Origin of the sequence: Aeromonas sp. FDAARGOS 1404, assembly GCF_019047085.1 — a bacterium.
GTDB lineage: Bacteria > Pseudomonadota > Gammaproteobacteria > Enterobacterales > Aeromonadaceae > Aeromonas > Aeromonas veronii.
Genome location: NZ_CP077237.1, coordinates 748,435 through 1,472,500 on the forward strand (window position 1 = coordinate 748,435; position 724,066 = coordinate 1,472,500).

Sequence of the window (724,066 nt, forward strand, 5' to 3'; positions counted from 1 at the left end):
GGACATGCCTTGGTGGCGGGCAGGAAGCGGGTACCCATACCCGCAACAGGGAAAACAGCTTTTTTTATCATATTAATTTTGAAAATAAAGATGGACTGAAACTGTTATGGAAATACTCACACAGTTCCTCTTCGTGACATTCAAAGTCGTCAACAAATCGAGATATTGCATCGGTTCCAACTCTTTCCGCTGCATCATTAGAACCATGATTAACAACGTAACAAACTATTGGTGAAAACAAGGCTAAAACAGACCGTCCAAAACGTATAGAATGTTCTGGATATTTTGTGTGATCTTTTAATAAATATAGAAATGTGTTTTTCTCTTCTGGCTCTGAAATATCATGATGACTGATTTTAGATACAAAACAGCTTCCACAGTTACGGTAAAAAACTTTGCGTTTACCATCTAGGTAAGCTAGCTTCTCTCGACTTAAATCGTATACAAAGCCAGAGTAAAATGCGATATCATCAACATCAGGGTTGTTGCTGAAACGAGTCATGATCTCTGAATAATAATTTTTGCTTATGATATCATCAGCATCAATGAACATAAATAAATCATTTGGTGATGCAATCTTAAGTATATGTCTTCTTGCAACGTTTTTCTTTGATTCTTTATCACTCATATAGCCCGATTTATCAACGGGGATAGAAAGTGAAACTTTAAGAAAAGTAGCGTCATTAGTATTTTCTAAAAAAGCAGGTTTATCATGGCCAGCAATAAAAATATTGGTTTCTCCGCCATTATCTTTAATTGACTTTATTGTTGACTCTAAACGACTGCAAACAGTATCCCAGTCATCGGTCGTAGCTTTAGCTCGTAAAGGTATTGCGAAATAAATCATTATAACTCCTTTTTGAAAATTAACCTTAATGCAAATGGCGTGTTATATGCAATACATATCGGTAGCTTTACCATTGCAGATAAACTTAGCTTTTGATATGAATTTTTCATCATCTATCTTCCATGTATGGTTATTTATATTTTTACTTCTTATTGTAATGTAATTATAAACATCTGAGGAGTATATGGAAATTCCATTTGTATTGCAGTCTCGGAGAAATTGTGAGTCTTCACCGCTATTTTTATTATGAAAAGATATTTTATTGAAAACATCTTTCCTTATGACAAGGCTAGCACCGATGACAAAATCACTATATCTACAATCTTTATCTTCTCTTATCAAATAAGTCTTATCTAAGGATTCTACATACGCAAGATGGGAGTCCTTGCCTACAACATCTGCCCCCGAATAATCAAGTGCAAGAACGGCATCAGTTATATAGTGTTGACCATAGATATCGTCATCATCTAATTTTGCAATAATATCGCCGCTAGACAACTCTATTGATTTATTTAAACATTCTCCGAGAGTAAATTCATCTGCCATCTGAACTAACTTATGACTTAATATGCCTGACAATTTATTTCTGACGACATCCATATTGACATTATTAGTATTTATGATAACAATCAACTCTTTTTTATCATATTTTTGCTGAGAGAAATTGTTTATCATTAAATCTATATTATGTGGCCTGTTAGTACACATAACTATAGATACAAGAGGTTCATTGCTATTAATTTTTACATGATTTTTAATTTTGCTGAAGATATATTCAAATCTGTTCTTGTATGCATGTTCTTGTAATATATAACGAGAGGCTAGATGGCCTATAGACTTACGTTTATGCTCATCATTTAGCAAACTATCGATCTTCACCGTTGCTGTATTTTTGTTATCAACTACATAAACGTGCTCTTTTAACATCTCCTTCATTCCATCGGAAGGAGTAGATACCACTGGTGTGCCACAAGCCAGAATTTCGAAGACTCGACGAGAGAACATGGTCGGTGAGTCTTGCACTGTGTTGATATTGAGGAACAGCTTGTACTGGCGATAGGCCGTGACCATCTGGTCATAGCTGAGGGAACCAACAATAAATGGCTGATATTTGGCCGGGAAGATACGGGACTCGCGATGTTGGGTGGCGTGTAGCATACGGTCGTAGACATGTAACTCACGATGCATGGCCCCATCGAGGACGATCTCGGTCTGAATACGGCGGGTGTCATGGCCATTGTTGTACCAGCTACCGGCGAAGCAGGCTTCATAGGTAGGCAGTTTCTTGCGTTTGTCACGGATCGGGTTGTGAATCGCCGGCTGCGCCGCAAAGGCTAACGGGTAAACCTTGTCGTGGCCGACACGGGCCTTGTACTTGTCCACGATCCCGCCATCGGTGGTAAAGATATAGTCACAATCGGCTGCCACATCGATAAAGACGTCGTAGTTGGTCGGATCTTCCTTGTTCCAGAACACAACAGGAATGTTCTTGGACTGGCAATACTTGATGGCTTCGCGCAGTGGATCGCCAAGGTGCTTCTTGTAGCTGGCCATGGTGTAAGTCCACTCGCCATCATTGCCATTCCAGGCAGATTCGACGAAGAACAGTACGGGGTTGGCGGCATCGATCTCGGCTTTCCAGTTTTTCTTGGTCAGCGGGATGAAGTTGGCTTCGTAGCGGAAACACTCGTAAGTGAACTTGTCGCTGATCGAGACAACATTGATATGCTGGTTGCGCAGGCGGGCGCGAGGTTCGAATGCGGGCCAGGTTATCTCGTCATTGGGACGCGCTTCGTTGAAAATGCCAACCTGCTCCAGCAACTGTTGCCTGATGGAACTGTCCATGGGCGAATGTTCAAATTTTCCCTTGCGCTTGGCTGCCCGAATTTTGATGAGCTTCTGTGGCAAGGCCAGTAGCCCAGCCAGCTTGTTGCGCTTGGCTTCTGCCAATGTTTTACCAAGGCGATAATACAGAGACCTCTCTACTTGCTGTTTTTCATAGAGCGCAGTAGCCAATTTATCCTTCAATGCCTCTAGATTGGTTTTTTGAACCATGGGGGAGTCTGGCAGCGCATGAATACGTTTCTCAAAGGCAGATGTCAACACTTTGGCTTTGAGCTCAAATATGCGGGCTATCTCTTCTTCAGATTGGCAATTTTCGAGTGTGATCGCGTTAACCGGCAGCATCTCTTCCGCAAGGATCTTTAGTGGTTTGATGCTGAGAGTTCCTTTTCCTTTGAAACGCAAGGCGATACTGAAATAGCGAGCATCGGGGGCGGTTTCAAACTCGATTTTATTTAGGCCGTTATATACTTGTTGATATTTATGGGCGATACGTTTCTCTGCATCATATTGAATAAAGAACATGGCGCAGTCTGGGCGTTGTTCACCATAAATTGCATCAAGATGTACTTGATATTTACGACTGCCATCTATGTACCAATAGTATTTATTATGTGGCAGGCCGTTAATATCCATGCTACCGGTTTGTAGATAAAATGAATCTCCATCAGTGAGATTCATCTCAATGGCAAAAACGCCATGTTCATTAACTGTTATCGTTTTATCCCTATCATTATCCGCAGGTAATAACCATGCATCATCGGTATCGACATTGCTGATTTTTCCGAATGGAAGCAGAGAGTAGGATTGTTCGACCCAATCAATCTTGTCGGTTTTTCTGGCAAGTTGACGATAGAGATGAGCGAGATGTTCGTCATAAATAGAAAAAACAGTGTTGAGATGATTTTCTTGTTGACGTGGCTGCTGATTTTTTCGAGCGTTCTTTTTAGCGAGTCGAGTCGACATATCTGAGTTCTTTTAACATAAGGTGGCCGATATTCATCGACCACCTTTTTAAGGGAATTAGTGAGTTGCGTTGACAAAATCAAGCAGGTTATGGCTGGCAATATCATTGCTGTTCAGACCAAGGAACTGCTTGTGTTTGACCAGGATCACGACCACATCAGCCTGTTTCAGTGCATCTGACAGAGAAGCCAGCTTGACGTTATTGCGATTTTCCAGAGTGGCTGGTAGCGCTTCAATATTGGGTTCAACCGCCAGAATCTGATAGGCAGGGTTGTTGGCCAGGGTCTTGGTAATATCCAGTGCCGGGCTCTCACGCAGATCGTCGATATCCGGTTTGAAGGCCAGACCCAGACAGGCAATTTTCGGATTGCTCAGACCGGCAACCGCTTTCTCTACCTGCTCCACCACATAGTGCGGCTTGTAGTCGTTGACCAGGCGAGCCTGGCGGATGATTTTGGCAGTGTCAGGATTCTGGTTGACGATAAACCAGGGGTCGACCGCGATGCAGTGGCCGCCCACGCCGCAACCCGGCTGCAGGATATTGACCCGCGGGTGGCGGTTGGCAAGGGAGATCAGCTCCCACACATTGATGCCCTGCTTATCGCAAATCAGCGACAGCTCGTTGGCAAAGGCGATATTGACGTCACGGAAGGCGTTTTCGGTCAATTTGCTCATCTCGGCGGTGCGCGCTTCGGTGGCGATGCACTCACCCTTCTTGACAAACATCTTGTAGACCTCTGTGGCGGCTTCGGTACTGGCCTTGTCCATACCACCGATGATGCGATCGTTCTCCACCAGCTCGCGGATCACCTGGCCGGGCAACACGCGCTCCGGGCAGTGGGCAACAAAGATGTCAGGGGTCTGGCCTTCTGCCACTGTGTGCGGGAAGGTCAGATCGCTGCGCTCTTCGGCCAGCCATTTGGCCATCTGTTCGGTAGCCCCCACCGGAGAAGTGGACTCCAGTACCACCAGATTGCCTTTCTCCAGCATGGGCGCCAGGGCTCGGGAAGCACTCTCGATATATTTCAGATCCGGTTCGTGATCTTCACCCTTGAACGGAGTTGGCACGGCAATCAGGAAGGCATCCGCTTTCTGCGGGCTGGTGTGTGCACTCAGGTGGCCATCCTGCACCGCCTGTTTAACCAGATCTTCCAGGCCCGGCTCCACGATATGGATCTTGCCCTGGTTGATGGTGTCTACCGCATGCTGGTTGACATCGACACCGATAACCCGAATGCCGTTGCTGGCGATGACTGCGGCAGTTGGCAAACCGATATAACCCAGACCAACGACGGAGATGGTTTCGAATTTCATTATTTTGTGCTCTCAAAAGTAAAACAGGGGGCAAATATGCCCCCAAAGACAGGTTTGTAATCTGTAAATCAGGCCACTTGCAGGCTGCTGTCAATCTGCTGACCGAGGGCGCCGCTCAGGCCGATCACCGCTTCAACGATGCGTTGGCTGGTTCTGCCATCCCCATAGGGGTTGTTGGCGTGGCTCATCACCTGGTAGGCCAACTCGTCATCCAGCAGGCGAACGGTTTCCGCAACGATAGTTTCATCACAGGTACCTACCAGACGGACAGTTCCCGCCTTGACTGCTGCGGGTCGCTCTGTGGTATCTCGCATGCACAGTACCGGTTTGCCCAGGGTGGGGGCCTCTTCCTGAATACCGCCCGAATCGGTCAGGATCAGGTAGCTCTGCTTCATCAGATAGACGAACGGCAGGTAATCTTGCGGCTCGATCAGATGCACATTGTCGAGCCCCTTGAGATTGCGATTTACCGGCTCTTGTACGTTGGGGTTGAGGTGAACCGGATAGACGATTTGCACATCATCCCGCTGGGCCAGCACGGAGAGCGCTTTACAGATCCGCTCAAAGCCATCGCCGTGGTTTTCGCGACGATGGCCGGTGACCAGGATCAGCTTCTTGCTCTGGTCGAGGAAAGGGAAGCGCGCGCCCAGCTCAGCCTTCATGCCAAGGTTTTTATCAATACGCTGGGAAACCTCAATCAGGGCGTCGATCACCGAGTTACCGGTGACGAAGATGGTCTCCGGTGCGATGTTCTCCATGATGAGGTTTTTCAACGAGTTGATAGTCGGGGTGTAGTGCTGATCGGCGATGCCGCCCGTCAGGCGGCGCATCCCCTCTTCCGGCCAGGGGGAGTAGATGTTGCCGGTACGCAGCCCTGCTTCAACATGGCCAACCGCGATACGGTGGTAGTAAGCGGCCAGTGTCGCAGCAAATGAGGTGGCTGTATCACCGTGCACTAAAACCCGAGTAGGTTTAAATTCAGCAAAAACTTTATCAAGCCCCTGTAATATGGCAGTGGTTACATCTGTCAGATTCTGCCCTGGTTTCATGATATCAAGATCATATTCAGGGAGTATATCGAACAGATTAAGCACCTGATCCAGCATTTCTCTATGTTGACCCGTGACACAAACCCGTGTTTCAACATGTTTATGGCGTTTGAATGCTTTAACAATTGGCGCCATTTTTATAGCTTCAGGGCGAGTACCAAATACAATCAATACGCGTTGTCGAGATTTCATATATTACTCCGGATAAATCTAGCAAGGGGCGGTTACTGTGCACAAAGATCGTGATGAATACGCTTCAGTCTGTGCTGCCAAGTATGTTCAGAGAGCACTATTCTCCTGACTTGTTCACGCATCTCATGTTGACGATCAGGGTCGCTCGTTAATGACAAATATTGGTCATATGCGGTTTGACCATCGGTCACAACTGCAATGTTGTCGCCAAATATCTGCTGCATTGCATGCGATGGCGTACTGATAATTACACAGCCAGCACACGCCAATTCAAATATACGGCGGGATAACATGGTTGGTGAATCTTGAACTGTATTAAAGTTAAGATGCATATTATATTGATGGCAAATTTCAGGAACCAATTTATTACTGATAGCCGGTAAACAAAGATGCTGAAGGTTTTCTGGATATGAACTTTGCTGACCTTGCCCCCAGAACCTGTCATATATCACCAAAGGAACGTCAGCCAAACGCCCAAGTATCTCATCTTGTTGACGACTACGTTCATTCAGTTCTTGGCCATAATACCCCCCCATAAAAGCGAGCGGCCTCGACGCCCTTCCCTCTCCTTTTTGATAATGAACTGGTTGTGCAGCGAACATCATTAAACCAATTTTTTTAATCCGATGCCGGGGTAATGCCTCATATTTCGAGATAGAATTGGCATCGGTGGTGTAAACCATGTCAAATAGTTGTGCTGTTTCAACAAAACGTTGAAAATGGAATGGGTCCTCTTTATTCCAAAAAATCGTCGGCACATCAATATTACGGCAATGCTGAACCAGTTTCTCTAACTCACTATCTTTCTTCCTATCGGAATAACAAGCGATTTTTCCACGCCATGTATCTCGATAACCCCGCCAGGCAGATTCAACCAAGAGATAATCTGGACGATATAATCTAAGCTTCCAGCGCCAATTTACAGGAGTCAAGTTGATCAGTTTGGCATCAGGTTCAAGACTGTAACGGGTAAATTCATCCGCCACCAACGCAATCGTTGGAGGCCTCCAATTTGTTAACTCCGTCATAGTTCATTCACGGTTAAATATGAAATATGCATACGGCATTTATTCCAAGCGTTACAGAGCAACCAGCACACCCGCCGAGACGGCGATCTGGTAAAGCACGCTGGTAAAGTCTTTGGTAATTTGCAGCGATTTGGTTTCAACCTGCGGCAAGACAAAAATCTCGTCGCCCGGGGTGACGCGAATATCGCGGTCTTCAAGTTCGCTCTTCTCTATCTGGCTAAAGGTGCCGTCGCGATGCAGCAGCAGGATGCGTGAGTTGCTCGCCTTCTGGGTAAAGCCACCGGCCAGATTGATATAGTCCGCCACGGTGCGTTTCTGATCCGCCAGAATGGCGTTCGGGAACATCACATCCCCGTGCACCATCACCAGATTGGTCTGGCGCGGAATGCGGATGATGTCGCCGGGTTCAAGACGTACCTCTTCCAGATTGGGGGCGTTGGCCAGCACCACCTGACCGCTCGGCTCGATCTCTTTGGCCCGCGCAACCCACTGCATCAGCAGGTCCGCCTCGCTCTTGCGCAAGCTGGCTTCACCATCGGAGGCGGAGCGGGCGGTGAGAATGCTCGCTTCAAAGGCCTTGAGGGAGGAGCCCAGCATCTCTTTCTGGCGTACCTTGACCGAGTCGCGATAGAGCTGAATGGCGTTGATATCGGCATCACGGGTCAATTTCAGGCCATTGAGCACCTCGCCCAACCGCGCGCCGTAGCGCAATACCACCTCCTGCTCACTGTCGTGCTCCCCTTCAATCCGCACCGCGATAGAGGCATAACGCTTGTCGGCGATGGCCTCCACGGTATCGCCGCTGCTGACCATTATCCGAGCCAAAGTAGCAGCATCACTGAGGGGATAGTTATCCATCCGGATATCTTCCCCCTGATTACGGCTGACCCGGATATGGGTGGCATCGGCATCGGGTCTGGCCAGTTGCAGCAGCTCGGCCAGTGTCATATGAGGGGTGGCCATCTCAAACTTGTTGGCATTGGCCACCTTGCCACGCACCGTGCTCTGATAGCGCAGCGGCGCCACCACCAGGGTATCGCCGTCACGCAGTTGGGTCGGCTGCAGATTGCCGTTTAGCAAAAACTGGTAGAGGTTGAAATTGCGCAGGGTCTTGCCACCGCGCTTGAGCGCCACATCCAGATAGCTGCCCCGCTCGGGAGAGATGCCACCCGCCTTGTCGAGGAAATAGAGGATGGAATCTCCCGATTGACCGGCATAGAGGCCGGGTTGATTGACAAAGCCGGTAACGAAAATCTTGACCGGCTGGCTCACATCAAGGGTGGCGTAGACGCTGACGTTCTTTTGATAGACGCGGGTGATGGCGCCAAGCAGGGTGTCATTGAGCTGCTCGTTGCGCACTCCGGCTACCTTGACCGGCCCGACCTTGGGCAGAAAGATATTGCCCTGATGATCCACCAGCAGGCTCTGTTCAAACTCGACCCCGCCCCACAGTTGCACTTGCAGCTTGTCGCCGATGGCGATGCGGTAATCGGGGTTGAACCCGTTGAACGATTCACGGGCAAACTCGCCGCGAAACAGCCAGTTGCCAAAGACGGGATCGCGAGTCTGGGTGTCGCTCACCACCTTGCGCACCGGCGCCGCCTCCTGGGCGACCTCCAGTCCATAAGCCTGAGGGATCATCAATGCGACAACCAGCGCCAGTGATGTGGTGCGGAGATTGAAGTGGATAGACGTTAACCGCCGGTGACGTTCGGGGTCACGGGTACGTGAGAACAACGTTGAAATCAAGGTAAACTCCTGCCGGGCGCAAGTTTATGCCCTGCGCCATCGGGTATTGAAAAGGATGAGTGTCAATTGGTGTAGCCACCCGTGCTGGCGGGTAGCAGTGGCCATCAATCCTGATGTTCGCGCAAGGTGGCGAGTCCCATTACCACCAGGCCATAGAAGAGGCAAAGCAGCACGCCAATGGTGGCGAGGTTGTAGAGGCGGCGCGGGTACTGCGCCTCCTGTGCGGCACTTGGCGTACTGACAACCAACAGGTGCTTGAGCTTGCGATAGGCTTCGACTCGGGCCTGCTCCAGACTGACCAGCCCAGTTTTGTAGATGTCGGCCGCCAGCTGGGTCTGCACCTGTACCGCCTGATAGTCGGCATTAACCTCGTTAAGCGACTGTTCGTCGTTGCTGGTCAGCCGCCGCTTCTCTTGTGCCAACTGGCGGGTCAGCGCTTCCACCCGGTCTTTGGCCGCCACCACATCGGGCGCCTTGGGATTCATGTAAATTTGCAGCCGCTTGAGCTCGGTATCCTGGCGCACCAACTCGGCCTCCAGCTCCGAGACCAACCCCAGCATGGCGCTGCTGGTTGCCTCCGGGCTCATCAGCTTGTGGCGATTCTGGAACGCCAGCATCTTGTCCCGCTCGGCCTGCAACCGTTCGTGGGAACGGGCTACCTCGCTTTCTACAAAGGTGAGCTGCTCGAGGGCGACCTGATGGCCCAGTCGGTTGATAAAGCCCTCCCCCTCTTTCAGCATCAGGGCCACCACCTCGCGGGCATACTCGGGCTCGAATGCCTGTAGCCGGATGGTCAGGATCCCCGACAGCTCGTCAAGGGTCAGGGTGAGATGGTCACGGTAGTAGGCAAGAAACTCTTCATTGCTGGCATCCCGTGAGAGACGTGATAACCAATCAGCGTGACCGCCCTGATAGTGCCCCTTGAGGTCGAGCGCCTTGTCGAGGCGCTGCAGCATGTCCCATGAACCCAGATGGGCATGCAGCACCTGCACATCCTGATGATTGCTGCCACCCAGCCCCAGCATGGAGAGGGCATCCGGCATCATCTTGAGCTGATCTGCCTGCTTGACGATGATGCTCGCTTCGCTGACATAGCGATCACTGGCGATGGCAACGTAATAGAGGGTCGCCACACCAAAGCAGAGCAAGACCCAGAGAAAGCTGCCCAGCCTGACAGCCTTTTGCCATGAGAAGTGGGCAACCTGATATCCCCTGGAATCGATGAGGAAGCGTTTGGGGTCGCGCCTGAATTTGCGCAGCTTGCGACCGATATGGGTCTTGATGGTACTGGTGTTCATGACTATCCGAAGTGAGGATGGCAAGTGGCCCGCATCGCGCGAACCGACATGGCATCGTGACAAAAATGAGTGTGAAAACAGTGGTTATAGCTTTTGATAGACCGCAATGGCCTCTTCAATATCGGGGTAAAGGGTCAGGCTGGCATTGTTCAGCACAATCCCCATGTCGCACTGCTTTCGCAGGGTATTCATATCGTGGGAGACCATGATGAGGCTCGCCGTCTCTCGCTTCTGCTTGAAGACATCGATGCACTTTTGCCTGAATCTGGCATCCCCCACCGAGGTGATCTCGTCGGTCAGATAGATGTCAAAATCAAACGCCATGCTGACCGCAAACGAGAATTTGGACTTCATCCCGCTTGAATAGCCTTTAATGGGCAGCTCGAAGTGCTGGCCTATCTCGGAAAAGCCCTTGACCCACTCCTCGACCCTGCGCGTGTCATGAATGCCATGGATCCGGCAGATAAAACGGGTATTTTCACGACCCGTCATGCTGCCCTGAAATCCACCGCTCAGCGCCAGCGGCCAGGAGACCCGACTGTGGCGGGTGATCTTGCCGCGGCTGGGCATATCCATGCCGCCCAGCAGGCGCAACAAGGTGGATTTGCCTGCCCCGTTAGCCCCCAGAATGCCGATATTTTTATCTCCCGGCAGCGTAAAGTTCACATCCTTCAATACATAATTACGCCCGAATTTGGTGGGGTAATATTTGCTGACATTTTCGAGGGTTATCATTTTTTAACTTGCAATCAGTCGACGGTGGCTCAGGCGATAGGCACTCATCGCAAACGCCAGAAGTATCAAGGTGGTACCGAACAGATAATTCCAGCTACCCCCCTGGGTTTGAAAACCGGCAATCCAGCCACTGCGGATCAATTCGAGCGCATGCACGATCGGGTTCCAGAGCAGCAGATGCTGATAATTTTGGGGTACAGCCGCTAATGGAAAAAAGACCGCAGATATCCAGAGTAGAGGACGCATCAAGATCGGAATTAGTTTGTCCACTTCGGCAGAAAGACTGCTCACAATGCAAAGCAGGGTACCGAGGCCCAATGAGAAGATCATCAGGGTGCCATACCCCATGATCACCGCCAGCGGGTCATCGGGTATCGCATCAAAACCAGACCAGACCAGAATCAGGATTAATACAATAGCAACCAATACTCCTACAATGGACTCCAGTACAAAGCGGGAAAACAGGGTGGCAAAGGCCGTGACCTGGCGATAGCAAAAGAGCCCCTTATTAGCACTGACGGCTGATATCAGGCGATTGGCAGTATTTAGAAACATCAAAAATGGCAGATAACCGCTGGCAATAAACACCGGAGCTTCAACACCACCGAAACCATTGCGTTGCCTGATGCCGAATATGACACAGAATACAGCGATAGTAATCAATGGGTCCAGCAAGGCCCAGGCATACCCCATGCGATAATTTCCAAAGCGGGTCTTCAACTCCCTCATCAATAATCCGAATGTGACATCTTTCAATACCACTGCAGGACTGCGTCTTTGTATCAACATTGGGTTTGGCTTGAACACCTCAGGTATATAGATAAGAATGTGGCTCTCATTTTCAATGAGTTTCCCTGCGGCTATCGTCTGTACGCCAGGGCTGTCAACTACTTGTAAAACACCATAGCTACCGCACGGCAATGACAATTCCCGAATCTCATTCAAGCCACGTTTTCTAGTTGCTTTTCATTTGCCATAGCTACCGCACGGAAATGACATTTTCCGTTGTCGGGCCAGAGCAGGGGCAGAGTCTCATCGCCAGAGACAAGAAACACTGACGTGCTCTTCGCTTGTCTGAGTGCTGTTGCAACCCATGATGTCTCTCTGGATCACCCGTCTCTTCGACGAGCGGCAATATAGCCACAGGCTCTTTTCGTTTCCACTCGAAACCATGAGAAAACCATGAAATAAGTGTGATTTTTCTATGAAATGTGAATTAACAAACCACAAAATACATACTTTTCAGCATTAATCACCACCTCCATCGCCATAGACCAGATACAGAGCGCCAGACCTGATTATGAGAAATGAGGTTGAAGCGCTGGCAAGGAAGTGCTCACCAACCCTTTGCTCACCCAGCACTCTCCCATGCTGCCAGCGACCTCCACTATCGCGAGCACATTCTCATCCGTTTCCAAGACATCACTCAGCGCTGTTTCACTCGCCAATTGACGCGGTGGCAGCAGGCGAAAATGGCACCGCCACAAAGTTTCCGTCGTGCAAAAATGAGCACAACGACACATCAAGCAAGGTAATTACTCACAAGCTTGATAGCCCGTAATCCCTGCGATTATCCGCTGATTGCCCCAAGTTGATTGCGAAAAAACGTGATCACAAGCTACAATACGGACCTGATTTTATGTCTAGCCATTATCTTAAACGGCGCATAAAGGGTGCATAATTTGATATCTGGTGGCACTGAAATATGATTTCGCTAAATGAAAGTAGCGGAGAGTTAATATGGGATGGCACAGTCATTGCCCAGCTTAGCTCCAGCGAAATTCAGGTTTTGCAATGTCTGCTGGAAAGGCCTGATGAGCTGGTAGAGAAAGAAATTTTGCTAGAGGCAGGCTGGCCAAATAAAGTTGTACAGCAAAACTCACTGACCGTTGCTATAAAAAACATCAGAAAAGCGTTAGCAGAAATTACCGATGGCCCCATAATTGAAACGCGTCATCGGAAAGGATACATATTTCACCCTGCGGTGAACCAAAATAAAAATATTGAACTCGACTCGCCGATAGATGACGATGTATTTAGCCAAGACAGCTCTATTGAAGCAATAAGTCCTGATTATATTCATGAACGAAACGTCCATAAACCAGGTTCCATTCTCGCCAATATTATTTTTTACAGTGCATTCACGGCTCTTGCTTTATGGTCATTATTCATTACCACTCTCGACACACCAATACACTGTAACAAGATCAACAAGGCAAATCTCTGTGGCTATTCAGAACTCAGTGATACCGACATAAAGTATATTGAGCAAACCGTTGGTGAATCAGCAGGAACTTACCTCTATGGATACGATAAAGAACTGGGCCAGCTTCAAATCCATAAAATGGATTAGTTTCGCTATATTACTGGTTTACTCTGCAACACCCTTTATCAATGGGCTCGGATGTGATTATCAACAGCAATATGAGCGCGATGATTTCTCATTCTACTCAACCTGCAAGTTTGGTTATGCCAAGAGCGTTGTGCATGACAAGGCCACGGGTGAGGTGCTTAAACATGAAGGCTTGTTAGGGAAACGTGGTGATACTGTCATTTTCATTGCAAATAGAGTGACTCGAACAGCACCACATCCGGACCTCCATAGCAATGTGTATTCGGTGATGCACAATGACTTTCTCTATATTGCCAAGATCATTCATAAAGATAAGGAAGATTGGATTGTCATGACCTATCCCTACTACCGCCTGCAGAAGGTCAAAACGCTCGGTAAGCAGTCGTTCTGGTAACCAAACGATCCAAATCGAATTCACAGCGGTTCAAACTCTTGCAGCATAAAAGGCCTCATTTAACCCCCTAACAGGCATGAGTTATCCTCGGGAGGATCACGCCAAAGAGGAGCCTGGTTCCCATCCACTGGGATAGTCCAAGCTGACCAGCCCCAAACCCGAGGGTGAGAAAAGTAGAGAAATTTTCACTAAGAGCTGGAATGAAATAATGTCCAACGCTGTTCAGTGATGTTCTATGCCAGTCAATACCCGATGGCATATTGAATGGTACATCAGCAAAAGTAAAATAATGAAAAAGCCCAACCTATTCAATAGGTTGGGCTTAGTATGTGGCGGAGAGACAGGGATTCGAACCCTGGGTGGCATTGCTGCCACAATTGATTTCGAGTCAATCCCGTTCGGCCACTCCGGCATCTCTCCGTGGGGAGAGATTTTTACCTAAGCTGGGCCGAGGATGCAATAAAAATTTCTTAGATATCAAATGGCTGAATCAGCTATCTGGGAGCAGGCTCACAATGCGGCGCGTGATGTTCGCGTTGCGAGGCCGCCCTGTATAGCCCTGTATCCACCCGCTCGTACACCCGGCCATTATCCATATCGTGATATTCACCCATTGCCATGAGGCGTCTCTTTTTCCTGCTTGGCGCTCAAATTTATGGGTGATGCCGATTTTGGCAGGTTTCCTATGTATCCCCACATCATTGCGAGTGCGCGGCAAGCTGGTAATCATGGGCTGATTGAGGAACAATCGCGCCATCCTGGCGGCTGTGTTGATGATGTTCCGCCCCGATTGAACTGATGGATCTTCTTATGCGATTGCCGAAACTCAAGCCCCTACCCTTAACGCCCGCCCTTTCCATGTTGCTGGCAGCCATCCTGCTCTGCGCCGCGCCGGCAGAGGCCAAACGCTACCCGCTGCCACCTGCCGGGAGTCGCCTTATCGGTGAGCTGGAGGATTACATCATCCAGCAGAATGAACATCTGGAACTGGTTGGCAAAAATACGCAAATTGGATTTTTGGCGCTACTTGAGGCAAATCCGGGTGTAGATCCCTATTTACCCAAGCCGGGTACCCGCTTGACGCTGCCCACCCAGATGCTGCTGCCTGATGTGCCTCGCGAGGGGATCGTCATCAATCTGCCCGAACTGCGTCTCTACTACTTCCCCAAAGGGAAGAGCGAGGTCATCGTGCTGCCCATCGGGATTGGCGATATCGGCCGCGAAACACCCGAGATGACCACGACGGTCATCGAGAAGAATCCCAACCCGACCTGGGTGCCCGGCCCCATGGTGCGCAAATCCTGGCTGGAGCAAAAAGGGATCACCCTGCCCGCCGTGGTGCCCCCAGGCCCGGAGAATCCCCTTGGCAAGTTCGCCATGCGCCTTGGCTATGGCAAGCGCGACTACCTGATCCACGGCACCAACAAGGATTTTGGCGTTGGCCTGCGGGTAAGTGCAGGCTGCATCCGGCTGCGACCTGACGATATCGAGGCCCTGTTCAAGATTGTGCCGATCGGCACGCCGGTACGGGTCATCAATCAACCGGTCAAGGTAGCCATCGAACCGGATGGTCGCCGCTGGCTGGAGGTACACTCCCCGCTCTCCCGCACCGAAGAGGAGCTTGAAAATGGCGCCCCGCTGATGCTATCACCGGCCGTAGAGAGCTTTATCAGCGCACCTGACGTGATGCAGGATGAGGTGACGGCGGCGCTGGAGAGCAAAAATGGCCTGCCCCGCCCCATCAGCAGCCAACTTGTCAGTGGCTAAGTCACCAGCGCCCGAGTCGCACCGGAGTCACCTTACCTCATGAAATTCCTGCCCCTCCTACTCCTGTTGGCCTCTCACTCCTTGTGGGCCAAGGACATTCTCTGGATGAACAATGGCGATCGTCTGACCGGTACCATCGAAGAGATTGACGATGAGTCGGTACGCATCTCTTTGCCCTATACCGGTGCCGTTACCGTCAAGCGGGATGCCATCAAGCGCTGGCGACTGGACAAACAGGATAAACCCAAGGCGACCGCCAAAGGTGGATTCACCCTGTTCAAGGATGAGCAGGATGAACGCAATGCCTGGCTCTGGACCGGTAGTGGCGATCTCAACATCAAGATCAAGGACAACGACAAAAAGACCAACAACGTCAACGTCAACGGTACGACTGAAGTGGCCAATCTCGACTGGCGTTACAGCCTGTCAGGAGAATATAACTACGAGACTACCAACCGAGTCACCGATAGCCATGACTACAAGCTGAATCCCACCCTTGACTACTTCCTTGATCAGCACTGGTTCATTCGCAGTTCGATCAATGCCGAATATGACATGCTTGATGATAACTATCTGAAACTCGAGTTTGGTTCAGGCCCCGGTTATCGCTTCTGGAATGATAAAAAACGGCGGCTCGAGCTTATTGCCCAAGGGGGTATGCAACGGGCCTACTATCGCAACAGTGAATGGCTGGGTGTCTTTTTTTCAAGCTCACATACTATCAGCTATCCCATCGGGGAGATTAGCTGGGACTACCGCCAGCCACTCTCTTTCTGGCAGCAGCCCTTCGAGCTATTCAGCAAGGGGAGCTATACCAAGTACCTAGCACAGTCCTCTCCCTATTTTACTCTCAATCAGGATATCGCTGGCAGCATCGGTATGCGCTACTATTTCAACGACCATCTGCGCCTCTCGTGGAGTACGGAAGTTGAGCGTGAAGAAGGAAAACTAGAGGTGGGTCCGTTCAGCCAGTCTCTCAATAAAACCGATTACAAGCACCTTCTCAGTTTGGGGGCCAGTTTCTAGGGTTCAAGAGTAAAAGCATTATGAGAAGAGGAGCCAAATTGGCTCCTCTTTCTTATCGGATAAACGGACTAGTAACTAGATCAGCCCCCAGGCGGCAATCTGGTAGATCCATACCATCGCCAACAGGGTACCGACCAACCCCATGATGACGCCGATGCGCACCATCTGGTGACTCTCCACCAGACCGGTGGCGTGGGCCAGCGCATTGGGCGGGGTACTGATAGGCAGCGACATTCCAAGCGAAACCGAAATGGTAACCGCCAGGATCAGGGTGTGGCTGCCGCCCCACTCGGCCAGCTCCGGCATGCTGACCGCCAGCGCCGCCACCAGTGGCAGCAACAGATTGGCGGTCGCGGTGTTGGACATGAAGTTGGCCATCACCACTGCCAGCAGACAGGCGCCGATCAGCACCGCCAGCGTGGAGTATTCGTGGAACGGAATATGGGTGATGAGCCGCTCGGCCAACCCGGAGTCCTCCAGCGCCAGCCCCAGCGCGATACCACCCGAGACCAGCCAGAGCACATCAAGGGAGATCTTGTGCAGATCGTCCTTGGTGATGATGCCGGTGGTCAGGAACACCGCCACCGGGATCATGGCGACCACGTAGGAGCTCATGCCGTGCAGATCCCCCAGTAGCCAGAGCACTATGGTGGTGATAAAGGTGAGGTAGACCACCCAGGCGCGAGGGGTCTGCATAAAGCGCCCCTCAATCTTGAGATCCATCCGCTTTAGAGTGCTCGGGAAGAAGCGCCCCAGCAGGAACCAGCCAAGCAGCAACAGCAACACCACAAAGGGCACCGCAAATCCCATCCACTGACCGAACGAGATGGCATGCTCGCCGGTCAGGTATTTGAGAGCCACAGCGTTGGGCGGGGTGCCGATGGGAGTGCCGATCCCGCCGAGGTTGGCCGCCAGCGGAATAGCCAGCACAAAACCTATTTTGGCCGGGTCCTTGTCGGGAAACGCCGCCAGCACCGGGGTAAGGATGGCCAGCATCATGGCGGTGGTGGCGGTATTGCTCATAAACATCGAGAAGGTGGCGGTGATCAGCATCAGCCCCAGCATGACGATCCGGGGATCCTGACCGAACGGGCGCAGCAGCACCCGCGCCAGATTGACGTCCAGATGGTACTTGGTCGCCGCAATGGCGAGGAAAAAACCGCCGAGAAACAGCATGATAACCGGCGAGGCAAAGGTCGCCATCACCTCGGTGGACTTGAGCAGCTCACCAAACCCCGGTTCAGCCTTGTCGGCAGTCATGAACCAGAGCCCCTTGTCGGAGAGCAGCAGCAGCTCCAGCACGATGATCAGCACCGAGGTAGCAAAGATAGGGATGGGCTCCAGGATCCAGCAGAGGGCGGCCAGCACGAAAATGGCCACGACCCGCTGCTCGATGACGGTGATCCCCTCCAGCGGGATCCAGTGGGTCGGGATCAGCAGGATGGTGAGGCTCAGCAGCAGTGGCAGAATAATCTTGTTATTGATGGGCACTATTGTCTCCAGGATCGGGAGTAAGAAGCCAATAGTGGCATAACATGCTATCGCCTCACGCGGCCAACTCGCCAAAATGAGAGCTGGCTAACTGCACGGCGCACCGTTTTGTGAGTCATATCAAGCTGGGGTCGGCGCGCTATGGCTGACGCCTCAACCCTTGCAACAAACAGGCAAAAAAACGGGCCCGCTGTTCGTTGCACACGACAGCGGGCCCGTTTCACCATTCATGCCGATGAGGGGCTCAGAAGTAGATGCGGGTCACCGACTCGATGACGCAACCCGGGCGGCGGATCCCTTCGATCTCCACCTTGATCTCTTTGAGCAGCTCCAGCCCACCCTTGATGGGGGTGACCCGGGCCAGCTTGGTGCGGGCGCGGATGTTGCTGTCCACCTTGATGGGGTACGGGAAACGTACCTGATCCAGCCCGAAGTTCACCACCATGCGGGCGGTCGGGAACTCGGGGGTGGCCTCATCGACCGAGCCGGTCAACTGCGGCAGCAGCGCCAGGGTCAGGAATCCGTGGGCGATGGTGGTCTTGAAAGGCGACTCGGCGGCCGCACGCTCTGGATCGGTGTGGATCCACTGGTGATCCCCGGTCACTGCAGCAAACTGATCGATCATCTGCTGGCTGACGTGCAGCCACTCGCCGACATGGGTCTCTTCACCAATGCGAGCCTGCAGGGCGGCATAGAGCTCGGCCGCCTCGGCCCCCAGCTCAACAGCGGGTTCCTGAGCCACGGCAGGCTGACCGTTGGCTACTTGTGCCACGGTTGCTGCATCCTGTTGCTGCTCGCTCTGGGGCTCGGCTTGCAAGTCCAGCACACGACCCAGCAAAGGGTGAAGATGTGCCTTTTGCTGAAACTCACGCCAGTAGTCGCGGATCGCCGGAGAGAGCCAATCCTTGAGCTCAAAGGGGTGCTGCGCCAGAATTTCGCGCTTGCGCTTCAGAAAATCGACAACTTTCATCTACCGATCCCTATTTGATTCAATGCCTGTAAAGAGGTCTAACCAGTCCTATTTTATTAAAGTTTCAGCTGTAAGTGCAAAAAAATCTCGGCGTACACCTGTACCAAGGCGGAAGTAACTACTTAAGCCATGTAAACCAGCACGATCTGCCAATGAGGAAATCGATTGCCAAAGATGCCGCCAGCAGGGGAAACTCGCGAGACTCATCATGAAAAAAGGCCCTCATCGGGCCTTGTGGTGGGGACTCAGCGCGCGCTCGACCAGCCGCGACGCAATCCCTCTTCATCCAGAAAGGACCAGGCGAGGATCCGGCTCACCTTGTTGCCCTGCGCCATGTCGATCACCCGTACCTGACGCGCCCCCACCCGGCTCAACGCCTTTTTCGCCCCCGGCAGGTTCTCTTTTTTCGACACCAGCGAGCTGAACCAGAGGCACTGAGTGGCAAACTCCTTGCTCTGGGCAATCATGTTGGCCAGAAACGCAGCCTCGCCCCCTTCGCACCAGAGCTCAGCCTTCTGGCCGCCAAAATTAAGCACAGGGGCGCCTGTCACCTCCTTGCCCAGATTGCGCAGCTTGCGCTCCGTCCCCTTGCTCGCCTCTTCTAGCGACGCATGGAACGGTGGATTGCACAGCGTCAGGGCGAAGCGCTCCTTCGGCCCTATGATGCCGCGAAACACATGGTTGGGGTTACCCTGCAAACGACACTCAATCTGGTTGCCGAGTCCGTTGCTCTTGGCCAGCAGGGTGGCCGCCTTGACCGAGACCGGATCGATATCCGATCCCACAAAACGCCAGCCATATTCGCGGCAGCCGAGCAGCGGATAGATGCAGTTTGCCCCCACCCCGATATCCAGCACCCTCACCCCCTTGCCGGTAGGGAGCTGGCCTGCGCTCTCGGCCAACAGGTCGGCCGCCCAGTGCAGGTAGTCCACCCGTCCCGGGATGGGTGGGCAGAGGTAACCGGCAGGCAAGTCCCAGTGGGCAATCCCGTAGTGATGGGCCAACAGGGCGCGATTGAGGGACTTCACTGCATCGGGATTAGCAAAATCGATGGTGCGGGTGCCGTAGTCATTGATAGAGACATGAGCGGCCAATTCGGGAGTTCGCAGGCAGAGCGCCTCAAAGTCGTAACCCGCCTGATGGCGATTACGGGAGTGAAGTCCGGATTTGCGGTCGCCCGACTTGGGGCCACCGGCTGATGGGATGCGGGGTTTCATGCTGAGCCTGCCGAAGAAAACGGGCCCACACTATAGTGATTTGACTCGGGAAAGTCTAAACGAGGGCAATAAAAAACCGGGCTATCGAGCCCGGTTCAAGTGAGGTTGGAAAAACAGTCCGTACTGCGAGCCGTTTGTCCAGCCTGACTCAGATATCGATCCGGCGAGCTTGCCAGAACTTGTTGCGCCAATATTGGCTGTCCAGCTTGGAGCGCGTCACACCAGCTCGGGTCGAGGCATGGATGAATTCACCATTGCCGACATAGATACCAACGTGGTTGAGACGATGATTGATTTTGAAGAAGACCAGGTCACCCTCGACCAGATCCTGCTTGGAAACGCGCGTCCCTTCATGGACTTGGGAGCGGGTATCGCGGGGTAATTCGATACCGACGGCATTGCGGAACACTTCACGGGCAAAGGCGGAACAGTCGATACCTCGCTGGCTGCTGCCACCCATCCGGTACGGAACACCACGCCACTCTTTATATACAGTCAGGATTTCATTCACATCAGGTGTCTGGGAAGCTTCCGGTTCGATGACAGGTTCAACCATGGAAACTTCGATCTTGCTCGCGACCTCGGGTTGGGGTGCCGAGGCACAACCCACCATTCCGAGCGCGACCAGCAGTAGCATCAGGTGGCGCAATCCTTTATCCCCGCTAAATAGTAAATCTTGTTAAAATACGGCCCCAAAGGGCAATTTATAAGGCAACAGCACCCGACTATATCCAAGAATTCTATCGAGGCAAGTGAAAATCTCTATCAAGCTCACATTTTTGCAAGGAAATGCACGATTTTTCATAATTAATGTGATCATGCCCAAACAATATACAATCGCAAAAAGAGCCTTGGGCCTCATAGATAACTGGCTTTTATCCCTGTTTCAGCACCTTTTTAAAGTGAAAAATCATGATCGAAACCGATCTTTTTTTGTTAAAACCGGCCAGGGTATGCCAGGAACTGCTTGCTCAATTGCCTGAATGGCTGTCAACCGATGAGCTGCATATCTGGCAAGCCATGACCCATCCTGAACGGCGTCAGGAATATCTGGTGAGCCGCGCCCTGCTGCGCCAGCTATTGGCCGAGCGGCTGCAACAACCCGCCGCCAGTCTGCAATTTTGCAACGGCCCCCACGGCAAGCCCCGACTGCATGATGATGCTTGGCAGTTCAATCTGAGCCACAGTGGCAGCTGGCTGGTACTGGCGCTCTGCCCACAGGGGCCGCTTGGGGTGGATATCGAGCTGGGCAAACGGCGGCATCATCCCCTCCCCCTGGCCCGCCGGTTTTATGCACAGAGTGAATATGAGTGGCTCTGCGCACAGCCTGCTCAAGAGCAGGAGAGTGCCTTCTACCGACTCTGGTCACGCAAGGAGGCGGTACTGAAAGCCCACGGTGGCGGCATAGCGGCGGGGCTGGAGAAGGTAAGGTTTCTCCCGGAGGAAGGATGGCAACTCGACAACCGGCTCGATGACACCCCTTATCAGGTACAGGATTGGCCCTTTGCCAGCGGCTGGCTCAGTCTCGCGGCGACGGCAGCCCCCGTGACCTTTTACCGGCTGGATGAGCGCTTGAATTGCCACTCGCTTAACCCCATGTTACTCAACACCCTTTCTGAAGAGTCCAACTCATGATCGTCGACATTACTCCCCAGAATTTTCACGCAGAACTGATCGATGCGTCCATGAAGAAGCCGGTCGTCATCTATTTCCATGCTCCGCAGATGCCGGAGTGCCAGGGGATGACACCGCTGATCGAATCACTGGTTGGGCCCGCCAATGAGCAGGTCACCCTGGCCAAGGTGGATATGAACGATCCCCAGCTGCAACCGCTGGCCAGCCAGCTCGGCCTGCGCGCCCTGCCGGCGCTGGTGCTGTTCCATCAGGGTCGCCCTGACGAACAGGGGATCATCGAAGGACCGCAGGATGAAGCCACCCTGCGCCAGTATTTCGCCGCCTTCGCCCCCAAAGAAGAGGAAGAGTTGCTGGCCAAGGGGCAACAAGCACTGGCTGACGAGCAGCCCAGCATCGCCTATGCCCATCTGACCAAGGCACACCAGCTGGCTCCTGAACGCCACGACATCAGCCTGTGGCTCATTCAAGCTGCGCTCGACCTCAACCTGCTGGATGAAGCGCAGGAGCGCCTCGGCACCATCCCGATGGCGGCGCAGGATGGCCACTTCCATACCTTGAGCTCGCGGCTGGCGCTGGCCCTGCAAGCGGCAGACAGCCCGGAGCTGCGCGCGCTGGAAGCCCGCCATGCAGAACAGCCTGATGATTTTGCCCTGGCTCAGGAGCTGGCGGTGCAATACAACCAGGCTGGTCGTCAGGAAGAGGCGTTGGGACTGCTGCTGGAGATCCTCAAGCGGGATTTGGCATTCGGCGATGCCAGAAAGACCTATCTCGATATTCTGGCGACCATGGGCAGCACACCGGCGGCGCAGAGCTACCGTCGCAAACTCTATAGTCTGCTCTACTGATCGGAATCGAACTGGCTGGTAATGATGGGGGAGTGCCGGGAGACCGGCATGACCTCATGGGTCAAGTACGAAGACGGTATTGTGGAAATAAGTTGCTGTGGGAATAGTGGAGACACGGTGAATTTCAGGCAAAAAAAAATGGCGCAAAACTGCGCCATTTTTTTCGCATGGATTACTTCTTGTAGGAAGTAGCCATGTTGTCGATGCGCTGGTTAGCACGCATAGCTTCTTGCTTGGCTTCGGCAACATCAGCAGCGATTTTGGACTGATCAGCACGAACTGCGCTAACATCTTGAGCCAGTTGGTCAACTTTGTTAGACAGATTCTGAACGGAAGTTTCCAGTTCGCTAGTGTTTGCGCAACCACCCAGCAGAGCGGACAGACCAACAACACCTACCAACAACAATTTTTTCATTTTTAAAGCTCCCTTGAACTCGCCAGACGTTTAGCAAGCGGCGTGATTATGGCACAAAAAAATCCTACTTTGCATAGTCCCCACCACAGATAAATGCATTAAAACCCTCATTTTTTTTTGAATGAACAGTTTTTGTCCAGATTCGTCTAAAAAATGAGTGCCGTGTGGTGGGGGCACGGACAAAGGTTAACCAAATTTTTGCCTTATTACAATTTCGTATGAGGCTCAGGCTGTACGTTCTGACAACAATTGACGATATTGCACCAGATCCTCGATGGTCAGCACCGGCATCTGGTGCTTGCGACCGAACGCAACAAGGTCTGGCAGACGCGCCATCGAGCCATCTTCTTTGGTCAATTCACACAACACACCAAACGGTTTGAGACCAGCCAGCTGCATCAGATCGACCGTCGCTTCGGTATGACCACGGCGGGTAAGCACCCCACCGGTTCGCGCACGCAACGGGAAAACATGACCCGGGCGGTGCAGATCACCCGGTTTGGCGCCGTCTGCGATGGCTGCACGGATGGTGGTGATGCGATCAGCCGCCGAGACACCGGTCGTGACCCCCTGCGCCGCTTCGATGGTCACGGTAAAGGCGGTCTGGTAGTGGCTGGAGTTGGCCTCCACCATCATCGGCAGTTCGAGCTGGCGAACCCGCTCGTCGGGCAGGCAGAGGCAGACGATGCCGGAGCACTCGCGGATCATCAGCGCCATCTGTTCATTGGTCATGGATTCGGCGGCGAAAATGAGGTCGCCCTCGTTCTCCCGATCTTCATCGTCGGCCACCAGCACGCCGCCTCCGGCACGCAAGGCAGACAGGGCCGTTTCGACACGGGCAACGGGATCACCGAATTCACTGAGTAGAGACTGATTCATGGTAAAACTCCTAAACAAGACAAGGACCAGAATCAGGGCATGGAAAGGCAGACAGAGACGGGCATGCAGCAGCCAGCCCACAAGGGCCAACACGGCAAGGTCTGTCTTATCCTCTTTCATCCGGACTATGACCGTCGGCTCCGGCATCTCACCGGATCTGCTGACCCCGACCCGGCAATCAGCCAAGTCGGGCGCTCGCGGGCTCCCCGAGTCAATCGGGATACCGCCGGTGGGGAATTGCACCCCGCCCTGAGAATAAGCGCAGACAGCCTAAAGAAAAACGGTTGCAGATACCAGCCAAAATCCCCCGCAGGCTGAAAAGCGTTTCAACATTGCGCCCGGGATCCCGCTCTGCGGCCTGCTCGCCAGCGTGCGAGGCTATGACTGGCGAATTTCTTTATGGCTCGGATCGGTTTATGGCATAGTTCCCGAAACCAAAAAACAGGGCCCGAAAAGAGAGCCTGAACAACGCTGCCGGTGCAGACAGCAGCGCCAACACCACAAACGGAAAATGACAGAGATGGAAAAGAAAATACTGCTCACGGATTGCCCGGATGCCAAAGGGCTCATCGCCAAGATCACCAACATCTGCTACAAGCACCAGCTCAACATCATCAAGAACGATGAGTTTGTGGATCACGAGAATGGCCGCTTCTTTATGCGTACCGAGCTGGAGGGGCGCTTCAACGACGAGACCCTGCTGGCCGACCTCGATGATGCCCTGCCCACCGGGGCCCAGCGCCGTCTGGTCAAGGCAGGCAAGAAGCGCATCGTCATCCTGGTGACCAAGGAGACCCACTGCCTCGGCGATATTCTGATGAAGAACTACGCGGGCGCGCTGGATATGGATATCGTCGCGGTGATCGGCAACTACGACACCCTGGCCGAGCTCACCGGCAAGTTCGATATCCCGTTCCACACCGTCAGTCACGAGGGTCTGAGCCGGACAGAGCATGAGGAGCAGGTTCGCGCCATCATCGACAGCTATGAGCCTGACTATGTGATCCTGGCCAAGTACATGCGGGTGCTGACCCCGAGCTTCGTCGAGGCCTATCCGCGCAAGATCCTCAACATCCACCACTCCTTCCTGCCCGCCTTCATCGGTGCCCGCCCCTACCGGCAGGCGTTTGATCGCGGCGTCAAGCTGATCGGCGCCACCGCCCACTTCGTGACCGACGATCTGGATGAAGGCCCCATCGTCGAGCAGGACGTGATCCACGTCGGTCACGCCTTCAGTGCGGACGACATGGCCAAGGCGGGCCGGGATGTGGAGAAATCGGTGCTGAGCCGCGCGCTGGAGCTGGTACTGAACGAGCGGGTGTTCGTCTACGGCAACAAAACGGTGGTCTTCAAGTAGCCCGCCCACATGGCTCGTATGCAAACGCCAGAAACAACAACGGCTCCCGCGGGAGCCGTTGTTGTTTCTGCGCCGAGTGTCAGAGCGGCAGATCGTTTACCGTCACCGCGCCCTTCTCCAGCTTCAGCTCGGAGGTCAGCGCTTGCTTGTCGGCCTTCAGATAACCCATCAGGGTCAGCTGATCGAGCATGGGGGCCAGTTGCGGCACCGCCTTGCCCAACTTGTCGCTGAGGCTTGCATGCAGCACGCCGGAGAGGGCCTGCATCCCCGCGTCGCTGTTAAACAGCTGCTCCAGCGAGGTGGAGGCCAGCTTCACGTCTCCCTTCATGGTCACCGCCTCACCGTTGAGCTTGGCGCTGAGATCGGCCAGTTCAAGGGTCGCGCCACGTTTGAGCATCTTGTCCAGCGCCTGCTGGATGGCGGCATCTTCAACCCCCTTGCCACCGGCGGCCTGCAGCCCCTGATACCCTTCCAGATCCAGACCGTTGAGGTTGAGCGCCAACTTGCTGTCGGTCACCGCCAGGGTGTCGGTCTCGTTCTCCAGATCCAGCTTGGCAATTTTCATCTGATAGCTGCTGGAGAGGGTCTGGGCATCATCACCGGTCAGCTGAGTCTCGGTGGTCATCCCCTGCAGGGCGACCTTGACGCTGTCAGGCAGTTGTACCGTGAGGGCCGAGAGGGTCATCTCGCTCTGGGGCGAGAGGAGCACACCGCTGATCTCGGCAATGTCGGCACTCCCTTTCAGATCGGCCAACACCAAGTCCATCTTGCTCTGCTCTTCATGGACCGTCATCCCCTGCCAGGTCATGGTGAGGTGACCATTCCCCTCCAGATTGCCGTGGAACTCGCCGCTCAGAGGCAGGAAGCTGAACTCGTCCAGCCCCTGTTTGATCTTGAATTCATTAGCCCAGAAACGGCTACTGTTACCCTGGGTCCAGAGACTGGTGACCGACTCCAGACCGAGTTCCCACTGCTCCATGCCCAGTGCGGTGAAAACCGGCGCTAGCGTGCCATTATGGGTATCGAGCAGGAAGTGGCTCTTGATATAGAGCGGCAGGATCTGGCTCTTGACCACCAGTTGCAACTCGATGGGCTGACTGCCCTCCAGCTCGCTGTCAATGGCAGCCAGCTCCTCCGGCGTCACCACGACCTTCAGGATCCCGTCACGGGTGAAGAGGTTGCTGCTGCCCGGCTGCCACTGCATGTCGAGCCCGCTCTCTTTCTCCACCTTGGCGATCTGTTCCGCCATGATGTTGTCGAAGCTGTTGCCCGTGTACCAGCACGCAGCCAGACCACCACCTACCAGTGCCGCACCCACGGCGAGGGCCACTATCTTTTTCATATATCCATGTGTCTCCAGGGAGTTGTCACTGCACTCTACGGGGCGGACTCGGGGCTAGGCAAGTCCAATCAGATGGCGAGTCCACTTTCTTGCGGCTCGCAACAACATCACAGCAAGGGGCTGAAGAGATAGAAGATGTTCTCCATCGCCTTCTTGTACCAGGGGCGGGCCTGCCATTGGGCCAGGGTCATCGGGGTGGCTTCCGCCATATAGCCCTGTACCAGCCGGGTCATCTGGGCCACGAACGAGGGGTTATCCACCAACAGGGTCACCTCGAAGTTGAGCCAGAGGCTGCGCCGATCCAGATTGACCGTCCCCACCAGCGCGAAGTCATCATCCACCAGCACGCTCTTGGTATGGAGCAGACCGGCATCGTAGCGGTAGATCTCCACCCCGGCCGCCAGCAGCTCCTCCATAAAGGCGTTGCAGGCGTAATTGGCCATGATGGAGTCGTTGCGTGCCGGCAATACCAGCTGCACCTGCACCCCGCGCGCCGCTGCCGAACTGAGTGCGGCCGCCAGCGGATCGTCGGGTACAAAGTAAGGGGTCGTCAGCACCAGATGGCTGCGCGCCTGATAGATGGCCAGCAGCAGGCTCTGCTGGATGCAGTCGCCGCCGACGAAGGGGCCGGACGGGATCAGCTGGGCACGGTAGTTGGTCTGGGGCCAGGCCTCCGGCTCATGCTGCAGACTGTCGAGCAGCCGCTCGCCGGTCTCCATCTCCCAGTCCCAGACAAAGATCGACCACATCAGCGGCACCATGGGCCCCTGCACCCGAATCATAATGTCGACCCACTGGCCGACCCCGGCATCCTGCTTGAAGAAACGGGGATCCACCATGTTCATGGAGCCGGTGTAACCCACCCTGTCATCAATCACCACCAGCTTGCGGTGCATCCGCAGATCCTGACGCTGGAACAGAATGCGCCAGGCGCCGACCGGCAGCACCTCCACCAGCTTGACCCCCGCCTTGCGCAGTTTTTTGGGCCAGTGGGAGCGGAAGAACTGCTTGCTGCCCACCGAATCGAGCAGCAAGCGACAATCCACGCCGCGTTGCGCCACTTCAATGAGCGCCTCGCACACCTCGTCGGCATCGCCGCCCGGATGCCAGATATAGAACTCCAGATAGCAGGAGAGCGTCGAGCGACGGATATCCTGGGCTATCTCGCGCAAGATCCAGTCCGGCTTGTTGAGCAAGGTCATGCGGTTGCCGGATAGCATCGGCATGGCGAGCCGTCCCTGGATGAGATCGTGCAGCGGCTGTGCCTTGGCGCCCACTTCGCAGCAGTGCTGCGGGAACAGACGGGCCAGTTGGCGGATCCAGATGGCATAAGGGCGATACATGGCCTGGGCGCGCTCGGCACGGCGGCGCCCCAGCTTTATTTCACCAAACAGCACATAGAAACCCACCCCGGCAAACGGAATGGCATAGATCAGCGCCAGCCAGGCCAGCGACACCCCGATGGGACGGCGTTTCATCACCACCCGAAACGACACACCGGTGACAATCACGGTATGAAAAAGCAGTAGCAGCCAACCCAGAAAACGGGAAAACAGCAGTTGAAGATCGTGTTCCAGACCGTTAAACAACGGGGACTCCTTCTAATCGACAAACAGCGCGGTGGGCAGACCCCAACCGGCCGTGATGGTATGCTGTAAGGCAAATCCATTCTATCAGGTCGCACGCATGATCCTGCAATCTATGCTGCTCAGCCTGGCCATGCTAGGCCAAGGCTCATATGACATCAATGAGCAACAGATAAACCAGTACCTGCAATCTCAGGTGCAAGTCGACAAACAGCTGGAGCTGCCGGGCATCATCAAGGCCCATGTGACGCTTGAGCAGAGCGACGTCCAGATCGGTCGCCAACGCCCCGATACCGCCCGGGTCTATGGCAAGGGCAAGCTCAAAATCGCCCTGCCAGACAATACCGAATATGACGCCCGCCTGCAGATGACCTATGAGGCGAGACCCCGCTATGACAAGAGCCAGAGCGCGCTGTTTCTCGATAACATGAAGCTGGTGGAGTACAAGCTGGAGCCGGAGGCGGCCGAGAAGAAGTTCGGGCTGATGCTCAACATGCTGCTGCAGAGCATGGAGAAGCGGCTCGAGACCAAACCGGTCTACAAACTCAATGACAAGGATCCGGATCAGGCCTGGCTGAAGGAGAATCTGCTGGGGCTGGAGCTGTCACCGGGCAAGATCCACCTGCTGACCAAACCGCGCTAAACCGCTCAATTCAGGAGGGGCTGGGTGGTATCCCGTACCAGCAGCTCCACCTGATAACCCTGCTGCTGCTGCCGCTCGTAGAGGGAGAAAAGCGACCCGCTCAATTGATTGAGGGGCATATCGGCAAACCCGGCCTTGAGATAGAAAGGCTTCTCAAAGGGCAGCGCCTGACAGACCACAGGTTTGTCCAACAGACCGTGACAGGCGTGCTGCAGCAGCCGTGACCCCAATCCCAGCGACTGGTAGTGGGGCAACAGGCGAAAGCCGCACAGATGGTAAAACTCCTCCTCGTCCCGCAACCGAACCGCCCCCACCAACCAGTGAGCATCACGCACGACAAAGATCCGCTCGGCCAGATCCGGCACATAGTGGGAAAACGTCGTCTCGTAATAGTCCCTGATAAGGGAGAGGTCGGCGTCGCAGTACTCTTCGAAAGTGAGTTCCATCGCCAGCTTGCTTGTCACAGACAAATCCTTTGATAATCAGTTATTAGTGCCAGATACGGTGCGCTAATCCGACCACATGACGCCAGCACGATAGCATGCCTTTCGTCAACAAAAAAGCGGACGTCATGGGCAGCTTGCTTACCCGGTGGAAGAGGCCATGACCCACCGCCCGACTGCCAAAACCGTGCTTTATGATGACAATCCTTTATTGCGGCGGATACTTTGATCCCGGTCACCGAATCGGATCATTTGCCCCCTGTTGGCCGCTTGTTCTGCCCTCGTCATGATGCTTTACTCAACATGGTCATCACAAGAAGGAGTATTAGGGTTGAAAGCATGGATGCTGGCAGGCCATATGTTGTTGATCCCCCTGAGCGGATGGAGCCAGACTCCCCCCCCCGCGGAGGTGATCTTCCTGACCACCGCTCCCTCCCCCTTGCGTCCGGTCAAAGATGCCACTCCCGTCCCACAACCCGACACAGCTCAAACAGCGGCAGTCGCCACCAACGGCAAGAAGCAGATCCAGGTCTATAAATCGGTGCAACAAAACGGGGTGGTTCGCTACTCCGACATGGCGCCCGAAGAGGGCCATTACGAGCTGCTGCTGTTCAACGACTGCTTCGCCTGCGACCCCAAATCCAGCGTCAACTGGCAGACCACAGGGCTGTTTCTCTATGACTATGCCAGCACCATCAAGGCGGCCGCCAAAACCTATCAGGTTGAGCCGGCGCTGATCCGGGCGCTGATCCATGCGGAATCCGCTTTCAATCCGCTGGCGGTCTCCCGCAAGGGGGCGATGGGGCTGACCCAGCTGATGCCCGCCACAGCACGGGAGTTGGGGGTCGGCAATGCCTTGCTGGCGGAGCAGAATATCTTCGGCGGGGTGAAATACCTGGCGGGACTGCTCAAGCAGTATGACGGCAACGTGGCGCTGGCGACTGCGGCCTACAACGCCGGCGCGGGCGCCGTACAAAAACATGGCGGTATCCCGCCCTATGCGGAAACCCGTGCCTATGTGGAGCGCGTCCAGCTCCTCCATCTGCGCTACAAAGAGATGCTGCAGGCCAAAGGGCTCTGAGGTTAGCCTCGGTTAATGCTCTTTTCTCGCCCCTCCAGAAACAAAAAACACGCCCGCAGGCGTGTCGATACCACACTTTGTTTCGCAAATGATTACTTCTGCTCAGTCGCCACCAGGCGATAAGCCAGCGCACCCAGAATGGCACCGACAATCGGGGCAACCCAGAACAGCCACAGCTGGCTGATAGCCCAGTCACCGACAAACAGCGCAACACCGGTACTGCGGGCCGGGTTGACCGAGGTATTGGTCACCGGAATGCTGACGAGGTGGATCAGGGTCAGGCACAGACCGATGGCGATCGGCGCGAAACCGGCAGGCGCACGGCTATCGGTGGCGCCCATGATGACGAACAGGAAGAAACCGGTCATCACCATTTCGCATACGAGTGCGGCAGTCAGACTGTAACCACCCGGAGAGTGCTCACCGTAGCCGTTGGAAGCAAAACCGGCTGAGAGATCAAACCCGGCCTGACCGCTGGCAATCACGTAAAGCACGGCAGCGGCGGCAATGCCACCCAACACTTGCGCCACGATATAAGGCAGTACACCGGATGCCGGAAAACGACCACCCGCCCACAGACCGACGGTCACGGCCGGATTGAGGTGGCAACCGGAGATATGACCGATGGCAAACGCCATGGTCAGCACGGTCAGACCGAAAGCCAGCGAGACCCCCAGCAGACCAATCCCGACGTGAGGGAAGGCTGCAGCCAGCACGGCACTGCCGCACCCGCCCAATACCAGCCAGAAAGTGCCCATAAACTCAGCAGCAACAGGTTTCACATTATTTCTCCCATTTGAGATAACACCGAACAAGACCCGAGAAGGGCCCATGCTTGAACAAGCGCAGCATTATGGGAGTGTGAATCCAGATTGCGAACCCGGCAGGCAGGGCTCACTGAATGTGATATTCGTCACAATTTGTTGATTAGATAAGGGATTTATCATTAAGACAGCCAGCTGCACATCTCATACCCAAGGGCGTCATGCGACAACTTGTGACACCGTTTAGCTCGAGTGCTCATCCCTTGAACGATATAAACGGAGGCGTGGTCAGTCTCCTGCAGGGGCAAAACGGCTGACAACCTGCCCCTGATGCTCAATCCACTCCATAAACATGGCGACGGGTCGGGCATAGACCTGACCATCCTGCTCGGATTGATAAATTACCAGCTGCTCCTGGGTTTCGGTATGCAGAGCCAAGGCAAGCACTTGATAGTAACCCCCCTTGAAGTGGCGATAGCGGCCTGGAACGGGTGCTTGCATGGGAAAACCTCGCAGAAGTGAACACCGATGAGCGAACCACATAAAGATGACACCATGAGTGCCATTCAACTCATCGAAAAGGGGGACGAAGACGATTTTTTACACAAGCCAATCGTGCCACAGGATCCGGATATTGCAACACAGTCAGGCAGCTTTGTTAATTCGTTCCCCATGTTTCACTAGTTAACCTTGGTTAGCACCAAAGATCGTGCTGAATTTAACGTTCTAGTAACCCTGTTTTAGGGCTAAAAATCAGGGAATTCTTCTAAAAAGAGGATTGTTCTAGCATTCAATTCTGTGAAGAATAGGGGAAAAGAAATTTGATACTAAAAATCGCCTTTTTCGCCAACGCGTCCCTGTGGGGAAGGAATCACTGTCACCATGTTCACAATCGACAAGTCGCACAAGCTCGACGATGTCTGCTATGACATCCGCGGCCCGGTGCATAAAGAGGCTCGCCGTCTCGAAGACGAAGGCCACCGCATTCTCAAGCTCAACATCGGCAACCCGGCCCCGTTCGGCTTTGATGCGCCGGAAGAGATCATCAAGGATGTGATCCTCAACATGCCGCTGAGCCAGGGCTACTGCGACTCCAAGGGGCTGTTCTCTGCCCGTAAAGCGGTGATGCAGTACTACCAGCAAAAAGGGATGCGCAAGGTCGATATCGACGACATCTACATTGGCAATGGCGCCAGCGAGCTGATCGTGATGGCGATGCAGGCGCTGCTCAACAATGGCGACGAGATGCTGGTGCCCTCCCCCGACTACCCGCTCTGGACCGCTGCCGTCACTCTCTCCGGTGGCCATGCGGTGCACTATCGCTGCGACGAAGGGGCTGACTGGTACCCGGATCTCGACGACATCCGCGCCCGCATCACCCCGCGCACCCGCGGCCTGGTACTGATCAACCCCAACAACCCGACCGGTGCCGTCTACGGCAGCGAGTTCCTGCTGGAAGTGATCGAGATTGCCCGCCAGCACAATCTCATCATCTTCGCCGACGAGATCTACGACAAGATCCTCTACGACGATATCTCCCACACCAGCGTCTGCACCCTGTGCGACGATGTGATGGTGGTGACCTTCAACGGCCTCTCCAAGGCCTACCGCGCCTGCGGCTTCCGTCAGGGCTGGATGGTCATCACCGGCCCCAAAGGCCGTGCTCGCGGTTACATTGAAGGGCTGGAGATGCTGGCCTCCATGCGGCTGTGTGCCAATGTGCCGATGCAGCACGCTATCCAGACAGCCCTTGGTGGCTATCAGAGCATCAACGAGCTGATCCTGCCGGGCGGTCGCCTGCGCAAGCAGCGGGACAAGGCGTGGGAGCTCTTGAACGAGATCCCCGGGGTCTCCTGCGTCAAACCCAAGGGGGCGCTCTACATGTTCCCGCGCCTCGACCCCAAGGTGTATGACATACGCGACGATCAGAAGATGGTGTTCGACCTGCTGCAGCAGGAGAAGCTGCTGCTGGTACAGGGCACCGGTTTCAACTGGCCGGCGCCGGATCACTTCCGGCTGGTGTTCCTGCCCCGCGAAGAGGAGCTGGAGGATGCCATCGGCCGCCTCGCCCGCTTCCTCAAGGGCTACAAGCAGTAAGCAAGGCTCATGAAAAAGGCTCCCGCGGGAGCCTTTTTGTTATCTGTGGTTTTATCCGTGCCATCAGCCGTGCAGCAGGGCACCGGCTACCAGCACCGCCATGGTGATGAGGGCTACGCCGATGATAAAGGGCAGCACCCAGCGCACAAAGCGATCGTAGGGGATCTTGGCGAGCGCCAGACCGGCCACCAGATGGGCGGCGGTAGGGGCGAACAGGTTGATCCAGCCGGAGGCGGACTGATAGGCGGTGATCACCAGATCCCGGGAGATGCCGGAGAAGTCCGCCAGCGGCCCCATCAGCGGCATGGAGACGGTCGCCAGCCCCGAGGTGGAGGGGATGAAGAAGCTCAGGATGATGTGCACCAGATAGGCCATCAGGATGAAGACCGACGAGGAGAGTCCGGTCACCAGCCCTTCGGCCCAGTGTAAAATGGTGTCGATGATGACGCCCTGCTCCATCACCACATAGATGCCGCGCGCCACCGCCACCACCAGCGCCACCCCGATAAGATCCCGAGCGCCGCTGAGGAAAGTCGCCACATAGTTGGACTCCGGCATCCGGTTGATCAGCGCGATCAGGATGGAGGCACTGAAGAACAGGGTGGATAGCTCGTCAAACCACCAGCCAAAGGTGGGCAGCACATCGATCCCCAAGTCCGACCAGGGCACCACCGCATAGATCATCAGCAGGAAGGTGCCGAAGAAGACCAGCATGGTGAGCTTCTGCTTGCCGGTGAAGGCGAGGTTGCCGCTCTTCATCTGGGAGAACTCGTCGTCATAGGTGATGTCGGCCAGCACGGAGCGGGACTTGTCCTGCTGCACCTGCTTGGCGTAGCGCATCACGAACCAGGAGGCAAAGATCACCAGCAGCAGCCACTGGATGACCCGCAAACCGATCCCCTCACCGATGGGAATGCCGGCAAAACCGGAGGCGATACCGGTGGCAAACGGGTTGACGGTGGAGGCGAGCACCCCGACCCCGGAGCCGAGCAGGATAATGCCCGCAGCCACCATGCGATCGAAGCCAGCCGCCATCATGACCGGCACGATCAGCGCCCAGAAGGCTACCGTCTCCTCCGCCATGCCGAAGGTGGAGCCGCCGAGGGCAAACAGGGCGATCAACACAGGAATTAGCAGCCGCTCACGCCCGGCAAAGCCACGCACAATGGCCCCCACCCCAGCATCAAGCGCACCGCTTTGCATGGTCACAGCGAGAAAACCACCGATGATGAGCACGAACAGCGCCACATCGGCCGCCTTGTGAAAACCCTGGATGGGCGCCTTGAGCACCTCGAATACCCCTTGCGGGTGGGCGGGTAACTCGGTGTAGCTGCCGGGCACCGGCAACAGCCGCTCGTCGCCGCTGTAATCGGCCACGGCCGCTGCCGCCACCGGCTGCTGGGTCTTGGCGGTGACATAGTCATATTTGCCCGCTGGCAGCACCCAGGTCAGGGCGGCCATCAGGGCGATGATGATGAAAAGCAGGGTATAAACAGTGGGGAGTTGGCGCTTCTTGGGCGCCTCGTTTGGAGTGGTCATAGCTTCCGTACCTCGGCAATGCCGTCTGTGATCCGATCAGCGCAAGACTAGCGGGTTTGATATGGGAAAAAGGTGATCGCTGATAATAAAATTCCGCAAATTAGCGGAATGTTTGCCAAAAAAACAGGGCCCCGCGGGGCCCTGTTTTCACTTGAGTCAGACTCAGAGCTCGACCACGTCGAATTTCACGTCCGGATTTACATCCGCATCGTAATCGACCTCGTCCAGACCGAAACCGAACAGGCGCAGGAACTCCTGCTTGTAGCCGGTGTAATCAGTCAATTCGGAGAGGTTTTCGCTGGTGATGGATGGCCACAGATCACGGCAGGTCTGCTGCACATCTTCGCGCAGTTCCCAGTCATCCATGCGGATGCGAGCCTGCTCGTCCAGCGCCATGTCGGACGCGTAGAGACGGGTGCGCATCATGCGGTCCACCTGCTCCATGCAGCCCTCGTGAATGCCCTTCTCCTTCATGATCTTGAAGGCCATGGAGATATAGAGCGGCATCACCGGAATGGCAGAGGAGGCTTGAGTCACCACGGATTTCAGCACAGCCACGTGAGCGGTGCCGCCCTTGGCAGCCAGATCGCCACGGATGGCGGCAGCGGCGCGGTCCAGATCTTCCTTGGCGCGGCCCAGAGTGCCATGCCAGTAGATTGGCCAGGTCAGATCGGTACCGATGTAGGAGTAGGCCACGGACTTGGCGCCGTCAGCCAGCACGCCGGCATCACGCAGGGCAGCCATCCACAGCTCCCAATCCTGACCGCCCATCACTGTGATGGTGTTCTGGATCTCTTCCTCGTTCGCCGGCTCGACGGTGGCGGTGATGATCTGATCCTTGTTGGTATCGATGGCGGTGGTGGTGTAGACCTCACCGATGGGCTTGAGGGCAGAGCGCACCACTTCGCCGGTTTCCGGCATCTTGCGCACCGGAGAGGCCAGGGAGTAGACAACCAGATCGATTTGACCCAGATCCTGCTTGATAAGCTCGATCACCTTGGCGCGGCACTCGTTGGAGAAGGCATCGCCGTTGACGCTCTTGGCGTAGAGGCCCGCCTCTTTGGCGGCCTTGTCGAAGGCGGCAGAGTTGTACCAGCCAGCGGTACCGGTCTTGGACTCGGAGCCCGCTTTTTCAAAGAAGACGCCGAGGGTGGCGGCGCCGCTACCGAAGGCAGCCGCAATCCGGGAGGCCAGGCCATAACCGGTGGAAGCGCCGATCACCAGCACCTTCTTGGGACCATTCTCGATGGTGCCCTTGGCCTTGGTATAAGCGATCTGGCGACGAACATTGGCTTCACAACCGACCGGATGAGTGGTGGTGCAGATAAAGCCGCGAACCTTGGGTTTGATGATCATATGGGGTCTCGGATCCGTTTAATGGATGAAATCGGGGCATAAGATACCTCATCTTGCCGCGATAAGGTGCTCTGATGTGTTGAACTGCGGCAAAAATGGCCATTCAGGGTGACGGCTGCCGTCAAAAATGCACATTTTTTGGAAAGCGTCACTTCATCAGTCCGGTAATTAATCTCCCCATATCTATGGAAGTCGATAACATGTTTCAACGCAGGTGCAGTACGACCAACATGATACAAAAAGGCCCCGAACTCTCGGGGCCTGGGGGTAATGTCATCGAACTATATCAAGCGGCATGTGAGCGCCATTTAAAATGATTAATCTGTGTTCTCATTGACTTGGCCATCTCATCAAGACGCTGACACTTGGCCGATACATGGGCTGCCGAATCCGAGGTATGTACTGCGATATCGGCAATATTGACCATGCTGCGCGTCATCTCTTCGGTGACTTTGCTTTGCTCTTCGGCTGCAGCAGCGACTTGCACATTGAGATTATTCAGATCATCCACCGCACTCACAATTTCTTCCAAAGAGACGCCGCAGGTCAGCATCAGGGTATTCGTCTTCTCCACTTCAGATAATCCGATATTCATACTATCAACAGCCATAGTTGCATTCTGTTGCAGGCGATTGACGGTGTTCTGGATTTCTCCGGTAGAGTTTTGGGTGCGCTGAGCAAGTACCCGGACTTCATCAGCCACCACCGCGAAGCCACGCCCCTGCTCACCCGCTCTGGCGGCTTCAATTGCCGCATTCAGTGCCAGTAAATTGGTTTGTTCGGCAATCGAGCGAATAACCCCCATCACCTGAGTAATGTTATTGCTCTCGATAGCCAGGTTTTGCAGCACAGTGGATGTATTTTGCAATTGACCAGAGAGCAGAGCCATATTCCCAATGGTCTCCTTGACAACCGCTTGCCCCTCTTCTGCCTTGTTTTCAGCCTGACGGGCGGCAATTGCAGCACTATTTGTATTTTGAGCGATTTCGTTAACCGTTGCGCTCATCTCATTCATCGCCGCAGCGCTCTGATCTGTCTCCAGACGCTGCTGGGCCATTTGCTCTGCACTGGTTAGCCCCAGCTCGTTCAGTGCATCGGCGCCTGTCGATAACTGTTCGGCCACGTCATCCATTTCGCCAATCAATCTGCGGAAATGGCTAACCATATCATTCAGCGCCCGTGCGACTTGCCCCAATTCATCTTCCCGAATGACGGGGACGGTGACGGTCAAATCCTGCTCATGCTGCAATTTGTAAAGTGCTCTGCGCAAAGCGGTGAGCGGTTGACTGATCCCGCGAAAAATCCAGATCCCCAGCACGGATAAAGCGAACAGGGCAATCCCGGTGATGGAGAGGAAGGCAAATGAAAAATCAACGGCCAGACTTTCCAGGGTACCAACATGCTCATCTGCAAATCTCAGCTGGAGTTCAACCAGCTTGCCCAGCTCCTCATTAAAAGGATCAACCGTGCTGTATAATTGATGAATTGACTTATCAAGAGGCGCTTTTAATGAAAGATCACTCTTAATACGAGCCAGTGTAATGTCGGCTTTGTTCATCAATACCTGGGCAGACTCCGCAATCGCCCGTTCTTCCGCAGACATCTTCTGGGCCATGTAACGCTTCCATTCCGTTGCTGCTTTTAACTGCGCTTCAGTAACGGAACGTTTTGCCTCTTCACGGGTGATTAATCCAACATGCGCTTTATTGATCGCATCAACGACACTGACCGCATACAAGTCTGAAATCAGCTTCAGTTCGGATAACTGCTGCACCTCCTCTTCATTCACCTGATGGGCAGCCTGATTCATCAGGCGCATCCCCCAAAGGGAGAGAGTGCAAAGCAAAATCATACAAAACAGCGGTACCACAACCAGCATCAATAATTTGCTACGAACCGAGATCCCTTTCATGGTGTCGTCCTCATACTCAGGCCACTGGTCGTTTAATATGCAATTGATACACCAAGCATCACGCGACCACTCATTTCAATACAATCACCCGCTTACCTCATTAAAAAGCGCGGTCTGTGCACCATAGTGCAATGCAAGTTGCAACCTGTTCGCAAAACCAGACCTTAAACACATCAACGCAGGAGAAGGGCTAATGCCCTTATTGATAATGCGCTTTTTGAGTCTATTCATCATTTCGTTGATGTCTAATCTTCGCAAAGCAAAATCCGTAGCGTGTTGCAGCCTGCATCGTCCATGCACTGATGGCGGCAACGTCCACGAAACTAGCAAGCAATGCGGGTGATGTGGCCATCCTGCAGCTTATAGAAGGCATCTTGGGGCAACTCCTGTGACCAGATCGCCTCATAGTCGAGATCGGCATAGACGCCGCGCAACATGGCACCGAGCAGACCGTGGGAGATAACGATGGCCCGCTCGGCGATGGCAGGATCCTGCAACCACTGGTGTGCCCGGAGCTGAATGCTCTCGAAGCTCTCGGCCCCCGGTGCCTGCAGATACCAGTCCCCCTTGCCGGTATCGAGTTCGGGGTGGGCAAGACGCAGCGCCGGGATCTGGCAGCTCTCCCACTCCCCCATCCCCAGCTCCATTAACCGGTCGTCCCAGACGATGCGCTCTGCCGCCAACCCCAGTTGCTCGCACACCAGCAGTGCAGTCTGACGGGCACGGCCAAGCGGGCTGGCATAGACGATCCAGCGGGCGGGATCCGCCAGTTCGCCAGCAAGCCGCCGCCCCATGGCGATGGCTTGCGCCTCACCCTTGTCGGTCAGCTCGGAGTTGCAACGCCCCTGCAGACGCTGCTCGGCATTGAAGCGGGTCTGGCCGTGGCGCAGCAGATAGATGAGTCGGGACATGATTTCTCCAGCACGTTCAGAGAGATAGAAAAACAAAGGGGGAAGATGATAGCAGATGAGCCCGAAGGATGGCCCAAACAGAGAGGCTAAAACGGGCGTAAAAAACGGGTCAAGGCTGACCCGTTTGCAGCCAATTTGGCCAGAGTGTATCGGCTCAGCCCTTCTTGATCTCCCGCAGATAGCGGTAGATGGAGTGGACCGAGATCCCGAGCTGGCGCGCCGCAATCTGGGCACTGTCTTTTAACTCGAAGATCCCCATGTCGTGCAGCTGGTTGACGATAACCCGAGTCTTCTGGGACGGAGGCACCGCCTCGTTGCCACGCACCTCGGCACTGACGGTGTCGATAGTGCTGTTGAGCGCTTCGTCGATGTTGCGGGCGAACACCTCCGGGGTGGCATGGCTCTCGTGGGGATGCATGCACTCCGGCATCATGGTCCGTAGCACGGATTGCAACGGGGCATCCATGTCGCTGTTGATGCAGAGCAACCCGATGGCCCTGTGCTCCCCGTTGCGGATCACGGTGGTGATGGAGCGCAGGGTCTTGCCGGTGGCGCACTTGGTCATGTAGGGGCTGGAGATATCCTGCCCGCTCTTGAGCTTCATCATCGCCAGGTTGGTGATGGGGGCGCCGACACTGCGGCCGGTGATATGGCCGTTGGCAATCTTGACGATCGAGGGATTGCGCGCATCCAGACTGTGGAGCAGCACTTCGGTGTGCTGGCCATACATGGCGGCGATGCCATCCACTATGTTCTCCATCGACTTGAGGATCTCAAAATCGCTCGGACTCAACTCTTGCAGCTTCACAATGGGACCTTCTTGCAAGGGTTGCTGCCGGACAATAGGCGCCGGGCAGCAACCGACAGGGACATCAGGCGGACATGATATCAATAATGGTGCTGTCTGTGGCAGACATGCCCTCCTTCACCATCTGGCCGACATTGCGGATGGTCTGATCCACGTCGCCTGCGACGATCCCCTGCCCCGACACCGAGTGGCTGTTGAGAGCCATCAGGAAGCCGCGCACCGCCGCGCCAGAGGAGGTACTCACCTTCATGGCGCAGGAGGCTTTCGCCCCGTCGCACACCATGCCGGCACTGTCGCTCAGCACGTTCTGGATGGCGAAGCAGGATTGCTCGAAGCTGCCGCCCGCCAGATAGACCATGGCCATGGAGGCGGCCGCGCTGGTCACGGTATTGCCACAGAAGGCCGACAGCGGCGGATAGTGGGATTTGATATAGATGGCGCCCAGATGGCTCATGATGAGGGCGCGAGCCAGCTGCTCTTCGCTGGCCGCAAAGCGCTCGGCAATCACCATCACCGGAATGGTGGCGGCAATGCCCTGGTTGCCGCTGCCAAAGTTGCTCATGGCTGGCAGGGTCGCCCCCCCCATCCGGGCATCGGAGGCGGCCGCCGTCATCATCACGATGCGGTTCATCACATCCTCGCCGATAAGACCGGCATTGATGTTCTGCTGCATGGTGCGGCCAATCTCCAGGCCATAGGGGTTATTCATCCCCTCGGCAGAGAGCTTGCCGTTGAGCTCGGAAGCTTTGAGGATGAACCTGATCTGCTCGAACTCCATCTGGGTAGCGAACTCGTAGATGGCGGCGATGCTGATATCGACGCCATCGCAGATGGAACCGGTGGCACCACCCTGGCTCTGATCGGCGGTGAAGGTCACCTCGCCATCGCGGCGCTGCTCGACGATGCGGGTATGGCCGCCGCACAGGGTCACTTCGGCGCTGTGTTCTTCACCCTTGTCATCAGTGCCATAAACGGTCACGCGGCAGAAGATAAACTCGGGGGCGGCGGTGCGGCTCACCTGCACCTTGCCGGCATCGATCAGCTGCTGGGCACGCTCCACCTGTTCTGGCTGGATCGCGGCCAGCACCTCCAACCCGGCATCGGCGTTGCCGCCGATGGCACCGGCCGCGGCCGCAATGGCCAGACCGATCTTGCCGGTCCCCGGCACATAAACACCCATCGAGTTTTTATAGAGATTGTCCGACACCGCAACCTCGAGGCGACCGGGCTCACAGCCCAGTTGCCGGGTGGCGACCGCTGCGGCATAGGCGGCGGCGATTGGCTCGGTACAACCCAGCGCTGGTTTGACAACCTGTTGAATAATCTGCAGATACTGCTGCCACGCTTGTTTCATCACTTGAACCTTTTTATCAGCATTAACGAGCGATATGGGCGATCGCTTCCACTTCAACCTTGACGCCCATCGGCAGATCCTTCACTGCGAAGCAGCTGCGCGCCGGACAATCTTTCTGGAAATAGGCTTTATAGACCTCGTTGAACGCGGCAAAATCGCTGATCTCGGCGAGGTAGCAGGTGGTTTTGAGCACGGTATCCAGCGAGCCGCCAGCGGCTTCCAGCACGGATTTCAGGTTTTCTAGTGACTGGCGGGTCTGGGCGGCAATCCCCCCTTCCACCACACCACCCTGCTGCTTGCAGACCGGCAACTGACCGGAGGTAAAGATAAGGTCGCCATAGGCAGTGCCGTGGCTGTAGGGACCGATAGCGTCAGGTGCCGCTGCTGCCGTGATGATGCGTTTCATATAGCCACTCCTGTTTGTGCAATTTTTTTTGCAATCATGAACCTCATTCCGTTCAACATTATTTGCTTTTTATTTTATCCATTCAACAAAAAGATACAAAAATGGCGTTTAAAGGCACCTTTCGGCCTCAATATAAACCGTGATCACCATCCTGATTTGAACAAAAGTACTCTTATGGGCATTGTTTATGACAGTTTCATTCAACTATATTTGCGCCGCTTTCCCACATCCCTACAAAAAAGAAGGTTTTAATGGACGCGCATAGCACTACACTCGCCAGCCCCGTGATGGGCACGCTGGAATGGAAAGAAGCGGTTCGCTTCGACAGCACTGACTGGGGCTGGATCATCATGAGCATCGGCATGGCCATCGGCGCGGGGATCGTCTTCCTGCCGGTACAGGTGGGTCTGATGGGCTTGTGGGTCTTTCTGCTCTCGGCCGTGATCGGCTACCCCGCCATGTACATGTTCCAGCGCCTCTTTATCAACACCCTGGCCACCTCGCCGGAGTGCAAGGATTACCCCAGCGTCATCACCGGCTACCTCGGCAAGAACTGGGGTGTGCTGCTCGGTGCCCTCTACTTCGTGATGCTGGTGATCTGGGTCTTCGTCTACTCCACCGCCATCACCAATGACAGCGCCTCCTTCCTGCAGAGCTTCGGTGTCACCGACGGCCTGCTCTCCGAAAACCCGCTCTACGGTCTGGTGCTGATATGCGGTCTGGTGGCTCTGGCCTCGCGCGGCGAAAACCTGCTGTTCAAGATCTCCACCTTTATGGTGCTGACCAAGATCAGCGTGGTGGCCGTGCTCGGCCTGATGATGGTGGACAAGTGGGATGCGGCCAACATCACCGCCATGCCCGCCGCCGGTGACTGGATGAAGGATGCCATCATCATGCTGCCCTTTACCCTCACCTCCATCCTCTTTATCCAGAGCCTGAGCCCCATGGTGATCTCCTACCGCTCGCGGGAAAAGTCGCTGGAAGTGGCCCGCTTCAAGGCGATGCGCGCCATGAATATCGCCTTCGGCATCCTGTTCGTGGTGGTGTTCTTCTACGCGGTCTCCTTCACCCTGGCCATGGGTCACGATCAGGCGGTTAAAGCCTCCGAAGAGAACATCTCCGCACTGGCCATGGTGGCCCAGGGTATGCCCGGCCAGACCCTCAAGCTCCTGAGCCTCACCCTCAACATCTTTGCGGTAATGACCGCCTACTTCGGCGTCTATCTGGGCTTTCGTGAAGCCTGTCAGGGGCTGGCGATGAACCTGTTGCGCCGCGTCATGCCGGAAAACCGCATCAACAAAGGATTGGTAGGCAAAGGGATCATGGTGTTTACCGTCATGCTCTCTTGGGGTGCCATCGTGCTCAACGCACCGGTACTGAGCTTCACCTCCATCTGCAGCCCCATCTTCGGCATGGTAGGTTGTCTCATCCCGGCCTATCTGGTCTATCAGGTACCGGCGCTGCACAAGTACAAGGGCACTTCCCTCTACATCATCATCGTCACCGGCCTGCTGCTCTGCGTCTCGCCCTTCCTGGCGTTCAACTGAGTAGCCAGATAACCAGATAGCCAACAGACGGGTCACCTTCGGGTGGCCCGTTTTCTATTGGTGCGGCTGACGGCGCCCCCGCCCGGAAGTAAAAAGCCAAGGGGATCACAACTTGCAACTGGCCATCACCCAAGGGAGGCCGCTCGGAGTACTATTCAGGCAACACGACTCACGCCCGCACTCAGGTATCGAGGCTTAACATGAAATGGATTTTCAACCCCGCCATCCGGCTGGGCAATCAGCTCTCCTTCAAATACAAATTCCTGCTCTGGTCCTGCCTGATGCTGCTGCCACTGGCCTACAGCATGACCAATCTGCTGGGGCGGCTGCAGGATGACAACGTCCAGGCCAACCGCGAGCTGGCGGGAGTGGTCAATCTCACCCCCGTGCCCGCTATCGAGCAAGCCCTGCTCACCCATCGCAATCTGATGACCCGCCACGCCCATGAGGTGGATCCGGTCGATGATGATCAGCTCAAGGCAGCCGCACAAGCCGTTGATCAGAGCCTGCAAGCCTTTGCCGACACCCGCCAGAACAACCCCTCCTTTGAGGTGATCCAGCAGGGCTGGGCCGCCCTGCAGAGTGAAGCGGGCAAGCTGGAAGTGGAGCAGAGCAACCTGCGCCACGACAAGCTGCTGACCGAGGTGCGCCACCTCTACAAGCACATTACTGCCAGTAGCAGCCTGATCCAGGATCCGGCGCTCGGTACCTACTACATGGTGATCCTCGCCAGCGAGCGGTTGCCGCAGCTGCGCGACCTGCTGGCTCAGGTGCGGGATCGCGCCGCCACCATCGCCGATTTCGGCCTGTTTCAGGCTGAGGGCTACAGCGGCCTGCGTTTTCGTCTCGACCTCATCAGCGCCACCCTGCAAGAGCTGGAGGCCGATCTGACCCTGCTATACCAGATGGAACCGGCCTACCGCGCCGAGCTGGGTCAGCAGACAGATGCTCTGATACAGCTGGTGCGTCAGGGGGTCGAGACCATGGAAAACAAGATGATGAAGGATCAGCTGGTACAGCTCTCCACCAAGGAGGTGCAGGCACTGGGAGATAAGATGGACGAGGCTATCACAGCGCTGGCAGACCAGGTACGCCAGCGGCTGGAGGCCGACCTGCATCAGCGGCTGGCCGCCAACCAACGCCACTTCTGGTGGGTCACCGCGCCGCTAACCGCCAGCTTGCTGCTCTACCTCTACCTGATGATCGGCGCCTATCTCTCCCTGCGCGACACCGTAGGGCGGGTGCGTGATATCGCCGCCCGGGTCAACGCCCAGGATCTCAGCCAGCACATTGAGATCGTTGGTCAGGACGAGTTGGCCGCCATCAGCCGGGATTACAACGTGACCCTGGAGACCCTGCGCACCCTGATGCTGCGGGTGCGTGAAAATGGCGTCACAGTAGTGGAGAGCGCCACCGAGATCGAAGCGCGCACCTGCCGCTCGCAGGAGGTCATTGCCGATCAGCAAGGGGAGACCCATCAGGTCGCCACTGCCATCAAGGAGCTGGCCGCCACCTCCCAGGACATGGCGGGCAACGCCCTGCAAGCCGCCCGCATGACCCAGGAGGCGCAGAACGTGGTTGGTCAGGGCGAGGATGTGGTGGAGCGCACCATCAAGGCAATCGACCATATCAACCGCGAGGTGCTGCGCACCGCCGACACCATAGGCCAACTGGAGCAGCAATGCAGCCAGATTGGCGGCGTCATCAGCGTGATCCGCGGCATCGCCGAACAGACCAACCTGCTCGCCCTCAACGCCGCCATCGAAGCGGCCCGGGCCGGTGAGCAGGGTCGCGGCTTTGCGGTGGTGGCCGACGAGGTGCGGTCTCTTGCCAACCGCACCCAGGGGGCTACCGTCGAGATCCAGCAGATGATTGAACAGCTGCAATCCGGCGCCCGCGCCTCGGTCACCGCTATGTCGGCGGCCAGCCATGAAGCGCAGGAGGGGGTCGGGCTGGCGCAGGAGGCAAAACAGGCTTTCGGCGCCATCACCGAGAAGGTGGATCGAATGGTCGATACCAATGCCATCATCGCCAGCGCCATCGAGCAGCAGGGCGCAGTGGTCAACGAGATCGAACGCAACGTGGTGCGCATCTCGGATGGCAGCGACGAGGCGCTGCAAGTGGCCAACGCCGCCCGCGATGCCGCCCGCCAGATCCACCAGCTCACCGAACAGCTGCGCGCCATGGTACAGAGCTTCGTGCTGTAACAGAGCGCTGACAAGCCGGGCTCAACGTGAGCCCGGCATTATCCCGGTCTCGCCCCTGCCCACAACATCTCGGTTGCTCGGATCATCCAGAAAATCTCTGCGACCCACTTGCCGGGCAGATGCCAACAAAGTAGTCTCGAACGAAAACAAAGTGCGGCGTTCCCGACACGCACGGTCTGTGACGTCGAGGCAAGCAAGCCGCCTGCGAGCCACAGATTAAACCCAGCGTCACGTCATCTATCACCCGCTTCAAGCGAGGATTTACCCTTGGCCAGATACCAGTTTTTTACCATTCCGGCGTCCAATCGGCAGCAATACACCTTTATCGACATGGCATCTCCGACTTTTCTGAGTGAAAAGGCGGCACTGCTGACCCAAGGATTCAAGGTGGAGGAGGACTTTATTGACGCGACCAGTCCACGGGAGGCCGTCGAGAAGTACCAATCCAATTTTCTCTACGTGGCGGATGAGATAGGCAAGTCCGATAGCAGCTACGCCGCGGCCGTCGCCATGCTGGAGATTGGCAAGGGGTTATTGGGCAATAAAACCCGCCGAGATTAGGTGCAGCGGTAAAGAGTGGTGGCCATCGTGGTAACGCGCCCGATGGCCATATGGCAAGACATCAATTCGGTAATTCAGAAGCGCCCCAGCTGCTGGAGCATCTCGATCAGCTCCTCTTCGCTGCTCGGCTCATAAGCCAGCTGAAGGCTCGGCGCAGCGCCCCCCATCAGCATGTAGACGTTGGTGCTGCAGTGGTCGTAGTGATACCACTTACCGTCGATACAGACGTCGGTATAGCATCTCGGGTCCCTTTTCAGTTCCATATGCACATCCTTTTGTTACATCCCATCAACATCACTCCTGACCGTAAAATAACCACCGAGGTTCACGCTTGATGCAGATCAAGGGAAGCGGCTGAAAGGGACAGATATCAGCCAGATCTGTGGCCTGCGGATGCCCCGAGCCACCATAGGTTATCCGAATGAAGACGGGCCGAGTGCCCTGTCATATCGCCGGATGGCCCCCGGTAACAAAAACGGCGCCCGCAGGCGCCGTTTTTTCATTCCCGTCATGTTATTTCCACCGACGGGGTAAACAAGCAAGAGGCTTATTCGTCTTCCAGATAGGCGTAGCCTTGCAGGCCCAGCTCCAGCTCGTCGAGCAGGGCTTTGCGAGTGGCATCGTCCAGCGCCGGGTGAGCAGCGATCCGCTGGTAGTTTTCGCGGATCACGGACGGGTCGATGTTGACGTAACGCAGCAGCTGGTCGACGGTGTCGCCGCGCACCACGTTGCGAATGTCCATCTTGCCCTCTTCGTCCAGCCACACTTCCGCGCAGTGGGTGTCACCGAACAGGTTGTGCAGATCGCCGAGGATCTCCTGATAGGCACCGACCAGGAAGAAGCCGACGTGGCACTCTTCGTTCTCGCCGTAGACCGGCATTGGCAGGGTGCTCTCGACCCCCAGACCGTCGACATAGTGCTCGACCTGACCGTCGGAGTCACAGGTAATATCCATCAGGATACCGCGACGGCTAAGCGGACGATCGAGACCAGCCAGCGGCATCACCGGGAATACCTGACCGATACCCCAGGCATCCGGCAGGGACTGGAACAGAGAGAAGTTGGCAAAGCACTTGTCCGCCAGCTTTTCACTCAGCTCGTCAGCCAGCGCACGGTGGTTACGGTTGACCGGGTTGAGCATCTCTTTGAGTGCCAGACAGGTGTTCTGGTGCAGCATCTCGGCCCAGGCACGCTGTTCAAGGTTCAAAAGGCCCATGGTGTACTGGGTATTCACGTCACCCAGATCTGCCACCGAGTCATGGAAGATCTCCAGCAGGGAGGGATCTTCGCTGCGCAGATCCAGCCAGCCTTTCCACATGTTCTGCAGAATGGTCGGTGCATCGTCGTCCGGCGCGCTGATGTCGTTCATCTCCACCCCTTCGGCACCAATGATATTGGTGACCAGCACGGCGTGGTGGGCGGTCAGGGCACGGCCAGACTCGCTGATGATGGTCGGGTGCGGCAGATCGAACTCGCGGCAGACATCGCCGATGCCCCATACCACGTTGTTGGCGTACTCGGAGAGGCTGTAGTTGGCGGAGCAGTGGCTCTGGGAACGGGTTCCCTCGTAGTCCACACCCAGGCCGCCACCGACGTCAACGACTTCGATGTTGGCACCGAGGCGACGCAGTTCAGCGTAGAAACGGCCGCACTCGCGGATGCCGCCCTGAATGTCGCGGATATTGGCGATCTGGGAGCCCAGATGGAAGTGCAGCAGTTGCAGGCAATCCAGCTTGCCCAGCCCGCGCAGACGTTCGATCAGCGCCAGGATCTGGGAGGCGGAGAGACCAAATTTGGACATGGAGCCGCCGCTCGATTCCCACATGCCGGAGCCGGTGGAAGCGAGCTTGGCACGCACCCCGATGTTGGGCTTGATGTTGAGACGAGCTGACTCGTCCAGCACCATCTCCAGCTCGGAGGGCTTCTCCACCACGATGTAGACCTTGTGGCCCATCAGGTTGCCCAAGAGGGCGTGGCGGATATATTCGCGGTCTTTGTAACCGTTGCAGACGATCACCGAGCCTTGCTCATGGTGATGGGACAGCACGGCCAGCAGTTCCGGTTTGGAACCAGCTTCCAGGCCAAGCCGGGGCTTGTCGCTGTAGGACTGGCTGATGGTCTCGATGACACGACGCTGCTGGTTTACCTTGATCGGGTAAACGCAGAGGTAGTCCCCTTCATAGCCTGACTTTTCGATGGCCTGACCAAAGGCGTTGAACAGCGCATCGACCCGACTCTTGAGGATGTCAGGGAAGCGCAGCAACACGGGGGTGGTCAGCCCGGACTGACGCAACTGTTCGATGGCGTCAGAGAGCACGATATGCGCGTCAGGGCGTGATTTGTCGGGGGCGACGGTCACATGACCGGCGTCATTGATATTGAAAAAACCCGCACCCCAGTAGGGAACGTTGTAGACCTTCAAGGAGTCCTTGCTGGACCAGTTAGTCATGGGCTATGCCTCGCAAATGAGCGACCCAAAGTCGCCTTCGTTACCCTCAATCACATCCAGACCATCTAGTGCAGAGTACGGCGAGCGCTGCCATCACGAGACGCAGCCACCCAAACCAACCCTTTGCACATCGCGGCAAGCCAGAGGCTGCCTGGTGGATCTTGGGGAAGTAACGAGTCTTGATGTGGGGCTGGTGGCTTTACATCAAGCTCAACGGTATGCGGTGCCACTATGCCGTAGCGCCGCGGTACTTTGATGACAGACGACATCAGCCACGCCGTCAGTTCATCATTCGGCAGCGATCCCGACAGAAGGAGAGGGTTCCAAGGAAGAGAAGCGAAGGCGCCAGCACGCATGCGTGTTGATAGACGACAACAACCACAGCCCACCTCACCATCAGTGACCGCCCATGACAAGGGAAGATGATGAGCCGGTGGCCCACTCGGTCAAATGAAGGATGAGAGTCTGTTGTTCTCCCTGATACCGGAGCCTAACCGGTATTAAAGAAACCATTCCCCAGCAGTGTCTGTCGTTTCTGCGTGCCTCGCCCTATAGGCGTATGATCGGTCGGGTTTCTGGCGGCTCTGCCTGCTTCAGGGTTGCCCTTGGATCGGCGCGGAGTGTACACACTTACCGCGGGCAGTGACAATAAAAAATAGTGTTCAAAATCCCCTTTTAATAAGTCGATCAAATCTTGCTGGCGAGCAGGCAGGCTCTGGGATGGCGCAGGTTATGCGACAGCCCTGTTTCCCCTTGAAAAGTGTGCGAAAGCGCCATGGTTGGGCTGACGCCTTGCTGTGCGGTGGCTGAGGGGAATTTGGTCGCCACCGCTAGCGCCTAAATATCGTAATAAATGCAAAATTTATGCGCCACCCCTCGCCGAAGTTGCCCCGCGTGCCGCACATTCGCCGCTCTTCCCTTGCGTCAAAAAATGGGAAAAACCTGCGCTGACGCAATGAGTGCCCCGCACGGATTGGCCACAATGACCGCTCACAATCGGTTAGAGGCTGACTAATGGATACCCTGCTTGAGCGTTTTCTGCGTTACGTAACTTTTCATACCCGCTCCGATGAGACCAATCCAGCCTGCCCCAGCAGCGAAGGCCAGCTGATCTTTGCCCGTGCCCTGCAAGAAGAGATGAAGGCGCTGGGGCTGAGCCAGGTCACCCTGGATGAAAACGGCTACCTCACCGGCTGCCTGCCGGGCAACCAGCCGGACGCCCCCGCCATCGGCCTGATTGCCCACATGGACACCGCCGACTACGAGGCGGAGCACGTAGTACCGCAAATCATCGAAAACTATCAGGGCGGCGACATCTGCCTTGGCAAGGGTGACGAGGTGCTCGCCATCCGTGACTACCGCTTCCTGAAAAACTATCTGGGTCAGGACCTCATCACCACCGACGGCACCACCTTGCTTGGCGCCGACGACAAGGCAGGTATCGCCGAGATCCTCACTGCCATCGACCACCTGCAGGCCCACCCCGAGATCCCGCGCGGCGATATCTGGATCGGCTTTACCCCGGATGAAGAGATTGGCCGTGGCGCCAACCAGTTCCCGCTGGAGAGATTCCCGGCCAAGTGGGCCTATACCGTGGATGGCGGCGAACTGGGCGAGCTGGAGTATGAAAACTTCAACGCCGCCAGCGCCACGGTGCGTTTTATCGGCAATAACGTCCACCCCGGCACCGCCAAGGGGAGCATGATCAACAGCCAGACCCTGGCCGCCCGCTTCCACGCCGCCATGCCTGCCGAGCAGACCCCGGAGTGCACCGACGGGTATGAGGGCTTCTTCCATCTGGCCCAGATGAGCGGCACCGTGGAGGAGAGCACCCTGCACTACATCATCCGTGACTTCGACGACGAACATTTCGCCGCACGCAAAGCCGAGATGCAGAGCCGGATGGCCGCCCTGCAGGCCGAATATCCCAAGGCCCGCATCGAGCTGACCTTGACCGACAGCTATCGCAACATGCGCAGCCAAATTGAGCCGCACATGCATATTGTCGAGCTGGCCAAGGCCGCCATGGAGGCCGCCGACGTGGTGCCGAAGATCAAACCCATTCGCGGTGGTACCGATGGCGCCCGCCTCTCCTTTATGGGTCTGCCCTGCCCCAACCTCTTCACCGGTGGTCACAACTTCCACGGCAAGCACGAGTTCATCCCGCTGCAATCCATGGAAAAAGCGGTCGCCACCCTGGTGGAGCTGGTGCGCCTCACCGCAGCCTGGCGCGGTTAATCGGTAGCTGTCATTACCAGGGCAAAGGGGGGAGCCGGTCAACCGGCCCCCCCTTGCTATCTGGCCATCCCCCATCAGGAAAGAGAAACAGGGAGAGTCGCTCAGGAGCAACTGGCTGCCACTGCCATCAAACTGTCATCCCGCTGACATGTCGCGGGAACAGTGTCACATCATGCTGGGAGCAACGGATCGCCGGAGCCCTCCAGATGTTCACTATCGATACCCTGCTAACCCAACACTTCCCCCGCCTGCTTGGCTACCCCCTGCTCACCCCGCTGTTAAAGCGGCTGCTGGGCTGGCTGCTCAACGAACGTGCCTTTGCCGACTTTGCCACCCGCTACCCGCACCTGCGCGGCCTCGACTTTGTCGAGCAGGCGCTGACCCAGCTCGATTTCGACTATCGGGTCAGCGAGGCGCAACTGGAGCATATTCCCGCCAGCGGCCGGGTCATTCTTGTCGCCAACCACCCCATCGGCTCGCTGGACGGACTGGCGCTGCTGCAACTGCTCGGTCGCATTCGCCCCGATGTAAAGATCGTCGCCAACCAGCTGCTGGCCCAGCTCGCGCCGCTGCGCCCTTTGCTATTGCCGGTAGACAATATGGAGGGCAAGACCGATCGACAGGCCATCCTCGCCATGAACGAACACCTCGCCCATGAAGGGGCGCTGGTGATCTTCCCCGCAGGTGAAGTCTCGCGGCTTGGCCTCAAGGGGGTGAAAGATGGCCCCTGGCAGGCAGGCTTTATCAAGCTGGCCCAGCGCACCCGCACCCCGCTGGTGCCCATCCATCTGGGGGGACGCAATAGCCTCTGGTTCTATCTCGCTTCCTGGCTCAACAAGCCAGCCTCCGCCCTGTTACTGGTGCGTCAGCTGTTTCGCCAGCAGGGGCAGACCCTGCCGGTGACCATAGGGGCGCGCATTCCGCTCGGCAGTTTTCAGGAACTGCCCGCCAAGACGGCGGCGCGGCTGGTGCGCAACCACCTCTACCGGATTGGCCGTGGCAAGGCGGGACGGCTGCAGACCGAGGCCCCCATCGCCCTGCCGGAGGATCGCCGCCAGCTCAAACAGGCCATCGAAAGCTGCGAACAGCTCGGCACCACCCCGGATGGTCAGGGGATCTACCTCTACCGCCGCCATGAACTGAGTCACTCGGTGATCCTGCGCGAGCTGGGGCGGCTGCGGGAGATCGCATTTCGCGCGGTGGGGGAAGGATCCGGCAAGCGGCGGGATCTCGATGGCTTTGACAACGACTATCACCACCTGATCCTCTGGGATCCGGCCCGACTCGACATTATCGGCGCCTACCGCTTTGCCCCGGTGGCGGAGCTGCTGGCCAGCAAGGGGAAGGATGGTATCTACAGCCACACCCTGTTCGGCTTTGAGGATAAGCTGCTGCCTCGGCTGGAGCAGGCCATCGAGCTTGGCCGCAGCTTTATCCAGCCCGCCTACTGGGGCAAGCGGGGGCTCGATTATCTCTGGTTCGGCATCGGTGCCTATCTGGCCCGCTATCCCCGCTACCGCTACCTGTTTGGCCCGGTGTCGCTCTCCGGCAGCCTACCGCCGGCGGCCAAGGATCTGCTGGTGAGCTTCTACCGCCAGCACTTTGCCCCCGAGCTGGCGCTGGCCCCCTCCCGCCGTCCCTACCCCGAAACGCAGCCTCTGTTCGAAGGGGTGGATTACGGCGCCGACCTCAAAGCGCTCAAGGCCCGCCTCGACAATCTGGGCTGCGCCATCCCTACCCTCTACAAGCAGTATTCCGAGCTGTGCGAGCCGGGCGGAGTGCAGTTCATGGACTTTGGTATCGACCCCGACTTCAACCACTGCATCGACGGGCTGGTGTGGGTCGATGTGAGCCGCATCAAGTCCCACAAGAGGGCCCGCTATATCGGCAGTCATCTGGCCGAGCCGCGCTTATAACCCTGCTGGAGCCAGGCAAACAGCCAAAGGCAAAAAAGGAGAGAGAGGCCATCGCCTCCCTCTCCTTTCGCTCTCATGCTCAGCACCTTTTCGAGGCGCTCGGCCCATCTGGCGTTACTCGGCCGCCTTGCGATCCGAGTGGCCGAGATCCCGCTCAGGGGCGATGACGTCACGCACCCGCTGCTTGATCTCCTTGGCCTCGGGGAAGCCGTCATCGACCACCCGATCCCACACCTGCACCCCGCTCACCAGAATGCGGAACTCCCCCTTGCTGGCCGGCACCAGCGCCACCTCCCCCAGATCGCTGTCGAAGGTGGAGAGCAGCTCCTGCGCCAGCCAGGCGGCGCGCAGCATCCAGCGACAGAGGGTGCAGTAGCGGATTTCGATACGGGGTTTGCTGATCAGGGTTTCAGACTCGATCATGAGTGACTCCATAAAAAAGCGACAATGGCGGGAAGTGGCGTACTGCCGCCCAATGGCTGATCCCGATTCGGTCAAATCAGTGCTGATCAACCCCATGAAAATCGGCCAGCCAATGGCGGGCAATGGTACGCATCGCCGATTCTGGCAGCTCGAACAGGCCGGGAGCAAGAGGGCCTGCCGCCAGCATCCGGATCCCTTCCATGATCTCCGCCAGCACCAGATAGACATATTCGCCAATCACGGCGCCATGGACGAAGTTAACCGCCTCACCCCGGTTGAGCAGGTAGATCTGGGTACCATCCGGCCGGTTGAGGGCCAGCACATGGGGGCACACCTCTTCGCTCGGCCACGGCAACTGGGCCAGCGAGAAGGCAAACTCGTCGTCGGCCGAGGTGACCGAGGCGACCATGGTGCCGGGGCGCAGCGCCTGTAGATCCGCCAAGTCCAGCGAGCCGTTGCCGGTAGAGCAGATCACCAGCTCGGCACGGCTCAACGCCTCGGCCTTGGTGATCAAACGAAAACCGTGAGAGAGCGCTTCGACCTGTCGCAGCACATCTGTTTCCACCAGCCCGAGATGGAGGTTGCGACAGCGCAGGTCGCGGGCGATGCTGCGCCCCACTTTGCCATAGCCAAACAGCACGGCTTCGCAGACGTTGAAGGTACGGTTGAGATTACGAGCCAGCGACTCCGCGGAGTAGACCACGCTCAAACCAATCTGGATATCCTCGGCCTGCTTGAGGGGGCTGCGAGCCACCGACACCACCGGGGTCGCCAGCACCTCCTGCTCATAGCGCTGATGGCCGTTCTCGGTCATCTCCACCACCCCGAGGAAACGGGGGCCGAAGTATTCACTCAAGATCACCTGGGTTTTGGCAAAGTAACCGCCAATATCGAGGATCAGCAACCGCTCGTGGGGGGCCACCAGCGGTGCAATCTGCTGGATGAGGCTGTCGGGATCATTAGTCCAGCGCCGGTTGAGGGGCAGCACCGGATAGTGCTGGGATACCCACTCCAGGGTCGGGCCATGTACCGATTTGGGTTTGGGCAAAATGGCGCCAATCCGCCCAATCCGGGAAAGCGCTTCGACAAAACGGGGGCGATCGGGAAGCAGGTGAGTGACCAGCAGAATGCAGAGACCATCGATACGTCCCTGTCCGGTGAAATGGCGAAAAAACAGATGCTCAGATCCTTGACTGCGCAACTGTGGCCTCCTTATGTGCCGCAAAGCAGGCAAACAGAACCCGGCGCGGCCGGGTTCTGTGTGTGTCCAAATAAAATGAAAAACCTTTTTATCTGAAACACATAGGTGGCTCAATCATTATCTGCCAAGAGTATGAGCGGGTATGCAAAAATGACTGTAATTGCCTGTTTTTCATGCAAAAATCAGTACAAAGAAGCAGCAGGCCACACCCACCACAGGCTGAGCCCGGTTCCCGCGGCAGCAAGCAGGATCAGCCCACCCCAACGCACTGGCCAGGGTTTGTCACGCAACGCCCACTCCAGCAGCGGCAGCAACCAGACCGGCAGCAACACCACCAGCGGCACCTCCACATATTGCCAGGCCAGCATCTGGACGAAGGCGAGGGCCAGCGCCAGACCGGCGGGTGCTACCTTGATGGCAACAAAGGTGGCAAGCAGGGCGCGAAAACCGGCGAAAGCGGCCAGCGCACCGGCCAGCTGGGCAATCAGCAGACTGCCATCGATGCCGATCACCAGCGCCAGCCAGATAAAGCCGAGGGCAAACCCGAGCCCCTCGCGGCTGTCACTGCGCAAGGTGCTCCAGCCAAACCAGAGGATGGCGGGCAGCAGTGCCAGCCAGATCCCGGGTTCGCTCGCCAATACCGATGCCAATCCCTGCCACCACACCAGCGCACTGAACACGGCAAAGAGCAGCAGCGAACCGCGCAGGTCGCTCACCTGAGCCCCAATGGCGGGCACCAGCAGGGTCAGCGGCAACCACTGCCACGCCTTTTCCGGCATGCCATAGAGGCCGCCGAGCCAGGATCCCACCAGCCAGAGCGCCAGCGCGCCCCACTGATAACCCAGTCGCGGCCAGCGCCACGATAGCAAAGCGGCTCCCAGAGGAGCCGCCAGGGTTTGCAGCAGAAGTTCCGCGCCCATTACTTGCGCACGCCTTCGACAAACAGGTTGATGTTCATCTCGTCCGGGATGCCGGGCAGCATGTAGCTCACGCCAAAGTCACTGCGCTTGATGGTGGTGGAGGCGTTGAAACCGCTGCGGTAGCCGCCCCAGGGATCCTTGCCTTCGCCGATCTTGACCAGATCGAAGGCCACTTCCTTGGAGACGCCGTGCAGGGTCAGGGTCCCTTTCAGCACGCCTTTATCCTTGGTGCCCTCGTAAGCGGAGCTGACGAAGGTCATCTTGGGATACTGCTTCACGTCGAGGAAGTCAGGACTGCGCAGGTGCTTGTCGCGGGCTTCGTGATTGGAGTCGACGCTGGCGGCATCCACTTCAAAGCTCGCCTTGGCGGCCGCCGGGTTGGCGTCATCCATGCTGAAGGTGCCGCTGAAGGTGTTGAAGCGACCCACCAGCTCGGAGAAGCCCAGGTGACCCACCTTGAACTGCACTGTGGTGTGCGCCGCATCCACATCGTAATCCGCCGCCATCAGAGGGGTAGCCATAAACAGGCAGGAGGCCAGCAGAGCCTTGGTCATTTTCATCCGTTCGTTCCTTCATCTTGGGGTTCACATCAGTGGTTAAAATGCTAACCTCGTTCTGAAGATGAATAATCAGTGATTTATTAAATTCATTATTTACTGAGGATGGAAAATGGACCAGATCGCCGCCATGCGCACCTTTATCAAGGTGGTGGAGTGCCAGAGCTTTACCAAGGCCGCCAACCAGCTCGGCATCTCGGTCGCCATGGCCTCCAAACTTATGCAGCAGCTGGAGGAGTCCCTCGCCACCCGGCTGCTGTCGCGCACCACCCGTCAGGTCAATCCCACCGAAGCGGGCCAGTTCTACTACCAGCGCTCCCTCGCCCTGCTGGCTGAGCTGGAAGAGACCCACATCCAGCTGACCCACCACAACCAGCAGCCCAACGGCACCCTCAAGCTCTCGGTGCCGATGGATTTTGGCTATCTGCACCTCTCCCCCGCCCTGCCGCTGTTTCGCCAACGCTTTCCCGACCTCAAGCTCGATATCGAGTACAGCGACCGGCGGGTAGCGCTGGTGGAAGAGGGGTTCGATCTGGCGCTGCGGATCGGCCACCTCAGCGACTCCTCGCTGGTGGCGCGCCAGCTGGCCACCATTCGGGTCGAGCTTTGCGCCAGCCCCGCCTATCTGGCACGCAAGGGCAGACCGGAAAAACCCGAGGATCTCAAGCAGCACGACTGTCTGATCTACACCCTGACCCAGCCGGAGTGGCACTTCAAACGGGGAAGCGAGCAGCAGAGCATCCGGCCACAGGGGCCACTGCGGGCCAACAACGGGGTGGCGCTGACCCGCGCCGCTTGTGATGATCAGGGCATCATATTGCAGCCCACCTTTATCGTGGGGGAGGCCCTGCGGTCAGGACAGCTGGTCAGCCTGCTGCCGGAGTGGGACAAGGGAGAGGTGGGACTTTATGCGGTCTATCCGCACCGCCGCTTCGTCTCGGCCAAGGTGCGTTGCTTTATCGAGTTCGTGCAGGAGCGCTATCTCGCACCGCAACAGTGGGATGCGCCGACCTGATTGCCAGAGCTGAGGATACGGCCTGACTGTCCGGCCTGCTGGTCCGGCTTGAAACCTAACGCTGGTCGGGTGCGGTGGTGGATGCGGCAACAGGGGTGAGCTTGGCTAGCAGACGCTCCTGCTCGAGGCTTAACTGCCAGCGTGGCAGACGGGTGCGGATCACCGACAACTGCGGCTCACTCAGGGCATAGGGGAGCGCCACTTCAATCTCGGGGCAGTCAAACATGGCGGCCAGCTGCAGGATCAAAATGAGGTTTGCCTCGTCGGTCTTGTGCTTGTTAACCCGTTTGCGGATCTCGTGGCGCAGCTGGGTTTCGGGGTCCTGGGTCATCGCCTGCCAGCCGAAACCGAACAACGGCACCAGCGCGCTGACAATCCCCAGCGCCGTCATCGGCTGCTTGGGGGGATGATAGAGTGCGTTGAGATCCAGCAGAACAGGATTCTGACGAACCTCACCCTCACCAAATAAAATCGTTTTCATCATTGGATTACCCGTTATATTCCACTAGACTGCGCCGCATATTTTACCCCGATATGCCAACGAGGTGCTGATGCTAAGCGATATCGAGATCTCCCGCCAGTCCCCCCGTCTCTCAATCCACGCGCTGGCCGAACGCCTCGCCATCCCCCAGCACCAGCTCAGCCCTCATGGCCACTACAAAGGCAAGCTCAGCCTCGACCTGCTCAAGTCTCAGCCCAAACAGCGCGGCAAGCTGGTACTGGTGAGCGCCATCACCCCCACCCCGCTCGGTGAAGGGAAGACGGTGACTACCCTTGGCCTCTCCATGGGGCTCAACCATATCGGCCAGCCCAGCATCGCCACCATCCGCCAACCGAGCCTCGGGCCGGTATTCGGGGTCAAGGGGGGGGCCGCAGGTGGCGGCCACGCCCAGGTGGTGCCGATGGAGGAGATGAACCTCCACCTTACCGGCGATTTTCACGCTCTGACGGCGGCTCACAATCTGGCGGCTGCAGCCCTCGATGCCCGCCTGTTCCACGAACAGAAACTGGGTGCAGAGTTCACCGCCAAAACCGGCCTGCCGCGCCTCGATATCGATGCCGATAACATCCTCTGGCCGCGCACCCTCGACATGAATGACCGCGCCTTGCGCCACCTCACGATTGGACAGGGGGGCGCAGCCGATGGTGTGGAGCGCAGCGATCGCTTCGTCATCACCGCCGCCTCCGAGCTGATGGCCATTCTGGCGCTGGCGAGCGATCTGAAAGACCTGCGCCAGCGCATCGGCCGCATCCAGCTGGCCCGCGATATTCACGGCAAGCCCATTACCGCCGAACAGTTGGAAGTAGCGGGCGCCATGACGGTGCTGCTCAAAGATGCGCTGCAACCGACCCTGATGCAGACCACCGAGCAGACTCCAGTGCTGGTACACGCCGGCCCCTTTGCCAATATCGCCCACGGCAACTCCTCGGTGATCGCCGATCGCATCGCCCTTGGCCTGACCGACTATGTGGTGACCGAGGCGGGTTTTGGCTCCGACATGGGGCTGGAGAAGTTCTTCAACATCAAGAGCCGCCAATCCGGCATTAGCCCCGCCTGCGTGGTGCTGGTGGCCACGGTGCGCGGCCTCAAGGCCAACAGCGGCCTGCTGGATATCCGCCCGGGCCAGCCGCTGCCAGCCAGCCTGCAGGGGGAGGATCTGCCAACCCTCAAGCAGGGCTGCGCCAACCTCGCCTGGCATATCCGGAACGCCCGCCGCTACGGAGTGCCGGTGGTGGTCGCCATCAACCGCTTCCCCACCGACAGCGAGGCCGAACTGGCGCTGCTGGCCCATGAAGCGCAGCAAGCCGGCGCCTGTGGCGCAGCCATCTCCAACGCCTTCACCCAGGGTGGTGCCGGTGCCAGCGAGCTGGCCCGCGCCGTGGTCGCCGCCTGCGAGCAACCCGGTAAGGTGAAACTGCTCTACCCCGACGAGGCGCGCCTCGACGCCAAGCTGGCGACCCTGGTGGAGTGCGGCTACGGCGGCCGCGGAGTGCAGCTCTCCGACAAAGCGCGCCAGCAGCTGGCACAGCTCTCCGCCGAAGGATGGGATCACTTGCCTATCTGCGTGGCCAAGACGCCGCTCTCCATCAGCCACGACCCCGCCCTCAAAGGGGTGCCGACCGATTTCGAGGTGCCCATCGACGAGGTGAAGCTCTGCGCCGGTGCCGGGTTCGTCTATGCGCTGGCGGGCCCCATCATGACCATGCCGGGGCTGGGCAGTCTGCCTGCCTATCGCCATATCGATATCGATGAGAACGGCGAGATAGTCGGCCTGAGCTGAGCCCTTCCACAACGCCAGAAACAACAAGGCCCCGCCAATTGGCGGGGCCTTCTGTTATCCATGCATCAACCCTTAGAGGGTGAAGCGCTGGGTCATATGGTGCAGGGTGTTGGCCAGCTTGCTCAGCTCGACGCAAGCCTGGGCGATCTGATGAGCGCCCTGGGCATTCTCGTCAGCGGCATTGTGAATGTTGACGATGCTGCGGTTGAGCTCTTCGGTCACCGCATTCTGCTCTTCGGTGGCGGTGGCGATCAGGGTGTTCATGTCGGTGATGCGCACCACGGCACCGTTGATGGTCTCGATACTGGTACCGGCATCCCGCGCCAGACCGACACTCTCCTGCATCTGGTGACGACTCAGCTGCATGGCGTTGCCCGCCTCGGCGGCGCGGCTCTGCAAGAGCTCGATCATCTTGCTGATCTCGGCGGTGGAGTCCTGGGTACGCTGGGCCAGGGAGCGCACTTCATCTGCAACGACCGCAAAACCACGACCCTGCTCACCGGCACGGGCCGCTTCGATAGCGGCGTTAAGGGCCAGCAGGTTGGTCTGACCGGCGATATCGCGGATCACATCCAGCACCACGCTGATGTTAGCGCTGTCGGCCTCCAGCTGCTGCACTACTGTGCCCGCCTGCTCAATCTTGACCGACACCTCTTCGATGCTGGCAATGGAGCTGCGAACCACTTCGCTGCCGGCAGCAGAGGTGCGGGAGGCATCCTTGGCGGCGCTCATGGCATCCGTGGTGTTGCGGGCCACTTCATTGACGGTGGACTGCATCTCGTTCATGGCGGTCGCCACCTGGGAGACTTCGTTCTGCTGGATGGCCATACCGCTGGCGGACTGGCTGGAGATGGCGCTCACCTCCTCCACTGCGCTGCTGAGTTGGCTCACGGAGCCGGCGATCTCGCTCACCAGATCGGAGAGGGAGCCCTGCATCCGGTTGATGGCGGAGCCCAGCTGACCCAGTTCATCGCGGTTGAAGCGGCTGTCACGGATCCACTGCTGCAGTTCGCCCTGACCCAGATCGCCATTGGCAATACGCTGGGCCTGACGGGCCAGCATGATCAGCGGGTCGCGGATCTGGCGGGTCAGTACCACGGAGAGCACCACCACAAGGATCAGACCGATCACCAGCGCGATGGTGACACTCAGATTGGCGGATTGATAAGAGTCGACAATATCGCTGCGGGATTCAGACGCATAACCATGGTTAATCTGGATAAGGGAGGCCACTGACTTGCTCAGCGCGGTGTAAAGGGGAACCCCCTCTTCAAGGAAGATGCGTTGGGCTTCGGCAAGCTGATCGCTGTCTTGCAGCTGTTTGACTCGCTGGTGCAGGGCGACGTAACGATCCCAGTCAGATTTCACCGTATCGAAGGTACGGCGCTCCGCCACATCCTCAGGCCAGATCGTCTTGTCATGGGCAATCAGCTGCTGCGCGATCGAGTTAAGCTGTTGACTGGCAATATTCCGATATTCAGCCCTTTTCAGCGGCTCGGCAGCCACCACGAAATAACCCAGCTCATAACGACGCAGCTCACCGAGAGAATCCCCGATCGCGCTGGTACGATTGACCGCTGGCAAGATGCTGTCGGTAAACCGGATGGCAACATCATTCATGTTGCCAAACTGGACAAGGGCAAAACCGCCGATAAAGGCGACCATCAAACCGAGCACGGCAAAGCCGGCGGTGAGTTTTTTACCTATGGTCATGGTACTGGTATTCATGGGATATCCTGGTGGTCGTTAAATTCGTAGCACTCGTCCGGTTCACGCCCTCCTGGCATGAACTATCTGGCCACCTGTTCAGTGGCGCACCATCCAACCTTGATGAATATCTCTGAATTCCATGAGCGGCAGCGAGAGCCGTGAGGGGGCGCTAGAGTAACCGGATTGTGATGGTTCGGAAAGAGTCTGTCCGGTTACTTTTTGTAAGGTGAAAACGAGGGATTTATCGTGCTCGATTAAATATACCGCTCAGATGAATAAATCGAAAAAATACATAACGTTTGCATAGTGCAAGCCGCACGGGCCAAGCCGTTGCAGGCCGCCACTCTCATCCGGGACCAATGAAAAACGCCAGCAATGGCTGCTGGCGTCTCGTTTATTCAGCAAAGCGGTTACAAAACAACCGCCACCTTATCCGCGCAGGCCGCCCAGAAATTCGGCCCGAGTATCGGGCTGGGTCTTGAACACCCCGCCGAGGGAGGTGGTGGTGGTGTAAGAAGTCGAATCCATCACTCCGCGCGCCTTGACGCAGTAGTGGGTCGCCTTGATGCTGATGGCCACATCCTTGGTACCGAGCAGGGTCTGCAACGCCAGCAGGATCTGCTGGGTCAGCCGCTCCTGCACCTGGGGACGGCGGGCGAAGAACTGCACGATGCGGTTGATCTTCGACAGGCCAATTACCTTGCCACGAGGGATATAGGCCACATGGGCCATGCCGTCGATGGTGACGAAGTGGTGTTCGCAGGTGCTGGTGAGGCTGATGTCCCGCACCATGATCATCTCGTCCACCTGCATCTTGTTCTCGATCACCGTCACCTTGGGGAAGGTGGAATAATCGAGGCCGGAGAAGATCTCGTTGACGTACATCTTGGCGATGCGATGCGGCGTCTCGGCCAGACTGTCATCGGCCAGATCCAGCCCCAGCGTCTCCATGATGGAGCGCATATGGCCTTCGATCTTCTCCCGCTTCTGCTGGCTGTTCAGCTCGTTGGTGACCAGGGGGGTTTCCAGTCCCTGGGCTTCGAGGGCAGCCCTGACCAACAAGGCTTCCGGACTTAAGGTTGTCATTATCTTCTCTCCCACGCTCAGGGACTGTGAGGGCCGCTCAAGGAGCAACCCCTTATGTTATGGCGGCGTACAGGGCCGACGGTATCGCTGTAATGGTAGCCACACAGGATGTGACGGCCATCTGTTATGGCGGCATAGTAAACGGCCATTACCGCCAAGATTCAAGTCAACTTGTGCGTCACCTCATACTTTATGGCCATCTACCCCCGTTTCAGCGCCGATTACCCCGAGATTCCCTTGAGATAACCTGCCCATCCCCGGGGATTTTTGTGATAATCCCGCCTTCAATCATAGAAAGAGGTCATGACGATGGGATTTGATACCAGCGGACTACTCCCCTTAAGCGATGCCCTGCAAGGGATGCTGGAACAACTCACCTGCTGCTGCGACAGCGAGCAACTGCCCCTGCCAGAGGCCCTTGGCCGGGTTCTTGCCAGCGACATCGCCTCTCCCCTCGCCGTGCCCCCCTTCGACAACTCCGCCATGGACGGTTACGCCGTGCGCCTTGAGGATCTCGCCAGCGGCACCCCGCTCATCATGGCGGGCAAAGCGTTTGCCGGTCAGCCCTATCAGGGCGAGTGGCCCGCCGGCCACTGCGTGCGGATCATGACCGGCGCCCCGGTTCCCGCAGGCACCGATGCGGTGGTGATGCAGGAAGAAACGCAGGCCGACGGCGATCGGATCACTTTTCTGACGCAACCCGAACCGGGCCAGAATATCCGCCGCGCCGGCAGCGATATCGGCAAGGGCGCCTGCGTGCTGCCAGCCGGTACTCGCCTCACCCCGCGCGAAATGCCACTGCTGGCCTCCCTCGGCGTGGCTACCGTCACGGTGCGTCGCCCGCTGAAAGTGGCCATCTTCAGCACCGGCGACGAGCTCAAACCGGTCGGTACCCCGCTCGCCCACGGCGATATCTATGACTCCAACCGCTACGGCGTGCGGGCCATGCTGGCGCGCATGGGCTGCGACTGCCTCGACCTTGGCATCATCCCCGACGATCCCGCCCAGCTACGCGCTGCCTTTATCCGCGCCGATAAAGAGGTCGATGTACTCATCACCACCGGCGGCGTCTCGGTAGGGGAAGCGGACTTCACCAAACAGCTGCTGGACGAGCTCGGCGAGATTGGCTTCTGGAAGCTGGCCATCAAGCCGGGCAAGCCGTTTGCTTTTGGCCGTCTGCCCCGCGCCTGGTTCTTCGGCCTGCCGGGCAACCCCGTCTCCGCCATGGTCACCTTCGACCAGCTGGTGCAACCGGCGCTGGCCAAGCTGGCGGGCCAGCACTTCGAGCGGCCACTCCAGCTGCAAGCCATTGCGGCCGAGCCACTCAAAAAGAGCCCGGGCCGACTCGACTTCCAGCGCGGCATCCTGAGTCAGGGGCCAAACGGCCTGGAGGTACGCAGTACCGGCTCGCAGGACTCCGCCGTGTTCAGCTCCCTGTCGCGGGCCAACTGCTACATCGTTCTTGAGCGCGAGCGGGGCCGCGTCGCTGTGGGTGAAACCGTCACCGTCGAACCATTCGGGGGATTGCTGCTGTGAGCGAGATCCTGAGCGACGCCGAACTGCTGCGCTACAACCGCCAGATCATCCTCAAATCCTTCGACTTCGAGGGGCAGGAGGCGCTCAAGCAGGCCAGGGTGCTGGTGATCGGCGCTGGTGGTCTTGGCTGCGCTGCCAGCCAGTATCTGGCGGTGGCCGGGGTTGGCCAGCTCACCATGGTCGATTTCGACAAGGTGGAGCTCTCCAACCTGCAGCGGCAGGTGCTGCACACCGATGAGCGCCTCGGTCACTACAAGGTGGACTCAGCAGCGCAGTCGCTTCGTGCCCTCAACCCCTGGCTCAAGGTGGAGACCCACGCTGCCGTGGCCGATGAGGCGCTGCTCGATGCCTTGCTGCCCCGACATCAGTTGGTGCTCGATTGCACCGACAACCTGGCCATTCGCAACCTGCTGAATCAAAAGGCACGCCAGCACAAGGTGCCGCTGGTCAGTGGCGCCGCAATCCGGCTGGAGGGACAGCTATGCAGCTTCACCTGGCAGGAAGATGAACCCTGCTACGCCTGCCTCAGCGCCCTGTTTGGCGAGCAGGCCCTCACCTGCGTCGAAGCCGGTGTACTCGCCCCCGTGGTGGGATTGGTGGGCAGCCTGCAGGCACTGGAAGCTATCAAGCTCTTGGCAGGCATGGGCAAAAGCTACAGCGGCCGCCTGCTGATGATCGACGGCCTGAGCGGCACCTTCCGCGAGATGAAGCTGCCCAAACGCCCCGACTGTCCGGTCTGCTCCCACCCTTGACGCAAACGGGATCAAAAAAGCCGAACCCTGTGGTTCGGCTTTTTTATTCCGATTTAGCAACAGTATCGGGGATCAGAAGATCCCCTTGGCTTTGACCTTTTTCATATTGGCGACCTGACTCGAGAGATCCTCTATCAAAGGTTCTGCCTCTGTGCCGACAACACTCTGTCGAGCGGGGGCACTGGCCAGTCGCTGGATCAATCTGTGCTGCTCGCGGATCAGCCGGGATTGCTCTTCCAGTTGGCGAGAGAGCAGCTGGATGCTGCTGGCAAGGGGAGCCAGATCCTGCTCGGTCCCTGCTGATGGCAGCTTGCCAGCGATGGCTTCGGCCAACTGGTCATGATCCAGCGCAGCAGGTAGCCCCTGTCTGAGTTCATCCCACATCTCGGCGGGTTGTTGCTCGCCAAGCCGGCTGACAATCTCGTCTACCAGTGAAGTGGTATCACTCTGTCCCAGCTGTGGGGCCAGTCTGGCCACTATCTCGTCGATCATCACATCTGCAGCAGGCTGCGCCGCGCCAGCCACCTCCCCCAGATTGAAACCACAGCTGGCAAAAGCATGACGCAGAGTCGTCATGCTCACCTGCTCCGGCCCCAGCGCATTGGCTATCGCCTTGCAGAGGTTGGGCGCCAGCACATACATGAACATGCCGGAGAGGTAGATATCCTTGTGGAAACGGCTCTTGGAGAAGTCAAACTCCTCGGTGCCCTCCTGGATCTTTCGCGCCCGTTGATACCAGTTCTGCAATACCCCGACCGCATAGCGATCAGACTCCAGCGCACCCGGATCCATATAGATGGAGAAGGTCATGCGCTTGAGTTGACTACTCATCGTCAACCTCGGCCATCACAGGCGCTTCGCGATAAACTTCATCCTCTTCCGTGGTGTAGAGGCAGATTTCACGAGCCAGCGCGGACTGAGCATCGTCCAGCAGCTCGACACGGTCACCCAGGGTGGGATAGGCCGCCTTGATCGCGTCATAAATCAGAGATGCGCCGCCACCGACCAGATAGACACGGTTCGGGTTCTTGGCGAACTTCTTCGCTTCATGCGCAACCTGAGTGCCCAGCTCGTCGATCTTGTTTTGCATCTTCTCGAGGATCTTGGGGATCTGGCTCTCGTCGTTGACCACATCGCGCACAAAGCTCATGTCGTGGCGACGCTTGATAAACTCGTTGGCCACCAGATAGCTCGAATCGCTGTCTGCTGCCGCCAGCGCCTTGCGGGTCGCATCAGTCACCATGGAAACGCCGATCTCGTTGTTGCCGTAGACATCGGAGACATCGTCAAACTCGCCAACGATGATCCCCATATCCAGAGTGGTGCCGCCACAGTCGATCACCAGAGTCTTGGTGAACTCGTTGCAGCCTGAGCCAATCAGGCGGGAGAGCGCAGCAGGCAGACTCTCCGGCATCACTTCGACACTGACGATATTGAACAGCTCGCCCTTGTTAAGGGTGATCGGACGCATCAGGTTGCGGCGTTTCTTCTCGATCTTCTCTTCGTTGCGCTGGCAATCGTCCGGGTTGTAAAACTCGGTGATGGGCAGGGTCACGGTGATGGCCACATCACAGGGGGTCACGCCGGTCTGCAACAGGGCATGATGCACGGAGAGCAGGTTGAGATCGTCATACTGGTACTCCACATGAGTGGTGGCCAAAGACTTGTCGGAGGTCGCGTCGTAGGTGTACTTGGTGTTGCCTATCTCGTAGTTGTAGATCTTCTTGTCTTTACGCAATGCGGCGCTCTTCCAGTCCTTGCGAAAGGAGTTGGGAGAGATGATGGTCTTGAGCACCTTGTTCTCAATCCAGCTCACCTTGACGTTGGTCGAGCCATCATCGATGGCCATTTTCATTACTTCAGACATGAGGAAACACCTGTTAATAGATCAGAAATGGGTCCGATTGCCTTGCCTTATGCCTTTGGCAAGGCGATCGAACCAATAGATACACGGGGTAAAAGGGCGACAAGTTTAATGGGTTTCTAAAATCCGGTGAAGCAAATGATTAAATCCGGAAGGATCTTCCGCAGGCCAGGCGTGGTGGCCGTTGGGGGTGTGGATGGTGGCGTTGGGAAGGGCGGCAAACTGCTCTACCCGTTTGGCCAGCGGCAGGTAGTCGTGACTGGTGGAGATGATGGCCACCGGCTGCCAGATGGAGCCAAGCCGGGCGCGTACCGACCAGCCGGGTAGCGCCTCCAGCAGCGCCTTGTAGGTTTTCTTTTTATTGCGCACGAAACGCAGCCGGAAGGTGTGGCGCACCTGCGCCAGATCCGGGCCCGGGAAGAGCTCGCGTCCCAGCCACCAGGCAAGCGGACGCATGCCAAACCAGCGCAGCCACTTGAGGCGCTGGGCGTAACGCTCCTGCTCTTTGGGGGTCTCCAGCAGAAACTCGCTAAAACCGTTGACCAGCACCAGCCCCTGCACTTTGTGGGGCAGTTGCAGCGCCAGCTCCAGCGCGACCATGGCCCCCAGCGACAATCCGACAACCCAAGCGGGCTCCGGCTGCTCGTCGAGCCAGTTCACCACATCGGCTGCCAGGGTCGCCACATCGAACGGCCCCTCCTGCATGCTCTGGCCGTGGCCGCGCAAGTCCAGCGCCACCACCCGGTAGTGTTCGGAAAACCGTTCGATCTGCGCCTGCCAGTCGAGGCTCGAGGAGCCCAGCCCATGCAGCAGCAACAGCAAGGGGCCCTCCCCCGCGCTGCGCAGGGCAAGACCGTTGAATTTCATCACCTGATTGCGGCGCATCAGTGTATTGCCTCTCGACTCATCACCTGAACCATCTCTTGTTGTTATGTTGCCCGTGGCCATCCTGCCACGTTATCAGCACGGCGCCCAATCAGCCTTCGCTGACCAGACTCACCGCCTTGATATAAGCGTAGATCTGCTGCTCCGGCGCCAGCGCCAGCCGCCTGGCGGAGCGGCTGGTGATCCGGGCCAGCAGTATCTGCTCACCCAGCGCCAACTGCAACAGAGTCTGGCCGGGGCGAACCTCGCGCACCGCCAGCAGACGGGTGACGAGACAGTTGGAGAGACTGGAGTGCTCGATGGGTGCCGTGGCAATCACCACATCCCGCCCCGCCACCTTGATCTGCAAAGGGCCGCTCTCATCCGGCACATGGGTCATGGTGACCCGCAGTTGCTGCTCACCGAGCTGCAGGGTCGCCATCTGCTCCTCTTCATCGTAGTGAGAGAGGGTCGCCGCCAGCATCACCCCGGCATCGTCACGACTGGCGAGCGAGAGATCGGTTCGGGTGAAGATCTCGCTCGGCCGGCCTTGCGCCTCTACCCTGCCACCTTCCAGCAGCACCAGCTGATCACAGAGCAGGCTCACCTCCTCCATGGCGTGGCTGACGAAGATCATCGGAATGCCGCTCTCCTGCTGCAACCCCTTGAGCACATGGGCCTGATGGATGCGGCTGCGCCGATCGAGCGCCGAGAAAGGCTCATCGAGCAGCAGCAGATCGGGCTCGGCCAGCAGCGCCCGCCCCAATGCTACCCGCTGGCGTTGGCCGCCAGAAAGCGCATGGGCAGGCTGCCCCAGCAGATCAACAAAACCGAGCCGCGCCGCCAGCGCCTCGGGCTGCCAGCGCCCTCGCCCCTTGCGGGCCGCCAGTTGCAGATTGCCGAGCACCGTCAGATGGGGGAAGAGGCGCGAGTCCTGAAATACCAGTCCGATCCGGCACGCTTCGGGCAGCAGTTGAGCATACTCCCGATCGCGCCACCGCAAGCGATCCCCGCTTTGGCGATCGAGTCCGGCGATGATGCGCAGCAGGGTGCTCTTGCCACAGCCCGAGGGGCCGAACAGGCCGAGGATCCCCCCCAGCTCGAGGGTCAGTGCACAATCGAGGGTAAAGGGGCCAAACTCGCGCCGGGCATGGAGGTTCAGGGCATGGCTGTGCGGCACGTTCACAGGCGGCATAGTGGCGGGCTGGTTCATCCAAACACTCTCCGCTGTCGGCGCTGCAACACCCCGTAGACCAGCACCAGCATCACCAGCGAGAAGGCCATCAGGCCGCCCGCCAGATAGTGGGCTTGTCGGTAATCCATCGCCTCCACATGATCAAACAGGGCAATCGAAAGCACCTGGGTCTCGCCGGGGATATTGCCGCCAATCATCAGCACCACGCCAAACTCCCCCAATGTATGGGCAAAGCCAAGGGCCGCCGCCATCACGAAGCTGGGCAGGGTCATCGGCAAGATGATGTGGAAGAAGCGCTCCAGTGGGCCAAGCCCCAGGGTCGCAGCAGCTTCCAGCTCCTTGTTGCCCATGTTGACGAAAGCGGAGGTGAGCGGCTGCACCACGAACGGCAGCGAATAGAGGATGGAGGCAAACAGCAGGCCGAGAAAGCTGAAGGCGAGCGGGGCGCCAAAGGTGTCGCGCCACCAGGCGCCGAAACCATATTCGGGGGAGAAAGCGAGCAGCAGATAAAAACCCAGCACTGTGGGAGGGAGCACCAGCGGCAGCGCCACCAGCGCCTCCACCAGCGGCCGCAGCCGGTTCTGACTGCGCGACAGCCACCAGGCCAGCGGCGGTGCCAGCAACAGCAAAATCGCTGTGGTGCAGGCCGCAAGCTTCAGGGTGAGCCAGACCGCCAGCAGATCCCCTTCACTCATTACCGACCTCCCGGTTGATAAATGCCCCCAACGGCATGGTATCCATCCTTATTGCAAAGAGTGGCCGACTCGAAGGCAGACCACTCAGGGTATCGCATCAGGCCCATCCCCTTATTGGGGCAGGGCATAACCCGCCGCCTTGATCTGCGCCTGACCCGGCCCCTTGAGCCAGGCCACCAGCGCCTCGACCGCGGCGCCTTTCTTCAATACCAGCCCCTGCTGCTCGATAGGGGGATAGAAGCTCGCAGGCACTGCCCAGGCTTCGCCAGTCTTGCCCGCTTCCACCAGATTGGCCCAGGCGACAAAGCCCAGCTCGGCATTGCCGGTGTCGACAAATTGCCAGGTCTGGCCGATGTTGGCGCCGGTCAGCAACCGGTACTGCTTGGGATCGATTTTGAGATGGGTGAGGGTCGCCATGGCGGCAGCACCATAGGGAGCTGTGCGGGCATTGGCGATGGCGAGGTTGCCCTTCCAATTGCGCAGGGTCGCCTCGTCAGGGGCTGGCCCCCCCTTCTTCCACAGCCCCAGCTGGCCGATGGCGTAGGTGAAGCGATCGCTCCCCTTGCCCTCTTTTTCCAGCTTCTCGGGGGTCGCCACATCGGCGGAGAGGAAGAGATCGAACGGTGCGCCGTGACTGATCTGGGTGTAGAGCACCCCGGTGGCGGCAGACGAGATGGCCAGGGTGTGGCCTGTCTTGGCGGTAAACTCCTTGCCAATACGCTCGATGGTTCCCTTGAAGTTGGCGGCCACGGCCACTTTCACTTCATCGGCCTGCACGGCACCGGTATGCAAGGTGGCGGCGCAGACGCCTACGATGACAACAGATAACAGCGGTTTCATTCCCTTTCTCCTGATGGGGCCCGCATATCCGCGCCCCGAAGCGGGGCCGTGGTTCCCGTTGAACCTGCGCCCCTCGTGATGAACAGGTCAGGCTTGCCAGCGGGCAGCGGCCGCGTTGTCGCTCTCCTTGGCCTCGACCCAGCGTTGCACTCCCTCGGCGGTCAGCTCTTTTTTCCAGAACGGCGCCCGGGTTTTCAAGAAATCCATGATGAAGTGACAGGCGTCAAAGGCGGCGTCGCGGTGGGCACTGCTCACCGCCACCAGCACAATCTGATCGCCAAGCCACAGCTCGCCGATACGATGAATGAGGGTACACTCCTGCAGCGGCCAGCGGCGGCGGGCCTCCTGCACGATATCGGCCAGCGCCTTCTCGGTCATACCGGGGTAGTGCTCGAGGGCCAGCCCCTTCACCTCCTCCCCCTGATTGAAGTCGCGTACCTTGCCAACAAAAGTGACGATGGCGCCACTGCCGGCGCGGGTGGCGAGGCGGGCATATTCGTCCGCCAGCGAGAAATCTTCCCGCTGCACCAGAATGCGATCGGTCATGGTTGCCTCGCTCATCCTTAACCTCCGGTCACCGGCGGGAAGAAGGCCACCTCATCGCCATCATTGATGGGGGTATCGAGGGGCACCAGGGTCTGGTTGACCGCCACCAGCAGCTTGCCAGCTTCCAGCGCCAGCGCCCACTTGTCGCCGCGCTCACAGAGCGCCGCGCGCAGTTGTTCGGCAGTGGCGTAGTCGCACGGCAGGCTCAGCTCATCGCAGGCCACCAGCTCTCTTACTTGCGCAAAAAACAGTACCTTGATCATGCTTGCTCCCCGCTATTTGACTCCAGCTGAAAATGGCCGGACTTGCCGCCCTTTTTCTCTACCAGCCGCACCTGTTCAATCACCATGTCTTTTTGCACTGCCTTGCACATGTCGTAGATGGTCAGCGCCGCTACCGACGCGGCGGTCAGCGCCTCCATCTCCACCCCGGTCTTGCCGGAGAGCTTGCAGAGGGTGCGGATATGCACCCGATTCTGCTCGGCCAGCGGCACTATCTCCACCTCGACTTTGGTCAAGGCCAGCGGATGGCAGAGTGGGATCAGATCGGAGGTCTTCTTGGCGGCCATGATACCGGCGATGCGGGCGGTGGCGAACACGTCACCCTTGTGGTGCTGGCCGCTCAGGATCAGCGCCAGCGTCTCGGGGGCCATGGCAACAAACGCCTCGGCACGGGCTTCGCGCTCGGTCACCTGCTTGTCGGTCACATCCACCATATGGGCTTCGCCGCTCTGGTTCAGATGCGTCAGGTTGGGCTGGGTCTGCTTGGTATCGGTCTGGTTCATCACTTGCTCTCAGAGGTGGGAGACAAAGTTGCACGGCTTGGTGCGGGCATCGAGCTGATCGCGGATCAGTTGCTCCCAACCCAGCTGACAGGCGCCGGTGGAGCCGGGCAGACAGCAGATCAGGGTGCGATTGGCGAGTCCCGCCAGCGCACGGCTCTGCATGGCGGAGCCTTTAATCTCGGCAAAAGAGAGCTGACGGAACATCTCGCCAAAACCCTGTACGGTGCGCTCGAACAGCACACCGACCGCTTCCGGTACCCGGTTCTGTTCGTTGAAGCCGGTACCGCCGTTAATCAGTACCACCTGCACCCCTTCATCGGCGATCCACTCGCTCACCCGCGCGCGGATGCGAAACAGGTTGTCCGGGCAGAGCGCCCGATCGGCCAGCTGATGGCCCGCGTCGGTAAGGGCCGAGACCAGATAGTCGCCCGAGCTGTCATCGGCGGCGGTGCGGCTGTCGGAGACCGTCAGCACGGCGATCTTGAGGGGAATAAATGCGTTGTGTTTCTGTCCCATCGGGCAGCTCCTTGTGGCTATGGGCCGTCAACGAGGCAGGAAGATAAGGGGTATGAGAGGCCAGCTGTCAGGGCGCAAAAACGGACGCAGACAGGGGTGACCAACTTGCTCAAGCGTGTGACGGCGGGCTGATTCTATCAAAGGTTTCACGAGATATGGGATTTAAAAGACACACAAATCTGATGCTTGTCCCATATATGAACAAAACGCAGGCCGGGTAAACCCGGCCTGTCGTCGCAGGATCAGAACCCTTTCACCCCGGTCATGTCGGGCAGCTGGTGAGCGATCCCCTTGTGACAATCGATGCAGGTACTTTCACCACTGGCCAGATTGGTAGAGTGCATCTTGGCGGCACGCTGCCCCTGCAGGGAGAAGTCCATGTACTCGAAGTTGTGGCAGTTGCGGCACTCGCGCGAATCAGTCTCTTTCATCCGCTGCCACTCCCGCTCCGCCATCTCGCGCCGGTGCGACTCGAACTTCTCGCGGGTATCCACCTTGCCAGTGATCATGCCCCACAGCTCCTTGGAAGCCTGCACCTTGCGGATGATCTTGTAGGTCCACTCGTGTGGTACATGGCAATCCGGGCAGCTGGCCCGCACGCCGGAGCGGTTGGCGTAGTGGATTGTGTCGCGGTACTCCTCGAACACGTTGTCCTTCATCTCGTGACAGCTGGTGCAGAAGGCCTCGGTGTTGGATGCTTCCATGGCGGTGTTGAAACCACCCCAGAAAATCACGCCACCGAAGAAGCCCATCAGCAGGATGACCCAGAGAGCCGCCTTCGACGGTGACTTGAAGGTGGTCCACAGACGCTGGATAAAGCCGGGTAATTTCATCTATGGATTCCTCAGTTCAGCGCTTCAACCGGTTTAAAGGTATTTTCCACCAGCGGCTTGGCATCCGCTTGCGGCACATGGCACTGCAGGCAGAAGTAGCGACGCGGCGACACTTCACCCAGGGTCAGGCCGTCGCGGGTCTCGAAGTGAGTCGGACTGATCTTGGGGGCCTTCATGGCACTGGCATTCTTGAAGCTGTGGCAAGCCAGGCACTTGTTGACCTTGGTATCCACCTCGTAGTTGCGAATATCGTGGGGGATCAGCGGCGGCTGATGCATGTACTGGCGATCGTAGGGCGCGCCATCCTTGCGGAAGTTTTTCAGGGGCGCGGCGGTGGCATCGGTCACCAGATCGGTGGCGCCACGCTCGGACTTGAGGCCACCGGTACTGTTGGTGATCTCGGGGGCCGCTGCCATCAAGGATCCCGCCATCAGGCAGGCCAGCATTGCTCCAATCAGCTTTTTCATTATTTGTTCTCCGACGTTTTTTCTGCCTTGACGGCAAAACCTACAGTGATTTCAAAAACTTGTTCCGCGCAGACATCGATGCAGCGGCCACAGTTGGTACACTCCTGAGCCGCAATCAAGGGCCCGTGACCGCGCTTGGCACCATGAACAGGCCCGCGCAGGATGGGACGCTCCGGGCAGACCGCATAACAATCCATGCAGTTGTTGCACCGCTCGCGCCCCTTGGCAGAAATCTTGATAAATCCGACCCGGTTGACCAAGGCATAGAAGGCCCCCACCGGACAGAGATGACCGCACCAGCCCCGCTCAACCACGAAGAGATCGAACAGGAATAGCGCCGCCAGCAGGGCCCAGCCCGCCCCCATGCCAAACAGCAGGCCGCGCATGGCGAGTGACACCGGATTGACCAGCTCCCACGCCATCACCCCGACAACCGCTGGCACCACCAGCACCATAGCCAGCAGCCAGTAGCGGGTCGCACGGCTGAACTGGCCATTGCCCTTGAGGCCAAGTCGCCCCCTGAGCCAGGCTGCGGCATCTGTGATGAGGTTGACCGGACAGACCCAGGAGCAGAACACCCTCCCCCCGACCAGCCAGTAACCGGCCAGCACAATGGCAGCCCCTAGCCAGAGAGTGGTGATGGGCCAGTGACCCGCCGCCAGCGACTGCAACAGCGTGAGGGGATCGGTCAGCGGCACCGTCTCCAGCAACAGCGAGCTGGAGAGGTTGCCCTTGAGGATCCAGATACCCGCCAACGGCCCCAGCAAAAACAGCCCGAGCACGCTGAACTGACTCAGCCGACGCAGCAACAGGAAGCGGTGGGAACGCCACCACCCCAGCTTGATGCGAGCCTCTTCCCCCGGATAACGACTCATAACCCCTCCGGTTTGCGGGTGGGCAGGGTGAGCCTGTCGCCGATGAGCGACTTGTTCCCCGCCTTGGCCTTCTCTTCCCAGCCGAGCCGGTAGTGATGGCCCAGCTCACCTTTGGCGAGCTGGCGTGGCACCACCTTGATGGCCGCTTCCTCCAGCACGCAGGCATGCTCACACTTGCCACAGCCGGTACAGATATCGCTGTGTACCGTGGGCAGGAACATGGCGTGTTTGCCGGTACGCTGGTTATGCTGCAGCTCAAGAGTGATCGCCTTGTCAATCAGCGGGCAGACCCGATAACAGACATCGCAGCGCAGCCCCAGATAGTTGAGACAGGTCTCGTGATCGATGAGCACTGCCACCCCCATCCGGGCCTGATCGATGTCGGTCATCTGCTGATCCAGCGCCCCGCTCGGACAGGCCACCACACAAGGGATGTCATCACACATCTCGCAGGGCACGGCACGCGCCTTGAAATAGGGGGTGCCGGTGGTCACAGGATCAAACAGCCGGGCGAGCTTGAGGGTGTCGTAGGGGCAGGCCTCGACGCAGAGCCCGCAACGCACGCAGGCGCTGAGGAACTCTGCTTCATCGAGAGCGGCGGGCGGACGCAGCGCCTGGGCAGGCACGGCTTGTGCCTGCTGGCGGGCCACGCCACCGAGCCCCACGCCAAGCAGGCCCACACCGCAGGCCCCCTTGGCCATGTCGGCCAGAAACTGGCGACGACTACGACTCATCTCGCACTCCCCCGCCTTAAGCCTTCATCACCTTGACGGCGCACTTCTTGTAATCGGTCTCTTTCGAGAGTGGATCGGTGGCGTCCAGGGTCAGCTTGTTGACCAACTGGCTCGCATCAAAGAAGGGCATGAAGACCAGTCCTTTCGGCGGACGGTTGCGACCACGGGTCTCGACACGGGTCTTCACCTCGCCACGGCGGGAGGAGACAATCACCTCTTCACCACGGCGCACGCCGCGAGCCTTGGCATCGTCCGGGTGCATGAAGAGCACCGCATCCGGGAAGGCGCGATAAAGCTCGGGCACCCGACGGGTCATGGTGCCGGTGTGCCAGTGCTCCAGCACGCGACCGGTGGAGAGCCACAGATCGTACTCTTTATCGGGCGACTCGGCGGCGGGCTCGAACGGCAGGGCGAAGATGACCGCCTTGCCATCGGGCTTGCCATAGAAGCGCACCCCCTCGCCCGCTTTCACATAGGGGTCGAACCCTTCGCGATAGCGCCACAGGGTCTCTTTGCCATCTACCACAGGCCAGCGCAGACCGCGCGCTTCGTGGTACTGATCGAACGGTGCCAGATCGTGACCGTGGCCACGACCGAAGGTGGCGTACTCCTCGAACAAGCCCTTCTGGACGTAGAACCCGAAGTGCTCGGCTTCGTCGTTCAGCAGCCCCTTGCTCTGCTCTTTCGGGAACTGGTTGACCTGACCGTTGGCATAGAGCACGTCGAACAGGGTTTTGCCCTTCACTTCCGGCATCTTGGCAATCAGCTCAGCCGGCCACACTTCCTCAACCTTGAAGCGCTTGGAGAACTCCATTAGCTGCCACAAGTCGGACTTGGCCCCTTCCGGCGCTTTCACCTGCTGGTGCCAGAACTGGGTGCGGCGCTCGGCATTGCCGTAGGCCCCCTCTTTCTCCACCCACATGGCGGTGGGCAGGATGAGGTCAGCGGCCTGGGCAGTGACGGTCGGGTACGGATCGGAGACCACGATGAAGTTGCGCGGATCGCGATAGCCAGGCAGGCGATCGGTATTCATGTTGGGGCCAGCCTGCATGTTGTTGTTACACATCACCCAGTAGGCGTTGAGCTTGCCATCTTTGAGCATGCGATCCTGCAGCACGGCGTGGAAACCCACCTTGTCGGGAATGGTCCCTTCCGGCAGTTTCCAGATCTTCTCGGCAATGGCGCGGTGCTTGGGCTCGGTCACCACCATGTCGGCAGGTAGACGGTGGGCAAAGGTACCCACTTCACGCGCGGTGCCACAGGCAGAGGGCTGGCCGGTCAGTGAGAAAGGACCATTACCCGGCTCGGAGATCTTGCCGGTCAGCAGGTGGATGTTGTAGCAGAGGTTGTTGGCCCAGACGCCACGGGTATGCTGGTTGAAGCCCATGGTCCAGTAGGAGACCACCTTCTTGGCCGGGTCAGCATAGAGCTTGGCCAGCTTTTCCAGCTTCTCTTTGGAGACGCCGGAGAGCTTGGAGACCGACTCCACATCGTAATCCGCCACGAACTTGGCAAACTCCTCGAAGGTCATCGGAGTGGCATCGCCGCTGTCCGGGTTCTTCGCTTTCTGCTGCAGCGGATCGGTCGGGCGCAGGCCGTAACCGATGTCGGTGGCCCCCTTCTTGAACACGGTGTGCTTGTTGACGAAGTCCCAGTTCACCTTGTCGTTCTGGATGATGTAGTTGGCGACATAGTTGAGGATCGCCAGATCGGTCTGCGGGGTGAACACCATGCCGTTGTCCGCCAGCTCGAAGCTGCGGTGCTCGAAGGTAGAGAGCACGTGCACCTGCACATCCGGATTGGAGAGACGGCGATCGGACATCCGCGACCAGAGGATGGGGTGCATCTCGGCCATGTTGGAGCCCCACAGCACGAACGCATCGGCCTGCTCGATATCGTCGTAACAGCCCATCGGCTCATCCATACCGAAGGTACGCATGAAGCCAACGACCGCAGAGGCCATGCAGTGACGGGCATTCGGGTCAATGTTGTTGGAGCGGAAACCGGCCTTCATCAGCTTGGCTGCAGCATAGCCTTCCCAGACGGTCCACTGGCCGGAGCCGAACATGCCGACGGCGGTCGGCCCCTTCTCTTTCAGGGTCGCCTTGAACTTCTCGGCCATGATGTCGAACGCCTGATCCCAGCTGATGGGGGCGAAGTCGCCATCCTTGTCGAACTGGCCGTTCTTCATCCGCAGCATCGGCTGGGTCAGGCGATCCTGGCCGTACATGATCTTGGAGAGGAAGTAGCCCTTGATGCAGTTGAGGCCACGGTTGACCGGCGCATCGGGGTCGCCCTGAGTCGCCACGACCCGACCATCCTGAGAGCCCACCAGCACGGAGCAGCCGGTACCGCAGAAGCGGCAGGGAGCCTTATCCCAATGGATGGCAGTCTTGTCGGTACTGGTGATGAGATTGGCTGCCAGCGTGGGGGCACTGACACCGGCCACGGCAGCGGCAGCTGCCACCGCGTTGGCCTTCATAAAGTCGCGTCGACTCAGCTTCATGGCATATCCTCACATTGCTTATCGCGTAATAGTTGTCGAATCTGTCGAACGGGAGCCAGCCATCAGCGGCAGAGGGCACGCCCGGCATCCCATCACTCTTTTCAGTGACCGCCCAGTTCATCGAACTGGTGGTAAATCAGGGCGGCTGAGAGCACACCCGGCATCGCCTGTATCGCATCAATGGCCGCCATGATCGGCCGCTGGCTCGGACCTTCCAGGGTCACGACCAGCTTGCCCTCGTCACTGACGGCGTGGATCTCGGCCCCTTCAAGGGCGCCAATCTGCTCGGCGAGCTGATGGCGCAAAGGGGGCTGGGTCAGCACCACCAGACTCGATACATGGAACTCCTGATCCATTGTGGCTTCTGTGTCACACGGCTTCTGACTCATTCTGACTCCTGCTTGAGGGGGGGCTGGCTCGCACCACCGGATGGGGCGGCTCGCCCGTCGACCTTGATGCTGCCAACCGGACAATCCTGCACACAGGCGCCGCAGCCATTACAGCGATCCGGCTCGACCGTCGGGGTGGGCACACGCCCCAGCACCGGAATAAAACGAATGGCATTGGGCTCACAGCTGTCCTGACAGCGCTGGCAGAACACCTGACCATTGGCCAGACAGTTGGCCTCGATATGGGCCTTATAGTGCCAGGGGGACTCGCTGGTCGGGCGAAACAGCGGCGCCTTGCAGACCGTGACGCACTCGGTGCAGAAGGTGCATTCGCCACGCTGGAAATCGACCACCGGAAAACCACCCTCGCCATTCACCAGGATCTGCTCCGGACAGGCAGCCAGACAGTCCCCGCAGCGGGTGCAGTCGGCGACAAATGCCGACCAGTTGACTGACCAGGGCAACTGCACCGGCGGTTCTGCAGTTCTCAGCCGCCCCCGGAACAGGCCGCGGCGGGCAAGATCGATCTCATCCGGCATGTTGACTCCTGTTCTGGTGAAAAAGGGGACAGTGCGAGTCCATGATTGGCATTCTTGATACCAATTATAAGAGTGGGTGTATATTGCGGCCCTGACAAGGTAAGGGATATACCACCAGGGAGATAAACAGGGGGGATTCTTGCGCCAGATCAAAGCCTTGCAGCGCAATAAAAAAGGAGGTATCGGTTAAAATACCTCCATGTGAGGATTGCTATTTAATCGTTGGCGATTTTTTGCGGTTATCCGCCGATCGAGGCGAGATGAGGGGTGATGCCGGCATTGCCCTCATGAAGACGATGGGTGGCACTCTTGCCCGCCAGTGCCGCGCGAATGCGCTGTTGCAGCTCATCAGATTGTGCATCTGCGCCGAGCAGATCCCGCAGGTCGATACCGTTGTCGCCAAACAGGCACAGATGCAGCTTCCCCAGCGAGGAGACCCGCAGCCGGTTGCAACCGGCACAGAAATCCTTGCTGTAGGGCATGATGAGCCCCACCCCACCTTGCGAATCGGGGTGCATAAAGACCTGCGCCGGACCGTCATCCGTGCCCCGCAACTGCTGCACCCAGCCGCTCTCCAGCAAGCGCTGTTTGATCTGTTCACCGCTGACATGGTGGTCACGAAACAGGGTATCCATCTCGCCAGTCTGCATCAGCTCGATAAAGCGCAGCTCGATAGGCTTGTGCCTGATCCAGCCCAGAAAGGCATCGAGCTGGTAGTCGTTGAGCCCCTTGAGCAGCACCGCATTGATCTTCACCGATTTGAAACCGGCGGCCAGTGCTGCTTCGATCCCCTCCATCACTTCGGCCAGCTTGTTCTCGCCGGTGATCTGGTGAAACTGGCGCGGGTCGAGACTGTCGACACTGACATTCAGCGCGTTGAGTCCTGCATCAAACCACTCCTGAGCCCGCTCCTTGAGGCGATAGCCGTTGGTGGTCATGGCGACCTTCTCGATGCCCGGGGTGGTGGCAATCACCTTGACGATCTCGGTGAAATCGCGGCGCAGGGAGGGCTCGCCCCCCGTGATGCGCACCTTGCGGGTACCCATGGCGGCAAAACCGCTGACCACGCGGCGGATCTCGTCAATCGAGAGAAAGGGTTGACGCCCCGCTTTGTGACCTTCTGGGGGGCGATAACCGTCAGGCAAGCAATAGGTGCAACGGAAATTGCACACATCGGTCACTGACAGACGCAAATAGTAAAAACGACGGGAAAAACCATCTTCAAGTGGCAACATAAACACCTTTCCAAATACGGGAGGCCAGGGCATTTCTTTCCTGACCCTTACAGCTCGAACGTCGGCTGACGGCTGGTTTCCCCCTATCGCTAGGACTTAGGCAAAACCGCTCGGAGTTCATCTAGTTTTTCGATGCTAACACAAGTTGGAGTACACTCCCACGCATCTTGCGGGGTCCTTATCACTATTCAGAGGTGCGCATCAGTATGGGAAAACGGTTCAGGGTCCATTCGGTCAGCAGTGCCATTGGCCGCGCCATGGTGTTGATCCTCTTCATGGCCAGCCTGATCGCGCTGGTCGCCATGGTCACCCTCTTCTACTCGGTACCCGATGCCAAGGCGATCAACCTCTCCGGTTCGCTGCGGATGCAGGCCTACCGGATGGCCTACGAAATCGAGCGGGGCGACAGCGTGCTGGGGCGCCTCTCCCAGTTTGAAGAGACCCTGCACGCCGAAGAGTTGCAGGAGACCCAGCGCTGGATCACTCCTGCCTCCCTGCGTCGCACCTATGGCGAGGTGCTCGGCCAGTGGCAGGTGATGCGCCAGCACATCGAGGATCGCACCCCCAGACGGTACACCGATAACACCGAGCAGTTTGTGGCGGCCATCGACAATTTCGTCAATCAGATGCAGTACCACGTGGAATTCAAGGTGAGGATGCTGGCACTGGCGGAGGGGCTCGGCCTGCTGGCCATCATCACCATCGCCTGGTTCACGGTGCGCTTCACCCGCCAGCAGGTGGTCGCCCCCCTCAACCAGCTGGTCTACTGCGCCCGCCAGATCCAGCGGCAGGATTTCGATCTTAAGCTGCCCGCCCACGGCGAAAATGAGCTGGGGGAACTGTCACGCGCCTTCGTCACCATGGCCGACGAGCTGGGCAAGCTCTATCGGGAACTGGAAAACAAGGTGGAAGAGAAAACCGCCAAGCTGCAGCAGGCCAATGACACCCTCTCGTTTCTCTACTCGACCGCCCAGAAGCTGCACGCTGCTCCACTCAGTACCCGTACCCTCATCAAACTGCTGGACCGCGCCGCCGCCCACCAGCATATCGACCATATCCGGCTGACCCGCTTCGAGAACAATGCCATGCCGGTCTATATCTCGGGGCGCACCGGCTGGCCCGGCGATCTCGATGCGGTCGCCAGCTTCTATCTGCAGATGGATGAGCAGGAGTTCGGCCGCCTCGACATCATCAGCCAACACCCCATCGATGAGCGATTGATTAAAAACTTCACCATGCTGCTGGCTCAGGTGCTGCACAAAGACCAGACCCTGCTGCAACAGCAGCGACTGCTGCTGATGGAGGAGCGGGCGGTGATCGCCCGCGAGCTGCACGACTCGCTGGCGCAGGCCCTCTCTTATCTCAAGATCCAGTCCACCCTGCTCAAGCGCTCTTACGCCAAGGGGCAGCATGACAAGGCGCAGGAGGCGATGCAGCAGATCGACGAGGGGCTTAGCAATGCCTATACCCAGTTGCGCGAACTGCTCGGCACCTTCCGTCTCACCATTGGCGATGCCAATCTGGGGGAAGCGATCCGCGTCATGCTTGATCAACTGCAACCTCAGACCCAGGCCGAAATCCGGTTCCATTACGGACTGGCGGACAACGATCTGGAGGCGGGCCAGCATATCCACATTTTGCAGCTGATCCGTGAGGCAGTGCTCAATGCCATCAAACATGCCAACGCGCAAGTGATTGATGTTAGCTGTGAGACCCTCGCCAGTGGTAACATTGAGGTTCAGATTTCAGATGACGGTGTCGGGATCGGACTCGCCAGCTCGGCGATCAACCATTACGGGTTGAGCATCATGAACGAGCGCGCCAGCAAACTGCACGGTCTGCTGACCATCAATGAGCAGCAACCACAAGGCACCTGCGTGCATCTGACCTTTCCCACCAGTCTAGCGAGAGACGCCTGATGGACGAGATGAAATACACAGTTCTGGTCGTAGATGACCATCCCCTCATGCGCAAAGGGATTGTGCAGTTGCTGGCTCTGGAAGAGAACATGGAGGTGACCGGTGAAGCCTCCAACGGCACAGATGCCGTGGCGCTGGCCAAAGAGTCCGAGCCGGACCTGATCCTGCTCGACCTCAACATGAAGGGGCTCTCCGGCCTCGATACCCTCAAGGCGCTGCGGGCCGAAGAGATCACCTCCCGGGTGGTGATCCTCACCGTCTCCGATGCCCGTCAGGATGTGGTGGCTTTGCTCAAGGCCGGTGCCGACGGCTACCTGCTCAAGGATACCGAGCCTGACCTGCTGCTGGCCCAGCTGGCCGACGTGATGACCGGCAAGCAGATCCTGAGCGAACCGCTGCGCCCCTATCTCGAAAACATCTACGAGCTGGATCACCTGCAGCAGAAGCTGGAAAGCTTAACGCGTCGCGAAATGCAAATCCTGCGCGAAATTGCAAAAGGCCTCTCCAACAAACAGGTCGCCTCGGTACTCCATATCTCCGAGGGAACGGTCAAGGTTCACGTGAAGAGCCTGCTGAAGAAACTCGAGGCGCAAAGCCGCGTGGAAGCGGCTGTCATGTATCTGGAGCAGCGCAACTAAGCGCCCTCAACCTCCCGAAAAGCCACCCTCCGGTGGCTTTTTTCATTCTCTGGCACAGTCGCTGCATTGTCATATTCAGCAACTACTCAATGGAGGATGGAACATGAAACTACAACCTTTGGCACTGTTCCCCTTGCCTTCCCACATACTGCCGGGCGGCAAGCTTCCTCTGCGTCTGTTCGAGCCACGCCACCTGCAGATGCTCAAGGAGTCATTCATCAACGATCAGGGCTTTGGCATCGTGATGGAAGAGTCGACCACCTCGGGACAATCCGGCCGCATTCTGCCGGTGGGCACCCGGGTCAAGGTGACTGACTTCTACACCCTTAATGATGGCCTGCTGGGGGTGACGGTGCTGGGACTGGAGCGCTTCTGTATCCACGAGATGGAAACAGACGAGATGGGCCTGCGCCGGGCCAAGGTGGAGATGCTGCCCAACTGGCCGAGCACCCACTCCGATTTCAACGACAAGCTGCTGGTCAATCGCCTGCGGGAAGTGTTCGAGCAGTATCCGGAGCTTGATGAGCTCTATCCGGACAAGCGCTTTGAAGATGCCGCCTGGCTCTGCCAACGCTGGCTCGAGATATTGCCGATGCCGATTTATGAAAAGCAGATGCTGATTGCCAAACAAAACAGCGAAGCAGCCCGTAAATTCCTGCATCGCCTGATTTCACAATGACAAAAACAGCGTTGCAAAATGCAATTATTCCAACAATGAAAATGTGAAATTCGCATTTTGCGAGTAAGTAGGAACGCAGAACGCCATAACAAGAGAGAGCCGCTGCGCTAAACGGCCAAAATTGAACACAAAAGAGTCTAAAAAAGTTGGCACAGATTTTTCATATAGATTGATACAACCCGATTTATCCCGTGCTCTCTTCAGTATTTGCTGAAGAACTGGTCAACCCACAAAGTTGACCATTTTTTTTATCCGCGCGTCGGCAACCGCTGACCAAAGTGACGCTGCAAACACTCTCTCAGCCGTGACAAGGTGATAGGCTTGGCGAGAAAGTCATCCATCCCCTGCGCCAGACAGCACGCCTTGTCCTCCGCCATCGCATTGGCCGTCAGGGCGACGATAGGCATGGTGCATCCCAACTCACGCAAGCGCCGGGTGGCTTCCAGTCCATCCATCAGGGGCATCCGCATATCCATCAGGATCAGATCCGGGAGCTGCTCATCCACCTGCGCCAGCGCCTCCAGACCATTGGCAGCCAGCCGTACCTTGCCCACCAGTTTTTGCAGCATCAGCGATACCACCAGCTGATTTACCGGGCTGTCCTCCACCACCAGCACATCCAGTGGCAGCAGTGCCGAAGCCCCCTCCTCCCGCTGCGGCTGGCTATGACAAGGCAGCGCCATACCGGGCAGCTCGAACCAGAAACAGCTTCCCTTGCCCGACTCGCTCTTCAGGTGGATCTCTCCCCCCATAAGCGTCACCAGACGCTTGCTGATGGCAAGACCGAGGCCGGTACCGGAAAAACGCCGGGTGGCCGAGTTGTCGACCTGGGAGAAGGGTTCAAACAGCAGCGCCTGATCCGCATCGGCGATCCCGATCCCGGTGTCGGAGACCGAGATCAGCAGCTTCTCATCCTGCCAACCCAGGTGCAGTGTCACCTGCCCCTGTTCGGTAAATTTGAGGGCGTTGTCCAGCAGATTGCCCATCACCTGGGACAAACGCATCGGATCCCCCTGCAACTCCCGGGGGACCGACTCATCGACCCGATAAACCAGCGCAATCCCCTTGGCGACGGCACGGGTTTGCAGCGGCTCGACCAGAGATTGGCAAAGCTGGACGGGCTGCAGGGTCTCGCAGTGAAACACCAGGGTTTGCGACTCGATTTTCGAAAAATCGAGTACGTCGTCGATGATGGTTTGCAGCAATCTGGCCGAGTGGGTGGCATGGCGCAGCAGGCTCTGTTGCTCCGGCGCCAGCTCGGCATGCTGCACCAGATCGAGCATCCCCAACACCGCATTCATGGGCGAGCGGATCTCGTGGGTCATCATGGCCAGAAACTGGGACTTGGCACGGTTGGCCGCTTCGGCCTCATCCCGTGCCCGCGCCAGCTCCTCTTCACGGCGGATCTGGTTGCTGATATCCCGGGCAGTGCCACGATAACCGATAAACAGACCATCATGGTCAAAACAGGGCTCGGCGCTCACTTCCATCCAGCAGGGGCCGTGTTGCAGCGCAACCTGCATCCGCACCCCTCGCACCGGCTGGCGCAGCGCCAAAAGCTGCAGGTATTTCTGGGCATCGCAGCTCTGCTTGTTGCAGACGTAGTCATAGAGGGTCGGCCGGGTCGCCTGCGGGGTCATCTCATCCAGATAACCCGGCTCAGAGGCATAACTGAGGCGATGCTCGGCATCTGTCTCCCAGAACCAGTCAGAGGCCATGGCGGCGAAGCTGCGAAAACGGCGTTCGCTGGCCTGCAGCGCTTCGGTTTTTACCGCGACTTGCTCCTGCAAGCGGGCCCGATAGGTGATGTTGACAAGCGCCTGGGCGATGAGCGGACGGCAACGCTCCATGGCGGCCTTGCTGGTGAGATCGAAGGTGCCCGCCAGAGCGTGGCGGCAGATGAGGGTGGCGGTAAAACCGGGGGCCTGCAGCCCGGTCAGCATCACGCTGGCCCAACCCGGCTCGCTCGCCAGCGGCGCAAGCTCAGGCAGCTGGGCGGGATCGTAAATCACCAGGGTTTCACCCGAAATGGCGCGGGCAAATGCCGGGGTCATGCGCCAGCTGCGGGCAGCGAGCATAGGCTCGGTACTGAGGTGGGTACACCCCTGCTCCCCTTCCCAGGCCACCACATCCGCGTGCTCAAAGCCGATAAAGGGTTTGAGCACCTGGATAAGGCTCTCCAGCACCTGCTCCAGCGTCTTGGCATCGGCGAGGGTGGCAACCCCCCCCAGCAGAGTCTGGGACTCGTGACGATACTTGGCCTCGCGCTCACGGCAACGCATAAGGTCGACCAGCGTGGTCTGCAATTTGTCGCCGAGGGCTTCCAGTTCACTGTTGCCAATCATCTTGTTGCCTGCTCTGTTATGTTCTGCCGACTCAACGGGTCAGGAAAATCACGCTCGATACCATCAGGTTGCCGTGAGCCAGCTCGCCATTGGGCAGCCGCCCCTGCTCGCCGAAGGTAAAGGGGGTGATAAAGGGGATCTTGCCGAGACGAGCCTGGCTCTGCTCGACAAATTGGCACAACATATCACCTAGCGCCAAACGGCAACCAGCACAAAAGATGATGAGAGCGCCGATAGGCTGCAATTCCACATCGACCCCATACCCTGGCTCGACGCGCATGGCATTGAGGCTGCGCTGCAACAACCCTTCCTGACTGCTGTACATCAACAGCAGACGCTCCCCTTGCACCACATCGGTAAAGAGCCGCAACCCGCCCTGTTCGGTCACAGCTTCAGGATGGGAAAGTTTGTAGTAAGGAATGCCATCCAGCGCTCCCACCTGACGAGCCAGCGGGGTGAGCGTGGTCTCCCGCAAAATCGCCCCCACCGGCCAGGGCTGCTCGCGCCCGCACCAGCGGGCATAGACCTCGGCGGCAGGCTGATGATCGATGGTGAGTACCTCCCGCCCGTTGCAGGTGGTGATCTCGCCGCTGAATTCGGCAGGCACATAACCGGAGTGAAACTGAAAAGCCAGCTGGCAATCGGGATAGAGCACCGCCAGACCGATGCCATCCTGACTCACCGCCTCATCCCAGCAGAGCTGCCAGTCACCGCTGACACTGCTATCTGCCGCGGATCCACCGACCACCGGCACCGAGGCACCGAGTTCGGCCTCGATACCGGCCAGCAGCCCCTCCTCCTTGCCGGGACTGGCGTGAAACAGGATCAACTGGGGCAGCTCGCCCGGTCGACCACAGTCGCTCATGGCTCGGCGCAGCAACTGCCGCACATCCACCCCGTCACCGCTGGCACCGGCTACCCCGAATGCCCCTTTCTCATCGTACAGAGCAGCAACGGCCAGCCCATATCCGTCTCGGGTGTGGTGTCCCATCTCGGTCATGACTCCACCGCAAGAGCTGCACCCAAGCAGTCGGGTCGTCGGGAACTGGCGTTTGAGCGCGTCGCGCAGTATCGCCCCCTCATGGGCTTGGGTAAAATAGAGTAACAGCAGGGAGGGGGCCTGATCGGCATGGTGGCGCAGCTGCGCGCAGATATCTTGGGCCGCCAGCGATGAATTCTGGGCGAGGGAGTGAACGGTCAGAAATTTCAACACCATCTCCTTGTTTTATCGAATGGCAGCCTCAAGCAAAAATCATACCTTTATCAAACAATTATCTCGCTTCGCTTGCTAACATAGCGGTCAACTGAGACCAATGACAGGACGCCCATATGTGGCAAAAAAACATCAATGACTTCGATCGGGTCGTTGCCATCGGTGGTGGCCACGGCATGGGACGAGTGCTTTCGTCCCTCTCGTTTCTCGGTCAACGGCTCACCGGCATCGTCACCACCACAGATGATGGCGGCTCGACCGGACGCCTGCGCAAGAGTCAGGAGTGCATCGCCTGGGGCGATCTGCGCAACTGCCTGAACCAGCTGGTGACCGATCCCAGCATCGGCAGCCTGTTGTTCGAGTACCGCTTCGCCGGCAAAGGCGAGCTGGCGGGCCACAACCTTGGCAACCTGATGCTGCTGGCGCTCGATAATCTCTGTGTCCGTCCTCTTGATGCTATCAAGCTGATCAGTGACATGCTCAAAATCGAGTCACAATTGCTACCCATGTCTGAATTTCCCACCGATCTCTGCGCCCATATGGAGTGTGGCACCCAGATCCTGGGAGAGGTATCCATCGATCAACTGGCAACCCCTCCCCTCTCCCTCGGCCTGATGCCGGAGGTGCAAGCGACCCGGGAAGCTGTGCTGGCATTGCAGCAGGCGGACATGATCATTCTGGGGCCGGGCAGTTTTCTCACTTCCATCATGCCACCACTGCTGCTGGCCGAGATCGCCCAGGCCATCAACGAGAGCAGCGCCATGCTGGTTTTCGTCTGCAATCTGGTGGCGGAAAACGGCCCTGCCAGTCAGCTGGATCTGATGAGTCAGTGTCGCTGGCTGGAATCCCGGGTCGGTCAGGGTCGGCTGGATGCCATCCTGGCCCCACAAGGCGCGGGTGATGCGGGGGACTGGCAAGGGCGAGTGATCGAAGCCGAGCTGGGCGAGCTTGAGCTGCCCCATCGGCACGATCGGTTGAAGCTGAAACTGGCGCTGGACCGGATCATCCAGCAACTGCTCAACCAGCGTTAGGCAACGGTCACGGCGCTCCGGCATCCCTGCATAGCGCCGCCGTTACTGATAATCGGCAAGAAACGCCAGCACCCGGGGCAAGGAGGCCTCCAGCAGTTGCAACTGGCGCTCTGCCTCGGCCACATCCGCCTGCTTGCTGGCCATCTCCAGCGCCATCACCTGCTGATAACTCGGCATGGCGCCATAGCTGCCACAGGATGATTTCATGCTGTGCGCTACCCGAGCCAACGCCTCCCACTCCCCCTGCTCATAGAGGGGTCTGAGCTGACTCAGCTGCTCGCCCACCTCTTCAATAAAGACTGCGATGACCACGGGCAGCATATCCGGACCGATATCCTCTGCCAGCTGCTGCAACACCTTGCGATCCACCCACTCCATGCGAGGCTCCTCCTGAACGGTATTCAAACAGACCATACTATAGATAGTTTTCGATGTCGTGGCTCACGGCCAGGCAGTGATGAAGCACCCGATTGGATGGCTCAGGGAATAAAGTGGCAAAAAATGTGATCAGTATCGAAATAGCGATGCTGAAATGCACGTCAAGACAACAACTTGATTGCCACAAATTAACAATTGATCAACACTCAATGCCGTCAGAGTGATGATGCTCAGCAACACCTCTCATCCCTTTTGCCTTTTATGGCTGCTGCGAAGAACCAGGGTAGGTATCTACCCTGGTATTTTTTTATCTTGCTCAAGCACGACCTGGTTGGTCGCCACCCGCTCCCCCATGCGAAACAGATTGAATTCGCCGGGCGCCATTTTGACCCAATTCTCATTGCCGGTCAGCGGACGGGTGGTGATCAGGGTGACCACATCGTTGGGGGTGGTCTCCCTTTGAAAGTCGATCACCACCTCCTCATCCAGCAGGCTCGCCTCGCCAAAGGGCGCACAGCGAGTCAGCCAGTGCAGGTTGTTGCTGCAGTAGCTCATCACATACTCCCCGTCCGAGAGCAGCATGTTGAACACTCCGAACGCTCTGAGCTCGTCACACAGGGTGGCGAGATAGCGAAACATGGCAGGAAAGTTGGCCGGACGCTTGGGATATTTTTGCTCCAGCCTGTCGAGCAGCCAGCAGAAGGCGTGCTCGCTGTCGGTATCCCCCACCGGCCGGTGGCGGCCGGTGGGCAGCTTCTTGTAGCCGGTGAGTTGACCGTTGTGGGCGAAGGTCCAGTAACGGCCCCACAGCTCACGGGTAAAGGGGTGGGTATTTTCCAGTGACACGCAGCCACGGTTGGCCTGCCGAATGTGGCTGACCACAGCGCAGCTCTTGATGGGCAGCGCCTGTACCAGTCTGGCGATGGGAGATTGGGCGCTGGGCTCGGGATCCTTGAAGGTGCGAAAGCCCTTCCCCTCGTAGAAGGTGATCCCCCAGCCATCCTTGTGGGGCCCGGTCTTGCCGCCGCGCAGCATCAACCCGGTAAAGCTGAAGCAGATATCGGTCGGCACATTGGCACTCATGCCGAGCAGTTCGCACATATCCGGCAGACTCCTTTCATGATTTGGCTTGTGTCATGTTCGACCAGCACGCTGGTTCGACAGACAGCAAGGGAAGGCGCAATCCCTTCCCCTGTGACTGGCAACAACCGGCCGATGGCGAACCATGCTACCGGCGTTGCCCTTGTCTGGTGACGATGGCCTGATTACTTGGCCATCTCTTTTTCGACCAGCTGGATCAGGATGTGGATCACCTTGATGTGCACTTCCTGAATACGGTCGGCATAGCCAAAGTGCGGCACGCGGATCTCGACATCCGCCAGACCCGCCATCTTGCCGCCATCCTTGCCGGTCAGGGCGATCACTTTCATGCCTTTGGCGCGGGCAGCCTCGATGGCTTTCAGGATATTGCCGGAGTTGCCGCTGGTGGAGATGCCAAGCAGCACGTCGCCACGGCGGCCGACCGCTTCTACGTAGCGGGAGAAGACATAGTCATAGCCAAAGTCGTTGGAGACGCAGGAGAGGTGGCTCGGATCGGAGATGGCGATACCGGCATAACCCGGGCGGTTCTCGCGGTAACGACCGGTCAGCTCTTCGGCAAAGTGCATGGCATCACAGTGGGAGCCACCGTTGCCACAAGAGAGCACCTTGCCCTCTTCCTTGAAAGAGTCAGCCAGCAGTTTGGCGGCCGCTTCGATGTTTTTCAGGTTCTGCTCATCAGCCAGGAAGGCCTGCAGCACGCTGGCAGCTTCGGTCAGTTCATTGCGGATCAATTCTTGGTACATGATGTCTCTTCCACTGTTTTTAGTGTGCGTGTAGATCGCGGCTATTCTCGCACAAGCGAATCGCACAGTCGCCCCCCTGCGAGCCACAGCGCTGGCGGCGCGTGAGCGTTATGGGGATCACAGAGAGAAGGTAATGAAGATGTAAACAGCTTGATAACTTTGTGCGTATGAATTACAACAGGGGCCATATCCAACAGGTCAGACCTCTGGATCAGTTACGCCACGTTGGCAACCTAACCACGCAAGGAGCAAGCAATGACGACGACCCTCACTCTGCTCGGGGTGATCCTGGTTATCGGAGCCCTGGCCTATCGCCGGGCATCCCTGTTCATCTCCACCCTGGTCACCGGCGCCGCCCTGGTGCTTGGCGCCATCTATGGTCATGTGCCCTTGCTGGTATGGGCGCTGTTCGCGGTGATCGCCATCCCGCTCAATCTGGTGGAATTTCGCCGCAATCAAATAACCAAGCCGCTGTTCAAGATCTACAAATCGATCATGCCGGAGATGTCCCGCACCGAGAAAGAGGCGATTGAAGCGGGCACCACTTGGTGGGAAGCCGATCTGTTCGCGGGCAACCCGGACTGGAAAAAGCTGCACGCCATTCCGGTCAGCGCCCTCTCTGCCGAAGAGCAGGCCTTTATGGATGGCCCGGTCGAGGAAGTGTGCCGCATGGTGAGCGACTGGGAAGTGACCCACGAGCGCGCGGACCTCTCCCCCGAGGTGTGGCAATACCTGAAGGACAACAAGTTCTTCGCCATGATCATCAAGAAGAAATATGGCGGTCTGGAGTTCTCTGCCTACGCCCAGTCCTGTGTCCTGCAAAAGCTGTGCGGTGCCAGCGCCGTGCTCGCCTCCACCGTTGGCGTGCCCAACTCGCTGGGCCCGGGCGAACTGCTGCAACACTATGGTACCGACGAGCAGAAGGATTACTACCTGCCCCGTCTGGCGGTAGGTAAAGAGATCCCCTGCTTCGCCCTGACCAGCCCGGAAGCGGGTTCTGATGCCGGCTCCATCCCCGACTTCGGTATCGTCTGCAAGGGCGAGTGGGAAGGAAAAGAGGTGCTCGGTATGCGCCTCACCTGGAACAAGCGCTACATCACGCTCGCCCCTATTGCTACCGTGCTGGGTCTCGCCTTCAAACTGCGTGATCCGGAACACCTGCTGGGCGAAGAGGAAGAGCTCGGCATCACCTGCGCGCTGATCCCCACTCACATCAAGGGTGTCGGCATTGGCCGTCGCCACTTCCCGCTCAACGTGCCGTTCCAGAACGGTCCGACCCAGGGCAAGGATGTGTTCGTCCCGCTCGATTTCATCATCGGTGGCCCGGCCATGGCCGGTCAGGGCTGGCGCATGCTGGTCGAGTGTCTGTCGGTCGGTCGCGGCATCACCTTGCCCTCCAACAGCACTGGCGGCGTCAAGATGCTGGCCCTGGCAAGCGGCGCATATAGCCGCATCCGTCGCCAGTTCAAACTGCCCATCGGCAAGATGGAAGGGATTGAAGAGCCGCTGGCCCGCATCGGCGGCAACGCCTACATCATGGGCGCCGCAGCCAACCTGACCGTGACCGGCATCGACCTTGGCGAGAAGCCCTCGGTCATCTCCGCCATCGTCAAATACCACCTCACCGACCGTGCCCAGAAGTGCATCATCGATGCCATGGACATCCACGGCGGCAAGGCCATCTGCATGGGCCCCAACAACTATCTGGCCCGTGGCTATCAGGGTGCCCCCATCGCCGTTACGGTGGAAGGGGCCAACATCCTGACCCGCAGCATGATCATCTACGGTCAGGGCGCTATCCGCTGCCACCCGTATGTACTGCCGGAGATGCTGGCCGCCAGCCACCCCGACAAGGAGCAGGCGCTGAAGGATTTTGACAAGGCGGTATTCAGCCACGTCGGCTTTGCCATCAGCAACCTGGTACGCAGCTTCTGGCTCGGTATCACCGGCGCCCGCTTTGCCGCGGCACCGTACAAGGATCAGACCAAGGGCTACTACCAGCAGCTCTTCCGCCTCTCGGCCAACCTGGCGTTCCTGTCAGACATGGCGATGGGCACCCTGGGTGGCGAGCTCAAGCGCAAGGAGCGGGTCTCCGCCCGTCTTGGCGACGTGCTGAGCCAGCTCTATCTGGCCTCCAGCGCCCTCAAGCGCTATCAGGACGAGGGACGCCAGCAGGCCGATCTGCCGCTGCTGCACTGGGCACTGCAAGATGCCATGTTCAAGGCTCAAGAGGCGATCGACGAGCTGCTGCGCAACTTCCCGAACCGCTGGATTGGCCTTGCCCTGCGTGCCGTGGTGCTGCCGCTGGGCCGTGACCTGAACCGTCCGTGCGACAAGCTGGACCAGCAAGTGGCCCGTCTGCTGCAAACCCCGAGCGAGACCCGCAGCCGCCTGGCCAAGGGCCAGTATCTGACCCGCGAAGAGGGCAACCCGTTCGGTCTGCTGGAGCAGGCGCTCGATGACGTACTGGCCGCCGAGCCGCTGTTCGAGAAAGTCTGCAAGAGCGATGGTATCAAGCGTCCCTTCATGGCGCTGGACAAGGTGGCCGACATCGGCCTGGCCGCTGGTGTACTGACCCAGAGCGAAGCCGAGCTGCTGCGCCGCGCCGAGGTAAGTCGCCTGCGCACCATCAACGTCGATGATTTTGACCCCATCGATCTGGTGGCCAACAAGAAGCTGTTTGAAGCCTCCGCTTACCATCACGCGGCCTGATAACCAGCTATCGACAACGCCTCCCTTGTGGAGGCGTTTTTTATGGGCGCTCACCACTATTCACGGCCCGAACAGCCACCACTTGCACTCACAGCTCCCCCGACCAGCTGCAGCCCCCGTGTGGTCAGCCGGGAAAAAAGGCACAATAGCCGACAAATCGAATCACCAAGGAAGCCAAGATGACCCTTGAGCACCTGATCCTGTGGCGCCGCGACCTGCACCGCCTGCCGGAAGCGGCCTGGAAAGAGTTTCGCACCACCAGCCTGATTGCCCACCACCTGAGCGAGCTCGGTTATCGCATCGTGCTCGGCGACAAACTGCTGGCCAGCAATCTGATGATGGGCCGTGATGTGGATGTGGCGGCCGAGAAGGCTCGCGCCCGCCGTCAGGGGGCCCATCCCGACTGGCTGGAGCGGATTGGCGATGTCACCGGGCTGATGGGGGAGCTGGATACCGGCCGTCCCGGCCCGACCCTGGCCTTTCGCTTCGACATCGATGCGGTGGAAGTGGAAGAGTCCGACGCCGAACAGCACCAGCCGCAGCAAGAGGGTTTTGCCTCCCACAACAAGGGGTGGATGCACGCCTGTGCCCACGATGGCCACACCGCCATCGGTATGGGGCTAGCCAGCCAGTTGATGGCGATGAAAGAGCAGTTGTGCGGTCGCATCAAGCTCTTCTTCCAACCCGCCGAAGAGGGGTGCCGCGGTGGCAAGGCGCTGGCAGCCGGTGGCGCACTCGATGACGTGGATGCCCTGCTTTCGCTCCATATCGGTATTCACGCTGGCAGCGGCGAGCTGGTGATCAACCCCACCGAGTTTCTCTGCTCCACCAAGTTCGACGTCCACTTTATGGGCACCGCTGCTCACGCCGGGCTCGAGCCCAATGCCGGCAGCAATGCGCTGGCCGCCGCCTGCATGGCCACCACCGCCATGCTCGGCATTCCCCGCCACCGCGATGGCATGACCCGCATCAACGTCGGCCAGCTTCACGCTGGCAGCGGCCGCAACGTCATCCCCGATCATGCAGAGCTGCGCGGTGAAACCCGCGGCGCCGATAGCACGCTCAACGACTACATGTTCAGTCAGGTACAGCGCATCGTCGAAGGGACTGCCCTCGCCCACGGTGTCACCTATCGCATCATCAAGCAGGGTGAGGCCATTGCCCTCGACAACAGCCCGGCACTGCAGGCCGAGCTGGCGGCGCTGGCCCGCAAGCAGGGACTCGCCACCATCCAGACTCGCCGCTTTGGCGCCAGCGAAGATGCCGGTTTTCTGATGGAGCGGGTGCAAAAGCAGGGGGGCGAAGCGGCTTACCTCATCCTGGGGGCCGATCTGGCGGCGCCGCACCATCACAACGAATTCGATTTCGATGAGCGGGTGATGCAAAGCGGGGTAGAGCTACTGGCCGCCTGGGCCCGTGCACGACTGGGTGTGGCAGAAGCAGCCCTCTCTTGATATCCCCTCGGCAAGCTCACCGGCTAACGGGATCAAAAAAAGGCGCCTAGGCGCCTTTTTTCTGCAAGAAAAACCTGAGCACTACTCGCGGTGCTTGCGATGCACATCGGGGCGACCACCGGTCACGCTATCGGCTCTCCCCTCCTCTTTGGCCTTCTCGGCCCGCTTTTTGCGCATCTCGCGGGGATCGGCGATGAGCGGGCGGTAGATCTCGATACGATCGCCGTCGTGCAGCGGCTCGCTCCCTTTCACCGGGCGGCTGTAGATACCGAACTTGTTGACCGCCAGATCGATCTCGGGGTGTTTTTGTACGATGCCGGACTGCTCGATGGCTGCCAGCACGCAGGTCTCGGGCGCCACCCGCAGGGCAATCACCGTCTGCTGCTGCGGCAAGGCATAGACAACCTCGATGTTGAGCTGGTCAGACACCGTAGACCTCCTTCGCCCGGTTGGAGAAGGCGGAGACCATGGAGCTCACCAGATCGCGGAACACCTGACCAAATGCCACCTCGATAAGCTTGGAGGTAAACTCGAAATCGAGATCAAACTCCACCTTGCAGGCATCCACATCGAGCGGGGTAAAGGTCCACCAGCCCGCCAGCTTGCGGAACGGGCCATCCACCAGCTCCATCCTGATCTGACGGTTCACATCCAGCTGATTGCGGGTAGTAAAGGTCTTGGCAATCCCCGCCTTGGCCACATCGACCGACGCCATCATGTAGTCATCGCCAGCCTCGTGGACACGGCTGCCGACACAGCCGGGCAAAAACTGCGGATAGGCATCCACATCGTTAACCAACTTGAACATCTGTTCTGCACTGAACATCACCAGGGCACTGCGCGTAATTCGGGGCATGGCTTTTCCTCATCCAATCAGCGCGATTTTATCACCATGTTTGGGGTTGTGGAGGTAAAACCTCAGCCAAACCGCTCAGAAAGCCACCACTTGACCTGCTGCGCGTTTTACAGCCGCCCCTGCCTACGTATAATACGAGCCTCCTAGTCATTGCCGGAAATCGCCCGTCATGAGCAAAAAAAACAGTAAAAACAAAGCCGGGTCCAGCACCATTGCACTCAACAGAACCGCGCGCCACGAATACTTCATCGAAGAGAAGATCGAAGCGGGTCTGTCCCTGCAAGGGTGGGAAGTCAAATCCCTGCGGGCGGGCAAGGCCAACATCAGCGAAGCCTATGTCATCTTCCGCGATGGCGAGGCCTATCTGTTCGGCTCCAGCTTCCTGCCACTGCAAGCGGCCTCCAGCCATGTGGTATGTGACCCGACCCGCACCCGCAAACTGCTGCTGAGCCGTCGTGAACTCGACAAGCTCGAAAGCCTGATCGCCCGTCAGGGCTACACCATAGTTCCCCTCGCCCTCTACTGGAAACAGTGCTGGGTCAAGGTCGAGATCGGCCTGGTTAAGGGCAAGAAAGAGCACGACAAGCGCGAAGATACCAAGGCCCGCGAATGGGATCGGGAAAAAGCCCGCATCATGAAGAACAAGCATCGCGGCTAACCTGCGACTGGCAGGATCAGGACGCCGGTTCACCTTCCCCCGGCGCAGCTGGCCCTTCAAGCTCAGCTGCGTACAATAAATCGGCAAACAGACTGGTTGCCAGAGGGAATGGGTATCAACGCCTTGCTATGACAGCATTTTTGCGTACAATCGCAATTAACAACTTGGGGCTGATTCTGGATTCGACAAGATTCACGAAACCCAAGGTGCATGCCGAGGTGCGGTAGGCCTCGTTAATAAACCGCAAAAAAATAGTCGCAAACGACGAAAACTACGCACTAGCAGCTTAATAACCTGCATAGAGCCCTTCTACCCTAGCTTGCCTGTGTCCTAGGGAATCGGAAGGTCATCCTTCACAGGATCGTGTGGAAGTCCTGCTCGGGGCGGAAGCATTAAAACCAATCGAGCTAGTCAATTCGTGGCGTGTCTCTCCGCAGCGGGTTGGCGAATGTAAAGAGTGACTAAGCATGTAGTGCCAAGGATGTAGTAATTTTGGACGGGGGTTCAAATCCCCCCAGCTCCACCAAACGTTTGGAAAGGGCCACCTCGAAAGAGGTGGCCCTTTTTATTTGTCCATGTCCATGTTGTTTACCGATATCAAACTGGTTGGATTTTTTTCCAATATCCCCCTTGAACTAACCTTTGGCAAAAAAATCAGGCGCATCACCGCGCAGGCTTTATCATCAGGTTGCCATCCCGGTACTAGCCGTACTCACAGCCGCACAGTGGCATGTCGTGGCCCAATATTGAGTAAATTGATGTTGGCCGCTGCATTTTAATGCACTTACAATATGCGCCCAATTCTGTTGGATTCCTTCTGATGCTCCGCCAATGTGATCGTCTATTCCTGTTTCTCCTGCTACTGCTCTGGGGCGTGGCGGCGCACGCCATTACCAGTCTGAATGAAGACGAGTTTGATCTGTCTGAGCGCGCCTGGCTGTCATCACACCAGGAGTTGATCATCGGCATGCCGATGATGGGTGACCCTCCATACAGCTATAAGGATGCAGATCAACGCTTTACCGGCCCAGTCCCCGATATTGCGCAGCAGATTGCCAGGACGCTCGGGTTGACCCTGCGCTACAAGGTTTACCCCTCCTACGTGGATGCGCTAACCGGGCTTGGCCACGGCGCAATCGACATGCTGGTGAACGACCAGCCAAGCGAACAGTGGCGATCCAATATTGTCTCCCTCCCTTTTTTGCTCTCCATGCCGCGCGGCGTGCTGCTCAACAATGGCAAAACGAAGTTGTCACGACAGGATGCCCATGGCTTGCACTGGGTCTGTGTCACAGGAGTCAATGCTTGCAGTGAATTGAAAAAACTGGGATTTCCCCGTGTGACCGAGGCAGAGAGTCGCAGCGAAGCAGCCTTTATGCTCAAAAAGCGCATGGCTGACGCCTATCTTGCCGACATGCCGTCACTGGTGATGGTGAGAGATCAGCATCCCAAGGCTGGCTTCACCATTGCCACTCCGGAATGGGTAAGCGGCACGTCTCTCTCTATCAATATGCACAAGAGCGACCCGGCACTGGCCAGCCTGGTGAGCAAGGCATTCAACGAGATACCGGTTGAAGATCGTCGTCACATGCTGGCAGCTACCACGACTAGCCAACATGCGGACTCAGGAGCGGTGAAGTCTGTGCAGTTTACCCCTGAGGAGCAGGAGTGGCTCAACCAGCATCCTGAGCTGACTTACGGCGTCTCTCCGGACTGGACCTCCATGAGCGAATTCAATTACCGGGGCAGGTTGGTCGGTTATGTGGCGGACCTGATGGCGCTGATGCAGCAAGTCTCCGGGCTGAAGTTCTCTCTGGTTCGCACCAATAGCTGGGGTGAAACCCAGAATATGCTGAAGCTGCGGCAGATCGATTTTATTCCGGCCATATCCCCCAACCACGACCGTGGCCAGTTTGCGCTGTTCACCCCCGGCTATCTGTTTGTCGATCGGGTCGTTATTGCCCCCAAACGCAGTGCCGATATCACCGATCTCTCACTGCTGCGAGGGAAACGGGTCGGCATGGTGCATGGCTCGCTGGATAAAGATCTACTGACCCACATCGGCGCCCATCCGGTAGAGGTCAACAATGACAACCGCTTGCTGGAGCTGCTGGACACGGGCGATGCCGACTACGTGATGGTTACCCTGCCATCCGTCAACAAACGGGTGAGCGAGCGCTATCAGGTGGTCTATGCCGGCAAAGACTTGCGCCTGCCGGTCGCCATGGCCACGCGCAAAGATCCCATGCTGCAGCGGATCCTCACCAAGGTGCTCTATTCGATACCGCCGGAGGAGCTCAATAAAGTGGAGAGACGCTGGCTCTCCATGAGTGTGCAGACCGGCATCAACAGCGAAACCGTGCTGCTCTGGTTCGTAATAGGTGGCACGGCTGCCACCCTGCTGTTTGCCCTGTTCTGGGCGTGGAACCGCACTCTGAAACGGGAGATCGTGCAGCGTCAACGGGCCGAGAAGACGCTCAATGAGCAGTTGGTGTTTATCCAGACCCTGCTCGACTCCCTGCCCAATATGGTGGCGCTGCGGGATCGCGATCATCGCCTGACCCTCAGCAACCGAGCATACCGCGAGCTGTTTGTCGGTGATGGGGAAGAAGGTGATCGCTGGGGCTATATGACCGAGGACGAGCGGCAACAGATGCTGCGCGAGGAGCGTGCGGTCTGGGAAACCGGCCAGATCTTCGAAGGATCGGGTTATACCCAGCGCGAGGGGGATGTGCCCCTTCACGTAGTCTACGTCAAGTTGCCCTATCGCGGCGCAGACGGCGAGATTCAGGGGGTGCTGACGGTCTTGACCGATGTCAGCGCCCTCAAGGCCGCCGAAAACAAGGTGCGGGAAGTGGAGGGCAGACTGCGGGACATCACCGACAGCATGCCGGGTCTGGTCTATCAATATCTCTGGCAAGGAGCTGGCAAGGGGAAATTCCTCTATCTGTCCCAAGGGGCCAGCGACATTCTCGGGATGACCCATCAAGAGTTGATGGCAGCCGAGTCTGGCGGCGTGATCCTCGGCTTGAACGATGAGGCTATGGCAACCTTTATCGATAAGGTGGCCAAACATGCGCAAACCCTTGAGCCGCTCGATATGGAGGTGCTGGTGCCCTCTGTTCAGGGGGAGCGCTATATCCAGATCCGCGGCAACTTTGTGGCACAACAGGGCAATGAACGCCTGCTCAACGGCGTGGTGCAGGACATCACCGCCATCAAGCAACAGGAGCATGAGCTGCGTGAGGCGCGCGCCGCGGCCGAGCAGGCGATGCAGGCTCGCAGCCTTTTTCTGGCCACCATGAGCCATGAGCTGAGAACCCCCATCTCGGGCATGCACGGCATGCTGGAGCTGCTGCGCATGAGCGAGCTCAATGATGACCAGCGCTATCTACTGCGCAATGTGGAGAGCTCGGCCAACCACCTGCTCTATCTGGTCAACGATATCCTCGACTTTTCCAAAATCGAGGCGGGTCAGCTGCACCTCAATCGCCAATCCTGCCGTCTGCAACCAGTGGTGTGCGACGTGGTCCGCGGCCATGCCGCGCTGGCCTACAGCAAGGGGCTGAAGGTCACGCTCCAGTGGGAGGAGCAACTCCCCGACCTGGCCGATATCGATCCGGTCAGAGTGGGCCAGGTGATTTCCAATCTGCTCAACAACGCGGTGAAGTTCACCGAGCAGGGCGCTATTTCGATCCAGGCCAACTATAAAGACCAGCAGCTGGTTATCGCGGTGACAGATACCGGCATCGGCATCGCCGAAGAGAAGCAAGCGCTGCTCTTTACCCCGTTCGAGCAGGTGGAATCCGATATCAATCGCCGCTTTGGTGGCACAGGTCTGGGGCTGGCCATCTGTGATCAGCTGGTGAAGAAGATGGGCGGTACCCTGACGGTCAAAAGCCAGCTCGGTGAAGGGGCCTGTTTCCGCTTCAGCATCCCGCTGCTCAATGGCCTGTGGGAGCCACCCGCACTGGCGGGCAGCGAATGGTGGTGGCTGGGTAGCGATGCCGCCTTGCAGGCCACCATGGCACGGCTCGGCGCCCGGTTAACCCCCCTCGATATCCACCAGCTCACCGCCGATCTCGACGGCCTGCTGTTGGCGGAAGAGGCCGCGCTGGAGTCCAGTCTGGGGAGCGATTGGCACACCTTGCTGCAATCCGGCACCCTCAAGGGGGTCATCCTCTCCCCACGCGAAGCGTTGCGGGGACGCATGGGCTCGGAGAACTGGTGGCGCCTCGGCCAATCCCCCCTCTACCCGGATCTGTTGCTCGAAAGCTGCCGCGAGCTGATCACCGGGCGAGCAGTGACCGCCCATGCCGCCAGCATCGAAAAACTGGGCGGGCGGGTGTTGGTCGCCGATGACCATCAGGTCAATCGCGCCCTGCTGACCCGTCAGCTGGCGATTCTGGGGGTGGAGTGCGAGGTAGTGGAAGATGGCGAGAAGGCGTTGCGCGCCTGGCAAACCCGGGATTTCGCCCTGCTGATCACCGACTGCCACATGCCGCACATGGATGGCTACACCCTGACCCGCCGCCTGCGGGAACAAGGGGAGCAGGCCCCCATCATCGGCGTCACCGCCGATACCTCGGAGGAGGCGGCAGCCAATATGACGGCAGCCGGTATGAACGGCATGCTGTGCAAACCCTATTCGCTGGAGTCACTGCGCCAGATGCTGCTGCGGTGGTTGCCCGCGACTACGATCACAGAGAGAGTGCCCGCACGACAGGCCATCAATCTCGACATGATCGGTCGCTGGCAAGATCTGTTTGGCGATGAAGATATTGCCAAAAGCATGGCAAGGGAGTATCTGGCCTCCAACCGGAAAGATTGCCACGCTATGATGAGCGCGCTCTCCTCCGATGATAGCCAGGAGCTGGTGGAGATCGCCCACCGCATCAAAGGGGCAGCCAGAATGGTCGGGGAGCTCTCCCTGGCCGAGCAGGCGGCGCAACTGGAATCGGCGGCCCGCCTCAAACAGTTGAGCGAGCTCGCGCTGCTGACACAGAGAGTGGAAGAACAGATGAACAATATTGAACGTGAAATGGGATTGTGGCTCGATGAGTAGAACGGCAGACGAGTTGGTCATCATGGTGGTCGAGGATCACGGGTTTCAACGCAAGACCCTGATGCACCAGATCCGGGCGCTCGGTTATCAGCAACTGCTGGAGGCCGCAGACGGCATCGAAGCCCTGGCGCTGTGCCAGAGCCACACTGTCGACATCCTGTTCTGCGATCTGCGGATGCCCGGCATGGATGGCATGGCGCTGCTGCGCCGCCTCTCGCTGGGTGGCTTTCGGGGCGGCATCATCCTCTCCAGCGCGCTGGAAGATGACGTGGTAGAGGCCGTGCTGCGGATGAGCGCGGCCTATGGCCTCCATGTGCTGGGTCGCATCGAGAAACCCTCCAGCCCGCAGCGGCTGCGCCAGTTGATCGACTCCTGGGCACCCAAGTCGGCCCCCTCGGGCAAGGACGATGGCCTCGTCCTCTCGGTGGACGAGCTCAAACGCGCCCTCGACAACGACCAGTTGCTGCCCTGGTATCAACCCAAGGTCGGCTTTGCGTCCGGCCAGTGGGTGGGGATGGAGGCGCTGGCCCGCTGGCAGCATCCGGAATACGGGCTGCTCTCCCCCGGCATGTTTATCCCGCTGGCGGAAAACAACGGCCTTATCGATCAGCTGACCGATGTCATCATCAACAAGTCGCTGCAGGATTGCCATCTGTGGGGACAGACCGGTCTCTCCCTCAATCTGTCGATGAACCTCTCAACCACCTCGCTGATCGAGGGAGATCTCTGCCACTTCCTGATCAACCAGTGCCAGCGTTGGGGCGTCAATCCCGAGCTGATCACCCTGGAGGTGACAGAAAGCTCGTTTGTCGAGGATATCGGCAAGGCACTGGAGGTGCTGACCCGGCTGCGGATGCACGGCTTTGGCCTCTCCATCGATGACTTCGGCACCGGCTACTCCTCGATGCAACAGCTAGCGCTGCTGCCCTTTACCGAGCTCAAACTTGATCGCTCGTTTGTCGATCGCTGCTATGCCGACCCCTCCCGTCTGGCCATTATCGAATCGAGCATCGAGCTGGCACGCAAGCTGGGGCTGAAATCAGTCGCCGAAGGGGTGGAAGATGTGCAGACCTGGCAACTGCTGGCCAAGCTGGGGTGCGATATCTGTCAGGGCTTTTTTACCGCCCGCCCTATGCCGCGCAGCGAACTGCAGCACTGGCACCAGATCTGGCAAGCCCGACTGCCCACCCTGATATCCGGCTGATCTCCTGCGACCAACCCTTCGGGCCAACAGCGCGCCGACCGGCAACGTGAATGGCCGTCTTGGAAAAGGTGGCCATTCTCTTTATCTAGGACTCGCCACTCACGCATGCCCGCCCCCTCTCCACCAACCTTTTATCCAACCGAGTGCCCCCCTTTGCTCTGCATTCGCCGCATGCCTTGAGTCACCATTTATGCAAAATAAGTTGCATCACAAATGGTGCTACTGGTGGATAACACCTATCGCGAGCGAGAGCAGTCTCTCTTCTACCAGACGCATAAACTGACAATAAGACAATGAATTGCCTGCTGTAACAGGAATGGTTCTCAACGATGCGCCGAGCCGATGAGGTAGACAAGACAACCTGAAATCGTTTTCTCTTTTGAACAATAAGCTGTCTAAAATCAAATAAAGTTGTAAATAATCTTTGTTATGGTGAGCGTATAGCAAGCGGCCGCCCTGTCGCTTCCCCTGCTGGCTCCGCCAGATGCAGCATTTTCTGCGCCTTGAAAGCGAGTTTATGACGCCATGATCACCATCACCCTCGATGGGGCTCAGTTGACGGTTAACCCGACCCAGACCCTGCTCCAGATAGCCAAACAGCACCAGACTGATATCCCCTCCCTGTGCGGTGACAACACCAGCGGCCCCAAGACCCCCTGCGATCTCTGCGTGGTCGAGATTGCCGGTCTCGGCATCCGCCGCGCCTGCGAGACACTCCCCGAGGCAGGGATGGTGATCACAACGCAAAGCGAGATCCTGAGCGCGCACCGCCAGCAGGCGCTCGGCCGCATCCTCGCAGATCACTACGCCGATTGCGAAGCCCCCTGCCAGCGCGCCTGTCCGGCCGGGGTGGACATTCAATCCTATCTGCACCACATCGCCATGGGGGAGCACCAGGCGGCCATGGCCGTCATCAAGCAGACCCTGCCAATGCCCCTCTCCATCGGCCGGGTTTGCCCCGCCTTTTGTGAGGCACAGTGCCGCCGCGCCTTGGTAGATGAGCCGCTGGCCATTCGCCACCTCAAGCGTCACGCCGCCGATCTCGATCTGGCCGAGATTGCCCCCTATCAACCTGCAAAGAAGCCCGCCAAGGGCAAGCGGGTGGCCATTATCGGCAGCGGCCCGGGCGGCCTCACCTGCGGTTACTATCTGGGTTACGAGGGGTTCGAGGTCGATCTGTTCGAGGCGATGCCCGAAGCGGGTGGCTGGCTGCGCTACGGCATCCCTGAATACCGGCTGCCCAAGGCGACCCTCGATCAGGAGATCGCCCTGATGTGCCAGAGTGGCATGCGGATCCACACCAGCCAGCGACTGGGCCACCAGATCACCCTCTCGGCGCTGTGCCGCGACTATGATGCGGTCTGTCTGGCGGTTGGCGCTTCCAAGGCGGTGCCGATGGATTACCCGGGCAGCACCCTGGCCGGTTGTTATCTCGGGGTCGATTACCTCAAGGATCAGATGCTGGCCAAGCGGCTCACCACCGGCAAGAAGGTTGCGGTGATCGGGGGTGGTAATACCGCGATCGACTGCGCCCGCACGGCGGTCAGGCTGGGCGCTGAAACCACCCTTATCTATCGCCGCACCCGCGCCGAGATGCCCGCCGAAGCCTACGAAATCGACGAGGCGGAGCAGGAAGGTGTGCGCTTTTTGATGCTCACCAATCCGGTAGAGAATCTGGCCGATGAGGCTGGTCGCGTCTGTCAGGTGCGCCTCGAGAAGATGGCCCTCGGCGAGCCGGATGCCTCCGGTCGCCGACGCCCGGAGCCCACTGGTGAGTTCTTCTTTGAAGAGTTTGATACCGTGATTGCGGCCGTGTCGCAGCAGCCGGATCTCAGCTTTATGGAAGGGGAGCCCCTCACCCTCCCCTTCACCCGCTGGCAGACGCTGGAGTCCCATCCCGAAACCATGCACAGCGGCCACGGCAACCTGTTCGCCATCGGCGATCTGCGCCGCGGGCCAGCCACCGCCATCGAGGCGGTCGCCGATGGTCGCAAGGCGGCGCTGGCCATCGATCAGTTCCTCCATGGTGACATGATCGATCCGGTTCACCCCTTCAACGCCTGCAAGGCTCCCACACTCAAACAGGTTGATCCCGCCCAGTTTGCTCACTTGAAAAAAGTCGCCCGCAGCATCATGCCCCATCTGGCAGAGCAGGATCGCGAGGGCAGCTTTGCCGAGGTGGAGCGTGGTTTGAGTGATGCCGATGCCCGCAGCGAAGCCAGCCGCTGCCTCGAATGCGGCTGTCAGGCCAATACCGATTGCGCGCTACGCGACTACGCCACCGAATACAAGGTCGACCAGAGCGCTCTCGATACCAGTCAATGCCAGAAGTTTGCAGTGGATAACAGCAGCGAATTTATCGTCTTTGATGCAAACCGCTGCATCGGCTGCGGCCAGTGCGTGCAGACCTGTGGTGAGCAAGCGGTGCAGGGGGTGCTGCGCTTTGCCAAGAACAGCGATGGCACCCTCTCGAACCGGCCGCAGTTCGACACGGGACTCTCGATGGGCGACTACCACTGCGTGCAGTGCGGCGCCTGCGTACAGGTCTGCCCCACCGGAGCCCTGGTAGATGCCCGCGACAAGTCGCAGGGGCGCACCGAACTGCTCACGCCGGTCAATACCATCTGCACCTACTGCGGGGTCGGCTGCGGCGTCACCCTCTACGTCGATGAGGCGCACAACCGCATCCGCTATGTGGAAGGGAATCGCAACTCGCCGGTCAATCAGGGGCTGCTCTGCGTCAAGGGACGCTTCGGCTTTGACTTTATCCAGAGCGAGGAGCGCCTCACCACACCGCTCATCCGCAAGGATGGCGAGCTGGTGCCTGCCAGCTGGCAGGAGGCCATCGCCCTGGTGGCCGAGCGTTTCACCGCCCTTCGCCAGCGCTATGGCAGCGATGCGCTGGCGGGTTTCTCGTCAGCCAAAACCACCAACGAAGAGAACTACCTGTTCCAGAAGTTCATACGCCGGGAGCTGGGCACCAACAACGTGGATCACTGCGCGCGGCTCTGCCACGCCTCCACCGTTACCGGGCTGGAGGCGTCACTCGGCAGTGGCGCCATGACCAACGACATCCCGAGCATCGATCACTCGGATCTCATCTTCATCATCGGCTCCGACACATCGGCAGCCCACCCCATCATCGGATCCCATATCAAGCGGGCCGTCACCATGGGCAAGGCGCGGCTGGTAGTGGCCGATCCCAAGCGGATCGAGATGGCGGACCATGCCAGCCTCTATCTGGCACACCGCCCCGGCACCGACGTGATGCTGCTCAACGGCCTGATGCAGCAGATCATCCAGAACAACTGGCACGACAAGGCCTATATTGCCGATCGGGTGGAAGGGTTCGAGGCGCTGCAAGCGGAGGTGCTCTCCCCCGCCTATGCACCGGACAAGGTTGCCCTCGTCACCGGCGTACCGGCCGAGCAGGTGATCGAGCTCGCCCGCCTCATCGGCACCGCCGAACGCACCGCCATCTACTACTCCATGGGGATCACCCAGCACACCACCGGTCACGACAACGTGCGCGCCATCGCCAACCTGCAACTGCTGTGCGGCAACATCGGCATAGAAGGGGGCGGCATCAACCCGCTGCGCGGCCAATCCAACGTGCAGGGCGCCTGTGACATGGGGGCACTGCCCAATTGCCTGCCCGGCTATCAGAAGGTGGCCAACCCCGAGGTGCATGCCCGCTTCGCCACCGCCTGGCAGCAACCGGACTTACCGCGCACGCCCGGCCTCACCCTTACCGAGACCATAGATGCCGCCTGTGCGGGCAGCATCAAGGGGCTCTATGTGATGGGGGAAAACCCGGTGCTGAGCGATCCGGATCAGCATCATGTCATCGAGGGGCTCAAGCAGCTGGAGTTTCTGGTGGTGCAGGATATCTTCCTCTCCGAAACTGCCCAGCTGGCCGATGTGGTTCTCCCCTCCTGCTCCTTTGCCGAGAAGAGCGGCCACTTCACCAACACCGAGCGGCGGGTACAGCGCATCTCCCCCGCCCTCAAGGCACCGGGTGAGGCGCGGGAGGATTGGTGGATCATCCAGCAGATCGCCAACGCCATGGGTGGCGACTGGCGCTATCAACACCCGAAGGAGATCACCGCCGAGATCTGCCAAGTCACCCCGCAATACGCCGGCATCCAGTGGGACAAGGTGGGAGCGCAAGGGCTACAGTGGCCCTGCAACGATGCGGCGCCCGAAGGCACTCGCCTGCTCCACGGCAAGCAGTTCACCCGTGGCAAGGGGGAGATGGTCGCCACCCCGTTCCGCTATGCCGCCGAACTGCCCGACGAGACCTATCCCATCGTGCTCACTACCGGCCGCCTGCTGGAGCAGTTCCATACCGGCACCATGACCCGCAAGACCAAGGGGCTCGACAAGCTGGCTGGCCCGCGGGTGATGATGAGCGTGGCGGACGCCGAGCGGATGGGGATCAGCAACAGTGAACGGGTGAAGGTCACCAGCCGCCGCGGCCATATCGAACTGCCCGCCTTCGTCACCAAGCGGATGCAGCCTGGCGTGGTCTTTATCCCGTTCCACTTCGCCGAAGCCCCGGCCAACCGGCTCACCATCAATGCCACCGACCCCCACGCCAAAATCCCCGAGTTCAAGGTAGCTGCGGTGCGCATCGACAAGCTGGAATCCCCGTCGCAAACTGGAGAGCTATCCATGCAGAAGGAGCCAGCCAAGCCAGACATCGAGGTTGCCTGAGGGGAATAGCAAAACCTGCGTAGCCGCCTGCCGGGAGGGTTGGCCCGCTGCCCCTTCCCCTTTGGGGTTGCGATAGCAAAAGAGGGGGATGAGAAGGGTCACCAGCCAGAAAGCACAAAGGGTTAGCTTCGATGAGAAGCTAACCCTTTGTTTTATATGGTGCCGATAAGGGGAATCGAACTCCTGACCTTCGCATTACGAAGTCAATAAACTCACGTTTAATCCTGTCTTAATAAATCCAACAAATAAAATAAATCACCTTAAATTCAGTGACTTAAGTGCGCAGCAAATTCACCCTTGTCCAACGACATACAACCCTATACGATGCCAAATGTGGTACCCCATGTGGTACCCCAAAACGAGGTTTTAGGATGATTTCTCAAGATCGACAAGTCGCGGCGGCAGAGCTTAAAGAAGGTGCGACCGCAACCCGATTTGCTATCAGCTCTAAACATGGTAACGGGTTATCACTCGAGGTTCGTGCTGGTAAGCAAAAGCGCTTCGTGTATCGATTTAGGCTACTTGGCAAGCAACAAACCATGGTCCTTGGACTATACCCTGCGATGGGACTTGCTCAAGCTCGTGAGCGACATTGTGTTGCGGTGGGGCAAGTCAAACAGGGCATCGATCCCCGTCAGGTTGTTGCAGAGGCTAAACAAAAGAACGAACAGATGCTCGTGCTTGATGAACTGTTTGAGCAATGGCTTAGCCACAAAGCCAGCGTAAAACGCCGTGATGGCGTTCGATCAGAAATTAGCCTTCGAACCGTCACTGATTATCGTCGAATCTACCAAGCACACTTGCAAAAGGTCCTTGGTAAATATCGAGTTTGCGATATCACCATGGCCGTCCTCCACCAACACTATCAGAAGCTACAGAAGGTCTCTCTGGAAGGGCTTCGCAAAGCAATGGGGATAATGAACCAGGTGATGGAGGAGGCTATGCGACGACAGCTTATCGAGATGAGCCCCACGTTGGCACTCAAACCCAAAGTGTACAATGCGACCCCCAATCCACCTCGAGAACGTTGGCTACCAATCTCTGAATTACGAGCCTTGTGGCATGCATTAGAAGAGGGTGTTGAAGGTGGCGGAGCGTTAACAGCTGGTGGCCGTGGCATTGCTACGACTTCTGTTCTTTCTGGAAGTGTCGCCAATGCAATTAAAATCGTCATATTGAGCGCGGTTCGTCGAGGTGAAGTGATATCGATGCAATGGGCACACTTGGATGGTGATCGCTGGACGATCCCGGAAACCAAAAATGGGCGCCCGCATGTGGTGACCTTGTCGCCTTTGGCTCAGGAAATCATTTCAGAGCAGCGAATGATAACCTCCTCTACCAGTCCATATGTGTTCGAATCGACGACGAAGCTGGGTCATGCCATCACAGGTGACGCACTTATGCGCGCCCTTGACCGGCTACAGAAGCGTAAGCTGGCTGAACTTGAGCCTTTTAGCGTACACGACCTGCGGCGCAGTGTTGCAAACTGCTGTGGAATTGAACTTGGTGCAGGACCTCTAGAGATAGAGCATATGCTGAACCACCAGATCAGTGACAAACTCCTGCGAACTTATCAGGCGGGTGCTTTACGTAACCCTGAAAAACTGAGGAGTTTATTTCTTCGGTGGGGGGATATTGTGAAACATCAAATAGCCCAACATGAAGTAGAAAAATCACCTGATGTTATGGGGAACGTAATCCAAGGGACATTCGGTAAACGCTGAGTTTTCAGCTCAATCAGACCTAAGAAGGAAGCGGCCATCGGCCGCTTCCTTCTATGAGCCTGTTTAGCCTGATATGCTACGCAGCCACCTGATGGGCACATAGCTGATGCGGCGCCCTCCCTGGCCATTAGCCTTGCCTGTCAGGTGGTCTGCTGTAGGTGATCCTGATAGACCCTCTGCCACTTGGTATGCTCGGCCTTATCGCCTCTGGCCTGCCAGAAAGCACAGATGCCCTCGGCCAATTCTGCGGCCATGGTACAGTTTACCGAGAGCGGGTTGACATGTGCTGCATACCACCGTACTGACCTATTCGATCAGCTGCCTTGATGGGCCGCTTCCTTCTTGTTTTCCAAGCGGCTCAGCCCAAGTTATCGCCTAATGCTTGCAATGCTTTGGAGCTGGAAATTGCTGCTTCATCTACCTCTTTATCCCCCACCACATCAGATGCTGGCAGTTCAGCAGAAGTAGGCGGTTGATGAGATTGAGACACCTCAGATGGGGCTGCGCTGGCTCCATTTTCACTCACGCTATCCAATAAAGTAGATGCATGTGGCGCATCTTGTATTTCATTATTCGAATGTCTGTTCTTATTTTTCCAAGGTGGCATTCTTAAACTAATATTTTGACGTGAATGTCTTTTATAATCAGCCTGACTCATATCAACTTGATCAGGTTTAATTCCTAAATCCTGCCTTGGTGAACGTGGCGATCTTATACTCATTCTATATAGTAATTTGATAGCTTCTATGACTACATCAAATCTTTTCTTACCTAGCTTTTTTTCTAATATTTCTAGATTGTCCATGGTTGCAGAATCAACCTCTACATTTAGTTGAGTTCTTTTACTATTTACCTTTTCCCTCTCTTTTTTCTCTAATGCTTTTTTTGATAATAACATGATTTTTTTAACATCATGACGCTCTCGTGGCAAGAAGGACATCACTGTAGTTATAAATCCAAAATACTCCTTATCTTTCCCAGCTAAATGATATAGCTCATGATACCATTTTCTATTTAAGTACCTATTGAATCTATTTTTAGACATGTAATCAAAAAACGAATGACCATACTTTTCAACAAACTGTCTAACACTATTTTTTACACTTTCGACCTGAAGACAAATACACTCTCTTGGTACAGAGCGAATGATATCAAAGATATATTTCCTTCTGGCATCTTGTTGTTTTTTGTTGTAACAGATGCCGATAATGAACATATCTATAAAAGCCTGCAACCTATTTATTAATTCATCTGTTCGTCTGGAAAATATATCCTCCCTGATAATTTCAACATAAAACGAAAATAGATTACCATCTAAGAATCTCACACCAGATTCGCCAGTTGGCTTTGTCTTGCTAAATTCTGACATTAGCTTTACAGCTATTGCCGTAATTATATAATGAGAATACTCCATCACAGAGCGATCTCCGATCTTCAACTCATTGCAAAGAGAAATGCTTTTCTTGTTAAGTTCAACATCCATCAGGCTGACACAGCTTTTTAAAAAAACAGCTGCTCTTTCATTAGGATTATCTTCTGTACATGTTTCGAAATCATTCAGCAGAGTTGTTACCTCGCTTATGGTCTCATCATACTTCCCCAACTCGTTATAATACCCAAGGAAGACATTAAGCTGTTCAAAATCATACTGTATATTTTTTATTTTATGAGCACTCAATGTTTCCCTATTCATTGCAACATTACGTAGAAAACAATATTTTACCTGCCACCTTTTTAATTGGTCTCCATCTATTTTTGAGTTATTTGAATATCGATATATTAAGTCAGCTGACATTAATGCACGATACTCATCGCAATTGACACTAACTCCATGACGAATAGTAACTCCGTGTTCCTTTATAATATTTATTAAAACTTCAGTCTTTGTATCGCTACTCCTCCTACGGCCAACATCATCACCAACAAACCCAAAATATAAAAAATTAAAAACCCTATTTAAATTCATATTGATACCAATATCACCAAATAGAATATCCGCTCAAAAAAACACCAACAACCCACCTAGGTGGCACATGCACCTAGGTTCCGGATCGTGCCATCAGCAACCATTAAACATGGGCAGATTCATGCAGCCCACCACCCCATCTCAGCCATGCAACTCAAAATCAAGCTGGCACTCTTCCAGTTACGCTCAAACATCCTTTTCTACACCTCTTTTCATAGTGTCATCCTCATCCTCGCCATCTCCCACACTATACATCCCTGCTCAGGATGTCTAAAGCCAGTTTTTTTCAACCCCCAATCCCTTCTGGTGAACGAAACCCATACCATCAGGAGTACACCATGAACACGTCCCCCAAAGTCCTGCGCATCAAAGACGTTATCCAAAAGACCGGCCTTGCCCGTTCAACTATCTATGACCGCATCAGCGATAAATCCCCTCGCTATGACAAGAATTTCCCCAAGCCATTTAAGTTGGGCTTGTCAGCTGTTGGCTGGTTTGAACATGAAATTGATGTTTGGTTAACTAAGCAAGCATCAATGAGGGGGTTTTGATTTAAGCCATAAAGGCTCCATAAGTTAACCTGCTGATTGTTTGTTCTCAACTAACAGCCATAACGACAAACACACATCATTAAATGTCTTTATCTTCGCAAGCATGCCTACGGAGAGATACGCATTAATTAACGCAGGTTAAGGTGTTTATATTATTTAATGTCAATCAACATTATACCCATCTACTAACTACCTAACCTCAGTTAACCATACACTCCCCTTAGAATATTAAACCTACTCTTCATTGAGGGATTACTCATGTCTGTCCATATCCTGCAATTTATTAAAAGCTTAGAATCTAACTATCCAACTATAAACATCCATGTTTTCCAAAAAGCAATGGATGCTGTTACCAAACATTACTATCACTACAGAGAGGCTAAGTCTGCTCATCCCTCGGTTGAGCTGTTCTTGAGATACTTTTACCCTTATCGAGAGATATATGTAGATAGGCAATTATCTCCCGAACTAGAAGACGTTATAGAGGAGTTCTTGGAGGAGCTTGATACATCTCTGCATCAGAAGCGTTTACGTAATCTGAAACGCTCTGAGGCACGTAATAGCACTAGTGTCCATGACTATATCAACAAACTATTTAGGCTGTATTCTAAACTCCTGGTGGTCAGGGTGGATGTTCACTATGGTGATGAAATTAAAGACACTCTGACCATCGAAGAAGCAATAGATGATAGAGACACGTACCTGAGAGCGGTAAAACGTCGCTATCGTAATCTTTTAGGGTATGTATGGAAGTTAGAGTATGGAGTGGCCAGGGGCTATCACTACCATATGGCATTTATATTCAATGGCAATAAAGTCCAGGGTGATATTAGTCTTGGGCGTAAATTGGGTGAGGAATGGAAATCATTGAGTCGTGAACCCAGAACATATTACAACTGCAATGCGGATAGGAATAAATACGAAGAGTGGGGAGCATACGGTATTGGGATGGTGCGTTGCGATGACTTAGAAAAACGTCATCTGCTATTACATAATGCACTGAGCTATTTGCTCAAGTTTGATGAAGCGCTACTGGCAGTGATGTATGAGCGCTTTAGAAGTGTGGGTAAAATGGAGGTACCTCACAGAAGAGGGAAAGGTGGAAGACCCAGGGTTCTCAGGGAACGTTGGGAGTAGTATCTTATTGGCTCCCGACCTGGAGTCACGAATGACCATCGAGCAACTTGCCAAAGCCACACGGCTTGTATTTGAGCAGCACTACGAGAGCCTAACTGGGTTGCCCTTCTTCACAAGCTTCCCCCTGAACTGCTGTCAGGGGGCCTCTGTGGTGTTTGGAATGCTGGCAATGCTTCTGCCCACACAACACACCGTGACTGTTGTAAAAGGCGATACCAGGGATGGTCGTGAGTCGCATTACTGGCTAGAAATCGATGGACTGGTCTATGACCTTACCCTGGATCAGTTTCAAGAAACGTTGGGTAACCGATTTGACGGGATAGATGCCCCGCTATACGGAGTGGCAAAGCATCCGCTACGAATGCACTTCTTCTACAAAGAGCGACATTCTGCCGTCCTAGCGTTCAGTATTTTTTGCCAAAGGCATGCCAACTCTGAGGGAGTCGATGCCGCATTGCAGTTCGTTCGCCGTGAATTAACCAAGATTGATGACTGCATTCATAACACACATCTCAGCTATCAAGCTCGGAGCTTCGACAAAGCTAATAGATTTTAACCACAACCAACCTGTCGTTCTTTAGATAAAGAACAGCGAATATCTAAGCATATAGTCGATATAAAAAAGGATTTTTATGGAGCTGACCACCCCCGTTACCACAACCGCTAAGGCTTGGCTGAGTGAGCTTCTGTTTAATCGTGCAATGTTCAAAGGGCCTAATGGGAAGCCACTCTACAGCTACCAGGTTACTGAGTCAGAGTATCAATCGCTAATTGAGTTGTTAAATAGCTACTTCAAGAGAGGCTTACCTCCAAACTGTTCGGAGTACCTGGCCGCCTGCTTTTGTCTTTTGGTCAGTGAACAGTATCGGCGTGATTACAACTGCATTTGGTCATGGTCCGGGCCAGAGGCGCTACTTGGAACATCATTGACTGCGCAACAACATGCCAGCCTGACGTATAGTGGATTGACGTATTGGAAGAGGCCGGTTCGAGTTCGTGAAAGTGGTCGGGATTGGCTTGGTTCGTTGTTTACTGAGGGAGGGCTGCCTTGGCCGCTGGTACAAAGTGAATCTCACGGCTTTGGACGAGCTGTGCGTCGAGGTATCAAGCACTTCTACCGTACTGAGGGTAATCGAAGAACCACCGCTGACCTTATGGCCGATTTTGAGGAAGAACTTCCTTCCGCTTTTCGCAATTTGGAGACGCGTAGGTTATTGGCAGGTATCGTCGATCAACTCATGTATCTGGTGGAGCATTTCCCCCTTAAGGATCAGGAGGATCCAGCCAACTACCTCGATACACATGCATCTGGCTGGCGGGATGCATTCCCGGTCCCGCTCGATAAAAGCAATGCTCGCACCCTGCTCAATGATTGGCTACGTGATGCAGACCAGAAACGTCAGGAGCGCAAAGAGGCACTAGAGAAGACGCGGGCGTTCACCTGCGAGCATTTTTTACAGGGCACACTGCCTCAATGGTCAATACACAGTGAGATGCTGCTCCCCAACGAAGAGACCTTTCCAATAGATCAGACCATGCTGAGTAGCACTCGTTTCGAGATTGCGTACTACGAAGGTGATCGACTATTGGCTCGGGGGGCCGCCGTTTATGGACAGCTCACAGATAATGGCATCAAAGTGCGTTTTCCCTGCACCCAAGTTACGGTGGAACGCTGCAAGCTCGACGAGCCGCTTAGCCTTCGCTTATTGGATAGTGGACGTACGGTACACTGCTTGTTCTTCGATGGCAGTGCTCTTGATTACCTGAATACGCCACTTGTCTTCGAACTCCGATCTGAACAATGGAAACTGGTTGCAATGTCCAGCTGCTGGGTGGCCTCTGCACTGGCTCGGCTTCGTATTCCTCAGGGTTTTTTCATCACATCTGCTGGCATCGAGCCAGAGACTTTGGCGCTAGATACGGAAAATGGCCATTGGCTGGAAGCTGTTTCTGACCTATCTCTTTCCAATGGCATTGATTGTTACCAGATCGAGCTGAATCAAGCACTCAGTGATGACTGCAAACCCATGCTATCAGGTACTTTTGCACTCAACGAAAGCTCTCCCTCGATCACGTATCTGGGCTGGCCAAGCCTTGAGTTGCCCGAAGGCTATGCTTACTCAAGGAATGAGCTGCTTGAGTTCGTCAACGGCGAGCGGTTGGATCGGCAGCGTAAAAATCACTCTGGTTTGGTCAGCTATACCCTACGTCATCAATCTGGCAAGACGTTAATGCAGCGCCGATTCGGGGTTCTGCCCAAGGAATTCAGTTTGTCTCTGATGCCCGCACAGGGACAAATCCCCGCTCGTCTCTTACTCAAGGATACATGCCAGCTTGATCTGCATGTCATCAGCGATGCTTTGGTCGTAGAAAAGTCCGAACATGCTCTGTTACTCCGCCACCAAGGCGATCATCCCCCTTCCTCATTTATGCTGGAGGTCAGCAAGGGCATGCCGCCAATTCGGCTGCATCTTCCTTACCCCTATCAGGGAGCTCGCCTTTTGGATCCAAATGGTCGTCCGTCACGCATCCATGAGCTGAACCAAGACGAACTGATCGGTTACCGAATCGTGCTAACCTCCGGGTATTCACAGGGCCAGACCTTCTACATGGGGCTGGAGCTGATCTGTAATACGTATCCACACCCGAAATGCACTTTCAGCATCCCGGTTGGTGCGACGCCCGTCATGCTTAGCCTATTCAGCTATCTGAGCGATATGCAGAACATGCTCGGTGCAGTGGATGAGCAAGATGCCTATATCAGGCTGTCTGTAGAAACCGAACAACCGTTGCTTAAACTCGATATCCGACGTTATGGCGGGCAGATCCAGTGGGAGGGGAAGCATGCCTTCTGTATCCGCAACTCCTCTAACGCAGCAATTCTCGATGGTGCTCAGGCTGAGGCGATGCTTCTGTCCGATCCCAAACGCATGCCGTTGGTACTAGCTGAGAAAACCAGTGAAACAGTTGGGACGGGGAGCTTCGAGATACCAGAGAAAATGCAATCTAATGGCCCATGGCTTATCTATCCGGGGGCACAATCAAGTGTGCGTTTTCGGCCGGGACTATTTATTAATCCGGCCAATAGCCTCGGCTCAGAGTTTGAGGCGAACTCCCTACATCGTGCAGCCGAGCTTTTCCACCCCCTGTACTATCCGGATGTTATTGAGCTGCAGATTGCAGCAATGGCAACCGACTTTAACCACAGTGGCTGGCAGTATCTTGCTGACCTGAAGCAGAATTACCGGCACCTTCCGCTGTCGTCGTTCGAAACCTGGAAGGCTCTGTCGCGCAATCAAGCAGCGTTGAGCTTTGCAGTATTCCGGTTGGAGATGAATGAATCTTTTTGCGTACGTATACACGACGAGCTTGCTGTTATCTGGGAGGCGATTCCACTTCCACTATGGGTGCAGGCCTATCGACAATTCCTCGATAGCATGCATCTGACCGGGCTACCTGAGGCTTTGATCAACAATCTCATCTTGAATCGAGCCTGCGTGCTGCGTTGCGTTGTGTCCGGATTCGACCATCTGGGTGACTATCTGAGTACGGGTAATCGCTGTTCATTGAAGAAACTACCTGTTGGACAGATTTTACCAGTCTGGTATCAAGGGCTCCGCCACTTGCATGAATCCAATCGGAGCTGGCCAACTTTGCTCGGTAGCGAGCTTTCACGTTGGATCGAGCAACAGCAGATCCCACTTAAACTAAAGAATCTTTCACTTGTGTCGTTTACTGATGCTGTGGCCTATCTACCGATCTTTATGGCCTTCGTAACCGCAGGTAGAGCCAAAATCACCGACCTGCCTGTGACTCCTGCCTATCTGAAGTTCGCTATTCGTTTGGTTTCCGATTTTGACCGTCAGGGCTGGTTTATACCGGTCCACGCCCTGATGGTGTCCTATCTGCTGGCCTTAGATTTAGATGATGAGGCATAAGGAGCTGTTATGCGGTTTTTCAGGAGCCTGATTGAGCAAAGTCTTGAGCGTACCCGTGAGGCAACGCTAGGGGTCTTGGGTATCAATCACTCAGGCTTGCGTCGTCACCTAAGTACAAGCATGGTGAACATATTAGGGGCGGAGGGCTGCTTCCTTGCACCACCTGTATTTGAACATACTTTTGGTTGGCACGAAGCCGAGCTGCACTTAGGAGACCTGCAATCCGAGGGATTACTGTCCTCAAGTTTGCTTGATACGCTTGCCAATGCGCCAGCCTATCAATTCCCCAAAACGGCACGTCCCTATGTTCATCAGTTGCATGCTTGGCGCACTCTGCTAAATGAGGTGCCACGATCTGCAGTCATCACCACCGGCACCGGTTCGGGCAAAACCGAGTGCTTCATGGTACCAATTCTAGAGGATCTGGTTCGCGAGCATGAGTATACCAAAGCGGCGTTAGTTGGCGTTCGGGCTCTGTTCCTATATCCACTCAATGCCCTGATCAACTCCCAGCAGGAGAGACTCGACGCTTGGACTCGCAACTACGGCAGCAACATTCGTTTCTGTCTGTACAACGGCAAGACTGTAGAACGAGTAAATGACGTTCGTAAGGAACAGCAGCTGAGACCCAATCAGATTCTGTCGCGGGAGTTGCTGCGCAAGGAACCAGCACCGATCCTCATGACCAATGCCACCATGCTGGAGTACATGTTGGTGCGTCAGATCGACAACGATATCTTGGAAATTTCCAAGAAGCAGAAATCGTTGCGTTGGATTGTTCTCGATGAAGCACACACCTATGTGGGATCTCAGGCCGCCGAACTCTCATTGTTGCTGCGTCGGGTAGTTCAGGCCTTCGGTGGTCAGCCCGAGCAAATTCGTTTCATAGCCACTTCGGCAACAATCGCTGGTGCTGATGCGAAGGATCGGCTGAAACGCTATTTGTCTGATTTGGCCGGTATCCCACTTGACCATGTCGAAGTTATCGGAGGCTCACGAGTCTGGCCAGACCTTGGCGTAGAGTCGCTAAACCACAATCTTACCCTGCAAGCTATTCGTGCTATTGACCCAGAAGCAGAGGTATCCCCTGCACGATATAAAGCTTTGTGCGGCAGCAACATCGCCAGGAGCTTGCGCCACTCGGTGGTCAGTTCTGACAAGCCCTTAGACCTGCATGACCTGATTGGTTCAGTCACAGAGAAGTTGCAGGGGCGCAGCCCCCTTGAACAGCAGCAGGAGATGCTCGATTGGCTTGACACCATGACCGGCACGTATCTGGATGAAGGCAAGCCACCGTTTCTCAAGCTACGCATCCACTTGTTCCAGCGCATGCTGCATGGCCTCTGGGCCTGCGTCGATCCGCAGTGCTGCGCTAAATCCAGCCACCTGCAGGACTGGCCCTTCGGCAACGTATATGTGACCCAACGGGCGCGCTGCGAGTGCAACGCGCCAGTGTACGAAGTGGGTTTCTGCGACGACTGTAAGACGCCGCATCTGTTGGCAGAAGATCGCAATGGCGAGCTGCACCAGCCCAGTCCTTACGCCGGTGATGAGTTCGCACTTAATCACGAAAATGGTGGCGAGGACCCACCAGCCGATTTTGTGACGGCAAATGCCACCAGCACACGCCCTATAATCGCCGGATTGCCGGTGATGAATACCGCCAGCACACGCCTGATCATTGCTAGATTGCCGGTGGCACATGAGCCCTTTTTCCCGATCACTCTCGATCTGGAAAGCCAGAAACTGGGAGCTGTGAGTGCTACTCGCAACATCGAGATTGTGCTTACCGAGGAAAAGGATGGCTGCTGTAGCCACTGCGGCAACTCATCATTTGACACCAATGACTTCCTGAGAAAAGCCTACCTCGGTGCTCCATTCTACATTGCCAATGCCGTGCCGACCGTCCTAGAGTTCTGCCCAGATCCTGACAAGGCTGACTGTGAAGGCCGCTCTCCCGAAGAGCTGCCAGGGCGGGGGCGCAAGCTGATTACCTTTACCGACAGCCGCCAGGGTACTGCGCGCATGGCGGTGCGGATGCAACAGGAGGCTGAGCGCTCGCGGTTACGCGGGCTAGTGTTCGAAACACTCAGGAATGCGCAAGCCAAGGCTGATGCAGCTCCCAAGGACACCCCCAGCGGCAATCCGGCCGAGCTTCTGGCCCAGGCAGAAAACCTGGAAAAAATAGGCATGGCTGGCATGGCGGCAGAACTGCGCAAGCAAGCTGAAGTTTTGCAGAACGGCGCAGAGCCAGCCAATCAGGCCGAGAGCATTCCTTGGCCACAGATGGCCGAAACCATCGCGGAAGCCAGGGATATCGAGAAGTTCATCTTACGCTACAACCGCTATGCCAATCCGGCACTGTTCGATGGCAGTGAGGGAGGACTGACTATGGCGCGCCTGCTGCTGGCTCGTGAGTTCTCCAGGCGCCCCAAGAACCAGAACAGCACGGAAACGTTGGGACTGATTAAGGTCGGTTACCAAGGACTAGAGAAGGTGACGACGACTCCACCTTTGTGGGGGGATACCCGCGCTATTTCCGCCCTGGGCGCTGCAAATGATCCCAGAAGCGCTCTGACGTTGGACGACTGGCGTGACTTCCTCAAGGTTGCACTCGACTTCTACGTCCGGGAGAACACTTTCATCCCGATGGAAAACAAGATGCGCCGCTGGATGGGGAGCCGCTTCAGCCCCAAGGCGTTGTACTCGCCCAAGAGCGATGTGCAGGAAAGTAGCACCATCAGGAGGTGGCCGCAGATCAAGCCAGGCACGCCCCACCGCCTGGTCAAGCTACTTGAGCTGGCAACCGGGCTGAATCGCGCCATCAATGCGGATGCCGACAAGATCAATGGTTGGCTTGAAGCGGCTTGGGTGGCATTGGTCAATGCGGGGATTATGGAGTCTTCCGATACTGGCCACCGTTTACGCCTGGAAACCCTCACCTTCTCGCTACCTGCAGAGGGTTGGCTCTGTCCCTTGACCCGGCGCATATTCGATACCACTTTCCGTGGTCTGACACCCTATTTGCCCCACAAACTGCTGAGTCAGGACTACCGCTGCCAGAAAGTCCAGCTTCCCGCCCTGAGCAGCCTGATGTTGGATGGCTCGCCTGTTCCCAAGCAGGTGCAGATCCGTCAGCTTGTCGCGAGAGATCCTGTCATTGCCCAGTTGCGCCAGGAGAGCCTGTGGACGGATATCAGTGACCGTGCGGTCGAGGGTGGTTTCTACTACCGAACTGCAGAGCATTCGGCGCAGCAGTCGGCAAAACGGCTGGATGACTATGTTGAAGAGTTCAAGCGCGGCGATATCAACGTGCTGAATTGCTCTACCACCATGGAGATGGGGGTGGATATCGGCGGCATCTCCGCCGTGGTCATGAACAATCTACCGCCACATCCGGCCAACTATCTGCAGCGCGCCGGTCGAGCGGGGCGACGCAGCGAGGCTCGGGCCATCGCCTATACGTTGTGCAAGGCCGATCCGCATAACCAGCGTGCCTTCGCCAATCCCAAATGGCCGTTCGTGACTGCAATTCCGGCACCAAGCATTACCCTCAGTTCTGCACGGATCGTGCAGCGGCACGTCAACTCGCTGTTACTGGCGTTATTCCTGCGCATGCACAGCAGCAATGATGGCGATCGTACCAAGCTGACCCTGCAGTGGTTCTTCACCTCGGACGATTCGCCTTGTCAGCAATTCCTGGCCTGGATCATGGCCTGTGCAGATGAATATCAAAGTGCTGTGAAGCAGTTGGTGAAGGGCTCCTGTCTGCAAGGCCGATCGTTAAGTTCAATCACCAACGAAAGCAGGCTTGCATTCCACGATCTGCAGGATCGCTGGCTGGGCGAATACCGCAATATCAACCAAAAACTGCATACTGCCAGCGATGGGCCATATAAGAAGGCTTTGGCATTGGAAAAGACCCGCCATGAAAACGAGTATTTGCTCCGCTCGCTTGCGTCTTCAGCAATTCTGCCTGGCTATGGTTTTCCGACCGATGTGGTAAACCTCAAAACCTATAACGTTGAGGACTTCGTGCATGAGAAGCACAAAAGTAGTGTCAGTCGTGAAGATAGCATCTTTGACAACAAGGAAATGCCATCGCGTAGCTTGGATATAGCTATTCGTGAATATGCGCCGGGAGCTCAAGTCGTTATTGATGGGCGAGTCTATCGTTCTGCCGGTGTCAGCTTGCAGTGGCATGCAGATGGTCAGGTAAATGAGGCTCAGAAATTTGACATTGCGTGGTTCTGCCCTGAGTGCGGAAATACAGGGGTAACCGAAAATGCCTATGCAAATAACGAGGGACTGCGTTGCTCGCATTGTACTACTTCCATTCCCATTCACGAACGCCGCATGGTACTTCGCCCTGGTGGCTTTTTGACTGATTTTTACGAGCCCACTACCAACGATGTAACGTCACAAAAGTTCATCCGTGTCGAGCGGCCACGCATCCAGCTTATTGGCGAAAACATAGCACTACCAGACCAACGTTGCGGTTTTGTGCGTTTTGGCCATGACGGCAGTGTGTTCCATCATTCTTCAGGCGAGCACGAAGCGGGTTATGCCGTTTGTATGGCTTGTGGCCGGGCAGAATCAATGCTTGCAATAGATCAAATCCCCAAAGAATTGCAACCTGACAAGAGCCACCGCCCAGTCGGTGGGCTAGCGGGTAGCCGCAAGGATCGCGATTGCTCCGGTGAAACCGTTAAGGCCAATTTGCATCTGGGCTATCAGATCCGCACTGATGTGCTAGAAGTATTCCTCAGAAACCCGCTTACAGGAGAATGGTTGCCCGACACGCCCGAGGGGCGTTTGATTGCTACCACGCTAGGCGTGGCAATGCGTGACGAGATCGCCGACCAGCTCGGTATCGCGAGTAGCGAGATGGGTTTTAGCTATCGTCTGGATCGCGATCGTGACACACGGAAAGGACGCTCTGTCATCCAGTTGTTTGATGAAGTCAGTGGAGGGGCTGGTTTTGTACTTGCTGGTTTGCAGGATATCTCGCAGCTATTGACTAAGGCGCAGGATCGTCTGCAATGTAAGGCCAACTGTGAGAATGTCTGCTCCCATTGCCTAGCCAGCCAGGATAGCCGTGTCGAACGCGAGGAGTTGGACCGAAAACTGGCACTAAGGTGGCTGAATGAGTCTCAATTGGTTGAGCACCTCGGCCTGCCGGCTACGTTTTCTGCTCTGCAAGGAGCTCGTTATTGCTCCGTTGGGCCTCTGCGTGAGCTGAGTTCCGCCATTAACACCTTGGATCGCCGTGACCTGACTGCATCGATTATGCTCTGCCTGCACGGCGACACTGTAGATTGGGACCTCGACCATCCTCGCTTCCGTGAGCGAGTGTTGACCTGGGCCATTACTGAGGGATTAAAAGTCCGCCTTGGCATCTCAGTCTCGAGCCAGTTGAGATCAGAGCAAAAGGAAACATTGAGACTGCTTGCTAGCCTGGGAATTGATCTAATCGAGCTGCAACATGAAACAAGACGTGCTCCTCACGTAATTGCTCAATTGGTTTCTCAAGCTGGGGTTAGGAGTCTGTACAGCAGCATAAACACTGTCGGAGTTCCTGGCTCTGATTGGCTGCAAGGCGACTCTGATGTGGTCTGGGCTACCAGCAAACTGATGCCAGCTATAGTTGGTAATACCATTGACTACAGCGAATGGAACCAACATTCACAAGGGGCTCGCATTGTCGAAGTCACGACTCAGCTTGATGGCACTGTTAAAACACTCAAAAAGCGCCTTCTAATGCTGATTAATGAGCAAATGCCCGAGTTGGCAACCTTGATCTCCAATGATCAGCCCGTAGGCATCGATTATTCTGATCGTTACCTGAAGTCACCCTGGTCGCTAATGTTGCTCAGTGGATTTCTGGCACTTTTCCGAAGTGATCAATTGCAATCGCTAACAGTGCAAACCTTGGCTCCCAGTGGTAGCCAACCAAGCTATTTGTTCAGCCATGACTGGATGCGCGTGGATGATCAGCAGGCCATTCTCGAACTCTGGCTCAAAAGTCAGTTCGATATTCAACCTAGCATCAACGTCATGAACCGACCACGCGATCTATTGCATTGTCGTGTCATCACTGTGAGCTGGGCATCAGGTAAAACGAGCAAGATATTGTTAGATCAGGGTATGGGGTATTGGCGTGTCCGTGTGCCAAGCAGGGATCAAATGAACTTCGACTTCAGTGCCCCGCATCATAACCAGGCTATGCAAATGCTTGAAAAATATCCATATGTAGAGATGCAGCAGAGTGGCGACTGGCCTACTTACATCAGTTGCATCATAGAGTGAACTGTGCTGATTATTCTAAAAAGTTAATATTTACTCACAATCGTGATGAATCGCCCCTGGTTTTTTATACGCTCCAACACTGCGAATCCGTTTCGTTTTGGTGTTATGGAATGAACCAAATCTCAGACATATGTTATCTCCATGAACCTACCCCTGGGACTGCTTCGGCAGTCCCTTTTTCATTGGAGACCTCTATGGCTCATTTGATTGATTCCATGGCCTACACCGGCCAAACACCCTGGCATGGCCTTGGCAATGTCTTACCCCCACAGCAATCCCTAGATGTCTGGCTGCAAGCTGCCGGGATGGACTGGACCATCGAGCAAAGCGATGTGTTGTATCAGGGATCGCCTGATAATCCCATCCTTCACACCTACCCCGACAGCAAAGTGCTCTACCGCTCCGATACCTTGGCACCACTGTCGGTGGTCTCACAACGCTACAACGTGGTACAGCCCCATGAGGTGCTGCACTTCTATCAAGATTTGGTGGAGGCAGGTGGTTTCGAATTGGAGACCGCAGGCTCACTGAAAGGTGGCCGTAAACTCTGGGCCTTGGCCAAGACAGGGCAGGATCTGATGCTCAAAGGCGGTGATCTGGTGAAGTCCTATCTGCTGCTGGCGACCAGCTGTGATGGGACGCTCTGCACCACGGCACAATTCACCTCAGTGCGGGTAGTCTGCAACAACACCCTGCAAGTAGCAGTAGGGAACCAGTCCGCCGCCATCAAGGTGCCCCACTCAACCCAGTTTGACGCAACTGCCGTGAAACAGGCTCTGGGGCTGGGGGTAAGCCAGTGGGACCATTTCGGCCAGCATGCTAAAGCGCTCAGCCAACGCCCTGTGGCACCTCAAGAGGCACTGCGCTTTTTCAGTGACCTGCTGGCACAGCCTTTAGATGAAGAGAGCATTGTACTCACTCGGCCTGTGCAGCGTTTGCATGAGCTCTACCAAGGGGCAGGAATGGGGGCCGACCTAGCCAGTTCGCACAACACCGCATGGGGATTGGTCAATGCGGTGACCGAGTATGTCGACCACCATCGCCGTACCCGCAGCCAGGATCATCGGCTGGATTCGGCCTGGTTTGGTCAAGGCGCCCAGCTCAAATCCCGTGCCTTGGCGCAAGCCATCAGCCTGCTGCAATAGGAGAGAGCGACATGTCTTCATTGCACTATGGCGACCACCTTATCTCCCCGCGCATCGGGTATGAGCATCACGGGATCTACGTCGGTGACGATTGGGTGATCCACTACCAAGGCCCATTTTCTGGTCATGACTCGTGTCAGGTTGTCATGTCTACGTTAGGGGCGTTTTGCCAGGAGAAGGACTTTATTATCAGGAGCCATCCTCAACGACTGAGCCCGGACCACAGTGTCAATCGAGCGCACAGCCGTCTGGGCGAACGCAGTTATAACTTGCTGTTCAACAACTGTGAGCACTTCGTGATGTGGTGTATCAAAGACCTGCACCACTCACCCCAGGTCACAGAGGCAGCAGCCACTTTGCTGGCGGCTCAAGTCGCGCGTTCTTCACTGGGACACCTGACCTCAGTGGCAACCGCAGGGGTAACAGGTGCCTCCCTGAGCTCATCCGTAGCTGGTGGTGCCACCACGGTAGCACTGACATCATTGGTAGGAGTGTCCACAGCGCCAGCGTGGGCACCGTTTGCTGTCGGGGCTGCTGCAGCCTACGGCGCACACAAACTTTGGAACTGGTTAACGGATTAGACGGCTCATCAGGGCAGTCATGGTATCGGTGACCCACTGACGATCATCATCGGTGAGTTGCTCGAGTTGGTGAGCTAATCTGACGGCTTGCTCAAGGGGCCGCGAACTGGTTTCACGGAGCAAGTCCGTCAGCTCACATCCAAATATCTGTGCCAACTCAGCCAGTCGCACGATAGTCGGAACCACAATACCCCGCTCCATGCGAGATACAGCCTCCATCCCAATCTGCAGCCGTTCTGCGACTTCCTCTTGGGTCATTCCCTGTTGTTGACGTTGATAAGCAATGGCTCTGCCCACTGCTTTGGCTAACGCGTCCTGATTGATATCCATCACACCTCCAGATTCAACTTTAAAAGTTGACACCCAGACCTGTTGACATGAAGGACTCAAAACGATGAGGATCGCCTTTTATGGTTGAGCTTGGTTGAATGTAGACCAAATGGGTCGAATTACATCAAGACAATTTAGAAGGAAACAAACATGAAGAAATCCATGGTATTGCTGGTAATGCTGGCAGCCACTCAGCAAGCACATGCCCTCAGTGAGTCAGCTGCTAATGCCCCAGGCTGGAAGCAGTTTGGTAACGCTACCGAGGGATATAGCTATGGTGTCTATAACCGGGCGGATTCATTCAGCATTAGTTGTCATCCTAACAAACCCGCCACCATCAATGTGGACATCATGAGTGTCGGAAAATACGGCTCTCAGGACTATCAAAGTGATTTCGTTTTTGAAGTGGATGGCAAGATCTTCATTGGCCACCGGGTTCTTCAAGACCAGAAAAGTTTTGAGGAACTCTGGACCGCACTGAGAAATGCGAAAGAACTAGGCGTATATCAACGCGAAAAAGGCAGCCGCAAATTTTCGTTCCCAACAGCGAACATTGCAAACACGCTACCGGCGCTGGGCTCGCCTGGTTTTCCTTGCCAATCACAAGAGACCTATGACGCCGCCGTCCTCGACGAAGACCTGGCTAACATCGAACCGCTGAAGGAGGGCGATGTACAGTTGAGAAGACGCGGTAATCCCTATTACGGCAAAACAACCTGGAACAAGTACCTGCTCGATATCACCAGCCGCAGTAACCGGATGGTGATCACCGACCTCAAGATCAACCGGGGCAGTTGCACTATCGATCCGAAAGCCAAGCTGCCATTTCGGATGGGCTTTGGCAGCAAAGTAACGCTCTCTCTGCTGCCGGAGGACTGCAACCCCCTTGAGGTCACTGTGACCACTCTCGGTGGCGAGCAGACGCTGTCGTTTGACCAATAACCCAACCCAGGGAGGCAACAGCCTCCCTGTTATTTTTAAAAGGTAACCACAATGAACCGACTTATCGCGCTGCTGGTGGCTCTTACCAGTGGTGTCGTGGCAGAGGAAAATGGCTGGTCTAGCAGCTGGGGGCCGGGTACGCAGACGAACTACACCGTCACCCTCGCTGGTACCACCCTGCTCACCATCATCTGCCGGGATGATGCGCCGCTCACCATGTTGGCGACGATGAACGGTCGTGATTATGGCAGCGACAGCAAACGTCAGTTTGCCTTGCTGGTGGACGGACAACGCTACGATGCCCCTTACCGCCAAGGAGACTTCACCACCTTCTGGGAAGCGCTTCGCAACGCAACGTCAGTGGCGCTATTGCTACCGTCAAATCCCCCCATCGATTTGCCCACCAGCCACCTTGCAGAGGTACTGCCAGCCATTGGCTCGCCAGATAACAACTGTATTGCGCCTGGGTCATCACCGGACTTTGGCACACCCCGACGATGGCTTACACCCACCATTGCAACCACACCCAGAGGGAGGCTGATGCCTCCCTCGTTTTATTGGATATGACAAGGAACGCTTATGACTATTCCCTTTTTCCGGGACGGCTTTGCCCTGCCCGTTGCCCAAGCGCTGCTCACGTTACTCAGTCAGGAGGTCGCCCATCTCGGCCTCAACCTCGAGCGCCTGACCCAGCTCACCTTCAACTTTCGCAGTCCCACCTATAGCCCCGAGCAAGGAGGGGCTCACCCCGTCGAGATCCGCCTGATCCGTGGGCTCGATGGCTGGCTGTTCGATTACGTCACCGATTTCAGTTATCAGGGACTGGGCCAGGATGCCGAGCTCTGCAAGGAGCTCGATTTCAACTTCCTAGATGACGAACACTATTTGCAAGGATGGGGGCCTATCCAGCGCTCAGAGGCCTATGAGTTATTCACCCTGTGGCAGACCAACTTTGTTGCCTACTGCCGGATGGCGTACTTCACCGTCACGGTCAGTGGGGAGTAGGAGGTGTGTGATGACTAACGAACTGCCGCTCTCCCACACCTCGCGCCAGTGGCTGGGGCTGGTTGTGGCCAAGGCCAAACTACAACCAACTCGCCAAGGTGAGCGCTGGTTGCTGCACCTGACCCCTAATAGTCCACATACCCGCACCGTTACCCTGCACCTGCGCTGGTCTGGGGGGCAGTGGCAACTGCTCTCCCTCACCAATGCCGAGGATTGGCGCACCATGAGTCAGCCCGTGGATGAAATCTGCGTGGACCCCACGCGTCGCTGTTTCTGGCGCTGCCAGGCTGGACCGGTGCCACTCTCTGAGCAGCCCCGTGTACTGGCGAACTTCCTGGCTGACCTGCAGCAAACCTGTACGAGTTGTGGGTATTGCGTAGAGAGTGACCCCTTACCCCAAGAGGAGGCGCACGATGCCCAAACATCCGATAGCCGTTGAGCTGGAAGCGATTAACCGAGAGGGGGAGACACAGGTGGTACGTGACAGTGGCCTACCTGTGAACGGCTACAGCGTCTACCTGCGGGCCGTCGAAGCCAGCGGACAGGCCCTAGCCACCTGGGTCGCTGACTACGACACCATCGGCCCTGCCTATGAACTGGCAGAACGGCTGAGTTTGGCACTGGCTATCCCGCTCACCGTACTGGTCCCCGAACCGTTGATACCGGTGAAGCGGAGACCTACAGCCACAGCTGGCTCCATCACCACAGCTAACTGAACTACCTCCAGAGTTAACCAACAACCTATCTACCTTTGACCCCGACATGCTTCATGCGTGCCGGGGTTTTGTTTATTGAGAGAACCCCACATGCGTTACCACAAACTGAAAGCCGGGGAATGCCCCGGCACCTATGTCGTCACCGAACCGGTGACCGAGCAAGACCTGCTGCGTATCGCCAATCAGATTGCTCGCAAGCGTCTGGCCAAAGGCAATGCCATTACCAGCACCTCGGAGGCCGCCCAGCGGCTGCAAACCTTGCTGCAAGACCGGGATCATGAAGTGTTTGGCGCACTGTTCCTTGACTCCCAACATCGCGTATTGGCCTTTGAGGAGCTGTTTCGCGGCACCCTCGACAGCGCCAGCATCTACCCACGGGAAGTGGTCAAACGTGCCCTGCTACTCAACTGTGGAGCCATCATCGCGGTGCACAATCACCCCAGCGGTGACCCGGAACCTAGCCACTCTGACCGGGTATTCACCCAGGCCCTCAAAGAGGCCTTGGCCCTGGTCGATGTGCGACTACTCGACCATCTGGTGGTTGGTGTCGAAGGCGTAGTTTCGATGGCCGAAAGAGGTCAGCTATGAACCAGCCCCCAGGTAAATACCACCTCACCCCCCTCGATATTCTCCTCGAGTTGCGCTGCTGGCTTGCAGACAACATCGAGATGCAGGCAGAGCCCGCCATCGTGGCTCATCTGCCCAACGGTTACCAACTTACCCAAGCCGACTGCATAGAGGCTATCGATGCACTGCTGTACCAGCTACGGCACTAATCAGGCCCAGAAGAGACAAGCATCATGCGATTACCCAACCCCTATTCCCTTGAGGAAACCCTCGAGAAGCTGCGCCATCGTCTGGCCGCCGCCTGCAACGAAAATGCACTGACGTTGCTGGAAAAGGCCGTCACCAAGGCGCGTGATGACGAGGCCTATGCCAAGCGGCTTGAAGAGACCCTGCTGCAAGGATCCACCATCGAGACCCGTGAATATCTCAGCTGCTTTGGCGACTACTTCGAGCGCTCCCGAGACGCACCGCCCTACTACCCGCATCATGATGCCGTTAACGGCATTGATTGTGCACTCTACGCCATCCTGTTCGATGAGGCTTACCCAGACGCAGAGCAGGCACACGAATAACGCCAGCATCCCCAAACCAGGGTCATCAGGTCCCACACCATGATCCGGATATCTCGACACAACCCACAAGGCCACCTCACCGAAGGTGGCCTTTTGCATTTCAAGGAGTCACCCCATGTCTGCTTTCATGATCGATCGCAAGGATTACCTTGCCTTTGCCGTGCAGTTACACCGTTTTTGCAATGCCCCCATGCCACCGCACTACACCCTGGAGCTGCTGCGCTCCCTCTGGTGGAACTCACCAATGGATGTCACCAGTACCTGGACGTGGCGGGTAGACCGGCTGGTACGGCTGATGATGCTCGCCAATCGGCGGGCGGTCTGGCATCGCTATCAGCTGGGGCGTCAGCAGGACCACAAAGAACCACGCCAGCACTGCTCGACCAAGCTGGGACCGATTAAACCTGCCCACCGTTACCACCAGGCACCACTCACCGATGCAGAACTGGTAGCACTCTACAAATTCACCTGCTGCGCCCTGTACCAATCGAGCGAATGGAGTGGGAGCCCTGAGCAGGCTCCACGGCTGGTGAAGGTACTACAGCAGTTGCAGCAGGCGCTGGCGCAAGACGTGCTGACTCGACTGTCACTGTGGGAGCAAGCCCCCTGGGGAGAGATGTAATGAACCTTTCCATCACCCTGACAGTGACAAGCTCACCACCGAGCTCAACCGCCCAGATAGCCCAGCGTATCGCCGATGACATGGCACACCTGCATCATCGTCTGGGTGATGCAGTGAGCGATGAACTGGGCATCAGTATCAGCTATCTGGTCGAACAATTTGCGCTGTTGGCAGCAGCTTACCGTTCACCAGCAGAAAGAGAGAAACACCCATGATCGAATTCAACGATAGCTTCACTCAGGTCGCAGTCGCTCAGGCCATGAGCGCACATGGCGATTTGCATCGGCTCATTACCTATCAGCTCACCTTCCCGAAGTGGGCACACGACTATGACGAGACCGGCAAGCGCGCAGGCCCCGACAAGGTCAAGCCCGTGCCAACGATGCACAAGACCTCGCTGTTCGTGAGTCCACTGGACATGGTGGAGAACCTGCCCCGCGAAATTAACTTTGCGTGGTGGGAGCGTGAGTGCAACGACCTCGGCTATCCCGTTGGGGAGTGGCGACGCACCATTGTGGGGGCCTACGTCAACCACGGTAGTAATGACAAGCCGGATTGGAGTAGTCACACCTGAGCCACGGCCACCAGCACACACAAGACCTCTAACAGCCCCTCACGCCGAGGGGCTGTTTGCATTTGAAGGAAACCCCACCATGCATGACCTACGTGATTACAAGACTCTGTCCGCCCGACAACTCACCACTGCTATCAGCCAGCTCAACCACAACACTGCACCGAAGATAATGACCCACCTGGCATTACGGGCCAGGCAGCCGCAACCGCTCGGTAATGGCCGTAGCAGAGCCAAGGCCCTCAAGCTGCTGCGCCGGGTCAAGAAAGCCCACAAGGCGGGCTGTATCCCGTTTGAGCTCACTGTGACGGGTTGCCGCATCGACCGTGGCAGCCATCAGGCTGACCGTTACTACTACGACCGGACGCTGCTGGCCCAGGGCTGGCAGCAATACGATACCGAGGAAGACGCCTGGTACTTCGGGATATGGATTCACACCGAGAAGCTGGAGACCTTTACCTACGCCGAGGGGGATACCAGTCATGTGATTGCACCAAACGTTGAGGCGTTTCGCGCTGAACTGGCGCGGCTCTATCAGTACCACCCGCAAGCCCCGGCGTTTATCAGCATCGACCCAGAGGCTGGCGTTGTGACACACCATTTTGAAGCCAAACCGGAGGTGTGAAATGGCGAAAAACATCACCATCAAGGTGCCCGGCAAACATCCGCAAACCGGCGAGCTCACCACCTTTGAGCTAAAGGGCCAGCGCATCGATATCGACATCGGCGGCCAGGCCGTGCCCTTTCTCATTCACGGGAGGGGCATCGGCACCTCGCTCACCCACATCCCGAGTGGCTACCGCATAGCCCTGCTCGGCGGCTGGCTCACCGTGCGTTACGCAATCCCTGAGAATAAGCCCAGCAGAACGGCCTGCGCCCAGATGGCCATAGACCGACTGGTAGCCCAATACGGCTCGCTACACCTGCTGGACCGTCTCAATTGCAAGCCGGTTATCAATCAGCTGTAACGCACAGCCCAGACAACAAGGAACGATGCAATGACCAACACCCTCCCTGCAACACCTAACCCACTGGCAGGTCATTCGGTGATGCAGATGCTGGATGTCGCCATGAGTTCCATCATCGGCGATTACGATGATGCAGACTTGGTACCGGAATGGCAATGGGTCAAGCGTATGGCCTCCCATGAACATGTCGGTGTGAAGGATGACTCCGCCTATGAGTACACCTTGAATCTGGCTATGGAGCTCGATGCCATCCCGCCAGCACTGCAACCCTTGCTCACTGCTGCCCAGCAGGCCGGTGTGAACTACATCCTGTTTTACAACGGCTAGCCACCGCGACCGTCCCATCGCTCATTAACAAACAACATAAAGGGCCAGCCCTCTCAGGCTGGCCCTTTGCATCATTGGAGTCACTGAACATGACCCGTCTTATCACCGGGCTCGAGGTGCATCGCTATGCCCCCGAGCTCAACAAGCTGCACCTGCGCAACCGCCAGACGTTACCAGCGCCCGGCATCACCACCATCAGGGAAGCCAAAGCTCGCCTGTTTGGCCGCTGGCAGCCAGGGCATCAGGTGACCATCACCGTGAGCCATCCCGACTACGTCAATCTCTCCCGGCTCTACCGGGGGCGACTGGCCAGTCTGACAGAACTCCCTGAGCACCTGACCAGACTGCGCCAGCGTCACAACGTGCCCGGCACCATCATCGACATTCAACTGAGGTATCGCTAATCATGACCACACTCCATCCCACATACTCTGCCACGCACTCTCCAGAGCGCCAGACTCTCACACCGCCCCCCAGCATCAGCTGGGGTCTGCCGCGTGATATCTCTCCACGCTTTGGAGCTCGTCTGATACAGAGCCGCTACCGGCTCGATTTTCTATCCGATCGGGCCAGTCTGATAGGTGACTGGAGTGAGGTGCTAATAGCCAAGCTCGACCAGGCTTTCCCGGAGATCATCAAAGCTCTAGAAGCCAAGCTGCTGACCGGCGAACTGGATGCCCAACGCCAGCACTGCATCACTATCCAGCACGGCGGCTTTACTTGCGAAGCCGATACCCTGGGTAGTCACGGCTATGTCTATATCTGTATTTACTCTGCGGAGAGCATGGAGGCGACCCCTGATGTCAGGGATAGTCAGAGCTAACTCTGATATCAGCACGATTGTAAATCGTTGGGAAGGTCACGAGTTGACCTTCCCGTAACGCCTGGGCGCAACTCCGCATAGCTCTTGATTGTGTCTCAATTGGGTTCTTTCGGGATGATAATTGGCTACACTTCAGCCAATTTTATCGATAAAGATCATGGAGTTGTTATCTGGAGTGTCATTCAGAGTGACACCGTGATGTAATGTGATGCATCTCGCATCACTCTGTGACTTAGGCGCTATGAAATCCGTTAGAACGACCGTCTCTTTATCTCATTCACAGCTCGAGTCCTTGCAACGGATAGCTGAAAGCAATGAGGTGTCCATCTCATGGCTTATTCGCCAAGCTGTAGGGGATTTTCTGGCAGTTCATAACGAGGAGGATTTCCACCCCCTCAAGCGCAAAACTGCACAGCAAGAAGGCAATCAGGAATGACATTCTATTCACCACATCAACAGGCTTGGCTTGCCCATTACATGACCCTTGAGGGAAAGGCGGAAGAATCGTTAACCAAAACGATGGCCGGGGCTAAGGTGGACATGAACCCGCATCAGATTGAGGCGGCGATGTTTGCCTTGGCATCCCCCTTGTCTAATGGCGTTATTCTGGCCGATGAAGTTGGATTGGGGAAAACGATCGAGGCCAGCTTGGTTTTGGCGCAGAAATGGGCTGAGCGTCGGCGAAAGTTGCTTTTGATTGCTCCTGCCACTTTGCGCAAACAATGGAGCCAGGAGCTTGAAGAGAAGTTTTCGCTCCCCTCTTTCATCATGGAGGCCAAGTCCTTCAATGAGGCAAAAAAGGCAGGAATAGCCAATCCGTTTGATATGGAAAGTGCCTTTGGCCAGCCTGCAATCTGTATATGTTCCTACGAGTTTGCTGCTCGGAAATCATTGGAACTCCAACGAGTTCCTTGGGATCTAGTGGTCATGGATGAAGCGCATAAGTTGCGCAATATCTATAAAAATGATGGGGCCAAAACAGCCAAGGTGCTTGACAACGCTTTAATGGGCATCAAAAAGGTCCTGCTTTCTGCCACCCCATTACAGAACAGCATGCTGGAGTTGTATGGGCTTGTATCCGTCATAGACCCGTACTTTTTTGGCGATTTACCTTCGTTTAAGGCTCGATATGGTCGGCAGCAACTTGAGCAGGTTGAATTGGCTATGCTGCGAACTCGATTGAGCAAGGTTTGTAATCGCACTCTCAGACGTCAGGTCCAAGAAGAGGGCGGGATCAGCTTTACTCGCCGTTATTCCATGACTGAAGACTATCGACCGTCAGCGCAAGAAGAGCAATTGTACAGGCAGGTATCCGAGTACCTGCAACGTGAAGATCTGCTGGCAATCAAAAGCGGCGCTAGGCATCTGGTGACGCTGGTTATTCGTAAAATTTTGGCGTCCTCTTCACATGCAATTCAAGGTACTTTACAGACCATGATTGCACGGCTGGAACAAAAGCTGCCCCTGCTTGATGCCTTGGAGGATTATGAGAATTTTTCTGACCTTCAGGATGAAGAAGGGATTGGTGACGAGGAGCTGATCGACCCGCAAGCCCTGCAGGCCGAAATTGATCTACTTAAGGATTTTCAAGGCCTTGCCAGTAGTATTTCGAACAATGCCAAAGCTGATGCGCTTGTTCGTGTTCTCGAACGTGCATTTGAGAAAACGGCTGAGCTAGGTGGATCACGCAAGGCGGTGATTTTTACCGAATCGGTTCGGACGCAAACATGGTTGGCAGAGATGTTAGCCACCCAGGGCTATGACGGCCAAATCGTGATGCTGAATGGTAGTAACAGTGATTCTGTGTCGAAACAGATTTATCGGGACTGGCTTGAACGTCATCGAGGTTCAAGCCGTGTCTCTGGCTCCAAAACAGCAGACATGAAAGCCGCTCTGGTTGAGAAATTCCGCGATGATGCCACCTTGATGATCTGTACCGAAGCCGGTGCGGAAGGTATCAACCTGCAGTTCTGCTCCTTGCTGATCAATTACGACTTGCCATGGAATCCGCAGCGGGTAGAGCAGCGCATTGGCCGCGTTCACCGCTATGGCCAGAAAAATGACGTGGTAGTGGTCAATTTCATCAACAAGGGTAACCGCGCCGATGAGCGCGTATTTGAACTGCTTAGCCAGAAATTCCAACTCTTCGAGGGCGTCTTTGGTGCCTCGGATGAAGTTCTGGGTTCTATCGAATCTGGCGTCGATATTGAGCGCCGGATCCATGATATCTACCAGCGTTGTCGCAGTGATGCACAAATTGAGTCTGAATTTAATGCTTTGCAAGAAGAACTCAGGGAGCATCTGGAAGCCAAAAACAGCGACACTCGGCGTTCACTCTTCGAACACTTCGATGCAGATGTCGTCCGCCGCCTTAATCTTCGTCGCGGCAAGACAACAGCGGAATTGACGGCTTATCAGCAAAAGATGTTGTTGCTGGCGCGTATGACCTTACGGGGGAATGGTGACTTTAGTGAGTCCATGGATGGTTTTGTCTGGCTAGGGAACAAGTACAATCTGAACTGGCAGAATGCAGAAATTGAGGAAGGTGAGTTTTTCCGCCCCCACGATGGTCTGGGAGCTGCATTGATCGAGCAGGCCAAGACCGCGCCACTGCCACCTGCTGCACTCCAGTTTGTTTATGAACGCTCGCCGGATCAAGGACAATGGGTTGATGTGAAGGAGCAGATAGGTAATAGCGGCTTGCTCAAAGTCATCAAGGTGAGCATTGAGTCAGAGGCGCAGCGACGTGAACAATTGCTGCTGCTAGCCACTAACCATGATGGCGAGCAGTTGCATAGCGAGACGGTCGAAAGGCTGTTACAACTCCCGTTAGCACAAGCTCCACTCGTCATTCCAGAGCCTGATGTATCAGCCCTGTTAGGCCTGCAGCAAACACTGCTGGGGGATTTCCAGCGTGAGGTTGAACGGGATAACGAAACCTACTATGGCGAGGAAGTAGAGAAGCTGGAACGCTGGTCAGAAGACAAACGCATTGCTCTGGACCTGCGTATCAAACAGCTGGATCTAGAGATCAAGGAAGCGCGCAAGGCCTCCCGGCAGCTGACCTCCTTGCAGGAGAAGATGGAGGCCAAGAGAGCCCTTAAGCAGTTAGAGAGAGAACGAGACAACGCCATGCTGCATTATTACGAAGAGAAGAAACTGATTGAACAGGAGGAGGACCGCCTGTTGGAAGAGGTTGAGGCACGCCTGGCAACCGAAACCCGCGTAACTGAGCTCTTTGCGGTAACATGGCAGATCGTAGCTAATGAATGTGAGGCTGCAGCATGAAGGATGTGACCAGTAGTGACCAGTTGAGCCGCATAGTGATTGATGGCTATAAATCGATTGCTCATTGTGACCTTAAAATGGGCAGTTTGAATGTACTAATTGGTGCCAATGGCGCCGGTAAATCAAACTTCATCGGATTCTTTAGATTAATTGCCACCCTGCTTGATCACCGTTTGCAATCATTGGTTGGCAAGGCGGGTGGACCTGATGCCTTGTTACATTTTGGTCGCAAACAAAGTGAAACGCTTAAAGGAGAGCTGTTTTTCGGCAACAATGGCTACAAGTTTGCACTGGAAGCCACCAACGATAACCGCATGATGTTTCAACGCGAGGCTTTATGGTGGAACATGAGCGGTGATAAAGGCGTTACATCTGGGCACTTTGAATCACAAGCAGATCAGCATAAAACCGGTATTAAACAATATACCTTGCCAATTATGCGCCGCTGGCGTGTCTACCACTTCCATGACACCAGCGAAAGTGCCAAGGTCAAGCAGATCCACCGTATCAACGATAATGACTATCTGCGTGAAGATGGCGCTAATCTAGCCGCTTTTTTGTTCCGGATACAAAAAAATCACCCTAGCCACTACAAGCGGATAATACGTACCATCCGCATGGTTGCGCCCTATTTTGGTGACTTTTACCTGCGTGCCACACCAGATAACCAAGACAGCATTCAGCTTGAATGGACTGAGAAAGATCACGATATCCCCTTCAAAGCCAGTGAACTGTCGGATGGAACGCTGCGATTTATTCTGTTGGCGACAGTGTTGTTGCAACCAGAAGAGTTTATGCCCAGCGCAATCATCGTAGATGAACCCGAGCTGGGGTTGCACCCTTATGCGATCAACGTATTGGCGGAATTGATAAAGAGTGCCAGTCATGAGCATCAGCTGATTATTTCGACACAGTCTGTCGAGCTCGTTAACCAGTTCGATGCCGAGGATTTGATCGTGGTAGATAAACAAGGCGGCTCCTCAACCTTCAAACGCTTGGAGACTGCTTCATTAAGCGAATGGTTAGAAGATTACAGCCTCGGTGATTTGTGGAAGAAAAACCTGTTGGGTGGGAGACCACAATCATGAGTCGAGTATTGGTCTTCGTAGAAGGGCAGACTGAAGAAACATTTGTACGCGATCTGCTAGTGCCCTATTTTGCTCCACTTGGCATTTATCTCACCCCCATCCTGGCACAGACCAGTCCGGGTCATAAGGGCGGGATTGTCAGCTATGGCAAGGTAAAACATCAAGTCACCCGCTTGTGTCGACAAGATCACGGGGCTTATGTTACCACTTTGATCGACTACTACGGTTTACCCACTGACTTTCCTGATACCCACAACCAAGCGCAGGATGCCCATCAACGCGTCTTGCAGATAGAGCAGGCGCTACAACAGGATATCGATGAGCCCAACTTTATCCCTAATCTGCTTCTGCATGAGTTCGAAGCGCTGCTCTTTTCTGCCCCCGCCAAGTTCGCCGAGTGGTTGGATGATGGTGAGCCTGTTGCTGAGCTGGAGGCCATTCGTGCTGCGTTTGACTCGCCAGAGCATATCAATAACAGCCCGCAAACTGCACCTTCCAAGCGGATCCTAGCTCTCGTGCCGAACTATAAAAAGACACTGCATGGCCCCTTGATTGCTGAAGATATCGGCCTGGATGCGATCCGCGCCCAATGTCCACATTTTAATCGCTGGATTGAGCGCCTGCTGGCGTTGCCCCGTTAATTTCCATTGGAATTAGAATCACAATGAATAAACAAAAACTTGAGCTTACCTGGATTGGCAAGGATAAACGACCACGCCTTGAGCCGCGTATTCTTCTGGAAGATAAGGGCCTTTCTTATCAGGCCCCATCAATCACTACGAACAGTGAGAGTGATGACGGTTGTGCTTTCAATGACAACCTGTTAATCCATGGTGATAATCTGTTGGCGCTTAAAGCGCTGGAGCAGCAATACGCAGGCAAGGTGAAGTGTATCTTTATTGACCCGCCCTATAACACTGGCAGTGCATTTACTCATTACGATGATGGACTTGAGCACTCCATGTGGCTTTCAATGATGCGAGATCGCCTAGAGCTATTACGCATGCTCATGAGTGAAGATGGTTCAATTTGGATTACCATTGATGATAATGAGGCTCATTACCTAAAAGTCATTTGTGATGACATTTTTGGTAGAAAAAACTATGTTTCATCTATTTGTTGGCAAAAGAAATATGCAGTAAAAAGCGACTCTGAGTTCTTTTCCAGTTCTCACGATAATTTACTTGTATATGCAAAAAATATAAGTAAATTTAAATTGAATCGTTTTGCTCGTACAGCGGAGCAAGATAGTAGATATAAAAACCAGGATAATGATCCTCGAGGTCCATGGACTTCTGGCCCTTTGCAACGCAATGAAGCTAGAGATTACGCTATATATCCCATCGTATCGCCGATGACCGGCAAATCACACATGCCACCTTCAGGCACAAGTTGGAGGTATAATCATGAAAAATTATTGGAGTTGATAGCTGACAATAGAATTTGGTTTGGTGAAAGTGGGAACAATGTCCCTAGATTGAAGCGTTTTCTTAGTGAGGTTGCAGATAGTGTACCTGCGACCACGTGGTGGGATTACTCAAATTTTGGTCACAATGATGAGGCTCGTCGAGAGCAGAAAGCGCTGAATTTAGATAGCAATGATCTTTTCTCTACGCCCAAACCAGAGAAGCTAATATCGAAAATTATTGAACTGAGCTCTAATTTAGGAGACTTAGTCTTAGATTCTTTCGGTGGTTCAGGCACTACTGGTGCAGTTGCGCACAAAATGGGCCGTCGCTGGATCATGGTTGAGCTGGGTGAACATTGCCACACCCATATCGTTCCGCGTCTGAAGAAAGTGATTGATGGGGAGGATCAAGGTGGCATTTCCAAAGCTGTTAACTGGCAAGGTGGCGGTGGTTTCCGATATCTTCGCTTGGCCCCTTCTTTGCTGAAAAAAGATGATTGGGGCAACTGGGTTATCAATAAGGAATATAACGCCGAGATGCTAGCCGAGGCAGTGTGCAAGCATATGGGCTTTACCTATGCACCAAGCCAAACCCAGTTCTGGAATCATGGTTACAGCACTGAAACGGATCATATCTACGTGACCACCGGTTCACTGGCCTATGACCAGCTCAAGCGGATCAGCGAGGAAGTGGGGAATGAGCGTACCCTGTTGATCTGTTGTAAGGCGTTTATGATGGATGGCGCCGACTTCCCGAATTTGACGCTGAAGAAAATCCCCAAAGTCATTCTGAATAAATGTGAGTGGGATCATGATGACTACAGCTTCACCCTTAATGTGCTGCCAGAAGAGCAGGACGAAGAGTGGGCTGATGACGACAGCGAAGAATAAGGAAAACAGATGAGCAACGGGACCACTATCGCCAACCAGATCGGGGCGCGCCTTTCCCTGCGCAAGCCGCAGAGTGAATCGCTTGCGATCCTCTGCTGCTTGTTAGAACAGCTGAAGCTGGAGAAAGAGCCTGATTTACAGCACTGGATTGATCTCCTCAAAGCCGAGAAGCTGCCATTCAAGAGTTTTGAGCGAGATTTTCCTTCGCTCTGCTTTGCTCTGGCAACCGGTGTCGGTAAGACTCGCCTGATGGGAGCCATGATTGCATGGCTTTATCTGACCGGGCGTAGCCAGCATTTCTTTGTCTTGGCTCCTAACCTGACAATCTATGAAAAGCTGAAGCAGGATTTTCTGCCCGGCTCGCCCAAGTATGTGTTCCAAGGCATCCCCGAATTGGCTCAGACACCGCCGGTATTGATCACCGGTGATGACTATCAGGAGGGACGTGGCGTTCGTCTGGATCAGGTTCAGACGATGAGTGCCACGGGAGATTTGTTTGCTGCCGAGACCGCGCCGCATATCAACATTTTTAATGTTTCCAAGATCAATGCTCTGGATAACAAGAAGGGAGCCGAGAAGTCCAAGCAGGCGAAAGTACGCCGTCTGCAGGAGTATATCGGGGACTCCTACTTCAACTATCTGGCCGACTTGCCTGATCTGGTGGTCTTGATGGACGAGGCCCACCGTTACTACGCAGACTCTGGTGCAACCGCAATCAACGACCTTAGGCCTGTGTTGGGCATAGAGCTGACGGCAACGCCGAAAACCACTGGGGCTAAGCCACGAGATTTCAAGAATATCGTGTTTCACTATCCGCTTGCCCGAGCCCTCAATGATGGTTACATCAAGACTCCGGCAGTGGCTACCCGCAAAGACTTCAAAGCCAGTAGTTACAGCGAACAGCAGCTTGAAACCATCAAGCTGGAAGATGGTATCCATCATCATGAATACGTAAAGACCGAGCTAGCCAGCTACGCCAACAATACCAATCGGCCACTGGTTAAGCCCTTTATGCTGGTGGTTGCGCAAGACACCAACCACGCCGAAGCCATCAAGGCCCGTATAGAAGATAGCGAATTCTTCAATGGTGCCTATAAGGGTAAGGTGATTACCGTCCACTCTAACCAAACCGGCCAAGAGTCTGACGAAAACACCCAACGCCTGTTGGCAGTTGAGCATGACAAGGACACCGAGATTGTCATCCACGTTAACAAGCTCAAAGAAGGCTGGGATGTCACCAACCTCTACACCATAGTACCGCTGCGTGCGTCTGCTTCTGAGATCCTGACCGAGCAGACCATCGGCCGGGGTTTGCGCCTGCCCTATGGGAAACGTACAGGGGTCGAGGCCGTGGATCGTTTGACGATCATTGCCCATGACCGGTTTCAAGAGATCATTGACCGTTCCAACCAGGAAGACTCCATCATCAAGAAAATGCTCTTCATCGGGGCTGATGATGACGATGACGGGATCCCGGAACATAAGCCGAATCAAGTGATCGTGCCATCGCAGGCCGATACGCTGCTGGGACTAACTCCTACTGATGGTCAGGGCCATCAAGTCAAGGAGGGCTTTGCTCCACCATACCAGGGCAACAGTATACACACGGGTAATCCTCCACCGGTTCTCGCAACTGAGGCTCAGCGGCAAGTTGCCGAGATCACTGTCAGGATCATCAGCGATGAAGCCAAGCGTCTTGGAAGCAGCAAAGAGTTGATGACACCTGAAGTGCTACAAAGCGTTACCCGTAAGGTTCAGCAGGTGATGAAGGAGATATCACCACCTATCTCCAGCCCAGCCATTCAACCAGAGCTGACCGGTATGTCTTCCCCTGCTCCAATTGCTCCGCGTGAGTTGGATGAGAAGAGTATTGCGAAGTTAGTTGGCCAGATTTCTGAAAAAGTAGCAGAACACACTATCGACATTCCCCAGATCGTGATCCTGCCGACCCGTGATGTGAACTATGGTTTTGCAGAGTTTGAGTTGGGTCGGTTAAACAGCATTGCGATGCGGCCAAGTAGTCAGGAGATGTTGCTGCAAAATTTGCAGGACAATAGCTCCAGCACCATCAGTTGGGCTCAAAGCGGTATGTCAGAGGAGCGTCTGGAAAACTACCTGGTTCATTATCTCTTCGACCATGACGAAATAGATTATGACGAGCATGCGGGATTGCTTTACCGCCTTGCAGGGCAAATGGTTGCACATTTGCAAACCTACCTGAATGATGAAGAGGTAGAGGTTCTGCTCAAAACACAGGGGCGGCAACTGGCAGACTTTATCTGGGTGCAGATGAAACAGCATATGTGGACGACACCAACCGATTACATTGGCCACGTTACTAAAGGGTTTGATGTATTACGGCCAGCCACCTTCAACTATGCCCATAACGAACAGCCTCGTGACTTCCGCTCTCCCATCCAGGCAGGAGAGAAGAGCAGGGTTCGCCAGATGCTGTTCACTGGCTTTAGCAAATGCTGTTATCCGTACCAAAAGTTTGATTCTGTCGATGGGGAGTGGCGCTTGGCGCAGATCCTCGAAGGGGATGCAAGCGTGCTCAAGTGGATGAAGCCTGCCCACGGGCAGTTCCGGATCGAATATGCCAATGGGCAGAACTATGAGCCTGATTTTGTGGTGGAGACTAAAGACTCCTGCTTGCTGATCGAGCCCAAAAAGGCAATCGAGGTATCAACCCCAGATGTGCAAGCGAAAGCTCGGGCTGCAGTTCGTTGGTGTAAGTACGCTAATGAGCATGCAAGCCAGCATTCTGGCAAGCAATGGCGTTACTTGCTGATCCCCCATGACGATATCGAGTTGGGTCGGAGCATTGCGGGTTTGATGCAAGAGCATGAGGTGACGAGTTAACCGAGACTCGTAAAGCTAAACAGAAACAGCAGCAGAGGGCTTTTTAGCCCTCTGCTGTTCTATGGAGTGGCCAAAAAATCAGGAGGACTTGAGGCTATGGCTCAAAGACAGTAATCAGTACGACCTTAAAGGGGTGGTCAACATAGATGCCTAGCTCTACATGTGTGGGTTCAAAACTAAAAAAGCACTTTCATTAAAATGAAAGTGCTTTTGTTTTCAATAGCTTAGTTGTTATGGCTTAGTTCATGCCGTAGGAGAACAACATGTTTTATCACCCTTGATGTCTTAGCCGCCAAAGGTTTTTTGGGCTTCGAACGAGCCACCACAGTATTGTAACACTTTCCTTCATAAACACAGCTTTACCCGACTAAGGGAATACATTGAGATAATGTGGCACTCTCCGTTAGGAAGACCTTTCAGGAGTAAGGTTAGTTCCTACCTCGTGCCAAATGTGGTACCCCATGTGGTACCCAAGACAAAAATCTACAATTTGTCAGCCATGTGATAACCATAAGTCTTTGTTTTATATGGTGCCGATAAGGGGAATCGAACTCCTGACCTTCGCATTACGAATGCGCTGCTCTACCAACTGAGCTATACCGGCTTGTTGCTCTCCACATTCATAAAAAATGACCGGCAAGTCAATTGAGCCAGCTCGATTTTATGAGTTGGCTCATGGTGTTAGAGCCCGATTTACAGATCGACAAACTCGGGGATATGGGCACGGCCGCGGCTTTCGAGAAATTCGAGCAGGGCGCGGGGGGAGCGCACCAGGATCCGCTCTTGCGGGAAGCTCGCTTCGGTCACCAGACGGTGGCAGTGGTCAAAATCGCCAATAGTAAATGCCACGTGGGAATCGGAGCCGAAAGTGAGATAGGCCCCCAGATCTCGCGCGGCTTCGACTATGGCACGGCAGTTGCCTTCGCTCCCCGGACGGGAATGAATGAAGGAGGAGTTGTTGATCTCCAGCGCTACCCGATAGTCAGCGGCCGCCTTGACCACTGCCTGAATGTCGATGGGAAATGAGGGGTTGCCCGGGTGGCTGATCATGTCGACCCGGCCACTCTTGATGGCGTTGATCATCGCCTGGGTGTGGGTTGCCTGATCGCAGGGAGGGAATACCTGCTCATGAAAGCCCGCCATGATCATGTCCAGACGCGACTCGTAACGCTCGGGAAAATCGATCTCCCCCTCCAGGTTTTTGATGTTGGCCTCGATACCCCGCAGAATCCCTACCCCATCCACCACTCTTGGCAATATCGGCAAGTTGGCAAAGTGCCAGACATGAGGGGCATCGGCCATCTCGGGCCCGTGATCCGTGGTGGCAAACAGCTTGATCCCCTTGGCCCTGGCTATCGGCAGATAGTCGTGGATGGTGCTGTAGGCATGGGTGCTGGCAATGGTGTGAGTGTGGGTATCGACCGGGTACTTCATCTTCTCTCCCCTCATATTTTGAAAGGGCAGCATAGCAAAGAGCGGCAGCTTGGGCCACGCCAGTGCTTGCCACACTTTGTCACAAAATACCGCGAAGCTGACATAGTCTGAGGGGCTCTGGCTGGCATACTGCCCCCGTCGATACATGCCTGAACTCGCATCGACAGTTTGCTGTCAGGATGACGCGAACTCACTTTCCCCACCGTCGCGCCCTGCGGCGGTTTTTTTTGCCTGCAAACCGCAAACCGGTAACAGACGCGCAAAAAAAAGGCCCAACTAGCATGGTGCAGGTTGGGCGAGACTTAATGTTTAATTGCAGTGGCATAGATATAGAGTCCTGCTTTTTGACTAAGTTCCGCCCACTTTGCTTTTTTCATCGAAAAACATTCCGCTAACACTCATTCACATTCTCTTGACACTTCACGTTATGAAACGTACTTTTTAAACATTCGTTTAAGTGAGGTGTCCAGTGAGTAAAATCGATACCAAAAACCGTATTCTCGACGCCGCTGAAGTGCTGTTTGCCGAGCGGGGATTCGCCGATACCTCTTTGCGTCTGATCACCAGCGAGGCCGACGTCAATCTGGCGTCGGTGAACTATCACTTCGGCTCCAAGAAGGAGCTGATCCAGGCAGTGCTCGACCGCTATCTGAGCCTGTTTATGCCCGATCTCGATGCTCGCCTGCGGGTACTGATGGAGCAGGAGCAGCTGACCCTGCTGCAACTCTTTGAAAGTTTTGTCGAGCCGCTGATGAAGCTATCGGCGGTACGGGCCAACGGCCCGGCCATCTTCATGCAGCTGCTTGGACGCGGCTATATCGACAGCCAGGGCCACCTGCGCCGCTTTATCACCGCCCACTATGGCCCCATTTTGCAGCGGATCACCCAGGCCATCTCCAAGGCCAATCCGGCCCTGTCGCCAGCGGATCTCTTCTGGCGCCTGCACTTCACCCTGGGCACCGTCGTATTCACCATGGCCTCTGCCGATGCGCTGCGCGATATCGCCCTGGCCGACTTTGGCCAGCAGCTCGATGTGGAAGGGCTGGTGCGCAACGTTATTCCTTATCTGGCGTCCGGAGTCGGGGCGCCCGTGGAGTCGACCAGGCTCTCCCTGGCCGTGTAACAACCAACAATAAATCAACGGAAACAGTGAAATAGAAGGAACTTCGGTATGATCACATTGCTTGTCCTGCTGGTGCTGGCGATAGCCGTTGTGCTCGGCGTACCCTCCATCCGTAAAAAGGTGGTAACCCGTCCGGTGTTCGGCATCTTCAAAAAGATACTGCCGCCCTTGTCAGCTACCGAGCGGGAGGCCATGGAAGCCGGCTCCGTCTGGTGGGATGGCGAGTTGTTTCGCGGCAACCCCGACTGGAAAAAACTGCACGGCTACGGCAAGGCCGAGCTGACCGCAGAGGAGCAGGCCTTTATCGACAATCAGGTCGAAACCCTGCTCGCCATGGTTGATGACTTCAAGATCGTCAACGAAACCAAAGACCTGCCAGAGCCGGTGTGGGACTATCTGAAGAAGGAAGGCTTCTTCTCCCTGATCATCCCGAAATCCTACGGCGGCCGCGAATTCTCGGCGATTGCCAACTCCACCATCGTCACCCGTATCGCGACCAAGAGCCTGAGCGTGGCTGTCACCGTCATGGTGCCGAACTCTCTCGGCCCGGGTGAGCTGCTGATGCACTACGGCACCCAGGCCCAGAAAGATTTCTGGCTGCCGGGGCTGGCCAATGGCAAAGAGGTGCCCTGCTTCGCCCTGACCGGGCCGGAGGCGGGCTCCGATGCAGGTGCCATTCCTGACAAGGGAATCGTCTGCAAAGGGATGCACAAGGGTGAAGAGGTGCTGGGTATTCGCCTCAACTGGAACAAGCGCTACATCACCCTGGCGCCGCGCGCTACCGTACTGGGGCTGGCGTTCAAACTCTATGACCCGGAAAAACTGCTGGGTGACAAGGAAGAGCTCGGCATCACCTGCGCCCTCATCCCCACCAGCCACCCCGGCGTGCGTGTCGGCGATCGCCACTACCCCATGGGTCTGGCGTTTCTGAACGGCCCGACCTTCGGCAAGGATGTGTTCATTCCGCTCGATTGGATCATCGGCGGCCCGGATTACGCCGGTCGTGGCTGGCGCATGCTGGTGGAGTGCCTCTCCGCCGGTCGCGGCATCTCGCTGCCTGCCCTTGGCACCGCTTGCGGTCACATGGCGAGCCGCACCGTGGGCGCCTACTCCTATGTGCGCAAGCAGTTCGGCATGTCCATCGGCAAGTTTGAAGGGGTGCAAGAGGCGCTGGCTCGCATCGGCGGCCTCACCTATCAGCTGGAAGGGGCCCGTCGCATGACCGCCGGCTCGCTGGACTTGGGTCAGGCACCGGCCATCGTCACCGCGATTTCCAAGTACCACATGACCGAAATGGCGCGCCAGATCATGGATGACTCCATGGACATCCACGCCGGTCGTGCCATCCAGCTGGGCCCGAAAAACTACACCGGCTACGCCTACATGGGTATTCCGGTCGCCATCACGGTGGAAGGGGCCAACATCCTGACCCGCAACCTGATGATCTTCGGGCAAGGAGCTACCCGCTGCCACCCGTACGTGTTTGCCGAGCTGGAAGCGGCGGCCGACACCGACGTGGAGCGCGGTCTCGAGAAGTTTGACGCCCTGCTGATGAAGCACATCGCCTTCGGCGCCGGCAACTTCTTCGGCTCCCTGTTCCAGGGGCTGACTCTGGGCCAGTTCAACAGCGCGCCGGTGGCCGGTGAAACCGCTCGCTACTACAAACAGCTCTCCCGTATGAGTAAAGGGCTGGCCCTGTGCGCCGACGTCTCCATGCTGATGCTGGGTGGCGATCTCAAGCGCAAGGAGATGATCTCCGCCCGTCTGGGTGACGTGCTGAGCCACCTCTACCTGGCCTCCGCAACCCTCAAGCACTACGAGGATCAGGGCCGCATGGTCTCCGATCTGCCGTTCGTGCAGTACGCGGTGGAGCGCAACCTCTACCTGATTGGCAAGGCGTTCGAGGGCTTTTTCCAGAACTTCCCGAACAAGGTGGTGGGTGCCGTACTCAAGCGGGTGGTGTTCCCGTTCGGCGTCGGTTACAAGATGCCGGCCGACGATCGCTGCCACGCCATCTGTCTGGCCATGATGAAGCCGGGCGAGTTTCGCGACCGTCTGACCGCCCTCTGCTACGTGGGCAAGGACGAGGCGGATCCGGTCGGCCTGATGGAGCGCGCCTTCCAGGCCATGGTCGCTGTGCAGCCCTACGAGAAGAAGCTGGTGCAGGCCCAGAAAGAGGGCAAACTGCCCCGCAAACTGGCGCTGCCGGAGCTGGTTGCCGCCGCACTGGCCGGTTCCATCCTGAGCAAGGACGAAGCGGACAAACTGCTGGCCGCAGATGCCCTGCGCTACGAAGCCATTCAGGTAGACAACTTCGCCCCGGGCGAGCTGGAAGGCTTCTCCCAGCAACCAAACAAACAGCCAAACAAGGTCGAGCACGCCGCCTGATCCCTTGGCAAACCAGTACCAAACCGGCCCTCGTGGCCGGTTTTTTTGTTTGTTAACCATGCATTTACAAGCCGGGAGAATTCCAGTTAAATGCTTGAGTCCCTGTTGCAGGGGCTTTGGAAGCAAGGCCAGCGGAATGGCCGATAACAACAACTCAGGAAGAGTGAATGAACCTCGCCAAAACGGCGATCGAACGCCCCATCTGGGTGGCGGTCTCGATCGTGCTGATTTTCCTGCTGGGCCTGCTCAGCATCCGGGGACTGCCGATCCAGCTGTTCCCCGACATCGACCGTCCACACCTCAACATCTCGGTGAGCTGGCGTTCAGCCTCGCCCCAGGAGATGGAGTCGGAGATCACCGACCCCATCGAGCAGGAGATGCAGGGGGTGCAGGGGCTCAAGAGCCTTGTCAGCAACAGCTATCCCGGCTTTACCGAAATCGACATGGAGTTTGCCCTCGGCACCGACATGCAGCGGGCCCAACTCGATGTGATTTCGCGGCTGAACCGGGTCTCGGGATTGCCGGACAAGATTGGCGGCCCCTACGTCAACAACTACAGCAGCAACGACACCCTTACCTTCTTCTTCATCCAGCAACTGCCCGGCACCAAAGGGGTGATCGATGATCATCAGGCGCTGATCGAGGCGCGGGTCAAACCCGAGCTGGAGCGCATTGAAGGGGTCTCGACGGTCGCAGTCGAGGGGATAAACGAGCGCCAGATCCAGATCCGCTTCGACCCCTACCGAGCCGCCGAGCTGGGAGTGGAGATCCCGGTGCTGGCCAGCCGCGCCACCACCGGCTGGGACGTGTCGGCCGGTACCCTCGACATCGGTCGCTGGGAGTACAAGCTGCGCTTCGCCGGTCGCTATGATGTCGAGACGCTGGGGGACAAGGTGGTGGACTGGCGCGATGGCCTGCCCATCTATCTGCGGGATGTAGCAGAAGTAAGGGTGGCCCGGGAAGAGAACCCGGTGCTGCGGATCCAGAACGGCAATACCGCCATCGCCGCCCAGATCTTCAAGGAGAGCGGTGCCAATGCCCTGGCATCCCTTGAGGCGATCAAGGCTCGGGTGAACGAGCTCAACCGCGAGGTGCTGGAGCCGGTAGGTCTGCACATGGAGCAGTCGTTCGATGCCTCCCTCTACATCAATCGCGCCGTCAGCATGGTCACCGCCAACCTGGGGCTCGGGGTGTTGCTCTCTTGCGCCATCCTCTGGCTCTTCCTGCGCCAGCTCAAGGCGACCCTGATGATTGCCCTCGCCATCCCCATCAGCATCATGCTCACCTTCTGCCTGCTCAAGGTGATGGATCGCACCCTCAACATCATCTCGCTGGCGGGCATCGCCTTTGCCGTCGGCATGGTGCTCGACGCCGCCATCGTGGTGCTGGAGAGTATCTACCGGCGCCACGAGCGGGGGGATTTGAGCAAGGCGGAGGCGGCGCTCGAAGGCACCCGTCAGGTGTGGACGGCGCTGGTCGCCTCCACCCTCACCACGGTTGCTATCTTCCTGCCGGTGCTGCTGCTCAACGATGTGGAGGGTCAGCTGTTTGCCGATCTGGCGCTCACCATCGCCTGCGCCGTGACAGTCTCCATGCTGGTCGCCGTCATCGTGCTGCCTGCGGTGGCGGCGCGCTGGATGGGGCGTGAAACGCTGACCGATCCCTATGAATCGCTGTGGCAGCGCACCACTCGTCATGTGATCCGCTGGACCTCGACCTCACGCCAGCGCTGGACGGTCATCACCCTGATGATGAGTCTGCCGGCACTGGCCACTTGGGCGCTGCTGCCCAAGATGGACTATCTGCCGGACGTGAAACGGGACGCGGTGGATGTCTGGATGAACTTCACCCCCGGGGTCAACCTCAAGGCCCAGCGCGAAGAGGTGATCGATACCCTGATCACCCGCCTCGCCCCCTACATGAAGGGGGAGAAAGAGCCTGCCCTCAAGAACTACTACATCTTGCGCTACCCGGGGGGCGCCCAGATTGGCGTGCGCCCCAAGGACGAGACCCGCATCAAGGAGCTGGAGAGCCTGTTGATGAAACAGCTGCTGGTGGGTATTCCCGACACCCGGGTGTTCGGCGGTCAGGGGTCGCTGTTTGGCGGCTTTGACAGCGAGAACGGCGTCTCCCTGCTGCTGCAGGGAGGCAACCTGCCCGAGCTCTATCAGGCGGCCCGTGCCAGCATGGGGATCCTCAGCAAGGACCTGCCGGGAGCACAGATCCGGCCCGAACCGAGTCTCGACTTCACCGCCCCCGAGCTCAAACTGGTGCCGCAAGATCGGCGTCTCGCCGAAGTGGGTTGGGATCGCACGCCCCTGCCCACCATCATCCAGACCTTTGGCGACGGCTTGCGGGTTGGCGAGTATTTCGACGGCGAGGATCGGCTCGACATCATGCTGATGGGGCAGAGCTCCGCCAATCCGGACGAACTGAAGGCAGTGCCGCTGGCCACCCCCTCCGGGCGCATCGTTCCCCTTGGCGAGCTGCTACGGGTGGAGCACGACATGGGCCCGGCCAGCATCTTCCGGGCCGATGGGCGGCGCAGCATCATCCTGCAGATAGCGCCTCCGGCGGGCATGACCATGGAGCAGGTGATCGACACCCTGAAAAACCGCAGTTTTGCCGCCATCCGCCCCCTGCTGCCCGCCGGTGGCGAGCTGCGCATTGCCGGCAACGCCGACAGCCTGCAACAGGCGCTCGACAATCTGGGGACCATCTTCCTGTTCGCCGTAGTGATCCTGCTGGTGCTGCTGTGGGGGGTGTTTGCCTCCATCAAGGATGCCCTGCTGGTGTTGCTCACCCTGCCCCTAGCCTCGGTTGGCGGCGTTCTGGCGCTGCAACTGAGCGGGCTGCTGGTGCCGCTGCCGATGGATCTGCTCACCATCATCGGCTTTGTCATCCTGCTGGGACTGGTGGTCAACAACGCCATCCTGCTGGTGCATCAGACCCGCACCGCCGAGCGGGACGGCATGAGCCGTCAGCTGGCGGTGGCCGATGCCCTGCAAAGCCGGATGCGTCCCATCGCCATGACCAGTCTCACCAGCATCTTCGGCATGCTGCCGCTAATGCTGAGCCCGAGCGAGGGGAGCGAAATTTACCGCGGGCTCGCCACCGTCATTGTCGGCGGCATGAGTTGCAGCACCCTGTTTACCCTGATCCTGTTGCCTGCCTTCCTGCGTCTCGGGGAGCAGGTGGCGATCCCACAACCCCTGCGCCAGCGGGCCTGAGCAAGGAGCTCATTGATGACACATATGATTACCCGAATGTTGGCTGGCGCTGTGCTGATTGCAGGCAGTGCACTACCGGTATTGGCCGATCAGGGCAAGATGGTGACCCTGGCGGATGTGACCCAAGGGGATGCGGCCGCCAATATCTGGGTCAGCGGCACGGTGGCGAGTCGCCAGCAAGCGGCGCTCAGCGCCGAAGTGAGCGGCCGGGTGGAGTGGATCGCCGAATTTGGCAGCCGGGTCAAAAAAGGGGACGAGCTGCTGCGCCTCGACAGTGCGGCGCTGCGCCTCTCGCTGGAGCAGGCTCGCGCCGAGCAGGCGAAATGGCAGAGCAACCTGCGCTTCGCCCGCGCCGAATCCCAACGGATCACCCGACTGCACCAGCAAAAGAGCGCCTCCCAGAGCCAGTACGACAAGGCCAGCTACGATGTGGAGCAGGCCGCGCTGGCCGAGCGGCTGGCCGCCATACAGGTGAACCAGATTGAGGAACAGCTGCGCCGCAGCCACATCTATGCCCCGTTCGACGGGGTGGTGAACAACCACTTCATCCAGCCCGGCGAGCATGTGGACGCGGGCGAGCAGGCGCTGGAGCTGGTCAACCCGGATCAGCCGGATATCCGCCTGCAGGCCCCCATTCTCTGGGCACAGCAGCTGGCGCCACAAACCCGGCTTCGGGTGGAGGGGGAGCAGCTGAGCGGTCACGGCGTCTATTACCAGCGAGCCGCCAGCGCCGATCCCAAGTCGCGCCTCATCGAGCTGCGCCTCAAACCGGAAGCAGGCAACTTCATCATCGGCTCGCCGGTACGGGTTGCCCTGCCACTGGGGGATCAGCAGAGCATGCTGCTGCCCCGAGATGCCCTGGTGCTCGGCACCGATGGCAGCGTGGTCTATCAGGTGGCGAGAAGCGGCAAGGCGCTCAAGGTGAATCGGGTGCCGGTCACCGTGCTGTTTGGCGACAGCCAGCAGGTGGCGGTGAGCGGCGCCCTCAAGCAGGGGGACCGGGTGGTGGTGCGTGGCGCGGGCAGCCTGCAGGATGGCGACACCATAGCGCTGTTCAAGGGCTAACCACGCCCGACGCAGGCTGGCCAATCTTTGCCCGCTTGACCCGGGACATACAGCCAAACGGGCCACAGTTTGCTATCTTGGCGGCCATCACTCGCGTTTAGAGCAATCAACACCCATGAGCATTATTTTGGGCATCGATCCGGGTTCGCGGATCACCGGATACGGGGTTATCCGGGTCGTGGGCGGCAAGGCCGAATACTTGGGCTCTGGCTGCATCCGCACCGATTGCGGCGAGCTACCGGAGCGCCTCAAGCAGGTCTATGACGGGGTATGCGAGATCATCACCCAGTTCAAGCCCACCGAGTTTGCCATCGAGCGGGTTTTTATGGCCCGCAACGCCGACTCGGCCCTGAAACTGGGGCAGGCCCGGGGCAGCGCCATCGTCGCCGCGGTCAACGCCTATCTGCCGGTGAGCGAATACTCCGCCACCCAGATCAAGCAAGCAGTGGTGGGCACCGGCGGCGCAGCCAAGGAGCAGGTGCAGCATATGGTGACCCATCTGCTGAAACTCTCCGCCACCCCGCAGGCGGATGCAGCAGATGCCCTCGGCGTCGCGCTCTGCCACCTGCATACCCGCCAGAGCCTGATCAAGATGGCCGGCCGCGCCAGCAGCTCGGTACGTGGCCGCTATCGCTGAGCCCTTATGTCGTCCACGACTCATCTCGGTATCGCTAAATAAAAAAACCGCCCCGGATCTCCGGGGCGGTTTTGTTTTGGGCAGGTAACAACCGGCGGGACTTGTCAGATGAATGTTCTCTCACGTAGCCGACCATATATTCAGCCGCCTTATTCAACCGCGGCATTCGCCCCGGCGAGTCGGGCCTGCTGTTCACCACGCTTTTCCAGCGCCGAGCTCATGGCGAGGGAGAGCGCCTCCAGCTGGCCGTCGAGGCTGGCATCGATGATCCCCACCTCGGTCTCGAGGATGCAACCCCCCTGATCGAGGCGGGCATCGGCGGAGATCTCGAGATAACCGATTTCGGGGAAATCCTTGTGCACCCGGGCAATCTGGTCGCGCACCGCCTGCACCTGCTCGGGATGAACCCGTATCGTCACCTGCTTCTGGTTGCTCACCAGCGAGAGCGCCTCGCGCACCACCTTGAGGGTGAGCGCCACCTGATCGTAATCGTGCAGGATCTTGCGCACCGCCTGCAGCACCACCTCGCTCATCTGCTGCTCCACGGTGCGATAGTACCCCTGGCACTGCAACTGGGTCTGGTGGATCAGCACTGCCTGTTCGCGCCGGGCCTCGTCAATCCCGGCTTGCCAGCCAAGGCTCTTCTGCTCTTCATAGACGGCGCGGGCCTCGGCCACGATATCGGCCGCCTGGGCACGAGCGGCCTCTACCAACTCCTGTGCGCTCAGGTAGGAGAGGTAATCCTGGCTACGCAAAATACGCTGGCTTGGCGCCAGTTGCAGATGGTTACTCTTTATTTCAACAAATGGCAGCATTGGGGAGTTACCTGTTTGGCAATCTTGAGACAAAGCGCCCGGGCCAGTGGCAGCTGGTCAGCCGCCAAAGGCCATGATGGCCCGGGTGGCGCTGGGGAAAGTCGCAGGGTGAGACGGCGAGCCCAGTCGGGGTAGCCTGCCCCGGCCGCCGCCAGCCAGAACTGCAAGCCCGCCTCTTCCAGCACCCCCTCATCGAGCTGAGCGGGCAGAGGCAGCTGCCAGCCAGCGGGCCAGGGGCCGATCAACAGGTCGAGCTGGGAAAGTACAGCTCTGTGCCCCTCCTCCCCCAGCAAGGCGATGATCTGGCGCAGCATCGGTGCCAGCAGACAGCGACGGATCGCCTCGCCGTGCAGCACGGCCCCCAAACGGCGCAACAACAGCACCAACTCACTTTGGGGAAAGAGCGCCAATCCACCCAGAGGCACTGGCATCTCATAACCAATCCCCAGCGCCAGCGCCTCGAGCAGAGCGCCGTTACTGGCTGGCAGTGTTCGCCACTCGGGCAGGAGTTTGGGCACCTGCGCCCAGGATGAGGGCAGGTGCGCCTCATGGAGGTAACTGGCCGGGCAAAAGCGCAGCTGATAGGGGGTCAAACCGACCGTCATCCGCGACTCCGGCTCCGGTGCCACATGTATTGCGCCAGGTTGCTGGTCACCACCAGCGCCAGCAACAGGGCAATCAGGCCGCCCAGCCGCCACTTTGAACCTTCGCTCACTTCAATGGAGAAGAGCGAGGTATTGCGCGGCATCAGCGGGCTCTGGCGCACATCCGCCGAGGGCACCAGCACCACGCTGATCCGGTCGTAGGCGAGCCCCTCGATACTGTTGTTGACTAACTGCTTGATCTGCGGAATGTAGGTATCGAGCTGGATATCCGCCGCATGCTTGATAAAGACCGAGGCCGAGGCGGGAGAGGGTTTCTTGCTGATCCCTTCATTGCCTTCCGGCAGCACCACATGGACACGAGCCACCAGCACGCCGTCTATTTCCGACAGAGTGTTGGAGATCTCCTGCGCCTTGGCATAGGTGAGGCGAGCCCGCTCCTCGGTGGGCGAGGAGATGAGGCCATCCTTGGGAAACACATCCTGCAGAGTGGAGAAGCTCTCTTTTGGATAGCCCTTGCGTTTGAGGGTCTCGATGGCCTGCGCCACGTCGGACTCCTCCACCAGCAGCTTGATGCGGCCATCCTTGTCCGGCTGCTTGTCCGAGGCGATCCCCTCGGTTTGCAGCAACGCCAGCATCTCGTTGCCCTCTTTCTGAGTGACCCCGGTATAGAGCTCCACTTTGCAGCCACTGAGCAGCAACGAGGCGCCAAGCACCCCCATCAGCATCGATCTCTTCACACTACCTCACTGGGTCTTCAACAGGGTTTCTACGTTCTGGCTCATCTTGCCCACTGTCTTGGCAATCAGCTCCTCCTGCATGGTGATCCGCATCAGCGACCACTGCATCTGCATCAGGCTGTTGGGATCATCCCCCGGGGTGGCCAGCTCGGCTTGCAGGCTCTGCTTGGCCTCGACAAACTGCTGCTTCAACTCCCCCAGCTCCCCGAGCAGAGAGCTCCCCATCCCCTGGGATGTGCTCCCCATCGCCTGTTCAAAACTGGCGACATGGGGCGAGGAGAGATCCACCGCTTTCAACTCATCCAGGCTGGTTACCACCGCCTGGGCAGACTGTGCAATTTCCATCACGCCTCCAGATCAAGTTTGTGCGAATTGCGCATCAGATTGTCTACCATGCCGTTGAGCGGGATCAGGGTCATCAGCTCGCGCCGGGCCAGTGCATCGAGAAATTGATGCCCCGCAGGCACGGCGCCCTGCCCGTCCCTGAGCTCGCTCAACAAGTTCAGCAACACCTTCTCCCGCCGCGACGCAAGGGGGTCAAACTCCCGCATGGTGGCTCGCAGCTCCGGCAGATCGATGGCATCCACCACCGGCGACTGACGCTCGCCAAAACGCGCGATCAGCTTGTCGGTGACCGGGGCAAACAATTGCTTGCCAATCTCCGGCGCCGGTTTGTCGCCCTGTTGGTAGATCTGCCAGAGCAGTTCACGCTTGGCGGCTGGTGTTACACCGGCCAGCAAACCCTCAAGGGGTGTCCCCTGTTGCCAGCGTTCGAACAGATCCGGCTCGGGGGTCTTGGCCAGCAGTCGCTCGAACTGGCGTTGGGCCATGGATTCGGGCGGGGGTGGCTGACGCAACGGCTGCTCTCCCCCAAGCTGATCGCTGCCTTCAATTTTCATGAGGTCATCTGCTCGCGCAGGCCTGCGGCAAACTGTTGCAAGGCTGGCTGACCGCTCTGTTCCAGTCGCAGCAACCGTGCAGCCAGCGCCTCCTGCCGACCAAGCCGCCACTCGCACAGGGCCAGCCAGGGTTCGATATCCGGTGTGCAGTGCTCGCCACCAAGCTGCAAAGCGGCCTGGTAATCCCCCCGGTTCATCAGGGAGGAGAGGCGAATGAGCGTTACACACTCGGTCATCTCCGGCGCACCCGCCAGCCAGTCGGCAATAGTAGCTGCCTCCTGATGGCAATGGTGGCCGGTGCCAGCCAGCGCAAGTTCGGCCAGTTGTCGCTTGAGTTCAGGGTTCATCATCAAATCTTCTGCAAAATACCCTGCATCAGGTCTTTCATGGCCCGAGTCACGGTGGAGTTGATGTTGTAGATCACCGACCATTTGTTGATCTTGTGCTGCAGCTCGGCCAGCAACGCCGGGTTGTCCGGATTGGTTTTCATCGCCTCAATGGCCTTGTTGACCTCGGTGTTGGCGGTGTTGGCCTGACCAGAAAGGTTTTCTGCCACTTGATCGAGGGTGTTACTGTTCTTGTCCGTATAGGTAAAGTAATCAGCCATGGTTGTGCTCCTTTATCTTGCCAATGATCGTGAGCCCCGCCTCGATGGCGTCGGCCTGTTGTTGCCACTCCCGATACTGTTGCGGGGTTCCCCCGCGCAGCAGTTGCCGTTTCACTTCACCCTGAGCCTGAACAAGCTGCTCATGCAGCTCACGGGCAAAGGCGGGATCAGCGCCGGACAGTCGCGCTTCCAAACTGGTCATCATGCCGCTCGGCTCCTTTTAATTTGACGATGTATTGCTGCTTGCCCTTGCTCACCACCACCGCATCGGGGCGAATGGCCAGCACCCGCACCCCGCTGGAGGTTGCGCCCCCAACCGGATAGCGCTGGTTGTCTGCCAGTACCACATAAGGCACCCGGCCAAACGAGACGCTGCGCACGTCGAACTCCAGCTCATCCTGACGCGGCGTTCTGGTCTGGTTGATCAGCTCCAGCGTCGGGTGTGTACCGAACTCGCGGCGAAACTGCTGGTTGACCTGCTGAAACTGGCTGAGCTGACGCTCATCCAGCTGGCCGGAGAGTTCGAGTCGCCCACCCGCCTCGCGCACCCGCAATGTCCCAGCCAGACCCTGCTCCTGCAGCAAGGCATCGAGGCGCTTGCGATAAGCCCCGGCAATCTGTACCTGATTCTCAACCCCCAGCAGGCCGGGGACCTCCTGCTTGAGCAGAGATTCAATGGTGCTCCATTTGCCATCCTGCCCCTGAATTTCACCGCTGAGCTTGAGCCAGCCGGGCTCCTTGCCATTGCGGATCTGCAGCTGTTCATAACCCAGCTTCTGCAAGATAAAGCCGGCACCCTGCCGCAGATCTTCCATGGTGCGCAGCTCCAGCCGGTAGCTGAAACCTTTGCTGTCGAGGTACTGCTGCAAAGCAAGACGCGCGCTGTTCTCATCGACATAACCCGAGAGCTGCCACAGCTCGGGGTCACTACTGTTCAGCACCACCTGACGGTAGTTTGGTGCGGCCAGAAAGCGCTTCAATGCCTGCTCACTGCGGGCGGATTCGTTCTCGTCGGCGCCATGCCACCAGCCCGTGCCGAGCAGCAAGACCACGGCGACCACCAGACTCAGGCAGAGGACCCCCATCCAGACATCGGCGCCCGCTGTCCGCCGCCGCGGCGCACGAGAAGGAGCAACCACCGCCGCCAGAGCCTCAAGCTGTTCGGGTAGCGAACGACTGTTGTCACAGAAGCTCCAGAGCAGCGGGCCTGCCTCCAGTCGCGTTCCCGCCCTGAGCGTCTCTCCCGCGGTCAGGGCGACACCGTCCTGAGTCGGGGTAATACCGTCCGCCCAGGCTTGCAGAGTGATCCCTTCCCCATTCACCAGCAGTACCAGATGCTCGGGGGCCATCCCCTCATCCACCAGCACCAGATCAGCCTTGAGGGGATCGGAACCGATGACCAGACGCCCCTCCGGCAGAGGAACTTCTACCCCGCGGTTGAGCCCGCGATATACGCGGCACTTCCAGCTCATCGGGTAGCGCCCTCATTGCCCGCCTGCACACACCAGCTGGCGGCCGGTGTACATTTTTGATCCTTGTTCATTTCGACCAGACGCCACCCCAGCTCATTGCCCATCCGGCACTGAGTGAGAGACGAGCTCTTGCCCCCCTGACGCAGCAGTTGCTGCACATCACGGGCTGCAGCCAGCGGCTGGCATTGCGCGCCCCCCAGCACCTTGCCAAGGGAGAGACTCTGATTGGAGATCTCATCAGCCCCGAGCACCCCGGCTCGCAAATCCTGACCATTGCCCAGCGCCAGATAGTGGGCAATACCGTCATCAATCAGACGAGGCTCGATGATAAATAGCCGCACCGAACGACGAGTCTGGGTGTCCTTGCTACGGAACAGCGCCCCCAGATAAGGGATGTCACCAAGGAAGGGCACCTTGCTCAGGTTCTCGCTCATCTCGTCGCGGTAGATACCGCCAATCAGCAGACTCTGGCCGTGGCCGACCCGGGCGATGGTATCGACCACGGTGCGACTGATGGTGGGAATGCCATCGGCCCCCGCACTGTTGGGTTTCTGGTTGCCATCCTCGATGTGGAGGCTCAGGCTGATCTCGGGTCTGTCACCCATCTGGATCACTCGGGGCGTCATTCGCAGCATGGTGCCGTAAGTGATCCCCTGCAGCTCGGCCACCCGCTCACCGCTGATCTTCACGTAATAGGTTTCGCTGTGGTCGATCACCGCCTGGGTGTTCTCCTGGGTCAGCAAGGTCGGGCGGGAGACCACCTGGGCATTGCCTTCGTTTTCCAGCAAGTTGACCCGGGCCAGCAGATAGTCGAGTCCCTTGGAGTCCACCAGACTGCCGAGCGCAGCGCCCCCTTCAATTCCTTTGCGATCGCCGGTGGTCTTGATGATCACCTGCTGGTTGGAACCGGTACGGATCCCCACTCGCCAATCCACCCCCAACTGGGAGAGATCCTCGGCATTGATATCGATGATGGAGAGCGCCACCTCGATACGGGCCGCCGGTTTGTCGAGCGCGGCGATCAACTTGTCGTACATCGCCATCCGCTCCGGAGCATCGCGCACGATCACCGCATTGAGGGAAGGATCGGCTTGCACGATGGCCTGACCGGAGGTGGCCGTTGCTGCCTTGCTACCCTCGCCGTTGACCATCTGCACGCCAGCATCGCTCAACAGCTTGGCCAGAATGGTCGCCACACCGGGCGCCGCCACATCGGTATCGCGGTACTGGATGGAGCGGTCAGTCGCCGAGGCATACTTGAGGGGGAAGATCTCGATGGCCAGCGGCCCGGTCTTCTCGCTGCGCAGCTGGGACTGTTGCTCCAGTGCCAGCGCGGTCTGCTCGATCAGTTCAAGGTAACGGGGCGGGCCGGAGACATAGACCAACCGGTTATCCGCATCGGGGCGCCAGCCGAAGCGGGGCTCCCAGATCCCGGCTCGTTGCAGCGCCTGTTTGAGTTCTGCTGCGCCAGTCTGCTCAAGATTGATGAGACGGGACTGCACTTCGCTGTTCTTGAAGACGTAGAGCACATTACCGTCGTAGTACCAGACCAGGTTGTAGAGGGAGGAGAGCTGCTGCAAAAAGGCGAGCGGCTCGTCATGTTCAAACTGACCGTTGACCTGATCGTTGACCTTGTCGCTGACCACCACGGAGACCTCGTAGTTGGCACCGAAGTTGACCAGGACGTCGCGCAGACTCTCCCCTTCCGCCACATAGCTGTAAGGCATGGGCACCCAGTCCAGCTCCTGTGCCATGGCGGGACGCTGCCACGCCATCACGGCGAGGCAGATCCACAACAGGGGACGCAGCAGGGGTTGCACACTCAAGGGTGCCATATCATCTGTCTCCATTGGGGGGCCAAGGCGGCCTCGGTCAATTGGGGTTCCAAGCGCTCCAGCAGGGCGATGTGCTGGCTCAGGCGCTCCGCCAGCAGCGCCTCATCGAGCCACTCCAGCGCGAGCCGCGCCTCCAGCTGCAGATTGCCAAGCTCATCCAGCACCAGGGCATGGGGGGCATGACGCCCCCAGGCCACCACCTGTTGCAACAGACGCTTTAGCAGCGCCGGATCATGGGCCTCAGCATCATTCCTCTGGCTGCTTGCAAGCGGGGTACTCAGCAGCAACTCACCGTTTCTGGGGGTCAGAAAAAGGGGATAACCATCGATCCGCAGATGGTACTTTCCCTGTGCGTCGGCAATAAAAGGCCCTTGGCCAAGGTTTGCGGCCAATCGATTCAGTAGCGTTTGCATAGTTCCTCGGGCTATCTAGGGCGCAGGAGGCTGCCAGTAGAAGTGATCCTGACCCAAGGCAATGCCCCGGCCGGCCAGCCACTCATGCAGGGTTAGGGCTGCCTCGTCCTGATGGGGCAGAGCCTGCAGGGCATGCCAGAATGTGCCAAGCTCGAGCGGTACCGGCATCAGGTGAACCGGGTCCCCCTCCTTGCTCGTTTGCGCATACCAGGCAGGCCAGGCCAGCTGGAGACGTGTCTCACAATCACTCTGCAGTCGGATGAGCTCCTGCTCGCGCTGGTTCAACTGCTCAAGCTGATCGGCGATCCGGCTCTCCAGATCCGCCGGTACATCGACCACGGTCTGCCAGAACACGGCCTGGGCATTGAGCTGGCGGCGCATCACCTGCAACTGCTCCAGTTCGTTAAGCCAGGCGCCGTAAAGTGGTTCAAGACGCTGAACCCACCAGCGGTGCAAGGGATAGAGCACCCAGTGCCACAGCAAGGGACGATCCGCCAGATTGATGCGGTCCCCCAGCTGCTGCATCCAGTCACAACGCTCGCTGCCTGCCAGACGCAAGATCTGTTGCAGCTCCTCACGCGAGACGGCCAGCGCGGCATCGAGACGGCGCTGAAACCAGATGGAGCCCAACAGGCTCTCCAGTCGGGTTCTGGGCAACAGTCGTTGCAACAGGGCCATCTGCTGCGAGGTGATCACGCCGGCATCCTGATAACGGAGCACGGACAGCTGGCCGACCAGACGATCCCGACTCAAGGTATCTGGCTGGACAACGGTAACCCGACGACCTGCAAACAGGCCCTGGTTAGGTGAATGGTGATCTTGCTGACTCATGCTATGCCTTGCTCATCATGCTGCGGGCAATAATGGAATGATGTTTCGATATGCTGGCTATTCTATCCATTGCCTCGCTCCGCGGCTTATAAAAAACGTCAGATTATTTTAGTCCGGCGTTAATCTGTGCCGTGTCGGGCACGGCTTGGCGTACAGCCAAAACGACGACGATAACTCTGGGTAAAATAGGATTGGCTGGAGAAACCGGCCTCCATCGCAATATCGACAATGCTCATTTCACTATTGAGTAATAACTGATGAGCGAAAAGGATCCGCCTTTCACTGATCCAGGCGCGTGGAGAAACACCATATATCGAGCCAAACAGCTCCTTGAAAGTGGTCAATCCCATACCGAACTCTTTGGCGAATTCGCTGAGCTTCCACTCCATCAGATAGTGCTTTTCCATAAACTGTTGCAACCGCTCGACCTGGCGATTGCTCAGCTGGCGCAAAATAGACATCAGTTGAGGCCCCTGTTCGCCAAACGCGAGCAGAAACAGCAACTCTTCGGTGCGTAATTGGGCCAGTGCGGGGGGATGTTCATGTTCGGTCAACCCGCGCAGTCCCTGAATACATTGGGTCAGCAAGGGGGATGAGTGAAACGGCAACAGCGTGGGGGCCATCCCCTCCAGCCGGGGGACTTCACTCAACAGTGAACCAAAACGTTGCAAGAAGCCTTGCAAAAAGGAGTTTGACAGAGGTAGCCAAAGCAGGCGGCAGGGGCCGTCACCGGTACAGACCGCGTAGTTGCCACGGCGCACGAACAGAAGTTCGTTGGGGGATAATTCATAGGTATCGGTACAGTCCTGCCACTTCATCGATCCTTCCAGGAGAATATAAATTCCCTCTTGCGGATGTTCGATAACGTTAAAAGCAGACATGCACCACTGGAGCAGGGCCATATCGCCCTTCTCTGTGGTAGTAATGCCCTTCATGTTTTATTTTCCTGAATCTGCGTGTAGTACCAGTAACACCTCCGGAAGCGGGTCGCTCTCGGGTGCTTTATTATTGCTGTTATTTTTATTTATTATTTTGTAATCAAGTCATTCGCTGGTGAATTAAAAAATTAATCACCATTGAAATGAGGGGGGATCCTACAACAGTCACAAGCAGAAAAACCAGCCTAAAATTAGAGCTAACACACTATTTATCCATTGCGACGACTCATACTTAATGGTGTGCTTACAGCAAAAGATACTTCGTTACAAAAAGAAACCTTCAATCTTAACTGACAAATTAATAAACGATTGATTTGAGGCTTTTTATTTAAACACAATCATTACTGACATTGTGGATAACAAGCTTTTGGCTGCAATTGAATAACCATTTTTTTGTCATTAAAAATCTTAAAAACTTTCTGCTGACTCATAGCCTGTACCGCGGTACCATCCATAAATCGCAAGCGGGCACGCAGATAGATCTCCCCTTCCGCCAGTTGCAGAGGGGTCAAACGCAGATCAAACAGCAATGGCAGCATGGTCACCTCATAACGGGTGGCTGCCACTTGCAACGGACGCCCCCCGATCACGCTGAGCACCGCCACCTCCACCGTCGCCGGACGTGGCAAGGCTTGCGGGAAGTGCACCTCGCCCTTGAGTTGCTGTTGCGATGGCTTCAGCTCCGGGGTGGTGACACAACCGGCCAGCATGGCCAACAGCATCAGTAGCAGCAAACCTCTCATAGCACCCGGATCCGCCGTTCACTCAGCGGGGTGTGCTCGCCCTGCTGCAGTCGCTGCAACGCCAGCTCCTGGACCTGATTGAGGGTAATGGAGCGTCGCAGCAGTGCCGACAGGGGAACCTGGCTCGCACTGGCTGACCGGGCACTCACGGTTCTGCCTGCAAATGCCCCTACCTTGCCCGCCTCTGCCCCATGCAGGGCCAGCGCACCTTGTGATTCCTGAATCTTCATGGTTATACCCGCACTCCCATCACCTGATCACTGCTGCCTGCCTCCCGCGTACCGGGTTGCAGCAACTCCTGCCAGAACTCGGCATGCTCCAGCATGCTGGCGAGACTCTCTTCAAGGTACGCCAGGGTCAACCGACTTGCCGCCATCTGGCGATAGAGTTGCACCGTCAGACTCTCTTCATCGAAGCCGAAGTGAAGATTGAACTGATACCAGTGACGATTGAAGCTGGCCAATTGACGGAAAATCCCCTCGCCCACCTGATGCAGCTCGGCCACGTCGGCCTGCAACACCAGCTGATCCCGCTCCGGCACCAGGATCAGGCTGAGTTGCAACTGCTCGTCAAAGCAGAGCGCCGCAACCCCCTCCTGATTCAGAGCCAGGGATGGCAAACCATATTTGGTGGCAAATTCAGCGAGCAGTCGATTGATGATGACAGTTACATCCATGATTTCCTCCAGCAGAGAGGAAGGCATGTTAGCCTGCCACCGCCATACTGGCTGTCACTCAAGGGCGCCACTTTTAAGAAAAATGGCCGGAAAACAAAAAGGCGCCCCAGTGGGCGCCTTGATTGCCATGACGTTTATGCAACGCCGAATGCCGCTTTCCAGGCCTGATTCTGGCTCTGGGAATACTGCTGCATCAGTTGCAGCAGATCTTTCATAAAGTTGGCATTGAAGGACATATTGTCCTCGGCCTTCTGCTTCTCGCTCTGACTGATGGTCGCCTCGACCTCGTCTTCTTTCGCATTGGCCTGGCTGTCACCCTGCGCCACCTGCACCGCAGAGTTGCTCATTTGCCCCACAGACTGGGTTACGGTGTTGAACACCTGACCCCGTTCGGAAGTGCGAGCAAATTTCTTGTCCAACAACCGGCTCGCGTTACTGTCTGCAACTTGATCCTGTTTCCAGACTTTGCCCACATCAGCGCGGTCAACCTGTTGGCCCTGCTTGCTCAAGCTATCAACCTTGGCATCAATCAAGGCCTCGCGACCGGCAATCTTGCCATCAAGGGATTGTTGCTGCTTGATAGTCTTGGCGCCCTTGCCCAGGCTGATCCCGCCCATAATGGCAGAGAACCCCGCCATCACGCCGGAGACCACCGCCATGGCGATCATCAGCTTGGCGCCGTGGCGCATCTCGTCAACCTGTGCCTGCTGGTTGCTGATGACCAGCTTGTTCTCGATATCCCGAACCTGTAACCCCTCCTCACGGGCCTGACGGGCCAGTTTGAACAGCAAGGACATCATATCCATCGCACTGTCCAGCTGCGCAACCATCTGGGTCACCCCTTTGGTATCGAAGGGGATGGAGGGGCGTGGCAGAGTTGGAACGCTCTTGTTCTCTGCCCCTTGCGAACGAGTCGAAGGGGCGGCCTCATGGGCAGTGGTCGCACTGCGAGCCTGCTGCGGCTCACCGGCCTGCACCTCGGTCAGCGGGGCGGTACGGGTTACGCCATTTGCATAATCACTGTTAATCATGGTCGGTACTCCTTAGATAGCGGCAGGTCTGCGGGCCAGGTTGTTCATCATGTCGCCCTTGGCATTGATCATCTGGAAGATCATCTCCATGGTCTGCTGGAACGCCTCGATCATCTGGGCTATCGCCTCCTTGAGCTTGTCGATGACCCCTTGCAACTCGGTCATCTCGCTCTTGCTCAAGGCAAGATCAGCCTGAGCATCGAGCGACTCGGACTCTTTCGCCGACTGGACCGTTTTGGCCACGCCACTGCTCACATCAATGAGGATATCGGCACCCTGGGTGGCCATCTTGGCCACTTTCGCCACCTGACCGGTCACTTTCACCGCTTCAGCGGTTGCTTTGGCACCAAATTTGGCGGCCACTTCACCCGCCTTGGCAACAATTTTGGCGGTAACATCCGCAACCTTGCCACCAATCTTGGCGCCCAGTTTGGCAATCGCACCGCCAATGGTCGCGCCGAAACTGACTGCGGCCGAAATCACTGCCAACGCAATCTCTATCCCCATCAGGGCTGGCCCCAGCTTCTCCATCACCTCCTTGGAGATAAGGCCATCAGCGGCAGCCTGCTGCACAGCCATGTTGACCACGCCAACGACGCCAGCTGCGATCATCAGGGCACCGGCAGCAGCACCAATCCCGGTTGCCACCATGATGGCACCGATCACCAGCGAGGCGATGGCACTGATCCAGCCAAAAATCTTGCCAAAGATACCGGCCTTCTTGGCCTCCTGGGCACTCTCTTCTGCCTCTTTGATCTTCGCCTGGTTCTCGCCGATCTTCTTCTCGTTCAGCGTGCGAGCTTGCCGGATATCATCAAGCTTCAGCTTGGTCTGGGTCTTCTCCAGATCGCTGGTGAGTTTGCCCAGCTCAATCTCGAACGCTTCGGGCGAGGTAAAGGCTGCGGTCACCAACCCGGTGGTGTGCGGCAGAATCAAGCGGGTGTTCTCTTTCACCGAAGCCACCAACTTGCCGATTTCACCAAGTTGCTGCGCACTGACCTGGCTATTGCTTACCGCCAGTGGTGCGTTTAGCGAGACCCCTGACTTGCGGGCCTGACCGGCGACTTGCACCGTGGCGGCATCGAGCCGTGTTTCACTGCGAGGTTGGGTTACGGGCACCAGGCCCGCAACATCACCTGTGTTTCCCAGCGGGGAAACCTGTCTTTCATTGCTGATCGGGTTCATCTTGCAGATCCCTTCTGATTGCGATGGCTTCCAACATAACCTTGGCGCTTGCCGCCAGGTCTGCCTGCTGGGGATCTGTGTCCGCCAGCAGTCGGGCCGAGTGGAAGCCACTCTCGGCCCCGTTCAAATCACCTTGTTGCAGCCGGCACTCGGCAGCATGAAACGGGAAACGGGGATCTTTCAGGTCGAGCATGGCGCCAAAGCTGTAGCTTTGAACCGCCGTTTCAAATTCCCCCATCGCCTGACGGCAGGCACCCAGCCCGAGGAAATAACGCGGCTCGTAGTGATCCAGCATGCAGAGGGCCTGGAAGATCTTGTGAGCATCCTCCCACTTGCCGGCCTGATACTGGCCAAAGGCCAGGGCATAGAGCTGCTCCAGGGTGTCGCCCGAGATATCCTGCAGCATGGCCAGGGTGCCACCGTCAGCCATAAAGGCTTCCAGCTCTGCTTCATATTCCGGGGTCAGGGTGGTATCGGTCTGCATGATCTCTCCTCAAATTGCGCCAAGAATGTCGCGCATGATGCTGTCGTATTTCTGGATAAAACGGTTGAGTGCCTCGATGGCGGCGTTATAGCGCGAGCTGACGTCGTTGAGGCGGGTGGTCTTTTCACTGACCTGATCGTTGAGCGGGCGAGAACGGTCGCTCACACTGGTGGAGAAGTTACCAAGCTTGTTGTTGTCCTTGTCATAGCTGTAGCTGGCTTCGATATTTGTCATCGCGCCGCTCTTCTTCTGGTCACTTTCCAGGAACTCTTTAACGGTGATACGCTGCTTGGCTACGACCTGCTCCAGAATGGCTTTTTTACTGTCGTACACAGCCTGCAGTTCAGAACGATATGACTCGAAGTTTATGTCGATACCTGTCGATATACCCGCATTATGGCGTTGCTGATTCTTGATTATCTCGTTCAGATTACTTTCAGCCTCGCTGAAATCTTGTTGTGCTTTTTTCACTTGCTCATTAGTAAACATTTTTGACAACAGTTTGTACTCGGCCCCTTCCATAAATTTGGCCTGAGACTGATAGCCATAGAGCTTGTAATCCATCAGATTGAAATCGGTGTTGAAGGTCTGGCTGGATGCCGCAGAGAGCACCTTGTTGATCTCGGACTGGATCACCCCGTAGATCTTCAGCTCACCGGTCATCTCTGCCAGCTCGTCCCGCAGCCCTTTACGCTGGTTGTCCTGAAACGCCATCACCCCGGTAAAGGTCGTGATGAGATCGTCATCGATGCGATCCATGGTCAGCGCACTGAGGGAGAGCAGCATAAATTCAGGGACGGTCCAGTGGGTGACTGGCGGGGTTTGTTTTGCTCCCCGCTCGATCATTCCCTTGATGGCGGCAATGGCCGCATCTTGCCCCCCCTGGAACTGGCCCATCGCCCAACCCCCGTTGATCGAGGCGGGATCCGTCAGATAGGCAGCCAGCAACTTCTCCAGCTGCTCCTTGCTCAGCGCAGTCGATGAGTCAGCACTGATGGTGATCTTGCCCTTGAGCAGCTCGACCAGTTCGGTCAACTTGGGGTTTTTATGGCCCGGCAATGCGTCCAGCGCTTGCCCATCAAGCCAGCCGACGAACGCACCAGGGTTGGTGTTGTAGTCAGGGATAGTGCTCATCACGACTCCTTAAATCATCAGTCCGCGCATCATGGTGGGACGGCGACTCTTGCGGCCCTCTCCCGGCTGTGCCGGCAGTAACGCCTGTCTGCGCTGGATCTCAGCCAGCAACTCCTGCTCGGCCACGGCCACTTGCTCGGTCGGCGCATCGAATAGCAGCTGACAGGTCTGATCCGAGAGAGCGAGGCCAGCCAGCATCTCTTGCAACAGAGCGTTGCGATGATCGCTGTCGGCAATGGCCTGCTCTGCCTGCGAGATGGTCTCGCTATGGTCGGCAAAACGTGGTTGTTTCATCTTGGCTCCTATTCTATGAGGCCCTTTTGGACATGCCTGTCACGCAAGGCCGTGCTTTTGTCGTTTTCGTATATCCCGCAGGGAACAGACTTGCTCGGCGGCCAGCATGAACCAGCCGGGCTCGGGTTCGCAGGCTCCCGTCCAGCGCAGGTAAAAGCGCCCGAGCCGCTCACTGCTCAGGCTACTGCCGCGAAAGACATCGACGTTGCCGTAGAGGTAATGGCCCGGCCCGAGTACAGCCAGAGTGGCTTCGGCCAGCAGATAGAGAGCGGCAAAGGGATTGGCCAGTCCGGTCCGCTCCCCCTCACGACGCACCAGCAGGATCCAGACCCGTCGGGTCGCAGGATCAAAGCGCCAGGCGAGATAAATTTGGCGATAGCAGAAAGCGTGGCCGATCTGGATGGGAGTCGCCCCCAGATGGTGAGGGGCCACCGCCACTCCCCTGGCTTGCAGCCAGGGGATCAGGGGGTCAGTAGTTAACGGGTCCCCCCTCACAGGCAGACCCTCCCGAGGGGCTGGATATTGATCTGCTGGGTCAGCTCCTGATAGGAGAGCACCGGCAGGGCGTGATAATCCCCTTCAATGAGCTTGCGCACATAGCGGCGGATATCCATGGAGACAATCAGCACCGGCTTGTTCTGCATCTGGGCCAGATCACCGACGGTATGGCGCACCTGATCGAGGAAGCTCTGAGTAATGGTGGGATCGAGTGCCAGATAGCTGCCGGCGCTGGTCTGGCGAATGCCGCCGCGGATCTGCTCCTCCACCTGCTGATCGAGCAGATAGGCAGGCAAGATGTTGTTGCCGTTGGCGTACTTGTAGCAGATGTAGCGCTTGAGGCTGCTGCGGATGTACTCGGTGAGCTGCACCACATCCTTCTCTTTCTGGCCCCACTCCACCATCGCCTCGAGGATGGCGCGCATGTTGCGGATGGAGATATCCTCCCCCACCAGCCGCTGCAAAATTTCGGTCATCCGCTGCAGCGGGATGATGCGCTGCGCCTCCTTGACCAGCTCGCCATAACTCCCCTCCATCTGCTCCAGCAGGTAGCGGGTCTCCTGAATGCCGATAAAGTCCTCGGCATATTCCCGCAGCACATGGGATAGATGCCAGGTCACCACCTGATCGGTGGTGAGGCTGGCCAGCCGTGACTTCTCCAGCCGCTCCTGATGTTCATTAGCGACCCACAAGGTCGGTTTTCCCGGCAGCAACGGCGCCCCCTCTTCGTAGGGGATCCCCAGCAGATCGAGCTGGGAGGCGCTCTCCTGCACCAGCTGATGGCCCGGGCGCAGCAGACCGCGGGCGACCGGCACCTCCTGCAGCTGGATCAGGTATTCGCCAGGCCCCATCCCCTCGTTGAAACGCAGGTGAATCCCCGGGAAAGGCACCCCGAGATCGAGATAGAGGGCGCGACGCACCCGCACCAGTTCGTCGTTGAGGGCAATCGCCTCCAGCTCGGCCTGCAAAGCGGCATCCACATCGATCAGGAGCGGCACCGTCATGGCGAACTCCTCCTTCTCCCCCAGCTTGCCCCGCGGCTTGCTGCCCGGTTTTGGCTTGCTGCGGGCGGCGGGGGCTCCCGCCCCCTGCGCCAGCACGGCGGGAAGATCCTGACTGTTGCTGCTCTGCGCCTTGCGCTGACGCAAGCCGATAAAATAACCGCCTGCCGTGACGATGGCCGCCAGCGCAAAGAAGGTGATCATCGGGAAGCCCGGGATCAACCCAAACAGCACCAGCAGCAGACCACCTATCAGCAGCGCCTTGGGCTGGGCCACCACCTGGGCACCGATATCGGTACCCAGATCGGAAGACTCTTCGGAGGAGACCCGGGTAACGATGATCCCCGCAGTGATGGCGATCAGCAGCGCCGGCACCTGGGAGACCATGCCATCACCCACCGTCAGGATGGAGTAGAGCTGCAGCGCATCGGCGGCGGATAACCCCTTCTGGGTTACCCCTATGGTGACGCCACCTAGGATGTTGACGAAGATGATGATGAGGCCCGCGATGGCGTCTCCTTTCACGAACTTCATGGCGCCATCCATGGAGCCGAACATCTGGCTCTCCTTCTCGATGACCCCGCGGCGATCCCGCGCCTCGTGCACGTCGATCACCCCGGCGCGCATGTCACCGTCGATACTCATCTGCTTGCCCGGCATGGCATCGAGGGAGAAGCGGGCACTCACCTCGGCGACCCGTTCCGAGCCCTTGGTGATCACCAGAAACTGGACGATGGTGATGATGAGGAAGATGACGATCCCCACCACCAGATTGCCCCCCACCACGAAGTTGCCGAAGGTGTAGACGATCTGCCCCGCATCAGCCTGCAGCAGGATCATCCGGGTGGTACTCACCGACAAGGCAAGCCGGAACAGGGTGGTGATCAGCAGCACCGCCGGAAAGGCGGAGAACTGCAGCGGCGAATTGATATAAACCGCCATCATCAGCAGTACCACCGAGATGGTCATGTTGATGGCAATCAGGATATCGAGGGCCACCGGCGGCAGCGGCAAGACCATCATAAAGACGATGGCCAGCAGCAGGATCGCCAGCATGATGTCCTTGCGCTCGCCGATCCGGCGCAGCAGCTCAAGGGAGCGTTGATTCATTCTGCTCTTCCAGTTCGAGGTATTGTTGATAGGCAAAACGGGCTTCATCCAGCCGCCCTGCCAACTGGCAGGCCCGGCTGCGACAGAGCCAGAGCGGGCCATCGGCCTCCCCTTGCTGCATCAGCTGATCGACATGGGCCAGCGCAGCCTCCCCCTCTCCCTGTTTGAGCAGGGCCACCAGCAGGGTCCGTCGCCCTCCCTGATGGTCGGGGTAGATCTGCAGCAGGGCGGCCAGCAGCACGCTCGCCTTGTCAGGGTGGCCATATTGCAGTTGCAACCAGCCGGTGAGCAGCAGCGCATCCTGCTGCTGTGACGTAAGCACCATGGTCATACCTTGTGCAGCAGATGAAGGGTCATCTGCATCAGTTGTTCATCGGTGTGCATCTGTTCGAGCAGCGCGGCAGCCGCTCGCAATTCTGGGCTCTGCCCCTCTGCCAGCACACTGCGCAGCCCCTGCATCGCCTGATTGAAATCAACCGGCCGCAACAAATCGTGAAAGCCGCGATCTGGAGTGGCGAAATCGAGCAGCGCCCGATCCGCCAGCCGCTCGGGGTAGAGGCGGATGATATGGGGTTCGATGGACTGGCCATCGGGTAACAGAGCATAACGCCCCGGCAGGCTTCGCTCCTGATCGTCAAGAGAGATGGCGCTGAGCTGCTCGATACCGATATGCGCGGCAGTGATCCGGCTCATGACGCCAGCACCTCTCGCTGCAACCGTGTCAGGGTGGTCACGGCCTGATGGAGCTGGGGCAGAGTCACGGCCCGCTCATCCAGGGTGACGAAGAGGATCAGCTGCTCCTCCCCCAACCAGCCGCTGCGCACCGGCAGTGCCGGGCCTTGCGCCGCGGCGGTCAAGGTCATGGCGCGGCGGATCGCCTCGCCACTCTGATGCCAGGGCACAGCGCGGGCCAACCAGAGGGTCAGTTGCCCCTGATGGCGCTCCAACTGCAGAGTGCCGCTCTGCTCCAGTTCAAGCTGGATCAGCGAATGGGGGTTATCCCCTATGGTGATGCCCAGATCCTGGCAAAACTGCACCAGCAGGGGTTCAATCCAGTTCATGACGACTCTCCAGACAACTCATCCTCTTCCCGCTCGATGGCGTTATCGAGCGCCCCCTGACAGCACTGCAACAGGTTCTGGCGCTGCTCCTCCTCACTGAACAGCTCCACCGGCAGCAGGCGGATCAGCCGCTTGAGCTCCTGATAAAGCAACACCTGCTGGCGACAATCTGACAGCTCAAGAGCCACACCGACCAGCTCCACATCCCGCACGCTGGCCCAGCGTTTCTCCACCAGGGCGATCAGATCGCCCATCAGATCAGAAGGCCCGTATGCCATGGGCCGAGCCCTCCTTCACCCGTTGCCACAGCTCGTCCACTTGCGCCGAGAGAGTGTTGAGCAGCCGCAGCTTGTGCATGTCGCTCATCACCCGCTCCAGCTTGACCGGATCGAGCCAACGCTGCTGGCTGTCGAGATCGGCGCTCAGGGCCTTCATCATGAAACCGGTCACCTTCTCCAGCGCGCCGTTGCCAAAGCGGCTGTGAATATCGCGCCAGGCGGCAGAAAGGGCACGGTAGTCCTGCACCGCATCGCGATAGAGATCCCGCAGATCCTGCTCGGCTCCCACGCCCGCTTTGGCCGCTTCGGCCGCGGGGCCGGTAATGCGCGCCCCCAGCACGATTGCACTGCCCTGCTCGTCCGCCAGCTTGGCCAGCGCCTGCTCCACCAGCGCCAGGGTGCCCTGCATCTCCGGTCGTCCGGCGAGGGCCTTGCGCGCCTGACAGAGCGCCTCGAACTGCTCGCTTACCTCACCCGAATAGCTCTCGAGATAGGCCAGCAGCTGGGAGAGGTTGGCCAGCCGACCACTGCCGAGGTGGCTCACCATCTCCTTGATCTTCTGCTGGCGTTCGAGCTCCGGCACTTTGTCGAGGTAATCCCCCACCAGCGCCTCGATCTCGCTGATGCGGGCATGGCTGTCACTCAGCTTGCGCTTGGCGAGCGAAAGCTCAGCGCGCTCGGAAAAGACAAAGGTGAGCTCTTCGGCGGCATCGGCCAGCGACTGGGCGGCACTGGCCAGCACGACCCGCTCCCCCTGAAATTGCCCACCCTGCAGGGGAGCCTGACGGGATGCGACCTCTGCTCCGCGCAGCTCGGGCTGGGCGGCAGGGGCATAGGGGTTGCTCTGGATAATGGCCATGGAAACTCCCGTGACGAATGGATTGACGAGGATGGCATTATAAAAATCGCCCTCATCCCCCTATGCCAAAATCGGCCGTGAATTTTTAGCCCGCCCCCAACGGTTTTCTAAAAAGTCCCGACTCGCGCTGAAATCCCCGTAGCCCCCCATCCCCTATAGTGGCCACCAGTTTCAATGGCGCAGATTGTTATGACCCTCTCCCTCGACCACATCCCCAACCAGCTTCGTCACGCCATCGACGAGTGCCGCCTGATCCAGATCCGTGGCCGGGTCACCCAGGTGACCGGCACCCTGCTCAAGGCGGTCGTCCCAGGGGTGCGGATCGGCGAGCTCTGCCATCTGCGCAACCCCGACAACACCCTCTCCCTGCAGGCAGAGGTGATCGGCTTTGCCCAGCATCAGGCGCTGCTCACCCCCCTTGGCGAGATGTTCGGCATCTCCTCCAACACCGAAGTGAGCCCGACCGGTGCCATGCATCAGGTCGGGGTCGGCGAGCATCTGCTCGGCCAAGTGCTCGATGGCCTCGGTAACCCCTTTGGCGGTGGCCATCTGCCAGAGCCTGAGGCCTGGTATCCGGTCTATCGGGATGCGCCCGCTCCCATGAGCCGCAAACGCATCGCCGAGCCCATTTCGCTCGGTATTCGCGCCATCGACGGCCTGCTCACCTGCGGTGAGGGGCAACGGATGGGGATCTTCGCGGCCGCCGGTGGTGGCAAGAGCACCCTGCTGGCGTCGCTTATTCGCAGCGCCGAGGTGGATGTCACCGTGCTGGCGCTGATCGGTGAGCGGGGCCGTGAGGTGCGCGAATTTATCGAAGCGGATCTGGGGGAAGAGGGGCTCAAGAAGGCTGTGCTGGTGGTGGCCACTTCGGATCGCCCCGCCATGGAGCGGGCCAAGGCGGGCTTTGTCGCCACCTCCATCGCCGAGTATTTCCGCGATCAGGGCAAGCGGGTACTGCTGCTGATGGACTCCGTCACCCGCTTTGCCCGTGCCCAGCGGGAGATTGGTCTGGCCGCTGGCGAACCGCCAACCCGACGGGGCTATCCGCCGTCGGTGTTTGCCGCCCTGCCCCGCCTGATGGAGCGGGCCGGTCAGTCAGACAAGGGCTCCATCACCGCCCTCTATACCGTACTGGTGGAGGGGGATGACATGACAGAGCCGGTCGCTGACGAGACCCGCTCCATCCTCGATGGCCACATCATCCTGTCGCGCAAACTGGCGGCGGCCAACCACTACCCGGCCATCGACGTGCTGCGCTCCGCCAGCCGGGTGATGAACCAGATCATCGAGCCCGAGCATCAGGCTCAGGCCGGTCGACTGCGCAGCTGGCTGGCGAAATATGAAGAGGTGGAGCTGTTGCTGCAGATCGGCGAATACCAGAAAGGGCAGGACAAGGTAGCCGATGAGGCGATCGCCCGCATCGAGACTATTCACCAGTGGCTCAGGCAAGGCACCCATGAACCCAGCTCACTGCCGGAAGCCCTCTCGACTCTGGAGGCGCTGACCCGATGATTGGCCGCCTGCAACGAATAAAAGACCTGCGGCTGGATCGGGCCGAGCAGCAGCTCGCCGCCCAGCAGGCTCGGGTACAACTCGCCCGCGTTCGCCAACGCGAAGCGGAGCAGGAGAGTCTCGACTATCGCCAGTGGCGCCTTGCCGAAGAGGAGCGGCTATTTGCCATCTGTCAGGCGGAGCAACTCGATCGCAAGGGGCTCAAGGCGTGGCAACAGCAAGTGGCGCTGCTGCGGGAGAAAGAGGCCCAGCTTGAACAAACTGCCGCCGAGCAGGCCGAGCGGGTCGCCGAAGAGCGCATCCGCTTGCAGGAGCGCCAGCAGGCGGTACACCGAGCCCGCCAGCAGCAACAGAAATTTGCCGAACTACACCGTCAGGAGCAGGCCTCACAGCAAGCCCTGCGTGACTACAACGAAGAGCAGGAACAGGAAGAGTTCCGCCAGCAGATCAGGATGTAACGAGTCATGAACCGAATCCTCCCGATACAGGGCACAGTGACAGCCCGGGGCGACACCCAGATGGCTGAAGCCAATCGGTCGCAACAGCAGCGTTTCGAGCAGGCAATGCGGCTTGAAGCGGAACAAAAGGCACCCGACAAGTACAGGGCGAATGGCCAGAGCAAGACCCAGGAGCCTCGGCCTCAGCAACTATTACAGACACAACAGCTCATCACAAGAAAGGCATCCGGTTTATCCACCTTCCCGGAGGTGACCGAACGTGACCAGAAGGAAATCGAGAGCAAAAGATCGCAGCAAGTGCGGGATGCACAAGACAACGTGCACGAGGGCGGAACCAGAGATGTGGCGCTACCCGCCCCGGAAAACGCCTGTTCAGTGCCTTCATCAATGTTGAATACACCGGCCCCTCGCCCCCTCCTCGAGGGAGCTGGAGATTGGGCACCAGAGAGCGCTCTGTCAGCGATACCCTCTTTGATGAAAGAGCCATTGCACCACCCCGAGCAAAAAGAGAGTGGCTCGCGACAACATGATCTACAAACAATCGGGATCGCAGCAGGTATGGCGCTGCCGCAGAGCTCAGATCAAGCCCCCCTTCAACAAGGTGAAGCCTCTCTTGCCCAAGTCTTCGAATTCGCCGAACGAAAGGTCTCCAACAGCGACACTGACATCAATGCGCTCACTCTGAATGACGAGATACCCGAAGCCAGCGGTCAACCGATCCCCACACAGGTGAAAACCCCCGGGGATCTGCAGCTCGCCCGACTGGCTCCAGCCGAAAACAACCGGGAGCTGGGTCAGCTGCTGGAGCGACTGGCGGTGGATATCTATCAGGAGCTGGGCCGCTCGGAGCGTCCGCCGCTGCTGCGCCTGACGTTGCCACAGCTGGGCGATCTCTCCATTCGCATCGCTCACCACCATGGCGAGTTGCAGATCGAGATCCTCGCCACGGCGCAAGGAGAGCTGCTGCTCAATCAGGGGCGCAGCGATCTGGTCGACCGCCTGCAACGGCTCTACCCCGGCGAGCGGGTCGCCCTCGATCTCTTCGGCCAGCCCGACAGTGAGCAGGGCTCGCGCCATAAACGATCCATCTACGAAGAGTGGGATGCCGACGCATGACACCGATTCCCCTCACCTCCGCCTCGCTGGCGGAGTTGACTTTACAGCAGACCCTGAGCCAATACCGCCAGCACTTTGGCTGGAGTGGCGGCGAGCTTCTCCTCGCCATCGGTTTGCCGCCTGCGACGCTCGATACCCGGCTGCAACTGCAGTGGCAGGGGCTCTCTCTGCCGCTGTTGTGCCACGGTGCCGAGCTGGCGCACTGGCTGGCGCCGGATCTACAACAGGCGGCGCTGTTCAGCCTGCCCGAGCCACTGCAACTGGCGTTGATCGAACGACTGGGACAACCCCTCGGTGGCCTCACCTGCTCGGCGCTGACCCGACCGGAGAGTAACGTCCAGACCGATGAGCCCGCCCTGCAACTGCTGTTGCAACGGGAGGGGGCCAGTCTCGCTCTGTGGCTGCCGCAGCCCGAGCCTCTGCTGAGCAAGTTGCCACCAAGGCCACGGCAGCAGCGGTTGCCGCTGCCCCTCACCCTCTCCCTGCTGTGGGGCGAGATGGAGCTGATCATGGATGAGCTCGCTACCCTCGCTATCGGCGATGTGCTGCTGCCGCCACCCCATCCGCAACTCGGCCAGCAACTGCTGATCTGCGTGGAGGGTCGCCCCTTTGCCTACTGCCAACCCCATCAACAACATCTGGAATTGACTGCCATGCATAATGCTGCCTCCGCTGAACCCTTCGGCCCGACCGAACTGGATCAACTGCCGATCCAGGTGAGCTTCGAAGTGGGCCGCCAGACGCTGGACTGGCATACCCTCACCAGCCTGCAACCGGGCGCCCTGATCGATCTTGGCACGCCCCTCGATGGCGAAGTGCGCATCATCAGCAACGGCCATTCGCTGGGAGTGGGCCGACTGGTGGAGATCCAGGGGCGCCTGGGGGTAAGGGTCGAACACCTCGACAACGAGTCACAGTCATGATCCAGTTGCCAGACGAGCTAAACCTTATCGTCGGGCTGGCGCTGCTGGCCCTGCTCCCCTTTATCGCCGTGATGGCCACCTCCTTCGTCAAGCTGGCGGTGGTCTTCTCGCTGCTGCGCAACGCCCTCGGGGTGCAGCAGATCCCCCCCAACATGGCGATGTACGGGCTGGCGATCATTCTCAGCATTTATGTGATGGCGCCGGTCGGCTTTGCCACCCAGGATTACCTGCGCCAGAACGAGGTGTCGCTGGCGAAAGCCGAATCTGTGGAAAAGTTCCTCGATGAGGGGATTGCCCCCTACCGCGACTTTTTGAAAAAGCAGATCAAACCGCGGGAGCACGCCTTCTTTATCGACAGCACCAAGCAGCTCTGGCCCAGCAAATATGCCGACCGGCTGGAGCCCGACAGCCTGCTGATCCTGCTGCCCGCCTTTACCGTGAGCGAGCTGAGCCGCGCCTTCGAAATCGGCTTTCTGATCTACCTGCCTTTTATCGCCATCGACCTCATCATCTCCAACATCCTGCTGGCGATGGGGATGATGATGGTCTCCCCCATGACCATCTCGCTGCCCTTCAAGCTGCTGCTGTTCGTGCTGCTCGATGGCTGGGCCCGCCTGACCCACGGGCTGGTCATCAGTTACGGAGGTTAGGATGAGTCACGCCGATATCCTTCACTTCACCAGCCAGGCGCTCTGGCTGGTGCTGATCCTCTCGATGCCACCTGTGCTGGTGGCGGCGCTGGTGGGCACCCTTGTCTCTTTGCTGCAGGCGCTGACCCAGATCCAGGAGCAGACCCTGGGCTTTGTCGCCAAGCTGATCGCCGTGGTGATCACCCTGTTTGCCACCACCGCCTGGCTGGGTAACGAGCTCTACAGCTTTGCCGATATGGTGTTGTTCAAGGTGCCGCAGATCCAATGACACTGGAGAGCCTGCAGGCCCAGATGCTGGCCTATACCTTGCTGCTGCCGCGCTTTATCAGCTGCTTCGTGATGCTGCCGGTGCTGAGCAAACAGATGCTGGGAGGGGCGATGATCCGCAACGGCGTGGTCTGCTCGCTGGCACTCTACGCCTACCCCACGGTCGCCGACACCTTGCCGGATCAGCTCGACGGCATGGCGCTGGCCATGCTGATCGCCAAGGAGGTGCTGCTCGGCCTGCTGATCGGCTTTGTCGCCGCCATCCCCTTCTGGGCCATCGAGGCGAGCGGTTTTCTGATCGACAACCAACGCGGTGCCGCCATGGGGTCCCTGTTCAACCCGAGTCTCGGCAGCCAGACCAGTCCCACCGGCCTGCTGCTGACCCAGACCCTGATCACCCTCTTCTTTGCCAGCGGCGCCTTTCTCGCCCTGCTGGCCGCCCTGTTCCAGAGCTACATCAGCTGGCCGGTGGCGCATTTTTTCCCCACCATCGACGAGCAGTGGGTCAACTTTTTCTACGGCCAGTTCAGCCATATGTTGCTACTCTGCGCTTTGCTGGCGGCGCCGCTCTTAATCGCCATGTTTCTGGCCGAATTCGGGCTGGCGCTGATCAGCCGCTTCGCCCCTTCACTTAACGTCTTCGTGCTGGCGATGCCGATAAAAAGCGCCGTCGCCAGCCTGTTGCTGGTCATCTACATCAAGCTGATGATGGATCACGCCTATCAACAGGTGCTGGCAGTGATGGATCCGCTGCAACTGCTGATCCCCATTCTGGAGGCGCGATGAGCGGCGAGAAGACCGAACAACCCACCCCCAAAAAGTTGCGGGATGCCCGCCAGAAGGGGCAAGTGGTCAAGAGCAAGGAGGTGGTCTCCACCGTCATCATCCTCAGTCTGGTAGGCATGCTGATGGCGATGTCCGACTACTACCTCGAACATCTGGGCAAGCTGATGATGATCCCGGAGTCCCACATCAACCTCCCCTTTACCCAGGCGCTCAACCATGTGGTGGAGAACCTGATGCAGGAGATGGCCTATCTCTGCATTCCGCTCCTCGCGGTCGCGGTGCTGGTGGTACTCGCCTCCCACTTCGCACAGTACGGTTTTCTGCTGAGCGGTGAGTCCATCAAGCCCGACATCAAGAAGATCAATCCGGTGGAGGGGGCCAAGAAGATCTTCTCCATCAAGAGCCTGATGGAGTTCGTCAAATCACTGCTCAAGGTGAGTCTCCTGAGCCTCTTGGTGTGGGTCACCATAAAGGGCAATCTGCAGGCGATGCTCCAGTTGCCCGGCTGCGGCATGAGCTGCATCACCCCGGTGCTGGGAGGCATGCTGGGCCAGCTGATGGCGGTCTGCGCCATGGGCTTTGTGGTGATCGCCATCGCTGACTACGCCTTCGAACACTACCAGCACATCAAGCAGCTCAAGATGAGCAAGGACGAGGTGAAGCGGGAGTACAAGGAGATGGAGGGGAGCCCCGAGATCAAGAGCAAGCGCCGCCAGTTCCATCAGGAGTTGCAGTCGAGCAACATGCGCGCCGACGTCAAGCGCTCCTCGGTCATCGTCGCCAACCCGACCCATATCGCCATCGGTATCCGCTACGAGCGGGGAGAAACCCCGCTGCCGGTGGTGACCCTCAAATTCACCGATGCCCAGGCGCTGCAGGTGCGCAAGATTGCCGAAGAGGAGGGGATCCCTGTGCTGCAACGCATTCCACTGGCCCGAGCCCTCTATCGGGATGCCCAGCTCAACAACTACATTCCCGCCGACCAGATCGAGGCAACTGCCGAGGTTCTGCGCTGGCTGGAGCAGTGGCGCCAGAGCGAAGGGCCACAGTGGTAGGGCAGCACGCTGCCCGACTGGCCAAACAAACTGCGCAACACGCGAAAAACTGACAAATCCCCGACCGCTCCCTGATATAGCGCGCCGTCACGGCTCGGTATCATCCCCTTATCGTCAACCCTGTCGGGAATCACATCATGGCCTTACCAGCAATCGGTGGACACATTCACCTCAACCGCCCAGCCTCACCCCAACAGACAGAGGCCAGCCCGCTGCTGGCCAAGGGTAACAAGCTGTTCGAACAATCCGTCAAGCGTGGCATCGGCCACTTCCAGAGCAGCGATCTCAAGCAGGTCATCAGCGCCCTGCGCCAGTTGCAAAGCGCCCCCGATAGCGGCAAAGCGCAGCGGGTGCAGGATGCGATCCAGCACTGGGAGCAGCACCACCCCAAAGAGGTGGCTGCACGTGGCGCTCGTCTGACCGAACTGAAACAGGCGCTGGCCGAACAGGGCGCTATCACCAGAGCCGCCCCGCGACATGAACCGAAAGTGATGGCGGGTGGCACCCAGGCCCTGCTGCAAAAGAGCATGGCCGGACTGGAAAAACTGGGCAGCTACGCCTGTACCGACGCCCAGACCTTTGTCCAGCCGAACAACCCGAGCTATCAGAAGATCATCGGCAAACTCAACGCCTTCGGACAGGATCCCCAGCGCCTGGCGGCCAACCAGCGCGCCAACAACAGCGCCAATATGGCCGCCATCCAGATCACCAGAAACAAGCAGCCACTCTCGTTGCGCACCATGGAAAACATCGCCAAAGCGGTGGATGACGCCAAGGCCGGTTGCTGCTCGACCCTGGCCTATTCGGCGGCGGCCGAACTGCTGCGCCACAACAGTGACCAGCGGATCGAAGTGCTGGCCCATCGTGGTGCACAAGGTCACGCCCAGACCCACTGCTTTGTGGTGATTGGCCGCGCCGAGGGGAGTGAACTCACCAAGCCGGAAAGCTGGGGGCCACACGCCAAGGTAGTCGACCCCTGGGCCGCCACCATAGGGGCGCCACTGGTCGGTACCCCTGCCCGCCCCCCTATCGCCAACCTGTGGCCGCCCACAGAGTCGGTCTTTGATAACACCCATCGGGAGGATTAATGATGTTCCATGCCATGCTATCAACCCTCGTTCGCCAGCTAACCCTGCCGCAGGAGTGCCTGCACGAAGAGGGGCTGGATCTGCAGGCGGGCCCCTTCAGCCTCCATATTCGCGAGCGGGATCAACTGGTGACCCTGTTTATCCCGCTGGGGAATATCCAGCCCCCCTCCCTCGCCGCCATGGCCGACTGGCCTGTGCTGCAACTCAGTAGAGACAGCGAGCAGAGCACCCTGCTCTGGTGTCGCGAGTGGCTGGACAAGCTGGATGTGGATCTCCTGACCGATATGGTCAGCCGCATGCTGCATCAGGCTGAAGCCCTGACCCAAGGCACTGCACTAGCAGCTACCGAGCTCAGCGAGCCCGCAATCGAACCAGCCATGTCACGCCCGAACTGCGCTATCCCGACGACCATTCGCGCCTGATATCAGCGTCTGCTCATAAGGGAAAACAGCGCAACCAGAACGGGGCCATCACTGATGGCCCCGTTATGTTTCTCATGTTGAATGGATTTGCTCTACCCCACCTCCCCCAGCGCGCCGATCAGGGCGTCGAGTCCTTGATCGACCTTCGAGCGCGGGCAGCCGACGTTGAGGCGGATATAGCCTGTGCCTTCGGGGCCGTAGGTGTCGCCGCGCATGATGGCGACCCGGTATTTCTCCACCAGCAAGGCTTGCAGCGCATCCATCCGTTTGGTGGAGTCGATGCCAAGACCGCGCAGGTCAATCCAGGCGAGATAGGTTCCCTCGGGCACCCGATAGTCGATGGCGGGGAAGGCGGCGTTGAGCCGCGCCTCCACATGGGCGAGGTTGCCGTGCAGATAGGATTTGAGCGCATCGAGCCAGGCAGCGCCGTCCCGATAGGCGCTGATATGGGCCAACACTCCGAGAATGGGCGGCGATGAGAGGCCGTGGGCCGCCTTGAGCCGCTGCAGATAGGCGGCCCGCGCCCCGGCGTTGGCAATAAAGGCGTAGGCGCCGCCAAGGGCGGGAATATTGAAGGATTTGGAGCCCGAGCTTACCAGCGCCCAGTGATCGTCCGGCGCTACTTCGCTCCACGGCAGGTAGCGGGCAAAACTCACATCCATATGGATGTCGTCCGAGATGACCTTGACCCCGTGGTGCTGACAGATGGCGGCCATCCGGCAAAGTTCATCCCGCGTCCAGACCCGGCCAGTGGGGTTGTGGGGGCTGCAGAGCAGCAAAATCCGGCAATCGGGGCGGGCTGCCTGTTGCTCGAAACATTCCCAGTCGACTTGGTAGCTCCCCTCTGCTTTTTTGAGCGGACAGGGCAGCAGCACCCTGTCGTTGGCGGTCAGCATATTGCCGAAGGCATCGTATGCGGGGGTATGCACCAGCACGCCCTCCCCCGGCGCCGACCAGAGGCTCACCAGCTGGGCAATCACATAGATGACCGAGGGGCCGTAAACCAGCGTCTCGGGGTCGAGGCTCGCGCTGTAGCGGTGGGCAAACCAGTCGCTCACCGCCCCCTTGAAGTCGTCGTGATTCCAGCGGCTATAGCCAAATACTCCGTGCTCAAGGCGGGCTGCCAGGGTCTGGCGAATGCAGGGGGCGGTCTCGAAATCCATGTCGGAGATGGTAAAGGGGAGCAGGTCGGCGTGGCCAAAACGGTCGGCCACATAGTCCCACTGGGTGCAGTAGGTGCCGTGGCGGTCGACCACGCGGTCGAAGTCATAAATATCGTGCATGAAGTTTCTCCCTCCATAAACAGGAGACATATTGGGAGAGGCAAACAAGGGGGGCTTGCGCCCCCCGTTCGGATTTTATTGGCCGGTTCAGGCCCCCATCAGGCTCTTCAGCTGGTTTTTCACCAGATGCACCTGCGGGCCAATCACCACCTGCAGGTTGTGCTCGTCGAGCTTGATCACCCCGATGGCGCCGTTTGCTTTCAGTACCTTGTCATCGACCCGGCTCATGTCCTGCACCGACATCCGCAGGCGGGTGATGCAGTTATCGAGCGCCAGAATGTTATCGGCGCCGCCCAGGGCGTTGAGGATAATTTCACCGTTGTAACCGCTGTTGCCGGCCTTCTTGCCCGCGGGCTGGGCAGTCTCGCTGGTTTCAATCTCGCGGCCGGGGGTTTTCAGGTTAAAGCGCACGATGGCGAAGCGGAACACGCTGTAGTAGATGGCAAACCAGATAGCGGCCGCGACCGGCACCAGATACCACTTGGTGGCGGTGCCCTGCAGCACGCCGAACACCAGAAAATCGATGAGGTTGCCGTCGGTGTTGCCGATGGTGACGCCAAGCAGCCCCATGGTCATAAAGCCCAGACCGGTCAGGATGGCGTGAATGACGTAGAGCACCGGTGCCACAAACAGGAACAGGAACTCCAGCGGCTCTGTGATGCCGCCGATGACGCAGGCCACCACACCGGAGACCAGCAGCGCCTTGATCTTGCCGCGATTTTCCGGACGGGCACAGTGATACATGGCGAGCGCCGCACCCGGCAGGCCGCCGAGGAAGGCAGGCATCTTGCCCTGCGAGAGGAAGGAGGTGGCAGAGACCGAGAAGCCGGAAGTGTCGGCGCAAGAGAGCTCGGCGTAGAAGATATTGAGGGCGCCGCTCACCTCGTGACCGCATACCAGCTGGGTGCCGCCCGCTTCGGTAAAGCGGATCAGCGCCACCAGAATGTGGTGCAGACCGAGCGGCAGCAGCAGGCGCTCACCGGTACCGAACAGGAAGGGGCCGAAGGGACCGGCGTGGGAGATGAGCGCCCCGATGCCATTGATACCGGCAGCAAACCAGGGCCAGACGAACGGCACGACCAGACCGACCACACCCAGCACCAGCGCGGTGATGATGGGCACGAAGCGGGCACCGCCGAAGAAGGCGAGCGCATCGGGCATCTTGTAGGTGTAGAAACGGGCGTGGAGCTTCGCGACGATCACCCCGACGATGATGGCCCCCAGAATCCCGGTGTCGATGGAGCTGATGCCGAGGATCGATTTCACCCCGTAGGCCTTCTCCGCCGCCCCGTCACCGATGACGTTGGCCACGGTGAGGTAGAAGTTGATGGAGAGGTTGAGCGCCGCATAGCCGACGAAACCGGCAAAGGCCGCGACCCCCTTCTCTTCTCGCGCCAGCCCGAGCGGAATGGCCACCGCAAACATCACCGGCAGGTAGATAAAGGCCACCAGCCCCACCTTGGTCATCCAGAGGAACAGCAGTTGCAGCACGGTATTGTCGAGGAAGGGCATGCTCTGCTTGACCGCATCGCTGGTGAGCGAGCTGCCGACACCGAGCAAAATGCCCGAGAAGGCCAGCAGGGCAACCGGCAACATAAAGGTCTTGCCGAGGCTCTGCAGGAACTCCCAGATAGTGGATTTGGCTTGAGGCTTGGCCATGAAACGGCTCCTTGTGAATAGACAGCAATATCTGCGGCTGCCCTCCCCCGCTCGAGGCAATCTCGAAGCAATCTCGAAGCAAAAGGCGCGGGTTGGCATCAGGTTTTGCCGGATGATAAAACGTTTTATCAATTTACAAGTGCCGACAGGATCACAGAATAAGGGGGCTGGCTGGCAGCAGGATCCAAATTTGTGAGCCGGATCGGCCCAATGGTGATGTAACGTTTCACTTGGCAACCCAAGCAGGTATGCTGGGGCCTCGCTCTCAACATGCCATCGTCCGTTCGCCCTATGTCGCCCAAATCCCTCTCTGCCAAAGCCACCAAGATCACCGATGTCGCCCAGCGGGCGGGAGTGTCGGTCACCACCGTCTCCATGGTGCTCAACGGCAAGGGGCGCATCTCCCCGGCCACCGCCGAGCGGGTGCAACAGGCGATAAAAGAGCTCGACTACGTACCCAACAGCGCCGCCGCCAACCTGCGCAGCCAGCAATCCAACCTGGTGGGGCTGATCCTGCGCGACATCACCGACCCCTTCTATACCGAGGTGACCGCCGGGGTGAGCGAGGTGCTGGAGCAGCAGGGCTATCTGCTGTTTCTGACCCAGTGCGGCCACAGCGCGGAGCGGCTGCAGCAGAGCATCCACTCCCTGTCACGCCAAGGGGTGGCGGGCATCATCTTCAATCCGGTGCGCGGCGCGGCGGCCAAAACCCTGGAGACCCTGCTCGACTCCGAGCTGCCGGTGGTGTGCGCCGCCCGCTCCTACTATCGCGATGACGTGGACTTTATCGGCCCCGACAATACCCACGCCGCCAAGCAGGCCACCACCTACCTGATCGAACAGGGCCACCGCCATATCGCCTACGTCGGCGGACGGGCCGACTCCCTCACCCGTGCCGAGCGGATCGGCGGCTACTGCGCCAGCCTGCTGCAATATGGCCTGCCCTTCAAACCGGAGTGGGTACTGGAGTGCGATCGCACCCAGCGCAGCGCCGCCGACACTATCGCCCAGCTGCTGCACCAGCACCCCAAGGTGACCGCCGTGCTCTGCCACTACCCCGAGGTGGCGCTCGGCGCCATCTATGGCGTCGAGGCGAGCGGCCGCACCGTGGGCAAGGACAACTACATCGGCCAGCAGGTGGCCCTGCTCGGTTTTGACGACGTGGCAGAGGCCGAACTCACCTCCCCCGCCCTCACCTTTGTCAGCTCACCGGCCCGCGAAATCGGCCGTCAGGCGGCAAGGCGCCTGCTGACCCGGATGCAGCAACCCGAACTCGCCCCCAACCGCCATATCATCACCCCCAACTTGCAGAAGCGAGAATCAGCCTGAGCTGGCTGGACAAGCCCGAGCTCACCCCACCCGCCATATCATCACCGCTCACCAGCAAACCGCAGAAGCGGGAGTCGGCCTGAACTGGCTGGGCAAGCATGCAGCAGCGCAAAACGTGAGCCTGCTCACTGCGCCGGCAAGGAAAGATTGAGAGCCAAGTGGAGAGGCATATGATGGGTGCCTCCCTCTCTTCACGAGCCTTTTATGAGCAACCCGCACGACCAGAACCCGCCGAGTGAAATCCATCGCTGTGACAAATGCAGGGAGCGTACCCGCCATATCGTGGTGCTGGTCGCCCGCGATCACAGCCAGGACATCATGCCCAAGGATCCGCGCAAAACCTTCTGGCAAGCCTTTCGCTCCAGCAGCCTGACCAATGCGGTATTCGGCCAGACCCTCGCCTATCAGGCCACCCATGTAAAACATCTAATTTGCGAACGCTGCGGGGAGAAGTTTCTGGAGTATTGAGTGGCGGTAGTACCTAGCAGGAGATGGAGCTCTGCCTGCTATCGCCGTACCAAGCGGACAGATAGCAGCCACTTAATAAGTAATTTATTGATCTCTGGCAGGTTTTTGCCCGACTGCGGTTTTACCCTGCTCCTCTCTCGATTAATATGCCCCACTTGGCAACCACTCTTGCAGAGATAACCCTGTGCAGCCGTTTCGCCATCCACCACATCGCCGGATAACCACAGCGGGCTGGAGGCTGTAATCCACGGGCGGTAGCGTGGGTTTTGTAGGTTGACGCAGAGCGAAGCTCAACAAGCTAGATATTGATAAAACATTCACGAACGTCCGATTACGCTGCACTAATCAAACCTACGGGCTTTCTCGTATAGTTAGTCCGATACGCCTTCGACTCCACTCCCATTTTCAAGCCCTGTAATAGTGGTTTCAAGTGTACTGTAAACCTTATAAAAACTGTATTGCTAAAATCCCTGAATAACATTTCAGCACTTACAACCTAAACAACAAATATATCTAAAGATTATATTGTTGATATTTTAGATTAGAAATAGGAGATGGTTCGTGGGTAGCTATACCAATTTCATGACTGCTGTCATATGCAGAATGGTCAAGATCGCGCCTGTGTTTTTTAGCAAAAAAATGAACCTTGCTAGCAAGTTCTACTACGAAACAAAAGAATATCATGCACATAATACAGAACGTAAAACAAACAACATTATCACTCATTTCAGTCTACTTAACCCACAACTAAAATGGAAAGCAAAAGCCATCAGTAGTTTTTGTTCCATCACTCAAGACAACGCAATCAAAATAAAAGGCTGGAAGGTTAACAACAATTATTTAGATGATTCCTACGCCAAGAACTCCATGTTTAACAATGGATTTTTAAATGTAGGTTTTTTAACTGTCGGAAGTTCATCAAAAAGATATCATGTTGATGGATACATTCATCATCAAAGTGATTACATCGAAGCTTGCTCGATAAAAATAATTCATATAGATGGAGGCTTAGCCTTTTTAGCTCTATACTGGATTTTATCAAATAAAGCTACCGAATTATTAAAAGACATTGATGTTACAGATATTGAACCCGCGCAGATACAGTTTTTAAGCTGTAACCCATTTAGTACACAATTCGTATCATCAACCGTATCAGATCGATTCAGCTTGTCTGAAGAACGGTTGCTATCGAGACTTGAATTTTTACATAAAGAAATGCAATTGGCAGAAAGGCAGTTGTACAAGTTTTTTGGCATAAGTCAAACCGAAGCTCCTGTATATACAATGGATATACATATAGATGATATAAATCCATACTTTATTGATAAAATACCATCTCCAAAAGAAATAGATAATGATAACTGTAACACACACTTTATTAAACATTTCGATAAGTTCAATTTATCATTTAAAATTGATGATTTAAAAAGATGTTTATTCTCCTTTAATTATTTTAGGCAAAGATCAACTCTGCCTAAAATATCTCATCTATATATTGCATCCCAAACATCTGAAGAAATAGATGAACACCGACTCAATGACTTCTCAGTTCGTTTATTTTCACCAATCAACTCGCATCACATCTATCAATTCTTACATATTTGCGATGCCAGATTTAACCGTCTTGATCAAAAATATTGCCAGTCAATTATAGACACCTATAATGAAAGCCCTGATAAAAGTTACAATCACATTTATGATTCATACGTTGAAGTATTGAAGATAGAGGAGTTACTTACTGCTATAATCGCAACAAAACTTGATTTCATGCATTACAAGGATGATGACACGTTGGACTATGATCAGTTTTTTAAAAAGGCTAATTCATACTTGAATAATGTTCGTAAAATCAAGGCAAACCTAGAATTAAAAAAGCAAGCATCCAATGAAAAAGTACAATCTGCAAATTTATCATATCAAAAGAGAATGTCTTGGTTCGTCGCCATTCTAGCAATCATACAAATATGGCTGGCAGTTTCCTTCCAACAAATTTCAAACTTCATCAATTGGATTTTATCGTTTGAAATTTCTTAGTCATAAACGAAAAATGAAATGATGACATTAACTGTACAGCCCGTAGGTTCGAATAGCGAAGCGTATTCGGACATTTTCACCATCACCTCTACTTTCCAGCCTCCAGATATCTGTTCCAGAAAAGAGCACTCATAGATGAAACGAATTCTGATTATTGGCAACTCGGGATCAGGCAAGAGCTGGTTGGCGGCTCGATTGACTGAGGGGTTAACTATCCGCGAGGTCAATCTGGACACCATTGTCTGGCAACCGGGTGGGTTTAACAAAAAACGGCCCCAGCATGAGATTGACCATACCATTCAAACACTTGCTCAAGAGCCCTCATGGGTGGTCGAAGGGGTATTTGGTGCCCTGGCCGAGCAACTGTTTGATGCCGCTGATACCCTGCTTTTTCTGGATCTCGACTGGTCTGTATGCCGAGATTCACTGCTATCACGTGGATCACAAAGTTCCAAGCAACGGGATGCAGTGGCAGCGGAAACGAACTTTCAACAACTGCTGGTGTGGGCATCGGAATATGGGCAGCGAGCCGGCAAAAGCTCCCGCCAATTCCATCAAGAGCTGTTTGATCGATTCCCAAACGACAAGCACCGTTTCACGACTCGCACAGAGGTAAATAGCTATCTCACCCAACTGACCACTCATAGCTAACGGGGTAGAGGATGACGCAACAGGAGTTGACGAAAATGGGGGGCGCTTCGGTAAATATCCAGCTGCTGGATGGCAAGCCCTGTATCAGAAAAAGCTGCGCATCGCCTGTCGAGCGCCATTTCTACCAACGCGCCGCACTGCATTTGAGCGGGCTCAACACTCCTTCCCTGCTCAAGGTCGAAGGGGAGGCCCTGTTCCTTGAGCAGATCCCTCATCCGGTCACGCTCACGCAGCTGCACCACAACGAACAGACCTTTGCTCAGCTGGCCTGCCTGCATAACGCCAACTATCAGCCCGACTTTGCGGTGAAAACTCACGGCTGGTCGCTCGCCGACACCAACGAGGCGCTCTCTGTACTCTGCCTGCCGGAAGCGGTAAACGAGAAGATCCGCCATATCCAGCAAGTTGGTCACGAACTATTCGAGGAGTCATGCCTGATTTCGGGAGATAGCAATGAGGGCAACTGGGGCACCCGCGACAATGGTGAGCTGGTGTTGTTTGACTGGGAGCGATTTGGTTATGGCAGTCCGGCCATCGATCTGGCCCCGCTGGTGCCGCGGATGGGTTCGCTGGCTGAATATGAAACCATCATTGAACGCTATCTGCGCCACAGTTCGCTGCTCTCTGGCGACCGGTTGCTACGCCATCTCGTCATGGCCAAGTGCTGGCTGATTATTGAAGTCACCAATCTGTTGACCAGAAGGGAGAAGCCGCAGGCACAGCAATATCTGGAGTGGTATCGGCAACAAGTTCCCCACTGGCTGGAGTCGGTGGCGCATATTGTGTAATCCGTAGGTTCGAATAGCGGAGCGTATTCGAACGTTCGCGTTATCACCTCTCTCTTTTCAGCCATCCCTCTCTTGCCACCACACTTTCTTCCCAAACAACCCCCCTCTGCGCTCGCCCAACCAATGCGATTGGCCTCCTCCATCAGGCGCATAAAAATCCTAATCCGCCCGACGAAATGGCGACTTTTTGTGAGAAGGGTCACATCTGACGGCCCCGTTTAACCACATATAAATCCAGACCATGCTGATGATTAATTTATTGATATGGCGCATTACAAACCTGACGGCGAGCCTGACATCAATACATTTATCTGTTTTTAAAGAAAAAATGGATGACCGACTGAAAATGGCGAGTCCTGCCTGAAAACGGGATCTTCATCACATCGCGTTTTACTGCGCACAAAAATCCAGTGATTAGCACATTTGTCCGATAGGGAGGGGACGAGCGAGCCACGATAATGAACAGGTCATTTTTATCCAGTACGTCGATACGTACTCACGCATAGCTTCCGTCACCGGAAGCGGGGAGAGCGCCATGATCACCACCTTGATCAATGAACATCTGATCAACCTCGATTTGAAAGCGACGCGTAAGGAAGAGGTCTTCACCGAGATGGCCCGCCTGCTGGCGTCGCAAGGCAAGGTCAGCAACGAGCAGGCCTTTATCAAGGATCTGTGGGCCCGCGAAGAGCTGGGCAACACCGGCTTTGAAGAGGGCGTGGCCCTGCCCCACGCCAAGAGTGCGGCGGTATGCAATCCGGCGGTCGCCATCGGCATCAGCCGCAACGGCATCGAGTACGGCGCCGAAGATGGCAAGCCGTCCCATATTTTCTTTATGATCGCCTCCCCCGATGGCGGCGCCAACCACCATATCGAGGTGCTGGCCGAGCTCTCCGGCAAGCTGATCGAAGAGGGCTTTATCGCCAAGCTGCTGGCGGCCAACACCCCGGCCGATGCGCTGGCACTGCTGCTGGCCAAGAAAGAGGAAGCGGCTGCCGCACCTGCGGCCAACAAGGGGCTGATCATCGGTGTCACCGGCTGCCCGGCCGGTATCGCCCATACCTATCTGGCGGCCGAGTCGCTGGAGCGCGCCGCCAAGGAGCTGGGTTATGAGGTGAAGGTGGAGACTAACGGCTCCATCGGCGTCAAGAACAGCCCGACCGCAGACGAGATCGCCCGCGCCGCCGCCATCGTGGTGGCCTGCGACAAACAGGTGGACATGGCCCGCTTCGCTGGCAAACCCCTCATCAAGACCGGCGTAAAGGCCCCCATCAAGGATGGCAAGGGTCTGATTGAGCAGGCGCTGAAAGCCCCCGCCTATGTGGCGGACAAGGATGAGAAGAAGGGTGACGAGAAGCGCGCCAGCGGCGGCAGCTCGGATCTCTATCGCTACCTGATGAACGGCGTATCGCACATGATCCCGTTCGTAGTGACCGGTGGTCTGCTTATCGCCCTGTCACTGGCCATCGGCGGCAACCCGACCCCGAGCGGCATGCAGATCCCGGAAGGGAGCATGTGGAACCAGATCCTCAACGTGGGCGTGGCCGCCTTCACCCTGATGATCCCCATTCTGGCGGGCTATATCGCCTACGCCATCGGTGACCGTCCGGCTCTGGCCCCGGGCTTTATCGGCGGCTGGATCGCCAACAACGGCAGCTTCTACGGCGCTGATGCCGGTACCGGCTTTATCGGTGCCATCATTGCGGGCCTGTTGGTCGGCTATCTGGTGCGCTGGATTGCCACTCGTCAGTACCACAAGATGGTGCAACCGCTGGTACCGATCCTGATCGCCCCCATCGTCGGTTCCCTGTTTATTGCTGCGGTCTTTATCTTCATCATCGGCGCCCCGATTGCCGACATGATGACCGGCCTCAACGCCATGCTGCTCTCCATGAGCGGTGGCAGTCTGGTGCTGCTGGGTATCGTGCTGGGTGGTATGGCCGGCTTTGATATGGGTGGCCCGGTCAACAAGGTGGCCTTCCTGTTCTCCGTCGGCATGATCGCCTCCGGTCAGACCCAGTTTATGGGTGCCATGGCCTGCGCCATCCCGGCTGCCCCCCTTGGTATGTCGCTGGCTACCGTACTCGGTCGCAAGCTGGGTATCTTCGATGCCTCTGAAATCGAAGCGGGCAAAGCCGCTGGCGCCATGGGTCTGGTGGGTATCTCCGAAGGGGCGATTCCGTTCGCCGCCCGTGACCCGCTCGCCGTCATTCCGGCCAACGTGCTGGGCAGCATGACCGCAGCCGTGATGGCCTTCCTGTTCGGCATCACCAACAGCGTCGCCCACGGTGGCCCCATCGTGGCCCTGCTGGGTGCCGTCAACAAGCCGCTGCTGGCACTGCTCTGCATGATCTGCGGTGCCATCGTCACCGGCGTGGTCGCGGTTGCCCTGAAAAAGCTGCGGGTAAAAAAGAGTGACGAGGTGACCCTGGCCAAGGCGGCCTGAGTCCCCCCTCACCATCGAGGCTCCTAGACCATAAAAGAGGCCACCCCCGGGGTGGCCTCTTGTTTTTGGGATGGCTGGTGGGCCGTATTTCCCAAAATCGCCCCCCAAGAAATAGTGGTCGATAAGCACTCTTCCTCGTTTCTCCCTTCACCTCTCACCTTGCCTTTCCCTGGCTCCCTTCTGGCCTATCCATCCCACCAGCCCAGCCCAGCCCAGCCCAGCCCAGCACTCACACAGAGCGCCAAACTGGCTGAAATGGCAGCAATCCGGCGTCAGCGGTGTGATGTTTCTCACGCTTTGTCCGCGAAAGCGCAAAAACTAGGAAAATTTCCTAGCTCCACTAGGGATGGCTCTCAAGCCATTTTTTGCCCCTCTTATTAGAGTCATCCCACCTGATGTCGTGACCCGCACCGCGATGGGCAATGCGCCCCGTCATCCCGTGCCGGGCCCGGGTTTATATGGATGGAGCGTCGAGCGCAGCAACGGCTGACAGCCCCGACGTTCCGTTCCCCCTTCCGTGGCGTGACCTCGAACAACCTATCTACACAAATGAGGGGCGCGGCGGAAATACCGTCTATCTCGCAGAGGATGAACGAAGATGTTGAAATTGCTCCAACAGGTCCGGGTCCCCACCCTCGACCTGCCGGTCGAAGCCCGGCGCAAGCTCTGGTTCAAGCCGTTTATGCAATCTTATCTGGTTGTATTTATTGGCTATTTGACCATGTATCTGATCCGCAAGAACTTCAACATTGCGCAAAATGACATGATCCAGGAGTACGGTCTCTCCATGACCGAGCTTGGTATGATCGGCCTTGGCTTCTCCATCACCTACGGGGTGGGCAAGACCATCGTCTCCTACTACGCCGATGGCAAGAACACCAAGCAGTTCCTGCCGCTGATGCTGATCCTCTCCGCGCTCTGCATGCTGGGCTTCAGTGCCAGCATGGGCGGCACCGGTTTCAGCCTCTACTTCATGATCTTCTTCTATGCCCTGAGCGGTTTCTTCCAGAGCTGTGGTGGTTCGTGCAGCTACTCCACCATCACCAAGTGGACCCCTCGCAACAAGCGCGGCACCTATCTGGGTATGTGGAACCTCTCCCACAACGTGGGCGGTGCCGGTGCGGCCGGTGTGGCGCTGTTCGGTGCCAACTACCTGTTCGATGGCAACGTGCTCGGCATGTTTATCTTCCCCTCCATCATCGCGCTGATCGTCGGTTTTATCGGCCTGCGCTTTGGTAGCGATTCGCCGGAAGCCTACGGCCTTGGCAAGGTGGAAGAGCTGTTTGACGAAGTGGCGAGCGAAGAGGATATCGCCACCGAAGAGCAGAAGCTGACCAAGTGGCAGATCTTCGTGAAGTACGTGTTGCTCAACAAGGTGATCTGGCTGCTCTGCTTTGCCAACATCTTCCTCTACGTGGTGCGTATCGGTATCGACCAGTGGTCCACCGTCTATGCCCACCAGGAGCTGGGCTTCTCCAAAGACGTGGCCATTCAGGGCTTTACCTTCTTCGAAGTGGGCGCACTGGTCGGCACCCTGATGTGGGGTTACCTCTCCGATCTGGCCAATGGCCGTCGTGGTCTGGTTGCCTGTGTGGCACTGGCGCTGATCATCGCCACCCTGGGTCTCTACCAGCATGCGACTACCCAGTTTATGTTCCTGGGCTCCCTGTTCACCCTGGGCTTCCTGGTGTTCGGTCCGCAGTTGCTGATTGGCGTCGCCGCCGTGGGCTTCGTCCCCAAGCAGGGCATCAGCGTAGCCGATGGCGTCAAGGGCACCTTCGCTTACCTGATTGGTGACAGCTTCGCCAAACTGGGTCTGGGCATGATCGCCGATGGCACCCCCATCTTCGGTCTGACCGGCTGGACCGGCACCTTCGCGGCGCTGGATATCGCAGCCGCCGCCTGTCTGGTACTGATGGGTTGTGTCGCGGTCGCCGAAGAGCGCAAGATCCGCCGCATCAAGCGCGAACTGAAAGCCGCCGAGCTGGCCGCCCAGACCGCCTGATAGCCATAACAACAAACGCAGATTGTTCAGGGCCACCCACCGGGGTGGCCCTTGTTGTTTGGAGCAACCCGCCACCCGACTGGCCCGGCATGAGCCTGCACTGCCGTTCAAGGGGCAGGCATATCCCCATCAAGATCCCACTTTTCATATGGACTTTTGGTAAAAGCCCCCCGCTGGCGCTATCTTGTTGCTCCCCCTTGTCAGCATCACAGAGAGCAGATGAAGATCGTCGCCGTCACCGCTTGCCCGACCGGTATCGCCCATACCTATATGGCTGCCGATGCCCTGCAAAAAGCCGCCACTGGGCTGGGACTCAAGATCAAGGTCGAGACACAGGGCGCCATGGGCATGGAGAACATGCTGACCGCCCGCGATATTGCCAGCGCCGACCTGGTGTTGATTGCCTCCGATATCGAGATTGAGCAGAAAGAGCGCTTCCTCGGCTGCACCATCCATCAGGTGAGACTGGAAACTGTGTTGCTGGATGCCAACGCCGTACTCAAGGCCCTGCCGATCCCGGCCTGATGCTGACCCGCGAGATCACCTTCTACTGCCAGCAGGGGTTGAGCATCACCCAGGCCAAGCAGTTAAACCGGCTGGCGGGGATGTTCAAATCCACCATCCGCTGTGCCAACCTCACCCGGCGCCAGACCGTTGCCGCCAGCAACCAGCTCTCCCTGTTGACCCTCGCCACCCAGCCCGGCGATCTCTGCCAGTTGCAGATTGAAGGGTGCGATGCCGAGCTCGCCCACATGGCCTTTACCTGCTGGTGCGGGGAGCTGGGTCAACCGCTGGTGCGCTCGCGCACCGCCGCACTGGCGGAGTTGCGACTGGCAAATGCCCTGCCCGACTACCATTTTGCCCTGCGCCAGCTGGCCCACAGCCCCGAACCGCTGACAAAAGCCGAAGCACTCGAGCATCTGATCGATCTGCTGCCCACCGAGCTGATCACCGACCGCGCCACACTGACCGCCGCAGTGGAGCGGCGCGAGCAGGTCTCGGCCACCATCATCCGCCCCGGCCTTGCCATGCCTCATGTATTGAGCGAAGGGATCAGCCAGCCAACGCTGGCCCTGCTTAGCTGCAAGGAGCCCATCGAGTGGGGCTCTCAAATCGGGCCGGTGCAGACCATTATTCTGCTGGCGGTGCCGGTTGGTAGCGGACGGGAGACCCTGCGCCCCCTCACCCGACTGGCGCAGGCGATGATCGACGATGTGGTCAGCCACGCCCTGCTGTTGGCGGGCTCGACCCCCGCCCGTCAGGCTATCGTCATCGAGAGCCTGCTGAGCTAGGCGAATTGGCTCTGGGCGCTGCTTGCTGTAACGCCAGCCATTCATCCTGCCCTCAGCACCCTGTGGTACACTCGCTGCCATCGTCTGTCTGAAGTGTGTATCCGATGAAATCTCCCCGCTCCCGTCTCTCTGTCAACCGTACGCCGCGCGATAACGCCCCGCGCACGACTACCAAACCAGCCGCACCCCGCCATGCATCCCCCCGCAAACCGGAGCTGGCCCCAGAGGATCGCAAATTGCTCCTGCTGAACAAGCCCTACATGGTGCTCTGCCAGTTCACCGACGAGGCGGGCCGCGAGACTCTCAAGGATTACATCAAAGAGCCCGGCATCTATGCCGCAGGGCGGCTCGATCGCGACAGCGAGGGGCTGCTGCTGCTCACCAACGATGGCAAGCTGCAGGCGCGCCTCACCCAGCCGGGGGAGAAGACCCCCAAGACCTACTGGGTGCAGGTGGAAGGGATCCCGAGCGAGGAGAAACTGGCCGCCCTGCGCGCCGGTGTGGAGCTCAATGACGGCATGACCCTGCCCGCCGGGGCGCGCATCATGGATGAACCTGCGGTGTGGCCGCGCAATCCGCCGATCCGCGATCGCAAGGAGATCCCCACCAGCTGGCTAGAGATCAAGATTATCGAGGGGCGCAACCGGCAGGTGCGGCGGATGACCGCCCACATCGGCCACCCCACCCTGCGCCTTATTCGCTACGCCATCGGCGACTGGACCCTGGATGGTCTGGCACCCGGCGAGAACCGCAGCCTGCCCGCCCCCGAGCTGATGCCGCTCTCCAACAGCCGCCCGCGTCCCTCCTCATCCCGTTCAGGCGCTCATACCGCCAAACCGGCCAAACCGGCAGGAGATGCGCCACGGCGGGCCAGCCAGCCGAGACGGGACGAGCGCCCCCGCAGCACTCACCCAACCGAGCGTTCAACTTCAAACCCGACCAGTGGCAAACCCCGCAGCAGCGGGCGAGGAACGGCACGCCGACCGGCCCGTGCGGGCAATCCCGATAGCAACGACAAGGAGTCATGATGAGCAATCAGGCAGAGCAATCGACCACCAGTCACGCCCGCATGGAGGCGCGCCTGACGGTCGCCGCCCTGGTGCAGTGGCAGGGGCGCTTTCTGGTGGTGGAAGAGGAGATAAAAGGCCAACGCCGCTTCAACCAACCCGCCGGCCATGTGGAGCCGGGGGAAAACCTGCTTGAAGCGGCCTGTCGTGAGCTGAAAGAGGAGACGGGTCTGACCGCCTCGCCTACCGCCTGGCTTGGTACCTATCTCTTCAAACCGGCCGACAGCGAGGCCACCTATGTGCGCACCGCAATCATCTTCGACCTTGAAAAAGCGCACGGTCAGCACCATCCAGAGGATCCTGACGGCGATGTGCTGGCTTGCCACTGGCTTACGCTGGAAGAAATAGCGGAATGCAAACCGGCCCTGCGCAGCCCCCTGGTGTGGCAGTGCATTCAGGATTATCTGGCGGGGACACGGCTGCCACTGTCGGCACTCAAGGCCTTTATATGAGGCCATTTGACACTCTTTTTCGGTGACAAAGGCCAACAGCAGAAAAACGATTTCCTGCTATCAGGCTCCTGATGGGAACTGCGGCATGGATATGTGACCGGGGGCGCAAAACTCTGGTAGAATACGCCCCGTTTAAACGAACTGGTAACTTCGACTAATGACAGACAACAGCCAAATCAAGGTGATCGTCGGCATGTCCGGCGGCGTGGATTCTTCCGTCTCGGCCTACCTGCTCCAGCAGCAGGGCTATCAGGTCGAAGGCTTGTTCATGAAGAACTGGGAAGAAGACGACACGGACGAGTACTGCTCTGCCGCCCAGGATTTGGCTGATGCCAAGGCCGTCTGCGACAAGCTGGGGATGAAACTCCACACCATCAACTTCGCGGCCGAGTACTGGGACAACGTGTTCGAGCACTTCCTCGAAGAGTACAAGGCTGGCCGCACGCCGAACCCGGATATCCTGTGCAACAAGGAGATCAAGTTCAAGGCGTTCCTCGAATTTGCCGCCGAAGAGCTGGGTGCCACCTACATCGCCACCGGCCACTATGTGCGCCGTGACGACAGCACCGGCCGCCCGCGCCTGCTGCGCGGTCTCGATACCAACAAGGATCAGAGCTACTTCCTCTACACCCTCAGCGAAAAGCAAGTGGGTCAGAGCCTGTTCCCGGTTGGCGATCTGGAGAAGCCGGAGGTGCGCCGCATCGCCGAACAGCTGGATCTCATCACCGCCAAGAAGAAAGACTCCACCGGTATCTGCTTTATCGGCGAGCGCAAGTTCAAGGACTTCCTGGCCAAGTTCCTGCCCGCCCAGCCCGGTAAAATCGAGACCGTGGATGGCAAGGTGATCGGCGAGCACCAGGGGCTGATGTATCACACCCTGGGCCAGCGCAAGGGGCTCGGTATCGGTGGTCGCAAAGATGCCACCGAAGAGGCCTGGTATGTGGTCGACAAAGAGGTTGAGCGCAACGTGCTGGTGGTGGCGCAGGGCGAACATCCCCGCCTCTACTCCGATGGCCTGATCGCAAGCCAGCTGCACTGGGTGGATCGCACCCCCATTCGCGAGCCGCGTCGCTGCACCGTCAAGACCCGCTACCGCCAGCAGGATATCCCCTGCCTGATCCAGCCCATCGACGATCTGACCATCCGGGTCATCTTCGACGAGAAACAGGCTGCGGTGACCCCGGGCCAGTCCGCCGTCTTCTACGACGGGGAAGTGTGTCTGGGCGGTGGCATCATCGAACAACGTTTCAGCCATCCGGTTTGAATCCTTAACAGAAGGCAGCAGACGTGAGCGATAAATTCCAAGACAGAACCATGGCCTTTGCCGGCATCTGCCAGGCCGCGTATCTGGTGCAGAAGGTGGCCCGAGACGGCAGCTGTGACGAGGCCGCCCTGCGCGAGAGCCTCTCCAGCATTCTGGTGACCAACCCGAGCCAGCCGCTCGAGGTGTTCAACAACACCCATCTGGCCATTCGCGACGGCTACCGTGCGCTGGTCGAACAGCTGGGTGCCGACGGCAGCCAGAAGAATGCCGAGCTGACCCGCTACGTGGTAAGCCTGATTGCGCTGGAGCGCAAGCTGGCCAAGCGCAAGGACATTCTCAATATGCTGGGTGAGCGGATCAGCCAGATTGGCCGCCAGCAACAGCACTTCGATCTGCTCGACGAGCAGATTTTGGCCAACATGGCGAGCATCTACAGCGATCTTATCAGCCCCATCGGGCCGCGCATCCAGGTGGCGGGTACCCCGCTGTTCCTGCAGCAACCGCTGGTGCAGCACAAGGTGCGCGCCCTGCTGCTGGCAGGCATTCGTGCCTGTGTGCTGTGGCGTCAGCTCGGTGGCAGCCGCACCCAGATCATCTTCGCTCGCAAGAAGATGGTGGAGCTGGCCAAACGTTACTAACCATCAGCTCGCGCGCGGGCAAGCGAGGTCAACATCAGGGTGAACAGCCGCACATCCGCCCTGACGACGACTCAGCCCCATGCGCGAGTGGATACGGATCCCCCACACAAATCATCAGGAGTTCACCCCATGGAGCTGTCCGCGCTGACTGCTGTTTCCCCGATTGACGGTCGTTATGGCGACAAGGCCGATGCCCTGCGCCCTATCTTCTCCGAATTCGGCCTGCTGCGTTTTCGCGTCGAAGTCGAGGTGCGCTGGTTGCAAAAACTGGCCAGCCACGCCGGGATCCCGGAAGTCCCTGCCCTGAGCGCGGCCGCCAACGCCCTGCTCGATGGCATCGTCAGCAACTTCAACGAGAGTGACGCCGCCCGCATCAAACAGATCGAGCGCACCACCAACCATGATGTGAAAGCGGTGGAGTACTTCCTCAAAGAGAAAGTCGAAGTGAACCCGGAGCTGGCGGCTGTCAGCGAGTTCATCCACTTCGCCTGCACCTCGGAAGACATCAACAACAACTCCCACGGTCTGATGCTGAAAACCGCTCGCGAAGAGGTCATCAAGCCTTATTGCGAAAAGCTGATCAGCGAGCTCAAGCGCCTGGCCCACGAGTACCGTGACATGCCGCTGCTCTCCCGCACCCACGGCCAGCCGGCGACCCCGAGCACCATGGGCAAGGAGATGGCCAACGTCGCCTACCGTCTGGAGCGCCAGTTCAAGCAGATCATGGCCATCGAGATCCTCGGCAAGATCAACGGTGCGGTCGGCAACTACAACGCCCACCTCAGCGCCTACCCGAATGTGGACTGGCACCAGTTCTCCGAGGAGTTTGTTACCTCCCTGGGCCTGACCTGGAACCCCTACACCACCCAGATCGAGCCACACGACTACATCGCCGAGCTGTTCGACGCCATGGCCCGCTTCAACACCATCCTGATCGACTTCGACCGCGACGTGTGGGGTTACATCTCCCTGGGCCACTTCAAGCAGCGCACCATCGCAGGTGAAATCGGCTCCTCCACCATGCCGCACAAGGTCAACCCCATCGACTTCGAGAACTCCGAAGGCAATCTGGGTCTGGCCAACGCCGTGTTCCAGCATCTGGCGAGCAAGCTTCCCATCTCCCGCTGGCAGCGTGATCTGACCGACTCTACCGTGCTGCGCAACCTGGGTGTGGCGGTGGGTTACTCCCTGATTGCCTATCAGGCGACCCTCAAGGGTATCTCCAAGCTGGAAGCCAACGACGCCGCCATGGCAGCCGATCTGGATGCCAACTGGGAAGTGCTGGCCGAGCCGATCCAGACCGTGATGCGCCGCTACGGTATCGAGAAGCCCTACGAGAAGCTCAAGGAGCTGACCCGTGGTCGCCGCGTCGATGCTGAAGGGATGCGTACCTTTATCGACACCCTGGAGTTGCCGGAAGCGGTCAAGGTTGAGCTGAAGAAGCTGACCCCGGCCAACTACATCGGCGACGCCCAGCGTCTGGTCGATCTGCTGAAGTAAGCCAACCGGCAGTGACGAAGGGGCCCTGTGCACGATATGCCACAGGGCCCCTGTTATTTTCCCTGCCACGGCAGGATCCCGAGTGGCTTTTCCCAAGCCTGCCTTGGGCAAAACCTCTTTGCGAGACACGAGAAACAGCATGTACGAACTCAATCTGGATATCGCTCACTTCCTCGAGCACTACTGGCAGAAGCGCCCGCTCCTTATCAAGGGTGGCTTCAAGGACTTTCAGGATCCCATCAGCCCGGATGAGCTGGCGGGTCTGGCCATGGAAGAGGTGGTCGAGTCCCGCCTCGTCACCCGTTTCGACGGCAAGTGGGATGCCGCTCACGGCCCCTTCGAATCCTACGACCATCTGGGCGAAGAGAACTGGACCATTCTGGTACAGGCTTGCAACCACTGGGCTCCCGAGGTGAACGAGCTGGCCGTGCCGTTCCAGTTCATCCCGGGCTGGCGCTTTGACGATGTGATGGTGAGCTTCTCCACCCCCCATGCGGGTGTCGGCCCCCACATCGACAATTACGATGTGTTTATCACCCAGGGTCTGGGCAAACGCCACTGGCGAGTCGGCGATGCCAAGCCGCTCAACGAGTTCGCCGCCCACGCCGCACTGCTCCACTGCGAGCCGTTCGAGGCGCTCATCGACGTCATCATGGAGCCGGGTGACATCCTCTACATTCCACCCGGATTCCCCCACGAAGGCTACGCCATCGAGCCCTCCATGAACTTCTCGGTGGGCTTCCGCGCGCCGGATGCCAAGGCGCTTATCTCCTCCTTTGCCGATCATCTGATCGACAACGAGGTGCGTACCGAGCGTTACGGCGATGCCGATCTCAAGCCCCGTGCCCGTCACGGCGAGATCCAGCCCCACGAGCTGCACCGTCTGCGCGAGCTGATGCAACAGGCCCTCGATGACGAGACCCTGTTCAAGGAGTGGTTCGGCACCATGATCTCCGAGGCCAAACACGATCTGGACGTCAATCCGGTCGAGCCGGACTACAGCGCCGAGGAAGTGGCCGACCTGCTGACCCAGGGCGAACCTGCCATCAAGGTGCCGGGTCTGCGCACCGTCTGGTTTAGCGGCGAGAGCCAGCAATGCTTCATCGACGGCGAAGCCTGGACGCTGCAGAGCGAAGACGCGGCCGCCATTTCGCTGTTGTGTGACAAAGACATCATCACTCAGGCCGACATGGTGGAGCTGGCCGATCAGGCTGGCTTCCTGCAACTGCTGACCCGTCTGGTCAACCGCGGTTACTGGTTCTTCAACTGATCCGGCGGTAACTGAAGGATAAAAAGGCGCCTTATGGCGCCTTTTTTTGTCACTCAGAGGCGGTTCAATTAACAATCGATGCGCGAAGCTGAACCTACTCTTGATGAACCGACAAGTGGTGATTTATTGAGCTAACATGGATGGGTATCATGCGTCCGTCCCTGTTCAAAAGAGAAGCGCCACCATGCAAATCACCTCCCGGCCCATGCCGCTGCCCGATTACGGCAAATACCCCTCCTCTCCCGCTGTCACGCCCGAGCAGGTCAGTCAGGCCCGTAACGAAGCACTGACCAAGAAGGATGAATTGCAGGCACAGAGCGAAGAGAAAGCAACGGCTCGCAGAACCATGGCGGTCTCTTATACGGCTAACCAGCAAGATAAAGCCGTGGTGGAGCGCTACCTGGAGGCCAGCGGTCAGGAGAGCGACAGCAAGTCGGGCCCGAGCACGGCTGATATGTATCAGGCTGCGAATCGCTACCAGCGCCAGCAGAATCTGAGCGACTACATGCAATTCCAGCAGAGCCCGCTCGCCCAGCAGATGGGTGACATGGTGGGCGAAGATAATCGCAAGGGCACCCAGCTCGACATCATTGCCTGAGCCAATTTGCTCAAATAAGCCCGGCAGGGATCAATACAAGATGAAAAAGCCCTCAATGAGGGCTTTTTCGCTATGGCTTGTCGCTGCGACGTCTCGCTATAAATGGGACACTTCTGCCTGCGCGTCCGGCAGCTCGTCGGGGAGTTCATCAAACAGCGGGTGATAGAGCACCTCCCCCCGCACACCCGCAAAACCGCGCTCCTGCAGCTCCATCGCCATAAAGCAGTCGGCAGGTACCTCATAGATGCAGTGCAGGCCAAACTCGCTGGCCGGGCGGAAACCGAAACGGCTGTAATAGGCCGGATCCCCGAGTACCACCACCCCTTTCCAGTCCATCTCGAGCGCCGTATCAAGCCCTTCACGGATAAGATCCGAGCCAATCCCCTGGCCTTGCCAGTCGGGATGAACCGCGACCGGCGCCAGACCGAGCCAGGGCCCTTCCATGCCGTTAATGGTGATCGGGCTTAGCATCAGGTGCCCCATGAACTCGTACTCTTCCTCTTCGACCATGGTCACCACGGCAGCGCCACATTCGCGCAGGCGGTTGACCAGTTCGGCCTCATCGGAACGACCGAAGGCGGCACTCAGCAGCTCATAGACCGGCAGCATGTCACCGGGGCGCTCGGTTCTCAACATCAGGTATTACTCCTCGTACAGCAGAGCGGGCATTATTCCACACAACGGCTGGTCATTCTGAGTACCTTTGTCCAAAAATGGGAGGGTGCACTCAGGAAAACGAGCTGCAAACTGTTGCTGCAAAGCGGTTAGCGTAGCCGGGGTGGCCCTGTTCATCGCCTCCCGGTAGGCAAGCCAGAGGGCGGGAGCCTCCCGCGCCAACCGCTCAAAGGTCAGTTCGGGCGTTTGATGCCAACAGCCATCCAGCTCGTCGACCAGCTCCGGCAGCTCCACCAGCAGCCGTAACTGCTGATAGCGTATCTGCGAAGAATCACCGTTGCCGCCCAGCGCCTGCGCCATCAATTGGTTGAACCAGTGGCGCCGTGATGCGCGCTCCTCGCGGCTGAGCAGATCGGGCCCCTGACGCTGCAGCGCGGCCAGTTGCAGCAACCATGCCAGCCCCTGTTCATCCCTGTCTTTCAGCAAGACGCCGCCAAGATGGGACAACTGCTCCGGTTCGGCCTGCTCCAGCAGATCGACGGGATAACAGTGCAGCGCCAGCAACCTCTCAAGATGCGGCGGGCAGCGCAGAAAACAGGGCTTCTCCCCCGCGCCCCTCTCATCCACAAAGAACGAGATAGCCAGCTTGCCGTTGGTACTCTGCCGATTGGTCGTTGCGGGATCACACAGGATCACTACGGCGATCCGCTCATCCGCCAGCCAATGATCAATCTCATCAAGTAAAGGGGCTGGCAAGGAGAGGGGGCGATCCAGCCGCCAGTAGCTCACCTCGCACGGCTGGCGACCACTGATATGGCGCCGCCCGCGATAGTGCATCCCCACTTTTGCCATCACCCGGCCGGAGGCTAAATTGTCTGGCATATGGCGAGCCGTCAGCGCAGGCAGTTGCAGTTGGTCAAAGGCGAACCCCTTGACCAAGCTGGCGGCCCGGGTCGCCAGACCGCGATTTTGCCAGGGCACGCCCACCCACCAGGCGAGTTCGCCATTCCAGTGCAGGGAGATCACCCCTAGCAACGCCGCACCTTGTTCCTCTGGCAAGGTGATGGCCCAGCTCCAGCCAAGGCCAAGCGCCGCCTTGCGCCAGCTGAGCGCCAGCCAGTCGCGGGCCCCCTCCGGCGGATAGGGGTGAGGAATATTAAGGGTGTAGCGCGCCAGCGCCTCGTCGCTGCAGTAGCGCACTATCTCGCGCTCATCGTCGGCCTGCAGTTGTCGCAATACGACACCTGATAGCGAATGCCCCTCAGCCAGGGTCGGCACCGTCACGCGGCGCGCCAGCAGGCGATTGAGCACGGCGCCCAAATCGGCCTCGGGGGTGAGCGGCAGATCGGCCCCCACAGGGCCAAGGGTGAGCAGTCCCTGCTCCCTGGCGAGGGTCAGCAGCGAGGTGGAGGCGCTGATCAGGACTTGGCGGCTGGGATCAACATGAAAATCCGCCAGCAGATCCCCATCGAGCCAGGCAGCCAGCAGGGCTCCCGGGCAGAGCACCCCGTCTGGAGGGCTGCTCGCCCAGGGTGCATCGGTTTGATCGAGGGCGGCCGCCGCCTCTTTGCCCAGCAGCAGCTGCCAGCGATGACCTTGCTGCTGCCAGTGCAGCAACAGCGCAGCCCACTGCGGTTGCCACAGACTGGCCTCGATCAGCAGTTCCATCAGCTGGCCTGACAGGCCGCTGGCAGCGTCAGGTGACGGGGATGGGCTTCGATACGGGCGATCCAGCTACGGATAGCGGGCCACCCCTGCAGGGAGAAGATCCCCTCCTCTGCCACGTGGGTGTAGGCATAAAGGGCGATATCGGCGATGGTAGGCGCATCACCGCACAGATAGGGGCTCTGTTTCAGCTGCTGCTCCATTACCGCCAGCGCCTTCTCGCCACCGGCTTTCAGCCCGTCGAGACGCGCCTCCTGGGACTCGGGACGGCCGAGATAGTGAACGATAAAGCGGGCCACCGCGATGTAGGGCTCATGGCTGTACTGCTCAAAGAACATCCATTTGAGCACCTCGGCCTGCTGGCGCGGATCGGTTGGCCACAAGGCACTGCCTTGCCCCAGATAGAAGAGGATGGCGTTGGATTCCGCCAGCATGTCGCCTTGGCCAATCTCCAGCAACGGGATCTTGCCGTTGGGGTTCATGGCCAGAAATGCGGGGGTACGGGTATCCCCCGCCTGAATATCCACCTCTACCCACTCAAGGGGCAGATCCAGCCAGCGGGCCAGCAGCCACACCTTGTAGCAGTTGCCGGAACGCAGATCACCATACAGACGCATACACACTCCTTGTGAAAACAGATTCGAATAGCGCGCTCAGGGAGCCAGACGCTCGATATGCCAGCCATCCCCGTCGCGGGTGTAGTAGAAGCGGTCGTGCAGCCGGTGCTCGCCCCCCTGCCAGAACTCCACCGTCTCGATCACCACCCGGAATCCGCCCCAGAAGCTCGGCAGCGGCACTTCGCCATTGGCAAACTTCTGCTTGAGCTCGAGGAACTTGGCCTCCAGCACGCCGCGGGCCGATATGCGGGTCGACTGCTTGGAGACCCAGGCTGCGATCTGGCTATCCTTGGGACGGCTGTGGAAATACTTCATCACCTCGAAAGTGCTCATCTTCTCCACCCGACCGGTCACATGCACCTGACGGTCGAGCGTATGCCAGGGGAAGAGCAGGCTGATACGGGGATTGCCTTCCAGCTGCTGCGCCTTGCGGCTGCCCATGTTGGTGTAAAAAACCATCCCCTGGGCGTCGTAGTGCTTGAGCAGCACGGTGCGCTGCCAGGGCTGACCATCGGCATCCACCGTCGCTACCACCATGGCGGTAGGATCGGTCAGTTTGGCCTCACAAGCCTGCGCCAACCACTTCTCGAACAGCGCCAGCGGCTCGGCCGGCAGATCGGCCCGGTGCAGCCCGCCACGGGTATACTCACGGCGCAGATCAGCAACATCCATCATCTTGATTTTCCTTCAAATAAATAATGGTTCCACGACCATCAAGAGAGTGACGCAGGCATTGTGCGCTCGATAAAGCGACCTTGTAAACCATACAAAAAAAGCGAAGAGGCTAACGCCTCTTCGCTTGGCTAATCAATTTACCAAAGATGGGTAATCTCACCCTTGGGTTATCTGGTTTAGTAGCTCATGATCTCACGACGACGCAGCAGCGCAGCGATACCAAGGCCCAGCAGAGCGAACAGACCGGTCGAACCGCCGCCACCGCCGCCGCCATTGCTTTCCGGCTGGGGAGCCGGTGTATCACTGCTCTTGGTCGCCAGTTTTGGCGTAATGGCATAGAAGATATTGTCGCTACAGGCCAGCTTGAGGCGAACAGCGCTGCCAGTATTGGCCGGAATGGTCACCTCATGGGCGCCATTGTTGTTCACGCCATTGACCAGCGGCTGCCAACTCTTGCCTTCATCATTGCTATAACTGATATCGACCCGCTGACAGTTGACAGGATGACGGTCCGTGCCAGCTACTTGCCAATTCACTGTGGTCGGGCTATCAACCAGAATACGCTGGTCAGATGCCGGTTCAATCTTGAAGGTTTGTGAACCTGTATCGACCACCTCGACCGAGGTCTCACCATAGGCACCACCGCCTTTGCCATCACGGGCGACCAGACGGAAGTTAAGGGTGCGCGGCACATTGACCCAGACATCACCTTTCTCAGCTTCCCCTTTCAACTGGGTAGCCAGCGAAGGAAAGTGACGAACCGGGGAAGTTGTCGGCGCGGCGTAACGATACAGGGGGCCGGTTGCAAGGCGACCGGAACTCAATTGATCGCCACTGGTCGTTGCATCCCCTAGGTCGACCTGCTCCCAAGTATAGGTAAGGGTATCGCCGTCAACATCATGACCCTTGCCACTCAGGCTAAATGCCACCCCTTTGGGGATCACATGTTCTGCTGGCACATCGGTAATTTCTGGCGCCTGATTATCACCATTTTGGTTCGGGATAGCAGTGCCACAACGCGAGGAAAAAATAGGAGCAAGCACTAATGGCGCACCAACAAATAGGATCTCACTCTTCTTTGCTTGAGCTTCACGGTTGTTGATATGCTTGCGCATCATATCAATCGACTTGCTATGAAAATAGGCATCGCTGTTGAGCTGTACGTTTTGCTCCCCCATCAGCCCCGCATAAGCCATGATGGAGCTACCACTACCTGGCTCCCATGCCATGGAAGACTCTCTCTGCCCCTTATTAGCGTTATAGGTATGGTCGGCACCAAATTGATGGCCAATCTCATGCGCCACAAAGTCAATAAAAAATGCATCTCCAACAGGATTTTTGTTTCCTGTAGCCGCGTTAGACCTATATGACGCATATGAGTCTATCTTATCACACAATGACCCTAGCTGTGCATCCCCCTCATCTTTTTCCGATTGCGTTACTACATGACCAATATCGAAATAGCCAAGGTCATTACTATTCAGCTTCTCTCTCTGAACCACAGCATTTATAGTGCTGATGTTTTTAAATTTTGGATATTTACCGTTCACAAAAGGGTCGTCAACAGGATTTTCGAATATAATCTTGTCATTCCCATCTGCCAATACAAAACGAACGCCCAAGTCCCTTTCATATACCTCGTTTAAACGGTTAGTCAAGGTTGTCAGTGACGCCAATGCTTGGGCTTGGCCACCAAAGAACCTGGTATATGAACCAGTAGTAGAGAATGCAATGCTGTACTGGGTAAGCTCTGGCTTGCTATAGCCAGCCTCGTTACGAGCCGCTTCAGTTTTGTATGCTAACTTTTTTTTCAGCTCGGATTTTTCAATGATCTCCTTGATATTCTTGCCATTCATTGAATGTGCATCTTTTTTGTAATAGACAGCGTAGGTACCATTACGCTGAATATCGACAAATATCTGCTCTCCGGCATGCATAAACATGCCGTTAAAACCACGCGGAGAAATATCAAAACGACCGGTATTACTGGGGGTGCCAACTTCATGTCCTTTATAGGTCATGATATCTGGGTATTTTGCTGCCAGCGCAGGCGGTAATACGGAGTAGGCTTCCAATTCATATTGCACCATCTTGCCATCAGGCAATGGTAGCGTAATCACGGTTTGGCCCAAGCGCAGATTTTCTAAAAAATCCGGTTCTACCTCAAAGATATTGTATGCGCGAGCCCTTACAGGTTCATCGGCCTGCTTGCTGCGTTTTTCGACCATATGCCATGGGGATGCCAGCGCGATATTGGCTGACATTGCGATGACAACTGAGATTGCATTTATTGTGAACTTCATCATTATTAATCATCTGACTGAACAGCCGGCGAGAATAACGTGATGCAAATCACAATTCAACTTTTTCAATAAAAATTAAATGAATTTTATTTCATTTAAAATCATGCAGTTAGTGAGTTATAGTTTATAAATAGCTCATTTTGTTAGCATTTTCAGCAGTTCTTTTTAATAGAGTTAAAACTCCAAAAAATTATATGGAGGCTCATATGTGAGTCATCGAATCATTCCCATGAGGCTATTACTATGTTTGGAATATTAGAGTTATAACTCCAATCATGCCGATTTACACGCCGTTGTTGAACAGCCACTACGGCCTTGAAATCGCCTCCGGCATGCACCTTTCCAGCATCTGTCGGTTATATCGGGTGGCATAGTCAATCCGCTGCTCAAACTCCGATTCCTTGCCCATCTCAATGACATCACCGAACCCTTTCAGATAACGGACTCCGCACCGGGTTCTCGCTTCTGCTTGCAATGACTCCACAACCCCCGGAGCCATACCGCCGCGCCCGCCACGCACGATGAGCCGATAATCCTGAGCAGCAAGACTTTCATCTATTGCCTCGGTCAGTGATGCGGCCACAACAGGCGCTGCGCAGATATATAGAAACAGCAAACTGACGGCTAACCGTAATACCTGCGCCATCCGGCTGCCCCTCCCATCAGGAGGATCACGATAAGATTCACTGCACCACCACCACCGCCGCCACCCGCATTGTTGTCGGTAATGACAGTTGCACTTTCCGTAGTGGCAGACGCATTACCTCTTATCCCATTGATAGAGAAAAAAATATTATTGCTGCATGCCAGCTTCAGCCTGGCCGTGCTGGTCAACGGTGCAGGCAACACCACACTGGCCGAACCGTTATTGGCAAGCCCGCTTGCCAGCGTAGTCCAAGTAGAACCACCATTCTGTGTCAGTGCCAAATCCACGCTGGGACAATTGATAGGAGGCTGATCGGTCCCGGCAACATTCCATGTCACTAGCTGAGTGCTACCCGCCACCATGGCGCCGATCTGCGGAGCTGTGATGGCAAATGCCGCGCCGGTATTGATCACCTGAACCACCATTTCATCACTGCTCACCGCCCCCTGACCATCACGTACGGTAAGGCGGAACTGGAGATTGCGATTGGTCGCAGGCCACGCCTCTCCTTTGGCCAAGACACCCGATATCAGAGAGCTCATGGCGGGCAATGTTCTACGGGGATCCGATGTTGGTGAAACAAAGCGAAACAGCGGGCGGGTTCCATCATCCACCATGGTTGCCACGCTGTAGGATGCATTGCCAAGATCAACCTGCTCCCAGGTGTAACTGAGGGGATGACCATCCAGATCCAGCGCACTACCGACAAGAGTGAAAGGCGTATTGGCGGGGATCACCCTATCGCCCCCCGCATCCACAATCGGCGCGTTATTGGCAAGCGCCAGGTCGGTGCCGCAGGAGGGCAGAGAGGCCATCAGAGCCCGCATCTGCTCGATCGACTTGCTGTGAAAAAAAGGTGTGCTGTTAACCTGCAGATTCTCCTCACCACAGATCCCGGCATAGGCCATGATGGTCGAGCCACTGCCCGGTTCCCAGGCTGAGCTAGCCTTGCGACCTGTTGCACAACTGTCGGCCATGCCATTGAAGGAGTGCTCGGCCCCCAGCTGGTGCCCCAATTCGTGAGCCACATAATCAATAAAGAACGCATCACCGATAGGTTGTGAGCCTCCGGTCATGCCCCGTGAACGGCTGAAAGGGTTGCATAAAGATCTCAGGGTCGCCACCCCGCCGCCTGATGTCGCCAGCAGATGGCCCAGATCAAAAGAAGGATTGAGCAACACCCCCTGTTGGGTCTGGTTGATGGCGATATCCTGGGTCGAGTTGGTGAAAGGATCCGTCGCAGGATCGGTGAAAATCACATTATCCGTATCAGCTGCAAGCTGAAACTCGGCCCCCACATCACGGCGATAGACTTCATTGACCCGATTAAGCAGTGTTGCAATGGCCGAGAGTGCTGCAACCTTGGTACCACCGTGATACTGGGTATATTCCCCGGTTGCCGAGATGGCGATAGTGTAGCGCTTGCGCAAATTGCCATCGACCAGCACAGCTCGCTCACGCTCGATACCATGAGGATCAATCACCTGATCCACATCCTGTCGCCGCCAGGCATCTTGCTGTTCATAAACGGCATAAGAGAAACCGTCCTGAAGCGGATCGACATAAAAGGTACGCCCCTGATGGGTAAACATACCGTGAAAACCATGTATGGTGACATCGAATCGGCCTGTATCCGCCGCCCGATCGATAGCCTTCCCACTGTAAGTATTGATAGAAGGGTAGCGCTGGGCCAAAGGCTCCGGGAGCAAGGCATTGGGATGAACATCAAACTGCACCGTAGTGCCATCCGGCAATGGCAAGGTCAATACACTGGCGAGATGCCCGGGTTCAAAAGGCTTGTCAGGAACCACCACTCTGACCTTTTCAGCTCGCACATCATAGATCCCTCCCCTTTCCAAGTTTTCATCCATGAAGGTCCACTGTGGTTCTGCTGCAACCTGAACAGACAAACTGGTGATAATCACCGCAATGCCATGCTTCATAGAGCCTCCTTGCCCTACCTTGGTGACAACAAGTATGGTGCAGCGTCAATTGACGATCTGCGTGACAGACAGAAAAGAAAATTCGCACAAAACTTCTGTCACGCTGAAAAATCGTGCTACACCCGCGCTCCCCATCTCAGGCAATACAGATTGGCCCCATTCAACAACGGAAAAAAGTGAAGGCGCCATTGGCGCCTTCACGGATAGATAGGGGGATGAGTATCCCCTCCATTTGGATTGGTTCGTTGGTGTATTACTGCTTGCCAGCGCCCGATGCTATTGGGCAATGAATCACCATACGCTGGTTATACTCGCTGGCGTAAGCACTCAACTTGGCATGTATCTCTTGCTGACCGGGCCTTATCACATCGCCCAATCCATCCAGATAACGCTTGCCACAGCGCGCCTTGGCCTCTGCCTGCTGCTCGGCTGCAATACCGGGGGCGAACTCTCCCCGCCCGGCTATCACTATCAGGCGGTAATCCTGCCTGGCGAGGTTTGCACTCAGCTCCTGTTCCAGCGTGCTGGCATCGGCCTGACAACCGCCGAGCATGACAAGCAGCAACAGAGGGACTCCCTTCATGTGCGCCTCCGTTGCCAGCCGAGCAGCGCCAGAGCCAGCGTCCACAATCCGAGCGCCCCACCACCACCGCCGCCACCTGAAGTCGAGCCACCTTGCACCAGAGGCAATTTGAGGGGACTGATGGCAAAGAAGATATTGTCGCTGCATGCCACTTTCAGCCTGACGCTGCTGGTGAGATCGGCAGGCAACGTTACCGTTGCTGCGCCGTTATTGGGTTGTCCGGCGGCGAGCATTGTCCAGCTTACGCCCTCATCCTGAGTCACCGAGATGTCCACCTTGCTGCAACTGATCGGCGCCACAGTTGTGCCTGCCACATCCCATGCTACGGCCTGACTGGCCCCCGGAGTGAGAGTCACCCCGTAAAACGGGTTGGTGATGCGAAATGCCGCGCCGGTATTGATCACTTGCACTTTCATGTCATCACTGGCAACGCCACCCTGACCATCACGCACCGTCAGTCTGAAATTGAGATCCCGGTTGGTAGTCGGCCAGGCCTCTCCTTTGGCAAGCGTGCCGGAGAGCAGGGATGGCAAACTCGGCAGGATCCGCTCCGGCGATGCCGTGGGAGAGACAAAACGAAACAGCGGCCGGGAGCCATCGTCAATCATGGTGGCGGCACTACTCGATTCAGTACCCAGATCGATCTGCTCCCAGTTGTAGAGCAGAGAATCATTATCCAGATCTCCACCAGCCCCTTTTAACATAAAGGCCGTATTGGCAGGGATCACATAGTCCCCCCCTGCTGCTGCCTGCGGGGCATTATTGCTCAACGCGAGTGTGGTTCCACAAGTCGATACGGTCGCCATGTGCGCACGCATCTGCTCGATGGACTTGCTATGAAAATAGGGGTCGCTGTGAGTCTGGATATTCTCATCACCACAAATACCGGCATAGGCCATTATGGAGCTGCCACTACCTGGCTCATAGGCTTGATTGGCAACCCGGGTACCTGCACCGCAACTCCCGGTAGTGCCGTTGAAGGTATGATCGGCACCAAACTGGTGGCCAATTTCATGAGCCACATAGTCAACGAAGAAGGCATCTCCTACCGGTGTGGGTGAACCCGACATCCCACCAGACTTCTGATTGGTGCAGAGCACTGCCAATCCGGCCAGACCGCCGCCATTGGTATTCAGGACATGGCCGATATCAAAATTACCGAGCTGCATATTGGTAAAGTAATAAGCCTGTACCCCGATATTGGTCTGCGCATCCGAATTATCATTGGCAAACAAGTCGCTGGCCGGATCGGTAAAGATCAGGTTGTCATTGCCACTGGCCAGCACGAATTCGGCGCCCACATCCCGTTGATAGACCTGATTGACGCGGTTGAGCAAGGTCGCAATCGCCGCCATGGTAAGCGCTTTGGAGCCACCGTGGTATTGGGTAAATTCTCCTGTCGCCGAAATGGCAATGACGTAGCGCTTGCGAACATTGCCATCCACTTGCACCTTGCGCACCAGTTTGCTGAGCTTGGGCCCTATCACCTCATCTGCAGCCTCTTCCAATCGACTATGGGCATCCTGCTGGTAATAGACGGCGTAGCCTTCGGCATTGCGCAGCGGATCGACAAACACCATCCTGCCCTGATGGCTGAACATGGCGTGGAAACCTTGCGGCCCCAGATCGAAGCGCCCTGTCTCTATCGGATACGCCGGGTTGTGACCCTTGAAGGTGCGGATCTGCGGATACTTGGCGGCAAGATCTGCAGGCAGCAAGTCGTAGGCTTCCAGAGCAAAGGTGACCTCCCCCCCATCGGGCAGCGGCAGGGTCAGCTCACTCGCCCCGGCTTGCAGCCCGGCAAAATAGTCGAGCGGCACCTTGGCCACCCGAAACTGATTAGCCCGCACCTCATAACCTTGCTCCGCAGTCGCTCTGGCGGCTACCGTGCTCCACTCGCTGGCCATCAGGCTGGTTGACCCCAACAAACTGGCCACTAACAAGGCCAACGAACACTTACTGGTCACATGCATCTTTGTCATCCTTGTAGTCATGCACTTTTTTGAACCATTACCGGCATCACTATCCCGCCGAATCAAAAAGCCCGGCGCCACTGTTTCAGCCACTCACCCATGGGGAGTGTTGCGCCAACCCCGTCTAACCCCTATCATTGCGCGGATTTGTCAATTTTAGAACTGCTCCTCTTCACAAAGGTGCGGTTCATCTTTATCTGGCCAAGGTTAATCTCATGCTCAAATCCCCACTGTTGCCCCGTTTCGGGGATCTGGTCGTTGCCATTGTTGACGATGTGCTCGGTCAGGGTCTTACCCTCGACCGCGCTTATGCCCGTCACTTCTCCGGCATCGAACTCAAACCGCAAGAACAGGCAAGGATTGCCCTGGTCACCGGCGACCTGCTGCGCCGTCTCAGCCTCTATTGTTTCCTCACCGGTATTCAGGTGCGTCAGGCCGAAAAGAATGTCTGGCCGCTGCTTCACAGCTGGCACGCATTCCACAAAATTGCCCAGCCCAACCACCCGACCCTGGATCGCTTCAATGAAGAAGCATTCCGCCGCCGTCTGACCGAGGCGAAGAAGAACCCGGTATTGATGGATGGTTGCCCGAGCTGGCTGGAGAAACTGGGCAGCGAGCAGCTGGGTGAAGCCTGGCCTGCCGAGCGTGCAGCCTTGGCCTGGATGCCCAAGCGTTACCTGCGGGTCAACACCCTCAAGTGCACCCGTGATGAGCTGCAGGCCATGCTGGCCAAAGAACAGGTCACCACCATTCCGGTTGAAGGTGTGGAGACTGCCCTGCAGGTCACCTCCGACGCCGCCCTGTTCCGTACCAAGGCCTTTGCCGATGGTTGCTTCGAACAGCAGGACGCAGGCTCCCAGCTGGTTGCTGCTGCGCTGGAAGTTGCCCCAGGCATGCGCGTTATCGACGCCTGCGCCGGTGCCGGTGGCAAGACCCTGCATATCGCCGCCATGATGCAGGGCAAAGGCCGTCTGCTGGCAATGGATGTGGAAGAGTGGAAGCTGGAGAACCTCAAGCAACGCGCTCGTCGCGCCGGTGCCCACAACGTGGAGACCCGGGTCATCACCAGCAGCAAGACCGTCAAGCGCCTCAAAGAGAGCGCCGATCGCGTACTGCTTGACGTGCCCTGTTCCGGTCTTGGCGTACTCAAGCGCAATCCGGATGCCAAGTGGCGTGATACCGCCGAGCGTCTGCCTGTGCTGGTCGCGCTGCAAGAAGAGATCCTGCAGCGTTACAGCCAGATGGTGAAAGTCGGCGGCCTGCTGGTCTATGCAACCTGCTCCATCCTGCCCGAGGAGAACCGCCAGCAGGTGGACAAGTTCCTCGCCGCCAACGAGCACTTCCGTCTGCGTGACGATCACACCGTGAGCCCGTCCGAGACCGGCTTCGACGGCTTCTACATGGCTCGTATCGAACGGATCGCCTGATCTGCCCGATGACCATATAGACAAAAGCGGCTGCCATTGGCAGCCGCTCTGTTTTGGCTTGCTGACACACTCCCGATGGGGTTACAGCGCAGCAATCGCCTCTATCTCGATCTTCACATCCTTCGGTAACCGAGCCACTTCCACGCAGGAGCGCGCCGGATACATGGCATCGTGCTCGGTGAAGAAGTCGTTGTAGACCTGATTTACCGCAGCAAAGTCGTTCAGATCCGAGACAAACACCGTGGTCTTGAAGATGTTGCGCACCTCGCCGCCTGCCGCCTCGACAATCGCCTGTACGTTTTGCAGCGAGCGCAGGGTCTGCGCTTCGATCCCCTCCGCAACGTCGCCGCTCACCGGGTCCAGCGGGATCTGACCGGAGGTGTATAGGATGTTGCCAATCCGGGTGGCCTGCACATAGGGGCCGATGGCGCTCGGCGCCGCCTTGGTAGTGATAACCTGTCGCATCTGTTACTTCCTCGTGCTGACAAACAAAAAGTAGGCCCGGAGCAAGCCTGCTCACCCCGGGCATGAGAGTTACATCATGTTGGTGAAGGTTCTGGAGATGACGTCCTGCTGCTGCTCGCGGGTCAGGGCGTTGAAGCGCACCGCATAACCGGAGACCCGGATGGTCAGGCTGGGGTACTTGTCCGGATTCTCGATGGCATCCAGCAGCATCTCGCGATTCATCACATTGACGTTGAGGTGCTGACCCCCTTCCACATCCCGCTCATGATGGAAGTAGCCATCCATCAGCCCCACCAGATTGTTCTCGCGATTGGCCGATTCCTTGCCGAGCGCCCCCGGCACGATGGAGAAGGTGTAGGAGATCCCGTCCTTGGCGTATTTGAACGGCAGCTTGGCTACCGAGGCGAGCGAAGCAACCGCCCCCTTGCGATCCCGACCGTGCATCGGGTTGGCTCCCGGTGCAAACGGGGCACCGGCGCGGCGGCCATCCGGGGTGTTGCCAGTCTTCTGGCCATACACCACGTTGGAGGTGATGGTCAGGATCGACTGGGTCGGTACTGCATTGCGGTAGGTCGGCAGCGCCTGGATCTTCTTCATGAAGCGCTCGACCAGATCGCAGGCGATGGAGTCGGCCCGCTCGTCGTTGTTGCCGTACTGGGGATACTCCCCCTCAATCACGAAATCGACCGCCAGCCCATCCGCATCGCGCACCGGCTTGACCCTGGCGTACTTGATGGCCGCCAGCGAATCGACCGCTACCGATAGACCGGCGATACCGCAGGCCATGGTGCGATAGACGTCGCGATCGTGCAGCGCCATCAGCGAGGCCTCATAGCTGTACTTGTCGTGCATGTAGTGGATCAGGTTCAACGCGCTGATGTACTGCACCGCCAGCCAATCCATAAAGCTGTCGAGGCTGGCCATGACGGTCTCGTAATCCAGCACCTCGTCCATGATGGGCGCCACTTTCGGGCCGACCTGGATCTTCAGCTTCTCGTCCACGCCACCGTTGATGCAGTAGAGCAGGGTCTTGGCCAGATTGGCACGGGCCCCAAAGAACTGCATCTGCTTGCCGATCACCATAGGGCTCACGCAGCAGGCGATGGCGTAGTCATCGCTCTCGAAGTCGGTGCGCATCAGATCATCGTTCTCATATTGCAGGGATGAGGTATCGATGGAGACACGGGCGGCATAGGTCTTGAAGGCCCGCGGCAATCCTTCCGCCCAGAGGATGGTGAGGTTGGGTTCGGGCGCTGGCCCCATAGTCTTGAGGGTGTGGAGGTAACGGAAGGAGTTCTTGGTCACCAGAGTACGACCATCCAGCCCCATGCCACCAATGACCTCGGTCGCCCAGATGGGATCGCCGGAGAAGAGGGAGTCAAACTCGGGGGTACGCAGGAAGCGTACCATCCGGATCTTCATGATGAAGTGATCGACCAGCTCCTGGGCATCCTGCTCGCTGATAAGCCCCGCCTTCAGATCCCGCTCGATATAGATGTCGAGGAAGGTAGCGGTACGGCCGAGGGACATGGCGCCACCGTTTTGCGACTTCACCGCTGCCAGATAGGCAAAGTAGAGCCACTGGACTGCCTGCTGCGCCGTGCGCGCCGGCCCGGAGATGTCAAAGCCATAGCTGGCCGCCATCTGCTTGATCTGCACCAATGCCCGCTTGTGCTCGGCCAGCTCCTCGCGCTGGCGGATCACCTGCTCCAGCTGCTCTCCCCGCTCGAGCGCCGGTTGCAGATCGGCAAACTGCAGCTCCCGCTCACGGATTAGATAATCTATTCCATAAAGCGCGACCCGACGATAATCTCCAATAATGCGACCACGGCCGTAACCATCCGGTAAACCGGTCAAAACTCCCGATTTTCGGCAGCGCAACATCTCGGGAGAGTAGACGTCGAACACGCCCTGGTTATGGGTTTTGCGCAATTCGCTGAAGGTATATTCAAATTCGGGATCCATCTCCCGGCCATATGCTTCAAAAGAGCTGCGGATCATATTTACGCCGCCAAACGGGTGCAGTGCTCTTTTAAGGGGCTTGTCGGTTTGCAGGCCAATAATCTTTTCCAGCCCCTGCTCGATATAACCTGGCCCGTGGGCAGTAATGGTCGTGGCAATATTGGTATCAAAATCGACCGGTGCGTGGGTGGCATTCTCGATACGAATCCCCTCCATCACCTTGTTCCACAAAGTGGTGGTCGCTTCGGTGGCATCCGCTAAAAACTGTTCATCACCTTCATAGGGGGTATAGTTCTGCTGGATAAAATCACGGACATTGATCTCGTGCTTCCAGTTTTCACCGGCAAAACCTTGCCACGCCTGACGGAATTTATCCTGATCCAATTGCATATCAACTTTCATCAAATAAACCTCATTCACTACTCATGACACTACAGTGGAAGATGTCAGACGCACTCGGCCTGACGAACATGCTGCCCCAGACGAATGGCATCCAGCGCGATCATTTTCTCTTCATTGGTGGGAATAACCGCCGCCAGCACCATGGACTCTGCCGCCGAAATTACCCGGCAGCCCTCGCTATTGGGACGCTGGTTAAACGGCTCGCTGATCGCTACGCCAAATACCTGAAGTCGTTCGCATACCAGCTTTCTGATAAAGGCCGAGTTCTCGCCGATCCCGCCGGTGAAAATAACGGCATCCAGCCGGCGCAATGAGGTGGCATGGCCGCCGATATGGCGGGCAATACGGTGGACAAAGGCGTGAATGGCCAATTTCGCCCCGGGATGTCCTTCGTGATAGGCAGCTTCCAATACCCGCATATCGGAGGAGAGTCCCGAAATACCCAGCAGGCCGGACTGCTTGTTCAATACCCGTTCGATATCCTCGATGGATTGACCTGTCTTGCTGGCGATATAGGCCAGTGCACCAAAATCGATATCGCCGCTGCGGCTGCCCATGATCAATCCCTCCAGCGGCGTCATCCCCATCGAGGTATCGACGCTCTTGCCATCCTGTACCGCACAAATAGAGGCGCCATTGCCCAGATGAGCGATGACCAGACCGGCATGCTGCTCATCCAGCCCCATGAATACGCAGGCCTGCTCGGCAACATAGCGATGGGAGGTGCCATGGAAGCCATAGCGGCGCACGCCGTAATCCTGCAGATATTGGTAAGGCAGCGCATAGATATAGGCTTCCGGCTTCAGGGTCTGGTGAAAGCCGGTATCAAAAACCGCAATTTGGGGCTGGTTGGGAAATAGCTGGCGGGCGGCCATCACGCCGCTAAGATTGGCGTGGTTGTGCAACGGGGCCAGTGGCGAGACCTGCCTGATTTTTGCCAGTACCCGCTCGTCAATGATGGCCGCTTCGCTGAACTCATTGCCGCCATGGGCAATGCGATGGCCCACCAAGGTGATGGCATCGAGTAAACCGCGCAGTTTCAGCTCTTCGGCGATCGCCGCCAGTGCACAGCTATGGTTGTTTTCCGGCAAGGGGGTGGCCGGGTTTTTATCAATTTTCAGCTGGGGATGTTCGGTCTCGATGCCATCGGCCATGCCGGAGATCACTACCTCGCAGGTTTTACTATCCAGTACCGAGAATTTGACCGACGAAGAGCCGCAATTGATAACCAGAACCAACGAATCAAACTTCATTACATCGCCTCGAGATTAATAGTGTCGAGTCACTGCAGTCAGGGCATTTCGCCATAAACAGAAAGTCAAAAAACGGCAAGCCTTACCCAGGGCCCACATAATTGTGGACAACGAAGAATCGGTTATTGCTCATGTCTGACTGCACCATCCAGACCCCGTCAGGGGGGCCTGAATGGTTGATGACTTGCAGAAAAGGTTTTCAGAACAGCTTGGAAACTATATTCAGGATGGTCAGCACACCGATGATAGTGACAAACAGGTTGCTGGCCTGACCTTTATATTTTGCAAGTGCCGGTGTCTTGCTCACCGCATACATCGGCAGCAGACAGAGCAGGGAAGCGATGATTGGCGCCCCCATTGCCTCAATCAGGTCGAGGATGTTGGGGTTCACATAAGCGACCAGCCAGGTCGAACCCATGATGAACAACATACTGACCATATTGAGTTTTTTACTGGAAACCTTGCTCTTGTCGCCCTGGTAGCCAAAGCGGAGGATAAGGCCGTTCAACCCTTCCAGCGTCCCCAGATAGTGGCCAAAGAAGGATTTGAAGATGGCAACCAGCGCAATGATGGAAGCGGCATACTCCAAGGTGGTGGCAAATGCAGACTTGCTGCCAGCCAGCGAGGAGAAGTGGTTGGCCAGATAGGAGAGCACCGGAATATTCTGGGCCTTGGCTTCCGCCATATTTTGCGGCGACAGGGTAAAGAGGCAGCTGAAGGCAAAGAACATCACCACGGCAACCATCAGCATGCTGGCACCGGAGATAATCTTCGAGCAGCGCTTCTCGGTAAAATCACGCCCGAACTCCTGCTCATACTCTTCCCGTTTGGAGACAATGAAAGAGGAGACAATCGGCGAGAAGTTGAAGGAGAAGACCATGATGGAGATCCCCAGCCAGACGGTAACCAGAATACCATCGTGACCAAACATCGATATCTCGCTCAGATTGACCTGATCAAAGACGGCACTGTTCCAGTACGGGACGAGGGAGAGAGAGATAACGATCAGACTGGCAATAAAGGGAAAGACCAGATAGCTCATCACCTTGACCATCAGATCTTTACCGAAGTAGATCACGAATGCCATCAACATCAACAATGCCAGTGCAACCACACCTCGATTAAGCGGAACCAACTGTAGTTGATGCTCCCAAAATGCCATAAAGGTATTGGTGATCGTCACACCATATATCCACAGCAGTGGGCAGATGGCAAAGAAATAGAGGAAGGTAATTACTACCCCACCCATTTTGCCAAAATGTTCTTCAACGGTCTCGGTAATATTTGCCGATGGATTACTACCAGAAAGGCATAGTCTGGCCAACGCTCTGTGGCAATAAAATGCAATGGGGTAAGCCAGCACCAGCATGATTAATATTGGGATCAGGCCACCATATCCGGCCCGGATTGGAAAGAACAAGACCCCCGCCCCGATAGCAGTACCGAACAGACCTAATCCCCATGTGGTATCCGATTTACGCCATGCACGCGTATTCTCTTTACTGCCGGTGACAACACTGTCTAATATCATGACTGCATTCCTTACAGGCTAAATTGACGAATATTGTTCTGTTCGATAATTTCGGCGATCCGGGTCAGATCAATATTGCCACCCGAAATAATGCTGACGGTCTTTTTACCTTCGACATAATGTTTCAGCTTGCCACTGAGCAGCGCTGCCGAGGCCAAAGCTCCCGCTCCTTCGGTAATCACCTTGTTGCGCTGAATAAGGTCAACCATGCTATGACGAATATCATCCTCGGTGACCAGTACAATATCATCCACCAATTGTTTGACGATTTCGAAGGTCAGTGAACCGGGTCTTGCCACATCACAGCCATCGGCCAGCGTGCTGCTGGTTCTGTGATTGGTCATGGTACCGGCATAGAAAGAGGCCGCCATACCGTGCACATTCTCGGATTGCACACCAATCACCTTGATGGTCGGATTAATAGATTTGATAGCCATGGCAACACCGGCAATCAAACCACCGCCACCGATCGGCACTATGATGTTATCGACATCATACAAATCTTCGATAATTTCCAGGCCAATGGTGCCCTGGCCGGCAATCACTTTTGCATCGTCGAAAGGAGGGATAAATACGCGGCCTTCCATCTCCACGATTTCGCTGACTTTGGCAATGGTGTCATTGAAGCTATTTCCATGGAGGATCACTTTGGCTGAATAGTCACTGGTTGCAGCAATTTTGGATTTGGGGGCACAGCAAGGCATGACCACCTTGGCATCAATTCCCAGCATAGCACTGGAGAGTGATACACCTTGGGCATGATTGCCCGCCGAGCAGGCGACAACACCTTTTTGTCGATCTTCCAGACTTAATGAACTGAGTTTGTTGAAGGCACCACGAATTTTAAAAGAGCCTGTACGTTGCATGTTTTCAAGCTTGAGGTAAACCTCGCCATGGCAACGTTCGCTGATGTAGTTAGAGGGTAGTTGCGCGGTCTTGTATATATGATTGGTCAGTCTTTTTTTGGCTTCAGTAATATCATGAAGACCAATGGGCAGATTGCTATACATCTTCATCGCAAATCTCTTTTTATTTATTAATTTGTAGGGTTTTATTTCACAGGGCGAAGCGATACTAGGTTCTATCACTTGCAATTAATGTGAGCATAAACACAAAAAAATCTACAAAGAGACTGCGTTACGGTGAAATTATCAAAAAATGTGATGGCAGCAACACTTGAATCCAAATGGATTAAAAAAAGTAATCAGATATTGGCAATTAATATAATTAACAACTCAAAAACAAAGCCGTAAAGATTAGATTTTTCAGGGCAATTACGTTGCTTTTTGCAACCGGCAATCAGTTGCTTGCCTGCCAGAACCGGGACAATAAAAAAGGGAGCCTATAAGGCTCCCTCTCGACAACACAGAACCGATTACTCGGCTGCAGCATCATCTTTCTTGTACTTGGCAGCAGTCTCTTTGATCAGAGCCTGCAACTCGCCAGCCTGGAACATCTCGATCATGATGTCACAGCCGCCGATCAGCTCACCCTCAACCCACAGCTGGGGGAAGGTCGGCCAGTTGGCGAATTTTGGCAATTCAGCGCGGATATCCGGATTTTGCAGGATATCAACGTATGCAAACGGCTCGCCGCAGGACATCAGAGCCTGGGAGGCCTGGGCAGAGAAGCCACAGCTGGGTAGCTTGGGGGAGCCCTTCATGTAGATGATGATGGGGTTGTCAGCCAGCTGCTGCTTAATCTTTTCAATAGTTTCCATAGGTGCCTCACTAGAGCGATTTCGGCGGCCATTCTACTGCAATCTTGCCCGAGCACAAACTGACAAAGGGGTGACCCGGCTCGAATTGCGCAAAGAACCCACACAGGATTGATCGCGATCATGGCGCCAATCAAGAGTTGTTAGGCCATCTTTGATACTGCTACAATCCCTTGGCTTTGGGCTACCCAGCCCCATCATTTTAAAAACAACTCTTTTCACATATAGAAAAGAGTACGCAATGTCTTGCAACCGTCGCCTTCGCACGGTCCAGCCAATGGAGAGTAGAAAATGGCATTCGAACTTCCCGCTCTGCCCTATGCAATCAACGCTCTGGAACCGCACATCTCCCAGGAAACTCTGGAATATCACCACGGCAAGCACCACAACACCTACGTGGTCAACCTGAACAATCTGGTGCCGGGTACCGAGTTTGAAGGCAAGTCTCTGGAAGAGATCATCAAGACCTCCAACGGCGGCATCTTCAACAACGCCGCCCAGATCTGGAACCACACCTTCTACTGGCACTGCCTCTCCCCGAATGGCGGTGGCGAGCCGACTGGCGCCCTGGCTGATGCCATCAACAAGGCATTCGGCTCCTTCGCCGAGTTCAAAGATGCCTTCACCAAATCAGCCATCGGCAACTTCGGTTCCAGCTGGACTTGGCTGGTGAAGAAAGCTGACGGCTCTCTGGCTATCGTCAACACCTCCAACGCTGGCTGCCCGCTGACTGAAGCCGGTACCACCCCGCTGCTGACCGTTGACCTGTGGGAGCACGCCTACTACATCGACTTCCGCAACCTGCGTCCGAAGTACATGGAAACCTTCTGGGCTCTGGTTAACTGGGAATTCGTGGCCAAGAATCTGGCTGCCTAATCAGCCTCGCTTGCCAAAACGCCCCGCACTGCAGGGTAATGCAAGTCAGTTAAGAGAATTTGAGTCCCAACCCGCGGGGTATAAGGGCTAACGAGTGAGGGAGGCATGATGCCTCTAATGCCAGTCAGTTAAGCCTGACTGGCATTGTTTTTATTGGCTTTTTTTCACACTATACCTCTGTGGTCTTGGCTTCACGCAGCGGGGGTAACTTCGCTCCCTTCGTTCCGGCAGCACAAACTGGCCCGCTTGTTTCTCCAGGTCAGCTACCAGCTTCGGGATAGTACCCGGTGATAGGTACGGCATGCAGCTCAGTTCATGGATAAGATAGACCGACGCCATGTGAAAACTCAGCTGACTCGCTGTGTATCCCTTTAGACTCGCCGCCATCTTCACCATCTGGCTACGCAGCAGGTTGTACGCCAACAACACGCCCCACAGCTCTTGCCGTATCCCCGCCGCCTTCTTGCTGCGCAGGGTCAGCCGGTGTTGTTGCAGGCTGTGCTTCATCTCCCGATAGCCCAACTCGATTTCCCTGCGGTGGCTGTAGAGCTCAACGATGTCGGCGCCCGGGAAGCGCATCGGGTCGACCATTGAGGTCAATAGTTGGCGCTCCTTGCCATTGATGTGGCGGGTCAGCAAGCGGGCTTCCACTGTATCCGGCAGGTGCGGCCACTTCTTCCTCGCCTGTGGACTGGTTTTCAGCAAGACCAGCACATCCTGGCGCCCCAGCTTGCGCACCACCTCGTATTGCGTGCCCCTTTTGAGCGGCAGCAGCCAGTGCCGCTCACTGCCAGTGGTTTGCCATGCGTGGAGCAGACCGAGAGAGTAAAACCCCTTGTCGAACAGGGTGAGCGAGTGGTCCGGCGTGCGTGCGACAAGCTGTTCGGCCAGCACCATCTCGCTGACGGCGCAGCTCTCCATGACCGCTTGTACAAGCAGGTGGCTGGTCAGCTCCATCTGGCAGAGCATGCGTACCTGCGGGTAGGTGGTCTCCCCATGCTGGGTACCGGGCTTGGCAAAGGCAGCGGCATTGTCCGGGGTATCAGGCGTGCGCCACATCACGCCATCGACGGCGAGCAGTTGCAGCCCAACCCAACCGGGGTGGTTGGCCTGCTGGTGCCAGCGCGAGGCGGTCTCGTGAAACAGGCGTTCGATGCTCTTGTCCCCCAGTTTTTGGCGAGCTTGCAGAAAGGCGCTGGGGGCGACGAAGGGGCGGTCGCCGGGCAAGAGGATATCGAGCTGATTGACCAGCTGGGTCATGGGGACGTGGCGGAAGATAGCCATGCCAATGATGGCCCAAACCAGACGCTCCATGGGCATACGGCGGCGACGCAGGGTCGCGACATCCTCTTCGGCGAGCAGCGTTGTGATGAGCTCGGGAGCAATGAGGTCTGAGAGTGACTCAAACTGAGCTGCATTGCTGGCGTGGAGGAAATCGAGAGCATGAGCGATACGCATAAAAAATCCGAAACCAATCAACAGGTTTCGGATTTTCACACAGCAGAAGGATCGGTCAATGGACCCTTAACTGATCGGCATTAGGCATGATGCCTCCCTCTTTTTATTGCATGCCAGTCAGGGCAAGGGTTGGAGCCAAATTGACTCTTTAATCATGGTGCTACTTTTGACATTCAACATCTTGAATATTTAGCCACAAAAAAGCGCTTAAATGACTGGGATTACGCACTGCGGGGCGTTTTTTTATCTCGATATGGCTGCGTAAATGAATAAGGCGCCCGCAGGCGCCTTTTACATATCGAGATAGCCCGTTTACTGGTCCAACTCGTCCATATATTCATCCAGATTGGCATCGTCGGCCTGCTCTTGCTGAGACGCTTTCAGCTCGGTCTGCTTGCCCGTCACCTTGCCCTGGTTATATTGCAGGTAGAAGTCCTTGGTCAGCGCATAAGGATCGAGGGAGTTGTCGATGATCCGCTCCTGATCGATCAGCTTGGCACGTGTGCCCAAGCCATCCAGTGCCCAGTGTGCAACCTTCATCGGGAAGGTTAACAGGGCATAGGGGAAGTAGAAGCTGTCAATCGCATCGCCAACCAGCTCCCGGGTGGTAGTCGGGCCGTAGACAGGCACCATGATGTAGGCACCATTACCGATATCGGCCCTGCCCAGCACTGTGTCCATCTCCAGCTTGTTGCGCTCGAGGCCGGCATGTTTGGCCACATCGAAGATACCCAGCAGACCGACCGTGGTGTTGAGGGTAAAGCGCCCCAGGTTGGTGCCCGCCCCCTTCAAATCACCGGTGATCAGATGGTTCACCATGCTGCTTGGCTCATCAAAGTTGGCAACAAAGTTGGCAATGCCATCCTTCACCCCTACCGGAATGTAGCGGGCATAGGCATGTACCACAGGACGTGCCACATAGGGTTCCAGCACATCATAGTTGACCGCCCACATGGCCCGGTTGGCCCCCTGGAAGGGATCGCGGGGATCGGCCGCCGTACTAGTGGCACCCGGATTATTCATGCCGGGATTGAGATCCAGACTCTCTGGGCCAGGCTTGGGTGGGCCACCGGCACAGCCAGCCAGCAAGAGGGCTGCCAGTATGGCCCCTGAACGAAGATACATATGATTGTCCTGACGTTTTATTTTGATTTATCAGAAGTATAGATAACCCGGCCCCTATCCAGGGGCCGGGTTATCCAAAGGCATATTAGAGGGCGTGATCGATGCGGATGTCAATCGGAGCAGCAGGGATCTCGGCCGTCTTAACCGGCACGGATACCCCTTCGAAGGCTCCTTCCTTGTTCATCACATTGCCACCGCGCGAGAGACGCGCCTTGAACTGCAGCTCCGGATAGGCCGCCAGTTTGCTGCCTTCCATCATGGCATCGCCATCCCCGAGTGACAGGGTAACAGGCAAGGTTGGCCCTGCGATACGCTTCACGGCGATGGGCATGGGCGGCCCGTTGGGCACCACGGCAAAGACGAAGAGATGGGCATCTTCCGGCATCTGAATGCCCGCCGCCAACGTGACGTGGATGGGGAATTCCCCCTCCTTCACCGCCAACGGTTGTCCCTCAACTGCGCCCGCTTTGGCTGCGCCTGAATTCGTCACCTCGATGCCGCGCTGCTTGAGCTGCGCGCGGGCGTACTCCATGGAGCGCTCGACCATCACGTAACGGGGGGTACCTTTCTCCATCAGTGGCAACATCGCCTGCCAGCGAGCCAGCGCGGTCTGGAAGTCCTCTTTTTGCAGCGCCATAAAGGCATAGACGGAGCGTGCTTCGATATTGTCCGGATCCTGCGCGATAGCCGCTTGCAACAGGGCATCCGCTTGCGCCTCATCCCCCGTCATCATCAGCGCCTGCGCATAGGGCACCGCCACCAGCGACTTCTGGGGGGCCAGCGTGTAGGCCCGCTCCAGCGCCTCGCTGGCCATCTCGGGATCATTGCCATCCAGCGCCAAGCGTCCCAGCAGCAGCCAGCCGCGGTAGTCGTTCGGTTCATCCTTGAGGCGGGTACGCAGTGCCAGCGTGAAATCCAGCAGATCCTGCTCGGTCACCTGGGCATCCCGCTCCACCAAAATACGATTACTCAACTCTCCAAGACGGCTGCTGGCATCTTGCCAGCGACTCACCTCTTGCCAGGAGCCCAACTTGTAGTAGAGCCCCAGACTCACCACCAACAGCACCAGTACACCAGGGATCCAGATCAGACTCTTGCCACTGCGGGCGGTCTGCTCCACATCGGGAATATCATCCAAGAGACTTCGTTGCAGCTCGACCAGCGAGTCAGACTCCTCAGCCAGGACACCCTGCTCGCGCTCTTCGCCAATCTCCAGCAGCCGCTGGCGATAGAGCTGTTTGTTGAGCGCCGAGCGACTGATGCTCTGTTTGCCTTCACCACGCCACAGCGGCACGACGAGCGCCAGACTCACCAGCACCAGCAAGCCCGCAATCACTATCCAAAAAGCGGTCATTGTTTCTCTTCCTCTTTGAGCAGCTCGGCCAGTCGGCGCTGCTCCTCCTCGCTCAAGGCGTTATCCAGTTGTTTTTTCACCGCAGGGGGCCGGCGACTGCGCATCACGACCACGGCGCCACCGATCAGGATCACCAACAGCGGGCCGAGCCAGAGGATCAGGGTGGAGGCCATCAGGGGCGGGTTATAGAGGATAAAGTTGCCGTAGCGGGCCACCATGTAATCCACGATCTCCTCTTTATCCTTGCCCTCGCGCACCATCTGGTAGGTCTTGTCGCGCAAGTCCTTGGCCAGCCCCGCATTGGAGTCGGCGATATCCTGGTTCTGGCACTTGGGGCAGCGCAGCTCCTTGGTCAGTTCGCGAAAGACCTGCTCCTGATTGTCGTTGTCGAAGGTGTAGACATCGATAGCGGCCATGGCGGGTGCTTGCACCACCCATCCCAGCAACAGCAGCAGGGAAGCAATAAATACTCTCATCAGGACTCCCCTCACTTCATGGCATCAAAGATGGGTTTGAGGGTCGACGCCCAGTTCTCGGGGTTGATATCCCCCACGTGGCGATACCGGATGATCCCCTTGCTGTCGATAAAGAAGGTCTCCGGCGCGCCATATACCCCGAGATCCAGCCCCAGCATGCCGTCCGGATCATAGAGGTTGACTTGATAGGGGTTGCCCAGCTCAGCCAGCCATTTGATCGCCTTGTCGCGCTCATCCTTGTAGTTCATGCCGATGATGGGAATACCCTGCCCTGCCAGCTGTTTGAGGTAGGTGTGCTCGCCGTAGCAGGTCGGGCACCAGGTGGCCCAGACGTTGAGCAGCATGGGGCGACCGGTCAGGATACTGCGATCGTGCTGCTTGTTCAGATCGTAAATGTCCTGCAGGGTGAACACCGGCACCTCTTTGCCCACCATCACGGACTCAAGCTTGGTGGGATCGGAGTAGAGCCCTTTGAACAGGAACACCGCCCCCAGCAAAAAGACGATAAAGGGGATTAAAAACAACCAGGTCTTTTTGTTCATGCCTTGGCCTCCTCCTCACGACGGCCGAAACGGTAACGCTTGTCCAGCATCGCCAGCACGCCACCAATGGCCATAAAGACGCCGCCGAACCAGATCCAGCGCACGAACGGCTTGTAGTAGATCCGCACCGCCCAGGCACCGTTGTCGAGCTGTTCCCCCAGCGCCGCATAGAGATCGCGGGTGATACCGGCATCGATGGCCGCTTCGGTCATCGGCATCCGGCTCACCTTGTACATCCGCTTCTCGGGCTTGAGCAGGGCGACCTGCTCGCCATTGCGGTGCACTTCCAGCACGCCCTTGAAGCCATCGTAGTTGGGGCCGTTCTTCTCCTTGATCCCGGCAAAGACGAACTCGTAATCGGCAAAGTGCACCCGATCACCCGCCTGCATCCGCAGATCCTTCTCGATGCTGTAGTTCTGGGTGCAGGCGATACCTATGATGCTGACTGCCAGCCCCACATGGCCGAGGATCATGGCCCAGTGGCTGTTGCCAAGCTTGCGCACACCGACTGCAAAGCTGTGCTTGTGGGTAGCACGCGCCCAGGTCTCCTGCACACTGGTGACGATGATCCAGGCCCCCAGACCAATCCCTACCGCCGCCCACGGCTTGAAGGTTTCGGCAAAGAGCAGCGGCAACAGCAAGGCTGCGGCCAGACTCAGCACCAGTGCCACAACCACCTTGCTTTTGAGTTCCCCCAGCTCCTGACGACGCCAGCGAAACAGCGGGCCAACCCCCAGCAGCAGGGCAAACGGGATGATCAGCCAGCTGTAGATGTGGTTGAAGAAGGGAGTACCGATAGAGATGCTCCCCAGCCCCAGCTCCTTGTGCACCAGCGGCAGCAAGGTACCGAGCAGCACGGTCAGCAGACCCGCCACCAGCATGATGTTGTTGCAAAGCAGCAGGGTCTCGCGGCTCCACAGCTCGTGTTTGCCGTGGCTCTTCACCTGCGAGCCTTTGAAGGCAAACAGCAGCAAGGATGAACCGATCACCGCCAGCAGGAAACCGAGAATAAACAGACCGCGGGTCGGATCGGAGGCAAACGCATGGACCGACACCAGCACGCCGGAGCGCACCAGGAAGGTACCCAGCAGGCTCAGCGAGAAGGCGGAGAGGGCCAGCAGCACGGTCCACGCCTTGAAGGTGGCGCGCTTCTCGCTCACCGCCAGCGAGTGCAGCAGAGCGGTACCCGCGAGCCAAGGCATAAACGAGGCGTTTTCTACCGGATCCCAGAACCACCAGCCGCCCCAACCGAGCTCGTAGTAAGCCCACCAGGAGCCGAGCACTATGCCGAGGGTCAGGAATACCCAGGCCGCCATGGTCCATGGTCGCGACCAGCGGGCCCAGGTCGCATCGAGACGGCCGGTCATCAGCGAAGCTATGGCAAAGGCAAACGCCACCGAGAAGCCCACATAACCCATGTAGAGCATAGGCGGATGGAAGATGAGACCCGGATCCTGCAGCAGCGGATTGAGGTCACGGCCATCTACCGGGAAATAGGGCAAAGTGCGGGTGAAGGGATCAGAGGTGAACAGCACGAACGCGGTGAAACCGACCGAGATCAGCCCCAACACGCCGAGCACCCGGGCCACCGCATCGAGCGGCAGACGGCGGCTGAACATGGCTACCGCCGCAGTCCAGCCACCCAGGGTCAGTACCCACAGCAGCAGGGAACCTTCGTGGGCCCCCCACACCGCCGAGATACGATAGGCGAGCGGCAGCAGGCTGTTGGAGTTAGTGGCCACATACTGCACGGTAAAGTCGTTATCGATAAAGGCCCAGGTCAGGCAGAGAAACGACAGCAGCAGCAACAAAAACTGGGCATAGGCGAGCGGACGGGCCGCCGACATCATGCCAAGACGCCCCCAACTGGCGCCCAGTAGTGGGTAGCTCCCCAGCAGCAGGGCGGTGGCAAAGGCCAGGATCAGCGCAAACTGACCTAATTCCGGGATCATGAAGGCATTCCTTTCAATTGAACGGTGACAACAGCCGCACCACGCACGGCAGGCAAAGCGAAAAAGGCAAACACCAGAGGGATCACTGCTTGGCTCCCTTCAACTGCGCCTCGGTATACTCCGGCTTGAAGTGCATGCCGTTGGTGGCATCGGCCACTTCCGGCGGCATGTAGTTCTCATCGTGCTTGGCCAACACCTCGAACGCCTCTACGGTCGTGGCATCCTTGAGGGTGCCCTGGGCAACAATCCCCTGCCCTTCACGGAACAGATCCGGCAGGATGCCGTCAAACTCGACCTTCACCAGATGACCGCCGTTATCAACCAGCTTGAAGGCAACCTTGAGGCTCTGGGGATCCCGCTGCACCGACCCCGGCACGACCAACCCACCGATGCGCAGGCGCTGCCCCTCTTCCGGCTTGATCTTGTCCGGCCCCTTCCCCTCCACCAGCTCGCTCGGGGTATAGAAGAGGTCGATATTCTGACTGAGGGCGTAGAGCACCAGCCCGCTGACGGTCGCCAGACCCAGGGTGATGGCGAGAATGATGGTGAGGCGTTTTTTGCGTCTCGGATTCATAGGGTGTTCTCCATCTGCTGGGCCGCCTTGCGACGGGCCTCACGCGCCTGCTTGCTGCGCAACTCACCGAGCAGGCTGCGGGTTTTCATGCGGGTAGAAATGATGATGCCGACCAGACACACCAACGTCAGGCCAAAAGAGAGCCAGACATAGAATGCGTAACCGCCCATCGCCATAAAATCACTGAAAGAGGCAAAGTACATGCTTACTTCTCCTGCTCTGCAATCTCTTTGACCCAGGGGCGATGCCACTCCCGCATCAGGAGTTCATTACGAAAACGCATCAGGGTCAGGGCCCCGAGAAACGCGGCAAACGCCAGGATCATGATCAGCAGCGGCCAGAGCATCTCGGGTGAAATGGAGGGTTTGTCAAATTTGGTGATGGTGGCCCCCTGATGCAAGGTGTTCCACCACTCCACCGAGTAGTGAATGATGGGCAGGTTGATCACCCCAACCAGTGCCAGAATGCCGGCCGCACGGCCAGCGACCACCTTGTCGCTAAAGGCGTTGTAGAGGGCAATCACGCCGAGGTAGAGAAACAGCAGGATCAGCTCAGAGGTGAGCCGCGCATCCCACACCCACCAGGTTCCCCACATCGGCTTGCCCCAGGCGGCACCGGTAAAGAGGGCAATAAAGGTAAATACGGCGCCGACCGGCGCAATGGCTGCAACCGTCATGTCCGCCATCCGCAGTTGCCACACCAGGCCGATAAAGGCGGCCACCGCCATGGTGGAGTAGGCTCCCATGGAGAGAATGGCGGAAGGCACGTGGATATAGATGATCCGGAACGAATCTCCCTGCTGGTAATCCGCTGGCGCAAACGCGAGGCCCCAGACAGTACCGATCACAAACGAGAGCAGACTAATCACCGCAAACCAGGGCAACAGCGTGCCTGCCAGCTGATAGGCCCGCTCCGGTTTGGCATAAGGGTGCAACCATTTCCACATAGCTCACAAAACCTTTTTGTTATTAATCGTTTGGCGAGGCCTACCATACCGACCGCAGGGCAGCATCAAATACCCCGAAAGCAATAAGCGGCACTCTCCTTGATCCATCGCAACATTATTTTTTGCAAAAAGACTCCGTTCGGAGCCAAATCCGGTTCAGCTCACGGCCATCAGTTGAGGCTGACCCGCAACGCCGCCGACACAGCCAGCGGCGTCAGTGTCAAAGCCCCCACCAGCATGGCGGCCAGAATGGCAAGCTGCCCGCCATAGGGCAAGCTCATCCCCGCAGCATCGATGGCTGAGGTGGCAAAAATCAGTACCGGAATATAGAGCGGCAGGATCAGCAGACTGAGCAGCACCCCGCCTTTGCGCAATCCCACCGTCAACGCAACCCCGACCGCGCCGAGCAGACTCAATACAGGAGTGCCCAGTGCCAGCGTCGCGACGACAGCCAGATAGGTGTTCATATCCAGCGACAGCAAAATCGCCAGCAAGGGAGAGATCAGCAGCAGCGGCAAGCCGGTCAGCAGCCAGTGAGCGACCACTTTCGCCAGCGCCAGCAAGCCCAGCGGGTGTGGCATCAGCATCATCTGCTCCAGCGCGCCATCGGCAAAGTCGTCGCGAAACAGCCGCTCCAGCGACAACATGGCCGCCAATAGCGCCGCCACCCAGATAATCCCCGGGGCAATACGGGCCAGCAGTTTGGGCTCCGGGCCAATGCCTAACGGAAACAGGGTGATGACGATGAGGAAAAACCAGAGCGGATTGAGAATATCGGAACGCTGGCGCAGAGCCATCAGCAGTTCACGGTGAATAAGGTGCATAACAGCGCGCAACATGGCGTTACTCCTGCAATGTCGAGGCGAAGGGGGTCAACGAGATAGTCTTCAGCCGTCCCTGCATCAGGGTCAGATCCTGATGGGTGGTGAGGATCACCATGCCGCCCCGCTCGGCGTGTTCCAGAAAGAGCTGCTCGAGCACCTTGACCCCTTGCTTGTCGATGGCGGTAAAGGGCTCATCGAGGATCCAGAGTGCCGCTTTTTGTGACAGCCAGAGTCTGGCCAGAGCCACCCGGCGTTGCTGACCGGCAGAGAGTTGCCCGGTCGGGTTCTCTTCAAACCCGGCAAGCCCTACCCGGGCCAATATCTGCCACAAGTCCGTCTCTGTCTGCTGCGGGTGATGCAACTGCTGGTAGAACTTCAGATTTTCAAAAGGGGTCAGCGCCGCTTTGACGCCCGGCTGATGGCCGAGATAGAGCAGATTGGCATGATACTCATCGCGACAGTGACGAATATTCTCCCCATTCCAGCACACTTCACCGGCAAACGGCTGCGACAGCCCGGTCAACAATCGCAACAGGCTGGTCTTGCCAACCCCGTTGGGCCCTTCAATTTGCACCAGATCGCCGGGCGCAACAGAGAAAGAGAGGTGTTCAAACAGAGTGCGATCTTCGCGCACGCAGCTCAGATTGTTAACTTGAAGCAGCATGGGGATTTTTTCAGAGAAAATGAAGCGGTCTGCATCTTAACACAGTATTGGAATACGTCTTTTCAAAGATGCAACAATTGAACTGACTGGCGACCAGGATCACAAAGAAAATACGGTAGAAACTACTCGCTCAACGCTGCTGGGGGAAAAGCGGCTGCACGCCATAAAATTCAGGAAGGCAATTGCCTTCCTGAATCATCAAGAGCGACCTTTTCGCAACGATATCAAGAGCTCGGCCTCTGCCTTTGGCAACTCGCACTCACTCATGACTTCATCAAGATCGGCGCCCAGTTCGACCATCTTTGCCGCTCGGCTGTAGAGCCTGCGTTCGGGATCCTGCATGGTCAGCTCTTGCTGGCGCTCATTGACCTGCTGCATCGCCCCTTCCACCGACTGCAGACGCTGCCCCATGCCAATAGCACCGGTATGGAGTTCCATCATCTGCTTGCGCAAGCTTTCCAACTGACCTTGCAGGGTTGCCACACTGGCCTCGGACTCCTGCTTGCTGCGCTTGCTCTTGAACCAGATATAAGAGGCAAACGCCAAGGCAATCAGGGACATCCCCAAGGCAACCATCTCGATTATCAAAACATCACCTTACTTATCAGAGGGAACCGATATCTTCCCACTCTTCATCGGAGAGCAGCTTGTTCAAGTCAACCAGGATCAGCAGTTGCCCATCACGGTTGCTCACCCCCTGAATAAACTTGGCGCTCTCTTCAGTACCGACCGCAGGTGCCGCATCGATTTCGGAAGAGCGCAGATAAACCACTTCTGCCACGCTGTCGACCATGATGCCAATCACCTGCTTCTCGGCCTCGATGATCACGATCCTGGAGTTTTCACTCACATCACCGGAAGGCAGACCGAAACGGGAACGGGTATCGATGACAGTCACCACATTGCCACGCAGGTTGATGATCCCCAGTACGTACTCAGGCGCACCCGGCACCGGTGCAATTTCGGTGTAGCGCAACACCTCCTGAACCTGCATCACATTGATGCCATAGGTTTCGTTTTCCAGTTGGAAGGTTACCCATTGCAGCACTTCATCTTCGGCCAGATTCTGTGCAATATTGCGCTTTTCTGTCATGTTTTTATTCCTTTTATGAAAACGTCTACTGCTAAAACTAGCAATAAAACAGCTCGATTGCAGAAGTTATCAGCGACCTTCTATGTTAACCCCACGCTCCAGTAACAGGAGCAGTTCGCGGACGTGTAACAGGGCACACATTTTTTCTTTGACCATGCCCGCCAACCAGGGGCGCTTGCCCTCCTGATGGCGCCATTTCACCTGGTCACGATGTAACAATTCAGTCCCTTTGAGATGATGGCAGGCTAATCCCCACGGCGATTCACCAAGCATAATCAGATACTTGTAATCATCCATCTCAAGATGCTGACCCGGCATGACCCACTGGGCAGTATCGACCACATTCATCTTCTGCTCGCGGGAGGTCATGATCCCCTTGTACCAGCCCGGTTGGCCAAACAGGGAGGTGATCTCGCCCAGCTGATGAATACCACCCAGCTCGGTCAACGGCACCGCAAACGTCACACCCGCGACTTCAAAGAAAAGGGCCTGAAACTCTTTACCGGTATCGATATTTTCCCAAGCAATAGGTTCAATGGCCTCTACCGGAGCAACCTCCAGCGCCGTCTCGGTCAGGATAGTAGTATGGGGCTCTGCAACCTCGGGGAGCAGCGCCTCCGCAGGCCATTCAGGCTCCACCGGCAACAGTGACTCCTCCGCCACAATCTCCAGCGGTGCGGTGAGAGTCGCTTCCTGGGTGAAGGCGTCATTCTCAAACTGGACTTGTCCCACCTGAGCCAACAGCTCACCGAGCTGGGCAAGCCGTGGATCGCTTTCGAGGTAAGGTGCGGCGACTACCTCGGGGACGCTTTGGGGCTGACGTTGCAACTGTAAAACAGGGGCAGATTGAACCTCTTCCACCTCATCCAGCACCAGTGGCTCATCGAGCAGTAGGGAGTGGAAATAGTCATCCATCGCCCGAACTTGAATGGTATCTCTCATGCCGTCACCTCATGAACCCGTTGCCGCTCAAGGGCATCAAGATGGTTGAGCAGCGTTTCATATGCATAGGTTCCACGACTCCCAGGAGAATAGATAGACGGGGGGATATGCAGCAAGCTGGCATCCCGAAACTTGGTATCAATAGGGATCACCGCATTCCACACTGAATCTCCATATTGATCCTTGATCGACTTCAAGGTCATCAGAGAGGCACGGGTGCGCTTGTCGAACATGGTCGGGATCACGGTATAACGGAACTTGTCACGCTTGGAACGCTGCATGATCTCGAATGTTTTCATCATCCGCTCCAACCCCTTGAGGGCCAGAAACTCGGTCTGGACAGGCACCAGAATGCGATCGCAGGCAGCCAGCGCGTTGACCATCATCACCCCCAGCACTGGCGGGCAATCGATCAGCACGTAATCATATTGATCCTGAATGCGCAGCAGTGCCCGCTTCAGTACCAGTCCCATCCCCTCACGATTGCCCATCACCCGATCAAGGGTCGCCAAAGTAATAGATGCTGGCAGTAAGTTGATATTTTCAAACTTGGTCTTGAGCGTCAGTTTATTGACAAGCTCGGCTGTCGGTTTGACAGCTTGAAACAACTCATAGAGGGTTCCATCCAGGCGATCTGAATCAAAATCAAGATATGCAGTCAGCGAAGCATGGGGGTCGGTATCAATCAACAGCACCCGCTGGCCACGCTGGGCCAGGATCCCCGCAAGCGAGACCACTGTGGTGGTTTTACCCACACCACCTTTCTGGTTGGCAACCGTCCAAACAATCACTGTATCAATCCTGCCTTGTTGTTATGCGTATGCCACCACCGGGCAAGGTGATCACCTTTATCTCTCCTGCATCCACCGCCTGCTGTACAGCAGGAACCGGTTCAGCAACTACCGTCGGTGTTGCAACCACAGGTGCCGGCGGCACCCAGGCAAATTTGGAGATAGCGACCACAACCTTGCGATTCTGCAGTCTGCCCTGCTCGCTGCCGTTGTCAGCAAAGGGGGAAAACTCGCCATATGCCTCGAACGCCAGACGCTGAGGGGCTATCCCATCGGCAATCAAGCCATTGAGTACCGCCTCGGCCCGAGCAGCAGAAAGCGCCCAGTTAGAACGATAAATTTCATTATTTATCTGTTGGTTATCGGTATAACCCCGAACCCTTACATAGTTATCGACCGGTTTAAGAATACTTGAAAGAGTATTAATGACCGGTGCAGCGTTTGGTCCCAAAAAGGCACTGCCGCTGCCAAACAACAAGCCTGAACTGAGTTCAACCGTCAGCCAGTTCTCATCTTGCGTCAGTTTGACGATACCGGCATCCACCAGCGAGCCCATGCTCTGTTGCAACTGCATATCAAGTTTCGCAAGTGTCGTGCCATCTTGCAGTACTGGCACTCCAGAAATGGGAGCAAGTGAAGGAGAGGGGGATGCTGGGCTTTCCAGCAACGATGGAGAGGCAGATACCGGGTTATCCAGGAGGGAATTACCCTGCCCTTCAAGCAAGCCATTGCCGCCAGACTGCATGACACTGAACGCCTGGCTCATACCATCAATCACCGCGCGATACTTGTCCTTGTTCACCAGCGCAACAGAGTAAAGCACCACGAACAAGGCAAAGATCAGCGTCATATAATCGGCATAGGAGACCAGCCAGCGGTCAAGATGCTCGCGCCCCTGCAAGTGCAACCGATAGCGCTTGCGCATGGCTACTCTCCTTTCAAATAGGCCCTAAGCCGGCGTTCAACCTGCAAGCCGTTTTCACCATGAGCGATAGCCAGCAGCCCTTCTAGGGTCATCTCCTGAAAGAGTGCATAGTGATAGTGAAATGCGCGTAGCCGATTGGCGATAGGCAGGTAGATGAGGTTGGCAAACCCCACTCCATAGATGGTTGCAACAAATGCCACTGCGATCCCCGCCCCCAGCGCTGATGGATCTTCGAGATGAAACATGGCCTGGATCAACCCCAGCACGGCACCGATGATCCCGATAGTCGGACTGTACCCCCCCATAGCTTCAAATACCCTGGCGGCATGTTCATTGCGCTCCTGCTCAATATCGATATCGGCTTCGAGCAACATGCGAATATCCTCCGTGGAGACCCCATCGACAATCATGCCAAGCCCTTGGCGAGTAAAGTTGTCTTCCTCCTGCTCGGCCTGATTTTCAAGGGCCAGCAGCCCTTGCTGGCGCGCAAAGACGGCCCATGACTGCAACCGTTCGGCCTGCGCCGCGAGATCTTGGTGGGGAGGGGTAAAAATCCATAACAGCTGGCGCAACGCCAGCAGAATGTACTTGGCAGGAGTCTGCAACGTGACGGCACCGACAGTACCGCCCAGCACGATCAGAAAAGCAGGCCCGTCCACCAGCGTCAACAGGGAGCCGCCATGCCACAGTTGGGCAATGGCAATAGCCCCCAATGCCAGGAGCAGACCGAGCAAGCCCATGATTAGCGCCCCAACTCAACCAGAATACGCTGGGCCACCTTGTCCAGAGGGAGTGATTCGCTGGCAATTCCCGCTTTGGCTACTGCTTGGGGCATCCCATATACCACGCAGGAAGCCTCATCCTGAGCCCAGATGGTTGATCCCTGTTCTTTCAGCAGTCTGGCGCCATCACGGCCATCAGCCCCCATACCGGTCAGCACAATCGCCAATACCTTGTCGGCATAGGTCTTGGCCGCAGAGGCAAAGGTGATGTCCACACAAGGCTTGTAATTTACCTTGTCGTTGCCATCCACGATGCGAATGCGGGCCCCTGCACCACGACCTTCCAGCAGCATCTGTTTGCCACCTGGAGCAAGATAGGCATGCCCTGGTTTAAGCACATCGCCATCTTCCGCTTCCTTGACGCCAATCTGACATAACCCGTTGAGACGAGCAGCAAACGCGGCAGTAAAAGTGGCTGGCATATGCTGGATAAGCAGGATGGGATGGGGAAAATCCCCCGGCAACTTGGTCAGCACATTTTGCAAAGCAACAGGTCCGCCGGTAGAAGTACCGATCGCCACCAACTGATAACTCTTGCCACTGCGCTTGAATGAAGCACTTGGCACAGTGCGTTGCAGGTCAGGCTGACGATCAGGAGTTCTGGGCGCTATGCTGCCCAGAGGAGCACGAGCAACCGGTTCAGGTGCTTTGGGACGAGCAGTGGATGTCATCAGGAAGCGCTTGCGAGAGATCTCCTTCACCCGTTGTTGCAACAGTCTGACCGCTTCATCTTTGTCTCTGGCAATGTCCTCAAACTTCTTGGGCAAGAAGTCGAGTGCACCGGCGTCCAGCGCATCAAGCGTAGCCTTGGCCCCTTCATGGGTCAGGGAGGAGAACATCAGAATGGGGGTTGGGCACTTGGCCATGATCTCCCGCACCGCACTGATGCCATCCATCACGGGCATCTCTATGTCCATGGTGATCACATCAGGGCGCAGCGACATAGCCTTGTCCACCGCCTCACGTCCATTCTGGGCCGTATCAATCACCGTCAGCATGGGATCCTGATTGATGATCTCGCTCACCCGACGGCGAAAGAAGCTCGAATCGTCGACAACTAATACCTTGACTGCCATTGTTGTTTTTCTAACTCCTTGGGCCTGAGCTATTAATGTCTACGCGCATATGCTTTGAGCAGACTCGGCACATCCAAAATAAGAGCAATTCCGCCATCACTGGTAATCGTCGCCCCGGCCATGCCAGGCGTACCTTGCAGCAGGTTATCGAGTGGCTTGATCACCACCTCTTCCTGACCAATCAGACTGTCTACCACAAACCCGATTTGCTGAGTGCCAATCTGCACGATCACCACATGTCCGGTATCCTGGCGTGAACGCTTGTTGGCGCCACGAATCAACCATTTGTGCAGATAGAAGAGCGGAATCGCCTTCTCGCGCACAATGATGGTGAGCTGGCCATCAACCATGTTGGCCTTTTTCAGATCAAGATGGAAAATCTCGTTCACACAACCAAGGGGAAGTGCGAAGGTCTGCTCACCCACTTCAACCATCAGAGTCGGCAGAATGGCTAGCGTCAACGGAACCTTGATTTCGAGACGGGTACCTTTCCCCCAAGTGGAATCTATGTGCACTGACCCATTGAGGCTGACAATGCTGGTTTTAACCACGTCCATTCCGACACCACGGCCAGATATATCGGAGATCTCGGCCTTGGTTGAAAAGCCCGGAGCAAAGATCAGGTTATAGGCATCATTGTCGCTCATGCGAGCGGCAGTATCTGCATCCAGAACACCGCGACTGATTGCGATGGACTTGAGTTTCTCAGGATCCATCCCTGCCCCATCATCCTCGATGCAAAGCAGAATATGGTCACCTTGCTGGGAGGCGCTAAGGGTGATCGTCCCTTGCCGCGGCTTGCCCGCTTTCTCCCTCACATCCGGCATTTCGACCCCATGATCGCAGGAGTTGCGAACGAGGTGAACCAGAGGATCGGCGAGCGCCTCCACCAGGTTTTTATCCAGATCTGTCTCTTCCCCCACCATCACCAGCTCAATCTCTTTCTTGAGGGTTCTGGCTAGATCACGCACCACGCGCGGGAAACGACCAAATACCTTCTTGATTGGCTGCATGCGGGTTTTCATCACCGCACCTTGCAGGTCAGCCGTTACCACATCCAGATTGGCAACCGCCTTTGACATCTCTTCATCATTGCTGGCAATACCCAGGCTCACCAGCCGATTACGAACCAGTACCAACTCGCCTACCATGTTCATGATGACATCGAGAGTCTTGGTATCCACCCGCACCGTCGTATCGCTTTGCACGGCACTGTTTTCTACTGGCGCAGGCGCCGCCTTGGCGGCAGGCGCTGGTGCTTTGGCTGCTTCGGCAGGTTTTGCGGGAGCAGCCGGTGCAGGTTTGGCTACAGGAGTGGCCGGTTTGGGCGGAGTCACCGCAGCAGGTGCGGCAGGTGCGGCAGGTGCGGCAGGTGCGGCAGGTGCGGCAGGTGCGGCAGGTGCGGCAGGTGCCAGAGTACTCTGAGGCCCTTGGCCACGGCCATGCAATTCATCAAGCAGACGCTCAAACTCATCATCATCGATAAGCTCGTCCACCTCTTTTTGCACCGACTTCAGAGGATTTACCTCTGGCGCCCCCATGTGCTGTCCCTGACCATGCAGCTGATCCAGCAAGGCCTCAAACTCATCATCGGTGATATCGCCAGAGCCACCCGCTATCGGGGCTGCTGCAGCCGTCTTGGTCGGAGCCCCACCCACGCCGTGGAGCTCGTCCAGCAGACGCTCGAATTCGTCTGCAGAAATTTCATCGATCGAGCCGCCGCCATTGACAGGAGCAGGTTCGCTGCTGATGGCTGCGGGTTCAACAACTTCTGGAGCAACTTCTTCAACAACTACCGGTACTGCAGGTTCAGATTCTACAGCCGCAGCCGCACTGGTAGCAGTGCGCAGTTGCTCTTCCCCTTCCGGCTTGCACAACTCGTGGAGGTCATGAAGCAAATCATCTGACGCAGGGCTGGGTGCTTCGCGATTTTGAACCTGGGCGAACATGACATTGATGGCATCCAGCGCTTGCAGGATTACATCCATCAGCTCCGCAGTAACGGTTCGCTTGCCATTACGCAAGATATCGAACACGTTTTCCGCACCGTGGCATACATCAACCAGTTCACCGAGCGACAGAAAACCAGCCCCCCCTTTCACGGTATGGAAACCGCGAAAGATGGCATTCAACAGGTTCTTGTCATCGGGCCGCTTTTCCAAGTCGACCAGTTGTTCAGACAACTGTTCCAATATTTCGGATGCTTCGACCAGAAAGTCTTGCAGTATGTCTTCATCAACTTCGAAGGCCATGCGTCACTCCATTAGAATCCCAAGCTAGACAGCAGATCGTCCACATCATCCTGACCATTGACCACATCGGCACGAGCCTCGGGGTTCATGATAGGGCCCTCTGCTTCAATCCCGTTGACAGGAATACTACGAGTTGAATGCTCAGCAGAAGCCTCACCAAACATGGTCAGCATTTCTATTAATTTTGTTTCAACTTCCTGAACAAGCTTGATGACCTTGCGGATCATCTGACCTGTCAAATCCTGAAAATCTTGCGCCATCAGGATTTCTGTCAGCAGTTGCCGTAATTTATCGGCATCAGACTCTGAAGCCTTAATAAAATCATCAAGTTGGTGACATAAGGATTTGAACTGCCCCACGCTCATGTCACGAGACATCAGGGCATTCCAGTTCGGCATCACCAGCTGGATATTGTCATTCAGGCGATCCGCTATCGGCAAACTGGCTTCCACCGCATCCATTGTGCGATTGGCCGCTTTGTCGGTCATATCGATAACGTAGCTCAAGCGTTCCCGAGCATCGGGAATATCATGAGTAGCCAAATCGGGAATACGGGGATCGAGGCGAAATTCTTGAAGTGAATCATGCAGTTGTCGGGTCAGCTGACCTACTTTTTCAAACAGATCGGCTGCGTTGGGGGCACATACTTCGGCAAGCAGTTCATCGGCCAGCTCAAATTCGCCTTGCTCCAGATGAGCAACAAGCATCCTTGCCTGGTCGAGCGAAATCATTGCTCTCGTTTTGGCCATCATCCCTGCAGCTCCTTAGCCAATTCGTTCGAAAATTTTGTCGAGTTTTTCTTTGAGCGTTGCTGCGGTGAAGGGCTTGACGATGTAACCGTTGACGCCAGCTTGGGCGGCTTCAATGATCTGCTCACGTTTGGCTTCAGCGGTTACCATCAGTACCGGCAGATGCTTGAGCTTCTCATCGACACGGATGGCTTTAAGCAGGTCAATACCTTGCATGCCAGGCATGTTCCAGTCGGTAACTACAAACTGAAAATCACCATTTTTCAGCATCGGCAGCGCTGTATTGCCGTCATCCGCCTCATGGGTATTGTTGAATCCCAAGTCGCGCAGCAAGTTCTTGATAATCCGGCGCATCGTTGAAAAATCGTCAACAATGAGGATTTTCATGTTCTTGTCCAAAATTCCCTCCTAAATAGCCACCAGAGTGGCTCACTTACATGATGCTAAAAACGGGTTGTGTCGTGCGGATTATGCCTTAGAGTTTCATCTCAGTGTAGCCAGTACAAACACTTATAGATGCCAATCTCTCAAACGAGCACGCAATCTGTGCATTGCCTGACTGTGGATCTGGCTCACACGCGACTCGCTGACATTCAAAACCTCGCCAATTTCACGCAAATTCAGCTCTTCATCGTAGTAAAGAGAGAGAACCAAAGCTTCTCTCTCTGGTAGACGACCAATTTGCTCGGATAATTGAATCTGAAATCGCTCGGCAGCCAATTCATCGAATCCCGAGCCTGAAGGAGCATCATCGGGGTTGCCGATCACATCCTCGCTGACCCCCAGATCCTCGATACCGATAATTTTGCCGCAAGAGACGTCTTGCAGCATCGCATGGTAATCAGCGATGGAGACCCCCATCTCGGCAGCAACCTCGGTATCTCGCGCGTCACGACCGTGCGTCTGCTCGACATTCTCGATCGCTTCTGCAATAGCCCTGCTGTTGCGATGCACAGAGCGGGGTACCCAGTCACCACGCCGGATCTCATCCAGCATGGCGCCACGGATGCGGATCCCGGCATACGTCTCGAAGCTTGCTCCCTTGCTACCGTCAAAGTTGCGGGAGGCTTCAAGCAGCCCAATCATACCTGCCTGGATCAGGTCATCCAGCAAGACACTGCTGGGCAGGCGAGCCAACAAATGCTGGGCAATTCGCTTGACCAGGGGAGCATGACGCTCCACCAGCACATAGGAATCCTGATGACGCAAGTACGCTTGGGCTTTATTCACGGGAACCTTCCTGTGTTGTGGCCGGTTTCTGCAACAAATTTTCCAGGAAAAACTCCAGATGGCCGCCCGGCTGGTTGGGAACCGGCCAGCTCGCCGCCTTGTTGGCAAGGGCCCGGAACGCCAGTGCGGCCGGCGACTTGGGAAACGCCTCGACAATCAACTTCTGCTTGCGCACGGCGGCACGCAGATTGGTGTCATAGGGTACACAGGCGACCAGTTCCAGCGAGGTGTCGAGGAAACGATCCGTGACCCGGGTCAGTTTGGCAAAGAGCTCCTGCCCTTCGCGCAGACTGCGCACCATATTGGCCACTACCTTGAAGCGGAACACACCGTGATCTTTGGAGAGGATCTTGATGAGGGCGTAGGCATCGGTGATGGAGGTCGGCTCATCACAGACCACCACCATGATGTCCTGAGCGGCACGGGTGAAGCTCAGCACCATGTCGGAGATCCCCGCAGCCGTATCCACCAGCAGGATGTCGACCTGGGTCTTCATTTCGCTGAAGGCACGGATAAGTTCGGCATGCTGCACCGGAGAAAGCTCGACCATGGACTGGGTGCCCGAGGTCGCAGGCACGATCATCATGCCGTAAGGGCCTTCAACGATGATATCGTCGATGGTGCATTCACCCGCCAGGACATGAGAGAGGTTGCGATGAACCCGCAGCCCCAACATGACATCGACGTTGGCCAGACCCAGGTCGGCATCCAGCACCATCACCCGCTTGCCTTGGGCGGCCATGGCTCCGGCCACGTTCAGGGTCACGTTGGTCTTGCCCACGCCACCTTTACCACCGGAAACGGCGATTACTTTTACTCGATTGTTTTGACGCATTTTGCGCAGACCACTCGCCTGATCCATATACATGTTACTCATAAAACTCCGAATCTTCGGCCTCGCCAAAGCCTGCGCCCCAGAAATAGGGCTCCTCTGTTTCTCGCTCCAGCGAGCCCATGGCAGCCCCAACGAGCTGCGCCGCATTGGCAACCTGAATATCTTCCGGAACCCTTTGTCCGTCAGTGATATAGCTGATGGGCAATGAATTCTGGATACACACGTTAATCACTTCGCCCAGATTCAGACTTTCATCCAATTTGGTAAGTATGCAGCCGCTTAATGGAATACGCCGGAAATGGTCAACCGCCTCCTGCATCACCCGACGCTGGGAAGTTGCCGACATCACCAGATAACTGCGGATCCGCACCTTGGCATTCTTGACCAGGGTATCGAGCTGCTCGGTCAACCGGATATCCCGCTGACCCACCCCGGCCGTATCGATAAGTACCAGCCGACGGTGGCGGAACTGATAAAGGGCATTGGCCAGCTCTTCGGCATCACGCACCTGCCGTACCGGGCAACCCATGATGCGGCCATAGGTCTGCAGCTGTTCATGGGCACCAATCCGGTAGTTGTCGGTGGTGATCAGCGCCACCTGCTCGGCGCCATACTTCATGGCGAAACGGGCAGCCAGCTTGGCGATGGTAGTGGTTTTGCCCACCCCGGTCGGACCAAGCAGTGCAACCGCGCCGCCCTGACGCATGATCTCGTCCTCGCTGATCTTGAGCTGGGCCGTCAGCACTTCGGCCAACTGGGCCATCGCCTGATGGATGGACATATCTTCGGGGATCAGTCCCGCCAGTTGATCGGCAAAGGCATCATCAAAGCCCAGTTTCTTGAGCTCCTTGATCAGCAGAGCCCGCATCGGTTCGCGGCGCTCCACCTCTTGCCACATCAGCCCGGAGATCTGGTGTTCCAGCAATTTACGGATGCTGGCCATCTCCTTGCGCATCCCTTCCATCTCCTGATCCCGCTGGGCAGGTTGAGGGGGGCGCTGGCCGGACGCAACCCGAGCTTTGGGCTTGGCAAGTTCGGGAGCTGCGCCCCACTGCCCCTGCTCGGCCAATGTTCTGGGCGCTGCATTGGCAGCGGCCAGACCGGCCGATTGGGTATTACCCAGTGGCGCCCCATTGCCCGGCTTGAGCTTCTGCTGGCGCGCCAGCAAGGCGGCCAGGGTATCGGCATAATGTTCGTTCTGCTCCTTCGCCGACGTCGGCTCGGGGCGGATCATCTGCCGAGCAGCAGACGAAATATTGACGCTCTCATCGTTCAGCTGACGGCGAACCGGCGCATCTTTGGGCCCCGGAACCTGGGATTGATAATCGACTGCGGCGACTATCTCTACCCCTCCGGTGACCTTCTTGTTGGACATGATGACGGCGTCAGGCCCGAGAGTCTCCTTGACCTCGGCCAGAGCCGTTCGCATATCCTTGGCAAAAAACCGCTTAATCTTCACCCGTCGTCTCCGCTAACTAGTTCTGCCCTACCGCACTGACGATGCGGATCTGCTTGTCGTCGGGCACTTCCTGATAAGACAGAACGCGCAATCCAGGAATGGCATTCTTGACAAATTTCGCCAGGGTATTGCGCAAGATCCCCGATGTCAGAAGCACGGCCGGTTGGCCTTCCAATTCTTGTCGTTGAGTGGCTTCCACCAGCGAACGCTGCATCCGCTCAGCCAGACCCGGTTCAATACCGGCACCATCACCGCCACCAGCCTGCAGGGATTGATGCAATATACGTTCCAATTCCGGCGCCAAGGTAATCACCGGCAGCTCGGGATCGGGGCCTGCAATCTCCTGCACAATCAGGCGACGCAGGGCAATCCGGCAAGCGGCCGTGAGCACTTCTGGATCAGGACTGCGCGGCGCGTATTCAACCAGGGTCTGCAGGATAGTGCGCATATCGCGGATTGGCACGCCTTCATTGAGCAAATTCTGCAATACCTTCACAAGGTTACCCATGCTGATCACTTCCGGCACCAGCCCTTCGACCAGCTTGCTCTGATGTTTGCCAATCATGTCGAGCAGCTGTTGTACCTCGTCATGACCCAGCAACAGAGATGCATGGTTGGTCAGGATCTGGCTCAGATGGGTAGCCACCACGGTCGCGGTGTCTACCACCGTATACCCCAGCGTCTGTGCTTGAGATACCATCTCCTTGGCAACCCAGACCGCTTCCAGCCCGAAGGCGGGATCCCGGGTCGCTATCCCCTGGATCTGGCCGAACACCTGCCCCGGATTGATGGCCATCTCCTTATCATGGTAGACATTGGCCTCGCCGGTACTGACCCCCATCAAGGTGATGCGGTATTGGTTTGGCGCCAGATCCAGGTTGTCGCGAATGTGGACGGCAGGGACCAGAAAGCCCAGCTCTTGCGAAAGTTTCTTGCGCACCCCTTTGATCCGGTTGAGCAGTTCGCCACCCTGATTGCGATCCACCAGCGGGATCAGCTGATAACCCACTTCCAGCCCGATGATGTCCACCGGCATCACATCGTCCCAGCTCAGCTCTTTCTGCTCATGGGGTTGCTCGGCAGTAGCAGGCAGCAACTCACCCTTGGCCGCTTTGGCGGCAGCCAGTTTCTCGCGGCGCAGCAACCACCAGGCGCCAGCGGCGGCAAGAGCCCCCAGACTCAGGAAGGCGAAATGCGGCATCCCCGGCACCAGCCCCATCATCAGCAGAATCCCGGCCGAGATGATCAGCGCCTTGGGATTGTCAAACAGCTGGCCTAGTACTGCGGTACCCATGTCCTGATCGGTATTCTGACGGGTCACTATGATGGCGGCGGCGATGGAGAGCAGCAGGGAGGGGATCTGCGCCACCAGACCGTCACCGATGGCCAACAGGGTATAGATCTCGGCCGATTCGCTGAAGGTCAGCTGGTGCTGCATCATCCCGATGATGAAGCCGCCGATGATGTTGATAAAGAGGATCATGATGCCCGCAATGGCATCCCCTTTGACGAATTTGGAGGCACCATCCATGGAGCCGTAGAAGTCGGCTTCCTGGGTCACATCCTGGCGACGCTTCTTCGCCTCTTCCTGATTGATGAGACCGGCGTTCAAATCGGCATCGATGGCCATCTGTTTGCCCGGCATCGCATCAAGGGTAAAACGGGCACTTACTTCCGCGATCCTCCCAGCACCCTTGGTGATCACCACAAAGTTGATGATCATCAGGATGGTAAAAACGATGATGCCGACCGCATAGTTGCCGCCGATCACCACGTTACCGAATGCCTCGATCACATGGCCGGCCGCCGCACTGCCATTATGACCTTCCAGTAACACCACCCGGGTCGAGGCAACGTTCAACGCCAACCGCAGCAAGGTAGCGAGCAGCAGTACGGTCGGGAAGGCCGCAAATTCGAGGGGGCGGCGGGTATAGACGGATACCAGCAGCACCACGATGGAAAGGGCAATGTTAAAGGAGAAGAGCACGTCCAGCATCAGCGGCGGGATGGGTAACACCACCATACCGAGCGCGGCCAATACCAGCAGAGGGGTGCCAAGGCCTTTGCCCAATACTCCCCGGTACTCTTTGAACTGGCCCAATACTGCCTTGAATTCCATCGCGCTTCTCAATTTCAACCTGCTGGTGCCAGATTAAAGCAAACATCAAGCCAACAATACAAGACATTGAAATGCAATGGATTTATTTTGACTACGTCAGAACTTTGTCATTTGCGATATTCGGTCGGAATGGGGAGATCTTTAGCCAGCGGCTGGGGACGGCGTCCCTGACCGCGGCGGAATTTCTTGAGCTGGAAGACATAGGCGAGCACCTGGGCAACCGCCGCAAACAGCCCTTCAGGGATCTCGTGGCCCAGCTCGGTTGAGTGGTAAATAGCCCGGGTCAAAGCCGGTGACGGCATGATGGGGATCTCGTACTCTCTGGCGATCTCCCTGATCTTCATTGCAATTTCATCGGTGCCCTTGGCCACGACCTTGGGCGCGGCACCGGGTTTTCCCGCATCATACTTGAGCGCTACCGAGTAGTGGGTCGGGTTGGTGATCACCACATCGGCCTTGGGTACATCCCCCATCATCCGGCGCATCGCCATCTGCATCTGCAACTGACGGATCTTGCCCTTTACCTCGGGCTTGCCTTCGCTGTCCTTGAACTCGTCCTTGACCTCCTGTTTGGTCATCTTGAGCTGACGCATGTGGTTCCACTGCTGGAACGGCACATCGATGGCCACGATGGGGAGCAGGGCGCAGCAGAGGATGATCAACATCCAGAGAAACAACTCCAGCGCATCGATAATACCGCCGGGGAAACCCTCCATGGATAGGTTGAGCAGATGATTAAACTGACTTGATAACATCCACCAGGCAAACAGGGTGATGAACACCACCTTGGCGATGGATTTGACCAGCTCAATCAGCGACTGCACCCCGAACATTCGCTTGAGGCCGCTGAGCGGGCTCAGCTTGCTCATCTTGGGCATCATGGCTTCGGTGGAGAAGTTCATCCCCCCCATCAGGGTGTTGCCGATAAAAGCGGCAATCGCCACCAGCGCAAACAAGAGTCCCAGCGGAAGCACCAGTTCCCCCAGCAGCGCCGGCACCATAGCGATCATGGCATTGGGATCGAAAGCCTGCTCCCTGTCCAGGGTAAAGCCCATGGTGACTACCTTGATCATGGCAGTCGCCAGCGAGCCCTTGAGCATCAGCAGGCCAAATACCGCCGAGAGCAACACGCTGGCGGTTCCCAACTCTTTTGAACGTGCAATCTGCCCTTTTTCACGGGCCTGTTGCAGTCGTTTGCCCGTGGGTTGTTCGGTACGTTCCTGGTCGGTATCAGCCATGAGCGCCCCCGAAGCACTGGGTGTTGATCAGCTCGCAGCTGACCTCCTGCACCCGCTCCCACATGATGTCGAAGTGGCCGAGGAACCCGCCGATAGTGAGCCAGAGGATGAGCAGACCCGACATCATGCTGACCGCAAAACCGATACTGAAAATGTTGAGTTGCGGCGCCGCCCGGGTCATGACACCAAAGGCGAAGTTGATTAAGAGCAAGGCGACGATGGCTGAAAGCGACATCACCAAAGCAGCCTGATACATCACACCCAGAAACGCACTCAGGGTTTTCATGGATGAAACCGAGAGGCCGTGCTCGGAGACAGGCAGTGTCTCGAAACTAAGAATGACCAGCCGCAGCATCACCAGATGACCATCCAGCGCCAGAAACACAAGGGTCGCCAGCATCAGATAAAACTGACCCACCACGGGGGCCGACTGGCCATTCATCGGATCCACTAGGGTGGCAAAGCCGAGGCTGGTTTGCATGGCGATGACCTGACCGGCCATCACGAAGCTCTCCATCAGAAACTGGGTCATCAGGCCGAGGGCAATACCGATGAGCAGCTGCTGGCCCAATACCAGAAAGCTGCCGACCGAGAAGAGTTCAATGGTGGGCATTTTCGGAAGCAGCGGGGCAATCAGAAAGGTGATGGCCAAAGCCAGCCCCATCCGTACCCGCGCAGGAGCAAGGCGGCTGCCGAACACCGCCATCACCATCAGCAGGCTGCTCACCCGCGCCAGCGGCCAGAGGATGGAAGACAACCACTCCATGATCAGAGCGGTTGTGTAGGTCATCCCACCACCTCGGGGATTTGATTGACCATCAGTACAAAGAAGTCCATCAGACTCTGCATTCCCCAGTGAGCACCAGCACCCAGCGCAAACAGTGTCACGATGAGACGGGGCAGAAAGCTCAGGGTCTGTTCGTTGATGGAGGTGGCCGCCTGAAAAATGGCTACCACCAGCCCGATAGCGAGGCTGGGCAGGATCACGGCGCTGACCATGATATTGACCAGCCAGAGCGCCTCGCGAAAGACGTCGACAAAGGTTTCAGGACTCATGTTCGGGCTCCTTGCGCTCGACCGGCTAACCGGCACCCAGTCCGAAACTGTTGGCCAGCGACCCCAGAATGAGATTCCAGCCATCCACCATCACGAACAGCATCAACTTGAAGGGCAGCGAGACGATCATCGGCGAGAGCATCATCATCCCCATCGCCATCAGAATACTGGCCACCACCAGATCGATGACCAGGAACGGTAAGAACAGCATAAAACCAATCTGGAAGGCGGTTTTCAGCTCGCTGGTGACAAACGCCGGGATCAGCACTCGTAGCGGCACATCGGCAGGTTTCTCCACCTGCACGTTGGCGATCTCCATAAAGGTGTTGAGATCCTTGATGCGGGTCTGGGCCAGCATGAACTGATGGATGGGCAACTCGGCCCGCTCCAGCGCATCCTTTGCCTGAATGGTCTCGGCCAGATAGGGCTGCAACGCCTCATCATTGATGCGATCCAGCACCGGCGACATGATGAAGAACGACATGAACAGGGCGATGCCGATCAACACCTGGTTGGAAGGACTCTGTTGCAGACCTATCGCCTGGCGCAAGATACCCAACACCACAATGATGCGGGTAAACGAGGTCATCATGATCACCATGGCCGGCAAGAAGGAGAGCGCGGTCATCAGCGCCAGCACTTGCAGGGTCAGGCTGTACTCCTGAGAGCCATCCCCCATGGTCTTGACGGTCACCGCCGACATGGCGTCCTGTGCCAGTGCAGGCCAGGAGCAAAACAGTGGTATCAGCAGGCTGACCAGCAGCCCCGTTTTCAGCCATAAGCCGTTAGCTTTTTTCATGCTTGCCCATCAATTTGCCAAGCTGCTGGGAAAACGCCTGCGGCTGGTTTTCATCCAGCGGCTCCTCCAGCCGGTAGAGAAAGTTGACCTGCTGCGGTGTTACGCCGACCAGCAGTTGCTGTTCGCCCACCTTGACCACCAGCAGCTTCTCTTTGTAACCCACCGGCAACGAGGCGATGACCCGCATCTGGCCGCCCCCAATGGCGGTCGCCAGCTTGCTCTTCTTGAGCAGAAAGCCCAGCACCAGAATGAGACCAATCACCATCAGACTTGAGAGCAACCAGGAGCTCAGACTAGGCACGTTGGCAGATGCCGCTGTCTCGGCAAAGGCCGGAACAGGCAGCAATAACAACAGGAGGCGCATCATTTGAGCTTCTTGATCCGTTCAATCTGGCTTATGACGTCGGTCAGGCGAATACCGAACTTGTCGTTTACCACCACCACCTCGCCGTGAGCGATCAGGGTGCCGTTGACTAATACGTCCAGCGGCTCGCCAGCAACCCGATCCAGCTCCACCACCGAGCCCTGGTTAAGCTGCAACAGGTTGCGGATGCTGATCTGGCTACGGCCCACCTCCATGGCGATGGTGACCGGAATATCGAGAATGGTGTCGAGCTTGCGACGCTCCTCGGCACTGATGGGGGCATCATCTTTCAACTCTTCCAGCGGGGCTGGCTTGGCTTCCGCCGTCACCTGCTCCTCCAGAGCCGCAGCCCAGGCATCAGCCATCAGATCCTCTTCCTCAGTTCCGCTCATCTTGTTTCCTTATGCTACTTCGTGACCGTTTACCGTAATAAACCGTCAATTATCGCTGTTGATCTTCGATACTGCGCTCGAGCTCTTCCAGCTCGGCCTCGCCATCAATTCGTACCCCGCCCCGGGTCACCAGATGCATCTCCGTCTTGACCCCTTCCGGACGTTTGAGCTTGTCGGTGATCTTGAGCGCCACATTATCCTTGGTGCGGCCCATCTTGGCGTGGAAAGTGGGCAAGTCCTCGACAAAAACCAGCAGATTTTCCGGCATATCGACCGGAATGATATCGCCAGGTCGCAGCTCCATCAGTTCACGCAGGGTGAGTTCGGTCTCCAGCAGCTTGGCCCGCAGCTCCACCTTGACGTCCATGATCTCGTCACGCAGCGCCTTGCTCCAGCGTACGTCGGTATCCCCTTTGTCACTCTGCACACCGGCGTCCAGCAGCTCGCGGATCGGTTCCAGCATGGAATAAGGCATCGCCACGTGGAAGTCGCCGCCGCCACCATCAAGCTCGATGTGGAACGAGCTCACCACGATCACCTCGGTCGGGCTGACGATGTTGGCCATTGCCGGGTTCACTTCGGAGTCGAGATACTCGAACCCCACATCCATCACCGGCGCCCAGGCATCCTTGTAATCCTCAAACACCAGTTTGAGCAGCATCTGGATAATGCGCCGTTCGGTCGGTGTGAACTCGCGCCCTTCAATCTTGGCGTGATAACGGCCATCGCCACCGAAGAAGTTCTCCACCAGAATGAAGACCAGTCGGGCCTCCATGGTGATGAGCGCCGTTCCCTTGAGCGGGCGGAAGCGCACCATGTTGAGACTGGTCGGCACAAACAGGGTATGAACATACTCGCCAAACTTGAGCATCTGCACGCCGTTGATCGAGACCTCGGCGGTACGACGCATCATGTTGAACAGACTGATCCGCATATGGCGGGCGAAACGCTCATTCACCAGCTCCAGCGTCGGCATGCGACCACGGACGATGCGGTCCTGAGAGGAGAAGTCAAACTGGGCTACGCCGGGGTCTCCAGCGCCGCCTATCTCTTCCTCTTCGACATCATCGACACCGTGCAAGAGGGCATCAATTTCGTCCTGACTTAACAGATCGCTCACGCTTCACCTACTGCATTACAAAGCCGGTAAACAGCACTTGTTCGATAACGGGGGAAGAGACCAGGTCCTTGAGCACCCGACGGCACTCTTCCAGTGAATCCTTGCGCAGCTTCTCCTTGCCTTCAAAGGTCATCAGCTGTTCGGCACTGGCTGCACTGAATACCCGCAACAAGGTGCCTTCAATCAGGGGGATATTCTGTTTGGCCAGCGTCTCGTCGGCGGTGCCGCGCACCATCAGCTGGATCTTGATCTGCACCAGTCGATCTCGCTGGGCACCTGCGACGTTGAAGACAAAGGGGCGCGGCATACCGACATAGAGGGAAGGTTTAGGCGCTTCCTCCTTGGGGGCAGCCTCGGCACCTTCCGCCGCTTCAGCGGGCGGTTTATCGGAGCCGGAGAGCATCAGGAAGGCGCCAGCACCACCACCGCCCAGCAAAATAACCGCCAGGGCAATGATAATGATCAGCTTCTTTTTCTTGCCCGCAGCCGGGTCTTTTAGCGTCAACTCGTTATCGTCAGCCATCCCTTGTCCACCCTAGTCTCAAACTTGTTCGATATCATAAACTTACTCGGGATTGCATCAAGCATAGAAATCAATTCCGGAACCGTTTGTCGATTCCACCAGCAAACTGGGGTTGGAAGTGGTGAGTTCCCCTTCAACCAGCCCGTTACCGGACCGCGGCTGACCACTACTCTGACCTTGCTGCCCCTGCCCGTTGAAGGTGGGCTGGCCCTGTTGCTGCTGTTGTTGCGACTGCTGCTGCACCTGCGTCTGACCAAGCTGGATCCCCTGCCCTGCCAGCATGTCACGCAGCCGGGGCATCGCCTGCTCCAGCATCTCGCGGGTCTGGCCATGTTGTACCACAAAATGGACGTTGGCCTGGCTGTCGGCCCCCATCTGAATCTGGATCTTCATCTTGCCAAGGCCGAGGGGGTCGAGCTGAATTTCCGCCTGTTGCAGTTTTTCGGCCAGCATCACATTGACCTTCTGGTGCAATTCGGCAGGTGCTTCCTGACTGGCCAGTTTCAAATGGGGTAAATTCTGCGGCTCACGGCGCAGCGTCGTCTCAGCGGCGGGCGCCCGGCTATCGGCTACCTGTGGCTGAGTCTGGCTGTTATGGCCATGCTGAACGGTCTGGCTCGGGCTGCTCTCACTGCTAGATGTCGTCGCAACCAGGCTCTTCTCCGCCTCACCGGCCTTCGGTTTTACCTCAAGCGAAACCGCTTTGCGTACCTCGTCGGTGCCGGTCACTTCCATCTGCTTGATGCCGGCTGAAATGGTCGACAGCGGTGCTTGCGGCCCCTGAGATTCAGCCTGTGCCAACACCTGCTGCGGCGCCACCATCACGGGGGCGGCAGCGCTATCGCTCTGAGCCGTCGCATTTGTCGTTACGCTGCTCTGGGCTGCGGCACTTTCTGCGGCACTCTGCGCCGTCCTCACGGGCGCCGAACCTTGATTAGCGGCGCTGGCTGGCTGCTGGCTACCCTCGGCGGCACCCTTTTCTGCCCCCTTGCCAGTTGCACCACTGCCCTCAGCCGTGGCTGTAGCTGTGCCAGCCTCAGGCTGCTTGAGCCCCTCATTGAAGGCCTTGAGCGCGGCCCCCTGAGTCGCGGCTTGCGTCGCCTGCCCCTTGTTAGTCAAAGCATTGCTGGCGGCGAGATCGGATTTGCTGTCGCCAGCCTCTTTTGCAGCGAGTGACTCCGCGGATTTGGCGGTGCTTGCCGACTCATCGACCGGCAGCACCTTGGCCAGCTGGGCCAGCTGGGCCATTCGCTCTGCCCCCGTGAGGGGCTTGGTCTGCTTGCCATCTGCTCCGAGGGTTTCGCCCTTGGCAAAGGCTTTCTCCCCGGACTGCCCATCCGCAGTGGTGGCGGCATCTTCACCTTCAGAGGAGAGAACGGCAGCAGAGGCATCGCCCTTAGCCACCACTCGCGCCGCTGAGGACGATACGGTGGTTTCTGAAGCCGAATTGGCGGTCGTCGCCAGCGGCGACTGCGCCCCGGTCTGACCGGCAAGCTGGCTGGCAATCCTGACAGCGGCAGGAGTCTGCTCGCTTTCATCAAGCTCAATCCCCTCCAGCTCACCCTCTTGCGGCAACGGATTGCCGTCTACCGTAGTGGCGCTCTGTTGGGCCGCCACCGCCAGCTGGGGAGTCACTAGCGAGGTATCGAGCTTGAGGGAATCTTGCAGGCGCAGCAGAAAGTCGGTGGCAGGGACCTCCTCCACCTTGTTGTCGGCGTCAGGATCCTGCTCCTTGCCGATCTCCTCTTTTGGAGAGGCGCTCTCGGTCGCCAAAGATTTGGCTGATCGGACATGGTTACCGCCCTGAGTGGCCTCGGCGGCGCCCTGCTCGCTGTTCCGGGCTTTGGCAATCAGGGTGGCGAAATCCCCCTTGCTGTCGCTGCCGGTTCCCCCATCGATACTTTTGCTCTCGACGGAACCGCTCAGAGGCGCTTTGTCCAACCCGTTGGCCGCAGCCGAAGGCGTTTGTGTCAACAGTGTCTGCATCATGATGGGATCCCTGAATTCTGGTGGCCCCCAAAGAGATGGCCGCCGACAATGTCCATATCAAAGCAAGTTACAGGCCAGATTGATGAAAGCGTCGCAACATGGCGTACTCATCCAGCATCTTCTGCTCCTGACGCTGGGCTTTCTGCTGCTCGCGGCTCGCTTGCTTCTCCAGTAACAGCTCTACCGCCTTGCGCCGCTGCTGGGCAGCCAGCCACTCTTCACGGCGCTGTTCCAGCGCCTGACGCACCTGCAACACCCCTTCGTACTGCTGGGTCGCTGCCTGTTCGAGCTTGTTGATAAAGGCGTGATACTGGGTGTTTTGCTGGGGTGAAATCCCCTGCAGGCCGCGATCGGTCCACTGCTGGTGATAGATCTGGCGGTACTGGTTGAGAGCATTTTGCTGATCCATGAACAGCTTGAGATCCTGCTGCGCCTTCACCAGTGCCAGCGCACACTGCTGCTCAACTTCCACCAGCCGATCGGCCAACAATACCAACCCTTTACTCATCGTCGACCTCTCTGTTACCGACCATCATCAGCGCATCAATGGCATCGCCACCATCTGCAAGGCTTGCAGGCCATCATCGTAGTGAATAACCTCGCGCATCCCCTGCTGCAAGAACTGATCCAGATAGGGTTTTTGAATGATGGCGCGGTCAATACGCGGATCGGCCCCCTGACTGTAGGCGCCGATGGTGATGAGATCCCGGTTCTGCTGATAGAGGGAGTAGAACTGCTTGAGGGTGCGCGCCAGATCCATATGTTCCGGCGAAGTGACCATGGGCATGACCCGGCTGATGGACTTCTCGATGTCGATAGCCGGATAGTGGCCCGCATCGGCCAGCTCACGCGACAGAACTATGTGGCCATCGAGGATCGCCCGCGCCGCATCGGCAATGGGATCTTGCAGGTCATCCCCCTCGGTCAAGACGGTGAAGAAGGCGGTGATGGAGCCCTGGCCGTCACTGCCGTTGCCCGCCCGCTCCACCAGCGCCGGTAATTTGGCAAATACAGACGGTGGATAACCCTTGGTCGCTGGCGGCTCGCCCACCGCCAGCGCGATTTCACGCTGGGCCTGGGCGTAACGGGTCAGCGAATCCATCAAGAGCAGCACATTAAGCCCCTGATCGCGGAAATATTCTGCAATGGCCAGCGCCGTTTCACACCCCTTGAGCCGCATCAGCGGCGAGGCATCGGCGGGAGCCGCTACCACCACGGAGCGGGCACGCCCCTCCTCTCCCAGAATGTCTTCAATAAACTCTTTCACTTCCCGGCCCCGTTCACCGATGAGGCCGACCACCACCACATCCGCCACCGAGCCGCGAGTCATCATGCCAAGCAGCACGGATTTACCGACACCGGAACCGGCAAACAACCCCATCCGCTGGCCCTGACCAACCGTCAGCACGGCGTTGATGGCGCGCACCCCCACGTCCATCGGCTGATGGATCGGGCGGCGAGAGAGCGGGTTGATGCGGTGCTGGGCAAACTGCACGGTCTGGGAGGAGAGAATGGGGCCGAGCCCATCGAGTGGCTGGCCGATGCCGTCGATGACCCGACCAAGCAGGTTCATCCCAACCGGAATGCCGTGTTCTTCGGTGATGGGCACCACTCGGGCACCGGGGATCACCCCCTTGAGCTGCTCGCTCGGCATCAGATAGAGGCGATCGCCAGAAAAACCGACCACTTCAGCCTCCAGCGTCCCATCAAGGGTATCGATGCGGCAGAGGGCACCGATGGCGGCGCGGCAGCCGATGGCTTCGAGGGTCAGCCCCACCACCCGGGTCAATTTACCGGCGACCGGCGGTTTGGGGGCGCTGTCGCGTACCTTGTACCCTTGCAACCGGTTCAGTAGCGAGCCGCTCATCTGGCCTCCTGAGAGCTAAAAAGTGCAGCCGGACGGCAACGTCCGGCATCGGTTATGGGCGTGAATCCTGCGAAGCCGGTTTCTGCGACGCATTGTCCCGCAAGAAGTTGCGCAGCAGCTGATCGATGCGCCCGGAGAGGGTCATATCGATGCTGGAGAGCTCGGTAGCCAGTTGCAAATCGCCGGGGGAGAGGGTGGGATCGCTCTGCAATCGCCACTGGCGCTTGGCGCACTCTTCGGCGCCAAATGCCTGTTCGATTCGCGCGATATCATCGGGATGCAACATCAGAGTCACCCCCTGTTCGGCTGCGGGCAGCAAGGCCAGCCCCTCTTTAAGCGCCTCCAGCAGAATGCGGGGGGAGGTCTCCGCTTCGTGACGAATGAGCGCACGAGCCAGTTGCATCACCAGCGAGACCAGCTGCTGCTCCACCGCCTGATCCAGCTCGTTAAGCGGATTGGCAAGGCGGGCGGCGAGCCCCTGCCAGTGGGCGATCTCCTGCTCCACCAGCTCGCGGCCCATGGCCAGTCCCTCCTCGCGCCCCTGTTCGAGACCGGCAGAGTGGCCCTGTTGCAATCCTTCCAGCTTGCCCTCTTCCATTCCCTTGGCATAACCGGACTCGCGCCCCTCAGCCATCCCCTCTTCCCAGGCGGCCTGACGGATCGCTTCAAGCTCTTCGGCGGTGATGCTGGGGGTCGGCTCCTGTTCGGGCTCCGGCTCCACCACCTCCTCTTCCTGCTGATACCAGTCAGGGGCCAAGCCGAGGGCATTGGTAGGCGCTCCCGCCTCTACCTCGACCTCCATCTCGGGCCAGCCCCAGGTCTCAACACGGGCATCATCGCCCTCGGGGCGCACATACCCACGCAGTTTGTTGTTCATGCTTTGCGCGGCTCCTCACCACTGCCTGATGCGGGCTTGGCATCGCAATTCTGTTTATGGGCCATGGCTTAGAGGAACTCCTCGCCGCCACCGGCGCCCAGCATGATCTCGCCGGCATCCGCCAGACGACGGGCGATGGAGAGGATCTCTTTCTGGGCCGCTTCCACTTCGGAGACCCGGATCGGCCCCATGGCCTCCAGATCGTCCGCCAGCATTTCGGCCGCCCGTTTGGACATGTTCTTGAAGATCTTCTCGCGCATCTGATCGTCGGAGCCCTTGAGGGCGCGTTGCAGCAGATCCCCCGGCACTTCCCGCAGCATGGTCTGGATGCCGCGATCGTCCACATCGATGAGGTTTTCGAACACGAACATCAAATCCTGGATCTGCTGGCTCATCTCTTCGTCCGACTCGCGGATGGAGTCCATCAGCTGGCCTTCGATATTGGTATCCAGATAGTTCATGATGTTGGCGGCAGCCTTCAGGCCGCCCATCTTGGCTGCCTGGGCACCGGCCGCACCGGCGAACTGTTTCTCCATGATGTCGTTCAACTCTTGCAGTGCCGCCGGTTGCACCTCTTCGAGGTTGGCGATACGCATCACCAGATCGAGGCGCACCTGCTCCGGGAACTGGCTCAGGATCTCGGCGGATTGCTCCGGCTCCAGATAGGAGAGCACGATAGTCTGGATCTGCGGGTGTTCGTTCTGGATGATGCTGGCCACCTGACGGGCATCCATCCACTTGAGCGAATCGAGGCCGCGGGCGCCGGAACCGAGAATGATCTGGTCCACCAGGTTGCTCGCCTTGTCCTCACCAAGGGCCGCCACCAACGCCTTGCGCACGAAGTCTTCGCTGCCGATACCGATGTTGGTGTACTTCTGGATATCGTCGATGAATTGACGGTGCACCGCCGCCACCCGATCGTGACTGAAGTCGGACATGGAGGCCATCGACATACCGAGCCGCTGCACCTGCTTGGGCTCGAGATGACGGAAGATCTGGGCGGCATCCTCTTCATTGAGGCTCAGCATCAGCACCGCAGCCATCTCCATCCCCGACATCTGGTCGAGGATCTGGCGCTGACTGTCGGTGATGTCATTGCCGGTGACTTGACTCTTCTTTTCTTCAGGCATCTTTGTTCGTTACCCATTCTTTAATGACCTGAGCGGCCAGATCCGGCTCGTTCGCCACCAGCGCACGTACCGCCTTGAGCAAGTCTTCGTCACGGTGCAGATCCGGCAGTTTCAGCTGGCCATCGCGGACACCAAACACCTGATCGCTCTCGACTTGTGCTGACAGCAGGCTCAACTCGTCGTCGCCACCCAGTACGGTGTGGTTGTCGAAATCCAGCTCCCCTTCCGGTTTGGCATCCGGGTAGAGCAGTCGCTTGAGCATGGGACGGATCACGGTCACGATCAACACGATGATCACCAGTACCGAGGCGGCGATGCGCACCGCACGCCAGAACCAGGGCTGATCGTAGAGCGGCACCTCGGCCACGGTATCCAGTTCGGGACGATTGAACGGAATCGCGACCACCTCAAGGGTATCACCACGGGTCACATCAAAGCCAAGACCACCGCTCAGCAAACGACGCAATGTATCGAGTTCTGCCTGGGTGCGCGCCTCACGAGTCACGGCCCCGTCGGCACCGGGTACCGCTTTGTAATCCACGGCAACCGAAACAGTCATGCGGCGAATGCCACCCATCTGGCGACGGGTATGGCTGACGGTGGTATCCAGCTCGAAGTTGCGGGTCGCCTCTTTGCGGGAACGGCCCGAAGCAGCAGCGCTGGCACCATCACCACCGGTCGCCTCCTCGGGAATATTGGAGGCGGCAGGGGGCTGGTTGGAAAGGGCACCAGGCACACCACCGTTGCTACCACTGGCGCTGTTCTCTTCCATGGTCATTTCGGAGCGCACAGCAGGCAGGTCAGGGTTATAAGTCTTGCGGGTCTGCTCCTGCTGGGAGAAGTCGAGGGAGAGATCCACTTCCGCCGTATAGTTGTCGGCCCCCAGCACCGGGATCAGGATGGCGTCAATTTTTTGTTTGTACTCCAGCTCCTGCTTCTGCTGCATGGCAAACTCTTTGCGAGTCTGGGCCGAGATCGGGTCTTGCGAGCCGGAGTTGAGCAGGCGGCCATTCTGGTCGGTGACGGTGACACGGGTCGGCTCAAGGCCGTGTACCGCAGAGGCCACCATATCGACGATGGAGTCCACCTCCCCCTGCCCCAGCGCCGCCCCTTTCAGGTTGAGCACCACGGTGGCACTGGGTTTGCGTTCGTTGCGGGCAAACACGTTGTCTTTCGGAATGGCCAGCAGCACCTGGGCCTTGGCCACATTCTGGAACTGCTCGATGGCGCTCGCCAGCTGGCGCTCGCGGCTCAGCTTCAGACGTTCACTCTCCATCCGCTGGCTGACGCCGAAACTGGAATCTTTCAGCAGGATATCTTCACCACCGATGTTGCTATCGGTGGCATTGGCAAGACCGGCACGGGTCAAGGCCAGCTGGATAGTGGGGTAGCTTTCGGCGTTGACCAGCACGCTCTTGCCATCCACCTCGTAGGGGATCTTCTGCTGATCGAGGAAATCGAGAGTCTTCACCAGCTCCTGAGTGGTATAGGTGCCGAGGGGACGCATGTCCGGCTCCTTGCCCCACAGCAGGATAAACACCGCAATGGCCAGACAGATGGCAAGCCCCAGGATCAGGGTGATTTGCCGCAGCACATCGGTGTTGGACAGGAAGCCCAGCGCCGAACTCTTCTGCTCATTTTCATCGAGGGCGGCGGTGCCCTCATCGTTTATCAGCAGATCGCCGTTTTGGTCAGTAGCCACGATTTATGTCCTTATTGCTGACATGTTCATGATGTTCAGTCGTCATGGTTTATTGGCGTCGCTTATACCGGCATGTTCATGATGGTCTTGTAGGCATCGACCATCTTGTTGCGCACCTGTACCGTGGCTTCAAAGGCGATAGACGATTTTTGGCCCGCGATCATCACCTCGGCCAGATCCACCGACTTGTCACCCATATCGAAACGGGTGCGCAGATCATTGGCGGCCCCTTGCAGCTCGTTGACGTTGCCAAGCGCCTGTTGCAGCAGCTGACCAAAGTCGGAGGTTACCTGACGACCGGGTTGTGCCAGCGGCGTTGCGCCTGCTTCGATCTTGAGCGCCTGCATCTCTTGCATCAGGCTGCTTGCACTAATTTCCATTTTCCATCCCCAGACAAATCATTGACGCTGGCAAGCAACAAGCAATTTGAGTGCCAATGCGTTAAAAGCGCGATGCGGATGAGTGGCCAGACCAGGCCGGACGGGTTCGACAACGGCAGGTAGCTCTGATTAAATCCGACTCTGAGGCCCACTTTTGCTGGCTGGCAAGGAGTCTGCTCTGGATTATCGCAAACCCGTGTTCAAGGCGATGGACTACATCAGCCACCATCTGGATGACAATCCGGCCCTGGATGAGGTCGCAGCGGCGGCAGCCATCTCCACCTTCCACTTCCACCGTATTTTCAAGACGATGGTCGGCGAGACCATTGCCGGATTTACCCGGCGCCTGCGTATGGAACGCGCTGCCCGTCGCTTGCTCGCCTCCCCCCAGAGTGACATCACCACCCTCGCACTGGCCGCCGGGTTCTCCAGCTCGCAGAATTTCGCCAAGGCCTTTCGCCTGCACTTCGCCATGAGCCCCTCGGAATACCGCCAGCAGCAGGGGGGAAACTGGAAAAGCAAGATTGGAAACGATCCCCTTCCCTTTGACACCTATGATGGCCTGGTCATGCACCCGGTCACCGAACACCCGGGTCTGTTGCAGGGGGCTAGCGTCAGGCAGATGCCCGCCCGGCGCGTGGCGTACATGCGCCGCCTGGGCCCCTATGGCAAAGAGACCTGCGAGCAAGCTCATCGGGATTTGCTCGCGCTGTTCGCCTCAGACGAGGCGATGACACCGGCGGGTACCCTGAGTCTCTATTGGGATATCCCCGATATCACCGATGAGACCCGTTGCCGTACTGACGTCTGCATCGAGCTGGGGCCAGAGATCCCCGCTGGGCGCCAGTTAACCACCCAGACCATCGCCGCGGGCCCCTATGCGGTTTGTCAGTTTATCGCTCGCGGCGATCAACTGGTCGCTTGCTGGGAAACGGCGTTTCGCTGGGTAGTGGGCCAAGGGCTGAACTGCGACGATCGCCCGTGTTACGAGCAATACCACGCAGGCACGGACCCCGACCGGGAACATTACGTGTTTGATATCTGTATCCCGCTGATCAACCGATAAGCCGATACCTCATTTCCATTTACCCACTTCGGTGCCTTCGGGCACCGAAGCGACGGAGTCATGCCCATGAATATCAAAACGCTGTTTCTCGCCAGCCTGCTGGTAACGCTTCCCGCTGCCGCCAATGCCCACTCACAGAGCCAGACACTGATCTTTGGCGGCACCATCTACAGTGGTGATCCGGCGAACCCTCACCCGGAAGCGGTCGGCATTGAAGGTAAAAAGATAGTGGCAGTCGGCAGCTATCAGGAGGTCAGCGCCCGCCTCGGCAACCATGCCAAGCGTCTTGATCTGAAAGGAAAGTACCTGATGCCGGGGCTCATCGACAGCCATGTTCATGCGGCATTTGCCGGTTTTCAGGGGATGACGGTTAACTTTCCCGATGCCATGAGTGAGGTTGAGCAGGTGCAGCAATTTCTGACCCGCAGCAAGGATGATCCCCGCCTGACACTGGGCGATGTAGAGCTATACAGCAATGTCTCCCTCGACTACTGGCATCAGCTTCCCCTGCTCGCTCAGGTGTTCAATGGCCCGCAATACCAGCAAATACCCGTAGTACTGGCCGGTTCGGATGCCCACACCGGTTGGGCCAATCAGGCCATGCTGCGCAAGGCTGGCATTGATGCCGACACCCTTGCCGGTCGTTATGCTCCGCTGAAAGGCAATTTTGGCCTCACCCCATCCGGCATGCTCAATGGCTTTGCCTCGGAAGGCGGCTGGGATGCCATCCTCAAGGCGCTGCCCCCCGTCAGCGACGAGACGATTGCCAGTGCTATCATGACCGCCGCCAAACAGCTCAATCAGGTGGGCATTACCGCCTGGATGGACCCTATCAGCAACATTCGCCCCCTCGCCCCCATCTTCAACGCCGAGCCGGATCGCCGAGATACCGGCCTGCTGCCGGCGTACAGCATGCTCTCCCGGGAAGGCAAGCTGACCGGACATGTATCCGCACTGGCACTGGTGGGGATACATGCATCACCCGCCATCATTGATGACGTATTGGCGCTGCAACAGCAGTTTCAAGATGCCCCGGACGTTAAACTGGTGGGGATAAAGATCCTGCAAGATGGTGTCATCGAGTATCCATCCCAGACCGCCAAGTTGAGCGAGCCCTACCTCAACCGTCCCAGTTACAGCGGCAAGGACGATCTGGACAAACAGCGTTTCAACGAGCTGATCCGCACCGCGGATGCCCATCAACTTATCACTCACTTTCATGCCATCGGCGATCGGGCCGTCCGTGAATCCCTCGATGCCATCGCCTATGCCCGGGCCCACAATCAGGATCACCACCTGCTGCACAGCATCACCCATCTGGAGGTGGTGAGCCCGGCCAGCATTGCCCGTTTCAAACCGCTCAATGTGGCCGCATCGATGCAACTCTTGTGGGCCGGTAAAAACGTGGCGACCACCCTGCTGCTTGAAGGAAAAGTGCCCCCGGCACTGCTAGCCCGCCTCTATCCGGCAGGCAGCTTGCTGCAAAGCGGCGCCATTATCGCCGGTGCCAGTGACTGGCCGGTCTCCAGCCCCAACCCTTTCCTCGCCATGTATACCGCGATCACCCGCCAAGGTGAGCTTGGCTTGCTGCCCCCCGCCAGCGAGCAGATCAGCCGTCAGGCCATCTTGCAGGCCTATACCCTCAACGCAGCCAAGGTAATTGGACGGGAGAAAGAGATTGGCTCCATCAGCGCGGGCAAGAGTGCTGACCTGATCTTGCTGGATCGCAATCTGGAGCAAGTAGCAAGCGAAGAGCTCAAGGAGACCAAGGTGCTCTGGACCATGTTCAAGGGCAAGCAGGTCTATTCAGCCCACTGACACCGAGAGAACAAACAGGCCCGCACTGCGGGCCTGTTGGCGAGATCACGACAGGATTAGCGACTCGTTTCAGTCAAGTCCTTGTCAATCCAGTACTTGGAGCCGGAGATATTGGCATCGAGCAGCAAGCCCTTCTCGCCAATCTGGTAGATGGCCATGCCGCCGTTGTATTTGGCGGTCAGCTCGGCGCTCTCCTTGCCGGCCACCACACCCACTTCGGAGGTAGCTTCCCACCCCTGGGTCACGAAGTTATCGAATCTGGCCTTGTCTTCAAACAGGATCACCTGCTGATAAAACTTGCCGCCAATCCCGGCCGCCAGACCCGCACCAAACATCTTCATATAGGTGTGCTTGCCGGTTTTGCGATTGACCGCCACCCCGGCCCCCTGATTGGTATGCAGCATCAGGGAGAACTTGCGCGAATCGAACACCGCATAGCCATAAGCCTTGTCAAACAACAACTTGGCTGATGGCTGCTCGTTGAACAACCGGATCAGCGCAGTGTCGGCCATGGTATTGAGCGCGATCCTCGCCTCTTTCGCCGTCTTGGGGTTGAGCATCTCGTTGAGCTCCTTGTCGGCTGCCTTCAGCCACTCCTTGCCGGTCGCGATGCTCTTGTCGGTCCAGACCCCGGCGGTATTGAAGGCATCCTCTCCCCAGGCCGAGATGGAGGCCCAGCTCTTCTTGGAGAAATCGCTGACATCCTGCCACACCTCCTTGCTGGTCTCGCTCACTGCCGCTCCCAGATCGGACGCTGCGGCCTTGAGCTTGGCCCAGTCGGCATAACAGGGTGAGAAGGCCAGACTCAGTGACAAGGCCAGCAACCAGTTACGCTTGTTCATTTTTTCACTCCCGTATTGTCGAGTGTCTGGGTTACCTGAGACGATCACCTACAACAGGCTACCCGCTGAAAATCACTCCCGCATTATCGGAAGGGGAATCCGGTTAAGCAATCATTGAGTCCTGTTTATACCGCCACAGCCCAACTGCGGTTAACAAAAAGGCTGCTCATCAAAGAGGAGCAGCCTTGTTAAGCACAGTAAAACCGGACGGGCTTATTCGACCATCATCACCTTGCAGGTGTTGGTACTACCCACGGTTTCCATCTTGTCACCGTGAGTCAGCAGCACCATGTCGCCGCTCTGCAGCAGCCCCTTCTCCTTGAGCACGGCCAGCGCGTCGCGGCACACTTCGTAGACCGGTTTGGTCTCGTCACCGTCAAACATCACCGGGGTGACGCCACGGTAGAGATTGGTCCAGGCCAGGGTCTTGTTGTGAGGGGACATAGCAAAGATCGGCAGACCGGAGCTGATACGGGACATCAGCAGCGGCGTGGTGCCGGACTCGGTCAGTGCCACGATCGCCTTCACCCCTTCCAGGTGGTTGGCCGCATACATGGTGGACATGGCTACAGCTTCTTCAACGGAAGTGAAGGTGTAGCTCATGCGGTGGTTGGAGACGTTCAGGCTCGGGTGCTTCTCGGCACCGACACAGACGCTCGCCATGGAGGTCACGGTCTCGATGGGGAACTGACCGGCAGCAGTCTCGGCGGAGAGCATCACCGCATCGGTACCATCCAGCACGGCGTTGGCCACGTCCATGACCTCTGCACGAGTCGGCAGCGGCGCATTGATCATCGATTCCATCATCTGGGTCGCGGTGATCACCACACGGTTGAGACGACGGGAGTGGCGGATCAGCTTCTTCTGTACGCCAACCAGCTCGGGGTCACCGATCTCGACACCCAGATCGCCACGGGCAACCATGACGGCGTCGGAGCCGAGGATAATGTCTTCCATCGCTTCGTCAGTGGCGACAGTTTCGGCGCGCTCAACCTTGGCCACGATCTTGGCATTGGAGCCGGCTTCGCGGGCCAGCTCGCGGGCATAACGCAGGTCATCGCCACAACGGGGGAAGGAGACCGCCAGATAGTCCACGTTCATACGGGCAGCAGTCTTGATGTCTTCTTTGTCTTTCTCGGTCAGGGCCGGAGCGGAGAGACCGCCCCCTTTCTTGTTGATGCCCTTGTTGTTGGAGAGCGGCCCGGCCACGGTCACCGTGGTGTGAATGCGGGTGCCTTCAACCTGCTCGACCTTCAGTTGTACACGGCCATCGTCCAGCAGCAGGATGTCGCCCTGTACCACATCGTCTGGCAGGCTCTTGTAGTCGATACCGACCTGCTCCTGACAACCTTCACCCTTGCCGAGCGCCGCGTCAAGAATGAACTTGTCACCGATGGCCAGATAAATTTTGCCATCCTTGAAAGTGGAAACACGGATTTTCGGGCCTTGCAGATCACCCATGATGGCGACGTGACGACCGAGCTTGGCAGCAATGTCACGCACCTGATTGGCGCGCAGGATATGGTCTTCAGCAGTGCCGTGAGAGAAGTTCATCCGCACCATGTCGGCCCCGGCGCGGATGATCCCTTCAAGGATCCCTTCGCGGTCGGTAGCCGGACCGAGTGTGGTTACAATCTTTGTACGTCTAGGCATGAAAGACTCCAATATGAAGTTGATATGACTTGAGATTCTGCCCCATCAAGCCCATGGCTCGATGCACCCGTTTGCAAACCATCTGGGTGGTTTTTGTTATTAAATTACAATACTACACCAAGGCGGGTGGCATAGACAGTCGGGGGCCGGAGCCCCCGACGGTTCAGGAAGAGTGCGGGGTTTCGAAGCGGGATTCGCGCAATCCCTCTTTTACTTTCTTCAGATTTTCGCGAAATTTCATCCCACGGCGCAGGGTAAAACCGGTCGCCAGCACATCCACCAGCGCCAGCTGGGCGATGCGGGATGCCATCGGCATATAGACATCGGTATCTTCCGGCACATCCATGGAGAGCACCAGATTGCACTCGCGGGCCAGCGGGGAGTCCTTGGCGGTCATACCGATCACGGTGGCGTCGTTCTCGCGGGCCAGCGCGGCGATCTCGACCAGTGCCTTGGTGCGGCCGGTGTGGGAGATGAGCACCACCACATCCCCTTCGCTGCTGTTGATGCAGCTCATGCGCATCATGACGATATCGTCAAAGCTCACTACCGGAATGTTGAAGCGAAAGAATTTGTTCTGGGCATCGCGGGCAACGGCGGAGGAGGCGCCAAGGCCAAAGAAGCTGATCTTCTTGGACTGGGTCAGGATATCGACGCAGCGGTTGATGGCAGAGATATCCAGGCTGTTTTTGGCGGCATCCAGACAAGCCATGGTGGATTCGAAGATCTTGGCGGTGTAGGTATCAGGCCCATCTTCCGCTTCCACATGACGATTTACGTAAGGGGTGCCATTGGCCAGGCTCTGGGCCAGATGGAGTTTGAAATCAGGAAAGCCCTTGGTATCGAGACGGCGGCAAAAGCGGTTGACGGTCGGTTCACTGACGTCGGCCATCTTGGCCAGAGCGGCGATGCTGGAGTGGATGGCGGTCTGGGGAGACGCCAGGATCACCTCGGCAACCTTGCGTTCTGATTTACTGAAACTTTCCAAGTTGTTCGTAATTTTATCAAGGGTATTCATCATCACCACCAGGCGTTTTTGTAATTTAGCTTCAGTGTCTTTGCACTCAATCTACGGCTAAGCAAGTTTCCATTCAAGCTAAGGACTATACAAGACAAGCGGTTATCGCAACTAACGCCTGCCATACAAAGTATGACTCATCTCTAATTATTTCGTACTTTTCGTTACAAAACGTCACCTAGCCATGAAAGCGCTTACAAATGTTGCAAAGCAACAACACTGTGAGCAGGCGCACGTTTGTATCGATCCGGCGAGTGAGCAAGCCTGAGCTCGGATAGAATGGGCCGTCATAATCCAACAATAATCTCGGGACACCAGAGTCGTCCCCATCCTGTAACGAAGGAGTTGTTATGCAGCATACCCATGCGCTGGTCGGCGATGTCGGCGGCACCAATGCGCGTCTGGCCCTGTGTGAGCTGGCCACCGGTACTATCTCTCAGGCAAAGACCTACTCAGGTCTGGCCCATCCCAGCCTTGAAGCCGTGGTACGCCTCTATCTGGAGGAACACAAGGTTCAGGTGGCTGAAGCCTGCATCGCCATTGCCTGCCCCATCAACGGTGACTGGGTCGCTATGACCAACCACAGCTGGGAGTTCTCCATCAGCGAGATGCAGAGCAATCTCGGGCTGGCACGCCTGCAAGTGATCAACGACTTTACTGCGGTCTCGATGGCGGTTCCGGTGTTGGCTGAATCGGATCGCATCCAGCTGGGCGGCGCGGCGCCAGTGGCTGGTAAGCCCATAGCCATCTATGGTGCGGGTACCGGCCTTGGGGTCGCCCATCTGGTCAAGGCGGGTGAGCAGTGGCTGAGCCTGCCGGGTGAAGGTGGTCATGTGGATTTTGCTGCCAACACCGAAGAGGAAGATGCGGTGCTGCAGGTGATGCGAGGCGAATTGGGCCATGTCTCGGCAGAGCGTTTCCTCTCCGGCCCGGGCCTGGTCAATCTCTATCGCGGGCTGGTGAAATCCGATGGCCGTGAGCCAGAGCCGTTTGCCCCCAAAGACATTACCGAGCGCGCACTGGCCGGGGAGTGCCTCGATTGCCGTCGCACCCTGAGCCTGTTCTGCGTGCTGATGGGCCGCTTTGCCGGCAATCTGGCCCTCAATATGGGCACCTTTGGCGGCGTCTATATCGCAGGTGGCATAGTGCCGCGCTTCCAGGAGTTCTTTACCGGTTCCGGTTTCCGGGTCGCCTTTGAAGACAAGGGGCGCTTCAAGTCCTACCTCAAGGAGATCCCGGTGTTTCTGATCACCCATGAAGGGCCGGGGCTACTCGGTGCGGGCGCTTACTTGCGCCAGTCGATGGGGATCACTATCTGATTGAAGAGGGGAACGAGGCGGGATCATCCATGGTTCAGCCTCGATTCAGTGTGAATGGCATAAAGTAGCCGCACGTAACCAAGAGTGTTGTGCTTCACAAGGAGTGGAAAGCGACTCTCATCCGCTGGATACGTTTGTCACCTGACAAGCCTGAACTGTTTCAACCGGCCTTTTGGCCGGTTTTTTTTATGTCTGATATCCGGAATTACTGGGCCAGCGCCTTCAGCTGTGCCTTGTCTGGCGGATTGTTCCAGTCGATGGGACCGTGGGTAAAACGGTACTGCAACCGTGGCAGGCTGGTCTCCAGCCACTCTTCCCGAAAATAAGCATAACCCTGATCCCAATCCGGATCATTGGCCCAACCGCTCTGCAGGAAGTAGAGGCGAGTGCCCTGCCCTTCTGGCACAAAGCGCAGGCAAACCTGGGTTTTTTGCTGGCGGATATGGGGCAGACTGGGCGGGAAATTCCAGCTGAAACTGAGCAGGTCATAGGGCATGACGGCCATGACCCGGCACCCTTCGCTGCCACGTTCACCCAGCGGGGCATCAGGCCTGAAGTAGATCTCGAAAGGACCATTCGGTTCGGCCACCATCAAACATTCGGGAGCCAGAAAACTGCGCAGACCGCTTTCGGTAGTCCAGGCGTGCCAGACATCGTCTATGTGCGCCGGCACAAAAATGTTGCCTTCAATCAGTTTATTGTCCATAAATCAGCGATCCTCAAGCCATCCATACAAGGGACTCCGGCAGTATAGCCCCATGGCAAATACAATGGACAGTGCTTAATCACACCCTTGTCATTTGCATCGATTAACCTGCCGCTGTGCAGCTGCCTCAATGAACATTGGCTTGATCCGGGAGGACATCATGATCCGGCTCATGGAAGAACACGACATTCCCCAACTGGCCCGGCTGTTTTTAAAGAGCCGCCGCCACACCTTTCACTGGGTAGATCCCGCCCGTTTCCAACTCGAGGATTTCGAGGAACAGACCAAAGGTGAACAGGTGTGGGTAGCCGAACAGGGGGACAATATCTGCGGCTTTATCGCCATCTGGCAGCCCGATCACTTCGTCCATCACCTCTATGTGTCAAGCGACTGGCACGGTCAGGGGATAGGACGCGCCCTGCTGGAGCGGGGCCTCGCTGATTCGCCGCACGGCTCGCTCAAGGTTGCGACTCGCAACACGGCGGCAGTAGCCTTCTACCATCGGCTGGGCTGGCAAAACAGTGATGAGACAGGCCACTGCGAGGTCACCGGCCCTTGGTGCAAGTTATTTAGAAACTAGCGGGACGCCCGGCAACTGCGCTTTGTGGTTGAACAGGTACCAGCGGTGCCGGGGGGAAGAACCAGCGATAGAGATCGAACCAGCCATCTCGCTGGGCAATCACGACCTCATGCACCGGATCGCGCTGGAAGATCGCCACCTTGTTTTCAGTCAGCGGCACCCAGGCATAGTTGACCAGCGCATATTGCGACTGGATCAGGTTGTACTCATTGAGATAGGAGTCATCGTTACCCGATTCGTGCAGTTGGGTACGACTGTCGATGAGGTAAACAAGCTGGTTGAAGAAGGTAAGTTGAAAACCGGTCACCCGCCACTTCTCCCTGGTCGCCTCCTCCTCTTCGATCACGGTAATTTTGCCCCAGCGGCACACCCCGTGATAGTTGACTCCATTGGCTGACATTTTCAGGTCGTAATGACAGCCCAGACTGTTGATAAACATCCCGACCACAAACAGCAGCACGACAAGCAGTGGCAACAGCAGCAAGGTATTTTTCAGCGTTCGTTTCATCAGAGATCCCTTACAGCGTTTTTTCGAGCTCTTTATAGGAAAGCACGCGAACCTGGTGGCCGGAGACCAGCACCAGCGATGCCGGCTTGACTGGTGGCACGTCGCTCCGTGCCTCCATCTGGCAAACAACGCCGGTCGGCGAATCGGTGCAGTGCACATGGAGCCACTCGAAATGGAGATAGCTGGCGACAAACGCCACCAACACAGCCAGTAGCAGATTGACGTACATCAGGCCCCTTGCCAGCATTGGCCGCCCGATACCGCTGAGAAAGGCAAGTTTGGCGCGCTCACCAAAAGAACGGGGAGCCGCAGGCTCTTTGATGACCTCGTGGTCGGAGCTTGGTGATGTCGACGGTGGCTGCGCAGCCGCTGCAGGCGTGGGCTCGCTCATCGGCTCGGGCAAGGGCTCACTATCTGTTGGCAGTGCCTTGCCGTAATAGCTCTTCATCTTGCAGTTCAGATGCAGGGAGTACCCTTTTTTCGGGGTACTTCTGATATCCAGCGTCTGGGGGGATGAGGCGAAGTGGCGGCGAATATTGGCGATAGCCACGTTCAGGGAGTTGGGGCTGATGGGGCGACCCAACCAGCCGATTTCGAGCAACAGATCCTTGTCGCACACCTCGTCATGGTGATCGAGCAGATAGCTGAAAATGAGGCTCTCTGCCGATGACAAGCGCACCACCCGGGCGCTTTGCAAGTTGTCCTTGTCGGCACAGAAGATCAACTCTCGCCTTTTGACATCAAAGACATAATCACCGAAGTGATAGGCTGATATGTTATTGCCTGGCGCAACCCCCGTCATACCAACCACCTGTTATTTGCATTCATCATGAAGAAGATGGGATTCCACACCTGATAAAGCCAGATGGCGGCTCAGGACTCGCTGTAATTAAACGAAATTCTAAAGGGTCGAGATCAGCGGCACAATAGATGCAGGCAGGCATGAGCGGGGAAAATGAAAATATGCGTCCAGCGCTGTCGGACTGCGTATCGGGCAGAGCATGATGCCGCGAGTTTCGCGTATCACGATCACGCCAATCTCAGCTAAACAGTGACATGGGCATGACGAAAAACGCTGCTGGACAAGGCCCCTTGCCCCTCACAACATCTCGCCGCACTTCACAATAACAATAAAGGGAACCTTGCCTGCCCCGCAGGATGATCCAACGGGGCGAAGTTAACTGACTAGACCCGAAACTGCTTGAGCAGGGTGTCAAGCTGGGCCGACAACTGCCGCAGATCGCTGCTGGCCTCGGCAACCTTTGCCACTCTGGCTGCACTCTCGCTGTTCAGCGTCGCAATCCGGTTGACGCTATGGCTGACCGCCTCTGCCACCGAGTGTTGTTCTTCCGATGCCTGGGCGATATACATGTTCATCTCGCGGATCAGGCTGACCTGATTTTTAATCTTCTCCACCGATATCTGCACATCTGCCGCCTCGATGCCGGCGCGGGATGCCTTCTCCTGACTCTGTTGCATTCCGGCCCCGACATTCTGGGTCGCTTGCTGCAACCGTTTGATACTGGCACTGATCTCCTCCGTCGACTGGCGAGTACGGCCCGACAAGGTGCGTACCTCATCCGCCACCACCGCAAAACCGCGCCCCTGATCACCCGCCCGCGCCGCCTCGATGGCCGCGTTGAGGGCAAGCAAATTGGTCTGCTCGGCAATGCCGTTGATCACTTCGATGATGGTGCCAATGCTGCTGCTCTCGGTCGAAAGGGTGCGCATCAGGGTGGCGACTCGCTCCACCTCCCCCACCAGTTGATGGATAGCCTCATTGGCATGGCCCGCCAGATTGTAACCCTGCTCCACATAGAGGTTGGCCTCATCGGTAGCGCCAGAGGTTTTCACTGCGTTACCAGCCACTTCCTGCACAGCCTGACTCATTTCGGTGATGGCGGTGGCGACTTGATCCAGCTCGGATTGCTGGGCGTCACTGCCTACCCGGGTATCTGCCGAGAGGGAGTCACAGAGTTCGGCGGTTTGCAACACACCGGCAGAGAGCTCGTTGATCTCCGCCACCATCTCCTGCAACTTGGCAATAAAGTGGTTGATGTTGGTGGCCAGCGCGCCCATCTCATCCTGGCGGCTGATCTTCAGACGCCGGGTCAGATCCCCCTCTCCTTTGGCCAGATCGAACACCGCCTGATTCATCTGGTGAAGCGGCCTGAGCACATTGCGATGAATCAGCACCATCAACAGGGCGATGATGCAGAGATCGAGCACAAGGATCTGCCAGACGGTAGTGATCAACTGCTGGCGCAGTTGGGCCTGAATGGCAGCATCACTGGTTTGCACCAGCAATCGGGCCACGGTGTTTTTCTGACCGCTGTCGTCATAGACCAGGTCATACCCTCCGTAGGCAGACACATCGGCAGGCATGGCTGTCACGGGGGCAATGCTCCCCGCCGTGTCACGGGCAAACCCGGCCACCAGCTTGTCCTTGTTGACCACCAGCAAAGCACTCAGGATATCGGCCGCCAGCTCGGACTTGAGCGATGCCTCGATGAAGGCCGATTCATAATTCCACAGCGGGCCGGGCAGGGAGAGCTGTAGCCGGCCGATGGCCTGCTCGACCAGCGCACTCTGTTTGCTGTAGCTCTCCGCCCTGACCGCGTTGTAGTTGTAAGCGCCAAACAACACCAGTAGCAGACTCACCGACAGGGAGGTCAACACGGCAATCCTGAACGTCAGACTTTTCCAATCCATGGTTTCCTCCCGGTTTTACGGCAGCCGGCGCAGTGCCATTCAGCGGCACTTGCTATTGGTACTGTTACTGGTACTTGGCATTGATCTTGTCGATGGTGCCATCCGCCTTCATGGCAGCGAGGATCTCGTTGAGCTTGGTGATGAGCTCATCGGGCGTATCCTTGTTAAACGCCAAGCTCATCTGGGTTTCCTTGAACACGAAGACCGGCTTGGGTGAAGCTACTTTCTCCTTGCTGGCCAGATAAGGCGCCAGATACTGGCCGGTTGCCCAAAGATCGATGCGGCCCGCCTCCAGTTTCTTCACGTTGGCGGTATCGTTGGCAGCCAGCTGCAACTTGGCAAATCCCTGGGCTTTGAGATATTCGGCGGCCGCATCGCCGTTATAGCCACCCACCGAATACTGCTTGGCATCTTCCAGTGACTTGACCGTGATATTGGCGGTCGAGCTGGAGAAAAACACCCAGTTGTTATTGACCAGCGGCCCTACCCACTTGAACAGTGCTTCCCGCTCCGGAGTGCGGGTCGTGGAGTAGAGGGCGGTATTGGGAGTACCGAGGGTATCTTCGTACGCCCGTTTCCAGGGCATCAGGGTCAGCTTGTATTCGACCCCGGCACGCTTGAACAGCTCTTCGACCACCTCGGTCGACAGCCCTACAATCTTGCCCCCCTCTCCCTGCATGTTGAATGGCGGGTAATCCTCGGTCATCACATTCAGTGGCGCAGCCTGAACAGCGCTTATCGCCATCATGGAAGAGACTGAAAAAATTGCACTTTTCCACAGCAGTTGATAGTTCATTGCAACCTCGCTTTGCTTGCCATTCATCCCTGAACATCCGCCGTTACCGATGGCGGTGCACGTCTGACCCGCTGGGGTCATGCCGGCTTTCACGGCTCGCCGCCCACCCATGTGCAGCAGCAAACAGATCCGGATTTTGCCTGTGCGCAACGAAACGCAACCGGCGAGGGAGGCTCACAACAAATCGAGGTGGAAACATGCCAGGGCAGCATAAGGGGAGTGCGGCGGATAAGCCTCTGCCATACAACAGCGCCGTGGCAAAGAAAAAGCGCATCGTTTTATGACAGGGGTCTGGGAGAGAAATGATATAAAACGCCAACATCCATTTTCCCATACTGCTCGAGGAGACCTCAGAGCCAAACCTGTCCTTTAGCTAAGGTCACGAAAAGAGATACGTCAAATGAGAATGCTAACCCCCTCATCTGCTTCCAGATTAGATTCCAGATGAGCTCCGTCGAGCCGAAAAGTAGCGCGAGATACCCGAAAAACAGAAGGCCACCGCGAGGTGGCCTTCTCCAAATCAACAATCAACGTCTGGTGAAACTCAGTCCTTGGCCGCGTCCATCACACCCTCTTCGGAGTGCGCAGGCAGGATCAGGTTGAGCAGGATGGCGGCAACAGATGCCAGGCCAACGCCGGCCAGCGCGAAGTCGCCAATCTTCATCTCCAGCGCACCGACACCGACGGTCAGAGTCACGGCGACGATGGCGATATTGCGTGACAGTCCCAGATCCACCTTGGATTCCACCAGCGTCTTGAGACCGATGGCAGCGATGGATCCGAACAGCAGCAGCATGATACCGCCCATCACCGGCATCGGGATGGAGGTAAGCAGCGCATTGAACTTGCCGAAGAAGGCCAGAATGATGGCAAACACCGCAGCCCAGGTCATGGTGACCGGATTGAAGTTGCGAGTGATCATCACGGCACCGGTCACTTCGGCGTAGGTGGTCACGGGTGGGCCACCGATGAAACCGGCGAAGCAGACGCCGATACCGTCACCGGCCAGCGTACGGTGCAAACCCGGATCCTTGGTGTAATCCTTGCCAGTCACGCCACCAATCGCCAACACGCCACCGATATGCTCGATACAGGGGGCGATGGCTACTGGCAACATGAACAACGCAGCAGCCCAGTTGATCTCCGGGGTTTCGAAGTGGGGCAGCGCCAACCAGGGGGCGTTCACCATGCCATCGAAACTCACCTGGCCCATGAAGACCGCCGAGACATAACCGGCAATCACGCCGCACAGGATGGGGATCAGCTTGATCCACCCCTTGCAGAACACAGCTGCAATCAGGGTGACCGCCAGCGAGATACCGGCCAGCGTCAGCGCAGTCCCCGCAGGTACTACCTGCTCACTACCAGCACGGCCCATCGCCATGTTGCAAGCAACCTGCGCCACAGAAAGACCGATGACCATGATCACCGGGCCAATCACCACCGGGGGCAGCAATTTGTGCACAAAACCCATCCCTTTTGCCCGGATCAGCGCAGCCAGAATGAAATACATGAAACCGGCGGCAAACAGGCCAAACATGGTGGATGGCAATCCCCAGGTCTGGGTGGCGTAGATGATGGGAGCGATGAAGGCAAAGCTGGAACCGAGGAAAATCGGGACCTGGCGGCGGGTGCAGAGCTGGAACAACAGGGTGCCCACACCGGCGCCAAGCAGGGCCATGGAGGGGTTCAATCCGGTGAGCAGGGGCACCAGAACCATGGCGCCGAAGGCGACAAACAGGATTTGCAGCCCGGCGACACTTTGCTTGACTAAGGAAAACATGGATGTCCTTAATTTTTTGATAACTGATGGGGATATTTATCACTTTTCAGTTATCACAAGACTTTTCCAAGGCACAAAATGAACACAAATACGTCACTTGTTGCCTTTTACTGCTTGGGAAGGGCATGAAACTGGCTTTTTAGGCGGGATTCGTTGCTACAAGCATCGAGTATGCGATTTTACGCATTATTGTGACGAACGCCAATCGTTTTTCCATCATGTTTATTGTGTTCATGGTCAAAAATGCCGCCGCCAGGGGCGCGCTCTATAATGGATCCTGTGAATCAAGATGGACAAGGAGTCCCCATGTCACAGCCCCCATTCAAGGCCAGCCAGCGCAGATTGCTTATTGGCTCGGCCATCGCACTCGCCCTGTTTGCGAACCCGTTCAGTTATGATTTCGCCCAAAATGAGTGGCAAATGAATCAGGCCTATGCCAAGTCCTGCTTTATCGCCGGCACTCGCATCACGATGGCCGATGGTTCCACCCGCCCGATAGAAACGCTCCGGGTCGGTGAACAGGTGCTGGATCAGCACGGCGGCAGTAACCGGATCCTGGCGATCGAACGGGTCATACTGGGCAAGCGCAGACTCTACGGGATCAATGATCTGCCCCCGTTCTTTACCGCAGAGCACCCTCTGCTGACCACTCGGGGCTGGGCGGCCATCTCACCGGCCATGACCCGAACCGAAAACCCGCAACTGGCGGTGCTGCCGCTATTTACCGGCATGCAGATAATGTGTCGCCCGGCACCTGCCATGGTGACGGGCAATCTGGCCCTGCAACCCCAGCCGGAATTACTGCTGGTTGAGTCACTCTGCTGGATCGAGGCATCTCCCACTACCGCACTCTTCAATCTGCTGCTCGATGGCAGCCACAGCTACATCGCCAATGAGCTGATCGTTCACAACAAAGATGGCGATGGTGGCAGTGGGGGCAGCAGTGGTGGAGGCAGCAACAGCGGCGGTGGCAGCGACAGCGGCGGTGGCAGCGACAGCGGCGGTGGCAGCAACAGCGGCGGTGGCAGCAACAGCGGCGGTGGCAGCAACAGCGGCGGTGGCAGCAACAGCGATGGGGGCAGCAACAGCAGCGGTGGCAGCGACAGCGATGGGGGCAGCGATGACAGTGGCGGCCACCAAGGCGAGCATGCCGGCGGAGAGCAGCATGGTGGTGGTGAACGGCATGCTGGTGGAGAAAAACATGCAGGGGGAGAACGCCATGGGGGTGGCCGCGGGTTTGGCAATGGCGTTGATGACAACGGCGTGGATGCGGTCGATGCCAATGGCAACAAGCTCAGAGGCGATGGCACCATCGATGACAACGGCGTAGATGCCGTCGATGCCAACGGCAACAAGCTCAGAGGCGATGGCACAGTCGATGACAACGGTGTGGATGCCGTCGATGCCAACGGCAACAAACTCAGGGGCGATGGCACGGTCGATGACAACGGTGTGGATGCCGTCGATGCCAATGGCAACAAGCTCAGGGGCGATGGCACGGTCGATGACAACGGTGTGGATGCTGTCGATGCCAACGGCAACAAACTAAGAGGTGATGGCTCGGTCGATGATCGCCAGCAAGTGCTTACCGATGAGCAGGAGCGGGCGCTGCTCAACAACGGTTTTCGCCAACAGGGGCAACCATAATGCGATATCTGCTAACACTCCTCCTGCTCGGCCTCGCTGGCTGCGCCACGGTCGACACTCCGCCGCTTTACCATCAGATGGATAAGGCAGATGTTCAACTGGCCAATCAGGCCCTTGCCAAGGCGCTGGAAACCCGCCCCAAAGGGCAGAGCCTCACCTGGTTCAATCCGGCTAATCGTCACGCGGGTAGCGTCACGCCGCTACGCACCTTCCGCCATACCAGCGGGGAGTGGTGCCGCGACTATCGCGAGCAACTCTATATCGGCAAGGCGAGCCAACAGTGGCAGGATACCGCCTGTCGCAATCAGCAAGGGCGCTGGCGGCCATTGCGAACTTAGTGAATGCCACGGGGGATGAACGAAAGGGGGTAGCAGCGCTACCCCCTTGTCATCTTTACCGACCCGTTATCCCGGCGGTGAATACGCGGTTATACCCGACGATAGGGCAGGTAAACCGGCTCCCACATATGGTTGAGGATATGCTGCTGCAGATCCTGACCGATTAGCGGGTGGGAGGGATCCCGGCGCACGATATCCTTGAGCACGGCGGTCGCCACATGCACCGAGATGCTGCGCAGCTCGCGAATGCGGGGATAGACGGCCCCTTTCGCCAAGTCCACCTCACTCACGCACTCGGCCAGCGCAAAGGCGGCAGTAGTGAAGACATCGGGTGTGATCTCGCGGATCTGGCTGACGATGGCCGCCAGACCTACACCGGGGAAGATAAAGACGTTGTTGCCCTGCCCGACCCGGAACTCCTGCCCCTCGTAGCTCACATCCTTGAACGGACTACCGGTTGCAACGATGGCTTTGCCCTTGCTCCAGCGGTAGATATCTTCCGGCAGCGCTTCACAGTTGGCGGTCGGGTTGGAGAGAGGGAACACCATGGGGCGCTCGCAATGCTGCAGCATCAGCTGGATATGCTCTTCCTGGAAGGCTCCGCCCGAGCCGCTGGTACCCAACAACACAGTAATGGGTACATGACGCAGCACATCGGCCAGATTAGCCTTGCCGGGCACCTCTGTATCCCAGCCCGCCAGCAGCAGTCCCGGTTTGGCGTAGCGGCGCTTGTACTCGTCAAGCCCGTCCCGGTTGTCGCACACCAGCCCCTGGGTATCCAGAATGTAGATGCGATCGCGGGCCGCCTGCGGATCCATCCCCTCACGGATCATCCCCGCGCAGATCTGATCCGCGACACCAACCCCGCCGGCGCCAGCGCCATAGACCAGATAGTTCTGCTGGCCAAGGGTCTCCCCCTTGACCTTGACCGCGCCGATAATACCGGCCAGCACCACGGCGCCGGTGCCCTGAATATCATCGTTGAATGACGGCAATGACTGCTGGTAACGGGCCAGATTGTTGAAGGCGTTGGATTTGCTGAAGTCTTCCCACTGCAGCACGGCGTTGGGGAAGTGACGCTTGACCCCCTGCACAAACTTGTCGATGAACTCTTCGTACTCCTTGCCGCGAATACGCTTGTGGGGGCGGCCCAGATACATGGGATCATCGAGCAGTTTCTGATTGTCGGTGCCCACATCCAGCGCGATGGGCATGCAGCAGGCGGGGTGAATACCGGCCCCCAGGGTATAGAGCGCCAGCTTGCCGATGGGGATGCCCATGCCGCCAACACCCTGGTCGCCGATCCCCAGAATGCCCTGGCTGTCGGTGACGACTATGATGCGGATCGATTTGGCATCGAAGTGGCGGGCCTGACTGCCCATGTCATCCACGTTGTCCGGGGTGATGTAGAGGCCGCGCGGCTTCTGGAAGCGGTGGCTGAACTCCTGGCACGCCTTGCCCACGGTCGGGGTATAGATGTAGGGAGTCATCTCCTCCACATGGCGTGACAACAGGGCATAGAAGAGAGTCTCGTTGCGATCCTGCAGGGCACGCAGGTTCTGGTACTTCTCGATATCGCTGCAAGCGCTCTTGAACCCCTCATACACTCGCTCGAGCTGGGCTTCAAAAGTTTGCACCTGAGGCGGCAGCAAACCATCGAGATCAAAATCGGCCCGCTCCTGTTCGGTGAAGGCCGTGCCCTTGTTGAGGTATCGATTGTTAAGCAGATCAGTGCCGGTCAGTGCAACGGGGCGAAAATCCTGTCCCTGTGCATCTTTCCACAGCAGATATTGTCCGGTAGCCATAGTCATTCTCTTTGATTTACGTGAAATTGCCGTTCGGCAGGAGAGCAAGACTCATAATGAAATCAATCATATGACGTTTACTCGATCGGTTTTGTGAGCTTGGGCATACCCTGCGGCCAAAATAGGCGCCCGGCGACCCCAGCGAGACAAATATCCACGGCAAGGAATGAGACTCATGTTAGCATTGCGGGCAACCCAGTCCCTTACAGCATCACAGCCGGGAGTGACCTGATGCCCTCGCCTCTGCCAGCCTGCGTCCCCTTCTTTCAGCCATGCGCCTGATCCCGCTGCTTGCTCTGTGGCTGTTTCTGACCAGCCAGTCGGCTCTCGCCGCTCCGGGCCGGGTGCTCAACATCATCGTGGGTGAATGGCCCCCTTTCGTCTCCGAGCAATCAAAACAGCACGGTCCAGTGGCCCACCTTATCAGCGATCTGTTCAAAGAGGCGGGCTATGAGGTGAAGTTCCACTTCGCCCCCTGGGGTCGGGTCTATTCGCTGGCGGCCAACAGCCAGCTCTACGACGCCACCGCCGTCTGGATGCACAAACCGGAGCGGGAGCTGGATTTTCTGTTCAGCGAAGCGGTGCTGCAGGAGCAGTTTGTCTTCTTCTCCCTCAAATCACGGCAGCTGCAGGCCGAGCGCCTTGAGCAGATCATCGGCATGCGGTTGGGGGGCGATATCGCCTATAGCTACGGGCCCGAGCTGGACAAGATGGTGGCCGATGGCAAGGTAACCCAACAGAAAGTCACCGATGTGAAACAGAATTTCGGCAAGCTGCTGCGCGGGCGGATCGACCTCTATCCGCAAGAGCTGCGAGTCGGTCTGGCCGAGTTGCAGAGCCAGCTCGACCCCGCCAGCGCGGCACTCATCACCCACAGTCAGACCCCTTTTCTGCGCAACGACAGCTTCGTGATGTTCCCGCGCAAGATGCCGGATTCAGCCAAACTGCGGGATCAGTTCAATCAGCAGTTGCAGCAGGCCATCTCCAGCGGACGTTATCAGCGCTACTTCGAGCGACTGGCCCGGGGGGACTATTAACCTTGGCGAGGCAAAAACAGAGAGGATAAAACAACGGTGGCGGCCCTTTGTGGCCGCCACCTCTGTGATGCTTGTCAGCTGCTGGCATTAGCCGCTGATGCCCACCTCCAGCTTGAACGGCGTCTTGGCCTTGCTGCTCTCGGCCGCCCCCATCTGGTAGACCCGAATGGTATAAGTGCCCTTGGCGGGCAGGGTCGCCTCAAAGTTGTTCCCTTCGGTAGAACCGATAAACATCGCCTCCCCCTTGCTGCCCGGCGGCAGAATATTGAAGTAGGGCTTGCCGGTCAGGATCACCACCATGCTCTGGCCCTTGTTGGCCGTCAGCTTGTAATCGAGGGTCTGGCTACCTTGAATGGTGCCGTTGATAGTCGCCCCTGACTCCCCCTTCTTGAACTGCACCTGCTGGGTCTTGATCCCGTCAGCCGCCTGCGCCACGCCCGCAATACCACCGAAGAGCGCAGATGCACATACCGCTGCCAGCCATGCTTTTCTCATCATTTGTCATCCCTTGTGTGAATGGAACCCCTGTTACTGTTGCTCAAGGTGGCCCAAAAAACCATCGCCGTTTGCGGCATCGCTCAATCAATTTGCCATCACCATCGACCCGCCATCAAAAGGGGCGCCGCAGCGCCCCTTCTCTTTACTCTTTGTCGACCATCAACTTGATTTGCCCGCCTTGGGCTCATCGAGGGTGTGCTTCACCTCTTCATACCAGAGGTCGTGGTGCTCCCTGGCCCAGGTCTCGTCCACCTCGCCGGTCACCATCCCCTCCAGCGCCCCTTCCAGCTGGAACAGGCCCATGTAGATATGGAAGATAAAACCGCAGATAAGGATCAAGGCGCCTACGATATGAATAAAGCTGGCCCACTCCATCTGGCGGCGCAGCTGGCCGAAGATGGGGAAGTCGAGGAACAGCCCGGTCGCCACGACGATGCCGCCAAACCAGATCAGCAGCCAGAAGATCGCCTTCTCGCCGCCGTTGGAGAAGCCCGCCGAGGGGTGGCTTCCCTTGTGCTTGCCGAGCATGCCGCCAAACTTCATGAACCACTGCACATCCACCATGTTGACGATGTTGTGGCGGAACCACTTGATGAGTACCCCCATCAGGCAGAGGAAGAAGAGCGGCCCCACGTAGTTGTGGAACACCTTGGCGAACCAGATCCAGTTCTCCCACACCCCGAGGCTCACCACCGGCTTGATGAAGTACTTGCCGTAGATGATGGCCAGCCCCGACCCGGAGAGGGTCAGAAACATGGCCGCCGTGGTCCAGTGCAGCGCCCGATCGAGCCTGCTCCAGCGCTTGAGCTTGCGCCCGGTGCGCGGTTTGGAGAGCTTGGTCTGCCCCACCACCAGATACATCAGGCCACACATGGCGAGCGACCCGAAGATAGCGATGGCACCGAGCGGCGACACCCACTTGGTCTTCACCTCGAACCAGAGCTGGCCCGGCACCGAGATCAGCACTCCGTGCTCCGGCGAGCGGGAGGTGGTCACCCCCTCCTGCCCATCCTTCACCGCCCGCCAGTAGTCGGCGCCGGCAAAGCCGACCGCCTCTTTCTGCGCATCAGCGAAGCCGGGCGCGCTGAACAGCAGCAAGGCCGTCAGCAGCGCTGTCAGCCAGTGTCTCATTGGCCATCCTCCTGCTTGCCAAGCTTGAGCCCCTTGCCTCTGCCATCGTGAGGTTTGCTGGCGTCGCGATAGAGCGCCTGTTCATCAGCCCCCCAAGCTGCATGAGGGGCACCACGATAGGCAACCCGCTCGCGGAAGATATCGGAGATAACCTGCGCATCCCCTGCCAGCAGTGCCTTGGTGGAGCAGAGCTCGGCACACATGGGCAGCTTGCCCTCGGCGATGCGGTTGGCACCGTACTTCTGGCGCTCCGCTTCGCTGTGATCCTCTTCCGGGCCGCCGGCACAGAAGGTGCACTTGTCCATCTTGCCCCGATCGCCAAAGGCGGCGGTTTTCGGGAACTGGGGGGCACCGAACGGGCAGGCGAACAGGCAGTAGCCACAACCGATACAGAGATCCTTGTTGTGCAGCACTATGCCGTCGTCGGTGTGATAGAAGCAGTCGGCCGGGCAGACCGCCATGCAGGGGGCGTCGGTGCAGTGCATGCAGGCAACCGAGATGGAGGTCTCCCCCGGCAGGCCGTCGTTGAGGGTCACCACCCGGCGGCGCTGGATGCCCCACTCGAGGGCATCGTCGTTCTCGTTCTTGCACGCCGTCACACAGCCGTTGCACTCGATGCAGCGCTTGGTGTCACACATGAATTTCATTCTGGCCATGGGATCAGGCTCCTACTTTGCGAAAACGGCACAGGGTGACCTTGGTCTCCTGCATCTGGGTGACCGGGTCATAACCATAGGTGGTGACTATGTTGACCGACTCCCCCAGCACATAGGGGTCAGACCCTTCCGGATATTTGGATCGCAGATCCTTGCCCTCGAAGTGGCCGCCGAAGTGGAACGGCATAAAGGCGAGCCCCGGTTTGACCCGCGGGGTCACCAGCGCCTTCACCTTGACCCGGCCCCCTTCCGGCCCCTCGACCCACACATCCTGACCGTCGCGCACGCCGACATCGTTGGCATCCGCCGGGTTCATCTCGACAAACATCTCCTGCTGCAATTCAGCCAGCCAGGGGTTGGAGCGGGTCTCGTCGCCGCCCCCCTCGTACTCCACCAGACGGCCGGAGGTGAGGATGATGGGGAACTCCTTGCTGACATCCTTCTCCTGCACCGAGGCGTACTGGGTCGGCAGGCGCCACAGGCTCTTCGAATCAGGCCAGGTGGCGTAGTCGGCCAGCAAGTCGCGGCGCGGGGTGTAGAGCGGCTCGCGGTGCTTGGGCACCTGATCCGGGAAAGTCCACACCACGCAGCGCGCCTTGGCGTTGCCATACGGCACAAAGCCGTGCTTGATGGCAACCCGCTGAATGCCGCCAGAGAGGTCGGTCTTCCAGTTCTTGCCCTCGGCCTCTTTCTTCTCGGCCTCGGTCAGCTCATCCCACCAGCCAAGCTGTTTCATCAGGTCGGCAGTGATCTCGGGATAACCGTCTTCCACCTCGCTCCCCTTCGGCCAGGAGTCTTCGGCGAGCAGCGAGACGCCCTGATACTCGATGCCGAAGCGGGCGCGGAAACCACCGCCCCCTTCCGACACCGGAATGCTGGTGTCGTAGAGGATGTGGCTGCCGGGATGCTTCATCTCAGGGGTGCCCCAGCAGGGCCAGGGCAGACCATACACTTCGCCGCTGACCGGGCCGCCTTCGGCCTTGAGGTTGGTCTTGTGGAAGGTGTGCCAGTTCTGCTGGTGCGCCTTGAGCCGCTCCGGGCTCTGGCCGGTGTAGCCCACGCTCCACATGCCGCGGTTGTACTCGCGGGTGATGTCTTCCAAGAGCGGCTGGTCGTTCTCTACCTTGATGTGCTTGAACAGCTGGTCGGCAAAGCCAAGCTTCTTGCTCAGCAGATACATGATCTCGTGATCGACCTTGGATTCGAACAGAGGCTCAATCACCTTATCGCGCCACTGCATGGAGCGGTTGGTGGCGGTGACGGAACCATAGGTCTCGAACTGAGTGGTGGCCGGCAGCAGGTAGACGCCGTCGGTGCGATCGTTCATCACCGAGGCGACGGTGGGGTACGGGTCGACAATCACCATCATGTCGAGCTTTTGCATCGCCTTCTTCATTTCCGGGCCGCGGGTCTGGGAGTTGACCGCATGGCCCCAGTAGAACATGGCGCGGATATTGGAGCCCTGCTCGATCAGATCGGCGTTCTCCAGCACACCATCCACCCAGCGGGAGACCGGAATGCCGTTATTGTTCATCGGCAGCTTGCCGTTGTAGGCCTTGTTGTCAAAGCGCGCCTTGATCCACTCGTAATCGACATCCCACACCCGGGCCCAGTGCTTCCAGGAGCCCTCTTCCAGACCGTAGTAGCCGGGCAGGGAGTCGGAGGTGACGCCAAAGTCGGTGGCGCCCTGCACGTTGTCGTGGCCACGGAAGATGTTGGTGCCCGCCCCGCTCTTGCCCACGTTGCCGAGGGCCAGTTCGAGGATGCAGTAAGCGCGGGTGTTGTTGTTGCCGGTGGTGTGCTGGGTGCCGCCCATGCACCAGACCACGCAGCCGGGGCGGTTGTCGGCCAGCAGTTTGGCGGCGCCATAGACCTGCTGCTCGTTGAGGCCGGTCACCCGCTCTACTTCGGCCGGAGTCCAACGCGCCACCTCTTTTTGCACCTCGTCCATGCCGTAGACGCGGGTGCGGATGAACTCCTTGTCTTCCCAGCCGTTCTTGAAGATGTGCCAGAGCATGCCCCAGATAAAGGCGACGTCGGTGCCCGGACGCAGTGAGAGGTACATGTCCGCCTTGGCGGCAGTGCGGGTGCGGCGCGGGTCAACCACCAGGATCTTGCAGCCGTTGCGCTCTTTTGCCAGCAGAATGTGCTGCATGGCGACCGGGTGGGCCTCCGCCGGGTTGGAGCCGATAAACATGATCGACTTGCTGTTGTGCATGTCGTTCAGGCTGTTGGTCATGGCGCCGTAGCCCCAGGTGTTGGCGACCCCAGCGACCGTGGTGGAGTGGCAGATCCGCGCCTGGTGATCCACGTTGTTGGTGCCCCAAAGCGACGCCATCTTGCGAAACAGATAAGCCTGCTCGTTGGAGTGCTTGGCGGAGCCGAGCCAGTAGACGCTGTCGGGGCCGGACTCCTTGCGAAGACGCAGCACCTCGTTGCCCACCTCTTCGATGGCCTGATCCCAGCTGATGCGCTGCCACTTGCCACCCACCAGCTTCATCGGGTACTTGAGGCGACGCTCACCGTGGCCGTGCTCGCGCAGGGCAGCCCCCTTGGCGCAATGGCCGCCAAGGTTGAAGGGGTGATCAAAGGCCGGCTCCTGACCGGTCCAGACGCCGTTCTGCACCTCGGCATAGACGCCGCAGCCCACCGAGCAGTGGGAACAGATGGTGCGCTTCACCTCGACCGGCACCCCGGCCGCCACGGTTTTGGCCTCGGCCCGCTGCATCATGGCAGGGGCCAGCCAACCGGCGGCCACGGCGCCACCGGCTACCAGACCCGAGTTGACCATAAAGGCGCGGCGGGTCAGCCCCTGACCGCGAATGGCCTCATTGCCCTGCTCGTCCGCCTGGGGCAGCTCGGCACGTTTTGTCAGTTTCATGAGTTCTCCTTCACTGATCCGGCTCAGTCGGTGCCGCGCAGGGTGCGATAAAAGTCGTGAACATGGGGGGTCTCCCGATAGCCCTTGTCAGGCTCGGTGTCGTGGGTCAGCACCTCTTTGCCCACCACCCGACCGGTGGCACCGGCCAGCACACCTATGGTGGCGACCACGCCAACTCCCTTGATCAGATTGCGGCGGGACGGGTCTTTCAGCTGTTCATCGCTCATTCTTGTGACCTCTGTTGTTGTTCTTGCTGGCGCCTGCGCGCCAGCTTCGCGTCCAATGGGATATCTCGTCTGCTCGTTTTGTTATGCGCAGCTCTTGTTATGCGCAGATAAGGGCGTTCAGCCCGGCACCACGCAGGCGCCAAACGGCAGGCGCAATTCGTTTTCCAACTTGAAGAAATCTTCGGCAAGGGCCCCGACTGCCCGGTAGAAGCTGCCCCCTTTCGCCTGTTGCTGATCGCGGCAGCAGGCGAGTACCCAGGGGGCAAGGTGGCGCTCATAGAAGCGGTTGCGCTCTGGATGCTGCTCGCCAATCAGTACCGCCATCACCTCACAGAGGGCGGCGAGATGATCTTCCGGCTCGCACACTCCGCTCTGGCGCTCAAAACCGAGGGACTGGAGATCTGCACGCAGCACCGCCAGCGGCAGCTCCATCAGGGAGCCGGTGAGATACCAGGAGGCAAACGGCACTATCTCCCCGCGCCCCAGCCCGATAAAGAGATCCTGATACTCCTCGGCAAGCTCGTTTTCGTGGTGGCTACTCGCCGCCAGCTGCACCAGTCCCAGCCCTCTGGCAAAGGGGCCCGGCATAGCCTGCAACCCTTGCAGCCAGGCGAGCTGTTCACCACGGGGGGCGGCTCGCCAGAGGCTTGCCAGCAGGGCGTAGAGATCGGCGCAGCTCTGTTCCAGTTCGGTCATGGTCAGTTCGCCAGCCTTTTCGTTATGTTGTTCACTCATCACTGGCCCCTCATACCTTGAGCTGGGAGACGGGATCCGCCGCCAACGCTGCAAACACATCCTTGACCCGGCAATCCTCACACATCAGCAACCGTTGGGCGGCCTCGTTCTGGAAGTGGGAGTGACCAGCCAGTTTTTGCTGGATGCGGCGGATCATCGAGGCGGGCGCGAACGGCTTGGAGCAGCGAATGCAGCAGGCAGCCTCTTCGGCTTTCAGGCTCTGCACGGCGCGGCGCGCCTCGGGCACAGGTTGCAGGCGGGGCACCAGCACGATGGCCTGCTCGGGGCACGCCTTTTCACACATGCCGCACTGGATGCAATCCTGCTCGATAAAGTTGAGACCCGGAGTGTGCCCCACCGCATGCAGGGCACGGCTCGGGCAGACCGCCACGCAACCCATGCAGAGGGTGCAGTCAGACTCTTTGAGTTCCACACTGCCGTAAGGGGCACCGTGGGGCACCGCCAGCGGCTCACGGCACCCTTCGTTGGCCTGCCAGAGGGCGTCGAAGGCGGCAAACAGGTTCTCCCGTTTGTCTCCTTTGAGCGGCTTCTCCAACAGGGCAACGGCCGGCTGGCCGGAAACAGGCTCACCAGCATCTGCGCCAAACAGAGCAATGCGATCGGCAGCAAGGCCGGCGCCCGCCAGCAGCACGGCTGCGCTCGCCAGCTCCCGCTCAACCAGTGCCCGGACGCTAGCAGGGGCATCGTCACCCAGCGCAATGCGCACCGTGCTGGCGCCATAGGCGAGGGCGGCGAACCAGCTCTCGATACCTAAACTCGCGCTCTCCTCCACCCAGACCGGCAGCCAGTTGGCGGGCAGGCGGATGAGATCGGCTTCCACCCATTCGCGCTCGTTTTCACCGGCGATCAGCAACTGGGGCGCTTCGCCGCCCGCCTCCCGGTAGTGCTTGAGCAGGCGCAGCAGGTAGTCTCCGCTGGTGTTGGCATCGGGCTGGTGATAGGCAATCGCCCCGATCGGACAGGCAGAGGCGCAGCTGCCGAAGCCCTGACAGAGATGGGGATCGATCTGGATGCGACCATTGATGGGCTTGAGGGCATCGGTCGGGCAGACATCGAGACAGCGGCTGCAACCGGGCACGCCGCGGGCGGTAAAGGCGCACGCCTCGGGGTCGAGACGAAAATAGCGCGGTTTGTCGAAGATACCGGTCAGCGCACAGAGCTCGGCAAGCCGTTCGGCCAGCCCTTGATCATCGGCCAGATGCAGATAGCCGACCGGCGGGCGCTCCAGCGCAAAGAGCGGTGCGCGGCCCAGATCGGCCACCAGATCAAAGCGCGGTTCGCGTGACTGTTCACTAACAGCAGCCGCTTGGTGTGGAAAGCCTTGTTGTGGGAAGCAAAGCGCCGCCAGATTAACCCGCTCCCCCTGACCATTGAGGCCAATGAGCTGGAACTGCCCCAGATACCCTGTCAGGCTCGGTTCGCGCAGGGTCAGGGCTGCGAGGGATACGGTGGCATCGAAAATGGTTTCGAGATCGGCCGCCGCGGCGTCATGCACCGCTTCGGTCACCAGCAGGGTGGGCCTCACCTCGACAGGCAGCTGGCTGGCGGCGCGGCGAATACGATCTTCCGGGCCGACCAGCAGCAGGCGCCCCTGACTCTGGTAAGAGACAGTGGCCGGGATCAGGTTGTCGGTCTTGACCGTATGCTGCAGGGCATAGGCGCGAGCGCGCGTGTTATGCGCGGCCGCCCCCGCCCCATGGGCAAGATTGGAGGCCAGATTTGGCAATGTTTGTTCAGTGCTCACATACGCTCCTGTGCGCACCACCTCATGGGATGGGCGCTTGTTGGTAAGCCGAGAGAGCAAGAGGCGAGCCAACTCCCCCGGAAAAAAAGTGACTGACAGGGAGTCAGGATCCTGAGGGTTCCATTCCCCCACCTCTGGTTGGGACATTTTGTCCACCAGAGGAAACCAAAATGTCCCGATCGTCGGTGTGGGTTTGAGAATGGTTATCAGCCAGCTCGTGCAGCTCGGCGGCAGGTTCGCTGACAACCGCCACCGGTTCAGCAGACCCGCTAGCCGGATTGGCCGATTCGCTGTCAGGGGCAGTCACCTGATCCACCAGCCAGTTGCGCAGCCCGGCGGTCATGGCCGCAGGCAGCAATTCGGGCTGGCTGAAATCCTGGGTGTAGTCGTCGAGCCCATCCGGTTTATGGCTGCGAAACATGGCCCGCAGCGCCTCCTTGTCAGGAAGTCTTGCCTTGCCCGGCTGGGCTGTTGTTAGCGGCGGTTCGCCACTCTCGGCCCCCTCAACGGCAAGGGGTTCACTGCTCCCCTTGTCAGTACTGACTACGGGGCTATCCAGCGCGGCATCTGGAGTTTCAGTTTCGCCGCTGCCTTCGATGGGGGCGGCAACCGCCTCGGGAATGGCCTCTTCCCGTGGCTGCAATACCTGATGCTTGCGCGCCTCACTCTTGCGTGACGACCAGCGCTTGAGGAACTCACTCATGGGCGCTGTTTCCGGCCTTGTTTACGGCACAGGTTACGGCGTCACTGCCACGCTCGCGGCCATCGGGGTAGGTGGCTTTAACGGCGCCGCAGCTGGCTTGATCCTGGCTATCGACACCCAGCTGATCCTGCGCCCGCCCCTTGCCCTTCTTGCCCTTGCGACGGGCCTCCAGCAGCTCGCCGTGACGACCGATAAAGGCCTCCACCCAGGCTTGCAGCGCCTCGGGCAGCGGGCAGGAGAGCACCTGCCGCTCGCCATCCATATAGGCGGCGGCCACGGTCTGGCTCAGGGTGAGGCCATCGGCCACAAAGCCATTGTCCACGCGGCTTCCGGTGACAAACAGGCGGGGCGAACCGGAGCTCAAATTGAAGCGATAATCCCCCCGCTCATCACGAAACAGGGTAAGGGGCAAGGCACCGGCAGCCTCGGGCTCGGCGGGATGGAGCGCCGCAATCTCGAAACGGCGACTCTGCCAGCGGCCAACCTGGCTGTCGATGGCCTTTAACTCCAGTTGCAGCCAGCGCTGCGGGGGCAAGGTATTGGTTGTCTCTTGCACTGTCACGGCTCCCATCAGAAGGTCTCTGCCGGGCCGCCCTCCCCCGTAATCCACCCCGCTCGGGGCGGATCACGGCAGGAGATTTATGGCGGCCACGGCCATCAATGGGATAAGACTTAGCAAGAGTGGGGCCAAGGCAGGTTTAGCTTATTCTTAGAAACAGACAAAAACCGCGCCATACCTAACTCACATGATGAGACTGATGGAATAGCTAAACTTACGATGGGTTTACACTACAACTATCTAAAGACGCAGTTAACCCACAACATATAGTCATGCTTACACATAAAAAATGAAGTGGGAAACCATATCCATATCTATGATGCTTGATATAGATCAATCTCAAACGAGTCAAGTTACATTAAATTAAAAATATCACTAGCATTCATCATCCTTTCATTCAATGAAATTAATTATCTTCTGGGGAAGAATATGACTACTGTGCGCAAAGTTGAAGTATTATTAGATAGTGTATATACCGTAGAGCCTTTAAATGAAGTTTACGCTTGGAATGATGGCCATTGGAACTATCAGTGGAGTGGTCGTTCTAGTAAGTTCAATTTGATTGACGGCGTTAAACAAAGGATAGAACCTGATGGCAGTATAATTATTAAAAACAAGAAGGGTAATATAATAAGGCTAGTGTAATTCTTGAATACAATGGTTTTGTTCCATACCAACGAGCAAAACCATTTCAATGTAGGTGTTTAATATGTATGAATTAGGCTCACCTCTTCTGCTTGTGATCGAGGTAACAGATAAATGCAATTTAAAATGTGTTTACTGTTACAATGAGTTTAGTGAGAAACGACAAAAAGACATAGATCATAATTCATTAATGAGAATTCTTTTAGAAGCTAAAAAAATAGGTGTCTTTGATATTAACTTTTGTGGTGGGGAACCCTTCTCAAATAGAAATTTTATGAGCTACTTGGAACTAGCTGTTGAGCTTGGTTTCGATGTAACAATAAACACCAATGGAACACTTATAAATGATAAGATTTCAAAAAGACTGATGGAGCTAGACCTAATACAACATATTCAAGTTAGTTTTGATGGCCATACTGAAGACTTGAATAATAAAACTAGAGGAAAATTCTCAAGAGCATATCGAGGTTTTCAATTACTATGTCAAGAAGCAGCATGTAGAACCCTATCGCCTTCCGTTGGTATTGTCCTATCAAAAACTAACTACAGGCATCTTGAAGAGATCATTTCTCACTTTTCAACATATACAAACAGAATTCATGTGATGAATGTGATGGGGCATGAGAATCTAATGCTTGATGATATGGATAAGTTTATTTTAGAAAAAGAAATAATACCCTCAATAAAGACAATCTGCAAAAAAACAAACACTCAAGTAACAAAAATACACAAAAGCCAAACGTGTAATGACTTTTTATTTAAAAAAGCACATGTCGATTGTTTGGCTGGACATACATTCCTTGCGATATCATCTAACCTAGATATATTTCCGTGTGATATACACCGCAAATCCATTTATAAATGGGCATCTGATGGAGATATAATGATAGCCCATAAAAAGGCACTAGAAGAATGGCGTTCAATGAATAAACCATGGTGTTTTCATGACAAAAAGTGCAGATCATGTCATGGCATATAAAATATCATTAATTAAATAACTATTGATTTTAATAGCCGAGCATATTCTTTCTACTCGGCTACATAGAAAAAGCCTAGTTAAAAAGTAATCTGGAACAAAACTTGCTGTATCCCTCCCCTTAGATCCCGGCAACCGGTCGCGAGGGGCCCATGACACCGACCTTTATCAAAAGCAATGCTGCCGCCCAGCTCACCATGGCCGTCGAGGTGATGGATGAACAGGGCACAATGAACACCCGCCAAATCGCCTGTGAGCGGCCACTGACGGTCTACCTCAACTGGAAGGAGATCGTCACCCTGATGACGCTGGGGGCCCGCCCCGAGGCGCTGGTGCTGGGTTATCTTAAAAATCAGGGCTTTATCGAGGATATTGCGGCCATCGAGTCGGTGATCGTCGACTGGGAGAGCGAGGCCGCCGCCGTGGTGAGCAGCCAGCAGGCCGAAGATCTCGACCAAGCACTGGAGAAGAAGACGGTCACCTCCGGCTGCGGTCAGGGCACCATGTATGGCAGCGTGATGAAGAAGCTCGAAGGGGTGGTCTTGGCGGCGCCCGAGCTTAAACAGAGCACCCTCTACGCCCTGCTGAAAGCCCTGTCGGCCCATAACGAAACCTACAAGATGGCGGGTGCGGTGCATGGCTGCGCCATCTGTCGCGGCAGCGAAATCCTCTCCTTTGTCGAGGATGTAGGGCGCCACAATGCGGTGGATACCCTTGCGGGCGAGCTCTGGATGCGCGGCGAGAGTGGCCACGACAAGATCTTCTACACCACCGGGCGACTCACCTCGGAGATGGTGATCAAGGTGGCACAGATGGGCATTCCGGTGCTGCTGTCGCGCTCCGGCGTCACCCAGATGGGGCTGGATCTCGCCCGCCAGCTCGGCATCACCATGATTGCCCGCGCCAAGGGGCGCCATTTCGAGGTATTCAGCGGCCACGACCATATGGTGCTGGACGAGAAGCCGCCGGTGCTGGCGCCCAGTCCGGCTGGTCGCGGGATGCGGGATTAAACCATGAACGAGTTTATGAACGTCAAGCAGGTGGCGGAATACCTCGATCTCAACGAGAAGAAGGTCTACCAGCTCGCCAACGAGGCGCGCATCCCCGCCACCAAGGCGACCGGCAAGTGGCTGTTTCCCCGCTCCCTGCTCGATCGCTGGCTGCTCGGCAGTTGCCACGAGGGGGTGATGAACGACCGGCTGCTGCTGGCGGGCTCGGACGACGTGCTGCTGCACTATGGTTGCAGCAAGCTTGCGCGGCAGCTCGGCACCCAGGCACTGGTGGGCTACACCCCGTGCGGCACCCGTCAGGGGCTGGCGATGCTGGCGCGCGGCCATGTGGATCTCTGCGCCATCCACTGGGGGCAGGCCGAGGAGGCGCACCTGCGCCACCCGGCGCTGGTGCAGCAGTATCAGGGCCACCGGCAATGGGTGATCGTTCATGGATTCAGGCGGGTGCAGGGACTGGTGCTGCGGCAGGGGTTGCAACCCAAAGAGGCGAAAGAGGCGCTCGACTGGCGCTGGGCCATGCGTCAGGAGGGGGCCGGCAGCCAGCGCGCCCTGCTGGAGTGGCTGCAAACGCAAGGGGAGTCGCTGACCCGGCTGGAGCGCACCATTGAGGTCAACAGCGAGCGGGAGCTGGCCGCCGCCATCAGCCGCGGCGATGCCGATGTCGGGCCCGGCGCCCAGAGCACAGCCACCGAGTTTGGCCTCGGCTTTATGCCGCTGTCGCAGGAGTGTTTCGATCTGGTGATGCCGCAGGGGGTCTTCTTTCGCACCCTGCTGCAGCAGCTGATCGGCTGGCTGCAATCCCCCGAGGGACGCGAGCTGGCGGCCCGCCTCGGCGGCTATGACCTGACCATGAGCGGCAAGCTGGTGTGGAGTCCGCAGTAAATAACCACTCACCCACCGACAAAACAGCCCGTCAACCATGTTGACGGGCTGTTTTTATAATGGGCCTTTTTATAACAGCATCAATCGCTTGTTTCGCGCCCCTCGGCATTGAGGGCGATGCGCCACCCTTCCAGTTTCGCGGGCTCGCTGCCGCTGGGCAGCAGGGCATGGCTGCGCAGCCGCACGGTAAAGCAGCTCCCCTGCCCCGGGGTGGAGTCCACCAGCAGCTCGCCGCCCCAGCGACTGATGATGCGGTGACTCAGAGCCAGCCCCAGCCCGGTGCCGGTGGCGCGGGTGGTGAAGAAGGGGTCGAAGATCTTGTCGATAATGGCCGCCTCGATGCCGCTGCCGTTATCGATCACCCGCACTTCAGCCCCGCGCAGCTGACCCAGTTCATCGACCCAGTCGCGGCTCTCGACCCGGATCTCCCCCTGCTCCCCCAGCGCGTGGCTGGCGTTGACCAAGAGGTTGATCAACACCTGCAACAGCTGCTGGCGATCTGCCTCAATGGGCTGCTGGGCCCTGAGATCGGCCACCAGCTCCACCTGCTGCTGGCGCAGAGCGGAGCGCACCAGGGTCAGGCTCTCCTCGATGATGGGGTTAAGGTGCTGCCACACCGGCGCCGTCTCGTAGTCGCCGGGGCGCGAATATTGCAGCAGGCTGCGGGTGATGGCACGAATGCGCTCGATCTGGGCCAGCACCAGCGCCAGCTCCTCGCTGACCGGCTCGGCCGCCTCCCCCAGCTCCAGCTTCATCAGCTCCACATTGCCGAGGATCACCGCCAGCGGGTTGTTGATCTCGTGGGCCACACCGGCCGAAAGCTCGCCAAGGGCCGCCAGCTTCTCGCTGATCAGCAGCTGCTGGCGCGCCTCGGTCAGCATATGGATATGATCTTCCAGCTCGGCAGTCTTGAGCTCGAGGCTTTGGGTGCGCTCGGCCACCTTCTGCTCCAGCTCATCGGCGCTGCGGGCCATCTGCTGCTGATGCGCTTCTTGCCTGTCCAGCATGGCGTCGAACTGGCGACCGAGCTGGGCCAGCTCGTGGTCGGGGTCGAGGGCCAGCGGGCCGATGCGAGCCGACTCCCCGGCCTGCACCTGCCGCACCACCTTGTGCATCCGCTCGATGGGGGAGAAGAGATCCCGCGCGCCGCGATAGACCAGCAGGCCGGAGAGCAGCAACAGCAGCACCACACCGGAGCCCAGCTCCACCAGATTGGTGAGGTAGGTGCGGATAATGGGCCACTCGAGAAAGCCGACATAGAGCATGCCGAGCCGCTCGCCCCTGGCTCCCAGCAGCGGCTCGTAACCCGAGACATACCAGGCGTCGTGGACAAAGGCGCGGTCAACCCACATCTCCCCCCGCCCCAGTACCTGATCGCGCACCGGCGGCGAGACCCGGGTGCCCACCGCCCGGCCCACCTGACGGCTGCTGCTGACCGGCACATTGGTGCTCACCCGCAGATCGTCGAGAAACAGGGTAACGGTGCCGACGCTGCCATCCGGCAGGGTATTTTTGGCAAACACCTGCCCCTTGAGCTCATCCACCAGCCGGGTGCTGCCATTGACAAGCTCGCCCCCCTCCAGCACGGCCCAAAGGGAACCGTCGCGGCCCATCACAGGGGTCAGCGAGAGGCTGATCAGCCCCCGGTCCTCCACCACCCTGGTGCCATCCCGTTGCCACAACACAGCCCGCTTGGCCAGTTGCGGGGAGAGGGCGAGCATCTCCTGCTGCGACCAGACCACAAAGTGACTGACGCTGCGCCCGGCCGTAAGGGCGGCGCGCTCCTGCGCCGTCAGTTGATCCAGCTCGGGGCCACGGCGCAAGCGCAGAAAATCGAGACCATAGTTGGCCGCCAGCGGCATCACCCAGTCATGCAGCTGATCCGGCGATTCCCGCAGCCGCAGCTGAAAGGCCCAGGCATCGCGCAGATGCTCCAGATGCTCGGTCTGGCGCTGCTGCTGCACCGTGATGGCGTGGTGGGCCACCCCGAGATCGCTGCGCACCGTGGTGAGCAGGTTCTGCCAGCTGTAGGTGAGGGTCCAGTAGAGGGTGAGCGCGATCATGCCCACCAGGGTGAGCATGATGGGTACCGAGGTGAGCAGCAGCAGGCGCCAGCGCACTTTGGTGCGCAAGCAACGGGGCAACAGGGCGCGCATGCAGCGGGAGAGCAGGGTCAGTTTCATCGCCACCCCATCCAGTCAGCCTTCCTCATTCGATGGCCCACTCCTTGAATTTGCGATCCAGCGTCTTGCGCGCCACCCCGAGCACCCGGGAGGCGGCCGACTTGTTGCCATCATGGCTCGCCACCACCTGTAGGATGTGAGCCTTCTCCACCTCCGCCAGCGGCCACGCCAGCGGATAACCCTCCTCGCTCGCCCCCGGTTCGGCCGGCTTGCTGCTCTGCCAGTAATCCGCCGGGGGCTTGCCCAGCAGCAGGCAGCGCTCGATAAGGTTGCGCAGCTCCCGCACGTTGCCGGGCCAGGGGTAAGCCTGCATCGCCACCACATCCTCGTGGGTCCAGCTCAAGGAGCCCATCCCCATCTCGGCGGTGAGCTGGCGGGTAAAGTGGTGTACCAGCGCGGGGATATCGTCGATCCGCTCCCGCAGCGGGGCGACCGGCAGCGCCACCACGTTGAGGCGATAGAAGAGATCTTCGCGAAAGCGGCCCGCCTCCACCTCGGCCTTGAGGTTGCGGTTGGTGGCGGCGACGATGCGCACATCCACCGCCAATTCGCGCTCGGCACCGACCGGGCGGATGGCCTTCTGCTCCAGTGCCCGCAGCAGGGAAGCCTGCATGGCGAGCGGCATTTCGCCGATCTCGTCGAGAAACAGGGTGCCCTGATGGGCCACCCGGAACAGGCCGTCGCGCCCCTTGCGGGCGCCGGTAAAGGCCCCCTGCACGTGACCGAACAGCTCGCTTTCCAAAAGCTCCGGCGCGATGGAGGCGCAGTTGAGGGGCACAAAGGCCCCCATCCGGCCAGAGAGTTGATGCAGGGCGCGGGCCACCAGCTCCTTGCCGGTGCCGGACTCCCCCTCCACCAGCACGGCAGCGTTGGAGGGCGCCACTCTGGCGATGAGCGTCTTGAGCTCGCGGGTCTTGGCACTGTCGCCAATCAGGGTGGGCGGGAACAGCTTGCTCACCTCCCGGCGCAGCAGCAGGTTCTCCCGCTCCATCTGCCGGCGCTCGATGACTCTGTCCACCGCCTGCACCATCTGATCGAGGTTGAAGGGCTTGAGGATAAAGTCGCTGGCGCCGAGGCGCAGCGCCTTGAGGGCGGTCTCCATATCGCCAAAACCGGTCATGAAGATAATGTCGCTGCGACGGGTAGCCGGGTCGATGGCCTCGTGCCACTCGATGCCGGATCGCCCCGGCAGCCGGATGTCGGCGATGATAAGGTCAAAGTGAAGGCGGCAGCGCAGGGCTTCCGCCTCCTCCACGCTGGCGGCAGTCTCAATCTGGGCAAAACGCTTGGCCAGCGCCTTGGCCAGAAAGCTGCGCATGCCGGGCTCATCGTCAACGATAAGCAGGGAGAGGGCAGACCAGCGGCTGGGAGGGAGTGTCATGGAAAAAAGTACCTCGGATGCACGTACGGTCGGTGAATGTCCCGATAACCGGAACCTTAGTGGGACATTTTGTCCTTACCGTATCAAAAGCACCAACACCAATTATTAAAAGCGATAACAAGCTCACCTAATTGATTTGAATAAGCTTCTGTTTTTAAACGGCAAACCGTGAATGCAGCGGCAAAGGAACAGTTTGGCACCCTGCTTGCTTACTCTTGCCCTCTCCTCAGCCACCCTGAAAAAAGTTGCATCACGATGACGATAAAAACCAGCCTCAAACGTTTTGCTCTCTCCCTCGCCGCCAGCCTGCTGATCGCCGGTGCGGCCCACGCCGAAGCGGATACTAATGCCACAAAAGCGCCGATCCGCCTCGCCACCACCACCAGCACCGAGCAGTCCGGTCTGCTGGGCTGGCTGCTGCCCCAGTTCACCAAGGAGACTGGTTATCCGGTGCAGGTAATGGCGGCCGGTACCGGCCAGAGCCTGAAGATGGGCGAGAATGGCGATGCGGATCTGGTGATGACCCACGCCCCCTCTGCCGAGAAGAAGTTTGTCGATGCAGGCTTTGGCATCGAGCCGGTACACCTGATGTATAACGACTTCGTTATCGTCGGCCCGGCGAAAGATCCGGCGGGTCTGGCCAAATTGCACGACGCGGCCAAGGGGCTGCAAGCCATCAAGGAGCAGGGCCAGATCTTTATCTCCCGCGGTGACGAGTCCGGCACCCACATCAAGGAGAAGACCCTGTGGCAGGCCGCTGACGTCAAACCCGAGTTTGCCGGTTACAAATCCATCGGCCAGGGGATGGGCCCCACCCTGACCATGGCCTCGGAGCTGGGTGCCTACACCCTGACCGACCGCGGCACCTGGCTCGCCTACCAGAGCAAGCTGGATCTCGCCGTGCTGCTGGAGGGTGACAAGCGCCTGTTCAACCCCTATCAGGTGATCCTGGTCAACCCCAAGCGCTACCCGGATCTCAACACCGAAGGGGCCCGCACCCTGAAGAACTGGCTGATCTCCGAGCATGGCCAGAAGTTGATCGGTGACTTCAAGGTGGCGGGTCAAGCGCTGTTTGTAGCGGATGCCAACGGGAAATAATGGCAACCCTGACCCCTGCGATGAGGTTGATGGCCCTCCCCCGGTTCGCTGAGGGAGGCGCCTGATGCCGACCCTGCTCGACACTACGTTGGCTGCCCTCGCCCTGCTGTTCAGTGGTGACACCGAACTGTGGCAGGTGGTGGGGGTCTCCTTCTCCGTCTCCTGCATCGCCCTGCTGCTGGTGCTGCTGCCCGCCTTGCTGCTGGGCTTTGCCCTGGCCTATCTGCCGCTGCCCGGCCGCTGGTTCTGGCTCTCCTGCATCAATACCCTGCAATCGGTGCCGACCGTGGTGATTGGCCTCTTGCTCTATATGCTGCTGTCGCGGGCCGGCCCCTTTGGCGACTGGAAGCTGCTCTTTACCCAGCAGGCGATGGTGGTGGGGCAGATGCTGATCGCCTTCCCGGTGATCGCCACCATGGCCCACGCGGCGTTTGTTCAGAGCGATCGGCGCGCCTGGGAAACCGCCCTGACCCTGGGGGTCTCCTGGCCCAAGGCGCTGATCGGCCTGATGCACGAGTGCCGCTTTGGCCTGCTGGCCGCCATCATCGGCGCCTTCAGCCGCATCGTCACCGAGGTGGGCTGCTCCATGATGGTGGGGGGCAATATCCTGCATTTCACCCGCAATATCCCCACCGCCATCGCGCTGGAGACCCAGAAAGGGGCCTTCACCCAGGGGGTGGCCCTCGGCATAGTGCTGCTCACCCTCGCCCTCTTGCTCAACCTGCTGCTGACGGCCTGTCGCGGCCACAGCTATCTGAAGAACTGACCATGCCCCCACTGTGTATCAACAGGAGTACCCCATGGCCCTGACCGCCCACCAGCTGACGATGCGCTTTGGCGAGCGCCAGCTGTTCGAGATTGACCGGCTCGCCATCGCACCGGGGGATGCCATCTGGCTGCATGGAGCCAACGGGGTGGGCAAGACCACCTTGCTCAAAATCCTGGCAGGGCTGCTGGCCCCCACCCGCGGCCACACCAATCTGCCGGGGCGCTGGCAACAGCGGCTCAACCGGCTGCTCAAGCGGGATCTGGGGCCGGGCCGGGTCACCTATCTGCACCAGACCCCCTATCTGTTCGATCGCACGGTGCACGACAACGTGGCCTGGGCGCTCGATAAACAGCTCGGCAGCGAGATCCGGGTGTTCGAGGCGCTGCGCCGGGTCGAGCTGGAGGGGCTGGCGCGGGAGCACATCAGCATTTTGTCCGGTGGCGAACGGCAACGGCTGGCGATGGCGCGCGCCTGGGCGCTGCAACCGGCCTTTCTGCTGATGGATGAGCCCACCGCCAATCTCGACACACATTCGGTTGCCCTGATGGCCGCATTGGCGCAAGATCTGCGGGAACATGGCAGCGGCCTGGTCGTCATCAGCCACCAGAGCAACGCCCTGACCGACCTGTGCGAGCGGCAATGGACCCTCGCCCGTGGCCAGCTGCAAGAGACGACCCCTTTAAAAATCATCGAGCGACATGACTTCAAAAAGCGACAGCCACTCTGATGCCGTTGCCGTATCAGCAGTGATCCTGGCAGGAGGCCGCGCCACCCGCATGGGGGGCGAAGACAAGGGATGGGTAGCACTGGCGGGACGCCCTCTTATCGACCACGTTCTGGCACGGCTGCGCCCCCAGGTGGATGAGGTGCTGATCAACGCCAACCGCAGTCAGGCCCGCTATCAGGCGCTGGCCCCGGTCATCAGCGATGACAACAACGACTATCTCGGCCCGCTGGCGGGCATGCAGGCGGGCCTTGCCGCCGCCCGTCACGACTGGGTGCTGTTCGTTCCCTGCGATGGCCCCGCCCTGCCGCTGGATCTGATGAGCCGCTTTCGCGCCGCCCTGACCCCGGATACCGAGCTGGTGGTAGCCCACGATGGCGACTGGCTGCAACCCGTGGTGGCCCTGCTGCACAAATCCCTGCTCCCCTCCCTCACCGCCGCGCTGGCAGAGGGAGAGCGCAAAATCGATATCTGGTTTGCCCGCCACCATATGGCGGTGGTGAGCTTTGCCGATCAGCCGGATGCCTTTATCAATCTCAATAGCCCTGCCGAGCTGGCTGCCTACGAGGCCCGTCTGCTTGCCTCGGCTATCGACCCCCAACAAGGAGTCACCTCATGACCCCGGCCCCCACTCTTCCCCTGCTCGGCTTCGCCGCCTGGAGCGGCACCGGCAAGACCACCTTGTTGGAGCAGTTGATCCCCCTGCTGGTGGATCGCGGCCTGCGTATCGGGGTGCTCAAGCACGCCCACCACGACTTTGATATCGACCAGCCGGGCAAGGACAGCTATCGCCTACGCAAGGCGGGTGCCAAGCAGATGATAGTTGCCTCCCGCCGTCGTCATGCTCGCATTACTGAAACAACGCACGGCGAGACCGAACTGGCCGAAGCCGACTTTCGCCAACTGCTGGCCAGCTTCGATCAGACAGAGCTCGATCTGCTCTTGGTCGAGGGGTTCAAGCACGAACACTTCCCGAAAATCGAGCTGCACCGCGCCGAGATTGGCAAGCCGCTGCTCTTCCCCGAAGACAGCGACATCATCGCGCTGGCCAGCGACCAGCCCGCAGAGACCACCCTGCCGCAACTCGATATCAACAACCTTGAGGCTATCACCGACTTCGTCTGCCGCTGGCTTGACAGCTGCCAGAGCAAGGAGCCTGAAGCAGGCAAGGGCTTTCTCTCGGTCGAAGCGGCCCGCAATGCCATTCTGGCGGCCCTCACCCCGAGCACGGCCTGCTCCGAAAAACCGCTGGCCCAGTGCCACGGCGCCGTGCTGGCCGCCGATCTGATAAGCCCCATCAATGTGCCCCCCCACGCCAACTCGGCGATGGATGGCATTGGCCTTCGCAGCGACGATCTCGCCACCGGTCGCTGGCAACTGGTGGGGGAAGTGCTGGCAGGCCAGCAGCGCCACGAGCCTGTGCTGGCCGGTCAGGCGGTGCAGATCATGACCGGCGCCCCGCTGCCCCCCGGTGTGGATACCGTGGTGATGCGGGAAGAGACGCATATTGAAGGTGAGTGGGTCACCGTCACCGCACCGATCCGGGCGGGACAGAATGTGCGCCTGGCCGGTGAAGATCTCGCCAAGGGCGCAGTCGCCATCCCGGCCGGTACCTGGCTGGGTGCCCCCCAGCTGGGGCTGGCGGCATCACTCGGTCAAGCCAGTCTCACAGTGCGCACCCCGCTGAAAGTGGCGCTGTTCAGTACCGGTGACGAGGTGCAGGCGCCGGGCGAGCAGCTCGCCCCCGGCCACATCTTCGACAGCAATCGCTTCACCCTGATGGCCCTTATCCGCGCCGCCGGTTGCGAGGTGATGGACCTTGGCATCATTCCCGATGACAAGACCATCCTGCGCCAGCAGCTGGAGCAGGCCGCCGCCAGCGCCGATCTGGTGTTGAGCTCGGGTGGGGTCTCGGTGGGCAACGCCGACTTTATCAAGCTGGTGCTGGCGGAGCTGGGCCAGATCGATTTCTGGCGCATCCAGATGCGGCCGGGCCGCCCGCTCGCCTTTGGCAAGCTGGGGCAGACCCCCTTCTTCGGCCTGCCGGGCAATCCGGTAGCGGCGATGATCTGCGTGCTGCAATTTGTCGAGCCCGCCATCGCCCGCTTGCAAGGCAAGCGGTGGCAGCCGCTGCGTCTCTCGGCTCTGGCGGACGAGAAGATGAAGAGCCGCCCGGGGCGCACCGAGTTTCTGCGCGGCATCTTTCATCAGGACCGTAACGGCCAGCTGAGGGTGCGCACCACAGGGCCACAGGGCTCCGGCATTCTCAGCTCCATGGCCGATGCCAACTGCCTGATCGAAATCGTACCGGATCAACCCGGGATCGCCGTTGGCGGGCGGGTCTGGATCCACCCCCTGCAGGGACGACTGGCCTAAATCCCGACGGGGCGTCGGCCGGATGCACGGCGCCCCGTCCCCCACCTGACAGGAGGCAGACCGTGCGTCTTGATGCCCCCCTCTCCCGACTCGATCTGCTGGTCTATGGCCGCTACCGGATCGTCCATGGCCTGCGCATTGCGCTCGCTTTTATGCTCACCTTTCTGCTGACCCGCGAGCTGAAACTGCCGGAGAGCACCTGGCCGCTGATAACCTTGGTGGTGGTGATGGGCCCCATCTCGTTTTGGGGCAATGTGCTCTCCCGCGCCCTGCAGCGGGTGGTGGGCACCATCTTCGGCGCCAGTTGCGGGGTGGTGGCGCTTTATCTCGAGATCTACTCGCTACCGCTTACCCTGATCTGGTGCGGATGCATCATGTTTCTCTGCGGCTATCTGGCCCTCGGCAAGCGCCCCTATGTGGGGCTGCTGATCGGCATCACCCTGGGAGTCACCATGGGGGCCATGCCGGGGGATATAGAGACGGCGCTGTGGCGCAGTGCCGACGTGATACTGGGCTCCCTGCTGGCGCTGCTCTTTTGCAGCATCTATCCCCAGCGGGCCTACAGCCACTGGCGGCTGCAACTGCACCAGATCCTGCAGCAGTCGGGGCGGCTCTATCACACTCACCTCTCCCCCAATGTGCTGGAGCGCCCGCGCCTCAAGCACAATCTCTCCCAGCTGCTGGCACAGACCGGCAAACTGCGGGCCCTGCTGGCCCCTGCGGCCAAGGAGACGCGCCACAGCGTCGCCCTGTTTGATGCGGTGCAGGTCACCATGCGCAACACCCTCTGTACTCTGGAGATGCTGGCCAACACCTACTGGAACGATCGGGAGAGCCACTTCCTGATGCAGAGCACGGCTGCGCTGCAAGCCTGCCATCTGGCCACCGAGGAGGCGATCAACCAGCTTGCCCTGATGATGCAAACCGGTGACGGTCGCGGGGCCGATGCCGCCATCGCCCGCCTGCACGAGGTGGCGACCCAGGTATCGCTGCCGCCCAACGCAGAGGCAGCCATCAATGGCTACCTCTGGCTCAACGTCCAGCTGACCGAACAGCTCACCCACCTGCGCCGCCTGCTGGGACTGATCCTCACCCCGCCCCATCGCAAGCAGCCGGACTAGACCCAATGCAAAACGCCCCGCAGTTGCGGGGCGTTTTGCTGTCTGACTGGCCGTTTGGGCCATGAAGGCAGCAAATCTTAACTGGCATTGGCCAGCGGCTGCTCGGTGGTGAGGTAGAGGGAGAAATCCTGAATACCCGCCTGCAGGGCGGCAAAACAGTCGGGGTCTATAGCGGTGCCCAGATTCTCCGCCATCATCTCCAGCGCCTGCGGCACAGGGATGGCGCCGCGATAGGGGCGCTTGGCGGTGATGGCATCGAAGATGTCGGCTGTGGTAATGATGCGCGTCTCAAGGGTAATCTCGTCCCCCTTCAGTCCCTTGGGGTAGCCCTTGCCATCGAGCCGCTCATGGTGGGCTCCCGCCACTTGCGCCAGCTCCTCGAAGGCACCGATACGGCTCAGGATCTCCTCGGTGTAGGCGGCATGCATCTGCACCGCCGCCCACTCCTGCGCATCGAGCTTGCCCGGTTTGTCGAGAATGGCGTTGCTCACCCCGAGCTTGCCCACGTCATGGAGCAGGGCGCCCCGCTTGAGCCAGCGTCGACGCGACTCGGACAACCCCATCTGGGTGGCAAGAATATCGGTATAGAGCGCCACCCTGCCGCTGTGACCGGCGGTGTAGGGACTTTTGGAGTCCACCACCTGCCCGAAGGCCGCCGCGATTTCATCCAGATAATCCTCATCCAGCGCTACCTCCCCTTGCCCGGCCGGGTGGACCAGCACCCACTCGGTCAGTCGGGGATCGGCCAGTCCTTGCCAGAACGCCTCGTCGGCCAGCGCTTCAAATTCGCGAACCAGCGCCGGATCAAACCAGCTGCCGCTGCGCTCGCGCAGCTCCTTGAACGCCGCATCCGGACCTGCGGCCGCGTGAAACACATCCACCACCTGACAGAGCAGGGCAATACGGGAGAAGAGCGGGATCGCCTCGCCTGCCAGTTGCAGGGGCCGACCTTTGCCATTCCAGTGTTCATCAAGGGAGAGGATGCCATCGGCTACCTCGTCACTGAAACGGAGCTGGCGAGCAATATCCGCCCCCCGATGACAGCGGGTCTGGATCAGTTCGTTGGCAATCTGGTCGCCGTTGCGAAAGATATGAAACAGGCTGCGAAAACGTCCCAGCAGATCCGCCTGCAAGCCGGTGTGGCCCAGCACAAAGTTGACTACCTCGGAGAGGGAGCCATCCACCAGTTTGAAATCGCGTTTGAAGTGAAGATCGTCGGTGAGATAGAGCTCGCAGATGCGGGCGGCATTGCTGCTGCACCCAAGATCTTTAAGCAGGAGCGTGTAGTAGAGATCATGGCGCAGCCGGGCGTCCAGTCCCAGCCGCTCCCCCAGACGGGAACCTATCCAGCAGCAACGAATGCAGTGTCCTCTTGGTTGCCCCTCGGTCATGTCGAGCGCATGACTGAGGGAACCAATCAACTCCGCCAATCGCAATCCATTCACCGTCATAGTCTACTCCCTTAGACATCATGGCGATTTTGCCAGCAGATTAGGTATACCCCATCTGAAGCTGGAACGATCTGGATTCAGTTGAATTTAGGCAGCAGCCTTGCCCTGATTCGCCCGCTCTTCCAGCTCTACGCGGCTCAGGGTAGAGACAAATCGGCCATCGAAGTAGATATCCATCAACTCGCCACGCTTCTCGCCACGCATCATGCTGCGGCGACCATCCAGATAGTGCACCTCCATCTGGGCGGTATGCTCGTCCGGGTAGCTGATCTCTACCTCGCGCACCCCTTGTGGCAGCATGGCCAGCGGCACCTTCTTGAGGGCCGGATCCAGATGCTGGTTCACCTTGATCACCGGATTGGCTTTCATGTCCACCACAGCCGGAGATTTGCCGGTGATGGGGTTCTTGCCAGACCAGAACTCGATGGTATTGAACACAAACAGGTCAGCGGTCGCGGCCAGACCGTAGACAGGGGAGAGCAGCATAAAGACCCCGGCACGAGCGTAGCGGTTATCCACCACGCTCAGGTTGCCCTTGGTGACCATGCCGGAAAGCCCCATCTGCCCCATACAGCCGCCCAGACCCATGCTCGCGACCATAACCAGCAGGGCCATTGCCCGCCCCTTCTGTTGTAATGCCATCGTGTTCTGTTCCTGCTCTGAAATAAATGAGGCGGCAAGCCTAATCAAGGGGCCATAAGAGGACAATTCACAATGGCGGGACGATACAGGAGGGGTTCAGATTGGGGCACTGACTGCTCAAATATGAGTCAATGCCCCGGCATGACAGGAAGTCCGGGGGTTCAAATCGCCAGATCAGAGACGGTGCTGGAGACGTTGTTCGCCTCCCGGCGGATGTCGCTCATCACCTCGTTCACCTCACCCACCTGCTGTTTACCCAGCTCGGCGCTGCTGGCGACGTCGGACATCTCGGAGGTGACCTTGGCGGTCAGCTCCCGGTTATTTTGTACCACCTTGGCAATCTCGTCGGTAGAGAGAGACGTGCGGGCCGCCAGCTGGCGAACCTCGTCGGCCACCACCGCAAAACCACGCCCCTGATCCCCCGCCCGCGCCGCCTCAATGGCTGCGTTAAGGGCCAGCAGATTGGTCTGGTCGGCGATGCTGCTGATGGTGGAGACGATCGCCTCGATACTGCGCGACTGCTCGTTGAGCTGATTGATAAGGCCGATGCTGTGAGTCAGCTGGCTGGCAATCAGGCTGGAGGTATCGACCACCGAGGAGAGCAGACCCGCGCCACGCTCGGCGCAGTTCAGGGTCTCCCGGGCCGCATCGTGGGCCAACATGGCCGCTTCCCGCACCGCATCGCTCTTGTTGATCCGCTCGGTGATGTCGCTGGCGAACTTGATCACCTTCACCACCTTGCGATGCTCATCAAGGATCGGGTTGTAGGTCGCCTCCAGCCACACCTTGCTACCGTGACTGTTCTGACGACAGAAGAGACCGGACTTGAACTGACCACGGCCCAGCTCATCCCAGAAGTGGGGCTGGTCTCGATAGAACTGATCGTCGCAGAAGATGCGGTGATGCTTGCCCTGCACCTGAGCCAGGGTATAGCCCATGGTATGGAGGAAATTGCCGTTGGCAGCAATCACCTCCCCGCCGGGGGTGAACTCGATGACCGCCAGCGACCGATCCAGCGCCGTCACCACCGCCTGCTGGCTGAGCAGTTGCAGGTGGTGCTCGGTAATATCGGCCGCGATCTTGATCACCTTGGTCACCACGCCCCGCAACTTGACCGGAAAATAGGTCGCTTCCAGCCAGATCGCCTCGCCCCGTTTGTTGAAGCGCTGGAACACCCCGGTACGGGAGCGCCCCTGCTTCAGATCCGCCCAAAACTGCTGATAGTCGCTGCTCTGGGCATAGAGCTTGTCGCAAAAGATACGGTGATGCTGGCCGATAACCTCGGGCGCACTGAAGCCCACCACGTTGAGAAAGAGATCATTGGCGGCCAGCACAGTGCCATCCGGCGTAAAGGTGATGGTCGCCACGCTGCCGTGCACTGCGTCAAAAAATCCCTGCTGTTCCAGAAGTTGATCCTGGCACTGCTGCAACTCGGCTTTCAGTTTGCTATTGAACATCGAAGCGTATCCTCCAGACTGGCACCCACCATGGCCAAACCACGCAGTGGATCAATAAGATAATGGTGGCGTGCTCCATCAGCATAGTTGGCGGCTTTGCCGCGATCCCATCTGACGCCATATTTATTGCTGTAAATCAAATTCACCGACCAAACGCCACTCATGCAGAGCTGCAACCCTTACTCCACCGCCGGTTGCCACTCCAGATAGGCCGGATTGGCGACAAAGCCGATCCGCTCATAGAGAGGGCGCCCCTGCTCGCTGGCATGGAGCCACACCTTGCCCAGCTGACGCGATCTGGCGAAGGCTGTAATGGCATCGAGCAGCGCCGTGGCGATCCCCTGCTGGCGCCATTGTGGCCGCGTATACATATTGAGCAGATACCCCTCCCCCCCCGCCAGATTGCCGGGATAGGGCGGCCGTTCAAACAATGCCAGCGTCCCGGCCGCCACGATCTGTTTGCCGCCCTCCTGCGTATCGGCCTCAGCCAGCCAGGATAAAGCACTCTCTTCACTCATCGCCCGGGTGAAATAGTCAAGGGTGGCCTGCCACAAGGCCGGGTCTGCCTGCTGCGTCACCAGCTCACCGACCTCACAAAACAGCTCCATGCGCAACGCCACCAGTGCGGGAATATCTGCGGCCCTTGCCTGACGAATGATCATGGGTTGCTCCTTTTCTCTCATGGGAAATTTCGCCGGTCGTCATTATGACAAAGAGCGCCTTGTGGCGCTCTTTGTCATTGGGGAAATCACTGATAAATCAATGGCTGCGACGTGTCAGCCAGTGATCCAGGCTCAGCACACCGCCGCCCCAGATGATCAGGGTCAGCAGCATCCAGCCCCACAACTGGTGATCGTAAAAGCCACCCGCCCAGAGGGTCGGGTAGGAGATCACCGCCATGATATTGAAGCCAAACAGCAGCAAGGCGGCCGGGCGAGTAAAAAGCCCCGCCAGCAGGAAGAGCGGCAGCAACAACTCGATCGCCGTACCCAGATAAGCAGCCCACAACCAGGGCAGCAGGGGCACCTGATACTCGGATTCAAACAGATAGAGAGTGGAATCCCACTCCGTCAGCTTGAGCCAGCCTGAAGTGAAAAAAACCGAGGCGACCCAAAGCCGCGCCAGCAACAGGACACCGGCACTGCTCCAGCGCGGCAAATCACCACTTGAGCTGGCCAGCGCCAGCCATTTATTTGCCATCATGGCATCACCTCCATATCCACCAGCAGGCCAAGGGTTATCAGGCGAGTGAGATGTTCTCTGGCCGCAGGGTCGGCCGCCAGCAGATCGACCAGCGCCGTACCAGCGAGAAAACCCTGTAGCAGCGCCCACTCACCCGCAGTCAGGGGCAAGGGGGCAACCCGGCAATCCGGCTGTTTCTTCAATGCCAGCCAGACGGGGGCATCAAGCACCTCCACCGCTTCACCACCGTGCAGCGCCATCTGCCACAGGGCCTGCACCGGATAATCGCTGGCAACCAGCAGCAGATCCGTGGCTGGCAACAGCCGCAGCCGCTCCCATTGTTGCGGCGATAATGCGGCCAGACGCTCGGCTGGCCAGCAGCGTGATTCCAGCGGCAGCAGACTGGCACGCTCAAGCTGCCATTCGAACTGAGCCAGCTCCTCCAGCCAGGGCAGTCCGGTTGTAGTCGGCAAGCGGGCCAACCATTGGCCAAATCCGGCGCCATAGTGCATGACGCTCCCTTCCCTGAGCGGCTCGGCCAATACGAAGCCACGGGCCGCCGCTGCAAAAAAGTCCTCCCCGACCATAGCCTTGACGGCGGGATAACTGCTCGCCAGCACCTCGCCAAGGCTCAGGATGAAGTGGTTGCGATAGACCTGCAGCACAGATTCGGCAGAAAAGAGCCGGGAGCTGATGTGAGGGGCAATAGCGTCAGGCGCCCCCAGCAGACCATCGGCAAAATGCTGTTGCAGCTGTGTCAGTTCAGCCATGGGCCACCTCCCGTGGTGCACTCATGGCACGCGCCTCATCCAGAATGGCACTGGCCTGCGCCGCCTCTGCCAGCAAGACCGGCAGCAGCGGGATCTCGAGGTCCCACTCAATCAGGGTCGGAATGGCCTGCTTGCGGCAGATCTGGCGATAGAGTTCCCAGACCGGTGCCACCACAGGGGCGCTGTGGGTGTCGATATAGAGAGAGCCTTCCGGCAGCTGCTTCTCGGTATAACCGGCCAGATGGATTTCCCCGACGGTGGCGAGATCGATCGCCGCCAGATACTCATCGCAAGAGAAGCCGTGATTGAAGGCACTGACATAGAGATTGTTGAGGTCGAGCAGGATGCCGCACTCGCTGCGCTGCTGCAGCTCGGCCAGAAATTCCCACTCGCTCATCTCCCCGGCCAGTTGCAGATAGGAGGAGGGATTCTCAATCAACATGCGGCAACCCAGGGTCTGTTGTACCTGCTGGATCTTGTCGCTCATGTTGCGCAGGGAGGCGCGGGTATAGGGCACCGGCAGCAGATCGTTGAAGTAACGCCCGCCAATGCTGCCCCAGCTGAGATGTTCGGAGATCCGTACCGGTTTGATCGCCGCGGCCAGTGTCGACAACTGCTGCAGATGGTGCGGATCGAGCGGGTCGGCAGAACCGAGGGACATGCCAACGCCGTGAAGACTGACGGGGTAGTGTTGCGCCAGTTCGGCGAGCACCTGAAAACCGTGACTGTGCCGTTCGAAGTAATTTTCACTGTGCACCTCCAGCCAACCGACTGCCGGCAGGGTTTGCCGGATCTCATCGTAATGGGGAGTGCGTAATCCGATACCAATCAAAGGGTTCATCGCAAGACTCGCTTTCGCCAATCAGAGAAGATGCAGGGGGCGACCCATTGGCCATCCCCTGCCCGATGTCTCTTACTTGGGTTGCAGCGAACCGCCGACCAGCTTCTCGCACAGCCCTTTGGGCATCACCACAAAGGCATCACCCTGAGCATCTTCCTTGGCGGTACCGGCGCAGGAGCTGCTCTTGGTCGCACAGTCATTTTTGCTGGCCTTGACCACGCCGTAGCACTTCTCCTTTTCATCGGCAGCCATTGCTGGTGCCGCGATAAATTGGGCGCCCAGCGCCAGCAGACCGGTCATGGCGGAGGCGATAGCAGTGCTTTTTTTAACATTCATGTTCATGTTCCTTTTGATGTCGTTGGATGTTGCTGATATCCCCGATTTGTCGCAACCGGGTACCTGCAATAGAACCGGCAAACGGGATATTCCCTTTCAAAAAAAACACAAAAAGAGTTAAAAAATCCAAAGGCAGACACTCAATTAATTGATTTTAAAAGCTATTTCATCATTGAAAATTTCTCAACGACCACCCATTAATGAGCGAGGAAAGTGCCATATGGTGCTTTCATCCCGTTAATCTTCTTCACTGCTTCCATCAAAAGAGATGCGTCAGACATAAAAAAGCCCCGCCAACAGGCAGGGCTGGATGTAACTTTAAATAAACAAGAAATAAACAATCGGAGTGGTGTTGGGAGGCAGGAGTTGCGGCAAACAGATAAAAAAAGAGACAGCTTTGGCTGTCTCTTTTTGCACATGGTGCGAATGGGGTTTAGTAGAAGATCCGCTCGCCACGCTCGCTCATTTTGAGCCACACCGGTTTGGTGCTGGTTTTATTCCAGATCCGGTGTAGATAGCTGTAGAAGCGGGCACGATCGCTGCGAAACAGCATCACGGGGAAAGCCAGAATGCCCACCAGCAATACATAAATGCGACGAAGAATAATCTGAGTCAGGGAAAAGGGATGAAACATGATGTAACTCCTTACTGGTAAGACCACTGAGCAAAGATTACCCCACTCCATGTAGGATTACTACATCACCAACGCATTTTTTTATAAAAAAATGGTGAAAAACGGGAAATACTGAAAACGGGTTACGTCATTAACCCACAGTTAACAAACTTGCGAAAATCGTGCGCTTTGCCACAGTTATCAGGGGAAAAACATGCAGTAGGGAGACACGCATGAAACTGCCGGAAGTGGCACTGCTGGTGCTGATGGTTGCCCTGACACGGGCACAACTGGAGGAGTGGCAACTGAATCGGGAAGATGCCATCGTGCAGGCCGAACGGGGTGTGCCCACCGTCAGCCTGTGGCAATGCGGCACACTGAAGCAACGGATTGCGGATCTCAACCAGCACAGCGCCGAGGTGCAGTTTCAATATCGGGGGCAAAACATGGCGGATGTGAGCCACTATCTCGAGCGGGAGTGGAAACAGGCTGGCTGCGAGCAGTTACTGGTACAGCAAGGATACTGACCAAGGCTCAGACTCGAAGAGTGGTGATTGAGATAAACAGAGAGAATATGGAGGCACGTTCCGGAGTCGAACCGGACTAAACGGATTTGCAATCCGCTGCATAACCGCTTTGCTAACGCGCCATGCTGACAAGACTGATTGTCTTGAAAGTGAGTTCCATCGTTGATGTGATGGAAAATTGGAGCGGGAAACGAGACTCGAACTCGCGACCCCGACCTTGGCAAGGTCGTGCTCTACCAACTGAGCTATTCCCGCGTTACTGCTTTCGTGCCAGTTGCCTGACAACGAGGCGCATTATACGTACCACGAGCTCCAGCACAACCCCTTTTTCGCAATTTAAGCCCTGATGCAGACTGTTTGCTCAGGGTTTAAACGCCTTGCTGCATTTTTCTCCAGCCAGCTGTGACCCACCAAGCGAATTTGGGATAAAGTCGTTGAAATGATTACGCTTTCGTTCGAGACTTGAGCGGCTTAATAACCGGATTCTCAATTGAAAATCACAAGATGAAATGGATCTTCACGCTTCGTGGGCTCAGGCCGCAGTTAATGCTGGCTTTTTTCATGTTGGGCATGGTGCCCTTTTTGGTCATCACCCTCTTCTTCCTATACAGCCACGGCAAGGATCTCACCACCCAGACCTCCAACCATCTGGTCTCCGTTCGTAATATCAAGAAGAGTCAGCTCGAGGATTACTTCAACAACCTCAAAGAGCAGATCATCAACTTCTCCCAGCAGGATTTTGCCGGCAACAGTATCGGCCGTTTCTATGGCTTTACCGGCGCCTTCGAGAAGCTGGGCACCACACCGCAGGAGGCCCGCAGCCGTGCCCAGGCCCGCTATCTGCCCGGCTCCTGGGATCAACTGCGCAAACCGGACAGTCAGGTGGAGATCGAACCCTCCATCACGGCGCTTATCCTCGCCGACGAGATGTATGGCCGGGTGCACCAGCGCTTTCATCGCGGCTATGCCGACATGGTGCGCAAGTCCAACTACAGCGACATCTTTCTGGTGGACCTCAACGGTGATGTGGTCTATTCGGTCACCAAGCACCCTAACTTTGCCACCAATCTGCTCTCCGGACCTTATCAGGGCAGTGGCTTGGGCCAGACCTTCGCCAAGATCAAACGCCGCCTCGATGGTGGCCAGAAGCCGCAGCAGATCTTCGAGTTCACCGATTTTGGCCGCAACGAGCTGACCGGGCAGGTGGTTGCCTACATGGCGGCCCCCGTGATGCAGTACGACTATGTGCGCGGTGTGGTGATTTTCGAGCTGCTGCCGGACAAGCTCAACCAGATCATGGCGGAGCGGGAGGGGTTGGGCGAGACCGGCGAAACCATCCTGATCGGCCCCGACAAGCGGATGCGCGCCGATGCCTGGCTGGCGCCGGAATTCAGCGTCGAGAACAGCTTCAGCCCCAATTTCCGGCCGCTGCAAACGCCCCTCATCACCAAGACGCTCTCCGGCGAGCAGGGGGTCGGGCTGTTCCACTCCTATCAGGATGACGAGGTGCTGGCCGCCTACACCCAGGTGAAGGTGTTCGATACCGAGTGGGCCTTTATCGCCGAGATCTCCACCCGGGAAGCCTATGCCCCCATCCGCCAGCTGGAAACTCTGGTGATTGTGCTGGGTGCGGGCTCGGTACTGCTGCTGATCCTCTTCTCCCGCTGGCTCTCCCACTCCATCACGGCGCCGCTGCGATCCCTGACCGAAGCGGCCGAGCAGGTGGCCGACGGCGCGCTGGACCACCCCATCGCCATCGAGCGCACCGGCGATGATATCGACCGGCTGGCCGAGGCGTTTCGCCATATGCAGCGCTCGGTGAAGGACAAGATCGAACTGATCGAACAGCAGACCCAGGAGCTGCAACAGCAGGTCAAGCTGACCCACAAGCAGAACCTCAGCCTGCAGCAGGCGGACAAACTCAAGGATGAACTGCTGGCCAACACCTCCCACGAGCTGCGCACCCCCATTCACGGCATCAAGGGGATGGCAGAGTCGATGCTCGCCAGCCAGCAGGATTTGACCGAAGGGCAGCAAAAACAGCTCGGCCTCATCATCAAGAGCGCCGATGGCCTGGCCCGTCTGGTAGATGATCTGCTGGACTACCATCAGATGCGCTACGGCCAGCTGGAGATCCACTCCCAGCCCGTCTCATCAAAAGGGGTGATCCGGCTGGTACTGGATCTCTGCCAGCATCTGGTGCAGGCCAAACCCCTCACTCTGGTGGATATCAGCCCGGCCGAACTGCCACCGGTGCTGGCCGACGAGCAGCGGCTCGAACAGGTGCTCTACAACCTGGTGGGCAACGCCATCAAGTACACGCCGCAGGGCAAGGTGGTGCTCAGTGCCATCGTCGAGAACAACTTCCTGCGCATCAAGGTCACCGACACCGGCATCGGCATTGCCCCCGACCATCTCGAACATATCTTCGAGCCGCTGGTGCAGATGAGCCCGGAGGTGAGCAAGCAGGGGGCCGGCCTTGGCCTCTCCATCACCCGCCAGCTGGTGCACCTGATGGGGGGCGAGCTGTTTGTCGAGAGCGAGCCGAGCGTTGGCTCTACCTTCGCCTTTACCCTGCCCCTTGCCACCGGCAAAGCGGCCAATCTGACTCTCGACAGCCGCCAGATCGAGCATCAGCTGGTGCGCCAGCAACCGCTGATCCTGCCTGACTGGAAGAGCGACGATCTGCCCCCTCCCCCCGAGGGTGCGCCGCTCATTCTGGTGGTGGATGACGAGCCCATCAACCTGCACATCCTGCGCCATCTGCTGCAGCCCTGCGGCTACCGCATTCTGCCCAGCAGTGACGGCCACGATGCGCTGGCCAAGCTGGCCGAGGAGCAGGTGGACCTCATCCTGCTCGATGTGATGATGCCGACCCTCTCCGGTTTTGACGTCTGCCGCCGCCTGCGCCAGCAGCACCCGAAAGATATGCTGCCGGTGCTGCTGCTCACCGCCCTCAACCAGCCCAAGGATATCGAGGAGGGCTTCGGGGCCGGTGCCAACGACTATCTGGTCAAACCCTTCTGCAAGGAGGAGCTGTTTGCTCGGGTCAAGGCGCTGCTGGAAGCCAAGGCCGGACGCGCCTCGCTGGTAGAGAACCGGCTATTGAAGCAGGAGATCGAGCACCGCCTCACCCTGCAGGAGCGACTGCATCAGGATCAGCAGCGGCTGCTGGCCCTGCTCGGCGAAGGGGCCGACCCCATGATCTTTATCGACGAGCAGGGCACAGTGCTGTTTGCCTCGCGGGTGCTGGCGCGCCTGCTGGGGCAGGAGCTGGAAGCCATGGAGGGGCAGCCCCTCAATGAGTGGCTCGCCACCCCGCTGCAACAGCAGTGGCCCGACCTTGCCAGCGAGCGGGAACACAATCTGGAGTTTCTGGTGGCCGGTCAAAAAGATGTGCTCAACGCCCGTGCCCTGCCCATCACGCTCGGAGGACAGGCCGCTTTCGCCCTCACTCTGAGTACCGAGCTGCGTCAGGATGAGAACCGGGTAATGGCGCTGGAGAACGCCCTCAAGAACCTCTCGCGGCAAGCCATCATCGAAGATGAACAGCTGCTGGGCGAGCTGAGCCGCCTGGGTGGCGAGTTCCGTTCGCTGGCCGACGACCTCATTCGCCAGCAGGATGACGAGCCGCTGCGCCGTGCGCTGGTAGAGACCATGCAGCTCACCCTGGATGCCTGGCAGCAGGGGACCGGCAAGGGCAAAATCGTGCTGGCGGAGAAGAGCAAGCTGTGGCGGGTCTATATGGACAGATCCAGCCCGCAGACCCGCACCCTCGACAAATACCTGAGTCTGGACACCCTGCCCAAGTCGCCACGCTGGAAGACGGTCGTGGCCACCACCGAGTATGTGCTGGGCCACTGCCCGCTCAATGACCACCAGCGCCAGCAGTTGCAGCACAGCGCCCAGACCCTGCGTCAACTCGCCAACCGCAAGCCGTGACACGGCGCCCTAAACGGGCGCCGGATCACAATTGGCAATCTGGTTTCTTTTTATGCAAAACAAAGCCCCGCCCGACCCCGAAACCGAGAGCAGATCCAATTCACAAATTTGTCATATACGCCATTTTCACAGCCACTTTCTACGCGAGAGTAAATAACGCAAACCAATGATTCTAAACAGATAAAAAAGCATTTTGACGAGATTGACGTAACACCGTCAATTTTTACGAAAACAACGAAATCAATAGTTGTTGTTTTCCTGTTAATTCTGGTTTGCTTAGGGCGTTGGAAAACAGAACGACAAAGGTTAGACACCTGACCAACACAGAGGGCCGATTTCATCAGCATGCGAAACCGGTGCTCACACAAAACAAGGCGAACCCTCGGGAATGCCAAAAAATAAGAAAGGAAAACATATGCTTGCCAAAGTATCCAAAATCTCTACCGCTGTAATGCTGGGAACCATGATGCTTGCCGGTGCCGCCGGTAACGCCATGGCCGCAGAAAACAAAACCGTGCTGACCATGGTCGCACAGCAGGAAACCGCCTGGGTCAAGAACTTCAACCCCTTCCTGCAAGCGGGCTTGCTGCACACCACCCGTCACTTCATCTATGAACCGCTGGTGATCTTCAACGATATGCAAGGGGGCAAACCCGTCTATCGTCTGGCCACCAACTATGCGTTCAGCGATGACCTGAAATCCGTCACCTTCGATCTGCGTGACGGCGTGAAGTGGTCTGACGGCGAAGCCTTTGATGCCGATGACATCATCTTCTCCTTCAATCTGGTCAAGGCCAACAAGGCGCTGGATGAGCGCTCAATCTGGACCCAGATCAAGAGCGTCGAGAAGCTGGCCCCCAACAAGGTCAAATTCGACCTGACCGAGGTCAACACCAACGTGGTGAACGATCTGGTGCTGGTACCCATAGTGCCGGAGCATCAGTGGAAATCGGTGAAAGATCCGGTTGCCTTCACCAACGACAAGCCGGTTGGTACTGGCCCCTTCACCGAAGTGGACAACTTCTCCGCCCAGCTCTACACCCAGTGCCGCAACCCGCACTATTGGGATAACGCCAACCTCGCTATCGACTGTATCCGCATGCCGCAGATGGCCACCAACGACCAGGTGCTGGCGGCTGTCATGAAGGGTGACATCGACTGGTTCGGCTCCTTCGTGCCGGATATCGAGCGCCTCTACGTCGGCAACGATCCGAAGAACAACAAATACTGGTTCCCGGCCTCCGGTACCGTGGCGTTCAACGTCAACTTCCAGACCAAGAACCCGGGCAATAACGAAGCCTTCAACGACATCAACTTCCGCCGCGCCTTCTCCATGGCGATGGACCGCCAGTCCATGGTGGATATCGCGGGCTACGGCTACCCGACCGTCAACGAGTACCCGTCAGGTCTGGGCAAAGCCTTTGACTCCTGGAACAACCCGGAAGTGGACAAGAAGTACGGCAAGTACAACAAGTTCGATCTGGAAGGGGCCAAGGCCCTGCTGAAAGAGGCAGGCTACAAGGATTGTGACGGCGACAAGTTCCTCGACACCCCGAGCTGCAAAAAGATCGAGTTCAAGGTACTGGTACCGAATGGCTGGACCGACTGGGTCAACACAGTTCAGATTGGTGTAGAAGGGCTGCAGGCGCTGGGCCTGAACGCCAAGACCGCCACCCCGGAAGCGACCGTCTGGACCGAGAACCTGATCACTGGTGACTTCGATGTCGCCCTGCAGGGTTACTTTGCCGGTGCCAACCCGCACAAGTACTTCGAGACTGCGTTCCACTCCCGCAACATGGGCGACCGTGGCAACCGCTTCGCCGCGCCCCGTTACAAGGATCCCGAGCTCGACAAGCTGATCGATGACTTCACCCAGACCGCCGATGCGGCCAAGCAGAAGGAGATCATGTTCGCCATCCAGGATCGTGTTGGTGCCAACCAGACCATCATTCCGGTCTTCAACAACCCGACCTGGTATGAGTACAGCACCAAGCGCTTCAACGGCTGGTTCAGTGCTGATAACCCGGTAGCCAAACCTCAGCTCCACCCGGACACCCCTGAGCGTCTGCTGCACGTGTTGTCCCTCAAGCCAAACAGCTAAACAATCCCGGCCCCCTGCGGGGGGCCATCTTCCCCGTTAATCCCCTTCTTGCCCGGCACCGCCGGGGTTGGGGTAGCTATACCCGACGCGGGGCAGACTTGCAGTAAAAGGTACTATCATGGGATTCATACTGAGACGCTTTTCCTTCTATCTGGTTGCCTTTCTGGTAGCCGCCACCATCAACTTCCTGTTACCCCGTGCCATGCCAGGGGATCCTGTCTCCGTGATGTTTGCCCGCGCTGGCGCCATGATGGAACCCGCCGCCCTGGAAGCCCTCAAAGCCACCTTCGGCTTCGTCGACGGCCCCATCGGCACCCAGTTTCTCACCTATGTGAAGAGTGTCTTCACTTGGGATCTCGGCACCTCGGTGCGCTTCTACCCGCAGCAGGTCTCTGACGTGCTGGGCCGTGCCATCGGCTGGACCCTGTTTCTGGTCGGCACCTCCACCATCCTTAGCTTCTCCATCGGTTCCATCGTCGGCATCTTCGCCGCCTGGTATCGCGGCGGCCGGATGGACAGCATTCTCTCCCCGCTCACCCTGGTGATGCAGGCCATTCCGCCGGTGGTGGTCTCTCTGCTCGCCCTGTTCCTGTTCGGGGTCAGCCTCGAGTGGCTGCCCATCGGCTACGCCTACAGCCCGGAGATCAAGGCTGACTGGGGCTGGGAGCACATCAAGAGCATCATGACTCACGCCATCATGCCGGTGCTGACCCTGGCCGTGGTACAGGTGGGGGGCTTTCTCATCACCATGCGCAACAACATGATCAACCTGCTGGGCGAGGATTACATCACCATGGCCAAGGCCAAGGGGCTCTCCAGCAACCGGGTGATCTTCAACTACGGCGCCCGCAACGCCATTCTGCCCAGCGTCACCGCCCTCTCCATGGCGCTCGGCTTCGTCATCGGTGGCTCCCTCATCACCGAAGTGATCTTCAACTATCCCGGCCTGGGCCTGACCCTCTATCAGGGCATTCTGGCCCGCGACTACCCGCTCATTCAGGGGCAGCTGCTCATCATGACCATCACCATGCTCAGCTTCAACTTCCTGGCCGACGTGCTCTACGTCTTCCTGGATCCCCGTCTGCGTACAGGAGGCAAATAAGATGCGTATGCCGACCATTCTCAAAATCCTGCTGGGCAACAAGAAGGCTGCCTGTGGCCTCGCCATCGTGGTTGCCTTCGTACTGATGGCCCTCTTTGCCCCCATTCTGGCCAGCAACGAGCCGACCAAACGGGTGGCTCGCCCCCACCAGCCGCCCAGTGCCGAGTTCGTGATGGGGTCCACCCGCATGGGCCACGACATCTGGGCCCAGTTCACCAACGGCGCCCGTATCTCGCTGCTGGTGGGCTTCAGTGCCGGTCTGCTGGTCTGCACCCTGGCCGTCGCCATCGGCATCACCGCCGGTTACTTCGGGGGTCTGGTGGATGAGTGCCTCACCTTCCTGATGAACGTGGTGCTGGTGATCCCCAACCTCCCCTTGCTACTGGTGCTGGCGAGCTTTATCGGGGAGGCGTCACCGGCGGTGATTGCCGTGATAATAGGGTTGACCTCGTGGGCCTATGGCGCGCGGGTCATCCGTGCCCAGACCCTGGCCCTGCGCGAGAAGGAGTTCGTCATCGCCGCAGAAGTGCTGGGCGAGCCGGCCTGGCGCATCATTCTGGTGGAGATCCTGCCCAACCTCATCTCCATCATCGGGGTGAGCTTCATCGGCTCCATCATCTACGCCATCGTCACCGAAGCGACCCTGGAGTTCCTCGGCCTCGGCGACCCGACCGTGGTGAGCTGGGGCATCATGCTCTACAACGCCCAGACTTCCAGCGCCATTCTGGTCGGCGCCTGGTGGGAGATCCTGGCCCCCTGCTTTGCCATCGCCACCCTTGGTGCCGGTCTGGCCCTGCTCAACTTCGCCATCGACGAGATTGCCAACCCGCAGCTGCGCTCCCACAAAGGGCTGAGCCGCTGGAAGAAACTCGCGGCGCCGGTCACCACTCCGGTTGCCACAGCACAGGAGAAGACAGCATGAACAAGCATCCCCTGCTGTCAGTACGCAATCTTTGCGTCGACTACATCACCGAAAATGGCGACGTGCGCGCCGTCAACTCGGTGAGCTTCGATATCAGACAGGGCGAGATCTTCGGTCTCGCCGGTGAGTCGGGCTGCGGCAAGTCCACCGTCGCCTTCTCGGTGGCCCGGCTGCACAAGCCGCCCGCCTACATCAGCGGTGGCGAGATCCTGTTCAAGGGGGAGAATATCCTCCACTACAACGACGAGCGGCTACGCTCCTATCGCTGGCAACAGGTGTCGGTGGTGTTCCAGTCCGCCATGAACGCCCTGAACCCTGTGTTGCGGATGGAGGAGCAGTTCTGCGACGTGCTGCTGGCCCACAACCCCGGCATGACCCGTTACGAGGCGATCAAGCGCGCCCAGGAGCTGCTCACCATTGTCGATATCCACCCGAGCCGGCTCAAGGACTACCCGCACCAGTTCTCCGGCGGCATGCGCCAGCGGCTGGTGATTGCCATCGCCATGGCGCTCAACCCCGAGCTGCTCATCATGGATGAGCCAACCACGGCGCTCGATGTGGTGGTACAGCGGGAGATCCTGCAGAAGGTCTATGCCCTGAAAGAGAAGTTCAACTTCTCCATTCTGTTCATCACCCACGACCTCTCCCTGATGGTGGAGTTCTGCGATCGCATCGGCATCATGTATGCCGGTGAACTGGTGGAGGTCGCCCCCTCCAAGGCGATCCTGACCGCGCCGCTGCACCCCTATACCAGAGGGCTGGGCAACTCCTTCCCGCCCCTGCACGGGCCGAAGAAGGTACTGGAGGGGATCCCGGGCACCCCGCTCAACCTGCTGGAGGTGCCGGTCGGCTGCCGCTTTCAGGCCCGCTGCGGCAAGGTGCACGATCGCTGCCGTCAGGAGTACACCAAATTGGCCGAGATCCGCCCCGGGCAACAGACCGCCTGCCACCTCTATGAGGAGCAGGGACTGCAACAAGATTCCGTGATCTATCTGGACAAGGCCGCTGGCTGTTAAGGATGTCTGTCATGCAAATCGCCAAAACCGATGCACCCATCATCGAAGTCCAGCACCTCTACAAGGACTTCCCCATCAACTCCAATGCCATCAAGAGTGGCAAGATGCGGGCGCTCTCCGACATCACCTTCAACCTGCACCGGGGCCGCGCCCTGGCGGTGGTCGGGGAGTCCGGCTCCGGCAAGAGCACCATCGCCAAGATCATCGCCAAGATGTACAAGCTCAGTGCCGGGCGCATTCTCTATCGCGGCCACGATCTGGAGGAGTTCAACAAAGGCACCGCCCTGCTGGACTATCGCCAGAGCGTGCAGATGGTGTGGCAAGATCCGTTCGGTTCGCTCAACCCGACCCACACCATCTACCACCATATCGCCCGCCCCCTGCTGCTGCACAGCAAGGTGATCGACAAGAAAGATCTGCCCGACATGGTCTACGCACTGCTGGAGAAGGTCGGACTGACCCCCGCCAAGGCGACGGCGGCCAAGTATCCGCACCAGCTCTCCGGCGGCCAGCGCCAGCGGGTCAACATCGCCCGCAATCTGGCGGTGGAAGCAGAGGTAGTGCTGGCGGACGAACCCACCTCCATGCTCGACGTCTCCATTCGCATCGGCATCCTCAACCTGATGGAGCAGATGAAGAACGAGCTCGGCGTCTCCATGCTCTACATCACCCACGACATCGCCACCGCCCGCTATGTGGCGGAAGATCTGGCGGTGATGTATGTGGGGCACATGGTGGAGTGGGGCGAGGTGGACGAGATCCTGCACCACCCGCAGCACCCCTACACCCAGCTGCTCATCTCGGCTGTGCCCGATCCGGAGAAGAGCATCCACGCCGAGCTGGAAGGAGGCCGCAAGGGGGAGATCCCGCTCTGGACGCCGGAATCCTGCGGTTGCCCCTTTGCCGGGCGCTGCAATCAGGCGATGCCCCGCTGCAAGGAGGCGCTGCCCCCCATCACCCGGCTTGCCGACAACCACTTCGTGCGCTGCTACCTCTACGAGTGAGGGTGAGCCTTAGACCGGCCGGACAACCCTGTCCGGCCATGCCTCGATACGGGGCGGCCACAGCCCCGTGATGTGCCTCACCGCCCGGCGGTGAACCACAGGAGTAATACCTTGATGGAACTCTTGATCAATCAGGTGGGCTACGAGTGCGACGGACACAAGGTCGCCCTGTTGCAAACCTCCCCCGCCCCTGATCTCGGCGGCTATGTCAGGCTGCAACGCCTTGATGATGGCCAGATCCTGTTTGAAACCCCGCTGCAACCGGCGGGCAGCGTCCCCGGCTGGCAGGGCCGCGCTTACTGGTGTGCCGACTTCTCCGCCTTCAAGGAGCCCGGTCACTATCGGCTGGAGGCGATCACTGCCCAAGGCATAGTCCGCTCCACCCGCTTTGCCATCGGCCAGGATCTGCTGGCCAGCAGTTGCCTCTCCGACGTCATTCACTACTTCAAGGGGCAGCGCGCCAGCGGCACCTTTGATCGGGCCGACCGCAACGCCCGCCTGTTTGGCACCGACCAGCACAAAGATGTGCACGGCGGCTGGTTCGATGCCAGCGGCGACATGAGCAAGTACCTGAGCCACCTCTCCTACGCCAACTACCTCAACCCCCAGCAGACCCCCATGGTGGTGTGGGCCCTGCTCAAGTGCCGGGAACTGCTGGCCCCGCGCCGCGATATCGACGGGGTGAACCTCTGCAAACGGCTCAATGACGAGGCGCTGCACGGCGCCGATTTCCTCTGCCGGATGCAGGATGAGTCGGGCTTCTTCTACATGACCCTGTTCGACAAGTGGAGCAAGGATCCTGCCCAGCGCGAGCTGTGCGCCTATGCCACCCAACAGGGGCTCAAGTCCGCCAACTGGCAGGCGGGTTTTCGCCAAGGGGGCGGCATGGCCATCGCCGCGCTGGCCCGCGCCGCCCGCGAGAGCGTCAGCGGCGACTTCGATGCCAGCCGCTACGCCGAGGCGGCCAAACGCGGCTACCTGCATCTGCGTGAGCACAACCTTGCCTACCTTGATGACGGGGTCGAGAACATCATCGACGATTACTGCGCCCTGCTGGCAGCGGTGGAGCTGACCCGCACTTTCGGCGCCGAGTGGCTGAATGAGGCGAGAGCCCGTGCCAGCAAGCTCTGTGCCCGCCAGCGCCCTCATCCGGAGCTGGGTCACTACTGGTCGGCCAACGAGGATGGCTCGCGCCCCTACTACCACGCCGCTGAGGCGGGTCTGCCGGTGCTGGCGCTGCTGGAATATCTGGGCGTAGAGCCGGATCAGGAATACAAGGCTAGGGTACAAACCGTGGTGGAGCAGGCGCTGGCCGCCGAGCTGGCGCTCTGTGCCCGCGCGGGCAACCCCTTCTCCCTCGCCCGCCAATATGTGAAAGGGGTGGATGAAGCGCCGCGCGTCAGCTTCTTTATGCCCCACAACAACGAATCCGGTTACTGGTGGCAGGGGGAGAACGCCCGCCTCGCGTCTCTGGCGACCATGGCCTTTGCTGGCGCCCGTCACTTCCCCCGCCAGAGCCAGCCGCTCATCACTTACGGTCAGCGCCAACTCGACTGGATCCTCGGGCAAAACCCCTTCAACGCCTGCATGCTGGCTGGCCACGGCATCAACAACCCCGCCTATACCGCCGGTTATCCCAATGCGCAGGGGGGTATCTGCAACGGCATCACCTCAGGGTTTGATGACGAAAATGAGGTGGCCTTTATTCCGGAGGAGTACAAGGATCGGCTGGATCAGAACTGGCGCTGGGGTGAGCAGTGGATCCCCCACGCTGCCTGGTTTGCTCTGGCCATCACTTGGCAGAGTGCGCAGGGAAATGGAGGTCGCCATGATTGAGTTCTGGGTCGGCGTCGATGGCGGGGGCACCCACACCCGCGCCCGCATTCGGGATCGGGCGGGCAAGCTGCTCGGAGAGGGGCGCGCGGCCGGCTCCAATCTGGAGCTGGGCATCCCCCATGCCCACGCCAATGTGCTGGCCGCCATCGCCAGTGCCCGCCTTGCCGCCGGGATCGCTATCGAGAGTGAACAGCAGATGGGGGTCGGGCTGGCGCTCGCCTCCGCCGAGCTGGCCGACTGCTATCACGCCCTGCTCGAGATGCCCTTCCCCTTCGCCAGCGTCAGGCTCACCTCCGATGCCTTCGGTGCCTGCCTCGGCGCCTTTGGTGGCCGGGAGGGAGCCATCCTGATCGCCGGTACCGGCTCGGTGGGGCTGGTCTATCAGGAGGGGCAGATCCGCACCTGTTCCGGCCGCGGCTTCCCCATTTCAGACATAGGCAGTGGCGCCTGGCTGGGGCTGCGCGCCATCCAGCAATCCCTGCTCTGCCACGACGGCATTCTGCCCCCCAGCACCCTCGCCATCCGCCTGATGGACCGCTTCAAGCGGGATCAGGCCGAGGTGGTTCGCTGGGCCGCCCGCGCCATTCCGGCGGACTATGGCCACTTTGCCCCCTGGGTATTTGATGCAGCCAGCGATGGCGACGAGCTCGCCAATCAGCTGCTGGACGAAACCTGCGAACAGCTGCGGATCCTGCTGGAGGGAATGACCCAGCTCGGTGCCAGACAGATCGCCCTGCTGGGAGGGATTGGCACCCGCCTCGCTCCCCGTCTCGGCCAGCTCAACCTGATCCCCCCCCAGGCAGATGCGCTCGATGGTGCCATCCTGTTTGCCCAATCAGAGGATTTTCCATGTCTACACCCCTGATCCACACCCAGGTAGCCCGACGTGACGGCGAGGATGTCTGGTTCACCTTCACCCTCTCCCGCATGCCGGATACCAAGTGGAAGCTGCACTTCTGTCTGGCTCGCCACATCGACCCCGACTCCTTGCAAGGGGGCGAGCTGGAGCGCCAGAGCGGCAGCTACAAGGTGATTGTCCCGAACGCTGGCAGCTGCGAGCTGCGCTTTTGCTGCCGCCAGACCCCCATCAAGAAGCTCTCCGACATGCCGCAGGGCTTCTTTCTCAGCCTGCCGGAGGCGACCACGGGTGCCCAGCTGCTGCCGGTGACGCTGGCGGCGCAGGATCTCGGACTGGAGAACCCGCCGGTAACCCGCCCCGACCTGCCGGATGTCGAGCCCCTGCCCGGTATAGTGCCGCAACCGGTCCATCTGGTGCTGCTGGAGGGGAACTTCCGGCTGGCCGAACGGGCTCATGTCAGCGCCCCCCGCGATGTGCCGAAGTTGCTGGCCCACTTCAACGAGCTGACGTCGCTGGCGCTGGAGCAGGATCATGACGCTGAAATCCAGCTGACCGAGGCCAAACTGGCACCCGAAGCCTACCAACTCACCATCACGCCGCAGGAGGTGGTAATTGCCGCCGCCGACGAAGCGGGCTGGTGTCATGGGCTGGTGACGCTAGCCCAGTGGTATCTGCAACATGGGGAGAGCCTGCCCTGCGTCACGCTGGAGGATGCCCCGCGCTTTGGCTTTCGCGGCATTTTTCTCGATTGCGCCCGCCACTTCCACACTCCGGCCACCATCAAGCGCCTGCTCAAGCTGATGAGCCTCTACAAGTTCAACCGCTTCCACTGGCATCTGACCGATGACGAGGGGTGGCGACTCGAGATCAAGGCCTTCCCGGCACTGACAGATGTGGGTGCCTGGCGCGGCCACGATCTGGCGATCGACCCCCAGCTCAGCGGCGGTGCCGAACCCTATGGCGGCTACTACACCCAGAGCGAAGTGAAGGAGCTGGTGAGCTATGCCGGTGAGCTCGGCATCACCGTCATTCCCGAGATCGACATCCCGGGCCACTGTCACGCCGCCATCAAGGCGCTGCCCGAGCTGCTGATCGAAACGGCAGATCACTCCCGCTACCGCTCGGTCCAGCATTTCGATGACAACGTGCTCAATCCTGCACTGCCCGGCACCTACCGCTTCCTGGAGGCCGTTCTGGACGAGGTATGCGAGCTCTTCCCCGGCCCGCAGATCCACATGGGGGGTGACGAGGTGCCGACCGGGGTCTGGACCGACAGTCCCGCCTGCCAGCAGCTGATGACCGAGCAGGGCTACGCCGACTGCCGCGAACTGCAGGGCCATCTGTTGCGCCACTGCCAGCGCTATCTGGCCGCCAGAGGCAAACAGATGATCGGCTGGGAGGAGATCCTGCATGGTGACAAGGTGAGCCGCAAAGCGGCCATCTGCGCCTGGACCAGCTTTCAGGCTGGGCTGGACGCGGCCGCATCCGGTTATCCGGTGGTGATGGCGCCCGCCCAGTTCCTCTATCTCGATCTCGCCTGGAGCGCCGATATTCATGAACCCGGCCTCTACTGGGCGGGTACCCTCAATCTGGAGCAGATCTACTCGTGTGACCCTGCCCCAGCCGATTTCCATGCCAACGATAACATCCTCGGGGTGCTGAGCCCCTTGTGGTCAGAATTGATCACCAGCCGTGATCGTCTCGACTACATGTTGTTCCCGCGTATGCTGGCCACGGCCGAGGTGGCCTGGAGCGATCCCGCCCACAAGGGCTGGGAGCACTTCGCCGCCCGCCTGCCGGGTCAGCTGCAGATCCTCGATCAGTTGCAGGTGCGCTACCGGATGCCACAGAGGTAATGTTGTCTCTACTTTGGCGGCCAATCGGCCGCCTTTTTTACGATTAGCCAACAAAACATCAACTTCCCCCTACCATTCATCCGCCATTATTGGCAAAATCCAGCCCCCAATGAAGCTGGTCTGCCTCCTGCTGGCGCGAGCCTGCGGCCACCTCCAGATCTGCCACAATAACAACGACAACATTATCAACAAGAACATCGGAGCGTATTCCTATGGCCCGCAGAGATGTCCATACCCTGGATAGCGAAGTGGAGTTTCCTGCCGACGTACAACTGGTCTCCACTACTGACCTGCGCGGGGTGATCACTTATGCCAATCCGGCTTTTTGCACCATCGCCGGCTATAGCGCCGACGAGCTGGTCGGTCACAACCACAATCTGGTACGCCACCCCGACATGCCCAAGGCCGCCTTCGCCGATCTCTGGGCCCGCCTCAAGGAGGGCAAACCCTGGCGCGGTCTGGTAAAAAACCGCTGCAAGGATGGTCGTTACTACTGGGTAGATGCCTATGTGACCCCCATCTATGAAGGCAACAGGATCAGCGGCTACCAGTCGGTACGCTGCAAGCCCGAGCCCCAATTCAAGCGCATCGCCGCTCAGACCTACCAAGCCCTGCTCAAGGCCGAGCGCGGCAACAGAAGCAACCTTCCCTCTCTTGCCAGAGTGCGCACCCCGGCCATTACCCTGCTGCTGCTCGGCCTGATGGGCTGGACCTTCGCCAGCCAAGGGGCCATGACCGTCCTGCTGATGCTGCTGCCCCTGTTGCTTCTTGGCGGAGCCTACTGGCGCGAGCTCTTTGCCCTGCCCCACTATCTGCAGCAACTGGGCCGTGAATATGACAGTCTGACCCGGCTGGTCTACTCCGGTGATAACCCCGGCGCCATTGCCGATTTTCATATCAAGATGCTGCAGGCCCGCATCCGAACCGTTTTGGGGCGGATCAACGATGCCACGGCACCTCTGCAAACCCTGGCCATCAATCTGAAGCAGGCCTCTCATCAGGCCTGTCTCGATATCAACGAGCAAGATGCCCAGACCCAGCAGATGGCTACGGCTATGACTCAAATGGCCAACACAGCTCACGAGATCGCCCGCAACATCCAGGACTCCAACGGTCAGGTCAACGAAGCTCGCAATCGTTGTGAACAAACCAACCAGCAGTTGAACCAGACCGAGCAACAGATCGAACAGCTCGCCAAACAGGCAGAGCTGGCGTTCAACTCGGCGGTAGAGCTCGCCAGCGAATCCGAACGGATTGGCAGTGTCATGGGCGAGATCCAGGGCATCGCCGAGCAGACGAACCTGCTGGCCCTCAACGCTGCCATCGAAGCTGCTCGCGCCGGGGAGCTGGGCCGTGGTTTTGCGGTGGTCGCAGACGAGGTGCGTACTCTATCGACCCGCACCCACAAGGCAACCGAGCAGATCCAGGGCAGCATCAAGCAGATCCAGCACACGCTGGGACGCTGGAAGGGGATGATGCAGGAGAACCTGCAACAGACCCGCGCATGTGCCGAGATGACCCGCCAGGGCGCCAGCAGCCTCCATACCGTGCTGGCAGAGATAGAGCTGGTCACCGAACACTCCACCCAGATCGCCACCGCTGCTGAGCAGCAACAAGCGGTAGTAGAGGAGATCAGCCGCAGCATCCACCAGATCTCCGAGTACTCCCACGCCAACAGTCAGAAGATGCTGGATGTCGATCACTCCAGTCAGGCTCTGCTGGAACGGGCCAAGCAACTGAAGGGGCTTAGCCAGACCTTCGGCTGAATCATTGCCAGCCTCATGACAGAAGCGCCACAATGGCGCTTCTGTTGTTTTTGACGAATCGGGTCTATGAGCATTGAATCAAGTCCATCCCCATTGAACAAAGCTGCCCGTATCGAAGCGATCATCGCCCTGATCCCGGCAGGCCGGGTGGTCAGCTATGGTCAGGTGGCCGATCTGGCGGGGCTGCCCGGACGGGCAAGACTGGTAGGCAAGGTGCTGCGGGAAACCGACAAGGTACTGCCCTGGCATCGGGTGCTGGGCGCAGCGGGCACCATCTCGTTACCGAAAGGATCGCCAGGCTTTGCCGAACAGACGGGACGCCTGCAGCAAGAAGGGGTCGTGGTGATCGGTGGGCGGGTCAGAATGAAGGAGTGGCAATGGCAGCCCGATCTGGCCGAGCTGCTTTTTCTACTGCCGTTTTGAGGGGGGCACAGCCGGCTCACTCCAGCGGCGCCAGGATCTCGTCACTGCGCACCTGCACTGGTATGGTCTCGTCCGCGCGCTGAAGCAGTACCAGCAGGCTCTGCCGGTCCACTTCCAGCACATAGGCCGCCCCTTCACGGGTCATACAGCTCATGCCTGGCCGGATCTCGTTAATCTCCATCTCAACCTCCTTGTCTACTTCGCGATTGACGACAGCTACACTCCTTGCAGCTGTCTCAGTATACCGCTATCCATAAGCAAAGAGGCCCCTTGTCGGGGCCTCTTTTCATCAGGCTTTTTTAGCCTTTGGCAAACTCTCTTGCCAGGTACCGTTGTCGTAGTGAGCGGTCCAACCGGTCGCCTTGCCGTTGACCTCGCTCATCACGTACTGCTCCTTGGTCTTGCGACTGAAACGTACGATGGCGGGGTTGCCGTCCGGATCGGTGAGCGGGGCACCGGCCAGATACTTGTGCTTGGCGGAGATGCGATCCTTGAAGCGCTTGAGCTCTTCCACCAGCGGCGCGCGAGTCTCGCGGGATTTGGGGAAGTTGCTGGCTGCCAGGAACAGACCGGCAGCACCGTCACGCAGCACAAAGTGGGCATCGGACTGGGTGCACTTGAGCTCCGGCAGCGGCACCGGATCCTCCTTCGGCGGCGCGATGTCGCCATTTTTCAGGATCTTGCGGGTGTTCTTGCAGGTCTCGTTGGTGCAACCCATGTACTTGCCGAAACGGCCGTTCTTGAGCTGCATTTCGCTGCCGCAACGGTCGCACTCGATGCTCGGCCCTTCGTAGCCCTTGAGCTTGAACTGGCCCTTCTCGATCTCGTAGCCATCGCAATCCGGGTTGCGACCACAGACGTGCAGCTTGCGGCTATCATCGATGATGTAGGCATCCATCGCAGTGCCACAGACACCGCAGCGGTGCTTGGCGCGCAGCGCTTCTGTTTCCGCCTCTTCGCCGTCAGTGGCGGAGACAAACTCGTCGGCAGAGACCAGGTTGATGGTCTTCTTGCAGCGCTCTTTGGGCGGCAAAGCATAGCCGGAGCAGCCGAGGAACACGCCGGTGGTGGCAGTACGAATGCCCATCTTGCGGCCGCAATCCGGGCAGTCGATGTCGGTCATCACCATCTGGTTGGCACGCATGCCGCCCTCTTCGGGCGCCTTGTCGGCCTTCTCCAGCTCCTGGGTAAACTCGGCGTAGAAGGCATCCAGCACCTTCTTCCACTCAAGGCTCCCTTCGGCGATGCCATCGAGCTTGTCTTCCATCTTGGCGGTGAACTCGTAGTTCATCAGCTCAACGAAGTTCTCCACCAAACGATCGGTGACGATCTCACCCATCTTCTCGGCGAAGAAACGGCGGCTCTCGACCCGCACATAACCGCGATCGACGATGGTGGAGATGATGGAGGCGTAGGTAGACGGACGGCCGATGCCGCGTTTTTCCAGCTCGCGCACCAGCGCAGCTTCAGTGAAACGGGCAGGCGGCTTGGTGAAGTGCTGGCGCGGATCCAGCTTGACCAGTTTCAGCACCTCGCCAACGGTCACCGCCGGCAGCTGACTATCTTCACCCTTGCGACCCATAGGCGGCAGAGCCTTGGTCCAACCGGCGAAGCGCAGGGTACGGCCACGGGCCTTGAGCTCGAACTCACCCGCCTTGACGGTCAGGGTGGAGGAGTCGTACTGAGCCGGGGTCATCTGGCAGGCGACAAACTGACGCCAGATGAGGTCGTACAGACGCATGGCATCCGGCTCCATCCCTTCCAGCATCTCGGCAGTCACCTGTACGTTGGAGGGACGGATCGCTTCGTGCGCTTCCTGGGCATTGGCCTTGGCGCCATACAAATTCGGCTCGGCTGGCAGATAGGCCGCGCCATACTGCTCGCCGATATATTCACGCACCGCCTCAACCGCCTCTTTGCTGAGGTTGGTGGAGTCGGTACGCATATAGGTGATGTAACCCGCTTCATAGAGACGCTGGGCCATCATCATGGTCTTCTTGACCCCGAAGCTCAGCCGGGTAGAGGCCGCCTGCTGCAGGGTAGAGGTGATAAACGGCGCGGACGGTTTGGAGCCGGTTGGCTTGTCTTCCCGGTTCACCACCTTGTAGTCGACCCCTTCCAGGGCTGCGACAGCGGCAAAGGTCTCGGCCTGGGTCACCGGCTTGAAGTCGGCACCATTGCGGCTGACTACTTCCATCCGCAGATCGCTCTTGTCGGCGGTCAGCAGGTCGGCATTGAGATCCCAGAACTCGACCGGAACGAACGCCTTGATTTCGCGCTCTTTATCGACGATGAGACGCACCGCAACGGACTGTACCCGACCGGCGGAGAGACCGCGGGCCAGCTTTTTCCACAGCAGCGGGGAGACCATGTAACCCACCACGCGGTCGAGGAAACGACGGGCCTGCTGGGCATTGACGCGGTCAATATTCAGCTCGGACGGCTGGGCGAACGCCTCCTTGATGGCACTCTTGGTGATCTCGTTGAACACCACGCGCTTGTAGCGGCTGTCGTCGCCACCGATGATCTCGCGCAGGTGCCAGGCGATCGCTTCTCCTTCTCTATCCAAGTCGGTTGCGAGATAGATGGTGTCGGCTTTCTCGGCCAGACTTTGCAACTCGCTGACCACCTTCTCCTTGCCGGGCAAAATCTGGTAATTAGCCTGCCAGCCAGCGGTCGGATTGATACCCATCCGGGCAAACAGGGCCTTGCGATCCTTGGCAGCCTTCTCGGATTCGCTCAACTTGATGCCGCGAATGACAGGTTTCTTGGGCTCGGTGCTGGCGCTGCCGCTGGTGGGCAGATCGCGAACATGACCAACGCTGGATTTCACCACGTAGTCCTTGCCCAGATATTTGTTGATCGTCTTGGCCTTGGCCGGAGACTCCACTATGACCAGTGATTTGCCCATGCTGTAACTATTATCCTCATTGCACCCGACGGGGTTGGTGTGCGGTTTTGTGGGGCTGTATAAGAGATTTGGCGCGAAAAAGCAATCTTGTGAGCAAATTTGCCTGACCAGCCCGAACCACACGGCTTCTTTTATTGCTTCTTTATTTATTAATGCGAAGGCAACAGGCCGGACGCAACCGCTTTTTCAATTTTCTGCCATACCGCCCCTCTTTTTATATCTGAAACGACATAAAAACGTCTGCTGGTTACCGGCTTGTTACAAAAACATAAAATCTCTTTATAATGGCCCAACCCCGACGCATTGTGCGCGGAAGGAACCGCTACCCATCATAAAAATCGAAAGGATGTACTCAATGAAGCACTTCGAGGTCAATTTCGACGGTCTGGTCGGCCCGACTCATAACTATGCCGGCCTCTCCTACGGCAATGTTGCCTCCCAGAGCAATGCCCAGGAGGCTTCCAATCCGAAAGAGGCCGCCAAACAGGGACTGCGCAAGATGAAGGCGCTGACCGAGCTTGGCATGACCCAGGGGGTACTGGCGCCACAAGAGCGTCCCGACCTCGCTACCCTGCGCCGCCTCGGCTTCACCGGCAACGATGCCCGGGTGCTGGAACAGGCCGCCAAACAGGCTCCCGCCGTACTGGCTGCCTGCTATTCGGCTTCCAGCATGTGGACCGCCAATGCCGCCACCGTCTCTCCCAGTGCCGATACCCAGGATGGCCGCATTCACTTCACCCCCGCCAACCTGACCAACAAGTTTCACCGCTCCCTGGAGCCGGGCGTCACGGGCCGTATCCTGCGAGCCGTGTTCAACAATGATCGCCACTTCAGCCACCACCTCCATCTGCCAGAGAATGACCACTTCGGCGACGAGGGGGCGGCCAACCACACCCGCCTCTGCCGTGCCTATGGCGAGGCGGGGGTCGAGCTGTTCGTCTATGGCCGCAGCGCCTTTGACTACTCCCGCACGGCGCCGAAGCGCTACCCTGCCCGCCAGACCCTGGAGGCAAGCCAGGCCATCGCCCGCCTGCATGGCCTTGGCGAGGAGAGCGTGGTGTTTATTCAGCAAAACCCGGAGGTGATCGATCAGGGGGTATTCCATAACGACGTGATCGCGGTGGGCAACCAGAACGTGCTCTTCTTCCACCAACAAGCGTTCCTCAACACCGAAGCGGTGCTGGCCGAGATCAGCGGCAAGTTTGGCGAAGGGGAGCTGCACTTTATCGAAGTGCCAACCGCCGAGGTATCCGTGCTGGATGCGGTGAAATCCTACCTGTTCAACACCCAGATCCTCACCCTGCCCAATGGTGAGATGGCCATCATCGCCCCCACCGAGTGCCGCGACAATCCGGCGGTGTCGGCCTATCTTGGCAAGCTGCTGACGCAGGAGACCCCGATCAAGGCGGTCCACTACATGGATGTGAAACAGAGCATGCGCAATGGCGGCGGCCCGGCCTGCCTGCGACTACGGGTTGCCATGAACGATCAGGAACTCGCGGCGGTCAATCCGGCTTGCCTCATCAACGACAGCCAGTTTGCCCGCCTAGATGGCTGGGTCGATCGCCACTACCGTGACCGACTGACCCTCGATGACCTGCGGGATCCGGCACTGGTGCAGGAGTCCCGCAGCGCACTGGACGAGCTGACCCAGATCCTGAAACTGGGTTCGGTCTACCCGTTCCAGCGCTAGATGTGATGCCCGAGAAGACCGCCGACGCTGGCGGTCTTCTGCTATTTCCCTTCTCTTCAGCGCGATCGCCAACTTGCACGGATGCTGTTTTGTGCAGAAAAGCAGCGTACAACTTGCTGATAAGCTTGAATTTTGAGCTGGATGTATCAAAAAATAGACGAACAGTCATTTTTTACTGCCAGATGCCTCATCAAGGGGTTCACAAAGCCTCTGGATCTGATAGTATGCGCCTCGCACTTGGGGAGGGGTTCCCGAGCGGCCAAAGGGATCAGACTGTAAATCTGACGGCTCTGCCTTCGAAGGTTCGAATCCTTCTCCCTCCACCATTCAAGTGCAAAGTAGTGACAATCAGGAAATACCCCGTGGAGGGGTTCCCGAGCGGCCAAAGGGATCAGACTGTAAATCTGACGGCTCTGCCTTCGAAGGTTCGAATCCTTCTCCCTCCACCATTTCCCTGATTGCAATGGCTGAATACAATTTGCTTTGCCCCTGTGGAGGGGTTCCCGAGCGGCCAAAGGGATCAGACTGTAAATCTGACGGCTCTGCCTTCGAAGGTTCGAATCCTTCTCCCTCCACCATCATTCAAGAAAACCCGGCCTAGTGCCGGGTTTTCGCTTTCTGCTATCCCCCTCACACTTTTTCGGTCTTGTCAGATCTGACAGTTGCAATTGCATCCCATCTTGCTCATCGTGGCATCATCGACATCAGAGTGTTCACATCATGTTTGAAGTCTGGGACGAGCATGGTCACGCCACCGGTCTGACATTGCAGGCGCTCAAAGTCAGAATCAGCAACGACTATCAGGGTGATCTGATGGTGCGCTACAGCAACAAGCTGGGACTCCCCACGACCCTCTTTCTGACCATTCATCAGGGCGTTGCCTATCAGCGCTTCAAAGCGGGCTCGCCAAAACTGGATTGGGAGTGGCTGGCCACCGCAGGCAATGGCCACAGCCCCCGCAATTTTATGAGCGAACAGTTCCCCGCTTTTCAACTCGCACTGGATAATTGAACATCAGCAACTATCGCTAACCCACCATCAAAGATTCCCCAAAAGCTGATTTTCCATTCGCATGATATTCCTGCCAAATTGCATGATGACGTGGGGGCGAGTACAATCTCGCACCCCGAATATCCGGCGCATCTTCTTTAGATAGGCTCGGATATGCCGTCATCGGGTCGCGCTGCATTGAGCCTCTTCTCTGAGAGCTTCTTGCACCGCAACTCAACCACTACGATGCCATCAGGTGGCATCGTCCTGATTTGCAATCAGATATAAAGAGTCCGCCATGTTTAAACCAGAATTGCTCTCCCCCGCAGGTTCCCTCAAGAACATGCGTTACGCCTACGCCTATGGCGCCGATGCCGTCTATGCCGGTCAGCCCCGCTACAGCCTGCGGGTGCGCAACAACGAATTCGATCACGAAAACCTGCAGCTGGGCATCAACGAAGCCCATGCGCTGGGCAAGCAGTTCTATGTGGTGGCCAACATCCAGCCCCACAACTCCAAGCTCAAGACCTTTATCCGCGACATGCGCCCTGTGGTGGAGATGAAGCCGGATGCGCTGATCATGTCTGACCCAGGTCTCATCATGATGATGCGTGAAGCCTTTCCTGATATGCCCATTCACCTCTCGGTGCAGGCCAACGCGGTCAACTGGGCCACTGTGAAATTCTGGCATCAGATGGGCCTGACCCGCGCCATTCTCTCCCGCGAGCTGTCGCTGGACGAGATCGAGGAGATCCGCATGCAGGTGCCGGAGATGGAGCTGGAAGTGTTCGTTCACGGCGCGCTGTGCATGGCCTACTCCGGCCGCTGCCTGCTCTCCGGCTATATCAACAAGCGAGACCCCAACCAGGGCACCTGCACCAACTCCTGCCGCTGGGAGTACAAGGTGCACGAGGGTAAAGAAGATGACGTGGGCCAGATCGTCCACCGTCAGGAGCCCATCGCCATCCGCCCGGACAACACCCTGGGCCTTGGCAAGCCGACCGATGCCCTGGTGCTGCTGGAAGAGTCCAACCGCCCGGGCGAGTACATGAGCGCGTTCGAAGACGAACACGGCACCTACATCATGAACTCCAAGGACTTGCGCGCCGTCGAGCACGTCGAGCGACTGACCAAGATGGGCGTTCATTCCCTGAAAATCGAAGGGCGCACCAAATCCTTCTACTACTGTGCCCGTACCGCTCAGGTTTACCGCAAGGCCATCGACGATGCGGTAGCGGGTCGTCCGTTCGACCGCAGCCTGATGGGTACCCTCGAAAATCTGGCCCACCGCGGCTATACCGAGGGCTTCCTGCGCCGTCACAACCACAGCGAATACCAGAACTACGACTACGGCTACTCTGTCTCCGACACCCAGCAGTTTGTCGGCGAGATCACCGGTCGCAAAGGTGACATGGTCGAGGTCGAAGTGAAGAACAAGTTCCTGGTGGGCAACAATCTGGAGCTGATGACCCCGCAGGGCAACGTCCGTTTCAATCTGGAGCAGATGGAGAACCGCAAAGGGGAGCTTATCGATACCGCGCCGGGCAACGGTCACGTGGTCTATGTGCCGGTCCCGAAAGATCTGGATGTGAACTACGGCATCCTGCTGCGCAATCTGGGCGACAGCCAGGATACCCGCAACCCGCACACGGCGGCCTGAGATGGCGCTGCTCATCACCGACAAGTGCATCAACTGTGACATGTGCGATCCCGAGTGCCCCAACCAGGCTATCAGCCTGGGTGAGGAGATCTACGAGATCGACCCCAGTCGCTGCACCGAGTGCGTCGGTCACTATGAGAAGCCGACCTGCATCAGTGTCTGCCCTATCGACTGCATCATCTGGGATCCCGCTTATGTGGAGACCGAAGATCAGCTGATGGAGAAGTTTGTGCGGATGCACAGACCGTAAAACGAAAAAAAGGCCGAGCAATCGGCCTTTTTTGATCCTGCGTGCAGCGGCTGGGCATCACTTGCCGACCAGCCGGATCAGTTTGTCCAGCTCCCGCTGGGCCTCCAGCATTCGGGTCTGGGACTCCTCCAGCCTGGCCTGCCGCTTGGCAATCTTCTCCGGTTTGCCACTGACTCTCGCCTCCTGCAGCTCGAGCAGACGCTCATCCACCTCGCCACGCAGTTTGTTAACCCGCTCTTTCTGCTCATTGAGCAGACCTTCATCGGTACAGTTGGCCTTGATATTGCGCGCGGCCTGTTCCAGCCCGGCAATCTGCCCGGCATTGTTGTGTGCTTTGGCAAACACCAGCTGGTCGTTGACGGCCTGCAGACGGGCCTTGCAACCGACCGCCTCACTACCAAAGGCCTGACCCGCCAATAGCAGCAAGCCGGCTCCCAATACTTTCCACATCTCGATTCATCCGGTCTTGTTTGCGAGCTGACCATAAAAACCTCGATCGGCGACAGGGTCAAGCAAGCGGGAAAAAGGTGCGACAGAAGTTGTGCAACATCACGCAATTGCCACCCTGTTGGTTCTACAATGGCGCTCTTTCCAATCGGGAGTCTGTTATGAATCAACAAATTGTGGTCATTGCCAACGGTGCCCCCTATGGCAGCGAATCCCTGTTCAACGCCCTGCGTCTCGCTATCGCCCTCAACGAACAGGGTGGTGCCAGCCTGAAGCTGTTCCTGATGTCCGATGCGGTGAGCGCGGCGCTGGCCGGTCAGGCACCGGCCGAGGGATACAACCTGCGCCAGATGCTGGAGATCCTGCTGGCCCAGGGCGTCACCATTCGCCTGTGCAAGACCTGCACCGATGCCCGTGGCATCACAGCCCTGCCGCTGATCGAGGGCATTGAGGTCGGCACCCTGCCGATGCTGGCCCAATGGACCCTGGCTGCCGACAAGGTGCTGACGTTCTGATCTCCCCCTCCGGATCTCTTGCCCCTTTAGCCTTCACCTGACCCTCCATAGCCCCCGCCACGCGGGGGCATTGCGCGCGCCCCAGCCTCACTGACTACACTATCAATTGCCACGCCTGCTTGTTTGTCCCACCTCACGGACAGCGTAACACCCAGTAATAAACCGAGGACGACGATGAATCCGACCGAACAGACCCTGCTTGAGCAGATGAGGATCACCGACTTTGAAATTGCCCATCGCAAGGAGTTATTGCTGCTCAATGAACAGGATGTGGCGCGGCTGGCAAGTTATTGCAGCAAGATAGAACCACGGATCGACGCCCTGGTGGATCGCTTCTACCAGCAGCAGACGGCCATCACCGAAATCGCCCTGTTGATCGGGGATGCCGATACCCTCATACGGTTGCGCACCGCGCAACGGCGCTATGTGCTCGATCTCTTCAGCGGCCATTACGATCTGGAGTACGTCAACAACCGGCTGCGGATCGGGTTGGTTCACAAGCGGATCGGGGTCGAACCCAAGCTCTATCTGGCCGCCATCAACACCCTCAAAGCCCTGCTGATCGAGGATATGTTCGAGCAGATCCGCGATGAACCGGAGCGCCTCGTCATGCTGGCCGCCCTGGACAAACTCTTTCTGTTCGACATCACTCTGGTCTTCGAAACCTACATTCGCAGTCTGGTGTCGGAAATAGAGTCATCCAGAGAGAAGTCGGAGAACTATGCCAAGAGTCTGGAGCAGAAAGTTCGCGAGCGTACCAAGCAACTGGAGGAGCTGAACCGCACCGATGCCCTGACCGGATTGCTCAACGTTCGCCACCTCAACGAACTGTTGCTGCTGAGCCTGCGCACCTGTCAGCGCCGCGCCGAACCCATGGCCATCGCCTATCTCGATATCGACAACTTCAAGCAAATCAACGATACCGAAGGTCACCAGCGCGGAGACGAGATCCTGCGCATCGTCGGCAACTGCATCCGTCAGGTCTTTCGCGCCGAAGACAGCTGCTTTCGTTATGGCGGAGATGAATTCTGCCTGATCCTGCCGAACTGCAACGAGAGTCAGGCGCGGGATATCTATCTCAAACGATTGATCAACACCGTCAAGGAGCAGCTGGGCGATCTCACCCTCAGTATCGGCATAGTGCAGACCGGACCGGAGCACTACGACGATGGGCTAAACCTGATCCGGCTCGCCGACGAGAGGATGTACGCAGCCAAGAAGGCGCTCAAAGAGAAGACGCCGGGTAGCACGCACTGAACATTCAGCATCACAGATCCCCGCGTTAACCGGGTCAGCTCCGCTCAACCACAGACGTGGCCACAGCGGGACGCTGTACTCTGGCCCCCCACTCATAGAGCGCAAAAATCGCCACACAAAGCAGCGCCATCAGCACATAGAGCAACTGACCGCTCCACTGCTCGAGGATCAAGCCTCCCAGCAGGGCACCTGCGGCCCCTCCCAACCCGGCCAGTGCGCTGGCACCAAAATAGCTCCCCTTGAGATGAGCGGGGGCCATCTGGTCGATCAGCACATTGAGCAGCGGAAACAGAATGGTCTCACCGATGCTGAGCAGCAGCACGGCGCCAAACCAGTGACTGCGCACCATCGGGTCCCCCAGCGCGAAGAGCAGCTGGGCCGCCAGAAAGAGCGCCATGCCGATATGAAGCCGCACCCGCACCGGCCAGCGTGACAACAACCGCAGCAGCGGAAACTGCAGCAGCACCACGGTCAGGGCATTGGTCGCCACCAGCAGGGCAACCAGCTCGGCCACCTGCGGCATCCCGGCCCGAGTCAGGTATTGCACCAGCGGCGAGTGAAACTGGGAGTAGACCAGCACCATCAGGAGATTGGCCATCACCAGCAACAGGAAGGCGCGATCCGCCAGCAACACCTTGATAGCATCCCGCAGTCCGGGGCCAGCCGCCCCCGGCTTGCCTGTGCTGCCAGCCCGGCGAAATCCCCAGCCAAAGGCCAGCGCCAGCAGCAGATAGCTCACCACCAGAAACAGAAAGGTCTCCTGCTGGGCGTTGATCCCGAGGGTCACCCCCAGTAGCGGCCCCAGCGCGGCCCCCAGGTTGAGCAGAAAATAGCGCAAGTGCAGTGCCAGCTCCCGCGCTTTGGCCGAGGCCAGACTGTCGGCCATCAGCGCCTTGCCAGGGGCATCGATGAGCCCCGACGAGAGGCCGCTGCCCATCACCCCGACTCCGAGCCAGAACACCTCGTGCGAAAAACCGAGCAGGCCGAAACAGATCATCGCCACCAGACAACCGGCCAGCAGTATGCTGCGCCGCCCGAAGCGATCAGAGAGCCAGCCGCCGTAGAAGCTGACCAGGGTAGAGAGGGCCATTGAGCCCCCCAGCAACAGGCCGATCAAGGTGGCCGAAAGGTCATACTCCCGATAGAGCAGAATGGAGAGGAAGGGCCACACCATGTAGTAGCTGGTGCGTACCATGAAGGTGCCCAGAATGACGATCCAGACCAGCGGGGTAAATTGCCTGAAGGTGCTCCATGACATCGCTATGCTCCATGCCCCGCAGCTCTTACCACAAGATCCTGTCATAAACGGGGAAAGCATTGAGTTGTAACAGAGGGCCTCAATAGAAACAACCTTTGCTCACCAGCAAGGTGCAACCGGATGCAAAAAGGCCAGCCGATGGGCATCGGCTGGCCTTTTTATCGCGGGATTTCTCTCGGGCTAGCGCCAGAGGGCTAGGCTTAGCGCCAGGGGCTCTGCTGCCACAGCCGCCCTAATCCCGCCTCCAGCGCCTGAGCGCCCTGCTGCCCCAGCTTCTGGGTCAGGCTTTTTGGCTTGCGATAGCTGATGCCGATCACCTTGTGGTGGCTGGCCTGTGCCAGCAGATAGTCATCACTGGTGCAGAGGGTATCCACCAACCCCAGCCCCTTGGCCTGACTTGCCAGCCAGTGCTCGCCGGTCGTGACCTGATCGATATCGAGTTGCGGGCGGTGTTCGGCCACAAAGGCCTTGAAGCGCTCGTGGATCGCCGCCAGCTCCTCGCGAAACTTCTCGCGCCCCAGATCGTCGTTCTCGCCGAACATGGTGATGGTGCGCTTGTACTGACCGGCGGTGTGCATCTCGAATTCGATATCGTGCTTTTTCAACAACTTGTTGAAGTTCGGCAGCTGGGCGATCACCCCGATGGAGCCGACTATGGCAAAGGGGGCAGCCAGGATCTTGTCTGCCACACAGGCCATCATGTAGCCGCCGCTCGCCGCCACCTTGTCAATCGCCACGGTGAGCTTGATGTCACGATCGCGCAGTCGCTGCAACTGGGAAGCGGCCAAGCCATAGCCATGCACCACGCCGCCACCGGATTCGAGTCGCAGCAGCACCTCGTCGCCGGGCTGAGCGACGCCAATCACCGCGCTCACCTCCTCGCGCAGGGAGGCCACCTCTTTGGCATCCATGCTGCCATTGAAATCGAGCACAAACAGGCGACTGCGCTCATCCCCGGCCTTGGCACGCTTCTTCTGCTCCTCTTTCTGCTGCTTTTCCAGCACCTTGCGCTCGGCCTTGCTGGCGAGCGCGCTCTTGAGGGCAAACTGCCCCTGCTCCAGCTCGCTCGAGAGATCGGTCACCACCAGCTCACCCTTGCGCGCTTTCGGCTGGCGAGTGCTGACGATCATCAGGATGATGGCGCCGACGGCCAGCAGGAAGGTCACTGTCTTGGCCAGAAACAGGCCATATTCGGTCAGAAATGTCACGATGGACTCCAGAATGGATCGGTTTTCGTCACATTCTAGGGAGTTTGGCGAATGCGCGCAAAAAATCGCAGCCAGTGCCCGGAAAAACCAACCCGAGCATCACAACCTCTCTATTTTCTTCACATTTTTCTTGCCGCTGGCTGGTCAAACAGGCGCGCGGATCAGTACACTTGGCGCCGATTGCCATGCACTTATGGCCGGAATTTGTTAACAGGAGTTGTCATGCTCGATTATCAGGCACCCCGCGATCTGCTCAAGGATAAAGTCATTCTGGTCACCGGTGCCGGCGACGGGATCGGCCGCGAAGCCGCCCTCACCTACGCCGCTCACGGTGCCACCGTGATCCTGCTCGGCCGCACCAGCGCCAAACTCGAAGCCGTGTATGACCAGATTGAAGCGGCCGGTTATCCGCTGCCCGCCATCGTGCCGGTGGATCTGAAAGGGGCCACCGCCGCCCACTACCGCGGCATGGCCGAAACCTTCGCCCAGCAGTTTGGCCGTCTCGACGGCGTGCTGTTCAACGCCGGTCTGCTTGGCACCCTCTCTCCGTTTGAACATATTCAGGAAAAGGAGTGGGACGAGGTGATGCAGGTCAACGTCAAATCGGAATTCCTGCTGACCCAGGCGCTGCTGCCGCTGCTGCGCCAGACAGCCAAGGCGCAGGGCGATGCCTCTATCGTCTACACCTCCTCCAGCGTGGGGCGCAAGGGGCGCGCCTACTGGGGCACCTATGCCATCTCCAAGTTCGCCATCGAGGGGATGATGGAAGTGCTGGCCGACGAGCTTGAGAACACCGGTGTGCGGGTCAATACCCTAAACCCGGGCGGTACCCGTACCAAGATGCGCGCCAGCGCCTTCCCGGCGGAAGATCCCATGAACCTCAAGACTCCGGCCGACCTGATGCCGCTCTACCTCTACCTGATGGGGTCGGACAGCCGCGGCAAAACCGGCCAGACCTTTGTGGCTCAGCCAAAATAAACAAGTTGCGTGGCCCAGCCCAAATAAATCAATAAAATACCCAGAGTGTTGTGCGGCAGGGGTTAAATTGAATAGGGGGCACAGGCTCCATGTTCGAACCACTGACCATCCTATCTCCAATCAGGTTGAACTATGTTTCGTCCCAAGAGCACGTTTGAGCAATGGCGGATCTTTCAGGCGGTGGTCGACTGCGGCGGCTACGCCCAGGCGGCCGAGGCGCTGAACAAGAGCCAGTCCTCCCTCAATCATGCGGTTGCGAAGTTGCAGCAGAGTCTGGGGGTGCCCTTGCTGGAGGTGCGCGGCCGCAAGGCGGTGCTGACGCCGGCGGGCGAGATCTTCCTCAAGCGGGCCCGTCAGTTGAGCCAGCAAGTAGAAGAGCTGGAAAATCTGGCCAACAACCTGGAGCGGCAGTGGGAGCCGCAGATCAACCTCTATGTCTCGGCGCTGCAACCAAGGGATCGCCTCTATCGGGCGCTGGCCAGCTTCTACCCCCGCAGCCGGGGTTGCCGGGTCAACCTGCACGAACGCATTCACTGCCACTTCAACGCCCTGCAACCGGGGGATCTGATGCTCTCCGAGCACCTGCCCGGCGATCGCACCGGCCTGCTGCTGGACGAGGTGTGCCTGCTGCCCCTCTGCGCCGCCAACCATCCGCTGGCACAGGAGGAGGGGCCCATCCGCAGCGACGTGCTGACCAGCCACAACCAGATCAGCCTTCATCCCCCCATTCACCGCTCGGTGGACTGGAACGATGCGGATGACACCGGCTGGAAGGCAACCCACTACCACGAAGTGCTCGCCATGCTGCGCCTTGGCTTCGGCTATGCCTGGCTGCCGCGCCATCTGGTTGAGCGGGAGCTGGCTGAAGGGTCACTCATACAGCTGGATCTGGAAAGCGGCAACGAACGCCACCTCTACACCTATCTGCTGACCCTCTCCCCCGAATCTCTCGGTCCTGCGACCGAGCTGCTGCTGCGCTGCCTGCGCAACGAATATCAGGGCGAATCAGCGCCGCTTCCGCACCCCCAGCCCCTGCACGGTAAATAACAGCCACATCACCCCGTCAGACGTTGGGCACCCGCCAGCTGGCGGCCAGTGCCACCAGTGCCAATCCCAGCGCCACCATAAAGACCCCGTGGAAACTCCACACCTCCGCCACCACACCGGCGATGGCCCCTGCCATGATGGAGCCGGTGCGGATACTGTTGGCAAACAGGGTAGTCGCTACCCCGGCCCGCCCCGGCATCAGATCCTGAAAGTAAGACATGCCGACCCCCGCCACGATACCGATGAAGATGGCGTTGAACAGCTGCAAGGCGATCAGGGCGTATTGGTCGGTGAGGGTCACCAGACCTGTGTAAAAGGCCGCGCCAGCCAGCACCGCCAGCAACATCATGGGGCGCTTGCCAAAGCGCGCCGAGTAGTAACCCGCCAGCAGCATGAAGGGGATCTCCAGCGCCGCCGCCGTGCCCATCAGGATACCGGCAAGCTTCTCATCCATCCCGAGCTCCCGGGTGATGTAGAGCGGCATATTGATGAGGTACATGCTGTTGCAGGTCCACATCAGGGTGGAAGCGATAAAGAGCGCCCGCACCGCCGGATCCCGCCAGCTGCTGACCCGCTCTGTCTCTTCAGCCATCTTGGGCAAAGGGAGAGAGGGCAGCCAGCGCCACACCACCAGGGCACAGAGCAGATAGGCCAGTGCCGAAGCCAGGTACATCAGCTCGAAACCGTAGCCGATGGCCAGCGCAAAGGCGATGGGCGGGCCTATGACCCAGGCCAGCGAAAACTGGGCCCGCATCACCGAGCTGAACATGTCAGCCCGCCGGTTGCGGCTGTCGGAGTACTCCCGCGCCAGCGCAAACAGCTGGGGACTGGCAGTGGCCGCCAGCGCCGCCAGCATCACCCCCAGACTCGCCAGCAGCCAGTAGTTGCGGTTCCAGGCAAACAGCAGGGAGAGCGCCACTCCGGCAAAACAGCAGCGCAGGATCAGTCGCTTGCGATCCCCCTTGTTGTCGGAGCGATGGCCCAGCCACTGGCTGACCAGAATGCCCACCACCGCATTGATGGTATAGAAAAGCCCGACCAGAAAGGGGCGCACCTGCACCTCTTCGGCCAGAAACAGACTTAAGGTAGGCACCTGCAGTGCCACCGCGACGCCGGTCATAAAGGTCACGGCAAGAAATGAAAGAGAGACGGGGTCAGGGCGTTTGACCGCCGCTATCGACAAGCTCATAGGGTTACCACTGATTGGAGGGACGATACGGGCTAACGGGCGGCAGCCGTATGAAAATTAGGCGCCTATCTTATGTCACTATCAAGAGCGGGCTCAAGGATGCATAAGCAGGTGTGCGCCTTGCGAGGGAGGCCGCGACCCCGTAGAGTGAAAGCCCATCCTGCCAGCACAAGGAGTTCGCATGTTTGATTTTGATCAGGAAGTAGACCGCAGTGGCACCATGAGCCTGAAATGGGACAAGTACAAGGGTCAGGATGTGCTGCCCATGTGGGTTGCCGATACCGACTTTGTCTCCCCCCCGTCCGTGATCGAGGCGTTGACCAAACGGGTTGCCCACGGCATTTTCGGCTATTCACGCCCCTCGCCGCGCCTGATCGAACTTATTATCGAACGGATGGCGACCCGCTATGGCTGGGCCATCGAGCCCGAATGGCTGGTGTTCCTGCCCGGCGTGGTGCCGGGGCTCAACCTTGCCTGCAAGGCGTGGAGCCAGCATGGCCGCGGTATCATCACCCCCAAGCCGGTCTACTACCCCTTCCTGCAGGCGCCGGGCTTCAATGATCGTCCCCTGCTCACCGTGCCGATGGTTGAAGAGGCGGGTCGCTGGGTGCTGGATCTGGCAGAGCTGGAGCGTCAGGCCCCCGCCGCAGATCTGCTGCTGCTCTGCAACCCCCACAACCCGGGCGGCACCATCTTCACCCGTGACGAGCTGCTGGCCATCGATGCCATCGCCGCGCGCCACAATCTGGTGATCTGCTCCGATGAAATCCACTGCGATCTGCTGCTGGATAAAAACGCCCGCCACATTCCCTACGGCGCCATCAGTGCACAAGCAGCCGAGCGCTGCGCGGTGATGATGGCCCCGAGCAAGACTTTCAATATCGCCGGTCTCTGCTGCTCCTTCGCCATTATCCCCAACCCCCGTCTGCGCTTCAGGCTACAGCAGGCGATGCGCGGCATCAGCGCCGACGTCAACCTGCTGGGCTTTGTCGCCGCCGAAGCGGCCTATGAGGGTGGCGAACAGTGGCTGACCGAGCAACTCGACTATCTGGCAGCCAATCTGGCCCTGATCCAGCAGGCGGTTGCACGCTGGCCCGGCGTCAAGCTGGCCAGCCATCAGGCGACGTATCTGGCCTGGATCGATGTGAGCGCCCTTGGCCTTGCCGATCCCATCGCCTTCTTCGAGCAAGCCGGCGTTGGTCTCTCCCCCGGCGCCCAGTTTGGCGATGGTCAGTTTGTGCGGCTCAACTTCGGCTGCACCAGGGCACGACTGACCGACGCGCTGGCGCGGATGGAGCGGGCAATCCTCAACAACAAGCCCTGATCAGCCAGCAACGGGGATGGGCAAGCCCCATCCCTTTTACCCTGTGTCATCAGCCAGCGGTCAACTCAGTCAACGGTCAATTATGTCTCTACGGATCTTGCATCACCTTCTGCTTCCCCTCTGTGCACTCTCTGCGCTGCTCCCCTTTGGCAGCCAGGCGCTGACTATCGGAACGGGCCCGCTTAATGGGGTCTACTACCCGACCGGTGGCGCCATCTGCCGGGTGCTCAATGCCGGCCATGCCCTGCATGGGGACAGCTGCTCCGTGCAGAGCACCCGTGGCTCGATGGCCAACCTCAAGGCACTCGACAAGGGGGACGTACAGCTGGCGCTGGTGCAGTCCGATGTGTTGCACCACGCCCTGCACGGCACCGGCCCCTTCAGCGGGCAGGGGGCCAACAATGAGCTGCGCAGCCTGTTTCGCCTCTATCAGGAGTCGTTGACCCTGCTGGCCGCCCCCAATAGCGACATCACCACCCTGGCAGATATCGAAGGGAAGCGGGTCTATCCGGGCAACAAGGGCGCCGGTGAGCAGATCACCAGCCAGGCCCTGATGGCGGCCATGGGATGGCAACCCGGGCAGTTTGCTGCCTATCAACTCAAGTCGGACAGCGAACCGCTGGAAGGGCTGTGCGATGGCTCGCTGGATGCCGCTTTTGTGGTAGCCGGTCACCCCAGTCTGGCGGTCGGCGACCTGATCAGCCGCTGCAAGGTGCGCCTCATCCCCATCGAAGGGGAGCAGATCGACACGCTGCTCAAACAACACCCCTACTACCAGCGCAGCCGCATCGCCGCCAACCTCTATCCGGGGCAGACCACCGCCATCAACAACATCGGGATGAGTGCCGAACTGGTGGCGCTGGCCAGCCTGCCGGACCCCATCGTCCGTACCGTGCGCGATACCCTGCTGGCCCGGGTCAAACAGTTCAGTCGGCTGCATCCTGCCCTGAGCAAGGTGACCCCCGAGCAGTTGCAGGCGCAAACCGAGCTGCCCCTCCATGCGGGGATGTCGGATCAACCGCCAGCCCCCTTGCCACTGACCCCCGAGCAGTTAACTGCGGAACAGCTGACGCCGGAGCCGTTAACACCAGCGCCATCGGCCTCGGAGGCGGTGCCCACGACAGGGCCGGTGAGCGCCGCCAACGGGACGACTGCGCCCTCTGACGCGACCGCCACCAGCAGTGCCGCAGTGGCAACAGAAGCCACAGAGGTTAATCCCTTGCCCGAAGAGGCACTTGAGGTCACCTCCGAGCTCACTGCTACGCCAACCACCGAGGGTGAGAGCATGGCTCCTTCTGCCGCAGCGTCAACTGCGCCAGCACCATCGGCTGCCGTTTCGACTCAGTGGCCACAAAGCGCCTCTGCGGCAACTTCGTCGCAAGAGCAGGCAACCCAGCCTGCCAGCAGCGCGGTGACTGGCGAAACCCCGCAGCAGGATAAAACCGACACGCCTCCCGCCCCTGCCACCAGCGCAGCCACACAGCTGCAACCCTGAGTGGTCAGCTCCCACAAACGCATCAGGGCAGCTTCGGCTGCCCTGATTGTTTACGCGCGTTCGATAGTGACGCAATTGAGAGCGGCACAGTCACCCCGATAGGCCTGCTCACCTTGCCGCCCCGCTACGGCTCTATCACCCGGGTCAGATAGGGATTGGGCTTCTGGATCTCCTCCTCCACCCAGTGCAGCAACTGCTTGATGGCCCGCGACAACACCTGATTCTGGCGCACCACGTAGCCCAGACTGGTACCGGGAAAGTCGCCGAGGCTGGTGACCGGCGCGGTGAGGTTGAGGCGCGGATGCAGGGAGAAGTCCGGCACGATGGCGACACCAAAGCCCGCCTCGGCCCAATCGAGCTGGGCGTCCACGCTGCCCACCTCCATGATGCGGCAGGGGGGCAAGGCCAGCAGCGGCAGGGACGGGTCTATCAGCGCCCGGGTGCGGGTGTCGTGACCGAGCAGGATCAGGGTCGGCTCATCGAGGGGATCGCTCTCTCCCGCCACCGCCCGCGCCTGCCAGCGGGCAAGGCCGTGCCCCAGCGCGCACCAGGTCACCTGTTGCAGCTCGGTATAGAAGAGCGGCTCGCTGCGCTTTTGCGCCATGACAAAACCCAGATCCGCCTTGCCCGCCTTGACCAGCTCGGCCGCCTGATCCGAGGTTGTGTTGAACAGGGTAAGGTCGATGCCGGGGAACTCCCGCTTGAAGCGCTGGAACGGCTGGATCAGCAGCAGGCGGGAGATAATGTCGCTGGCGGCAATGGCCAGCGTCCCCTGGCTGAGTTGGTTGAGGGCATTGAGATCGGACTGGCAGAGCTGCAACTCGGCGATGGTGCGCTCGGCGCTTTGCAGCAGTCGCTCCCCCGCCTGCGTCAGGCGAAATGGGCTGCGCTCGATCAGCCGCACCCGGGTCGCCTGCTCCAGCCGCTTGATATGCAGGCTGACATTGGGTTGGGTCATGTGCAGTTCGGTGGCGGTCTGGCCAAAATGTTGCAATCGGGCCAGGGTGACAAAGGTTTGCAACCAGTGAATATCCAGCATAAGAGTCCCTCAACCCGCGATGTGCGGGGCTTGCCAGGCAAAATCGGACGGTTTGCCGCTTAATTGGCCATAATTATATGGTTCTCTTATCGGAATTATAAAGATAATTAATTTTTCTAATCCACATCAGGCTCCTAGGATGGACGCCTAACGTCTTAGGAGAAAGAGTCATGTCGTCTATCGTAGTCGTAGGTGCTAACTGGGGTGATGAAGGCAAAGGCCGCATCGTGGATTATCTGGCAGGTCAAGCTGGCGCCAGCATTCGCTTCCAGGGCGGCAACAACGCTGGCCACACCGTGGTCAACGACCTTGGCACCTTCAAGCTGCACCAGGTTCCGAGTGGCGTATTCAACCCGGATTGCCTGGTTGTCCTCGGCCCGGGCATGGTGATCAGCCCCGAGAAACTGACCGTCGAGCTCGAGGAAGTCAAAGCCTCCGGCGTGACTCCGAAGCTGGCCATCTCTGACCGCGCAACCCTCTGCCTGCCGCTGCACGCACTGGAAGATACCCTGGAAGAGCAACGTCTGGGTGACGGCGCCTATGGCTCCACCCGTCAGGGTATCGCTCCTGCCTACGGCGATCGCGTGATGAAAAAAGCGATCCTGGTTGGCTGGCTGAAACAGCCGGACGTGCTGGTCGAGCGCATCCAGTTCATGCTGGACTGGAAACTGCCGCAGATGAAGGCTATCTACCCCTCCTTCGAATTCACCCAGACTGCCCAGGAGATGGCTGACTGGCTGCTGGAAGTCTCTGCACCCTGGATCGACGCCGTCTGCAACGTCAGCATGCCGCTCAAAGCACTGCAAGCTGAAGGCAAGACCCTGCTGTTCGAAGCCCAGCTGGGCGCTGGCCGTGACCTGATCTACGGCGAATACCCCTGGGTCACCTCCTCCCACGTATCTGGCGCTTACGCCGGTATCGGTGGCGGTCTGCCGGGTCTGCGCCCGGAGCGCGTCATCGCTGTGGCCAAGGCATTCAGCTCCTCTGTCGGTACCGGCACCCTGCTGACCGCCATGGAGAACCAGGACGAGTTCCGCAAGATCACCAATGAGTTCGGCGCTACCACCGGCCGTCCCCGTGATGTCGGTTACTTCGACGCCGTCGCCACCAAGAACGGTGTCGAGCTGCAAGCCGCCACCGAAGTGGCACTGACCAAGCTGGACTGCCTGACCGGTCTGCCGGATCTGAAGATCTGCGTGGCCTACGAAGGTGCCCACACCGAAAACCCGATTTGGCCGCAAACCGCAGCCCTGAAGCCGGTTTACGAGCAGATGGAAAGCTGGAGCGAAGACATCACCGGTTGCCGCACCTTCGAAGAGCTGCCGCGCGCTGCCCAGCAGTACGTGCTGCGCATCGAAGAGCTGCTCGGCGTACCGGTTCCGATGGTTTCCGTCGGCCCGGGCCGTGACGAGATGATCCTGCGCTAAGCCTCACCTCTTATCGTCAAACAAAAAACCGGCATCCCTGATGCCGGTTTTTTTATGGCTGCTATTTACCTTATCGCCATAAAAGCCACCCAAAGGCTCAATTAACTCACCAATCGACCTCACATTGAGCCGTTCTGCAACAAAATCCTGTCCCACCCTCGCTAAAGTGAACCCGTTACCACACGAGGAGTCACCCGATGAAATTGCTCAAACAGAGTGCCCTGTTGCCACTGCTCTGCCTGACGGCCATGCCAGCCTTTGCCATGACCCTGAAGAGCACGGACATTCACGAAGGCCAGTTGATGGACAAACAGTTCAGCTTCAACGGCTTTGGCTGCAGCGGCGACAACCACTCGCCCCAACTTAGCTGGCAGGATCTGCCGGCAGGCACCAAGAGTGTTGCCATCACCGCCTATGACCCCGATGCCCCCACCGGCAGCGGTTGGTGGCACTGGCTGGTAGTGAACCTGCCTGCCACCCAGAGCGAACTGGCCAGCAATGCCTCCGGCAAGCTCAAGCAGGGATTGGAGATCCGCACCGACTTTGGCAGCCAGGGTTACGGCGGCCCCTGCCCACCCGCAGGTCACGGCATGCACCGCTATCAGTTCACCGCCTGGGCCCTGCCTCATGATCTCGAGGTAAAGGCTGATACCCCGCCGGCTATGGTAGGCTACATGCTCAACAGCATGGCGCTCGGCAAAGCCACCCTGACCGCCACCTTCGTCACCCCCTAGGAGCCAACCGGATGAGCACTCCCCTGCTGCAACAGAGCCACTATCTCGGGATCCGCCAGCAGCCCCTGCATCGGGTGCTCATCTATGCCCCGACCCTCATCTGGGTCACCCAGGGGAGCAAGCAACTATGGTGGCGCGAGCGGCGTCTGTCGTTTGACAGGGAGCGGTGGCTGCTGATCCCGGCAGGCCACCAGCTCACCTTCGTCAATCAGCCGGAGCAGGGCAAGTTTCGCTCCCACGCCATCACGCTGCTCACCCCGCCGCCGCCAGAATGGCTGGCCGAGTCAGCCTCTTCCCACGCCGATCTGGAGGAACCCGCCGTCAAGGTCACCCCCGGGCTCGCCTTCTGCTTTGAACTCATCAGCACCATGGCCGAACGGGGACTGAGCGAAGCGACCCAGGCCGAACTACTGCGCGGCTTCTATGCCGAGCTGCGGGCCGCCAACGCCCTCGGATTGCTCTTTCCCGCCAGCACCATGACCCTCGCAGAGCGGCTGGCACGCTACCTGGCGGTGGAACCCGGCATCGATCATACCCTGGAGGCGGTGGCCCCCCACTTCTCCATGAGCCGCGCCTCCATGGTGCGCAAGCTGGCCGCCGAAGGTCGCAGCTTTCGCCAGTTGCTGGCTCAGGTACGCATGAGCCACGCCCTCAACCTGTTGCAACAGGGCCTGACCCCGCTGGAGGTCGCCCTCGCCTGCGGTTATGACTCCCCCAGCCGTTTTGCCGCCCGCTTCAAACAGGAGTTTGGCCTGACGCCCCACCAATACCTGCACACTTGCCCTGCCAGATTGGCGAGCAACGACAAGTAAAATATTACTTAAAGACCCTTCTATGTAACCTGATGTAACCCGGTGATCCCGCTCACATTGCCGCCTCTTCAGAGTGTGATCTCGCGCCAACGCTCCCTTTCCCCTTGCCATACAATGGCTACCGAACACCTTTTCACTAAAAATAAGCGTAAAAAATCTTCCTTTTAACCTACACAAACGGAATTGGAGCGAGAAATGTTTCGTAAAACTTTACTCTCGGTAGCCCTCGGCACCGCCCTGTTCGGACTGACTGCCTGCAACGATAACCAGACAGAGAGCAGTACAGTCGCCAAACCGGAGCAGGCCATCCAGTACAAGGACGTGATCGACCGTCGGGGAACACCGACCCAATTCCGCGACTTTGACAGCTACTCCAACCTCAAATACAACCCGCTGCTCGATCTGGGGGCATGGCACGGTTTCCTGCTGCCTGCCAGCGACAAGGAGTGGGGGGGCTTTACCGGCCCCATGGTCATCTCGGAGGAGTACAGCCTCTTCTTTGCCAGCGAGCTGGACAAGCTCACCCTCAGCGATGCGAGCGGCCGCCCGTTCCCGCTCACCAGCGCCCGCAAGCAGGAGGTGTACGCCATTCCCGGTGCACTGGTGCAACGCTTCGAGTTCGAGCCCTTTACGCTGGAGCTGGAGCTGCGTTATGGCGATGCCCGCACCGCTCTTATCCGCACCCGACTCATCAATCAGACCGATGCACCGCTCACCCTCAACCTCAACTGGCAGGGCGAGTTGCTCAATCAATGGGATGCCAAGGATACGATTGCCAGCAAATATCCAGGCTGGACTCGCACCATCAGCGAGAGCGACAAAGGAATCGAATTCCAGTTCGGCAAACTGCGCAGCACCTGGAACATCATGCAGAGCGGCAGCGCCCGCTATCGCATCGACCGCACCCTGCCAAGCCGCACCACCCTCGACCAGAAGACACTGGGCTACCAAAGTGACGCCAGCATTACCCTGGCCGCCAAGGGGAGCGAGGATATCTACACCCTGCAGAGCTATCTCCACTCCGCAGATGACGCCAGCCGCCATCAGCAGAGCCGTCAAGCCCTGCTGGCCAACCCGGCCAGCTATTTTGCCGACTCCATCCGCCGCTGGGAGGGCTACCTCGCCAACGGTCTCTCCAATCAGGGGATCCCCGAGTCGGAGCGTCGCATCGCCGTCAAAGCGATGGAGACCCTCAACGGCAACTGGCGCTCCCCGGCTGGCGCCATCCTCCACGATGGGGTAACCCCCTCCAATACCGCCCGCTGGTTCGACGGCGTCTGGGCTTGGGACAGCTGGAAGCACGCCTATGCCATGGCGCACTTCAACCCTGAAGTGGCCAAGAACAACGTGCGCGCCATGTATGACTATCAGGTGCAGCCGGATGACCCGGTGCGACCGCAAGATGCGGGCATGGTGATCGACGCCGTCTTCTACAACAAGCTGGCGGATCGCGGTGGCGATGGCGGCAACTGGAACGAGCGCGACACCAAGCCGCCCCTCTCCGCCTGGGCTATCTGGGAAATCTACAGCGCCACCAAGGACAAGGCCTTTATCGCCGAGATGTATCCCAAGCTGCAGGCCTACCACGACTGGTGGTACCGCGCGCGGGACAACAACCGCAACGGCATCATCGAATATGGCGCCACCAAGCATGTGGAGCACAACGACGAGTACGGCAATATCACCTTCAAGGTGCAGTACTCCAACGGTATTCCCGCCGGGCTGGATCTCTCCAGCTGTACCAGTGAGGGGGATGGCTGGTATGCCTGCGCCGGAATGCCGCTCTATCAACAGGTGTTGAACGTGGGCGGGTACAGCGACATGGATATCGGTGCCCAGCACGGCGCCGGTTGGGAGTCCGGCATGGACAACGCCGCCCGCTTCGGCTTTATCGAACCGGGCCAGCTGCAACGCTATGCCGACAAGACTTATGGCGGAGATTTGGCCAAGGCACGTCAGGACTGGAATGTCGCCTTCTTTGAAAACCATCAGGACAATGGCGATTTGATCGGTTTCTCCATCGATCAGGAGTCGGTGGAGCTGAACGCCTTCCTCGCCAAAGAGAAACGCATTCTGGCCGACATGGCCGACCTGCTTGGCAAGCCGGACGACGCGAGCCGCTACCGCGATGGCGCGACCCAGCTGGCTGGTTACATCAATAGCTGCATGTTCGATGAGGCATCAGGCTTCTATTACGATCGTCAGATTGCTCAGGGGAATGTCGCTGACGGCAACGGCTGCGTCGGCAAATTGCTGACCGCCCGCGGCCGTGGCCCGGAAGGGTGGAGCCCGCTCTGGGCAGAGGTCGCCGACAAGGAGAAAGCGGCACGGGTGCGCGAGGTGATGCTCAACGCCCAGGAGTTCAACACGAAGATCCCGCTGGGCACAGCCGCGCTGACCAACCCGGCCTACGATCCCAATATCTACTGGCGCGGCCGGGTATGGCTCGATCAGTTCTACTTCGGGGTGAAGGGGCTGGAGAACTACGGCTACCGCAGCGATGCCGAAGCACTGGTCAACAAACTGTTCAACAACGCAGAAGGCTTGGCGGGCAGCGGCCCCATCCGCGAAAACTACAATCCGGAGACCGGCGCCATGCAGGGGGCCAGCAACTTCAGCTGGAGCTCGGCCCACCTCTATATGCTCTATCGCAACTTCCTGAAACCACAGGCGTAAGCTTGCTCCACCATGCAAAAGGCCTCCGGATGGAGGCCTTTCTGTTTTCACTCAAGTTGCACTCACACAATACCTGCCACGCTGCGGGTACGGGCTCGTCTTAGCCGGTCGTGAGCGGCAGAGAGAGGCGTTTAGCCAGTGCCTGGAAGTGCTGGCTCACCTCAGCCCCGAACAGGGGGTCGCCAATGGCGCGGTTCTGCCAGTTTTGCTCCAGATGACGCCAGTCATCCTCGGTCAGGGAGTCACGCAGATGGGGGAAGATCACCCCCTCTTCGTAGTTCATGTGCGCCTCTTGCAGTTCCACGAAGCGCTCCAGCTTGGTGGTGAACTGATCGAGGGGGATCACCGCATCCATCAGGATCATCTCCACCATCTCCTTGAGATCGGCCCCGGCCTCCAGCAGCTTGACGTGCTCCTCCTGCAGGCGGTTGGCGACCTCACCCTCCACCACCCGATATTTCAGGTAGTAGTCATAGATGAGGTCCTCCTTGGGATGGTGGTACTTGTCAGAGACCTCCCGCAGGTAGTCGATGACATCGCGCACCAGAAAATAGCTGATGGGCTCTTCGGCACGGATGGCTGCCAGCTTGTGCTTGAGCAGCTCCAAAAGTCGGGCGATGTTGAGATGGTCCTTGTGCAGACTGGATAACATGGGCACTCCTTGGCTCTGAATTAATCTTATGTCCCTGAGTATACGGTCATTTGTCGCCCGAACTTTGCACTCAATCAAGTGGGATGCAGACAGATTTCCACTCTATCGGACTCTTACCCTGTTGTTCCAGCAAGCGATTGGTCTCGCTAAAGTGACCGCAACCGATGAAACCGCGGTGGGCAGAGAGAGGGCTCGGGTGCGGCGCGGTCAGCACATAGTGGCGCTGGCGGTCGATGAAACGTCCCTTCTTCTGGGCGTGGGCGCCCCACAGCAGGAACACCACGCCCTGACAGCTGGCATTGATCTGCTCGATGACCCGATCGGTAAAGGTCTCCCATCCCAGATGGGCGTGGGAATGGGCCTGACCGGCCTGCACCGTCAGCACAGTGTTGAGCAGCAAGACACCTTGTTTGGCCCAGGATTCGAGAAAGCCGTGATTGGGTGTGACGAAACCTGGCAGGTCACGCTGCATCTCTTTATAGATGTTGACCAGTGAGGGGGGCGTACGCACGCCGGGCAGAACGGAGAAACAGAGACCGTGCGCCTGATTGGGGCCATGGTAGGGGTCCTGCCCCAGGATCACCACCTTGACCTGATCCAGCTCGGTCAGCTTGAAGGCATTGAACACATCGGTAGCTGGCGGGTAGATCACCTTGCCCGCTTCCCGCTCGGCTCTGACAGTTGCCAGCGTACTCTTGAAATAGTCCTGCTCTTTCTCAGAGCCAATCACATCACTCCAGGTCAGCACCCCGGCCTCCTCACTTGATACGGCGAAGGGCTCAGGATAGGGGGCCAGCCCGCAAGACGCAACCGTGGCTCACGCTTTCCAGAGCCTGGCGAGGCGCCCCGAGCGCTCCAGCTTGCGCAGGCCACTATTGAGCAGCAGCATCAGACGGCGCGCCTCGGGATCGGCTTTGCGCATCAGCAGGTATCCCGGTTGCGACCAGATGGGGTCGGCGGCACCGGTCAGTGACAGCGATTGGGGATGACGAACGAGTGCCTGCTGGAACAGAGTCTGTGCCACCTGCTCATCCATCACCAGATAGTGGATCCGCCCGTCAAGCAGCTTGCCCATGCTCTCCTCATCGGAATCTGACCACTCGAGGGTGAGCCCGGCTTGGCGGGCGGCAAAACCATCGCCATAGAAATAGCCACGGGTCACCCCGACCGGCTCGTGTTTCAGCTCACCCAGATTGACCGCGGGCGTACCGGTCAGCGTCATCAGGCGAGTGGTGAAATGGCCGAGCGAGGCGGAGAGATAGAAAAGCTGCTCCCGCTCGCGGGAGCGAAACCAGGGCATGGTGACCACATAGCGCCCCTCCAGAGTCAGTCGGTAAGCCTCGGCCCAGGAATAGAAGTGAAAGCTGACATCGAGCCCCTCTTCGGCAAAGGCCTGGCGCACCACCTCACAGAGAAAGCCCTGATTGGGCAACGACTCACTGATATAGGGCGGCCACTCGCCCACAGCAATACGCACCGTCTCGGCCCGTACCGCAACACTGCTTGCCCAGCAACAGAACAGGGCCAGCCATGCCCACTTTCGCCACCCATTATTCACCCGGTACTCTCCTCGCTTTTTTGCTGAGTGTAGCCAACCCCTCAATTAACCTCAGAAAAAGCCGAAAAGATGTAGTTAAATTACTAGATTAACGAGATAAAAGATGCATAATTTGGATATCTTACAAAATCAGAAAAATGACCTATTTTTGATTCAACTCAAGAATTTAATCCCATTTAAATGGCGCTTTGTCGGATTTTCTTGATCTGGATCAATTTTGGTAATATTACCACCGTGGTATATATGATCCCATCAAAGAAAAGGTGTAAGGCAAGGGCCCTTTAAGTCATCGCCATCGACGGTAGCTTAAATACATCAGGGTAATTTCCTTACAGTTGGATTCGCGTTCCCATTGAGGAGTCATACCATGATCAAAGGCATTCAAATCACCCAGGCCGCCAACACCGCTCTGCTGAACTCTTTCTGGCTGCTGGACGAAGAGAAGCAACAAGCTCGCTGCATCTGCGTCAAAGGCGATGCTTTCGCTGCCGATCAAGAAGTACAACTGGCTGACCTGGGTCAGTTCGAATACCGCGAACTGCCGGTTCAGGCTGAGCCTGCTGTTGAAGGTGGCCAGCACCTGAACGTCAACGTGCTGCGTCGCGAAACTCTGGAAGATGCTATCGAAAACCCGGAGAAGTACCCGCAGCTGACCATCCGTGTATCTGGCTACGCAGTGCGTTTCAATGCCCTGACTCCAGAACAGCAGCGTGACGTGGTTACCCGTACTTTCACCCAGAGCCTGTAATCAGCGCCCTGCAGTGAAGAGCTGATACTCGCTGTATCGGCACAAAAAAACGGCCAATCGGCCGTTTTTTTATTGCCCCCGCACCAGCCAACGCGGCCGTGCGGGGGAAACAGCGCTTACGCCCTGTCCGCTTCCAGTAGCCCGACCTTGCCGCCGAGCACTGCATCCATTCTCTTCTCGTCCAGCTGCTTGCAGTATTTGGCGACCACCACGGTGGCAACCCCGTTACCGATCAGGTTGGTCAACGCCCGCGCTTCGGACATAAAGCGGTCGATCCCCAGGATCAGCGCCAAACCAGCCAGTGGCAGATGGCCCACCGCCGAAATGGTCGCTGCCAGCACGATAAAGCCACTACCAGTCACCCCCGCAGCCCCTTTCGAGGAGATCAGCAGTACCACCAGCAGGGTGATCTGTTGGAACAGATCCAGCGGCGTATTGGTAGCCTGGGCGATAAAAATCGCCGCCATGGTCAGATAGATGGAGGTGCCATCCAGGTTAAAGGAGTACCCGGTCGGAATGACCAGCCCCACCACCGATTTCTGGCAACCCAGCTTCTCCATCTTGTCCAGCATCCGTGGCAGTACCGACTCGGAAGAGGAGGTCCCCAGCACGATCAGCAGCTCCTCGCGAATGTAGGAGATGAAACGCAGGATGCTGAAGCCTGAGGCTTTAGCAATGCTGCCCAGCACAATGAAGATAAAGAAGAGGCAGGTGAGATAGAAGCAGGCAATAAGCTGGCCCAGCTGTACCAGTGAACCTACTCCATATTTGCCGATGGTAAATGCCATTGCCCCGAATGCACCGACCGGCGCCAGTTTCATTATCATATTGATAATGCCAAATATGACTTTGGAGAAACTGTCGATGACGCCGAAAATAACCTGTCCCTTTTCACCGATATGATGCAGGGAGAAGCCAAACAGCACCGCAAACAGTAACACCTGCAAGATATTACCGCTGGCAAAGGCACCGATCACACTGCCCGGAATAATATCCAGTAAAAAGGCGATAATGCCCTGGGATTTGGCCTGCTCCGCATAGGCGGAGATGGCGCTGGCATCCAGCGCAGCCGGATCGACGTTCATACCGGCACCCGGTTGCAGCAGGTTGACCACGCATAGCCCGATGATCAAAGCGATGGTGCTGACCACCTCGAAGTAGAGCAGAGCAATGGCGCCGGTCTTGCCGACCGCCTTCATACTCTCCATCCCGGCAATGCCGGTAACCACGGTACAGAAAATAACGGGGGCGATGATCATCTTGATCAATTTGACGAAGCCATCACCGAGGGGCTTCATATCGGCGCCCAGTTCCGGATAGACATGCCCCAGAAATACCCCGAGGGTAATCGCGAGCAATACCTGAAAATAGAGGCTGCTAAATAGTTTCTTTCGCATTATTAACGTCCTGTTAATTTAATTGCACATTGTTATGGCAGCAATAAACATGCAGATAGCCGGACGAGATATCTGCGTACCTCACCCGATCCATGCTGTTTCTGCATTACTACGGGGACCACTTTACATGTAATAAAAAACAATTAAGAGACATTAATCACACAACAAAATTAACACCATTAACACCACGGCAACTGACAATTGTTTGCTCGTAGATTAATTTTAGTCTTCAACTAAATATGGCAGATATAAAAATGCCCCGCATTGCGGGGCATTTTCATCAGGCATGACAGCATCGGGATCAAGCCGAGGTATCGAGGGGTTCGAAGCCCTTGATCAGGTCATCGATGGCCTTCATCTGTTTGAGGAAGCCTTCCAGCTTCTCCAGCGGCAGGGCACTCGGGCCATCGCAGCGGGCAATTTTCGGATCCGGGTGGGATTCGATAAAGAGACCGGCCAGACCGACCGCCATGCCGGCACGTGCCAGCTCGGTCACCTGTTCGCGACGACCACCGGAGGCGGCACCCAGCGGATCACGACACTGCAGGGAGTGGGTCACGTCAAAGATCACCGGATAGCCACCAGTGCTCTTCTTCATCACGCCCAGACCCAGCATGTCCACCACCAGGTTGTCGTAGCCGAAGTTGGCACCGCGCTCACACAGGATCAGCTGATCGTTGCCGCACTCCTCGAACTTGTCGGTGATGTTCTTCATCTGGCTTGGGCTGAGGAACTGCGGCTTCTTGATGTTGATAACGTTGCCGGTGCGGGCCATGGCTTCCACCAGATCAGTCTGGCGCGCCAGGAAAGCGGGCAGCTGGATAACGTCAACCACCTCGGCGACCGGCTTGGCCTGATGGGGTTCGTGCAGATCGGAGATGACCGGCATGCCGAAGGTCGCTTTCAGCTCCTGGAAAATCTTCATCCCCTCTTCCAGACCCGGACCGCGGTAAGAGTGGATGGAGGAGCGGTTGGCCTTGTCCCAGCTCGCCTTGAAGACAAACGGGATGCCCAGCTTGCTGGTCACTTCCACGTACTTCTCGCACACCGCCATCGCCATGTCGCGGGATTCCAACACGTTCATGCCGCCAAACAGCACGAACGGTTTGTCATTGGCAACGTCGATCTGGTTGATCTTGATATTCTTCTGTTCCATCTAAGACATCCTTAATAAAAGGGCCTGAAGCCAAGTTACTCCGTTGCGACCGGACGCAGCGGCCTTGATATTCTTCTGTTTCAGTTTCAAGCCGCCCTTAATGGAGGGGCTTGGGGCTCAGATCCAGCGCGGCCAGCTGCACTTTCAGCACATCGGCCACCGGATCGTCCGGGCATTGTTCAATAAAATATTCAAAATCGTCGGCGGCCTGGCGCGGGCAATCGAGCTGCTCGTAGATAAAGCCGCGATCCCGCGTCTCCAGCGGATCGCCGGGCTTCATCCGCAGCAACAGCTCGCTGCAACGCAGCGCCTCGGGCATGCGGTCTTCCCGCAGCAGGGCCCCCTTGCTGACGTTGAGCAGCCGTTCGATGATCTCCCACTGGCCGGAGGGCTGCAGGTAGTCGGGGGTCAGGGTCGCCAAGTCCCCCAACGCACCGCGCAGCAGCAGCTCGATGCGGGCCAGACTCAGCTCGTCGCCGGTAAAGGGGTCGACATAGACCTCCCCCTCGCCACCGGCAAAGCTCACCAGGAAGTGGCCGGGGAAGCAGATCCCCTCTACATCGAGCCCGAGCTTGCGCCCCAGCTGGATGATGAGAATACCGAGGCTGACCGGGATCCCTTTGCGCTGAACCAGCACCTGATTGAGATCGCAGTTGTTGGCAGAGAAATAATCCTGCCAGTCGCCATGAAAACCGAGGCTGTGGTAGAAGCCTTGCAGCAACTGCTGGCGCACCTCGTCGCAGGTGCCCTCTTCGATCTGCTCGTCCAGCCACTCGTCCAGCAGGTTCAACTCGCGGATCCCCTCCTCGACCGAGCCATAAATCTCGTCGCTGACTGACAACGCCAGTTCGGTGATGTCGTGGGCTTCGAAATCGGTCCATTCGTCTATGTGTAACATTCTCTTCATGCCTTAGCCGAACACACTCGTCTGTTTGAGCACTGCCAACTTGGCAATAAAGTAGATCCAGCCGAGCGCCCCCAGAAAGGAGCACCAGCGCACCAGATTGCTTTTGGCCAGCCGCAGCGCCATCGCCGCCAGAAATACCAGCACCAGAATGGCCATCAGCTTCTCGCTGAGCCAGGGCGTTCCGTTATTGAGCGGGTTGAGATCCAGCACCATGCAGAGCAATACGCCGGAGAGCACCACCAGACCGTTGAGCCAGCCGCTGACCTTCATCACCGGCGCGCTATAGGCTCGGCCAGTAGCGGTCTGTACCCAGTAGAAGCGGAGCATAAACATCAGCACGGCCCCGGCAATCAGGGTGAGGTGCAGGTGTTTGAGCACAAAAACCATATTCAATCCTTGCATGGGGGCGCACAGGCAACCCGCCGTGTAACAGTGAGGAACCGTCAGCGCAGCGGGCAGAGGCCCAGCGTCACCCTGTCGTTATCCCCGTAATCGCGCACCGTGGCTACCTCGCGGTAACCGCCATCGCGCAGCAACTGACGCACCGCCTCCCCCTGATCCCAGCCATGCTCCAGCAGCAACCAGCCATCGGCCAACAGATAAGCGGGGGCATGGGCCACGATGTGGCGGATATCAGCCAGCCCGGCGTCATCGGCAACCAGCGCCGAGCGGGGCTCAAAGCGCACGTCACCCTGCTCGAGATGGGGATCGGCGCCATCAATATAGGGGGGATTGGAGACAATCACCGCAAAACGTGGCGTTTCGTCGCGATCCGGCTCGCCAAGGGGCTCGAACCAGCTGCCGTCGCGCACCTCGATGGGTAACCCCAGCGCGGCGCTGTTCTCGCGAGCCAGTGCGGCAGCGTCCACCATCCGATCCACCGCCCACACATCGATTTCGGGCCGCTCGGACTTGAGCGCCAGCGCGATGGCGCCGGTGCCGGTGCCGAGATCCAGCACTGCGCACGGCCCCTGCGGGATTCTGGTCAGCGCCTGCTCGACCAGCACCTCGGTATCGGGGCGCGGGATCAGGGTCGCCGGGCTCACCTTGAGGGGCAGCGACCAGAACTCCCGCTCGCCCACCAGATGGGCGATGGGTTCGCCATTGAGACGACGGACCAACCACCCCTGCAGGGTGGCCTGCTGGGCGGCATCCAGCTCACGCTCGGGCCAGGTCATCAGATAGCTGCGACGACACCCGAGCAGATGGCAGAGCAGTACATCGGCATCGGCGCGGGGGGACTCCCCCCCAGCCAACACAGTCATGATATGGGTGCGGGCCTGCTGTATCTGCATCAGTGCCACTCCACCTTATGGGCACGACACTTAATGCGAGCTTGCCGAATCACCATTTGCATCAGTTGTTCTCGGCCAGCGAGGCGAGCTGATCGGCCTGATACTCCTGCACCAGCGGCGTGATGACGCAGTCCAGATCCCCTTCCAAAATTTCGGAGAGGCGATAGAGGGTCAGGTTGATGCGGTGCTCGGAGAGGCGACCCTGCGGGTAGTTGTAGGTACGGATGCGCTCGGAGCGATCGCCGGAGCCCACCAGATTGCGGCGGGTGCTCTGCTCGGCGGCGCGGTGACGCTCATCCTCGGCCGCTTGCAGGCGGGCGGAGAGCACTGACATCGCCTTGGCGCGGTTCTTGTGCTGGGAGCGCTCGTCCTGACACTCCACCACCAGACCGGTCGGCAGGTGGGTGATGCGGATGGCCGAGTCGGTCTTGTTGACGTGCTGACCACCGGCACCGGAGGCACGGAAGGTGTCGATCTTCAGATCGGAAGGGTTGATCTCGATCTGCTCGGCTTCCGGCACTTCCGGCAACACGGCGACGGTACAGGCGGAGGTGTGCACCCGCCCCTGAGATTCGGTCTCCGGCACCCGCTGCACCCGGTGACCACCGGATTCAAACTTGAGACGGCCATAGACGCGCTCGCCGTCGATCTTGGCGATCACTTCCTTGTAGCCACCGTATTCACCGTCATTGCAGCTGACGATGGAGACGCGCCAGCCCTGACGCTCGGCAAACCGTGAATACATGCGGAACAGGTCACCGGCAAAGATGGCCGCTTCGTCGCCACCGGCACCGGCGCGGATCTCCAGATAGCAATTGTTGTCATCCTTGGGATCCTTGGGCAGCAACATCAGTTGCAGCTCCTGCTCCAGCGCCTCCAGATTGGCCTTGGCCAGCGGCAGCTCCTCCTGCGCCATCTCGCGCAGGTCGGCATCATCCTCCTCCAGCATCATCTGGGTGGTCTCAAGATCATCCTGCGCCTGACGGTAACGCTGGAAGGCGTGAACGATATCTTCCAGCTGGGCATATTCGCGGGTCAGGGCGCGGTAGCGATCCTGATCCGAGACCACGTCTGGCTCGCCGAGCATGGCCTGTACTTCTTCGTGGCGCTCGATGAGGCCTTCCAGCTTTCTGATCAGTGACGGATTCATAACTCTTGCATTCTCAATGGAGGACGGGACAACCGGCAGGTTGCCCGAAAATTATGGCTCTTGTGACAACCCCAGCGCCTGCCGCAAGCGGGAGAGCTCGCTCTGATCCCCCTGGGAGGCAGCCTGGCGCAACGCCTGGGTCGGCGCGTGGATCAATTTGTTGGTGAGGCGATGGGCCATCGCCTTGAGCGCCTGTTCGGCACTCTCGCCCTGTGCCAATGCCAGCAGGGCCCGTTGCAACTCTTCATCAGCCACTTGCTGTGACTGATGGCGGTAATCGCGAATGAGGTCGACCGAGCTCTGGCCGCGATACCAGCCCATAAACTCGTCGCGCTCTTCCTGCACGATCACTTCCGCCTGTGCGGCAGCCCGTTTACGGGTTTCGAGGTTCTGCTCGATGATCCCCTGCAAATCATCCACCGTGTAGAGATAGGCATCGGAGAGCTCATCGACTTCGGCTTCGATGTCGCGCGGCACGGCAATATCCACAAGAAACATGGGTTTGAAGCGGCGGGCCTTCAGCGCGCGCTCCACCATCCCCTTGCCGATGATGGGTAAAGGACTGGCCGTCGAGCTGATGACAATATCCGCCTCGTGCAGATAGTCGGGGATCTCTTCGAGCGTCATCACCTGGGCACCGAATTCGGCCGCCAGGGTCTGGGCACGCTGCAGGGTGCGGTTCGCCACCATCATCTTGGTCACGTTCTGCTCGCGCAGATGACGGGCCACCAGTTCGATGGTTTCGCCAGCACCGACCAGTAGCACCTTGGTCTGGGATAGATCGGAAAAGATCCGCCGACCCAAGCTGACGGCGGCAAACGCCACCGACACGGCACTGGCGCCAATCTCGGTATCGGTACGCACCCGTTTGGCCACCGAGAAGGATTTCTGGAACAGCCGCTCCAGCGCCCCCTTCACCGACTCCGCCTGCTGGGCGTGGGCATAGGATTGCTTGATCTGCCCCAGAATTTGCGGCTCCCCCAACACCAGCGAGTCGAGCCCGCACGCCACCCGCATCAGGTGGCGCACCGCCTCTTCATCGTGATGCTGATAGATGGCCGTGACCAGTTCGGCCGCGTCCAGCCCGTGGAACTGCTGCAACCAGCGCAGCACTTGCTCCTGCCGCTCCCCGTCCAGATTGCAATAGAGTTCGGTCCGGTTGCAGGTGGAGACGATCACCGCCTCGCTGACACCGGGTTGGCTCACCAGCTCACGCAAGGCGCGATCGATGCAGTCCGGGCCAAAGGCGACCCGTTCCCGCAAGGCGACACTGGCGGTGTTGTGGTTGATTCCGAGGGCAAGCAAACTCATGAGTGGGCGACGATCATTTCATACGCTGGGTGCAAAGGCTGCCAATTGTACGAGAAAGGGTAAGTCTTTAAAAGCAATACGGCCGCCCCGTATACTGTGGCAAATTCCTCTCTCTGGAGCCGTCTCTTGCTGCTACGTATTTTTACTCTCACCTGCCTGCTGTTGCTGGCCGGTTGTGCCACCACCCAGCCCCAGCGTGACCAGGTGAACTGGAACCAGGAGCGGACCCGTCTTGAGCAACTGACTCACTGGCAGCTATCCGGCAAGATGGCCATCATCACGCCACAGCAAAAGGGCAGCGCCCGTCTCAACTGGCAGCAGGATGGGGAGGATTATCGCCTCAACCTCACCAGCCTGATTGGCACCAGCATTCTGGAGCTCTCCCGCAGCAAGGGAGAGATCACCCTGCTCGACAGCGACGGCAATCGCCACCAGAGCCAGGATGCCGAGGGGCTTATCTATCAGCTCACCGGCTGGAACATTCCGGTTGCAGGATTGCCGGAGTGGATCAAGGGGCTGCCAGGTCAGGCGGAGTTTGAACTCAACCCCGACAGCAGTCTGGCCAGCGTGCGCGACGGCCAGTGGCAGATCGTCTATGGCGATTATCGGGATCAGGATGGCTACCGCCTGCCGCACCAGCTGACCATGACCGGCCAGAACAGCCGCCTCAAGCTTCAGATCAACCAATGGACTCTTGCACGTTAATGGCTTCCACACGCTGGCCGGCACCGGCCAAACTCAACCTGTTTTTACACGTCAATGGCCGTCGTCCCGATGGCTATCACGAGCTGCAGACCCTGTTTATCTTCCTCAACCACAGCGACTGGCTCGAGTTCGAGGTGATACCGAATAGCGACACACTCACCCTGAGCCCGGCCATTCCCGGGGTGCCGGATGAGCAGAATCTGATTATTCGGGCGGCACGGCTGCTGCAAACAACCCTGCCGAGCCCGCAAGGCGCCCATATCCGGCTGGAGAAAGTGCTGCCCATGGGGGGCGGCATTGGCGGCGGTTCATCCGATGCAGCGACCACGCTGGTGGCGCTTAACCACCTCTGGCAAGCGGGTTTGAGTGAAGATGAACTGGCAGCGCTCGGCGTCCAGCTGGGGGCCGATGTGCCGGTGTTTGTCCGTGGCCGGGCGGCCTTTGCCGAAGGAGTGGGCGAGCGGCTGCAACCGGTCGAACTTCCCGATGCCTGGTATCTGGTACTCAAGCCCGATTGCCATGTAGCGACCGCGGCCGTATTCCAGGATCCGGACCTGCCGAGAGCCACGCCGAAAATGGCGCTGGACAACCTGCTGGAAGGCGAGTGGAAAAACGATTGCGAATCACTGGTGAAAAAGCGCCACCCCGAGGTTGCCAATGCGCTCGGCTGGTTGCTAGAATACGCGCCGTCAAGAATGACGGGCACAGGAGCCTGCGTCTTTGCTCAATTTGAAGACGAAGTGACTGCTCGGGAAGTGTTGGCCTGCGTGCCGAAGGGACTTGATGGGTTTGTCGCCAAGAGCGAGAACATATCACCTCTCTTCTCCACATTGCAACAGTTCAAATGATTGGGGTATCGCCAAGCGGTAAGGCAGCGGGTTTTGATCTCGCCATTCCTAGGTTCGAATCCTAGTACCCCAGCCAATTTTACCGAACGGTATTGATGATGATTAACGTGGCCGGTTTTGCACTCGGCCACGGATTCGGGTTACCGGTATCATCACATTCATTGGGCAGCAGACACCTTGTACGTTATCTTGATAAATCGTTTGCCCCAAAACGATAGGGTCTGATTTCAGACTCCCCCACATACTGGATGCAACCCCGAGGTTTCAAACCGTGCCTGACATGAAGCTGTTTGCTGGTAACGCAACGCCGGAACTAGCCCAGAAGATCGCAGATCGCCTGTTTATCAAACTCGGCAATGCTGCCGTAGGTCGCTTTAGCGACGGCGAGATCAGCGTACAGATCAATGAGAATGTACGTGGTGGCGATATCTTCATCATTCAATCCACCTGTGCCCCGACCAACGACAATTTGATGGAATTGATCGTCATGGTGGATGCTCTGCGTCGTGCTTCAGCTGGCCGTATCACTGCCGTTATCCCCTACTTTGGTTATGCCCGTCAGGACCGCCGCGTCCGCTCTGCCCGTGTACCCATCACCGCCAAGGTTGTCGCTGACTTCCTCTCCAGCGTCGGTGTGGATCGCGTGCTGACCGTTGACCTGCATGCCGAACAAATTCAAGGTTTCTTCGACGTTCCGGTAGACAACGTGTTCGGTAGCCCGGTGCTGCTGGAAGACATGAAGTCCAAGAACCTCGAGTCTCCTGTCGTCGTCTCCCCGGACATCGGTGGCGTCGTGCGTGCCCGCGCCATCGCCAAGCTGCTGGATGACACCGACATCGCCATCATCGACAAGCGCCGTCCCCGCCCGAACGTCTCCCAGGTCATGCACCTGATTGGTGACGTTGCCGGCCGCGACTGCATCATCGTTGATGACATGATCGACACCGGCGGCACCCTGTGCAAAGCCGCCGAGGCCCTGAAAGAGCGCGGTGCCAAGCGTGTATTCGCTTACGCCACTCACCCGGTCTTCTCCGGTTCCGCCGTCGAGAACATCAAGAACTCCGTGATCGATGAACTGATCATCACCGACTCCATCCCGCTCACTGCGGAGATGAAAGCGGTCGGCAAGGTCAAGCAGCTGACGCTGTCAACTGTACTGGCCGAAGCCATTCGTCGCATCAGCAACGAAGAGTCCATCTCTGCCATGTTTGAGCATTGATAGATTCAGCAATAACGAAAACCGCCATCAGGCGGTTTTCGTCTTTCTGGACCTTCTCTTTCCAACTTTCTGCTATCTGGTACGACCCTGCCCCCGGCAGGCTTAAGGATTTACCCATGAATTGCTTGCGTCCCCTCCTGCTCGCGACCCTTACCTCCGCCCTGTTCGCCTGTCAGCCCGCCAAAGAGAACCCGCCCTTCGTGCTGACCTTGGCTCACATGAACGACACCCACTCCCAGTTTGATCCGGTCAATGCCGAGATCAAAGGGCAGATCTTTGCCCAGCAGGGGGAGACGGACACCCTCTATACCCGCTTTGGCGGTTATCCGCGCCTGCTGACCATGGCGAAAGCCTATCAGGCCGATGCGCTGGCCAAGAACCAGCCCTTGCTGCTGCTGCACGGCGGTGATGCCTGGCAGGGCAGCGGCTACTTCAAACTCAACGAGGGGATGGCCAACGCCGAGTTGCTGAGCCAGTTCGGCCTCGATGCCATGGCGCTGGGCAACCACGAGTTCGATCTGGATAACCAGAAGCTGGCCCGCTTCATCGAGGGGGTCAACTTCCCGGTGCTGGCCGCCAACCTCGACACCAAGGCCGATCCGGCCCTCAGCAAGGCTGACAACCTCAAGCCCTTCGTGGTCTACGCCTTTGACGGCAACCAGAAGAGCCCGGTCACCGATCTCGACAACCTGCCGCAAGGCAAGCAACTGGTCGCCGTCATCGGTCTGGTGCTGGAAGACATGGGCAATATCGCCCCCAACGTCGGCAAGCTGCGCTTTGGCAAGGAGGTCGCCTCGGCTCAGGCCACGGTCGACATGCTGCAAGCCAAGGGGATCCACCAGATCGTGGCGCTCACCCACATCGGCAACGAGCGGGATCTGGCACTGGCCGCCAAGGTAAACGGCCTCGATGCCATCGTCGGCGGCCACTCCCACAGCTTGCTCGGCGATTTTCGCAATATCGGCTGGGGCAAGACCGGCGATTACGCCAAGCTGGTGACCAATCCGGATGGCATCGGCAAGACCTGCGTGGTGCAGGCGGGCTCCTACGCCCAGGCCATCGGTCTGGCACAGGTGACCTTTGACAGCCAGGGTCAGGTGACCGACTGCCAGGGCCACAACAGCCTGCTGGCCAGCCGCGACTTCTTCGCCGATGCGGCGCGCAAGCAAGCACTCGACGATGCCCGCAGCAAAGAGGCGAGCCAGTTTGTCGACAACCAGCCCAATCTGGTGACCGTGGATGAAGATCCGCGCCTGCGCGGCATCATCGACAGCCACTACAAACCGGCGCTGGAGAAAGCTTATGGCCCAGTGATCGGCACCATCCCCGAGCAGTTGCAAAATGCCCGTCGTCCCGGTGACAACGGCAGCGACAGCCACGGCTCCGACGTGGCGCCGCTGGTTGCCGAAGGGGAGTTCTACTGGGCCAATACCCCAGCAGTACAAGCCCTGACCGGCGGTCCGGTCGACTTCGCACTGGTAGCGGTGGGTGGCGTGCGCGCCGAGCTGCCAGCCGGCGAGTGGCGCGAGGGGGATAGCGCCCTCACTCTGCTGCCGTTCAAGAACCAGCTCGCGGTGCTGACCCAGACCGGTGCCGAGGTGCGTGCCCTGCTGACCGAAACCATCACCGCCACCCTGCCCGCCAGCGCCCATGCTGGCAAGTTCCCCTATGGTGGCCACCTGCGCTACACCTTCCAGGAGACCAGCGCAGGCAAAGCGGGCACCCTGACCCAGTTGCAGCACAAGACGGCGAGCGGCGAGTGGCAGGATCTGGTGGATAGCCAGCGCTATCGCGTGGTGATGAACGCCTACAGCGCCAACGGCAACGACGGCTGGCAGGCACTGGCCAATGCCCAGCGTCAGAAGAGCGAGCGGGTCGACATCGCCAGCGTCAACGGCAAGCTGACTGCCTTCCCGGTGCTCAAAGTGGCACAAAATGGCGAGTTGCTGAGCGCCGTCTATGCCCCGGGCCAGGCCCTCGATTGCAAGGCCCGCGGCGTGGATTGCGGCACCGATGCAGCCTCCTTCGTCGAGTATGTGCGCGATGCCCGCCCCACCCTGACCGCGCTGGATGAGGAAACGGTCACCCTGCTGCGCGCCAAATAACCGGGTCATCAGCAAATCGACAGAGAACGGGCCTCTCGCAAGAGGCCCGTTTGTCATCCATTAGCCACCAAAATCGCTCAAATCCCGCCATAACATGCGCATTGGTTGAGTGATCGCCACTCGGCGGCTAGAATATTGCGTCCTATTGCCCTGGGTAGTGTGCCCATGGCAGCTGCGAGTGAAGACATCAAGCGTGACAAGCCAAATCAAACTGATCGTCGGACTGGGCAATCCCGGCCCGGAATATGCCAAAACCCGCCACAATGCGGGCGCCTGGTATGTGGAGCAACTGGCCCGCTGGCACAATGTCAGCCTGCGCGAAGAGCCCAAGTTCTTCGGCCACACTGCCCGCATCCTGGTCGAGGGGCAGGATGTGCGGCTGCTCATCCCGAACACCTATATGAACCTCTCTGGCAAGGCGGTGGCCGCACTGGCGCGTTTTTATCAGATTGAGCCGGAAGCGATTCTGGTGGCCCATGACGAACTGGATCTGCCGCCTGGCATCGCCAAGTTCAAGCAGGGTGGTGGTCACGGTGGCCATAACGGCCTCAAGGACATCATCGCCAAGATGGGCAACAACAATAATTTCTTCCGGCTGCGGCTCGGGATCGGCCATCCCGGCAGCAAAGAGCAGGTGGCTGGCTTCGTCCTGACCAAGGCCCCCAGCAGTGAACAGAACTTGATCGACGCCGCGCTGGACGAGTCCCTGCGCGCCACCGACATCCTGTTCAAACAAGATATGACCAAGGCCATGAATCGCTTGCACAGCTTCAAGGCTGAAAAGGGTTAGGTCGGTTTGACCCTGTACGGGCATTGTGCCGGTACATGAGCAACGACCAGAACAAGCATGACATGGGCCGCCTGCGGGCGACCCTCAACAGCATCCATCAAGTAAGGTAACAATCCATGGGTTTTAAATGCGGTATCGTGGGCCTGCCCAATGTAGGTAAATCCACCCTGTTCAACGCGCTGACAAAGGCCGGTATCGAAGCCGCCAACTTCCCGTTCTGCACCATCGAGCCGAACACAGGTGTGGTGCCGATGCCGGATCCCCGTCTCGATCAGCTGGCGGCCATCATCAATCCGCAGCGCGTTGTGCCTACCACCATGGAATTCGTCGACATCGCCGGTCTGGTAGCCGGTGCCTCCAAGGGTGAAGGTCTGGGCAACCAGTTCCTGGCCAACATCCGTGAAACCGAAGCGATCGGCCACGTAGTGCGCTGCTTCGACGACGAAAACATCATTCACGTTGCCGGCAAGGTCTCCCCTGCCGACGACATCGAAGTGATCAACACCGAGCTGGCCCTGTCGGATCTGGACGCCTGCGAGCGCGCCATTCACCGCCAGTCCAAGCGCGCCAAAGGCGGCGACAAGGATGCCAAGCTGGAAGTGGAAGTGCTTGAGAAGATCAAGGTCGCGCTGGAAAACGGTCAGATGATCCGCGGCATGAAGCTGGATAAAGAAGAGCTGGCCGCCGTGAGCCACCTCAACTTCCTGACCCTGAAACCCACCATGTATATCGCCAACGTGGCGGAAGATGGCTTCGAGAACAACCCCTATCTGGACAAGGTGCGTGAAATCGCCGCCGCCGAGAACGCGGTCGTGGTCGTGGTCTGCTGCGCCATCGAAGCAGACATCGCCGAACTGGACGATGAAGATCGCGCCGAGTTCATGGCTGACCTGGGCATCGAAGAGCCGGGCCTGAACCGCGTTATCCGCTCCGGCTACCAGCTTCTCAACCTGCAGACCTACTTCACCGCCGGTGTGAAAGAGGTTCGCGCCTGGACCATTCCCGTCGGCGCCACGGCCCCGCAAGCGGCTGGCAAGATCCACACTGACTTTGAAAAAGGCTTTATTCGCGCCCAAACCATCGCCTTTGAAGACTTTATCAACTACAAGGGTGAGCAAGGCGCCAAGGAAGCGGGCAAGATGCGCGCTGAAGGGAAAGATTACATCGTCAAAGATGGCGATATCATGAACTTCCTGTTCAACGTCTAATCCCATGACAGGCCAGCATTTGCTGGCCTGTTTTTTATCTGCCATTGCTTGGGCAATCATGGCAATGTCTTAAAAAAAAGCAGATTGTTGGGCTTTTGCGCAACAGAGACCAATAACTGGTCAAACGCACTCAAATTGCGTTTTTCTGGCAAAAAAAGGGTTGACGCCCCAGAGCCAGATACGCATAATTCGGCCCGCACGGTGACGAGGTAACGACTCACCGGAAGCAAGGTTGGCTATGTAGCTCAGTTGGTTAGAGCATCGCACTCATAATGCGGGGGTCACAGGTTCGAATCCCGTCATAGCCACCATCTCTAGTTGGGGTATCGCCAAGCGGTAAGGCAGCGGGTTTTGATCTCGCCATCCCTAGGTTCGAATCCTAGTACCCCAGCCATTTTTAAAAGTTCTTTGCCAGTCTCGCGACTGTTGAGGAGCGCTGTTGGGGTATCGCCAAGCGGTAAGGCAGCGGGTTTTGATCTCGCCATCCCTAGGTTCGAATCCTAGTACCCCAGCCATTTTTAAAAGTTCTTTGCCAGTCTCATGACTGTTGAGGAGCGCTGTTGGGGTATCGCCAAGCGGTAAGGCAGCGGGTTTTGATCTCGCCATCCCTAGGTTCGAATCCTAGTACCCCAGCCATATTTATGTTCTCTTCCACATCAGTGGTCGATAACAAACGGCTATGTAGCTCAGTTGGTTAGAGCATCGCACTCATAATGCGGGGGTCACAGGTTCGAATCCCGTCATAGCCACCATTATTTCTGTTGGGGTATCGCCAAGCGGTAAGGCAGCGGGTTTTGATCTCGCCATCCCTAGGTTCGAATCCTAGTACCCCAGCCATATTTCTGTTCTCTTCCACATCTGTGGTCGATAACAAACGGCTATGTAGCTCAGTTGGTTAGAGCATCGCACTCATAATGCGGGGGTCACAGGTTCGAATCCCGTCATAGCCACCATTAATATTGCGGAAGTGGCGAAATTGGTAGACGCACCAGATTTAGGTTCTGGCGCCCTAGGCGTGAGAGTTCGAGTCTCTCCTTCCGCACCATTAATAGCAGTACCAAACAGACCAGCTCACGCTGGTTTTTTTGTATCTGAAATTTGCCTCTCCCCAGTTTTTCTCTCGCGCCTCTATTAACCCATCTCCACGTTAATTCACGTTCACGTCCCTCTTCACTGATTCCGAGCACGCCTTGCCACTCTTGTCTCCCCGACATAAAAAAAGCGGCCCGCAGGCCGCTGGTGCACACATTCATCATCCCGGTTATCAGAACGGGAAGAACCAGGGGATCGCTACCACGCTGACCGCCATCACCAACAGGGTGAATGGCACCCCGATACGGATAAAATCGGCAAACTTGTAGTTGCCCGGCCCCAGCACCAGAGTATTCACCGGTGACGAGACCGGCGTCATAAAGGCAGCCGAGGCGGCGATGGCAATGGTCATGGCAAACGGATAGGGCGAGACACCCATCTGCTGCGCCGTGCCCAGCGCAATGGGCGCCATCAGCACTGCGGTGGCGGTGTTGGAGATAAAGAGCCCGATCACCGCGCAGAGGGCAAACAGGCTGGCCAGCATGACCCGCGGCCCCATCTCCCCTACCGCATTGATCAGACCACCGACGATCAGATCCACCCCGCCGGTTTTTTGCAGCGCCAGCGCAAAGGGGAGCATACCGACGATGAGGATCAGGGTCGGCCAGTGGATCGACTTGTAGGCACTCTCCATATCGATGCAGCGAAACTTGCCCATCAGCAGGCAGGCGATCAGTGCCGCAATCACGTTGGGCACCGGATCGGTCACCATCAGCAGGATCATCACTCCAAGACAAAAGAGGGCATGAATGGCCTGACTGCGGGCGGGGGCCATCTCGTCCACTTCGGCGGGCAGCCCCATCAGCAGAAAGTCGCGGCTATGGGTCTGCAACTGTCTGATGTGGCTCCAGTTCCCTACCACCAGCAGGGTATCCCCCATCTGCAACGGCTCGTCTACCAGCTTGCCTGCCAGTGCCTCACCGTCGCGGCGCAGCCCCACCACGCTCAGGCCATAGCTGGAGCGGAAGGTCACCTCACGCACGCTTTTACCCAGCAGCTTGGACTCGGGGATCAGCGACACCTCGGCCATCCCCACCTCCCGCGCCTGATCGGAGAAGTACTCCCCGCGCAGGATCATGGGTTCGAGCCGCGCCTCGGTGCAAAACGCCCGCACATCCACCTCGGGATCTGACATGTCGATCAGCAGCACATCCTTGGCCTGAAATTCACTGATCCCCGACACCGGCACCATCACCCGGCGGAACTTGCGCCAGCGCTCCACCCCGATGACGTGGGCACCATAACGGGCGCGCAGTTGCAGCTCATCCAGGGTATGGCCAATCAGCGGGGAGTCCGGCCGTAGCGCCAGACGACGGGCCCGACCGGCCAATCGGTAGTCTCGGATCAGATCGCGCAGGGTGCGGCGTCCGGTCTGCTTGCCTTTGCCCTCTTCCCCTTCGCCCACCAAGGAGCCGCGCACCAGCAGCATGTAGAGGATGCCCAGCCCCAGGATCAGCACGCCCATCGGGGTGAAATCGAAGAACCCGAAGCCGTGAATGCCGTGGCGCATCAGCTCACTGTTGACCACCATGTTGGGGGGCGTGGCCACCAGCGTCATCATGCCGCTGATCAGCCCGGCAAAACCGAGGGGCATCATCAGGCGACCGGCCGGGATCCCCATCCGGTTCGCCACGCTCAGCACCACCGGGATGAAGATGGCCACCACTCCGGTGCTGCTCATCACAGCCCCCAGACTCGCCACCGCCACCATCAGCAGCACCAGCAGCTTGATCTCGCTGCTACCCGCCACCTTCACCAATGCATCCCCCACCTGATAGGCGATGCCGGTGCGCACCAGCCCCTCACCGACCACAAACAGGGCGGCAATCAGAATGACGTTGGGATCGCTAAAGCCCGCCAGCGCCTCCGACAGGGTGAGGGTGCCGCTCAGCACAAACAAGATGACCACGCCCAGGGCGACCACGTCCATGCGCACCTTGTTGGTCATGAAGAGATAGATGGCGCCAGCCAGCAGACAGAGCACCCAGACAAGCTCGGAATTCAATGCAACCTCCTTTTATCACGTGATTCTCCTCCCGGAGAGTGGACTCTATCAGACCACAGCCATGGCGCTATCATCTTGCTACATATCAATAAAGTCCGGCCAGCGGGGGCACCATAACCCATCACTGCTGGAATAACCGGGCACCAGCGGCGATTTCTTTGATATGGGCCAAGCCCGGGGTGGACAAAAGTCCTGCCCCTACTCCCCCTCACCCCTTAGAATGGCGCCCTCGCATACTAACCCTCATGTCCAAGGATCAGAAAATGAGCATATTCGAGCTGTTCAGCATCAATAACACGCTGGTGACCATACCGCTGGGTGGCGGCTATGCCATGTCATGGATTGAAGCCATCGGCACCCTGTTCGGGCTGGCCTGTATCTGGTTCGCCAGTCAGGAGAAGACCATCAACTACCTGTTTGGCCTGATCAACGTCAGCCTGTTTGCCATCATCTTCTTCCAGATCCAGCTCTACGGACTGTTGATGCTGCAGCTGTTCTTCTTCTGCGCCAACGTCTACGGCTGGTACGCCTGGACCCGCCCGGCCAACGATCAGGGGGATACCCTGCAGATCCGCTGGCTCAGCAAATCCAAGCTGATAATGACCGCCGCCGTGAGCGTGCTGGCCATCGCTCTGCTGACCCGCTATATCGACCCGGTCTTCGCCACCCTGGCACGCACCTCGGTCTCCCTGCTCAACCTGTTTGGTGCTAACCTTGCCATCCCCGAGCCATCTCCCGATGCCTTCCCGTTCTGGGATGCCAGCATGACGGTGCTCTCGGTCGTAGCCCAGATCCTGATGACCCGCAAATACGTGGAGAACTGGATCCTCTGGGTCGTCATCAACATCATCAGCATCGGTGTCTATGCCGCGCAGGGCGTTTACGCCATGTCGCTGGAGTATCTGATCCTGCTGTTTATCGCCGCCAACGGCACTCGCCTCTGGGTGATTGCCGCCAAGCGCCAGCCACAAGGTCTGTAAGCCATGAGTCTGTTACCCCATCTCCAGTGCCGCCCCGACCAGATTGCCGAGCGGGTGGTACTGTGCGGCGACCCGGCCCGGGTCGATCGCATCGCCAGCCAGCTCGAACAGTGTGAAGTGCTGGGGCAAAACCGGGAGTTTCGCCTCATCAACGGCCGCTATCAGGGGCTGCCCATCACGGTCTGCAGCACCGGCATCGGCGGCGCCTCAGCCATCATCGCGCTGGAGGAGCTGGTGCAAGCCGGTGCCCGCTCGCTTATTCGGGTCGGCTCCGCCGGTGCCCTGCAACACGACATCGGCCTTGGCGACCTTATCGTGGTGGAAGGGGCGGTACGCAATGAGGGGGCCTCGCAGGCCTATCTGCCCGCCGAGTACCCCGCCTGCGCCGATATCTGGCTGCAGGCCGCCTTGCTCAACCATGTAGCGACCGGCAGCCAGCCTCATTGGCACGGGCTAGTACGCTCCCACGACAGCTTCTATCGAGATGATGAGCAGGAGGTATGCCGCTACTGGCATGCCCGTGGCGTACTCGGTGCAGACATGGAAACTGCCTCCCTGCTGACGGTGGGGCGCCTGCGCAAGGTGCGGGTTGCCGCCGTGCTCTGCAACGTGGTGCTGTTCGAGCAGGATGTGCAACAAGGGGTGGCGGATTACGCCAGCGCCGAACAGGCGATGATGGCCGGTGAGCAGCAAGCCATCGCGGCCGCCCTCCACGCTCTGGTGCAATAAAGCGCAAACCGTTAACTGCGGCACATCCGCTACCGTGCGGGCTGGTATCCGGCCCGCACTCTTGCTAGCCTCATGACCCTCGTCATCCGGTGCGACAGGCAAGTCATGCAGCAACAGCCCTACCCCCTCGGCCGTTTTCACGCCGAACTCCAGCAGCTTGAACCCCGCTTTGCCGCGGCGCTCGACGCCTGCACCCTGTTTCTGCGCCGTTACCTACCGGGCGAATTGATCATGCGGCAGGGGGAGCAGAGCGAGCAGCTCTATCTGGTCGAACATGGCCGGGTCTCCCTCAACAGCACGGTACACTCTGGCCGCCGCTTCCAGCTTGGCGAAATTGAGTGCCACAGCCAAATCTTCGGCGAGATGGAGTTCTTCAGCGCAACCCCGGTACAGTGGAACGTGGTGGCCGAGACCGAGCTGGATGCCCGAGTCATCTGCGCCAACAAACTAGCCCAGCGCCTGCTGGCAGAACCTGAGTTGACCCTCTTTTTCGCTGCGGCGCTTGCCAGCGACTATCTCGACACCCTGGAGATCACCACCAGCCGGCTGCTCCACCCCATCGCCTACAACATCGCCTATGAGCTATGGCGTGAGCGCCAGCGCACTCCGATGCTGGGATCGCGCAAGCGGGCCCATGAGGCGGCGCGCTTCGGCACCACCGAGCGGGTTTACCGCCGTGCCCTCAAGGAGCTGGTCGAACAGGGCATAATTGCCGACAGCAGTGACGGCCCCGTTATCGCCGATCTGGCCAGGCTCCGCGCCTATCTCGATCTTTGATTTCCATCCACCTCATTTCGATTCACCCTGTCAGGAGTCACCATGTCTGCCCATCCCTATCCCGAATTCACCTTCTTCAGCCGCTTCGTTGCCGATATTCAGGCGGGCCGCAAGACCATCACCATCCGCGACGAGAGCGAAGCCAACTGGCAACCCGGCCAGCGGCTGGCCCTCTTTACCAACCCGGAGCTCCAGCCCTTTGGCACCATAGAGGTGCTCTCGGTCAAGGCGGTCGCCTTCGATGAACTGAATGACGAGCACGCCCGCCAGGAGAACATGACCCTGCCCGAGCTTAAAGATGTGATCCGCGAGATCTACCCCGATCTGCCGCCGCTCTATGTGATTGAATTCCAGCTGATTGAAGCCTGATTTTGTGAGCTGCCTCAGCTAACGCCGGTTGCGCTCTCTGGCTAAAAGCGCAAAATAACTGTTTTTATATACAGTCATTGGTGCGTTATGGATACACTACTTGAACCGGCCATTGCGGCCATGGTGGCAGAGTTCATTGCAGCAGGCCGCCCCAAGGCGAGCAGCCTGAGCTGGCAGGAGCGGCGTGAAGGTTATCTTGCTTCAGCCATATTGGGTGGTGAACGGGAGGAAGTCGGCGCTGTCGAAGAGTGGCAAAATGGCCATTATTCCGTTCGCCTCTATCAACCAGCACCAACCTCAAGCGCAAGCCGTCCGGCCCTGATCTACTTTCATGGCGGCTGTTTTGTCAGCGGCGAGTTCGACACTCACGACCGCCAGATGCGGATGCTGTGCAATCGCGCCGAAGCACTGGTGTTCGCGGTGCATACCCGCCTTGCACCCGAACACACCTATCCTGCAGCACACGACGATGCACTGGCTGCTACGCTCGCCATCATGGCCGATGTGGAGAAATGGCATGGGGATCCGGCGCGGGTTGTCCTTGCGGGCGACAGTGCCGGCGGCCACCTAGCCCTCATCACCACCTTGCGACTCAAGGAGCGAGGCGCCCCCTTGCCTGCTGCCCAACTGCTCATCTATCCGATGCTCGATGCTGCTGGCGACAGTGACAGCTATCGGCAGCTAGGGGATGACTACCTCATCACCCGCGACATGCTGTTAAGCGGTTTTCACGCCTATCTGGGGGAGCAGCCCGCCACTCACCCCGAAGCCAGCCCTCTCCACCATCCGGACCTGTCAGGATTACCGCCGACCCATATCGTAACGGCGGAATATGATCCGCTGCGCGATGAGGGGGAAGCCTTCTATCGCAAACTGCTGCAAGCCGGTGTCACGGCTACCTGTCAGCGGCAACTGGGCGTTATACACGGCTTCTTCCAACTGGCCGGAGTCAGCCCCGCGGCGCGTCAGCTCATTGAACAGCTCTCACTGCTTATCAGGAGACTCTGATTTGGCCTTTGCCGAGCGATGTGTTAATAGTGTCCTCTTTTGAATCATGGAGGTGACCCGAGTGTTTGAGATAGCAAGCCTGAAAGAGGGGATGATGCACGGGGTCGAGCTGTTCCAGCTGCTGCTGGAGATCATCTCCATCGCCTGCGTGGTGATAGGGCTAGGCAAGACCCTCTGGCTGGCGGCAAGAGTGCGGGATCACCAGCCCGGCTTTCCGCGCATTCGTCTCTGCTTTGGCAGCTGGCTCATTCTGGCTCTGGAGTTCCAGCTCGCCGCTGACATCCTGGCCACCACGGTCGCACCGAGCAAGGAGGAGCTGATCCGCCTCGCCATCATCGCGGTGATCCGCACCTTCCTGAACTACTTCCTCGGCAAGGAGCTGGAAGCACAAGCGGAACGCCAACAAGAGAAGGCAGAGCGCCAGCAGGAGCAGCGCAGCGAGCAGGCCAAGGCTGCTCAATAACCCGTATTCTTGCAGAGTATCAGTGCTAAGTGCCGTGTCATCCCGACCACAGCCGTGGCCCGGGATGGCGCCTTTGTGACCCTTCCCGCACTTTTGGCAATCAGCCAACTATGGAACCCTTTTCAAGGTTTCCCCTGCCCTGTCGAGTACCCGTTCATCTGCGTAAGATAGAAAATCTTCTCCCCCAACCGGCCACGCTGATGAATACGCACTCCCTTCACACGCCCGATATCGACCTCGATAGCTGCGTCATCTACCAGATCTACCCCATGAGCTTTCAGGACAGCGATGGCGACGGCATGGGCGACATCAACGGCATCCGTCAGCGCCTCGGTTATCTGGCCACCCTCGGGGTCGATATGCTTTGGCTCACCCCCATCTATCGCTCCCCCAAACGGGACAACGGTTACGACGTGGCGGACTACCGAGCCATCGACCCCGCCTTTGGCACCTTGGCCGAGATGGAGCTGCTGATAGCCGAAGCGGCCGCTCACGGCATCGGCATCATGATGGATATCGTTGCCAACCACACCTCCACCGAGCACGAGTGGTTTATGAAGGCACTGGCCGGGGATCCCCGTTATCAGGGTTATTACGTATTCCGGGATCAAGCCTTTGTCGATGCTCACCCCATTACCTCGATTTTTGGCGGCAGCGGCTGGCAGTATGTGCCAGAGCTTGATCGCTACTACCTGCACAACTTCGACGCGAATCAGGCCGATCTGGACTGGGACAACCCGGCGGTGCGAGCCGAGATGGCGGCGGTGATCAACTTCTGGCTGGGCAAAGGGATCAAGGGATTTCGCTTCGATGTGATCGATATGGTGAGCAAGGAGTGGGACCGGCTTGCCATGAGCAACGGCCCGCGCCTGCACGACTATATCCGCGAGCTCAATGCCGCGAGCTTCGGCGGCAAGGGGATCATCACTGTGGGGGAGACCTGGGGGGCAGACCTTGCCCATATGCTGAACTATTCGAACCACGATGGCAGCGAGTTCAGCATGGTGTTCAACTTCGAGCATCTGGGGCTCGGCAGTGACAAGTGGTCATCCCGCATCGATCCCCTCGCCTTCAAGCGAGCCATGGCCCGCCACCAGCAAGGGCTACACGGTCAGGGCTGGAACAGCCTGTTTCTCGGCAACCACGACCTGCCTCGCGCCGTCTCCCGCTTTGGCGATGACAGGCCAAAGTGGCGTGAAACCAGCGCCAGGCTGTGGGCCATGGTGCTGCACATGATGCAGGGCACTCCCTTCATCTATCAGGGGGAGGAGCTCGCCATGACCAACCGTCACTGGCAGCCGGACGAGCTACGCGATGTGGAGGCAATCAACTACCGCGCCAGCCAGTCAGGGCTGGATCCTGCCGAGCTGAGTCGGCGGCTCGATGCCATCGGCCGCGACAACGCCCGTACCCCGATGCAGTGGGACGCAGACCCCCACGCCGGTTTCAGCACGGCCACACCCTGGATCGCTCTCAATGCAAACCACGTCGAGATAAATGCTGACGAACAGCTGACCCGTCCCGACTCGCCGTTTCACTGCTATCGCCAGCTTATCGCCCTGCGCAAGGCTCACCCTGTCGTTCGCCACGGCAATTTCGATCTGCTGGATGGGGATGACCCCGAGCGCATCAGCTATCGCCGCCACTGGCAGGATCCGGCCAGCGGAGAGCGGCACACCCTGCTGCTACTCGCCAATCTCACGGCCAATCCCTTGCCGATGCCCCACTTCGACAAGGTGGCAGACGAGATGCGGTTGCTGCTGGCCAATTACCCAGGTGAACCACTGCCGCTCTTCGCCCCTTATCAGTGCGCCATCTGGCTGCAAGTGGATCAGGATTAACCCCGTGCTGACGGGCCAAAGCAATGGCCCGTCAATCGCCACCCCACCGGCTACCAGCAGAAAATCACGCCCCCACGCGACGGGATTAAATTAACCACTATTACTGACTTATTAATTGATTATTTATCTCGTTTGATACGCTCTCATTGCCCCTCTTACTATGCCAGCGACCTATCCATTGCCGATGCAACTATCGGCCTTCAAACTGGCATAGCAAAGTGGAAAACAGATGATCACCACAGACGGGAATAACGCAGTCGCCTCGGTGGCGTACCGCACCAGCGAAGTCATCGCCATCTACCCCATCACCCCCAGCTCGGCCATGGCTGAGCAGTCGTCGGCCTGGTCGAGCGAGCGGGGCAAGAACCTGTGGGGGGATGTGCCCCGGGTTGTCGAGATGCAATCGGAAGGGGGCGCCATTGCCGCCGTCCACGGCGCCCTGCAGACCGGCGCGCTGGCGACCTCGTTTACCTCGTCGCAGGGGTTGCTGCTGATGATCCCCAACCTCTACAAGCTGGCGGGTCAGCTCATTCCCTTCGTGCTGCATGTGGCGGCGCGCACCGTGGCGACCCATGCGCTATCGATCTTTGGCGATCACTCGGACGTGATGGCGGTGCGCCAGACCGGCTGCGCCATGCTCTGTGCCAGCAATGTGCAGGAGGCGCAGGACTTTGCCCTGATCTCCCAGATAGCGAGCCTCAACAGCCGCCTCCCCTTTATCCACTTCTTCGACGGCTTTCGTACCTCTCACGAGATCGCCAAGATAGCGCCGCTCGCTGACGACACCCTGCGCGCCCTGCTGCCCGCCGATGCCATCCGTGCTCATCGTGACCGGGCGCTTACCCCCGACAAACCGGTCATTCGCGGCACCGCCGCCAACCCGGACACCTACTTCCAGTGTCGGGAGGCGAGCAACCCTTGGTATGACGCTGCCTATGGCCATGTGAGCGAGGCGATGCAGGCTTTTGGCGAGCAGACCGGCCGCCACTACCAGCCGTTTGAATATGTCGGCCACCCGCAGGCGGAGCGGATAGTGGTGCTGATGGGCTCGGCCATCGGCACCAGTGAAGAGGTGATCGAGCGCCTGCTGGCCCAAGGAGAGAAGGTAGGTCTGGTGAAGGTGCGGCTGTTCCGTCCCTTCTCGGCCGGACACCTGTTGGCCGCGATTCCCGAGAGTGCCCGCTCCATCGCCGTACTGGATCGCACCAAGGAGCCGGGCGCACAGGCCGAGCCCCTCTATCTCGACGTGATGACGGCGCTGGCCGAAGCGGTCAGCCGGGGCGAGCGGGCAAGCCTGCCGCGGGTTATCGGCGGCCGCTACGGCCTCTCCTCCAAAGAGTTCGGCCCCGCCTGCGCGCTGGCGGTGTTTGCCGAACTGGCGCAAGAGAACCCGCGCCCGCGCTTTACCGTCGGCATCTTCGATGACATCACAGGTCTCTCGCTACCGCTGCCCGCGCTGAATTCGCAAAGCCCGATCCACGGCCAGCAGCACAAGCTGGAGGCGCTCTTCTACGGCCTTGGCAGCGACGGCACCGTCTCGGCGGCCAAGAACAGCATCAAGATCCTCGGCAACCACACCGACCTCTATCCGCAGGGCTATTTCGTCTACGACTCCAAGAAGGCGGGCGGCCTCACCGTCTCTCACCTGCGGGTGGGCGAGCGGCCGCTGCAATCGGCCTATCTGGTGGAAGAGGCAGACTTTATCGGCTGCCATCAGTGGCAGTTTGTCGACAAGTACCGGATGGCGGAACGCTTGAAAGCGGGCGGCATCTTCCTGCTCAACACCCCCTACAGCGAAGCGGAGATCTGGCAACGCCTACCCAGCGAGGTACAGCACGCCCTGCGCGAGAAAGAGGCGCGCTTCTACATCATCAACGCCGCCAAAATTGCCCGCGACTGCCAGCTCGGCAACCGCATCAATACCGTGATGCAGATGGCCTTCTTCCAGCTCAGCGCCATCATTCCCCCCACAGAGGCGACCAGCCTGCTGAAGCAGGCCATCGCCGCCAGCTATGGCAGCAAGGGGCAGACTCTGGTCGAGCGCAACTGGATGGCACTGGAGGCAACCTGCGCCGCTCTGACCCGGGTGCCGCTGGGTGAGCTGGATCCCGCCAGTCGCCCGCGCCCACCGGTGGTTTCAGCCAAGGCCCCCGATTTTGTCCAGACCGTCACCGCCGCCATGCTGGCGGGACTGGGTGACAGCCTGCCGGTCTCCGCCTTCCCGCCGGATGGCACCTGGCCGGTCGGTACCACCCGCTGGGAGAAGCGCAATATCGCCAAGGAGATCCCTATCTGGGAGGCGGAGCTCTGTACCCAGTGCAACTACTGCGTCGCCGCCTGTCCCCACTCGGCCATTCGCGCCAAGGTGGTAGAACCGGATGCGCTGGTCGCAGCTCCCGCCACTCTCGATGCGCTGGATGTGAAATCCCGCGACATGCGCGGCCAGCAGTACGTGCTGCAGGTGGCGCCAGAGGATTGCACCGGCTGCAACCTCTGCGTCGAGGTGTGCCCGGCCAAGGATCGCAGCAACCCGGATCACAAGGCGATCAATATGGCTTCACGGCTCGATCACCTCGACGAGCAGAAGGCCAACTACGACTTCTTCCTCGACCTGCCAGAGCGCAGCGCCGAGCAGCTGGAACGCATCGACATCCGCACCTCCCAGCTCATCTCGCCGCTGTTTGAATACTCGGGCGCCTGCTCCGGCTGTGGCGAGACTCCCTATATCAAGTTGCTGACCCAGCTCTATGGCGATCGGCTGCTGATTGCCAACGCCACCGGCTGCTCGTCCATTTATGGCGGCAACCTGCCTACCACCCCCTACACCACCAACGCCGACGGGCGCGGGCCGGCCTGGGCCAACTCGCTGTTTGAAGACAACGCCGAGTTCGGACTGGGCTTCCGTCTTACCGTCGATCAACACAGGGAGCGGGTTCGCCGTCTGCTGGCGAGCCTGGGCGACACCATACCGGCAGCGCTACGCGAGGTGCTCGGCGATGCCACCCTGCCGGTTTCCGAGCAGCGGGCCCATATCCAGCAGTTGCGGGAGCTGCTGCAAGAGAGCAAGACTCCGGAGGCCCTTGAGCTGGCTCGCGATGCGGACTATCTGGTGGAAAAATCGGTCTGGCTCATCGGCGGCGATGGCTGGGCCTACGACATCGGCTTTGGCGGACTCGACCATGTGCTGAGTCTGGGGGAGAACATCAATGTGCTGGTGCTCGACACCCAGTGCTACTCCAACACCGGCGGCCAGCAGTCCAAGGCCACCCCGCTCGGTGCCATCACCAAGTTTGGCGAGCAGGGCAAACGCAAGGCACGCAAGGATCTCGGCGCCAGCGTGATGATGTATGGCCACGTCTATGTGGCGCAGATCTCCCTCGGCGCCCAGATGAACCAGACGGTAAAAGCGATTCAGGAGGCGGAAGCCTATCCGGGGCCCTCGCTCATCATCGCCTACAGCCCCTGCGAGGAGCATGGCTACGACATGGCCGAGAGCCACGAACAGATGAAGCAGCTGACCGCAACCGGCTTCTGGCCTCTCTACCGCTTCGACCCGCGCCGCGCTGACGAAGGTAAATTGCCGCTGGCGCTCGACTCGCGGGCCCCCAATGCCTCGCTGGCCGAGACCTTGCGCCATGAGCCCCGCTTCCAGCGGCTGGAGCGCCAGCTGCCGGAGGTGGCCAGCCAGCTCTATGAAGAGGCTGAGCAGGAGGCCAATCGCCGCTTCGCCTGGCTGAGCCAGCTGGCAGGCAAGGAGAGTCCGGCACAGGAGTAACTCGCGCATGGCTTGATGGCAGCAGCCACTCTATTCGCCAAATAACAATCAGGGCTCCCCGCGGGGAGCCCTGATGCTATCTATGGTGAGCCAATCTCGGCGCTGGCCAAATCAGGCACTGATGGAGGCCAGCTCATGGCGTTTAAGAGCGAGCAGTGTGATGAGCAGCGCCAGTGTGGCGATCAGTGCCATGCCAATATAGGTCGCGCTGAAGCCCGGGGCCAGCAGATCGGGGGCGAGCCGGCTCAGATCGCCACCGCTGCCAGTTGGCAGGCGCAAGTGAAACAGCATGGAGCAGATAGCCACGCCGACGGCACCGCCAAGCTCCCGCCCGAAGTTGAACAGCGACATGCCGATGCCGCGATCTTCCCGTGGCAGGGCATTCTGTACCACCACCGAGAGGGCGGGCAGCACCAGACCGAGACCAATACCGGCAAACCCGAGCGCCAGCTTGACCCAGGCATCGAAGTGGATCTGCCAGAGAGCCACTGCCGCGAGGCCAAAGCCCACCGCGACAAAGCTCTTGTAGTGACCGGTACGGCCAATCAGCTTGCCGCCGACAAAGGCGCCGGCTGTGATGCAGATCATGAAGATGACCATGCTCATCCCGCTCTCGCTGGCGCTCATCCCCTTCTGCCACTGCATCTGCAACGGCAGATAGACCAGCACGGCAAACATCAGCAATTGGGAGAGCATCACCAGCAGCACGCTCACCAGATAACCGGGCAGCCGTGCCAGATGGGCAGGCAGAATGGGGTCGTGGGCACGCCGCTCAATCAGAATCAGCAACAGCAATGCAACGCCCAGCGCCGCCGAAAGCCAGACGGCGGGCAGCGCCGCCTCCGGCGAGAGCAGCAACAGGGTGAGCGTGGTGACGGTAATCAGCAGACCCGCTCCCTTCCAGTCGAAGCGACTGTGGCGGCGCACGTTGAGCTGCTTGAGGTTGCGGTTGATGAGAAAGACCGCCAGTGCCCCGAGCGGCAGATTGATCCAGAAGATCCAGCGCCAGCTGAGCTGCTCGGTGAAGTAGCCGCCGAGCAAGGGGCCGGCGATGCTGGAGACCGCATAGACCGCCGAAATGTAGCCCTGATACTTGCCCACCTCCCGCGGCGGAATGGTGTCGGCAATCACGGTAAACGCGAGGGCAATCAGGCCGCCGCCCCCCAGCCCTTGCAGCACACGCGCTGCCAGCAGGGTCTGCAGATCCTGGGAGAGGGCGCAGGCCACCGAGCCCGCCAGAAACAGGCCGATGCCGATATTGAGCATCCGCACCCGGCCAAAGAGATCGCTCAGCTTGCCGTAGAGAGGCAGCACGGCGGTGGCCGCCAGCAGGTAGGCGGTGACCACCCAGGTGAGGGCGCCACCGGCATGCAGCTCGGCGCCAATCATGGGCAGCGGGGTGGTGACTATGCTTTTTTCCAGTGATCCCAGTGCGATCACCAGCGCCACACTCGAGAAGATGGTTTTCGGGGACATAAGAGGACTCGCTAATCTGATATGCCAAAGGATCCGGCATTGAGCGAATTATTGTCTCACAAATCAGCAAGAGATAGAAAAAGCCACGGCCGGCCATCCTCAACCATGAGGCCGATCCCACAATCCAGGTCCCCAATCTGCTAGCCTGCCCTATTTAGCCAAGGAGTCCCCATGAGCGAGCAGTACCGGTTTGATCACTACGATGCCCTGATTTTCGATATGGATGGCACTCTGGTTGATTCCATGCCCCTCCATCTCGATGCCTGGGAGCTCACCTGCGCCGAATTCGGCATCCCCTTCAAGCGGGAGCAGCTCTACCAGTACGGCGGCATTCCGACTCGCAAGATCATCGCCATGCTGGCCGAGCAACAGGGGCTGACGGTGGATGTCGAGGCTTTTACCCGCCGCAAGATTGCCCTCTATATGGCACATATCGACAAAGTCAGCGTCTTTCCCAAGATGTGGGAGCTGGTCAGGCACTATCACGGCAAGGTCAAGATGGGGATTGGTACCGGTTCACCGCGCAATCAGGCGGAGGCCATCCTGAAGAGTACCGGCCTCGATGCCTATATCTCTGTGGTGGTCAGTGCCGATGATGTCACCAACCACAAACCGCACCCCGACACCTTCTTGCGGGTGGCCGAGCTGCTCGGCGCTAATCCGGCCAACTGTCTGGTGTTTGAAGATACCCGGATCGGGCTTGAGGCTGGCAAGGCGGCAGGGATGGATACCGTGCTGGTTATCGAAGGTGACCTGCACCAGCGGTAAAGTACTCAGGGCAAGCAGGCAAACCGATAAAATGGTGTCATGACAGTGGCACCATTTTTTATTCACGTGAGCATAGCGGCAGCGTCAGTGCCCGGACAGAGTTGCGATCACCGCCGGAATAGCGGCAACCGTCAGACAAAGGGCGTTGGCCTGCGCCTCATCCTGTAGTGCCTGATGAGTGCGAAGCAGCTCAAGGGCTTCGGCCGGGGTATCTGCAAAGGTGGGGACGGCGATGGCGGCAAATCCCTGTTCGACCAGTTGACGACGCTCATCGCTATAGCTGGGTGCATTGGCATCTAGATAGGTAAGCGCCTGACCCTGCTTGAAAAAGTGATAGTTAGGCATCGATTGGCCCCGTAAAAATAAAGCGCCATTCTACTCCTTTTTGCTCCGCCGCCCGCGTCAATCTGTGTCGTCTCAAGTGATCTAGTTCACATTTTTATCAACAAATTTTCACCTGTTAGGCGCCGTCCAAATCCCCTCTTCACGCGGCGTCAGACAACACCCGATACCGTCACTCTGCGCCAAACAAAACGCCTCCACAAAGGAGGCGTTGCGACTGAAACAGGGTGGCTCCCGTTACATGGCATTCGTCGATTCAAAGATCTTGTCGGCCGAGGCCTCGACGAAGCCCGGATAGAGCACGCCATCGGCCTGCGGATAGCGCAGGGCAAACTCGTAGAAGCAGCTCGGGATGGTACGTACCCCATCGCTGAACGGCACCTCGGCTTTGTCAGCCATGGTGGAGGATTGCTCCAGCATCACCTGCGGATCCCCTTTCACCTCGCCACCCACGCTGTTGAGCACAAAACCCGCCGCCTTGAGCGCAGCATTGACCTGATGGATGGTGTCGAAATCCTTCAACTTGTTGATATTGACCGTGAAGTGGTTGGCACGATAGCCCCATGCTGCCATCCATGCCGCGTACTCGCTCTCCGCCAGCAGAGTCTGATAATCGGCATAGGAGACCTGCCAGGGGGCGCCGGTGTAGAGAAATGCCGGGGTATCGGTCAGATGATCGGGCACCTGATCCGCCAGCTTGTGGATGATGGCCTGGGCAGCTGGAGAGAGCTCTTCGACCTTCAGCTCGCTGATAAACACCTTGGGAGCGTCCGGATCTGTATGCTCGAAGTGCTTGGCGTAGAGCTTCTTGGCCTTGAAGACATACTCGCCCTTCTGCTCGTAACCGAGCGCCAGAAAGTGGGCTGCCAGCTTCTCCAGCCCCAGCTTGGGCAGGTTGTAGGTACGAAACGCCACGTGATCGTTGACGATGGGCTCGCCGCCACCCAGCAGGGTGTGCACATTGAGGGCGCTCGGGGTCACCTTGATGTAGTTGTCCCACAGATGGCTGAACAGGGTGTCGATATCCTTTTGCATCTCTCTTTCCTTTGATTGCGGGTACAGATGGGGGCACCGCTGGATGCCCCGTGTCGTTATCAGAAGTGCAGGCCGGGCGACAGTTGATCCGGCATGGCGGCTTTGCTGTCTTCGACGGAGGCAACCGGATACGCACAGTAATCAGCCGCGTAGTAGGCGCTTGCTCTGTGGTTGCCGGAAGCGCCGATGCCACCAAACGGCGCGGCACTGGAGGCGCCGGTGATGGGTTTGTTCCAGTTGACGATGCCGGCGCGGATCCGCTTGAAGAAGTGGTGCCAGTCCGCCTCCTTGTCCCCCAGCAGACCGGCCGAGAGACCGTAGCGGGTGGCGTTGCCCTGATCGATGGCAGCATCGAAATCATCGTAACGAATGAGTTGCAGCAGCGGGCCGAAGTACTCTTCGTCCGGTAGCGCCTTGACTGCCGTCACGTCGATAATGCCCGGGGAGACGAAGCCGGTACCCGCCTCCAGGTGCTTGAGGGTAAGCAGGCTCTCGCCACCGAGGCGCTGCAGGTTGGCTTGCGCCTCGACCATGCCAATCGCAGCCTTCTCGCTAATCATCGAACCCATGAAAGGCTGCTCGGCGGCGTCATAGAGGCCGACCTTGATCTGGCTGACCACCTCGATCAGTCGATTGACCAGCGCATCGCCCCGCTCGCCACGCTCGACAAACAGGCGGCGCGAGCAAGTACAGCGCTGACCGGAAGTGATGAACGCCGACTGGACGATGGCATGGACGGCGCCGTCGATGTCGCTCACGTCTTTCACGATTAGCGGGTTGTTGCCGCCCATCTCCAGCGCCAAAATTTTGCCCGGCTGACCGGCAAACTGCTGATGGAGGAAATGACCGGTGCGGGATGAACCAGTGAAGAAGAGGCCGTCAATGTCGGGATTGCCAGCCAGCGCCTTGCCAGTCTCTACCTCCCCTTGCACCAGATTGAGCACCCCCTTGGGCAATCCTGCCTCCTGCCATACCTTGACCATGGCCTCGGCCACCATGGGGGTCAGCTCGGAGGGTTTGAACACCACAGCATTACCCGCAATCAGCGCCGGGACTATATGGCCGTTGGGCAGATGGCCCGGGAAGTTGTAGGGGCCGAACACCGCCACCACACCGTGGGGCTTGTGACGGACAAACGCCTTGGCGCCCGGCATGGCATTTTCAACGGTGCCGGTACGCTCGTCGTGCGCACGGATGGAGATGGCAATCTTGCCCTGCATGGCGGCCACTTCGGTGCGGGTCTCCCACAGCGGTTTGCCGGTTTCGCGGGCGATTGTCAGGGCCAGCGCCTCTTTCTGCTCGCCGAGCAGGTCGGCATAACGGCGCACTATGGCCAGACGATCCTCAAGGCTCATATCCGCCCAGTGGTAGAAGGCGGCACGGGCGGCCTTGACGGCGGCATCGACCTGCGCCGCACTGGCGGCAGCCCCCTGCCAGATCACCTCGTTCTTGGCCGGATCCCGTGACTCGAACGGCTTGCCTTCACCGGCAAGCCACTGACCGTCGATAAATTGCACTAACTGGCTCATCCATTCACTCCCTGTCGCTGGCAGGCAGCCTCGGCTGCCTGTCTGATAATCGGTTTGCTTGTCCTGTTTGCCTCAGTCGAGGTCAACCACCCGCACCATGTCGCCATCCTGCACCTTGAGTGCCGCCGCCATCTTGGGCGGGATAATGGCTTCGTGCTTGTCGAGATCGACCCGGATATTGCCGTAGCAGGCGCGGTAATGCTCGAAACGGCTGTTGCAGATAAGGTGGGTCTTGCCACCGATGGGCTCGCCCACCAGCACCCGCAGCTTCTTGCTGCGGCGCACACTGCGGATATTCTTCACGTCACACTCGACGGTGGGGCCCGCATCGAAGATATCGACGTAGCCACGGTTCACGAAGCCCTCGTCCTGCAGCATCTTGATGGCTGGACGGGTCTTCTCGTGGGTCTGACCGATAACGGCCCGCGCCTCCTTGCTCAGCAAATTGACGTAGATCGGGTACTTGGGCATCAACTCGGCGATAAAGCGCTTCTTGCCGATGCCGGTCAGATAGTCGACGGTGGGAAAATCCATCGAGAAGAAATGGGTTTGCAGCCACTCGTAGAAGGGGCTGTGACCGTTGGCATCGGAGACGCCGCGCATCTCGGCGAAGACGGTCTCGTCAAACAGCTCGGGGTGCTCGGCCATAAACAGGAAGCGGTGCTTGGAGAGCAGGCGGCCATTGAGCCCCTCGCGGGCACATTCGCGCAAGAACAGGGTGCAGAGCTCGGAGTTGCCGGTGTAGTCGTTAGAGAGGGTCAGGGTTTCAACGACGTTGTAGATGCCGAGCTTGGGAGAAGAGTGCACCACCTTGCCGATGTGGTAGTTGTAAAACGGCTGGGAGAGGCCAACCGCAGCATCGATGGCACAGGTGCCGACCATCTCGCCGGTCTCCAGATCCTCGGCCACGAAGAAGTAGAGGCAGTCCCCCTTGCCGGCGGGCTTGTCGGAAAAAGTCTGGGTAGAGGCGTCAATCTTGCGCTGCAGCAGCTCATCGTTGACGGGCAACGAGGTCATGCCGGTGCCGGACTCGATGGCGCAGGTCTTGAGCCCGGCAAAATCTTTTTGCTCGATGGGACGGATAACCAACATAAATGACAACTCCCTTTCATTGACGACAGGTGGGGTCCCGGCTCCTGCCGGGAGAGCTCCCCACCTCAATTTGGAATCAGGCGTTAACCACCTGGGCAACCGCCTTCTCGAAGCGGGCCAACCCTTCCTTGATGTCCGCTTCCGGGATCACCAGTGAAGGGGCAAAACGAACCACGTTGGTACCAGCCACCAGTGCCATCAGCCCCTGATCTATGGAGGCCAGCAGGAAGTCACGGGAATGCCCCTTGTAGGCATCGCTCAGGGCAGCGCCCAGCAGCAGCCCCTTGCCGCGGATCTCGCTAAAGCAGTGGTATTTGGCGTTGATCGCCTCAAGCCCCTCGCGGAACAGCTGTTCGCGTTGCTTGATGCCAGCCAGCACCTCCGGGGTATTGATCACGTCGATCACCGCCTCGGCGACCGCACAGGCCAGCGGGTTGCCGCCGTAGGTAGAGCCGTGAGTGCCCACTTTCAGGTAAGAGGCGATTTCGTTGGTAGTCAGCATGGCGCCAATAGGGAAACCGCCACCCAGCGCCTTGGCGCTGGTGAGGATGTCCGGCGTGACGCCAAGCCCCATGTAGGCGTAGAGCTCGCCGGTACGACCGACACCGGACTGTACTTCGTCATAGATGAGCAGGGCATTGTGTTTGTCGCACAGCTCGCGCACCCCTTTGGCAAACTCGTCGGTAGGACGAATGATGCCCCCCTCCCCTTGCAGCGGCTCCATCACCACGGCGCAGGTGTTGTCGGAGATCACCTCGGCCAGCGCCGCCAGATCGTTGTAGGGAACATGGGTAATGTCACCGGGCTTGGGACCGAAGCCATCTGAGTAGGCAGCCTGGCCACCGACGCTGACGGTAAAGAAGGTACGACCGTGGAAGCCCTGATTGAAGGCGATGATCTGGGTCTTCTGCTCGCCAAACTTCTCGATGGCGTAGCGGCGAGCCAGCTTGAGAGCGGCTTCGTTCGCTTCGGCGCCGGAGTTGCAGAAGTAGACCTTGTCGGCGAAGGTGGCGGCAACCAGCTTCTTGGCCAGACGCAGGGCCGGCTCGTTGGTCATGACGTTGGAGAGGTGCCACAGCTTCTCGCCCTGGGTTTTCAGGGCCTCGACCAGCTTGGGATGACAGTGACCCAAACCGTTGACGGCGATGCCACCGGCGAAGTCGACATACTCGCGCCCTTCCTGATCCCAGACACGTGACCCTTCACCACGCACCGGGATGATCTTGGCGGGCGCATAGTTGGGAACCATCACTTCATCAAACACTTCACGTGTCACTGCCAACAACTCTGACATATAGCTCTCCTTCGATTCGGCGACAGAATAATCCACCGCCCAAAAGTTAAATCCGTGTAAACGTGACGGGATTATCACAGAAATAAAGTAAAAAGTCTGTAACAAGACAGCCTATAAGGAACAATGTTCGATTGCTCTTGAGATTTTAGGCAACCGCATTGCATAACGACTCAGGGGGGCTTGGCAAGAGATAATTTGGGCAGGAGAGGGGGTGAATAAAGTGTCAGGGAAATTTTTTTTGCCTTCTCTCGAACTTGAGAAGGCGATCACAACTTTTTATGAACGCGCCAGAAAGTTGGCCAGCAACTGATGGCCCTGTTCACTCAAAATACTCTCCGGATGGAACTGAACACCCTCGACAGGGAGCGTCTTGTGGCGCAGCCCCATGATCTCGTCAAACGAGCCATCGGCATGCTCGCTCCAGGCGGTGATGTCGAAGCAGTCAGGCAGCGTGTCGCGCTCCACCACCAAGGAGTGGTAACGGGTCACCCTCAGCGGGTTGTTGAGCCCCTTGAACACCCCCTCATTGCAATGGCGGATGAGCGAGGTTTTGCCGTGCATTACCTGACGGGCACGTATTACGCGGGCGCCGAAGGCCTGCGCCAGCGACTGATGACCGAGACAGACGCCGAGAATGGGCAGCTTGCCAGCAAAGTGGCTGATGGCATCGAGAGAGATCCCCGCCTCATTGGGCGTACAGGGACCGGGAGAGATCACCAGAAAACGGGGGGAGAGTTGCGTGATGGCATCAAGCGTCAGTTCATCATTGCGCTTGACCACAACCTCTTGTCCCAGGGCACCGAAATATTGCACCAGGTTCCAGGTAAAAGAGTCGTAGTTATCGATCAACAACAGCATGAGATAACCAACAGCGGAGAATTAACGATCGAGATAACGACCCTGTTCCATTTCCCGTTCACGCTGACACTCGGCCAGATAGATGGCGGCAGCAACGGCAGGGGTTTTATGGTGCTTGTCGATGGCATTGGAGACCATCAACTGCAGGGTATTGAGGTTTTTCGCCTTGCGAAATTTACGTAGCCAGTGACCTTTGTCACTCAGCTCTTCAGCAGAAATAGTTGGTTGAACAGGCATGCTTTCTCTTGGGGATATTACCCAGGTTGAAATAAAGAAATTAAACAAAATAGCTAGGCAGAAAATAAAGAAAGCCAGGCAAATACCCAGCTCTCTTCTACTACACCTTCCCAGTATGTCAGGCTCGAGGAACGAAGCCGACTACATCATATACGCTGGTCAGGGTTTTTTCAGCTCTTTCGCGCGCCTTTTGTGCGCCTTCAGCCAGAATCGCGATCAGATGGGCCTCATCCTGACGCAACTCGTGGAAACGAGCCTGGATCGGTTCCAGCAGCGCCACCACGGCTTCGGCGGTTTCGGTCTTGAGGTGACCGTACATCTTGCCTTCGAAGTGCTGCTCCAGCTCGGGGATGGAGCGGCCGGTCACACCGGACATCAGGGTCAGCAGGTTGGAGACACCCGGTTTGTTTTCCGGGTCGAAACGCACCACAGCCGGCTCGTCGGAGTCGGTCACCGCACGCTTGATCTTCTTGACGATCTGCTTGGGATCTTCCAGCAGGCCGATGAAGTTGGCCTCGTTGTCATCCGACTTGGACATCTTCTTGGTCGGATCCTGCAGACTCATCACCCGCGCCCCTTCGGTCGGAATGAAGGGCTCCGGCATGGTAAACACCTCACCATAGAGGTTGTTGAAACGGGTGCAGATGTCGCGGGTCAGCTCCAAATGCTGCTTCTGGTCGTTGCCGACCGGCACCTGATTGGCCTGATAGAGGAGGATGTCGGCCGCCATCAGCACCGGATAACCGAACAGGCCGACGTTGACGTTGTTCTCGAAACGGGCGGACTTGTCCTTGAACTGGGTCATGCGCGACAGCTCACCCATCTGGGTGTAGCAGTTGAGGATCCAGCCCAGCTCAGCGTGCTGCGGCACGTGAGACTGGATGAAGACGGTGCTCTTCTTGGGATCGATACCGACCGCCAGATAGAGGGCGGCTGCGTCCAGACAAGCCTTGCGCAGGGCAGCCGGGTCTTGGCGAGTGGTGATGGCGTGCAGGTCGACAATGCAGTAGAGGCAGTCGAACTCATCCTGCATGTTGACCCACTGACGCAGGGCCCCCATGTAGTTGCCGATGGTCAGTTGACCGGAGGGTTGCGCCCCGCTCAATACGATTGGTTTAGTCATGAGAGTGTTAATCCTTGTTATTCAGCCAGCCCAGCTGCGCTATTAGACCAAAAGTGCATCGAGCTGGGCAAACTGCTCGAATACCCAGTCTGGATGGGAGTCGGCGATGGGACGGCCATAGTTGTAGCCGTATGTAAGCCCCACCACCTTCATGCCAGCCGCCTTGGCCGCCAGCACGTCATTTTCGGAGTCGCCCACCATCAGGGTGCGAGCCGGGCTCACCCCCAACTCCTGGCAGGCGTGCAGCAAGGGCTCCGGGCTCGGCTTCTTGACCGGCACGCAGTTGCCACCAAGCCAGAGTTCGAAACAATCGCTGATGCCGAGGGCATCGAGGATAGGGGCCACGAAATCGCTCGGCTTGTTGGTGACGATCGCCTGCTTGTAGCCCAGGCTTTGCAAGCGACGCAGACTCTGGGCCACCCCGTCATACATCGCCAGCCCTTGCAGCAGGCAAGCGTTGTAGTGCTGGAAAAAGATCGGTCTGGCCTTGGCAAACAGCTCGGGATCGGCCTCGCGATAGGCGAGCGCCCGCTGGATCAGCTTGTCGGCCCCGTTGCCAACCCAGGTACGGATCACCGCTTCATCAGCTTGCTCCAGACCCAGATCGGTCAGCGTCAGATTGACCGCCAGCGCCAGCTGGGCGGCGCTGTCAATCAGGGTGCCGTCCAGATCGAACAGAACCAAATCAAAAGCGCGCTCAGCGTGTGACATGAGCCAGCTCCGCACGCATCTTATCGATCACCGCCTTGTAGTCAGGCTGGCTGAAAATGGCCGAGCCGGCGACAAACATGTCGGCGCCCGCTTCGGCGATCTCGCGAATGTTATCGACCTTCACCCCGCCATCGATCTCGAGGCGGATATCGCGGCCGCTCTCGTCGATCAGACGACGCACCTGACGCAGCTTGTCGAGGGTGCCGGGGATGAAGCTCTGGCCACCGAAGCCCGGGTTGACCGACATCAGCAGGATCACGTCCAGCTTGTCCATCACATACTCGAGGCAGGAGAGCGAGGTAGCCGGATTCAGCACCAGACCCGCCTGGCAGCCCATCTCCTTGATGAGGCCCAAAGAGCGATCAACGTGATCGGACGCTTCCGGATGGAAGGTGATGAGGGAAGCACCGGCCTTGGCAAAATCGGGAATGATGCGATCCACCGGCTTGACCATCAGGTGCACGTCGATGGGGGCCTCGATACCGTAGTCACGCAGCGCCTGACAGACCATGGGGCCAATGGTCAGGTTGGGGACATAGTGGTTGTCCATCACGTCGAAGTGAACCACGTCGGCACCAGCAGCCAGTACCTTGGCTACATCGTCACCCAGACGGGCAAAATCGGCAGAGAGGATCGAGGGGGCAATCAGAAAGTCTTTCATCAGCATCATCCATTGGCAGCCAGGGAGAAAAAGCGGCGCAATTTTAACGTAAAAGGCGGGCGAAAACGACTCGAATGCGGGGTAAATGGGACAATCGCCTCCCCTCCCCCAGCCACCCGGGTTTTGCGGCATCGGCACGGGCCTAGGCGCGCCAATAAAAAACGGCGCCCCTGGGCGCCGCATGGTCTGTTACGTCAGCGGCAGCAGTTCACTGTCGCTGGGATAGTAGCCCTGCTCAGGTTCGATGCCGGGCGGATAGAGCGCCAGCAATTCGGCCACCTTGTTGCGGGTGCCGCCGTTGCGGCTGATGGTGCGCTTGACCAGGATCTCGTCGAGGCGGGCACCGCGATAAAGCTCACGAGTCAGCTCGATATCATGGTTGCTGATCAGCACCGGCACCCCTTTGTGAGCGGCTGTGTGACGGGCCAGTCGCGCCAGGATCGCCTGATCATCCAGGGTAAACCCGCCGGAGGCATAGGTGGTGAAGCTCGCCGTAGTGGAGAGCGGCGCATAGGGTGGATCACAATAGATAACCCAATCCTCTTCGGCACGCTTGATGGCGTCGGCGTAGCTCTCGCAGATAAAGGTCGCCTTCTGCGCCTTTTCGGCAAAGGCCCACAGCTCTTTTTCCGGGAAATAGGGCTTCTTGTAGGAACCGAACGGCACGTTGAAGCCGCCCTTCTTGTTGTAGCGGCACAGTCCGTTGAAACCGTGACGGTTGAGAAACAGGAACAAGAGTGCCCGCTCGAAGGTGGTCTCGGTCTGATTGAACTGGGTACGCAGCCGATAATAGGCCGCCTTGTGGTTGTGCTCTGCCACAAACAGCTTGCGCGCCTCGGCAATGAAACTGTCCGGCGTCAGCTTGAGGTGGTTGTACAGGCAGATCAGATCCGGATTGATGTCGTTGAGCACATACGCGTCGTAGTCGGTGTTGAGAAACACAGACCCGGCCCCGACGAAGGGCTCCAGCAACACACGCCCGGCCGGCAGGCGCTCGGCAATCTCTTCAACCAGGGAGTATTTTCCCCCGGCCCATTTTAAAAAAGCGCGTGTTTTTTTCATGGAAATCCGGTGTGTAAGAAGGCAAGACCCAAAAAGGGGGACGATTCTACCCCCTTATCCGGTATCAAGGCTATTGCTTCAGCTCTTTTTGTACCTGTGCAAACGACTTGGGCCAGGGCTGGCCTTTCAGCAAGGCTGGCGGAAGCTTGCGAATGGCACTCTTGGCCTGGGTCAGACCGGCATAATCTCCTTGCAGCACCACATACCAGGGACTGCCACGGAATTTGGTCTGATAGACCCATACCTTGCCCGCCAGACCATGCTCGGCGACAAATTGATCCACCGCCTTGGTGTTGCTCGCCCCCATCAGCTGAACGCTGTAGTGGTTGCGCGGCTTCTTGTTCAAGGTGGCGACCGGTGTCAGGGCCACTTTGGGTGCTGGCGCGGCAACCGGCTCGTTGCTGGCTGTTTTGGTGGTAGCAGCAGGCGTTGCGGTTGTCGCCGGATTCAGTACTTTGGAGGTACTGGCTGGCACCGTGGTTGCGATTGCACCACTGGGGGCTGTGCCACTCGGGTTCTTGCCGGTCAGCTCGTCCACCACGTCAGTAGGCAGAGCGCCGCTCACCTTGGGTTCGGTCATCAGCTTTTGCACGACCTCGTCAGAGATCACCACCCGACGCCCTTCGTAATTGGTTGATTCGGTGGTCACGGTTTCGCTCTCCACCGATTTGGGCAGCACTTTCGCCTCCGGCTGCCAATCTTTCACTACCCCGTTGGGATTGTTGGCTGCATCGCGGTTTTGCGCGCCTTGTGCAGCGGCATCGGTATTCGAACCGCCTGCGGTGAGGGGATCGCCTCCCGCTACCGGGATCGGCAATGCCGTGTTCTGCGCCGGATCCTGCAGTGCCGGTTTACTTTCATTGTCAAACAGCGCAGGCAGCAGGTAGCTCAAAGCCAGCAGGCCGCCAGCGACCAGCGCGATAGCGGTGGCAATCTTCTTGACAGGCAACTCCGCCTGACGCTTCTTGGGCCTTCTGTCGGTCATGATATCCTCCAGTAACTGCATGATGGTGGACGGATGTCCGTTCGCCGTTTTCAGGATCTCCTCCACTTGCGGCTTGGGCAAGAGGGTCGCCGGGATCTTGAGCTCTTTGGCTTTTTCATACAAGAAGATGCGCTGCTCGGGCGGGCTCAGTGGCGGCACTTCCAGCTCAAGGGCTGGCATGGCACGCCCTTTGAGCTGCGGTCGTTGGGTACGACACCAGACGTCACTGCCCGAGACGATAATGGCCAGCTGATGGGGCGCCGCCAGGGTATCGTTATGACGGATGATCGCCCACAACTCTCCCAGCAATTCGGCTGGCAACTGATCGGCCCGCTCTATCAACAGCAGCAGGGTGGCAGGCTTGCTCCCCTCCAGCATGCGAAAGAAGCTCTCCGCCAATGCATCCTGTGGATTGAACAGAGGGCGCGCCACCACCTGTGGCAGCAACAGCTGGCGTACATCCACCATCTTCATGGCAGGCGTACCAATCAGGCTTACCACCCGCACTTTATCCGGCAACACGCCGAGCAGGGATTCGCACAGGGTACCGCGACCACAACCGGGTTTACCGGAGAGAAAAATGAAAGGGTGATTGAATTCAATCAGATGCAGCAGCCGATCAACCAGCTGCCGCTGGGAAGGAAGTTTTAGCAGTTTATTCGTCACGACCAGACTCGATCACCGCCAGCAACTCGACATCGGACACATCCCCCACCACCTGCGCATGGCCGATGCCAACCGGCAACACCAGACGCAGCTTGCCTTCCAGCACCTTCTTGTCACGGCGCATATGGCGAATAAAGGCGGCGAAATCCATCTCGGCAGGCGCATGAATAGGCAAATTAGCGGCCAGCAGCAAAGCGCGCACTCGCGCAACGTCCGCTTCGCACATATCGCCACGGGCCTGCGCAGTCCAGGCAGCCAGCATGGTGCCGGCGGATACTGCTTCACCGTGCAGCCAGTTACCATACCCCTGCTCAGCCTCGATGGCATGACCAAAGGTGTGACCCAGATTGAGCAGCGCACGGACGCCGTGCTCGGTCTCATCCTGACCGACCACATCGGCTTTGATCTCGCAGCAGCGTTTGATGGCGTAGGCCAGCGCGGCAGGTTCCAGCTGTTGCAGACGCACCATGTTCTGCTCCAGCCAGCTGAAGAAATCAGCATCCCAAATGATGCCGTACTTGATCACCTCGGCCATCCCTGCGGCAAATTCGCGGGCGGGCAAGGTACTCAGACATTCGGTATCGATAACAACTTGTTTGGGCTGATAAAAAGCCCCAATCATGTTCTTGCCGAGGGGGTGGTTGACAGCGGTTTTACCGCCAACAGAGGAGTCAACCTGGGAGAGCAGAGTGGTCGGGATCTGGATAAAAGGAATGCCACGTTGATAGCTTGCTGCCGCAAAGCCCACCACATCCCCGATCACGCCGCCCCCCAGAGCGATCAGTGTCGTATCGCGCCCATGGTTGGTTTCAAGCAGAGCAGACATGATCTGCTCAAAGGTCGCCAGGTTCTTGTACGCCTCGCCGTCGGGCAGGATCAGGTGTTCAACCTGAAAACCCGACAGCAGAGCGGTTACCTGTTCAAGATAAAGCGGAGCAACGACCGTGTTGGTCACTATCATCACCCGCTTGCCCTTGATGGTCGATACCAGCGCCTCGGGGCGCTGCAACAACCCTGCAGCTATCTCGATGGGATAGCTGCGTTCACCCAGTTCGACCTTCAACCGTTCCATGGACGTCCTCTAGATTACATACCGATCAACTTTACAATTTGATTGGCAACGATTTTTGCGCTCTGGTCATCGGTGTGCACAACAAAGTCGGCAACCTCTTCATACAGGGCATTGCGCTCTTGTGCCAGACGTTCCAACACTTCGCGTGCCGGTTCTTCGGTCTGTAGCAGAGGGCGGCGTTTGTCTCGCTGTGTGCGCGCCAGCTGCTTTTCAATAGTGGTTTCGAGGTAGACCACGATGCCACGAGCAGACAACTTGTTGCGGGTTTCGCGACTCTTGATGGCACCGCCACCCGTCGCCAGCACGATACCCTGCTGCTCTGACAATTCGCCGATCACCTTCTCTTCGCGAATCCGGAAACCTTCTTCGCCTTCAACATCGAACACCCAGCCGATATCAGCACCACTGCGGCGCTCAATCTCATGATCTGAGTCGAAAAACTCCATATGCAGTTGTTCTGCCAGATGTCTACCTATGGTGCTCTTGCCCGCACCCATGGGACCTATCAGGAAAATATTGCGTTTCTCAGCCATGTCTTTTCGTTAGTAATTACAAACTGTACGACCCCGATGAATACTGGATCGGGGTACCTATGAACCTTATCTTGCGATGGATCAGGAGGGGGATTATCTCAATAGATATCGGGACTGGCAACCGCAGCCCTCACGCCCCAGCCTCATTGGGGCGTAAGGTTATATGTGTTTTACCCTCACATGTAAAGCATTCAGAAGGCGTCGGTGACTATCTTGGGCGTCACGAAAATCAACAATTCCCGCTTTTTGTTCTCGCTGGTGGTCTTGCGGAACAAGGCCCCCAATCCGGGGATATCGCCCAACAAAGGCACCTTGGTCACATCGCTCTTGATGGTCTGCTGATAAATGCCGCCCAACACCAGGGTCTCGCCATTGTTCACCAGCACCTGAGTGGTGATGGACTGGGCGTTGATGGAAACCGCATCACCGGTACCGGTCGGTACCGTTTCCCCCTTGGTATCCTGGGTCACGGTCAGGTCGAGAATCACCCGATTGTCAGGGGTGATCTGCGGGGTCACCTTCAGGCTCAATACCGCCTTCTTGAAGGTAACCGAGGTAGCGCCACTGGAAGAGGACTCCACATAGGGGATCTCGGTACCCTGCTCGATCAGCGCCGGTTTCTGGTTCGCCGTGGTCACCCGCGGACTAGCGATAATCTCGGCTTTGCTCTCTTTTTCCAGCGCCGACAACTCGAGATCCAGCAAAGTGCCATCAGCCAAACGGGCAACTTGGAAGGCCAAAGTACCGGCCGCATTGGTCACCGGCAGATTGACGTTCAACCGATCGTCTGCTGATGGCCGAGGGTTGATCGCCGAGCCACCATTGTTGTTACCAGAGCCATCATTCCCCTCGATGGAACCGGACGTACTGTTGCCATGACCATCGTTTTTGGTCACTCCCCACCGCACCCCGAGCGCTTCATCAAAGCCGTCGTCAATGGTCACCATCCGCGCCTCGATCACCACCTGCTTGACCGGAATATCGAGGATATCGAGCATCCGTTTGATGCTGCTGATGACATCGGCGGTATCCTTGACCACCAGCACGTTGGTTCGCTCGTCCACACTCACCGCACCACGGGGTGACAGCAACTTGGTACTTTCGGAAGAGAGCAGGGCAGCCACTTCCGAGGCCTTGGCATAGTTTATCTGCAGATACTCGGTATAGAGCGGAGCCAAATCGGCAACCTGATTTCGGCTCTCCAGCTGTTGCTTCTCGCGTGTTGCGATCTCTTCTGCAGGCGCTACCAGCAAGATGTTGTTATCCAGCCGCTTATCCAGACCCCGCACCTTCAAAATAATGTCGAGCGCCTGCTCCCACGGCACCCCATCCAGACGCAAGGTAATATTGCCTGCTACCGAATCTGTGGTTACCAGGTTGAGATTGTTGAAATCGGCGATCAGCTGCAGCACGGTACGGACCGGAATATCCTGGAAGTTCAATGAAATAGGCTTGCCCTGATACTGCTTGGATGCCGTGGCCGTCGTCCGCTTTTTCACCTCGATAATGAAGAGCTTGTCTGCCTGATCGTAACGGTAATCAAACTGACCATTGATCGACAGTTCAAACAGGGTATCACTGCCCTGCCGGGAGATTTCAACCTGAGAGACCGGCGTTGCAAAATCCTGCACATTGATCAGATTAAGCAAGCCATCCGGTACCCGAGTGCCATGAAACTTGGCCAGTACGGTCTGGCCGCGGCTGCTCACATCAACGGCGGCGGAGCTGTTATCCAGCGTGACCAGAAACTCCCCCTGGCCATCTTTACCACGACGAAAATCCACACCGGTAACCGTGTTGAAATAGGCGCCGCTCCCATTGCTTTGATAGTTGTTGAGCACCGGCTTGCTGGCAGGCTGTGTGGCTACCGGCGTAGTCACGGGCGCAACAGGCATCGACCGGGCGACGACCTGAGGATTGAGCAGCGCCGAGGGAGAGGGTGTGGCCGCCATCGAAGAGGGCGCTGGCACAGGAGTAGCCGAGGTTGCGGGTGCAATCAGCGCGCTCTCACCATTGATGAGCCCGGAAGAGGCCCCCTCGCCCAATGACACCAGTAATTTGTTCCCCTGTTGCTGAACCTGATAGGGGGCCAGCTGATCGAGTGCGATCTTGATATCCAGACCTGCGCCCTTACCCTCAACCTTGATATTATCTACCCCCAGGCGCTGGATCGGCAGCGGGTTCACTTTCAGCGCCCCTACCGCACCGGGAACATGCAACAACAACTGATTGGGTTGGTAAGAGAGACGATCGGTAAAGCCCGTGACCGGCTCACTGAAACTGAGCTCCACCAGCAATTGATCGGCAAGCAGCGGATTGACCTTGATCTCCTGCAGGGTTGCCACTGCCCACGCCTGACTGAAGGCGCTGGCGCAAAACAGCAAAGCCACTTTGGATACACTCTCTATTGTTGTTCTCATTGCTGTTCGTCCCTGATTATTGTTTTTCTTGCACATTGGCGATTGCCAACTGGGTTTCTCTTGTTACCCAGCACCCCTTCCCGTCCGGAATGGTTTCCAGCAAATCCACGGCAGTGTCAGTGATCTTGATGACCCGGCCCTGATCAAGCCCCATATACTGGTTGAGCCCGACCCGCATCGATTTGCCATCCGGGGTGCTGATCAAGGCCCACAACTGACCCGCCTTACCCAAAGAGCCATGCATCGACAGACTGGCCAGCGAATAATTTTCCAGCACCTCTTTCTCACGATCCATCAGGGTCTGAGCACAATCCGGCTGGGCCTTGGTAGTGCTTGTGCTTCCGACCGTCGCCTCAGGCTGGGGAACCATGAAGGGGCTGCGCAACTCGCGTTGCTGGTAGTGCATAGGGGCAAATGGCTTCAGCTCGGGCAAGGGCTCGATAGGTATGGGCGGCCTTGCTTTGGTCTGGGCGACATAGCTATCCATGTCCTCCTGACCACCACACGCAGCCAGCAAGAGGGCAGGCAACAACCAGCAGATGCGTCTCATTGTTTCGGCTCCACTGTTTTACCGTTGTACTTGTAGGTCTTGGCCAGCATCGACATCGAAATCAGCTCCCCTTCATCCTTGCTCTGACCCAGAGTGAAGGAGTCAAGGATGACGATACGGGGCAAAGCGGCCATGTCAGCGGTAAACTTGCCAATTTCATGGTAAGAGCCCACGACTTCGATACGCATCGGTAGCTCTGTCGAAAACTCGTGCTTGACCTCAGGTTCCCAGTTGATCCGGTTCAATTTCAAGCCGTTGTCGGTAGCAATAAAGCTGATATCGTCCAGCAGCCCGGCAACCTCATGGGTATTGGGCAACTGCTTGAGCTGGGTATCAACCAGTTGCTCAAGCTGAACCATTTGCGCCTTGTATGCCCCCAGGTTGGCAGCCAGCATCGCCTTGCTTTCAAACTGGGCTTTCAGTTCGGTCTCCTTACCCGCTTCCTGAGTCAAACTGGTCAGTGAGTTGGCAATCACGTAGTAGTAGATGGCGCCACCGGTCAACACGCAGCAGAAAAAGATGAAGACCCCTTTTGCCCATTTTGGCCAGCTTGCTATGTCATTGATATCCAGCTCGTTGAGTTGCTGAAGATTCATTGTTGCTCCTTGGCCACATTCCCTGCAGCCGCAGCATTGTTGGCGATCAGGAACATCATGGAAAACTGGCTCAATGACACTGGCGCAACATCAGCCGCAAAAATAGTGCTTATCTTTGCCTGACCCAGCCAGCCGGAACCATCAATCCGCCGCATCATGCTGGCCACCCGACCATAGGCTTCGGTCTTGCCATTTACATCAATAATATTGTTCTGCATCGAGAGGGTGTTGAGGTAAACCCCGTTGGGCACCAATGAAGGCAGCTGATTGAAGAGGCGGACGGGCACATTGCGGCGCATCTGCAACTGCTCGATGAGCTGCATCCGATCGATCAGCTCCTTGCGACGCTCTTTGAGCAGACGGATCTCCCCCAGTTGGGCATCCAGAATAGTCATCTCCTGAACCAGCCTCTGGTTGCGCTGCTGCTGGGCGACGATCTGGCGATCAACCAGCCAGTTGGCAAAAAATCCCAGCGCGACCGTGGCCAGCACAAAAATCCCCAGCAAGGCCCCGAACTGTTTCTTTTGGCGCTGGGCCCGGGCTTCACGCCAGGGTAGAAGGTTTATATTTGACATGGTGTGAAACTCCTCAGAGCCAACCCGAATGCCGTCATATATTTAGCACCATGTACCAGCTCGGCCTCCCCTTTCGGTTTGCCAAACAGAGCGAACAGATCCGGGTGCAACACCTCGCAATTGACCTCTTCTTTTACCTGCACCAACAAACCGGGTAGCAGACTGCCTCCTCCCGTCAGCACCAGTTTTGCGATGTCGCGATAACCGGATGAACTGCAAAAGAGCTGGATATTGCGCCGCACTTGCTGCAACAGCGAGTTGATGTGGGGCATCAGCACATCCAGCTCATGGTCAACAGGCAAGGTACCTTTGGTTTTAGCCTGCTCAGCCTCATCCAGCGTCATGCCATAAAAGGAGGAGAGCGCCTGGCTGTACTGATCGCCGCCGAAGTTTTGCAAGCGGGAGTAGATCACCTCTCCCTTGACCAGCGCCGCAAAGGTCATGGCACTGGCACCGATATCTATCACCCCGATCGGCCGTTCACTCTCCTGCAATTCGGGCATACAGGCCACCACGGCACGGCCCAGCGCATGGGCGCCCACATCCACCACCTTGACGGCAATACCGGCTTCGGCAAGGGCGCTGACCCGGCCGTTGACACTCTCGGTGCGGGCTGCGCTCAGCAGCACATCTTGACGATCTTCGCTATTGTTGGTGCTCAGCACCTCAAAATCGAGACTCACTTCATCGAGGGGGAAGGGAATGATCTGCTCGGCCTCCAGCTGCACCTGACTCTCCAGCTCCTTGTCGCTGAGGCGGGCATCAATCTGGATCACCTTGGTTATCACGTTGGAGCCGGTCACCGCAGTGGCGGCATAGTCGCTGTGAGCTGGGATCAGGCGCTTGAGAGTCTTGAGAGATTGGCTGACGCGCTCGATATCCTGCAATTGATAGTCAACCAGCGTCCCTTTCGGGGTGGCAATATCGACGACAGATTCGAGATGAAGCTTGCCGGGTCGGCCACTGAGGGTAACGGCCTTGATGGTCTGGCTGCCAAAATCAATGCCCACCAGAGGGAGGAGGGATCCCTTGTTAAAAAGCCCAAACATATACACATCCATGCGTTATTTGGTTTTATTCCTGAACAGAGTGTAGGACACCCGATCAGAGGAGTGCTTCACTCATCCTAAATGCTCTAACTATCAATGTCATAAAGTTTATGTCGAAAAGTGACCCATCTCGCTTTCTTCATGGCAAGTAGCCCTCCTTGGTTATTGCTCCCCGTAGTGCTAACCTCTCGCATCCTTTTGAGGTGGGTGGCTCGCCACAGGAAAACCTCGAATTCCCGATGGCAAAAGGGCTATACTCTGCGCCCGTTGGCTAATTTTAAGACGATTGGTAGTTCTTCCATGCTGAAATGGCTCGTTCGCCTGTTTATTGTCATGATGCTGGGTGCAGTGCTGGGTGTCGCCAGCCTCATCGGTATCTACTTCTATATCAAACCCCAACTGCCCGATGTCACCGCACTGCGTGACGTCAAGCTGGCAACCCCGATGCGGGTTTACAGCCGGGATGGGGAGTTGATCGCCCAATATGGCGAAATTCGTCGCATTCCGCTGCGTCTGGACGAAATTCCGCAACCCATGATCGATGCCGTACTGGCGACCGAAGATGCACGTTTCTATGAGCACCCGGGCATTGACCCGATTGGTATCATTCGAGCCGCATCCGTCTGGGCTGTCTCCGGTCATGCCCGTCAGGGGGCCAGTACCATCACCCAGCAGGTTGCCCGCAACTTCTTCCTGAGCAATGAGAAGACCATCATCCGCAAGATCAAGGAGGTCTTCCTGGCCTGGCGGATCGAACAGAATCTCTCAAAAGACGAGATCCTCGAACTGTACCTCAACAAGATCCCTCTCGGTTATCGCTCCTTCGGGATAGGTGCGGCGGCACAGGTTTACTTTGGTAAAGAGGTCAAGGATCTGGGGCTGGACGAGATCGCCATCATTGCCGGTCTGCCTAAAGCTCCCTCCATGCTCAACCCCATCCGCTCCCCCGAGCGCGCCTTTGCTCGCCGCAACGTGGTGCTGGGCCGGATGCTGGAAACCGGCAAGATCACCCAGGCCCAGTTTGACGAAGCGTCCAAGATGCCGATCAAGGCCCGTTTTCACGGCGCCGAAGTGACCCTGCACGCCCCCTATTTGGGGGAAATGGTGCGCCAGAAGATGGTCGAGCAGTTCGGTGAAGATGCCTACACCATGGGCCTGCACGTCTACACTACCGTCTCTGCCGAACGTCAGCGGGCGGCAAGACAGGCACTGCTGGATGGCGTTTTTGCCTATGACATGCGCCACGGCTATCGCGGCCCGACAGCTCAGTTATGGAAGGCTGGCGAGACAGCCTGGGATTACGAGCAGATCGTCGCTCACCTTGGCAAACAGCCCACTTACGACCCGCTGATGGCGGCGGTCGTGACCAAGCTCGGTGATCGCAGCGCCACGCTGGTACTGAAAAATGGCAAGGAAGCAGAGCTCGGCTGGAACGGCATTAAATGGGCCCGCTCCTTTATTACCGACGACCGTCAGAGCTATGCCCCGAAATCGGCGCGCGATGTGCTGAAAGTCGGCGCCCAGATCTGGGTGCGGGAAGAGGGTGAAGAGTTGCTGCTGGCCCAAATCCCGGACGTCAACGCCGCGCTGGTTGCCATGAACCCGAAAAATGGGGCACTGGAAGCACTGGTCGGTGGTTTCAGCTTCGAACTCTCCAAATTCAACCGGGTCGATCAGGCGCGTCGCCAGATCGGTTCCAATATCAAGCCTTTCCTCTATGCGACCGCGCTGGAGCATGGCTATACCCTGGCGTCGCTCATCAACGATGCGCCGATCAACCAGTGGGATCCGTCAAAAGGGCCCATGTGGCAGCCCAAGAACTCCCCGGCCGTTTATGATGGCCCCACCCCGCTGCGTCTGGGTCTGGCCAAGTCCAAGAACGTGATGTCGGTTCGACTGATGCGCGCCATCGGTCTGGATACCTATATCGACGGTCTGACCCGCTTTGGCTTCCCCCGCGACTTCATCTCTCCCCATGAGTCGCTGGCACTGGGCGCTGCCGAATTCACCCCCCTCGAGGTAGTGCGTGGTTACTCGGTTCTGGCCAACGGTGGCTTCCTGGTGACCCCATACTTCATCGACAAAGTGACCGACAGTCTGGAGAACACCCTCTATCAGGCCAATCCTGCTATTGCTTGCACCACCTGCGAACAGCAGGCCGCACCCGAGCAGAGCACACTGCCGGAGCCAACTGTTGATGGAGCCGCACAAGATGGCACGCATACCCCGCTCGCGCCAACCATCGCACCGCATACCATCAGTGCCCAGAGTGCGTTCCTGATCACCGACACCCTGAGCACAGCCATCTGGGGTGGCAACGGCTGGCGTGGTACCGGCTGGCGTGCAGCCCGCGACCTGAAACGTCACGACATCTCCGGTAAAACCGGTACCACCAACGAATCGCGGGATGCCTGGTTCTCCGGCTACACCCCGGACATCGTTGCTACTTCCTGGATCGGTTTTGACAACCACCAGCGTGGTCTTGGCCGTGCCGAATTTGGCGGTGGCGCCGCGCAGCCTATCTGGATCGACTTCATGAAAGTCGCCCTCAAAAAGCTGCCGGAGCACAAGATGCCGGTTCCCGAAGGGATCATGACAGTGAAGATTGATAGCGAAACCGGCCTGCTGGCGACCAGTGGCGGCACCGACGAATACTTCAAGGAAGGGACCGAACCGACCCGCTACGCAGCACCGAGCTCGGATGGCAATCAGGTCTACGGCGGTGACAACCCCGATGTAGAAGGGCCTGTCTCTACCGACGATATCTTCTAAGCTGCTCTTGCGGCAGAAGCAAAACCGGCAGCCTTGGCTGCCGGTTTTTTTATTGGGCCAACTGCTTGCTCATCAGCGTGGCGATCGAGGCGGCCAACTCATTGAAGCAGGGGCGACGCACCGAGTAGTGGCGATAGAGCAGCGAGATGGTACGCCCCGGCACAGGGTCAACCACAGGTCGATAGCTCACCCCGCCCTCATCATGATCGGCAGGTACGGCCAACTTTGGCACCAGGGTCATGCCGCTACCGGCGGCCACCATGTTGCGCAGGGTCTCGAGACTGGTCCCCTTGAAACGTTGATCCTCACCTATCCCGCCGGCGAAACAGAATCCCATCGCCTGATCCCGCAAACAGTGGCCATCGGCCAGCATCAGCAATTTCTTGCCCTTTAGATTACCAAGCGGCACCTGTTTGGCCTGTGCTTCGGGGTGATGGCAAGGCACCGCCAACCACATCGGCTCATGATAGAGCTGGATTGAACCAAACCCCTCCATCCCCGGCATCTCGGCCAGAATGACGCAATCCAGCTCCCCCTCTTCCAGCCGTTTGAGCAGGGTTTGGGTCTGCTCCTCATAGAGGTAGAACTCCAGCTGGGGAAAACGCTCACGCAGGGTCTGGATAATGCGGGGCAACAGGTAGGGGCCCACGGTCGGAATAAAACCGATATGGATCTCCCCGGACATCGGTTCGGAGAAGTGCTGACCGATGCTCTTGAGCTCGCGCACCTCCTTGAGCACCCGACGCGCCTGATGGGCCATGGCATCACCAGCCGGAGTAAACAGCACCTTGCGCGAGGTACGTTCGATCAGAATGACCCCGAGTTCATCCTCCAGCTTGCGCAGCTGGCCGCTCAGGGTGGGTTGACTGACAAAGCAGCGTTCAGCGGCTTTGCGAAAATGTTTTTCCTCATCCAGCGCCACCAGATATTCGAGATCGCGAAGATTCATACAGCAAGAGTCCTGCCTGGAAAATGGGCCATCAGCATGCACAATATCGTCCGGCGGGACAAGTCATCCACTTGCGGTGATCCTCTCTGGCTTCCCCTTCAAAACAGAAAAGCCCGATCACCTCGCGGTAATCGGGCTGTTTGACTCGCCGAGGGATTACACCCTGAAACGGCGCACCATATCCTGCAGCTGGGTAGCCAGATGGTTCAGTTCGTTGCACGCCTGAGCCATCTGGGTGGCACCGGCAGCCACCTCTTCGGAAGCATGACTGATATTGACCACGTTGCGGTTGAGCTCCTCGCTCACCGCGCCCTGCTCTTCGGTGGCCGTTGCAATCTGGATGTTCATGTGGGAGATGCTGCTGACCGAGCCACTGATCTGGGAGATGGACTCGCCCGCTTCCCGCGCGGTAGCGACCGTGGTGTTCATCAGCTCCTGACTCTGTTGCATGGTACTGCCGGCCTGTTCGGCACGCTGCTGCAACTCGGCAATGATGGTATTGATCTGGGAGGTGGAGTCCTGAGTGCGCTTGGCCAGAGTACGCACCTCATCAGCCACCACCGCAAACCCCCGCCCCTGCTCACCGGCACGGGCCGCTTCAATGGCGGCGTTCAATGCCAGCAGGTTGGTCTGTTCGGCAATGCCGCGGATCACCTCCAGCACCATGCCGATATTGCGACTGTCATCGCCCAGTTGGCGGATCACCACCGCGGTACTCTCGATGGCACCGGCGACCCGTTCAATACGTTGAATGGAGTCATTCACCGTTTGCGCACCAAGTTCGGCCGTCTCACTGGCCGAGGTGGCGGCACTGGCCGCATCGCTGGTATTGCGCGAGACCTCCTGCACCGTGGCTTGCATCTCGTTCATCGCCGTCGCCAGCTGGTTCAGCTCATGTTGCTGAGCATTCATGTTGTTGGCTGACTGGCTGGCAACAGAGCTGATCTCCTCCGCGGCGGAACTCAGTTGCACCACAGAGCCCGACACTTCACTCACCAGAGTGCGCAGATTGGCCTGCATTTCACCAAACCCTTTGGCAAGGGTTCCCAGTTCATCATTGTTGAACTGCTGCATATCGATACGGGAGGTGAGATCACCAGAGGAGACCCGACGGGTCTGTTCCAGCAACGCCATCACTGGGTTGCGGATCTGACCGGTCAGCAGCCAGGCAATTGCCACCACAAAACCCAGCGTCACCAGACTGACGATGACGCTCATGGTTCTGGCACTGCTGTAGAGCGCCTCCACATCTTTTGTCATCTGGGCCGCAATCTCGTTATTGATTTCCCGCAGGCGGAAGGATTTTGCTCCCACCTCCTCCAGCGCGACCCGGGTTTCGTTTTTGCGCAGACTTCTGACTCGCTCCAGATCGCCAGCAGCGAAGGCGCTCAACAGTTGGTCATGCACCGCAAAATACTTGGCCCCCGCCGCAACCACCTGCTCATAAACCTGTTTCTCTTCACCTGTAGTGAAAGCTAAAGCACCGTATTTTTGGGCTGCTTGCTCAAATTCCTGCCTGGCCTTATTGAAGGTCAGGGTGCGATCGCTTACCTCTTGATCATCCTTGTTCAGACCACCGATGACCTGGGCCAGCTCTGAGCGGCGCGCATCCAGAATGGCAACATGCATCTGGCTGGCATAGCGGGTTGACGGCAGCAGGTTGTCAGTGATGGTTTCGGTATCACCATAGAGCTTTGCCAACTGGCTGATGGAAAACCAGGCCAAGCCCAGTACCAGCAGTGCCAGGATGGCAAATCCGGCACTCAGTTTCTGGCCGATAGACATGTTTTTGAACATATGGGGGCTTCCTTGAAATGAGTCTGCACTCCCGCAACATCCGCCGGGAATGGTCACATAGAGCATAGTCTGCAAGCAGAAAGTCGAAGGCTTTCATATCGCTTCTGCATACAGGAATATCGGCCCGTTCACTCCACTTCTAAAGAGACCTTGTCCGTTCACATTCTAATAACTATTCCATCAACTCAAGAAGATGCTGACGCAACCCGGCAGGATCGCCCAAAAAGTCAGCCACTCGAACAGCACTCACCTTACCGTTGTGCATCAACCCAAGGGTGGGATAACCCTGACCGCCCAGCCGTTTCATCCAGCCCTGGCTATCTGCCAGATGTTGCAGCAAGGGGGCCTGCAGATAAGCTTGCTGAAATGCCTCGGCTGCAATCCCCTGCTCTGCCGCCAGCGTGGCTAGAAACGCAGGCTCACCAATCCAGATCCCGTCCCGATAGTGGAATTGCTGGATCCGGAGCAACATGACCAGCCCATCGCCCCCCAACGCCGTGACGGCCAAAACCGCACGGATCGGCGGCTCGGAGTCCAGCAGACAGCCTTCCCGCAGCAGCAGTTCGTTAAAGTAGCGTTCGCCAAAATGCTGGCCGGTCAGCGCTTCGATCCGCTGATCATGGGGGCGTACATAATCACGCAATGCCTCGCCCATCGGCTGACGGCGACTACCCATCCAGAGACCGCCCGCATGCAGCTCGATCTTGAGTCCGGCAATGGTGGCTGCCACCTGCAACAGGGGGGCGGCACCGTAGCACCAGCCACAGAGCGGGTCATAGACATAATGGAGGGTGGTTTGTTGTTCGCTCATCTTCATTCTCACTTCGATCTCGGATAAAAAACCGGGCCCTTAGGCCCGGTAAAAAAACACAGGGGAAGTAGGCTCAGTGGCTTACCACTTCATCTCGCCGGTATTGACCTTGGCACCGATGGCCAGACCATCGTCAACCGGCAGTGCCGGATAGGCCTTTTTCAGAGCCTCAATCAGCTCACCGGAGTTTTTCGCCTTGGCCAGCTCCTGTTCGAAACGCTCTACATAGTCACGGGTAAAGGTAACAGCAGCAGTGCCTTTGGGAGCCGTGCCCAGGAAGTGGCCCGGTACCACACGCTCGGGTTTCAGGGCCAGCAGGTTATCCAGCGCCTTGACCCAGTTGCTGCGAGCCGCCTTGGTCTGACTGTCCGCCATCCAGACATGTACCCCGTGGTAGACCGGCACACCACCAAAAGCAGTCTTGATGGAAGGGGCCCAGAGGTAGGCATTCGGGGTATTCATCTCTTTGATTTCAATCTTCTCGCCATCCAGCGTCAGGTGGCTGGCGGTCATCACTTGCGGCACGGTCAGGCTCTTCGGTGCACCCTTCCCGAGGATCGGGCTCCAGTAGCTCAGCTTGGCATCCTTGGTCTGGTTGATATGGTCAACCACATGCTGATCGGCCAGCACTTTGACATCCGGGAACGCCGCCATGACGGGCTCCAGACCGAAGTAGAAGTCGGGGTCACCGGCACTGATATAGACAGTGGTCAGCTTCTTGCCACTCTTCTTGATCATGTCGACCAGCGCCTGACCATTTTGCACGTCGAATTGGGCATCGATCAGGATGGCCTCTTTGTCACCGGTCACCAGTGAGGAAGAGACCGGGAAGATCGCCTTCTCGCCAGGGTTGTAGACGGTCACGCTCAGGGGGGCGGCCAGTGCGGCGCCACTCAACAGGGTGGTCGCCAGAGTCAGGTTGCGGATCAGGGTGTTGTTCATCATCTATTCCTCATTAAGTATTCGGGGGTTCATTTGATGGACACAGTGTATTGGATCACTTAAGGTGCAAATACAGCATAAAAAGCGCATCACTGTTGCACATATCGAACATATAGAGAGTCGTACATGGATCGACTGACCGCATTGCGGGTCTTTGTCAGCGTAGTCGAACAAGGGAGCCTGAGCGGCGCCGGAGAGAAACTGGATATGTCGCGCGCCATGGTGTCACGCTATCTGGCCGAGCTGGAGAGCTGGATGGGCGCCCGCCTGCTGCACCGCACCACCCGTCGTCTGAGCCTGACCGGGCCGGGAGAGGAGGCGCTGAACCGGGCCCGTGCCATGCTGGCGCTAGGCGAAGAGATGGAGCAGATCGCCGTGAAGGGGGATGACGCCCCCAAGGGGCAACTGCGGATCACCAGCAGCTACTCCCTGTCAGAAGCACTGCTGGTCGGGGCGGCCAACGACTATCTGGCGCAATACCCGGGGACGGCCATCGACATTCTGCTGCTCGACAGAACCGTCAATCTGGTGGAGGAGCGGATCGATCTGGCGGTGCGCATCACCAACGACCTCGACCCCAATCTGGTGGCGCGCCGTCTCGGCACCTGCCACTCGGTGGTCTGTGCCAGCCCGGCCTATCTGGCCCGTCATCCGATGCCACACAAGGTGCAGGATTTGGCGCTGCACAACTGCCTCACCTACACCTACTTCGGCAAGAGCCTGTGGGAGTTCAATGGACCGGACGGTCCCGAGTCAGTGCCGGTCAGTGGTAACCTGAGCGCCAATATCTCCAACCTGCTGCTGGAAGCAACGCTGGAAGGCGCAGGGATCAGCCTGCAACCCCGCTACTCGGCACAACCCTATCTGGAGCGTGGGGAACTGGTGCCCCTGCTGACCGACTGGCAGCCCAAGCGGCTCGGGGTCTACGGGGTATATGCCACCCGCAAGCAGATGTCGCCACTGCTGCGCAGCTTCCTCGATTTTCTGCTGGCTCGCATGGCGGCGGATCCCATCTGGCAGGAGTAAGCACTCCGCACACCCAAACATAACGAAGGGGCCGCTGCGGGCCCCTTCTTCACTCTGATCCCTTGATCAGGCTTCAAATCCGAATGGTTCTGAGTGCGGCGCTTCCGGCTGCGCACTCTCGTCCAGGAAAATATCCCGATAAGCCACATAGATGGAGTAGTTGAGCGCCGGGATCACCACCAGCAGACCTACCAGCAACAGTACTGCGCCAAACAACAACAAAATAGCTGAGAGCAGCCCCCACCAGAAGAAGGGCCACATATTGCGCCAGCAACCGAAGAAGCTCAGACGCACCGCCTGGATGATGCCGATATCGTGGTGGTAGATCAGCGCCGGAGCAAAGGTGACCCCCATCAGCACGGGAATGATGAGCAGCATCCCCACCAGCAATACCAGCAGCAGTTGTTGCAACTGGCTGGCTGAGACCACCATGCTCTCGGGATCCTGCGTCAACAGCGGGAGCAGCCCCCACATGGAGAGCAGACCGAGACAGACGAGGCCAACCAGGCTAAACAGCAGCAACACCAGCAGACCGCCTAGCATCAGCGGGGTCAGCTTGTGGCGAAAACCGGCGAAGAGATCGGCAAACTGCAGCGGCTCCCCCCGATAACCCCGAGCGGCGACCGCCACCCAACCCGCGCCCCACACCATGTAGAGCAGCTGGGAGATAAGGCCACCCGCCGGCAGTTGCTCCAGCAGCATGCCCACCATAAACCAGACCAGCACCATGGCTACGCTGATCCCCATCCCCTTGTTGAAGATATCGAACCCGCTGCGAACCCAGAGCCAGCCACGACCTGTCGTGTACCGGGCCGGTGTGGTGCGCAAAGGGGGTAATCCGTTCATATCGTCTCCTCGGAGTGTCGGTGGCATCAGTGCCGGAAGCCGATTCTAGAGCCAGGGCGGGGGCGACTCAATGGCGAAGCGGCCCGACCACGACATAAAACCTGACGCAGCTATGCACAAAAGGGGCGTCAGCCACGCCCCGCCACTGGCTGCCCCGACCATAACGAGGCACAATCTGTCCCCTCCCCCAGCCGCCACTGCCGTAGCCAGCGTGCCGTGATCACCCTTTAGTGATCGACGAATGCCAGACAGGGGGTTGTCATCCCGCCATCCCGGGCGCTTTAACATCGAGTGGTATCGTCATGAGAGTTGTTTGTTGTCTGTTGTTGTTACTGGCCAGCCAGTCAGCCCTGGCCGAGGGTTTTATCAGTCGCCTGCTCAACCATCCGGTGCCGGGTGGCGTTGCGGTGATCCCTCTTGGCGCGTCACCCACTGCCCCCACGGCCCGCTATCACGACAAACCCGTGCTGGTAGTGCGCGAAGACAACCAGTGGATCGCCATCGTCGGCATCTCTCTCAAAAACCCGCTTGGGGCCCAGCAACTGAGCACAGGTGATGGCCGTACTCTCGGCTTCACCGTGACCCCCAAGCACTACCGCGAGCAGCACATCAAGCTCAAGAACAGCCGTCAGGTCAATCCGCTCGCCGAGGATATGACACGTATCAACCGCGAGCTGGCGGAGCAGACCCGGGCTTACCAGACCTTCAGCCCCAACCAGCCGAGCAACCTGATGTTCGACAAGCCGGTCAACGGCCCCCTCTCCAGCCCGTTTGGCCTGCGTCGCTTCTTCAATGGCGAGGAGCGCAACCCCCACTCCGGCCTCGACTTCGCTGTCGGCGCCGGCACCCCGATCAAGTCCCCCGCCGCAGGCAAGGTGATCCTGATCGGCAACTACTTCTTCAATGGCAATACCGTCTTTGTCGACCACGGTCAGGGGCTCATCAGCATGTTCTGCCACATGTCGAAGGTAGATGTGAAGCTCGGCCAGAGCCTGCCGCGTGGCGGCATCGTCGGGCGAGTCGGCTCAACCGGCCGCGCTACCGGCCCCCATATGCACTGGAACGTCAGCCTCAACGATACCCGGGTCGATCCCGCCATCTTTATCGGCGCCTTCAAGCCCTGAATTGGCAGAGCCCGTTAACAAAACATCCTCTAACAAAACAGGCAGCCCATGGCTGCCTGTCTGCTATCTGTACGTCGAACCTGATTACCTATCCGGCCAGTGCGTGGGCGCCGGACTCTCGACGCATCGCCCGCCACATCACCAACACCAGCAATGAGCTGCACGTTGGCAATGCCAGCCAGACCCCGGGCACGCCCCACAGGGTCGAGAATCCCCACAAGAAACCGCCGATCAGCACCAGCTTGCCACCGGTGAGCAGGGAGGCGATGCGGGCCCGATTGATGGCCTGGAAATAGGTAGCCCCCACCAGCAGCAAGCCCTCCATCGGCAGCCCCCAGAAGTAGAGCCAGATCCCGAGGCTCGCCACCGGCCGCAGGGTGGCGTTGTCACCGGCAAACAGATAGACCGCCGCCTCCGGCCACAGATAGAGCGGGATCATCGCGGATAGGGCGATCCCCAACGTCACTCCGAGTGCCAGATTGCGGATCCGCAACACCCGCCGCCAGTGACCGGCGCCCGCGTTGAAGCTGGCGATGGGCTGGATACCCATGGCGATCCCCTCAAACACCAGATAGAAGAATGCCTCGGTGTAACTGATCACCCCGTAGGCCGCCACATGCAGCGAGGTACCCACCGCCAGCAACGCCTTGTTGTGCAGCGCCAGCACCACAGAGAGATAGAGGTACATCAGAAAACTGGAGACCCCGAGGCGCACCGTTTCGCCCATCAGCCGCAGATCGGGGCGCAAGGTGTCCCAGCTTATCCGCAGTTGGCTGCGCGGTGTGAAGAAGTGCCACAGGCAGGCGAGGCCCGTCACCGCCTGGGAGAGCATGGTGGCCGTCGCCACCCCGGCCAGTCCGAACGGAAACACCACCATCAGCAGATAGTCGAGCAGCACGTTGAGCAGGCCCCCGACTACCATGATTAGGGTGACAAATCCGGGGCGGCCATCGTTGCGCAGCAGCGAGCTGAACGCCATCGACAGCACCGCAAAGACGCCCAGCCAGGCGTAGGCCTGCAGGTAGGAGAGCCCGGCGGTGAAGATCTCCCCCTCAGCCCCCATCCAGGCCAGCATGGGCTCGCCATAGCGGATCCCGATAAAACTGAGCAGTGCCGAGGCCAGCAACACCATCACCAGCGCATTGCCGACGATGTGGCGGGCTTTGGCCGGGTTGCCCTGCCCCAGATAGAAGGAGACCAGCGACGAGGCCCCCATGCCGATCAGCGCCCCCACCGCATAGAGCACGGCGCAGATGGGATAAGCCAGCATCAGACCGGCCATGCCATCCTGACCCAGCACATGGCCAACGAAGATGCCATCGATGGTGACATAGATGCCGGTGATCAGCATGGCCGCCACGGTCGGGGTTACGTAACGCCAGAAAAGGCGAGATAGCGGGGCTGTGCCCAGATCAACAGCTGACATATTCGACTCGGTGGAGAGAAAGCGGCTAGGATCATAGCGAAACGGCAGCACGACTTCCTGTTATTTGTGTTATGAATCATTAATATAGACTGCTTTACCCGCCTCCCTGCCCTGTTTTAGGCTAGGGCCACCTCTTCTGAACGGAAACGAGCCTCATGTTGCAACGCCTGCTCACCTTCTTGCTGCTCTCCCTTCTCTTGTTGCCGCCAACCGTGCGCGCCGACGATGCCATTGCCCAGGCCGAATCCCTGTTGCAGAGCGTGCCCAAGAGCGATACCCCGGAAAACCAGAAGCTGCGGGAGAGCTACCAGCAGGCGCTGCAATTTGCCAGAGAGGCCGAGCGCTACCGGGAGCAGAGCAAAGCCTATCAGCAGATCCTTATCGATTACCCCAAGGAGTCGGCACGGCTCAAGGAGAGCCTGCACAACTATCAGCCCGCCGCTCGCCCGCCGCTGGCGAGCCTCAAGGAGGAGGCGCTGCGCCAGGCCATAGGCCTGAGCAGCAACCGCCAGCTCAACCTGCGCAAGGAGCGGCAGGGGGTGATGGATAGCCTCAACCAGCTGGAGAGCACCGGTCAGGAGTATCACCTGCGGGTGGATGATCTGCGCAAACAGCTGCAACTGACCCGCAGCCAGCTGGAGCGACTGAGCTTCAGCAGCGAATCGGATCGCCAGCAGGAGGCACAGCTGCTGCTGACCAGAATGAAAGAGCAGAGCCTCTCCGACCGGATCCAGATGCTGGAGCTGGAGCAGCTCTCTGCCCAGCAGCGCAACGATCTCGGCAAGCTGAAACTGCAGGAGCTCAATCTGGCCATCGCCGACGAGGATGAGTGGCAAGCCAGCCTGCTGACCCAGCAGAACCAGCTGCGGCGGGAGAAGACCGAGCAGGCGCTGGAGGAGAGCGAGCGGCTGCGCAAACAGCTCACCACCGACATGCCGCTGCTGCTGGAGCAACAACAGCAGAATCAGGCGCTCTCCATCCAGCTCGGCACACTGGAAGATCAAATTGAGCGGGTGCAGGATGAGCAGCGCAGCGTCGACAAAAATCTGTTTGAGCTGAATGAGCTGGTCAACTCGGTGCGCGAACAGCTGGAGTGGCTGCAGATCAGTAATGCCTACGGCGAGAACCTGCGCAGTAAACTCTCCGATCTGCCTCCCCAGTTCCCCCTCGACAAGCTGGAGTCCGCCATCGTCAGCGCCCGCATGGCCAAGTACCAGTACGAGAGCGAGCAGGATGGGCTCAAGGATACCCGCCAGCTGCGCGACAAGCTGATGGCCGAAGAGGAGGTGACGCTGGATCGGCCGCAGCAAGCGGTGCTCGACAACCTGCTCAAGGCCCGGCGCCAGCTGCTGACCCGGCTCAACGACGCCTCAGACACCCTCATTCAGGAGCAGACCCGCCTCAAACTGCTCTACAGCCGCCAAAACAGCAAGATCGACGAGATCCGCGAAATAAGCGCCAGCCACCTGTTCTGGATGCCCGATGTGCGCCCCTTTACCCCACAGGTCATGCTCGGCATTCCTGCCGCGCTGACCCTGGCCTTCAACCCGGACAACTGGCTGCAACTGCCCTACGCCATCGCCGAGAACAGCCCGCTGAGCCTCACTCTGGCCGGTATTGGTCTGCTGGTGCTGGCCTGGAGCTGGTTCAAGCTGGCCCGTCATCTGAGCCTCTATTGCGACCATATTGCGCCGCGGATCGGCAAGGTGACCCAGGACAAATTCAGCCTCACCAGCCGCTTGCTGCTGCGCTCCCTGCTTGCCGCCCTCCCCTTGCCCGCTATGGTGTTGATGGTGCGCGGCCTGCTCGAAGGGGCCTGGCAATACCCGTTTGCGGTGGCGGTGGCGCGCGGCCTTGGCGAGATCTGGTTTCTGCTGCTGGCACTGGTGATGGCTCGCCACCTGACGCTGGAGCGGGGAATTTTGATCCACCACTTCCGTTGGCCCCGGGAACAGGTGCAAAAGGTATGGGGGCAGTTTCGCACCCTGCTGCTGGTGCTGATCCCGAGTTTCTTCGTGCAGGGGATGGCCAACAGCTATCAGGAGCACGCCTTCTACGACTCCCTCGGCCGGATGGCCTTCATGATCGGTGCACTCTGGCTGCTGCTCTTCTTTGCCCGCCTCAACCGGGAGCGGCTGCCACTCACCTGGGGCCAGACCGACATGACCAAACCCCATCTGCTGCACCACTTCATCTGGAACAGCCTGATGCTGGCGCCGCTGCTGGCGGTGATTGGCGCCCTGTTTGGCTACTTCTATACCTCGCGCACCCTGCTGCGCCAGCTGGAGCTTAGCCTGCTGATGGGGCTGGGTTGCCTGCTGGTCTACTATCTGGCCAGACGCTGGATGCTGATCCAGCGCCGCCGCCTCGCCTTCGAGCGCGCCAAGAGCAAGCGGGCCGAGATCCTGGCCCAGCGCGGCCGGGAAGAGGGGCATGACGAGCTCAGCTCCGAGACCCCGGACGTGGTGGAAGAGACTGAGCTGGATCTCGATACCATCAGCGCCCAGTCGCTGGGACTGGTGCGCACCCTGCTGATGCTGGGCTTCACCATGCTGGTGGTGGTGCAATGGTCGGATCTCAACTCCGCCTTCAGTTTCCTCAGCAATATCGAGGTGTGGCAGGTGAGCAGCAAGATTGGCGGCATCGAGCAGCTCTCGGCCATCACCTTGCAGGATCTGATGCTGACCGCCTTCGTCTTCATTCTGACCGTGGTGACAGCCCGCAACCTGCCGGGGCTGATGGAGCTGACCCTGCTGCAACACCTCAGCCTCTCCCCGGGTACCGGCTTTGCCCTCACGACCACCAGCAAGTATCTGGTGATCCTGATCGGCGCCCTCACCGGCTTCTCCATGCTCGGCATCGACTGGTCGAAGACCCAGTGGCTGGTCGCCGCCCTCTCTGTGGGGCTGGGTTTCGGTCTGCAGGAGATCTTCGCCAACTTTGTCTCCGGCCTCATCATCCTGTTCGAGAAGCCGATCCGGCTCGGTGACACCGTCACCATCCGCGATCTCACCGGTACCGTCACCAAGATCAAGACCCGGGCCACCACCATAGTGGATTGGGATCGCAAGGAGATCATCGTGCCCAACAAGGCCTTCATCACCGAACAGTTCATCAACTGGTCGCTCTCCGATGCCATCACCCGGGTCAAACTGCGGATCCGGATCGGCCTGACCCGGGATCCGAAACTGGTGCAGCGCATTCTGGAAGAGTCCATCCAGGCATCGGCCCTGGTATTGGAGACGCCGACGCCCGAGGTCTTCCTGATCGAATTCACCGACTCGGCACTGATCTACGAGATCCGCCTCTACGTCAACAACATGGATCACCGGATGCCCATCACCCACGAGGTTCACTCGCTGGTGCTGGAAAAGATGCAGCAGCAGGGACTTACCCTGCCTCATCAACAGATCGACATTCACCTGAGCCGCGGCTGATCCGCGAGGTAGAAGGAGCAGAACATGCAGATTATTGCCCACCGTGGCGCCAGCGGTCTGGCACCGGAGAACACCCTAAAGGCGATGGCCAAAGCGCTGGAGCTGGGAGCATCAGCCATCGAGATCGACGTGCAGGCGGCCGATGGCGAGTTGTGGGTCTTCCACGACCGGCGGCTGGAGCGCTGCACCAATGGCAAGGGGGTGCTGACCGAGCAATCGCGCTCCTATCTGGAGCAGCTCGATGCCGGTGAGGGAGAGGTGATCCCGACCCTGTGGCAGGTGATGGAGATCATCGCCGGACGCTGCGAGTTGCATATCGAGCTCAAGGGCACCCATACCGCCGATGCGGTGGCAGCCCTGACCCGACGGGCAGAGGCCGAGCTGGACTTTACTCCCGGGCAGTGGGTGGTCTCCTCCTTCCATCACCCGGAGCTGGCCCGATTTGCCGCCTTGCGGCCCGATATCCGGCTCGGTGCCCTGACCGCCAACCTGCCGCTCAACCTGGCGCAGTTTGCCGACGAGCTGGGGGCCTGGTCCATCAATTGCGATGTTGATTTCATCGACGCTGCGCTGGTCGATGATGCCCATCGCCGGGGGCTCAAAGTTCTGGTTTATACCGTTGATTATCCAGAAGATTATGAAACGCTTTCTAGCATAGGGGTCGATGGAGTCTTCACCAATCGACCAGATCGCTTTATCTCACCATGATGGGACGATACGCGTATGGATAAGCCCCCATTTAGGCACTAACTTTAATTTGTTGACCGGGGTAAAAAAGTTCGACTACGGCCGATAGTAACAAGGCTATAACAATAATCAGATGCCACACACTTCAGACTGACGCTCATCAAGGATGTAACTATGAACTTATCCATTAAAAACAAGCTTGTTCTGGCTATCGGGGTCATCATTCTGGTGATCACCGGCCTGCAGGTCTGGTACAACACCTCGCAACTGCGCAGCGAGACCCAGCGACTGGTCTGGAACATCATCGACGAAAGCTCCATGGCCAACGTCAAGGGGATCTCCCGCTGGGTCGACGCCCGGATCAGCATGGTCAGCACCACCAAGGAAGCATTCGCCAAAGAAGATGAGCCCATCAGTCATCTGGCCCAGTCCATGAATGCCGGTGGCTTCGACCTGGTCTATGCCGGTACCGCTGACGGCAAAATGATCCAGAGCAAACCAACTGATTTGCCCGCCGGTTATGACCCCCGTCAACGCCCCTGGTACAAGGACGCGGCCGCCGCAGGCAAGCTGGTCATCACAGCCCCCTATGCCGACATCTCCACCGGTCAGCTGATTGTCACCATTGCCGAGCCGTTCCAGCGCGGCAATACCCAGGGGGTCATCGCCGGTGACGTCTCCATCAGCTCACTGATCTCGGACATTCTGGCGGTCACCACCGAGGGCACCTACGCCATGCTGGTGGACAGCAATGGCACCATCATCGCGCACCCCGATGCCTCCCTGAGTCTGAAATCCGCTACCGCTCTGGCACCGGAGCTGACTGCGGCCTACATCAATCAGGTCGCCCATGACGGCATGATCAACGAGCTGGTGATCAGCGGCAAGAAAGAGGTTTACGACTTCAATGCCATTCCCAATACCAACTGGTATTACGGCATGATGGTGGATGAAGAGATCGCCTACCAGTCGGTACGCCGCATGGTTACCTCCTCCCTCATTCAGGGGCTTATCACCATACTGATCGTGGCAGGCTTCTCCTATGTCGCCATCAACGGCTCGCTGGCCCCTCTGAAAACCCTGGGCGAAGCGATTGCCGATCTCTCCCGTGGCAATGGCGATCTGACCCGCCGCATCAAGATTGAACGTGAGGATGAGGTGGGTGCGGTTGCCAAACACGTCAACACCTTCATCGAGCGGATCCATGTGATGGTGCAGGATATCTCCAACTCCTCCGGCCAACTCAACCAGCAGGCCAAGTCCTCCCACAGCATGGCGGAGAAGGCCAATCAGGGTCTGGCACGCCAACAAAACGAGATCTCCCAGATCGCCACTGCGGTACACGAGATGTCGGCCACTGCGGTCGAGGTTGCCAGCAACGCGGAGCAGACCGCCGAAGCGGCCCGCAGCTCCTCCAGCAGTTGCGAGCATGGCAAGCAGGTGATCGCCCGCAACCAGCGCTCCATCACCGATCTGGCCACCCAGGTGGAACAGGCCTCCAACATCATTCAGGAACTGGAGAAAAACGCTCAGGAGATCAACACCATCCTCTCCACCATTCAGGGCATCGCCGAGCAGACCAACCTGCTGGCACTCAACGCCGCCATCGAAGCGGCCCGTGCCGGTGAACAGGGTCGCGGCTTTGCGGTGGTTGCCGACGAGGTGCGCGTCCTGTCACAGCGTACCCACAGCTCCACCGTCGAGATCCGCAATATGATCGAAACCTTGCAACGCAATACCCAGGGAGCGGTCAGCACCATGCACGAAGGCCAACTGCTGGCCCAGAACAGCGTGGATGACGCCAACAACGCCACCCATGCGCTGGAACAGATCACCACCTCGATCAACCAGATCTCCGACATGGCGACCCAGATCTCCAGCGCGGCTGAAGAGCAGCGGGCCGTCACCGACGAGGTAAGCCGCAACATTCAGGCAGTGAAAGATGTCTCGGACGAACTGGCAGTGGATGCAGACAGCTCACGCCATCTCTCTGAACAACTTAAAAATATTTCGGGTGAACTGAGCAATCAGGTCGGCATGTTCCGCATTTGAGCATGAGCAAAAGGGGCCGTACAGGCCCCTTTTATTTTTCTAAATAGCGCTTAATTTTCAGTGAGTAATCTCACATTACCCGCCAAATACCCCGCCTTGAAATCCTTGTAATTCGTCTGGAATTATCAGATCACCGCCGTGGTCACCGCAGCATTTCGGATTACCTATTTCTATCCGAATAGGTAAATGTCAATAATTCTCATTAAAAAATTACAATAAAAAACTTAAAATTTTTTTCGCGAGTACCTAAAAAGAGAGGTGATTCGCATTTTATTGAAAGAAAACTACGTACAATCCAGAAGTTAAAGTACTCGTAGCTAGGTGTTCAACTGCTCAGTAACACCAAAAAATGACGATAATAACGACATTTTCATCCAGGGATTTGGGTGTTTTATAGAAAAATAACCAATAAAAAGGGAATAAAACCTAGCAGTTTGACTTGCATCAAGCCTGAATTTTTTTCATAGAGCAAAATCGTGCCCAGCAAATCTATCCCTAAGGAGGCAGATGTGGATATTATCAAGACCGATGTGGCCATCATCGGTGCTGGCGGTACCGGCTTACGCGCCGCTATCGCTATAGCCGAATCACAGCCAGACCTGGACATCGCCCTGATTTCCAAGGTTTACCCGATGCGCAGCCACACGGTTGCTGCCGAAGGCGGCGCCGCCGGTGTCGTCCGTGATGACGACTCCCTCGAAAACCACTTCAACGACACCGTCTCCGGTGGTGACTGGCTGTGCGAGCAGGACGTAGTGGAATACTTCGTCAACAACGCGACCAAAGAGATGATCCAGCTGGAGCACTGGGGTTGCCCCTGGAGCCGCAAGCCGGATGGCAAAGCCAACGTGCGTCCGTTTGGTGGCATGAAGGTTCCGCGTACCTGGTTCGCCGCAGACAAGTCCGGTTTCCATATTCTGCACACCCTGTTCCAGACCTCCGTCAAATACCCGAGCATCAAGCGCTTCGACGAGCATTTCTGTCTTGATCTGATCGTGGACGACGGCCGTGTCCAGGGCGTACTGACCTTCGACATCCAGAACGGTATCACCCGCTTCATCCAGGCCAAATCGGTGATCGTGGCAACCGGCGGTGCTGGCCGTGTCTATCGCTACAACACCAACGGTGGCATCGTCACCGGTGACGGCATGGCGCTGGCCTACCGTCACGGCGTACCGCTGCGTGATATGGAATTCGTCCAGTATCACCCGACCGGTCTGCCGGGCACCGGCATCCTGATGACCGAAGGTTGTCGTGGTGAGGGTGGCGTTCTGCTGAACAAGGATGGCTACCGCTACCTGCAAGACTACGGCTTGGGCCCGGAAACCCCGATCGGCCAGCCGAAGAGCAAATACATGGAGCTGGGTCCGCGCGACCGCGTTTCCCAGGCATTCTGGCAAGAGCAGCAGAAAGGCCGCGTCATTCAGGGCCCGATGGGCGATGTGGTTCACCTCGACCTGCGTCACCTTGGCGAGAAGTACCTGAAAGAGCGTCTGCCGTTCATCTGCGAACTGGCCAAAGCCTACGTCAACGTGGATCCGGCCAAAGAGCCTATCCCGGTACGTCCGACTGCCCACTACACCATGGGTGGTATCGAGACTGACAACAAGTGTGCCACCCGTCTGCCCGGCCTCTACGCCGCGGGCGAATGTGCCTCCGTCGGTCTGCACGGTGCCAACCGTCTGGGTTCCAACTCCCTGTCCGAGATCGTGGTATTCGGCAAGCTGGCCGGTGAGCAGGCAGGTGAATTTGCCAAGACTCAGAAGCATGGCAATACCGAAGCGCTGGCCGCCAAGGCCGAGGCGCTCATCAAGCAGCACCTCTCCCTGATGGACATAGACGGTACCGAAAACCCGGCTGATATCCGCAACGAGCTGGGCATGTCCATGGAAGCCGGTGTCGGTATCTACCGTACCGAAGAGCTGATGCAGGGCACCATCGACAAGATTAACGAGCTGAAAGCCCGTTACAAGAAGGTCAAGATCAACGACAAGTCCTCTGTCTTCAACACCGATCTGCTGTACGCCATCGAACTGGGTTACATGCTGGACGTGGCTGAAGCCATGGCGCACTCCGCCATCAATCGTAAAGAGTCCCGCGGTTCACACCAGCGTCTGGATGGTTACGAAGAGCGCGATGACGTGAACTTCCTCAAGCACACGCTCTCGTTCTACAAAAATGGCGAAACGCCCTCCATCGATTACTCCGATGTGAAGATCACTAAGTCCCAGCCGGCAAAACGCGTGTACGGCTCCGAGGGTGAGAAACAAGACGAGGCTAAGAAGAATGGCTGAGATGATTGAAATTGAGATCCTGCGCTACCGTCCGGAACAGGATAACGAGCCCTGGATGCAAACCTTCCAGGTGCCATACCAGAGAGAGATGTCTCTGCTGGACGCCCTGCAGTACATCAAGGATCACCTGGACTCTACCCTGAGCTTCCGCTGGTCCTGCCGGATGGCGATCTGCGGCTCTTGCGGCATGATGGTCAACGGTGTGCCCAAGCTGGGTTGCAAGGCGTTCCTGCGCGACTACCTGCCGGGCAAGATGACCGTCGAGCCGCTCAACAACTTCCCGATCGAGCGCGATCTGGTGGTGGACATGTCCGACTTCATCGAGAAGCTGGAGAGCATCAAGCCGTACATCATCCCGAGCGAGCCGCGCAGCCTGTGTGATGGCGAGTACATCCAGACTCCGGCCCAGATGGCGCAGTACAAGCAGTTCTCCCAGTGCATCAACTGTGGTCTCTGCTACGCGGCATGCCCGCAGTACGGCATCAACAAGAAGTTCACCGGTCCGGCGGCACTGGCTCTGGCCTATCGCTACAACGTCGACAACCGTGATGCCGGCGCCAAAGAGCGTATGCGCATCATCAGCCAGGACGAAGGCGTCTGGGGCTGTACCTTCGTGGGCTACTGCTCCGAAGTGTGCCCGAAAGGCGTCGATCCGGCAGCGGCCATCCAGCTTGGCAAGGTCGAAAGCGCCAAGGACTACATGATCGCCATGTTCAAGCCAGATTGAGAGCAGGATTGAGACCATGAACAACACTGATAGCAAACGTAAACCTTACGTCCGCGAAATGAAGAAAGACTGGTGGCTGAAGAACGCCTTCTACACCGGTTACATGATCCGTGAAGGCACCAGTATCTTCGTCTCCATCTACGCCGTTGTGCTGATGTGGGGCCTGATGCGCCTGGTTCAGGGTCAGGAAGCGTTCAACGGCTGGCTGGAATCCCTGCAAAGCCCGATCGCCATCCTGTTCCATGTCGTCGCTCTGGCGGCGTGCCTGTTCCATGCCAAAACCTGGTTCGCCCTGGCGCCGAAAGCCATGCGTATCTTCCGTGGTGAAGACCTGGTACCGGAGAAGCCGATCGTTCTCGCCCAATATGTGGCGCTGGCGGTGGTGTCCCTGCTTGTCCTGATCATCGTGGCTTGAGGAGAAAACAATGAGACGTTCTGACGAACCAATTTACTGGGGTCTGTTTGGTGCGGGTGGCATGGTCGTTGCCATGCTGCTGCCGGTCATTGTCCTCATTACCGGTCTGCTGGTGCCCATGGGCATCATGGACGTGGAAACCATGAGCTATGACCGCGTGCACGCGTTCGCCAGCTCCTGGTGGGGTGCCTGCATCCTGCTGGTGATCATCGCCCTGCCAGTCTGGCACGGCATGCACCGTATCTACCACGGTCTGCACGATCTGGGGATCCACACCACCAAGCTACACCACTATGTGTTCTATGGCTTTGCCTTCCTGGTATCTGCCATTACCGTCGGCCTGCTGATGGTACTGGTACTCCAGTAATCACATCTGACTGATTGACCAAACCGGGCCAAGTGCCCGGTTTTTTATTGCCCCGCTATCCCGCCTCTGCTTTTTACTCACTCAAATAATTCGATAAAAACCAGATTATCGTCCAAGCATATGGCGATCACAGTCACATAACCCCAATACATTCGTCATTTGTAGCAAACCATTTTGACCACCATCAATTTAGTGACATCCATATCAATTATAATTATTCAGATTAAATAATTATTCATATGGAGCTAGCTAATGACAGACAAAACACGCTCGGTGAGCATAGGCAGTTACCTGGCACTGGCCTTCGCCGTGGTCTTCTTCTCCGGACTGTTGCAATCCGGCGAGTGGTATGGGGTATTCGATTTCACCACGCTGAACGGTTCGTTCGGTACCATGGTCCAGAGCGTCAGCGAGAATGGTGACGGCATCAAGACCGCCATGACCGACATGCGCGGCAAGGGGGGCAACGGCGCTCGCGATGGCTTTTTGTTTGCCCTGACCCTGATCCCCACCGTGATGTTCGCCCTCGGCATGATCAACGTACTGGAGCACTACGGCGCGCTGGAAGCGGCCCGCAAGTTGCTGACCCCGCTGCTGCGTCCACTGATGGGGATCCCCGGTAATACCGGTCTGGCGCTGATCGCCTCCCTGCAGAGCACAGATGCTGGTGCCGCCATGACTCGTCAGCTCAAGGATGAAGGGCTCATCACCAAGCGTGAAACCGACGTATTCACCATGTTCCAGTTCTCCGCTGGTGCCACCATTGTCAACTTCTTCTCCTCCGGCGCCGTGCTGTTCACCCTGACACTGGCAGATGGCAGCCCGGCGGTCAGCTCCTCCATCGGTCTGGCTGTCATCGTGATGTTCGCCTTCAAATTTGTCGGGGCCAACCTGTTCCGGGTCTACCTCAATATGAGCGAAGGCAAGCAGACCGATAACAACACCCAGCAGACCCTCAACACTCAGGAGCAAGCCAAATGAGCCAGGCCAACATCAAGAAACCCATCGTCACCGATATCTTCGTCGAAGGGGCCAAGAAGGGCTGGGTCATCGCCACCACCTCCACCGTACCCAACGTACTGATGGCCTTCGTCATCATCAAGGCGCTGCAGATCACCGGCGCGCTGGATGCCATGGGCGCCATCTTCTCCCCTGTCATGGCCATCTTCGGGTTGCCCGGTGAGGCGGCAGCCGTGCTGATCGGCGCCTGGATGTCGATGGGCGGTGCAGTCGGTGTGGTCATCACCCTGTTCGATCAGGGGATCCTCAACGGCACTCACATCGCCATTCTGGCGCCAGCCATCTACCTGATGGGCTCCCAGGTGCAGTACATGGGCCGCATCCTCGGCTGCATCGGCACCGAAGGGCGTTATATCCCCATCATGGTCGCCATCTCGGTACTCAACGCCTTCGGCGCCATGTTGGTGATGAACATCCTTCTCTGACCCGAACCTGATAGTGGAGCAAGCAATGACTTTTTCTCTGGATCAATACCTGACCGAACTGGCCCCGCTGATCAATCTGGATTGCGGATCCCTGCACCAGCCGGGCATTGCGGCAGTGGCCGACCTGATGGCAGCCAAATATGAGGCGATGGGCGGCTGGCAGATCAAGCGGGTCGACTGTGGCGCAGCCGGTGTGGGACTGGAGATCCGCAACCAGCCTGATGCGGCACAGATCGATGTAATGCTGATCGGCCATATGGATACCGTCTTCCCCCTCGGCACCGCCGCCGCCCGCCCGATGAGCGTCGATGGCGAGCGCGCTTACGGCCCCGGTGTCTCCGACATGAAATCCGGCCTGCTCAACATCGTCTATGCCCTGCGTGAACTGCCCCGCGAGGTGCGCGATCGCCTGAGCATCTGCGTCTGCATGAACCCGGACGAGGAGATTGGTTCCCTCCACTCCAGTGACTGGCTGGCAGCGGTGGCCAAACAGGCAAAACAGGTGCTGGTGGCCGAAGCGGCCCGCGCCGATGGCTCGCTGGTCAAGGCGCGCAAGGGGATGGCCCGTTATCGCATCGATTTCACCGGCAAGGCTGCTCACGCGGGCAACGAACCACAGAAGGGGCGCAGCGCCATCACCGAGCTGGGCCACTGGATCCTGGCTATCAACGCCCTGACCAACTTCGAGAGCGGCACCACCCTCAACATCGGCATTGTCGAGGGGGGCAATGGCGCCAACATAGTGCCGGCCCATGCCTGCGCCGTGGTAGACGTCCGCTTCTGGGACAATCAGGAGTACCACCAGATCAACGATCATCTGCTGACCATGGCCGAGCGGCCCCATCTGGACGGCATCACCATCCAGCTGACCCGCGAGGCCCACAAACCGGCCATGGTGCCGTCAGAGGGTACTCAGGCGCTGATGCAGCTGGTGGAAGAGTGTGGCGCCGAACTGGGACTGCCGATCAGCTGGCAAGAGGTGGGGGGCGGCTCTGATGCCAACCTGACCGCCGCCCTCGGTATCCCCACTCTGGATGGTCTGGGCCCTATCGGTGCAGGTTTCCACAGTGACGAGGAGTATCTGGATCTGGTCAGCATTGCCCCGCGCATCGAGCTGCTGGTGAAGGTACTGACCCGTCTGGCAGCCTGACAAGCTCTCACGTAAAAAGGGCCAGCCGGTTTGCACCGGCTGGCCCTCTGTTTATCTGCTCCCCCTGAATGACAGCAACCCTTCGCTATTACTCCATCGGTGGCAAGAAGCGGCGCATCACCTCATCCGTATGCCCCCCTTCCTGAAATGCCACCAGCGACTGATTGAGGATGTTCACCAGCTGGTGACCGCGGGGGGAGCCCTTGCTCACCAGCAGATAGAATCCCTTGCGGCTGGGCAGGGCGAGATTGAGCAACCCGCTCTCGCTGCGGTAGATGCCAAGGCTGATGCCAGCCACCAGAGGTTCGATTTCGCTCGGCAGAAAGTCGCAGCGATCCCGCTCCAGCATATCGAGCGCCTGCTGCAACTGCTTGACCCGGCGTGGCTCCTGCGCAAGCCCGTAGGGTGTGTAGTTGTAGCCAATCACCCCGCACACCCGGGAGCGATTGACCGTCTGCAGATCCGGCGGTTCGGGGTAGCGGCGCTTGAGATAGAAGAAACCGAGATGGGTGTAATAGAGGGGAACGCTGTAGAAGGCAAACTCGGCCCGCTCCGGCTTGTAGCTGGCATCCCAGGTTAGCTCGCACAGACCATTCTGGCGATAATCCGCCAGCTCCTGCTGCACCCGCGCCCAGGGCAGATAGCGGATCTGGTGGGACAGCCCACTCTGTTGCAGGGCATCGAGCACCAGCGTCGTCGCCGAACCGGTCAGGCGGCTGGTATCGGGCACCCCGTCCTTGCGCTCCCAATAGGTAAAGGGGGCCCACTCATTGCCCTCCCCCAGACAGATCTTCACTGGTGGCTCTTGCCCCCATAGCGCGGGGGACAAGATGACCATCGCCAATCCCGCCCACCATGTTGCCGCTCGTTTCATCTCCCGCTCCCGGACTGTTTATCCCTCTTGCAGCTTAGCCCAGAAGGGATAGAGCTCACTTTGCAGGGGCGCTTTCATGCCACAACGCCAGCAAATTGGCCGGAATGGCACCATAACGGAGCTGCGGGGTCTGGTGCCAGTCGGCCAGCTTTTGCAGGGCTTTCGCCAGATCCTGTGCAAGGGTGCGGGTCACTCTCACTCCGGCCTCCAGATAGAGGCTCTTGATCTCGAAGATCCCCTGCTGGCGATGGGCCTTGGCATCCATCCTGCCCACCAGCTTGCCACGATGGAGCAAGGGCAACACGAAGTAGCCATACTGGCGCTTGGGGGCCGGGGTATAGCACTCGATGCGATAGTCAAAATTGAACAGTTCACTGGCCCGCTTGCGATCCCACACCAGCGGATCGAACGGCGATAAGACGGTGGTATGAGTTGCCTTGAGGTTGCCCGCCTGTGCCCTTGCCAGCTCATCGGCCAGCGAGGCGTGCACAAAAGCGCCGTGCTGCCACCCCTCCACCCGTACCGGCAACAGCTCACCCTCGTCCGCCAGCTGATGGAGCAGGGCGTCATATTTGCCGCGCCGCAGCCGGTAGTAGTCCGCAACCCAACCGGTTTTGACCAGCCCCAGCGCCCGGCAGCTGGCGCACACCATATCCCGCTGCGCCTGCTCGACGCTCGGCAGATCCCGCTGGTCGCTCCACTCGGGGATGACCCGCTCGGCCAGGTCATAGACTCGCTGAAAGTTGCGCCGCTCCCGCACCATCAGCTGACCGGTAGTAAACAATACCTCCAGATGGCGCTTCTCAGGCTTCCAGTCCCACCAGCCATTCCCCTTGCCGGTTGTGCGTTCAAAGTCAGCCGCCCGCACCGGGCCATGGTGGCGAATACGCTCGATCAGCTGGCCAATCTCCTGCTGATGGGTGGCTAGCCAATTGGCCGAAAACTTCCAGCCCATGGCGACGGGGTCGAGCATCCGATGGCGCAACAGCCGGTAATCCTCGCGGGGCACAAAGCAGGCCTCGTGGGCCCAATATTCGAAGATCTCGCCGTCGGCCAGCAGCTGCTCCAGCCAACGCGGTTCGTACTGGCCAAGGCGGCTAAAGAGCACCAGATAGGGGCTGCGCGCCACCACCGAGATGGTATCGATCTGCAGCAGCGCCATGCGGCGAATGGTGGCCAACAGATCGGCCGGAGTCGCCTTGCTGCGACGGGGGGCAAGCAGCCCCTGCGCCGCCAGTTGCAGATGACGGGCATCTTGCAGTGATAAATGGGTAATCGACATCAACAACCGCTCCCTGGTATCTGACCATCGCGCGCCCGGCGGATAGCCAACAAAACTGGGAAGGCTCCACGCTGGCACGCCTCCCCCTTGTGTACCTGCGCCGCTATGAGTGGGCCGGGGGCAAGACCAGCTGATTGACCACCAGCATGATCTCTTGGTACGTGTCCTCTACCGTCTCGGGAGTCGGCTCCAGAATCAGGTCATCGGCATAGCCGTTGATGAGAGAGGTGACCTGACGCGCCAGTCGCCGGGCATCGCCCGCCACAAACTCGCCGCTGTCGATCCCCTTTTGCAGGATCAGCTCCAGCACCTCGCGCCACGCCAGAATGATTTTGCGGTAGCTCTCGGCAAACACAGGGTCGCGCAGTGACTCGTTCCAGGCATCGAGGTAGATGGCCCAGGAGGCATCCTGACTGGTCGGCAGGTTGTCCCGCACAAACAGCGGCAACGCTTCGCGGGCCGGCAGCGGCAATAGCCACTCCCGCTGCTCGGCGATCTCCTGATAGGTGAAACGCTCCACGGCGCAGAGGCAAAGCTCCTTCCAATCCTTGAAGTAGTGGTAGACGTGGCTGCGCGCCAGACCTGTGCGCTCGGCAATATCACGGGTTGACGATGCCGCCATCCCCTTCTCCCGAAACAGGGCCAGTACGGCCTCGATGATCATCTCTTTGCGCTGTTCTGCTGATGGGCGTGCCATCTGACCTCCTGCGATATCAATCGATCTGCTTGACTTTGAGCGGTCGCTCAAACAAACTTTGAGCACTTGCTCAAACTTAGCGTTTCCGACATCTTAGGAGATAACCCATGACAACACCAACCACTTCGGCAGCCAGTTGCGACGAGCAGGCCACGCCGTTGCCACACTCGGCCGGTCGTTCGCTGGGGGCGATTGTGCGGGCCAATCCCCTCAAGCTGGCGGGCACCTTCTCGCTGGTGGCCCTCGAAAACATCCTGCTGGTGGTCTATCCCCTGTTCGCCGGCTTTGCCATCGACGCCATCGTCAAGGGCCAGTGGTGGCAGGCCTCGAGCTACGCCCTCATCGTGCTGCTGTTCTGGCTCATCGGCGCCCTGCGCCGGGCGGTCGATACCCGCACCTTTACCCATATCTATGCGGCACTGGCGGTGCCGGTGATCCTGACCCAGCGCCAGCAGCAGGAGGGGCAATCCACCATAGTGGCGCGGGTCACCCTGGCGCGGGAGTTTGTCGACTTCTTCGAGAAACATATCCCGATCCTGGCCACCAGCCTGATCTCCATCGTCGGGGCGGCCGTGATGCTGATGGTGATCGAGTTCTGGGTCGGCATCGCCTGCATGGGGGTATTGCTGCTGTTCGGCCTGCTGCTGCCCGGCTTTTCGCGCAAGAACCAGCTGCTGCACGAGCGGCTCAACGATCGGCTGGAACACGAGGTCAAGCTGGTCACCCATGCCCAGTCAGCCAACCTCGCCCGCCACTACCGCGCACTGGCCTGGATCCGCATCCGGATTTCAGATCGGGAGGCACTCGCTTTTCTGGCGGTCGGCATCAGCGCCTCCCTGCTGTTCCTGCTCGCCATCACCATGCTGATGGCCCAACCCCAAGTCTCGGCAGGCCATGTCTATGCTGTGATGACCTACCTCTGGAACTTTGTCACCAGCCTGGATGAGGGGCCCGGTCTTGCCGATCAGCTGGCCCGGCTGAGAGACATAGGTCGCCGGGTCAACACCGCCCAACCCGATGAAATGATTTGATATTTTGTATCTGTAACCGGAGTAGAAAATGAATCCGACCACCCTTTGCCAACGAGCGTTGACCATGTGCATCAGCTGTTTTTTCCTCGCCGCCTGCGGCCCCAAGATGAGCGACTTTGAGCCCAACACCAGCTACTGGTTCAAGGAGAAACCGGCAGAGGAGAGCGCCCCGCTGGCGCAAGACATGACGGTGGATATCGCCATCATAGGTGGCGGCTACAGCGGCCTCTCCAGCGCCTGGCATCTGGCCAAAGCCAATCCGTCGCTCAAGATCGCCATCTTCGAAGCCAAGCAGGTGGGCAGCGGCGCCTCGGGGCGCAATGGCGGCATGGTGCTGCCGGGCTCCGAGGTGATGGATCTCTACGAAGAGGGGGAAGCGAGCAAGCGCCACTACGATCTCACCGTCGCCAGCATGCGCAAGCTGCAGGCGCTGGTCGCCTCAACCGGCGTCGAGGCCGACCTCAAGCTCGATGGCTATGTGGAGGCGATCCTCGATGAGGAGGATATCGCCGAGTACCGCGACTATGTGAAAACCGCCAATCGCCTCGGCATCCCGCTCCAGTACTGGAACGCCGATACCACAGAGGAAAAACTCGGCACCGATCGCTACGTGGGGGCGGTCTACGACCCCAATGGCGGTCAGGTACACGCCATGAAACTGGTCAATGCCCTGCGCAAGGCGGTGGAGCAGTCGGGCGTCACCATCTACGAGCAGAGCCCGGTAATGGGGATCAAGGAGGGCAAGCAGATCGAGCTCAATGTGGCCGACAAGTACAAGGTGACCGCCGACAGCATAGTGCTGGCGACCAACGGCTATACCTCAAAACTTGGCTACTTCAGCGGCCGGGTCTTTCCGGTACACGCCCAGAGCGCCGTCACCGAGCCGCTCACCAAAAAGCAGCTGGCAGCCATCCAGTGGCAGAGCCGGGTGCCCTACTACGACACCCGCAACATCCTGTTTCATCTGGTATTGACCCCGGATAACCGCATTGTCATCGGTGGCGGCAATGCCGAGTACGTCTTCAACGATGGCCTCAACTACAAGGGCGATCTTAACCGGGTCAGCGAGATGATGATGACCGAGCTGGTGACCCTCTATCCGACCCTCAAGGGGATCAAGTTTGAGCAGGTGTGGGACGGGGTGCTCGGCATGACCGGCGACAGCACCGAAGCGGTGGGGGTAATGGGGGATCACAAGAACATCTACTACGCCCTCGGCTACAACGGCCACGGCATCAACCTCTCCTTCCTGTTTGGCGACATCGTGGCCAGCCTCTATCAAGGCAAGGAGCACCCCTGGTTCAACCACGCGGAGCAGACCCTGCCGATGTGGCTGCCACCAGAGCCGTTCAAGTCAATCGGCGTCAAATCTGCCCTGATGTACTACCAGTGGCAGGACAAGGGCTACAAGGAGTAGCGCCGGGCGAACCCGACGAGTAACAGATGAAGGCACGCCTCAGGGCGTGCCTTTCTGCAATACCGCCACATCGGCGTGGGGGAAGCTGAGTTCAGCCTGCCAGCTGGCGGCCAGCACCTGAAACGATGCCTCGGCAAAGAAGACAATGTGGGTCGGGTCGTGGCGATAGCGCCAGTTTTTAAACCGCTCGTCACTGAGCACCCGCTGGGTCTGCAGCACCAGCAGGCCACCGGGCTTGAGGCAATCCCACAACTGCGCCAGCACCGTGCGCGGCTCAGCAATATGCTCGATCACCTCGGTACTGGTGATGAAGTCATACTGACGCGTCAGCAACTCGGGAAAGTCGGCGTAGAACTTGTCATACCCCGCCATCTGGTAACCCGCCTCGCGCCCCATCGCCACCAGCGCCGGGCCCGGGCCACAGCCAAAATCGAGGCCGCAGGCAGGGGTTGGCACCCGCGCCAGCACTTCGCCAAAAGCCCGCATCAAAAAAGTGCGATAACGGGGATCATCTACCCGATTGTCGTGACCGTCATAGACCACCTTCTCCGCAGCCTCATCCAGATGATCCGCCTCATCCAGCCAGACCAGCTCGCACGCGAGGCAGCGATGGTAACGTTTGCCCGCCACCGGTAGGGGATAACTGCGATGGCTGGCACACAGGGGGCAGCTGACGGTGGATGACATGGCGGTTCCTCTTGGGGGCTTCCTGTGGGATAACAGCGGCGCAGATTGCCTGCCCGCTGCCTCGCTGACAACTTTTTTTGCTCCTTAAGGGTTTCTTAAGTTTGCCCTTTTACTCTCAAACCATCGCAAGAGAAGGAGTCACCCATGACCATCGAGATCCAGGCCCCCTACCGATTGCTGCTAGCCAAGTCCCCGCAGCAGGTCATGGCGCTGCAAACCTATATCCAGGCAGCCTACACCCTCGAGTTCAACGCCCGCATCCCCCATTTCCTCCCCTGTCTGCTGGGGCTCTATCGGGCGGACGGGACGCTGGTCGGTGCCTGTGGTCTCAATCATGCCAGTGAGGGGCCTCTCTATCTGGAACAGTATCTGGAGCAACCCATCGAGGCCGCCATCAACACCCGCCTCGGGGTCTATCCAGCACGCAATCGGATTATCGAAGTGGGCAATCTGGCCTGCAGCGAACCAGGCAATGCCCGCCTGATGTTCGCGGCCCTGTGTCGTCTGCTGTGTGAAAACGCCCTCGACTACGTGGTCTTTACCGGCACGGCCAAGCTGCGCAACAGCTTTGCCCGCCTGCAACTCAACCCGGTAGAACTGGCCCCCGCACAGGCCCATCAGGTGGGGGCCGACGCCGATGCCTGGGGTGAGTACTACCGCTGCCAACCCAAGGTGATGGTGGGTGACATCAATCAGGGGCGCGAGGTGCTGGCCCAGCGCAGCCTGCTGCTCAATCTGCTGGCCCCCATGCCGACCCTGTTTGAGGATGCCGGCAAGAGCAGTGATAACCAGCCCCATCAAAAAAGGTGCGCCCAATGAGCCTGTTCGACGCCATCGCCAAACATGCCCACGAGGATCCGCAATCACCTGCGCTGCTGAGCAGCCAACAGCGTCTCGATTACCAGACCCTGTGGCAACAGATCCAGCGTCTGGCCAGTCAGCTGCAACAGCTCGACATCAGCCGTCTGGCGCTGCAACTGGACAACGGCCTGCCCTGGGCGCTGCTGGATCTCGCCTGCACCCGCGCTGGTATCGTGGTCATTCCGGTGCCCCACTTCTTCAGTCAGGCCCAGCAGGCCTGGTTGCTGGAGAGCAGCGGCGCCGATGCGCTGGTGGGCCCACATCATCAGGGATGGCATGCCGCCGAGCCGTTCTCGCTGATCACCGGCGAGCTGCCGCTCTGGCGCCATACCCCGGCCAATCGACCGGCGCTGCCCAAGGGCACCGCCAAGATCACCTACACCTCCGGCACCACGGGCCAGCCCAAGGGCGTCTGCCTGTCCCTGAGCCAGATGATGGCGGTGAGCCATGCGCTGGCCGAGCGGGTCGCGCCAGCCAAGGTGGAAAAACACCTGACCCTGCTGCCGCTGGCCACCCTGCTTGAGAACATCACCGGCCTTTATGTGCCGCTGCTGACCGGCGCCTGCAGCCGCATTCCGTCCCTCGGTGAGCTCGGTTTCACCGGCTCCAGCTCGCTCAACCCTGCCATGCTGGGAGAAGCCCTGCTGCGCTGGTCGACCCACAGTCTGGTGCTGGTGCCCGAACTGCTGCGCCTGCTGCTGGCGCTCTGCACCAGCACCCCGACGCTGGCCCAGCAGCTCAAGAGCCTGCGCTTTATTGCCGTCGGTGGCGGCAAGGTGGCCCCCGACCTGATCAAACACGCCCGCCAGCTCGGCCTGCCGGTGTATGAGGGATATGGCCTCTCGGAGTGCGGCTCCGTTGTGGCGCTCAACAGCCTGGATGCTGACAAGCCCGGCAGCGTCGGCCGCCCCCTGCCCCACTGTCAGGTCACTATCGCCAGCGATGGCGAAATTATGGTGAGCGGCAGTGCCATGCTGGGCTATCTCGGCAGCAACGAACTGACTCCCGAACAGATCGCCACCGGCGAACCTTCTGCCATGCAGATCGCCACAGGCGATCTGGGTCATCTGGATGAAGAAGGCTACCTCCATATCACCGGGCGCAAGAAGAATGTCCAGATCACCGCCTTTGGCCGCAACTTCTCGCCAGAGTGGGTGGAAGCCGAGGCCCAGCTCTGCCCCGCCATCGCCCGCATCGTGGTCTTTGGCGATGGTCAACCCGCCAACGTGGCGCTGATCCAGCCCCTGCCGGGGAAAGAGGCGGATCTGCCCCGCCAGATCGCAGGTCTGAACCAGCGGCTGCCCGATTATGCCCGGCTGCACCACTGGTTGCCGGTGGCACTCGACCAGCATCCCGGGCTGCTGACCGCCAACGGGCGTCCCCGTCGCAACGAAATTTACCAACACTTTTCCCGGCAAATCAGCCAATGCCTTACAGGAGAATCGTCATGAGCTTCTATCAGACTCTGCAACAAGCCACTGCCAGTGAGCGTGAGCATCTGTTCAACGCCCCCATCATCGAAGCCTGTCGCCGTGGCGATATCAGCCGTGACACCTATCTCGCCTTTCTGGCGCAGGCTTATTACCACGTGCGCCACACAGTTCCGCTGCTGATGGCAACCGGCGGCAAGCTGGGTCAGGAGTACGAGTGGGTGCGCGGCGCCATTGCCGAGTACATCGACGAGGAGTATGGCCATCAGGAGTGGATCTTAAGCGATATCCGCGCCTGTGGCGGTGATGCCGAGGCGGTGCGCCACGGCCAGCCGGGGCTGCCCATCGAGCTGATGGTCGCCTTCCTCTATGACCAGATCCAGCGCGGCAACCCCATGGGCTTCTTCGGCATGGTGCAGGTACTGGAAGGCACCAGCGTCGCCATCGCCCTCACCGTCGCCGACCAGCTGAAGAAGGGCCTCGGCCTGCCACCGCAGGCGATGAGCTACCTGAGCTCTCACGGCGCCCTGGATCAGGAGCACCTCAAGTTCTTTGAATCCCTGATGGATCGGGTCGAAAGTCCGGCGGATCAGGCGGCCATCATCCACGGGGCCAAGGTGGTCTACCGCCTCTATGGCGAGATGCTCTACAACCTCACCGCAACTGTGTAAATCAGCAGCAGAAAGCAAAAAGGGAACCCACACCATGAATCTTGAAGGGAAACTCGTGCTGCTCACCGGCGCCAGCGGTGGCATAGGTGAAGAGCTGGCGCAGGAGCTGGCCGCCCAGGGGGCACACCTGCTACTGCACGGACGTCGCGGCCCGACGCTGGAGCGGCTGTGCAAGTCACTGCCTCATCCCGAGCGTCATCAGGTGGTGCTCGCCGACCTCGGCTCTGCACAGGAGCGGGCCAAGCTGTTGCAACACCCTGCGCTGGAGGATGGGATCGACATCCTGATCAACAACGCTGGCTGCAACCAGTTTGCATGGCTGGAAGATCAGAGCTTTGAGCAGGTGGAGCGCCAGCTGCTGCTCAATATCGAGGCGCCCATCCAGCTCACCCGTGCCCTGCTGCCAACCATGCGCAAGCCGGGGATCATCATGAACATGGGCTCGAGCCTGGGCAGCATCGGCTACCCCGGTTACAGCGTCTACTGCGCCAGCAAATTTGCCCTGCGCGGCTTTAGCGAAGCGCTGGGACGAGAGCTGGAGGGCAGCGGCATCAAGGTGCTGCACTTTGCCCCCCGCGCCACCCGCACCAAGCTCAATTCCCAGGCCGCTTACGAGATGAATGCAGCGCTCGGCACCCAGACCGACAGCCCGCAGGAGGTGGCCGAAGAGGCGGTCATCGCCCTGTGCAACGAAACCCGCCGCAGCTGGCTCGGCTGGCCGGAGAAGCTGTTCGTGCGACTCAATGCCCTGCTGCCCGGCATCGTCGACAAGGCGCTGGCCAGACAGCTGCCGATCATCAAACGTTATGCCCGTCATCTTCAGCCAGGGACGGCTGATGCCGGCGCAAACAGTGCGCCACAACCAGACTTGTCCCGCCCGATCCCGACCAAGAAGGAGCATTAATATGAATTTTGTCCGTCAATCAGTGACCTCTTGTGCCATCGCCATCCTGCTGGGGTCCTCCTCGGTCATGGCCGCGGGTGATGCCCTCGTCCCCATCCAGCAGCAGTGGGCCGTCTGCCAGTACCAGCAGAGCGGCAAGGCGAAAGAGAGCTGCCTCGAAACCCTGAGCACCCAGGCCGAAGCGGCCAGCGCCAAGGAGCCCTTTCGCGCCGATCTGCTGATCTGGTCGGCCATTGTCAAGAGCACCTGGGCTGGCGCCAAGGGCGGGCTGGGAGCGCTGGGGCTGGTGAAAGAGGCCAAAGCCAAGCTGGAGCTGGCGCTCAAACAGGATCCCAAGGCGCTAGACGGCTCTGCCTACACCAGTCTGGGCTCCCTCTACTATCAGGTGCCCGGCTGGCCGGTCGGCTTTGGCGATGACGAGAAGGCGGAGCAACTGCTCAAGCAGGCGCTGGCCATCAATCCCGATGGCATCGACCCCAACTTCTTCTATGGCGACTTCCTGCTGGATCAGGGTCGCAAGGCCGAGGCCAAAACCTATCTCGACAAGGCGCTGGCCGCCCCGGCCCGCCCGGGCCGCGAAGTGGCCGATGAAGGGCGCAGAATGGAGATCCGCGATCGGCTGGCCAAGCTATAAAACCCTGATGGATCAAAGAACTATTTAAACTCTGCCCACCAGCTTGCATACTGGTGGGCAGGGTTGTTTATGCCACGGCACGCCCTGGCGCTGAGCCAGATCGCGACCCCCAACAAACAGGGAGAAAAGAATGCGGATCCTGCTGGTAGAAGATGATGTGATGCTGGGTGATGGTATGCAGGATGCACTGCGCCATAGCGGCTACACGGTGGACTGGCTGCAACAGGGGTTGCCCGCTCTGGCAGCCCTCAAGAGCGACGAGTTCGCCGCCCTGATCCTCGATCTCAACCTGCCCGACATCGATGGCCTCAGCCTGCTGCGCAAGTTGCGGCGTGAAGGACACCAGTTGCCGGTGCTGATCCTCACCGCCCGCGATGCGCTGGACGATCGGGTGGTCGGCCTCGATGCCGGCTCCGACGACTACATGGTCAAGCCCTTCGCCCTGCAGGAGCTCAACGCCCGCCTGCGCGCCCTCGTTCGCCGCAGCAAGGGGCAGGCTCAGGCGGTGCTGGAGTATGGCGATATCCTTATCTATCCCGAATCCCAGCAGGTCACCTATCAGGGGGAGGCGGTCAAACTCACCCCCCACGAATACAAGTTGCTGCAGGAGCTGATCAGCCAGAGCGGCCGGGTGCTGAGCAAGGATCAGCTGCAACAGAGCCTCTACGGCTGGGATGAAGGGGCCGAGAGCAACGCGGTAGAGGTGCATATCCACCATCTGCGCAAGAAGTTCTACAGCGACCTCATCCGCAATATTCGCGGGGTCGGCTACATCATTCCCCAGCTCGAACAGCCAAGCCGGACACCCGCACGATGAAACGTCCCCGCTCCATTCGCCGCTTTCTGCTCACCGGTATCCTGACGCTGGTGAGCCTGAGCCTTACCATCAGCGCCTTTATCGGCTACATGGAGGCGAGCCACGAAATGGAGGAGCTGTTTGATGCCCGCCTCGCCCAGTCGGCCCGCATCACCAACCAGCTGCTGGCTCGCTATATGGCCCAGCAGGGGCAACTGCCCGCCAACGGCACCGTCTATCAGGAGTGGGAAGCGCAAAATCCCGATGAGTGGCAAAAAGACCCCAGCCTCAACCTGACCGGCGAAGATCGGGAGATCACCCCCTACGGCCACGAGTTCGAACGCAATCTCTACTTCCAGCTGCTCGATGAAAAAGGCGGCTTGCTGCTGCGCGCCCCCAGCGCCCCGGAGCAGCCGCTGGTCACCCTGGCCATCGGCTTTGACACGGTCGAAAAAGATAATCACCAGTGGCGCACCTTCACTCTCTACAACCAGCAGGAGCAGACCTGGCTGGTGGTAGCCGAGCGGGACGACGAGCGCAGCGAACTGGCCAGCAAGATGGCCACCCTCACCATGCTGCCGCTGCTGATCACCCTGCCCTTCCTGCTGGCCCTGCTCTGGTGGCTCATCACCCGCGGGCTGGCCCCCCTTCGTCAGCTGGCCCAGGCCATCAGCGAACGTCACCCCGCCAACCTGAGCCCGCTCAGCCTCAAGATAAGCGCTCAGGAGCTGACCCCCCTCACCAACGAGATCAACCGGCTGATGCAGGCGCTGGCGGAGACCATAGAGCGGGAGAAACAGTTTACCAACGAGGCGGCCCACGAGCTGCGCACCCCGCTGGCGGTGCTGCGGATCCACAGTGAAAATGCCCTGGCTGCCGAAGATGAAGTGAGCCGCCAGCAATCCCTGCACAAGATGCTGCAGGCCCTCGATCGCAGCGATCGGCTGATCCGCCAACTGCTGACCCAGGCCCGTATCGACAACCAGCAGGGACTGGTATTGACCGAGCTGGAGATAGGCCACCTGCTGCAAGGCACCCTGGCGACGCTGGCTCCCATCGCGCTCAAGAAGGATCAGCAGCTGTCGCTGGAGTGTGAATTGCCGCAGCTGGTGATGGGGCAGGCCACCCTGCTCGAACTGCTGTTTAGCAACCTGATCGACAATGCGCTGCGCTACACCCAGCCGGAGGGCGAGATCAAGGTGTGGGTACTGCGAGAGGGCAACCGGGTGAGGGTGGATGTAAGTGACAACGGCCCCGGCATTCCCTCCAGTGCCTTGCCCCGGTTGTATGAACGCTTCTTTCGGGTCAATCCCCAGCAGGGGGATGGCGTCGGCCTTGGCATGGCCATCGTCTCACGCATCGCCCAGTTGCACGGCGCCGACCTCGATGTCCACAACCGGCCGGAAGGGGGGCTGGAGGTGAGCGTCTGGCTACCGACCCACACCCACTCCCAGCCCTGATCCGAAAATGACAACGCCTCCCGAGGGAGGCGTTGTTTATAGATAATTAGCACGCTGACGCTATGCGACTTGTCGCCGCGCCATCACCGGCAGATCAGGCAAGCAGTGCATCCAGACCTGCCGTCACCGCCTCCATGCGATGCCCGCCAGAGTGTTCAATCACATAACGCTTGCCCACCTGGGAAGAGGCATCCAGCCCGAACACACCGTGCTCCACCTTCTGGCTCAGCGGATCCCTGCTGGTGTTGACGTGGGTGACATTGGCATCGTCCAGCTTGTGAGCGAGGCGATCCCGCAATCCGACATGCAGCCCCATGCTGTTGAACGCCGTGACCTTGAGCCCGTGCTTGATGCCGGCATATTGCGCCAGCCCCCCCCCCAGCGAGTGGCCCAGCACCTCGACCTTGCCGCCATACTGCTGGGCAAAGGCCTTGACCAGCCGGTCGGCATCTTGAAACGCGCTGTCCTTGATGCCTAGGGCCGCGCCAGCATCGCTCTTCAGGGTGCCGGGACGTTTGGCAGGTTGAGTGCCCACGAACGAGAGCACCATGGTATCGCCACGCTTGTAAACGGCGACCTTGAGCGCAGACCAGGCATCACCTGTCAGGATAAAGGGGTCATTCTCGTTCTTGCCCGGGGTGACATGAAGTGTCAGGGCACTCCCGGTGCCACCGGAACCATCTTCACGGCGGGCCAATATCGAAGGGGGAATATCTGCCAGCGTGGCGTGACTGTAGCCTGCCGGCATCTCCCGATAACTGCTGGAGCAGCTGACCCGCGCCAGCTGGGCCGCATCCACCACAGCTCTCGCCCCCTCGGCAGTCAGCGGTTCCTGCTGCGCCTTCGCCACGAAGGCCGGTTTGATGATCCCCTTGGCGGCACTCAAGGCCTGCTGTGAGCCTTGTTGCAACCGCTCTGACATACCGAGCGGCAGATGGGAGGCCCCCTTCATCACGCTACCCGCCAACCCCAGAGAGGAGGAGGCCACCAGACGCGCCGCTGACTCGCCAAGGTTTTTCACCCCGGCCACCCCGGCCGTCACCGCACCGCTGGCCACGCTGCTGACACCACCGGTGATATTGGCCAGCCCTTTGATGATGGCGCCCGTCCAGTAACGGGCCTTGCCCTTGGCACTCTGGGCATGGGAATCATGGCCGCCCTGGATGGCGATGCCAATCTTGCGAGCCGGGGCACTGAGGGTCAACCACTTGAGCGAGGTATTCAAGACCTTGCCCGGCTGAACCCGGGAGCCGAAGCCGAGACTGGTATAGTGAGAGGCCAGATTGTGATGAACCGAGTGCTGGCGAGATGAGGATTGCACCTCGCCATGCTCATGAGAGGCCACAGCGCTAGCACGCTGGGGTTGTCCAATACTTTGAATAGACATCTTCTACTCCTGATTAATACCAATGACGATCCATCAACACGGGATCATGACGCCAGATAACGGGGAGGGAATGGCAGCTGTCTCCTGCCGGGCGTTCAACGCCTGCAATTGCGTCTGCAAGGTGACGCCGAGATCAAGAAATTCGCCCAAGGTCTGCATAAACAGAGTTTTATCGAGCATTTCGATAAGAGAGGAAAAGGTCAGCACCAGATGGTTGCTGCGACTGTCCAGACTGATCTGGCTTCCCCCCGTGGTCAAACCAAACATGTTCAGCTCAAGGGCCGAGCGGGTCAGCTGCAACTGACCGACCGCATCGTCAGGCAGACGCAGCAAGGGGATATAGAGGTAGCATGCCTGCAGATCATCGTTATCGGGCACTTCGACCAGGCACTCGCCATCCAGACCGAATGGCACACGGCAGTGGCCATCGCTGCCCAGACTCAAGGTGACGCCCTGCTGTTCGCCCGCGAGCAATAGCCATTCAGATACGATTTGTTGATAGGGTTTCACTATGATGCACTCCACGCTCAAGCCCTTGCTGGCGAACGAGCTCGCACGCTTCAGGGTATGGTGGAGATGCTACCTCTGGCAGAGGGGCGGGGATTTAGCTGTGAAACGGCGTTTTTTAGATTCACGCCGAAATTGCCCCTAACGGCAGGCGGGCTGCACGGTAAAGGTTCGACTGGAATCCACCGGGCCCAGCTCCGCCAGCAGACGTCTGCCCAGCAGCACCGGATAGATCATCTTGCTGCGATCCCGCAGGGTGAACCACTCCTCATACACCTTGTCCCCCAGACAGATGGACATGGTCACCGTTGGCCGCTGCTCCATGCCGCCCGCCCCGCGCACCGTCACGCTGCGCTCGACCCGCCGCTCGAACTGCTGTTTGACCAGTTTGCTGCTGTCGGCATCGGTCACCACCAGCATGAAGCGCACCCAGGGCTTGCCATCCCGTTTGAATCTGGTGATGGAGCGTGCATCGAGGGAAGAGGTGAGCGCCCCGGTGTCGAGCTTCATCTTCACCGCCACGCCGGTAGGCAAAATAAGCCCCTTCTCGATCCAGCCATAGCTGGTCGGGGTCTCAGCCAGCGCACTGCCACACAGTGCCAGCATCAGGGTGATCCCCACCATCATCTTGCCCATTTTACGACCCTGCCTTGTCAATCCTGCGCCCAGTTCTACCACAGTCCCATTGTGGGTCAATCCGATTTATTTCAGCTACTTGGATAATATCTGGCGGGTCAGGAGAGAGACGACAAAGAGTGGCCGAACGGCGGCCCAAGCGGGCGGGAATATCGAAGGAGAGCAAGGCACCGAACGGTGCTGGATGAAACTGGTGGTTAACCTCAGGTTGTGACGCCAAAGGCTACCACAAGGATTTACAAATTATCAGTCTTGTTCTGAAGGGATTTTTGCCTACACTGTTGTAAACCGGAGGGCCTGAAAACCACCGGTTTTTTTGCGCCTGCCGAAAATTTGCCACTGCAAAAGTGACTTTCAACAAGGCTCAATAAGGAATTTGTAATGCGTATCGAAGAAGACTTGAAGCTCGGTTTCAAGGATGTCCTGTTCCGCCCCAAGCGCTCTACTCTCAAGAGCCGTTCCCAAGTAAGCCTGACCCGTCAGTTCACCTTCAAACACACTCAGACCCAATGGCAAGGCGTACCCGTTATCGCCGCCAACATGGATACCGTCGGCAGCTTTGCCATGGCGCGCACGCTGGCCGGTTTCGAGATGATGACCGCGGTACACAAGCACTACAGCCTTGAGCAGTGGCAAGCTTTCGTCAACGAGACCGATCCGGCGCTGCTGGGCCATGTGATGGTCTCCACCGGCACCTCGGCTGAAGATTTCGCCAAGACCCGCCAAATCCTCGCCATGTCCGAAGCGCTGCGTTTCATCTGTGTCGATGTAGCCAACGGCTACTCCGAGCACTTCGTCGAGTTCGTGCGCAAGATTCGTGAAGCCTGCCCCAACCACGTCATTCTGGCGGGCAACGTGGTGACCGGCGAGATGGTCGAAGAGCTGATCCTCTCCGGCGCCGACATCGTCAAGGTCGGCATCGGCCCGGGCTCAGTCTGTACCACTCGCGTCAAGACCGGCGTCGGTTATCCGCAGCTCTCCGCCATCATCGAGTGTGCTGATGCGGCCCACGGCCTCGGCGGCCAGATCGTCGGTGACGGCGGCTGTACCTGCCCGGGCGACGTAGCCAAAGCGTTCGGCGGCGGCGCCGACTTCGTGATGCTGGGTGGCATGCTGGCAGCCCACGAAGAGTGCGGTGGCGAGATCGTCGATGTAGACGGCGAACCCTTCATGAAGTTCTACGGCATGAGCTCCTCCAGCGCCATGGACAAGCACGCCGGTGGCGTCGCCGAATACCGCGCCTCCGAGGGTAAAACCGTGCTGCTGCCCTACCGCGGCCCGGTCGAGAACGCCGTGCGCGATATTCTGGGCGGCGTGCGCTCCACCTGTACCTACGTGGGCGCCAGCCAGCTGAAAGAGCTCACCAAGCGCACCACCTTCATCCGGGTACGCGAGCAAGAGAACAACGTCTACGGCAAGGAGTAACCTGCCACAGACCGCCGTCACACGCTGACGGTTAGAAGCCAGTCAACCGGTGTGCTACCCTGCGCACCGGTTTTTTTGCATTTGGAACCCCGAGCCATGACAACTCCCCTGCCCCCGTTTGACTGGGACATCTTCTGCTGCGTCGTCGACAACTTCGGTGACATCGGCGTCACCTGGCGACTCGCCCGCCAGCTAAAACGGGAGGGGAATATTGCGGCACATGGCGATGAGGTTCAGGTGCGGCTCTGGGTGGACGATCTGGCAAGCTTCGCCCGCATCTGCCCCGGGCTCGACCCGGCGCAGGATGGTCAGTGGGTCAATGGCATCTATATCCAGCACTGGCATGAGACCCTGCCGAGCGTCATGACACCGGCCAAGGTGGTGATCGAGGCCTTTGCCTGCGAACTGCCCGCCCCCTTCATAGAGCTGATGGCGAGCCAACCCAAGCCCCCCTGCTGGATCAATCTGGAGTACCTCTCGGCGGAGAGCTGGGTCGAGGATTGCCACGGCCTCGCCTCGCCCCAGCGAGTTGGCAACCAGAGCCTCAACAAATACTTCTTCTTCCCGGGCTTTACCGCTAAAACCGGCGGCCTTTTGTGCGAGCACGACCTCATCACCGAACGGGAGCTGTGGCAGCAAGATGATGCGGGACTTGCCGCCTACTGGGCCAGCCTCGGTTTGCCGCCAAAACAAGAGAACGAGCTGCGGGTCAGCCTCTTTACCTACGAGAGCGATGCGCTGAAGAGTCTGGTCGAGAGCTGGTGCCAGAGCGCCACGCCCGTCACCCTGCTGCTGCCGCTGGGGCGCTCTCTCAACGATGTGCTCACCGGTGCCGGTCTGACTGATGCCATCCCTGCAGCCAAAGCGGGGGATCTGCTCCACTCGGGCAACCTCACCATCAAGCTGCTGCCGATGACCGCTCAGGCTGGCTACGATCGACTGCTGTGGAGCTGCGATCTCAATCTGGTGCGTGGGGAGGACTCCTTCGTGCGGGCCCAGTGGGCGGCTCGTCCTTTCCTCTGGCACATCTACCAGCAGGAAGAAGAGGCCCATCTGGTCAAGCTGGAGCAGTTCCTTGACCACTACTTATCCGATCTACCCGCCGAGTGCTGCCAATGGCTGCGCCGCTTTAATCTGGCTCTCAACCGTGGTGAAGATTGCCGCGCACTCTGGGCCCAATGGCCGCAATACAGTGCGATTTGGCAGCAACATGGGCGAAGCTGGTCACAGAAGTTGCTCCGGGATGGGGATCTCGTCACGAGGTTGGTGAAATTTCTGGAAAGCCGTATATAATCTGGCAGTTTTTATCCGTCCGTTTCACGAACAGGAATTTTTTACATGAAAACCGCTCAGGAAATCCGCGCTGGTAACGTAGTCATGATCGGCACCGAGCCGATGGTGGTCCAGAAGGCTGAATTCAACAAATCCGGCCGTAACTCCGCCGTGGTCAAAATGAAGCTGAAAGGCCTGCTGAACGGCAGCGCCACCGAGACTGTCTTCAAGGCCGACGACAAGCTGGACGTTGTTCAGCTGGAGCGTAAAGAGTGCACCTACTCCTACTTCTCCGACCCCCTGTATGTCTTTATGGACACCGAGTACAACCAGTACGACGTAGAGAAAGACAACCTGGGTGACGTGCTGAACTACCTGGTAGACGGCATGGAAGATCTGTGTGAAGTGACTTTCTACAACGAGAAAGCCATCTCCGTAGAACTGCCGACCACCATCGTGCGCGAAGTTGAGTACACCGAACCGGCTGCCCGTGGCGACACCTCCGGTAAAGTGACCAAGCCTGCCCGTCTGAAAGGCACTACCTACGAGCTGGCTGTTGCCGCTTTCGTAGAGATCGGTGACAAGATCGAAATCGATACCCGCACCGGTGAATTCAAGCGTCGCGTCAACTAATTGACCGCTTTGAATTGATTGCAAAAAAGCGAGCCAACGGCTCGCTTTTTTTATTGCCTCCGAGTTGCCATCACACCGCCCGCCTTCAGAAAATCCCGCCGCCGCCGCTAACCCAGATAACCGGGGGAGCACACTATGGCCAGATTATCCTTATCACTGCTGTTATTGACCTTGCTGGCTGGCCATGGGGCAGAGGCGAGCGAGGTTGCGCCCCCCGTTGCCGAGCCAATGCCCCTCGACCATTGGCAAGCGAGCGACTGGAAAGGGCTACCCGATGCCACCCAGATCGACAAGCAGACGGTGCTGTTCGCCAAACACGACAGTGAAAACTATCTGGGGCTCGCCATTTTACTGCCCGACTGGCAGCGCAGCGGCCAGCTGTGGCAACTGACTCGCGCCCTCGGTCGACTGGGCTTTGATACCCTGCTGCTGCTCCCCTCTCCCCAACAGACCGAACTGGACCCAGCCGCCGAGAAAAAAGCGAAAAACAGCGATGAGTTTCGCAAGCAGTTTGCCGAGCGGATCAACAAGCTGGCCGATGCCAAGCTGCAGGAGGGGGGCTTCAAGCTGATCCTGGCGCAAGGTACCGGCGCTGCCTGGACAACCAACCTCATCGCTAGCGAACAGTTGCCCGCCCCCGATGCACTGGTGCTACTCGATGGTTTCTTCCCCAATCAGCAGAGCAACCAGACCCTGGCCAAACAGGTTGCTCAGGCGGCCATCCCCACACTCGATCTCTATCAGGAGGATGGCGGTCGCTGGCCCCTGCTGGCCGCCGAGGCCCGCAAAAGCGAGAGCCGCCGCAGCAACAAGCTCAACTATCGCCCCTACGCCCTGATGGAGCTGGAGGAGACCCCCACCCGCATTCAGGGCTGGCTCAACCATCTGGGCTGGCTCTAAACCGGCCGCTAGCGTGGCGCAATAAAGCGCGCAAGCTCACATCTGCCGGATAAAGCCCAGCCATGACACAGCGGCAGGCTGGCCCTGACCGCATCCTCTTTGGCATCATGGCATCTCGAACCTGAACAATGGCAGGAAGGTCCATGCAGCAGATTGTGTTTCTCGACAGCGATACCCTGGATGCGGGCATCACCCTGCATCACCCCGACTTCCCCCACCACTGGCAGAGCTATCCAAGTACTACCCCGGAACAGGTGGTGGAACGGCTCAAAGATGCCAGCATCGCTATCATCAACAAGGTACGGATCGGGGCCGCCGAACTGGCCCAGCTGCCAGAGCTCAAACTCATCGCGCTCGCCGCCACCGGCAGCGACAACGTGGATCTGGAGGCGTGCCGCGCCGCCAACGTCGGGGTGTGCAATATCCGCAACTACTCGGGCCCCTCGGTGCCGGAGCACGCCATGGCGCTGATGCTGGCCCTGTCGCGCAACCTCTTCTGCTGGCGCCAGTCGCTGCTGGAGGGACGCTGGCAACAGAGCGGCCAGTTCTGCTTTTTCGACCACAACATCATGGATCTGCACGGCAAGCAGCTTGGCATCATCGGCAAAGGGACACTCGGTCAGGCGCTCGGCGAGCGGGCCAAAGGGATGGGGATGACAGTGCGTTACGCCCAGAGCCAGGTCGGCACCAGTCACGACGAGGATCGCCTCCCCCTCGACGAGTTGCTGCAAAGTTCGGATGTGATCAGCCTGCACTGCCCGCTCACCCCCTACACCCGCAACCTGATTGGCGAGCGGGAGCTGGATCTGATGAAACCGGGCGCCCTGCTGATCAACGTCGGCCGCGGTGGGTTGGTGGATGAGGAGGCGCTGCTGCAAGCGCTGGCCAACGGTCGCCTCGGTGGTGCCGGTTTCGATGTGGCGAGCGTCGAACCCCCGCCCCCCGACCATCCCTTGATGAAGGCGCTGCAATACCCCCACTTCATTCTGACCCCCCATGTGGCCTGGGCCAGCGAGGAGTCGATGCAGCGTCTAGCCGATCAGCTGATCGACAACATCAACGCCTTTGCCGCCGGTCGCCGTCAGCACCGGCTGGTGTAACCGCACGAGCGAGTAACCGCAAAATCGAGTGACTACACCATGCAAAACGGGGCCAACAGGCCCCGTTTTGCATCTTTCGCACTCACTGCGCGCACATCAATCGTCGTCGTGCCATCTGTGCTTCTTGTGCTTTTTGTACTTCTTGTGGTGCTTGTGATGGTGATGATCGTCGTCATCATCGTAATAGCGATCCTGGCTCTTGTGGCCATCGCCGGTCTTGGCACCGATGGCTGAACCGCTCGCCCCGCCGACCCCGGCGCCGATCAGCTGACCGGTATCACCACCGACACTCTTGCCGATGGCGGCACCGCCCAGCGCCCCCACAGCGCCGCCAAGGGCCGCTTCATTCTTGTTGCCCTTGTTGGCCGTCGCAGCCCCACCGGCAGCACCGCCCAACGCCGCTCCCACCAGCGCACCGGTATCTCCCCCCAGCTCCTTGCCGATCATGGTGCCCGCCACACCACCTGCGCCGCCACCCAAAATGGTATTGAGGGTCTCGGAGGCGTGCACGGTCGTGCTGCCAGCCAGCAAGGCGCCCAGCAGTGCCAGTACGCGAAGAGCACGCGAATTCATCTCCATGGGTACTCCTGTCAAACCTGATTAATATTCAGCGGCACTATACAAAGCGCCACGGGGTTCGCCAGCCAGCAGAAATGAGGGATGCGACAGTCAATGACCGCACGGCCACCGCCCAAAATGGAAGAGTAAAATCAAGCGATTGAATTTAAAGATTAAAATCACCAAAAAGCCAAACTATTACGGCTGGGCGCCCCACCATCTGGTTGTCGTGTCCCGGCACAGACCCGCCGCGCTGGGACAACAGCTGTCAGTCAGCAGCCTCATCCGCCAGATGCCAGCAGTCCCGGCCAGCCTCCTTGCTACGATAAAGGGCTGCATCAGCACGCTCGAAGATGGGGTCGGCAACGGGTGAATGGCAGGCGCCGCCGATACTCAAGGTGACCTGCCCCTTGTGCTCACGCCACTGTTGATGTCGCACCACGTCAAGCAGACAATTGAGCTTCTCCGCCAGCTCATCCTGTGGCTGTTGCAGCAGAGCGGCAAACTCATCGCCCCCAATCCGGTAAACCGTGCTCACCCCCAGCACATCAGCAAGACAGTTGGCCACCCGACACAGCACCTGATCGCCGAAGGCATGACCCCGACTGTCATTGAGTCCTTTGAAGTGATCAATATCAAACAGCAGCAGCCAGAAGCGCTCCCCCCTCAGCTCCAGCGCGCTCTTGTGCTGCTCGAAGGCTCGCCGGTTCATGATACCGGTCAGAGGGTCCCGCAACAGCGCATCCTGCCCCTTGAGGAAGCTGGTCCTGACCTGATCGATCTCGTTCAGGCTGCGTCGCACAAACCAGGTATTGGCCTTGGTGATGGGGGGAGAACTCTCCAGATTGCGCACGATACCGGTCAGTGAACCCGATACCAGCGCCTGCTCCTGGCGGAAGATCCGCACCAGCAGACTCAGTGTGCAACACCAGATGGCAAACAGGGAGATCAATGGCAAAACCACCATCTGCAGCGCCTCATAGAGGCTGTTGCGAAACAGCACGGGCGGCAGATAGATATTGAGATCCCAGCCAATGTCCGCCAGCTCGCGCTTCAGGAAAGTGCCATGACACAACACATCCAGACCGAGCCACTGCTGGCCCTGATGCTGCTCGATGGGGTGATCTGCCAGCAGATCCATATTGCTGCCCACCACCAGCTGGCCGCTGTCGCGCAAGGTAAGATAGAGTGCGGCCTGATTGCCGCCAACCGTCCGCTGCAGCGCCTGCTGCAGCGAGTCGAACGACATGTCGACCATCAGCAGCCCCAGCAGTTGCCCCTGATCGTCCCACACCCGTTTGATCAGGCTGAGTATCAATTCATTGGTATTGTATTCAGGGTAGGGGCCAAACCAGACGAGCTCGTCGCCCGGCATGGTGGTCACCTGATACCAGGGTCGCAGCGCCGCCTGATAACCGGGGGGCGGTAGCCAGTCCGGGTAGCTGTCGATACGATCCGCGTTCAGGTTGTAAAAGTAGATGTAGTGGTTGCCTGGTTTGATCTTGTGCGCAATGGCCCAGATGGGGGAGTCGGCCAGACCGCCGCGAGCGATCTTCTCCTTGTCGAGCGAGGCCTCCAGCACCGCCAGTTGCCGCTCATTGACCTTCACCATCTCGTGGATCAGGGACGCTTCAACGGAGGATGCCATGTGGCCGAAACCGGATACCGTCATGTCGATATCCCTCAGATAGCTGGCAATAGCCATGATGATCGTCACTATCAGGATCATCAAACCAATTAATGCAGAGAGGGGGACCAGCACATAGTAGCGTTTATTGAGATACGAACGGCTCACATCACATCCGAACCAAGAAAACATACGGGGATTGTGGGAGAGAAAGGAGAGTGAATCATTGATTAATATCACTTTCGCGCCCCTTAAATGACACTTCCAACACTAACGAAACGTCAAGGTTCGCAAACGAATATCAACTGACAGGAAAAACGCTAGTTACCCCGGGTTAACCCCGCTCTGCATCGTGGGTGTTATAGTCTATACCTGATTCGGCAGGCGCTGGACAAACCGTCCATCACCGGCTGCAACGCCAAGCAGAACAAGGAGATGTTATGAGCAGTCCGTTTATCGAACAGATCAAAGCACGTCGTACCATCTATGCCCTGGGCGACCAGGTGTCCCACACACCGGAGCAGCTGACGGCCCTGATCCAGGATGCCATCAGGCACAGCCCCTCCTCCTTCAACTCCCAGAGCTCCCGTGCCGTCATCCTGTTTGGCGCCCAGCATCACAAGCTGTGGGATATCGTCAAAGCCGAGCTGAAAAAGATTGTGCCGCCGGAAGCCTACGCCCAGAGTGAGGCCAAGGTAGATGGCAGCTTCCGCGCAGGCTTCGGTACCGTGCTGTTCTTCGAAGACACCGACGTCATCAAGGATCTGCAGCAAAAATTTGCCCTCTATGCCGACAACTTCCCCATCTGGTCGGAACATGCCACCGGCATCGCCCAGTTTGCGGTCTGGACAACGCTGGCACAGGAGAAAGTCGGTGCCTCCCTGCAGCACTACAACCCGCTGATCGACGAGGCGGTACGCAAGGAGTGGAACCTGCCCGCCAGCTGGCTGCTGCGTGCCCAGATGCCCTTTGGCAGCATCAAGCAACCGGCCGGTGACAAAACCTTTATCGACGACGCTACCCGTTTCCGCGTTTTCAAATAACCGTTGAGAAAGCAAAACGCCCCCGCATCTCGGGGGCGTTTTTATTGCGGCATACAGTGTTGATGGCGATGGTTCATACCGCAATCTGCGGTCGTAATACGCTCTATCCACCGCTCAGGCGAGCAGCGTCACCAGCAGGGATGTCTCTCCAATCTCCACCTTCACCTCGCGCCAATCGCGGATCACCGCCACCACCGCCGGATTGAGCGGCGCATCGCCCCCGACCTGCACCACGGTGCAACCTGCACGCAGGGCGCTCTCGATACCGGCCGAGGCATCCTCGAACACCAGGCAACGAGCGGGCGAGACGCCAAGCCGTTCAGCCCCCAGCAGATAGGGCTCGGGATCGGGCTTGCCATGGATCACAGCTTCGGCCCCCACCAGTACATGGGGCAGCGGCAAACCGGCACAACTCAGGCGATGGCGAGCAACCCGCTCACTGGCGGAGGTCACAATGGCCCAATGCTCTGGCGGCAAGCGGCGCAGCAACTCGCCAGCCCCAAAGATGGCGTCACCGCCGGTATGCAGCATCTCCAGCTCGTCGAGCCGCGCCGCTTCCCGCTCTACATCCAGTTGCGGGGCCAGCGCCCGGATCACCTCTCGCGAGCGCATGCCGTGGCACATCGCCAACACCGGCTCGGGTGCCAGCTGATGATGCTGGCACCAGAGCCGCCACACCTTCTCCACATCGCCGGTCGAGCAGACCAGGGTGCCATCCATATCGAGCAGCAGGGCGGATACCGACAGGGTGATCGTGTTCATGCCAGCACTCATACAGGCACCCCGGCCAGCTCGGGCAGAGAGCCAGAGAGCGCATCGGCAAAGGCCTGCTGCTGGGCGGCACGCTCATAACAGGCCAGCGCCTGCTCGGCACTGCCAGCCCACACTTGCAAGGGGCCGACCACAAAACCCTGTTGCAGCAGGCTGGCGAGCAGCTCCCCCGTCTCCGGGGCCGCCAACGGCTGAGCCAGCACCAGCGTGCTCTTGATCAAAAAAAGATAACGTTGAGTGGACATGATATGGCTCCTTGTTCAGGTTCAGAGGAGGGCGATTCCCCCCTTGCCGAGCCATTAGAACAAGGCGATTAGATAATTTATAATCAATAAATCGCCACTTTGGATAACCAATTGGAATGAAATTCGACTTGAGGCAACTGCAGGCGTTTGTGACGCTGGCCGACACCGCCAACTACCGGGAAGCGGCCAGCCGCCTCTTTATCACCCAACCGGCCCTCACCAAGCAGATCCAGGGGCTGGAGCAGGCGCTGGGCTGCACCCTGTTCAAGCGGGGTCGCCACGGTGCCGAGCTGACGGCGCTCGGCGCCCAGCTGCTCACTCAGGCGAGTGCGCTGGTCGAGCACGGTCGGGAGTTCGAAAGCCATGCGCTGGCTGTGGCGAGCGGGGTAGCCGGTCGGCTCAAGATTGGCTTCGGTCTGTCGAGTTTCGCACTGGCCCCTGCGCTGGTGGCCCGCTTCAAACAGCAGGTCACGGACGTGATGGTCCATCTGCAGGATATGCCCTCCGCCATCCAGCAGGAACAGCTGCTCTCCGGCCAGTTGCAGCTTGGCTTTATGCGCAGACCTCAGGTGCCGCAGTTGCAGGAACACAGACTGCTGATCGACCGGCTGGTGCTAGCGGTGCCGACACGGATGACCGAGCCAGACCCGGCCGCATTCGACGTCCAGCAGGCACTGACCAGTCAACCCCTGTTGCAGATGGTGGGCCACCGCTGCCCTGGGCTCAGCCAGCAGATCGCCGGTTTTCTCGGCGCCAATCGGCTGACCGGCATGGTCCAGGAGGCCGAGGATATCCAGACGCTGGTAGCATTGGTCGCGGCGGGCATAGGCAACGCCATCCTGCCGCGCAGCGTCAGCTTTATCGCAGGGCCCGATGTCACCCTCTATCCCCTCTCTGGTCCCAGCTCCGAGTGGGAGGTCAGCATGGTATGGAATCCGGACTTTGACGACCCCATCCGGGATCACTTCGTCAGGCAGGTGATCGCCAGCCATCCCTTGCCGGTGTCAGCCACGCCCGAGCGCTGAAACCAACGCTCGCTGGTGGCTAACACCGTAACCAGCCAAAAAACAGTGCGCCCCCCATCAAGGGGGCGCATGCAGGACAAAAGCGGTAATGCGGCTCAACAGCTGGCGCAGTGACTACGGTTTTTACCCGCCCCCTTGGCGCAATAAAGCGCCGCATCGGCCGCGGCCAGCAACGCCCCTTCCCCCTCCAGCAGTTGCTCTGCCGTGTAGGTGGCAATGCCAATGCTGGCGCTAAGCTGAATATTATTTGCCACCACGATGTCGAGATCGTTGATGGCCTGGCGGATCTCTTCTCCAATCCGCTGGGCCGCATCTCGATCTGTATTGCCGAGGATCAGGGCAAACTCGTCACCACCAAAACGGCAGGGCAGATCCGCCGGACGCTGGCAGAAGGACTGCAGAAGATGGCCCACCAGCTGGAGGGATCCATCCCCCATCTGATGACCAAGATGGTCATTGCACGCCTTGAAGTTATCCAGATCCAACATGATGAGGGAGAGCGGTGTGTGTTCACGCATGCTGCGCCGCCACTCGTTATGCAGAAAGCTGTTGAACAGCCGCCGATTGGCCAGTCCGGTCAGGGGATCATGTTGGGAGAGGCTGGCAACTTCCAGCTCCAGCAGCTTGCGCTCGGTGATATTGATATGGGCGATGGAAAAATACTCGGCATCAAGCCCGGGTACAGGCGCTACTCGCATCATAAACCAGCGCTGGGTGTCGGGGCTGTGGCAGGGGTATTCCAGATAGAACTTATCCTGCTGATGACGGATAACCCGGAGGATCCCCTCCACGGCAGCCAATCCCGAGGGCTCGGCTTCATCGTCACAAGCCCCCATGTAATTGACTCCGAGCCAGTTATATCCCTTGGGCATGCCGTTTTGTTCACCAAACAGCTCCCAGGCGAGATTGGTGTAATGGATCACGCCATCCCGGTCTATCACCGATATCTGGTCTTCCAGCGAATCCAGCAGCGCAGCCAGATAATGAGCCCGCTCGGAGAAGTGACTTCGCGGCCTCTGTATATCATCCACCATGATGGCCATCCTGTGGCAAAAGTGGCATACCGCCATCTATTAACAATAAAGTCAGCAGATAGAGTAAAGCACCCAATTTCCACTTAGCCAACTGAGACCAAATTTCACCATCGAACACCATCCGGCAAGGTTTCAGGCCAGTTTCCCTGTTCCGGATAACAAGAGCACATCATGAGCATATGTATCTGATAAGTCACATTTAATGACCACACCACTGATTTTCACAGGGGATGCCATCTCCTTCCCCATCCATCTTGGTACCAGGGCAGTTTTGTAAAAACCAGGTTGCCTCCTCGCAGGAGGTCATCTGGGAGCAATGTTGCCGACCATCACACTGGCGAATAAAGGTCGTTGCCTGTGGCGTGCTGACCTCCTCCTGATTGAAAGAGGAGACCGGCAATGGCGCCATTGACTCGGCCGAGAAACGGGAATAGATGGAAAAGAGGCCGACGAGCACCAGCAGAGGGATCAATTTGCCACTCCAGCTGCTCTTGCGACGTCGATAGGGGTTACTTCTCTCTCTGGTAGAAGTGGGTCGTGGCGGCTGACTTGCCGCCCGAAACGATGGCGCCGCTGATGGTGCGGCTGACCTTGTGGCTGATGTTGCGGCCGACGGCACTGCATCCGCCAACGTGAGCGGGCGATCGGGGAAAAAGACCTGTAACGCCCTTGGTTTGCCATCCTGGCCACTGCCGATCAGATAGGTGACACGCTCGCCCGGCTCTGGCACCCGGCCATCTGATTGCAACGCCGTAACATGCACAAACAGCCCTGCACCGCGTGATCCATTGATTGTCTGCTCGGCGCCATTTTGCTCCGGCGTAATAAATCCAAAGCCGCGCGCCTCGTTCCAGCTCGCGATCCGTCCCTGATAACGCATCTGTCCATCCTTGTTGTTATCCATGTGAGCACTATCTTGCCCGACAATCATGTTGCCCAAAAGCGCTGCGGCCCGACAGGGAGCCGCTGCGTCAATCTCAACACGGTGCTCGGGTGCTGCCTGCGTTAAAGCTCAAGCCAGCTGGGACACCTTGATGATCTCGGCGATGCGCCCCAGCATCCGCAGCGAGGTGTGATGCTCGGTGGCATCTGCGGCGGCGCAGGCATCCTCCAGAATGGTGATGGCGTAGTCGCGATCGTGGCCATCTCGCGCTGCCGCCTGAATGGCCCAGCTGGTGCTCACCCCGCACAGATAGAGGTGGTCGATGTGATTGGCCCGCAGCGCAGGCTCCAGCGCCGTGCCATAGAAGGGGCTCACTCTGGGCTTGGTCAGCACCAGATCGCCGGGCTGCACATCCAGATCAGGATGAAAGTCGGTGCCGCTGTCAACCAAAGAGAGCGCCCCCAACTGGTGAGCGCGACCAAACATGGGAGACCCCTTGGGTTGCAGCTGATAGCCGCCGTCAAAGCCCACCTTGATCAGCACTACCAGCCAGCCGTTGGCGCGGGCATGGGCCAGCGCCTGATTGGCATGCGCAACAGCATCCTGCTCCAGCACATGGGCTGCAGAGGCGGCAATGCGCCCGTCGGAATGGGCAATATCGTTGATAAAATCGATCACCAGCAGTGCCTTGTTCATCACCTTTGCTCCTTCGCGCATTCAGCCCGTGCTATCTGGTTTCTACCTGTCAAACCAGCCCCAGTGCATAGCGCAGCGCCATCTCCTTTAAGGGGCCAGCTTTATCCGCCAGATTGAGGGCCAGATTGCGGGCCAGCTTGAGGGGGCCAATCTCGTTGCTGAACACCCCGTAGAAGAGATCCATTCCCGACTGCATCAGCAGGTTGTCGGGGCGACGGCGTCGCTCGTAACGCTCGGCCAGCACAGCTTGATGCCAGTCGGCTCCGGCCCCTTGCAGCAAGTCGACCCAGCAGGCCACATCCTTGAAACCGAGGTTGACCCCCTGCCCCGCCAGCGGGTTGATGGTGTGGGCAGCATCGCCAAGCAGCACCACCCGACCGACGTGATAGTCGTTGGCGTGGCGACGCACCAGCGGGAAACTCCCCTTGCCGGTGACGGTAAATCCGCCGAGCCGACTCGGGAAGTGGCGGCGCACTTCGGCGGCAAGCCCTTCGTTGCTCATGGCCGCCAGAGCCCGGATCCGAGCCGGGCTGTCATACCACACCAGAGAGCCGTGCTGGCCTGGTAGTGGCAGGAAGGCGCGCGGGCCGCTCGGGGTGAACTGCTGCCAGGTGATATCTTCCTGCGCAAAGTCGGTGTCGATATTGATCAGCATGCAGTGCTGGCGGTACTCGAAGCGCGATACGCCGATACCCGCCAGCTTGCGGGTGTGGGATTCAGCGCCATCGCAAGCCAGCACCCAGCGGGCCGCCAGTTCAGTGCCGTCATCCAGAGTCAGCACAGCTTCATCCGCACTCTGGCGCAGGCTGGTCACCGCCGCCGGGGTGTGGGTCTGGATGGTGGGAAAATCCTCCATCCGTTTGAGCAGGGCGAGCTGCACCAGACGGTTTTCGATGATGTAGCCGAGCTGGGGCAGACCGAGATCGGCGGCATTGAAGCGGGTGGCAAAACCGTCCAGCTCCCAGGTCTCCAGCCGGCGATAGGGGCAGAGCCGCATCTGCTGCAGATGGTGCCAGGCACCGGCCTGCTCCAGCAGCGCCACCGAGGCCTGACTGATGGCGGAGACCCGCAGATCCAGCGGCTGCTCCGGCGCGTAATGCTCCGGCAGTTGGGTCTCGATGACCCGCACCGAGAGGCCCTGAGCCGCCAGCAGACAGGCGGTGGCGGCGCCCACCATGCCGGCGCCGACGATGGCGATATCACACTGTTCCATACATTTATTCCTGAAAGGGTGCGTCCGGCGACAGCGCCCGGACGTGAACCGGATGGCAGCATGATAGCGCAAGGGCGGCTGATAAACAGTGAGACAAACGGGGAATTGCTGCGTCAAATCAAGGAGAAAGCTTATTGAGCTTGCTGGCAACAGGTATCGGGTGAGCACCATTGCCAGCTGGATATTAGCTAGGCAGTATCCAGATTGCGGAGTAAAATGCGCGGTCCTTTGACCATGCCGATTTCAAAACAAGTCAAGAGAAGCAATGAGCAAGAAACTTCACATTAAAACCTGGGGTTGCCAGATGAACGAGTATGACTCGTCCAAAATGGCCGACCTGTTGGATGCCAGTAATGGCTACACCCTTACCGAAGAGCCCGAAGAGGCAGATGTCTTGCTGCTGAATACCTGCTCCATCCGCGAAAAGGCGCAGGAGAAGGTGTTCCACCAGCTGGGACGCTGGAAAAAGCTCAAGGCCAACAAGCCCGGTCTGGTGATCGGCGTGGGTGGCTGCGTTGCCTCTCAGGAGGGCGATGCCATCCGCCAGCGCGCTCCCTATGTGGATATCGTGTTCGGCCCGCAGACCCTGCATCGCCTGCCCGCCATGATCAAGGAAGTGCAAGAGGGCCGTGGTGCCCAGGTTGATATCGCCTTCCCCGAGATCGAAAAATTCGACAGCCTGCCCGAACCGCGCGCCGAAGGGGCCACCGCGTTCGTCTCCATCATGGAAGGCTGCTCCAAATACTGTACTTACTGCGTGGTGCCCTACACCCGCGGTGAAGAGGTGAGCCGTCCGCTGGACGACGTGCTCTACGAAATCGCCCAGCTCGCCCAGCAGGGCGTGCGCGAAGTGAACCTGCTCGGCCAGAACGTCAATGCCTACCGCGGCCCGACCTTTGATGGCGGCATCTGCACCTTCGCCGAGCTGCTGCGTCTGGTGGCCGCCATCGACGGTATCGATCGCATTCGCTACACCACCAGCCACCCGATCGAGTTCACCGACGACATCATCGAAGTCTACAAAGACACCCCGGAAGTGGTCAGCTTCCTGCACCTGCCGGTGCAGAGCGGCTCCGACCGTATCCTGACCATGATGAAGCGCCCGCACACCATCCTGGAGTACAAATCCAAGATCCGTCGCCTGCGTGCCGCCCGTCCCGACATCACCATCAGCTCCGACTTCATCGTTGGCTTCCCGAACGAGACGGACGAAGACTTTGAAGCGACCATGAAGCTGATCGAGGATGTGGGTTTCGACATGAGCTTCAGCTTCATCTTCAGCCCGCGCCCGGGCACCCCGGCCGCCGACATGCCTGACGATGTCGACATGGAAGTGAAGAAAGCCCGTCTGGCCCGCCTGCAGCACGTCATCAACAACCAGGCGATGCAGATTGGCCGCGCCATGCTGGGCACCACCCAGCGCATCCTGGTGGAAGGGCCCTCCAAGCTCGACCCGATGCAGCTATGTGGTCGCACCGAGAACAACCGGGTGGTCAACTTTGAAGGCCTGCACACCCTGATCGGCGGCTTTGCCGACGTGGAGATCACCGAGGTGCGTCCCAACTCTCTGCGCGGCAAGTTCATCCGCGGCGAGAGCGAGATGAACCTGCGGATCGCCACCGCCCCGAGCGAAATCCTGGCCCGTCGCCCGGATAACGTACCGGACGAGCTGGGCGTTGCCGCCTTCACTCCCCATTAATCCCCTCCTCCCCATTCGCCCGGCGGATGGGGAGCGCCTTGAGACGAGGATATTTTGAGCCGACACATCTCGACCCTGAATCTGCATCTGGAGCCCGCCGACAACCAGCGCCTTGCCAGCCTGTGCGGCCCCTTCGATGACAACATCAAGCAGCTGGAGCGCCGCCTCGGCGTCGAGATCAGCTACCGTGACAGCCACTTCCAGTTGGTGGGCAAACCGGCCCAGCTGGATGCCGCCGCCGTCATCCTCAAGCACCTCTATGTGGAAACCCAGCCCCTCAAGGGTGGCAAGGTGACTGACATCACTCCCGACATGGTCCATCTGGCTATTCAGGAGTCGCGAGTGCTGGAGCAGGATGACGAACCGGCGCCGAGCATCCCCTATGGCAAGGAGGTGACGGTCAAGACCAAGCGCGGTCTCATCAAACCACGCAGCCCAAATCAGGCCCAGTACATTGCCAATATCGTGCGCCACGATATCTGCTTCGGCATAGGCCCGGCCGGTACCGGCAAGACCTATCTGGCGGTCGCAGCGGCGGTGGATGCGCTGGAGCGTCAGGAAATTCGCCGCATTCTGCTGACCCGTCCGGCGGTGGAAGCGGGTGAGAAGCTGGGCTTCCTGCCTGGCGATCTCTCCCAGAAGGTGGATCCTTACCTGCGCCCGCTCTACGACGCCCTGTTCGAGATGCTGGGTTTTGAGCGGGTCGAGAAGCTGATGGAGCGCAACATCATCGAGGTGGCGCCGCTCGCCTATATGCGCGGAAGAACCCTCAATGACGCCTTTATCATTCTCGATGAGGCCCAAAACACCACCACCGAGCAGATGAAGATGTTCCTGACCCGGATCGGCTTCAACTCCAAGGCCGTGGTCACCGGCGACATCACCCAGGTAGACCTGCCGCGCAACGCCAAATCCGGCCTGCGCCACGCGCTGGAAGTGCTGCCAGGGGTCGATGGTCTGTCGTTCAACTTCTTCGAGTCCAAAGACGTGGTGCGCCACCCGGTGGTGGCCCGTATCGTGCAGGCTTACGAGGCATTCGATGCCAAACAGGCAGCGGAAAAAGCAGCACCCATTTTCGGGAAAGAGAGCATCGGCAAAGAGAGTGAACAATGAGCGTAACCCTGGATCTGCAGCTGGCCAGTGCCAGCACTGACGGCCTGCCCACCGAAGCCCAGCTGCAAGGCTGGCTCGACGGCACCATTCTCGGCTTCCAGCAGGAGGCAGAAGTGACGGTGCGTATCGTCGACGAGGCGGAGAGCAACGAGCTCAACCTTACATATCGCGGCAAGGACAAGCCCACCAACGTGCTCTCCTTCCCGTTCGAGGCGCCACCCGGTCTGGAGCTGCCGCTGCTCGGCGATCTGGTGATCTGCCGTCAGGTGGTAGAGCGCGAGGCCGAAGAGCAGGGCAAGCCCCTGATGGCCCACTGGGCCCACATGGTTGTGCACGGCAGTCTGCATCTGCTAGGTTATGACCATATCGAGGATGAGGAAGCCGAAGAGATGGAAGCGCTTGAGCGCGACATCATGCAGGAGCTAGGTTTTGCCGATCCTTATCTGAACGACGAAGAGTAAAGAACCGGATGGTCATCGTCTTGAAACAGCAGATGGCCATCCTTATATAACCCGAACTATTTCAAGTGTGTTCATACGAGTAACCAAGAGAGAAAATGACCGACGATCACCCTAGTACCGGCTCGCCGAAGAAAACCTGGCTCGACAAACTCAGCCAACTCTTCCAGGGCGAGCCAAAAGACCGCAATGATTTGGTAGACGTGATAGCCGATGCCGAAGAGCGCGACCTCATCGATCAGGACACCAAGGACATGATCGAGGGGGTGCTGGAGATCGCCGATCTTCGCGTACGCGATATCATGATCCCCCGCTCCCAGATGGTGACCATCGAGAAGTCCCAGCCGGTGGATGCAATCCTGCCGGTGATCATCGAGTCCGGCCACTCCCGCTTCCCGGTGATCAACGAGGACAAGGACCATGTGGAGGGCATTCTGCTCGCCAAGGATCTGCTCCCCTTCGGGTTTGGCGGCCATCACGCCAGCGAGCCGCTGCAGCTCGAGAAAATCTTGCGCCCTACGGTGATCGTGCCGGAAAGCAAACGGGTTGACCGTCTGCTCAAGGAGTTCCGTGAAGAGCGCTACCACATGGCCATCGTGGTCGACGAATTTGGTGGCGTCTCCGGTCTGGTGACCATCGAAGACATATTGGAACTTATCGTTGGCGAGATCGACGACGAGTTTGACGACATCGAGGATGAACCGGACGAAATCCGCCGCCTCAGCAAGCGGGTCTTCTCCATCAGTGCCCTGACCGAGATCGAGGATTTCAACGACTTCTTCGGCACCAAATTCAGCGATGAAGAGGTGGACACGGTAGGTGGTCTGGTGATGCACGCATTCAGCCACCTGCCCAAGAAGGGCGAGGAGATCGAGCTGGACGGCTACCTGTTCAAGGTGATGCATGCCGACCGGCGCCGTCTGCAGCAGCTGCAGGTGAAGATCCCCGAGCACCACGCGGCGGCGCAATCCGAGCCGCAATAGGTAGATCCGCTCGATGTGTGAAACAACGCCCCGACCTCGGGGCGTTGTGCTCTCTGCCACCGGCATCGAGGCTCGCCGTTGCCCCGCTTACAGGTTAAGATACCGGCCATTCGACCCCAGTTGCACACCAAGACGAGCACCATCGCCCGTGAGATTATCCCCTGTTACTTCCAAAATTCTGTTAAGCCTCAGTGCATTGGCCTCTGGTGCCATCGCCGTGCTGGCCTTCTCCCCCTTCGGCTACTGGCCGCTGGTGATCCCCTCCCTGCTCGGCCTCTACGCCCTGCTGGACAAAGCCACGCCGAAACAGGCCGCCTGGCGCAGTTTTGGCTACGCCATGGGACTCTTTTTGCCAGGCCTGTGGTGGATCCATGTCAGCATGACCGAGTTTGGCGGCATCCCGCTACCGGTCGCCTTCGTGCTGCTGGCCGGGCTCTCCGCCTATCTGGCCCTATACCCGACGCTCGCCTGCTGGGCCTTCGCCCGCTTCTTTGGCGGCCGTCACTGGAGCCGCTGGCTGCTCGCCTTCCCGGCACTGTGGTTGGTAGCTGACTGGCTGCGCGGCTGGGTGATGACCGGCTTCCCCTGGCTCTGGTTTGGCTACAGCCAGATCGACGGCCCGCTCAAGGGATTTGCTCCCATTCTCGGGGTACAGGGCATCACCCTAGCACTGCTATTCTCCGCCTCCGCCATTTGGCTGGTGTGGAAATCCCGCTCGCCACTGTGGCTGGCGGTGCCCGCCCTGCTGGTGGCCGGTGCCCACGGTCTGATGCAGCTCAACTGGGTGACCCGTGGCGAGCCGGTCAAGGTGGCACTGGTGCAGGGCAATATCGCCCAGTCCCTCAAGTGGGATCCGGAGGCGCTGGCCTCCACGGTGCGCACCTATCAGGACTTGAGCCGCGAGAATCAGGATGCCGACATCATCATCTGGCCGGAATCGGCGATCCCGGCCATCGAGAAGGCGATGGGCCCCTATCTGGAGAATCTGGACAAGGCGATGAAGGTGAACGATACCGGCCTGCTGGCGGGGATCATTCACTACGACGAGCAGCAACAGCGCTTCTACAATACCGTGCTCGGCATGGGGGTGCAGGATGCGGATGGCAAGGAGTCCTACTTCTACAACCACTCCAACCGCTACAACAAATACCACCTGCTGCCCATCGGCGAATTCGTGCCCTTTGAAGATCTGCTACGCCCCATCGCCCCCTTCTTCAACCTGCCGATGTCCTCCTTCAGCCGGGGTGACGAAGTGCAGCCAAACCTGATCGCCAAGGGGCTCAAGTTTGCCGCCGCCATCTGCTACGAGATCATCTTCCCGGAGGAGGTGCGCCGCAACGTCAATGCCGATACCGACTTCCTGCTGACCGTCTCCAACGACGCCTGGTTCGGCACCAGCATCGGCCCCTGGCAGCATATGGAGATCGCCCGGATGCGCGCGCTGGAGCTGGCTCATCCGCTGCTGCGGGACACCAACACCGGTATCACTATCGTGACCGAGATCGATGGCAGCATCATAGGCCAGATCCCGCAGTTTGAAGCGGGCGTGCTGCGCAGCGAAGTGCGTCCCGCCCACGGCGAGACCCCCTACATGCGCTTTGGCAGCTGGCCCCTCTACGGTCTGACCGTGCTGCTGCTGGGTCTGGCGCTGGCGCTGCGTCCCAAGGCTCATCCCTGGGCCCGCGAGCTGTAATGGCCATCCGCAATCCCTGATAAACAACGAGGCGCCCGAAGGCGCCTCGTTTTTTGTCATCCCCTCATAGCGATATGCCGGAGAAGGACATAAAGCCGAGGGACATCAGCCCTGCCACGATAAAGGTGATACCGATGCCCCGCAGCCCCTCGGGGACATCGGCGTACTTCAGCTTCTGGCGCAGTCCGGCCATGGCGACAATGGCCAGCAGCCAGCCAAGCCCGGAGCCTGCGCTGTAGACCAGTGACTCGACAAAATCGTAATCCCGCTGCGCCATAAACATCACCCCGCCGAAGATGGCGCAGTGCACCGTCAACAGCGGCAGATAGATGCCGAGTGCCTGATAGAGCGCCGGAACGAACTTGTCGAGCACCATCTCCATCACCTGCACCAGCGCCGCCAACACCCCGATGTAGATGATGTAATCGAGAAATCCCAGATCGAATTCACCGAAAAAGGTACTGCCTGCCCGCAAGATATGGCGGTAAATCAAGTTGTTGAGGGGAATGGCGATCACCATCACCACCAGGATTGTCATGCCAAGGCCAAAGGCGGTGTTGATGTTCTTCGAGACGGCCAGAAAAGTACACATCCCCAGAAAGAAGGCCAGGGCGAGGTTTTCGACAAATATTGAGTGAATAAACAGGTTGAGGTAGTAGTCCATAGGTGTGCTCACCAGGTGTTTGCGCAAAGAGAAAGTCTGCCTCTGGCCGATGGCCAGCAGCATGGACGAAACAACAGAAAGCGCGGACGCAGCACCGGACGATAGAGCGCAGGCAGCAGGTGTCAGCCTGCCCCGTCAGTCAATCGGGAGCGTTAAAAGCCGTGTGAAAATGTGGATGAGCGTCCGCCAGCAGGGTGAGCTAGTCGCCGTGACAGAAGCGAAATTGCAAATGGTGGCCGCAGAGTTGCCGTTTATGCAGATAGCCAACGTGGCCACAAGCTTGTCTGACATAGATCAGCGGCACAAAGAACAGCAGGCCACAGAGCAGGCCGAGGATGTCGTACTGGAACCAGGCCAGCAGCATCTGATAGAGATGGCCTTCCCGCTCCTTCGCCAACCGCCGCCCCTGCTCGACCCCGTGGCGCCACTGGTTGCCCGGCAGCAAGCCGACCGTGTCGACCAGACGCTGGTTGATCGGGTCTTGCAGTGCCATCCCCGCCGTCGCCCCGGCAGATGGCCCCTGCGAAACGGCGCTCAGCCCAGCTGCGGCAAAAGCAGCGAGCCACAGAATGCAGGCGATGGCAAAGGCCATTGCACCGTGCTGTATGCGGCTTGGGGGTAAGCGACTGGCAAGAGGCAAGGATCGAGCTCCTTCAGGGATGACAGGAATGCGGGGATAAATATATCACAAGCCATCGCTTTATTGGATTTTTATATTCACCTAATCATGCAAATCAGCACTAAACACTCAATTATCACTGAACTTGGCATTTAAAAACTAAAACAAATGGGGGAGCATCTGCTCCCCCGTCCGATCACTGGCTCACCCTCAATGGCAATAGCCATCCTCTTCACATCGCCTGCAGGCAGCAGATCACATAGCCGTAACTGCCCAGATATTGGCGGTGGATGGCTACTTCCCGGCTCAAGTCCTGCCAGGCGGCACTCTCCCCCAGCTCGTCTCGATAGCGCAACAGATTGACCTCGATGGGGTCCAGATAATTGTTCCAGGCACTCATCGGCAATGGGGTGTGTGACAGGCAGTGGTAGCCTGCCGCTTGTACCGTCTCAAGCAGGCCCGCCAGCGTCTGCATGGCGGGGTAATCCTGCTGCCAGAATGCCAACGCCTCCTCGGGCGGGTTATCGGTCAGCCAGACCGCATCACTGAGCACGATGCAAGCCTGCGGGTTCGCGAGCAGCGGACGCCACGCCTTCAGCGCATTGGCAACCCCCATCACGTAAGCGCTCCCCTCTGCCCAAATGAGGTCGGCCGGGGCCAGATCGTCCGGCAGTGCCGCCATGTTGGCGCAGAGGGTGGAGACATGCTCAAAGCCCGCTGCACGGGCGGAGTGCGCCACGGCGGCCAGTGCCTCTTCTTCCAGATCGATGGCTACGATAGTGGCATCGGTCACCTGAGCCAGCGCCATGGTCGAGGCACCGCGCCCGCAACCCATGTCGAGGATCCGGCGCGGCCGGATGGGCAAAGCGGAAAACTGCTGCTGAGTGAAGGCGCGATCCCCCGGCCCCCAGTAACTCATGCCATCCAGCAGCTGGATAAAGTCCTTGATGTAACGCTCATGTTCATTCATGTCTTTGCTCAACCATTGCAAGTGGTAGCGATCTTTCTCGCTAAAACCCTGTTTCATCACCCACGCGAAGTAGGCCTCCGGTGCCTCGCGCTGCAGTTGCAGCTGCCAGGCCTTGAATTCCTCACCGGAGCGCGGGCGCAGCCCTGCCAGATCCGCCAACAGATCCCGGGCGCGCTGCATCCGCGCCAGCTCCTCATCGAGCTCCCTGACCCGGGCCTGCAATGACGCTTGATCTATCTCGCCAGCCAGACAGGCGAGGCACTGCTTGAGGCTGAGACCACCCGCCTGCAGGGCCTGCACCATCTGCAGTCGCTGCAGATCCCCCTCGTCATAGTGGCGATAGCCGTTGGCGGCCCGGGTGCCGGCAATCACCCCCAGCTTCTCGTAATAGAGCAGGGTGGAGCGGGCGAGGCCGCAGCGGCGGGCCAGTTCGGATATTTTCATGGCAATCACTCACGGTGCGGGCCCTCAGGTGACCCGATAGAGACGAGCTTAAACTGTGAAGCTATAGACGGGTCAACGCCCTTTTCCAGAGATCCGCCAACAAAAACGGCCACCCGAGGGTGGCCGTTGTCAGCGCTATCTGTGATAAAGCGGCGATAGAGCAGCGATGCTACCGGCTCAAAGACCGGCTGCCTCCAGATGCTCCACCAGCAGCTGCACGCTGCGGTTGCCGCGCCACTCGTTGACGTCAAGCCGGTAGACAAGCCGCACCCGCTTGACCGAGGCATCGGGCCAGCGCTTGAGATCGACGCCAAAGGCGATGGCATCCACCGCGTGACCAGAATCGGTTGTCAGCATCATCTTGAGGTGCTTCTCCCCCACCAATCGCTGCTGTACCAGCACAAATTCGCCGTCGAACAGCGGCTCGGGGAAGGCCTGACCCCAGGGGCCGGAGGCGCGAATAAGCTCCGCCAGCTCGAGGTTGAGCTCATCCGGCAACAACTCGCCATCGGTGAGCAACACCCCGGTCAAAAGCTCCGGTGTCACCAGCTCACTAATGACCGCCTCAAAGGCCCGACCGAACGCCTCGATGTTGGCCTTGGGCAGGGTCAACCCCGCCGCCATGGCATGGCCACCAAACTTGCCCATCAGGCCCGGGTGGCGGGTATCGAGCAGTTCCAGCGCATCGCGCAAGTGCACCCCGGGGATGGAGCGGCCGGAGCCCTTGAGCTCGGTCTCGCTGCTCTCGGCAAACGCGATGACCGGGCGGTAGTATTTCTCCTTCACCTTGGAGGCCACCAGCCCCACCACCCCCTGATGCCACTCGTCCCGGTGCAGCACTATGCCCGACGGCACCTCGCCATCGCGAAAACGGATCTGCTCCAGGGTGGCGAGGGCCTCCTGCTGCATCCCCTGCTCAATCTCCTTGCGCTCCTGATTGAGGCTGTCCATCTCGGCCGCAAGCTGGCGCGCCAAATTGAGATCATCGCAGAGCAGACAGGCGACCCCGAGGGACATGTCATCGAGGCGCCCTACCGCATTGAGGCGCGGCCCCAGCGCAAAACCGAGGTCGGCGGCGGTGAGGCGGCGACCATCGCGGCCCGACACATCCACCAGCGCCTGAATGCCGGGGCGACAGCGGCCGGCCCGGATCCGCTGCAAGCCCTGATGGACCAGGATGCGGTTGTTGCCATCGAGCGCCACCACGTCGGCCACCGTGCCAAGCGCCACCAGATCGAGATAATCCGCCACATTGGGGGCGTGAAGCCCTTGCCGCTCGTACCAGCCGAGCTGGCGCAGATAGGTGTTGAGGGCCGCCATCAGGTAGAAGGCTACCCCCACCCCGGCCAGCGACTTGGAGGGGAAATCGCAACCATGCTGGTTCGGGTTGACGATGGCATCGGCGTCAGGCAGCTCCTGACCCGGCAAATGGTGATCGGTAACCAGTACCTGCATGCCAGCCGCCTTGGCCGCCGCCACCCCGGCGATGCTGGAGATGCCGTTATCCACCGTGATCAGAAACTCGGCGCCACGGGCCACCGCCAGCTCGACAATTTCGGGGGTGAGGCCGTAGCCAAACTCGAAGCGGTTGGGCACCAGAAAATCGATGTGGCGGCCACCCATGGCGCGCAGTGCCAGCACACACAGGGCCGAACTGGTGGCACCATCGCAGTCGAAGTCACCGACAATCAGGATCCGTTTCTGGGCAGTCAGGGCCTCCGCCAGCAGCGGCACCGCCTGCTCCATCCCATAGAGGCGCTGGGGCGGCAACAGCTGGCTGGCGCTGCGCTCCAGCAGGGCGGGATCCTCTACGCCACGGCTGGCGAAGATTTGGCGAAGCAGGGGATGCAGGGTGGCAGGCAGATGGGAATCATCAACTCGCGGACGACGACGGATTTGCAGGGACATCAATATGATCCAGTATCTTGAGCAGCTGTTCGGGGCTCTGATACCCGCGCACCAGATCCCCGTCGGAGGAGACCCAGGCCGGCAGTACCTTGACCCCCAACCATTGGCTCAGGCCAATATTTTGGATAAGGGTCTCACTACATGCCGTTTGAGGCAAATAGGCTTTTAACGGATCATTTTGCAGCAGGGGATCGCTGCACCAGTCGGCGGCCCGTTCGGCGTGATCAATCACCGGATAGAGTGCCACGCTCACCCCGGATGCCTGCAGGTGTTGCAAGGTGCCGGAGAGCTGACGGCGCTTTGCGTCCTGCTCGCCGAGAAACAGCGCAACCCGGTGACGCTCATCCCGAGCCTTGAGCACGATGGGGGCATGAGCCACCTGCGCCAAACCAAGTCGGCGCTGCTCGCGCATACCCGAGATGGTCAGGTTCTTCATGTCGCGGGTCATATCCAGCATGACCCCCTGCACCACATAATCCCCTTTGGCATCGCTGTAGAGCACCCCCTGTGAGGTGCCCAGCATATACAACCCCGCGATTGGGGTCGGTTCAACCAGATAGACGGGGACCCCCAGCCGGGCCGTGATGGTCTGTTTCAAGGCTTGGGTATCCATCCCCGCTCTGGCAGCAAATGTGCACAAAAGCATCATTCCCAGTAGTAAATACTTCACTTGTTTACTCACGTGGTATGAATGAATCGACCCAGCAAATTACAGCAGCACAGCTCATCATTCAACCAGCTACTTACCAAAAAATTAATATCACTTTGTACCAAAAAAATGGCTCCCCCCGATTGCCAAGGACTCATAACGCCCGCAAGCTAGTCAGGACGACAGGAACAACGCGGCTTAGCCTCTGTTTTTCCTGACAAGAGTTCGCCCTTTGGCAAGGGTAATCAACGCGCTATCTTGTTTAATTTCGGAGGAAATAATGAGTCTGATTCAAGAGTTCAAAGCCTTTGCCGCCCGCGGCAACGTCATCGATATGGCGGTCGGTATCATCATTGGTGCCGCCTTCGGCAAAATTGTCTCCTCTTTTGTCGGTGACGTGATCATGCCGCCCATCGGCCTGATCCTGGGCGGCGTGGACTTCAGCGACCTTGCGGTCACCCTGAAGGCCGCAGAAGGTGCAACACCCGCCGTAGTTATCGCCTATGGCAAGTTCATCCAGACCATCATCGACTTTCTGATCATCTCTTTTGCCATCTTCATGGGACTGAAAGCCATCAACACCCTCAAGAAAAAGCAGGAAGAGGAAGCCGCCGCCCCGGCAGGCCCGACCAAGGATCAGGAGCTGCTGACCGAGATCCGTGATCTGCTGAAATCTCAACAGGAGCGTTAAGCCGACTCCCCAGACTAGTGTGTATGTGTGTCACGATGCCCATGGGCTATGGTTAGATGGCGTAAAGTTATATAGGCGTCGTGACTATGCAAACCTCCAATGCTGCAAACTCCAATCACAGCTTTATTCTCCGTTTTCTTTTGCTGCTTGCGCTGCCACTTGTTTTGACCACATTGGGTAGTGCGTACCTTTTTTCTGTTATGCAGAAAAACACCTTGCTAAGCACCGCCAGATTTTTTAACGATAGTACTGCGCAGCAATGGGATAACTCACTCTCTTCGGTTGAGAGGCAAATAAATATCATCATTGCCGACATTACTGAGAATAATGGAGATCTTCCCCCGGAATTAAAACAACGTTATCGCGACATTTGGCAATACCTTCTTTACCCTGATGGCCCAATAAAAACCGTGTACTACATGCTTCAGGATAACAAGCATATCAATTTCTCTCTTCATCCTACCCCGATTGAGTTCAAAGAATCGGAACGCCCATGGTATCGCAATGCCATCGACCATCCCGGCATCAATATCTGGAGTTCCCCTTACATTGACGCGATTGAAAAAACGCCGGTCGTCACCCTTTCCCATGCTGTTTTCAATAACCAGGGGGAATTTCTTGGCGTGATTGGCATCGACCTGAACTTGAAGGTATTTTCAGCACGTATAGGGCGGATTCTGGAGAGTAGTAACAATGTTGTATATATGCTCTTTGACCGAGGCAGCAAGATGATTGTGGCTCACAGCGACCCTCAGGAAAACGGCAGTCGACTTGACCAACCATGGATTTCCGAATTGAAAGGCAGGAATGGTACCTTAATGAGTGAAAATGGTGATCTCATTTCATATCACGCCCTTCACAACAACCCATCATGGCTGGTTATTACTGTATTTCCATTCAAGAGCGATATTCTGATTGGTGAAATATTGCCTACCATATTTATCACTCTGATATTGTCACTATCGATATTCACACTGGTTGCCATTATTTTCAGACAACGCCTGGAGCATACCATCAGCACATTGGTACAAGTTGTTAGACAATTGCGTATTACCCCTCCAGGGCAACAGATTATTATCCCCAAGCTGGCAGGCATAGAGGAGCTGGAGGATGAAATCGTGATGATTTCAGACAAAATGCAGGCAGAAACCGAAAAGTCGCTGCGTGATGCATTAACCGGCTTGTACAACCGCCGTCATTTGGAAGAGGTGCTCGCCACTCTATATAAAAAAAATAGCCAATATATATTGGCGATTATCGACATTGATAACTTCAAAAAAATAAATGATACCTATGGTCATCCCATCGGGGATGCCGTTTTGAAACGCACCGCTCAGCTTGGTAGCCAATTGCTGGAGGAACAGGCAACCCTGTGCCGCTTTGGGGGGGAAGAGCTGGTCGCTATTTTTGAACAGACAGATATTGCCAGTGCACAGCAGTTGATGGAGCAGTGGCGTATCAGCATGGGGCAACAGGATTGGCGTGAAAAGGGCTTAAGCGTCTCCTTTAGCGGTGGCATTGCCGAATCCCTGAATGATGCCCCAGACAGTGTGATGGCCCGCGCCGATGCAGCCCTGTATCAGGCTAAACAAGCGGGCAAAAATCGCCTGCAACGGGCTTAAGCGCGGGGGTGATGCTCCCCGTGCAGCGCCTTGAGTCGCTCGTTGGCCACATGGGTGTAGATCTGGGTGGTGGAGAGATCCGCATGGCCCAGCAGCATCTGTACCACCCGCAAGTCGGCGCCGTGGTTGAGTAGATGGGTGGCAAAGGCGTGGCGCAAGGTATGGGGGGATAGCTCGCCGTTAATCCCGGCCCGCTGCGCGTAAAGCTTGATGCGGTGCCAGAAGGTCTGGCGGGTCATCATACGGGCCTGCTTGGAGGGAAACACCACGTCCGAGCTGGTACCACCGAGCAGCAGGGTGCGGGCCTCCCGGTAGTAACGCTCCAGCCAGTGCATCGCCTCCTCGCCCATCGGCACCAACCGCTCCTTGTTGCCCTTGCCCACCACACGCACCAAGCCCTGACGCAAACTGACATGCTCGGCAGTAAGCCCCACCAGCTCGGAAACCCGCAAGCCGGTGGCGTAGAGCAGCTCCAGCATCGCCTTGTCCCGCAGCTCCAGCGGGTCATCCACCAGCGGCGCACTCAGCAGAGCTTCCACTTCCGTTTCGCTTAAATCTGAGGGGAGTTTTTTCGGCAGCTTGGGCCCCTCCAGCAGCACGGTCGGATCGTCGCTGCGCAGCTTCTCGCGGTTGAGATACTGGTAAAAGCGGCGCAGGGCCGACAGAAAGCGGGCAGTGCTGCTGGCCGCAAACTGGTGATCCACCCGCCAGGCGAGGTAGTGCTGGATCTCGTCCATCCCCGCCAGCAGCAGCGAGCTCCCCTGCTCGTCGAGCCAGAGGGAGAACTTCTCCAGATCGCTGCGATAGGAGCTGACCGTGTTGTCAGACAATCCCCGCTCCAGCCAGAGGGCGTCGAGAAAGGGTTCAATCAGGGGATGGGGGTCGGGTTTGCTCATGGTGCGCTGCAATCAGGGGATCGATGGCCCATTGTAACGCGCCAACTCCTTGGAAAGACAAGGCACTTTCATTGGAAAGATAAGGCACGTTTGCCACCCCCCTTGCCGGGCGGTGAAGGTCGAATGGCAATCTGCTAGACTGGCGCCCTCCCCTTACGTTACCCATCGTGTTGCCAACATGGCGCAGCCCACACGAGCATGCGAGAACGCGCCAAAAGCAAGCGAGAAAGCGCCAACAGAGAGAAGAGCGATGAAGATTGGTCTGTTTTACGGTTCCACCACCTGCTACACCGAGATGGCTGCCGAGAAGATCCGCGCCCTCATCGGCCCCGAGCTGGTGGATATTCACAATATCAAGGATGTCTCCCTGCGCCTGATGGAGGATTACGAGATCCTGATCCTCGGCATCTCCACCTGGGATTTTGGCGAACTGCAGGAGGACTGGGAGTCCCGCTGGGAAGATATCGCCGATCTCCATCTGGAGGGACGCATCGTGGCCCTGTTTGGCCTCGGCGATCAGCTCGGTTATGGCGAATGGTTCCAGGACGCCCTCGGCATGCTGCACGATCAGCTGGTGCCAAAAGGGGTCAAGCTGGTGGGCTACTGGCCCAACGAAGGGTACGAATTCGATGCCTCCAAGGCACTGATCGACGATGGCCGTCACTTCGTCGGGCTGGCCCTTGATGATGCCAACCAATATGACCAGACCGATCCGCGCATCGAGCAGTGGGTCGAGCAGATCCTGAGCGAAATCCACGCCCTGCTCTGATCTTTCTCACGTTTTGGCAAAACGACCCTGAGCGCCTGGCCCTGGCCGCCGGGCGCAGTTATCGCACCGATTTTCTCAATCGGTATCATCGCATGACGCTATAGCGACTTTTTTGTGCTGGTCTGCAACAATGGACCCGACATCCCATAACAATCAGAGCCGGATGTCGGAAGCAAACGGACAGACCAGAAAAGGATATTCTATGACTCCATTCTCCCTGTTGGCCCCCGCCATTGCCCGTGACGTGCTCGATCACGCGCTGGCACTGGGTGCCGATTTTGCCGAGCTGTTTGTGGAGCGCAAGCGCCGCAGCCAGCTCAGCCTGCTCTCCAGCCAGATAGAGAACATCAGCGGCGGCCTCGATTTCGGCATCGGTGTACGCCTCTGTTACGGCCACAAGGTGCTCTACGGCTACACCAATCTGGCCAGCCGCGACGAGCTGCTGCGCATCGTCACCCTGCTGGCGGCCAAAGACCGCCGCGACCCCGTGGTGACCGCCACCGCCTTCGATTTCACCCGCCTGAGCGATCGCAACCCGGTGGCGCTGCCGCTGTCGGCAGACAAGCTGCTGGAGCAGAAGATCGCCTATCTGCACGCCATGGATGCGGTGGCCCGCGCCGAGAGCAGCAAGGTGAGCCAGTTCTCCGGCAACGTGCTGGGCTGGGAGCAGGAGGTGGAGATCTTCAACAGCGAAGGGGTGCAAGTGGCCGATCGCCGCCACTACAACCGCATCATGGCCCAGACCATCGCCATGGAAGGGAGCGAGCAGAGCGTCGGTTACGAGGCCCCCGGCGCCCTGATGGGGTGGGAGCATGCCGATCGCATCGATCCGCGCGATCTGGCGCTCACTGCCACCCGTCAGGCACTGGTGAAACTGGGGGCGGCCCCCTGTCCGAGCGGCACCCTGCCGGTCATCATGGAGAACGGCTTTGGCGGCGTCATCTTCCACGAGGCGTGCGGCCACCTGCTGGAGACAACTTCGGTAGCCAAGAAGGCCTCGGTGTTCCACGACAAGATGGGCCAGCTTATCGCCAATCCGGTGGTCAATGCGGTGGATGAAGGCTTGCAGAGCAACGCCTGGGGCTCCATCAACGTCGATGACGAGGGGATGGCGACCCAGCATACCCAGCTCATCAAGGACGGGGTACTGACCGGCTTTCTGGTGGACAGAATGGGCGCCCTCAAGACGGGTTACGCCCGCACCGGCTCGGGGCGGCGCGAATCCTACAAGTACGCCCCCACCTCGCGCATGCGCAACACCTATATCGAGCCGGGCAACCACAGCCTCGACGATATGCTGGCCACGGTAGAGCACGGCATCTACGCCAAGAAGATGGGGGGCGGCTCGGTACAGCCCGGCACCGGTGAATTCAACTTCAATGTGCAGGAGGCCTACCTCATCGAGCACGGCAAAATCACCAAGCCGCTCAAGTCAGCCACCCTTATCGGCACCGGCCCGCAGGTGCTGAAAGAGATCTCCATGGTGGGCCGCAATCTGGCGCTGGCCGCCGGTATGTGCGGCTCTGTCTCGGGCTCGGTCCCCACCTCGGTGGGCCAGCCGGCGCTGAAAGTGAACAATATTCTGGTGGGAGGGAACGCCTGATGAGCCAGCTCGACATGAACCAACTGCTCACCCGCCTGCTCGACAAGGTGGCCGACCTCAACGCCGAGGCAGACATCATCGCCAATCAGGAGAAGGCCTTCTCCCTCAAGGCAGACAAGGGCGAGCTGGGTGAATACAAGGTCACCAGCAGCCAGCAACTCGGTATTCGCCTGATAAAAGAGGGTCGGGTCGGCATCGCCTACTCGGAATCCCTCGATGAGCTGGCGCTGGATGCCATGCTGCAGGATGCGCTAGATGCCAGCCGCTTTGCCAAGGTGGATCCGGATCAGCGCATCTCGGTAGCCAATAGCCGGATCACCACAGATTGCGCCGAGATCAACCAGCCCGATACCACGCCGGTTGAGGAGAAGATCGCCCTGGCCCTGCGCCTCGAATCAGACATGCTGGCCATGCCCGATGTGAGCGGCGCCCCCTACAACAGCTTCTTCGAAGGTGAGAGCCAGCTCTGGCTCGCCAACAGTCAGGGCACCCTCTGCCAGCACGGCGAGTTCAGCGTCGGCTGCTACACCTCGGCGCTGGTGGAACGGGATGGCCGCCAGTCGATGCACTCGCAGGGGCAGTATGGCCGTCGCTTCGACGAGCTGGATAGCCAGGCCCTGATCGAGCAGATCTACGCCATCGCCGATGGACTACTGCCCGGTGAAGCGGTGCCGAGCGGTCGCTACAGCGTCATCTTCAGCACCAACTGCTTCGCCAGCCTGTTTGGCTGCTTTCAGGGCGTGCTGTCGGGCAAGTGGGCCCAGCAGGGGATCAACCCCTGGCGGGAAAAGGTGGGGCAGAGCGTCGCCTCGCGCTGGCTTACTCTGGAGAGCCGGGTCTATATGCCTGGCGGCATGAACATCAAGGCGTTTGATGGCGAGGGGGCTGCCAGCTCGGATCTGCTGCTGATTGGCGAAGGGGAGCTGAAAACCCTGCTCCACAACAGCGCTACTGCCCGCCACTTTGGCGTCGCCAGCAACGGCTCGGCCGCCCGCGGTGCCCGCAGCGCCCTCGATGTGACCGCTCGCCATCTGGTGTTTGGCGCGGGCCCCCACTGCGAAGCGGAAGTGCAGAGCGGCGACTATCTGGAGCTGGTCAAGCTGGATGGCCTGCATTCGGGTGCCGATGCGGTGAGCGGTGACTTCTCCTTTGGCGCGTCAGGGTTCCTCTGCCGCGATGGGGTGCGACTGCAGCCGGTGCGCGGCATCACGGTAGCAGGCAACTTCTACCGCCTGCTGGGCGAGCTGGAAGCGGCCGGTGACACCCTGCACCACAACGACGGCAAGGGCTTCTACGCCCCGCTTATCCGTTTTGGCGGCCTCTCCGTCGCGGGCAAGTAAACGCCCCGACGAAACCTGCAAGTAAGAAAAAGGCGCCTGATGGCGTAATGCCGATCAGTTAAGGATCCATTGACCGATCCTTCTGTTGTGTGAAAATCCGAAACCTGTTGATTGGTTTCGGATTTTTTATGCGTATCGCTCACGCTCTCGACTTCCTCCACGCCAGCAATGCCGCTCAGTTTGAGTCACTCTCCGACCTCATTCCTCCCGAGCTCATCACGACGCTGCTCGCCGAAGAGGATGTCGTGCCCCTGCGTCGCCGCCGTATGCCCATGGAGCGTCTGGTCTGGGCCATCATCGGCATGGCCATCTTCCGCCACGTCCCCATGACCCAGCTCGTCAATCAGCTCGATATCCTGTTGCCCGGCGACCGCCCCTTTGTCGCCCCCAGCGCCTTCCTGCAAGCTCGCCAAAAACTGGGGGACAAGAGCATCGAGCGGCTGTTTCACGAGACCGCCTCTCTCTGGCACCAGCAGGCCAACCACCCCGGTTGGGCGGGGCTGCAACGGCTTGCCGTCGATGGCGTGATGTGGCGCACACACGATACCCCGGACAATGCCACTGCCTTTGCCAAGCCCGGTACTCAGCATGGGGAGACCGCCTATCCGCAGGTGCGCATGCTCTGTCAGATGGAGTTGACCAGCCACCTGCTTGTTCAGGCGGTCATGGAGAGTTGCGCCGTCAACGAGATGGTGTTGGCCGAGCGGCTGGTCGCGCGCACGCCGGACCACTCACTGACCCTGTTCGACAAGGGGTTTTACTCCCTCGGTTTGCTCCATACCTGGCAGACCACTGGCAGCGAGCGGCACTGGTTGCTGCCACTCAAAAAGGGCACACAATACGAGGTGGTGCGCAAGCTGGGGCGCAAAACCAGTCCACAGGCGAGGAAGACGTGGTCGCAACTGCCAGAGACACTAGAAGCCCGTTTGCTGACCCGCAACACCAGCGGCAAGGAGCGCCAAGTATTGACCTCCATGGTCGACCCGATGCGCTTCCCGGGGGCCGACATCGTTGAGCTCTACAGCCACCGCTGGGAAATCGAGTTGGGCTATCGGGAGATGAAGCACAGCCTGCAACAACACCGGCTGACCCTGCGCAGCAAGAAGGCTGCGGGGATACGGCAAGAGCTGTGGGGCGTGTTGTTGGCGTACAACCTGCTGCGTAGCCAGATGGTGAAGATGGCGGCGAGTCTAAAGGGATACACAGCGAGTCAGCTGAGTTTTCACATGGCGTCGGTCTATCTTATCCATGAACTGAGCTGCATGCCGTACCTATCACCGGGGAGTATCCCGAAGCGGGTGGCAGAGCTGGAGAAACAATCGGGCCAGTTTGTATTGCCGGAGCGAAGGGTGCGAAGTTACCCCGCAGTGTGAAGGCAAGACCACAAAAGTATGCGGTGAAAAAAGCCAATAAAAACAATGCCAGTCAGGCTTAACTGACTGGCATTACGCCTGATGGCGCCTTTTTTCTCTTTATTGTCCCGTCCTGAATATGGTTTACACCTTTCCCCCCAATAAATGGAGAACCCGATGGGACAAGGTGTGAAACGGACACAGCGCGATTACTCGCTGACTTTTAAACTGACACTGGTCGAGCAGATTGAAAAAGGCGAGCTCACCTACAAACAGGCTCAGGTGCGTTATGGCATTCAGGGCAGCTCCACCGTTCTGGTATGGTTGCGTAAACATGGTCGGCAAGATTGGAGCCAGGGGGCTTCTGTACGCGCCGGCAGGAGCATCACCATGCCTGACCCCGACAACCAGACGCCCGAACAGCGCATCAAGGAACTCGAGCAGCAACTGGCGCTGATGAGTCAGAAAGCCCAGTTCTTTGAGGCCGTCGTCGATGTACTGAAGAACGACTACGGCGTCTCCATCGTAAAAATGCGACCCGGCAAGTCCTCTCGCAGCGGCAAGTCGAGAGGCCGACCATTGTCAGGGCTTGCCTGTTTCTGGGGATAAGCCGGCAGGCTTACTACAAGCGCAATCGGGTCGCCGACGAGCGCCATGCTCAGGGATTGCAGGTGGTGCGCTTTGTGCGTCAAGTTCGACTGCGACAACCTCGGGTGGGCACTCGCAAGCTGCATTATCTGCTGCAGGGTCAGGATGATGACGGGCTCAAGGTCGGGCGGGACAGGCTGTTTCAGATATTGGCCGAGCACCGCCTGCTGGTGCAGCCCAGACGGGCGTATCACAAGACCACTCACAGTTTTCACCGTTTCTACCGTCATCCCAACTTGCTCAAGGCGGGGCCAGAGCAGGTCACACCGGTGGCCCCGGAGCAGGTCTGGGTCGCAGATATCACCTATCTGCCAGCCAGGAGCGGGCCACTGTACCTGAGCCTGGTGACGGATGCCTACTCACGCAAGATAGTGGGCCATCACGTACACGAAGGGATGCACGCCGAGTCGGTGGCGATGGCGTTCAAGAAAGCGCTGAAGCAGTGGCGGTGGTGAACTCATCCATCACTCTGACCGCGGCGTTCAGTATTGCTCTGGGCTGTATCAGTCATTACATGAACGGTACGGGGTGAAATGCTCGATGACGGATGGGTATGACTGTTATCAGAATGCGTTGGCTGAGCGGGTGAACGGGATTTTGAAAGGAGAGTTATTGTTGCAAAGCCCACAGGATTTGACGCAAGCGCGGGAAATGATGCGTGAAGCAGTGGATATTTACAACGAGGAGCGGCCGCATCATGCGTTGAAATACAGAACCCCCGATGCGGTACATAGGGGGTTCTGAGTAGAGAAATGCTAGTTGAAAATGTGTAAACCTATTTCAGGACTAGACAACTTGGTAACCGGAGTTATCAGGCAATCAGCTTGTAGATGATACCGGACATGGCGATCAGGCCGATGATGGTCACGAAGCCGTTGCTGATGTTGCCAGCGTATTTGCGCATAGCCGGAACCTTGGTGATGGCGTACATCGGCATCAGGAACAGCAGCATTGCGATGATCGGGCCGCCCAGGTCTTCAATCATGCCGAGGATGCTCGGGTTGATGGTGGCGATGGCCCAGGTGGTCAGGATCATGAACACGGCAGTGACTTTGTTCAGCTGCTTGGTGTCAACATTCTTGCCCTTCTCGCGCAGCGCCTTGGCCATCAGGCCGTTCATGCCTTCTTGCGCCCCCAGGTAGTGACCCAGGAAGGATTTGCTGATGGCAACCATGGCGATCAGCGGAGCCACAGTACCGATAACCGGGTTATCGAAGTGGTTGGCCAGGTAGGACAGGATGGAGATGTTCTGTTCTTTGGCAGCAGCCAGGTCAGCCGGGGAGAGGCTCAGTACGCAGCTGAATACGAAGAACATAACGGTCATCACCATCATGACGTGGGCGCCCAGCAGGATGTTGCTGCACTTCTTCTCGGCACCTTCACCGTAACGACCTTTGTTGTCCACCGCGAAGGAGGAGATGATCGGGGAGTGGTTGAAGGAGAACACCATTACCGGGATAGCCAGCCACAGGGTCTTGATGAAGTCACCGTTGAAGGCGTCGGACAGGGCCGGAGCTTCAGTGATGATGGCACCGTTCCAGTGCGGGATCAGGTAGAACGCCAGACCCATCAGGGTGAGCACGAACGGGAATACCAGCACGCTCATCGCTTTGACGATAACCTGGCCGCCCAGACGAACAACCGCCATCAGACCGAGGATCAGAGCCAGTGACAGAACGGCACGGGGAGGTGCAGACATACCCAGCTGGTGAACAATCACGCTCTCGACGGTGTTGGTGATAGCGACTGAATACATCAGCACGATCGGGTAGATGGCAAAGAAGTAGAGCAGGGTGATGAATTTGCCTGCGGTCTTACCGAAGTGCTCTTCTACTACTTCAGTGATGTCGCCATCACGGGTAGAGCCGGACAGCACGAAGCGGGTCAGACCACGGTGAGCAAAGAAAGTCAGCGGCAGCGCCAGGATCAACATGGCAACCAGCGGCCACAGGCCACCTACACCGGCGTTGATTGGCAGGAAGAGCACACCGGCACCGATCGCGGTACCGTACAGACCCAGCATCCAGACCACATCGGCCTTGTTGACGCCGCGGGAGGTGTTGCTGGCTAAACGACCATCAGCTGCAATATTCATGTCAGACATACGTTGTTCCTGTCATCTAGGAAAATGGGATTCTTGTTTGGTCGGGCCTTGGCCCGGTTCCATCTCCCTGGAACGCCTGCTGTCCGTCCTTGATATTAACCTCTCGCCCCCCGGCAACCTGGCCATCACTCCTTGTGACAACAGGATTGCAACAAACAACAGTGCGAGATTTTGACCCTGAGGGTCGGCGCCCGTCTCACTTAACAACCGATTAACGTGCGCCACTCTTGATGGGCTGACTTTAATTAAATGCCCTTATTAATCACAGCGTTTTTTTGAATTAATCAACCAAAGTTTGATTTTGGTCGCCTTTCGGACGACCAAGATCACACTCAAAGCGCCTTATTGTGAGTTTTTTTTAACAATTCAACTTAGTTTCACTGGAATCAATGGCCTGATAGCAGCTACATATTTGCAACAAGCCACCCGTTTAGCGCGGATTGTGTGCAGCACGGCCTTGGCGTACCCTTGTGACTCACGCCTTTTTGTTGATTGATGATGACCATTACCCGTACCGATCTCGCCGAACTGGCGGTATTTGCCGCCGTCGCCCGTCACCGCAGTTTCAGCAAGGCTGCCCTCGAGCTCGGGGTCTCCGCCTCCGCCCTCAGCCATAGCCTGAAGGGGCTGGAAGCCCGTCTGGGAGTACGGCTGCTCAACCGCAGCACCCGCGCCGTGGTACCGACCGAAGCGGGCCAGCGGCTGCTCAAGCAGCTGCTCCCCACCCTCAATACTCTTGAAGAGGCGCTTTGCGAGCTGGCCCGCAACAGCGATGAACCGGTCGGGCGACTCAAACTCTGCGCTCCGCGCGGCGCCATCGACAGCCTGCTGGCACCTGTGCTGATCGACTATCTGGCCCGCTATCCGCGGATGCAGGTGGAGGTGGTGGAGCAGGAGCTGATGCCCCGGCTGATTGAAGATGGTTACGATGCCGCGCTCTTTTATGGCGATCTGCTGCCCAAGGAGATGATCGGCATCCCCCTCGGCCCGCCCCAGCGCTATCTGGTGGTGGGCTCCCCGGCCTATCTGGCGGAGCACGGTACGCCGGAGCACCCGAGCGAGCTGAGCCGCCACGCCTGTATCGGCTATCGCCTCACTCCGCACCACCACTATCGCTGGGCCTTTGCCGCCGACGGCACCATGCTGGAGATCGAAGTGACCGGGCCGCTCACCACCAGCACCCCGGCCCTCTATCTGGGCGCCGCCGAGGCGGGGCTGGGGCTCGCCTACTGTCTGGAAGAGGAGGTGAGCCAGAAAGTCGCGGAGGGGAAACTGCTCACCGTGCTGGAACCCTGGTGTCCCACCTTTGCCGGCTTCTACCTCTTCTATCCCAGTCGGCATCAGCTGGGCAGCGGCCTGCGCATCCTGATCGACATGCTCAAGGCGCACTACCAAAACCCCGGATTAGTGAGTAATACTCAGCAATTCATCAAGTAAAACCCTGATTATCACCAAATAAGTATTAATCTAGACTAGCTGTTCGATAATCGAACTCCCCGAGAGAACAGATATGTCTGCCTATTTAACACTGCGGCAACGGGCCATGACCCGTCGCTTCTGGGCTTACGCCCTCCCGTCCATTCTTGCCATGCTGGTCTCGGGGGCCTACTACCTCATCGACGGCATCTTCGTCGGCCACTATGTCGGTGCCGCTGGCCTCGCCGGGATCAACCTGGTCTATCCGGTCATCATGGTGCTGATCGGTCTGGCCGCCATGATCAGCATGGGGGCGGCCACCGCCATCTCCTTCCAGCAAGGGGCGAAAAACGACAAGCTGGCCCGTCAGGCGCTGGTCAACGCCCTCTGGCTGCTGGCCGGTCTCGGGGTAGTTGCGCCGGTGCTGCTCTATTACACCCACACCGATATCCTGCTGGGACTGGGGATTGAACAGGGCACCGAGACCTGGAAACAGGCGAGCGACTACCTCACCTGGATTGGCGGCGGTACCCTGCTGCTGGCCAGCAATCTGGCGGTCCCCTATCTGCTGCGCAACGATGGCCGCCCGAAACTGGCCATGGTGCTGGTGAGCAGCGGCGCCGTGCTCAATATCATCCTCAACTACATCATGGTGGGTCGGCTGGGACTGGGATTGATCGGTACCGCGCAGGCCACCCTGATGGCAGAGGGTGCGGTGAGCCTGATCGGCCTTGGCTACTTCTTTACCCCCTGGGCGCGGCTTCACCTCAGCTGGCGGGATCTGGTACCCAACCTCCCCGCCATGCCGCACCTGCTCTTTACTGGTCTGCCGAGCCTGATTGCCCAGTTCAACCTCGGCCTGCTGCTGATGCTGCACAACAGCCAGCTGATGGTGTATGGCAATGTGAAGGATCTGGCGGGCTTTACCGTAGCCGGTTACACCGAAGCTGTCTTTATCGTCATTCTGCAGGGGCTCGCCTTCGGCATTCAGCCGCTCATCAGCAAGGCGGCAGGGGCCAAGCGCCATCGCAACCTCAAGTACCTGATGGAGATGGGGCTCAAGTTCACTTTTATCTACGGCATGCTGGTATGGCTCACCATCCAGCTGCTGCCGGGACAGGTCGCCATGCTCTATACCGGCGACAAGGATCCCGAGCTGCTGGCCGCCGCCATCAGCAGCCTGACCCTCAACCTCGGCGCCATTCCGCTGGAGGGGATCATCATGTTCGGCATAGTGCTGCTGCAATCCATGGCGCGTACCCGTCAGGCGCTGGTCATCTCCATCGCCAAAACCGTGTTGCTGCTGCCGCTCATCTTCCTGCTGCCGCAACTGTGGGGCCGTGATGGGGTGCTGATGGCCCAGCCCGCCACCGTGCTGCTGCTCACCCTGCCGCTCTGCTGGCTGCTGTGGCGCGAGTGGCTGCGCCTGAAAATGGCCTGCGCGCCAAAAGCCAAACAGCGCCCACAACCGGCCCGCGCACGCGCCGCCGTCCAGCTGGCCCGTTAAGGCCACCAGTCCCGCAAAACAATAAAAAAACCGGCATCCATTGATGCCGGTTTTTGCTATATGGGCGGGTCTGCCTGCCCTTACACAAGGATTCAGGCCAGCACTGCTGCCCCCACTTATGCCAATACTTCTGGCCTGAGCTGGGCCATCAGCCCCGGGTTGTCGGAGTAATCCACCGGGATCGCCACCACCGCAGGCCCCTCCACCGCCAGCGCGGCCCGCAGGGTGGCACGCAGCTCGTCGGCCGAACGCACCGCAAAACCTGCCGCCCCGAACGATTCGGCATAGCGTTTGAAGTCGATGGGGCCAAAAGAGACGCCGGAGGTGCGGCAATATTTCTGCTGCTCCTGCATCGCGACCATGTTGTAGCCGTTATCGACCCAGATGATGTGAACGATATTGCTCTTGAGCCGCACCGCCGTCTCCAGCTCCATGCTCGACTGCATAAAGCTGCCATCCCCCGATACCGAGATCACCTTCTCTCCCGGCCGCACCAGCGCCGCACCGATGGCCCACGGCAGTGCCACCCCCATGGTCTGCTGGCCGTTGGAGATCAACACCTGACGAGCGCGGAAGCTGTAGAGGTAGCGGGCAATCCAGATATGGAAGCTGCCCATGTCGACGCAGAGGGTCATGTCGTCGCGCACCAGATCCTGCAGCTCGCGCACGATACGCAAGGGGTGAACCGGATTGCCGTGCAGATCGTCGGCCCGCATCGCCAGTCGCAGCCGCTGCTGACGTACCCCTTGCAGCAGCCGATCCACCTCGGGGGGGCGGATTTTCGGATTGCCCATGATGCGGGTCAGCTGCAACAGGTTGGCACGGATCGACCCCACCAGCTCGGCGGTCGGGCAGTAGCTGCTGTCGATATCGGCAGGCAGCACGTCGATATGGAGGATGCGCCGCTCCCGATCGCCATTCCACAGCACGGGGTCGTACTCGATGGGGCTGTAGCCGATGCAGATCACCAGATCGGCCCCCGCCAGCAGCTGATCCCCCGGCTGGTTGTTAAACAGCCCCACCCGTCCGGCAAAGTCATCGAAGTGGCAGCTGTCCACCACCCCGGCAGCCTGATAGGTACCGGTCACCGGCAGCCGCGCCTTGTCGAGGAAGGCGCGCACTGCCTCGGCATTTTCCGGCCGGCTCGCCATCAGGCCGAGCAGCACCACCGGATTCTGGGCGTTGCGCAGCAGGGTCAATGCCTGCTCCATATTCTGCTCATCGGCGCAGCCCGGCTCCGGCACCTCGCGGGGCACCAGCACATTGCCCTGCACCGGCTTGTTGACGATATCCATCGGCAAGCTGACAAACGCCGCCCCCGGCCGTCCCAGCTCGGCGGCGCGAAAGGCGTTGGCCATCACTTCCGAAATTGCCGCCCCGCTGTTGACCTGGGCGCTGAACTTGGTGACCGGACGGCATAGGTTGACCGTATCCATGCTCTGATGAGTGAGCTTGAGGCCATCGGCACGGCGCACCGCACCGCCCAGCGCCACCATGGGGTCCCCCTCCGAGGTGGCAGTCGCCAACCCGGTAATAAGGTTGGAGCAGCCGGGGCCCGAGGTGACCAGCGCCACCCCCGCCTTGCCGGTGAGGCGTCCCACGGCGGCCGCCATAAAGGCGGCGTTCGCCTCGTGGCGCACCACTATGGTCTCGATGGGGGAATCCTCCAGCGCATCGAATACCCGGTCAATCTTGGCCCCCGGGATCCCGAACACCTGCTTGACCCCTTGCGCCTCCAGATGACGAACCACCAGCTCGGCACCGCACTTCCACTGTCTGTTTTCCATGTTATTGCTCCTTGTCTATCAGCCTTCGGCGGCCTGAATGGCGCGATCGAGATCGGCAGGGTTGAGGTCGGCCTGCCGGAAAGCGGGATCCGATGGCAGGGCCAGATTGAGGTGACGCACCACAGAAAGTCGCAGGGTACCGTGGGCCATGGTGTAGTCGAGCAGATGGCCGCCCCCCTTGCGATCGGCGGTGATCATGTGTTCGTGAAAGCCCGCCACATTGACCCCCTGCACGAATGGCGGGCAGCGAAAGCCCACCAGGGTTCCCGCCACCGCGGCAAAGCGGAACAGCGGTTGCTGTTCGATGGCTTCCAGCATGGGGCGATAGGGGGGCTCCTGACGCGGCACGGTACGGACCTTGGCCGTTTCAAACTGGCCGTCGAGACGCAGGGCGACAAAGACGTTGTCGGATCCCACCAGCCGATCCACCCACTGGTGGATCTCGTCACGGCTCAGGGGGTGATCGAAGCGACGCTCCAGACAGGGGCGAAAATGGGTCATCACCGCAAAGGGGGTCTTCTGATCGGCGCGGGCGGGACGGGCCGAGCCATCGGAGCGCAACTGGTGGATCTGGCGCTCGAAGGCGATCAGCTCACCATCGAGGTGATTGAAGGTGCCGAGGCCAAAGTCGCCGTGGCGCAGCAGCTCGCTCATGGTGGTCTCCCCTTCGTAGACCCCCGCCAGCAGGGCGCTCATCAGGGAACTCTGGTAGATCTCGCCACCGTCATGCTGCCTGCGCCAGCGGGAAAACTGCTGGCTCACTTCGAGGGCACAGCTGCACCCAGCACTGTCAGATGTTGCAATATGTTCCATTCGGGTTTCACCTCCACCGTGAATCCTGTTAGCGTTCGGATCCAATGGTGACTTGGTTCACATTTCAACACCAATACGCTGATCCCATGACTTTGAGACTCAATCGATATGGAACTTCGTACGCTCCGCTACTTCATGGCCGTTGTTGAAAAGCAGAATTTCACCCGCGCAGCCGAATCACTCAACATGGCCCAGCCGCCGCTGAGCCAGCAGATCCGCAAGCTGGAAGAGACCCTGGGCACCCCGCTGCTGCGCCGTTTGACCCGCAGTGTCGAACTGACCGAGGCGGGCGAGAGCCTCTATCGGGATGCGGCGCAGATCCTGGCGCTGGCCGATGCGGCAAAACTGAAGGTAAAGCGGATTGCCCGGGGCGAGCAGGGGGCGCTGCGGATCGGCTTTGCCGGTTCCACCGTGCTCCACCCCGCGGTGCTGACCCTGCTGCACGACTATCGGGAGCGCTACCCCGAGGTGGCCCTCAGCCCGCAGGAGGGCACCATGCCGGCACTGGTGGAGGCGCTACGCAACGATCGGCTGGATGCCGCCATCTTGCGGCTCCCCTGCCGGGGTAGCGAGGGCTTTGCCCATCACCTTATCGAGCAGGAGCCGCTGCTGATCGCCCTGCCGACCAGCCACCCCAAGGCCAAGCCGGGCCCCTTGCCACTGGCCTGCCTGAAGGACGAGAGTTTTATTCTGTTTCCCCACGCCATCGGGCCCGGGCTCTATGACGGCATCGTGGGTCTCTGCCGGGAGGCGGGGTTCGAGCCGATACTGGGGCCCGAATGCCCGCAGGTGATCTCCACCGTCGGCATGGTGCAGGCGGGCTTTGGCGTGACCCTGGTGCCCAGCTCGGTGGCGGCGCTGCGCCCGCTCGGGGTCAGTTATCACCCCATTGAGGGCAATGGCATGATGACCAGCATCAGTCTGGCGACACGGCCGCATCCAAGCAGTGCCGTGCTGCGGCACTTTATCGCCCAGATCCGTGCCGCCCAGATACGACAAGGCCTCCCGAAGGAGGCCCTGTTGAACAAGCTTGAACAGGTTTGATGACCAGCTTGCCTGATGCGACGGCTTATTTGACGGTACTGCTTATTTGACAGTCACGCGGGCAAACTTGCGCTTGCCGACCTGATAGACGGCGGTACCGGCACCGATGAGTGCCTTGCCATCTTCCAGCTTCTCGCCATCCACCTTGACCGCGCCCTGCTTGATCATCCGCAGCGCTTCGGAGGTGGTAGCCACCAGATCGGCCTCTTTCAGCAGGTTGGCAATGGCCAGACCTTCGCCTTCCAGTGCCAGCTCGATTTCCGGCATCTCGTCCGGAATGGCGTTCTTGGAGAAGCGCTGGGTGAAATCTTCGTGAGCCGCTTCAGCCGCCGCTTCGTCGTGATAACGGGCGATGATCTCTTTGGCCAGCCAGATCTTCACGTCGCGCGGGTTGAGAGTACCGGCCGCGATGCCTGCCTTGAACTCTTCGATTTCGGCCAGCGGACGGAAGGAGAGCAGCTCGTAGTAGTTCCACATCAGATCGTCGGTGATGGACATGATCTTGCCGAACATCTCGCCCGGAGCGTCGTGAACGCCGATGTAGTTGCCTGCGGATTTGGACATCTTCTTGACGCCATCCAGACCCACCAGCAGCGGCATCATCAGCACGCACTGGGTCGCCATGCCGGCATCTTTTTGCAGCTCGCGGCCCATCAGCAGGTTGAACTTCTGGTCGGTACCGCCGAGCTCAACGTCCGCCTTCAGCGCGACCGAGTCATAGCCTTGCAGCAGCGGATAGAGGAATTCGTGAATCGCGATGGATTGGCCGCCGGTGTAGCGCTTTTTGAAGTCGTCGCGCTCCATCATGCGGGCCACGGTCTGCTTGGCCGCTAGCTTGATCATGCCGGTCGCACCCAGCTCGCTCAGCCAGGTCGAGTTGTACTCGATGCGGGTCTTGGCGGGGTCGAGGATCTTGAACGCCTGCTCGGCATAGGTGAGGGCGTTATGCTTGATAGCCTCTTCGGAGAGCGGCGGACGGGTAGCGTTCTTGCCGGAGGGGTCACCCACCATGGCAGTGAAGTCACCGATCAGCAGGATCACTTCATGGCCCAGATCCTGGAAGGTCTTCAGCTTGTTGAGGATCACGGTATGACCCAGGTGAATGTCGGGGGCGGTCGGGTCCATACCCAACTTGATGCGCAGCGGGCGCCCTTTCTTCAACTTGGCGACAAGTTCTTCTTCAACCAGAATTTCTTCCGCTCCGCGCTTGATCTCGGCTAGCGCCACCTCGAGCTGGGACATTTTTTGACTCTCCATCACGATTCCACAGGGCCAAACATATTACTGGAATGGCGGGCCAATTGGAAAGGCTGTAAAATCCGTCCATTCTGCCCGACTTCATCTGCTTCTCATGGTTATTTGGCACGCCTTCAACGCACTCCCCCACTGGCACCGCAAGATGGTGCTGATCTTGAGCATCATGATCATGATGCTGGCTGCCTGGCCAAGCGAACAGGCAGTAGCAACACGGGTCGATGAAAACGGCAACGAGATTGCACTGCGAGAACCGGCGAACGACAACACACTGAACGACGAGCTGCCGGCCGAAGCCGCCCAGCCCGTTACCCCGCCCAAGCCGCGCTACATCACCAAGCAGGTGAAGGTGCGCCGTGGCGACAACATGGGGGTGATCTTCCAGCGCATTGGCCTGAGCACCACGGATCTGCACCTAATCGATCAGCTCGAGGGCAGCGATCCCCTGCGGATGCTGCAACCGGGGCAGGAGCTCACCTTCAAGCTCACCGAGAACGGCGAGCTGCACAGCCTCTATTACCCCCACAGTCTGGAGCAGGCGCTCAAGGTGAGCCGCAAGGAGGAGACCTTTGTCGCCCGCAACGTCAAAATCGCCCTCGACACCCGCGAACAGGTGAGCAAAGGGGAGATCCGCTCCAGCTTCTGGGGCGCCGCGGTGGATGCGGGGATGACCGAAGATCAGATCATGGACTTGGCTGCCATCTTCGGCTGGGACATCGACTTTGCCCAGGACTTGCAGCCGGGGGACAGCTTCCGGGTGGTCTATGAAGACAAGTTCCGCGACGACGAGCGGGTCGCCTCCGGCGATATTCTGGCGGCGGAGTTCGTCAACCAGGGCACCGCCTACCGCGCCGTGCTCAATGAAGATGGCAACTACTACACCCCGGAAGGCAAAGCGATGCGCAAGAGCTTCCTGCGTGCGCCGGTCAACTTCAAATACATCAGCTCCAACTTCAACCCGCGCCGCCTCCATCCGGTGACCGGCAAGATCCGCCCCCACAACGGCATCGACTATGTGGCGCCGGTGGGCACCCCCATCATGGCAGCGGGCTCCGGCAGCGTGGTGGCCGCCGGTTACAACCAGTTCAACGGCAACTACGTCTTTATCAAGCATGCCGGCAACTATGTGACCAAGTACCTGCACCTCTCCAAGCGCACCGTCAACAAGGGGCAGCGGGTAAAGCAGGGACAGACCATCGGCACTCTGGGTGGCACAGGTCGCGTCACCGGCCCGCACCTGCACTACGAATTCGTGGTGGGCGGCATTCACAAGAACCCGCGCACCCTCACCCTGCCGCAGGCAGAGACCCTGAGCGGACGCGAGCTGGCCAACTTCAAAAAGCTGGCGATGCCGCAACTGGCCAAGCTCGACAACCCCGAGCTACAGCTGGCCCAGAACAAGCGGGATAGTCGCGGCAACTAAGCCATCAGGGCTGGCAGGGTGAAGGCCCTGCCAGCCCCTTTTATTGAACCCGCGCCAGGTAACCAGATTGAAATGAGTCCACTTTCGAACATAAGATGAGATGGAACACCGGGAGGGGCATGTGGCACGGAAGCAAGGGCTTATCTATCCTGTCTCTCTCACTCTTTTTCCGGTCCGCATTGAGGATGCAACATGATTGAGCGTTATATCGGTCTGATGTCAAAGACCACGCCATGTGGCATGGGATGAAAGCCGTTCCCCTCTTCACCCTCTCTGCACACCGTATTTTCGAACAGCAATGTAAGGAGACACCATGGCTGAGCGCTATATCGGTCTGATGTCGGGAACCAGCATGGACGGCATTGATGCCGTGCTGGTGATGATCGCCGGGGATGAACTGCGGGTCGAAGCGGCGCTTTGTCACCCCTGGCCGCAAGAGACCGCCCGCACGCTGCATGCCCTCTGCACCCCGGGCGACAACGAAATCGACCGCATGGGGGTGGCCGATAATCTGGTGGCGCGAGAGTTTGCCGCCGCCACCCACGCGCTGCTGGCCAAGGCGAAGCTTGAGCCCAAAGATATTCGCGCCATCGGCAGCCACGGCCAGACAATCCGCCATCGCCCCCAGCTCGGGTTTACCCTGCAGATCGGCAACGCCGCCCTGCTGGCGGCGCTGACCGGCATCGACGTTATCGCCGATTTTCGCACCATGGATATGGCCCTCGGCGGTCAGGGGGCGCCGCTGGTGCCCGCCTTCCATCAGGCGCTGTTTGCCAAACCCGGCGCCCTGCGGGTGGTACTGAACCTCGGCGGCATCGCCAATATCTCGGTGCTGCCAGGCAATCCGGGCGGGGTATATGGTTTTGATACCGGCCCGGCCAACACCCTGCTCGATGGCTGGTATCGCCGCCATCAGCCCCACAGCGGCAGCTATGACGCCGGTGGCAAATGGGCCGCCAGTGGCAAGCCCATCCCGGCCCTGCTGGAGAAGCTGCTGGCTCACCCCTATTTCGCCGCCCCCGCCCCCAAGAGCACCGGACGGGAGATGTTCACCCTCGATTGGCTCGATGGAGAGCTGGCAGGGACTTCATACGCCCCCGTGGATGTGCAGCGCACCCTGCAGGCGCTCACCAGCCACAGCATCGCCCGCCAACTGCCCGCCCGGCCCGAATCAGTTGGTGCCAGCCAGCCGAAAGCCGAGTTGTTTGTCTGCGGCGGCGGTGCCCATAACGCCCCCTTGCTGAAGGAGCTGGCCAGCCTGCTGCCTGCATGGCGCATCGCCAGCACCGCCGAGCTGGGCCTTGCCCCCGACTGGGTGGAAGGCGCAGCCTTTGCCTGGCTGGCCATGTGTTTTGTTCACCGCAAGCCGGGCAACCTGCCCGCCGTCACCGGCGCCAGCCGTCCGGCTGTGCTGGGTGCCTTCTATCCCGCCTGAGTGATGACAAGGGGGCTGCGGATCAGTGTGCCCCCTTGAACAGACGCACAACCTGTTGCCGGATCGGTGCAAACAGCGGGGGCTTTGGCGGCTCCAGATTGATATGGCGCCGCCCGGCACGGGTTTCACAGCGAAGCAGATTCTGGATGTAGTGGTGGTGGGAGCGATGGATCAGCTGTGAGGCCTGATACGCCCACTGTCTGGGCATGCCCCACAGGGTGCTGGCAATCGCACCGACGATGCAGAAGAAAGCAGGCTCCTGAATTCCCATCCGGCTGGCATTCTCCAGCGCCTCCTTGAGCGAATTGGAGTGAGCAATACAGGTCATGATATTGACCATGAAGGCATCGTAATCATCCTCCCCACCCTTGCCAACACGCGCCGTCAGGGTCGCCGCGGGCTGATAACCAAACTGATGGCCGATATTTTCCAACACCGTATTCCGCTGGCGGATCACCTTGCCATAAAACATCAGCATCACCATGCAGTCGATCGCCTTGCACAGCGCCTCGTAATGGGGATGGCTCTTCTTGGGACGCGGCGCCGTGGCGAGGGCCAGCTCTTCAGAGATGGCCAAGAGGCCCACAGGTACGGCGGTGCTGACAAACGAGAGGTCAATCGACAGCTCCAGCCCCTCCTCCCCTTCCATGCGGGCCACAATCACATGTTCGCCAAACAGCCGACGCTGGCGCTCGATAAAGGCGCCAAAGACCAGATCACGAAACTGCTTTTGCGGATAAGGGGTATCGAGCAGGCTCTCGATGGTCATGATGGCGGCGGATACCCGGCCGCGCAGTCGGTAATCGGCAGGAATGGGAAAGCTCTTTCCCAGGCGAGGAGGTAACCGCTGCCCAGATGTTTGACAATACATATCGCCCAGAACGAAACCCAGCATAAATCCTCCACTGTCAGGTAATGATGATCGCGACGCGATCTCGTTTGCCAATCCTGGGCAATGACCTGCCGGTGCATCGATGCTCTCCGTCAGGGCTCCTTGATCACCTTATTAATCATACGATTAATAGCGATTAAAAAAAGCGACCTGACTCGCAATCACGCCACTAATTAACAGTTTCATCAAGAAACCATAAGAAGCGGTCGATAAATCCATTTTTTGACAAATTTACCTTTAAAAACAATATATTAAACTTTATTTCTGCGAAATCACCTGAGCTGTTCCCGAGCCCTGAAAACCATCCCAATCATCACAACCAGCCACAGATAAGAGGGAGATCAGACAAAGCCGCAAAAAGTGGAAAAAGCGACGACACGGGACAACCCCCCCATCGGGGGATGCAACCGGCGTGAAGAGAAGCGGATTGCCACCACCACCCCTTCCTCATCTAGCGCCATATTTCATCCATCGCCATCTCTTATCGAGCGCCCCCGCACCTGCACACCGTCACGCCAACGCCAACGCCATGATCCCCACTCCTGTGCAGCAGGAGCAGATCCGCCGTGCAAATTAATGGCATAGAATTTTATGGCGTTAATAACAGATCCCGGCTGCCAGCAAGGCATCATCGAGTATGCCGGAATAATCATTAATAGAGAGGAATGCAAAAGCCGTGAATTATATTCCAGAGGTATCTTTAATAAGGTGGATATGCATATTCACGGGAATTTTCATAGCCCCTTAAAAGAGCTGAAAACAGATATCCATGCACCATAATATGCATTATTTGCACATCGGCGCATAATATTAACCCTTTATTCACACGCCAATATCCCGAAGAGGGGGAGAGCAAACCCAGTCAGGGCAAGGCTGTCCGCCGGCTCGGCACCATTTGCGCACAAATTGGCTCCTATTTCGGGTGAATTGAATAGCAATATGATTAAATTTGCGCCCATTGAGCCATCTCATAGAAATGCAATCAGCGGTTTGCAACCCCTGATAGCCACTCATAGAATCGCAGCGTCTGAAATATCTACCCTGTCCTCTTCTCCCTTATTTCTCTCAGTAATTGAGTGGATCACAAATAATAACCGGGGATGCCGCCGCTGGCGCAGTGGCCGTGGCGTACAACAAGATGGGGTAAACCTTTACCTGAATGAACAACAAATATTAAAAAGAGGCATATCTATGAGTGGCACCATCATCAAGTCGGCAAGAAATACCCCCCATGCCCCCCAGGATCTGGGCCCCTGCACCCAAACGGTGGCGTTTTCTCATTACAACAATATCTCCGCCCAGCTGCCGGTCGATCCCGCCACCGGCAAGATGGTGAGCGGCGATGTCACCGCGCAGGCAAGACAGTGCCTGAGCAACCTCAAGGCGATCATCGAGAGCATCGGCCATGTGATGGACGATATGGTCAAAGCGACCATCTTCCTGAAAGAGATGGCGGATCTTGAGGCGGTCAACGCCGTCTATCGCGAATTCTTCCCGGGCTATCTGCCGACCCGCACCACCCTCGCCGTCGCCGCCCTGCCGCTGGGCGCGCTGGTGCAGATCGATGCCATCATCTCCAACGGCGAAGGTACCTTCCCGCAAGATCCTTGCCCGCTGGTTAAACTCGCCCGCAATAGCGACAAGGCGCCGCACAATCCGCTCTCGACCCATACCGTGGCCTTCTCCCACTACAACAATATCGGTGCGCAACTGCCGGTCGAGGCCGCCTCGGGCCAGCTGGTTGCCGGTGGCATCAAGGAGCAGGCGGGTCAGTGCCTGCGCAATATCAAGGCGGTGCTGGAGAGCATCGACGTGCCGTTTGACGATATCGTCAAGGTTACCGTCTATCTGACCGATCTGGCCGATCTGGAGGCCGTCAACGAGGTCTACACCACCTTCTTCCCCGACTCAGCCATTGCCCGCGCCGTGGCCTATCTGCCTGCCCGCTCGGTGGTCAGTGCCGCCGCCCTGCCCATGGGGGCACGGGTGCAGATGGATGCGGTCATCTCCCACGGTGACGGCACCCCGCCACAACTGGTGGAAGACAGACACAATCTGGTGATCCGCGCCCGCAATACCGACAAGGCACCGCGCAGCCCGCTCCATTGCCAGACCGTCGCCTTCTCCCACTACAACCATCTCTCTGCGCAGCTGCCGATAGACCCCGCCACCGGCAAGATCCTGGCTGGCTGCATCAAGGAGCAGACCGCCCAGTGCCTGAGCAATATCAAGGCGATTGTGGAGAGCATCGGCCATGTGATGGACGATATCGTCAAGGTCAATATCCAGCTCGGCAATATCGCGGATCTGGATGCGGTCAACGCCGTCTACACCAAATACTTCCCGGGCTACCTGCCTGCCCGCACCGTAATCGGGGTAAGTGAACTTCCCGCCGGTGCTCTGGTACAAATCGATGCAGTGATGTCCAACGCCGAAAGCACCCCGCCACAGGCGTAAAGGTTGCGGAAATAAAAAAGAGACCGGCTATATGCCGGTCTCTTTTTACATGCCAGACAAAGGGATAGCCCCTCAGCCCTCGATATCGCGGTTCCTGATCGCCACTCTGACCGCCTCTGCGGTAGTGGCCACCCCCAGTCGATGGCGAGCACTGCGCAGATGGTTCTCGACCGTGCGCACCGAAAGCTTCAGGGTGGTGGCGATATCGGCATGGCGCCAACCCCGGGAGACCCACTCCAGCACTTCGCGCTCGCGCCCAGTGAGGCCACGCTCGTGGCCCTCTACAGGCATCTCCATCAGGCGACGAGCTGCATGAAAAGCCGCAGCCGCGATCAGCGCAAGGCCAACCCGAGCGGGAGCGCTGGCATCGATCTGATCGCCACCAAAGCTCATCGCCCCTTCCAGCCCCAGCGGCCCATAGACGGGTACCTGCAAGCCATGTCGGCCCGGCCCCTCAGGCTGGCGAACGATACGGTACTGCTCGCCAACGGCGCCAACCGTTTTGCTCCAGAAGAAGGGCTGGTCTCGCTCCCTGATATGCATCGCCATCGGGCACTCGCGCATATAGGTATGCAGGTCGACCGCCTCGCCGCTCTCCAGCCACTCCCCCTCCAGCCAGTAGAGGTGCTCGACCACCCCCTCCTCGCTGGCGCTGATGGAGAAGAGCGCAAAGCGGTGATACCCCAGCGGAGCGGCAAAGGTGCGCACCAGTTGCTGGATCTCCTCCAGCCGCTGGCACCCTTCCAGCGCCACCGCGACCTGCAGCGCATTCGCTGGCGATGACGACAACCTCATCGCTTGGCAACCGCCTCCAGCAAGGTGGTGGCGGCCAGCTTGCCGAGGTTATTGCCCGCCAGCGGGCTGTCACCGGTCAGCAGATTGCGATCCCGGCACACCTCTCCCGAGATGCCGTTGTTGACGATATCGAAGCCAATCTCTTTGAGCTTCTCGCCAAACTTCCAGGTGAGGTGGCCCGGCATATAGCCAATTGCCGGGGTCTGGGCATCCAGCTCATCGGGGAAGGCGCAGATCTTGTAGCCCGCGAAGGTCTCTGGATTGGCCACCGCCAGCAACGCAGCAGGCCCGTGACAGAGGGAGATGATGAAGCAATCGTTGGCCATCGCCCACTCCAGCAGCGCTTTCACCTCGGCACTCTGCGGCAACCCCATCAGGGCGCCGTGGCCGCCGGGAATAAAGACGCCGATATAGTCCGAGTCGGCGGCCAGCGCCTCTTTCAGCAGATCGGCCAGCTTGGCCGGTTGGCGGAACTGCGCCTGATATTTGGCATAGAGCCCCAACACCTCTTCATCTTCGCCGGGCATGGCCCACCACTCGAACTTGACCGGATTGCCGGAGAGGGTGGCTACGTCAAAGGCAAAGCCCGCCTTGTCGAGGTGATACATGGGCAGCAGGGTTTCGACCGGATGGTTGCCGGTGGAAAACAGGGTGCCGTTGTCGGTGGGCAGATAGCGCTCATCGGCCCCGATCAGCAGGATCTTCCAGCGCCCCTCCCGATAGGGAGCGGGATAGTCGGCCCCGGCAAGGTCAGACTTGCGCGAGGTGAACTGGCTCAGGGAGTAGGGCGACGGGAAGAAGGCATTCTGCTCTGCCGGATCCGGGGTCGGTTGTTTATCGTCAACAAGCATATCGGTCATGGCTCAGGCTCCAGTAGTGGTGGACTCGGTCTCACAGTATTGACTGTCAGAGACCAAGTAAATGAGGGTTTTCCCTCAACCGCCATGACTATGGCAAGAGGTGTGACCACGCTGCGACAAAACCTGAACAGAATCCCCGCCAGACTTAGGGCATCGCGGCAAATGCCCTGACGATGGCATCCATGACCGCCCTGACCCGCGCGGCATGCTGCACATCCTGATGGGTCACCAGCCACACATCGTAGGATTGCTCTAATTGCCGCTCGGGCCAGACCCGCACCAACCCGGCTTGCTCGGCAAGCGGAACCGCTACCTCGCCAAGCCCCAACCCCATCAACAGGGCCTGACGCAGCATCAGGCTGGTATTGACCCCCGCGGCGACCGTGGCCCCCTCGGCCGCCTCTTCGAGCATCATTGGCGAGCGAGCGCTCTGCCAGTGGGGCTCATACACCACCAGCGAATGGCCCGCAAAACCGGTGCCCGCTTCGGGAATGCCATGGCGAGCCAGATAGTCGGCGGAGGCATACAACCCGACCGGCCAGGAGGCCAGCTTGCGGATAATCAGGTCGGGATTGTCCGGCTTCACCGTCCGGATCGCGATATCCGCTTCCCGCAGGGACAGATTGACCACCTGGGTCGAGGTATTGAGGATGACCCTGATATCGGGATAACGCTGATGCAGCTCGGTCAGGGCCGGTATCAGAAAATCCATCCCCAGGGTGTCTGTGGTCGCCACACTGACCTCCCCGACCAGGCGGTTGTCGACCCCTTGCGCCGCCCGCACAAAATCAATGGCTGCCAGCTCCATCTGCTGGGCGCTGGCCAGCACTATCTCTCCGACATGGGTCAGCGCATACCCCTTGGATGTACGGAGAAACAGCGTGGCCGCCAAACGATGCTCCAGTGCGGCAATCCGCCTGCCAATGGTGGCCTGATCGACCCCGACCACACGGGCGGCGCCCCTCAGGCTCCCCTCCCGATGCAACGCCAGAAAAATTTTCGCATCATCCCAGTTCATCACGACTCCCGGTTGGAATGCATTTTTGCATTACAGGTGAGGAATAATACTGCGTTTATTCATCAGCAATCTCCACTATCTTGGTGCTCATCCCACTCGGGGAACCTCATATCACCTCGTTACAAGGAGCCGCTGATGCATAACGCCTATTCCATTCCCGCCACCATGAGCGCGGTAGAAATTACCCAGCCCGGTGGCCCCGATGTCTTGCAACTGACCACCCGCGCCACACCGGCGCCCAAACCCGATGAGGTCTTGATCCGGCACTATGCGACCGGCATCAATGGGCCGGATGTGATGCAGCGCAAAGGGCTCTACCCGCCTCCGGCAGGGGCATCGGATATTCCCGGGCTGGAGGTCGCCGGGGTCGTGGTCGCCAAGGGGGAGCAGGTGGAGCATCTCAAGGTTGGCGACAAGGTCGCCGCGCTGATTTCGGGTGGCGGCTATGCCGAGTACAGCGTCGCCCACCAGAGCAATGTCCTGCCCCTGCCGCCCGGATTAAGCTTTGTCGAAGCCGCGGCACTGCCGGAAACCTTTATGACGGTCTGGTCAAATATGTTTGAACGGGGCCAGTTCAAAAAAGGGGACATTATCTTGATCCATGGCGGCGCCTCCGGTATCGGCACGACCGCCACCATGCTGGCCAAGGCATTTGGCGCCGCCAAAATCATCACCACGGTCGGCTCACCCGAGCAGCAGGCCGCCAGCATCAAGCTGGGCGCGGATGTGGCCGTGCTCTACAAGGAGGAGGATTTTGTCGAGGCAGTGCATGCAGCCACCGATGGCCATGGCGCCGACATCATTCTCGATATCATTGGCGGAGAGTATGTCGCGCGCAACTATGCGGCGGCCGCCATCAATGGTCGCATAGTCCAGATCGGCATTATTGCGGGCGCCGCCCCCAATCTGGATCTGTTTCCCATGCTGCAAAAGCGGCTGACCCATATCGGCTCCACCCTGCGCTCGCGTACTCCGCAGGAAAAAGCCGAGCTGATTGCCCAGCTGCAAACTCATGTCTGGCCATTTATCGAACGCGGCGAGGTCAAACCGCAGGTTTACCAGACCTTCCCGCTGCATGAGGCCGCCGCCGCCCACCATTTGCTGGATTCAGGCCGTCATATCGGCAAGCTGGTATTAACCATGGCGCCGTTGTCGTCAGATTGATAAAGCCCATAGTGGAGCAGGCCGAGGTGGATGCGGTGATGTCCAATGCGGACAGTACCCCGCCGCAGGCGTAAGATTTGTGTTAAATAATAAAAAGAGACCGGCTGATAGCCGGTCTCTTTTTATGTAACATGTGAGGCATTCTTTTTATGGCATCGTATTAAAGAACGCGAACGTCCGATTACGCTTCGCTAATCGAACCTACGAGCTGAAAAAGACAACCACTATTTTACATCAAGGATTACGCAATTTAGGCAATGTTATATTTAACTCTACCGCTCTATTTTCCATAGCCGTAGTGAGGGTTTGATAGTCACGAAGCCCTTCCATTTTCGCCCATTGAGCCCGCCATTCTTTGATTTCTTTATCATCGATGGAAGGTGCAATAACTGTTAATCTTTGATTAAAAGATGCATTAATCTCCATAACGCCAACAGAAATAGATGCAAATACCATAATTAACGCAGATAACATTAGAATCAGGAATGAAATAACGACATTAATTAAACTAGACATCAAGTCATTAATTTCATAGCGGTTAGCGTATTCTTTTAAAAGAATAAACAATGGATAGCTTAAAAGAATTATCACCAGTACTAACAGTAATAAATTTCCACTTAAATTCCTTTCTCCAATCGCTGCATTTTTATAAATTCGATCGACATAGCCAGCCTGAACTGACTCTCCAAATGAAATTATCGCCTCCCATACAAAACTCAATATTGGTTGAATAAATACAATAACTAAAATAGATGAAATGACCCCACCAATTATCCCTAATTTCAGTTCCCGAGATAACATCACCACCTCTCTTATTTATATCATAGAGCACTTAAAATTTATCATATATTAAATTTGATTTGAAAGAGCCTTTATCAGACAACATAAAAATTATAACCACCCACTTAATTAATCAATGACCGACTTATCTTTTTGCTTAAAACTAAAACAATCAAATTTTTTATAAAAAATTTGCATCTTAAAAAACATTACAGGTTAACCTATTTAGACTACTCGATTTTTTCATAAAAACGCCCCCCATCTTGCGATGGGGGGCGTTTTATTTTCCTGACATTGAGCCAAAGAAGCTCAATGGTCAGCGATTACAGGGGCTGTTACAGGGATTCAGCAGTCGCAACCACGTTTTCCACGGTAAAGCCGAATTCCTTGAACAGCAGCTCGGCCGGTGCGGACTCACCGAAGGTGGTCATACCGATGATCTTGCCGCCGAAACCGACGTACTTGTACCAGTAGTCAGCGATGCCGGCTTCGATGGCCACACGCTTGGTGACGGAAGACGGCAGGACGGACTCTTTGTACTCGGCAGACTGGGCGTCGAACACGTCGGTAGACGGCAGAGAGACCACGCGCACGGCACGGCCCTTGGCAGTCAGCTGCTCATAGGCGGCAACGGCCAGTTCCACTTCGGAACCGGTGGCGATCAGGATCAGCTCCGGAGTACCGGCGCAATCCTTCAGCACGTAGCCACCCTTGGCGGTGTCGGCCAACTGCTGGGCAGTACGGTCCATCTGGGCCAGGTTCTGACGAGAGAAGATCAGAGAGGTCGGGCCGTCGGTACGCTCGATGGCGTGTTTCCAGGCGATGGCAGATTCAACCTGGTCACACGGACGCCAGGTGCTCATGTTCGGAGTCAGACGCAGGGAGGCGATCTGCTCAACCGGCTGGTGAGTCGGGCCATCTTCACCCAGACCGATGGAGTCGTGGGTGTAAACGAAGATGGCACGCTGCTTCATCAGGGCGGCCATGCGCAGGGCGTTGCGGGCGTACTCCATAAACATCAGGAAGGTAGCGCCGTAGGGGATGAAACCACCGTGCAGGGCGATACCGTTCATGATGGCGGACATGCCGAACTCGCGTACACCGTAGTGGATGTAGTTGCCGGAGGCATCGTCGTTGGTCAGGGACTTGGAGCCGGACCACATGGTCAGGTTGGACGGCGCCAGGTCGGCGGAGCCGCCCATGAACTCCGGCAGCAGCTTGCCGAACGCTTCCAGAGAGTTCTGGGACGCTTTACGGGTCGCAATCTTGGCCGGGTTGGCTTGCAGGGTTTCGATGATCTTGGCGGATTCAGCAGCCCAGTTGGCCGGCAGTTCGCCAGCGGTGCGGCGCTTGAATTCAGCAGCCAGCGTCGGGTGAGCGGCTTCATAGGCGGCGAACTTGGCAGCCCAGTCGGCTTCCAGTGCAGCGCCCTTCTCCTGAGCGTTCCACTCGGCAGCGATATCGGCCGGGATAACGAACGGAGCGTGGTCCCACTTCAGGAATGCGCGAGCCGCGGCGATCTCGTCGTTGCCCAGCGGTGAGCCGTGGCAGTCGTGAGAACCGGATTTGTTCGGGGAGCCGTAACCGATGATGGTGCGGCAGCAAATCAGAGTCGGCTTGCCGGTCTCGGCCTTGGCGGCTTCGATGGCGGCATTGATGGCTTCCGGGCTGTGACCGTCAACAGCCGGGATTACGTGCCAGCCGTAGGCTTCGAAACGCTTGACTGTGTCGTCGGTGAACCAGCCTTCTACGTGACCGTCGATGGAGATACCGTTGTCATCCCAGAACGCGATCAGTTTGCCCAGTTGCAGAGTACCTGCCAGGGAGCACGCTTCGTGGGAGATACCTTCCATCAGGCAGCCGTCGCCCATAAAGGCGTAGGTGTAGTGGTCAACGATGTCGTGGCCCGGCTGGTTGAATTGCTCAGCCATGGCTTTTTCGGCGATCGCCATACCAACGGCGTTGGTGATGCCCTGACCCAGCGGGCCAGTGGTGGTTTCCACGCCCGGTGCATAGCCGTACTCCGGGTGACCCGGGGTGCGAGAGTGCAGTTGGCGGAAGTTTTTCAGATCGTCGATGGAGAGGTCATAACCGGAGAGGTGCAGCAGGGAGTACAGCAGCATGGAGCCGTGGCCGTTGGAGAGAATGAAACGGTCGCGGTCGGCCCACTTGGGGTTGTTCGGGTTATGTCTGAGGTGGCTACGCCACAGCACTTCGGCGATATCCGCCATTCCCATGGGGGCGCCCGGGTGACCGGAGTTGGCTTTTTGAACGGCATCCATACTCAATGCACGAATGGCATTGGCAAGCTCTTTACGAGAAGGCATCTGAATCTCCTGCGATTGCTTCATTTGATGGCCAAGATTAAGGCGCGTTATTGTCCCAGCAGGGCGCGCGGCGTGCAAATATTATCTGGATGAATAAAGTGGCTTTGGGAGGACAATCGCTTTTCTTGCCCTCTATTGACCAAAGCAACCAGAGAAAAACGTTTGATTTCCATCCCTTTCGGGATAGGAGAGCACCGCTTGTGACCCATTGGACACTGCGCGACAAAATAGTGCTGGCAATCAGGGGGGGCGCTAATTAAAATAGACGTCCAGATGTAGATACCTCTACACCATCCCATTCATCCGGTTATTGCTATGGCGATAACCCAGACAAGCTGAGACTCTTATCATGGCAAAGCTGTTTACTTCCGAGTCGGTCTCCGAAGGCCATCCCGACAAGATTGCGGACCAGATCTCCGATGCGGTACTGGACGCCATCCTCAAGCAAGATACCAAGGCCCGTGTTGCCTGCGAGACCCTGGTCAAGACCGGTATGGTCATGGTGGCCGGCGAAGTAACCACCTCTGCCTGGGTTGATATCGAAGAGATCGTACGTGATACCGTACGTGAAATCGGCTACACCCACTCCGACATGGGCTTCGATGCTGACTCCTGCGCCGTGCTGAACGCCATCGGCAAGCAGTCCCCGGACATCAACCAGGGCGTTGACCGCAGCGATCCGCTGGAGCAGGGCGCTGGCGACCAGGGCCTGATGTTCGGCTACGCCACCAACGAAACCGACGTACTGATGCCGGCCCCCATCACCTACTCTCACCTGCTGGTGAAACGTCAGGCTGAAGTGCGCAAGAACGGCACCCTGCCGTGGCTGCGTCCGGATGCCAAGAGCCAGCTGACCTTCGCCTACGACGACGCAGGCAAGATCATCGGTGTGGATGCCGTTGTGCTGTCTACCCAGCACGCCGAATCCATCAGCCACAAGGATCTGGTTGAGGCGGTACGCGAAGAGATCATCAAGCCGGTGCTGCCGGCCGAGTGGGTCAACAAGGACACCAAATACTTCATCAACCCGACCGGCCGTTTCGTTATCGGCGGCCCGATGGGTGACTGCGGTCTGACCGGTCGCAAGATCATCGTCGACACCTACGGCGGCATGGCCCGTCACGGTGGTGGCGCCTTCTCCGGTAAGGATCCGTCCAAGGTTGACCGCTCCGCTGCCTACGCCGCCCGCTACGTTGCCAAAAACATCGTTGCTGCCGGTCTGGCCGATCGCTGTGAAATCCAGATCTCCTACGCCATCGGCGTGGCCGAGCCGACCTCCATCAGCGTTGAAACCTTCGGTACTGCCAAGGTCGCCGAGGAGCTGCTGGTTAAACTGGTGCGCGAGCACTTCGAACTGCGCCCGTATGGTCTGATCGAAATGCTGGATCTGAAGCGTCCGATCTACCAGGCTACCGCTGCCTACGGTCACTTCGGTCGCGACGAGTTCCCGTGGGAGCAGACCGACAAGGCCGAACTGCTGCGTTCCGCCGCTGGCCTGTAAGGCTCGCTGTTGTGATAAAAGGGGAGCCTGGCTCCCCTTTTGCTTATCCGCTATCTGACGAGATGTTGATGTCTGCCACTCCTGCCCAGCTTGTCGCCCTGCTGCAACAACGCGTAGAAGCCTGTTTTGTGCAGGCCGAGGCGCGCCTTGGCCGCACCTTCCCACGCCCGCGGATCTACTGCAATATGCGGGGCCGGGCGGCGGGATCGGCGCGGCTGCAAACCTGGGAGCTGCGCTTCAATCCCGCCCTCTATCAGGCCAACCAGCAGGCGTTTCTGGATGAGGTGGTGCCCCACGAGGTGGCCCATCTGCTGGTTCACGCCCTGTGGGGTGAAGGTCGCGGCAAAAGCCGGGTCTTGCCCCACGGCCGCCAGTGGCAATCGGTGATGCGGGAGGTATTCGGCCTTGAGCCCAGAACCACCCACAGCTTCGATCTGGCGGTATTGGCCGAGCCGACCGTGCCCTATCGCTGCCTCTGCCAGCAGCATCAACTGTCGATACGCCGCCACAACAAGGTGGTGCGCGGCGAGGCCCGCTACCACTGCCGCCGCTGCAAGCAGCCGCTGGAGCGGGAACGGCCGGAGCCAGAGCAGTAAGCCAGCTTGTGTCGCGCCCCTGTGGTAGGGTGCCCGCCATCGTTCGTCAATCATCCCGTTTGCAAGGAATCCCATGCGTTTCATCTCCTCCCTCGCCCTGACCCTGCTGGCCGGTTTACCGCTGCTCAGCGCGCCCCTGCACGCCCAGACCTTTCGCGAAGCCAAACAGGATCTGGTGAAGCTCTATCGCAGCCAGCCAGCAGTCACTACCTTCTACTGCGGCTGCGACATCGACTATCAGGGCAAATCGATGCGCCCGGATCTCGCCAGCTGTGGCTATGAGCCGCGCAAGCAGGCCAAGCGCGCCGCCCGCATCGAGTGGGAACACGTGGTCCCCGCCTGGGAGTTCGGCCACCAGCTGCAGTGCTGGCAGGATGGCGGTCGCAAGAACTGCGAAAAATCGAGCCCCGAGTTCAACAAGATGGAGGGGGACATGCACAACCTCTTCCCCGCAATTGGCGAGGTGAACGGCGATCGGGCCAACTACCGCTTCTCCGACTGGAACGGCAAGCCGGATCAGTACGGCCAGTGCCAGATGCTGGTGGATTTCAAGGATCGTCGGGTACAGCCGCCCAAGGGGCCGGTGCGGGGCCAGATTGCCCGCGCCTACCTCTACATGAGCCAGCAGTATGGGCTGCGTCTGGCAGCGCAACAGCGTAAACTGTTTGAAGCTTGGGACAGGCAGTACCCTGCAGAAGGCTGGGAGTGCGAGCGCAACCGCCGCATCGGCAAGCTGCAGGGCAATACCAATCCCTTTATTGAAAAGCAGTGCCAATAACCCCATTTGACCAGGGAGGGGATCACCCCTCCTATCATGAAGCCCTTCCCTATTGCCGCGTGAGCCTTGCTTGCCGCAGGATATAAAGGGTTTCCAAGCAAGAGACTGACAAGCAGCCATGCGCATTCCACGTATCTATGAACCGGCCACCCTGCAAGTTGGCCAGACTATCGCCCTGTCGGAAGACGGCGCCAACCATATCGGCCGGGTGCTGCGCATGCAGCCTGGCCAGCAGCTCGAGCTGTTCAACGGCGATGGCAATCAATATCCCGCCACCATCGCCAGCGTCGGCAAAAAGTCGGTGGAAGTGACCATCGACAGCTGCGACGTCCAATCAGTGGAGTCACCGCTGGCCATTCATCTGGGTCAGGTGATCAGCCGTGGCGACAAGATGGACTTCACCATCCAGAAATCGGTGGAGCTGGGCGTCACCTGCATCACCCCACTCTTCTCCGAGCGCTGCGGCGTCAAGCTGCCGGCCGATCGGCTGGAGAAGAAGCGCGAGCAGTGGCAGAAGGTGGTGATCAGCGCCTGCGAACAGTGCGGCCGCAACGTGGTGCCAGAGGTGCGCATGCCGATGGAGCTGGACGCCTGGCTGGCGGAAGAGACCAAAGAGCTCAAGCTCAACCTGCACCCGCGCGCCGAGTACAGCATCAACACCCTGCCCGTTCCCGAGCACGGCGTGCGCCTGCTGATTGGCCCGGAAGGAGGCTTGTCGAGCGACGAGATCGCCCGTACCGTGCAGGAAGATTTCAAAGAGATGCTGCTGGGGCCGCGGGTGCTGCGCACCGAAACCGCCGCCCTGACTGCGATAACTGCGCTGCAGTGCCGCTTTGGCGATCTCGCTTGAAACCAGTCCAATGTCTTACTGCGAGGTCGTGATCAAGGCTCATGCGCTGCTCGGAATCCTCACGTATGTCTATACGCTCCGGTTCCTGCGCTGCTCTTTACCTTGCTGACGACCTCTCGTGACAGACTTTGAACAGGTTTTAAGAATCTCACTCGCAATCGAGCCACAAGAAGGATATTCGGATGACCATTAAACTCGGCATCGTGATGGACCCCATCTCGGCCATCAACATCAAGAAAGATTCCAGCTTTGCCATGCTCGAAGAGGCGCAAAAGCGCGGCTATGAGCTCTTCTATCTGGAGATGAAGGATCTCTACATGGAAACCGGTCGCGCCTTTGGCACCATGCGCCCGCTCACCGTCAAATATGACTATGCCGACTGGTACACGCTGGGCGAGGTGGTGGATCAGCCCCTCTCCAACCTCGATGTGATCCTGATGCGAAAGGATCCGCCGTTCGATACCGAATTTATCTACGCCACCTACATGCTGGAGCGGGCCGAGGATGAGGGTTGCCTTATCGTCAACAAGCCGCAGAGCCTGCGCGACGCCAACGAGAAGCTCTACACCGCCTGGTTTGCCGAGCACACCCCGACCACGCTGGTAACCCGCCGCGCCGACAAGCTGCGCGCCTTCCACGCGAAACACAAGGACGTCATCCTCAAGCCGCTGGACGGCATGGGCGGCGCCTCCATCTTCCGCATGAAGGAAGATGACGCCAACGTCGGCGTGATTATCGAAACCCTGACCGCCCACGGCAGCCAGTACTGCATGGCGCAGACCTATCTGCCCGCTATCAAGGATGGCGACAAGCGGGTGCTGGTGGTGGACGGCGAACCGGTTCCCTACTGTCTGGCCCGTATTCCGGCGCAAGGTGAGACCCGTGGCAATCTGGCAGCCGGTGGCCGTGGTGAGGCCCGCCCCCTGAGCGAAGCTGACTGGGCCATCGCCCGTGCGGTGGGCCCGACGTTGAAAGAGAAGGGCCTTATCTTCGTCGGCCTCGACATCATCGGCGATCGGCTGACTGAGATTAACGTCACCAGCCCGACCTGCATTCGCGAGATTGAAGCCGCCTTCGATGTTCACATCACCGGCATGTTGATGGATGCCATCGAGCGTCGGCTGGGCAAATAATCGCCAGACAGGCTAAACCGGCCTGTTCAGGGGTAACCCACCCCCGACAAGCCAGGAAACAGAGAGGGTGGCCCGGCGCCACCCTCTCTGTTTCAAGACAATCCGGAAAGGGGCGGGATCTCGCCCAGCCCAAAAAGCGGTTTTTCCCATGGGGATCAACTGCCATAATTGACCTCAAATACCTTTGCACTATTTGGCCTCTATGCAAACACTGCAAAATCACTTCCTGCTTGCCATGCCAAGCCTGACGGATCCCTACTTCGAGCGCTCGCTGGTCTATCTATGCGAGCACAACGAAGAGGGCGCCATGGGACTGGTCGTCAACATTCCGGTGGAGATGTCGCTGGAAACCATGCTGACCCAGCTCCAGCTCAATCCGCCCAACAACCCGGAGCTCAAGCAGCCGGTACTGCAAGGGGGGCCGGTTCACGCCGATCGTGGCTTCGTGCTGCACAGCTTCCGCCCCGGTTTCAACTCCACCCTGCAGGTGGGGGATGAGATGATGGTGACCACCTCCAAGGATATTCTGGAAACCCTGGGTACGAGCGAGGCCCCTGCCCATTGGCTGGTGGCTCTTGGCTATGCCGGCTGGAGCGCAGGGCAGCTGGAGCAGGAGCTGGTGGATGGCGCCTGGCTGGTGATCCCCCCCAATCCGGCTCTGGTGTTCAAGACCCCCATTCACAAACGTTGGCAACAAGCTGCCGCCAGCATAGGGGTGAACCCGGTTCACCTCTCCAGCGATATCGGCCACAGCTGATCGGCTGGCCCGCTCCGCTCTCTATTTCGAGGATTTATCAGTTATGTCATCACGCAGCATCATGGGCTTTGACTATGGCACCAAGAGCATTGGCGTCGCCATCGGTCAGGAGCTGACTGGCACAGCCCAGCCTCTGCGCGCCCTCAAGGCCAACGACGGCATCCCCAACTGGGACGAGATTGAGAAGCTGCTCAAGGAGTGGCAACCAGACCTGCTGGTGGTCGGTCTGCCGCTGAACATGGATGGTACCGATCAGGAGATCACGGTACGGGCTCGCAAATTCGGCAACCGGCTGCATGGCCGCTTCGGCAAACCGGTGGAGTTCAAGGATGAGCGACTCACCACCACAGATGCCCGCGCCCGGCTGTTTGAGCAAGGTGGCTATCGCGCGCTGGAAAAAGGCAGCGTGGACGGGGTATCGGCGCAGCTGATCGTCGAAGCCTGGATGGAAGAGCAGTACAACTAAGCCATCAACAGCAAGGCAAGGGTCGCTGCCCTTGCCTTGTCTCGCACAATCCCCTCATTACGCCTGTGATTGTCCCGCGACCAGCCCTTCGGCCTCTGTCGGGTTCGCATTCATCATCCGGTTGAGCCAGGGCACCATCAGCCCCATCACTACCGCAATCAGCAGGGTCGCCATCCCGATCTTGCCAAATACGCCGGTGTAGATCGGCAAGGTTTGCAGCGGATCCGTCATCCCTTGCGGCACGGCGGTAAAGGTTGCCACATAACCACCCAGCAGGGACGCCATCGCCTGAGTCAGGAACCACATTCCGAGAATGAAGCCCATCAGGCGTTGCGGCACCAGCGCGGCGACCATCGCCAGCCCCAGGGCGCTGATCATCAGCTCACCCAGACTCTGGAACAGGTAGATAAGCACCATAAACCAGGGGGAGGTAAGCCCCTGCTCATCGGCAAACCACCAGCCGGATGCCGCCGCCGTCAGAAAGCCCAGCGAGCAGAAGAACATCCCGAGGGTGAACTTGAGCGGCATGGTGAGATCCCGCCCCTTGCTGCCCATCCGGGTATAGATCATCGCGAGTACCGGACTGCCCACCACCACCCAGAAGGGGTTGAGCGCCTGGAAGCTGATTGGGTTGACGCTCATGCCCAGCATTTCGTGGTGCATGTTGTTGATGGCAAAGAAGTTCAGAGACGTCGGCATCTGGGCATACAGCACATAGAAGAGCACCGCCTCCAGCATCAGCACGAAGGCCACATACATCTTGTTGCGGCCCACGGTATCGAGCCTGAATGCCTCGCGAAAGAAGAAGATCACCACGGCGATGGTTACCGTCATCAGCACCATGTTGGCGATCACCACGTGGTGCATCAGCCAGGCGCAGAAGAAGACCATGGCTACCGAGCCCAATATAACCAGCAGCAGCTTGCTGTAATCGAGTGGCAGGTGATCCGGCTCGGAGCCAATATCCTTCACCATATTGCGGCAGGCAAAGAAGGTGAGCAGCGCAATAATCAGCCCCACCCCGCACAGGTTATAGGTCACGGTATAGCCGTAGTGTTCGGCAATCACCGGCGCGAGCGAGAGGGAAATAAGGGAGCCGATATTGATCGACATATAGAACAGGGTAAACGCCCCATCCAGCCGCGGATCTTTTGGCTGGTAGCATTTTGACAGCAGGCTTGCCGGATTGGCCTTGAACAGGCAGTTACCGACCGCAATGGTGCCCAGCGCATAGAAAATCAGGTCGGGATTGTAGATAGAGAGGCCGGTCATAAAGTAGCCTATCACCAGCACCACGGCCCCCAGCACCATGGTGCGCTTGGTCCCGAGAATATGGTCGCCAACATAACCACCGATCGAGATAAGGCCATACACCAGCGCCGAGAAAGCGCCGAAGGTGATAAACGACTGCTCCTGGGAAAAACCCAGTTGCTGTACAAAGAAAACTGCCAGGATCCCCTGCACGCCGTAATAACCGAAGCGCTCCCAGAGTTCGACAAAAAATATCATGAAGAAGGGTTTGGGCTGTTGTAACAACCCGGTCGGTGCTGTTGCTGGACGCATATCAACCTGCCTTTGCTGAGATTTATTTTTATTAATCTGATGGTGGCTACCGCACTATTTTTTTGCCCGTCATTGCCATAACGGGGAGTGCAGTCAGCCTGCCAATCTGGCTATTTTCGGGTGCACGGGCCCCGTTCGATGAAAGGTGTTTTTCATCTAGCCGGTTTCAATTACGGGTTATCGGGGGATGATGAGTGGCGTCTCCCGGTACAGTTACCGGCTCCGGGTTCTACCTTTGCTGCATCCCTTTACTCAAGCCGGTTTATCAACCTTGGTACTTATTCCCCTCTGCTCCGTCACTCATGGCTGGTGGCCAGATAGCCGGGGCATGGCACGGCCACAGACGACCTGTGGGGCTGGCTCACGCCGCGCTCCACTGGCAGTCACCTACGCAGGCGCTATCTAACCCCGCCATTCCAAGGGGTGTCATGCTATATCACTGCAAATACAGGAACTTAATGGTCGATCACACTTTAAAAGTGGCCATTAGTGAAGTTTTCTAATGAAACCACATGAATTTTTTTCGTGAAAAGAGCTTCACTCGAGACGTGCAACCAAGGCTAATCTGTGCATAAAGAGAGTTGAATGGCACACAGCTTAACCCGAGCTCGGCACTTAAGTCGTGCAAAAGCCCACTCATCAGGGCGATGCAACAACAAAAAGCCGGAGCAGATGGCTCCGGCTGATCGATGGGCACCGTCACGGCCACATTAGCGTGGCGATTCGTCGTTGTAGAGTCGCCGGATCTCGTTGCGCAGCCACATCACCTTGGCATCCTGATTGTGCCGTTTGTGCCACAGCAGGATGAAGGCGATCTCCAGCTGGGCGTAGAGCTTCTCGGGTAGCGGCAGCGGCATGGCGATCAGATTGCCATGATGCCAACTGGCATAACCACCGCAGTAGGAAGGGGCCACCGCAATCAGCTCGTGGCTCGACTGGGAGGCAATATGCAGCGCCTGCTCGAAGCTGGAGACCATGATGGGCACCTCCCGCTTCAGCCCCTCGTCCTCTAGCAGACTGTCGAGAGCCCAGGTATCGTTCGCTTCCCACACCATGCTGATCTGGGGGCAGGCCAAAAAGTTCTCCAGCGACCACTTCTGCTCCAGCAGCGGGTGATCCTTGCGCAGGAACACCACCGGGCGATCGGTGAACAACACCTCGTGATCGATGTAGTAGGGCAACCGATTGACCTTGGCTTGGGAGCGGCCATGGGTCTCGCGGGCGCAGAAGCCGAGATCCGCATCACCGTTGACGATGTCGTTGAGGGAGTGGTGATCCCACCCCAGCATCCTGACCACAGAGTTGGGGTACTTCTGGTAGATGGTCATGGGCAGATCGCTCAGGAAGCTGATGTAGAAGGGGGACTCCATCACCAGCGTGAAACGGGCACCGTCTGGGATCGCCTCGCTATTGAGCGAGGTGATGCTGTCGGTGAGCTGGAACCAGAGCTTCAGCTCCTCCTCCAGAGTCAGGGAGAGGTTGGTGGGCTGCAACCCCTGCCGCACCCGCACAAACAGGGGATCGTCAAACCACTCCCGCAATTTGGCCAGAGACTTGCTCACCGCCGACGGAGTGACACAGAGCTTTTTGGCCGCCCCTGCCACACTGCGCTCCTGCATCAGGTACTTGAACACCACCAGCAGGTTCAAATCGAGTTCACCCAGATTGCGCATATCCCCTCTCATCTTCCATCAGCCCTGCGACCGCACTTCACGAAGCGCGAGCCATGGTAACAGCCCTTTGACAGCCAGGTAACTGAGCAGTGCCAGCAGCAGAGCGCAGATCAGCATCTCGGTCGGGGCAAAGCCAAGTTGACCCAGCAGCCAGATATAGAGGCCGGAGAGGCTGATCTGCATGATGCAGAGCACGGCACTGGCAAAGGCCACGTTATGCTGACAACCATCGAGCGCCTCCCCCATCGCCACCCCGAAGCCACAGGAGAAGCCGACACAGACCAGCGCAAACCCCGGCAGCAGCAGATGGATATCGCCCCCCGTCTGCCAGCTGCCGATCAGTGAGCACGCCGCCAGCAGATAGGAGAGATGAGACACCGCCAGCACTTTCTGTTTGCCCAGCCAGCGCAACAGCAGGGGCGTCAGGAAGGATGTGGACATACTCACGCCGGCCATCACCATCATCACGATGGAGTACTGCTCGGTGGTGAAGCCAAACTCCTTCATCAGGATCAGCGGCGAGACGCTGACATAAACCAGAATGGCGGTCACGCTGGCACTGGTCAGCAGGGAGAGCAACATAAAGCGCGGCGAGCGCAGCAGGGCAAAAGGCAGCGCAGCGCCACTGCACGGTTGCCGGGTCGGGCGGGTCTCCTTGAGCAGAAGCAAGTTCACCAGACCGCTGACGGCAGCCACCAGCGCCATTGCCACGAAGATCCCGCGCCAGTCAAAATGGGACAGGATGAGATAACCGAGCACCGGCGCCAGCACCGGGATCACGCAGATCACCCCGTTGATCATCGAGAGCGCCATCGCCAGCCGCTCCTCACTCAGCACATCCCGCAGCACGGTAAAGGTCATGATGTAGAGCGCACCGGCCCCGACCCCCTGCCAGAAACGGCCGAAATAGAACTGACTTATCCCCTCTGCGCTGCCTGCCACCAGCGAGGCGAGGACAAAAATCAGGGCGCCCCCGAGCACCACCCAGCGCCGCCCGAAGCGATCGGCAATCATCCCGCCCAACAGCACGGTGGCCGCCATGCCAAACAGATAGATGGAGAAGGCAGTGTGGATCTGCGCCTCGCTCGCCTGCAGGGCATCGGCAATCTTGGGCACGGCGACCAGATAGAGATCGATCCCGACCGGATAGAGGATGATCATCAGAAAAGTGCACAACAGGAATACAGGCATGGATGCTCCATAACAGATTGGCGTGCCGATGCCTGCCAGATCACAGCGACAGGCGAACAGTGGCGGGGCCAAGGTGGTGACAAAGCTAGCAACGCAGCGCGTCGCAATGGGGCAACTATATGGGCGCCCAGCGCCCTCACCTAGTGAAGAGATGGCGATCGGTACATTCCAATCAGGAAATATTCTATTGAGTTACGTGCCTAAGCGGCCATATTGAATCGACCAGAGGCTGTAATAAACCGGGTCACCTCCCGCTCATAGCCATCCCTGCGCTGCACTTTTACCGCCCGTCTGTTATCCGCCTTCGCCCTTGCGGGCGTATAAGCTGTAGGTGCGACGCAATACAGGGAATGTGTATGAAGGGAATGAAGAGAGAAGAGCAGATTGCCGGGCTGCTGGCAGCACTGGAGCAAGTCATTCTGGGCAAGCCGCTGCAACTGAAAATCGCGCTGGTGACCCTGCTGGCGCGCGGTCATCTACTGATCGAGGATCTGCCCGGCATGGGCAAGACCACCCTGGCCCACGCGCTGGCACAGGTACTGGGGCTGGCATGCAGGCGGATGCAGTTCACCGCCGATCTGCTCCCCGCCGACCTGCTGGGGTTGCAGATCTTTGACCCCCAGCAGCAAACATTTCGCTTTCACCCCGGCCCCATCTTCACCCAGGTACTGCTGGCGGACGAGATCAACCGTGCCAGCCCCAAGGTGCAGAGCGCCCTGCTGGAGGCGATGGCCGAGGGCAAGGTGAGCATCGAGGGCCACACGCACCCACTCCCCGATCCATTTTTCGTCATCGCCACCCAGAACCCGGCGGATCAGGCGGGCACCTATCCACTGCCGGAGTCCCAACTCGACCGCTTCGCCGTGCGACTCTCGCTGGGTTTTCCGCCACGAGAGGCGGAGCGCCAGCTACTACGGGGCAACCAGCCGACTGGCCCGTTGCCCGCCGTGCTGGATGCTGCCGGACTCGCCACCTTGCAAAGCGAAGGGGATGCTATCCATGTTTCCGATGCCACCCTCTACTACCTGCTGGCGCTGGTGCACCAGAGCCGCTTTGATGGGGAGCTGCCACAGCCCCTCTCCCCCCGTGCAGCCCAGACCTTGCTGGCGGTGAGCCGTGCCTGGGCGCTGGTGGCGGGGCGGCGCTTTGTCACGGTGGAGGATGTGCAGGCAGTCTTCCCCTATGTGGCCGAGCATCGGCTGCGGGGCAGCTTTGGCGTACAGCACGGCGAAGCCTGTCCCCTTAGCCAGCGATTGCTGGCCCGGGTCGATCCGGACAATCCCTGATGAGCAAATTGCTAAACCGTTGGCAGCAGTGGCGAGCCCGCTGGCAGCGGCGCTGGCTCGACCGCCGCATTCCTCCGGCCCGCCAGATCACGCTTGGTACCCGCAGCCTCTTTATTCTCCCTACCCGCATGGGACTGCTCTATCTGCTGGTGCTGCTCGCCATCTATCTGCTCGGCACCAATTACCAGAACAATCTGGTACTGCTGCTGGCCTACTGCCTCGGCAGCCTGTTTATGGCCGCCATGTGGCTCACCCACCGCAACCTGCTGGGGCTGGAGCTGCTGGGGGGCCCACTGATGCTCGGGGAAGCGGGTAGCCAGCTGCCTATCCGTATCTTGGTGCAGAGCCCGCGCCCGGTGCAGGCACTCAGCTTTAGCCTCAACGAAGGCACCCTCTGGCTGGCACAGGCCGACGCTGTGCCCAGCTCAGTTATCCTGCCAGTATCGGGCTCGCACCGTGGGGCACTGCCCCTTGGCCGATTGCGGGTCGAGAGCCGCTACCCCCTCGGCCTGTTTCGCTGCTGGTCCCTGCTGGACTTGCAACTGGAGGGCTGGCTTTCCCCCAAACCGGCATTCGGGGCGCTAATAGGGGTACATGCGACCGAAAGCGAGGGTTATCAGGGCCAACCCGCTCCGGCCACTCTCGGTGACTTTGATACCCTGCGGACACATCAGGCCGGTGAACCACTGAGCCGGGTCGCCTGGAAGCAACTTGCTCAGGGGCGCGGCTTGCTGACCAAACAGTTCCATGAACCACAGCAGGATGACAGCCACTTCACCTTACAGCGGGTCGCAGGCGGGGATCTGGAGCAGCGGCTGGCGGTGCTGGCCTGGTGGTGCGCCGATTACGGCAAGCGGGGCATCCCCTTTACCCTGACGCTGGCAAACCAGACGCTGGGGCCCGATAGCGGTGCCGCCTTTGTGCAGCGCTGCCTGCTGGCACTGGCCCGATTCGATGCAACACCACCGAAGAGCACGCCAGATGCTGCTCGATAACCGCCGCCTGCTGCCACTCATCGCCCTGCAACAGCTGCTGCTGGTCGCGGCGCTCTGGCCCCAGTTGCAACTCTGGGTAGTGGCAGTAGGCGCCATCACCCTCGGCGTCCGGGCCATGATGCTGTGGCGCGGCTGGCCGCCCCTGCCTGCCCGCTGGTTGGCGCTGCTGGCCATCACCACTGTGCTGTTGCTGGGGTTGCAGTGGCGCACATTGGGCACCCTGCCCGCCCTGATCAATCTGCTCTGGCTCGGCTATAACCTGAAGATGATCGAGGTTCGGCGCGAGCGGGATATCGAGCAGGTGCTGCTGCTCGCCTTCTTTCTCATCGCGCTGGCACTGGTGCAGCGACAAAGCATCGGCTGGGCAGTCGGGATGGCAGTGGCGCTCTGGCTGGCAGTGACCACACTGGTGGCCGCCATTGCACCCGAGCAGAAAAGGCCATGGCGCAGCGCGGGCGGTGCCCTGCTGCTGGCGCTTCCCCTGCTTATCACTCTGTTTTTGCTGCTGCCAAGGCTCCCGCCCCTCTGGCAGATGCCCACCACCAGCCGCGCCCTGTCGGGGCTCTCGGAAGAGCTGGCCCCCGGCGATATCAGCGAACTGGTCAACTCCTCGGAACTGGCGTTTCGGGTCACCTTTGCCGATGGCCCACCCCCAGCCCGCGAGCGCTACTTTCCGGTAATGCGCCAAGAAGTTTTCGATGGCCAACGCTGGTTGCTGAGCCCCGAGGTCAAAACGTGGCAACGGACAGTGCCGGTGCAAACCGGGCTCACCCTTCTGGCATCCTCTTCTCAGGCCAACACTCAACAGGCAGATAGCCCGTTACCCGCCGGGAGCTACGAGGTGATCGCCGAGCCCCAGCGCCACCGCTGGGCCTTTGCCCTGAGTGAACCGACTATTCTGACTGGACCAGTGCTGCTCACCCCCATTCACACCCTCTATCGGCAGGGGAGCGGCGAGGTGGCGATCCGCTATCGCATTGGCCGCGGCGAAGCGCTGCCCGAGGATGACCACCAAGCCGCCCAGCGCAACCTGCAACTGCCAGCCGGAGGCAACCCGAGAGCGCGAGCTCACGGCCAAGGGCTGGCTGTGCGCTATCCAGAACGCGCAGCGCTGGTCGCCGCCCTGCTCGAACAGTTTCGCAGCCAATCCTATTACTACACTCTGACCCCGCCACGGCTTGGCAGTGACGGGGTGGATGAGTTCCTGTTCGATACCAAGCGCGGCTTTTGCGGCCACTACGCCATGGCGACCGCTTTCGTACTGCGCGCCGCCGGTATTCCGGCACGGCTGGTCACCGGTTATCTCGGCGGCGAGTGGAATCCCAGAGGCAACTATCTGGCGGTACACCAGTTCGATGCTCACGCCTGGGTAGAGTATCTCGATGAAGAGGGATCATGGCGGCGAATCGACCCCACTGCGGCAGTGGCACCGGAGCGTATTGAAGGCGGCGTGAGGGAGGCGCTGAGCGAGGAGTTTACCGCTGCCGACCCCCTCGCTTTGCAGCGTTATCGCAACTGGGCCCTGCTCAATCAGCTGCGCTGGTGGGGCAACAATATCGACTACCAGTGGAGTCGCTGGGTGATTGGTTACGATGCGGGCCAACTCTGGCAACAAATCGGCCTGCGCTGGCCCGCACTGGCGGGGCACACTCCCTGGTTGATCCTCGCCAGCCTGATGCTGGTCGCTCTGCTGGTGAGCCTGCCCCTGCTGTTGCCCGCCCGCCTGCCGCCAGAGCGGCGCATCTGGCAGCCCCTGCTCAAACGGGGTAAACGCAGTGGTTACCCACCCCAGCCCGCCGAGAGCATGGGGGCATGGTGCGAGCGGCTGGCACGGCTGCGTCCCGACCTTGCCCACTCCCTGCTAAAGAGTGCGTGGCTCTATCGACTCTGGCGTTATGCCCCCCTCAGCGAACGGCAACAAGGGCGCTGCTGGAGCCAGTTACGACGGCGTATCAGGCAACTCGTTCGGCGCTGGGATAAGCAACCGAAGAGCGCGCCATAAAAGAAGGGGGAGCCACCGGCTCCCCCTTCAGGTTTTAATCAAGAGGTTTGATTCACCGCTTGTTACTTTTTGGTCGGATTGTCCCAGATCCCCTCTTCCAGCTGGGAGCGGATCTCGGGGTATTTGTTGGCATCGAAGGTGGGTACCTTGCCCAGCCGGAGCTGGTCGTTGTAATCCTTCGCCAGCTTGATGGCAACGCTGGAGAGCAGCAGGATCGCCACCAGGTTGACGATGGCCATCAGACCCATGGAGACATCCGCCATCGCCCACACAATCGGCAACTCACCCACGGCACCGAACATCACCATCCCCAGCACGAACACCCGGAACAGCATCAGGCCGCCCTTGTGGTTGTGCTCGAGGAACACCAGATTGGTCTCGGCATAGGAGTAGTTCGCCACGATAGAGGTGAAGGCAAAGAAGAAGATGGCCGCCGCAATGAAGATGTTGCCACCGCTGCCAATCTGGGAGGAGAGCGCACGCTGGGTCAGCTCGACACCGGTCACGCCGGATCCCGGCTCAAACTGACCGGACATCAGGATGATGGCGGCGGTACAGCTGCAGATGACGATGGTGTCCATAAAGACCCCCAGCATCTGCACATAACCCTGAGAGGCCGGGTGCGGCGGATAGGGAGTGGCAGTCGCCGCAGCGTTGGGCGCAGAGCCCATGCCCGCTTCGTTGGAGAAGAGACCGCGCTTGATACCGTTGATCATCGCCTGGGAGATGGCATAACCGAGCGCACCTGAGCCTGCCTGCTCAATCCCGAAGGCGGACTTGATGATCAGCATGAAGACATGAGGCAACTCGGTGATGTTCATCGCCACGATCACCAGCGCCAGCAGGATATATGCCAGTGCCATAAAGGGCACCACCAGCTCGGCAAAACGGGCAATGCCACGAATGCCGCCGAAGATAATCAGGCCGGAGAGCGCCACCAGCGCCAGACCGCTGACCCAGTCAGGAATGCCAAACGCCACCTTCATCGCCAGACTGATGGAGTTGGCCTGCACCGCGTTGAACACCAGACCAAATGCCAGGATCAGGCAGAGCGAGAAGACCACCCCCATCCAGCGCATGCCAAGGCCTTTCTCCATGTAGTAGGCCGGGCCACCACGGTAGTTGCCATCCTCATCCTTGACCTTGTAGAGCTGGGCCAGAGTGCTTTCGACGAATGCGGTCGCCATGCCGATAAAGGCAATCAGCCACATCCAGAAGATGGCGCCGGGGCCACCCAGATAGATGGCGACAGCCACACCGGCCAGGTTGCCGGTGCCGACACGGGCGGCAAGGCTGGTACAGAGGGCCTGGAAGGAGGAGATGCCCGCGTTGTCCGATTTACGGCTGTTTTTCAGCACGGAAAACATGTGGCCAAAGTGACGGATCTGGATAAAACCCAGGCGGAAGGTGAAAAAGATACCGACCCCGATGAGCAGGTAGATGAGCACGGCTCCCCACATCAGGTCGTTTAGCATCGCAATCAAGGTGTCCATAATTCTCTCGTTGTTATTCACATCCATGGCCAGTCTGCGCTGACCGTTTTCTGTCTGTCGTTTAATTAGCGTTTCGCTAAAGGGGCGGAATCTAGCACAGCGGGAGAGCCCGGAATAGTGATTCCGGTCACGCGAGACACAAAAAACGAACGGTAAAAGCCCATAAAGCTCCATTTAAATCGCAAACTTTCAACAAACTCAATAATTCAATCAGACAGGCCACCATTAAGCCCCATAAGAGAACCATTTTGATATATCCCTGATGAGCTATCCGAAAACGCAAACGCTTGCATGAAATGGCTTTCAAATGGCAACATTTCGCCAAACGTTTTCTCTGTAATTAAATTTCAAGTACGTAGCGAGATAATTTATGTGATCAACGACACAAATATGGATATTGGCTAAAAAAGTTCAGCTGAAAGCAAACCGGAGCGAGGTCGGGAGGAAATGTAAAAAACCTTACTAATCATATAGTTTCAAGCCATAAAACGGGATAACTCAACAGCCTGAATGTTTAACAACCAAGCGCCCCTATTGCAGGATGCAGCACATCAGTATTAATTAGGCAGGCAATGACGATGGGCCGCCCCCATCGCGCTTTTCTGAGCCTGAGGCACCAAGATCCTGTAATTTTATTTCAGAACCACCGTCTCAAGCCCGCAACCCAGGGATTACTCCCTCATTAAGAGATGATATTCGCTATGGCCGATAAATTAACCCAGCTGAAAGCCCTGACCACTGTTGTTGCCGACACCGGTGATATCGAAGCCATCAAACGCTATCAGCCCATCGATGCCACCACCAACCCCTCTCTGGTTCTGAAGGCCTCCGAGATCCCCGAGTACGCTCCGCTGATCGAAGACGCCATCAAGTGGGCCAAAGCCCAGAGCCAGGACAAGGCACAGCAAATCATCGACGCGGGCGACAAGCTGGCCGTCAACATCGGTCTGGAAGTGCTGAAGATCGTTCCGGGCCGCATCTCTACCGAAGTGGATGCCCGCCTCTCCTTCGATACCGAAGCCAGCATCGCCAAGGCCCGCAAGCTGATCCGTCTTTACAACGAAGCGGGTATCAGCAACGACCGCATTCTGATCAAGCTGGCCTCCACCTGGGAAGGGATCCGTGCCGCCGAGGTTCTGGAGAAAGAGGGCATCCAGTGCAACCTGACCCTGCTGTTCTCCTTCGCCCAGGCCCGTGCCTGTGCCGAAGCCGGTGCCTTCCTGATCTCCCCGTTCGTGGGTCGCATCCTCGACTGGTACAAGGCTAAAAATGGCCGTGATTACACCGCCAGCGAAGATCCGGGCGTGGTCTCCGTCACCTCTATCTACAACTACTACAAGCAGCACGACTACCCGACCGTGGTGATGGGCGCCAGCTTCCGCAATACCGGCGAGATCCTGGAACTGGCCGGTTGCGACCGCCTGACCATTGGCCCGGCCCTGCTGGAAGAGCTGAGCAAGACCGAAGGCGCCGTGGTACGCAAACTGGACTACACCGGTGAGCGCAAGGCCAAACCGACTCCGATGACCGAAGCCGAATTCCGCTGGGAACTGAACCAGGACGCCATGGCTCACGAGAAGCTGGGCGAAGGCATCCGCATGTTTGCCATCGACCAGGGCAAGCTGGAAACCATGCTGGCAAGCCGCCTGTAATCGGTTCTTTTTTCTGATAAAAACCGGGCCCCTAACAAGGGGCCCGGTTTTTTTTATGGGCTTTTTTAGCGCTGTCATAGAGTCGTCACGAAAACGTTTTAATTTCAGATTCGTTATGTTATACGGGTGGTGAAAACGATAAAAACCAAGGAGGGAGCCATGGAAATGTTCAACTTCGATTATGACGAGGTGGTTGAACTCGGTTCGCGTAGCCGCGGGACAACGGGAAAAAAACGTAAATGGCGTGAAATCGAGGCGTTGAAAGACAAACATCGCCTGCAGAAGGAGCTGCAATCCATCGATATCGCCTATGAAGGTCTTACAGACGAGATCGAACTGTAATACCGCCAGACACCTGTAAAAGCGCTCCGCACAGTCGGGGCGCTTTTTTATGCCGCAATCGGATGATCAAGCGGCTTGTCGTGCCATCGCCAGCAATACCAAAGGATACTGTAGGCTACTGACAGCCCTCATGAACAGCGTGGCATACCAACCCTGCCCCTCACCCGCGAAGACTGAGCTGTGCCGTTTCAGGGCGCATTGGGGCAATCACCGCAAGACAAGTCATCAGCAATAAAAAACCCCCGTCGATGACGGGGGCCTGAACACTCGGGGCTGACGGCTGCGCTTAGCAGTAGCCGTAGCCCAGCAGACGCTGGTAGCGCTGCTCCAGCAGTTGCTCGGTATCGAGCGGACGCAGGGCGTCCAGATCCTGCTTGATGCGGGCCTTGAGGTTTTTGGCCATCTTCTCCACATCGCGGTGAGCACCGCCGAGGGGCTCGTCGATCACGTGGTCGATCAGCTTGAGCTCTTTCAGACGCTGGGCAGTGATACCCATCGCTTCGGCAGCTACGGAGGCCTTGTCGGCACTCTTCCACAGGATGGAGGCACACCCTTCCGGCGAGATGACGGAGTAGGTGGAGTACTGCAGCATGTTGACGCGGTCACCCACGCCAATGGCCAGCGCACCACCGGAGCCACCCTCACCAATCACGGTGCAGACCACCGGCACGGTCAGACCGGCCATCACTTTCAGGTTGCGGGCAATCGCCTCGGACTGGCCACGCTCTTCGGCACCGACGCCAGGGTAAGCGCCCGGGGTGTCGATAAAGGTGATGATCGGCATCTTGAAGCGCTCGGCCATCTCCATCAGACGCAGGGCCTTGCGGTACCCTTCCGGACGCGGCATGCCGAAGTTGCGCTTGATCTTCTCTTTGGTCTCGCGACCCTTCTGGTGACCAATCACCATCACCGGCTCGCCGTCGAGACGGGCGATGCCGCCGACGATAGCCTTGTCATCGGCATAGGCGCGATCGCCAGCCAACTCGTCGAAATCGGTGAAGATATGCTCGATATAGTCAAAGGTGTAGGGGCGCTGGGGATGACGCGCCATCTGGGATACCTGCCAGGCACCCAGATCACCGAAGATCTTCTTGGTCAGCTCTTCGTTTTTCTTCTCCAGCCGGCGGATCTCGTCTTTCAGATCCACGGCGTGATTGCCTTCACTCACATGTTTGAGTTCATCAATCTGCGCCTGCAACTCGGCAATCGGCTGTTCAAAATCCAGAAAAAGACTCATAGGGCCTTAGAACCTCTAATCAAAAACCAATTCAACCCGCTCTCGTCCAAGCAGGACTCGCAAGTCATCTATCAGTTGATCGGTGGGCGTCACCCGCCACTCGGTACCGAGCGTCAATCGCACCCGGGAGCCGGGGCGACGATAGTTTACCTGAACCGGACAGACTCCGGCACGGGCGGGCTCCAAAATCTCGCACAAACGCGGGAAAAAGCGATCATCAATCCGCTGTTCATCGAGGGAGATGCGGATTGCTCTGGCAAAACGCTCCCTCGCATCGTTGATATCCAGTAATTCTCGAGCCGACATTTTAAGGCCACCGGAGAAGTCATCAAAGCTGACCTGTCCAGAAACCACCAAAATGCGGTCTTTTTGCATCAATTCTTCATATTTTTCCAGCGCTTCACTGAACAGGGTCACATCGAGGCGACCGGAACGGTCGTCCAGAGTGAAGATCCCCATCTTGTTGCCACGCTTGGTCACCATGCTGCGAGCCGCGATCACCAGCCCCGCCGCCGTGGTCACGGTATCGCGGGAGGTGGGATGCAGATCGCACAGGCGACCCGAGGTATAACGACGCAATTCGCTGCTGTACTGGTTGATGGGGTGACCGGTGAGATAGAGCCCGAGGGTCTCGCGCTCCCCTTCCAGCCACACCTTGTCAGGCCAGTGCGGCACGTTGGCAAACGCCTTCTTGACGTCGTCAATCTCTTCGGTAAGCACGCCGAACATGTCGACCTGCCCCACCGCCTGCGCCTTGGCGTGCTGCTCGGCGGCCCGCATCGCCTCCTCCAGGGTCGCCATCAGGGCGGCGCGGTGCGGGCCGAGCCGATCCATGGCGCCGGAGAGGATCAGCTTCTCCATCACCCGCTTGTTGAGCTTCTTGATGTCGACCCGGTTGCAGAAGTCGAACAGATCGCGGAACGGGCCGTCCTGATCCCGGGCGCTGAGGATAGCGTCGATAGGGCCTTCACCCACCCCTTTCACCGCCCCGATCCCGTAGACGATATGACCATCTTCGTTGACCGAGAAGCGATAGCGGCCAGTGTTCACATCCGGCGGGATCACGGTCAGCCCCATCCGCTGGCACTCGTCCACCAGGGTCACGATTTTGTCGGTGTTGTCCATATCAGCGGTCATCACCGCCGCCATGAACTCGGCCGGGAAGTGGGTCTTGAGCCAGAGGGTCTGGTAGGAGACCAACGCATAGGCGGCGGAGTGGGATTTGTTGAAGCCGTAGCCGGCAAACTTCTCCACCAGATCGAAGATCTTCATCGCCAGTTCGCCGTCGACGCCATTCTTGACGGCGCCCTCCTCGAAACCGGCTCGCTGCTTGGCCATCTCCTCGGGCTTTTTCTTACCCATCGCCCGGCGCAGCATATCCGCGCCACCGAGCGTGTAGCCCGCCAGCGTCTGGGCGATCTGCATCACCTGCTCCTGATAGAGGATGATGCCGTAGGTCGGTTCGAGGATGGGCTTCAGGCTCTCGTGCTGCCACTTCTCGTCCGGATAGGAGATCGCTTCATTACCGTGTTTGCGGTCGATGAAGTTATCCACCATGCCTGACTGGAGCGGGCCCGGTCGGAACAGGGCCACCAGTGCGATCATGTCTTCGAAACAGTCGGGGCGCAGCCGCTTGATGAGATCCTTCATGCCGCGGGATTCCAGCTGGAATACCGCTGTGGTCTCGTAGCGCTGCAGCAGGTCGAACGACTTCTTGTCATCGATGGGGATGGCGGCAATGTCCACCGGCGGCTTGCCCTCTTTGGCAAGACGCGGGTTGATCATGCCGAGCGCCCAGTCGATGATGGTGAGGGTGCGCAGACCCAGGAAGTCGAACTTCACCAGACCGGCGTATTCCACATCGTTCTTGTCAAACTGGGTGACCGGGTGATGGCCTTCGTCATCGCAGTAGAGCGGCGCAAAGTCGGTGATCTTGGTGGGTGCGATCACCACGCCACCGGCATGTTTACCGGCGTTGCGCACCACCCCTTCGAGGCGACGGGCCATGTCGATGAGGTCTTTGACCTCCTCATCCTGCTCGTAGAGCTCGGGCAGCTTGGGCTCGGCCTCGAATGCCTTGGCCAGCGTCATGCCCGGATCCGGCGGGATCAGCTTGGAGATGCGATCCACAAATCCGTAAGCGTGACCCAGCACCCGGCCTACGTCCCGCACCACCGCCTTGGCCGCCATGCTGCCGAAGGTGATGATCTGGGAGACCGCATCCCGGCCATACATGTCGGAGACGTGCTCGATCACCTCATCGCGTCGGTCCATGCAGAAGTCGACGTCGAAGTCGGGCATGGATACCCGCTCGGGGTTCAGGAAACGTTCGAACAGCAGGTCAAATTCCAGCGGGTCGAGGTCGGTGATCTTGAGGGCATAAGCCACCAGAGAGCCCGCCCCCGAGCCCCGCCCCGGACCAACGGGGATGCCGTTGTCCTTGGACCACTGGATAAACTCCATCACGATGAGGAAGTAACCCGGGAAGCCCATCTGGTTGATCACTTTCAGCTCGATGTCGAGACGCTCGTCATACTCGGGACGACGCTCGGCACGCACTTGCGGATCCGGGAACAGGAACTCGAGACGTTCCTCCAGACCCTCTTTCGACTTGGCCACCAGAAAATCTTCGGTAGTCATGTCGCCGGTCGGGAAGTTGGGCAGGAAGTATTCGCCGAGACGCACCGTCACGTTGCAGCGCTTGGCGATCTCCACCGTGTTTTCCAGCGCTTCGGGAATGTCGGCAAACAGCTCCGCCATCTCCTCCTGACTGCGCAGGTACTGCTGGGGGCTGTAGCGACGGGGGCGGCGCTTGTCCATCAGGGTATAGCCATCGTGGATGGCGACCCGGATTTCGTGGGCGTCGAAATCATCGGCGTTGAGGAACACCACCTCGTTGGTGGCGACCACCGGCAGCGCGAACTCGGTGGCAATCGCCACCGCCATGTGCAGGTAGACCTCTTCGTCGGGTCGACCGGTACGCAGCAGTTCGAGGTAGTAGGCATCGGGGAAGTGGGTCTGATAGAAGGCGACACACTGCTCGGTCATCTGCCGGTTGCCCTTGAGCAGGAACTTGCCCACATCCCCCTCGCGCCCGCCGGAGAGGACGATCACCCCCTTGGCGTGTTCGGCGAGCCAGCTCTTGTCGATAACCGGCCGCCCCTGCACGTGGCCGCGCTGGTAACCGCGGGAGATAAGCAGGGTGATGTTCTGGTAGCCGTCGTTATCCATGGCTAGCAGGGTGAGGCGGAACTGCTCGTCGCCGAGCTCATCGCTCTGCACCCAGAAGTCGGCACCGACAATGGGCTTGATCCCCTTGCCGTGGGCCGCGCCATAGAAGCGCACCAGACCGCACATGTTCATCTGATCGGTCAGCGCCAGCGCCGGCATGTTGTTGGCCGCCGCCGCCCCGACGATGGGGTTGATCTTCTGCAGGCCATCGACCATGGAGAAGTCGGAGTGGACTCGCAGGTGGATAAAACGGGGGTCAGCCATCGTCATCTCCTCTCGCTGCTCAAACTAAATGGCATGGTCTACTCGATCCCCAGTGCGCGGCGCACCGGTTTGAAGCTCTTGCGATATTCGGGCAACGGGCCACGCTCGGCCAGAATGGCGAGGTGCTCAGCGGTCGGATAACCCTTGTGGCGGGCAAAACCATACTCGGGATGACGGCTGTCCAGCTCGGTCATCTCCGCATCTCGTGTCACCTTGGCGAGGATCGAGGCGGCGCTGATGGCGGCCACCAGGCTATCGCCCTTGACCACGGCACGCGCTTCCATCGGCAATGCCGGGCAGCGGTTGCCATCGATAAAGACCAGCTCGGGGGTGACCTTCAACCCCGCCACGGCGCGCTGCATCGCCAGCATGGTGGCATGCAGGATGTTGAGCTCGTCGATCTCCTCCGGGCTGGCGCGACCGATGGCCCAAGCGAGCGCTTTCTCTTTGATCTCGTCAAACAGGGCGAGGCGCTTCTTCTCGGAGAGCTTCTTGGAGTCGTTGAGCCCCGCGATCGGATTGGCGGGGTCGAGAATGACCGCAGCGGTGACCACGTCACCCACCAGCGGGCCACGGCCCACTTCGTCCACACCGGCAACCAGCTTGTCGTCAGGAATATCGATCATCATCTTGTAGCCTTGAATCAAAACAGGCCCCGTGGGGCCTGACAGGGGTCGACTGGCGCGGCATTACCGCTCGAAAACGAATGAACGGGTAGCGCGGCGCAATCGACGGTCCGAAATAGCGTTATCTGCCGAGCAGATCCGCCACCGCATCGGCAGCCTGCGAGTCGGCATTGCAGCGGATCAGCTGGTGCAGCTCGGTGAAGGTGTTGACCAGCGCACTGTTGTCGTGCTCGAAGTACTTGCTCACCTCTTCCACCAGATTCTCCGGGGTGCACTCGTGCTGGATGAGTTCCGGCACCAGCATGCGACCGGCGAGCAGGTTGGGCAGAGAGACAAATTCGGTCTTTACCAGTCGCTGGGCCAGCCAATAGCTGAAGGGCTTGAGCTTGTAGCCCACCACCATCGGCTTTTTCACCAGCATGGCTTCGAGCGCCGCGGTGCCGGAGGCCAGCATCACCACGTCAGCGGCGATCATCGCCTCGCGGCCCTGCCCTTCCAGCAGCACCATGTCGAGACCCGGCGCTACCTCGGCCTTGATGGCCATAAACTGCTCACGCCGTTTCTGGTTGACCAGCGGAACGATGAAGCCGAGATCCGGATAGCGCACCGTCAGGTGTTTGCACGCCTCGAGAAACAGGGGGGACATAAAGCCCACTTCGGCGGTGCGGCTGCCCGGCAATACCGCCAGCCAGCGGCGGTTGGCATCAATGCCCAGCTTGCGACGCATGGCAGCCTGATCCGGCACCAATGGAATGTCATCCGCCATGGTGTGACCGACAAAACGGCAAGGGGCGTCGAAGCGGTCGTAGAAGGCTTTCTCGAACGGCAGGAAGGCGAGCACCATGTCGGTGGCGGCCTTGATCTTGTGAATGCGGTTTTGGCGCCAGGCCCACACCGAGGGGCTGACATAGTGAACCGTCTTGATACCGGCGCGGCGCAGTTTCAGCTCCACTCCGATATTGAAATCCGGTGCATCCACGCCGATGAAGATATCGGGCGGATTGGCAATAAAGTGGCGCAACAGTTCGCGACGGACTTTGAGGATGCGCGGCAGACGGCCCAGCACCTCGGTGATCCCCATGACGGAGAGCTCTTCCATCTCGAACAGGGCCTTGACGCCGAGGGCCTGCATACGCGGCCCGGCGATCCCTTCGAACTGCGCATCCGGGTAACGGGCCTGCAGCTCGCGCACCAGACCGGCAGCCAGGATGTCGCCGGAGACTTCTCCGGCGACGATACCGATACGAACCGGATCAGGCACGGATGATCCCGCGCTCGTTATCTTTGAGGAAGTCCACATAGAGCTGGACGGCCGGTTCGGCTTGCGCCATCTCGATCAGCACCGGCAGCACCTCTTCGATGGTCTTGCCGGAGCGGAAGATCTCTTTGTAGGCACGCTTGACGGCAGAGATGGCCTCGGCGCTGAAACCGCGGCGACGCAGACCTTCGGAGTTGACCCCGAACGGCTTGGCGTAGTTGCCGGCGGCCATCACGTAAGGCGGCACGTCTTTGTTCAGGGCGGCGCAGCCACCGACAAAGGCGTGGGAACCGACGCGACCGAACTGGTGAATGGCGGAGAGACCACCAAAGATCACGAAGTCACCGATCACCACGTGGCCCGCCAGGGTCGCGTTGTTGGCGAAGATGCAGTTGTCACCGATGATGCAGTCGTGGGCAACGTGAACGTTGACCATGAACAGGTTGCCGCTGCCCACCTTGGTCAGGCTCTGATCCTGAATGGTGCCACGGTGGAAGGTGCAGTTCTCGCGAATGACGTTGTTGTCGCCGATCTCGAGGAAAGTGCGCTCACCGGCGTACTTCTTGTCCTGGCAATCCTCACCGATGGAGGTGTGCTGGAAGATCTTGTTGCCGCGACCAATCTTGGTCGGGCCCTTGATCACCACATGGGAACCTACCCAGGTGTTGTCACCGATTTCCACCTCGGCGCCGATGACAGAAAAGGGGCCGATTTCAACCCCTTTACCGATCACGGCAGACTCATGGACGATGGCAGTATCGTGAATGATGGCAGTCTGGTCGATCACGTGTGTTAAACCTCGCGTTTGGCGCACATCAGCTCGGCGGTACAGACCACTTCACCGTCGACGGTGGCGACACCGGTGAACTTGGCAATACCGCGACGCTCTTTCAGGAACTCCACGTCCAGCACCAGTTGGTCACCGGGGCCGACTGGGCGCTTGAAACGAGCGTTGTCGATTGAGGCAAAATAGTAGAGTTCGTTGGGAGACGGCTTGCCCACCATGGTAAAGGCCAGGATACCGGTGGCCTGTGCCATCGCTTCCAGGATCAGTACGCCAGGGAACACCGGCTTGGCCGGGAAGTGCCCCTGGAAGATCGGCTCGTTGAACGAGACGTTCTTGATGGCGCGCAGGGTTTTGCGCTCATCGCTGATCTCGTAGTCGTCTACACGATCCACCATCAGAAACGGATAACGGTGGGGCAGCAGATCCATGATTTCCTGGATACCCAGGCTCTTCTTTTCAGTAGTCAAAACAGTACCCTATACCAATCGTGATTATTCTTGATCCAGCTTCTTCTCAAGCTTGCTTAACCGCTTGTGCATCTCTTCGATACGCATCACCCGGGCGGCGGTCTTGCGCCACTCTTTATTGGTTTGCAGAGGGATGCCGGAAGAGTAGACACCGGGCTCGGTAATGGGTCGCATCACCATGGCCATACCGGTAACGGTGGCCTGGTCGCAGATCTCCATATGCCCGTTAAAGACGGAAGCGCCGCCAATGATACAGTATTTGCCGACCTTGAGACTACCAGCCATCACGGTAGAGCCCGCCACGGCGGTGCCGTAACCGATCTCCACGTTGTGGGCGATCTGGCACTGGTTGTCGATGATGACGTTGTCAGCGATGCGGGTATCTTCCAGCGCACCGCGGTCAATGGTGGTACAGGCACCGATCTCGACCCGGTTGCCAATGGTCACACCGCCGAGCTGGGGGATCTTGATCCACTCGCCACGCTCGTTGGCATAACCGAAACCATCGGCGCCGATCACTGTGCCGGATTGAACCAGACAGTCGGTACCCATGGTCACATTGTGATAGAGGGTGACGTTGGCCCACAGCCGGGAGCGCGCTCCCAGCCGGGTATTCTTGCCAACAAAACAGCCCGGGCCAATGCGTACATCATCACCCAGCACGACGCCGGATTCGATCACTGCATTGGCGCCGATGGCCACTCTCTCGCCCAGTTGCACGTCAGCCGCGATAACGGCGCTCGGATGGATATCCGTGGCCGGCTGCGGGGTGGTGTCCAGCAGTTGGGCTACCCGGGCAAAGCCCACATAGGGGTCTTTGAGCACCAGGGCATTGGTGGGACAAAATGGCAGATCCGCTTCTGTAATGAGCACGGCGGTCGCCTTGCTCTGCTCCAGATAGTGCCGGTACTTCTTGTTGGACAGGAAGGTGATATCCCCCTCCCCGGCCTTTTCCAGTGTCGCTACCTTGCGGATTTCCAGGGTTCCGTCGCCATGGACCTGGGCCCCCAGTTGCTGGGCCAGCTGTGCGAGAGTGAATGCCATCAATTAGTTGCTCTTGCTTACCTGAGAAATAACCTGGCCGGAGATGTCCAGCTTGCTGGCGGCATACGGGGCGGCATTGCGCTCCAGCACCAGATCGTAACCATTGCTCTTGGCGATGGAATCGATGGCAGCCTGCACCTTGGTCAGGATCTTGTTGCGCTCTTCGGACTGACGGCGGCCGTTGTCCTGCTCAAAGGCTTGACGCTTCTGGTTGAACTCCATCTGCAGCTTGGCCAGCTTCTCCTGGTTCTGCTTCTTCTGCTCGGCACTCATGAAGGCTTCATCCTTGCGGAACTTCTCGACCAGCTTCTGGCCTTCCTGTTCCAGCTTCTGCAGCTCACGCATACGCGGCTCGAATTCACCTTTCAGCTTGGCTGCAACGGCTTCACGCTGGGGCAGCTTTTGGAAGACTTCGCCCATGTCGACCACGGCGATCTTGGTCTCAGCGAAGGCAGAACCCATGCCGGCAGCCATCAGTGCAAAGCTCAAACCAGCTACTTTCAACGCTTTATTCACACTTACTCCTTGTTCCCTCATGGCGAGGGCTACCTGATTTACCCGATTATGCAAGCGGCGTTAGGACCGTCTTGTTACCTGGTGAGGCACGCATACCGCGCGTCCCATCATTGAAGACCCCCACCGCATGGGTGGGGGCAAAACTCTGCTTAGAAAGTACGACCGATGTTGAAGGAGAAGACTTCGGTGCGATCCCCTTCGTATTTCTTGATCGGCTTGGCCAAGGCAAACACCAGCGGGCCCATCGGCGAGAGCCACTGCAGGGAGACACCGGCAGAGACCCGGATATTGCCCGGGTTGGAGTAGTCCTGGCTCAGATAGTTGCAATCAGAACCGGCGGCGCAAGGATATGCCCCGTTGGCAAAATCAGTGCTCCAGACGGTACCTGCGTCCATAAAGACGGTGGAACGGATCTGCGGACGATAGGTCTCGGAGACGAACGGGGTCGGGAAGACCAGCTCCAGTGAAGCGACGGCCAGAGCGTTGCCCCCCACCGAGGTGTCGGAACCTTCGTAGTAACCAGTTTCACACGGCTGAGAACCCGTGCAACTGCCAGCACCCGGCTTGTTGTAGGTCTTGTAGATCGCCTTGGGACCAATGGTGTTGCTCTTGAAACCACGTACCGTATCGAAACCACCGGCATAGTAGTTCTCGAAGAACGGCAGCATGGAGTCATCGCCATAGCCGTTACCGTAGGAGACACGACCCTTGCCGATCATTACCCAGCTATGATCCGCATCGAGCGGGAAGTAGTGGGCATCTTCGGCAGAGAGCTTGTAGTACTGCAGCTCCATCCCCGGCACGGTCACCTTGGCGTTGATACGTTGACGATCGCCAGAAGTCGGGAACATCCCCTTGTTCAGGGTAGAGCGGGTCCAGCCAGCGGTGACATCGACGGTCACAAAGTCGAGGTTGGAACCATCCTGTGAGTAAGCATTCCAGAACTGATCCATCTGTACCGACTGGCGGTTATCATTCCACTGATCCCAGCAGTAGGTGTTGCCATCAGTATCCGGGTTGTCTTTCAGACACTCCTGATAGTTCTGGGCATTGAATGACGGACGGCTCAGCTTGGTGCTCTCGATACCGGTACTGAAGTCGAGACGGTTGAACTCGTTGACCGGGAAGCCGCTGGAGAGACGGAAACCGATGGTTTCGTTCTCGTAATCAACGATATCGGCATCATCGGCGCGGAACTGGTTGTAGTAGACCCGACCACCCAGGCTGACACCATCCACGGTGAAGTAGGGGTCGTTGTAGCTCAGGTCAACGTTCTTGGAGTAGTCGTTGGTGCTGGCGTTGATGGAGACCTTTTTACCGGTACCCATAAAGTTGTCCTGGGAGATCCCCGCCTGCAGGCTCAGACCCGATTCGGTACCGTAACCGATACCTGCGTTGATGGAGCCTGCTGGCTGCTCCTTGACCTTGAAGTCGAGGTCAACCAGGTCATCGTTGCCCGGCACCCGCTTGGTGTCCACTTCGACGCTCTCGAAATAACCAAGGCGGTTGAGACGGCTCTTGGACTGCTCGATGTTGTCGGAGGAGAGCCAGGTGCCTTCCATCTGGCGCATCTCGCGACGCAGCACCTGATCTTCGGTGGTGGCGTTACCGCTGAAGTTGATGTTGCGCACATAGACACGGGGGCCAGGCTCAACGTTGACGATCAGCTCCACTTCCTTGGTCTTGTCATTGACCTGCGGGAAGGTGACCACTTTCGGATAGGCGTAGCCGTAACGGCCGAGGAACTTGGAGAGCACCTCTTCGGTATGAGTCACCTGACTGGCGGAGTAGGTGCTGCCGGCAGCGATCGGGATCAATCCCTTCATCTCGCCACCGCGATCGATCAGGTCACCCTTGAGCTGGACACCGGAGACCTTGTACTGATCCCCTTCCTTGATGTTGAGGGTGACGTAGACGCCCTTCTTGTCGGGGGTCATGGAGACCTGGGTAGACTCCTGCTGGAAGCGGATATAGCCGCGGTCCATGTAGTAGGAGCGCAGGGTCTCGATATCACCGGCCAGTTTCTGCTTCTGATAGCGCTGGTCGGCGGTAAAGTTCCACCAAGGCACTTCGTCGCGCAGGGAGAGCTGAGCAATCAGCTTCTCTTCAGGGAAGACGCTGTTGCCGACGATGTTGATCTGCTGGATCTTGGCCGCTTCCCCTTCCACGAAGGTGAACTTGAGGTCGACCCGGTTGCGCGGCAACGGGGTGACGATGGCCTTGACCTTGGCGGAGTATTTACCCACGCCATAGTAGAAATCTTCCAGCCCCTTCTCGAGGGAGGTGAGCACGGTGCGATCCAGCGGATCGCCCACACGGATACCGGAGGACTCCAGACTCTGGGTCAGTTGCTCCTCTTTGATATCCTTGTTGCCGGCAAACTCGATGCTGGAGATGGTTGGACGCTCCTTGACCATCACCTGCAGCACCTGGCCATCACGGTAAACCTTCACATCCTCGAAGTTACCCGAGGCATAGAGCTTCTTGATGGCGCTGGCCAGAGCCACGGAGTCGACGGTATCACCGACCCGGATCGGCAGGTTCAACAGTGCGGCACCCAGGGTCACCCGTTGCAGACCTTCGACCTGGATATCTTGCACCACAAAAGAGGCAGGGGCCGCCTGGGCCAGGAAACTGGCACCCAGCAGGCAACTCAACACCAATGCTTTTTTAACAGCCATTTTGTTCTTATGTGTCCTTGTTGATGCTCTGGCCTCAGAGGCGAGCGAAATCGTTAAACAGCGCAATGCCCATCAATAACATCAGAATGGCGGCGCCGATCCTGAAACCCACTTCCTGTATTTTCTCTGATACCGGCTTGCCGGTGACCGCTTCGATCAGGAAATAGACCAGATGGCCACCATCGAGCACCGGCAGAGGGAACAGATTGATAATCCCCAGGTTGACGCTGATCAGCGCCAGAAAACTCAAGAAATAGACCAGACCATAGTCGGCACTGCTGCCGGCGCCCTTGGCAATGGAGATGGGGCCGCTCAGGTTGTCCAGTGACACGATGCCACCGATCAACTTGCCAATCATGTCAAAGGTGAGCGTGATCAGGCTCCAGGTCTTGTCCGCGCCATGCCACAGCGCCTGCAAAGGCCCATACTGTAACAGAATTCGATATTCATCCGGTAATGGAACCAGTTGCGGCGAGAGACCGACGAATCCTACCAGCTTGCCCTGCACCTTGCGGCTATCCGGGGTCAGAGTCACGTTGAGATCACTGTTGTTGCGCTCAACCACCACTTGCAGGGGTTCACCCGGTGCCTGCTGCACCAGCTCGACAAACTGGGCCCACGCGGTAATAGGCTGATCGCCGACCTGTTTGATACGGTCACCGACCTGCAGCCCCGCCTTTTCACTGGCACTCTTGGGCACCACGGCAGCCACGACTGGCAGCACTTTGCCACTCAGGGGGACAATTCCCAAGCTGCCGATGGGCGACTCTTTATCCGGATCGAAGGTCCAGCCGGTCAGCGACAAGGTTTTATCGGTGGCATAGCTGGTATTGGGTGCCTGCACCTTGAGAGTCACTGCATCATCACCCAGATGACTGATAAGGGCGTAAGTGACGCTCTCCCAGTCACCGGTCTGCTCATCGCCGACCCCGACAATCTCCATCCCCGGCAGCACACCCGCCTCTGCCACGATGGATGCCGGACGCACTTCACCGATCACCGGCTTGACGCTCGGCACCCCGATGATAAACATCAGCCAGAGGGCAAACAGGGCAAACACGAAGTTGGCCATGGGACCTGCGGCGACAATCGCCATCCGCGCCCAGACACTCTTGTGGTTGAAGGCATACTGCTCGTCACCGGGCTTGAGTTCATCGACCCGGCCATCGAGCATCTTGACGTAACCACCGAGGGGGATCAGCGCCAGCACATATTCGGTGCCATCTTTACCCATCCTGCGCCAGATCGCCTTGCCAAAACCGATGGAGAAGCGCTCAACCTTGACGCCACAACGACGGGCCACCCAGAAGTGACCAAACTCGTGCACCGCGACCAGCAGGCCCAGCGCAACAACAAAGGCACCGATATTCCACAACACACCGCCCATCAGCCAAGCTCCTCAATCAACGTGTGAGCACGGGCTCTTGCCGCACCGTCCAGGGCAAACAGATCATCGAGCGAACCGACGGCGCTGCTCTCCAGCGCCAGCATCACAGCCTCGTTGATCCGGGCAATATCCATAAAACCGATGCGCCCAGCCAGGAAGGCGGCAACCGCCTCCTCGTTGGCCGCATTGAGCGCAGTGGTCGCCGCTTGTCCCTTCTGGCAGGCATTGATGGCCAACGCCAGACAGGGGTAGCGATCGTAATCAGGCCGGATAAAGCTGAACTCTCCGACACTGAAGAAATCCAAAGGTTCCACACCGGAAGGGATGCGATTGGGATAAGCCAGCGCATGGGCGATGGGGGTACACATATCCGGATTGCCAAGCTGGGCCAGCACGGAGCCATCCTTGTACTGCACCATGGAGTGGATCACCGACTGCGGGTGGATCACCACCTGGATCTGCTCGGGCGCCGCATTGAACAACCAGCGCGCCTCGATGTACTCCAGCCCCTTGTTGATCATGGTGGCGGAGTCGACCGAAATCTTGGCCCCCATCGACCAGTTGGGATGCGCGATGGCCTGCGCCGGTGTCACCTTGGCCAGCTCGCCGATCTCGGTGTAACGGAACGGGCCGCCAGAACCGGTCAGCAAAATCTTGCTGATCCCCGCCGCCGCCAGATCGCAAAAACCGGGCTGGCGCTGCACGGCAGTCGGCAGACACTGGAAGATGGCATTGTGTTCGCTGTCGATGGGCAGCAGCTCGGCGCCATGCTCGCGCACGGCTTCCATGAAGAAAGCACCGGACATCACCAGCGCCTCCTTGTTGGCCAACAAAATACGCTTGCCGGCACGTACCGCGGCCATGGTCGGGGCCAGTCCGGCCGCACCGACGATGGCGGCCATCACGCTATGGGCGTCGGGGTGAGCGGCAACCTCGCAGAGGGCTGCTGCACCAGACATGACCCGGGTTGTACTACCGTGCGCTTTCAGACGGGCAGCCAGTTCACGGGCGGCCTCCTCATCAACCATCACGGCAAAACGGGGGGAGAATTCGAGGCAGTCCCGCAACATGGCATCCACGTTGCGGGCGGCGGTCAACGCCAACACTTGCCAACTGCCCGGGTTATGGCGCAGCACTTTCAAGGTACTCTGACCGATGGAGCCGGAGGCTCCCAGAATAACCAGTGACTTGTGCATCAAAACTCCTGACTGAGTAGCAGATAACTGAGCAGAAACACCGGCAGGGCGGCGGTCAGGCTGTCAATCCGGTCGAGAATGCCGCCATGACCCGGCAACAGGGTGCCGGAGTCCTTGATGCCCGCTTCGCGCTTGAACATGCTCTCGGTCAGATCACCGAGTACGGAAGCAAGCACCGCCAGCAGAGAGCAAAACAGCACGGTGATCATCTTGGCAGGAACAAATCCCATCGACCAGGTAACGCCGATGGCCAGCAGGCTGGCGGTAAAGAGGCCGCCACACATTCCTTCGATGGTTTTGCCCGGACTCACAGCCGGTGCCAGCTTGTGCTTACCGAACGCCTTGCCGAAAAAATACGCGCCAGAATCTGCCGCCCAGACCAGTCCCATCACGAACAACAGGATCCAGGCCCCCATCATGGGGTCATGGTAAAAGTTGTAACCACGGATGGCGACCAGCGACCAGAAGAAGGGAACCAGAGTCACCAGACCAAACAGCGACTTGAGCCAGATAGACTCTTTCCACAGCTTGGCGCTTTGGGGATAGCGCAGCACCAGCAGCAGACCCAGCAGCCACCAGCTTACCGCTGTCCAGAGCACGCCCATCACGAGGGGGTGCAGGTGGGGCGTCCAGAGTTGCTCCACCGGCAGCCAAAAGAGGCTGGCACCGAGCAACAGACAAAATACGATGGGCAACCATTGCTGCGGAGCAGCAGAGACAAACCCACTCCATTCGCGACTGGCCAACAAAAACACCAGCGCAGCCAACAGGGCAAAAAATTTCAATGGCAGAAAGAAGAGCGCCCCCAACACCAGGGGGATCAACATCAAAGCAGTAATAATTCGTTGTTTTAGCAAAAGAAACCTCTCTCTTGGGAGCGGGGTTTAGCCGGTCTGCTGCTCGGCGATCAATTCCCGTATCTGTTCACCCGTGCAACCGAAGCGACGCTCGCGGGCAACGAAAGAGGCGACCGCCTCACTGAACTCGGCCTCGTTGAAATCGGGCCACAATACCGGGGTAAAATAGAGCTCGGCATAGGCGAGCTGCCATAACACAAAGTTGCTGATGCGATGATCGCCACCGGTGCGGATCAACAGGTCCACGGGTGGCAGATCGGCCATGCAAACCTCACGGGTCAACATGGATTCATCAATGTCGTCAGCGGCCAATTCACCGGCCGCCACTGCTTTGGCCAACTTGCGGGCCGCCTGGGCGATATCCCACTGGCCGCCATAGTTGGCCGCAATGTTCAGGGTCAACCCCTTGTTATTGGCGGTCAAGGCTTCCGCCTTGGCGATTTTGGCCTGCAACCGCTCACTAAAGCGAGCAGTATCGCCAATCACCTTGAGCCGGATCCCGTTGTTGTGCAGTTTCTGCACCTCACGACCCAGCACTGTGATGAACAGTTCCATCAAGGCACTGACCTCCCCTTCCGGGCGGCGCCAGTTCTCGCTGGAGAATGCAAACAGGGTCAATGCCTCGATCTTGGCACGCGCAGCAAAGGTAACGGCCTCGCGCACTGACTTGACGCCCGCCTTGTGGCCATAAACCCGCATCTTGCCTCGGTTCTGGGCCCAGCGACCGTTACCATCCATGATGATGGCGACGTGACGGGGTAAAGACGAGTTGGCACAATCACCCAACGCAGCCAAAAGCGACATGTAATTCTCCCACAAAGACAAAAGCGCCGTGCAGGGGCACTACACGGCGCTCGTAATATACCTTTCAGACGGTTAGATTTCCATTAGCTCCTTCTCCTTTACGGCAAGGGCCTCATCGACCAGCTTGATGTAGGAGTCGGTCAGTTTCTGGATCTCTTCCTGGGCGCGACGGTCGTCGTCTTCGGAGATCTCTTTGTCCTTCAGCAGCGCTTTCAAGTCGGCGTTAGCGTCACGACGGATGTTGCGCACGGCAACACGGGCGTTTTCCGCTTCAGCACGGACGATCTTGGTCAGATCGCGACGACGCTCTTCGGTCAGCGGCGGCAGCGGCACACGCAGGGTCTGGCCATTGCTGGACGGGTTCAGGCCCAGATCGGAGGTCAGGATCGCCTTCTCTACCGCCTGGATCATGGAGCGGTCAAAAATGGAGATGGAGAGGGTGCGAGCATCTTCTGCCACGACGTTGGCCAACTGTTTCAGCGGAGTGGCAGCACCGTAATACTCAACCTGGATGCCGTCGAGCAGGCTCGGGTGAGCGCGGCCGGTACGGATCTTGGACATTTGAGTCTTGAGCGCTTCTACGCTCTTGCCCATACGGTCCTTGGCGTCGTTTTTAATCTCGTTGATCACAGTGGTTTTCCTTTTGGCGAACGAGCCGCTACACGGCCCGTGTCTATCTTATTTACTGACGTGATGGATAGGATAAGAGCGCCAGGTGGCTCACTTTTATCTTATTTACCAACGTGGTGGATCAGAGTGCCTTCCGGTTCACCCATGACAACCCGGCGCAGGGCACCCGGTTTGTTCATGTTGAACACGCGGATCGGCAGATCATGGTCACGTGCCAGGGTAAAGGCAGCAAGATCCATCACCTTGAGCTCTTTTTCAAGAACTTCATCATAACTCAGTTCATGATACAGCACGGCATCCGGATTCTTGACCGGATCTTCGTTGTATACACCATCAACCTTGGTGGCTTTGAGCACCACGTCAGCTTCGATCTCGATCCCGCGCAGACAAGCCGCAGAATCGGTAGTGAAGAAGGGGTTGCCGGTACCGGCAGAGAAGATAACGACTTTGCCAGCACGCAGCTGGCTGATTGCCTCGGCCCAGCTGTAAGAGTCACAGACCCCCTGCAGGGAGATGGCAGACATCAGACGGGCATTCACATAAGCACGATGCAGGGCATCACGCATGGCCAGACCGTTCATCACGGTTGCCAGCATACCCATGTGGTCGCCCACCACGCGGTTCATGCCCGCTTTGGCAAGACCGGCACCACGGAACAGGTTGCCGCCACCGATGACCAGACCGACCTGAACACCCAACTCAACCAGTTCTTTGATCTCTTGGGCCATCCGCTCCAGCACCGCCGGATCAATGCCGAAACCCTCGGATCCTTGCAGGGCTTCACCACTCAACTTCAGAAGAACACGTCTGTATGCAGGTTTGGGATTGGTACTCATGTCACTGATTCCTGGTCATATAAAGACCGCGACATAAGTCGCGGTCTGGGGAAACGGAAAAACCGGTTCGATTAGGCCTTTTGAGCGGCCGCGATTTGGGCTGCAACTTCAGCAGCGAAATCGGTCTCTTGCTTCTCGATGCCTTCGCCCACTTCGAAACGGGTGAAGGAGACAACGTCAGCGCCTTCTTTCTTCAGCAGCTCGGCAACGGTCATGGAAGGATCTTTCACGAACGGTTGACCAGTCAGGGAAACCTCACCGGTGAACTTCTTCATGCGGCCTTCAACCATCTTCTCGGCGATCTCTTTCGGCTTGCCGGAGTTGATGGCGATGTCGATCTGGATTTCGCGCTCTTTGGCAACGACTTCAGCAGACACGTCTTCAGGCTTGACGAATTGCGGGCTGTTGGCAGCAACGTGCATGGCCAGATCTTTGGCCAGCTCGGCAGAACCACCGGTCAGCTTGGTGATAACACCAATGCGGGAACCGTGAACGTAGGTACCCAGGTTGTCACCTTCAACCAGCATCACGCGACGCAGGTTCATGTTCTCACCGATCTTGGCGATCAGGTTGGTGATGGTCAGCTCGACGGATTCGCCGTTACCGAAGTCAGCGGCTTTCAGCGCGTCAACGTCAGCAATTTTCTGGGTCGCAGCGATGTCAGCGATCTTCTGGCCCATTGCCATGAAGCTGGCATCTTTGGCGACGAAGTCGGTTTCGCTGTTCAGCTCGATCATGACGGCAACGTTGCCTTCGGTGCGAGCAAAGATAACGCCTTCAGCGGCAATACGGCCAGCTTTCTTGGCGGCTTTGGCCTGACCGGATTTGCGCATGTTCTCAATTGCCAGCTCGATATCACCAGCAGCTTCTTCCAGTGCTTTTTTGCAATCCATCATGCCAGCGGCAGTGCGCTCGCGCAGTTCTTTTACCAGGGCGGCAGTAACGTTAGCCATGTCCAGTATCCTCGGTCTTGAATTGACAAGAAACAGGGGCCACAAGGGCCCCTGCTAACCAATTACATCAGCTTGGTTAATAAGGGCTTTACAGTCCTTATCAATTACTCAGCTTCAACGAAGCCATCTTGTTCGGCTTGAACAACGATGTCCTGAGCGCGAGCTTCCAGTACGGTGTCAGCAGCAGCATTCAGGTACAGCTGTACGGCACGGATAGCGTCGTCGTTACCCGGGATGACGTAATCAACGCCGTCCGGGTTGGAGTTGGTATCAACGATGGAAACTACCGGGATACCCAGGTTGTTGGCTTCTTTGATAGCGATGTGCTCGTGGTCGGCATCGACAACGAACAGAACGTCAGGCAGGCCGCCCATGTTCTTGATACCACCCAGGCTCTTCTCCAGCTTTTCCATTTCGCGAGTACGCATCAGCGCCTCTTTCTTGGTCAGCTTGTCGAAGGTACCGTCCTGGCTCTGGGTTTCCAGATCTTTCAGGCGCTTGATAGACTGACGAACGGTTTTCCAGTTGGTCAGCATACCGCCCAGCCAGCGGTGGTTTACATAGAACTGGTCGCAACGCTCAGCGGCTTCTTTTACGGCTTCAGACGCGGCACGCTTGGTACCAACGAACAGTACCTTGCCTTTCTTGGCAGCTACGGAGCTGATGAAGTTCATGGCATCGTCAAACATCGGAACGGTTTTTTCCAGGTTGATGATGTGAACTTTGCTGCGGGCACCGAAGATGTAGGATTTCATTTTCGGGTTCCAGTAACGAGTCTGGTGACCGAAGTGAACGCCGGCTTGCAGCATGTCGCGCATAGAAACTTTAGCCATTTTATACCTCTGTATTGGGGTTAGGCCTCCACACATCCCATATAACCGACCCGTTAAGGCACCCCGGCATATGTGTCGATGTGTGTGTGTTGTTTAAGTAAGGGTGATGAAATCGGGACGCAAGTTCCCCATTCCGGCGCGCTTTATACCATAACTTTGTTCAGGACACCACCGGCCGACACCCTAAACAGGTGTAAATATGGATCCCGCCAGAGGATGCTGCGACGCTGATTTGACGTTGTGATGACAATCACACTGGAAGTACGCGGGGGTTGCGGATAAAATTTTGCCCTGATTGCAAACGCATCTATTTTTCATTGCCTGTCCTGTCTGCCCTCGCAGGCCCAGTGGCAGGCCGCAAGAGAGATCCCATGTCCATTAAAATCAAGACACCGGAAGAGATTGAAAAGATGCGCGTTGCCGGCCAATTGGCCGCCGATGTGCTGGTCATGATTGCGCCCCATGTCAAAGCTGGCGTCACCACTGACGAACTGAACACCCTCTGCCACGACTATATTGTCGACGTACAACAGGCGGTTCCAGCTCCGCTCAACTACCACGGCTTCCCCAAATCCATCTGCACCTCGGTGAACGATGTGATCTGCCACGGTATCCCGAATCACAAGAAGCTGCGTGATGGCGACATCATCAACCTGGATATCACCGTTATCAAGGATGGTTACCACGGTGACACCTCGGCCATGTTCATCGTGGGCGAGACCACCCCGCTGCGCCGCCAGCTCTGCAAGGTTGCGCAAGAGAGCCTCTACGCCGCCATCAAGAAGGTGCGTCCGGGTGCCTGCATCACCGAGATTGGCGCTGTTATTCAGCCCATCGTCGAGAAGGCCGGTTTCTCCGTGGTGCGTGACTACTGCGGTCATGGCATCGGTGCCGAGTTCCACGAAGAGCCGCAGATCCTCCACTACCGCAACAGCGGCAAGCTGGAGCTGAAAGCGGGCATGTGCTTCACCATCGAGCCGATGGTCAACAGCAAGAAGTATCACTGCAAGGTCAATCCGAAGGATGGCTGGACCGTGACCACCAAGGATGGCGGCGACTCCGCCCAGTGGGAGCACACCCTGCTGGTGACCGAGGATGGCTGCGAGGTGCTCACCCTGCGCCCCGATGACACTATCGACCGCTTCATCAAACACAGCTAACATCGAACCCCGGCCCTGAACTTCCAAAGCGCCGGGGTTTTTACTTCTGTTTCAGCCGTTTGCCTGCCACTGTGTGTGAGATGCCATGGACGCCAGCCTGCTTTCCCCCCATTTGTTACCCGATGACCAGCTCACTCGCGACAACTGCAAAGAGTACCTGAGCCGCTTTCTCGGCTGGCTGCACGCCCGTTTCGATGCCGGTGACAACATCATCGAGCTGGTTGCCACCCGCTCCGAATACATGGATCAGTTGCTCTGCCGGTTGTGGCAGAAGTTCGGCTTCGACAAGAGCGACCTCACCCTCATCGCGGTGGGGGGCTATGGTCGCGGCGAGCTGCACCCCCACTCCGATATCGACCTGCTGATCCTCTATGACGGCGACGAGCTGGACGAGGTGCTGGGGCTGCGGATCGGCGAGTTCATCACCTTGCTGTGGGATCTCAAGCTGGAGGTGGGTCAGGCGGTGCGCAACGTGGCGGAATGTCTCGAGCAGGGGCGCGCCGATATTACGGTCGCAACCAACCTCATTGAGGCCCGCTACATCACAGGTCGCCAGGAGGGATTCCAGCAGCTCAAAGAGGCCACCGGCCCCCAGCACTTCTGGCCGAGCGAAGCCTTCTTTCGCGCCAAACGGCAAGAGCAGGCGGAGCGCCATCAGCAGTTTCTCGGAACCGCCTACAAGCTGGAGCCCGATCTCAAGAGCAATCCGGGTGGCCTGCGGGATATTCAAACCCTCGCCTGGGTCGCCCGCCGCCACTTTGGCGCCACCACCTTGTTCGAGATGACCAGCCACGGCTTTCTCAACCGCGCCGAGTATCGCGAACTGCTCGACTGCCAGAATTTTCTCTGGAAGGTGCGTTTCGCCCTGCACATGGCCATCAACAAGGGAGATAACCGCCTGCTGTTCGATCGCCAGCGCACCGTAGCCCAGATGCTGGGGTTCGAGGGGGAAGGTAACACTCCGGTCGAGCAGATGATGAAACGCTTCTATCAGACGGTACGGCGGGTCTCCGAGCTCAACGAGATGCTGCTGCAGCTGTTTGACGAGGCGATCCTCGGCAACACCGCCATGGATGTGCGCCGCCTCTCCGACGAGTTCCAGCTCCGTGGCCGCCTCATCGATGCGGTGGATGCGGAGCTGTTCAGCCGTGAACCAGCTGCTATCCTGCGCCTCTTCTATCAGATGGCCCAGCATCCCGAGATTGCGGGCATCCACTCGGCCACCCTGCGCCAGCTGCGCGAGGCACGCCGCAAACTGAACTGCTGGTTGCAGGATCTGCCCGACTGCCGTCGCCTCTTTATGGCGCTGCTGCGCCACCCCAACGGCATCGGCCTGCCGCTCACCCTGATGCACAAGTACGGCATCCTCGCCGCCTATCTGCCCCAGTGGAACCTCATCGTCGGCCAGATGCAGTTCGACATGTTCCACGCCTACACGGTGGATGAGCACACCCACCGGCTGCTCAAGAACATTCACCAGTTCCCCAATCCGACCAGTCGCCAGAGCCACCCGCTCTGCCACGAGGTTTTCACCCGGCTGCGCAAACCGGAGTTGCTCAGCATCGCCGCCCTGTTCCACGACATCGCCAAGGGGCGGCGCGGCGATCACTCGGAACTTGGCGCCGTCGATGCGCTGGAGTTCTGCCAGCTGCACGGACTCGATCGCTACGAGAGCCGACTGGTCGCCTGGTTGGTACGCCACCATCTGCTGATGTCGGTCACCGCCCAGCGCCGCGATATCTACGATCCCGACGTGGTCACCGACTTTGCCCAGAAGGTGCGCGACGAGCAGCATCTCGACCTGCTCTACTGCCTCACCGTGGCCGATATCTGCGCCACCAACGATACCCTGTGGAACGACTGGAAGGGCACCCTGCTGCGGGAGCTCTACTTCGCCACCCAGAAGGCGCTGCGCCAGGGGCTGGAGAACCCGCCCGACATGCGGCTGCGCATTCGCGAAAACCAGCGTCAGGCCAAGCAACTGCTGGCGCAACGGGATGTATCGGAAGAGGCAATCAACCAGCTCTGGGGCGACTTCAAGGCCGACTACTTCCTGCGTCACAGCCCGGAACAGATCGCCTGGCACTGCCGCCACATCATCGAGCATGGCGACAATCCGGCTCCGCTGGTGATCATCGGCAAACACCCGACCCGCGGCGGCAGCGAGGTATTTATCTACTGCCGCGATACCCCGAATCTGTTTGCCACCGTGGCCTCGGCGCTGGATCAGAAAAACCTTAACATCCACGACGCCCAGATCATGAACTCGCGCAGCAACTATGTGCTCGATACCTTCGTGGTACTGGAGCCAAGCGGCGAACCCATCAGCCCCAACCGCACCGCCACCATCAAGAAAGCGCTGGAGAAGGCGCTGCAGGAGCCGGGCAAGCTGGTGCTGCGCAACAAGCCGCTGTCGCGGCGCCACCGCCAGTTCAGCGTACCGACCCGGGTAGTCTTTCTGCCCCATAAAGGGGAAAGCCGTCACACCCTGATGGAACTGACTGCCCTCGATACCCCCGGCCTGCTGGCGCGGATCGGTGCGGTTTTCCAGCAGTGCGGGCTGTCGCTGCACGCCGCCAAAATTGCCACTTTCGGTGAGAGGGTCGAGGACTTTTTCAGCCTGACCAGCCTCGATGGCGAGCCATTGACCGCCGAGCAGCAAAAACAGCTGGAAGAGCGACTGGTACACCAGCTCAATCCCCAGCAGTCGGTACTGGATTAAGCGAAGAGTGATTCGAAAGAGGCTGATTGTCGGGCGTTTTTTGCCATGCCAAACAACTGGTTGGCGCACACCGGATGAAGAAATGGCCGCTGGCCGGAAGAATTCCGGTCAACCCCTTAAAAAGGGTCGGAAAAGTGTGATACAACAAACAGAATTTTTTAAAGGAAACCTGTCATGACCGAGTTGCAACAGATCATTGAAGCGGCCTTCGAGCGCCGCGACACCATTACTCCGGGCTCCGTGGATAGCGCCACCAAGTCCGCCATCCTGCAAGCCATCGACCTGCTGGACTCTGGCAAGGCACGGGTTGCCGAGAAGATCGCCGGTGAGTGGGTTGTCCATCAGTGGTTGAAGAAAGCGGTACTGCTCTACTTCCGCATCAACGACAACGGCATCATCAAGGGCGACGATGCCCAATACTACGACAAGGTTCCCCTCAAGTTCTCCAACTACACCGCCGAGCAGTTCAAGGAAGCGGGTGTGCGCGTGGTGCCGCCGGCAACAGCCCGCAAAGGCTCTTTTATCGCCCCCAATACCGTGCTGATGCCCTCCTATGTCAACATCGGCGCCTTCGTTGACGAAGGTACCATGGTCGATACCTGGGCCACTGTCGGCTCTTGCGCCCAGATCGGTAAGAACGTCCACCTCTCCGGCGGCGTCGGCATCGGCGGCGTACTGGAACCGCTGCAGGCCAACCCGACCATCATCGAAGACAACTGCTTTATCGGTGCCCGCTCCGAAGTGGTTGAAGGGGTGATCGTTGAGGAAGGTTCCGTCATCTCCATGGGCGTCTTCATCGGCCAGTCCACCCGCATCTATGACCGCGAAACCGGCGAAATCCACTACGGCCGCGTACCGGCTGGCTCCGTGGTCGTCTCCGGCTCCCTGCCCTCCAAGTGCGGCAAGTACAGCCTCTACGCGGCGGTGATCGTCAAAAAGGTCGATGCCAAGACTCGCGCCAAAGTCGGCATCAACGCCCTGCTGCGCTCCATCGACGAGTAATCAGCATTGCTGTGATGAAAAGGGCGCCTGATGGCGCCCTTTTGATTTTGGCGCCCCTGTCACAGGCAAGCCATGAGGCATCGGTTAAGATGGATGGGACAGGATCGTTTCAAACCGAGGAAGCCTGATGTACGAGAATCTGAAGAGCCTGGGGATCCAGGATCCCGCCTCCGTCGACAGCTATACCCTGCGCCAGGAGGCCAACCACGACATCCTCAAGATCTACTTCAAGAAGCAGAAGGGCGAGTTCTTCGCCAAGAGTGTCAAATTCAAGTATCCCCGCCAGCGCAAGACCATGCTGGTCGACTCCGGTACCCATGAGTACAAGGATGTCACCGAGATCAACGCCAACCTCAAGTATGTGGTGGATGAGCTGGACAACCTGACCCAGGGCGTCCATCAGCAAGCCGACCCGGACATCAAGCAGAAGATCCTGCGCGACCTGCGCCATCTGGAAAAAGTGGTACAGAACAAGATCAGCGAAATCGAACGGGATCTGGAGAAACTCTAATCCCCTGACTCGACAAAAGAGCGCCCAGGTGGCGCTCTTTTTATTGGCTGGCTTTATGGGGCTATGGGGTTATCTGGCAATGCCGTGCGATAAGGTGAGCGGAGCACACCACCTTGTGCTGTTGGGCCACCATTGGGCAACCCGTTACATATAGCCCCTTGGAAAACACAACCCCTGCCAAGCCCCGAGACACGCTACAAGCAACCACAAATAGCAAGAGGGAGGCTTTCGCCTCCCTCTTCAAACACGCTGATATTCAGGCAACAGGATTAGTTGCTCTTCATCCAGATGTCCATGTCGGTTTTCAGGTTGTCGGACTTGGTACCGAAGATGGCTTGAACGCCGGAACCAGCCACAACCACACCGGCTGCACCCAGTTTCTTCAGACCAGCTTGGTCAACCTTGGCAACATCTTTCACGCCAACACGCAGACGGGTGATGCAGGCATCCAGAGAAGCGATGTTCTCTTTACCGCCGAAGGCGGCAACCAGAGCAGCAGACATTTCGTCTTTGCCTTGGCCAACAGCCTCTTCAGTAGTCTCGTCTTCACGACCCGGAGTTTTCAGGTTCATGGCACGGATAACGAAGCTGAATACGACGTAGTAGATGGCCGCGTAAACCAGACCCAGACCAACCAGCAGCAGCATGTTGTCGGCACGCGGTGATTGCACCACGAAGTCGATGAAGCCGTTGGAGAAGGTGTGACCGTGTACGATACCCAGAGAGTTGGTCAGCACATAAGCCAGACCAGCCAGTACCGCGTGGATGGCGTACAGAACCGGAGCGATGAACAGGAAGGAGAATTCAATCGGCTCGGTGATACCGGTCAGGAAAGAGGTCAGGGCAGCAGAGGCCATGATACCAACGATCTTGGCGCGGTTTTCCGGCTTGGCAGCGTGAGCGATGGCGAACGCAGCAGCAGGCAGACCGAACATTTTGAACAGATAGCCACCAGCCAGTTGACCGAAGCCGTTACCGGCAGCGCGGGACGCGTCATCAGCAGTCAGGAAGCAGGTCATGATACCGTGAACAGTTTCACCGGCACCGTTAACGCAAGTACCAGCCTGATAGAAGAACGGTACGTTCCAGATGTGGTGCAGACCGAACGGGATCAGGGAGCGCTCAACCACGCCGTAGATACCGAACGCCAGTACCGGGTTCTGGTTGGCAGCCCAGTCAGAGAAGGCACCGATGGCGCCACCCACTGGCGGCCAAATCACGGACAGGATCACACCCAGACCGATGGAGAGGAAACCGGTGATGATGGGTACGGCACGTTTGCCCGCGAAGAAGCCCAGGTACTCTGGCAGCTGGATCTTGTAGAAACGGTTGAACGCCCAGGCAGCGATACCACCGGCCAGGATACCACCCAGCACGCCGGTTTCGATGGTTTCAACACCCATCACAGGTGCCATGACCTTCAGGGTTGCGACCATGATGCCGTAGCCAACGATGGCTGACAGACCGGATACACCGTCGTTATTGGTAAAGCCCAGAGCAACACCCACTGCGAACAGCAGGGCCATCTGGCCAAATACGGAACCACCGGCTTGCTCCATCAACTGGGAGACAATTTCCGGCATCCAGCTGAAGTGGGCAGCCCCCACCCCCAGCAGAATACCTGCGACTGGCAAGACTGATACTGGCAGCATCAGCGCCTTACCAACCTTTTGCAGATTAGAGAAAGCATTTTTGAACATTGTGTGCGCTCCTGAATGGATTGTCGTCCCTGAACGATCTATCTGGATGAAATAAGCACTGATTCATTCAGATATCTTCGAGTCGGGCTTGTTTATTTTGACCATCAGAATATAACCCAGCGGGTCATAAATTGCTGCTTTCGAAGGCGGGGGAATATTGAATTTGGAGGGAAGATCACAACTTGTTTAGCGGCTAAAAAATGCATCTAATATAAGTTAAAAATCTGCATTATCACTCTATTACAAAAACATATAAATAGCAGTTTCACTTTGTATTTTAACAATACAATTTACATCGAACGGCAACTCATTGTAACCAAATGTAACGGCGTTATTTTTATTTATTACAGTCTACCGATTAAAAAGGCCTCCAACAAGGGAGGCCTCAATAAATATATCTGACCAGTAAATGGTCGTATTACTCTATTTTTGCGACCGCTTGACCGCATCAATAAACACGCTTTTTGCTTTGGTTGAACCAGCCCGTTCAGCCTCGTTCACCAGCTTCATCGCCTTGTCGATATCCCCCGCCTTGACCGCTTTTTCGATCTGACTCTGATAGAAGGTTTCAGTTTCACTCAACATGGCAGGAGCAGGTTTGGCAACTACCGAGGCACTGGTTGCGACAACCGCAGTTGCAGCAGGGACGACCAGCTTATTAGGAACCACTTCCACAGTTGAGCGTCTCGCTTGCTCTTTTATCTCATCAGTACCAATTGCATACGCTGGTTTGTACACATTTCCACCTCCTTTTCCTGCGCTAAGGTCTACAACAGAGAAACGGATAACCCCCCAAGGCGAATGTGGAATAACTGGGTCCTTGATGCCGTAATCATTGACAACCTTTGCTTTGGCCATCAACTTGGCATCACTGGGGATCGTTAGGGTCTCACTCAATCGCGATTCATCTGTATAGATAAGCAGGTAGCTCTCATTGTTCGGATTACCGATGTGACTACGGTCGACGGTAAAGGTTCCACTAACAGCATTCCCACTGATCAATCTCGCTGGGTCATACCTAAAAACGTTCCGACCCATCGTTCGGGTGACCTGAAAACGCGAGTCCAACATAACCACGACTGGCTCAAACATAGTCTGATCGATGATCCCTTCGACAGTGATACTGAGGTCACCAGAATGAGTAGGGAGACGATAAGCAGCAAAATAACTCTTGCCTTCAGAAAACGCATACACGGGAGAATTTGCATCAATGGCGGCTAGCTGAGATGTCCCAGGCACCATATCAACATACGGGATATTCGCAAAATCCTTGCAACACGCTTTAGCCAAATCCAGAGATTGCATGGCACGTTCTCGATCCGTAACGGCTGCTTTGAACCCTTTGGTTGGAGAGAGCTGTGCTTCGAGCGAGGCACACCCGCCCAACAACAAAGAGCCTAGCAAAACGACTGCGAGCTTGGTGTTATACATGATTCGACGCATCCATTAACAGAATAAACAAAGAAGCCCCCGACAAGCGGGGGCGTGACTATACAAGCATTTAATACACCTATTACCACCAAGCTTCTGCTTGCACACCGACGGTGAAAGCATCATCTTGCGGAACTCCATTGGAGTCTTTTTCAAGTGCACCGTCTTGCTGCAGGTAGCTAGCAAAAACCCGAATTTCCGGACGAGCCCAGTAGCCACGGCCAGCAGACCATGCCTGCGCGATAGTGTATTTACTACCTTCGGTAGACTTTTCTGCACTATTTTTAATCTTCTCATTATCCTTGAAGTAACCCAGCTCAAGGTAGGTCTTCATGGTATCAGTCCAGTTATAGGCAGGACGAACAACTACAGAGAAGGTATCAATGTCTGCGAGTTTTTTGTTAACGTAAACGTCATTGGCTTCACCATAGACCAGTTGATGGCCAACTTCGAAGTTACTTGCGCCCAAAGCGATGACACCGTGGTTGATTGCACGGAAACCTTTCCCATCACCTTGTTCGATAACCAAACCGTTTCCGTTACCAGCACCGTAACCAGCAGCTTGATTGGCCAAACCGCCACTCATGTACTGCAGAACTGTCTTATTAAAGCCGCCAGACAGACCCCAAGTCAGCTCTGCCGTACCCATTTGCCCATCTTCTGCATCATAACCAAGTCGAGCTTTCTGATCGTCAGTGACATTTGCTTGCGCAAAATCGTAACCCAGTTCCAAGCTGGCGTCTTTCCACAACGGGATACCAGCATAACGAACATCCAAAGTGTTGGTATCAACACGCTCTTTACCTGCTTTGAACTCAGCACTGGTATCAGATTGAATCAACGCAACAGATGCCTTACCAGGGCCAATGTTCACATTTTCCAGACCACCACCGATACCAGACACATCCCAGTAGTAGAAGTCACTAAGATGAATATCGTGGCGCTGATAGTAGCGCTGACCAGCCCAAAGGGTCTCGCCACCACCAAACAGATTCTTGGCCTGAACGTTAAATTGGCGACCTGCAATGTTGTCATTCCATGTGCTCTTGGCTGAATCGTCATCACCAAAAGCAATCATTGAGTCAACATAAAATGAAATATCATTTTTATTGTATACTTCTTGGCCAAGCTGAATTTCGCCGAAAACGTTTTTCTCGTTACCAAGACGACCAACTTTTTGCTGGCTCAGGGTCTGCTGACCGCCATTGTCAGAAACACCAAAACCACCACGCATATAACCGTGGAAATCTACGGCAAAGGCGGCTTGGGAAGCCAGGGCGGCAGTAACAGCTGCTGCAATCGGGAGCCACTTCATTTTCATTGTCATATTCCTTATTTCCCGCAGTGAGGAGTGTGATCCTGAATATTCAACTTCTTATCACCATGTAATCCTGTTGGTGATAACCGAGGTTGATTATAGGGAGCGTATTTCACGACAAATATGAAGCGACTCACAAAATGGCGACAAATCGCTCGGCAAACGATCACCACAACACAAGCAGGTAAAAAACCGACTAAAGAGGAAATATATGACCAACAAGACCACAAAACCAGCAATCAAAACAAACCTGAAAGCGTTACCAGCAATTAATTCGCGACTGAACTAAAGTCATTATTTTACGATCGAATGACAAAAACATGACTGAGATCGCTTTCAAGATTGAACTTTTATTTGGACGACGGGTCTGCGGTGCGCTTGAAACCATTACGCCGATGGAATGCCAAAAGGGGAAAATATCCCTCCGCCACTATCGACAATAAGAGAGGGAAATATGCTTGCTGAGTGAGATGACATTTGTGTAAATAACAATCCCCTGTCAGTTAAGGATCAGGGGATTGATATGGCTCTATTTCAGAGAATATTCAGGGCTGAATATCCCACTTTTTCAGCCAGCTGAGTGCCACCTGTTCGGGTTCATCGTGCACGGTAGCATCCAGCTCCAGCGGGGGAATCACTCGCGTGGCACCCAGCTCTTGCAGCAATCCGTCCAGCCGACGGCCCGCGCCACAAAAATGGTCATAGCTGCTGTCGCCCATGGCAATCAGGGCATACCGCAGCCCCTTGAGCCAGGGCGCCTTGTCAGCCAGCTCGCTGGCAAAGGGCTGCAGATTGGGAGGAATGTCCCCCTGCCCGGTGGTGGCACTGACCAGCAATAAAAAACGGCCGGGGTCGATGTCCGCCAGCCGTGCTTCTTCGTGCAGGGTACAGTTATGCCCCTTGCGTTCCAGCTCATCTGCCAAGGTCTCGGCCACCAGCATGGCTGCGCCGTAGACAGTTCCTACCACGATATCGATCTGCGCCATTCTCCTCTCCCTGCTTGAGTCACTCTTTTGAGCAACTCTATCAGCAAGCTGGCGTCAGATGCCACCGGTTCAAGGCTGAGGATAAGGCGCTTAGTAGTCGCTCTCGCTGGCGGGCCAGCCCAGCTCGGCAAACAGGCGCAACACATCCTGACCGAGCGGCGCCTGGATCCGCATCGGCACCTTGAGCACCGGATGGGTAAAGCTCAGGGTGCGGGCCACCAGCAGCAGCCGTTCGCAGCCGAAGTGCTCGCGAAAGAAACGGTTGTGGCGCCCATCCCCGTGGGTGGTATCGCCCACAATAGGATGGAACAGATGATCCATATGGCGGCGCAACTGATGCTTGCGGCCGGTCTTCGGGAACAATCTGACCAGACTGTAGCGACTGGTAGGGTGCTTCTTGGAGACCGCGTGGGGCAGCTCGACCTTATGCAGGCGCCGGAAGGTGGTGACGGCATCCTGCGCCGGGCGATCCGGGTTGCTCATGGCATCGGCAATCTTGTCCAGCTGCTCCTTGAGGGGATAGTCGATCACCCCCTGCTCAGGCGCCCAGCCACGCACCAATGCCAGATACTCCTTGTGCACCTGACGTTGGGTAAAGGCTTCGGTCAGTGCGCGGGCAATCACCGGATCGAGCGCAAACAGCAGCACACCGGAGGTGGGTCGGTCGAGGCGATGCACCGGATAGACATGGCGACCACCGATGAGATCCCGGGTCATCTGCATGGCAAAACGGGTCTCGCCCTTGTCGAGCCAGCTGCGGTGCACCAGCAGACCGGACGGCTTGTTGACCGCCACCAGCCACTCATCCTGATAGAGCAGGGTCAGCTTCAGGTCACTCTCTTCTCGGGTTTGCGCTGGCATCATTGTTCGATCACTTTGCCGGAAAGCAGCAGATCGAAGCGGGCGATCAGGCGCAGCAGCGCTTCTGCTTCGGCCAGATCTTCTTTGTAGACTTCGCTGGCCATGGGATAGAGGGAGACGCTGGTGGGCAGCGGAGCCTGCAACATCACCAACTGCTCCATGCGCGGGATCAGCACGAACTGCAGCCACTGATCAAAGCTCAGGGTATCGACACAAAAAGGCAGGGTGCTTGCCAGGGCTTCGTCACCGGGATGGTCAGCTTGCCAGCGCTCAAGGCGCTGCAACTCGGCGGTGAGTTCCCCCAACAGGCCAGCTACCAGCAAATATGGATTCATCTCGCTCTCTTCCTCATAACCACAGATTGATCCGCTGACCCGACAGGGTCAGTCAGGATGCCGGTACATTCGATCGCGCAGCACCGGCGATTCAGCCGGCTCGTCGACATACACGGCAGCCAGCACGGCCTGCCGCCGTTAAAAAAGGGCGATACTATACACCTCCCCCCGCATGGCTGCCATGTTGATATCTACCGCAACGCGCGTCTGCTGCCACTGGCTATCCTCGGCAAGGGCCTTATAATCGGCCCGCATCACCATTAGCCGGATCTCACCATGTCTGCGACGCCTACTGCCATCAATACCTTGACCGAATTTCTGACTCAGGCTGGCACCCAGTTCCAGCTGTTTGACATGGGCCGCCAGGTGCGGCCACTGGCAAGCGACACCTTTGTCCGTATCGAGCAACAGCAAGAGCCCTACCCCTGGCCGCTGCAACAGCACGCCTGGTTGGGTGTGCACTTCTTCCAGCCGAGCGAGTCGCGCCACTACCTCTGGTTCCTCAAGTTCGCCCTCGATGAGCGCGGCCTGCTGATGTCAAATGGCCCCAAGCTGTTCATGGATCAGGTGGTGGAGACTCTGGGCTACAAGCTCACCGGCGATCTGGATGAGGAAAAAGCCCAGCGCTTGGCCGACAATCCCTACACCTTCCGCCCGGCGGAGGCCAAGATGGCCAGTCTGCACGCCAAATTGGCGCGCCAGCTGGAGCAGGCCCCTTCTGCCTATTACGATGCCCTCTGCCACTATCTGGCCGCCCCCAACGACACCGGTTGGCAGACGCTAGGGCTGCAGGGCTTTGCCGACCTTGCGGAGCGGCTGCATGATGAGCGCAATCTGGCGCTGATCTGCAAGGCGCTGCCCAAACTGCCGCAAGAGCCGCTCTACGCCCTCTGCCAGAGCCTTGAAAACGCCCCGCTGCCACCGGCAGTACAAGGCGCCTTGCTCGAGCGGATCGGCAAGGAGCAGGAGTGCGCCGTCCCCAACCCGGAGACCCTGGCCTATCTTTGCCGCGCCATGGCCTCCTGCCCCGGCAGCACGCTGCGCACCAACAAGCTGCTGACCTTGCTGCAAACCCAGCCGAGCCCTGCGCTGCTGCTCGCCATCGCCGGCCGGCTCTGGCCCGATCTGAAAGATGCCAATCTGCTCAGCAACTATCTGGAACAGCTGGCACTGCAACCGACCCAGTTCTTCAATCAGGTTTTTGCCGAGTTGGTCACTTTACCGGCCCTGCGCAATGATATGCTGGCCAGACTGCGCGACCCCGACCGCAGCGATGCGCTGGGCAAGGCCATCGGCCGTCTGTTTGCCTCGGCCTGATCCCTCGCCTCCCCCTCACGCCACGAGGCAACACGGCGGGAAATAGAAAAGGAGATCGGGAGTGCCGAGCAGGACTCCCGGTTATCGACATCACGATAAGGAAGCCCGCCTATGGGAGAGATGCTCGGAATTTTGTTGCTGATTGCCGTAGCTGGCCTGTTCTGGCTGCAACGCCAACAGGCAGAAGTGGCCTGGCAATACATGCGCCGCTACTGCCAACACCATGATCTGCAACTGCTGTCGCTGGCTCGCCATCGGCGGGAGCTGGCGCATAATCCCCTGCGGCTGCTGACCAACTATCAGTTTGAATTCTCCAGCGATGGCGAGAGCCACTATCAGGGCACCCTCAAGATGCAGGGGCTGCACGTCGTGGGCGTTGATCTGCCACCCCATCGCATCCCCTCTGCCTGATCCCCAATCTCGTCTCTGCGCCCGATGGCTGTGCCTGTCTATAATCTCAGGGATTAAACAAAGGGAGAGACGAGATGGAACCCCTTGTCCACGATCTGCCAGCCCTGTTTGCCCAGCTCGGGATGGCCAACGACGAGCTGAGCCTGCACCGCTTTGTGCACGACCATCACCTCGACAATGAGACCCTGCTGCCGGAGGCCGGTTTCTGGAACGCCGCCCAGGCCAGCTTTCTGCGCGACGCCCTGTGGAACGACTCCGACTGGTGTGAAGCGATCGACCAGCTCGATGTGATGCTGCGCCAGCCCCGCTAAGCCGCCCTTTCCTCCCCTGCCGGCTTTGGTTAAGATCCCGCCCCGATATCGATCCCCCCTTCTCACCCAGAGCATGCTTATGTCCGCCCACGAGATCATCCGAATTGCCAACGAGCTGGCCGCCAAGGGCCTGACGCCCACCACCGCCATGATCAAGGCCCGCCTCACCCAGCCCGTGCCGATGGCCGAGCTGTTGAAAGTGCTGAGCCAGTGGAAGCAGCAGCCCGTCGCGACCGCCGAGAGCGAAAGTCTGCACGAAGCGGCGCCCCAACCAGCACCGGCGCTCACCCTGCAGCAACTCGCCGAGCAGCTCGCACGCATCGAACAGAAGGTGGATCGTCTGACCAACCTGCTCCTCCAGCAGGGACAAGGCTGAGCCATGTATATCGTCGAACTCTGCTTTGAGTGTTACCGCGATACCTCCCTTGGCGAAGCCGAGCGGGCCATCGTCAACTACCTCGACATGCTGCGTTATCAGGGCCAGATCCTCGGGCGGGAGTTCCCCACCAGCATGCATGAAGGCTATTTCGTCAGTCGGGTGGTCTGCCCGGAGCAGGATAGCCTGCACCCCGACAACCAGAGCGAGCAGGTCAAACTGGCCGAGCAGCAGCTCAATCAGGCGGGGTTGCTGGCGCCCAAACTCCAGCTGCAGGGGGCGGATCTGCTCTCCGACAGCACAGATCCTTGCGGCCAGCAGGGCGAGCGGCCGAGCTGGATGATGCTCTACACCAGCTTCTTGCATACCTGCTCGCCGCTGCGCTGTGGCGACCACTTCGCCCCCATTCCGCTTTACCAACTGCCCGCAGTCGCCAACGGCGATCAGAAGCAGATCATCAAGTGGCAGGAGGATTGGGAGGCATGCGATCAGCTGCAGATGAACGGCTCCATCGCCGAACATGCGGCGCTGCACGAAATCGGCGAAGTGGGCAGCCGCCTCTACCGGCGCGGTAGCGATCTGGCCAAACGGCTGGAAGTGCTGAGCGGCATCCCCACCTACTACTACCTCTATCGGGTGGGCGGGCTGAGCGCTGCCGAGGAGAAGGCGCGCCCCTGCCCCAGCTGTGGCGGTGAGTGGGCGCTGGCAGCGCCACTGCACGAGATCTTCGACTTCAAGTGCGACAGCTGCCGCCTGGTCTCCAACCTCTCCTGGGATTTCAAGGATTAAGCGCGTCCCATGTACGTGCCGCCATAAAAAAGAGCCTTGCCGCATGGCAAGGCTCTTTTCGTTCCGATGAGTAACCTTGGCTCGAACCGGCGCTATTGCGGCAACGTCTCCAGCCGTTCCAGAAACGCCGGCAAGGAGGGCGCCAACGTCAGACGGCGGCCGGAATCGAGCCACTCCAGCCACACCTGACCACTCTCGTTATCAAGGGAGATGAGCGTCATCTCGTTGCGGGTGGTGGCAATAAAGATGGAGGGGGTTCGTTTTAACTTGCGCAACATCAGCAGGTGGCCGATGAGGTTCTCCTTGAGCAAGTCGAGATCCGCGTCGTTCCACGGCAAGATCAGTTCAAGGCGCAGCCCCTTGAAGAGGCAGGGCACAGGGCGGCTGAACCAGTGGCCAAACAGGGCAATGGCGCCGGGATGAATTGTCAGCTCGAGGGCATCGGCCATGGCTGTAAAGTCGGCGGGCTCGGAGCGATGGTGAGGACGCCAGGCCACCCGACCATCGGCGGGCTCACCAAGCTGGCAGGGGGAACGCCAATCCGCCTCCCACTCGCACAGGGGCAGGCCTCGTCTGGCCTCGCCATCCCGTTGCCAGCGGGCAAAAAAGTGCTCCAGGGCAGACAAAACTTGATCCGACATCGAAAATCCCCACAATTGCTGGCAAAGTCCGCTATTGCACCACCAAACCCGGTAACAGACAAGGTTGCCAGCCGACCTTGCGGCCCGGGAAACAGAGAGGCCGATGCCCAAGCCAAACGGCTGCAACCATCCGGCCCTGCAATGGCCCGTTTCATTCCACTCATCATGAGCACATTACGTGAGCAACCCTGTGAGCAAACAAGATAGATACGCCGGGGCCAGCGCCCTGACCGGCCTGAGCCTGGGCCAGCAATCCGATTACATCAGCCAGTACACCCCCTCCCTGCTGCAGCCGGTTCCCCGCAGCCTGAACCGGGATGATCTCCAGCTGGGCGATGATCTGCCCTTTAGCGGTTGCGATGTCTGGACCCTCTATGAGCTCTCCTGGCTCAACGCCAAGGGCAAGCCGATGGTAGCGGTGGGGGAAGTGACCATTCCTGCCACCAGTGCGAACCTGATCGAATCCAAATCCTTCAAGCTCTACCTCAACTCCTTCAACCAGACCCGTTGCGACTCTATCGAGGCAGTCGCCGCCATGCTGACCAAGGATCTGAGTGCCTGTGCGGGCGAGACCGTCAAGGTGACCCTGTTCCCCCTCGACAAGGCACCGCACCAGATTGCCCAGCTGCCTGGCGAGTGCATCGATGAGCAGGATATCGAGGTAGACAATTACGAGTTTGATGCGTCCCTGCTGCAAGGGGCAGCCGGTAGCAAGCTGGTCGAGGAGACCCTGCACAGCCACCTGCTCAAATCCAACTGTCTGGTCACCAGCCAACCGGACTGGGGCTCTGTGGTGATCCGCTACAAGGGGCCGAAACTCGATCGGGAGAAGCTGCTGCGCTATCTCATCTCGTTTCGCCAGCACAACGAGTTCCACGAGCAGTGCATCGAGCGGATCTTTATCGACCTCAAGCACTATTGCCAGCCTGAACAGTTGACCGTCTATGCCCGCTATACCCGCCGCGGCGGCCTCGACATCAACCCGTTCCGCTCCGATTTCGAAGCCGTGCCCGCCAACCTGCGTCTGATCCGCCAATAAAGTCGAGTTGCGACAGAGAGGGCAGTCGCACTGCCCTCCATGACTGGCAAAAAGGTTTCAATCGATGCTTTACGCAGCAGGGATAAGGGTGCTGGATAATAAAATCCAGACGAAACCCACTTGCCGGCCACCAGCAAACCACAGTAAACGCTGGACTCACAGGGGGGGGCTTGGATAACATGCCAACACCTCTGCGCCGTCCTTAATCCAATGAATCAACTGTTTTTTCTGGCCATGATGATGTCCTCCCTGTCAGCTCCGAATCTGGATCTGGACAAGGAGCAACTCTCTATCGATCTGCAACAAGCGCAATCGATGGTACTGACCGATCCTGCCAGATGCGTCCAGATCACCACCGCCTTCCTGACGCGCGCAGCCAATAATCCCCAGCAAATCATCAGCAATCGCCAGGAGTTCGGTTATCGCGAGCCCATCCTGAGTTACAGCACGGCGGCCCAGACTATAGGCGCCCATCTGCTCAAAGGGGAGTGTCTGCTGCAACTGGGTCAATATCAGGCCACCCAGCAAGCGCTCGACAAGGCGATGGCGCTGGCAGACAAAGAGCGGCAACCGGAACTCAAGGCGCACGGCCTCTATCTCAAGATCCGCAGTCAGGCCCTCAAACCGGATAACCAGAGCACCAGCCGCGCCCTGATGGATCAGCTGGACGAGCAGCTGGCCGTCCCCACGCTCAAGCAGAGCCAGTTGCAGATCTATGGCCGCCTGCAACGCACCAGCTACGACATCGAGAACCAGCACTTCGATGATGCCAAGGCCCACTTGGCAGATGCGCGGATCTGGGCCGCCAAGACCCCCAATCCCCTCGCCAGTGCCTGGGTCAGCGCCATCAGCGGCGACCTCTATCGCGCGCTGCAGCAGCCACAGCTGGCACTGGGGGAATATATCGATGCCCAGCAACAGGCCAGAAGCCTCAACGACCCGCTCTTTCTCGGCCTGCTGTCGAACCAGATAGTCAAACTCTATCAGCAGGAGCAGGAGCCCCAGAAAGCGCTGCAGTATGCCAATGAGGCGGCCAACTACTTCCACTCCATCGGCAACCCTTCCCTGCTGTGCGACTCCCTGATGGTGCTGGCGCGACTCAACCGCGAGCAGGGCGACCTCAATATGGCGCTGGTCTACTTCTTCAATGCGCTGGATCTGCTCGATGAGGGGAGCAACCGACCACAAGCCTCCCTGCTCAAATATGAAATTGGCAAAACCTACCTGCAAAGCGGCAACCTCTCGCTGGCCAGCAACTACCTCAATGCGGCCCGTCAGTCTCACGAACTGAGCGATGCCAAAGAGCCGCTGATCGATACCCTGCTGCTGCTCGGCGAGCTCTATCTGAAGAAGCAGGAGGCCGCCATCGCCATCCTGCAGTTGGAGAACGCCCGCGCACTGGCCAATCAGCTCGGCGATACCCGCCGCCAGTACGAGGTATTTCGCCTGTTGTCGCTTGCCTACGAGCAGAAGGGGTATCTGCGTCAGGCTCTCGACAGCTACAAGCGCTTCCACCGTCTTGGCGAGGAGGTGCGCCAGCAGGAGCAGGCCATGGAGCAGGCGGCGATCCGCGACAACTATGTTCAGGTCGAGCGGGTACAACATATCAAGGAGCTGGAGCAGCGACTTAACAACAGCCAGCATCAGCAGGAGCGCTATCTCTGGTCGAGCATCACCACCAGCCTGCTGCTGGCGCTCTTTATCTACCTCTTCTTCACCCTCTGGCTCAAGCTGCGTACTGCCCGCCTGCAACTGAAACGGACCAATGAAGCCCTGCTGATCGAGCCACGCTCGGGGCTGGCCAACTGGCAGCGGCTGATGAACCGCTGGCCCCGGGAGATGGCAAAGCGCCAGCTGAAATCGGATCGCTGGTACCTCAGCGAACAGCCCTCCAGCGAGTTCGATGACAAGCTGCACTATCTGCTGTTCCGGGTGCCTTTCCTGGTCAACACGCTGGAGCGCCACGGCTATCAGGCCAGCAGAGAAATCGAGCAGGCCTTCGGTGCCTATATGGACACCCTGACCCCGCAAGATGGCCGTATCTATGACTTGCGTGAAGGACACATGCTCTATGTGGTGCCACAGCGTCACGTCACCAACCTGCATCAACTGGCGGGAGACCTGCTGACCGCCATCGCCGCCTTCCCTTGCAACTATCCGCTGGATCGCCAGATCAGCCTCGGGATTGTCAGTCACCCCTTCCTGCCGAAAGCGGCGACCGCGCTCGATCACAATGGCCTGTTTGACCTCTGCTATCTCGCCCTGTCGGGAGCCATTCAGCTCAGTGAAAAATGCCAGCAAAACGCCTGGTTGGAGCTGGCGGCGATCGATTGCCAACAAGCGGCATTTTTTAATGGAGATGTGTGGCAATGCGGCCTGATGGCAATTGACAAGGGACTGGTAAAAGTCAATTCTTCTCATGAAAAGCAATGGGTTAATTGGCCCAGCCTTGCAAGGAAGCCGGCAGCCGATAACCACCAGGAAATAATGTAGATAACAGGCGAGGATCGAAACCAAGTTCGACCACTGTTGCTATCCAACACCAAAAACAATAATGACAACAGGGCGACCTGATAATGAATGACATCGCTGCCGTAGCAGGACAATTGGCAAGACTCAGGGAATCCCTTCAGCAGAAACAGCTGGAACTCGACGGCGTGCTGTCGTTTTCTGATGCAGAGCGTGCTCGCGGTATTCAGTTTATCAACAAGTTGATGCTCTCCTGCCGTGGCTTCGACCGCGAGCTGGACAATCGCTTCGCCAAGCTCAAGCAGAAACTGGATAATAATCCCGCATTTACCGCGCTAGACGAGGATCTGCTGGCCATTGAAAAATTGCTGCAGCAGCACAGCAATGCGCTGGAAGAGTCGATCACCCTGACCCAGACCGCCATCGAACTTGGTTCCAAACAGCTGAAAAACATCAAGGGCTTCCCGGAAGAGACCCGCAAGTCCCTCAAGGAATTTCTGGCAAGTCCCGCCGGTTACGGCATTGCCGATCACCAAAAGAAGGTGATCAAGCTGCTGGAGTTCTACCAGCAGGCGATCAAGATCCAGCTGCTGCCAAGCCAGCCCCTGTTGACACCGTCAGGTGTAACTCAACAAGAAAGCGATATTGCCAACAACGATGTAGACCCGTTTGATCTCAAGGATCACGCCCGTATCGCCGATGAGCTGCAGCGGCTTATCACCGAACTCGACTTTGCCGGCGCCATCGGCGAGAGCCTGAGCGATATTCGCCGTCAGCTGCTGATCGGGATCAACCCTGCCCTGCTGGCGGAGACCTGCCTGCAGGTGATCGAGCTCATCATCGAAGGCACCCGTGAGGAGCGTAAAGCCTCCCGCGCCTTCCTCAGCTCCCTCAACGAGAGCCTGTCCGCGGTACATGTCGGGTTTACCGAATCCCTCGATGAGGGGCGTGCGCTGCAAAACGAAACCCGCGAGACCCGCGAGGCGCTGGTCAACGAGTTGCAGGCGATCGATCACTCCCTGGCCAACCATAACTCCATCGATGCGCTCAAGCGCGCCATCTCCGGCCATATGGGCGCCATCAACCTGCTGCTTCAAGAACGGGAAAGTACCGCAGCACGGGAACGTCACCTGCTCACCCGCCTCTCCACCATGGAGTCCAAGCTGCGCTTGATGAAGGAGGAGACCGCCGAGTACAAGAAGCGGCTGACCATTCAAAAACACAAGCTGTTCCTCGACAGCCTGACCCAGGTGCACAACCGGGCTGCCCTCGATGAACGGCTGGAGCAGGAGTACAAACGTTGGCTTCGTTACCGCACTCCACTCTGCATGGCGATCATCGACATCGATCATTTCAAGAACATCAATGACAACTACGGCCATATGGCGGGTGACAAGGCGTTGAAAGTAGTAGCCAAAGCGCTGCAGAGTGCACTGCGTGATACCGACTTCATCGCCCGTTTTGGTGGAGAAGAGTTCGTGGTGTTGCTGCCCAACATCAACCCGGACAAGTTCCAGAAGCCGCTGGAGACCCTGCGCCAGACCATCAAGAGCATCCCGTTCCGTTTTCGCGATGCCAAGGTGGAGATCACCATCTCCATCGGCGCAACCCTGTTCAAGGATGGGGATAACCCGTCAGATGTGTTCGAGCGGGCGGACAAGGCGCTCTACCACTCCAAGCACACCGGTCGGGATCAAGTGACACTGGCCTGACAAGCGGCTAAAAAAACAGCGAACAGTCGTCGCCCTATTTCCCTCCACCCTCTGTTACCACTACTATCGATCTCAGGGGATGCAACATAGCGTCCCCTTTTCTCCCCAGGGAAAAACACAACGATAACAAGTGAGTAAAGGGGAACCTATGATTACGCACATCAATCCCGTTGGCAGCATGGATTTGCTGTCACAGCTCGAGGTGGATCGCCTCAAGCAGACTGCCTCCAGCGATATCTATCAACTGTTTCGCAACTGCTCGCTGGCAGTGCTCAATTCCGGTAGCCATACCGACAGCTCCAAGGAGATCCTGGAGCGCTTCAAATCGTTCGATATTCATGTGATCCGGCGCGAGCGCGGGGTCAAGCTGGAACTGTTCAATGCCCCCGAGCACGCCTTTGTCGATGGCGAGATCATTCGCGGCATTCAGGAGCACCTCTTCTCGGTGCTGCGCGACATTCTCTATGTCTCCAATCAGCTCGAGTCCAACCGCCAGGTCAATCTGACCAACTCCACTCACATCTCCAACGTGGTGTTCGCCATTCTGCGCAACGCCAAGGTGATCCTGCCCGGCGCCGATCCCAACCTGATCGTCTGCTGGGGTGGCCACTCCATCAACGAGATCGAATACCAGTACACCCGCGCCGTGGGCAGCGAACTGGGCTTGCGTGAGCTGAACATCTGTACCGGCTGTGGCCCTGGCGCCATGGAGGGCCCGATGAAGGGGGCCGCCGTCGGCCATGCCAAACAGCGGGTGCGCAACGGGCGCTACATCGGCCTGACCGAGCCCTCCATCATCGCGGCCGAACCGCCCAACCCCATCGTCAACGAGCTGGTGATCCTGCCGGATATCGAGAAACGGCTGGAAGCCTTCGTGCGCCTCGGCCATGGCATCATCATCTTCCCGGGCGGGGTCGGCACCGCCGAAGAGCTGCTCTATCTGCTCGGCATCATGATGCATCCGGCCAACGAGCGGCAGCCGATGCCTATCATCCTGACCGGCCCGAAAGAGAGTGCCGACTACTTCCGAGCCATCGACGACTTCATCAAGGCGACCCTGGGTGAACCGGCGACCAAGCTCTACCGGATCATTGTCGGCGATGCACCGGAAGTGGCCCGGGTGATGAAGGAGGCGATGCCGAAAATCCGCGAATATCGCAAATCGGTCGGCGATGCCTACTCTTTCAACTGGTCCCTCAAGATTGAGCCGGAGTTCCAACTCCCCTTCGAGCCGGATCACGCCAGCATGGCCAGTCTGGATCTGCACCGCAACCAGCCGCCCCAGTTGCTGGCCGCCAACCTGCGTCGTGCCTTCTCCGGTATCGTCGCCGGCAACGTCAAGGAAGGGGGCATTCGCGCCATCGAGAAGAAAGGCCCCTTCAAGCTGCATGGCGACAAGGAGCTGATGCACCTGATGGACAAGCTGCTGGAGAGTTTCGTCAAGCAGCAGCGGATGAAGCTGCCGGGCAGTCAGTATGTGCCCTGCTACGAAATCGTCCGCTAGGGTACAGATACATCATCGACAGAGGGGCGCATCGGCGCCCCTCTTTATTGGCGCTATGCCTTCCCAACCGCCATCAATCCCCCATAAGGCGAGCGGTTTGTTACAATGGGGCGTCCCGACCGCCAAGAGTGCCCCATGTCAACTATCCGGCCACACCTGCTCATCATCGATGCCCTCAACCTCATTCGCCGTCTGCACGCGGTACAGGCCCAGCAGGCACTGACCCCTGCCCAGGCGCTGGTTGCAACCCGCGCCAACCTTATCAATACCTGCCGCAAGCTGCTGGCCAATAGCGAACCGACCCATGTCATTGCCGTGTTTGATGGCGAGGTGCATAGCTGGCGCAAAGAGGTCTATCCGGCCTACAAGGAGGGGCGAACTCCCATGCCCCCCGAACTGCGTGAAGGGCTGGCGACCCTGCAGGATGCCTTTTGGGAGTGCGGGGTCGATGCCCTGCTCTCCGAGACCGATGAAGCGGATGACCTTATCGCCACTCTCGCCTGCGGCATCGCCAGCCATGGCCATCAGGCAACCATCATCTCCACCGACAAGGGGTTCTGCCAACTGATCTGCCCGCAGATCCGGGTGCGCGACTACTTCAACAAACGCTGGCTGGATGCCGCCTTCGTCCAGCAGCAATATGGGGTAGCACCTAATCAGCTGGTCGACTTCTGGGCCCTGACCGGTATCAGCGGTTCCAATATCAAGGGGGTTCCGGGGATCGGCCCCAAGACCGCCACCCAGCTGTTGCAGCAATATGGCACTCTGGCAGCCATGCTCGAGGTCTGCCAGCAAGAGGACGCCGCCAAGCCACTGATCAAACTGCGCCAGCATCAGGATGAGGCCCTGCTGGCCCAGCGGCTGGTGCACTTGCAGCGGGATATTCCGCTGGGATTCAACCTGCGGGACATCCGCTACCCGCCCCAGCCAGACTAAAGTGCCGAACAAAAATGCAGGTAAGGGCGTGAACCATGACGAGACTCACCCTCGCTGTTGATAAAAGTGAGTAGAATGTAAAGGAATGTGGTTGGTTTGCTGAGTAAATGCTATAAAGCAGCCCCATCCTCCCCTATACCCTGGAAGTGGAACCCTCTCATGTCCAAAAGAAAAATTACCGTGATCCCCGGCGACGGCATCGGCCCCAGCATCATAGAATCAGCCATCCAGATCCTGACCCATGCGGGTTGTGACTTTGAGTACGAATACGCTGATGCGGGTCTGGTTGCCCTCGAGAAGCATGGCGAGCTGCTGCCCCAGGCTACCCTGGATCTGATTGAGAAGAACAAGGTGAGCCTGAAAGGGCCATTGACCACACCGGTCGGCGGCGGTTTTACCTCCATCAACGTCTCCCTGCGCAAGAAGTTCAACCTCTACGCCAACGTGCGTCCGGTCATCTCCTTCAAGGGCACCAGAAGCCGTTACGACAACATCGACATCATCACTGTGCGTGAAAACACCGAAGGGATGTACTCGGGTGCAGGTCAGAAGCGCAGTGATGACAACAAGAGCGCCGAGGCGATGAGCATCATCACCCGCGAAGGGGCTGAGCGTATCGTCAAGTTCGCCTTCGAGCTGGCCCGTCAGGAAGGGCGCAAGAAGGTCACCATCATCCACAAGGCCAACATCCTCAAATCGACCTCCGGCCTGTTCCTCGAAGTAGCACGTGAAATCGCCAGCCACTACCCGGATATCCAGAGCGAAGAGATGATCGTCGATGCCGCCTGCATGAACCTGGTGATGTACCCGGAGCGTTTCGATGTCATGGTCACCACCAACCTGTTCGGCGACATTCTCTCGGATCTTTGCGCCGGTCTGGTCGGCGGCCTTGGCATGGCGCCCGGCGCCAACATCGGCGATGGCGCGGCCATCTTCGAAGCGGTCCACGGCTCTGCGCCTGACATAGCTGGCAAGAATATCGCCAACCCGACCTCGGTGATCCTTGCCTCCATTCAGATGCTGGAGTACCTCGGCATGCAGGATAAAGCAGAGCGGATCCGCGAGGCGGTACGAGCTACCATCGAATCTGGTGATCGGGTCACCCGCGATCTGGGCGGCACGGCTTCCACCAGCGAATTCACCCAGGCCATCATCGATCGTTTGTGAGTTAATTCATTGATTTTAAAAGGGAGCTTCGGCTCCCTTTTTTATATTTCCGAATCCTTTGCCACTCCCCAAACAGCAACTATGTTCAATAGAGAAGAAGAACAGGGAGTGTTTTTCATGAAGGGATACGGGTGCTATCTGGTTTCGGGTCTGATGCTGGTGTGTGGTACTGCAAGTGCTTTCGAGCAGGATCAACAGACCCAAACTGCCAAACTGCCACAGCAGGAAAAACGGACTGCCACCGAGGTATGGCGCTCGAGCCTGAATACTAACGACCTGCTCAAGGCACCCAAACCCCTGTCGTTTGGTATTGAAGTCTCCACCGACAACTTTGGCAATCAAAAGATCACCTCCTACCCGCAGCTTAATCTGACCCCGGAAAAGAGCGTCAGTCTGTCGGTCGAACGCTTCAGACCCAAGGTCAAGTTTAAGGCTGGCGGAATGAACACCGCCCTCAGGCTGAGAGGAGACGGGATAAAGATGCAATTCAATCCGGTCGACAAAACCATCCCGCTGCAGATAGAGATCAAGGTGACCGACGACGAATCTTCCCTGCGCCTCGATTACCGTTTCTGATTTTTCGAGCCCTGAATAGCAAAAGGCCGACAGGTTTCCCTGTCGGCCTTGGTATTTATCGTACGGGCAGAACTGCTACATCACGCCTTGGGCTCGAGTTTGGAGACCCAGTACTTGTTGTAAACATGCACGGTGATCTCTTCCCGATCGTGATAGAGCTGCTTGGCCTGGATCACGAACGCGTTGTCGATCTCCTTGAGCATTTCGCGCAACACCTCGATATTGTGTACCGATTCAGCATAACGCTTCTTCATCGGCAGCTTGAGGTTGAACATCGCCTCCTGGCAGTCACCTTCACGGAACCAGTCCGCAATCATGTGAACGACCCGCGCCGGTTTATCGACCATGTCGCACACCAGCCAGTAGGTGTTTTTCTTGCTCGGACGCCAGACGAAACCGTCATCCCGGATATGCTTGACCTGACCGGTATCCATCAGGGATTGGGCCATCATGCCGTTGTCGACCGCCGTCACCATCATGCCACGACGCACCAGCTGATAGGTCCAGCCACCCGGACAGGCACCCAGATCCACCGCCTTCATGCCTGAGCAGAGACGCACATCCCACTCTTCCCGCGGCACGAACACGTAAAACGCCTCCTCCAGCTTGAGGCTGGAGCGGCTCGGCGCATCGGCCGGGAAGCGCAGGCGCGGGATCCCCATGTGGAATCCGGAGTTGTTGAACGAATAGGAGTAGCCCAGCAAGACATGATCATTGGCCATGAAGAAGGCGTGGAACACCGGACGGTTTGGCGTCTCCTTCTTGGTCAGGATCTCGTTGCTGCGCAGCGCCTGACGAAGCGGCACGGTGAACTTGCGGCAGAAGGCCGACAGCTCTTTCGCTTCGTTGGTGTCCGCGGTTTCGACCCGCAGATCACCGCAAATGGTGTAGTCACTCACAGCCTCAAGGATCGGGGAGATCCTGTCCGCGACATCCAGCTCCTTCAGCTCATGGGTGACCACCAGCATCTGGCGGATGAAGATGAGCTCCCGGAATGGCAGCTTGCGAGCCAGCAGGTCCGCCTGCTCCTCGTCATACAGTTCGAAGATCACATAACCGCTGTCGTCCTTGACCCGGGCGAAACCGTAGCACTGCATGTTACCGGCACGCTCGGTGATCTCTGCTGCCGCCTCTTTCTCAAAACCGGGGCGGCAATAAAGCAGCAGATTATTCATTTTTTCCTCCAAGACGACAGCCAGCCCAGATCAGGGCCGCCCATCCCAACATAAAACAGAGGCCACCGGCCGGAGTAATCAACCCCAGCCCCTTGCTGCCAAGCAGCACCATGGCGTAAATACTGCCGGAGAATCCGATGATCCCCAGCACAAAAGCGGTGCCAGCCAGGTGGATCACCTTGCTACGCACACCACACCAGCCCAGAACCAGCAGGGCCAATGCGTGAAAAAACTGATATTGCACGGCGGTATTGAATGCCGCCAGACGCTCGGGTGTAATGCCGGTCGCCGCCAATCCATGGGCGCCATAAGCCCCCAGCATGGTGGCCGTCAACCCGAAGAGACCGGCCAGTATCAGCCAATGTCGATGGATCTGCATCCTCACAATCCCTCTCTCATCACGGCTGGCAATAAAACCAACCCTATCGTGCTATCCATGCTGGGCCACAAAATGGCTGATGGCCGCAGCTGCATGCTGCATATTCTCCTGCTCACTCACGCCACTGGCTTTACGCGGTTTGAAACCATGATCACCATCGGTCAACCAATGGACCGATACGGCGGGTGAGAAGGGGAAATCGGCCAGTTCGGCGCGACTACCGAAGGTATCGCGCTCCCCCTGCAATAGCAGGGTTGGCATTGCAATATGCTTGAGTACCTCGCCTCGCCAGCTGTCGGGCTTGGCCGGAGGGTGGAAAGGATACCCGAGAATGAGCAATCCTGCAGCATTCATCTCACCCTCGCCTTCACGATAGAGTTCCGCCGCCATCCGCCCGCCCATCGACTTGCCCGCCAGAAAGAGTCGTGGATGGGCAAACTCGCGGATCATGTCGTGCCAATGGGCGAGCAGCACAGGCGCCCTGTCAGGCGGGCGGCGCTTGCCATCCTGTGCACGCCTTGTCATGTAGGGAAAGTTGAAGCGCACCACTTCGATGTCGGGGCCAGCCAGCAGGCGTGACAACTCGGCAAGAAAGACATGATCCATCCCCGCGCCTGCCCCGTGGGCCAGCAAAATGCGAACGGGGGCATCAATTGCCCCCTCGCGGATCACATCAGGCATCGGCGAGCCTTGCCCTGCGACGCGCCTCTTCCTGCTCCACCAGCTCCAGCATCCAGTCGCGGAAGGCAACGATCTTGCCCTGATCCGATTGCTGCTCCTGGCACACCAGATAGAAGGCATTTTTGCTCACCAGCACCTGCTCGAACGGGCAGATAAGGCGGCCGGCCTCAATCTCGGGTTGTGCCAGCACGCTGTGGCCAAGCGCCACCCCCTGGCCGTGGATCGCCGCCTGGATCACCATGGTGGAGTGGCTAAAGATGGGCCCCTGATTGACGTTGGGTGCATCGATATCGAGCTGGCGGAACCAGGCCTTCCAGTCGCGACGGGAGGTATCGTGCAGCAGGGTATGAAGAGTCAAATCTTGCGGCGTACGCAGCGGTTTGGGCCCGGTCAGCAGCAAGGGGGAGCAGACCGGGATCAGGTATTCGGTATGCAGCTTGTCCGAGCGCAGACCCGGCCAGTTGCCGCGCCCGTAATAGATAGCCACATCCACATCATCGGTAAGCGACCCTTCGTCGAGATCGACCGCCTTGATCCGCACGTCGATATCGGGGTGGCGCTCGCTGAACTTGACCAACCGCGGCACCAGCCACTGGATGGCGAAACTCGGCTGCAAACTGACAGTCAACGCCCCCTTGGCACTGCGGGCCAGCAGCTTGTCGGTCGCCTCAGAGATGGAGGCAAAGATGTCTTTGATATCCAGGAAATAGCCCTGCCCCTCTTCGGTCAACAACAAGGAGCGATTTTTGCGGCGGAACAGCTTGATGCCAAGATACTCCTCCAGCGCCTTGATCTGGTGACTGATGGCAGCCTGAGTCACAAACAACTCTTCTGCTGCGCGGGTAAAGCTTAAGTGACGAGCCGCTGCTTCAAAGGCCTTGAGGGCATTGAGCGGGGGTAAACGACGAGACATGACACCAGCCGACGATGAGTTTTTCTAATGGGGCGCATTATAATTTGTCGGTTGCGGGTCGACCAGTGAATAAACATAATTCGCCCAGCAATCAGTCGTCATATGGCTCACATTTTCTACTACGTGTTGGTTTACATGTGTTTTTAGTGAGTCTTTCGACTGCGATTGTGGTGTTGTGTTTCTTCCTCTGCGGGAAGAGGGGCTCAAATCTCACCGGTTTGACCCAGTCTGTCATCTGAATGTGTTTGGCGCCTCCAGCTGGATGGCGCCTTTTTTCATCCCTTCTATACCTTGAACTGCCCCACCAGCTGCTGCTGTTTATCCGCCAGCGCAGAGAGCTCGCGACCATTTTCGGCGGAGGTCGCCGCCTCGGCCCGAATGGTGTGGCTCACATCGCGAATGTTGCTGACGTTGCGGTTGATCTCGTCCGCCACCCGGCTCTGCTCCTGCGCCGCCCGGGCAATCTGCTCATTCATCTGATGGATGGTGGAGACTGACTGGATAATCTGCTCCAGCACCTGCACCGAGAGATCCACCTTGGCGAGGGTCTCGTCAGCCTGTCCATGACCATCGCGGATCGCCTTGACCACGGCGCCGGTACCGGATTGCAGTTGGCTGATCAGAGTCTGGATCTCGACGATGGCATTCTGGGTGCGACCCGCCAGATTACGCACCTCATCAGCCACCACGGCAAAGCCACGGCCCTGCTCACCGGCCCGCGCCGCTTCAATAGCCGCATTCAGCGCCAGCAAGTTGGTCTGCTCGGCAATTCCCTGGATCACGATAAGAATGTCATTGATGTTGTCGCTGTTGGCGGAGAGTCGCTCCACCACCGGCTGGGCATCGTTGATGATGGTCATCAACTTGCGCATCGCCTCCTGGGTGTCGGCAACGACATATTTGCCCTCTTGCGCTGCAGCGTCAGTGGTGTTGGCGGCCGCCACCGCCGAGCCGGCATTACCGGAGACCTGCAACGCCGTGGCGCTCAGCTCTTCAAATGCCGTTGCCACCAGATCGATCTCCTGATACTGGGCCTGCATTCCGCTGCTGGTGCGCTCGGCCACCTGCGCGGCTCGCTCGGCACTGTTACGTGTACCGGAGACGGTATCAATCACCTGACTGATGGTGGATTGCAACTTGTTGAGGAAGCTGTTGAACCACTTGGCCAGCTCGCCGATCTCGTCTTGCCGCTGGATCTCGATACGCTGGGTCAAATCCCCCTCGCCGCTGGCGATATCCTTGAGACGGGCAACTACGGCGCGGATGGGTGCCACAATCTGGCGCGCCATCAACCAGATAAAACTCAGGGCCACCAGCGAGATCAGCACCCCGATTGACAACTGCGAGACCACGCTGCGATTGGCCTCACTGGCCAGCTCATCTTGCAGTTGCTGGGCCGAAGCCAGTACTACTGCCCGTGGCAATTCAATGTAGATGCCCCATTTACGGTCGGTGCCACGCATGGATACCGGGACAAAGGTCTGCAACAGGGCGCCATCGCTGCTCCAGCGAGTCAGCTCCTGACCCTGACTGAGCCAGCCTTTCAGCTCGCTGGCCAGCCCCTGATACTTCTGATCCAGCCCGCGCCCCATTGTCACATCGAACTCATCGGCTCCCGCCACACGCCCCTCGTGACTGACCAGCAATATTCTGCCCTTGCCGTCATAGAGCTCCTTGTCCATGGTACTGACCAGACTCTGCAAAGTGGCCAGCGAGATATCAACCCCGACCATCCCCAGCAAGGTCTCCTGCTCCAGCAGCGGGACCGTCACCGAGGTCATCAATATCTGTTTATCGCCCACATCGTCCAGATAGGGCTCCAGCAGGCAGAGGGCACGGGTGCGAATACTGCAGCGATACCACTCGTTTTCGATTCCACCAGCCTCGGTCGGGCTCTCATCGGCCAGTACATCCTCATTCTGCACTTCCGGCTCAATCTTGCCGTTGTCATAGGCCCAGTAACTGGAAAAACGCCCCTTGTCGTTGGAACCCAGCGCCGTTGAGCCCTGATAGTTGCTGTCTTCCCCATCCAGCTGGTCAGGCTCGAACACCGCATAGACACCAAGCAGATTGGTCGATGAGGCAACGGCATCGTGCAGTTGCTGATTGACGGCGCTGCGCAGCGCCTCCGAATGGACAAAGTTCTCAGCCGCATTCTTGCGCTGGAACAACACGCTCTCTGCCAGCAAACTGGCGCGGAAATAGGCCTCATCGAGATAGCTGGTCACCTTGGCCGCCTGCTCCGAGCCCATCGCCTTCATCCAGTTCTCGGCAGACTGCTGCGCCTCGTGCATGGTGGCTTGCCGCACCTGCTGCTGCATCTTGTTCGCGTTGTAAATCGAAGAGGCAACCAGAGCGGCGGCTGTCACCAACAGACAGCAACCGGCGATCAGGGTAATCCGACCCTGGACAGAAAGAGCGCTCATGCCAATATTCCTACGTCATACAGATATGGATAGATTATCGACTTTATAAACAAAAACTTAACTCTCTCACAGCAAATCCAGCGAGAGTTGATTAACTTCACCCTCTTTTGGCAAACCTACCACCAAGCCCAACAGGCGAACCGAGCGCCCTTGCGCCCGCTGCAGCCCCTCTTTGAGCAGGGGAGCGAACAAGGCTGGCTGATAACCACCCTGACTGCGATAGACGGTGGTCTGGTGGAAGTCGGCAAACTTGAGCTTGATCCCCTGCCCCATCACCTGTTCGGCAGGGCACGCCAGCTGAAATCGCCGCTCAAGCTCCGGCAGCAGTTGCTGCAATACCGTCAGGCAGGCGGCTTCGTCACAAACATCGCTCGCCAGGGTGGTCTCCACCCCGATGGTTTTGCGGATCCGGTGCGCCTGCACCGGCTGTTCATCCAGCCCCCAGATCCGGGTCGTCAGCATCTCCCCCAGCTTGCCAAAACGACTGCACAGCTCTTGTGCCGACAAGGCCCGCGCATCCTCACAGGTGTAGAGCCCCTGAGCCTCCAGCCGCTCGGCAGTCTTGCGCCCCACCCCGGGTAGTTTGCCGAGGGGCAACTGGCAGACAAATTCGGCCACTTCGTCGGGACGAATGACAAACAGACCATCGGGTTTACGCTGCTCCGAGGCGAGCTTGGCGAGAAACTTGTTGGGGGCCACTCCGGCCGAGGCGGTCAACCCCAGTTCAGTGACGATGGCTTGCCGGATCTCTTGCGCCATCAGGGTGGCGCTACCGCCACAACAGCGACTGTGGGTCACGTCGAGGTAAGCCTCGTCCAGCGACAGTGGTTCAACCTGATCGGTATAGCGCAGGAAAATGGCCCTGAGCTGACGGGAGATATCCTTGTACACCGCCATTCGCCCAGGGATCAGTACCAGCGGCGGGCAGAGTTTTTTCGCCAGGGCGCTCGGCATGGCGGAGCGCACACCGAATCGGCGCGCCACATAGTTGCAGGTCGAGATGACACCGCGCCGCTCGGAGGACCCACCGATGGCAAGCGGCACCTCCCGCAAAGCCGGATTGTCCCGCATCTCCACCGCGGCAAAAAAGCAGTCCATGTCTATATGGATGATTTTGCGCATACCACTGTATAAATAAACAGACATGACATCATCTTACCCCAAGGATAACCGCAGCTCTATCTCTCTCGTTGCGGCTAAAGTAGTAGATTCTAATGAGACCTTTAGTACCGCAATGACAAGGAGCGTTCGGGATGAAATATCTTTGGCTGGGACTCTGTTTGTTGCCGTTGACCGGCATCGGCAAGAACAACCCGACGGCAGAGTGCCGCTGGCTGTACGACCGGATTGAGATACTGGAACAGGCCATCAAGAAAGGGGACAAGCTCGGCACAGAGCAAGAGTTGTCACGCTGGCGTGAAGAGTTTCGCAAGAAGGAGTGCAAACAGTACGACTACTGAGCCGGACAAGATGGCGTGACCGACAACGGCAGATAACATACGGGCCCCGATCAAGATGATCGGGGCCCGTTTTTCACAGCATGGCCAGCTTGATTCTGCAGCAGAGTGCGCTCAAGGCAGCACCATAGGGCCAGCGACAGTGGCCGCCACTTCATCCCCACGCAGCACCCGGACCAGTTCAAGGGCAAACTCGATGGCGCTGCCCGGCCCCTGACTGGTGATAAGGCTATGAGCCTCATCCCTGACGACCCGCTCATGTGACAGTTGCGATGTTGACAGTTGGGACTGAAAGCCGGGATGACAGGTGACGATGGCATCACCCAGCAGCGCGTGATGTTGCAACACCACCACAGGGGCGGCGCAGATGGCAGCGCGCCAGCAACCAAGAGCGGTCTGCTCTTTGAGCAGATCGATGGCCAGCGGGGTATCGCGGATCACTTCGCTGCCGGGCAGACCACCAGGCACCACGATGGCTTCAAAGTCCCGACGGGTCAGCTCGTCGATATGACAATCGGCCACCAGCTGTACCCCGCGCGACGCTTTTACCTGCCGGGATCCGGCAGGGCAGCAAGAGGCCAGCACCACCTCGATGCTGGCGCGCACCAGGGTATCGACAATGGCGACCGTCTCTATCTCTTCCGACCCGGGGGCCACCAGCACCAGTACACTCACGTTCGCCTCCTTGCAGCTTGCTCTGCCATGTAGAAGATCAGACGGCCTGACTCTTCTCTTTGATTGCCTGATAGAGACCCTGATTGACCGGTACGGCGATGCCATGCCGGGCTGCCTTGGCCAGCAGGAAGCCGGTGATGGCCTCAATCTCGGTCTCGCGTCCCAGCTCCATATCCTGATGCATGGAGGAGTAATTGTCAGCGGTCAGTTCCACCACTGTCATCACCCGACGTTGCAACTCCTCTGCCGTGGTCGCAACTCCTTCGGCACACATCACATCCGCCACTTCCACGCAGATCTGCTGCAGGGCATCGGCAAAACGGGGGCCAGCCAGCTCGCCATTTTTCAGCTTGTAGAGGGCCGTCAGGGGATTGATGGCACAGTTGATGGCAAGCTTTTGCCACTGGCGCGTCAATACCTGCCCATCCCAACCAGCCTGACCCAGTGCCAGCGCCAGCTCGTCCGCGAGCGCGGCATGGGCCTTGGCGGCATCGTTGATCGGGCCAAGCCAAGTTTCCCCCTTGCCAGTATGACGGAAGACAAAATGGCCGCACTGCATGGCGCCATGGCTGGTGACACCGGCAATCACCGGATTGTGCGGGAACATCTCGACCACCTGCTCGGCAATGCCCATCCCGTTGTGCAGCAGCACGATTGGCACGCCGGCATCCAGATTGCTCACCAGCGGTGTCAGTGCGGCAATCACCTGACTGGCCTTGGTCATCACCAGCAGACGCTGGATCTTGCCGGGTTTGCTGACAAATCCGCGCTCGATATTGAGCAGCTGGACATGCCCCTCCAGCGAGGTGAAATCGATCCCCGGATGGAGCGTGGACTTATGATGTTCGCGCAACAAGACACGGGTAGATTGACCACTCAGGGTCAGCAGGGAGGCAAAAACGCCGCCGAGGGCGCCACAACCCAACAGTGACCACTTCGGAGTAACGGGTGGAATAACGGGCTGTCGGGAATTTTTTAATCCGCTTGGCATGGTGTGACTCTGTCAGGGTAAGGGTTGCAATCCTCTCAACCTGTTACCGGGGATAAGTGAAGATGTCGCTGGTGGACACTAACGGGTCCACCCGTCCTGTGCGCAGGGGATTCTAGCAGAGCAACCCCATCAAAATCAGCAAATTTGCCCGTTTTCTGGTAGATTTGCCCCCCGATAACGCAACATGAGGAGCTTTGGCTATGCCGTCATTCGATATTGTCTCTGAAGTCAAAATGAACGAGGTGTTGAACGCAGTCGACAACGCCAATCGTGAACTGGCCACCCGTTTCGATTTTCGTGGGGTAGAAGCCAGCTTCGAGTTGAACAAGGAAGAGGTAAAACTGGAAGCCGATGCCGATTTCCAGCTCAAGCAGATGGTCGAAATCCTGCGCGGTGCCCTGCTCAAGCGCAACATCGAAAACAGCTCCATGGAAGTGGGTGACTCCGTTCACTCCGGCAAACGCTTCCACCTGACCGTCAAGTTCAAACAGGGGATCGAGAAAGAGATCGCCAAGAAGCTGGTCAAGCTGATCAAGGACTCCAAGATCAAGGTACAGGTCGCCATCCAGGGTGATGAAGTACGTGTCACCGGCAAGAAGCGTGACGATCTGCAAGAGACCATGGCACTGGTCCGTGGCGCCGAACTGGGTCAACCGATGCAGTTCCAGAACTTCCGCGACTGATTTATCCACTCAGCGGTGGCGCACTTGATGACTCGCGCCACGCTATCTAAATCGCGGCCATAAAAAAACCGGAGCAGATGCTCCGGTTTTTTGTACCCCAAGTTTTATTAGAACTTGTAGGTAGCGGCAAAATAATGGCCAATACCGGAAGTATCAGTCATCGGGTTATTAGATTCGTTATCACGAATCAAAGCCATATTGTTGAATACTTTCAAACCATATCCAACAGAATAGCGGTCAGAGTGCCAATAGATACCATTGAACCACTCGAGAGAATTGGATGCATTGAAGCCGTTATCAGCAATCTTATCGGCGCCAAATTTGTAGTCGAGATAACCTTGGTAGGAGATAAAAGAACCGTTGCTAAATGTATAGAATGGCTTAAACCAGTTAGTGGATACCATGTAGCCATCCCACTCACGCTCATTCTCTGCACCGTAGTTCTCGCGCACATAGCGGGCATAAGTGTTGAAACCCACTTTACCAAACCAAGGCACTTCAACATCAGAGCCCAAACCAATGTAGTGCTCAAACAGACCTTTGTCGCCTACGTTAGTTACAGTGGCAATATACAGCTCTTTAACTGGGCCAAAAGAAAGATCTGCACCAGTAAGGGCGTCCAAAGACATACGCGGAGCAAACTTGATGAACATATTGTCACCATTGTGACGGTCATCATGAGTACGATCCAGCAAGTCGAATACGTCAACGTAACCATACAAATCAAACAGACCTGAACGGCCACCAAACTCCATTTCGAAATAAGTAGTGTTCTGATTGTTGAAAGGAATGCGAGCATCAACGCTCTGCATTACGTTGAACTGCATCCACTTGTAGTCATTCTTGTGGATATCACCGCTGTAGTCAGCAGCGAAGGCCGGGGTAGCGGCAGCAGCCAGCAGACCGGCAGCGATCAGAGTCTTGGTAAATTTGGCCATTTTATTGGTCTCTTGTGCGTTAGTTGAGGTTTTCCGTAGCCTGCCCACAAGGAGCGAGAGGGATTCTAATCAAATAAAATTGGGGGTGAAACAACTTCTCGGGAACTTTATCCGGAAGTGTGAATCTAATCACCCCCGATTCTACGCAAACGCTTGCTATTTGTCAGCCGTTGAGAGCAACTCACTCCCTTTTCTGGCGACAAGCACAATCAACAACAACACGGGCAAGCCCAATAAACTGGTTCCGACAAAGAAGGCACTGTAGCCAATCTGCTCCACAACCTGCCCGGAAAAACCGGCCAGCAACTTGGGTAGCAGCAACATCACCGAACTGAACAGGGCGTACTGAGTGGCCGAAAATGCCACATTGGTCAGGCTGGAGAGATAGGTCACAAAGGCCGCGGTCGCGATACCGGCACTGAGGTTATCCAGCGAGATAATCAGGGTCAGCAGTTCCAGATTGTGACCAACCTGATTGAGCAGGGCAAACAGCAGGTTGGTGCTGGCGGTGAGCAGCGCCCCCAAGAACAGGATGCGCAGCGTGCCGAAGCGCATCACCAGCACGCCCCCCAGCGCAGCGCCCACCAGCGTCATGATGACGCCAAACACCTTGGTAATGGTCGCAACCTCGGTCTTGCTGAACTGCATATCCACATAGAAGCTGTTGGACATTACCCCCATCACCACATCGGCAACCCGATAGCAGGCGATCAGAGCCAGGATCAGCAGCGCCGAGCTGCCATAGCGACGAAAGAAGTCGGCGAACGGACACCAGACCGCCTCATAGCCCCAGGCCCCCGCACTCGCCAGCAGCGCAGGCCACCCTTTTTCCAGGAGCTGCGCCTTGCGTTCGGCCTGTTGCTTGCCCTGCTCGGCCAGATCGATATCCGGCTCGTGGCAAAACAGCGTGGTGATGACCCCGAGTGACATCAGACCCGCCATCACCAGATAGGTAATCTGCCAGCCACGATAGTCATAGCCGCTGTTGCTGCCAAACCACGCCGCCAGCGCCAGCGCACCGGCGCCCGCCATGATCATCGCCAGTCGGTAGCCGGTCATGTAAGAAGCAGCCATCGCCGCCTGAAGCCGCTCGGGGGCAGATTCGATGCGATAGGCGTCGATGACGATATCCTGAGTCGCCGAGGCAAAGGCCACCAGCAGGGCAAACATCGCCAGCTGGGCCAGCTCGGTCTTGGGATCGCAGAACGCCATGCCGACCAGCGCGGCGGCAATCAGCAACTGGGAGAAAAACATCCAGCTACGGCGACGCCCCAGCAACGTGGAGAGCAACGGCAGCGGCATGCGATCCACCAGCGGCGACCACAGCCATTTAAAGCCATAGGCGAGCGCCACCCAGCTCATATAGCCGATGTCGGTCAGACTGACATCGGCCTCGCGCAACCAGAATGAGAGGGTACCGAACACCAGCAGCAGCGGCAGACCCGATGAAAAACCCATGGCAAAGAGAATAAACACCCGAAATTCGAGATAGACGGCGAGGGACTCTCTCCAGCTTGGTTTGCGGATCATATTCAACTACCTGACGACTTTGGAAAAGTGCGTCATTTTGGCAGGTTGATGGCAGATAGCCAAGGTGAGCAAAGAGATAGGTCAAAGAAGCCCGGATAGAGAAAAGGCCCATCCCGAACGGGATGAGCCTTGTATTGTGGCCTGACGAGGACGAGGTGACGAACCGCGTCCGGCGAGAGTTACTTGCCCGCTTTCTTGTCGACTTTCTTGTCTGCCGGAGTTTCTGCCAGCAAGACCACCTTCTTCAGAATGATGGGACTGGTCGGCACATCGTTGGCACGCAGAATGGGGCTGTAACCGGTCTGTACCTGAGCAAGCTTGTCCAGCACCTCCATCCCCTGAACCACCTGACCGAACACGGTATAACCCGCAGAGCCACCGGCGTTGAGGTTATTGTTGTCGACCAGATTGAAGTAGAACTGGCGAGTAGCGCTGTCGACCGCCTGGGTGCGAGCCATAGCGATGGAGCCACGCTTGTTGGGCAGACCGCCACGCGACTCGTTGACTACAGGCTCATAAGTCGGCAATTGCTGGAACTGCTGGTTGTAGCCCCCACCCTGCACCACGAAATCCTGGATCACCCGGTGGAAGATGCTGCCGTCATAGCTGCCATCAGCCACGTAGCGCAGGAAGTTCTTTACCGTCTGGGGCGCCTGCTTGGACGCCAGTTCCACCACGATATTGCCGTGGTTGGTCTCCATTCTGACTTTCGGGCCTGCGAACGCCAGCGGGGCGATCAGCATGGCCAGCAACCAGAGTTTTTTCATCATCAGACCCCTGCACCGTTCGGTTGACCTTTCAGGTAACCGCGCAGCGCATCATCCGCCATGATCTGCTGCAGCACGCTACCCAGTTGCAGGTTCAGTGTAGACTCCAGATCGGCCATGCTTGGCTCGCTCGGGCTCTCCTTGCTGGAGGACATGTTGAACTGCTTGGTCAGACGGTTGCCCTGGAAATCGGCGATCACCTGCAGGCTGACGCGAGACTTGGTGACATAGGTAAAGGTCTTCTCTTCCACATTGACTGCGGCGCTGGAGATCACCAGCGTCAGGTTGGTGGTGCCACTGTTGCCCACTTCGAGACCCTGGCTGCGCAGACCTTCGGCCAGCCGCTCGGCCATCAGCAGATTGAGCGGACGCTCGCTGTTGACCAGCACGGGGGCTTTCTCTTTATGTTTGATGGAGAAGACGTAGGCAGCCTCACGCTTGTCTACCCCTTCCATGGTGATGCGATTGCCAGAGTAGTATTGCTGGTTGGCGGGGATCACCTGCGGATTGAGCAGCGCTGTCTCCGGCCAATGGGTGGCACACCCACCCAGCATCAGGGCGGCCAGCAGCAAGAGTGACTTTTTCATCATGGTTTCCTTTGGCTTTAGCGTTTGATGGCTTTCAAAATAACGAATTTGCTGTTCGACGCAACGACTTGTGCGTTGGCAAACAAGCGCTTGAGTTTGTTGTGATAGTCCAGATGACGGTTGCCTACTATCCAGAGTTCACCCCCTTGAGGCAACACCCGGTGCGCATCACAGAACATCTGCCAGGCGATATGATCGGTGATCGCCTGTAGCTGATGGAAAGGAGGGTTGCAGAGGATCCGATCCGCCGAGCCGACCGCCACCCCGTCGAGACAGTTATTGACCATAAAGCGGGCGCGCGGCAGTGCATCGGGCAGATTGTGCTCGACGTTGAGCTGTGCCGAGGCAACCGCCATATAGGATTCATCGATAAAGGTCACCTCCACCTCGCTGTCTTTGGCGAGCAGCGACAGACCCAGCACCCCGTTGCCACAGCCCAGATCGATCACCTTGCGGGCACTGTGGATGGGCAGGTTGTCCAGCATAAAACGGGCACCAATATCGAGACTGGTGCGCGAGAAGACGTTGGCATGGTTGTGGATGAGCATGCAACTCCCCTCCAGCGGCCAGACAGTCGGGAAGGGGTTGGCCAGCGCGGGACGTTCTGCCTGCGGCTCGCAGTGAATGAGACGCGCCTTTTTCCAGGCCAGCGAGGTACGGGTAGGCCCCAGATATTTCTCGAACAACTTGAGGGTGGAGGTATGAATATCCTTCGCCTTGCCGGCAGCGATAACGCGGGTTGCCGGTGTCACCACCTCGCGCAGCGCTAGCAGTTGCTGCTCCAATAGAGCCTGATATTTGGAGACCTTGATCACCACCAGCGCAGGGGCATCGGGCAGCGGCGCCAGCGCATCCTGCAAGCGGATACCACCCGCATCCAGTCCATTTTCGGCCAGATTGGCCAGGGTCGCCCGCTCACTGATGTAGGAGTCGGTGACGCAGCAGGGGGAGTGCGGATGTAGATAAGCGGCCAGCGCGCCAAAACCATCATTCATGATGATGACAGGGCCCGTCTGCTCGAGGGGAGACTCCGCCAGGGTGTTGATCAGGTATTCGTCAGCCGCATCCCAGGCTTGCAGGGTCTCCTGACTCTGGCGCGGATAGCGGTAGAGCGTGAGCTGGCAATGGGGAGTGTCGAGAAGGGTTTGCATAGGAAGAGTCCAACCTCGGCTTGATTCGTGTATACAGGCGCCAGGGGCGACGCAAAGTGGCGCTATTCTAGCGAGGAGCAGGAATTTCACCAGTTCGATGCGCATCAAGGGGGCAACTGACGGGTGATTTCCCTCTTACGGGGGCTTATTCCATCCAGCGACTGCCGATAGAATGGCCCGACATTCACTCTGGAAGCCGATCCGATGACCATCCAACAACTGATTGAAGCCAAACTGAGCGCCGCCCTCTCCCCCACCGTGCTGGAGGTGATCAACGAGAGCCACATGCACCGTGTGGAACCGGGATCTGAGAGCCACTTCAAGGTGGTGATCGTCAGTGAGCAATTTGCAGGGCAGCGGCTGCTGGCCCGTCATCGTCAGGTCAATGCCGTACTGGCCGACGAGCTGGCCGGTGCCGTTCATGCACTGGCACTGCATACCTACACCGAGACCGAGTGGCAGGAAAAAGGCCATGCCCCGCGCACCCCGAGCTGCGTTGGCAAACCGTCACTCTCCTGAAACCGGTTGTACCACAGGATTCCCCTAGAGAACCTGCCAACAAAAATTAAACATATTTCCCCGATTGGCCCCGAAAAGGCTACATCCAAGGGGGTATATTTCGGCATCAAGGCTTTTTGCTGATAGTGGAGACAACGGCAAATACCCCTATCGAGGTATCGAAATAAAAAAACCTTTAAAACCACTACTTACAAGGTGTCAGGGGCTTATTCATTGCAGGTTAATTTTGTGATGGCACGGGGATTTTGCCCATTTGGCATGGCAGAAAATGCACCTTAAGTGGTAAACTCAAGCGCTTTTGAGTGAGCCTGCATGTTGAATAATTGTTGAGCCTGCCCACCTGGTGCAACCACAACATCGACTCATTCAACCACCCGTCGTGATGTATTTCTCGGCGCTAACCAACCTCTCCCGTAACGGTAGTGCAAGTAAGTATGATTACAATCAAAAGAGGACTGGACATCCCCGTGCTGGGTGCGCCAGAGCAAGTAATCTACGATGGCCCCGCCATCACCCGTGTTGCGACACTGGGCGAGGAGTTTGTGGGGATGCGACCTACTATGTTCGTCAAAGTAGGTGATCGCGTCATCAAAGGTCAGGATCTTTTTGAAGACAAGAAGAATCCGGGCGTTAAATTCACAGCTCCTGCCACCGGTGTGGTTTCAGAGATCAACCGTGGTGCCAAACGTGTTCTCCAGTCAGTGGTCATCGACCTCGACGGTTCCGATGAACAGGTGACGTTTGAGCATTTTGCCTCTGCCGAGCTGGCCAAGCTCGAGCGCAGCAAGGTGCAAGAGATCCTGGTCGCATCAGGTCAGTGGACTGCGTTGCGTACCCGTCCGTTCAGCAAAGTCCCCGCGGTAGCGTCTGCCCCGCGCGCCATCTTTGTGACTGCAATGGACACCAACCCGCTGGCAGCCGATGCCGAGCTGATTATCAAGGAACAGCCGCAGGCCTTCCTCGATGGTCTGGCCGTATTGACCCGCCTGACCGACGGCGCCGTCTACGTCTGTAAAGGCGAAGGCAGTCTGCCCCACTCTCCGCTGGCTCAGGTCAAGGAAGAGATCTTCGTTGGTCCGCACCCTGCCGGTCTGCCGGGTACCCATATCCACTTCCTGGATCCGGTCAGCAGCACCAAGGTGCAGTGGCACATCAACTATCAGGATGTGATTGCATTCGGCAAGCTGTTCACCACCGGTCAGATCTTCACTGACAAGGTGATCGCGCTGGCTGGCCCGAACGTGCTCAAGCCGCGTCTGCTGCGTACCCGTCTGGGCGCCTGCATCAGCCAGCTCACCAACAATGAGCTGCGGGCCGACGAAAACCGTATCATCTCTGGTTCTATCCTGAGTGGTGCCAAAGCCGAAGGTGTTCACGACTACCTGGGCCGCTACCACAATCAGGTTTGCGTGCTGGGTGAAGGTCGCGAGAAAGAGTTCCTGGGCTGGATCAACCCCAGCGCCAACAAGTTCTCTATCACCCGTACCACCCTCTCTCATCTGATGAAGGGCAAGCTGATCAACTTCACCACCACTACCAACGGTAGTGACCGTTCCATGGTGCCTATCGGCAACTATGAGCGGGTGATGCCACTCGACATCCTGCCAACCCTGCTGCTGCGGGACATGGTCTCCGGCGATACCGACGGTGCGCAAGCACTGGGCTGCCTGGAGCTGGATGAGGAAGATTTGGCGCTCTGTACCTTTGTCTGCCCCGGCAAGACAGAGTACGGCCCGATCTTGCGTGAGTGCCTGACCAAGATTGAACTGGAAGGTTAAGCGATGAGTTTCAAGCAACTTCTTGAAAATATGGAACACCACTTCGAACCGGGTGGAAAGTACGCCAAGTACTATGCCCTGTTCGAAGCGGCGTACACCCTGTTCTACACCCCGGGTAGCGTTACCCGCAACGCCTCCCACGTTCGTGATGCGCTCGATCTGAAGCGCATGATGATCATGGTGTGGCTGGCCGTGTTCCCGGCCATGTTCTGGGGCATGTACAACGTTGGTAACCAGGCGATTGCCGCCATTGCCCACATGGGCTCGGCTGCTGGTGCCAGCAGCTGGCAATATGCCCTGGCTACCATGCTGGGCGCCTCCCTCGATCCGGCTGTTGCCGGTATCGGCAGCAAGATGCTGATTGGCGCCACCCACTTCTTCCCGATCTACATCACCGTCTTCTTTGTCGGTGGTTTCTGGGAAGTGCTGTTCGCCATGGTGCGCAAACACGAGATCAACGAAGGCTTCTTCGTAACCTCCATTCTGTTTGCCCTGATCGTGCCGCCCGAGCTGCCCCTGTGGCAAGCTGCGCTGGGTATCACCTTCGGTGTGGTGATGGCCAAAGAGGTGTTCGGTGGTACCGGCAAGAACTTCCTGAACCCGGCGCTCGCTGGTCGTGCGTTCCTGTTCTTCGCCTACCCGGGCCAGATCTCCGGTGACGCCGTATGGGTTGCCGTTGACGGCTTCTCCGGCGCGACTGCCCTGAGCCAGTGGGCCCAAGGCGGCCAGATGGCGCTGATCAACGGTGCAACCGGCCAGGCTATCAGCTGGATGGACGCTTTCCTGGGTAACCTGCCGGGTTCCATCGGTGAAGTCTCTACCCTGATGATCCTGCTGGGTGCCGCCATGATCGTCTACATGCGCATCGCCTCCTGGCGCATCATCGCCGGCGTGATGATCGGTATGATCGCCACCTCCCTGCTGTTCAACGTCATCGGTTCCGATACCAACCCCATGTTCAACATGCCGTGGCACTGGCATCTGGTACTGGGTGGCTTCGCCTTCGGTATGGCCTTCATGGCGACCGACCCTGTCTCCGCAGCCTTTACCAACAAAGGCAAGTGGTGGTATGGCGCCCTGATCGGCGTAATGGTCGTGCTGGTTCGCGTGGTCAACCCTGCGTTCCCGGAAGGCATGATGCTGGCCATTCTGTTTGCGAACCTGTTTGCTCCCCTGTTTGACCACTTCGTCGCTCAGGCAAACATCAAGCGGAGGATTGCTCGTGGCGTTTAATAAAGATTCAACCCTCGGCACCGTCAGCGTGGTCACCGGCCTGTGTCTGGCCTGTTCCATCGTAGTATCCGTTGCCGCTGTGGGCCTGCGTTCTACCCAGCAGGAAAACAAGGCGCTGGACAAGCAGAGCAACATTCTCGCCGTAGCCGGTGTGGATGTGAGCGAAGTGGCCAAGCGCGACTTGGCCAAACTGTATGGCGAGAAGATCGAAGCGCGTCTGGTGGATCTGGCAACCGGTGACTTTGTTGACGGCGATGCCGACAACTTCGACACCAAGCTGGCAGCCAAAGATCCGGCCCGCAGCATCCGTCTTGCCGCCGCTGACGACAAGGCCAGCCTGCGTCAGATCTCCAAGCAGATCCCGGTATTCTTCGCCAAGGATGCCGAAGGCAAGATCGACAGCATCATCCTGCCCATCTACGGTCAGGGTCTGTGGTCGACCATGTATGCCTTCGTCGCCGTTGCCGCTGATGGCCAGACCATCAAGGGCATCACCTACTATGACCACGGTGAAACCCCGGGTCTGGGTGGCGAGATCGAAAACCCGGCCTGGCAGGCGCTGTTCAAGGACAAGAAACTGTTCGACCAGAATGGCATGCCGGCGCTGCGCGTCATCAAGGGCCATGCTCCGGCGGGCTCCGAGCACGAGATCGATGGTCTCTCCGGTGCCACCCTGACCGGTAACGGCGTACAGCATACCTTCGACTTCTGGATGGGTCCCAAGGGCTTCGGTCCTTTCCTGGCCAAGGTTCGTGCAGGAGAAATCAACAATGGCTGACAAGAGCGAAATGAAGAAGTTGCTGTTGACGCCTGTGCTGGGCAACAACCCCATCGCCTTGCAGGTGCTGGGCGTCTGTTCTGCACTGGCGGTTACCAGCCAGATGAAAACTGCGTTTGTAATGACCCTCGCGGTCATGGCGGTCACCGCCTTCTCAAACCTGTTCATCTCCCTGATCCGCAACCAGATCCCGAACAGCGTCCGGATTATCGTACAGATGGCGATCATCGCCTCACTGGTTATCGTGGTTGACCAGGTGCTCAAGGCTTACGCCTATGACATCTCCAAGCAACTGTCGGTCTTCGTGGGTCTGATCATCACCAACTGTATCGTAATGGGCCGCGCTGAAGCATACGCCATGAAGAGTGCCCCGCTGCCCTCCTTCCTGGATGGTATCGGCAACGGTCTGGGCTATGGCGCCATTCTGCTGAGCGTCGCGACCGTGCGTGAACTGCTGGGCTCCGGCACCTGGTTCGGCATCGAGCTGCTGCCGCTGGTGAACAACGGTGGCTGGTATGTGCCCAACGGCCTGCTGCTGCTGCCGCCGAGTGCATTCTTCATCATTGGTCTGATCATTTGGGGCGTGCGCACCAAGGATCCCAAGCAGGTGGAGGCGAAGGATTAAGGTATGGAACACTATCTGAGTCTGTTGATTAAATCGATCTTCATCGAAAACCTGGCACTCTCCTTCTTCCTGGGGATGTGTACCTTCTTGGCGGTGTCCAAGAAGGTAAAGACCTCCATGGGTCTGGGTATTGCCGTTATTGTGGTGCAGACCATCGCGGTTCCTGCCAACAACCTGATCTACAACTACGTGCTTAAAGATGGCGCTCTGGTATCCGGTCTGGATCTGAGCTTCCTGAGCTTCATCACCTTCATCGGTGTGATTGCAGCACTGGTACAGATCCTGGAGATGGCGCTGGACAAGTACTTCCCGGCACTCTACAACGCGCTGGGTATCTTCCTGCCGCTCATCACCGTGAACTGCGCCATCTTCGGTGGCGTCTCCTTCATGGTGCAGCGTGACTACAACTTTATGGAGTCTGTGGTCTACGGTGTGGGTTCAGGGGCAGGCTGGATGCTGGCGATCGTTGCGCTGGCTGGTATCCGCGAGAAGATGAAGTACTCCGATGTTCCGGAAGGCCTGCGCGGTCTGGGCATCACCTTCATCACCGCCGGTCTGATGGCGCTGGGCTTCATGTCCTTCTCTGGTATCTCCCTGTAATCGGCTTTCCTGCAATCAGAAAGGAACGATAGATGGAAATTATTTTGGGTGTGGTCATGTTTACCGTGATCCTGCTGGCACTGGTGGCAGTCATTCTGTTCGCCAAGTCCAAGCTGGTGACCGCGGGCGACGTGACAATCAGCATCAATGGTGACCCGGCCAAGGCTGTGACCAGCCCGGCCGGTGGCAAGCTGCTCGGCGTGCTGGCTGGCAGCGGTATCTTCGTCTCCTCCGCCTGTGGCGGAGGTGGCTCCTGCGGCCAGTGCAAGGTACGGGTGAAATCCGGTGGCGGCGACATTCTGCCGACCGAACTGGATCACATCAGCAAGGGCGAAGCCCGTCATGGCGAGCGTCTGGCCTGTCAGGTTACCGTTCGCTCCGACATGGATATCGAACTGCCGGAAGAGATCTTCGGGGTGAAGAAGTGGGAATGTACTGTTATCTCCAACGATAACAAGGCCACCTTCATCAAGGAGCTCAAGCTGCAGATCCCCGATGGCGAGAGCGTACCGTTCCGCGCCGGTGGTTATATCCAGATTGAAGCCCCGGCTCACCACGTGCACTACAAGAACTTCGATATTCCCGAGGAATATCGCGGTGACTGGGATCGCTTCAAGATCTTTGAGCTGGAGTCCAAGGTCGATGAGCCGATCATCCGTGCCTACTCCATGGCCAACTATCCGGAAGAGTTCGGCATCATCATGCTGAACGTGCGTATCGCGACCCCGCCCCCGAGCAACTGGACTGCCCCTCCGGGACAGATGTCCTCCTACATCTTCAGCCTGAAGGCTGGCGACAAGGTGACTATCTCCGGTCCGTTCGGTGAGTTCTTCGCCAAAGACACCGATGCCGAAATGGTATTCATCGGTGGTGGTGCGGGTATGGCACCGATGCGTTCCCATATCTTCGACCAGCTGCGTCGCCTGAAGTCCAAGCGCAAGATGAGCTTCTGGTACGGTGCCCGTTCCAAGCGCGAAATGTTCTATGTCGAAGACTTTGACATGCTCGCCGCCGAGAACGAGAACTTCACCTGGAACGTCGCGCTGTCTGATCCGCAACCGGAAGACAACTGGGACGGCTACACCGGCTTCATCCACAACGTGCTCTACGAGAACTATCTCAAGAACCACGAAGCACCGGAAGATTGCGAGTTCTACATGTGTGGACCTCCGGTGATGAACGCTGCCGTCATCAACATGCTCAAAGACTTGGGCGTTGAAGACGAAAACATCCTGTTGGATGACTTTGGTGGTTAATCCATGCACAGTGTTGTAAAGACCTGGCTAGCCTTCGGGCTAGCCTTTTTCTTGACTGGGTGCGGTCAGGAGACGGTCCAATCCAAGCCGGAGATCCACATCACCGGTAGCACCATGGGCACTTACTACTCCATCAAGGTGGCGGACAGCGCCATCAGCGATCCGGCCAAGCTTCAAGCTGAGGTGGATGTGTTGCTGGAGCGGGTCAACGACCAGATGTCGACCTATCGCCCCGATTCCGAACTGTCGCGCTTCAACCAGAGCCGTGACAACAAACCGGTAGTGGTCTCCCGCGATACTGCACGGGTCGTCACAGAGGCCATTCACATTGGCCGTGAGAGCCAGGGGGCGCTGGACGTCACCGTTGGCCCCTTGGTCAATCTGTGGGGCTTTGGCCCGGACAAGAAGCCGACCAAGGTCCCCTCCGACGAGCTGATCACCCAGACTCGCCAGAAGACCGGTCTGGGCAACCTGCACGTCATCACCTCGGTGGATGCCGATACCCTGCAAAAAGATATTCCGGACCTCTACGTCGATCTCTCCGCCATCGCCAAGGGCTTTGGTGTGGACAAGGTAGCCGAGTATCTGGAGTCACTGGGTGCGCGCAACTATCTGGTGGAGATTGGCGGCGAGCTGCGGATCAATGGCGTCAACGGCAAGGGTCACCCCTGGCGCGTGGCCATCGAGAAGCCCACCGCAGGCACCGGCACGGTGCAAGAGGTGATCGTGCCCGGTGACAACGGGGTGGCCACCTCCGGCGATTACCGCAACTACTATGAACTGGATGGTCAGCGCTTCTCCCACACCATAGATCCGCGCAGCGGCAAGCCGATCCAGCACCGTCTGGTGTCGGTCACCGTGATCCACCCCTCCTGCATGACCGCAGACGGGCTGGCCACCGTGTTTATGGTGATGGGGACCGAGAAAAGCCTGGCCTATGCCAACGAGCGCGGCCTGGCGATCTTCGTGATCACCAAGACGGACAACGGCTTTGAAGAGGCTTACTCCGATGCCTTCAAGCCCTATCTGGTCAAGAAGTAAGAGGTAGAGATGCAGATTTTTCTGATCACCTTCGGGGTATTCATGCTGGTGATAGCCGCCATGGCTATCGGTTACATCTTCCAGAAGAAGACCATCTCCGGCTCCTGTGGCGGTCTGGGTAGCGTCGGCATCGAGAAAGAGTGCGATTGCCCGGAACCCTGCGACAACCGCAAGAAGAAGATGGCCAAGGAAGAGGCCCGTCGCAAGATGCTGGAAGAGAACCGCATCATCTGATGACTCTGGTTTTTCGGTAAACAAAAGCGCGCCATCGGCGCGCTTTTTACTGGCCGTTATCTTGCGTTAACGGTCAGGGCTGACGTTCGATATAGAGGATCACCTCGCCAAGATGGATACCGAACTTGCTGATCTCGGCACGATTGATCAGACGATCTTCGTCCAGCAGGTACATCCAGTCATCGAAGCTCACCCGCACCACCTCGCCATCCGGTAGCGCCAGATCGAGCTGATAACGCCAGTTGAGGGCGAACCCTTGGCTTTTACCCACCGCCTCTCCCACCACATCGGAAGCAGTACCTCGCCAGTGACCGTCAACCCCCTTACTCAGATACCAGGTACGGGTCTGCTGGCGGCCATCATCAAAGTAAAACTGTTCGAACAGCTCTCCCTTGCCATCCTTCCAACGACCCACCATCTCGACCCGAAAGCGACTGGTCACTTCGCCGCTGCGGTCGGTCACCAGGCCGTGAGCCACCAGTTTGCCGTTGAAGAAACGGGCGAGATCCCAGTTTGGCCCCTGCCCCCGATAGTCATCGAGACTGGCACCACAGCCACTCAGCAGCAAAAAGGGGAGCAACAGCAACCAGCGGTATGCACGATAGAAAGACATCAGAGACTCCATGTTCAGGGTTGGCCACGCAGGCGGCGGGTCAGGGCGGGATCGCGGCTGTTGTCAGCCAGCCAGATGGCGAGAAAAGCGGCCGAGAATTGCGGATCGGCCAGAGTGCCGAGGGGTTTTTCCTGCCACCAGAAGTGGCCTGCCCCGCCCTTGTCGACATAGAATGTGAGCTTGTCGCCTGCCTGCACATCGGGCCAGAGTGCTGCGAGCTGGCCGAGCCAGCGCTGACGCTCGGCATCAGAGCCAAGACCGAGTCGCTGCCACTCGGCGGCAGTGGCGCTCAGCAGATCTTCCCGCTCGATGGCTCTGGCATAGGTGAGGGTCAGTGCCTGCGGATAGTGACCGGGCTGATAGCGCCCGCTCGCACTGTAGAGGGTGGCATCGTAGAGCTTGAACCAGAGCCAGTTCATCTCCCCCTGCCCGACCGGGCGCAACTGCTGCCAGGGGGCTGCAGAAGCCTGCACCGCGGTTGCAGCAAAGAGCGTAAACGCCAGCAGTAGCGGGTTAATTCCACCCCATATGCCAGTGGTTGGGGTCTTCCAGTTCATGCCAGTCCATCTCCTGTTCTTGCAGGGTGTTGATATCCTGCATCACCACCTGCACCAACTGCCCCTGCGCATCCCGCTGGCAGGCAACCACCAGATAGAAGCGATCAGTCAGCTCATGCTGGCTCTCTTTGGTCCATTTGGAAAAAAGCAACGAGTCGGTCGAAAAGGTGTTTGTCATGACTCACCCTCCAGCTTGACCATTACCCACAGGAGTACGGGTAACCACCACATCCAGATCACTGCCAGCAGCGCCGTGCTGATCCAGATGCCCCAGGGTAAGTTTACTGCCCCCATGGCGGCCCCCGCCACATAGGAGGAGGCACCGCCAAATACGCCAAACAGCGCCTGCTGCCAGCGAGGTAAGCGCAGCAGCCAGCGCATACCGTGGGCCAGCGTCAGGGCAAAACCGAGCCAGAGCAGCACCAGCCAGAGGGGAAAACCGGACGGGAAACGGAACAAGCCGAGCTGCCAGAGCAGCACATCCAGCAGACAACCGGCCACCGCGATGGGGAGCAGCCGCCAGTCACGCCGGCGGCTGGGCGAGAAGAGAAAGTGCAGCAGCAACATTGCCAGCAGCGGGCCCGGCTGCTGCCACTTCACCGCCAGCAACCAGTAGAGGTTGAACCCCAGCAGGTGAGCCCACTGCCACATGGTCAGTGACCGCTTACTGGCACATCACCCGACCAGCCAGCGGGCCCCGGCTTGGCGGCCTCCAGCTGCACCAGACTGATGGTGCGCTCCCAGAATCCCCCCTCGCAATAGGCGAAGTAGAAGTGCCACAGCCGGATGAAATCCTGGCTGTAACCGAGCTTGGGCAGCTCGGGCGCCAGCGCCAGAAACCGCTCGCACCAGTGAGCCAGGGTGCGGGCATAGTGATGGCCGTGATCGTGCAACCGCACCAGCTGCATGTCAGTCTCCCGCGCCAGCAACCCCGCCATCTGGGAGACGCTCGGCAAGCAGCCACCGGGGAAGATGTAGCGCTGGATGAAATCGACTCCGCGCAGATATTGGGCGTGGCGCTGATCGGCGATGGTGATGGCCTGAATGAGCAGGCGGCCACCGGGCTTGAGCAGCCGTGACAACTGGCGGAAATAGTCGGGCAGGAAGGCGTGCCCCACCGCCTCGATCATTTCGATGGAGACCAGCTTGTCATAGGTGCCTTCCAGCTTGCGGTAATCCTCCAGCAGCAAGGTGATGCGATCCCCCAGCCCCTCCCGCGCAATCCACTCCTTGGCATAGTCATGCTGGGCCCGGGAGATAGTCGTGGTGGTCACCCGGCAGCCATAGTGGCGGGCGGCATAGACGGCGAGGCCACCCCAGCCGGTGCCGATCTCCAGCAGATGATCGTCAGGCCCCAGCTCCAGCCGCTCGCAAATGGTGCGCAACTTGGCTTGCTGACCCTCTTCCAAAGTGGCCTCGGCGCTCGGGTAGATGGCGCTCGAGTACTGCATATGGCTGTCGAGAAACCCCTGATAGAGGGTATTGCCGAGATCGTAGTGGGCGGCGATGTTGGAGCGCGAACCGGTCAGGGTATTGCGGTTGAGCCAGTGGCGCACCTTGTTGAAGGGGAAGCTGAGCCAGCCGAGGCGCCGTTCGAGGGAGTCGAGCAGGGTCAGATTGCGGGCCAGCAGCCGCACCAGCGCCACCGGATCCGGGCTGGTCCAGAGTCCCTCCACCCAGGTTTCTCCGGCGGCAATGCTGCCCCCCAGCAACAGGCGACGATAGAAGGCAGGATCCTGCACCACCAGTTCGGCATGCAGATCGGTACCCGCGACGCCAAAGCTGTGGCGCTCACCGCCATCCCGCAGCAGCAGCTGGCCATGTTCGAGGCGACCCAGCAGATTGAGCAGCAGTTGTCTTGCCCCCTTGTCGATGAAAGAGGCAGAGAGGGTTGATTGAGCAAGTTCCATTAGCGGCTCTCCGGATGGGTAAAAATCGGGGTTCGTTTAATAAATAGACGCAGGGCCTGCCAGTAGATCCCGAGCAGCACCTTCATGGTCATCCATGGCCAGCGGGCCAGCAGGGCCACCAGCCCCTTGCGCGACAAGGGTTCGCGAGTGAGCGCCAGGGTGGCGTCAAACAGCTTGGCTTCACCGGATACGGGATGACTCTCGATATGGATCAGAGTCTCCTGCGCGGGCGGCCTGATCCGCCAGTGATAACGCATCGCCAGCCCCATAAAGGGGGAGACGTGAAAATCCTTGTCATGGGGCGCCAGCGCCGCCAGATCGAGCAGGTAGTAGTGACGCTCGTTCCAGGGGGTGTTGGAGACCTCTGCCAGCAGATAGCGCGCCTCGCCCTGCCGGTAGCAGAAGTAGAAGTTGACCGGGCTGAAGTAGAACCCCAGACAGCGCACATTGCCGAGCAGCAGTACCCGCCCATCGGGCTCGGCATCGCCACCCAGTTCGCTCACCTTCTGCCACACCGCCTGCTTGAGGCTCCCCTCGCTGCCCTTGAGATAGTCATGGCGGTGAAACGAGAGCAGCCCCGAGCGCTCCACCCCGAACCAGCGCCCCTGATCGAGCTGCGGCAGCTCGTCGAGATCCAGTCCCAGCATAAAAAGGCTGTAGGAGAAGGCGTGAGCCCGCGGTGCAAAACGGCGGTGGCGCACCGAACCCAGCCAAATGGCGCTGGTAACACCGGCCAGTTCGTCGGCACGCTCATGTTCGGTAGCCACGGTGGCGCCGTTCATAGCTCGGCTCCGAAGCGCCTGGCGACATCCAGCGCGCTGCGCACCCCATCCTCATGGAAGCCGTTGTACCAGTAGGCACCACAGAAGTGGGTGTGCTGCTGGCCGCAGATCTCCGCGCGCCGCTGCTGGGCGGCGATGGAGGCCTGATTGAACACTGGATGGTGGTAGACGAAGCGGCGCAGTACCTTGCTCTCATCCACCTTGCCCTTGGGGTTGAGGCTGACGCAGAAGGGCTCCGGCGAGTTCACCCCCTGCAGGATGTTCATGTTGTAGCTCACCAGCGGCCGCGCCTCGTCATTGCCATCGAGCTGATAGTTCCAGCTGGCCCATGCCTTGCGGCGGGTGGGCAGGCAGCGCGCATCGGTATGGAGCCAGACATCGTTGGCCTGATAGGGCATGTCGCCGAGGATGGCCTGCTCCCGCTCGCCGGGATCCGTCAGCAGCGCCAGCGCCTGATCGCTGTGGCAGGCGAAGATCACCTCGTCAAACCGCTCCTCGCCGTAACTGCTCTGGATCACCACACCGTCCGCGTCCCGCCGTACGCTCTGCACCGGACAGGCGAGGCGGATCTGCGACTGCCAACCCGCGGTAAGGGGGCCGATATATTCCCGCGAGCCGCCCGGGATCACGTACCACTGGGGGCGATTGGCCACATCCAGCAGGCCATGGTTGGCAAAAAAGCGCAGGAAGAAGCCAAGGGGGAAGGCGCGCATATCGGCCAGGGTCGATGACCAGATCGCCGCTCCCATCGGCAAGATGTAGTGGCGGGCGAAGTAGTCACTAAACTCCCCCGCCAGCAAAAAATCCCCCAAGGTCAGCTCGGGGCCAGCACCCTGATGTTGACCATCCGCCAGCCAGGCCCGTGCCTCCCGGTTGAATCGCAAAATCTCGGCGACAAAACCGTAGAAACGGGGGCTCAACAGATTGCTGCGCTGGGCAAACAGGGTGTCGAGGTTGTGACCGTTATACTCCAGCCCCTCCGGGCTCTTCACCGAGAAGCTCATCTCGGCCGGTTGCCGTGCCATGCCGATCCGCGCCAGCAACTTCAAGAAGTTGGGGTAGGTACGATCATTGAAGACGATAAAACCGGTGTCGATGGCATAGCTGCGGCCAGCCTGATTCACATCGACAGTGGCGGTGTGCCCCCCCAGAGTCGGCGCCGCCTCGAACAGGGTTATGTCATGGAGTTTGTGGAGCAGAAAACCGGCGGTGAGCCCCGAGATCCCTGAACCGACGATGGCGATCTTTTTCTTCATGAATGGCTTCCTTTCGATACGAGTGCGCGGCCAAGGCGCAGCCAGAGCCCCACCGGTAGCGCACCAAGCAGGCGCAGCAACCAGATGAAACGGCGGGGAAAGTGGATCTGGTGACGACCAGCGGTCAGCCCGTCCATGATGGCGCGGGAGGCCTCTTCCACCGTCACCAGACAGGGCATGGGAAAATCATTTTTGGCGGTGAGCGGCGTCTGGACAAAGCCGGGGCGGATCAGGGTCACCCCGATCCCTTTGCTGGCCAAATCGAGGCGCAAGGTATCCGCCAGATAGTCGAGGGCCGCCTTGGAGGCACCATAGGCCTCGGCTCGCGGCAGCGGCAGCCAGCTCACCGACGAGCTAACGATGGCCAGCCGTGACCCAGCCCCGAGCAACGGCAAGAAGGCGGCCAGCGCATGGCCGGTGGCGGTCAGATTGGTGTCGATGACACGGGCAAACAGCTCGCTGTCAAACCCCTCCGCCACATCCATGTACTCGCAGTTGCCTGCGTTGAGGATCAGCAGATCGAGGAATGGCAGCGTAGCAGCCACCCCGTTCATAGCGGCCAGATCACGGGCATCGAGCTGCAGCGGCGTGATGCCTTGCAGCCCCAGCTCCTGCAGCCGTTCACCATCGCGGCCACAGCCCCACACCTGCCAGCCTGCCCGCCGGTAATCCAGCGCCAACTGGCGACCGATGCCGGAGGTCGCACCTGTGATCAGCACCCGGCCGCTCATGCGCCCAGCCTCATCTTGATGGTGCGCACCACGGGCCCGAGCAGCGGCAACTGCTCGTAGAGCATGGCGCCCAGGTCAAAATAGTCCCGGTGCTGGCACACCTTGCCCGCCTCGTCGAATTCGAGGCGGGTGGCCCCCTCCACCGTCACCGGCTCACCACCACGCAATCTGGGGTGAGAGAAGGTCATAGTCCAGCCGAGCCAGGCCTGCCGCCCTTGCTGCTGCTGACTGGTGATGACGAAACGGCAGTAGGCGAGGCGCTGATAGAGGGCGGCAAAATAGTCGCCAAGGGCCGCCAGCCCCTCGATACGGTGGGCCGGATCAGTAAAGACCACCTGTTCGGCATAGACCTCGGGCAAGCGGTGCAACTGCTGTTTGTCCAGTTGCTGATAGAGTCCAATAAAGCGGGCCAGCGGCTCGTTCATCCTATTTCTCCAGAGAGCGAAACATCTCGATGGCTCTCACCCGGGCAACGGCGTGATCCACCATGGGTGCCGGATAATCACGTCGCCCCTTGAGTCGCAGCCAGTCGTGGGGCTGATGCACATAAGCGGCAGGAATATCGGCCAGTTCAGTTACCCAGGTACGGATAAACTCCCCTTGTGGATCAAATCGTTGCCCCTGAGTGGTGGGGTTGAAGACCCGAAAGTAGGGGGCCGCATCGGCGCCGGTACCCGCTGCCCACTGCCAGCCGCCGTTGTTGGCCGCCAGATCGCCATCGATGAGCCGACTCATGAAGTAATCCTCCCCGAGCCGCCAGTGAATATGGAGATCCTTGGTGAGAAAGCTCGCCACTATCATCCGCAGCCGGTTGTGCATCCAACCGGTGGTATTGAGACAGCGCATCGCTGCATCGACGATGGGGTAGCCGGTGCGCCCCTCACACCAGGCGGCGAAGGCATCCGGGTCCCAGCTCCACGGCAAGGCGGCAGTCTCCGCCTTGAAGGGGCGATTCATGGAGAGAGTCGGGATCAGCAGCAGCAGGTGGCGATAGAACTCGCGCCAGACCAGCTCATTGAGCCAGACAAAACCGGGCTGGGCCTTGGACTGGGGCCGATAGCCGAGCCGCTGCTGGAGCGCCGCCACGCACTGACGGGGGCTGATGATGCCCGCCGCCAGATAGGGGGAGAGCACAGACGTGCCCGCAATGGCAGGAAAATCCCGGGTCTCCCCATAGTCGAGCACTGCCTGCTCCAGAAAAATGTTCAAACGATGCAGAGCTTCTGCCTCCCCCACTGGCCAGCGGGGATCCGCCGTCAGCTCGCCGAGCGCCTCATCAACCCACGCCCGCTCGGCCAGCGACTGCCACGGCAACGACTCGCCACGGGACGCAGGAGCTCGATGAATGACAAACCCCTCTTCATCGAGGGCCTTGAGCCAGGCGCGGCTGAAGGGGGTGAAGACCTTGAACATCTCACCCGAGCCGGTCAGCACCCGCCCCGGCGGCAATACGCAACAGCCGTTGAACCAGTGACAGCTCACCGCCTGCTCAGCCAGCGCGGCGCTGACGGCATGGTCGCGGCGCTGCTCATCGATCTCGATAGCCTGATTGGCATAGAGCTGGGTCACCCCCTGCTCGCGGCAGAGGTCTGCCAACGCAGCGGGCACCTCGGCAAAAGTCTCTACTCGCAGCAGATGGAGCGGGATGCCGAGGGCCGCCAGCTCGCGCCCCAACTCATCAACCTGCGCCAACATAAAGCGCTGACGGACGGGTGCCATTTTATGCTGCCGCCACTGGGCAGGAGAGATGATAAAGAGCGCGGCGACCGGTTCATCACCGGCGCAGGCATGGCGTAGCGCCGGGTTGTCGGCAAGGCGCAGATCATTGCGCAACCAGACCAGTTTCATGATTTTTTCCTCCCGCGTCCGCTGGTGCCAGCAGCATCTGGGGCATCCGCCATCAGCTCGGCAAGGCTCGCCTGCCAGCCATGCGCTTTAAGCCACTCATCGTCGTAGAGGCGCCCCAACTCGCCAAACAGACGCGTACCGGCGGGCCATCCGGCGGCCAGATCCTGCTTGCCAAGCCCAGCCCCCAGCAGCACCAGCCAGGGGGTAACGGCACGCCCCTCCAGCAGGCTGGCATAGCGCGGTTCCACCGCACCCAGCAGTTGCACCTCATAGCCCTGACCGATCAGCTCGTAAGCAGTCCACACCAGATCGAGGGGGCCGACCTGTCCCCAGCTCGCCAAGGTGATCGGCACGCCCTTCTCCTGCTCGATCAGGTGGCGGGCGAAGCGGGTATGGAGCCAGCCCAGCCACACCTGTTGCAGCAGCTCGCCATCCGGCCGCTCGCGCCACAGCCCCAGCAGCCGCTCCACCAGCGGTTGCAGCACCCGGCTGCGCACCAGATCGAACGGGTAGCTCGCCAGCAGATCGTTGAGCTCGGCCTCCGCCTTGCGCTGGTTGAAGGCGAGTAACGCCTGACTGAACTGCTCCAAGGTCTGCTGCCAGTGATCGCTCACCGGCTCGGAATGGGGTTCGCTCAGGAGCCCCTTCACCTGCCCGATACTCACTCCCCGCTCCAGCCAGCTCAGGATCTCGCCGATCTGGCGAATATCCTGCTCGCTGTAGAGGCGGTGGCCCTTTTCGGTACGGGCCGGCTGCACCAGACCGTAGCGGCGCTGCCAGGCGCGCAGGGTCACGGCGTTAACGCCGGTGAGACGGGAGACCTCGCGAATGGGGTAGATCCCCTCATCAGCGAGAGGAGCAACTTCTTGCGGTAAATCAGACATGACAACGTCCATCAAACAGAGGGGTAAGGCTCCCCGGCGCAAACCATGCGCCGGGGCAATAGAACGGATTCAGAGCCCGTAACGCAATTTCAGCGTATCGGGGTGCGGATTGAGATAAACCTGCTCGGCGAGATAGGGATTGGGGTACTCGCGCAGGTAGTGGCGGATCAGGGTGAGCGGCACCAGCAAAGGGAAGATGCCGGTGCGGTACTTGTCGATGGTATCGGCAAGCTCCTGCTTCTGGGCCGGGGTCAGCACCCGCTTGAAGTAGCCCTGCAGGTGCATCAGCACATTGGTGTGGCTGCGACGGTTGGCCCGCAGGGTCAGCGCCGTCATCAATCCCTTGATGTAGTTGTCGGCCACCTCCTGCAAGTTGGTGGACTTGCCCAGATTGCCGAGCAGCTTGCCGAGCGCCCGGTAGTGGGTGGTGGCGTGGGAGAGCACCAGATACTTGTAGCGGGAGTGGAAGCGGATCAGCGCAGAGGCGGTAATGCCGCGGGCGCAGAGTTGCTGCCAGTCATGGTAGGCGAAGACCCGCAGCACGAAGTTCTCCCGCAGGATGGGGTCGCACAGGCGGCCATCCTCTTCAACCGGCAGCAGGGGGTTGGCCTCCATCAACGCCTTGGCAAAGAGGCCGATCCCCTCCTTGGCGCTCCCCTCGTTGTTGGCGCCATAGACCTTGACCCGCTCCATACCGCAGCTGGGTGATTTGGCACAGAGGATATAACCGGAGATGAAGTCGAGCTGGCGTGCCTTCTGCTCGCTGAAGGCAATCAGCTTTTCGGTGACATCGAAACTACCGTTGCTCGCCTCGGCACGGATCTCGCCGTTGCGCTTGACCAGCCGGATGGCGGCGCGAGGCGCCCCTAGACCAATGGCCATCTCGGGACAGACGGGGTGATAGTCAAAGTGAGCGCCAAGATCCCGTTCGCAGAAGCTGGAGCGCTTGTGGCCCCCATCGAAACGTACCTCTTGTCCCAGCAGGCAGGCACTGATACCGACTTTAATCTTGTACATGATGACGCTCCTTGTATAAGCATTGATTCAGTTATAGCAGTTATACAAAAAAATGAAAGTTGTATAACTATTTGCGACTGATACGACACAAGGAGAAAAAAGGGATCACCGGAAAAAGAAAAAACCCATGGCGAACGCCATGGGTAAAAATCAAGACACTACGGACTACGGGAAGGAAAATTAGAAGCTGTACTTCACACCCAGGCTGGAGATGGAACCTTTTTGCAGATCCCAGTTGCGATAGGTGTAATCGGCAGTCAGCGCCCAGTTCTGGTTGAGCTTGTAGGCACCGCCCACCTTGAAGTCGTGCATATCGTCGGTCATGTTGGCGTAGCGATAAGCGGTGGAGAGCTCGACATTGCCGATGTCGTAGCGCAGACCCACTTCACCGTACATGCTGCCGCTATCTTTGCGAGCAACAGCATCCCACCCTTTGTTAGCGATATCGCTGGCAAGTTCACGCTCCAGCATGTAGCCGGTCACACCGGTTTCACCGTAGAGGTTCAGACCTGTGCTGAGCGGGGTAAAGACACCGACACCGATGCTGGAGATCGACATGCTGTCGTTGCCGTTGCTGCGAGAGGTGTATTCAGTGCTGCCGCGACCATAGAAATTGGAGCCGAAGCTCTTGGAGAGATCCAGGCTCAGACCGCCAAAATCACGGGTTCCTTTGCTGTCATTGCTGAAGGTACCGCTGAGATAGTCGGATTTGGTGTGCGCCCAGGTGGCGGAACCCTTGGCGTAGCTGAAGGCATCCTGCGCCATGACGGAAGTAGAGGCAAACCCGGCCAGAACCAGAAGAGAGACAGTTGCTTTTTTCATGATGATAACTCCATGTGATTGGGCCCGTTGCTAGCGAGCTGGTATGGAGTCATTGTGCGATCAGGTTCCCGGCTTGCCGAGCTGCAAGCTGTTGCAGAACCATGTCAGATGTAAGCAGATATTGCAGGGGGTGTCAGCGGCAACAAGTTGCCGGCCCACACGGTTTGCATGGGCCGGAACAACGCCAAATCAGCGGAAAACTACCTCGTCAATTTCGACCCTCACCAGCGGCTGACCGGTCAATCCGGCAGGACGGGGGATCTCGAGTGCCAGTGACGGACGGGCTTGCCCCTTGCGCAGATAGGTTTCCGGCAGGCGGTTCTCGGCAACCCAGAAGCGGGCCTCCTGACGGCTCAGCTGCACCCCGTCAGCACTGAACAGGGTCACCATGCCACGCACCCCGACTACATTGCGGGTGCCTGTATTGCTCACCATAAAGGTCAGCACCAGCGGGTCAGATCCCTCGATCTTGTCCAGCTTGACCACCACACCGTCACGCGCCATCTGGGCAAGCAGTTCCGGATTGGCCTTGGCCTGATCGGTCAGCACCGGAGCAGCGACGGCCACCACGGCCCCAGCCTTCCCATCAGCAGCCATGCCCTGTACGGACTCGGCCGGTTTAACCACCAGATACTCCCAGGTGAAGTCGTCGTTAAGCTGAACCTGCCGACCATCGGGCAGCGTCACCTGAGAAAGAGGGGCAGCCTGCGCCAATACGGGGGAGAGGCACAGGGCAATCAGCAGACGGGAGAAGGGTTTCATAGGGCGAAGCTCGGTAACGGATGAAAGGGCGACAGTATAAACAGTCCCGTCGCCCCTTGCCTATGACAGCACTCACGTTCTGGCACTCGCATCGCTTGCCCGCAGGCTAGATGGCGAGATCGTGCCGCTCTTTCTGTGCCATATCCAGGGTCACCAGATCGAACTTGCTCCCCTTGAGGGCGGACAAAATATCCGATTGCATATCAAAGGCCTGCGCACGCTGATGCTCGGGCAGACGCACCCGGGCCAAGGTGGTGGAGCAGTCACACAGGGTATGGAAAAAGACCTGTGCCTCGTCCAGCCCCATGTCGGCCAGCATCTGCTCAGCCTGATCCACCATTCGCAGATAACGCTGCTCAAGCTGCCGTGGATTGGTGAAGCGATTGCTGAGGCAACCATTGCTCCCCTTGCCCCAACGACCGAGCTGACGCTTGTTGAAGCCGTAACGATAATCGCGGCGCATCAATCCGTTGTCGGCAAAAAACCAGATTGAGTTGGCAGGCAGAGACCCGAACTGGGCAAGATAATCATCACGCTCCTCCACCGCAGCCGGAACCAGCAACGGCAGATGAGTCCACTCCGGACGAGTCTGCACATACTCACCAATGCGGCGAACCGGGTCGATCAGCCCTTCAATATTTGGCAGGCGATCGCAAAAGACGATCTCGTCACTCTTGATGACCCAGTGATCGATGCCATAACGCTGGCAATAACGGCGGGCACGGGCCACTTCGCTGCGACTGCGGGTCGGATTATCGAGGGTAATTGCGTGGATTTTCACACCGGCAGCGCGGCACAGCTCGATGCTGTAGCAGGATTCCAACCGTCCCGAAAAAGAGACAACCAGCTCGTCAAAACTTGCCAGTCGCTCAATCAGCAGCTGTTCCCTGGCTTGAAAAGAGTGATCATATCCCTGATTCAGTACAACTACATTGGCACCCATTAAACAGCTCCGGATGATGAACAGGTGCAGTATTGTGCGGCAAACAAACTGAATAGACCCTTAAAGAGTCTGGTTAAAATTAAAACTTGATGATTATTTCCTGTGATTCTGCTGCTAAATCTTCATTTTGGGCGTCATAAATTCGTAATCTTGCTTGGTGAACCCGATGGGCTCGCAAGAAACCCTGTGCCTGATCCAGCGAGGTGAAGGTCAGGCGCCCTCCCTCGCTGTCAGTCAGGCAGAGGCACTCCCCTTCTGCCTCAACACAGAGCTGATAACCGCTGCCATCCTTGCAGGCGATGATCAGGGTCGCCTCGGGATAGTGACTGAGCCAATTGCGAAACCGGCCATGCTCCATAGTGCTCCTACAGGGGCATCACCCCTTGCCGGTGGCGGGCAAACAGCCCAGCTCACCCAGTTGCTGACGACAACTCGCCGCGTCGGTAAAGACGATCCCCCTGATACCGAGGGCCTCGGCGGCCGCGATGTTGGCGGGACTGTCATCGATGAAGAGGCACTCTGCCGGTTTCAGATCGAACGACACCAGCAGATAGCGGTAAATATCCGGCTCCGGCTTCATCATCCGCACCCGCGCCGAGACCACCTTGCCGCTGAAGAAGCGCCAGAAATCCTGATGCTGCTCCAGCCAATCGATGCTGGCATGGCCCATGTTGGAGAGGGCATACAGGGTGTGCCCCGCCCCGTGCAGCTCGGCTATCAGGGTTAGCATAGCGGGATCTGGCAGCAGGGAGGCCGGAACGGCCTGTAAAATGGCCAGATTCTGTGCCGCCGAGAGGCCGGTGCGCGCTTGCGCTTCCCGGGCCATGGTGTGGAGCGACATGGTGCCTCTGTCTACCTCCAGCCAGTCCGGGTGGTTAAAGAGCTGCTCGGCCAACTGTTCAGCCCCTTGCGGGCCACGCACGGAACGCACTATGCCTACCGGATCCCAGCTCACCACCACCCGTCCCAGATCGAAAATAATCGCCATCGTCTTTACCTCCCCCACTGGGTGTCAGTCATCAAAACAGAGTCAATAGAACATCGCTCATACACCATTTTCTTAACCGGATACCCTGCCCCCATCCCTGCCCGCGGGCAAGTTTTACTTGCATCAGACCGGCAAATCCCTTAATGGTTATGACGTTACTTCAAGGACACACCTATGCACGCACCATTCTTCTTTGCTTTCTCGTTTATCCGGCCCGCTTGAGGGAAGGCCTGTCGTCGTGTGAACAGAAAGCAAAGACGAATCGAGCCTCCCCTAGCGGAGGCTTTTTTTTGCATTAATATCAATCGATTACTTGGATAGGGAACAATCATGGCAACGCTCGACGAGATCAGACAAGACATCACCCGGTTGGATCAGGAGCTGCTTGCCCTGCTGGCGAAACGCAAGACCCTCAGCATCGAGGTCGCCCGTGCCAAGCAAGCCAACCCGCGCCCCATCCGTGACCACCAGCGTGAGCAGGAGCTGCTGGTCGCCCTGATCCAGAAAGGGCGCGTGCTGGGGCTGGATGCCCAGTACATCACCCGTATCTATCACACCATCATCGAAGACTCAGTGCTCTCCCAGCAGGCCTATCTGCAGAGCCTGCTCAACCCGGAGCAACAGGAGCCGATGACCAGCGTCGCCTATCTGGGGCCACGCGGTTCCTACTCCAGCCTCGCCGCCCGCAAATATCTGGCGCGCTACAAGGATCAGGTGATCGAAGTAAACTGCCAGAACTTCCGCGAAGTGCTGGATGCGGTGGAGTCAGGTCGCGCCGCCTTTGGCGTGCTGCCCATCGAAAACACCAGCTCGGGCTCCATCAACGAAGTCTATGACGTGATGCAGCACACCAGCCTCTCCATCGTCGGCGAGCTCACCTACCCCATCGAGCACTGCATTCTCACCGCCGTGCCGACCGAGCTTGGCCGCATCAAGACCTTCTATGCCCATCCGCAGGTGTTCCAGCAGTGCTCCCACTATCTGAGCAAGCTGGAAGGGGCGCGTCACGAGATCTGCGACTCCTCCTCCAGTGCCATGATGAAGGTGAAAGAACTGGCCAGCCCGGAGGCCGCCGCCATCGGCAGCGCCGCCGGGGGCGAGCTGTATGGCCTGGACGTGCTGGCCGAGCAGCTCGCCAACCAGAAAGAGAACTACAGCCGCTTCATCGTAGTGGCGCGCAAGCCAATCGATGTGGCACCGCAGATCCCGGCCAAGACCACTCTCATCATGTCCACCTCCCAGAAGCCGGGTTCGCTGGTCGAGGCGCTGCTGGTACTGCGCAGCCACGAGATCAACATGACCAAGCTAGAATCCCGTCCGGTGCAGGGCAACCCGTGGGAAGAGATGTTCTATCTGGATGTCTCCGCCAACCTGCAGACCCCGGCGATGCAGGCCGCACTGGTGGAGCTGACCAAGATCACCCGCTATATCAAGGTGCTTGGCTGCTACCCGAGCGAGGATGTGAAACCCACCGCAGTGCCGCCGGTGCTGATGGGGAGCTAACCAGCCCACAACGACAAAAGGCGAGCATCCTGCTCGCCTTTTGTTTTGATGCCGGTTTTCACGGCAAGCCCATCAACTCAGAACTGACCGGCCATCAGCTGGTTGATGTTGTAGAGGGCACGGGTATCGAGCTCCATCTCGGTGGCATAGGTATTGCCGCGCGGATAAGAGGCAACCACCCGGGCACCACGCACCACACCGGCGACCGACACATCCAGCGAGTTGGAGGTCTGGGTCAGGTCACGATAGCTGCTCTGGCCGCGCACCTGCTGACCATTGAGCTGCTCGGCCAGCTCGCGATATGCATCCATTTTGGAAGCGCGAATGGCTTGCAGCATCTTCTCCGACTGGGAGGGGCCGGGCTGGATGTCGATCACCGCATAGCCCACCGCCTTGAGCACCGGAAAATCATCGGGCTTGCCACCCTGGGTGTAATCCACCACCCGGTTGTAGCTGCAACCGGTGAGCAAGAGTGCCAACAGGCAACCAAACAGGATCTTCATGACTCGCTCCTCACGGGGTCAGGTTGACCAGATGACCGCCCGGCCGGGCCTGACTGTCACGCATCAGATAACCGCGATTGATCGATGCCCGACCAAACGAATTGTTGGCACCGAACAGATATTTTTGCGGGATCAGGCTCTGGGCAGTGGTCTCCACCATCTTGGTGCGCATGTCGATAACGCGGGCATTGACCAGAATTCCCTTGCTGTTGCGGCTGAAGGTGCCGACCAGAATGCGGGAGATCGGCAAACGGGAAGAGAGCTCCTTGTAGTTGCGGCTCAGCACGAAGTCACCCTGCGGCGTCACCTTGATACTGCCGGTCAGCTTGAAGTCCACCACCACCTCGCCACGACGGTTGAGCTCGTAGATAAAGCTCTCCTCAATCTGCTGCCCCATCCAGTTGGTATCCTGCAGGGTGTCGAGATCAACGAAAGAGGCCACCGCGATGGGCTCGGTCAGGGTGGTCAGCGATTTGCGCTCCATCAGCTGGTCGGTCATGCGCGCCACCAGCCAGTTGAGCTCCATCCCCTGCGCCGCCTGGCGGGGGTCACCCTGATCCCGATTGATAGGGTCGGAGCCGCACCCGGTCAATGCCAGGGCAAGCGCCAACGCCGTGATGAGTTTGTTCATGGATACCTTTCCTGTATCTGCACCTGACTTATTATCGGACGCGCCGGACAAAGCTTGAGCCGGGAATGAGGCATGATTCTTGCTTTTTAATGGACATCGTCAGCGCCAACGTGCGCTGCCACTTGGAACGTGTTGTGATCCATGTCGGCCAGCAGGCGCCATTTCCTCAAAATGGCGCGGCTGCCCGCCAACTCAAGGTATCTGCTATGAAATTACCGCTGCTGTTGACCCTGCTGCTGGCCAGCCTGAGCGCCCGCGCCGAGCTTATCGAAGCACAGGGCAGCGCCGCCATTCTGGGGGGCGATGAGGTCTATGCCCGCGAGCAGGCAACCCGCGACGCCCTGCGTCAGGCGCTGCTGGCCAGCGGCGCGGCCGTTTCCAGCGTCCAGCGTCTGGAAAATGGCAGCCTGCGATCCGAGCAGATCCAGATCCGCTCCGGTGGCGACATTCGCCAGTACCGGCTCAAGCGGGAAGAGGTGCGCAACGGCCGCATGTATATCACCCTGGTGGCCGACATTCAGGCCGAGCGCCAGATCTGCCAGACCCAGCACTTCGCCAAGGATTTGACACTGGTCAGGCTGCGGATGCGTTATCCGGACCAAGCCAGCTACGGCGCCATGGACGACATGCCGGAGAACCTCTCGCGACGACTGTTCGAGACTCTCGCCAACGCGCCGCAAGGGGTCGCGGTGCGCCAGTGGCTGGATGAAAACCTGCGCATCGATCCGCTGCATCTGCAACAGGGGGATCGCAGCGCCCTCGAAGAGATCAAGGCCCTCAGCCTGCGCACCGACAGTCAGTATCTGGTACTCGGCAGCATCGATGATCTCTCCATCGAGCCGCAGGGCAACCAGCTGACCAGCTGGTATGAGGATCCCGTACGCAACTTTCGCATGCAGCTCTACCTGTTCGATGGCATCAACGGCACTCTGGTCAACCGCAAGGTCTACGAAGGGCGCGCCACCTGGACCTTTGGCAAGCGGGAGCAAGTGGGCAGCAGCAGCGGCCAGTTCTGGCAGTCAAGCTATGGCCAGGAGGTCAACTACCAGTTGCAGCAGGCGGCTCAGGATCTGGTAGCCCAGCTCACCTGCGCCCCGGTCACCGCCCGGGTAGTCGGCCAGAACGAACGCGGCCCCTACATCAATCTGGGACGACGCAACGGAGTCAAGCTTGGCGATCAGTTCCGCATCCAGCACAACGCTGACTTCATCGACCCCTACGGCAAGTCGCGCATGATGCGCAACCCGGCCGACGGCCTGTTTGAGGTAGTACAGGTATTCGACGATGGCGCCATCATCAGCAGCCAGAACAAATATTCGCCGTTTAACATCCAGAATGGGGATTTGGCAGTATTGGAATAAGAATCAAGGGTTTAAAAGGGAGTTGCTTCTTGTATAATGCCCGCCACACAGCTCCCGTAGCTCAGCAGGATAGAGCGGTCCCCTCCTAAGGGACAGGCCACTGGTTCGACTCCAGTCGGGAGCGCCATATAAAACAAGGGGTTGGCATCATCACGATGCCAACCCCTTGGTTGTTTTTGGCCCTGGCGTGCTTGTGAGCGTCGTATTACCCCATCATGCGCTCAAAACCCAGGGGCTATGGGATAACACAGTGGCCCTGAAGGGCCACTTGCCTGTCAAGCTATCAGCCTTTTTGCCAGATAGTGGCGATCTTGCCAAACCAGTGCTCAGAGAGTTTCTGCGCTTGTTTGACTTCCGGCTTGGTCATCGCTGCTTCCAGCTCATCACGAGCCTGCACGGCTTCTGGCATCCCTTCTGTTGCCGCCATAGATAACCAGGCATAGGCATGTACCCGGTTGCGCGGAGCCCCCAGTCCCTCTTCACGCATGGTCCCCATACGGTATTGAGCCATCCGGTCACCCTGCTGGGCAGCCAGACGATACTGCTTGAGTGCCAGCACATAGTCCTCTTTACCGCCCAAACCCTGCCGCAGCATCTCGCCATAAGCATATTGAGCCAGGGTATGACCTTGTCCAGCAGCTTTGGCATAGCTGGCTCTGGCTTGCTCCAACTCCCCCTGCTCTTGCTGCAACTGCGCCAGCTCGAAACTGGCCTTGGTGATCCCGCCTTCCGCAGCCAGAGTCAACCAATGCTGCCTGGCTACGCCATCTGTTTGTTGCAAGCTCAGTTGGTACTCCGCCTCATGCGAGCCATGAGTCACAGCCAACTCCAACCAATATCTGCCCAACGCAGGATCAGCTTGCACCTGATCTCCCGCCAGATAAGCAACACCCAGCCATAGTTCAGCTTCGGCAGAACCCGCATTGGCAGCCCGCTGATAAGCCGCGAAAGCATCAGTTGGTGTAGCCTGACGAGCCAGCAACAACAAGGCATCCGGCTGCTGCTGGGCGGCAGCCTTCTCAAACCAGCGCTGGGCAATATCCTGGCGTTTGCTCACCCCTCTCCCCTGCTCATAGCGCTTGCCCAGCTGATACTGAGCGTCACGATTGCCCAGCTCTGCCGCTTTTTCCAACCACTTGACGGCATCCTCATCCGCCCCCTGCTGCTTGGCATACCACTGCCCAAGGATCAATTGCGCCTCTGCATGATCCTGTTTGGCGGCTTTCTCGAACCAGTCGAGGCATTCACTGACCAGCTTGCCCTGATGCTGCTCCTGACACATCAGGCCCAGCTGATAGCTGGCATTGCTGTTGCCAAGGCGAGCAGAGCGCTGCCACCACTGGGTAGCGAGCGTCGGGTTTTTGGGCTCCCCGAGTCCGGCCTGATACCAGTCACCCACTTGCCAAGCAGCATTGGCGCGGATCTGTTTATCGGCGGCCAAGGGGCCAGACTGCTCTGCCGCTTGCTGCATCCAGTGCATTGCATTGGGGTAATCGGGCTGACTGGCCAGACGTTTGGCCAACTCATATTGAGCCTTGCCATTGCCCTGAGTGGCGGCTTGGGATAACTCGGCGTCAGTGAGTGAAGTTGTGGAAGAGCAGGCTGCGAGCAGGCCGATCGCCAGCGTCAGCCATAAGAGTCGATGGGTCATGAGAAAATTCTTCGTAGAGTTAAAAAGGAACGGATGAGGTGCTGCTGTATTGCGGACTAATCCGTTATGCTACGCAGCCACCTGATTGAGCATACAGTTGATGCGGCACCTTCCCTGGCCATTAGCCTTGCCTGTCAGGTGGTTTTTGCAGTTATAATAAGCTCTGTTACATTCCGAATTCTAGGAAGTAACTTCTAACTTGATGCGTTTTCATCCATTCGTTAGCCCAAGATTTAGCCTCTTCAATTTCGTTCTCAGAGAGTTTTTTTTCAAGAAGACTGAGTTCTTTAACAGAACGAGAATAGGCTGACTCCTCAGTTTCTGGCGGTAGTTGATGGGTTAATACATATAACCAACCGTAAGCTTTTTTATTGCTTTGCATATCAGCAGGAATTGGAATGGTAAACTCATCGCCTCCCATCAGATAAGTGCTATAGATCCTTATCGAGTTAATATTTCCTGTATTGGCTGCACGTTCGAGCCAAGCCAGCATTCCAACAATATCTTTGTCTTTCTCAGCATAGCTGGACATAACCTCCATCGCCTTGGGATGGCCATGATTGGCGGCTTGTTCTGTCCAATAACGTTCAGCTTTATCACGGGAGCCAGGGATAAGGTACCAACCGCAGCCACTTCGGATGTCATTTGCTAAATTGAACTGAGCTCCTGCATCCCCTTTTTGGGCTGCCTTCTCAAGCCATTTACATGCACCATTATCATCATTTTTTAATGATAGGACGAAAGAATATGTCTTCACCCCCTCAATATCGCCTTCTTCAGCCAGTTGCTTAGATTTCTTAATCAGCTTGTCAGACCAACCACCATCACCTTGATGTTCAGCTAATGTTGAGTCAAGCATGACATTTTCACCGATATTAGAAAGGGCTAGCATCCCACAAAGCCCCCCTAACTCAGCTGCTTTTTTAAAGTATTTTTGTGCATCAGCGTTAACAATCAAAGATGTGCCTTGATAGCCGCTGGCAATGGTACATAGCGCTTTAGTACTGCCCGCATTAGCTGCTTGCCACATCAGGTCTAGCCCTTTATCCCACCCTTGTTCATAGGGGATAACCGCTTGTTGATAAAGCTCATCTGCTGTCACCACCTTATTTGCAGCTACGCTTTCAAATGAGACCGAGATCAACAAACCAAACACGAGCATTGAAAATTTATTAACTCTTAACATTCCACCCGTCCTGAATCTGAGAACGACCATACGTATTAGAGATCTTGTAGTTAGGTTGTGCATTTTCCCAACGCATATTTGATAACACATTGCGAGCTCGTCGATACTTTATTAATGTTGACTTAAGGTCATCATTTCTACTGTCCGCAGGCAAAGCCATATATTTATCTAGTGTACTAAGGTTACGCTTATAAGCACCAATCTGATCTTGCACATTGATATCGGTCATGCGGCTTATCGCCTCTTGAAACTTATGGCAATTATCAGTAGTAGCTTTACCGCTATAGAGCCAATCAACCAAGCGCGCAATGGTCATTTGCTGCAACACATGGGTCTCTTTATCCGATAAATTGACAGGGGGATTGTTCAGCCTCAGTACTTTGGAGTTTGCCACCAAGGTACCCAATAACGAGCCCAATGCCTCCGGCAGTAGACCGTTGGCCCACGCTTTAAGCTTGGCTTCCGTTGCTGCATTGGCCCTAGTATCGCCAGCCGTATCCGGGCGTAAAGCCGGATTGGGATTACGTGGTTTAGGCAGCAAGTGACCCGACAACGTCCACGCCACCAGACCCGCATTCTGGCTGCGATTCAGCTTGCCGTAGAGGCGATCAACAAAGTCTTTCTCTGCCGCCACTATCTGACCAATATTGACCCCCAACAGCAGTGCAAGCTGACTGGCCCTGGAGAGCCGCTGATAGCTCTCCTCATCGGCGAAGACTTCGACCCGCTCGTAGTTGCAGCGGCGCAGCAGCTCCTGAAACATGGCCACCACATAACCGGTAGATTGCCAGTCTACTTCAAACTCGAAATACCCTCTGGCCTTGGCGCTGCCCCCCAGTACCCCGGCCTTAACTCCCAACCGCATCCGGTTATTGCGCCAGCTCAGGATAAAGGGGAACTCGCTCAGCGTGTCCTTGATTTCGGCCTTCAACCCGGTGGTGGCCTTGCATAGCTGCAGCGGCAGCTTAGCGGCTTGACCATCTATCCTCAGACGCTGGATCATGCTGCTATCTGGACGCCAAAGCAGGCGTCCTGACAGACTGCAGCCCACCTCAGCCCCAACCTCGGCGGTAAATTCCCCCTTCTCTTCAGCCTTGACCGCCACATCGAGCCCACTGAGGCTAATTCCACCGACGCTGGCATTGAGCGATGCCTCGCGGCCCGCTTTGAGCATGGCGCCCGCTTTGCCCCACGCCTTGGCGTGGACATCTACGGCCCAGGTGCCCAGATTGATCTGGTATTTGTTGCCACTCTTGGGGGCGATCAGGGTTGCTATCGTGGGTTTTGCGCCTCGTGGCAAGGTGATCCTGAACAGATCGATCTCGCCGCGCAGAGGATAAAACTCTGCAGTGACCGACAAGCTGGCGCTCGGCCCAGGCATGGAGACGGTGCCGTCCTGATAGGTCAGTGTCATCGGCGGGGGGTCTATCTTGCCGGAGCTGCTGAGTTTGCCCTTCCAGTCGCTGTAACTCATCATCCGCATCAACTGTGCTTGGGGAGATTCATCAAAGGGACCAAACTCCACCTGCTTGTCAGAGCGATAGAGCAGTGTGCCAAGGTGCCCCGCAAAGCGGCTACACCGCGCGTCGAGAGCCTTCACCTTGATGTTCTTCTGCTCCAGGTAGTCGGCCACCTTGTCAAAATTGAGGGCGCCGTTCTCTTTGTAAAACCAGCCCTTTTGCAGAGGGAGAGGGGTAATGCCATCTTGCGCCAGCAGGGCGAGCAGCACAGGATCCTGCTCCAGTTTGAGCAGATCACCCGCCCGCTCCTTGACCTTGTCTACTGGCAACTGCCAGAGGCTGAAGTAGCTGAGTGGCTCTACCGATAACGCCGCCGAGCATATCTCACGCAGTGGATAATCCCCCTTGGTCAATACGTCCATGGGTTGGCGCTGATATTCCCCCTCCCATGCCAATACCCGAGGAGGGACTTGGCGGGAGCAGGCCAACAGAGCCTTTTCGTACAGCTCGTTAGCTTGTTTGTGGGCAGTATTAATCGCATCGAGCTGACGCTGAAACATCTGCTGGGGTGGCAACAAGGGATTCTCTTTGTCGCTGCTGGCGGCATAACCGCTATCGAGCGCGGTCAAGAAGGCCTTGGTGGTCTTCTCCAGTTCTTCTTCGGCCTGCTTTTTCTGGGCCAGATAGGCGTACCAACTGGCATAGCACTTATCACCGGCCACACACCCCTCTATGCCGCTCAGAGCAAACTCCGGCACGGCGACCCCGAGCGCACCAAGCTCGCTGATGCAGCGATTGAGGGTCTGCTGGGCCGCAGTCATCTTGGCCAGGTTTTCCTGACGATGGCTAAACCAATCGTCACTCGGCCACATCAGATCGTTGCTGTGCTCCTGCATCAGGGTCTGGGTTTTCAGCACCGCTTGTCGCAGCAATTCAATCTGCTCTGCCGGGGGCTTTTCTGCCACAAACGTGGCACGGGCCTTGTTGTATTGCGCCAGCAATTTGCCGATTTTGACCTGACGCGGGTCATAGTAGTGGCCATTTTTATCGACTTCATACCCTTGCGCCTTGGCTTGCTCAATCCCTTGGCGTTTGAGCTGTTCCAGTTGCTCAATACACTTGGCATCCTCAGCAGCCAGATTGATAAATTGCTTGTGTACTGCAGCCTGACTGTTATCTCCGTAGGGCAAAAAGGTCGGGCTGGCAGGCCTGCTCGCCTGAATGTTGCTCCATTCTTGCTGTTGGGCCGGGGTCAAGAAGCTGTATGGGGTCGGGCTAATCATCAGGCTATCGAGTTGAATAGCCTGTGCCGCCAGCGCTTGCAGCTTGCTGGATGAACCAAGCACCTTGGCCTCAAACTCACTGACCACCATTTTTATCTTCTTGAAGGCTTTTTTCTCGACCAGCCAGAAGCAGTTGGAGCCGCTGACGTAGAAGATGTCTTCAAACTCTTTTGCCGAGCAGGGGGATTTGACCGCAGCGAATGACTCATTTGATGCAGCCTCGGGCAACGGAACAAAAGGCAACATAGTCGGCGACTGACAGAGCCCTTCATCAATGACATTGTTAACTACAGGTGACGTAGTCGTGGTTGGTGCGGACATCTATAACGCCTCCACTGGCTGATGGGTCTGACCCTGCCAAAAACGGTTTGCCACAGCCAGCGGCTCATGGCACTCAATATCGAAGGTGGCCAACCACTGGGCCATGCGGCCATCCAACACGGGAGCAGGATAATCATTAAGCAGGGTGAGCCAAGGCATAAGCTCCCACTGCTCGGTCAAGCCTTTCTCAATCAGGCATGCAAGCGAAGATGCAAGACCATAACACAAAGCAGGGTCAATCCGGGCTGCTTGCAAGCTATAAAGCAGACGGGTTTTCTGGGCCATCACCAGCAATTCCGAACTCAAACACACCGGTTGCTCAAAGGCGGCTTCGTGCTCAGCGCTGACAATTTCACACCAGGTTGCAGAGCACCAGTCAGGCAAGTACACCGCCTCCAACACTGAGCCCACCAAGGGGGCATCATACTGGCAGGCATAGATAGCCAGCCAAATGGCCGGATCGTAAAAGCGCAGATAGCTTTGCCCCTTCCCATCTGGCACCGTCAGGAACTGTCTGAAATGGTTGGCTAGCTCTTCGCAAAAGAGCGATGCGCGCAGCGCAACGCCTGCGCGCCTCTCTCGCACTTCCGTGAGCAACGTTTCCCTGACAGTGCGCTCGGAAGGGAGGCGGAGCAAAAGGGGGCTCACTTCCAATAAGGCTTGGTGGTGCGTACCAGCAAACAGCAGCGTTAATTCGGGCTGCTCAATGAGCTGATAGATCACCTCTTGCGCCTCTTCCCAACGTGCTACATCAATCAGCAAATAGTTGATTGGTAAGCTATCAGGAGATAACCGATGCAGAAACGTTAACTGTTCCCATCGAGTTTGCATGTGCAGTCTCCCCGTTCACATGTGCCATTAGAGCGCTTGCCACACATGGGCATTGCTACCACACCGGCTTTTGCCGCGACCAACATGGCCGGGATCATCTCTGGGGTTGGCGGTACAACATAAGGCGCTAATGCTACCCCCATCGGCAGGCCGGGCATCTGACCCGCCCACCCTGAGCCTGAGCCGGGACTGCCACCAGAGTTCATCTTGATGGTGGGGCCGACCAAGGTGACGCCGCTTGGATCGACCTTCACAAAACTGCCACCGACTTTCAGGGTGATCTCCGACCCGGCTTCCAACACAATTTTTTGGCCCGAGTCGAGATGAATCTCCTGTACAGCATCAACCAGCAACGACTGGCCCAGTTTCTGGTGCATGGAGGCATCCACCGTCAGCGAATAGTCCGCCTTGATGTGGTCGCGTTTTTCACCCTCAACTGTCAGGTGGTCATTACCGAGGCTGGGCGGAGCGCCATCCTTGCCCGGCACCTTTCTGATGCGGGTGACCCGCTCATTGTCGATATCGGTGTGCTGGTCGTGCTTGATATGCCACGCCGCATCGTTTTCAATCAGCACATTCAGGTCTTTCTGACCGTGGATATAAATCTCTTCCTGCCCCGCCTGGTCTTCAAAACGCAGCTCGTTGAAACCCTCGCCCTGGTGAGTTTCGGTGCGCAGCACGGTGCGGGTCTTGTTGGCGGGCAGCTCATACGGCGGCCGATTGGTGGCGTGGTAGGTGCGACCCGTCACGATAGGCTGGTCGGGGTCACCTTCGAGGAATGAGACGATAACCTCGTGGCCGATGCGCGGAATCGCCATCATGCCGTACTGACCGCCGGCCCAGCCTTGGGATACTCGCACCCAGCAGGAGCTTTGGTCGTTGGAGCTGCCGTAGCGGTCCCACGGGAACTGCAGCTTCACCCGGCCATGTTCGTCGCAGTAAATCTCCTCCCCCTCGGGACCCACCACCATGGCGATTTGCGGGCCGTCCACCATCGGCTTGTAAGGTGCCTCGGGGCTGCCGATGCGGGCACGCCAGGTGGTACTCGCCTTCACTACGCCAAATTCGTTGTGGTAGACGGTCGGGCCGCTGCCGCCTTCTTCTTCCAAGGCTTGTGGCTGCTCACCGGTGTGGCGGATATGAACGATTTGCCAGTCAGTGTTGAGGCTACCATTGGGATGTTCGGTCAATGAAAAGTGCTGGCCCGGCAACAAGGCGGCACTGTTGGACTTGCCACTGCCCGCCACCGCGTCATTGCGCAGGGCATCGAGCCGATGCTGGACAAACGCCTTGCCGCTCGGGTCCTGCTTGTAGCGACCCGGATAGTCGAAGTGCTGGTAGGTATCCCGTTGGTGCTCGAGCTCTGCACCCTGCTTTTTGTGGGAGAGGCCATAAGCTGGCGTCTTGAAGCTGTAATCTTTCAGCTCCACATCCGAGGGGCGCACCGCCTCGCGGTAGTGGAACTGGCGCACATAGGGACCTTGTTCCAGCGAGCGGTTGCCGAGGTTGAAAAATAGCTCGGGGCCCGCGGTCAGGGCTGCCGCATCGTCAGCAAAGACGATGCGGTGCTTGCCTGCTTCAAACTCGTGGAAGTAGAACAAGCCCTCTTCGGCGGCCAAGCGGTTCACAAAGTCGAGGTCAGTCTCCCGATACTGCACGCAGTATTCCCGCTGGGCGTGCTCATTCTTGAGCGCAAAGGCGTAATCGGTGATGCCGTGCTCTTGCAGCAGGATACTGAGGATTTCATCGGGCTTTTGCGCCTGAAAGATGCGGGAGTTCTGGCGCAGCCCCAGCCGCCACAGCGCCGGTTTGACTTGCAACTGATAGCGGGTACGGCGAAAACCGCTGTCTCCTTGGGCAAACTCGCTCACAACCCCGCAGACCCGGCGTTGCAGCTCGCCGTTGTACCACACAATCAGCTCGCATGGCTGGTCCAGCACGGCGCCAAAGTCGACATCAGGCTGGCTACTCGCCACCTCCAGCTGCAGGTTGAACGGCCGGTTCAACCCCTCATCCAGCTGGAAACTGGCCACCACGAAGGTGCTCTCGGGCAACGCCCCCACCTTGACGGTAAATTGCAATCCGGTTTGATTAGCCATGGCTTTCCCCTCTTGTCACGGCCAAGCAGTGCCTGAGCCCTTGCCAACTCTCGCGCCCATACAATCCCTCACCGCGCAGCCACGCTACCGCCCTCTCCGGTGCCGCAAGGGCCACCAAAGATAAAGGGGTTAACAGGTTACGAGCGGTTCGGGTCTGCATCACAGGACACCCTTTAGTGCTTTGCCATCCCTCCGCACTCACCGGCAGGGCATCAAACCCCGGCAGGGGGATGGCAAAACAGAAAAGCTCCAGCCAACCCGTTGGCCAGGCTGGAGAAAATGCACAGTACAAGAAGCCGGTTGAACAACCGGCTCAAAGACACATTACTACTTACAAGGAATACCAAAGTACCGAAGCAAGGCTTACGCCTCGATGGGCGCGCGCCAGTCGTCCGCACCGGAAGTACCGGCAACGGTGTGCTCCCAGTCAATCTTGCGGTAAGCCATGGAGACCTGGATAAGCTGGGTGAAGTCAGACTTCGCCGGGTCCTGGCAGTGCGGCATCTGGCAGTCGATGTCAACGATGGTGGCATCGGTCAGCACGGTAGAGAAGAAGTGCTCCTGCTTGCCTTCAACGGAGGTGCGGTACCACTTCAGGGTCACTTTCGGCAGCATTTCACCGGAAGCCAGAGAGTTGTACATCAACGGTACGGCTTTGTTCAGCGCAACGGTGAACTTGAACGGCTTGTGGACACGCTGACCAGCAGGCTGACCGGATTGCGGGTCGGTCGGGACGGTGACGACGTGCTGGAACTCTTGTACCAGCATCTCGTCTTCGTGACCTTGTACGAAGATGTTGCCGACGGAATCGGAGGTGAAGGCACCGGCGGTGATATTGCCCTGGGTTTTACCTTCGATGCTGATATAACATGGAGTTGGCATGTGTATGCTCCTAAATAGGTTGGTTAAACGAGATAGCACTCGACCAACCTTTAGCAGCGTCCATGCCATTTTTTTATTCCTTATTTATCAAACAATTACATTCCACCAGTTCTCGCTCAACGCACATGGGTGCAATAAGTTGCGCAATGTCATCACACTCACTGGCAAAACTGACCTTTTCAGTAATTTCATCTACGTAATGAGCAAGCTTTTGCGTTAGGCAGCATCATGCACTGTTATCATCCACATTTTCGATTTGTGCCGTGTCAATGTTCAGCCTGACAATCCCCTGCATCAGTGCCCAGGATATCGCCTGATTTTTGCTGCTTGCCCCCAGCTTCTCCGCGATCCGCTCAAGATGAAAAGTGACAGTTCTGGGCTTGATCCCCAGGATCTGGGCAATATCGCTCACTTGCTTGCCTTCGGCGGCCCATTGGCACACCTCCAGCTCCCGTAGAGTCAGATCTTCCTGAGAAAGCTTCACGGCAAGACAAACACGGGCCACAGCCTCGAAGACATGCACCGCCAGCCAGCTTAAAAAGGGAGTAGCCGTCAGCCACTGATGCTCAGTTCGTGTAGTGCGTGTGATCAATGACAGCAAGCCAACATGGCCATTCGGCCCGTGCCAGGGCATCGTGATCCCGTCGCGCAGCCCCATCTCTTGTGCCTGCAGCATCACTTCCAACCCAGCGACGTCCTGCAGATCGCAACACTCGGTGATCAGGTTGGCCCAGAGGATGGGGGTACTCTGCTTCATTCCTCTGCGCACAACGGGATCTACCGCAAAGAAACGCTTATTGTCGTAGGTCTGCACCCATTCGGCAGGACAGCCGTTGAAAATCCTCACATCAGGACGCTGAATCGAACTGGGAAAGATGAATCCCAGCCGGAAGTGGTCAAATCCCATCTGCTGGCTAAGGGTACGCAACAGAGTCACTATGGTCTGCTCGTCAGGGGCCTCATTGAAGCGGGTAATCAGCTCAAGAGCGTCGGCGGTGTCGAGGAAAAAGTTCGATGTCGAAGTCAAAAGCGAGGCACACCCATTGTAATAAATCACTAAATGTCATTAACAATGAATCAAATAGCATAATATCTCGCCAACACAAAGAAAAAAGCGAAGCCAATGAATAACATGGTGTGAGCGGGTCACCTCACACCTGGCTACATGTATAAAAAATCCCCGCCTATCAGGGCGGGGATCCGGTGCGGGCAACAGCCCGAGATCACTGCGTGTGTTATCTTTTTAGAATACGTATTTGACCCGTGCACTCAGGTTGCGACCCGGTTCGGTAAAGGTACTGACATCTGCAGCGGCATCTTTCCCTGCGAGACGATTATATGTGGTGTATTCCCGATCAAACAGATTGAAGACCCCAACATTGAGTTGCAACTCAGGCAAAGGATTAAACTGGGCATACATATCCACCGCCACCCAACCAGCTGACTTCATAAACTCCTTACCGTTTTCATCCTTACCGACCTTATCCATATCATCAGCAAAGCGAAGCGCGGTATTGAAATTCCAGAGCGCTTGTTCAAAACGCACACCGACATTTCCACTCAAAGGGTTCAGAGAGTTAATGTAGTTCCCATTTTGATCTTTTCCGTTAATGTATGAAAGAGCACCCCAAGTATATATATCATCATCGAACCAGTAACCAAGTTTCAACTCAGCTCCATTGGTATTGACTTTATCCTTGTTGACATATTTAGTCACCATTGTCATACCTGTACGACCAAAGGATGATGTGTTTTCTGTATCAATAAAATCTTTATATTTTGCCCTGAACACAGAAATATCATAGTCAATTGTATCTGACTGGCCGCGAGCCCCGAGATCAATACCATCACTACTTTCTGGACGTAAGTCAGAGTTAGGAATAAAGATATGAGTAAAACCTGGCACACTATAACTATCAGATGCTAAAGACTCACTATATGTAGGAGCCCTGAAACCATGGCTATATTGCGCATATATATTTGCCAACTCATGGGCCTTATATACAAGGCCAAGCTTTGGAGATAGTTCACCTTCCTTGATCTCTCCAAATGAGGATTTACCATTACTGGAAGTAGCTTGCAATTCATAATGATCATACCGCATGCCCGGAGTTAGCTGCCATTTATCATTAATCGCGATATTATCAAAGAACCACACTGCAGCACGCCGCGTATCGCTATCCGGGAATGGGCTTCGGTTCGCTATTGCACCACTCGGGTAACTGGTTTTCGTCTTCTCACGTTCCGTGGTTGATTTTTCATACTCAAGACCCCAAACAATGCTGTTTGCCCCCAAACGCTTGTCAAACTGTAGCTGTGCACCCAAGGCGTCTTGTAAAAACATATTATGTTCTGAACTTCCTTTGGTTGTATTACCAGTATTTTTATTATTACTCTGGTCAAATTTACTGATATAAACCTTCGAAGAAACTCGATCTGTTAGCACCGAGCTTACTTTAAGCTGGTGATCCAGCATGATGCGATAGTTTTCACTTTTCTCATCTTTCAGTCTCAAATCTTTAGCATTATCAAACGGATCGGATTTTTTATCCTGATCGTAATAATCAAATGTCAGCTGCGCCTGCTGTACTGCTGATATATGCCATTTGCTTTTGAGCAGAACGGAACGGTCAACAATATCAAAGTCATACAAACTTGACTTATAGTTCTGTTTGACTCCGCCATTACGCTCTGTATATCGTAATAGATGCTCAAAATCACCGGTACGCAATGCGGTTGTAAAACCGCCCATCCATTGACCGTTTTCGGATGCATAACCACTGGTCACATCAACATAGCTATCTTTATTACGCAAAAAATCCGATGCATCTTTGGTCGTAATTGCAATAACTCCACCGATAGCATCTGAGCCATATGCAGTTGAGGCTGGTCCTTTAACAATTTCAACCTGCTTGATCATGTCAGTATCGAAGTAGTTCTGTCCTACACCACCTTCGCTATAAGCATCGTTTTGACGAACACCATCGCTCACCACTTTGACGCGATTTCCACCCATACCACGCAATGAGAAGGTTTGACCATCAGTAGCATTATGGCTACCGCCATTCACAGTCACACCGGGTTCGTAGCGGAACAGGTCGGCGACGTTGGTGACGACCTGCTCTTCAATCTGCTTGGCGGTGATCACCGAGATGGGGCCGGAGACATCTTCCAGTTTTTGCTCCATCCGTGAGCCGCTGACGACCACGACTTCATCCGCCTTCTGGGTGGCAGCAAAGACCTGGGAGGAGAGACCAGCCGCCACGGCGAGGGCAACCAGAGAGAGTGCGTTATGATGGGTCACAGCGAATCCTTATTGAGAACTGTTATCAAACAGGCCGCATATTACCCTGCTCTCGACAAAGATCAACAAGAAACGAAATCATTCTCATTTGTTTTGAACCAAATTGGTTTTACACTGTCGCTCTGTGTTGCCCTTATTCTCTATTAGCCCCCCGAGATGCACCGGCATCCGGGCATATCAGCCGTGAGATCCCATGATTAGACGACTTCCCCTGCTCGCCCTGCCGCTGCTGCTGGCAGCCTGTGCCACCCCCACTCAACCGACCCAGTCATCACAGTTGCAGACGCTCTATGACTACCGGCTAAGCAGCGAGGGAGACGCAGACCTGACGCTGGAGCAAGCAATCGCGCACATTGCCGACGCCGATATAATTCTGGTGGGCGAGCTGCACAGCCATCCCGCCGTGCATCTGTTGCAATCGCGCCTGCTGAGCGGGCTCTACACCGCAGGTCAGCAGCACGGTCGGCCATTGGCCCTCTCCATGGAGCAGTTCAGCCGCGCCGATCAGAAGACGCTGGATGCCTTTCTGGCGAATCAGATTGGTGAAGCGGCCTTGATCCGCGAAGGCAACGCCTGGCCCAACTATCCAAGCGACTACCGCCCGCTGGTAGAGTTTGCCAAGGCTCACCAGATGCCGGTGATCGCCGCCAACGCCCCCAAACCGCTGGTGAGCTGTGTCGGTCAGGAGGGGGCTGAGTGGCTCGACAAACTGCCCGCGTCGCGCCGCAGCCAGCTGGCCCGCCAACTGACGCTGGGGGATGATCCCTATCGCCAGAAATTTATGGCTTCCATGCACCACGGCGATGCCGACAGCAACGCCCGCCGCTTCGCCGCCCAGACCAGCTGGGATGACACCATGGCCGAGAGCATGGTGGATTATCTCGCCAAGCACCCGGGCCAGCAGATCATGCATATCGCCGGCAATTTCCACGTCGAGGGGGGGCTTGGACTCGCCAGTCGCATCGCCAGCCGCAATCCTGCCCTCAAGGTAGCGCTGGTCGTGCCCCGTGCAGATGAGACCTCTGTTGCAGATCCCGCAGCCGATGTGCAGGTAACCATCATGCCGCTGCCTAAGCGCTGGCAAAACAGTGACGAGATGAAGCAAGATATGGGCGCGCTGCATCAATCCCGCAGTCGTGACTGCAGCCAGTGGCTGCAACCCTAATCTTCAAGGAAACGGCGGGTAAGAAAATGGATGTGTTACTGATCATCGATGTGCAGCAAGGCTTGTTCAACGAGCCCCGTTACCGCCAGGAGCAAGTGCTGGCCAATATCAATCGGGCTGCGGCCCATGTCAGGCAGCAACAGGGACGGGTCATCTATATCCAGCATGACTCGCCCCCCGGTACCGAACTGGAACCGGGCACCCCGGGTTGGCAGTTGCACAGTGCGCTGCAACCGGCCAAAGGAGATAGCCGGGTACGCAAAACGGCCTGTGACAGCTTTCTCGATACCGAGCTTGCCTTCCTGCTGGCCGAGCAGCCGGTCGATCGACTCATTCTCTGTGGCTGCGCCACCGATTTTTGCGTCGACACCACGGTGCGTAGTGCCGCCTCCCATGGGTACGAGGTGCTGGTATTGAGCGATGGTCACACCACCGCCGATCGCCCCCACCTGAGCGCGGCCCAGATCACCGAGCACCATCACTGGATGTGGCGCCACCTCAGCCTGCCGGAGGGGCGCAATGTGACCCTGCTCACCACCGACGAGCTGCTGGCAGTAACACCCGCCCTGCAGCCGTGCTAATCTGCGAGCCTCGCCTCGTTTCTCACTGGAGTCTGTCGTGCGCCTGTTGTCTGCCACCCTGTTGTTGATTGTTCCCCTGCTGTCGGCCTGCTCCAGCTTGCCCGGACAGAAGTATGACGGGCCGGACCCCCTGTTTCTGACCCACATCAACGAGGAGGGAAGCAAGCGCTTCACCTTTGAAGCCGCGCCCAACGAAACCTTGCCGCGCGGCCTCTCGGCGGCCCAGAGCCAGCGGCTGCTGGAGCAGCGGGAGGCGTTACAGGAGAATCTGCTGACCGAGACCCTGGCGACCAAGCAGTATTGCCGCCAGGGCTACATCGTGCTGAGCCAGACCTCCTGGAAGGTGCGGGGAGAGTGCAACGAAACGGCCACCGACGCCGATCGTCGCGCTTTTCCCAACAAGGCCAGCTGGCAGGATTGAACTGGCGGATGAGATAACGCAATAAAAACGGGCAGCCCAGTGGCTGCCCGTTTTGTTATGACGGCTGTCGTGGTCGACAGGGATTATCAGACCGGCGCATCGGCCGGGCTGGTGAGCTCGGCACCGTTGTCGATGCGCTTGTGCCCTTCCACCAGATGGACGAAATCCACCAGCTCGTCACCGGAGACCGCGAACGCCTGGCCGAAGCCCTTGACGAACAGCCCCTGCTCCGGCTTGAGGCGGAACAGTTTGAAATCCTTGAGGTTGGAGAGACCCTTGATGATCTCGCCAAAACGACCTTCCAGTGCAGCGACCGCCTTGCTCCAGCGGGCGTCGTCACGGGCCACCACTTCAGCCACCGCATCGAAGGTCAGGCGCTTGCGGGCAAACAGCTCGCGGGCACCGCTCTCATCCTCGATCAGCATCAGGGATACCCGGGGCACCTGTTGCAGGTTGCGGGCGTGGCGGGCGATCTCGGAGATCAGCACATAGTAGCCATCTTCCTGCAGCACGAACGGGGCATAGCTGGCGTTGGGATTGCCTTCGCCATCGACGGTGGCGAGCTGCAGGGTGCGGCAGCTGTCGCGAAACTCGCGGATCTCCGGTTGCAGGCGGTTCTGCAGACGCTCCTGACGTTCACTCATGCTTTGACTTCCTCTTGAGAGTTGTGGCGCAGCGCCATGAAACGGGTGACCTGATCGGCCAGCAGCTGGCGTTTCTCGTCGCGACCCAGATAGACCTTGAAAATGCAGCGGCCGGAGTGACCGAAGAACTGGAAGGAGTGCCCCTCCTTGCCCATGAACAGCTTGCTGACCAGCGCAATTCCCGCCACGTTGTCGAGCTTGAGGTGACCATGCAGCTCACCGTCCCGGCCCATCAGGTTGTAGTAACCGCGTGCGTCCTTGCCTTTCGGGAAGGGGGCTTTTACCTCGAAGATGGAACCTTCTGATTCGACGATGGTGGTCACCGGGCCCCAGTCGGCCAAATCTTCCAGCAGGCCTTGTGCGCGATCGGCGGGCAACAGGGTCACCAGCTCGGCGGGCAGATGGCGAACCACCTCCCATTCGCTGATGGCAAGCTGGGCCGCCAGGGTGGACGGATGAGCGCCGGGATCCTGCTCCAGCAGCGCGTGAATGCGTTGTGCAATGCTCATGTTTTCTCCCTTTGCGGGACCATCTTGTCCCGCTGTTTATCATGGCGGCTACTCTAATAAAGCACCGAAACCAATGCAATTGATAATTGCTATCATTATCAGTGCATTTTTTCCAAAGCCTTGATATTCTCGGCGGCACACCCGTTTCATTCACCCCTTCGGAGGTTAGCATGGGCCGTCGTCTTGCCCTCGCCATCACCCTGCTCTGCAGTTCACTGTCCCCCATCTCTGCCGTTGCCGCCGACGGCCAGAAAGAGCGTATCGTCAGTATCGGCCCCGCCACCACAGAACTCATTCTGGCACTTGGTGGTGAATCGAGCCTGATCGCCACCGATGTCAGCAGCCCCTTGCCAAAAGGGTTGCCCAAGGTGGGTTATCACCGGGCACTGGCCGCCGAAGGGATCCTGAGCCTCTCCCCCACCCGACTGGTGGGCAGCGACGAGATGGGCCCGGCCCCGACCCTGGATCAGCTGCGCCGTGCCGGGGTCAAGGTAGAGGTGCTGGATACCGCGCCGACCCTCGCCAACCTCAACCAGCGTATCGACACCCTCTCCAGCCTGCTGGGCGATAAAGCAGCTGGCGATCGCCTGAAGGCAGAGATCCAGGCCCAGACCGATCAGCTGGCGGCGCAAGCCAAACAGAACAAACCGCTCAAGGTCGCCTTCCTGCTGCTGCACAAGGGGCAACCCACCAGCATCGCCGGGGGGGACACCACTGCCAGCGCGCTGATCTCGCTGGCGGGCGGCATCAATCCGGTCGCCGAGTTACGCAACTACAAGCCGGTATCCGCCGAATCCCTCATCGAGATGCAGCCCGATCTGGTGCTGGTCAGCGGTCGTGACTGGCAGCAATATGCCGATCCGGCCAAGGTGCTGGCCGAAGTGCCCGCCCTGGCCGCTACCCCGGCAGGCAAGCGCAACGCCATTCACGCCATCGACGGCCACGCCCTGCAAGGGGGCCTGAGCCTCAACTCCCTGCAGCAGGCGAACCAGATCGCCCAGTGGATCAAGCAGGGGTCATGATGCGGTTACCCCTCTCTTGGCTGCTGGCCTTTACCACGGCCGCACTGGCACTGTTGCTGCTCGGTTCGCTGGCAACCGGCCCCATGACCCTCACCCTGGGCGAGAGTCTGCGGGCGCTGTTTGCCGGGCAGGAGAGCGGGATAGAGTCGCACAAACTGCTGATCGTGCAGGAAATTCGCCTGCCGAGAACCCTGCTCTGCATCGCAGTGGGGGGGATTCTCGGGCTCTGTGGCGCCGTGATGCAGGGGCTGTTTCGCAACCCTCTGGCTGACCCCGGCATCATAGGTGTCTCCGGTGGTGCGGCGCTCGGCGCGGCGCTCGCCATCGTGCTGCTGGCCCCCCTCGGCCAGCAGCTGCAAGCCACCATAGGGGTTGGTCTGCTGCCGCTGCTCGCCTTTCTCGGCGGCGCGCTCACCACCACCCTGGTCTATCTGCTCGGCACCCGTGAGGGGGGCACCTCGGTCACCGTCATGCTACTGGCCGGGGTCGCCATCACGGCGCTCTCCGGTGCAGTGATCGGCCTGCTCACCTATCTGGCGGACGATCAGATGCTGCGCAACCTGAGCCTGTGGCAGATGGGAACGCTGGCGGCAGGCAAACCGGCCGATGTGGCACTGGCACTGCTCACCCTGGCGGCCCTGCTGTGGCTCTTTATGCGCGATGCCAATCCCCTCAATGCCCTGCTGCTGGGTGAAGGGGAGGCTCGTCATCTGGGGGTCAATGTGCAATCCCTCAAGCGCCGCCTGATTCTGCTCACCGCCGCGGGCGTCGGGGTGGCGGTGGCGGTATCGGGGATGATCGGCTTCGTCGGGCTGGTGGTGCCCCATCTGGTGCGCCTGCTGGCAGGCCCCAACCACGTCAGGTTGCTGCCGCTCTCGGCCCTGCTCGGCGCCGCCCTGCTGTTGGCGGCCGATATGCTGGCACGCACCCTGCTGGCCCCTGCCGAGCTGCCGGTGGGCATCATCACCGCCCTGCTCGGCGCCCCCTTCTTCATCTGGCTGCTGGTAAAAGGCCGCCGCGCCCTGTGATACGGACTGTTATGCAACCACTCTCATCCTCACTCTCTTCCCCCTTGTTGAGCTGCAGCCGACTCAGCCTGCGCCGTGGCCAGCGCCAGATCCTGGATGGGCTCGATCTTAGTCTCGAGAGCGGCACCCTCACCGCGCTGCTCGGCCCCAACGGGGCGGGCAAGAGCTCGCTGCTCAAGTGTCTGACCGGCGAGCTGGAATATGATGGCGCCATCACCCTCTTTGGCGCGGATCGCCGGCAGTGGGACAGCAGCCAGCTGGCCCACCGGCTCGGGGTATTGCCGCAAAGCTCCTCCCTCAACTTCCCCTTTCTCTGCGAAGAAGTGGTCGCCATGGGGCGCTTGCCCCACAGTGAACCGGCGGCGCGGCGCGACGAGATAGTGGCGGCGGCCATGACCCATGCCGGGGTCGAGCATCTGGCCAAGCGGCTCTATCCCGGGCTCTCCGGCGGCGAGCGGCAGCGGGTGCAGTTTGCCCGGGTGCTGGCGCAGATCTGGCAGGCGCCCTCCCCGACCGAGCAAGCCGAGCAACCCCGCCTGCTGCTGCTCGACGAACCCACCTCGGCGCTGGACCTGAAATACCAGCATCAGCTGCTCACCATGGCGCGCGCCCTCGCCAGCCGCAATACAGCTGTGCTGGTGGTGCTGCACGACCTCAATCTGGCGGCGCGCTATGCCGATCGGCTGGTGATGCTGGAACGGGGTAAGCTGATGGCCGATGGCACGCCTGCCGAGGTGCTCACCCCTGAGCTGATCGCCCGTCTCTATGACTATCCGGCACAGGTGATCCACCACCCCGAAAGCGGCCTGCCGATGGTGGTGTGACAAATTCAGAGTGCGGTAACGGCAGGAAGCGCGCTATTCATCCCGGAAACTGCAGCGTATAAACCGGTTTTTCACACCCCATATCGCCCTGCTAACATTCATCATCGCCAGATATGTGGTGTGAATATCCTCACACTTTGCTCAGGCAAAACCCCCGCAGCATCACCGTCTACTTATAATGGCGCCGCCTCACAGAAGGCATAACTCATTGATGCTACGGAATAATTACAATGAAGAATATCAACAAGACCCTACTGGCTGCCGCCATCTCCCTCGGGATGCTGGCTGGCTGCAACAGCGACAACGACTCAAAGGCAGCTGATCCCATGGTTCGTTTTGCCACCTTCAACCTCTCTTTTGACCGCACTGCCGCCGGTATGCTGACCGGTGAGCTGGCCTTGACCCGCACCGAGCAGGATGCCCTGCTGGCCCGCCTCGCCGAAGGGAGCCTGAGCGGCGCCACGGAAACCAAAGCCAAGAACGTGCAGCAGATCCGCAACGTGGCGGAGATCATCCAGCGCACCCGCCCGGATGTGTTCCTGCTCAACGAGTTCGACAACGACGGCAAAGGCGAGAGCACCGCCGACCTGAAAGCCTTCAACGACAACTATCTGGCTCACGCCCAGCACGCAGAGGTGACGGCCATCAGCTATCCGGTGATGCAGAACTTCGCCACCAACACCGGCCTGATGAGCGGTTATGACCTCAATCTGGATGGCAAGGTCAACAGCGGCCCCGACGATGCCTGGGGCTTTGGCAACTACCACGGCCAGTACGCCTTTGCGGTGATGTCCAAATACCCCATCGACACCAAGCAGATCCGCACCTTCCAGAACTTCAAGTGGAAGGATATGCCGGGCGAGCAGAACCCCATCATCGATGACTGCAACAATCCCAAGGTCAAGATCCCGGCCAGCCGCCAGTGTGGCGACGCCTGGTATTCAGATGCAGCCTGGCAGCAGTACCCGCTCTCCTCCAAGAACCACGCCGATGTGCCGGTACTGATCAAGACCGAGAAGGGTGAAGAGGTGATCCACTTCCTGATCTCCCACCCGACCCCGCCGATTTTTGCCAACGCGGCGCGTCACACCGTCAAGCACAACCGTGCCGAGATCGCCTTCTGGAACGACTACGTCAAGGGTCTCAGCTACATGACCGATGACAAGGGCACCAAGGGTGGGCTGGCCAAAAACGCCAAGTTCGTTATCGCAGGCGATCTCAACGCCGATCCGCTCACCGGTGACGGCGACCTGAGCGCCATTCAGGATCTGCTAAACAACCCGCTGATGAATCAGGCCATCACCAATGGCACCCTGATCCCGGTCAGCGAAGGGGGCCCGGAGTGTGTCAGCAAGGGGACCGACTGCAAACGCAACCTCACTCGCCCCAACCCGGAACGGATCACCAACTCCAGCGTGCTGCAGCTGGATCACGTCATCCCCTCCGCCAACCTCAACGCGGTCAAGAGCGGCGTCTTCTGGCCTGCCAGCTTCGAGGCCGGTTATCACCTGGTCTATGATGCGAAACTCGGCATCGCCAAAGGGGTCAGCTCGGATCACCGCATGGTGTGGGTCGATCTCAAACTCGACTAACTCTGCCATGACCCCGCTGCGGCGGGGTCTTTTCTTGGCGATGACTGGCGAGTTGACCACGGCTCATTAACCCACCGCTTGGCATTGAGTTATCCATCCATAACTCATCCATAGCCGTTGAATAGGCCCTCCGATCACAGAACCGCCGCGCCAATGGTGGTAGCATGCCTCCTCTTGCCATCCGGCCGCACGGCGGATCCGGTGGCCCTCCCTCCTCCGCTTTCACTTTTTGAGGAACGATTTGATGGAACTGCTTCTGCTTAGCAACGGTAAAGCCAACGAATTTCCGGGTCTGCTCGGCTGGGCCCGAGATCGGGTTCAAAGCCTGCTGGCTCGCAAACAGGTCAAGCGCATCCTGCTCATCCCCTACGCGGTGATCCGCAGCGACTGGGATGCCCGCGCCAACGAACTTACCGAGAGCCTCGGGATCGAGACCATCAGCATTCACCACTTCGACGATCCGGTCGCGGCCGTCAATCAGGCCGACGCCATCTTTATCAGTGGCGGCAACACCTGGCGCCTGAATCAGCTGCTGCATGAAAATGGCCTGATCGTGCCGATCCAGCGCGCCGTACGTGAGCGGGGCGTCCCCTATGTGGGCTGGAGCGCCGGTTGCAACGTAGCGACCCCGAGCATCCGCACCACCAACGACATGCCGGTCTGCAACGCCGCCGTGCTGCCCGCGCTGGGCCTGTTCCCGCTGCAGATCAACCCGCACTATCTGGATGCCAGCATCAGCGGCCACATGGGCGAGACCCGCGACGAGCGTCTGGCTGAGTTCTGCGCCATCAACCCGAGCGAATATGTGGTGGCCCTGCGTGAAGCGAGTCTGCTGCAAATCACCGGAGAAAACGGCAGCGAGCGCCTGGAGTACTGGAGCGCCCGCGATCAGGACTTCAAGATCTTCAAACATGGCCAGGAGCCGCAAGCCTTTATGGACGCCGCCCCGCTGGCCGAGCTGACCCCCTTCAAGGTCGCCTGAGCCACGCAGAGTGCTTCACTACTGGCAAGCAGATAGCTCGCGAAATCGTAAAAAAAAGAGGGATGGCTCGGCGCCATCCCTCTTTTTTATCGTCATCTTTCAGCTGATTGCAGCCTGATTACTCACCCTGCAGGGTCACCAGCACCTTGCGGGCACCGCCATCGACGCGATGCTCGCCAAGCCAGATCCCCTGCCAGGTGCCGAGCGCCAACTGACCATCGCGGATCGGCAGTTGCAGGCTCACCCCGAGCAGGGAGGATTTGATGTGGGCGGGCATGTCATCCGGCCCCTCATAGGTGTGGCGATAGTAGGGGGCATCCTCCGGCGCCAGCCGGTGCAGATGGGCCTCCATATCGCTGCGCACGCTGGGGTCGCAATTCTCGTTGAGGGTGAGCGAGGCGGAGGTGTGTTGCAGCAGCAGGTGCGCCATGCCGATCCGGTAATCCGCCAGCATCGGCAGTTTGGCCACCAGCTCGTCCGTCACCAGATGAAAGCCCCGCGAACGGGGCTTCAACGTCAGCAGGCACTGCTGCCACATCAGACGTACTCCATAAAGACGCGGGAGGTGAGCTTGGTGATGAGTTCGTAGGGGATGGTGCCAATCTCGTCGGCCACCCGCTCCACCGGCAGCCCCTCACCCCACAGCACCGCCTCGTCGCCGGCCTTGTCGGTCGCGCCTGGCCCCAGATCGACGGTGCTCATATCCATGGAGACACGCCCCACCAGCGGCACGATGCGGCCGTTGATCAGCACGGAAGTGCCATTGGGCGCCATGCGCGGATAACCGTCACCGTAGCCGATGGCGATCACCCCGAGCCGGGTATCGCGATCCGACACCCAGTTGGCGCCATAGCCCACCGGCTCGCCCGCCTTGTGATCCCGCACCGCAATCAGCTGGGTCTTCAAGGTCATCACCGGCTGCAGGTCGTAATCGGCCGCCACCGTGTTGGGGAAGGGCGACACGCCATAGAGGATGACTCCGGGGCGAACCCAGTCGCAGTGGGAGTCTGGCCAGGCCAGAATGCCCGCCGAGTTGGCCATGGCCCGCTCGCCCGCCAGCGGTGCGGTCAACTTGCTGAACAAGTCGATCTGCTCGCGGGTAATAGGCTGCTCCAGCTCATCGGAACGGCTGAAGTGGGTCATGATGTTGAACGGCTGCACCACGTTCTTGCACTTGCCGAGTCGTTCGATAAAGGCGGGCATCTCGTCGGCACGCACCCCGAGGCGGTGCATGCCGGTGTCGAGCTTGAGCCAGGCCACCACGGGCGCTGGCAGCTCGACCTGCTCCAGCGCTTCGAGCTGCTCCCAGGTGTGAACCGCCGTCTGCAGATTGTTGGCCGCCAGCACCGGCAGATCGTCGGCGGAGAAGAAGCCCTCCAGCAGCACGATGGGCTTGACCACGGCGCAGGAGCGCAGCATCAGCGCCTCTTCGATTCGGGCCACCGCATAGGCATCCGCATCCACTAGGGTGCGGGCGACCGGCAGCAGTCCGTGGCCATAGGCGTTGGCCTTGACCACAGCGATGATCTTGCAAGCAGGGGCGTGGCGCTTGACCACAGCGAGGTTGTGGCGCAAGGCCGCAGTATTGATTTGGGCAGTAGCCGCTTTCATGGTTTTCCCTTACGAGGGCACAAATGGTCTCCCCCTCATCGGGCCGAAGACCGCCACTCACTTATCGTCGTCGAAGGCCGGACCGGCATAATTGTCGAACCGGGAAAACAGGCTCTGAGCAGCAGCCAATGACTGGCTATCGATCAGGGCAGTCGTGGTAATGACGAAACCGCCATCACCTTGGGTTTACATCAATAATCGTCGTCAAACGCCGGACCGGCATAGTTGTCGAACCGGGAGAACTGCCCCTGGAAGGTGAGACGCACTCTTCCGATAGGGCCGTTACGCTGCTTGCCGATAATGATCTCGGCAATCCCCTTGTCCGGGCTGTCATCGTGATAAACCTCATCACGATAGATAAACATGATCAAATCCGCATCCTGCTCGATGGAGCCCGATTCACGAAGATCCGAGTTGACCGGGCGCTTGTCGGCCCGCTGTTCCAGACTTCGGTTCAGCTGGGAGAGCGCCACCACTGGGCACTGCAGCTCTTTCGCCAAGGCCTTGAGGGAGCGGGAGATCTCGCCGATCTCCAGGGTACGGTTGTCAGAGAGCGCCGGCACCCGCATCAACTGCAGGTAGTCCACCATGATCATGGATAGGCCACCGTGCTCGCGTGCCACCCGACGGGCACGGGAGCGCACATCGGTCGGGGTGAGGCCGGAGGCGTCATCGATATACATCTTGCCCTTCTCCAGCAGCAATCCCATGGTGGAGGAGAGGCGCGCCCAATCCTCGTCATCGAGCTGACCGGTACGCACCTTGGTCTGATCGATGCGACCGACCGAGGCGAGCATACGCATGATGATCTGCTCGGAGGGCATCTCCAGCGAGAAGATAAGCACCGGCTTGTCGGCAGTGAGGGCCGCATGCTCGCAGAGGTTCATGGCAAAGGTGGTCTTGCCCATGGAGGGACGGGCCGCCACGATGATCAAGTCCGAACGCTGCAAACCGGCGGTCATCTTGTCCAGATCGTTGTAACCGCTCGATACCCCGGTAACACCGTTGTGCGGCGTCTTGAACAGCTCTTCAATCTTGTCGACGGTCTGCTCGAGGATGAGCTTCAGGGGCTGGGGCCCCTCGTTGGCGCTGGTGCGCTGCTCGGCAATCTTGAATACCTTGCTCTCGGCCAGATCGAGCAGATCGCCGGAGGTACGGCCCTGTGGCTCGTAGCCTGCTTCGACTATCTCGTTGGCGACCGAGATCATCTCGCGTACGACCGCCCGCTCACGCACGATTTCGGCGTAGGCGTTGATGTTGGCAGCACTCGGGGTGTTCTTGGCGATCTCCACCAGATAGGCGAAACCACCCGCCTCTTCCAGCTGTTCGGAGCGTTCCAGCTCCTCCTGCAGGGTGATGAGGTCAATGGGGTTGCCCGCGTTGGAGAGGCGGGTCATGGCCTGGAAGATCAACCGGTGCGGACGGCTGTAGAAATCCTGATCGATAACCCGTTCGGCAACCCGATCCCAGGCATCGTTATCCAGCATCAGGCCGCCCAGTACGGACTGTTCGGCCTCAAAAGAGTGGGGAGGAACTTTCAGCTGTTGTGTCTTGGCGTCTTTTTTCGCCGTCACTTGCTCTGCCATACACATAAAAACCGCAGCGGGAAGGGGACGGGAATTTTACAAAAGAAAGCCAACTACGGCGAGCCCTATCTGGCGGCTCATACCATCATAAAGGGCCAAACCAGTGTCTGCTCTACCTTGACCATTTTGATTTTGCTTCGCATTTTGCGCTCCTTGCGACTCAATCTTCTGCTTTTCATCCGGTTTACTCCTCTTGTTTGACGCCGCATCGCGGCAACCTCGTTCATGAATAATTCATGCCAGAGGTGATATTGATGAATACAAGCTGCGACACAATTAGGGACAGGCAGCCTGCCATGCGCCTTGCTGAGCTTGCCAAAGCGGAGCATGCCCCACCCACAGACGAGAGTGAAAAGAGTCAAAATGAAAAAGATGCTGACCCTGTTTGCCGTGATCCTGGCCATTGGCCTGGGGGCACCTCACGCCGAAGCCAAGAAATTTGGCGGCGGCAAATCCTTTGGTAAAAGTTACAAAACTGCGCCGGCCCAGCCTGCGGCCAAACCGGTCGACAACAAGAATCCGACACTGAATGCCCAGACTCCGCCGAAAAAGAGCGGCATGATGGGTGGCCTGCTGGGCGGCCTGCTGGCCGGTGGACTGTTTGCCTACCTGCTGGGCAGCGGTGCCTTTGAAGGTCTGCAAGGAATGGACTTCCTGCTGATCGCACTGCTGGCGCTGGGTGCCGTGTTCCTGATCCGTACCCTGCGCAAGGGCAAGGTCGCGACGCCACAGCCACAACAGGCGGCCTATGCGGGCTATCAGCCACCGCAATCCGCGGCCCCGCAGCAATTTGAACAGAGCAACAGCGCACCGCAAGCCACCGGCTTTGCCGACAGCGATGTGCCGTTCCGCCTGCCGCCGGGCTTTGACATGAACAGCTTCCTGGCCGGTGCCCGCGATCACTATCGCACCCTGCAAGAAGCGTGGAACAAGAACGATCTGGAAAAAGTGCGCGAGTATGTCAGCCCCGAACTGTTTGAGCAGCTCAAAGCCGAGCGCGCCGAACTGACTGGCGACCAGCATACGGAAGTAATGTACGTCGATACCCAGCTGGTACGTGCCGACTACGGCAGCGACTGGGCTCAGGTGAGCGTGCGCTTCAGCGGCCGCTACATGGACCGTCAGGAGCAGGTCGAAGAAGACATCAAAGAGGTGTGGCACCTCGAGCGCGATCTGGCCAAGAACAATGCCCCCTGGCATATCGTCGGGATCGAGCAGTTGTAAAGCTTCGTGCCAATCTATTAGTCACTACGCAAGAGGCGACCCACGGGTCGCCTCTTCTCTTTTATCTCCTTAAATCCCTGAACATGCATGAGAGTACGATAGTTACGCTCGCCTGAAGTAGAAAAGAAACAACCCGACAAGCATCGCCTGCCGAGCTGTGGTCGAAGCGACCGTCACATTAAACCGGAATCCAAGGATTCCGGTTTTGTGTGCTGGTTATTAATTGCTTGGGTCTATAGGATCTTTGCCACAGTTATTTGCGTTGGCTGGATTAAGGGTGTTGTTGATAAATGTCACTTCCCCTTTCGGTTGATAATCGGTAGCAGAAATAGTCTGTTTCATTTCCACATACTCTTTGAGTACTCCCGCATCGACCAGACCGGCGTTGATGGTGTTGATCACCGGATAACCGTCACCACCGGATGCGCTGAAGCTCGGGATGGCAAAACTGTAGGTTCCATTGGCATCGAATGCTTTGCCTGCAATAGCGTTGATGGTCACGTTCTTGGCGCCACAGTTAACCTGCATATCGATACCGCCAAATTGGGGATAACCGCCACCAGTCAGGGTTGCAACTTTGCCCAGATAGGTAACCAGCTCGCTCCCCTTCATGCTGGCCTTGTTGACTGTGTTGCCAAACGGATGGACGGTCAGCACATCCCGATAGGAGATAGTTCCCGCCTGTATCGAAGCCCGTACGCCACCCGAGTTGACGATACCGAAATCAGCTTTCAGCTTTTCTGTAGTCGCGGTCGTGATCAGACGACCCAGATTGGTCTGCATATAGCGAACGTACTTACGCTCTCCCATAAGCAGGCCATCCGTAGCACCGATGTCGACATTGAGCTCTGCCTCTCCCTTATCTTGGAATACCTGGAGGGTAGAAAGCAGCTCTGGGTCCTTGATGATCTCGTCCTGAATTAGCACCATTTGGGCCAGATCTTTAGTAACGACACCTTTGGCATCCACGGGTTCATTCTTGGCATTGCGCTTGATAAGGTTAACCGGGATCAGCTCATAGCTGGTCAGGGTCAACTTGCCCTTCAGGTACTCAAACTGGGCACGCCCCACATATTTGCCCCACTCGTGGGCCTGCATAATCCAGGTACCGTTCTGCTGATCCGGCAGGCAGGTATCGCCCGGACTGAACTTGGCGTACTTGTTGGTGCTGCCCGGCTCCATACAGACCGGATTCTGGGAGTGGCCACCAATAATGGCATCCAGGGTGCCGGTCGGCAGCTTGCGAGCCATCTCCACATCGCCCGGCGCATTGCTGCCGTGCTGGCCATCGGCATAGTGGCCCATATGGGTGATGGCAAAGACCAGATTGGCCTCTTTCTTGTCACGGATCTGCTTGCTCAATGCAGCCGCTTCCGTAGTCGGATCGCGGAACTCCAGAGTCTTGACGTTATTGGGATCGACCAGCTGGGAAGTATCCTCGGTGGTCAGACCCAGCACCGCGACCTTGAGACCGCTATCCAGCTTGAACACCTTGTAGGGGTCAAAGTAGTGTTTGCCGCTGGCCTTGTCATAGATGTTGGCCGAGAGCATGGGGAACTGGGCCCACTTGCGCTGCTTCTCCAGCACATCCAGCGGGTTATCAAACTCGTGGTTACCCACCGCCATGGCATCGTAGCGAATGCTGTTCATCGCCACAAAATCCGGTTCGGCATCCTGAAGGTCTGACTCCGGCACCCCGGTATTCACGTCACCACCTGATAGCACCAACACCTCGCTGCCCGCCGCCTTGGCCTCGGCACGCAGTCGCTCGACCAGGGTCTTCTGGGCGGCCATACCGTATTCGCCTTCTTTGTTGTTCCAGAAGCGGCCGTGGGTATCGTTGGTGTGCAGTATGGTCAGTTTGCAGACATTTTCGGTGCAGGGTGCAACGGTGTCATTGCTCGAGGTATTACAGCCAGTCAGTGCAGCAAGCACGGCCAGTGCCACGCCGCCTTTGATAAAGTTATTATTCATTTCCATATCACCTTGATTGTTTTGTTATTTATCAACCCTGTCCAGCGGGTCGGGCGCCAATATAACAAACAACAGATGACCGTTTTTCATCGATAACTCACAAATTCTGCTAATTGTGATCTTCGGCCCAACATCCGGCTTCCTGCTGATTTATCAGGTTTTTTGTTGAGTAGTCACTCACTTGCTCCCCTTCCCGCACCAAGGAGGCGCCACGTATACGCCCCTTTATGGCATACTCCTCAGCCAGCCATGCCCGAGGAGATGATTTGATGGCCAAGTACGACAAGATTTCCCCCGAGACCCAGCAGGAGGCGATGAAAATTGCCCGTGCCAACCAGAAGCCGGGGCAGACCAAAGAGCAGACCCAGCTTATTGCGCAAGGGATCCAGAAAGGCATCGACGAATACAAGAAGCAGATGAAGGCGCGGGCCCGCGAAGCGAGCCGCCAGAAAAAAATGCAGGCCAAAGCCAGGCAGCCACAGGGCGCTCCACAACCCGCAGATCAAGACGATCAGCTGGAGCTGGTTGAAGTAAGCCATCAGCATCCCCTGCCCTGGATCTTGCTGGTGCTGAGCTGGCTGGGATTTGCGGCAGCCTGGTTCTGGTTGCACTAAGACGCGCTAGCAAACCTTTATCCGGGATCCTCTTCACAGCCCGGGCCCGAGCTGCTGGTGATTACCTGCGAAGAGTGATTAAATCCCGCGCCTCTTGCACCGGACAACCGGTTTTTTAACGATCAGTTTTCAGGAAAGATGTTATGAACCCCGCTCCGCTCTATCTGCTGGCCCCTTTTGTTCTGTTCCTTGTGACCATGCTGCTCTATCGCATTTCGCCGCTGCGGGCGGTCGCCGCCGGTGGGGTACGCTGGTTTATCCTCCCCGCCTTCACCCTGTTTATTTTGCTGATCATCATCAACGGTGCCGCCGATCCCGCCCTGCGCGATCCAGCATTCCACTGGTTGATGCCGGGCCTTGGTTTTGCCCTGAGCCTGTTTCCGGCCCTGCCCAAGGCGCTAGTGCCACGGCTCGCCATCAAGGAGGGGGCCTTTGCCGCCCTCGGTCTGATGCTGATGAGCCTGGCCATGGTCTACTGAGCAACTGGCCACAGCCGTTAACATGACTCAAGGGGCGCTCTGTGACGGGCGCCCCTTGTACAAACAATGGCCTGCAGGCATCTTGGTGACAGGATAACCAGCAAGGAGGCCAAATGGACAATCCGCCCGATTTCATGGCGTTGTGGGATTATCAGGATCCCGCCGCCAGTGCCCTTCGTTTTCACACCCTTCTTCCCGAAGCGCGCGCCGCCGCCGACCTGCAACTCGAACTGGAGTTGCTGACCCAAATTGCCCGTACCCACTCGCTGCAGCGCCAGTTTGCCGAAGCCCATCAGCTGCTCGACGAGATAGAGCCTCGCCTCACCGATAAAACCCCCAGAGCGCGGATCAGGGCCCTGCTGGAACGAGGCCGCACCTTTAACTCGGCGGGCGACAAAGCCAGTGCCAAACCGCAGTTTGAACAAGCCTGGCAATGGGGGCTCAAGGAGAAGGAGACCTATCTCGCCATCGACGCCGCTCACATGATCGCCATCGCCGCACCACTGGAAGAGCAGAGCCGCTGGCATCAACTGGCGATGGAGCTGGCGGAACGCAGCAGTGACGAGAAGGTGCGCGGCTGGCTGGCCCCCCTTTACAACAATCAGGGCTGGACCCTTTTCGAATTGGGCCGCTTTGATGAGGCGAAAATCCAGCAGCAGAAGTGTCTGGCTTGGCATCTGCAGCATAACCAGCCGGCCAAGGCATTTATCGCCCGCTGGAGTCTGGCTCGCCTGACCCGGGCCCAGGGTCAGCACCAGCAGGCGCTGGCAGAGCTGCACCAGCTCAAGGCCGATATGGCCGAGGCAGGCGAACCTGAGGATGGTTATCTGTTCGAGGAGCTGGGGGAAAATGCCTTGGTGCTGGACGATCCGCTGGCCGCGGAATACTTCTCCCGCGCCTGGTTTCTGCTATCGCAGGACCGCTGGTTCAGTGCCAACGAGGGGGAGCGACTGGCCCGCCTCAAGCGCCTCGCCAAACTCTGATCCCCAAAATAGCAAGGGCGGCACACTAGCCGCCCTTTCTGCTGGCAAGATGGTTCAGGCCCGATTGGACTCCTCCCACCCCTGCTTTTTACGGTAAATGGTGGAGGGGCTGATCTCAAGCAGTGCCGCCGCCTTGGGAATGTTGCCGTCACAGCTGGCGATGGCCTGTTCGATCACCTCTTTTTCCACCAGCCAGAGCGGACGAATTGGCCCGTTGGCCACGCCGGTGGCTGCCGGAGCCGATGCCACCGCTGCCGCAATCGCAGCCGGCAGCTGGGGACGAACTCCATTGAGTGGTGGCGGCAGAATATCCGGGCTCACCAGCTCCTTGTCATTGAGCACCACGATATTGCGCACCACGTTCTGCAGCTCGCGTACGTTGCCAGGCCAGGGGTAGTCGAGCAGCACTCGCGCCGCCTCGACATCAAAATCCTTGAAGCGTTTGTTCTCCTCCTTGGCGTAGCTCTGCAGCAGGGTACGCGCCAGCAGCAGGATATCCTCGCCCCGCTCCCGCAGCGGCGGCAGGGTGAGGGGAATGACGTGGAGCCGATAGTAGAGATCCTCGCGAAAACGGCCCGCTTTCACCTCCACCAGCGGATCCCGGTTGGTGGCGCAGATAAAGCGCACATCCACCGTCTCGAGCTTGCCGCTGCCGACCCGCTGCACTGTGCCGGTCTGGATGAAGCGCAGCAGCTTGCTCTGCAGATCCAGGTCCATCTCGCAGATCTCGTCGAGAAAGAGGGTACCGCCATCGGCCAGACTGGCGGCCCCTTTGCGATCCCCCTGGGCGCCAGTAAAAGAGCCCTTCACATGACCGAAGATCTCGCTCTCCATCAAATCGTGGGGAATGGCGGCGCAGTTGAGGGCAATAAAGGGCTGTTCGCTGCGGGGACTGCACTGGTGAATCGCCTCGGCACACACCTCTTTGCCGGTGCCGCTCTCGCCAGTGATAAAGACGGTCGCCTTGCTGGGCGCCGCGCTCTCGATGATGCGATAGACTGCCTGCATCGACATGGAGGCACCGATAAAACCGAAAAACGAGCTGCGCTCGAAGTTTTCCCGATAGTGGGCTACCAGCGAGCTCAACTGCTGGTGTTTCAAGGCATTGCGAACGGTGGCGCAGAGCCGCTTGCTGTCAAACGGCTTGGTCAGAAAATCGAAGGCACCGAGGCGCATCGCCTCCACCGCCACATCTACCGAGCCGTGGGCGGTGATCACCACCACAGAGCAAGGCAACTGCTGTTCGGTGATCATTTGCAGAATATCCATACCGGACATATCCGGCAGCTCCAGATCCAGCAGCACCACGGGGGGAGGACATGCCAGCAACTGCGCCAACGCCTGCTGACCACAATCGGCCAGCACCACCTCATACCCCTCCTGGCGCAGGTACTGTTCATAGACCACCGCCAGACTACGGGTATCTTCCACCAGCAGGACACGCGATTTATTTTCAGCCACTGGACTCATCCTTGTATTTGATTCTGCGATCTATTTTGCCTTATTTTCGCGCGCAAACCCAACGCCAAGACAGCTCTGTTATCCCGCGATTGCCGGGAATACACAAGTAAAAACGGCTCCTTAAGGAGCCGTTTTTAACTACAAGAAGAGATTACTTCTTGGCGTTGTCAGCAGTCGGCTTCTCGATAGCCAGCAGCTCAACGTCAAACACCAGCACGGCATTCGCCGGGATGGAGCCTGCACCGTGCTCGCCATAGGCCAGCTTGGACGGCAGGAAGAACTTGAACTTGGAGCCAACCGGCATCAGCTGCACACCTTCGGTCCAACCCGGGATAACCTGGTTGAGCGGGAAGGTAGCCGGCTCGCCGCGATCGACGGAGCTGTCGAACTTGGTGCCGTCGGTCAGGGTACCGGTGTAGTGAACCTTGACGATGTCGGTAGATTTCGGCTTGGCGCCAGTGCCCATCTTCTCGACCACGTACTGCAGGCCGGATTCAGTGCTCTTCACACCCTCTTTCTTGGCGTTGGCAGCCAGGAACTCTTCGCCCTTCTTCAGATTCTCAACGGCGTCTTTCTCGGCCTTGGCCTTGGTCAGCTCGTTGATCTTGGCGTCGTAATCCTGCAGTACCTTCTGGATCTCTTCATCAGTCATCTTGGCTTCTTTGCCCAGACCGTCAGTCACCCCTTTCAGGATCACGGCGTTGTCCAGTTTGATGCCCAGTTCCTGCTGACGCTCCAGGGTATTGGCGATGTAACGACCCATGGAGAGGCCAATTGCGTAGCCAGATTGCTCTTCAAAGCTCTTGGCTTCGGCCTTGGTCGCCTCTGCCGGCTTGCTGGCTTCTGCCTTCACTTCGGCGGTATTGGCCGCAGCAGGCTTCTCGTCTTTTTGGCAAGCAGTCAGACCGACGGCAACGGCCGCCGCCAACAGGGACACCTTCAGAAATTTGTTCATCAGTTTCTCCAAACTCCAAATACCGCTCTCGGTTCCATCGTGAAATGAGAGGTTTATCGTGATAAGCGCCTTATACTAACGCCGTGATCGCAGGTAACAAAAGCGTGAGACCGCAAAAATGATAAAAAGTGCCATTTATCTGGTGAGCCTCTGTTTAATGCTCACCGGTTGCGAGCAGAGCTCCCAACCCAACCAGCAAATAACCCTCGCCAGCACGGGTCTGCTGACCGCAGATCTATCCAGTGATGGCAAGCAGGCCATCGTCTCCAGCATCAGCCAGGGCATCATCGTCTGGGATCTGGAACAGAACCGTCAACGCTGGCGCTGGAAGCAATCCGACTCTGCGGAAGATCTGGTATTCATTACCCGCTTTTCCGAAGGCAACAGCCATGCCGTCACCGCTACCCCCAGCACCTTTGCAACCTGGCGGCTGAGCGACGGGCAATCACAAGGCTACTACTCACTTCCTGAATCCAGGCTGAGGGACATCGCGCTCTCTGCCGACGGTCGTTATGTGCTGATCGGGCGAGAAGATGGCAAGGCCGAGTGGCTCGATACCCTAAGCGGTCGTCGTCTGCAGTTTCTGGGGCACACCGAACAGGTCAATACGGTCGATCTCTCCGCCAACGGTCGCTACGCCCTGACCGGCGGCAACGACTACAGCGCCTATCTGTGGGATACCCGTAGCGGGCAGGTGATCTGGCGCTTCAACCATGGTGGCCGGGTGATCATGGCCAGACTGGAGCCGAGCGGCCGCTACGCCTTCACCGCCGACAGCAGCCGGGCCAGCATCTGGGATCTGAAAACCGGCAAGGAGGTGAGTCAGCTGCAATATGATCACCGCTTCGAGGTCTACACCAGCGCCCGCTTTGCCAACGATGGCAAGTGGCTCATCACCGGCGCCCCTTCCCGTCAGCTCTCCCTGTGGCAAGTGAGCGATGGTGCCCTGCTGCAGAGCTGGCGCGTCTCGCCGCAACCCAAGGTGAAACCGCCCAGCGCAGTGGTCTACGGCGTCGCTTTGCGCGACAATAGCCACCTTGTCAGTGCCAGCTCCAGCGGTCTGGCCGAAATCTGGACAATCAAGTAAGGACCCGAAGGCCCATGAGTCAGCAACTTAACGATCGCATCGAAACCCTGGAAACCCGTCTCGCCTATGCGGAGTACACCATAGAGCAGCTCAACGACGAGGTAACTACCCAGGGCCGTGAACTCGATCGGCTCAAATACCAGATCCAGCGGCTGATCGACAAACTGCAAAGCGTACAGCCCAGCCAGATTGCCAGCATGGCCGAAGAGACCCCGCCGCCGCACTACTGATCCGACGCCATCTCTGGTCAGGCAACATGGCTTGGCACAGCTGTCAGCCAATAAAAAACCCGCGATAATCGCGGGTTTTTTTATCATCGGCATGGCCGTGATCAGTGGTGATGGCCCTTTCCACCACAACCGCCGCCACCACAGCAGCCGCCGTGACCATGGTCGTCACCGTGGTCGTGGCCATGATCGTGACCGTGGCCAGCACCGCCGCAGCAACCGCCCTGGCCGTGATCCTCATCATGGTCGTGACCATGACCGCCACAGCAGCCGCCGTGATCGTGGTCATGACCGTGATCGTGGCCGCAACCACCGGCACCGTGAACGTGGCCATGGGCCAGCTCTTCGGCAGTGGCAGCACGCACGTCCTTGATCTCGACCTTGAAGCCCAGAGTCACACCAGCCAGCGGATGGTTGCCATCCACTTTGACGAACTCTTCGGACACTTCAACCACGGTCACAGGACGGTGGCCATCGTCGGTTTCAGCCACAAAAGTATCCCCTTCGGAGACTTCCATGCCGTCGAACAGCTCGCCCGGTACTTCTTGTACCAGTGTCTCGTCATATTCGCCGTAGGCCTGGCTCGGTGCCAGAGTCACTTCGAAGGCTTCACCTACCGCGCGACCTTCCAGCTCGGCTTCCAGGCCTGAGACCAGGTAACGGGTGCCGTGCAGATAGACCAGCGGCTCTTTGCCGACAGTGCTGTCGATGACTTCACCGTGCTCGTCGGTGACTGTGTATTCCAGCGTAACCACGCTCAGAGGAGCTACTTTCATGTCAGGATCCTGCGGATAGAAAAAAACGGGCTCAGAATACCCTAAAAAGCGGGCCGCGCATATGCCGTGCGGCGCCACGGAGTGACGAAAAAAACGGCAACAGCGTCAGCGAGAAGGCCCGCATTCCACCAGCCGTTGCCTTATCAGGGGCGAAACACCCCGATCACCTCTTCCGCCTCGCGAGTTTGCTTGTCGACCTCGGCAGGCGTTTGTACCTGGGTATCGCCACAGGCGACGCAGGTCACCTTCTCGACTCCATGCTCCAGATACAGCATCATGTTGTCCAACTTGCCGCACGCCGGGCAGACCGCACCGGCAATGAAGCGTTTTTTACGTCTGGTTTCCATATTTGTTACCTCCAGGCAGCATCATATCAGGGTTTTTACATGCATCACGCCATCGAGTATCACCATTTTTCCTGCCAGGGCCTGCACGCCGGCAACCGCAAACGGACCCCGGTCGGGCAGCTGTTGCGGATCGCCCGGGGCGCCGCGCTGCTGAGACTGGGCCAACATGAGCTATTGCTGCCGGCAGGCAGCAGCTTCTGGCTCTGCGCCGATGCCCTCGCGGCCTTCAGCCCCCTCAGCGATTGCGAGTACGATCAGCTGAATGTCTCTTTGCGCGTGGCTCAGCCGCAGCAGGCAGGCTGGCTGCAGGCCACGCCCCTGCTCGATGCCCTGCTCGACTCGCTGGCTCTGTGGCAACGTCCGAAAGAGTGGCAAGGGGCCTACGGTCAGCGACTGCAGGTGATCCTGGATGAGCTGCAACAGTGTGCCATCAGCCAGCAGGGTCACGGTGAGCTGCAAGCCTGCTGGCAAGCGCTGGCCAATGGCCAACCGGAGTCTCTGCAACTATGGGCACAACAAGCCGATACGCCGGTGGAAGGGAGTGAATTGCAACAACAGTGGCAGCTGCTGCAGGCGCTCAGATTGCTCAAGGGCGGCAGCAAGCCCGCGCAGGTGGCCAGCAAGCTGGGTTATGCCGATGAGGCCGCGTTGCAAGCGGCCTGCCAACAGTGGGGCGTTGGCGAGGATGGCGATCAATAACCGGACGCCGATGGAATACGCCAACGAAATTGGCTGAATGAGTCCAGTTTTTTGCCAGATGGTCGTTAACAAGGAAGGGCCATTCCCCCCGTAATCCTTTATGCTAGAGGCCTGAAGTGACTGCCAACGTTTCGACCAACAGGACATCTGCCATGACGAGCAAAGCCAATCAATCCCAGGGCATGTTGCTGTTTCACCTTTCAGCCAAACAATCCTTTGCCATCGGTACCCTCAAGGTGAAGGAGATAGTGCCCTACACCCAGCTGACGGCAATGCCGCACTCGCACCCGACCGTGTTGGGGGCCGCCAATATGCGCGGCTCCACCATTCCGGTGATCGACATGGCGATGGCGGTGGGCTATCGCCCCATCAGCAAGGAGGAGATGCCCCACTGCTTCATCATCATTACCGACTGCCGCCGCACCCTGGTGGGCTTTCTGGTGCGGGGCATCGACAAGATCACCGAGTGCAACTGGCGCGATATCGAATCGCCCCCCGCCTCTCTCGGTCACAATGTGTTCGTAACCGGCGTGACCCGGGTCAATGACCAGCTGATCCAGCTGCTGGATGTGGAGCTGATCCTCTCCCGGGTCTATCCGGATGATCCGAGCCACCTCTATCCGGTACTGACCGATGTGCAGCGGGAACGGATCAAGCCGATGCGGATCCTGCTGGTTGATGACTCTTCGGTCGCCCGCCGTCAGCTGATGGCCGCTCTCGACTACATCAATATCCCCTATGAGGTCTGCACCAATGGCAAGGATGCACTGACCCTGATGCAGACGCGGGCGAGCCAGAAGACCCCGATCGACATTCTGGTGAGCGATATCGAGATGCCCGGGCTCGATGGCTACGAGCTGGCCTTCGAGGTGCAGAGCGACAGCAAACTGGCGGGGGCCTACATCATCCTGCACACTTCGCTCTCCAGCGAGATCAGCGTGGAGCGGGCCCATCAGGTGGGAGCCCATGAGGCGCTGACCAAGTTCGAGGCCAACGAGCTGATCCAGGCCATGCTGCGCGGCGCCGAACATCACGATCGCCTGCTGAAATAAGCCAATGACTGGCGGGAGGAACACGCCTCCCGTCCTCCTTATCTTCGACCCAGACCGACTGACCCCATGCTGACCGAGAGCCACTTCCACGCCCCCTGGTGGGCACGCAATCCTCATCTGCAGACCATATTGCCCAAATGGCTGCGCCGCACCCCAGCCCGTTTTGTGGCGGAGCGGTTTGAACTGCAGGATGGGGACTTTGTCGACCTCGCCTGGAGCGGGGAAGTCAGCCTTGGCGAACGGCCGCTGATAGTGGTGTTTCACGGGCTGGAGGGGAGCATTCACTCCCACTACGCCAAGGGATTGTTCGCCCACCTGCAGCAAGAGGGCAGAGAGGCTGTGCTGATGCACTTTCGCGGTTGCAGCGGCGAGCCCAATCGCCACCTGCAGGCCTATCACTCCGGCGCCATCGGTGATGCGCAGGAGCTGATTGCCGAGCTGAGCCAGCGCTTCCCGGGCAAACCGCTGATCGCCATCGGCTTTTCACTGGGTGGCAATATGCTGGTCAATCTGCTGGCGCGGGGCTGTCCTGCGGCATTGAAAGCGGCGGTGGTGGTCTCGGCCCCGCTGCAACTGGCGAGCTGCGCCGAGCGGGTCAATCAGGGCTTCTCGAAGGTCTATCAAAACTATCTGCTGCGCACCATGCGCCGCAACCTGCTCAACAAGATCAGCCAGCAGCAGAAAGCGAGTGAACGCTGGCAACCTCGACAAGTGGAGCAGATTGCCACCCTGCGCGATTTTGACGAGCTGGTTACCGCGCCGCTGCACGGCTTTCACAGTGCCAGCCACTACTACCAGAGCTGCTCGGGACTACCGCTGCTGGCTCAAATCCCCATCCCTACCCTTATCCTGCACGCCGCCGACGATCCCTTTATGTCACACGCGGTCATTCCCCGGCCGGAGCAACTCTCGCCCACGGTGCGCTATGAGTTGAGCCAGCGCGGCGGCCATGTCGGCTTTCTGCACGGCACGCCCTGGCGGCCACGGTTTTGGCTGGATGAACGGATCAGTCGCTGGATTGCCGAACAGAGTCACTCCTCAACACAGAACTGATTGCGTCCCGACTCCTTGGCCCGATAGAGCGCCTGATCGGCCCGCTCCAGCAACTGGCTCGCCCCTTCGCCGGAGACATTGCTGGCAATCCCCTGACTCACCGTCACCCAGGGGGCAACATCGGACGCCAGATGCTCCAGCTGCAGGCTGGCCAGGCCATCTTGCAGCCGCTGCGCCACGCTGACCGCCGCCTGACGGTCGGTATTGGGCAGCAGCAGCACAAACTCCTCTCCGCCATAGCGGGCCACCAGATCAGATGGCGTGCGAACCGCACGGTTGAGCGCTTGTGCCACCTCCTTGAGGCACATATCCCCTACCTGATGGCCGTAGTGGTCGTTGAAGCGCTTGAAATAGTCCACATCGATCAGGATGAGCGATAGCGGAGCGCCGCTCTCCTGGCTATGGGCCAACGCGCGATCCAGCTCGATATTGAAATGCCGCCGGTTGGCGACACCGGTCAGAGGATCTTGCTTGGCGAGCTGATCAAGTTGGCGCAGCAGCATCAGATTTTCATGCTCTCGCATGATCGCCAACTCAAACCAGCGGTGCAGCATGCGGCGGCCGACCTCCAGCGCAATCACGCCAAACAACACGCCAAGCAGGTAGATCTGGGGAAAATCGACGCGTAAAAAGAGCTCCAACCCTACACCCACCGTCATCGGGCCCAAGAGATAGCCATAAAAAACCTTGCGATCGGGATAAAACGCAATGAGCGCAGCTAGCAGGTTGAGCCGCATGATCCCGTTGGCATAGCTGACCCCTCCCCGCAGCTCCACCTGACCAATCGTGTAGATGTGCAGCGTCCAGAGTCCGCCCCATAGCACCGTCACCAGTGCAGCCATCCGTAACCAGAGGCGATCCTGCAGATGGTCACAAAACAGGCTGACAACGGGTAGTAGCAATAGCACCACCATGACCAGGGCCAGCTCACTCTGAAAGCGCCAGGGCAAGCTGTCATCACTGGCGAGCCCGACCTGGCTGTAAACCTCGTAGCGTATCGAAAGAAACAATACCACCAGCCAGTTCAACAACCAGAACCACACCATGCCTCGGGCAATCGCCTCTCGACGTGCGCTGTCCAGATGCTCAGTCAGGGTTAACGGCGCGCTGCGCTGCGCTTCAGACAACATCTCTCAGACTCCGGTGAAAAGGTAAAAAGTGATTGCATTCGCGGGATTCAACACAACAATAGCCTGACGATCACCTCTTTTGCTGTGAGACCTTTAAATGATCATTCCCTGGCAAGAACTGGACGGCGACACCCTGACCAACCTGATCGAACACTTTGTGTTGCAGGAGGGAACAGAATATGGAGAGCAGGATGTACCGCTTGGCGTCAAAGTCGATGCAGTGAGAGAACAATTACAGCAAGGCAAAGCTGTCATCGTCTATAGCGAGCTGCACGAATCGGTGAATATCGTGATGAAAGACCGCTTCATCGAGCAGTCTTGACCCAACCGCAATCCGGACCTTATAACGGAATTCCCAAGGAAGAGAGAATCCCATGTCGGCCAAGCACCCCATTATTGCTGTTACCGGTTCGTCCGGTGCCGGCACCTCCACCTCCACCAACGCCTTTCGCTCCATGTTCCATCAACTGGGATATACCGCGGCGGTGGTGGAAGGTGACAGTTTTCACCGCTACACCCGACCGGAAATGGATGTAGCGATCCGCAAGGCGCGCGAACAGGGGCGTCATATCAGCTATTTTGGCCCTGAGGCCAATGACTTCGGGCTGCTGGAGAGCTTTTTTCAGGGCTATGGACAGGATGGCAATGGCCAGTATCGCCGCTACCTGCACAGCTTTGACGAGGCAGTGCCCTTCAACCAGATGCCCGGCACCTTTACCCCCTGGCAGCATCTGCCCAGCAATACCGATCTGCTGTTTTATGAAGGGCTGCACGGCGGCGTGGTCACCGAGGATCACAATGTAGCGCGCCACGTGGATTTTCTTATAGGTGTAGTGCCCATCGTCAACCTGGAGTGGATCCAGAAGCTGATCCGCGATACCTCGGAGCGAGGGCATTCCCGCGAGGCAGTGACCGACTCCATCGTTCGCTCCATGGATGACTACATCAACTTCATCACCCCGCAGTTCTCGCGCACCCATATCAACTTCCAGCGAGTACCGACGGTGGATACCTCCAACCCCTTCAGCGCCAAGGTGATCCCGAGTCTGGACGAGAGTATGCTGGTGATCCGGTTTCGCGGTATCAAGCAGGTGGATTTCCCCTACCTGCTGTCGATGATCGACGGCTCATTCATGTCGCGGATGAACACCATAGTGGTGCCGGGTGGCAAGATGGGCTTTGCGATGGAACTGATCCTGCGCCCGCTCATCCAGCAATTGATCGAAACCGGCAAAATAACCTGATTCAAAGGAGTTCACGATGCGGCTTGCTTATCTCTCTGTGGCACTGCTCGCCCTGCTGGGCGGTTGCAGCAGCGGGCCGGCGGCCCCCACGCTGGAGTCCGGCACCATGCTGGTTCGCCCGATGGGCAACTGGACCTATGGTGCAACCCCGCGCTACGCCCTGGCCGAACAGTATCAATTTGCCGGTGAGTTGGCTGAAGGGTGGCTGGAGCCGATGCAGCAGGCGGTAAGCCGGGAGCTCAATGGCAAGGGATGGCAGAGTGCACCGCTCGACGAGGCGGATCTGTGGGTCGCCATCGGCGTCGCGGGCGGCAAGGATATGAGTGACGGCGAGATTTTCGCCCGCCTTGGCATGACACCCGGGGTATATGCCTCGGCCAACCAGCGCAAAGGGTCGCTGGCCATCGTGCTGCTCGATCGTAAAACCCAGAAAGCAGTCTGGAGCAGCATCATCCAGCTGACCAGCGACGTGAGCATTGCAGATAGCCAGCGTCAGGCACTCAGCCAGCAGCTCGCGGCCGAGCTGCTCAATCGCGTCCCCACCAACTAACGCTTGTTTAGTGATAATGGATGGATAGAAAAACGGCTTGCCTCCCGGCAAGCCGTTTTTTTTGTGGTCTCAACCTCTTGACCCAATCCGGCCTAGGCCAGACTCGGGCATAAAGCCGCACACCTTCAGCTATCTGTGGTCACTTATTTGAGCGTACAGGTCAGCAGTGTGACCCCTTTCTGGGTGAGGAGAGCTTGTTTCTCTTGATTCCAGAAGGTGGTCAGGCCGTCAGAATATTTGGCGCCAGACTCTGACTCCACACGCGCCAGCTTGTGGTAAACCCCGGCATAGGGGAACTGCACCATGTCAGCCTGGGCATCATAGGTAACGGCCAGCATCTCTTCGCCACACTGGTATTGGCTGTATTGATACTGGGTAGGTTGCGGGCTGCTGCACGCCGCCAGGCCCAAAAGGGGAAGCAGAGCGATCAATTTTTTCATTGCACTTTCCTTATGTAATGGCTTTATGTCATGGCCTTGTGCAGTGGCCTTACGTAACGGCCTTATGCCAGGGTACCAACGAAACAATCGTTATCAAGCTTCAACAATTTGATAACTATGGGTAATTTGTACCGCTTTTTCCAACATCAGGGAAACAGAACAGTATTTTTCCATCGACAGATCGACCGCTCTGGCCACCTGCTTCTCCGCCAATCCCTTGCCTGTCACCACGAAGTGCAGATTAATCTTCTCGAAAACCCGGGGCACGCTATCGACCCGTTCGCCACTGACATCGACATGGCATGCGGTCACCGACTGGCGCGCTTTTTCGAGGATGGAGACCACATCAATGGAGCTGCAGCCACCGACCGCCAGCAGGATCATCTCCATCGGGCTGGCCCCCTCACCGGGGTTGGCACCATCCAGGATCACCTTGTGACCGGATTCACTCTCACCCACAAACTTCATCCCTTCCACCCAGCTGACCTTGGCTTTCATCTCGCACTCTCTCCTGTTAATCATGATGATGGATCCCTAGCATAACCCAGTCGCTTATCTCTGCCGAACAGGGGGAGTTGGGATGGAAATAGATCAAAATCAACATCTCCGACCTCTATCTTCCCTAGAATGGCCGAAGCGGCGCAGCAGGCATTACTCAAAGGGCTCTGTCAAAAGCCCGCAAAGCCTTGTCAGCACAGGCAAAGGCTCTTATCCTACTGCGACCAATACAAGGAATGGCAAGATTGGCAGCTTGCCCGGACGCACAAGTCCATAAAAAGACACTACAGAGGAATTCTCATGGTCATTGGCAAACCGCAAAGCGATCCCACCCTGGAATGGTTCTTGTCGCACTGCCACATTCATAAGTATCCCGCCAAGAGCACCCTGATCCATGCGGGTGAAAAAGCGGAGACCCTCTACTACATCGTCAAGGGCACTGTGGCCGTCTTGATCAAGGACGATGAGGGCAAAGAGATGATCCTCTCCTATCTGAACCAGGGTGATTTCCTGGGCGAGATGGGGATGTTCGAGGAGAACGAGAACCCCGAGCGCTCCGCCTGGGTTCGCGCCAAAGGCTCTTGCGAAGTGGCAGAGATCTCCTACAAGAAGTTCCGCCAGCTGATCCAGGTCAACCCGGACATTCTGATGCGTCTCTCTGGCCAGATGGCCAAGCGCCTGCAACACACCAGCCAGAAAGTGGGTAACCTCGCCTTCCTGGATGTGACCGGCCGGATCGCCCAGACCCTGCTCAACCTGGCCAAACAGCCGGATGCCATGACCCACCCGGATGGCATGCAGATCAAGATCACCCGTCAGGAGATCGGCCAGATCGTCGGCTGCTCTCGTGAAACCGTGGGCCGCATCCTGAAGATGCTGGAAGAGCAGGAGCTCATCTCTGCTCACGGCAAGACCATTGTGGTATTTGGCACTCGCTGATGACCCGTCCGCAGGCCTGACTGAGGCCTTGGGATAAAAAAGGCTGCTACGGCAGCCTTTTTTGATCCTCTCCCCTATAATCCCGAACGCCCTTCACTGTTCCGGCATTCGCCCAGAGAGTTACTATGCACCTTCAATGTCCCCGCTGCCGCAGTCCGCTCCATCTTCATGAAGCCTCCCAGGGACGCTATTGCGACAACAAGCATCACTTCGATCCGGCACCGGAAGGTTATCTGGATCTCATCCCCGGCAAGAAAAACCCCAAAGACAGCGACAGCCGTGCCCTGATGCGCGCCAAGCACCATTTCCTGGAAGCCGGCCACCAACTGCCGCTGGTTGAGGCCATGGCCGGCCTGCTCGCTCCGCTGGCCCCACAAGAGCTGATCCATCTTGGGTGCGGTGAAGGCTACTACTGCCGCGCGCTGGCAGAGCGCCTGCTCGGCTGGCAGTTTGCTGGGGTTGATATCGCCAAGAACACCATCTTTGCCGCCAAAAAAGCGCAGCCGGACTGCCAGTTTGTCATTGCCGATCCCGCTCGCGCGCCGCTGCAACCGTGCTCTGCTCAAGTGCTGCTGGTCAACGATCTCAAGGTCAAGACCGAGCAGCTTGTCAGCTGGCTGGCCCCCGGTGGCTATCTGCTCTATCTGCAGCCGGGCCCGCGCCATCAGTGGCAACTGCGGGTCAGCCTCAACCCGGTGAGCATGGAACACCCCCTCAGCTGGCCAACCCTCGGCGGCCTCAATCCGATGGCTCAACAGCGCTGCCAGTTCAGCCTCACCATGGATCAGGGCATGCGCAGCTTTATTCTGGAGACCAGCCGTCTCGGCTGGCGGGCAACCGGTGAGCAGCGTCACGCTTTCGCGCAACAGGGCCCGAGTGAACTGGAACAGGATCTGCTGCTGACCCTGTGGCAAAAGCCCCTCTGATCACTGGGGGGAGCCTTGCAAGGCTCCCCCCCGTTTTTCCCGCCCCGCCCCATTCTCCCCTGTGTGATCTAGCTCACAACTTGAGCCATCGACCTTGTTGCTCAGAACAGCCTTGATGTCAAAAAAGTCACTAGAAAATAATTCATTGAATTTAATCTCTTTTTATCTTGTCAAAAACCGTCACACCCAGTCTTGATAACGACCGCGTCACCTCAATTAAACAACGATGGATTCAGGCCCAGTCAAGGTTGGGACGCCTACCGTGTGGCTATCGGACCATTTCCGATTTCACAGAACCGACAACAAGTTCGGAAGTGTTTACATCAGAGGAATAACGCATATGAAGAAGTCTGCACTGACTATTGCCATCTCCAGCCTGCTGCTGGCGAGCGGCGCCCATGCCGCTACCGTTTACAACCAGAACGATACCAAACTGGATATCGGCGGCCGTGCACAAGGTGCTTACTACGGCACTGACGACAACGGTTCCGAAGGTGACCAGAGCTACTTCCGTCTGCACGTTGCTGGCGAGACCAAGATTGCTCCCGAGATGAAGGCGTTCGGCTTTGCCGAGTACAACCTGCCGACTTCCGGTTCTGACAACGACGAGCTGCGTTATGCCTATGCCGGCATCAAGCACGACCGTTTCGGCGCATTCAGCTATGGTCGTCAGGATGGTCTGTTCACCAAGGCCGTCAACAACTACACCGACGTCCTGCCTGAGTGGGGCGGTGACGGCCTGGGCAAAGATACCGAAGTATTCGGCACCGGCCGTACCAACGGTTTGGCCCAGTACATCTACACCTATCAGGGTCTGACTCTGGGTGCCCAGTTCACCGGTAACAACGATCCGCAAAACGCCGGTCGCAGTGCAATCACTGAATCCTTCAACGGCAACACCTACAACGGCGAAAGCTGGAATAGCAAAGGTTCTGCTGAAGGCTTCGCAGTATCTGCCAACTACGATTTCGATATGGGCCTGAGCCTGGGTGCTGCCTATAACCAGGCTGGCAAGACTGACGAGCAAGCTCGCTATGCCGCCTTCGGTGGCGACAAGGATGCCAAGCTGATGGGCTTCGGTGCCAAATATGCAACTGGCGACCTCTACCTGGCTGCAACCTACTCCCACGGTGAAGACCACCTGTTCGTCAAGAACGGTTACGCCGAGAAGATGGATGGCTACGAAGCCGTTGCTCAGTACACCATCGGCAAGTTCAAGCCTTCTCTGGCCTACCTGCGCACTGACGTGAAAGACTCCGCTCGCGGTATCGATGATACCTACACCGAGTACGTATCTATCGGTGCCTGGTACAACTTCACCGAGAACTTCAACGCCTATGTTGATTACAAGCTGAACCTGCTGGACTCCGTAGATGGCAAGTCCACCAACTCTCTGGGCAAGAACACCGACGACGTAGTCGCGGTTGCCCTGCAGTACAACTTCTAAGTAATTGGAAGTCAGTTATACCCTGTGATACCAATGTCTACTGTTTGAATTACTTCCGGCCGCTCTGCGGCCGGTTTTTTTATTGCGCCTTTTCAGCACCTTGCATATAACTATCGAGCGGATTGATGGCAATATCCGCGCCGTTGACAGGGAGTGACAAGGAGATATTCACGGATGAGACAAGCGCGCGGGAACATAGACTGGCAACGCGGGTGGCTGTTGTTGCCACTGCTGTTGATATCGCTCATCTGGAGCAGCACGGCAGATGCCAGCTGGGATCAGAGCCTCTATCGTCAACTGGGTCTGGCCGGCAAGCTGGATAAACAGACCTTTCGTCAGGCACTCAACAGTTATCAAACTGTGCGCCACAAACGCAAACCCATTCTCACCATCATCGATTACAGCAAGCCATCCACCCAGCGCAGGCTGTTTGTCATCGATATGAAACGCCACAAGCTGCTCTATCACACCTGGGTCAGTCATGGCCGCAACTCAGGTGAACTGGCAGCAAAACACTTTTCCAACCAGCTCAACTCCCGCCAAAGTTCCCTTGGCGTCTATCGCACCGCAGAAACCTATCTGGGCAAGCATGGCTACTCCCTGCGGCTGGACGGACTCAGCCCCGGCAAGAACAGCAATGCCCGCAAGCGTGCCATCGTAGTACATGGCGCCGCCTATGCCAGCCCGACCCATCTGCGCAAATATGACAAGCTGGGCCGCAGCTGGGGTTGCCCCGCCCTGCCCAAAGAGCAGGCCAGAGCCATCATAGATACCATCAAGGGGGGGAGTGTCATCTACGCTCACGGCTAGCGGGCACAACACCAGAAAACGCAAGGCCAGCAATCGCTGGCCTTGTTTGTTACGCTTTTCACACTAAACGTGGCGCGTTATTGGCGCACCACCAGTACCGGACAGGGTGCATGACGCACCACAGACTCGGCGACACTGCCTACCAGCAGATGGCTGATACCAGAGCGACCGTGGCTGCCCATCACGATCAGCTCAACCTCATCCTCCTTGGCCTGAATGACAATTTCATCGGCGGCGCGGCCAAAGCGAATATCAAAGGTGGCCGGGATCGGCAGAGTGGCAACCAGCTCTTTGAGCTGGGTTCTGGCCTGACGCTCCATCTCGTGGGTGATCTCGATGGCCGTCATATGAAGGATCTTGTAACTGTCAAAACCGTGCAGTTGATCAACCACGTGGATCAGCTTGAGCTGGGCCTGATGGCTCTGTGCCATGAACACGGCATAGTCGAGTACCGCGCGAGACATTTGGGAAAAATCGACTGGACAGAGCAGAGTCTTGATCGATGGCATAATGCAGTCTCCTCTACTGATTGGGGTGCTATTGAATCTTTACTCGATCATAACGATCCGACCGTAAATAACCCTCGACCCTGTCGCAAAATGGAGATGCGGGATGTTTTCTCCGCCCGCCGCGATCAATGCATGGTATAAATCAGGTGATAAATGCTCTCCTCACCCCTGCGAGGATAATGCTGACCATGCTGCGCATCGGTTGTTTGCTGCTTTGCTCTCTGTGTGCGATCGTCCACGCTCGCACAGCCGATATTCACGTCTATTGCGATGGCTGGCCCGGTTTCTGCCAACCGGATGGCCGCGGTATCTATCTCGATCTGGTGCGAACCATTTACCAACCCCACGGCTATCAGATCGTGCCCCATATCGTGCCCTACAAGCGCGCCGTCGCCATGGTAGCCAGGCAAGAGGGGGATATGGCGATGAGTGTCTATCTGGACGAGATCAAGGGGGTCAAGCAGCCCCGTCAACCCGCCTCCGCAGATGATGTGACCGTCTTCATGCTCAAGCAGTGGCAGCCGCAATGGCGGGGAGAGCGCAGCCTGGAGGGAGAGACCGTGCTCTGGCGGCGAGGATGGGGGCTGGATAAATATCTTCCGATCACCATGCGGTGGCACGAAATCGACAACCATGAGATGGCACTGCAGCTGATTGGCAAGGGGCGCTATCGCTATTACCTGACCGCTGGCGTGCTCCATTCCGCCGATGAGACCCCGGCCAATATGTACCGCACCATTTTGCGCTGGATACCGACTTACCCCATTTTTGCCGATACCGAACGGGGCGACCGGCTACTGCAGTTGTGGGATCAGGAGATGGTGAATCTGATCCGTCGCGGCACGCTGGCCGAGATATATCGCCGTTATCACCTCTATGACTACTACCGCGACTTTCTCGAGGAGCAGGCGGTCAAGGCCAGCGAAAAATGATCCCACCATAGGAGAAAGATAAGGATGCCGCAGCCCCGTCAACAGCGGCCACCGCCAGCAACCTGCCCATGAGCAACACCTTGTCCATTGCGGTTTGAGTCACCGTTGCCACGCCACAACTCAGGGTTGCCGGAACCCCTTCGCCAAGCGGTCATAGAGGATCACATTGACCGAGGCAGCCAGATTCATGCAACCCTGGGTCGGCACATAGACCACATCTTTCACCGCGCCATAGAGGGCGGGATCGAGCGTACCATCCTCCGGCCCGAAGATATAAAAAGCGCGTTCCGGATGGACATAGTCGGGGAGCGGCGTAGCGCCATCGATCAGATCAACCACCACGGGCACGCATCCCTGCGGGATAAACGCCATCAGATCATCCACCCCGAGCAGCGGGATCTTCTCCACCATCTGCTTGGTATCAGTGGCAAAGCGGCGCGCCAGCTCGAAGCGGTTGCCGGTGTAGTAAACCTCATCCACCCCGTAGCAGCCCGCAGCCCGCATCACTGAGCCGACATTTTCCGGAGACTTGGGATTGACCAGCCCCACGCAGCAGAATGCACTCTTTTCCATCATCTCTCCTCATCTTGCGGCGGCCATTATAAGCCGCTGCGGGGTCATCGACCCGTTAAAAGTGCCTCGCCAAGCTCAACGACTCGTCGCCCCATCACGGATGTCGATTTTTTGTGCGCAAGCCGACAAATTTTGTACAAGCTGATAGCCAGCAAACGTTTCCCAGCAATAATAGACAAACGTTTGCAAATGGATGTTTGTCTATGACTGAGCGTGAACAAGAGATCCTCGCCTTGCTGCGTCAGGATCCCATGATTGCCCAGCAGGAGCTGGCCGATCGCCTTGGCATCAGCCGCTCCGCGCTGGCCAGCCACATCTCCAGCCTGATCCGGCAGGGATATGTGCAAGGCAGAGGTTATGTACTGCGAGAAGGCCCCTACGTAGTGGTGATCGGCGGTGCCAATATGGATATTTGCGGCACCAGCCATGACAACCTGCTGCTCGGCGACTCCAACCCGGGCAAGGTGCGCACCTCGGCAGGCGGTGTCGGCCGCAATATCGCCGAGAATCTGGCGCGGCTCGGCAGCGACACCCGGCTGCTGACAGCGGTCGGCAACGACCAGTATGGCCACCATCTATTGGAAGTGAGCCAGCGGGCCGGCGTCGATGTGCGCCAGACTCTGGTGCTCGATGGTCACGCCACCTCCTGCTATCTCAGCCTGCATGATGGCAGCGGCGAAATGAGCTGTGCCATCAACGACATGGCCATCATAGAGCAGCTCACCCCTGCCCGCCTGACCCCCCTCGCAGGCTTTCTCGGCGGTGCCCGGCTCTGGGTGCTCGACACCAATCTGGCTATCCATACCCTCGACTGGTTGTTTGAACGGCAAGGTGAGCACGCCATCTTTGTCGATACCGTTTCGGTGGCCAAGGTGGAGAAGATCCGCCCCTGGCTCGGCAAGATCCACACCCTCAAACCCAATCGAAGCGAAGCCGAGCAGCTGTGCGGCATGACCATCGCCGGGCCCGAAACCTGGCCCATGGTGGCCGCCTGGTTCCACCGCGCCGGGGTCAAGCGACTGTTCCTCAGTCTGGGTGAACAGGGGATCTTCTACAGCGATGGCGAGCAGCAGGGTCACCTGCCGATACTGGGCAGTCCGGTACTCAACGTCACCGGCGGCGGGGATGCCTTTATGGCTGGCCTCGCCCACGCCTGGCTGCAACAGCTCGACATCGCCCAGACCACCCGCTTTGCCCTGGGCTGCGCCGCCCTCACCGTCAATTGTTCCGATACCGTTTTTTCCGGTCTGAGCAAGACCGCCGTTGACCGCATACTGGAGGAGTACTCATGCTGAACGCTTACCTCGATATCCAACCGGAAGTTGCTGCCGCGCTGGCCGCCGGCAAACCGGTCGTCGCCCTCGAATCCACTATCATCTCCCACGGCATGCCCTATCCGCAGAACGTGGAGACGGCCCGTCAGGTGGAGCAGGTGGTGCGCGATAACGGCGCCATTCCGGCCACCATCGCCATCCTCGACGGCCGCCTCAAGGTGGGTCTTGATGCCGGTGCGCTGGAAGCGCTGGGCCGGGCAGGCCACAGCGTCACCAAGTGCAGCCGCCGCGACATTCCGTTCGTGCTGGCGCGCAAGGGGATGGGGGCCACCACGGTCGCCTCCACCATGATCATCGCCGCCATGGCGGGGATCCGGGTCTTTGCCACCGGTGGTATCGGCGGGGTACATCGCGGCGCGCAGGAGACCTTCGATATCTCGGCCGACCTGCAGGAGTTGGCCCAAACGCCGGTGGCCGTAGTCTGTGCCGGTGCCAAGTCGATCCTCGATATCGGACTGACGCTGGAGTATCTGGAGACCCAGGGCGTGCCGGTGATCGGCTATCAAACCGAGGAGCTGCCCGCCTTCTACACCCGCGAGAGCGGCTTCAAGGTCGATTATCGCCTCGATACCCCGGCAGCCATCGCCGAGGCGCTACGCCTCAAGTGGGAGCTGGGACTAGCGGGCGGCGCCGTGGTGGCCAATCCCATCCCTACCGCACACGCCATGCCTAAAGCCGACATCGACGCAGCCATTGCCCGGGCGCTCCATGAAGCGGACGAGCAGGGGATCAAGGGCAAGGCGTCAACCCCCTTCCTGCTGGCACGCGTCTGCGAGCTGACTGGCGGCAACTCGCTGGCGGCCAACATCCAGCTGGTACTGAACAACGCGGCACTTGGCGCCCGCATCGCCGCCGCGCTTTAATTGCACACCGATACCTCGCCATGTAAAAGAGGGCCTCGCGGCCCTCTTTGTTATTTTTGCTATCTGCAGCGCTATTGCAACGCTGTGTTATTGCAGTACCACGCGCCCATTGAGTGGCTGCACCGGCCGGTTGTTGGGGTGGTGCATCACCGCCTTGAAGGCGTCGATCTGGGCCTGACTGACCTCAACCGGCTGCTTCATCACCAGCCAGCGCACTCCTTCCGAGCAGGGAGGCGTAGTAAGGGAACCGCTGAAGCGGTAGTAGTCACGATTCTCGGGCAGCAGTTGCTCAGCAGAGAGCGGCGCCTTGAGGGCCTGGGTCTCCCCCACCTTGGCAGGTAGTTCACCCCAGGCAGCCGCCAGCACCGGATTGGCCTTGCCAGCCTCGAACATCACCGCCACCACGGCGATCTCTCCCTTGTCACTGACGTGCACCAGATGCCCTTCCAGCGGATAGGATTTGCCCTCGATGAGGTTTTCACTCGGGGCGTGGAAGTGGAACTGCTTGAGCTCAAAGGTGGTGCCATCGAGTTGCAAGGTGCTGCCCGGGGCATAACCGACCTGCACGGTATGACCGTTGTTGACCACTGTGTTGCCACCCGCCTGATAGTGGAGTACCAGCGGGGCCAGTTTGGCCTCGACCAATCCGCTCAGGTCAACCGGCGACTGATTGCTGCCCGCACACTGGCCAAACTCCGGGGTCAGCTTGGCCCAGTGGGCAGGCCCCGCCTCACCGCTATATTCCCAATGGGGGGTGGCAGCAAACACGACAGGGCACAGCAACAGGGAGCAGACCAACAGAGACTTTCTCATCATACATCCTTATCTTGATTGAAAAGCACGACCATCCCCTCCCCCGGATAGCGGGGCATGCAGAGATGGCATATCTGATACGCGGAATACAGAGCATCGGAGCGACTTTCTAATGGTAACGAGCACGGGTTGGTCAATCGGTTTGACAGCGGCTCAATACAGAGTCGTTTGGCAAGTATATGGTGAGGGATCGACAGAGACAGTGAAAGAGGGGGAAATTAATCAGCCGGCTATCCACTCATCGTCTGGCGGATACGGGTCAAGGTTCAGGGTGTCACGCTTTCATAACAACCATCCATCACAACCATCGCGGGAATCCGAGCTCCCGCGATGGTTGCCGATAATGGCAATTAACGGTCGCGATTCAACGCGATCAGACGATCAAGAATCGCTTCACCATCGGCACGCAAACCGTTGTGCTCATACTCATTGGTGATCCAGGCGCGACTGTTGCCAAGGCCACGCAGGGTTTCACGACTGTAGTCAAACTCCACATACATATCCTCGGCATAGACGGCGCATGCTACCGGCACCTGGTTGCGGGCCAGCTGGGCCGGGTCATAGAGCGCCCCCCAGTCCGCCTTGTTGGCCAGCAGATGGGCCGCCTCTTTCAGGGGCAGCAACTCGCGGAACTGCTCGAACATCCAGGGGTAAACCATCTCGCCGGTGAAGGCGAAATCCTTGCCGGGTGCCCAGTTCACCGCAGGAAACTCCCCTCTGACCCGATCCGCCGCCCAGCGAGTCGCCTCCCCTTCGGCGTAGATAGCCTCGTGCAGAATGGCAAACAGCGGGTTGGTATTGAATGGCTGCATGCTCTGCACCTGATAGAGAAAGGCCGGGCTAAGCTTGTCGCCGATAAAGGCCTCTTCCAGCAGGTAATAAAGCTCCTCAAAGGCACCCGTAGCACCGAGATCCAGCCCTTGCTGCTGGAACTGCTCCACCGTCAGGCGCTGGCCGTTGGGCAGCCGCACATCGTGCTGGTGCAGATGGTTGGCCAGCCGGTTGGCAATCCCCTGAGCATGGGGGAAGCGGGCGAAGAAGGCTCGGTTCTTGTCAGCCACCCTCTGGTAGGTGGCGCGGTAAACCTCCTCGGCACTGCGGCCAATCGGCGCGATGCCGCCAGTGATATAGACCTCCCGCAGGCTATCGGGGAAGAGCGAGAGATAGGTCAGGCAGCAAAAGCCGCCAAAGCTTTGCCCCAGCAGGCTCCAGCGATGCTTGGGGCTAAGCTCCTGCCGGATGAACTCGGCATCTTGCACTATGCTGTCGGCGCGAAAATGGCCGAGATACTCCGCCTGCTCGGTCGGTGTCATTTTGGCCAGAATCTGCCCGTGAATGGGGCTCGACATCCCGGTGCCACGCTGATCCAGCAGCAGCACTCTGAACTCCTGCAACGCCCGCTTGAGCCAGCCACTGTTGGCCGTCGGGCGCGGCGCCCCGAATCCCGGCCCCCCTTGCAGAAACAGCAGCCAGGGCAACTTCTCATCGAGCTTGTCTTTACGGCAGAGGGTGCGGGCAAACAGGGTAATGCTGTCACCATCCGGCTCATCATGATCGAGGGGAACGGTAAAAAAGTGCGGCTCGCAATGAATGCCGTCCAGTACATAGCTCAAGGGGCTGTTCATCTGGGGTCTCTCCGTCAGGATGGGAACATCATTGACCCCCATCATATCCCCGCCCAGCCACAGGGTCACTCCGGTTTTCCAAAATGTTAACAATGGCTTAAAGGTCGAAACATCACCAGACAAGCCGCTCTTCAACGCTGCTGAATTAATTGTTTTGCGGGGGAGATTGACGCCATGGCGCCATTCAACAAAGATGGCTCGCCTGCACAGGAGTGCAGCCATTCAGGCCGACAAAATGGATAAGGGAATGTGATGAAACCGAAGTGGATCAGGGCCAGAAAAAAAGAGAAGAAGCCATGCCCTGGCAGCATGTTGCAGACCGGAATGCTGCTGTTCAGTGCCACCTGTGGCGCAACGCTCTTTTTGGCAGCATGCAACAGCAACTAAAAATGAAAAAGCCCGCTCGATTGAGCGGGCTTTTCGAATTTGGCTCCTCCTACTGGACTTGAACCAGTGACATACGGATTAACAGTCCGCCGTTCTACCGACTGAACTAAGGAGGAATTGTGGTGCCCAGAGACGGAATCGAACCGCCGACACGGGGATTTTCAATCCCCTGCTCTACCGACTGAGCTATCTGGGCAACGGCGCGCATTAAACCCTTTCCAGCGCAGAGTGTCAACCATGATGGCACGATAAAAAGCGCGTTCGCTCAACAACCGAACGAAGCGACCATTTATTATCCATTTCAGTCCCGTTTGCCGTACTTGCTGGCCTTTGCACGCCCTGCAGTCTGCGCCAATATGATGGAAATTCGAGGTTCAGTTGGTCCGCCGCATTGAGCCGAATCCACTCTGCGAGTATGCTTTGCCGCAATGATACCGCCTGGAGGCAACATGAGTCTGAATATGCAAGAGTGGCGTGATGAGACCACCGAGATCGTCAACGAACTGCTGGCCGATGGCAGCAATCCCGATGCGGATTACGACATCGAGCACCACTTCGCCTGCCAGGATTTCGACCGTCTGGAAAAAGCAGCGGTTGACCTGTTCAAGGCCGGTTTTGAAGTGACCGATGCCGAAGAGATGGAGCTGGATGACGGCGCCACCATCTTCTGCTTCGATGCCACCATCGAGTGCAAGCTGAATGTCGAAGCGATCGTTGCCGATATCGCCAAGATGCTGCCCATCCTGGAAAAATATGGGGTGGATTACGATGGCTGGGGCACCTACTTCCAGGATTGATCCTGCCTCCATCGTAAAACAACAAGGCCACCTTGCGGTGGCCTTGTTGTTTCTGGCGATCTCTCACGTCAGATAGCTGGCAGCAAACTCCGCCGGCGGCAGGGGGCGACTGAACAGATAGCCCTGTAGCCGATCACACCCCGCCTCGGTCAGCCACAGCTGCTGCTCGGGTGTTTCCACCCCTTCGGCGGTGATCCGGATCCCCAGCTCATGACCCAGCCCGATGACCGAGCGCACGATAGCGGTGGTCGCGCTATTGCTGGCCAGCCCCTGAGTGAAGCTGCGATCCAGCTTTAGAGTCGCCACCTGCAAACGCGGCAGATAGGCCAGCGAGCAGTAACCGGTACCAAAGTCGTCGATGGCCAGCTGAAAACCGGCGGCGATCAGGTTGTCGAGGTTGGTCTCAATCTCGTCGGCGTTCTCCATCAGTACCCCTTCGGTGATCTCCAGCTCCAGTTGACTGGCCTTGAGACCATGGCGAGCGATGCAGGCTGAGACCCGCTCACAGAGCGCCGGATCACGGAACTGCAGCGGCGAGAGGTTGATGGAGAGCACCATATCCGGCTGCGCAGTTTGCCACTGCGCCAGCTGGGCACAGCCCTGCTCCAGCATTAACTGGCCAAGCTGACCGATGATCCCCATCTCTTCCGCCAACGGAATGAACTCATCGGGGGAGATCATCCCAAGCTCGGGATGGGGCCAGCGACAGAGCAGCTCGGCGCCGTGCAGCCGGTGAGTGCGGGTACAGATGATCGGCTGATAGACGGCAACCAGCTGGGCGGACTTGATAGCGAGCGGCAACTGGGCGGCGATCAGCTGACGCCGCTTGAGCCGGGCATGCAGCTCGGGATCAAACAGAGTGCAGTACTGCTGCTGCCGTTTGCCCTGCGCCAGCGCAGCCTCGGCATGACTGAGCAACCGCTCGGCATCGCTTGCCCGCCCCTGGGCCAGCCCCAGAAACACCGGGATCTGGATCCGGTGATCTTCCACCTGATAGTGCTCCATCAACTGCTGCTGCAGATGCTGGCTCCACCCCTGCAATGGCTCGTTGAAGTCCGGCAGCAACAGGCTGAAGTCATCGGCAGCGACCCGACAGAGCAGAGAACGCGGCGGCACCAGCTGCTGCAACCGCTTGGCAACCTGGCTCAGCAGGCGATCGGCAATCCGGATCCCGAAGCGATCGTTGATTTCACGAAAATGGTGCAGATCGACCAGCACCAGCGTGGCACTGCGTCCCCCAAGATGGCGGCTGGTCTGCAAGAACCGGGAGAGTTTGAGCAACCCGGTCAGACTGTCGTAGTGCTGCTCCTGCTGCAACTGCGCCTGAGTGGTGCGCAGGCCGGTGATGTCACGCCCCAGCGTCAGGATCCCGAGGGAATGGCCATCACCATCTGGGACATCGACCCGGGTGATCTCCATGTGTCGCCCCTGCCCGCTGGCATCCAGCAGACAGCACTCGCCGTGGCCCATCCCCTGCGGCGCCGCCAGCCGGAACGGTAGCTGCTGACCCAGCACCTCATCCGCCCCCTGGCCGATAAAGTCGAGAAACGCCTGATTGCACTCCAGCAACACCCCGTTGTGATCATCGAAACGGATCAGATCAGGAATGGCATCGAGCAGAAAACGCTGCAACAACTGCTGCTTTTTGACGGTTTGTTCCAGGCTCTTGCGCTGGGCAATCTCGTTAACCACCCCGAATACTGCGCACGCCTCTCCCTGCGGGGTGTAAAGAGGCACCTTGTGCACCTCCATCCAGCAGGTATTCCCGCCCCGGTTGCAATGGAGCTGCTGATACAGCATCGGCACGCCTCCAGCAAGCAGCTGCTCATCCTCACTGCGAAAGAGATCGCCCCATGGCATATCTGCATCTGTCTTGCCGACAACCTCGGCAGGCGACTCCAGCTTGGCTTCACGGGCGAACTCACGATTGGCGAACAGGTAACGCCCATGACTATCTCGACAGAAGATACTCATTGGCAATTGGTCGATGATCTGCTGCAGCAGATCCGGGGTGAGCATGTTGGTCACAGGGGTGCTTATGGAGGAATTTCGAGCAAATCTATGATAGCAAACCAATTTTGTAAAGCACCCCGATCACCTCCCCATAACACCGAACGCTGGATGGTTGCTGACAGAGATTGTCGCTCCGGCGATAATAGGCGCCGGTTGGCCAATGGCCTGGTGATATGGACGAGAGAAACAAGATGAAAAAGATTATGGGGAGCGCATTGGCGCTGCTGCTGGTTGGTTGTGCTGGTGACAATAACGGCGGTGAGGAGTATCGCTACAACCCGCCAATTGCCAAGGCAACCAACAATACTCAGGAAATGGCGATCCCGGTGGATCTGGTGTGGGCTCGCGCCGAGAAGTGGTTCACCGATCACGGCCTCACCATCGAAAACAGCCTGCGTGGTTCCGGCCTGATGACCGCCAACGTCAACCAGTCAGCCGACGGGCTGGAGTGGCTGGACTGCGGCACCATGGGTTCCAAAGTTGCACTGGGCAACCCGAACCTGCAGATCAACTTGATCATCACCCAGAGCGGCAACAGCAGCGTGGCCACCGTCAACGTCAAGGGCAACACCGAGCTGTTCTTCGTTGAATCCTCAGGCGAGCGCGTACCGGCCCCGTCCATCAAGCCGGTCTGTGTCTCCCGCGGCACCCTGGAGCAGAGCCTGTTTGCCACCCTCGGCAACTGATTTCTCTTCCCTGCAAAGATAAAAAAAGCGGCAGATTGCTCTGCCGCTTTTTTATTGCCCCGAGTTGGGCTTACTTATCGATATCGAGCATGTTGTTGGTCAACATGTAATCGATCACCTGGTTGGCCGTGGTGCCAGAACCGCCCGTCAGACTGTCGAAGGTATGGTTCATCAGCACAATCTCCTGAGTCACCGGCGCAGTACTGCTCTCCTTGACCTGCAGGTGCACCCCTTCATTGTCCTGGAACACCGAGAGCAGGCTCTTCAGATCAGTCGTACTGTGAGAACCATCGTGATCCAGCAGATCGCTCAGATCCAGCTTGTCACCTTCCAAACGGTTGATGGTGCCTGACCCCTTGTTGAAGTCCATGATGTAATCCTTGGTCAGGGAGCCTGATACTGTATCCCCCTGATTCCAGACGAAAGTATCTGAACCGCCATCACCACGCATTACATCGTTGCCGAGCCCGCCGATCAGGATATCGTTCCCCAGACCGCCGCGCAGCGCATCGTTATGACTACCGCCATCGATGTAGTCGTCACCGGTACCGCCAAACAAGATATCGGAACCTGACTGCCCGTAGATTTTGTCATTGCCGCTGCCACCATTGACCACATCAGCTTTGCTACTGCTGACATCAACACTCAGCAACAGACCGTCGCCATCGAGCATGGCATCTGTGCCAGACAAGCTGCCTGTCATGATGTGATGAGCCTTGAGCTGATTTACCGTCAGTTGCAACGAATCGTCGGTACCGAATCCATCAGCCCCGGTTTTGCCTGCATAAATCACATCATTACCGCTGCCGGTTTCGATATGGTCATTGCCTGCTCCGCTGCTGACGGTCTGGGCGGCACTTCCCTTGTTGTAGCTGGTACCGGCATGTATGTGGTCGGTACCGCCGTTACTGGTAGTGACTTCGCCCAGCAGATTACCGCCGAAGGAAACATCAAGACGGTCAGGATTAGCCGCTCTCTCGCCATTGCGTACCACGATAGAGTCGTTGAGGTCAGTACCATCTACCGTCAGCGGCAGATGAACCGGAACCCCGTTGCTGTCCACCGGATTGACGCTGATGGTCAAGGTGCTGTTGGTGGTATCGCCATCACCATCGCGCACGCTGTAGCTGAACACCTCGCGTGCATCAGCCGGGATCTGGCTGCCATTCTTGGTGACCTGATAGGTATAGGCACCGTTGGCCAGAATGGTCAGTACCCCGTACAGGCCAACTACCTGGGTACCCGCACCATTGGTATAGGTGGTCGAGCTGCTGCCGACTCCGTAGCCAATGACACTCAGACCACCATCAGCACCGGCAAGATCGTTGGCCAGCACATTGCCTGTGGTCTGTGGCAGCTGATAACCAGAACCCTCCACCAACTTGACGATCAGATCGAAGCTGTTGCTGGCATTCTCTTTGGTGTAGATAGTCTTCACCACGTTGCCACCCGCATCGCGGAAACCCAGTACCTCCAGCGTGTATGCCTTACCTTCAAAGTTGAAGGTAGCAGTCGTATTACCGATTGAGATGATGTCATCACCATTCCCCCATCTGTCATTGGGGGTTTCGTTATGATTGAAATTCACAACAAGTTTTATTGGCGTGACCCGTCCCAATGCATCAGTTACGGAGAAAGTAACCTCCATCGTTGCAGCACTGATAGCATCGTTATAAATCGGGTTGTTGTAATGAGTGAATGTGCCCAGTTTGATCTCTTCATTGATCGGAATTGCACCGTTCAACGCGGCATCATTGTCCATGAAACCGTAACCAGAGGGATTGTTACCGCCTCCCCAGCGAATTTGATCCAACCCAGAGTCATTGTCATTAGAGTCCCCTCTAGTCACGGAGGATCCACCTCTCCAATCAGTCCAGTTTGCCTCGATACCACTCACATCAAACGAATCAACCAGAACGCTAACTCGGGCATCATCGACCACTGCAACCGGCACATCGTCACGCACAGCCAAGTCAAACGAGCCAGTGGCAGTCTCAGCTCCAGATTTGCTTACCTCATAGTTGACGGTAAAGCGCAGTTCGTCCTGGCTGGTCAACGCTGTGCTCTGACCATCCACTGTGTGGCTAAGCGGCTTGAGCAGAGTAAAGGTGTAGCTCGGTGGATTGGCACTGTTATCCACCGTCACAGTAAAGGCTACATTGGCGGGGTTGTTACCAAAGTACCCTTTGAGCCCGGCGCCATCCTGAACAACATTGACCGGCTGACCATCAATACCCGTCACCCCGCTCAGACCCGTGATGCCAACAAGTTTGAGTTGTACGCCAGAGACATTGCCACCACTGCCATCAGTCACCTGCAGCGACTGAGTCACAGAAAGCGGGCCGCTAGCAGGCATACCCACAGGCTCAGGCAAGTGTGCATTTCCGCCAGACAAACCATCCTCATCAACCAGACCATTGCTCAGTCGCACAGAGAGATCGTTGTCAGTAATGGTTCCGGCTCCGGTCACACCACCTACTGTCAGAGTCAAGGTTTCAGTCTGTTCTACCAACTTGTCATTCACTGTCGGCACTGACACGGTAAAGCTCGTCACACCAGCTGGTACTGAGATTTTGCCTGTGCTGCTGTTATAGGTAACACCGTGACTGAACTGCAGAGTTCCCCAGTCAGAGTTAGAGGCAGCATGAGTACCACTGCCCGCGATTGAGAGGCTGTACTCAGTCGCTACATTAGTCGCACCACTCAAGGTCACAACATGCTGCAAGGTAGCCCCTTCAACCACAGTGGCACTCAATACACCGGTTACATCAGGGCGCGCCAGCGGGTTGACAGCAAAGCTGCCTTGCGAGCCGTCACCGTCCCGATCATAGGCCTTGAAGGTGAAGTCGATGTCGCCATCACCAACCGGGCGCTGCATCTCTGCATACTGGAAGAATTCCCACTTGCCCGTTGCAGGCGTGAATTGCATCTTGAAGATCAAGCTGCCATCACTGGCCTTGCCAACCATGCTGTTGGCACCTTCCGCGGTAATGGTAATTGCCAGACCAGCTGCCGTTTTCAGACCCGTTTCAACGGTGCCGGTAACCAGCTCCAGACGCCCTTTACCATCAGCTCCCCATTGCGGTGCCACTGTCCCCGAGCCATAGGCAATTGCCTGCGGAGTAGAGGAGCCAAGGAACTCGATAGACTTGACTGTAAAGTCGCTGTTGTCCTTGACGTTGAACGAATTGCCGTTATCGGTTGCTTTGATCACCATGGTGTCAAAACCACCCTGCTGCACTTGGAAGTTCTGGTTGTACTCTCCACCCGCCGCATCCGACCTAAAGGGAAGTGTTGAGATCAGAACTCCATCACGGTAGAACTCGACCACACCACTCTCCAGCTCACCACCGAACATCTTGCTGAACTCGATCTTGGCACCGTAAGCCACAGTGCCAGCATCCAGTTTGATCACCAGCTCTTCAGATACCCCTGAGCCGTCGGCCAGTTTGCGGAAATCGACCTCGTTCTCAATATTGTGGTAAGGGGCTGTCGAGCTCTTGACACCAATGCCTTCGCTCGAGCCATTAACCAGCGCATCAGTCAGAGCAGTAGATGTTGAAGAGAGGAAACCTTTAGCCGTGATGGTGAACTTGCCACCATCAATGCTGGTGCTATTCCCGCTATAGCCGGTCATGCTGAACTTGCCGGTCAATACATCAGGAATACTGGTTTTCACCAGCGAAACCGCGGCAGCATCGCCAGCAATGGGGGCATCGTCCTCCACAGTGATGGGCAGCGAAGCACTCGTAGTACTCTGACCATCAGAAACAGAGACTCCGATGTTGAAACTCAGCGTATCCTCGGCAGTAGTCACCGGATGATCGAGGGCGCCTTTCAGAGTAACGTCATAACCCCAATCTCCTTTGGTACTACCTGCTGGTGCAGTCAGCTTGACATCAAGCACAGCCTTGTAGTCCGCACCACCCAAGGTACCGGTATACCCAGTCAACACCTTGCCTGACGCATCCCAACTCCACTTCACATCCAGCCCGCCAGACTTGAGCCCGGACGGGCCAGAGAGGCTGACCGTCACGCTACTGCTATCGATATCCGCCACTGTAATAGTGCCGCTAGCGATGGTCGCATTGGTGGTATCAGTATTACCTGTGGTATCAGGCAACCCGTTGGTCAGCCCCTCTTCGGACACCACCGCAGGTTTATTGATCACCACGGTAGGGGGAGCGTCGTTGTCAGTGATGGTGGCCGTGCCGGTCACGGTGCTGCTGGTGCCTGCACCGCTCAGGGTGTAGTTCTCGCTCGCCTCGAACACGGTGTCATTCACGGTGCTCACCTTGACGCTGAAGCTGTCGGTGTTGGCCGGTACCGTCACGTTGAAGGTGCCATCCGCATTGACGTTCACGGTCTGCACCGCCGTGCCGATAGTGACGGTCACCTGGGTGCCGCTGAAGTCGACCCCCTTGGTGGCAGTGCCACTGGCCAGGGTCAGCGTCAGCGTGGTCGGGGTGCTCGAGGTGTTGGTCAGCCCCACCGCAAAGCTGTTGGCATTCCCTTCCACCACTGTGTCACCCACGATGGTTGCCACCTTCGGTGCGCTGTCGTTGTCGGTGATGGTGGCCGTGCCGGTCACGGTGCTGCTGGTGCCTGCACCGCTCAGGGTGTAGTTCTCGCTCGCCTCGAACACAGTGTCATTCACGGTGCTCACCTTGACACTGAAGCTGTCGGTGTTGGCCGGTACCGTCACGTTGAAGGTGCCATCCGCATTGACGTTCACGGTCTGCACCGCCGTGCCGATAGTGACGGTCACCTGGGTGCCGCTGAAGTCGACCCCCTTGGTGGCAGTGCCACTGGCCAGGGTCAGCGTCAGCGTGGTCGGGGTGCTCGAGGTGTTGGTCAGCCCCACCGCAAAGCTGTTGGCATTCCCTTCCACCACTGTGTCACCCACGATGGTTGCCACCTTCGGTGCGCTGTCGTTGTCGGTGATGGTGGCCGTGCCGGTCACGGTGCTGCTGGTGCCTGCACCGCTCAGGGTGTAGTTCTCGCTCGCCTCGAACACGGTGTCATTCACGGTGCTCACCTTGACGCTGAAGCTGTCGGTGTTGGCCGGTACCGTCACGTTGAAGGTGCCATCCGCATTGACGTTCACGGTCTGCACCGCCGTGCCGATAGTGACGGTCACCTGGGTGCCGCTGAAGTCGACCCCCTTGGTGGCAGTGCCACTGGCCAGGGTCAGCGTCAGCGTGGTCGGGGTGCTCGAGGTGTTGGTCAGCCCCACCGCAAAGCTGTTGGCATTCCCTTCCACCACTGTGTCACCCACGATGGTTGCCACCTTCGGTGCGCTGTCGTTGTCGGTGATGGTGGCCGTGCCGGTCACGGTGCTGCTGGTGCCTGCACCGCTCAGGGTGTAGTTCTCGCTCGCCTCGAACACGGTGTCATTCACGGTGCTCACCTTGACGCTGAAGCTGTCGGTGTTGGCCGGTACCGTCACGTTGAAGGTGCCATCCGCATTGACGTTCACGGTCTGCACCGCCGTGCCGATAGTGACGGTCACCTGGGTGCCGCTGAAGTCGACCCCCTTGGTGGCAGTGCCACTGGCCAGGGTCAGCGTCAGCGTGGTCGGGGTGCTCGAGGTGTTGGTCAGCCCCACCGCAAAGCTGTTGGCATTCCCTTCCACCACTGTGTCACCCACGATGGTTGCCACCTTCGGTGCGCTGTCGTTGTCGGTGATGGTGGCCGTGCCGGTCACGGTGCTGCTGGTGCCTGCACCGCTCAGGGTGTAGTTCTCGCTCGCCTCGAACACGGTGTCATTCACGGTGCTCACCTTGACGCTGAAGCTGTCGGTGTTGGCCGGTACCGTCACGTTGAAGGTGCCATCCGCATTGACGTTCACGGTCTGCACCGCCGTGCCGATAGTGACGGTCACCTGGGTGCCGCTGAAGTCGACCTCCTTGGTGGCAGTGCCACTGGCCAGGGTCAGCGTCAGCGTGGTCGGGGTGCTCGAGGTGTTGGTCAGCCCCACCGCAAAGCTGTTGGCATTCCCTTCCACCACTGTGTCACCCACGATGGTTGCCACCTTCGGTGCGCTGTCGTTGTCGGTGATGGTGGCCGTGCCGGTCACGGTGCTGCTGGTGCCTGCACCGCTCAGGGTGTAGTTCTCGCTCGCCTCGAACACGGTGTCATTCACGGTGCTCACCTTGACGCTGAAGCTGTCGGTGTTGGCCGGTACCGTCACGTTGAAGGTGCCATCCGCATTGACGTTCACGGTCTGCACCGCCGTGCCGATAGTGACGGTCACCTGGGTGCCGCTGAAGTCGACCCCCTTGGTGGCAGTGCCACTGGCCAGGGTCAGCGTCAGCGTGGTCGGGGTGCTCGAGGTGTTGGTCAGCCCCACCGCAAAGCTGTTGGCATTCCCTTCCACCACTGTGTCACCCACGATGGTTGCCACCTTCGGTGCGCTGTCGTTGTCGGTGATGGTGGCCGTGCCGGTCACGGTGCTGCTGGTGCCTGCACCGCTCAGGGTGTAGTTCTCGCTCGCCTCGAACACAGTGTCATTCACGGTGCTCACCTTGACGCTGAAGCTGTCGGTGTTGGCCGGTACCGTCACGTTGAAGGTGCCATCCGCATTGACGTTCACGGTCTGCACCGCCGTGCCGATAGTGACGGTCACCTGGGTGCCGCTGAAGTCGACCCCCTTGGTGGCAGTGCCACTGGCCAGGGTCAGCGTCAGCGTGGTCGGGGTGCTCGAGGTGTTGGTCAGCCCCACCGCAAAGCTGTTGGCATTCCCTTCCACCACTGTGTCACCCACGATGGTTGCCACCTTCGGTGCGCTGTCGTTGTCGGTGATGGTGGCCGTGCCGGTCACGGTGCTGCTGGTGCCTGCACCGCTCAGGGTGTAGTTCTCGCTCGCCTCGAACACGGTGTCATTCACGGTGCTCACCTTGACGCTGAAGCTGTCGGTGTTGGCCGGTACCGTCACGTTGAAGGTGCCATCCGCATTGACGTTCACGGTCTGCACCGCCGTGCCGATAGTGACGGTCACCTGGGTGCCGCTGAAGTCGACCCCCTTGGTGGCAGTGCCACTGGCCAGGGTCAGCGTCAGCGTGGTCGGGGTGCTCGAGGTGTTGGTCAGCCCCACCGCAAAGCTGTTGGCATTCCCTTCCACCACTGTGTCACCCACGATGGTTGCCACCTTCGGTGCGCTGTCGTTGTCGGTGATGGTGGCATTGCCCGTCACACCGGTACTGCCATTGGTGGTCACGCCGCCAGCTTCGGTCACTTTCAGACTGAAGGTTTCATCGCCTTCATAGACGCTGTCCTGGGTGGTGGCCACGGTCACGGTCAGGCTGGTCACGCCCGCCGGGACTGTGACATCGCCATTGGTGGCCACGGTTAAGGTCTGGGTGTCGCCGTTGCCGTCCACATAGGTGACGGTCATGGTGCCAAGGTCACCCGCCTCGGCAGTGCCAAGGTTGAGCCCCAGGTTAATGGTCAGCGGCGCTTCGGTAGCATGGGTCAGGCCCACGGTGAACACCGCGTTGCTGCCTTCAGACACGTCACCGGCATCGGTGACCGACAGGGTCGGGCGATCATCGTCCGGGGTGCCGCCGCCCGGTGGGGTGACGGAGCCATCATCAACGATGGTGGCATTGCCCGTCACACCGGTACTGCCATTGGTGGTCACGCCGCCAGCTTCGGTCACTTTCAGACTGAAGGTTTCATCGCCTTCATAGACGCTGTCCTGGGTGGTGGCCACGGTCACGGTCAGGCTGGTCACGCCCGCCGGGACTGTGACATCGCCATTGGTGGCCACGGTTAAGGTCTGGGTGTCGCCGTTGCCGTCCACATAGGTGACGGTCATGGTGCCAAGGTCACCCGCCTCGGCAGTGCCAAGGTTGAGCCCCAGGTTAATGGTCAGCGGCGCTTCGGTAGCATGGGTCAGGCCCACGGTGAACACCGCGTTGCTGCCTTCAGACACGTCACCGGCATCGGTGACCGACAGGGTCGGGCGATCATCGTCCGGGGTGCCGCCGCCCGGTGGGGTGACGGAGCCATCATCAACGATGGTGGCATTGCCCGTCACACCGGTACTGCCATTGGTGGTCACGCCGCCAGCTTCGGTCACTTTCAGACTGAAGGTTTCATCGCCTTCATAGACGCTGTCCTGGGTGGTGGCCACGGTCACGGTCAGGCTGGTCACGCCCGCCGGGACTGTGACATCGCCATTGGTGGCCACGGTTAAGGTCTGGGTGTCGCCGTTGCCGTCCACATAGGTGACGGTCATGGTGCCAAGGTCACCCGCCTCGGCAGTGCCAAGGTTGAGCCCCAGGTTAATGGTCAGCGGCGCTTCGGTAGCATGGGTCAGGCCCACGGTGAACACCGCGTTGCTGCCTTCAGACACGTCACCGGCATCGGTGACCGACAGGGTCGGGCGATCATCGTCCGGGGTGCCGCCGCCCGGTGGGGTGACGGAGCCATCATCAACGATGGTGGCATTGCCCGTCACACCGGTACTGCCATTGGTGGTCACGCCGCCAGCTTCGGTCACTTTCAGACTGAAGGTTTCATCGCCTTCATAGACGCTGTCCTGGGTGGTGGCCACGGTCACGGTCAGGCTGGTCACGCCCGCCGGGACAGTGACATCGCCATTGGTGGCCACGGTTAAGGTTTGGGTGTCGCCGTTGCCGTCCACATAGGTGACGGTCATGGTGCCAAGGTCACCCGCCTCGGCAGTGCCAAGGTTGAGCCCCAGGTTAATGGTCAGCGGCGCTTCGGTAGCATGGGTCAGGCCCACGGTGAACACCGCGTTGCTGCCTTCAGACACGTCACCGGCATCGGTGACCGACAGGGTCGGGCGATCATCGTCCGGGGTGCCGCCGCCCGGTGGGGTGACGGAGCCATCATCAACGATGGTGGCATTGCCCGTCACACCGGTACTGCCATTGGTGGTCACGCTGCCAGCTTCGGTCACTTTCAGACTGAAGGTTTCATCGCCTTCATAGACGCTGTCCTGGGTGGTGGCCACGGTCACGGTCAGGCTGGTCACGCCCGCCGGGACAGTGACATCGCCATTGGTGGCCACGGTTAAGGTTTGGGTGTCGCCGTTGCCGTCCACATAGGTGACGGTCATGGTGCCAAGGTCACCCGCCTCGGCAGTGCCAAGGTTGAGCCCCAGGTTAATGGTCAGCGGCGCTTCGGTAGCATGGGTCAGGCCCACGGTGAACACCGCGTTGCTGCCTTCAGACACGTCACCGGCATCGGTGACCGACAGGGTCGGGCGATCATCGTCCGGGGTGCCGCCGCCCGGTGGGGTGACGGAGCCATCATCAACGATGGTGGCATTGCCCGTCACACCGGTACTGCCATTGGTGGTCACGCCGCCAGCTTCGGTCACTTTCAGACTGAAGGTTTCATCGCCTTCATAGACGCTGTCCTGGGTGGTGGCCACGGTCACGGTCAGGCTGGTCACGCCCGCCGGGACTGTGACATCGCCATTGGTGGCCACGGTTAAGGTCTGGGTGTCGCCGTTGCCGTCCACATAGGTGACGGTCATGGTGCCAAGGTCACCCGCCTCGGCAGTGCCAAGGTTGAGCCCCAGGTTAATGGTCAGCGGCGCTTCGGTAGCATGGGTCAGGCCCACGGTGAACACCGCGTTGCTGCCTTCAGACACGTCACCGGCATCGGTGACCGACAGGGTCGGGCGATCATCGTCCGGGGTGCCGCCGCCCGGTGGGGTGACGGAGCCATCATCAACGATGGTGGCATTGCCCGTCACACCGGTACTGCCATTGGTGGTCACGCCGCCAGCTTCGGTCACTTTCAGACTGAAGGTTTCATCGCCTTCATAGACGCTGTCCTGGGTGGTGGCCACGGTCACGGTCAGGCTGGTCACGCCCGCCGGGACTGTGACATCGCCATTGGTGGCCACGGTTAAGGTCTGGGTGTCGCCGTTGCCGTCCACATAGGTGACGGTCATGGTGCCAAGGTCACCCGCCTCGGCAGTGCCAAGGTTGAGCCCCAGGTTAATGGTCAGCGGCGCTTCGGTAGCATGGGTCAGGCCCACGGTGAACACCGCGTTGCTGCCTTCAGACACGTCACCGGCATCGGTGACCGACAGGGTCGGGCGATCATCGTCCGGGGTGCCGCCGCCCGGTGGGGTGACGGAGCCATCATCAACGATGGTGGCATTGCCCGTCACACCGGTACTGCCATTGGTGGTCACGCCGCCAGCTTCGGTCACTTTCAGACTGAAGGTTTCATCGCCTTCATAGACGCTGTCCTGGGTGGTGGCCACGGTCACGGTCAGGCTGGTCACGCCCGCCGGGACTGTGACATCGCCATTGGTGGCCACGGTTAAGGTTTGGGTGTCGCCGTTGCCGTCCACATAGGTGACGGTCATGGTGCCAAGGTCACCCGCCTCGGCAGTGCCAAGGTTGAGCCCCAGGTTAATGGTCAGCGGCGCTTCGGTAGCATGGGTCAGGCCCACGGTGAACACCGCGTTGCTGCCTTCAGACACGTCACCGGCATCGGTGACCGACAGGGTCGGGCGATCATCGTCCGGGGTGCCGCCGCCCGGTGGGGTGACGGAGCCATCATCAACGATGGTGGCATTGCCCGTCACACCGGTACTGCCATTGGTGGTCACGCCGCCAGCTTCGGTCACTTTCAGACTGAAGGTTTCATCGCCTTCATAGACGCTGTCCTGGGTGGTGGCCACGGTCACGGTCAGGCTGGTCACGCCCGCCGGGACTGTGACATCGCCATTGGTGGCCACGGTTAAGGTCTGGGTGTCGCCGTTGCCGTCCACATAGGTGACGGTCATGGTGCCAAGGTCACCCGCCTCGGCAGTGCCAAGGTTGAGCCCCAGGTTAATGGTCAGCGGCGCTTCGGTAGCATGGGTCAGGCCCACGGTGAACACCGCGTTGCTGCCTTCAGACACGTCACCGGCATCGGTGACCGACAGGGTCGGGCGATCATCGTCCGGGGTGCCGCCGCCCGGTGGGGTGACGGAGCCATCATCAACGATGGTGGCATTGCCCGTCACACCGGTACTGCCATTGGTGGTCACGCCGCCAGCTTCGGTCACTTTCAGACTGAAGGTTTCATCGCCTTCATAGACGCTGTCCTGGGTGGTGGCCACGGTCACGGTCAGGCTGGTCACGCCCGCCGGGACTGTGACATCGCCATTGGTGGCCACGGTTAAGGTCTGGGTGTCGCCGTTGCCGTCCACATAGGTGACGGTCATGGTGCCAAGGTCACCCGCCTCGGCAGTGCCAAGGTTGAGCCCCAGGTTAATGGTCAGCGGCGCTTCGGTAGCATGGGTCAGGCCCACGGTGAACACCGCGTTGCTGCCTTCAGACACGTCACCGGCATCGGTGACCGACAGGGTCGGGCGATCATCGTCCGGGGTGCCGCCGCCCGGTGGGGTGACGGAGCCATCATCAACGATGGTGGCATTGCCCGTCACACCGGTACTGCCATTGGTGGTCACGCCGCCAGCTTCGGTCACTTTCAGACTGAAGGTTTCATCGCCTTCATAGACGCTGTCCTGGGTGGTGGCCACGGTCACGGTCAGGCTGGTCACGCCCGCCGGGACAGTGACATCGCCATTGGTGGCCACGGTTAAGGTTTGGGTGTCGCCGTTGCCGTCCACATAGGTGACGGTCATGGTGCCAAGGTCACCCGCCTCGGCAGTGCCAAGGTTGAGCCCCAGGTTAATGGTCAGCGGCGCTTCGGTAGCATGGGTCAGGCCCACGGTGAACACCGCGTTGCTGCCTTCAGACACGTCACCGGCATCGGTGACCGACAGGGTCGGGCGATCATCGTCCGGGGTGCCGCCGCCCGGTGGGGTGACGGAGCCATCATCAACGATGGTGGCATTGCCCGTCACACCGGTACTGCCATTGGTGGTCACGCCGCCAGCTTCGGTCACTTTCAGACTGAAGGTTTCATCGCCTTCATAGACGCTGTCCTGGGTGGTGGCCACGGTCACGGTCAGGCTGGTCACGCCCGCCGGGACTGTGACATCGCCATTGGTGGCCACGGTTAAGGTCTGGGTGTCGCCGTTGCCGTCCACATAGGTGACGGTCATGGTGCCAAGGTCACCCGCCTCGGCAGTGCCAAGGTTGAGCCCCAGGTTAATGGTCAGCGGCGCTTCGGTAGCATGGGTCAGGCCCACGGTGAACACCGCGTTGCTGCCTTCAGACACGTCACCGGCATCGGTGACCGACAGGGTCGGACGATCATCGTCCGGGGTGCCGCCGCCCGGTGGGGTGACGGAGCCATCATCAACGATGGTGGCATTGCCCGTCACACCGGTACTGCCATTGGTGGTCACGCCGCCAGCTTCGGTCACTTTCAGACTGAAGGTTTCATCGCCTTCATAGACGCTGTCCTGGGTGGTGGCCACGGTCACGGTCAGGCTGGTCACGCCCGCCGGGACTGTGACATCGCCATTGGTGGCCACGGTTAAGGTCTGGGTGTCGCCGTTGCCGTCCACATAGGTGACGGTCATGGTGCCAAGGTCACCCGCCTCGGCAGTGCCAAGGTTGAGCCCCAGGTTAATGGTCAGCGGCGCTTCGGTAGCATGGGTCAGGCCCACGGTGAACACCGCGTTGCTGCCTTCAGACACGTCACCGGCATCGGTGACCGACAGGGTCGGACGATCATCGTCCGGGGTGCCGCCGCCCGGTGGGGTGACGGAGCCATCATCAACGATGGTGGCATTGCCCGTCACACCGGTACTGCCATTGGTGGTCACGCCGCCAGCTTCGGTCACTTTCAGACTGAAGGTTTCATCGCCTTCATAGACGCTGTCCTGGGTGGTGGCCACGGTCACGGTCAGGCTGGTCACGCCCGCCGGGACTGTGACATCGCCATTGGTGGCCACGGTTAAGGTCTGGGTGTCGCCGTTGCCGTCCACATAGGTGACGGTCATGGTGCCAAGGTCACCCGCCTCGGCAGTGCCAAGGTTGAGCCCCAGGTTAATGGTCAGCGGCGCTTCGGTAGCATGGGTCAGGCCCACGGTGAACACCGCGTTGCTGCCTTCAGACACGTCACCGGCATCGGTGACCGACAGGGTCGGACGGTCTGCTTCATCAGTGATAATTGTCTTGATATTCGCATCTGACAGATCCAGTTTTTCAAAACCTAACGTGCCTATTGGCACTTGAATACCACTGACAGAGACATCAAAACTTTCATTTCCTTCATATATGAAGTCGGCCAAGGTAGAAATACTAAATGTTGCTGTCTTACCATCAGCACCAATAACCGCTTGGGTAGTCTCGGTGATGTCAGCACCACTGGCAGTGGTGTAGGTGTAACTCAGAGTCACGATGCTACCTGCCGGCGCGGCATCGCTGAGGGTCACGATGTAGGTCACCGTGCTCTCGCCTTCCACTACGCTCCCCGGCCCACGCAGAGTCACGGTGGTCACGTCACTGTCATCCACGACTGTATTGGTGATAGTGCCAGTGCTAACCAAATTCTCGTAATTGCCGCCGCTAGTCTTGTCGATAGTGACGCTCAGTGACTCTTCACCTTGCTGATAAATGTCATCTCCACGAACCGGTACCGGTTCACTGTTGGCACTGCTGCTGCCCACTGGAATGGTGATCACCACCCCGTTGGAGAGGGTCACGGTCAGCGGGCTGCCGGTCACCGGGTTGCTGACACTGGCGGTGTAGACAATGCTGCCGCCCTCGGTCACGGTCTGGCCGTTGGTGGCCGAGCTCAGGGTCACGGTGGTAGTGTCGACAGTGTCGACCACCTCGGTGGTCACCTTGCTGCTGGTGTCCAGCTGCTCGTAGTTGCCACCGCTGCTGCCGGTGATGCTCACCGTCAGGCTGCTGCCATCGTTGTAAACGTCGTCTCTCGGGGCATCGACCGTCACGCTGCCGCTCAGCTCGCCCGCCTTGATGGTGATGCTGGCGCCGTTGGACAGGGTCAGCACCAGATCGCTTTGCGGGGCGTTATTGACGCTGGCGCTGTAGGTGATTTGGCCCCCTTCGTTGACCTGCGCCGGGGCGCCCAGGGTCACGGTGGTGGTGTCGACAGTGTCGTTAATCTGGGTAGTCGTTGAAGGTCCAGTGATAATCTGGTTGAAACCACCGCCCTGAGTACCGGTAATCGAAACGGTGATCGTTGACGGGTCGACATAAGGGCTGTCTGCTGGAGCAGCAACAGTGACTGAACCGGAACTCTGGCCGACGGGAATGGTGATCACTGCACCATTTGACAGCTGAATAACCAAGTCAGAACCAAAAACAGGTTCATCTAATGTCGCAGTAAAGGTGATAAACCCACCTTCATTCACCTGTGCATCTGCACTCAAGACAAGGTTGGCGGAGGTAAAAAGGGGATCATCTTCACCAACGGCTTCAAGCGGTGGCTCACCATTGGCGTTGTAGGTGGTATCGAAAGTGGCTTCAGCAATGGTTGCGGAACCGGTACGGTCGATGGTGACAAAACCGCCGTTGCCACTGGCACCGGCGACGCCCCCAATACCGCCACCACCGGCAGCAGGTGCACCGCCTGCGGCAGAGGCTTCAAAGGCCTGGGTCGGGTCCGCGCCACCCAAGATCGCCTGTTGCAAGGCACTGATATCATCAGGAGTACCTGCAGCGCCGTTTTGCGCCAGCTGGGGAGCATCTCCCTCTTCGGCAGGCTCACTCTGCTCGCTGGCTGGTTGCACATTGAATGACTGTCCGCCGCCCATGAAACTGGCGCCATCCGGCGACATGATCACCGCCCCTTTCGGCAGCACATCACCTTCAGCCAACAGCTTCCGGCTGCCATCTGCGGCAACCAGATAAATTTGTCCTTTAAGTTGGGTTACGGTTACGCCCTGTTCCAAGGTAACGGCATTGGTGATCATGTTCTCTCCTGAATCCTGATTTGAATGCAATAAGCCACAGCCTACTTTGCAGACTGAGGGAAAAAATAACCAGCTCGAAAATTCGAAAGGATAGACCGATTTGAGGCTGAACTGTTCAGCCAGACAGAAGTGTGTAAAACGAGGTTGCGAGAATGGCAAAAACCAAAATTATCAATAAATTACAGAATGATGACGGGAGCATGACAAAGCATGCTCCCGTCAGGATTAACCCTAGGCCCCCGCCCAGAGGATGATAGCCAGCAGCTGTGGCGAGATGATCCGCAGGAACATAACCAGCGGGTAGACAGTAGCGTATGAGAGCGCACTGGCGCCACTGGTCGGGTGCATGGCGTTGGCAAAGGCCAGCGCGGGAGGATCTGTCATGGAGCCGGCCAGCAAGCCGCACAGGGTCAGATAGTTCATCTTGCCGTAGAGGCGCGCCAGCACACCGACTACCAGCAGCGGGATCAGGGTAATCGCCATACCGTAGAGCATCCAGGCTGGGCCATCACCGTTGATCAGGGTATCGACGAAGCCGGCACCGGACTTGAAGCCGACCACCGCCAGAAACAGCACGATCCCGATCTCCCGCAGCGCCAGGTTGGCGCTGGGTGGCATGAACCAGTAGAGCTTGCCGATGCTGCCGATCCGCGACAGGATCAGCGCCACCACCAGTGGCCCACCCGCCAGACCCAATTTGAGAGCGGCCGGGAAACCGGGCAGGTAGAAGGGGATGGAGCCGAGCAATACGCCAAGGCCAATCCCGATAAATACCGGCAACATCTGCACCTGCTGCAGTTTTTGCTGCACGTTGCCGACCACATTGGTGACAGCTTCGATGGCATCGAGGCGCCCCACCAGGTTGAGAATATCGCCAAACTGCAGGCTGGTCTGACTGGTCGGCACCAGTTCGATACCGGCACGGTTGAGGCGCGAGATCACCACGTCATAGCGTTGTTTGATATCCAGATCGCGGATCTTCTTGCCAAGAACCTGCTCGTTGGTCACCACAACCCGCTCGACTCGCAGATCGGTGCCGCGGGTCGAGAGCGAGGTCTCCACCTCCTCCCCCAACACCAGCAACACCTTGTGCAGCGCATGGCGCTCACCCACCAGGTGCAGCAAGTCACCCAGTTCGATACGGGATTCCGGCCGTGGCACCATCAGCTCGTCGCCACGCTTGAGCCGTGAACAGATGACATCGGACTCGTCGAGACTCGGGATCTCGCTCAGCATCAGGCCGTGCATGTTGGGATTGCGCACCGCGATGTTGATGGTCTGCAAGCTCTCCTTGGTTTTACCGGTTTGTAGCTCGAACTGGGCGGCTTCATCGTCGATCTTGATGCGAAAGAAGACCCTGACCAGCCACATGGTGAGCAAAATGCCACAGATACCAAACGGATAGGCAACCGCATATCCCATCCCCATCAGGCCGGTAGAACCGGGCGCGGCGCCCAGCTCGGCCAGGATCTGCTGGCCCGCACCGAGAGATGGCGTATTGGTGACGGCACCGGAGAAGACCCCCAGAATGACCGGCAACGGCACATCGAAAAATTGATGCAAGCCAGCGGCCACCACGCAGCCAAGGATGACCAGCAAGGCGGCAAAGGCGTTGAGTTTGAGACCCGAACTGCGCAATGACGAGAAGAAACCCGGCCCGACCTGGATGCCGATGGTATAGACAAACAGGATCAGGCCGAATTCTTGAATAAAGTGAAGCGTTTGTGCATCCAGCGCGAGATCGGAGGCGCCTGCAAAGTGACCCACAATGATGCCACCGAACAGCACCCCCCCTATTCCCAAGCCAACGCCATAGACTCGCCAGTTTCCCAGCCAGAGTCCTAGCACTGCCACCAGCGACAACATGCTGATGGAAAGCGCGATTTCACTCATTTCGTGCATCCTTTGCGAATTGAACTGGCCCTAGCTTGTCAGCAAACGCTGATGCCAACTGTGTGATACCGCACGAATTTATCCTTTTACGCGCTAAAAATACCAATTAAGGGCTAGTTGCAAGACGTTAGGCGACGTAGCCGTAAATGGCCATAAAGTGACAAACGCTGCCACCCAGCACAAAGAGATGCCAGATGGCGTGGTTATAGGGGATCTGCTTGGCCACATAGAAGATGACCCCGAGGCTGTAGATAAGGCCGCCAAGCCCGAGCAGCAGCAGCCCCTCACCGGCCAGATGGATATAGAGCTGGTAGATGACCACCAGCGACAGCCAACCCAGCATCAGGTAGGTAAAGAGCGACAACTTCTTGAAACGGTTAATAAACACCAGCTTGAACGCCACCCCAGCCAGCGCCAGGGCCCAGATCACCACCATCAAGCCCTTCGCCAGCGGCGTATCGAGCGCCACCAGCAGGAAGGGGGTATAGGTGCCGGCAATCAGCAGATAGATGGCGCAGTGATCAAACACCTTGCACCAGCGTCTGGCCCGCCCTTCCGCCATGCTGTGGTAGAGGGTCGAGGCGAGATAGAGCAGCACCAGACTGCCGCCATAAAGGCTGTAGCTCACCAGCGCCTGCGTACCCTGCCCCCATCCCTTGATGAGCAACAGCACCAGCCCGACAATCCCCAGCAACAATCCCGCACCGTGACTCAGCCGGTTTGCCAGCTCCTCCCGGGGGGAGTAATCCATCACACCACTCATAACATCGACTCCACAATAACTGTGGCTCACTCTACCCAGCGCCATTTCGGAGTACAAGTGTTCGCTTAAAAAATGGAGTGGCTGTCACCTGCCAACCTTTGGTGTATGCTCTGCCGCCGATGCCCGAGACAAGCGGCATAAACACCTACCCCGGTGACCTGGTCTGGAGAACCTGATGAAGTTGACTGAGCTGTTTGCACAAGCGGATCCCGCCTTTGGCGAGGCGATGAACACCTTGCTGGAGAGCTTCCACCACTCCGACGACAGTCAGGCCCCCTATCAGCGCGACCTGTTCACCCACCAGCTCGATCAATCCCGCATGCCTGCAGTCGGCCAATCTATCGAGGAGTATCTGGCGCGGCTGGCTACTCTGGTGCCCGGTGCCTCGCACCTCACCTCGCCACGCTACATGGGCCATATGACGGCGCCACTGCCAGCCTATACCGCCGAGCTGTCGCGCCTGCTGGTGATGCTCAACCAGAATCCGATGAAGATGGAGTCCTCCCGCCTGCTCAGCTTTCTGGAGCGAGAGGTGCTGGCCAAGCTGCACCGCCTCATCTATGGCCGGGACGATGCCTTCTACGGCGAGCAGATGCATGCCAAGGATGCCGCCCTCGGCGTCATGACCAGCGGCGGCACCATCGCCAACGTCACGGCACTGTGGCTGGCCCGCAACCGCGCCTGTGGCGACAACCTGTTCGCCCTCTATGAGCAGGGCTATCGGGGCGCCGTCATTCTCGGTTCACGCCTGATGCACTACTCCTTCGACAAGGGAATGGATCTGCTGGGACTGGGCGCCCGCAGCGTCTGGCGCCTTGAGACCGACGAGCAGAACCGGCTCAGTCTGGCTGCGCTGGAGCAGGCGCTGATCCAGTGCAAAGAGCAGAAATTGAAAGTACTGGCATTGGTCGGCGTGGCAGGCAGTACCGACTTTGGCTCCATCGATCCCCTGCCTGAGCTGGCCGCCATAGCCGAGCGCGAGCAGATCCACTTCCACGTGGATGCCGCCTGGGGTGGCCCGACCCTCTTCTCCCCCCGCTATCAAGGTTTGCTGGCCGGAATAGAGCAGGCCGACACCGTCACCCTCGATGGCCACAAGCAACTGCTGGTGCCGCTTGGTACCGGCATGCTGCTCTGCCGCCAGCCCGACCTGATGATGGCGGTCAAGCGGGAGGCGCCCTACGCCATTCGTGCCACCTCGTTCGATCAGGGTCGCTTTACCCTGGAGGGCACCCGCCCGGCCAATGCCCTCTATCTGGATGCCGCTTTCCAACTCTTCGGCCAGCAAGGTTACGCCGAGCTTATCGAAGCCAACTACGACCGCGCCCGGCTGATGGCAGATCTCATCGAAAGTGACCCCGCCTTCGAGCTGATGTCGGCACCGGTGATGAACCTGCTCTCCTACCGCTGCATCCCGCCCCACCTGCAGGGCAAGGTGCTGGATGAGACGGCCAATGCGCAGATCAACGACTTCAACGTGGCACTGCAAAAAGCCCAGCGGGCCGAGGGGCACAGCTTTGTCTCACGTACCCAGCGGGCGGTGGTGCGCTACGGCGCACAGCCTCTCACCTTGCTGCGCGCCGTGCTGCTCAACCCTCTGATTGAAGAGCGCCATATCCGCGACCTGCTGGCCGATCAGCAACGACTGGGGATCTCCATTGCACGCCAACTGTTTGGCGACAGCGCGGAACCGGCGTAAAAATGAGCGGTCTTATTCATTTGCCGTTGTCCGCCATGCAGGTAGACTGGGCGAAATTTGCAGGCCATCTTTGAGGACTAGGCGCCAGACATGAAGCAATTTATTGAATTTATTCCACTTATCGTTTTCTTCGCGGTCTACAAGTTCTACGACATCTACATGGCTACCGGCGCACTGGTAGTGGTCACCGGTCTGCAGCTCGCCTATAGCTGGATCCGCTATCGCAAAGTCGAGAAGATGCAGCTCTTTACCTTCCTGCTGGTTGGCTTCTTCGGCGGCCTCACCGTCTTCTTCCACGATGACACCTTCATCAAGTGGAAAGTGACTGTCATCAACGTACTGTTTGCACTGGGTCTGCTCATCAGCCGCTACGGCTTTGGCAAGAACCTGATCAAACAGATGCTGGCCAAGGAGCTGCAAGCGCCCGATGCAGTCTGGGACAAGGTCAATCTCGGCTGGGTCGGCTTCTTTACCGTCTGCGGCCTGCTCAACCTCTATGTGGCGTTCAACCTGCCGCAGGAGATGTGGGTCAACTTCAAGGTGTTCGGTCTGCTGGGGATGACGCTGGTCTTTACCCTGCTGAGCGGCGTCTATCTCTACCGCCACATCCCTGCCGAGCAGTTGTCCCAGCAAAAAGACGAACCCAAAAAGTAACCCTCATCAGAAAAGGATTGTCTCATGTGGTATCTCATCTACTCCGAAGATGTCCCCGATAGCCTGCCACTGCGCAAGCAAGTTCGCCCTGCCCATCTGGCCCGACTGCAAGCCCTGCAGGATGAAGGTCGCCTGCTGACCGCGGGTCCTAATCCTGCCATCGATGCAGAGGATCCGTCAGATGCAGGTTTTACCGGCAGCACCGTCATCGCCGAGTTTACCTCGCTGGCTGACGCCAAAGCCTGGGCCGATGCCGATCCCTATGTGGCAGCTGGCGTCTATGCCAAAGTGACCATCAAGCCGTTCAAGAAGGTCTTCTGATCCAAAGCACATAGCGAAATAAAAAAGGCCGGACTGGAAGTTCACTCCAGTCCGGCCTTTTTGCATCCCGATATCTCGTTTATGCCCTGGCGACAAACCAGGGGTTGAGGATGTCGGGCTTGTTGTAGCGCAGCGGTGAGCCATCGAGCTGGGTGACGCAGCCACCCGCCCCCTCCAGCACCGCCTGTGCCGCACCAGTATCCCACTCGCAGGTGGGTGCGAGGCGCGGATAGAGCTCGGCGTCCCCCTCAGCGATGATGCAGAACTTCAGCGAACTGCCCATGGAAACCAGCTCGATCTCACCAAACGGCGCCAAGAAATCGAGGGTCTCCTGCGACAGGTGGTTGCGACTGCCCACCACTCGCCACGCCTCGCCTTCACGATGAGGCCGGGTCTGGATAGGCTCGCGCTTGCCATCGGCGATGCGCCAGGCACTGAGCCCCTTTCCGCCATACCAGAGCTTGTCCAGCACAGGGGCATAGACCAATCCCCAGCGCGGCGTCCCCTCTTCAATCAGCGCGATATTGACGGTGAACTCACCGTTGCGGGAGACAAACTCCTTGGTTCCGTCGAGGGGATCCACCAGCCAGTAGCGGGACCAGCCGTGGCGCGCCGCCATCACCTCGGACCCCGACTCCTCAGACAGTACGGGAATATCCGGAGTCAGCCGTGCCAACCCCTGAACGATCACCTCATGAGCCCCCTTGTCGGCCGCGGTCAGCGGGCTCTCGTCGCTCTTGTACTCCACCGCGAAGGGCTGGCTGTAGATGGCCATGATGGCCGCTCCCGCCGCGCGGGCGACAGGTTCAAGGTCGGTGATATCGGGGTGGTACAGGGGATGATCCATAACAATCTCGTCCAACTCACAGGGTCAACCAGTGTAACCCTTTTGACATCAACTGCTTATAGCCGATTGTGCTGGGTTATTACTGCGCGGGTGCCGCCAACTCATTAGCCCCGCATTAATAGACCTAAAAACAACAAAGGACGCCGTGGCGTCCCTTGTTATTTTTGGCGGCCGGTCTCAGGCCGCGGGCCTATTTTGCAACTCAGATCCCCTGACGGGCTTCCTGCATCAGCAGACGCATGTCGCTCACGGCTTTGGCCAGGCCGTCGAAGGCGGCGCGGCCGATGATGGCGTGGCCGATGTTGAGCTCATAGAGCTCGGGGATGGCGGCGATGGCCTTGACGTTGTGGTAGTGCAGGCCGTGGCCGGCATTGACCTTCAAGCCCTTGCCAGCGGCATAGGAGGCACCGGCGGCGATGCGCTTGAACTCGGCATTGCGCTCCGCATCTGTGGTGGCATCGGCGTAACGGCCGGTGTGGATCTCGATAAAGGGGGCGCCACTCTCGGCAGCTGCATCGATCTGGATGGGATCGGCGTCGATAAAGAGGGATACCTGAGCTCCCACCGCGGAGAGACGGGCAACGGCATCAGTCACCTTGGCCAGCTGACCGGCCACGTCCAGACCGCCCTCGGTGGTCACTTCGGTGCGCTTCTCCGGCACCAGACAGACGAAGTGAGGCTTGATGCGGCAGGCGATGCCGATCATCTCTTCGGTCACCGCCATCTCCAAATTCATTCTGGTCTGAATGGTCTGGCGCAGGATCTCCACATCGCGGTCGGTGATGTGGCGGCGATCTTCTCGCAGATGCACGGTAATGCCATCGGCCCCGGCCTGTTCGGCCACGAAGGCGGCCTGAACCGGATCCGGATACTGGGTGCCCCTGGCGTTGCGCAGGGTGGCGATATGGTCGATGTTCACACCCAGATAGATTTCACTCATTGAGAACTCCTTGAAAGGCTTCATCTGTTGACTGCGCGGTCAGCGAATCACACCGCGCCAATATCCGTATGTCTGTAATCTGTGTCAGCCTTGCATACTGGCCTTGCGTTTTAAAAACAGCTCCCGGCTCTTTAGCTGGCGCTTGCCCAGATAGGGTTGCAACGCCAATCGGCTGAAACGTTTGGCCGCCTGCAGCAAGGGAGGGGAATCGAAACGTCCCTCGGCAAAGGCGAGCAGGTGGGCACCGAGAAACAGGGTACGGGGATCCGGCGCCCGCTCGCAAGCAACAAAGCCCAATTCACGCTCGAAGCCATAGAGCAAGGTCGGCTCGATGGGCGACTCGTCGTCCGCCGTGTATTCGAAATCCACCGCATAGCCGAGCGCCTGCAACAGCAGGAACTCGAAGCGGCGCAGCGGCAGCTCAGGCGTCTCGCCGTCGGCCAGCGCCATGATGGCACGGGCATAGGCATCGAACACTTCGGGGAACGGGGTGTGCGCTTCCAGCAGGTAGTAGACCAGCTCGTTGAGATAGAGGCCGTAGAAGAGGCGATCGCCGCCGAGACGCAGGGAGTGATCCGGGCATTCGACCTGGGTGAGGTTCTTGAGATCCCCCTTGCCGCGCCAGGCGATGGTAAGCAGGGTAAAGGGTTGCAGCAGCCCCTTGAGAGGGGAGCGTGGCCCGCGAGAACCGCGAGCCACCAGAGTAAATCGGCCACTATCCTGGGTGAAGACCTCGACCAGCTGGCTGGTCTCCCGATAGGGCCGACTGTGGATGACGAAAGCCGGAGTCAGCAATCAGTCGTCGCCATACCCGAGGCTGCGCAGGGCGCGCTCATCATCAGCCCAGCCCGACTTGACCTTGACCCACAGCTCGAGGTGCACCTTGTTCTGGAACAGACGTTCCATATCGAGGCGCGCTTCGGTGCCGATGGTCTTGATCTTCTCGCCCTTGTTACCGATGACCATCTTCTTCTGGCCATCGCGCTCGACCAGAATGAGGCCGTGGATGTGGTAGAGACCGTTCTCTTCCACCTTGAAGCGCTCGATCTCCACCGTCACCGAGTAGGGCAGCTCCTCACCGGTGAAGCGCATCAGCTTCTCGCGGATGATTTCGGAGGCCATAAAGCGGGAGGACCGGTCGGTCACGTAATCTTCCGGGAAGAAGTGGACGTTTTCCGGCAGCAGATCCTTGGCCCACTCGCGGATCTTCTCCACGTTGGTGCCCTTTTCGGCACTGATGGGCAGAATATGGGCGAAGTTCATCTGTTGGCCCAGCCACTCGAGGTGGGGCAGCAGATCTTCTTTCTCTTTGACGTTGTCGATCTTGTTGACCGCCAGTACCACGGGGCACTTGAGATTGCGCAGCTTGCCCAGCACCATCTCGTCGTCTTTGGTCCAGTGGGTACCGTCGACCATGAACACCACCATGGCCACATCACCCAGCGAACTGGTGGCGGCACGGTTCATCAGGCGGTTGATGGCCCGTTTCTCTTCAATGTGCAGACCCGGGGTGTCGACATAGATGGTCTGGTAGTTATCCTCGGTGTCGATCCCCAAAATCCGGTGACGGGTGGTCTGGGGCTTCTTCGAGGTGATGCTGACCTTCTGGCCAAGCAGCTTGTTGAGCAGGGTGGACTTGCCCACATTCGGGCGGCCCACGATGGCGACAAAGCCGCAGTAGGTGGTATCTGTCATGACAGTTTTTCCAATGCTTGCTGCGCCGCGGCCTGTTCGGCCTTGCGACGGCTGGTGCCGACCCCGACGAGGGGACCATCCAGACCTTCAACGTCACACTGGACGGTGAACTCCTGGTTGTGGGCCTCGCCCTTGACGTTGGTCACAGTGTAGGTCGGAAGGGATTTGCGGCTTCCCTGCAAAATTTCTTGCAGACGGGTCTTGGGATCTTTCTGCTCGATGCCCGGCTTGATCTCTTCCAGGCGGCTGGCATACCAGCTCAGCAACAGTGTCCGCACCGTCTCAAGATTGGTATCCAGATAGACGGCACCGATCACCGCCTCGACCGTGTCGGCCAGAATGGATTCGCGGCGAAAACCGCCGCTCTTGAGTTCGCCGGGCCCCAGGATCAGGTGATCCCCGAGGTCAAACTCCCGGCCCAGTTCGGCCAGGGTCTTCTCGCGCACCAGGGTGGCGCGCATCCGGCTGAGATCCCCTTCCGCCGCTTGCGGGAAGCGGTGGAACAGATCATCGGCAATCACCAGACTCAAAATCGAGTCACCCAGAAATTCCAGTCGCTCATTGTGACGGGAACCGGCGCTGCGGTGAGTCAGCGCCCGGGTCAGCAGTTCCAGATCCGCAAAGACATGCCCGAGACGGGACTGCAGTCTGTTCATCTTGATATTCATTTACTTGATTCCGCCAATGCGGTTGAAGCGCACACCTGTCGGTACCCAACTTGGCAGCAGGGAGCCTTCTTCGCGCTCGAATTCAAAACTTATCCAGATAGCGACCGCCTTGCCGACCAGATTCTGCTCGGGCACAAAGCCCCAGAAGCGGCTGTCGGTGCTGTTGTCGCGGTTGTCGCCCATTACGAAATACTGGCCTTCCGGTACCACCCACTCGTCGGGGTAGGTGCCGGGCTGGCGATAGTAACGGCCAACCATGTCGGGCATCAGCGGATTGCGCAGGGTCTCGTGGGAGACATCACCCAACTGCTCGGTATAGCGGTCAAGGGGGATCCCCATCTGGGTAAATTCGCCTCTTTGTTCAAACTTGACGTCGAGCTTCTTGAAGCCCGGGCACGTTTTCCCTTCCTGCTCTTCGCACTTGGGCCGGATCATCAGCTCCTTGTTGCGATAGATGACCCGATCACCCGGCATGCCGACCACCCGCTTGATGTAGTCAACGCGCGGTTCAAGGGGATACTTGAACACCACCACGTCGCCACGCTTGGGCTCGCCAGTCTCGAGGAACTTGGTGTTGGTCACCGGATCCCGCAGACCATAGGCAAATTTTTCCACCAGGATGAAGTCGCCCACCAGCAGGGTGGGCATCATGGAACCTGACGGGATCTGGAACGGTTCAAAAATGAACGAACGCAGGATCAGCACAAAGGTGATGACCGGGAAGACCCCGGCGGTCTGTTCAATCCAGACCGGCACAGGGGCCACCTTGGCCAGGGTCTTCTCATCCAGGTGGGCACCGCCATGGGCACGAGCCACGGCAATCTTGGCGGCGCGCTGCTTGGACCAAATCATCTTGTCCAGACACCAGATAACACCGGTGATCGCGCAGACCACCACCAGGATCAGGGAAAACGTGCTTGCCATCTATTAATCCTTTCCGACGTGGAGAATCGCGAGGAAGGCTTCCTGCGGCACGTCGACACGGCCGAGGGACTTCATCCGCTTCTTACCTTCTTTCTGCTTGTTCAGCAGTTTCTTCTTACGACTCACGTCACCACCGTAACACTTGGCGGTTACGTCTTTACGCAACGCCTTGACGGTGCTGCGCGCGATGATCTGGTTGCCGATGGCCGCCTGAATGGCGATATCGAACATCTGGCGCGGGATCAGCTCGCGCATCTTCTCCACCACCTGACGACCGCGATACTGGGCGTTGTCTTTGTGGGTGATGATGGCCAGGGCATCGACGCGCTCACCGTTGATCATGATATCCAGACGGACCATGTCGGAGGTTTCGAAACGCTTGAAGCCGTAGTCCAGCGAGGCGTAACCGCGACTGGTGGATTTCAGACGGTCGAAGAAGTCGAGCACCACTTCCGCCATCGGGATTTCATAGGTCAGTGCTACCTGCTTGCCGTGGTAGACCATGTTGGTCTGCACGCCACGCTTCTCGATACAGAGGGTGATCACGTTGCCCATGTACTCCTGCGGCAGCAGGATGTGACACTCGGCGATCGGCTCGCGCATCTCCTTGATGCTGGTGATGGCAGGCATCTGGGCCGGGCTGTCGATATGGATGGTGGAGCCGTCGGTCAGCTCGATCTCATACACTACTGTCGGCGCCGTGGTGATCAGATCCAGATCGTATTCACGCTCCAGACGCTCCTGAATGATCTCCATGTGCAGCATGCCGAGGAAGCCGCAACGGAAGCCGAAGCCCAGCGCAGTGGAGCTCTCCGGTTCGAAGAACAGGGAGGCATCGTTCAGGGAGAGCTTGTCGAGGGCGTCACGGAACGACTCGTAGTCATCGCTGGAGATGGGGAACAGACCCGCATAAACCTGCGGCTTCACCTTCTTGAAGCCAGCCAGCGCCTTGTCGGCACCGTTCTTGGCCTGAGTCAGGGTATCGCCCACCGGCGCGCCGTGGATGTCCTTGATACCGCAGACAACCCAACCTACCTCGCCGCAACCCAGACCCTGAGTATCCACCTGCTTGGGTGTGAAGATACCGATACGATCGACACCCCACACCTGACCGGTGCTCATCACCTTGATCTTGTCGTTCTTCTTCAGGGAACCGTTCTTGATCCGCACCAAAGAGACAACGCCCAGATAGGAGTCGAACCAGGAGTCGATGATCAGCGCCTGCAGCGGGGCATCCGGGTCACCTTCCGGCGCCGGGATCTTGGCGACGATCTCTTCCAGCACCAGATCAACACCCAGACCAGTCTTGGCGGAGCAGCGCACCGCATCGACCGCGTCGATACCGACGATGTCTTCGATCTCCTCGGCAACCCGCTCGGGTTCTGCGGCCGGCAGGTCAATCTTGTTCAGCACCGGCACCACTTCCAGATCCATTTCCATGGCGGTATAGCAGTTGGCCAGAGTCTGTGCCTCAACCCCCTGGCCGGCATCCACCACCAGCAGCGCCCCTTCACAGGCCGCCAAAGAGCGGGAGACCTCGTAGGAGAAATCCACGTGGCCCGGGGTGTCGATAAAGTTCAGCTGGTAGGTGTTACCGTCTTGTGCCTGGTAGTTCAGGGTCACACTCTGTGCTTTGATGGTAATGCCGCGCTCGCGCTCCAGATCCATGGAGTCAAGCACCTGAGCCTGCATCTCGCGGTCGGACAAGCCACCGCAAGTCTGGATCAGACGGTCCGACAGGGTCGATTTACCGTGGTCGATGTGCGCAATAATCGAAAAGTTACGAATGTGTTTCATCGAGCAAGAGTCACTCAAAATTAGTTAAGGTCAGTTATGGAGGCGCGATTTTACTGGATAACCCGGCTGACGGCCATTCTTTAGTCGCCAGCGCCAGTGAAATAGCGCCTGTTCAGTCAGGGGAGGATGCGGACAGGGACGACCACGCCGAGCATCTGCGGGCCGTAGCGCCCCTGATCCAGGCGGTTGGAAAAGTAACGAACCAGTAAAAAGCCCAGCATGCCCCCCAGCAGGCAGCAGAGAATGGTAATCCCCTCCCCGCCCGAGAGCAGCGGCGCCAGCCAGAGCTGCCCCAGCAAGGCGCCGGCCAACAGACAGAAAAGCGGCAGCACATAGACCAGCGCAGCCCCGCGCAGCAGACTCTCCTGCGGGATACCGAGCCTCACTTGCTGGCCAACCCGCACCTCGGCGGTCAGCCTGACTCGCAAGCGGGGAGCTTTCAGGGGAAACGCCTTGGCCACGGTGCCGGTACCGCAACTGGATTGCTGCTGACAACCACTGCAGGCGGAGCGACGCTCGCACTCCACCCAGGCATGGTCACCCTCAATGGCCACCACGGTCGCCAGCTCTTCACTCATCTCATTCACGGCAACACCTCGGGTTCACACAATCAGGGGATCTGACCACGACTCGCCACGCTCGGCAAGCGGGGGACAACCCCGCATCCCCCGTTACTGCACCGCTTCGTTGCGGGCCAGCGGCTGGACCGACTCGGCGATGCGCTTGGCGGTTTCGGCAGGCACCTCGCCGACCACGGTGATCTCGACCCCCACCTCGTTGACATAGCTCACCAGCGAGGTCGCCCCCTGGCGGATCAGCTGCTGGCGCACCGCCTGCTTGGGATCGACCCGGGAGACGTAGACCGAGAGATCCACCAGCCCGTCGGAGAGCATCATGTAATCCACCGGCATACTGGTGGTCACCAGCTGGTGCCGGTCTTGCGACAGCACCTTGAAGCCATCGGGCAACCAGGTGATCTGCCAGTTCAACTGCTGTTGCGGCGCCGGATAGGCATCCTCCAGCGCCAGCGCCGGAGGCTGTTTGCTGTTGGCCAGCTTCACCAGCCAGGGGGCCGGTTTGCTCTGCAGATCCAGCTCGACACCGAGTACCTGCTCCACCAGATTGCCTTCCCGCTCTACCATGTCGATCCGCAGCAGCAAGTGGCTCTGCTCGTCAATCCAGAGCACGAAACCATATTTATCGGCCTCTTTAGGCACCAGCCTCACCACCTGCGCCACCACACCGGCAACCCGGCTGCGACCGGCCAGCACAGGATCATAGCTCTCCAGCACCTGCGCCAGCGGCATCTTCACCAGGGTCGACCAGATGCCGGGGAAGCGGGCATCCTTCAGGGTGTAGGGATCGTGGCTGTTTTCAAAGAAGGTGTATTCGTTCTGGCGCTGGAGATACTCGATCGCCTTGCCGTCGAGGTAACTGAGGTGGGCAACTTCCTTGCCGTTGATGACGGCATGGCTGATCCGGATCGGTTCAAGACGCCCCTGACGGGCCTTGACCATGGACAACTCGAAATTCTGTTGCTGCACGGCACTCTGCATCTGCTGCAACAAGGCCTCGGCCGACTTATCGTCGGCCGAGGCCTTGGCACTAATCAGCAGGAGAGAGGCCAGCAAAATACGGCTGGACTGGCGCACGTTTGTATCCCTGACAATTCGTTATTGTTGGATCTGTCTGTCTTGCAACAGGCGCTGCTGCAACTGGTGGTCACGCAGGAAGGCATTGATCCGCTCCCGCTGCTCCTGCATCTGCTGTTCGGTCAGCCCTTGCTGACGGGCACGGGCGCCATCCTGTTGCGGATAGTGAACACTCACAGGTGCAGCACTGCCACCGATTGGAATGGTATTGAGCACCGGATTGGCCGGAACGCCATCCTGTCCCTGATACTGCTGCACCCCGAAGATAACGGCAGCGGCCACAGATGCCGCAATGGCATATTGACCCAGTTGCTGACCGACACGGCGGAACAACGGAACCACATTGGCATCTGTCTTGACCGGCGCAACGGCAGGTTGCAGCACGGGAGCCGTCTCGACCGGCTTGGGTGCCAGTATGGTGGGCTCATCCTCCAGCGCAGCCATGATGCTGTCACTGAGATCCAATTGCAGATTGACCGGCAGGTCACCCCGCATGGCATCGCCGATCAGGTGGTAACGACCCCAGGTATCTTGCAAGTCGGAGTCCATCTCCAGCTCGTTCAGTACCTCTGCGTCACTCAGGTCACCATCCATCAGGGCAGAGATTTGCTCTTTATTTGCCATAAGTTAACCCGTCTTTCCCCAGTTAATTCTCGATCAGAGGTTGCAGCTTTTTATCGATTGCTTCCCTCGCCCGGAAGATACGGGATCTGACCGTACCCACTGGGCAATCCATGATTTCGGCAATCTCTTCGTAGCTCAGCCCTTCCAGTTCGCGAAGGGTGATAGCTGTCCTCAGGTCTTCCGGCAATGCCTCTATGGCTGAAAACACGGTGCGTTTGATCTCGTCAGTCAGCGCCAGGTTTTCGGGGGTTGAGACCTCTTGCAAGGCTTCACCACCACCATAAGACTCCGCTTCGTCAGCCTCCACATCACTGCTGGGCGGCCTGCGCCCCTGGGAGGTGAGATAATTCTTCGCCGTGTTCACGGCAATTCGGTACAACCAGGTGTAAAAAGCACTTTCGCCACGGAATGTCGGCAATGCACGGTAGGCTTTTATAAAGGCCTCTTGCGCCACATCGGGCACATCACCGGGATTGTTGACATACCTGGCAACCAGGTTGACCACCTTATGCTGGTATTTTTTTACCAACAGGTTGAAAGCTGCTTTATCGCCGCGCTGGACCCGTTCAACCAGCTGTTCGTCCAGTAGATTCTGGTCGCTCATCAGAGCCGTAAAACCCCCATCAGGTTATCGTTTTTCTTTTCCGGCCCTTCCTAAGCGCACAAGTTCAGACAGGGAGAATCAGAGAAAGTTCGCTTCAATTGAAAAAAATGTGATGCAGGCTGCATCCTCGCCCTCGCTTGGGCTACCATGGTGCCAGTTCTTAATCCAGGCCAATGATACTTATGAAAGCAAGTGTTGAATACCTTTGCGATGTACTGATCATTGGCAGCGGTGCCGCTGGTTTGTCCCTCGCGTTGCGATTGGCAGACCACGCCAAAGTCCTGGTTCTGAGCAAGGGGCCCATCAGTGAAGGGGCCACTTTCTATGCGCAAGGAGGCATCGCTGCCGTTTTCGACGAAACCGACAGCATCGAATCCCACGTGAGCGACACGCTCAACGCGGGCGCAGGGTTGTGTGACCCGGCAGTGGTCGAGTTCACCGCTCGCCACGCCCGCGAGTCCATCCAGTGGCTCATTCAGCAAGGGGTCCCCTTCGATCAGGAGGAGAACGCCGACGGTGAATCCCAGTACCACCTCACCCGGGAAGGGGGCCACAGCCATCGCCGCATCTTCCACGCGGCCGACGCCACCGGCAAGGCGGTGCAACTGACCCTGATCGATCAGGTGCGCGCCCACCCCAATATCCAGCTGATGGAGCGCTTCAACGCGGTCGACCTCATCACCACCCGCAAGCTCAACCTGCCAGGCAACAAGGTGCTGGGGGCCTACGTCTGGAACCGCAACGCCGAGCAGGTCGAGGTGATCCGTGCCCGTTTCGTGGCGCTGGCCACCGGTGGCGCCTCCAAGGTCTACCAGTACACTTCCAACCCGGATGTGAGCTCTGGCGATGGCATCGCCATGGCATGGCGGGCCGGTTGCCGGGTGGCGAACCTGGAGTTCAACCAGTTCCATCCCACCAGCCTGTTCCACCCCGATGATCCCAACTTCCTGCTGACCGAAGCGCTGCGTGGCGAGGGGGCCTATCTGCGCCGCCCGGACGGCAGCCGCTTTATGCCGGAGTTTGACGAGCGGGCCGAGCTGGCACCGCGCGATATCGTCGCCCGCGCCATCGACCACGAAATGAAGCGACTCGGCGCCGACTGCATGTATCTGGACATCAGCCACAAACCGGCCGACTTCATCATCAAGCACTTTCCGACCATTTATGAGCGCTGCCTCGCGGTCGGCATCGACATCACCAAGGAGCCGATGCCCATCGTGCCGGCCGCCCACTACACCTGTGGCGGCGTGATGATCGACAACAACGGCCAGACCGATATCCCCGGCCTCTATGCCATCGGTGAAGTGACCTACACCGGTCTGCACGGCGCCAACCGCATGGCCTCCAACTCCCTGCTGGAATGCGTGGTTTATGCCCATCAGGCGGGGGCCGACATTCTGGCCAAGCTGCCGATGAGCGTGGAGCCGCCACGCCTGCCGGTGTGGGACGAGAGCAAGGTGGAAGATTCTGACGAACTGGTGGTGATCCAGCACAACTGGCACGAACTGCGGTTGATGATGTGGGACTACGTGGGGATAGTGCGTACCAACAAACGTCTGGCCCGCGCCAAGCGCCGCATCGACCTGCTCAAGCAGGAGGTGCAGGAGTACTACGCCAACTTCCGCGTCTCCAACAACCTGCTGGAGCTGCGCAACCTGCTGCAGGTGGCCGAACTTATCGTCAACTGCGCCCTGCAGCGCAAGGAGTCGCGCGGCCTGCACTACAACCTGGATCATCCGGATATGCTGCCGGACTCCAAGCCGACCGTACTGACCCCGGAGCGGGATTAATCCCCTTCCCATAAAGCGTTGCAGCAACAAGTGACCCCGCCCCGGCGGGGTCACTTGTTTTCAACCGCTTTTCAACCACAAAAAGAGTGCCGCCAGCCACATGGCAGCGGATCATCGCGATAAATCAGCACATGGTCATCACGGAAAGCAGGCGTCAGCGCCGAGACGGCAGAAAGTGGATGGCTCGCGCCAGCAGGCGATAATGTTCGGGGGGAAGGGCGTCGGAGAAGAGCCAGAGTTGCCGTGGCGACACAGCTCCACTCTCTTGCTGCTCGGGACAAAGCACCAGCCTGAGCACGCCGGGCAGAATGCGGCTTTTCTTGTCGAGCTGATAGCGACGACCTTGCCACTGCAGCCACTGGCCATCCCAGACAAGCTCGAACGGGGGCGCGGCAAGGGAGCGCCAGCTCAACCAGAGCGCCGCCAGCCAGACGGGCAGCAACAGCGCCCACTGCCAACCGGCAATCAGGCCAGCCACCGGCCAAAGCAGCAACAAAAAGAGGGCCACCAGCAAACATTGCTGATGGCGGGAGGGGTGAACCGTCATGATCACCCGCTCCACGGTATTACCCCTGGCGGTCGTGGCGCGCCTGATTGCGCTCCAGGATCATCGGGATCATGGCGGCAAATGCGGGATCGGCAGGGACACCATGACCCATGCACCATTTGAACAGATCCGGATCGTCGCTCGCCAGCAGGCGGATAAAGGTCTGCTGATCGGCTTCGCTCAGGGAGTCGAACTCGTGTTCGAAAAAGGGCATAAAGATCACATCCAGCTCGAGCATACCGCGACGGCAGGCCCACTTCAGGCGGGATTTTTCAACTGGGCTCAACATGGCACTCTCCTTACAAAGACCTGGGGATGGTACCAGCTGGATTTTCCGGCTGACAAACATTAGTTACGTCTTTACCATGCAGCTCACATACTTTCTCTCTGGAATACCATCGTGAGCCTGCAACCACCTGTTTTTCCTGCCGAGCCGACCCGCTTCTCCCTGACCAAGCTGGCCATCACCCGTATCAGCGGCCAGGATCGCGTCAAATATCTGCAAGGTCAGGTCACCTGTGATGTCAACGCCCTGCAACTGGGGCAACAGACCCCGGGTGGCCACTGTGATCCCAAGGGCAAGCTGTGGAGCAATTTCCGCCTGCTCTGCCTCGACGACAGCCTGCTGCTGCTGACCAGCCCTTCAGTGTTGGAACGTCAGTTGCCGGAGCTGAAGAAATTTGCCGTCTTCTCCAAGGTCGAGATCGCCGCAGACGAACGCCACGCCACCGGGATCGCCGGTACGGGCAGCGATGCGTGGATCGCCGAGCAGTTTGGCCTTCTGCAGAGCGGTCTTATCGACGGCGGCATGGTGGTGAAGATTGAACAGGATCGCTGGCTGCTGGTGAGCAATCAACAAGCTGACGCCCTGCCGCAAGGTGACGAGTCACTCTGGTGGGGGCTCGAGATCAAGGCGGGTCTGCCGCACATGGAAGCTGTGCATCAGGGGGAGTTCATCCCGCAGATGCTCAACCTGCAGGCGCTGGACGGTATCAGCTTCAACAAGGGCTGCTACATGGGGCAGGAGACGGTGGCCCGCGCCAAATATCGCGGCGCCAACAACCGCGCCCTGTTCCTGCTGGCGGGCAGTGCCAGTGAGCCGGTCAATGCGGGCGATACCCTAGAGCTGCAACTGGGTGACAACTGGCGCCGCAGCGGCATGGTGCTCAACGCCTGGCAACAGGCCGGGCAGGTGTGGCTCACCGCCGTGCTGCCAAAAGATACCGAGGCTGACGCCCAATTCCGCCTCAAGCAGGACGAAGGCTCCCGCCTCACCCTGCAACCCCTGCCTTACGCCCTGACCGAGTAAGGTCGGCTAGCGAGGCACCCGCGCCAGCAGTGCCTCCTTCAGCCAGCGCCCCGCCTGCCCCAGCGGGCGGGCGCGATGCCACTGCAACTCCAGCGCCAGCGCGTGGCTGGCGATAAAGTCCGGCTCCAGCACCACCACTTCACCCCGCTTCAGCGGTTGATGCAGCAGAAATTCCGGAATGGCGGACCAGCCAAGACCCCGCTTGACCAGTTCCAGCACCCCGAGATCCCCCTCGACCCACCACACCTGAGCCGAGATGCGAAAACGCTGACGCTCGCTCCCTTCCCGTCGGCCGGTGACCATCAGCTGACGTGCCCCCTGCAGATCGACCTCCCGCAGCGGCTGCTTGCGGGCCAGCGGATGATCCGGTGACACCACCAGCGGCATGGTCACCTCCCCCAGCGAATGGGCGACAATCTCCCGCTGGGGATGAACCTTCTGATAGCTGATGCCGAGCTGGGCCCGGCCGGTCACCAGCATCTCGGTCACATCCTCCATCAGCGGGAAGAGCAACTCCAGCTCCACGGTCGGGTAGCGAGTGGCGAACTCCTCCAACAGGGTGCCGAGCCAGGGGAGGTGAGAGTCATCATCGATGGCCAGAGTGAGCCGAGTCTCCACCCCGGCCGCCAGCTCCCCGGCAATGGATTGCAATCGTTCACTCTGCGCCAGCAGGATCCCCGCCTCCTGCACCATGCGGGCCCCCGCCTCCGTCAGCTGCGGATAGCGGCCGCTGCGGTCAAACAGGGTGAGCGCCAGATCGATCTCCAGATTGGCGATGGCGCTGCTCACCACCGACTGCGCCTTGCCCAGCTTGCGGGCGGCAGCGGAAAACGAGCCGGTTTCGGCGGCCGCCAGCAAGATCCTCAGTTGTTCCAGTGATGGCGTCATCTTATGGCCCTCCGGCAAGCTCTCTCATCCATCTATTTTAGCGATGGATACCAACATGAATCTATCGCTAAAGATCTATAGATTAACCAGCAATCCGTGAATAAATCTGATTGAGAGAGTGACTTATGCGTACCCGTAACGATCGCCTGCGCCATGCCATTGGCTTTGAATTTATTGGCCTGCTGATTGCCGCCCCGCTGGCCAGCTGGGTTACCGGGGTCGGGCTCAACCATATGGGCCCGCTGGCACTGTTCTTCTCGGTGCTGGCCACCGTCTGGAACTACATCTACAACATCGGGGTCGACAAGCTGCTGCTGAAATATCAGGGCCATACCAACAAGACCCTGTGGCAACGGGTGCTGCATACCTTCGGCTTTGAGGGCGGTCTGCTGATCGTCGCGCTGCCGGTCATGTCCTGGTGGCTGAGCGTCAGCATGCTGGAGGCGCTGGTGCTGGATCTGGGCTTCGTCGTCTTCTACCTGATCTATGCCTTCGTCTACAACTGGGGCTATGACAAGGTGTTCCCCATCCCCCGCGAAGTGTCGCACGGCATGCCACAAGAGGCGCGCTAAGGCACGAATCAGTTGGATTGAAACCGAGAAGTGAAGGGCAACAAGGGAAGGCAACTGAAGAAACGACACGGCCCCATCATGGCAGACATGATGGGGCCGCAACAGGGATCAGCGCTGGCAGGCCGGCTGATTCAGAGGTAAGGATTCAGGCCTGCCCGTCGCTCAAGCCTGGGCTTTGAGCTCTTCGCCGCTCTCGTCGGCAGCGGCAGCCTCTTCAGGCTGGGCCTGGGCGGCCTGCAGCGCTTCCAGCTCGCTCTGATAATCGCTCAGGATCTGCTGGGCAACCGCCATATCTCCCTTGTGTTTGCGCTCGAACAGATGGTGCTGCACCACGCCGTTGAGATACTCCACTGTAATGGGCTGCTCCAGGGTGGCCATCAGCTCCTCTTTCTCCAGCTCGGCATTGATTTCATCGGCGGTCGTGCGCAGCAGCCCGGCCAATTGAACCAACATGCGGCGCTCACCTTCGCGCAGCAGGCTCAACATGCGGTTTCTCTGCTGCTCATTCTGTTGGGTCATACATTTCCTTACGTCAATTGGGAACAAGCCCGCTCATTCTGCCCTGTCCCCATGACAGCGTCTATCTCATGCCCCCCACAAATTTTTAGCGCTGGCTCACAAATGGCTACAGATGCTATTTGAAGCGGCTCTGGGGTATAGTAGCCGCTGATTTTCAGGCGCTTTTTTCACCTTCATCCGCAGAAAAGGATGACACGGCAAGGGCGCCTGCCCGGTTTACCCCAACGAGGTGAAGATCCGCTTTATGACCGACGCCATTGTGGTGCTCTGCACCTGCCCAGATCAAACCAGTGCCGACCTTCTCTGCGAGCAGCTGCTGAACCAGCGGTTGGCCGCCTGCATCAATCAACTACCGGGCGTCACCTCCGTCTATCGTTGGCAAGGCAAGGTGGAGCGCGCCACCGAGATCCAGCTCATCATCAAATCCCGCCAATCGCGCTTTGCCGAGCTGCAGGCATGTATTCAAGCCAATCACCCTTATGAGGTGCCCGAGCTGCTGGTCCTGCCGGTAAGTGCCGGACTACCCGCCTATCTCGACTGGCTCAATGGGGAGACCTCATGACGTTCAACCGCTTGCTCTCTCCCCTGCTGCTGCTCTGCGCCCTGCTGATGACAGCGGTGGGCAGCTCCCCAGCCCACGCCAGCGGCGCCGATCTGCTCAGCTCGCTGGGCATTGAAGCCAACGCCAAACCCAAATTTTTACAGGTCGATGAGGCCTTTCAGATCGAGAGCGAACAGCGTGGCGATCAGCTGCTGCTAACCCTCCACATCGCCGACGACTACTACCTCTATCGCCATAGCCTGCGCTTCAAGGGGAACAACCTCACCTTCAGCGAGCCGACCCTGCCGGAAGGCACCGAGCACGAGGATGACTTCTTCGGCAAGACCCGGGTCTACTACCAGCAGGTGAGCATCGTGGTGCCGCTAAAGGAGGTGGGGGAAAATGCCACCCTGCGGGTGCGCTATCAGGGCTGTACCGACGGCCTCTGCTATCCGCCGACCGACAAGCTGATCGATGTGGCCCCGCTGGTCACGGCAACCACAGCGTCCACTGCTGATACGGCACAAAGTGTCGCACCGGTTAGCCAGCAGGATCAGCTGGCCGCCGCCCTCGGCCATCAGGGATTCTGGCTCAGCATCGTCGCCTTCTTCGCCCTGGGATTGGGGCTCGCCTTCACCCCCTGCGTCTTCCCCATGTACCCAATCCTGACCGGCATCATCGCCGGTGCCGGCCATCACCTCTCTACCGGTCGCGCCTTCCTGCTCTCTCTGGTCTATGTGCAGGGGATGGCGGTCACCTACACCCTGCTGGGGCTGGTAGTGGCCTCGGCAGGTCTGAAATTCCAAGCGGCGCTGCAACACCCCTATGTGCTGGTCGGTCTATCGGTGATGTTCGTGCTGCTGGCCCTCTCCATGTTCGGACTCTACACCCTGCAACTGCCGAGCAGTTTGCAAACCCGGCTCTCCGGTCTCTCCAACCGCCAGCAGGGCGGATCGGTAGTCGGGGTCGCCATCATGGGGATGATCTCCGGGCTGGTCTGCTCCCCCTGCACCACGGCGCCGCTCTCGGGGGCGCTGATCTACGTAGCCCAGAGCGGCGATCTCTGGCTCGGCGGGGCGGCGCTCTATGCGCTGTCACTGGGGATGGGCCTGCCGCTGCTGCTGCTCGGCACCTCGGGTGGCAAGCTGCTGCCCAAGGCGGGCGCCTGGATGGATGTGATCAAGCAGCTGTTTGGTTTTGCCCTGCTGGCGGTGCCGATCCTGCTGCTGTCACGGCTCTGGAGCGATCAAGTTACTACCCTCGCCTGGCTCGGCTGGGGGCTGCTGCTGTGCGGCTATCTCTATCACCACAACCAGCACCAGCCCCACTCGGTGGCTAAAAGCGTGCGCGGCTTCGTGCTGTTGCTGGCGATGATCAGCGCCGTGGTGGTGGGCAAGGATCTGCTGCAACCGGCCCCCCCAGCTGCCGTCACGGCGGATGCCGGTCAAACGGCGCCGCGGTTTATCCGCGTCAAGACGCTGGATGATCTCAAGGTGCAGCTGGCCGCCGCCCGCGGTAAGCCGGTGCTGCTCGACCTCTACGCCGACTGGTGCGTCGCCTGCAAGGAGTTCGAGCACAAGACCTTCAGCGACCCGGCGGTGCGGGAGCGCTTCGGCCAGATGGTTCTGCTGCAGGCGGATGTTACCGCCAACGACGATGCCGATGTCGAGCTGCTCAACAGCCTCAATGTGCTGGGGCTGCCGACCCTCATCTTCTTCGACCGCGAGGGCAAGGAGCTGACAGGGCAGCGGGTCACCGGTTTTATGGGGCCGGCGGAGTTTCTGGGCAGGCTCGATCAGCTACGCTGACCAACGGCGCCCCTGTAGACAGACAGGGGGCAGCCTTATACGTTACGCACTGATTTTTCTGGCAATCCCTTGTATATGACCGGCAGCATGGCAGAATTTGCCCTTCGATTGTCTCACCCGTCCGGAGTTTTGATGAAAAAGTGGTTCATCCCCCTGCTAGCCCTCTGGCTTTATGGCTGCAGTGCAGGGCCCGGTGAAGAGGATATCCGGAGCCAAGTTACCGCTAAGTTGCTGGCCGAGATAGACGCCAACCTGTTCGATATCAGCGACTTCACCATCCTCGGCAAGGAGGAGCGGATGGAGGGGGTCTATCTGGTCAAGGTGAGTTACCAGCTCCACTTCAAGCAGGGACTCGATCAGTTGCAGGTGTTACACGACGAGGACCTGGTCTACGACCGGGTTGGCCCCTTCCAGCAGGAGATGGGGCTGATGGAGCTCGAGCGCAAATATGGTGAGTTCGAGGCGGGCCAGGTGCTGCCACAAGAGGCCGAGGTGTGGATGATGAAGGACGAACAGGGCTGGCGGCTGGCGGAACCGGCCCAATAAAGCGCTTTCCGCCCCTTATGCTCTGCAACGACTCTCCTGCCGTTGCCAACCAGCTCAAACCTGGGTATCGACCCGATACCCTTTTCGCTCGGCAGGTTCGTTCGGCAGCTTGCTGGCCAACCCTGACAGCACCTCCTTGAGGGTGACCCCTCTCTCTGCCGCACCGCTGCTCTCCAGCAGCTTGGTCAGCTGGCTCTGCAAGGGATTGACCGCTTCACGCTCGGCTCCTTGCTCGCTCTCTTTTTCCTGTCCGCCCTGTTGCTCCAGCGTCTCCAGCAGGCGCTCCAGATCCCGCTTGAGCGGGTTTTCGCTGCTGTCGGCGATGGCGAGTTTGCGCTGTTCCTGCTCTTGCCGCTGTTGTTGCTGCAATGCCAACTGTTGCTCCTGCTGCTGTTGCAGGGAGCCCATCATGGTGTTGATAAACGCTTCCAGCGAATCCCTGATTGAAACAGTGCCACCGCCGCTGCTCTCCCCTTGCGGTGACAGCCCCAGCTCATCCAGCACAGCGCCAAGGTCGCGCACCAGGCTGTCACTGCCCGTTGATGGTGAAGTTGCAACCCTCTCCTGTGCCTGCACAGCGGGAGAACCCTGCCGTTGCGACAGCGGGCTGAGCCCGCCTGACGCGACCACGTTTATCTCCATCTTGGCCCTCCTCTCCCCGCCCTCTGGCCCTTTTTCGGCAAATATTCCGGCAATCTGACAAACTCTTGCTCCTTGGCAGATAACCGCTCTCACACCTAAAAGATAGCGCCAATCGGACGAGATTGGCGCGAATGCATCTTTTGGTCTATCGGGCGGAACGATAGTGCTCACCCGCTATAAACAAGGGCTGGCAAGGAGGCTGGCGTTCAGCCAGCACTGCGCAGGCTGACAATCGGAGTCAGAAGATATCCTTCATCCGGTGCCACAGCATACCCAGTGCCAACAGCGGGGAGCGCAGCGCCGGGCCGCCGGGGAAGGTGATATGGGGCACACTGGCAAAGAGATCGAAACCCCGGCTCTCGCCGCGGATCGCCTCGGCCACCAGCTTGCCTGCCATGTGGGTGGCATTGAGGCCGTGACCCGAATAGGCCTGGGCGTAGAGCACGTTGGGGTGTTCCTTCAAGCGGCCAATCTGCGGCAGCCGGTTGGCGCCGATCCCGATCATGCCGCCCCACTGAAACTCGATGGCTGTGCCAGCCAGCTCGGGGAAGACTCGCAGCAGCTTGGGCAACATAAAGGCCTTGATATCGCGGGGATCCCGGCCGGAGTAGTTGCAGGCACCGCCAAACAGCAGGCGGCCGTCGGCGGAGAGGCGGTAATAGTCGAGCGCCACATTCTGATCGCACACCGCCATGTTTTGCGGCAGCAAGCGCTGGCGCAAGCGGCGATCCAGCACTTCGGTGGCAAGGATGTAGGAGCCGGCCGGCAGCACCCGCCCGCCCAGCTCCGGATTGAGGTCGTTGAGGTAGGCGTTGCAGCCGATCACCAGATAGTCGGCAGTGACCCGGCCGTGGGCGGTGGTCACCTCTACCTGCTTGCCGTACTCGATATGGGTCACCCGGGAATGTTCAAACAGGGAAACCCCGAGGCTGGCAGCGGCACGCGCCTCGCCGAGCGCCAGATTGAGGGGATGGAGATGGCCGGAGCCCATGTCGATGAGGCCGCCGATATAGCGATCCGATCCCACCACGCTATGGATATCTTCCCGCGGCACCAGTTTGAGTTCGTGCTCATAGCCCAGACTCGCCAGATGGTCGAGCTCCTCTTCGAAGCCGGCCAGATGACGCTGACGGGTGGCCAGATCGCAGTAACCCCAGGTGAGGTCGCAGTCGATATTGAAACGCTCAACCCGCTCGCGCACCAGCTGCACCGCCTCCAGCCCCATCAGGTCGAGTTCGCGCACCCCTTCCTCACCAATCCAGCGGGCGAACTGGCTGGTATCGTGACCGATACCGCGAATAAGCTGGCCGCCGTTGCGCCCCGACGCCCCCCAGCCGATACGGTTGGCCTCCAGCAAGGCGACCTTGTAACCGGCATCAGCCAGATTGATGGCGGTATTGAGACCGGTAAAGCCGCCGCCGATGATGCAGACGTCAGCCTTGTGCTCCCCCTCCAGCTCGGGCCACTGTTGCGAGTCGTTGCGGGTGGCCGCGTAGTAGGAGGCGACGTGCTCCTGATATCCGTTGTGCTTTCCTGCCTGCATACTCAGCATCCTGCCTTGGTTGCAAATTGTTTAATAAAATAAGCAAAGTTGTTTCGATAATACCCAGTTCCCCCTCCACTCACCAACCGGTGCGGATCACAGAAATGCAAAAGGCGCCCCGAAGGGCGCCTTCTCATGCAATCAAGGTGCGGTAACGAATTACAGTACGTCGATGGCGTTCAGGTCGGAGAATGCTTTCTCCAGACGAGCGATCATGGAAGTCTGACCTTCACGCAGCCATACGCGCGGATCGTAGTACTTCTTGTTCGGCTTGTCGGCGCCTTCCGGGTTACCCAGCTGGCCTTGCAGGTAAGCTTCGTTCTTCTTGTAGAAGTTCAGCAGACCTTCCCAGGTTGCCCACTGGGTGTCGGTGTCGATGTTCATCTTCACTACGCCGTAGGAGATGGACTCGCGGATCTCTTCCAGAGTGGAACCTGAACCACCGTGGAATACGAAGTCCAGAGACTTGGCTGGAACGCCAAACTTCTCGGAAACGTACTTCTGGGAAGCGTCCAGGATTGACGGGGTCAGCTTGACGTTACCCGGCTTGTATACACCGTGTACGTTACCGAAGGAGGCAGCGATGGTGAAACGCGGGCTGATCTTGGACAGACGCTCGTAAGCGTAAGCAACATCTTCCGGCTGGGTGTACAGAGCGGACTGATCCATGTGGCTGTTGTCGACGCCGTCTTCTTCGCCACCGGTGCAACCCAGTTCCAGCTCCAGAGTCATGTTCATCTTGGCCATGCGGGTCAGGTACTCGCAGCAGATGTCGATGTTCTCTTCCAGAGACTCTTCGGACAGATCCAGCATGTGGGAGGAGAACAGCGGCTTGCCGGTTTCAGCAAAGTGCTTCTCGCCCGCTTCCAGCAGACCGTCGATCCACGGCAGCAGCTTCTTGGCAGCGTGGTCGGTGTGCAGGATTACCGGCACGCCGTAAGCTTCGGCAACAGCGTGAACGTGCTTGGCACCAGAGATGGCACCCAGGATGGCAGCTTTCTGACCTTCCAGCTTCAGACCCTTACCGGCGGTGAACACGGCACCACCGTTGGAGAACTGAACGATAACCGGCGCTTTAACCTTGGCGGCAGCTTCCAGTACGGCGTTAACGGAGTCGGTACCAACGCAGTTTACGGCCGGCAGAGCAAAGCCGTTCTCTTTAGCGATGGCGAACACTTTCTGAACGTCATCACCAGTGATCACGCCGGGTTTTACGAAGTCGAAAATTTTCTTAGACATGTTTAATCGTCCTGTCTCGTATGCCGTTAATAAAAAATGGGGGGTTCATCATGAACCGGCACAGCGGGCACATGATAAACGAAACGGGAGGCTTTTGCCCCCCGTTCCGGGTCAATTAGGCTTTGGCGCGCTGTTCCAGAATCGCAACAGCCGGCAGTACCTTGCCTTCTACGAACTCCAGGAAGGCGCCGCCGCCAGTGGAGATGTAGGAGACTTTGTCAGCGATGCCGAACTTGTCGATAGCAGCCAGGGTGTCACCACCGCCAGCGATGGAGAAGGCCGGAGAAGCAGCGATGGCTTCAGCGATAACCTTGGTGCCTTCAGCGAACTGGTCGAACTCGAACACGCCAACCGGACCGTTCCACAGGATGGTCTTGGCGTTCATGATGATGTCAGCCAGGGCCTTGGCAGAATCCGGGCCGATGTCGAAGATCATGTCGCCGTCGGTCACATCGTTAACAGACTTGATGGTGGCCGGAGTGGACTCGGAGAACTCGGCACCTACAACCACGTCGGTGGTCACAGGAATGTTGGTCTCGGCAGCCAGTTTCTTGGCGGTGTCGATCAGGTCGTGCTCGCACAGGGACTTGCCGACGTTGTGACCGGCAGCAGCGATGAAGGTGTTGGCGATGCCACCACCGACAACCAGCTGGTCAGCGATCTTGGAGAGGGATTCCAGAACGGTCAGCTTGGTGGAGACCTTGGAGCCGCCAACGATGGCAACCATCGGGCGCTCGGGCTTCAGCATGGCTTTGCCCAGGGCTTCCAGTTCACCCGCCAGCAGCGGACCAGCACAAGCGACCGGAGCGAACTGAGCCACACCGTAGGTGGAACCTTCGGCGCGGTGAGCAGTACCGAACGCATCCATTACAAAGACGTCACACAGGGCGGCGTATTTTTTGGCCAGCTCTTCGGTGTTCTTCTTCTCGCCTTTGTTGAAGCGGCAGTTTTCCAGCACAACCAGCTCACCGGCAGCGACTTCTACGCCATCCAGGTAATCCTTGGCCAGGCGAACCGGGCAGGACAGAGCGTCTTTCAGATAGTTGACAACCGGAGCCAGGGAGAATTCTTCGTTGTATTCACCCTCGGTCGGACGACCCAGGTGGGAGGTGATCATCAGCTTGGCGCCCTTTTCCAGAGCCAGCTTGATGGTCGGCAGAGTCGCAACGATACGTGCATCGGAGGTGACCTTGCCGTCTTTTACCGGTACGTTCAGGTCAGCACGGATCAGAACGCGTTTACCCGCCAGATCCAGGTCAGTCATCTTGATAACAGACATATTCAGTCCTCTATATTTTCCAGGTAATGTTAAAAACAGTAACCTTTCGCCCGGGGCAGGCTCAGCCTGCGGCCATCATGGCCCGGGTGGTATCCAGCATCCGGTTTGCGAAGCCCCATTCGTTATCGCACCACATCAACATCTTGACGAGGTTGGCATCGCTCACCCGGGTCTGGGTACCATCAATGATGCAGGAGTGTGCATCATGATTGAAGTCTACGGAGACCAGCGGTTCTTCCGTGTAATCCAGAATACCGTGTAATGTACCTCTGGATGCCCGTTGCAGGGCTTGATTTACGTCAGTAACTGTCACTTTTTTACGAACAGTAATACTGAGATCCATCGCTGTTACATTGATGGTCGGCACCCGCACCGCGATCGCCTCGAACTTGCCAGCGAAGTGGGGCAGGATACGCTCCAGCCCCTTTGCCAGCTTGGTATCCACCGGAATGATGGACTGACTGGCAGCGCGGGTTCGGCGCAAGTCACTGTGGTAGGCATCGATGACTTGCTGATCATGCATGGCCGAATGAATTGTCGTAATAGTACCACAATTTATCTCGAATTCTCGATGCAATGTTTCAATCACCGGTACCACGCAGTTGGTGGTACAGGAGGCGTTGGAGACGATCCGCTCCGCTCCGGTGAGGGTATGATGGTTGACCCCGTAGACCACGGTGGCATCCACATCCGCATCCGCCGGGTGGGAGAAGAGCACCTTGCCCGCCCCCGCCGCCAGATGCAGCTCGGCATCGGCCCGCGAGCCGAATACCCCGGTGCAATCGAGCACCACATCGACTCCCAGCGCCCGCCACGGCAGCTTTGACGGATCCCGCTCGGCAAACAGGGAGATGAGATCCTCCCCCACCAGCATGCTGTTACCCGCCAGTTGCACCGGATGGTGGAAGCGACCGTGACTGGTATCGTAACGGGTCAGGTGCACCATGGCCTCGGGGGCCGCCAGCTCGTTGATGGCGACGATCTTGATGGTCTTGTCGCGCCCGCTTTCATAGAGGGCTCGCAACACGTTGCGACCGATCCGCCCGTAACCATTGATGGCAATCTTGATCATCGAGAATCCGTTTCCTTGAACCAGCAACAGGACGGCACACCGGCCGCCCGGGAGCCCTAGCTACGACAGCAGGGCCTCCTTGAATTCACCGCGGGCCAGCAGGGCCGCCCCGAACACCCCGGCACTGTCGCCAAGGGCTGGAGCAATAATGGGGGCACTGAAACGGGGATTAAAGAGGAAGGGCAAAATTGTCTGCCGTCCGGCGCTGTAAAGGCTCTGCACATTGCCCACCCCACCGCCAATGACGATCACATCCGGGTCGAGAATGTTGACCACGTTGGCCAGCGCCTGACCAAACAGCAGATGCAGCCGGTCGATGGTGAGCTTGGCGATGTGATCGTGGGCGGTAGCAGCCGCGATTTGGGCGAGCGAGAGGCGGCGCTTGGCCTTCGCCTCGTACCAAGCCTCCAGCGCCGGACCGCTGATCAGGGTCTCGACGCAGCCGCGCTTGCCGCAGTAGCACTCGGGACCATCGGGGGAGAGCACATTGTGGCCCCACTCGCCGGCGATGCCGTGGTGGCCGTTGAGGATCTGGCCGTTGATGACGATGCCGGAGCCGACCCCGGTGCCCATGATGATGCCGAACACCACTTTCGCATCGGGATGGTGCTGGCGCACCGCGCCCAGATGGGTTTCTGCCAGCGCGAAGCAGTTGGCGTCGTTGGCGATCAGCACCGGCACGCCCAGCTTGCGCTCCAGATCCTCCTTGAACGGCTTGCCGTTGAGCTCGGTGGTGTTGCAGTTCTTCATCAGGCCGGTCTGCGGATCCCGCGCCCCCGGCGTGCCCATGCCGATGACGGTCGGGCGCTGGCCAATCTTCTCGGCGCACTGCGCTACCAGCTTGGCGATCTGGCCAATCATATGGTCATAACCGCCCGCCCGCTCGGTGGGGATGCGGTGGCGCAGCAACACCTCGTCGCCATCCAACACCACGCATTCACACTTGGTACCACCAAGATCGATACCCCAATCCAGTGACTTGCTGCTCATCTTGCCTCCTGCACGGCCGCCACGCGCTCGTCGTCGCAGCGCCATTTTTTAATGTAAAACGGGGCCTGACGGCCCCGGATATCAAACAAACTCTTCTTCTCTCGCCCCGGCCTTAGCGACCGTGGTACTGGGCAGAGAGCTCGTGTACCGCGTTGACGAACACGCCGGCATGTTCCGGGTTCACATCCTGATGGATGCCGTGGCCGAGGTTGAAGACGTGCCCATTACCGTGACCGAAACCGGCAAGAATGGAGGCGACCTCTTCACGGATGCGAGCCGGAGTGGCGTAGAGCATGGAGGGATCCATGTTGCCCTGCAGCGCCACCTTGTCGCCGACCCGACGCTTGGCGTCGGCGATGTCGGTGGTCCAGTCCAGACCCAGCGCATCGCAACCGGTGGCGGCAATCTGCTCCAGCCACTGACCGCCGTTCTTGGTGAACAGGGTGACCGGCACACGGCGACCGTCGTGCTCGCGGATCAGGCCATCGACAATCTTGTGCATGTACTGCAGGGAGAAGTCGCGGTAATCGCGCGGGGTGAGCACGCCGCCCCAGGTGTCGAACACCATGACCGCCTGCGCACCCGCCTTGATCTGGGCGTTGAGGTAAGCAATCACGCTGTCGGCCAGCTTGTCGAGCAGCAGGTGCAGGGTTTGCGGCTCTGCGTACATCATCTGCTTGATCTTGGTGAACGCCTTGGAGCTGCCCCCCTCCACCATGTAGGTGGCCAGGGTCCAGGGGCTGCCGGAGAAGCCGATGAGCGGCACTTCACCCTTCAGCTCGCGGCGGATAGTGCGCACCGCATTCATCACATAGCCCAGCTCATCTTCCGGATCCGGAATGGGCAGCGCCTGCACGTCGGCCATGGAGGTGATCGGGCGCTCGAAGCGCGGGCCTTCACCCTGCTCGAAGTAGAGACCCAGCCCCATGGCATCAGGCACGGTGAGGATGTCGGAGAAGAGGATGGCGGCATCGAGCGGGTAGCGGCGCAGCGGCTGCAGGGTGACTTCACAGGCCAGCTCGGCATTGCGGCACAGGGACATGAAATCCCCCGCCTGGGCGCGAGTCGCCTTGTATTCCGGCAGATAGCGGCCAGCCTGGCGCATCATCCATACCGGGGTCATGTCCACATCCTGACGCAGCAAAGCGCGCAGGTATCGATCGTTCTTCAGCTCTTTCATCCCAGTTCCCGAGTTCGTATCACGCATAAAATGGCGGCCATAATACCACTTTGCCCACCGGAGCGGACTGCCCAAAACGTGGCAAATGGGCGCGCGGTTGCAAAGATGTGAAGGGGCGCAAACCAGAGCGCCCCGTTTTTAAAATGAAGTGCAAAAAGGTTGGCGAAAAGATAAGCGCCGTTACCCCTCGCCAGCCAGTGACAACTCGATCAGCCGCCGGGCAATGGTGCCGTGGGGCGGCAAACGCGGCAGCCGGTCGGCGGCAAAGAAAGCAGCAGCGACCAGTTCGTCATCCTGCACCTTGATCTCGCCGCTCTCGTAGTCGGCGGTAAAGCCCATCATCAGGCTGTGGGGGAAGGGCCAGGGCTGGCTCGCCACATAGCGCACATTGCGCACCTGGATGCCGCTCTCCTCGAACACCTCCCGCGCCACGCACTGCTCAAGGTTCTCCCCCGCCTCCACAAAGCCGGCCAGCACGGTATACATGGGATCGTCCGCCTGATAGTGACGGCGATGGGCCGCCAAGAGGATCTCCGGTCCCTTGCGCACCGCCACGATAATACAGGGGGAGATACGCGGATAGGCCGTGTGGCCGAGGTGGCACACCTGCGCCCACTCCCCCGCCTTCGGGGTCATGGGGGCGCCGCACTCGCCGCAGAAACTGTGGGTGCGGCGGAAGGTAACGAGCTGCCAGGCGCGGCCGGCGAGACGAAAGCCCTCCTCGTCCCCCGCCACCATCAACTGGCGCAGGGGGGCCATCATAGTCGTGTCGGCCTCAGCCCCCAGATCGAGCAAATAGCAGGGCAACCCCTGCCACTCATCAAAACGCTCGAAAGGGGCGTCAGCCAGCGCTGCGGGCAGGCACGCTTTACTACCCTGTGGCACCTGACCCTGCTGATCGAGCAGTACCAGATGATCGCCCCCCAGCACGAACCAGCGGGCTTGTTCGGTTAATGACATCAGATGAACACTCTCACTTAAGTCCAATTACACAAAGTCCAGTTAAACAGAACCCTGACCACGGCTGGCCGAGCAAGGGGCAAACGCCGCGCGAATGGCTCCCATCTTACGACCAGCACGGGTCGCTGACGACCCCGCCGTGGCAGATTGTCCCATTCGTAAAAAACGGATGGCGCAAATAAAGGGGCCGCCCGAAGGCGGCCCGTTGTTATCCGGCATCCCGTATCCGGCCTCTATCGACGCGGATCAGGCATCGCCCATCGCCAGCAGAGAGGCGTTGCCGCCCACCGCCGTGGTGTTGATGGTACGGGTCTTCTCGGTAACAAACCGCCCGAGATAGTGGGGGCCACCCGCCTTGGGGCCGGTGCCGGAGAGCCCCTGGCCGCCGAACGGCTGCACCCCGACCATGGCGCCGATCTGGTTGCGGTTGATGTAGACGTTGCCCACATTGATGCGGCTCGCCAGCTCTTCGGCGTGGGATTCGTTGCGGCTGTGGATCCCCAGCGTCAGACCGTAGCCGGTGCCGTTGATGTCGCTGATCACCTTGTCCAGATCCCGGGTGGCGTAGCGCACCACGTGCAGGATGGGGCCGAACTGCTCCTTGACCAGCTCGCGGATGGAGCCGATCTCCAGCGCGGTCGGCTGAACGAAGTGTCCCTCCATGGTCGCGGCGGGCATCGGCGCCTGGGCAATCAGGCGAGCTCGCGGGATCATCCGGGTCAAATGGGCATCCAGCCCCGCCTTGGCATCGGCATCGATCACCGGGCCGACGTCGGTGTTGTGCTCGGCCGGGTTGCCCACTTTCAGCTCCTGCATGGCGCCGGTGAGGATCTCCAGCACCCGCTCGGCGATCTCCTCCTGCAGGTAGAGCACCCGCAGGGCCGAGCAGCGCTGACCGGCGCTCTGGAAGGCGGCGCTCACCACGTCCCGCACCACCTGCTCCGGCAGCGCGGTGGAGTCGACGATCATGGCGTTCTGGCCGCCGGTCTCGGCGATGAGCGGCAGAATGGCACCATCGCGCTGGGCCAGGGTCATGTTGATCAGCTTGGCGGTCTCGGTGGAGCCTGTGAAGCAGACGCCGCCGATGCGGGCATCCGCCGTCAGCTTGGCACCGACGGTGGCGCCGTCACCCGGCAGCAGTTGCAGCACGTCACCGGGAATGCCGGCCTGATGGGCCAGGGTCACCGCCAGATGGGCGATAAGGCCGGTCTGCTCCGCCGGTTTGGCGATAACGGTGTTGCCGGTGGCCAGCGCCGCGGCGACCTGGCCCAGGAAAATCGCCAGCGGGAAGTTCCACGGGCTGATGCAGACGAACACGCCACGCCCCTGCAGGAACAGCTCGTTCTGCTCGCCGGTGTAACCGGGCAGCAGGGTCGCCTGCCCCATCAGGCCACGAGCCTGCACCGCGTAGTAGCGACAGAAGTCCACCGCCTCGCGCACCTCGTCGATGCCATCCTGCAGCAACTTGCCCGCCTCGCGGGTACAGAGGGAGACGAACTGCTCGCGGTTCGCTTCCAGCAGATCTGCCAGCTTCTCCAGCGCGGCGGCCCGCTCGCTCACCGGGGTTTCACGCCAGCGCGGGAAGGCGGCGTGGGCGGATGCCAAGGCCTGCTCCACCGCCTGCTCGTCGGCCCAGTGGATCTTGCCGACGGTGAGGCTCACATCCTGCGGGCTCAGCACGGTGCGCGCCTCACTGCGCTTGAGGGTCTCGCCATCGACGATGGGGCCTGCCAGCCACTGCTTGCTCTCCAGCTCTTTCAAGCGGGCGAAGAAGGGGCGCTGGATGGAGAGGATGTTCATGTTGACGCCGCTGGAGTTCTTGCGGTCGGTGAAGAGGTTCACCGGCTGCGGAATGCGGTCGTTGGCAAAGCCGGAGTAGCGCTTGAGGGTGCGCAGCGGATGCTCGGCCAGCGAGTCCACCGGGGTATTGGGATCCACCAGCTTGTGAACGAAGGAGGTGTTGGCCCCATTCTCCAGCAGGCGGCGCACCAGATAGGGCAGCAAATCCTTGTGGGCGCCGACCGGCGCATAGATGCGGCAGTGCAGGCCGGGATTGTCGTTCAGCACGGCGTTGTGCAGCTCCTCCCCCATGCCGTGCAGGCGCTGGAATTCAAACTGGCGATCGCCAGCCATCTCCAGAATGCTGACCACGGTATTGGCATTGTGGGTGGCGAACTGGGGAGCGATAAAGCCGCGGGTCGGCTCGCTCAGCAGGTAGCGGGCGCAGGCGAGGTAGGATATATCGGTGCCCGCCTTGCGGGTAAAGAGCGGGTAGCCGGGCAGGCCCGCCTGCTGGGCATATTTCAGTTCGCTGTCCCAGTAGGCGCCTTTTACCAAGCGAACCGGAATGAGGTCACCCTGCTCGCGGGCCAGCGCGGTGAGCCAGCAGAGCACCGGCAGGGCGCGTTTGGAGTAGGCCTGCACCACCATGCCGAGCTTGCCCCAGCCACGGTTGGCGTCGGAGCGGTAGAGCTGCTCAAACAGATCCAGCGACAGCTCGAGTCTGTCCATCTCCTCGGCATCGATGCTGATGGCCACATCCTTGTCGCGGGCGAGACGCACCAGCCCCACCAGCCGCTCGCACATTTCGCCGAGCACCCGCTCGCGGTTGGCCACGTCATAGCGCGGATGGAGCGCCGAGAGTTTGATGGAGATGGAGGGGGCCGGGCCGCCGTCGCTGATCCGCTCGTTGCCCACCGCCTCGATGGCGTTGCGGTAATCGGTCAGATACTTGTCGGCATCCTGCATGGTCAGCGCCGATTCACCCAGCATGTCGTAGGTGTGGGTGTAGCCCAGCTCGCGGGATTTGCGGCTCGCCTTGAGCGCCTCTTTCATGTCGCGCCCCAGCACGAACTGCTTGCCCATGATCTTCATGGCGGCATACATGGCGGAGCGCACCACCGGCTCCCCCAGCTTGTTGACCATGCGCCCCAGCAGGTTGGCCGGGTTGCCGTCGAGCTTCTTGTCGAGCTTGATGATCTTGCCGGTCAGCATCAGCCCCCAGGTGGAGGCGTTGACCAGAGTAGAGTCGCTCTTGCGGAAATGGGAGGACCAGTTGGCGCCGGAGAGCTTGTCCTTGATCAGGGCGTCGGCGGTCTCGGCATCGGGAATGCGCAGCAGCGCCTCGGCCAGACACATCAGGATGATCCCCTCCTGGGTATCCAGGCTGTACTCCTGCAGGAAGGCGTCGATACCATCACCGGAGCCGCTCTCCTTGCGCACCTTGGTCACCAGAGTACGGGCACGCTGGGTCACCTGCTCCAGCGAGGCGCCATCCCCCGGCAGCATGGCCGACAGTTCGGCCAGATAGGCATTTTCATCCACCACGTAGTTCTGGGTGATGGCTTCGCGCAGGGCGGCCAGATCGGAGGGGATATAGTCAGCGGCAAGCACTTGAGTAGCTTTGAACATATGGGGTCTTCCTGTACGCCCTAGGGCTGATATCGACAAAGGCGGACGCGCCGCCGAAACGCCGATAATGTATACAATATTGCACCCTATATGAAATGAATTTGTTGCCACTCTTTAACAAAGATCGCCCATTCCCCCATGAACTCCCTTTTTAAGCCAATACGCCAGCAAGCGTGAGGGTCATCTGACTTCATTTTGTATACGATCTGCCGCCGCTCTATCGCAAAGCAGCCACGCATTCCGCCCAATGCGCCCCAAAAAAGAAGGGCCGCCACGGCGACCCTTCTCAGCAATTCATCCAGCCAGATGCTGTCAGTTCATCCAGCGATCGCCACGGCTGCGACGACGGGGCAGCATCGGCAGCAGGATGCCAAGCAGGATACCGGCACCCACCATGGCACCACCACGGATAAACCAGTCCATTTGCATGTCGTGCTCCTGGTTGTCGTAGCTCTGGGTCAGGGCATCATTCTGCTCTTTGAGATTGCTCATCTCCTCACCCTGACTGACCAGCTGGGCCTTGAGAGCGGCGATCTCCTTGCTCTGGGCAGCGATCTGGCCATCCTTCTCGGTGAAGCGTTTCTCGTTGTCACCGTTGAGGTTCTGCAAGCGATCTTTAAGCTCATCGCGCTCTTTTTCCACCTGGGGCAGACGCTCGCGCAGGCTGATCTGGCTCTGCAGTTCGCTGTTCTTGATCCACCCCTCGCGGCCACGACCGTCCACCACCTGGGTGAAACCGGCCTCGCTGTTCACCGCCTTTACCTCCAGCGGTTCACCAGCCTTGACGCTGCCAAGGATCCGGTACTGGGTACCCGGGCCATTGTGGATATAGGTAAAGATGTTGTCTGAAACATAACGGGTATCGGCCAGTGCCTGTTGGGCACACAAGCAGATCAAAATCCCGAGAAGGGCGCGCATGGTCGATCGGTTCTCTTTTTCAGGTTTGGACAAGAGGTTGAATGTTAAGCCGCCAGCAGGTTAAAGGACAAGCAAAGAAAAAGCACCTCCCCCGGGATAATACGCGCAGAGTTGCGAGTCACCTCGCAACTTGCCCGTCTGCGGCCTCACTTGTTTTTCAGCTCCTGCACCTCGCTGCGCAGGGCGCGGATCTCCCGCAGCAGCTCCTCTTGCTGGTTGTTGTAGTGATGACGCCACTTGTCGGTCTCGCCATCCCCCTTGTTGGGCTGCAAAAACAGGCTGGCCATAAAACCGCTGATGGCACCGAACAGACCGACCCCGAACAGGATCAGCAGGCTGGCGACAAACCGCCCCTCCTCTGTCTTGGGCACCAGATCGCCGTAACCGACTGTCGAGAGGGTCACCAGCGTCCACCAGAACGCGTCATAGGGTGTCTCAATCTGGCTGCCGGGCTGGCCTGACTCAATCCAGTACATGACGCCGGAACCCACCCCCAGCAGCAGGAAGAACAGAAACAGGATGCCGGAGAGAGTGGTCTCGTTGCGCTCGCGACGGAACATGGCCCAGAGATCCGGGTGCTCCTTGAACAGCTGATAGACCCGCCACAGCTGGATCAACCGCGCCCAGCGCAGTTGCTCCGCCATCGGCAGGCTACCCGGCAGATAGATCCAGTTGGCCTTGAAATAGGCCTTGCGATCGGAGGCCCGGATCCAGCCATAAGCAAAGTGCGCGAGGAAGAAGTAGCAGATCAGACTGTCGAGGTCATAGAAGAGCTGCAGAGTCTGTGGTGTCAGGCTCTCATGGCCCCACCAGCGGGCCGTCACCAGCACAACCGAGATAATCGACAGAAATGCCATCAGCAGATCCATCGCCCGCAGATGAGTTAAGTGATGTCGCATACATTTTCCAACTTTAAGCACAGTGCAAATTAATAAAAGAGAAGATAATGCCGATAGTCCTGAGGGCAAAGGAAAAAACGGCTTTTAAAAGGAGAATGACAATGCAGCTGAACCTGCTGGAGAAAAGAATGAGCAACATCCGGTTGGTACCCAAAGTGGTGCTGCTGATGGTGTTCAGTACCCTCCTGCTACTGACAAAACTCTGGTTTGACGCCAACAATCTGGAAGCGACCCTGCTCAGCGAAGGGCTCGATCCCGCCAAGGCGGATGCGATCTCCAATCGCCTGCTCTGGACCGGTCTGATGGAGACCGCCATCATGGGGCTGCTGTTCGTGATCCTGCTGCTCACCGGCTCCCGCCTGATGGTCAAGCAGGTGCACTATCTGGTGGGCCTGCTGGAGCGCTTCGCCAAGCGGGACCTCAGCCACAAGGTACTGCTCAAGTCTCGTGACGAATTCGGTGACATCGCCAAGGCGGTCTCCCACTCGCAGGAGAATCTCAAAGAGGTATTTGGCAACCAGCGCGCCGCCTGCAAGGAGCTCAACGACATCGCCTCCCAGGTGACCCTTTGCATGGAAGAGGCCAACGAAGCGATCAACGAAGAGTTCACCCAGATCGAACAGCTGGCCAGCGCCATGAGCCAGATGGTCGGCGCCATTCGCGAAGTGGCCGCCCATGCGGATCAGGCCTCTCACGCCACCGCCGAAACCAGCCAGCTGGCGGAAGAGGGGAGCCGCTGCGTCGCCGACACCGTCAGCACCATAGACACCCTCTCCGGCAACATCCAGCGCTCCGCCACCGTGGTCAACGAGGTGGAGCAGGGGGTCGAGCGCATTGGCTCTGTGGTCGACACCATTCGCGGCATCTCGGAACAGACCAACCTGCTGGCACTTAACGCGGCCATCGAAGCGGCTCGCGCCGGTGAAGCGGGTCGTGGCTTTGCCGTGGTGGCCTCCGAAGTGCGCGAGCTGGCCAACCGGGCTCAGGCCGCCACCGTCGAAATCCAGAAGATGATCGAACAGCTGCAGGGCAATGCCCATCAGGCTGGCGAGCTGATGGCCCAAAGCGTACAGCAGGCTGACAAGGGGGTGGAACAGGTGACCCAGGCCGGTACCCAGCTCGCCACCATAGTGCAGCGGGTACAGGGTGTCGCCGACATGAACCGCCACATCGCCGCCGCCTCCGAGCAACAAAGCTCGGTCGCCGAAGAGATGCGCGGCAATCTGGAGCAGGTCAAGCAGATCGCCGAAGGCTCTGTGGTAGTTCTACGCGAGCTGCAAGAGGCCTCCGAGCTGGTCGAGCAGCACAGCAAGGAGCTCGACAGCCAGATCCAGTCCTTCAAACTCGTCTGACTGATTTCATGCCCCAATCCGGTTAGACTGGAAGGCCCCTTGAGGGGGCCTTTCTCATTTCCAGCGCACGGCAAGGAGCCAATATGCAGCAGAATGCAACGCACCCACCACTCGAGCTCAGTGACGACAAGGGGCGGCTCGATGTGCCGCTGATCCACCGTTTTCTCTCCGAAGAGGCTTACTGGTGCCGTGGTATTCCCCACAGCACTGTGGTGCGGGCCATCAACCACTCCCTCTGCGTTGGCGGCTATGTCGATGGTCAGCAGGTTGCCTTCGCCCGGGTCATCACCGACAAGGCCACCTTTGGCTATCTGGCCGATGTCTTCGTGCTGCCTGAGTACCGCGGCCGGGGTTACAGCAAGGCACTGGTGGCAACCATTGTCGACCATCCCGAGTTGCAGGGATTACGGCGTCTCGCTCTCGCCACCTCTGATGCTCACGGCCTCTATGCCGGTTTTGGCTTTGCGCCCCCAGCAAGTCCAGACAGCCTGATGGAGATCTACAACCCTGCCATCTACCAGCGCACCTGATTGACTGGCGGCCAATAATTCCCACCGGATCATGCTTCTCGCCCCTGCGCTGTGACGCGGGGGCCTGACAGTGCTAGATTGGCAACCACCATTTTGAACCGGCAGCGTTGTTAACCCCGTGTCGTTAACCCGCTGTCGTGAACCACAAGGACGGCAACCGTGGCCCAGCATTCTCCCTCTTCCTCTGCCCTCTCCCCCTTGCTGCAAGAACAGGCCGAGCGCCAATGGCAACGGCTGATCGAACTGGCCCCCGACTATGGCAACCAGCCAGAGCCCGTTCGCCAGACCCTGCAGGCCCTACTGGGCCTCTCCGATTTTGTCGCCGACTCCCTTTTCAAGCAACCCGAGCTGCTGACCCAGATCCTCGCCTCCGGGGATCTCGAGCAAGCCGAACGCTGGCCCGCCTACCAGCGCGATCTGACCGCCCTGCTCGCCGAGGTAAGCGATGAAGAGGCGCTCAAGCGTATCCTGCGCCAGTTTCGCCGCAGCCGCATGCTGGTGATCGCCTGGCGCGAGCTACTGGGCCATGCGGCGGTGGAAGAGAGCTTTATCCATCTCACCAAACTGGCGGATGCCCTCATCTGCTCCGCTCGCGACTGGCTCTACGCCAAACAGTGCAGCGAACTGGGCACCCCGATGGATGGCCATGGCAACCCGCAGCCACTACTCATTCTCGGCATGGGCAAGCTCGGGGGCGGCGAGCTTAACTTCTCCTCGGATATCGACCTTATCTTCACCTTCCCCGAGAACGGCTACACGGTTGGCGGGCGACGCGAGCTCGCCAACCAGCAGTTCTTTATCAAGCTGGGCCAGCGCATCATCAACGCCCTCCACCAGCCCACCCAGGATGGCCAGGTGTTTCGGGTCGATATGCGCTTACGCCCCTTTGGCGATGCGGGGCCACTGGCCATCTCCTTCGCCGCCATGGAGGATTACTACCAGCACCACGGCCGCAACTGGGAGCGCTACGCCATGGTCAAGGCGCGGGTACTGGGGCCCCAGTGCGAGCACGCGGTGGAGCTGGCCGAGATGCTTCGCCCCTTTGTGTTTCGCCGCTATATCGACTTTGGCGTTATCGACGGCCTGCGCCAGATGAAGGCGATGATCGCTGCCGAGGTGCGCCGCAAGGGGCTGGAGGGCAATATCAAGCTGGGGGCCGGCGGCATTCGCGAAGTGGAGTTTATCGCCCAGGCGCTGCAGCTTATTCGTGGCGGTCGTGAACCGGCACTGCGGGTGCGCCACCTGCCCGAAGCGCTGGCCGCCATCGCCCAATGTGGCGCCCTCGAATCCGCCCATTGCGACCGCTTGCTGGCGGCTTATCGCTTCCTGCGCCGGGTCGAGAACATCTTGCAGGAGATCGGCGATCAGCAGACCCAGACCCTGCCCACCGAAGAGCGGGATCGCCAGCGGCTGATCGCCGCCCTCGGTTTTGCCGACTGGAGCACCTTTATGGCTCATCTCGATGAGGAGATGGCCGCCGTCCATCAGGAGTTCGCCGCCGTGGTGGGGGAAGAGAAAGAGGCACCCGCCCATCTGGAGCAGCTCTGGCTCGATCTCTGGCGCACCGAGCTCGACGCCGCCGAGCTGGAAAAATTGCTGACTGCTCAAGGGGTCGTCGAGCCCGCCCCGCTCTGCGCTGCGCTGCTGCGTTTCAAGGAGGAGTACAAACGCCGCCAGGTGGGGCCGCAGGGGCGCATCGCGCTGGACTGGCTGATGCCTGAGCTGCTGCGACTGGTGGTCGCCAGCGAGCAACCCGCCCGCCTGTTCGAGCGGGTGTGCGAGCTGCTGACCCGCATCTTCACCCGCAGCGCCTATCTGCAACTGCTGGCGGAAAACCCGGGCGCCCTGCGCCAGCTGGTGCGGCTGTGCGACGCCAGCCATCTGGTGAGCGAACAGCTGGCCCGCTACCCCATTTTGCTGGACGAGCTGCTCGATCCCCAGCACCTCTATCACCCCACCCCGCTCGATCAGTACAAGCCCCAGCTGCGTCAGTTCCTGCTGCGCATCCCCGAGGAAGATGTGGAGCAGCAGATGGAGGCGCTGCGCCAGTTCAAACAGGTGCAGTTGCTGCGCATCGTGGCGGCCGACATCGCCGGCGCCCTGCCGCTGATGAAGGTGAGCGACCACCTCACCTGGCTCGCGGAGGCGATCACCGAGGAGGTGGTCAATCAGGCCTGGGCCCAGATGAGCGAGCGTTACGGGGTGCCGCCCGAGGTGGCAACCAGCGGCCAGCGCGGCTTTGCGGTGGTAGCCTATGGCAAGCTGGGCGGCATCGAGCTGGGTTACGGCTCGGATCTCGATCTGGTGTTTCTGCACGGCGGCGACCCCAACAGCTACACAGATGGCCGCAAGCCCATCGACAGCCGCCAGTTCTACCTGCGCCTGGCCCAGCGGATCCTGCACCTGTTCAGTACCCGTACCCCCTCCGGCATCCTCTACGAAATAGACATGCGGCTGCGTCCCTCCGGCGACTCCGGCCTGCTGGTCTCGTCGCTGTCGGCCTACGAGCAATACCAGCAAAACGAGGCATGGACCTGGGAACATCAGGCGCTGGTGCGGGCTCGCCCCATCTATGGCGATGACGCCATCGTTGCCGAATTTGCCCGTATCCGCCGCGATGTGCTGGCCAAGGAGCGGGATCTGCCGACTCTGGCCCGCGAGGTGCGCGAGATGCGCCACAAGATGCGGGATCACCTGCTGAAAGCGGGGGCTGGCGAGTTCGACCTCAAGCAGTCCCCCGGCGGCATGGTGGATATCGAGTTTATCGCCCAGTATCTGGTGCTGGCCCACGCCTGCGGCGAACCCGATGCCCTCACCCGCTGGTCTGATAACGTACGCATCTTCGATGAGTGCGTGATGGCGGGGGTGCTGACCCTGGAGCAGGCGGAGGGGCTGAAGCAGGCCTATCTGGAGATCCGCAACCTCGGTCATCGCCTCAACCTCTCGGAGATCTCCCGCAAGGTAAGCGACGATCAGCTGCAAAACGAGCGCAGCCATGTGCTCGCCGTCTGGCACAAGCTGCTGGGGGAGTAATTCCCGCCAGCGGCAATGAAAAAGGGCCCGCCTGAATTGCTTCAGTCGGGCCCCTCTCTTATCGGCAAATCAGCATCCTTACGGTTGCTCAGCCGTGCTCCATCACCGTCTCCACCAGCATCTGGTTGAAACGCTGATAGGCCTCTTCCTCAAGAAGCCCCGGATAGCTCAACACCCGCAGGGCATGACCTTGATAGTCAGAATGATAGGGTGGGTGGAGATGGGCATAGTCGTTGAGACAAAAGCCCAGCCCCTGATAGAAACGCAGACGGCGAATGGCAATCTCATCATCTGGCGGATCGATCTCGAGAATGACGGTTTTGCCTGCCCGCTCGCAAAATTCGGCCAGCAGGCGGCTGCCATAGTTGCGGCCGCGCAGCGCAGGATTGATGGCCAGATGTTCGATATAGATCTGCTCGCCACACGCCCACCAGAAGATGAAACCGAGCAGCAGGCCGTCCTGATAAAAGATTTGGCAGTGATAGCGAGGATCCCGCATCTTCTGGGGCTGATGCTGTGACTGGCGCTGCTCGTAGCGGGGAAAACTCTCGCCATAGATCTGCCAGACCAGCGGCCACGCCGGATGGTTTACCTCTCTAATCACTTCACTCTCAATCATCAGAACTACCTCTAATCCATTTTGCAGAACGTTCATCTATACATGAAAAGTTCTGCCACAGCATCCTCTGATGAAATAAAAGCCAGAACGCCAGATTAGCGGGTGCCATCCGGTTGCGAGACAAACTGCTGCTGGCTGCCATCGGGCAACAGCGCCAGCACGCTTTGAGCGGCCAGTTTTATCCCTGCCAGCTCGGTGGCCGGGCCGAAGTTGGCAATCAGTCGAGTGCCATCGGCAAACTCGCTCTGCTGCACCACTCCTCGTTTGTCGAGCCAGCGAAAACCGGTGAGGGGCTGGTTGTAGAGCCGTTCATGCAGCGGGCGGAAGAAGGCATCGAGCCCCTTGAGGTAGGGAATGCGCGCGCTGGCGCTATCCAGACTGAGGTTGAGCAGCGGCGGCACGTTGTAGAGCTGCTGCAACAGTTCGGTCACCTGACGGCTCTCCCTGAATTTGAGGCTGTCCATCGTCCAGTGGTGGGTGGTCACTATGCTGTCGTGAAAGACGCTCTGGAACAGCGGCAGCCGCAGCGCCGAATCGAAGTAGAGCCCCTGATACTCAGGTTTTAGGTGGCTCTGGCGAAAGAAGAACGCGGGCTGAAACTCGGGATACCAGGCCCCCAGATAGTAGGGAGAGCGCTTGTTGCGGCGCATATCGGGATCCTGCCAGCCAAAGCCGCTGGTCTGGGGGCCGTGGGCAAAGGCCGCGGTGCGGTTGGCTACCGCCCCGCCCTCCTCGGATCCCACCAGCACCCCCTGACTCTTGGCAATCCACGTCATCCCGGCCATCCGGTTTTGCGCATCCTGCGCCTGAGTGGTCGGCTTGGCCGGATCGAAGTCGTCAAACACCATGCCGGTCGCCGCCACATCGAGGAACCAGCTGTTGTAATGGCTCGCCTGCTGCAATTTGGGCACTCGCTGCTCCATCACCGGGCGCACGCAGGCCTGATTGGTGTAGACGCCGCTGTTTTGAAAGCCGCTCTTGCGCCGCCCGTTCTCCTGCATGATGCCGCAGCGCAGGTAAATATCCTGCCCCATCTGGGCGGTGAGCCAGCTCTGCTGCCGATTCCCCTCCGGCAGCGCGGTATCGTAGGAGTCATAGGGAGCGATGAGATAGCCCGCCTGTTTGGCAAGCGCTATCCCCTCTGGCGCAGCAAAACCGGCGGTCCACTGAGGCAGGCCCAGCCAGAGTTTTGGTAGTCCAGCCTGCTTGAGAGCCGCGATCATCTTGGTCGAGCTGCCATCACCCCAACTCTGCGGCTCGTTAAGCGCAGCCCCCAGTTGCCTGGCCGCCAGTGCGCTCCGGGCTTTGAAATCGGCCGGTTGCTGACCCGGATGGCGCAGCGCAAGTGCCTGTTCCACGCCGGTCAGCACCCGGTTTTGCAGATAGCGGTTGCGCTCAAGATCGGGCGCTTGCAGCGCCGTTTTGCTCTCCCCCTTGAGCCAGTCGGTGGGCATCAGGCGGCGCAGCGCGGGCCAGCTCTTCACATCCTGTGGCACCAGCAGTCGCTCGCCCCAGAGGTAGAGGTGAGAGGCGCCGATCAGCCGCTTGCCATCCTGCACCGCCGCAAGCTTGCTCTCGAGCGAGACCAGCTCGCCCCGCGCCTGCAACCAGCTGCGATAGGCCTTTGCCGCCGCCAGCCAGTCGTTGCCCGGCTGCAGCGTCACCACCACCTCATAGGGGTCGGCCAGATTGAGGCGATTGACGCTATGGGTCGCCGTCAGGGCAATACCATCTTTCCTGGGCGTAAAAGTGAGCCGGTTGTTGAAGGGGTTGGCAAAGAGGATCGCCAGCTGCTGATCGCCGTGATCCAGCCCGACCAGCGGCAGGGTGAGATTTTCGGTGGTATTGATCCCCTGATACTCCTGCGCCAGCGCCTTGCGCCACTCGGGATGATCAACCGGGATGCGAAAACCCTCGTGGATCGGCAGTATCAGCGCCTGCGCCCCTGCCGGCACCCGCGGCCATACCAGCTCACCAGCACTCGCACGACTCAAGCTGAGGATCAGACGGTTGCCTTCAAGGCGGGCCGAGGCTCGCACCTCGCCATCGGCACGGGTCAGCCAGCTGGCACGCTCCCCCTCCTGCTGCAAGGTGGTGACCGGCTGACGCAGGCCGGGAGAGGAGATGACAAGATGCCTGCCAGATGGCAGCACAGCCTCGGCCGCCAGGGTGGCGGGATCCAGCTCGATACGCCACTGATCGTTGGCCAGAGTCAGCGCCTCGGCAGGCAGGGAGAGCAGCGGCATCAACAGCAGCAGCGGGCGGATCCGACTCGTTAGCACGGGAAGAAAAGTCATGGTCGGTGATTCCTGATAACACACGGGAATCGCCATTTCAGCAGATTGGCCGCCTACGATTGTCAGGCCAATGTCAGGATTGCGGTGACCTGACCATCACGACATCCATTAGTCCACCGGCCCCGCCTGACTGTGGCCTAGCTGCAACACCAGCTGGCCGCGCTGGCTGGTTTGCACCAGCGAGAGGGTGCGCCAACTGTCGGGCGTGGCGGCAGGCCAATCCACCTTGCCATCGAGAGGCAGACGGTTCCACCACAGCAGGGAGTATTGCGGGCGGGCCAGCACAGCCTGATCGAGCCAGAGCGGAGTGCACGAAGCGGGATTGGCGGGGGGATTGGCCACCGCCAGCGGCGAGCGGGAGAGCCAGTCCAGATCCTGCACTGCAGGCAGCGACAGCGCCATCTGCCACGCTTTGCCCGCCACCGTCAGCCGCAGCTGATAGAGCCCGACTGGTAAAGGCATCGGTAGATCGGCCCCCACGACCCTGACCCCTTTATTCTCTTCCGCCTCCCACTGGGCGCCAGCCAGTCGGTCACTACCAGCGGGATCGATAAGTTCAGCGGCGGTGATGGGCCCCTCCCCGGTCAGCTGCACCCGATAGTCCCGCAGCAGCGGCGCATCGCGCTGGATCAGCTCAAGGCGCAGCTCGCTCACCCCATCAGGCAGAGTGAGCGGGAAATCCTTGCCGCAGTGCTGGGCACTCAGCGCAGTCAGCATTCCCTGCCAGTTGCGGCGCTCGGCATCGCTGTTGAGTGCGGGCCATGCCTGCTGCAAAGATTGCCAGGCGTGCCGGTTATCCCCCTGCAACAGCGCCAAGGTAGCCGGTTGCAGCGGGTCGGGGCGATCGGTGGCCAGACCCTCTGTTGCCATCACGCTGCTTGCATTCAGAAGGCCGCCGCTTAGAGCCAACAGCAGTCCAGCCCGCGTTGCACGATTCACGCTGGCTCCTCCAGCCGGTAGCCGATGCCGCGCACCGTCTCGATGGCCAGTCCGGGTAGCTTCTGGCGCAACTGCAGAATATGGGTATCGACGGTGCGGGTGGAGGGAAACGCCTGATAGCCCCACACCCGGTTGAGGATCTCCTCCCGGCTCAGCACCCGCCCCGCCATCCGCACCAGCAGGGTGAGCAGGGCAAACTCGGTGGGGGTAAAGCTCACCTCCGCATCCTGCCAGCTCGCCTGCATCCGGGCGGGATGAAGCTGCAAGCCGCCCAGCGCCTGAGTGCCATCCCCCAGCTGACGCAGCTGGGCCCGGATCCGCGCCAGCAACTCATCGTGGGAGAAGGGCTTGGTCAGGTAGTCGCGCGCCCCTGCATCGAGCCCGGCCACCCGATCACTCACCTCCACCCTTGCGGTGAGCACGATCACCGGCAGCGCCTTGCGCGCCAGCCACTGGGGCAGCCAGTCCAGGGCATCCCCCTCCGGCATGGTGCGATCCAGCAGCACCAGATCCGCCACCAGCCACTGCTGCTCCGCCGCAGCCAGGGTGTCGCACCAGAGGCAGCGATACCCTTCGCGGATCAGATAGCGTTGCAGGTTCTCCGCCAGCAGCGCCTCGTCTTCTACAAGCAGGATGGTCTTCATGATTCGGGGTCGCTCCAGAGTTGGCAGGGCAGCGTCAGGGTAAAAGTAGTGGGCGGGCCGGATAAGGCGAGGCGCCCACCAAGACGGCGTAGCAGATGGCGCACGATGGCAAGCCCCAGCCCCAGACCATCGGCACGGGCACCGCGGCGCAGCAGGGTGGCGAGCCGGTAACCCGGCAGCTCGCCGCCATCACTGACCGCGAGAATCAAGCGCCCCCCCCGCCAGCTGGCACAGACGCGAACCGGTGCGCGGCCATGCTGACTGGCGTTGCGCAGCAGGTTGTCGAGGGCGAGATCGAGCCAGTAGAAGGGGAGCGCCAGAGTCATCTCCCGCTCAAGGCAGAAGGTGGCACCATGCCGCTCGCAGGCCAGGGTGAGCCATTCGGTGAGACTAACTGCAACCCGCTCATCCTCGAGGGTCTCTGCCGCCAGATAGTGGCGACTGGCCTGCGCCAGTTGATGCAGACGGGCGACACTGCCCAGCAGCTGACCCACGCTCTGCTGGGCGGAAGGGGGCAGCCAGTCGAAATCGTGGCGCAGCTCCTCGCTGATGCCGGAGAGCGCCATGATGGGAGTGCGCAGCTCGTGGGTCAGCATCTGCAACGCGACGCGCCGCTCCCGCAGCAGGCGCCAGCGCTGCCAGCTGGCCCACCCCAGCAACAGGATAAAGCCAAACAAGCTGGCCAGCGCCAGCCACTGCCAGCCAAGCGTGGGGCGAGTACTGAAGCAGACCGCTCCGACTCGCTCTTCACAAGTACCAGCGGTACGACTATCCAGCGTCACGCCAAGCCGCTCGGCTAGCGGCTGCCACTGCCCTGCGCCATAGCGGTGCCACTGCCCATCGGCAAGCACCCAGATCTGACCGGATTGCAGCAGCCAGCGCTCCCCCCGCAACAGGGCATCGAGGTTGTCATTATCGAGCTCGCCGAGCTGCCCCAACAGATCTCGCCGCTCCCGCACATGGAGCAGAGCATCGAGCCCGGCGGACGGATGACCAGCCTGCCAGCGAGCCGCGCTGGAGCCGCCAAGCGGATAGATGGGGTGAGCGGCAAACCAGCGGATCGAGGGCGTAGCCCTTTGGCCGCAAAGCGCTCGCAGCAGTGGCAGCCACTCGGCGGGCAAGTCATTCTCTGTCCCGCACTCCTGTTGATAGCGATAGATGGCCTGCAGCTGACGCAGCGGATAGCGCTGCCAGGCGGGATAGAGGGAGTCAGGAGCGATCAGGCGACGATCGAGCCGCTGCACCTCGTCAAGAGGCAGCGCCTGTTCGGGAGCCTGCCTGACCAGCTCGCCCGCCAAGCGATCAGCCAACGGCCCTGCCAGCACGGGAGAAGCCATGCCGTAGCAGATCAGGGTGCAGAGCAGCAGGATCAGGCGCATGGGTTCAACTCGAGATGACTCCGGATCAAGGCGCAGCAGATCACTGCGCCATAAAAAATATCAGCGCCATTTTTCAATGGCGCTGATATCCGGTCAACCGCTAACGGCATTGGCGCGGCTCCCGCCAGCCCATATGAACCGTCACCTATTTGAACAGTCCCTTGAGCAGCTGGTCAGCCACCCCTTTGACGGCCTCGTTGTCGGCCTTGTCACCCAGCAGCTTCTTGAGGCCGCGTTCGGCCTCCTTGCGGGCCTTATCCTCCAGCAACTTGTTGTTGCTGAGCAATGCCTTCACATCGAGCTGATAGCTGGGAGCTTGCCAGTGACCGCCGATCCGCACCGGAATGGTGATCTCTTTGAGCTCATCCACATCCTTGCCTCCCTGCCCCTTGCTGCTCTCGACGATGGAGGTGAGGAACAGGAAGTCGAGGCTCTCCGGCACCAGCGCAGTCTGCCCCTCGCCCTTGACCCGCAAGGCCGGCGCAAAGAGCTGGATGTCGTTGCTGCGGGCGATGCCGTTGGCAATCTGGAAGCTGGCGGTCAGGGCGCTGAAGTCGGTCTTGCGCGCCTCCTTCACCTGCTCGGCCCCCTTGCCGGTGAGGGTAGCCCGCGCCTCGCGGATCATCTCCGGCAGGTTGATGCCATGCAGGGCACCGTCGCTCAGCTTCAACGTGACCTTGCCCTGCATCCCGTTGCGCAGTGCCAGCGCGGAGAGACCACGGCCCTGCACCTGCACATCGAGATCGCCCTTGCCTTCCAACAGATCACTCTGGGCCAGAGTCTGCAGCAAGGGACGAATGTTCACCCCGGCCACCTGCTTGTGCACCTTGTAGGTGGCGGGTTGCTGGCGCGCGTCGAGTACCCCGTTCGCGTTTACCTGACCGCCTGCCACGGTCGCGCTGAACTGTTTGAGCGTCAGCAGTCCCTTGGCCAGAGCCACCTGCAGATCGACAGCACCGAGATCCAGCCCTTTCAGACGCAGGCTGCCGAGTTGCAGCCGACCATCCAGATCCATCCCCTTGAGCGCGCCCAGATCCGGTTCGACCGCGGAGAGAGCTTCGCTCTTGCCGGTTGCCGCTTTATTGCCATTTGCAGCTGTGTTGGCAACACCGGTCGCCGGTTTGTCCTCTTTCGCCTGCGCAGGTGTGTTAGGTGCCAATTTGGCGAGCCATTTATCGAGATCCAGCTTCTCACCCTTGAGATCGAAGCTGATTGCGGGAACAGCGCCAAGCTGCACGGTTCCATCACCACTCAGGAGCGCCTCATCTGCACTCATCACCAGCTTGCTCAGGGTAATCAACTGCTTGTCGAGCTCGGCACGGGCAAACCCGGCCAGTTTCAGCTTCATCTGCGGGCGTGGCAGCGCATCACCTTCCAACGCTGCCGTCAGCAGTACATCGGAGAGCTCGGCAAGCTTCATCTCTTTATCGAGCCGTCCCTTGAGCGTTCCTTCCAGCGAGCCAGCCAGTGAAGCTTGCTGCCCCTCGACCTTGGCCCCCTTCAGCGCCAACGTGAGGTTGCTCCACTCACCCAAGGCCAGTCGGTCTCCCTTGATGGAGAAACTGTCGAGTCGCAGGGACGGATCACTCAGGCTGCCACTGAGGCTCAAGTCTTTCAGTTCACTGGCCATCACCTCCTGCGCCAGCTTGATCTGGGTCTGCCCCTTGATATCGAAAGCGAGCTTGTCGGCACTCCCCTTAGCGGCCAGCGTTACGGGTATCCACTGACCGGTGACCAGCTGTCCCATATCGAGATCGAGGCGATCCAGTCGCAGCGAGGTGCCGCTGCGATCATCCTGTACCAGCGCACTGGCCTGGGAGAGCGCGACACCCTGCAAGCTGATCTGCCAGGGCTTGCCGTCAGCGGTTGGCGCTGGGGCTGCGGGAGCGACCGGTTCGCTTGCATCAGCAGTGGCATCCTTGAGCAGTCCGCTCAGATTGGAGCTGCCATCCGCTTTGGTCTGGATAAAGAGATGGGCGCCACTCAGGGTCACCTTGCCGATCTCCAGACGATGGGAGAGCAGCGGCAACAGGGCCACCGAGGCCTCGCCCTGTTCGAAACGAACCAGATCAGGCTCGGCAAAACCGGCCGGATTGCGCAGAGCCACCTTCTCCAGCGAGAGGCCAAGACTCGGCCAGAAACGCCAGTCAATCTCCCCTGCCATCACCAGCTCCCGGCCCGTGCTCTTGCGCACCTGTTCAGCCAGTTGGGGCTTGAATTGATTGGGGTCGATAAGGCTTATCAGCGTCACTATGGCCAGCAAGGCCGCCACGGCGATGCCGAGCAAGATGAGAACTATCTTCTTCACGATATGCTCCTTGAATCCGGATCAACTGCAGACTATACCACTCACAGTCTGACGAATGGCGTCTACGGGACAAAAGCGGACAAGGATGAGACAGGGATGGTCGCTGCCAATCCCCATCGTCATCAGCAGGGATCAGGCTTGCAAAGGGGATTGCTGCAACCGCGCCATAGCTGTGCGCGTAGACTCGAAAGCAAAACTGGGCAAGGGGATATCGCTGATCTTCAGCCACTGACAGGCGGCCACATCGTCAGCCGGCTGGATGACCGGTTTTTCACTCAGCCTGATGGCAAAGAAGGTGTCACAGGTGTGATAGGTGATGCCATCGTAGGGATAGATATTGGGGAAGGAACCGAGATAGGTAAAAGGTTGGGCGCTAACATCGAGCCCCAGCTCCTCCTGCAACTCGCGCACCAGCGCCCCCTCCAGCGACTCGCCGGGATCGACAAATCCGCCCGGCAGATCCAGCAACCCCTTGCCCGGATTGCCTGCTCTCACCGCAACCAGCACCTCGTCCTGCCAGCAAAGCGCCACCATCACAGCCGTCGCCACATTCTGGAAAAAATGAAAACCGCAGCCACAGCGAAACTCTTTGGGGCTGACGCTCTGCAGGGTTTGACCGCCGCATTTTGGACAAAACATGGGCTATCTCCGACCAGATAAAGCGCCATTTTACGCTGTTGCGACCGTTTTTTATGAGTAAAACCGACGGGGAAGACTAGGAATTCAAAGGGAGAGGAATAAAACGGGACAATTATCAGACGATTTTCTGATTTTCAGACAATAAAAAACCCCGCTCGATGAGCGGGGTTTCTTGTATTGGGTGCCTGGCAGTGTCCTACTCTCGCATGGCGAATGCCACACTACCATCGGCGCTACCGCGTTTCACTTCTGAGTTCGGCATGGGATCAGGTGGTTCCACGGCGCTATGGCCGCCAGGCAAATTCTTCAATCTGTGAAAGCTGACGTAAGTAGTTCGCTTGGTATTTGCTACAAGCCTTAGAACACTTCTTGGGTGTTGTATGGTTAAGCCTCACGGGTAATTAGTATGGGTTAGCTCAACACATCACTGCGCTTACACACCCCACCTATCAACGTTGTGGTCTCCAACGGCCCTTTAGGACCCTCAAGGGGTCAGGGATGACTCATCTCAGGGCTCGCTTCCCGCTTAGATGCTTTCAGCGGTTATCGATTCCGAACTTAGCTACCGGGCAGTGCCACTGGCGTGACAACCCGAACACCAGAGGTTCGTTCACTCCGGTCCTCTCGTACTAGGAGCAACTCCCTTCAATCATCCAACGCCCACGGCAGATAGGGACCGAACTGTCTCACGACGTTCTGAACCCAGCTCGCGTACCACTTTAAATGGCGAACAGCCATACCCTTGGGACCGACTTCAGCCCCAGGATGTGATGAGCCGACATCGAGGTGCCAAACACCGCCGTCGATATGAACTCTTGGGCGGTATCAGCCTGTTATCCCCGGAGTACCTTTTATCCGTTGAGCGATGGCCCTTCCATTCAGAACCACCGGATCACTATGACCTACTTTCGTACCTGCTCGACCTGTCCGTCTCGCAGTTAAGCTGGCTTATGCCATTGCACTAACCTCCTGATGTCCGACCAGGATTAGCCAACCTTCGTGCTCCTCCGTTACTCTTTGGGAGGAGACCGCCCCAGTCAAACTACCCACCAGGCACTGTCCGCGAGCCCGATTCAGGGCCCTGCGTTAGAACATCAAACATACAAGGGTGGTATTTCAAGGACGGCTCCAGCGCAACTGGCGTCACGCCTTCAAAGCCTCCCACCTATCCTACACATGTAGGTTCAATGTTCAGTGCCAAGCTGTAGTAAAGGTTCACGGGGTCTTTCCGTCTAGCCGCGGGTACACCGCATCTTCACGGCGAATTCGATTTCACTGAGTCTCGGGTGGAGACAGCATGGCCATGGTTACACCATTCGTGCAGGTCGGAACTTACCCGACAAGGAATTTCGCTACCTTAGGACCGTTATAGTTACGGCCGCCGTTTACCGGGGCTTCGATCAAGAGCTTCGCTTGCGCTAACCCCATCAATTAACCTTCCGGCACCGGGCAGGTGTCACACCCTATACGTCCACTTTCGTGTTTGCAGAGTGCTGTGTTTTTGATAAACAGTCCCAGCCATCTGGTCACTGCGACTCCCAACTGCTCCATCCGCAAGGGACTTCACTGTCAGGAGCGAACCTTCTCCCGAAGTTACGGTTCTATTTTGCCTAGTTCCTTCACCCGAGTTCTCTCAAGCGCCTTGGTATTCTCTACCCGACCACCTGTGTCGGTTTGGGGTACGATGACTTGTAATCTGAAGCTTAGAGGCTTTTCCTGGAAGCAGGGCATCAATGGCTTCCACACCGTAGTGTGTTCGTCTCGTGTCTCAGTGTTGTGTCTCCGGATTTGCCTGGAAACACCACCTACGCACTTTCACCAGGACAACCGTCGCCTGGCCCACCTAGCCTTCTCCGTCCCCCCATCGCAATTACAAGTCGTGCAGGAATATTAACCTGCTTCCCATCGACTACGCCTTTCGGCCTCGCCTTAGGGGTCGACTCACCCTGCCCCGATTAACGTTGGACAGGAACCCTTGGTCTTCCGGCGAGGAGGCTTTTCACCCCCTTTATCGTTACTTACGTCAGCATTCGCACTTCTGATATCTCCAGCATACCTCTCGATACACCTTCGCAGACTTACAGAACGCTCCCCTACCACTCACACATAAGTGTGAATCCGCGGCTTCGGTGCCTGGTTTGAGCCCCGTTACATCTTCCGCGCAGGCCGACTCGACTAGTGAGCTATTACGCTTTCTTTAAATGATGGCTGCTTCTAAGCCAACATCCTAGCTGTCTGAGCCTTCCCACATCGTTTCCCACTTAACCAGAACTTTGGGACCTTAGCCGGCGGTCTGGGTTGTTTCCCTCTTCACGACGGACGTTAGCACCCGCCGTGTGTCTCCCGGATATTACTTACTGGTATTCGGAGTTTGCATGGGGTTGGTAAGTCGGGATGACCCCCTAGCCCAAACAGTGCTCTACCCCCAGTAGTATTCGTCCGAGGCGCTACCTAAATAGCTTTCGGGGAGAACCAGCTATCTCCGAGTTTGATTGGCCTTTCACCCCCAGCCACAGGTCATCCCCTAACTTTGCAACGTTAGTGGGTTCGGTCCTCCAGTTGATGTTACTCAACCTTCAACCTGCCCATGGCTAGATCACCCGGTTTCGGGTCTACACCTTGCAACTAGACGCCCAGTTAAGACTCGGTTTCC

At 58.5% G+C, this 724,066-nt stretch carries 654 protein-coding genes, 19 tRNA genes, 2 rRNA genes, 1 other RNA gene, 4 pseudogenes, 2 riboswitches and 1 other annotated feature (2 of these 683 running past the window's edge); of the genes and pseudogenes, 294 read left to right on the forward strand and 386 right to left on the reverse strand.

Annotated features, from left to right (window positions below):
- The 10 genes from galU to I6L34_RS03325 form a co-directional block, all read right to left on the reverse strand.
- On the reverse strand, window positions 1-38 hold the 5' portion of the coding sequence (gene galU / locus I6L34_RS03280; RefSeq protein WP_302054758.1) for a UTP--glucose-1-phosphate uridylyltransferase GalU. The gene continues 799 nt to the left of window position 1, outside the view; only the first 38 of its 837 coding nucleotides appear in the window; its start codon is at window positions 36-38; its stop codon lies beyond the left edge, outside the window.
- A 29-nt stretch (window positions 39-67) separates the two neighbouring features.
- Window positions 68-847, reverse strand: a complete 780-nt coding sequence (locus I6L34_RS03285; protein ID WP_216955644.1) for a glycosyltransferase family A protein — start codon at window positions 845-847, stop codon at window positions 68-70.
- A gap of 42 nt (window positions 848-889) precedes the next feature.
- Window positions 890-3,655: a glycosyltransferase gene (locus I6L34_RS03290; RefSeq protein ID WP_216955646.1), complete on the reverse strand. Its 2,766-nt coding sequence runs from the start codon at window positions 3,653-3,655 to the stop codon at window positions 890-892.
- A gap of 57 nt (window positions 3,656-3,712) precedes the next feature.
- Window positions 3,713-4,969 (reverse strand): UDP-N-acetyl-D-mannosamine dehydrogenase, encoded by a 1,257-nt coding sequence (gene wecC, locus I6L34_RS03295; RefSeq protein ID WP_216955648.1) that lies wholly within the window; start codon window positions 4,967-4,969, stop codon window positions 3,713-3,715.
- Between the two features lie 68 nt (window positions 4,970-5,037).
- The gene (wecB, locus tag I6L34_RS03300) at window positions 5,038-6,210 is read right to left on the reverse strand and encodes a non-hydrolyzing UDP-N-acetylglucosamine 2-epimerase (protein WP_216955651.1); all 1,173 of its coding nucleotides are present in this window, start codon (window positions 6,208-6,210) and stop codon (window positions 5,038-5,040) included.
- Window positions 6,211-6,242: 32 nt separating this feature from the next.
- A complete protein-coding gene (locus I6L34_RS03305) occupies window positions 6,243-7,238 on the reverse strand; it encodes a glycosyltransferase (protein ID WP_254202925.1) in 996 nt (331 codons plus the stop codon).
- 51 nt (window positions 7,239-7,289) lie between these two features.
- On the reverse strand, window positions 7,290-8,879 hold the full coding sequence (locus I6L34_RS03310) for a polysaccharide biosynthesis/export family protein (protein WP_216956872.1): 1,590 nt from the start codon (window positions 8,877-8,879) through the stop codon (window positions 7,290-7,292).
- A 212-nt stretch (window positions 8,880-9,091) separates the two neighbouring features.
- Window positions 9,092-10,285 (reverse strand): hypothetical protein, encoded by a 1,194-nt coding sequence (locus I6L34_RS03315; protein WP_058055853.1) that lies wholly within the window; start codon window positions 10,283-10,285, stop codon window positions 9,092-9,094.
- Window positions 10,286-10,369: 84 nt separating this feature from the next.
- Window positions 10,370-11,020, reverse strand: coding sequence for an ABC transporter ATP-binding protein (locus tag I6L34_RS03320; RefSeq protein ID WP_058055852.1), 651 nt, complete (start codon window positions 11,018-11,020; stop codon window positions 10,370-10,372).
- A gap of 3 nt (window positions 11,021-11,023) precedes the next feature.
- Complete coding sequence (locus I6L34_RS03325; RefSeq protein WP_216956874.1) at window positions 11,024-11,809, reverse strand: ABC transporter permease; 786 nt, start codon at window positions 11,807-11,809, stop codon at window positions 11,024-11,026.
- Between the two features lie 916 nt (window positions 11,810-12,725).
- On the opposite strand from I6L34_RS03325, the gene I6L34_RS03330 reads away from it, so the two are divergent.
- On the forward strand, window positions 12,726-13,373 hold the full coding sequence (locus I6L34_RS03330) for a winged helix-turn-helix domain-containing protein (RefSeq protein WP_075115257.1): 648 nt from the start codon (window positions 12,726-12,728) through the stop codon (window positions 13,371-13,373).
- Window positions 13,324-13,767 (forward strand): hypothetical protein, encoded by a 444-nt coding sequence (locus I6L34_RS03335; protein WP_026035003.1) that lies wholly within the window; start codon window positions 13,324-13,326, stop codon window positions 13,765-13,767. The genes I6L34_RS03330 and I6L34_RS03335 overlap by 50 nt, the downstream gene beginning before the upstream one ends.
- Before the next feature lie 330 nt (window positions 13,768-14,097).
- Here the strand turns inward: I6L34_RS03335 and I6L34_RS03340 are convergent.
- Window positions 14,098-14,187 (reverse strand) — tRNA-Ser (locus I6L34_RS03340).
- 438 nt (window positions 14,188-14,625) lie between these two features.
- Between I6L34_RS03340 and I6L34_RS03345 the strand changes: the two genes are divergently transcribed.
- Together I6L34_RS03345 and I6L34_RS03350 are read left to right on the forward strand one after the other, a co-directional pair.
- Complete coding sequence (locus I6L34_RS03345; protein ID WP_227274381.1) at window positions 14,626-15,534, forward strand: L,D-transpeptidase family protein; 909 nt, start codon at window positions 14,626-14,628, stop codon at window positions 15,532-15,534.
- Window positions 15,535-15,573: 39 nt separating this feature from the next.
- Entirely contained in the window at window positions 15,574-16,560 is a 987-nt protein-coding gene (locus tag I6L34_RS03350; protein WP_075114926.1) for a DUF481 domain-containing protein, read from the forward strand.
- A 75-nt stretch (window positions 16,561-16,635) separates the two neighbouring features.
- Here the strand turns inward: I6L34_RS03350 and I6L34_RS03355 are convergent, their stop codons facing one another.
- The 4 genes from I6L34_RS03355 to I6L34_RS03370 all read right to left on the reverse strand — a co-directional run bounded on the left by I6L34_RS03355 (window position 16,636) and on the right by I6L34_RS03370 (window position 20,875).
- A complete protein-coding gene (locus I6L34_RS03355; protein ID WP_005334328.1) occupies window positions 16,636-18,051 on the reverse strand; it encodes a DASS family sodium-coupled anion symporter in 1,416 nt (471 codons plus the stop codon).
- A gap of 244 nt (window positions 18,052-18,295) precedes the next feature.
- Complete coding sequence (locus tag I6L34_RS03360) at window positions 18,296-19,021, reverse strand: MaoC family dehydratase (protein WP_058059927.1); 726 nt, start codon at window positions 19,019-19,021, stop codon at window positions 18,296-18,298.
- Between the two features lie 245 nt (window positions 19,022-19,266).
- Window positions 19,267-20,238 (reverse strand): 23S rRNA (adenine(1618)-N(6))-methyltransferase RlmF, encoded by a 972-nt coding sequence (gene rlmF, locus I6L34_RS03365; RefSeq protein WP_075114925.1) that lies wholly within the window; start codon window positions 20,236-20,238, stop codon window positions 19,267-19,269.
- Window positions 20,239-20,386: 148 nt separating this feature from the next.
- Window positions 20,387-20,875, reverse strand: coding sequence for a C40 family peptidase (locus I6L34_RS03370; protein ID WP_058059925.1), 489 nt, complete (start codon window positions 20,873-20,875; stop codon window positions 20,387-20,389).
- A 275-nt stretch (window positions 20,876-21,150) separates the two neighbouring features.
- Between I6L34_RS03370 and I6L34_RS03375 the strand changes: the two genes are divergently transcribed.
- Window positions 21,151-21,873 (forward strand): 4'-phosphopantetheinyl transferase superfamily protein, encoded by a 723-nt coding sequence (locus I6L34_RS03375; RefSeq protein WP_058059924.1) that lies wholly within the window; start codon window positions 21,151-21,153, stop codon window positions 21,871-21,873.
- Window positions 21,870-22,718: a tetratricopeptide repeat protein gene (locus I6L34_RS03380; protein ID WP_005353298.1), complete on the forward strand. Its 849-nt coding sequence runs from the start codon at window positions 21,870-21,872 to the stop codon at window positions 22,716-22,718. The genes I6L34_RS03375 and I6L34_RS03380 overlap by 4 nt, the downstream gene beginning before the upstream one ends.
- A 172-nt stretch (window positions 22,719-22,890) precedes the next feature.
- Here I6L34_RS03380 and I6L34_RS03385 read toward each other — a convergent pair whose 3' ends face one another.
- Entirely contained in the window at window positions 22,891-23,133 is a 243-nt protein-coding gene (locus I6L34_RS03385) for an Lpp/OprI family alanine-zipper lipoprotein (protein WP_005334342.1), read from the reverse strand.
- A gap of 225 nt (window positions 23,134-23,358) precedes the next feature.
- Window positions 23,359-24,012, reverse strand: a complete 654-nt coding sequence (gene ribB, locus I6L34_RS03390; RefSeq protein ID WP_139428348.1) for a 3,4-dihydroxy-2-butanone-4-phosphate synthase — start codon at window positions 24,010-24,012, stop codon at window positions 23,359-23,361.
- Between the two features lie 104 nt (window positions 24,013-24,116).
- Window positions 24,117-24,273: riboswitch (FMN riboswitch) on the reverse strand.
- Between the two features lie 259 nt (window positions 24,274-24,532).
- On the opposite strand from ribB, the gene purU reads away from it, so the two are divergent.
- The gene (gene purU / locus I6L34_RS03395; RefSeq protein ID WP_005344188.1) at window positions 24,533-25,369 is read left to right on the forward strand and encodes a formyltetrahydrofolate deformylase; all 837 of its coding nucleotides are present in this window, start codon (window positions 24,533-24,535) and stop codon (window positions 25,367-25,369) included.
- Between the two features lie 79 nt (window positions 25,370-25,448).
- On the opposite strand, the gene I6L34_RS03400 is transcribed toward purU, so the two are convergent.
- Window positions 25,449-26,711 (reverse strand): DUF945 family protein, encoded by a 1,263-nt coding sequence (locus I6L34_RS03400; protein WP_042055459.1) that lies wholly within the window; start codon window positions 26,709-26,711, stop codon window positions 25,449-25,451.
- Between the two features lie 107 nt (window positions 26,712-26,818).
- Window positions 26,819-28,300: a cardiolipin synthase gene (cls, locus tag I6L34_RS03405; protein ID WP_005361740.1), complete on the reverse strand. Its 1,482-nt coding sequence runs from the start codon at window positions 28,298-28,300 to the stop codon at window positions 26,819-26,821.
- A gap of 97 nt (window positions 28,301-28,397) precedes the next feature.
- On the opposite strand from cls, the gene I6L34_RS03410 reads away from it, so the two are divergent.
- The gene (locus I6L34_RS03410; protein WP_005353308.1) at window positions 28,398-28,940 is read left to right on the forward strand and encodes a DUF1439 domain-containing protein; all 543 of its coding nucleotides are present in this window, start codon (window positions 28,398-28,400) and stop codon (window positions 28,938-28,940) included.
- Window positions 28,941-28,945: 5 nt separating this feature from the next.
- Here the strand turns inward: I6L34_RS03410 and I6L34_RS03415 are convergent, their stop codons facing one another.
- Window positions 28,946-29,386 (reverse strand): GNAT family N-acetyltransferase, encoded by a 441-nt coding sequence (locus I6L34_RS03415; RefSeq protein WP_041980377.1) that lies wholly within the window; start codon window positions 29,384-29,386, stop codon window positions 28,946-28,948.
- 340 nt (window positions 29,387-29,726) lie between these two features.
- Between I6L34_RS03415 and I6L34_RS03420 the strand changes: the two genes are divergently transcribed.
- A complete protein-coding gene (locus tag I6L34_RS03420) occupies window positions 29,727-30,464 on the forward strand; it encodes a lytic transglycosylase domain-containing protein (RefSeq protein WP_216956876.1) in 738 nt (245 codons plus the stop codon).
- Between the two features lie 92 nt (window positions 30,465-30,556).
- On the opposite strand, the gene aqpZ is transcribed toward I6L34_RS03420, so the two are convergent.
- Together aqpZ and I6L34_RS03430 are read right to left on the reverse strand one after the other, a co-directional pair.
- A complete protein-coding gene (aqpZ, locus tag I6L34_RS03425; protein ID WP_005334357.1) occupies window positions 30,557-31,246 on the reverse strand; it encodes an aquaporin Z in 690 nt (229 codons plus the stop codon).
- Window positions 31,247-31,516: 270 nt separating this feature from the next.
- Window positions 31,517-31,729, reverse strand: coding sequence for a DUF1653 domain-containing protein (locus I6L34_RS03430; protein WP_005334366.1), 213 nt, complete (start codon window positions 31,727-31,729; stop codon window positions 31,517-31,519).
- A 381-nt stretch (window positions 31,730-32,110) separates the two neighbouring features.
- Between I6L34_RS03430 and I6L34_RS03435 the strand changes: the two genes are divergently transcribed.
- Complete coding sequence (locus I6L34_RS03435; protein WP_005334367.1) at window positions 32,111-33,325, forward strand: pyridoxal phosphate-dependent aminotransferase; 1,215 nt, start codon at window positions 32,111-32,113, stop codon at window positions 33,323-33,325.
- A gap of 63 nt (window positions 33,326-33,388) precedes the next feature.
- Here I6L34_RS03435 and I6L34_RS03440 read toward each other — a convergent pair whose 3' ends face one another.
- From I6L34_RS03440 to I6L34_RS03470, 7 genes are all read right to left on the reverse strand, one after another.
- Window positions 33,389-34,864 carry a YfcC family protein gene (locus tag I6L34_RS03440; protein ID WP_058055838.1) on the reverse strand — a complete coding sequence of 492 codons (1,476 nt, stop codon included), beginning with the start codon at window positions 34,862-34,864 and terminating at the stop codon, window positions 33,389-33,391.
- A 162-nt stretch (window positions 34,865-35,026) separates the two neighbouring features.
- Entirely contained in the window at window positions 35,027-36,220 is a 1,194-nt protein-coding gene (fabV, locus tag I6L34_RS03445; RefSeq protein ID WP_160881078.1) for an enoyl-ACP reductase FabV, read from the reverse strand.
- 286 nt (window positions 36,221-36,506) lie between these two features.
- Window positions 36,507-38,132, reverse strand: coding sequence for a methyl-accepting chemotaxis protein (locus I6L34_RS03450; protein WP_216955653.1), 1,626 nt, complete (start codon window positions 38,130-38,132; stop codon window positions 36,507-36,509).
- A 323-nt stretch (window positions 38,133-38,455) separates the two neighbouring features.
- Window positions 38,456-39,043 carry a histidine phosphatase family protein gene (locus I6L34_RS03455; RefSeq protein ID WP_216955655.1) on the reverse strand — a complete coding sequence of 196 codons (588 nt, stop codon included), beginning with the start codon at window positions 39,041-39,043 and terminating at the stop codon, window positions 38,456-38,458.
- 154 nt (window positions 39,044-39,197) lie between these two features.
- Window positions 39,198-39,851, reverse strand: a complete 654-nt coding sequence (locus tag I6L34_RS03460; protein WP_005334376.1) for a transcriptional regulator — start codon at window positions 39,849-39,851, stop codon at window positions 39,198-39,200.
- A gap of 64 nt (window positions 39,852-39,915) precedes the next feature.
- Window positions 39,916-41,205 (reverse strand): serine dehydratase subunit alpha family protein, encoded by a 1,290-nt coding sequence (locus I6L34_RS03465; protein WP_216955657.1) that lies wholly within the window; start codon window positions 41,203-41,205, stop codon window positions 39,916-39,918.
- Window positions 41,206-41,227: 22 nt separating this feature from the next.
- Window positions 41,228-41,611: a Rid family detoxifying hydrolase gene (locus tag I6L34_RS03470; protein ID WP_005344164.1), complete on the reverse strand. Its 384-nt coding sequence runs from the start codon at window positions 41,609-41,611 to the stop codon at window positions 41,228-41,230.
- A gap of 251 nt (window positions 41,612-41,862) precedes the next feature.
- Between I6L34_RS03470 and I6L34_RS03475 the strand changes: the two genes are divergently transcribed.
- From I6L34_RS03475 to I6L34_RS03485, 3 genes are all read left to right on the forward strand, one after another.
- A complete protein-coding gene (locus I6L34_RS03475; protein ID WP_005334398.1) occupies window positions 41,863-43,158 on the forward strand; it encodes an amino acid permease in 1,296 nt (431 codons plus the stop codon).
- Window positions 43,159-43,358: 200 nt separating this feature from the next.
- Complete coding sequence (locus I6L34_RS03480; RefSeq protein ID WP_216955660.1) at window positions 43,359-45,365, forward strand: methyl-accepting chemotaxis protein; 2,007 nt, start codon at window positions 43,359-43,361, stop codon at window positions 45,363-45,365.
- A 267-nt stretch (window positions 45,366-45,632) separates the two neighbouring features.
- A complete protein-coding gene (locus tag I6L34_RS03485; RefSeq protein ID WP_216955663.1) occupies window positions 45,633-45,926 on the forward strand; it encodes a hypothetical protein in 294 nt (97 codons plus the stop codon).
- A gap of 74 nt (window positions 45,927-46,000) precedes the next feature.
- Here I6L34_RS03485 and I6L34_RS03490 read toward each other — a convergent pair whose 3' ends face one another.
- Together I6L34_RS03490 and speA are read right to left on the reverse strand one after the other, a co-directional pair.
- Window positions 46,001-46,189, reverse strand: coding sequence for a hypothetical protein (locus I6L34_RS03490; RefSeq protein ID WP_005334402.1), 189 nt, complete (start codon window positions 46,187-46,189; stop codon window positions 46,001-46,003).
- 284 nt (window positions 46,190-46,473) lie between these two features.
- Window positions 46,474-48,375 carry a biosynthetic arginine decarboxylase gene (speA, locus tag I6L34_RS03495; RefSeq protein WP_216955665.1) on the reverse strand — a complete coding sequence of 634 codons (1,902 nt, stop codon included), beginning with the start codon at window positions 48,373-48,375 and terminating at the stop codon, window positions 46,474-46,476.
- 1,014 nt (window positions 48,376-49,389) lie between these two features.
- On the opposite strand from speA, the gene pepT reads away from it, so the two are divergent.
- On the forward strand, window positions 49,390-50,613 hold the full coding sequence (pepT, locus tag I6L34_RS03500; protein ID WP_216955668.1) for a peptidase T: 1,224 nt from the start codon (window positions 49,390-49,392) through the stop codon (window positions 50,611-50,613).
- Between the two features lie 206 nt (window positions 50,614-50,819).
- Entirely contained in the window at window positions 50,820-52,529 is a 1,710-nt protein-coding gene (locus I6L34_RS03505; protein ID WP_058055831.1) for a lysophospholipid acyltransferase family protein, read from the forward strand.
- Between the two features lie 114 nt (window positions 52,530-52,643).
- Here the strand turns inward: I6L34_RS03505 and I6L34_RS03510 are convergent, their stop codons facing one another.
- From I6L34_RS03510 to I6L34_RS03525, 4 genes are all read right to left on the reverse strand, one after another.
- On the reverse strand, window positions 52,644-52,952 hold the full coding sequence (locus I6L34_RS03510) for a SelT/SelW/SelH family protein (protein WP_058055830.1): 309 nt from the start codon (window positions 52,950-52,952) through the stop codon (window positions 52,644-52,646).
- A 76-nt stretch (window positions 52,953-53,028) separates the two neighbouring features.
- Window positions 53,029-54,153, reverse strand: coding sequence for an adenosylhomocysteinase (locus I6L34_RS03515; RefSeq protein ID WP_058055829.1), 1,125 nt, complete (start codon window positions 54,151-54,153; stop codon window positions 53,029-53,031).
- Between the two features lie 182 nt (window positions 54,154-54,335).
- Window positions 54,336-55,073 carry a hypothetical protein gene (locus tag I6L34_RS03520; protein WP_216955671.1) on the reverse strand — a complete coding sequence of 246 codons (738 nt, stop codon included), beginning with the start codon at window positions 55,071-55,073 and terminating at the stop codon, window positions 54,336-54,338.
- Entirely contained in the window at window positions 55,073-55,633 is a 561-nt protein-coding gene (locus I6L34_RS03525) for a YceI family protein (protein ID WP_005334411.1), read from the reverse strand. Before I6L34_RS03525 ends, I6L34_RS03520 begins: the two co-directional genes overlap by 1 nt.
- A gap of 109 nt (window positions 55,634-55,742) precedes the next feature.
- On the opposite strand from I6L34_RS03525, the gene I6L34_RS03530 reads away from it, so the two are divergent.
- Window positions 55,743-56,645, forward strand: coding sequence for a LysR family transcriptional regulator (locus tag I6L34_RS03530; RefSeq protein ID WP_075114919.1), 903 nt, complete (start codon window positions 55,743-55,745; stop codon window positions 56,643-56,645).
- A gap of 55 nt (window positions 56,646-56,700) precedes the next feature.
- Here I6L34_RS03530 and I6L34_RS03535 read toward each other — a convergent pair whose 3' ends face one another.
- A complete protein-coding gene (locus tag I6L34_RS03535; protein ID WP_216955674.1) occupies window positions 56,701-57,129 on the reverse strand; it encodes a hypothetical protein in 429 nt (142 codons plus the stop codon).
- 67 nt (window positions 57,130-57,196) lie between these two features.
- Here I6L34_RS03535 and I6L34_RS03540 point away from each other — a divergent pair, with 67 nt between their 5' ends.
- Window positions 57,197-58,927: a formate--tetrahydrofolate ligase gene (locus I6L34_RS03540; RefSeq protein WP_216955676.1), complete on the forward strand. Its 1,731-nt coding sequence runs from the start codon at window positions 57,197-57,199 to the stop codon at window positions 58,925-58,927.
- Between the two features lie 72 nt (window positions 58,928-58,999).
- On the opposite strand, the gene I6L34_RS03545 is transcribed toward I6L34_RS03540, so the two are convergent.
- A complete protein-coding gene (locus I6L34_RS03545) occupies window positions 59,000-60,655 on the reverse strand; it encodes a methyl-accepting chemotaxis protein (RefSeq protein WP_064339754.1) in 1,656 nt (551 codons plus the stop codon).
- A gap of 411 nt (window positions 60,656-61,066) precedes the next feature.
- Window positions 61,067-61,723: a GTP cyclohydrolase I FolE gene (gene folE, locus I6L34_RS03550; protein WP_042054628.1), complete on the reverse strand. Its 657-nt coding sequence runs from the start codon at window positions 61,721-61,723 to the stop codon at window positions 61,067-61,069.
- A 309-nt stretch (window positions 61,724-62,032) separates the two neighbouring features.
- Between folE and moeA the strand changes: the two genes are divergently transcribed.
- Window positions 62,033-63,259, forward strand: a complete 1,227-nt coding sequence (gene moeA / locus I6L34_RS03555; RefSeq protein ID WP_302054759.1) for a molybdopterin molybdotransferase MoeA — start codon at window positions 62,033-62,035, stop codon at window positions 63,257-63,259.
- Window positions 63,256-64,011 carry a molybdopterin-synthase adenylyltransferase MoeB gene (gene moeB, locus I6L34_RS03560; protein ID WP_075114915.1) on the forward strand — a complete coding sequence of 252 codons (756 nt, stop codon included), beginning with the start codon at window positions 63,256-63,258 and terminating at the stop codon, window positions 64,009-64,011. Before moeA ends, moeB begins: the two co-directional genes overlap by 4 nt.
- 72 nt (window positions 64,012-64,083) lie before the next feature.
- Here the strand turns inward: moeB and I6L34_RS03565 are convergent, their stop codons facing one another.
- From I6L34_RS03565 to moaA, 18 genes are all read right to left on the reverse strand, one after another.
- Entirely contained in the window at window positions 64,084-64,842 is a 759-nt protein-coding gene (locus I6L34_RS03565) for a hypothetical protein (RefSeq protein ID WP_254202929.1), read from the reverse strand.
- Entirely contained in the window at window positions 64,835-65,878 is a 1,044-nt protein-coding gene (parM, locus tag I6L34_RS03570) for a plasmid segregation protein ParM domain-containing protein (RefSeq protein ID WP_103252105.1), read from the reverse strand. Before parM ends, I6L34_RS03565 begins: the two co-directional genes overlap by 8 nt.
- Window positions 65,879-65,983: 105 nt before the next feature.
- The gene (locus I6L34_RS03575) at window positions 65,984-66,760 is read right to left on the reverse strand and encodes an alpha/beta fold hydrolase (protein ID WP_058059908.1); all 777 of its coding nucleotides are present in this window, start codon (window positions 66,758-66,760) and stop codon (window positions 65,984-65,986) included.
- Window positions 66,761-66,851: 91 nt separating this feature from the next.
- Window positions 66,852-67,952: a molybdenum ABC transporter ATP-binding protein gene (modC, locus tag I6L34_RS03580; protein ID WP_216955684.1), complete on the reverse strand. Its 1,101-nt coding sequence runs from the start codon at window positions 67,950-67,952 to the stop codon at window positions 66,852-66,854.
- Window positions 67,949-68,629, reverse strand: coding sequence for a molybdate ABC transporter permease subunit (modB, locus tag I6L34_RS03585; protein WP_005334429.1), 681 nt, complete (start codon window positions 68,627-68,629; stop codon window positions 67,949-67,951). The genes modC and modB overlap by 4 nt, the downstream gene beginning before the upstream one ends.
- A 111-nt stretch (window positions 68,630-68,740) precedes the next feature.
- Window positions 68,741-69,469 (reverse strand): molybdate ABC transporter substrate-binding protein, encoded by a 729-nt coding sequence (gene modA / locus I6L34_RS03590; protein ID WP_151287291.1) that lies wholly within the window; start codon window positions 69,467-69,469, stop codon window positions 68,741-68,743.
- Window positions 69,470-69,556: 87 nt separating this feature from the next.
- The gene (gene moaE, locus I6L34_RS03595; RefSeq protein ID WP_058055817.1) at window positions 69,557-70,030 is read right to left on the reverse strand and encodes a molybdopterin synthase catalytic subunit MoaE; all 474 of its coding nucleotides are present in this window, start codon (window positions 70,028-70,030) and stop codon (window positions 69,557-69,559) included.
- Between the two features lie 2 nt (window positions 70,031-70,032).
- Window positions 70,033-70,278: a molybdopterin synthase sulfur carrier subunit gene (gene moaD / locus I6L34_RS03600; RefSeq protein ID WP_005353453.1), complete on the reverse strand. Its 246-nt coding sequence runs from the start codon at window positions 70,276-70,278 to the stop codon at window positions 70,033-70,035.
- Complete coding sequence (moaC, locus tag I6L34_RS03605) at window positions 70,275-70,799, reverse strand: cyclic pyranopterin monophosphate synthase MoaC (RefSeq protein ID WP_058055816.1); 525 nt, start codon at window positions 70,797-70,799, stop codon at window positions 70,275-70,277. Before moaC ends, moaD begins: the two co-directional genes overlap by 4 nt.
- 9 nt (window positions 70,800-70,808) lie before the next feature.
- A complete protein-coding gene (gene moaB, locus I6L34_RS03610) occupies window positions 70,809-71,315 on the reverse strand; it encodes a molybdenum cofactor biosynthesis protein B (protein WP_005344126.1) in 507 nt (168 codons plus the stop codon).
- A gap of 242 nt (window positions 71,316-71,557) precedes the next feature.
- On the reverse strand, window positions 71,558-72,148 hold the full coding sequence (locus I6L34_RS03615; RefSeq protein WP_005353459.1) for a cytochrome c3 family protein: 591 nt from the start codon (window positions 72,146-72,148) through the stop codon (window positions 71,558-71,560).
- Between the two features lie 11 nt (window positions 72,149-72,159).
- Complete coding sequence (locus I6L34_RS03620) at window positions 72,160-72,615, reverse strand: nitrate reductase cytochrome c-type subunit (protein ID WP_005334452.1); 456 nt, start codon at window positions 72,613-72,615, stop codon at window positions 72,160-72,162.
- Window positions 72,615-73,490 (reverse strand): quinol dehydrogenase ferredoxin subunit NapH, encoded by an 876-nt coding sequence (gene napH / locus I6L34_RS03625; RefSeq protein ID WP_047438504.1) that lies wholly within the window; start codon window positions 73,488-73,490, stop codon window positions 72,615-72,617. The genes I6L34_RS03620 and napH overlap by 1 nt, the downstream gene beginning before the upstream one ends.
- Complete coding sequence (gene napG / locus I6L34_RS03630; protein WP_058055815.1) at window positions 73,487-74,224, reverse strand: ferredoxin-type protein NapG; 738 nt, start codon at window positions 74,222-74,224, stop codon at window positions 73,487-73,489. Before napG ends, napH begins: the two co-directional genes overlap by 4 nt.
- A gap of 16 nt (window positions 74,225-74,240) precedes the next feature.
- Entirely contained in the window at window positions 74,241-76,730 is a 2,490-nt protein-coding gene (napA, locus tag I6L34_RS03635; RefSeq protein WP_058055814.1) for a nitrate reductase catalytic subunit NapA, read from the reverse strand.
- A gap of 101 nt (window positions 76,731-76,831) precedes the next feature.
- A complete protein-coding gene (locus I6L34_RS03640) occupies window positions 76,832-77,086 on the reverse strand; it encodes a chaperone NapD (RefSeq protein ID WP_031227438.1) in 255 nt (84 codons plus the stop codon).
- 29 nt (window positions 77,087-77,115) lie between these two features.
- Entirely contained in the window at window positions 77,116-77,658 is a 543-nt protein-coding gene (gene napF / locus I6L34_RS03645) for a ferredoxin-type protein NapF (protein ID WP_058055813.1), read from the reverse strand.
- A gap of 239 nt (window positions 77,659-77,897) precedes the next feature.
- Entirely contained in the window at window positions 77,898-78,893 is a 996-nt protein-coding gene (moaA, locus tag I6L34_RS03650) for a GTP 3',8-cyclase MoaA (RefSeq protein WP_041202018.1), read from the reverse strand.
- A riboswitch (molybdenum cofactor riboswitch) is annotated at window positions 78,881-79,021 on the reverse strand. It overlaps the preceding gene by 13 nt.
- A 78-nt stretch (window positions 79,022-79,099) precedes the next feature.
- On the opposite strand from moaA, the gene narQ reads away from it, so the two are divergent.
- The 3 genes from narQ (at window position 79,100) to I6L34_RS03665 (ending at window position 82,129) form a co-directional block, all read left to right on the forward strand.
- The gene (gene narQ / locus I6L34_RS03655; protein ID WP_058055812.1) at window positions 79,100-80,812 is read left to right on the forward strand and encodes a nitrate/nitrite two-component system sensor histidine kinase NarQ; all 1,713 of its coding nucleotides are present in this window, start codon (window positions 79,100-79,102) and stop codon (window positions 80,810-80,812) included.
- Window positions 80,812-81,450, forward strand: coding sequence for a two-component system response regulator NarL (gene narL, locus I6L34_RS03660; protein ID WP_005334471.1), 639 nt, complete (start codon window positions 80,812-80,814; stop codon window positions 81,448-81,450). Before narQ ends, narL begins: the two co-directional genes overlap by 1 nt.
- A gap of 103 nt (window positions 81,451-81,553) precedes the next feature.
- Entirely contained in the window at window positions 81,554-82,129 is a 576-nt protein-coding gene (locus I6L34_RS03665; RefSeq protein WP_005334473.1) for an LON peptidase substrate-binding domain-containing protein, read from the forward strand.
- Between the two features lie 248 nt (window positions 82,130-82,377).
- On the opposite strand, the gene I6L34_RS03670 is transcribed toward I6L34_RS03665, so the two are convergent.
- Window positions 82,378-84,474, reverse strand: coding sequence for an ATP-binding protein (locus tag I6L34_RS03670; RefSeq protein ID WP_058055811.1), 2,097 nt, complete (start codon window positions 84,472-84,474; stop codon window positions 82,378-82,380).
- 31 nt (window positions 84,475-84,505) lie between these two features.
- The gene (locus I6L34_RS03675) at window positions 84,506-85,690 is read right to left on the reverse strand and encodes an FIST signal transduction protein (protein ID WP_216955687.1); all 1,185 of its coding nucleotides are present in this window, start codon (window positions 85,688-85,690) and stop codon (window positions 84,506-84,508) included.
- 113 nt (window positions 85,691-85,803) lie between these two features.
- On the opposite strand from I6L34_RS03675, the gene yvcK reads away from it, so the two are divergent.
- The gene (yvcK, locus tag I6L34_RS03680) at window positions 85,804-86,718 is read left to right on the forward strand and encodes a uridine diphosphate-N-acetylglucosamine-binding protein YvcK (protein WP_005334480.1); all 915 of its coding nucleotides are present in this window, start codon (window positions 85,804-85,806) and stop codon (window positions 86,716-86,718) included.
- 42 nt (window positions 86,719-86,760) lie between these two features.
- Here yvcK and I6L34_RS03685 read toward each other — a convergent pair whose 3' ends face one another.
- The 3 genes from I6L34_RS03685 to lpcA all read right to left on the reverse strand — a co-directional run bounded on the left by I6L34_RS03685 (window position 86,761) and on the right by lpcA (window position 88,940).
- Window positions 86,761-87,096: an Hpt domain-containing protein gene (locus I6L34_RS03685; RefSeq protein WP_194495832.1), complete on the reverse strand. Its 336-nt coding sequence runs from the start codon at window positions 87,094-87,096 to the stop codon at window positions 86,761-86,763.
- Window positions 87,097-87,387: 291 nt separating this feature from the next.
- Complete coding sequence (locus I6L34_RS03690) at window positions 87,388-88,197, reverse strand: class II glutamine amidotransferase (RefSeq protein WP_194495833.1); 810 nt, start codon at window positions 88,195-88,197, stop codon at window positions 87,388-87,390.
- Window positions 88,198-88,361: 164 nt separating this feature from the next.
- The gene (gene lpcA / locus I6L34_RS03695) at window positions 88,362-88,940 is read right to left on the reverse strand and encodes a D-sedoheptulose 7-phosphate isomerase (RefSeq protein WP_005334485.1); all 579 of its coding nucleotides are present in this window, start codon (window positions 88,938-88,940) and stop codon (window positions 88,362-88,364) included.
- Between the two features lie 255 nt (window positions 88,941-89,195).
- Between lpcA and fadE the strand changes: the two genes are divergently transcribed.
- Entirely contained in the window at window positions 89,196-91,652 is a 2,457-nt protein-coding gene (gene fadE, locus I6L34_RS03700; RefSeq protein WP_216955691.1) for an acyl-CoA dehydrogenase FadE, read from the forward strand.
- Between the two features lie 179 nt (window positions 91,653-91,831).
- A complete protein-coding gene (locus I6L34_RS03705) occupies window positions 91,832-93,106 on the forward strand; it encodes an amidohydrolase (RefSeq protein WP_108588368.1) in 1,275 nt (424 codons plus the stop codon).
- Between the two features lie 81 nt (window positions 93,107-93,187).
- On the opposite strand, the gene I6L34_RS03710 is transcribed toward I6L34_RS03705, so the two are convergent.
- Both I6L34_RS03710 and I6L34_RS03715 read right to left on the reverse strand, forming a co-directional pair.
- Window positions 93,188-93,535, reverse strand: coding sequence for an RnfH family protein (locus I6L34_RS03710; RefSeq protein WP_005353535.1), 348 nt, complete (start codon window positions 93,533-93,535; stop codon window positions 93,188-93,190).
- Entirely contained in the window at window positions 93,528-93,962 is a 435-nt protein-coding gene (locus tag I6L34_RS03715; RefSeq protein ID WP_005334496.1) for an SRPBCC family protein, read from the reverse strand. Before I6L34_RS03715 ends, I6L34_RS03710 begins: the two co-directional genes overlap by 8 nt.
- Window positions 93,963-94,131: 169 nt before the next feature.
- Between I6L34_RS03715 and smpB the strand changes: the two genes are divergently transcribed.
- The 6 genes from smpB (at window position 94,132) to I6L34_RS03745 (ending at window position 107,329) form a co-directional block, all read left to right on the forward strand.
- Entirely contained in the window at window positions 94,132-94,620 is a 489-nt protein-coding gene (gene smpB, locus I6L34_RS03720) for an SsrA-binding protein SmpB (RefSeq protein ID WP_005334498.1), read from the forward strand.
- A 166-nt stretch (window positions 94,621-94,786) separates the two neighbouring features.
- Window positions 94,787-95,146, forward strand: a transfer-messenger RNA (tmRNA) gene (ssrA, locus tag I6L34_RS03725).
- 294 nt (window positions 95,147-95,440) lie between these two features.
- Entirely contained in the window at window positions 95,441-99,685 is a 4,245-nt protein-coding gene (locus I6L34_RS03730; protein WP_216955695.1) for a transporter substrate-binding domain-containing protein, read from the forward strand.
- Window positions 99,678-100,889: an EAL domain-containing protein gene (locus tag I6L34_RS03735; protein ID WP_216955699.1), complete on the forward strand. Its 1,212-nt coding sequence runs from the start codon at window positions 99,678-99,680 to the stop codon at window positions 100,887-100,889. The genes I6L34_RS03730 and I6L34_RS03735 overlap by 8 nt, the downstream gene beginning before the upstream one ends.
- A gap of 525 nt (window positions 100,890-101,414) precedes the next feature.
- Window positions 101,415-105,605, forward strand: a complete 4,191-nt coding sequence (fdhF, locus tag I6L34_RS03740; protein ID WP_216955702.1) for a formate dehydrogenase subunit alpha — start codon at window positions 101,415-101,417, stop codon at window positions 105,603-105,605.
- A 371-nt stretch (window positions 105,606-105,976) separates the two neighbouring features.
- A complete protein-coding gene (locus tag I6L34_RS03745) occupies window positions 105,977-107,329 on the forward strand; it encodes a site-specific integrase (RefSeq protein WP_216955705.1) in 1,353 nt (450 codons plus the stop codon).
- 358 nt (window positions 107,330-107,687) lie between these two features.
- Here the strand turns inward: I6L34_RS03745 and I6L34_RS03750 are convergent, their stop codons facing one another.
- Window positions 107,688-109,295 carry a hypothetical protein gene (locus tag I6L34_RS03750; protein ID WP_216955708.1) on the reverse strand — a complete coding sequence of 536 codons (1,608 nt, stop codon included), beginning with the start codon at window positions 109,293-109,295 and terminating at the stop codon, window positions 107,688-107,690.
- A 338-nt stretch (window positions 109,296-109,633) separates the two neighbouring features.
- On the opposite strand from I6L34_RS03750, the gene I6L34_RS03755 reads away from it, so the two are divergent.
- The 7 genes from I6L34_RS03755 (at window position 109,634) to I6L34_RS21980 (ending at window position 122,956) form a co-directional block, all read left to right on the forward strand.
- On the forward strand, window positions 109,634-109,846 hold the full coding sequence (locus I6L34_RS03755; RefSeq protein WP_216955711.1) for an AlpA family phage regulatory protein: 213 nt from the start codon (window positions 109,634-109,636) through the stop codon (window positions 109,844-109,846).
- Between the two features lie 258 nt (window positions 109,847-110,104).
- Window positions 110,105-110,983, forward strand: a complete 879-nt coding sequence (locus I6L34_RS03760) for an inovirus-type Gp2 protein (RefSeq protein ID WP_216955714.1) — start codon at window positions 110,105-110,107, stop codon at window positions 110,981-110,983.
- Window positions 110,984-111,014: 31 nt separating this feature from the next.
- A complete protein-coding gene (locus I6L34_RS03765; protein ID WP_216955717.1) occupies window positions 111,015-111,539 on the forward strand; it encodes a hypothetical protein in 525 nt (174 codons plus the stop codon).
- 76 nt (window positions 111,540-111,615) lie between these two features.
- Window positions 111,616-114,921: an STY4851/ECs_5259 family protein gene (locus tag I6L34_RS03770; RefSeq protein WP_216955720.1), complete on the forward strand. Its 3,306-nt coding sequence runs from the start codon at window positions 111,616-111,618 to the stop codon at window positions 114,919-114,921.
- Between the two features lie 9 nt (window positions 114,922-114,930).
- The gene (locus I6L34_RS03775; RefSeq protein ID WP_216955723.1) at window positions 114,931-121,230 is read left to right on the forward strand and encodes a DEAD/DEAH box helicase; all 6,300 of its coding nucleotides are present in this window, start codon (window positions 114,931-114,933) and stop codon (window positions 121,228-121,230) included.
- 194 nt (window positions 121,231-121,424) lie between these two features.
- Complete coding sequence (locus I6L34_RS03780) at window positions 121,425-122,375, forward strand: DUF932 domain-containing protein (protein ID WP_216955727.1); 951 nt, start codon at window positions 121,425-121,427, stop codon at window positions 122,373-122,375.
- 11 nt (window positions 122,376-122,386) lie between these two features.
- On the forward strand, window positions 122,387-122,956 hold the full coding sequence (locus I6L34_RS21980) for a lecithin retinol acyltransferase family protein (protein ID WP_216955732.1): 570 nt from the start codon (window positions 122,387-122,389) through the stop codon (window positions 122,954-122,956).
- Here the strand turns inward: I6L34_RS21980 and I6L34_RS03790 are convergent.
- Entirely contained in the window at window positions 122,945-123,289 is a 345-nt protein-coding gene (locus I6L34_RS03790) for a helix-turn-helix domain-containing protein (RefSeq protein ID WP_216955735.1), read from the reverse strand. The two genes, I6L34_RS21980 and I6L34_RS03790, sit on opposite strands and share 12 nt — an antisense overlap.
- Before the next feature lie 147 nt (window positions 123,290-123,436).
- Between I6L34_RS03790 and I6L34_RS03795 the strand changes: the two genes are divergently transcribed.
- The 22 genes from I6L34_RS03795 (at window position 123,437) to I6L34_RS03900 (ending at window position 139,936) form a co-directional block, all read left to right on the forward strand.
- Window positions 123,437-124,228, forward strand: a complete 792-nt coding sequence (locus I6L34_RS03795) for a hypothetical protein (protein WP_216955738.1) — start codon at window positions 123,437-123,439, stop codon at window positions 124,226-124,228.
- A 51-nt stretch (window positions 124,229-124,279) separates the two neighbouring features.
- On the forward strand, window positions 124,280-124,795 hold the full coding sequence (locus tag I6L34_RS03800) for a hypothetical protein (RefSeq protein WP_216955741.1): 516 nt from the start codon (window positions 124,280-124,282) through the stop codon (window positions 124,793-124,795).
- Window positions 124,796-124,807: 12 nt separating this feature from the next.
- Window positions 124,808-125,233 (forward strand): DUF2787 domain-containing protein, encoded by a 426-nt coding sequence (locus I6L34_RS03805; RefSeq protein WP_216955744.1) that lies wholly within the window; start codon window positions 124,808-124,810, stop codon window positions 125,231-125,233.
- A gap of 10 nt (window positions 125,234-125,243) precedes the next feature.
- The gene (locus tag I6L34_RS03810) at window positions 125,244-125,672 is read left to right on the forward strand and encodes a hypothetical protein (RefSeq protein ID WP_201987952.1); all 429 of its coding nucleotides are present in this window, start codon (window positions 125,244-125,246) and stop codon (window positions 125,670-125,672) included.
- Window positions 125,647-125,949, forward strand: a complete 303-nt coding sequence (locus tag I6L34_RS03815; protein ID WP_216955748.1) for a hypothetical protein — start codon at window positions 125,647-125,649, stop codon at window positions 125,947-125,949. The genes I6L34_RS03810 and I6L34_RS03815 overlap by 26 nt, the downstream gene beginning before the upstream one ends.
- Window positions 125,950-126,039: 90 nt before the next feature.
- A complete protein-coding gene (gene radC / locus I6L34_RS03820) occupies window positions 126,040-126,537 on the forward strand; it encodes a DNA repair protein RadC (RefSeq protein WP_182935928.1) in 498 nt (165 codons plus the stop codon).
- Window positions 126,534-126,725 (forward strand): hypothetical protein, encoded by a 192-nt coding sequence (locus I6L34_RS03825; protein WP_216955751.1) that lies wholly within the window; start codon window positions 126,534-126,536, stop codon window positions 126,723-126,725. The genes radC and I6L34_RS03825 overlap by 4 nt, the downstream gene beginning before the upstream one ends.
- Window positions 126,726-126,749: 24 nt before the next feature.
- Window positions 126,750-127,088: a hypothetical protein gene (locus tag I6L34_RS03830; RefSeq protein ID WP_216955755.1), complete on the forward strand. Its 339-nt coding sequence runs from the start codon at window positions 126,750-126,752 to the stop codon at window positions 127,086-127,088.
- Between the two features lie 115 nt (window positions 127,089-127,203).
- Window positions 127,204-127,710: a hypothetical protein gene (locus I6L34_RS03835; RefSeq protein ID WP_216955758.1), complete on the forward strand. Its 507-nt coding sequence runs from the start codon at window positions 127,204-127,206 to the stop codon at window positions 127,708-127,710.
- The gene (locus tag I6L34_RS03840) at window positions 127,710-127,925 is read left to right on the forward strand and encodes a hypothetical protein (protein WP_159166180.1); all 216 of its coding nucleotides are present in this window, start codon (window positions 127,710-127,712) and stop codon (window positions 127,923-127,925) included. The genes I6L34_RS03835 and I6L34_RS03840 overlap by 1 nt, the downstream gene beginning before the upstream one ends.
- Window positions 127,922-128,284: a hypothetical protein gene (locus I6L34_RS03845; RefSeq protein ID WP_216955760.1), complete on the forward strand. Its 363-nt coding sequence runs from the start codon at window positions 127,922-127,924 to the stop codon at window positions 128,282-128,284. The genes I6L34_RS03840 and I6L34_RS03845 overlap by 4 nt, the downstream gene beginning before the upstream one ends.
- A gap of 79 nt (window positions 128,285-128,363) precedes the next feature.
- Window positions 128,364-128,906, forward strand: a complete 543-nt coding sequence (locus I6L34_RS03850) for a hypothetical protein (protein ID WP_216955763.1) — start codon at window positions 128,364-128,366, stop codon at window positions 128,904-128,906.
- A gap of 1 nt (window position 128,907) precedes the next feature.
- Window positions 128,908-129,249 carry a hypothetical protein gene (locus tag I6L34_RS03855; protein WP_216955768.1) on the forward strand — a complete coding sequence of 114 codons (342 nt, stop codon included), beginning with the start codon at window positions 128,908-128,910 and terminating at the stop codon, window positions 129,247-129,249.
- 30 nt (window positions 129,250-129,279) lie between these two features.
- Window positions 129,280-129,576, forward strand: coding sequence for a hypothetical protein (locus tag I6L34_RS03860; RefSeq protein WP_216955771.1), 297 nt, complete (start codon window positions 129,280-129,282; stop codon window positions 129,574-129,576).
- 89 nt (window positions 129,577-129,665) lie between these two features.
- Complete coding sequence (locus I6L34_RS03865; RefSeq protein WP_216955774.1) at window positions 129,666-129,980, forward strand: hypothetical protein; 315 nt, start codon at window positions 129,666-129,668, stop codon at window positions 129,978-129,980.
- 2 nt (window positions 129,981-129,982) lie between these two features.
- Window positions 129,983-130,399: a type IV toxin-antitoxin system YeeU family antitoxin gene (locus tag I6L34_RS03870; protein WP_254202931.1), complete on the forward strand. Its 417-nt coding sequence runs from the start codon at window positions 129,983-129,985 to the stop codon at window positions 130,397-130,399.
- A gap of 241 nt (window positions 130,400-130,640) precedes the next feature.
- Window positions 130,641-130,835, forward strand: a complete 195-nt coding sequence (locus I6L34_RS21985; protein WP_225511109.1) for a CopG family transcriptional regulator — start codon at window positions 130,641-130,643, stop codon at window positions 130,833-130,835.
- Window positions 130,832-133,687: an SNF2-related protein gene (locus tag I6L34_RS03880; RefSeq protein ID WP_216955777.1), complete on the forward strand. Its 2,856-nt coding sequence runs from the start codon at window positions 130,832-130,834 to the stop codon at window positions 133,685-133,687. Before I6L34_RS21985 ends, I6L34_RS03880 begins: the two co-directional genes overlap by 4 nt.
- Window positions 133,684-134,775: an AAA family ATPase gene (locus tag I6L34_RS03885; protein ID WP_139395463.1), complete on the forward strand. Its 1,092-nt coding sequence runs from the start codon at window positions 133,684-133,686 to the stop codon at window positions 134,773-134,775. The genes I6L34_RS03880 and I6L34_RS03885 overlap by 4 nt, the downstream gene beginning before the upstream one ends.
- Window positions 134,772-135,416, forward strand: a complete 645-nt coding sequence (locus tag I6L34_RS03890) for a DUF4276 family protein (RefSeq protein ID WP_045790326.1) — start codon at window positions 134,772-134,774, stop codon at window positions 135,414-135,416. Before I6L34_RS03885 ends, I6L34_RS03890 begins: the two co-directional genes overlap by 4 nt.
- A 23-nt stretch (window positions 135,417-135,439) precedes the next feature.
- On the forward strand, window positions 135,440-137,074 hold the full coding sequence (locus I6L34_RS03895) for a site-specific DNA-methyltransferase (protein WP_216955780.1): 1,635 nt from the start codon (window positions 135,440-135,442) through the stop codon (window positions 137,072-137,074).
- A gap of 9 nt (window positions 137,075-137,083) precedes the next feature.
- Window positions 137,084-139,936 carry a DEAD/DEAH box helicase gene (locus tag I6L34_RS03900; RefSeq protein ID WP_216955783.1) on the forward strand — a complete coding sequence of 951 codons (2,853 nt, stop codon included), beginning with the start codon at window positions 137,084-137,086 and terminating at the stop codon, window positions 139,934-139,936.
- Window positions 139,937-140,464: 528 nt separating this feature from the next.
- Here the strand turns inward: I6L34_RS03900 and I6L34_RS03905 are convergent.
- Together I6L34_RS03905 and I6L34_RS03910 are read right to left on the reverse strand one after the other, a co-directional pair.
- Window positions 140,465-140,540 (reverse strand) — tRNA-Thr (locus I6L34_RS03905).
- Between the two features lie 89 nt (window positions 140,541-140,629).
- On the reverse strand, window positions 140,630-141,370 hold the full coding sequence (locus tag I6L34_RS03910; protein ID WP_216955786.1) for a phosphatase: 741 nt from the start codon (window positions 141,368-141,370) through the stop codon (window positions 140,630-140,632).
- Window positions 141,371-141,839: 469 nt separating this feature from the next.
- Here I6L34_RS03910 and I6L34_RS03915 point away from each other — a divergent pair, with 469 nt between their 5' ends.
- From I6L34_RS03915 to ruvC, 5 genes are all read left to right on the forward strand, one after another.
- Complete coding sequence (locus I6L34_RS03915; protein WP_005334507.1) at window positions 141,840-142,493, forward strand: TetR/AcrR family transcriptional regulator; 654 nt, start codon at window positions 141,840-141,842, stop codon at window positions 142,491-142,493.
- 48 nt (window positions 142,494-142,541) lie between these two features.
- Window positions 142,542-144,881, forward strand: coding sequence for an acyl-CoA dehydrogenase (locus tag I6L34_RS03920; protein ID WP_108613965.1), 2,340 nt, complete (start codon window positions 142,542-142,544; stop codon window positions 144,879-144,881).
- A 167-nt stretch (window positions 144,882-145,048) separates the two neighbouring features.
- Entirely contained in the window at window positions 145,049-148,111 is a 3,063-nt protein-coding gene (locus I6L34_RS03925) for an efflux RND transporter permease subunit (RefSeq protein ID WP_216955790.1), read from the forward strand.
- Window positions 148,112-148,126: 15 nt separating this feature from the next.
- Window positions 148,127-149,176 (forward strand): efflux RND transporter periplasmic adaptor subunit, encoded by a 1,050-nt coding sequence (locus tag I6L34_RS03930; protein ID WP_139463771.1) that lies wholly within the window; start codon window positions 148,127-148,129, stop codon window positions 149,174-149,176.
- A 115-nt stretch (window positions 149,177-149,291) separates the two neighbouring features.
- On the forward strand, window positions 149,292-149,813 hold the full coding sequence (gene ruvC, locus I6L34_RS03935; protein WP_005334512.1) for a crossover junction endodeoxyribonuclease RuvC: 522 nt from the start codon (window positions 149,292-149,294) through the stop codon (window positions 149,811-149,813).
- A gap of 149 nt (window positions 149,814-149,962) precedes the next feature.
- On the opposite strand, the gene ascL is transcribed toward ruvC, so the two are convergent.
- The 28 genes from ascL to aopN all read right to left on the reverse strand — a co-directional run bounded on the left by ascL (window position 149,963) and on the right by aopN (window position 169,319).
- Window positions 149,963-150,628, reverse strand: a complete 666-nt coding sequence (gene ascL, locus I6L34_RS03940; protein WP_021229960.1) for a SctL family type III secretion system stator protein AscL — start codon at window positions 150,626-150,628, stop codon at window positions 149,963-149,965.
- Window positions 150,607-151,233 (reverse strand): SctK family type III secretion system sorting platform protein, encoded by a 627-nt coding sequence (locus I6L34_RS03945; protein WP_216955793.1) that lies wholly within the window; start codon window positions 151,231-151,233, stop codon window positions 150,607-150,609. The genes ascL and I6L34_RS03945 overlap by 22 nt, the downstream gene beginning before the upstream one ends.
- On the reverse strand, window positions 151,230-151,970 hold the full coding sequence (gene ascJ, locus I6L34_RS03950; protein WP_179831119.1) for a SctJ family type III secretion inner membrane ring lipoprotein AscJ: 741 nt from the start codon (window positions 151,968-151,970) through the stop codon (window positions 151,230-151,232). Before ascJ ends, I6L34_RS03945 begins: the two co-directional genes overlap by 4 nt.
- 6 nt (window positions 151,971-151,976) lie before the next feature.
- The gene (gene ascI, locus I6L34_RS03955) at window positions 151,977-152,315 is read right to left on the reverse strand and encodes a SctI family type III secretion system inner rod subunit AscI (RefSeq protein ID WP_005320806.1); all 339 of its coding nucleotides are present in this window, start codon (window positions 152,313-152,315) and stop codon (window positions 151,977-151,979) included.
- The gene (locus I6L34_RS03960; RefSeq protein ID WP_040065222.1) at window positions 152,315-152,869 is read right to left on the reverse strand and encodes a YopR family T3SS polymerization control protein; all 555 of its coding nucleotides are present in this window, start codon (window positions 152,867-152,869) and stop codon (window positions 152,315-152,317) included. The genes ascI and I6L34_RS03960 overlap by 1 nt, the downstream gene beginning before the upstream one ends.
- A complete protein-coding gene (locus I6L34_RS03965; RefSeq protein ID WP_216955797.1) occupies window positions 152,866-153,219 on the reverse strand; it encodes a YscG family type III secretion system chaperone in 354 nt (117 codons plus the stop codon). The genes I6L34_RS03960 and I6L34_RS03965 overlap by 4 nt, the downstream gene beginning before the upstream one ends.
- A complete protein-coding gene (gene ascF / locus I6L34_RS03970; RefSeq protein ID WP_021229954.1) occupies window positions 153,219-153,476 on the reverse strand; it encodes a type III secretion system needle filament protein AscF in 258 nt (85 codons plus the stop codon). The genes I6L34_RS03965 and ascF overlap by 1 nt, the downstream gene beginning before the upstream one ends.
- A complete protein-coding gene (locus tag I6L34_RS03975) occupies window positions 153,469-153,681 on the reverse strand; it encodes an EscE/YscE/SsaE family type III secretion system needle protein co-chaperone (RefSeq protein ID WP_005334536.1) in 213 nt (70 codons plus the stop codon). The genes ascF and I6L34_RS03975 overlap by 8 nt, the downstream gene beginning before the upstream one ends.
- The gene (ascD, locus tag I6L34_RS03980; RefSeq protein WP_201913525.1) at window positions 153,644-154,948 is read right to left on the reverse strand and encodes a SctD family type III secretion system inner membrane ring subunit AscD; all 1,305 of its coding nucleotides are present in this window, start codon (window positions 154,946-154,948) and stop codon (window positions 153,644-153,646) included. The genes I6L34_RS03975 and ascD overlap by 38 nt, the downstream gene beginning before the upstream one ends.
- On the reverse strand, window positions 154,945-156,798 hold the full coding sequence (ascC, locus tag I6L34_RS03985) for a SctC family type III secretion system outer membrane ring subunit AscC (protein WP_216955800.1): 1,854 nt from the start codon (window positions 156,796-156,798) through the stop codon (window positions 154,945-154,947). Before ascC ends, ascD begins: the two co-directional genes overlap by 4 nt.
- Window positions 156,771-157,196 (reverse strand): YscB family type III secretion system chaperone AscB, encoded by a 426-nt coding sequence (ascB, locus tag I6L34_RS03990; protein ID WP_088869515.1) that lies wholly within the window; start codon window positions 157,194-157,196, stop codon window positions 156,771-156,773. The genes ascC and ascB overlap by 28 nt, the downstream gene beginning before the upstream one ends.
- A gap of 15 nt (window positions 157,197-157,211) precedes the next feature.
- Window positions 157,212-158,027 (reverse strand): type III secretion system negative regulator ExsD, encoded by an 816-nt coding sequence (gene exsD / locus I6L34_RS03995; RefSeq protein WP_216955803.1) that lies wholly within the window; start codon window positions 158,025-158,027, stop codon window positions 157,212-157,214.
- Window positions 158,028-158,146: 119 nt separating this feature from the next.
- A complete protein-coding gene (locus I6L34_RS04000; RefSeq protein WP_019446814.1) occupies window positions 158,147-158,962 on the reverse strand; it encodes an AraC family transcriptional regulator in 816 nt (271 codons plus the stop codon).
- Window positions 158,963-159,306: 344 nt separating this feature from the next.
- Entirely contained in the window at window positions 159,307-159,708 is a 402-nt protein-coding gene (locus I6L34_RS04005; protein WP_058055788.1) for a YscW family type III secretion system pilotin, read from the reverse strand.
- The gene (locus I6L34_RS04010; RefSeq protein ID WP_005334547.1) at window positions 159,705-159,938 is read right to left on the reverse strand and encodes a T3SS regulon translocated regulator ExsE family protein; all 234 of its coding nucleotides are present in this window, start codon (window positions 159,936-159,938) and stop codon (window positions 159,705-159,707) included. Before I6L34_RS04010 ends, I6L34_RS04005 begins: the two co-directional genes overlap by 4 nt.
- A gap of 2 nt (window positions 159,939-159,940) precedes the next feature.
- Complete coding sequence (locus I6L34_RS04015) at window positions 159,941-160,384, reverse strand: type III secretion system chaperone (protein WP_021229946.1); 444 nt, start codon at window positions 160,382-160,384, stop codon at window positions 159,941-159,943.
- Between the two features lie 134 nt (window positions 160,385-160,518).
- Window positions 160,519-161,415, reverse strand: a complete 897-nt coding sequence (gene aopD / locus I6L34_RS04020; protein WP_216955806.1) for a type III secretion system translocon subunit AopD — start codon at window positions 161,413-161,415, stop codon at window positions 160,519-160,521.
- A 12-nt stretch (window positions 161,416-161,427) separates the two neighbouring features.
- Window positions 161,428-162,600 carry a type III secretion system translocon subunit AopB gene (gene aopB, locus I6L34_RS04025; RefSeq protein WP_201903825.1) on the reverse strand — a complete coding sequence of 391 codons (1,173 nt, stop codon included), beginning with the start codon at window positions 162,598-162,600 and terminating at the stop codon, window positions 161,428-161,430.
- Window positions 162,581-163,084, reverse strand: coding sequence for a SycD/LcrH family type III secretion system chaperone AcrH (acrH, locus tag I6L34_RS04030; protein ID WP_017411833.1), 504 nt, complete (start codon window positions 163,082-163,084; stop codon window positions 162,581-162,583). Before acrH ends, aopB begins: the two co-directional genes overlap by 20 nt.
- A 9-nt stretch (window positions 163,085-163,093) precedes the next feature.
- Window positions 163,094-164,218 carry a virulence-associated V antigen gene (locus tag I6L34_RS04035; protein WP_216955809.1) on the reverse strand — a complete coding sequence of 375 codons (1,125 nt, stop codon included), beginning with the start codon at window positions 164,216-164,218 and terminating at the stop codon, window positions 163,094-163,096.
- 9 nt (window positions 164,219-164,227) lie between these two features.
- Window positions 164,228-164,512, reverse strand: a complete 285-nt coding sequence (gene acrG, locus I6L34_RS04040; RefSeq protein ID WP_005334559.1) for an LcrG family type III secretion system chaperone AcrG — start codon at window positions 164,510-164,512, stop codon at window positions 164,228-164,230.
- A 39-nt stretch (window positions 164,513-164,551) separates the two neighbouring features.
- Window positions 164,552-165,007 carry an LcrR family type III secretion system chaperone gene (locus I6L34_RS04045; protein WP_216955812.1) on the reverse strand — a complete coding sequence of 152 codons (456 nt, stop codon included), beginning with the start codon at window positions 165,005-165,007 and terminating at the stop codon, window positions 164,552-164,554.
- Window positions 165,004-167,169, reverse strand: coding sequence for a SctV family type III secretion system export apparatus subunit AscV (gene ascV, locus I6L34_RS04050; protein ID WP_302054761.1), 2,166 nt, complete (start codon window positions 167,167-167,169; stop codon window positions 165,004-165,006). The genes I6L34_RS04045 and ascV overlap by 4 nt, the downstream gene beginning before the upstream one ends.
- Complete coding sequence (locus I6L34_RS04055) at window positions 167,102-167,452, reverse strand: M48 family metallopeptidase (RefSeq protein ID WP_216955818.1); 351 nt, start codon at window positions 167,450-167,452, stop codon at window positions 167,102-167,104. The genes ascV and I6L34_RS04055 overlap by 68 nt, the downstream gene beginning before the upstream one ends.
- Window positions 167,449-167,814 carry a type III secretion system protein AscX gene (gene ascX / locus I6L34_RS04060; protein WP_216955821.1) on the reverse strand — a complete coding sequence of 122 codons (366 nt, stop codon included), beginning with the start codon at window positions 167,812-167,814 and terminating at the stop codon, window positions 167,449-167,451. Before ascX ends, I6L34_RS04055 begins: the two co-directional genes overlap by 4 nt.
- Window positions 167,811-168,182 (reverse strand): SycN family type III secretion system chaperone Acr2, encoded by a 372-nt coding sequence (acr2, locus tag I6L34_RS04065; RefSeq protein WP_069528254.1) that lies wholly within the window; start codon window positions 168,180-168,182, stop codon window positions 167,811-167,813. The genes ascX and acr2 overlap by 4 nt, the downstream gene beginning before the upstream one ends.
- Window positions 168,179-168,460 carry a type III secretion system gatekeeper subunit Acr1 gene (gene acr1 / locus I6L34_RS04070; RefSeq protein ID WP_216955824.1) on the reverse strand — a complete coding sequence of 94 codons (282 nt, stop codon included), beginning with the start codon at window positions 168,458-168,460 and terminating at the stop codon, window positions 168,179-168,181. Before acr1 ends, acr2 begins: the two co-directional genes overlap by 4 nt.
- Window positions 168,441-169,319 (reverse strand): SctW family type III secretion system gatekeeper subunit AopN, encoded by an 879-nt coding sequence (aopN, locus tag I6L34_RS04075; protein WP_042054058.1) that lies wholly within the window; start codon window positions 169,317-169,319, stop codon window positions 168,441-168,443. The genes acr1 and aopN overlap by 20 nt, the downstream gene beginning before the upstream one ends.
- Before the next feature lie 189 nt (window positions 169,320-169,508).
- On the opposite strand from aopN, the gene ascN reads away from it, so the two are divergent.
- From ascN to I6L34_RS04125, 10 genes and pseudogenes are all read left to right on the forward strand, one after another.
- Window positions 169,509-170,831, forward strand: coding sequence for a SctN family type III secretion system ATPase AscN (gene ascN / locus I6L34_RS04080; protein ID WP_216956882.1), 1,323 nt, complete (start codon window positions 169,509-169,511; stop codon window positions 170,829-170,831).
- A complete protein-coding gene (gene ascO, locus I6L34_RS04085; RefSeq protein ID WP_058055778.1) occupies window positions 170,828-171,289 on the forward strand; it encodes a type III secretion system central stalk protein AscO in 462 nt (153 codons plus the stop codon). The genes ascN and ascO overlap by 4 nt, the downstream gene beginning before the upstream one ends.
- A gap of 735 nt (window positions 171,290-172,024) precedes the next feature.
- Window positions 172,025-172,405: pseudogene (gene ascP, locus I6L34_RS04090) on the forward strand (type III secretion system needle length determinant AscP); the annotation flags it as partial.
- Window positions 172,402-173,328 carry a SctQ family type III secretion system cytoplasmic ring protein AscQ gene (ascQ, locus tag I6L34_RS04095; protein WP_216955829.1) on the forward strand — a complete coding sequence of 309 codons (927 nt, stop codon included), beginning with the start codon at window positions 172,402-172,404 and terminating at the stop codon, window positions 173,326-173,328. The pseudogene ascP and the gene ascQ, both read left to right, overlap by 4 nt.
- Window positions 173,325-173,978: a SctR family type III secretion system export apparatus subunit AscR gene (gene ascR, locus I6L34_RS04100; protein ID WP_005334585.1), complete on the forward strand. Its 654-nt coding sequence runs from the start codon at window positions 173,325-173,327 to the stop codon at window positions 173,976-173,978. Before ascQ ends, ascR begins: the two co-directional genes overlap by 4 nt.
- A gap of 1 nt (window position 173,979) precedes the next feature.
- Entirely contained in the window at window positions 173,980-174,246 is a 267-nt protein-coding gene (gene ascS / locus I6L34_RS04105; RefSeq protein ID WP_005334586.1) for a SctS family type III secretion system export apparatus subunit AscS, read from the forward strand.
- On the forward strand, window positions 174,243-175,031 hold the full coding sequence (gene ascT, locus I6L34_RS04110; protein ID WP_058055775.1) for a SctT family type III secretion system export apparatus subunit AscT: 789 nt from the start codon (window positions 174,243-174,245) through the stop codon (window positions 175,029-175,031). Before ascS ends, ascT begins: the two co-directional genes overlap by 4 nt.
- Complete coding sequence (gene ascU, locus I6L34_RS04115; protein WP_058055774.1) at window positions 175,028-176,086, forward strand: SctU family type III secretion system export apparatus subunit AscU; 1,059 nt, start codon at window positions 175,028-175,030, stop codon at window positions 176,084-176,086. Before ascT ends, ascU begins: the two co-directional genes overlap by 4 nt.
- A gap of 137 nt (window positions 176,087-176,223) precedes the next feature.
- On the forward strand, window positions 176,224-177,174 hold the full coding sequence (locus I6L34_RS04120) for a hypothetical protein (RefSeq protein WP_058055773.1): 951 nt from the start codon (window positions 176,224-176,226) through the stop codon (window positions 177,172-177,174).
- Window positions 177,174-177,596: a hypothetical protein gene (locus I6L34_RS04125; protein WP_058055772.1), complete on the forward strand. Its 423-nt coding sequence runs from the start codon at window positions 177,174-177,176 to the stop codon at window positions 177,594-177,596. The genes I6L34_RS04120 and I6L34_RS04125 overlap by 1 nt, the downstream gene beginning before the upstream one ends.
- A gap of 92 nt (window positions 177,597-177,688) precedes the next feature.
- On the opposite strand, the gene I6L34_RS04130 is transcribed toward I6L34_RS04125, so the two are convergent.
- Window positions 177,689-178,879, reverse strand: a complete 1,191-nt coding sequence (locus I6L34_RS04130; RefSeq protein WP_075114892.1) for a MalY/PatB family protein — start codon at window positions 178,877-178,879, stop codon at window positions 177,689-177,691.
- Between the two features lie 87 nt (window positions 178,880-178,966).
- Entirely contained in the window at window positions 178,967-180,538 is a 1,572-nt protein-coding gene (malX, locus tag I6L34_RS04135) for a maltose/glucose-specific PTS transporter subunit IIBC (RefSeq protein ID WP_216955831.1), read from the reverse strand.
- 291 nt (window positions 180,539-180,829) lie between these two features.
- Between malX and I6L34_RS04140 the strand changes: the two genes are divergently transcribed.
- The 16 genes from I6L34_RS04140 (at window position 180,830) to I6L34_RS04215 (ending at window position 198,340) form a co-directional block, all read left to right on the forward strand.
- Entirely contained in the window at window positions 180,830-181,867 is a 1,038-nt protein-coding gene (locus tag I6L34_RS04140) for a Mal regulon transcriptional regulator MalI (RefSeq protein WP_216955834.1), read from the forward strand.
- Between the two features lie 204 nt (window positions 181,868-182,071).
- Window positions 182,072-182,335 carry a hypothetical protein gene (locus I6L34_RS04145; protein WP_151285798.1) on the forward strand — a complete coding sequence of 88 codons (264 nt, stop codon included), beginning with the start codon at window positions 182,072-182,074 and terminating at the stop codon, window positions 182,333-182,335.
- Window positions 182,336-182,896: 561 nt separating this feature from the next.
- Window positions 182,897-184,369 carry a hypothetical protein gene (locus I6L34_RS04150; RefSeq protein WP_216955837.1) on the forward strand — a complete coding sequence of 491 codons (1,473 nt, stop codon included), beginning with the start codon at window positions 182,897-182,899 and terminating at the stop codon, window positions 184,367-184,369.
- Window positions 184,370-184,504: 135 nt separating this feature from the next.
- Window positions 184,505-185,020, forward strand: a complete 516-nt coding sequence (locus I6L34_RS04155) for an AAA family ATPase (RefSeq protein WP_151285800.1) — start codon at window positions 184,505-184,507, stop codon at window positions 185,018-185,020.
- A gap of 11 nt (window positions 185,021-185,031) precedes the next feature.
- A complete protein-coding gene (locus tag I6L34_RS04160) occupies window positions 185,032-185,808 on the forward strand; it encodes a phosphotransferase family protein (RefSeq protein ID WP_254202933.1) in 777 nt (258 codons plus the stop codon).
- Window positions 185,809-186,343: 535 nt separating this feature from the next.
- Window positions 186,344-188,254 (forward strand): fructose-specific PTS transporter subunit EIIC, encoded by a 1,911-nt coding sequence (locus I6L34_RS04165; protein ID WP_216955840.1) that lies wholly within the window; start codon window positions 186,344-186,346, stop codon window positions 188,252-188,254.
- Between the two features lie 598 nt (window positions 188,255-188,852).
- Window positions 188,853-190,259 (forward strand): hexose-6-phosphate:phosphate antiporter, encoded by a 1,407-nt coding sequence (uhpT, locus tag I6L34_RS04170; protein ID WP_005334609.1) that lies wholly within the window; start codon window positions 188,853-188,855, stop codon window positions 190,257-190,259.
- A gap of 219 nt (window positions 190,260-190,478) precedes the next feature.
- Window positions 190,479-190,784 carry a PTS fructose transporter subunit IIB gene (locus tag I6L34_RS04175; RefSeq protein WP_005334611.1) on the forward strand — a complete coding sequence of 102 codons (306 nt, stop codon included), beginning with the start codon at window positions 190,479-190,481 and terminating at the stop codon, window positions 190,782-190,784.
- Window positions 190,784-191,551: a PTS sugar transporter subunit IIA gene (locus tag I6L34_RS04180; protein ID WP_216955843.1), complete on the forward strand. Its 768-nt coding sequence runs from the start codon at window positions 190,784-190,786 to the stop codon at window positions 191,549-191,551. The genes I6L34_RS04175 and I6L34_RS04180 overlap by 1 nt, the downstream gene beginning before the upstream one ends.
- 104 nt (window positions 191,552-191,655) lie before the next feature.
- Window positions 191,656-192,579 (forward strand): 23S rRNA pseudouridine(2457) synthase RluE, encoded by a 924-nt coding sequence (rluE, locus tag I6L34_RS04185; RefSeq protein ID WP_110302497.1) that lies wholly within the window; start codon window positions 191,656-191,658, stop codon window positions 192,577-192,579.
- A complete protein-coding gene (locus tag I6L34_RS04190; protein ID WP_216956888.1) occupies window positions 192,579-193,070 on the forward strand; it encodes an NUDIX hydrolase in 492 nt (163 codons plus the stop codon). The genes rluE and I6L34_RS04190 overlap by 1 nt, the downstream gene beginning before the upstream one ends.
- A 157-nt stretch (window positions 193,071-193,227) precedes the next feature.
- Window positions 193,228-194,334, forward strand: a complete 1,107-nt coding sequence (mnmA, locus tag I6L34_RS04195) for a tRNA 2-thiouridine(34) synthase MnmA (RefSeq protein WP_127006697.1) — start codon at window positions 193,228-193,230, stop codon at window positions 194,332-194,334.
- A 23-nt stretch (window positions 194,335-194,357) separates the two neighbouring features.
- The gene (hflD, locus tag I6L34_RS04200; RefSeq protein WP_005334622.1) at window positions 194,358-194,972 is read left to right on the forward strand and encodes a high frequency lysogenization protein HflD; all 615 of its coding nucleotides are present in this window, start codon (window positions 194,358-194,360) and stop codon (window positions 194,970-194,972) included.
- Between the two features lie 129 nt (window positions 194,973-195,101).
- The gene (gene purB, locus I6L34_RS04205; RefSeq protein WP_216955846.1) at window positions 195,102-196,472 is read left to right on the forward strand and encodes an adenylosuccinate lyase; all 1,371 of its coding nucleotides are present in this window, start codon (window positions 195,102-195,104) and stop codon (window positions 196,470-196,472) included.
- Window positions 196,473-196,611: 139 nt separating this feature from the next.
- Window positions 196,612-197,742 (forward strand): cupin domain-containing protein, encoded by a 1,131-nt coding sequence (locus I6L34_RS04210; protein ID WP_216955849.1) that lies wholly within the window; start codon window positions 196,612-196,614, stop codon window positions 197,740-197,742.
- 184 nt (window positions 197,743-197,926) lie between these two features.
- Entirely contained in the window at window positions 197,927-198,340 is a 414-nt protein-coding gene (locus I6L34_RS04215) for a hypothetical protein (RefSeq protein WP_088868771.1), read from the forward strand.
- A gap of 96 nt (window positions 198,341-198,436) precedes the next feature.
- Here the strand turns inward: I6L34_RS04215 and I6L34_RS04220 are convergent, their stop codons facing one another.
- The 9 genes from I6L34_RS04220 to I6L34_RS04260 form a co-directional block, all read right to left on the reverse strand.
- Window positions 198,437-198,976: a GNAT family N-acetyltransferase gene (locus I6L34_RS04220; RefSeq protein ID WP_139477241.1), complete on the reverse strand. Its 540-nt coding sequence runs from the start codon at window positions 198,974-198,976 to the stop codon at window positions 198,437-198,439.
- A gap of 6 nt (window positions 198,977-198,982) precedes the next feature.
- Entirely contained in the window at window positions 198,983-200,623 is a 1,641-nt protein-coding gene (locus I6L34_RS04225) for a GNAT family N-acetyltransferase (RefSeq protein ID WP_216955852.1), read from the reverse strand.
- Complete coding sequence (locus I6L34_RS04230; RefSeq protein ID WP_182963512.1) at window positions 200,623-201,237, reverse strand: glutathione S-transferase family protein; 615 nt, start codon at window positions 201,235-201,237, stop codon at window positions 200,623-200,625. The genes I6L34_RS04225 and I6L34_RS04230 overlap by 1 nt, the downstream gene beginning before the upstream one ends.
- A gap of 36 nt (window positions 201,238-201,273) precedes the next feature.
- On the reverse strand, window positions 201,274-201,912 hold the full coding sequence (gene pdxH, locus I6L34_RS04235; protein ID WP_019444749.1) for a pyridoxamine 5'-phosphate oxidase: 639 nt from the start codon (window positions 201,910-201,912) through the stop codon (window positions 201,274-201,276).
- Window positions 201,913-202,088: 176 nt separating this feature from the next.
- Window positions 202,089-204,218 carry a reprolysin-like metallopeptidase gene (locus I6L34_RS04240; protein ID WP_216955855.1) on the reverse strand — a complete coding sequence of 710 codons (2,130 nt, stop codon included), beginning with the start codon at window positions 204,216-204,218 and terminating at the stop codon, window positions 202,089-202,091.
- Window positions 204,219-204,522: 304 nt separating this feature from the next.
- Window positions 204,523-204,861 (reverse strand): hypothetical protein, encoded by a 339-nt coding sequence (locus I6L34_RS04245; protein WP_080768659.1) that lies wholly within the window; start codon window positions 204,859-204,861, stop codon window positions 204,523-204,525.
- On the reverse strand, window positions 204,840-206,804 hold the full coding sequence (locus I6L34_RS04250; protein WP_216955858.1) for a reprolysin-like metallopeptidase: 1,965 nt from the start codon (window positions 206,802-206,804) through the stop codon (window positions 204,840-204,842). Before I6L34_RS04250 ends, I6L34_RS04245 begins: the two co-directional genes overlap by 22 nt.
- Window positions 206,805-207,057: 253 nt before the next feature.
- The gene (locus I6L34_RS04255; RefSeq protein WP_120415664.1) at window positions 207,058-207,387 is read right to left on the reverse strand and encodes a hypothetical protein; all 330 of its coding nucleotides are present in this window, start codon (window positions 207,385-207,387) and stop codon (window positions 207,058-207,060) included.
- Entirely contained in the window at window positions 207,384-209,360 is a 1,977-nt protein-coding gene (locus I6L34_RS04260) for a reprolysin-like metallopeptidase (protein ID WP_216955861.1), read from the reverse strand. The genes I6L34_RS04255 and I6L34_RS04260 overlap by 4 nt, the downstream gene beginning before the upstream one ends.
- Before the next feature lie 215 nt (window positions 209,361-209,575).
- Here I6L34_RS04260 and I6L34_RS04265 point away from each other — a divergent pair, with 215 nt between their 5' ends.
- A complete protein-coding gene (locus I6L34_RS04265; protein WP_139731742.1) occupies window positions 209,576-210,787 on the forward strand; it encodes an RsmB/NOP family class I SAM-dependent RNA methyltransferase in 1,212 nt (403 codons plus the stop codon).
- Window positions 210,788-210,868: 81 nt separating this feature from the next.
- On the opposite strand, the gene I6L34_RS04270 is transcribed toward I6L34_RS04265, so the two are convergent.
- From I6L34_RS04270 to I6L34_RS04295, 6 genes are all read right to left on the reverse strand, one after another.
- A complete protein-coding gene (locus tag I6L34_RS04270) occupies window positions 210,869-211,252 on the reverse strand; it encodes a RidA family protein (protein WP_005334653.1) in 384 nt (127 codons plus the stop codon).
- Between the two features lie 69 nt (window positions 211,253-211,321).
- On the reverse strand, window positions 211,322-213,616 hold the full coding sequence (gene pflB, locus I6L34_RS04275; RefSeq protein WP_216955864.1) for a formate C-acetyltransferase: 2,295 nt from the start codon (window positions 213,614-213,616) through the stop codon (window positions 211,322-211,324).
- 44 nt (window positions 213,617-213,660) lie between these two features.
- Window positions 213,661-214,869, reverse strand: coding sequence for a propionate kinase (gene tdcD / locus I6L34_RS04280; protein ID WP_216955868.1), 1,209 nt, complete (start codon window positions 214,867-214,869; stop codon window positions 213,661-213,663).
- 199 nt (window positions 214,870-215,068) lie between these two features.
- A complete protein-coding gene (tdcC, locus tag I6L34_RS04285; RefSeq protein WP_216955871.1) occupies window positions 215,069-216,400 on the reverse strand; it encodes a threonine/serine transporter TdcC in 1,332 nt (443 codons plus the stop codon).
- A gap of 11 nt (window positions 216,401-216,411) precedes the next feature.
- Window positions 216,412-217,416: a bifunctional threonine ammonia-lyase/L-serine ammonia-lyase TdcB gene (gene tdcB, locus I6L34_RS04290; RefSeq protein WP_005334660.1), complete on the reverse strand. Its 1,005-nt coding sequence runs from the start codon at window positions 217,414-217,416 to the stop codon at window positions 216,412-216,414.
- A gap of 359 nt (window positions 217,417-217,775) precedes the next feature.
- Window positions 217,776-218,120, reverse strand: a complete 345-nt coding sequence (locus I6L34_RS04295) for a Grx4 family monothiol glutaredoxin (protein ID WP_005353650.1) — start codon at window positions 218,118-218,120, stop codon at window positions 217,776-217,778.
- Between the two features lie 288 nt (window positions 218,121-218,408).
- Here I6L34_RS04295 and sodB point away from each other — a divergent pair, with 288 nt between their 5' ends.
- Window positions 218,409-218,993: a superoxide dismutase [Fe] gene (sodB, locus tag I6L34_RS04300; RefSeq protein WP_005334664.1), complete on the forward strand. Its 585-nt coding sequence runs from the start codon at window positions 218,409-218,411 to the stop codon at window positions 218,991-218,993.
- Between the two features lie 128 nt (window positions 218,994-219,121).
- On the opposite strand, the pseudogene I6L34_RS04305 reads toward sodB, so the two are convergent.
- The 40 genes and pseudogenes from I6L34_RS04305 to fliE form a co-directional block, all read right to left on the reverse strand.
- Window positions 219,122-220,451, reverse strand: a pseudogene (locus I6L34_RS04305) (IS4 family transposase).
- A gap of 312 nt (window positions 220,452-220,763) precedes the next feature.
- Window positions 220,764-221,576 carry a VacJ family lipoprotein gene (locus I6L34_RS04310; RefSeq protein ID WP_005334673.1) on the reverse strand — a complete coding sequence of 271 codons (813 nt, stop codon included), beginning with the start codon at window positions 221,574-221,576 and terminating at the stop codon, window positions 220,764-220,766.
- An 85-nt stretch (window positions 221,577-221,661) separates the two neighbouring features.
- Window positions 221,662-222,930, reverse strand: a complete 1,269-nt coding sequence (gene ccmI / locus I6L34_RS04315) for a c-type cytochrome biogenesis protein CcmI (RefSeq protein WP_019444735.1) — start codon at window positions 222,928-222,930, stop codon at window positions 221,662-221,664.
- Window positions 222,927-223,406 carry a cytochrome c-type biogenesis protein gene (locus I6L34_RS04320; protein ID WP_017788562.1) on the reverse strand — a complete coding sequence of 160 codons (480 nt, stop codon included), beginning with the start codon at window positions 223,404-223,406 and terminating at the stop codon, window positions 222,927-222,929. Before I6L34_RS04320 ends, ccmI begins: the two co-directional genes overlap by 4 nt.
- A gap of 11 nt (window positions 223,407-223,417) precedes the next feature.
- The gene (locus I6L34_RS04325) at window positions 223,418-223,948 is read right to left on the reverse strand and encodes a DsbE family thiol:disulfide interchange protein (protein WP_005353655.1); all 531 of its coding nucleotides are present in this window, start codon (window positions 223,946-223,948) and stop codon (window positions 223,418-223,420) included.
- The gene (locus tag I6L34_RS04330; protein ID WP_076491433.1) at window positions 223,945-225,900 is read right to left on the reverse strand and encodes a heme lyase CcmF/NrfE family subunit; all 1,956 of its coding nucleotides are present in this window, start codon (window positions 225,898-225,900) and stop codon (window positions 223,945-223,947) included. Before I6L34_RS04330 ends, I6L34_RS04325 begins: the two co-directional genes overlap by 4 nt.
- 82 nt (window positions 225,901-225,982) lie before the next feature.
- Complete coding sequence (gene ccmE, locus I6L34_RS04335; protein ID WP_005334685.1) at window positions 225,983-226,474, reverse strand: cytochrome c maturation protein CcmE; 492 nt, start codon at window positions 226,472-226,474, stop codon at window positions 225,983-225,985.
- Window positions 226,471-226,677 carry a heme exporter protein CcmD gene (ccmD, locus tag I6L34_RS04340; protein WP_120415658.1) on the reverse strand — a complete coding sequence of 69 codons (207 nt, stop codon included), beginning with the start codon at window positions 226,675-226,677 and terminating at the stop codon, window positions 226,471-226,473. Before ccmD ends, ccmE begins: the two co-directional genes overlap by 4 nt.
- Window positions 226,678-226,679: 2 nt before the next feature.
- Entirely contained in the window at window positions 226,680-227,420 is a 741-nt protein-coding gene (locus I6L34_RS04345) for a heme ABC transporter permease (protein ID WP_005334687.1), read from the reverse strand.
- A gap of 170 nt (window positions 227,421-227,590) precedes the next feature.
- On the reverse strand, window positions 227,591-228,259 hold the full coding sequence (gene ccmB, locus I6L34_RS04350) for a heme exporter protein CcmB (RefSeq protein ID WP_005353658.1): 669 nt from the start codon (window positions 228,257-228,259) through the stop codon (window positions 227,591-227,593).
- Window positions 228,260-228,263: 4 nt separating this feature from the next.
- The gene (ccmA, locus tag I6L34_RS04355) at window positions 228,264-228,908 is read right to left on the reverse strand and encodes a cytochrome c biogenesis heme-transporting ATPase CcmA (RefSeq protein ID WP_058058386.1); all 645 of its coding nucleotides are present in this window, start codon (window positions 228,906-228,908) and stop codon (window positions 228,264-228,266) included.
- A 198-nt stretch (window positions 228,909-229,106) separates the two neighbouring features.
- The gene (locus tag I6L34_RS04360) at window positions 229,107-229,484 is read right to left on the reverse strand and encodes a DUF2802 domain-containing protein (protein ID WP_005334692.1); all 378 of its coding nucleotides are present in this window, start codon (window positions 229,482-229,484) and stop codon (window positions 229,107-229,109) included.
- 28 nt (window positions 229,485-229,512) lie between these two features.
- Window positions 229,513-230,001: a chemotaxis protein CheW gene (locus tag I6L34_RS04365; protein WP_005298836.1), complete on the reverse strand. Its 489-nt coding sequence runs from the start codon at window positions 229,999-230,001 to the stop codon at window positions 229,513-229,515.
- A 69-nt stretch (window positions 230,002-230,070) separates the two neighbouring features.
- Window positions 230,071-230,943, reverse strand: a complete 873-nt coding sequence (locus I6L34_RS04370; RefSeq protein ID WP_058055738.1) for a chemotaxis protein CheW — start codon at window positions 230,941-230,943, stop codon at window positions 230,071-230,073.
- A complete protein-coding gene (locus I6L34_RS04375; RefSeq protein ID WP_005334696.1) occupies window positions 230,940-231,734 on the reverse strand; it encodes a ParA family protein in 795 nt (264 codons plus the stop codon). The genes I6L34_RS04370 and I6L34_RS04375 overlap by 4 nt, the downstream gene beginning before the upstream one ends.
- A gap of 4 nt (window positions 231,735-231,738) precedes the next feature.
- Window positions 231,739-232,659: a flagellar motor protein MotB gene (locus tag I6L34_RS04380; protein WP_058055737.1), complete on the reverse strand. Its 921-nt coding sequence runs from the start codon at window positions 232,657-232,659 to the stop codon at window positions 231,739-231,741.
- 2 nt (window positions 232,660-232,661) lie between these two features.
- The gene (locus I6L34_RS04385; RefSeq protein WP_019444726.1) at window positions 232,662-233,399 is read right to left on the reverse strand and encodes a flagellar motor protein; all 738 of its coding nucleotides are present in this window, start codon (window positions 233,397-233,399) and stop codon (window positions 232,662-232,664) included.
- 2 nt (window positions 233,400-233,401) lie between these two features.
- A complete protein-coding gene (locus I6L34_RS04390; RefSeq protein ID WP_019444725.1) occupies window positions 233,402-234,517 on the reverse strand; it encodes a chemotaxis response regulator protein-glutamate methylesterase in 1,116 nt (371 codons plus the stop codon).
- Window positions 234,518-234,549: 32 nt separating this feature from the next.
- Window positions 234,550-236,769, reverse strand: coding sequence for a chemotaxis protein CheA (locus I6L34_RS04395; protein WP_058055736.1), 2,220 nt, complete (start codon window positions 236,767-236,769; stop codon window positions 234,550-234,552).
- Window positions 236,770-236,780: 11 nt separating this feature from the next.
- The gene (locus I6L34_RS04400; protein ID WP_005353668.1) at window positions 236,781-237,521 is read right to left on the reverse strand and encodes a protein phosphatase CheZ; all 741 of its coding nucleotides are present in this window, start codon (window positions 237,519-237,521) and stop codon (window positions 236,781-236,783) included.
- Window positions 237,522-237,533: 12 nt separating this feature from the next.
- Complete coding sequence (gene cheY / locus I6L34_RS04405; RefSeq protein ID WP_013723552.1) at window positions 237,534-237,917, reverse strand: chemotaxis response regulator CheY; 384 nt, start codon at window positions 237,915-237,917, stop codon at window positions 237,534-237,536.
- Window positions 237,918-238,028: 111 nt separating this feature from the next.
- Window positions 238,029-238,748 (reverse strand): RNA polymerase sigma factor FliA, encoded by a 720-nt coding sequence (locus I6L34_RS04410; RefSeq protein ID WP_019444723.1) that lies wholly within the window; start codon window positions 238,746-238,748, stop codon window positions 238,029-238,031.
- Window positions 238,741-239,616, reverse strand: coding sequence for a MinD/ParA family protein (locus I6L34_RS04415; RefSeq protein ID WP_013723550.1), 876 nt, complete (start codon window positions 239,614-239,616; stop codon window positions 238,741-238,743). The genes I6L34_RS04410 and I6L34_RS04415 overlap by 8 nt, the downstream gene beginning before the upstream one ends.
- Before the next feature lies 1 nt (window position 239,617).
- Window positions 239,618-241,042, reverse strand: a complete 1,425-nt coding sequence (gene flhF / locus I6L34_RS04420; RefSeq protein WP_058055735.1) for a flagellar biosynthesis protein FlhF — start codon at window positions 241,040-241,042, stop codon at window positions 239,618-239,620.
- 16 nt (window positions 241,043-241,058) lie between these two features.
- Window positions 241,059-243,161, reverse strand: a complete 2,103-nt coding sequence (flhA, locus tag I6L34_RS04425) for a flagellar biosynthesis protein FlhA (protein WP_058055734.1) — start codon at window positions 243,159-243,161, stop codon at window positions 241,059-241,061.
- A 107-nt stretch (window positions 243,162-243,268) separates the two neighbouring features.
- Window positions 243,269-244,399: a flagellar biosynthesis protein FlhB gene (gene flhB / locus I6L34_RS04430; protein ID WP_005334720.1), complete on the reverse strand. Its 1,131-nt coding sequence runs from the start codon at window positions 244,397-244,399 to the stop codon at window positions 243,269-243,271.
- Window positions 244,392-245,189, reverse strand: coding sequence for a flagellar biosynthetic protein FliR (fliR, locus tag I6L34_RS04435; RefSeq protein WP_216955877.1), 798 nt, complete (start codon window positions 245,187-245,189; stop codon window positions 244,392-244,394). The genes flhB and fliR overlap by 8 nt, the downstream gene beginning before the upstream one ends.
- A complete protein-coding gene (fliQ, locus tag I6L34_RS04440) occupies window positions 245,186-245,455 on the reverse strand; it encodes a flagellar biosynthesis protein FliQ (RefSeq protein ID WP_058055732.1) in 270 nt (89 codons plus the stop codon). Before fliQ ends, fliR begins: the two co-directional genes overlap by 4 nt.
- Before the next feature lie 25 nt (window positions 245,456-245,480).
- Window positions 245,481-246,254 (reverse strand): flagellar type III secretion system pore protein FliP, encoded by a 774-nt coding sequence (gene fliP, locus I6L34_RS04445; RefSeq protein WP_139398689.1) that lies wholly within the window; start codon window positions 246,252-246,254, stop codon window positions 245,481-245,483.
- On the reverse strand, window positions 246,241-246,621 hold the full coding sequence (gene fliO / locus I6L34_RS04450) for a flagellar biosynthetic protein FliO (RefSeq protein WP_110302524.1): 381 nt from the start codon (window positions 246,619-246,621) through the stop codon (window positions 246,241-246,243). The genes fliP and fliO overlap by 14 nt, the downstream gene beginning before the upstream one ends.
- Window positions 246,618-247,010 carry a flagellar motor switch protein FliN gene (gene fliN, locus I6L34_RS04455; protein ID WP_005298791.1) on the reverse strand — a complete coding sequence of 131 codons (393 nt, stop codon included), beginning with the start codon at window positions 247,008-247,010 and terminating at the stop codon, window positions 246,618-246,620. Before fliN ends, fliO begins: the two co-directional genes overlap by 4 nt.
- Window positions 247,011-247,059: 49 nt before the next feature.
- Window positions 247,060-248,130: a flagellar motor switch protein FliM gene (fliM, locus tag I6L34_RS04460; protein ID WP_005334736.1), complete on the reverse strand. Its 1,071-nt coding sequence runs from the start codon at window positions 248,128-248,130 to the stop codon at window positions 247,060-247,062.
- A 7-nt stretch (window positions 248,131-248,137) separates the two neighbouring features.
- On the reverse strand, window positions 248,138-248,653 hold the full coding sequence (gene fliL, locus I6L34_RS04465) for a flagellar basal body-associated protein FliL (protein ID WP_005334744.1): 516 nt from the start codon (window positions 248,651-248,653) through the stop codon (window positions 248,138-248,140).
- A gap of 57 nt (window positions 248,654-248,710) precedes the next feature.
- On the reverse strand, window positions 248,711-250,642 hold the full coding sequence (locus tag I6L34_RS04470) for a flagellar hook-length control protein FliK (RefSeq protein WP_216955880.1): 1,932 nt from the start codon (window positions 250,640-250,642) through the stop codon (window positions 248,711-248,713).
- A 67-nt stretch (window positions 250,643-250,709) separates the two neighbouring features.
- A complete protein-coding gene (gene fliJ, locus I6L34_RS04475) occupies window positions 250,710-251,150 on the reverse strand; it encodes a flagellar export protein FliJ (RefSeq protein WP_108539643.1) in 441 nt (146 codons plus the stop codon).
- A gap of 27 nt (window positions 251,151-251,177) precedes the next feature.
- Complete coding sequence (gene fliI / locus I6L34_RS04480; protein ID WP_042054465.1) at window positions 251,178-252,509, reverse strand: flagellar protein export ATPase FliI; 1,332 nt, start codon at window positions 252,507-252,509, stop codon at window positions 251,178-251,180.
- Window positions 252,510-252,561: 52 nt separating this feature from the next.
- Entirely contained in the window at window positions 252,562-253,386 is an 825-nt protein-coding gene (gene fliH, locus I6L34_RS04485; RefSeq protein ID WP_058055729.1) for a flagellar assembly protein FliH, read from the reverse strand.
- Between the two features lie 68 nt (window positions 253,387-253,454).
- Window positions 253,455-254,516, reverse strand: coding sequence for a flagellar motor switch protein FliG (gene fliG / locus I6L34_RS04490; protein WP_005334749.1), 1,062 nt, complete (start codon window positions 254,514-254,516; stop codon window positions 253,455-253,457).
- Window positions 254,509-256,218, reverse strand: coding sequence for a flagellar basal-body MS-ring/collar protein FliF (fliF, locus tag I6L34_RS04495; protein WP_216955884.1), 1,710 nt, complete (start codon window positions 256,216-256,218; stop codon window positions 254,509-254,511). Before fliF ends, fliG begins: the two co-directional genes overlap by 8 nt.
- Window positions 256,219-256,280: 62 nt before the next feature.
- Entirely contained in the window at window positions 256,281-256,598 is a 318-nt protein-coding gene (gene fliE / locus I6L34_RS04500; RefSeq protein WP_005362062.1) for a flagellar hook-basal body complex protein FliE, read from the reverse strand.
- A 154-nt stretch (window positions 256,599-256,752) separates the two neighbouring features.
- Here fliE and I6L34_RS04505 point away from each other — a divergent pair, with 154 nt between their 5' ends.
- A complete protein-coding gene (locus I6L34_RS04505) occupies window positions 256,753-257,664 on the forward strand; it encodes a GyrI-like domain-containing protein (RefSeq protein ID WP_216955887.1) in 912 nt (303 codons plus the stop codon).
- A 66-nt stretch (window positions 257,665-257,730) separates the two neighbouring features.
- The gene (locus I6L34_RS04510; protein WP_216955890.1) at window positions 257,731-259,482 is read left to right on the forward strand and encodes an amidohydrolase; all 1,752 of its coding nucleotides are present in this window, start codon (window positions 257,731-257,733) and stop codon (window positions 259,480-259,482) included.
- A 56-nt stretch (window positions 259,483-259,538) separates the two neighbouring features.
- Here I6L34_RS04510 and I6L34_RS04515 read toward each other — a convergent pair whose 3' ends face one another.
- The 3 genes from I6L34_RS04515 to I6L34_RS04525 all read right to left on the reverse strand — a co-directional run bounded on the left by I6L34_RS04515 (window position 259,539) and on the right by I6L34_RS04525 (window position 262,995).
- On the reverse strand, window positions 259,539-260,324 hold the full coding sequence (locus I6L34_RS04515) for a hypothetical protein (RefSeq protein WP_216955893.1): 786 nt from the start codon (window positions 260,322-260,324) through the stop codon (window positions 259,539-259,541).
- A gap of 213 nt (window positions 260,325-260,537) precedes the next feature.
- Window positions 260,538-261,977, reverse strand: a complete 1,440-nt coding sequence (gene pyk / locus I6L34_RS04520; protein ID WP_005362071.1) for a pyruvate kinase — start codon at window positions 261,975-261,977, stop codon at window positions 260,538-260,540.
- Window positions 261,978-262,140: 163 nt separating this feature from the next.
- Complete coding sequence (locus I6L34_RS04525) at window positions 262,141-262,995, reverse strand: MurR/RpiR family transcriptional regulator (RefSeq protein WP_005334759.1); 855 nt, start codon at window positions 262,993-262,995, stop codon at window positions 262,141-262,143.
- 350 nt (window positions 262,996-263,345) lie between these two features.
- Between I6L34_RS04525 and glk the strand changes: the two genes are divergently transcribed.
- On the forward strand, window positions 263,346-264,314 hold the full coding sequence (gene glk, locus I6L34_RS04530; RefSeq protein ID WP_005334764.1) for a glucokinase: 969 nt from the start codon (window positions 263,346-263,348) through the stop codon (window positions 264,312-264,314).
- Window positions 264,315-264,519: 205 nt separating this feature from the next.
- Here glk and I6L34_RS04535 read toward each other — a convergent pair whose 3' ends face one another.
- A complete protein-coding gene (locus tag I6L34_RS04535; protein ID WP_005334766.1) occupies window positions 264,520-265,020 on the reverse strand; it encodes an SRPBCC domain-containing protein in 501 nt (166 codons plus the stop codon).
- A 160-nt stretch (window positions 265,021-265,180) separates the two neighbouring features.
- Between I6L34_RS04535 and I6L34_RS04540 the strand changes: the two genes are divergently transcribed.
- A complete protein-coding gene (locus tag I6L34_RS04540) occupies window positions 265,181-265,600 on the forward strand; it encodes a GNAT family N-acetyltransferase (protein WP_107683709.1) in 420 nt (139 codons plus the stop codon).
- Here I6L34_RS04540 and I6L34_RS04545 read toward each other — a convergent pair.
- The 5 genes from I6L34_RS04545 to I6L34_RS04565 all read right to left on the reverse strand — a co-directional run bounded on the left by I6L34_RS04545 (window position 265,590) and on the right by I6L34_RS04565 (window position 271,399).
- Window positions 265,590-266,108 carry a hypothetical protein gene (locus I6L34_RS04545; protein ID WP_042082504.1) on the reverse strand — a complete coding sequence of 173 codons (519 nt, stop codon included), beginning with the start codon at window positions 266,106-266,108 and terminating at the stop codon, window positions 265,590-265,592. The two genes, I6L34_RS04540 and I6L34_RS04545, sit on opposite strands and share 11 nt — an antisense overlap.
- A 10-nt stretch (window positions 266,109-266,118) precedes the next feature.
- Complete coding sequence (locus tag I6L34_RS04550; protein ID WP_234879856.1) at window positions 266,119-266,832, reverse strand: helix-turn-helix domain-containing protein; 714 nt, start codon at window positions 266,830-266,832, stop codon at window positions 266,119-266,121.
- Between the two features lie 461 nt (window positions 266,833-267,293).
- Entirely contained in the window at window positions 267,294-268,820 is a 1,527-nt protein-coding gene (locus tag I6L34_RS04555; protein ID WP_216955896.1) for a methyl-accepting chemotaxis protein, read from the reverse strand.
- A 64-nt stretch (window positions 268,821-268,884) separates the two neighbouring features.
- Window positions 268,885-269,616, reverse strand: coding sequence for an ABC transporter substrate-binding protein (locus I6L34_RS04560; protein WP_005334783.1), 732 nt, complete (start codon window positions 269,614-269,616; stop codon window positions 268,885-268,887).
- Between the two features lie 544 nt (window positions 269,617-270,160).
- A complete protein-coding gene (locus I6L34_RS04565; protein ID WP_005334784.1) occupies window positions 270,161-271,399 on the reverse strand; it encodes a uracil-xanthine permease family protein in 1,239 nt (412 codons plus the stop codon).
- Between the two features lie 306 nt (window positions 271,400-271,705).
- On the opposite strand from I6L34_RS04565, the gene I6L34_RS04570 reads away from it, so the two are divergent.
- Together I6L34_RS04570 and I6L34_RS04575 are read left to right on the forward strand one after the other, a co-directional pair.
- A complete protein-coding gene (locus I6L34_RS04570) occupies window positions 271,706-273,046 on the forward strand; it encodes a Hint domain-containing protein (protein WP_216955898.1) in 1,341 nt (446 codons plus the stop codon).
- The gene (locus tag I6L34_RS04575; RefSeq protein WP_058055722.1) at window positions 273,043-273,384 is read left to right on the forward strand and encodes an RT0821/Lpp0805 family surface protein; all 342 of its coding nucleotides are present in this window, start codon (window positions 273,043-273,045) and stop codon (window positions 273,382-273,384) included. The genes I6L34_RS04570 and I6L34_RS04575 overlap by 4 nt, the downstream gene beginning before the upstream one ends.
- Before the next feature lie 89 nt (window positions 273,385-273,473).
- Here I6L34_RS04575 and I6L34_RS04580 read toward each other — a convergent pair whose 3' ends face one another.
- A complete protein-coding gene (locus I6L34_RS04580) occupies window positions 273,474-275,189 on the reverse strand; it encodes an NAD-dependent malic enzyme (protein WP_058055721.1) in 1,716 nt (571 codons plus the stop codon).
- Window positions 275,190-275,461: 272 nt separating this feature from the next.
- Here I6L34_RS04580 and I6L34_RS04585 point away from each other — a divergent pair, with 272 nt between their 5' ends.
- On the forward strand, window positions 275,462-276,226 hold the full coding sequence (locus tag I6L34_RS04585; protein ID WP_058055720.1) for an ABC transporter substrate-binding protein: 765 nt from the start codon (window positions 275,462-275,464) through the stop codon (window positions 276,224-276,226).
- A gap of 87 nt (window positions 276,227-276,313) precedes the next feature.
- Here I6L34_RS04585 and I6L34_RS04590 read toward each other — a convergent pair whose 3' ends face one another.
- The 9 genes from I6L34_RS04590 to I6L34_RS04630 form a co-directional block, all read right to left on the reverse strand.
- On the reverse strand, window positions 276,314-276,724 hold the full coding sequence (locus I6L34_RS04590) for a hypothetical protein (protein ID WP_013723543.1): 411 nt from the start codon (window positions 276,722-276,724) through the stop codon (window positions 276,314-276,316).
- A gap of 159 nt (window positions 276,725-276,883) precedes the next feature.
- Entirely contained in the window at window positions 276,884-277,855 is a 972-nt protein-coding gene (locus I6L34_RS04595; protein ID WP_058058398.1) for a formate dehydrogenase subunit gamma, read from the reverse strand.
- Window positions 277,852-278,511, reverse strand: coding sequence for a formate dehydrogenase FDH3 subunit beta (gene fdh3B, locus I6L34_RS04600; protein ID WP_005353752.1), 660 nt, complete (start codon window positions 278,509-278,511; stop codon window positions 277,852-277,854). Before fdh3B ends, I6L34_RS04595 begins: the two co-directional genes overlap by 4 nt.
- A gap of 4 nt (window positions 278,512-278,515) precedes the next feature.
- The gene (locus I6L34_RS04605; protein ID WP_058055717.1) at window positions 278,516-281,392 is read right to left on the reverse strand and encodes a formate dehydrogenase subunit alpha; all 2,877 of its coding nucleotides are present in this window, start codon (window positions 281,390-281,392) and stop codon (window positions 278,516-278,518) included.
- Between the two features lie 23 nt (window positions 281,393-281,415).
- Window positions 281,416-281,619 carry a transcriptional initiation protein Tat gene (locus I6L34_RS04610; RefSeq protein ID WP_005303194.1) on the reverse strand — a complete coding sequence of 68 codons (204 nt, stop codon included), beginning with the start codon at window positions 281,617-281,619 and terminating at the stop codon, window positions 281,416-281,418.
- Between the two features lie 117 nt (window positions 281,620-281,736).
- Window positions 281,737-282,354 carry a molecular chaperone gene (locus tag I6L34_RS04615; protein ID WP_216955900.1) on the reverse strand — a complete coding sequence of 206 codons (618 nt, stop codon included), beginning with the start codon at window positions 282,352-282,354 and terminating at the stop codon, window positions 281,737-281,739.
- Window positions 282,355-282,364: 10 nt separating this feature from the next.
- Window positions 282,365-284,119 carry a 4Fe-4S binding protein gene (locus I6L34_RS04620; protein ID WP_216955903.1) on the reverse strand — a complete coding sequence of 585 codons (1,755 nt, stop codon included), beginning with the start codon at window positions 284,117-284,119 and terminating at the stop codon, window positions 282,365-282,367.
- Window positions 284,120-284,222: 103 nt separating this feature from the next.
- The gene (locus tag I6L34_RS04625) at window positions 284,223-284,822 is read right to left on the reverse strand and encodes a DUF3306 domain-containing protein (protein ID WP_216955907.1); all 600 of its coding nucleotides are present in this window, start codon (window positions 284,820-284,822) and stop codon (window positions 284,223-284,225) included.
- On the reverse strand, window positions 284,815-285,393 hold the full coding sequence (locus I6L34_RS04630) for a DUF3305 domain-containing protein (RefSeq protein WP_216955911.1): 579 nt from the start codon (window positions 285,391-285,393) through the stop codon (window positions 284,815-284,817). The genes I6L34_RS04625 and I6L34_RS04630 overlap by 8 nt, the downstream gene beginning before the upstream one ends.
- Window positions 285,394-286,090: 697 nt before the next feature.
- Here I6L34_RS04630 and I6L34_RS04635 point away from each other — a divergent pair.
- The 3 genes from I6L34_RS04635 (at window position 286,091) to I6L34_RS04645 (ending at window position 288,894) form a co-directional block, all read left to right on the forward strand.
- Window positions 286,091-287,005 (forward strand): radical SAM protein, encoded by a 915-nt coding sequence (locus tag I6L34_RS04635; protein ID WP_216955913.1) that lies wholly within the window; start codon window positions 286,091-286,093, stop codon window positions 287,003-287,005.
- 149 nt (window positions 287,006-287,154) lie between these two features.
- Entirely contained in the window at window positions 287,155-288,012 is an 858-nt protein-coding gene (locus I6L34_RS04640) for a formate dehydrogenase accessory sulfurtransferase FdhD (RefSeq protein WP_216955915.1), read from the forward strand.
- Window positions 288,013-288,027: 15 nt separating this feature from the next.
- Window positions 288,028-288,894, forward strand: coding sequence for a helix-turn-helix transcriptional regulator (locus I6L34_RS04645; protein WP_216956890.1), 867 nt, complete (start codon window positions 288,028-288,030; stop codon window positions 288,892-288,894).
- Window positions 288,895-288,974: 80 nt separating this feature from the next.
- Here I6L34_RS04645 and I6L34_RS04650 read toward each other — a convergent pair whose 3' ends face one another.
- Window positions 288,975-291,077 carry a HAMP domain-containing sensor histidine kinase gene (locus tag I6L34_RS04650; RefSeq protein WP_216955917.1) on the reverse strand — a complete coding sequence of 701 codons (2,103 nt, stop codon included), beginning with the start codon at window positions 291,075-291,077 and terminating at the stop codon, window positions 288,975-288,977.
- 25 nt (window positions 291,078-291,102) lie between these two features.
- Window positions 291,103-292,458: a sigma-54 dependent transcriptional regulator gene (locus I6L34_RS04655; RefSeq protein WP_019446240.1), complete on the reverse strand. Its 1,356-nt coding sequence runs from the start codon at window positions 292,456-292,458 to the stop codon at window positions 291,103-291,105.
- A 255-nt stretch (window positions 292,459-292,713) separates the two neighbouring features.
- Here I6L34_RS04655 and I6L34_RS04660 point away from each other — a divergent pair, with 255 nt between their 5' ends.
- The 6 genes from I6L34_RS04660 to I6L34_RS04685 all read left to right on the forward strand — a co-directional run bounded on the left by I6L34_RS04660 (window position 292,714) and on the right by I6L34_RS04685 (window position 298,546).
- Window positions 292,714-293,556, forward strand: a complete 843-nt coding sequence (locus I6L34_RS04660; protein ID WP_216955919.1) for a substrate-binding domain-containing protein — start codon at window positions 292,714-292,716, stop codon at window positions 293,554-293,556.
- Between the two features lie 64 nt (window positions 293,557-293,620).
- Window positions 293,621-294,322 carry an ABC transporter permease gene (locus I6L34_RS04665; protein ID WP_216955921.1) on the forward strand — a complete coding sequence of 234 codons (702 nt, stop codon included), beginning with the start codon at window positions 293,621-293,623 and terminating at the stop codon, window positions 294,320-294,322.
- Between the two features lie 34 nt (window positions 294,323-294,356).
- Complete coding sequence (locus I6L34_RS04670) at window positions 294,357-295,052, forward strand: energy-coupling factor ABC transporter ATP-binding protein (protein ID WP_005362120.1); 696 nt, start codon at window positions 294,357-294,359, stop codon at window positions 295,050-295,052.
- Window positions 295,024-295,668, forward strand: coding sequence for a molybdenum cofactor guanylyltransferase MobA (mobA, locus tag I6L34_RS04675; protein WP_216955923.1), 645 nt, complete (start codon window positions 295,024-295,026; stop codon window positions 295,666-295,668). The genes I6L34_RS04670 and mobA overlap by 29 nt, the downstream gene beginning before the upstream one ends.
- Complete coding sequence (locus I6L34_RS04680; RefSeq protein ID WP_216955926.1) at window positions 295,665-297,425, forward strand: bifunctional molybdopterin-guanine dinucleotide biosynthesis adaptor protein MobB/molybdopterin molybdotransferase MoeA; 1,761 nt, start codon at window positions 295,665-295,667, stop codon at window positions 297,423-297,425. Before mobA ends, I6L34_RS04680 begins: the two co-directional genes overlap by 4 nt.
- Before the next feature lie 62 nt (window positions 297,426-297,487).
- Window positions 297,488-298,546, forward strand: coding sequence for an FUSC family protein (locus tag I6L34_RS04685; RefSeq protein ID WP_042054492.1), 1,059 nt, complete (start codon window positions 297,488-297,490; stop codon window positions 298,544-298,546).
- A gap of 77 nt (window positions 298,547-298,623) precedes the next feature.
- Here I6L34_RS04685 and I6L34_RS04690 read toward each other — a convergent pair whose 3' ends face one another.
- From I6L34_RS04690 to I6L34_RS04730, 9 genes are all read right to left on the reverse strand, one after another.
- Window positions 298,624-299,997, reverse strand: a complete 1,374-nt coding sequence (locus tag I6L34_RS04690; RefSeq protein WP_058055706.1) for an HD-GYP domain-containing protein — start codon at window positions 299,995-299,997, stop codon at window positions 298,624-298,626.
- A gap of 87 nt (window positions 299,998-300,084) precedes the next feature.
- On the reverse strand, window positions 300,085-300,639 hold the full coding sequence (locus tag I6L34_RS04695; RefSeq protein WP_216955929.1) for a DUF3332 domain-containing protein: 555 nt from the start codon (window positions 300,637-300,639) through the stop codon (window positions 300,085-300,087).
- Window positions 300,640-300,800: 161 nt separating this feature from the next.
- A complete protein-coding gene (locus I6L34_RS04700; protein WP_058055704.1) occupies window positions 300,801-302,096 on the reverse strand; it encodes a PAS domain-containing methyl-accepting chemotaxis protein in 1,296 nt (431 codons plus the stop codon).
- A gap of 179 nt (window positions 302,097-302,275) precedes the next feature.
- Complete coding sequence (locus I6L34_RS04705; RefSeq protein WP_216955932.1) at window positions 302,276-302,758, reverse strand: GNAT family N-acetyltransferase; 483 nt, start codon at window positions 302,756-302,758, stop codon at window positions 302,276-302,278.
- Between the two features lie 97 nt (window positions 302,759-302,855).
- Window positions 302,856-303,299, reverse strand: a complete 444-nt coding sequence (locus tag I6L34_RS04710) for a DoxX family protein (protein WP_058055702.1) — start codon at window positions 303,297-303,299, stop codon at window positions 302,856-302,858.
- Window positions 303,296-304,048 carry a DNA-binding domain-containing protein gene (locus tag I6L34_RS04715; protein ID WP_216955935.1) on the reverse strand — a complete coding sequence of 251 codons (753 nt, stop codon included), beginning with the start codon at window positions 304,046-304,048 and terminating at the stop codon, window positions 303,296-303,298. Before I6L34_RS04715 ends, I6L34_RS04710 begins: the two co-directional genes overlap by 4 nt.
- On the reverse strand, window positions 304,041-304,889 hold the full coding sequence (locus I6L34_RS04720; RefSeq protein WP_058055700.1) for a DUF692 domain-containing protein: 849 nt from the start codon (window positions 304,887-304,889) through the stop codon (window positions 304,041-304,043). Before I6L34_RS04720 ends, I6L34_RS04715 begins: the two co-directional genes overlap by 8 nt.
- A gap of 72 nt (window positions 304,890-304,961) precedes the next feature.
- Window positions 304,962-305,225: a DUF2282 domain-containing protein gene (locus I6L34_RS04725; RefSeq protein WP_005334862.1), complete on the reverse strand. Its 264-nt coding sequence runs from the start codon at window positions 305,223-305,225 to the stop codon at window positions 304,962-304,964.
- A gap of 433 nt (window positions 305,226-305,658) precedes the next feature.
- Window positions 305,659-305,859: a YbfA family protein gene (locus I6L34_RS04730; protein ID WP_005334863.1), complete on the reverse strand. Its 201-nt coding sequence runs from the start codon at window positions 305,857-305,859 to the stop codon at window positions 305,659-305,661.
- Between the two features lie 212 nt (window positions 305,860-306,071).
- Between I6L34_RS04730 and I6L34_RS04735 the strand changes: the two genes are divergently transcribed.
- The gene (locus tag I6L34_RS04735) at window positions 306,072-306,365 is read left to right on the forward strand and encodes a hypothetical protein (RefSeq protein ID WP_216955938.1); all 294 of its coding nucleotides are present in this window, start codon (window positions 306,072-306,074) and stop codon (window positions 306,363-306,365) included.
- Between the two features lie 48 nt (window positions 306,366-306,413).
- Here I6L34_RS04735 and I6L34_RS04740 read toward each other — a convergent pair.
- A tRNA-Cys gene (locus tag I6L34_RS04740) sits at window positions 306,414-306,487 on the reverse strand.
- 57 nt (window positions 306,488-306,544) lie between these two features.
- Window positions 306,545-306,620: transfer RNA gene (locus I6L34_RS04745), tRNA-Gly, on the reverse strand.
- Between the two features lie 249 nt (window positions 306,621-306,869).
- On the opposite strand from I6L34_RS04745, the gene I6L34_RS04750 reads away from it, so the two are divergent.
- From I6L34_RS04750 to I6L34_RS04800, 11 genes are all read left to right on the forward strand, one after another.
- Window positions 306,870-310,307 (forward strand): ATP-binding protein, encoded by a 3,438-nt coding sequence (locus I6L34_RS04750; RefSeq protein ID WP_216955941.1) that lies wholly within the window; start codon window positions 306,870-306,872, stop codon window positions 310,305-310,307.
- 415 nt (window positions 310,308-310,722) lie between these two features.
- On the forward strand, window positions 310,723-312,408 hold the full coding sequence (locus I6L34_RS04755; RefSeq protein ID WP_005353816.1) for an ABC transporter substrate-binding protein: 1,686 nt from the start codon (window positions 310,723-310,725) through the stop codon (window positions 312,406-312,408).
- Window positions 312,409-312,526: 118 nt separating this feature from the next.
- Complete coding sequence (locus I6L34_RS04760) at window positions 312,527-313,510, forward strand: ABC transporter permease (protein WP_005353818.1); 984 nt, start codon at window positions 312,527-312,529, stop codon at window positions 313,508-313,510.
- Window position 313,511: 1 nt separating this feature from the next.
- Entirely contained in the window at window positions 313,512-314,432 is a 921-nt protein-coding gene (locus I6L34_RS04765; protein WP_005347708.1) for an ABC transporter permease, read from the forward strand.
- Window positions 314,429-315,448, forward strand: coding sequence for an ABC transporter ATP-binding protein (locus I6L34_RS04770; RefSeq protein WP_019446723.1), 1,020 nt, complete (start codon window positions 314,429-314,431; stop codon window positions 315,446-315,448). Before I6L34_RS04765 ends, I6L34_RS04770 begins: the two co-directional genes overlap by 4 nt.
- A gap of 11 nt (window positions 315,449-315,459) precedes the next feature.
- Entirely contained in the window at window positions 315,460-316,452 is a 993-nt protein-coding gene (locus I6L34_RS04775; protein ID WP_216955943.1) for an ABC transporter ATP-binding protein, read from the forward strand.
- Window positions 316,453-316,566: 114 nt separating this feature from the next.
- Window positions 316,567-318,288 (forward strand): glycoside hydrolase family 9 protein, encoded by a 1,722-nt coding sequence (locus tag I6L34_RS04780; protein ID WP_216956892.1) that lies wholly within the window; start codon window positions 316,567-316,569, stop codon window positions 318,286-318,288.
- A complete protein-coding gene (locus I6L34_RS04785) occupies window positions 318,281-319,153 on the forward strand; it encodes a BadF/BadG/BcrA/BcrD ATPase family protein (protein ID WP_005347722.1) in 873 nt (290 codons plus the stop codon). The genes I6L34_RS04780 and I6L34_RS04785 overlap by 8 nt, the downstream gene beginning before the upstream one ends.
- Window positions 319,138-321,003, forward strand: coding sequence for a beta-N-acetylhexosaminidase (locus I6L34_RS04790; protein ID WP_216955946.1), 1,866 nt, complete (start codon window positions 319,138-319,140; stop codon window positions 321,001-321,003). Before I6L34_RS04785 ends, I6L34_RS04790 begins: the two co-directional genes overlap by 16 nt.
- Before the next feature lie 212 nt (window positions 321,004-321,215).
- Window positions 321,216-322,769, forward strand: a complete 1,554-nt coding sequence (locus tag I6L34_RS04795; RefSeq protein ID WP_216955949.1) for a PAS domain-containing methyl-accepting chemotaxis protein — start codon at window positions 321,216-321,218, stop codon at window positions 322,767-322,769.
- A gap of 66 nt (window positions 322,770-322,835) precedes the next feature.
- Window positions 322,836-323,192: an MGMT family protein gene (locus tag I6L34_RS04800; protein WP_005362155.1), complete on the forward strand. Its 357-nt coding sequence runs from the start codon at window positions 322,836-322,838 to the stop codon at window positions 323,190-323,192.
- Window positions 323,193-323,208: 16 nt separating this feature from the next.
- On the opposite strand, the gene I6L34_RS04805 is transcribed toward I6L34_RS04800, so the two are convergent.
- Complete coding sequence (locus I6L34_RS04805; RefSeq protein WP_005334891.1) at window positions 323,209-323,373, reverse strand: hypothetical protein; 165 nt, start codon at window positions 323,371-323,373, stop codon at window positions 323,209-323,211.
- Window positions 323,374-323,481: 108 nt separating this feature from the next.
- Entirely contained in the window at window positions 323,482-326,103 is a 2,622-nt protein-coding gene (topA, locus tag I6L34_RS04810; protein ID WP_107683628.1) for a type I DNA topoisomerase, read from the reverse strand.
- Between the two features lie 355 nt (window positions 326,104-326,458).
- Here topA and astB point away from each other — a divergent pair, with 355 nt between their 5' ends.
- The 7 genes from astB (at window position 326,459) to I6L34_RS04845 (ending at window position 330,696) form a co-directional block, all read left to right on the forward strand.
- Window positions 326,459-327,796: an N-succinylarginine dihydrolase gene (astB, locus tag I6L34_RS04815; protein WP_216955952.1), complete on the forward strand. Its 1,338-nt coding sequence runs from the start codon at window positions 326,459-326,461 to the stop codon at window positions 327,794-327,796.
- Between the two features lie 241 nt (window positions 327,797-328,037).
- Window positions 328,038-328,122: transfer RNA gene (locus I6L34_RS04820), tRNA-Tyr, on the forward strand.
- A 38-nt stretch (window positions 328,123-328,160) separates the two neighbouring features.
- A tRNA-Tyr gene (locus I6L34_RS04825) sits at window positions 328,161-328,245 on the forward strand.
- A gap of 44 nt (window positions 328,246-328,289) precedes the next feature.
- A tRNA-Tyr gene (locus tag I6L34_RS04830) sits at window positions 328,290-328,374 on the forward strand.
- Window positions 328,375-328,516: 142 nt separating this feature from the next.
- Window positions 328,517-328,807 carry a hypothetical protein gene (locus I6L34_RS04835; protein ID WP_058059185.1) on the forward strand — a complete coding sequence of 97 codons (291 nt, stop codon included), beginning with the start codon at window positions 328,517-328,519 and terminating at the stop codon, window positions 328,805-328,807.
- Between the two features lie 277 nt (window positions 328,808-329,084).
- Window positions 329,085-330,446, forward strand: coding sequence for a tRNA 5-hydroxyuridine modification protein YegQ (gene yegQ / locus I6L34_RS04840; protein ID WP_106842767.1), 1,362 nt, complete (start codon window positions 329,085-329,087; stop codon window positions 330,444-330,446).
- Between the two features lies 1 nt (window position 330,447).
- Window positions 330,448-330,696, forward strand: a complete 249-nt coding sequence (locus tag I6L34_RS04845) for a YfhL family 4Fe-4S dicluster ferredoxin (protein WP_075114823.1) — start codon at window positions 330,448-330,450, stop codon at window positions 330,694-330,696.
- Window positions 330,697-330,753: 57 nt separating this feature from the next.
- On the opposite strand, the gene I6L34_RS04850 is transcribed toward I6L34_RS04845, so the two are convergent.
- Complete coding sequence (locus tag I6L34_RS04850) at window positions 330,754-331,146, reverse strand: DUF1090 domain-containing protein (protein ID WP_216955955.1); 393 nt, start codon at window positions 331,144-331,146, stop codon at window positions 330,754-330,756.
- 158 nt (window positions 331,147-331,304) lie between these two features.
- Between I6L34_RS04850 and I6L34_RS04855 the strand changes: the two genes are divergently transcribed.
- Both I6L34_RS04855 and I6L34_RS04860 read left to right on the forward strand, forming a co-directional pair.
- Window positions 331,305-331,658, forward strand: coding sequence for a DsrE/DsrF/TusD sulfur relay family protein (locus I6L34_RS04855; RefSeq protein ID WP_005334901.1), 354 nt, complete (start codon window positions 331,305-331,307; stop codon window positions 331,656-331,658).
- A 174-nt stretch (window positions 331,659-331,832) separates the two neighbouring features.
- Complete coding sequence (locus I6L34_RS04860; protein ID WP_064339649.1) at window positions 331,833-332,915, forward strand: diguanylate cyclase; 1,083 nt, start codon at window positions 331,833-331,835, stop codon at window positions 332,913-332,915.
- A gap of 34 nt (window positions 332,916-332,949) precedes the next feature.
- Here I6L34_RS04860 and I6L34_RS04865 read toward each other — a convergent pair whose 3' ends face one another.
- Both I6L34_RS04865 and sohB read right to left on the reverse strand, forming a co-directional pair.
- Window positions 332,950-334,173, reverse strand: a complete 1,224-nt coding sequence (locus I6L34_RS04865) for an MFS transporter (RefSeq protein ID WP_075114930.1) — start codon at window positions 334,171-334,173, stop codon at window positions 332,950-332,952.
- A gap of 200 nt (window positions 334,174-334,373) precedes the next feature.
- Window positions 334,374-335,381: a protease SohB gene (gene sohB, locus I6L34_RS04870; protein WP_075114931.1), complete on the reverse strand. Its 1,008-nt coding sequence runs from the start codon at window positions 335,379-335,381 to the stop codon at window positions 334,374-334,376.
- A 222-nt stretch (window positions 335,382-335,603) separates the two neighbouring features.
- On the opposite strand from sohB, the gene I6L34_RS04875 reads away from it, so the two are divergent.
- Together I6L34_RS04875 and I6L34_RS04880 are read left to right on the forward strand one after the other, a co-directional pair.
- On the forward strand, window positions 335,604-336,359 hold the full coding sequence (locus tag I6L34_RS04875) for a YciK family oxidoreductase (protein WP_005334909.1): 756 nt from the start codon (window positions 335,604-335,606) through the stop codon (window positions 336,357-336,359).
- A gap of 132 nt (window positions 336,360-336,491) precedes the next feature.
- The gene (locus I6L34_RS04880; RefSeq protein ID WP_075114932.1) at window positions 336,492-337,406 is read left to right on the forward strand and encodes a LysR family transcriptional regulator; all 915 of its coding nucleotides are present in this window, start codon (window positions 336,492-336,494) and stop codon (window positions 337,404-337,406) included.
- A gap of 16 nt (window positions 337,407-337,422) precedes the next feature.
- On the opposite strand, the gene I6L34_RS04885 is transcribed toward I6L34_RS04880, so the two are convergent.
- Entirely contained in the window at window positions 337,423-338,595 is a 1,173-nt protein-coding gene (locus tag I6L34_RS04885) for an MFS transporter (RefSeq protein ID WP_216955960.1), read from the reverse strand.
- Window positions 338,596-338,776: 181 nt separating this feature from the next.
- Between I6L34_RS04885 and I6L34_RS04890 the strand changes: the two genes are divergently transcribed.
- Entirely contained in the window at window positions 338,777-339,919 is a 1,143-nt protein-coding gene (locus I6L34_RS04890) for a MalY/PatB family protein (RefSeq protein WP_058055674.1), read from the forward strand.
- 82 nt (window positions 339,920-340,001) lie between these two features.
- Complete coding sequence (locus I6L34_RS04895) at window positions 340,002-341,414, forward strand: TAXI family TRAP transporter solute-binding subunit (protein ID WP_216955964.1); 1,413 nt, start codon at window positions 340,002-340,004, stop codon at window positions 341,412-341,414.
- A 124-nt stretch (window positions 341,415-341,538) separates the two neighbouring features.
- Here the strand turns inward: I6L34_RS04895 and I6L34_RS04900 are convergent, their stop codons facing one another.
- Window positions 341,539-342,453: a LysR family transcriptional regulator gene (locus I6L34_RS04900; RefSeq protein WP_042658174.1), complete on the reverse strand. Its 915-nt coding sequence runs from the start codon at window positions 342,451-342,453 to the stop codon at window positions 341,539-341,541.
- A 170-nt stretch (window positions 342,454-342,623) separates the two neighbouring features.
- On the opposite strand from I6L34_RS04900, the gene I6L34_RS04905 reads away from it, so the two are divergent.
- The 4 genes from I6L34_RS04905 (at window position 342,624) to ygjK (ending at window position 348,102) form a co-directional block, all read left to right on the forward strand.
- Window positions 342,624-343,880, forward strand: coding sequence for an adenylosuccinate synthetase (locus I6L34_RS04905; protein WP_005347796.1), 1,257 nt, complete (start codon window positions 342,624-342,626; stop codon window positions 343,878-343,880).
- 197 nt (window positions 343,881-344,077) lie between these two features.
- Window positions 344,078-344,614, forward strand: coding sequence for a YbhB/YbcL family Raf kinase inhibitor-like protein (locus tag I6L34_RS04910; RefSeq protein WP_005353872.1), 537 nt, complete (start codon window positions 344,078-344,080; stop codon window positions 344,612-344,614).
- Window positions 344,615-344,625: 11 nt separating this feature from the next.
- Window positions 344,626-345,426, forward strand: coding sequence for an AraC family transcriptional regulator (locus tag I6L34_RS04915; protein WP_216955967.1), 801 nt, complete (start codon window positions 344,626-344,628; stop codon window positions 345,424-345,426).
- Window positions 345,427-345,621: 195 nt separating this feature from the next.
- Window positions 345,622-348,102, forward strand: a complete 2,481-nt coding sequence (gene ygjK / locus I6L34_RS04920; RefSeq protein ID WP_216955970.1) for an alpha-glucosidase — start codon at window positions 345,622-345,624, stop codon at window positions 348,100-348,102.
- Between the two features lie 100 nt (window positions 348,103-348,202).
- Here the strand turns inward: ygjK and I6L34_RS04925 are convergent, their stop codons facing one another.
- From I6L34_RS04925 to I6L34_RS04935, 3 genes are all read right to left on the reverse strand, one after another.
- A complete protein-coding gene (locus tag I6L34_RS04925; RefSeq protein ID WP_005353878.1) occupies window positions 348,203-348,754 on the reverse strand; it encodes a hemerythrin domain-containing protein in 552 nt (183 codons plus the stop codon).
- 70 nt (window positions 348,755-348,824) lie between these two features.
- Complete coding sequence (gene ung / locus I6L34_RS04930) at window positions 348,825-349,502, reverse strand: uracil-DNA glycosylase (protein ID WP_005353881.1); 678 nt, start codon at window positions 349,500-349,502, stop codon at window positions 348,825-348,827.
- Between the two features lie 69 nt (window positions 349,503-349,571).
- Window positions 349,572-350,312 carry an ABC transporter substrate-binding protein gene (locus I6L34_RS04935; RefSeq protein WP_216955974.1) on the reverse strand — a complete coding sequence of 247 codons (741 nt, stop codon included), beginning with the start codon at window positions 350,310-350,312 and terminating at the stop codon, window positions 349,572-349,574.
- Between the two features lie 367 nt (window positions 350,313-350,679).
- Between I6L34_RS04935 and grcA the strand changes: the two genes are divergently transcribed.
- On the forward strand, window positions 350,680-351,060 hold the full coding sequence (grcA, locus tag I6L34_RS04940) for an autonomous glycyl radical cofactor GrcA (protein ID WP_005334936.1): 381 nt from the start codon (window positions 350,680-350,682) through the stop codon (window positions 351,058-351,060).
- 116 nt (window positions 351,061-351,176) lie between these two features.
- On the opposite strand, the gene I6L34_RS04945 is transcribed toward grcA, so the two are convergent.
- The 7 genes from I6L34_RS04945 to hemA all read right to left on the reverse strand — a co-directional run bounded on the left by I6L34_RS04945 (window position 351,177) and on the right by hemA (window position 358,276).
- Window positions 351,177-352,457 (reverse strand): dicarboxylate/amino acid:cation symporter, encoded by a 1,281-nt coding sequence (locus I6L34_RS04945; RefSeq protein WP_216955978.1) that lies wholly within the window; start codon window positions 352,455-352,457, stop codon window positions 351,177-351,179.
- Between the two features lie 301 nt (window positions 352,458-352,758).
- Window positions 352,759-353,613: a 3-deoxy-8-phosphooctulonate synthase gene (gene kdsA / locus I6L34_RS04950; RefSeq protein ID WP_005334937.1), complete on the reverse strand. Its 855-nt coding sequence runs from the start codon at window positions 353,611-353,613 to the stop codon at window positions 352,759-352,761.
- A 97-nt stretch (window positions 353,614-353,710) separates the two neighbouring features.
- Window positions 353,711-354,511 carry a SirB1 family protein gene (locus tag I6L34_RS04955; protein WP_005362204.1) on the reverse strand — a complete coding sequence of 267 codons (801 nt, stop codon included), beginning with the start codon at window positions 354,509-354,511 and terminating at the stop codon, window positions 353,711-353,713.
- A 12-nt stretch (window positions 354,512-354,523) separates the two neighbouring features.
- On the reverse strand, window positions 354,524-354,907 hold the full coding sequence (locus tag I6L34_RS04960) for a SirB2 family protein (RefSeq protein ID WP_005334939.1): 384 nt from the start codon (window positions 354,905-354,907) through the stop codon (window positions 354,524-354,526).
- A 56-nt stretch (window positions 354,908-354,963) separates the two neighbouring features.
- Window positions 354,964-355,815, reverse strand: coding sequence for a peptide chain release factor N(5)-glutamine methyltransferase (prmC, locus tag I6L34_RS04965; RefSeq protein WP_216955981.1), 852 nt, complete (start codon window positions 355,813-355,815; stop codon window positions 354,964-354,966).
- A gap of 61 nt (window positions 355,816-355,876) precedes the next feature.
- Complete coding sequence (gene prfA / locus I6L34_RS04970; RefSeq protein WP_005353897.1) at window positions 355,877-356,965, reverse strand: peptide chain release factor 1; 1,089 nt, start codon at window positions 356,963-356,965, stop codon at window positions 355,877-355,879.
- Window positions 356,966-357,016: 51 nt separating this feature from the next.
- Window positions 357,017-358,276 carry a glutamyl-tRNA reductase gene (gene hemA / locus I6L34_RS04975; RefSeq protein ID WP_139463482.1) on the reverse strand — a complete coding sequence of 420 codons (1,260 nt, stop codon included), beginning with the start codon at window positions 358,274-358,276 and terminating at the stop codon, window positions 357,017-357,019.
- A gap of 126 nt (window positions 358,277-358,402) precedes the next feature.
- On the opposite strand from hemA, the gene lolB reads away from it, so the two are divergent.
- The 15 genes from lolB (at window position 358,403) to I6L34_RS05050 (ending at window position 366,196) form a co-directional block, all read left to right on the forward strand.
- A complete protein-coding gene (gene lolB / locus I6L34_RS04980) occupies window positions 358,403-358,981 on the forward strand; it encodes a lipoprotein insertase outer membrane protein LolB (RefSeq protein ID WP_216955985.1) in 579 nt (192 codons plus the stop codon).
- A complete protein-coding gene (gene ispE, locus I6L34_RS04985; RefSeq protein ID WP_216955988.1) occupies window positions 358,981-359,829 on the forward strand; it encodes a 4-(cytidine 5'-diphospho)-2-C-methyl-D-erythritol kinase in 849 nt (282 codons plus the stop codon). The genes lolB and ispE overlap by 1 nt, the downstream gene beginning before the upstream one ends.
- A gap of 1 nt (window position 359,830) precedes the next feature.
- A tRNA-Gln gene (locus tag I6L34_RS04990) sits at window positions 359,831-359,905 on the forward strand.
- Window positions 359,906-360,100: 195 nt separating this feature from the next.
- On the forward strand, window positions 360,101-361,048 hold the full coding sequence (locus I6L34_RS04995; protein WP_005343846.1) for a ribose-phosphate pyrophosphokinase: 948 nt from the start codon (window positions 360,101-360,103) through the stop codon (window positions 361,046-361,048).
- 116 nt (window positions 361,049-361,164) lie between these two features.
- Window positions 361,165-363,153, forward strand: a complete 1,989-nt coding sequence (locus I6L34_RS05000; protein WP_216955992.1) for a bifunctional UDP-sugar hydrolase/5'-nucleotidase — start codon at window positions 361,165-361,167, stop codon at window positions 363,151-363,153.
- A 193-nt stretch (window positions 363,154-363,346) separates the two neighbouring features.
- Complete coding sequence (pth, locus tag I6L34_RS05005; protein ID WP_139433558.1) at window positions 363,347-363,943, forward strand: aminoacyl-tRNA hydrolase; 597 nt, start codon at window positions 363,347-363,349, stop codon at window positions 363,941-363,943.
- Between the two features lie 116 nt (window positions 363,944-364,059).
- The gene (gene ychF, locus I6L34_RS05010; RefSeq protein ID WP_005353921.1) at window positions 364,060-365,151 is read left to right on the forward strand and encodes a redox-regulated ATPase YchF; all 1,092 of its coding nucleotides are present in this window, start codon (window positions 364,060-364,062) and stop codon (window positions 365,149-365,151) included.
- 234 nt (window positions 365,152-365,385) lie between these two features.
- Window positions 365,386-365,462 (forward strand) — tRNA-Met (locus tag I6L34_RS05015).
- An 8-nt stretch (window positions 365,463-365,470) separates the two neighbouring features.
- A tRNA-Gln gene (locus I6L34_RS05020) sits at window positions 365,471-365,545 on the forward strand.
- 46 nt (window positions 365,546-365,591) lie between these two features.
- Window positions 365,592-365,666 (forward strand) — tRNA-Gln (locus I6L34_RS05025).
- A 46-nt stretch (window positions 365,667-365,712) separates the two neighbouring features.
- Window positions 365,713-365,787, forward strand: a tRNA-Gln gene (locus tag I6L34_RS05030).
- A 39-nt stretch (window positions 365,788-365,826) separates the two neighbouring features.
- A tRNA-Met gene (locus tag I6L34_RS05035) sits at window positions 365,827-365,903 on the forward strand.
- A 10-nt stretch (window positions 365,904-365,913) separates the two neighbouring features.
- Window positions 365,914-365,988, forward strand: a tRNA-Gln gene (locus tag I6L34_RS05040).
- A 39-nt stretch (window positions 365,989-366,027) separates the two neighbouring features.
- Window positions 366,028-366,104, forward strand: a tRNA-Met gene (locus I6L34_RS05045).
- A gap of 8 nt (window positions 366,105-366,112) precedes the next feature.
- Window positions 366,113-366,196, forward strand: a tRNA-Leu gene (locus tag I6L34_RS05050).
- A 219-nt stretch (window positions 366,197-366,415) separates the two neighbouring features.
- Here the strand turns inward: I6L34_RS05050 and I6L34_RS05055 are convergent.
- Window positions 366,416-368,248, reverse strand: coding sequence for an SLC13 family permease (locus tag I6L34_RS05055; RefSeq protein ID WP_216955995.1), 1,833 nt, complete (start codon window positions 368,246-368,248; stop codon window positions 366,416-366,418).
- Between the two features lie 263 nt (window positions 368,249-368,511).
- Between I6L34_RS05055 and pnuC the strand changes: the two genes are divergently transcribed.
- From pnuC to nifJ, 8 genes are all read left to right on the forward strand, one after another.
- Window positions 368,512-369,228, forward strand: a complete 717-nt coding sequence (gene pnuC / locus I6L34_RS05060) for a nicotinamide riboside transporter PnuC (protein ID WP_111900740.1) — start codon at window positions 368,512-368,514, stop codon at window positions 369,226-369,228.
- A 3-nt stretch (window positions 369,229-369,231) separates the two neighbouring features.
- The gene (locus I6L34_RS05065) at window positions 369,232-369,957 is read left to right on the forward strand and encodes a nucleoside phosphorylase (protein WP_139408063.1); all 726 of its coding nucleotides are present in this window, start codon (window positions 369,232-369,234) and stop codon (window positions 369,955-369,957) included.
- A gap of 105 nt (window positions 369,958-370,062) precedes the next feature.
- On the forward strand, window positions 370,063-370,734 hold the full coding sequence (locus I6L34_RS05070; RefSeq protein ID WP_047437937.1) for a Crp/Fnr family transcriptional regulator: 672 nt from the start codon (window positions 370,063-370,065) through the stop codon (window positions 370,732-370,734).
- Between the two features lie 42 nt (window positions 370,735-370,776).
- Window positions 370,777-371,103 (forward strand): N(4)-acetylcytidine aminohydrolase, encoded by a 327-nt coding sequence (gene yqfB, locus I6L34_RS05075; RefSeq protein ID WP_216955998.1) that lies wholly within the window; start codon window positions 370,777-370,779, stop codon window positions 371,101-371,103.
- An 87-nt stretch (window positions 371,104-371,190) separates the two neighbouring features.
- On the forward strand, window positions 371,191-372,111 hold the full coding sequence (locus tag I6L34_RS05080; protein ID WP_216956001.1) for an alpha/beta hydrolase: 921 nt from the start codon (window positions 371,191-371,193) through the stop codon (window positions 372,109-372,111).
- A gap of 61 nt (window positions 372,112-372,172) precedes the next feature.
- Complete coding sequence (locus tag I6L34_RS05085) at window positions 372,173-372,574, forward strand: DUF1622 domain-containing protein (protein ID WP_047437940.1); 402 nt, start codon at window positions 372,173-372,175, stop codon at window positions 372,572-372,574.
- A 200-nt stretch (window positions 372,575-372,774) separates the two neighbouring features.
- On the forward strand, window positions 372,775-374,415 hold the full coding sequence (locus tag I6L34_RS05090; protein WP_216956003.1) for an alpha-glucosidase: 1,641 nt from the start codon (window positions 372,775-372,777) through the stop codon (window positions 374,413-374,415).
- Between the two features lie 229 nt (window positions 374,416-374,644).
- Entirely contained in the window at window positions 374,645-378,190 is a 3,546-nt protein-coding gene (gene nifJ / locus I6L34_RS05095) for a pyruvate:ferredoxin (flavodoxin) oxidoreductase (RefSeq protein ID WP_216956005.1), read from the forward strand.
- Between the two features lie 111 nt (window positions 378,191-378,301).
- On the opposite strand, the gene I6L34_RS05100 is transcribed toward nifJ, so the two are convergent.
- On the reverse strand, window positions 378,302-379,666 hold the full coding sequence (locus I6L34_RS05100; RefSeq protein ID WP_058055654.1) for an MDR family MFS transporter: 1,365 nt from the start codon (window positions 379,664-379,666) through the stop codon (window positions 378,302-378,304).
- Window positions 379,667-379,837: 171 nt separating this feature from the next.
- On the opposite strand from I6L34_RS05100, the gene I6L34_RS05105 reads away from it, so the two are divergent.
- Window positions 379,838-380,434, forward strand: coding sequence for an HAD family phosphatase (locus I6L34_RS05105; protein WP_216956007.1), 597 nt, complete (start codon window positions 379,838-379,840; stop codon window positions 380,432-380,434).
- Between the two features lie 84 nt (window positions 380,435-380,518).
- On the opposite strand, the gene I6L34_RS05110 is transcribed toward I6L34_RS05105, so the two are convergent.
- The 19 genes from I6L34_RS05110 to tapM all read right to left on the reverse strand — a co-directional run bounded on the left by I6L34_RS05110 (window position 380,519) and on the right by tapM (window position 398,824).
- On the reverse strand, window positions 380,519-380,779 hold the full coding sequence (locus I6L34_RS05110) for a hypothetical protein (RefSeq protein ID WP_216956009.1): 261 nt from the start codon (window positions 380,777-380,779) through the stop codon (window positions 380,519-380,521).
- A 234-nt stretch (window positions 380,780-381,013) separates the two neighbouring features.
- On the reverse strand, window positions 381,014-381,811 hold the full coding sequence (locus I6L34_RS05115; RefSeq protein WP_216956011.1) for a DUF1338 domain-containing protein: 798 nt from the start codon (window positions 381,809-381,811) through the stop codon (window positions 381,014-381,016).
- Window positions 381,812-381,870: 59 nt separating this feature from the next.
- The gene (gene astD, locus I6L34_RS05120) at window positions 381,871-383,340 is read right to left on the reverse strand and encodes a succinylglutamate-semialdehyde dehydrogenase (RefSeq protein WP_058059213.1); all 1,470 of its coding nucleotides are present in this window, start codon (window positions 383,338-383,340) and stop codon (window positions 381,871-381,873) included.
- A 72-nt stretch (window positions 383,341-383,412) separates the two neighbouring features.
- Complete coding sequence (astA, locus tag I6L34_RS05125; RefSeq protein WP_005334994.1) at window positions 383,413-384,432, reverse strand: arginine N-succinyltransferase; 1,020 nt, start codon at window positions 384,430-384,432, stop codon at window positions 383,413-383,415.
- A 76-nt stretch (window positions 384,433-384,508) separates the two neighbouring features.
- On the reverse strand, window positions 384,509-385,726 hold the full coding sequence (locus tag I6L34_RS05130; RefSeq protein WP_058059214.1) for an aspartate aminotransferase family protein: 1,218 nt from the start codon (window positions 385,724-385,726) through the stop codon (window positions 384,509-384,511).
- Window positions 385,727-386,002: 276 nt separating this feature from the next.
- Entirely contained in the window at window positions 386,003-386,584 is a 582-nt protein-coding gene (locus I6L34_RS05135; protein WP_106842798.1) for an aminodeoxychorismate synthase component II, read from the reverse strand.
- Between the two features lie 21 nt (window positions 386,585-386,605).
- Window positions 386,606-386,821 (reverse strand): hypothetical protein, encoded by a 216-nt coding sequence (locus I6L34_RS05140; protein ID WP_005334997.1) that lies wholly within the window; start codon window positions 386,819-386,821, stop codon window positions 386,606-386,608.
- A gap of 118 nt (window positions 386,822-386,939) precedes the next feature.
- On the reverse strand, window positions 386,940-387,944 hold the full coding sequence (gene trpS / locus I6L34_RS05145) for a tryptophan--tRNA ligase (RefSeq protein WP_005362251.1): 1,005 nt from the start codon (window positions 387,942-387,944) through the stop codon (window positions 386,940-386,942).
- A gap of 42 nt (window positions 387,945-387,986) precedes the next feature.
- Window positions 387,987-388,655, reverse strand: a complete 669-nt coding sequence (locus I6L34_RS05150; protein ID WP_058059216.1) for a phosphoglycolate phosphatase — start codon at window positions 388,653-388,655, stop codon at window positions 387,987-387,989.
- Window positions 388,642-389,316, reverse strand: a complete 675-nt coding sequence (gene rpe / locus I6L34_RS05155; RefSeq protein ID WP_005335006.1) for a ribulose-phosphate 3-epimerase — start codon at window positions 389,314-389,316, stop codon at window positions 388,642-388,644. The genes I6L34_RS05150 and rpe overlap by 14 nt, the downstream gene beginning before the upstream one ends.
- Before the next feature lie 189 nt (window positions 389,317-389,505).
- Window positions 389,506-390,378: a Dam family site-specific DNA-(adenine-N6)-methyltransferase gene (locus I6L34_RS05160; RefSeq protein WP_005335008.1), complete on the reverse strand. Its 873-nt coding sequence runs from the start codon at window positions 390,376-390,378 to the stop codon at window positions 389,506-389,508.
- A 70-nt stretch (window positions 390,379-390,448) separates the two neighbouring features.
- Window positions 390,449-392,029 carry an SPOR domain-containing protein gene (locus tag I6L34_RS05165; RefSeq protein WP_158109824.1) on the reverse strand — a complete coding sequence of 527 codons (1,581 nt, stop codon included), beginning with the start codon at window positions 392,027-392,029 and terminating at the stop codon, window positions 390,449-390,451.
- Window positions 392,019-393,101, reverse strand: a complete 1,083-nt coding sequence (gene aroB / locus I6L34_RS05170) for a 3-dehydroquinate synthase (RefSeq protein ID WP_216956014.1) — start codon at window positions 393,099-393,101, stop codon at window positions 392,019-392,021. The genes I6L34_RS05165 and aroB overlap by 11 nt, the downstream gene beginning before the upstream one ends.
- A gap of 14 nt (window positions 393,102-393,115) precedes the next feature.
- On the reverse strand, window positions 393,116-393,634 hold the full coding sequence (gene aroK, locus I6L34_RS05175) for a shikimate kinase AroK (RefSeq protein ID WP_005335014.1): 519 nt from the start codon (window positions 393,632-393,634) through the stop codon (window positions 393,116-393,118).
- A gap of 191 nt (window positions 393,635-393,825) precedes the next feature.
- Entirely contained in the window at window positions 393,826-396,054 is a 2,229-nt protein-coding gene (pilQ, locus tag I6L34_RS05180; protein ID WP_216956017.1) for a type IV pilus secretin PilQ family protein, read from the reverse strand.
- A gap of 16 nt (window positions 396,055-396,070) precedes the next feature.
- Window positions 396,071-396,604, reverse strand: coding sequence for a pilus assembly protein PilP (locus tag I6L34_RS05185; protein ID WP_075114955.1), 534 nt, complete (start codon window positions 396,602-396,604; stop codon window positions 396,071-396,073).
- Window positions 396,601-397,200, reverse strand: coding sequence for a PilO family type IV pilus biogenesis protein TapO (tapO, locus tag I6L34_RS05190; RefSeq protein WP_058055641.1), 600 nt, complete (start codon window positions 397,198-397,200; stop codon window positions 396,601-396,603). Before tapO ends, I6L34_RS05185 begins: the two co-directional genes overlap by 4 nt.
- Window positions 397,197-397,775 carry a PilN family type IV pilus biogenesis protein TapN gene (tapN, locus tag I6L34_RS05195; protein WP_005353997.1) on the reverse strand — a complete coding sequence of 193 codons (579 nt, stop codon included), beginning with the start codon at window positions 397,773-397,775 and terminating at the stop codon, window positions 397,197-397,199. The genes tapO and tapN overlap by 4 nt, the downstream gene beginning before the upstream one ends.
- Entirely contained in the window at window positions 397,763-398,824 is a 1,062-nt protein-coding gene (gene tapM, locus I6L34_RS05200; RefSeq protein ID WP_302054762.1) for a PilM family type IVa pilus assembly protein TapM, read from the reverse strand. Before tapM ends, tapN begins: the two co-directional genes overlap by 13 nt.
- A 300-nt stretch (window positions 398,825-399,124) precedes the next feature.
- Here tapM and I6L34_RS05205 point away from each other — a divergent pair, with 300 nt between their 5' ends.
- Window positions 399,125-401,596, forward strand: coding sequence for a penicillin-binding protein 1A (locus I6L34_RS05205; RefSeq protein WP_058059217.1), 2,472 nt, complete (start codon window positions 399,125-399,127; stop codon window positions 401,594-401,596).
- Window positions 401,597-401,645: 49 nt separating this feature from the next.
- Here the strand turns inward: I6L34_RS05205 and oxyR are convergent, their stop codons facing one another.
- The 4 genes from oxyR to I6L34_RS05225 all read right to left on the reverse strand — a co-directional run bounded on the left by oxyR (window position 401,646) and on the right by I6L34_RS05225 (window position 406,095).
- Entirely contained in the window at window positions 401,646-402,545 is a 900-nt protein-coding gene (gene oxyR, locus I6L34_RS05210) for a DNA-binding transcriptional regulator OxyR (RefSeq protein WP_058055639.1), read from the reverse strand.
- A gap of 156 nt (window positions 402,546-402,701) precedes the next feature.
- Entirely contained in the window at window positions 402,702-404,342 is a 1,641-nt protein-coding gene (locus I6L34_RS05215) for a methyl-accepting chemotaxis protein (protein ID WP_058055638.1), read from the reverse strand.
- 172 nt (window positions 404,343-404,514) lie between these two features.
- Window positions 404,515-405,159, reverse strand: coding sequence for a DsbA family protein (locus tag I6L34_RS05220; RefSeq protein WP_058059218.1), 645 nt, complete (start codon window positions 405,157-405,159; stop codon window positions 404,515-404,517).
- 75 nt (window positions 405,160-405,234) lie between these two features.
- The gene (locus tag I6L34_RS05225) at window positions 405,235-406,095 is read right to left on the reverse strand and encodes a Vmh family MBL fold metallo-hydrolase (RefSeq protein WP_005335035.1); all 861 of its coding nucleotides are present in this window, start codon (window positions 406,093-406,095) and stop codon (window positions 405,235-405,237) included.
- 126 nt (window positions 406,096-406,221) lie between these two features.
- Between I6L34_RS05225 and I6L34_RS05230 the strand changes: the two genes are divergently transcribed.
- Window positions 406,222-407,121 (forward strand): LysR family transcriptional regulator, encoded by a 900-nt coding sequence (locus tag I6L34_RS05230; RefSeq protein WP_005362277.1) that lies wholly within the window; start codon window positions 406,222-406,224, stop codon window positions 407,119-407,121.
- A 66-nt stretch (window positions 407,122-407,187) separates the two neighbouring features.
- Here I6L34_RS05230 and I6L34_RS05235 read toward each other — a convergent pair whose 3' ends face one another.
- The gene (locus I6L34_RS05235) at window positions 407,188-407,967 is read right to left on the reverse strand and encodes a BPSS1780 family membrane protein (protein ID WP_021229782.1); all 780 of its coding nucleotides are present in this window, start codon (window positions 407,965-407,967) and stop codon (window positions 407,188-407,190) included.
- Window positions 407,968-408,269: 302 nt separating this feature from the next.
- On the opposite strand from I6L34_RS05235, the gene I6L34_RS05240 reads away from it, so the two are divergent.
- Window positions 408,270-409,091 carry a peptidoglycan DD-metalloendopeptidase family protein gene (locus I6L34_RS05240; RefSeq protein WP_058059219.1) on the forward strand — a complete coding sequence of 274 codons (822 nt, stop codon included), beginning with the start codon at window positions 408,270-408,272 and terminating at the stop codon, window positions 409,089-409,091.
- Window positions 409,092-409,179: 88 nt separating this feature from the next.
- Here I6L34_RS05240 and I6L34_RS05245 read toward each other — a convergent pair whose 3' ends face one another.
- Window positions 409,180-410,517: an MATE family efflux transporter gene (locus tag I6L34_RS05245; RefSeq protein WP_058059231.1), complete on the reverse strand. Its 1,338-nt coding sequence runs from the start codon at window positions 410,515-410,517 to the stop codon at window positions 409,180-409,182.
- A 155-nt stretch (window positions 410,518-410,672) separates the two neighbouring features.
- Between I6L34_RS05245 and mscM the strand changes: the two genes are divergently transcribed.
- From mscM to I6L34_RS05295, 10 genes are all read left to right on the forward strand, one after another.
- Window positions 410,673-413,954, forward strand: a complete 3,282-nt coding sequence (gene mscM, locus I6L34_RS05250) for a miniconductance mechanosensitive channel MscM (RefSeq protein WP_216956025.1) — start codon at window positions 410,673-410,675, stop codon at window positions 413,952-413,954.
- Between the two features lie 24 nt (window positions 413,955-413,978).
- Window positions 413,979-414,662 (forward strand): glycerophosphodiester phosphodiesterase family protein, encoded by a 684-nt coding sequence (locus I6L34_RS05255; protein WP_216956029.1) that lies wholly within the window; start codon window positions 413,979-413,981, stop codon window positions 414,660-414,662.
- 153 nt (window positions 414,663-414,815) lie between these two features.
- Entirely contained in the window at window positions 414,816-416,693 is a 1,878-nt protein-coding gene (locus I6L34_RS05260) for a methyl-accepting chemotaxis protein (RefSeq protein WP_058059222.1), read from the forward strand.
- Between the two features lie 509 nt (window positions 416,694-417,202).
- Window positions 417,203-418,987, forward strand: a complete 1,785-nt coding sequence (frdA, locus tag I6L34_RS05265; protein WP_047437968.1) for a fumarate reductase (quinol) flavoprotein subunit — start codon at window positions 417,203-417,205, stop codon at window positions 418,985-418,987.
- A complete protein-coding gene (locus tag I6L34_RS05270; RefSeq protein ID WP_005335057.1) occupies window positions 418,980-419,714 on the forward strand; it encodes a succinate dehydrogenase/fumarate reductase iron-sulfur subunit in 735 nt (244 codons plus the stop codon). The genes frdA and I6L34_RS05270 overlap by 8 nt, the downstream gene beginning before the upstream one ends.
- A 16-nt stretch (window positions 419,715-419,730) precedes the next feature.
- Window positions 419,731-420,129: a hypothetical protein gene (locus tag I6L34_RS05275; RefSeq protein WP_005335058.1), complete on the forward strand. Its 399-nt coding sequence runs from the start codon at window positions 419,731-419,733 to the stop codon at window positions 420,127-420,129.
- A gap of 10 nt (window positions 420,130-420,139) precedes the next feature.
- A complete protein-coding gene (gene frdD, locus I6L34_RS05280; protein ID WP_040066869.1) occupies window positions 420,140-420,496 on the forward strand; it encodes a fumarate reductase subunit FrdD in 357 nt (118 codons plus the stop codon).
- 252 nt (window positions 420,497-420,748) lie between these two features.
- Window positions 420,749-421,477 (forward strand): nucleoside recognition domain-containing protein, encoded by a 729-nt coding sequence (locus I6L34_RS05285; RefSeq protein WP_005335061.1) that lies wholly within the window; start codon window positions 420,749-420,751, stop codon window positions 421,475-421,477.
- Window positions 421,474-421,941, forward strand: coding sequence for a YjiG family protein (locus I6L34_RS05290; protein WP_005335063.1), 468 nt, complete (start codon window positions 421,474-421,476; stop codon window positions 421,939-421,941). The genes I6L34_RS05285 and I6L34_RS05290 overlap by 4 nt, the downstream gene beginning before the upstream one ends.
- 25 nt (window positions 421,942-421,966) lie before the next feature.
- Window positions 421,967-423,091, forward strand: coding sequence for a M20 family metallopeptidase (locus I6L34_RS05295; protein WP_216956031.1), 1,125 nt, complete (start codon window positions 421,967-421,969; stop codon window positions 423,089-423,091).
- 88 nt (window positions 423,092-423,179) lie between these two features.
- Here I6L34_RS05295 and I6L34_RS05300 read toward each other — a convergent pair whose 3' ends face one another.
- The 3 genes from I6L34_RS05300 to I6L34_RS05310 form a co-directional block, all read right to left on the reverse strand.
- Window positions 423,180-423,929, reverse strand: coding sequence for an ABC transporter substrate-binding protein (locus I6L34_RS05300; RefSeq protein WP_139731172.1), 750 nt, complete (start codon window positions 423,927-423,929; stop codon window positions 423,180-423,182).
- 91 nt (window positions 423,930-424,020) lie between these two features.
- Window positions 424,021-425,247 carry a winged helix-turn-helix domain-containing protein gene (locus I6L34_RS05305; protein ID WP_216956034.1) on the reverse strand — a complete coding sequence of 409 codons (1,227 nt, stop codon included), beginning with the start codon at window positions 425,245-425,247 and terminating at the stop codon, window positions 424,021-424,023.
- 103 nt (window positions 425,248-425,350) lie between these two features.
- Complete coding sequence (locus tag I6L34_RS05310) at window positions 425,351-425,944, reverse strand: TetR/AcrR family transcriptional regulator (RefSeq protein WP_216956037.1); 594 nt, start codon at window positions 425,942-425,944, stop codon at window positions 425,351-425,353.
- A gap of 107 nt (window positions 425,945-426,051) precedes the next feature.
- Between I6L34_RS05310 and I6L34_RS05315 the strand changes: the two genes are divergently transcribed.
- A complete protein-coding gene (locus I6L34_RS05315) occupies window positions 426,052-426,975 on the forward strand; it encodes an ABC transporter six-transmembrane domain-containing protein (protein WP_216956040.1) in 924 nt (307 codons plus the stop codon).
- 28 nt (window positions 426,976-427,003) lie between these two features.
- Window positions 427,004-428,392 (forward strand): FAD-binding oxidoreductase, encoded by a 1,389-nt coding sequence (locus I6L34_RS05320; RefSeq protein ID WP_216956044.1) that lies wholly within the window; start codon window positions 427,004-427,006, stop codon window positions 428,390-428,392.
- Window positions 428,393-428,431: 39 nt separating this feature from the next.
- Here I6L34_RS05320 and I6L34_RS05325 read toward each other — a convergent pair whose 3' ends face one another.
- Complete coding sequence (locus I6L34_RS05325; protein ID WP_216956047.1) at window positions 428,432-429,079, reverse strand: class I SAM-dependent methyltransferase; 648 nt, start codon at window positions 429,077-429,079, stop codon at window positions 428,432-428,434.
- 144 nt (window positions 429,080-429,223) lie between these two features.
- Between I6L34_RS05325 and I6L34_RS05330 the strand changes: the two genes are divergently transcribed.
- From I6L34_RS05330 to I6L34_RS05360, 7 genes are all read left to right on the forward strand, one after another.
- Window positions 429,224-429,898, forward strand: a complete 675-nt coding sequence (locus I6L34_RS05330) for a thermostable hemolysin (protein ID WP_139410765.1) — start codon at window positions 429,224-429,226, stop codon at window positions 429,896-429,898.
- The gene (locus I6L34_RS05335; RefSeq protein ID WP_216956049.1) at window positions 429,895-431,391 is read left to right on the forward strand and encodes an AMP-dependent synthetase/ligase; all 1,497 of its coding nucleotides are present in this window, start codon (window positions 429,895-429,897) and stop codon (window positions 431,389-431,391) included. The genes I6L34_RS05330 and I6L34_RS05335 overlap by 4 nt, the downstream gene beginning before the upstream one ends.
- Entirely contained in the window at window positions 431,388-432,041 is a 654-nt protein-coding gene (locus tag I6L34_RS05340) for a TenA family transcriptional regulator (protein ID WP_058055624.1), read from the forward strand. The genes I6L34_RS05335 and I6L34_RS05340 overlap by 4 nt, the downstream gene beginning before the upstream one ends.
- A gap of 34 nt (window positions 432,042-432,075) precedes the next feature.
- Window positions 432,076-432,945, forward strand: a complete 870-nt coding sequence (locus tag I6L34_RS05345; RefSeq protein WP_058055623.1) for an SDR family oxidoreductase — start codon at window positions 432,076-432,078, stop codon at window positions 432,943-432,945.
- A 67-nt stretch (window positions 432,946-433,012) separates the two neighbouring features.
- A complete protein-coding gene (locus I6L34_RS05350; protein ID WP_234915302.1) occupies window positions 433,013-433,579 on the forward strand; it encodes a tetratricopeptide repeat protein in 567 nt (188 codons plus the stop codon).
- A 130-nt stretch (window positions 433,580-433,709) separates the two neighbouring features.
- A complete protein-coding gene (locus tag I6L34_RS05355; RefSeq protein ID WP_005335091.1) occupies window positions 433,710-434,396 on the forward strand; it encodes a response regulator in 687 nt (228 codons plus the stop codon).
- Window positions 434,393-435,835 (forward strand): ATP-binding protein, encoded by a 1,443-nt coding sequence (locus I6L34_RS05360; protein WP_216956054.1) that lies wholly within the window; start codon window positions 434,393-434,395, stop codon window positions 435,833-435,835. The genes I6L34_RS05355 and I6L34_RS05360 overlap by 4 nt, the downstream gene beginning before the upstream one ends.
- A 94-nt stretch (window positions 435,836-435,929) precedes the next feature.
- Here I6L34_RS05360 and I6L34_RS05365 read toward each other — a convergent pair whose 3' ends face one another.
- The 3 genes from I6L34_RS05365 to I6L34_RS05375 form a co-directional block, all read right to left on the reverse strand.
- Window positions 435,930-437,222, reverse strand: coding sequence for a phospholipase (locus I6L34_RS05365; protein WP_216956056.1), 1,293 nt, complete (start codon window positions 437,220-437,222; stop codon window positions 435,930-435,932).
- Window positions 437,223-437,255: 33 nt separating this feature from the next.
- Window positions 437,256-437,732, reverse strand: coding sequence for a CesT family type III secretion system chaperone (locus tag I6L34_RS05370; RefSeq protein ID WP_254202936.1), 477 nt, complete (start codon window positions 437,730-437,732; stop codon window positions 437,256-437,258).
- Between the two features lie 138 nt (window positions 437,733-437,870).
- Window positions 437,871-438,365: a RimK/LysX family protein gene (locus tag I6L34_RS05375; protein ID WP_216956061.1), complete on the reverse strand. Its 495-nt coding sequence runs from the start codon at window positions 438,363-438,365 to the stop codon at window positions 437,871-437,873.
- A gap of 381 nt (window positions 438,366-438,746) precedes the next feature.
- On the opposite strand from I6L34_RS05375, the gene I6L34_RS05380 reads away from it, so the two are divergent.
- From I6L34_RS05380 to I6L34_RS05400, 5 genes are all read left to right on the forward strand, one after another.
- Window positions 438,747-439,790, forward strand: coding sequence for a GMP reductase (locus I6L34_RS05380; RefSeq protein WP_005348017.1), 1,044 nt, complete (start codon window positions 438,747-438,749; stop codon window positions 439,788-439,790).
- Between the two features lie 96 nt (window positions 439,791-439,886).
- Window positions 439,887-441,083 (forward strand): elongation factor P maturation arginine rhamnosyltransferase EarP, encoded by a 1,197-nt coding sequence (earP, locus tag I6L34_RS05385; protein ID WP_216956064.1) that lies wholly within the window; start codon window positions 439,887-439,889, stop codon window positions 441,081-441,083.
- Between the two features lie 45 nt (window positions 441,084-441,128).
- On the forward strand, window positions 441,129-441,695 hold the full coding sequence (gene efp / locus I6L34_RS05390; protein ID WP_005335100.1) for an elongation factor P: 567 nt from the start codon (window positions 441,129-441,131) through the stop codon (window positions 441,693-441,695).
- 135 nt (window positions 441,696-441,830) lie between these two features.
- Entirely contained in the window at window positions 441,831-442,595 is a 765-nt protein-coding gene (locus I6L34_RS05395; protein ID WP_058057160.1) for a DUF3530 family protein, read from the forward strand.
- A gap of 143 nt (window positions 442,596-442,738) precedes the next feature.
- Entirely contained in the window at window positions 442,739-443,695 is a 957-nt protein-coding gene (locus I6L34_RS05400) for a D-2-hydroxyacid dehydrogenase (RefSeq protein ID WP_021229760.1), read from the forward strand.
- A gap of 96 nt (window positions 443,696-443,791) precedes the next feature.
- On the opposite strand, the gene I6L34_RS05405 is transcribed toward I6L34_RS05400, so the two are convergent.
- Both I6L34_RS05405 and I6L34_RS05410 read right to left on the reverse strand, forming a co-directional pair.
- Window positions 443,792-444,274: a YMGG-like glycine zipper-containing protein gene (locus I6L34_RS05405; protein WP_058057159.1), complete on the reverse strand. Its 483-nt coding sequence runs from the start codon at window positions 444,272-444,274 to the stop codon at window positions 443,792-443,794.
- A 247-nt stretch (window positions 444,275-444,521) separates the two neighbouring features.
- Window positions 444,522-446,072 (reverse strand): sensor domain-containing diguanylate cyclase, encoded by a 1,551-nt coding sequence (locus I6L34_RS05410; protein WP_213386608.1) that lies wholly within the window; start codon window positions 446,070-446,072, stop codon window positions 444,522-444,524.
- A 248-nt stretch (window positions 446,073-446,320) separates the two neighbouring features.
- Between I6L34_RS05410 and I6L34_RS05415 the strand changes: the two genes are divergently transcribed.
- Window positions 446,321-446,923: a nitroreductase family protein gene (locus I6L34_RS05415; protein WP_005348028.1), complete on the forward strand. Its 603-nt coding sequence runs from the start codon at window positions 446,321-446,323 to the stop codon at window positions 446,921-446,923.
- Window positions 446,924-447,037: 114 nt separating this feature from the next.
- On the opposite strand, the gene I6L34_RS05420 is transcribed toward I6L34_RS05415, so the two are convergent.
- Together I6L34_RS05420 and I6L34_RS05425 are read right to left on the reverse strand one after the other, a co-directional pair.
- Window positions 447,038-447,685, reverse strand: a complete 648-nt coding sequence (locus I6L34_RS05420) for an HAD-IA family hydrolase (protein WP_058058870.1) — start codon at window positions 447,683-447,685, stop codon at window positions 447,038-447,040.
- Window positions 447,686-447,693: 8 nt separating this feature from the next.
- Window positions 447,694-447,939, reverse strand: coding sequence for a hypothetical protein (locus I6L34_RS05425; RefSeq protein WP_058058871.1), 246 nt, complete (start codon window positions 447,937-447,939; stop codon window positions 447,694-447,696).
- Window positions 447,940-448,055: 116 nt separating this feature from the next.
- On the opposite strand from I6L34_RS05425, the gene I6L34_RS05430 reads away from it, so the two are divergent.
- Window positions 448,056-448,964 (forward strand): LysR family transcriptional regulator, encoded by a 909-nt coding sequence (locus I6L34_RS05430; RefSeq protein WP_058057155.1) that lies wholly within the window; start codon window positions 448,056-448,058, stop codon window positions 448,962-448,964.
- A 95-nt stretch (window positions 448,965-449,059) separates the two neighbouring features.
- Here the strand turns inward: I6L34_RS05430 and I6L34_RS05435 are convergent, their stop codons facing one another.
- The 4 genes from I6L34_RS05435 to I6L34_RS05450 all read right to left on the reverse strand — a co-directional run bounded on the left by I6L34_RS05435 (window position 449,060) and on the right by I6L34_RS05450 (window position 452,790).
- Window positions 449,060-449,998, reverse strand: a complete 939-nt coding sequence (locus I6L34_RS05435; RefSeq protein ID WP_058057154.1) for a sensor domain-containing diguanylate cyclase — start codon at window positions 449,996-449,998, stop codon at window positions 449,060-449,062.
- Window positions 449,999-450,197: 199 nt separating this feature from the next.
- Window positions 450,198-450,878: an excalibur calcium-binding domain-containing protein gene (locus I6L34_RS05440; protein WP_058057153.1), complete on the reverse strand. Its 681-nt coding sequence runs from the start codon at window positions 450,876-450,878 to the stop codon at window positions 450,198-450,200.
- A 132-nt stretch (window positions 450,879-451,010) separates the two neighbouring features.
- Window positions 451,011-451,577: a cysteine hydrolase family protein gene (locus I6L34_RS05445; RefSeq protein ID WP_058057152.1), complete on the reverse strand. Its 567-nt coding sequence runs from the start codon at window positions 451,575-451,577 to the stop codon at window positions 451,011-451,013.
- Window positions 451,578-451,626: 49 nt separating this feature from the next.
- Window positions 451,627-452,790: an FAD-dependent oxidoreductase gene (locus tag I6L34_RS05450; protein ID WP_058057151.1), complete on the reverse strand. Its 1,164-nt coding sequence runs from the start codon at window positions 452,788-452,790 to the stop codon at window positions 451,627-451,629.
- Window positions 452,791-453,055: 265 nt separating this feature from the next.
- On the opposite strand from I6L34_RS05450, the gene miaB reads away from it, so the two are divergent.
- From miaB to lnt, 5 genes are all read left to right on the forward strand, one after another.
- The gene (gene miaB, locus I6L34_RS05455; protein ID WP_042054725.1) at window positions 453,056-454,489 is read left to right on the forward strand and encodes a tRNA (N6-isopentenyl adenosine(37)-C2)-methylthiotransferase MiaB; all 1,434 of its coding nucleotides are present in this window, start codon (window positions 453,056-453,058) and stop codon (window positions 454,487-454,489) included.
- Window positions 454,490-454,543: 54 nt separating this feature from the next.
- Window positions 454,544-455,602 carry a PhoH family protein gene (locus I6L34_RS05460; protein ID WP_047438025.1) on the forward strand — a complete coding sequence of 353 codons (1,059 nt, stop codon included), beginning with the start codon at window positions 454,544-454,546 and terminating at the stop codon, window positions 455,600-455,602.
- Complete coding sequence (gene ybeY / locus I6L34_RS05465) at window positions 455,599-456,063, forward strand: rRNA maturation RNase YbeY (protein WP_005354089.1); 465 nt, start codon at window positions 455,599-455,601, stop codon at window positions 456,061-456,063. The genes I6L34_RS05460 and ybeY overlap by 4 nt, the downstream gene beginning before the upstream one ends.
- Before the next feature lie 95 nt (window positions 456,064-456,158).
- The gene (corC, locus tag I6L34_RS05470; protein WP_005354092.1) at window positions 456,159-457,043 is read left to right on the forward strand and encodes a CNNM family magnesium/cobalt transport protein CorC; all 885 of its coding nucleotides are present in this window, start codon (window positions 456,159-456,161) and stop codon (window positions 457,041-457,043) included.
- 148 nt (window positions 457,044-457,191) lie between these two features.
- Window positions 457,192-458,736 (forward strand): apolipoprotein N-acyltransferase, encoded by a 1,545-nt coding sequence (gene lnt / locus I6L34_RS05475; RefSeq protein WP_216956067.1) that lies wholly within the window; start codon window positions 457,192-457,194, stop codon window positions 458,734-458,736.
- A 64-nt stretch (window positions 458,737-458,800) separates the two neighbouring features.
- On the opposite strand, the gene nqrE (I6L34_RS05480) is transcribed toward lnt, so the two are convergent.
- The 5 genes from nqrE (I6L34_RS05480) to I6L34_RS05500 form a co-directional block, all read right to left on the reverse strand.
- Window positions 458,801-459,400: an NADH:ubiquinone reductase (Na(+)-transporting) subunit E gene (gene nqrE, locus I6L34_RS05480; RefSeq protein ID WP_064337626.1), complete on the reverse strand. Its 600-nt coding sequence runs from the start codon at window positions 459,398-459,400 to the stop codon at window positions 458,801-458,803.
- A 199-nt stretch (window positions 459,401-459,599) separates the two neighbouring features.
- Entirely contained in the window at window positions 459,600-459,992 is a 393-nt protein-coding gene (locus I6L34_RS05485) for a hypothetical protein (protein WP_064335663.1), read from the reverse strand.
- Between the two features lie 259 nt (window positions 459,993-460,251).
- A complete protein-coding gene (locus I6L34_RS05490; RefSeq protein WP_021229745.1) occupies window positions 460,252-461,433 on the reverse strand; it encodes a MerR family transcriptional regulator in 1,182 nt (393 codons plus the stop codon).
- A gap of 177 nt (window positions 461,434-461,610) precedes the next feature.
- A complete protein-coding gene (recJ, locus tag I6L34_RS05495; protein ID WP_021229744.1) occupies window positions 461,611-463,341 on the reverse strand; it encodes a single-stranded-DNA-specific exonuclease RecJ in 1,731 nt (576 codons plus the stop codon).
- Window positions 463,307-463,954 carry a disulfide isomerase DsbC N-terminal domain-containing protein gene (locus I6L34_RS05500; RefSeq protein WP_005335146.1) on the reverse strand — a complete coding sequence of 216 codons (648 nt, stop codon included), beginning with the start codon at window positions 463,952-463,954 and terminating at the stop codon, window positions 463,307-463,309. Before I6L34_RS05500 ends, recJ begins: the two co-directional genes overlap by 35 nt.
- 316 nt (window positions 463,955-464,270) lie before the next feature.
- On the opposite strand from I6L34_RS05500, the gene mscL reads away from it, so the two are divergent.
- Window positions 464,271-464,681, forward strand: a complete 411-nt coding sequence (gene mscL / locus I6L34_RS05505) for a large-conductance mechanosensitive channel protein MscL (RefSeq protein ID WP_005335147.1) — start codon at window positions 464,271-464,273, stop codon at window positions 464,679-464,681.
- 86 nt (window positions 464,682-464,767) lie between these two features.
- On the forward strand, window positions 464,768-466,303 hold the full coding sequence (locus I6L34_RS05510) for a sensor domain-containing diguanylate cyclase (RefSeq protein WP_216956071.1): 1,536 nt from the start codon (window positions 464,768-464,770) through the stop codon (window positions 466,301-466,303).
- On the opposite strand, the gene xerD is transcribed toward I6L34_RS05510, so the two are convergent.
- Window positions 466,300-467,199 carry a site-specific tyrosine recombinase XerD gene (xerD, locus tag I6L34_RS05515; RefSeq protein ID WP_005335149.1) on the reverse strand — a complete coding sequence of 300 codons (900 nt, stop codon included), beginning with the start codon at window positions 467,197-467,199 and terminating at the stop codon, window positions 466,300-466,302. The genes I6L34_RS05510 and xerD overlap by 4 nt on opposite strands.
- A 250-nt stretch (window positions 467,200-467,449) precedes the next feature.
- On the opposite strand from xerD, the gene fldB reads away from it, so the two are divergent.
- The 5 genes and pseudogenes from fldB (at window position 467,450) to I6L34_RS05540 (ending at window position 473,655) form a co-directional block, all read left to right on the forward strand.
- The gene (fldB, locus tag I6L34_RS05520) at window positions 467,450-467,968 is read left to right on the forward strand and encodes a flavodoxin FldB (RefSeq protein WP_021229741.1); all 519 of its coding nucleotides are present in this window, start codon (window positions 467,450-467,452) and stop codon (window positions 467,966-467,968) included.
- 202 nt (window positions 467,969-468,170) lie between these two features.
- Complete coding sequence (locus I6L34_RS05525; protein ID WP_216956075.1) at window positions 468,171-469,571, forward strand: TldD/PmbA family protein; 1,401 nt, start codon at window positions 468,171-468,173, stop codon at window positions 469,569-469,571.
- Complete coding sequence (locus tag I6L34_RS05530; protein ID WP_216956079.1) at window positions 469,571-470,911, forward strand: TldD/PmbA family protein; 1,341 nt, start codon at window positions 469,571-469,573, stop codon at window positions 470,909-470,911. Before I6L34_RS05525 ends, I6L34_RS05530 begins: the two co-directional genes overlap by 1 nt.
- A 128-nt stretch (window positions 470,912-471,039) precedes the next feature.
- Window positions 471,040-472,346 (forward strand): annotated as a pseudogene (locus tag I6L34_RS05535) (IS4 family transposase).
- A 94-nt stretch (window positions 472,347-472,440) separates the two neighbouring features.
- Window positions 472,441-473,655 (forward strand): annotated as a pseudogene (locus I6L34_RS05540) (IS3 family transposase).
- A 67-nt stretch (window positions 473,656-473,722) separates the two neighbouring features.
- Here the strand turns inward: I6L34_RS05540 and I6L34_RS05545 are convergent.
- Window positions 473,723-475,015 carry an HAAAP family serine/threonine permease gene (locus tag I6L34_RS05545; protein ID WP_005338498.1) on the reverse strand — a complete coding sequence of 431 codons (1,293 nt, stop codon included), beginning with the start codon at window positions 475,013-475,015 and terminating at the stop codon, window positions 473,723-473,725.
- 498 nt (window positions 475,016-475,513) lie between these two features.
- Between I6L34_RS05545 and I6L34_RS05550 the strand changes: the two genes are divergently transcribed.
- Together I6L34_RS05550 and I6L34_RS05555 are read left to right on the forward strand one after the other, a co-directional pair.
- A complete protein-coding gene (locus I6L34_RS05550; protein ID WP_042055187.1) occupies window positions 475,514-476,452 on the forward strand; it encodes a LysR family transcriptional regulator in 939 nt (312 codons plus the stop codon).
- Window positions 476,453-476,525: 73 nt separating this feature from the next.
- Window positions 476,526-477,938 carry an MATE family efflux transporter gene (locus I6L34_RS05555; protein WP_216956082.1) on the forward strand — a complete coding sequence of 471 codons (1,413 nt, stop codon included), beginning with the start codon at window positions 476,526-476,528 and terminating at the stop codon, window positions 477,936-477,938.
- 116 nt (window positions 477,939-478,054) lie between these two features.
- Here the strand turns inward: I6L34_RS05555 and alsS are convergent, their stop codons facing one another.
- Together alsS and budA are read right to left on the reverse strand one after the other, a co-directional pair.
- The gene (gene alsS, locus I6L34_RS05560) at window positions 478,055-479,725 is read right to left on the reverse strand and encodes an acetolactate synthase AlsS (protein ID WP_216956085.1); all 1,671 of its coding nucleotides are present in this window, start codon (window positions 479,723-479,725) and stop codon (window positions 478,055-478,057) included.
- A gap of 18 nt (window positions 479,726-479,743) precedes the next feature.
- A complete protein-coding gene (gene budA / locus I6L34_RS05565; protein WP_005338506.1) occupies window positions 479,744-480,538 on the reverse strand; it encodes an acetolactate decarboxylase in 795 nt (264 codons plus the stop codon).
- 108 nt (window positions 480,539-480,646) lie between these two features.
- Here budA and I6L34_RS05570 point away from each other — a divergent pair, with 108 nt between their 5' ends.
- Complete coding sequence (locus I6L34_RS05570; RefSeq protein WP_216956088.1) at window positions 480,647-481,582, forward strand: LysR family transcriptional regulator; 936 nt, start codon at window positions 480,647-480,649, stop codon at window positions 481,580-481,582.
- Between the two features lie 42 nt (window positions 481,583-481,624).
- Here the strand turns inward: I6L34_RS05570 and tyrS are convergent, their stop codons facing one another.
- The gene (gene tyrS / locus I6L34_RS05575) at window positions 481,625-482,824 is read right to left on the reverse strand and encodes a tyrosine--tRNA ligase (protein ID WP_216956091.1); all 1,200 of its coding nucleotides are present in this window, start codon (window positions 482,822-482,824) and stop codon (window positions 481,625-481,627) included.
- Window positions 482,825-482,933: 109 nt separating this feature from the next.
- Here tyrS and I6L34_RS05580 point away from each other — a divergent pair, with 109 nt between their 5' ends.
- Window positions 482,934-484,259 (forward strand): peptidoglycan DD-metalloendopeptidase family protein, encoded by a 1,326-nt coding sequence (locus I6L34_RS05580; RefSeq protein WP_139493629.1) that lies wholly within the window; start codon window positions 482,934-482,936, stop codon window positions 484,257-484,259.
- A gap of 313 nt (window positions 484,260-484,572) precedes the next feature.
- Window positions 484,573-485,694, forward strand: coding sequence for an anhydro-N-acetylmuramic acid kinase (locus I6L34_RS05585; RefSeq protein WP_216956095.1), 1,122 nt, complete (start codon window positions 484,573-484,575; stop codon window positions 485,692-485,694).
- A gap of 22 nt (window positions 485,695-485,716) precedes the next feature.
- On the opposite strand, the gene I6L34_RS05590 is transcribed toward I6L34_RS05585, so the two are convergent.
- Entirely contained in the window at window positions 485,717-486,589 is an 873-nt protein-coding gene (locus I6L34_RS05590) for a hypothetical protein (protein WP_216956096.1), read from the reverse strand.
- 1,188 nt (window positions 486,590-487,777) lie between these two features.
- On the opposite strand from I6L34_RS05590, the gene I6L34_RS05595 reads away from it, so the two are divergent.
- A complete protein-coding gene (locus tag I6L34_RS05595; RefSeq protein WP_216956099.1) occupies window positions 487,778-489,043 on the forward strand; it encodes a RidA family protein in 1,266 nt (421 codons plus the stop codon).
- 72 nt (window positions 489,044-489,115) lie between these two features.
- Here the strand turns inward: I6L34_RS05595 and I6L34_RS05600 are convergent, their stop codons facing one another.
- The 3 genes from I6L34_RS05600 to I6L34_RS05610 form a co-directional block, all read right to left on the reverse strand.
- Window positions 489,116-489,838: a PA1136 family autoinducer-binding transcriptional regulator gene (locus tag I6L34_RS05600; protein ID WP_216956102.1), complete on the reverse strand. Its 723-nt coding sequence runs from the start codon at window positions 489,836-489,838 to the stop codon at window positions 489,116-489,118.
- Window positions 489,835-490,698 (reverse strand): glyoxalase III HchA, encoded by an 864-nt coding sequence (hchA, locus tag I6L34_RS05605; RefSeq protein WP_216956107.1) that lies wholly within the window; start codon window positions 490,696-490,698, stop codon window positions 489,835-489,837. Before hchA ends, I6L34_RS05600 begins: the two co-directional genes overlap by 4 nt.
- A gap of 145 nt (window positions 490,699-490,843) precedes the next feature.
- Window positions 490,844-491,716: a LysR family transcriptional regulator gene (locus I6L34_RS05610; RefSeq protein ID WP_216956111.1), complete on the reverse strand. Its 873-nt coding sequence runs from the start codon at window positions 491,714-491,716 to the stop codon at window positions 490,844-490,846.
- A gap of 135 nt (window positions 491,717-491,851) precedes the next feature.
- Here I6L34_RS05610 and I6L34_RS05615 point away from each other — a divergent pair, with 135 nt between their 5' ends.
- On the forward strand, window positions 491,852-492,880 hold the full coding sequence (locus I6L34_RS05615; protein WP_100646577.1) for an NAD(P)H-quinone oxidoreductase: 1,029 nt from the start codon (window positions 491,852-491,854) through the stop codon (window positions 492,878-492,880).
- Between the two features lie 234 nt (window positions 492,881-493,114).
- Here the strand turns inward: I6L34_RS05615 and I6L34_RS05620 are convergent, their stop codons facing one another.
- Together I6L34_RS05620 and tkt are read right to left on the reverse strand one after the other, a co-directional pair.
- Window positions 493,115-493,681 (reverse strand): hypothetical protein, encoded by a 567-nt coding sequence (locus I6L34_RS05620; RefSeq protein WP_120414983.1) that lies wholly within the window; start codon window positions 493,679-493,681, stop codon window positions 493,115-493,117.
- Between the two features lie 314 nt (window positions 493,682-493,995).
- On the reverse strand, window positions 493,996-495,987 hold the full coding sequence (gene tkt, locus I6L34_RS05625) for a transketolase (RefSeq protein WP_005338517.1): 1,992 nt from the start codon (window positions 495,985-495,987) through the stop codon (window positions 493,996-493,998).
- A gap of 349 nt (window positions 495,988-496,336) precedes the next feature.
- Here tkt and metK point away from each other — a divergent pair, with 349 nt between their 5' ends.
- The 7 genes from metK to ruvX all read left to right on the forward strand — a co-directional run bounded on the left by metK (window position 496,337) and on the right by ruvX (window position 502,068).
- Window positions 496,337-497,488: a methionine adenosyltransferase gene (metK, locus tag I6L34_RS05630; protein ID WP_005338519.1), complete on the forward strand. Its 1,152-nt coding sequence runs from the start codon at window positions 496,337-496,339 to the stop codon at window positions 497,486-497,488.
- A gap of 68 nt (window positions 497,489-497,556) precedes the next feature.
- On the forward strand, window positions 497,557-498,084 hold the full coding sequence (locus tag I6L34_RS05635) for a SprT family zinc-dependent metalloprotease (RefSeq protein ID WP_216956115.1): 528 nt from the start codon (window positions 497,557-497,559) through the stop codon (window positions 498,082-498,084).
- Window positions 498,085-498,157: 73 nt separating this feature from the next.
- Window positions 498,158-498,862: an endonuclease gene (locus I6L34_RS05640; RefSeq protein ID WP_216956118.1), complete on the forward strand. Its 705-nt coding sequence runs from the start codon at window positions 498,158-498,160 to the stop codon at window positions 498,860-498,862.
- A gap of 118 nt (window positions 498,863-498,980) precedes the next feature.
- A complete protein-coding gene (gene rsmE / locus I6L34_RS05645) occupies window positions 498,981-499,712 on the forward strand; it encodes a 16S rRNA (uracil(1498)-N(3))-methyltransferase (RefSeq protein ID WP_005343824.1) in 732 nt (243 codons plus the stop codon).
- A gap of 182 nt (window positions 499,713-499,894) precedes the next feature.
- Complete coding sequence (gene gshB, locus I6L34_RS05650; RefSeq protein WP_216956121.1) at window positions 499,895-500,845, forward strand: glutathione synthase; 951 nt, start codon at window positions 499,895-499,897, stop codon at window positions 500,843-500,845.
- A 202-nt stretch (window positions 500,846-501,047) separates the two neighbouring features.
- Entirely contained in the window at window positions 501,048-501,602 is a 555-nt protein-coding gene (locus tag I6L34_RS05655; RefSeq protein ID WP_005349793.1) for a YqgE/AlgH family protein, read from the forward strand.
- Between the two features lie 43 nt (window positions 501,603-501,645).
- Entirely contained in the window at window positions 501,646-502,068 is a 423-nt protein-coding gene (ruvX, locus tag I6L34_RS05660) for a Holliday junction resolvase RuvX (protein ID WP_100654327.1), read from the forward strand.
- 57 nt (window positions 502,069-502,125) lie between these two features.
- Here ruvX and dtpB read toward each other — a convergent pair whose 3' ends face one another.
- The 3 genes from dtpB to I6L34_RS05675 all read right to left on the reverse strand — a co-directional run bounded on the left by dtpB (window position 502,126) and on the right by I6L34_RS05675 (window position 506,495).
- A complete protein-coding gene (gene dtpB / locus I6L34_RS05665) occupies window positions 502,126-503,631 on the reverse strand; it encodes a dipeptide/tripeptide permease DtpB (RefSeq protein WP_216956124.1) in 1,506 nt (501 codons plus the stop codon).
- A gap of 710 nt (window positions 503,632-504,341) precedes the next feature.
- Window positions 504,342-505,304, reverse strand: a complete 963-nt coding sequence (yidZ, locus tag I6L34_RS05670; protein ID WP_216956126.1) for an HTH-type transcriptional regulator YidZ — start codon at window positions 505,302-505,304, stop codon at window positions 504,342-504,344.
- An 18-nt stretch (window positions 505,305-505,322) separates the two neighbouring features.
- Window positions 505,323-506,495 (reverse strand): MFS transporter, encoded by a 1,173-nt coding sequence (locus I6L34_RS05675; RefSeq protein ID WP_216956128.1) that lies wholly within the window; start codon window positions 506,493-506,495, stop codon window positions 505,323-505,325.
- Between the two features lie 365 nt (window positions 506,496-506,860).
- On the opposite strand from I6L34_RS05675, the gene I6L34_RS05680 reads away from it, so the two are divergent.
- From I6L34_RS05680 to I6L34_RS05690, 3 genes are read left to right on the forward strand one after another with little or no spacing between them, the layout of a single operon-like run.
- A complete protein-coding gene (locus I6L34_RS05680) occupies window positions 506,861-507,781 on the forward strand; it encodes a MoxR family ATPase (RefSeq protein WP_204481324.1) in 921 nt (306 codons plus the stop codon).
- Entirely contained in the window at window positions 507,781-508,776 is a 996-nt protein-coding gene (locus tag I6L34_RS05685; protein WP_075114983.1) for a DUF58 domain-containing protein, read from the forward strand. The genes I6L34_RS05680 and I6L34_RS05685 overlap by 1 nt, the downstream gene beginning before the upstream one ends.
- Window positions 508,763-510,778, forward strand: a complete 2,016-nt coding sequence (locus tag I6L34_RS05690) for a DUF3488 and transglutaminase-like domain-containing protein (RefSeq protein WP_075114984.1) — start codon at window positions 508,763-508,765, stop codon at window positions 510,776-510,778. Before I6L34_RS05685 ends, I6L34_RS05690 begins: the two co-directional genes overlap by 14 nt.
- A 62-nt stretch (window positions 510,779-510,840) precedes the next feature.
- On the opposite strand, the gene I6L34_RS05695 is transcribed toward I6L34_RS05690, so the two are convergent.
- Window positions 510,841-512,271 (reverse strand): sodium:alanine symporter family protein, encoded by a 1,431-nt coding sequence (locus tag I6L34_RS05695; RefSeq protein WP_013724018.1) that lies wholly within the window; start codon window positions 512,269-512,271, stop codon window positions 510,841-510,843.
- 701 nt (window positions 512,272-512,972) lie between these two features.
- Between I6L34_RS05695 and tal the strand changes: the two genes are divergently transcribed.
- Both tal and I6L34_RS05705 read left to right on the forward strand, forming a co-directional pair.
- Window positions 512,973-513,923 carry a transaldolase gene (gene tal / locus I6L34_RS05700; RefSeq protein ID WP_005349780.1) on the forward strand — a complete coding sequence of 317 codons (951 nt, stop codon included), beginning with the start codon at window positions 512,973-512,975 and terminating at the stop codon, window positions 513,921-513,923.
- A 159-nt stretch (window positions 513,924-514,082) separates the two neighbouring features.
- Window positions 514,083-514,265 carry a DUF3545 family protein gene (locus I6L34_RS05705; RefSeq protein WP_005338547.1) on the forward strand — a complete coding sequence of 61 codons (183 nt, stop codon included), beginning with the start codon at window positions 514,083-514,085 and terminating at the stop codon, window positions 514,263-514,265.
- A gap of 286 nt (window positions 514,266-514,551) precedes the next feature.
- Here the strand turns inward: I6L34_RS05705 and accA are convergent, their stop codons facing one another.
- From accA to rpsB, 17 genes are all read right to left on the reverse strand, one after another.
- Window positions 514,552-515,502 (reverse strand): acetyl-CoA carboxylase carboxyl transferase subunit alpha, encoded by a 951-nt coding sequence (gene accA, locus I6L34_RS05710; RefSeq protein WP_005338549.1) that lies wholly within the window; start codon window positions 515,500-515,502, stop codon window positions 514,552-514,554.
- Between the two features lie 15 nt (window positions 515,503-515,517).
- The gene (gene dnaE / locus I6L34_RS05715; RefSeq protein WP_005349777.1) at window positions 515,518-518,997 is read right to left on the reverse strand and encodes a DNA polymerase III subunit alpha; all 3,480 of its coding nucleotides are present in this window, start codon (window positions 518,995-518,997) and stop codon (window positions 515,518-515,520) included.
- Window positions 518,998-519,035: 38 nt separating this feature from the next.
- Window positions 519,036-519,626, reverse strand: coding sequence for a ribonuclease HII (gene rnhB, locus I6L34_RS05720; protein ID WP_058057881.1), 591 nt, complete (start codon window positions 519,624-519,626; stop codon window positions 519,036-519,038).
- A gap of 118 nt (window positions 519,627-519,744) precedes the next feature.
- A complete protein-coding gene (gene lpxB, locus I6L34_RS05725) occupies window positions 519,745-520,884 on the reverse strand; it encodes a lipid-A-disaccharide synthase (RefSeq protein ID WP_058057880.1) in 1,140 nt (379 codons plus the stop codon).
- Window positions 520,877-521,668: an acyl-ACP--UDP-N-acetylglucosamine O-acyltransferase gene (lpxA, locus tag I6L34_RS05730; RefSeq protein WP_005338557.1), complete on the reverse strand. Its 792-nt coding sequence runs from the start codon at window positions 521,666-521,668 to the stop codon at window positions 520,877-520,879. The genes lpxB and lpxA overlap by 8 nt, the downstream gene beginning before the upstream one ends.
- A 5-nt stretch (window positions 521,669-521,673) precedes the next feature.
- Window positions 521,674-522,096, reverse strand: a complete 423-nt coding sequence (gene fabZ, locus I6L34_RS05735; RefSeq protein WP_013724020.1) for a 3-hydroxyacyl-ACP dehydratase FabZ — start codon at window positions 522,094-522,096, stop codon at window positions 521,674-521,676.
- Between the two features lie 63 nt (window positions 522,097-522,159).
- Window positions 522,160-523,179 (reverse strand): UDP-3-O-(3-hydroxymyristoyl)glucosamine N-acyltransferase, encoded by a 1,020-nt coding sequence (gene lpxD, locus I6L34_RS05740; protein WP_005338561.1) that lies wholly within the window; start codon window positions 523,177-523,179, stop codon window positions 522,160-522,162.
- A gap of 3 nt (window positions 523,180-523,182) precedes the next feature.
- On the reverse strand, window positions 523,183-523,695 hold the full coding sequence (locus I6L34_RS05745; protein WP_005338563.1) for an OmpH family outer membrane protein: 513 nt from the start codon (window positions 523,693-523,695) through the stop codon (window positions 523,183-523,185).
- A 149-nt stretch (window positions 523,696-523,844) separates the two neighbouring features.
- A complete protein-coding gene (bamA, locus tag I6L34_RS05750; RefSeq protein WP_075114987.1) occupies window positions 523,845-526,376 on the reverse strand; it encodes an outer membrane protein assembly factor BamA in 2,532 nt (843 codons plus the stop codon).
- Between the two features lie 34 nt (window positions 526,377-526,410).
- The gene (gene rseP, locus I6L34_RS05755; RefSeq protein WP_058058902.1) at window positions 526,411-527,763 is read right to left on the reverse strand and encodes a sigma E protease regulator RseP; all 1,353 of its coding nucleotides are present in this window, start codon (window positions 527,761-527,763) and stop codon (window positions 526,411-526,413) included.
- A complete protein-coding gene (ispC, locus tag I6L34_RS05760; RefSeq protein ID WP_058058903.1) occupies window positions 527,763-528,959 on the reverse strand; it encodes a 1-deoxy-D-xylulose-5-phosphate reductoisomerase in 1,197 nt (398 codons plus the stop codon). The genes rseP and ispC overlap by 1 nt, the downstream gene beginning before the upstream one ends.
- The gene (locus I6L34_RS05765) at window positions 528,959-529,786 is read right to left on the reverse strand and encodes a phosphatidate cytidylyltransferase (RefSeq protein ID WP_005338571.1); all 828 of its coding nucleotides are present in this window, start codon (window positions 529,784-529,786) and stop codon (window positions 528,959-528,961) included. Before I6L34_RS05765 ends, ispC begins: the two co-directional genes overlap by 1 nt.
- Before the next feature lie 57 nt (window positions 529,787-529,843).
- Complete coding sequence (gene uppS, locus I6L34_RS05770) at window positions 529,844-530,620, reverse strand: polyprenyl diphosphate synthase (protein ID WP_005338574.1); 777 nt, start codon at window positions 530,618-530,620, stop codon at window positions 529,844-529,846.
- Window positions 530,621-530,692: 72 nt separating this feature from the next.
- Entirely contained in the window at window positions 530,693-531,250 is a 558-nt protein-coding gene (gene frr / locus I6L34_RS05775; RefSeq protein WP_005338576.1) for a ribosome recycling factor, read from the reverse strand.
- A 101-nt stretch (window positions 531,251-531,351) separates the two neighbouring features.
- Window positions 531,352-532,086, reverse strand: a complete 735-nt coding sequence (gene pyrH / locus I6L34_RS05780) for a UMP kinase (protein WP_005338577.1) — start codon at window positions 532,084-532,086, stop codon at window positions 531,352-531,354.
- Between the two features lie 71 nt (window positions 532,087-532,157).
- A complete protein-coding gene (tsf, locus tag I6L34_RS05785; protein WP_005338578.1) occupies window positions 532,158-533,039 on the reverse strand; it encodes a translation elongation factor Ts in 882 nt (293 codons plus the stop codon).
- A gap of 104 nt (window positions 533,040-533,143) precedes the next feature.
- Complete coding sequence (rpsB, locus tag I6L34_RS05790; protein WP_005303470.1) at window positions 533,144-533,872, reverse strand: 30S ribosomal protein S2; 729 nt, start codon at window positions 533,870-533,872, stop codon at window positions 533,144-533,146.
- Window positions 533,873-534,243: 371 nt separating this feature from the next.
- Here rpsB and map point away from each other — a divergent pair, with 371 nt between their 5' ends.
- The 4 genes from map to I6L34_RS05810 all read left to right on the forward strand — a co-directional run bounded on the left by map (window position 534,244) and on the right by I6L34_RS05810 (window position 539,267).
- Window positions 534,244-535,032, forward strand: a complete 789-nt coding sequence (map, locus tag I6L34_RS05795; RefSeq protein ID WP_005338579.1) for a type I methionyl aminopeptidase — start codon at window positions 534,244-534,246, stop codon at window positions 535,030-535,032.
- A gap of 85 nt (window positions 535,033-535,117) precedes the next feature.
- A complete protein-coding gene (gene glnD / locus I6L34_RS05800) occupies window positions 535,118-537,754 on the forward strand; it encodes a bifunctional uridylyltransferase/uridylyl-removing protein GlnD (RefSeq protein ID WP_216956130.1) in 2,637 nt (878 codons plus the stop codon).
- Window positions 537,755-537,928: 174 nt separating this feature from the next.
- A complete protein-coding gene (gene dapD / locus I6L34_RS05805) occupies window positions 537,929-538,756 on the forward strand; it encodes a 2,3,4,5-tetrahydropyridine-2,6-dicarboxylate N-succinyltransferase (RefSeq protein ID WP_005338581.1) in 828 nt (275 codons plus the stop codon).
- Window positions 538,757-538,883: 127 nt separating this feature from the next.
- Complete coding sequence (locus I6L34_RS05810; protein ID WP_005338583.1) at window positions 538,884-539,267, forward strand: DUF3461 family protein; 384 nt, start codon at window positions 538,884-538,886, stop codon at window positions 539,265-539,267.
- A 269-nt stretch (window positions 539,268-539,536) separates the two neighbouring features.
- On the opposite strand, the gene ptsG is transcribed toward I6L34_RS05810, so the two are convergent.
- The 6 genes from ptsG to I6L34_RS05840 form a co-directional block, all read right to left on the reverse strand.
- On the reverse strand, window positions 539,537-540,967 hold the full coding sequence (ptsG, locus tag I6L34_RS05815; RefSeq protein WP_216956132.1) for a PTS glucose transporter subunit IIBC: 1,431 nt from the start codon (window positions 540,965-540,967) through the stop codon (window positions 539,537-539,539).
- Between the two features lie 423 nt (window positions 540,968-541,390).
- Window positions 541,391-542,398 carry a MalM family protein gene (locus I6L34_RS05820; RefSeq protein WP_019445216.1) on the reverse strand — a complete coding sequence of 336 codons (1,008 nt, stop codon included), beginning with the start codon at window positions 542,396-542,398 and terminating at the stop codon, window positions 541,391-541,393.
- 82 nt (window positions 542,399-542,480) lie between these two features.
- Window positions 542,481-543,719, reverse strand: coding sequence for a maltoporin LamB (lamB, locus tag I6L34_RS05825; protein WP_019445215.1), 1,239 nt, complete (start codon window positions 543,717-543,719; stop codon window positions 542,481-542,483).
- 542 nt (window positions 543,720-544,261) lie between these two features.
- Window positions 544,262-544,702, reverse strand: a complete 441-nt coding sequence (locus I6L34_RS05830) for a flavodoxin (protein WP_139437269.1) — start codon at window positions 544,700-544,702, stop codon at window positions 544,262-544,264.
- Between the two features lie 90 nt (window positions 544,703-544,792).
- Window positions 544,793-545,566: a tRNA pseudouridine(65) synthase TruC gene (gene truC / locus I6L34_RS05835; protein WP_076492940.1), complete on the reverse strand. Its 774-nt coding sequence runs from the start codon at window positions 545,564-545,566 to the stop codon at window positions 544,793-544,795.
- The gene (locus I6L34_RS05840; RefSeq protein WP_216956134.1) at window positions 545,563-545,898 is read right to left on the reverse strand and encodes a YqcC family protein; all 336 of its coding nucleotides are present in this window, start codon (window positions 545,896-545,898) and stop codon (window positions 545,563-545,565) included. Before I6L34_RS05840 ends, truC begins: the two co-directional genes overlap by 4 nt.
- 276 nt (window positions 545,899-546,174) lie before the next feature.
- On the opposite strand from I6L34_RS05840, the gene I6L34_RS05845 reads away from it, so the two are divergent.
- The 5 genes from I6L34_RS05845 to I6L34_RS05865 all read left to right on the forward strand — a co-directional run bounded on the left by I6L34_RS05845 (window position 546,175) and on the right by I6L34_RS05865 (window position 549,102).
- Window positions 546,175-547,215, forward strand: coding sequence for a DUF3549 family protein (locus I6L34_RS05845; protein ID WP_075114993.1), 1,041 nt, complete (start codon window positions 546,175-546,177; stop codon window positions 547,213-547,215).
- A gap of 111 nt (window positions 547,216-547,326) precedes the next feature.
- A complete protein-coding gene (locus I6L34_RS05850; RefSeq protein WP_216956136.1) occupies window positions 547,327-547,626 on the forward strand; it encodes a DUF3301 domain-containing protein in 300 nt (99 codons plus the stop codon).
- A 74-nt stretch (window positions 547,627-547,700) separates the two neighbouring features.
- Complete coding sequence (locus tag I6L34_RS05855) at window positions 547,701-547,937, forward strand: DUF2789 family protein (protein WP_005338602.1); 237 nt, start codon at window positions 547,701-547,703, stop codon at window positions 547,935-547,937.
- 79 nt (window positions 547,938-548,016) lie between these two features.
- Complete coding sequence (locus I6L34_RS05860) at window positions 548,017-548,313, forward strand: hypothetical protein (protein WP_216956139.1); 297 nt, start codon at window positions 548,017-548,019, stop codon at window positions 548,311-548,313.
- A gap of 3 nt (window positions 548,314-548,316) precedes the next feature.
- Window positions 548,317-549,102: a Zn-ribbon-containing protein gene (locus I6L34_RS05865; protein ID WP_216956142.1), complete on the forward strand. Its 786-nt coding sequence runs from the start codon at window positions 548,317-548,319 to the stop codon at window positions 549,100-549,102.
- A 92-nt stretch (window positions 549,103-549,194) separates the two neighbouring features.
- Here the strand turns inward: I6L34_RS05865 and syd are convergent, their stop codons facing one another.
- The gene (syd, locus tag I6L34_RS05870; RefSeq protein WP_216956148.1) at window positions 549,195-549,743 is read right to left on the reverse strand and encodes a SecY-interacting protein; all 549 of its coding nucleotides are present in this window, start codon (window positions 549,741-549,743) and stop codon (window positions 549,195-549,197) included.
- Window positions 549,744-549,933: 190 nt separating this feature from the next.
- Here syd and queF point away from each other — a divergent pair, with 190 nt between their 5' ends.
- The 7 genes from queF (at window position 549,934) to I6L34_RS05905 (ending at window position 559,146) form a co-directional block, all read left to right on the forward strand.
- On the forward strand, window positions 549,934-550,782 hold the full coding sequence (gene queF, locus I6L34_RS05875; RefSeq protein ID WP_204420413.1) for an NADPH-dependent 7-cyano-7-deazaguanine reductase QueF: 849 nt from the start codon (window positions 549,934-549,936) through the stop codon (window positions 550,780-550,782).
- A gap of 210 nt (window positions 550,783-550,992) precedes the next feature.
- Entirely contained in the window at window positions 550,993-553,275 is a 2,283-nt protein-coding gene (locus I6L34_RS05880; RefSeq protein WP_216956150.1) for a hypothetical protein, read from the forward strand.
- A gap of 83 nt (window positions 553,276-553,358) precedes the next feature.
- Window positions 553,359-554,963, forward strand: coding sequence for a diguanylate cyclase (locus I6L34_RS05885; protein WP_216956153.1), 1,605 nt, complete (start codon window positions 553,359-553,361; stop codon window positions 554,961-554,963).
- 148 nt (window positions 554,964-555,111) lie between these two features.
- Entirely contained in the window at window positions 555,112-556,467 is a 1,356-nt protein-coding gene (ppnN, locus tag I6L34_RS05890) for a nucleotide 5'-monophosphate nucleosidase PpnN (protein ID WP_005338611.1), read from the forward strand.
- A gap of 135 nt (window positions 556,468-556,602) precedes the next feature.
- Complete coding sequence (gene xni, locus I6L34_RS05895) at window positions 556,603-557,403, forward strand: flap endonuclease Xni (protein WP_069554286.1); 801 nt, start codon at window positions 556,603-556,605, stop codon at window positions 557,401-557,403.
- A gap of 159 nt (window positions 557,404-557,562) precedes the next feature.
- Window positions 557,563-558,570, forward strand: a complete 1,008-nt coding sequence (locus tag I6L34_RS05900; protein ID WP_005349723.1) for an isocitrate dehydrogenase — start codon at window positions 557,563-557,565, stop codon at window positions 558,568-558,570.
- 117 nt (window positions 558,571-558,687) lie between these two features.
- The gene (locus I6L34_RS05905) at window positions 558,688-559,146 is read left to right on the forward strand and encodes a hypothetical protein (protein WP_005349721.1); all 459 of its coding nucleotides are present in this window, start codon (window positions 558,688-558,690) and stop codon (window positions 559,144-559,146) included.
- Between the two features lie 80 nt (window positions 559,147-559,226).
- On the opposite strand, the gene rlmM is transcribed toward I6L34_RS05905, so the two are convergent.
- The 6 genes from rlmM to dinB form a co-directional block, all read right to left on the reverse strand.
- Complete coding sequence (gene rlmM / locus I6L34_RS05910) at window positions 559,227-560,321, reverse strand: 23S rRNA (cytidine(2498)-2'-O)-methyltransferase RlmM (protein ID WP_139405780.1); 1,095 nt, start codon at window positions 560,319-560,321, stop codon at window positions 559,227-559,229.
- Window positions 560,314-560,700, reverse strand: coding sequence for a DUF423 domain-containing protein (locus tag I6L34_RS05915; RefSeq protein WP_058052208.1), 387 nt, complete (start codon window positions 560,698-560,700; stop codon window positions 560,314-560,316). Before I6L34_RS05915 ends, rlmM begins: the two co-directional genes overlap by 8 nt.
- Window positions 560,701-560,751: 51 nt before the next feature.
- Complete coding sequence (locus tag I6L34_RS05920) at window positions 560,752-561,381, reverse strand: alpha/beta family hydrolase (protein WP_216956156.1); 630 nt, start codon at window positions 561,379-561,381, stop codon at window positions 560,752-560,754.
- Window positions 561,374-562,294, reverse strand: a complete 921-nt coding sequence (locus I6L34_RS05925; protein WP_005338622.1) for a transcriptional regulator GcvA — start codon at window positions 562,292-562,294, stop codon at window positions 561,374-561,376. The genes I6L34_RS05920 and I6L34_RS05925 overlap by 8 nt, the downstream gene beginning before the upstream one ends.
- 284 nt (window positions 562,295-562,578) lie before the next feature.
- Complete coding sequence (locus I6L34_RS05930) at window positions 562,579-564,720, reverse strand: methyl-accepting chemotaxis protein (RefSeq protein WP_064338581.1); 2,142 nt, start codon at window positions 564,718-564,720, stop codon at window positions 562,579-562,581.
- Between the two features lie 66 nt (window positions 564,721-564,786).
- Window positions 564,787-565,842, reverse strand: coding sequence for a DNA polymerase IV (dinB, locus tag I6L34_RS05935; protein WP_216956893.1), 1,056 nt, complete (start codon window positions 565,840-565,842; stop codon window positions 564,787-564,789).
- A 131-nt stretch (window positions 565,843-565,973) separates the two neighbouring features.
- Between dinB and I6L34_RS05940 the strand changes: the two genes are divergently transcribed.
- The gene (locus tag I6L34_RS05940) at window positions 565,974-566,180 is read left to right on the forward strand and encodes a hypothetical protein (RefSeq protein ID WP_058058255.1); all 207 of its coding nucleotides are present in this window, start codon (window positions 565,974-565,976) and stop codon (window positions 566,178-566,180) included.
- Between the two features lie 111 nt (window positions 566,181-566,291).
- On the opposite strand, the gene I6L34_RS05945 is transcribed toward I6L34_RS05940, so the two are convergent.
- Together I6L34_RS05945 and I6L34_RS05950 are read right to left on the reverse strand one after the other, a co-directional pair.
- A complete protein-coding gene (locus tag I6L34_RS05945; protein WP_216956159.1) occupies window positions 566,292-566,852 on the reverse strand; it encodes a DJ-1 family glyoxalase III in 561 nt (186 codons plus the stop codon).
- A 37-nt stretch (window positions 566,853-566,889) separates the two neighbouring features.
- Window positions 566,890-567,843, reverse strand: coding sequence for a ketopantoate reductase family protein (locus tag I6L34_RS05950; RefSeq protein WP_058058253.1), 954 nt, complete (start codon window positions 567,841-567,843; stop codon window positions 566,890-566,892).
- 200 nt (window positions 567,844-568,043) lie between these two features.
- Here I6L34_RS05950 and I6L34_RS05955 point away from each other — a divergent pair, with 200 nt between their 5' ends.
- Complete coding sequence (locus I6L34_RS05955) at window positions 568,044-568,526, forward strand: YajQ family cyclic di-GMP-binding protein (protein WP_005338634.1); 483 nt, start codon at window positions 568,044-568,046, stop codon at window positions 568,524-568,526.
- Between the two features lie 107 nt (window positions 568,527-568,633).
- On the opposite strand, the gene I6L34_RS05960 is transcribed toward I6L34_RS05955, so the two are convergent.
- From I6L34_RS05960 to I6L34_RS05980, 5 genes are all read right to left on the reverse strand, one after another.
- On the reverse strand, window positions 568,634-569,464 hold the full coding sequence (locus I6L34_RS05960; RefSeq protein WP_019445895.1) for an outer membrane protein OmpK: 831 nt from the start codon (window positions 569,462-569,464) through the stop codon (window positions 568,634-568,636).
- Window positions 569,465-569,620: 156 nt separating this feature from the next.
- Window positions 569,621-571,000 (reverse strand): MFS transporter, encoded by a 1,380-nt coding sequence (locus tag I6L34_RS05965; protein WP_041202292.1) that lies wholly within the window; start codon window positions 570,998-571,000, stop codon window positions 569,621-569,623.
- 173 nt (window positions 571,001-571,173) lie between these two features.
- Window positions 571,174-571,761, reverse strand: coding sequence for a peptidylprolyl isomerase (locus tag I6L34_RS05970; protein ID WP_042053243.1), 588 nt, complete (start codon window positions 571,759-571,761; stop codon window positions 571,174-571,176).
- Between the two features lie 2 nt (window positions 571,762-571,763).
- Entirely contained in the window at window positions 571,764-572,348 is a 585-nt protein-coding gene (locus tag I6L34_RS05975) for a YajG family lipoprotein (RefSeq protein WP_058058252.1), read from the reverse strand.
- Window positions 572,349-572,365: 17 nt separating this feature from the next.
- Window positions 572,366-573,499 carry a methyltransferase gene (locus tag I6L34_RS05980; RefSeq protein ID WP_216956162.1) on the reverse strand — a complete coding sequence of 378 codons (1,134 nt, stop codon included), beginning with the start codon at window positions 573,497-573,499 and terminating at the stop codon, window positions 572,366-572,368.
- Between the two features lie 204 nt (window positions 573,500-573,703).
- On the opposite strand from I6L34_RS05980, the gene I6L34_RS05985 reads away from it, so the two are divergent.
- The 9 genes from I6L34_RS05985 (at window position 573,704) to nqrM (ending at window position 581,563) form a co-directional block, all read left to right on the forward strand.
- On the forward strand, window positions 573,704-574,018 hold the full coding sequence (locus I6L34_RS05985) for a BolA family transcriptional regulator (protein ID WP_180349352.1): 315 nt from the start codon (window positions 573,704-573,706) through the stop codon (window positions 574,016-574,018).
- A 434-nt stretch (window positions 574,019-574,452) separates the two neighbouring features.
- A complete protein-coding gene (locus tag I6L34_RS05990; protein ID WP_005349684.1) occupies window positions 574,453-575,796 on the forward strand; it encodes a Na(+)-translocating NADH-quinone reductase subunit A in 1,344 nt (447 codons plus the stop codon).
- Window positions 575,797-575,799: 3 nt separating this feature from the next.
- Window positions 575,800-577,029 carry an NADH:ubiquinone reductase (Na(+)-transporting) subunit B gene (locus I6L34_RS05995; RefSeq protein ID WP_005338642.1) on the forward strand — a complete coding sequence of 410 codons (1,230 nt, stop codon included), beginning with the start codon at window positions 575,800-575,802 and terminating at the stop codon, window positions 577,027-577,029.
- Entirely contained in the window at window positions 577,019-577,807 is a 789-nt protein-coding gene (locus I6L34_RS06000; RefSeq protein WP_005349682.1) for a Na(+)-translocating NADH-quinone reductase subunit C, read from the forward strand. Before I6L34_RS05995 ends, I6L34_RS06000 begins: the two co-directional genes overlap by 11 nt.
- Window positions 577,800-578,432, forward strand: coding sequence for an NADH:ubiquinone reductase (Na(+)-transporting) subunit D (locus I6L34_RS06005; protein WP_005338644.1), 633 nt, complete (start codon window positions 577,800-577,802; stop codon window positions 578,430-578,432). The genes I6L34_RS06000 and I6L34_RS06005 overlap by 8 nt, the downstream gene beginning before the upstream one ends.
- Before the next feature lie 3 nt (window positions 578,433-578,435).
- Window positions 578,436-579,032 carry an NADH:ubiquinone reductase (Na(+)-transporting) subunit E gene (nqrE, locus tag I6L34_RS06010; RefSeq protein ID WP_005338645.1) on the forward strand — a complete coding sequence of 199 codons (597 nt, stop codon included), beginning with the start codon at window positions 578,436-578,438 and terminating at the stop codon, window positions 579,030-579,032.
- Window positions 579,033-579,064: 32 nt separating this feature from the next.
- Complete coding sequence (gene nqrF, locus I6L34_RS06015; protein WP_005338656.1) at window positions 579,065-580,288, forward strand: NADH:ubiquinone reductase (Na(+)-transporting) subunit F; 1,224 nt, start codon at window positions 579,065-579,067, stop codon at window positions 580,286-580,288.
- A 3-nt stretch (window positions 580,289-580,291) separates the two neighbouring features.
- Complete coding sequence (locus I6L34_RS06020; protein ID WP_005338666.1) at window positions 580,292-581,329, forward strand: FAD:protein FMN transferase ApbE; 1,038 nt, start codon at window positions 580,292-580,294, stop codon at window positions 581,327-581,329.
- A gap of 9 nt (window positions 581,330-581,338) precedes the next feature.
- On the forward strand, window positions 581,339-581,563 hold the full coding sequence (gene nqrM, locus I6L34_RS06025) for a (Na+)-NQR maturation NqrM (protein ID WP_005338668.1): 225 nt from the start codon (window positions 581,339-581,341) through the stop codon (window positions 581,561-581,563).
- 73 nt (window positions 581,564-581,636) lie between these two features.
- Here nqrM and I6L34_RS06030 read toward each other — a convergent pair whose 3' ends face one another.
- From I6L34_RS06030 to I6L34_RS06110, 17 genes are all read right to left on the reverse strand, one after another.
- Window positions 581,637-582,176: a DUF3833 domain-containing protein gene (locus I6L34_RS06030; protein WP_128816319.1), complete on the reverse strand. Its 540-nt coding sequence runs from the start codon at window positions 582,174-582,176 to the stop codon at window positions 581,637-581,639.
- A gap of 14 nt (window positions 582,177-582,190) precedes the next feature.
- A complete protein-coding gene (locus tag I6L34_RS06035; protein ID WP_216956165.1) occupies window positions 582,191-582,733 on the reverse strand; it encodes a chalcone isomerase family protein in 543 nt (180 codons plus the stop codon).
- Window positions 582,690-582,911: a TIGR02450 family Trp-rich protein gene (locus I6L34_RS06040; protein ID WP_005338671.1), complete on the reverse strand. Its 222-nt coding sequence runs from the start codon at window positions 582,909-582,911 to the stop codon at window positions 582,690-582,692. Before I6L34_RS06040 ends, I6L34_RS06035 begins: the two co-directional genes overlap by 44 nt.
- The gene (locus I6L34_RS06045; protein WP_216956168.1) at window positions 582,908-583,384 is read right to left on the reverse strand and encodes a DUF2878 domain-containing protein; all 477 of its coding nucleotides are present in this window, start codon (window positions 583,382-583,384) and stop codon (window positions 582,908-582,910) included. Before I6L34_RS06045 ends, I6L34_RS06040 begins: the two co-directional genes overlap by 4 nt.
- Before the next feature lie 2 nt (window positions 583,385-583,386).
- A complete protein-coding gene (locus I6L34_RS06050; protein WP_005343660.1) occupies window positions 583,387-584,643 on the reverse strand; it encodes a cyclopropane-fatty-acyl-phospholipid synthase family protein in 1,257 nt (418 codons plus the stop codon).
- Window positions 584,643-585,425, reverse strand: a complete 783-nt coding sequence (locus I6L34_RS06055; protein WP_216956173.1) for a DUF1365 domain-containing protein — start codon at window positions 585,423-585,425, stop codon at window positions 584,643-584,645. The genes I6L34_RS06050 and I6L34_RS06055 overlap by 1 nt, the downstream gene beginning before the upstream one ends.
- On the reverse strand, window positions 585,422-586,681 hold the full coding sequence (locus tag I6L34_RS06060; protein ID WP_216956176.1) for an NAD(P)/FAD-dependent oxidoreductase: 1,260 nt from the start codon (window positions 586,679-586,681) through the stop codon (window positions 585,422-585,424). The genes I6L34_RS06055 and I6L34_RS06060 overlap by 4 nt, the downstream gene beginning before the upstream one ends.
- Window positions 586,678-587,412, reverse strand: coding sequence for an SDR family NAD(P)-dependent oxidoreductase (locus tag I6L34_RS06065; protein ID WP_216956179.1), 735 nt, complete (start codon window positions 587,410-587,412; stop codon window positions 586,678-586,680). The genes I6L34_RS06060 and I6L34_RS06065 overlap by 4 nt, the downstream gene beginning before the upstream one ends.
- The gene (locus tag I6L34_RS06070) at window positions 587,409-587,837 is read right to left on the reverse strand and encodes a nuclear transport factor 2 family protein (RefSeq protein WP_129504593.1); all 429 of its coding nucleotides are present in this window, start codon (window positions 587,835-587,837) and stop codon (window positions 587,409-587,411) included. The genes I6L34_RS06065 and I6L34_RS06070 overlap by 4 nt, the downstream gene beginning before the upstream one ends.
- 1 nt (window position 587,838) lies before the next feature.
- Window positions 587,839-589,260: a deoxyribodipyrimidine photo-lyase gene (gene phrB, locus I6L34_RS06075; RefSeq protein ID WP_216956181.1), complete on the reverse strand. Its 1,422-nt coding sequence runs from the start codon at window positions 589,258-589,260 to the stop codon at window positions 587,839-587,841.
- Entirely contained in the window at window positions 589,257-590,144 is an 888-nt protein-coding gene (locus I6L34_RS06080; RefSeq protein WP_058058238.1) for a MerR family transcriptional regulator, read from the reverse strand. Before I6L34_RS06080 ends, phrB begins: the two co-directional genes overlap by 4 nt.
- A gap of 69 nt (window positions 590,145-590,213) precedes the next feature.
- The gene (locus tag I6L34_RS06085; RefSeq protein WP_005343644.1) at window positions 590,214-591,161 is read right to left on the reverse strand and encodes a DUF523 and DUF1722 domain-containing protein; all 948 of its coding nucleotides are present in this window, start codon (window positions 591,159-591,161) and stop codon (window positions 590,214-590,216) included.
- A gap of 180 nt (window positions 591,162-591,341) precedes the next feature.
- Complete coding sequence (locus tag I6L34_RS06090; RefSeq protein ID WP_042080712.1) at window positions 591,342-591,983, reverse strand: autotransporter; 642 nt, start codon at window positions 591,981-591,983, stop codon at window positions 591,342-591,344.
- Between the two features lie 189 nt (window positions 591,984-592,172).
- Complete coding sequence (locus I6L34_RS06095; RefSeq protein WP_058058236.1) at window positions 592,173-592,745, reverse strand: DUF3157 family protein; 573 nt, start codon at window positions 592,743-592,745, stop codon at window positions 592,173-592,175.
- A 106-nt stretch (window positions 592,746-592,851) separates the two neighbouring features.
- Window positions 592,852-593,688 carry a hypothetical protein gene (locus I6L34_RS06100; RefSeq protein ID WP_042080710.1) on the reverse strand — a complete coding sequence of 279 codons (837 nt, stop codon included), beginning with the start codon at window positions 593,686-593,688 and terminating at the stop codon, window positions 592,852-592,854.
- Between the two features lie 79 nt (window positions 593,689-593,767).
- Window positions 593,768-594,046 (reverse strand): DUF6482 family protein, encoded by a 279-nt coding sequence (locus I6L34_RS06105; protein ID WP_005338699.1) that lies wholly within the window; start codon window positions 594,044-594,046, stop codon window positions 593,768-593,770.
- Window positions 594,047-594,064: 18 nt separating this feature from the next.
- A complete protein-coding gene (locus tag I6L34_RS06110; protein WP_058058235.1) occupies window positions 594,065-594,676 on the reverse strand; it encodes an HAD family phosphatase in 612 nt (203 codons plus the stop codon).
- 170 nt (window positions 594,677-594,846) lie between these two features.
- Window positions 594,847-594,968: a sequence feature (Phe leader region), on the forward strand.
- A gap of 38 nt (window positions 594,969-595,006) precedes the next feature.
- On the opposite strand from I6L34_RS06110, the gene pheA reads away from it, so the two are divergent.
- A complete protein-coding gene (gene pheA / locus I6L34_RS06115; RefSeq protein ID WP_005338715.1) occupies window positions 595,007-596,179 on the forward strand; it encodes a prephenate dehydratase in 1,173 nt (390 codons plus the stop codon).
- 77 nt (window positions 596,180-596,256) lie between these two features.
- Here pheA and I6L34_RS06120 read toward each other — a convergent pair whose 3' ends face one another.
- On the reverse strand, window positions 596,257-596,682 hold the full coding sequence (locus I6L34_RS06120; RefSeq protein ID WP_005349622.1) for an LPP20 family lipoprotein: 426 nt from the start codon (window positions 596,680-596,682) through the stop codon (window positions 596,257-596,259).
- A gap of 10 nt (window positions 596,683-596,692) precedes the next feature.
- On the reverse strand, window positions 596,693-597,313 hold the full coding sequence (locus I6L34_RS06125; protein ID WP_005338718.1) for a FlgO family outer membrane protein: 621 nt from the start codon (window positions 597,311-597,313) through the stop codon (window positions 596,693-596,695).
- A gap of 206 nt (window positions 597,314-597,519) precedes the next feature.
- On the opposite strand from I6L34_RS06125, the gene I6L34_RS06130 reads away from it, so the two are divergent.
- Together I6L34_RS06130 and I6L34_RS06135 are read left to right on the forward strand one after the other, a co-directional pair.
- Window positions 597,520-598,674 (forward strand): flagellar assembly protein FlgT, encoded by a 1,155-nt coding sequence (locus I6L34_RS06130; protein WP_058058270.1) that lies wholly within the window; start codon window positions 597,520-597,522, stop codon window positions 598,672-598,674.
- A gap of 50 nt (window positions 598,675-598,724) precedes the next feature.
- A tRNA-Arg gene (locus tag I6L34_RS06135) sits at window positions 598,725-598,801 on the forward strand.
- A 156-nt stretch (window positions 598,802-598,957) separates the two neighbouring features.
- Here I6L34_RS06135 and I6L34_RS06140 read toward each other — a convergent pair.
- The 8 genes from I6L34_RS06140 to I6L34_RS06175 all read right to left on the reverse strand — a co-directional run bounded on the left by I6L34_RS06140 (window position 598,958) and on the right by I6L34_RS06175 (window position 611,691).
- A complete protein-coding gene (locus I6L34_RS06140) occupies window positions 598,958-600,325 on the reverse strand; it encodes a tetratricopeptide repeat protein (RefSeq protein ID WP_058058234.1) in 1,368 nt (455 codons plus the stop codon).
- Between the two features lie 166 nt (window positions 600,326-600,491).
- Window positions 600,492-601,511, reverse strand: coding sequence for a sel1 repeat family protein (locus I6L34_RS06145; RefSeq protein ID WP_103422092.1), 1,020 nt, complete (start codon window positions 601,509-601,511; stop codon window positions 600,492-600,494).
- Window positions 601,498-604,575, reverse strand: a complete 3,078-nt coding sequence (locus I6L34_RS06150; protein WP_216956183.1) for a hypothetical protein — start codon at window positions 604,573-604,575, stop codon at window positions 601,498-601,500. The genes I6L34_RS06145 and I6L34_RS06150 overlap by 14 nt, the downstream gene beginning before the upstream one ends.
- On the reverse strand, window positions 604,576-605,406 hold the full coding sequence (locus I6L34_RS06155) for a DUF4123 domain-containing protein (RefSeq protein ID WP_021230344.1): 831 nt from the start codon (window positions 605,404-605,406) through the stop codon (window positions 604,576-604,578).
- Window positions 605,382-607,505 carry a type VI secretion system tip protein TssI/VgrG gene (gene tssI / locus I6L34_RS06160; protein ID WP_081376069.1) on the reverse strand — a complete coding sequence of 708 codons (2,124 nt, stop codon included), beginning with the start codon at window positions 607,503-607,505 and terminating at the stop codon, window positions 605,382-605,384. Before tssI ends, I6L34_RS06155 begins: the two co-directional genes overlap by 25 nt.
- A 363-nt stretch (window positions 607,506-607,868) precedes the next feature.
- A complete protein-coding gene (gene hcp1, locus I6L34_RS06165; RefSeq protein ID WP_005332563.1) occupies window positions 607,869-608,387 on the reverse strand; it encodes a type VI secretion system effector Hcp1 in 519 nt (172 codons plus the stop codon).
- 226 nt (window positions 608,388-608,613) lie between these two features.
- Entirely contained in the window at window positions 608,614-609,444 is an 831-nt protein-coding gene (locus I6L34_RS06170; protein WP_254202939.1) for a LuxR family transcriptional regulator, read from the reverse strand.
- Between the two features lie 186 nt (window positions 609,445-609,630).
- Window positions 609,631-611,691, reverse strand: a complete 2,061-nt coding sequence (locus tag I6L34_RS06175) for a TonB-dependent hemoglobin/transferrin/lactoferrin family receptor (protein WP_216956185.1) — start codon at window positions 611,689-611,691, stop codon at window positions 609,631-609,633.
- A gap of 193 nt (window positions 611,692-611,884) precedes the next feature.
- Between I6L34_RS06175 and I6L34_RS06180 the strand changes: the two genes are divergently transcribed.
- Genes I6L34_RS06180 through I6L34_RS06190 form a run of 3 tightly spaced genes read left to right on the forward strand, consistent with a single transcriptional unit; the run spans window position 611,885 to window position 613,858 of the window.
- On the forward strand, window positions 611,885-612,856 hold the full coding sequence (locus I6L34_RS06180; protein WP_216956187.1) for a ChaN family lipoprotein: 972 nt from the start codon (window positions 611,885-611,887) through the stop codon (window positions 612,854-612,856).
- A gap of 26 nt (window positions 612,857-612,882) precedes the next feature.
- Window positions 612,883-613,437, forward strand: a complete 555-nt coding sequence (locus I6L34_RS06185; protein WP_064335614.1) for a cysteine hydrolase family protein — start codon at window positions 612,883-612,885, stop codon at window positions 613,435-613,437.
- 37 nt (window positions 613,438-613,474) lie between these two features.
- Window positions 613,475-613,858, forward strand: a complete 384-nt coding sequence (locus I6L34_RS06190; protein ID WP_216956191.1) for a hypothetical protein — start codon at window positions 613,475-613,477, stop codon at window positions 613,856-613,858.
- 86 nt (window positions 613,859-613,944) lie between these two features.
- Here the strand turns inward: I6L34_RS06190 and hutZ are convergent, their stop codons facing one another.
- A complete protein-coding gene (gene hutZ / locus I6L34_RS06195; RefSeq protein WP_005335257.1) occupies window positions 613,945-614,502 on the reverse strand; it encodes a heme utilization protein HutZ in 558 nt (185 codons plus the stop codon).
- Window positions 614,499-615,011 (reverse strand): heme utilization cystosolic carrier protein HutX, encoded by a 513-nt coding sequence (gene hutX, locus I6L34_RS06200; RefSeq protein WP_005362516.1) that lies wholly within the window; start codon window positions 615,009-615,011, stop codon window positions 614,499-614,501. The genes hutZ and hutX overlap by 4 nt, the downstream gene beginning before the upstream one ends.
- Before the next feature lie 170 nt (window positions 615,012-615,181).
- Between hutX and I6L34_RS06205 the strand changes: the two genes are divergently transcribed.
- The 5 genes from I6L34_RS06205 to pepE all read left to right on the forward strand — a co-directional run bounded on the left by I6L34_RS06205 (window position 615,182) and on the right by pepE (window position 620,459).
- Window positions 615,182-616,033 carry a hemin ABC transporter substrate-binding protein gene (locus I6L34_RS06205; protein WP_216956194.1) on the forward strand — a complete coding sequence of 284 codons (852 nt, stop codon included), beginning with the start codon at window positions 615,182-615,184 and terminating at the stop codon, window positions 616,031-616,033.
- Window positions 616,030-617,061, forward strand: a complete 1,032-nt coding sequence (locus tag I6L34_RS06210) for an iron ABC transporter permease (RefSeq protein ID WP_005335261.1) — start codon at window positions 616,030-616,032, stop codon at window positions 617,059-617,061. The genes I6L34_RS06205 and I6L34_RS06210 overlap by 4 nt, the downstream gene beginning before the upstream one ends.
- A gap of 11 nt (window positions 617,062-617,072) precedes the next feature.
- Entirely contained in the window at window positions 617,073-617,885 is an 813-nt protein-coding gene (locus I6L34_RS06215) for a heme ABC transporter ATP-binding protein (protein WP_216956197.1), read from the forward strand.
- A 230-nt stretch (window positions 617,886-618,115) separates the two neighbouring features.
- A complete protein-coding gene (locus tag I6L34_RS06220; RefSeq protein ID WP_201913123.1) occupies window positions 618,116-619,477 on the forward strand; it encodes an endonuclease/exonuclease/phosphatase family protein in 1,362 nt (453 codons plus the stop codon).
- Window positions 619,478-619,721: 244 nt separating this feature from the next.
- On the forward strand, window positions 619,722-620,459 hold the full coding sequence (gene pepE, locus I6L34_RS06225) for a dipeptidase PepE (protein ID WP_216956199.1): 738 nt from the start codon (window positions 619,722-619,724) through the stop codon (window positions 620,457-620,459).
- A gap of 118 nt (window positions 620,460-620,577) precedes the next feature.
- Here the strand turns inward: pepE and I6L34_RS06230 are convergent, their stop codons facing one another.
- The 3 genes from I6L34_RS06230 to dnaB form a co-directional block, all read right to left on the reverse strand.
- Window positions 620,578-620,997, reverse strand: coding sequence for a secondary thiamine-phosphate synthase enzyme YjbQ (locus I6L34_RS06230; protein ID WP_058058222.1), 420 nt, complete (start codon window positions 620,995-620,997; stop codon window positions 620,578-620,580).
- A complete protein-coding gene (alr, locus tag I6L34_RS06235; protein ID WP_216956201.1) occupies window positions 620,997-622,070 on the reverse strand; it encodes an alanine racemase in 1,074 nt (357 codons plus the stop codon). The genes I6L34_RS06230 and alr overlap by 1 nt, the downstream gene beginning before the upstream one ends.
- Before the next feature lie 191 nt (window positions 622,071-622,261).
- Complete coding sequence (dnaB, locus tag I6L34_RS06240; RefSeq protein WP_026035132.1) at window positions 622,262-623,656, reverse strand: replicative DNA helicase; 1,395 nt, start codon at window positions 623,654-623,656, stop codon at window positions 622,262-622,264.
- 363 nt (window positions 623,657-624,019) lie between these two features.
- Between dnaB and I6L34_RS06245 the strand changes: the two genes are divergently transcribed.
- Window positions 624,020-624,880, forward strand: a complete 861-nt coding sequence (locus I6L34_RS06245) for a Tim44 domain-containing protein (RefSeq protein ID WP_005335275.1) — start codon at window positions 624,020-624,022, stop codon at window positions 624,878-624,880.
- 219 nt (window positions 624,881-625,099) lie between these two features.
- On the opposite strand, the gene ushA is transcribed toward I6L34_RS06245, so the two are convergent.
- Window positions 625,100-626,854 carry a bifunctional UDP-sugar hydrolase/5'-nucleotidase UshA gene (gene ushA, locus I6L34_RS06250; protein WP_216956203.1) on the reverse strand — a complete coding sequence of 585 codons (1,755 nt, stop codon included), beginning with the start codon at window positions 626,852-626,854 and terminating at the stop codon, window positions 625,100-625,102.
- 269 nt (window positions 626,855-627,123) lie between these two features.
- Between ushA and I6L34_RS06255 the strand changes: the two genes are divergently transcribed.
- The 3 genes from I6L34_RS06255 (at window position 627,124) to I6L34_RS06265 (ending at window position 628,930) form a co-directional block, all read left to right on the forward strand.
- Window positions 627,124-627,468, forward strand: a complete 345-nt coding sequence (locus I6L34_RS06255) for a DUF2956 domain-containing protein (protein ID WP_216956206.1) — start codon at window positions 627,124-627,126, stop codon at window positions 627,466-627,468.
- A 143-nt stretch (window positions 627,469-627,611) separates the two neighbouring features.
- Complete coding sequence (locus tag I6L34_RS06260; RefSeq protein WP_005358483.1) at window positions 627,612-627,947, forward strand: hypothetical protein; 336 nt, start codon at window positions 627,612-627,614, stop codon at window positions 627,945-627,947.
- Window positions 627,948-628,060: 113 nt separating this feature from the next.
- Complete coding sequence (locus tag I6L34_RS06265) at window positions 628,061-628,930, forward strand: hypothetical protein (RefSeq protein ID WP_058057826.1); 870 nt, start codon at window positions 628,061-628,063, stop codon at window positions 628,928-628,930.
- 54 nt (window positions 628,931-628,984) lie between these two features.
- Here I6L34_RS06265 and I6L34_RS06270 read toward each other — a convergent pair whose 3' ends face one another.
- Window positions 628,985-630,391 (reverse strand): sigma-54 dependent transcriptional regulator, encoded by a 1,407-nt coding sequence (locus I6L34_RS06270; RefSeq protein ID WP_058057825.1) that lies wholly within the window; start codon window positions 630,389-630,391, stop codon window positions 628,985-628,987.
- A 151-nt stretch (window positions 630,392-630,542) separates the two neighbouring features.
- The gene (fkpA, locus tag I6L34_RS06275) at window positions 630,543-631,346 is read right to left on the reverse strand and encodes an FKBP-type peptidyl-prolyl cis-trans isomerase (protein WP_058057824.1); all 804 of its coding nucleotides are present in this window, start codon (window positions 631,344-631,346) and stop codon (window positions 630,543-630,545) included.
- Between the two features lie 118 nt (window positions 631,347-631,464).
- On the opposite strand from fkpA, the gene I6L34_RS06280 reads away from it, so the two are divergent.
- Together I6L34_RS06280 and I6L34_RS06285 are read left to right on the forward strand one after the other, a co-directional pair.
- Complete coding sequence (locus tag I6L34_RS06280) at window positions 631,465-632,433, forward strand: hypothetical protein (protein ID WP_058057823.1); 969 nt, start codon at window positions 631,465-631,467, stop codon at window positions 632,431-632,433.
- Between the two features lie 14 nt (window positions 632,434-632,447).
- Window positions 632,448-632,663 carry a SlyX family protein gene (locus I6L34_RS06285; protein ID WP_058057822.1) on the forward strand — a complete coding sequence of 72 codons (216 nt, stop codon included), beginning with the start codon at window positions 632,448-632,450 and terminating at the stop codon, window positions 632,661-632,663.
- Between the two features lie 101 nt (window positions 632,664-632,764).
- On the opposite strand, the gene slyD is transcribed toward I6L34_RS06285, so the two are convergent.
- Both slyD and I6L34_RS06295 read right to left on the reverse strand, forming a co-directional pair.
- Window positions 632,765-633,436, reverse strand: coding sequence for a peptidylprolyl isomerase (slyD, locus tag I6L34_RS06290; protein ID WP_005348264.1), 672 nt, complete (start codon window positions 633,434-633,436; stop codon window positions 632,765-632,767).
- Between the two features lie 143 nt (window positions 633,437-633,579).
- Window positions 633,580-633,783, reverse strand: coding sequence for a YheV family putative zinc ribbon protein (locus I6L34_RS06295; protein WP_005335287.1), 204 nt, complete (start codon window positions 633,781-633,783; stop codon window positions 633,580-633,582).
- Window positions 633,784-633,822: 39 nt separating this feature from the next.
- On the opposite strand from I6L34_RS06295, the gene I6L34_RS06300 reads away from it, so the two are divergent.
- From I6L34_RS06300 to I6L34_RS06310, 3 genes are all read left to right on the forward strand, one after another.
- On the forward strand, window positions 633,823-634,482 hold the full coding sequence (locus I6L34_RS06300; protein ID WP_058057821.1) for a hypothetical protein: 660 nt from the start codon (window positions 633,823-633,825) through the stop codon (window positions 634,480-634,482).
- 152 nt (window positions 634,483-634,634) lie between these two features.
- On the forward strand, window positions 634,635-635,534 hold the full coding sequence (locus I6L34_RS06305; protein ID WP_005335289.1) for a chemotaxis protein: 900 nt from the start codon (window positions 634,635-634,637) through the stop codon (window positions 635,532-635,534).
- Window positions 635,535-635,600: 66 nt separating this feature from the next.
- On the forward strand, window positions 635,601-636,587 hold the full coding sequence (locus tag I6L34_RS06310) for a hydrolase (RefSeq protein WP_058057820.1): 987 nt from the start codon (window positions 635,601-635,603) through the stop codon (window positions 636,585-636,587).
- Here the strand turns inward: I6L34_RS06310 and I6L34_RS06315 are convergent.
- Window positions 636,566-637,717, reverse strand: a complete 1,152-nt coding sequence (locus I6L34_RS06315; RefSeq protein ID WP_075115023.1) for a GGDEF domain-containing protein — start codon at window positions 637,715-637,717, stop codon at window positions 636,566-636,568. The two genes, I6L34_RS06310 and I6L34_RS06315, sit on opposite strands and share 22 nt — an antisense overlap.
- 97 nt (window positions 637,718-637,814) lie before the next feature.
- On the opposite strand from I6L34_RS06315, the gene I6L34_RS06320 reads away from it, so the two are divergent.
- From I6L34_RS06320 to I6L34_RS06330, 3 genes are read left to right on the forward strand one after another with little or no spacing between them, the layout of a single operon-like run.
- A complete protein-coding gene (locus I6L34_RS06320) occupies window positions 637,815-638,039 on the forward strand; it encodes a YheU family protein (RefSeq protein ID WP_005335298.1) in 225 nt (74 codons plus the stop codon).
- A 52-nt stretch (window positions 638,040-638,091) separates the two neighbouring features.
- Window positions 638,092-638,961: a phosphoribulokinase gene (locus I6L34_RS06325; RefSeq protein ID WP_005335299.1), complete on the forward strand. Its 870-nt coding sequence runs from the start codon at window positions 638,092-638,094 to the stop codon at window positions 638,959-638,961.
- 16 nt (window positions 638,962-638,977) lie between these two features.
- Window positions 638,978-639,511, forward strand: coding sequence for a DUF4136 domain-containing protein (locus I6L34_RS06330; protein ID WP_005335300.1), 534 nt, complete (start codon window positions 638,978-638,980; stop codon window positions 639,509-639,511).
- Between the two features lie 143 nt (window positions 639,512-639,654).
- On the opposite strand, the gene I6L34_RS06335 is transcribed toward I6L34_RS06330, so the two are convergent.
- Together I6L34_RS06335 and I6L34_RS06340 are read right to left on the reverse strand one after the other, a co-directional pair.
- Window positions 639,655-639,951, reverse strand: a complete 297-nt coding sequence (locus tag I6L34_RS06335) for an MliC family protein (protein WP_005348285.1) — start codon at window positions 639,949-639,951, stop codon at window positions 639,655-639,657.
- Between the two features lie 93 nt (window positions 639,952-640,044).
- Window positions 640,045-640,449, reverse strand: coding sequence for an OsmC family protein (locus I6L34_RS06340; protein ID WP_005362569.1), 405 nt, complete (start codon window positions 640,447-640,449; stop codon window positions 640,045-640,047).
- A gap of 300 nt (window positions 640,450-640,749) precedes the next feature.
- On the opposite strand from I6L34_RS06340, the gene crp reads away from it, so the two are divergent.
- From crp to I6L34_RS06360, 4 genes are all read left to right on the forward strand, one after another.
- Window positions 640,750-641,388 (forward strand): cAMP-activated global transcriptional regulator CRP, encoded by a 639-nt coding sequence (crp, locus tag I6L34_RS06345; protein ID WP_005335304.1) that lies wholly within the window; start codon window positions 640,750-640,752, stop codon window positions 641,386-641,388.
- 125 nt (window positions 641,389-641,513) lie between these two features.
- Window positions 641,514-642,314, forward strand: a complete 801-nt coding sequence (locus I6L34_RS06350; RefSeq protein ID WP_216956208.1) for a putative RNA methyltransferase — start codon at window positions 641,514-641,516, stop codon at window positions 642,312-642,314.
- Window positions 642,315-642,654: 340 nt separating this feature from the next.
- Window positions 642,655-643,761, forward strand: a complete 1,107-nt coding sequence (locus tag I6L34_RS06355) for a porin (RefSeq protein ID WP_181269979.1) — start codon at window positions 642,655-642,657, stop codon at window positions 643,759-643,761.
- 174 nt (window positions 643,762-643,935) lie between these two features.
- Window positions 643,936-644,571 (forward strand): murein L,D-transpeptidase catalytic domain family protein, encoded by a 636-nt coding sequence (locus I6L34_RS06360; protein ID WP_005354246.1) that lies wholly within the window; start codon window positions 643,936-643,938, stop codon window positions 644,569-644,571.
- 77 nt (window positions 644,572-644,648) lie between these two features.
- Here the strand turns inward: I6L34_RS06360 and I6L34_RS06365 are convergent, their stop codons facing one another.
- The gene (locus tag I6L34_RS06365) at window positions 644,649-645,080 is read right to left on the reverse strand and encodes a universal stress protein (protein WP_005335309.1); all 432 of its coding nucleotides are present in this window, start codon (window positions 645,078-645,080) and stop codon (window positions 644,649-644,651) included.
- A gap of 188 nt (window positions 645,081-645,268) precedes the next feature.
- On the opposite strand from I6L34_RS06365, the gene I6L34_RS06370 reads away from it, so the two are divergent.
- Window positions 645,269-646,012: a hypothetical protein gene (locus tag I6L34_RS06370; RefSeq protein ID WP_058057899.1), complete on the forward strand. Its 744-nt coding sequence runs from the start codon at window positions 645,269-645,271 to the stop codon at window positions 646,010-646,012.
- 120 nt (window positions 646,013-646,132) lie between these two features.
- Here I6L34_RS06370 and I6L34_RS06375 read toward each other — a convergent pair whose 3' ends face one another.
- Window positions 646,133-646,585 carry an RNA methyltransferase gene (locus I6L34_RS06375; protein WP_005335311.1) on the reverse strand — a complete coding sequence of 151 codons (453 nt, stop codon included), beginning with the start codon at window positions 646,583-646,585 and terminating at the stop codon, window positions 646,133-646,135.
- A gap of 203 nt (window positions 646,586-646,788) precedes the next feature.
- Between I6L34_RS06375 and I6L34_RS06380 the strand changes: the two genes are divergently transcribed.
- On the forward strand, window positions 646,789-647,880 hold the full coding sequence (locus I6L34_RS06380) for a PfkB family carbohydrate kinase (protein ID WP_058057816.1): 1,092 nt from the start codon (window positions 646,789-646,791) through the stop codon (window positions 647,878-647,880).
- Window positions 647,874-648,782: a pseudouridine-5'-phosphate glycosidase gene (locus I6L34_RS06385; protein ID WP_108612140.1), complete on the forward strand. Its 909-nt coding sequence runs from the start codon at window positions 647,874-647,876 to the stop codon at window positions 648,780-648,782. The genes I6L34_RS06380 and I6L34_RS06385 overlap by 7 nt, the downstream gene beginning before the upstream one ends.
- Before the next feature lie 87 nt (window positions 648,783-648,869).
- Here the strand turns inward: I6L34_RS06385 and I6L34_RS06390 are convergent, their stop codons facing one another.
- The 5 genes from I6L34_RS06390 to I6L34_RS06410 all read right to left on the reverse strand — a co-directional run bounded on the left by I6L34_RS06390 (window position 648,870) and on the right by I6L34_RS06410 (window position 651,803).
- Window positions 648,870-649,595: a carbonic anhydrase gene (locus tag I6L34_RS06390; RefSeq protein ID WP_216956898.1), complete on the reverse strand. Its 726-nt coding sequence runs from the start codon at window positions 649,593-649,595 to the stop codon at window positions 648,870-648,872.
- A 350-nt stretch (window positions 649,596-649,945) separates the two neighbouring features.
- Entirely contained in the window at window positions 649,946-651,220 is a 1,275-nt protein-coding gene (locus I6L34_RS06395) for an alpha/beta hydrolase (RefSeq protein ID WP_058058553.1), read from the reverse strand.
- A gap of 131 nt (window positions 651,221-651,351) precedes the next feature.
- On the reverse strand, window positions 651,352-651,564 hold the full coding sequence (locus I6L34_RS06400) for a hypothetical protein (protein WP_157161318.1): 213 nt from the start codon (window positions 651,562-651,564) through the stop codon (window positions 651,352-651,354).
- A gap of 83 nt (window positions 651,565-651,647) precedes the next feature.
- Window positions 651,648-651,723: transfer RNA gene (locus tag I6L34_RS06405), tRNA-Asn, on the reverse strand.
- A 4-nt stretch (window positions 651,724-651,727) separates the two neighbouring features.
- Window positions 651,728-651,803, reverse strand: a tRNA-Phe gene (locus tag I6L34_RS06410).
- 265 nt (window positions 651,804-652,068) lie between these two features.
- On the opposite strand from I6L34_RS06410, the gene rraB reads away from it, so the two are divergent.
- Complete coding sequence (gene rraB, locus I6L34_RS06415) at window positions 652,069-652,404, forward strand: ribonuclease E inhibitor RraB (protein ID WP_026034893.1); 336 nt, start codon at window positions 652,069-652,071, stop codon at window positions 652,402-652,404.
- A 63-nt stretch (window positions 652,405-652,467) separates the two neighbouring features.
- Here rraB and I6L34_RS06420 read toward each other — a convergent pair whose 3' ends face one another.
- Window positions 652,468-654,423 (reverse strand): EAL domain-containing protein, encoded by a 1,956-nt coding sequence (locus tag I6L34_RS06420; protein WP_058058552.1) that lies wholly within the window; start codon window positions 654,421-654,423, stop codon window positions 652,468-652,470.
- 185 nt (window positions 654,424-654,608) lie between these two features.
- Between I6L34_RS06420 and I6L34_RS06425 the strand changes: the two genes are divergently transcribed.
- Complete coding sequence (locus I6L34_RS06425) at window positions 654,609-655,103, forward strand: hypothetical protein (RefSeq protein WP_058058546.1); 495 nt, start codon at window positions 654,609-654,611, stop codon at window positions 655,101-655,103.
- A gap of 70 nt (window positions 655,104-655,173) precedes the next feature.
- Here the strand turns inward: I6L34_RS06425 and I6L34_RS06430 are convergent, their stop codons facing one another.
- The 3 genes from I6L34_RS06430 to I6L34_RS06440 form a co-directional block, all read right to left on the reverse strand.
- The gene (locus I6L34_RS06430; RefSeq protein ID WP_216956210.1) at window positions 655,174-669,939 is read right to left on the reverse strand and encodes an immunoglobulin-like domain-containing protein; all 14,766 of its coding nucleotides are present in this window, start codon (window positions 669,937-669,939) and stop codon (window positions 655,174-655,176) included.
- A gap of 231 nt (window positions 669,940-670,170) precedes the next feature.
- Window positions 670,171-671,832 carry a putative transporter gene (locus I6L34_RS06435; protein WP_005335335.1) on the reverse strand — a complete coding sequence of 554 codons (1,662 nt, stop codon included), beginning with the start codon at window positions 671,830-671,832 and terminating at the stop codon, window positions 670,171-670,173.
- A 127-nt stretch (window positions 671,833-671,959) separates the two neighbouring features.
- Window positions 671,960-672,595, reverse strand: coding sequence for a hemolysin III family protein (locus tag I6L34_RS06440; protein ID WP_058056972.1), 636 nt, complete (start codon window positions 672,593-672,595; stop codon window positions 671,960-671,962).
- Window positions 672,596-672,770: 175 nt separating this feature from the next.
- Here I6L34_RS06440 and I6L34_RS06445 point away from each other — a divergent pair, with 175 nt between their 5' ends.
- The 3 genes from I6L34_RS06445 (at window position 672,771) to I6L34_RS06455 (ending at window position 675,269) form a co-directional block, all read left to right on the forward strand.
- Window positions 672,771-674,294: an aminotransferase class V-fold PLP-dependent enzyme gene (locus tag I6L34_RS06445; RefSeq protein WP_058058544.1), complete on the forward strand. Its 1,524-nt coding sequence runs from the start codon at window positions 672,771-672,773 to the stop codon at window positions 674,292-674,294.
- Between the two features lie 90 nt (window positions 674,295-674,384).
- Window positions 674,385-674,948 (forward strand): septation protein A, encoded by a 564-nt coding sequence (locus I6L34_RS06450; protein WP_005354349.1) that lies wholly within the window; start codon window positions 674,385-674,387, stop codon window positions 674,946-674,948.
- 24 nt (window positions 674,949-674,972) lie between these two features.
- Window positions 674,973-675,269, forward strand: coding sequence for a YciI family protein (locus I6L34_RS06455; RefSeq protein WP_058056974.1), 297 nt, complete (start codon window positions 674,973-674,975; stop codon window positions 675,267-675,269).
- Window positions 675,270-675,348: 79 nt separating this feature from the next.
- Here I6L34_RS06455 and cysQ read toward each other — a convergent pair whose 3' ends face one another.
- The 11 genes from cysQ to rpoE form a co-directional block, all read right to left on the reverse strand.
- Window positions 675,349-676,104, reverse strand: a complete 756-nt coding sequence (gene cysQ, locus I6L34_RS06460) for a 3'(2'),5'-bisphosphate nucleotidase CysQ (protein ID WP_058056997.1) — start codon at window positions 676,102-676,104, stop codon at window positions 675,349-675,351.
- Between the two features lie 214 nt (window positions 676,105-676,318).
- Complete coding sequence (gene pdxJ / locus I6L34_RS06465; RefSeq protein ID WP_005340919.1) at window positions 676,319-677,056, reverse strand: pyridoxine 5'-phosphate synthase; 738 nt, start codon at window positions 677,054-677,056, stop codon at window positions 676,319-676,321.
- 84 nt (window positions 677,057-677,140) lie between these two features.
- Complete coding sequence (recO, locus tag I6L34_RS06470; RefSeq protein WP_058056975.1) at window positions 677,141-677,851, reverse strand: DNA repair protein RecO; 711 nt, start codon at window positions 677,849-677,851, stop codon at window positions 677,141-677,143.
- Window positions 677,852-678,751 (reverse strand): GTPase Era, encoded by a 900-nt coding sequence (gene era, locus I6L34_RS06475; protein ID WP_005335393.1) that lies wholly within the window; start codon window positions 678,749-678,751, stop codon window positions 677,852-677,854. It abuts the gene before it with no gap.
- Complete coding sequence (gene rnc, locus I6L34_RS06480; RefSeq protein WP_005335394.1) at window positions 678,748-679,419, reverse strand: ribonuclease III; 672 nt, start codon at window positions 679,417-679,419, stop codon at window positions 678,748-678,750. Before rnc ends, era begins: the two co-directional genes overlap by 4 nt.
- Window positions 679,420-680,343 carry a signal peptidase I gene (gene lepB, locus I6L34_RS06485; RefSeq protein ID WP_005335395.1) on the reverse strand — a complete coding sequence of 308 codons (924 nt, stop codon included), beginning with the start codon at window positions 680,341-680,343 and terminating at the stop codon, window positions 679,420-679,422.
- Window positions 680,344-680,346: 3 nt separating this feature from the next.
- On the reverse strand, window positions 680,347-682,140 hold the full coding sequence (lepA, locus tag I6L34_RS06490; RefSeq protein ID WP_005335396.1) for a translation elongation factor 4: 1,794 nt from the start codon (window positions 682,138-682,140) through the stop codon (window positions 680,347-680,349).
- 116 nt (window positions 682,141-682,256) lie between these two features.
- A complete protein-coding gene (locus I6L34_RS06495; RefSeq protein ID WP_042053919.1) occupies window positions 682,257-682,718 on the reverse strand; it encodes a SoxR reducing system RseC family protein in 462 nt (153 codons plus the stop codon).
- Between the two features lie 93 nt (window positions 682,719-682,811).
- The gene (locus I6L34_RS06500) at window positions 682,812-683,792 is read right to left on the reverse strand and encodes a MucB/RseB C-terminal domain-containing protein (protein ID WP_005335407.1); all 981 of its coding nucleotides are present in this window, start codon (window positions 683,790-683,792) and stop codon (window positions 682,812-682,814) included.
- Between the two features lie 21 nt (window positions 683,793-683,813).
- A complete protein-coding gene (locus I6L34_RS06505) occupies window positions 683,814-684,416 on the reverse strand; it encodes an RseA family anti-sigma factor (protein WP_042053918.1) in 603 nt (200 codons plus the stop codon).
- Window positions 684,417-684,438: 22 nt separating this feature from the next.
- On the reverse strand, window positions 684,439-685,020 hold the full coding sequence (gene rpoE, locus I6L34_RS06510; RefSeq protein ID WP_005335411.1) for an RNA polymerase sigma factor RpoE: 582 nt from the start codon (window positions 685,018-685,020) through the stop codon (window positions 684,439-684,441).
- Window positions 685,021-685,202: 182 nt separating this feature from the next.
- On the opposite strand from rpoE, the gene nadB reads away from it, so the two are divergent.
- Entirely contained in the window at window positions 685,203-686,810 is a 1,608-nt protein-coding gene (gene nadB / locus I6L34_RS06515; protein WP_005335413.1) for an L-aspartate oxidase, read from the forward strand.
- Window positions 686,811-686,964: 154 nt separating this feature from the next.
- Here the strand turns inward: nadB and I6L34_RS06520 are convergent, their stop codons facing one another.
- Window positions 686,965-687,357, reverse strand: a complete 393-nt coding sequence (locus tag I6L34_RS06520) for a protein YgfX (protein ID WP_058058542.1) — start codon at window positions 687,355-687,357, stop codon at window positions 686,965-686,967.
- Window positions 687,358-687,376: 19 nt separating this feature from the next.
- Window positions 687,377-687,646 carry a succinate dehydrogenase assembly factor 2 gene (locus I6L34_RS06525; RefSeq protein WP_005335417.1) on the reverse strand — a complete coding sequence of 90 codons (270 nt, stop codon included), beginning with the start codon at window positions 687,644-687,646 and terminating at the stop codon, window positions 687,377-687,379.
- Between the two features lie 111 nt (window positions 687,647-687,757).
- Here I6L34_RS06525 and ygfZ point away from each other — a divergent pair, with 111 nt between their 5' ends.
- Complete coding sequence (gene ygfZ / locus I6L34_RS06530) at window positions 687,758-688,666, forward strand: tRNA-modifying protein YgfZ (RefSeq protein WP_058058541.1); 909 nt, start codon at window positions 687,758-687,760, stop codon at window positions 688,664-688,666.
- Window positions 688,667-688,672: 6 nt separating this feature from the next.
- On the opposite strand, the gene I6L34_RS06535 is transcribed toward ygfZ, so the two are convergent.
- Window positions 688,673-689,554: a LysR family transcriptional regulator gene (locus I6L34_RS06535; RefSeq protein WP_005335421.1), complete on the reverse strand. Its 882-nt coding sequence runs from the start codon at window positions 689,552-689,554 to the stop codon at window positions 688,673-688,675.
- A 125-nt stretch (window positions 689,555-689,679) separates the two neighbouring features.
- On the opposite strand from I6L34_RS06535, the gene I6L34_RS06540 reads away from it, so the two are divergent.
- The gene (locus I6L34_RS06540; RefSeq protein ID WP_058058540.1) at window positions 689,680-690,126 is read left to right on the forward strand and encodes a PACE efflux transporter; all 447 of its coding nucleotides are present in this window, start codon (window positions 689,680-689,682) and stop codon (window positions 690,124-690,126) included.
- Between the two features lie 162 nt (window positions 690,127-690,288).
- Here I6L34_RS06540 and I6L34_RS06545 read toward each other — a convergent pair whose 3' ends face one another.
- On the reverse strand, window positions 690,289-690,645 hold the full coding sequence (locus I6L34_RS06545) for a hypothetical protein (RefSeq protein ID WP_005362699.1): 357 nt from the start codon (window positions 690,643-690,645) through the stop codon (window positions 690,289-690,291).
- A gap of 244 nt (window positions 690,646-690,889) precedes the next feature.
- Between I6L34_RS06545 and cutA the strand changes: the two genes are divergently transcribed.
- The 3 genes from cutA to I6L34_RS06560 all read left to right on the forward strand — a co-directional run bounded on the left by cutA (window position 690,890) and on the right by I6L34_RS06560 (window position 693,540).
- Complete coding sequence (cutA, locus tag I6L34_RS06550) at window positions 690,890-691,207, forward strand: divalent-cation tolerance protein CutA (protein ID WP_058058539.1); 318 nt, start codon at window positions 690,890-690,892, stop codon at window positions 691,205-691,207.
- On the forward strand, window positions 691,204-692,994 hold the full coding sequence (locus I6L34_RS06555; RefSeq protein WP_058058538.1) for a protein-disulfide reductase DsbD: 1,791 nt from the start codon (window positions 691,204-691,206) through the stop codon (window positions 692,992-692,994). The genes cutA and I6L34_RS06555 overlap by 4 nt, the downstream gene beginning before the upstream one ends.
- 132 nt (window positions 692,995-693,126) lie before the next feature.
- Entirely contained in the window at window positions 693,127-693,540 is a 414-nt protein-coding gene (locus I6L34_RS06560) for a hypothetical protein (protein ID WP_216956213.1), read from the forward strand.
- Window positions 693,541-693,594: 54 nt separating this feature from the next.
- Here the strand turns inward: I6L34_RS06560 and I6L34_RS06565 are convergent, their stop codons facing one another.
- The 11 genes from I6L34_RS06565 to I6L34_RS06615 all read right to left on the reverse strand — a co-directional run bounded on the left by I6L34_RS06565 (window position 693,595) and on the right by I6L34_RS06615 (window position 707,673).
- Window positions 693,595-694,182, reverse strand: coding sequence for a hypothetical protein (locus I6L34_RS06565; protein WP_058058536.1), 588 nt, complete (start codon window positions 694,180-694,182; stop codon window positions 693,595-693,597).
- Window positions 694,183-694,420: 238 nt separating this feature from the next.
- Entirely contained in the window at window positions 694,421-695,725 is a 1,305-nt protein-coding gene (locus I6L34_RS06570) for an FAD-binding oxidoreductase (protein ID WP_141108798.1), read from the reverse strand.
- Between the two features lie 159 nt (window positions 695,726-695,884).
- Entirely contained in the window at window positions 695,885-696,964 is a 1,080-nt protein-coding gene (gene fbaA / locus I6L34_RS06575; RefSeq protein ID WP_005340963.1) for a class II fructose-bisphosphate aldolase, read from the reverse strand.
- A gap of 115 nt (window positions 696,965-697,079) precedes the next feature.
- Window positions 697,080-698,243, reverse strand: coding sequence for a phosphoglycerate kinase (locus I6L34_RS06580; protein ID WP_005340965.1), 1,164 nt, complete (start codon window positions 698,241-698,243; stop codon window positions 697,080-697,082).
- Between the two features lie 61 nt (window positions 698,244-698,304).
- A complete protein-coding gene (gene epd / locus I6L34_RS06585) occupies window positions 698,305-699,315 on the reverse strand; it encodes an erythrose-4-phosphate dehydrogenase (protein WP_005335438.1) in 1,011 nt (336 codons plus the stop codon).
- Window positions 699,316-699,375: 60 nt separating this feature from the next.
- Window positions 699,376-700,305, reverse strand: coding sequence for an ROK family protein (locus I6L34_RS06590; protein WP_058058534.1), 930 nt, complete (start codon window positions 700,303-700,305; stop codon window positions 699,376-699,378).
- A 112-nt stretch (window positions 700,306-700,417) separates the two neighbouring features.
- Complete coding sequence (gene hemE, locus I6L34_RS06595) at window positions 700,418-701,485, reverse strand: uroporphyrinogen decarboxylase (RefSeq protein WP_005335440.1); 1,068 nt, start codon at window positions 701,483-701,485, stop codon at window positions 700,418-700,420.
- Window positions 701,486-701,665: 180 nt separating this feature from the next.
- Window positions 701,666-702,445: an NAD(+) diphosphatase gene (gene nudC, locus I6L34_RS06600; RefSeq protein WP_058058533.1), complete on the reverse strand. Its 780-nt coding sequence runs from the start codon at window positions 702,443-702,445 to the stop codon at window positions 701,666-701,668.
- Between the two features lie 246 nt (window positions 702,446-702,691).
- Complete coding sequence (gene putA / locus I6L34_RS06605) at window positions 702,692-705,856, reverse strand: bifunctional proline dehydrogenase/L-glutamate gamma-semialdehyde dehydrogenase PutA (protein WP_058058532.1); 3,165 nt, start codon at window positions 705,854-705,856, stop codon at window positions 702,692-702,694.
- A gap of 312 nt (window positions 705,857-706,168) precedes the next feature.
- A complete protein-coding gene (locus tag I6L34_RS06610; RefSeq protein WP_005335443.1) occupies window positions 706,169-706,774 on the reverse strand; it encodes a TIGR04211 family SH3 domain-containing protein in 606 nt (201 codons plus the stop codon).
- 146 nt (window positions 706,775-706,920) lie between these two features.
- The gene (locus I6L34_RS06615) at window positions 706,921-707,673 is read right to left on the reverse strand and encodes a potassium channel family protein (protein WP_005354446.1); all 753 of its coding nucleotides are present in this window, start codon (window positions 707,671-707,673) and stop codon (window positions 706,921-706,923) included.
- 101 nt (window positions 707,674-707,774) lie between these two features.
- On the opposite strand from I6L34_RS06615, the gene I6L34_RS06620 reads away from it, so the two are divergent.
- From I6L34_RS06620 to glnE, 3 genes are all read left to right on the forward strand, one after another.
- Window positions 707,775-709,025, forward strand: coding sequence for a methyl-accepting chemotaxis protein (locus tag I6L34_RS06620; RefSeq protein ID WP_005335445.1), 1,251 nt, complete (start codon window positions 707,775-707,777; stop codon window positions 709,023-709,025).
- Window positions 709,026-709,108: 83 nt separating this feature from the next.
- Window positions 709,109-709,555, forward strand: a complete 447-nt coding sequence (locus tag I6L34_RS06625) for a GNAT family N-acetyltransferase (protein WP_064339507.1) — start codon at window positions 709,109-709,111, stop codon at window positions 709,553-709,555.
- A 159-nt stretch (window positions 709,556-709,714) separates the two neighbouring features.
- Window positions 709,715-712,588 (forward strand): bifunctional [glutamate--ammonia ligase]-adenylyl-L-tyrosine phosphorylase/[glutamate--ammonia-ligase] adenylyltransferase, encoded by a 2,874-nt coding sequence (glnE, locus tag I6L34_RS06630; protein ID WP_216956215.1) that lies wholly within the window; start codon window positions 709,715-709,717, stop codon window positions 712,586-712,588.
- Between the two features lie 88 nt (window positions 712,589-712,676).
- Here the strand turns inward: glnE and I6L34_RS06635 are convergent, their stop codons facing one another.
- The 9 genes from I6L34_RS06635 to I6L34_RS06675 form a co-directional block, all read right to left on the reverse strand.
- The gene (locus I6L34_RS06635; RefSeq protein ID WP_075115035.1) at window positions 712,677-713,207 is read right to left on the reverse strand and encodes a GNAT family N-acetyltransferase; all 531 of its coding nucleotides are present in this window, start codon (window positions 713,205-713,207) and stop codon (window positions 712,677-712,679) included.
- A gap of 95 nt (window positions 713,208-713,302) precedes the next feature.
- Window positions 713,303-715,504, reverse strand: coding sequence for a glycoside hydrolase (locus tag I6L34_RS06640; protein ID WP_216956218.1), 2,202 nt, complete (start codon window positions 715,502-715,504; stop codon window positions 713,303-713,305).
- Between the two features lie 108 nt (window positions 715,505-715,612).
- Window positions 715,613-716,443 carry a DUF2861 family protein gene (locus I6L34_RS06645; RefSeq protein ID WP_058056992.1) on the reverse strand — a complete coding sequence of 277 codons (831 nt, stop codon included), beginning with the start codon at window positions 716,441-716,443 and terminating at the stop codon, window positions 715,613-715,615.
- Window positions 716,440-717,087, reverse strand: a complete 648-nt coding sequence (locus tag I6L34_RS06650; RefSeq protein ID WP_058056993.1) for a response regulator transcription factor — start codon at window positions 717,085-717,087, stop codon at window positions 716,440-716,442. The genes I6L34_RS06645 and I6L34_RS06650 overlap by 4 nt, the downstream gene beginning before the upstream one ends.
- The gene (locus I6L34_RS06655; RefSeq protein WP_058056994.1) at window positions 717,084-718,466 is read right to left on the reverse strand and encodes a DUF3404 domain-containing protein; all 1,383 of its coding nucleotides are present in this window, start codon (window positions 718,464-718,466) and stop codon (window positions 717,084-717,086) included. Before I6L34_RS06655 ends, I6L34_RS06650 begins: the two co-directional genes overlap by 4 nt.
- A 145-nt stretch (window positions 718,467-718,611) precedes the next feature.
- A complete protein-coding gene (locus I6L34_RS06660; protein WP_216956221.1) occupies window positions 718,612-720,774 on the reverse strand; it encodes an AsmA family protein in 2,163 nt (720 codons plus the stop codon).
- A 132-nt stretch (window positions 720,775-720,906) separates the two neighbouring features.
- Window positions 720,907-721,413 carry an NUDIX domain-containing protein gene (locus tag I6L34_RS06665; protein ID WP_058056996.1) on the reverse strand — a complete coding sequence of 169 codons (507 nt, stop codon included), beginning with the start codon at window positions 721,411-721,413 and terminating at the stop codon, window positions 720,907-720,909.
- Window positions 721,414-721,596: 183 nt separating this feature from the next.
- Window positions 721,597-721,711 (reverse strand): 5S ribosomal RNA (gene rrf / locus I6L34_RS06670).
- Between the two features lie 82 nt (window positions 721,712-721,793).
- Window positions 721,794-724,066 (reverse strand): 23S ribosomal RNA (locus I6L34_RS06675) (it continues 617 nt past the right edge of the window).

Excerpts from the sequence above, each read along its gene's own strand:
- lpxD (WP_005338561.1), bottom strand. The coding sequence starts at position 523,179 with ATGGCATTCACTCTCGCACAGCTGGCCCAGCAACTGGGGGCCCAGGTC.
- nqrF (WP_005338656.1), top strand. The coding sequence starts at position 579,065 with ATGGAAATTATTTTGGGTGTGGTCATGTTTACCGTGATCCTGCTGGCA.
- I6L34_RS06535 (WP_005335421.1), bottom strand. The coding sequence starts at position 689,554 with ATGACGCCATCACTGGAACAACTGAGGATCTTGCTGGCGGCCGCCGAA.
- I6L34_RS05685 (WP_075114983.1), top strand. The coding sequence starts at position 507,781 with ATGAGCAAATTGCTAAACCGTTGGCAGCAGTGGCGAGCCCGCTGGCAG.
- I6L34_RS05555 (WP_216956082.1), top strand. The coding sequence starts at position 476,526 with ATGTCTGCCTATTTAACACTGCGGCAACGGGCCATGACCCGTCGCTTC.
- rpe (WP_005335006.1), bottom strand. The coding sequence starts at position 389,316 with ATGAAAGACTTTCTGATTGCCCCCTCGATCCTCTCTGCCGATTTTGCC.
- I6L34_RS06355 (WP_181269979.1), top strand. The coding sequence starts at position 642,655 with ATGAAGAAGTCTGCACTGACTATTGCCATCTCCAGCCTGCTGCTGGCG.
- I6L34_RS04665 (WP_216955921.1), top strand. The coding sequence starts at position 293,621 with ATGCCGACCCTGCTCGACACTACGTTGGCTGCCCTCGCCCTGCTGTTC.
- I6L34_RS06555 (WP_058058538.1), top strand. The coding sequence starts at position 691,204 with ATGACGTTCAACCGCTTGCTCTCTCCCCTGCTGCTGCTCTGCGCCCTG.
- I6L34_RS05330 (WP_139410765.1), top strand. The coding sequence starts at position 429,224 with ATGACCATCGAGATCCAGGCCCCCTACCGATTGCTGCTAGCCAAGTCC.
- ppnN (WP_005338611.1), top strand. The coding sequence starts at position 555,112 with ATGATTACGCACATCAATCCCGTTGGCAGCATGGATTTGCTGTCACAG.
- I6L34_RS04690 (WP_058055706.1), bottom strand. The coding sequence starts at position 299,997 with ATGACGGTGAATGGATTGCGATTGGCGGAGTTGATTGGTTCCCTCAGT.
- I6L34_RS04755 (WP_005353816.1), top strand. The coding sequence starts at position 310,723 with ATGCTTGCCAAAGTATCCAAAATCTCTACCGCTGTAATGCTGGGAACC.
- I6L34_RS05930 (WP_064338581.1), bottom strand. The coding sequence starts at position 564,720 with ATGAGCGCTCTTTCTGTCCAGGGTCGGATTACCCTGATCGCCGGTTGC.
- I6L34_RS06450 (WP_005354349.1), top strand. The coding sequence starts at position 674,385 with ATGAAGCAATTTATTGAATTTATTCCACTTATCGTTTTCTTCGCGGTC.
- hutZ (WP_005335257.1), bottom strand. The coding sequence starts at position 614,502 with ATGAGTGAACGTCAGGAGCGTCTGCAGAACCGCCTGCAACCGGAGATC.
- I6L34_RS05600 (WP_216956102.1), bottom strand. The coding sequence starts at position 489,838 with ATGAGGTTGTCGTCATCGCCAGCGAATGCGCTGCAGGTCGCGGTGGCG.
- I6L34_RS05110 (WP_216956009.1), bottom strand. The coding sequence starts at position 380,779 with ATGCCTAACTATCACTTTTTCAAGCAGGGTCAGGCGCTTACCTATCTA.
- I6L34_RS03745 (WP_216955705.1), top strand. The coding sequence starts at position 105,977 with ATGATTTCTCAAGATCGACAAGTCGCGGCGGCAGAGCTTAAAGAAGGT.
- I6L34_RS04610 (WP_005303194.1), bottom strand. The coding sequence starts at position 281,619 with ATGAGCGATGAACAGCTGAAAGACCCGTCCCGCCGCAATCTGATCAAG.
- I6L34_RS05395 (WP_058057160.1), top strand. The coding sequence starts at position 441,831 with ATGGCCAGATTATCCTTATCACTGCTGTTATTGACCTTGCTGGCTGGC.
- I6L34_RS05675 (WP_216956128.1), bottom strand. The coding sequence starts at position 506,495 with ATGCCTGTATTCCTGTTGTGCACTTTTCTGATGATCATCCTCTATCCG.
- I6L34_RS21980 (WP_216955732.1), top strand. The coding sequence starts at position 122,387 with ATGTCTTCATTGCACTATGGCGACCACCTTATCTCCCCGCGCATCGGG.
- I6L34_RS03685 (WP_194495832.1), bottom strand. The coding sequence starts at position 87,096 with ATGGAGTGGGTGGATCGCAAGGTGTTGCAGCAGCTGGCAGAGGATATC.
- I6L34_RS04625 (WP_216955907.1), bottom strand. The coding sequence starts at position 284,822 with ATGAGTGAGTTCCTCAAGCGCTGGTCGTCACGCAAGAGTGAGGCGCGC.
- tapN (WP_005353997.1), bottom strand. The coding sequence starts at position 397,775 with ATGTCAAATATAAACCTTCTACCCTGGCGTGAAGCCCGGGCCCAGCGC.
- I6L34_RS05405 (WP_058057159.1), bottom strand. The coding sequence starts at position 444,274 with ATGGAGATGAATTCGCGTGCTCTTCGCGTACTGGCACTGCTGGGCGCC.
- I6L34_RS04155 (WP_151285800.1), top strand. The coding sequence starts at position 184,505 with ATGAAACGAATTCTGATTATTGGCAACTCGGGATCAGGCAAGAGCTGG.
- mobA (WP_216955923.1), top strand. The coding sequence starts at position 295,024 with ATGACTTCAAAAAGCGACAGCCACTCTGATGCCGTTGCCGTATCAGCA.
- ruvX (WP_100654327.1), top strand. The coding sequence starts at position 501,646 with ATGTCATCACGCAGCATCATGGGCTTTGACTATGGCACCAAGAGCATT.
- I6L34_RS04245 (WP_080768659.1), bottom strand. The coding sequence starts at position 204,861 with ATGGCGCAGGTATTACGGTTAGCCGTCAGTTTGCTGTTTCTATATATC.
- I6L34_RS03375 (WP_058059924.1), top strand. The coding sequence starts at position 21,151 with ATGATCGAAACCGATCTTTTTTTGTTAAAACCGGCCAGGGTATGCCAG.
- I6L34_RS05690 (WP_075114984.1), top strand. The coding sequence starts at position 508,763 with ATGCTGCTCGATAACCGCCGCCTGCTGCCACTCATCGCCCTGCAACAG.
- efp (WP_005335100.1), top strand. The coding sequence starts at position 441,129 with ATGAAAACCGCTCAGGAAATCCGCGCTGGTAACGTAGTCATGATCGGC.
- pdxJ (WP_005340919.1), bottom strand. The coding sequence starts at position 677,056 with ATGAGTGAAATCTATCTGGGTGTGAACATCGACCATATCGCCACCCTG.
- I6L34_RS04140 (WP_216955834.1), top strand. The coding sequence starts at position 180,830 with ATGTCGCCCAAATCCCTCTCTGCCAAAGCCACCAAGATCACCGATGTC.
- I6L34_RS06065 (WP_216956179.1), bottom strand. The coding sequence starts at position 587,412 with ATGAGCGGCCGGGTGCTGATCACAGGTGCGACCTCCGGCATCGGTCGC.
- I6L34_RS06350 (WP_216956208.1), top strand. The coding sequence starts at position 641,514 with ATGCACCTTCAATGTCCCCGCTGCCGCAGTCCGCTCCATCTTCATGAA.
- I6L34_RS03715 (WP_005334496.1), bottom strand. The coding sequence starts at position 93,962 with ATGCCCCGAATTACGCGCAGTGCCCTGGTGATGTTCAGTGCAGAACAG.
- I6L34_RS04220 (WP_139477241.1), bottom strand. The coding sequence starts at position 198,976 with ATGTTGAGAACCGAGCGCCCCGGTGACATGCTGCCGGTCTATGAGCTG.
- I6L34_RS06050 (WP_005343660.1), bottom strand. The coding sequence starts at position 584,643 with ATGGAACTTGCTCAATCAACCCTCTCTGCCTCTTTCATCGACAAGGGG.
- I6L34_RS04885 (WP_216955960.1), bottom strand. The coding sequence starts at position 338,595 with ATGAGCTTGTCGATAGCGGCGGTCAAACGCCCTGACCCCGTCTCTCTT.
- I6L34_RS04710 (WP_058055702.1), bottom strand. The coding sequence starts at position 303,299 with ATGATGGCAAATAAATGGCTGGCGCTGGCCAGCTCAAGTGGTGATTTG.
- hemE (WP_005335440.1), bottom strand. The coding sequence starts at position 701,485 with ATGAAAGAGCTGAAGAACGATCGATACCTGCGCGCTTTGCTGCGTCAG.
- I6L34_RS06580 (WP_005340965.1), bottom strand. The coding sequence starts at position 698,243 with ATGTCTGTTATCAAGATGACTGACCTGGATCTGGCGGGTAAACGCGTT.
- prmC (WP_216955981.1), bottom strand. The coding sequence starts at position 355,815 with ATGCAGATACAGCAGGCCCGCACCCATATCATGACTGTGTTGGCTGGG.
- I6L34_RS03705 (WP_108588368.1), top strand. The coding sequence starts at position 91,832 with ATGACCCTTGAGCACCTGATCCTGTGGCGCCGCGACCTGCACCGCCTG.
- I6L34_RS04895 (WP_216955964.1), top strand. The coding sequence starts at position 340,002 with ATGTCTCTACGGATCTTGCATCACCTTCTGCTTCCCCTCTGTGCACTC.
- I6L34_RS05915 (WP_058052208.1), bottom strand. The coding sequence starts at position 560,700 with ATGCAGATCCATCGACATTGGCTGATACTGGCCGGTCTCTTCGGGTTG.
- I6L34_RS03370 (WP_058059925.1), bottom strand. The coding sequence starts at position 20,875 with ATGCTACTGCTGGTCGCGCTCGGAATGGTGGGTTGTGCCTCGGCACCC.
- I6L34_RS06210 (WP_005335261.1), top strand. The coding sequence starts at position 616,030 with ATGATGCGGTTACCCCTCTCTTGGCTGCTGGCCTTTACCACGGCCGCA.
- I6L34_RS04415 (WP_013723550.1), bottom strand. The coding sequence starts at position 239,616 with ATGTATATGGATCAGGCGAGTGGTCTGCGCAAAATGCGTCAAAACAAT.
- ccmB (WP_005353658.1), bottom strand. The coding sequence starts at position 228,259 with ATGTTGCGCGCTGTTATGCACCTTATTCACCGTGAACTGCTGATGGCT.
- modC (WP_216955684.1), bottom strand. The coding sequence starts at position 67,952 with ATGAACCAGCCCGCCACTATGCCGCCTGTGAACGTGCCGCACAGCCAT.
- I6L34_RS03840 (WP_159166180.1), top strand. The coding sequence starts at position 127,710 with ATGAACCTTTCCATCACCCTGACAGTGACAAGCTCACCACCGAGCTCA.
- I6L34_RS06370 (WP_058057899.1), top strand. The coding sequence starts at position 645,269 with ATGCTGCGCATCGGTTGTTTGCTGCTTTGCTCTCTGTGTGCGATCGTC.
- I6L34_RS06505 (WP_042053918.1), bottom strand. The coding sequence starts at position 684,416 with ATGGCAAATAAAGAGCAAATCTCTGCCCTGATGGATGGTGACCTGAGT.
- flhA (WP_058055734.1), bottom strand. The coding sequence starts at position 243,161 with ATGGAATTCAAGGCAGTATTGGGCCAGTTCAAAGAGTACCGGGGAGTA.
- I6L34_RS04650 (WP_216955917.1), bottom strand. The coding sequence starts at position 291,077 with ATGAAACTGACCCTGCTCTCCCGCTGCATGCGCGCCCTGTTGCCCCGT.
- I6L34_RS05820 (WP_019445216.1), bottom strand. The coding sequence starts at position 542,398 with ATGTATAACACCAAGCTCGCAGTCGTTTTGCTAGGCTCTTTGTTGTTG.
- I6L34_RS05885 (WP_216956153.1), top strand. The coding sequence starts at position 553,359 with ATGAATGACATCGCTGCCGTAGCAGGACAATTGGCAAGACTCAGGGAA.
- I6L34_RS06055 (WP_216956173.1), bottom strand. The coding sequence starts at position 585,425 with ATGAACGGCGCCACCGTGGCTACCGAACATGAGCGTGCCGACGAACTG.
- I6L34_RS04120 (WP_058055773.1), top strand. The coding sequence starts at position 176,224 with ATGGCCTTACCAGCAATCGGTGGACACATTCACCTCAACCGCCCAGCC.
- I6L34_RS03880 (WP_216955777.1), top strand. The coding sequence starts at position 130,832 with ATGACATTCTATTCACCACATCAACAGGCTTGGCTTGCCCATTACATG.
- I6L34_RS04310 (WP_005334673.1), bottom strand. The coding sequence starts at position 221,576 with ATGTATCTTCGTTCAGGGGCCATACTGGCAGCCCTCTTGCTGGCTGGC.
- I6L34_RS06445 (WP_058058544.1), top strand. The coding sequence starts at position 672,771 with ATGAAGTTGACTGAGCTGTTTGCACAAGCGGATCCCGCCTTTGGCGAG.
- I6L34_RS04845 (WP_075114823.1), top strand. The coding sequence starts at position 330,448 with ATGGCGCTGCTCATCACCGACAAGTGCATCAACTGTGACATGTGCGAT.
- I6L34_RS04270 (WP_005334653.1), bottom strand. The coding sequence starts at position 211,252 with ATGCGACAGGTTATCACTACCAAGGCGGCGCCGAGCGCCATCGGCCCC.
- era (WP_005335393.1), bottom strand. The coding sequence starts at position 678,751 with ATGACAGATACCACCTACTGCGGCTTTGTCGCCATCGTGGGCCGCCCG.
- I6L34_RS06150 (WP_216956183.1), bottom strand. The coding sequence starts at position 604,575 with ATGTCCGCACCAACCACGACTACGTCACCTGTAGTTAACAATGTCATT.
- modA (WP_151287291.1), bottom strand. The coding sequence starts at position 69,469 with ATGAAACCGCTGTTATCTGTTGTCATCGTAGGCGTCTGCGCCGCCACC.
- ascR (WP_005334585.1), top strand. The coding sequence starts at position 173,325 with ATGATCCAGTTGCCAGACGAGCTAAACCTTATCGTCGGGCTGGCGCTG.
- uppS (WP_005338574.1), bottom strand. The coding sequence starts at position 530,620 with ATGTCGCTTTTGGCTGCGTTGGGTGATTGTGCCAACTCGTCTTTACCC.
- trpS (WP_005362251.1), bottom strand. The coding sequence starts at position 387,944 with ATGACTAAACCAATCGTATTGAGCGGGGCGCAACCCTCCGGTCAACTG.
- I6L34_RS04955 (WP_005362204.1), bottom strand. The coding sequence starts at position 354,511 with ATGTTACACATAGACGAATGGACCGATTTCGAAGCCCACGACATCACC.
- I6L34_RS04015 (WP_021229946.1), bottom strand. The coding sequence starts at position 160,384 with ATGGATGTAACTGTCATCATCAATCGACTGCTCGCTGAATTTGCCACC.
- I6L34_RS03455 (WP_216955655.1), bottom strand. The coding sequence starts at position 39,043 with ATGTCCCGACTCATCTATCTGCTGCGCCACGGCCAGACCCGCTTCAAT.
- I6L34_RS05705 (WP_005338547.1), top strand. The coding sequence starts at position 514,083 with ATGGAAATGTTCAACTTCGATTATGACGAGGTGGTTGAACTCGGTTCG.
- I6L34_RS05920 (WP_216956156.1), bottom strand. The coding sequence starts at position 561,381 with ATGCCTGATGTGATCCGCGAGGGGGCAATTGATGCCCCCGTTCGCATT.
- tkt (WP_005338517.1), bottom strand. The coding sequence starts at position 495,987 with ATGCCTTCTCGTAAAGAGCTTGCCAATGCCATTCGTGCATTGAGTATG.
- slyD (WP_005348264.1), bottom strand. The coding sequence starts at position 633,436 with ATGAAAGTAGCTCCTCTGAGCGTGGTTACGCTGGAATACACAGTCACC.
- I6L34_RS06205 (WP_216956194.1), top strand. The coding sequence starts at position 615,182 with ATGGGCCGTCGTCTTGCCCTCGCCATCACCCTGCTCTGCAGTTCACTG.
- I6L34_RS06610 (WP_005335443.1), bottom strand. The coding sequence starts at position 706,774 with ATGCGCGCCCTTCTCGGGATTTTGATCTGCTTGTGTGCCCAACAGGCA.
- ascU (WP_058055774.1), top strand. The coding sequence starts at position 175,028 with ATGAGCGGCGAGAAGACCGAACAACCCACCCCCAAAAAGTTGCGGGAT.
- fbaA (WP_005340963.1), bottom strand. The coding sequence starts at position 696,964 with ATGTCTAAGAAAATTTTCGACTTCGTAAAACCCGGCGTGATCACTGGT.
- fadE (WP_216955691.1), top strand. The coding sequence starts at position 89,196 with ATGACGACGACCCTCACTCTGCTCGGGGTGATCCTGGTTATCGGAGCC.
- frdD (WP_040066869.1), top strand. The coding sequence starts at position 420,140 with ATGAGACGTTCTGACGAACCAATTTACTGGGGTCTGTTTGGTGCGGGT.
- I6L34_RS05140 (WP_005334997.1), bottom strand. The coding sequence starts at position 386,821 with ATGCCTGTTCAACCAACTATTTCTGCTGAAGAGCTGAGTGACAAAGGT.
- I6L34_RS04730 (WP_005334863.1), bottom strand. The coding sequence starts at position 305,859 with ATGTTTCATCCCTTTTCCCTGACTCAGATTATTCTTCGTCGCATTTAT.
- moaC (WP_058055816.1), bottom strand. The coding sequence starts at position 70,799 with ATGAACCAGACCGATACCAAGCAGACCCAGCCCAACCTGACGCATCTG.
- I6L34_RS06315 (WP_075115023.1), bottom strand. The coding sequence starts at position 637,717 with ATGTTGTCTGAAGCGCAGCGCAGCGCGCCGTTAACCCTGACTGAGCAT.
- I6L34_RS04700 (WP_058055704.1), bottom strand. The coding sequence starts at position 302,096 with ATGTTCAATAGCAAACTGAAAGCCGAGTTGCAGCAGTGCCAGGATCAA.
- I6L34_RS06280 (WP_058057823.1), top strand. The coding sequence starts at position 631,465 with ATGATAAAAAGTGCCATTTATCTGGTGAGCCTCTGTTTAATGCTCACC.
- I6L34_RS06030 (WP_128816319.1), bottom strand. The coding sequence starts at position 582,176 with ATGTCTTTCTATCGTGCATACCGCTGGTTGCTGTTGCTCCCCTTTTTG.
- fkpA (WP_058057824.1), bottom strand. The coding sequence starts at position 631,346 with ATGAACAAATTTCTGAAGGTGTCCCTGTTGGCGGCGGCCGTTGCCGTC.
- putA (WP_058058532.1), bottom strand. The coding sequence starts at position 705,856 with ATGTTCAAAGCTACTCAAGTGCTTGCCGCTGACTATATCCCCTCCGAT.
- tdcD (WP_216955868.1), bottom strand. The coding sequence starts at position 214,869 with ATGAAGTTTGATTCGTTGGTTCTGGTTATCAATTGCGGCTCTTCGTCG.
- I6L34_RS05105 (WP_216956007.1), top strand. The coding sequence starts at position 379,838 with ATGAGCGAGCAGTACCGGTTTGATCACTACGATGCCCTGATTTTCGAT.
- xni (WP_069554286.1), top strand. The coding sequence starts at position 556,603 with ATGTCAACTATCCGGCCACACCTGCTCATCATCGATGCCCTCAACCTC.
- I6L34_RS04915 (WP_216955967.1), top strand. The coding sequence starts at position 344,626 with ATGAGCACTCCCCTGCTGCAACAGAGCCACTATCTCGGGATCCGCCAG.
- I6L34_RS04590 (WP_013723543.1), bottom strand. The coding sequence starts at position 276,724 with ATGATGAGAAAAGCATGGCTGGCAGCGGTATGTGCATCTGCGCTCTTC.
- astD (WP_058059213.1), bottom strand. The coding sequence starts at position 383,340 with ATGAGCCAGTTAGTGCAATTTATCGACGGTCAGTGGCTTGCCGGTGAA.
- I6L34_RS05380 (WP_005348017.1), top strand. The coding sequence starts at position 438,747 with ATGCGTATCGAAGAAGACTTGAAGCTCGGTTTCAAGGATGTCCTGTTC.
- I6L34_RS04910 (WP_005353872.1), top strand. The coding sequence starts at position 344,078 with ATGAAATTGCTCAAACAGAGTGCCCTGTTGCCACTGCTCTGCCTGACG.
- I6L34_RS06325 (WP_005335299.1), top strand. The coding sequence starts at position 638,092 with ATGTCGGCCAAGCACCCCATTATTGCTGTTACCGGTTCGTCCGGTGCC.
- I6L34_RS04145 (WP_151285798.1), top strand. The coding sequence starts at position 182,072 with ATGAGCAACCCGCACGACCAGAACCCGCCGAGTGAAATCCATCGCTGT.
- hcp1 (WP_005332563.1), bottom strand. The coding sequence starts at position 608,387 with ATGCCAACTCCATGTTATATCAGCATCGAAGGTAAAACCCAGGGCAAT.
- yvcK (WP_005334480.1), top strand. The coding sequence starts at position 85,804 with ATGTGGCAAAAAAACATCAATGACTTCGATCGGGTCGTTGCCATCGGT.
- I6L34_RS05130 (WP_058059214.1), bottom strand. The coding sequence starts at position 385,726 with ATGTCAGAGTTGTTGGCAGTGACACGTGAAGTGTTTGATGAAGTGATG.
- glnD (WP_216956130.1), top strand. The coding sequence starts at position 535,118 with ATGGACGCCAGCCTGCTTTCCCCCCATTTGTTACCCGATGACCAGCTC.
- I6L34_RS05975 (WP_058058252.1), bottom strand. The coding sequence starts at position 572,348 with ATGAAAAAGTCACTCTTGCTGCTGGCCGCCCTGATGCTGGGTGGGTGT.
- I6L34_RS05070 (WP_047437937.1), top strand. The coding sequence starts at position 370,063 with ATGCAGCAACAGCCCTACCCCCTCGGCCGTTTTCACGCCGAACTCCAG.
- I6L34_RS05315 (WP_216956040.1), top strand. The coding sequence starts at position 426,052 with ATGACAACACCAACCACTTCGGCAGCCAGTTGCGACGAGCAGGCCACG.
- I6L34_RS04000 (WP_019446814.1), bottom strand. The coding sequence starts at position 158,962 with ATGAAGGGCATTACTACCACAGAGAAGGGCGATATGGCCCTGCTCCAG.
- ascS (WP_005334586.1), top strand. The coding sequence starts at position 173,980 with ATGAGTCACGCCGATATCCTTCACTTCACCAGCCAGGCGCTCTGGCTG.
- I6L34_RS04365 (WP_005298836.1), bottom strand. The coding sequence starts at position 230,001 with ATGACAGAAAAGCGCAATATTGCACAGAATCTGGCCGAAGATGAAGTG.
- I6L34_RS05950 (WP_058058253.1), bottom strand. The coding sequence starts at position 567,843 with ATGCCAAGCGGATTAAAAAATTCCCGACAGCCCGTTATTCCACCCGTT.
- map (WP_005338579.1), top strand. The coding sequence starts at position 534,244 with ATGTCCATTAAAATCAAGACACCGGAAGAGATTGAAAAGATGCGCGTT.
- I6L34_RS03565 (WP_254202929.1), bottom strand. The coding sequence starts at position 64,842 with ATGAGTAGTCAACTCAAGCGCATGACCTTCTCCATCTATATGGATCCG.
- I6L34_RS04925 (WP_005353878.1), bottom strand. The coding sequence starts at position 348,754 with ATGTTATCCAGTCTGCACAAGGACCATCTCAACATCGCCCGACTTTTG.
- I6L34_RS04540 (WP_107683709.1), top strand. The coding sequence starts at position 265,181 with ATGATCCGGCTCATGGAAGAACACGACATTCCCCAACTGGCCCGGCTG.
- cutA (WP_058058539.1), top strand. The coding sequence starts at position 690,890 with ATGACCGACGCCATTGTGGTGCTCTGCACCTGCCCAGATCAAACCAGT.
- tapO (WP_058055641.1), bottom strand. The coding sequence starts at position 397,200 with ATGAATCTTCAGCAACTCAACGAGCTGGATATCAATGACATAGCAAGC.
- I6L34_RS04265 (WP_139731742.1), top strand. The coding sequence starts at position 209,576 with ATGCTCAAATCCCCACTGTTGCCCCGTTTCGGGGATCTGGTCGTTGCC.
- I6L34_RS05115 (WP_216956011.1), bottom strand. The coding sequence starts at position 381,811 with ATGCAAAAGGATATCGACACCCTGTTCAGCCATCTGTGGGACAACTAC.
- malX (WP_216955831.1), bottom strand. The coding sequence starts at position 180,538 with ATGGCCAAGCCTCAAGCCAAATCCACTATCTGGGAGTTCCTGCAGAGC.
- I6L34_RS04960 (WP_005334939.1), bottom strand. The coding sequence starts at position 354,907 with ATGGTTTTTGTGCTCAAACACCTGCACCTCACCCTGATTGCCGGGGCC.
- I6L34_RS03540 (WP_216955676.1), top strand. The coding sequence starts at position 57,197 with ATGCTAAGCGATATCGAGATCTCCCGCCAGTCCCCCCGTCTCTCAATC.
- speA (WP_216955665.1), bottom strand. The coding sequence starts at position 48,375 with ATGACTAACTGGTCCAGCAAGGACTCCTTGAAGGTCTACAACGTTCCC.
- I6L34_RS04535 (WP_005334766.1), bottom strand. The coding sequence starts at position 265,020 with ATGGACAATAAACTGATTGAAGGCAACATTTTTGTGCCGGCGCACATA.
- I6L34_RS05655 (WP_005349793.1), top strand. The coding sequence starts at position 501,048 with ATGCAAACACTGCAAAATCACTTCCTGCTTGCCATGCCAAGCCTGACG.
- I6L34_RS03885 (WP_139395463.1), top strand. The coding sequence starts at position 133,684 with ATGAAGGATGTGACCAGTAGTGACCAGTTGAGCCGCATAGTGATTGAT.
- napG (WP_058055815.1), bottom strand. The coding sequence starts at position 74,224 with ATGAGTCGTAGTCGTCGCCAGTTTCTGGCCGACATGGCCAAGGGGGCC.
- moaE (WP_058055817.1), bottom strand. The coding sequence starts at position 70,030 with ATGAGCGAGGCAACCATGACCGATCGCATTCTGGTGCAGCGGGAAGAT.
- I6L34_RS06265 (WP_058057826.1), top strand. The coding sequence starts at position 628,061 with ATGGACAATCCGCCCGATTTCATGGCGTTGTGGGATTATCAGGATCCC.
- ccmA (WP_058058386.1), bottom strand. The coding sequence starts at position 228,908 with ATGCTGCTTCAAGTTAACAATCTGAGCTGCGTGCGCGAAGATCGCACT.
- fliR (WP_216955877.1), bottom strand. The coding sequence starts at position 245,189 with ATGACCTACACAACCGCTCTGATCATGGAGTGGTTGTCTTCCATCCTC.
- I6L34_RS06040 (WP_005338671.1), bottom strand. The coding sequence starts at position 582,911 with ATGACAAACACCTTTTCGACCGACTCGTTGCTTTTTTCCAAATGGACC.
- I6L34_RS04640 (WP_216955915.1), top strand. The coding sequence starts at position 287,155 with ATGACACCGACCTTTATCAAAAGCAATGCTGCCGCCCAGCTCACCATG.
- ruvC (WP_005334512.1), top strand. The coding sequence starts at position 149,292 with ATGAGCATTATTTTGGGCATCGATCCGGGTTCGCGGATCACCGGATAC.
- I6L34_RS04470 (WP_216955880.1), bottom strand. The coding sequence starts at position 250,642 with ATGATGCAGACACTGTTGACACAAACGCCTTCGGCTGCGGCCAACGGG.
- I6L34_RS04735 (WP_216955938.1), top strand. The coding sequence starts at position 306,072 with ATGAAACTGCCGGAAGTGGCACTGCTGGTGCTGATGGTTGCCCTGACA.
- I6L34_RS03775 (WP_216955723.1), top strand. The coding sequence starts at position 114,931 with ATGCGGTTTTTCAGGAGCCTGATTGAGCAAAGTCTTGAGCGTACCCGT.
- I6L34_RS03615 (WP_005353459.1), bottom strand. The coding sequence starts at position 72,148 with ATGAAATTACCCGGCTTTATCCAGCGTCTGTGGACCACCTTCAAGTCA.
- tal (WP_005349780.1), top strand. The coding sequence starts at position 512,973 with ATGGCCGATAAATTAACCCAGCTGAAAGCCCTGACCACTGTTGTTGCC.
- I6L34_RS03290 (WP_216955646.1), bottom strand. The coding sequence starts at position 3,655 with ATGTCGACTCGACTCGCTAAAAAGAACGCTCGAAAAAATCAGCAGCCA.
- I6L34_RS05610 (WP_216956111.1), bottom strand. The coding sequence starts at position 491,716 with ATGAACTGGGATGATGCGAAAATTTTTCTGGCGTTGCATCGGGAGGGG.
- I6L34_RS04230 (WP_182963512.1), bottom strand. The coding sequence starts at position 201,237 with ATGCGTCTGTATGGTGATCTGCGTTCCGGCAACTGCTACAAGGTGTGG.
- I6L34_RS06185 (WP_064335614.1), top strand. The coding sequence starts at position 612,883 with ATGGATGTGTTACTGATCATCGATGTGCAGCAAGGCTTGTTCAACGAG.
- I6L34_RS06130 (WP_058058270.1), top strand. The coding sequence starts at position 597,520 with ATGAAATTACCGCTGCTGTTGACCCTGCTGCTGGCCAGCCTGAGCGCC.
- I6L34_RS05235 (WP_021229782.1), bottom strand. The coding sequence starts at position 407,967 with ATGAACGGATTACCCCCTTTGCGCACCACACCGGCCCGGTACACGACA.
- I6L34_RS05900 (WP_005349723.1), top strand. The coding sequence starts at position 557,563 with ATGTCCAAAAGAAAAATTACCGTGATCCCCGGCGACGGCATCGGCCCC.
- wecB (WP_216955651.1), bottom strand. The coding sequence starts at position 6,210 with ATGAAATCTCGACAACGCGTATTGATTGTATTTGGTACTCGCCCTGAA.
- pflB (WP_216955864.1), bottom strand. The coding sequence starts at position 213,616 with ATGAAAGTTGATATGCAATTGGATCAGGATAAATTCCGTCAGGCGTGG.
- I6L34_RS03330 (WP_075115257.1), top strand. The coding sequence starts at position 12,726 with ATGATTTCGCTAAATGAAAGTAGCGGAGAGTTAATATGGGATGGCACA.
- I6L34_RS04385 (WP_019444726.1), bottom strand. The coding sequence starts at position 233,399 with ATGGGCTTGCTCGGTCTGCTCCTGGCATTGGGGGCTATTGCCATTGCC.
- I6L34_RS05940 (WP_058058255.1), top strand. The coding sequence starts at position 565,974 with ATGAAATATCTTTGGCTGGGACTCTGTTTGTTGCCGTTGACCGGCATC.
- I6L34_RS06245 (WP_005335275.1), top strand. The coding sequence starts at position 624,020 with ATGAAAAAGATGCTGACCCTGTTTGCCGTGATCCTGGCCATTGGCCTG.
- I6L34_RS04360 (WP_005334692.1), bottom strand. The coding sequence starts at position 229,484 with ATGGTTGCCTTGGGGATGTCCCTGATTGCCTTGGCGTTTGCCTCTTAT.
- fabZ (WP_013724020.1), bottom strand. The coding sequence starts at position 522,096 with ATGGATCTGCTGCCCCACCGTTATCCGTTTCTGATGGTGGATCGTGTA.
- I6L34_RS03335 (WP_026035003.1), top strand. The coding sequence starts at position 13,324 with ATGGATACGATAAAGAACTGGGCCAGCTTCAAATCCATAAAATGGATT.
- I6L34_RS05375 (WP_216956061.1), bottom strand. The coding sequence starts at position 438,365 with ATGGGCAAGATGATGGTGGGGATCACCCTGATGCTGGCACTGTGTGGC.
- fliG (WP_005334749.1), bottom strand. The coding sequence starts at position 254,516 with ATGCCTGAAGAAAAGAAGAGTCAAGTCACCGGCAATGACATCACCGAC.
- I6L34_RS03640 (WP_031227438.1), bottom strand. The coding sequence starts at position 77,086 with ATGGATCAGGAGTTCCATGTATCGAGTCTGGTGGTGCTGACCCAGCCC.
- I6L34_RS03945 (WP_216955793.1), bottom strand. The coding sequence starts at position 151,233 with ATGACGGTCGGTTTGACCCCCTATCAGCTGCGCTTTTGCCCGGCCAGT.
- I6L34_RS05430 (WP_058057155.1), top strand. The coding sequence starts at position 448,056 with ATGAAATTCGACTTGAGGCAACTGCAGGCGTTTGTGACGCTGGCCGAC.
- I6L34_RS04240 (WP_216955855.1), bottom strand. The coding sequence starts at position 204,218 with ATGATGAAGTTCACAATAAATGCAATCTCAGTTGTCATCGCAATGTCA.
- I6L34_RS05510 (WP_216956071.1), top strand. The coding sequence starts at position 464,768 with ATGCAAACCTCCAATGCTGCAAACTCCAATCACAGCTTTATTCTCCGT.
- I6L34_RS04695 (WP_216955929.1), bottom strand. The coding sequence starts at position 300,639 with ATGGCATTACAACAGAAGGGGCGGGCAATGGCCCTGCTGGTTATGGTC.
- I6L34_RS04855 (WP_005334901.1), top strand. The coding sequence starts at position 331,305 with ATGAATCAACAAATTGTGGTCATTGCCAACGGTGCCCCCTATGGCAGC.
- I6L34_RS04805 (WP_005334891.1), bottom strand. The coding sequence starts at position 323,373 with ATGGAGATTAACGAGATCCGGCCAGGCATGAGCTGTATGACCCGTGAA.
- I6L34_RS06035 (WP_216956165.1), bottom strand. The coding sequence starts at position 582,733 with ATGAACTGGAAGACCCCAACCACTGGCATATGGGGTGGAATTAACCCG.
- ascT (WP_058055775.1), top strand. The coding sequence starts at position 174,243 with ATGACACTGGAGAGCCTGCAGGCCCAGATGCTGGCCTATACCTTGCTG.
- I6L34_RS03965 (WP_216955797.1), bottom strand. The coding sequence starts at position 153,219 with ATGATGAACCCTGAACTCAAGCGACAACTGGCCGAACTTGCGCTGGCT.
- napA (WP_058055814.1), bottom strand. The coding sequence starts at position 76,730 with ATGAAGCTGAGTCGACGCGACTTTATGAAGGCCAACGCGGTGGCAGCT.
- I6L34_RS05880 (WP_216956150.1), top strand. The coding sequence starts at position 550,993 with ATGAATCAACTGTTTTTTCTGGCCATGATGATGTCCTCCCTGTCAGCT.
- I6L34_RS04645 (WP_216956890.1), top strand. The coding sequence starts at position 288,028 with ATGAACGTCAAGCAGGTGGCGGAATACCTCGATCTCAACGAGAAGAAG.
- I6L34_RS03525 (WP_005334411.1), bottom strand. The coding sequence starts at position 55,633 with ATGAAAATGACCAAGGCTCTGCTGGCCTCCTGCCTGTTTATGGCTACC.
- I6L34_RS04880 (WP_075114932.1), top strand. The coding sequence starts at position 336,492 with ATGTTTCGTCCCAAGAGCACGTTTGAGCAATGGCGGATCTTTCAGGCG.
- gshB (WP_216956121.1), top strand. The coding sequence starts at position 499,895 with ATGACCATTAAACTCGGCATCGTGATGGACCCCATCTCGGCCATCAAC.
- I6L34_RS06440 (WP_058056972.1), bottom strand. The coding sequence starts at position 672,595 with ATGAGTGGTGTGATGGATTACTCCCCCCGGGAGGAGCTGGCAAACCGG.
- ascN (WP_216956882.1), top strand. The coding sequence starts at position 169,509 with ATGACCCTCTCCCTCGACCACATCCCCAACCAGCTTCGTCACGCCATC.
- I6L34_RS05225 (WP_005335035.1), bottom strand. The coding sequence starts at position 406,095 with ATGAACAACACCCTGATCCGCAACCTGACTCTGGCGACCACCCTGTTG.
- I6L34_RS06570 (WP_141108798.1), bottom strand. The coding sequence starts at position 695,725 with ATGCAGGCAGGAAAGCACAACGGATATCAGGAGCACGTCGCCTCCTAC.
- earP (WP_216956064.1), top strand. The coding sequence starts at position 439,887 with ATGACAACTCCCCTGCCCCCGTTTGACTGGGACATCTTCTGCTGCGTC.
- I6L34_RS04900 (WP_042658174.1), bottom strand. The coding sequence starts at position 342,453 with ATGCTGGATATTCACTGGTTGCAAACCTTTGTCACCCTGGCCCGATTG.
- I6L34_RS03430 (WP_005334366.1), bottom strand. The coding sequence starts at position 31,729 with ATGCAAGCACCCGTTCCAGGCCGCTATCGCCACTTCAAGGGGGGTTAC.
- I6L34_RS06110 (WP_058058235.1), bottom strand. The coding sequence starts at position 594,676 with ATGGCGATTATTTTCGATCTGGGACGGGTGGTGGTGAGCTGGGATCCG.
- I6L34_RS03675 (WP_216955687.1), bottom strand. The coding sequence starts at position 85,690 with ATGGTGTTGAAATTTCTGACCGTTCACTCCCTCGCCCAGAATTCATCG.
- pyrH (WP_005338577.1), bottom strand. The coding sequence starts at position 532,086 with ATGAGTACCAATCCCAAACCTGCATACAGACGTGTTCTTCTGAAGTTG.
- ascL (WP_021229960.1), bottom strand. The coding sequence starts at position 150,628 with ATGCTGCCATTTGTTGAAATAAAGAGTAACCATCTGCAACTGGCGCCA.
- I6L34_RS03835 (WP_216955758.1), top strand. The coding sequence starts at position 127,204 with ATGTCTGCTTTCATGATCGATCGCAAGGATTACCTTGCCTTTGCCGTG.
- rsmE (WP_005343824.1), top strand. The coding sequence starts at position 498,981 with ATGCGCATTCCACGTATCTATGAACCGGCCACCCTGCAAGTTGGCCAG.
- I6L34_RS06095 (WP_058058236.1), bottom strand. The coding sequence starts at position 592,745 with ATGAAACCCTTCTCCCGTCTGCTGATTGCCCTGTGCCTCTCCCCCGTA.
- I6L34_RS04680 (WP_216955926.1), top strand. The coding sequence starts at position 295,665 with ATGACCCCGGCCCCCACTCTTCCCCTGCTCGGCTTCGCCGCCTGGAGC.
- crp (WP_005335304.1), top strand. The coding sequence starts at position 640,750 with ATGGTCATTGGCAAACCGCAAAGCGATCCCACCCTGGAATGGTTCTTG.
- tdcC (WP_216955871.1), bottom strand. The coding sequence starts at position 216,400 with ATGATATTAGACAGTGTTGTCACCGGCAGTAAAGAGAATACGCGTGCA.
- I6L34_RS04525 (WP_005334759.1), bottom strand. The coding sequence starts at position 262,995 with ATGAATACCCTTGATAAAATTACGAACAACTTGGAAAGTTTCAGTAAA.
- I6L34_RS04250 (WP_216955858.1), bottom strand. The coding sequence starts at position 206,804 with ATGAAGCATGGCATTGCGGTGATTATCACCAGTTTGTCTGTTCAGGTT.
- I6L34_RS05855 (WP_005338602.1), top strand. The coding sequence starts at position 547,701 with ATGGAACCCCTTGTCCACGATCTGCCAGCCCTGTTTGCCCAGCTCGGG.
- rlmF (WP_075114925.1), bottom strand. The coding sequence starts at position 20,238 with ATGAAACCCCGCATCCCATCAGCCGGTGGCCCCAAGTCGGGCGACCGC.
- I6L34_RS04670 (WP_005362120.1), top strand. The coding sequence starts at position 294,357 with ATGGCCCTGACCGCCCACCAGCTGACGATGCGCTTTGGCGAGCGCCAG.
- I6L34_RS03810 (WP_201987952.1), top strand. The coding sequence starts at position 125,244 with ATGACTAACGAACTGCCGCTCTCCCACACCTCGCGCCAGTGGCTGGGG.
- I6L34_RS03530 (WP_075114919.1), top strand. The coding sequence starts at position 55,743 with ATGGACCAGATCGCCGCCATGCGCACCTTTATCAAGGTGGTGGAGTGC.
- I6L34_RS04635 (WP_216955913.1), top strand. The coding sequence starts at position 286,091 with ATGTATGAATTAGGCTCACCTCTTCTGCTTGTGATCGAGGTAACAGAT.
- I6L34_RS03860 (WP_216955771.1), top strand. The coding sequence starts at position 129,280 with ATGACCAACACCCTCCCTGCAACACCTAACCCACTGGCAGGTCATTCG.
- I6L34_RS06435 (WP_005335335.1), bottom strand. The coding sequence starts at position 671,832 with ATGAGTGAAATCGCGCTTTCCATCAGCATGTTGTCGCTGGTGGCAGTG.
- I6L34_RS03895 (WP_216955780.1), top strand. The coding sequence starts at position 135,440 with ATGAATAAACAAAAACTTGAGCTTACCTGGATTGGCAAGGATAAACGA.
- I6L34_RS05300 (WP_139731172.1), bottom strand. The coding sequence starts at position 423,929 with ATGGTCATCTTGTCCCCCGCGCTATGGGGGCAAGAGCCACCAGTGAAG.
- I6L34_RS05985 (WP_180349352.1), top strand. The coding sequence starts at position 573,704 with ATGACCATCCAACAACTGATTGAAGCCAAACTGAGCGCCGCCCTCTCC.
- I6L34_RS05340 (WP_058055624.1), top strand. The coding sequence starts at position 431,388 with ATGAGCTTCTATCAGACTCTGCAACAAGCCACTGCCAGTGAGCGTGAG.
- I6L34_RS04760 (WP_005353818.1), top strand. The coding sequence starts at position 312,527 with ATGGGATTCATACTGAGACGCTTTTCCTTCTATCTGGTTGCCTTTCTG.
- hutX (WP_005362516.1), bottom strand. The coding sequence starts at position 615,011 with ATGAGCATTGCACAACGCATTCACGCGCTGCTGGAGCAGGATCCCGGC.
- I6L34_RS04510 (WP_216955890.1), top strand. The coding sequence starts at position 257,731 with ATGAATATCAAAACGCTGTTTCTCGCCAGCCTGCTGGTAACGCTTCCC.
- ychF (WP_005353921.1), top strand. The coding sequence starts at position 364,060 with ATGGGTTTTAAATGCGGTATCGTGGGCCTGCCCAATGTAGGTAAATCC.
- aroK (WP_005335014.1), bottom strand. The coding sequence starts at position 393,634 with ATGGCTGAGAAACGCAATATTTTCCTGATAGGTCCCATGGGTGCGGGC.
- fliE (WP_005362062.1), bottom strand. The coding sequence starts at position 256,598 with ATGGAAATTAGTGCAAGCAGCCTGATGCAAGAGATGCAGGCGCTCAAG.
- napF (WP_058055813.1), bottom strand. The coding sequence starts at position 77,658 with ATGCCGGATGAGATCGATCTTGCCCGCCGCGGCCTGTTCCGGGGGCGG.
- miaB (WP_042054725.1), top strand. The coding sequence starts at position 453,056 with ATGAGCAAGAAACTTCACATTAAAACCTGGGGTTGCCAGATGAACGAG.
- I6L34_RS06380 (WP_058057816.1), top strand. The coding sequence starts at position 646,789 with ATGACTGAGCGTGAACAAGAGATCCTCGCCTTGCTGCGTCAGGATCCC.
- I6L34_RS05320 (WP_216956044.1), top strand. The coding sequence starts at position 427,004 with ATGAATCCGACCACCCTTTGCCAACGAGCGTTGACCATGTGCATCAGC.
- I6L34_RS04210 (WP_216955849.1), top strand. The coding sequence starts at position 196,612 with ATGTACGAACTCAATCTGGATATCGCTCACTTCCTCGAGCACTACTGG.
- I6L34_RS04865 (WP_075114930.1), bottom strand. The coding sequence starts at position 334,173 with ATGTCATGGAGCACCTTCAGGCAATTTACCCCGCTGGTCTGGATCGTC.
- I6L34_RS05525 (WP_216956075.1), top strand. The coding sequence starts at position 468,171 with ATGACTCCATTCTCCCTGTTGGCCCCCGCCATTGCCCGTGACGTGCTC.
- I6L34_RS06300 (WP_058057821.1), top strand. The coding sequence starts at position 633,823 with ATGCATCACGCCATCGAGTATCACCATTTTTCCTGCCAGGGCCTGCAC.
- I6L34_RS03475 (WP_005334398.1), top strand. The coding sequence starts at position 41,863 with ATGGACGCGCATAGCACTACACTCGCCAGCCCCGTGATGGGCACGCTG.
- ccmE (WP_005334685.1), bottom strand. The coding sequence starts at position 226,474 with ATGAATCCGAGACGCAAAAAACGCCTCACCATCATTCTCGCCATCACC.
- pepT (WP_216955668.1), top strand. The coding sequence starts at position 49,390 with ATGGATACCCTGCTTGAGCGTTTTCTGCGTTACGTAACTTTTCATACC.
- I6L34_RS04330 (WP_076491433.1), bottom strand. The coding sequence starts at position 225,900 with ATGATCCCGGAATTAGGTCAGTTTGCGCTGATCCTGGCCTTTGCCACC.
- I6L34_RS06080 (WP_058058238.1), bottom strand. The coding sequence starts at position 590,144 with ATGTCTGATTTACCGCAAGAAGTTGCTCCTCTCGCTGATGAGGGGATC.
- I6L34_RS04715 (WP_216955935.1), bottom strand. The coding sequence starts at position 304,048 with ATGGCTGAACTGACACAGCTGCAACAGCATTTTGCCGATGGTCTGCTG.
- lpcA (WP_005334485.1), bottom strand. The coding sequence starts at position 88,940 with ATGTACCAAGAATTGATCCGCAATGAACTGACCGAAGCTGCCAGCGTG.
- aroB (WP_216956014.1), bottom strand. The coding sequence starts at position 393,101 with ATGGAACGGTTGAAGGTCGAACTGGGTGAACGCAGCTATCCCATCGAG.
- ccmI (WP_019444735.1), bottom strand. The coding sequence starts at position 222,930 with ATGACCGCTTTTTGGATAGTGATTGCGGGCTTGCTGGTGCTGGTGAGT.
- I6L34_RS05065 (WP_139408063.1), top strand. The coding sequence starts at position 369,232 with ATGAGTCTGTTACCCCATCTCCAGTGCCGCCCCGACCAGATTGCCGAG.
- I6L34_RS04705 (WP_216955932.1), bottom strand. The coding sequence starts at position 302,758 with ATGATCATTCGTCAGGCAAGGGCCGCAGATATTCCCGCACTGGTGGCG.
- I6L34_RS06020 (WP_005338666.1), top strand. The coding sequence starts at position 580,292 with ATGCACAGTGTTGTAAAGACCTGGCTAGCCTTCGGGCTAGCCTTTTTC.
- bamA (WP_075114987.1), bottom strand. The coding sequence starts at position 526,376 with ATGGCTGTTAAAAAAGCATTGGTGTTGAGTTGCCTGCTGGGTGCCAGT.
- I6L34_RS04125 (WP_058055772.1), top strand. The coding sequence starts at position 177,174 with ATGATGTTCCATGCCATGCTATCAACCCTCGTTCGCCAGCTAACCCTG.
- I6L34_RS06305 (WP_005335289.1), top strand. The coding sequence starts at position 634,635 with ATGACGAGCAAAGCCAATCAATCCCAGGGCATGTTGCTGTTTCACCTT.
- I6L34_RS03285 (WP_216955644.1), bottom strand. The coding sequence starts at position 847 with ATGATTTATTTCGCAATACCTTTACGAGCTAAAGCTACGACCGATGAC.
- I6L34_RS05640 (WP_216956118.1), top strand. The coding sequence starts at position 498,158 with ATGCGTTTCATCTCCTCCCTCGCCCTGACCCTGCTGGCCGGTTTACCG.
- I6L34_RS03465 (WP_216955657.1), bottom strand. The coding sequence starts at position 41,205 with ATGAAACAAGCGTGGCAGCAGTATCTGCAGATTATTCAACAGGTTGTC.
- I6L34_RS05595 (WP_216956099.1), top strand. The coding sequence starts at position 487,778 with ATGAGTGGCACCATCATCAAGTCGGCAAGAAATACCCCCCATGCCCCC.
- napH (WP_047438504.1), bottom strand. The coding sequence starts at position 73,490 with ATGAGTCGTTATCCGGGGGAAGAGGCTCGCATCAAGCTGGGGTGGTGG.
- kdsA (WP_005334937.1), bottom strand. The coding sequence starts at position 353,613 with ATGGAACAGAAGAATATCAAGATCAACCAGATCGACGTTGCCAATGAC.
- parM (WP_103252105.1), bottom strand. The coding sequence starts at position 65,878 with ATGTCTGAAGTAATGAAAATGGCCATCGATGATGGCTCGACCAACGTC.
- fliH (WP_058055729.1), bottom strand. The coding sequence starts at position 253,386 with ATGAACAACAAACTGCGTGGGTATGTGCGCCCCGAGGGCGATGATGCC.
- acr1 (WP_216955824.1), bottom strand. The coding sequence starts at position 168,460 with ATGGCATACGGGCCTTCTGATCTGATGGGCGATCTGATCGCCCTGGTG.
- I6L34_RS04515 (WP_216955893.1), bottom strand. The coding sequence starts at position 260,324 with ATGAACAAGCGTAACTGGTTGCTGGCCTTGTCACTGAGTCTGGCCTTC.
- I6L34_RS05325 (WP_216956047.1), bottom strand. The coding sequence starts at position 429,079 with ATGTCATCCACCGTCAGCTGCCCCCTGTGTGCCAGCCATCGCAGTTAT.
- I6L34_RS04785 (WP_005347722.1), top strand. The coding sequence starts at position 318,281 with ATGATTGAGTTCTGGGTCGGCGTCGATGGCGGGGGCACCCACACCCGC.
- nadB (WP_005335413.1), top strand. The coding sequence starts at position 685,203 with ATGAAAGCAAGTGTTGAATACCTTTGCGATGTACTGATCATTGGCAGC.
- I6L34_RS04010 (WP_005334547.1), bottom strand. The coding sequence starts at position 159,938 with ATGAAGATTCAGGAATCACAAGGTGCGCTGGCCCTGCATGGGGCAGAG.
- I6L34_RS05345 (WP_058055623.1), top strand. The coding sequence starts at position 432,076 with ATGAATCTTGAAGGGAAACTCGTGCTGCTCACCGGCGCCAGCGGTGGC.
- I6L34_RS06220 (WP_201913123.1), top strand. The coding sequence starts at position 618,116 with ATGAAGAATATCAACAAGACCCTACTGGCTGCCGCCATCTCCCTCGGG.
- I6L34_RS04560 (WP_005334783.1), bottom strand. The coding sequence starts at position 269,616 with ATGAACTATCAACTGCTGTGGAAAAGTGCAATTTTTTCAGTCTCTTCC.
- hchA (WP_216956107.1), bottom strand. The coding sequence starts at position 490,698 with ATGACCGATATGCTTGTTGACGATAAACAACCGACCCCGGATCCGGCA.
- I6L34_RS06540 (WP_058058540.1), top strand. The coding sequence starts at position 689,680 with ATGCGTACCCGTAACGATCGCCTGCGCCATGCCATTGGCTTTGAATTT.
- I6L34_RS05960 (WP_019445895.1), bottom strand. The coding sequence starts at position 569,464 with ATGGCCAAATTTACCAAGACTCTGATCGCTGCCGGTCTGCTGGCTGCT.
- ascQ (WP_216955829.1), top strand. The coding sequence starts at position 172,402 with ATGACACCGATTCCCCTCACCTCCGCCTCGCTGGCGGAGTTGACTTTA.
- I6L34_RS03345 (WP_227274381.1), top strand. The coding sequence starts at position 14,626 with ATGTTGCTGGCAGCCATCCTGCTCTGCGCCGCGCCGGCAGAGGCCAAA.
- I6L34_RS03620 (WP_005334452.1), bottom strand. The coding sequence starts at position 72,615 with ATGAAAAAGCTGATTGGAGCAATGCTGGCCTGCCTGATGGCGGGATCC.
- rnc (WP_005335394.1), bottom strand. The coding sequence starts at position 679,419 with ATGAATATCAAGATGAACAGACTGCAGTCCCGTCTCGGGCATGTCTTT.
- I6L34_RS03735 (WP_216955699.1), top strand. The coding sequence starts at position 99,678 with ATGAGTAGAACGGCAGACGAGTTGGTCATCATGGTGGTCGAGGATCAC.
- I6L34_RS05580 (WP_139493629.1), top strand. The coding sequence starts at position 482,934 with ATGGTTATTTGGCACGCCTTCAACGCACTCCCCCACTGGCACCGCAAG.
- I6L34_RS03305 (WP_254202925.1), bottom strand. The coding sequence starts at position 7,238 with ATGACGGAGTTAACAAATTGGAGGCCTCCAACGATTGCGTTGGTGGCG.
- pdxH (WP_019444749.1), bottom strand. The coding sequence starts at position 201,912 with ATGATGGATGTTGCTGATCTGCGCCGTGAGTATACCCGTGGCGGGCTG.
- I6L34_RS03380 (WP_005353298.1), top strand. The coding sequence starts at position 21,870 with ATGATCGTCGACATTACTCCCCAGAATTTTCACGCAGAACTGATCGAT.
- I6L34_RS05365 (WP_216956056.1), bottom strand. The coding sequence starts at position 437,222 with ATGTCTATTCAAAGTATTGGACAACCCCAGCGTGCTAGCGCTGTGGCC.
- I6L34_RS04400 (WP_005353668.1), bottom strand. The coding sequence starts at position 237,521 with ATGATGGCCAAAACGAGAGCAATGATTTCGCTCGACCAGGCAAGGATG.
- I6L34_RS03930 (WP_139463771.1), top strand. The coding sequence starts at position 148,127 with ATGACACATATGATTACCCGAATGTTGGCTGGCGCTGTGCTGATTGCA.
- I6L34_RS06520 (WP_058058542.1), bottom strand. The coding sequence starts at position 687,357 with ATGACGGTTCACCCCTCCCGCCATCAGCAATGTTTGCTGGTGGCCCTC.
- I6L34_RS05445 (WP_058057152.1), bottom strand. The coding sequence starts at position 451,577 with ATGAACAAGGCACTGCTGGTGATCGATTTTATCAACGATATTGCCCAT.
- I6L34_RS06495 (WP_042053919.1), bottom strand. The coding sequence starts at position 682,718 with ATGAGTGAAGAGCTGGCGACCGTGGTGGCCATTGAGGGTGACCATGCC.
- I6L34_RS06255 (WP_216956206.1), top strand. The coding sequence starts at position 627,124 with ATGGCCAAGTACGACAAGATTTCCCCCGAGACCCAGCAGGAGGCGATG.
- epd (WP_005335438.1), bottom strand. The coding sequence starts at position 699,315 with ATGATCAAGATTGCCATCAATGGTTACGGGCGGATCGGTCGCAACGTG.
- I6L34_RS06085 (WP_005343644.1), bottom strand. The coding sequence starts at position 591,161 with ATGTACAAGATTAAAGTCGGTATCAGTGCCTGCCTGCTGGGACAAGAG.
- I6L34_RS03665 (WP_005334473.1), top strand. The coding sequence starts at position 81,554 with ATGAAACTACAACCTTTGGCACTGTTCCCCTTGCCTTCCCACATACTG.
- I6L34_RS04325 (WP_005353655.1), bottom strand. The coding sequence starts at position 223,948 with ATGAACAAAAAGACCTGGTTGTTTTTAATCCCCTTTATCGTCTTTTTG.
- ascC (WP_216955800.1), bottom strand. The coding sequence starts at position 156,798 with ATGGAGACAGATGATATGGCACCCTTGAGTGTGCAACCCCTGCTGCGT.
- acr2 (WP_069528254.1), bottom strand. The coding sequence starts at position 168,182 with ATGAACTGGATTGAACCCCTGCTGGTGCAGTTTTGCCAGGATCTGGGC.
- I6L34_RS04295 (WP_005353650.1), bottom strand. The coding sequence starts at position 218,120 with ATGGAAACTATTGAAAAGATTAAGCAGCAGCTGGCTGACAACCCCATC.
- I6L34_RS04345 (WP_005334687.1), bottom strand. The coding sequence starts at position 227,420 with ATGTGGAAATGGTTGCACCCTTATGCCAAACCGGAGCGGGCCTATCAG.
- I6L34_RS05530 (WP_216956079.1), top strand. The coding sequence starts at position 469,571 with ATGAGCCAGCTCGACATGAACCAACTGCTCACCCGCCTGCTCGACAAG.
- I6L34_RS03755 (WP_216955711.1), top strand. The coding sequence starts at position 109,634 with ATGAACACGTCCCCCAAAGTCCTGCGCATCAAAGACGTTATCCAAAAG.
- I6L34_RS03800 (WP_216955741.1), top strand. The coding sequence starts at position 124,280 with ATGAACCGACTTATCGCGCTGCTGGTGGCTCTTACCAGTGGTGTCGTG.
- I6L34_RS05980 (WP_216956162.1), bottom strand. The coding sequence starts at position 573,499 with ATGCAAACCCTTCTCGACACTCCCCATTGCCAGCTCACGCTCTACCGC.
- I6L34_RS05425 (WP_058058871.1), bottom strand. The coding sequence starts at position 447,939 with ATGTCCACTCAACGTTATCTTTTTTTGATCAAGAGCACGCTGGTGCTG.
- I6L34_RS06635 (WP_075115035.1), bottom strand. The coding sequence starts at position 713,207 with ATGATTGAGAGTGAAGTGATTAGAGAGGTAAACCATCCGGCGTGGCCG.
- I6L34_RS06320 (WP_005335298.1), top strand. The coding sequence starts at position 637,815 with ATGATCATTCCCTGGCAAGAACTGGACGGCGACACCCTGACCAACCTG.
- I6L34_RS04565 (WP_005334784.1), bottom strand. The coding sequence starts at position 271,399 with ATGTTTTCCTTAGTCAAGCAAAGTGTCGCCGGGCTGCAAATCCTGTTT.
- I6L34_RS03360 (WP_058059927.1), bottom strand. The coding sequence starts at position 19,021 with ATGAAAGTTGTCGATTTTCTGAAGCGCAAGCGCGAAATTCTGGCGCAG.
- fabV (WP_160881078.1), bottom strand. The coding sequence starts at position 36,220 with ATGATCATCAAACCCAAGGTTCGCGGCTTTATCTGCACCACCACTCAT.
- I6L34_RS03815 (WP_216955748.1), top strand. The coding sequence starts at position 125,647 with ATGCCCAAACATCCGATAGCCGTTGAGCTGGAAGCGATTAACCGAGAG.
- moaD (WP_005353453.1), bottom strand. The coding sequence starts at position 70,278 with ATGATCAAGGTACTGTTTTTTGCGCAAGTAAGAGAGCTGGTGGCCTGC.
- I6L34_RS05275 (WP_005335058.1), top strand. The coding sequence starts at position 419,731 with ATGAACAACACTGATAGCAAACGTAAACCTTACGTCCGCGAAATGAAG.
- I6L34_RS06395 (WP_058058553.1), bottom strand. The coding sequence starts at position 651,220 with ATGAACAGCCCCTTGAGCTATGTACTGGACGGCATTCATTGCGAGCCG.
- I6L34_RS05160 (WP_005335008.1), bottom strand. The coding sequence starts at position 390,378 with ATGAAAAAAACACGCGCTTTTTTAAAATGGGCCGGGGGAAAATACTCC.
- I6L34_RS05215 (WP_058055638.1), bottom strand. The coding sequence starts at position 404,342 with ATGTTCAAAAACATGTCTATCGGCCAGAAACTGAGTGCCGGATTTGCC.
- I6L34_RS03765 (WP_216955717.1), top strand. The coding sequence starts at position 111,015 with ATGACCATCGAGCAACTTGCCAAAGCCACACGGCTTGTATTTGAGCAG.
- moaB (WP_005344126.1), bottom strand. The coding sequence starts at position 71,315 with ATGGGACAGAAACACAACGCATTTATTCCCCTCAAGATCGCCGTGCTG.
- I6L34_RS05845 (WP_075114993.1), top strand. The coding sequence starts at position 546,175 with ATGTCTGCGACGCCTACTGCCATCAATACCTTGACCGAATTTCTGACT.
- fliP (WP_139398689.1), bottom strand. The coding sequence starts at position 246,254 with ATGAAAAAAGCTAACGGCTTATGGCTGAAAACGGGGCTGCTGGTCAGC.
- I6L34_RS06285 (WP_058057822.1), top strand. The coding sequence starts at position 632,448 with ATGAGTCAGCAACTTAACGATCGCATCGAAACCCTGGAAACCCGTCTC.
- I6L34_RS03410 (WP_005353308.1), top strand. The coding sequence starts at position 28,398 with ATGATCCTGCAATCTATGCTGCTCAGCCTGGCCATGCTAGGCCAAGGC.
- moaA (WP_041202018.1), bottom strand. The coding sequence starts at position 78,893 with ATGTTGCCACTTGAAGATGGTTTTTCCCGTCGTTTTTACTATTTGCGT.
- I6L34_RS03890 (WP_045790326.1), top strand. The coding sequence starts at position 134,772 with ATGAGTCGAGTATTGGTCTTCGTAGAAGGGCAGACTGAAGAAACATTT.
- I6L34_RS03490 (WP_005334402.1), bottom strand. The coding sequence starts at position 46,189 with ATGGAACTGAAAAGGGACCCGAGATGCTATACCGACGTCTGTATCGAC.
- I6L34_RS05415 (WP_005348028.1), top strand. The coding sequence starts at position 446,321 with ATGAGCAGTCCGTTTATCGAACAGATCAAAGCACGTCGTACCATCTAT.
- yqfB (WP_216955998.1), top strand. The coding sequence starts at position 370,777 with ATGTCTGCCCATCCCTATCCCGAATTCACCTTCTTCAGCCGCTTCGTT.
- I6L34_RS06665 (WP_058056996.1), bottom strand. The coding sequence starts at position 721,413 with ATGTTTTGTCCAAAATGCGGCGGTCAAACCCTGCAGAGCGTCAGCCCC.
- I6L34_RS04750 (WP_216955941.1), top strand. The coding sequence starts at position 306,870 with ATGAAATGGATCTTCACGCTTCGTGGGCTCAGGCCGCAGTTAATGCTG.
- pepE (WP_216956199.1), top strand. The coding sequence starts at position 619,722 with ATGGAACTGCTTCTGCTTAGCAACGGTAAAGCCAACGAATTTCCGGGT.
- I6L34_RS04860 (WP_064339649.1), top strand. The coding sequence starts at position 331,833 with ATGAATCCGACCGAACAGACCCTGCTTGAGCAGATGAGGATCACCGAC.
- I6L34_RS06335 (WP_005348285.1), bottom strand. The coding sequence starts at position 639,951 with ATGAAAAAATTGATCGCTCTGCTTCCCCTTTTGGGCCTGGCGGCGTGC.
- I6L34_RS04320 (WP_017788562.1), bottom strand. The coding sequence starts at position 223,406 with ATGAGAGTATTTATTGCTTCCCTGCTGCTGTTGCTGGGATGGGTGGTG.
- I6L34_RS05410 (WP_213386608.1), bottom strand. The coding sequence starts at position 446,072 with ATGTTTTCTTGGTTCGGATGTGATGTGAGCCGTTCGTATCTCAATAAA.
- I6L34_RS06620 (WP_005335445.1), top strand. The coding sequence starts at position 707,775 with ATGCAGCTGAACCTGCTGGAGAAAAGAATGAGCAACATCCGGTTGGTA.
- I6L34_RS04605 (WP_058055717.1), bottom strand. The coding sequence starts at position 281,392 with ATGAAACTGACAAAACGTGCCGAGCTGCCCCAGGCGGACGAGCAGGGC.
- I6L34_RS04130 (WP_075114892.1), bottom strand. The coding sequence starts at position 178,879 with ATGCACGATATTTATGACTTCGACCGCGTGGTCGACCGCCACGGCACC.
- I6L34_RS05550 (WP_042055187.1), top strand. The coding sequence starts at position 475,514 with ATGACCATTACCCGTACCGATCTCGCCGAACTGGCGGTATTTGCCGCC.
- I6L34_RS05615 (WP_100646577.1), top strand. The coding sequence starts at position 491,852 with ATGCATAACGCCTATTCCATTCCCGCCACCATGAGCGCGGTAGAAATT.
- I6L34_RS05260 (WP_058059222.1), top strand. The coding sequence starts at position 414,816 with ATGAACTTATCCATTAAAAACAAGCTTGTTCTGGCTATCGGGGTCATC.
- rraB (WP_026034893.1), top strand. The coding sequence starts at position 652,069 with ATGCAAGAGTGGCGTGATGAGACCACCGAGATCGTCAACGAACTGCTG.
- ushA (WP_216956203.1), bottom strand. The coding sequence starts at position 626,854 with ATGAATAATAACTTTATCAAAGGCGGCGTGGCACTGGCCGTGCTTGCT.
- I6L34_RS04370 (WP_058055738.1), bottom strand. The coding sequence starts at position 230,943 with ATGAGAGATACCATTCAAGTTCGGGCGATGGATGACTATTTCCACTCC.
- I6L34_RS05090 (WP_216956003.1), top strand. The coding sequence starts at position 372,775 with ATGAATACGCACTCCCTTCACACGCCCGATATCGACCTCGATAGCTGC.
- I6L34_RS03760 (WP_216955714.1), top strand. The coding sequence starts at position 110,105 with ATGTCTGTCCATATCCTGCAATTTATTAAAAGCTTAGAATCTAACTAT.
- I6L34_RS05765 (WP_005338571.1), bottom strand. The coding sequence starts at position 529,786 with ATGTTGATCCCCCTGGTGTTGGGGGCGCTCTTCTTTCTGCCATTGAAA.
- I6L34_RS06145 (WP_103422092.1), bottom strand. The coding sequence starts at position 601,511 with ATGTTAAGAGTTAATAAATTTTCAATGCTCGTGTTTGGTTTGTTGATC.
- I6L34_RS05490 (WP_021229745.1), bottom strand. The coding sequence starts at position 461,433 with ATGAAAATATCCGAACTGGCCCGCCGCTGCGGCCTCGCCCGCTCCACC.
- ascI (WP_005320806.1), bottom strand. The coding sequence starts at position 152,315 with ATGGAAATTGCACAGTCTGCCCAGGCGGTGGTAACCAGCCTGGATGAG.
- I6L34_RS03545 (WP_064339754.1), bottom strand. The coding sequence starts at position 60,655 with ATGAATACCAGTACCATGACCATAGGTAAAAAACTCACCGCCGGCTTT.
- sodB (WP_005334664.1), top strand. The coding sequence starts at position 218,409 with ATGGCATTCGAACTTCCCGCTCTGCCCTATGCAATCAACGCTCTGGAA.
- I6L34_RS05830 (WP_139437269.1), bottom strand. The coding sequence starts at position 544,702 with ATGGCGCAGATCGATATCGTGGTAGGAACTGTCTACGGCGCAGCCATG.
- prfA (WP_005353897.1), bottom strand. The coding sequence starts at position 356,965 with ATGAATCCGTCACTGATCAGAAAGCTGGAAGGCCTCATCGAGCGCCAC.
- ispC (WP_058058903.1), bottom strand. The coding sequence starts at position 528,959 with ATGCACAAGTCACTGGTTATTCTGGGAGCCTCCGGCTCCATCGGTCAG.
- I6L34_RS05810 (WP_005338583.1), top strand. The coding sequence starts at position 538,884 with ATGTACGAGAATCTGAAGAGCCTGGGGATCCAGGATCCCGCCTCCGTC.
- I6L34_RS05500 (WP_005335146.1), bottom strand. The coding sequence starts at position 463,954 with ATGGATACCCAAGCCTTGAAACAGACCATCACGGCCCGGCTGGGGGTC.
- ascB (WP_088869515.1), bottom strand. The coding sequence starts at position 157,196 with ATGCAAACGCTACTGAATCGATTGGCCGCAAACCTTGGCCAAGGGCCT.
- I6L34_RS06390 (WP_216956898.1), bottom strand. The coding sequence starts at position 649,595 with ATGAGAAAGTCTCTGTTGGTCTGCTCCCTGTTGCTGTGCCCTGTCGTG.
- I6L34_RS04630 (WP_216955911.1), bottom strand. The coding sequence starts at position 285,393 with ATGGGAGCCGTGACAGTGCAAGAGACAACCAATACCTTGCCCCCGCAG.
- purU (WP_005344188.1), top strand. The coding sequence starts at position 24,533 with ATGGAAAAGAAAATACTGCTCACGGATTGCCCGGATGCCAAAGGGCTC.
- recJ (WP_021229744.1), bottom strand. The coding sequence starts at position 463,341 with ATGTCCCTGCAAATCCGTCGTCGTCCGCGAGTTGATGATTCCCATCTG.
- lamB (WP_019445215.1), bottom strand. The coding sequence starts at position 543,719 with ATGAAAATGAAGTGGCTCCCGATTGCAGCAGCTGTTACTGCCGCCCTG.
- topA (WP_107683628.1), bottom strand. The coding sequence starts at position 326,103 with ATGGGCAAATCACTGGTCATAGTGGAGTCTCCGGCCAAGGCCAAGACG.
- I6L34_RS05100 (WP_058055654.1), bottom strand. The coding sequence starts at position 379,666 with ATGTCCCCGAAAACCATCTTCTCGAGTGTGGCGCTGGTGATCGCACTG.
- I6L34_RS05840 (WP_216956134.1), bottom strand. The coding sequence starts at position 545,898 with ATGAATCCATATTTGCTGGTAGCTGGCCTGTTGGGGGAACTCACCGCC.
- I6L34_RS03825 (WP_216955751.1), top strand. The coding sequence starts at position 126,534 with ATGAACCAGCCCCCAGGTAAATACCACCTCACCCCCCTCGATATTCTC.
- I6L34_RS05310 (WP_216956037.1), bottom strand. The coding sequence starts at position 425,944 with ATGGCACGCCCATCAGCAGAACAGCGCAAAGAGATGATCATCGAGGCC.
- nifJ (WP_216956005.1), top strand. The coding sequence starts at position 374,645 with ATGATCACCACAGACGGGAATAACGCAGTCGCCTCGGTGGCGTACCGC.
- corC (WP_005354092.1), top strand. The coding sequence starts at position 456,159 with ATGACCGACGATCACCCTAGTACCGGCTCGCCGAAGAAAACCTGGCTC.
- I6L34_RS05865 (WP_216956142.1), top strand. The coding sequence starts at position 548,317 with ATGTATATCGTCGAACTCTGCTTTGAGTGTTACCGCGATACCTCCCTT.
- I6L34_RS05860 (WP_216956139.1), top strand. The coding sequence starts at position 548,017 with ATGTCCGCCCACGAGATCATCCGAATTGCCAACGAGCTGGCCGCCAAG.
- pilQ (WP_216956017.1), bottom strand. The coding sequence starts at position 396,054 with ATGAGAACAACAATAGAGAGTGTATCCAAAGTGGCTTTGCTGTTTTGC.
- yidZ (WP_216956126.1), bottom strand. The coding sequence starts at position 505,304 with ATGCGCAATCTGGGTGAACTCGATTTGAACCTGCTGGTGGTGTTCAAG.
- I6L34_RS05150 (WP_058059216.1), bottom strand. The coding sequence starts at position 388,655 with ATGTCACACGCTGAGCGCGCTTTTGATTTGGTTCTGTTCGATCTGGAC.
- I6L34_RS06425 (WP_058058546.1), top strand. The coding sequence starts at position 654,609 with ATGAAAAAGATTATGGGGAGCGCATTGGCGCTGCTGCTGGTTGGTTGT.
- I6L34_RS04390 (WP_019444725.1), bottom strand. The coding sequence starts at position 234,517 with ATGGCAGTCAAGGTATTAGTTGTCGACGATTCGAGCTTCTTTCGCCGT.
- astA (WP_005334994.1), bottom strand. The coding sequence starts at position 384,432 with ATGTTGGTTATCCGTCCCATCGAGCAAAAAGATTTTGCCGGGCTCAAG.
- I6L34_RS05995 (WP_005338642.1), top strand. The coding sequence starts at position 575,800 with ATGAGTTTCAAGCAACTTCTTGAAAATATGGAACACCACTTCGAACCG.
- I6L34_RS06100 (WP_042080710.1), bottom strand. The coding sequence starts at position 593,688 with ATGGGTGCCAATGTAGTTGTACTGAATCAGGGATATGATCACTCTTTT.
- I6L34_RS03845 (WP_216955760.1), top strand. The coding sequence starts at position 127,922 with ATGATCGAATTCAACGATAGCTTCACTCAGGTCGCAGTCGCTCAGGCC.
- I6L34_RS03400 (WP_042055459.1), bottom strand. The coding sequence starts at position 26,711 with ATGAAAAAGATAGTGGCCCTCGCCGTGGGTGCGGCACTGGTAGGTGGT.
- I6L34_RS04655 (WP_019446240.1), bottom strand. The coding sequence starts at position 292,458 with ATGACACTCCCTCCCAGCCGCTGGTCTGCCCTCTCCCTGCTTATCGTT.
- I6L34_RS05355 (WP_005335091.1), top strand. The coding sequence starts at position 433,710 with ATGCGGATCCTGCTGGTAGAAGATGATGTGATGCTGGGTGATGGTATG.
- I6L34_RS03450 (WP_216955653.1), bottom strand. The coding sequence starts at position 38,132 with ATGAAAGGGATCTCGGTTCGTAGCAAATTATTGATGCTGGTTGTGGTA.
- fliQ (WP_058055732.1), bottom strand. The coding sequence starts at position 245,455 with ATGAGTCCTGAAACCTTTGTCGACGTCTTTCGCGAGGCGCTCTGGCTG.
- I6L34_RS05695 (WP_013724018.1), bottom strand. The coding sequence starts at position 512,271 with ATGGACACCTTGATTGCGATGCTAAACGACCTGATGTGGGGAGCCGTG.
- wecC (WP_216955648.1), bottom strand. The coding sequence starts at position 4,969 with ATGAAATTCGAAACCATCTCCGTCGTTGGTCTGGGTTATATCGGTTTG.
- nqrE (WP_064337626.1), bottom strand. The coding sequence starts at position 459,400 with ATGGACTACTACCTCAACCTGTTTATTCACTCAATATTTGTCGAAAAC.
- tapM (WP_302054762.1), bottom strand. The coding sequence starts at position 398,824 with ATGTTTGGGCTTTTTAACAAGGGATCCCTCCTCCCTCTGGTGGGCATT.
- ispE (WP_216955988.1), top strand. The coding sequence starts at position 358,981 with ATGGCTTCCACACGCTGGCCGGCACCGGCCAAACTCAACCTGTTTTTA.
- I6L34_RS03420 (WP_216956876.1), top strand. The coding sequence starts at position 29,727 with ATGCTGGCAGGCCATATGTTGTTGATCCCCCTGAGCGGATGGAGCCAG.
- I6L34_RS06375 (WP_005335311.1), bottom strand. The coding sequence starts at position 646,585 with ATGGAAAAGAGTGCATTCTGCTGCGTGGGGCTGGTCAATCCCAAGTCT.
- nudC (WP_058058533.1), bottom strand. The coding sequence starts at position 702,445 with ATGTCATTAACCGAACAAGCCCGCTGGTTCGTGCTGGGGGGCGATCAT.
- I6L34_RS05205 (WP_058059217.1), top strand. The coding sequence starts at position 399,125 with ATGCTGAAATGGCTCGTTCGCCTGTTTATTGTCATGATGCTGGGTGCA.
- acrH (WP_017411833.1), bottom strand. The coding sequence starts at position 163,084 with ATGCAGACCGATACCACCCTGACCCCGGAATATGAAGCAGAGCTGGAA.
- I6L34_RS03830 (WP_216955755.1), top strand. The coding sequence starts at position 126,750 with ATGCGATTACCCAACCCCTATTCCCTTGAGGAAACCCTCGAGAAGCTG.
- alsS (WP_216956085.1), bottom strand. The coding sequence starts at position 479,725 with ATGGAAAACAGACAGTGGAAGTGCGGTGCCGAGCTGGTGGTTCGTCAT.
- truC (WP_076492940.1), bottom strand. The coding sequence starts at position 545,566 with ATGATGCCAGCGCAAACCCGAGAAGAGAGTGACCTGAAGCTGACCCTG.
- I6L34_RS06625 (WP_064339507.1), top strand. The coding sequence starts at position 709,109 with ATGCAGCAGAATGCAACGCACCCACCACTCGAGCTCAGTGACGACAAG.
- glk (WP_005334764.1), top strand. The coding sequence starts at position 263,346 with ATGCAGCATACCCATGCGCTGGTCGGCGATGTCGGCGGCACCAATGCG.
- I6L34_RS06430 (WP_216956210.1), bottom strand. The coding sequence starts at position 669,939 with ATGATCACCAATGCCGTTACCTTGGAACAGGGCGTAACCGTAACCCAA.
- alr (WP_216956201.1), bottom strand. The coding sequence starts at position 622,070 with ATGAAAGCGGCTACTGCCCAAATCAATACTGCGGCCTTGCGCCACAAC.
- I6L34_RS03325 (WP_216956874.1), bottom strand. The coding sequence starts at position 11,809 with ATGTTGATACAAAGACGCAGTCCTGCAGTGGTATTGAAAGATGTCACA.
- I6L34_RS03480 (WP_216955660.1), top strand. The coding sequence starts at position 43,359 with ATGAAATGGATTTTCAACCCCGCCATCCGGCTGGGCAATCAGCTCTCC.
- I6L34_RS03855 (WP_216955768.1), top strand. The coding sequence starts at position 128,908 with ATGGCGAAAAACATCACCATCAAGGTGCCCGGCAAACATCCGCAAACC.
- purB (WP_216955846.1), top strand. The coding sequence starts at position 195,102 with ATGGAGCTGTCCGCGCTGACTGCTGTTTCCCCGATTGACGGTCGTTAT.
- ascV (WP_302054761.1), bottom strand. The coding sequence starts at position 167,169 with ATGAAGCCCGTTTTGCCTATCAACAATACCTCGAACTGGAAGAGCAGA.
- fdhF (WP_216955702.1), top strand. The coding sequence starts at position 101,415 with ATGATCACCATCACCCTCGATGGGGCTCAGTTGACGGTTAACCCGACC.
- I6L34_RS06125 (WP_005338718.1), bottom strand. The coding sequence starts at position 597,313 with ATGAACAAACTCATCACGGCGTTGGCGCTTGCCCTGGCATTGACCGGG.
- I6L34_RS04945 (WP_216955978.1), bottom strand. The coding sequence starts at position 352,457 with ATGCGAAAGAAACTATTTAGCAGCCTCTATTTTCAGGTATTGCTCGCG.
- I6L34_RS06360 (WP_005354246.1), top strand. The coding sequence starts at position 643,936 with ATGAGACAAGCGCGCGGGAACATAGACTGGCAACGCGGGTGGCTGTTG.
- I6L34_RS05080 (WP_216956001.1), top strand. The coding sequence starts at position 371,191 with ATGGATACACTACTTGAACCGGCCATTGCGGCCATGGTGGCAGAGTTC.
- aopD (WP_216955806.1), bottom strand. The coding sequence starts at position 161,415 with ATGATTAACAGTGATTATGCAAATGGCGTAACCCGTACCGCCCCGCTG.
- I6L34_RS03415 (WP_041980377.1), bottom strand. The coding sequence starts at position 29,386 with ATGGAACTCACTTTCGAAGAGTACTGCGACGCCGACCTCTCCCTTATC.
- I6L34_RS05350 (WP_234915302.1), top strand. The coding sequence starts at position 433,013 with ATGGCCGCGGGTGATGCCCTCGTCCCCATCCAGCAGCAGTGGGCCGTC.
- I6L34_RS04595 (WP_058058398.1), bottom strand. The coding sequence starts at position 277,855 with ATGAGACACTGGCTGACAGCGCTGCTGACGGCCTTGCTGCTGTTCAGC.
- I6L34_RS04255 (WP_120415664.1), bottom strand. The coding sequence starts at position 207,387 with ATGAAGGGAGTCCCTCTGTTGCTGCTTGTCATGCTCGGCGGTTGTCAG.
- fliL (WP_005334744.1), bottom strand. The coding sequence starts at position 248,653 with ATGGCTGACGATAACGAGTTGACGCTAAAAGACCCGGCTGCGGGCAAG.
- exsD (WP_216955803.1), bottom strand. The coding sequence starts at position 158,027 with ATGAGTCAGCAAGATCACCATTCACCTAACCAGGGCCTGTTTGCAGGT.
- fliN (WP_005298791.1), bottom strand. The coding sequence starts at position 247,010 with ATGAGCGGAACTGAGGAAGAGGATCTGATGGCTGATGCCTGGGCTGCG.
- I6L34_RS03510 (WP_058055830.1), bottom strand. The coding sequence starts at position 52,952 with ATGATCGAGTCTGAAACCCTGATCAGCAAACCCCGTATCGAAATCCGC.
- I6L34_RS05955 (WP_005338634.1), top strand. The coding sequence starts at position 568,044 with ATGCCGTCATTCGATATTGTCTCTGAAGTCAAAATGAACGAGGTGTTG.
- lepB (WP_005335395.1), bottom strand. The coding sequence starts at position 680,343 with ATGGCAAGCACGTTTTCCCTGATCCTGGTGGTGGTCTGCGCGATCACC.
- I6L34_RS06545 (WP_005362699.1), bottom strand. The coding sequence starts at position 690,645 with ATGACCCAACAGAATGAGCAGCAGAGAAACCGCATGTTGAGCCTGCTG.
- I6L34_RS04795 (WP_216955949.1), top strand. The coding sequence starts at position 321,216 with ATGGCCCGCAGAGATGTCCATACCCTGGATAGCGAAGTGGAGTTTCCT.
- I6L34_RS06260 (WP_005358483.1), top strand. The coding sequence starts at position 627,612 with ATGAACCCCGCTCCGCTCTATCTGCTGGCCCCTTTTGTTCTGTTCCTT.
- I6L34_RS06525 (WP_005335417.1), bottom strand. The coding sequence starts at position 687,646 with ATGTTGAGCCCAGTTGAAAAATCCCGCCTGAAGTGGGCCTGCCGTCGC.
- fliO (WP_110302524.1), bottom strand. The coding sequence starts at position 246,621 with ATGATGCGCCTCCTGTTGTTATTGCTGCCTGTTCCGGCCTTTGCCGAG.
- I6L34_RS04055 (WP_216955818.1), bottom strand. The coding sequence starts at position 167,452 with ATGACCATGGTGCTTACGTCACAGCAGCAGGATGCGCTGCTGCTCACC.
- I6L34_RS05570 (WP_216956088.1), top strand. The coding sequence starts at position 480,647 with ATGGAACTTCGTACGCTCCGCTACTTCATGGCCGTTGTTGAAAAGCAG.
- I6L34_RS05925 (WP_005338622.1), bottom strand. The coding sequence starts at position 562,294 with ATGTCTCGTCGTTTACCCCCGCTCAATGCCCTCAAGGCCTTTGAAGCA.
- I6L34_RS05240 (WP_058059219.1), top strand. The coding sequence starts at position 408,270 with ATGAGAGTTGTTTGTTGTCTGTTGTTGTTACTGGCCAGCCAGTCAGCC.
- narQ (WP_058055812.1), top strand. The coding sequence starts at position 79,100 with ATGGGAAAACGGTTCAGGGTCCATTCGGTCAGCAGTGCCATTGGCCGC.
- aopB (WP_201903825.1), bottom strand. The coding sequence starts at position 162,600 with ATGAACCCGATCAGCAATGAAAGACAGGTTTCCCCGCTGGGAAACACA.
- I6L34_RS03750 (WP_216955708.1), bottom strand. The coding sequence starts at position 109,295 with ATGAATTTAAATAGGGTTTTTAATTTTTTATATTTTGGGTTTGTTGGT.
- rpoE (WP_005335411.1), bottom strand. The coding sequence starts at position 685,020 with ATGAGCGACCAGAATCTACTGGACGAACAGCTGGTTGAACGGGTCCAG.
- I6L34_RS04905 (WP_005347796.1), top strand. The coding sequence starts at position 342,624 with ATGTCGTCTATCGTAGTCGTAGGTGCTAACTGGGGTGATGAAGGCAAA.
- I6L34_RS04890 (WP_058055674.1), top strand. The coding sequence starts at position 338,777 with ATGTTTGATTTTGATCAGGAAGTAGACCGCAGTGGCACCATGAGCCTG.
- I6L34_RS03780 (WP_216955727.1), top strand. The coding sequence starts at position 121,425 with ATGGCTCATTTGATTGATTCCATGGCCTACACCGGCCAAACACCCTGG.
- I6L34_RS04175 (WP_005334611.1), top strand. The coding sequence starts at position 190,479 with ATGAAGATCGTCGCCGTCACCGCTTGCCCGACCGGTATCGCCCATACC.
- I6L34_RS05000 (WP_216955992.1), top strand. The coding sequence starts at position 361,165 with ATGAATTGCTTGCGTCCCCTCCTGCTCGCGACCCTTACCTCCGCCCTG.
- rluE (WP_110302497.1), top strand. The coding sequence starts at position 191,656 with ATGAAATCTCCCCGCTCCCGTCTCTCTGTCAACCGTACGCCGCGCGAT.
- I6L34_RS06655 (WP_058056994.1), bottom strand. The coding sequence starts at position 718,466 with ATGCGCCTGATCCTGCTGCTCTGCACCCTGATCTGCTACGGCATGGCT.
- mscM (WP_216956025.1), top strand. The coding sequence starts at position 410,673 with ATGTTGCAACGCCTGCTCACCTTCTTGCTGCTCTCCCTTCTCTTGTTG.
- I6L34_RS06045 (WP_216956168.1), bottom strand. The coding sequence starts at position 583,384 with ATGTGGCAGTGGGCTCACCTGCTGGGGTTCAACCTCTACTGGTTGCTG.
- I6L34_RS03385 (WP_005334342.1), bottom strand. The coding sequence starts at position 23,133 with ATGAAAAAATTGTTGTTGGTAGGTGTTGTTGGTCTGTCCGCTCTGCTG.
- I6L34_RS03795 (WP_216955738.1), top strand. The coding sequence starts at position 123,437 with ATGAAGAAATCCATGGTATTGCTGGTAATGCTGGCAGCCACTCAGCAA.
- I6L34_RS04790 (WP_216955946.1), top strand. The coding sequence starts at position 319,138 with ATGTCTACACCCCTGATCCACACCCAGGTAGCCCGACGTGACGGCGAG.
- I6L34_RS03920 (WP_108613965.1), top strand. The coding sequence starts at position 142,542 with ATGATCACATTGCTTGTCCTGCTGGTGCTGGCGATAGCCGTTGTGCTC.
- I6L34_RS04005 (WP_058055788.1), bottom strand. The coding sequence starts at position 159,708 with ATGAGAGGTTTGCTGCTACTGATGCTGTTGGCCATGCTGGCCGGTTGT.
- I6L34_RS04775 (WP_216955943.1), top strand. The coding sequence starts at position 315,460 with ATGCAAATCGCCAAAACCGATGCACCCATCATCGAAGTCCAGCACCTC.
- dapD (WP_005338581.1), top strand. The coding sequence starts at position 537,929 with ATGACCGAGTTGCAACAGATCATTGAAGCGGCCTTCGAGCGCCGCGAC.
- I6L34_RS06565 (WP_058058536.1), bottom strand. The coding sequence starts at position 694,182 with ATGGAGATAAACGTGGTCGCGTCAGGCGGGCTCAGCCCGCTGTCGCAA.
- I6L34_RS05255 (WP_216956029.1), top strand. The coding sequence starts at position 413,979 with ATGCAGATTATTGCCCACCGTGGCGCCAGCGGTCTGGCACCGGAGAAC.
- I6L34_RS05905 (WP_005349721.1), top strand. The coding sequence starts at position 558,688 with ATGAAGGGATACGGGTGCTATCTGGTTTCGGGTCTGATGCTGGTGTGT.
- I6L34_RS03730 (WP_216955695.1), top strand. The coding sequence starts at position 95,441 with ATGCTCCGCCAATGTGATCGTCTATTCCTGTTTCTCCTGCTACTGCTC.
- xerD (WP_005335149.1), bottom strand. The coding sequence starts at position 467,199 with ATGAGCAAACCCGACCCCCATCCCCTGATTGAACCCTTTCTCGACGCC.
- I6L34_RS05185 (WP_075114955.1), bottom strand. The coding sequence starts at position 396,604 with ATGAGACGCATCTGCTGGTTGTTGCCTGCCCTCTTGCTGGCTGCGTGT.
- I6L34_RS05305 (WP_216956034.1), bottom strand. The coding sequence starts at position 425,247 with ATGTCGATTACCCATTTATCACTGCAAGATGCCCGTCATCTGCAACTG.
- I6L34_RS05620 (WP_120414983.1), bottom strand. The coding sequence starts at position 493,681 with ATGTTATCTCGGGAACTGAAATTAGGGATAATTGGTGGGGTCATTTCA.
- I6L34_RS05335 (WP_216956049.1), top strand. The coding sequence starts at position 429,895 with ATGAGCCTGTTCGACGCCATCGCCAAACATGCCCACGAGGATCCGCAA.
- I6L34_RS06365 (WP_005335309.1), bottom strand. The coding sequence starts at position 645,080 with ATGCCATCGATCAAGACTCTGCTCTGTCCAGTCGATTTTTCCCAAATG.
- I6L34_RS05135 (WP_106842798.1), bottom strand. The coding sequence starts at position 386,584 with ATGCTGTTGTTGATCGATAACTACGACTCTTTTACCTGGAACCTGGTG.
- I6L34_RS03770 (WP_216955720.1), top strand. The coding sequence starts at position 111,616 with ATGGAGCTGACCACCCCCGTTACCACAACCGCTAAGGCTTGGCTGAGT.
- modB (WP_005334429.1), bottom strand. The coding sequence starts at position 68,629 with ATGAGTGAAGGGGATCTGCTGGCGGTCTGGCTCACCCTGAAGCTTGCG.
- nqrM (WP_005338668.1), top strand. The coding sequence starts at position 581,339 with ATGCAGATTTTTCTGATCACCTTCGGGGTATTCATGCTGGTGATAGCC.
- I6L34_RS06640 (WP_216956218.1), bottom strand. The coding sequence starts at position 715,504 with ATGACTTTTCTTCCCGTGCTAACGAGTCGGATCCGCCCGCTGCTGCTG.
- nqrE (WP_005338645.1), top strand. The coding sequence starts at position 578,436 with ATGGAACACTATCTGAGTCTGTTGATTAAATCGATCTTCATCGAAAAC.
- mscL (WP_005335147.1), top strand. The coding sequence starts at position 464,271 with ATGAGTCTGATTCAAGAGTTCAAAGCCTTTGCCGCCCGCGGCAACGTC.
- I6L34_RS06310 (WP_058057820.1), top strand. The coding sequence starts at position 635,601 with ATGCTGACCGAGAGCCACTTCCACGCCCCCTGGTGGGCACGCAATCCT.
- fliI (WP_042054465.1), bottom strand. The coding sequence starts at position 252,509 with ATGAGCGGCTCGCTACTGAACCGGTTGCAAGGGTACAAGGTACGCGAC.
- I6L34_RS05285 (WP_005335061.1), top strand. The coding sequence starts at position 420,749 with ATGACAGACAAAACACGCTCGGTGAGCATAGGCAGTTACCTGGCACTG.
- tdcB (WP_005334660.1), bottom strand. The coding sequence starts at position 217,416 with ATGAAGATGTATAGCAATCTGCCCATTGGTCTTCATGATATTACTGAA.
- moeA (WP_302054759.1), top strand. The coding sequence starts at position 62,033 with ATGGGATTTGATACCAGCGGACTACTCCCCTTAAGCGATGCCCTGCAA.
- I6L34_RS04260 (WP_216955861.1), bottom strand. The coding sequence starts at position 209,360 with ATGCATGTGACCAGTAAGTGTTCGTTGGCCTTGTTAGTGGCCAGTTTG.
- I6L34_RS03350 (WP_075114926.1), top strand. The coding sequence starts at position 15,574 with ATGAAATTCCTGCCCCTCCTACTCCTGTTGGCCTCTCACTCCTTGTGG.
- tsf (WP_005338578.1), bottom strand. The coding sequence starts at position 533,039 with ATGGCTAACGTTACTGCCGCCCTGGTAAAAGAACTGCGCGAGCGCACT.
- I6L34_RS06420 (WP_058058552.1), bottom strand. The coding sequence starts at position 654,423 with ATGCTCACCCCGGATCTGCTGCAGCAGATCATCGACCAATTGCCAATG.
- phrB (WP_216956181.1), bottom strand. The coding sequence starts at position 589,260 with ATGAAACTGGTCTGGTTGCGCAATGATCTGCGCCTTGCCGACAACCCG.
- rpsB (WP_005303470.1), bottom strand. The coding sequence starts at position 533,872 with ATGGCTAAAGTTTCTATGCGCGACATGCTGCAAGCCGGCGTTCACTTC.
- fdh3B (WP_005353752.1), bottom strand. The coding sequence starts at position 278,511 with ATGGCCAGAATGAAATTCATGTGTGACACCAAGCGCTGCATCGAGTGC.
- I6L34_RS03865 (WP_216955774.1), top strand. The coding sequence starts at position 129,666 with ATGACCCGTCTTATCACCGGGCTCGAGGTGCATCGCTATGCCCCCGAG.
- dtpB (WP_216956124.1), bottom strand. The coding sequence starts at position 503,631 with ATGCGTCCAGCAACAGCACCGACCGGGTTGTTACAACAGCCCAAACCC.
- I6L34_RS04545 (WP_042082504.1), bottom strand. The coding sequence starts at position 266,108 with ATGAAACGAACGCTGAAAAATACCTTGCTGCTGTTGCCACTGCTTGTC.
- fliJ (WP_108539643.1), bottom strand. The coding sequence starts at position 251,150 with ATGAGTAAAGGGTTGGTATTGTTGGCCGATCGGCTGGTGGAAGTTGAG.
- pheA (WP_005338715.1), top strand. The coding sequence starts at position 595,007 with ATGGCAACGCTCGACGAGATCAGACAAGACATCACCCGGTTGGATCAG.
- I6L34_RS05970 (WP_042053243.1), bottom strand. The coding sequence starts at position 571,761 with ATGAAAAAACTCTGGTTGCTGGCCATGCTGATCGCCCCGCTGGCGTTC.
- I6L34_RS04720 (WP_058055700.1), bottom strand. The coding sequence starts at position 304,889 with ATGAACCCTTTGATTGGTATCGGATTACGCACTCCCCATTACGATGAG.
- I6L34_RS03435 (WP_005334367.1), top strand. The coding sequence starts at position 32,111 with ATGTTCACAATCGACAAGTCGCACAAGCTCGACGATGTCTGCTATGAC.
- ascX (WP_216955821.1), bottom strand. The coding sequence starts at position 167,814 with ATGAGCCGGATCACTGCCGCGCATATCGGTATCGAGCAGCTCAGCGCC.
- I6L34_RS04380 (WP_058055737.1), bottom strand. The coding sequence starts at position 232,659 with ATGCGCAAGCGCTATCGGTTGCACTTGCAGGGGCGCGAGCATCTTGAC.
- I6L34_RS06385 (WP_108612140.1), top strand. The coding sequence starts at position 647,874 with ATGCTGAACGCTTACCTCGATATCCAACCGGAAGTTGCTGCCGCGCTG.
- I6L34_RS04555 (WP_216955896.1), bottom strand. The coding sequence starts at position 268,820 with ATGGATTGGAAAAGTCTGACGTTCAGGATTGCCGTGTTGACCTCCCTG.
- I6L34_RS04850 (WP_216955955.1), bottom strand. The coding sequence starts at position 331,146 with ATGTGGAAAGTATTGGGAGCCGGCTTGCTGCTATTGGCGGGTCAGGCC.
- I6L34_RS05420 (WP_058058870.1), bottom strand. The coding sequence starts at position 447,685 with ATGAACACGATCACCCTGTCGGTATCCGCCCTGCTGCTCGATATGGAT.
- I6L34_RS03310 (WP_216956872.1), bottom strand. The coding sequence starts at position 8,879 with ATGATCCCTCAGGCTTATGGACTGGAGGTCGCCCAGGAGGCGGCGCCG.
- I6L34_RS05435 (WP_058057154.1), bottom strand. The coding sequence starts at position 449,998 with ATGGTGGATGATATACAGAGGCCGCGAAGTCACTTCTCCGAGCGGGCT.
- I6L34_RS04570 (WP_216955898.1), top strand. The coding sequence starts at position 271,706 with ATGTCACAGCCCCCATTCAAGGCCAGCCAGCGCAGATTGCTTATTGGC.
- I6L34_RS05230 (WP_005362277.1), top strand. The coding sequence starts at position 406,222 with ATGGATCGACTGACCGCATTGCGGGTCTTTGTCAGCGTAGTCGAACAA.
- I6L34_RS06215 (WP_216956197.1), top strand. The coding sequence starts at position 617,073 with ATGCAACCACTCTCATCCTCACTCTCTTCCCCCTTGTTGAGCTGCAGC.
- I6L34_RS06155 (WP_021230344.1), bottom strand. The coding sequence starts at position 605,406 with ATGCAAACTCGATGGGAACAGTTAACGTTTCTGCATCGGTTATCTCCT.
- I6L34_RS05270 (WP_005335057.1), top strand. The coding sequence starts at position 418,980 with ATGGCTGAGATGATTGAAATTGAGATCCTGCGCTACCGTCCGGAACAG.
- I6L34_RS03900 (WP_216955783.1), top strand. The coding sequence starts at position 137,084 with ATGAGCAACGGGACCACTATCGCCAACCAGATCGGGGCGCGCCTTTCC.
- dinB (WP_216956893.1), bottom strand. The coding sequence starts at position 565,842 with ATGCGCAAAATCATCCATATAGACATGGACTGCTTTTTTGCCGCGGTG.
- I6L34_RS04770 (WP_019446723.1), top strand. The coding sequence starts at position 314,429 with ATGAACAAGCATCCCCTGCTGTCAGTACGCAATCTTTGCGTCGACTAC.
- I6L34_RS03960 (WP_040065222.1), bottom strand. The coding sequence starts at position 152,869 with ATGAAAATTGAAGGCAGCGATCAGCTTGGGGGAGAGCAGCCGTTGCGT.
- I6L34_RS06090 (WP_042080712.1), bottom strand. The coding sequence starts at position 591,983 with ATGAAAAAAGCAACTGTCTCTCTTCTGGTTCTGGCCGGGTTTGCCTCT.
- I6L34_RS05290 (WP_005335063.1), top strand. The coding sequence starts at position 421,474 with ATGAGCCAGGCCAACATCAAGAAACCCATCGTCACCGATATCTTCGTC.
- I6L34_RS04215 (WP_088868771.1), top strand. The coding sequence starts at position 197,927 with ATGCAAATCACCTCCCGGCCCATGCCGCTGCCCGATTACGGCAAATAC.
- I6L34_RS05450 (WP_058057151.1), bottom strand. The coding sequence starts at position 452,790 with ATGGAACAGTGTGATATCGCCATCGTCGGCGCCGGCATGGTGGGCGCC.
- I6L34_RS04580 (WP_058055721.1), bottom strand. The coding sequence starts at position 275,189 with ATGGCTACCGGACAATATCTGCTGTGGAAAGATGCACAGGGACAGGAT.
- I6L34_RS05220 (WP_058059218.1), bottom strand. The coding sequence starts at position 405,159 with ATGAAGATGAGCGAACAACAAACCACCCTCCATTATGTCTATGACCCG.
- I6L34_RS04615 (WP_216955900.1), bottom strand. The coding sequence starts at position 282,354 with ATGAGTGAACAACATAACGAAAAGGCTGGCGAACTGACCATGACCGAA.
- I6L34_RS06005 (WP_005338644.1), top strand. The coding sequence starts at position 577,800 with ATGGCTGACAAGAGCGAAATGAAGAAGTTGCTGTTGACGCCTGTGCTG.
- grcA (WP_005334936.1), top strand. The coding sequence starts at position 350,680 with ATGATCAAAGGCATTCAAATCACCCAGGCCGCCAACACCGCTCTGCTG.
- budA (WP_005338506.1), bottom strand. The coding sequence starts at position 480,538 with ATGGAACATATTGCAACATCTGACAGTGCTGGGTGCAGCTGTGCCCTC.
- I6L34_RS04780 (WP_216956892.1), top strand. The coding sequence starts at position 316,567 with ATGGAACTCTTGATCAATCAGGTGGGCTACGAGTGCGACGGACACAAG.
- tyrS (WP_216956091.1), bottom strand. The coding sequence starts at position 482,824 with ATGTCCCAGCTCGAGGTGGCGCTAGCCGAGATCAAGCGCGGAGCGGAA.
- I6L34_RS06060 (WP_216956176.1), bottom strand. The coding sequence starts at position 586,681 with ATGAAGAAAAAGATCGCCATCGTCGGTTCAGGGATCTCGGGGCTCACC.
- uhpT (WP_005334609.1), top strand. The coding sequence starts at position 188,853 with ATGTTGAAATTGCTCCAACAGGTCCGGGTCCCCACCCTCGACCTGCCG.
- I6L34_RS04225 (WP_216955852.1), bottom strand. The coding sequence starts at position 200,623 with ATGGAACTGCTGATCGAGGCCAGTCTGTGGCAACCGCAGTGGGCTGCG.
- ascF (WP_021229954.1), bottom strand. The coding sequence starts at position 153,476 with ATGGCTGATTACTTTACCTATACGGACAAGAACAGTAACACCCTCGAT.
- I6L34_RS03470 (WP_005344164.1), bottom strand. The coding sequence starts at position 41,611 with ATGAAACGCATCATCACGGCAGCAGCGGCACCTGACGCTATCGGTCCC.
- rseP (WP_058058902.1), bottom strand. The coding sequence starts at position 527,763 with ATGGGCGGTGTGTTGTGGAATATCGGTGCCTTTGTTGTTGCGCTGGGC.
- rlmM (WP_139405780.1), bottom strand. The coding sequence starts at position 560,321 with ATGAATAATCTGCTGCTTTATTGCCGCCCCGGTTTTGAGAAAGAGGCG.
- I6L34_RS05360 (WP_216956054.1), top strand. The coding sequence starts at position 434,393 with ATGAAACGTCCCCGCTCCATTCGCCGCTTTCTGCTCACCGGTATCCTG.
- I6L34_RS04800 (WP_005362155.1), top strand. The coding sequence starts at position 322,836 with ATGAGCATTGAATCAAGTCCATCCCCATTGAACAAAGCTGCCCGTATC.
- I6L34_RS03975 (WP_005334536.1), bottom strand. The coding sequence starts at position 153,681 with ATGATGACCAGTTTGGAAGCGCGACTGTCCGGCGCTGATCCCGCCTTT.
- acrG (WP_005334559.1), bottom strand. The coding sequence starts at position 164,512 with ATGAAACAACCACGTTTTGCCGACCATAGCGAGACCATCTCGCAGGCA.
- I6L34_RS05850 (WP_216956136.1), top strand. The coding sequence starts at position 547,327 with ATGGGAGAGATGCTCGGAATTTTGTTGCTGATTGCCGTAGCTGGCCTG.
- I6L34_RS03870 (WP_254202931.1), top strand. The coding sequence starts at position 129,983 with ATGACCACACTCCATCCCACATACTCTGCCACGCACTCTCCAGAGCGC.
- I6L34_RS03535 (WP_216955674.1), bottom strand. The coding sequence starts at position 57,129 with ATGATGAAAACGATTTTATTTGGTGAGGGTGAGGTTCGTCAGAATCCT.
- I6L34_RS06070 (WP_129504593.1), bottom strand. The coding sequence starts at position 587,837 with ATGAACGAGCCGCTGGCCCGCTTTATTGGACTCTATCAGCAACTGGAC.
- I6L34_RS05680 (WP_204481324.1), top strand. The coding sequence starts at position 506,861 with ATGAAGAGAGAAGAGCAGATTGCCGGGCTGCTGGCAGCACTGGAGCAA.
- tssI (WP_081376069.1), bottom strand. The coding sequence starts at position 607,505 with ATGGCTAATCAAACCGGATTGCAATTTACCGTCAAGGTGGGGGCGTTG.
- I6L34_RS06295 (WP_005335287.1), bottom strand. The coding sequence starts at position 633,783 with ATGGAAACCAGACGTAAAAAACGCTTCATTGCCGGTGCGGTCTGCCCG.
- I6L34_RS03910 (WP_216955786.1), bottom strand. The coding sequence starts at position 141,370 with ATGAAGTACCCGGTCGATACCCACACTCACACCATTGCCAGCACCCAT.
- I6L34_RS03925 (WP_216955790.1), top strand. The coding sequence starts at position 145,049 with ATGAACCTCGCCAAAACGGCGATCGAACGCCCCATCTGGGTGGCGGTC.
- I6L34_RS05585 (WP_216956095.1), top strand. The coding sequence starts at position 484,573 with ATGGCTGAGCGCTATATCGGTCTGATGTCGGGAACCAGCATGGACGGC.
- ybeY (WP_005354089.1), top strand. The coding sequence starts at position 455,599 with ATGAGCGTAACCCTGGATCTGCAGCTGGCCAGTGCCAGCACTGACGGC.
- astB (WP_216955952.1), top strand. The coding sequence starts at position 326,459 with ATGAAGCACTTCGAGGTCAATTTCGACGGTCTGGTCGGCCCGACTCAT.
- I6L34_RS03850 (WP_216955763.1), top strand. The coding sequence starts at position 128,364 with ATGCATGACCTACGTGATTACAAGACTCTGTCCGCCCGACAACTCACC.
- radC (WP_182935928.1), top strand. The coding sequence starts at position 126,040 with ATGCGTTACCACAAACTGAAAGCCGGGGAATGCCCCGGCACCTATGTC.
- I6L34_RS04585 (WP_058055720.1), top strand. The coding sequence starts at position 275,462 with ATGCGCCTGATCCCGCTGCTTGCTCTGTGGCTGTTTCTGACCAGCCAG.
- I6L34_RS05400 (WP_021229760.1), top strand. The coding sequence starts at position 442,739 with ATGCAGCAGATTGTGTTTCTCGACAGCGATACCCTGGATGCGGGCATC.
- I6L34_RS06455 (WP_058056974.1), top strand. The coding sequence starts at position 674,973 with ATGTGGTATCTCATCTACTCCGAAGATGTCCCCGATAGCCTGCCACTG.
- ptsG (WP_216956132.1), bottom strand. The coding sequence starts at position 540,967 with ATGTTCAAAAATGCTTTCTCTAATCTGCAAAAGGTTGGTAAGGCGCTG.
- rnhB (WP_058057881.1), bottom strand. The coding sequence starts at position 519,626 with ATGATGATCGATATTCCTGACGACAAGCTGGTTGCCGGTGTGGACGAA.
- ribB (WP_139428348.1), bottom strand. The coding sequence starts at position 24,012 with ATGAATCAGTCTCTACTCAGTGAATTCGGTGATCCCGTTGCCCGTGTC.
- hemA (WP_139463482.1), bottom strand. The coding sequence starts at position 358,276 with ATGAGTTTGCTTGCCCTCGGAATCAACCACAACACCGCCAGTGTCGCC.
- ascD (WP_201913525.1), bottom strand. The coding sequence starts at position 154,948 with ATGAGCTGGAAGTGCCGCGTATATCGCGGGCTCAACCGCGGGGTAGAA.
- I6L34_RS04875 (WP_005334909.1), top strand. The coding sequence starts at position 335,604 with ATGCTCGATTATCAGGCACCCCGCGATCTGCTCAAGGATAAAGTCATT.
- I6L34_RS05545 (WP_005338498.1), bottom strand. The coding sequence starts at position 475,015 with ATGTCTGACATGAATATTGCAGCTGATGGTCGTTTAGCCAGCAACACC.
- pnuC (WP_111900740.1), top strand. The coding sequence starts at position 368,512 with ATGAGCATATTCGAGCTGTTCAGCATCAATAACACGCTGGTGACCATA.
- I6L34_RS04180 (WP_216955843.1), top strand. The coding sequence starts at position 190,784 with ATGCTGACCCGCGAGATCACCTTCTACTGCCAGCAGGGGTTGAGCATC.
- fldB (WP_021229741.1), top strand. The coding sequence starts at position 467,450 with ATGAAGATTGGTCTGTTTTACGGTTCCACCACCTGCTACACCGAGATG.
- I6L34_RS06230 (WP_058058222.1), bottom strand. The coding sequence starts at position 620,997 with ATGTGGCAGCAGTGCCTGCTGACGTTGAAGCCCCGTTCGCGGGGCTTT.
- I6L34_RS06330 (WP_005335300.1), top strand. The coding sequence starts at position 638,978 with ATGCGGCTTGCTTATCTCTCTGTGGCACTGCTCGCCCTGCTGGGCGGT.
- I6L34_RS21985 (WP_225511109.1), top strand. The coding sequence starts at position 130,641 with ATGAAATCCGTTAGAACGACCGTCTCTTTATCTCATTCACAGCTCGAG.
- mnmA (WP_127006697.1), top strand. The coding sequence starts at position 193,228 with ATGACAGACAACAGCCAAATCAAGGTGATCGTCGGCATGTCCGGCGGC.
- ygjK (WP_216955970.1), top strand. The coding sequence starts at position 345,622 with ATGTTTCGTAAAACTTTACTCTCGGTAGCCCTCGGCACCGCCCTGTTC.
- I6L34_RS06180 (WP_216956187.1), top strand. The coding sequence starts at position 611,885 with ATGATTAGACGACTTCCCCTGCTCGCCCTGCCGCTGCTGCTGGCAGCC.
- I6L34_RS03520 (WP_216955671.1), bottom strand. The coding sequence starts at position 55,073 with ATGGGCGCGGAACTTCTGCTGCAAACCCTGGCGGCTCCTCTGGGAGCC.
- I6L34_RS03690 (WP_194495833.1), bottom strand. The coding sequence starts at position 88,197 with ATGTGCGAACTGCTCGGCATGAGTGCCAATGTGCCGACCGATATCTGC.
- I6L34_RS04725 (WP_005334862.1), bottom strand. The coding sequence starts at position 305,225 with ATGAATGTTAAAAAAAGCACTGCTATCGCCTCCGCCATGACCGGTCTG.
- flhB (WP_005334720.1), bottom strand. The coding sequence starts at position 244,399 with ATGGCTGATACCGACCAGGAACGTACCGAACAACCCACGGGCAAACGA.
- oxyR (WP_058055639.1), bottom strand. The coding sequence starts at position 402,545 with ATGAATCTTCGCGATCTCGAATATCTGGTGGCGCTGGATGAGGAAAAA.
- I6L34_RS03505 (WP_058055831.1), top strand. The coding sequence starts at position 50,820 with ATGTTCACTATCGATACCCTGCTAACCCAACACTTCCCCCGCCTGCTT.
- folE (WP_042054628.1), bottom strand. The coding sequence starts at position 61,723 with ATGACAACCTTAAGTCCGGAAGCCTTGTTGGTCAGGGCTGCCCTCGAA.
- I6L34_RS04395 (WP_058055736.1), bottom strand. The coding sequence starts at position 236,769 with ATGGCCTTCGAAGTTGATGAAGACATACTGCAAGACTTTCTGGTCGAA.
- I6L34_RS06120 (WP_005349622.1), bottom strand. The coding sequence starts at position 596,682 with ATGAAGATCCTGTTTGGTTGCCTGTTGGCACTCTTGCTCACCGGTTGC.
- I6L34_RS05485 (WP_064335663.1), bottom strand. The coding sequence starts at position 459,992 with ATGGCCTTTGCCATCGCCTGCATTCTGTGGCTCGCTGCTTTTGCCGCA.
- I6L34_RS03805 (WP_216955744.1), top strand. The coding sequence starts at position 124,808 with ATGACTATTCCCTTTTTCCGGGACGGCTTTGCCCTGCCCGTTGCCCAA.
- pyk (WP_005362071.1), bottom strand. The coding sequence starts at position 261,977 with ATGCCTAGACGTACAAAGATTGTAACCACACTCGGTCCGGCTACCGAC.
- I6L34_RS06105 (WP_005338699.1), bottom strand. The coding sequence starts at position 594,046 with ATGGAGCATGGCCGGTTTCGCAATTGGCTCAGTCACTATCCCGAGGCG.
- dnaB (WP_026035132.1), bottom strand. The coding sequence starts at position 623,656 with ATGGCAGAGCAAGTGACGGCGAAAAAAGACGCCAAGACACAACAGCTG.
- dnaE (WP_005349777.1), bottom strand. The coding sequence starts at position 518,997 with ATGGCTGACCCCCGTTTTATCCACCTGCGAGTCCACTCCGACTTCTCC.
- I6L34_RS03320 (WP_058055852.1), bottom strand. The coding sequence starts at position 11,020 with ATGATAACCCTCGAAAATGTCAGCAAATATTACCCCACCAAATTCGGG.
- I6L34_RS03670 (WP_058055811.1), bottom strand. The coding sequence starts at position 84,474 with ATGATTGGCAACAGTGAACTGGAAGCCCTCGGCGACAAATTGCAGACC.
- I6L34_RS06650 (WP_058056993.1), bottom strand. The coding sequence starts at position 717,087 with ATGAAGACCATCCTGCTTGTAGAAGACGAGGCGCTGCTGGCGGAGAAC.
- metK (WP_005338519.1), top strand. The coding sequence starts at position 496,337 with ATGGCAAAGCTGTTTACTTCCGAGTCGGTCTCCGAAGGCCATCCCGAC.
- I6L34_RS06340 (WP_005362569.1), bottom strand. The coding sequence starts at position 640,449 with ATGAAAGCCAAGGTCAGCTGGGTGGAAGGGATGAAGTTTGTGGGTGAG.
- syd (WP_216956148.1), bottom strand. The coding sequence starts at position 549,743 with ATGTCGGATCAAGTTTTGTCTGCCCTGGAGCACTTTTTTGCCCGCTGG.
- I6L34_RS04835 (WP_058059185.1), top strand. The coding sequence starts at position 328,517 with ATGTTTGAAGTCTGGGACGAGCATGGTCACGCCACCGGTCTGACATTG.
- ccmD (WP_120415658.1), bottom strand. The coding sequence starts at position 226,677 with ATGTACTTTGCCTCTTTCAGTGATTTTATGGCGATGGGCGGTTACGCA.
- I6L34_RS04660 (WP_216955919.1), top strand. The coding sequence starts at position 292,714 with ATGACGATAAAAACCAGCCTCAAACGTTTTGCTCTCTCCCTCGCCGCC.
- I6L34_RS06590 (WP_058058534.1), bottom strand. The coding sequence starts at position 700,305 with ATGAGCAGCAAGTCACTGGATTGGGGTATCGATCTTGGTGGTACCAAG.
- narL (WP_005334471.1), top strand. The coding sequence starts at position 80,812 with ATGGACGAGATGAAATACACAGTTCTGGTCGTAGATGACCATCCCCTC.
- I6L34_RS04190 (WP_216956888.1), top strand. The coding sequence starts at position 192,579 with ATGAGCAATCAGGCAGAGCAATCGACCACCAGTCACGCCCGCATGGAG.
- I6L34_RS03575 (WP_058059908.1), bottom strand. The coding sequence starts at position 66,760 with ATGCGCCGCAATCAGGTGATGAAATTCAACGGTCTTGCCCTGCGCAGC.
- I6L34_RS05440 (WP_058057153.1), bottom strand. The coding sequence starts at position 450,878 with ATGCGTTATCAGGGACGGATCGCGAGCTGGAACGAGGCGCGCGGCTTT.
- aopN (WP_042054058.1), bottom strand. The coding sequence starts at position 169,319 with ATGGCCATTATCCAGAGCAACCCCTATGCCCCTGCCGCCCAGCCCGAG.
- I6L34_RS04160 (WP_254202933.1), top strand. The coding sequence starts at position 185,032 with ATGACGCAACAGGAGTTGACGAAAATGGGGGGCGCTTCGGTAAATATC.
- I6L34_RS05245 (WP_058059231.1), bottom strand. The coding sequence starts at position 410,517 with ATGTCAGCTGTTGATCTGGGCACAGCCCCGCTATCTCGCCTTTTCTGG.
- I6L34_RS04035 (WP_216955809.1), bottom strand. The coding sequence starts at position 164,218 with ATGAGCACTATCCCTGACTACAACACCAACCCTGGTGCGTTCGTCGGC.
- ascO (WP_058055778.1), top strand. The coding sequence starts at position 170,828 with ATGATTGGCCGCCTGCAACGAATAAAAGACCTGCGGCTGGATCGGGCC.
- lepA (WP_005335396.1), bottom strand. The coding sequence starts at position 682,140 with ATGAAACACATTCGTAACTTTTCGATTATTGCGCACATCGACCACGGT.
- I6L34_RS05635 (WP_216956115.1), top strand. The coding sequence starts at position 497,557 with ATGTCTGCCACTCCTGCCCAGCTTGTCGCCCTGCTGCAACAACGCGTA.
- I6L34_RS06560 (WP_216956213.1), top strand. The coding sequence starts at position 693,127 with ATGAAAAAGTGGTTCATCCCCCTGCTAGCCCTCTGGCTTTATGGCTGC.
- I6L34_RS06615 (WP_005354446.1), bottom strand. The coding sequence starts at position 707,673 with ATGCGACATCACTTAACTCATCTGCGGGCGATGGATCTGCTGATGGCA.
- accA (WP_005338549.1), bottom strand. The coding sequence starts at position 515,502 with ATGAGTCTTTTTCTGGATTTTGAACAGCCGATTGCCGAGTTGCAGGCG.
- I6L34_RS04165 (WP_216955840.1), top strand. The coding sequence starts at position 186,344 with ATGATCACCACCTTGATCAATGAACATCTGATCAACCTCGATTTGAAA.
- I6L34_RS06140 (WP_058058234.1), bottom strand. The coding sequence starts at position 600,325 with ATGACCCATCGACTCTTATGGCTGACGCTGGCGATCGGCCTGCTCGCA.
- I6L34_RS04765 (WP_005347708.1), top strand. The coding sequence starts at position 313,512 with ATGCGTATGCCGACCATTCTCAAAATCCTGCTGGGCAACAAGAAGGCT.
- I6L34_RS03315 (WP_058055853.1), bottom strand. The coding sequence starts at position 10,285 with ATGAACACCAGTACCATCAAGACCCATATCGGTCGCAAGCTGCGCAAA.
- I6L34_RS03440 (WP_058055838.1), bottom strand. The coding sequence starts at position 34,864 with ATGACCACTCCAAACGAGGCGCCCAAGAAGCGCCAACTCCCCACTGTT.
- I6L34_RS05590 (WP_216956096.1), bottom strand. The coding sequence starts at position 486,589 with ATGCTGGGTTTCGTTCTGGGCGATATGTATTGTCAAACATCTGGGCAG.
- smpB (WP_005334498.1), top strand. The coding sequence starts at position 94,132 with ATGAGCAAAAAAAACAGTAAAAACAAAGCCGGGTCCAGCACCATTGCA.
- I6L34_RS05295 (WP_216956031.1), top strand. The coding sequence starts at position 421,967 with ATGACTTTTTCTCTGGATCAATACCTGACCGAACTGGCCCCGCTGATC.
- I6L34_RS05990 (WP_005349684.1), top strand. The coding sequence starts at position 574,453 with ATGATTACAATCAAAAGAGGACTGGACATCCCCGTGCTGGGTGCGCCA.
- yegQ (WP_106842767.1), top strand. The coding sequence starts at position 329,085 with ATGTTTAAACCAGAATTGCTCTCCCCCGCAGGTTCCCTCAAGAACATG.